The 922,746-nt window shown below is 54.6% G+C and carries 645 protein-coding genes, 4 tRNA genes, 1 other RNA gene and 4 pseudogenes (1 of these 654 cut by a window edge); 317 read left to right on the top strand and 337 right to left on the bottom strand.

Annotation, left to right across the window (positions count from 1 at the left end; genetic code table 11):
* Together serA and serC are read right to left on the bottom strand one after the other, a co-directional pair.
* Positions 1-1,417: the 5' portion of a phosphoglycerate dehydrogenase gene (gene serA, locus ACR3ZL_RS17295; RefSeq protein ID WP_473651868.1), read on the bottom strand. Its footprint begins 206 nt before the window's first position; 1,417 of the gene's 1,623 nt are visible here — the first part of the coding sequence; the start codon lies at positions 1,415-1,417; its stop codon lies beyond the left edge, outside the window.
* Positions 1,418-1,522: 105 nt separating this feature from the next.
* On the bottom strand, positions 1,523-2,581 hold the full coding sequence (serC, locus tag ACR3ZL_RS17290; protein WP_473653534.1) for a 3-phosphoserine/phosphohydroxythreonine transaminase: 1,059 nt from the start codon (positions 2,579-2,581) through the stop codon (positions 1,523-1,525).
* A 217-nt stretch (positions 2,582-2,798) separates the two neighbouring features.
* Between serC and ACR3ZL_RS17285 the strand changes: the two genes are divergently transcribed.
* A complete protein-coding gene (locus ACR3ZL_RS17285; RefSeq protein WP_473651869.1) occupies positions 2,799-2,927 on the top strand; it encodes a hypothetical protein in 129 nt (42 codons plus the stop codon).
* Positions 2,928-2,964: 37 nt separating this feature from the next.
* On the top strand, positions 2,965-4,647 hold the full coding sequence (locus tag ACR3ZL_RS17280) for a lipopolysaccharide biosynthesis protein (RefSeq protein ID WP_473651870.1): 1,683 nt from the start codon (positions 2,965-2,967) through the stop codon (positions 4,645-4,647).
* Between the two features lie 93 nt (positions 4,648-4,740).
* Here the strand turns inward: ACR3ZL_RS17280 and ACR3ZL_RS17275 are convergent, their stop codons facing one another.
* From ACR3ZL_RS17275 to moaC, 3 genes are all read right to left on the bottom strand, one after another.
* Positions 4,741-5,403, bottom strand: coding sequence for an RsmD family RNA methyltransferase (locus ACR3ZL_RS17275; protein WP_473651871.1), 663 nt, complete (start codon positions 5,401-5,403; stop codon positions 4,741-4,743).
* A gap of 290 nt (positions 5,404-5,693) precedes the next feature.
* Positions 5,694-7,175 (bottom strand): decarboxylating NADP(+)-dependent phosphogluconate dehydrogenase, encoded by a 1,482-nt coding sequence (gnd, locus tag ACR3ZL_RS17270; protein WP_473651872.1) that lies wholly within the window; start codon positions 7,173-7,175, stop codon positions 5,694-5,696.
* Between the two features lie 194 nt (positions 7,176-7,369).
* The gene (gene moaC / locus ACR3ZL_RS17265; RefSeq protein ID WP_473651873.1) at positions 7,370-7,894 is read right to left on the bottom strand and encodes a cyclic pyranopterin monophosphate synthase MoaC; all 525 of its coding nucleotides are present in this window, start codon (positions 7,892-7,894) and stop codon (positions 7,370-7,372) included.
* Positions 7,895-8,798: 904 nt separating this feature from the next.
* Here moaC and ACR3ZL_RS17260 point away from each other — a divergent pair.
* From ACR3ZL_RS17260 to ACR3ZL_RS17240, 5 genes are all read left to right on the top strand, one after another.
* The gene (locus ACR3ZL_RS17260) at positions 8,799-9,371 is read left to right on the top strand and encodes a helix-turn-helix domain-containing protein (RefSeq protein WP_146578062.1); all 573 of its coding nucleotides are present in this window, start codon (positions 8,799-8,801) and stop codon (positions 9,369-9,371) included.
* Positions 9,372-9,572: 201 nt separating this feature from the next.
* Positions 9,573-10,673, top strand: a complete 1,101-nt coding sequence (locus ACR3ZL_RS17255) for a M24 family metallopeptidase (RefSeq protein ID WP_473651875.1) — start codon at positions 9,573-9,575, stop codon at positions 10,671-10,673.
* Positions 10,674-10,755: 82 nt separating this feature from the next.
* Positions 10,756-11,322, top strand: coding sequence for an acetyl-CoA carboxylase biotin carboxyl carrier protein (gene accB, locus ACR3ZL_RS17250; protein WP_473651876.1), 567 nt, complete (start codon positions 10,756-10,758; stop codon positions 11,320-11,322).
* Between the two features lie 13 nt (positions 11,323-11,335).
* Positions 11,336-12,685 (top strand): acetyl-CoA carboxylase biotin carboxylase subunit, encoded by a 1,350-nt coding sequence (gene accC / locus ACR3ZL_RS17245; RefSeq protein WP_473651877.1) that lies wholly within the window; start codon positions 11,336-11,338, stop codon positions 12,683-12,685.
* 119 nt (positions 12,686-12,804) lie between these two features.
* Complete coding sequence (locus ACR3ZL_RS17240; RefSeq protein WP_473651878.1) at positions 12,805-14,559, top strand: outer membrane protein assembly factor BamB family protein; 1,755 nt, start codon at positions 12,805-12,807, stop codon at positions 14,557-14,559.
* A 146-nt stretch (positions 14,560-14,705) separates the two neighbouring features.
* On the opposite strand, the gene ACR3ZL_RS17235 is transcribed toward ACR3ZL_RS17240, so the two are convergent.
* Genes ACR3ZL_RS17235 through ACR3ZL_RS17220 form a run of 4 tightly spaced genes read right to left on the bottom strand, consistent with a single transcriptional unit; the run spans position 14,706 to position 21,887 of the window.
* Positions 14,706-16,331, bottom strand: coding sequence for a ribulokinase (locus tag ACR3ZL_RS17235; protein WP_473651879.1), 1,626 nt, complete (start codon positions 16,329-16,331; stop codon positions 14,706-14,708).
* Between the two features lie 8 nt (positions 16,332-16,339).
* On the bottom strand, positions 16,340-19,327 hold the full coding sequence (locus tag ACR3ZL_RS17230) for an exo-alpha-sialidase (protein ID WP_473651880.1): 2,988 nt from the start codon (positions 19,325-19,327) through the stop codon (positions 16,340-16,342).
* Positions 19,324-20,949: a sodium:solute symporter family protein gene (locus ACR3ZL_RS17225; RefSeq protein WP_473651881.1), complete on the bottom strand. Its 1,626-nt coding sequence runs from the start codon at positions 20,947-20,949 to the stop codon at positions 19,324-19,326. Before ACR3ZL_RS17225 ends, ACR3ZL_RS17230 begins: the two co-directional genes overlap by 4 nt.
* Positions 20,946-21,887 carry a dihydrodipicolinate synthase family protein gene (locus ACR3ZL_RS17220; RefSeq protein WP_473651882.1) on the bottom strand — a complete coding sequence of 314 codons (942 nt, stop codon included), beginning with the start codon at positions 21,885-21,887 and terminating at the stop codon, positions 20,946-20,948. The genes ACR3ZL_RS17225 and ACR3ZL_RS17220 overlap by 4 nt, the downstream gene beginning before the upstream one ends.
* Before the next feature lie 187 nt (positions 21,888-22,074).
* On the opposite strand from ACR3ZL_RS17220, the gene ACR3ZL_RS17215 reads away from it, so the two are divergent.
* Both ACR3ZL_RS17215 and ACR3ZL_RS17210 read left to right on the top strand, forming a co-directional pair.
* On the top strand, positions 22,075-22,782 hold the full coding sequence (locus ACR3ZL_RS17215) for a GntR family transcriptional regulator (RefSeq protein ID WP_486172812.1): 708 nt from the start codon (positions 22,075-22,077) through the stop codon (positions 22,780-22,782).
* A gap of 604 nt (positions 22,783-23,386) precedes the next feature.
* The gene (locus tag ACR3ZL_RS17210) at positions 23,387-25,453 is read left to right on the top strand and encodes a multiheme c-type cytochrome (RefSeq protein WP_473651884.1); all 2,067 of its coding nucleotides are present in this window, start codon (positions 23,387-23,389) and stop codon (positions 25,451-25,453) included.
* Positions 25,454-25,964: 511 nt separating this feature from the next.
* Here ACR3ZL_RS17210 and ACR3ZL_RS17205 read toward each other — a convergent pair.
* Both ACR3ZL_RS17205 and ACR3ZL_RS17200 read right to left on the bottom strand, forming a co-directional pair.
* Positions 25,965-26,123 carry a hypothetical protein gene (locus ACR3ZL_RS17205; protein ID WP_473651885.1) on the bottom strand — a complete coding sequence of 53 codons (159 nt, stop codon included), beginning with the start codon at positions 26,121-26,123 and terminating at the stop codon, positions 25,965-25,967.
* A 69-nt stretch (positions 26,124-26,192) separates the two neighbouring features.
* A complete protein-coding gene (locus tag ACR3ZL_RS17200; RefSeq protein WP_486172811.1) occupies positions 26,193-27,368 on the bottom strand; it encodes a DUF1559 family PulG-like putative transporter in 1,176 nt (391 codons plus the stop codon).
* Between the two features lie 548 nt (positions 27,369-27,916).
* Between ACR3ZL_RS17200 and ACR3ZL_RS17195 the strand changes: the two genes are divergently transcribed.
* The 5 genes from ACR3ZL_RS17195 to ACR3ZL_RS17175 all read left to right on the top strand — a co-directional run bounded on the left by ACR3ZL_RS17195 (position 27,917) and on the right by ACR3ZL_RS17175 (position 38,062).
* Complete coding sequence (locus tag ACR3ZL_RS17195; protein ID WP_486172810.1) at positions 27,917-31,654, top strand: DUF1553 domain-containing protein; 3,738 nt, start codon at positions 27,917-27,919, stop codon at positions 31,652-31,654.
* Between the two features lie 136 nt (positions 31,655-31,790).
* Positions 31,791-33,080 carry a DUF1501 domain-containing protein gene (locus ACR3ZL_RS17190; RefSeq protein WP_473651887.1) on the top strand — a complete coding sequence of 430 codons (1,290 nt, stop codon included), beginning with the start codon at positions 31,791-31,793 and terminating at the stop codon, positions 33,078-33,080.
* A 790-nt stretch (positions 33,081-33,870) separates the two neighbouring features.
* A complete protein-coding gene (locus ACR3ZL_RS17185; RefSeq protein ID WP_473651888.1) occupies positions 33,871-34,776 on the top strand; it encodes a glycerophosphodiester phosphodiesterase in 906 nt (301 codons plus the stop codon).
* A 320-nt stretch (positions 34,777-35,096) separates the two neighbouring features.
* Complete coding sequence (glpK, locus tag ACR3ZL_RS17180) at positions 35,097-36,590, top strand: glycerol kinase GlpK (protein ID WP_473651889.1); 1,494 nt, start codon at positions 35,097-35,099, stop codon at positions 36,588-36,590.
* Positions 36,591-37,078: 488 nt separating this feature from the next.
* The gene (locus tag ACR3ZL_RS17175; RefSeq protein WP_473651890.1) at positions 37,079-38,062 is read left to right on the top strand and encodes a M90 family metallopeptidase; all 984 of its coding nucleotides are present in this window, start codon (positions 37,079-37,081) and stop codon (positions 38,060-38,062) included.
* Between the two features lie 59 nt (positions 38,063-38,121).
* Here ACR3ZL_RS17175 and ACR3ZL_RS17170 read toward each other — a convergent pair whose 3' ends face one another.
* Together ACR3ZL_RS17170 and ACR3ZL_RS17165 are read right to left on the bottom strand one after the other, a co-directional pair.
* Complete coding sequence (locus ACR3ZL_RS17170) at positions 38,122-38,451, bottom strand: ArsR/SmtB family transcription factor (RefSeq protein ID WP_473651891.1); 330 nt, start codon at positions 38,449-38,451, stop codon at positions 38,122-38,124.
* Between the two features lie 123 nt (positions 38,452-38,574).
* On the bottom strand, positions 38,575-40,107 hold the full coding sequence (locus ACR3ZL_RS17165) for a Gfo/Idh/MocA family protein (protein ID WP_486172809.1): 1,533 nt from the start codon (positions 40,105-40,107) through the stop codon (positions 38,575-38,577).
* 506 nt (positions 40,108-40,613) lie between these two features.
* Here ACR3ZL_RS17165 and ftsH (ACR3ZL_RS17160) point away from each other — a divergent pair.
* Both ftsH (ACR3ZL_RS17160) and rsgA read left to right on the top strand, forming a co-directional pair.
* Entirely contained in the window at positions 40,614-42,662 is a 2,049-nt protein-coding gene (ftsH, locus tag ACR3ZL_RS17160; RefSeq protein WP_473651894.1) for an ATP-dependent zinc metalloprotease FtsH, read from the top strand.
* A 66-nt stretch (positions 42,663-42,728) separates the two neighbouring features.
* Positions 42,729-43,997, top strand: a complete 1,269-nt coding sequence (gene rsgA, locus ACR3ZL_RS17155) for a ribosome small subunit-dependent GTPase A (RefSeq protein ID WP_473651895.1) — start codon at positions 42,729-42,731, stop codon at positions 43,995-43,997.
* A gap of 123 nt (positions 43,998-44,120) precedes the next feature.
* On the opposite strand, the gene ACR3ZL_RS17150 is transcribed toward rsgA, so the two are convergent.
* Complete coding sequence (locus ACR3ZL_RS17150) at positions 44,121-47,549, bottom strand: protein kinase family protein (protein WP_473651896.1); 3,429 nt, start codon at positions 47,547-47,549, stop codon at positions 44,121-44,123.
* A 198-nt stretch (positions 47,550-47,747) separates the two neighbouring features.
* Here ACR3ZL_RS17150 and ACR3ZL_RS17145 point away from each other — a divergent pair, with 198 nt between their 5' ends.
* From ACR3ZL_RS17145 to ACR3ZL_RS17125, 5 genes are all read left to right on the top strand, one after another.
* Positions 47,748-49,382 (top strand): glycogen synthase, encoded by a 1,635-nt coding sequence (locus ACR3ZL_RS17145; protein ID WP_473651897.1) that lies wholly within the window; start codon positions 47,748-47,750, stop codon positions 49,380-49,382.
* Between the two features lie 257 nt (positions 49,383-49,639).
* Positions 49,640-51,319: a galactose-1-phosphate uridylyltransferase gene (locus tag ACR3ZL_RS17140; protein WP_473651898.1), complete on the top strand. Its 1,680-nt coding sequence runs from the start codon at positions 49,640-49,642 to the stop codon at positions 51,317-51,319.
* A gap of 53 nt (positions 51,320-51,372) precedes the next feature.
* Positions 51,373-52,437 carry a ThuA domain-containing protein gene (locus tag ACR3ZL_RS17135; RefSeq protein ID WP_473651899.1) on the top strand — a complete coding sequence of 355 codons (1,065 nt, stop codon included), beginning with the start codon at positions 51,373-51,375 and terminating at the stop codon, positions 52,435-52,437.
* Complete coding sequence (locus ACR3ZL_RS17130) at positions 52,434-53,585, top strand: L-threonylcarbamoyladenylate synthase (RefSeq protein ID WP_473651900.1); 1,152 nt, start codon at positions 52,434-52,436, stop codon at positions 53,583-53,585. Before ACR3ZL_RS17135 ends, ACR3ZL_RS17130 begins: the two co-directional genes overlap by 4 nt.
* Before the next feature lie 295 nt (positions 53,586-53,880).
* Entirely contained in the window at positions 53,881-55,221 is a 1,341-nt protein-coding gene (locus tag ACR3ZL_RS17125) for a putative sensor domain DACNV-containing protein (protein ID WP_473651901.1), read from the top strand.
* 133 nt (positions 55,222-55,354) lie between these two features.
* On the opposite strand, the gene ACR3ZL_RS17120 is transcribed toward ACR3ZL_RS17125, so the two are convergent.
* The 6 genes from ACR3ZL_RS17120 to ACR3ZL_RS17095 all read right to left on the bottom strand — a co-directional run bounded on the left by ACR3ZL_RS17120 (position 55,355) and on the right by ACR3ZL_RS17095 (position 64,830).
* Positions 55,355-57,889, bottom strand: coding sequence for a peroxidase family protein (locus ACR3ZL_RS17120; RefSeq protein ID WP_473651902.1), 2,535 nt, complete (start codon positions 57,887-57,889; stop codon positions 55,355-55,357).
* Between the two features lie 450 nt (positions 57,890-58,339).
* Entirely contained in the window at positions 58,340-58,558 is a 219-nt protein-coding gene (locus ACR3ZL_RS17115) for a hypothetical protein (protein ID WP_473651903.1), read from the bottom strand.
* A 25-nt stretch (positions 58,559-58,583) separates the two neighbouring features.
* On the bottom strand, positions 58,584-59,825 hold the full coding sequence (locus ACR3ZL_RS17110) for a DUF1559 family PulG-like putative transporter (RefSeq protein ID WP_473651904.1): 1,242 nt from the start codon (positions 59,823-59,825) through the stop codon (positions 58,584-58,586).
* Positions 59,826-60,224: 399 nt separating this feature from the next.
* A complete protein-coding gene (locus ACR3ZL_RS17105) occupies positions 60,225-61,493 on the bottom strand; it encodes a DUF1559 family PulG-like putative transporter (protein WP_473651905.1) in 1,269 nt (422 codons plus the stop codon).
* Between the two features lie 434 nt (positions 61,494-61,927).
* On the bottom strand, positions 61,928-62,536 hold the full coding sequence (locus ACR3ZL_RS17100) for a response regulator (protein ID WP_473651906.1): 609 nt from the start codon (positions 62,534-62,536) through the stop codon (positions 61,928-61,930).
* A gap of 170 nt (positions 62,537-62,706) precedes the next feature.
* Positions 62,707-64,830, bottom strand: coding sequence for a sensor histidine kinase (locus ACR3ZL_RS17095; protein WP_473651907.1), 2,124 nt, complete (start codon positions 64,828-64,830; stop codon positions 62,707-62,709).
* A gap of 380 nt (positions 64,831-65,210) precedes the next feature.
* Between ACR3ZL_RS17095 and ACR3ZL_RS17090 the strand changes: the two genes are divergently transcribed.
* Entirely contained in the window at positions 65,211-67,076 is a 1,866-nt protein-coding gene (locus ACR3ZL_RS17090) for an endo-1,4-beta-xylanase (protein WP_473651908.1), read from the top strand.
* Positions 67,077-67,150: 74 nt separating this feature from the next.
* Here the strand turns inward: ACR3ZL_RS17090 and ACR3ZL_RS17085 are convergent, their stop codons facing one another.
* From ACR3ZL_RS17085 to ACR3ZL_RS17065, 5 genes are all read right to left on the bottom strand, one after another.
* The gene (locus ACR3ZL_RS17085; protein ID WP_473651909.1) at positions 67,151-68,641 is read right to left on the bottom strand and encodes a mannitol dehydrogenase family protein; all 1,491 of its coding nucleotides are present in this window, start codon (positions 68,639-68,641) and stop codon (positions 67,151-67,153) included.
* A 51-nt stretch (positions 68,642-68,692) separates the two neighbouring features.
* Entirely contained in the window at positions 68,693-70,420 is a 1,728-nt protein-coding gene (locus tag ACR3ZL_RS17080; RefSeq protein ID WP_486173590.1) for a purine-cytosine permease family protein, read from the bottom strand.
* Between the two features lie 505 nt (positions 70,421-70,925).
* Positions 70,926-72,926 carry a M60 family metallopeptidase gene (locus ACR3ZL_RS17075; RefSeq protein WP_486172808.1) on the bottom strand — a complete coding sequence of 667 codons (2,001 nt, stop codon included), beginning with the start codon at positions 72,924-72,926 and terminating at the stop codon, positions 70,926-70,928.
* A 314-nt stretch (positions 72,927-73,240) separates the two neighbouring features.
* A complete protein-coding gene (locus tag ACR3ZL_RS17070; RefSeq protein WP_473651913.1) occupies positions 73,241-75,091 on the bottom strand; it encodes a hypothetical protein in 1,851 nt (616 codons plus the stop codon).
* 71 nt (positions 75,092-75,162) lie between these two features.
* Positions 75,163-76,128, bottom strand: coding sequence for a hypothetical protein (locus ACR3ZL_RS17065; protein WP_473651914.1), 966 nt, complete (start codon positions 76,126-76,128; stop codon positions 75,163-75,165).
* A 722-nt stretch (positions 76,129-76,850) separates the two neighbouring features.
* Here ACR3ZL_RS17065 and ACR3ZL_RS17060 point away from each other — a divergent pair.
* The 5 genes from ACR3ZL_RS17060 to ACR3ZL_RS17040 all read left to right on the top strand — a co-directional run bounded on the left by ACR3ZL_RS17060 (position 76,851) and on the right by ACR3ZL_RS17040 (position 84,844).
* Positions 76,851-78,077: a glycoside hydrolase family 16 protein gene (locus ACR3ZL_RS17060; RefSeq protein WP_486172807.1), complete on the top strand. Its 1,227-nt coding sequence runs from the start codon at positions 76,851-76,853 to the stop codon at positions 78,075-78,077.
* A 186-nt stretch (positions 78,078-78,263) separates the two neighbouring features.
* Positions 78,264-78,965, top strand: coding sequence for a potassium channel family protein (locus ACR3ZL_RS17055; RefSeq protein ID WP_473651916.1), 702 nt, complete (start codon positions 78,264-78,266; stop codon positions 78,963-78,965).
* A 233-nt stretch (positions 78,966-79,198) separates the two neighbouring features.
* Positions 79,199-80,572 carry an efflux RND transporter periplasmic adaptor subunit gene (locus ACR3ZL_RS17050; RefSeq protein WP_486172806.1) on the top strand — a complete coding sequence of 458 codons (1,374 nt, stop codon included), beginning with the start codon at positions 79,199-79,201 and terminating at the stop codon, positions 80,570-80,572.
* A 22-nt stretch (positions 80,573-80,594) separates the two neighbouring features.
* Entirely contained in the window at positions 80,595-83,771 is a 3,177-nt protein-coding gene (locus ACR3ZL_RS17045) for an efflux RND transporter permease subunit (protein ID WP_473651918.1), read from the top strand.
* Between the two features lie 164 nt (positions 83,772-83,935).
* Positions 83,936-84,844, top strand: coding sequence for a bestrophin family protein (locus ACR3ZL_RS17040; RefSeq protein ID WP_473651919.1), 909 nt, complete (start codon positions 83,936-83,938; stop codon positions 84,842-84,844).
* Between the two features lie 80 nt (positions 84,845-84,924).
* Here ACR3ZL_RS17040 and ACR3ZL_RS17035 read toward each other — a convergent pair whose 3' ends face one another.
* Together ACR3ZL_RS17035 and ACR3ZL_RS17030 are read right to left on the bottom strand one after the other, a co-directional pair.
* A complete protein-coding gene (locus ACR3ZL_RS17035; RefSeq protein WP_473651920.1) occupies positions 84,925-86,250 on the bottom strand; it encodes a PQQ-binding-like beta-propeller repeat protein in 1,326 nt (441 codons plus the stop codon).
* A gap of 239 nt (positions 86,251-86,489) precedes the next feature.
* Complete coding sequence (locus tag ACR3ZL_RS17030) at positions 86,490-89,321, bottom strand: sulfatase-like hydrolase/transferase (RefSeq protein WP_486172805.1); 2,832 nt, start codon at positions 89,319-89,321, stop codon at positions 86,490-86,492.
* A gap of 96 nt (positions 89,322-89,417) precedes the next feature.
* On the opposite strand from ACR3ZL_RS17030, the gene ACR3ZL_RS17025 reads away from it, so the two are divergent.
* From ACR3ZL_RS17025 to ACR3ZL_RS16995, 7 genes are all read left to right on the top strand, one after another.
* On the top strand, positions 89,418-90,038 hold the full coding sequence (locus ACR3ZL_RS17025; RefSeq protein WP_473651923.1) for a sigma-70 family RNA polymerase sigma factor: 621 nt from the start codon (positions 89,418-89,420) through the stop codon (positions 90,036-90,038).
* Between the two features lie 159 nt (positions 90,039-90,197).
* The gene (locus tag ACR3ZL_RS17020) at positions 90,198-90,995 is read left to right on the top strand and encodes an EF-hand domain-containing protein (protein WP_473651924.1); all 798 of its coding nucleotides are present in this window, start codon (positions 90,198-90,200) and stop codon (positions 90,993-90,995) included.
* Positions 90,996-91,086: 91 nt separating this feature from the next.
* The gene (locus ACR3ZL_RS17015) at positions 91,087-93,765 is read left to right on the top strand and encodes a serine/threonine-protein kinase (protein ID WP_473651925.1); all 2,679 of its coding nucleotides are present in this window, start codon (positions 91,087-91,089) and stop codon (positions 93,763-93,765) included.
* Between the two features lie 173 nt (positions 93,766-93,938).
* Positions 93,939-97,013 (top strand): CRTAC1 family protein, encoded by a 3,075-nt coding sequence (locus ACR3ZL_RS17010; protein ID WP_473651927.1) that lies wholly within the window; start codon positions 93,939-93,941, stop codon positions 97,011-97,013.
* A 223-nt stretch (positions 97,014-97,236) separates the two neighbouring features.
* Positions 97,237-99,696 (top strand): DUF1592 domain-containing protein, encoded by a 2,460-nt coding sequence (locus ACR3ZL_RS17005; RefSeq protein ID WP_473651928.1) that lies wholly within the window; start codon positions 97,237-97,239, stop codon positions 99,694-99,696.
* Between the two features lie 35 nt (positions 99,697-99,731).
* On the top strand, positions 99,732-101,096 hold the full coding sequence (locus tag ACR3ZL_RS17000) for a DUF1552 domain-containing protein (RefSeq protein WP_473651929.1): 1,365 nt from the start codon (positions 99,732-99,734) through the stop codon (positions 101,094-101,096).
* Positions 101,093-102,382 carry a hypothetical protein gene (locus tag ACR3ZL_RS16995; RefSeq protein ID WP_473651930.1) on the top strand — a complete coding sequence of 430 codons (1,290 nt, stop codon included), beginning with the start codon at positions 101,093-101,095 and terminating at the stop codon, positions 102,380-102,382. The genes ACR3ZL_RS17000 and ACR3ZL_RS16995 overlap by 4 nt, the downstream gene beginning before the upstream one ends.
* Positions 102,383-102,518: 136 nt before the next feature.
* Here ACR3ZL_RS16995 and ACR3ZL_RS16990 read toward each other — a convergent pair whose 3' ends face one another.
* A complete protein-coding gene (locus ACR3ZL_RS16990; protein WP_473651931.1) occupies positions 102,519-102,713 on the bottom strand; it encodes a hypothetical protein in 195 nt (64 codons plus the stop codon).
* A gap of 348 nt (positions 102,714-103,061) precedes the next feature.
* Here ACR3ZL_RS16990 and ACR3ZL_RS16985 point away from each other — a divergent pair, with 348 nt between their 5' ends.
* The 13 genes from ACR3ZL_RS16985 to ACR3ZL_RS16925 all read left to right on the top strand — a co-directional run bounded on the left by ACR3ZL_RS16985 (position 103,062) and on the right by ACR3ZL_RS16925 (position 124,580).
* Entirely contained in the window at positions 103,062-104,333 is a 1,272-nt protein-coding gene (locus tag ACR3ZL_RS16985) for a DUF1559 family PulG-like putative transporter (RefSeq protein ID WP_473651932.1), read from the top strand.
* Between the two features lie 513 nt (positions 104,334-104,846).
* Entirely contained in the window at positions 104,847-106,112 is a 1,266-nt protein-coding gene (locus tag ACR3ZL_RS16980; RefSeq protein WP_486172804.1) for a DUF1559 family PulG-like putative transporter, read from the top strand.
* 65 nt (positions 106,113-106,177) lie between these two features.
* Positions 106,178-109,246: an FG-GAP-like repeat-containing protein gene (locus ACR3ZL_RS16975; protein WP_486172803.1), complete on the top strand. Its 3,069-nt coding sequence runs from the start codon at positions 106,178-106,180 to the stop codon at positions 109,244-109,246.
* A gap of 349 nt (positions 109,247-109,595) precedes the next feature.
* Positions 109,596-110,126, top strand: coding sequence for a sigma-70 family RNA polymerase sigma factor (locus ACR3ZL_RS16970; protein ID WP_486172802.1), 531 nt, complete (start codon positions 109,596-109,598; stop codon positions 110,124-110,126).
* A complete protein-coding gene (locus tag ACR3ZL_RS16965) occupies positions 110,126-111,937 on the top strand; it encodes a LamG-like jellyroll fold domain-containing protein (RefSeq protein WP_486172801.1) in 1,812 nt (603 codons plus the stop codon). The genes ACR3ZL_RS16970 and ACR3ZL_RS16965 overlap by 1 nt, the downstream gene beginning before the upstream one ends.
* Positions 111,938-112,085: 148 nt before the next feature.
* Positions 112,086-113,429 (top strand): DUF1501 domain-containing protein, encoded by a 1,344-nt coding sequence (locus ACR3ZL_RS16960; RefSeq protein WP_473651937.1) that lies wholly within the window; start codon positions 112,086-112,088, stop codon positions 113,427-113,429.
* A gap of 63 nt (positions 113,430-113,492) precedes the next feature.
* Positions 113,493-115,961: a serine protease gene (locus ACR3ZL_RS16955; RefSeq protein ID WP_473651938.1), complete on the top strand. Its 2,469-nt coding sequence runs from the start codon at positions 113,493-113,495 to the stop codon at positions 115,959-115,961.
* A 94-nt stretch (positions 115,962-116,055) separates the two neighbouring features.
* Entirely contained in the window at positions 116,056-118,341 is a 2,286-nt protein-coding gene (locus ACR3ZL_RS16950; RefSeq protein ID WP_486172800.1) for a DUF1549 domain-containing protein, read from the top strand.
* A gap of 78 nt (positions 118,342-118,419) precedes the next feature.
* Positions 118,420-119,877 carry a WD40 domain-containing protein gene (locus ACR3ZL_RS16945; protein WP_473651941.1) on the top strand — a complete coding sequence of 486 codons (1,458 nt, stop codon included), beginning with the start codon at positions 118,420-118,422 and terminating at the stop codon, positions 119,875-119,877.
* Positions 119,878-119,882: 5 nt separating this feature from the next.
* Positions 119,883-120,944: an amidohydrolase family protein gene (locus ACR3ZL_RS16940; protein WP_473651942.1), complete on the top strand. Its 1,062-nt coding sequence runs from the start codon at positions 119,883-119,885 to the stop codon at positions 120,942-120,944.
* A 55-nt stretch (positions 120,945-120,999) separates the two neighbouring features.
* Positions 121,000-122,508, top strand: a complete 1,509-nt coding sequence (locus tag ACR3ZL_RS16935) for a sodium:solute symporter family transporter (RefSeq protein ID WP_473651943.1) — start codon at positions 121,000-121,002, stop codon at positions 122,506-122,508.
* 19 nt (positions 122,509-122,527) lie between these two features.
* A complete protein-coding gene (locus ACR3ZL_RS16930; protein ID WP_473651944.1) occupies positions 122,528-123,295 on the top strand; it encodes a creatininase family protein in 768 nt (255 codons plus the stop codon).
* A gap of 1 nt (position 123,296) precedes the next feature.
* Positions 123,297-124,580 carry an L-fuconate dehydratase gene (locus ACR3ZL_RS16925; RefSeq protein WP_473651945.1) on the top strand — a complete coding sequence of 428 codons (1,284 nt, stop codon included), beginning with the start codon at positions 123,297-123,299 and terminating at the stop codon, positions 124,578-124,580.
* 166 nt (positions 124,581-124,746) lie between these two features.
* Here ACR3ZL_RS16925 and ACR3ZL_RS16920 read toward each other — a convergent pair whose 3' ends face one another.
* On the bottom strand, positions 124,747-126,732 hold the full coding sequence (locus tag ACR3ZL_RS16920; RefSeq protein ID WP_473651946.1) for a redoxin domain-containing protein: 1,986 nt from the start codon (positions 126,730-126,732) through the stop codon (positions 124,747-124,749).
* Between the two features lie 221 nt (positions 126,733-126,953).
* The gene (locus tag ACR3ZL_RS16915) at positions 126,954-129,389 is read right to left on the bottom strand and encodes an ATP-binding protein (protein ID WP_486172799.1); all 2,436 of its coding nucleotides are present in this window, start codon (positions 129,387-129,389) and stop codon (positions 126,954-126,956) included.
* Between the two features lie 368 nt (positions 129,390-129,757).
* On the opposite strand from ACR3ZL_RS16915, the gene ACR3ZL_RS16910 reads away from it, so the two are divergent.
* From ACR3ZL_RS16910 to acpS, 3 genes and pseudogenes are all read left to right on the top strand, one after another.
* Entirely contained in the window at positions 129,758-130,582 is an 825-nt protein-coding gene (locus tag ACR3ZL_RS16910; RefSeq protein ID WP_473651949.1) for a purine-nucleoside phosphorylase, read from the top strand.
* A 260-nt stretch (positions 130,583-130,842) separates the two neighbouring features.
* Positions 130,843-131,804 (top strand): annotated as a pseudogene (gene trpS / locus ACR3ZL_RS16905) (tryptophan--tRNA ligase).
* 4 nt (positions 131,805-131,808) lie between these two features.
* On the top strand, positions 131,809-132,219 hold the full coding sequence (gene acpS, locus ACR3ZL_RS16900; RefSeq protein WP_473651950.1) for a holo-ACP synthase: 411 nt from the start codon (positions 131,809-131,811) through the stop codon (positions 132,217-132,219).
* Here acpS and ACR3ZL_RS16895 read toward each other — a convergent pair.
* Positions 132,192-134,423 carry a sigma 54-interacting transcriptional regulator gene (locus tag ACR3ZL_RS16895; RefSeq protein WP_473651951.1) on the bottom strand — a complete coding sequence of 744 codons (2,232 nt, stop codon included), beginning with the start codon at positions 134,421-134,423 and terminating at the stop codon, positions 132,192-132,194. The two genes, acpS and ACR3ZL_RS16895, sit on opposite strands and share 28 nt — an antisense overlap.
* Before the next feature lie 66 nt (positions 134,424-134,489).
* Between ACR3ZL_RS16895 and ACR3ZL_RS16890 the strand changes: the two genes are divergently transcribed.
* The 4 genes from ACR3ZL_RS16890 (at position 134,490) to ACR3ZL_RS16875 (ending at position 139,523) form a co-directional block, all read left to right on the top strand.
* Positions 134,490-135,872, top strand: a complete 1,383-nt coding sequence (locus ACR3ZL_RS16890; protein WP_486172798.1) for a DUF1598 domain-containing protein — start codon at positions 134,490-134,492, stop codon at positions 135,870-135,872.
* 157 nt (positions 135,873-136,029) lie between these two features.
* Positions 136,030-137,829, top strand: coding sequence for a hypothetical protein (locus tag ACR3ZL_RS16885; protein WP_473651953.1), 1,800 nt, complete (start codon positions 136,030-136,032; stop codon positions 137,827-137,829).
* Positions 137,830-137,961: 132 nt separating this feature from the next.
* Positions 137,962-138,341, top strand: a transfer-messenger RNA (tmRNA) gene (gene ssrA, locus ACR3ZL_RS16880).
* 702 nt (positions 138,342-139,043) lie between these two features.
* Positions 139,044-139,523, top strand: a complete 480-nt coding sequence (locus ACR3ZL_RS16875) for an REP-associated tyrosine transposase (RefSeq protein WP_473651954.1) — start codon at positions 139,044-139,046, stop codon at positions 139,521-139,523.
* A 298-nt stretch (positions 139,524-139,821) separates the two neighbouring features.
* Here the strand turns inward: ACR3ZL_RS16875 and ACR3ZL_RS16870 are convergent, their stop codons facing one another.
* From ACR3ZL_RS16870 to ACR3ZL_RS16830, 9 genes are all read right to left on the bottom strand, one after another.
* A complete protein-coding gene (locus ACR3ZL_RS16870; protein ID WP_473651955.1) occupies positions 139,822-142,266 on the bottom strand; it encodes a family 78 glycoside hydrolase catalytic domain in 2,445 nt (814 codons plus the stop codon).
* A 329-nt stretch (positions 142,267-142,595) separates the two neighbouring features.
* Positions 142,596-142,790: a hypothetical protein gene (locus ACR3ZL_RS16865; RefSeq protein ID WP_486172797.1), complete on the bottom strand. Its 195-nt coding sequence runs from the start codon at positions 142,788-142,790 to the stop codon at positions 142,596-142,598.
* An 88-nt stretch (positions 142,791-142,878) separates the two neighbouring features.
* Complete coding sequence (locus ACR3ZL_RS16860; RefSeq protein WP_473651956.1) at positions 142,879-144,114, bottom strand: DUF1559 family PulG-like putative transporter; 1,236 nt, start codon at positions 144,112-144,114, stop codon at positions 142,879-142,881.
* A 108-nt stretch (positions 144,115-144,222) separates the two neighbouring features.
* Positions 144,223-145,848: a LamG-like jellyroll fold domain-containing protein gene (locus ACR3ZL_RS16855; protein ID WP_473651957.1), complete on the bottom strand. Its 1,626-nt coding sequence runs from the start codon at positions 145,846-145,848 to the stop codon at positions 144,223-144,225.
* Positions 145,841-146,398: a sigma-70 family RNA polymerase sigma factor gene (locus ACR3ZL_RS16850; protein WP_473653536.1), complete on the bottom strand. Its 558-nt coding sequence runs from the start codon at positions 146,396-146,398 to the stop codon at positions 145,841-145,843. Before ACR3ZL_RS16850 ends, ACR3ZL_RS16855 begins: the two co-directional genes overlap by 8 nt.
* A gap of 476 nt (positions 146,399-146,874) precedes the next feature.
* Positions 146,875-148,188, bottom strand: a complete 1,314-nt coding sequence (locus tag ACR3ZL_RS16845; protein WP_473651958.1) for a 3-keto-disaccharide hydrolase — start codon at positions 148,186-148,188, stop codon at positions 146,875-146,877.
* Positions 148,189-148,654: 466 nt separating this feature from the next.
* Positions 148,655-149,548, bottom strand: a complete 894-nt coding sequence (locus ACR3ZL_RS16840; protein WP_473651959.1) for an SHOCT domain-containing protein — start codon at positions 149,546-149,548, stop codon at positions 148,655-148,657.
* A gap of 319 nt (positions 149,549-149,867) precedes the next feature.
* Positions 149,868-151,346: an alkaline phosphatase D family protein gene (locus ACR3ZL_RS16835; RefSeq protein WP_473651960.1), complete on the bottom strand. Its 1,479-nt coding sequence runs from the start codon at positions 151,344-151,346 to the stop codon at positions 149,868-149,870.
* On the bottom strand, positions 151,336-151,521 hold the full coding sequence (locus ACR3ZL_RS16830) for a hypothetical protein (protein ID WP_473651961.1): 186 nt from the start codon (positions 151,519-151,521) through the stop codon (positions 151,336-151,338). The genes ACR3ZL_RS16835 and ACR3ZL_RS16830 overlap by 11 nt, the downstream gene beginning before the upstream one ends.
* A gap of 258 nt (positions 151,522-151,779) precedes the next feature.
* On the opposite strand from ACR3ZL_RS16830, the gene ACR3ZL_RS16825 reads away from it, so the two are divergent.
* On the top strand, positions 151,780-153,384 hold the full coding sequence (locus ACR3ZL_RS16825; RefSeq protein WP_473651962.1) for a sulfatase family protein: 1,605 nt from the start codon (positions 151,780-151,782) through the stop codon (positions 153,382-153,384).
* 248 nt (positions 153,385-153,632) lie between these two features.
* Here the strand turns inward: ACR3ZL_RS16825 and zwf are convergent, their stop codons facing one another.
* Complete coding sequence (zwf, locus tag ACR3ZL_RS16820; protein WP_473651963.1) at positions 153,633-155,087, bottom strand: glucose-6-phosphate dehydrogenase; 1,455 nt, start codon at positions 155,085-155,087, stop codon at positions 153,633-153,635.
* A gap of 215 nt (positions 155,088-155,302) precedes the next feature.
* Here zwf and ACR3ZL_RS16815 point away from each other — a divergent pair, with 215 nt between their 5' ends.
* Complete coding sequence (locus tag ACR3ZL_RS16815) at positions 155,303-156,427, top strand: linear amide C-N hydrolase (RefSeq protein ID WP_473651964.1); 1,125 nt, start codon at positions 155,303-155,305, stop codon at positions 156,425-156,427.
* A gap of 77 nt (positions 156,428-156,504) precedes the next feature.
* On the opposite strand, the gene leuS is transcribed toward ACR3ZL_RS16815, so the two are convergent.
* On the bottom strand, positions 156,505-159,369 hold the full coding sequence (leuS, locus tag ACR3ZL_RS16810) for a leucine--tRNA ligase (RefSeq protein WP_473651965.1): 2,865 nt from the start codon (positions 159,367-159,369) through the stop codon (positions 156,505-156,507).
* 402 nt (positions 159,370-159,771) lie between these two features.
* Between leuS and ACR3ZL_RS16805 the strand changes: the two genes are divergently transcribed.
* Positions 159,772-159,969: a hypothetical protein gene (locus tag ACR3ZL_RS16805; protein ID WP_486172796.1), complete on the top strand. Its 198-nt coding sequence runs from the start codon at positions 159,772-159,774 to the stop codon at positions 159,967-159,969.
* Between the two features lie 312 nt (positions 159,970-160,281).
* Here ACR3ZL_RS16805 and ACR3ZL_RS16800 read toward each other — a convergent pair whose 3' ends face one another.
* The 5 genes from ACR3ZL_RS16800 to ACR3ZL_RS16780 all read right to left on the bottom strand — a co-directional run bounded on the left by ACR3ZL_RS16800 (position 160,282) and on the right by ACR3ZL_RS16780 (position 166,153).
* Positions 160,282-160,917, bottom strand: a complete 636-nt coding sequence (locus ACR3ZL_RS16800) for a hypothetical protein (RefSeq protein WP_473653537.1) — start codon at positions 160,915-160,917, stop codon at positions 160,282-160,284.
* Positions 160,918-160,970: 53 nt separating this feature from the next.
* The gene (locus ACR3ZL_RS16795) at positions 160,971-162,197 is read right to left on the bottom strand and encodes a peptidylprolyl isomerase (protein WP_473651967.1); all 1,227 of its coding nucleotides are present in this window, start codon (positions 162,195-162,197) and stop codon (positions 160,971-160,973) included.
* Positions 162,198-162,383: 186 nt separating this feature from the next.
* The gene (locus ACR3ZL_RS16790) at positions 162,384-163,223 is read right to left on the bottom strand and encodes an SDR family NAD(P)-dependent oxidoreductase (RefSeq protein WP_473651968.1); all 840 of its coding nucleotides are present in this window, start codon (positions 163,221-163,223) and stop codon (positions 162,384-162,386) included.
* Between the two features lie 36 nt (positions 163,224-163,259).
* A complete protein-coding gene (hflX, locus tag ACR3ZL_RS16785; protein ID WP_473651969.1) occupies positions 163,260-164,639 on the bottom strand; it encodes a GTPase HflX in 1,380 nt (459 codons plus the stop codon).
* Between the two features lie 116 nt (positions 164,640-164,755).
* A complete protein-coding gene (locus ACR3ZL_RS16780) occupies positions 164,756-166,153 on the bottom strand; it encodes an excinuclease ABC subunit UvrC (RefSeq protein ID WP_486173589.1) in 1,398 nt (465 codons plus the stop codon).
* A 434-nt stretch (positions 166,154-166,587) separates the two neighbouring features.
* Between ACR3ZL_RS16780 and ACR3ZL_RS16775 the strand changes: the two genes are divergently transcribed.
* Positions 166,588-169,203: a sensor domain-containing diguanylate cyclase/phosphohydrolase gene (locus ACR3ZL_RS16775; protein ID WP_473651970.1), complete on the top strand. Its 2,616-nt coding sequence runs from the start codon at positions 166,588-166,590 to the stop codon at positions 169,201-169,203.
* A gap of 96 nt (positions 169,204-169,299) precedes the next feature.
* Here the strand turns inward: ACR3ZL_RS16775 and ACR3ZL_RS16770 are convergent, their stop codons facing one another.
* Positions 169,300-170,286 (bottom strand): alpha/beta hydrolase, encoded by a 987-nt coding sequence (locus tag ACR3ZL_RS16770; protein ID WP_486172795.1) that lies wholly within the window; start codon positions 170,284-170,286, stop codon positions 169,300-169,302.
* 474 nt (positions 170,287-170,760) lie between these two features.
* Between ACR3ZL_RS16770 and ACR3ZL_RS16765 the strand changes: the two genes are divergently transcribed.
* The 3 genes from ACR3ZL_RS16765 (at position 170,761) to ACR3ZL_RS16755 (ending at position 173,837) form a co-directional block, all read left to right on the top strand.
* On the top strand, positions 170,761-172,323 hold the full coding sequence (locus ACR3ZL_RS16765; RefSeq protein WP_473651972.1) for a S41 family peptidase: 1,563 nt from the start codon (positions 170,761-170,763) through the stop codon (positions 172,321-172,323).
* A gap of 235 nt (positions 172,324-172,558) precedes the next feature.
* A complete protein-coding gene (locus ACR3ZL_RS16760) occupies positions 172,559-172,957 on the top strand; it encodes a heavy-metal-associated domain-containing protein (protein ID WP_473651973.1) in 399 nt (132 codons plus the stop codon).
* A gap of 43 nt (positions 172,958-173,000) precedes the next feature.
* Entirely contained in the window at positions 173,001-173,837 is an 837-nt protein-coding gene (locus ACR3ZL_RS16755) for a sirohydrochlorin chelatase (protein WP_473651974.1), read from the top strand.
* A gap of 144 nt (positions 173,838-173,981) precedes the next feature.
* On the opposite strand, the gene ACR3ZL_RS16750 is transcribed toward ACR3ZL_RS16755, so the two are convergent.
* The 3 genes from ACR3ZL_RS16750 to hemB all read right to left on the bottom strand — a co-directional run bounded on the left by ACR3ZL_RS16750 (position 173,982) and on the right by hemB (position 176,973).
* Positions 173,982-174,926, bottom strand: a complete 945-nt coding sequence (locus tag ACR3ZL_RS16750) for a tetratricopeptide repeat protein (protein ID WP_473651975.1) — start codon at positions 174,924-174,926, stop codon at positions 173,982-173,984.
* 269 nt (positions 174,927-175,195) lie between these two features.
* Positions 175,196-175,852: a class I SAM-dependent methyltransferase gene (locus ACR3ZL_RS16745; protein ID WP_473651976.1), complete on the bottom strand. Its 657-nt coding sequence runs from the start codon at positions 175,850-175,852 to the stop codon at positions 175,196-175,198.
* Between the two features lie 158 nt (positions 175,853-176,010).
* Positions 176,011-176,973: a porphobilinogen synthase gene (hemB, locus tag ACR3ZL_RS16740; RefSeq protein ID WP_473653539.1), complete on the bottom strand. Its 963-nt coding sequence runs from the start codon at positions 176,971-176,973 to the stop codon at positions 176,011-176,013.
* Positions 176,974-177,258: 285 nt separating this feature from the next.
* Between hemB and bcp the strand changes: the two genes are divergently transcribed.
* Both bcp and ACR3ZL_RS16730 read left to right on the top strand, forming a co-directional pair.
* Positions 177,259-177,735: a thioredoxin-dependent thiol peroxidase gene (bcp, locus tag ACR3ZL_RS16735; protein WP_473651977.1), complete on the top strand. Its 477-nt coding sequence runs from the start codon at positions 177,259-177,261 to the stop codon at positions 177,733-177,735.
* Positions 177,736-177,932: 197 nt separating this feature from the next.
* The gene (locus ACR3ZL_RS16730; RefSeq protein ID WP_473651978.1) at positions 177,933-179,828 is read left to right on the top strand and encodes an Hsp70 family protein; all 1,896 of its coding nucleotides are present in this window, start codon (positions 177,933-177,935) and stop codon (positions 179,826-179,828) included.
* Positions 179,829-179,980: 152 nt separating this feature from the next.
* Here ACR3ZL_RS16730 and fbaA read toward each other — a convergent pair whose 3' ends face one another.
* On the bottom strand, positions 179,981-181,063 hold the full coding sequence (gene fbaA, locus ACR3ZL_RS16725) for a class II fructose-bisphosphate aldolase (RefSeq protein ID WP_473651979.1): 1,083 nt from the start codon (positions 181,061-181,063) through the stop codon (positions 179,981-179,983).
* Positions 181,064-181,591: 528 nt separating this feature from the next.
* On the opposite strand from fbaA, the gene ACR3ZL_RS16720 reads away from it, so the two are divergent.
* A complete protein-coding gene (locus ACR3ZL_RS16720; protein WP_486172794.1) occupies positions 181,592-182,680 on the top strand; it encodes an alpha/beta hydrolase in 1,089 nt (362 codons plus the stop codon).
* A 98-nt stretch (positions 182,681-182,778) separates the two neighbouring features.
* Here the strand turns inward: ACR3ZL_RS16720 and ACR3ZL_RS16715 are convergent, their stop codons facing one another.
* Entirely contained in the window at positions 182,779-184,095 is a 1,317-nt protein-coding gene (locus tag ACR3ZL_RS16715) for a Gfo/Idh/MocA family protein (RefSeq protein ID WP_473653540.1), read from the bottom strand.
* Between the two features lie 436 nt (positions 184,096-184,531).
* On the opposite strand from ACR3ZL_RS16715, the gene ACR3ZL_RS16710 reads away from it, so the two are divergent.
* Both ACR3ZL_RS16710 and ACR3ZL_RS16705 read left to right on the top strand, forming a co-directional pair.
* On the top strand, positions 184,532-185,812 hold the full coding sequence (locus ACR3ZL_RS16710; protein WP_473651981.1) for a radical SAM protein: 1,281 nt from the start codon (positions 184,532-184,534) through the stop codon (positions 185,810-185,812).
* 344 nt (positions 185,813-186,156) lie between these two features.
* A complete protein-coding gene (locus ACR3ZL_RS16705) occupies positions 186,157-187,635 on the top strand; it encodes an aldehyde dehydrogenase family protein (RefSeq protein WP_486172793.1) in 1,479 nt (492 codons plus the stop codon).
* Between the two features lie 196 nt (positions 187,636-187,831).
* On the opposite strand, the gene ACR3ZL_RS16700 is transcribed toward ACR3ZL_RS16705, so the two are convergent.
* From ACR3ZL_RS16700 to ACR3ZL_RS16645, 12 genes are all read right to left on the bottom strand, one after another.
* Entirely contained in the window at positions 187,832-188,539 is a 708-nt protein-coding gene (locus ACR3ZL_RS16700) for a hypothetical protein (RefSeq protein WP_473651982.1), read from the bottom strand.
* Between the two features lie 3 nt (positions 188,540-188,542).
* Positions 188,543-189,142 (bottom strand): peroxiredoxin, encoded by a 600-nt coding sequence (locus ACR3ZL_RS16695; RefSeq protein ID WP_473651983.1) that lies wholly within the window; start codon positions 189,140-189,142, stop codon positions 188,543-188,545.
* 54 nt (positions 189,143-189,196) lie between these two features.
* Entirely contained in the window at positions 189,197-189,508 is a 312-nt protein-coding gene (locus ACR3ZL_RS16690) for a Dabb family protein (RefSeq protein ID WP_473651984.1), read from the bottom strand.
* Between the two features lie 69 nt (positions 189,509-189,577).
* Positions 189,578-190,624, bottom strand: coding sequence for a ferrochelatase (locus ACR3ZL_RS16685; RefSeq protein WP_473651985.1), 1,047 nt, complete (start codon positions 190,622-190,624; stop codon positions 189,578-189,580).
* Positions 190,625-190,987: 363 nt separating this feature from the next.
* Complete coding sequence (locus tag ACR3ZL_RS16680; RefSeq protein WP_473651986.1) at positions 190,988-191,497, bottom strand: acetolactate synthase; 510 nt, start codon at positions 191,495-191,497, stop codon at positions 190,988-190,990.
* Between the two features lie 229 nt (positions 191,498-191,726).
* Positions 191,727-192,878: a hypothetical protein gene (locus ACR3ZL_RS16675; RefSeq protein ID WP_473651987.1), complete on the bottom strand. Its 1,152-nt coding sequence runs from the start codon at positions 192,876-192,878 to the stop codon at positions 191,727-191,729.
* A gap of 118 nt (positions 192,879-192,996) precedes the next feature.
* Positions 192,997-195,435 carry a flagellar hook-basal body complex protein gene (locus ACR3ZL_RS16670; RefSeq protein ID WP_473651988.1) on the bottom strand — a complete coding sequence of 813 codons (2,439 nt, stop codon included), beginning with the start codon at positions 195,433-195,435 and terminating at the stop codon, positions 192,997-192,999.
* Positions 195,436-195,522: 87 nt separating this feature from the next.
* Positions 195,523-195,987 (bottom strand): flagellar hook capping FlgD N-terminal domain-containing protein, encoded by a 465-nt coding sequence (locus ACR3ZL_RS16665; protein ID WP_473651989.1) that lies wholly within the window; start codon positions 195,985-195,987, stop codon positions 195,523-195,525.
* Positions 195,988-196,180: 193 nt separating this feature from the next.
* Positions 196,181-198,301, bottom strand: coding sequence for a hypothetical protein (locus ACR3ZL_RS16660; RefSeq protein ID WP_473651990.1), 2,121 nt, complete (start codon positions 198,299-198,301; stop codon positions 196,181-196,183).
* A complete protein-coding gene (locus ACR3ZL_RS16655; RefSeq protein ID WP_473651991.1) occupies positions 198,298-199,236 on the bottom strand; it encodes a hypothetical protein in 939 nt (312 codons plus the stop codon). Before ACR3ZL_RS16655 ends, ACR3ZL_RS16660 begins: the two co-directional genes overlap by 4 nt.
* Positions 199,233-201,035 (bottom strand): 4Fe-4S dicluster domain-containing protein, encoded by a 1,803-nt coding sequence (locus ACR3ZL_RS16650; protein WP_473653541.1) that lies wholly within the window; start codon positions 201,033-201,035, stop codon positions 199,233-199,235. The genes ACR3ZL_RS16655 and ACR3ZL_RS16650 overlap by 4 nt, the downstream gene beginning before the upstream one ends.
* A 147-nt stretch (positions 201,036-201,182) precedes the next feature.
* Positions 201,183-203,522: a protein kinase domain-containing protein gene (locus ACR3ZL_RS16645; RefSeq protein ID WP_473651992.1), complete on the bottom strand. Its 2,340-nt coding sequence runs from the start codon at positions 203,520-203,522 to the stop codon at positions 201,183-201,185.
* A gap of 436 nt (positions 203,523-203,958) precedes the next feature.
* Between ACR3ZL_RS16645 and ACR3ZL_RS16640 the strand changes: the two genes are divergently transcribed.
* On the top strand, positions 203,959-204,747 hold the full coding sequence (locus ACR3ZL_RS16640) for a hypothetical protein (protein ID WP_473651993.1): 789 nt from the start codon (positions 203,959-203,961) through the stop codon (positions 204,745-204,747).
* A complete protein-coding gene (locus ACR3ZL_RS16635; RefSeq protein WP_473651994.1) occupies positions 204,744-206,264 on the top strand; it encodes an HD domain-containing protein in 1,521 nt (506 codons plus the stop codon). The genes ACR3ZL_RS16640 and ACR3ZL_RS16635 overlap by 4 nt, the downstream gene beginning before the upstream one ends.
* Positions 206,265-206,351: 87 nt before the next feature.
* On the opposite strand, the gene ACR3ZL_RS16630 is transcribed toward ACR3ZL_RS16635, so the two are convergent.
* From ACR3ZL_RS16630 to ACR3ZL_RS16615, 4 genes are read right to left on the bottom strand one after another with little or no spacing between them, the layout of a single operon-like run.
* Entirely contained in the window at positions 206,352-207,644 is a 1,293-nt protein-coding gene (locus ACR3ZL_RS16630) for a class I SAM-dependent methyltransferase (protein WP_473651995.1), read from the bottom strand.
* 1 nt (position 207,645) lies between these two features.
* Positions 207,646-208,929, bottom strand: coding sequence for a GTPase (locus tag ACR3ZL_RS16625; protein WP_473651996.1), 1,284 nt, complete (start codon positions 208,927-208,929; stop codon positions 207,646-207,648).
* Positions 208,926-209,627, bottom strand: a complete 702-nt coding sequence (locus ACR3ZL_RS16620; RefSeq protein WP_473651997.1) for an HAD family hydrolase — start codon at positions 209,625-209,627, stop codon at positions 208,926-208,928. Before ACR3ZL_RS16620 ends, ACR3ZL_RS16625 begins: the two co-directional genes overlap by 4 nt.
* Before the next feature lie 2 nt (positions 209,628-209,629).
* A complete protein-coding gene (locus ACR3ZL_RS16615) occupies positions 209,630-210,604 on the bottom strand; it encodes an ATP-binding protein (RefSeq protein ID WP_486172792.1) in 975 nt (324 codons plus the stop codon).
* A 307-nt stretch (positions 210,605-210,911) separates the two neighbouring features.
* Between ACR3ZL_RS16615 and fliG the strand changes: the two genes are divergently transcribed.
* Both fliG and ACR3ZL_RS16605 read left to right on the top strand, forming a co-directional pair.
* Positions 210,912-211,937 carry a flagellar motor switch protein FliG gene (gene fliG / locus ACR3ZL_RS16610; RefSeq protein ID WP_473651999.1) on the top strand — a complete coding sequence of 342 codons (1,026 nt, stop codon included), beginning with the start codon at positions 210,912-210,914 and terminating at the stop codon, positions 211,935-211,937.
* Between the two features lie 226 nt (positions 211,938-212,163).
* Positions 212,164-212,667, top strand: a complete 504-nt coding sequence (locus tag ACR3ZL_RS16605) for a hypothetical protein (RefSeq protein ID WP_473652000.1) — start codon at positions 212,164-212,166, stop codon at positions 212,665-212,667.
* A gap of 41 nt (positions 212,668-212,708) precedes the next feature.
* On the opposite strand, the gene nirD is transcribed toward ACR3ZL_RS16605, so the two are convergent.
* Positions 212,709-213,029 carry a nitrite reductase small subunit NirD gene (nirD, locus tag ACR3ZL_RS16600; protein WP_473652001.1) on the bottom strand — a complete coding sequence of 107 codons (321 nt, stop codon included), beginning with the start codon at positions 213,027-213,029 and terminating at the stop codon, positions 212,709-212,711.
* A gap of 305 nt (positions 213,030-213,334) precedes the next feature.
* Between nirD and ACR3ZL_RS16595 the strand changes: the two genes are divergently transcribed.
* Positions 213,335-215,170, top strand: coding sequence for a TIGR03960 family B12-binding radical SAM protein (locus tag ACR3ZL_RS16595; RefSeq protein ID WP_486172791.1), 1,836 nt, complete (start codon positions 213,335-213,337; stop codon positions 215,168-215,170).
* A 239-nt stretch (positions 215,171-215,409) separates the two neighbouring features.
* Here ACR3ZL_RS16595 and odhB read toward each other — a convergent pair whose 3' ends face one another.
* Entirely contained in the window at positions 215,410-216,765 is a 1,356-nt protein-coding gene (gene odhB / locus ACR3ZL_RS16590) for a 2-oxoglutarate dehydrogenase complex dihydrolipoyllysine-residue succinyltransferase (protein ID WP_473652004.1), read from the bottom strand.
* A gap of 481 nt (positions 216,766-217,246) precedes the next feature.
* On the opposite strand from odhB, the gene ACR3ZL_RS16585 reads away from it, so the two are divergent.
* From ACR3ZL_RS16585 to ACR3ZL_RS16575, 3 genes are all read left to right on the top strand, one after another.
* Positions 217,247-218,491 (top strand): cysteine desulfurase family protein, encoded by a 1,245-nt coding sequence (locus ACR3ZL_RS16585; protein ID WP_473652005.1) that lies wholly within the window; start codon positions 217,247-217,249, stop codon positions 218,489-218,491.
* A 32-nt stretch (positions 218,492-218,523) separates the two neighbouring features.
* Entirely contained in the window at positions 218,524-219,201 is a 678-nt protein-coding gene (locus ACR3ZL_RS16580) for a hypothetical protein (RefSeq protein ID WP_486172790.1), read from the top strand.
* Between the two features lie 483 nt (positions 219,202-219,684).
* Positions 219,685-221,280 carry a protein kinase domain-containing protein gene (locus tag ACR3ZL_RS16575; RefSeq protein WP_473652007.1) on the top strand — a complete coding sequence of 532 codons (1,596 nt, stop codon included), beginning with the start codon at positions 219,685-219,687 and terminating at the stop codon, positions 221,278-221,280.
* A gap of 47 nt (positions 221,281-221,327) precedes the next feature.
* Here the strand turns inward: ACR3ZL_RS16575 and dnaB are convergent, their stop codons facing one another.
* The 4 genes from dnaB to ACR3ZL_RS16555 form a co-directional block, all read right to left on the bottom strand.
* On the bottom strand, positions 221,328-222,785 hold the full coding sequence (gene dnaB / locus ACR3ZL_RS16570; protein WP_473652008.1) for a replicative DNA helicase: 1,458 nt from the start codon (positions 222,783-222,785) through the stop codon (positions 221,328-221,330).
* A gap of 192 nt (positions 222,786-222,977) precedes the next feature.
* Entirely contained in the window at positions 222,978-224,708 is a 1,731-nt protein-coding gene (locus ACR3ZL_RS16565) for a DnaA ATPase domain-containing protein (protein ID WP_473652009.1), read from the bottom strand.
* Positions 224,709-225,214: 506 nt separating this feature from the next.
* On the bottom strand, positions 225,215-225,796 hold the full coding sequence (locus ACR3ZL_RS16560) for a hypothetical protein (RefSeq protein WP_473652010.1): 582 nt from the start codon (positions 225,794-225,796) through the stop codon (positions 225,215-225,217).
* Positions 225,797-226,268: 472 nt separating this feature from the next.
* The gene (locus ACR3ZL_RS16555) at positions 226,269-227,321 is read right to left on the bottom strand and encodes a ThuA domain-containing protein (protein ID WP_473652011.1); all 1,053 of its coding nucleotides are present in this window, start codon (positions 227,319-227,321) and stop codon (positions 226,269-226,271) included.
* 535 nt (positions 227,322-227,856) lie between these two features.
* Between ACR3ZL_RS16555 and ACR3ZL_RS16550 the strand changes: the two genes are divergently transcribed.
* Positions 227,857-229,320 carry a sulfatase family protein gene (locus ACR3ZL_RS16550; protein ID WP_473652012.1) on the top strand — a complete coding sequence of 488 codons (1,464 nt, stop codon included), beginning with the start codon at positions 227,857-227,859 and terminating at the stop codon, positions 229,318-229,320.
* Positions 229,321-229,690: 370 nt separating this feature from the next.
* Here ACR3ZL_RS16550 and secD read toward each other — a convergent pair whose 3' ends face one another.
* Entirely contained in the window at positions 229,691-232,987 is a 3,297-nt protein-coding gene (secD, locus tag ACR3ZL_RS16545; protein WP_473652013.1) for a protein translocase subunit SecD, read from the bottom strand.
* A 101-nt stretch (positions 232,988-233,088) separates the two neighbouring features.
* Entirely contained in the window at positions 233,089-233,640 is a 552-nt protein-coding gene (yajC, locus tag ACR3ZL_RS16540; RefSeq protein ID WP_473652014.1) for a preprotein translocase subunit YajC, read from the bottom strand.
* 397 nt (positions 233,641-234,037) lie between these two features.
* Between yajC and ACR3ZL_RS16535 the strand changes: the two genes are divergently transcribed.
* On the top strand, positions 234,038-236,146 hold the full coding sequence (locus tag ACR3ZL_RS16535; protein WP_473652015.1) for a hypothetical protein: 2,109 nt from the start codon (positions 234,038-234,040) through the stop codon (positions 236,144-236,146).
* A gap of 15 nt (positions 236,147-236,161) precedes the next feature.
* Here ACR3ZL_RS16535 and ACR3ZL_RS16530 read toward each other — a convergent pair whose 3' ends face one another.
* The 6 genes from ACR3ZL_RS16530 to lepB form a co-directional block, all read right to left on the bottom strand.
* On the bottom strand, positions 236,162-236,707 hold the full coding sequence (locus tag ACR3ZL_RS16530; RefSeq protein ID WP_473652016.1) for a hypothetical protein: 546 nt from the start codon (positions 236,705-236,707) through the stop codon (positions 236,162-236,164).
* Positions 236,708-236,763: 56 nt separating this feature from the next.
* A complete protein-coding gene (locus ACR3ZL_RS16525; protein ID WP_473652017.1) occupies positions 236,764-238,491 on the bottom strand; it encodes a S41 family peptidase in 1,728 nt (575 codons plus the stop codon).
* 601 nt (positions 238,492-239,092) lie between these two features.
* Positions 239,093-240,520: an arylsulfatase gene (locus tag ACR3ZL_RS16520; RefSeq protein WP_473653542.1), complete on the bottom strand. Its 1,428-nt coding sequence runs from the start codon at positions 240,518-240,520 to the stop codon at positions 239,093-239,095.
* A gap of 130 nt (positions 240,521-240,650) precedes the next feature.
* Positions 240,651-241,427: an SDR family NAD(P)-dependent oxidoreductase gene (locus ACR3ZL_RS16515; protein ID WP_473652018.1), complete on the bottom strand. Its 777-nt coding sequence runs from the start codon at positions 241,425-241,427 to the stop codon at positions 240,651-240,653.
* Between the two features lie 215 nt (positions 241,428-241,642).
* On the bottom strand, positions 241,643-242,686 hold the full coding sequence (lptB, locus tag ACR3ZL_RS16510; RefSeq protein ID WP_486172789.1) for an LPS export ABC transporter ATP-binding protein: 1,044 nt from the start codon (positions 242,684-242,686) through the stop codon (positions 241,643-241,645).
* Positions 242,687-242,764: 78 nt separating this feature from the next.
* Positions 242,765-244,945, bottom strand: a complete 2,181-nt coding sequence (gene lepB / locus ACR3ZL_RS16505) for a signal peptidase I (RefSeq protein ID WP_473652020.1) — start codon at positions 244,943-244,945, stop codon at positions 242,765-242,767.
* Positions 244,946-245,086: 141 nt separating this feature from the next.
* On the opposite strand from lepB, the gene larE reads away from it, so the two are divergent.
* The 7 genes from larE to ACR3ZL_RS16470 all read left to right on the top strand — a co-directional run bounded on the left by larE (position 245,087) and on the right by ACR3ZL_RS16470 (position 255,153).
* Positions 245,087-246,043 carry an ATP-dependent sacrificial sulfur transferase LarE gene (larE, locus tag ACR3ZL_RS16500; protein WP_473652021.1) on the top strand — a complete coding sequence of 319 codons (957 nt, stop codon included), beginning with the start codon at positions 245,087-245,089 and terminating at the stop codon, positions 246,041-246,043.
* Entirely contained in the window at positions 246,040-247,644 is a 1,605-nt protein-coding gene (locus ACR3ZL_RS16495; protein ID WP_473652022.1) for a protein kinase domain-containing protein, read from the top strand. The genes larE and ACR3ZL_RS16495 overlap by 4 nt, the downstream gene beginning before the upstream one ends.
* Before the next feature lie 354 nt (positions 247,645-247,998).
* A complete protein-coding gene (locus tag ACR3ZL_RS16490) occupies positions 247,999-248,619 on the top strand; it encodes an RNA polymerase sigma factor (protein WP_473652023.1) in 621 nt (206 codons plus the stop codon).
* A 66-nt stretch (positions 248,620-248,685) separates the two neighbouring features.
* On the top strand, positions 248,686-250,794 hold the full coding sequence (locus tag ACR3ZL_RS16485; protein WP_486172788.1) for a serine/threonine-protein kinase: 2,109 nt from the start codon (positions 248,686-248,688) through the stop codon (positions 250,792-250,794).
* 264 nt (positions 250,795-251,058) lie between these two features.
* Positions 251,059-252,351, top strand: coding sequence for a DUF1559 family PulG-like putative transporter (locus ACR3ZL_RS16480; RefSeq protein WP_473652026.1), 1,293 nt, complete (start codon positions 251,059-251,061; stop codon positions 252,349-252,351).
* Between the two features lie 684 nt (positions 252,352-253,035).
* Complete coding sequence (locus ACR3ZL_RS16475) at positions 253,036-254,520, top strand: sulfatase (protein ID WP_473652027.1); 1,485 nt, start codon at positions 253,036-253,038, stop codon at positions 254,518-254,520.
* Positions 254,521-254,706: 186 nt separating this feature from the next.
* Complete coding sequence (locus tag ACR3ZL_RS16470; RefSeq protein WP_473652028.1) at positions 254,707-255,153, top strand: hypothetical protein; 447 nt, start codon at positions 254,707-254,709, stop codon at positions 255,151-255,153.
* Positions 255,154-255,246: 93 nt separating this feature from the next.
* Here the strand turns inward: ACR3ZL_RS16470 and ACR3ZL_RS16465 are convergent, their stop codons facing one another.
* Complete coding sequence (locus ACR3ZL_RS16465; RefSeq protein ID WP_473652029.1) at positions 255,247-256,140, bottom strand: SDR family NAD(P)-dependent oxidoreductase; 894 nt, start codon at positions 256,138-256,140, stop codon at positions 255,247-255,249.
* Positions 256,141-256,458: 318 nt separating this feature from the next.
* On the opposite strand from ACR3ZL_RS16465, the gene ACR3ZL_RS16460 reads away from it, so the two are divergent.
* A complete protein-coding gene (locus ACR3ZL_RS16460; protein WP_473652030.1) occupies positions 256,459-257,076 on the top strand; it encodes a response regulator in 618 nt (205 codons plus the stop codon).
* A gap of 152 nt (positions 257,077-257,228) precedes the next feature.
* On the opposite strand, the gene ACR3ZL_RS16455 is transcribed toward ACR3ZL_RS16460, so the two are convergent.
* Both ACR3ZL_RS16455 and ACR3ZL_RS16450 read right to left on the bottom strand, forming a co-directional pair.
* Complete coding sequence (locus ACR3ZL_RS16455) at positions 257,229-258,995, bottom strand: helix-turn-helix domain-containing protein (RefSeq protein ID WP_473652031.1); 1,767 nt, start codon at positions 258,993-258,995, stop codon at positions 257,229-257,231.
* A gap of 74 nt (positions 258,996-259,069) precedes the next feature.
* Complete coding sequence (locus ACR3ZL_RS16450; protein WP_473652032.1) at positions 259,070-259,591, bottom strand: hypothetical protein; 522 nt, start codon at positions 259,589-259,591, stop codon at positions 259,070-259,072.
* A 409-nt stretch (positions 259,592-260,000) separates the two neighbouring features.
* On the opposite strand from ACR3ZL_RS16450, the gene ACR3ZL_RS16445 reads away from it, so the two are divergent.
* From ACR3ZL_RS16445 to ACR3ZL_RS16435, 3 genes are read left to right on the top strand one after another with little or no spacing between them, the layout of a single operon-like run.
* Positions 260,001-261,365 carry a MotA/TolQ/ExbB proton channel family protein gene (locus ACR3ZL_RS16445; RefSeq protein ID WP_473652033.1) on the top strand — a complete coding sequence of 455 codons (1,365 nt, stop codon included), beginning with the start codon at positions 260,001-260,003 and terminating at the stop codon, positions 261,363-261,365.
* Positions 261,362-263,398 carry a hypothetical protein gene (locus ACR3ZL_RS16440; protein WP_473652034.1) on the top strand — a complete coding sequence of 679 codons (2,037 nt, stop codon included), beginning with the start codon at positions 261,362-261,364 and terminating at the stop codon, positions 263,396-263,398. The genes ACR3ZL_RS16445 and ACR3ZL_RS16440 overlap by 4 nt, the downstream gene beginning before the upstream one ends.
* Complete coding sequence (locus tag ACR3ZL_RS16435; protein ID WP_473652035.1) at positions 263,395-264,459, top strand: hypothetical protein; 1,065 nt, start codon at positions 263,395-263,397, stop codon at positions 264,457-264,459. The genes ACR3ZL_RS16440 and ACR3ZL_RS16435 overlap by 4 nt, the downstream gene beginning before the upstream one ends.
* Before the next feature lie 204 nt (positions 264,460-264,663).
* On the opposite strand, the gene ACR3ZL_RS16430 is transcribed toward ACR3ZL_RS16435, so the two are convergent.
* Both ACR3ZL_RS16430 and ACR3ZL_RS16425 read right to left on the bottom strand, forming a co-directional pair.
* Positions 264,664-265,005: a hypothetical protein gene (locus ACR3ZL_RS16430; protein ID WP_473652036.1), complete on the bottom strand. Its 342-nt coding sequence runs from the start codon at positions 265,003-265,005 to the stop codon at positions 264,664-264,666.
* Positions 265,002-265,394 carry a 4a-hydroxytetrahydrobiopterin dehydratase gene (locus ACR3ZL_RS16425; protein ID WP_473652037.1) on the bottom strand — a complete coding sequence of 131 codons (393 nt, stop codon included), beginning with the start codon at positions 265,392-265,394 and terminating at the stop codon, positions 265,002-265,004. Before ACR3ZL_RS16425 ends, ACR3ZL_RS16430 begins: the two co-directional genes overlap by 4 nt.
* A 244-nt stretch (positions 265,395-265,638) precedes the next feature.
* On the opposite strand from ACR3ZL_RS16425, the gene ACR3ZL_RS16420 reads away from it, so the two are divergent.
* Complete coding sequence (locus ACR3ZL_RS16420) at positions 265,639-266,382, top strand: RNA polymerase sigma factor (RefSeq protein WP_473652038.1); 744 nt, start codon at positions 265,639-265,641, stop codon at positions 266,380-266,382.
* Positions 266,383-266,693: 311 nt separating this feature from the next.
* On the opposite strand, the gene ACR3ZL_RS16415 is transcribed toward ACR3ZL_RS16420, so the two are convergent.
* The 33 genes from ACR3ZL_RS16415 to dxr all read right to left on the bottom strand — a co-directional run bounded on the left by ACR3ZL_RS16415 (position 266,694) and on the right by dxr (position 312,406).
* Positions 266,694-268,190: a tetratricopeptide repeat protein gene (locus ACR3ZL_RS16415; protein WP_473652039.1), complete on the bottom strand. Its 1,497-nt coding sequence runs from the start codon at positions 268,188-268,190 to the stop codon at positions 266,694-266,696.
* Positions 268,191-268,192: 2 nt separating this feature from the next.
* Positions 268,193-270,034 (bottom strand): exosortase U, encoded by a 1,842-nt coding sequence (xrtU, locus tag ACR3ZL_RS16410; protein WP_473652040.1) that lies wholly within the window; start codon positions 270,032-270,034, stop codon positions 268,193-268,195.
* A gap of 680 nt (positions 270,035-270,714) precedes the next feature.
* The gene (locus tag ACR3ZL_RS16405) at positions 270,715-273,051 is read right to left on the bottom strand and encodes a polysaccharide biosynthesis tyrosine autokinase (RefSeq protein WP_473653543.1); all 2,337 of its coding nucleotides are present in this window, start codon (positions 273,049-273,051) and stop codon (positions 270,715-270,717) included.
* Positions 273,052-273,487: 436 nt separating this feature from the next.
* On the bottom strand, positions 273,488-274,951 hold the full coding sequence (locus ACR3ZL_RS16400; protein ID WP_486172787.1) for a tetratricopeptide repeat protein: 1,464 nt from the start codon (positions 274,949-274,951) through the stop codon (positions 273,488-273,490).
* 53 nt (positions 274,952-275,004) lie between these two features.
* A complete protein-coding gene (gene xrtU / locus ACR3ZL_RS16395; RefSeq protein WP_473652042.1) occupies positions 275,005-276,741 on the bottom strand; it encodes an exosortase U in 1,737 nt (578 codons plus the stop codon).
* Positions 276,742-276,833: 92 nt separating this feature from the next.
* Complete coding sequence (locus tag ACR3ZL_RS16390; RefSeq protein WP_473652043.1) at positions 276,834-277,538, bottom strand: PEP-CTERM sorting domain-containing protein; 705 nt, start codon at positions 277,536-277,538, stop codon at positions 276,834-276,836.
* A 192-nt stretch (positions 277,539-277,730) separates the two neighbouring features.
* Positions 277,731-278,270 (bottom strand): WcaF family extracellular polysaccharide biosynthesis acetyltransferase, encoded by a 540-nt coding sequence (locus ACR3ZL_RS16385; protein WP_473652044.1) that lies wholly within the window; start codon positions 278,268-278,270, stop codon positions 277,731-277,733.
* Positions 278,267-279,274, bottom strand: coding sequence for a glycosyltransferase family 2 protein (locus ACR3ZL_RS16380; protein WP_473652045.1), 1,008 nt, complete (start codon positions 279,272-279,274; stop codon positions 278,267-278,269). The genes ACR3ZL_RS16385 and ACR3ZL_RS16380 overlap by 4 nt, the downstream gene beginning before the upstream one ends.
* The gene (locus ACR3ZL_RS16375) at positions 279,271-280,542 is read right to left on the bottom strand and encodes a glycosyltransferase family 4 protein (RefSeq protein ID WP_473652046.1); all 1,272 of its coding nucleotides are present in this window, start codon (positions 280,540-280,542) and stop codon (positions 279,271-279,273) included. The genes ACR3ZL_RS16380 and ACR3ZL_RS16375 overlap by 4 nt, the downstream gene beginning before the upstream one ends.
* A complete protein-coding gene (locus ACR3ZL_RS16370; protein WP_486172786.1) occupies positions 280,539-281,723 on the bottom strand; it encodes a glycosyltransferase in 1,185 nt (394 codons plus the stop codon). Before ACR3ZL_RS16370 ends, ACR3ZL_RS16375 begins: the two co-directional genes overlap by 4 nt.
* Entirely contained in the window at positions 281,720-283,078 is a 1,359-nt protein-coding gene (locus ACR3ZL_RS16365) for a glycosyltransferase family 4 protein (protein ID WP_486172785.1), read from the bottom strand. The genes ACR3ZL_RS16370 and ACR3ZL_RS16365 overlap by 4 nt, the downstream gene beginning before the upstream one ends.
* 117 nt (positions 283,079-283,195) lie before the next feature.
* On the bottom strand, positions 283,196-284,467 hold the full coding sequence (locus ACR3ZL_RS16360; protein ID WP_486172784.1) for a glycosyltransferase family 4 protein: 1,272 nt from the start codon (positions 284,465-284,467) through the stop codon (positions 283,196-283,198).
* A 2-nt stretch (positions 284,468-284,469) separates the two neighbouring features.
* The gene (locus ACR3ZL_RS16355; RefSeq protein ID WP_473652050.1) at positions 284,470-285,747 is read right to left on the bottom strand and encodes a hypothetical protein; all 1,278 of its coding nucleotides are present in this window, start codon (positions 285,745-285,747) and stop codon (positions 284,470-284,472) included.
* Positions 285,744-286,655 carry a glycosyltransferase family 2 protein gene (locus ACR3ZL_RS16350; protein WP_473652051.1) on the bottom strand — a complete coding sequence of 304 codons (912 nt, stop codon included), beginning with the start codon at positions 286,653-286,655 and terminating at the stop codon, positions 285,744-285,746. The genes ACR3ZL_RS16355 and ACR3ZL_RS16350 overlap by 4 nt, the downstream gene beginning before the upstream one ends.
* Positions 286,656-286,691: 36 nt before the next feature.
* Positions 286,692-287,618, bottom strand: a complete 927-nt coding sequence (locus ACR3ZL_RS16345; RefSeq protein ID WP_473652052.1) for a glycosyltransferase family A protein — start codon at positions 287,616-287,618, stop codon at positions 286,692-286,694.
* Positions 287,619-287,976: 358 nt separating this feature from the next.
* On the bottom strand, positions 287,977-288,693 hold the full coding sequence (locus ACR3ZL_RS16340; protein ID WP_473652053.1) for an FkbM family methyltransferase: 717 nt from the start codon (positions 288,691-288,693) through the stop codon (positions 287,977-287,979).
* Positions 288,680-289,630 (bottom strand): glycosyltransferase family 2 protein, encoded by a 951-nt coding sequence (locus ACR3ZL_RS16335; RefSeq protein ID WP_473652054.1) that lies wholly within the window; start codon positions 289,628-289,630, stop codon positions 288,680-288,682. Before ACR3ZL_RS16335 ends, ACR3ZL_RS16340 begins: the two co-directional genes overlap by 14 nt.
* Entirely contained in the window at positions 289,630-290,730 is a 1,101-nt protein-coding gene (locus ACR3ZL_RS16330; RefSeq protein WP_473652055.1) for a glycosyltransferase family 4 protein, read from the bottom strand. Before ACR3ZL_RS16330 ends, ACR3ZL_RS16335 begins: the two co-directional genes overlap by 1 nt.
* A gap of 57 nt (positions 290,731-290,787) precedes the next feature.
* On the bottom strand, positions 290,788-291,951 hold the full coding sequence (locus tag ACR3ZL_RS16325; RefSeq protein ID WP_473652056.1) for an acyltransferase family protein: 1,164 nt from the start codon (positions 291,949-291,951) through the stop codon (positions 290,788-290,790).
* Positions 291,952-292,833 (bottom strand): hypothetical protein, encoded by an 882-nt coding sequence (locus ACR3ZL_RS16320; RefSeq protein ID WP_473652057.1) that lies wholly within the window; start codon positions 292,831-292,833, stop codon positions 291,952-291,954.
* Positions 292,830-293,735 (bottom strand): glycosyltransferase, encoded by a 906-nt coding sequence (locus tag ACR3ZL_RS16315; RefSeq protein ID WP_473652058.1) that lies wholly within the window; start codon positions 293,733-293,735, stop codon positions 292,830-292,832. Before ACR3ZL_RS16315 ends, ACR3ZL_RS16320 begins: the two co-directional genes overlap by 4 nt.
* Positions 293,736-293,754: 19 nt before the next feature.
* Entirely contained in the window at positions 293,755-294,603 is an 849-nt protein-coding gene (locus tag ACR3ZL_RS16310) for a glycosyltransferase family protein (RefSeq protein ID WP_473652059.1), read from the bottom strand.
* A 1,913-nt stretch (positions 294,604-296,516) separates the two neighbouring features.
* Positions 296,517-297,110 (bottom strand): class I SAM-dependent methyltransferase, encoded by a 594-nt coding sequence (locus ACR3ZL_RS16305; RefSeq protein WP_473652060.1) that lies wholly within the window; start codon positions 297,108-297,110, stop codon positions 296,517-296,519.
* Between the two features lie 259 nt (positions 297,111-297,369).
* Positions 297,370-297,720, bottom strand: a complete 351-nt coding sequence (locus tag ACR3ZL_RS16300; RefSeq protein WP_486172783.1) for a hypothetical protein — start codon at positions 297,718-297,720, stop codon at positions 297,370-297,372.
* A gap of 199 nt (positions 297,721-297,919) precedes the next feature.
* Positions 297,920-299,266 (bottom strand): ABC transporter ATP-binding protein, encoded by a 1,347-nt coding sequence (locus tag ACR3ZL_RS16295; protein ID WP_473652062.1) that lies wholly within the window; start codon positions 299,264-299,266, stop codon positions 297,920-297,922.
* A gap of 143 nt (positions 299,267-299,409) precedes the next feature.
* On the bottom strand, positions 299,410-300,312 hold the full coding sequence (locus tag ACR3ZL_RS16290) for an ABC transporter permease (protein ID WP_473652063.1): 903 nt from the start codon (positions 300,310-300,312) through the stop codon (positions 299,410-299,412).
* A 101-nt stretch (positions 300,313-300,413) separates the two neighbouring features.
* The gene (locus tag ACR3ZL_RS16285) at positions 300,414-301,883 is read right to left on the bottom strand and encodes a glycosyltransferase family 4 protein (protein WP_473652064.1); all 1,470 of its coding nucleotides are present in this window, start codon (positions 301,881-301,883) and stop codon (positions 300,414-300,416) included.
* A 372-nt stretch (positions 301,884-302,255) separates the two neighbouring features.
* The gene (gene rfbA, locus ACR3ZL_RS16280) at positions 302,256-303,179 is read right to left on the bottom strand and encodes a glucose-1-phosphate thymidylyltransferase RfbA (RefSeq protein ID WP_473652065.1); all 924 of its coding nucleotides are present in this window, start codon (positions 303,177-303,179) and stop codon (positions 302,256-302,258) included.
* A 288-nt stretch (positions 303,180-303,467) separates the two neighbouring features.
* Positions 303,468-304,346, bottom strand: coding sequence for an SDR family oxidoreductase (locus ACR3ZL_RS16275; RefSeq protein ID WP_473652066.1), 879 nt, complete (start codon positions 304,344-304,346; stop codon positions 303,468-303,470).
* Positions 304,347-304,887: 541 nt separating this feature from the next.
* Positions 304,888-305,949, bottom strand: coding sequence for a dTDP-glucose 4,6-dehydratase (gene rfbB / locus ACR3ZL_RS16270; protein ID WP_473652067.1), 1,062 nt, complete (start codon positions 305,947-305,949; stop codon positions 304,888-304,890).
* Positions 305,950-306,068: 119 nt separating this feature from the next.
* Positions 306,069-307,397, bottom strand: a complete 1,329-nt coding sequence (locus tag ACR3ZL_RS16265) for a nucleotide sugar dehydrogenase (RefSeq protein ID WP_473652068.1) — start codon at positions 307,395-307,397, stop codon at positions 306,069-306,071.
* 1,081 nt (positions 307,398-308,478) lie between these two features.
* Positions 308,479-310,719: a site-2 protease family protein gene (locus tag ACR3ZL_RS16260; protein WP_473652069.1), complete on the bottom strand. Its 2,241-nt coding sequence runs from the start codon at positions 310,717-310,719 to the stop codon at positions 308,479-308,481.
* A gap of 253 nt (positions 310,720-310,972) precedes the next feature.
* Positions 310,973-312,406 carry a 1-deoxy-D-xylulose-5-phosphate reductoisomerase gene (gene dxr, locus ACR3ZL_RS16255; RefSeq protein ID WP_486172782.1) on the bottom strand — a complete coding sequence of 478 codons (1,434 nt, stop codon included), beginning with the start codon at positions 312,404-312,406 and terminating at the stop codon, positions 310,973-310,975.
* A 635-nt stretch (positions 312,407-313,041) separates the two neighbouring features.
* Between dxr and ftsH (ACR3ZL_RS16250) the strand changes: the two genes are divergently transcribed.
* From ftsH (ACR3ZL_RS16250) to ACR3ZL_RS16240, 3 genes are all read left to right on the top strand, one after another.
* Positions 313,042-315,138 carry an ATP-dependent zinc metalloprotease FtsH gene (gene ftsH / locus ACR3ZL_RS16250; protein WP_473653544.1) on the top strand — a complete coding sequence of 699 codons (2,097 nt, stop codon included), beginning with the start codon at positions 313,042-313,044 and terminating at the stop codon, positions 315,136-315,138.
* A gap of 370 nt (positions 315,139-315,508) precedes the next feature.
* Positions 315,509-316,804 (top strand): IS4 family transposase, encoded by a 1,296-nt coding sequence (locus tag ACR3ZL_RS16245; protein WP_473652071.1) that lies wholly within the window; start codon positions 315,509-315,511, stop codon positions 316,802-316,804.
* A gap of 34 nt (positions 316,805-316,838) precedes the next feature.
* Positions 316,839-317,054: a hypothetical protein gene (locus ACR3ZL_RS16240; RefSeq protein ID WP_473652072.1), complete on the top strand. Its 216-nt coding sequence runs from the start codon at positions 316,839-316,841 to the stop codon at positions 317,052-317,054.
* A gap of 54 nt (positions 317,055-317,108) precedes the next feature.
* On the opposite strand, the gene map is transcribed toward ACR3ZL_RS16240, so the two are convergent.
* The 3 genes from map to ACR3ZL_RS16225 form a co-directional block, all read right to left on the bottom strand.
* On the bottom strand, positions 317,109-317,906 hold the full coding sequence (map, locus tag ACR3ZL_RS16235; RefSeq protein WP_473652073.1) for a type I methionyl aminopeptidase: 798 nt from the start codon (positions 317,904-317,906) through the stop codon (positions 317,109-317,111).
* Between the two features lie 133 nt (positions 317,907-318,039).
* Positions 318,040-319,560, bottom strand: a complete 1,521-nt coding sequence (locus ACR3ZL_RS16230; RefSeq protein WP_473652074.1) for a DNRLRE domain-containing protein — start codon at positions 319,558-319,560, stop codon at positions 318,040-318,042.
* Positions 319,557-320,099: a sigma-70 family RNA polymerase sigma factor gene (locus ACR3ZL_RS16225; protein ID WP_473652075.1), complete on the bottom strand. Its 543-nt coding sequence runs from the start codon at positions 320,097-320,099 to the stop codon at positions 319,557-319,559. The genes ACR3ZL_RS16230 and ACR3ZL_RS16225 overlap by 4 nt, the downstream gene beginning before the upstream one ends.
* Before the next feature lie 495 nt (positions 320,100-320,594).
* On the opposite strand from ACR3ZL_RS16225, the gene ACR3ZL_RS16220 reads away from it, so the two are divergent.
* From ACR3ZL_RS16220 to ACR3ZL_RS16205, 4 genes are all read left to right on the top strand, one after another.
* A complete protein-coding gene (locus tag ACR3ZL_RS16220; RefSeq protein ID WP_473652076.1) occupies positions 320,595-323,138 on the top strand; it encodes a DUF1592 domain-containing protein in 2,544 nt (847 codons plus the stop codon).
* A gap of 9 nt (positions 323,139-323,147) precedes the next feature.
* Positions 323,148-324,443 (top strand): DUF1552 domain-containing protein, encoded by a 1,296-nt coding sequence (locus ACR3ZL_RS16215; protein ID WP_473652077.1) that lies wholly within the window; start codon positions 323,148-323,150, stop codon positions 324,441-324,443.
* Between the two features lie 260 nt (positions 324,444-324,703).
* Positions 324,704-327,682 carry a PSD1 and planctomycete cytochrome C domain-containing protein gene (locus ACR3ZL_RS16210; RefSeq protein WP_473652078.1) on the top strand — a complete coding sequence of 993 codons (2,979 nt, stop codon included), beginning with the start codon at positions 324,704-324,706 and terminating at the stop codon, positions 327,680-327,682.
* 33 nt (positions 327,683-327,715) lie between these two features.
* Positions 327,716-329,248, top strand: a complete 1,533-nt coding sequence (locus tag ACR3ZL_RS16205; protein WP_486172781.1) for a DUF1501 domain-containing protein — start codon at positions 327,716-327,718, stop codon at positions 329,246-329,248.
* A gap of 328 nt (positions 329,249-329,576) precedes the next feature.
* Here the strand turns inward: ACR3ZL_RS16205 and ACR3ZL_RS16200 are convergent, their stop codons facing one another.
* The 4 genes from ACR3ZL_RS16200 to ACR3ZL_RS16185 form a co-directional block, all read right to left on the bottom strand.
* Positions 329,577-330,386 carry a hypothetical protein gene (locus ACR3ZL_RS16200; protein WP_473652079.1) on the bottom strand — a complete coding sequence of 270 codons (810 nt, stop codon included), beginning with the start codon at positions 330,384-330,386 and terminating at the stop codon, positions 329,577-329,579.
* Positions 330,387-330,491: 105 nt separating this feature from the next.
* Positions 330,492-331,865, bottom strand: coding sequence for an outer membrane protein assembly factor BamB family protein (locus ACR3ZL_RS16195; protein WP_473652080.1), 1,374 nt, complete (start codon positions 331,863-331,865; stop codon positions 330,492-330,494).
* Between the two features lie 539 nt (positions 331,866-332,404).
* Positions 332,405-333,535, bottom strand: a complete 1,131-nt coding sequence (locus tag ACR3ZL_RS16190) for an aldose epimerase family protein (RefSeq protein WP_486172780.1) — start codon at positions 333,533-333,535, stop codon at positions 332,405-332,407.
* Positions 333,536-334,261: 726 nt separating this feature from the next.
* Positions 334,262-335,488: a XylR family transcriptional regulator gene (locus ACR3ZL_RS16185; RefSeq protein WP_473652082.1), complete on the bottom strand. Its 1,227-nt coding sequence runs from the start codon at positions 335,486-335,488 to the stop codon at positions 334,262-334,264.
* 234 nt (positions 335,489-335,722) lie between these two features.
* Here ACR3ZL_RS16185 and ACR3ZL_RS16180 point away from each other — a divergent pair, with 234 nt between their 5' ends.
* From ACR3ZL_RS16180 to ACR3ZL_RS16165, 4 genes are all read left to right on the top strand, one after another.
* Complete coding sequence (locus ACR3ZL_RS16180) at positions 335,723-338,731, top strand: PSD1 and planctomycete cytochrome C domain-containing protein (RefSeq protein WP_486172779.1); 3,009 nt, start codon at positions 335,723-335,725, stop codon at positions 338,729-338,731.
* Positions 338,732-338,793: 62 nt separating this feature from the next.
* The gene (locus ACR3ZL_RS16175; RefSeq protein ID WP_473653545.1) at positions 338,794-340,179 is read left to right on the top strand and encodes a DUF1501 domain-containing protein; all 1,386 of its coding nucleotides are present in this window, start codon (positions 338,794-338,796) and stop codon (positions 340,177-340,179) included.
* Between the two features lie 84 nt (positions 340,180-340,263).
* A complete protein-coding gene (locus ACR3ZL_RS16170) occupies positions 340,264-341,205 on the top strand; it encodes a hypothetical protein (RefSeq protein ID WP_486172778.1) in 942 nt (313 codons plus the stop codon).
* Positions 341,206-341,417: 212 nt separating this feature from the next.
* Positions 341,418-342,821, top strand: a complete 1,404-nt coding sequence (locus ACR3ZL_RS16165; RefSeq protein ID WP_473652085.1) for a sulfatase family protein — start codon at positions 341,418-341,420, stop codon at positions 342,819-342,821.
* 80 nt (positions 342,822-342,901) lie between these two features.
* Here the strand turns inward: ACR3ZL_RS16165 and ACR3ZL_RS16160 are convergent, their stop codons facing one another.
* A complete protein-coding gene (locus tag ACR3ZL_RS16160) occupies positions 342,902-344,344 on the bottom strand; it encodes a sulfatase family protein (RefSeq protein WP_486172777.1) in 1,443 nt (480 codons plus the stop codon).
* A 424-nt stretch (positions 344,345-344,768) separates the two neighbouring features.
* On the opposite strand from ACR3ZL_RS16160, the gene ACR3ZL_RS16155 reads away from it, so the two are divergent.
* Positions 344,769-345,557: a hypothetical protein gene (locus ACR3ZL_RS16155; RefSeq protein ID WP_473652087.1), complete on the top strand. Its 789-nt coding sequence runs from the start codon at positions 344,769-344,771 to the stop codon at positions 345,555-345,557.
* A gap of 108 nt (positions 345,558-345,665) precedes the next feature.
* Here the strand turns inward: ACR3ZL_RS16155 and ACR3ZL_RS16150 are convergent, their stop codons facing one another.
* Positions 345,666-346,847 carry a XylR family transcriptional regulator gene (locus ACR3ZL_RS16150; RefSeq protein ID WP_473652088.1) on the bottom strand — a complete coding sequence of 394 codons (1,182 nt, stop codon included), beginning with the start codon at positions 346,845-346,847 and terminating at the stop codon, positions 345,666-345,668.
* Between the two features lie 531 nt (positions 346,848-347,378).
* Here ACR3ZL_RS16150 and ACR3ZL_RS16145 point away from each other — a divergent pair.
* Positions 347,379-348,635: a DUF1559 family PulG-like putative transporter gene (locus tag ACR3ZL_RS16145; RefSeq protein WP_473652089.1), complete on the top strand. Its 1,257-nt coding sequence runs from the start codon at positions 347,379-347,381 to the stop codon at positions 348,633-348,635.
* A 69-nt stretch (positions 348,636-348,704) separates the two neighbouring features.
* A complete protein-coding gene (locus tag ACR3ZL_RS16140) occupies positions 348,705-348,881 on the top strand; it encodes a hypothetical protein (RefSeq protein WP_473652090.1) in 177 nt (58 codons plus the stop codon).
* 87 nt (positions 348,882-348,968) lie between these two features.
* On the opposite strand, the gene ACR3ZL_RS16135 is transcribed toward ACR3ZL_RS16140, so the two are convergent.
* Positions 348,969-351,245, bottom strand: coding sequence for a bifunctional SulP family inorganic anion transporter/carbonic anhydrase (locus tag ACR3ZL_RS16135; RefSeq protein WP_486172776.1), 2,277 nt, complete (start codon positions 351,243-351,245; stop codon positions 348,969-348,971).
* Between the two features lie 297 nt (positions 351,246-351,542).
* Between ACR3ZL_RS16135 and ACR3ZL_RS16130 the strand changes: the two genes are divergently transcribed.
* The 3 genes from ACR3ZL_RS16130 (at position 351,543) to ACR3ZL_RS16120 (ending at position 355,107) form a co-directional block, all read left to right on the top strand.
* On the top strand, positions 351,543-353,048 hold the full coding sequence (locus tag ACR3ZL_RS16130) for a sensor histidine kinase (protein ID WP_486172775.1): 1,506 nt from the start codon (positions 351,543-351,545) through the stop codon (positions 353,046-353,048).
* Between the two features lie 81 nt (positions 353,049-353,129).
* Positions 353,130-354,605 carry a sigma-54-dependent transcriptional regulator gene (locus ACR3ZL_RS16125; protein ID WP_473652095.1) on the top strand — a complete coding sequence of 492 codons (1,476 nt, stop codon included), beginning with the start codon at positions 353,130-353,132 and terminating at the stop codon, positions 354,603-354,605.
* Between the two features lie 223 nt (positions 354,606-354,828).
* The gene (locus ACR3ZL_RS16120) at positions 354,829-355,107 is read left to right on the top strand and encodes a BON domain-containing protein (protein WP_473652096.1); all 279 of its coding nucleotides are present in this window, start codon (positions 354,829-354,831) and stop codon (positions 355,105-355,107) included.
* Between the two features lie 304 nt (positions 355,108-355,411).
* Here the strand turns inward: ACR3ZL_RS16120 and ACR3ZL_RS16115 are convergent, their stop codons facing one another.
* The gene (locus ACR3ZL_RS16115) at positions 355,412-355,900 is read right to left on the bottom strand and encodes a hemerythrin domain-containing protein (RefSeq protein WP_473652097.1); all 489 of its coding nucleotides are present in this window, start codon (positions 355,898-355,900) and stop codon (positions 355,412-355,414) included.
* Between the two features lie 120 nt (positions 355,901-356,020).
* Positions 356,021-356,218, bottom strand: coding sequence for a hypothetical protein (locus ACR3ZL_RS16110; RefSeq protein ID WP_473652098.1), 198 nt, complete (start codon positions 356,216-356,218; stop codon positions 356,021-356,023).
* Positions 356,219-356,840: 622 nt separating this feature from the next.
* On the opposite strand from ACR3ZL_RS16110, the gene ACR3ZL_RS16105 reads away from it, so the two are divergent.
* The 5 genes from ACR3ZL_RS16105 to ACR3ZL_RS16085 all read left to right on the top strand — a co-directional run bounded on the left by ACR3ZL_RS16105 (position 356,841) and on the right by ACR3ZL_RS16085 (position 364,266).
* On the top strand, positions 356,841-358,103 hold the full coding sequence (locus ACR3ZL_RS16105; RefSeq protein ID WP_473652099.1) for a DUF1559 family PulG-like putative transporter: 1,263 nt from the start codon (positions 356,841-356,843) through the stop codon (positions 358,101-358,103).
* A gap of 310 nt (positions 358,104-358,413) precedes the next feature.
* Positions 358,414-361,356 carry an FAD-binding and (Fe-S)-binding domain-containing protein gene (locus ACR3ZL_RS16100; RefSeq protein ID WP_473652100.1) on the top strand — a complete coding sequence of 981 codons (2,943 nt, stop codon included), beginning with the start codon at positions 358,414-358,416 and terminating at the stop codon, positions 361,354-361,356.
* A 116-nt stretch (positions 361,357-361,472) separates the two neighbouring features.
* Positions 361,473-362,255, top strand: a complete 783-nt coding sequence (locus ACR3ZL_RS16095; RefSeq protein ID WP_473652101.1) for a TatD family hydrolase — start codon at positions 361,473-361,475, stop codon at positions 362,253-362,255.
* A 67-nt stretch (positions 362,256-362,322) separates the two neighbouring features.
* Positions 362,323-362,733 (top strand): OsmC family protein, encoded by a 411-nt coding sequence (locus ACR3ZL_RS16090; protein ID WP_473652102.1) that lies wholly within the window; start codon positions 362,323-362,325, stop codon positions 362,731-362,733.
* Positions 362,734-362,859: 126 nt separating this feature from the next.
* Positions 362,860-364,266, top strand: a complete 1,407-nt coding sequence (locus ACR3ZL_RS16085) for a beta-ketoacyl synthase N-terminal-like domain-containing protein (protein ID WP_473652103.1) — start codon at positions 362,860-362,862, stop codon at positions 364,264-364,266.
* Positions 364,267-364,309: 43 nt separating this feature from the next.
* Here ACR3ZL_RS16085 and ACR3ZL_RS16080 read toward each other — a convergent pair whose 3' ends face one another.
* Positions 364,310-366,784 carry a DUF6851 domain-containing protein gene (locus ACR3ZL_RS16080; RefSeq protein ID WP_486172774.1) on the bottom strand — a complete coding sequence of 825 codons (2,475 nt, stop codon included), beginning with the start codon at positions 366,782-366,784 and terminating at the stop codon, positions 364,310-364,312.
* Between the two features lie 295 nt (positions 366,785-367,079).
* Here ACR3ZL_RS16080 and ACR3ZL_RS16075 point away from each other — a divergent pair, with 295 nt between their 5' ends.
* The 7 genes from ACR3ZL_RS16075 (at position 367,080) to ACR3ZL_RS16045 (ending at position 378,833) form a co-directional block, all read left to right on the top strand.
* The gene (locus ACR3ZL_RS16075; protein ID WP_473652105.1) at positions 367,080-368,000 is read left to right on the top strand and encodes a GAF domain-containing protein; all 921 of its coding nucleotides are present in this window, start codon (positions 367,080-367,082) and stop codon (positions 367,998-368,000) included.
* Positions 368,001-368,325: 325 nt separating this feature from the next.
* A complete protein-coding gene (locus ACR3ZL_RS16070; protein ID WP_473652106.1) occupies positions 368,326-369,369 on the top strand; it encodes an aldose epimerase family protein in 1,044 nt (347 codons plus the stop codon).
* Positions 369,370-369,390: 21 nt separating this feature from the next.
* Positions 369,391-369,999 (top strand): hypothetical protein, encoded by a 609-nt coding sequence (locus ACR3ZL_RS16065; protein ID WP_473652107.1) that lies wholly within the window; start codon positions 369,391-369,393, stop codon positions 369,997-369,999.
* Positions 370,000-370,019: 20 nt separating this feature from the next.
* Positions 370,020-372,485, top strand: a complete 2,466-nt coding sequence (locus tag ACR3ZL_RS16060; RefSeq protein ID WP_486172773.1) for a heavy metal translocating P-type ATPase — start codon at positions 370,020-370,022, stop codon at positions 372,483-372,485.
* A 129-nt stretch (positions 372,486-372,614) separates the two neighbouring features.
* A complete protein-coding gene (locus tag ACR3ZL_RS16055; protein WP_473652108.1) occupies positions 372,615-373,757 on the top strand; it encodes an SPFH domain-containing protein in 1,143 nt (380 codons plus the stop codon).
* Between the two features lie 348 nt (positions 373,758-374,105).
* The gene (locus tag ACR3ZL_RS16050; RefSeq protein ID WP_473652109.1) at positions 374,106-376,316 is read left to right on the top strand and encodes an efflux RND transporter periplasmic adaptor subunit; all 2,211 of its coding nucleotides are present in this window, start codon (positions 374,106-374,108) and stop codon (positions 376,314-376,316) included.
* A 183-nt stretch (positions 376,317-376,499) separates the two neighbouring features.
* Positions 376,500-378,833, top strand: a complete 2,334-nt coding sequence (locus ACR3ZL_RS16045; protein WP_473652110.1) for a site-2 protease family protein — start codon at positions 376,500-376,502, stop codon at positions 378,831-378,833.
* Between the two features lie 429 nt (positions 378,834-379,262).
* Here the strand turns inward: ACR3ZL_RS16045 and ACR3ZL_RS16040 are convergent, their stop codons facing one another.
* Complete coding sequence (locus ACR3ZL_RS16040; RefSeq protein WP_486172772.1) at positions 379,263-380,312, bottom strand: site-2 protease family protein; 1,050 nt, start codon at positions 380,310-380,312, stop codon at positions 379,263-379,265.
* Between the two features lie 90 nt (positions 380,313-380,402).
* A complete protein-coding gene (locus ACR3ZL_RS16035; protein WP_473652112.1) occupies positions 380,403-381,245 on the bottom strand; it encodes a thiazole synthase in 843 nt (280 codons plus the stop codon).
* A 508-nt stretch (positions 381,246-381,753) separates the two neighbouring features.
* Between ACR3ZL_RS16035 and ACR3ZL_RS16030 the strand changes: the two genes are divergently transcribed.
* From ACR3ZL_RS16030 to ACR3ZL_RS16020, 3 genes are all read left to right on the top strand, one after another.
* Positions 381,754-385,005: a secretin N-terminal domain-containing protein gene (locus ACR3ZL_RS16030; RefSeq protein WP_486172771.1), complete on the top strand. Its 3,252-nt coding sequence runs from the start codon at positions 381,754-381,756 to the stop codon at positions 385,003-385,005.
* Entirely contained in the window at positions 385,005-386,690 is a 1,686-nt protein-coding gene (locus tag ACR3ZL_RS16025; protein WP_473652114.1) for a GspE/PulE family protein, read from the top strand. The genes ACR3ZL_RS16030 and ACR3ZL_RS16025 overlap by 1 nt, the downstream gene beginning before the upstream one ends.
* A 232-nt stretch (positions 386,691-386,922) precedes the next feature.
* Entirely contained in the window at positions 386,923-388,134 is a 1,212-nt protein-coding gene (locus ACR3ZL_RS16020; RefSeq protein ID WP_473652115.1) for a type II secretion system F family protein, read from the top strand.
* A gap of 984 nt (positions 388,135-389,118) precedes the next feature.
* Here ACR3ZL_RS16020 and ACR3ZL_RS16015 read toward each other — a convergent pair.
* The 3 genes from ACR3ZL_RS16015 to ACR3ZL_RS16005 all read right to left on the bottom strand — a co-directional run bounded on the left by ACR3ZL_RS16015 (position 389,119) and on the right by ACR3ZL_RS16005 (position 391,681).
* Complete coding sequence (locus tag ACR3ZL_RS16015) at positions 389,119-390,474, bottom strand: integron integrase (protein WP_486172770.1); 1,356 nt, start codon at positions 390,472-390,474, stop codon at positions 389,119-389,121.
* Between the two features lie 260 nt (positions 390,475-390,734).
* Positions 390,735-390,989, bottom strand: a complete 255-nt coding sequence (locus ACR3ZL_RS16010) for a hypothetical protein (protein WP_473652117.1) — start codon at positions 390,987-390,989, stop codon at positions 390,735-390,737.
* A gap of 539 nt (positions 390,990-391,528) precedes the next feature.
* On the bottom strand, positions 391,529-391,681 hold the full coding sequence (locus ACR3ZL_RS16005; protein WP_473652118.1) for a hypothetical protein: 153 nt from the start codon (positions 391,679-391,681) through the stop codon (positions 391,529-391,531).
* A gap of 351 nt (positions 391,682-392,032) precedes the next feature.
* Here ACR3ZL_RS16005 and ACR3ZL_RS16000 point away from each other — a divergent pair, with 351 nt between their 5' ends.
* The 11 genes from ACR3ZL_RS16000 (at position 392,033) to ACR3ZL_RS15950 (ending at position 400,907) form a co-directional block, all read left to right on the top strand.
* A complete protein-coding gene (locus ACR3ZL_RS16000; RefSeq protein WP_473652119.1) occupies positions 392,033-392,407 on the top strand; it encodes a hypothetical protein in 375 nt (124 codons plus the stop codon).
* A gap of 508 nt (positions 392,408-392,915) precedes the next feature.
* Positions 392,916-393,287, top strand: a complete 372-nt coding sequence (locus tag ACR3ZL_RS15995; protein WP_473652120.1) for a hypothetical protein — start codon at positions 392,916-392,918, stop codon at positions 393,285-393,287.
* A 136-nt stretch (positions 393,288-393,423) separates the two neighbouring features.
* Positions 393,424-393,891, top strand: coding sequence for a hypothetical protein (locus ACR3ZL_RS15990; protein WP_473652121.1), 468 nt, complete (start codon positions 393,424-393,426; stop codon positions 393,889-393,891).
* Between the two features lie 244 nt (positions 393,892-394,135).
* Complete coding sequence (locus tag ACR3ZL_RS15985) at positions 394,136-394,513, top strand: hypothetical protein (RefSeq protein ID WP_473652122.1); 378 nt, start codon at positions 394,136-394,138, stop codon at positions 394,511-394,513.
* Positions 394,514-396,018: 1,505 nt separating this feature from the next.
* A complete protein-coding gene (locus tag ACR3ZL_RS15980) occupies positions 396,019-396,492 on the top strand; it encodes a hypothetical protein (RefSeq protein WP_473652123.1) in 474 nt (157 codons plus the stop codon).
* 1,179 nt (positions 396,493-397,671) lie between these two features.
* Positions 397,672-398,082, top strand: a complete 411-nt coding sequence (locus ACR3ZL_RS15975) for a hypothetical protein (protein WP_473648442.1) — start codon at positions 397,672-397,674, stop codon at positions 398,080-398,082.
* Positions 398,083-398,449: 367 nt separating this feature from the next.
* Complete coding sequence (locus ACR3ZL_RS15970) at positions 398,450-398,602, top strand: hypothetical protein (protein ID WP_486172769.1); 153 nt, start codon at positions 398,450-398,452, stop codon at positions 398,600-398,602.
* Positions 398,603-398,696: 94 nt separating this feature from the next.
* Positions 398,697-399,065: a hypothetical protein gene (locus ACR3ZL_RS15965; RefSeq protein WP_473652124.1), complete on the top strand. Its 369-nt coding sequence runs from the start codon at positions 398,697-398,699 to the stop codon at positions 399,063-399,065.
* A gap of 196 nt (positions 399,066-399,261) precedes the next feature.
* Positions 399,262-399,840, top strand: a complete 579-nt coding sequence (locus ACR3ZL_RS15960) for a hypothetical protein (protein ID WP_473652125.1) — start codon at positions 399,262-399,264, stop codon at positions 399,838-399,840.
* Between the two features lie 118 nt (positions 399,841-399,958).
* Positions 399,959-400,495 (top strand): hypothetical protein, encoded by a 537-nt coding sequence (locus tag ACR3ZL_RS15955; protein ID WP_486172768.1) that lies wholly within the window; start codon positions 399,959-399,961, stop codon positions 400,493-400,495.
* A gap of 127 nt (positions 400,496-400,622) precedes the next feature.
* Positions 400,623-400,907, top strand: coding sequence for a hypothetical protein (locus ACR3ZL_RS15950; protein WP_473652127.1), 285 nt, complete (start codon positions 400,623-400,625; stop codon positions 400,905-400,907).
* Between the two features lie 189 nt (positions 400,908-401,096).
* On the opposite strand, the gene ACR3ZL_RS15945 is transcribed toward ACR3ZL_RS15950, so the two are convergent.
* Positions 401,097-402,566 carry an IS110 family RNA-guided transposase gene (locus tag ACR3ZL_RS15945; RefSeq protein ID WP_486172767.1) on the bottom strand — a complete coding sequence of 490 codons (1,470 nt, stop codon included), beginning with the start codon at positions 402,564-402,566 and terminating at the stop codon, positions 401,097-401,099.
* 419 nt (positions 402,567-402,985) lie between these two features.
* On the opposite strand from ACR3ZL_RS15945, the gene ACR3ZL_RS15940 reads away from it, so the two are divergent.
* The 8 genes from ACR3ZL_RS15940 to ACR3ZL_RS15905 all read left to right on the top strand — a co-directional run bounded on the left by ACR3ZL_RS15940 (position 402,986) and on the right by ACR3ZL_RS15905 (position 408,844).
* On the top strand, positions 402,986-403,555 hold the full coding sequence (locus ACR3ZL_RS15940; protein ID WP_486172766.1) for a hypothetical protein: 570 nt from the start codon (positions 402,986-402,988) through the stop codon (positions 403,553-403,555).
* Between the two features lie 40 nt (positions 403,556-403,595).
* Positions 403,596-404,153 (top strand): hypothetical protein, encoded by a 558-nt coding sequence (locus ACR3ZL_RS15935; RefSeq protein ID WP_473652130.1) that lies wholly within the window; start codon positions 403,596-403,598, stop codon positions 404,151-404,153.
* 1,222 nt (positions 404,154-405,375) lie between these two features.
* A complete protein-coding gene (locus ACR3ZL_RS15930) occupies positions 405,376-405,783 on the top strand; it encodes a hypothetical protein (protein WP_486172765.1) in 408 nt (135 codons plus the stop codon).
* 238 nt (positions 405,784-406,021) lie between these two features.
* The gene (locus tag ACR3ZL_RS15925; protein ID WP_473652132.1) at positions 406,022-406,264 is read left to right on the top strand and encodes a hypothetical protein; all 243 of its coding nucleotides are present in this window, start codon (positions 406,022-406,024) and stop codon (positions 406,262-406,264) included.
* Positions 406,265-406,352: 88 nt separating this feature from the next.
* Positions 406,353-406,835, top strand: coding sequence for a hypothetical protein (locus tag ACR3ZL_RS15920; RefSeq protein WP_473652133.1), 483 nt, complete (start codon positions 406,353-406,355; stop codon positions 406,833-406,835).
* 179 nt (positions 406,836-407,014) lie between these two features.
* A complete protein-coding gene (locus ACR3ZL_RS15915; protein ID WP_473652134.1) occupies positions 407,015-407,272 on the top strand; it encodes a hypothetical protein in 258 nt (85 codons plus the stop codon).
* A gap of 103 nt (positions 407,273-407,375) precedes the next feature.
* The gene (locus ACR3ZL_RS15910; RefSeq protein WP_473652135.1) at positions 407,376-408,374 is read left to right on the top strand and encodes an SUMF1/EgtB/PvdO family nonheme iron enzyme; all 999 of its coding nucleotides are present in this window, start codon (positions 407,376-407,378) and stop codon (positions 408,372-408,374) included.
* A gap of 92 nt (positions 408,375-408,466) precedes the next feature.
* A complete protein-coding gene (locus ACR3ZL_RS15905) occupies positions 408,467-408,844 on the top strand; it encodes a hypothetical protein (protein ID WP_473652136.1) in 378 nt (125 codons plus the stop codon).
* A 199-nt stretch (positions 408,845-409,043) separates the two neighbouring features.
* On the opposite strand, the gene ACR3ZL_RS15900 is transcribed toward ACR3ZL_RS15905, so the two are convergent.
* A complete protein-coding gene (locus ACR3ZL_RS15900; RefSeq protein ID WP_473652137.1) occupies positions 409,044-410,513 on the bottom strand; it encodes an IS110 family RNA-guided transposase in 1,470 nt (489 codons plus the stop codon).
* A 444-nt stretch (positions 410,514-410,957) separates the two neighbouring features.
* Between ACR3ZL_RS15900 and ACR3ZL_RS15895 the strand changes: the two genes are divergently transcribed.
* The 8 genes from ACR3ZL_RS15895 (at position 410,958) to ACR3ZL_RS15860 (ending at position 418,877) form a co-directional block, all read left to right on the top strand.
* Positions 410,958-411,449, top strand: a complete 492-nt coding sequence (locus ACR3ZL_RS15895; RefSeq protein WP_473652138.1) for a DUF1569 domain-containing protein — start codon at positions 410,958-410,960, stop codon at positions 411,447-411,449.
* A 129-nt stretch (positions 411,450-411,578) separates the two neighbouring features.
* On the top strand, positions 411,579-412,169 hold the full coding sequence (locus tag ACR3ZL_RS15890; RefSeq protein WP_473652139.1) for a hypothetical protein: 591 nt from the start codon (positions 411,579-411,581) through the stop codon (positions 412,167-412,169).
* 103 nt (positions 412,170-412,272) lie between these two features.
* Complete coding sequence (locus ACR3ZL_RS15885; RefSeq protein ID WP_473652140.1) at positions 412,273-412,485, top strand: hypothetical protein; 213 nt, start codon at positions 412,273-412,275, stop codon at positions 412,483-412,485.
* 225 nt (positions 412,486-412,710) lie between these two features.
* A complete protein-coding gene (locus ACR3ZL_RS15880) occupies positions 412,711-413,175 on the top strand; it encodes a hypothetical protein (RefSeq protein WP_473652141.1) in 465 nt (154 codons plus the stop codon).
* 108 nt (positions 413,176-413,283) lie between these two features.
* Entirely contained in the window at positions 413,284-413,727 is a 444-nt protein-coding gene (locus tag ACR3ZL_RS15875; protein ID WP_473652142.1) for a hypothetical protein, read from the top strand.
* Positions 413,728-413,997: 270 nt separating this feature from the next.
* Positions 413,998-414,243, top strand: a complete 246-nt coding sequence (locus ACR3ZL_RS15870) for a hypothetical protein (protein ID WP_473652143.1) — start codon at positions 413,998-414,000, stop codon at positions 414,241-414,243.
* A gap of 1,863 nt (positions 414,244-416,106) precedes the next feature.
* Positions 416,107-417,585, top strand: coding sequence for a sulfatase (locus ACR3ZL_RS15865; RefSeq protein ID WP_486173588.1), 1,479 nt, complete (start codon positions 416,107-416,109; stop codon positions 417,583-417,585).
* 434 nt (positions 417,586-418,019) lie between these two features.
* Positions 418,020-418,877 carry a hypothetical protein gene (locus ACR3ZL_RS15860; RefSeq protein WP_486172764.1) on the top strand — a complete coding sequence of 286 codons (858 nt, stop codon included), beginning with the start codon at positions 418,020-418,022 and terminating at the stop codon, positions 418,875-418,877.
* 574 nt (positions 418,878-419,451) lie between these two features.
* Here the strand turns inward: ACR3ZL_RS15860 and ACR3ZL_RS15855 are convergent.
* From ACR3ZL_RS15855 to ACR3ZL_RS15845, 3 genes are all read right to left on the bottom strand, one after another.
* Positions 419,452-420,876, bottom strand: a complete 1,425-nt coding sequence (locus tag ACR3ZL_RS15855; RefSeq protein WP_473652146.1) for a class II fumarate hydratase — start codon at positions 420,874-420,876, stop codon at positions 419,452-419,454.
* A 184-nt stretch (positions 420,877-421,060) separates the two neighbouring features.
* Positions 421,061-422,032, bottom strand: coding sequence for a Gfo/Idh/MocA family protein (locus ACR3ZL_RS15850; protein ID WP_473652147.1), 972 nt, complete (start codon positions 422,030-422,032; stop codon positions 421,061-421,063).
* A 135-nt stretch (positions 422,033-422,167) separates the two neighbouring features.
* Positions 422,168-424,900 (bottom strand): tetratricopeptide repeat protein, encoded by a 2,733-nt coding sequence (locus ACR3ZL_RS15845; protein ID WP_486172763.1) that lies wholly within the window; start codon positions 424,898-424,900, stop codon positions 422,168-422,170.
* A gap of 129 nt (positions 424,901-425,029) precedes the next feature.
* Here ACR3ZL_RS15845 and ACR3ZL_RS15840 point away from each other — a divergent pair, with 129 nt between their 5' ends.
* A complete protein-coding gene (locus ACR3ZL_RS15840) occupies positions 425,030-425,986 on the top strand; it encodes an NAD-dependent epimerase/dehydratase family protein (RefSeq protein ID WP_473652149.1) in 957 nt (318 codons plus the stop codon).
* 168 nt (positions 425,987-426,154) lie between these two features.
* On the opposite strand, the gene ACR3ZL_RS15835 is transcribed toward ACR3ZL_RS15840, so the two are convergent.
* From ACR3ZL_RS15835 to ACR3ZL_RS15825, 3 genes are all read right to left on the bottom strand, one after another.
* A complete protein-coding gene (locus ACR3ZL_RS15835) occupies positions 426,155-427,162 on the bottom strand; it encodes a transglutaminase-like domain-containing protein (protein ID WP_473652150.1) in 1,008 nt (335 codons plus the stop codon).
* A 292-nt stretch (positions 427,163-427,454) separates the two neighbouring features.
* Entirely contained in the window at positions 427,455-429,311 is a 1,857-nt protein-coding gene (locus ACR3ZL_RS15830) for a Gfo/Idh/MocA family protein (protein ID WP_486172762.1), read from the bottom strand.
* Positions 429,312-429,419: 108 nt separating this feature from the next.
* Positions 429,420-430,370: a DoxX family protein gene (locus tag ACR3ZL_RS15825; RefSeq protein WP_473652151.1), complete on the bottom strand. Its 951-nt coding sequence runs from the start codon at positions 430,368-430,370 to the stop codon at positions 429,420-429,422.
* Positions 430,371-430,808: 438 nt separating this feature from the next.
* On the opposite strand from ACR3ZL_RS15825, the gene ACR3ZL_RS15820 reads away from it, so the two are divergent.
* Positions 430,809-431,222, top strand: coding sequence for a 6-pyruvoyl trahydropterin synthase family protein (locus ACR3ZL_RS15820; protein ID WP_473653546.1), 414 nt, complete (start codon positions 430,809-430,811; stop codon positions 431,220-431,222).
* A gap of 181 nt (positions 431,223-431,403) precedes the next feature.
* The gene (locus tag ACR3ZL_RS15815) at positions 431,404-432,591 is read left to right on the top strand and encodes a Gfo/Idh/MocA family protein (protein WP_473652152.1); all 1,188 of its coding nucleotides are present in this window, start codon (positions 431,404-431,406) and stop codon (positions 432,589-432,591) included.
* 88 nt (positions 432,592-432,679) lie between these two features.
* Here the strand turns inward: ACR3ZL_RS15815 and ACR3ZL_RS15810 are convergent, their stop codons facing one another.
* The 7 genes from ACR3ZL_RS15810 to ACR3ZL_RS15780 form a co-directional block, all read right to left on the bottom strand.
* Complete coding sequence (locus ACR3ZL_RS15810; RefSeq protein WP_473652153.1) at positions 432,680-434,182, bottom strand: PLP-dependent aminotransferase family protein; 1,503 nt, start codon at positions 434,180-434,182, stop codon at positions 432,680-432,682.
* A 135-nt stretch (positions 434,183-434,317) separates the two neighbouring features.
* The gene (locus tag ACR3ZL_RS15805) at positions 434,318-435,163 is read right to left on the bottom strand and encodes a sugar phosphate isomerase/epimerase family protein (protein ID WP_473652154.1); all 846 of its coding nucleotides are present in this window, start codon (positions 435,161-435,163) and stop codon (positions 434,318-434,320) included.
* A 257-nt stretch (positions 435,164-435,420) separates the two neighbouring features.
* The gene (locus tag ACR3ZL_RS15800) at positions 435,421-436,377 is read right to left on the bottom strand and encodes an ABC transporter ATP-binding protein (protein WP_473652155.1); all 957 of its coding nucleotides are present in this window, start codon (positions 436,375-436,377) and stop codon (positions 435,421-435,423) included.
* Between the two features lie 4 nt (positions 436,378-436,381).
* Entirely contained in the window at positions 436,382-437,320 is a 939-nt protein-coding gene (locus ACR3ZL_RS15795; protein ID WP_473652156.1) for a protoheme IX farnesyltransferase, read from the bottom strand.
* A gap of 70 nt (positions 437,321-437,390) precedes the next feature.
* A complete protein-coding gene (locus ACR3ZL_RS15790) occupies positions 437,391-438,479 on the bottom strand; it encodes a COX15/CtaA family protein (RefSeq protein ID WP_473652157.1) in 1,089 nt (362 codons plus the stop codon).
* Positions 438,479-438,652: a hypothetical protein gene (locus ACR3ZL_RS15785; protein WP_473652158.1), complete on the bottom strand. Its 174-nt coding sequence runs from the start codon at positions 438,650-438,652 to the stop codon at positions 438,479-438,481. The genes ACR3ZL_RS15790 and ACR3ZL_RS15785 overlap by 1 nt, the downstream gene beginning before the upstream one ends.
* Entirely contained in the window at positions 438,649-439,932 is a 1,284-nt protein-coding gene (locus ACR3ZL_RS15780) for a c-type cytochrome (RefSeq protein WP_473652159.1), read from the bottom strand. Before ACR3ZL_RS15780 ends, ACR3ZL_RS15785 begins: the two co-directional genes overlap by 4 nt.
* A gap of 419 nt (positions 439,933-440,351) precedes the next feature.
* On the opposite strand from ACR3ZL_RS15780, the gene ACR3ZL_RS15775 reads away from it, so the two are divergent.
* Positions 440,352-440,720 (top strand): hypothetical protein, encoded by a 369-nt coding sequence (locus ACR3ZL_RS15775; RefSeq protein ID WP_473652160.1) that lies wholly within the window; start codon positions 440,352-440,354, stop codon positions 440,718-440,720.
* Between the two features lie 139 nt (positions 440,721-440,859).
* On the opposite strand, the gene ACR3ZL_RS15770 is transcribed toward ACR3ZL_RS15775, so the two are convergent.
* On the bottom strand, positions 440,860-441,846 hold the full coding sequence (locus ACR3ZL_RS15770) for a DUF1571 domain-containing protein (protein WP_473652161.1): 987 nt from the start codon (positions 441,844-441,846) through the stop codon (positions 440,860-440,862).
* Between the two features lie 156 nt (positions 441,847-442,002).
* Between ACR3ZL_RS15770 and ACR3ZL_RS15765 the strand changes: the two genes are divergently transcribed.
* Positions 442,003-443,262, top strand: coding sequence for an alpha/beta hydrolase fold domain-containing protein (locus ACR3ZL_RS15765; protein WP_486172761.1), 1,260 nt, complete (start codon positions 442,003-442,005; stop codon positions 443,260-443,262).
* Between the two features lie 134 nt (positions 443,263-443,396).
* Here the strand turns inward: ACR3ZL_RS15765 and ACR3ZL_RS15760 are convergent, their stop codons facing one another.
* Together ACR3ZL_RS15760 and ACR3ZL_RS15755 are read right to left on the bottom strand one after the other, a co-directional pair.
* The gene (locus ACR3ZL_RS15760) at positions 443,397-444,806 is read right to left on the bottom strand and encodes a sulfatase (protein ID WP_473652163.1); all 1,410 of its coding nucleotides are present in this window, start codon (positions 444,804-444,806) and stop codon (positions 443,397-443,399) included.
* Positions 444,806-446,284 (bottom strand): sulfatase, encoded by a 1,479-nt coding sequence (locus ACR3ZL_RS15755; RefSeq protein WP_473652164.1) that lies wholly within the window; start codon positions 446,282-446,284, stop codon positions 444,806-444,808. Before ACR3ZL_RS15755 ends, ACR3ZL_RS15760 begins: the two co-directional genes overlap by 1 nt.
* Positions 446,285-447,480: 1,196 nt before the next feature.
* Between ACR3ZL_RS15755 and ACR3ZL_RS15750 the strand changes: the two genes are divergently transcribed.
* Positions 447,481-447,933 (top strand): hypothetical protein, encoded by a 453-nt coding sequence (locus ACR3ZL_RS15750; RefSeq protein ID WP_473652166.1) that lies wholly within the window; start codon positions 447,481-447,483, stop codon positions 447,931-447,933.
* A 164-nt stretch (positions 447,934-448,097) separates the two neighbouring features.
* On the opposite strand, the gene ACR3ZL_RS15745 is transcribed toward ACR3ZL_RS15750, so the two are convergent.
* The 4 genes from ACR3ZL_RS15745 to egtD all read right to left on the bottom strand — a co-directional run bounded on the left by ACR3ZL_RS15745 (position 448,098) and on the right by egtD (position 452,354).
* Positions 448,098-448,943, bottom strand: coding sequence for a DUF1353 domain-containing protein (locus tag ACR3ZL_RS15745; RefSeq protein WP_473652167.1), 846 nt, complete (start codon positions 448,941-448,943; stop codon positions 448,098-448,100).
* Between the two features lie 66 nt (positions 448,944-449,009).
* Positions 449,010-449,225 (bottom strand): BON domain-containing protein, encoded by a 216-nt coding sequence (locus ACR3ZL_RS15740; RefSeq protein WP_473652168.1) that lies wholly within the window; start codon positions 449,223-449,225, stop codon positions 449,010-449,012.
* Positions 449,226-449,901: 676 nt separating this feature from the next.
* Positions 449,902-451,245, bottom strand: a complete 1,344-nt coding sequence (gene egtB / locus ACR3ZL_RS15735) for an ergothioneine biosynthesis protein EgtB (protein ID WP_473652169.1) — start codon at positions 451,243-451,245, stop codon at positions 449,902-449,904.
* 137 nt (positions 451,246-451,382) lie between these two features.
* Complete coding sequence (gene egtD, locus ACR3ZL_RS15730; RefSeq protein ID WP_473652170.1) at positions 451,383-452,354, bottom strand: L-histidine N(alpha)-methyltransferase; 972 nt, start codon at positions 452,352-452,354, stop codon at positions 451,383-451,385.
* A gap of 245 nt (positions 452,355-452,599) precedes the next feature.
* On the opposite strand from egtD, the gene ACR3ZL_RS15725 reads away from it, so the two are divergent.
* The gene (locus ACR3ZL_RS15725; protein ID WP_473652171.1) at positions 452,600-453,169 is read left to right on the top strand and encodes a carboxymuconolactone decarboxylase family protein; all 570 of its coding nucleotides are present in this window, start codon (positions 452,600-452,602) and stop codon (positions 453,167-453,169) included.
* 78 nt (positions 453,170-453,247) lie between these two features.
* On the opposite strand, the gene ACR3ZL_RS15720 is transcribed toward ACR3ZL_RS15725, so the two are convergent.
* Together ACR3ZL_RS15720 and ACR3ZL_RS15715 are read right to left on the bottom strand one after the other, a co-directional pair.
* Positions 453,248-454,435, bottom strand: coding sequence for an endo-1,4-beta-xylanase (locus tag ACR3ZL_RS15720; RefSeq protein WP_486172760.1), 1,188 nt, complete (start codon positions 454,433-454,435; stop codon positions 453,248-453,250).
* Positions 454,436-454,619: 184 nt separating this feature from the next.
* The gene (locus ACR3ZL_RS15715) at positions 454,620-456,122 is read right to left on the bottom strand and encodes a sulfatase (protein WP_473652173.1); all 1,503 of its coding nucleotides are present in this window, start codon (positions 456,120-456,122) and stop codon (positions 454,620-454,622) included.
* 330 nt (positions 456,123-456,452) lie between these two features.
* Here ACR3ZL_RS15715 and ACR3ZL_RS15710 point away from each other — a divergent pair, with 330 nt between their 5' ends.
* The 5 genes from ACR3ZL_RS15710 (at position 456,453) to ACR3ZL_RS15690 (ending at position 462,498) form a co-directional block, all read left to right on the top strand.
* On the top strand, positions 456,453-456,968 hold the full coding sequence (locus tag ACR3ZL_RS15710) for a sigma-70 family RNA polymerase sigma factor (RefSeq protein WP_473652174.1): 516 nt from the start codon (positions 456,453-456,455) through the stop codon (positions 456,966-456,968).
* 13 nt (positions 456,969-456,981) lie between these two features.
* On the top strand, positions 456,982-457,731 hold the full coding sequence (locus tag ACR3ZL_RS15705) for a sigma-70 family RNA polymerase sigma factor (RefSeq protein ID WP_473652175.1): 750 nt from the start codon (positions 456,982-456,984) through the stop codon (positions 457,729-457,731).
* Entirely contained in the window at positions 457,728-459,284 is a 1,557-nt protein-coding gene (locus tag ACR3ZL_RS15700) for a FecR domain-containing protein (RefSeq protein WP_473652176.1), read from the top strand. Before ACR3ZL_RS15705 ends, ACR3ZL_RS15700 begins: the two co-directional genes overlap by 4 nt.
* Before the next feature lie 251 nt (positions 459,285-459,535).
* The gene (locus ACR3ZL_RS15695) at positions 459,536-461,029 is read left to right on the top strand and encodes a sulfatase (protein WP_473652177.1); all 1,494 of its coding nucleotides are present in this window, start codon (positions 459,536-459,538) and stop codon (positions 461,027-461,029) included.
* 224 nt (positions 461,030-461,253) lie between these two features.
* Entirely contained in the window at positions 461,254-462,498 is a 1,245-nt protein-coding gene (locus ACR3ZL_RS15690) for a DUF1559 family PulG-like putative transporter (protein ID WP_473652178.1), read from the top strand.
* 35 nt (positions 462,499-462,533) lie between these two features.
* Here the strand turns inward: ACR3ZL_RS15690 and cls are convergent, their stop codons facing one another.
* Positions 462,534-463,970 (bottom strand): cardiolipin synthase, encoded by a 1,437-nt coding sequence (gene cls, locus ACR3ZL_RS15685; RefSeq protein ID WP_473652179.1) that lies wholly within the window; start codon positions 463,968-463,970, stop codon positions 462,534-462,536.
* A 270-nt stretch (positions 463,971-464,240) separates the two neighbouring features.
* On the opposite strand from cls, the gene ACR3ZL_RS15680 reads away from it, so the two are divergent.
* Together ACR3ZL_RS15680 and ACR3ZL_RS15675 are read left to right on the top strand one after the other, a co-directional pair.
* Positions 464,241-464,498, top strand: a complete 258-nt coding sequence (locus tag ACR3ZL_RS15680; protein ID WP_473652180.1) for a DUF542 domain-containing protein — start codon at positions 464,241-464,243, stop codon at positions 464,496-464,498.
* A gap of 795 nt (positions 464,499-465,293) precedes the next feature.
* Complete coding sequence (locus tag ACR3ZL_RS15675) at positions 465,294-466,073, top strand: helix-turn-helix transcriptional regulator (RefSeq protein WP_473652181.1); 780 nt, start codon at positions 465,294-465,296, stop codon at positions 466,071-466,073.
* A gap of 45 nt (positions 466,074-466,118) precedes the next feature.
* On the opposite strand, the gene ACR3ZL_RS15670 is transcribed toward ACR3ZL_RS15675, so the two are convergent.
* The 7 genes from ACR3ZL_RS15670 to ACR3ZL_RS15640 all read right to left on the bottom strand — a co-directional run bounded on the left by ACR3ZL_RS15670 (position 466,119) and on the right by ACR3ZL_RS15640 (position 490,528).
* Positions 466,119-480,818: an SdrD B-like domain-containing protein gene (locus ACR3ZL_RS15670; RefSeq protein ID WP_486172759.1), complete on the bottom strand. Its 14,700-nt coding sequence runs from the start codon at positions 480,816-480,818 to the stop codon at positions 466,119-466,121.
* 541 nt (positions 480,819-481,359) lie between these two features.
* On the bottom strand, positions 481,360-483,228 hold the full coding sequence (locus tag ACR3ZL_RS15665) for a TolC family protein (RefSeq protein ID WP_473652183.1): 1,869 nt from the start codon (positions 483,226-483,228) through the stop codon (positions 481,360-481,362).
* Positions 483,229-483,350: 122 nt separating this feature from the next.
* Positions 483,351-485,471 carry a hypothetical protein gene (locus ACR3ZL_RS15660; protein WP_473652184.1) on the bottom strand — a complete coding sequence of 707 codons (2,121 nt, stop codon included), beginning with the start codon at positions 485,469-485,471 and terminating at the stop codon, positions 483,351-483,353.
* A 5-nt stretch (positions 485,472-485,476) separates the two neighbouring features.
* Positions 485,477-487,039, bottom strand: coding sequence for an efflux RND transporter periplasmic adaptor subunit (locus ACR3ZL_RS15655; protein ID WP_486172758.1), 1,563 nt, complete (start codon positions 487,037-487,039; stop codon positions 485,477-485,479).
* Positions 487,036-487,887, bottom strand: coding sequence for an efflux RND transporter periplasmic adaptor subunit (locus ACR3ZL_RS15650; protein WP_473652186.1), 852 nt, complete (start codon positions 487,885-487,887; stop codon positions 487,036-487,038). The genes ACR3ZL_RS15655 and ACR3ZL_RS15650 overlap by 4 nt, the downstream gene beginning before the upstream one ends.
* Positions 487,884-489,773 (bottom strand): preprotein translocase subunit SecA, encoded by a 1,890-nt coding sequence (locus ACR3ZL_RS15645; RefSeq protein WP_486172757.1) that lies wholly within the window; start codon positions 489,771-489,773, stop codon positions 487,884-487,886. Before ACR3ZL_RS15645 ends, ACR3ZL_RS15650 begins: the two co-directional genes overlap by 4 nt.
* Positions 489,774-490,162: 389 nt before the next feature.
* Positions 490,163-490,528: a 2Fe-2S iron-sulfur cluster-binding protein gene (locus ACR3ZL_RS15640; RefSeq protein ID WP_473652188.1), complete on the bottom strand. Its 366-nt coding sequence runs from the start codon at positions 490,526-490,528 to the stop codon at positions 490,163-490,165.
* 264 nt (positions 490,529-490,792) lie between these two features.
* On the opposite strand from ACR3ZL_RS15640, the gene ACR3ZL_RS15635 reads away from it, so the two are divergent.
* A complete protein-coding gene (locus ACR3ZL_RS15635; RefSeq protein ID WP_473652189.1) occupies positions 490,793-492,103 on the top strand; it encodes an exo-alpha-sialidase in 1,311 nt (436 codons plus the stop codon).
* A gap of 188 nt (positions 492,104-492,291) precedes the next feature.
* Here the strand turns inward: ACR3ZL_RS15635 and ACR3ZL_RS15630 are convergent, their stop codons facing one another.
* Complete coding sequence (locus tag ACR3ZL_RS15630) at positions 492,292-493,917, bottom strand: arylsulfatase (RefSeq protein WP_473652191.1); 1,626 nt, start codon at positions 493,915-493,917, stop codon at positions 492,292-492,294.
* 207 nt (positions 493,918-494,124) lie between these two features.
* Between ACR3ZL_RS15630 and ACR3ZL_RS15625 the strand changes: the two genes are divergently transcribed.
* From ACR3ZL_RS15625 to ACR3ZL_RS15605, 5 genes are all read left to right on the top strand, one after another.
* Positions 494,125-495,474, top strand: a complete 1,350-nt coding sequence (locus tag ACR3ZL_RS15625; RefSeq protein WP_473652192.1) for a glycoside hydrolase family protein — start codon at positions 494,125-494,127, stop codon at positions 495,472-495,474.
* An 86-nt stretch (positions 495,475-495,560) separates the two neighbouring features.
* The gene (locus ACR3ZL_RS15620) at positions 495,561-496,991 is read left to right on the top strand and encodes a sulfatase-like hydrolase/transferase (RefSeq protein WP_473652193.1); all 1,431 of its coding nucleotides are present in this window, start codon (positions 495,561-495,563) and stop codon (positions 496,989-496,991) included.
* Positions 496,992-497,118: 127 nt separating this feature from the next.
* The gene (locus ACR3ZL_RS15615) at positions 497,119-498,444 is read left to right on the top strand and encodes a glycoside hydrolase family protein (RefSeq protein ID WP_486172756.1); all 1,326 of its coding nucleotides are present in this window, start codon (positions 497,119-497,121) and stop codon (positions 498,442-498,444) included.
* 430 nt (positions 498,445-498,874) lie between these two features.
* Complete coding sequence (locus tag ACR3ZL_RS15610) at positions 498,875-501,736, top strand: hypothetical protein (protein ID WP_473652195.1); 2,862 nt, start codon at positions 498,875-498,877, stop codon at positions 501,734-501,736.
* Between the two features lie 57 nt (positions 501,737-501,793).
* Positions 501,794-503,431 carry a carboxypeptidase regulatory-like domain-containing protein gene (locus ACR3ZL_RS15605; RefSeq protein ID WP_473652196.1) on the top strand — a complete coding sequence of 546 codons (1,638 nt, stop codon included), beginning with the start codon at positions 501,794-501,796 and terminating at the stop codon, positions 503,429-503,431.
* Positions 503,432-503,538: 107 nt separating this feature from the next.
* On the opposite strand, the gene ACR3ZL_RS15600 is transcribed toward ACR3ZL_RS15605, so the two are convergent.
* From ACR3ZL_RS15600 to ACR3ZL_RS15580, 5 genes and pseudogenes are all read right to left on the bottom strand, one after another.
* Positions 503,539-503,817, bottom strand: a complete 279-nt coding sequence (locus ACR3ZL_RS15600) for a response regulator transcription factor (RefSeq protein ID WP_473653547.1) — start codon at positions 503,815-503,817, stop codon at positions 503,539-503,541.
* An 18-nt stretch (positions 503,818-503,835) separates the two neighbouring features.
* Positions 503,836-504,054: pseudogene (locus tag ACR3ZL_RS15595) on the bottom strand (response regulator); the annotation flags it as partial.
* Between the two features lie 181 nt (positions 504,055-504,235).
* Complete coding sequence (locus ACR3ZL_RS15590; protein WP_486172755.1) at positions 504,236-505,288, bottom strand: sensor histidine kinase; 1,053 nt, start codon at positions 505,286-505,288, stop codon at positions 504,236-504,238.
* 326 nt (positions 505,289-505,614) lie between these two features.
* A tRNA-Ser gene (locus tag ACR3ZL_RS15585) sits at positions 505,615-505,696 on the bottom strand.
* A 69-nt stretch (positions 505,697-505,765) separates the two neighbouring features.
* A complete protein-coding gene (locus ACR3ZL_RS15580; RefSeq protein ID WP_486172754.1) occupies positions 505,766-507,025 on the bottom strand; it encodes an ATP-binding cassette domain-containing protein in 1,260 nt (419 codons plus the stop codon).
* Between the two features lie 141 nt (positions 507,026-507,166).
* Here ACR3ZL_RS15580 and ACR3ZL_RS15575 point away from each other — a divergent pair, with 141 nt between their 5' ends.
* Complete coding sequence (locus tag ACR3ZL_RS15575; RefSeq protein WP_473652198.1) at positions 507,167-508,348, top strand: HlyD family efflux transporter periplasmic adaptor subunit; 1,182 nt, start codon at positions 507,167-507,169, stop codon at positions 508,346-508,348.
* Positions 508,341-509,561: an FtsX-like permease family protein gene (locus tag ACR3ZL_RS15570; RefSeq protein ID WP_486172753.1), complete on the top strand. Its 1,221-nt coding sequence runs from the start codon at positions 508,341-508,343 to the stop codon at positions 509,559-509,561. The genes ACR3ZL_RS15575 and ACR3ZL_RS15570 overlap by 8 nt, the downstream gene beginning before the upstream one ends.
* Before the next feature lie 134 nt (positions 509,562-509,695).
* Here the strand turns inward: ACR3ZL_RS15570 and ACR3ZL_RS15565 are convergent, their stop codons facing one another.
* The 5 genes from ACR3ZL_RS15565 to carB all read right to left on the bottom strand — a co-directional run bounded on the left by ACR3ZL_RS15565 (position 509,696) and on the right by carB (position 520,102).
* On the bottom strand, positions 509,696-511,015 hold the full coding sequence (locus ACR3ZL_RS15565; RefSeq protein ID WP_486172752.1) for a DUF1501 domain-containing protein: 1,320 nt from the start codon (positions 511,013-511,015) through the stop codon (positions 509,696-509,698).
* A gap of 154 nt (positions 511,016-511,169) precedes the next feature.
* Complete coding sequence (locus ACR3ZL_RS15560; protein WP_486172751.1) at positions 511,170-514,001, bottom strand: DUF1549 and DUF1553 domain-containing protein; 2,832 nt, start codon at positions 513,999-514,001, stop codon at positions 511,170-511,172.
* A 700-nt stretch (positions 514,002-514,701) separates the two neighbouring features.
* Positions 514,702-515,472: a gamma-glutamyl-gamma-aminobutyrate hydrolase family protein gene (locus ACR3ZL_RS15555; RefSeq protein ID WP_473652206.1), complete on the bottom strand. Its 771-nt coding sequence runs from the start codon at positions 515,470-515,472 to the stop codon at positions 514,702-514,704.
* A gap of 327 nt (positions 515,473-515,799) precedes the next feature.
* A complete protein-coding gene (locus ACR3ZL_RS15550) occupies positions 515,800-515,955 on the bottom strand; it encodes a hypothetical protein (RefSeq protein WP_473652207.1) in 156 nt (51 codons plus the stop codon).
* Between the two features lie 892 nt (positions 515,956-516,847).
* Positions 516,848-520,102 (bottom strand): carbamoyl-phosphate synthase large subunit, encoded by a 3,255-nt coding sequence (carB, locus tag ACR3ZL_RS15545; RefSeq protein WP_473652208.1) that lies wholly within the window; start codon positions 520,100-520,102, stop codon positions 516,848-516,850.
* 674 nt (positions 520,103-520,776) lie between these two features.
* Between carB and ACR3ZL_RS15540 the strand changes: the two genes are divergently transcribed.
* Positions 520,777-521,073: a hypothetical protein gene (locus ACR3ZL_RS15540; RefSeq protein ID WP_473652209.1), complete on the top strand. Its 297-nt coding sequence runs from the start codon at positions 520,777-520,779 to the stop codon at positions 521,071-521,073.
* Positions 521,074-521,199: 126 nt separating this feature from the next.
* The gene (locus ACR3ZL_RS15535; protein ID WP_473652210.1) at positions 521,200-521,985 is read left to right on the top strand and encodes a response regulator transcription factor; all 786 of its coding nucleotides are present in this window, start codon (positions 521,200-521,202) and stop codon (positions 521,983-521,985) included.
* A 173-nt stretch (positions 521,986-522,158) separates the two neighbouring features.
* Here the strand turns inward: ACR3ZL_RS15535 and ACR3ZL_RS15530 are convergent, their stop codons facing one another.
* The 4 genes from ACR3ZL_RS15530 to ACR3ZL_RS15515 all read right to left on the bottom strand — a co-directional run bounded on the left by ACR3ZL_RS15530 (position 522,159) and on the right by ACR3ZL_RS15515 (position 525,159).
* Complete coding sequence (locus tag ACR3ZL_RS15530; protein ID WP_473652211.1) at positions 522,159-522,389, bottom strand: hypothetical protein; 231 nt, start codon at positions 522,387-522,389, stop codon at positions 522,159-522,161.
* A 27-nt stretch (positions 522,390-522,416) separates the two neighbouring features.
* The gene (gene proC, locus ACR3ZL_RS15525) at positions 522,417-523,226 is read right to left on the bottom strand and encodes a pyrroline-5-carboxylate reductase (protein WP_486172750.1); all 810 of its coding nucleotides are present in this window, start codon (positions 523,224-523,226) and stop codon (positions 522,417-522,419) included.
* Entirely contained in the window at positions 523,226-524,728 is a 1,503-nt protein-coding gene (locus ACR3ZL_RS15520) for a serine/threonine-protein kinase (protein ID WP_473652213.1), read from the bottom strand. Before ACR3ZL_RS15520 ends, proC begins: the two co-directional genes overlap by 1 nt.
* Before the next feature lie 110 nt (positions 524,729-524,838).
* The gene (locus ACR3ZL_RS15515; protein ID WP_473652214.1) at positions 524,839-525,159 is read right to left on the bottom strand and encodes a hypothetical protein; all 321 of its coding nucleotides are present in this window, start codon (positions 525,157-525,159) and stop codon (positions 524,839-524,841) included.
* 20 nt (positions 525,160-525,179) lie between these two features.
* Here ACR3ZL_RS15515 and ACR3ZL_RS15510 point away from each other — a divergent pair, with 20 nt between their 5' ends.
* The 9 genes from ACR3ZL_RS15510 (at position 525,180) to ACR3ZL_RS15470 (ending at position 536,282) form a co-directional block, all read left to right on the top strand.
* The gene (locus tag ACR3ZL_RS15510; RefSeq protein WP_486172749.1) at positions 525,180-526,817 is read left to right on the top strand and encodes an SMI1/KNR4 family protein; all 1,638 of its coding nucleotides are present in this window, start codon (positions 525,180-525,182) and stop codon (positions 526,815-526,817) included.
* 157 nt (positions 526,818-526,974) lie between these two features.
* Positions 526,975-527,751, top strand: coding sequence for an adenylyl-sulfate kinase (gene cysC, locus ACR3ZL_RS15505; protein WP_473652216.1), 777 nt, complete (start codon positions 526,975-526,977; stop codon positions 527,749-527,751).
* A 374-nt stretch (positions 527,752-528,125) separates the two neighbouring features.
* Positions 528,126-528,395 (top strand): 30S ribosomal protein S15, encoded by a 270-nt coding sequence (gene rpsO, locus ACR3ZL_RS15500; protein WP_283433137.1) that lies wholly within the window; start codon positions 528,126-528,128, stop codon positions 528,393-528,395.
* Between the two features lie 407 nt (positions 528,396-528,802).
* On the top strand, positions 528,803-531,073 hold the full coding sequence (locus ACR3ZL_RS15495) for a polyribonucleotide nucleotidyltransferase (RefSeq protein ID WP_473652217.1): 2,271 nt from the start codon (positions 528,803-528,805) through the stop codon (positions 531,071-531,073).
* A gap of 138 nt (positions 531,074-531,211) precedes the next feature.
* Positions 531,212-532,195 carry a rhomboid family intramembrane serine protease gene (locus tag ACR3ZL_RS15490; protein WP_473652218.1) on the top strand — a complete coding sequence of 328 codons (984 nt, stop codon included), beginning with the start codon at positions 531,212-531,214 and terminating at the stop codon, positions 532,193-532,195.
* A 9-nt stretch (positions 532,196-532,204) separates the two neighbouring features.
* Positions 532,205-533,239, top strand: coding sequence for a sugar phosphate isomerase/epimerase family protein (locus tag ACR3ZL_RS15485; protein WP_473652219.1), 1,035 nt, complete (start codon positions 532,205-532,207; stop codon positions 533,237-533,239).
* Positions 533,236-534,501 carry a precorrin-6y C5,15-methyltransferase (decarboxylating) subunit CbiE gene (gene cbiE / locus ACR3ZL_RS15480; protein ID WP_473652220.1) on the top strand — a complete coding sequence of 422 codons (1,266 nt, stop codon included), beginning with the start codon at positions 533,236-533,238 and terminating at the stop codon, positions 534,499-534,501. Before ACR3ZL_RS15485 ends, cbiE begins: the two co-directional genes overlap by 4 nt.
* The gene (locus ACR3ZL_RS15475) at positions 534,498-535,853 is read left to right on the top strand and encodes a redoxin domain-containing protein (protein WP_473652221.1); all 1,356 of its coding nucleotides are present in this window, start codon (positions 534,498-534,500) and stop codon (positions 535,851-535,853) included. The genes cbiE and ACR3ZL_RS15475 overlap by 4 nt, the downstream gene beginning before the upstream one ends.
* A 33-nt stretch (positions 535,854-535,886) precedes the next feature.
* Complete coding sequence (locus ACR3ZL_RS15470; protein ID WP_486172748.1) at positions 535,887-536,282, top strand: nucleotide pyrophosphohydrolase; 396 nt, start codon at positions 535,887-535,889, stop codon at positions 536,280-536,282.
* A gap of 36 nt (positions 536,283-536,318) precedes the next feature.
* On the opposite strand, the gene ACR3ZL_RS15465 is transcribed toward ACR3ZL_RS15470, so the two are convergent.
* Entirely contained in the window at positions 536,319-537,125 is an 807-nt protein-coding gene (locus ACR3ZL_RS15465; protein WP_473652223.1) for a hypothetical protein, read from the bottom strand.
* A 224-nt stretch (positions 537,126-537,349) separates the two neighbouring features.
* Between ACR3ZL_RS15465 and ACR3ZL_RS15460 the strand changes: the two genes are divergently transcribed.
* Together ACR3ZL_RS15460 and ACR3ZL_RS15455 are read left to right on the top strand one after the other, a co-directional pair.
* Positions 537,350-538,063: a phosphoribosylanthranilate isomerase gene (locus ACR3ZL_RS15460; protein ID WP_473652224.1), complete on the top strand. Its 714-nt coding sequence runs from the start codon at positions 537,350-537,352 to the stop codon at positions 538,061-538,063.
* A 42-nt stretch (positions 538,064-538,105) separates the two neighbouring features.
* Positions 538,106-538,190 (top strand) — tRNA-Leu (locus tag ACR3ZL_RS15455).
* 255 nt (positions 538,191-538,445) lie between these two features.
* Here ACR3ZL_RS15455 and ACR3ZL_RS15450 read toward each other — a convergent pair.
* Positions 538,446-539,306, bottom strand: a complete 861-nt coding sequence (locus ACR3ZL_RS15450; RefSeq protein ID WP_473652225.1) for a hypothetical protein — start codon at positions 539,304-539,306, stop codon at positions 538,446-538,448.
* 166 nt (positions 539,307-539,472) lie between these two features.
* Here ACR3ZL_RS15450 and ACR3ZL_RS15445 point away from each other — a divergent pair, with 166 nt between their 5' ends.
* On the top strand, positions 539,473-540,069 hold the full coding sequence (locus ACR3ZL_RS15445; RefSeq protein WP_486172747.1) for an integrase core domain-containing protein: 597 nt from the start codon (positions 539,473-539,475) through the stop codon (positions 540,067-540,069).
* A gap of 87 nt (positions 540,070-540,156) precedes the next feature.
* Here ACR3ZL_RS15445 and ACR3ZL_RS15440 read toward each other — a convergent pair whose 3' ends face one another.
* Positions 540,157-541,017 (bottom strand): hypothetical protein, encoded by an 861-nt coding sequence (locus ACR3ZL_RS15440; protein ID WP_473652227.1) that lies wholly within the window; start codon positions 541,015-541,017, stop codon positions 540,157-540,159.
* 847 nt (positions 541,018-541,864) lie between these two features.
* Positions 541,865-543,328, bottom strand: coding sequence for a RecQ family ATP-dependent DNA helicase (locus tag ACR3ZL_RS15435; protein WP_473652228.1), 1,464 nt, complete (start codon positions 543,326-543,328; stop codon positions 541,865-541,867).
* 395 nt (positions 543,329-543,723) lie between these two features.
* On the opposite strand from ACR3ZL_RS15435, the gene ACR3ZL_RS15430 reads away from it, so the two are divergent.
* The 3 genes from ACR3ZL_RS15430 (at position 543,724) to ACR3ZL_RS15420 (ending at position 548,115) form a co-directional block, all read left to right on the top strand.
* Positions 543,724-543,903, top strand: a complete 180-nt coding sequence (locus tag ACR3ZL_RS15430; RefSeq protein ID WP_473652229.1) for a hypothetical protein — start codon at positions 543,724-543,726, stop codon at positions 543,901-543,903.
* A gap of 176 nt (positions 543,904-544,079) precedes the next feature.
* Positions 544,080-546,641 (top strand): PSD1 and planctomycete cytochrome C domain-containing protein, encoded by a 2,562-nt coding sequence (locus ACR3ZL_RS15425; RefSeq protein WP_473652230.1) that lies wholly within the window; start codon positions 544,080-544,082, stop codon positions 546,639-546,641.
* A gap of 10 nt (positions 546,642-546,651) precedes the next feature.
* Positions 546,652-548,115, top strand: a complete 1,464-nt coding sequence (locus tag ACR3ZL_RS15420; RefSeq protein WP_473652231.1) for a DUF1501 domain-containing protein — start codon at positions 546,652-546,654, stop codon at positions 548,113-548,115.
* Between the two features lie 43 nt (positions 548,116-548,158).
* On the opposite strand, the gene ACR3ZL_RS15415 is transcribed toward ACR3ZL_RS15420, so the two are convergent.
* The 6 genes from ACR3ZL_RS15415 to mscL form a co-directional block, all read right to left on the bottom strand.
* Positions 548,159-549,529, bottom strand: coding sequence for an MFS transporter (locus tag ACR3ZL_RS15415; protein ID WP_473652232.1), 1,371 nt, complete (start codon positions 549,527-549,529; stop codon positions 548,159-548,161).
* 140 nt (positions 549,530-549,669) lie between these two features.
* Entirely contained in the window at positions 549,670-550,875 is a 1,206-nt protein-coding gene (locus ACR3ZL_RS15410) for an AI-2E family transporter (RefSeq protein ID WP_486172746.1), read from the bottom strand.
* Positions 550,872-551,537, bottom strand: a complete 666-nt coding sequence (locus tag ACR3ZL_RS15405; protein WP_473652234.1) for a LemA family protein — start codon at positions 551,535-551,537, stop codon at positions 550,872-550,874. Before ACR3ZL_RS15405 ends, ACR3ZL_RS15410 begins: the two co-directional genes overlap by 4 nt.
* A gap of 64 nt (positions 551,538-551,601) precedes the next feature.
* On the bottom strand, positions 551,602-552,393 hold the full coding sequence (locus tag ACR3ZL_RS15400) for a TPM domain-containing protein (protein WP_473652235.1): 792 nt from the start codon (positions 552,391-552,393) through the stop codon (positions 551,602-551,604).
* A complete protein-coding gene (locus ACR3ZL_RS15395; protein ID WP_473652236.1) occupies positions 552,393-553,127 on the bottom strand; it encodes a hypothetical protein in 735 nt (244 codons plus the stop codon). Before ACR3ZL_RS15395 ends, ACR3ZL_RS15400 begins: the two co-directional genes overlap by 1 nt.
* A 32-nt stretch (positions 553,128-553,159) precedes the next feature.
* Positions 553,160-553,690, bottom strand: coding sequence for a large conductance mechanosensitive channel protein MscL (gene mscL, locus ACR3ZL_RS15390; RefSeq protein WP_473652237.1), 531 nt, complete (start codon positions 553,688-553,690; stop codon positions 553,160-553,162).
* Between the two features lie 405 nt (positions 553,691-554,095).
* Between mscL and ACR3ZL_RS15385 the strand changes: the two genes are divergently transcribed.
* Together ACR3ZL_RS15385 and ACR3ZL_RS15380 are read left to right on the top strand one after the other, a co-directional pair.
* Positions 554,096-554,926, top strand: a complete 831-nt coding sequence (locus ACR3ZL_RS15385) for a manganese catalase family protein (protein ID WP_473652238.1) — start codon at positions 554,096-554,098, stop codon at positions 554,924-554,926.
* Positions 554,927-554,981: 55 nt separating this feature from the next.
* Positions 554,982-555,368 carry a hypothetical protein gene (locus ACR3ZL_RS15380; RefSeq protein WP_473653548.1) on the top strand — a complete coding sequence of 129 codons (387 nt, stop codon included), beginning with the start codon at positions 554,982-554,984 and terminating at the stop codon, positions 555,366-555,368.
* A 223-nt stretch (positions 555,369-555,591) separates the two neighbouring features.
* On the opposite strand, the gene ACR3ZL_RS15375 is transcribed toward ACR3ZL_RS15380, so the two are convergent.
* The 15 genes from ACR3ZL_RS15375 to ACR3ZL_RS15305 form a co-directional block, all read right to left on the bottom strand.
* Entirely contained in the window at positions 555,592-557,010 is a 1,419-nt protein-coding gene (locus tag ACR3ZL_RS15375) for a DUF1501 domain-containing protein (RefSeq protein ID WP_473652239.1), read from the bottom strand.
* Positions 557,011-557,013: 3 nt separating this feature from the next.
* The gene (locus ACR3ZL_RS15370; RefSeq protein ID WP_473652240.1) at positions 557,014-560,112 is read right to left on the bottom strand and encodes a PSD1 and planctomycete cytochrome C domain-containing protein; all 3,099 of its coding nucleotides are present in this window, start codon (positions 560,110-560,112) and stop codon (positions 557,014-557,016) included.
* 189 nt (positions 560,113-560,301) lie between these two features.
* On the bottom strand, positions 560,302-560,931 hold the full coding sequence (locus ACR3ZL_RS15365) for a DUF2238 domain-containing protein (RefSeq protein ID WP_473652241.1): 630 nt from the start codon (positions 560,929-560,931) through the stop codon (positions 560,302-560,304).
* 205 nt (positions 560,932-561,136) lie between these two features.
* Entirely contained in the window at positions 561,137-562,708 is a 1,572-nt protein-coding gene (locus ACR3ZL_RS15360) for a sulfatase family protein (RefSeq protein ID WP_473652242.1), read from the bottom strand.
* A 187-nt stretch (positions 562,709-562,895) separates the two neighbouring features.
* Complete coding sequence (locus ACR3ZL_RS15355; RefSeq protein WP_473652243.1) at positions 562,896-563,657, bottom strand: SGNH/GDSL hydrolase family protein; 762 nt, start codon at positions 563,655-563,657, stop codon at positions 562,896-562,898.
* Positions 563,658-563,882: 225 nt separating this feature from the next.
* Entirely contained in the window at positions 563,883-565,739 is a 1,857-nt protein-coding gene (locus tag ACR3ZL_RS15350) for an alpha-L-fucosidase (protein ID WP_473652244.1), read from the bottom strand.
* 203 nt (positions 565,740-565,942) lie between these two features.
* Complete coding sequence (locus ACR3ZL_RS15345; RefSeq protein ID WP_473652245.1) at positions 565,943-566,950, bottom strand: family 43 glycosylhydrolase; 1,008 nt, start codon at positions 566,948-566,950, stop codon at positions 565,943-565,945.
* Between the two features lie 469 nt (positions 566,951-567,419).
* Positions 567,420-568,934: a DUF1501 domain-containing protein gene (locus tag ACR3ZL_RS15340; RefSeq protein ID WP_473652246.1), complete on the bottom strand. Its 1,515-nt coding sequence runs from the start codon at positions 568,932-568,934 to the stop codon at positions 567,420-567,422.
* Entirely contained in the window at positions 568,934-572,296 is a 3,363-nt protein-coding gene (locus ACR3ZL_RS15335) for a DUF1553 domain-containing protein (protein WP_473652247.1), read from the bottom strand. The genes ACR3ZL_RS15340 and ACR3ZL_RS15335 overlap by 1 nt, the downstream gene beginning before the upstream one ends.
* 553 nt (positions 572,297-572,849) lie before the next feature.
* Positions 572,850-574,490 carry a sulfatase family protein gene (locus tag ACR3ZL_RS15330; protein WP_473652248.1) on the bottom strand — a complete coding sequence of 547 codons (1,641 nt, stop codon included), beginning with the start codon at positions 574,488-574,490 and terminating at the stop codon, positions 572,850-572,852.
* Between the two features lie 197 nt (positions 574,491-574,687).
* Positions 574,688-576,733: an ATP-binding protein gene (locus ACR3ZL_RS15325; RefSeq protein ID WP_486172745.1), complete on the bottom strand. Its 2,046-nt coding sequence runs from the start codon at positions 576,731-576,733 to the stop codon at positions 574,688-574,690.
* A gap of 75 nt (positions 576,734-576,808) precedes the next feature.
* The gene (locus tag ACR3ZL_RS15320) at positions 576,809-577,981 is read right to left on the bottom strand and encodes a DUF6786 family protein (protein WP_486172744.1); all 1,173 of its coding nucleotides are present in this window, start codon (positions 577,979-577,981) and stop codon (positions 576,809-576,811) included.
* A 307-nt stretch (positions 577,982-578,288) separates the two neighbouring features.
* Positions 578,289-578,450 carry a hypothetical protein gene (locus ACR3ZL_RS15315; RefSeq protein WP_473652250.1) on the bottom strand — a complete coding sequence of 54 codons (162 nt, stop codon included), beginning with the start codon at positions 578,448-578,450 and terminating at the stop codon, positions 578,289-578,291.
* A gap of 234 nt (positions 578,451-578,684) precedes the next feature.
* A complete protein-coding gene (locus tag ACR3ZL_RS15310) occupies positions 578,685-580,106 on the bottom strand; it encodes a sensor histidine kinase (protein ID WP_473652251.1) in 1,422 nt (473 codons plus the stop codon).
* 1 nt (position 580,107) lies between these two features.
* The gene (locus ACR3ZL_RS15305) at positions 580,108-580,785 is read right to left on the bottom strand and encodes a response regulator transcription factor (RefSeq protein ID WP_473652252.1); all 678 of its coding nucleotides are present in this window, start codon (positions 580,783-580,785) and stop codon (positions 580,108-580,110) included.
* Positions 580,786-581,053: 268 nt separating this feature from the next.
* On the opposite strand from ACR3ZL_RS15305, the gene ACR3ZL_RS15300 reads away from it, so the two are divergent.
* Positions 581,054-581,182, top strand: a complete 129-nt coding sequence (locus ACR3ZL_RS15300; protein ID WP_473652253.1) for a hypothetical protein — start codon at positions 581,054-581,056, stop codon at positions 581,180-581,182.
* Positions 581,183-581,275: 93 nt separating this feature from the next.
* Positions 581,276-581,923, top strand: a complete 648-nt coding sequence (locus tag ACR3ZL_RS15295; RefSeq protein ID WP_473652254.1) for a peroxiredoxin-like family protein — start codon at positions 581,276-581,278, stop codon at positions 581,921-581,923.
* A gap of 91 nt (positions 581,924-582,014) precedes the next feature.
* On the opposite strand, the gene coaE is transcribed toward ACR3ZL_RS15295, so the two are convergent.
* From coaE to ACR3ZL_RS15275, 4 genes are all read right to left on the bottom strand, one after another.
* The gene (coaE, locus tag ACR3ZL_RS15290; RefSeq protein WP_473652255.1) at positions 582,015-582,632 is read right to left on the bottom strand and encodes a dephospho-CoA kinase; all 618 of its coding nucleotides are present in this window, start codon (positions 582,630-582,632) and stop codon (positions 582,015-582,017) included.
* Between the two features lie 49 nt (positions 582,633-582,681).
* The gene (locus ACR3ZL_RS15285) at positions 582,682-583,413 is read right to left on the bottom strand and encodes a zinc ribbon domain-containing protein (RefSeq protein ID WP_473652256.1); all 732 of its coding nucleotides are present in this window, start codon (positions 583,411-583,413) and stop codon (positions 582,682-582,684) included.
* 157 nt (positions 583,414-583,570) lie between these two features.
* Positions 583,571-584,572: an AAA family ATPase gene (locus ACR3ZL_RS15280; RefSeq protein WP_473652257.1), complete on the bottom strand. Its 1,002-nt coding sequence runs from the start codon at positions 584,570-584,572 to the stop codon at positions 583,571-583,573.
* Positions 584,573-584,889: 317 nt separating this feature from the next.
* Positions 584,890-585,618 carry a hypothetical protein gene (locus ACR3ZL_RS15275; protein WP_473652258.1) on the bottom strand — a complete coding sequence of 243 codons (729 nt, stop codon included), beginning with the start codon at positions 585,616-585,618 and terminating at the stop codon, positions 584,890-584,892.
* A 214-nt stretch (positions 585,619-585,832) separates the two neighbouring features.
* On the opposite strand from ACR3ZL_RS15275, the gene ACR3ZL_RS15270 reads away from it, so the two are divergent.
* The 4 genes from ACR3ZL_RS15270 (at position 585,833) to ACR3ZL_RS15255 (ending at position 590,903) form a co-directional block, all read left to right on the top strand.
* Positions 585,833-585,905: transfer RNA gene (locus tag ACR3ZL_RS15270), tRNA-Ala, on the top strand.
* A 924-nt stretch (positions 585,906-586,829) separates the two neighbouring features.
* Positions 586,830-588,317, top strand: a complete 1,488-nt coding sequence (locus ACR3ZL_RS15265) for a hypothetical protein (RefSeq protein ID WP_473652259.1) — start codon at positions 586,830-586,832, stop codon at positions 588,315-588,317.
* Positions 588,318-589,430: 1,113 nt separating this feature from the next.
* Positions 589,431-590,597 (top strand): DUF1559 family PulG-like putative transporter, encoded by a 1,167-nt coding sequence (locus ACR3ZL_RS15260; RefSeq protein WP_486172743.1) that lies wholly within the window; start codon positions 589,431-589,433, stop codon positions 590,595-590,597.
* Positions 590,598-590,678: 81 nt separating this feature from the next.
* Positions 590,679-590,903, top strand: coding sequence for a hypothetical protein (locus ACR3ZL_RS15255; RefSeq protein ID WP_473652261.1), 225 nt, complete (start codon positions 590,679-590,681; stop codon positions 590,901-590,903).
* A 184-nt stretch (positions 590,904-591,087) separates the two neighbouring features.
* On the opposite strand, the gene ACR3ZL_RS15250 is transcribed toward ACR3ZL_RS15255, so the two are convergent.
* Together ACR3ZL_RS15250 and ACR3ZL_RS15245 are read right to left on the bottom strand one after the other, a co-directional pair.
* Positions 591,088-591,885: a TIGR00282 family metallophosphoesterase gene (locus tag ACR3ZL_RS15250; RefSeq protein WP_473652262.1), complete on the bottom strand. Its 798-nt coding sequence runs from the start codon at positions 591,883-591,885 to the stop codon at positions 591,088-591,090.
* 38 nt (positions 591,886-591,923) lie between these two features.
* The gene (locus ACR3ZL_RS15245) at positions 591,924-593,624 is read right to left on the bottom strand and encodes a 30S ribosomal protein S1 (RefSeq protein ID WP_473652263.1); all 1,701 of its coding nucleotides are present in this window, start codon (positions 593,622-593,624) and stop codon (positions 591,924-591,926) included.
* A gap of 110 nt (positions 593,625-593,734) precedes the next feature.
* On the opposite strand from ACR3ZL_RS15245, the gene ACR3ZL_RS15240 reads away from it, so the two are divergent.
* The 3 genes from ACR3ZL_RS15240 to ACR3ZL_RS15230 all read left to right on the top strand — a co-directional run bounded on the left by ACR3ZL_RS15240 (position 593,735) and on the right by ACR3ZL_RS15230 (position 595,839).
* The gene (locus ACR3ZL_RS15240; RefSeq protein WP_473652264.1) at positions 593,735-594,238 is read left to right on the top strand and encodes a hypothetical protein; all 504 of its coding nucleotides are present in this window, start codon (positions 593,735-593,737) and stop codon (positions 594,236-594,238) included.
* Positions 594,235-595,263, top strand: coding sequence for an AEC family transporter (locus tag ACR3ZL_RS15235; protein WP_473652265.1), 1,029 nt, complete (start codon positions 594,235-594,237; stop codon positions 595,261-595,263). Before ACR3ZL_RS15240 ends, ACR3ZL_RS15235 begins: the two co-directional genes overlap by 4 nt.
* 243 nt (positions 595,264-595,506) lie before the next feature.
* Entirely contained in the window at positions 595,507-595,839 is a 333-nt protein-coding gene (locus ACR3ZL_RS15230) for a HesB/IscA family protein (protein WP_283434452.1), read from the top strand.
* Positions 595,840-596,047: 208 nt separating this feature from the next.
* Here ACR3ZL_RS15230 and bshB1 read toward each other — a convergent pair whose 3' ends face one another.
* Positions 596,048-596,785 (bottom strand): bacillithiol biosynthesis deacetylase BshB1, encoded by a 738-nt coding sequence (gene bshB1, locus ACR3ZL_RS15225; RefSeq protein ID WP_473652266.1) that lies wholly within the window; start codon positions 596,783-596,785, stop codon positions 596,048-596,050.
* Between the two features lie 75 nt (positions 596,786-596,860).
* Here bshB1 and ACR3ZL_RS15220 point away from each other — a divergent pair, with 75 nt between their 5' ends.
* Both ACR3ZL_RS15220 and ACR3ZL_RS15215 read left to right on the top strand, forming a co-directional pair.
* Complete coding sequence (locus ACR3ZL_RS15220) at positions 596,861-597,538, top strand: TIGR04283 family arsenosugar biosynthesis glycosyltransferase (protein ID WP_473652267.1); 678 nt, start codon at positions 596,861-596,863, stop codon at positions 597,536-597,538.
* Positions 597,539-597,574: 36 nt separating this feature from the next.
* Positions 597,575-597,853 (top strand): hypothetical protein, encoded by a 279-nt coding sequence (locus ACR3ZL_RS15215; protein ID WP_473652268.1) that lies wholly within the window; start codon positions 597,575-597,577, stop codon positions 597,851-597,853.
* A gap of 30 nt (positions 597,854-597,883) precedes the next feature.
* Here ACR3ZL_RS15215 and ACR3ZL_RS15210 read toward each other — a convergent pair whose 3' ends face one another.
* The 13 genes from ACR3ZL_RS15210 to ACR3ZL_RS15150 all read right to left on the bottom strand — a co-directional run bounded on the left by ACR3ZL_RS15210 (position 597,884) and on the right by ACR3ZL_RS15150 (position 611,904).
* Positions 597,884-599,371 carry a DUF1570 domain-containing protein gene (locus ACR3ZL_RS15210; protein ID WP_473652269.1) on the bottom strand — a complete coding sequence of 496 codons (1,488 nt, stop codon included), beginning with the start codon at positions 599,369-599,371 and terminating at the stop codon, positions 597,884-597,886.
* A 124-nt stretch (positions 599,372-599,495) separates the two neighbouring features.
* Positions 599,496-600,386: a metallophosphoesterase gene (locus ACR3ZL_RS15205; protein WP_473652270.1), complete on the bottom strand. Its 891-nt coding sequence runs from the start codon at positions 600,384-600,386 to the stop codon at positions 599,496-599,498.
* Between the two features lie 138 nt (positions 600,387-600,524).
* The gene (locus ACR3ZL_RS15200) at positions 600,525-600,911 is read right to left on the bottom strand and encodes a F0F1 ATP synthase subunit delta/epsilon (RefSeq protein ID WP_486172742.1); all 387 of its coding nucleotides are present in this window, start codon (positions 600,909-600,911) and stop codon (positions 600,525-600,527) included.
* Positions 600,911-602,353, bottom strand: a complete 1,443-nt coding sequence (atpD, locus tag ACR3ZL_RS15195; RefSeq protein ID WP_473653549.1) for a F0F1 ATP synthase subunit beta — start codon at positions 602,351-602,353, stop codon at positions 600,911-600,913. The genes ACR3ZL_RS15200 and atpD overlap by 1 nt, the downstream gene beginning before the upstream one ends.
* A gap of 143 nt (positions 602,354-602,496) precedes the next feature.
* Positions 602,497-603,393, bottom strand: coding sequence for an ATP synthase F1 subunit gamma (gene atpG / locus ACR3ZL_RS15190; RefSeq protein ID WP_473652272.1), 897 nt, complete (start codon positions 603,391-603,393; stop codon positions 602,497-602,499).
* Between the two features lie 22 nt (positions 603,394-603,415).
* Positions 603,416-604,936 (bottom strand): F0F1 ATP synthase subunit alpha, encoded by a 1,521-nt coding sequence (atpA, locus tag ACR3ZL_RS15185; protein WP_473652273.1) that lies wholly within the window; start codon positions 604,934-604,936, stop codon positions 603,416-603,418.
* Between the two features lie 88 nt (positions 604,937-605,024).
* Positions 605,025-605,645, bottom strand: a complete 621-nt coding sequence (atpH, locus tag ACR3ZL_RS15180) for an ATP synthase F1 subunit delta (RefSeq protein WP_473652274.1) — start codon at positions 605,643-605,645, stop codon at positions 605,025-605,027.
* 84 nt (positions 605,646-605,729) lie between these two features.
* A complete protein-coding gene (locus tag ACR3ZL_RS15175) occupies positions 605,730-606,452 on the bottom strand; it encodes a F0F1 ATP synthase subunit B (RefSeq protein WP_473652275.1) in 723 nt (240 codons plus the stop codon).
* A 90-nt stretch (positions 606,453-606,542) separates the two neighbouring features.
* Positions 606,543-606,797 (bottom strand): ATP synthase F0 subunit C, encoded by a 255-nt coding sequence (gene atpE, locus ACR3ZL_RS15170; RefSeq protein WP_283434463.1) that lies wholly within the window; start codon positions 606,795-606,797, stop codon positions 606,543-606,545.
* Positions 606,798-606,995: 198 nt separating this feature from the next.
* Positions 606,996-608,063, bottom strand: a complete 1,068-nt coding sequence (gene atpB, locus ACR3ZL_RS15165) for a F0F1 ATP synthase subunit A (RefSeq protein WP_473652276.1) — start codon at positions 608,061-608,063, stop codon at positions 606,996-606,998.
* Between the two features lie 15 nt (positions 608,064-608,078).
* Positions 608,079-608,663 carry a hypothetical protein gene (locus ACR3ZL_RS15160; protein ID WP_473652277.1) on the bottom strand — a complete coding sequence of 195 codons (585 nt, stop codon included), beginning with the start codon at positions 608,661-608,663 and terminating at the stop codon, positions 608,079-608,081.
* 141 nt (positions 608,664-608,804) lie between these two features.
* Positions 608,805-610,709, bottom strand: coding sequence for a Y-family DNA polymerase (locus tag ACR3ZL_RS15155; protein WP_473652278.1), 1,905 nt, complete (start codon positions 610,707-610,709; stop codon positions 608,805-608,807).
* Positions 610,606-611,904, bottom strand: a complete 1,299-nt coding sequence (locus ACR3ZL_RS15150) for an ImuA family protein (RefSeq protein ID WP_473652279.1) — start codon at positions 611,902-611,904, stop codon at positions 610,606-610,608. Before ACR3ZL_RS15150 ends, ACR3ZL_RS15155 begins: the two co-directional genes overlap by 104 nt.
* Positions 611,905-612,081: 177 nt before the next feature.
* Between ACR3ZL_RS15150 and ACR3ZL_RS15145 the strand changes: the two genes are divergently transcribed.
* The gene (locus tag ACR3ZL_RS15145; RefSeq protein ID WP_473652280.1) at positions 612,082-612,399 is read left to right on the top strand and encodes a LapA family protein; all 318 of its coding nucleotides are present in this window, start codon (positions 612,082-612,084) and stop codon (positions 612,397-612,399) included.
* A gap of 55 nt (positions 612,400-612,454) precedes the next feature.
* Here the strand turns inward: ACR3ZL_RS15145 and ACR3ZL_RS15140 are convergent, their stop codons facing one another.
* Positions 612,455-612,874 carry a hypothetical protein gene (locus ACR3ZL_RS15140; RefSeq protein WP_473652281.1) on the bottom strand — a complete coding sequence of 140 codons (420 nt, stop codon included), beginning with the start codon at positions 612,872-612,874 and terminating at the stop codon, positions 612,455-612,457.
* Between the two features lie 295 nt (positions 612,875-613,169).
* On the opposite strand from ACR3ZL_RS15140, the gene ACR3ZL_RS15135 reads away from it, so the two are divergent.
* The gene (locus tag ACR3ZL_RS15135) at positions 613,170-614,324 is read left to right on the top strand and encodes a hypothetical protein (protein ID WP_473652282.1); all 1,155 of its coding nucleotides are present in this window, start codon (positions 613,170-613,172) and stop codon (positions 614,322-614,324) included.
* Positions 614,325-614,706: 382 nt separating this feature from the next.
* Here the strand turns inward: ACR3ZL_RS15135 and ACR3ZL_RS15130 are convergent, their stop codons facing one another.
* From ACR3ZL_RS15130 to ACR3ZL_RS15100, 7 genes are all read right to left on the bottom strand, one after another.
* Positions 614,707-616,182, bottom strand: coding sequence for a metal ABC transporter permease (locus ACR3ZL_RS15130; protein WP_486172741.1), 1,476 nt, complete (start codon positions 616,180-616,182; stop codon positions 614,707-614,709).
* Positions 616,179-617,522 carry a metal ABC transporter permease gene (locus ACR3ZL_RS15125; protein WP_473652284.1) on the bottom strand — a complete coding sequence of 448 codons (1,344 nt, stop codon included), beginning with the start codon at positions 617,520-617,522 and terminating at the stop codon, positions 616,179-616,181. The genes ACR3ZL_RS15130 and ACR3ZL_RS15125 overlap by 4 nt, the downstream gene beginning before the upstream one ends.
* Complete coding sequence (locus tag ACR3ZL_RS15120; protein ID WP_473652285.1) at positions 617,519-618,286, bottom strand: metal ABC transporter ATP-binding protein; 768 nt, start codon at positions 618,284-618,286, stop codon at positions 617,519-617,521. Before ACR3ZL_RS15120 ends, ACR3ZL_RS15125 begins: the two co-directional genes overlap by 4 nt.
* A 184-nt stretch (positions 618,287-618,470) precedes the next feature.
* The gene (locus ACR3ZL_RS15115; RefSeq protein ID WP_486172740.1) at positions 618,471-619,460 is read right to left on the bottom strand and encodes a metal ABC transporter solute-binding protein, Zn/Mn family; all 990 of its coding nucleotides are present in this window, start codon (positions 619,458-619,460) and stop codon (positions 618,471-618,473) included.
* Positions 619,461-619,543: 83 nt separating this feature from the next.
* On the bottom strand, positions 619,544-620,116 hold the full coding sequence (locus tag ACR3ZL_RS15110) for an NUDIX hydrolase (protein ID WP_473652287.1): 573 nt from the start codon (positions 620,114-620,116) through the stop codon (positions 619,544-619,546).
* On the bottom strand, positions 620,113-621,525 hold the full coding sequence (locus ACR3ZL_RS15105) for a transcriptional regulator (RefSeq protein ID WP_486172739.1): 1,413 nt from the start codon (positions 621,523-621,525) through the stop codon (positions 620,113-620,115). The genes ACR3ZL_RS15110 and ACR3ZL_RS15105 overlap by 4 nt, the downstream gene beginning before the upstream one ends.
* A gap of 8 nt (positions 621,526-621,533) precedes the next feature.
* Positions 621,534-623,348, bottom strand: a complete 1,815-nt coding sequence (locus ACR3ZL_RS15100) for a glutamine--tRNA ligase/YqeY domain fusion protein (protein ID WP_473652290.1) — start codon at positions 623,346-623,348, stop codon at positions 621,534-621,536.
* A gap of 155 nt (positions 623,349-623,503) precedes the next feature.
* Here ACR3ZL_RS15100 and ACR3ZL_RS15095 point away from each other — a divergent pair, with 155 nt between their 5' ends.
* The 5 genes from ACR3ZL_RS15095 (at position 623,504) to ACR3ZL_RS15075 (ending at position 629,235) form a co-directional block, all read left to right on the top strand.
* Entirely contained in the window at positions 623,504-624,532 is a 1,029-nt protein-coding gene (locus ACR3ZL_RS15095; protein ID WP_473652291.1) for an ABC transporter permease, read from the top strand.
* A 104-nt stretch (positions 624,533-624,636) separates the two neighbouring features.
* Positions 624,637-626,028, top strand: coding sequence for a hypothetical protein (locus ACR3ZL_RS15090; RefSeq protein WP_473652292.1), 1,392 nt, complete (start codon positions 624,637-624,639; stop codon positions 626,026-626,028).
* Positions 626,029-626,157: 129 nt separating this feature from the next.
* Positions 626,158-627,849, top strand: coding sequence for a serine/threonine-protein kinase (locus tag ACR3ZL_RS15085; protein ID WP_486172738.1), 1,692 nt, complete (start codon positions 626,158-626,160; stop codon positions 627,847-627,849).
* Positions 627,846-628,211, top strand: a complete 366-nt coding sequence (locus ACR3ZL_RS15080; protein WP_473652295.1) for a hypothetical protein — start codon at positions 627,846-627,848, stop codon at positions 628,209-628,211. The genes ACR3ZL_RS15085 and ACR3ZL_RS15080 overlap by 4 nt, the downstream gene beginning before the upstream one ends.
* Positions 628,212-628,335: 124 nt before the next feature.
* Positions 628,336-629,235, top strand: coding sequence for a hypothetical protein (locus ACR3ZL_RS15075; RefSeq protein ID WP_473652296.1), 900 nt, complete (start codon positions 628,336-628,338; stop codon positions 629,233-629,235).
* Positions 629,236-629,299: 64 nt separating this feature from the next.
* Here ACR3ZL_RS15075 and ACR3ZL_RS15070 read toward each other — a convergent pair whose 3' ends face one another.
* From ACR3ZL_RS15070 to ACR3ZL_RS15060, 3 genes are all read right to left on the bottom strand, one after another.
* Positions 629,300-631,228 carry a glycoside hydrolase family 97 protein gene (locus tag ACR3ZL_RS15070; protein WP_473652297.1) on the bottom strand — a complete coding sequence of 643 codons (1,929 nt, stop codon included), beginning with the start codon at positions 631,226-631,228 and terminating at the stop codon, positions 629,300-629,302.
* 75 nt (positions 631,229-631,303) lie between these two features.
* On the bottom strand, positions 631,304-633,952 hold the full coding sequence (locus ACR3ZL_RS15065; protein WP_473652298.1) for a LamG-like jellyroll fold domain-containing protein: 2,649 nt from the start codon (positions 633,950-633,952) through the stop codon (positions 631,304-631,306).
* Complete coding sequence (locus ACR3ZL_RS15060) at positions 633,952-634,503, bottom strand: sigma-70 family RNA polymerase sigma factor (RefSeq protein WP_473652299.1); 552 nt, start codon at positions 634,501-634,503, stop codon at positions 633,952-633,954. The genes ACR3ZL_RS15065 and ACR3ZL_RS15060 overlap by 1 nt, the downstream gene beginning before the upstream one ends.
* Positions 634,504-634,929: 426 nt before the next feature.
* On the opposite strand from ACR3ZL_RS15060, the gene ACR3ZL_RS15055 reads away from it, so the two are divergent.
* Both ACR3ZL_RS15055 and ACR3ZL_RS15050 read left to right on the top strand, forming a co-directional pair.
* Positions 634,930-636,153, top strand: coding sequence for a DUF1559 family PulG-like putative transporter (locus ACR3ZL_RS15055; protein WP_473652300.1), 1,224 nt, complete (start codon positions 634,930-634,932; stop codon positions 636,151-636,153).
* Positions 636,154-636,395: 242 nt separating this feature from the next.
* Positions 636,396-636,560 (top strand): hypothetical protein, encoded by a 165-nt coding sequence (locus tag ACR3ZL_RS15050; RefSeq protein ID WP_473652301.1) that lies wholly within the window; start codon positions 636,396-636,398, stop codon positions 636,558-636,560.
* Positions 636,561-636,691: 131 nt separating this feature from the next.
* On the opposite strand, the gene ACR3ZL_RS15045 is transcribed toward ACR3ZL_RS15050, so the two are convergent.
* Entirely contained in the window at positions 636,692-638,197 is a 1,506-nt protein-coding gene (locus ACR3ZL_RS15045; protein ID WP_473652302.1) for a DUF389 domain-containing protein, read from the bottom strand.
* 353 nt (positions 638,198-638,550) lie between these two features.
* On the opposite strand from ACR3ZL_RS15045, the gene ACR3ZL_RS15040 reads away from it, so the two are divergent.
* The 4 genes from ACR3ZL_RS15040 (at position 638,551) to ACR3ZL_RS15025 (ending at position 646,507) form a co-directional block, all read left to right on the top strand.
* Positions 638,551-642,228 carry a protein kinase domain-containing protein gene (locus ACR3ZL_RS15040; RefSeq protein ID WP_486172737.1) on the top strand — a complete coding sequence of 1,226 codons (3,678 nt, stop codon included), beginning with the start codon at positions 638,551-638,553 and terminating at the stop codon, positions 642,226-642,228.
* Between the two features lie 185 nt (positions 642,229-642,413).
* Positions 642,414-643,256: a transglutaminase-like domain-containing protein gene (locus tag ACR3ZL_RS15035; protein WP_473652305.1), complete on the top strand. Its 843-nt coding sequence runs from the start codon at positions 642,414-642,416 to the stop codon at positions 643,254-643,256.
* A gap of 288 nt (positions 643,257-643,544) precedes the next feature.
* Positions 643,545-643,970: a hypothetical protein gene (locus tag ACR3ZL_RS15030; protein WP_473652306.1), complete on the top strand. Its 426-nt coding sequence runs from the start codon at positions 643,545-643,547 to the stop codon at positions 643,968-643,970.
* A 116-nt stretch (positions 643,971-644,086) separates the two neighbouring features.
* Complete coding sequence (locus tag ACR3ZL_RS15025; protein ID WP_473652307.1) at positions 644,087-646,507, top strand: FAD-dependent oxidoreductase; 2,421 nt, start codon at positions 644,087-644,089, stop codon at positions 646,505-646,507.
* Between the two features lie 108 nt (positions 646,508-646,615).
* Here ACR3ZL_RS15025 and ACR3ZL_RS15020 read toward each other — a convergent pair whose 3' ends face one another.
* Positions 646,616-648,112: a cryptochrome/photolyase family protein gene (locus ACR3ZL_RS15020; protein WP_473652308.1), complete on the bottom strand. Its 1,497-nt coding sequence runs from the start codon at positions 648,110-648,112 to the stop codon at positions 646,616-646,618.
* Positions 648,113-648,115: 3 nt separating this feature from the next.
* Positions 648,116-648,574, bottom strand: a complete 459-nt coding sequence (locus tag ACR3ZL_RS15015) for a hypothetical protein (RefSeq protein ID WP_473652309.1) — start codon at positions 648,572-648,574, stop codon at positions 648,116-648,118.
* Positions 648,575-648,780: 206 nt separating this feature from the next.
* On the opposite strand from ACR3ZL_RS15015, the gene ACR3ZL_RS15010 reads away from it, so the two are divergent.
* Both ACR3ZL_RS15010 and ACR3ZL_RS15005 read left to right on the top strand, forming a co-directional pair.
* Entirely contained in the window at positions 648,781-649,173 is a 393-nt protein-coding gene (locus tag ACR3ZL_RS15010) for a hypothetical protein (RefSeq protein WP_473652310.1), read from the top strand.
* A gap of 14 nt (positions 649,174-649,187) precedes the next feature.
* Positions 649,188-649,892: an SDR family NAD(P)-dependent oxidoreductase gene (locus ACR3ZL_RS15005; RefSeq protein WP_473652311.1), complete on the top strand. Its 705-nt coding sequence runs from the start codon at positions 649,188-649,190 to the stop codon at positions 649,890-649,892.
* 59 nt (positions 649,893-649,951) lie between these two features.
* Here the strand turns inward: ACR3ZL_RS15005 and ACR3ZL_RS15000 are convergent, their stop codons facing one another.
* From ACR3ZL_RS15000 to ACR3ZL_RS14920, 17 genes are all read right to left on the bottom strand, one after another.
* Positions 649,952-650,272: a VF530 family protein gene (locus ACR3ZL_RS15000; protein ID WP_473652312.1), complete on the bottom strand. Its 321-nt coding sequence runs from the start codon at positions 650,270-650,272 to the stop codon at positions 649,952-649,954.
* Positions 650,273-650,371: 99 nt separating this feature from the next.
* Positions 650,372-650,833, bottom strand: coding sequence for a RidA family protein (locus tag ACR3ZL_RS14995; protein WP_473652313.1), 462 nt, complete (start codon positions 650,831-650,833; stop codon positions 650,372-650,374).
* Between the two features lie 45 nt (positions 650,834-650,878).
* The gene (locus tag ACR3ZL_RS14990) at positions 650,879-654,187 is read right to left on the bottom strand and encodes a peroxidase family protein (RefSeq protein ID WP_486172736.1); all 3,309 of its coding nucleotides are present in this window, start codon (positions 654,185-654,187) and stop codon (positions 650,879-650,881) included.
* Positions 654,188-654,429: 242 nt separating this feature from the next.
* On the bottom strand, positions 654,430-656,046 hold the full coding sequence (locus ACR3ZL_RS14985; protein ID WP_486172735.1) for a sulfite reductase subunit alpha: 1,617 nt from the start codon (positions 656,044-656,046) through the stop codon (positions 654,430-654,432).
* 56 nt (positions 656,047-656,102) lie between these two features.
* Positions 656,103-656,252 carry a hypothetical protein gene (locus ACR3ZL_RS14980; RefSeq protein WP_473652318.1) on the bottom strand — a complete coding sequence of 50 codons (150 nt, stop codon included), beginning with the start codon at positions 656,250-656,252 and terminating at the stop codon, positions 656,103-656,105.
* Positions 656,252-658,081: a NirA family protein gene (locus ACR3ZL_RS14975; RefSeq protein WP_473652319.1), complete on the bottom strand. Its 1,830-nt coding sequence runs from the start codon at positions 658,079-658,081 to the stop codon at positions 656,252-656,254. The genes ACR3ZL_RS14980 and ACR3ZL_RS14975 overlap by 1 nt, the downstream gene beginning before the upstream one ends.
* Positions 658,082-658,086: 5 nt before the next feature.
* Complete coding sequence (locus tag ACR3ZL_RS14970; protein ID WP_473652320.1) at positions 658,087-660,357, bottom strand: molybdopterin oxidoreductase family protein; 2,271 nt, start codon at positions 660,355-660,357, stop codon at positions 658,087-658,089.
* Complete coding sequence (locus tag ACR3ZL_RS14965) at positions 660,354-662,231, bottom strand: DmsC/YnfH family molybdoenzyme membrane anchor subunit (protein WP_473652321.1); 1,878 nt, start codon at positions 662,229-662,231, stop codon at positions 660,354-660,356. Before ACR3ZL_RS14965 ends, ACR3ZL_RS14970 begins: the two co-directional genes overlap by 4 nt.
* Positions 662,232-662,306: 75 nt before the next feature.
* Positions 662,307-662,840: a hypothetical protein gene (locus tag ACR3ZL_RS14960; RefSeq protein WP_473652322.1), complete on the bottom strand. Its 534-nt coding sequence runs from the start codon at positions 662,838-662,840 to the stop codon at positions 662,307-662,309.
* Between the two features lie 441 nt (positions 662,841-663,281).
* Positions 663,282-664,145: an ABC transporter ATP-binding protein gene (locus ACR3ZL_RS14955; protein WP_473652323.1), complete on the bottom strand. Its 864-nt coding sequence runs from the start codon at positions 664,143-664,145 to the stop codon at positions 663,282-663,284.
* A 104-nt stretch (positions 664,146-664,249) separates the two neighbouring features.
* On the bottom strand, positions 664,250-665,182 hold the full coding sequence (locus ACR3ZL_RS14950; protein ID WP_473652324.1) for an ABC transporter ATP-binding protein: 933 nt from the start codon (positions 665,180-665,182) through the stop codon (positions 664,250-664,252).
* Positions 665,183-665,308: 126 nt separating this feature from the next.
* Complete coding sequence (locus ACR3ZL_RS14945) at positions 665,309-666,379, bottom strand: ABC transporter permease (RefSeq protein WP_473652325.1); 1,071 nt, start codon at positions 666,377-666,379, stop codon at positions 665,309-665,311.
* 109 nt (positions 666,380-666,488) lie between these two features.
* Complete coding sequence (locus tag ACR3ZL_RS14940; protein ID WP_473652326.1) at positions 666,489-667,952, bottom strand: CmpA/NrtA family ABC transporter substrate-binding protein; 1,464 nt, start codon at positions 667,950-667,952, stop codon at positions 666,489-666,491.
* Positions 667,953-668,391: 439 nt separating this feature from the next.
* Entirely contained in the window at positions 668,392-670,080 is a 1,689-nt protein-coding gene (locus ACR3ZL_RS14935) for an alginate export family protein (protein ID WP_473652327.1), read from the bottom strand.
* A 557-nt stretch (positions 670,081-670,637) separates the two neighbouring features.
* Positions 670,638-673,058, bottom strand: a complete 2,421-nt coding sequence (locus ACR3ZL_RS14930) for a serine/threonine protein kinase (protein ID WP_473652328.1) — start codon at positions 673,056-673,058, stop codon at positions 670,638-670,640.
* A 339-nt stretch (positions 673,059-673,397) separates the two neighbouring features.
* A complete protein-coding gene (locus tag ACR3ZL_RS14925; RefSeq protein ID WP_473652329.1) occupies positions 673,398-673,958 on the bottom strand; it encodes an ECF-type sigma factor in 561 nt (186 codons plus the stop codon).
* A gap of 347 nt (positions 673,959-674,305) precedes the next feature.
* Positions 674,306-674,530 (bottom strand): hypothetical protein, encoded by a 225-nt coding sequence (locus ACR3ZL_RS14920; protein WP_473652330.1) that lies wholly within the window; start codon positions 674,528-674,530, stop codon positions 674,306-674,308.
* A 480-nt stretch (positions 674,531-675,010) separates the two neighbouring features.
* Here ACR3ZL_RS14920 and ACR3ZL_RS14915 point away from each other — a divergent pair, with 480 nt between their 5' ends.
* A complete protein-coding gene (locus ACR3ZL_RS14915; RefSeq protein WP_473652331.1) occupies positions 675,011-675,430 on the top strand; it encodes a secondary thiamine-phosphate synthase enzyme YjbQ in 420 nt (139 codons plus the stop codon).
* A gap of 64 nt (positions 675,431-675,494) precedes the next feature.
* On the opposite strand, the gene ACR3ZL_RS14910 is transcribed toward ACR3ZL_RS14915, so the two are convergent.
* On the bottom strand, positions 675,495-676,505 hold the full coding sequence (locus ACR3ZL_RS14910) for a universal stress protein (RefSeq protein ID WP_486172734.1): 1,011 nt from the start codon (positions 676,503-676,505) through the stop codon (positions 675,495-675,497).
* 252 nt (positions 676,506-676,757) lie between these two features.
* On the opposite strand from ACR3ZL_RS14910, the gene ACR3ZL_RS14905 reads away from it, so the two are divergent.
* The 9 genes from ACR3ZL_RS14905 to mdh all read left to right on the top strand — a co-directional run bounded on the left by ACR3ZL_RS14905 (position 676,758) and on the right by mdh (position 684,119).
* Positions 676,758-677,237, top strand: a complete 480-nt coding sequence (locus ACR3ZL_RS14905) for a hypothetical protein (protein ID WP_486172733.1) — start codon at positions 676,758-676,760, stop codon at positions 677,235-677,237.
* Between the two features lie 38 nt (positions 677,238-677,275).
* Positions 677,276-677,692: a TadE/TadG family type IV pilus assembly protein gene (locus ACR3ZL_RS14900; protein ID WP_473652334.1), complete on the top strand. Its 417-nt coding sequence runs from the start codon at positions 677,276-677,278 to the stop codon at positions 677,690-677,692.
* A gap of 57 nt (positions 677,693-677,749) precedes the next feature.
* On the top strand, positions 677,750-678,796 hold the full coding sequence (locus ACR3ZL_RS14895; protein ID WP_473652335.1) for a vWA domain-containing protein: 1,047 nt from the start codon (positions 677,750-677,752) through the stop codon (positions 678,794-678,796).
* A gap of 75 nt (positions 678,797-678,871) precedes the next feature.
* Positions 678,872-679,363: a TadE family protein gene (locus ACR3ZL_RS14890; protein WP_473652336.1), complete on the top strand. Its 492-nt coding sequence runs from the start codon at positions 678,872-678,874 to the stop codon at positions 679,361-679,363.
* A gap of 178 nt (positions 679,364-679,541) precedes the next feature.
* Positions 679,542-680,282 carry a PIN domain-containing protein gene (locus ACR3ZL_RS14885; RefSeq protein ID WP_473652337.1) on the top strand — a complete coding sequence of 247 codons (741 nt, stop codon included), beginning with the start codon at positions 679,542-679,544 and terminating at the stop codon, positions 680,280-680,282.
* Positions 680,283-680,488: 206 nt separating this feature from the next.
* Positions 680,489-681,673, top strand: a complete 1,185-nt coding sequence (locus ACR3ZL_RS14880) for a Na/Pi symporter (protein WP_473652338.1) — start codon at positions 680,489-680,491, stop codon at positions 681,671-681,673.
* A 12-nt stretch (positions 681,674-681,685) separates the two neighbouring features.
* Positions 681,686-681,910, top strand: coding sequence for a hypothetical protein (locus ACR3ZL_RS14875; protein WP_473652339.1), 225 nt, complete (start codon positions 681,686-681,688; stop codon positions 681,908-681,910).
* Between the two features lie 215 nt (positions 681,911-682,125).
* Positions 682,126-683,022, top strand: coding sequence for a hypothetical protein (locus ACR3ZL_RS14870; RefSeq protein ID WP_473652340.1), 897 nt, complete (start codon positions 682,126-682,128; stop codon positions 683,020-683,022).
* Positions 683,023-683,171: 149 nt separating this feature from the next.
* Positions 683,172-684,119, top strand: coding sequence for a malate dehydrogenase (gene mdh / locus ACR3ZL_RS14865; RefSeq protein WP_473652341.1), 948 nt, complete (start codon positions 683,172-683,174; stop codon positions 684,117-684,119).
* Between the two features lie 112 nt (positions 684,120-684,231).
* Here mdh and ACR3ZL_RS14860 read toward each other — a convergent pair whose 3' ends face one another.
* The 4 genes from ACR3ZL_RS14860 to ACR3ZL_RS14845 all read right to left on the bottom strand — a co-directional run bounded on the left by ACR3ZL_RS14860 (position 684,232) and on the right by ACR3ZL_RS14845 (position 688,788).
* A complete protein-coding gene (locus tag ACR3ZL_RS14860; RefSeq protein WP_473652342.1) occupies positions 684,232-685,524 on the bottom strand; it encodes a carboxypeptidase regulatory-like domain-containing protein in 1,293 nt (430 codons plus the stop codon).
* A 191-nt stretch (positions 685,525-685,715) separates the two neighbouring features.
* The gene (gene gmd, locus ACR3ZL_RS14855) at positions 685,716-686,717 is read right to left on the bottom strand and encodes a GDP-mannose 4,6-dehydratase (RefSeq protein ID WP_473652343.1); all 1,002 of its coding nucleotides are present in this window, start codon (positions 686,715-686,717) and stop codon (positions 685,716-685,718) included.
* Between the two features lie 93 nt (positions 686,718-686,810).
* Entirely contained in the window at positions 686,811-687,767 is a 957-nt protein-coding gene (locus ACR3ZL_RS14850; RefSeq protein ID WP_473652344.1) for a GDP-L-fucose synthase family protein, read from the bottom strand.
* A 28-nt stretch (positions 687,768-687,795) separates the two neighbouring features.
* Positions 687,796-688,788, bottom strand: a complete 993-nt coding sequence (locus tag ACR3ZL_RS14845) for a GDP-mannose 4,6-dehydratase (protein ID WP_473652345.1) — start codon at positions 688,786-688,788, stop codon at positions 687,796-687,798.
* 464 nt (positions 688,789-689,252) lie between these two features.
* Here ACR3ZL_RS14845 and xylA (ACR3ZL_RS14840) point away from each other — a divergent pair, with 464 nt between their 5' ends.
* Positions 689,253-690,572, top strand: coding sequence for a xylose isomerase (xylA, locus tag ACR3ZL_RS14840; protein ID WP_473653551.1), 1,320 nt, complete (start codon positions 689,253-689,255; stop codon positions 690,570-690,572).
* A 139-nt stretch (positions 690,573-690,711) separates the two neighbouring features.
* Here xylA (ACR3ZL_RS14840) and ACR3ZL_RS14835 read toward each other — a convergent pair whose 3' ends face one another.
* From ACR3ZL_RS14835 to ACR3ZL_RS14795, 9 genes are all read right to left on the bottom strand, one after another.
* Complete coding sequence (locus ACR3ZL_RS14835; protein WP_486172732.1) at positions 690,712-692,364, bottom strand: sulfatase family protein; 1,653 nt, start codon at positions 692,362-692,364, stop codon at positions 690,712-690,714.
* An 8-nt stretch (positions 692,365-692,372) separates the two neighbouring features.
* The gene (locus ACR3ZL_RS14830; protein WP_486172731.1) at positions 692,373-692,747 is read right to left on the bottom strand and encodes a sulfatase-like hydrolase/transferase; all 375 of its coding nucleotides are present in this window, start codon (positions 692,745-692,747) and stop codon (positions 692,373-692,375) included.
* Positions 692,748-692,878: 131 nt separating this feature from the next.
* Positions 692,879-694,210: an ABC transporter permease gene (locus tag ACR3ZL_RS14825; protein WP_473652347.1), complete on the bottom strand. Its 1,332-nt coding sequence runs from the start codon at positions 694,208-694,210 to the stop codon at positions 692,879-692,881.
* The gene (locus ACR3ZL_RS14820; protein ID WP_473653552.1) at positions 694,207-694,971 is read right to left on the bottom strand and encodes an ABC transporter ATP-binding protein; all 765 of its coding nucleotides are present in this window, start codon (positions 694,969-694,971) and stop codon (positions 694,207-694,209) included. The genes ACR3ZL_RS14825 and ACR3ZL_RS14820 overlap by 4 nt, the downstream gene beginning before the upstream one ends.
* A gap of 331 nt (positions 694,972-695,302) precedes the next feature.
* The gene (locus ACR3ZL_RS14815; RefSeq protein ID WP_473652348.1) at positions 695,303-696,916 is read right to left on the bottom strand and encodes an efflux RND transporter periplasmic adaptor subunit; all 1,614 of its coding nucleotides are present in this window, start codon (positions 696,914-696,916) and stop codon (positions 695,303-695,305) included.
* 130 nt (positions 696,917-697,046) lie between these two features.
* Positions 697,047-698,450 carry a UTP--glucose-1-phosphate uridylyltransferase gene (locus tag ACR3ZL_RS14810; RefSeq protein WP_473652349.1) on the bottom strand — a complete coding sequence of 468 codons (1,404 nt, stop codon included), beginning with the start codon at positions 698,448-698,450 and terminating at the stop codon, positions 697,047-697,049.
* Between the two features lie 129 nt (positions 698,451-698,579).
* A complete protein-coding gene (gene purD, locus ACR3ZL_RS14805; RefSeq protein WP_473652350.1) occupies positions 698,580-699,890 on the bottom strand; it encodes a phosphoribosylamine--glycine ligase in 1,311 nt (436 codons plus the stop codon).
* A 173-nt stretch (positions 699,891-700,063) separates the two neighbouring features.
* Positions 700,064-703,636, bottom strand: a complete 3,573-nt coding sequence (locus ACR3ZL_RS14800; RefSeq protein ID WP_473652351.1) for a PPi-type phosphoenolpyruvate carboxykinase family protein — start codon at positions 703,634-703,636, stop codon at positions 700,064-700,066.
* 117 nt (positions 703,637-703,753) lie between these two features.
* Positions 703,754-704,863, bottom strand: a complete 1,110-nt coding sequence (locus tag ACR3ZL_RS14795; RefSeq protein WP_473652352.1) for an alpha/beta hydrolase fold domain-containing protein — start codon at positions 704,861-704,863, stop codon at positions 703,754-703,756.
* A 284-nt stretch (positions 704,864-705,147) separates the two neighbouring features.
* On the opposite strand from ACR3ZL_RS14795, the gene ACR3ZL_RS14790 reads away from it, so the two are divergent.
* Together ACR3ZL_RS14790 and ACR3ZL_RS14785 are read left to right on the top strand one after the other, a co-directional pair.
* Positions 705,148-706,428 (top strand): alkaline phosphatase family protein, encoded by a 1,281-nt coding sequence (locus tag ACR3ZL_RS14790; RefSeq protein WP_473652353.1) that lies wholly within the window; start codon positions 705,148-705,150, stop codon positions 706,426-706,428.
* 22 nt (positions 706,429-706,450) lie between these two features.
* The gene (locus ACR3ZL_RS14785) at positions 706,451-708,904 is read left to right on the top strand and encodes a S9 family peptidase (protein WP_473652354.1); all 2,454 of its coding nucleotides are present in this window, start codon (positions 706,451-706,453) and stop codon (positions 708,902-708,904) included.
* A 287-nt stretch (positions 708,905-709,191) separates the two neighbouring features.
* On the opposite strand, the gene ACR3ZL_RS14780 is transcribed toward ACR3ZL_RS14785, so the two are convergent.
* A complete protein-coding gene (locus ACR3ZL_RS14780; protein WP_473652355.1) occupies positions 709,192-709,431 on the bottom strand; it encodes a carbon storage regulator in 240 nt (79 codons plus the stop codon).
* A gap of 798 nt (positions 709,432-710,229) precedes the next feature.
* Here ACR3ZL_RS14780 and ACR3ZL_RS14775 point away from each other — a divergent pair.
* Positions 710,230-710,313 (top strand) — tRNA-Leu (locus ACR3ZL_RS14775).
* 345 nt (positions 710,314-710,658) lie between these two features.
* On the opposite strand, the gene ACR3ZL_RS14770 is transcribed toward ACR3ZL_RS14775, so the two are convergent.
* The 9 genes and pseudogenes from ACR3ZL_RS14770 to ACR3ZL_RS14730 form a co-directional block, all read right to left on the bottom strand.
* Positions 710,659-711,039: a GxxExxY protein gene (locus ACR3ZL_RS14770; protein ID WP_473652356.1), complete on the bottom strand. Its 381-nt coding sequence runs from the start codon at positions 711,037-711,039 to the stop codon at positions 710,659-710,661.
* 280 nt (positions 711,040-711,319) lie between these two features.
* Positions 711,320-711,742, bottom strand: a complete 423-nt coding sequence (locus ACR3ZL_RS14765) for a DUF6508 domain-containing protein (protein ID WP_473652357.1) — start codon at positions 711,740-711,742, stop codon at positions 711,320-711,322.
* Positions 711,743-711,906: 164 nt separating this feature from the next.
* Complete coding sequence (locus ACR3ZL_RS14760; RefSeq protein ID WP_473652358.1) at positions 711,907-713,436, bottom strand: sulfatase family protein; 1,530 nt, start codon at positions 713,434-713,436, stop codon at positions 711,907-711,909.
* A 366-nt stretch (positions 713,437-713,802) separates the two neighbouring features.
* A complete protein-coding gene (locus tag ACR3ZL_RS14755) occupies positions 713,803-714,030 on the bottom strand; it encodes a hypothetical protein (RefSeq protein WP_486172730.1) in 228 nt (75 codons plus the stop codon).
* 200 nt (positions 714,031-714,230) lie between these two features.
* Positions 714,231-714,458 (bottom strand): DUF1559 family PulG-like putative transporter, encoded by a 228-nt coding sequence (locus ACR3ZL_RS14750; RefSeq protein WP_486173587.1) that lies wholly within the window; start codon positions 714,456-714,458, stop codon positions 714,231-714,233.
* A pseudogene (locus tag ACR3ZL_RS14745) lies at positions 714,452-714,676 on the bottom strand (type II secretion system protein); the annotation flags it as partial. The pseudogene ACR3ZL_RS14745 and the gene ACR3ZL_RS14750, both read right to left, overlap by 7 nt.
* Positions 714,677-714,958: 282 nt before the next feature.
* Complete coding sequence (locus ACR3ZL_RS14740) at positions 714,959-715,264, bottom strand: hypothetical protein (RefSeq protein ID WP_473652360.1); 306 nt, start codon at positions 715,262-715,264, stop codon at positions 714,959-714,961.
* Between the two features lie 389 nt (positions 715,265-715,653).
* Entirely contained in the window at positions 715,654-716,703 is a 1,050-nt protein-coding gene (locus ACR3ZL_RS14735) for a beta/alpha barrel domain-containing protein (RefSeq protein ID WP_473652361.1), read from the bottom strand.
* Between the two features lie 171 nt (positions 716,704-716,874).
* Positions 716,875-717,861 carry a universal stress protein gene (locus tag ACR3ZL_RS14730; protein ID WP_473652362.1) on the bottom strand — a complete coding sequence of 329 codons (987 nt, stop codon included), beginning with the start codon at positions 717,859-717,861 and terminating at the stop codon, positions 716,875-716,877.
* A gap of 516 nt (positions 717,862-718,377) precedes the next feature.
* On the opposite strand from ACR3ZL_RS14730, the gene ACR3ZL_RS14725 reads away from it, so the two are divergent.
* Positions 718,378-718,740, top strand: coding sequence for a hypothetical protein (locus ACR3ZL_RS14725; protein WP_473652363.1), 363 nt, complete (start codon positions 718,378-718,380; stop codon positions 718,738-718,740).
* 146 nt (positions 718,741-718,886) lie between these two features.
* On the opposite strand, the gene ACR3ZL_RS14720 is transcribed toward ACR3ZL_RS14725, so the two are convergent.
* From ACR3ZL_RS14720 to ACR3ZL_RS14695, 6 genes and pseudogenes are all read right to left on the bottom strand, one after another.
* Positions 718,887-720,842, bottom strand: coding sequence for an acyltransferase family protein (locus ACR3ZL_RS14720; protein ID WP_486172729.1), 1,956 nt, complete (start codon positions 720,840-720,842; stop codon positions 718,887-718,889).
* Between the two features lie 198 nt (positions 720,843-721,040).
* Positions 721,041-722,870: a TolC family protein gene (locus ACR3ZL_RS14715; RefSeq protein WP_473652364.1), complete on the bottom strand. Its 1,830-nt coding sequence runs from the start codon at positions 722,868-722,870 to the stop codon at positions 721,041-721,043.
* Positions 722,871-722,893: 23 nt separating this feature from the next.
* Entirely contained in the window at positions 722,894-724,243 is a 1,350-nt protein-coding gene (locus ACR3ZL_RS14710; protein WP_473652365.1) for an HlyD family secretion protein, read from the bottom strand.
* A 96-nt stretch (positions 724,244-724,339) separates the two neighbouring features.
* Entirely contained in the window at positions 724,340-726,439 is a 2,100-nt protein-coding gene (locus ACR3ZL_RS14705) for a peptidase domain-containing ABC transporter (protein ID WP_473652366.1), read from the bottom strand.
* Positions 726,440-726,887: 448 nt separating this feature from the next.
* Positions 726,888-729,563 carry a YbcC family protein gene (locus ACR3ZL_RS14700; protein ID WP_473652367.1) on the bottom strand — a complete coding sequence of 892 codons (2,676 nt, stop codon included), beginning with the start codon at positions 729,561-729,563 and terminating at the stop codon, positions 726,888-726,890.
* Between the two features lie 484 nt (positions 729,564-730,047).
* Positions 730,048-731,160, bottom strand: a pseudogene (locus ACR3ZL_RS14695) (proton-conducting transporter transmembrane domain-containing protein); the annotation flags it as partial.
* Positions 731,161-731,501: 341 nt separating this feature from the next.
* Here ACR3ZL_RS14695 and ACR3ZL_RS14690 point away from each other — a divergent pair.
* From ACR3ZL_RS14690 to ACR3ZL_RS14675, 4 genes are all read left to right on the top strand, one after another.
* Positions 731,502-731,894, top strand: a complete 393-nt coding sequence (locus ACR3ZL_RS14690; protein WP_473652368.1) for a helix-turn-helix transcriptional regulator — start codon at positions 731,502-731,504, stop codon at positions 731,892-731,894.
* 215 nt (positions 731,895-732,109) lie between these two features.
* Positions 732,110-733,255 (top strand): fasciclin domain-containing protein, encoded by a 1,146-nt coding sequence (locus ACR3ZL_RS14685; protein ID WP_486172728.1) that lies wholly within the window; start codon positions 732,110-732,112, stop codon positions 733,253-733,255.
* 46 nt (positions 733,256-733,301) lie between these two features.
* Complete coding sequence (locus tag ACR3ZL_RS14680; protein ID WP_473652369.1) at positions 733,302-733,913, top strand: RNA polymerase sigma factor; 612 nt, start codon at positions 733,302-733,304, stop codon at positions 733,911-733,913.
* Positions 733,910-734,740, top strand: a complete 831-nt coding sequence (locus ACR3ZL_RS14675; protein WP_473652370.1) for an anti-sigma factor domain-containing protein — start codon at positions 733,910-733,912, stop codon at positions 734,738-734,740. Before ACR3ZL_RS14680 ends, ACR3ZL_RS14675 begins: the two co-directional genes overlap by 4 nt.
* 40 nt (positions 734,741-734,780) lie before the next feature.
* Here ACR3ZL_RS14675 and ACR3ZL_RS14670 read toward each other — a convergent pair whose 3' ends face one another.
* Positions 734,781-735,146, bottom strand: coding sequence for a SpoIIAA family protein (locus tag ACR3ZL_RS14670; RefSeq protein ID WP_473652371.1), 366 nt, complete (start codon positions 735,144-735,146; stop codon positions 734,781-734,783).
* A 558-nt stretch (positions 735,147-735,704) separates the two neighbouring features.
* Here ACR3ZL_RS14670 and ACR3ZL_RS14665 point away from each other — a divergent pair.
* On the top strand, positions 735,705-737,288 hold the full coding sequence (locus ACR3ZL_RS14665; protein ID WP_473652372.1) for an MBL fold metallo-hydrolase RNA specificity domain-containing protein: 1,584 nt from the start codon (positions 735,705-735,707) through the stop codon (positions 737,286-737,288).
* Positions 737,289-737,369: 81 nt separating this feature from the next.
* On the opposite strand, the gene ACR3ZL_RS14660 is transcribed toward ACR3ZL_RS14665, so the two are convergent.
* From ACR3ZL_RS14660 to ACR3ZL_RS14640, 5 genes are all read right to left on the bottom strand, one after another.
* On the bottom strand, positions 737,370-739,211 hold the full coding sequence (locus ACR3ZL_RS14660; protein WP_473653554.1) for a heavy metal translocating P-type ATPase: 1,842 nt from the start codon (positions 739,209-739,211) through the stop codon (positions 737,370-737,372).
* A gap of 399 nt (positions 739,212-739,610) precedes the next feature.
* Positions 739,611-743,987 (bottom strand): PVC-type heme-binding CxxCH protein, encoded by a 4,377-nt coding sequence (locus ACR3ZL_RS14655; protein WP_486172727.1) that lies wholly within the window; start codon positions 743,985-743,987, stop codon positions 739,611-739,613.
* 131 nt (positions 743,988-744,118) lie between these two features.
* Positions 744,119-745,252 (bottom strand): Gfo/Idh/MocA family protein, encoded by a 1,134-nt coding sequence (locus tag ACR3ZL_RS14650; RefSeq protein ID WP_473652373.1) that lies wholly within the window; start codon positions 745,250-745,252, stop codon positions 744,119-744,121.
* Between the two features lie 168 nt (positions 745,253-745,420).
* Positions 745,421-745,615, bottom strand: coding sequence for a hypothetical protein (locus ACR3ZL_RS14645; RefSeq protein WP_473652374.1), 195 nt, complete (start codon positions 745,613-745,615; stop codon positions 745,421-745,423).
* Between the two features lie 60 nt (positions 745,616-745,675).
* Positions 745,676-746,887, bottom strand: a complete 1,212-nt coding sequence (locus ACR3ZL_RS14640) for a DUF1559 family PulG-like putative transporter (RefSeq protein WP_473652375.1) — start codon at positions 746,885-746,887, stop codon at positions 745,676-745,678.
* 203 nt (positions 746,888-747,090) lie between these two features.
* On the opposite strand from ACR3ZL_RS14640, the gene ACR3ZL_RS14635 reads away from it, so the two are divergent.
* The 10 genes from ACR3ZL_RS14635 (at position 747,091) to ACR3ZL_RS14590 (ending at position 765,995) form a co-directional block, all read left to right on the top strand.
* Positions 747,091-748,272, top strand: coding sequence for a XylR family transcriptional regulator (locus ACR3ZL_RS14635; RefSeq protein WP_473652376.1), 1,182 nt, complete (start codon positions 747,091-747,093; stop codon positions 748,270-748,272).
* Positions 748,273-748,458: 186 nt separating this feature from the next.
* Positions 748,459-750,423 (top strand): DUF1592 domain-containing protein, encoded by a 1,965-nt coding sequence (locus ACR3ZL_RS14630; protein ID WP_486172726.1) that lies wholly within the window; start codon positions 748,459-748,461, stop codon positions 750,421-750,423.
* The gene (locus ACR3ZL_RS14625; RefSeq protein ID WP_473652378.1) at positions 750,413-751,813 is read left to right on the top strand and encodes a DUF1552 domain-containing protein; all 1,401 of its coding nucleotides are present in this window, start codon (positions 750,413-750,415) and stop codon (positions 751,811-751,813) included. The genes ACR3ZL_RS14630 and ACR3ZL_RS14625 overlap by 11 nt, the downstream gene beginning before the upstream one ends.
* Positions 751,814-751,859: 46 nt before the next feature.
* Complete coding sequence (locus ACR3ZL_RS14620; RefSeq protein WP_473652379.1) at positions 751,860-756,398, top strand: PVC-type heme-binding CxxCH protein; 4,539 nt, start codon at positions 751,860-751,862, stop codon at positions 756,396-756,398.
* A gap of 121 nt (positions 756,399-756,519) precedes the next feature.
* The gene (locus ACR3ZL_RS14615; RefSeq protein WP_473652380.1) at positions 756,520-759,522 is read left to right on the top strand and encodes a PVC-type heme-binding CxxCH protein; all 3,003 of its coding nucleotides are present in this window, start codon (positions 756,520-756,522) and stop codon (positions 759,520-759,522) included.
* The gene (locus tag ACR3ZL_RS14610) at positions 759,519-760,967 is read left to right on the top strand and encodes a hypothetical protein (RefSeq protein ID WP_473652381.1); all 1,449 of its coding nucleotides are present in this window, start codon (positions 759,519-759,521) and stop codon (positions 760,965-760,967) included. The genes ACR3ZL_RS14615 and ACR3ZL_RS14610 overlap by 4 nt, the downstream gene beginning before the upstream one ends.
* Positions 760,968-761,034: 67 nt before the next feature.
* Positions 761,035-761,961 (top strand): metallophosphoesterase, encoded by a 927-nt coding sequence (locus ACR3ZL_RS14605; protein ID WP_486172725.1) that lies wholly within the window; start codon positions 761,035-761,037, stop codon positions 761,959-761,961.
* Positions 761,962-762,069: 108 nt separating this feature from the next.
* Positions 762,070-763,302 carry a fumarylacetoacetate hydrolase family protein gene (locus ACR3ZL_RS14600; RefSeq protein ID WP_486172724.1) on the top strand — a complete coding sequence of 411 codons (1,233 nt, stop codon included), beginning with the start codon at positions 762,070-762,072 and terminating at the stop codon, positions 763,300-763,302.
* A 73-nt stretch (positions 763,303-763,375) separates the two neighbouring features.
* Complete coding sequence (locus ACR3ZL_RS14595) at positions 763,376-764,950, top strand: aldehyde dehydrogenase (NADP(+)) (protein WP_486172723.1); 1,575 nt, start codon at positions 763,376-763,378, stop codon at positions 764,948-764,950.
* Between the two features lie 196 nt (positions 764,951-765,146).
* The gene (locus tag ACR3ZL_RS14590) at positions 765,147-765,995 is read left to right on the top strand and encodes an NHL repeat-containing protein (RefSeq protein WP_473652386.1); all 849 of its coding nucleotides are present in this window, start codon (positions 765,147-765,149) and stop codon (positions 765,993-765,995) included.
* 18 nt (positions 765,996-766,013) lie between these two features.
* Here the strand turns inward: ACR3ZL_RS14590 and ACR3ZL_RS14585 are convergent, their stop codons facing one another.
* Both ACR3ZL_RS14585 and ACR3ZL_RS14580 read right to left on the bottom strand, forming a co-directional pair.
* Complete coding sequence (locus tag ACR3ZL_RS14585) at positions 766,014-769,484, bottom strand: hypothetical protein (RefSeq protein ID WP_486172722.1); 3,471 nt, start codon at positions 769,482-769,484, stop codon at positions 766,014-766,016.
* A 173-nt stretch (positions 769,485-769,657) separates the two neighbouring features.
* Positions 769,658-771,343: an MFS transporter gene (locus tag ACR3ZL_RS14580; protein WP_473652390.1), complete on the bottom strand. Its 1,686-nt coding sequence runs from the start codon at positions 771,341-771,343 to the stop codon at positions 769,658-769,660.
* Between the two features lie 280 nt (positions 771,344-771,623).
* Between ACR3ZL_RS14580 and ACR3ZL_RS14575 the strand changes: the two genes are divergently transcribed.
* From ACR3ZL_RS14575 to ACR3ZL_RS14560, 4 genes are all read left to right on the top strand, one after another.
* Positions 771,624-772,634: a LacI family DNA-binding transcriptional regulator gene (locus tag ACR3ZL_RS14575; RefSeq protein WP_473652391.1), complete on the top strand. Its 1,011-nt coding sequence runs from the start codon at positions 771,624-771,626 to the stop codon at positions 772,632-772,634.
* Between the two features lie 207 nt (positions 772,635-772,841).
* A complete protein-coding gene (locus ACR3ZL_RS14570; protein WP_473652392.1) occupies positions 772,842-774,071 on the top strand; it encodes a DUF1559 family PulG-like putative transporter in 1,230 nt (409 codons plus the stop codon).
* A 94-nt stretch (positions 774,072-774,165) separates the two neighbouring features.
* Positions 774,166-774,357 (top strand): hypothetical protein, encoded by a 192-nt coding sequence (locus ACR3ZL_RS14565; protein WP_473652393.1) that lies wholly within the window; start codon positions 774,166-774,168, stop codon positions 774,355-774,357.
* Positions 774,358-774,562: 205 nt separating this feature from the next.
* Complete coding sequence (locus tag ACR3ZL_RS14560; RefSeq protein WP_486172721.1) at positions 774,563-777,595, top strand: FG-GAP-like repeat-containing protein; 3,033 nt, start codon at positions 774,563-774,565, stop codon at positions 777,593-777,595.
* Between the two features lie 488 nt (positions 777,596-778,083).
* Here ACR3ZL_RS14560 and ACR3ZL_RS14555 read toward each other — a convergent pair whose 3' ends face one another.
* Both ACR3ZL_RS14555 and ACR3ZL_RS14550 read right to left on the bottom strand, forming a co-directional pair.
* Positions 778,084-778,662 carry a tetratricopeptide repeat protein gene (locus ACR3ZL_RS14555; RefSeq protein WP_486172720.1) on the bottom strand — a complete coding sequence of 193 codons (579 nt, stop codon included), beginning with the start codon at positions 778,660-778,662 and terminating at the stop codon, positions 778,084-778,086.
* Positions 778,663-778,823: 161 nt separating this feature from the next.
* Positions 778,824-779,882, bottom strand: coding sequence for a LacI family DNA-binding transcriptional regulator (locus ACR3ZL_RS14550; RefSeq protein WP_473652397.1), 1,059 nt, complete (start codon positions 779,880-779,882; stop codon positions 778,824-778,826).
* 84 nt (positions 779,883-779,966) lie between these two features.
* Between ACR3ZL_RS14550 and ACR3ZL_RS14545 the strand changes: the two genes are divergently transcribed.
* Positions 779,967-781,277 (top strand): glycoside hydrolase family 2 TIM barrel-domain containing protein, encoded by a 1,311-nt coding sequence (locus ACR3ZL_RS14545; protein WP_473652398.1) that lies wholly within the window; start codon positions 779,967-779,969, stop codon positions 781,275-781,277.
* Positions 781,278-781,383: 106 nt separating this feature from the next.
* Here ACR3ZL_RS14545 and ACR3ZL_RS14540 read toward each other — a convergent pair whose 3' ends face one another.
* The 7 genes from ACR3ZL_RS14540 to ACR3ZL_RS14510 form a co-directional block, all read right to left on the bottom strand.
* On the bottom strand, positions 781,384-783,300 hold the full coding sequence (locus ACR3ZL_RS14540; RefSeq protein WP_473652399.1) for a CRTAC1 family protein: 1,917 nt from the start codon (positions 783,298-783,300) through the stop codon (positions 781,384-781,386).
* A 149-nt stretch (positions 783,301-783,449) separates the two neighbouring features.
* A complete protein-coding gene (locus ACR3ZL_RS14535; RefSeq protein WP_473652400.1) occupies positions 783,450-786,215 on the bottom strand; it encodes a tetratricopeptide repeat protein in 2,766 nt (921 codons plus the stop codon).
* Between the two features lie 42 nt (positions 786,216-786,257).
* Complete coding sequence (locus ACR3ZL_RS14530; RefSeq protein WP_473652401.1) at positions 786,258-790,178, bottom strand: FG-GAP-like repeat-containing protein; 3,921 nt, start codon at positions 790,176-790,178, stop codon at positions 786,258-786,260.
* A 461-nt stretch (positions 790,179-790,639) separates the two neighbouring features.
* The gene (locus tag ACR3ZL_RS14525) at positions 790,640-792,094 is read right to left on the bottom strand and encodes a DUF1501 domain-containing protein (RefSeq protein WP_473652402.1); all 1,455 of its coding nucleotides are present in this window, start codon (positions 792,092-792,094) and stop codon (positions 790,640-790,642) included.
* Between the two features lie 9 nt (positions 792,095-792,103).
* A complete protein-coding gene (locus tag ACR3ZL_RS14520) occupies positions 792,104-794,641 on the bottom strand; it encodes a PSD1 and planctomycete cytochrome C domain-containing protein (protein WP_486172719.1) in 2,538 nt (845 codons plus the stop codon).
* A 415-nt stretch (positions 794,642-795,056) separates the two neighbouring features.
* A complete protein-coding gene (locus ACR3ZL_RS14515) occupies positions 795,057-795,863 on the bottom strand; it encodes a glycosyltransferase family 2 protein (RefSeq protein ID WP_473652404.1) in 807 nt (268 codons plus the stop codon).
* 157 nt (positions 795,864-796,020) lie between these two features.
* On the bottom strand, positions 796,021-796,362 hold the full coding sequence (locus ACR3ZL_RS14510; protein ID WP_473652405.1) for a low molecular weight protein tyrosine phosphatase family protein: 342 nt from the start codon (positions 796,360-796,362) through the stop codon (positions 796,021-796,023).
* A gap of 199 nt (positions 796,363-796,561) precedes the next feature.
* Between ACR3ZL_RS14510 and ACR3ZL_RS14505 the strand changes: the two genes are divergently transcribed.
* Positions 796,562-797,584: a hypothetical protein gene (locus ACR3ZL_RS14505; protein WP_473652406.1), complete on the top strand. Its 1,023-nt coding sequence runs from the start codon at positions 796,562-796,564 to the stop codon at positions 797,582-797,584.
* Between the two features lie 95 nt (positions 797,585-797,679).
* Here the strand turns inward: ACR3ZL_RS14505 and ACR3ZL_RS14500 are convergent, their stop codons facing one another.
* Positions 797,680-799,683, bottom strand: coding sequence for a LamG-like jellyroll fold domain-containing protein (locus tag ACR3ZL_RS14500; RefSeq protein ID WP_473652407.1), 2,004 nt, complete (start codon positions 799,681-799,683; stop codon positions 797,680-797,682).
* Positions 799,684-800,279: 596 nt separating this feature from the next.
* On the opposite strand from ACR3ZL_RS14500, the gene ACR3ZL_RS14495 reads away from it, so the two are divergent.
* The 5 genes from ACR3ZL_RS14495 to ACR3ZL_RS14475 all read left to right on the top strand — a co-directional run bounded on the left by ACR3ZL_RS14495 (position 800,280) and on the right by ACR3ZL_RS14475 (position 805,722).
* Entirely contained in the window at positions 800,280-801,326 is a 1,047-nt protein-coding gene (locus ACR3ZL_RS14495) for a DUF1559 family PulG-like putative transporter (RefSeq protein WP_473653556.1), read from the top strand.
* 37 nt (positions 801,327-801,363) lie between these two features.
* Entirely contained in the window at positions 801,364-801,774 is a 411-nt protein-coding gene (locus ACR3ZL_RS14490) for a hypothetical protein (RefSeq protein ID WP_473652408.1), read from the top strand.
* Between the two features lie 227 nt (positions 801,775-802,001).
* Positions 802,002-803,315, top strand: coding sequence for a multiheme c-type cytochrome (locus tag ACR3ZL_RS14485; protein WP_486172718.1), 1,314 nt, complete (start codon positions 802,002-802,004; stop codon positions 803,313-803,315).
* A 68-nt stretch (positions 803,316-803,383) separates the two neighbouring features.
* Complete coding sequence (locus ACR3ZL_RS14480) at positions 803,384-804,529, top strand: hypothetical protein (protein ID WP_473652410.1); 1,146 nt, start codon at positions 803,384-803,386, stop codon at positions 804,527-804,529.
* Positions 804,445-805,722 (top strand): tetratricopeptide repeat protein, encoded by a 1,278-nt coding sequence (locus ACR3ZL_RS14475; protein WP_473652411.1) that lies wholly within the window; start codon positions 804,445-804,447, stop codon positions 805,720-805,722. The genes ACR3ZL_RS14480 and ACR3ZL_RS14475 overlap by 85 nt, the downstream gene beginning before the upstream one ends.
* A gap of 127 nt (positions 805,723-805,849) precedes the next feature.
* On the opposite strand, the gene ACR3ZL_RS14470 is transcribed toward ACR3ZL_RS14475, so the two are convergent.
* Positions 805,850-806,140 (bottom strand): hypothetical protein, encoded by a 291-nt coding sequence (locus ACR3ZL_RS14470; RefSeq protein ID WP_473652412.1) that lies wholly within the window; start codon positions 806,138-806,140, stop codon positions 805,850-805,852.
* A gap of 561 nt (positions 806,141-806,701) precedes the next feature.
* Here ACR3ZL_RS14470 and ACR3ZL_RS14465 point away from each other — a divergent pair.
* From ACR3ZL_RS14465 to ACR3ZL_RS14445, 5 genes are all read left to right on the top strand, one after another.
* A complete protein-coding gene (locus ACR3ZL_RS14465; protein ID WP_473652413.1) occupies positions 806,702-807,307 on the top strand; it encodes an HdeD family acid-resistance protein in 606 nt (201 codons plus the stop codon).
* Between the two features lie 154 nt (positions 807,308-807,461).
* Entirely contained in the window at positions 807,462-809,819 is a 2,358-nt protein-coding gene (locus ACR3ZL_RS14460; protein ID WP_486172717.1) for an arylsulfatase, read from the top strand.
* Positions 809,820-810,099: 280 nt separating this feature from the next.
* Positions 810,100-811,677 (top strand): arylsulfatase, encoded by a 1,578-nt coding sequence (locus ACR3ZL_RS14455; protein ID WP_473653557.1) that lies wholly within the window; start codon positions 810,100-810,102, stop codon positions 811,675-811,677.
* A gap of 123 nt (positions 811,678-811,800) precedes the next feature.
* Positions 811,801-813,360 (top strand): DUF1254 domain-containing protein, encoded by a 1,560-nt coding sequence (locus ACR3ZL_RS14450; protein ID WP_473652416.1) that lies wholly within the window; start codon positions 811,801-811,803, stop codon positions 813,358-813,360.
* 123 nt (positions 813,361-813,483) lie between these two features.
* Positions 813,484-814,629 carry a DinB family protein gene (locus ACR3ZL_RS14445; protein ID WP_473652417.1) on the top strand — a complete coding sequence of 382 codons (1,146 nt, stop codon included), beginning with the start codon at positions 813,484-813,486 and terminating at the stop codon, positions 814,627-814,629.
* Positions 814,630-814,677: 48 nt separating this feature from the next.
* Here the strand turns inward: ACR3ZL_RS14445 and ACR3ZL_RS14440 are convergent, their stop codons facing one another.
* Complete coding sequence (locus ACR3ZL_RS14440) at positions 814,678-815,835, bottom strand: XylR family transcriptional regulator (protein WP_473652418.1); 1,158 nt, start codon at positions 815,833-815,835, stop codon at positions 814,678-814,680.
* A gap of 131 nt (positions 815,836-815,966) precedes the next feature.
* On the opposite strand from ACR3ZL_RS14440, the gene xylA (ACR3ZL_RS14435) reads away from it, so the two are divergent.
* Positions 815,967-817,289, top strand: a complete 1,323-nt coding sequence (gene xylA, locus ACR3ZL_RS14435; RefSeq protein ID WP_473652419.1) for a xylose isomerase — start codon at positions 815,967-815,969, stop codon at positions 817,287-817,289.
* Positions 817,290-817,415: 126 nt separating this feature from the next.
* Here the strand turns inward: xylA (ACR3ZL_RS14435) and ACR3ZL_RS14430 are convergent, their stop codons facing one another.
* From ACR3ZL_RS14430 to ACR3ZL_RS14415, 4 genes are all read right to left on the bottom strand, one after another.
* A complete protein-coding gene (locus ACR3ZL_RS14430) occupies positions 817,416-818,414 on the bottom strand; it encodes an NAD(P)-dependent alcohol dehydrogenase (protein WP_473652420.1) in 999 nt (332 codons plus the stop codon).
* Positions 818,415-818,689: 275 nt separating this feature from the next.
* Complete coding sequence (locus ACR3ZL_RS14425; protein WP_473652421.1) at positions 818,690-818,857, bottom strand: DUF1328 domain-containing protein; 168 nt, start codon at positions 818,855-818,857, stop codon at positions 818,690-818,692.
* A 726-nt stretch (positions 818,858-819,583) separates the two neighbouring features.
* A complete protein-coding gene (locus ACR3ZL_RS14420) occupies positions 819,584-819,751 on the bottom strand; it encodes a hypothetical protein (protein ID WP_473652422.1) in 168 nt (55 codons plus the stop codon).
* Positions 819,752-819,935: 184 nt separating this feature from the next.
* Positions 819,936-821,177 carry a DUF1559 family PulG-like putative transporter gene (locus tag ACR3ZL_RS14415; protein ID WP_473652423.1) on the bottom strand — a complete coding sequence of 414 codons (1,242 nt, stop codon included), beginning with the start codon at positions 821,175-821,177 and terminating at the stop codon, positions 819,936-819,938.
* A gap of 583 nt (positions 821,178-821,760) precedes the next feature.
* Between ACR3ZL_RS14415 and ACR3ZL_RS14410 the strand changes: the two genes are divergently transcribed.
* The 6 genes from ACR3ZL_RS14410 (at position 821,761) to ACR3ZL_RS14385 (ending at position 828,036) form a co-directional block, all read left to right on the top strand.
* A complete protein-coding gene (locus tag ACR3ZL_RS14410) occupies positions 821,761-821,892 on the top strand; it encodes a hypothetical protein (protein WP_473652424.1) in 132 nt (43 codons plus the stop codon).
* A 283-nt stretch (positions 821,893-822,175) separates the two neighbouring features.
* Positions 822,176-822,727, top strand: a complete 552-nt coding sequence (locus ACR3ZL_RS14405) for a TIGR03067 domain-containing protein (protein WP_473652425.1) — start codon at positions 822,176-822,178, stop codon at positions 822,725-822,727.
* Positions 822,728-822,995: 268 nt separating this feature from the next.
* The gene (gene dps, locus ACR3ZL_RS14400) at positions 822,996-823,484 is read left to right on the top strand and encodes a DNA starvation/stationary phase protection protein Dps (RefSeq protein ID WP_473652426.1); all 489 of its coding nucleotides are present in this window, start codon (positions 822,996-822,998) and stop codon (positions 823,482-823,484) included.
* 330 nt (positions 823,485-823,814) lie between these two features.
* Positions 823,815-824,843, top strand: a complete 1,029-nt coding sequence (gene sbnA / locus ACR3ZL_RS14395; protein WP_473652427.1) for a 2,3-diaminopropionate biosynthesis protein SbnA — start codon at positions 823,815-823,817, stop codon at positions 824,841-824,843.
* Positions 824,840-826,480: an FAD/NAD(P)-binding protein gene (locus ACR3ZL_RS14390; protein ID WP_473652428.1), complete on the top strand. Its 1,641-nt coding sequence runs from the start codon at positions 824,840-824,842 to the stop codon at positions 826,478-826,480. The genes sbnA and ACR3ZL_RS14390 overlap by 4 nt, the downstream gene beginning before the upstream one ends.
* Before the next feature lie 83 nt (positions 826,481-826,563).
* The gene (locus tag ACR3ZL_RS14385) at positions 826,564-828,036 is read left to right on the top strand and encodes a Y4yA family PLP-dependent enzyme (protein ID WP_473652429.1); all 1,473 of its coding nucleotides are present in this window, start codon (positions 826,564-826,566) and stop codon (positions 828,034-828,036) included.
* A gap of 20 nt (positions 828,037-828,056) precedes the next feature.
* Here ACR3ZL_RS14385 and pdeM read toward each other — a convergent pair whose 3' ends face one another.
* From pdeM to ACR3ZL_RS14355, 6 genes are read right to left on the bottom strand one after another with little or no spacing between them, the layout of a single operon-like run.
* Entirely contained in the window at positions 828,057-828,734 is a 678-nt protein-coding gene (gene pdeM / locus ACR3ZL_RS14380; protein ID WP_473652430.1) for a ligase-associated DNA damage response endonuclease PdeM, read from the bottom strand.
* Positions 828,731-831,223, bottom strand: coding sequence for a ligase-associated DNA damage response DEXH box helicase (locus ACR3ZL_RS14375; protein ID WP_473652431.1), 2,493 nt, complete (start codon positions 831,221-831,223; stop codon positions 828,731-828,733). The genes pdeM and ACR3ZL_RS14375 overlap by 4 nt, the downstream gene beginning before the upstream one ends.
* Positions 831,220-832,827, bottom strand: a complete 1,608-nt coding sequence (locus tag ACR3ZL_RS14370; protein ID WP_473652432.1) for an ATP-dependent DNA ligase — start codon at positions 832,825-832,827, stop codon at positions 831,220-831,222. The genes ACR3ZL_RS14375 and ACR3ZL_RS14370 overlap by 4 nt, the downstream gene beginning before the upstream one ends.
* Positions 832,824-833,903 carry a ligase-associated DNA damage response exonuclease gene (locus ACR3ZL_RS14365; RefSeq protein ID WP_473652433.1) on the bottom strand — a complete coding sequence of 360 codons (1,080 nt, stop codon included), beginning with the start codon at positions 833,901-833,903 and terminating at the stop codon, positions 832,824-832,826. Before ACR3ZL_RS14365 ends, ACR3ZL_RS14370 begins: the two co-directional genes overlap by 4 nt.
* Complete coding sequence (locus ACR3ZL_RS14360) at positions 833,900-835,339, bottom strand: UdgX family uracil-DNA binding protein (protein ID WP_486172716.1); 1,440 nt, start codon at positions 835,337-835,339, stop codon at positions 833,900-833,902. The genes ACR3ZL_RS14365 and ACR3ZL_RS14360 overlap by 4 nt, the downstream gene beginning before the upstream one ends.
* 11 nt (positions 835,340-835,350) lie before the next feature.
* Positions 835,351-836,682, bottom strand: a complete 1,332-nt coding sequence (locus ACR3ZL_RS14355; RefSeq protein WP_473652436.1) for a putative DNA modification/repair radical SAM protein — start codon at positions 836,680-836,682, stop codon at positions 835,351-835,353.
* Between the two features lie 325 nt (positions 836,683-837,007).
* On the opposite strand from ACR3ZL_RS14355, the gene ACR3ZL_RS14350 reads away from it, so the two are divergent.
* The 4 genes from ACR3ZL_RS14350 (at position 837,008) to ACR3ZL_RS14335 (ending at position 841,205) form a co-directional block, all read left to right on the top strand.
* Entirely contained in the window at positions 837,008-837,475 is a 468-nt protein-coding gene (locus tag ACR3ZL_RS14350) for a hypothetical protein (RefSeq protein WP_473652437.1), read from the top strand.
* Positions 837,476-837,717: 242 nt separating this feature from the next.
* The gene (locus ACR3ZL_RS14345) at positions 837,718-839,544 is read left to right on the top strand and encodes an alpha-amylase family glycosyl hydrolase (protein WP_473652438.1); all 1,827 of its coding nucleotides are present in this window, start codon (positions 837,718-837,720) and stop codon (positions 839,542-839,544) included.
* A gap of 117 nt (positions 839,545-839,661) precedes the next feature.
* The gene (locus tag ACR3ZL_RS14340; protein WP_473652439.1) at positions 839,662-840,204 is read left to right on the top strand and encodes a DUF421 domain-containing protein; all 543 of its coding nucleotides are present in this window, start codon (positions 839,662-839,664) and stop codon (positions 840,202-840,204) included.
* A gap of 83 nt (positions 840,205-840,287) precedes the next feature.
* On the top strand, positions 840,288-841,205 hold the full coding sequence (locus ACR3ZL_RS14335) for a YihY/virulence factor BrkB family protein (RefSeq protein ID WP_473652440.1): 918 nt from the start codon (positions 840,288-840,290) through the stop codon (positions 841,203-841,205).
* Positions 841,206-841,360: 155 nt separating this feature from the next.
* Here ACR3ZL_RS14335 and ACR3ZL_RS14330 read toward each other — a convergent pair whose 3' ends face one another.
* The 3 genes from ACR3ZL_RS14330 to ACR3ZL_RS14320 form a co-directional block, all read right to left on the bottom strand.
* The gene (locus ACR3ZL_RS14330; RefSeq protein ID WP_473652441.1) at positions 841,361-841,846 is read right to left on the bottom strand and encodes a pyridoxamine 5'-phosphate oxidase family protein; all 486 of its coding nucleotides are present in this window, start codon (positions 841,844-841,846) and stop codon (positions 841,361-841,363) included.
* A 350-nt stretch (positions 841,847-842,196) separates the two neighbouring features.
* Positions 842,197-842,916: a hypothetical protein gene (locus tag ACR3ZL_RS14325; RefSeq protein ID WP_473652442.1), complete on the bottom strand. Its 720-nt coding sequence runs from the start codon at positions 842,914-842,916 to the stop codon at positions 842,197-842,199.
* Between the two features lie 116 nt (positions 842,917-843,032).
* On the bottom strand, positions 843,033-847,958 hold the full coding sequence (locus ACR3ZL_RS14320) for a chemotaxis protein CheB (RefSeq protein WP_473652443.1): 4,926 nt from the start codon (positions 847,956-847,958) through the stop codon (positions 843,033-843,035).
* Between the two features lie 437 nt (positions 847,959-848,395).
* Here ACR3ZL_RS14320 and ACR3ZL_RS14315 point away from each other — a divergent pair, with 437 nt between their 5' ends.
* From ACR3ZL_RS14315 to ACR3ZL_RS14275, 9 genes are all read left to right on the top strand, one after another.
* Entirely contained in the window at positions 848,396-849,238 is an 843-nt protein-coding gene (locus ACR3ZL_RS14315; protein WP_473652444.1) for a transglutaminase-like domain-containing protein, read from the top strand.
* A gap of 10 nt (positions 849,239-849,248) precedes the next feature.
* Positions 849,249-850,205 (top strand): diacylglycerol/lipid kinase family protein, encoded by a 957-nt coding sequence (locus ACR3ZL_RS14310; protein ID WP_486172715.1) that lies wholly within the window; start codon positions 849,249-849,251, stop codon positions 850,203-850,205.
* A gap of 188 nt (positions 850,206-850,393) precedes the next feature.
* Positions 850,394-852,481: a catalase gene (locus ACR3ZL_RS14305; RefSeq protein WP_473652446.1), complete on the top strand. Its 2,088-nt coding sequence runs from the start codon at positions 850,394-850,396 to the stop codon at positions 852,479-852,481.
* A gap of 63 nt (positions 852,482-852,544) precedes the next feature.
* Entirely contained in the window at positions 852,545-852,916 is a 372-nt protein-coding gene (locus ACR3ZL_RS14300; protein ID WP_473652447.1) for a hypothetical protein, read from the top strand.
* 117 nt (positions 852,917-853,033) lie between these two features.
* Positions 853,034-853,525, top strand: a complete 492-nt coding sequence (locus ACR3ZL_RS14295) for a response regulator (protein WP_473652448.1) — start codon at positions 853,034-853,036, stop codon at positions 853,523-853,525.
* 197 nt (positions 853,526-853,722) lie between these two features.
* The gene (locus ACR3ZL_RS14290; protein WP_473652449.1) at positions 853,723-853,914 is read left to right on the top strand and encodes a zinc ribbon domain-containing protein; all 192 of its coding nucleotides are present in this window, start codon (positions 853,723-853,725) and stop codon (positions 853,912-853,914) included.
* Positions 853,907-854,125 carry a hypervirulence associated TUDOR domain-containing protein gene (locus ACR3ZL_RS14285; protein WP_473652450.1) on the top strand — a complete coding sequence of 73 codons (219 nt, stop codon included), beginning with the start codon at positions 853,907-853,909 and terminating at the stop codon, positions 854,123-854,125. Before ACR3ZL_RS14290 ends, ACR3ZL_RS14285 begins: the two co-directional genes overlap by 8 nt.
* Before the next feature lie 82 nt (positions 854,126-854,207).
* Entirely contained in the window at positions 854,208-854,885 is a 678-nt protein-coding gene (locus ACR3ZL_RS14280; RefSeq protein ID WP_473652451.1) for an endonuclease III domain-containing protein, read from the top strand.
* Between the two features lie 172 nt (positions 854,886-855,057).
* Positions 855,058-856,518, top strand: coding sequence for an SDR family oxidoreductase (locus ACR3ZL_RS14275; protein WP_473652452.1), 1,461 nt, complete (start codon positions 855,058-855,060; stop codon positions 856,516-856,518).
* Positions 856,519-856,580: 62 nt separating this feature from the next.
* On the opposite strand, the gene ACR3ZL_RS14270 is transcribed toward ACR3ZL_RS14275, so the two are convergent.
* Positions 856,581-858,008, bottom strand: a complete 1,428-nt coding sequence (locus ACR3ZL_RS14270; RefSeq protein ID WP_473652453.1) for a phospholipase D-like domain-containing protein — start codon at positions 858,006-858,008, stop codon at positions 856,581-856,583.
* A gap of 361 nt (positions 858,009-858,369) precedes the next feature.
* Here ACR3ZL_RS14270 and ACR3ZL_RS14265 point away from each other — a divergent pair, with 361 nt between their 5' ends.
* Complete coding sequence (locus tag ACR3ZL_RS14265; RefSeq protein WP_473652454.1) at positions 858,370-859,368, top strand: hypothetical protein; 999 nt, start codon at positions 858,370-858,372, stop codon at positions 859,366-859,368.
* Positions 859,369-859,813: 445 nt separating this feature from the next.
* Here the strand turns inward: ACR3ZL_RS14265 and ACR3ZL_RS14260 are convergent, their stop codons facing one another.
* Positions 859,814-861,232 (bottom strand): mechanosensitive ion channel domain-containing protein, encoded by a 1,419-nt coding sequence (locus ACR3ZL_RS14260; protein WP_473652455.1) that lies wholly within the window; start codon positions 861,230-861,232, stop codon positions 859,814-859,816.
* Positions 861,233-861,315: 83 nt separating this feature from the next.
* Positions 861,316-861,582: a GlsB/YeaQ/YmgE family stress response membrane protein gene (locus ACR3ZL_RS14255; RefSeq protein WP_473652456.1), complete on the bottom strand. Its 267-nt coding sequence runs from the start codon at positions 861,580-861,582 to the stop codon at positions 861,316-861,318.
* Between the two features lie 554 nt (positions 861,583-862,136).
* Here ACR3ZL_RS14255 and ACR3ZL_RS14250 point away from each other — a divergent pair.
* The 4 genes from ACR3ZL_RS14250 (at position 862,137) to ACR3ZL_RS14235 (ending at position 865,226) form a co-directional block, all read left to right on the top strand.
* Positions 862,137-862,445, top strand: a complete 309-nt coding sequence (locus ACR3ZL_RS14250; RefSeq protein WP_473652457.1) for a hypothetical protein — start codon at positions 862,137-862,139, stop codon at positions 862,443-862,445.
* A gap of 73 nt (positions 862,446-862,518) precedes the next feature.
* On the top strand, positions 862,519-864,111 hold the full coding sequence (locus tag ACR3ZL_RS14245; RefSeq protein WP_486172714.1) for a glycoside hydrolase family protein: 1,593 nt from the start codon (positions 862,519-862,521) through the stop codon (positions 864,109-864,111).
* A gap of 170 nt (positions 864,112-864,281) precedes the next feature.
* Positions 864,282-864,764, top strand: coding sequence for an MgtC/SapB family protein (locus tag ACR3ZL_RS14240; RefSeq protein ID WP_473652459.1), 483 nt, complete (start codon positions 864,282-864,284; stop codon positions 864,762-864,764).
* Between the two features lie 147 nt (positions 864,765-864,911).
* Positions 864,912-865,226 (top strand): four-helix bundle copper-binding protein, encoded by a 315-nt coding sequence (locus ACR3ZL_RS14235; protein WP_473652460.1) that lies wholly within the window; start codon positions 864,912-864,914, stop codon positions 865,224-865,226.
* Positions 865,227-865,432: 206 nt separating this feature from the next.
* Here the strand turns inward: ACR3ZL_RS14235 and ACR3ZL_RS14230 are convergent, their stop codons facing one another.
* Positions 865,433-866,164, bottom strand: coding sequence for a phosphatase PAP2 family protein (locus tag ACR3ZL_RS14230; protein ID WP_473652461.1), 732 nt, complete (start codon positions 866,162-866,164; stop codon positions 865,433-865,435).
* 314 nt (positions 866,165-866,478) lie between these two features.
* Between ACR3ZL_RS14230 and ACR3ZL_RS14225 the strand changes: the two genes are divergently transcribed.
* From ACR3ZL_RS14225 to ACR3ZL_RS14215, 3 genes are all read left to right on the top strand, one after another.
* Positions 866,479-867,330, top strand: coding sequence for a C39 family peptidase (locus ACR3ZL_RS14225; RefSeq protein WP_473652462.1), 852 nt, complete (start codon positions 866,479-866,481; stop codon positions 867,328-867,330).
* 332 nt (positions 867,331-867,662) lie between these two features.
* Positions 867,663-868,808: a prolyl oligopeptidase family serine peptidase gene (locus ACR3ZL_RS14220; RefSeq protein WP_473652463.1), complete on the top strand. Its 1,146-nt coding sequence runs from the start codon at positions 867,663-867,665 to the stop codon at positions 868,806-868,808.
* Positions 868,809-868,858: 50 nt separating this feature from the next.
* The gene (locus ACR3ZL_RS14215; RefSeq protein WP_486172713.1) at positions 868,859-870,238 is read left to right on the top strand and encodes a putative glycoside hydrolase; all 1,380 of its coding nucleotides are present in this window, start codon (positions 868,859-868,861) and stop codon (positions 870,236-870,238) included.
* A gap of 54 nt (positions 870,239-870,292) precedes the next feature.
* Here ACR3ZL_RS14215 and ACR3ZL_RS14210 read toward each other — a convergent pair whose 3' ends face one another.
* A complete protein-coding gene (locus ACR3ZL_RS14210; RefSeq protein ID WP_473652465.1) occupies positions 870,293-870,493 on the bottom strand; it encodes a hypothetical protein in 201 nt (66 codons plus the stop codon).
* Positions 870,494-870,582: 89 nt separating this feature from the next.
* On the opposite strand from ACR3ZL_RS14210, the gene ACR3ZL_RS14205 reads away from it, so the two are divergent.
* From ACR3ZL_RS14205 to ACR3ZL_RS14180, 6 genes are all read left to right on the top strand, one after another.
* Entirely contained in the window at positions 870,583-872,163 is a 1,581-nt protein-coding gene (locus ACR3ZL_RS14205) for an alkaline phosphatase D family protein (protein ID WP_473652466.1), read from the top strand.
* Between the two features lie 99 nt (positions 872,164-872,262).
* Positions 872,263-873,180: a histidine phosphatase family protein gene (locus tag ACR3ZL_RS14200; RefSeq protein WP_486172712.1), complete on the top strand. Its 918-nt coding sequence runs from the start codon at positions 872,263-872,265 to the stop codon at positions 873,178-873,180.
* A gap of 159 nt (positions 873,181-873,339) precedes the next feature.
* Entirely contained in the window at positions 873,340-874,866 is a 1,527-nt protein-coding gene (locus ACR3ZL_RS14195; RefSeq protein ID WP_473652468.1) for a sulfatase family protein, read from the top strand.
* Between the two features lie 88 nt (positions 874,867-874,954).
* Positions 874,955-876,427 carry a sulfatase family protein gene (locus ACR3ZL_RS14190; protein ID WP_473652469.1) on the top strand — a complete coding sequence of 491 codons (1,473 nt, stop codon included), beginning with the start codon at positions 874,955-874,957 and terminating at the stop codon, positions 876,425-876,427.
* A gap of 117 nt (positions 876,428-876,544) precedes the next feature.
* A complete protein-coding gene (locus ACR3ZL_RS14185; protein WP_473652470.1) occupies positions 876,545-878,143 on the top strand; it encodes a sulfatase family protein in 1,599 nt (532 codons plus the stop codon).
* 145 nt (positions 878,144-878,288) lie between these two features.
* Complete coding sequence (locus ACR3ZL_RS14180) at positions 878,289-879,923, top strand: outer membrane protein assembly factor BamB family protein (RefSeq protein ID WP_473652471.1); 1,635 nt, start codon at positions 878,289-878,291, stop codon at positions 879,921-879,923.
* A 133-nt stretch (positions 879,924-880,056) separates the two neighbouring features.
* On the opposite strand, the gene ACR3ZL_RS14175 is transcribed toward ACR3ZL_RS14180, so the two are convergent.
* Together ACR3ZL_RS14175 and ACR3ZL_RS14170 are read right to left on the bottom strand one after the other, a co-directional pair.
* Complete coding sequence (locus ACR3ZL_RS14175) at positions 880,057-880,242, bottom strand: hypothetical protein (protein ID WP_486172711.1); 186 nt, start codon at positions 880,240-880,242, stop codon at positions 880,057-880,059.
* A gap of 87 nt (positions 880,243-880,329) precedes the next feature.
* Complete coding sequence (locus ACR3ZL_RS14170) at positions 880,330-881,553, bottom strand: DUF1559 family PulG-like putative transporter (RefSeq protein ID WP_473652472.1); 1,224 nt, start codon at positions 881,551-881,553, stop codon at positions 880,330-880,332.
* A gap of 661 nt (positions 881,554-882,214) precedes the next feature.
* Between ACR3ZL_RS14170 and ACR3ZL_RS14165 the strand changes: the two genes are divergently transcribed.
* The 19 genes from ACR3ZL_RS14165 (at position 882,215) to ACR3ZL_RS14075 (ending at position 911,038) form a co-directional block, all read left to right on the top strand.
* Positions 882,215-883,468, top strand: coding sequence for an alpha/beta hydrolase family protein (locus ACR3ZL_RS14165; protein WP_486172710.1), 1,254 nt, complete (start codon positions 882,215-882,217; stop codon positions 883,466-883,468).
* Positions 883,469-883,578: 110 nt separating this feature from the next.
* On the top strand, positions 883,579-885,006 hold the full coding sequence (locus ACR3ZL_RS14160) for a sulfatase family protein (protein ID WP_486172709.1): 1,428 nt from the start codon (positions 883,579-883,581) through the stop codon (positions 885,004-885,006).
* Positions 885,007-885,152: 146 nt separating this feature from the next.
* Entirely contained in the window at positions 885,153-887,327 is a 2,175-nt protein-coding gene (locus ACR3ZL_RS14155; RefSeq protein ID WP_473652475.1) for a right-handed parallel beta-helix repeat-containing protein, read from the top strand.
* A gap of 170 nt (positions 887,328-887,497) precedes the next feature.
* Positions 887,498-888,136 carry a sigma-70 family RNA polymerase sigma factor gene (locus tag ACR3ZL_RS14150; RefSeq protein WP_473652476.1) on the top strand — a complete coding sequence of 213 codons (639 nt, stop codon included), beginning with the start codon at positions 887,498-887,500 and terminating at the stop codon, positions 888,134-888,136.
* Positions 888,133-889,539, top strand: a complete 1,407-nt coding sequence (locus ACR3ZL_RS14145; RefSeq protein WP_473652477.1) for a FecR domain-containing protein — start codon at positions 888,133-888,135, stop codon at positions 889,537-889,539. The genes ACR3ZL_RS14150 and ACR3ZL_RS14145 overlap by 4 nt, the downstream gene beginning before the upstream one ends.
* A gap of 302 nt (positions 889,540-889,841) precedes the next feature.
* Positions 889,842-891,068 carry a DUF1559 family PulG-like putative transporter gene (locus ACR3ZL_RS14140; protein ID WP_473652478.1) on the top strand — a complete coding sequence of 409 codons (1,227 nt, stop codon included), beginning with the start codon at positions 889,842-889,844 and terminating at the stop codon, positions 891,066-891,068.
* A 144-nt stretch (positions 891,069-891,212) separates the two neighbouring features.
* Entirely contained in the window at positions 891,213-891,413 is a 201-nt protein-coding gene (locus tag ACR3ZL_RS14135; protein ID WP_473652479.1) for a hypothetical protein, read from the top strand.
* A 556-nt stretch (positions 891,414-891,969) separates the two neighbouring features.
* On the top strand, positions 891,970-894,885 hold the full coding sequence (locus ACR3ZL_RS14130; RefSeq protein ID WP_473652480.1) for a right-handed parallel beta-helix repeat-containing protein: 2,916 nt from the start codon (positions 891,970-891,972) through the stop codon (positions 894,883-894,885).
* A 128-nt stretch (positions 894,886-895,013) separates the two neighbouring features.
* A complete protein-coding gene (locus tag ACR3ZL_RS14125) occupies positions 895,014-896,771 on the top strand; it encodes an arylsulfatase (protein ID WP_473652481.1) in 1,758 nt (585 codons plus the stop codon).
* A 222-nt stretch (positions 896,772-896,993) separates the two neighbouring features.
* Positions 896,994-897,554 (top strand): sigma-70 family RNA polymerase sigma factor, encoded by a 561-nt coding sequence (locus ACR3ZL_RS14120; protein WP_473652482.1) that lies wholly within the window; start codon positions 896,994-896,996, stop codon positions 897,552-897,554.
* Entirely contained in the window at positions 897,547-899,142 is a 1,596-nt protein-coding gene (locus ACR3ZL_RS14115) for a LamG-like jellyroll fold domain-containing protein (RefSeq protein ID WP_473652483.1), read from the top strand. The genes ACR3ZL_RS14120 and ACR3ZL_RS14115 overlap by 8 nt, the downstream gene beginning before the upstream one ends.
* Before the next feature lie 104 nt (positions 899,143-899,246).
* Complete coding sequence (locus ACR3ZL_RS14110) at positions 899,247-900,746, top strand: sulfatase-like hydrolase/transferase (RefSeq protein WP_473652484.1); 1,500 nt, start codon at positions 899,247-899,249, stop codon at positions 900,744-900,746.
* A gap of 26 nt (positions 900,747-900,772) precedes the next feature.
* Positions 900,773-902,332: a hypothetical protein gene (locus tag ACR3ZL_RS14105; protein WP_486172708.1), complete on the top strand. Its 1,560-nt coding sequence runs from the start codon at positions 900,773-900,775 to the stop codon at positions 902,330-902,332.
* A 122-nt stretch (positions 902,333-902,454) separates the two neighbouring features.
* On the top strand, positions 902,455-904,050 hold the full coding sequence (locus ACR3ZL_RS14100) for an alpha-L-fucosidase (protein ID WP_473652488.1): 1,596 nt from the start codon (positions 902,455-902,457) through the stop codon (positions 904,048-904,050).
* Between the two features lie 271 nt (positions 904,051-904,321).
* Positions 904,322-905,155 carry a phosphoglycerate mutase family protein gene (locus ACR3ZL_RS14095; RefSeq protein ID WP_473652489.1) on the top strand — a complete coding sequence of 278 codons (834 nt, stop codon included), beginning with the start codon at positions 904,322-904,324 and terminating at the stop codon, positions 905,153-905,155.
* A 319-nt stretch (positions 905,156-905,474) separates the two neighbouring features.
* The gene (locus ACR3ZL_RS14090) at positions 905,475-907,040 is read left to right on the top strand and encodes a sialate O-acetylesterase (RefSeq protein ID WP_473652490.1); all 1,566 of its coding nucleotides are present in this window, start codon (positions 905,475-905,477) and stop codon (positions 907,038-907,040) included.
* Positions 907,041-907,152: 112 nt separating this feature from the next.
* Positions 907,153-908,760 carry a hypothetical protein gene (locus tag ACR3ZL_RS14085; RefSeq protein WP_473652491.1) on the top strand — a complete coding sequence of 536 codons (1,608 nt, stop codon included), beginning with the start codon at positions 907,153-907,155 and terminating at the stop codon, positions 908,758-908,760.
* A 123-nt stretch (positions 908,761-908,883) separates the two neighbouring features.
* Entirely contained in the window at positions 908,884-909,957 is a 1,074-nt protein-coding gene (locus tag ACR3ZL_RS14080; RefSeq protein WP_473652492.1) for a 3-keto-disaccharide hydrolase, read from the top strand.
* A gap of 226 nt (positions 909,958-910,183) precedes the next feature.
* Entirely contained in the window at positions 910,184-911,038 is an 855-nt protein-coding gene (locus ACR3ZL_RS14075) for an alpha/beta hydrolase (protein ID WP_473652493.1), read from the top strand.
* 107 nt (positions 911,039-911,145) lie between these two features.
* On the opposite strand, the gene ACR3ZL_RS14070 is transcribed toward ACR3ZL_RS14075, so the two are convergent.
* The 3 genes from ACR3ZL_RS14070 to ACR3ZL_RS14060 form a co-directional block, all read right to left on the bottom strand.
* Positions 911,146-911,667 carry a hypothetical protein gene (locus tag ACR3ZL_RS14070; protein WP_473652494.1) on the bottom strand — a complete coding sequence of 174 codons (522 nt, stop codon included), beginning with the start codon at positions 911,665-911,667 and terminating at the stop codon, positions 911,146-911,148.
* A gap of 291 nt (positions 911,668-911,958) precedes the next feature.
* Positions 911,959-912,732 (bottom strand): SGNH/GDSL hydrolase family protein, encoded by a 774-nt coding sequence (locus ACR3ZL_RS14065; protein ID WP_473652495.1) that lies wholly within the window; start codon positions 912,730-912,732, stop codon positions 911,959-911,961.
* Positions 912,733-912,918: 186 nt separating this feature from the next.
* Entirely contained in the window at positions 912,919-913,824 is a 906-nt protein-coding gene (locus ACR3ZL_RS14060) for a hypothetical protein (RefSeq protein ID WP_486172707.1), read from the bottom strand.
* 255 nt (positions 913,825-914,079) lie between these two features.
* On the opposite strand from ACR3ZL_RS14060, the gene ACR3ZL_RS14055 reads away from it, so the two are divergent.
* Positions 914,080-914,226: a hypothetical protein gene (locus ACR3ZL_RS14055; RefSeq protein WP_473652497.1), complete on the top strand. Its 147-nt coding sequence runs from the start codon at positions 914,080-914,082 to the stop codon at positions 914,224-914,226.
* A gap of 86 nt (positions 914,227-914,312) precedes the next feature.
* Here ACR3ZL_RS14055 and ACR3ZL_RS14050 read toward each other — a convergent pair whose 3' ends face one another.
* Complete coding sequence (locus ACR3ZL_RS14050) at positions 914,313-915,041, bottom strand: NYN domain-containing protein (protein ID WP_473652498.1); 729 nt, start codon at positions 915,039-915,041, stop codon at positions 914,313-914,315.
* A gap of 615 nt (positions 915,042-915,656) precedes the next feature.
* Between ACR3ZL_RS14050 and ACR3ZL_RS14045 the strand changes: the two genes are divergently transcribed.
* The 3 genes from ACR3ZL_RS14045 (at position 915,657) to ACR3ZL_RS14035 (ending at position 920,948) form a co-directional block, all read left to right on the top strand.
* Positions 915,657-918,374 (top strand): M1 family metallopeptidase, encoded by a 2,718-nt coding sequence (locus ACR3ZL_RS14045; RefSeq protein WP_473652499.1) that lies wholly within the window; start codon positions 915,657-915,659, stop codon positions 918,372-918,374.
* Positions 918,371-918,991 carry a DUF6702 family protein gene (locus ACR3ZL_RS14040; protein WP_473652500.1) on the top strand — a complete coding sequence of 207 codons (621 nt, stop codon included), beginning with the start codon at positions 918,371-918,373 and terminating at the stop codon, positions 918,989-918,991. Before ACR3ZL_RS14045 ends, ACR3ZL_RS14040 begins: the two co-directional genes overlap by 4 nt.
* Before the next feature lie 469 nt (positions 918,992-919,460).
* A complete protein-coding gene (locus ACR3ZL_RS14035; RefSeq protein ID WP_473652501.1) occupies positions 919,461-920,948 on the top strand; it encodes an arylsulfatase in 1,488 nt (495 codons plus the stop codon).
* A 212-nt stretch (positions 920,949-921,160) separates the two neighbouring features.
* On the opposite strand, the gene ACR3ZL_RS14030 is transcribed toward ACR3ZL_RS14035, so the two are convergent.
* The gene (locus tag ACR3ZL_RS14030; RefSeq protein ID WP_473652502.1) at positions 921,161-922,021 is read right to left on the bottom strand and encodes an alpha/beta fold hydrolase; all 861 of its coding nucleotides are present in this window, start codon (positions 922,019-922,021) and stop codon (positions 921,161-921,163) included.
* Positions 922,022-922,746: the final 725 nt, after the last annotated feature.

Genomic DNA, 922,746 nt, shown 5'->3' with positions numbered 1-922,746 from the left:
TAGTGCCGACGTGACCGATCATGCCTGGCACGTCTTGGTGCGAGAAAATGAACAAGCGTCCGTCCAAGAAGGATTCCAAACGGTAACCGTCCAGCAGGATCAAACGAGGCATTTCGTGGCCGAGAACGGCTGCACCGGCTTGGGCGGTTTTGCCGCTGCCAGATACCTCGACGGTGATGCTGCTGGTAAACGCACCCTGTTCGCTGTTGTGCTCAACCTTCATTTCGATGCCGCGTTCCCGCAACAACATTTCAGAGTTAATAACGTTGGCGTCTTCGACAACTCGTTCCAACAAGCCGGCACAGAAAGCATTGTTCAGGACGCGAGTGTCTTTGCCAGCGACGGCACCACGATAGGTGATGCGAACTTGATCGATCCCGCCACCGTGCCATTGGTGCAACAGCAATCCGAGACGGTGCGAAATGTTGAGGTAACTGCGCAATTCGTCGAGCGTTTTCGGATCGAGCGAAGCAACGTTCACGCTGTGGCGAATCTCGCCCGTCTTTAGATAGTTGATCAGCAGGTGGATGCCTTCGACGGCGACCTGAGTTTGAGCTTCTTCGGTGCTGGCACCCAAGTGTGGCGTGCAGATTGTGCCGGGCATGCCAAACAGCGGGCTGTCGGTGCAAGGTTCGTTCTCGTAAACGTCCAAAGCGACGCCGCCGAGCTTGCCTGACTTCAAACCTTCGACCAAAGCGTCGTGGTCATAGATACCGCCTCGAGCAACGTTGATTACTCGCAGACCGGGTTTCACTTTTTCAAGTTGTGCTACACCAATCAGACCCTTGGTTTCTGGGGTCAACGGTGTGTGCACGGTCAGGTAATCGATCATCGGCAGCATCTCGTCGACGGTCTCGACACGTTTGACATTCAACGCTTCGGCTTGGTCGTCGGTCAAAAATGGGTCGAACGCGATGATGTTCATGTCGAACGCACGAGCACGGCTGGCGACTTCGCGGCCGATCCGGCCCATGCCAACGATCCCGAGGGTCTTACCGGCGACTTGGTTGCCCATGAACTTCTTACGGTCCCAGCGTCCTTCGACCAAGCTCTGGTTCGCGGGAGCTAGGTTACGGCTCATCGCCAACAGCATCGCGAAGGTGTGTTCAGCGGTGCTGACGGTGTTACCAGCGGGCGTGTTCATCACGACGATTCCGCGGCGAGTCGCGGCGGGCTTGTCGATGTTGTCGGTTCCCACTCCGGCACGTGCCAACGCTCGCAGCCGGGTGTTGCCTTCGAGTGATTCGGCGGTGATCGTCACACCACTGCGAAGGATCGCTGCATCGAATTCGTTCAATGCCGAACGGAGTTCTTCACCTTTCAGTTTGGTGCGGATTTCATACTCAACGCCTTCGGTGGCTTGGAGTAGATCGATGCCTTCTTGAGCGATGTCGTCGAGAACGAGAATGCGGTGCATGGTTACAGATGAAAGAGGGTGGGGATCTGGAAAAGAAATCACGCTGGGATGGTCTGCCCGACACGTTGAGATACCCAACGCGTCGGACTTGGCGAAACGCGAGGCTTAACCGCTGTTGCGGCTTGCGAAGTCGGTCATGAAATCGCCCAAAGCTTGGACGCCTTCACGAGGCATCGCGTTGTAGATGCTGGCACGGATACCGCCAACACTGCGGTGACCCTTCAGAGCGGCAAGGCGATGCGAGCCCGCTTCGGAGATGAACTTGGCGGTCAGTTCGTCGCTTGGCAGATTGAAAGTCACGTTCATCAGCGATCGGCAATCGGCTTGAGCGTGACCTTTGTAGAACCCGTTGCTGGCGTCGATGATCTTGTACAGCGACTGGGACTTCTCGCGGTTGATCTCTTCCATCTTGGCCAGACCGCCCATGTCGTTTTGCAACCAGCGAGCGACCTTGCCGAGCACGTAGATCGCGAACGTCGGTGGAGTGTTCCATTCCGAGTCGTTGTCGTGGTGGTTCTTGTAGTGCAGGTAGCCAGGGATGTTTGGATCGGCGATGTCGAGCAAGTCTTTTCGCATCACGACCACGCTAACGCCGGCAGGACCCGCGTTCTTTTGGGCACAAGCGTAAAGCAGGCCGTACTTGTCGACCGGCAAGGGGCGACAAAGGAAATCGCTAGAAGCGTCACTGACCAACGGGACCGAGGCGGGGCATTCCGGTTCGCTGGCGAACTGAACGCCTTGAATCGTTTCGTTGCTGCAGTAGTAAAGGTAGGCTGCGTCATCGGGGCAGGTGTAATCGGCCGATGTGGGCAGACGGTCGTAGTTGGTGTCGGCGCAGTCAAAGGCGGTGACAACATCGCCCTCTTTCTTGGCTTCCTTGATCGCCTTTTTGCCCCAAGAACCGGTCAGCAAATATTGGGCTGTCTTGCCGGTTCCGCGAAGCAGGTTGGCCGCGATTGCGGAAAACTGCAGCGAGGCTCCACCCTGCATGAACATCACGCTGTATTCGTCGCTGATTCCCAACAACGACCGAAGCGTGTTTTCCGCGTCGTGCAGGATATCGACGAACAATTTGTCGCGGTGGCTGATTTCCAGCAGCGAAGCGCCGGCGCCTGGCAAACACAGGAATTCTTCCTGGACTTCACGCAATACCGACTCTGGCAGAACGGCGGGGCCGGCGGAAAAATTGAAAACGCGGTCAGTGGCGGATGCGGACGGGGCCGAGGCGGTCATGCGGAAAACTCTTCACGGAAAGAGTGAGGGGATGGGATTCGCGTCGATTTCGTGACGGGATTCTATGCTTCCCAGGCCATTCTTGAAAGCCAACCGATGCGGGATCGTGGACGTGGCATTTCCGCACGGATCACCACCGGAGCAACCCGTGAAATCCGATCAATCGTTCGAGGTTCGCCGGTTCCGGTGGCGGTTCACCCGTTCACTGACCGCTGCGCCGCCGGTCGCAAGCCAACATTGTGGACAAGCCGCTTTGCATCGGTCGTCGATGGAATGATTTCTCGCCGACCGATTTTCTCAAATTTTTGCCGCACATGTCTGCTGCCGCTACTTCGAAACCGATCACGCCTGCCAATGGCAGTCACGTGACCGCATCGACCGAAAATTTAGGATTTCGCGTCGACTCGCTCGCCGTTGGAATGGTGGTCATGCTGGGAATGACGATTCTGGGGCGAGGAATCGGGTTCATCCGCGGGATGGCATTTTGTCGCCTGATGGACGACACCGACGTGGGTCGCTGGTCGATGGCATTCGGGTTTATCACCCTGATCACGCCGGTCATGTTGTTGGGCATCCCTGGCGTGCTGCCGAAATTTACCGAGTATTTTCGTCGACGAGGCCAATTGTCGTCGTTCGTTCGCAGGATTGCGGTCGGAACCCTGGCGTGCACCGGCATCTTCGTCGTGGCAATGTTCCTGGCTCCGTCGCGGTTTGGCTACTTCATCTTCTTGCAAGCGGAATCGGCGTCGCTGATCTACAGCGTGGCCACGGCGATGGTAGGCATGATTGTCTACAACTTTGTCTCCGATCTGAACGCGTCCTTACGTCAGGTTCGGTTGGTGTCGTTGATGCAGTTCATCCACGGCGTCGGGTTCACCGTGCTCAGTCTGGTCTGGCTGGTCAGCGGCGGGCACTTTGAAGGCTTGATGTGGATGTTCACGGCGGCTTGTTTGATTGCCACCGTCCCCGGTTTCGCTTCGCTGATCAAAAACTGGCGAGCGGTCACAAATTCGCACGAAGACGAAGCCGGACAACTCCAGAAAGCTGAATTTTCCAAGGAAGCTGAACTGTCTCAAGAAACTGCACGATCCAGCGGAACTGGCGAAACGGATGAGGCTGGCGATTCGGTGCCACTGAACCTGGCTCACATGGTGCGCCGGTTGGCACCGTATGCGTTGGCGTTGTGGATGGTGAATTTGATCGGCAACATGTTTGAGTTATCCGATCGTTACATGATTTTGCACTTCTTGCCCGTGCCCAGTGATTTGACCAGCGGGATGTCGCTGGAGTCCATCACGGCACTACGTGAAACGATGGGGCAGGCCGCCGTAGGCCAGTACCATTCTGGCCGCATCATTCCGATGGTGTTGTTGAGCGTGGCAACCATGATCGCTGGGGTGTTGGTGCCGTACTTGTCGGCCGATTGGGAAGCCAAAAAATTTGCTGCCGTGCGGACTCGCGTGGGCGATGCACTATTGGCGGTGTCGCTTGTCTTCACGCTCGGCAGTGCCTTCGCAATCTTGGTCGGACCTTACGTCTTCGGAACCCTGTTACAAGGGCGGTACTCTGACGGTTTGCGTCTGATGCCGATGGCGTTGTGCTTTTACACCTGGGCAGCGTTGGTTTCGATCGGCCAGTGCTATTTGCTGACCGCCGAAAAGGGTCGGTCAATCGCAGTCGCCATGTTAGGTGGGCTGATCGCAAACATCGTGCTTAACGGGATCCTGTTGCCGCAATTCGGTTTGACCGGTGCGGTCGTTGCGACGCTGTGCTCGCATGGAATCGTGATGCTGGGTATCTGGAGTGCGATGGTGATTTACGGATGTCCAATCACCAAAACCTGGGTGGGTCTTTCGCTCTTGCCCGCCAGTCTTCTGGTTTCACCTTGGCTAGCCATGATCACCGTGTTCATCGGCATCGTGCTCGTTTGGCGTGACGATGCTCAACGCGAACGGATCATCGACGCCCTGCCTGCGAAAGTGCGAGCATTCGTTTGAGTGGGATCTCGATGAAGCGGTGAGCCAAGAAAGCTCGTTCGCTTGTTCACTCGATCAATTGATTCAATCAAGTTGTTCAGTCAATCAACTTATTCAGTCGATTAAGTCGGGCAGATTCATCCCGCACACGTTACCTGGTTCGATGAAGGCCAGTCGAGTGATCCCGTAGGTGCGGATGTCCCATTCGCCCGCAGGCAGTCGAGCAAGATTAAAATTGGTGTCCGTTTCGGCGCACAGCACGCTGCCGGGAGGTGCGTTCTTTTGCACCAGGCGAATGATGTGACAAAGTTTCTCAAGCGTTTCTTCGTCTTCCCAGAACACGTACGGAGGGCTCAGGAAGACGATCCAGGGTGTATCGTCGCCTGGTTTGGCTCGCAGCATGTCATCGGCGACATAAAACGCGTCGGCCGAAACGAGTGTGTACTTCGACGCCACGCCGAGGTGATCGATCGACTTCTTGATTTGAATGGTCGCCTGGCGAACCGGTTCGACAGCAATCACGCTGCTGGCACCGCGTGACAAGGCTTCAAAACCCAGAACGCCGGTTCCGGCGAACAGATCGAACGCGATCGCGCCTTTGCACGCGCGGCCCAAGATGTTGAATAGGTTTTCGCGAACACTGTCACGCATCGGCCGCGTGAACTCCGCACCGTGATAGGTGACCGCTCGGGCTCGCATGGATCCACCGATAATTCGCAGTTTGCTCGGTTTGGTGTTCCCGCCGGACGGATGTTTGGATTTAGACTTTGCGGGCATTAAAATTCGTTCGATGCTCGAGAGAGCACGTTTGGGAAATCGGGAGCGGTCGACAAGCTAGGACCGAGAGGCGGAAGCCTCTTAAACAGTACGTTCCCAGGCTAGAGCCTGGGAACGAGCAGGAATGATGAGCTGATGATTCAATCGCCAACAGCTCATCCTTTGCACTTAAAAACGTCGGGACAATTGGTGGCGGCGTATGGATTGTCGCTCGGCTCTCCGAGCCGATAGCGGGCGGTCCAACGCTTTCGGTTCGGAGAACCGAGCGACACTGATTGTTCCGACGATGCTTAAGCCTTTGGTGCTTTGCGAAGATCCAACCACTCGCTGTGGAAGCTGCCGTCGCGGTCGGTGCGTTGGTAAGTGTGGGCACCGAAGTAATCGCGTTGAGCTTGCAACAAGTTCGCTGGCAAGCGAGCCATTCGGTAGCCGTCGTAGTAGCACAACGCGGCACTGAAGGCTGGCACAGGAATTCCCTTGATCGAAGCGATCGCGACGACCTTACGCCATTTCTCTTGAGCGTTTTCGACTGCGTCTTCGAAGTACTTGGTCAACAACAAGTTTTCCAGTTCAGGATCAGCGTCGAATGCTTCTTTGATGCGATCCAAGAATTGAGCTCGGATGATGCAACCGCCTCGCCATAGCAGCGCCGCGGCACCGTAATCGAGGCCCCAGCCGTGTTCGGCCGAAGCGGCTTGCAATTGCACGAAGCCTTGGGCGTACGAAACGATCTTCGAGGCGTACAAGGCTTGCTTGACGGCGTCGACCAATTCTTCCCGGTCGCCGATCAACGACTTGGCGATCGCCTGCATTTCGGGGTTGGACGAATCCGATGGGCCGTTCAGCGTTTTCGAAGCACGAACACGAGCTTCCTTTTGAGCGGACAAACCGCGAGCAAACACGGCCGTCGTTACCAACGTGCTAGGCACGCCGAGGTCGAGTGCCAGTTGGCTCATCCACTTGCCGGTGCCTTTGGCTCCCGCGACGTCCAGGATCTTGTCGACGAGGAATCCGTCGGCCCCTTCTTGGTCGTCCTTGGCGCTGAAAATGTCACGTGTGATTTCGATCAGGTAGCTCTGCAGCTCCCCACGGTTCCACTCGTCGAATACGTCGTAAAGTTCGTCGTTGGACAATCCGCCGAGTTCATGCAGCAATTGATAGGCTTCGCAGATCAACTGCATGTCGCCGTATTCGATGCCGTTGTGAACCATCTTGACGTAGTTACCGGCACCACCGCTGCCGAGCCATTCGCAGCAAGGGATGTCGTCGTTGGGACCCACCTTGGCGGCGATCGACTGGAACATTTCCTTGATGTGTGGCCATGCGTCGGCGCTTCCGCCGGGCATCAGGCTGGGGCCCTTCAGGGCGCCTTCTTCGCCGCCACTGACGCCGCATCCGACGTACAGCATGCCGGCAGCTTCGACTTGCTTGGTACGGCGTTCGGTGTTTTGGTATTGCTCGTTGCCGCCGTCGATGATGATGTCACCAGGCTCGCAGAACGGCAGCAATTGCTCGATCAACGCGTCTACGGCGGGACCAGCCTTGACCAGCATCATCAGCTTGCGAGGTCGTTTGACGGACTTCACGAATTCTTCGATTGTGTGCGTGCCGACAAAGTTCTTGCCCTTGGCACGACCTTCCATCAGTGCATCAACTTTTGACGTCGTGCGGTTGTAGACAGCGACTTTGTAGCCCCGGCTCTCCACGTTCAACGCCAAGTTTTCGCCCATCACGGCCAAGCCGATCAGTCCAAAGTCACAGTCACCGCTCATCGTATAAGTCCCTCTGTTGGTCTAAAAGTTATTTTTGAGCACGGATTCTAGATGGTGGGCAGCCAATCCGAAAGCCGGTCGCAGATTCGGCATAAGTCGGTAAGGTGGACCGCGGACGGTGGACAGACTGACACACCGTTATCTGACTACTGGTGTTATTGGCTACTGATGGATTGCCTGCGACCTGAAGCCATTCAGCTAGCCGAGTTGCTGTCGCGCTGGAACAAGCCGCTTTTTCCACCGTCTTTGTGTTCCAAGCGGGTCTGCAAAATCTCCATCGATCGGTCGACGGATTTCAGCATGTCGTAAACGGTCAGTGCCGCGACCGAGGCGGCCGTCATCGCTTCCATTTCCACACCGGTCTTGTAGGTCGTCTTGACGGTGGCGGTGCATCGCAAAAGGGCGGACGGCGACGCGGTATCGCTGCACTCGATATTCGGGGCATCGTTCCACTCAAATCCGATCTCAACGCCTTCGATTGGAATAGCGTGACACAGTGGGATCAGGGTGGAGGTCCATTTGGTGGCGGTGATTCCGGCCAGTCGGGCTACTGATAGCACGTCACCCTTCCGGCTGTCGCCGTGACGGATGGCTTCAGCAGCCTGGTCATTCATCGAGATGACGGCCGAGGCGGTCGCGGTTCGCGCGGTGATGGACTTGGCCGTCACGTCGACCATGTGAGCTTGGCCGGATTCATCGAAATGAGTGGATCGCTGCATTGCCATTTGGGGGTGTGGTGGGATGATGATAGGCGGTCAAAAACCGGTGCGACGCTGGCCTTCGGCTTGAGACAATTTCACAAAAACGGGGCTAGAAACTGGCAAATAATGCTTCGAAATTCGGTCGTTCTAAAGAACTCCAGCCGGTCGGATCTCGTCTAAACGATACCACGAAAAAAAATTTGCTTAGTGTTGTTTGATCTTGACTCGCGATTAACGGCAATTCGCCGCTCGTTTCGCTGATACTGATTGTTCCTGCTGAATCACATTAAAGAGTTGACCCGGTTTTACTCGACACTAAGCCTTGGAAGGACACTTTCTTTTCTCCAACTGTTTCAAGCCGAGTCACGTTCACGAACGCGACAACCGTTTGCGAGAGATCGAGAAGGGAAGGTCGACGGACACCCAGGGGGGAAATCTGGGGAACATGTTCGGGTGTCCCGCTTCATTGCGGTTACATGAACATGGTTGATGAACGATCTCAGCCGATCGTTCCGCGTAGAGATAATTTGGTCAGACTCGCCAGCGGTTCGTCTAAGGACGAAGCGACATTGGGGAGACTGTATGCCGGGTATCTATGTGGGGAACGATGGGCCGAGCGTGATATTTCAACATCTGATTTTTCCTCCCTCAACGGTCGTGTGCCCACACGAACGATCCAATTTCGATTTTAACATTTATCAACCGCGAGAACTCCCACTTCGGTTTTGCGTTCAGCAGGATGCGAGCCGGCTGGTCCAGACCCAGCGTTTGAAGAGTCTTGAAAGTGAATCCGCCGCGACCCACCGCGAATTAACGGATGATCCCGATCGACTTCGAAAGCGAGCAAGGACCATCGGGAAAATGGTTACCGACGCACCATTTTCTCAAGGGAAGAATCAACGAGGCGTTTGGAGTACCTAGTATGAAGGTCTTCACAACTGGTCAGGTCGCTAAGATCTGTAAAGTTGCTCCGAGAACTGTTAGCAAATGGTTTGACTCGGGGCGTTTAAAAGGCTATCGAATTCCGGGATCGCAAGATCGCCGGATTCCAAGAGAATATTTAATCAAGTTCCTGAAAGAGCACGGTATGCCCTTGGGCGACCTGGAAGACGAAGCGATGGCAAAGTGCCTGATCGTCGCCCAGGACCAAGTGTTGATCGAGAACTTGAAGCGAGAGCTTCCGCCAGAAAATTCGTTCAAGGTTGCTGTTGCAGCCAGCGGATTCGAAGCGGGGATTCAAGCCGAAAGCTTCAACCCAGACTGCATCATCGTGGACTTTTCGATCGGCAAGATCGAAGCGGTTCAGATTTGCCAGAACCTGCGGAAGAACATCGACTTCACCGATATCGTGTTGATCGCATTGCTGCCTGATGATGGCCAGCCAATGAGCTTCGACCGTAGTAGCATCAACGAAACGTTCAAAAAGCCATTCGACGCGCACTTGCTCGCCGAACGTCTGCGAACGCTCGTTGGAGCCAAGAAGGAACTGGTCTAAAACACCTTTCCAAAAACGACGCCTCATCCGCCACTGACGCCAGCCCGCTAGCGTCAGTGGCGTTGTTTATGCGCTGACCGTATTTTGACACTTTCAGCCCGTTACGCTTGGCAGCTTGCTTCCGCGGCGGGTTCGTCAAACTTCTCGCTATTTACAACGCGTCTCTTTCAAAAACGCCGCACATCACAATCACTCGATCTTATGAACCCCAGAATCCAGAAGCTTGTTAGTCAGCCCATTCCAGGCGATGCAGATGCCATCTTGGTCGTCGACGAAATCAATGTGCGTTACCTGACGGGCTTCACGGGCGACAGCACTTGGTTGTTGGTTCGGCCCGACGGCAACGTGGTATTGCTGTCCGATGGGCGATACACGGCACAGCTCAACAACGAGTGTCCTGGGTTACCCACCCGGATTCGGCCGCCGGGACAAGGCATGAATGAGCTTTTGGCGGAACTGATTCAGGACGAGAGCATCCACAAGGTGGCGTTCCAGGCCGACCACGTACACGTCGCCAGCATGAACGCCTGGGCGAGCGATTTGCCCGAGGTGAGCTGGATTGAAACCACTGGTTTGGTCGAGGAGCTTCGCCAGATCAAAGATGCTGGCGAAATTGCGATCATTCGCCGAGCGATCGATATTTCCCAGCGGGCGTTTCAGACAATCACGTCGGAATTGTCGTCCGAGCAAACGGAACAGGAAATTTTTTATCGCCTGGAAGCGGAGATGCGCCGCCTGGGAGCCGAAGGGGTGTCTTTTCATCCGATTATCGGTGCCGAACCCAGTGGAGCCCTGCCGCACTACCGACCCGGTCCGGTCAAACTTGGCGATTGCCAGAGTTTGTTGATCGATTGGGGATCTAAGGTTGATGGTTATTGCAGCGATTTGACGCGGACGATTCAGCGACCGGGACGCAATTCTCCTGCGGCCACGCGATTTTCGGACGCTTATCAGCACGTGTTGGACGCTCAACTTGCAGCCATCGCCAAGATTGGGGACGGCGTTCCGGCGATCGAGGTGGACCGTGCGGCTCGTCAATCGCTGGAAGATGCTGGTCTCGGCGAGGCATTCAAACACGGGCTCGGGCACGGTTTTGGGCTGCAAATCCATGAAGATCCGCGAATGGGGCCGTCGTCGGTTGGGACGCTGAAGGCCGGGATGGTGGTCACGGTGGAACCCGGTGTGTACTTCGATGGTGACTTTGGCATTCGTATCGAAGATGACATCCTGGTGACCGAAAACGGATCCGAGGTTTTGAGTGACTTGCCCAAGGGTCTCGATGACTGTCGGATCTTGCTGTAAAACATCCGCGACACGGCGACTATGATCGAATTAGTGCTGTTCCCCATTCAATATCCCAGCTAGCCCCGTTCAGGCCTTCCGCATGACTGCTGATTCGCCCAAAAGCGACCCGCCACCGAAAAAAGGCGGTTCTTCGAAAAGCCAGCCCTCCAAAGCTTCGTCTTCTGGATCGGGTGACGTCTTTGACATCGACCGAATTCGACAAATCGTCGAGTTGATGGAACAGCACGAGCTGAATGAAGTCGATCTCCAGCAATCCGACGATCGAATTCGTCTGACACGTGGCGGTTCGGCCCCCGCGGCTCCGGCTTACGCTGCTCCAGCGGCCGCCGCTCCTGCACCGGCTCCAGCCGCTGCTGCACCCGCGGCCGGATCAAGTCCCGCCGGCGACGCGGCCCCAGCCGGAACGATCACGATCAACTCACCAATGGTGGGTACGTTCTATTCCAAGGCTAACCCTGAATCGCCGGCGTTCGTTAAAGTCGGCGATACCGTCACCGAAGACACGGTCGTTTGCATCGTCGAAGCGATGAAGGTGTTCAACGAGATCCCAGCGGAATGCAGCGGGAAGGTGGTCGAGATTCTTGCCAACGACCAAGAAGCTGTCGACTTTGGTAAGCCGCTCTTCCGCATCCAAACGAGCGGTTAAGGATCTTTTAAATATGTTTCAAAGAATCCTGATCGCCAACCGTGGCGAAATTGCACTGCGTGTGGTCCGAGCTTGTCGCGAGATGGGCATCGAATCGGTGGCTGTTTACAGTCAAGCCGATGCGGATTCCATGCACGTCAAACTGGCGGATCGAGCGATTTGCGTTGGCACCGCACGCTCGGCAGACAGCTACCTCAAAATTGACCAAATCATTGCCGCCGCGGAAGTCGCTGGTGTGGACGCGATCCACCCCGGTTACGGCTTCTTGGCTGAAAACGCACAATTCAACGAGATGTGCCGCAGCAGTGGTTTCGAGTTCATTGGCCCATCACCCACGGCGATGGAAAAGCTTGGCGACAAGAATACCGCTCGCTCAATGGCCGTCGCTCAAAACGTACCCGTCGTGCCTGGTAGCGATGGGTTGATTGCCGACTTCGAACGCGCTGCCGAAACCGCTCGCGAGATCGGATTCCCGGTCTTGATCAAAGCGACCGCTGGTGGCGGCGGCAAAGGGATGCGGGTTGCCGAATCCGAAGAGGTTTTGGTTAGCCAACTGGAAGCTGCTCGCAACGAAGCAATTGCGGCGTTCGGTAACGGTGGCGTTTATCTCGAGAAATTCGTCGAGAACCCAAGGCACATCGAAGTGCAGGTGATCGCGGACACTCACGGTAACGTTTGCCACTTGTTCGAACGTGATTGCAGCGTCCAGCGACGTCACCAAAAGTTGGTTGAAGAAGCCCCGAGTGCTGACCTTCCACAAGACCGACGCGAAGCGATTTGCGACGCAGCTGTGCGGATGATCGCCGGTGCGGACTACGCCGGTGCGGGCACGGTCGAGTTCATCGTCGACAAGGATTACAACTTCTACTTCATCGAAGTGAACGCGCGGATCCAGGTCGAACACCCGGTTTCGGAAATGGTTACCGGCGTCGATCTGATTCAAGAACAGATCCGCGTTGCTGCTGGTTTGCCGTTGTCGTTCCGTCAAGAAGAACTGAAGTGCACCGGTGCGGCAATCGAATGCCGAATCAATGCAGAGGATCCGACCAAGAACTTCCAGCCCAGCCCGGGCAGGATTGAGTCGATGTTTGCACCCGGCGGATTGGGCGTGCGGTTTGATTCACACGTCACGGGCGGTTATTCCGTGCCGCCGTATTACGATTCGATGATCGGCAAACTGATCGTCCATCGACCGACTCGAGAGTTGGCGATCGCGACGATGAAGCGGGCCCTTCGAGAACTGCAGGTGCAAGGCATCAAAACAACGGTGCCGTTCCATCAATGGATTTTGAACGATCCATCGTTCCTTGATGGCAGCGTCGACACCAAGTATGTCGATCGCGTCTACAAAGGCCAAAGCTAAAGCGAGTTTGGAAGCTCCAGTCGACGAGCGGATGATTCCAATAGGAACGCCGCTAGTCGATTCTAGCGGTATGTCACCACCAGGCTCATCCGTGCGTTCCTAAACCGGATTCGTTTCGAATGAATGAGTTAGCTTCCGTGGACTCCCGCCGACACCTTCGGCGAGCTGGTTATGCCGCTCTGATCGGTGGCGTGCTGCTAGCGATCCTGCAGTGGATCGCGCCGCAAACGGATTACCAGTACGTGTTCTTTGCATCGGCGTTGGTCGGTGTGGTGACCGCCTTGGTCGTGCTCTTGCAGTTGCAGCGAGCCAGTTCCAAGTCGGGGCACCCATGGCGAGTTCCCTGCGCCGCATTGATGCTGGTCATCGCTGCGGTAGCGTTGGTGCGAGTGAAAACGATCTCTGGCGAAATGGTGCCGCAATTTGAGTGGCGGTTCGCCTCGCGATCGGTTCCGGAACTGCAGCGGGCCGCTGATATCGATCCGATTTCGCCAGAAGCATCCGAGTCGGAAGCGAGCGATGATGAAACTTTGCCGGCCGCAAGTAACGACGTCGCTGGTGGTGCAACTACCGCTGAAGAAGTGTCAGCTGATATGGCTAATAGCGGTTCGCCATCAGATTCGCCCAAATGGACTCCGGTGTGGGGACAATTCCTGGGGAATCAACGTAACGGCGTCGTTGCGAAACGTGAGTTCAAGGTGCCCTCGTCCGCTGATCAGATCGAACAACTTTGGACGATCGGAATGGGAGCGGGTTGGGCATCCTTTGCGATCGCCATCGATTCAGATTCAAGTGGGATCGCGGTCACTTTAGAACAGCGGGAAGATCGCGAATGCGTCGCGGCATACGATCTGATGACCGGTAGGTTGCGATGGTTGGTTGACCAAGAGGCTTCCCACTTCAATCCACTCGGCGAAGGTGGCCCGCGTTCAACACCGACCATCTTCAATGATCGTGTTTATGCCCAAGGTGCGACGGGCTTGGTGTGGTGCTTGGATCTGCAAACAGGCAAGGAAGTATGGAAACGAGATCTCTTGGAAGCGGGCGGTTGGGATCAGACGGCTTCGGAGGTTGCCATCGCATGGGGACGCAGTGGTTCGCCGTTGATCGTCGACGATCTTTGCGTGCTGCCGTTGGGCGGACCGGAAGAATTGGGCGGTCGTGACGAGCTGGCACCGAGGTCGCTGATCGCGATGGATGCGGGCAATGGAAAGACTCGTTGGACTGCGGGCGAAGGCCAGATCAGTTACGCGTCGCCGCAATTGCTGACCCTTGGCGGTCAACGGCAAATCGTGTCCGTCAATGAGGCGGATATCACCGGCCACGCGATCGATACCGGGGACGTGCTTTGGAAAACCGAATGGGCGGGACAGTCCAATGGCGGGGCAAATTGTTCGTCGGTGATTCCCGCAGGCGAGGACCGTTTCTTAATCGGTAAGGGTTACGGCGGCGGTAGTGCACTGATCGAAGTTCGCCGCGACGCTGAAGTTTGGAAAGCCGAAGATGTCTGGCGATCCAATCGAGTTTTGAAAACCAAGTTCAATCACTGTGTCGTGCGAGACGGTGTCGCCTATGGATTGTCCAACGGTGCCTTGCAGGCCGTCGAGATCGAGTCGGCAAAGCGCTTGTGGGAACAGGGGCGTCGCGGGCGATACGGACAAGGTCAGGTGATCTTGGTTGATGATTTGTTGATCGTCCAAGCCGAAATGGGTGAGTTGGCGATCGTCGAAGCGAACCCTGACGAGTACGTTGAACTCATTCGCTTCGATGCCTTACAACAAAAGACCTGGAACATCCCCAGCGTCGTGGGCAATCTCTTGCTAGTGCGAAACGCCGAACAAGCGATCGCGTTTAAGCTGCCGGCTCGCCCGTAGTCTGCACGCCCATTGTCTGAACGCCCGTAGCTTGCACGCTGATTCGGAAAGCGGCCAGACTTGTCCGGCCCGGCCAATGAGTGTGCGAACCTATTCGATTTGCGCTCTCGAAGTTTGGCTCGCCGGAAGTTTAGCTCACAGGAAGTTTAGCTCGCTGGAAACAGCGACTGGATCGAATCGGCTAAACGACGGTAGTCTTGGTAGAGAGCTTGATAGGCATCATGGCGATCCTTTCGTGGTTCCACGATGATTGATTTGCCTTGCCCGCCGGCCATCACGGTTGCCGCTTCAGCAAAGGTGGAGAATCCGCTTCGCTCTTCGCCCGCTGCGATCATTCCCAACACGGCCGCGCCTACAGCGGGGCCTTGCGTGGATGAATGAATCTCGATCGGCATGCCCAGTACATCGGCATAGACTTCCACGAACGCTCGGTTGTGGTGGGGAAGGCCGCCGGTGGCGATCAATCGATTGATTGGCACGCCGCCATTGACAAGCATCTCGACGATCCATCGCAGTCCAAAAGCGGAAGCCTCCATCAACGCCAAGTACAGATTGGCAGGGCCATGCTCTAGACCCAAGCCAACAAAACCGCCACGAAGTCCGCCGTCCATCAGCGGAGTACGGCATCCGTTCATCCAGTCCATACATCGGACACCGTTCGCGCCCGGTGGCAACTTCATCGCGTCTCGAGATAGGTCGTCAAAGTCATCCAGATTGAGCATCTTCAGCAACCACGCGAACGCATCACCAACGGCAGCTTGCCCGGTCTCGTAACCGTAAAGTTCTGGCAGAATCCCGCCTTTGACAACGCCGGCGATTCCCGGGATGTCGATTAACTCAGTGGCGTTGAGCATGTGGCAGCTACTGGTCCCCATTACCATCACAAGTGCTCCTGGATCAGCCGCGCCCACACCCGGCACCGCCGCGTGGGCATCGATGATTGCCGTCGAAATTGGCGTGCCCGCTTTCAAGCCAAATCGCTCGGCCATCGCTTCGGTCAATCCGCCAGCGGCCTCACCCGGCGAACGCATGATGCCAGGCAAACGATTCGCTACAGCTTCCGCGAGTGCTGGATGTACGGCTGCAAAATACTCCTGCGAAGGGTAGCCTTCTTCGGCCGACCACATCGCTTTGTAGCCAGCCTGACACGTAGAGCGTGTCAGCGCTTCAGCGGATCCGCCGACCAATTGCCACACGAACCAATCGCCTGCTTCCAGCCAAACTTCCGCTGCGTCGGCAACAGTCTGGTCGCACTCAATGGTTTCCAGCATCTTGGGAAACAGCCATTCGAGTCCGATGATTCCGCCGTATCGCTTCAGAAACGATTCTTGTCGTTCCTTCGCGATCGCATTCATCCGCTGCGTTTGGTCCAACGCCCCGTGGTGTTTCCATAGCTTAGGCCACGCCAACGGTCTTGAACGAAGCGATTCGATCTCGCTGAGCGGCGTTCCATCGGCTTTGGTTGGTAACATCGTGCAACTAGTGAAATCAACGCCGACGCCCACGATGCTGTCCGCGTCGATGCCAGCCCCCGAGATTGCGGCACGAGTTGCCGCTGCGGCGGATTCCATCCAATCATTGGGAGCTTGCAACGCATAGCCCGGTGGCAATTTCTCTGTGCTGCCAGGCAACATTTCGGTGATTTGACCATGCGCATAGTCATGGGAGGCCAAGCCAAGTTGCTTGCCCGCTGAATCGATCAACAGTGCGCGTACCGATTCAGTACCAAAATCTAAGCCCAGCGAAACTGGGCGAGCAACAGAGGAGTTCATGGTATTCCCTATTTCAGTTGTGCTGGGTCGATGACAGCGTGGCGGATCCTTTCCCGCTTCCAGGTGTAGGTGATGTGGACCAACCCGTCATCGCTTTGGATGATCGCGGGATAGCTGAATTCGCCTGACTCCTCCTTCTCGAGCACGCCTACTTCTTTCCAGTCCACGCCATCGCTGGAAATCGCGAGATTCAAGATGCTCCGTTTGCCCCATTTTCCGTCCGAAGAGCCGATATGGTTATAGACCATCAAATGACGACTATCCTTGAGCGTGACCGCATCAATCCCGGAGTTCGGGTTGGGCATGTTCGTCGCGACTAATTTCGACCATGTGTCACCGTTGTTGGAAGATTCGGTAGATGCAATCACGCCTTCATTGGTGCGGCAAAGAGCTTGCAATCGGCCGTCAGCGTGCCGCAGAATCGTCGGTTGAATGGCGCGGAATTCTTTGCCATCGTTGATTGGGCCGATTCGTTTCCAAGAACCACCGAATTCACCATCAACCAAAGTCGTCTTTTCGAAGTGAATTCGCCATCCATCATGTTCCGTTGACGATCCGCATAGGAGGGTTTTGCCATCGTCTAGTAAGATCGGCTTGCAACGTACGGGGCCATCGATTCCTTCCGGCAATCGTTTGCGATCGGTGAACGTGCGGCCGCGGTCGTAGCTGACAATCACTTCGCCCCACCAGTTATTGGGCTTGGGGCCAACTTTGAAGAACAACATTAGTGGCCCATCGCCAGGCGATTGATAAAGCACGGGATTCCAGCACGGATGGCGAAGACCATCGTGCTGCACTCCATCGACAACCCTCATGGGGCGAGTCCAGCTCCGGCCTTCGTGTCTGCTGGTCCAGATTGCGACGTCTTGGTTGCCTTCTTTTGTGCCGCCAAACCAAGCCGCCACCAAGCCGCGGCTGGTCTTGATAACCGTGGAAGCGTGGCACTCTTTGAAGGGAGCCTTGTCGAAAACGAAGTCACTTGAGATCAAGCCAGAGAACGCAGGTTTTGGTGATGGATTGGGTTTCCGCGCGGTCTGGTCCTCAGGTGTGAACGTTTCGCAATCGTCATGGGCAATGTGGTAGATGCGACCGTTTTCACTACCGACCAGTAAGTCGGGTTTTCCGTCGCCATTGAAGTCGCAAACGGCTGGGCTCGAGGTATGTCCAGCGACGTTGCGTTTGGCGAGGTTGCCTACTTTCTTCAGCACGACCTTGCCTTCGACGGACGCACAATTGCGATACCAAGTTGCGTTTTCTGAATTGACCAAGACGTCCAATCGTGAATCGCCATCCCAGTCTACGACGACTAATTTGACGCGTCCGGATTGACCGCAAGTGCCCGAATTAAGTTGCAGTGGCTGCATGTCTTCGTCAACGAAAATCCGTTCTGCCGGACCGCCGCCAGAACGCAGCGTCAGATAGCCTTCCTGATCGAGCATCACGAGATCGAGCTTTTGGTCGCCATCAAAATCGATGGCCATCGGAGTCGTCCGCCACTGTGTCAACGCCGAACTGGACAACGTTTGCCACCAATACCACTTCGGCGGTGCTTCACGCAGTCCGGTATCAAAGGGCTTGTCTGTTAACACGCCAGAGTCATTGGTCAAGATACCTAGTCGCGACAGGATCGAGTTGTAGATGATGTCCCCATCGCCATCGCCATCCCAGTCGGCGACCGACAAAGTGGTGTATCCCCACTTCGCTTCGGCGGGACCTTGGATCGAACCACTGGCACCCGCCATCACGCGAAACGGTTCTTGGGACCCGTCGAAATTTTGAGCTTCCAGCAGTTCCGGTGCGGCCCATCGAGGTAGACCGTTGTCTGCCTTCCCAAGGTTTTCAAAATAGCCAATTGAGCCTGCTGTGTTGCCGCAGAGAATGTCCTCGTCGCCATCGTTATCCCAGTCGTAGGCGAAGGGCGTCGCTAAGGCTCCAAACTTGAGCGTGTCGGCTTGTTGTTGAAAGTATTCTGGGGATTTGAAGACTGGCTGGTCACCGCGAAGCTGGCCGGTATTCTCGACCAAAGCAACTCGTCCATCTTCGTCACCGACGATCAAATCAAGGTCGCCATCACCATCCCAGTCGAATGCGGTTGGCGTGATCATTTGCAGGTGCATCACCAGTGGATCACCAGCGGAGTTGTTCAACTTTTGACCGGCCGCGTACTTGGGTTTGGTACGGGTACCGATGTTTTGGAAGTAGGTGAACCCATCCAAGAACTCGCCACACAATAAGTCTAAGTCGCCATCGTTATCGAAGTCGGCAAAGTTGGGGCAGGGCCATCCATAGACATCAATCTCGCCACCGCCTGCGTGAAGCCTATGCGGCGTCTGCGAGTACGCGGGCGAGTCATCGGTGCCGGTGTTTTCTGACAAATAGACGTAACCGTGCAGTGGCCCGTTCTTCCAATCGCCGCTACTGTCGTAAGCGTGGTCCCATGAGTACTCGCTCCAATCGCCAGTCCCCATCACAAGGTCATGATCACCATCGCCATCGTAATCGACCAACCGCCACATTTGCCCACGTGTCTGTCCTTTGACGTGGCTGTTAGGGTTTTTGGGAGCCTTGAGGGGAGTGCTACCTTTGCTGCTCATGTCCAGTCTGCCGGTTTCGGCATCAAAGCGATGCATCACGCCCGGACGCAAAACAACCGGTTCATCGCCAAGATGGCTTAGCAGCAAATAGTGGGATCCATTTCCCACGTGAACCGCTGGCTTGAACACCGGCATCTTGATACTTGGGTCTTGAGTTGGGTTCTCAAAGAAATACAGTCCGTTAGATGGCTTGTCTGGGCAAGAAACCAGCAAGTCCATGTCTCCGTCGCGGTCGTAGTCGCACGGGATCGGGTACGCCCACAGGCCAACGCCCAGGTCAACTTTCAGCCCTGGATTGTTATAGGCGAGTGGCTGCAATTTTTCTGGAGAGTTATCTCCGTGTACGCTCGTGGTCAACAACGCCGTACAACATAGCGACGTAAGAATTCGAACAAATTTCATGAGAACGTTTCGCCTTGAGTGTCGGTTGATGGTTCAGTCGTTCGCCTAGTGAGGCACCATCCTAGAAGTATCATCACGGTAGGCCCGATCACGATCACCATGTATTGGTGGAACGGGCTTGAGAGGTTGGCTAGTGACGCGGGCCAAAGGTCGGTCAGGGAGAAAGTCATCCATCCGATGATCAAAACTCCGAAACCAACCACCAAGATTGCTCGACCGCTCGTGATTTGACGGACAACCAAGCCAAGTAGGAACAGTCCGATAATCGCTGCGCCCAATACGCCTGACAACAACCACCAGATATCCAGAACACTGTCGGTCAATTGAACCAAAGCCAACGCCATCATCGTGCCCAAGGCTCCCCAAGCGATCGTTGCCCCGCGTAGAACAGTAACTTGCGATTGGTCATTAGCATCGGGGGATATCAAACGCTGAAAGAAGTCACTCATGACCAGCGTGGCCGAGGAGTTCAGCGACGTGGATACGGTGCTCATCGCGGCAGCAAATACCGCGGCGATCAGCAATCCTCGAACCCCTTGTGGCAAGTTTGCGGCGATGAAGTGTGGGAACACCCGGTCACCCAGGTCGGTCTCGGTCAATTCGCTGGCTGTAAGGTTGAGCGTGGCTTCGTAGTCTTGTGAATCCGGCAGGATGCCCGCTTGCATCAGTCGCTGCTGGGCAACGATCACGCGAACCTCTTGAAGGTCAGCGGGATGACTCTCGTAGTACGCGTACAGCGAGGACCCAATGAAGAGGAACAACGCACTGACGGGGACGTACAAGAGCGAACCAATCCAAACGCTTTTAGCCGCTTCGCGATCGGAACTCGCCGCGATGTAACGTTGAACGTAACTTTGGTCGACGCCAAAGTTTCTTAAATTGTCAAAGAAGCCAAACGCAAGCACCACCCAAATCGTGGTGGTGGACCAATCGAGCAACGACGTGCTACCGAGCGAGAATTTTCCGCTTTCGTTCGCAACTTGGATGACCTCACTGGGGCCACCCGGCATGCCCATCAGGATAATACCAAGCGCCAACAACGCACCAGCTAACAAGACGACGGCTTGAATCGCATCCGCCCAAATCACAGCAACGATACCGCCTACGAATGAATAGGCCGTAACGATGAAGCCAGTGACGATGACAATCGTTCGGATATCCCATCCGAATAACACCGCCATCGGCAGTGCCATCAAATACATCACCACGCCGATTCGAGCGACCTGGTAAAGCAGATAGAAACAGCTTGCAAAGATTCGGGCCCACAAACCGAATCGAGTTTCCAACCAAGCGTAAGCCGAAATCGCTCCGGACCGGCGGTACAGCGGCACGAAGTATCGCACGCCAACCAACGCCGCGAAGGGGATGGCCAACGAGTAAACGAACACGTTCCAGTTGTCGACGAACGCTTTACCGGGCAACGCTAGATAGCTGATGCTGCTTAGGTAGGTCGCAAAAATCGAAAGCCCGCACAGCCAACCGGGCAACGTTCGGCCGCCAGCGGAAAACTGGTCGGCCGAATTATTCCGCCGCCAAAAATATAGCCCTAACGCCAAAATGGCGACGAAATACCCAATCAATACGAACCAGTCGATCCCGGTGAAAAAGACCACTGCGATCATAAGAGATTGATCTGCTTAAGGACTTCGGCCACCTGCTCTCGTTGGGGCGGCAGGAAACGATTAAACGGATCGGCGGGGAGATCACTGCAGATACCTAGAAGCGACAACGCCGATTTGGTGGCTTTAATGTGCCGCGACGCGTACTTTCCAACATCATAAATTTGTTGGAAGGTATTGATCGTTTGGGCACAGGATGCGGCCAGGGCTTCGTCGCCGCTGAGCAACGCTTGGTGACATTGCACGAACAATTGGGGCGCAACATTGGCGCCCCCGCAAACACCGCCGTCGCCACCCAGGGCGTGTGCTTGCGGCAACAAGGCTTCTGGGCCGAGCAGGATTGACCAATCGGGACGCTCCGACTTGAGCTGGCATAGTTTCGCGTAATAGTCCATGTCACCGCTGCTATCTTTGACACCGACGATGGAAGGAATCTGTGATAGCTCCCGCAGCGTTTCGATCTCATACCAAACCTTGGTCAGGCCGGGCATGTTGTAGAGCATCAGTGGCAACGGAATCTGCCGTGCAATGTCCGTGACATACGCCGATAATTCCGTTTGCCCAACTGGAAAGTAGTAGGGCGTTGTCAGCACAGCTGCGTTGGCACCGCAATCGGCTGCGTGTTTTGCCAAGTTAACCGACTCGACGAACGAGGTGTCCGTTACCCCAACCAATACCGGCACGCGACTATCGACGTGCTCGACTGATTTTGCGATCATCTCGCGTCGTAGGCGGTAGCTCAAACTGGGCATTTCGCCGGTCGACCCTAAGATAAAGATTCCCGCAACGCCACCGTCGATCACATGGTCAATTAGCTGGTATAGACCGGTGACGTCGAGTGTATCTCTGGCTGACAATGGTGTAACCAAAGGTGGTACGATGCCAGTCAGGGTCAAAGGTTCAGTGTCTATTCGTGGAGCAGCTAAATTGGTCGTTTCCATTGGCGAAGCCTGTTTCAATCGACTAGATCAGGAATGCGAGAGCGTAAGTGATGAACTGCATCTTAGTCTATAGACATTGGACTGTAGCAGGATCGGCATTGCAAGCGTTACCTCTTCGATTTGCAGCCTTTTGGATAAATTTGCGTAATGCAAGAATGTGTTTTTTCATTGAAGCAGAGGTTGGGGAATGAGTAGTGGAGAGCGTTTGAAAGGCGATAATCATGCCAATCGAGCCTATGCGCACCTGCGTGCTAAATTGATTTCGGGCCAGTACGAGCCGGGAACGCGCCTTTTGTATGGCCCTATCGGCAATGAAATTGGGGTCAGTGCGACGCCGGTGCGTGAAGCCGCCGGTCGTTTAGCTAACGAAGGCCTCGTCGATTTGGTCCCCAACATGGGCGCAATCGTCCGCACGATCGGACGCGATGAATTAAGGGAAATCTACGAGGTTCGTGAGTTAATCGAGCCTTACACGGCAGCGAAAGCTGCTGAAAATGCGACGCTTGCGCAGCTCAAGTCGATTCAGGCGGAATTAAATACGATGCTTGCTGTGCTCGCTAAGCAACGCGACAGCGGGAAGGAATATGCTGATACGCGGTTGCGTTCGCGATTTGAAAAAGCGGACTACCAATTTCATGTCCATGTGATTGCGGCGAGCGGTAACCGTGCGTTGGTGCAAACCGCTTCACAGTCACACGTGTTAACAAGAGTGTTTGGCATTCCGCGGCACCGTTATGACGTCAAAGCTTTGGAGCGGACTTGCCAGGATCACCAGGCCATCTTCGACGCAATTGAATCCGGCAACGCCGATTTGGCAGCTAAAAAATCGGCTTTGCATATCCGGAATGGTTTGAAGGCGTCTTTAGCCGCTGCTGAGGACGGCTCTTCTAAATAACGCGTACGACTGTGCTTGTTACCAGGATCTCGTGCTGGCCAGAATCTCGCACGTGGCTGAGTGTGCGTTAGACGTTTGGCTTAACTGTTTGGTTAAGCGTTGAATTTCACTGTATCGCCGATATGCAGCATCTGTTCGTCGCAAGTTCTAGTGAATCGAATTGAACTAGTTTGAATTGATAAGTTGATCGATCGTGTTAGGTCTTGGGAACTGACGCTGGCTAGTCTGTTTTGTTTGTTGCTTCGTGAATCGACAAGCTGATTTTTTTAGCGAGACGACCCACTGGGAAATGGATGCTGCAAATCCATTTTCAGCAAAGCTTCGCTGTGAGCTCCGACCGCGGTAGGCAAGGTGGTCCACCAGAAAAAAATCAGAGCCTTGCAAGCCGTGTCTGCAGACGTTGCTCACTTCACTGCAACGCTTCTTGATCTGAACTGTGTGCGTGCATGTTGCGCTATCTATCTACCTGATTAGTCCAGTTGCTCCGATTATTGAACCGGCTAGCATTTCATGATCAGCTCAGATGGATCGAATTGGTGCCTGACTTTTGCAACTGCGTGCGGTACGATATTTTTCGAATATCAAATTTCATTGAGTAAACTAGATGACTACCCTCTCGTGGCGAGCTCTACTGCTATCAATCATGGCAGTGGCTGCAGTTCTTACTCTCTCGCTTTTAAGTGGGACGATCTGGATTGGGAACAGTTCCGACAAGCCAGCGATGAAGCACTTTCAAAGGGATACCAATGCAGGCGTACCGGTTTCGACCGGTAAACCGCAGGCAATGCTAAGTGCTTCGCCCAGTCCATCTCATGCGGTTGAGCTGCCAACAGGATATGTCGGCACGGCGTCTTGTGCGGAATGCCATCCCTCTCAGTTTCAGTCTTACAAGCAGACGGATCACAGTCGATCGTTGTCACTCTGGACGGCGAAGTCAGGGGTGCCAATCGAACAGTTTACGCATGATGCGAGCCAGCTGATTTATTCAGCAGTCATGCGTGATGGTGAGTTGTTTCATCGCGAAGAATTGAAGGTCAAAGCGGGAATTGAGTCTGCTGAAGACCGCGAGCAGCTTGTGACCGCCGAGCTACCTGTAAAGTACGTAATGGGCAGCGGAGCATTTGCCCAGAGTTATCTATTGCAGGATAAGGGCTATCTTTTGCAGTCGCCGCTGACGTGGTACGTCGGTCCGGAGCAATATGGCATGGCGCCAGGGTATGAAGGCCGTCACCATGTCGGAATGACTCGTATCGTCTCAGATGGCTGTCTGTTCTGTCACGCAGGCAATCTTTCGCGGAAACAAGGAAACAATGAAATCGTTTCTATTTCAGAGATTGCTATCGGATGCGAACGATGTCACGGGCCTGGTGAGTCACATGCCAGTCACCACCGAGAGGCAGTCCAATCTAAGATGTCCAGTCAAAACGCCGTAGCCGATGGTCTGATCGTGCACCCCGGCCGTTTGAGTCGTGAGCTCGCAGACGCTATTTGCGCTCAGTGTCATTTGCAAGGCGATTTTGAGATCGAGTCACAAGGAAAAACCGCATGGGACTTCCGTCCTGGTGAACCACTGGATGCCACCAGAGTTTCTTTTAAAGTTGACAAGAGTGGTGAACCTGAGAAAACTTTTGTCGATCATTTCGACCAGATCTGGCAGAGCAAGTGTTATCAGCAATCAGAGTCGCTGATGTGTATTTCGTGCCATGATCCTCATCATTCGCGTACGCCAGAAGGCGACGAGGCTCTCCATCGAAGTTATTGCGTGCAGTGCCACGATGATTCTGCGTGTGGATTGCCAATGCCACAGCGGATTGAGCGAAATCAGAACCACTGCGTTGCCTGCCACATGCCGAACGTCAAGAGTGAGGTTGCCCACTCGGCAACCACCAACCACCGAATTGGAGTTCACAAAGAGCCATCCACAGGGATTGTGCATCAGGCCCCTATTGCTGACATTCCCTCCGAATCGATTCGTCGTCTGGTCAGTCCAGCCCAGACTGCCGTTTCCAATGACGCGACCCGCAGCAAACTCCTTGCCCGAGCAACGTGGTTTTTGGATCATTCGCAAACGGATGCCGACGATAAATTTGTCACCAACTCTCGATCTCAGTCACCTCTGAAAGAGCTGATCGCATATTCCAAGCAGGCAACGCAGGATACAGATGTGCTGGTCGCGATAGCATCGCTCGCCAAAGTTGAGGCGGAGTGGTTCGCAAGACAGGATGGTGATGGGGCAGAGCAAGAGGCCGAGCGTCGATGGCTGCTCGCTGGGGCCTACGCTGAACGTGTGACACTGCTCGCAACCAACCCAAACGATACGCGAAAAGAGGCCCTTGATGTCTTGTTTTCATCTCGTTTTGCCGGCGGGCGTTTTGCCGAAGCCGTTCCCATTGGCGCGGAACTAGTATCCACCAGACGATCAGCCCGCAATCTATACAACTTGGGGCTCGCGTTCGGCAAGCTTGGGCGGTTTTCAGATGCAGAACAGGCTTTCAGTAAGGCAATTCAAGTTGACGGACGGTATCTGCCACCGTATCGCTCTCTTTCTAAGATCTACCGGCTTGTAGACCCGACGCTTTCCGAACGGGTTCAGCAAACGGCAAACGCGATCCAACAAAGTCAGGATCATGAAACGACTCGTGAAGCTCCTGATGTTGCTGGTGAGGAATAGTCGACGCGCTGTCGCATACGCGAGTGTTACTGACCTATCGAGGTGCAGGTGCGATCTAACCTTTTTTCATTGAAAGTCTGATCTCGCGACTTCTAGTAATGGTCGCAATCCAGTGATTCATGCGGGATAGCTTCAGTCTTTTAAGCCAACGCTGTCGGTGGCTGGCATGCTCGCCATTTGCAAATGCCAGAACTGCGATCGCGTCAACTTTGCGCGAGAATTCAACATCAGTTTTGCAAATGCGGATGGCAGAATCCCACGCGTGCTAGCAGTCTCCAGTGCGACTTTTCGAAACCGGAGCATCCACGTCAGGTCAAAGGACGAGTTGAACGAAGATAGGTGTGTTTTGTTGGCGGAGAATAGATGAAAAGCTAGCCCAAACTAGCGCTGCGCCATTGTTGTCGCCATATGCAATCCCATTGGCTCGGCGCACCTGGAGTGCCTGCGCCTAGCCATTGATATGTACTTGTCTAATGCTTTGGGCGAGCGCTGCGACGATCGCTGTCAGTTGCTATTGATCAAGAGGTTTGTTAACAACTTTATCTGGGTCCACGTCGATCGGGGCCGATTCCAAAACAATTGGTTCGTTGCTGACCCCGCAGCCAGAAATGCCTGCTGATCCAAGTGTGACAAAAAGACAAAAGCTGAGTTGGTAGAGAGATAGTTTCATGGGTTTTTCCTTCGAAAGAATTAAGTTGTAAAAACTGTTGTTGGGTACCGAACTTGTTTCTGGCTTTCCTCAAAATTCCTCTTTGATGACCTCTGATGAGGCTCGGGTTCCGAGTGCCCCGAACAACCCGTAGGGGCTTGGGGAACCGGCAGGCAAGCCAATGTCGCGAGGGAAAATGGCGGGTGAGTCTCGGTTGCCTGTGTCAATGGAGTCCGTGACGAATCGGATAGCGCCATCGCCCATCAGGACGTGTGCTCCGCCTTGATGGCGACTGCTTGGTGGGAGTTGTCCACCGCCTTCGAAGTGACTGGCAAGGCAAACCGGACGGTTGGGACCGCTGGCGAAACTAACCCCTGTAAAGATTGGCCCTGAATGAGCCCATCGCGCGCCCCGGGTCTGAGTCAAGGAGGTCACTAGGTCGGCACCTGTTTTCCAGAATCGCGGTCGCTGGGGATCGAGATCGTCGTCACACGCGTAGCTAGTCGCTCTCGCACCACCAGGAGCATTGAACCCGTTGTTGATGTTTGCCTGTGTTCTCGAATCACGGTCCCCGAGATCGGCAAGCAACTCGCCACCAGCGATCGTATTTGACAGACCGTCCAGCACGTCACGAAACTTGCTGTTGTGGCGAGGCACAAAGAACCCCCGGCACGTCACACGCGCTTCATGCAAGTTGGCCTGTGACCACTTGTTGGTGATGAACTGCCAATGCCCCCACTCCGAATAGCTAAACGAATCGCCTACGGCGTTCACACCGTAATTCGTCGCTCCAATTCCATTGACTGGAATCCCAGGATCGCTGGGACATTGAAACGAAGGAACGTGGGACGCCCATGGTGTGTAGGCCGACTGCCAAGCCGCAGGTCCCATTGCGTTCCACTGGGTCGAACCGGTTTTCAACGGGTTGCTGATCTGTTCCCACAACGCTTGCTGTTCCATGAACGGAGTCAAGCCAACAAGAAAACTGAGACGCCATGCGTTGTGCCCCGGCGCGTTTCCACTTGTTCCAGTGTCTTCGTTAGGTTTGTAGGTTCCAGTTCCTTGGATCGGCAACTGCTGGTACGTCGCATGATAGTTATGCATTGCCAAGCCGATTTGCTTGAAATTGTTGCTGCAACTCATCCGCCTCGCAGCTTCGCGGGCTGCCTGAACTGCCGGCAATAACAAGCCGACTAGCACCCCAATGATGGCTATCACTACGAGTAGCTCCACTAACGTAAATCCTTCTGATCTCTTTGGCTTCATCTGATTGACTCTAGAAAAAGGAGAAAACATTAACCTAGATGGCAGGTTGTCTATAGAGTATGGTATGCGACTGCAGACACGACGTGCAAACGTTTTCTTGAAAAAAGCAGAATCAAATCGAAATCCAAGTTTTCCAGAACTACCTGGTAAGAACGGCGACGCCCAAACGTTAGTTAACTGAGGCACGTCAGTTAACTAAGGCATGCGAACGAACCCAAACCGACAGCAACTTATTGTCATTGTCTGATTCAGGCTTTCGTGCCGTAGTCGATTTGCCACTAAGGGAAAGCGGATCCGTTTGTTGGAGGGACGTCGTTCTTCTCGTTGGCATGTTCAGTCTCGCAGTTCGGCGTTTTCAATATTCGCCGCTTTGCAAGTCATCATCGATACCGCAACAGCCACGATTAGATAGTTAACCATGCGGTGAACGCGAGATGCATCGATGGCCGTGAACCAAACGATTGAAGTCAGGCTATCCGCCTAGTAATCAACCACTTCCGCAGTCCGGCTTTGCCGCTCTGTATTTCTCCTAACAGTGTGGTCACAACATGAACATTCCGCTCTTGTATCCACGCGTGGTTTACGCAGCGTTCACTATGCTTGCGTTTGCTAGTGTCATCGTGCTTGCGTCACCCAATGCGATCGCCAACGAGGTGGCTCGCTGGGATTTTGGTAGCGAAGCTGGCATTCCTCTGGAACTGCACGGCGACGTGCATCGCGATCAAACGGGACCACGACCTCCCGAATTCCCTGACATGGCCTCCGACAACACCGCTCTGAGGTTTGAAGGGCACGGCTTCCTTACGCTGGAAGACTCCGGTCCGGAAAGCGATTATGACTTTACCAACGGTGATGAAATCACTCTGGAAGCCTGGGTGCGGATCGACAAAGCAACCGGCACCTCTCCGATGTATGTGGTTAGCAAGGGGCGAACTGGAACTGGCAAGTTTGCACGCGATAATCAAAACTGGGCGTTGCGAGTGGTCTCTCAGCGTGATGCGGTCCACGCCAACTTCCTGTTTGCAACACCAATCAAGCCGGGGGCTGAAAAAAAGGATGCTCATTGGCATCGCTGGACGACCGAGGTGGGGTTTGCTGCTGGTTCGGGCTGGCATCACATCGCGGTCGCGTATCGCTTTGGTGAACCCAAATCGATTCGCGGATGGATCGATGGCGAACCCTCTGCAGGGACGTGGGACATGGGAGGGGAGACTCAGGAAAAACCTGTTGTCGATGACGACGCAATTTGGATCGGGTCTGCCAACGGTGGCTATTATGCAAGCAGCTTTCGCGGCTGGATGGATGCGGTTGCAATTCACCGTGTGATGCTAAGCGACAAAGCCATCGCTGATCGTTTCAATCGAAAAGGTGGGCGGCTGGTTATGGAACCTGGGGTTGAATCCATGCCGGACCTCGGGGGGATCCCTCCGGGGCAAGTTCTGGTAACGCTGACTGAAGGCATGCCCAATGCCGGACGATGGTTATTAAAACACGAGGCATTGCCGGAGGAATTCGGAAGATTCTTGAGCGATGCCTTTTTGTTGCCACGGGTTCCCGTCCGGTACGACAGCTGGGGGATCCGGATCGGTTGGAAGGCACCACTGTTAGTGCGAATTGCCGGTGATATTGAAATTCCGGCCGGTGATCATCGCTTCTTGGTGTGCGCTCGTTCATTGAGTCGATTGTGGATCGATGGTGAGTTGGTGGCTCACACTCAAGTGGCTCGTCGACGTGGCGGGAATTTGGAACCCATTGTTCCGGTTCCCACGCCAATTGTTTCTGACGCAAGACTCTTACCTTTCCCGCAACAGGAAGCGTTTACAAAGCACGCAATCGCACCGAAGGGGCAAGCTGGGCCAAGACGTGTCCGAGTTGTTTTGGAAGTGATGGTGGGTGGTAATGGTTCTCGGGTGGAGTCCGGCGAAGTTTGTGTGGCAGTGCAGCGTGATGGTGAAGGACCATTGTTTGTCTTGAGCCCCGATGCCTCTTCACCGCTGATGCTGACCGACGCCTCCGTTGAATCGGAGTTGAAGAAGATAGAGGCTTTGTTGGTGGCTTACGAAGATTCCGTGCGTCGCCAGGCCGCCACTTCACAAGATGCTTTTTGGCTGCAACGACATGAGTTGGCGCGGGAGCATGTGCACCAAAACACAATCGCACTGAGCAATTTGGACGTTCATCCAATCGACCACTTCGTAGCCGAAAAGATATCGACGGCAGTAAACGAGGCCAAGCAGTTTGATGCGAGCACCGCACAGCATTTCAACATCAACGTGCTGCCGATCTTGCAAGAACAGTGTTTTCGCTGCCACGGCGAAAAAGACCAGGGCGGGCTGCGACTGAACACCCGCGACAACGCGCTTGCCAGTGGCGAATCCGAAGAACCCGCAGTCGTGCCAGGGGATCCCGATGCCAGCGAGTTGATTGTTCGCATTCGAGACCATGACATGCCGCCGACTGGCGATGGGCTGACGGACGAACAGATCGCAACATTAGAAACCTGGGTTAAGGTGGGCGCCCTCTGGCCCGCTTCACCCATTGCTCCGGAATCCGTTGCAATGGCCCCAATCATCGAAGACGCATCGTTCCTGCGTCGCGCCTACTTGGATGTCACTGGTGTTGGACCCACTGCCGAAGAAGCGAAAGCGTTTTTGGCTAGCGACGCCCCCGACAAACGCGCGAAGCTGATTGCCCATCTTTTGAATAGCGATCGCTACGCCGATCATTGGGTTAGTTTTTGGATGGACTTACTCGCCGAGAACCCTGGTCTGCTGAATCCGTCGCTCAATAGCACGGGGCCATTTCGATGGTTCCTTTATGAATCGCTTCGTGACGGCAAACCATTGGACCGCATGGTTAGCGAACTGATTTTGATGCGAGGCCATTCTGCCAACGGAGGCAGTGCTGGGTTCGGGGTAGCCGGTGAAAATGATTCACCAATGGCTGCGAAAGGGCATATCTTGGCATCGGCATTTCTCGGTATTGAATTGCAGTGTGCCCGCTGCCACGATTCACCCTATCACAGCACTTTGCAAGGAGATCTCTATTCGTTGGCTGCGATGTTGAATCGCAATCAATTGGCTCCGCCTAAAACGAGCCGTGTTCCGGATGCGTTTTTCGAGGGCATTGGTCGTGAATCCTTGATCAAAGTCACCCTTAAACCGGGCGTGCAAGTTCAACCGAAGTGGCCGTTCGCCTCATTCACGGGAGTCGAAGACGGACCGCACATTGATGAGTTGGTTCGTGACCCTCGGGATAGTCGTGAGCGTCTCGCTGCTCTGATCACTGCACCCCAAAACCACCGGTTCCCTCAAGTTGTCGTCAACCATCTGTGGAATCGTCTACTGGGTGCAGGAATCGTTCAGCCGGTCAACGACTGGGAAGGAAAGGCGGCCAGCCATCCCGAACTCTTGTCTTGGCTTGCCAATGAGTTGATCTCAAACGATTACGACCTGCGACACGTCCTTCGTCAGATCATGAACTCGGAAACCTACCAGCGTCCTGCGACGGGGCTGAACAAGCAAGCTGCCGCCGGGCAACGATTCTTCAATGCGCCCGACCCACGCAGGCTTGCAGCCGAACAAATTGTTGATTCGCTGTTTGTTGCGACTGGCCGTAAGATGGATTGCGAAGAGCTGACCTTTGTTCACGATGGTTCGGTAACTATCGCTTCGAGACTCTCACTCGGAACTCCGACGCGTGCTTGGATGTTCGCGGGGCTGAACAATGAACGTGACCGTCCGAGTCTGTCAATGCCGCGGGCTCAGCCTATTGTGGATGTATTGGAAGCCTTTGGCTGGACCGGAACGCGACAACAACCGATTGCCGAGCGAGAAACAGATCCCAATCTGCTTCAACCGGCGATTCTTGCCAATGGAACGCTCTCGATGTCACTGACGCGAGCAGCCTATCGAACGCCACTGGCACAACTAGCGATCGATGCTGAGTCGCCCGAGACACTTCTGGATTCGTTGTTCTTGCGCATCTTGGGCCGATACTCTGATGTACAAGAAAAGGCTGTCCTGCTCCCATCGCTTCGCAATGGATTTGTAAATCGCATTCGCCCCACCGACCAAGTGGAACCACCAGTCGTTGAACCATTGCTACCGCAGTCCACCTGGACCAACCACTTGGTCTCGGAGGCGAACGATATTCAGGAAGAATGGCAACGTCGTGTCCTGCGTGGCCCGTCGGTGGATCCGCGACTGCAAGCTGATTGGCGAGAGGTCTACGAAGACATTGTGTGGAGCCTGGTCAACGACCGCGAATTCGCGTGGGTGCCGTAGCCCGATTTGACCGGGTGACCACCAAGTCAAGGTAAGGATTCTAGGATCTTTATGGGAAATCAAACGTCCGGCGGGACCTTTGATTTTGGTTAACGCGTTTTTGAGACAATCGTTCCACTTAAACGAGACCGAACTTATGACCACTCCATCACGACGACAATTTCTCGCTAGCGGTGCCGTTGCCGCCGGTGCCATGGGAATGCCGGGGCTTGCGGCTGGAAGCTCATCCACTGAACTGGTGCAAGGCAATGCTGAACACGTGATATCGATTTGGCTTGGTGGTGGGATGGGCCAAATGGATACGTTCGATCCCAAAGCAAAGGGCGACCCGAAGACCAAAAAGGCGGGTTCCTATTACGATTCGATCGACACTGCCGTTGAGGGCGTGCAGGTTTGCGAACACCTGTCGCAAACCGCAAGAGTGATGGACCGTGTCACGGCAGTCCGGTCGGTACACCACAATGTGATTGACGAACATGCCGCCGCGACGAACCGCATGCATACCGGTCGTTCCATTAGCGGGACGGTGACTTATCCATCGATCGGATCCATCATTACCCACGAACGCGGTGCTATCAGTGATGCTGCACCGCCTTACGTGTTGATTGGCTACCCGAACGTCACACGGGGCCCCGGGTTCTTAGGGGCAAAGTGTGGTTACTTGTACTTAACCGAAACAGGCCGCGGCCCCGCTGGGTTGTCTCGGCCCGAAGGGATCACTCCTTCACGCCAAGGCCGTCGTGAGGAGTTCCTCACTAAGCTCCGCAAGAATGCCGGTAAGACCGACGTTTCCGCGTTGTTAGATTACGATGCTGCAATCCAGCAAAGCATGAAGCTCAGCGGTCCGGAATTCAATCGTGTTTTCCAACTCGACCGCGAACCCGATGGTCTGCGAAACCAGTATGGTGGCGAATTTGGTCAGCGATGCTTGCTGAGTCGCCGTTTGGTTGAACGCGGTGTTCGGTTTGTCGAAGTCAGCCACAACCTGAATTTCTTGAACGGTGCGGGCTGGGATGTTCACAACGGCAGCATTCTGAATCAGCACAAGTTGATTCAAGAGTTGGACACCGCGTTGGCAACTTTGATTGTTGACCTGGAGCAGAAACGATTGCTCGATAAAACGCTAATTATGGTCACGACAGAGTTCGGACGCCCGTCTGGTTTTGACAGCGGTGGCGGTCGCGGTCATCAAGGCACCTCGTTCACTTGTGTGCTCGCCGGAGGTGGACTCTCGCACTGCGGTGCGTATGGTCAGACCGATGAAAACGCAAAGGCGATTGTTGCCGACCCTGTCAGTGTTCCCGATTTCTTTGCCACCGTTTGCGCCTGCACGGGAGTTGACTATCGCAAGGACTTGTATTCCGGCGATCGACCAGTGCCGATCACCGATCAAGGCAAACCAATAGGAAAACTGTTTGCTTCTTGATGACTTAAATTCATTGCAAGAGCTACCATCTCGCACAGTAGTCTAGTTGCAGTGAAACTTACCTAGCTCGACTATATGTGAGTTCGTTCTGGGATGAGTATCAACCCGTTGGTGCTTTATAGCGTTTGCATCGCGACTGTTCTTTTCAAGCTGTTTGAATTGCATTGCTTGCTGACATTTCGGATACCGGGCTGGTGGAGAGTTTATTTCTCATTCTCCACGCCGTGGGTCCGCTATCGCTTTGTATGTATGCCGGGTTGCGCCTGACGTCCGACGATCTGTACCCTGAGTAGCAAAACACTGTCTTCGCAATGAAGCATGCCGTATTGCGGAGCAAGCAAATCGACGAAGATCGTCAGATTTGACGTTTCATTGTTGTGCAATCAATTAAAACAAGCATGCATTTCAATCAACAAATATTATCCGAGGAAAATCGCAAAGCATCGGCTTGACGCCCCATATAGACTTGGGGAAAGCGATTCAGCGGTAAGTTTGATTTCTCAAAAATAGTTGTTGCCGCATGGGAGCAAGATGAAGATATTTGCTGGTTATTGATGTCGGTAGGTATGTACCTCTTTTCGACTTAAACGCGGGGCGAGCTTTCTGCAGCGGAACGATTTGACTAGATCGGTCACAACTTTGGGACGAGTATGCCACTACGGTTTGGGTAGTTTTTTAAGTTTCGATTAAACATTCGCGAGGATTTGCACTTCCCGATTATTTCGGAAACGGAACGGCTAGAATCTCGGCACTTCAAATTCACTACACGTAGCATGTTTTCGACTTCTAGATGACTATCAAACCTTTGTTCTCTGCCACCTTTGCAATCTTGGTCTTGGCTTTCTGTCTAATAGGAAATAGTCACGTGTGTCGTGCTGGCGACCCCTTCATTGTGGCCCATCGTGGTGCGTCTCATGCAGCACCCGAGAACACGATCGCGGCATTTGAATTGGCGTGGCAGGAGAAGGCCGATGCGATTGAGGGCGATTTCTACCTGACGGCCGACAACGAAATCGTTTGCATACATGACGCGACTACTAAGCGGACCGCTCCTGAGTCTGAGCCGTTAACGATTGCCACGTCCAACCTAGTGGAGCTTCGGAAGGTCGAAGTGGGTTCCTGGAAGGGTGTCCAGTACGCGGGAACGACTATTCCCACACTAGCCGAAGTGATCGATACCATTCCCGCCGGTAAATCAATTTTTATCGAAATCAAATGCGGGCCTGAAATCCTTCCTGAACTCAAACGGCAGCTTTCCGAATCGGAACTGACGAAGGAGCAGATCGTGCTGATTTGTTTCAATCGAGATGTCGTTAAGAAGGCGAGAGAGATGATGCCTTACGACGTGAACTGGCTTACTTCCTACAAGAAACTAAAGCCGGGTTCGCAAACGTTGGGGGCAGATGACATTGCTTCTTCTTGGAAACCGGGCTTGTCTGAAATCGTGCAAACGTTGCAAGCGACTTCCGCCACCGGATTTGGAACCAACGTCACTGATAAGTTGTTTCAGGATTTTGTCAGCCCGCAGTTCGTTAGCACGATCCAGGAAGCGGGTTGCGGTGTTCATGGCTGGACCGTCGACGACCCGCAGTTGGCGAAGCAACTTGTTGGTTCGGGATTCGCTTCGATTACGACCAACCGGCCGGGGATGATACGCGAAGCACTTCGCCAAAACATTTCTGTTTCTGCTAATTAGCCTTTATGTTGGCTGCCCTAATGATTGCCCTTCGTCCTGCGTTCGAGATTAAATTCCGCGGCTTGCGTGTTGATCCGTTGGGCAGTCGTTATCGTTTTGCTTGTCGTATTTGGTATCCACGTGCTCGACAATGCGGCGGAAGGTGCATTCGCAAATTCGCTTGAGTGCTGGGAAAGGCCGCTCATGAGTGACTGCGATCTTCTATGCTGAAGTGTGGGATGATTACGACCTGGTCGTCCGGATCGATTGCGTAAAGCTTCGTTTGCGGTCAGGGTGAACATCCACCATTGGTTTCGTACCTCAGCTAGCGAGAACGATGAATGAGCGTTGTCATCGCACTTGATCAAGGCACCACCAGTTCTCGCGCGATCATATTCGATCACTCGGGAAATGTGGTCGGTATTGGTCAACAAGAATTTAAGCAAATCTATTCGCAACCCAGTTGGGTGGAGCATGACGCCGACGAGATTTGGGATTCTCAGCTCGCTGTTGTGCGACAAGTGCTTCGCGATACCGGCACCTTCGTCTCCGACGTAGCCGCACTTGGCATCACAAATCAACGCGAAACGACGCTGCTTTGGAATCGCAAAACCGGGAAGCCAATTTGCAACGCGATCGTTTGGCAGGATCGTCGGACATCCAGCTATTGCGATTCGTTGCAAGAAGCGGGACACACCGAAATGGTGCAACAGAAAACTGGGTTGATCATTGATGCCTATTTCTGTGCAACCAAAATTCGTTGGATCTTGGACCATGTCGAAGACGCTAGAGATCTTGCGGAGAAAGGTGAACTCGCCTTTGGAACGATCGACAGTTGGTTGATTTGGAAGCTAACCGGCGGACGTATTCATGCGTCCGACATCACCAACGCTTCACGGACGATGTTGTTCAATACAACGACGTGTCAGTGGGACGATGACCTGCTTTCGTTGTTCGAGGTGCCTCGATCGTTGTTACCGGAGGTGTTGCCATCCAGCCACATCTACGGCGAGACCACGAGCGAGTTGTTTGGCGCACCTATCAGAATCGGCGGTGCGGCTGGAGATCAGCAATCGGCACTGTTTGGGCAAAACTGTACCCGCGACGGGATGGCCAAGAACACCTACGGTACGGGGTGTTTTATGTTGATGAACGTTGGTAACAAGCCAACGCCTTCGAAGCACCGCTTGTTGTCAACGATCGCGTGTAGCGCAACCGATCAGCCCGACTATGCACTCGAAGGCAGCGTCTTCATGGGCGGTGCTACGGTGCAGTGGTTGCGTGATGGTTTGGGGATCATCGATTCGGCAGCCGAGGTCGAACAACTTGCCGCCACGGTGGTCGATAGTGATGGCGTCTACATGGTTCCTGCGTTTGCTGGTCTCGGCGCTCCGCACTGGGACTCGTACGCACGCGGAACAATTATCGGAATGACGCGAGGGACGAACCGAGGTCACATTGCGCGAGCCGCACTGGAAGGAATAGCATTCCAGGTGGCGGACGTGCTTGACGCGATGAAATTGGACGCCGGTGCACCCATCGGCGAACTTCGCGTGGATGGCGGGGCGGCCGCCAACAATCTGTTGATGCAGTTCCAGGCCGACATTATGCAAGTTCCCGTGGTTCGTCCTAAGGTGATTGAGACCACGGCGTTGGGAGCTGCATTTCTTGCTGGCTTGGCGGTGGGGTTCTGGAGCGATGTTGCGGAGATTCAAAAAGTTTGGCAGACCGATTGCGTTTTCGAGCCGACGATGTCGGTGGATGAGGCGAATGGTCGTCGAACCAAGTGGACTCGCGCACTGAACCGTTCCAAGGAATGGGAGCCGAGCGTTTGACGGGCGGCAACGTGGCAAGAAGGCTCAGACGCGATGCGTCGCGGTTTGGCCATGGCAGTGTGCGCGAGGTAGAACCGCGAAAAATCGCCTAGGTTTGCGACATGGTCTTCGTGATACCGTGCAGTCGTTGGTGGTAGCGGATCTAATGCAACGTTGGAGCTGATGTCTTCGATTTTCTAACGGTCTAAAACATTTTCAGAATGTCTCGCGATATCGTGTTAAAGAACATGGTCACGCACATCCCGACGCTCCAGAACAGAGGCATCGTGGTGATGTGATCATGAGATTGTCGGCGCGAACAATACGGTCATCGCTGAGGTGATTTCTGATCTTCGCACGCACCATGACAAACTTGAGTTTTTGCGATCGAAGCCAGATCCTTGGATTTGAAGACTGCAAGGATTGTTGGGCTGTCCATCGTCATTGGTGCTCGGCTTCCTGAATTGTGACCTGCATATTCGCCGATCTGATCCGCTACACTTTGCGGCATGTTAGTCAGCCAAACTCAAAATCGCCGTAACCGGAACCTGTCTGTCGTGGTTGCGGGCATCATAGCCTTCGCTGGATTGGCGGGCGGTTTCTTCTTGCCCATTGCTTTTGGACTCGTTCCGGTCGCTGCGTTAGCTTTCTATTGGCTGCGGCGGAAAACGAAACGCCGATTTGCGGTCATCGGCCAAGAGTTTCCCGCGTCGTGGGAGAGCATCCTGCAGTCACGCGTTGAGTTCTTCGCAGCGTTGCCGCCGGATCAGCAAGAGCGGTTTCGTAATCTGGTGAAGGTATTCCTAGACGAAGTTGCGATCACCGGAATTCGTACTGAAGTGGACGAGGTCACACGTGTGCTGGTTGCTGCCAGTGCAGTGATCCCGATTTTGGGGTTCGACGACTTCGAGTACGCGACGTTAGGCGAAGTTTTGATCTATCACGGCTCATTTGACGACCAATACAAAACCGATGACGTGGCGGGAGCAAACACGTTGGGGATGGTGGGTGTGAACCATCTCAGTGGCGTGATGATCCTTTCCAAACCGGCATTGATTGCGGGCCTTGACAACAATACCGACAAGCGAAACGTGGGCATTCATGAATTTGCTCACCTCGTCGATAAGGCTGATGGTGAGGTTGACGGGGTACCACCCTTGGCCGATGCCGCCGACTTGAATCCGTGGGTGCGTTGGGTCAGTGAAGAGCTGCGACGGGACGCGACGTCGAACGAGCACATCGACGATTACGCGTTCACCAACGAAGCCGAATATTTCGCTGTTCTTAGCGAGTACTTCTTTGAGACGCCAACGCTGCTTCAGCAGCGTAACCCGAAGTTGTACGAGATGCTTCGCAAGATGTATCACCAAGACACCAAGCGGCTACTTTCCAATCGACCAAAGCGCCGACGACGAGTCGGGAGAAACTCACCATGTCCATGTGGCAGCGGCGAAAAGTACAAGCGATGTTGCAAACGTGCGGCTTCGAAATAGCAGCGGTGCCCGATTGCTAAGGCCCGTTTCGCTTCAACGAAGCGGCGATCGGATCATTGTCAAAGTTCCGCGACAAACGCTTTCAGTTGAGCGAGGCATTCTTGGTTGATGCAGTAGCAGACTTTTGGGCCGTCGACTTCGCCCTGGATCAGACCTGAGTCTTTCAGAATCTTCAGGTGTTGCGAAACGGTCGATTGGGCCAGCGGTAGCTGGTCGACAATTTCGCCGCAGATGCACGCTTCGCGACCGATCAGCAATCGCACAATCTGGACGCGTGCTGGGTGAGCGATCGCCCAGGCCAGCTTGGCAAAGTCGACTGCGGTTGCGTCTGCTTTTAGCTTCACCGGAGTGGAGTCACAGGACTTCTTATTCGTGCTTCGTTTTGCCATTGAGCATCCTTGTATCGGTAATCTGCGATTCACGATAACCGCGTGTCCTGGATCGAGCAATCCGACAGTGAAAAATGAGCGGCAAGGCGTTCGCCAACAAACGCTTTGCAAAGAACGCGAATGCTAAGAGATGCTAGAAGCCGTTGCGCAGCGACGGCCCAGTATCCATGCCGATGTGCTGGCGATCGCGAGTTCGGTTTCATCAAGGATGTCGCCGTTGCGGATTGCCGTGACTAGCGAATTTGCCTGAGCTTGCCAGCGAGTGTTGGCGGTGGTCTTCGCTTCGCTACGCCAGATCACTTTGCCGGATTGGTCTCGAATGAGAGCCCGTTCCAGATCACAGCTACCGTGGGTTCCGAAGATGGTTTCACCCGTGCGTTGATTCGCGGTGACAGCCGGAGGTTTTTGGGGGCTTTGCTGAGATGACGATGGCTGGGTCGACAACTGGTTGCCAAAACACCGAAGTGTGGCGGTGAATTGGTTTGGGTAGTCGTATTGGACGCAGTATTCGTGGGGCTTCGATTTGTTGCCTTCGGATAATACGGAATTGGCTGACGTAAATGCGTTGGTGTCGACGGATGCCTTTTCTGGGGGCATGCCCAAGACCCAAGACACGGTATCAAGCGAATGGACAAAACGCTGGTCTACTGCACCGCCGCCGGTCCAGGGGAAGTGTTGCCAGTTGCGGAGTTCGTATTCATGATCAGAGATACGAGTGTCACGTTGTGAAAACTGTTTCGGAATCGCTTTGGCGTTGATCGACGCCGACAGCAATTCGCCGATGCGGCCGATTGACTGCTGACCGTCGTCACTTGCAGCGTTGCCGACACTTGAGCCGCGAAGTTGCTCAATCGTCTCGATCAGTCTTGCATCGTGTCGTCGCTGTAACCCAGCGCAAATCGCCAAACCGCTTTTTCGAGCGATCGCCGCTGATTCGATCACGCGTTGCAGTCCGGCTTGGTCGACCGCGACGGGACTTTCCATCATGACGTGTTTGCGTGCGGCAACCGCAGCTTCAAATTGCTTGGGGCGAAAGACCGGCGGGGTGGCCAGGATGACTAAATCGGCTTCGCACTCCATCGCATGTCGCCAAGCGTCGATACCGATAAATCGGCGATCGCCAACGTCAACATTCTTTCCGAATCGGCCGTGCAGACTGCGGTAGGCCGATTGGAGTTGCGAGCCGAACGCATCGGCCATCGCGACTAGGCGAATGCTGCCGAATGAATTGTCGTTTGAATGCTTTGGATTGGATGAGGATCCCGAGCCGAGTGGATGGCTCGAGCTGGAAAGTAAAATCTCCGCCGCCGCGGATCTTCCGCGGGCTCCACAGCCGATCAGGGCGACTCGCAGGCAATCGCTGCCGCCGACATGTGGCACCATGGCAGCGGCTTGTTCGGCCGCCAGGACGGTTCCGCCCGCGATCGCCAGGGAGCTTTTGGCAAAGAATCCACGCCGGTTTTCCATGGACTTGCCGGGGCCGGTGGTTCGAGCCGGAGCTTCCAAATCTGCGTCAATAGTCGATTGGACTGCTTCGGCGCCATCATTCTTGCCGCGCATGAAGGCAGCCAAGGGGCTGCGTTGCTTGAGAGGGCGACTTGGACTCAAGGAACTATTGGGATTCGAATGGGGGCGATCGAGAGGGGCGGGGCTCATGACTGTCATTCTAGACTCTGGCGAACGATCCGGCATGGCTGGCATCAAGGAATCTAGGCGAATTTGCCAGCTCGAAGTTTTCCGCAAACTGCATATACCGGCTAGTTGCCGTCACATTGGGCGATCAGGGCTGTTAAATCCGCCATGCAAACGCCGCTGCTGGGCGGCCCGCTTGCTAGTCCGCTATGATTTTTGGTTGGGATTTTTGGGTTGGAAATCACGGATTTTGCCGGTTTGAGAACTTGATCGCGATGACAAATCGGCAGCGAGCCGGTGGGAATCCGCGACCAGTCAATTTCTGGGCCACATAATCGTGCTGCAGACCGAACCTCCATTGGTCGCGCATCCGGATTGTCGGTACACTGCCAGCTTGTCGGTAAACTGCGGGCTAGAGTGACCTAGTGGGATGCCGGTACGCGGTTTGCTATCCCTTGTTGCTAGCAGCACGGTTTGCTGCCAGCCCGGCGGTGGTCGCCAAACGTTGAAACAGCTTTCAGGAAGACAAGATGACAAAGGACGCCCGGTCCGACTCCAAAGAACCATCCAAGCCGAAAGACTCGCCGGAGGGCGAGGGCGGTCGTCGTGGCGGGAATCCAGTGCTGATTGCTGTCGTCATTGCTGCGCTTGCAGCGATGCTGTTCCTCAATCGAACGGAGCCTCGATCGGAAATCACGGCCAGCTTTTTCCAAGAGCAGCTCGAAAAGGGCAACGTCGAAAAGGTTCGCATCGGCGACCTTGATGTTTCAGGTTCGTTCAAGATCCGGCCTGAACCGCCCGTTGATGAGGATGCTGACACGGAACAAGAGGCTGATGCTGAGCCGTTGTTGAAGAAGTTCGTGTTCACTCGCCCCGCCGGTGAGGAATACGCCAACGCGTTGGCAAAACAGCTTCAAAGCGAAGGCATCACCGATTACGCATTTTTAAAGCCGGACTCCACCGCCGCTATCATGCAGGTTTTGCTGATGCTGGCGTTGCCGCTCGGGATCCTGTTCCTGGTCTTCACCATGATCCGGCGTTCACGCAACGAAATGATGGGTGGCGGAGGCTTCTTGTCAGGATTCAGTAAGAGCCCGGCGAAGCGATTCGAAGCCACCGACAAGGTAATTTCGTTCAACGATGTTGCTGGGCTCGAAGGCGTCAAAGCCGACCTGCAAGAGATCGTTGATTACCTGAAGACGCCAGATAAGTTCCAAAAATTGGGTGGCCAAGTTCCTAAGGGCGTCCTGTTGAATGGACCTCCAGGAACTGGGAAGACGTTGCTCGCCCGTGCTGTGGCTGGCGAAGCGGATGTGCCGTTCTTCAGCGTCAACGGTAGTGAATTCATTCAGATGTTCGTGGGTGTCGGTGCTTCTCGCGTGCGAGACCTGTTTAAGACCGCCAAAGATCAATCACCGTCGATCATCTTCATTGATGAAATTGACGCGGTCGGTCGCCAGCGTGGTGCCGGTTTGGGCGGTGGTCACGACGAGCGTGAACAAACGCTGAACCAGATCTTAGGTGAGATGGACGGGTTTTCCGGCACACACGCGGTGATTGTGATCGCGGCGACGAACCGTCCCGACGTACTCGACCCTGCACTTTTGCGTCCCGGTCGTTTCGACCGCCACGTTACTGTAGGCCGTCCAACGATGAAGGGCCGCGAAGAGATCTTCAAGGTCCACGTTCGTGACGTTCCGTTGGGTGACGACGTTGATCTGAAACGATTGGCAGCCGGCACGGTTGGTTTGACCGGTGCCGATATCAAGAACATGGTTAACGAGTCGGCTCTTTGGGCGGCTCGAAATAACAAGAACGTCGTCGAGATGTCTGATTTCGACTACGCCCGAGACAAAATCTTGATGGGTGCAAAACGCGAAGAGATTTTGCAGGAAGACGAAAAAGAGAAGACGGCCTACCACGAAGCGGGACACACGTTGACCGCTTGGCATTTGGAAGGTTCGCACATTGTTCACAAGGTCACGATCATTCCTCGAGGCCGTGCCTTGGGTGTGACGCAGTACGTGCCGAACGAAGATCGACTTAGCATGAGCAAGCGGGAGCTTGAGCATCAATTGATCGTGTTGTTGGGTGGTCGGGCTGCTGAAAAGATCGTTTACACTGAGACGTGTGTCGGTGCAGAAAACGATCTCGAACGGGCAACCAGCATCGCTCGCCGAATGGTGACCCATTGGGGCATGAGCCCGAAGATCGGTCCGGTTAGCTATAAGACCAGCGACGAAGATCCGTTCTTGGGTCGCGAGATCCACCAATCACGTCAGTTCAGCGAACACACCCAAGAACTGATCGACGAAGAGGTTGCACGTATTTTGCTGGAAGCTGATCAAAAGGCTGAGCAGTTGTTGCGTGAGCACCGAGGCCAACTTGAAACAATTACCCGAGCACTGCTCGATCGTGAAGAGTTGAGTGAAGTTGAATTGACCGAATTGATTGGTCCTTCAATTCACAAACGCAATGGTGACACCGAAGGCAAGGTCGAACAGATCATGGTGCCCGAAGGTGCTGCCGAGCGAGCTGATAGTTCCGCTCCGGTGAACCGCGTCGAAGAGAATCTCTAGTCCACGTGTGGGCATCTTTGCCCACCAAGCCGTTCGCACCCGTTAACCAACGCGTCCACCCACCCTATGGCAAAGAAGAAAGGCAAGACCCGAGCTGAGTTTCGCAAGAAGCATCAGGGCCGGGTTCGTGATGCCGATCTGACTCGCCAATTTCGCCAACGGCCTGACGAAAACTCGATCGAGGATGTCGTCCAGGCCGAGCGATTGAGTGGCAAGGGAGCGTTGACTCGCAAGAAGACAATCGTCGGTGCCGAACGTTCCGGAGACGACGACGGTGGGTTGCAAGTTGAACTGAAGGTCGACCAAACCAACTTGGTTCAAGGACGCGTGCTGAGCGTCCATGGTTTGCAGAGCAAGGTCTTGGGAGAGGACGCGAAGCTTTACGCGTGCTCCACACGGCAGGTCTTGAAATCGCTGGCGACGGATCAACGCGGCGTGCTGGTGGCTGGTGATCGGGTTTGGTTCCGAGTGGAACACCGCGATGGTGCCGGGCGGATGACTTCCGTCCAACAGGCTTACGCTAATAAGCAGAGTCTGACCGCCGGCCAAAGCGAACATGCAACCGAAAATCTATTAGGTGGCCAGGGAGATCAGGTCGTCGTCGCTGACGGAATGATTGAACGAATCGAACCGCGGCACGGCATCATTTGTCGCGCTAGCCGAGGCAAGCAACACGTGATTGCGGCGAACGTGGATGCGTTGTTGATCATTGCCAGTGCAGCGGAGCCCGGGATTAAACCGGTGCTGATCGATCGCATGTTATTAACCGCGGCCCAGTGCGAAATTGAGCCTGTGATTGTCATCAACAAGGTTGACCTCGTCGATTTCGCGTCGTTGCAAGCGTTGGTTGGCGTGTATGCCTCGCTGGGGTACCGTGTGCTGCCCACTTCGGCTGAATCGGGGCAGAATATTGACTACTTACGAGCTTTCTTGAGACAACGGCAAACCGCATTGGCGGGGCAAAGTGGCGTCGGCAAGAGTAGCCTGCTCAACAAGATTGAACCTGGGTTAGGTCTCGCCGTCTCTCACGTCAGCGTGGAAAACCAAAAGGGACGACACACCACCACCGCATCTCGGTTGATTCCGTTAAGTGACGGCGGCGCGGTGTTCGATACGCCTGGAATTCGGCAGTTTCAATTATGGGATATTGAAGCGACCGAGGTGGCTGGATTGATGCCTGACCTACGGCCGTACGTCAGTCATTGCCGATACCCAAACTGTTTGCATCTATCTGAAGACGAGTGCGCCGTTAAAAATGCGGTCGCCGACGCAAGGATCGATGCTCGTCGTTATGACGCGTATTGTCACTTGCTCGAAGACGACTTGGTTGCGTAGCGCTTCGTTGCATATGCCTTGATGCGTCGTTTTGCACGCTATTACTCACGCGACATTTCTCTGGCGGTGCGGGCGCGTTGCTACCGCAACGGAGATCATTGTTACTCCGCAACGGCGAGCATCTTACTCCGCTGCGACGAATTCTCTCGGCAGCGTGTATTTGTTCTTCGACGCATCTCGGGTCGTGATCAAAATTTTCGCTTGATCACCTTCGCCGACGACAACCCAAACCAGCGATTGTTTCGGGTCAGCCGGTCCGGTAGCGGTTCGGTCGGGGTTGGCACCCAAGACCAAATCCGTCAGGACGGTTCGCAGCGGCACGTTCTCTTTCGTGAAGTCGCGGATTTGTTGGTTTTGGGTGATACCGTTGAGTTGCAAGTCCGCGCCCACGATTTCGACCGGTGGCATCTTGTTGCCCGGCGGTAGGTCTTGTTGAAATTCACTCGTGATCGTGTCGACCGCGAATTGCATTGACTCCTGGCCAAACGACAGCGACATCGGACGGTCAAGGATTTCCTCGATCGTCAATTTGACCGTTTCCGTGCTCGCCATTCCGGTCGAAGCCGTTGCGGTTGTATTGGATGCAAGCAAAGTGGCCAACGCTAATTGCGGCAATGCTCTTGGCGGTAGATAGGTGTTGAAGATGACGTTGCGTTCTTCGATTTGAGATCGAGTTTGATCGTAAGCGAACGACCACATCATGGGTAAACGGGACGCTAGCAGTCGCCATGTTGCGTCGACTTCACGTGTTAGCAGGAAGTCTTCAGCCGTAACGGAGGATTGGTCCAGTCGGTCTCGTAATTTAGTCGCCAACGCGACTGGGTTTTTGCCAGGTGCCGTCGATAGGCGTGCCTCGACATAGCTGCCGCCTTCGTTTGCCGCGACGACTCGTAACAGCAATCCACCGCACTCGGGCATGAGAGCCGATCGAATCCAATTGGTTAACGGCGGTGATGCCCCGCCGACCCAACCGCGAGCATCGGCAACCAAAAAGTTAGGCTGCGTGAGCAGCGTGATAGCATCGGTCGGTTTCGCGTGGTCCCAAAGTTCTTCCAGTTGACGTGGTAGCAACACGGGGGCTCCCTCGACCTCAGCAACTTCGGTGATCTGGTCAATCGAGCCGACGGCAAAGGCGTCCGACATCGCTGCATCCGCCTCGCCGGTTTTGTTGAAGTAATAGGCGAGGCTGTCGGCGTCTTCGCCGATGTAAAGCGAAACGCCACCCTTCCCGCGAGCTTCCGAGACGCTGAGTGCGTCTACCAATTCCGCGTGAGGCTTGGCTTGTTTCAGATGAGCGGCAATGGACAGTTTGGGCACACCGTTGAGTCCTCGATACCAACCCATCGAGATCAAGCGAACGTCTTCCAGCGGGATCACGATCTGTTTGCGAAGCTTGTCCAACAGCGGCGAAATTTCAGGATCAAAGGTTTCTAGCAAACCGGTTTCGTTTAGCTTGGCTAGATCAATGGTGACGATCGCACCCGGGCCAGGAGGCAGCAGAATCGTGGAGGGTTTGTCGTCAGGGCCAGTGCCCGCGGAATCGGTGTTTTTCGCGTCGGTTGTAATCGCGGAGGGCGGAGCCCACAGCATCTTGTCGCTCTTGACGACCTCAATGGTCTCTCGTTTGTTCGCGTTGGATTCCGATGGACTGTCGGAAGGTGGAGCGACGGGCGTAGGCCGAGTCGGAGGCAAAGAAGGTTGCCGAGGTCGACCGGCAACCGGCGGAATGACGGCGGGAACGGGCGGGCGAATCCGTTTTGCTACCCGTGGTTCAGGTGGTCCCTGTAGGCCAAGAGCGATCAACAGCAAGACGATCGGGATCCACAAAAAATGCAGAACCAACCAACTGGTGCGATGCCGGGCCGCACGTTTCCGTTGAACAACCGGTTGAACCTGAATTGCTTCAGGTGATGCTTGAGTGATTGGCGTTTGGGGTTGCGGCGGATTGTCCGGTGTCGGCGACTTTGACGGCGGGGCAATTGATTTCGTTTGCCCGGTCGTTACGGATGTCGGTGCCGATTTGGGCGCCGATCGTTCCTTCGTTTCCGCAGAGGGCTTGGGGCCTGGGCTTTGGGAAGACTTCGGTTTTGGCGGCGGGGCCGATGCTGTGTCGGACGCCGAAGTTGCTGCTGTCTTATCGGGCCGCTGCCGTTTAGCTGGACTTGGTGTCTTGTCTGAAGCCGAAGATTCGCTGGGACCGAGCGGTGTGCCGGTTTTCGGTTTGACGGTTTCTGATTGCTTAATCTTTTGTTCGGTAGGCTCGGGCGTGGGAGGCGTAGGCTTCGGAGGTTTCGACGAGGGGCCGGGTGTCGCCGATTTCGGTTCATTGGCCGAAGTCTTTGATTCGGAAACAGTTGATGCGGACGCTGCTCTCACCGCGGCACTTGATTCTGTACTGTTCGATGTTGTGCTAGTCGTGGCAGGTGAAGACGCCACGGCGGCCTGAAGGGCAGCGATGAACTGCTCGATGGTCGCGAATCGTGAGGCAGGGTCTTTGGCCAGGGCGTATGCCAACACGCGGAACAACGGATCGCCGCTAGCACCTTGCTCAACCGCCTTGTTCAGTTCCGGTGGTGCGAAGTTTTGTTGTCGTGATCGAATCTGCGCGGGGCTTGCGGCTGCAAACGCGTGGCTTCCGGTCCGCAATCGATAAGCAAAACAACCCAGTGCGTAGATGATCGAAGAGTCTTGGATGGGCGCGGGTGCGGATTCGGCAAATCGTTCTGGTGGCGTGTAAAGCAGCTCGGAATCGGTTTCGCCGAACGACGTATGAAAATCGAAGACGCCTGGCGTGATGACTTCAACCGGATCCACACCCAGGATCGCCTGGCCGTTGTCGGTGATCCAAACGCGATCGCTGGTGGGTGCTGGGATCTTGTTTGTTGAAAAGGGTGCGGTTTGTTGCATCGCGACAGCCAGACCGTTGACCCAGTCGGCGATCGAGTGGTCAGGCCATTTGGATTGCTGAGCCAGTTTCTGGGACAGCGGGCATCCGGCGGGCATCGTTACGAATAGTCCAACCGTATCGATTGGTTCGTCGATGGGCATCGACACCGCGATCGATCCCAGTGGTCCGCCTGGCAGTCCAACCAGTTCCATCGTGGGCAGACGTGGACTGGTCAAAGCGGCCAGCTCGCGGAGGCGGTCACCGTCTTGCGGTGTCAGCCGGTCGGGGCGGATTTGGAATAGGAAACCCTCGTGGGGACGATCCGATTCGGATGAATCTCGGGTGACCGGCAACCACCGCGGCATGGCGTCCAGCGGCGCTGCAGCGGATTGCGTCAACGGCGTGATCCGCAGTTTCGGAATCCGACCCGCACTGTTTTGGCCCGATTCGGCCGCCGGGGCTGGCGAACCGGAAACCAGATTGGATGCTTGGAAGGGAAGCAATCGATTCGTTTTGACAAGCCACTTTGCCAACGTCGGCGCGTCACGAGGCGGATTGCCCCCGTGATCCTGAGCGAACTCGGCAGCCCATAGCCGCGGCGTCGAGTTATCGGCCAGACCGCTAGCGATCAGTTGCTTCCAAAATTCGACGAGGGTGAGGGCCATAAGGGGACAAGTGGAGGAGTGAAAACCAGGCAGGATTTACTTGAAAACGACTTATCCCATCTTATTTTGTCTTAGTCTATTGTGGGGCGTGAAGTGAAGAGACACTTCATAAACGCTTTTCCGGCGGGTTCCGAATATTCGGGCCGCTGCGGTAGTTCATCTTCTCAGTCTACTCTCGCCTAAACCAGCAGTGTCCCTTTGAACATCGTCTACCTTACCACCGAGGCCGTCCCGTTCGCAAAAACCGGAGGCTTGGCTGATGTCTGTGGGACGTTACCAAGCGTGGTGGCCGCGGCCGGGCATCGTTGCGGCATCATCATGCCCGCGTTTCAGTCGATCCATAAGGCTGGACTAAAGATCGAACAGACCGACGTCACGTTCTCGATCCAAATGCGACGCGACAAACGAGTGACGGGGCGATTGCTGCGTAGCCACTTGCCGTGCGGAACCGTGCCGGTCTTCTTCGTCGAGCAACCCGAATACTTCGATCGCCCAGCCCTGTATGGGGACGCACACGGCGATTACCCGGATAACGCCGAACGTTTTATTTTCTATAGCCGAGCGGCGATCGAGATCATGCGGCGTTTCAATGCGACCGTGGATCTGGTGCAATGCAACGATTGGCAATCGGCTCTGGTTCCAGCACTTTTGCGAGCGGGAGCAGCCGAAGTTGAGGCGGCACCAGGCACGGAGTCCATGCTGGACGAATCCCAACGGTGCGCGATTGATTTCGCACCCGTTGCGGCGGGACGGGCGAATCCATCCCAGGCGTCCAATGGTTCCGGCGACGATGGCGAAACGACTCATGCCAACGAGCCTTCGGTCAGTTCGAAGACCCCAACCGTTCTTTCGATCCACAATTTGGCTTACCAAGGCGGTTTCCCAGCGGACCAGTTCCCGTTGACCGGATTGTCGTGGAGTCGATTCCGTAGTGAATCGTTTGAATTCTACGGGGGACTGAATTTTTTGAAGACCGGCGTGGTAACCGCGGACCAAGTTTGCACGGTCAGTCCCAACTACGCTCGCGAAATCAAAACCTCGATCCATGGCTGCGGGCTTGACCCGATTCTTCGTAGCCTAGGCGACCGAGTCAGCGGCATCATCAACGGAATTGACACATCGATCTGGAATCCAGAAACCGATCCTCATCTGCCGCACAACTACACGATCGAAACGTGGCAGGTTGGTAAGGTTGCCAACAAGCTCGCGTTGCAAAAAGAAATGGGGCTACCGCAAGATGCCGACGTGCCCATGATCGGGTTGGTGGGCCGGCTGGCTGATCAGAAAGGCTGGGACTTAATCGTTCCGGTCATTCGTCAACATTTGACCCAACAGCGTCCGACGCAGTGGGTGGTGTTGGGCAGCGGTAATCCAGAGATTGAGCGGGAATTGAAATGGCTGGCCGAGCAATACGACCACCAGCTTGCCGTGCATGTCGGATTCAGTGACGAATTGGCTCACCGAATCGAAGCCGCATCGGATCTGTTCTTGATGCCCAGTCGGTATGAGCCTTGTGGATTGAACCAGCTTTACAGCCTGCGGTATGGAACGGTTTGCGTTGTCACGGCAACCGGCGGATTGGCTGACACGATCGTCGATACCACGCCCGCGACGCTACATAATGGGACCGCGACGGGGTTCCACATGAAGTCGCACGACGTTGCCTCTTTGGATCGATCGATTGGCGATGCGCTTCGAATGCGATACCACGATCCAGAAAATTGGAAAAATATTGTCGAGACCGGGATGACGCGTGATTGGTCTTGGCGGAAAAGTGCTGCCCAGTACGTCGACCTCTACGCTCGAACGATTTCCCTTAAGTCATACAGCTAGTAGGGGGCATGAAACTCCTCGCGGGTTTTCCCGCAAATGCCCCTAGCGAGGACGAAAAAATCCGTATACTGAGGTGATGCCCCGATTATTGAGCGGTGGGGTAACCGAAGTCCCCACCGCGAAATGAGCCCCTCTTTGAAACCAAATGTGTCCGCGTGCTGGCGATCAGTATCTGCGTGAAATTTGCGATCGGAAGTGCGAAGGCTGGCGGGCAAATGGTGTAGTGTTTGGATTCGCAACCTCGACGGAGAGCCTGTATGCCGATTTCTCGCGTCGAATTACGAGCGAACCGAGGACGTCGCCGCCGCGACAGCCGATTGCTCCGTGCAACACCATTGGCGTTCGATCGAACCGTCGAAGATGCGGAAACACGATCGGCTTTGACTGACGAGACGGGAGTTGATCTTCCTTCCCGCACGACCGATGACGAAGTGCGAGTTCAGGTTGACCTTACTCGTAAATTGGCCAATGGAATGGCACCGTCGCGACAGTCTGCAGCCGAACCAATGGCTTCGCCGACTGCCAAGCACAAAGTAGTTAGCGATCCTCCAACATCCAGCTCCAAAATTGCTGAACCGCATGTTGGCGATGCTAGCGTCTCCGGTAACGGGCCGATAACCAACCGCGTCGATCGTGGTGTGTCATCGCATGCATCGCCATCGACAGGTCCTTTGTCGCCAAGCTCGGGTTCGACGAAAGAAGCCAGTGTGGAATCGACGATCGTCGAATCGGCTTTGGAGTCGAAGGAAGCGGCCGATCAACTTGCGAAGGTCGAAGACGGCGAGAAGATCCCGTCGACCGGGCAAGCTCGCCAAGACTTGATAACTGGGGAGTGGACGTTGTTCGCGACAACGCGTTCGCAACGTCCGAATCAGTTTGCCGATGCTGGGAAGCCTGTCGCCAAGGCGATTGATTGCCCCTTTTGCGCCGGCGAAGAACATCGAACACCTGATCCAGTCTGGGTTGCTCGTTTAGACGAGAATCTTGTTTCCGATACATCGGAAGACGCTGCGAACGAATCCGATTGGGCCGTTCGAGTGGTACCCAATTTGTTTCCTGCGGTAAGCGACAAGCCTTGCCGGTCGTCATCGACCGCTTGTGCAACGAACAGCGATCGAACGAACGGTTCATCGGGTTTGTCGCAAGGACGAGTCGCATCGCGATCCCAATTGACCCGCAAGAATTTGTTCCCCAGCGAGCCTGCGACGGGCGGTCATGAAGTCATCATCGAAGCGCCTCGGCATACGGAGTCGCTCGGTGAGTTGAACACGGCCGAAGTTTCATTGGTCTTCGCCGCTTACGCACAACGGATTCGCTATTGGCAAAACGTGCCTGGAATCCAGCACGTCAGCGTTTTCAAAAATGTAGGGCGTGACGCGGGCGCGTCGTTGCAACACAGTCATAGTCAACTGATCGCCACCAACCGCGTGCCCGCTGTGGTGCAACAGGTTACTCGTCGATTGCAGGCTCACCATGCTCGGACGGGTTCGTGTTTGCAGTGCGATCTGATTCGTGCCGAGATCGAAGAGAAGAGCCGAATTATCAGCCAGACCGATTCGTTTGTGGCCTATTGCCCTTACGCGAGTCGGTTTCCGTTGCAGGTCCGGGTAACCTCCAAAGAGCATCTCGCTTGCTTTGGCGAGATGCGGTCGATGCATCTGGCGGAAGTATCCAGGTTGGTTCTTCGTGTTGTTCGCTGGCTCGAAGCCTTACGGCCCGGCACGGCGTACAACATGTTATTGCACACGTGCCCCGTGTATTTTCAAGGTGCACGTGATTCTCAGCATTGGGCTCTGGACGTTTTTCCGAGAATGTCTCGATTGGCCGGATTTGAGTTGGCAACCGGGGCGATGATCAATCCGATCTTCCCCGAAACGGCAGCCAAAGCCTATCGGGAACAAGCTCGTTTGGGTGATCCCCGATACGTGTTGCGGTAGGTTATATTGGTGGGGAATCACTCCTGTCCCCCCTAATGCAACACACGGGTCTCATGACACGAAATCTTCTTGGGTTTGCGTTCTCGCAACTCTTCCTGCTTACATCAGTTGTTGTCCTCGCTACGTCCGCACTTGGGCTTTCGCCAGCGATTGCGGCCGACACGCTGGTTTTCGAACCTGCCGAAGGGACCAGCAACGGCAAACATGTCGTGCTGATTTCCGGTGACGAAGAATATCGCTCGGAAGAATCCTGTTCGATGCTGGGGAAGATCCTAAGTCAGCGTCATGGTTTCAAGTGCACGGTGTTGTTTGCGATCGACAAAGAAACCGGCTACATCAACCCATACCAAAACGACAATATTCCCGGTACCGAAGCACTCAATTCGGCTGACCTGTGCATCCTGGCGACCCGTTGGCGCGTGCTTCCCGACGATCAAATACGGCCGATCTACGACTACATGCAAGCCGGCAAGCCGTTCATTGCCTATCGAACTGCAACGCATGCGTTTAAGAGTGGCAAATTCGCTGGCTTTGACTGGAAAAACTTCGGGATCCAAATCGTTGGCGAAAATTGGCACTCGCATCATGGCGAGCACATGGTCCAGGGCGGACGTGCGATTCGCGTCGAAGCCAATGCACAGCACCCGATTTTGCAAAGCGTCGAAGACATCTACACCGCTTCGGATATCTACGGCGTGTTCAACGTCGATGACGAAAACGCCACGATTCTTTTGCGAGGTCAAGTGTTGAAGGTGCTCGATCCCGCTTCGCCACCGGTCGACGGAGAAGTGAATGATCCGATGATGCCGCTCGCGTGGCTGAAAGACTACGAACCTCAAAGTGGAAAAGTGGGGCAGACGTTCGCTACAACAGCGGGTGCCGCAGTCGATTTCCGCAGCGAAGACCTGCGTCGCTTGATCGTCAACGCAGCCTACTTCTTGACCGATCAAGAAGTCCTGGCCCATGCGGACGTCTCGTTCGTGGACCCTTATGAGCCAACCTTTTATGGCTTTGTCAGCGGTGAAGCGTATTTGGCTCGTAAGCTGAAGCCGGACGATTTCGGTTTGGGGAAGTCCACCAGCACTTTCCCACGTAACCGGATGATCTTTGCTCCATGAGCAAGTTTGGTGTCGATCGAGAAGCGAGCTCGGATGTCCGAAGCACAGGGTCTTCGGCGTCCGCCGTTGTTCCAACGCTTGACGAAGGAGGCAACAGGCCGCTGTTGGTAGGCCAAGTCGACGTTGACACCAAGCAGGTTCGACGCGCCGCTGAACTCTTGCTGGCCGGTGAACTTGTTGGTCTACCAACCGAAACCGTTTACGGGTTGGCTGCTCGCGGTGACGATCTCAATGCGATCGATCGTATTTTCGAAGCGAAAGGACGGCCGCGGACCAATCCGTTGATTTTGCATGTTGCTGATATCCATGACGTGCGTCAGTTCTTCGCCGATCCGCTGGATTCAGTCGTGCAGCAACGGCTGGAATGCTTGTCGGAATTCTGGCCAGGGCCGCTGACCCTGATCGGTCCCAAACGGGATAGCGTTCTGGATGCCGTCACGGCGGGCGGGACCACCGTCGCAATTCGCATTCCGGATCATCCGGTGGCACTCGCGGTGCTGAGGATAATGAAGGAGTTGGCGGGACGGGCCGTTCCGGTAGCCGCGCCCAGTGCAAACGTTTCGAACTATGTCAGCCCCACGACCGCCGAGCATGTTCGGCAGGGTTTGGGAGATCGTATCGCGATGGTGTTGGATGGCGGTGCCTGTCGTGTCGGTGTTGAATCCACCATCGTGCACCTGGGAAGTTCGACCGATCCGCCGCGAGTTTTACGAAGTGGCTATTTGGGCGTGGATGCCATTGATCAGCGACTTGAATCCGTGGACGGTGGACTGGCGGGAAAGCTGGAAGGATCAACTCCCGATTCGATTTCAGAAGAACAAACCGCGATCGCTCCGGGGCAATTTGCCAAGCATTATTCGCCGCAGACGGAACTGGTGTTACTGCCAAGGGGTGATCGGTCACCGGTTCGCGAGGATACGTTGCGAATTGTTTTTGAACCGATCGAAGCTTCGGGAGCCGAGTGCGTTGGCGAGAATCTTTGGTCGCTAGCACCGGATGGTCGTCTCGAAACCGCTGCTGCGAATCTCTATGCTGTCCTAAGAAGGGCTGACGAATCGCGATTCAACCGAATCGAGATCGTTGCGTGCCGTGAATCGGGAATCGGCATTGCAATTCTTGATCGATTGCGCCGAGCTGCCCATCAGTAGCGAGATCGCTGAAAACACGAGCCTTCGAATCCCTTTTGCGGTTGATTTCGCCAATCAGATGAGCAGCCGTTCAGCGAAATTCAACGTTTGGAACACTTTTTGGCGGTTCGAGCAGGGTTTTCGTACATAAATAGGTTTCGAACCGTCCTAACTATTAGCTGCGTACGTATGAGCGAGCATTCGGTTTAGCAGGTGGCGATTGGGCCTGCTGCATTGAATCATTCGACTGGATTGTTGAATTCAATGGTTCGCAGCTAATTTCGATAGGCTTCGGCTCGTACACGCAGGCCTTGGAATGGAATCCGAACGAAGTGTTACCGCTAATATGAATGACTTCTCCGCCTATCCCGGCAGCATGGCTGCGGTTTTGCGTTCACGATGGCTCGCGCAAGGTCAAGACGCTGCATTGTTGCCTAATGATGCCACGCTGGTAGCGTTACTCGACACGATGTACCAAGCGAGTTTGCTACGTGAAGAAGGCGAACCGGTGCAGTGCCGAGTGATGTACGCTGCACCGGATACATTGGCCGATGACGGTTTGGATGGGATCGGCACGCTTCATGTTTTGACTTTTGACGTGCCTACCACGTTTTCGCCGCACAATCTTCGGAAGCTTGCCGCAGCGGCCGGTTTCTATCGCGCCGTGTTGGGCGTTACCAATGACGAAGATGGCCAGTTGGTCGTCTGGGGCATGATTGTGACCGGGACGGATTGGGTGAACCGAACCCAAGAAACGGGTGAGCGATTCGGCGGAAGCCAAGACGTCCACTTACCGCCAAACCTATTGGTTCAAGTGCTGAGCCCGGGACACTTAATCGCCGGTTCCGGTTACACGCGGATTCTTGAATCCAGCCGGGGACAATTGCACACGGATGGATTTGATCCTTTTCAATCGTTGTGGCTGCAACAGCGGTTTCGATCGGTTCGGGAAACATTGATGGGAGAACTGGATGCTAGTTCTAACTCTTCGACGGAACTGAATTGCCAGATTTGCGATAACTTCATTCGCGACGTCGCCCAAGCGACAGTCAAGCGAACGCTGCGACTGGTCCGTACCCGTGGCCACGGTGGGATCTTGGTCTACCTACCGACTGGCGCGGGTGATGGAGGCGTTGGTACAGAGGGGACGCTGAATGAGTGGTTTCGTTTTCGTGTTCGCTTTGCCGCCGATGAATCAACGGTGAGGTTCCGTCGTTTGATGGTGCGGTTGCTACAGAGGGTTACGATTGTAGGTGAACTCTTAGGCTTGTCGGTGGTGACGTGGGACGATTGCCAGCGTATGCAGGATTCTGAAGTGACACAGATGACCGAGGCGCTGATTGAGTTCAGTCATTTGTTAGCGGACTTGATGAGTGTGGACGGTTCGCTTGTCTTGGATCACACGTTTCAGTTGATTGGATTTGGCGGCGAGATTCTCGGCAACAGTCACGCCCGTAAAATTCATCAGGCACTGGATTTGGAGGTCGAGTCGTTTGTTGCCGAACCGGCTGACACGTCCGGCACCCGCCATCGTTCAGCCTATCGTTTGGTCAGTGGATGCCACGAAGCAATCGCAGTCATCGTGTCCCAAGATGGAGATGTCCGATTTGTCGCTCAACACGAAGGTAAGCTGACTTATTGGCCCTATCTTCCTTAAGATTTTTCATCGGCATCGCACACATTGACGTGTCGGTCGAAATGCAATCTGTCCTGGTCGATCAACCGGTGCCATTCGCACGGCAACCGGGATCGTCTGGCATGTCGGTGATGGGACTTACCTCGCTTTGGTGCTACCGTGATCGTCTTCCGAATGCGTTCTCTTGTTCGCGAAAGAACGGATCGACCAAGTCAGGACGTAGCGGTTGGCCATTGCCAGAGTTGGAACGAGGGTCTGAGTTCGGACGCGGACTGGAATCATGACGAGGGCCGGAGTTCTGGTGATCACCATCGTGCTCCGGTCCATCACTGGAAGGATCGCTCTCGATTGAAAAGTTAACGTCTTGTAGATGGACATCGCCCGTCGTGATCGCGATTTCTTTGATCGCAATCGTCGAACTTCCATCGTCCGTCGTTGAAACGAGGTGAACTTCGTATTGCCCCGTTCGAAGGCCGTCTTGCACATCAAAGCGATAGCTACCGGAAGAATCGGTCGACGTTTCCGCCACGACTTCTCCATCGCTAACCAATTGCACGACTTGATCCGCCACACCTTCAGAAGCAGCTTTGCCTTTTGAGTTGCGGGTGGTTTGTGCGGAATCACGCTTGCTGGATTCCGCAGTGACCGTTCCTGAAACCGATGAGTCAAAGAAGAAAACATCATCTTGTAGATCGGTCAGCTCGGTGTTGCGTTCAATCACATCGGCCAACGTGGTGCTTTCGATCTCACTCAGTGCTTCTCCCGAGAATGTGTTCTGGTACCAGAACCGGTCTGCATCGCGAAGCCGTTCGAATTGGTCCGAGATGATCGTAAGGAAGGTTTCACCCACGCTCGCACCGTCGACATGGTCCTCCGTGAGTCCCCCCACCCACAAGTCGATATCATCGACCGTGCCGTAGAGTTGTTCTAGCTTGGCCTGAAGAACAGGATCCGAGGTGATGTCGGCAAAGCTGTCGACGGGATCCAGTCCATAGGCAACACGCGTTGTGTTGTAGTCGGACAACCCATGGTCGCGTCCACGCTGGATGTTCAAGCTTACCAAATCAAAACCGCCGGAACCGGGAGGTCCAAACAGGAAGTTGCGGACGCTGTCGACGACCTGAATGTCCAGTTCGGACGAAGGATCCGCAGCTAGATATTTGATGATGGAATCGATTCCATTCTCGGACACTGCTTCCGGATTGGTAAATGCGTGACTTAACGGGATTTCGTCAGCGATCTCGTTCCCTTCGTTGTCCAAAAACTCGACATCGTCGCCTAGCAAGCTATGTCCGAACCGGAACGCTGCGGTGGAGAATTCGTTGGCGATCGTCGGATCGACCGAGGAGTCATAGCCTTCATAATCGCTGATCGCATCGACACCTAAGAAGGCAGGTAACCATTCGTTGTACGTGATCGCCTGCAATTCCGCGACGACGATCGCACGGGCCTGTTGATAGATTTCTTCATCGGTCAACGTTGAATCTGCCGCGGCGATTTCTGCCGCCAAGCGATTGTGTTCGCGAACGAACAAGGTTTGGATCGCGGTCAGCTCGATGTTTTCGTTCGCGCGAACATCGCCGGCGGCGAACAATTCGTCGTCGGGGAAAATGCCCGCATCGTTGTCCATCGCCAACGTTCCATCGGGAAATGTTTCTTCGTTGTTGTAAGGTAATAGGTCGCCGTCGCTCGTTTTCAATAGACCGCCTGATAGCGTTCTTAAGGCTGTTGCGGTGGAATCGTCTGAACCGTAAACGACCGATCCATCAAGCCAAGTCGTGATGGAGTTGATCTGCTCGCGAGCGGAATCCACTCCGGTTTCGGAGTCATAGGCTGATCGCGTTAGCGAGATGGTTTGAGTTCCGGTGCCAAACGGGTCGAAGTATTCATCACCAATCGGAACCTCGATGTCAAAAGACTCTCCGCCTGACGGTGTTCGTGATATGTCGTGGTCAACGAACTGGCCCCAAACGTAAACGAAGGCGGAAAGGTTTCGATCGCTGATCAGTTCTTCATCGGTCGCCAGCACGTTGCTGATCTCACGGGCACTGGGGCGATCTTCACCAGCCGGTTCTGAGATTCCATCCGCGTAGTCACTGTCGGCGACACGTATCAATTGGGTGCCGGTCGTACCCAGTTCAGTGTCCTCAAGGTTGTTGCCGGAACCATCGATCGTTCGGTATTCACTTGGCAGTCCTTCGATGAGCGTCTCCGTTGACGATTCCTCTGACGAATCGCCAGGTAGTTCCTCTTCGTCCGCGGGAAGGTCCGTGTCGACGTCAGGGCTGTCGCCGCGATTGGGCGAGCCAAAGCTTCCCCTGTCGCGACTCAGTCGATTGATCACCATTAGGACGTCGTGCGAGCTATCCAGTCCATCATCATTGACGTCCGTCATTTCACCGGGACCGCGTTGCAGGGTTCCACCGTCATTGCCTCGTTCCTGGGATGGCCGGTTCATGCGGTTGATGATCGTTAACGCGTCGACGGCCGAGACAACGCCATCTTGATTGACATCTTCTGGAATGACGTCATTGTGGAAAATGTTTGCGGCTAGCAATTGTCTCGCTTCCAGTGTTTCCGGTTTCAACCGTCGACGCGTGCTCCGGCGCAGTTGGCCCTGCTTCTTGGCTGATGCTTTACGGCTTGTGGGTTGACGGGGACCTGTCCAACGTCCGAAGAAGTTTTCCATCTGTTCACCTGCGGCAGAAATGTGTGGAGAGAAGAGTCGCCCGAAGCGGATCTGCGAGACCGCGGATGGGTTCCCCCTTCAAGGGCGAATGGGACGCGGTAATGTCACACTTAATGAGGCCGGAAACATCATCTGACGCTGAGATGGAGCAGCGTTTAATGCTGAAGATGCGATTTGCCGGGAGGGTCAGGTATCAATGATTCATGACCCCAGACAACAAAAGCCTTGCGTCTTGCCGCAAAAAACCGATCGATACGGCGTAAGCCGTCTGGTTATGCCTGGAAGTAGCCGCTCGAACTTGCTGAAAAGCAAATCGGCACGACGCATTTAGCTCTACGCACAACCACTCAAAAACGAAACAAGCCCGACCTCCAGTGGAAGTCGGGCTTGTGTAGATATCGTCGGTTTTGGATCGACCGGGGAATCTCCGGCGAAAAGTTGTTTCGGCTATTAGTTGTTTGCCGCGGCTTCTCTCATCTTTTTGGCCATCTCCTGGCCACGGGTTCGGTTCGCCTTTTGAGCTTCGATCATTCCTTGTCTCAGCTCTTCTGGACTTTGGCGGTACTTCGCCATCTCGTCTTCGTTGTAGATGCTTTTGGTACCGCTGTCGTCACCACAACCAACTGCACAGAGCAGGATCATCGCGAAGACGTATTTCAAATTCTTCATGCTATCACTCCGGTTGGACTGGTGACTAGAAATTGGACATGTCAGGAGTTTCTTTGTTGGCCCGTGTGCCCAAGGCACCCCAAAGACCATAAGGGCTTTGACGACCACCTTTGTTCGTCGTCGGCGTAACGTTCCCTTCGGAACTGTCACCGGCCTCGATCGAGTCGGTGACAAACTTGACGGCTCCGTCACCCATCAAGACATGAACACCACCTTGGTGGCGGCTGGATGCGGTGTAGTTCCCGCGGGCGGTCATGACCCCGCCCCAATCGCCTGCACCGGCGTCCATGCAAATTTCGGAGTTTGGCGGAAGGACGGTGTGGAAGCCACCGTTGATATCAAACGAGCTTGCCCATTGAGCACCCCGGCGCAGTCGTGGTGCACCAGCCCAGTTGGTGAAAGTCGCGGCCGATCCCCAAAACTGAGGGCGTTCTGCATCCAAGCCGTTTCGGCAAGACAGAGGGTTGTGTTCCAGTGCCGAGGCACCACCAATTTGGTGGACAGCGGCGCGAGTTCGTTTGTCGTTGTCGCCTAAGTCGGTCGTGATTTCGCCATACATGATGGTGTTCGCGAGTCCGTCTAGGCAATCGCGGAAAGCCGTTTGTTTACGTGCGAAGAACATTCCGCGATCTCCAGCGCGACTGTTTACAACCCAGCTTTGGTCGGCAAGCCGATCGGTCGTGCTCCACCAAACGTATTCGCCGTTTGGCTGGCCGTAGCTATCGCCCAAACAGGCTGCATAGTTGGTCCGTCCATAGGCGGGAGCTCCGACGCCCGGGTCGCTTGGGCAGCGATAGGTTTGCACCTCGGTTACCCATGGCACGTATTGATCGTTGCCATCGACGGTGGGGCCCATTGCTGGCCAAGGATCGCTGGTCGAGCGAGTGGTTCCGTTGGAGTTCTCAATACTTGGGTTGGAGATTTGCTCCCAGATTGCCTGTTGCTCGATGAACGGCAAGATTCCAACAAGCGGACTAAGATTGAAAATGTTGCTGTTCTGGGTGTATCCAGGTGGCCAGCCTTGTCCATCGTTGGTGCCAGTTCGATAGCCCGGCAGCTTGTTGTAAGTCGAGTGGTAGTTGTGAACACCCAAGCCAATTTGCTTGAAGTTGTTGCTGCAGCTCATCCGCCGGGCGGCTTCTCGAGCGGCTTGGACGGCGGGCAGCAATAGGCCAACCAGAACGCCGATGATCGCAATCACCACCAAGAGTTCAACCAGTGTGAAAGCGAGTCGTTTTCTGGACTCAACATGATTTCGAACCATCATTAAACTTCTCCGCGATTAAAAATCCAGCCAAACGCTTGCGAATGGGAGGTAGAACAGAAGCCGGCATGTTTCGCTCCAAACGGCCAAAACGTTGCGATCAGCACCCTTGCTGGCGACGAATGGCATATGGAGAGACACTGTCCGACGTATGCATTAATGTTAGAGGCGTCTATCGCTCTAGCAATTCGCTCGTTCGAGCGATAATGCCGATTTTTTTGTGGCTTCAGAAGTTTTCTTGCGACCTGGGCAGGATGGAGTGTCAGGGCATTCTTCCAGTTGCTAGTTGCTAGTTGCGTAGCGATCGGAGTGTCGTCGCTGGAAGAAAAGCATTAAAAAAGCGTGCCCAGTCCAAAAGGACGGGACACGCTACGCGGTCTGAATGACGGTTCTCGGTAGAGACTAAAACTCTTCTTTGATTACTTCACGAGTGGCCCGTGTACCCAGTGCACCCCAAAGTCCGTAAGGGCTCTTCGAGCCGACTGGAGTTCCACCGGTGTAGAGAACCACGGGGGTCGTCGGTGTGCCAGATTCGATCGAGTCAGTCACAAATTTGACTGCACCATCGCCCATCAGAACGTGACAGCCACCCTGGTGACGGCTACTGGGGCCATAGATTCCGATCGTCTTGTCGAATTGGTTGGCGTCCGGTCCTTGATAGTCATTGCCGTTTTGATTCAGCGCGGCACGTCCGGTCGCACAGACCGCAGAGTTGGGAGCCAAGATTGTGGTGATGCCCGTATGATTCGCATTGCCATCGGCCCAGCGGTAACCGCGACCAAACGCACTGTCGTTCTCGGGGTTGGTCGAAGTTGAATCCAACCAAAAGGAAGGACGCTGCGGGTCAACACCGGTAGCTCCACAACTCGATGGGTTTGCCGCCATCGCTGCATGGTCGATGTTGCTGCCACCAATCTGCCGGGCCGCTGCAGTCCGAATGTCGTTATCTCCTAAATCCGTCGCGATCTCACCCATCATGATCGTATTGGAAAGACCATCAAGAACGTCGCGAAACTTCATCGACTGTCTTGGTACAAAGAAGCCTCGGCAGTGGGAACGAGCACGCAATGCGGCAGCTTCTGTGCGACGAAGGTAAAGATCCGAGGGACCATTGTTCATATCGTAAAACGAATCACCCAGTGAGGCGGCATAGTTGGTCCGACCGAGTGAGGGGAGTCCTTGGCCCGGGTCGCTAGGGCAACGGAAACCGGGGATTTGAGTCGACCATGGACCGTATGACTCGTTTTCTGGAGTGGGGCCCATCGCCGTCCATCCACTCGAAGTGGTCAATCCAGTATCGGGTGCATTGGGATTGCTGATCTGTTCCCAGATAGCTTGCTGTTCAATGAATGGGGTTAGACCGACCAGAACGCTGAGTTCTTCGTGATTCAGAACGGTGCTCTTCTTAGTCCAATTCAGTGTGGCGCTTAGCATGCCTGTTCCGGTTTTCTGACGGGGCAATTGCTTATAGGCTGAGTGATAGTTGTGAACAGCCAAGCCAATTTGCTTGAAGTTGTTGCTGCAACTCATTCGGCGGGCTGCTTCACGAGCGGCCTGAACGGCGGGCAATAGTAGCCCGACCAGAACGCCGATAATTGCAATCACGACCAAGAGTTCAACCAGGGTGAATGCAAGTCGCTTTTGGGACTCAACATGATTTCGAACGATCATTTAATTTCTCCGCGATTAAAAATCCACCCAACCGCTTGCGAATGGGAGGCAGAATAGAAGTCGCTGCCACTCTCTCCAGTTGATCGAGACGTACTGGTGCACAGGCTCGCCAGTGGCGAATGGCTTGTGGAGAGATAAGGGCGCGACGTATGCCTTCATGTTAGAAGCCTCCATCGTCCTAGCAATTCGCTCGTTCGAGCGATAATCACGGAATCTTTCTGGCTGCGAATCGTTCTGCCCCATGACGATCTATCCGAAAGCCAGGGCTGATAGGCCAAGATCTAGGGCTGAGAAATTGCCAAAAACGTCAAATCAGGTGTGCAGCAAGCGAAGGAGCCCCTGTCGTTGGAGACATGGACGTTGCCCCCCCGAATGCAAAATGACCGGGGAGAGCTAGCAATCTTGGTGGGCTCGACCGCAGCGATATTGAACGATCAGACCTTCAGAATTCCTTTGGCGTACCCAACCGATACTGCACCCGCTCGGTCTTTCACGTTGAATTTTGCCAGGATTCCTTTGATGTAGGTCTTTACCGTATGGATGCTAAGGCTTAGATCAACCGCGATCTGTTTGTTACTGTGACCGAGAGCGACCAGATGCAGCACTTCGATCTCGCGCGGGGAAAGGTGTTCGTGCATCGCACTGGGGGCTTCCATAAGTGGGTGCTGAATCACCTCGCCGGCATGGACCCGCTGAATCGTATCAACCAACGTAACCGGTGGTGCAGCCTTGGTTACAAATGCGGCAGCGCCTAGTTTAAGGGACTGCGAGACCTCCTCTTCCAATTCGGCGGTGCTCAACATGATCACCCGAGCATCGGATTGAATCTTTCGGATTCGGCCCAGAGTTTCGATCCCGTCCAGTACGGGCATCCGCACGTCCAGAATGGTGATGTCAGGACGATGTTGTTCGAACATCGCGATTGCTTGTTCACCGTCGTGGGCTTCCGCAACAACCGAAAATTCATGTTCGTTGGAGAGCATCGATACCAATCCAACGCGAAGCAGGGAGTGGTCATCGGCAATAAGGATTCGTATGGTCATGCCGCTATTGTGATCCTATTGGGCGAGCGATGAAACCAGACATGCAGTCCAGTAATATCGAATATCTTTTCTAGCTGATTGCCACGGGTTGGGTAGGGCAGAGGTGAGTTGGCTGAAGTTTTAGCTAATTCCCGGAAACCACAAGTGTTGCATGAAAGCAGTGGCAAAACTCAACAAGGGACCGTCACTTCGACGCGAGTCCCGTGTTCAGGATTGCTAACCAGCACCAGTTCGCCGCCGATCCGGCGAACGCGTTCTCGCATGCCCGTCAGTCCAAAATGGCCTTCGTGAGTACCAGCGACTCGTTCGGAATCGAACCCGCAACCATCATCGGAAACTGAAACAGTAACGCTGTTCACGGTGTAGTCGACATCGACTTGAATGCGGTTGGGGCTGCTGTGTTTTAACGCGTTGGTCATCGCTTCTTTAGCAATCATCAAGAGGTTATCAGTCGTCAAGACATCGAGTTTACGCTCGTTGCCTTTTCCGCCCACTTCCGCCGTAATGGGCGTGACTGAAAAAATCGCCAAGCAAGTTTTCCGTAGTTCCTCTCGCAACAGTGTGACACCCGAATCGGTTAGCCGTAAATTCCAAACGCTTCGTCGTAGGTCTTCACGTGATTGCGTCAGGATTTGTGTTGCTAATGACAGATTGCGATCGGCGAGGTCCTTCGTTCGCGCCGTTTCGATTGCCCTTAGTTGGAGTGCCACTCCGGCGAGCGACTGCTCAAGCGTGTCGTGTAGGTCCGCCGCGACCCGCGTCCGTTCCTGTTTCGTAGTGGCGGCGACTAGTTCGAGAGCATCCTTTTCCCGACGAGCTTCGGCCAACTCGGATCCACGTTGAGCAATCCGCCGACGCATCCAAAAGATGACCAAAAGAGCAGCTAACAAGAGCGCTGCTGTACCAACAAGCAATAACAGCAATCGTGTCGCGTTCCACCAGGACGCCGCTGTCACGACGGTGACATCTTTGGGCGAACGCAGGCGAATCTCAAATGATTCAGCACGCAGCATGCGATTCACCTCTGGACGATCGGACGTTCGTATCGAACAAATTCCGGTGACTTCGAGTGTGCTTCCTGGCCGGATCTTTCGCAGGTGCCGTGGTGGCTGGAACGAAGCAAGCGTCACTGGGACAAGAGATCCGTCGACATCCAGAATGAGTTGGAAGGGTTTGCCAAGTTGATCCTCCACCGCGATCAGGTTGCCAGAAAGTCGAACGAGTCCAGCTTGATAATCCTGTTGGTGAGAGTTCGGTGCCAAGAGTTGCAAGGACATCACCATTTCCGGTGTGACTAGGGTCGGTTCGGGTGGTTCCTCGCTACCAAGTTTTTCGATAACTGACGTTCTCAGCATTGGAAAGTTGGCTTCCATCTCCAGAAATCCGGCGCACTGAATGACGTCACCGATTTCAAAAATGTCATACGTTTGTGGAATCACGCGTAGGTTGTGCTGTCCGTCTGTAATGAAAATTTGATGTCCAGGCTCGCACGCGGTGACAGTGCCAGTAACGACTTTGCGATGCGTTGGACTCCACACCGGATCAAACTCAAACAAAGAACCCAAAGTCACTTTTTTGCTGTCGAAGGGATCCTTGTTGGCCTCTTTGTTGATTCGCAAACCATCCGAGACACTCGACATGATGTCCGAATCGAGAACGTTGCCGCGGTTGTTGAAACGCGGCAGACAGACTCCGGTGACAGTGATTTCGGCATCAATGACCGCCTCCATCATCTCTGGCGAAATTGCTGTTGAGTTGAAAAAGAACTTGCCGCCGAACGTCGAAACGACCACGCTAGTGCCTGCCATTTGTAGGAAATTCCCTTGCTGGGCACTGATGCCGACTCCGTCGATTGTCACCCACTGACAATCGAGCACGCCGGATTGCAATTCAGCCAAGGTGGACTTTCGAGGTGTCGGAAGTTCGCCCGCGCCAACGATCGAAACGTTGGAGCACTTAATGATAGGAGCGCTATGTCCACGGTTGGTTTGACCTTCGATCTCGACGATCATCCCAGCGGTAAGACGAACACGAAACTCGTTGTCGCCGGGCGGCTTGTCGCACCAAATGCCAGTTTCACCGTCGTGGAAAATGAAACTAGTGGGTGACGCAAGGATAACGGTTCCCCTCATTTGAACTGGATAACCGTGATTCGCTTCCTCGTTGGACAAATTGCGAATCGACGCAACGGTCGATGGCGAACTCGACTCTTCGTCCGGCAATGTTGGATCGGTCTGCGGTGACGGCAGAATCGAAAATAGGGTTAAACAAATGAGTGTCTTGATGAGCACCATGTAGCCTACGTAAGTTCTATTGAAGTTCTTGAGACATCGATTTTTGGCCACGCCAGCGCGATGTGTTCAACAAGACAAATGCATGTTAGACGAAGTGTCTCACATCCTAATACCATATCAATTGAACCATCATGGTTGCAGCGCAAAGAGATTGCAGACTGTCTTTCGCGGCGGATGAACCATTGATAGACGCAGACCTGCTCGACTCGGGATATGGCGGTTGTCCACAATGATCAGTGCCGACAACCGGGCCCGCTTCACACCCGGTTTGTGAATTGACGGGAAAGATTTTGCACTAGAAATCGCAACCGGATCGACTACAACGAAATCGCGTAATCGACAAAACTTCACCTGGTTTCTTCACCTTGGTACCCCCTCTTATGACTAAGAAAATGGCGATTGGCCTGTTGTCCGTTGGTCTCGCTTTCGCATCTTTTTGCGGGGAAAAGCCGGCTTTTGCTAACGAAGAAACGCTGCCGCTGATGGCGCCCGCTGGTGGTGAAAGGCTTGTGTTTTCGGAGTCTGCTTCACCGAAAAAGATTGGTTCTTATGTTGCTGGCGTTCTGAAACATGAGATCGATTCCACCGGAACGAGATCGATTGAAGAAGCCGAACTGAAGAATGTCGAGACGGTTGCAATCACCGTTTTTGATCAGCCGCGAAACACATGGGACGCCAGTTTGTCCGTTAAGTCTGACGTCGCAATCGCAGCAGGTGATTGTGTGTTGATCGGTCTTTGGGTTCGTGGTGAGTCCCTTTCAAAGCAGGGCGATACGATTGAAGGCGATGGCGGGGTTGTTGAGATCGTTTTTGAAAAACGCAGTTCACCGCACACTAAGAGTGTGCAGTACTTAGTCGAGACGAGTCCGAACAACCAATGGAAACGCGTTTGGGTTCGATGCGTTTCGAAGGAAGACTACGCCGCTGGCGAATGCGGCGTTGGACTGCAGATCGGTTACTCACCCCAGCGGATCGAAGTAGGCGGATTAGAGGTTTGGAAATACCCGCCGGGGACAAAGCTCGATTCGTTGCCGATGTCGCCTCGGTCGTACACCGGCCGCGAATTGGACGCGGCTTGGCGAGTTGAAGCAGACCAACGCATTGAAAAGCATCGTAAGTGCGATTTGAAACTGACAATCACCGATGCCAATGGGAAACCATTGTCGGGCCAACCCATATCGATTCGGCAGACCCAGCATGCATTCCGTTTTGGTACGGCCGCGAGTGTTGGAATGATCGGACGTCAAGACGCTGATGCGGAAAAGTACCGTTCGGTTTTGAAGAAACTGTTTAACGTGGTCACGATCGAGAACGGTTTGAAATGGGAGTTTTGGGACAAGAAAACCAGTGACGAACACGACCAGGTGTTGTCAGCGATGGATTGGTGCAACGATAATGGTGTCGATGTCCGCGGCCACGTACTTGTGTGGCCCGCACAGAAGAATTCACCGAAGTGGATTACATCACTTTACGATGATCCCGTCGCGCTGAAACAGGTCGTCAATACTCACATTCGCGAAATGGGCTATGCAACTCGCGGTCGCGTCACCGAGTGGGATGTGCTCAATGAGACCTTCGACAATCGTGAGTTTGAAGAGCACCTTGGCACGGAGTGCTTTTCCGAGTTCTTCAAAGTTGCTGATGGTGTTCTTCCAGAAGCTGACCTCTATTACAACGATTACGCGGGGCTGGTCCGTGCGGGCGTGAACACGTACCACAAAGACCATTTTGAAATGACAATTCGTCGGTTGATCGATGAAGGAGCGCCGATTGACGGGATCGGCATCCAAGGGCATTTCGGTGAAATTTTGACGCCACCCCACCGCATTATTCGCGAGCTTGATCGATGGGGGCAGTTCGGCAAGAAGATCATGATTACTGAGTTTGATATTGGTGTATCAGATCAAGATTTGATGGCCGATTTCACTCGCGACTTCTTAACCTCATGCTTTTCCCATCCAGATGTCGATGGCATCATCACGTGGGGATTTTGGGCAGGGTCGCACTGGCGTCCCGACTCGGCCCTCTATGACAAACAGTGGAACCTGACCCCGCTGGGCAAAGCATGGGTGGGACTGACGACCCAGAAATGGATCACCAACGTAGACGCTGGATTGGATGACACGGGCTCGGTCAGTTCGCGTGTATTTAAAGGCGACTATGCCGTTACGGTAGGCGACCAAACGTGGGAAATCCGCGCCGACGAAGACCTCGAAGTGACACTTAAAGTGCCCCCGGCGAACTGAATTGCGATACTGGCGAGCCGATTTATAGGTGACTGCGTTAGCTGACCATTATTGGTCTGACTGTTGAACATCTCTTAAGCATCTAGCATCTTTCGCATTTGCAGTGAGACGTCGGGTTGTTCGTAGACCTTGTCGATCATCTCGGTATAGGTCTTGGCGAACCGCTCGTTTTCTGCCAAATCACCGAAAACTGATTTCACGCGTAAGAACGACAGCAGGTCGTCTCGAGTTTGTTGAGCAGCTTCATGCAAAGTGTCTTTCAATTCGTCGACGATCTCGAGCTCTTCACCGTGTTGGTTGACACCCCGGTCGCTGTAGTAACACCAAGTCGCCACGACGAGTGCAGCGAACTCGATGCTGCCGTCTTGCTGGAGGTTTTCTTTGATGGTGGGCACCAAGAATACGGGGAGTTTGCTAGAGCTTTCCAGGCAAATCCTCGCCAGGTTGTCCTTAATGTTGGGGTTGCCAAATCTTTCGATTAGCGTGTCCTTGTAGGCGTCTAGATCAATGCCTTCGACACTGTCCAAGGTCGGTGTTGCTTCCACATCCATGAATTTGCGCAGGTACGCGGCGAATAGATTGTCCGAAACACACTCATCGATCGTTCCGTGGCCGTAGATCGAACCTAGGATGCCTAACACTGAGTGTCCCGCGTTGAGTAAGCGGAGTTTCATCTTTTCGTAGGGAGTGACGTCAGGAACAAATTGGGCGCCAACCTTTTCCCACTGCGGTCTGCCGTCGGAGAATTGGTCCTCGATGACCCATTGGCAGAATGGCTCGCACGTGACCGGCCACTCATCTTGTAACCCGAAATTGTCGGTTAGGTATTGAATGTCGGCGGGTGTGGTGACGGGGGTGATGCGGTCGACCATTGCGTTAGGAAACCGCACCTCACTTTCGATCCACTCTGCTAACTCAGGATCTTGCTCGCGAGCGAAACCGAGAACCATCTTGCGGGTCAGATTACCGTTGTGCTGAATGTTGTCGCACGATTGAACGGTGAAGGCAGGCAACCCATTTTCACGACGTTTTTTCAATGCCGCTGTCAAATATCCAAACACTAGTTTGGGATCGGTTGGGTTTTCGATGTCGTGCTTCGCGTCGGGATTGGATAAGTTGAATTCGCCTGTATCCGGATCGACGTTGTACCCACCTTCAGTAATTGTCAGTGACACGATCTTTGTTTCAGGGCTCGCCATACGGTCGATGACGGCCGCCGGATCATCGCACCCCATCATGAAGTCCATTAGCGATCCGATCACTCTGTTTTCGATCTTCCCGCCCGGATGCTTGATAATCAGAGTGTAGAGATAATCCTGTTCTTTCAGGATCGTTGCGATCTTGCGGTCGGCATCCCGCAAGCCAATACCGCAAATTCCCCACTGCGATGCGTCGCCGGTTTTCATCAGTTCGTCGGTATAGAACGCTTCATGGGAGCGATGAAAGCCGCCTACACCGACGTGGACGATCCCGGCTTTAAGCTGGCTGCGGTCATAGTCGGGACGGATGATTTCGCTTGGCAGGCGTGATAGGTTTTCCTGGTTAAGGCGGAACGGAGCGTTCATGAAATTCTCGCGGAATGGTGTGTTGGACGTCTTGCTTGAAAGGAGGCTTGGTCAATCGACGCAGTGCAGGTTCAGTGCCTTCTTTCGGCGAAGTACCCAGTATGCAGAGACAAAATACGAAATCGTAAAGGCGAATCCCCATGTGTAGAAAATCGCGGCATTGCCTTCATAGGTATCCAAGTCGGGACTGCGAAACATCACCATCAAGGCGAGGATTAGCGTCAATGCAAGGCTGGACCAAGCAATCACCTGTAACGCTTTCGTAAACACGGATGCGTCGGTGACCGGATCGCCTTCGGCGACCGCTTGTTTCGCCTGGAATTCCTTGATCGCCACATTGAGTTGGCGTTCCTGTTCTTCCTCTACCGGATACTGTTCCGCCGCTCCGTACGCTTTGGCTAGCAACGTGTAGACCACAATTGTGAAAAGCCAGGTGGGCAGGAATAGATAAAAGAACGACATCACGTTCAACGCGTTAAGACCAAAGCCGAATACCAGCCCTGCGATCCACGAAGCAACCGCTGGCGTGCTGTGGCTCAGTTTTCGGTAGGTCACCCAGTATCGAGTGAAGCCGATACGAGGGAAGACCATGTGTTCGGCGAAGACGATGCCGCCAACAGGAACAACGATCAGTCCAGCATAGGTGAGCAGCGGAAGCATCTGGCTGAACACGAACGGGAAGCATGCAATCACGACGGTAATGCAGCCGACGGTAAGGGTTACTTTTTGTCGTGAGTGATTGTGGAAGATTGCTTGAGCAGCCAGGCCCGCTCGGTACAAGTTTGCGTTCGCAGTCGTCCAGCCAGCGACAATCACGATCACATATCCCGAAAGCCCCAGTGCCTGGTAAGCGACATCGCCTGGATCGAGTTCACTGATGGTTGTTTTAAGTAAAACCGCGGTGCCGGCACCCATGATGCCCGCTGCGATCCATGCGACGTAGTGACCGAATAGCATCCCCGCACTGCTGCACAATCCGTAAATCGAACGCTTCGCATATCGCAGCAACGCCATGTCGATCAGTCCGAAGTGTGTGATCGTGTTAGCCGCCCAAGCAAAGCCAATCACCTCAAGCAAGCCGATGCCGGGTTCTCCATTGCTGTTGATCCCGGTCCAAATGGATTGGTCCCCGATGGTGATGAAATCAGCAAAACCCAGCAACTGAGTTCGTCCTAGAACCGATTCAGCGAGAGCAGGGAACAAGACGAGTGCCCCGCTGGTAAACATCACCACCAGCCATGGTCCGCAAATGCTGGAAAATTCCGCGACCGCGTTGAAGCCGTACATTGCCACGAAGACTACGATCGCACCCACCGCGAGGACAACTGCCACGAACGGTGCACTATTGGGATACCACTCTAGTTGCGCCGGTATGTTGAAGAGCAACCGAACGGCGGTGCTAGAGACGGTGATCATCGCGGCCGAGATGACCGTGAAAATCAGGACGTTTGCCCAATTATAGAGCTTCGTCATCGAGTCGCCCGCGATCTTATCAAGATACGTGTAGAGACTCAGGCGGGTTTGGACAGCGATCGGCGCCGTGATCAGGGTCCAGCTTAGAATGGCAAGGAAGTTGCCAATCAGCAAACCGACCAGAATGTCCATCGTTGTCGCACCCAACGCAACGAACGTTGCTCCGATGACGAACTCCGTCGCTGCGACATGCTCGCCAGCGTAAAGACCCAGGAAGTGGCTCCAACCGTGCAGCTTATGTTCCGGAATCGGAAGCTGTTCCGACTTCATGTTTGCAATCGCTTGCGCACTCGAATCGGTGCTCATAGGCGTGCTACTCATATTTGACTTTGGAAGAGAAGATGAGGGGATTGCGGAAGTCGAACTGTTGGCGGCACTTTAGGATAGTATTCAAGTAAGTCCTGAAAGCTTGGCTAACGATGGGCTACCGTGAAGCGAAATCCGTCGATTTGGCATGTTGAAACTAACTCTGGTGGGAATCCAGACGCTCTGAATGGGACACTGTTTGGTTGACATGGCGAAGACGACAACTGCAGTCTAAGTCTAACACAGGCCCATCGCGTCTGGGGGTGACGAAGAAGTGGTTTCTGTCTGTGTTCGAGAAGATGTTGTTTTGACGTTGTTGCTGCGATGACCGTCGTGCTGTTCTTTAACGATGCCGCGCAGTGGAAAGCATGTGAGGGCGGTGACTCATCAGCCGATGCTCATTGAGACATCGAACATGACACTTTCAGATAAACGCGTTTTGGAAAGGGGGGCTCGCTGTAACACTGATGGCGAGAGTTCCGGTTTCCCGTTTGCTGACCGGTGATCACCTGGCGTCGCCGTTCCATGGCGGTAAGTTTGCGATGGTCACCTTCGCCTCGTTGGATGTTTCGATCTTCCAGTATTCAAAGAACGGGGTCAGGTTTCGACCGACCTGTTTCGAGAACCGCACCATCCATTGGCTGCGTTTGTCTAAGTCATTTCGGGGCCGTTGTTCTTTGGGCAGTTGCCGATACTGCTGAAAAACCGCCTTGAACGGAGCCCAGCCGAATTCGCGTTGAAGTTGGATGTATGGAATGAGATTGGGCCAAGGACCGACGTTACCTCCCGAACGCTCAAACTCGGCAATCATTTCAGCGATTCGGTCCGGTTGGATTTGTCGGTGTTGCTTCACGCCAGGATGTAGGGTGTCAAAGACATACATCGAAAACAGATTCACGGTGACTTCACCCATGCCCTTATAAGTCCAATCGGATGATTGATGGTTATGTCCTATTTCATGGAACACACCCCAATTGCCTTGCTTGCGAAGCGTTGCCACGTCTAAGACCTCGCCAGCCAAGTTTTTGGGGGCCATGATGGGATAACCGGCGTGCATGTAGCCTGCGGAGATCTGCACGTCGATCACAAAACGCTCCGGTGATTCACGATTGCGATCGATGGCAGCAAGGTCCGCGCAAGCGTCCATGACCTCATTCCAATACGTCATCACCTCGTCGGGGTTTTCAAGGCGACGAATAAATGTCGACGGAATCGTGAAGATGATCTTGTCGCTACCGATCTCGGCCCACGGTCCAGGTAGATCTCTGATGGAGCTGCGCCATTTAGCGATATCTGTTTCGCCATGGACATATCTTGGCGAAGGGACAACGCCACTGAGGTTGAGCTCAATGTCCTCACCTTTCGAATCGTCCGGAAGTTCAATATAGATCAATCCGCCGAATGGATTGGCGATTTGCATCGAAGGGCTGGAAATGGCAAAAGTACGAGTCACTTCGGGAGCACGTCGCCATGATTGCTTGTGCCACAATCGATCTTGATGAGCGCCAACGCGTAGTGACATTCGGCGACCAACGGCCGCTGCGGGTACGGTGACATCGACTCGTTCGCCTGGGGCTGCGTACATCCCGGTGCTGTGCCAGCGAGGGATGCTTCCGTCGATGGTCATTGAGTGGCTGACTCTTTGATCGGTGGTTACTGAACCGGGAAACTGATCCGCCAGGCGGGATGCACGCATGGAAGTCATGGGTAGTTTTTGGGTCAGCACCGTTTCGTAACCGACCGCTATTCGCTGACGCAGTTCGCGAACACCGCGGCGATCGGACAGGTTGATTTTCAACTCGCGAATGTCGACCGACTGGGCCAGTTCCGCGATCTCAGGCATCAGTAGGCAGTTGGTTGGCGAGATAGCTTCGAATCCTTGTTCAAGGACGATTCGGGCTTGTTCGGATTGATGATCCGTTTTTAGCGTGTCGTTTCGAATCGCTTGAATCGCCGCCAATGCATGAATGGTTGCGGGAAGCTCCGCTTGCACTTGGGTGCCGCCCGCCGCGTCACGGACCACACCACCTCGGGTCCACGCAATTCCAGCGGAAGCCAATAACTGTCCGGGTGGATGGTCGGTTGCCAATGACTCGCCCCGCTTCTTGTGGTAACCGTCCCATACCCATGCCGCATCGGCAACGATCAGGCCTCCGCCTTCGGAAATGAACTTCTTGAGCGGGGCAATACTTGCTCGACTGATTTCATCACCTCGCAAGACTAGCAAATCCAAGTCGCTGATCTGGTCGGTCCAGTTTGCACCATCAAGCTTGACGGAAAGGTGGCCAGCACGGACCAGAACTTTTGAGAGGCCACGCGGTTGACGCACGCCGAATCGAATCGGTTTGTTTTGGGGTTTCCGACTTGCCCACTGTGCCAACCGCAACATGAGTTTGGCCGTGTCACTGTCTTGGAAGTCCTTTTCAACAAAACCGCCGTGCGCAAGCGATGACCCGGCCTTCGCCGAGTTGAGCACCGGCAATGATTGGTAATCGAACGGTTTCATGCTCAGCCGTCACGATCGGAAACGCTTGGGGACCGAAGACACATAACGACCCAACCGATCCAGGCAGTGCGACTTCATCGATTCCAGCGATCCATTCGCCGCGTCTTTCCGACCCATTGGGTGATGCGGGCGACGATGGTTCCTGACCCACGGCTGATCGACATAACATCGCGCCGAGAAAAAGAGCAAACGGGATCGCGAGGGTGCGCATCGTGGGCCGCCAAATAGAAGAATCCAGGCCAAGTAAACGGCGTCTTGTTAGTCGTCGATCACTTGATCTGGATAGGGATATTTCTACGGTCGATCAACCGTGTTTAGTCCAGCGTGACGGTCGCTGGTTCGCTACCCACTTTGGCATCGCTGGTCACAACCTTAGTCGGGGCGTCCTTGCCGGCCTTGATAACAAACGTCTTGCCATTCGGGGCTTTCGGTGTAAACGATTTTCCATTCGCACGAACCGTGTAAAGGATCTCGTTATTGTCTGCATCTATCAGCTGCACAACAGGATTCTCCGCGTCAAAGTTCAGCTGACCTAGCTCGCCCCAAGATGGCGGGTTGTAGTTGTCGAACTGGCTAATGGTTCGCGGCCAGCCCGGGTATTGTTTCGCCTTGGGATCGGTGACATCGACGTTTCGCGGCCAGCATTCCATTTCGATTTCGCGTTTCTTGGTGTTAAAGCGAACAATTCCGAATCCAGCTGCTCGCGTGTTGAGCAGGTTACCCGCAGGCACCTTGTCCGGATTGGCAGCAGCGTAGTTGGTGACTTTGTTACCGAAACCATCAAGCTGGTCGCCGGTGTATTCAGGAGCACCGGGTTCACGGTTCGCTCCTGGTTCGAGTGGTTGCCACCAACGTAAATAAAGGTTGGCGATCGACGGTACGCAGAATGACCAGATGGAATCGCGGTACTCGTCGACGCCGTGATGGAAGAGGGTTGCCAAGTGTTGATCACCGGCCAGATGGAATGCGAACGCTTTTCGTAACCCTTCCAGTGCACGGTTGCGTCCGGTTTGTGGCCAACCGTTGGAATCCATGTCGGCATGCAATCGTCCGTTGGCGGTGCCGTGGATGTGAGCGCCACCGCAAAAGATGGTGGCGGACAATGCGACCTTCATATCCGCGTCTGTCCAATCATTGGCCCATTGATCGATGAATTTCAGTTGGCGTTCGCCAAGCAACACGGCACCTTCGACATCGACGCTGGCGGGATCGTACTCGGGGTTGCGAATATGGTCGGGACGCGGTCCTTGCTTTGGCACTCGGCCGGCGGGCCCGGTTTTGAACTTGCGATCTTCGAGGATGGCGAAATCAATGTTTCCCCAATTGAGGTTCGTAAAATAGACGCCAATGTCTTGGCCGATTTTTCGAGGATCGACGGGGTCGGGAAGATTGCTCGTTTGAGCACGTTCGACTTCCTTGACGTAAACACCTGGCTTGGCGTAGCCACCATCTGCGGCACCGCTGAGTGTTGAGATCTTGCCGCTCTCGCCCCACAAATTGGGCTGGCCGACATCGTGGTCGTCGGGCAGGCAGATCGTTGGTCGATCTTTAATGATGTCGCCGAAGTCGCGACCGAATTTCAACCAAGCAGCATAGTGTCTGTTGTGATCGTAAACTTGGTCGCCGGAAAAGAAGAGGATATCAGCGTCGACTTTGTTGACGTTGTCGATGAGGTCTTGTCGCGAGATGTCGCCACCATGCCCGGGGTGAATCGAATTGCCGGTAAACGCGGCGACGACAATCTCATCTTGATCAGTCGGATTGCGACGAATCGTTCCTTCATAGAACGCCTCGGTGCCGTGGGCAACACGGTAGTGAGCATCCTTGGTGTCGTCCCAGTTTTCGACTCGTAACAGCGCTGTCCAGCCTGGCTGGATTACGGCGGCTTGAGCTACTTCGGTCCAGTTGCCGTCCTTTTCAATTTCTAAACGAACGGTCTTTGGATCGCTGTCTGAAAGTGGGTATAGCTGCGCCGTTAGCTTGAGTGTTTTGTCGTGAACGGTGTACAGGGCGAAGCAAATGACATCCTTCTTATCGACCTTAGGAATGCTTAGGTCGGCATGCTTCTTTTTCTTTTGTTGAGCAGAAACAGGAGTACTTAGATACGGCGTTGCGGCGATGAGGAGTGCCAGACAGCACAGGGTGAATCGGGGAAGCGGCTTCATCGGGTTTCCTAGGTGGGGCTGGATCGAAGTCTGTCTAGCAAGACTTCACGTGAGGGGATTAAGTTGTGGCTTCAGGCGGTGGCGGCGGAGACCACGCCGGACGGGGCGTCTGAAGGAACGGCAGGCGTTGCGACCGCTGTTTGGGTGGACTTCTGCCTTGCCCACAGGATAGCAAGATACAAGGGGATGAGAAAATGTGGTGCTCGAAGTACCGTTTCGTGGACGTATTGATCGGCTCCCCAGTAGTTCAAGTCAAAAGACATGCCCGCGACGGGACGTGCCAAGGCGGTTAAGAAGCCCCAAAACACGGCATACCATGCTGCCCAACGTTGCAGGTAGGGAATGAATAGGGTTGCGCAAACGACGAAGTCCAGGATTCCAAAAACCATAAGCATGGAGCTGGCCGTTTCGTACTGGACGCCTAGCGACAATGAAATCATGCCGTAAAAGTTTCCTGGCGTGGGCCACAGTCCGATCGCGTAACAACCGTGACCGGCGAACGTCATCACCAATGCGATCATCGCTAGGACCATCGTAACCCTATTACGGGCACCGAATAACAATGCCGCCACTAACAACACGGGGGCGAGCATCTGGCCGCCATGTTCCACAAACATCGGTAACTGACGCTGGGACGCAACGTACTTGGCGTAGCTCAACACGGTCAACATTCCACAGCCGCCAACAAGAGCCGCCATTTGGAAATAGGACTTCGAACGCACGGTTAGCGCTAGCACACTACATGCAACGTACAACCAAGTGATCCGGGACACCCAAGTTTGCAACCATCCGTCGTTGCTGCCCGTTCCAATGAACTCATCCCAACTGACACCTTGCTCGCTGGCGAACTCATAAGTGGCGTCCTGCCAAAACAAGACCCCGTAGGGAGCTTCCCAGTAATAGTGAACCCAGGTCCAACCAGCGAAACACAGGAACGCAGCGACGCGAAGAATCAAGGTCAACACGCAATCGGTGCCGCGTTGTTCGCTTGTCTGTTTCTGGTCATTCTCCGTTTTCACGTCGTTCGGTGTCCTCATGGGGGCAAAAGTTTTTGAGCTCGGTTTTTGAGTTTTCCAATGATAATCAATTGGGCTGTCCGCTAAGTGTCTCAGAATGAAAAATGCGGAACAGGTAGCTCCGTTTCAAAGAGACTTACGGTCAGACGGAACGGGCGGCGGTTTCACCCGCTTTGGAACACCACTATGTCGCTCCCAAGAATCAACAACGCAGGGTCAACAGCCCCGCTAAAAGTTGCTGTGTTCCACGCTAGGTCGTAAACGTCAGGACACTGTCGTCTTGCGGCCGTTATCAATGGTGGTGAGAGTAATTTGCAACACTGTTAAGAGATTCCCTGTCTAGCACTGCGCTGATTTGAAACCTGAAGGCACTCTACTTATTGAATGCGACAAGTTGGGTGAAGTCCTGTGGGTAAGGTGCTTTTCCACGAAATGGAGAGTTGTTTCTAACGCAAAGTCGCAAGGGCGCAGAGACGCGAAGGTTTTATCCTGGATCTTCCTATTTTTCTTTGCGTCCTAGCGTCTCTGCGTCTCTGCGGTTTTGCGTTGAAAGTCTTGCCGAGCCATTCCTTTTGGAGCGTTTTGTTGTCACGGATCCGTTGGTGCGGCAATCGGTTTGGGGAACCAAACGCTTGGGGGCTGCCTCCGTTTTATCGCACTGGAAGAGGAAGGCTTACCGACTTTGTGTGTGGCGGACTACAATGGATTTGTTCAACACACCCTGTGCCTCCCTGAAAAATAGAATGAAAATCATTGTTTTATCGTTGCCGCTGTTCTGGATTTTCGCGGTTGGGGGCGTTCGTGGCGAAAGTCCACACCAGCCTGAAATTCTGAATCCTAGCCTTGTGGAAGAGACTGTCTATCAGTTGGTCTTTGACAGTGATTTTTCGAAATCGGCCGTTTTGGATTTGGATTCAAGCGAAGGGCTGTGGCGACATGAAGACATGGCTTCGAGTGGGAATTCGAGCCAGCATCGCCAGGCAAAAGGTCGTCGACACGCGGCCTGGTACGATCGCTATCGTGATCAAACTGCGATGCTTCGCGATGGGGTGCTGGTGCAACGCGGATACGTCGCCGACGGGGATTTGCCTGGATTCGTTAGTCGGGACGCGGGTGGTAGCGTTCGCAACCATGCATACGTGGATCCCGACCCCAACGACGCGGCGCGTGGTGAGGTTAACTTTGCAGACTTCGAATTGCACACTTCATGGTTGGACACATTCGCGGTGAAAGACGTTGACGGGGAACGTGTTCCAGTGCAACGACAAGACAAGTTGGCTACCGACAAAAGGTTTCGAGGCGAAGCCGGGTTCACCGACACGCGTTCGCCCAACATCACGTTTCGCCCGGGAACCTATTTCGAGATTGAAGTCAACTTTGAGGCGATGGAGGCGGTTGCTCATCGCCATTCGTTTTGGTTAATGCCTGCGACGGCGGATCGGGTTGCCTACGACGATGATCCCGCCAACGGACTTGAAATCGATATCTATGAACATGAGTTGTGTGTCGAGCGAAGTGATTCGGTGACCCCGGACAACGATCACGAAAAGAATGAATTTATGCTGATGAAATGCATCGGTGGCTCAACGAATCCACCGACCACCTTCAATGAGTTGCGGGATGATGGGGAAACGCTGCTGCGATCGCCGGGGATCAACAAGGGATGGCATCGGATCGGGCTACGATGGACTCACGATCGGTTGACGTGGCTAATCGACGGAAATGAGGTTTGCCAGGACAGCAAGCTTGTTCCCCAGGTGCCGATGTACTTGATTTTGTCTCGTGAAGCCAACACGGGAGCATCACGCGGTGGCGACGTGACAGTTTTGAAAACGAATGGTGAGAAGATTCCGAAGGATTCAGGGTTGCTCGGTCGGAACGTCGCGACTCCTGAAAACCGTGATCTGATCAAAGCGGGACGCGATGATGTGTTGGTGCGTTACGTCCGCGCTTGGCGGATCGTCCAGTAGTCTTAAGGTCGCTCGCTTTTCGTTTGCGTTCGGATTGACGGACGAGGCTCTAAGGTGTCTAGCAGGCATGTTGTGGACGAGGCTGGCTCGTTGCTGTGCTACGGTTGAACTTGAAGTTCACACGCAATGTCGACGTAGAACATGATGCTGATCGCTTGGAGAGATCCTTTTGTTAAAGTTGGTTGAATGAAGTTGGCGGCACAGAAGCAAACAGCGGACAAGATACTCTCGCGTCGTTTAAGTCACCTGGAGTTGTTGGTCGCGTTGGTCGTCTTGCAAGTCGGTCAGAGCTTCCTATCGCCTGACAGTTTTGTTCAGCGTGCTCTATATAACGCTACTTTCCTAGTGTTGGTCGCATCCGCTTTTCGAACTCTTTCACGATCTCGGTCGCGAAGGTTCATTGCCGTTGGTGCGGGCGTGATGGGCTACGTATTAACGTCTTACAATGAAGTAGGACGATCGATCTGGTATCTCATAGCGGCGGATGTGTGTTTCGTCGTCGTGTTTGTGTTGCTGCTTTTTACACTCGGACAGTCCGTCTTTGGGAAGAACTTGAGCGATCTGAATCGCATCCTTGGAGCGATCAGCATCTATTTCTTGATTGGCTTGCTATTCGGGTTTGTCTTCTCTTTATTAGAAGCGTTCCAGCCGGGATCGTTTAATCTGGTGGTGCAACCGGACGACGCGGCGGGACACCACGAAGTTTTCAATCAACTGAACTATTTCAGTAGCGTGACGCTGACCACTCTGGGCTATGGCGACATCCAGCCCGTCTCTCGGCCCGCCCGGACGTTCGCCACGTTAGAAGCGATGATCGGTCAGCTCTATCTGGCAATCGTGATCGCACAATTGGTCGGCGTACACATTGCGCAAAAATTCCACCATTGAATCGCCGGTGGAACAAACTTGCGGAAGTCACGCGGGTCGAGCCTGGATTACCAACCTGGACGGATGATTTCGCCTAAGCTGAAGGGAGGACATCGCAAGCAAATCGCGACGTGTCTTTGAGCGGATGGCCGGTGAGGTGTTGAGATTGGCTTCCAACGCAACACAACAAACCGATCTGATGATGCGACAAATCACAGCCGTAATGTCGAATTTGGGAAACGTGGTACAGGACGATGAAACGAATACAGACGACCTACTTCGTTTGCCTATCGCTGGTGGGAATGATTAGTACGCTGATCGGATGCGATTCTTCGAAGAATGATTATCAACCGCCACCGCCACCCAGCGTTACGGTTGCCAATCCGGTGCGGCAAGCGATCACGCCATTCATGGAACAAAATGGCGTCATCGAGGCGGTTGAGGAAGCGGACGTAAGAGCGCGGGTACAAGGGTTCGTGGAGTCGATCGCATTCGAGCCTGGCAAGGAGGTCGCTGCTGGCCAGGTGCTTTACCAGATTGAAGCGGATCAATACCAAGCCGTCGTGAATTCGGCGCAAGCATCAGTGGAGTCGGCCCAAGCGGCGATCGAAGTCGCTAAGGCACTTGTTAGCACGGCCGAGGCGGAGGCAATGCGAACGGCGCAGAACCTTGCTCGCGAACGATCGATGATGCAAAAGCAGGCGGGGTCGCAAGCACAACTGGATGCCGCGATCGCGGAAAACGACGCGGCCACGGCTGCACTGAAATCAGCGAAAGCGAACGTGCAGGCTTCGATTGCGGATCAGAGCCGAAGCCAGGCCAGTCTCGCGCAAGCACAGCTCGACTTGGGATACACCCAAGTGAAATCACCGATCGGTGGGCGTATTTCCAAGACTGACGTTAAGAAAGGCAATCTTGTCGAGAACGGAACGAAACTGACCACGGTTGTGAACCATGAAAAGATGTTCGCAAATTTCAGCGTTAGCGACCGGTTGATATTGCGTTTGATGAAAGAGAAAAGAGCGAGGTTGCCAGAAGATGAAGAACTCGCCGAACCGGACTGGAGCGAGATGCCGGTCTATCTGAAACGGGAAACCGATGATGGCTTTCCATTTGCGGGCGTGCTGAACTATGTCGACCAAGAAGGCGTCGATTCCGCCACGGGGACATTGGGTTTGAGAGCTCAGTTCGACAACCCGCATGACAAGCTTTTTCCCGGACTGTTCGTCACCGTGCGAATGCCGTTGGGGGACGCTAGTGATGTGATGTTAATTCCCGAGTACGCAGTGCTTCGTGACCAAAGGGGGCAGTATTGCTTAGTTGTTAACGACGAGCAAAAAGTGGAACGCGCCGAGGTGTCCGTCGATCAAACTATCAGCGGTTGGTCCGTGATCGATTCTGGGATCGATGTCGATTCCCGTGTGGTCATCGACGGTTTGCAGCGTGCCCGACCGGGTTTGGAGGTCAACGCGACGAAGCAGCTTCTGGAAGTAGATGATTTGACTTTGATGCGTGGAGGGTCGTTGCCGGACCGTAACGACGGGGCCAATAAGGGCGACGGTGACGCGTCCGAGCCAGACGGCGTGCAAGCAGGCGATGCCGAGTTGAAACCTTCCAAAGTCGAATGAATCGAAAGAAAGAAATCGTCTGATGTCACGCTTCTTTATTTACCGTCCCATCTTCGCCACGGTGATCTCAATCATCATCGTGATCGCTGGGCTTGTGTCGTTTGGTTCTTTGCCGGTTGCCAAATTTCCACCCATCGCTCCGCCCACGGTCAGTGTAACGGCGGTTTACCCCGGCGGTGACGCGCGGACCATTGCGGAAACCGTAGCGACGCCGATCGAGCAACAGGTCAACGGTGTTGAGGGCATGATTTACATGTCGTCGACCAGTTCGAACGATGGCACCTACACGTTAACGGTGACCTTCGAAGTCGGCACAGACATGGACATCGCATCGGTGTTAGTCCAAAACCGAGTCGCAATCGCGGAGGCTCAGTTGCCATCGGAGGTGCGTTCGCAAGGGATCACAACCAAGAAAAAATCGACACAGATCCTGCAGTTCATCGCGTTGACATCACCGGACGGGACCTACAACGATCTTTTTCTGAGCAACTATTCGTTGTCGGTGAAAGATGAACTGAGCCGGGTTGCTGGGGTTGGTGAGGTTCAGGTTTTTGGAGCCGGCGACTACAGCATGCGAGTGTGGTTGGACCCTCGGAAGCTAAAGCAGCGGAGTTTGACAACCGCTGACGTTGTTGCTGCGATTCGTGAACAGAACGTCCAAGTTGCCGCTGGCCAAGTCGGAGCGGCACCCTCGCCCGCGGGCACCGCCTATCAGCTTACCGTCAGCGCCCGGGGGCGATTGGCGACGACGGCAGAGTTTGAAGACATCATCATTACGACGGGAGACGATGGACGTGCGCTGCGGGTCAAGGACGTCGCGAGGGTGGAGCTGGGCGGCAAAGATTACACGTTCGATTCACGTTTCGATTCTCAGCCGTCGGCATCGATTGCGATTTATCAGTTGCCCGACGCCAATGCCATGACGACGGCTTCGTTACTGCGTGAAAAGATGAAGGAACTGAGCAACAGTAGCAATTGGCCCAAGGGGCTTGAATACCAGGTTCCGTTCGATACGACATTGTTTGTCGAAGCGTCGATTGTTGAAGTTTACAAGACACTCGCCGTTGCCGTTCTGTTGGTGGTATTGGTGATCTATGTGTTCCTACAAGACTGGAGAGCCACGATTATCCCGGTCGTCGCTATTCCAGTCTCGTTGATTGGTACGTTCGCGGTGATGAGGGTGATCGGATTTTCGATCAACATGCTGTCGTTGTTCGGAGTGGTGCTGGCGATCGGGATCGTGGTGGACGACGCGATTGTGGTGGTTGAAAATACGACAAGGCACTTGGCCGACGGGTTGAAACCCAAGGATGCGGCCGTGAAAGCAATGTCGGAAATCACTGGCCCGGTTATCGCAACAACACTGGTGCTGCTTGCCGTGTTTGTACCAACCGCGTTCATGGGCGGGATCACAGGCGAACTATCGCGTCAGTTTGCCTTAACGATTTCCGGTGCAGTACTGATCAGCACGCTCAACGCTTTGACATTAAGTCCGGCGTTATGCGGACTAATTCTAAGGGCGCCGACGGAGACCAACTTCGTCGGCTTCCGATGGTTCAACCGCGGGTTCGATAGTGCAACGTCGGTCTATACGATCGTCATCCGCTGGTTCGTTCGTTTGGTATTGATGGTTTTGATCGCTTACGTTGCGTTGGTGGGAACGACCGGATTGACGTTCAGTTCACTTCCGACGGGATTTGTTCCTTCGGAGGATCAGGGCTATCTGTTTGTAAACGTCCAGTTGCCGGATTCGGCGTCGAGCGAGCGGACGCAGGCGGTGATGCAAGAATTGGAAGAGATCTATGAGGACATCCCGGGTGTTTCGAACAATCTATCGATCGCCGGGTTCTCGCTATTAGGCGGTTATGCTGGATCCAATCTCGGATTTTCAATCGTCATTCTCGATCCTTGGGATGAACGCACTGATCCGGAACGGAGCCTACCCGCGATCTTGCAAACATTACAGCAACGATTTAGCAAGGTGCAGAGTGCCGCGGTGTTCGCCTTTTCGCCCCCGCCAATCGATGGTCTCGGAACCGCCGGCGGGTTCCAGATGGAAGTGCTGGATCAAGGCGGAAATGGATATGCGGCGCTTCAAGCTACCGCCGAAGACATGGTCAACGCAGGAAACGGGCAAACCGATCTGGCGGGACTGAATACGTCGTTCCGAGCCAACGCGCCGCAGCTATTTGCGGATGTGGATCGAGTGAAAGCAAAGAACATGAACGTGCCGCTGGAAACCGTCTTCGGCACGTTGCAGGCGTATCTGGGATCGTCGTACGTCAACGACTTTACTTACAACAATCGTTCGTATCAGGTTCGTGTTCAAGCCGAAGCCGAGTACCGGGCATCAGCAGAGAGTATCTCGGACCTTGACGTTCGAGACCGTGGCGGGCGAATGATTCCGCTGGGATCGATCGTCGATGTGAGAGATGATTTTGGACCGTCGGTTGTTCGTCGATACAACTTGTATCCAAGTGCGGCGATCAATGGATCGGCAGCGGCTGGAAAAAGCTCGGGAGAAGCACTCAATTTGATGGAACAAATGGCCGATTCACGCATGTCGCCCGGGTTTGGGTATGCATGGACTGGCATGTCATTCCAAGAGAAGCAAGCGGCCGGTGGGCAGGGATTTGTATTCTTGTTGGCTGTCGTGGCCGTGTTCCTAGTACTAGCGGCGCAGTACGAAAGTTGGACCAGCCCCGCCGCTGTAATCGCAGTCGTGCCGCTGGCTGTCTTAGGAGTTGTGCTTGCGTTGATCCTGCGAGGTGCGCCGAACAATACCTACACTCAAATCGGAATTGTGTTGTTGGTCGCGTTGGCGAGTAAGAACGCGATCTTGATTGTTGAATTCGCCAGTGAGGAACGGCGTCGAGGACTTTCGATCGGGGATTCCGCTATCAATGCTGCTCGATTGCGTTTTCGAGCAATCTTGATGACCGCGTTCTCTTCGATTCTGGGTTTTTTGCCGCTGCTGGTTGCAACGGGTGCTGGAGCAGCGAGTCGTCAGGCGGTCGGTAACGCGGTCGTAGGCGGGATGGTTGCTGCGACCGTCTTTTCGCTGTTGTTCGTGCCAACGTTCTTTGTCGTCTTCCAGCGACTGGCGGAATGGCGATCGAAAGAAACGGAGCTTGCGACGACAGCGGAATCGGCAGCAGCCGTTGGTACAGCGTCGGACAATCAAGAGAGACTTGACTAGTTGGCGAAGGAGATTAGCGATCGTTGTTTTGATGTGACGAAGTTTTTGGCTGGGCTGGTAAGCCCGCAATTGCCTTTGTAGTTCCTCCGAATTGGGTCGCAGTTCAGCGGCGTTGTTCGGAGAGGTTGGTTCGAGTTTCTTACACGATGAAACAAATTTGACTGATGATCACAGACTCTTCTCGGACATCGTGGCGATTGGTAGGCGAACTTTGGTTGCCGATGCTTCCCATCCTCGGCTACGTGTTGGCGGTTTCCTGGATCGACTGGGAATATCCTGTCGAGGAATACGAGTTCCCGATGGCGATCTTAGGAGTGCTGGGGACCGTGATCGGATTGCTGTTGGCGTTTCGAACCAACTCAAGTTACGACCGCTGGTGGGAAGCTCGTACGTTGTGGGGGGCGATCGTAAACGATTCACGCACTTGGACACGGCAACTGCACGCTTTCACCAAAGCCGATCACGATCCGAAGCGGATCCGGTCAGTCGTTCATCAAATGTCGCTTCGGCAGTCCGCTTGGTGTTATGCGCTAAGTCGAAACTTGCGTGGCCAGAATGCTCTTGCGGGCATCGAAGGCTTAGTCAGCACCGAAGAAATCGAGCTGTATCGGACCAGCCAGAACGTTCCGAATGAAATCCTGCATCGGCAAGCGATCGAACTGCGTCGGTTAAGAAAACTGAATCAGATCGATGCATATGAATTCGTCGAGCTGGAACGAACGCTGACGCGTTTGACGAATGCGATGGGCGGATGCGAACGCATTCGAAACACGCCGTTCCCCGCATTGTATAGCCGGATGGTGCATGGGCTGATCTACGGTTTTGTTTTCTTCCTGCCATTGGGGCTGGTTCGAGTTCCCACTCCGGCATTGATCTTTATTTCGCTAACGCTTTCCTTCGGATTCCTATTGGTCGATCACGTCGGAGCATACCTTCAAGACCCGTTCAGTAACCGACCTTCGGACACGCCCACTTTGGCACTTTCACGTACTATCGAAATCAACATTCGTCAGATGTTGGGCGAAAAAGAATTGCCGGCCAAGATCGAACCGGTCGATGGCGTGCTGTACTAATCACGACTGACGCTCGGCTTCCGGACCCCGACCTGGTGGCGGATTCTTGTTGAACGAACGATCGGTTTCACCGTCGGATTTCATTCGCTGGCGATGCAAAACAGCTTCTCGCTTCGTTGCGGCCCGTTTCCGAACCCGACTCGGTAGAAGATTGCATCTCCGGCGACGGCGGGGCTTGCATAGCAATCGTCGCCGAGTTGATTCTTCGAGACCAACTTAAATTCCTCGGCACTGGCTTTGAAGACGTAGCCGTTGCCTGATAGATCAGACGCGTACACATTGTCGCCAATGATCACGGGAGAGCTACTGAACTTGCCGCCGAGTCGTTTCTTCCAGTGTTGGGTGCCGTCGGTAACGTCCCAGCAATATGCGATTCCGTCATCGGTGACGCCGTAGATATTCTGTCCATCGGTTACGAGAGAAGGTTCGTAGAGTTTCGTGCGGTTGGACCAGACCTTATTGCCGGTCGCATCGAGACAGACGGTTTCTTTGTCTGGGTAGCCGCCCGATGCGAAAACATGGTCACCGGTTGCAATGGCGGTTCCGCAAGTTGCCTCGGCAATGCACTCCGTTTCCCAAATCAATTCGCCGGTGGCTGGTGCATAGCTGGCCATCCGGTTTGCTCCCGTGATGACCACTTGATCGGTGTCCGCCAGCGTAACCAACGCAGGACTGGAATAACTATCACGATTGCCACGCGAACGTCGCCACGCAATCTCGCCCGTGCGAATATCAAGCCCGACCAGGTATCCGCCGCCACCGTTGTCGGCCGCGACAATCACAAGCGACTTGTACAAGATGGGTGACGGCGCGTACCCGAACCGCGATGCGAATGCGCCGATGTCGGTTTGCCAGACTTGTTCGCCATCGAGTCCGAGTGCGGTCACCCAGATATGTTCTCCGTTTAAGAATGCAGTGACCAAATGCTTTCCTTCACTTGCGATCGTTCCATTGGCGTTGGTGGCCTTGGCATGTACCTCGCGTCCCTTGGGTAAACTTCCTGAATGCACAACTGCTTTCCATCGCTCCGTTCCATTAACGCGATCGTAAGCTAGCACGAATTGTTCTGCAGGCTCCTGTGTTGACGAGCCCAAGACAACCAAGTCGCCCACAACGATTGGGCTGCTATGTCCACGTCCCGGAACATCCGCTTGCCAGCGAACGTTTGATTCCGCACTCCACTGAACTGGGATCTCGTCGACATTCACTGAATCGGTATCCACAAGCCCGCCGCTACCACCACGCCATTGCGACCAGGGCAAATCCACGGATTCAACAGGGGTAAGATCATCGATGGTGATCCCACTTTGGTCTACGGAAACCTCGACCACGGGAGTCCGCTTGCCACAACCCAACGTCAACGGTCCGACGACCAAGAGAACAATGCTGAAAACTTGTTTGATCATGATCGGCTCGCTTAGCAGGCTTGGACTGAAAGGCAGATAGAGAAGATGCCGAGTTCGACGCAGGTCGCCACGCGTGCACGTGTCCGGCTAAAAAAGAAGAACTGCCCATCGGAAAAGTAAAACTTGTCTATCGAAATGTAACGAGTCCGATTTCCAATTTGCAGTTCTCATTCGAACTTTTCCAGCCCTCAAGCTCAATTTGAATCTGTCTCTCTTCACCCATCCGCGAGAACCATCTTCTAGGGTTGGCGTCGTTTGCGTCCATTGAGCGATTCCAGTTCGCCCCAATAGCCACCGATGATGTGAGGGAACTTGCCAGGCGTCACGTGGTAATGTGGACCACGCTGAGCGTCGGTATGAAGGTTGAAGTCGTTCAGCGGATTGGTCGTGTCGTTCTTAGCGAGTACCCCACTCGACTCGTAGGGGCCGTAGACTGGGAACCCGTCGAACGCGAAACCAATCAAGCTAGAGTGGGCTTCGCCCTCGTCGCTCCATGGCGTTTTAACGCAAACCGGATACTTGTGGTAGTGATACTGGTTGCGAGGACTTGGATGTCCACAGCAACGATCCAGACGCCAAGTTGCATCGGTTTCGTTGATGTGGTCGAACGGGTTAAAGAAAATCACTCCGTTGGTTGCCACGCCAATCGCACCCATCGGCAAGGCTTGGTTCGAATTCGATGCGTCCATCGCGAAAGCCCTTGGATCCCGTTTGGGTGTCAACGGAATATGCCACGTGTTGGCTTGCTCTTGAATGTAAGCCGGGTTGCCATCAAGCATTCGCCAACGATCGGGGAAAGTTGCTGTTGGGTGATTGGGCAGGTTTCGGCTTCGCATCACCAGGTGCTGGTCAGTGAACGTGACGATCAATGAGTACGGTTTCGGCTTATCGACGTCGACCGCATCACCGGCAAAGTCCAAGTAGCCCGCTCGCAACCATGATGACATGTTTCCGGCGAAGGGGGCTTCGAACCGTCCCGACTTGTAGAGTAATTGAGACGCGTTGGTGTAATCGAATTGTTTCGGAACCGTCCGCGGTCCGCCTTGGGGATCGAAGTACCAGCGACCACCGAGATAAACCAGCGTCTTGAGATCCGGTTGCGGGAATGCTGACGCGGTTTGGCTGGGTTGGTAGCTATCGGGAACCGAAATGGGATCGACCGTCATGCTGCGAATCCAAAACTCTGATCTCTTGGCAACCTTACTTGAGCTCATTGGTTTACCGACGAATCCAATACTCAACTTCAGTTGGTCAACTTCCGCGAACGGTGTCCGAAAATTCATCGAGTACGTACGCCATGTTCCCTGGCCCAGGCTATTGTTGGTTCCCTCGTCTTTCAGGTCGGCTCGTTCACGTTCCACTTGCGAGTAAATTCGAGTCTTGATCAGGTCCAAGGAATCAGTGCCCGACTTTTGGAAGAACTCAACCTGCAGGTACAGCTCGTCGCGATCGACCTCAAAATTGTCTTGTGCCATCGCCGAAATCGAATAACGATACCAACGTTGTTCAGGGTTGTTGATCTTCATGGGCAGTGATGCTTCACCCGCTTGTTGCCGATTGTTGTCCATGTCCTCGGCGTTCAGCAACCGGATCCCAAATCCGTTGGACTCGACGCGTCGATTTCCTAGAACGCTGTATACGATGTCGCCACGTAAAGTTGCTTTTGCCAGCTCTTCACCTTCTTGTGGATTGCTTGTTTGTTTCGCCGTCAGCGTGGTTGCGGGTGTCTGGCCTGCGCTGGTCGCGGCACCCGTTTGTAGATTAGTGGGCTGATCCCGCGACACTCGACTTTGGTACTGAGTTAGTTGAGCTTTAAGGGCAGCGACGAGCTTGAGTTGTTGGGCGGCCTGGTCAATCGACTCGGTCGAATCACTGCGAAGATTGTAAAGTTCCGCCCTGCCGTTGGCTGGTTGAACTAGTTTCCAATCGTCTTCAAAAATCGCCAGATCGTTTTCCGCAATCACCATGGACCGCGATACTGCATTGCCGGTTCGAAGGTTATCCCAAACACTGATGCCATCGAGAGGCTTGCGTGTCTCGATAGTCACGTCGGCAGCGTCGGCTAGGGTGGGGAACAGATCGTGAATGGCGGTAAGTTGGTTGCTTTGTGATCCCGCTTTCAAGAATCCAGGAGCGCGGATGACACACGGAACATGGATGCCGCCTTCATAAACTTCGCGTTTTTGCCCTCGGAATGGTGCGTTGGTGCCCATCCGTGCCGCTCCATTGTCCGATGCGAAAACCACGATCGTGTTATCACGCGACTTTTGATCGTCGATCGCTTTTAGAATTCGCCCGATGCCTTGATCCAGCGAGTCCACCATCGCCGCATAGGTCGCTTCTCGTTCGCCAAGCCGATGTTGGTATTTCGCGATTAAAGACTTGGGAGCCTGGATCGGTGAATGCGGCGCGTTGAACGAAACCACCATGCAAAGAGGTTTGCGTTGGTCACGGTTGACAATTTGCTGAACTGCTTCAGCGGTCAGTAGGTCTGTGGCGTAGCCATCTTCGTTAACCGTCGCACCGTCCCGTTGCCAATCAACTTGTCCACGACCGGTCGTGTGGTCGAAGTAGTCAATCGAAGCATCCATAAAACCATAGAAGTGATCGAAGCCACGGCGCGTTGGATGGGACGCTGGCTGACTGGATTGTCCGAGATGCCACTTGCCGATCAAGCTTGTCTGATAGCCTGCTCGTTGAAATTCGCTAGGCAATAGCAGTTCGGTCGTTGGCAAACCTTCTTGACGTGGACGTACTGGGCCGAAGATTCCGTATCGGTGGGGGAAACGTCCGGTCAGCATCGCCGCTCTCGCAGGGCTGCAAGCTGGAAAGGCGTAAAAACGATTCAGTCGAACACCGTCGGCGGCCAGACGATCGATGTTGGGGGTCTCGGCACTGCCGCCGTGAAAACCAACGTCGCCCCATCCGAGATCGTCCGCCAATAAGATGATCACATTTGGCTGCTGGCCGCGAATCGGTGCGGCAGTCGCCGAGCTTGATGCCGACGTCAGTGCGGCGACAGTCACGCACAAATAGATGAAGCACGAATAGATGACGGACGTTGGTTTCATGATGTGGGTCCTGGGATACAATGGGGCCGAGTGCGTTGTGCTTAAAGACCTAAACCCGGTCGACCTTAAACATCTACCGACTTTTTGAAGCCCTTTGTGAATTCTTCGATCGAGCAGCTTCAGCAGCAACTTAAGGCGGGCGATACATCTCATTTCGCGGACGTTTTCGTGCACCATCGGCCAAGAATTTGGCAAATAATTCACTTCCGACTTAGCGATCAAGTTCGTGGGCGAGTCGACGCCGACGACGTGGTGCAGGAGGTCTTTCTCGACGCGGAAAAACGCATTCAGCGCTTCATTGACGGCGATTTCCCGTCGTTTTTCCTGTGGCTCCGATTGGTTACGGGCCAAACCCTTAGCCACGTTCATCGGCGTCACCTGGGCACCGAGTCCCGTTCGACGCTTCGGGAAGCGACCACGGGCGAGGCTGGTGCTGGCTCGCCTTGGGGCGATACCTCGATGTGTTTGTCACAGCGATTCATCGCGCACCTGACGTCACCGAGCCAGGCGGTGGTGAAACAAGAATTGATTTCGCAGATTCGTGATGCACTGACAACGATGAATGAGATCGATCGCGAAGTGTTGGCGTTACGGCATTTCGAAGAACTGACCAATCAAGAGGTCGCCGTTGAGCTGGATATCAATCCGAAGGCGGCCAGTATCCGATACATCCGGGCGCTCGAGCGTCTGCGGCACGTGTTGGAACAGTTGGGGTGAGATGAAGGAGCCAATGCCAGGTGGCTCTTCGCTGAATGGTGTGTATCGGACTTGGTCGAAACTTTCACGGAACCTGCGGATTATTCCAGTAGATCACGCTGTTTCGGCGGGTTTGTAGTTCTGTCGCCATACCAGTCAGCATCCTATTGAGCCCATTCAATGAAAATCGCAATCCCAGTTCTCGCCCTGTTAACGGTTTCGCTCTTTGTCGCTGTCCCCGCTGCGAATGCTCAACGGCCTGGACCTGGCCAAGGTCGCGGGCAATTGCCTAGTCAGGGCCGCGGCCAAGGTCAGGGAATGAACGGCCAACGTGGAGGGCAACAGACTCCGCCTTGGTTACGGATTTTTGACGCCGACGGCGATAATGAATTGTCGGAGGCCGAGATCGCCGGAGCGACTTCATCGCTTTTGAAATTGGACCGCAATCGCGATGGACGTTTGTCAGGCGATGAACTACGCCCGCAAGGTGGCCCCGGTATGCAGGGCGGCCCCGGTATGCAAGGTGGACCCGGTACGCAGGGCGGCCCGGGATCGCAAGGTAGACCTGGAATGCAAGGTCAGGGTGGCCGGGAAGGCGGGCGAGGCATCGGCGGTGATCAGGCTCGGACTGGGGCAAGGCAAGGACGTGGCCCAGCGGGTGGTGGACGGCTAGGTGGTGAACGTCCAGGCGGTGGACAACCGGGAGGACGCGGCGGCGATCCCGCTCAGGCCGATGCCGATTTCGCAAAGTCTGTACTGGAGTTCGATGAGAACAACGACGGTCTGATTAGCGCGGACGAGTTACCCGAGCACATGCAGGACGCGTTTGAAATCGCGGACGCGAATCGCGATGGAATGCTTGATCAAGCTGAACGATTGGTGTTGGCGGCCCAATTTCGTCGCAATCGTTTGAATCCGGCCGGTGAATCGGTGGAGCGGAAAAATGCGCCAACACAGGGCCGGCGAACTGGAAGATGACATCAAGGGGTATGCGTGACTGCTTCGGAAAGGTTCAAATAGCATTGCCGCTTTTGCCTTCTATCAACCATTCGAAACACTTTCGGTCCGTATGCTTGACTCCGACGACTATGAATCGGTCGATGTGCTTGCCAGTGATTTCCTGGCTCGATATCGCGACGGAGATCGGCCAACGATCGATGAATACGCGAGGCGGCATCCTGAGTTGGACGCGTCGATTCGTGAGGTGTTCCCGCTGGTTTTATCAATCGAAAAAGTCAAGATTGATCAACAAGCCAGTCGTGATGGAACCGCAACTCTTGCCGGCCGAACTCTTGAGCAACTAGGTGATTTCCGGCTGATACGCGAGATCGGACGCGGCGGGATGGGGATTGTCTATGAAGCTTGCCAGGAATCATTAGGCCGTATCGTTGCGGTAAAGTTGTTGCCCAAACAATGCTTGCTGGACGAAGAGGCTTTGCAACGATTTCAGCGTGAAGCGAAGACGGCCGCTTCGTTGCACCACACCAACATCGTGCCGATCTTCGGCACCGGTGAAGCTGATGGCACACACTACCTCGTCATGCAATTGGTGTTAGGCGAGGCATTGGACAAGCGGATTGCGCGGGCTGGAAATCTGTTTGCTTGTCGTCAAGCTGCGACCGTCGCTCGTCAGGTCGCCGACGCGCTTGCCTATGCACACGGTTGTGGCGTTTTGCATCGCGACATCAAGCCAGCCAATATCTTGATCGATGAGAGCGATAACGCGCAGGTCACCGATTTTGGGCTCGCTCGTAATACACTCGACGATGTCTCGATGACCCAAACGCTGAGTGGGAGTCCTCGCTACATGGCACCGGAGCGGTTTCGTGGTTGCGACGATCAACGCAGCGATGTCTATGGGCTTGGCTTGACGCTTTATGAAATGCTGACCGGCCGCGCGGCGTTCGTGGAAACGGATCTCCATTTATTAATGGATTCCGTTCGCGAGCATCGAGTTGTACCGGTCAAACAAATTCGAAGCGATGTGTCGGCTGATTTGGAAACGATCGTGTCTAAAGCGATTAACCCTGAATCGTCCTTGCGATACCAAACCGCCGCCGATTTTCGTGACGATTTGGATCGCTTTCTAAATGACGAGCCGATTCACGCTCGCCGAACATCCGCATTCACAAACGCGATGCGGTGGTGTCGTCGCAATCCGAAAATTGCCTTAGCGTCGGCGATTGCGGTGGTTTCGCTGGTGGTTGCAACGACGGCGTCGACGGCCGGATGGCTTACCGTTTCCGCTGCGAATGAACGAACGGCGTCGGCGTTGCGGCAATCCGAACGAACGATCGACGTGGCCCTTCAGTCGCTCGACGGTATCGTGGACATGGTTGCGATTCCATCAACGTCGATCGGTGATACCGCCTTCGACGATGCTGCAGCGACACCCTTCACTTTGGCACCGTCACCGCATACCGCGAAGGTCTTGGAAGGGATCCAGCCGTTGTACGAACGGTTGTCCCAGCAATCACCAACGCGTCCTGATGTGATCGTGCAAATGACCGACGCCAGCATTCGCTTGGCAACCATCCAGCAACAACTCGGGAAAACGTCCGCCGCGATTGATTCGCTGCAACAAGGTATCGATACCCTTCTTTCGCGAAGTGAGAAGGCTGGGTTACCCGATGAACAAAAATTGAATCTGACGGCAAGGTTGCACAATGAATTGGCTGCAGTCTTGGCCGCGGCGATGCATTTCGATGAAGCCGATACAGCGAGCCAAAAGGCGATCGCCGCTGCCAAGCAACTTCCCTCGTTTGACAACGAGGCTCAATTGATGCTCGCTCGTGCTTACGTAGCTCTCGGCGACCCGCCTCCCCAACGGCGTCGTGTCGCCGTCCCATCACCATCCCTGATCGAGCAGCGTCGGGGCCATCTTGAGACGGCGAACGCTATTTTGGAACGGCTGCACGCAATCGCCGATCAAGGCAAAATGACGAGTCAAACCGACCGGGAGACTAACCAGGAGAGCGAATCGAGACACAACAGCACCGTTGAAATCCTACGATCACGGGTTCGCTTAGCGGAGTCGCGACTTGTCAAACGGCCGATGGCGAAGCAGAAACTAGTGGACCAGGCAATTGGTATCCTGAATCGTCAGCTCGAACAGGTTCCGGATGATATCGCTGTTCGGTTCAGTCTGGTGGAAACGCTTGCGGGGGCGAATCTGCGGCGGGAAGGACGCACAATCCGGCAGCGCCGAGAAGCGTGGTCACGGCTAACCGGCTCGCTGGAGCATTTGCGACCGCTGCGAACGCAGTTCCCCGACACACCCTTGTTCGCTGTTGCGGAGGTTCATATCTGGCACAAGTTATCGAGTCTGTCGCGAACACGCCGCGAATACACGCTTGCCATCGAGCAGTTGGAAAACGCGATTTCCGTTCAAACTCAATTGGTCACTGATGCCCCCAGCAGTTCGACGCACTTGTGTTGGCGTGCGTTGTTGTTTCGATCCGTGGCTGAAATCAAGCAATTGGAAGGTGACGATACGGCAGCACGGGGCGCGATTGTAAAAGCCAAAACGGATCTGGATGCAATCTTGCCATCGGATCAGGACCAAGCTTTTGTCGTGCACACGCGTCAAGTTATCAGCGAGTTTGATCAGGCCGGTGAAAAAAACACCCAAAGCGAGACGCCAGCAAGCCCCGCTCTAGCTAGCCCAGTTCCAGCTAATCAGGATCCAGTTAGTCAGAGTCCTGGCAGCCAGACATCCGCAAACGAAGATTCTGGCCCAAACGATTGAGGTTCTTGCGCCGCGATGGTTTGGTGGAGCCACGAAGATGCAACTCGGCTTGAAAGCATGCCGAGTCTAACAATCCGTTAGCGAGACGCTACACTTGCAACAAAGACGGGACATCAAGGAAGTTGCGTCGTGTTTGGTCCCAATTTGTCCTGTATCCAGTTTGTCTTGCAACGATGAATCGAATGTTCCCTGAAGTGGCTCCGCGATTGGCAACGTCTTCCGTGTTGGCAACCATTGTCGTGTTGAGCATGCTGGTTGCATTTGTTGGATGTGGATCCAAGAACGCGTCAGAGGAATCGAATTCAGCGTCCAGCGAGGCGGTTGTGTCGCCGTTGGCGTCCATGCAAGCGGCAATCGCAGCAGGAAATTGGGCGGCGGCTGACGAGTTTTCGGATGCCGTATTGATCGCCAATGCGGATAGTGCTGAAGTTCTTTCGTTGGTCGCCCAGGTAGCACACCGGAACGAGCGTCCCGAGATGGCGGTGGATCTGTTGGTGGATGCTGCGAGAGCAAGTTCACTTTCCGACGCGGCAGCAGTGCAGCGGGCGGTAACCGGTTTGATTTCAATTGGTCGTTCGTTCGACGGCATCGATCTGCTTGCTGAAGCGGTCGCCCAGCACCCTGACCAGGACGAGACGCGCCGTTGGTTATTCGATTTTCTGGTCATCTTTGAGCGGCAATCGGAGGCCAAGCCTCACGGACGCCAATTGGTGCGGAACCGTAAGTTTGATGTGGAATTGCTGATGGAGTTAAGCAACACCGAGAAGCGGGACCTGGAAAATGATTCGCTCGACAAAATGGTTCAGCGGAATCCGAACGACAAACGACCTTTGATCGGCAAGGCGAAGAGCTTGTTCGATCGTGGCAAAATGAAGGAGGCGGAAACCGAAATTCGCCAGATTCTCGGCACCCATCCGAATTTTCTGCCAGCACAGTTGTTGCTCGGACGGACCCTGGCTGCTTTAGGAAGGTTTCAGGAATTGCCTGCATGGCTGGATGACGTTTCACAGTTGAAGGGATTCGAATCGGAGTGGACTTACTGGAGCGTGCGTGGGGATTGGGCACGGCAAGACGGTGAATTCAACCAGGCTGCACGTGCATATTGGGAAGCGACGCAGCGGAACCCGGATGTTGCATCGGTTTGGGCCAAACTGGCCGCGACACTGGGGCAGATGCCGGAAACCGCCATGGAAGTCGAGGGAATGGACGAGGTTAAAACAACTATTGAATCGGCTCATCAACGCGCGAACGAACTTAGCAAGATCACGCAGGCTAAAAAGCGGTTTGATCGTGCTGGACGCGATTCACGCGTGGAAGCGGCGAGTGTTGCCACGGCATTGACTTCATTGGGGCGGCTTTGGGAGGCGGAAGCTTGGGCGGCCCTTGGTATGGGGTTTCCAGAATCGGATGAAAACGCGACTCCCAATGAGGTTGCTGTTGAGGGACGTTCCCCGGTCAATATCCAATTGGTGCGGCAATCTATCGTGAAGTCGCTTCGCCGCGACACGCCGTGGCAAACCACCAAAGAACATCCCGAACTGAATTGGGATCTCAGTCATCTACCAATGCCCAAACTGCAATCCAACCCGGCTGACGGTTCTCGGACTGCGGTGTCGACGGTCTTGGTCGCGTCCGTCGCACCGACGCTACACAATGAGGCTGCCGAGCGAGGATTGAATTTCTTCGGTCGCACGCGAGACGACTTGGATGAACCTGGTATTCCGATCTATGCGGAACTCGGTTGTGGTGGTGGCGCCATCGATTTCGACTTGGATGGGTGGTGCGATCTGTATTTGTCAGCCGCTGGTGGCACTCCACCGGCACGCGATTCAGATCCCAATTCGATGTGGCGGAACCTAAATGGCCGGTTTGTCGACGTGGGAAAGCACACGCTTACCAGCGACACCGGGTTCGGGCAGGGCGTTTCAGTTGGCGATCTCAACGAGGACGGTTTTCCAGATTTGTTGGTTTTGAACTACGGCGAAAACGTGGTGTACATCAACAACGGTGATGGCACATTTTCCGACGCCACATCATTCGTCTTCGCTGATTCGCCCTCGTTGTGGTCCTCCAGCGGTGCGATTGCGGATATCGATGGGGATGGGCTCTCTGACATCGTGGTTTTGAACTACTGCGCGGGCCTAGATCCGGTCACGGACTCCTGTGTGGATGAAGAAAAGGGGATCGAGAAATCTTGTGCGCCGATCTATTTTGCCGCCGAAGCGGATCAAATATTCCGCAATCAAGGTGATGGAACGTTCGTCAACATGACTGAAGCATGGGGCTTCCAGCCAACGATGCTGGGCCGTGGGCTGGGGGTTGTGATTTCGTCGTTGGATCGACAACCTGGGCTGGATATTTTCGTTGCCAACGACATGAGCAACAACCATTACTACAGCCACGCCTCGTCGGATTCGCCTCGGTTGATTGAGTCCGGGATCACGCGCGGACTTGCCACGGACGATCGGTCCAGCCCGCAAGCTTCGATGGGAATTGCGACTGCGGACATGGATCGGGATGGTGACTTAGACATCTACATCACGAACTTTGAAGGGGAATACAACACGCTTCATCAACAGAACGGGGACGGGTTCTGGATCGACCGGACGTTGCAGCAAAATCTGTCCGAAGCGGCGTTTCCGATGGTCGGGTTTGGAACTGAAGCGGTCGATTTTGACAACGATGGGTTGCTGGAATTGGTTGTGGCCAACGGGCATGTTGATTTTCCAACCAATGAAAGCGAGTCGGAATACCTGCAACCCATGCAGGTTTATTATCAGGCGACGGACGGTCGTTTCGCGGTTTTTTTAAACCAAGCTGCCGATGGATATCTATCCAGGAACCATTCCGGCCGGGCACTGTGGACGGTGGATGTCGACCGAAATGGGAAGACGGATCTGATTGTCAGTCACCAAACCGAACCGGTGGCGATGTTGATCAATCATACGGAGTCCGACCATCGACAAATTGCTTTTCGATTGGTGGACCGCGATGGGGCTCGAGACGCGATCGGTGCCGTTATCGAAATCGAACGCGAGGGCGATCGCTGGACCGGCGTTGTCTCCGCTGGAGATGGCTATTTGTGCAGCAATGAGCGAGTGGTGCGTTTCGGGCTAGGGAAATCGAGCAAGCCGGTCGCTGGCAAAATACGTTGGGCCGATGGCACGGAACAGCCGTTTGAGGGTTTGGATATCGATCGTGAGTGGACCGTTGTGCGAGGCCAAGAGCCGTTCGAAGTTGCCCGGTAGTCGCTTGGAAAAAGCTCGATAGAGGATAGGTGGATTATTCAGCCTGCGAGACTGCTGTTTTTCAAAAAGCCGGTGTTAATGGCGTGACGTTTTGCCGTACTGCGCCATTGGGGTAGCAGGAAGACTATCCTGCCTCCATCACTGTTGTCTCGCCGGGGCCTTTTATGGCGTTGCGAAACATCAGCCCGCCTCACCTCCTCCTCCATTACGCGGTCGCTTTGATATGAAGCGTTTCGTCATCTGCACCCTCGTGCTCGTCATGTTGCCAGCGTCGGGTGTCATCGCGAATGCCGCCGAATCCAGGCCGACCGGTTCTCCGCCGGTCGGCTTGCTCGGCTCGTTCGAACAGTCCGTGTTGCCTTTCTTGCGTCAGCATTGTTTCGATTGCCACAACGCTGACGAGCAAGAAGGGGAGTTCCGTCTCGACAATCTTGCCGCCGACTTTGATTCGATTGGCAATGTCCAGCTTTGGGACGAAGTGATCGGTCGGATCAACGCCGGTGAAATGCCGCCGCCCGACAACCCGCAGCCAACCGCCACCGAGATCGAACGCGTCGTAGATTGGATTGGTGGACGGATCAAGGAAGGCGAGCGTGCCCGGATGTCCAAGCGAGCTTCGGTAGCGTTTTACCGTCTGAGTCGTGAAGAGTATTCCAACACAATCGAGGATCTACTGGGCGTCCAGTACGATGCTTCCGCCCCCGGTCGCATGTCGGCGGATCCAGAATGGAAAGGGTTCGAGCGGATTGGAGCCCAGCTTTCGCTGTCACCGTCGCACGTGGAAAAGTATCTCGCTGCGGCACGCTCAATTCTTGACGCTGCGTATCCTGACAAGGTTGCCGAGACTCGCACCTGGACGAAGGATGCGATCGATATCGACTGGCCCAACCGCGGCCGTCGCGCGGAATTTAAGGAACTGGGGATTGAGGACCAAGTACGTACGTTGATCTGGCCCGGGCATCGTTTATCGAACGTCCAGCCGGTGCATGCTTTCTACGACATGCCGCCAGGCGTCTATCGGGGCAAACTCAAAATCAGCGGCTTGCCATCGAAGGACGGCCGTCGACCCCATGTGGCAATCTATTGCCAGCAACTGGACCGAATGATCTTTGAACAGGATGTGATTGCACCGGAGAAAGAGCCGGTGGTTTTGGAATTCGAAACCTACCTGGAAGGGAAGGTGGCGATGACCATCAACAACGAAGTTGCGGGGCCATCGAATTCCCCAATGTCTGGTCGTCCGACGGGGCAGTATGCCTTCACGACGCTGGACAATCCACTCTCAAGGGCCCCGTGGCAGCGGAAGATGACCGATGAAGATGGAAACGCTCTTTATCCGTTTTTGATCTTCGATTCCATCGAATGGGAAGGCCCTATCGTGGATCCCGCTGAGCAGCAAAAGCGTGATCGCTTCTTGCCGTCTGGCAATTTTGACACCGAAGAGGTTCGTCAGGTCTTGACCCGATTCGCTGGGTTGGCTTGGCGGCGGCCACCCACCGATTCAGAACTCGATCGATACGTGAAGGTTGTCAAAGCAGGAATCGACTCCGGCGAAACCGTTCGAAACGCATGCAAATTGGGCATGCAAGGAATTCTGGCTTCTCAAAATTTCTATTACCTGCGTGAAGGCAGTCCCGACGAAGATCGAACGACTCTTAACGATTGGGAATTGGCATCACGCTTGTCGTTTTTCCTGTGGAGTTCGATGCCCGACATGGAACTGTTGCGGGCAGCCCACGCTGGCGGTTTGAGTGATCCATCAACGCTGAAAACGCAGGTTCGTCGGCTGATGTCGGATGCCAAAATGGATCGGTTCACGGATGCATTTCCGCGGCAATGGTTGCAATTAGGGAGCGTTGGGATGTTCCCACCGGATCAGAAATTGTATCCCGATTACGATCCCTGGCTCGAAAAGAGCATGGTGTTGGAGTCGACGTTGTTCTTTAAAAATGTTTTCGATGGGAACCGTTCGATCCGCGAGTTTTTGGATTCCGATTGGACGATGGTGAACCCGCGATTGGCGGCGCATTACGGCATTGAAGCACCGCCGGCGACTGGATTTCAGAAGGTGTCGCTAAGTCCCGATGACCATCGCGGTGGTCTGCTGACTCAGGCATCCATCTTGTCGTTAACGTCCGATGGAACTCGGCATCGTCCGGTGCATCGCGGCATTTGGGTGTCCGAGGTCATGCTAGGCAAGACACCGAACCCACCACCGGCCAACATCGATGCCATTGAGCCCAACCCGGTAGATCAGCCGCGAGCCACGATTCGGATGAAGTTGGCGGCGCACACCGTTCATGCTCAGTGTGCCGCGTGCCATCGCAAAATCGATCCGCTGGGCTTCGCTTTTGACAACTACGACGCCGTTGGAAGTTGGCGGACCGAAGAATACGTGCAGCACGGAACCGGCAAAAATCCTCCGGTGGATGCCAGTGGCGTGATGCCCGATGGCAGCCCGTTCGCTGGGCCCGAGGAGTTCAAGCAGTTGATGCTGCAGAACTTGGACGGCTTTGGCCAAGCCTTCATCGAAAAATTGGCGACCTTCGCGTTGCGGCGTCCGATGACGGTCGATGATCGCGACGCCATTCAGGCGATCGCGAAGGCCAGCCAGGCTGACGGATATCGCTTGCGAACCCTTGTCGAGAATTTTGTCCTTTCGGATCTTTTCTTGAAACGCTGATTCACTTCCTTCGCATCTCTATTAAGAAGATAACGATGGCTCACTATCACTCATTGCAACGACGGATTTCGCGTCGGCATGTCCTTCGCGGCGCCGGTGCCATGTTGGCTCTACCGATGATGGAATGCATGCGTCCGGTGAAGGCGGCATCGAACGTCGATGGTTCGCCTCGCCGCAGCGTATTCATCTATCTTCCCAATGGCGTCAACACACTTGACTACCAAATCTTGCAAACGGGGAAGGGATATCAGTTCAGCAAGTCGCTGCAACCGCTGGAACGGCATCGCGATCAAATTACGCCGATCAGTGGTTTGCATCATCCCAACGCATTAGGCCACCACCACGGTTGCCAAAGCATTTGGTTAACCGGCGGCAAGATTGGCCCAACCGAGCGAAATTCGATTTCGGTGGACCAGTTGATGGCGAGTCGAACGTCCGCGATGACTCGGTTCTCGTCGCTCGTGCTTAGCAATACCGGTCGATCGTTGTCTTACAATGCCGACGGTATTTCGTTGCCGGCCGAAACCAAGCCAGCGGAAGTGTTTAAGCGTTTGTTCCATATTCCCGAAGGTGGAATCGAGAAAGAACGGCGCGGCTTGCATCAAACTGGCAGCGTATTGGATGCCATCTTGGACGAGTCCCGATCGCTGAAACGCAGGATTGGAAATCAGGACAAAACGCGGCTGGATCAATATCTTTCGTCGGTTCGTGAAGTCGAATTGCGGACCGAGCGAGCCGACCGGTGGCTCGACGTTCCACGTCCGGAAATTGACAATGCCGATCAACGGCGAATCAACCGAGAGGTATCCCAGCAAAAAGTCGGCGAGTATTTTCGGACCATCTACGACTTGATGGTACTCGCCTTTCAAACCGACATGACGCGAGTGATCACGTTCAGTAGCGGTGACGAAGGCAAGGGGTTACCCATCCCAGAAATATCGATCAACCAAACCCGCCATTCTCTTTCTCATCATAACGGTGATCCCGAACAACTTCGCCGGTTGACTGAAAGTGATGCGTTCAATTTCGAACAGTTTGCCTACTTGCTGGATCGCCTTTCGGAGGTCGAAGACGCTAACGGTCCATTGCTAGACACCACCATGCTGCTTTACGGCAGCGGTATGGCGTACGGTCACAGTCACGGCAACGCGAACGTACCCACGATTTTGGCCGGTGGACGCAAGTTGGGACTGCGGCATGGCCAACACGTGGATTACAACGTCGGACACATCGATGGTTACGACGTTACCGATGCCAAGAAGCACTACGGAATTTGCTCGCGTCCGGCGAATGAGAAAGGTCGGCTAAGCAATGTGTTGTTGACGATGGCCCAGCGAATGGGAGTGAACACGGAGACTTTTGCCGATAGCCTCGCTTCCCTATCGGAGATCGAAGCATGATGTGGCTTAAGTCTTTGACTCTGTTGGTGGTGGTTAGTTGCTTGATGTCTAGCGTGGCGGTTGCCCAGTCGAGAGCAAGTATCGCCACGCCAGATCGTTTTCCCGAGCCAGGCACGTCGTATCCGATCGCCGGCGAGTTAGTGATGGTGGATCACGTTAACCGTACTGGAATTATACGTACTGACCGCCTCGACACACGCAATAAGTATCACCAAGATCTGCCGCTCACCTTCGGCATGCTTCCCTATGGAGCGTTGTACTACCACGGCTCACCCGCGACGCTAGGCGACCTCGCTCTTGGCACTCACTTGCATGGTTGGTTTCATCTTGGGCCGGCAGGCGATTTCGAGGTGGAGTTGAAGGAAACCGATTACGCGGCCACGGTCAGTAATGAGCCAAATGACCGTTCGCCGGATTCACCGCTCAGCCAAGCGTTGCGACTGGAAGACGATTTTACGTTTTATCAACGACAACGCATCGGCTGGGAAGTCGTTTCGATTGATGAGACCAAGCATCAGCTAGTCGCGAAACGTGTCGAACTGGAAGAGGCTTCGGTGCTGTCGGAGCTTGCCGGCTATCCATCGGTAGAAGGCCTGACCGGTCAGCAAACCTTTGACTACACCGCAGCGACGCGAGTTTGGCGAGCCGACAAGATCGTTGACCTGAGCGACGTTGCCGCCGGGCAAGTGATGCTGTTCAACATGACGTGGGCGACAATGTACGGGCCTGGGCGGTTGACCGATATTTGGCTTGATGCCGACAGTCGAACCCGGGCAACGGAACAGCAATTTCGAACCTTTGAGCAGCACATGTTCGACCGTGGATTTCCAGGGATGGTGACCAAGATCGACTACTTGGATGCAGGTGCCGGCATCGTGGACATCGAATTCTATTCAGGTTTCGAACCACGGCATCACGACTACTTCCCGGTTAACAAACCCGCGCGTCTTTTGGTGGCGGAATCGAACTTGCGAACCCATGACGCCCATAACGATGGGAAGCATGTACATGTCACGGATTGGATCGATGTTTCGCAGTCAGTGCAGAAATCGGAGTCCGGATCTACAACGCGGCCGGCGGACGAGTCTCGAGGTGGACAACCGATATCGCCCGGTAGCAGCGGCTATGGCATTCGCATTCGAATGCCGGAACTTCTAGAAGGTGTTCGGCCAGGCCGAACGGTCCGAGTCCAGGCCGGAACCTGGACTCGCTATAGCTTGCCTCGAGAAGAGAAGATCGCTCCGTTCGACATCCGTCCGCAACGGATTGTGGTGCCGACCCAATAGCGATGGTGCTTGGCCCTAGAACGCAGTTTGGCTTGATAACCAAACACTGGTCGACATTCGTCCAGTGAAAAATGCGTGGACGGTTGGATCATGGGTTTCGCTTGGATTGCTTCTCAACAGAAAGGCTACTGAGCATTCATCTTTTTGCTCGCATATCCTGTTCGATCTTTTTCATTTCTTCCGGTTTGATTTGCTGTGTTTCAGCCATGATTCTCTCATATTCGGCAATTGCTTCAGGATCACCGGTGCCGATGAGCTTAGGTTCATCGGATCCGCATCCGGTTGCCATCAGGCAGCATGCGAAGAGCATCAGGGTGGCGAAGAGTTTCATCTCAATCTCTCTGAATAAGGAACATTGGCGAAGTATTGAACGATTCAGACGCCTTGTCTGATTCCCTCAGAGGCTAATGCCGCAGATTCGCGTGATATTCCGATTAAAAGCACTGTTTTGTGAAATTTGGTTGCAAATTTCGGGTTTGTTGAGTATTTCCGTGATTTTTGAGCAATAGGCGTGACGCTAGATTGGAGCCGCGCCATCTGGAAGGGCAGGCTAGTTTTCCTAATGGGCTTCCTATGTTGTTGAATTTCTCGCCCTCGGCTTTGCTGGTCCGAATTAACGCCCCGGGCGCTAGGCTGCATCGAATCTCTTTTTCCTACCAATTGATAAATGTGAGATGACATGTTGAAGAAGAATGTTTCGAGGCCAAACGGCTTCACGCTAGTAGAGCTTTTGGTGGTGATCGCCATTATCGGGGTTCTTGTGGGCCTCTTGTTACCGGCCGTTCAGGCCGCTCGCGAAGCCGCTCGTCGAATGAGTTGTAGTAACAATTTCAAGCAGATTGGGCTCGGCTTGCACAATTACCATAGCGCGTACGACCAATTGCCGACGCAGGGAGCGGGCACCCGCTCTGCCACTGACCACCACTGGTGGGGTGATAAAAATGACGGCAATTTGCACCGCCTAAGTTTCCTAGTTGGCGTGACTCCATTCATCGAGCAACAGGCGATTTGGGAGCAGATGAGCAACAAGAGTTCGATCAATACGGACAATGACCCAGCTGGTTACTCCGGTGGTTGGGGGACTCCAGCGTTGCCTTGGAACGAGTTTGGACCGACGCCGGATCGCCGCATGTATGTTCCTTGGTCGAGTGAGATTCCCGGTTTCCGCTGCCCTAGCGATCCTGGTACTGGCTTGCCCGCCCTAGGGCGAACTAACTATGCGGCTTGCATGGGCGATTCCATCGTCTGGTCCAACAAAGGTTATCTCGATATCCGGGGGTCAGGCAGTCCGGCAGTAAACAATTTCAAAACCAACGAGACCTACAGCAAGCGGACGCGAGGTGCGTTGCGAGGCATGTTTGTCACGATGAAGCCAACTAGTTTTCGTGACATGCTCGATGGACTTTCTAACACGATTGCTTGTGGTGAAATTGCGACCGACTTAGGTGACCGAGATGTACGGACCTCTTTGACCCACAAGGCTGGTGCTGTCCTCTCCGAATCAGTGATTCGTGAGAATCCGTCAGCCTGTCAGGATGACCCTGCTCCGTTGATCGATCCAGCTCGTCCTCAGTTCTGGCACGCTGACACTCCGCTTGGTAATCAAGCTTACGGGCGAGGGTATCGATGGCATGATGCGATGGCGACCTTCTCGGGATGCTTCACCATTTTGCCGCCTAACAGTGAGAGCTGCATGTACGACGATAATCAACCCTTTTGGGGTAGTGGAGTGCTTGGAATGTCCAGTCGCCACCAAGGCGGTGCTCACGTGTTGATGGGTGATGGTGCGGTGAAGTTCATTACCGACTCTGTCGAGGCCGGGGATTCGCGTGCAGGAATGGTTTACAATGAAGGCTCGGGAACTCAGTCGCCTGGATCGAAAAGCCCTTATGGCTTGTGGGGTTCACTTGGCACGCGTGCTTCCAACGAAGTAATCGATAGCGAGCTCTAGGCTGCGAAAGGTTTTGTTTAGCCGACAGAACTTAACGCAGATAGCACGCTCGAAAACTTGAAAGCGTCTCCTCGAAAACATACCGTCAGGTGCCCCAGGCATCTGGCGGTTTTTTTGGGGCAGTTGTTTGCTGAGACGCAACCGACGCGTCGATAGTGGGGCATCGATGAAGTCGCATGAGTGAGCTATCGCGACAGTTAGGGCTGTTTTGCCGTAGTGCCGAATTCGGTGAAGCTACCCGGTATGGGTGTTGCCTCGTAATTAGGGAAAGACCATCGCCATCAGGTTGGTCGGTGGGTATTTGTGCAGTGGCTGGCGGTCTTTGCTGATTTTTGAGCGTTTAGCGTGACATAGGAGGACCGCCGCGCCATTTCTAACGGCAGGCTAGTGCTCCTACGGGCCCTTTAGCGTTGCCGAGGTTTCCTGACGTGGCTCCCTTTATTGACAGGGGCGTCGCGTGGTCTGGTCTGCACCGGATCTCCTTTCCGCCCCACTGGATCACTGCGAGCTGCTATGACGAAAAAGAAATTTGCTAAGCCCATCGGCTTCACACTAGTGGAGCTCTTGGTCGTGATCGCCATCATCGGCGTTCTGGTGGGTCTCTTGCTGCCAGCGGTTCAGGCTGCTCGCGAAGCCGCACGCCGGATGAGTTGCAGTAATAACTTCAAGCAGATAGGGCTGGGTATCCACAATTACCACAGCGCCTATAAGCAAATGCCGACGCATGGTGCGGGTACACGATCGGCAAACCGGCATTATTGGTGGGGTGATCAAGACGATGGAAACCAGCATCGTCTAAGCATCCTCGTCGGGATCACTCCCTTTGTGGAACAGCAGGGGCTGTGGGAGCAAATGAGCAACAAGGATTCTACGAATGCCGATAACAGCACCTCCGGTTGGGGAACTCCCGCGCAGCCTTGGAATGAGTTTGGCCCCACGCCTTACCAACGCAAATACGTTCCATGGTCGACTGAGCTTCCAGGCTATCGGTGTCCGAGCGATCCAGGTTCAGGTTTGCCCGCACTAGGACGTACTAACTACGTGGCTTGCTTGGGTGATTCCATGATTTGGGCCGACTTCGGATTCCTGAATGTGCAAGGTGTGAATGTGGGTGGCGTTAACGTGAATATGTACGAGAACACCGAGAACAACAGCAAGCAGACGCGAGCATCGTTGCGAGGTGTCTTCGTTACAATGAAGCCCACCAAATTCCGTGATGTGTTGGACGGACTTTCGAATACGATCGCGTGCGGAGAGATCGCAACCGACTTGGGAGACAAGGACGTACGAACCATCCTGACAAAGGGATACGGCGGAGTGACCTCCGAAGCTACTATCCGGCAGAATCCATCAGCTTGTAGAGACGATTCGACGCCACTTATTGATCCCGCTCGTCCTCGATTTTGGCATGCCGACGCGACTGTCGACTCAGCCACTCATGGACGGGGGTTTCATTGGTCCGACGCAATGTTGGTGCACGGTGCCTGCCTTACCATCTTGCCGCCCAATCGCGAGATTTGTGGCTGGGTCGATCACGGAGCCTATCGCGGGTCGAGCGTGGTCGGCATGTCCAGTCGGCACCAAGGTGGTGCACACGTCTTGATGGCCGATGGGGCAGTTAAGTTTGTAACCGACTCGATCGAAGCGGGGAGCTCCACTGCGGGAATGGTTCGGTTAGGCGGCTCCGACGGGCAAACTCCAGGATCCATCAGCCCCTATGGTTTGTGGGGTGCATTGGGAACGCGTGCATCTCGCGAAGTAATTGATGCCGATTTCTAAGCGAGTCAGAGTTTGGTATGACTAGCAAAGCCAATTGCAAATGACTTCCTCAGGAAATTGAGATCGTGTACTCGAAAACATACCGCCAGGTGCCCACACGCATCTGGCGGTTTTCTTTGGTCGCGGTTGTTTTGCTGGGATGCAGTCGTGGGGCCGAGGATGCGGTTCCAGGTGATCGCTCAGTGGAGTCTGTCGCGTCGGATTCCGTGATGCTGGAAAACGCAGTCGTGGTGGAACCCAAGGTTGCCGAGCGAGAGGACTCCGGTTCACGCAGTGCCATGCAGCCGCCAACGAAGTCGCGGGAAGATTTCATTGCGGCAGCTGGACGGTTTGCTGAACAAGGTGAATTCGGCCAAGCGTCGAAGTCTCTGCGGCAGTGGTTGCTGATCGATCCCACGGATGTCGAGGTGCTTTTTCGATTGGCGAACATCCAAGCGGCGAGCGGCCAGTTGGACCAGGCTGTGGAGCTACTCGATGAAATTCCAGAGGAGCATCCCGAAGCTGGGCTACCAGCGTTGGGGCAATCGGCGGATTGGTGCTTTCGTTTGCAGCGATATCAAGAAGCGGAGCTTCGCTACCGGAAGGTCATTGCGAAGGTGCCTGACGCGGTTCCTCCACGTCGTCAACTGGCTTATCTGTTGAATCGACAAGGGCGTCGACACGAGGCGGCTGAGCAGCTGTTCGAACTGTGCCGGCAAGGCGACGTTCACCAAGATGAACTTCATGCGTTGGTCGCGTTGACCGATGCAATGTACGACGATCCATCGCATCCTGAACTGCTGAAGCCGGAGACGCTTCCCTATTGGCCCATTGGCGAGAGCGGTGAAGCTCGACAGCTTTTTGCGTTACAGCAATACGAAGACGTAATCGCTAAGTTACACGCGGTGGTTGAATCGGGGGACGCAACACCAGCGGCGGTTGCATTATACGGACGTGCTGCGGCCGAGGCTCAGGACGACGAGAAGTTCTTGTGGTGGCTAACGCAGGTGACTCCCCAGATAAAAGAGTTTGCGGACTATTGGGCCGCGATCGGCGTGTATGAATCAAGGCATCGGCGTTTTAGGGAAGCGGTTCGCGCGCTGGCGGAAGCTTTGGAACGAGATCCAACCGATTTCTTTTCGATGGGCCGAATTCGGCAGCCGTTGATCGCTTTGGGTGAGGTGGACTTGGCGCGGCGGTGGAGTTCCCGCTGGGCGGCGACACGTGAGGTTATCAAGTTCAACAACCAAGTCGCCGAGTTCAATGAGCCCAATTTGGATGCGATTGCGGGGCTTGCTGACAATCTGTTGAAGCTGGGACGCCGTTTGGAAGCGGTGTTATGGAAGTCGATTGAAACTAGCTATCGAGGTGCTGATGCGTCTGAGCTGAAACGGCTGGATGCCGAGCGTCGTCGCGTGGTCAGTTCGGCACAGGAAGCACCAACTCAAGAAGAACGTTTGTGCGGAATGGACCTCAGTCGCTATCGGTTGCCAGAACTAAATTCTTCATCAGCCGAATCGTTCAAGGTCCGCTTGGCACAGAGGGAGGAGACCAAGCTGGGCTCGGCCAGTTTCGTCAATGTTGCCGCTGAGGTGGGTTTGGCTCACACTTATCGAGTTGCTAGCGCCCCTGTCTCTCAGCAATTTTCGATTCATCAGACGCTCGGCGGCGGAGTCGCGGTGATCGATTTTGATTTAGATGGTGCAGCTGATCTGGCGATGGCTCAGGGTGGTAGCGATCCGCCGGGATCGAACGGCCAGCTTTCCAACCTGCTTTTTCGAAACCTCGGCTCAAAGCTCTTTGACGTGACCAAGCCCAGTGGAACCGTGGAGACTCAGTACAGCCTCGGGCTAACATCCGGAGACTGGAATCAAGATGGGTTTCCTGACTTGGTGGTGTCGAATATTGGTGTGAGTGCGTTGCTGATCAACAACGGCGATGGCACGTTTGAACGACAGCCGCTTGCAAAGACAAGTGACCTCGATCGCGTTCCTTCGTCCGTCGCAATCGCGGACATGGATGGAGATCATTTGCCCGACATCTTCCAGTGCGTTTATGTCGATGATCCCAAGATCAATCGGAAGCCCGCGTTGGATGCGTCGGGGCGAGTCCGACGAGCGGTGTCGCCTGGTGAATACAACGTGGGGGCTGACTTAATCTTCGTCAATGACGGTGCGGGTGGCTTTCGGGCGAAGCCGTTTAGTTCGCATGATCGAGATCACAGCTATGCACTGGGCGTCGTCGTGACCGACTTAGACGGTCTTCCCGGCAACGAAATCTTTGTGGGTAATGACCTGCAGCCGAACCAGTTTTGGGTTCATAACGATGGGCCGGGGCAGTGGAACGACGTGGCATCACTGAAAGGATGTGCGTTCGACGGCAGCGGGATCGCGACCGGATCGATGGGGATCGCGATCGGCGACTTTGACGCCAGCGGAACGGTCGATATCCATATCAGCAATTACGAAAACCAGAATTCAAGCCTCTTCCTTGCTGACCAGGACGCCTATCAAGACCGCACCGTGCACCTCCACCTTGCTGAGCCGACTCGTAAGATGGTTGGATTCGGCTCGCAGGCTATTGATATCAGCAATAATGGAAACCTCGATCTTGTCGTGACCAATGGGCACCTGGATGACACGCTTGAGAACCGATCCGAGTTTCGTCAGCCGCCGCAATTGTTTTGGAACTCAGGAAGTCGTTTTCAGCCCTTGGAAGTGACCGATCCTGCGGGGTATTGGAAGACGAACTACCTCGGGCGGGGGCTGGCTCGGCTGGATTTCAACCAGGACGGGAAGAGCGACATTGTGGTCACTCACATCGATCAGACATCTGCTTTGTTGATAAACCGGACCGAATCCAGCAACCACTGGTTGCAGGTTCAACTGGTTGGAACGGAGAGCGAGCGTGACGCTGTCGGGGCCAAGGTTCGAGTCCGGTGGGGAGAGCGTGAATCTGTGGAGTGGGTAGCGGCAGGAGACGGCTATCTAAGTTGCAACGAATCTGTCGTTTCGTTTGGGCTCGGTGGTGAGGCGACGCAGTTGGAGTTGTTGGTCGACTGGCCCAGTGGGAAACGCCAGGTCTTCAAGAATGTCGAAGTCGATCAGCGTGTTTTGGTCGTCGAAAACCAAGCTGAGCCCGCGAAATTGAGGTAGCGGGCCATGCGTGGCGATCTAGCGAGTCCGTTTTTCGTGAACGGTGCTAGGGACTTGCTGCTCTGTTCGCGACGATCAGGCTCTGAATTCGAGGCGATTGACGTACCGGGTTAACCACTGGTTGTTCGGGATCGAGTATTTACTGAGCTGAGCGGTTAACCACCGATTATTCGGGCGAGAACAGGCTTCATTCAGCCAGAAAATGGGATTCCGAGCGAGCGGGCAGTGCCCTAGGCAAGGCATGCCATTATCCTTGTTTTAGGTGTGACAATCCCCCTTTTTGCGCCATTCACTAATGGCGAGGATAATCGCAGCATTCACCTCGTTGCGAGAGAGCTGGAGACGACCAATGGAAACACAAGAAACCGAGATTCGACCACCTGACGACTTCGTTCGCGAGCTGACGCGATCGCAAAATCGCTTGTATGGATTCGTGCGCTGTTTGCTGTTTGATCCTAAGGACGTTGACGACGTCCTGCAGGATGTGAACGTCGTTTTGTTGCGAAAGTCCGGTGAATTCGAAATGGGAACCAACTTCTGGGCATGGGCGTCGACGGTTGCCCGTTTTCAGGTGCTGACCTATTGCAAACGACTCGGTCGCGACCGGCTTGTTTTCGACGACCAGTTGCTGGAATTGATCGCCTTGGATGTCAAGGACATGGAAGCTGAAATCGACGATCGCATGGAAGTATTGCAGGGTTGCATGGAAAAATTACCGACGCCGCAACGGCAGCTTTTAAGTATGCGTTACGAACCTGATTCGTCGCTGCGGATGATTGCCGATTCGCTCGGCCGCACGGTCGGTTCGGTGCGACAAGCACTGTACCGAATCCGTGAGTCTTTACTGGGATGTGTGCAACAAAACTTGAAGGCTTCGTAATGGATGATCAACCGAAACCGTCCCAGCCAAATCTGCAATCGATTGGCGACGATCGTGAACTCGCTGAACTGCTGTCGCTCGCTTTGGACGACACCCTCGATGCGGCAGGTTTCGCTAAGTTGCAGGATCGATTGAAAACAGATCCGGATGCACGTAAGTATTACATTCGCCATCGGCTGCTCGAGGCTGGGATCGCACGAGAGGTCTCCTTCGACGCCGTGGGCGGAATGGTGGATCAGATTGGGTATGATGCCGATGCCAGGTCATCGCTGCCGCCCGACCCGATTCAGGTAGCCACTGAAAAGTTAGAAGCTGATCTTCGAAACGATTCTTCTTCGGGGGGCAGTGATCCCGTGAATCTGAAATCGGACGGTGAGTGTTCACGTGGCAATCGTTGGTACATGTGGCTTGCCCAGCATGCGGCTGTGATCGTGCCGTGGATCTTGTTGGCGAGTGGCTGCATTGCGTTGATGGTTGGTTTGCGTGCGCGGTCATCTTTTGATGACTACACCGTCGTGTTGCCCGAACGTGTCGATGTTGCCAGTGTGGACCATGCGGTAAGTCAAGTAACAGCAATGTTGGTCGACGAAGCGGGTGCCAAGTTCGCCAATGACCGATCAACGGACGATGTGGTCTTCAATCCGGGTGAATATGAGTTGCTCGAAGGCACCGTTCACTTGCGGTTCGCCAGTGGGGCGGACTTGGTTTTGCAAGCACCTGCTCTGCTTCGCATCGACGATAAGCTGCATACTCGATTGGCATTCGGTTCGGTCCGCGCAATTGTGCCTCCGTCAGCGCATGGATTCACTGTCGCCACCACGGACGTGAACTTCGAGGACGTCGGCACCGAGTTTGGATTGAGCGTTTCGAAGAAAACGGGCGAGAGCACGATGCAAGTGTTCGATGGTCAGGTGAACGTTCGAGAATCGAAGTCGAACGACTTGATGAAGAGCGTGCACGAAGGTGGTTGGGTCCGCTATGCCGACGGCAAGGCGAAGCTAGGCGAAAAACCGCAAGCTTCCCAGTTCCCTTCACCGGGTGAAATTGGATTTCTGCGTTGGAAAGCCGTTCGTCAACAACACGTAAATGATCCTAGTTTGATTGGCTGGTTCCCGTTCACCAGGCAAGCAGATCCTCGGACTCTTGAAAACGCGGTCATGAATTCACCGGTGACCTCAGGCCGGGTGTCGGGACCCCGTTGGGTATCCGGCCGTTGGGATGGTAAGGATGCGTTGCTGTTTGATCGTGACACCGACTTCGTCGAATTCGAAATTCCGGGTAGGTATGACGAACTGACCATTGCCGTTTGGATGCAAGTCGACCGACTGGATCGCGAGATGATTGCGATCTGCAATTCGAACGAAGGTGATGACGGAGATTTGCACTTCCAGATGAACCGTTACGGGCTGCCGCGAGGCGGCATCATGTCCGCACCGCGTAAAAGCTTCAAATGGGTTGGCAATCCTGTGCCGGTCGGCAAATGGGTGCACGTGGTTTCGGTCACGTCCATCAATCAGCGTCGAAGCGACATCTATGTCAATGGAAAACCGGTAATGACTAGCGAATTGGGCGAAGGTGATTACGTAATCCAGCCCGGCGTTTGTCGGCTTGGAAATTGGTTGCCCTATGGCCAGTACTTAGGTCGCCCGTCTCGTATTTTGAATGGACGGATGGACGAAGTCGCGATCTGGAATCGTGCTTTGAAAGACGATGAAATTTCAAAGTTGGTTGACGAAGGCCGTCCTAGCTTAGTGTGGTCGAGTGAAAACCCGGCACTCGAACATCCGTTGCCCAACCCTAGACCTTATTGATCCACTTCCCACCTTTCCCCACTTGGCTTTTTGCCACGGTACCTACCCCGCCACCTGCCTGCCTCTCCCGCCTTAGGAATCGAACATGTCAAACCAATACCGATCTAGCGATGCGCCTAACCGCAGCGGTTGCAAAGGATTTCGCTCAATGACGAACCGCCGCGCCGCCATTCAGGCTGGGGTTTGCGGCGGTCTTGGGCTTTCATTGGGGGACATGTTTCGTATTCACTCGCACGGTGGTGAAGCCTTCAGCATGGTGAAGGGGCAAACGCTCAAAGACCCGAAGGCTCTCAGTGTGATCCAGCTGCACCTGGGCGGCGGCTTCCCACAACACGAGTCGTTCGATCCGAAGCCGGAATCTCCCGTCGAGTACCGTGGTGCGTTTGGGATCAACAAGACCAACACGGGCGAGATCTTCAGCGATAATTTCCCGAACACCGCAAAGGTGGCTGACAAGTTAACCGTCATCCGCAGCATGGTGGGAAAGATCCCGGATCATGCGGTCGCGACTTACCATCTATTCACTGGGTATACGCCGACGGCCGTGATTGATTTCCCGCAAATGGGATCGATCGTTTCACACGAGCTGGGCAAGCGTGGCGATCTTCCGCCCTATGTGGCGATCCCAAATAACCACAGTTTTGCTGGCGGTACTGGATTCCTAAGCAGTACGCATGGTCCCTTTGAATTGAATGCGGATCCGGCCGAACGGAACTACAAAGTCAAAGACTTCTCGATTCCAGAACGCGTTTCAATGGAGCGTTTTGGTCGCCGCAAAACAGCGCGAGAGATCATTGAACAGAAGATTCGAAGTCTGGAAGCGGATCCGACCACGCTCGACACGATGGACGATTTTTATCAACAGGCTTACACCTTGTTGACCTCGAAAGAGTCGCAAGCGGCCTTCGCACTGGACGGCGAGACGGAAGAAACGTTCGAGCTTTATGGACGTGACGTCGTGGGGCTGAAGGGCCCCGACAACAAGTTCCATCCTAAGGGACTTGCTGAGAAAATGATCGTGGCACGTCGTTTGGTGGAATCGGGCGTGCGGTTCGTCACGGTAACCTACGGCGCCTGGGATTCGCACGTGGACGTTAAGAAGGATTGCTTGGATCAGATGCCAGCATTGGACCATGCGATCGCGGGTTTGATCACTGATTTGGATCGTCGTGGATTACTGGATACCACAATTTTTTGGGTCACATCCGAGTTCGGCCGAACTCCCAAAATCAACAACACGAGCGGCCGTGACCACTGGGCTCGAAACTACTCCATGCTTGTTGCGGGCGGCGGTTTTTCGCGCGGCTTGGTCTATGGAGTGAGTGATTCGATTGGCGGTGAACCTGCACGCGACGCGGTGCCATTGGAAAACCTGATGCACACGATCTACCACCAGCTTGGCATTGATGCCAACAAAGAACTACTAGCGTTCGGTACGAGGCCGATTGAGATCATCAAGGATGGCAAATTGGTCGAAGGTTTGCTGAGTTAATCGGTACACACTCGACCTTTTAGACGCCCCACCTACCCTCCTGCCTTTTCCTACCGATCCATTATGCACCTACGCAAGCTTGTTGTTGTGTTGTCGCTGTTTTGTGTGTCCAACGTATGCACCGCGGCGATGACCAAAGCTATCGAATCCGTTCAACCGCGGATTGCCCAACGCGGGACGACTGTCGAGGTCATCATCAGCGGTGTGTCTTTGGATCAGCCTAAGGAGATCATCTTCTTTCAGCCTGGTATCCGCGCACTCGATATTCGGCCGACGGATGAACCTCCGAAACGACGGCACGCGATGCACGGTGGATTGATTGCCGAGTCCGTGGTTTGCCAATTTGAAATTGCCGCCGATTGTCCCGTAGGCGAGCACGCGTTTCGGCTCCGTACGGCTGACGAATTGACACACATCGCGACCTTTCATGTGACGCCGTTTCCCGTCATGGACGAGAACGAAAAAGGTCACAACACCAACGATGATTTCGATACCGCGATCGAGGTGAACGCGAATGTGAGCGTCCGCGGTCGATTGAACAACGGTGCAAGAGGCGATGTTGACTTGTACAAGGTACCCGTGAAGGCGGGCCAACGGTTGGCTGTCGAAGTCGCGTGTGCTCGGATTGCGGATACGCACTATGGTGACTCCGAATTCGATACGGCTGTTCGAGTTTTAGATGAGGGTGGCCGAGAATTGGCGGCGAACGATGATAATTCGCTGTTGATCCAAGACCCACTCCTGTCGACCAAAGTGCTGCGGGATGGGTATGTGTTTGTGGAGGTGGGCCGATCCATCTTTGTCCCTTCAGACCGACCCTATTGTGTTCACATCAGTGATACTCCGCGTCCGTTGGCGGCTTATCCACCCGGTGGACAGGCTGGTTCCGACGAGCGTATTCGCTTGATCGGCGATGCTTTGGGAGACACCGATCAAGTAATTCGAATTCCTGAAAAGGAAGGGACGTTTGACTATTTCGGACAGTCGCCGACCGCGATGCCACTTCGCAGTAGTCCTTACGCTAACGTGCTTGAAGACTCGAAAGCAGATGTGACTGTGGTCGAGTCCTTGCCGATCGCCATTAACGGGATCATCGATTCGGGTGAAGAGTTGGATCGCTATCGCGTGAGGGTTAGCAAGAACGATCGCTGGCATGTCCGGGTTTATTCGACAACCTTGGGATCGCCGATCGATCCTACACTGCGAATCCGGCCTCTGGACGCTGACGGCAAGCCTGGTAAACCGGAAGTCAACGTGGATGACGTTACGTTAGAAGAGCGTGACGTGTACGGGACGAACTATCGATCGCGTAGCGGGCTGCCTGATACGCTTGACCCATCGGTCGTTTGGGAGCCTAAGCAAGATGGCGACTATCTTATCGAGCTGCTTGATTCCAGCGGAATGGGCGGCCCAACCGGTATCTACCGCATCGAAATTGAATCACCGCGCACTCTCTTTCAAACCGTACTCAAAAGCACTACTTTTGACTGGACCGAGTCCATGCGTGTTAGCGGTCTGGCGGTTCCGCAAGGCAATCGCTGGACGATCAACGTCAGCATGCCTCAAGGTCAATGCGACACGATCAAGGGTGACTTTGAAATTGTCGCTAATGGTTTGCCCGAAGGAATGGAGTTGATCGTGCCGCCGTTGCCCAAGGGTAAGATTCCTGGCATTTGGCCAATGCAGTTCGTTGCTGCGGCGGATGCCAAGCAAGGTGGAGCGGTGTTCACGCTGGACGCGATCCCGGCCGATCCCAACGAAAAGGTCGAGAGCCGATCTGTTCAACAGGTGCCTTTTATCAATCACTCCGGGGGTGACGCTTGGAACACCGTGCGAGTTGATAGCTACATTGCGGCCGTCGTTGAGCCGGCTCCATTTTCGATCGAGTTGATCGCACCCGCGGTGCCGTTGGTGCGAGGTGGTGAATTAGCGGTGCCGGTTCGAGTTCATCGGCAACCTGGATTCGATGGCGCGATCGAGTTTGGCTCCGTTTGGTCACCGCCCGGGCTTGCGATTCAGCCACCGCAAACGATGGAACCCGGTGAGTCGGACGGCTTTCTACGAATTTCGGCCACCAAGAATGCTCAGCTTACGACTTGGCCGTTGGTCGGGATCGCGAGCACGGTGCGTGATGACATGGACCCCTTCTTGGGAACCGGGCACACTCGGGTTTCCTCGCAATTTATTGAGCTCACCGTTGCTGATCCTTACGTGGAATTGGCCGCAAAACCAGAGAGCGTTCGTCGCGGTGAAAAGAAGCTGTTCGTTTGGAACGTGAAACAAAAGAATACGTTCGATGGTGAAGCTAAGGTCCGACTGCTTGGTTTGCCCAAGGGCGTTGAGGTCGTTGATCCGATGCCAACTTTGACCAAGGAATCCAAGGAGGTCAGCTTTCAAATTGAAGCGACTAACGAGGCGTTGCTTGGCTCGGCGACTGGCTTGTCTTGCGAAATTGTCCTAGAAGCTGGCGGCCAAGAAATCATTCAGCGATCGGGGAACGGAGTGCTTCGAATTGATCCCGGTCAAGGTTGATCGATCACCGACCCTTCCCGCCTCGTTTATCCCACCTAACCAAAACCGACATCGCCCGGCAAACCTAGACCAGGCATTGAGGAATCCCACCATCATGAATCGCTTACTTTTAGCCTTCCACACTCTCGCGTTCATCCCAAACTCGACCAAGAAATGGTGCAGCTATTCGTCACGCTGTCTATTGATCGGAATAGTGATCCTAACGATTACAAGCGGGACGGCGATCTCAGCGGGAGATGCGGATGCGACCCCGAGTTTTCGGCGGGACGTCATGCCGGTGTTCTTTCGCGCCGGTTGTAACGCAGGGTCCTGTCATGGTGCGGCCAGTGGCAAGGACGGCTACATGTTGTCGTTGTTCGGGTACGATCCCAAAGGGGACTATCACCGCACGGTCAATGAGATGGTTGGACGGCGTGTGAATACCGCGGCCCCGGAACAGAGCCTATTGTTGCTTAAGTCGACTGGCGATGTGGCCCATACCGGTGGCAAACGGTTTGACAAGGAAAGCGAGCTTTATCGAACGTTGCACCGTTGGATTGCTGCCGGTGCACCGGATGATGCTGCATCGGTGCCTGAAACGGTGAAAGTGATTCTTTCCAAAAAGCGTTTCTTGTTCGAAGAGAAGGGGCAGCAGGACATCTTGCGCGTGGGAGCGATAGCCAGCGATGAATCCAAAAGAGAAGTCACCTCGCTGGCTCGTTATCACAGCAGCAATGAAAGCGTGGCAACGATCGACGACAACGGTCACGTGACCGCCGTAGGACCTGGCGATACCTACGTGTTCGCTCGGTACAGTCGGTTCACGATCGGTGCGGAAGTCATCGTGTTGCCGCCCGCCGAAGGTTTTCAGTGGCCCAATCCAAAGGCTGAGAATTACATCGATGAATTGGTCTTCGATCGGTTGCAGAAACTGCGAATTACGCCGTCGGAAGTGTGTGATGACGAGACTTTCTTGCGACGGGTGACACTTGATTTGGCGGGTCGTACTCCGACGACGGAGGAGTATTACGCGTTCATGAACAGTGACGGCGATCGAGCGGCTAAAATTGACGAGCTGCTGGCCAATGACGAGTTTGCTGATTTGTGGACAGCACTTTGGGCTGAACAATTACGAATCATCGGGGGCAATTACGCTCCTGCAGCGACTCACGTGAAGGCGGCCATGTCGTTCTATGAGTGGATTCGCAAGCAGATGCGTTCCGGTCGTCCGCTGAACGAGTTCGTTGAAGAAATGGTGGGCGCGTCAGGCAGCAACCTGACCAACGGTCCGGCCAACCTTTACACGATGATGGTTCACGGCCCTCGGTTCGAACCGAAGGCGTTTGCGGCGGACTTTTCGCAGGTGTTTCTTGGTGTGCAGATTCAGTGCGCCGAATGTCACAATCATCCATTTGATCGCTGGACCCAGGACGACTATTACAGTTTCGTTAGCTTCTTTGCCGGGATGAAACGAAAACCCGGTGTCGAGCCTCGTGAACGACGGATCTATTACGATACCTCCACCCCACCGGTGAAGCATGTGGTTGATCAGCGGCCGATGCCCGCTCGAGTATTAGGCGGCGTCAATCCAGTTGAGTCCGAGGGCGATCCACGCAAGGCCTTGGCGGAATGGTTAACCTCGCCAGACAACGAGATGTTCAGTCGGAATATTGCCAACCGTATCTGGGCACAATTGCTGGGGACGGGCATCGTCGAACCGGTTGATGACATTCGCGTCAGTAACCCTCCGGTGAACGAACCTTTGCTGGACGCTTTGTCAAAGCGGTTGGTGCAATCGGGATTCGACTTGAGAACGATGGTGCGTGATATTTGCAATTCGCGGGTTTACCAATTGAGCGTGAAGCCCACCGCATCCAACCTCGCTGATACCCGCCAATTTTCGCATGCTCACTTGCGGCACCTTCGCGCGGATGTGTTGCTGGATTCGGTGACAACCGCAACTGGAATGCAGGCTTCGTTTAAGGGGTTTGCTAGCGGGACGCGAGCCATCGACTACTTCCCAATCTCGGGCGGTGATACCGGGGGGCCTAACTATGGAATGCCGTTCTTCAAGACGTTTGGACGTTCCAGTCGCGCCACCGTATGTGCGTGCGAAACGAATAAACAGCCGACCTTGTCTCAAACGTTGCACCTGGCAGTTGGCGAGACGGTGCAGGATCGATTGTGGGCCGCCGGGCAGGTGAAAAAGTGGGTGGCCACAAAAGAAACTCCAGAAGAAATCCTGGAAGAGCTTTTTGTGCGGGCGCTTAGTCGCCAGCCGTCTGAGGACGAGCTTCTAGCCTTGGTTGAGACGGTGGGTGACTCGACGAAGGATCCTGGTGCCTACGAAGACATCTTTTGGGGACTGCTGAATTCGACTGAGTTCTCGTTTAACCATTGATCGGTTTTGGCGTCCTTCGATAGGTCGCCTTCGTCTTACACATCTGCTGCGTCGAGTCGCCACTACTTAGCTAAGTCCATGAATTTTAAACCTTTGAATCCTTTTGTCTCGCTCTTGTTGACGCTGCCGTTTGCGATCGTTCTTGCATTAGGAACCACCGGGAGCGTTAACGCGGAGCAAATGACGGAAGCTGAAAGCGGTGAAAAGCCCGTCACCTACGACGATCACATCGCTGCGATCTTGAAACGTCATTGTTTGCAATGTCACGGTGACTCTAAACAAGAGGCCGGATTCAATATGGCCAGCTACGCCGGCGTCGCTGGCAACGATGAATTGGTGGTCGCCGGGCGATCCAGTGCCAGTCGTTTGTTGGAAATCATTGTGGCTGAGGATCCAATCGAGCGGATGCCGCCGGAAAATGATCCTTTGCCGAAAGAGCAAGTTGCGTTGATCAAGGCTTGGATCGACTCCGGGCTTCGTGAGAATTCAGGCAGCAAAGTTGCTAAGAAACGGGAAGTCGAATTCCAACCGACTTCGATGGCTGACATTGATGACGGTCCGGCACCTTTGCCGGAGAACTTGCCCGCGTTGGATCCGGTCAAGACGGTTCGTCCGTTTCCAGTAATCGCCATGGCTAGTAGTTCTCGGGCTCCTTTAGTTGCCGTTGGCTCCTATGAACGAATCGAGTTGATCCATACCGAAACGCAGGAACCCATCGGCTCGCTAGCGTTCCCCGAAGGCGAACCGCACGTGTTGCGATTCAGTCAATCAGGTCGATTGTTGATGGCCGCAGGTGGCCGCCCAGTGCAGAATGGCGTGGCAGTGTTATTTGATGTGAAGACCGGCCAACGCTTGGCGGAAATCGGTGATGAAACTGACGCCATCATCGCCGCAGATATTTCTCCTGATGAGCGGCGGATCGCAATTGGTGGTTCCGGTCGCGTGGTGAAAATCTTCTCGACCGAGACCGGTGAGGTTATCAACACGTTGGTCAAACACACCGATTGGGTGACAGGGATAGCATTCAGTCCCGATGGGAAGTTGTTGGCGTCGGGTGACCGAGTCGGCAACATTCATCTTTGGGATGCGGAAAGCGGAGGAGTCGTGCGGCCATTGGCTGAGCACAAAGCATCCATAACCGCGTTGTCGTGGCGATCCGATTCGCAGGTGTTGGCTTCCAGTGGCGAAGATGGGCTGATCGTTTGGTGGGAAGTCGCCAAGGGATGGCCGTTGTATTCCCAAGCCAAGGCTCACCCTCCGAAGCGGCCTGCTGGCGTGTACGGTGACATTCCTAACGGGGTCATGGATGTGCGATTTGGTACGACTGGTGAGTTAGTCAGTTGTGGTCGGGACAAGAAGGTACGTGTTTGGTCCACCGCTGGTAAGGAAAACAAAGCGATCGCGATCAAGTTGGATGAAGGTGAAAGCAACATCGAAATTCTACCGTTACAATCGGTGCTGACTTTTGACGGTGCCACGGCGATTACAGGAGATTCCGCTGGCGCCCTTCATGTTCATGCCGCCAAACAGAAGTGATGCTGATGCGAAATCGCCAATTGGGAACTCGTCGGAGCTGGATCGTTATTGCCGTGGCATGTGTTGCCAGTCTCGGTGCGGCGGGCCACGAGGTTGCGGCTGCGGATGAGCCGAACCCAGATGGCCTGGCGACGCAAGTCGAAAGTCCCCTAGGCGGCGAGCTGCATTCAAATGATGTTCCACATGATTTGGACATCATTGACTGCCACACGCATTTCTATGACCCAAGTCGACCGGAGGGTGTGCCTTGGCCGAGTGAAGATTCAACGTTGTATCGGACGGTATTGCCGCGTCATTTCCTTGCTTTAAACCAGTTTCGCCCGGTTACTGGAACCATCATTGTCGAGGCCAGTTCACGGTTGGAGGACAATGATTGGTTGCTCAAACTATCGGAGCCGAATCCGTTTGTGCTCGGAATTGTTGGTCGCTTGGAACCAGGGAATCCTGACTTTGCTAACCATGTGAAACGCTTTGCAGCCAACCCGCTGTTTCGTGGGATTCGAGTCAACGTTGTTGTGCTCAAGAGGCAACTTGATGCGAACGAGCTGGCCGATTTTGAGTTGTTGGCAAAGCATGGTCTGGCACTCGATGTTAATGGCGGACCGGATACGCCTGCCGCAGTCGCCAAGCTTGCTGAAAAGGTTCCCGGCCTTCGCATTGTACTGAATCACATCGGAAACGTTGCGGTAACATCAGCCGCTCCACCTGAAGCTTGGCAAACAGGAATCAGAGCGGCGGCAGGTCATCCCAATGTGTTTTGCAAAGTATCCGCCTTGGTTGAAAGTGCGGCTCACCACAGCGGCAAGGCCGCGCCGGAGGATCTGGCTTTCTATCGCCCCTATTTCGATGTGGTGTGGGACGCGTTTGGCGAAGACCGAGTGATCTACGCCAGCAACTGGCCCGTGTCGGAGCGAGGTGCCAGTTATGAAACGTTGCAGCGACTCGCGTTTCAATACGCTGCCGAACGTGGCGACGAGGCTATTCGCAAGTTTGCGTCGCTAAATTCAAAGCGAGCCTATCAGTGGACCGAACGTCCCGGTCGCCGCAATGAATTCAGCGGCCAATAGACGCTGCCTTCCTTTTTTATTTCCTATTCGTCCGGCTTCCGCGTCAAACCATTCTATGCATCCACTCGACTATTTCGTTGTCGCCGCGTACCTAGGCTTAATGCTTGGTTTGGGCGTCTTTTTCGGACGTAACCAATCTCGCCGTGAGTTTTTTGCTGCTGGCAACACGATGGGCTGGCTACCGGTTGGATTGAGTGTGATGGCAACGCTGTTTTCATCGAACAGCTTTGTGTTTTATCCAGCCGCGGCGTTGGGCGACAGCTTGCGAATCGGTTTATCGCTGGTCGCCTTCGCATTGATGACGCCAATCGTGATCATGGTGTTCATTCCGGTTTATACACGGCTGAAGGTGGAGACGGCGTACCAGTACTTGGAGCTTCGCTTCCACGTATCCGTTCGAATTCTAGCAAGTGGTTTGTTTATCCTGTTGCGGATTGGTTGGATGGCATCGGCGACCTATGCAGCGTCAGTGGTTGTTTCGAGCGTGATGGGCGTTTCGCAAATCGCGGTTATCGTGGGCTTAGGCATTGTCTCGGTTGGCTACACGATGGTAGGCGGCTTGCGAGCGGTCATGTGGACGGACGTGATTCAGTTCTTCGTTTTCGTCACGACGATTTTGGTAACGCTTGGCTTGATCTTGCAGTTAACCGACGCAAGCGTTTCGGAAATCTTCCATACCTACTTTGATGGACGCGAGGGGTTGGTTGTCGATTTCACTCCGTCGATGACTTTACCGTATGGCAGTTGGGTCATTTTGATCGGCGTGTTCTTGGAAGGATTGTCCGCGTTTGGCGCGGATCAAGTTGCCGTTCAACGCTATATCTCGTCTCGCTCGGAACGATCATCGCAGCTTGGGGCCGCGTTGAACTTGTTAGGGATGTGGATTGTAATTCCTGGCCTGATGATGATCGGCGTCGGATTGTTTGCCTACTTCACTCAAAACCCTTCCGAGCTGGGCGAGGGGGCGTTGCTTGAGATCCTAGCGGGAGATTCGAATGTTGCGGATCGTGCATTGCCGGACTTTGTGCGAATGCATTTCCCCGCCGGTTTAGCTGGTTTGTTTTTAGCTGCTTTGATGGCAGCGATTATGTCTAGCATCGACTCCGGTGTTCACTCGGTCACGACCGCTGTCGTAGTGGACTTTCGCGACCGGTTGTTCCCTCAATTTCGACCTGCCAACGAGCGAGCTGAAATTCGCTGGATTCGAACGTTGGTGGTCATCATTGGTGCCATCACGATCACGTTGGCTTGTTTCGTTGGACCTTTAGGAAACGTCTTTGACATCTGCAAGATGCTGACGGCTGCCTTCGGTGGTCCGTTGCTGGCGATCTTCATTTTGGCATTCTTTTCACGCCGAGCCACTTGGTTGGCGGTTTTGCTAAGCGTTTCCATTTCGACGTTGTTCACGCTCGCGTTAATGTGCACCCAAGATTGGTTTTCGATCTGGTACTGGCCGATCGGATTTGGCACCGCGATGCTGCTAGGTTGGGCCGCCAGTTACTTACAGCCTGCGGTACCGACGCAGTACACGTATTTCCAGATCATCAAGGCTCCTCGATCATGAATCTGAAGGAGGTCGACTGATGAAGTTTCAAGAAATGAGCTCGCGTACGCTGTCCCAAGTAGACCGCGAGCGAACCTTGGTTGTGATTCCAACGGCGGCGGTGGAGCAGCACGGTCCGCATATGCCGACGGGGACCGATGCGATTATTGGCACCGCGGTCGCCGAGGCACTCGAGACTCGCTTAAGTGCGGATGTTTTGCTGGCCCCAACGCTTTGGTTTGGTGCCAGTGCGCATCACTTGCGATTGGGGGCAACATTTGATGTTTCGCTGGATGCTTATGTTGCAACGGTTACAGATTTGCTTCGCTCATTGCTCAACGACGGATTCAAGCGAGTTCTGTTGTTGAACGGTCATGGTGGGAATATCGACCCGTTGAAGGTCGCACTTCGCAATTTGCAACCTAGTCACCTTGACGCTCTTTTGGCCGTCGGTAATTACTGGTCGGCAGCCGATGAGTTGCTGGGAAACGTCTTGGAGGGCGATCCAAGACAGGTTGGGCACGCTTGTGAATTTGAAACATCGCTTGTCATGCATCTTCGTCCGGAACTCGTCGATCAGAGTCTCCTTCCTGAAACCGGATCGTTAATTCCAGATTCAATCGACGGGATGTACGTGTGTCGAGATTTGAAGCAACGCACTCATCATGGCTTCACCGGCCATCCCGATCTAGCCTCGGCGGACAAAGGGAAACGTCTGTTCGACGGCATTGTGGAACAATTGACAAGTACTGCAGAACAATTACTCCAGCAACCGCTGGGAACTATCTACCAAGACTTCACGAATTAGCATGATCATCACCCGCATCACCGCTCGCGACATCCGATTCCCAACTTCGCAAACCTTGGATGGTTCGGATGCTATGAATCCCGATCCCGATTACTCGGCGACGTATGTGACCTTGCATACCGACGGTGAATTGGAAGCCAACGGACTGACATTCACGATCGGTCGCGGTAATGAATTATGTGTCGCCGCGGTGGAATCGTTGGCACCGTTGTTGGTCGGGAAATCGCTGGAGTCGATCACCAGTGACATGGCGGGATTTTGGCGGCACATCACCGGCGACAGCCAACTTCGCTGGGTCGGGCCTGAAAAGGGCGTGATCCACTTGGCCACGGGCGCCGTGGTTAACGCGGTTTGGGATCTTTACGCCAAGAGCGAAGGAAAACCATTGTGGAAGTTGCTTTGTGATATGACGCCTGAACAGATCGTTGCCGCGATCGATTTCCGGTACGTCACCGACGCGATCACGCCGGAGGAAGCACTCGCAATTTTGCAGGCCAACGTCGCGACACGCGAACAACGTACCGCTGAAATGCTTCGCGACGGTTACCCTTCGTACACGACCTCGGCAGGTTGGCTTGGATACTCGGACGAGAAGTTGCGGAACCAGTGTCGTGACTTGAAGTCGCGAGGTTGGACGACGTTCAAGATCAAGGTTGGTCGTGATCTTGAAGACGATATTCGGCGGTGCCGAATCATTCGGGAAGAGATCGGATGGGACAGTCGTTTGATGATGGACGCAAACCAAGTTTGGGACGTCGATCAGGCCATTGAGTACATGCAAAGTCTTGCGGAATTCAAACCCTGGTTTATCGAAGAGCCAACTTCACCGGACGACGTCCTCGGGCATGCTAGAATTGCTAAGGCGATCGCGCCGATCAAAGTGGCAACCGGCGAGATGTGTCAGAACCGAGTGATGTTCAAGCAGTTCATGCAGGCCGATGGGTTGCAAGTTTGCCAATTGGATAGTTGCCGTCTGGGCGGTGTCAACGAGATCTTAGTCGTGTTGCTAATGGCTCGGAAATTCAATATCCCCGTTTGCCCCCATGCAGGCGGAGTCGGACTTTGCGAGTACGTGCAACACCTATCGATGTTCGATTACATCTGTGTCAGTGCGACCTTGGAAGACCGCATCACAGAATACTCGGATCACCTGCACGATTGCTTTGTTCATCCACTGGTGATGAAGAACGGTCGATACATGCCGCCGCAGGATCCAGGGTACAGTGCTACGATGACCGACGAAGCTTTGTCGGAGTTCGAGTTCACTGACGCGCTACCTTGTTAGTGCACTGCGTTGTCAGCAGAACGCTCTGTTAACGCGACGCCTTTCGATCGCGTCGCCGCTTTATGGGCTGCGTGAATGGTCTGGACAGAGTGCATGTTGGAATCAGGGTGCATGTTGGAACCAGGGCGTTTAGCTAGTTCGGTCTGTCCCGCTGGTACAGGGCCGTTCAGTTCAATCCCGCGGCGAATTCGGCTCGACTGACGTTGCCATCATCGTCCTTGTCGAAACGATCGAACGCGGGTCTAAGTTTGACCGGGACTTCATCGATCGTGATCAGGTTGTCGTGATTGGTATCATGTCGTGAATACCAGCGTTCGATGTACCGCGTCTTTGTCGTTTGATCCGCTTCAGGTTCCTCTTTTGCAATCCGAAGCTCGGACTCAGGCTTCCCGATTGGGGCGTCGATCGGAACCGCCAGATTGAAGTAGCCGATCATCATTTCGTCCCATGACTGGTCACCCCATGTGACGCGACGGTTCGGGTCCGGATTGTTCAGGTTGTTCGCTGAGTTGTCATAATGTGCAACGGTGTGAATACGGGATCCGGCTGGCAGGTTCATTGGTTGCCGCAACTGATATTCGGTTTGCCAATTGAAGTCGTACTGCGGCACGCTCAACAACGGTCGGCGTTCTCCGCTCGGCAAGGCGACTTCATATTCATACGATTTACCTCGCAGGTGCATGTGCGGGGACATCGATAGAAGCTGAGAATCCCATGGGATCGTTGGCGAACGAGCCTCCTCGCGGTGATTGCTTTCCCCCGCCGGAATACGGATTTTCGGATTGATCGCACTGGATGAGATCACGCGGTGAGTGACCGAATCCGCGTCGGCAAAGATCAGACCGACCTTGCTCTGGTCGTATTGGACCGAGCCAACCGGTGTGTAGTGAATTTGAAACGCGAGCTGAGAACCGGCTGGAACAAACTTGGCCATGCCATCGGGCAACATCTTGGCTCTTAGTCCGGGAACGTACCCGGCAAAGAAGCCACGCCCGACTCCTCGCACTCGCCATTCTTGAGGGTCGCGTACAAACGCCAAAATGTGATGGACGACCGAGTGGTTTCCGGGCTGGACTTCCACTCCAGAAAGCCATTTGTCTTCGGTGAAACCGGTGTCGACGACGAACCACTGATAAGGCACTTCGCCTTCGGCTTGAACCTGATACGGTTCGGGCTGGATCGTGAATTCCACGTCTGGCGTGCGAGGTAGCTGCCAGCCCGTTGGGTACTCAACGCGTGGTGGTAGATCGGCAGGGTCGCCCTGCGGTGCACCGGATTTCACCCATTGGTAGATGTCTTGTTTTTCTTCGTCAGATAGACTGCGGTCGTTTTGGAAATCACCGTGGTCTGGGCTCGCATGCCAAGGCGGCATTCGTTGCTCCCGCACAACCTCTTCAATCATCGTCGACCAACCAACGACGTCGTCGTAGTCGGTGAGCGTGAAGGGAGCGATGTCTCCATCGCGGTGACACTCGACGCATCGTTTCTGAAAGATGTGTGCGATGCGATTGCTGTAGGTTACCTCGGCTTTGGGATCCGGTTTCGGCAGGCGTCCGATGTGGCAACCAACCGACACGGTGTTTGATTGCGTAACAGGATTGCCAGCCAACAATTCATCTAAGGCGATCGCAAGGTCATTGCGCTGTGGCGTGTCGCGATTGTAGCCAATGCCATATTGGTCATCGATGCGGCCATGGTATTGAACCTTGCGAGCACGATCGAGAACGAAGACTTCGGGAGTGCGTTCGGCACCAAACTGATCGGCCACTTGGCAGCGCAGATCCTTCAGTAGTGGGAACTGTATCTTGTGGATGCGAGCGTACGCAGCCATTTCACTAACGGAGTCTTGAATGTTGGCATTGATCGCCAGGAAAGTGACGCCTCGTTCGGAATACTGCTCGTGCAATGTGGCTAAGCGTGGACCGTACAACTTGGCGAGCGGGCATTCTGTTCCAAGAAACGAAATGACGATCAATTCGCTGTCTTGGAAATCCTGCAGCGAGTACGGTTTACCGCGATAGTCCTTCAGGGTGAAAGAGTCGATTCGTTGACCAATGAATGCGGGATCAGCCGCAGCGGGCGGTGCGAATCGGACTAACGAGGTCGCGAACAGGGTGATGACAAACACCGACATTCGAAAGCTGGGTGTCATGCCGCTATCAAGTTGGGAGGAAACGGGGCGAAGGGAAATAGTCCGAGCCCAATGATACGGTTCGGGCCTCGCCGCAGTAACTGGGGAATGCCAGTAGACCGCAAAAGTCAGCTCGCCGCAAAAAATTTTCCTCGCTTCGCCCAGCAATTCCCCCATTGAACCAGCAGATTTTTTGGTGAATCACCCAGACACTGCGTAGATCAATCAAACTGGGCAGGCCGCTAAAACAGTGGTGTCGCCTCGCCGTGTTCGTCAATTTGCCAGGGAGTCCAGAGGATCAGCGGGTCACTGATTTTTAGGTCGCCTTTGCGACACGGGATGACCGTCGTTTCCAATTCCAGATTTTCAATATCGAACTCATTGGACAAGTCGGCGATCTCGGCTTCCAATCGAGCGTTGAGATCGTCCATATCTAGGCGAAGCTGTTCGACGGCCTCTTCGGCTCTTTTGACGTCGCCGCGTTGCTGCGCGGCTCGGGTGGCACCGCGAGCAGCGGTGGACATTTTCGAGACGTTCGTGCGACTGGCCACCTTGTTGCCCAGGAATGCGCCGAGCAGGGATGCGCCAAAAGAAACTATCGTCGACATTTTCGCTGAATCGTACTGATCGGATTCACGTGCCACGCGTTCTTCGGCAGTCCGGATCTTTCCTTCCAGCGATTTCATTTTCTTGAGGTACTTCAAACGCAACTTTTCGGTTTGAGTATCGCGTTCCTCGCGGGCTGCTTGCTGGAAGTGAAGTCGTGCTTCGGTCTCGCTCAAGTTGGGTGGTGCGTATTCTTTCAACGCCACGCTCTTGTACAGCTCCATCGGATGATGGCGGTACAGATAATCCTTGAACTGTTTCTGAATTGCTTTGACCTTCGAAGCACTCCGCAGATCATCGGGCAGCTTCGTGAATTCGAAATCGCCCTCCGGTGAATCGAGGTGTTCCGCGTCGGCGTCGAGGGGCTCGCATGATTCCCATACATCCGATGGGACTTTCTTGCCGCAACGCAACAAACGGCTGATGTCGACCCAGGTATCAACGTCCGCGCTGCTGCGGACAAAATGCATCGTTCCTTCGGCGTACATCGCGGCGCGGTAGACGCGTTTGCCCTCGCCGCGGACGAAACGACTGGGTGCCAAGAATGCTTCATCGACACCTTGGGGGATGACTGGACGCGTCGGAGTTGCTGCGGATTTCGCAACTGATTCTTTGTTCTTCGATTCGCTCTTTTCAATCGCAGCTTTGCGATCCGCCATTAAGTCCGAGATTTGTTTTCGCGCGAGCGGTCCAGCTAAGAACGACATTGCCCAGCGGGTTTGGAACACGGTGGGACCGTCGTCATGGACGTTATTCATGAGGAAAACGCGACTACCTAAAGACGCCAGCAGACGTTCCATTTCGCCGCGATCAAATGGTTTACCCGATTGCGCCGATGCGCCTTCCAGGCCTTCGAGGACACGGGCCTTATCGCGTTCGGTCTGCAGTCGTCCCAAGAACCAGGTGCCGATGTTGGACAGGCCTTTGTAGTCCAAGTCGACTGGGTTTTGCGTTGCCAAGGTCACACCCAGCCCGAATGCACGAGCTTGTTTTAGCAAGGTCAGCATGGGTGGCTTGGACGGCGGGTTGCGAACCGGTGGGAAATAGCCAGCGACTTCGTCCATGTACAGTAACGCCCGCAGCGAACTGGTTCCGCTTTGCGTTCGCATCCAGGTGACCACTTCGTTCAACAGGATCGTGACGAAGAACATTCGTTCTTGTTCACTCAGGTGCGCGATCGAGATGATCGATAACTTGGGCTTGCCTTCGGGAGTGTACAGCAGGTTCTTTACCGACAACGACTCGCCTTCCAACCAAGTCGAAAAGGCAGGTGAAGCGAGCAGGTTGTTCAGCGTCATAGCTAGCTTGCCACGATCGCTCGGAGACATGAATGAATCCAAATCCAGCACGCCAACACGCGTGATCGGTGGTGAGTTAATCAAGCCGATTAAATCGCCAACGGACACGTTGCGGCCATCCCGCCAGCAGTGATCCAAGATCGAGCTGATCAGAATGTGTTCACGCGACAACAGCGGGTCAGCTTCCATTCCCAGTAGCGTCAACAAGCCGGATGCCGCGCCGGTCACCCGTTCTCGCATCGCGTCGGCATTGTCGAGCACTTCCGCCGGCGGTGCGTCGAAGCTTTTCAACACCGTCAGCGGCAAACCGACAGTGCTTCCGGGTGTGTAGATCGCGACGTCGGCGGCTTCTTTGAACCGCTTCACCCGTTCCGGTGTTTGCCCCCAATCGGCAAGCCCCTTTTTCCACTTGTCGGCCGTCGACTCGGCGAATTCATCCAGTGACATTCCTTTGCGTGACGCTTCGCCGGATTCCAGCCAAGGCTTGAAGTCTTCGGGACGCATCTCTGGGAAGGCCAGCATTAAGTTCGCGAGGTCTCCCTTGGGGTCGATGCAAATTGCTGGGATTCCGTCGATCGCGGCTTCTTCCAATAGAGAGAGACACAATCCGGTTTTTCCGCTGCCGGTCATCCCGACGCACATCGCGTGGGTGCATAGGTCTTTCGCGTCGTAAAGCAGCAGATCGTCAAGTAGCTTGCCTTCGCCGAGATCGTAATGACGGCCGAGATAAAAGGTGGCGAGCTTTTCAAATACGTCCGGTGACGGAGCAGTCATGGCGGATAGAGAAGAATAGAGAAATTGAATTGAATGAAGATGCGAGGGTGATATCAAATCAATCGATGAGCTAACACCGGAAACCGTTTAAATCTGAATGCGGGAACCTAGCTTCGAGCCATCGCGACGTGCAAATCACGCCCCCACGATAGAAAATGTGGTGAGTCTATGGTTTAACACGCGTTCCCATTAGCGTACAACGCATTGGCAATCAGCGGGCGCTGACTGTTAACTGGGGGTTAGCTAAGAGCTGTTACGGCTTTGGGCTGGCTACCGGTTGTTTGCTGAGACGCTTGCGATTCGCAGGGCTGCCGCTGGTGTCGGCTTTGCCGTCGTGTCCCATTCATCGATCCGAACCGAGAACCAACATGCTCGATCTGTACGACAAAATTCAAGCGGCGTGTGAGTTCATTCGCCAGCACACCAGCGAAGCCCCCCGGGCGGGCATCATCCTGGGCACGGGCTTGGGTGGACTGGTCGGTGATATTGAGGTCGAAGCGACGTTGGATTACGCCGACATCCCCAATTTCCTGAACTCGACGGCGACCAGTCATGCTGGCCGATTGGTGATCGGAAAACTGGGCGGTGTTCCCGTGATGGCGATGGAAGGACGCTTCCACTTCTATGAAGGCTACGACCTGAAGGACATTACCTTGCCGGTTCGCGTCTTTAAAGAACTCGGTGCTGAGCTGCTAATTGTCTCGAACGCCTGCGGTGGTTTGAATCCGTATTATAAAAGCGGCGACATCATGGTGATTGAGGATCAGATCAACTTGCTCGGCGGCAATCCGCTGATCGGTATCAATGACGATCGATTGGGGCCGCGGTTCCCCGATATGTGCGAGCCTTACAGCCAAGACTGGATTGAACGCACCATGCGGGTATCACGCGAAGCCGGCATTCATCCTCACAAAGGCGTGTTCGTCGCCGTCGCCGGTCCGTGTTTAGAAACGCGAGCGGAGTACCGCTTCTTGCGTCAGGCGGGCGCCGACGTGGTTGGGATGAGCACCGTTCCTGAAACGATTGTCGCGGTACATTGTGGTTTGAAGGTGGTCGGACTGAGCGTGATCACCGACATGTGCTTGCCCGATGCGATCAAGCCTGCGGTTGTGGAAGAGATCATTGCGACGGCGAACGAAGCGGAACCCAAGTTGCGAGCGATCGTTCGTGGAATCGTGGGCGAATTGAAATAGCGAGTCGTGTATTTTGTGGAAGTCGGACGCTCCATTCGGTGCAATACTTGGTTGAGGTTCCCACGGCCCCAACTTGATGCAGCGATAATCGAACTGGACTGGTCACTGGAATGACCTTGGCAAACGGCCGATGTCTTGGCCTAAGGTTCCATATGCTCGCTTGCAAACGTGCAATCGGTTAATCTGATCGGTCGCGCTACTGACAAACCGCCACGTCGGTTTTTCCTTCCCACTACCCTCTTTCCGATCCAACGATTTTCATGCGTGTACTCTCCGGCATCCAGCCCACCGGTCAGCCCCACTGGGGGAACTACTTTGGCGCCATCCGGCAATACATCGACCTGCAAGAAAATAACGATGGCTTCTATTTCATCGCTGACCTGCACGCGTTAACCACCGTCCGTCAGCCTGCGCAGTTACGCGAAAACGTGACCAATGTTGCGTTGGACATGCTTGCGTTGGGGCTGGATCCGGCCAAGGCAACGTTGTTCGTGCAGTCGCACATTCCTGAAGTCACCGAGCTGACTTGGTTGCTGATGACGGGCACTCCGATGGGGCTGCTTGAGCGATGTCACGCCTATAAGGACAAGAAGGAAAAGGGACTTTCGGCTGACGCCGGTTTGTTCACCTATCCGGTTTTGATGGCTGCCGACATTTTGGCTTACGATTCACAAATCGTGCCTGTCGGCGCGGACCAAATTCAGCACATTGAGGTTTGTCGTGATTTGGTAGGCAGTTTCCATCACGAATACGGCGAGACTTTTGTTACGCCCAAAGCCAAGACCTTGGACCAGGGCCGAAGGTGCCCGGGACTGACGGCCAAAAAATGAGCAAGAGCTACAACAACACGCTGCCTTTATTTGGCGATGTGAAAAAGATCCGCAAGCAAATTATGCGGATTGTGACCGACAGTCGCCCGATGGAAGATCCCAAGGATCCCGAAGGCGATCACCTGTTCGAGCTTTACCAGTTGTTTGCCACGCCGGAGCAAGTTCAGGCGATGGACGCAAAATATCGTGCTGGTGGTTTCGGCTATGGCGAAATCAAGAAGGCCGTCGCCGAGGTTAGCGAAGAGCACTTCGACACCGCGCGTGTCCGCCGTGCCGAATTGGAAAAAGATCTAGATTCAGTCAACGATATTCTCGTTGCCGGTGCTAAGCGGGCCCGCGAGGTTGCTGCGGAAGTCGTCGGCCGCGCCCGCCAAGCATGCGGAGTGGGATAGCGCCATGGCAATCGTGGCCGTCGGAACGGAAATCGTGCAGTGTGTAAGGATCAGCCAGATGATCCAACAACACGGCGAGCAATTTCTGGAACGCGTCTACACGCCTGGCGAAATTGATCATTGTGCTCAATTGCCCGACGCGACGGGACACTTCGCGCGTCGCTGGGCGGCCAAACAAGCTGTGTTCAAAGCTTTGCACTGCAGCCGCCGCGGGGTCAGTTGGACCGATATCGAGATCCAGTCCCGGCCGGGTGAAGGACATTCGATCCTGCTGAGTGGTGTGGCCGAGCGAATCGCCGAAGAAGCCGGTGTCGACACAATTCACCTGAGTCTGGGTGGGTGCCGGACCCAGGCGATTGCTTACGTGATCTTGTGGCAGGATTCCGATCAGGAATCGCCGGAATCACGAGCGTAGCGTTTCAGTTTGCGGTCCAACGTACTGCGTTCAATCCCCAACCGGATGGCGGCTTGGCTTTTGTTGCCGCCGGTCTGTTTCAACATTCGTGCGATGTGCAGCCTTTCGAGTTCCGCCAAAGACAAGCCGCTGTCGGAACTTGTGTTGCCGCCGGTGTTCTCGCCACCAGGGCCCGAGCCGCCCCGTTGCTTAGTCGGGGCAAGCATCAGGTCATTCGCTTCGATCAATTCGATATTGGGCGCGGCTGATGTTGCGTCCCGCTTCGCTTCTGAATTTAGTGATGTGTTGACGGGGCTCATCACGACGGCTCGTTCGATCACGTTGCGAAGTTCGCGCACGTTGCCGGGCCACCCATAGCCGAGCAGCTTTTTCTCCGCCGCTGATGAAAGCTTCATCGCACGCCGACCCATCGAACGGGACAGCGTGTCGGCGAAATGATTGGCCAATAAAGTGATGTCGCGTCCCCGTTCTCGCAGTGGCGGCACTACGATTTCGATCACGTGCAAACGATAAAACAAGTCCTGGCGAAAACTACCTTGTTCGACCATCGCTTGGAGATCGCGGTGCGTCGCTGCGATCACTCGCACGTCTGCACGAATCGGTTCCTGGCCGCCGACGCGTTCGAAGGCGTGGCCTTCCAGCACTCTTAATAACTTAGCTTGTAAATCGAGGTTCATTTCACCGATCTCGTCCAGCATTAATGTGCCACCGGACGCGGCTTCGAACTTGCCTTGTTTGCGAGACGTTGCACCGGTGAAGGCGCCTTCTTCATGGCCAAACAGTTCGCTTTCGAGCAAGTCTTTTGACAAGGCAGCACAGTTCAAACAGACCATCGGATGATCCGCCCGGTCGCTGGCATGGTGAATCGCTGCGGCGACCAGTTCCTTCCCCGTTCCAGATTCACCGCGTAGTAACACGGCAGCGTTCGATGCGGCGACGCGAGCGATTTGGACTTGGACTTCGCGAATCGGATCGCTCCGGCCGAGCAAGGTTACCCGGCCACGAAGTTGGTCTCGGAGACGCGAGATCGTGTTGCGGGATTGGGCGAGCGTTTCTTTCAGTTCACTTCGCTGGCGCAGTGAACGCCTCGCCTCGCAGTACACTTCGCTGGCGGTGACGGCGATCATGAGGTCGCGGTCGGTCAAGCTGGGATCGCCTGGCCGTGTCGTAACATGGACCAAACCAATCGGTGGTGAGTCCGACGATTCAGGATCATGCAGGGGCACCAAGACAATCGCTTCAACGTCGATTTCACCAACGCTGTTTTCCGTCGCCAGGGTCGAGTCGCCAAGTATGTTGCGAGCCAAGATCGCCGACGCACCTGGTACTACGATTTGCTGGAGCAACGCTTGAGGTGGTCGCCGGTATCGGCTGCCAGGGCGTTGATGCACGAACCGGGGCGGTGGTAATTCGCCCAGTGAAAGGTCGACGAAGATACCGATTTCGGAATGAGGGATCTGTTGGCTCAGCGTGCTCAACAGCAATTCAGCGGCTTCCTCGTCCGTTTCAACTCGCCCCATCGCCAAGGCTAGCCGAAGCATCACACGATCGACGCCGCCGTCGGGCGAAATCGCGTTGCTCAGCGAGTTGCTAAGCTCGTTGGATGTGGATGCTGAACTGGCTGCGAATGGAACCTGGGACGGGATCAAATCGCCGCGAATGGACGAAACGATGTCCAGGCATTCGGATTCGTCGATCGCAATTGATAGATCGCCTTGCGTCGCCTCGTCTTCCGGTGAAGTTGATTGTTCGGGAGTGATCGCGTTTTGGATTTGGGCCAAGTCGCTGGTGAACTGCAGGTGGAAGCCAGCGAGCTCAAGATGGTCGCCATCGGTCAACGCGGTGGGGGACGGAATGGCGATTCCATTGACTCGGACCCCGTTGCGACTGCCTAAATCCTCTACGAACCACCCTGGTTGGGGGCCGTCCATGAAAAAGACGCGAGCGTGACGGCGACTGGCCCTTCCGCTTCGTAAAACGATCGAATTCGATGACGATCGACCCAGAACAGCGTCCTCAGACGGGTTCAACCGATACACATCGGTCCATCGTGAGCCCCGGTGGAGGACCAAATATGCGTTCATTGAGGACAAACCGGTGGCATTTTCGGGTAACCGTAGCGTCTTGGGCGGGTCTTGCTTGTCACTTGTTTTCACGACAACTATTCTAAACACAACTCGATCGCTCGCAGAACCTTGCTTCATTTCCGCAGGTTTTGCTATACGGGCGTCGCTCCCGTCGCTTTTCTACCTGAGCAGGAATCTGTCTCGATGCGTTTTCACATGCAATCTCTACTGCGTACCGCTTTTGTCCTCGCGGCCATCGCGTGCGTTTCCCCCGCGTCCCACGTTCAAGCCGGGTTCGGTCTTGGAAACCAGGGCGGTGCAGTTGGTGGAGTGATGATTGATCCGCAGGGGAATGTGCGGCCCGCAACCGCCGCCGAGCAAAAAGAACTTGCTGCGGTTAACTTGGCCGCCGTCGGTCAAGCCGAAGGCGAGTTGGCGGTGAACGCGGAACAACGCGTGATATCGCTCGCGAAGCTGCAAGCCGCGTTGAAGGAGCATCATGAAACCGGCGGTCGGATTGATCCTGCGATCCGGTTTATGGCTGGCATGCAACGCGTCGAATACGTCGTTGTCGACAAGGCCAACAACGATATCTTGTTGGTCGGTCCTGCGGAGCCTTGGACCGTTCGCGAAGACGGCAGCGTCGTTGGCAAGCAAAGTGGCAAACCGGTTTTGCACCTCGATGACGTCGTCACCGCCTTTCGCAGCGTCGAGCTCGCTCGGCAAGATGGCGGCATCCGTTGCTCGATCGAGCCCACCGCGGAAGGTCGCTTGCGTCTTCGCAACTTTCTGAAAAACATCAAACTTCGTCCTGGCCAGAACCCAGCGTTCTTGGAAGCAGGAATGCGACAAGCTTTCGGCGCCCAAATGGTCTCGCTTGCCGGTGTGCCAACGGATAGCCGCTTTGCTCGAACCCTGGTTGCCGCCGACTTTGAAATGAAGCGGCTCGCCATGGCGTTGACCAAGTCGCCTGTTCAAGGACTGCCAAGTTATCTCGAGATGGCCCGAAACAAGCGTCAATCGGCTAGCCAAAGCCCTCGCTGGTGGATGGCTTGTGATTACGACCCGATCGCCCGTGATGTTGACGGTCGTGTATGGAAGATCAGTGGCCAAGGCGTCAAAACGATGACCGAAGAAGACATCGTTGCCGCCGACGGGACCGTCGAATCCAACGGAACTCAAGATCCTTTGGCCGTGAAATGGGCCGATACCATGACCGAAAAGTTTGGCGACCTCGTCAAAGAACGCAGCGTTTTCGGTGATCTGCGAAATGTGATGGACTTGGCTGTCGTGGCAACCCTCGTGACTCAAGAACAGCTGGATCACCAAAGCGGTATCGATCTGAGCGTTTTGCGTGGGAACGACTCGCATATCGAAATGACTAGCTATCAATTGCCTCAGTCGTTGTCGCCTCAGTGCAGCTTCATTCACGGCCGAGCGGGATGGACCGTGACGGCATCGGGCGGTGTGAACATCAATGCTTTCGGAATCGTCGAAAACCAAGTCGAATCCGCTGAACTTCAAACATTGGTCGTCACCCGCAGCGACGAAGTAGCCAGCGATCGCTGGTGGTGGGACGGCAAGTAAGGGATTTCCTGCTTATTTGAAAGGTCGTTTCGGCTAGGAACGGCGTTTTCTTAGGTCCTGAACCCGGACGAGAAGACTTGCCCTGACCGCCGCGAATTTGGTAGTTCCATGACATCGATTGTCTGGAAAACTACTTTGTCGCGTGCTGGTTTGGTAAATGAATTATTCCCGTCGTTTTGACGAGCGACGCCGGCGTGTCATGATGACGACCGGCGCAGCGGCAACGGCGGCGCCCACCAGCCAATCTCGCCTTCAAATTGAGAAGATGCGGGAGGCTCGCCGGCCTGCGGTCGCTTACGGATCTCGCGTGCGGCGGTGTTTGCGAGGACGCTGGTATTCGCTGGTGCCTGTTCAGCGTGCTGCATTGGTGAAGACGTTGCTCGTCCTGGCCGCCTTCGTGTTGGCTCTGATCTGGATTCACAACGCGTCGGCACGCTACGAGAGTCTTGCCGAAAGCCCCACCTACCTCGACGTCCTGCGGATCAACCGATATGGAAGCCTTGGACGCTATGCGATCGGAGTGCTTTATCTGGCGGTCGCTGGTGTCTCGTGGTTGATCTATCAATTGCGTCGCTATCGCAACGATGACTTTGGCGGAAATTACCAACTTTGGCAGTGGATCTTTGTTTCGGCGATCGTCGCTAGTGTGGCGAGTGCCGTTCCGATTGTTGCGATGTTCGGCGGATTGATCGAATGGGCACTCGGCAAACGGGTCGCATTATCAGGCGAAGATTGGATCGAGCTGTTCTTGATGGTAGGCGGTGCGATCTTGGCGATGCGGACCGTGGCCGAAATGTGGCGGTATCGATCGTCCATGTTGTTGATGGTGGGCGGCTGGTTTCTGGCCGCGATCCCAATCGCGGTGCAGTGGAATGTGTTCGAGGTCCAAAGCCTGACTCAGTGGACCATCGTCACGTCGGCGCCATTGCTCGCCGTTTCGTTTTGGTTCGCATCGACGCTCACCTACTTACGCAGCTTATTTCGCGAGGTACGTGGCATCGAACCCACTGTTGGCATCGTGCAACGATTGCGAATCGCAGCGGAAACCTGGAAGACGGAATCGAATGTTTCGGATCCAGACGAGGAATCGGCATCCGAAAAACCTGCTGCGTCGGCTAAACGGGAAGCTGCCAAACCGAAGCCGGTCGCGAGGAAACCCGTCGCTGCAGCGGTTGCCAAATCCAAAACTCCTGAAAACTCTAGCGACGAAGAAGGATCAGACGAAGATTCAAACGAAGAACTTTTGAAGGCTAAGAAGCCACGATCGTGGTGGCCCTTCGGACGCAAGAAAAAGATCGCTAGTGCTGACGCAGGCGGCGTCGATGGTGAAACCGATGAGGACTCCGATGCATCCGAACGCGAAAAGCGTCGAGAAGAACTCGCCCGTGAAAAGCGGGTTCGCGACGAGCAAGCTCGGGAAGAGCAGGCCCGCGAGCAGAGAGCTCGTGAAGAAGAAGCCAAGCGACGCAAACAGCAGGCCGTTGCCGCGGACTCAGACGATGATTCCAGCGACACGGATGCCGAAGTGGAGACTAAGGCCGAGCGGCCCAAGCGAAGTTGGTGGCCAAGGTGGAAGCGAAAGCCTAAGCCGGAAGCCAGTGACGCTGAGGCTGATTCAGCAGATGTTGACCAAGTGAAGTTCGAGGCGGTCGCTGAGGAGAACAACCGGGCGGATACGCAGTCGGACGAAGATGATGGAGCTGAAGCGGCACCCAAAAAGCGTCGCTTTGGTCTAGGGTCGCTGATGAAACGCCGCACGAAATCGACCGACGAAGCGGAATCCGCAAACGATTCCGATTCGCCTCGCGATAAAGCAGATCAATCAGATTCGGATGACGATGATCGTGATGACGGCGACGGTGAGCTGAACGAGGACGATATTGACTGGTCCAGCCTGAATAAGGCGGAGCGTCGTCGGATGCGAAAGCAACTCAAGCGAGGCGGCCGGGCGGCGTAAGCGAACCTTTCCGCGGCTCAGTGCGTCTGGTAGAATAGAAACGTCGCTATTGGATTGAAACTGTTTTGGGAATCCTGCTCGTTTGGTGTTAAAACTGGGCGATGTACCTAGCGGTTCAGTAGTGATTACGAAGGGGGCGACTTGGAATCGACCGGATGTCAAGAAGCGTATGCCTGCGTGTCGTGGTTGATCAGAAGGCCACGTAAAAATCTGATCAAAAACTTTTAGTTGCAGAAGAAAACTTTGCACTCGCCGCCTAATAACAGGTAGCGCGGACTGATGGGGATCGCCGATGTCGCCTGAATGTCCGTCACAATGTCGGATCGTGACCCGTCTTACTCAAGACGCGGGTTGCTAAACAAGATTTGAGTTAGCGGATTCGGGAGCCTGTCAGGTAGCGCCCGATGAAGCGAAAAGGAATCTTCGAGATTCCACAAATAGCTTGACTACACATGTAGACGGCATCGTGGATGCTTCGCGGGACGGGAGTTCAATCCTCCCCGCCTCCATTACAAAGCCTGGTTTCGAATGCGAAAGCAAATCGAAACCAGGCTTTTTTCGTAAGATGGCAAGTTCGGCAGGAGCCTCACCCTCCCGTTGTTGGTGATGGGCTGAGCCCCGGGAGGGCGACGCTCCCGCGGAGCCGCGGTCTGGGATTGGTTATGTTGCGATGTTCGGCAGGAGCCTCACCCTCCCGTCGTTGGCGACGTGTTGAGCCCCGGGAGGGCGACGCTCCCGCGGAGCCGCAGTCTGGGATCGGTTACGTTGTGATGTTCGGCAGGAGCCTCACCGTCCCGTTGTTGGCGACGTGTTGAGCCCCGGGAGGGCGACGCTCCCGCGGAGCCGCGGTCTGGGATCAGTTATGTTGTGATGTTCGGCAGGAGCCTCACCCTTCCGTTGTTGGTGACGTGTTGAGCCCGGGAGGGCGACGCTCCTGCGGAGCCGCGGTCTGGGATTGGTTATGTTGTGATGTTCGGCGGGAGCCTCACCGTCCCGTTGTTGGTGACGGGCTCAACCCGGGAGGGCGACGCTCCCACGGAGCCGTGGTCTGGGATCGGTTATGTTGTGATGTTCGGCAGGAGCCTCACCCTCCCGTTGTTAGCGACGTGTTGAGCCCCGGGAGGGCGACGCTCCCGCGGAGCCGCGGTCTGAGATTAGTTATATTGTGGCGAGTTCGGCGGGAGCCTCACCCTCCCGGTTTTAGGAGTGCGGCGATGGCGGCAGAACACGATTCGAGAGAGGCAACCGGTTCTCGGAAACATCCGGTTCATGGAGTGTTGCCCCAGCCCAACCAGCCGTCGATTGTGTGTGTCACGGTTTGCACGAAAAACCGGTCCCGTTGGCTGGCCGATCCTGCGGTTCACGAGCGATTGGTCCGTGTGTGGCAACAGGCCTCACTCTGGCGCGTTGGGCGTTATGTCATCATGCCTGATCATATTCATTTGTTCGCAGGCGAAAGCGGAGATATCTCGCTCGACCCTTGGATGCGATATTGGAAATCGCAATTTACCAAGCAACACGGCTGTAAGGAGCACCGCTGGCAAACCGATCACTGGGATCGACGTATTCGGTCGGAGGTCGAATACGAGTACGCGGTGAATTACGTCTATTGGAATCCCGTTCGTGCCAAGTTGGTGAGTGAACCTGAGTCGTGGCCGTATTCGGGAGTGATCCACGAATTGCGTTGGGAATGAGAAGCAGTTGTGGGGCCGAGGATGGGTGGCTCCGCGGGAGCGTCGCCCTCCCTTTCGTATGCATTGGGAGGGCGAGGTTCCCGCCGAGCTTTGTTCCTAACGCCGGGAGTGCGAGGCTCCTGCCGAGCTGAACTCCTTGGGTCCGCGTTCGGATCTGGGTCGTGGCGTCGTCCGATGTGGGTGGCTCCGCAGGAGCGTCGCCCTCCCGTGGACAGAGGCTGACGCAAATGGCTCCGCAGGAGCGTCGCCCTCCCTTTCATATGCATCGGGAGGGCGAGGCTCCCGCCGAGCTTTGTTCCTAACGCCGGGAGTGCGAGGCTTCTGCCGAGCTGAACTCCGCTAATTGCGACTCTGTTAACACGCCTTCCCAAACCGCGACTTCGTCGATCTGCCCATGCCAATCGCCGCCTAGATCTGCGTTTGGAGCTCGGTCAGGGCGTCGTCCGACTGTGAAATTATTCGTCGGGGCGTGAGAGGTTCCGGAATGGTCTTCGCCGACCAATTTGCCGTTGGCGTAGAGCTTCATGCCGTCGGTGCTGCTAACGGTGAGAGCGACATGCGTCCAAACGTTGAGGGGGACTAGATCACGAATGGAGGAAACCTCGATGATCGTTTTACCGCCAGGCAAGAGCGTTGCCGATACCGAACGATCAGGCTCAACGCGAAGGAAAGCCCCCGCCAGGTTGGAATTTTGGGTGCCGACAATGTAGGACTTGTCGTCGGAGTTGCTTTCCTTTCGAACCCAAGCTGCCATCGAAAAGTCTGTATGGGGCAACGGATTCATTCCAGTCGAAATGAAGTCGCCCTTCCCATCAAACGAGGCTGCTTGACCCACTTTGCCGGCGGCGAATCGGGTGTCGCCACCGAGCAGCCCGTCTTTCACACCAACTGAATCATCCGTGGTGCCGTCCAACTTCCAGTGCCCGATCAGTTTTGCTGGCGGCTTAGGCACCTCGTTCTTCTTCCGTTGTCTGGCCTGGTATTGCACCGCCAATTTCACTTCGCCTTGAACCCTCTCGTCCAGCACCCAACGGTCACCTATTCGTGTCGCCTTGATCGCCTTACCGTGTGCTGTAACGCCTTCAGAATTTTCGCTGGCCGGCAATTCGACTTGAGCTGACATACCCGGGGGAAGTTGAGCGTTCACTTCCAGAGTCTCTTCTTCGACTTTCCAGTCGATTTCGATTGGCCCGCGAGGAGTGGGGATCTTGCCCTTGGCAAAATTCAAGCCGCCGACGCAAGGGCGAATGCGGGCGACTTTCCAACCCGGCTTTAACGCTTCAACGCCCAGGACGTATCGCGGCAAAAGGTTCGCCGGAGCGGCACCCCAGGCATGGTTCCAGTCTTGATTGGGTTTGTATTTTTGGTCCCAAGCTTCCCATGTGATCGTAGTACCACTTTGGACCATGTGTCGCCAGCTTCGTTGGTTTCGGGCGGTCATTAGTGAAACGGCTAGATCGTCGGCGCCATTTTCTAACATCCCTTCCATTAAGTACTGTGCCGCATAGACAGAGCACCTCATGCCGCGTTCTCCCAACCACTGCGCAATCGAATCGCGATGCGTTTCGGGTACCAAACCGAATGCGAGTGGAAAAAGATTGGCGTGAGTCGATTGATGGTCCGTTCCCACTCCATCTCGATAGCGACCTGTATCGGCGTCGAATAACTGACGCTGGAAGGCGGAATAGGCCTTCTTGCCATGAGTAGTGTAGTTCTTCACGTCATCCGAATGACCAAGGGCGTGTGCCATTTGAATCATCATCGCGATGGCCTTCAGATGAAACGCATTGACGACCGTGTTCGTTGATTTGAATTGATATTGGTCACGTTCACCGGGTGGCCAGTCAACAATGTCCGTTCGCTTGATCTGTTGCGGATTGCTGTTGACCAAGCCATCTTCGCGAACTCGCTCAAGAAGTAGTTTCGACTTGAGAGATTCATAGCGAGCCGTTAACCATTCGGTGTCCCCGGTATGCATCCAGTCCGCGTGTGCCATGAACACCATGTGCGGTGCCCATTCGGTTGGCCAAGTACCGTGGTCCATCAAATAGTCAAACGTGTCCCGCGCCATTTGGACGTCATTGTCGGTGTAATAGTGACTCAGTTGGTTCAGGTAAGCATCTGCCTCATAGGGGATCCGCTCGCGGTCACCGTCAACATAGACACCGGCAAACGTGGTGGCCTTGATGGAATAGCGGCAGAGCTCCCAGATCTGATTGAGCATTTCATCAGATGATTCAAAAGCAGCGGCATCGTCATCCCATGTGGAAGCGTAGGCGGCTTGCCGGGTGACATGCTCAGGACGCAATTCCCCTCTCCAGCCTTCGATCTCTAGCCAACGAAACGGCAGTACGACGCCCCATTCCGGTGGTGTCAGTACGGCACCGCGATTGGCTTGTGTGTTGCGTTTGTCGGGTTTCGGCGCCGCAATCACTGGGGATTCGTGCTTGAGCGTGACGTTTGCTTTTGCATAGCGAACAGTGCCAGGCGGCTTTCGGTTGACCCGCCCGTTAGACACGCTCTCACCGAAATGCACGATTACCTCGCCACCTACATTACCAGCAGAACTCAGTCGGACGTTGCCGAATGCAACGCGACCGAAATCGACGAGGTACGCACCGGATTCAATTTGAACGATCCTGGTGGGTTGTTCATCCACTAGGTGCACCGATGCGGCGAATGACAATGGCATCACGACCAGCGATGCGAACGAGGCAGCTAGAATAATGAGTTGGTTTCTCATGAGGGCGATGTTGCTCGCTGGTATTTGTGGGGCGCCGTATCAAACTCAGCAGTTCGCTGGGCGATCTTGGAAGACTGCCAAAACATCAGGATTGGCCGAGCCATGATCACGACCGGGCATGATCGACGACCTAATAGATGGTAGACGCTTTGGTTTTATTGCTGGTCCAGTCTAGACGATGTCGGTCGCCTTGCGTGGGAACGGTCAAAACGGATGTTCGATCATTCTTGGATAGAGTCGGTGCCGCGAACGCATTAGCGATGCGGCACCTAGCGACTAAGATCGATTGGCTCGAAAAGGTATCCTAATTTCCGAACTCTACTGCTGTTTCATTCAGGCTTGTTCTCAGGGACTTCGACGATCGTTTCGTCCAGGTCCAGATTGGTGTTGTTGGCATCGGGGTTCGATTCAAGATACTGCCCGATTTCGTCACTGTTGGTGACGGCGCCCGCTTCGTCGCTACCGCAGCCAACGAGTACAAATGAAAGAGCGAGGGGAAGGATGAGTGCTAGGTTACGAAACATGTTGGAGCTTTCTGGATTAATCGTGGATTGAAAAATAACGAGCCGGCTGGCTTGGCGGACGGCTCGATCCTGGCGAACGATGCTTGCCTTATAGTTCTTCTTTGATGATCTCTTTACTGGCCCGGGTACCTAGTGCACCCCACAAGCCGAACGGGCTTTCGGAACCGGGAGCCAAGTTATCCGCTGGGTTATCGCCAACGTGGCGGCTGCTCTGGTTGCCTGATTCAATGGAATCGGTGACGAACTTAATCGCTCCGTCGCCCATCAGAATGTGACAACCGCCTTGGTGTCGACTGCCGGCGGGATAGAGACCGTCGGACAGTTCGTTTTCGCTGCCGTTGGAGTCGATACAAAGGTTACTGTTGGGCGGTGTCACGATCGTTAGGTATCCGTAAACACCACGACCCATCGCCCACTTGTAGCCACGGCCGGCTTCAGACGCACCGCCGAGGGCGATACTAGTGAAGTTGGCGTCGGACTTCCAGAACTGAGGTCGTTCTGGATCGATGTCACCGTCGCATGCTTGATTCCCGCCTTCGTTTCGCGAGACCACGACACTTGAACTTCCCGACACTGGACGCGTCCGCTTGTCGTTGTCACCCAAGTCGGTGACGATTTCACCGGCACAAATCGTGTTGGACAAGCCGTCCAGGATATCGCGGAATTTCATAACGTGACGTGAACGAAAGAAGCCTCGGTTGGAAACTCGCGAACGCTGCATGTAAGTGTCGACTTGCCAGCCGGAGCCGGAGTTGTTCCCGACGTCATCAAGATTGCTTAACAACAACGCTGTAGCATCGCCGAGGCTGGCGGCATAATTCGTACGTCCTTGAGCGGGTAAACCTTGACCTGGATCACTCGGGCAACGCAAGCCGGGGACTTCGGTTAGCCAAGGCGTGTAAGGATCGGTCGTGCCGTGGTTGGCGATTGTAAATCGAGGTTCACTGCCCATCGGTGGGTGAATCACGGTCCCACCGGGAGCCTTATACGGATTGCTAATTTGTTCCCACAAAGCTTGCTGCTCCATGAAAGGAGTCAAACCAACTAACCAGCTCAACTCAAGCACGTTATCCGGTTTCGGTTTTACCGAACCGCTCTTTTGGTTGGTGCCGCCGTTTTGCATCGGCAACTGCTTGTATGCAGAGTGATAGTTGTGAACAGCCAAGCCGATTTGCTTGAAGTTGTTGCTGCAGCTCATCCGACGAGCTGCTTCACGGGCGGCTTGGACAGCGGGTAGCAGCAAGCCAACTAGAACACCGATGATGGCGATCACGACGAGTAGCTCGACGAGCGTGAACGCAGGGCGAAGTTTGTAACGTTTCATAGTAAGGAACATTCCAAGGGGAGGAAACAGAATTGATACCGAGGTATCAAAAGGGAGAAAAACAACATTGCTCGAGTTAGGAGGCGGTTTGATGAAATGCGAAGATGTTTACTTGATTTGCCGAGTCGTCAGATCGTTGAAGCGTTCGATGCCTAATTTGATAACCAGATCCAATTCGGCGGCCGTGAGTGTTCCTTCCCACACGGCCATGTCATCGATTTGTCCGGTCCAAAAGCAATACGAGCCGCCCACCTGAACTCGATCAGGACGGCGTCCTATCGTGAAGTTGCGAACGGCCACTTGTGATTTTCCAGAAGCAGAACGGGCGACGAGCACCCCGTTGAAATACAGTTTCAAACCTTCGGTCTGGCTGACGGACATCGCGACATGCGTCCAGGCACCTAGCTGAGTTTTTCGGGCCGATGAAGTGGCCTCGACGATCATTTCATTGGCCGGAAGTATTTTGGCCATCAGTGCGAGATTCGGTTCGACACGCAAAAAGGCGCCGCCGGTAGCGGATTGCTGGGTGCCCGCGATATAGGCTTCCGTTGTTGTTGCTTTGTCCATCAAGATCCAAGCCGCCAACGTAAAATCAGAGCTTGGGAATGGATCCGTTCCGGTGGAAATGAAATCGCCATCGCCATCGAAAGTAGCGGCTTGGCCGAACTTCCCACTGACGAATCCGACATCACCGCTCAATGCACCATGGTGTACACCAACGGAGTCCCTCGCGTCGCCGTCAAGCTTCCAGTGCGCGAGCAGCTTGGCGGTTGAAGGCGGGATGGCGGTTTGGTCTCGCGGCCTTGATTGCCACAATTCTCGCACTACCGAAGCGTAGGAAGTGTCCTCGGGATCATGAAGTGAAACCACGCCGACTTCGGCGTCCACCGAAGCCGCGTGATTGACCGTTAGGCGAATTGGATCAGCAGGCCGATTTTCGATGGATTCCGACGCCAATAGCTCCACGACACCGGTCAAGACAACCACGTCCATCTGACCATTCGACTGCACTTTGACTCCGAACTGCGTACCTAGATCGACGATCCAGGCCTTTTCGGTGCGGACGGTGAAACCTTTTGATCTTGGCGTTTCGCATTGTGCGACGAGCTGTCCGAGCTTTAGATAGCCGGAGTTTGTGCTGTCGGGTTGGCTGCCAACCCAAAATTCTGCGGGGCCTTTGAGTACGACTTCGGCGCCTGAGTTGTACCGGATTTCGGCGGTACCGCTTTGAAGCACCAGTTTTTGACCGGCGTTGATCATATCGCCGATACGCGGTGTGAAGCCTTCCCAGTCAGGTAGCTCTACGCCGATCAACCGTGCGATCGGACCGTCAATGACACCAGACGAGTCTGCGTATGGAGTGCCTCGTTGAGTACTGACCCGGGTGATCCACATGCCACCGCACATGCCAAGTAAGACTGCTGCCGCCCAGTAGATCAGTCGCACCGGATGGCCTTGCAAGTCGAAGAATCTTTGCATCTTAGATTGCTTGGATACCGGTTCAGGCTTTGCCGGTGCCGACGTGTTGTAGTCGCGAAGCAGACCACCACCGGCCCAGGTTCGTAGATTAGTAGAATCCCAAATGCAGGTCCGGTAAAAGCGGTTGGCCAGAGGGTCGCTTGCAACCAAGTCGCTTAAGGTCGCGGCATCTTCAGGAGTCAGGTCGCCATGCAGCGAGTCTTCGACCAAGCGTAAGATCTCTTCCTGCATTTCATGTGAGATCTGCTTACTCATTTGCTGCTTCCTCAATTGCCAATCCTTCGACACACCTTGTCAAAGAGATTCGAAGCCGCCGAATGGTTTGCCGGATACCATCGAAGCTGCGTCCAACATCGGCCGCGATGGATCGGCGGTCTTCTAATCCGGAATAATACCGTTGCAATAGTTCGCGATGGTTGGCGCTGAGCTTGTCTAGGCAGATCGATAGGTTTCGCTGCCGAGCCTCGACTTCGTCGATGTCCTGCGTCGCCTGTTCGGCAACGGACTCTAAGAATTCATTGGTCATTCGCGAGCTTTCTCGCTGTGACGTTTTGCGATGGGATAGGACCAGATAGAACGCGATCGTTCGTGCCCAGGCTCCGAAATCTCGTGCGGAGTCATACTGATCAAATTGTTGCCAAAGACGGATACGGGTCTGTTGAGCGATATCGTCTGCGTCGGTCCAGCTCGGGACCAATGCCAAAATGTAGGCGTAGAGCCGTCGTTCCTCGCCGCCCAGCAAGCGTATGAATTCCAAGGTGCGGTCTCGGTCTACCGCATTGGGATCGTGCTCCATCCCCACCATTGAAATCACCTTTTGATCAGTTCGAAACGATTAACTTCACAAGGATTAAGCCTAACTGCAGGCTGTGTGACGGCCATTTTCTAGAAAAATAGGAAACCGCTTAAACGGATCTTTTTCCAAGTAGCTCGCGAGAGATCCCCTCGCGTGGGGAGTTAGAGGCGATCGAGCATGCTAATTCTGATGAGGAATCTAGGGAGGCGATCGTCAGCTCAGACAGTGGCGATGCGGCGATTTCGGAACCCCGCTGGTCCGCCCGACCAATACTGAAGCGGACTCTTATCGAGGCGGATTCGTGCATTGCGTCGAGGTTACACTCGATGAATCTGCAGACGGAATCCGTCTATACGAGAATGGAGTGCCTGCGGGAAACGATCGCTGTAAACTGATGCGAAAGAAGTGACACCGTCGTGAATTGTCATGGCGGTGGCACCGCCCGTCGCCTCGACCGGCGACGGGGGTTGAAGGATCGTCCGCGGTTATTCGCGAGGCAAGTTTTTGATCTCGACATTGCGGAACTCGACCGCGTCGCCGTGGCCCGCGAATCCGAAGAAGCCTTCGGTGCGATCTTTGCCCGGATGAGCTTTGTCCGCTAAGAAGTCGGTGACTTCGGCTAAGTCGCCATCGAGAATCACGTTGCCGTTCAGTTCAACCTTGATCTTGCTTCCCTGGACGGTCACCTCTTGGAAATTCCACTCACCGACCGGACGCAAGTATCCGCGATGTGCGCCGATCATACCGTATGCAGAACCGTGCACCTGACGTGGGTCGAGATTCTTATACTTCGGATGTTCCGTGTCGAGAACTTGTAGCTCACACATTCCTGTGTAGGCAGTGTCGCCCGATCCGGGATAGCGAATGGCCAGACCGTTATTCCCGCCGGAAGGTAGTTTGAACTCAAGTCTTGCCACCAAGTCACCGTAGGATTCCTGCGTATGAAGGACGCCGCCTTTGTTGGCTTTGCAGCGGATCGCACCGTCGACGACTTCGTAATTCTCCGTGGCTCCATCCCATCCTGTTAAGTCCTTGCCATTAAACAGTGATGTGAAACCGTCGTTGTCGTGGGACCGAAGCACCGCGTTGGCTTCTTCCGGTTCCAGTTCACGGACCTTAATGTTTCGCCATCGAATTTCACCACCATGGGTTTGCAATTGGATCGGACCTTCGGGAGGCAAGGGTGATTTGCGGTCCCAATAGTTTTCCATGATGGCATGGTCAACGATGTGTTTGTCGTTGAGCCAAACGCTGGTGCGAGCGCCAACTTGCTGAATGCGAAACGCGTTCCATTGACCGAACGGTCGATCCGCGATTTCGGTGGGATCTTTGCCAGGAGCTCCCGGTGAATTGTTCCACAACCCACCGGAGCCTTTGTCTTGGCCGGGCGAAAGCTTGCTGGCTTGGTGATTCCAAATCTGGACTTGGGGAGTTGACTTCAAATAGATACCACTGTCAGCCTGCGGAATCGTCTTGTATTCAATCAGAAACTCGAAATCGCGGTAGCTCTCGTCGGTGGTAAGGTAAACGCCGTGACCGTCGTTGACCAATTCGCCGTTTTCGACTGACCAGTGGGCGTTCGCGTCGTCTTGCCATTTAGCGAACTTTTCCTTGCGATCCGCTTCCGGCATCGCAGCCAATTTGCGAGGGTCCATCGTAGCCTCGCCATGCCACTGGCTCAGGTCCTGGCCTGAAAAGATTGATCGAAAGGCGCTGGGGGATGAGAGATCTTCGCCAACAAGAGATGTGCTCAACAGCACACACGCGGCAGTGATCGCAAGTCCAGGTCGTATACTCATGTTCGGATACCAAGGTGGGAATTTGTCGAATGCTAAGCTGTGTAGCTTCAGATCCACTGGCAGTACTTTACTTACTGCAGTGAGTCTGATGTGCCTCCGGTTGCACATTGATTCAGGAAGGGGGGCAGGCGGGATAGCGATAGTCGCTCGTTCCGGAATACGTGATCCACATCATAGCGGATCGGTGCACGGGATGCCCACTCGCGGGTTTCTTCTGGTGCAGGAGATTTGCGGGGGCGAATCAAAGCACGGTCGCGAAGGCCGAAAAGAAGTTCCGGCGTGCCAAAGAGAAGCCTGTCAGATAGAAGTTCGGCGACAATGTGGCGAATTGCCTCGCCGACTCTGGTGGCTGGCGGCGTGCACAAAAAGCTGCACCGGAGTGGGGGCTCTTGATGCTAAACGCTAGTGCGATCTGTCGATGCACCAACGTGTTTCAGTTGCGTCGCTAAGGTTAAGCAAAGCATGACTAGATGCGGTCTAGCAGATTTGCCTTCTTTTGGTTGAATTCATCTTGAGTGATGTAACCTTTTTCGAGCAAGCTTCCGAGCCGATCGATCGATTCGAACACGTCGTTTGAGCCAGACTGCGATGAAGAGCTTGTCGGTGAAGGTGAAGCGGGGACGTCGGCTTGGAACGTCTGCTGCGGAGTTGGCATGTTCGGTGCCGGTTGATCGATGACTGGTTGAGGTGCCGGTTCTGGATTGGATTGCTGCGGTGGTTCAGTAACGCCGTTTCGGCTGACGACCGGTAGCGTGCCTAGCGAGACGGTTCCAAATTGGCTGGTGAACGTGATCGAGCCATCGCCAGATTGTTGTTGGCTGAATCCGCCAATGTTGTGCTGTTGCGTGTCGTACACCCACACGTCGTCGCCCGTTGCGACCGCAAGTCGGCGCTCGTTGGCGAAGTAGGCGTAACGCATTTGATTTTGAGATCCACTTGCGGAGGGTGAACCCAGTTCTTGCGGCCACCAGTTCCTGTTTGGATCTGGTGCGAACAAATCGTTTTGGCCGCCGTGGTCGCCCGAAGTTTGGTCTTGATAGTTCGATCCGCCGCTTTGGCTTTGCGACTGGAAGACGCCGCTTTGAATCCCGTTTTGGTTCTCGGCAATCGAACGTGCACAGTCTTCACACAGTGCGGAAACCCGATACTTCAGGTTTTGGTTGAACATGTCGCCGAGCATCATCATGCCACCGGACATCCACTGGCCGGAGCCGCCGAATTCGGAATGACAGAACTGAGCCATGCTGCCGTTGCCGTTGTAGACAGCTTGCAACATGTGCGCGACCGCGTCGACAGAAAAACCATGGCGGTTGGACAACGTTTGGGCGATTTGCTGGCCCGTCGGTGATAGTGGCAACACAAGTAACTCGTAGGGAAGGCAGATCAGAAGGTTTTCCCCATTGTCAACTAAACAGCGTATTTGTCCTAGAGTCCGAATGGGAATGTTCGTCAACTATCGTGCAAGCGGGTTGCATTGACCGGCCGTCAAAATCGGACCTTGAGGTTCTGCAGCCTGATGCCGGATCCCGATTTCGACGACGCCACTTCGGGACTATTGCGGCATCGCTGCCCTTGGGGCCGGTTGCGGGATGCGGAGACGCCATGGGGAGGGCGGGGTGCACTCCGTTTTAGGTGTTTCAGCGATGAGTCATCGTCAGAATGGCAGTCGAGGGCGATGTCTATCGATTGGATGTGTGGCTCAATTCACTCAACTTAAAAGTAGTTTCCTGGATCACATTTCCGTCTTGGTCGATCGCTTTGAAAGTCACTGTCGGGTCGGATTCTACAAAGTCGAAGCCCACCTCACCCCAAAAGTTACCTTCGTTGAACGACCATTCCGCTTCCTTTCGGGGAGCGTGGGAGTGCATGTTGGTGACCTTCGCCGACAGGAATTCATACAGCGGGTAACCGCCAGGACGTTCGGTTTTCCAAAGTTCGGTACGGTGACGATCGCCGGAGATCAGCACCACGCCATCAATGCGTTCTTGGTTGATCAGATCAAATATCTCGTCTCGTTCTTTTCGAAAACGGGAGCCTGCCCAGGAATCCTTTCCTCCCTTGTCGGCTAAGTCGTGCCACATCGTTCCGGAGCACAGGACCTTGAACTTTGCGGTCGACTTTTTCAGTGACTGTAACAACCATTGCTTTTGTGATTCGCCCAGCATCGTGTTGGTCGTGTCTGATTTGTCTTTGGGATCCGAGCGATAGAAGCGACCGTCGAGCATGAAGAGTTCCACGTCGCCCATCGTGAAGTTGTGCCAGGTGCCGGGCGTTTTGGCATCGTGGCTGTAAAACGGATTGTTCCAGTTCTGTTGAAAGACATTCAGGTTGGGTAATTTCCAAGGTTGGCTAAGCCCAGGACCGCCCGCGCAATCATCGACGCCCATATCGTGATCATCCCAAACGGCGTAGATCGGCGTTTGCGAAATGAAGTCTCGGTATTCGCGACGCAGCATACGGCGGTAGTAGTGCAAACGTTGAACGTCACGTCGGTTCGTGGCATCGATGTAAACATTGTCGCCAAGACCTAGGTAGGCCAGCGGTTCGGTCTGTGCGATCGTTTCCCAGATGCCTTCCATCGTTGGTACATACCGGGCGCCCGAACCAAACGCGACGGCATAGCGGGCCGGGGTGCCTGGCGTTGGGTAGGTTTTGAAGTGGAAAGATGGATGCGAAATTTCTTCCTCATCGAGTACGACCGTGTAGGTGTACTGCGTCCAGGGTTGCAGGCCTTCAACGGTTGCGATTCCGGTGAAGTCGTTTTCCGCAGTCGTTTGGACTGTCGATGAAACTTGGTCACCAACGACCACGTGAAACGATGCCGGGCCAGCGGTTCGGATCCAAACACGAGCCGATGTTGGTGTGACCGCTCCGAGCATGGGACCATTGAATAGTTTCAGGTCATGCTTCTGAACAAGTTCGACGAATGCCGGTTCGGCCAGCAGGTCAGCGATGCTTCCTTCCGAACCGAATCGGCCTTTGGGAAGCGGAGCATTGTTGGACATCGACTTCGTAGGCCCACGGAGAGCTTTGATCATGTAAGGATCGAGGTCCAGCATCACGGGATCTGATTCGCCTTCGGTGATGGGTGGCTTCGCGAGAGCTGGCAACGCAGTCAGGCTGATTAGGATCAAGAACCCGAGTTGTTTAATCTTCATGAGCGATCGGTGGTGGTGGGCTAAGAGCAGTTGGTTGAAACGCGGCAAGACGTAGCATGTTGATGCATTCCATACCAAGGATCAAGCAGGATGCCGATTCATTCCAATCGCCACTGACTGGTTGGTTGCTAGCGGCGAATTGCCAGTACGAATTTGCGTTGGTCTCAATCTGCATAGCGGGATTCTGACATGGGCGTGATCTTAAGAGTCATGTTTCGCCAGATGAGGGCCGCTCCGATAGGGTGTTTCAGGGTGGGTCTAGTTCTCAGCAGCGTCCAAGATCACTACTTTCGGTTGGGTTTGTGTAGCGAATCATCGTATTGGAGAACACGTGCGGCTTCCTTGGCTCGCGAGACCGTCGCTGCGTTTGCAATACGATTATCATGGTTCGAACTGTCGACTCACACTCTCCCTTTCACAACGTATGGAAACCATGATTCGCATCTTCCTTGTGACTCTGTTGGCCAGCCCTTTCGTGGCTTCGCTGCTTGCCGCGAACGCCGACGCCGCGGAACGACCGAACATCTTGTTCATCTTTACCGACGACCACTGCCAACAAGCACTCAGTGCTTATGACGACAGTCGGATCGCGACACCGAATATGGACCGCATCGCCAAAGAGGGCATGCGATTCGATCGCTGCTATTGCACCAATGGAATTTGTGGCCCCAGCCGTGCGGTCATCCAAACGGGTAAGTACAGCCACATTAATGGTTTCGTGCTGAACACCAATCGCTTCAATGGCGATCAGCCGACTTTCCCTAAGATGCTTAAGGCGGCTGGGTATCAAACCGCAATCGTTGGCAAGTGGCACCTCGGCTCAACGCCACAAGGTTATGACTACTACGACGTGCTTAAAGGACAAGGCCCGTACTACAACCCGCCGATGATCACGGCTGGCGAAGACGGCGAGCCGGTGACTAAGCCTCATACCGGTTACACCACGGAAATCTTGACTGCCAAGACGCTCGATTGGTTGAAGAACGAACGAGACGACGACAAACCGTTCATGATGATGTACCAACACAAAGCTCCACACCGGAACTGGATGCCGGCACCTAAGTACTTGAACTGGCTTGACGACAAAACGATTAGCGAACCCGAAACGCTATTCGATGAATACCAAGGGCGAACCCGCTCGGCCGCTCGTCAAACGATGTCGATCAAACATGACCTGAACGACAACGACTTGAAGTTGAGCGGTCACAGCACCATGAATGCCGAACAGATTGCCGTTTGGGACAAAGCTTACGGTCCCAAGAATGAAGCCTACTTGAAGGCACGGCCAAACATGACGGAGAAGGAGATCGTGCAGTGGAAGTACCAGCGTTACGTCAAAGACTACTTGCGTTGTGTGAAGAGTGTTGACGATGGTATCGGCGAGGTCCTCGATTACTTGGACGAAGCTGGTTTGGCCGACAACACGATCGTGATCTATTCATCGGACCAAGGTTGGTACCTCGGCGAACACGGTTGGTTTGACAAACGGTGGATGTACGAAGAATCGTTGAAGGCTCCATTGTTGGTGCGTTGGCCGGGCGTTGTCGAGCCGGAATCGGTCAGCGACGCGATTGTCTCGAACCTGGACTTTGCTGAGACCTTCTTGGACGCCGCGGGCGTCGAAGTGCCTGAAGATATGCAGGGTGAAAGCTTCGTTCCGATCTTAAAGGGAAACACGCCTGCGGATTGGCGAAAGACTTTCTACTATCACTATTATGAAAATCCAGGGCCACACAATGTCGCCCGGCACTACGGTGTGACCGATGGGACGCACAAGCTAATTCGCTATTACGCGTTGCAAGGTGAAGCGATCGACGACTGGGAATTGTTCGATCTAAGTAGCGACCCGAACGAATTGGTGAACGTGTACGGCAGTACCGACCACATCGAAGTCCAGAAGAAGCTGGAAAGCGAGTTGGAACGATTGCGAGTCTTGTACAAAGTCCCCGAAGACACGGGCTTTTTGCGAAAGAAGAAGCCTGCTGCTCAAAAACAGCGAGCCAAGAAAGCAGCTCAGCCGGCAGCGGCTGGAGCGTAGCGGTCACGCTATCGGGTCCGTCAACGGACTGTTCGCGGTTCGTTGACAGTTCGCTGACGATTTAATGACGACGGGCAGCGAAACGAACGCTTAATCTATTCGGCAGCGAGCCCCGGTTTTTTTGTTAGAACCGGGGCTCGTCTCGTAATGGCTGTTGCTAGAAACGCGGTCGCTGGAAGTTGTTCTGATCCGCGATGCGAATATCTATGAAGCTGATCCCATCGCGGGCGTTCGATTAAGTGCCTGTCCTAATTTATAACCGGACAGACGTCGAACCATTCGCGTTTTTGGTCATACATCCACTGGGATGCCTGGGTTGGTCCCCAGTTGCCAGTTTCATAGACATGCAGCGGTGGTGCCGCGGGGCTTTTCCAGGCTTCGATGATCGGGTCGATGATTCCCCACGCCAATTCAACTTCGTCACCGCGAGCAAACAGGCTGGCATCGCCTTGCACCGCGTCAAGTAGCAATCGTTGGTAAGCATCTGGCATCGATGCGCCGCCAATCGAATCTTGGAAGTTGAAATCAAGATGGTTGGTTCGAGTCTTCATACCGGCGTCTGGCACCTTGGTTTCGAAGTGCAACTGGATGCCTTCGGCGGGTTGCACTTGGATGACCAGGCGGTTGCCCATTGGCACGCGGGACTTTTCGCCAAACATCATGTGTGGAACGTTTTTGAACTGGATCACGATTTGAGTCGTGCGGCACGACATGCCTTTCCCGCTACGCAGGAAGAACGGGACGCCACGCCATCGCCAGTTGTCACAGTACAGTTTAAGAGCCGCGTAGGTTTCGGTTTGGCTGCCCTTGGGGACGCCTTCTTCTTGAAGGTAGCCCTCGTACTGGCCACGCACGGTTTGGCTGGCAAAATCGCCGCCGGTCATTTTTCGGACCGCGTGCAGCACCTTTACCTTTTCATCGCGAACCATCGTGCCATCGTAACGAGCCGGTGGCTCCATGGCGGTGATCATCATCAGTTGCAGCAGGTGGTTTTGGAACATGTCACGCAGGATGCCGCTGCCATCGTAGTATCCCGCACGACGGCCGATAACGACTTCTTCGGCCACGGTGATTTGCACGTGGTCAACAAAGTTCCGGTTCCAAAGCGGTTCGAAGATGCTGTTAGCGAATCGTAACGCGAAAATGTTCTGGACGGTTTCCTTGCCCAAATAGTGGTCGATCCGATAGATTTGTTCTTCTTGGAAGACTTGGTGAATCCGGCAGTTCAGGTCCTGGGCCGTCTTCAGGTCGGTGCCGAACGGCTTTTCGATAATCACGCGGCGGGTGCCGTTTTCCTCACAAGACAGACCAGCCTTGCCGAGTTGTTCGATAGCCAACCCGTACAATTGCGGCATGGTCGACAGGTAATAAACCCGCCCGGTTTCTTGACCGCCTTCGATCTCGGTTAGAAATTCAGCCAGTGTGGTGAACGAATCGGCGTCTTTGATGTCACCAGGCTGGTAAAAGACCTGGGGCGCGAACGTGTCCCATTTCTTTGCATCGAAAGCTTTGCCAGCGAATTTGGCCGTGGTTTCCCGCAGGCTTGCTCGCCAGTCATCGTGTTCGAACGGACTACGCGAAACCCCAACAATCCGAGTGTTTTCGGGCAACCGCCCCTTGGCATGCAATTGGTAAAGGGCGGGGATCAGTTTGCGGCTTGTTAAGTCGCCACTGGCACCGAAGATCACGATCGTGTTGGACATGTGTTTTCCAGGAAGGAACGAGCCAGAAAATATCGAGTAGAACCACGCCTCTTCTAACAGGGTTTTGCCAAAGTCGCATGGGCGAAATACTCCTGTCGCTGGCTTACTGTAAAATGCTCGGACCGAAAATTAAACCCGACGCATCTTCGCCAGCCTGCGGTCATCGGCGGCGGAAGATCTCGGGGACTCAGCGAAGGAAACCGGGGCAACCCCCAATGAGTCATCATCTAATGAGTTGTTTGAAACGACAGGTTCGCTTGCTAGCCGTTCTCGTAGCGGTTTGGCTCCCGCTAAGCTCGCCCATAAAAGCCGCCCATGGCTGTACGGTGATGCAAACCCTGGTCGATGGGGCTTCGATCGTCGCCCGGAATCACGATTGGATTTCCGGAGACGGACTGGTGATCGTCAATCCACGGGGGATCGCGAAAAAATCGCTATCGCCGGTTCGTCCGCTCCAGTGGACTTCTCGGTATGGGAGTGTATCTCTGAACCAATTCGGGCGTGAAATTCCCTTCGCGGGGATGAACGAAAAAGGCCTGACGGTGGATCTGCTGCAACTGCACGATGCGGAATTCCCGCCTGGCACCGACGAGCGTGATGCGGTCAACGTGGTGCAGTGGGTGCAATATCAACTCGATATGTCGGCCACCGTATCGGAGGTGGTCGCGAGCTTGGAACGCGTGCGGCCGATGCCGTTCATCGCTGTGCTGGAAAAGGTCCACTACTTCGTTTCCGACGCTAGCGGCGCCGCGGCCGTGATCGAATTCTTGGACGGCCAAGCCGTGGTGCAGGAATCCAGCAAGCTGGAAGCGGCGAAGGCCCCGGGGTTGGCTTTGGCAAATTCAACCTGGAAAGACTCGTCGGCGGTCGTCACTGGAAATGCACCGACGACCAGCAGTTTGCATCGGTTTGCCGAGGCATGGCGGTGTAGCCAGGACGGGCTGGATATCAAGAAGAATCAATCACCCGTCGATAGCGCGTTTCAGTTTCTGGCGTCGGTGCGGCAACCGCACACACAATGGAGCTTGGTTTACGAGCCCAAACGCAGACGGATTTCCATCCAAACGGATCAGAATCCCAAACGGCGATGGATCGATCTGAACGAGTTGAAGTTGGAACCGGGCGACGAGGTGATGTGCATTGATATCCAGTCGCCCCAACAAGGCAACTTAGCCGACCATCTTCAGCCGCTGACCAAAGCGGACAACGTGCGTATTGTCGATGAAGCATTCAATGCGATCTCGCCGCCAAGTTTCGTTCGTTCCGCCGTGAAGCAGCTCGTGATTCAGTACGGGGAAACGCTCTCCCTGACGCCAACTTCGCAGCCGCCGGGAGAGTAATCTTTCGTTCGCGTTTTTCACGCTGCGGATCAATGTTTGGCGATCCGTTGCATGTTCGAGATCAAGATCTGAGCTTGCTATTTCACAACCAGGTTCACCATTCGGCCTGGGATGACGATCGCCTTGACGATCTGCTTGCCGGCGATCGCTTGTTCAACGAAGTCGGTCGCCAGAGCGGTTTCCTTCATCTCATCCTGCGAAGCGTCGGGGGCCACGGAGATCTTGCCGCGGACCTTGCCGTTGATTTGGACTGGAATCTCGATACTGGATTCCTTCAACGCAGACTCGTCCCATTTCGGCCAAGCTTCCTTGGTGATCGACTCGGAATGGCCCAGCACGCTCCACAGTTCTTCGCAAAGGTGTGGTGCGTACGGCGCGAGCAACACCAAGAAGGTTTCCATGGCTTCGCGAGGCCGCGTTTCGCACTTCGTGAAGTAGTTGGTGAACTCCATCATCTTTGCGATCGCGGTATTGAAGCTCATCGCTTGCGTGTCCTCGGTCACTTTGCGAATCGTTTGATGCAGCACGCGACGTTGGTCGTCATTGCAAGGCGTGTCGACGACAGCGTCAACCAATGCTAGCTCGTCAGCCGCATCGTCGACCATCATTCGCCACGCTCGATCCAGGAAGCTACGGACACCACCGACGCCGTTCATAACCCATGGTTTGGTTGCCTCAAGCGGGCCCATAAACATCTCGTATAGACGCAACGCATCGGCGCCATATTGATTAACGACGGCGTCTGGATTGACCACGTTGCCACGACTCTTGCTCATCTTGAAAGCGCGGCTGTCGACTTTGATCGATGGGTCGGACGTCAGGATAAAACCTTCGCCCTTCTTTTGGACTTGGTCTTCGCTGTACGAGACCGATTCAACTGGCTTGCCATCCTTGGTCACGCGGTTTCCTTCGGCGTCCTTGCGCACGTTTTTGGACGTGACAGGGTTTCCCGCTTCATCGACATAGCCGCTGAATTCGACCTCACCCAAAATCATGCCTTGGTTGACCAAACGGCCGAACGGTTCAGGCACGCTGACGTGACCACGATCGAACAAGACCTTGTGCCAGAACCGAGAATACAGCAAGTGCAACACCGCGTGCTCCGCGCCGCCCACGTACAAGTCGACGGGCATCCACGCCTTTTCCAATTCGGGATCAACGAAAGCTTCCGAATTGTTGGGATCGATGTAGCGTAGGTAGTACCAGCACGAACCTGCCCATTGCGGCATCGTGTTGGTTTCGCGGCGATAACGTTTGCCGTCCAATTCCACAATCAACCAATCATCGTCAGCTTTCGCCAATGGGGGTTCCGGACGACCGTGCGGTTTGAAGTCTTCGAGTTCAGGAAGGGTGACCGGCAGTTGATCATCGGGGACGGCACGCTTCACGCCGGTTGCATTTCCCTCGCTATCGATCTCGTGCAAGATCGGGAACGGTTCGCCCCAAAAGCGTTGGCGGCTGAACAACCAATCTCGCAACTTGTAGTTAACCGCTTCTTCGGCCATGCCGCCTTCGTTCAGCGTTGCGGTTAGCGACGTTTTCACTTCATCGGTCGTGCGGCCATCAAATTCGCCGCTGTTGATCGCGATGCCTTCGGCGGCGAAGCAGGCTTTACCGGCTAGAATCTCGTCGCGTTGTTCGTGGTCTGCTGGCGGATCCACCACTGGGATCACTGGCAGATCAAATTCAACGGCGAATTCGAAGTCGCGAATGTCGTGGGCGGGGACGGCCATGATGGCCCCGGTTCCGTATCCGGCGAGTACGTAGTCGGCGACCCAGACTGGAATCAGCCTTCCATCGGCTGGATTGAAGGCAAACGTTCCCGTGAAAACGCCCGTCTTGGCGCGGTCACCATCGGTTCGTTCGCGGTCACTCTTGAAGGAAGCTTTTTCGCGATAAGCGTCAACGACTTCTTTTTGGTCCTCGGTGACCAGTTTGTCGATCAACGGATGTTCGGGCGCGATAACCATGTAGGTTGCACCGAACAATGTGTCTGGACGCGTGGTGTAGACACGCAGGCAATCGTCACCCGGTTGGACTGGGAAACCAGAAGCCGCACGGGAACGTTTGAACGCTTCGTAGGGCGCGGTCGAGGTTTGTGGATCGCCGCTGGTAGCCAGATAGAAATCGACCTCGGCACCAGTCGAACGGCCGATCCAGTCTGACTGCAGTTTCTTAATACCGGCGGGCCATTCGAGTTCGTCGAGACCTTCGATCAATCGTTCGGCGTAATCGGTGATCCGCAGCATCCATTGCCGCAGCGGAATCCGTTTGACGGGGTGTCCACCCACTTCGCTCTTGCCGTCAACGACCTCTTCGTTGGCCAGCACGGTTCCCAAGTTAGGGCACCAGTTCACCAACGCATCGTCTTGGTAGGCTAATCGTTTTGAATCGCGGTACGCTTCGATGGCGGCTTCGCCTTCTCGCGAAATTTCATCAGGTACAGGAAGCTCTGAGATTGCACGACCCTTTTGTTGGTCATGGTCAAACCAGGTGTCGTACAGAACCGTGAAGATCCACTGGGTCCAGCGGAAGTATTGCTCGTCCGTCGTCGCCAGCACGCGATCCCAGTCGTAGCTGAAGCCGAGTTGTTTCAGTTGGCGAGTGAAGTTGTCGATGTTCCGCTGCGTTTGCACACGTGGGTGTTCGCCGGTTTTGATCGCGTGTTCTTCGGCGGGCAATCCGAAGGCATCGAAACCCATCGGGTGCAGCACGCATTCGCCGCAAGCTCGAGCGAAACGCGAGACGATGTCGGTCGCGGTGTATCCCTCGGGGTGTCCCACATGCAGACCGTCACCGCTGGGGTAGGGAAACATGTCCAGGACGTATCGCTTCTTGGTGCCTGGCGGCAGGTCCTTCAGCGTGGGGGTCGCGTAGGTTTGGTTTTCGTCCCAGTAAGCCTGCCAGCGAGGTTCGATGTCAGTCGGGTTGTAGCGGACCATGCGTGAATTGTGTTGTGCAAAAGGAAACGGACGGATTCGTGGGCCGAATTAGAATCCGCCAGGGCGTTTCATGAAAGTCGTGGCTGAAAGGTTGGACACTACTGCACCTTGAGATAGTTCGCTGAGATGGTTTGCAAAGATAGTTCGCTCAGCCAGGTGACAGCGTCTTTTGAAGGTGGTCGCAATAGAATGCAGCATTGCCGAGTGCGCATAAAAAAACAGGCCTCATTCGAAATGAGACCCGTTTTTTAGTCTAGTAGTTCGCCTTGCTAGGCAAGCTCGATTGAGCTTAGTTGCAGCAAGGGTCACAGCAAACTGGTTCGCAGCAAGCAGCGGCACGACGTGCAGCGAACTTAGCCTTGATGCGTGCGAAAAGACCTGGCTTCTTGCAGCAAGGATCGCATGGGTCACAGCAAACTGGTTCTGGAGCTGGGCAGCAAACAGGTGCTGGAGCTTCGCAGCAAACTGGTGCTGGTGCTGGTTCTGGGCAGCAAACTGGTGCTGGTTCTGGTTCTGGGCAGCAAACAGGAGCAGGAGCTTCGCAGCAAACTGGTTCTGGAGCTGGGCAGCAAACTGGCTCACAGCAGTCATTTTTCTTGAAGCAACCGAACAAACCAGCTTCAGCTTGTGGGGCAACGGCGACGGAGGCAACGGCCAACAACGCGACAGCCAAGATCTTACGGAACATGTAAACTCTCTCTAACTAATCGGGGGGAACGAGCCAACACCACGCGGCGAGGCAGTTTGGGCAGAGTTTACGGCCTGCCCGTAAAGCGTCAACTAGGCAAGATAGCCGCAATCTCCGGAAAATGGAGAATTTTTGTTTGCTTTACAGAATGTCGCAGTCATGTCGAATGCGCTACCGGCGTTCAAACGCAGATTGTTCGCCCGTTAGTGTCGAAACAGTCGCAGTTAATGCGACAGAAGACGTGGGTGGTCCTTTTTGGTCACCCGGCCGAAAAGGTCGTTCAAAATTGCCTGTTCCAGCGGCGTATCTCGGCCCAAAGGGATCCATCCTAGGGTTTGCGGGCTGTCGTCGAACTCATTCGTGCGGCTGAGCCGGGACCCATCATGCCGGATTCCTGCCGTCGATTCGGTAGCGTACTGGGTCCGATCGGTGTCTTCCAGCTCTTTTTGAACGATCACTTCGACTTCGTATCCCGAGCCTCCCAGACCGTTTCCGGCGGGACGGACGGTCACAATCGCTCGCCGCCGCATCGATTGCAGTGTCCCTTGCAGACGTTCGAATCCCGTGGTGCTGTCTTTTCGCCATGGTTCGAAGATGGAACCGGCAACCTTGTAGCTGGTCTCGATCTTGCCTTCGAGCACGTAATCTTGGCGATTGACGACCGGTTGTTGGCGGGCGATGCGGAAATAGTCGTCGACGGTATCGACCACTTGTAGCCAAAGGAAATCGTCGGCGACGGGTGGCAATTCCAGCGGGTTGGGGACGTATTGGGTGGGCACGTCGCTGGTCAAACGATACACGAACTGGCGACAGCCGATCGCAGTGAAGGACATCATCACGACGCCGATCAACAGCACCATGGCAGGCGTCCGGCCGGGTTTCAGCCTTTCAAGCGATGTGTTGACAACCAATTTCATCGCGTCGGCAGACCCGATCGAAAATTGTTCCGAAGTCCGGCGACTTGAGGAAGCGGCTTGGCTCCCGGAATGTCTTCTGGGAACAACGACCAAACCGGCACACGTCGCTGCACATCAGCGAGAGCTTGCCTTTGGGCGGTTTGGATCTTTTCGTCTCGAATGATCTTTCGGATGTCGTCTTGGACATCAGCCAGTGGACGAACCCCAGCCTCTTCGCGTTCGAGAACTCGGATGATGTGGTAGGCGTCGGCGTCCTTGATGATCTGGCTCATCGCACCGGTCGGCAACGAAAAGATTTCGGCATCCAAAATTGTCGAGGCAAGGGATCCCTTGTTCGTCCAGTCGTGCAGACCGCCTTCGTCGGCAAACGGCTCTTGGCTCTTTTCGCGAGCGACTGCTTGCATGTTGCCACCAAAGAAAGCTTCTCGTCCCATAGCCCAGATCGCGTCATAGGCCTCGTCCGGGGTGGCGAAATTGGACAGCATCACGGTCAGTTGTTCCCACTTCGCACGAGCTTGTTGTTCGAACTCGGGGCGGTGAGTGACGTAGTATTCGTGGATTTCAGCCAGTGAAACGGAAGGGTCTTTTTCGACCTTGCCGCGGATGTAAAGGTGACCCAGCATCGCGTCGATGAACTCGCGTTGACGGGCTGCCAACGAGGTGCCCTTTTCGCGGAGTTTCGCGTCGAGTGCACTCAGATCTTTGACTTCGTATTGTTTTTTGAGCTGCTCCACTTCGTCCTCGAAGAACATTTGTCGAGCTTTCGTCTGCATCGTTTCGTCCGCCTCGCGACGCTTTTCAGCGGTCTGCGTTGCGACCTGATCTAGCAGAAACGATTCACGCATCATTCGGCTTTGAATCTTTTGTGCCAACAGCCCACGTGTCATCCGCACGCGAGCGAATCGAATTTGTTCCTCTGGAACTTCTTGACCGGCGTTGGCCAGGACGTCTTGGATCCGAGCTTCCACCTTGGGCGAAAGTTCACCCAGCAGGATCGCACTTTGTCCGACGATCGCGACCGTGGCCGCTGGATCGGTGGGCAATTCGGTCTGCAACGCTTTATCGATTTGTTCCTGCGTCGGCACCTGGGCGACAACGTTGGAAGCTGGCGTCGCCAGTACCGTGGCTAACGCGACAGCGGCCAAGGTTCGATAGGTCGATTTGGCTGCCGATGAGCTGCTTAAGACAGGCGATACCGACATGACGTTTAGCACGTGCGACATCGGAGCACATCGAAGTCGAATCCGCGGTAGCGGTACCATGGGGCAAGCCCAGTTCATGTAGGACAGAGATTATGGATCAAGGGACGTCACCCTTGTAAGCAATTGCCAAGCCGAATCGCAAGCGAGGTTTTCGGCAGCCAAACGGTTGTTCCTCGTCGAAACCCGCGGCTTATGTCGGCTAAATGCCTATCTTGCCAAAATCCAGTTCATGACAGTCGGAAAGGCTCGGTCAGCGTAGACCAAGGCTTTGCCACCAGCACTCAAGATGACTTCGCTGCGTCGGCGTTTGATGGCCGAAAGCGTCGCCCGGGCAACCCGCTCGGGTGGCCAGCTTCCAACGCTTTTAGAAACTTGTCCGGCTTCGGTGCCGACGAGAGAATCAAAGAACTCGCTTTTCGTGGTGCTGGGGCTCACCAGCGTCACGGCGATGCGATCGCCCGCCAATTCGGATCGCAATGAATCGCTGAAACCGTGCAGAGCAAACTTGCTGGCGCTGTATTCACTCTTGTCGGGAACCGCTCGGTGACCGAGCACGCTGCCGATGTTGCAAATCACCGGTCCGCGATCGGCGGTGGCCCGCAACAGCGGTAATGCCTCGCGAATCCAGTCCGCTGGGGCGAAGAAGTTCACTTCCATGATTTGTCGCATTCGGTCGGGTGCGGCTTGTTCGAACGGACCGATCCCGCCAATGCCTGCGTTATTGACCAACAAATCTAAACGCCCTGAATTGTGCTGCTGCACTAGTTCAAAGGCCGCCGCACGTGTGCTTTGAGCCGTGACGTCGCCCACAACCGGAATAACTTCAGCGCCGCCCAAAGATCGACAACGCTCGCTAAGTTCGTGTAAACGATCGGCACGACGAGCCACCGCGATTACGCGACAACCCTGGCCGGTTAAGCACTGGGTCAGTTCGCGGCCAATCCCACTACTCGCGCCGGTCACAATCGCAAGACTGCCCTCGGGCTGCCAGCGAGGCTGGCCAATGCCCAGCCTTTGAAACAGGCTCAATCGACGCGACGAACTCACCAGCAACCGATCTCGTTGGACGACTTCGTTGGCACGTTAAGCGACTTCGCTGGAAGTAGACGAAACGTCATTGGCGTCGGAATTGATCGGCGGCGCCACCGGTGCGTCCGTCGAGCTCGTTGTGGCGTCCGAACGGGTCAGGCTGAGCTTGGTAGGTGCCACACGCAGTGCGGTTCGGTGGACAACGCCCATGCCGCCTGCTGGCATACGCACTCGCACAGTCACATGAGAATCACCGAAGTCGCGAGACTCGATCTTGCCCTTCGCCGACAAGTACGACAGCAGCTTGCCATCGTGGTGGGCGACATCTACCTCGACGTCCAAAAATCCACGTGACAAAGCCTCGCCGACGACTTCCTGCAACGGCTGCAGACCCTTTTGAGTCTTCGCGCTCACTGGAATCGCATGCGGGTAACGGTCCAGCACTCGGTTGAGCACTTGAGGACTTTCGATCGCGTCGATCTTGTTCAAGACCAGCAACGTGTCTTTGGCTTGGATGCCAAGTTCTTCGAGAACCTGATAGACCGAAGTGATTTGTTCAAACACATTCGGGCTGCTTGCGTCGGCGACGTGCATCAGCAAATCGGCTTGGCGGGTCTCTTCCAATGTGGATTTAAAACTGGCGACCAGCGAGTGGGGAAGGTCGCGGATGAAACCAACCGTATCGCTAAGCAGGACGTGTCCCCAATTGGGAAGATGCCAGCGACGTGTGCGGGTTTCCAGCGTTGCGAACAGTTTGTCTTCGGCGAGCACGTTTGCTTCGGTCAACGCGTTCATCAGCGTGCTCTTGCCAGCGTTGGTATAGCCAACCAACGAGATCGTAGGCACGTCATCACGAGCGGCAACTTGTCGTTCACGCCGCGATTCAACTCGAGCAAGTTCTTCTTTCAGATCGTGGATCCGTTTTTGAGCAAGCCGGCGGTCTACTTCCAGTTGCTTTTCACCGGGCCCACGCATTCCGACGCCCATCGACTGACGCGAAAGGTGAGTCCACATGCGTTTCAGCCGCGGCAATGAATACTCGAGCTGTGCCAGCTCAACGGCAAGCCGTGATTCATGCGTGCGTGCTCCGGCGGCGAAGATGTCCAAGATCAACTCGGTCCGGTCGATCACCTTGGCTTTGGTGGCCGATTCCAGATTTCGTACTTGGGCAGGGTTCAGGTCGTTGTCGAAGAAGATCACATCCGCTTCGTACTTCTCGACCATCAGCCGTAACTCTTCTACCTTCCCTTTTCCGAGATAGGTCGAGTGGTCGGGCGTCCCGCGTTTTTGAGTGAGCTCGTCAACGACTTGGGTACCAGCAGTGGCAGCAAGGCCATGCAATTCTTCGAGCGGGTCGTCCTCGACGATACTGCCGGGCAGAATCAGACGAGCCAAAATGCTTCGCTCGGGGCCATCGTCATGAAGAGAAATCATGCGATCGGCGTGGTTGTGTGGATCAGACACGAGGTGGATTGGGTCTCCGGATTAGAAACGCGGTAATGAAAACGGGAACAGAACGGCTCTTTAGAGCATTCTAACCGCAAACGGGTTCAGCGTTCGAGAGTAGATTTAGTACGCAGGATGTGATGGTAATGTTGTGCAAATCGGTGTGATTCGTCGCGAACATACTGCAATAAACGCAATGCAAACGCACTTTTGCTTAGTTTCAGCGGCTCCGAAATGCCCGGGCGGAAGATTTCCTCATCGCGTTTGGCAAGGGAAATAACGGTCGGCGGCGTAATTTGCTGGTCCGCGAAGGCAGCCATTGCGGCACTGAGCTGGCCTTTGCCACCGTCAATCAGCAGGATATCAGGGAACGAATCACCGCGGTCGCTGAGCCCCCGAAAGCGTCGCGAAACCACCTCATAGATGCTGCGGAAATCGTCGACGCCTTTGACGTCTTGAATCCGAAACCGGCGGTACCCCGGCTTGAACGGCAAACCGTCAATGAACTGCACTAAGCTGGCAACCGTTTCGTTGCCGCCCAGGTGCGCGATGTCGACGCCTTCGATCACGCGTGGCGTTTCGGTCAGTTTTAAGACCTGCTTCAGTCCGGTCAGTCCCTTCTTGGGATCAATGTAAAAGACTTCCGGTTGAGCGTGCGTGTCCAGCTCGCCGCGATCCTCGAGCCGCTCCAGCATTTTGATTTCGTCACGCAGCACTGCGGCGCGTTCAAAGTCCAAAGCCTTGCTCGCCGAAGTCATCTCTTTATTCATCTCTCGAAGCAACTTTGTTTTGCCCCCGTCAAGGAACGTTTGCAATCGCTTGATGTCGCGGCGGTAGTCTTCCTTGCTGATTCGAAAGTTGCACGGCGCTGTGCATTGGTTGATGCTGGCCAGCAAGCACGGCCGGAACCAGTTCCATTTTTCGTCCGACTCGCTGATGTCCAGACCGCAGGTTCGGAATTTAAAGATCCGCTGCATCACCTGGACCGCACCGCGTAGTGCTCCCACGCTAGTGAATGGCCCGTACAGCTTCACGCCCGAAGTCTTAGGCTCGCGAGTGATCTCGACCCGTGGGAATTCTTCACGCGTCGTGATCATCAGGTACGGAAACGACTTGTCGTCTTTTAAGTCTTTGTTGTTCTTAGGCTGGATGTCTTTCACCAGCCGCGATTCCATCAACAACGCATCGACTTCGCTTTCACATTCAACGAAATCGATGTCAGCGATATCGCCAACCCAGTCGGCCGTTCTTGCATCCTCGCTGGCCGCTTTCAGGAAATAGCTGCTTGCTCGGCTTCGTAGGTTTTTGGCTTTGCCGACGTAGATCACGATTCCGGCCGCGTCTTTCATCAAGTAGACGCCCGGCGACTGCGGGAAGGTCTTCACTTTGGCCGCAGCATGTGAACCGCCTTTGACTTCGAACTGCCGCGATTCAGGCTGATCGTCAGTTGCTTCGCCCTCGTCAACGGATTCGGGTTGGTCGGCAGGGTCGTTGGTGGTGATTGCGGGATCTCCGGCTATTGCAAATGGGACAATCTGTTATCCGCCATCAGTATACGGGCATGCGAAGTATAGGGGCATGCGAAGTGGTTCTTCTAGCGGCTCTGGCGATTCAGCGGCTGTTGAAATCGTTTGCGAGGCGGTCTCGTTTTCGACATTTTCATCACAGACCGGACAAACGTCATTTTGCGGCGACCGGCACGATCGATCCATTCGGAAAAAATGTGATTGGGCATGCAGCAAATTTGTCAGACGAGGGATAGGTACCGCTCATTCAGTGCGTGGCTTGAAACGTGACCAAGAGTTACGCAGAGATTTTCTAGGTAGAGATCTCGGTTTTGTCGTGTTTCGCTTCCGTCGACGCAAATTTGCAAGTTTGCTCGCTGGCCGAACTGCATGGCACGACTGCCGCCGCCACAATTTTTAGTTGTTCTTCGTTGTTTAAAGCTGTCTTCGCATCGCTTCGACTCGCCTTCGCATTGGTTTGCGTCGGTCTAGGGTTGATTCTGGGTGCCCAGTGGCTCGGGTTAATCCCCGATTCGCGGGTCCAGATGGAAGCTGCGCGGCACACAACTTGCCAAAATATCGCGATTGGCACGCTCGATGACATTCGCAACGAACGCTGGCTGAAGCTCGATTCCACCTTGCGGGCGATCGTTCGCCGCGACGATCAACTGCTTTCGGTAGGTCTACGGGCCGAAAATGGTGGCTTGCGTGTGGCCACCGAAGCACACGAATTGTGCTGGGAAACCACCTCGGACGGCAAAGAACAAGTCAAGGAACCCATCGACGATGTGCCTGATTGGGTGCAAGCTACGGCAACCGCCGTCGATTCCAAGTCCAAGCTTTATCCCGGTTTCGAGTCGGGCGACCATAACACCAGTGAACCTGAGTCCGCGTCCGCCGCGTCGACGCCCAAGAAAGCTGGCGAGAATATCTGCCTCAAGATTCCCATCATGGTGCGGCACGAGCACTGGGGATATTTGGAATTCAGCTTCCGTCAGCCGCCCGCTGGCTTATTCGGTGGCGTGCTCGATGCAGGCATCTCGGAGTTCATAGTGTTCTTCGCTTTTTGTGGTATGGGATCGTACACGCTGCTCATGATGCGAATCATGGGTGTGTTTTCTCGCACGCAAGTGGTTCCCGATCGTGTGCGGCAAGCTCTCGACACTTTGGCCGAAGGTCTGTTGGTGCTCGATAGCAGTGGCAAGATCGTATTGGCGAATGAAAACTTTCTGTCCATCAACGGGTTTGAGACAGACGAACTGATCGACCGACTGGCTGCCGATTTGCCTTGGTTCTTCCCGTCGTCGGATCCGCGGAAAGCGGCTCCGGAAACGATCTTCCCTTGGACGCGAGCGATTAAAGAACGGCAAAGCGTCACCGCCGAAATTTTGCGGATGACGGGACGCGACGGTGTGCACCGGGTCTTCAGTGTTAACGCGGGCCCGATCGGTGATGAGGCTCAGCAAAAGGGAGCGTTGGTGACGTTCCAGGACGTGACGCACGTGGAAAAGCACCGCGTCGAGCTGGAAAACATGCTCACGATGCTGCGTCGCAGTAAGGACGAAATTCAAAAGAAGAACAAAGAGCTCGAGATCCTCGCAACGCGTGACGCTTTGACCGGGTGCCTTAACCGTCGTGCCTTCTTTGAGCGAATGGAACCGCTCTTGGAACAGCATCGCAAAGAAGGTCGTCCGTTGTCATGTTTCATGGTTGACGTTGACCACTTCAAGAGCGTTAACGACACGTACGGTCACCACACCGGAGACGAAGTTCTTCGTGAGGTCTCCAAGTCGCTACGTGATCTGTTTGAAGAACAACACATCGTTTGCCGTTATGGTGGCGAAGAATTCTGTGTCGTGCTTCCCGGTTTCGATTTGCAGCAAGCGCATGGCGAGGCTGAAAAGACTCGTCTGGCGATCATGAACATTCGTTTGGATGATCCAGATGAATTGCGGCTCACCGCGTCGATCGGTGTCAGCGAAACTTGCTTTGGGGCGGAAGAGACTCAAGACCTGATCAACCAGGCGGACGAATGCCTGTATGTCGCTAAACGTGGCGGACGAAACCAAAGCGTATTGTTCGATCCGGATCGAGTGTCCGTCTTGGGCGAAGAAGAAGCAAAGGCCGAGGTCGCGATCGATCCCGACTTGGCCGAATTGCCGTTCCATGCGGTCACCGCGTTGTTATCAGCGCTGGCTTATCGTGATCCGGGGACTGCCGAGCACAGTCGCCGGGTGGCGAACCTATGCGTTCGATCGGCTCAAACATTGATGTGCCAGCGAGACACCTATGTATTGGAAATCGCCGCGTTGCTTCACGACATCGGCAAGATCGGCGTTCCCGATACCGTGCTGCATAAACCGGGACCACTGGACGATAACGAGTGGAAGGTGATGCGTCGCCACAATTCCGTCGGTCTGGACATGATCGCGGGAACGTTCCATTGCGAAGAACTCGAACTGATCATTCGCTCTCACCATTCAATGTCTTCCGAACGCAATTTGTCGCGTCCGTTGAACTTCCAGAATCTGCCGCTTGGAGCACGATTGCTGAAGATCGCGGACACCTATGATTCGATGGTTTCGGATCGTCCGTATCGTCGTGGTTGCAGCACCAGTGAAGCCGTGGCGGAACTGCGACGTTGTGCTGGGATTCAGTTCGACCCTGAACTTGTCGAGCATTTCATCGTACACACGCTGGAACAGAATCCGGCAACCAATCTTGGCATCCCGACCGCTCGTGGAATCGCCTTCGCCGTTCCGAAGCCTATCGCCCTGAAGATTGGTCAGCAGATTGAATTGCTGGCTGACGCGATGGATACGCAAGACATTGAAGCCCTGGCTCGATTGGCGAAGGACCTTGCCGAGATCGCAGACTCGAATTACTTGTTGCCGATCGCAGAATCCGCCAACCGCATCGAAGCGGCTGCGGAAGCTTCCGGCGAAGAGGTTCAGTGGGTTGAGCTCTTGCAGGAAACGCAGGTTCTGATCGATCTATGTCGCTCCACCCAGAACGCTCACCTGACTGAAATGCCCAGCTCGCTGTAGACGGAAGTTCCAGCTCGCTGTAGGTAAAAGCCGCCTAGCCTCGAAAGTAGGCCCTAGGCGAGTGGGCGTCGCAATCGCCGTTGGTCGCGTGACAAACTAGGGACGGTCGACCCAAGGGTTTTCGTCTTTGCTAACGGTCACGTTGGCTTTCAAGAAACCGACGATCTTGGGAATCACGGTTGCGTCTTCGTTCACCAACGCTGCGTCGCTAAGGCTTGTGTTCGCCAGCACCAGTTCGTAACCCGTTGCCGTTCCGCGGTTGATCTTCTTCTTAATGGTCTCCAGTCGACTGCCGAGTTGCTCCGCTTCACGACCTTGAGAACTTGCTTTACCCGCAATCAACATCGTCGGCAGGCGAATCAGGTTCGGATCTTGCATCGGAGTGGCCATCGCCATGCCGTTCAAATTCTTCTCCGGTGAAACATAAACCAATGCTTTGACGTCTTGACCCTGTTTGATTCGGCCGACGCTAGGAATCGCCCAATCTCGCGAAGCCCAGAAACCAGCCATGATCGCGCCTTCGCCGATGCCAATCAACGAGAGTGCGTTCAAGTTCAATCGACCTTCGTTGTTTTCGGTCTTCAAGAACTGTTTCACTTCTTCGATGTCGTAACGAACGATCGCCTCGACATCGCTGCGACCCATCGTGGGAATATTGTATTCTTTTTCGACGCCGCGGCGGTCTGTGTACGTCTTGCTGTTTCCGTGTCCTCGGTATTCCACGGCAACGACGGCGAATCCGGCTTCTCGCAGCGCCATGAACAATCGCATGTAGGGACCGGCTTGTCCCTTCCATTCATGAACGACCAATACAGGGACCGCGTTCTTTCCTTCGGCCGATGGGAAATAGAATGCATTGATGCTGACATTGTCCTTCGTTTTCAGGATCTCCCGCCGAGGTTTTAGTGCCGGGTCTTCTTCTTTGCCTCGTCCGCGATTGTTGCCGGCTCGTGGGTTGGCGGGACGTTTTTGAGCCACCTGCGCGTCGCCGGCTTGAGCGAATACGGGGGCGACGTCAAAGAGTCCCCAAGCCAAAGCAATGGCGGCCAGAAGAGCGTGTGATCCGAATGTATGACGCTTCATGTTGAGTAACCTAATCGATAAGGGGCACCGCGATGCTGGGCTTTGCCCGTCTGACGTTTGCCCGCCTGGAATCACGCGGGAATCAAATCTCGCGGGAATGCAATTTCAGTGTTCGTTTCTGGGCAAGCTGCCACTTGGAGGCTGCTTGACCGATCCGTTCCAGTCTAACCGAACCCGATATCGGTTGCACGAACACCGGCGGAATCTTCTTGCCGCAACTGAATCGCAAGATTGATTAGCTAGATCAGATATGGCGAGAATCCGGGCAGCGGCTTGATCTCGCTAATTGGTAGACGTTTACCTGCGAAATGCAAATTGATCGCACTCGCTCGCTTCGCAACTTGCACGGACGAGCTCAAGCGTCGACAATCGTTGTGCCTCGCCTCACGCTAGGCTGCTAATCCAGTGAATGTCCGCGCCGTTGTGGTGCGTTGTATCATTCGCGACTTTTCCTTCTGCAACGATCTTTTGCCCATGCTGCCACGCAATCTGACCATCATTTGTGTTGCACTGGTGGTTTCAGCCGCCTGTCATCTGCTCCACCGTCGCACAAAGGCGGCCATGACGGTGGGGGAAGCGATGGAAATGATTGATCAATTTTATGTCGATCCAGTCGATGATCGTGAGCTGTTGAAATCCGCGATGGATGGCATGACGTCAACGCTGGATCAACACAGTCAGTACATTCCGCCGCAAGACTATCGCACTTTCCAGGATTCGATTAATCAAGAGTTCGCAGGGATCGGAATCTATGTGGAACAGCCGGACAAAGACTCGCCTGTTCGCGTGATCACGCCTCTGGTCGGCTCGCCCGCGCTGCGAGCGGGAATCCTGCCTGGTGACCAGATCATGAAAGTTGACGAGGAAGACGTTTCGTCGATGGAAATTCGAGCGGTCAGCGAACGTTTGCGAGGCCCCATCGGTACGACCGCAACGTTGTTGCTCAAACGCGGTGACGAAGAAGTGACCACGTTCGTTACTCGCGATCGGATCGAGATCGAGTCGGTGATCGGCGATCATCGTGATGTCGAAAGCCGCTGGGTTTATCGCCTGCGAGCGAAACCGAACGTCGCTTACATTCGAATGACTAGCTTCGGCGACAAGACGGTTCGCGAACTCGAAAAAGTGTTGAAAGCACTCAACAACGACTTCGATGCATTGGTGTTGGACTTGCGTGGCAACGGCGGTGGTTTGCTGACCGCGGCGGTGGATGTTGCCGACATGTTCTTGGCGGCTGGGCGAATCGTCTCCACCAAGACACGCGGTGGAATCATCGAAGAGGAAGCGGACGCGACATCAAACACACTGGTTGACGCCGACAAGCCGATGGCGGTGCTGATTGACCACGATTCCGCCAGTGCGAGTGAGATTGTTGCGGCGGCTTTGCAGGATCATGGTCGTGCGATCATCGGCGGCACTCGCAGCTTTGGCAAAGGAACAGTTCAAAATATCTTGCCGCTGGAGTACGGACGCAGTGCGTTGCGTTTGACCGTCGCGAAGTACTACCGTCCAAGTGACCAGAACATTCATCGCGGTAAAGACGCAACGGAGACAGACGTCTGGGGCGTTACGCCAGACGACGGGCTGGCCGTTGAGATTGAAGTGCCGAAACTGCGTCGGTTGATGATGTTGTGGCAGGAGGCGTCGTATCCGTCGCTGAAAGGCATCGATCGCGGAGCGGCAATGTCATCGCCGCCAACAGAAACGACTGCCGAACCAGGCAATTCGGAGACGCCGGCTTCCAGCGAGCCAGCGGGCAACAAGCAGGTTGATGCCGGCGAAACGACCGTTGAATCTGGCAAACCCGGCGATATCTCTGCTGAAAACGACATCGTCGACCTCTCCACGGCCATTGAGGCCGCTGATGTCGAAATCGCACAAGCCGGCACCGTTTGGGAGCTCGACCAACAGTTGGTCCTGGTCGTTGAGCGAATGCTTGACCAAAGCGATGCGGCAGACGAGGCCGGGGACGGCTCAAAAGCCGACGGCAACGGCGAGCCAAGCGAAGAAGCTGAGCCGGCGAAAAAGGCTGCTTAGGCCAAACCCATGGCGGTGGGATGACGTACTGCTACATTGAAAGGTAGCATTGGTCGGTCAATTATTCGGACCAGGCTCTTCACCTGGGGCAGTCAAGCTACCTCATCCTGAAGCGTTTGACTCGGAATAGACGTAATTGCCGCGTCCGTCGCGAAAGTGTCGGCGGGCACCAAGGCTTTTTGCTTCCCCACTCTGAAGAGTGATCTCGCCTCACTTTCCTACCAAAGAATCCACCATGAAAACGATCTCGTACGTTGTCGCTGGCTTAGCCGCTCTGGGAATTATCATTGCCCTGAACATGTCTCCTGCACCGGAAACCGCCACGCCTGAGTCGGCCGATTCGGCAACTACATTGGCTTCCGCCGTCGCGGACGTTCCTTCAGAACCTCTCGCTGAACCCGGATCGATGACCTTGGAAGTGCCGGGCATGCATTGCCAATTCGCTTGTTTCCCCAAGGTCAAAGAAACTCTTGAAGGAGCCGAAGGCGTTAGCGAAGTCGTTCTCGCTGAACAACCCGACCCGAACGCTTTGACCGTTAAGAAAGTCATCGTGCAGTACGATGCAGGCTTCGATGTGGGCAAGGCTTTGGCCAGTCTTAAGCAGAACGGCTTCGAAGCATCGCCACAGTTGTAGGCAAGTTATTCCGTCTTCGAACATTAAGACGAGGTCCAGTTCCGTGCCAGCCACCGGAGTTCTATTGGTTGGCCACGGCACCCGTGACCAGCGCGGCACGGATGAGTTCTTTGAGCTAGGCAATCGCTTGGCTTCTGAATTGAATGGCCGAGCGATCGTTCGGCCAGCTCTGCTGGAATTTCAGCAACCGACCATCGTTACCGCGTGGAGCGAATTGGTTGAACAGGGAGTCGAGCAGGTCGTTGTAGCACCGCTATTGTTGTTTGCGGCGGGACACGCGAAATCCGACATCCCCGACGAAATCGAGGCGGCCCGCAAAGCGACGCCAAACAGCGAGCACATCGCAGTTTCGTTCAGCCGGCCGATTTCGCGGCAGGCGAGCATGGTCTTTGCCGTACGCCAGCGGTTGCGTGATTCGTTGACGCGATCCGGTGCACGGAAGGCTGCGTCCGAAAATTCCGTTGCGACAGAGTGCTCCGCCCCCACTGCGATTGTGATGGTCGGACGCGGCAGTCGTGATGTGTGTGCGTCCGCTGATATGCGGTTGCTTGCTGAGGTGGCGGTTCGCGGTGCGGATGAAACGTCAGGGTGTTCACTCGCCGATCAATTCGATCTTTCGCCCAGCGGTTTGTTCACGACCTTCTACGCGATGGCGACGCCTCGATTGCCTGATACGCTCAGCGAAGTCGCCGGTTCAGGACGGTTCAGCCGCGTGATCGTGCAGCCACATCTGTTGTTCAATGGCCGGCTCTACGAAGCGATCCTGAAGCAGGTCGCTGAGGCTCGACAGCAATTTCCAGAAGTCGATTTCCAGGTTTCTGATTACCTGGGCCCAACTGATGCGATCGCTCAGGCGATTGCGTGGCGTATCGAGCATTAAAAGAGGTTGGGGTGTTTTGCAGGATCCGCAGCAATCTCAAACTAGCAGCTTGGCTAAGTTGGTGACCTTTTACGCATGCCGACGTTGTGGAACGCGTTCGTTTGTCTGGCGGATCGAGTTTCAACGTAAAGCGAACCGCGTTGCTTAGTACCGAGTCGACCCGAACTGCACGGGGGCAGCGATTTGAGTACCGCCAGCGTTCATTTGAGCGTCGTAAGCCGAATTCAGTTGACGGCTAAGAGCTGCGACTCGCTCGGTTGCCATGGTCGCGTTGTTGCCCAAGGCACTTCCGCCTAGAGCCAGAGCTCGCTGATAGTTCTGCAAAGCTTGCACTGAATCGCCGCTGGATTCACGCAGTCGAGCCAAAGCCAACCAAGCTCGTGGGTTGTTGGCGTCCTGTTGCACGGCGTCTTCAAGATACTTCAAAGCAGTTTGCGGTTCGCCATGTTCTTCATACAGTCGGGCCAGTTCGATACGTGGCTCTGACAAAGTTGGGTTTTGCGCCGCCCAATTTTTTAGCAATGTGAATGCACGGTCGGGGCGTCCCGAATCAACCAACAACACTGCCAATCCGCGATGGCAATCGACGTGGTTTGGATCGTGGTCCAGGCATTGGTTGTAGAGTGCTTCGCTTTGCCGAATCAGGTTCCCGTCTTGACGTTGGTTCCCGAGTCGGTGCGTCGTTGCAGCCAAGTTGTAATAACCATCGGGATCTTCCGGTGCCGAGGCAATCGCCTTTTGGAATTGTTCCATGGCGGCGGTGTATTGGCCCTGGTTGTACATCGCTGCACCCTGCGAGTTCTGGCTGCCGGCTGCCCATTGGCATCCCGATAGCGTCGCGAAGGTCAAACCGGCGATGAACGAAAACACGAGCGTGGACCAGGTCAGACCGGGACGCTTGATTCCGATCGCGGAGACGTCTTGGGTGCTGGTGAATGCATCGCCTTCGGGCAACACTTCAACGCTGGTTTCAAAGTCATCGGGATGAATGACACGAAAGCCAGAACCGGGACTCGCAGGCGGGGTTTCCGCTGGCGCGTGTTCGGGATTGAATTGTGGAAGCGTCTGGCGAAGTGCAGGAGCTGGCATAGGGGGCGCTGCAGGAAGCGGGAATGGACGGACGACGCGGAGTCAAAAGGCCGGTGAACGGCAAGTCGTTGCCGATGAACTGTTGGTAACCCTTTTGCTATCGCAGTCGCAAGACGAAAGCGGCCCATCCCGGCGGAAGCTCGAAATTTCGTTCTGAGCGTTCGCGATCGCTTTTTGAGGCTGGCAAACGGTGCGATTCCCGGCTGATCTCCTGCGATTAAACCGGTTTCTTACGTTTTCGGCGATCTAAGGTTGCCGCCGGCCCGCCCCTATTTTCGCGTCAATCGCATGATTCGGATGGGGTGCTCGGGATCGTCTTGGAGCGTAACGAGTTCTTCGTGGTAATTCCAAGGCTTGTCCTGGACCCAGTCCCGAAATTCGTTGCCGATCACACGTTTGGGGTCACTTAGCAGCAATTGCCCGCCTTCGGCCAGTTCGACCTCTGCGGTTGCCAGCAAACCAGGCCATAGTTCTCGCAAATAGGTCACGTCGCTTCCCAGGATGAAGGGAAACGGATCACCCTCGATCTTGTCTTCGCCCAATCGCAAAACCCGCACGTCGGCCTTCAGCCCCAATCGAGACAAGCTTAAACGGACTAGATTCAGCGGGTCTTCGACGCCGTCAGTCATCGTGACCTCAGCACCTCGCAAGATCGCAGCGATGCCCGCGTGGCCAGTGCCGCAGCCAACTTCCAGCACTCGCTTGCCAAACAGATCTACCCGATCGAGGTACTGGTCCAGCCCGGATGCCGCTCGCCAAGTTGTCGCCCAAAACGGATCGATGACACCTTCTTCGCCCTCGTCCTGGCGGCGGCAAGCGTCTAGCAGCATACCGTCGGGATCCGAAGCTGCGGCCAGGGAGCGTTTCTTGCCGGCGATCAGGGTGTCTTCCCAGTGCCAGGCGAAATGTAGTGGGGAGTCAGACATTTTTTTAGAGTGGGAAAGGGGCACAGGAACGCAGGGCCGCAGTGGTTCTGGGGGACCGTTGTCTTGGAGCACCGCCATGCAGCGTTACAGTTTGTCAGCGTTGCACGGATAGCGTTGCACAGGGTGGGATTCGGGACTGGTTGAGAATCGGGACGGGGTTAGGAGAGAGCTTCGGCTGCGTCGGCGGCGAAGTAGGTGAGGACGCCGTCGGCTCCGGCTCGTTTGAACGCGAGCAAGCTTTCCAGCATCACCGCTCGGCCATCCAACCAGCCCGCGTCGGCCGCACCACGCAACATCGCGTATTCACCACTAACTTGGTACGCGAATGTCGGGACTCCAAAGGTTTGCTTCACGCGAGCGACGATGTCGAGGTACGGCATGCCTGGCTTCACCATCACACTGTCAGCCCCTTCGCCCAAGTCCAGTGCAACTTCGTGAATCGCCTCGTCGGACTGCGAAGGTGATTGCTGGTACGTTTTCTTGTCAGCCACACCCAGGCTGGCCGCTGAGCCGACCGCTTCACGAAACGGGCCATAAAATGCACTGGCAAACTTGGCGGCATAGGACATGACTTGAACGTCGGCGAAGCCATGTGAATTCAGTGCCGATCGAATCTCGCCGATTCGGCCGTCCATCATGTCGCTGGGCGCGATCACGTCGCATCCCGCTCGTGCTTGCACGACCGCCTGTTGACGCAGCACAACGTTCGTTTCGTCGTTCAGCACGATCCCGTCACGCATCAAACCGTCTTGGCCGTGACTGATATAGGGGTCCAAAGCGACGTCCAGGATCACGCCCAGTTGGTCGCCGACCGCCTTCTTGATCTCACGAGTGACGCGGCATACCAGGTTGTTTTCGTTGGTCGCCTCGGTGGCTTCCTCGTTCTTCAGTCCCGGTTCGGTTGCCGGGAACAACGCGATCGCCGGAATCCCTAGGTCGACCGCTCGCTTAGCTGCATCGATGATCTTGTCGGTGCCCAAGCGATTCACGCCTGGCAGACTCGAGATCTCTTGGCTGCCCGCTCCATCGAAAACGAACAACGGCCAGATCAAATCATCCACGCTTAGCGTGCTTTCGCGAACCAAACGGCGACTCCAGTCGTGCGATCGTACGCGGCGCATCCGCGTGTCTGGATAGGGGGCGCGGGGGGGATAGGTCACGTTAGCTCACTCTTTACGAAGCTGGATTCACACTGCGGGTTCCGACGCTGCAATTTAGTTGTTTAGGCAGGTCTGGGCTACCGGCTCGAATTCGATCCAACCGTTCGCGTTCGCTCGCCCCGGCTACCGTTTTTTCGCGATTCCGCATAGACTTCGCCGGGGACTTCGGCGGGTTTTTGCATCGATTTCGCCGGCCCTTTGAAGCTTCATTTTCCCAACTCATTCGCTCCTAGGAACGTCTAGCCGATGGCCGATTTTCTGGAACCCGGTAGCAAAGCTCCCGCATTCACCCTGAAAGACCAGGACGGAAATACCGTCAAGCTGAAGGACCTCGCTGGCAGCCCCGTTGTCTTGTATTTCTATCCCAAAGACGACACGCCAGGGTGCACCAAGGAAGCGTGTGCGTTCCGCGACCGATACGACGAGATGAAGGCGACCGGGGCTCAGCTCTTCGGTGTCAGCCCAGATGACGAAGCCAGTCATATCAAGTTCCGCGACAAGTATGATTTGCCGTTCCCGTTACTTGCTGACCTTGGTCACAAGATGAGCGAAAAGTATGGCGCGTGGCGTGAAAAAAACATGTACGGCAAAAAGTCGATGGGCATTCAGCGATCGACTTACATTCTCGATGCTGACGGCAAGGTCGTCAAAGTTTGGAAGCGAGTCAAAGTCGATGGGCACGACGAAAAAGTGCTCGAGGCACTCACCGCGCTGACGCAATAAGTCTGCTTCGAGGGCTGTGTCAGTCAAAGATGAATGAGTCGGGCCGGTTGATGCCGGTCAAATTCCTCTGGCCAGTTCGGCCATGCTGAACGCGATCGAATTGCCACGTTGCTCAAATTGTTGAAAGCCAAATGGTCTGATTGAAAACCTTCAGACCGTTTGATCGTCCATTTCAAAACCAGAAGTCCAATCCAGTGATGCATAAGTACTCCATCGGTATCGACCTCGGCACGACCAACAGTGTCCTCGCCTACGCTCGCACCGACGACGAAGCCGCTGGCCGTCGTGACGCTGCTCCTCAAATTGAATTGCTGCCGATCCCGCAAATCGTGGGACCGGGGCAAATCGAGTCGCTGCCATCGTTGCCTTCGTTTTTGTACATGCCGCGCGAAGGTGAGTTTGACGCGCTAAAGATCGACGGTTCTCGACTTGAAGGTCGTGAATGCCCCACTTCGTTCCCGGACCCGGCTGACGGCGTGGTTGGCGTCTACGCGCGAGGCCAAGCGGCGGACAATCCGCAGCGGGTAATCGTGGCAGCCAAAAGCTGGCTATGTCACGGAAACATTGGCCGCACCGAAGCGGTATTGCCGTGGCAATCGCCCGACGATGTAAAGAAGGTCTCGGCTCTGGATTGCACGCGACGTTACTTGCAGCACCTGATTGCTGCGTGGCACGCTGCGTTCCCCGACGCTCCCATCGATCAACAGCAAGTCGTGCTGACCGTTCCAGCCTCGTTCGACCCTGCGGCCCGCGACTTAACTCGGCAAGCGGCTATCGAAGCGGGGCTCAGCGAGCAATTTGTTTTGCTGGAAGAACCGCAAGCGGCGGTCTACCGCTATTTGGCATCGACCGGGGGAAGTTGGCGGAAAGCGATGAGCCCTGGTGATCGATTGCTGGTGGTTGACGTCGGGGGCGGCACCACTGACTTGACCCTTGTGGGCGTGGATGCCGGTGAAGGCGAGCACGAGGGCGAATTGGAATTGCGACGCCGCGCTGTCGGTCATCACTTACTCGTTGGTGGTGACAACATGGACCTGACGTTGGCTCACCTCGCTTCGGAGAAATTTCGCGAGCAAGGGCATGACCTCGATCCATGGCAAAGCACCTCGTTATGGCACGCATGCCGTGACGCCAAAGAGCGTTTGTTGCAAGAGGATGCACCGGACAAGCACACGATCAGTGTTCTCGGACGTGGATCTTCCTTGATTGGCGGTACCATCTCGATCGAGATCGAACGGGCCCAGGCGGCAGAGACGCTGGTTGGCGGTTTCTTCCCCGCGTGCTCCCGCGACGAGCGACCGCAAGCGAACGTGCAAAGCGGCTTCCAAGACATTGGCTTGCCGTATGAATCCGACCCGGCAATCACCAAACAAGTTGCCGCCTTCGTTAGCGATCATCTCTCGGGCAATTCGGACTCCGATAGCGACGATTCGAATGGCGGTGATTCGGGCGACAGGCCAATCACGCATCTGTTGCTCAACGGTGGTGTCTTCCGCAGCGAAGCGATTCGTAATTCAATCCAGGCAACGATTGCATCCTGGTTTGACGCTCCACCTCAAACGCTCAGTTCGGCGGCGGATTTGGATACTTCCGTCGCAATCGGTGCCGCTTACTACGGATTCACGAAGGTGACCGGTGGGATTCGCATTCGAGGCGGCACGGCGAAATCGTTCTACATCGGAATCGAAACCGCTGGGCTGGCGATCCCCGGTGCACCTCGGCCGCTGCGTGCCGTCTGCGTCGCCCCGCAAGGCATGGAAGAAGGCACCGAAACGGACGTGCCTGGTGAACAAGTCGGCGTGGTCGTGGGCACGCCCGCTAGATTCCGCTTCTTCTCATCCACAACTCGCCCCGGTGATACGCCTGGCACGCGACTGGATCGTTGGACGCCTGAAGATCTGCAGGAAAGCGAGCCGGTCGAGTTAACGCTGGAAATGGAATCCGATGCCGAGGGTGGGCCCGGTGCGACATCGCGTCAATTCGTTCCAGTGAGATTCCAGTCGCGGGTCACGGAATTGGGCATGTTCGAATTGTGGTGCCACGGGGTCGAATCCGACAGACACTGGAAGCTCGAACTCAACGCACGTGCTTAGCATGTTTGGACGTGTCTGGCCGCGTTTAGCCGTTTAGCTGGGGCGAGCATGGACGCAACCGGAATGCATCTGTTTTGTCCACAAAAAAACGGCCAGTGTCGGCATGACACTGGCCGTTTCGATATTCATTGCGGGTTAGCTCGACGGTTGAACTAGACCAAGCCTTCGCAGCGGTTCATGCAGTTCAAGTCTTCGAAAGCTGCCTTCAAGCGATCGACGAAGGAAACTTCTCCGCTACGCAACCAAGCACGTGGGTCGTAGTACTTCTTGTTGGGCTTATCGTCGCCTTCGGGGTTGCCGAGTTGGGTTTGGAGGTAAGCTTCGTTCTTCTTGTAGAAGTCCAAAACGCCCTTCCAAGTTGCCCACTGCATGTCAGTGTCCAGGTTCATCTTGATCGCACCGTATTCGATCGCTTCGCGAATTTCTTCGCGTGACGAACCGGATCCACCGTGGAAGACAAAGTTGACGGGCAATTCGCCGGTACCGAACTTCTCGATGATGAAGTCTTGTGAGTTCTTCAAGATGATTGGCTGCAAGCTCACGTTACCGGGCTTGTAAACGCCGTGAACGTTACCGAACGCGGCTGCGATCGTGAAGCGAGGCGAAACCTTGCTGAGTTCTTCGTAGACGTAAGCCACTTCGGAAGGTTGTGTGTACAGTTTGCTGCTGTCGACGTCCGAATTATCGACACCGTCTTCTTCACCACCGGTGATGCCTAGCTCGACTTCGATCAGCATGTCCATCTTGTTCATGCGTTCGAAGTACTGCTTGCTGATCGAAACGTTTTCTTCGAGTGGTTCTTCGGAAAGATCCAACATGTGCGAGCTGTACAGTGGCTTGCCGGTTGCGGCAAAATGCTTTTCGCCGGCATCGAGAAGGCCGTCGATCCAAGGGAGCAATTTCTTGGCACAGTGGTCGGTGTGCAGGACAACTGGCACGCCGTAGTGTTCAGCCATCGCGTGAACGTGTTGAGCACCTGAAACGCAACCAGCGATCGCAGCTTTTTGGTCGTCGTTGGAAAGGCTTTTGCCAGCGTAGAAGACTCCGCCACCGTTGGAAAACTGCACCATGACTGGCGAGTTCACTGCCGCTGCCGCTTCCAGAACTGCGTTGACGGAGTCGGTGCCGACAACGTTCACGGCTGGCATGGCGTAGTTGTTCTCGTTGGCGTGACGCAGCAAACGATCGAGGGCTTTCCCGGACACAACACCCGGCTTGATTTGTGAATCGCTCATGAGTTTGAATTCTGGCTGATGGCTATAAACGTTGCAAAGAAAAGTTGCGACTTCTGGAAAACCAACTTTCCAGGCCGGGCATTGTCGTTTTGTTTGCAAAAGTTTTCAACGGGCGGCAAGATGCGCACAAATATTGCCATCAAGAAGACAAAACCTGCGGTTTTGAACCACTTAGCGTGATTGCGGTCCGTTGTGGTGCCTCGAAGGGTTGTTCAATCTCCCTACCGGTCGCGAGCGCCTGCCACGCTTATACGTTGCGGCAATAAATATCTCGACAAAATCAGTTCGCAAGGGTATCCCAAAATCAAATCAAAGCCACAACGAGCTAGTGCGAGATGATGTCCGAGCCGCACCGGAAAGGCATTCGATCGAGTTCGCCCAAACGGTGTGGTGGGACGAGTCAGCGTCAGCGACGCGACCGCGCGGAATCCGGATTCGCAGTAGAATGGCTCCGCTTGTGAGTGGAATGCATCGATCGTCAATCGAACTTCACTTGCTTCCCACCATCCCCTCCTTCCGAAAGTCTTCATGTTCAAAAAATCAGTAGTGCGTTTGGCGCCGGCCTGCTGCCTCCTGGCGGTTGCAATCTCTAGTCCTCATGCGATGGCAGCGGATGCTGACTCTTCAACGGCTCACGCGAATCAACGGACGAGCGAGGGAAATGGGAATCATGTTGTCGGCCCCGATTACTCGATTGACCCTGATTTGACCGACCGAGGGAATCCAAAAGGCAAGTATTTCGAGTTCTCGATGCCGTTGGCCGAAAGCAAGATTTTTCGCGGTGACGACAAAACACTTGATCCGAAAAAGAAGGTTCGCAAGCAACGAAAAGTCTTCGTGTACGTTCCCGCCGCTTACGTCGATGGGACCGCAGCACCGATCATGGTAACGATGGATGGACCAAGCCGTCTCGATCTGGTTCGCAACGCGTTGGACAACCTGACGATATCCAAAGAACCGAAAACTAAAGTCCAGCGGCGATCGTTGCCTGCCTTTATCGCGATCGCGGTTCAAAATGGCGGTGATGACAGTAAAGGAAGCGAACGAGGATTGGAGTACGACACGATGTCCGATCGCTTCGCCCGTTTCATCAATGATGAAGTACTGCCGGCAGTTCTCAATCATCCCGAAATTAGAACGGCCTATCCCAACATTGCGTTCACCGATGATCCCTGGGGAAGGGCAGTGATGGGATGCAGTTCAGGAGGTGCAGCGGCACTGACGATGGGCTGGTTTCGGCCTGACCTGTTTCGACGATTGATCACTTACTCCGGGACGTTCGTTGATCAACAGGACGATGATGCGCCCGAAGAGACCGATTATCCACTGGGTGCATGGGAATACCATTCCAGTATGAAACTGATTGAAAACAGCGAGAAGAAACCGCTGCGGATTTTCACGCATGTTTCCGAGAACGATAATCGTGCCAAAGATCCTGAAGAAACGTATCACAATTGGGTGATGGCTAATCAGCGGACGGCCGAGGCGCTGAAGGCCAAGGGCTACGACTATCGTTTCGTTTTCAGTCGAGCGACCCGGCACTGTGACCGGAAGGTGTTTGAGTCAACGCTGGCGGATACCTTGGTGTGGATGTGGCAGGGCTATCGGGCTGAGTAACGCATGAACGGGCTGAGTAGCGCACGAAAAATGCGGTGGACCTTTGGTAAGATCCACCGCATCGATTTGGTGATGTCCGTTCAATGTGGGTGCTGGACCTACATTTGAATCTCGTAGCCTTCGCGGTAAGGACGCGTTAGCATCGAGTTGGCTTGGTCGTCGCCCACGATTTGTTCGCTGGCGTCATCCCACTTCAAGTCACGGCCCAGACGCGCGGTGATGCCGGCCAAGTGGCAAACGTTCAGCATTTCCATGTGCGAGTGAACGTCCGAAATCGGTTCGGCTTGTTCACGGTGGCAATGCAGGAAGTTGGCCCAGTGTGCAAATCGACCGTTGCCAGTCATCGGATGGTTTTTGTAAACCTTGCGAATCGCGTCTTCTGGAAGCGGGTTGTCGGCCAGTGCTTCGACTGGGCCACCGGTCAGCTTGCCGCGGTTGACGAAGATACGTCCCTTTTCGCCTTCGATCAGAACACCGTTGCTGGTGTCGTGACGAATGATCATTTCGGTACCGTTGGCGTAGTCAACCTTGAACTGGAAACCGGTCGCGGTGTTGTAGCGATCGGTTTGGACTGGCTTGCCATCGACGTATTCGACGGGGTGTTGGGCGGAACCGCTGATGCCGGTCGGGCCTTCAGCCTGTCCGTTCAACTTCAATGCCCAGTTGCAGATGTCGACGTGGTGAGCGCCCCAGTCAGTTAGCTTGCCGCCGGAGTACTCGTACCACCAACGGAATTCATAGTGACCGTTGGACATAACCTTCTTAGCACCCTTAGGACGAATGCTGCGATAGTCGACGGCTGGAGCAGGGCCGAGCCAGAGGTCCCAGTTCAAGCCCTTAGGTACATCCGCAACTGGAATCGCAGGACTCTCCGGTGCAGCGCCGATGGCGGCTTGCACGCGAGTGATCTTACCGAGGCGGCCATCGGCGACGATTGCCATGGCTTTGGTGAACAAGGGGAACGTGCTTCGTTGTTGTGTTCCGACTTGAATGATCCGGCCCGTTTCCTTTTGGACTTTGCGGATCAGCTTGCCTTCGTCGATGGTCAACGTCAGTGGCTTTTCGCAGTACACGTCTTTGCCTGCCAACATGGCTTCGACCAGTGGCTTGGTGTGCCAGTGGTCGGGGGTTGCGATGTGAACGACCTTGATGTCATCGCGTTCAAGAACTTTGCGGTAGTCTTCGTAAGTGTCCGCGTTGCCGCCGCTGAGCTCTTTGTTGGCTGATTCGCAACGACCGGAGTCTGCGTCAGCGATTGCAACGACGTTCAACATGCTCTTGGCCGAACGCATGTTTCCCATGCCCATTCCGCCAGCCCCGATCAGCCCGATGGGAGTCTTGTCGGCTTCCAGTTCGTCAGCCAGTGAACGGGAGTTCCAGGCAAAATAAGGAATCGCGACGGCGGAAGCCGCCATGCCTTGCAGGACCGAGCGACGAGCGATCGATTGCTGGGGCGCCGTTGCAGGCTGAGTCGGAACCGAATCCGTTTTGGTCTTTTTTGTCATCTTGGAGAGAATCTCAAAGGATTTAGGGACGGGAACTGGGCTGGTGTGAATCAACGAGACCGCGTCCTCGGTATTGAGTCCGTTGTTTCGTGAGTGACTGTGCTAGTTGCACGAAGCCACGATAACCTACCAAATTGTAACTGGGAAACCCGGATATTGCATGGTGCAACCGGCGACTGGTCCTATTCTGTGGACGGCCGGTTCGTGCCCCCCTTCCCGCACTTCGATAGTGATTCGAGGCCCTTGGCCCGGATTGGCTCCGGCGATGTGCACCAAAATCTGGTAATCTAGCACCTGCTCGAAACTCAAATTCTTTCCCACAGAACGACCACGTATGTATCTCCGAATGGCTCGCCGTTTCGCGTTAGAAACCGACAAGCGTTTGCTCGCCAAAGCAGCTTGGATGCTGGGCGTGAAGGGATTGCGAAGCGTTCACAAACACAAGCAACGGCTTAAACGAGGCGATTTTTTTCCGCCTTTCTTATACTTATCGGTCATCAATAGCTGCAATTTGCGATGCCAGGGGTGTTGGGTCGACGTGGCCGCCAAGCAGCACAAGATCGAGCTGGATGCCGCTACTAAGACAATCGAGCAGGCCAAGGAGATGGGCAACAGTTTCTTTGGGATTCTGGGCGGCGAGCCATTCATGCACAAAGACCTGCTGACGCTTTTCGAGCGTCATCCAGATGTCTATTTCCAAGTGTTCACTAATGGGCATTTCATCACCGATGAGGTCGCTCAGCGGTTGCGAGCGTGCGGCAATGTGACGCCACTGATTAGCGTCGAAGGAAGCGAAATCATCAGCGATACGCGACGGGGCCGGGCCGGCGTGTTGAATCAGACGATGGAGGGGATCGAAACGGCGATTCGTAACAAGTTGTTGGTTGGCGTCTGCACCAGCGTTTGTAAGTCCAACATCGATGACTTGGTCAATGAGAAGTGGGTCGACCGTCTGATCGAAATGGGAGTGATGTACTGCTGGTTCCACATCTATCGGCCGGTCGGTCCAGAACCCAATCCGCAGTTGGCGTTGTCCAGTGAAGAGCAACGTCGGGTCCGCCAGTTTGTCGTCGACACGCGAGCAACCAAGCCAATCATCGTGATCGATGCCTATCACGATGACGCTGGTAACGCACTTTGCCCAGCGGTAACCGGGTTCACGCACCATGTGGGCCCGTGGGGCGATATTGAACCGTGTCCGGTCATTCAGCTTGCCAAAGAATCGATTCACGATGACGTGCCGCTGAAAGACACTTTCAACCAGTCGACCTTCTTGCGAGACTTCCGCGAGCTCACCGCCGGCAGCACGCGTGGGTGTGTGATTATGGAACGACCTGATCTTTTGGTGGATCTTGCAGAGAAGCACGGTGCTCGCGACACGACGGCACGCGGTGGTGTGATCGATGAGCTGAAAGCCGTGTCGCCACGACGCAGTCAATATCAACCGGGTGACGAGATTCCCGAACGAAGCTTTGTCTATCGATGGGCCAAGAAATACGCCTTCAATGATTTCGGCACGTACGCCAAGCACTTTGATTCGTCTAAGTATCAAGATCCGCAAGCCAACGAAAACAATTCATCGCCGAAGCAGGAAGACACGCCTGATCTGGTGCAGATCCAAACTTAGTAGACACCGCGAGTGTTTTGGCTGGATTGGGGCGAGCGAGAGACTTAAGCGTGCGAACTCCGACGCGACCCTGAAGCCGGCATGGGGATGTCGAAAGTAGCTGGCGATGGGGAGCCTCGTTTTTCACAAGAATTTGTGTTGCGAAAACTCGTGTGACAAGACTGCTCGTTGAGAAGAAAAAGCTGGATCTGTCTATCCGTAACTGGCATATTGGTTGGATTCAGCTTCGCTGAACTTGTGCTTTCTGCACTGGTTTTGCGGACGTGTAAATGCGACTTAAAATCTCACGCCTCTCTCCCCGCCGTTTTATCTCTACGGTTTCCCCACCTTTCCGGAGCGTTTCGATGTCGACTGCCATGCCCACCCAGACCAGCGGACAGTCCGTGCCCGTTGAATTCACTCAGCTTTTCATTGACGGCGAGTGGCGAGACTCGGTCAGCGGAAAAACTTTTGCGACCGTTAATCCAGCCACTGAGCAGGAGATCACTCAGGTTGCCGAGGGCGACAAAGCTGATATCGATCTGGCCGTCGCCGCCGCTCGAAGGGCATTTGAATCGGGCCCTTGGGCGACCATGGATGCGCGAGATCGCGGTCGCTTGATGTTTAAGTTGGCCGATGTCTTGGAAGAGCGTCTCGAAGAACTTGCCATGTTAGAAACGCTCGACAATGGCAAACCGATCTCCGAATCGACAACGGCGGACCTGCCGTTGGCCATTGATGCGATTCGTTACTACGCCGGTTATGCGGACAAGATTCAAGGCGAAACGATTCCGATCCGTGGCAATTACCTGTGCTACACGCGAAAGGAACCGATCGGCGTCGTTGGCCAAATCATCCCTTGGAACTTTCCGATGCTGATGACGGCGTGGAAGTGGGGGCCCGCTTTAGCGGCTGGTTGCACGATTGTGATGAAGCCCGCCGAACAAACGCCGCTGACGTGTTTGGCAATGGCGGCGATCGCCAAGGAAGTCGGTTTCCCCGACGGTGTGATCAACGTAGTTCCGGGATTCGGACCGACCGCGGGTGGTGCTTTGGTGGATCACCCTGGCGTTGATAAGATCGCGTTTACAGGCGAGCACCGGACCGCCCAAATCATCATGCGAAACTCAGCCGAATCGCTCAAGCGGCTAACGTTTGAGCTAGGCGGCAAAAGTCCTAACGTCGTGTTCGCAGACGCGGATCTCGATGCAGCAGTCCAAGGCGCGTTCGTAGGTCTGTTCTTGAATCAGGGGCAATGTTGTTGCGCTGGTAGCCGTGTGTTTGTCGAAGAATCGATTCAGGACGAGTTTGTTGAAAAGCTAACGGCATTGACCCAAAGTCGCCGCGTGGGTGATCCGTTCAACAAGCGAACTCAACAAGGACCGCAGATCGACCAAGCCCAGTTCGACAAGATCATGGGCTACATCGATAAGGGCAACGAGCAGGGTGCAAAGTGTGTTAGCGGTGGTAAGCGAGCACACGAAACCGGCTACTTCATCGAGCCGACCGTGTTCACGGGCGTCAGTGACGACATGGCGATCGCCCGCGACGAAATCTTCGGGCCGGTGATGAGCGTGTTATCGTTCAGTCAAGAGGACGAGATGATGCGGCGAGCCAACGACACCATGTTTGGTTTGGCTGCCGCCGTCTGGACCCGCGACATCCACAAAGCCCACCGCTTCGCCGCTGGCGTGCGAGCCGGAACCGTGTGGGTGAATTGCTACGACGTCTTTGATGCCGCCGCCCCGTTCGGCGGATTTAAAATGAGCGGCCAAGGTCGCGAGCTAGGTACCGAAGGCCTGAAACCGTACTTGGAAAACAAGACCGTCACCGTCGCAATGTAAGCGGCAAATTGCTTAGAGTGCCCCACCGGACGGTTCACCGTTCGGTGATGTGCCAGCCTTGTGCCAATGCACCAGTTCCGAGGTGCGATCAACCGATTTCATCAATCCGCATAGTTGGATTGGAAGTGCCAGTGTGATACCGAACGGCTTGCGTCGTTCCGTTTGGCGGTGCGGCTAGGCTAGAGGAGGTTCTGGGCTATTCGGTGAGCGGCAGTGGGGTGGCGCTCAATTGGCAGGCGTAGTCGCGGAGTTCGGATGCGGAGATGCCGGCTTCGGAGCGATCAAGGATGACCCACGGGCGAACCTTGCAGATCACGCCTTTTTCCAGGAAATCGCCAAACAAACGCAGCGTCAAGCGATCGCCACTGGATTGGTCGGACGTGTAGGGTGCGTCGTTGGGGCCGACCAGGACTGAAACGGTGCCAGCATTGCCAGTCAGTTTCAAACACGACGCGGTCACGTCGCCAAGTTCACTGACGTCGTGGATTACCGATTGATGCGTTGTCCCACCGATCGCCTTCAATAGCAGCGTTGGGTGGCTGTCGAGCAACGACGTTTGGATCGAAAAGGTTGGCTCGAGAACCAACCGCGTGCCGGTCGCTTCGACAATGCGAAGGGACAGGCGTAGTGAGAATTCGCTGGAGACTTGAGGATAATAGATCTTCCACTCGTCGCCGCGAACATAACGTTCGGCGGCGACCGGCAAATCCAGCGTGCCTTCTTTGACGGCGCTGCCGCCAAATACGGAAACATGTAGTAGACCATCCGGGTCGCCCAACGAGATACCGTCGGTGCCTCCGCCAGCGCGGCACACCCAGTTATGCCCGTCGGCGACGCAATGGCCGACTAGCAATTCACTGTCGTTAACGGCTTCTTGTTCAGAGGGGGCCTGGACGGTCCACATAAGCTAGTTTCCTGCGTACTCAGCACCAAAGAATTCTTTACTTCCCGCGACATCCGCTTTGATTGTACGGGAACCTTCTTGCCAGTTCGCTGGGCAGACTTCGCCATTCTTTTCGAAGTACTGCAGAGCTTGAACCATGCGAAGGGCTTCATCAACGCTGCGTCCCAGTGGAAGGTCGTTGACGACTTGATGACGAACCACGCCATCTTGGTCGATCAAGAACAGTCCTCGCAGGGCAACGCCACCGTCGAGCAACACGTCGTAGTCACGTGAGATTTGCTTGTTCATGTCGGCAACCAACGGGTAGGCAGTCTTGCCGATACCGCCTTCGCTGCGTGGAGTGTTGGTCCATGCCAGGTGGGTGAAGTGGCTGTCGACCGACACACCGATGATGTTCACGCCGAGCGCTTCGAAGTCTTTGGCGCGATCGCTGAATGCGATGATTTCGGTTGGGCATACGAACGTGAAGTCCAGTGGCCAGAAGAACAACAGGACGTACTTGCCCTTGTAGTCTGAAAGCGAAAAGTCAGCCTTGAAGGTGCCGTCGGGCATGACAGCGGTAGCGGTGAAGTCGGGGGCTTGCTGGGTTACCAGAACGCTCATCTTGTTTCTCGATCGAGTCTTGTAAAACGGGAGGTGAAAGGACGACGGTTCGAATCAGTCGGCCAGGTTACTATCGAAGACCTGGACCGATGCCCAGGTCGCCTTGTTTGCTTCGATGAATTCCAAATGGCGCGGGGCCGTTTGGTAGGCGTCGTGCGACGCTTGGTCGGCGAATACGGTGTGCAGTGCGACGTCGTAATCGGCGTTGACCGGGCGAGTGTATTTGGGCTCGCGGCGTCCGACTGCGAAATCGATCAGACCGTCGTGGCCGGTCAGGAATTCTTGGCAGGCGGCAACAAGTGCGTCTACGGAAGCCTCGTCGCGTTCGTTGAGGGTGAAGAATACTTGGTGGGCTAGTCGAGGCATCGGTTGTCAGTTCGGTGAGGAAGTGGAGCGTATCGCTGGAACTACAGTGCTGATTTGCAGGCCGTCAGTTTAGCGACTTGGTGATCCCGGCCCAACCGGTCGCCGAGGCGTGTACAAACAGCAATCCTGGGGGCAGACATCGTGCCAAGGCCCAAGATCGCCCAAAGCCGCTCGATCGGTGGTCAACCCAAGGCGTTCTTTGACCAGATCGGTGATCATGCTGACGAATCGTGGGTGCGTTCCTGCGGAAGCCGCCCTGGCCATCCGGATGCCTCGTTCCTTGCAGAGGTCCGCGGCCTCTTCGTCGAGGTCGAACATGACTTCCATGTGATCACTGACGAATCCAATAGGCAAAATGACCAGTGAATCCAGCTTGTTTTGGTCGTCTGTCTCGGCGATCCAGTCCAGCACATCCGGTTCCAACCAAGGTTGACTCGGTGGGCCACTGCGACTTTGGAACACTAGGTCGTACTTCGACGCGCCCGCCATTTCAGCGACCAAGCGACACGATTCACGAAGCTGCTTTTCGTAATCGCAATTGTCAGCCATGCCCATCGGTATGCTGTGGGCGGTGAAAAGGACATGGGTGTCGCCGACTGACTTGTCAATCGATTGAGCGGCTTGCTGGACATTGTCGGCCATGGCGCCGATGAAGCCGGGATGATTGAAGCCCATTCGCACCTTGTCGACGATCGGTGCGTCCTCGCCAACTTCCTCGCGTGCTGCGATGATGTTTTCGCGATACTGCCGGCAACCGCTGTAGCTGCTAAACGTGCTGGTGAAAAACGCCAGCGTTCGCTGGCAACCATCGGCTTTCATCTGTGCCAGCGTTTCGGCGAAATAGGGCGTCCAGTTGCGGTTGCCCCAGTAGACCGGGAGCTCGATCCCTTCCTTGGAAAAATCTTGTTTGATCGCGGCCATCAAGTCGCGGTTGTGTTGATTGATGGGGCTGACGCCGCCGAAGTGTTTGTAGTGTTCAGCAACCTCCATCATTCGTTCCCGTGGCACGTTCTTGCCCCGAAGTACGTTTTCTAGAAACGGCATCACGTCAGCCGGCCCTTCCGGACCACCGAAGGAGACGAGCAAGAAAGAGTCGTAGGGGGGCAAGTCAGTCATGATGTGGGGCGACTTGAATTGGCGAGCAGAGATGAAGGGTGTTCAGTGAGAAAGATAGCGAGTTGGCAACCGAGGTCTCATGCTGGTGGGCGAGTGAGTTGCTCCTGTGCAATCGTCCGCCGAACGGTTCGACTGGGGTTAGACGCAAAATCAGTGCGTGAGCTTTGCCGACTTGCTGGCGTCCATCGGCACGAACTCGACGATGCGTTCCGAGCCGTTGGTCTTCAATGGCGGGCCGTGTTGGCTACCGAAAACGCTGGATCGCTAAGTGCAAATCGAGCGAACTTTATCGAATCAAGACGAGCCAACTACAGGAGCCACCGCGAATTAGCGAAAGCGTTAAACGATGGCTTCGCTGGCTGATTAAAGCGGTTCGCCATGGACGTCGTCGTCGGCCAGATCTGCTTCGGTAATAATCCGGAAGCCTTTCTCGTCGAGTGTCTTCATCGCCATGTCGATGCCTTCGACCATGATGGCGACCGCGGCTTTCCCGTGAGGTCGAACGATGAGGGGATACGCCTGGATGATGTTGAGTTCAGCTTGAAGCAACGCTGTGCAGACGCGAAGCAGCGGCTGAGGACCTTCGGGCAGCTCGACGCCAATCAAGTCGGTTTCGATGATCGCTAGACCCGACCGCTCTAGAATTTCGCGACCACGATCAGCGTCACTGATCAAAAATCGCACAAACGCACATTCGGCCGCATCGTTGATCGACAACGCCACAATTCGGATGCCAGTGCCCTCGAATCGGCGAACGACTTCAAGAAGTTGACCGACGCGGTTCTCCAAGAAGATGGTGAACTGGCGAATTGCAGGGAATTCACGCCCCCGGATCGTCTCGAAAGGGGTTTCCACGTCGGAGCCAAAACTCATACGTCCGTTCTCATGCTATGGGCGACTGATTGAATCATGGCGGGAGTGTACCGCTGCCGGGAATTTCTCGCAAACTGCCGTCCACTGGGTCCTAAACCCGTCCATTCGCGTGAACCCTACGACCGAAACGGTCCCCCTAAGGTAACTGCAGATTGGAACAATTGCGGACCTGGCTAGCTGCAGACCACCCTAATCGGGACTGACCTGATTTGCCGTTCGAGGCATCCGGCTAATTGGCGGGCGTCACTACTGAGGTTGTGGTCACACGCAAGTGATCGATGTCGATCCAAGTCGGCGTCTCAGGGCGATACAACATGAAGCTGACGAACTTAACCCGGCTCAGATCCAGCTTTCGCGTGTCAGGGCCGTTGACGATCTCATCGCGGGTGACAACCAGGTGATGCGTCTCGCCGGGCGTCAGCATGAATCGTTTGCGGCAAACGTCTTCGTGATAGTCTGCGTGCCCATGATCGATGACTTTCACATAGAGCTCACCGACGCCGGGGTAGTCGTCGGCAAGGGTCACGTCGACCTCGAATGTTTGCGAATCGGACCAGTCTGCAACCGTTTCAAGTAACGTGGCTGCTGGATGTTCGGTTGCCATCACAGTCCAACGCATTGCATGGTTACCGTCAGTGACGTGTTCGGCAACGATTTCGCCACGGCAATCATCAAAGTGCCAGCGGGTGAGTTCCCAATCTCGCTCGAAGGAACTGATCGACGGATAAGCACGGTGCACCGACCAAACATCCCAGATGATACGCAGCGGTCTTGTCAACGCGATGGCCACCAGCCCGATTGCGACCATCGCTGTCAGTCCACTGAGCCAGCGTCGCCGAGGATGGTAGCGGTAATTCAAAACGGTGATGCACAACATCGCCGCGGCTAAGATCCCGAGACCGTTGGCGACCACGTCATGAGAAGCTGCTTTACGTCCGGTCAGCATTTGAGCGAATTCGACCAGAATGCCTGTTATGAAGACGCACAACGTGACCAGTGCGATTCGCCCTAACCAGGTGCGGCCGAAGCGATCCAGTGGCGAGACCCGATGCCACAACAGGAGCACGGCGATGAAGATCCCGCCGAACATAGGTGCGTGGGCGAGGTCACCGATCGCTGAGCCGATACGGCTTTTCAACGGCAACGGAACCAGCAACAGGAACGCTGCAAAAGAAAAACCGGCCAAAGCCATCCAGGCGATCGAAGAACCGACGTCGTTGCGGCCGGCCGGATCATGTTCGGCGGTTTCGTTCGCCTGAAGTTCAGGTATTCCTGATCCACCCGCTGCGGACTCGCGCAATGACGCCCCTTGCTTTGCAGAGTCACGCCCTGAAGAGTGCGGCGAGTCGGAATCGTTCGATGTCGGACGAGAAGATGGCACAGAGGTTTCAACGAAGAGGCAAGCGAAAACGGCCCATCAGCTCAAAATTGGCTGACCGGCCGCGTAGCATAATGCACATCGCTGGATTTTACCCGCCCCGTGTTACCTCACCGAATCACTATCGTCGCAGGTTCAGCAATTCGTCAATCAGTTGCTGGGCAGTCGTGATCACACGGCTGTTCCCTCGGTACTGGGTACTGGCCAGAACCAATTCGACCAAGTCATTCCCGATGTCCGTGTTGGAAAGTTCCAACGCACCACCGATCACGGTTCCGATTCCATTTTCGCCTGGCTGTCCGGTGACGGGAAGGCCCGTGTTGACGCCTTCGGCATAAAGGTTCAAACCACGAGCTTCGAGACCTTCGGGGTTGGCGAATCGAGCAAGCTGAAGCTGCCCCAGGTCACGCGAGATACCGTTACTGAACACACCACGGATCGTGCCGTCTTCACCAACGATAAAGCTGTTCAAGACCCCTGGCTCGCTACCGTCTTGTTGGGTCGCCGCCAAAGTTGCTTCTTCGGTTGCCAAACCCGACACGAGCGAGAAGTCCATGTCGAATTGCATCGGCGTCACACTGGGAACGCCAAGTCGATTGATCGAAATGGTGTCGTTGGTCGACGTGACGAAATTACCGTTGCCGTCGAACTGGATCAGTCCGGTTCCGACAGCGATGTCTTCGTTGCCCGGCACGGAGTTGTCGGGGCTATCAGCGTACCAACGGTAAATCGTGGCTTCATCGGTGCGGCTTTCCAGTGTCGCGGTAACGCGAACATTGATCGGAACACCCAACGAGTCATAGACCACGAAGTCAGTCGCCGCACTTTGTCCAACGGCTTCTTGTTTGGTACCGAACGCGAGGTTCGGTGTCGTGATACCACCGGCTTCGTCTTCCAATCGGAATGAAGCCAGGTCGATATCGACCGCGTTGTCTTCGCCGTTGTTTGAAACGATTCGGATCTTACCGTCGACGATGTAAGCACCGGGTTTCAGGTCGGCGGTTTCGCCGGGGATGTTGTTTTCCGAGTCGGGAATCGGGTTGGTCGAGTCGACTTGGAATGTCTGGATACCGGAAGCGTCGGAGATGAAATCCAAGAGGTCTTGAACGGTTGACGTTTCAGTGATTTCGAGTTCTTTGGTGCCCAACGTTCGGTCACCTTTGCTGCCGGTGTACGACAGTGTTCCTTCCTTGAAAATGTTCTCGTAAGTAAGGCCATCACGACGCAGCACGCTGGTCAGCAACGTGTTGCTGTTGACCGAAGGGCCGTCCATTTCCAGCAGTTTGTTGGACGTGTCGGTCAGGTCCGAAATCTCGGCATCGGAGCGAGAGTCCGTATAGGTTTCGCCTGGGGAAATGGTGTCGACCAAGTAGTAGTTGTTTTGGTCACCGGCTAGGTTGCGATAGATGCGGATTTCATCATAGGAAGGAAAACTATCGCCTGCACCGGGAGTTGGCGGTGTAGGAAAGTCATCCAGTGTGATGCGTCCATCGACCACGCTTCGAGGACCAATGAACTCGCTCGGCCGGCTTTCTGGATCACCATTGCTGTAATAGGTGATCATGTAGGTGTAGTTACCGGTCAGGTTTTCGTCGTTGAGTTCGGTCGACGACAAAGCGACCGCGCCCGTATCGGTGTACGATCCACCTGAAGCGGCGGAATCGAGCAAGAAGAAGTCGGACCCGCCGGGGTTGGTTCGGTAAATGTTTAGCGTGGGATACGTGCCGCCGGTTGAGTCGATCGGCAAGTTGTTCAGCGTCACGCTTCCGTTCGGTCCGACCGATGCCGATATCTCGTTGGACGCGGGTGCTTCATTGCCGCTGGCATCGACCAATGCGACACGGTATTCGTACGCACCGGCGCTCAATGTTCCTGCGGTGCCGACGGTGACCGTGGTCCCGGTGACATCGGATTGAGGCGACGAGATGATTGTCGCTCCGGACGCGTCGGGCCGTGGTACCTCGTTGTCGCCCAACTGCAAGCTTTCGATAACCTGAGCGGCGGATGCGATCTCACCTTCAGGTGTCAGCGTGCCTTCGAAGGAAACGTTTTCCGTCGCCTTCGCAACCGTCTTGGTTCCCAGTGGGATCGTCAACGGAGTTAGCTGTGACGATTGCAGTTGGAAATTATCGTCGACACCGTAGCCCAGCAAGCGTTGGCCGGTAGCGTTAACCAGTTCCGCTGCACTGTTCAGCTTAAAGATACCGTTCCGGGTATACAGCGTTTCGCCGTTGTTGGCTTCGACCTGGAAGAAGCCTTCCCCTTGGATTGCCAAGTCGCTGCTCGAGCTGCTGATCTCGATCGTGCCCTGGTTGTGGTTGGCGGCAATTTCAGCGACCTGGACTCCCAGACCAATTTGACGAGGGTTGGTACCCCCGTTGTTGGCCGAGGGGCTCGCACCGAGCGACAGGGTTTGCAAAAACTGAGTTGCAAAAACTACGTCGGACGACTTAAAGCCGACCGTTTGAGAGTTGGCGAGGTTGTTACCGATGACGTCGATTTGCGTTTCGGCCGCGGACAGTCCTGTCAGTGCGGTCGTGAGTGCGGATTGCAAACCCATTTGCGTCGTTCCTAGTATTCAGTGGATCGGGGGGGAATCCAATCAGCTGAGCGGGACGATGCCAGGGTTCTATCTAACCGGCACAGTCTACTCAGTCTGAATTTGACGGATGTTCTCTACATTCATCGTCTTCCCACCTACATGAACTTTGACCGAACGGACATCATTTTCACCATTCGTTTCAACCGTCACGCGATCGACGACTCCATCGACGTTCGATTGGTCGTCGGCAAGGCCTTGAACGTTCTTTCCGATCAAACCGCTGGCGGTCACCAGTTGCTGGTTATTGGAAAGATTGGTCAGTGTGCCGGTCAGTTCGTCGGTTGCACCGATTTCTCGAATTTGGCCGATTTGAGCAACCATTTCCGAGTTGTCCATTGGGTTCAGCGGGTCTTGGTTTTGCAGTTCCTGGACAAGCAAGGCTAGAAAATCATCGGTGCCGAGGGAGTTGTAGCCCTCGTTGGTACCGGAACCTGAAAGCTGGCCGGATCGCTCGGACGACGTGAAATCGGCTGCGGCGGCAGTACTAGACGTCTGGCTGACGGACGACATAAGGGCGTTCCTGTATCGACGATGAAGGGGCGCATTTTGGATGAATGCGTATTAATGAATGGGATAGCATGATTCGGTCGCAAACTGCGATACCGAATTCGCTGTCCCAAATAGCGATGGACGTAGGTTGAGCGAAGTTCGAATGACGGCCGGCCATGCGAGACGTCGTTTGTGAAACCCGACGGGGATCAAGTCACTGCGTCGGATGCCGTTTTTCGTTCGCGGCCGGCGTTCGATCGGGGACGCCAACGTGATAGCGATGGCATGTTGTGCAGCGGTCGCCGGCGGCGGATGACGTGTGACAACTGGCGCAGTTCTGTTTGGTGATGGGGTCGAAATCGCTGGAGCGGAAGTTGTCGCTTGGGTCTTCCAAAGGCTCTGGCAGTTCGGGCTTGGCCAACACGCTATCGAAGAGCCCGAATGATTCACCGAAGGTGGGTTCGAACGCAGCCACGTTAATGTCGTCGTGGTTATTTTGCGGCGACGAGTCGGTCGGGCCAGTCAATTGATGGCAATGCTGGCAATCTTGTAGACCTTGGATATCCAAGTGCGGCCGATGCGTGAACTTGGTCAAGCGATCTCGGAGTGTGTCAGTCGGTGACGCGTTCCAGCGTTCGGCTTGGTGACATTCTCGGCAAGACGCGACGGTTGCTTCTCCGCCGAGATCCATGTCAAGCTCGCTGGCAATTTCCATTAATGTGCGGATCACTGCATCGCTGTGTCCAGTGCCCCGATAACGCACTGACATCGTTAAGTCGTCGCGGTACCATCCGCCTAAAGCTTGAGTTCGAGATGCATCGAAACGAGATTGCAGATCGCGTTTCCAGTCATCCGACGTGCCGGCATTTGCTTCGTTGTTGTCGGGCTGCGCTGGCAGCGCTAGCGGATCGGGCTCAAGAGACCAATCGGTCAACAAGTTATCATCGCCGAATGCCACCAGTTGAGTAGGCGGTCGAGACGTTCCCCGTTCGCTAAACCGATCAGCGGGCTTGGTAGAATCCGTGCCGAACCACTGCGCAACGGCGTCACGCAACAATTGTGGTTGAAAGGATCGAGCTAACGTGGCGGCGGCGGCTTCGCCGGCTCCGGCTTGACGGGCAAGTTGCTCGAGATGTGACTGCCCTTCCAGGGATAGATCAATCGCAAGTTTGCGAATCGCCTTCCCAATCGCGACGGCTTGCTGTTGTTTCGCGGGCGAATCCCAGTCCACCAGTCCCAGCGAGTCCATGCCGTCAAGGTTCAATTCGGGAGATTGACCAGCTAGTAGCAACCGCATCCACGCGGAGAGTTCGCCATCCGGCGAGCCGGTGGCGTCTTCGGGCCAACCGTTGATTTCAACCGCGACTTCGCGCGGCAGAGTTGGCAACGAGATCAATGCGGGTCCTGATGCGATTTGAACTCGCAGGGTTTCGTCGTGGCATGAAATGCAGGCAACTTCAAAGGGAAGCGTGCTGACGATTGGGTCGCTCAACGCGATTGGCGAAGACATGTCGACGGCGTGGCAAGACCGGCAATCGAACTGGGCTTGGCCAGAATCGCCACGTGCTTCCGCTTCCTTGGGGAAGTGCACGTTGGCATGCTTTGCGTGATCGAACGCGATCGTTCGTGTGGATTGCGGCGGATAATCTTCGAACGGCGGGTGCGTCGTTGCGAACGAACCGAACTGACGGGTGTGGCAGGTTTGGCAACGTTGGTCGGTCACGTCGCTGAGGTTAGCCATGGCACCATGGTGTTCCTGGTGGCAAACATTGCACGCCACGTCGTCTTGCGATATCGCTGCGTTCGGGATCAACCAAGAAGCAAGTTGATCCGCATCGCTAATGTTCGTCGAAACTGTTCGGACCGCATTCGGTTCATTGGGCGTTCGGTGCAGACGCTGGGTTAACCATTGTCGATCGTCAGCAGAAAGATTGTGTGCGGAGCGGGCGAGCGAAGGTGCGATACGACGATGGTGACAAGCGACGCACTTATCCGTCATCGTGAGCGTTTCGCCGCTGGGGTTTCCCAGAGCGTCGAGCTGCAAACCAGTCATTGACGTGTTCGCGTGGCCGGATTCACGGATTGCGGACCAACCGTTTGCCGTCACGTTTGCGTGACAGGTAGCACAGCGATCCTGCGTTAGCGTGCCTTCCAGAATTTGGGCATGCGGCGTAGCAAGCGGTCCGGGCTTGACGACATGTGGCGCGAGCGTCGTGCCGAAAACGACAATCAAGCCGATGGTAAACGCCAACAAAACGCCGACGAACAACGGCCGACGTCGAGACGGGCGGATCAGCCGAGGTGGCGGTTCGAGTTGTACGGAGACACGCTTCATGATTCAACGAACCGCATTGCGAGTAGTCCATGCGTGAGGGCAATCACGATCAACGCAACAGATCCCGTGGCATGCGCGATCACCCACGCTCGAAGGCGAAACTGCAGTGCGTATTGATAGTCCAGATCGTCACGCATACGTACTAAACCTGACAATTTCCCGGTCGTCGTTTGCCCTTCATCATCGAGGTAACGGTTCAGTTCTTGCAGTCCGGCCATCATTCGTCGCCGACGTACCGAAGTCGGTATCAACATGTATCGCCACGATGGTGCTCGGGTCAGATAACGACGCAAATACAGCGCATCGAATTCGCCCAACACGCGGATCGAAGCTGGCGTCGTCAGGGCGTCGAGTTCGGCTTGAGCGGCGTCCGCAATTTGTTGGCGTCGCCATGGGATCTGATCGAACCGAATCTGTTCGCCCACGTTGGTTAGCTGCGTTGGCAATCGTCGACTTGCGAATAGTCCGTAAATCCCAGAACCGCTGACGGCCCAAAACAGGATCGCCAAGGTGGCTTCGAAGTATCCGCTCGGGATTAACCGGCCGCTTAGAATCGCTGGCACATGCAGCAGGAACATGCCCACCGCGAAGAGCCCGGTGTAGATATGGATTTGAGTCCACGTGCTCATCGTTCCCAACGGCAAAATGGGAATGCGACGACGCACGCCGATCAACATCAGCACGACCAGGCATCCCATCAACGTCCAGCCTGTCATCACACCACGGTGCAATAACGCCGCATCCATTTGGGCTGCGATAGCCGACGCGATCGTCAGAGCAACCAACACGGAAACTGAAGCAACCAGCCGTCGCCGTCGGAACGAATAACGCCGTCCGCCGCCAGTGATTCGTTCTATCCAGTGTGTCGCTAGTGTGGAAAGAGCCGATGTCGGTTTCGCCGCCACGGTTTGCCGACGCTCAACTGCGCTACTCATGTTCGTCTCCGAAGCCAGTCATCTAGCGGCGGTGATTCGCTCAAATCAATTCGCACCAAAGCATCATGCGGGCACGCGGCGGCGCAAGCGGGACCGCTCGGCACGCTGGTGCAAAGGTCGCACTTGGTTGCTTTCATGATCGGGCTGCCGCTTTTCTCGTCCATGTAGGGGCGGCCCTTCTTGTCTTGGATCGAAACCATTTCGATGTTGCTGTAGGGGCATCCCTTGGCACACACTCCGCATCCGATGCAGATGTTTTCCGATACGTTAACCAGGCCGGTTGTTTCGTTCCGGTGCAACGCGCCGGTGGGGCAACCGATCATGCAAACCGGGTCGGTGCAGTGCATGCACGCCTGGACAAATTGCAATCGCTCGTGGTGGTTACCGATGCGTGCGAAACGCGGGTTCCCGTCGTGTACGTCGGCACAAGCCTTGACGCATTGATCGCAACGCGTGCAGCGATGCAGGTCAATGATCATCGCGTGCTGGCCATTGTTGTAGCGGTTCTGCACGATGAACTCGAGCAAACCGGTCGGCTCGAATGACGTGCCAGTTGACGTGGGCAGTTCGTGCCAGGTTTGCGACGAATCACTGGACACGTTGACGATCGGCAGACCGCCACTTGGCTCGCGCGAGTCGCGGGTGGAAGTGCGGCGTTCGCGAGGCTCGTCCTTCATCATCGCGGGCGACATTGCCGCGGCGGCCGAACCGGGCAGTTCCGAACGGCGAATGTGGGGCAGGACTTCGCGAGCAAAGCACTCCACCGGAATATGCAGCGTGTCGAGGAAGCCGACCGCGCGAAGCGAATGCTGCAGTGGTTTGCTGCCACCGCCGGTCACGCTTAATGTGGTTTCTTCCAGTCCGAAGACGTGGCCTTTTCCGAGGTAAGCCGTCGTTCGTTGAGCCGCACCGTAGCTTTGGCAAACTCGGCCGAACCCACTGCGAACGACGATCAGATCGGTGACCTGATGTCCCTCGGTGGCCACGATGGGCTCCGATTCAATTTGTTCGCTTGGTGATAGCTTGCGAGTCTTGCTGTAGTCGGCGTTCCATTGCAAGCGACCGAAGGAACGCAGTTCGGTTTGATCGATGATGTTCTGCATGTTCGATTCGGGCACGAACCGAAGCAGCGGGATTTCGCGGAGGTGAACGCCAAGCCAATGGGTGCGGTAGTGTTCGTCCATGCGGCGAGCGAACTCAATGTCCCGCTGCAGCATCTTCAGGCCTTGCAGCCGAATTTCGAGAAGCGTGGCATTGTCACCCGCCATAACGGTCGCACCATGCGGACCACGCAGCATCGTGGCGACCTCGCCGAACATTTCGCCGGCGACCAGTTTGGCGGTTTGACCGGCGCGAACGATTCCGGCGAAGTCTTGCAGGAAGAGCGTTGGGACGCTGCTGTTGGAATCCGAATCGTTCGCGCCGCCGCTATGAGTGCCCTGGCGATCTTGCATCACCACATCGGGCGTCACGTCTTCGGGGTCACGAGCTTCGGTAAATCCGGATGGACGCAGCAGTTGCCAAATCGCACGCGGCCAACTTTGCTTCTTTACTTCACGCCGGCCGAGCACGTCGGGCGGGACCGGGCGGGTTACCAATTCCGCATGCCCGTCGAGCACCAGGAAAGCGCTATTGGCGTAGTCGCCTTCACGCACAATCACTTGCCCCGGTGAAAACCGATGTAAACGGCAATCGTTTTTAAGCACGCCATCCAACGGAATCGAACGGGGGAACGCTGATGCGTCCAGGCCCGCAAACGGCATCCGTTGCATCAACCAATCCACGTCCGCATCCGTCATCAGCGGGTCGAGCGGCTCGGCCCAACGGCGTGGACGCTGCACAGCGACAGATTCGTGCGAGGATTTCAAACAACACGCCTCCATGCGTGGTGAGAAGTGGATTCAGGCTAGTCCTAACCCATTTCGTCGGTGAAACGAAAGTCCGAATTAGTGGATGGTCATCGTTTTGACCGCTTCAGGGTCGGCTTCGCTGTCTGGGTCGCGAACCGGGCGAATCGTGTGGTCTTGCGTCACCCGTCGGACGACCCACCACAAGGCGAACGTAACGAGCAAAATCGAGGCAACGGAGGCCAAACCTTCGCGAAACAACGAATGCCGGAGCTGGCCGACCGGTCCCAGAACGTCTGAAAGACGGTATTGAACCAATACCAGCAAGTCGGTTTCACGCTCACCTCGCCGACGCTGACGAATCTCACCTTGGGAGGTTTGCGGTGTTTGCCCATCGTCGCGAGGTTGGGCAATCGGGATGCCCGGCAAAGTGATGGGTTGCATCGCGGCGATCCACGGACCAGCAAATTCGCTGCCGCCCGGGGCCTCAACCATCGGGTCACGGTAATCCACGTCGCCGCCGTCGAGTAATCGGTCCAGCAAATTAGCGGGAACCTGGAATCGTTGCTCCGAAAGCGTTTCCCCTTCGCTACGTTGTTGATCCATCAACGGATGCTGCAGCACGGTGCCTCGCAGCGGCCCTTCCCGAGCCTCGACCAATACGGCGACTTGGCTGGCTCCTCGAGTGCTCTGCAAAAGCTGGAAATCACCCAAATTGATGGTCATCACGAACACACCGTCGGCGGGCGCTCGCTTTTCGTCGTCATCCCGCTTCTCTTCGGAAAGCCAAACCGGCGTGCTAACAGCGACCTTCCACATTCCTGTCGCCGTACTTTGGAAGGCGGACGAAAGATGCGTTTCACTCAGCGGCTCGATATGGCTAAGTGAACTGTCACGCGGCAATTCGTCGCGATGTCCGCTGAAATAGGTCCGGAACGCGAAGTTGCGTCCAACGCTGTCTTGTTCCCGAGCGATCGGTTTGCCGTACGCGATGGACAAAATCGTGCCACGCCGATCACAAAAGAACATCGACGCGAGTTGTTGGTGATGGATCGATGTCGCTTGACTGGCGTCGTACATCGCCAATCGTTCGTCCATGTATTGATTCAGCTTCAGCCGGATTGGCGAGTCGAGCACCACATCTCGGGCGGCGGTTTCCTGCAGGGCAGCGTCCGGTGTGGGCGCGGCATTGATCTTTGCCAATGCTTGGCTGACCTCTTCGTCGGCGAGCGTATCCCGCAGCAGAGACTCAAACGCAGTCCGCCGAGACTCTTTTCTAGCAATATCGAAGTAACGATGGATCTCGGTTTCAAGCGTCTGCGCCGCGAAGCGTGCTGCCAATTGGTTGCTGCCGAACGCTTCTGTGCGAAGCGCCCTGGTCGCCGACGTCGTGGCTCGGTTGATACTGCGAAACGCGAAGAAGCAAGTCGCCAACAGCAATAGCAACGGGCCCACGATTCCAAACAGCATCAGCGGACGACGGGTTTGGGCGGCATCGCGTCGGCCGAGGTCATCGATGACCTGTTGCATGTTGGCGTAGCGATTCTTGGGATCGACCTCCAGGCATTGCTGCATGATCCGGCGCAGCGGACGGTCCAGGCTATTGCGAGGTAACTGGCTAATCGCGGACGGGGAATCCGCGATCGCTTGACGGTAACGAGCCAGGCGGCCGGGCAGCGATTTTTCGGTGTCCAATTGCGACAGTAGCGAAGCGTCCCGGTGCGGAGCATTCCCGGTCAACATCCGATACAGGATCGCGCCCGCGGCGTAGACGTCCCAGCGAGCGTCCGGTGTCGAGTTCAAGTCAGCTTGTTCAGGAGCCATGTAGAACAGCGTCCCCATCGCGGGCGACTGATCGTGCGACATACGGCTTTGCCCGAAATCGGCGAGTCGTGGCTCATTGTCGGCCGCAAGCAAAATGTTGGCCGGTTTGACGTCGCAGTGCAGCACGCCCTTGCCATGGCAGTGGTTCAGGCCGACACAAATTTTGGTAAACAGGTCGACCGCCTCGCTGACCGGCAAACGGCCCCGCCGCAGCAGCATTTCCTCCAGTGAGCCACCTTCGATTAGTTCCATCACGTAGTACGGCGGGTCCCCATCCCAGCCGACTTCGAGAACCTGGACGACGTGACGGTCGGCCGACAACTGGACGAGGTTCTTGACCTCACGCGACAACAGCGACCAGTTCACGCCGCCGCGGTGCAGGTAGAATTTCACGGCCACGCCGCGGCCGGTGTTCAGGTCTCGTCCGACCCAAACCTGACCGAATGCGCCTGCTCCCAGAAATCGCTCGATCTGGACCCCTGGCACATCTGACGGCGGCATTTTGGCCTGCAGCGACATGCGCCGCGCCGCAGCCTGGCCACCCATGCTTTGAGATTCTGTCGGAAGCGATTCCGGTGGGAACGCATCGTCGGGAGCAGAGTTGGGGTCAGGCAACCGTTTGGGCCGGGTAAGAGTGGTGACAGGCGATAGGAAAGTTCTGGGGGCTGCGTTCCAGCAGAATCATAGGGGTGTTGCAGCGAAGCACTGCCATGAATCTACCAACGAAATGTCGATCGCACACCCGCAACCCGCCACTACGCTGGCTTGGTTAAGTTGGGTTCACTTGGTGTGATTTCTGTCGGTTGCTGGGACGTGCTCCCACAACACGTTGAGTTCCGGCTACGTTCATCGTCCCACGTTGTCATCAGACTGCCTTCCGGCGCGGATTGGGATCGGCTAGGGCGGGCGATGCAGGGATTTTCCCGCTTGCTGCCAAAGGTTTACCTTGCCAATCAGAACCTGGGGCAACCGGGCGACGAACGCGATGGAGTCGGTTAAACTTCAGCCGGCGGTTTTCTTCTTTTCCTAGTTGTCTCTTCAGCGGGTCGCAATGTCGATTCAAGTCACCTGTCCCAGTTGCCTGAAACGCTTTCAAGTCAGCGACAAATTCGCTGGTAAGTCTGGCCCCTGCCCGGCCTGCAAAAAGCCGATCCGAATCCCTGATAAGTCCGAAGAAGTCGTCGTTCACGCACCCGAGGACGGTGCCCCGAAGGACTCCAAGGGGCAAAGCGTCCTGAAGCCGATCACGATCAGTGATCCGGAACTGACCAACCGAATGCTGATCATTGCATCCAGCGCCGTCGCCGTTTTGCTTTTGGTTGCGGTCTACTTTCGAATGTCATCTGGCGAGACGGGGCCGCCGCTCTGGGCTCAGTTGTTGGGGATCGTGTTGTTGGCATTGCCGCTGACTCGGATTGGCTACAGCTTTGTCCATGATCGCGAACTGGCACCTTACACCGGGATCGAACTTCGAAACCGTGTGTTGATTTGTTCGAGCCTGTTCGTGCTGACGTGGTTGGTTTACGCGTTCGTTCCGGCATATGTGCTGGAGCTGGACGCGGCGAATGAGATGTCATGGACGGTGGCCGGAATCACGTTTTGCATCATGGGTGTGCTCGGTGCATTTGCATCCGTGGCGTGTTTTGAATTGGAGTTCTTGCCAGGCTTCATTCATGCCGGATTTTACTATGCCGTTGTCATCATTACCGGACTGATCGCCGGCGTGAACTTTGCTGGCCAGGCGGTCGAAGACGACTACCGTCTCTCGCTCGAACTGCTAAATGGTCTTGGTGGCTTTTTCGCTTCGGTCGCTTCCATGGCGTCAGGGTGGTTGGTTTGAGCTCGCCGAACGATGAGCCCAGCCGTTCTGAAGGCAAGGCGGAGTCTGCTGAGTCGCGTCCCGTCGAAGCTCAGCTTCCCGAAGTCTTAGGTTGGGATTCCACCGGATCGACCTACCGAGTTTCGCACGTGCGGATTCCGCCGTCGTTGGACGTGCCGATGACCGAACGTGTGCGACGGATCGTGGACAGTCCGGCGATGCGGCGATTGGCGTCAATTAGTCAGCTTGGACTCGTCTCGCTGGTCTATCCCGGTGCGACGCACAGCCGCTTGGAGCACTCATTGGGGGTTTACGCCAACGCACTGGCGGTGCTGCGTCAGTTGACCGGCTCGATTGATGTGATCCGTAATCCGGTCTCTCGCCAGGCGTCTTTGGCACAACAAGCATTCTTGGTGGCGGCGTTGGTTCACGACGCGGGCCACTGGCCGTTTTGCCACCCGATCGAAGACATGGGTGACGCGGTTAGCCAAAGTGGTTCGGCAACCGCAATGAAGCATGAGGATCGCGTCGAAGCGATGCTACGCAGCGGGCCACTTGCGGATTGTTTGCGTGATGACTGGGACTGCGGCGTTGACGATGTGATGTCGATCCTGCGACCCAAGTCTTTTCACGATCGGCCGGATTGTCGGTTGAGCGAGTCGGATGCATCGTTCTTTGCCAGTTGCCTGAGCGGTCCGATCGACATCGACAAGCTTGACTATTTGCAACGCGATAGCCTTCATGCCGGGGTACCTTACGGTCGTAATTTTGATCCCGACCGGATTCTCACTGCGTTTCGGGCGCATCCGACCAAGCCGAAGCTTTCGATCATTGAGAAGGGCCGTACCGCAGCCGAAATGATGGTGTTCGGTCGTTATGTGATGTTCAGCGAAGTGTACTGGCATCACGCCGTCCGGGCCGCGACCGCGATGTTGCAGCGAGCTATTTTTGAATTGCATCAGCCCCAACGTCAAACCGGCGATCCGGCACAACGCATTGATTTGGCTGCATGGGCCGATGAGTCGGATGCGAAATGGGTCGAGCGACTGCGTGAGTCCGCTACTGCATCCGGGGACAAGGGAGTAACCACGTTGGTCGATGGCTTGTTTGGTCCGCAGCGGCGGTTACTTAAGCGAATCGCCCAGTTCAATGTTGAGTCGGGTGACCCGGTTCACCAGCGGTTGGCCCGACGTCCGTATCAGTGGCTCGTCCAGTGTGGTTTGCTTTTGACCCGGCGATTGAACCTTGAACTCGACATCGACTTGCCGCCCGAGCTTGTGCTGATCGACGCACCGCCGTCGAAGCTAGAGGTGGATATCAATATCGACGTCATTGGTCGGTCGAATCAAATTTTCACACTCGGTGACGTCTCGCCGGTTGCATCTGTGTTGGCCAATCGCCAGTTCGACAACCACGTTAAGCGAGTCCGCGTGTTTGCTCCCGCCGAAGTCCGCTCGCAGCTAGAAGCGCAATGCCCTGAAAGCGACTCGCTGATCGAGCAGTGGTTACTCGAGGCTGCCGATGAGCTGCCGGATTGAAAGAAATCTGTGACCGCGAATTGGTTGCTTCAGTGATCGGTTGCTTGAGTGAAGGTGTATCACTACCGGCTTGCGGAATGTAAACGTTCAACCTTTGGTGGGCAGTTCCGTGATGGCGGCGTAAGTCCGCTTGCCTTCTCGACCGATCCACAATCCGAGTGGTTCTTCGCCGCAAGGACGCAGCCGTTTGGCGAGCCTGGCGGGATCGATGTCGGCACCGCGGACCTTGATGACATCAGGGTATGCACCCCGATTTCGGAAGCAGCGCTTTAGCTTTCGCTCGTCACAGCCCACGACCTCGATCACCTTTGCGGACGAAGCAAGTTCCGCGAACGGGAGTTGTTTTTCAAGGTCGTCAGCGGTCAGGAATCCGCTCGCCTGGGCAATCACGCTGGCACCGATTTCGTTGGCAAAAGCGTCCGTCAGCCCGGCGGCTCGGATCGATGCATCTGGATCGATCATGTAATCGCTTGGTCCGCTAATCGGAGCACGCTGTTCTTCCAAACCGCCACCGTGAGTGAATACATGCGTTTGACCGTCACGCAGGCAAACGGCGGAGCGTCCGCCCGGTACCATTCGATGACCTTGCAGCCAGTCGCATTGCAGAATCTTGCCGCATGCCAACGTCTGTTCACGGACGCTACCACCGGTCGCGATCCACAGCCGGTGAAACTCTTTCGCAGATGGCGTTGAAGATGTTTCAAAATCACCCGAACGCGGATCATCGCCAGGGAATTGGGTTGCTGGGGCCAGTTTGATCGCGGCACCTTCACACCCGTCGATCAGCTCAAGCACTCGTTGCCAGTCCGGAATCAGGTCATCGGCCAATGTGTGTCGTGTCCCGCCCGCTCGACGATCCGGGTCGATGTGAAGCAAGTTCGCATCGCCGATCAAGCTTTGGACGTCGCCGGCGGTGACATCGGCTGCTCGCAAACCAACGCCAGCGAGTTGGCTTTCGGACAAGGCTGTTCGCAGATTGGCGGCCGCGAACGCAAGCGTATCAGGATTGATGTCGATGCCCATCGCGGGGCCACGCATGGCCAACGCGATCAAGTCGCTTCCTAGCCCGCAACAGACATCCGCCACCAAACCGTCACCGAACCAACTCGCTTTTAGTTCAGCGACCGAGGCTTGTGTTGATTGTTGCAATCCCGTGCGAGTGACCCACCAAGCTCGATCGGACACTTCATTGGGGGCGAACGTGCGTCTGGCTTTGACTTGCAACGAAGCGATGTCACGCATCACCGCGACCTGCGCCGAGGAATATTCGCCTTGTAGACCGCGGCTATCGTCGCCGGATGCTAGACGCGATAAGTCGGCCTGCATCGTCTCGGTGATTTCACCTAGGACAGCGTGTTCGTAATTCAGAGACACGGGCATATCATTCGGTTCCATCCTGCAAGTGAGTGAGGCAGCGTTTCGCTTCGTCCAGCGATTCCGCTTCCGTGATTTTTCGCAACCATTGGGTCTGACGCGGCGTCATCGGAATCGCCGTCCCAAGAGGTGGATCTTCCGGACGTAGCGTTCTGACAATTTCCTCGGAAAGCGATTCAATGCCATCGTCGCTGGCATGCTCGGACGCAGGTTCTAATGCAGATTCGAGGGCGATCGTTCGCAGTTTGGGAATCGGAACCGTCGATGCGGAATTGTTTCCGTCAAGCCGATCCGCTTGGTTGAGCACTTCGATGATCTTGCATGCGGGGGCCGCTTCCAGGACATCCTTTCGCAACCGTGAAAGTTGATTCAGGCATTCTGGATCGACTACGACGATGACTAGGTCAGCTTGTCCGACCGCCAACGCGCCTCGGCGGATTCCTTCGCGTTCGATCTCGCCACCGCCATCACGGATTCCAGCGGTATCGGAAAGCCGGATCGCAAGACCCGCGATCACGGTGTCGCAATCGACTACGTCGCGGGTCGTGCCAGCTTCGTTGTGAGTGATGGATCGGCCATAACCAACAAGCCGATTGATCAAGCTGCTCTTGCCGACATTCGGCGGTCCCGCCAGAACCACTCGGTACGGCTGGCTAAGCCGCATGCCGACCTGCGTGAACTGCAGCATATCGCGGGCCTGGCTGACCACCGCTTCCAATGCAAATTTTGGTTGCTGCAATTCAACCAACCAAGCTGGTAAACCGCTCCGACATTGCTGCATGGCGATGGCAGCGTTGCGAGTCGTCGTGCATCGCTGCAAAACGTTTTCGTTTTCTCGTTGAAGGAAGCTGGGCGTATCCCGACGAGCGAACTGTTCGGTGTTAACGACCGCCACGCCGCAAGCGTCCAGCGATCGCAAGATTCGGCTTACGGCCGCAATCCCGCCATGGGCATGGATTTCAAAATGGTCCGTTGCAACTGGTGTGACGACAACAGACTCGCCGGCATCAGCATCTGCTCCGGAGTCGGCATTAAGACCATCCACTCGCCAATCGCCATATCGGACCTGTCCAGGCTGATAGTCTCGGTCTCGCACGGGACGAAAGCACGTGCGGATACACTCTTCCGCCTTTTCGCCTTGAAGTCCGATCACCGCAACAGCCGACCGCCCGGAAGCAGTCAACTGGGCGGCCATCGTTTGCCCAGTAATCGTTGGCTCAGCGATCGTTTTCCCAGCGATCGTGTCCGCCGCCTTCGATACCGAGGTTGAGTTGGAGAGCTTTCCACTCATGCTTGGCTAGACTTTGGCAGCATCGACCAGAGACGCGAATCGGCCAATGATTCCGCGATCAGTGTGGCACCTTCGAATGCTTGGTCGCGGGTGTGTTCGTTCGGCACTGCAACGGTGATCGCGCCGGCGGCGATGGCTGCGGCCGCACCGTTGCCGCTGTCTTCAAGGACCAGCATGTTTTGCGGTGCAATTTTCAGTGCGTCGGCAGCCTTCAAATACATTTCGGGGTGTGGCTTGCCATTGGTGACGTCGTCGCCGGTCAAGATAAACGTCAACTGGTCGTGCCAGTTCGTCGTCGGCAAGATCATGTCGACGAATTGTCGTTGACTGCTGGTCGCCACGCCAAACGGTAATCCGCTCTCAGTCAATTGTTCGATGAACTCCGTCAGGGCGGGCATCGGACGCAACAGGTCGAGCAGCATCTCGCCGTAGACCTTATTGGACTCTTCCAGCAACGCAAGCGGTTCGTCATCCAATTGGTGGAAGGCGATCATTTCAGCAATCGCACTGACGCCAACGCGGCCCATCATGCGAGTTTGCAACGCGTTGCTGAACCGGTAGCCGCGACGCTGCAGCACGACGTCGCCGACTTGATAGTAGATTCGTTCGGTGTCGAACAGCAGCCCGTCCATGTCCAACGCCACGCCTTGGACCCGTTCGTTAAGGGGCGCGTCGTGTTGCAATTCGTGTTCGTTCAAAATCAAAGATCCATGTCATCAAGGGAGTCGACCAGCCGATCCAGGTCATCCTTCGGCAATGCCGCCAATCCAGCTTGTCGCTTCTTCAGTTGATCGTCGATGCCAATCGCGTCGCGTCCAGCCAGCAGCAGTTGTTCGTCACGTTCGCGTGCCGCAGTGGCGATCGGATCGCCGTCGGTCGTTGGTGCACCAAATAGCTGCGAGAGATCAATCTTGAATCCCTCGTCGCCTTCAGTTTGGGCACCGGCAATGGCGGGGGCTTTGTGTTGCGGGAAGATGATCGCATTTTCGGGACACACGCGGCTGCACGCAGGACAACCTTTGCGACAATTATCAGGCTGTTCAACTAGAATGCTTTCGGCACCATCGACGCCGTAAACACCAAACAAACAGAAGTCGATACACTCCATGCAGTTGGTGCACCGACTGAAGTCGATCACGGGATACCAGCGACGTTGAGTCGTTTCGTCGATGGATTCAATCGCACCGCCGACGATGGGCAAGGATGTTGGATCGCCAGTCGTACCATCGATTCCTAAGATGCGATGGACTTCGCCAACGTAATCCGATGTGGTCTCGGATGCTTTCAGGTCGATGCAAAAGATGGATCGCTCTGGTCTTGGGTACAAATCCGTGACCCGGTCGATATCGGTCGCCTGTCGCGTCTCCAGTTCTTCCTGGCCCAGCAATACCTCCCCGGGCGTGCCCCCCACTCCGTTGCGGTCCAGAACCCAGTGGGCGGCGCGGGGGAAGATCCAGCTCGCCAGGATAATGTCGCCTTCGATCTCCTTGAGACGCTGAAACGACTCCCCATCTTTGGGCAAGTCATACAAATGCGGCACCACGACCACTTCCAGCCCGGCAATGGAACCGGCGGCATCAGCAACAGCCTGCTCCAACGCGCGTTTGGCGGGATTGCGTGATTGGCCCTTCGAAACGACGAGCGTGCAGGCGGCGGTTTTCTCGGCGAGGATCATCAGTAGGGCTCCTGAAACTCGATTGGACCGAAATTCGGACCTAAACTACGTGATCATGGTGACCACGAACCACACTCCCATCAAGTGCTGCTTCGCGGCAAAGACTAGCGATTGTAGGGATTTGGCAGCCCGGACGGGGCGGTACCTGAACGATTACACCGTTTGCCAGAGTTGTTGCGGTCAGATGTCCGAAAACATCGTCGCAGAATTTCAGCCGGATCGCTGCATTGCCGATATTCCCTCAAAGCGGAACTACCCCTATTTCCCGAATCACCAGCACGTATCCGAATACACACAGTGTCGACCGATGTCAGCTAACCTTGCGACGATGACCGACGAAGACCGTGGCCTGACAAAGGCTGCGATTTTGTTAATGTGCTTGCCCACCAAGACAGCGGCACAGGTCATGGGGCAACTTCCGCCGCGGCTGATCGAAACGATTAGCATCAAGATCGCGCAGATCGACTCGGTGGGTGGCGACGAACAAGAAGTCGTCATGGCGGAGTTCTTGACCAGCAAGGCGAGCTCGATCTATGCCAGTCCGGGTGGTTTGGAACGAGCCAAAGAGCTAATCAAAGAAGCTCTTGGACGTGACGCTTCGGAGATGATTGGCAATCTTCAGCAAACCATCGAAGCGATGCCGTTCGGTTTCGTTAAGAAGGTCGACACCCAAACCTTGCTGCAGTTCATCGGCGACGAACACCCACAAACGATCGCGTTGCTGTTAAGCCACGTTCCATCGTCTTACGCAGCGGAGGTGATGGCTGGATTGGATCCAGAAAAACAACTCGAGGTCATTCGCCGGATCGCAAACATCGGCCGCACCAGTCCTGACGCGGTCGCCGAGCTGGAACGCGGGTTAGAGTTGCGATTGTCCAGCATGGTCAACCAACAACAATCCACGATGGGTGGTGTCGAAAGCGTCGCCGAAATCTTGAACGTGGTCGAACGAGCGATCGAACGCACAATCATGGAATCGCTGGGACGCGAAGATCCCGAGCTATCCGAAGACATTCGCCGCTTGATGTTTGTATTCGAAGACATCGCAAAACTGGGCGATCGCGACATTCAAGCCTTGTTGAAGAATGTCGAAACATCACAGTGGGCGATGGCGTTGAAGGGTGCCAGCGAACCGTTGCAGGAAAAGGTGCTTCGCAACATGAGTTCCCGCGCTGCGGAAAACCTACGCGAAGAAATGGGCTATCTCGGCAGCGTTCGGATCAGCGAAGTCGAAGCTGTCCAGCAGAAGATTGTCGATGTGGTACGTCATCTCGAAGACACCGGCGAGATCTCACGTCCGACCGGCGAAGGCGAAGAAGAATACGTGACCTAGGCCGGGACCGTTTCGGCTTGCGGCGGGGTGACGAAAGGTCTGATCACGACCACGCGGTGGAGCGTGTTGCAGCGATCGGCGGCTTTGAATCCCCAGACCCACACGCGTTCTTCCTGAACGAAGGCGGTTCAGTCGTGCCGCTTTCGGTCGACGACCTCTCGGCAGGTTACAATGTATGCCCGGTCCCTATTTGGGACGGACTTATCTCATGTAACAGGAGCACGCAGTGCTAGGATCCGGTGGAACCCATGGCGGAACTCGTATGTTCTTCGGAGGCATGTTGCTGGCCATCGCCGGCGGTTACCTCTTCTTCGATTCGGTGAGAGTGTCGACCGGGCACCACGGTCTGGTTTCCGGGATGCTGGGCGGACGTCGTGGCGGGTTGATGGAAACGACGTCGATGGGCATTGTGTTTGTGCCCTTCTTTCTAGGCGTCTTTTCACTGTTCGTTGACGCCCGACGCAAGTGGGCGTGGATATTGACCTACGCCGGAATCGCTGTCCTGGCCGTCGAGGTGATCAGCCGTGTGCGGTTCATCATGGACACCAAACTAACACACTTGCTGGGCATGTTGGTACTCTTCGCCGCCGGTTGTGCATTGATGTTCCGCAGCTACCGCGAACTACCGCCGATCGTTCCGTCGCTGGATGACGATCGCGGTCATGGTAGACGCGATGACACGCGAAGTAATTCTGAATCCGCGGATGAAGAACCGGCGAGTAAACGCTGAGGGTTGAAGCCGCGTTGAAAGTCGACGACTCTTCGTTCGAACTATTCCGAGTCAGGTTTAGCTCGCACCCAGACTTCGTCGTTTTCGACTTTCACGTCAAAGCAGTCCACCTTGGTTCGTGGGTTGTCTTCCCAGGTTCCGTCTTTGATACAAAATCGCCAGGCGTGCCAGGGGCAGGTGACGGAGGAATCTTCCACGTGCCCTTCGGCCAGGGAAGCACCCATGTGCGGGCAAAGGTCGTCGATCGCGTACCATTCGTCGCCTTTTCGAAAGACGGCGACCATGCGGCCATCGACCGGGACGGCTTTGCCGACGTTGTCTTCGAAGTCGCCTACTTTACCAACGCTTTCGTATTCGCTCATGGGACTCTCGTTTGATTCGATGGGGCAGTTGGAAACTGGGAAGCTGAAAAACGGAAGGTGACACCGGTTTTCGGAGGCAATCATTTTGGGCGAGCTTACCGATAATCTTGATCGCTTCGTCGCGAATTGTTCTATGGGAAGCGTCGAAGCTCAATCACAGTCGGCACAAAGTCGCGGTGGGATCTGGTGGCCGCATGTCAAGCTCGAATCGTCATGCTCGATTCTCGGTACAACAATCTCGCCGGGTACTATAACATGGTGAAGACTGTTTCCCCAGCCGACGCCGATCCTCGGACCGAATGCTCATGATTAACCTGCCGCTCAAACGAAAGCTCGAATCGCGAGTTTGGCCCTACGTTCAAACCCCTGCTCAATACGTCGGTGGCGAACGCAATATCGTCGTTAAGGACCACGCGACACTCCAAGGCAAACTGGCGATCGGTTTTCCCGATGCTTACACGATTGGAATGAGCCATCATGGGTTGCAGGTGCTGTATTCGTTGATGAACCGACGCGACGATTGGTGTGCTGAACGCGTCTTCACGCCTTGGCCGGACATGGAGGCCAAGCTTCGCGAAGAGGGCCTGCCGCTCTACACGCTGGAAACGTTCACTCCGTTGTCCGAATTTGACGTGATCGGCTTGTCGCTGCAGTACGAAATCAGTGCTCCGAACGTGTTGACGATGATCGATCTAGGCGGGATGCCTTTGGAAGCGGTTGATCGCACGATGGCGGATCCGCTGCTGGTTGCTGGCGGGCCTTGCTGTCAGAATCCTGAACCGATGGCGGATTACTTCGACGTCATGGTCACCGGCGACGGTGAGCCTGCGTTGCCCGAGGTATGCGATTTGTGGCTTTCGCTTCGTAACGCGGTGCGTCGCGAAGACGGATCGTTTGCCGATGGCGAAGAAGGACGTTTGCAACGCAGCGAAACTCTCGCCGAAGTCGCTCGCACCTTAGCTTATGCTTACGTGCCACGATTCTACGAGCCCGATTATACGGAGGGGCGTATCGCTTCGATCCGGCGAACGCGCGACGATGTTCCCGAGACAATCGCACCGAGCGTGATTTCGGATTTGGACGGAATCGAACTGCCGGTGGCTCCTATCGTTCCGTACGTGAAATGCGTCCACGACCGGATCGCGATCGAGATCATGCGAGGTTGCCCGCACTTGTGCCGGTTCTGCCAAAGCACGGTGATCAAGCGTCCGCTGCGAATTCGCGAAGTGGAAACGATTGTTTCCGGTGCACTGGAGAGTTACCGCAACACGGGCTACAACGAAATCAGCGTGCTGTCGTTATCCAGCAGCGACTATCCGCACTTTGAAACGCTGGTCAAGCGTTTGCATGAGGTGTTCCGCCCGCTCGACGTGAACATCACCGTGCCCAGTTTACGTGTGAACGATCAATTGCGCACGTTGCCGGAATTGATCGGCAGCGACCGCCGTCGTTCGCTAACGCTTGCTCCCGAGGTTGCACGTGACGACATGCGGCAACAAATTCGCAAGAAGATCAAGAACAGTGATTTGATCGAAGGTTGCCGAGCCGCGTTCGCAAACGGTTTCGACAGTGTGAAGCTGTACTTCATGTGTGGTCTTCCTGGCGAGCGGGAAGTGGACCTGGACGGAATCGTTGACCTCGCTGAAACGATCGCAACGGTCGGTAAAGAAGTGATGGGCCGCTACGCGCGGGTCACCGCCAGCGTTTCCAACTTTGTGCCTAAGGCTCATACGCCGTACCAGTGGAATGGGATGCAGTCCCGTGAGTATTTCCAGTGGGCGCACAAGTATTTGTTCCGTCGTCGTCAAATTCGCAGTGTCAGCGTGAAGTGTCACGACATTGAAACAAGCCTATTGGAAGGCGTGATCAGTCGCGGTGATCGCCGGACGGGCAAGGCGATTCGCTTGGCTTGGGAACGCGGGGCACGGATGGATGGCTGGACAGAATTCCTGGACCCAGAACGCTGGTGGACCGCCATCGAGGACGCCGGGCTGGACATCGATGCTCAAGTGCACCAAAAGTATGAGATGATGTCGAAGCTACCTTGGGATCACGTCAACGTGAAGTTCGGCCGAGCGTATCTCGAAAAAGAACAAGGGCGAGCGACGATTCAGCTCGCCGATATGGCGTCGGCTACTTAAGCAAGCCAGGGTGCGTGCCAAGTTCTTGGGGTCTAATTCCGTTAGTTCTTGACTGCAGAAAACCCTAGCGGACGAGACAACGAGTCCTCGCAGGTAACCCTAGTGGACGAGGCAACGAGTCCTTGCTGATTTAACTCAAGAGCTAGGACTCGTAACCTCGTCCACTACCTTCAGAACTCGTCCACTACCTGGGGTTTAACCCAGGCGAACTAAACTTCGGCGAACAAAGCTTCGGCGAACTAAACTTCTAAGAACAGACGTGCGGGGTCTTCGATCGTTTCTTTAATCGCGACCAAGAAGCCAACCGCTTCGCGACCGTCGACGATTCGGTGGTCGTAGGTCAGAGCCACGTACATCATCGGACGGATCACGACTTGGCCGTTTTCAGCAACGGGCCGTTCTTGGATCGTATGCAAACCGAGGATACCGCTTTGAGGCGGATTGACGATCGGCGTGCTCAACAGCGATCCGTAGATCCCGCCGTTACTGATCGTGAAGGTTCCGCCCATCAAGTCGGACGGTTGCAAACGGTTTTCTCCGGCCAGTCGAGCGTACTCGCCGATCGAGCCTTCCACTTCGGCGAACGACATGCGTTCGACGTTACGAAGGATCGGCACGACCAAGCCTTTGCCGCCGCCAATCGCGATCCCGATGTCTTGGTAGTTTTTGAATACCATCGCGTCGTTGCGGATCTCGGCATTGACCGCGGGATAGCGACGCAAGGCTTCGACGGTCGCTTTGGCAAAGAACGACATGAACCCGAGCTTGACACCGTGCTTCTTCAAAAAGGCGTCCTTGTACTTCGAACGAATCTGCATGACCGGAGCCATGTTGATTTCGTTGAACGTGGTTAGCAGGGCCGCGGTTTGTTGAGCGTGCACCAGACGAGACGCGATCGTCCGCCGCAACATGCTCATCGGCTTGACTTCTTCGGATCGATACGAACTTTCGCTCATCAAGGTAGGCGTGTTGTAAGATTGCGAAGGGCTGACCGCTGGCGGGGAAGCTGGGGCGGGTGCCGCAGGCGGTGCTGCCGGCTGAGCGGCGGGGGCTGGCTTCGACGCGGCTCCACTACGAATGTAAGCCTGAACGTCTTCTTTCAATAAACGTCCGCCCGGTCCAGTCGCTGGTACCTGGGACGCGTCTAGATTGTGCTCGTCCAGCATGCGTTGGGCAGCAGGCATCACAAACGCTCCGCCACCGGAGCTCTTGCCGGGCGAGGAAGATCCGCCGGACGCACGGGCTGGCGATGCGGCGGGTGAAGCGTTCGATGAAGAGGCTGCGGGCGAGGGAGCCGAACTTGCGGATCCGCCACCATTGCCACCTCCGTTGCCCCCGTCGGCGGGTGCCTCAGCGACCCGGATGCTCGCGATCGTCTCTCCGATCACTGCAAAGGCTTCAGATTCTTTGGTGATGTTTTCAAGGTATCCACTGGCCGGAGCTGGGATTTGGACCGAGGCCTTCTCGGTTTCAATCTCGACAAGGTCTTCGCCATTCTGGACGAAGTCACCATTGTTCTTCAGCCAGGTGCCGATTTGAACTTCACTGATCGATTCGCCAACGGTTGGAACGTCGACAGGAATGATTTCGCTCACTGGAAATGTTTGCCTAAGAGGAGACTTTTGAACGGTCGCAAGCTAGGGACGTGACTTGGGGGGGTCGACGGTCAGTGCCCAACGATAAAACATATTGGCACGCAAGTGACTTGGTACGGAAAGCAACTTGGTACACAAAAAGCATAGTGGACCACAAGAATAACGGGCAACGGGCGTCGTGTCAGTGGACCGACTTTGGGAAGTTTGCTTCACGTTACCCTTCGCATACGCTTCACGGCGTCTTTTTCGACCTGTTCGCGTGAGTCGCCGCGCATTTGGCAACCGCCGTCGACGCCAAACCGCCCCCAAAACGCATCCCATCCGCCATTGTTTGGTATTTTGCGTATGACAAAATGGCCCCGTGGCAACCGCGACGGCGGTTTGTTTCTATTTTCAGTTCAGGTATTCAGCCTTAACTTTGTCCGGGACCAACAATTCCCCACTCGATTTGTCACGCCCGTTTTGAAAGTCGTCCCCCTCTATGTCTAACCGTTCTGACGACCCGGCGATGGAGTCCGACGCCGTGATCTATCTCGATCACCACGCGACGACGCCCTGTGACAAGCGAGTGGTGGCAGAGATGTTGCCATGGTTGACGGACAACTTCGCCAACCCGCATAGCGATTCGCACTCGCTGGGGCGAACCGCAGCGGACGCGTTGGCCCGTGCAGTCGAGCAGATCGCATTGGTGCTGAACGGTCCGACCGAAAATTTGCTGATCACGTCAGGAGCGACCGAGAGCATCAATTTGGCGATGCGAGGCGTGATGACCCACCCGCGAAATCGACGCAACAAAATGGTGGTTGCATCGACAGAGCATCCAGCGGTGTTGGATGTAGCGGCGGACTTGAAACGCGATGATGTGGAAACGGTTTTTGTCGGAACGGACACGTCGGGCATTATCGACTTAAACGCGTTGGCAGACGCGGTCGACCAACACACCGGGTTGGTCAACGTGATGATGGCTAACAACGAAACCGGTACGATAGCGCCGATCGCGGAAGTGGCCCGTATCACCCACGACGCCGGCGCGTTGTTGCACTGTGACGCTACGCAAGCGGTCGGACCACTTGCTATGGATGCTAGGGAGCTAGATATCGATCTGATCAGTGCTTCGGCGCACAAATTCTACGGACCCAAGGGAGTCGGTTTTTTGCTGGCGGGCAATGGAAACCGCCGTGTGCGTCTGCGGCCTCAAATCATTGGCGGCGGGCAACAGCGGGGACTGCGAAGCGGCACGATGAATCCGGCTGGCGTAATTGCAATGGCAGCGGCACTGGAAATCGCTGTTGCTGACCGCGAAACCGAATCCGCTCGATTGATGGCGTTACGCTCGCGTTTGTGGGACCGTCTCAACTCAAGCATCGACGGGCTACTGATCAATGGCCCGGCCTTCGACGGACGTTCTTTCAGTTCGACGGTTGCTGATGGCGGCGAAAGGAACGAGTGTCCTCGGTTGGCTGGGAACCTGAATTTCCGTCTTCCGCGGGTTGAGGGCGAAACGTGGATGGCCGCCACGCCCGGGGTCGCATTCAGTAGTGGTTCGGCTTGCAGTAGTGCTGACCCGACACCCAGCCATGTTCTATTGGCGATCGGTCTCAGCGAATCGGAAGCTCGGCGAAGCGTACGATTTGGTTTGGGGCGATTTACAACGGAGGCGGAGATTGACGAGGCGGCACGCCAACTGATCGCCTCGCATCGACGTTTATCCCAGATTGGCGATTGAACCCGGCAACCGTTGATGTTCCACTGGCGAGGATGAATTTCCTCTGCCACGCCTTGCCGTATCTCGACCGACCGATTCTTGCCGTCTGTACTGGGATGCCCGATTTTCTATCGGTGATCGATCGAAAGATTCGAGCTCGCGGCCGGATGGCGGCACCGTTTTTGAAGTCCGATAATCCTGTCGCACGCGAGGTGGCGGAAGGAATTACCGCGCACATTCGGGATGACCATTGGTTCCATGGTGGTGAAACGTTTGTGCGGATGAACCTCGAATTCGCCGTGCAGCTTCGTGATCTGTTGCCTGGCGATTCCGGCTTCCGCCCCACCTTTGTGGGGCACATCTTGATCGAGATGTTGTTGGATGCGAACTACCTTATCGACGATCGCGACACGGTGGAAAACTACTACGGTCTCTTCGCCCGTTTGCCGCTGTCGCAAATTGAAGAAGCGGTGAATCAGATTACCGGAAAGCCGAGCGATCAAATCGCCAGCACGATGGAGCGATTCGCGAATACGCGGTTTCTGTTCGATTACGAACAAGACGACACGCTGCTGATGCGGTTGAATCAAGTGATGAATCGCGTTGGGCTGACTCAGCTTCCCGCTGCAGTCGGAGAATGGTTACCGGAGGCTCGATCCGCGGTCCGAGCCAATCACGAGAGACTATTGACGCAACCAGGTTTGGAAAGCCAGTTCCCTGTTTTGCGTTAGCGAGCGATCTGGAGTCGCTTGCTAATGAAAGTGTCGAGCTGGATTCGCGGGTATTCGACAACCGTTCGGGTGGCGTCCAGAATTGGCACAAAGTGGCCGTTCGCCCTTGGATTGTTGATCAAATTTAACGCCGAGCAAATTGAGCGGCATCCCGGCCAATTAGCTCGGTAGGGACCCGCGAAACTATTCACATCTTCTTAACGTTCACTGGCGGGACTCCCCTTTGCACGAGTAAACTCAACCGGAAATTCACGTAAAACAAGTGATTTAGCGGACTGCCGAGGAGAAGGGACTGGGCGATGCAGGGGGATTTGCTAGCGGTGAAAGCGGACGCCTGAATGAGGGAGTTTCTTACAAGCTCGAAAGAGCAGCCGCCGTTATTGTTCCTTTACCAGTCCCCCCGCAAAGAGGTATACTTGTGTCCGCTACATTCGTCGAAAATCGGCGGGGCGATGGCGAAGTTTTTGCAAAGTGGGCTATTCGATGGCGTTGAACGACTCAAACTCCAAATCCGAAAGCGCCGATGATGCTGACGTTGTTTTCAATGGCTCTGATAACGGACAGTCGTCGGCTGGTGACGACTCCGCGTCAAGCAGTCCAAGTCTTGTAGACGCACTCAGTCTCAGTGGCGTCAACAGTTGGGTGAACGCGTCGCAGCTATCAATCGGTATGTCGCTGGACGATTCTGGTGTGATCGTTGATCGACTTCGTCAGTCCGGTCAATTCAACGAAAGTCAGTTGGAGTTGGTTGCCGCAGAAATCGAACGTCATTATCGCGACGACGGTTTCTCGTTCCAAGATATGCGTATCGGGATGCCGGTAGGCGACTACGTTTTGCAGCGGAAGCTGGGAGAGGGCGGCGCGGGGCACGTTTTCCGAGCCTGTTCAAGCAATGACGAATCGGAATACGTCGCACTGAAGTTAATCAAGCACACTCGCTTAACACGTCGGTTCCGTCGCGAAATGGAAATGGTGCTGCGACTGGCTCATCCCAACGTGGTCGTTGCTTATGAAACGGGCGAACACGGTGACACGCTATACATTGTGATGGAAGAGCTTTCAGGCCCGGACTTGCAGGCTTATGTCAGTTCCAATGGCGCGATCCCATGGCAAGAGTCGCTCGAATACATTCGCGATGCGGCTACCGGGTTGGAACATGCTCACGAACGCGGCTTGATCCACCGAGACGTGAAGCCTGGGAACATGATGTTCGATGCCGGGCGAATCAAGGTTACCGACTTGGGGCTAGCCGTTTTAACGGACGACGGCGAGCTGCTTGCCGACAGCGATAACCCGGATTTCTCTCAATCGAAACATGGTGCAACCTCGTTCCGAACTCGGCAAGAGGTCCTTGGCGGGACGCCAGACTTCATGTCACCGGAACAGGCACGATCGTTATCCAACGCGACCGCCCAGTCGGACATCTACTCACTCGGTGCCAGTTGGTATTACATGTTGACGGGCCGCAGTCGGGTGCCGGGGACGTCGACCCAAAGCAAGGTTGTCAACCTAATTTGTGGCGATCAATTCACGCCGCTACCTGAAGGAACGATCCCGCAGGAAGGCCAACGTGTCTTGGATAAGATGTTGGCCGCGGATCCCGCGGATCGATACGCTTCGATGAGTGAAGTGCTGGCGGATTTGTTGTTGCTGGAATCCGGTCCTGAAGTTGGCATGGCGCGAAGCTGCATCGACGTCCTGATTGTCGAGGATGATCAAGACGACCTTTTCTTGACAACCGAAATGTTGCAGCGGGGGAACAACGCGGTGAACATCTTCACCGCGCACACTCTGCAAGAAGCCATCCATTGCGGTCAAGCAAACGAACACATTGACGTCGTGCTGCTGGATTTGCAACTTCCCGATAGTCGCGGCATCGACACAGTGCGTTCGCTACACGGTGCCATGCCGTCGACGCCAATGATTGTTTTGACGGGGCACGAAGACAATGAGATGGGCGAAGAATGCGTGGCGGCGGGGGCTGACATGTATTTGAGCAAACTCAATGTGACGCCCTACGTTCTAGAGCGTCTGATCTTCGTCACGCTTAGTCGCGCGTCCAGGCGATCGGCCGTCTAGTCGACGGTTCGCTGGCGTGCTTGCCAGGCATGTCTTGTCGAATTGCTTTAGAAACCACCCGGCGAGGTGAATTCGCGATAGTCGTCGAACTCGCTGTGATGTTCGGCGGCACGGTTGCTGAACCGAGTGAATTCCGCTTCCCAAGTCAAATCGACATCGCCGACAGGGCCGGCCCGTTGTTTGGCGATAATAATTTGCGCCTGCCCAGCGTACTGAGCCTTTTCGTCACCCGAATGGTAGTACTCTTCACGGTGTACGAACATGACAACGTCGGCATCCTGCTCGATGGCTCCGGACTCCCGCAGGTGCGATAGCTTCGGTCGGTGGTCTTTGCCTTCTTCAGCTTGCCGATTTAGCTGGGACAGACACAGCACCGGCACATCCAATTCACGAGCAAGCCCCTTGAGTCGCCGTGCGATCTTGGCGACCTGTTCCTGACGCGGATCACGAGAATTGTCGGGATCAATCAACTGCAGATAATCGATCACGATCATTCCAAGCGCGTCTTCACGACGTTTAATCCGTCGTGCGGCGGCTCCGATTTCGCTGACCGTTCGGCTCGGCGAATCGTCAATGAACAGTGGCGCCTGGCTCAGCTCATTGGCTTTCTGAACCAAGCGATCACGGTCTTCGCTGCGAATCGATCCGGCACGCAGTTTGTGGCCGTTGACGCGAGCGATCGAACAAAGCAATCGGTCGGCTAATTCGATCGATGACATTTCTAAGCTGACGAACAACACCGGGCTATTTTGCCTCAGCGAAACATTTTCGGCAATGTTCATGGCTAGCGCCGTTTTGCCCATCGCCGGACGAGCGGCCAAGATAATCAACGCCCCAGGGTGCACTCCGCCGGTCATTTGGTCAAAGTCTGTGAGCCCGGTTTCAACTCCACCCTCGTCGTAATCGTCTCGCATCCGCGCTTCCATGCGGTCCATCGATTGATGCAATACATCACTGATGTTAGACACCGAACTGCTACTGCGCCCGTCCATGATCGCGAAGACTTTCTGTTCCGCTTGGGCGCACAGTTCTTTCGCTGTACTGGATTGTTCGTAAGCGTCACGCAGGATCTCCGTGCTCGATTCAATCAGCCGACGATAGACCGCTTTTTCGGTAACGATCTCGGCGTAGTAAACCGCGTGAGCTGCATTCGCGACGCTTCCTGAAAGTCTCGCCAGGTACGCAGCCCCGCCCGCTTTTTCAAACTCGTTCGCTGTCCGCATTCGAGAAACGAGCAGGGTGATATCGATCTTCTCACCCTGGTCGTACATCTCTCGCAGGTGTGTGTAGATGATGCGGTTGGCATCATCGTAAAAGTCGTCCGCACGCAGCGACGCGATGTCGTCACAGATATCGGGCATTAAAAGAATACTGCCGATCACGCCCATTTCGGCTTCGAGTTCGAAGGGCGGCGATCGCTGCAGGATCTCGCTAGCGGAAACTTCGCGTTTCTTTTTCTTGCCGCGAAAGTCCTTGTCGCCGAAATTATGGTCGTTTGAACTCATCCTTGTGACCGTCTTGTAGTGTTCGTTTTGATGTTCGGAAAAATCAGTTCCGGCTGGCTGCACGGTCCTGCAAGCCGTGGTTGTTACACGGTGAATTATATCGGAGCGGGGATCTTGTCGTGTATCCGGTCGCTAGCGGATCTTCACTAAGATCCAACAGGACGTGGTTGGAAGATAGAGGTAGTCGACGCACTAGCCAACACGCAAGCGGGCTTCCACTCGCGTTATCGCATCTTGAGCTGACATCGCTCCATCGCCCCCGCCAATGGCTTTCCCGCTGGAGAGCCAGGTTTCCACCTTCTGCTGGGCGGCGATCGCACCCGAATGACTGCGGCGACCAAAATGCTGAGCGATTTCGGTGAACGCACTTCCGGTGTGCTGGCGAGCCAAGTACATCGCAAGGGTTCGTGGTTCGCTGATCCGTTTTGTTTGAGCTTTGCCGCGAAGACCGTCACCTTCCAGCCCGAATGTCTCGCAAACCGCTCGCTCGATCGATCGCAGCGAAGGTGCCGAACGGGTATTTCGAAGCAAGTCGCCACCGAAGCGACGAATTTCTTCGATCGTTGGCTCACGCCGAAACATTCGTTGCAGCATTCCGATCAAGTTCGCAACGCCAGTGACCGCCCGAGCGTCACCGCCGACCGCTTCGCTGACTTCTTGCAGCAGATCCGGTTCGCAATCCAGGACGCATCGCGTCTTGACCATTCGCTTTAACAGCGAAAAGCGTGTCTCGGCGTCCAGTGTGGTCAAGGGACAAACGAGACCCGACGCCATCCGGCCGGCGACTTCACCGGTTAATCCGCGGATGTCCGCTGGAGGTAGGTTGGCGGTGAAGACCAACGGCTTGCCTGCCGCGGCGAGTGTTTCGAGCGTGTAGAGTGCTTCGCGAAGCGTGGCGGTTTTGGCGGCAAGGAAATGCACGTCGTCAATCAATAACGCATCAACTTCGCGATACCGGCGACGAAAGGCGGGTAGGCCAGTTGAGTTGACCGAGCCGACGAAGTCGTTGGTGAATTGTTCGGCGGTTAACAAGACCACACGTCGCATGCGACGTCGGCGGCGAAACTCTTCCGCTACGGCGTGCAGCAAGTGTGACTTACCCGTTCCAGTCGGCCCGTGCAGGAACAAAGGCGTTGCGACTTCCGGAGTCGAGATCGCCAAGGCAGCTGCCGAAAACGCAAACTCGTTGCACGGTCCGGTGATGAAGCTTTCCAGCGTTCGACCAGCCGCGGGCAGAGACTCCGGCAACGGCGGAAGCGATTGCGAGTCGGCATCATCATGTGGTGACGACGAACGTCCTCGACCGCTTGATCGAGAATCACGCGACGATCGATCTTCGTTGGCCGAGCGAGGTGAATTGGATCGGGATGCGTTTCCTTGCTTCTCCCCTCGGCCAGTTAATGAAGACTCCGAGAGAAGGTTGGATAGCTTGCCGGCGCCCGGACGCTTTGTATTGGACTTGCCGCGGCCCCGAAACGATGACGAGCTGCGGCTTTGCTTGGATGGGCTCGCTGGCGCCGGAACGTTTTCGGCTTCTTCGAAGCGATCGTTGTAGCCGGAATCATGGAGCTCATCACGGTCGTCGTCGTGGCTTGGCGAGTCGCCTTCGTCGTCATCCATCAGCAACGCGGGTTGCTCAGCCGGCTTGGCGACGTCGAGACGGAACCGACCATGATCGCCGATTGCTGCGATCGCGGAAGCTCTTAGATCCGTCGAGAAGTTCTTCGCGATTCGGTCAGCCGCAAACGGACCACTGACGGACAACACCAACGACTCGGTGTCATCATCGCCGAGCTCCATGTCGAACCGCACGCCGTGGGTAAACCACAACCGATATCGGTCACTTCCGATGCGTTGTCGCAAGGCGTCGGCAAATCGACCGATTGCCTCCTGCGTCTCGATGCTGCCTTGCGTCGACGACATACCGGTAGCGACAACTCCCTCTTGGATGATGAAAATAAGGCGACCGAACCAGCCGCCTTTCTTGAACGATTAACGCCCTGAGATCTGCTTCAGCCGAAGCTCGCAAGATACAGATTGGTTCTCGTAATTTGAACGTCGCTGGCTTTTCAGCTCCCCCGCGACATGGAGGCAGATTCTAGGATTGCTAGCAAACAAGTCAAACCGTTTTGCTCAAGTTTCAACAGATGAGAACCGACTTAGCCGGACCTGATTGCCCCGCCGTGCAATTTACGGGGGAACCGATCCAAAGCAGTTACTGGGACTGCTTTATCGATCGGCAATCCGACTTTGACAACTCGTGGAAAATCTGTCGATAACCGAATCTCAATCATACCTTCACAAAACGGCTTCGCTTGTAAGCCGTTGTGCGCATGATACTTACACGGTTTCACGACCGCCAGATCGGATTTTGAACGTGTTTTCGCCTAGAAATGTTCACGTTTCAAAATGGGCAATCTTCACAAAGCCTACTGCAGCATTGCGTCGATTTCTTTCTTCAACGCAGCCGTATCGATGTTGTCGACGTCGAAATCGTGACGTGCGACGACTTGGGAGTGGTTGACTAGCACAACCGTCACGTCCGTGTCCTCGTTCAGCTTGTAAGAAGCTGGACCGTTTTTGCTGTCCTTGGCGATCACGACAGGCACGTGCTTGGTGTTCAGATCACCAGCGATCGCAGCCGCTTGGGTCTTCAGTTCGGATTGGCTGCCACCGATCAGCGTAACCAAGCCTTTCAGCTTTTGGTCCTTGTAGTCACCGACTGTGGCGTCAAACGCCGACAGCAGTTTGGCAGCCGAGGCATCGGTCGAGCGTGTGAAAACCATCACCATGGGGCTAAGACCGTACTTGCAGCGGTAGCACAGGGTTTGGCCTGCTTCGACGCCGTCGTCTTCGGCACCGCCGAGTTTGGTGACCTGGAAGGCCCCAACAGGGTCGCCCGCGATCAAACCTGGGGAATCAGTGGCCTGTTCAGCGGAGGCCGGCTGGGTGGTTGCTACGGTCGCAGCGAAGCAGGCTACCAAGGCTAGCATACGGAAAGAACGATTCATCTTGTTTTGTCCATCAAACAGAGGGGAAGGGATCGGCAAGATATGCCGATTCAGAAACGCTACGAAAGGAAATGCTTCTTGGTTTTAGAAAACCGCCAGCTTGAAAAAGGACCGGGCAGCCTCGCCAATTTTACCGTTCTTAACGCATTGGTCTCAACGCGTTAATCACCCGCACGTGTCGAATGCAAATGGGCAAAAGAGTTGGGCAAACGGTCCGATCGCAAGAACGACGAGCTATGTCTAACGCTGACATTGGCCCAAATTACGGTCCTATCCAGACCGATGGGGGACCACGAGCAATGGTCGAGCTCGAAGATAATAGGTTAACGTCCACTACAACACCGCGTCGCGACGTTAGGTCGTCGCGGCTTTCAATGCGGAATTGATCACGGCGACCCGTGTCACGTGGAATGTCGTTTCAGCATCCGCCGTGTTTCGGCAACCGAGTGGATGCCCGTCGTCAGGCGAGGTGTTACTTCGCTGCCTTCTTCTTGTTGGCGGCCTTTTTATCACCAGGACGATTCACGTTGTTGTTGGCCGGAATGGGGCTTTCGAAACCTTCGTACATTTCCGGCTTGATTCCCAGTGCATGGGTTTGATTGCCAAAAGTGTTTGGGTTAAACGGTCCGACTAGCGAAACGTCCAGGTCTGGAGTGATCGAATCTTCCATACCCAGTGCCCAAAAGATTCCGTTGACCATCAATCGTCGGTAGCCTTCGTTGGTGAAGTCTTCCGGCGTTCCGTACAACGACGTCAACACACGTCCTTCTTTTCCGGATTCGGATTGATAGGTGCGTGTCCATTCGGATGGTTGAGGCGGCAACGATTCCACGACTGGTGAATCGGGGGTCATGCCCTGCAATGGCTGAGCCATGGTCAGGATGTCGCCGTCGGTTGGTTTGCCAACGTATGCACCCGCTTGAACCCAAACGTCTTTCACGCCTCGAAGGATCGGGTGGTCCTTCATTTCGTCGATCACGCTGATCCGTGTGCTTTGCTGGTGATTGCGACCGTAGTGGCCTACCCAGGTTTGCCCCAAAACTTGATGGCCGAAGCCTAATTCGTATCCGTCGGCCTTGCTTCGGAACGAATATTTCTCGAACGGTTGGCCCGCCGGAATTTGGAACGCGTGTGTTGATGTCCGCAATCCAACGATTGGCCCGCCGCGTTTCAGATAGTCATCGAAATGCTGCATCTGTTCTTCTGGGAAATTCTGGAATCGCAGGAAGACGACGGCCAAGTCCGCTGTGTCGAGAGCTTCCATCCCCGGCATCAGGGAAGGTTTGCCCGCAGCAATTTCGCCGGTCTTGGGATCGATATTGAATAGAACCGTGCACTTGAATCCATGATGCTTGGCGAGCAAGCGTGCGATCGCGGGAAGTGATTCTTCGGAGCGGTATTCGTGATCGCCGGCCATGAAGACGATGTGTTTGCCAACGCCGGGCCCCGATTCGCCTTCAAAGACTAGTGAATCGGCACTCGCAACGCTTGCGAACGTGACAAACAACAGCAGGAACAGTTTCATATTCAATCAGGTAGGTTGGGAGGCGAGCTTAGAGTGGTAATCCGCTATTGATGATACTTGCTGGAACACCGAAACACACCTGCCAGCACGGCTTCAGGCGGAAAGTTCAACTCGAATGTCAGATTTGCCGCCGGAGCCGACTTAACAGGCTGGCCCCCCGGAGTTCGGCAAGCGGCAAACCGGCAATCTGAACCCGGCGTGCATCGCGATCGCAGTGTCGCTGGGCCAACGAGGACGGACGTTCAGGCACGTGAGAGACGCCGGCGTTTCGCCCTGTTCCAGTTACCGTTTGGATCACCCAGCTCGGATCGCTCAGCACCGATCACCCTAGCTCGTTTCAGGTAGATTATTTCTCGCCGATTCGTCGGTTTGCTACCTCCGGGTGCCGCCGCGTCGTCTGCAGATTCGTGTCAGCCTCTGGCCAATCGACCGGCGAGAGCCACCTCGGGGTTTGGCTTCAGTCCATTTAATATGACTAGTATCGAAAGGCTTCAGTTTGTTTCAGCAATTGAGAATTGTTTGTCAGGTCTGCCTCTTGCTCGCTTTGATCGCCGGTTGGGGAGTTGCGGTTTCCAGTGCGGCGCCGCCCAACATTATCTTGATGATCGCTGACGACATGAACTGGGACGATTGCGGAGCCTATGGGCATCCAGCGATTCGAACGCCCAATATCGATCGGCTTGCCAAAGAAGGGTTGCGATTCCAGTACGCTTATTTGACGACGAATTCGTGTAGCCCGTCTCGGTCTAGCATCTTGACCGGCAAGTACCCGCACAGCACCGGGGCGGAACAGCTCCACTGGCCGCTTCCCGAAGGCTCGCCTACCTTCGCGGGCGAACTTCGCGAGGCGGGTTACTACACCGCCGCAGCCGGAAAGTGGCATCTGGGCGACGCCGTGCGGTCGGACTTTGATCGAATCTACGAAGCCTCGACCGCGGGTTTTGTTTTGCCATCCGGCAAAGACGGTGAACCGGCCAAGATGATCGCGGCTCAGCCCAGTGGATGCGAAGATTGGGAAAAGGCACTTGATGAGCGACCACAGGGGAAACCATTCATGTTGTGGTTGGCCGCCCTGGATCCACACCGCGAATACACGGACGGTTCGCTCGATCCCCCGCATTCGATCGACGATGTGATCGTTCCGCGGCACTTGCCGGATACGCCCGCCGTCCGTGAAGACTTGCGGCTGTACTATGACGAGATCGGTCGTTTGGATCTTTTCGTCGGTAAAGTGCTCGCCAAACTAAAAGAACAGCGCGTTGATGAAAACACGATGATCGTGTTCATCAGTGACAACGGTCGCCCGTTTCCACGCGACAAAACCACGCTGTACGACGGCGGCATTCGCACGCCTTGGATCGTTCGCTGGCCAGCCAAGGTGGCTGCCGATCAAACCACGCATGCCTTGGTGAGCGCCGTCGACCTGGCTTCCACCTTTCTAGACGTGGCGGGTGTGAAAGCCGTCGATTTTGCAAGCGAAGGGCACAGCTTTGCGAACGTGCTGCAGCAACCACTGTTACCCCACCGGCAATTTGCTTTTGCCGAAGATCATTGGCATGACTACGAAGACCACGCCCGCTGCATCGTCGATCATCGTTACAAGTTGATCCGCAATGACTACACGGACTTGCCACCGACACCGTCGGCCGATGCCGGTCGCGGGCTTTCCTGGCAAAACATGCTCGAGCTGGAAAAGGCTGGCAAGCTGACACCAGAACAACAAACATGTTTCCGTTCGCCACGTGCCAAGTGGGAACTCTACGACTTGCAACGCGATCCAGGCGAACTGGAAAACCGAATCGATGACCCGGCTTACCGGTCGGTTCGCAAGCGACTGACTCAAGGATTGAAAGACTGGACGGCTGAAACAGGCGACTATTTACCGTCGGTTCGAACTCCTGATGAGTTTGACCGGATAACGGGTGAACCCGATCACAGCGTCCGTGTTCGTCCTCGGAAATCCAAGCAAGAGATGTTCGGCACCAACGGGAAGTACTAGTTCTTTGCAACGAACGACAGGATTGAGCCGGCTTTCGAACGGCTAGATCCAGCCGCTACGGCAAGCATCATTCTGAAACCGCTTGCCCGTGCCGTCCCGCTCAGCCACTTTACTCAGCCGCTCCGCGTAACCATTCCGTGTGGATCGTCCGGTACGAATGAATCGCAAGCCTGACGAAGTTGTTGCGTGGGCAGTTTATGGCGAGCCAATGTCATCAGCCAAGATCCGGCGAGTCACGCGAGATGTCGTCGTCCCATGAAAAAACTCTGCTTCCGATTGAACGGAAGCAGAGTTCAGTGTTTCGTCGAGCTTGGTGCTTCAGGAACCAAAGCCTAATTCAGGATTCGTTCTGAAGTCATTGCTTTGTTGACTAGGCGTTGGTAGCAGTCTTTTCTTTGCGGTTAACCAAGTACAGCAAGATTGGGCTCGCGATGAACATCGAGCTGTAGGTACCGACCAAGACGCCGACAACCAAAGCGAAAGCAAACGCGTGGATACCTTCGCCGCCGATTGCGTAAAGCAAAACCACAACCAACAAAGTCGTGATCGAGGTCAGCAACGTTCGGCTCAACGTTTGGTTGATGCTGGTGTTGATCATGTCACCGGTCAAGCGAGGTGCCTTACCCTTGGTTTCACGAATACGGTCGAAGACCACGATCGTATCGTTCAGTGAGTAACCGACGATGGTCAACAACGCAGCCACAACGGTTAGCGAGATCTTAAACGGGTCGATCAACAGGAAGCCGAGTGCGTCGGCAAGCCAGTAGCTAACCGCGATGGCACCCAGTGTGATCAACACGTCGTGAAGCAAAGCTGCGACTGCGGCGACGCCGTAGATCACACGTTGGAATCGGAACCAGATATAACCGATGATGCAAAGCAGCGATGCGAACAACGCTCCAGCCGCACGACCGATCATGTCACCGGCAACACGAGCACCGACACTGCTGCTGCTGATCCAAACCGGATCGCTTCCCAGGTTGGTCTCAAGTTGCTTCATGACTGCGATCGCCTTGTCACCTTCCAGTGGCAATTGAATACGCCATGAGCTGAACGGCAACGCCGAACCGCTTCGCCAATCGGAAGCTTCATCGCCGAGTGGGCGGACGCGGATGCCGCGTTCGTTGATCGCCACGCCAGCTTGCTCAGCAGCCGTCGTGATGAACTTAACCAGAGCGTCTTCATTGATAACGGATTCTTTGTCGCTGCCTTCCAATCCCAAAGTCAGGTCGGAAGAACTGTAGGCGAACCCGGGCATTTCGACGCTTTGCATTTCGACTTCGTCGTCGGCAGGTTCTGCTTCGTCTGCAGATTCTTCTTCCGCTGGTGCATCGGTGGCTGCTTCGTCTTGCAACAGTGTAAGGGTCACACCGCTGGTAAGAGCTTCGTATCGTGACAGTTCGTCGTTAGTCGCGATCGCTGGGACACGTTCGCCGAACGGTGACGCTTCAGTGCCTTGGATGCTCGGTTGAACCGCGTTTTGGCTGGTTTCTTCAGCATCCGGACCAATCTTGGCGGGAGTGATCGACACCTTGTAGGTGCTTAGCCCAACTGAAGATTCCGAAGCAAAGCCCTTCTGGATCGCGGCCTTCAACTTGCCGACTTCATCGACGGACGAGTCCACCTTGAAGATCGTGTTTTCTTCCACGCCGTCCATGCTGACGCCGTTAACGGTGAACTGAATCTTTTCGGTGCTTTCGTCGTCTTCCAAAGCGGAAGCAACGATGCGGCGAACTTCTTCGGTGTCGGTTGGAGCATCAACTCGGAATTGAACCGACGAACCACCGGCGAAGTCGATATCCAGGATACCGCTGCCGCGAGCGAACAAGGCTCCGATACCGGCGATGACCAAGATGCCCGAAAGGGTCAACATCAGCTTACCGCGAGAAACGAAGTCGAATTCACCGCCGCCGGAGAAGGCTGCTCGCAGCGAGTTAACGCTGTCGGCCATTGAAAGTGAAAGCATTCCGCGACGCTCAGCAAGATCGAAGAAAGTACGTGAAACGTAAATCGCAGTGAACATCGAGAAGATGATACCGAGGATCAAGGTGACCGCGAATCCGCGAATTTGGTCGGTGCCGATCGCGTAAAGGACGATCGCGGTGATCAGCGTGGTCAGGTTGGCGTCGACAATGGTCGTTGTCGCTCGAGCGAAACCGTTTCGGACCGCCATTCGATCCTTGGCTCCCTTTTTCAACTCCTCGCGAATCCGTTCGAAGATCAGCACGTTCGCGTCAACCGACATACCGACGGTCAATACCAAACCGGCAAGTCCAGGAAGGGTCATCGGTTGGTTGATGAAGACCATCGTCGCCAAAATCAACGCGAGGTTCATCATCAACGCGATACAGGCGACGATGCCAGCGAAACGGTAGTAGTACAGGATGAACAGCAAGACCAAGCCCAACGAGAGGCCGATCGCGAAGACACCCTTTTGGATCGTGTCGGCACCCAAGGTCGCGTCGATTTGGTTTTCAGCGATCGGTTGCTTGGTCACGGTCGCTGGCAATTGACCAGCCTTCAAGATTTGAACCAAACCGTCGACTTCTTCACGAGTGAAGTTACCGGTGATGCGGCCTTCCTTAGAAATCGGCTGCAAAATGTTCGGTGCGGAAAGCAGCGTGTCGTCCAGGATGATTCCCAGTTGACGCTTGCGGGTTCCTTCGGGTGAGTTATTGGTCGTCAACGCACGGAAGCGACCTGAACCGAGGTCGGTCAAGTTAAATGCAACCGCTGGGCCGCCGTTTTCGTCGAACGTGCTGGCGGCATACGACAGGTCGTCACCTTTGATGTCCAACAAGGGGTTGATCACCATCAGCACTTCAATTTCAGAGAACGGCTGAGTATTAATCCACTGCCCCACCTTCATTTCTTCGTCCCGACCCAGTAATTCCTGGGGAATATCCAGAAGCTGGCCGTTGTTCGGGTTCCGAATCAGTGTGCCTTGTGTGCTCATGCGAAGCGGGCGAACGCCATCGACTTCTTTTTCGCGGCCGAGTTTGACCCAGCGACCGTATAGGCCGTCGTCAGGGCTGCCGACGGTTTCTTCGGTGGCGATTGCTGGATCTTTCGCAGCGGCTTGTTCGACTGCTGTATTGATGATCGCTTGGTGGTCAACCTGGTTGGCCAAAATCGCGAAACGCAACACACCTGCTTCGCTGACCAAACGCTTAATCCGAGCGACTTCGCGATCGTCAACGGCGGGAACGATGATTTCGATTTGCGATTCACCGTAGGGGCGAATCACAATTTCTTGGGTTCCCGATGGGTTGATTCGGCGGGTTAGCGGTTCAACCAGGTCTTGGCTGGTGATGGGAGTTCCCGTGCCTTCGAGCTCTTTTTGCTTCTTCGGGTCGATCTCGTAGACCAAGATCGTTCCACCTCGAAGGTCGACGCCCAGGCCAGGCATCTTGTTCCAAAGCGTCACGCCGGAGCCGATGATGGCTAGCAAGATGAAGCCGAATCGCGTGCCGTATCCAGGCATCTTCAGGCTTTTGGCCATCCGAGCACCGAAGACGAACGGCAGGATCAGGATGGCGGCTGCGGCAAGAATCGCGATCCACTGTTGGCCGCTGATGCCGTTGGCGACTTCTCCGGCGACCGCCGAATCAGTTTGGGCCATAAACAGGCCAGAAGAGAGCTGAGCAAGGAGGGAGGAAAGATCCATCGTGATTTTTCGAAAGACGGTTGCGGTTTTCGCCACCGAGGCTGGGAAGGTCAGTCATTGACCCTCTTCACTCGACTCGACAGCGGGAGGTATGTGTAAAACTACTCGGACGATTCCTCGTCCGAGGCATTCTTGGATTTATCATCGCCATCGGGCGTTTTGCCGGCGGCGCCAGACTTGCCGAGGGCTTTTCCCTTGGCGTGTTCTGTGATCGCGACGATCGCAGAACGATTGATTTTGACTCGGGTGTTTCCGGCTTCGTCAATTTTCAACACCACGACATCGCTGTCGGCAGCGGCGGAGACGACGGTTCCGTGCAAGCCACCCAGAGTGACGACCCGGTCGTTCTTGACAAGGGAAGCCAACATGCTGGCCTCGTCTTGACGCTTCCGCTTTTCGGGCAGGAACCACGTGAGGTACCAGATCATCGCCAATCCAGCGAATAACGGCAACGGGCTGCTGAAAAAGAGCTGCAGTGGCGAAGCGGGACCGGCGGCTTCCTGGGCCAATAGCGACAGTGAGCCGATCCATCCCGCTACCGAAATATCGGCAAAGTGAAGGCTTGAAGGGTCCGAGGTAAGCAGCAAGTGAGCGATCCAAAACACCAAAAGAAACGTGAAAACATCCGTGTTGTAAGCAATTAGCGAAGCCAAGTCGCGACTTACGTAACGAAATAGGTGCCCAATTGCTGGCGGGCATGATATGGAAGCCCAAAAATCGCCACAAGCCCAGCCCCCACGGCCTGTGGAACAAATGTCTCAAATGAAGGGATTTGCTAGCGTCCATTTACCCCTAAGCACTTCACCTACCACCCTTTTGGCAGTTTGGGCAAAACGGCGAGTTTCAAAATTCTGTTTTTCGGCTCCGGTAAAGATCAGCTAAGTTCAGCGATCCGTCTGATTCGGCGAACCGGCAAGTTCGCTGTCTGGAAGCAACGTTGCGAATGGGGCGGTTAGCATCGTGACCCGACTGCGATGGTTTGCAGAATCGATGTCGGCAAGTCAGAAGTAGTGGCCCACGGTTCAGTTCGATTGACCTATAAAGGTGTTCATGAGTGGGCACAAAGATATGAATGGGCACAACGAATTGCCGAAACTTCCATCGAGCTCGGATGCGACCGAGTCCGTTTGGCAATTGGTCTCACGACTGGGCACTCCGCCGGATGATGTGGTGGTCGCTTGGCTAAACGAGGTCCAGCAGATTTGCGAGACACGGGGACTGCCGTCGCCCGAACTCGATCCAGCCACGTTCGATGTGAGCTTGCCGATTTGGCGATCTCTGTACGTCGACGAACGCGGGAGGCTGGCTGAATCCTCGTCGGCTTCTTCCCCAGGCGAACTGCCTGACGATGCGATGTCAGATGGGCGTCTCCCAAATGGTCAATCTCTTGATTTGCCAAGTGGGATGCCAGAAGTTCAGTCGTTGGCCAGTCCTTCCATCGTCAACGCCGAACGAGAGTTTTCTATCGAAAACGGTGGAAAAGAAGCCGGTCAAGATTCACTGGATTCTGACGCGAATAAAGAAGAATTGGAGACCGGCAATAAGAAGCCTTTGTATCGCTGGGCAATGCTAATCGCGGCGGCGGTTGTTCTGGTCGGCGTCGGAATCGTTATTTGGTCGGTGACCACGCAGCCAAAGGCAGTCGCGAGTCGCTCGACTTCAAAATCTTCTGCGACGGAATCTCGCGGAACGCCAAAGGAAGACGTGTTTGACACAAGCGGTTCCTCGCGCTGGAGCTTATCTGACAGTGCTTCGCTATCGAGCGTTTTTGATTCCGAAGACTCCGGCAGTTTGTCGGCTGAGCAATCCGGTTCGGTCTTGGAATCGGTCGATCTGAACTCTGGATTGTCGTTGGATGCTTTCTTGCCGCCCAGCATGACGGGCTCTGCCTCGGGTGCGAGCAATCTTGATCCGGGTGATGTCGCAACGGGAGTCCGCATTGATTCCAGCGATACCGACGAAGATGATTTGTCGGCGAATTTGCCTCAGCAAGGTACCAGCGAAGCGGACGGCAACGCTTCGGCGCCGCTCGGTCCGGTAGGAACTGTAGAAGATGATGCTGAACTGCAAGCCGACGACCTGTTAGGCGACGACATGGATTCCGATGTCGACTTGGAATCCGAAGCGAAGGAACAGCCGACCGTTCAGCGAGACTCGGCATCACCAGCAAAATCGGATGGGCCAAAGACATGGAGCGTTGCTCTGCCTCGCCCGCCAAGTCGATCGGGCGACGTTGAGGGTGAACCGGCCGAGCTATTTGTATCAGACGCAAAACCAGCAGGTTGGTCGTTGGATTTTCCGGACTCCTCGCAAACGCTTGTGTTGGCGGCTGGAAGCGATGACATTCAACGAACCGTTGTCTTGCAAACCGATCAGACACCGATTGCTCGCTTTCAAGCTAAACCAGGCACCCCAGGCAACTATCTCTTTTCTTGGCTGCCCAACGCAGGTACGTCGTCGCAGACCAGTAGGCTGGCGAACGGTCGGATCCGAACGCCGGACGATGAAACCATTTTTCTTCGGCCGCAACTGGATGCCGAGGTTGTCCGGTTATCGATCAAGCAGCGAGACCAAAAGCTGAAGTGGAATCTTCACGCCGGTATCCCTCCTAACGAGACCACGTTATTGGTCAACGTGAAGTTGCCCAAAGAAGTCGAAATGAAATGGTTGGAACCGATCGGTGACCAGTCGCCGCGGAAGGCACGTGGTGTCGCGACTTTTAGCTTGGCGTCATCCAGCGAGACTGCGATCGTCATGCGAATGGACATTCGGACTACCAGCACACTGTCTTTGCGTTTACGGTTTGGTGCTCGGTTGGATCCAGCGATGCCTTGGCAGTGGACCGATGCGAAACAGATCCGGCAATCATTTCAACAGGTGACGTCGCAATTAGAAGCGGCCGATCGCCAACTATTGGATCTCGACGTCGCAATCTCACGCGCGGATCGAATGGGTGCCAAACGTCAAGAGTTCTTGTTGGAAGAACAGCGGGACCGAATCGATGAGGCGGTCAAGGCGTGGACGCTGGTGGCAAAACGCTTGGCCGAGCTCGATCAATTGGTGGCGTTTCTTGACGCCGGAGGCTCGGTGTTGCCGGAGCTCGTTATCGAATGGCCGGACGCAAGGCAGACGATCTTCAAAGCGGCGGAAGAAGATTGACGCGTTGCCAATAGTCTAGGCGGGCGAAGCAGGCTTGCCAAAAAGCTGGTTCGCGACCACGACGATGATGCTTCCAATGATCAAGGCAACAAGGCTCAGGAGCAGTGCCGTGCTAACCGTGACAGCGAACGCTCCCACGGGTGATGTAATGATCTCCAGTTCGATCTCCATGTCGTTCGCATCGGCACAAAGCCCCAACGCACTGCATGCGGAGATCGCCAGTATCCCGCAAACCATTTGAATGATCGGCAACAATTGGCTGACCGCGAGGACATAAGAACCGGCCACAATCGGACGTTGCAAAACCGGCAATTTGAGGCACAGCCAGCCTCCGCCAATTAGGCATACAAACATTCCCGTGAACATCCCGGCGTAGGTTGCCTCTTGAAGCACTTCGCGGGCAAATAGGATCGGGACAACCGAATTGACTCCTACTAAAAGCACCCAGCGGATCAGGAACTTCCGCGTTCGAACCCAGTCGCTAATTGGCTCCTCCGCGACCAAATCTTCTGGGGGAAGCGAGGCCTGCGTCGGCGTTTGATAGGGGTTCAGTGGACTCACCTTGGCAACGTCAAGCCGAAGCCGCGACGATCACGGTGGATCGTCGCGTTGGCGGCTTATCGGGAAAGGTACTCGATCGATTTTTGCAAGACGGCGTCGTCCAGTTCGGTAACCAACCGGCCGTTGTCGTCGGGACGAGCCGCGATGTAGGTCGGTGGGACAACGATGTTTGGCTCGACACCATTCAGGCTGATCGCACGACCGCTGGGTGAGTAGAACTTTGCCGTCGTGAGGCACAGTCCAAACGTTGCCGCTTGCATTCGGAAGATCCCTTGAACGCTTCCCTTTCCGTAACTGGTTTCGCCGATCACTGTGCCCCGTTGGCTGTCATGAATTGCACCGGAGAAAATCTCGCTAGCACTGGCACTGTTGCGGTCGATCAAGACCACCATTGGCACGTCCCAGGTGTTGGCACGATGAGCAGCGTAGTCAAAGTTTTCTCGAGCGTTGCGGCCTCGTGTGGTTACGATTCGTCCTTCCGGAATAAAGCGATCGGCAACTTCCACAGCTGCGGATAGCAAACCGCCTGGGTTGTCCCGCAAGTCCATGATCAACGATCGCATGCCTTGGCGATGCAATGCCCACAACGCTTGCTCGATTTCACGAGGTGTTGTTTTCTGGAAGTTGGTCAGGCGGAAGTATCCGATGCCGTTGGCTTGATCGACAATGTGAATGTTCTCGACACAGGGAACATCGACTCGGCGACGAACAACGGTCAAAGTCTTCTTCTGATGATCGGTCGACTCCACTAGCAGATCCGCGGTGGTGCCTTCGGGGCCACGCAACAAGTCAGCGATGTGATCAGGGTCGTACTCATCGGCCCGAGTGGTGTCGACCGCGAGGATCCGATCACCGGCAACGATGCCCGCTTCAGCAGCCGGTCCGTTCGGGATCACCGAGAGGATCAGCAAGCAGTCTTCAGCCGCTTTCAATTCCACACCCAAGCCGACGAAGTTGCCTTCGATGGTCGAGAACATTTCGTCGAGCTGGCCGGGTGACAACAAGCGAGTGTAAGGGTCGAGTGTCGAAACCGCTCCACTGATGTATTCCAGCACTGTCGCGGTGCCGCTGATGCCCAACTCGTCGTGTGCCGCCTTGGCAACCACGTTGACGGTGGCTCGCAAGTCAAAACGACTTTGCGTGGATCGGTTGGCAACACGGTGGTGAATTGCTTGGCGGAACGCTTCAACTTGTTCGGGGGTTGCACTGGTGATGACTCGGTTGACGAATGCTTCTTCAGTCAACGCGACTTCCAACGCAGCCGTTCCGTGCAACAAGACTCGTGACCACTCGATGGTGTCAACGTAATGCGTTTGCAGGTTGGCCAGGATCTCGCTGTATAAATCCAACGCTTGCGAAGTCGATAATTCACGCAGCGAGCGAAGATAAGTCTTGTCGTCGTAGCGTCGTTTGACATCGAAGTGCAGGCGACTGATCAGCAATCGCTGGTACAGCACACGGTCTTCGGGGAACGCTCGGCTGGCCGATTCGTAATGGTCAATCGCATCGCCCCACTGCTGGGCTCGTTCCAGCTCCAGTCCGGCGGCCAGCGATTGATCGCGAGTGGCTTGTGAATGATCAGCGGCAACCGAAGTGGCTCCCGCGGTGGAACCGTTGGATGATTCAGCACGAGCCACCGGTGCGATTGCCATTGGCAACACAACGAGTGTCAATACAGTCAACAAGCTTCCGCTCAATCCGCGGCCAATGTTCAGGCCAAGGTAACGGGAAGGGCAGCGACTACAGCAACACGCAGGGCGATGAACACGTGAGAATAATTCCATGTGACGATTCCATTGTGAGTGCTGGGCTCGGTTGTCGGCCGCGTCGACAACACTCTGGAAGACGGGGCTTGCAAAACTTAGGTCACGAAACGTGCCCGGTCAAAAAACCGCCTCGAAAAAATTCCTGCATAATCCACCGTTCCGGAATCATCCGAAATGTGTCGGTCCGGTTGATCCGCTCATGCCAATCGCGACACTTGATGACCACGGTATGTGATCAAACAAAGTTGAGATGGCTGAAGGTGGGGCTGCAGTGAATCTGACCGCTTGTAGCGGCTCGGCCGGCTGGGCAAACATTGCCAGTCTGTGGCCGTTCGAGATTCGTTAGCGCGTCCAGTGCGCAAGAGAAAACGTTCGCTGGATTGTTTCACAACCGCTTGTCGTGAAACTCGACTGGCTCGTAAGGAACCGGTCATTGCGACGTCTTGGCGTCAGGACATTAATAGGCAATGTCCATCCGGCGGACAAGGGTTTCCGCCGGGAGGCAAATAGTGTTTAGGACAATAGCCTTCAATAGATTGCGCTGCCAAACACATGGTTGGTTGCCCCGCTACCTCGATGATCGATTGCCGATCACCGAGTGTCAGTCCTCTTTTGCTCGCTACTTCTTCATTACCTTCCGCTGTTGGCGGTTGCCCGGAAAGTTGAATGCAGGAATTGGCGATTCCGTTCGCGCTTCTTGTAATTGCTTTGAAAGACTTGCTGCGATCTCGGGATGCTGTGAAGCCACGTTCGTTGTCTCGCTCGGATCGGCCGATAGGTCGTACAGCTCAATGGGTGAGTTCGGGTCGACCGAAACGTTGTAGCGGACAGCTTTCCACTTCCCCTGTCGGATTGCAGCGCGACCTTTTTTCTCGTGGAATTCCCAGTAAAGGTAATCGTGTTCAACTTGGTCGCCACTGCCCAGCAACGTAGGAAGGAACGAAACGCCATCAATGTTCTTAGGGGCTGGAATGCCAGCCAGTTCAGCAACGGTTGGCAACACGTCCCAAAAAGCCGATAGATGATCGGTTTGCGTGCCCGCTGGGATCACCCCAGGCCACGTGGCGATCATGGGAACATGGATGCCGCCTTCGTAAAGGTCGCGTTTGAATCCGCGTCCATAGCCGTTGGAATTGAAGTACTCCGGATCGTGACCGCCTTCGGTGTGCGGACCGTTATCGGACGTGAAGATGATCAGCGTGTTGTCGGCAATCCCCAGTTCGTTCAGTTTGGCCACAAGCTCGCCAACGTCTTCGTCCATGATCTCAACCATGGCAGCGAACGCGGCGTGTGCTTCGGACTGGGAACCGTAAGCCGACTTACGGAACTTGGGACCGTCGTCGACCCCGTTGTAAGAACTCTCGGGCAAGAACTTGCCACGATACTTCTCCATCTTCTCTTCCGGTGCAAACATTTCAGCATGCGGCTGAACGAGTGCGTAAAAACAAAAGAACGGTTCGTCTTTGTTGGCTTCGATGAAGTCCAGCGTTTGATCTTGGATGAGGTGTGGCGCGTAGTCTTGCGTCTCGGTGCCGAAGTTGCCCCACAGCATCTCACGCTGATTGTCGTTCCACAGGAAGTATGGGTAATAGTGGTGTGCTTGTCGTTGGCAGTTGTATCCGTAGAAACGATCGAACCCCATCTTCAGTGGTTCGCTAACCGTTCCGGGGGCACCCAATCCCCACTTGCCAAACAGACCCGTTTTGTAGCCCGCTTCCTGAAGCATGTGCGCCATCGTGAATGTGTCCCCAGGCATGGGGTGCTGGCCTTCGGGTTGTACCTCGGAGTTTCCGCGTACCGGTGCATGACCGACATGCTTGCCCGTCAAAAGGGCGCACCGTGATGGTGCGCAAACGGTGCTTCCCGAATAATGCTGAGTGAACTTCATCCCTCGCGTCGCCAACGCATCGATGTTCGGCGTCGTGAAATGAGTTTGCCCATAGCAACTGAGATCTCCGTAACCCAGGTCGTCGGCCAGAATGTAGATCACGTTGGGCGGCTGGGCTTTGCTTTTCTCTGCACGCAATGCCTTCGCTGGCAATGTCATCAACAGCAAAACGGGCAACAGGATAAGTGGGGTCTTCATGAGCTTCTCTGAGGTGGGAATGTTTCGAGTCAGCTATGCTAGTCCAAAATTGTCGGTTGCCAAAGTCGCCGCCTATCGGGGGATAACGAGGCTAGACCGATCGAATCAAACCGCCTTCGACTCGTAGCGAGCTTCCATTGACCGCTCCGTTGGTGGCGAGAAAGACCGCTCCGTCGGCGACTTCTTCCACAGTCGCGAACCGTTGGATCAACGACGTAGGTTCGTGTTCAACGAAATAGCTATCCAGGACTTCTTGCAAAGGACGGCCTTCTTGTTTGGCCAGACCAGCGAAGTAATCCTCGACTCCGGCGGTCCAGGTGGGGCCCGGCAGTAGCGAATTGACTCGTACCGATTTCCCCTTGGTCAGTTCCGCAAGTCCACGTGAAATCGACAGCATGGCGGTCTTCGTCATGGAGTAATGGATCATTTGAGGCAACGGTTTGATCGCCGCCTCGCTAGCAACGTTGATGATCGAACCCGAGTTCCGCTCCAGCATGCTGGGCATCAACGCTCGGCAGAGTCGCACCATGCTCATGACGTTGGTTTGAAAGTAGGCCATCCAGACATCGTCTTCGAGCTCGAAGAAATCTTCCACGCTGAACACGCCAGCGTTGTTGACCAACACTTCAACGGGCGCGAACGCGTTGAGTTGTTCCAGCACTTGGTTCGTTCCTTCGGCGTTTGCGAGATCGCCCCACACCGCGCCGGCGGCACCAATTTCCTCTTTCGTTTGCACTGCGGACTTTTCCGAGCGACTGTGCACGACAACGTTGGCACCTTCCGAAACAAACCGTGATGCAATCGCGTTGCCGATACCCTTGGTTGAACCCGATACGAACACGGTTTGATTGTTGAGTTTGGTGATCACGGTGGTTCTTTCGTAAGGCGAGAGACGGAGGGTGAGTATCGGACGCGTTCCGCCGCAGTACGACCGCTTCGTTACGATAGTTCAATGTGCCGAAATCCATTGGCGCATGCGTAGGCACGAACCTTGGGCGCGGTGTGATCACCCGGTCGCTGGAGATACAGGGTATCAACGAAGAAAGGCGTAGCGTTGAACGCTCGCCTTGGGTGCGATCCAGTTCAGCGTGCTGGCGAGACGAGGCGTGTCGCCGAGCGGGCTGGGATTTCGACTCGTATGAGAGCGTTTCGCTCGTACTTACACGTCGGTGACGCGGACTCGCCGTGGTTTTTGCACCGGTATATTTGACGAGGGCACCTTGGGGGCAGCACCTTTGGACCAGCCATCGGCGGATGGGCGTTGTCGATACGAACTTGTTGGCCTGGAGCCGCTTGGACGTTGGGGGTCGTGGGGACGGTCCCGGGGGCACTCAGCCCGGCCGCAGCATCGAGGTCGCCAAGATATTCTTCGCGTACCTTCGGGTGGCGTTTCACTTCGTCCGGTGTTCCGTCGATCAACACTTGGCCTTGATAGATCACGTAGCAACGATCGACCGTTGTCAAGATTTCTCGGGCCGCGTGGTCAGTAATCAGAACACTGATGCCTGAATCGCGAAGCTGGGTGATCACACCCTGAATCGATTGGACGGTGACGGGGTCAATCCCCGCAAACGGCTCGTCGAGCATCACGATGCGTGGGTTGGATACCAAGCACCGTGCGATCTCCAATCGACGGCGTTCACCACCACTCAAACCCGCCGCAGGGCTTTTGCGGATGTGGGTGATATTGAATTCTTCCAGTAACTCGTCGGTGCGATACTGGCGTTGCTTCCGGTCGAAGCCGAGCAATTCCAGCAGTGCCGAGATATTTTGTTCGACGTTTAGCTTTTTGAAGACGCTGGGTTCTTGTGGCAGATAACCCATCTGCCCATCGCGGGCACGACGGAACATCGGCCAATCGGTGACATCTTGCCCACCAAGATAAACGCGGCCACGGTCGGGTTGGACCAAGCCGCAAATCATCCGAAAGCTGGTTGACTTGCCTGCACCGTTGGGGCCCAGCAAACCGACGATCTCGGCTTCCCCGACGGCTAGGTTAACGCCGTCAACGACTCGCCTTCGGCCGTACGTTTTCTGTAGACCGTGTGCTTCGAGGATCGGGTTGCCTTGGACAGCGACGCCGACTTGGGAGTCGTAATCAACGGCGGAATCAAAATCGTCTGACATGCGATGCGGCGACAGCGTTGTGAGTGCGAAATACCGACCCTGGTTTCGCAAAATCTGCTGTCTGACACAATCTCGAAATCAGCGAATCAGCCTCATCCGCTGGAAATTCGGCGTCATCGGCACAGGTGAACGCCATGGGTGCGGCCAGAAAATCGCCAACGCCTTACCCACTAACAAATCGCGGGGGACGTACGAAGCGTTGGCAAAGCGATAGGAATCCGGATCGACGCTTCGGTCTCGCCCGTATTTCTCCTTCGTTCCCGCCCAACATCTCGCGTCGAGGCTTTCGGGACTGTTGTCGCCCATGGGGAAAAATTGGTCTTCGCCGACCGGGAAGGAAACTCGACGGCGACTCGCCCAGCCGGGGAACTCGCTCCAAATTGTCGGTTCGCCCATGACCGCTTGGATCTCCTGTTGGCGAACAGCCACGCCAGCGAAATCGCTGAGTTGTTGCATGTCGTAGTCCAGCATCGCTTCTTGGGAATTGTTCGTTGCGATGTAGTACTTGTCGCGATCGATCGTCAATTGGTGCAGCGTCGCCGCCCCGCCACGCACCGCGATTCCCACCGGCGACGCATCACCTGGATCGCCAGGACCGTTGTAAATTGGCTGCACATCTGCAAACGGCAAGAACGAGTTAACATCAAACGTCGTCGGACGGTCGAAGCTCATTACCTCATCATCCACCCACAGCAGAAGTTGGTTGTCGCAGTTGCTAAAACGCACCGAGTGCCGGGCTCCGGCACGAATTGGCGTGCTGGATTGGGGACTGCCGTTTACGGTGGTTTCACCATCAACCGCGTCGAACGCCCGCTCTTGACCGTCGTTGATCAACATCGTGGCGAGGCCGTCTTTCAGGTTGATTTGGCACTGATATCGAACGCCGGCTTCGACGATTTCCAGCGTTACGGACTGGGCATCCGCCGACGTTTCCAAGTCCGTTTCCACGATCAGGTCGCCAACCCAGTGCATGCCTTCAGTCGCATGCCCGGTGCTTCCATAGCGAAGGTTGTTGCGGAATTGGGCAAGGTCTCCACCGGATTCAAAGTCGGGACGGAAGACTCCCTCACTGTGCGTTTGGCCCATCAAGCGTTTGAGTTTCGAAACGCGAATCGGCGATGGTTTCAGGTCGTAGACGCGATCGGAGTCAACGTATAGGTAGGCATCGTAGGCGTGGAAATCGGTGATCAGATGACTGCGGTAAGGATCTTGCGACGCCAGGGATTTTCCAGCGATCGCGTCCCGCCATTGCTGGTCGCTTGGCCAGTGGTGGTAATAACGCAGCCAGTTAGGCGACTTCGCCTTGCCAGCCGTTTCGGGAAGTTTGGCGACTAAGCCATTTTCGCTGCGCGTGACTTGCCACGAATCGGAGGGCGGCGTTTTCGCCCCGGTTTTCCAAGGCTGCAATCGGGCGGGGTATTCCGATTGGATGATCGCTTCGGCTTGATGGTCGCTGTTGTAGACGACGTGTTTCATCGCCAGCAAAGTTGATGGCGGTTTTCGCAGGATTTTGCCCAGCGAAACCGAACCGCCGGATAGGCCTAGATCGCCAGGGCCAGTCATTGGTCCACTAGCTAAGCCACCGCTTTCCGGGTCGGCAACGCCGGGCTGAGCGTAAACGTCGCCGTGCAGGATCGTCAGTGTTTCGTTGGGAAGGCCCACCAAACGTTTGATGTAGTTTTGTTTAGGGTTCACAGGGACCTTGAAAACGATCACGTCCCAGCGTTCTGGATCGCTGATCGCGTAAGCAAATTTGCTGACCAGGATTCGATCGCCGCTGAACGTGGTGTCGTCAGGCGTGTTAGCGATATCGAGCGAATTGACGCGTCGACAATTCGGGCATACTCCGCCCACGACGACGTTTTCCACTTCCGGAGACCGAAATTCCAAACTCGCACCGATCGGGAACTGCTGGCCGCACTGGTCGCAAAAGACGTCCTTGTGGGCCCCCATCAGAGCCGGTGCCATCGAACCGGTCGGGATAACGAACGCTTCAGCGATAAAAGCTCGGAACAACAACGCCAAAACGAAAGCGACCACAAAAGCCTCCATCGTTTCCCGTCCGCCTTGGACTCGGAACACAGCGGCTCGCTGCTGCGTAACGGGCAAAGCATCCCAGGCTTCCTGGGCTGACGGTGTTTCTTGGGTTTCGTCTGCTCCGGCTTGGGATTCATCGCTCACCTGCGACCCCGCCTTGGTTGCGGTTGAGCCCGATTCGGGCGAAGCGGCAGGATGGGGGTGAGGCGTGGGATCGGTCATTTCGCAAATCGCGACTGGAGAGGTAGGACGGAAACAAAAGCAGTGGGGCGGAAACAAGCAGTGTAGCAAGGTAGACTACTTGAGCGCCCACCCCACTTGTTCAAGCTTTGTTGGCCCCAGCTTCACTTTTTCATACGCCTGATGCTCGAATCCGCAAAACAACTGATCGACCGACTGAGTTCACTGGGGCCGATCGTCGTCGCGTTCTCCGGCGGAGTCGACAGTTCCGTGATCGCTGCTGCAGCCATACGGGCGAAATCGCCTCAAAGCACCAAGCCTTCGGAGTCTGCGTATCTTGCCAATGAGGCCGGTGGGGCGGACCCGTTACATTTTTCGGGGGCCGCCGGGACAGCAGCGCCATCGGGGCTGGCCGAGCTTCCTAACCACTGCCTTCCTAACCACTGCATTGCCGTGACCGCCCGCTCACCGTCGCTGGCCAGTTGGCAGGCGGAATTGGCTGTTCGCGTAGCAGCCGAGATCGCGATCGAGCATCGGTTTGTTGACACGAACGAAGGACGCCGCGAAGCGTACCGAAGCAATCCGACCAACCGCTGCTACTACTGCAAAGAAACACTGTACGAACACTTGCAGCCGATCGCACAGCAGCGGTCGGCGGTGATTGTGTCAGGAACCAATGCTGATGATCTCGGTGATCATCGCCCGGGGATCCAAGCGGGACGTGACGCAGGCGTGCATACTCCCTTGGCTGATCTTGGAATCGGTAAAGAAGAGGTGCGGAAGATTGCGGAATGCTTTGGACTCAGCAACGCTGACTTGCCCGCTTCGCCTTGCTTGGCTAGCCGCATTGAATATCACGTGGAAGTGACGCCAGAGCGACTGGGGCGAATCGATGCCGCCGAGGCCTGGTTGCGAGCACAGGGGCTGGGCGATCTTCGAGTTCGTTTGCATGCCGGCGAATTGGCACGAATCGAAGTGCCACCGGCGGACTTGAGCCGTGTGGTGCAGTTACAGGCTACCCAATCGCTGTCGCAATATTTCCAGTCTCTCGGGTTTCGCAACGTTACCCTTGATCTAGTCGGTCTGCGATCGGGCAGCATGAACGAAGGCCTAGTTCAGTTGTCGGGGATCAGCCGATGAGTGATCTAACGGGCCAGCGATTGGGCGAATATCAGATTCTTCGCAAGATTGGCAGCGGCGGGATGGCGGATGTCTACGCCGCTCGCCAGATGAAGCTGCAACGCGATGTTGCTTTAAAGGTATTGCGACCGGGCAAGTCCGGCGGCGACGATCGCCAACGTGATCAAGAAAACCTGAAGCGATTTCAACGGGAAGCCCAAGCCGCGGCACGCCTGAATCATGCGTCGATCGTGCAGGTCTATGAATTCGGAGAGGTCGGTGACGTTCACTTTATCTCCCAAGAACTCGTCGATGGAATCAATCTTAAGCAACTACTTGATCGCGAAGGACCGCTGCAGACCGATGCAGCGATCAACGTCTTACGAAGTGTCGCCGGCGCACTGCAGGTTGCTCACGATGCCGGGGTGACTCACCGGGACGTGAAGCCCGAAAATATCATGCAGGGCGATGACAAGGAAATCAAAGTCACCGACTTTGGTCTCGCTCGAATGTTGACCGCAGTGGACTCCAGTACCGCCAACTTGACCCGTGCTGGTTTGACGCTCGGTACGCCTCGCTACATGAGCCCCGAACAAATTCAGGGGCATCCGGTGGATGCGCGTAGCGATCTATATTCGCTTGGCGTCACGATGTATCACCTGCTAGCCGGTGCGCCGCCGTTCACTGACGAAGAACCGTTGGCGTTGGCGGTCAAGCACATCAACGAAACGCCTTTGCCTTTGGACCGCGTGCGTGGTACATCGGACTTACCGGGTTGGTTGGTTTCGCTAGTCACCCGCTGTTTACAGAAGTCTCCATCTAGTCGGTTTTCGTCGGCCAGCGAGCTGCTTGCCGTAGTGGACCAGCACGCGGGCAAGTTGGATACCAGCGGAGCGACCGTGGTCACGCAGGCTGCTGGTGCGATCACGACTGAATCTTCGACTGTGACTCCGCTTTCTTCCCGAGAACGAACGTCGGGGCAATCGGCGGGGCAATCATTGAGCGCCGGATCCGCGACAGTGCGATTGCAGCGAGTGGTTGACCGCTCTCAATTAGAACGCAAGAAGCAAACTCGTCGCCGGATCTTGATCGGCATCCTGTCGATGGTCGCCTTAGTTGTAGGCGGGCTGACAGCGACCGCCACGCGTCCATCTTCGATACGAAATCAATTGCGAGGGCCAATCGTTTCTAGAACCGATTCCATTGCCCAGCAATACCTGATCGCGATCACTCGCAACGACGTACCAGGCTGGCAGGCTGTGATGGAGTACTTTCCTGCCGATGAGGTAGCCGAAGAAATGCCGGTGCGTTTGGATTACCACCACAAAGCGACGCTGCAGCTATCGCGGTTGTATATCGAACAAGGGCACTATGACGAAGCACAGGTGCTGCTGAACGATCTGCAGAAATCCGCGTCGCTGAAAAGACTCTACAGTTTGGTCGCCACGGTGCACCGCCATGCAATCGCGGTCGCGACCGATAAGCCGCGTGAGGCGAGCCAGTTGAAGAGCCAGATCGCACGCGAGGTACAAACCTTGGCTTCCGATAACCCAGCGGCACTGGAGTCCTTTCGAGGCATCGTTCCTAGCGAAGAACGCTTGTCGCTCGGTTTGGTCGATTAACCGGTTCGGCCACACCGGTGATTTGCTCTCACGTTCATCAAGTTGCCCGTCGCTTCCGTCTTGATAAATACGAAGGTTGTCTGTCGTACACGAGGCAAAGAGACCGCTTGAGATCGACGCCTGTTTTCGAAAAGTGCTCGTGCTTCTGGACCGGCGTATGGCACGAGGAATCGCCAGCGGAGTACACTGATCCGTAGGTGTAGCTTTCAGCATGTGGTTAGACGAAAGCATTTGGTGACTTATTCGTTGTCGCTCGCCCTGGCTATGTGTGTAGCCGGGGGGGCGACCGCTGGTCATTTGTGGTAGTTCATTCACGTTACACTGAATTGTTCCGTCAGGATCAAGCTCGTATCAATGAATCACAATTCGCAGAACCTGCCGACCCGGATTTCACTGTTGGAACTAGCGCAGTCCGGCAAAGATCATCCGGCTTGGGAAGAGCTGCTGGAGTACTACCGCCCTTTCGTCGGGCGCGTTCTAGCTCGTCTGGGTGTGCCACGTTCCGACATTGATGATGCGTGTCAGTTAGCGTTGATGCGGCTTTGGAAAGATCTTGCCAACTATCAACATGCTCCGCAGCGAGCGAGGTTTCGTACTTGGTTGTCGCACTTGATCCATAGCACCGCAGTTGATTGGCACCGCAAGCAGAAACGAAGTCAGCGAACGGTCGACGCGGACCTGGAAACGGTCGAGGAGATTTCCATCGCGGTCTCTGAGTTGGAGCAGCAGATCGAAGCGGAGTGGCGCGAGCATGTCGTCGAACTCGCTCTCGATCGAATACGAACGCTTTTTTCCGGCAACGCGGTTGATGTATTCGTCCGTAGTGTCGAAGGAGAATCCGCTTCAGCGATTAGCGAAGATTTGAACATGAGCGAAGACAGTGTTTATGTTCTCAAGCACCGAGTGAAAAAACGGCTGGTGCGTGAAGTTTACGAGCTGCGGCGGGAACTCGAGTTCCCCGAAAACACGCCCTAGCCAACCAGTCATCAGGCTCACTGGCCGTACCGGGCATCGGGCCGACACTATTTCTGAAACATCTTCATGACCTCAATCGATCCTTCTCGAGAGTCCATTCGGCGAATCAAGCCGATCGTTGATGACGTCTTTGATCAAGCGGATCCATCGCTGGCATACGCGGACTGCTTGGAAACGGATGATGATATCTGTCCGCTCTTTTGTGCGATCTCACGCATCAAGGTGCGTTACCAACACCCCGAATTGATCGGGCGTGGCGGGATGAAGGAGGTGTACCGTGTCTATGACGCAAAGGCCGCGCGGCATGTCGCGATGGCAAAGCCGCTACCGGAATATTCCAGCGATCACTTCGATGCTTTCTTGCGTGAGGCCCACCTGACGGCACGTTTGGACCACCCGAACATCATCGATTTGTTTGACATGGATGTCGACGATCAAGGTCGACCGTTCTTCACGATGGAATTGAAACAAGGCCGATCGCTACGCGAGGTCGTGAAGGACCTTGATGCGAGCAAAGGCGACAGTGCGCATCCGTTACGGAAGCGTTTGGGGTATTTCCTGCGAGTATGCGACGCGTTGGCTTACGCGCACTCGCGTCGGGTTTTGCACCTTGATATTAAACCCGAAAATATCTTCGTGGGTGAATTCGGTGAGGTGAAAGTATGTGATTGGGGGATGGGTGTGGTGATGGCCCATCAACCCGGTGAAAATGATTCCACGGTGCTGCTTGATCCAGATCTTTATGGTGCGTTGTTGGAATCATCTAGCGGAACGCCGATCTACATGGCCCCGGAGCAAAAGAACCGGCGGCAACCCAAGACTCCGCAAATGGACATCTACGCACTTGGATGTCTTTTGCAGGAATTGCTAACCTACCAAGCACCATCGGAAGCCAACGCGAAAATATCGACGATCGATTCCGCTTTGGCGGCCACAGTCAAGAAGGCAAAGGCCATTGATCCGGCCAATCGATATCAAAAGGTCGAAGACGTACGTGAAGATATTATTCGTTTCTTGGACGGCTTCACGACTTCGGTGGAAGAACCAAGTCTGCTGCGTGAAGCATCGCTGTTTTACAAACGTCATCGTGATGCCTGTTCGCTGACGCTCGGAATGCTTTGCATTTTGGCGTTGTGCGTCACCTATTTTCTAGTCGAGTTGAACCGTAGTCGCGATCGAGCGTTGGAAGCGAAAGCGGTCGCTGTACAGGCTCGCTTGAATTCCCAAGACGCCCAGAACCGCGCCGAACTGGCGCGGCTTGATACAGTTGCTGCGTTGGAGCGGGCCGAAACGGCTCAGCTTGATGCGGAAGGTTCTTTGGCGATGTACATGGCCGAAAAAGCAGCGTCCGACAAGCGCCGCCATCGTCAAATCATAGCGGCGGCCCGGCATTCAGAATTCGTGATCGATTCGGCGCTGGAGAATGGCGAGTCTGTGCGGCTGGGCATCCAGCACACGCTCGATCACCTCGATTCCATTCTCGTATTTGATCCTCCCCCAGCCTCGTTCGCCTGGACTCAAAAGTTCTGGGTCCTGTTCTTGACCCAAGACTTTGAGGCAGCACTCAAGCTGGACAAGGAAGGCAAGAAGATTACCGAGTCACTTGTCACGCTCGCTAACAAGTACCTGCCTCACCTGAACGAGGAAGGTTATCTGGGGACGTCTCATCTCATTGAGTTGATTGACGAACTTTTGATCACCGACCGGTGGCGTGCTCCATTGGCTGAAAAGCTGATGATCTACGACAGTCTCAATCACCGAACGCCAATGGATCAGCTCGAGATCGTGCGCACATGGATCGGGCACAATAATCCAGCCTGGGATCCAGGAGGGATTACTTATGACCCGGAAACCGCAACGGTACGACTGCGAGGCATGGGGCTTGAACATCTCAACCGCACGCTTGCAAAAAAGTCTTGGCATCATCCTGCTCGGTTCAGCTTGGTGCACACGCTCAAACCACGCGTACTCGATATTCGCGAAACGGGTATCACTGATTTGAGTGAGCTGTCCAGCCTCGACCTTTTTGAACTCGACCTTCGCGATACCGGGGTAACGGATCTGTCGCCGTTGTACAGCAACCTCACACTCCGGAAGGTGTATCTGTCCCCCGAACAAGCATCTGAATCCGCTCTTGAGGGTTTTCCTGCATCGATCGAAGTCGTCGTCGATTAATTCCATATTCAGCAATAAGAGCAATTGCCGACAGCAAGCTATCTTCACGGCGACAGCGGCTCGCGTCTTTCTGTAGAGGGGCCGCTGGACAGCCAGCAGATTCAGTAAAGGGGCCATCCTTACCGCTTTTTGGCGATCTTCGGGGAATATTTAGAAATTCTTTGTGCGAAGTGTTTAGATCCTCGCTTTGGCGCTCGGTAGTAATAGTAGAGGCGGTCATTTGTCTCTTCCGATCTATCAAATTCCATACGCACAGAGGTTCAGATGCCTATTTCCGGAAGTCCACGCAGTGGCTCACGAGGCTTTACACTTGTTGAGTTGCTTGTTGTCATCGCCATCATCGGAGTCTTGGTTGGATTGCTCCTTCCCGCCGTGCAAGCTGCTCGTGAAGCGGCCCGGCGTATGAGCTGCAGCAACAACTTCAAGCAAATTGGCTTGGCTGTTCACAACTACCACTCCGCCTACAAACAGCTTCCTACCCTAATGTCAGGTACGGGACACGGGAACAATTCTGGCTCTCACCCAAACCGAACGAACGGAAACGGAGAACGACACAGTATCTTCGTCGGGCTCCTTCCGTTCTTTGAAGGCCAGGCCTTGTGGGAACAGATTTCGAATCCGTTGATTGGTCGTACTGATGGTGGGACATCCGGATGGGGCTCACCAAGTCAACCATGGGTTGCTTTTGGTCCGTCTCCTAACGTCGCTAACTACCCTCCTTACCTGACTCAGGTTCCGACGCTGCGTTGCCCAAGTGATCCAGGCGTTGGTCTTCCAGCTTATGGCCGAACCAACTACGCAGCTTGCACCGGAGACAGCCCTTTCCGAGGTGGCGTCGGTGCGGCTAACCAGCACTTGACTCGTAACAGCACGCTTTCTCAGATGGTTCGTGCAAGTCAACGCGGTGCGTTTGTTCCTCGTCAGCGAATGGCGTTCCGAGACATTCTCGATGGTTTGGCAAACACCGTCATCGCGGGTGAAATTGCAACGGATCTCGGCGACCGAGACACGCGGACTGATCCTTTGGCCAACAACAGTGCAGTGACTCTTCGTGGAGAATCGGGCGGCACTCCGATGGTTCCAGTTGGTTCGCCGAGTCAGTGCTCCAACAACGCGGGTATCGATGCTGAAAGGCCGCAGTTCTGGAGCAGCAGTGCTACAACGCCTCTCTCGACAATTTTCGGCGGAAATGAGCTAGACAAGCTTCGCGGTTACCGATGGGCAAGTGGTTTTCCAGTCTTCAGTCAGATCACCACGATGGCCTCACCCAATTCCGCTGCTTGTTTCCAAGCTGCGAACGAACTTGGAACGAACAACGTCTACAACCGATCCGGTGTGTTTTCGGCTAGCAGCCGTCACCAAGGTGGTTGCCACGTGTTGCTTGGCGACGGTGCGGTGAAGTTCGTTACCGACTCGATTGATGCCGGTGATCAAACTGCTACCCCAGTTGCCCAGAACGGCACCGGCGTCAGTGCTCCTGGTTCGATCAGCCCTTACGGACTTTGGGGTGCCTTGGGAACTCGTGCTTCGAAGGAAACGATCGAAGAAGAACTGTAGCCAACCCGTTCGGCGTATCGCCGAACCATTCCGCTTCTCACAACAATCTCCGTCGCGTCGAAAAGGCGGGACGGAGGTTTGGGCGAAACGAAGTCTTCCAACTTAAAAACACTTTCGGGGTAAACCATTCATGTTGAAACATACTTTTCTCTTTTGTCTTATGTGCGGGCTTGTCGGGTTTACCGGCTGTGGATCACCGGAGGGTGGATTGGTCACTGATCAAGGCACAATGACATTCCAAGAGTTGCAAGAAATGCAAGCCAGAAGCCTAGAGCGGTCTGAATCGGAAGAGTCAGCGGAAGAAGTGGAGGGACTCTAAGCCATAATCGGGAGTGCCCGACTGGTTGTAGAGACTTTCAAGATTTCGCTGGTTGAGCACGCCAGTGACTCGGTCTAAGTGAAACGCAATATCGCCCCGCAAGACTTTTTCTATGGGAAGTCGAGTGGGGCGAAATCGTTTAGTGACGACGCTAATTGTCGCTGAGAGCCGTTCCCAATGCAGGCGTTGGCAAGCGGCAATATGAATTCGTTACGCTACTTATTTCTCACGGGCGAGAAGTTTGCTTGAGAAGCGATCAAGGGCAGTGGTAGCGACTTTCATTGCGTTGTCATCGTCTAGTTGGTTGGACTATGTTAGTAGTCCGATCAGTTTTGCTTCGTGCTCTACCTTCCAGTCGATTGAATATGAAAAAGTCAGCCTCCCAGCGATTCTTGCCGTGCGTCATGGCGTTAGGTGTCTTAGTATCTTGTTCGTTGCTTGCGAGCAATCTCGACGCTGCGGATCGACCACCCAATGTGGTTGTCTTTCTTGTCGATGACTTGGGGTATATGGATATCGGGGCAAACAATCCCGATTGTTTCTATGACACGCCTAATATCGATGGGCTGTCAGCTTCGGGGATGCGGTTTACGGACGGTTACGCAGCGAACCCGGTTTGCTCGCCAACACGCTACAGCTTGATGACCGGTAAGTACCCTACTCGGGTGCAAGCGACCAATTTCTTTTCAGGCAAACGGCCAGGCAAATTCAACCCGGCGCCGCTGCACAGCAACATGCCGTTGGACGAAGTCACCGTCGCGGAAGCGTTAAACGAAAAAGGTTATGCGACTTTCTTTGCGGGCAAGTGGCACCTCGGTGAAAGCGAGGAGTTCTATCCTCAGCATCAAGGTTTCGACGTCAACATCGGCGGACACAAGGGCGGCGGCCCCTACACCGGCAAGCGATATTTCGCGCCATTCAAAAACCCACAGATGGACGAGGAAAGCCCGGAAGGTGATCATTTGCCCGATCGCCTGGCGAGAGAAACGGCGGCGTTCATTGATGCGAACAAAGAACAACCCTTCTTGGCATACCTCGCGTTCTATTCGGTGCATACACCCTTGATGGGCCGACCGGACTTGGTGGCTAAGTACAAAGAAAAGGCGGCTTCCATCGAAGGAGAGATCTTCGCTGAAGAAGAGCAGGTCTTGGGCAACGCCAAGCGGAAGGTCCGCGTGCTGCAACAGCACGCCGTCTACGCCGCAATGGTCGAAGCGATGGACCAAGCGGTCGGAAAAGTTCTACAACAGTTGAAGGACTCCGGCGTCGAGGACGAAACCATCGTGGTCTTCACTTCCGACAACGGCGGGCTGTCGACGTCCGAAGGCACACCGACCAGCAACTTGCCGCTTCGTGGCGGCAAAGGCTGGGTCTACGAAGGTGGCATCCGCGAACCTTGGATCGTTCGTTATCCAGGCGTGACCGAGCCAGGCTCTCTATCCGATGTTCCGGTCTGTTCCATTGACTTGTTCCCGACATTGGTTGGCGCTGCTGGCGGAAAGATCGAACACCCGATTGATGGAATTGATATCCGACCGGCGTTGGAAGGTAAGTCGCTCGATCGCGAGGCGCTGTATTGGCACTACCCGCATTACAGTAACCAAGGCGGGATTCCCGGTGGTGCGGTTCGGATAGGGAAATACAAGTTGTTCGAACGCTACGAAGATGGGCGGGTTCACCTGTACGACCTGGAGGCCGATCTTAGCGAAAGCAATGACCTTGCCGAGTCGATGCCAGAGCGAGTCGACCAGATGCGACAGAAACTGCACGATTGGTATCAATCCGTTGACGCAAAATTCTTGCAGCCTCGAAATGGTGCCGAGCCTTGGAAGCCAGAATACCAGCGATAGGCTGGTCTTTGGTCTGAGTTAAGGCGTTGACTGTGTTGATCGTTTCGAAATTGGGTCATGGTGACGATCGGGTTTGGTTTCAATTTCGCCGGTGCCCAGCGCCCACCCTAGTGTTGGTTCCAGTGCTAAACTAAGTAGCGATTAAGTTGGTTACCTTGTTAGCACTGGACGAGGGCAGGATTTGCCATGCGACCTGACGAGCCCCCTTTAACGCCGATCGAATCGATCAACCGGGCCTTTTTGTTGTCGTGGGCTAAGCAAGCATGGACCTCCCCGGCGTTAGTTAGCGTCGAGGACTATTTTCACCCTGAATGCATCGCGACCGGTATGTCACCGGCAGTGTTAGAAGGCGTCGACCAGGTGCAGGCGGTGTACCAGGCACTGCACTCGCGAGTCGAACATCAACGTGCCGACCTGTCGTTTGTCATGGTGAAAGGCAACGACTTCTCGCTTGTGATGGAACTTCAAGGCGTGCACCGCGAATCGGGATGCGATGTTGTGATCGAAGTCGGTGTCTTCGGCCGACTGAAAGATTGCTTGATCTACCAGTGTCACAACGTGGTCGACTATTCCCAAATGTACGCAAAGCTGGGTTTGCTGGACGTGGAAAAGATCCGCTGTGAATTTGGATGACGACCTAGCTAGATAAGCTTCAATGGCGACTGTTCGTCAGCGAGCGTTGGACGTGGCTAGATACTACCTCTTCAGCGGCAACTAGGGCCGTCGTTAGTTGTCCTCTTTGGAAGCCGCTTTGTTGGCCTCTTCGATTCGGTACATTTCTCGCCAGGGTAACTGGATACCACCGTCGATTGTCAGTGTGGTCCCGGTGATGTATTGGCTAGCCGGATCACATAGGAACGCAACGCCTCGTCCAATTTCGTCGGTGCGGCCTAGTCGCCCCCAAGGGAGTTGAGCCGCTTCGAATGCCAAGGTTTCTTCGCTAAAGAACTTCCGCTCACCAGGCGTGTCAATCCAGCCGGGATGGACGATGTTGACTCGAATGCGATGGCTGGCCAGTTCGGCGGCAGCGGTTCGAGCCATTTGGTCGATGGCCGCTTTGGACATGTTGTACGCCATTGCGCCTGGGATCGGTAAGTGCGCCATGGGACTGCTGATGATAACGACGTTCCCTCCTTGTCCGGCGTCCACCATGGTCTTAGCTCCGCATCGTAACAGGTGAAATGCACCCCACATGGTGACGTCGATCGTCTTGCGGACTTCATCTAAGTCGGACTCGAGCATCAGATGTCGATCGCTATAAGCAGCGTTCGAAACGACAATATCCAGGCCGCCCATGGCATTAGTGGCTTCGGCGACGAGTCGTTCGACTTCGCTTTGCTGGCCCATGTCCGCCGCGATCGCATGTGCCTTTACGCCATGCGAAGCGCATTGGTCGACGACCTGATCGGCCAATTCACGGTCTCGCTTGTTTGTCTCGTTCGAACATCCGCTCGCTGCACCAGGGAAGTTGATGGTCACGTCCGCACCGGCCTTGGCCAGTTCGACGGCGATCCCGCTGCCGATCCCCTGCGAACTTCCTGAGATAAGGGCCCGTTTGCCGACAAGGCTACGGGCGAGATCTGTGGTGCGACCTGGGGAATGATCTGGAACTGACGACATCTGGGAAGGCCTGGCTAAACGCGGGGAGAATCAGAGGAGTGGACATTCGCAAGCCGTAACGCGGCGGCATCGAAGTGTCTCGTTGGGGCGGGGGCCGAGCGAACTCGACGCGAGCCATTCTAGCGAAAGTTGGCCTGGGAGAGCTGTTCGCTGCAGTGACTCACACTGCTTTTGCACGCCCAAGAGGAGCCCGTCAGTAGCATGACGTCAATTCGATTACCTCTTGTCGTCGACCGAGCCCGTTTGCTATCGGCGTTGATCTAGGCGACTAATCTAAGAAAGTCGTCGGATTTGTGTCTACCACCATTGAGCTGTGTGATGAAACCAAACGTAACATCGAATCAAGTCTTCAAGAGCAACGCGACCGTTGTTGTGGCAGATGCGAAGCCGCTTTCTTTGTTGGCCACAGCCGGCGTTTTGCATAAGTCAGGCATGCAGTGTGTCTGTGCCCGGACATCCGAAGCCGTGATGAAGGCGTTCGGGATCGACGACGCGAACGAGCCAGCCGATAGCAACGTTGATATCCAAAAACTGGCCGATGAGTTGATCGAAATGGTCGACGAAGCGGACAGTGCTGCGATTCGCTTGGACGAGCCTTCGCAGGGTGTGCCTTCGAAAGCAACGATGCCGCAAAATGATCAAATTGATTTAATCGTGTGGGACGTCGGCGACGACCCGATGGAAGTTCTGCAGTCGCTCGAGCGGGTGCGGAATTCGTTCCCCGAAGTTCCCGCCATCTTGATCGTGGATGCCAAGTGGGCCGGTTTAGAGAAAAAGGTCGAAGGGGCTTCCGCCTCTACACCCTGTCTATTCAAGCCAATTGACCCGTCGGCGTTGCTGGCCGTTGCTGAGCCACTGCTATGGATGCCGGCCTTGCAAACCAGCCATCGCAAACGAGGTTCGCGCCCCAACCGACCGGGCTGGGTGACCCTTTAGCTTTTTACTGGTGCTTCGCATACTGAACTAAGACAAAGCCTCGCTGCTTCAGCAGGCCAGCCCGGCACTAATAGCCAGGCTCGGCGAGTGAAGCTAGTTCAGCATGTCGTCCGATGGCATAAGCAACTCGGCTGTGTCGCATCTCCGCCGGGCTATTTGCCCCAACCGGCGACGTCGATCAGCATGTCGGTCAACGAGCTAACCGGAGCGGACAGCTCGGTGTGGCTCCACATGTTGCGGATCAAATCCGTCATCAGCATGCCCCCCAGGCTCATGACGACCAGGATCAGCAACAAACCGACGGTTTGTAAGAGCGTGAACGGGATTTCGTAAGCGACCGGTGCGCCACCTACTGCAGCGCCGCCAGCGGCCATGGTGTCGACATCAACGCCACCCTCCTCGTCGATCTCCATCGCCTCGTCGACTTCGACCACGTCGCCCATGCCATCGTCGAATCCGCCATCCGCCTCGGGGACTTCGTCAAAGGCAACTTGTTCGTCGAAGGCTCCATCGCCATCGAAAGACGCGTCGCCGAAGTCCGCATCGACGGCTTCGGAATCCTCAATATCGATGACTTGCGAAGCGGAATCGTCGGACGCTTCTAGCTGAATGCCTGATGGCGATAATTGGAATTCCTCGTCGGCTTGAAAGTCGACAGCCGATCCGCTGTCGTCCGCAATCAAACCGCTTTCCATGCTGCTGCCAGCACCGCTGCCCGTTCCTTCGGTCAGCTCGGCCCCTAGGTCCAACGCCGAGATGCTACTGCCGGCTAGGTCGAGTGGTTCGCTTTCCAGGGACAGCCCGCTATCGGATGGGCTCATCAGGTTAATGCCGCTGTCGCCAGCGATTGAAATGTCGCTACCCATGCTGCTAACGACCAAGTCGTCGTCATCGTCGGCGATAATCAGGTCGTCGTCGTCGGCGAGCGCGTCGTCGACTCCCGAGCCGCCTTCATCGTTGCCCATCAGTGAGCTACCAAGAAGGTTTTCGCTGTCGCCGGAAAGCAATCCACTTCCGAGCGACTCGCCCGCGAGTAAGTCGAGTTCGCTAAGCACGTCGCCGCTGACATTGCCAGGGCCCGATGCGATGGAACTGGCACTCTCGCTCAGGTCCAGGTCGTCTAGCATTTCCAGGCTGCTGGAAGCCTTGTTGCTTTCGCCCAGGTTCATATCATCGGAGCTCTCGCCGGACAGCAGGTCACCTGAACCTGCCGAGCCCGTTGAGGAGATGTCCATGTCCAAGCCGCTCAAGCTAGCTTCGCTGGGGCCCGACGAGGGTGCGGGCTCGCCGAGAGCTAGGTCGCCGGAGCCGCCCATCAAATCAAGTGAACTGCCCAGATTGAATTCATCGCTGTCGTCTGCTGCGTCACCACTCGCGGCCTTGCCAGCCACGTCGCTCCCGTCGGCCAGATTCAATTGACCGCTGTCGTGCAGGACCGCGTTGTCGGACAACTGGATGTTATCCAGGTCCAGTAGCTCGCTGCCGCTGGATGGGGAATCCGGTGTGATCGATCCGATGCCGGAGTCCGATCCGATGCCCGAGCCAATTCCTGACCCGCCGGCGACCAGGTTCACGTCGCTGTCGCCGTCGTTGTGCGAAATCTCCAGTCCTAATTCCAGGCTCGATCCACTGCCGTCGTCCTCGCCCGACATCGGTTCGCCCAGCGACAAGGCGCTGTCGTCGCCACCGATGATGGTGCCAACGCCCGATCCGCCGGAATCTGCCGCCAGGATGCCTGACCCGAGGCCGGACAAATTGGGGAGTTCTTCGGCGAGGCGATCGATCTCGTTTTCAGGAAACTTCCAGCTCGAACCGTCTCGAAAGCCGCGGACCTGGCCCTGACTTCGAAGGTCGATCAGTTTTTGGGTAGGGATGCCGAGCTTTTTGGCGGCGTCTTCGAGAGATAAGTAGGTGGCCATGGCAGCGCGAAATATTGGAAAAGTGACTTGATACTTCTCCCCACGTTCGACGCTGGCCCGTGTGGCGTCAGCGTTTATCGGCGGGGTGGAAGCCCTTGCAGACGTCGGATTTCGTCCGGCATCGGCGAAGTGGCGTTGAATTGCAGTGTAAAGTCCGCGTCGATCGCCCGGCTACTTGCGAGCCGGATTTCGCCGCTATTGCCTACATGATACACGGCCATCCACAACTTTTGCGTATCAACAAGTGTAATTACCAGAGTTCCCGAACCGTCAACGTGAGAGAATCCGATTAAATCGCCTGAACCGGCAACGTCTCGCCCATCCCTCGACTCGATCACGGTGACTTTTCCGTCGGGGGGAGTGGCTGGCACCTCAACGACTGGCCGGTCGTTGGTTTCCCGCTGTAGGGACTGCATCAGGGCGTTCGGTGCTTCCATCGGGGTGGGCGATGGGGCCTGAGCCGCGACAGGCGACGTCGGCGTCACCGGCCACAAATCGCCGGCGACAAAGCCCAATGCCAGGATCAGCATCGAACTAGCTAGCTTGCGAAGTGCTCTGAATCCAAATGGGACGTTGGATGCGAAATGTTGCGTCATGACCGGTTTCCATGGCTGGATAAAATTGCCTGTTCTCGTCTCTGGAGGACGTTTTAGGCCAATTGGCGGGTCTTTGGCGAGGTGGATCTGATTCCCTACCCCGGAAATGATCGAAACTGCGTTCCTCGGCGGCGGCACGAATGCCGTTAATTTGGCGCGATTGAATCATGTTTTTGGGTTGTGTCGGTCGATCTAGTGAAGGCGGTTCTACTGCTGCGCTCGGACTCGGTGCGTGTTGTTTCAAACGCCCGCCGGCTCGTTCGCATTGTGGTTCAACTGCCTGTCAGTTCGGATTTGGGCTGATGGGCGAGCCTGTTGCCCCATGCATGTGACTGACCGCAACGAAGCACTGACCTTGGCTTTGGTGCCGACGACCTCTCCCGTCAACTGATCGTTCAATGGAGTCCCCATGACTCACAAGCTCATCCCAATCGCCGCAGGCTTGATGGCCACGGCCGCGTTTTACGCATTCATTCATGTTGCCAACTGGGCACCACTGAATCGCTACTTCTTGGGACACCCCGTCGCCGTTGCGGCGTCGACGTTGTTTTGTCTGGCTGGGGGCATCCTCGCTTTCAAGGCGATGGCGACCGCCAAACAACAAAGCGGCTTGCGACTCCTGCGTGATGAGGATTTGCTTCCGGCGGCGGCCGATCGTTCCGCTTCGCCGTCCGAAGCATGGCAAGCACAAAACGATGCCGGGCTGATCGCTCGTACCTGGCAAGCGACCTTGGCCGAGTTACCTGAATCGACTCGGGCGAATCAATTGGTTCGCCGTCTCGATGAAATCCTTACCCGTCAATCTCATCGCAGCACGACCGGCGAGCTCCCGGAGGATCTTCGTGAACTTTCCATTCGTGATGCCGATGACCTGCACGACTCGCTCGGGCTGATCCGCATTATCGTTTGGGCGATCCCCATGCTGGGATTCCTCGGTACTGTGATCGGGATCACTCAAACACTGGGCGGCCTCGACTTCACTGACGGAACCGCCGCAGTCGACCGACTCAAGAGCGGCCTGTACGTGGCGTTTGATACGACCGCGTTGGGCTTGGTGTTGTCGGTCGTCGCGATCTTCTTGCAGTTCCCTGTTGAGCGAGGCCAGCAAGCATTGTTGGCCGAGATCGATGCTCGCGTCCGCAAACTGGTTTCCTCTGCTTTGCCATCGGACGATCCCGCTGACAATCAAACCGAACTGATCACGCACCTTTGCCGCGGCATCGAAGTGGCGATCGCTCAATCGCTGGCAACCCAGGCAACCCTCTGGCAGTCAACGATCGAAGAGGCTCAGCAAGCTTGGCGAAGCCAGCACACCGAAGGTGCTGAGCAATTCCGTCAACTCTTGCAAGCCACGATGCAGCCTGCGTTAACGCATCACGCGGACCGGATCGCCCAATCAATCGGCCAGCTTGATTCCGCAGCCAGTTCCGTCGGCGACTCCCTTCGGGAGCAAACCGCGGAGTGGAAAGAGGCGATGCAGGACACCGCGAAAGAAGTACAAACGCATCGTCGCACGTTGATGACCCATGTCGAGGCGATGACCACATTGGCAACTCGCCAGGCAGAACAGGACCAACAGAATCGCGATACCCTGCAATTCGCTCGCGACTCGCAAGAGTTCCGAACTGGTCAAGGCTACGACGAGCCATCGTTGGATCCTGCGGTGACCAATGCGATGACCACACTTGCTCGCGCAGTCGAAGCGTTGTCGACCCGATTACCTGAGGCTAACAGTGCTCCTCAGTCAAATCATAAACTGGGACGTGCAGCATGAGTCGGCGGCGCGCCGGGTTATCTCCATCATTGTTTCCCTTTCTAGCCGTGCTCGTTTGCACGCTGGGAACATTGATTCTGTTGTTGGCCTTGGTCGCCCAAGAAGCCAAGGACGCTGCTGTCGCTAAGACGAAGCAAGACCAACAGGCTAAGCTCGCCAAGATGGATTCTCCTGAGGCAACCTTGTCTGCGCCGGTGGTTGCCGCCGAGAGTGAAACGCCTGGTGACGCACCTAAGCTGACGGCTGATTTGGCGGATCGTTTGATTGAGGAAGAGCAGTTCCGTTTGACCGAGTTGGTTTCCTATCGCGATTCTCAAACCCAAGAAGCGGAAGAGAAACGCAATGAGGTCGCCCATTTGGAAGCCATGATTCGTGATCAAAAAGAAAAGCTGCATGAACTAAAGCAAGAGATCGAAACCGCTGCGGGTACCGACGAGGACGGCGGACAGGATCTCGATGAAGCTCTGCGAATCGATGACACCACGTTAGTGATGATGAAGCAAGAAGCGGCGAAATTGCGTGCCGAAATCGCGGAACTTCAAGAAAGCGAACGTGGCAAGAAGGCTCGCGTCGTGATCGTGCCTCACCGCGGTCCCAACGGAACCCAGCGGCGGCCGATCTACGTGGAATGCTCCGAAGACGGCATCCAGATTCTGCCTGAGGGAGTTCATATCACACAATCCCAAGCTCTGGCCGCTGCGCAAGGCCAAAACCCCAACGGCAATCCACTCGCCTCGGCGTTACGGGTTGCACGTCGGCACGCGATGCAGAACTACGGCGATCAAGTCGCTCCCTATCCGCTGCTCGTTCTGCGTCCCGGCGGAATTCCGGCGTATCGTTTGGCAACCGCATTGATGAAAGATTGGGATGACCAATACGGTTACGAACTGGTTCCCGGAAACGTGGACCTTGAGTTCCCCGGCGGCGACCGTGTCTTGCAAAAGGACATGGAGTTCGCCGTTCATGAAGCCTCATCCAGGAACTTCTCCGTTGCTCGTGCCGCGTTCGGACGCAGCTATCAGTCGGCGGGCGGAAGCGGCGATGGCGATTCAGGTGGCTCCGGTTCAGGTGGCCCTTATGAAAACTCCTATGCTGGCAGCGGCGGGTCCGGTACGACCGGAAGCGGTGGCTCTTCTCAACCGAAACCGCTGCCGGTTTTGTCAGCGAAAAGTCTTGATAGCCAAGCACGCTCGAACGGTTTCTCTGCTGCTAAGGATCAACGGTTCGCCAATGCGTACGATGGCTACCAATCGCCCCCGGGATCGCAGGGCGAATCTTACGGTTCCAACGGCGCGATGAACGAACGGGCGATCGAAGAATTCGTGCGTGGCGGAAACTCCAATAACGCAAGCGAACGCAACGAATTCGCCCAGTCTGGCCAGATGAATGGGCAGGGCCAGTCGTCTCAGTCAGGACATTCCGAAGGATCCGGCGAGTTCGACGAATCATCCGACCTGAGCGACGGGGACCCAAGCGAAGGTGGCTCAGCGGCTTCCGCGGGTGGTGCTCCAGGTGGCACTGTGGCGTCCGCGTCCGGAACGAAACACGGCGCAGAACAGACCGCCCAGTCTCAAACCGCCAGTGGGCAAACCGGCAATGAACAAGGCGGCCCCGAATCGCAAGCCGGTTCCAACACGCCCAGTGCATCGACTCAGAAAACCCAGCAACCATCATCGGATCTCGTTCGCCGAGAAGGTCGCGATTGGGCAATGCCCGAAGCGTTCCGAGGCATGGGCGGTACCGAAGTAGTGCGGCCCATCGCGATGGTGGTTCGCCATGATCGTTACGAATTGATCGAGCAAGGACGTGTTGTTGAAACGTTCACGTTTGCAAACCAAGGCGTGCATCAATCGACACTGCAATTGGCGACCGCAGTTCGCGATCGTGTCGCCCGGTGGGGAGCCACGTTGCCGGGTGGACGTTGGCAACCTCGCCTCGATGTTCAAGTGGGCCCCCATGCCGAACAGCGATTCCATGAACTGGAAACGCTGATGCAGGGCAGCGGCGTTGAAATCTATCGGAGATCGCAATGATGAAGGGCCGTCAACGTTCCACCATGGACATGGGCCACGATGCCTTCTTGGACATCGTCGCCAACTTGGTTGGCATCTTGATCATCTTGGTGGTTGTGTTGGGGACGCAAACCCAACGCGTCACGGAGATGCTGAACGATCCTGTCGATACGGAATCTGTCGTGGAGACGGATGACGTCAAGGTGCCGCCTTTGCCGCGAACGCAATACGCAGCGGAAGAGCAACTCGAACAGCTTGCCAGTATCTCGATCAAAGCCGCGACCGCCCAGCGTGACTCGCTGCGTCTGGAAGACAACCTCAAACGATACGACCAGCAAATCGAGCAACTTCGCCAAGCACGTGGCAAGTTGTTGGACCTGACCACATTGGCGGAAGAAGCGTACGAGAACGCCAAGTCACAACTGGATGAACGGAAGGTTTTGGCGGCGAAGCGCCAACGCGAAATCCGTGAGGTGGAATCACAGATCGCCGAACTCGCCAGTGTCAAAGAACAATTGGGTGACCAGCAAGCACCTTTGGTTGCGGTCGAACACCTGCCGACACCCATGGCCAAGCTGGTCTACGGCGACGAAATCTATTTCCGTCTCAAAGGCGGCCGCCTATCCGTCGTCCCCGTCGAACCGCTGCTAGAGCAGTTAAAGGAACGTGTCGGACAACTTCGCAATCGCCAGGGCGTCAACACACTCACCGCTGGCCCGATCCGCGACTACACATGCAGTCTGTTGCTGGAAAAGTCGCTGGTGCGAGTCAATCAAGGCGGTCAGGTGCGAATGGGCATGGCTGCACAGGCCCACGCCTTCCGCTTCGAGCCCGTCAACGAACGCGTCGGCCAAACGGTCAGTCAGATTTTGGGTAACAGTAGCTTCCTGGACATCGAACTCGCCGGTCGAGACCCCAAGACAACCACGATCACAGTCAGTGTCTACGAAGACAGCTACGGGGAACTACGCCAGCTAAAAGAACACCTATACGCTCGAGGCTTCGCCACCGCCGCCCGCCCGCTGCTAGACCACCAATCAATAGTCTTCAGCCCCACCGGCACCGCCTCCAAAGCCCAATAGAAGTTGGAGTCCAGCCTTCAGGCTGATCCAGGCGTCGGACGAAACGAAGAGTCGTCAGAAGTCCAGAGGAAGCAGGCTGAAGCCTGGACTCCAGCACTTATGTACGTCGCGTAACTCTCCGAGTCGCGTTCTGTGGAATTCAGAATAGGCACGACTCAGAGAGTCATGCTACGGCTAGCAATCAGTTCGTCGTGGCGCTGACCATTAACCGTCCATCACCGCCTCTTTGATGCGATCAACGGTGGACTGTCGTGAAAACGACACCGCTTGGATCTGCTCCACATCCAAGCCCAATTCGGTGCCGATCCGCTTAGCAAGATCGATGTCACGAACGCCGTAGTACTGATTGATCACTCGGCTGCCTGACGTTTCATCGCTGACAAAGATCGTCTGACTGCGAGCCCGAAACCCCGACTCATAAGCATCCGCAAGCTCCTCGATCCAGTGTTCAGGCACACCGCGAGCTCGACAATGCTCAACGCTCCATAAATCGTCGCCGGTGCATTCATCCAACAGAGACAACGCAATGTCAGGTCGCAGGTTCATCGAAACAGCTCATCAATCTTGGCGGCAACGATAAAGTCATTCTCACTCAGACCACCGATCGCGTGCGTGGTCAGCACAATGCGAAGGTGCCGATAACCGGTGATATGCAAATCCGGGTGATGTTGTTCTTCTTCAGCGAGTGCGGCGATTCGATTAACTCGCTCAACTGCCCCGACGAAATTCTTTGTGTTAATGGTCTGAGAAATGGATTTGTCATCGTCACTAAGTTTCCAAAGAGGCATTCGCCTAAGTATTTCAGTCGCCTGCTTGCCATCGATGACCGGAACACCGCCCTCGCAAGGAACACAACGCTTCGACGAAAAGTCACAAGCGTCGCCAGCCGACTCAGAATCAGATCCAAGTGATGAAGAGTTCGGCTTGTTAGACATCTGTTTAACCTGAGCGTGAATGAGCAATCAGAAATTGGTGACTTGACGCGTTAGCCCTCAAGCGATGTTACCAAATCGAACAGCCCCCTGCCGCGATCAAATTAGCGGATGAGGCAACGAATCCCCAAGCGACTATTTAAACCAGGGGGAAATAAATACGCCTCAAACAATCCGCCCAACGCTCCGCTCACAACGAAATAAGTCTCGTGTTGCCAATTCCTCGTCGGCTTGCGAGATTATTAGCATGAACGAGCCTACTCAACGCGATCCGTCTAGCGAAGACTCCTCCTCGAGGAGAACCGGTGCACTTCGAGAGAATGATCCAAATCAGTCGATTGACGACGCCACGGTGTTGGAGCAACAGCGACTGGTTGACTCGATTCGAGCCGGAGAGGAATCCGCGTGGCAGACCGTGATCGATCGCTACGAAGGTCGTTTGCTCGCATTTGTTCAGCGGCGATTGAACGATCGCAGTGTCAGCGAAGACATCGTTCAAGAGACCTTTGTCGGCTTCCTGATTTCGTTGCCCAACTACGACCCCCGTCGCAAGCTAGAAAGCTACCTGTTTTCGATCTGCAGCTACAAACTGACCGACTACCTAAGAGCGGCGGGAAAACGACCGACGATGCCGTTGGTGGGCCGAGGCGGTAGTTTCGAAGGCTCCGTGGGCGCGATCCCAATCCCCGGCCGTGATCGCGTGGCCAGTTCAATCGCTCGAAGCGCCGAGCGACAAGACATCGAGCAACGGGTCGTCGCCCAGGCCATCGGCGAACAGATCGTTCGCTGGCGAGAGACCGATAACCACGTCAAACTGAAAGCCATCGAGCTCATCTTTGTTGCCGGCTCCAGCAATCTCGACGTCGCCGCAAAGCTTAGCTTAACTCAGCAACAGGTGGCGAACCTAAAGAGTGACTTCCTAACAAGACTTAAAGCAATCATCAGCCGCCAAGAGCTCGATACCAGCGTCTTCCCCGAACTCGTTGAATAGATGTCAATCAGAGTAGAACGGATAAAAGCGATGGTTTCATAATCTCGATTTTTGTGGCCGCTGTAGGCCGGATCAAGGACGCCAATCCTTCCGGTTCCACGCAAACGCTGGCGTTATCAAGTTAGCATTGAACTTAAATATGATTCTCAATTGCGTCCGCCGCTCCGGCTTCAACACTTCAAAATGAACGCATCAGGCTACTTAATTTACAGCGCTGCTTATTGGGAACGCTCAATGAAAACGAGGTAAAGCTCTAGGCCGGTGATCTAACACCGAAGTCCCAGAAAGGGCATCCTACCTCCTGCGCCTCGCTACTTCGCGGCGGTCTTCGACAATCGCTTGAAAGCTTCACGGTGCTCGGCGGCCATTTTGGGTTCGTCGATTTCGTCGTAGCACTTCGCCAGAACCTCGTGCACGCCAGCGGCCAGTTTTTCTTCCGGTAACGCCTTCTCTAAATCCGGGATCGCGTCTAGGTACCGTTTCATCCGGAACAGAATCTGGCCCCGAGTTTCGTAGAAATACGGCCCCGCGTTTGGCTGCGATTCAATCGCCTGATTGCTCAACCGCAACGCCTTTTCCAAATCTCCATCTTCGCGCTGACTCAACGCTACGGCCAAATTGTTCAGAATCGCCGAGCTATTAGGAAGATGCTTGGCCGCGAGCGATAAATGCTGTTCCGCTTTTTGAATGTCGTCGGCCATCAAAGCGGACGTTCCTCGAATGAAGTGCGCGATGCCGGGTGAAGTTCCTTCCACCAAAGCACGGCGAAGGGCCTGTACTGATTCGTCGTTGTTCTCCGCGGACTTCAAAACCTGGTCCGACACCAACGTCAATACTCGAGGATTGTTCGGCGCGTGCTGCAAAGCAACCTGTAGCATCTTCAGAACACGTAGTCGTTCGACCGGAGTTTCGTTCTTCTCTTTCTCGATCACGTTAACCCATGCCGCGATTGCGTCCCCCATCGCCTGCTGCAAGGCAGCCCGATGCTCCGGCGTTTTCATGCGGGGAATGGCTTTGCTCAATGTTCGGATGGAGTCCGCATATTGCTCGGAGAAGATTTGGATTTGAGTGATAGCCAGTGCCAGTTTCGGATTGGCTGGCTCTTCTTCGTATAACTTTCCAACACGCTCCAGCGTTACGCTCGCCAATCGCTCCGATTGCGGGTCATCGCCTACCTGTCTCGACAATGCCGCCGCCTGCAGTCCCAGCATCGGATTCAGTTCAGCGAGCCGCTGCAGGTGCGGAATCGCGGCTGAATAACGATGCCCTGCAATCAGGTAATTCGCAAACAACTGGCGAATGCCCGCGTTGTCAGGTTGCTTCTGGACGACCAATTCCAGCAGCTCGCCAAACTCTGTTTGCTGGTCTACCTCCAAGTCGCCCCAAGCCTTGCCCAGATAATTTTCCTGAACCAACCACATCGCCGCCCGCTCGCTATCGCGACGAAACGCCAACTCACGCATTAGGTTGTTGGCTTGGTCGGTCTCTTCTAATTGGTCTTGCGCGATCGCGAGTCGAAAGAGCGTGTCGGTGGAGGTATCACCCTCACTCAATTGACGCTTCAGCAACAGTTCCGCTGATTCGAAGTCTTCGATTTCAATTGCGTTTTGGATTTGCGAATCCAGGACCCCCCGGCGCCACGAGCCTCCATCGGAATAGGCAAAGAAGGCCAGCAGGGTCAATCCGGCCGTCAGTAGCATCGCTGGAACGCCAGCACCCACGCGTTTCCAGGGGATCGAAGCAAACCAGCAGTAGATGAACTGGCCCAACCATTTCATCCAGGCGAGCGGATTCAAGTATGGTGGCATAACTAGTTCACCTCCGCAGCGTCGATACTAGGCTTGCTTTGAAATGTTGGTTGCGAGGAAGCTACACTTTGACGCACCAGTTCGCGAAGTCCAGCAAAGTCCCTTGTCACTTTGTTCGTGACGGACGAATCCAGTCGTTCCCTCGACGGCATCCACAGCTGGAGCATCATGATGTTGCCACTTGCTGAATTCTCGTCACGAAATGATTCATCAAGCCGACCACCAAGTCGACCAGGACTTGGCGGTGGCGGCACGATCGCACCACTTTCGGAAACGGCGGAGAACCAAAGGTATCCGCGTTGTCCAGCCTCGGTTGAGAAGATGGCGTGAGCGAACCCCCCCGTGTTCTCTTCGCCAGGCTCAACGGATGCAAACTCAACTTTGCGGTCCAGCAGATTCCAGTCGCTGTTCTCATAGCACAAGCAGAGTTCATGCCACTCCCGATAAGATTGGCTGATCACAAACTGGCCTTCTACTTCGTTCTTGTCCTCGGGGCTAAGTGAGTAGCTGAAAACGTCAGCGTTTCTGCCTAGCCTAGGATCTTCGCCGTCTCGGAACGATTCGTGCGAGCTAATGTCGAACTTCGACTCTGCGACCGAGATCCAGTCTGCGGACGGTTCCCAGATCAATCCCTCGACGAATGTGCCAGCTCCTACTTCAATTCCCATCGGCGAAACCTGCCGAGCTTTCAAAGTGGAAACACCGGTTAACACTAAGCCCATTGCAAAAATACCCCCAAGGACTGGCTTGCTCTGCCACTTTTGAAGCCATCGTCGAAGTCCCGGTGAATCGCGATCGATGTGCGTTGTAGGTCGAGAAACTTCGTAGTACGAATCGGCGACATCGATGGTGGTCCCATCGTCGACTACCCAGTTCCACAATCGCACCAACGGATTGTGACTCGCACCCGCCATGGACTGACTGATTGGATGAAGGATGGAGAAAATCAGGTTGTCGAACGATACAAGCAACAGTGCGGCGAGGCCCAGCGTGAGGTATCCAAGTGCGTCATGCATCCAACCACTAGCCAAGTCAAACTCGTACCAGGACTCCGCGACTGCGACCGTAGTGACTCGGATCACGTTCCCCGCGATAGCTAAAAGAAATGCTACCACTGAGTAAAATGGCACCAGCCAGATGCGTCGACGATAGATCGCCACGATCAACGTGCTCAAGAAAGCTAAAGTGAAGACCGACTGGATCCCGCTGCAAGCTTCGGCAACAAACAATTCGCGACCAGGAAGCTGGATGACGTTGCCGGCAATAGCGTGGGGAACCCCGATCACATCCAGCATCAAGCTAGACAGTACCGTGGTTAGTTTCTGAAGCCGCAGGACAAGAAGTTGGTCAAACCCCAGAGGCAGACGAACGAGCAACAGCAGGGGCAGACCGACGGTCAGAAGAGAAGCATCTCGCTTGCCACGTAAGGAGTTCAAGCAAGCACAGGCGAATAAGACAAAAGCAATCGCCATCATCCAAGGCGATCGAAGCACCCAGGCACCCAATAAAGCGATGCCTCCCAGACCTAACCCAATCAGGCTACCTACACGAGCCGGCGGATGGAATTGCTTGTCGCTACGCGTCCACGCCAACCAAACCACCGCCCCAACCGCGAACGGAAAGTACTGGTAATGCGGCAATCGCCACATCCGCGAAAAGTAAATCCACAGCATTGGCAAGCACGCCACAAATGCTGCAATCCAAAACCAACTCCAAACCGATTCGTACCACACTACGGCTGGGACATCCGACGTGGATAAGCCTGGAGGAGTATTGGCTTGGCCGCGTTTTTCGGAAATCCTGGCTCCAATGGCCGCTTTGTTGTCCGCTGATTGGATGTTCATGGATTCATTATTGAGATAAATCTTTTGAAGTCAGCCCGAGAGACTCTAAAAGGTTGTGAGGTCGACTGTTCGAATGGAATACCCGCCAGAATTCACTATTATCCTGTCAGAACCAAGCTGCCGGGGGCGGGGAAATTCTGGAGTCGTTGTTCGATCGCCAATTCCAATTATCAACAGGGAGGAGCACCAGGACACTTTACCATCTAATTTGCCGTGTCGTTCTCACCTCAAAAACCGCCAGCATTCGATTGACACACCTCGCAGAACGAACTGACGGCGGGCAAAGCGTCTTAGACGGTAGCCAGCGTGACAGGTTTGTTTGAAGCGAAGCGTATTCTTGTGAACCTGGCTCCCTGAGTTCCCTCTTGTGTGGTGTGCTGGCTAGTGTAGCGGGACACCACAATCAAACCTCTCCCGGCGAAGCGGGGAGAGGTCGAGCGAAGCCGTTCAGGCGAATGCGAGGGTGAGGACGGGACCTCTAGGCTGTTCGCAAACAAAGCAATCTCTGGGAATTTCAATTCCTCCTCGCTCTGCATCTAGCCTAGATGATTAAGGAAACAGAAGGATTCAAACGCAAACAATCGCTCACGAAAACTGAACTGATTGAATGCTAGAATCAATCGGCCGCTGACGCTCAAGCGGTTGTTAGGCTAAAGCCGAAAAGCAAGCCAGCTAGACCACTAAGCGTCGGAATCACTCACGGTGGTTTTCCCGGCTGATAGCTTGACCGGACGTCCGTTGGAAGCGAGTTTTCCCGTACGCAAGCCACCAGCACGTCCCGAAACAATGACGGGCGATCGTGACTGCGAGGGGCCGGTGCCCTGTTTTCGGTAGTATCGATTGGTGTGACGACCGTAGCGGTAGTAACCGTATCCCTTGTAACCGTCGCTGCTAGCTGCTTCGTCAGAGTTATTAACGACAACGCCCAGCAATCTTGCGCCCACGTTCCGCAGGATACCACCTGCTTCCTTCGTGTTGGGTTTGCTCTTACGACGAATCTTGAGTGCCATGACAACTCCGTCGACTGTACTCGCCAGAATACTAGGATCGGTCACGACAAGCAGTGGTGGGGTATCGACGATGATGTAATCAAACTCGTCTCGCAACAAATCCATTAACTCGCTCATCTCCGGAAGAGTCAACGCTTCCGCGGGGTTAGCGGGAATGGGCCCGGATGGCATTAGCTTCAACGTCGCCAGCGGCGTGTCGTGGATCGCCTCGACATGATCGCAATCGCCATTGAGCACATCGATTAGACCAAGCTTATTTGCCGCGTCAAAGTTATCCGTGATCTGAGGTCGACGAAGGTCGCAATCAATGATCAAAGTCTTCTTGCCACTCTGTGCCATGGAACAGGCAAGGTTTCCCGCGATCGTACTTTTACCATCGCCGGGAAGTGGGCTTGTTACCTGGATGATCTTCCCGCCTGAAACGTTCGACATTTCAAAGAAGATAGATGTCCGGCACGATCGGATCGCCTCTGCAGGGATGGAAGCTGGCTGATGAACGACGGCAAGATACGGGTCCAGCTTTTCGAATCGATTCTCGTTGTCTTTCTTACCCTTGCGAACCTTCCCTTTAAAGTAAGGTACGTGCGTCAAAATCGGTGCGTTGATGGCTTCAACAATCTCGTCCGGATCACGGAACGTGTTTGCATTTTTCTCTAGTAGTAACGCCAATCCGCAACCAACAGCCAGTCCTAAGAAACTCCACAACGTCAGCGACTTCGACATATTCGGGCCGACGCGGTAAGCATCGCTGACAGAGGACAACTCGGTGATCCGGATACCGCCGTCATCGTCGCTCAAATTAATTCTCGCCATCTGATCCTCAATTTGATTGAGTAGCTGGCGATTTCGTTCTATTTCACGCAACATGGCATCGTTGTCTTGCTCATACTTGCTGAGTTTGATCGCCTCCACCTTTTCGATTGCTATTTGGGACTCAAGTTCTTCTATCTGTTCCTTCATTACAGCGACTTCAGCATTGGCCGATGCTAAGATTACTTCTAGTGCATTCTTAACGCGGTCATCCATGCTGACCCCTTCGACTTTGTTCTCCTCGCGAAGTTCAAGCCTTCGATCGATTTGCTCTTTGATCAAACGCGCCAGTTCGGTCTTCATCATTGAGAGTTCCGAATCCAGTGCCTTTACTATCGGATGAGAAGCACCGAATTCCGCCGCATTCTTGTTTCGCTCAATCATGAGGGGCACAAGTTGCTGATCAAGCTCAATATTTGCAAGCTCGAGGTCGGCTGCCATTGCATCGGTATCCTGAGTGGTCGTTGTGGCTACGCTTAGCGGCTTACCCAAAAGTTGTCCGATGATGGATAACGCAACGGCTGGATCATCCGCTTCCCGCACGATCGATTCTACAGCTGACAGTTCAACCGACTTTTCCCGCATCTCCTCAAAGACTGCTGAGCGTCGTTCCGTGAGATACAATTGTCGTTCGCGGTGAGGGTTAACAGCAACGCCTTCCTCATTCCAAACCAACGGAGCGTTCGTGCGGAATTCGCGATAGCGATCTTCAAGCTCGCTAATCGTTGGCTGCATTTGATCTATTGCAACATTGATCAAGCGAATTAATTCACCACGAGAAGACTTCCGTTGCTCATTGATCAATAGCTGCAATTGCTCACTGAAAACCGCTACCATTTGGCTGCATAGATCTGCATTGGCATGAGTGAAACTGATTGCCACAACCATCGACTGGCTTCCCCGTTGACCAGCAACTTCTTGATGAAGCTTCAGGCCAGAGTGGACGGTTCCTTTAAATGCATTCACATTTGAAGAAAAACCAGGATGGAATGCAGTCATTCTCGGATCAGCAAATGCTTTTGCAACAATTTGGTCGCCGAATAAATACGAACGAAGGATATCGATGCTCGGAAGGCTACCAACAATGTGGCCAGTTAGCTGATCCATCACGACCGGTCGGTCCGATTGGACCATCAACCGCGATGAAGCACTGAATGTTTCAGGCGTCTTCGCGAAGGTAATGAACCCTCCGATCATTCCAACAATCAGTGGCAGCACGACAGCAAGTCGATATCGCCATAGAGCCGCTAAGAAATTAGGACCAGAGCTGCTTTGCGACTCCCCCGAATCGAAATTCGGTTCCGTTTGAGTTTTTGACAAACGAGAGGCGGAGCTATCTGAACGAATCGAGGCCACAATTGTTTTCCGACATGATGGGTTTGGAGTCACGTTGATGCTTGTCGTCACAGGATCGAGTCCTACCTGCATCGTTAGCAAGAGTCATGCAAGAACGCTTTCACGCGATTTTAGGCTTCGACTGATGGAAAGGACAGCGAGAACACCCGTAATGACCTCAACTACAGGTAGCCAACGCGTCAAAATTCACTACAGCCCGCACCAGCGGGATAACCGGCCCTTGAGGAAACTGCCTAGTCCAAACAGTCTGTCTTAATTAGCAACCAGTCACACAGGTTCACTCAGACGGGGCGGCGAGAAGTTGGTGTTCTTTGGAAACCTCCGGCAAATCCAAATGCTTGTAGATCACAGCTAGCTTCCTATGGACCGCTTTTTTGTCTTTGATTCCAACTAATGCTGCTTCGAGGTCTTCCAGTGCAAGTCCCCAATCCTCCATAAGGAAATAGATCGTGCCTCTGGTGTCTAGGAATCGAGGATCGTCTGGCCGTTGTTCGAGGGCCCGTTTCATCAGCGAAATCGCTCGTTCAAAATCCGGTTCCACATCATGGGCCAGCATCCACGCCATGTTATTCATCACGACGGCTAGGTCTTTACCTGACGAAAGTGCTCGATCAAAATGAAATTTCGCTTGGTCACGTTCCTGTTCGAGCCAGCAAAGGTTCCCCATCGCGAGATGGGCCATTGCTGGAGTTTTGCCTTGGGCAATTACCCGAGCTAAAATCCGTTTAAGCCCAACATCTCCTTGGATCTCTGCTTCCGAGTAAGCCATAATCCGTTGGAGAGCGGCTTGACTGTTTGGGTTATGGGCCAGGGCAAGTTCTAGCTTTGCCAGCATGTCGCCAATTTCGCTACCACGCTGCGACAGCAGGTCGTGGTAGTTGACGTACAAGTTGGAAAGGAGAGCGTCCCACTGGATATCGCTCTCACCATTGGCGTCTTTGCCGAGCAGAAGCACTGCTCGAGCGTCGTCAAACTGACCGAGCTTCATTAGCACTTGGGCGTAGCTTACTTTAGATGCGGAATCGTCTTGCTTCGATTTAACGCGAGTAGCCAAGAAGGTGCGAGCATTCTGGTAGGACTCAACCGCATCCTCTTGGCGACCAAGTCGGGTTTCAAAATCCCCCAAGGCTAAGTAGAGCTCGGGATACTTTTGCGAAGCAATTCGGAAAAAATGAGTTGCCTTATTCAGATCGCCAACCATGGCAAAATGCTTCCCCCAGCAAAGTGACATCTCAGGCGATTTCTCATCACGAGCGGCTTTTAGGTGCCAGTGCACGCGTTCAATATCCTGGATGCTGGATTGCGGAGTCAGTTCCTCGGACAGAATCATTGCCAAGCGTCGGTGTGCATCAGGATTTCCAATTCGATCATCGGGTGCAACGCGGCGAAATAAAGTTTCGGCCCGCTCGATTTGTCCAGAATCTTCCAGCAGGACTGCTAATGCGAATTGGGCCTCCGTCTCATAACCAGCGCCCTCTTGTAAAACCCTCTGTAAGCAGAGTTCCGCCGTTTTCGGATCTTTGCTCGCAATCGCGACACGTGCCTTCTTCCAGTATTGTTCCGCAGCGACCCGGTCACTAGAAAGACGGGTCGCGTAAACGTAACCAGTTAGCGCAATCGCAAGGATCGCTGGAAGCCCAAGCAGTCCATTGCGTATCCGCCCGGACTTGATGCTCTTAAAGAGGGTAGTAAAGCCAGCTAGAACGCCAACGCCTCCCAGTACACGAGGTAACCAGCGCATCGTGAGTAGGTTATCGAACCAATCGATCAAGCGATATCGAAGTCTGCGAAACACTAGCCCGCCTCCCCAAAATTCAACGCGAGTCTCTCGTACAACGCCGCGGATTGTGAAATTTCACTGATCGTTGTGGTCGGCTGAGTTGTTGCTAAGTCTGAAAGCTTGGACGCGCTACAAAGCGTCGCGAACAAGTTTGCTAAAAGCTCTCGCTCATATGCAAGAAGCTCTCGATCAGCGCTGACGAAAAGTTGGAACTGATGCACGGGAGCCATTACCGCTTGAGTGGACGCGACGTCGAACAGGCTACTCGTTTTGATCCGATTGACTAGCTTACGCAACGGGCTTCCGCTAGCCGCTTCCGGCTGCACGAACTGACCGCGGCTGTCATAGCAAGAGAATAGGCAGAAAGCCCGTTCTCCACCTTCTCGATAAAGATCTAGCTCCGTATGCCCGGCTGGCAGAGAAGTTTCCTCACCTTCTAGCTGCGAGGAAGCTCCCACGCGATTGACCGCTTCATGTACGTTCCAGTCCATCGCCGTATAGCAAATGGCTAAATCGTGCCAGCTTGGATAGAAGCCATCTACTGAAAACTGGGCTACAAGACCGCTGCCTTGGTAGGTTGCGATTACGGAGTTGCTACCAAATTGGTCATCGGCTGATCGACTGATCTCCCGGATGTCCGTGAGCTGAAATTTCCCAACCGATTTCGGGAAGAGGTTGGAGATGGAGGCTGAATCAATGGATGCAACGAATTTCGTGTTTCCACCGACCGCATCACTCGGCCCACCGAAATCGAACAGACCAAGCAGCGATGCTAAACTTAGCGGGACAAAAAGGACCGGCATGGCTAGTTTCGAAAGCAAGATGGAAGCTTTCTCGCTGAGCAGCGGAAAATTGAGAAGCTTGGAGAGACCAGTCCAGCGATAGAAGCTGAATCGGGGATTTTTCGTTTCCGAATCTGGTGCCGCAACCAGAAAGCGTAGCCACTGATCAGCGCTAAAGGCGAATACTAAAGCCATCAAGTACGTGAAAACTCCTAAGGCTTCATGACGCCAACCCGTGTCCAGTCCCACACCAAACCGTGCATCCGCCCAAACGACCAAGAACACACGAAGTGAATTGGCGACCACCACCCAAAAGATCGTGTGGATGAACGTCAATATGATCCGAATGAAACCGTAGCGTTGGTACACCGACCAAAACATCATGACAGTCAAGCAACTGAACAGCGAATGAATGCCGCTGCACGCCTCTTCGACCATGAACTCACGACTTGCGGTTTGTAAAGCAACACCTTGCGTTAAGTGCAAAATACCGGACCAGTCTAGTAGTCCGCTTGCTGTAGTCGTCGCGATCTTTTGAAGTTCGATGATTAACCATCGATCCAAGTCCAGCGGAATCGGCACGATTAACAACAGTAAGAAGAAGGGCCCCCGTAATCGATCCGCCACATCGCGTCCGCCAAGCAGCCAAACGAGCATCCAAGTGAACGTTAATGCTGCGACGCTGCCAAGCCAATGACTCGACGCGGAGACGGCTAACCAAGTCAGCACCAGCGAAGCTAAGCCCAACAAAAGTGTTTTGGGGGTATGAACGACAGGCACGTTCCAGGTGGCACCCTGCAAGCGGTAGTAAGAAAAACACCCAACCGCGATAAGAACGATGGGGAAGAATTGATAGTGCTCTCGTTGCCATAGCCAGCCGGCCATGCTGACCAGCCAAACACCAAAAAGCAATGGAACCAGCGAAACGCCGATCCATCCTCTTGTTGGCACTGAATTTGAAACGAGCATTTAGAAGCCTACTCTTTCGAAATGAAAAGAAGCCGCCATGAATTCAATCATGGCGGCTTCTCGGTTGAATCAGCAATTAAAAACGCCCATTCCTAGACTGCCAAGCAAGGCTCGTCCGCGTTTTTCTTACGACGGCGAGCAATTAAGCCCGCACCGGCACCAGTAAGTCCCAACAAGGCCAGCGAAAAGGGTTCTGGAACCGCAGCGACCGATGCATTCGAGATTCCGAAGCCGGAAGTACCGAACGCTGCATTGTTGGTGAAAACCAATGCAATCTGGCTCACCGATGAGGCAACAGCACCGTTCCCGAACAAAGTTCCATCGATCGACAATGGCCCGCTGCCGACAACGAATGAAGCTTGCGCTGAATCACCCAGGGAGTTGCTTGTGTAAGTGACGACTAAGTCAGTGGTGCCGCTAGTCGGTGGGGCGAAAAGGTCTAGAACCAAAGGACTTCCGGCGAAATTACCCGATGAGTGTAAGTCCAAATCCGAACTCAGATCGTAAACCAGTGATAGGGAACCACCTGCCTGCAATGTGGCTGCTAGACCTGAACCATCAAATGTCGCTGAAGACGGGTTAGGCGTGTTTGTTGGTGCTGGGTTGATAGTGTAAGTGTAGTTTCCCAGTCCCGTACCCAAGGCAGCACTAATGAACGCTGGATCGGTGTCCCCGCCAAGGGTCGTATTATCAATATCACCCACTGCTGAAAAATCATCCAAAATCAGTGCAGCTTTCGCTGATATCGGGACGGATGCGAAGGCGAGGCAAGCCACCGCGACACAAAGAATTCTCATGTTCTTGTTCCTGTTGCTAAATTTGCTCGAAAGAGAGGTGAAACGGTGTACCACACCATGCGGGATCATCATTGTTTGCTGTTTGGGGGGTGTCAAGCCAGGAAGAGTAGCGATTTTGAAAGTTTTGAGGATTGGGTGGATAATGCACGAATGTATCCCGGTACGGGTCGTGTACATACCTTAATCTACTTGTCAGCTTTCGCTCGATTTACTTGCCGTTTGGCCCGCCGAAACAACGCGTCCGGATTCGATTGTAGTTCCGCCCAGCAAGATTGCACGACACGCAATCCACGCCCCTCTGCAGACTCTTATTGGACGCATCTGGAGTTCAAACGTGGGTGAGCGGTGGTCGTGGCTGCCGGTACAGAGATAAGCCCCCTGCGAAACGCAAACGTCGCTTTCGAGGGTTACCTCTGCCAAGTTATCAATCCATACATCTTGGCCGATCCAGCAATCGTCGCCTACGACCAGTCTCCAAGGAAACTTAATGCGGACGTGTGGCTTAATCACTACGCCCGTACCAATCTTCGCACCGAACCGCCGTAGCAGCCAGACCTTCAGTCCGCTAAACGGAAACCAGCCGGATTCCACGAAGATCAAGCTCACATACCACCACGCAATTCGCGTGAATCGACCCCGGCCAGGGGCAAAGCTGGAGTTGTCGTAATCACCCAAGCGACGTGGGACAATTGCCGATTTATCCGTGTGATCGTGATGCCGGCGAGAAGTCACAGTTTGCGTCTCCACTCGGCGAGGGCTTCGGCCATGGTAAAGCCCATCGTTGCCGCGCTCAATCGGTAAGACTTGGGCAGTGCGTCCGAAGCAGCAGCTGAGAGAATTCCGGAACGTCCGACTCGAGAGAACCAATTTTGAGCTTCGCTTCGGTCAGACCGATACAGCGCTCGAGCGGCCTCAAGTCGTACAGTTTGCAAAGCCGCTTTCCTTGCCGCCGTCATTTCGCGTTTCGATTTCAGATACGACTCCGCTCGATCGGTCAACTCCATCCGCGTGCTCACGGTCGCAGATAGGTTTTTTCTCGAGACGCTAACTCCATCATGGACCCGGTACAAGGTTTTCTGGTTGCTTGTGTTTCGAAAACGTGCACCGTCAATCAGGAGTCGCAAAATTAATTCGTGCTCTTGGCAGCGTGGCTGATCCAGTTTCCAACCTCCCACATGCTCCACCATCTCACGACGGAACAGCATCGACGTCGTCTGGAAATCGCCCCAGCGGATGTAGCGGGTCCACTGATCGCTATCTGCCTGATTGGACAAAAATGAATCCGCGATCGAGAGTTCATCAACCCACTGGGTTGCGTTTTCGCTGAGCCATTCATGCTCACTCAATGCGTCGATGGCTCGCCAGCGGTCATCGGACACCGGGATCGCGATGGGGGCGGCATAAATGACGTCCGCTTCATCGGCCCACGCCAGTTGGTCAGCAATCTTTCCCGGCAGAATGACATCGTCTGCATCTAAATATTGCAGCCATTGCCCATTCGCCGCTTCGGTTAGACGCTGTCGTGCGACGTTGCCGCCTCGATTGATGCCATCACCGAGCACCCGCACGTGATCGGCAAATTGCTGGGCCACCATGACGCTGTTGTCGGTCGAGCCGTCGTCCCAGAGCAAAATCTCGATCCGGTCTGGAGGCAACTGGCAGATGGCTGACCGAATCGTACTGGCCAGATAGCGTTCCGCGTTGTAGCACGGAATCAGAATGCTGACTTGCGTCATGAAATCATGCTCGACGTGCCTGGGTTTGTCAGGCCAAAATCACACCGGCCAGATAGTTCGATCCGCTCGAGAACGCCGCGGAGTCGCTCGCGATGACAACGCCACGAATATTCTTGTGATCGCTTCGAAGCTTCCATCCCCATTTCTACCACCTGGCTGCGGTTTGAGGCACACCAATCCAGTTTGTCCGCCAGGCCCGCCACGTCATCGGGGGCGAGCACGAATCCGTCGCGGCCTTCGCGAATAACCTCCGGACCGCAGCTATGCGTGCTCGCGATCACCGGCATCCCTGTCGCCATCGCTTCAATGATGACCAGTCCGAAGCCTTCAAAGACACTCGGCAGTACCAAGACATCGTGATTAAGCATCTCCTTTGCCACGCCAGCCTGATCGGTGCGACCTAAGTATTTGAAAAGATGTTTGAACGATTGAAGCGGAGTCTCGTCGGCCGGGAGTGGGCCAAGCAACGAAAGTTGTACGTTTGCCGATTGCAGTTGCGACATCGCGTTGAGAAGGTATTTCATTCCCTTCCGCTGGCCAATGCCCCCGACGAACAGCACCTTGAGCGGACCCTCTTTATCACGAGCACGGGTTTGAAACTGTTCGAGATCGGCGGCGAGTGGAAGAAGATCGATGCGTGATTCGTCGACACCGGCTTCCATCAGTGACTGTTTCGTGAACCCCGATGCGGCAATGCAAAGATCGGCTGCCAGTGGTTCCTCTTCAAGGCGGTTCCGGTACCAATCGGGGAAATGCAGGTTGCTGATCGTGTCTGCCCATTCCGGATGTTTTTCCGCCTCATCGGATAGGATGCGAATTGCCGTGGTCACGTGAGCGGTTGCAAACTCACAAATTGCTAGGCGTCCAGCCGATCGTGCCGCTTTGAGAGAATCCAGGCAACTGCCTTGAAATCCCCAGAACGTTTTCGACCCTGCTGCAAATCGACGTGCGACCCAGGTGTCGAAGTTGGCATCACGCCGGAACATCGCTGCTTCGGCCGCTTTCCCGTCACGACGAACGTTTCGGTGCCAAATTTCGGGCAATTCCAAATCCCAACGCCGTGAGACACGTCCTGAATCAAGACCGTCCAGATAGCGTCGCGACATCCCGCGGTCCGTCCGTGCTGACCAAGTCAACACGCGGTCCGGCCATTGGTCACGTCGGTAGTAGCTCGAGGTTACAAACCGATCCAGTAATCCCAACTTTTGGAGTGATAGCGCGTGTTGATAAGCGTGTTGCTTGCCACTGTGCGAAACCAGCACACTCACGCCAGCACCTCTTCATAGGCGGATACGAGGGCATCGGTTGATCGTTGCCAAGTGAATCGAGATTCTGCCAAACGTATCCCATTCTGACGCAGGGTTTCTTGGCGCGATTCGCTGCCGAGGACTTCTTCCAAGCATCTGGCAATTGAATCGGGATTGCGATCACAGCGAACGCCCGCGTGATCCCGAGTGAGGTCTTCCCACAGGTTGACGCGATCGCTCAGGATCACCGGTGTGCCCGCAAAAAGGCTTTCGACCACTGTAAGTGCGAAGTTCTCTTGGTGCGAAGGTAAAACAAACACATTGCTTCCGGCGAGAACGGTCTCTTTGTCGATTCCGGACAAGGGCCCCGTGAACGTCACGTCTGATTGAATTTTGAGAGCGTGGGCCATTTGCTGAAGGTGACGCCGGTAGGCCTCATCCCCAGGACCTACCAGTAGCAAGTGGGGACGCATGTCTGTCTCCATTCGTCCGAGACCTTGCAGCAATAAATCAGGGCCTTTCTTTTCGTGCAGTCGCCCAAGAAAAATGGCAACGTTCCGGTCGTGCAGTTTCGGGTACAGAGACCGAAAGCGCGCCCGCAACGCATCACGATCCTGTGAAGGCTGCTCGGCACCTAGCGGAACGATTTTGCCTGCAGGAAGTCCACTGACCACCGTGTTCGCGAGACGCTGTTCCTCGGGATGCGTGTAGAACAATGCCGCCGCTCTTCGCAACGTGGGCCATTCAAGCACCGATCCGTAGAGCCGCTTTTTCCATGCTTTGCGGGTCAACGAATTCGGATCCAGCATCCCGTGTGTGCTGACGACAAACGGGATGCCCGATCGCTCGCAGATGGGTGCGAGAATGCGGTTTCCATATGACCAAAGATTGTGAGCGTGAACAAGGTCGACCGAGCCGTTCGATTTCCTGTTTAGCTCTTCTGTGAGACGAGTTTTGAGTTGCCGGCTGTATGCAAAGCCACCAGGGCCAAAACTATTGCAAACGTTGACGGGCGTGTCGGTGCGAAGCGTCCTCAACCATTTGCCGTCATCGTCAGTTGGCACGTAAGCATCCGTCGTCAAAATTTGTGCGTGGTGGCCTAGATGATTCAGTTGTTTGCACCATTGGTGCGCAACGACTGGGGGCCCGCCAGCAGTCGGATGCATGTAGGGAATGAGGTGCATGACACGAAGCGACTTCATGATTGCGACCGCCCTGAATGACGCTCGATTTCACCCAGATAGATCGCTTCGGTTGCCTCTGCCATCGCCTCCAGACTGAAATGCTCCTTCCAACGCCGAAATCCGGCATCGGCCATTTTATTGCGCTGTGTTTTGTCCTTTTGTAGCTGTAGGATTCGGTCACGCCACTGCTGGACATCGTTGTGTCGGCAAAGGAATCCAGTTTCGCCCGCGGTGACCGCTTCTCGGCAGCCGTCCACGTCACTCACCACGCAAGGACGTTGCTCCGCCATCGCTTCCAAAATGGCTAGCGGAAAACCCTCGTAAAGCGAAGGCAGTGTGAAGACGTCGAAGGCGGGCATGAATCGTCTCGCATCCGTCTGCCATCCCAGTAGATGCAACCTGTTGCTGACGCCGGCTTCCGCCGCGGCATCCTCCAGTTGAGTTCGCATCCTGCCGTCACCGACCCAAACCCAGTGGATTGAATCGGGAAGCTGCCCGAGCACCTCGACCGCCATGAGAGGATTTTTTTGTTCTTCGATGCGCGCGATGGTGCCCAGGATGAGTTGGCAATCGCTTTGTGTTTCAAGGGGCTCTCTCAATGAGGCTGCTTCACGGAGCCAACGCAGTCGCTGATCCGGCGAAAGACTGCGATGTTGCACGTCGGGCGTCTCGCTTTTCGGCACCCCATTGTGAACGACAAAGCATTTACTTAACTCCTGATCTCCTACTTCACCTTCCCCCGGGGAGGGGCGAGCGAAGCGAGGGGAGGGCTCGCTCGAGTCAACTGCCTGGCTCCCTTTGCCTCTTCTAGGGGAGAGGTCCTGAGTGCGTGAGGATGGGTTTGCCGAATCGTCGCCCAGGAATGCTCGCAAATCGTCGCAACACTGCCCGGCCACCGCGATGAACGAACCGTGATAGCGAGTAAGCTGTCCGCGAGAATGCCGATCGCGAAGTCCACCCATCACTGCACCAAGAGACTGTGCCGAGCGAGTGACGTGAATGGTCGCTACCGAAGGCACGTCGCAGCTTTTGATTGTTCGAAGCAAATCAAGTCCATCTTCCAGATTCTGTTTATTCAGATGAACGACGTCAGGTTGGAGTTGATCGAGCAAAGGGGGCAGGTTTCGGTCGGCTTGTTTGCTGAAGTGACAACCGATCACTCGAGTGCGAAAGTCGTAGGTGTTTTGAAAACCGATTCGATGGATGTTCACGCCCTCGCAAAACCCGTTCGCCAGATCGTTCATCTTCTCATGAGTGCTCATGGCCACATGAACTTCATGCCCTCGGCCGAGCAAGCCTTCGGCAAGGCCATGGAGATAGAACTCGCCGCCACCATGCGAGCCTGACGAAGAAGAGATTAACAGAATTTTCAAAGAGATGAATCGTGTAGTCGAGCGTCGCCGACGCTAGAGGCTAGAGGCTAGAGGCTAGAGGCTAGAGGCTAGTTGCTAGAGGCTAGAGGCTAGTTGCTAGTTGCTAGTTGCTAGTTGCTAGTTGCTAGTTGCTAGTGAATTTTCGAAGAAGCGAATCCACTGTTCGACAGCACTGCCAAGGCTCACGGTCGCCGCGATTTGTTGACTTCGTTTTCCGAATCGAGCCGCTTGCTCAGGCTGTTCGACGAAGGAAGTGATTGCAGTGCGAATGGCATCTGCCGAGTTCGCAGGGATACGGAAACCGTTTTCGCCTTCGGCGACTAAATCGTTCCCCGCGCCGACAGTTTCGGTAACGATGACTGCTAGCCCCGTGCCAACGGCTTGGTTGACAACGACGCCCCAACCATCGTGGCGCGACGGAAGCACAAAAACATCCGCGTCGGCAAAGAAGCTGGGAAGTTGATCGACCGCTTGAAAACCCGCGAACCTAACTCGGCCCGCGAGCGGTTGGGGGACTCGTTGTTGCAGCTCGTCGCGTAAGGGGCCGTCGCCAACGAATGTCAATGTGCAGTTTGGTGAGTGTTGGGCGACGTCGCAAAACGCCTCCAGCAAAAGGTCCACGCCCTTCCGCTCAACCAATTGTCCGCAGTAGAGGAATCGTACCATGTCGGAAGCAACACGACTCGCGGCCGCGGTGCAGAATGGATCCAAATCGCAAACATAAGGAAGGTTTGCGAACTGTTGCGATCTGCGAGTGGCAAGCTGCGAATTTCCGCATTCATCACCCTCCCCCTGGCAGGGTCGAGCGAAGCGAGGGGAGGGCGTCACCTCCTCTCGTCCAGAAACCTGCTCCCTGTAGCCTGTTAACCTTTCGTACTCCCTCACCGCATGCGATCCAACCCCCGCGATTCCACGGGCCCTTTTAAGCGGTGATTGCAATCGTTTGCGAATCCAGTTTCCGAGTCTACGGCGTTGATGCAGACCGGGAACTTCCCCCCAAAACACCCAAGGCCTGCCGTTGCGATTGAGCCATCGCATCGCGATTTGGTTCGTCAGCCCGATGTAGCCCACGATGACAAATAGATCGGCATCACTGTTCTTCAGTCGCTGCGTGATACCCGGATTCCAGTGCACACGAGTGTTCTCACGCCCGACCCAGCGCCCTGGCAAGACCTCCGCATAGTCGGGCATCTCCTGCTCGCCCCACCGAGTGTTCGGAGCCTCCTGTTCAAGGTACCAAACGCGCAAGTCCACCCGCGGATCTGCCGACATCGCCGCATACAGGTCCTGCACGTAAGGCGACGGCATCACAGAAAGGAATGTGACGCTGACAGAAGGCTTATCGGCGTACCTGCCTGCCATATCAAAGACCTTTGGATGAGCGAGCACGCTCACTTTTTAGTAAAGAATATCAGCAACGCCGACAACGCCAACAGCCCGTAGAGTGTAGACATGTTCACACTTCGTCCTGACAAAAAGATAATGGCGAGTCCGGCCGCATACACCGTAAACGCAACAATCGATTGCTCGGCCAGCAGTTGGACCCGATCCCAAGATCGAGCCAAATGCCCCAAGAAAGCACTGATCCCTAGTACTCCCATCCACCCAAAGTTCCAATGCATTTCCCCGATCAATCCAGGCGAGATCGTGAGGATAGCTGCCCCATTAATCGTCATCCCCTGCATGCTGGCCAATTCCAAACCGGCATCACCAGTTGGCTTGCCAGGCCACAAAAACCGCGGAATCGGGTTGACCAGCTGAACGTAGTACGTGTGGCCGAATTTGTAGTCAGCCCTTTCGGGAATGTTTTCCTGTAGAAACAACAATTCGCGAAACATTTCGAAACCAACGTACTTTGCGTCGCTAGCCTTTTCCCAATCGAACTGTCCCGAATTACGAGTTACCACCGTGGCCGCCGACCAAATCATCATCACGAAGACGAGCGTGGGAATCCCGAACCGGATCGCTTGCCGTTTCATCGGAATCGACATCCGCCAATAAATTGCGGCCGCGATTGGTAGGAAGACCTCCACGACCTGCGACCGCGTTCCCGAATTGAAGGCCCGGGCGAACATGAAGAGCAAGAATGCCGTTGCGACATAGTGCCGACCTTTGGGTTGCTCTTTCTGCACCATCACGGCCGCGGCGAGCGGGACGCCAGCGCGAAGGAACATTTGCAATTCCAAGAAAGCATCCCGCAGTCCACCAAAGCGACCACGCTGAAAAATCCCTCCCCAACGAACCCGAGGAACAAATGCATCTTCTAGGATCAATATAAGGTTCCCCTGGGCAATGACCACTAGCGGTAAGAAGCCGCAAAACAAGGCGATCAGTAAAACCCGCCAAAGAGTATCGGGCCGATCCACATTCCCCAAACGACGAAAAACCGGGTTGAATAAGTTACCCTGAATCGAGTGGTACCCGAGCAGAAACGACATCAAACAGGCGGCTACCCCCAGAATCCCGGTCTCGTAAGCCGCCCGCGAATACTTTTGCACTTCGAGAGGGGCAATGATCGCCTCGGTCAAATACCAAGCCGCAATCGAGAGAAGAAACACATTGCGAGCCGACACCAGACGTCGAACATCACGACCGATGTCGGCGGCGATCGCGGCAATAAGACAACCACCTGAGGCGATCCCTAACGAGACGTCGAATTGGTCGATCACTGCGACTCAGTGTTCATTGCATCAACTTCCTCGAGACTTATCGGGCCATCTCGGCGCAATCGTCGAACGAGCCGATAAGCCTTTAACGAAACCGAATCTCGATGGGGAAAGAATCGAACGATTGCCCCAAATCCGAAACAGCTACCTTGAATCATTCTCAGCGGTCGGCCAACCATAAACCCAAACCGAATCCCATTAATCGTGACACCAATCAAATGGAGCGGCAATCGGCTTAGCGGCACATTTAGCCAAGCTGTCAGGATTTCGTTCCGACGCCCATACAAATCCATTCGCCTCGTATCACGCTTGGGCGATTCAAAATGATGAATCGGATCGGCGTTGCCAAGCTTCACTAAGTAACCCACATCCATCATCCGCATGCAGAAGTCTCCTTCCTCGCCCTGGTGAAAGAAGATCTCTCGGTATCCGCCGAGCTTTAAGAACACATGGCGTCGAACCGCGTGGGCCGTTCCAATGTACCGGTCTGAAATGAAAACAGAGTGTGGTGAAGGTGTTCGCTGCTGCTCTCCAGCAGTCTTGTGGACATCGATGTACGGAATCGCAACCGCGCCAATCCGCTCATCGTCGAATTCAGAGATTGTCTGCGAGACAACCCTTGGCGTTGAGAACTCGGCATCATCGTCGATCGAAAAGATAATATCTCCAGTCGCCTTCCTGGCAGCGAGATTTCTTGCGGCGATGTAACCTGTAGAGATTTCGTTGCGAACTACACTTACCTTTGGAAATTCTTCTTTGACCATCAACGAAGTTCCGTCATTAGAACCATCGTCTATAACCAAGATTTCAAAGTCGCCTTCTTGTCTCATCGCGGAGTCAAGTGCGACTCGCAGGTCGTTTTTTCGATTCTTTGTTGTAATCACAAGTGTTGCGGAGAGCAATTCAGTCATAAATACGTTCGTCCGTGACGCGGCGTTCGACATAATCTAACGGATCAATGATCGAATGAAACCAATGACTGCCAGCAGCGGTGTACCAACTAGAAAGCGGATCCTGAGTTGATGCAAACTCCACGGAAAAATTTGAAAATAGAGAGATGCTGCGGCCTTTACGTTGCCGTTCTTGCAACGTTCGATAACGAAAGGCCTTACGTGTCGCGTAATGATTTCGCGTCGCTGATTCCGGCGAGTATGCCCTCCGGGGAAACGCCCATTTTGCTCGTTTTCTAGCAGCAAAAAAAGCCCCTTTTCTGATTTCGCCACGTCACTGGTCACGTTTCCGTCGTGTAGTAGGTACGTAAAAGTTTTAGGTTCTGCAATGTGAACGAAGCCTTGTGCCGTACCAAGACGCATCGCAAGTTCCGCGTCCTCCCCATTAAGTCGTCCATCCGCGAAGCCGCCTGCGTCATCAAAGCAATCACGACGAATTACGAACGAAGAAACACCACGCCATCGCCATCGATCACTTGCTTGGTAATAGTCGTCAAAAACCTCCAGAGATGGGATGCGAACATCAGGTTCGCAGCAAGTTGAACGATCGTCGACGACGACCGGGTTGGCAGTCATGAAACCGGGATTGTTGGTTGCTTCTATCGCCTCAGCGTAAAGTCCGAGTGACCAGGGGAACCAACAATCGTCGCTATCCAAGAAGGCCAGGTACTTGCCGGTGGAATGTCGAACCCCTGTGTTGCGAGCCGACCCCGGCCCGGCGTTTTCTTGCTCGATGACCGCCAGACCCCGTTCAGCTCGCAGATACGCTGCGCTACCATCGGTTGAGCCATCGTCGACGACGATCAGCTCAAAGTCACGAAAGGTCTGACTTTCGATGCTATCGAGCGTTTTGCAAATAAAGTCGCGTCGGTTATAGATCGGGACAATGACTGAGAACATCGGTGAATGGATAGATTCTGTCATCAAACAAGCGAACGCAGGGGTGATTGCAGCGGGGTGCCAAACAATCTAATCACGGAAAGGCTGCCACTAGTCGATTCGTCATCAATTACGATCACTTCCTAGTCGTAGTGTGTCTGTCCACCGCCAGTTGAATCGCTTCAGCGACTCAGCGTCCAGCGTTGTAACAGGGAATGCGAATGGATATTTGCGGTTCAGTAAATTGGTTTGTATGCAAAGATCTGGTCGAAAACGGTGCGTCAGCGCACTTGCGAAGCTCTACCTGAGCGAACAAGTTCTCGTCGCGTTTGGCAATCGACGAGAAACGGTTGGGGATTAAAATGCCGCTAAAAATTTCGTTGGATTCACCGAACGCAAATATTCAAAATGCCGCCGCTTCCTCGTGTAGGAACCAGCCGTTCATGGTCGCAAGCCCAACTAGTCTGTAGCCCCGTTCAACAAGATAAGAGTAGATCCTACTTTCCGAAATTGTTTCTACGGTGCAACCATGCATCTCGATCAAGATTAACTTCGGGCGATACTTACACAAATCAAACGAGCTGACTACTTCAAAGTCGTGCCCTTCCACATCGATACAAAGCAATTGAAATCCGAACGGTACTTCATATTGTTCAAACAATTCTGCAAGTGTCACGGTTTGTACAGAAATGCTCTGCTCTTCCAAGGGGACTTTACCGGTGTTCAGTTGGCTTTTTGTTGATTCACTATGAATTGAGAACTGCATTGCGCGTGATTCATTGCTGACACACTCGTTCACAACGGTATCCTTTGGTCGAGCACGACGAAACGCATTCACAAGTTCGGCGTTTCCGTCCACACAAAGTCCAGACCATCCTCGTTGATACAAACGCAATGTGTTGCTTAGTGAAAACGGTGCATGACAGCCAATGTCAACGTAGTATCCAGGCTGATGGGCATTGAGGTAATACTCGATGATGCGATCCTCGCCTGTCTGCGAGTAGCAACCCGTCCTGGCGGGTGTCAGTAGGTATGTGACGCAATCAACCACACATAGCCGTATAGCATGTTGAAGCGGGAATCTTTGGAAAATTTGTATGACTTGCTTAATTCTGTTCATTGTCGACTCTGGGCCAGCCCTGTTTTGATGCTTTCCAGGCAGTTGGAATTGCTGCGACTAATGCCCACCATGCAGTAAATTGCCGCCATGGCGGAAGCAGATTAGTTTTGCGAAGTACGGTTTTTCGCAGCACGTGTTTGTAAAGCAAATGCCAGCGATAACCCGATTGTGAATGGCGAAAAAAGAACAGTAGGGGTGATACTGATCGCTCATACTCAGTCGTCGTATTCCCCGAATCGCTCAATCGTAGACCGCCTGCAGGAGACTGAAGGTGAATCAGCCACGGTTGCGGAGAATACAGAATTCTGTCGCCGCTACTCCAAAGTCGAATGGCAAAGTCGTAATCGTCACCATACGAATTGCCAATGAATCCTTTGTCAAATCCACCGGCTTTAAAGAATGTGTCTCTTTTTACCGAACTATTGCACGTGCAGAACGTGCAAACCAACGCTGAAAAGGACGACGATCTCCCAAATTGCAATACTTGTTCAATGCACGGCCGAGCACTCCAGCTCATGTCTATGTTCTGTGTCGCTTCCAGTTCTCGGAATTGATTGATGTCATCCATATTCAAATACAGTTCTGCGCCTGCCACGGCAGACACATCTTTTCTATTGTAGCATCCGACATGCTTACTCAGGAAATAGGGATCTTCGATTCGAACATCGTCATCGACAAAGACAAGAATCTTTCCAGATGATTTACTCGCAGCGTGGTTTCTTGCGCGAACGACACCTGGTTCAAAATCGCCTTCGTAGAACACTCTTGAATCAGAAAACAACTCGTCTCGCATCTCTTTGAATTCGTCAGGCCAACCACGGTTTTGATCGACGATAAGAATTTCAAACTCGCAGTCTCGCTGTTTCAGGAGGTCCTGAACCGTATCTAACAACGGTTGGAACCGGCCCATCGTCGGGATGATGACTGAAGCGTCCATTAGCGATGGTTTGCAACAGCTTGCAGATATGCTGCTTCCATTGGAGCAACACAGGATTGCCACGTGAACTTTTCAGCATGCGATCGGCACTTCAGCGGATCAAACTGAATCTCTTTGCTTAGAAATCGTCTGACACCTTCACGGACATGTTCGACGGTGGGTTGTTCTACAAAGAATCCACTTTCGCCGTCGCAAATGGCATCAATCGCTCCTCCATTTCGTGCCGCCAATACGGGAACTCCGAAGGAATTCGCCTCTAAATACACAATTCCAAACCCTTCAAACGACTTGTCATTGTTTGAGGAAGTCAAAATGAACAAGTCAGCGGATCGATAGAGGTCATCGAGGGCTTGGTCACTGACCGATCCCGCAAAGTGGACGCGTTGTTCCAGTCCCAAGTCGACCGTTTTGTTCTCGAGTTCGGTTTGAAGTTCCCCGCTACCGACAACGGTATACTGAAACTCAAATTCAGGCATTAGCTCCGCAAATGCATCCAGCACAATGTCGACATTCTTTCGTCGCTCGTTCAGCCGGCATACCGTCAGGATTCTTGGAATACCATTACCAGCTGAGCCTTGAGTGTCGTTCGATTGTGAACGTAGGAATCGGTCGCTCACACCCAAGTAATTTATGTCGATCAGTGGTTCGCAGAGAGCATGTTGCTCACGAAAACGACTGGCTGTGTGCTTGCTAATCGCAAAGATTCGATCGAAGGTCGGCAGGACCCTCTTCATCATCCGGCGTGTACGAAGTTTCGTGATCCACAGATTGACCTGGTCCCCTTTGAACAGAGGGATTCGGTCTCGCAGATCAAATCCAAAAACCGGATTCGGATTCAAAAAGTCGTTTCCATAAATTGATGCGAATACTCGGCTCCTTCCTTGTACGATCCACGACCAAGCCACATTCATCACGTGAACCACGTCAAACTCGCTGATCTCGTCGAGCAAGCATTGATCAAAGATGTATTTTCCCGTAAGTGATCGGCGAATAGTGAATGGGTGATCGTCAATCGCTGATTCATTTTGAAGTGTATAGACGGTGACGTCGTGGCCTCTTGCCGAGAGCTCTTTCGCGACTTCAAAGGCGTAGATTTCCATCCCCCCTCGATTCGGCGGAAATTGTGGCGCGACAATCGCAATGGTCAGACTACGCATTTAGAATCGACGCCCCATCTTCACGCCCGGCATCTCGATGAACTTGAAGGTCAATGCCGCAGATGCAATCGTCAGAACGCAGCAGACGAGGGCGTAAGGCCAGCCAAACAGCCAGTTGGCTGTTAGCCCAACGGTCAACAGAGTTGTTGAGAGCCAGATCAGGAAGAGTTCATGCAATAGATAGATGCTGTATGATCGCTTGCCAATCCACAGGACTGGGCCCGATTGAAACCCAATTTTGTACAGGCGTGACAACATTCCCGAGTCTGAGTTCGGTTGAGAGCAGACCGAAAGCAAAACTGCGGTCCAGATCATCCACGGTAGCCATGCGCCCAATTCCAGCAAGTCAGTGCGGTACGCGAGGTGAAACGCGGACGGGCAGAAACCGACAAAGAGGACAAGCGTCACAAAGAACACCAATTCTCGTCTAAGAGGAATCTGAATCCAACGGTAGCAGTAATAGGACGCAACACCGCCAAAGAAGTACTCAAGATGCGATGAGAGAAACGAACCCATACGGTCAAACGGGAAGTAATTGAATCGGGCGACAATGATCAACGGAAAGAGCAGAATTGCGACGGGCAACAGGGCGCGACGGTACACGGCGAGCACGAACGGAGCGACACAATAGAATTGCCATTCCAAAGAAGTGCTCCAAGCAGGGCCGCACAACGCAGTTGATGAATAGGGTAGCCAAGACTCTGGAATCAATCCGTGTAGCAATGATGCGTGCGCGATAACGTGCTGCCCGAGATTCGTGCGGATGGACAATGACTGTTGGGATGGCTCGACGCTTTGCAGTTCTGTCTGAACCAGCAATGTGATAACGCCAAGCAGACAGGCAAAGTAAAACAGTGGCGCGATGCGAAAGAACCGTCGTGCGAAGAACGATTTCAGTGAAAATTGCGGAATGTCGATTACATTCGCAATGACGAACCCGCTAAGCAATACGAACACGTCGACCGCATACCCACCATGTCGAAGAACTTTCAAAAGTCCTGGTGTTGTTGCTGGGAAATTCAGGGCCACCATCAGATGACTGCCGAGGACCCACAGCGCAAGCCATGCTCGTAGCGCTTCGAACTCGGGGATCCAGGTTTTTGGTCTAACCTCTTGCTCGTGTGCTGGGTCGATTGCGGTTAGCGCGTCAGTCAGCTGATTCACCTAGACGACCAGCAGTTTTCGTGCCAGGGGGATTCCCTGCCGGTACATCAGGCTCCGAATCGGACCGGTGTAGTGCTTCACGGGCTGTGAAGCTCGAGGCTCCGCCGCGACATCGTACTCACTAGGAAGAAACTCGTGTCCAAAACGAGAACACGCCAATCCGATCAGCGTTTGTTCAATGCGGTGGGAGTGGCTAAAAATTTCGGGAAGCGATAGGAACTCCTCAAACCAATCAAGGTTGTAGGATTGTCGATGCATTAAACCCAGTCCCGAATTGACGAGTGGCTGAATCGGGAACTCAACTAGCTCCTTGCACTGATTAGAATCAATGCTATATCCATAGGTCCAATCTCGATTCAAGCTGTTGAGTTCATAGGTGGGATCGGCCAAACGCTTCAGAAGCTTTTCGGGTTCTGAAAAAAAGAGAATGTCACAGTCAAGTAAGAACAGCCGTTCGGACTCCAGGTGAGCTGCGAAATCAAAGACTTTCAATGAAAGCACATTGTGAGCACGCAGGTCACGGCACTTCGGGTAATTGGCTAATTGGCGTTCTGCGACTATATCCGCTTCGGTACGGCGAATCACCCTGGCATCTGGAAAGTGATGCCGAAAGGCGTTGATTCCGATTTCGGGAACCGAACCATCTTCATGGATACACAGTCGATAGCGACACTCACTCACTTTAAACAATGTCTTCAATGCCCAAGTGAGATCAAGCCAATCCGAATGGCAGGTCAGCACATGGATCTCGCACGTGTCATCGGTAAGCCCTGTCACCGGCGGCGAGTTCAAGATTCGCGGGCGAACCAAATCACGAAGATAGGCGGTGCGAAAGCCGTCACCAAACTTCCGCCGAAAAAGGTAGAGCAGTCGACCTATCATGGTTCTTTCGGTGCGAGAAATCGGCTGATCACCGATTGAACTAAACGGGATCGAACATCGGGAAGCAGTAGCCAACTAGGCGAATGCAGGAGGGACTGAAGTAGTGACAAGTCTGCATGCGGACTGTTGTCAGACCGAGTGTGGTACATGTCGTACTCTAGCTTGCGGCGAAGACGCCGTCGCAGCGTTGAGTCGATTGGGCAGGTCTGGTCATTCAGTTGGGCCATCACCGAACGCCGAATCTCGGCATTCGCTCGAGCAAAATCGCTTGACCGCTGTTTGTCGTGTCTTCGGAAGCGAATTAGGGTGTCAGGAATCAAAATGACTTTTGGGGCTAGTCGCAATACTCGAACCCAGAAATCGAAATCGAATGCTAAGCTATAAGATTCGTCGAATCCACCAACGCGATCAAATAGGGTTTTCCGGAAGAAAACTTCTGGCTGGACCCATTGTTTGCCGCTCCACCAAAACTTGTAGATGTCTAGAGCGTCTTCCAGTCGACCTATCTGTCCCCGATGGAATCCTGTCTTTTCTCCCTTGGCATCTATCCACTCGACCGCTCCAACTACAATTTCAGCTTCCTGGTTTTCGTTAAATGCTTGCAGGACTCGTTCTGCTGCATGTTTTGCAAGGCAGTCGTCTGAATTGAGATAGCTTACTATATCGCCTCCCATTGCCGCAAAGGCAAGGTTGAGGCCGTTTGCTTGGCTTTCATCCTTTTCCACAGAGATATGGTCTTCAGTTCCTAAGAACGTTCTAGCGATTTTTACGGAATCGTCCGTTGAGCAACTGTCCTGCATACGCCATTTGACGAACGGTCTATTTGTCTCGCAGCATATCGATGCCAACGTCTCTTCAATATATTTACCGCCATTTTTATTTGGGATCGCGAGTGTGATCATGATACGGAAATTCTCTTTGTCAGATATTAGACGCAATCAAGTCGTCTATCGCAGTTAGGATTGACCGGGCATTGTGATGCCATGTGTAATTCTCGATTGTTAGTTGACGCAATCTATTGCCTTGCTGTCTGGAGTCTTCGGTGTTCTTTGCGAACGTCTGAATTAACCTTGCAAGACCAGAGTGGTCGCCCAGTGGTACAATGTTTTGCTCAAAACCTGCCTCGGTTAGGATTTCGCGAACTTGCGGTTGCTCCGTGGAAACGACGGCAAGCCCTGATGCCATGTAGTCAAAAAGTTTCAAGGGAGAACCGTGCATTGCCGCGCCGTCTTTGTAGGCAATTATTCCGACCTGGGCTCCGGAAAGCCAGTTCGGTAGGTTGGAGTACGAAACCTGTCCATGGTAGTGAACATTCTTGGGCAGATTGTCTAAATCGCGAAACCCTGAGCCTATGATGTGAAAGTCCACATTGATGTCCCTGCAATTTACGAAATGCTGGGCTACTTTACGAATGGTTTCGTAGTCATGCCAGCTAATCTCGCCACTACCGATCCATACGACGTTGCACGAATCTGCGTAGTCTGCAATTCGGCGGCATGTCTTTGCATTGCTACCAAAACGATCTGGGTCTGATCCGTTAGGCACTACGATGCAATTCTCGAATCCAAGTTCTTTCAGGTAGTCGGCCATAGTTGCGGATACGCAAATTGATAGGTCGCAAAGCCTTGCCAATTGACGCCATTTCGCACGTTCTTCGGATATTTGAGACTTGGTTTTTCCGTTGAGTAACTCAAATTCGGGAACTGTATTCCATTCCCAGACTTGAGGTGCTGGGGCGATGCGTTGTTTCCACCTGGCTTTCCACCACAAGATTGAGTTAGGGATGGGGCCCTGTATCCTATGGTAGAAGACTTCCGTAGTGTTTAGTTCGATGAGTCTTTTAATACGTTTTCGTGAGTAGATATGGCAGCCAGGTCGCTGAATTCCGCCAAAACTCCAGATTTCGTGACCTAATTCACACGCTAAGTCGACAAACTGTCGAACGTGCGCACTTCCGCCGCCGGTGGACGTAAGGGAGTACGATGCGTTTAAAAATCCGATCTTCATTGTTGGCAAATCATTTCGCGTATGCGTTTTGCGGTGCTTGCGGTATCTATGCTCAAGTGACAGTTAGCTACCTTCGGTCGTAAAGCTTTTGTGTCACAAGCGCACGTGCATGCCCTGATAATCACGCTCGCAATGGGCTATCTATATTTTTGGGCAACCGCCTGTGGATGTCGGGGGCAGACCTTTGCTCTAGGTACCGCGGTAGTTCCACGTGTTTTGTATCTGATTAACGGTCTGTTCTCAGCCAAGGTCGTCGGTTTCTGTCTCTATCATTGGGCGTCTTCAGTTTGACACGCCATGATCAATTTGGCGTACGTCCAGTTTCTGAAGTTCGTTGCATTGAGACTAAACGCGACTTTAGAAAACCGTCGAGGCAATTGGTGGTAAGTGTCGCTCGACAATTGCTGGGTGGTTTCACAACGAACGCTTCAACGAATTATTGGAAGTTCTTGCGCCGCGAATGTTTCAGTCTCTTGTGTTGCTGTAGTCATGCCGTGCAAGTATCTCGGCTTCCTTCTTTCGATACAGACGAAATCTCCCCGGGTTGACTTTGTCCCTGTTTCTAAAATCATGCAATTGCAATCGCCTCGTTATTGTTATACCGCCATCATGCCGCAGCGAGACCGTCCAGGACCAGAGTCTAAAGTTCTCACCGTGGGAAGGCCGTTTCGCTTACTAACGCAATCATTGTCTTCGAAGTGATGGTGCATCAGATATTTCCTCCGTTTTCTTCCTGATTTCACTGGAAGTTGCTCCACTCGTGTGAGCAAAATTTCGCCTCGCAGTTCAAGAATTGCGAGGCGAAAAGATTTTCAGTTGGTTGTAGATGAAATGCGAACGAATGAACGATGGTGCGTAGAGCGATGGGAAATCGCTATGTTTGCACCGAGCTTGATGAAATCTAGCGAAATTCGACTTAGCTCAAGATATGCGGTTTCGCTTTCAACGCAACATCTGACAAAAAAGTCTTACTTTTCGCGGAATAGTGAGATTGGGATGTTGGTTTATGGATTCACCGCGGTCGCAATTGTACGCAGTGTCGTCGTGCTTATCTGCTCGTGGTCGCTAACGGAGGCCGGGGCACGGTTTCCGCTGGGCTTTCTGGAGCTTGATCGGATTTCAGCCGACTTTAGCCAATAGAGTCCTATAAGGTTATTGGTCTCCGCACCAGCGAGAAACGCTTTTCGTTTACGCCCAGTGTTCACGCGAATCTTAGCTTGCCGCTGCATTACTAGATGTGAATCATCCCATAGGTTTAGCCAAGGTTGTGATCGGGGCGAACTGGTGGGCAAATCTTCTAACCTACCGTCGTCAACGGAAGTCAGAGAAGATTGCATTTTCTGAAGATATCTTCGTGCCAGGAGCAATTTCCACTCGACGCCCCTTGAGCAATAGAAATGCTTTTAGTGAAAAAATGCAATTCTTCTGTTGCGTTCTTCTGTCGTTATGTTGCCGCGCCCCGCAGGAGAGCAGAACTGGATGCTTCATGACACTAGAGCGGAAGAGGCTGGGCGTCTCGTGTTTTACGTAGCGCCAGTTTGTCTTTCAACGACTGATTCTCATGATTCTGCCGCTATTATGATGGGCTGAGGCTTCTAACGTGAATGCATGCTTAGAAGTCCTCATGAAATCCGGTTAGTAGTCGAGTTTTCGATTGCAAATTCGCTGTCCTCGTCTCAGGTATCTTTATCGTTGCCTGAATCGACTAGTATTACAGCACCTTTTTCTAGCGAGAGAGTTTCACAACGCAAGGATGGATCGCTTTTCATCCATTTTTCAATCACCTCTTTCTCTGCATCTCGTTGCGTGTCATCCAAAAGAATTGTCGACCGGCTATGTAGTTTCGACTTGAGAAGGGGAAACGCAGGGAAACGAGCCTTGTATCCTAGTCGGTCTGCGCCAGGAGGGCCGTCGACAACCAAAAGGTCAATCTGATGAAGCGGGGTTAGGTCATTCAGCCGGTACCACGAATACGACTTGTCGTCGATGAAATGTTCGACGAGGGGCGCTAGAACTACGGTGCAGTAATCTGTAAGGCCGTGAGCAGCGATCAGAGACTTCGTTTTGTCATGAAATTCAGCGTCGTGTTCGAGGGAGTATACGTGTCCTCCGCCAAGCGTCTTTAAGCATTGGCCTATGATGAGTGTCGAGACGCCGCTTGATGCTTCTACAACTATTCGAGGTCTTCGCGAAAGCACAAGAAGCGACAATTCTTTGAGGAAATCAGGAGATGCTGCCCACCCGCGTGTCTGTGGAATCGGAAGCGACATAAGGGTAGAGAGAGAAATCAGTGCCTCAATTTGGCTAGTTTCGTTCTTCAGTGCCCTAGTGATCGTCCCCTCTAGTAGTGACACTCGCTCAATAGCCTGCAGGATTATATTTGCCTTGCGTCGCGTATATAGGTGTATTGAGACGACGCCAGCTGCAGACATCAACACAGTTATTATTGCAATGAACTCAATGAAGGTCATAAGTTGCCCGCTTTTCTAATTGACACGTTTGTTGATGAATAGGTTGACCCTTATGGGGTTAGGACGCATTGTGTTTCGTAGAAAATTCTGAAAGTGCTAGTTTTTTGTCGCCTTGTGCAAATATTTTGTCCCAAAATATCGCAAAATCACTTTCAATTGTATTGAGGTTGGCCTCTAGTTTGTGCGGCTTGCCTTTAAGGAACGTAATAATGTTTTGTTCTACTGTTTCGACGTAATCGAGGCAAACGGCAATCTGTTGATCCGGCGATGCTTGGCCCTCCATGATAATGTGATTTGCATAGGCTCGTATTATCCCTGAATCCCATCGATTGTTAAAGCTTCTAGCAACTTCCTGGGGGTCGCGACGAAGATGTACGTAATACGCTGAGTCTCCGTAGGTGCGTTCCAAGCGTCCTAGGTACCACGAGAGACGATTGTCTATTTCAATATGATTCGTTGGGTAACTAATACGGTCCGTTCCCCACATGTTAGACCTTGATTCATGTCCAGATGAAAAGTTTTTGATGTGGGAGCACGCTTTAGCAAATGCGACGGACCCGCATCGGCCAGTACAGAGAACAAAGATGTTCATTACAGATCCATTTGTGTTAATCGATACAGTTGCCAGGAGGTTTTGGAACTACCCAGTCAGCATTCACGAGATAGTGTCCTTTGTTTGCCGGGATAGGAGCGAATACTCCCTGTTCTGGTGAAAAAACGTTGAATGAGGTTGCCCTGGTCACGTGGGATACTTGCTGTCCTGATTCTGAGCATCCAATAGTTAGGTAATAAGTTCCAGGTGTTAGCGAGAGTTGCGGTATTGAGCATTGGACAACACCACTGTGTGGCAAAGAGGGAATACGTCCCAATTGGAATCCAGTTTGCAGGAACGCTATTCGTTCGCCGGTGGACGATTCAATGGCTACGCCAAAAGATGGGAGTTGGAGTGGATGCGTCGATGTGTATGCTATGTTTACTACCATCGCCGTTCCGGAACGAACAGACGTAAGTCGTGAATTGTGTTTATCGGTTAGGTATACAGAGCGAATCACTTGATCTTCGCACTCATAGAATCCGAGTTGTGCGTTGTGTGCATGTGACTGGTTAAGGTGTGCTTGGATGATTTCGGCGGTGTCGCCTTCTTGTTCCACTCCACCGTGAGAGAGAAGTATCAACCGATTGCACAACCTATCGATGGTTTCCATTCGATGGCTGACGAAAAGTACTGTTCTACCGGTGTTTACAATTTCCTTCATCTTTCCGATGCAGCGACTTTGAAACTCGGAGTCTCCAACCGCAAGTACTTCATCAACGATCAAGATTTCGCAATTTAGGTGTGCCGCGACCGCAAACCCGAGACGTACTATCATCCCGCTGCTATATCGTTTGGTTGGGGTGTCAAGGTATTTAGCACAGCCGCTGAAATCCACAATGGCGTCGAGTTGCGCGGTGATTTCCCGACGTCGCATGCCCAAAATGGCTCCATTCATATAGATGTTCTCACGACCAGTTAACTCTGGGTGAAACCCCGTCCCGACTTCCAGTAAGCTTGCAATTCGACCTTTCGTCTTAATGCATCCAGTAGTGGGAGCGGTAACGCGCGACAGCAATTTCAATAGGGTGCTTTTTCCCGCTCCGTTACGCCCAATTATGCCTAGAATTTCGCCTTGCGCAACCTCTAGGTTTATGTCCTTTAACGCCCAGACGTAGTCAGAAGAGTTTGCAAGTTTGGGAAGTCCATCAGCCAGTAGCGGCGAGTCAGGATTGTTTAGGTGTTTTTCGCTCGCCGGCACTCTTTTGGTGCGGTCGTTGACCTGTCCAACTTTCGCGTACGGGTCTTCTTTGCCTCTGATTTGATGCCACCAACGGTTGAAGTCATGGGAAATCGTTCCCGTTCCGACCGTTCCGAGGCGGTAGAGTTTAGACACGTTTTCAATGCGGATCGCTGCACTCATAAGGATAGTTTTGACGTAAGATAGCCAGAGAGCAAGTGAGACATCTATCTTTTGAAAGTTGTTGGAGGTGGCGGAAACGATGGTAGTGGTACACGCTGGGATTAGATGTTCACGCCGTGTCGGTAGGTCTCAACACTCGTCGATTAGACCGTATCCATAAACGTTTGTTCTGTCCGATTGAAAATGACGACGCCGGTGAACAAGACGATGATTGTGAACGCGGTGGTGTAGGCAAGGCCCGATAGGCTTGCTTGACCGGCGCCTAAGAATCCGTACTTAAACGCTTCGATGATGTGAGAGATTGGATTCCACCACAGAACCGCCTGGTACTTTTCACTGAGAGTGCTCATCGGATAGATGATGGGCGTTGCGTACATCGCCAGCTGCACTCCGAACGCCAGCAGGAACGTGAGGTCGCGATACTTAGTGGTCAGTGAGCTGAAAATGATGCCAAAACCGAGCCCTAGTCCCGCCATCATCAGCAACAAGAACGGCCCGGCGAGAATCCACGCATTGGGCTGAATGTCGGATCCGCGAACGAGAAAAAACACCCAAACGGCGAGGAACAGCGTCAACTGAATGACGAATTTGATCACGTTGCTGGAAACCACTGATAGCGGCACGATCAGCCTCGGAAAGTAGACTTTTCCGAAGATGTTCGCGTTGGCAACAAACGTGGTCGAGGTCTTGTTGAAACACTCGGCGAAGTAGTTCCACAGTGTAATACCGGAGAGGTAAAATAGCGGTGCCGGGATTCCGTCGGTGCTGATCTTTGCGATGTTCCCGAACACGATCACATAGACTAATGTCGTCATGATAGGCTGCACGAAGAACCAGATTGGTCCCAGGATGGTTTGTTTGTAAACGGTGACAATGTCACGCTTTACAAACATCATCAACAGGTCGCGGTAGTCCCAAAGGTCTTTGAAATTGATGTCGAGTAGGTGCCGCTTGGGTCTGATGACCAAATCCCAATAGGCGTCGTCCATCGGTTCTGCGGTCGAAGTCACGTCGGTGGGGTGCGGATTGGTTTTGATGTTGGACAAGTGTGTGAACGGCTTTGGAGATCAATTGAAATTGGTGGAAGCAATCGTGCGTGGCTAGCAGTCTTCGTGTTCATGGACTCGATCGAATGCTGCGACTGGAGCTAGTTCGTTTGAGCGGTTGAATTCGGTGAACAAGTTGACGTGACCTTGTTTACAAGTTTTTCAAACTTGACCAATGCGACGGGTTGGTCGTATTGGATTTCGGCCAGCTGGCGGGCGGTTGTGCCTTGCGACTCGCTTTGTGATTTCGATGCTTGGGCGACGGACTCGGCGATCTGTGCCGCGTCGCCGGGCGGGCAGACCCAGCCGATGTTGTGCTGGCGGATGGTGCGGGCTAGGTCGGTTTGTTCAGGAGCGATGGCGAGGACCGGGCGGCCTGCCGCGAGGATGCCGTACAGCTTGCTGGGGCAAAGGCAACCGGTGATGTTCTCGTGCATGCTGACGACGTGCAGGTCGGCAGCGGAGAGTGATTCGGCGAGTTGTTCGCGGGGGACATAGGGGAGGAACTGAACGCGGGGCGTCGTTTTGCTTTTGGCTATTAGCTGATAGCTATTAGCTTTTAGCTCTTCGGGTTGTTGGTTTTCGGAAGACGCCCTCCCCTCGCTTTGCTCGACCCTCCCAGAGGGAGGGTGAAGATTGGATGAAGGATCACAACCGTGGCTAGCGCCAAAACGGCTCACTTTGTCCGTCGGGGGGTGGGCGGCTTGTTGTTGGAGTTGCTGTTTGGCGGCTCCGTCGCCGACTAAGAGCAGGATCGCGTTCTCGGGCCAGGCGGGGTGGTTTGTGGCGGCGATGAGGACGTCAAGTCGCTGGGTTAGCCCCATGTTGCCGGAATGCATGACGACAAACTTGCCGTCGAGGTTCCATTGTTGCCGAAGCTTGTTGTCTTTGTGGTCAATGGGCTGGATCGCGGTGCAGTCGGCCCAGTTGGGGATGATCTCAATCCTGGACGCGTCGAGGGACCAGGGTGGATTGGACAGGCGGTCTTTCATGCACGAACCCAACACGATGACTCGGTCAGCTTGTTGGTAGGCATGGCGAAGTTGCCGTCGAATGCGGCTGGTCACCATTCCTGGCTTAGCTTTGCCGATCGCTTCGGCAACGTCGGGATAGATGTCTTGTAAGTAGGCGATGTATCGGGCACCAACCGCTTTGGCGTGATTGGCGACCACGGGGGGCAATAGAAACGGATCGGTTTCATGGATGAAAACATCCGCCTGCATCCCCGTTTGGCGCAGGTACCGTTTCGTTGCTCGCGTGAACGATAAAAGATTCAGTAACCGGCCGGCCGGAAAACGCTTGGGCAGTTGGGCATGGGCGAGGCGGTGGATCGTGACCCCGTTTTGCTCTTCGGTCCCGGTCTTCCGGTAGTCTTCGCCTGCCTTGGGACTGTTGGGTTGGCCGCAGATCACATGGACTTCATGGCCACCCACGGCCAAGTGCTCACAAAGATCGGTCAGCAGTTGGCCGGTGGCCTCAGTGTCGGGCCAATAGCAACGATTTAGGAAGACGAGTTTGGACAGGATATTCGTAAATCGGCGCGGACTTCGTCCACTTGGGTGACACTGCATCCTTGCGAAAAATCGCAGGGGTGACACTTTCGGCGGGGATTTATATCAATGGAAAGCATGCAAACGAGTCGACCCATTGGACCTCTTTGCGTGCGTTCCCCAAGCATCGCTCGCAGAAGTGTAATTAGCAATGCTTACAAAGTGAGAATGCTGCGGTTCGTCTTCGCCAGGGCGTCTGGCTATCGCATTCGCTGCAATCGGACGGGGGGCGGCGAGTTGCCGGTTGCGAGAGACGGAGAGACGGAGAGACGGAGAGACGGGGAGATGGGGAGATGGGGAGATGGGGAGATGGGGAGATGGGGAGATGGGGAGATGGGGAGATGGGGAGATGGGTGAGTGGTTCGTTGGAGTCTGGCGGCCTGTGCCATTGGGCTAGATGGAGCTTGCGACTCTTTTTAAGTATTCGCCGTAGTCGTTGCGGTAGGAGCTTGCTAGCGTCTTTAGTTGTAACTTGGTGATAAAGCCTTGCTCGTAGGCGATTTCTTCGAGGCAGGCGATCTTGAGGCCTTGGCGTTTTTCGACTGCCGCGACAAAGTTGCAGGCATCTAGCAGGCTATCTTTGGTGCCGGTATCGAGCCAAGCGAAACCGCGGCTGAACAATTCGACGTGCAGGTCGCCTCGCTGGAGGTAGGCGTCGTTGACTGCAGTGATCTCGAGTTCGCCTCGTGACGATAGTTTTAGGTTGGCGGCAATCTCGACGACGTCGTTGTCGTAGAAGTACAGGCCGGGGACAGCGTAGTTGGATTTGGGCTGTTTCGGCTTTTCTTCGATGCTGACCGCCTTGCCTTCATTGTCGAATTCAACGACACCATAGGCGGTCGGGTCGGTGACGCGATATCCAAAGACAGTAGCACCTGCGGATTTTTCGTTGGCGTTGGTCAGGATCTTACGAAAACCTTGGCCGTAGAAGATGTTGTCACCCAGGACCAATGCGACTTGTTCGTCGCCAATGAAGTCGGCTCCGATGATGAAGGCCTGAGCGAGTCCTTCGGGCTTGGGTTGTTCCGCGTAGGTGAACTTCAGTCCGAGGTCGCTGCCGTCACCGAAGAGTCGTTCGAATGCTGTTAGGTCATGTGGTGTGGAGATGATCAGGATGTCTTTGATACCCGCCAGCATCAGCGTGCTGAGCGGATAGTAGATCATGGGCTTGTCGTAGACCGGTATCAGCTGCTTGCTGACTGCGCGGGTGATTGGGTGTAGACGAGTGCCGGAACCACCGGCGAGGATGATGCCCTTACGATGCGGAGCATCGGACGGTAGCGGCGAGTTGTTAGTTGCGAGTTGAGAAGTAGGCATGGGAGCGAGAGGTGAAATGCGATCAGCGTTGCCTAGTCTGCATCGCTCGTGCTGAGGTGGTTGCAGTCCAGGCTTTAGCCGATTGGGAGTGTTGGTTTCTGGTCGTTTGCGGCTAGCCGTCCGCGACAGCTTGGGTTTCGGTGAGTGCAGAGTAGAACGATTGTCCCCAATCGTTTGGTGCCGAATTGTTTGGTGGTGCTAATAGAGCTGAACCCAAACAGCTGGGACAGCTGTTCTACTCTTGTTGGTTACGTGTTGGGCAGGCTGAAGCCTGGACTCCAACGGGGGTTACTTACCGGTTTCGGCTTTCCAGTTTTGTAGTGAATACGTGATTGCTTCTTTGACGTTTCGCATTTTGATTCCGGTGGCCAGCAGCTTGCTGTTATCCATCACGCAATTGGAACGCGGGGTCTTAGCGGCGATCCGCATGAACTCCGCTTCGCTTTCGAAGAAGTCATACTTCTTTTCGAGTAGTAGATGTTTCCGAATCAGTTCGGTTACTTGCTTCGTTGTGACGCTGCCGGTGTTGGTGACGTTGTAGGTGCCGAATGGGATTCGTCGCGTCCAGCAAGCGAGGCAGGCGGAGACGAATTCATCGAGGTGTGAGATGGAGTTTTCGGCTTGAAGTAACCGTTTGTACTTCATCACCTTGGCTAGATAATTCCGTTGATTGGCTTCGTGATTGAAAGGGATTCGCAATCGCCATATATAAGTGTTTTCGGCGTCGGCCAAGACTTCTTCGCCTAACGCCTTGCAGCCGGAATACCAGCTGCAGTTGTTGGTCCGGAACGAGAAGTTTGGCGGGTCGGTTTCAGTGAAGCCTGCTCCGTCGTCACGTCGCCCGGTGTAGATGCAACCGGATGACACTTGTCCCCACGGGATCGATGCATTCTCACACGCATTACGAAGTGTGCCGGGGAGGACCGCGTTGCCATCGAGGCATTCGGACTTGTGAAGTTCACATGCATCGACGTTGGGCTTGCCGGTGTAGCCGGCCGCGTTGATGAGGAAGTCCGCTTTTGATTCGGCAATCAGACGTGAGATTTGATCGTAGTCGGTGTAGTCACATTCCGAGCGAGACACGGATCGATATTCCGTGCCGTTGAGGCTGAGTTGTTTTCGGAATGCGGTTCCGACGTAGCCGGTGCCGCCTAGGAGAAGAATCAAATTTTGATAGCGGGAAAGTAGGAGGTGGCTGGGCCAGGCATTTCTTGGGACGAACGTCGTGAGGGCGTATCGCTAGTTTAACGTTGAGGTGGTGTGTATTCAGTGCTGGGCCCTCACCCTCGCATCCGCCTGGACGGCTTTGCTCGACCTCTCCCTGCTTCGCCGGGAGAGGTTGTGGGGTGGTTGTGGGCTGTTCTCTGTTGCTGGCTGCTAGCTAGTTGCTAACGGCTAATTGCTTTTTGTTACGCGTTGGGCAATTGAAGCCTGGGCTCCAACGGGGGTGGGTTTAGGGTTGGAGTGCAGGCTTTAGCCGCTTTGGGGTGCTGGCTGCTGGTGGTTTGCGGCGGCTCGGATTTTGGTGAGTGCAGAGTAGAACGATTGTCCTCAATCGTTTGGAGGCCGCACTGTTTGATGGTGGTGCTATAAGGGCTGTACCCAAACAGCTGGGACAGCTGTTCTACTCTTGTCGGTTACACGCTGGGCGGCTATGGCCTGTACTCCAACGGGTGCTGGGAGGTTGGGGGGGACTTCTAGTGTCTCGCTACTCGACTCCGAGCCGGTTGAGTTGGTAGTCGCCCGATAGGATGTCTTGCCACCAAGTCTGGTTGTCTAAGTACCACTGCACGGTTTTGCGGAAGCCACTTTGGAAATCCTCTTTGGGTTCCCAGCCTAGCTCACGTTGGATCTTGCTGGCGTCGATCGCGTAGCGGAGGTCGTGGCCGGGGCGGTCGGTGACGAACTCAATCCTGGACTCGTGCGGTTGGCCATTGCTATTTGGCCGGGACTCATCAAGCAAACTGCACAACATCTTGACGAGCTCCAGGTTCGTGCGTTCGTTGTTGCCGCCGATGTTGTATGTCTCGCCGGGGGTGCCTTTTTGGACAACCGTCAACAGGGCTCGGCAGTGATCGTCGACATACAACCAGTCACGGATGTTCTCACCTTTGCCGTATACGGGGATCGATTCGCCTCGCAGGCATTTCAGGATCACGACGGGGATCAGCTTTTCCGGGAACTGATACGGGCCGTAGTTGTTGCTGCAGTTGGTAACCAGGACGGGGAGGCCGTAGGTATCGGCCCAGGACCGGGCGAGGTGATCCGACGATGCTTTACTGGCGGAATACGGTGAGTGGGGATCGTAGGGAGTCGTCTCGGTGAACTGGCCGGTTGCGCCGAGACTGCCGTAGACTTCGTCGGTCGACACGTGCAGGAACCGGAATGTTTCAGCTTGTTCGGATGGCAACGAACGGTAGTGTTGCAGGCTGGCTTGCAACAGATTGAATGTGCCAATGACGTTCGTTTGGATGAACTGGCCTGGACCGTCGATGCTGCGGTCAACGTGACTCTCGGCTGCCAGGTGCATCACTGCATCGGGCTGAAATTCGCTGATGGTTTGTTGGACCGCATCCGCGTCGGTGATGTCGACTTGCGCAAATCGATAGTTGGCGTTGTCTTCGACGTCGCTGAGTGATGCGAGGTTGCCAGCGTAGGTGAGCGCGTCGACGTTGAGGACTTGGTGACCTTCGCTGAGGGCCAAGCGAACGAGGTTGCTGCCGATGAAGCCGGCACCGCCGGTGATGAGTAGCTTTCTGGGTAGTGGCATGGGAATTTATTGGGCCTTCGTCCGTTGGAGTCCAGGCTTTAGCCGATTCTTCTTAGGGCGATAGCGGGTTGCTGATTATGGCGCCGGCTTGGCAGGCTGAAGCCTGGACTCCAACTTGGTTAGGCTTTGAGGACTTTGGTTTCCTGGATTTCGATCGGCAGGGACGCGGTGGCGTTGCGGGTGTCGACGATGTACTTCGACCAGCTCGCGAGTTCGTTGATGTCGAGGCATTCATGCCAAGTGGAAATCAATACGAGATCGAAGTCGGCGATGGTTTCTTGGTTCCAGGCGACACTCGGAGTGCCAGCCCAGTGCGAGTGTTCACGCGACGGTCGAATGACAGGCACGTAGGGATCGTGGTAGCTAACGTCCGCGCCTTGCGCGGTCAGCCGTTCCATCAATTCGTACGACGGTGATTCGCGGTCGTCGTCGACGTTGGGTTTGTAGGCGAGGCCTATGAGTAGAATTTTGCTGCCGTTGACGGACTTTTTCTGTTCATTGAGTGCGTCGGCACAACGACGTACCACGTGAGCGGGCATTGCTCGGTTGATCTCGCCGGCGAGTTCAATGAAGCGAGTGTGAACACCGAACTCCCGTGCTTTCCAGGTCAGATAGAACGGATCAATAGGAATGCAGTGACCGCCAAGGCCTGGGCCCGGGTAAAACGCCTTGAAGCCGAACGGCTTCGTGCTGGCCGCTTGAATGACTTCCCAAATGTCGATGCCCATTTCGTCGGCGACGACTTTCAGTTCGTTGACTAGGCCGATGTTGACGCTGCGATAGATGTTTTCCAGTAGTTTGGTGAGTTCAGCAACCTTGGTGCAACTAACCGGGACGACTTGGTCGAAGACGCTGCCGTAGAGTGCTTTGCCGGCTTCGAGGCACGCGGGCGTGTGACCGCCGACCACTTTGGGAATGTTGGTCGCGGCGAACTCCGGGTTGCCTGGGTCTTCGCGTTCGGGTGAGTAGACAACGAAGATGTCTTTCCCTACTTCGAAGCCCGCATTCTCGATTCGGGACACCAGCTCTTCTTCGGTGGTGCCAGGATAGGTTGTGCTTTCCAGGCTAATCGTCTGGCCGGCCCGCATATGCGGCAGGATCGCTTCGATGGTACTGACTACGTACGACAGATCCGGCTCGAAGTGTTGGTCCAGCGGAGTGGGAACGCACAGGATGATGGCGTCGACTTCGCGGAGTTGTTTGAAGTCCGTGGTCGCAGCCAATTTGCCAGATGCAACCTGAGCCGCGATCGTATCAGCGGGGATGTGCTTGATGTAGCTTCTGCCGCTGTTGATCGACGTGGTTTTGGCTTCGTCGATGTCGAAGCCGACTGTGTTGTAGCCGCCATTTGAATAGGCGAGTGCGAGCGGAAGGCCAACGTAGCCTAAGCCGACGACGCTGATCGTTGCGGACTTGTCTTGGATCTTGCTGGCGAAGTCAGAGCTCATTGGAATGCTAGTTGGCAAAGAGGGAGATCAAGGTGCAGATGAGGGCTTCGTCTTGGAGCGGCAGCATCTAGGTATTGCGATATCCGGAAGTGCTGCGGTCAGCGCGGACTTCGTCCCCTTGGGTGACACATTGAGATTCGAAATCTCAGTGCGCTACCGTCTTCGTTGCTGTCGTCAGAAGAGTTGGTGATGAGGTACTTCGCCAAATCAAGTTTCGGGTTTGACCGAAGTGGCGAGGCGTAGCGATGCTTCACGCTATTTTGAATTCAGAGCTAGGTGGAACCGCTGGCTGCTAGCCGTTTGGGGGCCATTCTGAAATGCAATGTTGTTGAAACACTCGCTGCAAAACGCTTGTTTCCGATAGGAAGATGGCCGCTTTGCAGGAACCAAAGCATCATTCAAAGGAGGTGCCTTTGCAATGACCGCGTTCGGCAAATTGCGCTCGTCGCGAAGATGTCGCGGTGCGGTTGAACTAATCGTTTCAACCGTTCGGGAAGACAGAAGGAACCCGGGGGGGAGAAGATTGAATGCGTTTGAGGGCTATAGCAATGGTGTGCAGCGGTTCTGAGCTATCGGCTTTGGTGATTCAGGGGTAGGCCCTCACCCTCGCATTTGCCTGAACGGCTTTGCTCGACCTCTCCCTGCTTCGCCGGGAGAGGTTGATTTAGCTGGTTGTTGCGTTTGCACGCAACCTTAAAGAACCCCTCCCCCTGGGAGGGGTCGAGCGAAGCGAGGGGGAGGGCGTGTCGCTGGATTGCTATTGTGTTGGTGGGGATTTAGTGCTGGGCCCTCACCCTCGCATGGACGGCTTTGCTCGACCTCTCCCCGCTTCGCCGGGAGAGGTTGATTTAGCTGGTTGTTGCGTTTGCACGCAACCTTAAAGAATCCCTCCTCCTGGGGGGGCGAGCAAAGCGAGGGGGAGGGCGTGTCTCTAGTTTGCTGTTGTGTTGGTGGGGATTCAGTGCTGGGCCCTCACCCTCACATTCGCCTGGACGGCTCTGCTCGACCTCTCCCCGCTTCGCCGGGAGAGGTTGGGAATGCAGTTCAACGCAATCTACTGGGGGCCGCTTGTGCCCGTCTGCTAGAGATGAAGGATGTCGTTAGCGAAGACGAAGATCATCAGGGCTAGCAGGGCTAGGACACCGGCGAAGGTGAGACGCATTTCCAAGGCCTCGTCGACTCGTTTGCCTCGGATGGCTTCGGCGATTAGGAACATCATGTGGCCGCCGTCGAGGGCGGGGATTGGTAGGAAGTTCAAGATCGCGAGGTTCATGCTGAGCATGGTAAGGAACAGCAACTGGGCGGAGATGCCTCGTTCGGCTTCGTAGCTGGCCATTTGGGCGATACGGATGGGGCCGCCCAGGAACTTGGGTTGGACCTTGCCGGTCACCAACATGCCCAGGAATCGACCGACGTTGCCGAGACGGCGGACGCCTTCACGCCAGCCTAGTGCAAGTGCTCCGGAGAACGAGTCGGCAGTTTGGATCGCGTCGACGGATGCGAAATTGATCCCGCGGTCGTACCAGAATCGATCTGATTGGCGAATCGACAGCGTTGCTTCGACGATCGCGCCTTCGGGTGGGCGAGTGCCTTTGACGATGACTTCGGTGCCGATTGGCAGGACCTGGATCGTTTCCATTAGGACGCCCAGTGGCATCGATGGTCCAAGTTCCCAGCCCTTGGTCAGCAGCTTGATCGTTTCTTCACCGAGTGACTCAGCCAACGATTCACGCGATTTGGCGTCGGGGAAGCGGATTCGCACTTCCCGAATCACGTCGCCGACCTGAAGTTTGCTTTTCGTGGTACTAGACGCGGTAGCTGTTTTGGAATCGCTGGTCGCGTCTGAATTTCCTTCGCTGGCGGAAGTTCCGCTAGCGGGTTGCAAACTGACGTCTTGATCGGCGTTTGAATCCGTCAGAGCATGGATCATAGCTGTCGGTGCGTAGGCCAAGCCAAGAGCTTGAATCCCCATCGTGTCACCGAGTTCGGATACGGGTGATTTGGTTTGGACGGCTTGGGTGGGGACGACCGAAAGTGTTTTCTCGACGGCGTCGTCGCCGGTGCCTCGGCGAACTTTCAGCTCGACTGCTTCGCCAGGAGTCCAGTTTCGCAGCAGCATCGAATACGCGTCGAGGTCATCGTCGCCGTCGACCGATAGGATCGTGTCGCCGACCTTCATACCGGCTTGGTCAGCAGGGCCGCCTTTGATCAAGGCGTTGATTTCACCGATCGCGAAACGCAGACCGAAGTCTTTTTCGGGTTGCGGGACGAGCGTGATCGTCCGTTGGTCTCCGCTGGCGGTTACCAGCGTCATCTCGATCGGCTTGGTCGGTGAGCTGACAATTTCGCTGAGAACCGGAGTGATCGGCATCAATGCGGTTTCGTCGAGCGACTTGCCGTTGAACGCAATGATTTCCGCTGCCGAATCTTCGTCGGTCAGCACCTTCGCTGCCGAACTGTTGGGCATCGCAAACAACTTCGGAGTCAGCTTCGTGCCGGTGGGGCCGTGGATCCCGATCAGCCGCAGGCTTGGCTCGAGCGGGTGCGATTGCGGGGTGAGTTGGTAGTTGCGCGTCTCGGAACCATAAGAAAGCCGCACATCAATGGGCTCTTCAGGGGTGTCCATGCCCTCGGTCATGATCGCCAGCTTCATCTCGTTAAAGTGAAGTTGGTCGTCATCGGGTAGGTCCGCGACCGAGACGACCTGGCCGCCCGGTTCAATTCCAGCTTCCCAAGCGGGGCCGCCTGGAGTCACGCCGCCGACAATGGCGGGGGTGTACGGAACGCCGTAGAAATAGGCGATCGCGGCGAACAGGACGCCCGTGATCACGTTCATGACCACACCCGCACTGATGATGATCATCCGCTGCCAGACGGTTTTAGCAGGATAGCTGCGTGGATCCAGAGCGGGCTCGGCTGGGTTTTCATCGCCGGATTCCTGCGCCAACCGGATCCGTTTGGCCTCTTCTTCCGCTTTCCGGGGATCATCGTCCTGGCCCAGCATTTTGACGTAGCCGCCCAGTGGGATGATTCCGATTCCGTATTCGGTTTCGCCGTAGGTGAATTTGCCGAGTGTGCGAGGGAACTTGATCGGCCCAATTTGAATCGGCACGTCAAAACCGATGTAGAACTTCTCGCATTTCACGCCAAAGAGCTTGGCGGCCAGAAAGTGACCGAGCTCGTGAACGAAGATCACCAAGCCGATGCCGAGGGCCACTTTGGTCCACAGCCACGTCGAAGTCAGCAACGCGAAAAGTGCACTGGGCTCTTCCGTCGCGGCCAAAAGCATGGAAACGTAAGAGGTATCAAACAACGATGACATGAATCGTGAAGAATTTGGGGGTGAGGAATGGAAGTCGAGCGATCAAGGTTTTCAGGCGAAAAGTCGCTTCAGATGAAATGAATTAGAACGCTCGCAACTGGCAGAGTAGAACAATTGTCTCAATTGTTTGGCACCCTGAGTCAGCTATGCAGGCGAAACAATTAGGACAATTGTTCCACAATGGGCGAAGCCGTGGCCTTAAAAATGCGAAAGTCGAAATACCGCAGCACTGCGGTTTTAGTAAGTGTACGTCTCAAACGTTGATCTTGGCGGCCAACTTGTTCGCATAGTCACGAGACCAGGCGTCCAGTTCAAGTAAACGAGACAAACTTGGCGACGTCTCGTGATTGTGAGAACGCAGCGTCTGCTGGCAAAGTTCAACGATGTCAGTAAAGCGAATTTTGCCATCCAGGAACAGAGGAACCGCAATCTCGTTGGCACCATTGACCACGACGCCAGCGGTTCCGCCCACCTTCGCGACCTCGAATCCCAGCGAAAGGCCCGGGAAACGCTCGTGATCGGCGGGCAGCAGCGACATTTCCCACGGCTTTTGGCGATCCAAAACGGGTGCTGGGCAAGGCAGGCGGTTTGGGTAGGTCAGTGCGTACTGGATCGGAAGTCGCATGTCCGGCGGACTGAGCTGGGCGATCACGCTGCCGTCTTCGAACTCGACAAGCGAATGGATGATCGATTGTGGGTGAATCACGACTTCGATGCGATCGGCAGGTACGTCGAAAAGCCATTTGGCTTCGATGATCTCCAACGCCTTATTCATCATCGTGGCGGAATCGATCGTGATCTTTTGGCCCATATCCCAGGTCGGATGATTGAGCGCCTGGGCGGGCGTGGCGTCACGCATTTGTTGAGCGGTGGCATCGCGAAACGGCCCGCCGCTGGCCGTCAGGATCAACCGCCGCACGCCAGGAAAACGTCGGGAGAAGGAGCCGGCCGCAGGATCGCTGTCATTCGTCGCTGGATGAGTGGTCGCTGGCGAACCGTCCTGGCCTGCTTGTGAATCGTTGTCATTGGTATGGGGTGAGCGAGTCGCCAGGTGTCGCGATTCGGCTAAACACTGGTAAATCGCGGAGTGCTCGCTATCGATCGGCAATAACTCGGAACCGCTCGCCGCCGCGGCCTGAGTGACGACGGGGCCGGCGATGACCAGGGTTTCTTTGTTGGCCAGACCGACTCGTTTGCCAGCACGGACTGCTTCGAGGGTGCTTTCCAATCCGGCACGGCCGACGATGGAGGCGACCACGGTGTCGACCTCCGGGGCCGTCGCGGCTCGAACGAGTGCTTCAGGCCCGCAGTCGAGGCGGCATCGCCCGTGCAGATTCAGCTTCCTTAAACAGGTGTCCGCCTCGTCCCGGCGGCTTTCGTCAGAAACCACCACCGTTTCGGGAAGCGGCGCCGATTGGGCGGCCAAACGTGACAACGAGTCGATGCGGCTGTGTCCTGACAGCGACCACGCTCGCCAATCCGATCCCGGATCCGCCTGGCGAAGCGACCGAATCACGTCCAGCGTGGCCGTGCCAATGCTGCCGGTGGCGCCTAGGATGGCGACGCGGCCGGACGAGCAGGATCGACCCGCGGATTCCGATTCGCTGGACGATTTCGGTTGGCTCGAAGGGCTCAATTGGCCAGGCGAGCCTGTCGCAGTTTGCGGGTTCGTTGCCGATTCTTCCATGGAGGCATCCGGACGGGAGGCAGTGCCGGGCGAGGGCGTTTCGTTAGTGTGCGTTGAATCGGACAAGTGCGAGATAGGACAGTCAGGACAACGAATAGCAAAAACGAACGACCAAACCTTTTTTGTCCCCGGTTCGTCCCTATGATTCGAGCCTCGATTGAGACTTGTCCGCAATGCGGTTTGCATCGCGGTGTAGCACGCTTGCCGAATCGGCTAGCTTGGGCGTCAAATCGGGGGCAGGCTTGGTTCGACGGGCCGGTATGATGGCCCAAGTGGCCCAGCGTCACAATCCGAATACCGGGATCCCAAACGGAATAGGGTTCACAAACCGGATAACTGGCACGCCAGGACGCGGTTCAGCGGATTTCAGCAGGTCCCCCGTGCGGCGGTCGGGCGATCTGGCGACGCGTGACTAACTTCGAACGTGTGCCTGCGACAATCTCTTCACCTCATTCACTTGAAAAAATCAAACGTTTCTAATGAGCGAAAAACCTAAATCGAACCGTCCGTCCACCGAGAATCGCGGAACCGGAAATATCTGGTTGGTGTTGATCGCGATCACCGCTGCGGTGTTGATCAGCGCGTTCCTGGTCTCGGACACAAGAAAAAGGCTTCCTTACCCACAACTGAAACGGTTGTTGACGCTGGCCGCGGAACAGAACGAATCGCAGGCTATCCAGTCACTCGCTGATTCGGCGGGAGCTGGTTCGTCGGGAACGGAGTCGCTGAGAACGGATTCATCGAGTGCTGATTCGCCGAGTTCCGATACATCGAACAATGAAGCGCCGGCCGCTGCCGACAACATCGATGTTGCGGACGCTGGATCGGCAACCGATGCACAGCCTAAATTGGTTCGCAACGGAAATGCTGCAGCCGCTGACGCAAAAATCACCGTCGCTGCCGAAGATCAAAGTTACATCGTCGAGTACAGCCGCCCGCGCAACATCTTGTTGGCCGACGACCGGATCACCGGAACGATCGATTACCGAGTCGTCGCTGAAAAGGATGGTGAAAAGAAGTCGGAAAAGAAGGAAGTTGAGTTCCTGACTATCCGCGGTTATCCCAACGATGCGATCGCGGCGGAACTGGTGTCGTTATTGGATCGTTCGGGCGTCCAGTGGGACAACGATCGGCCGAGTCGTTTCTTAGAAAACCATTGGCCTGAGTTGCTGATGATCGGTGTCCTTGTGGCATTGGGAATCGTCATGCTCCGCCGGATCGGTGGCGTCGGTTCGCCGATGTCGTTCTCCCGAAGCCGCGGCAAACTGTACAGCGAAGATGACCTGCCGATTTCGTTCGAGGATGTCGCGGGGATCGACGAAGCGGTCGACGAAGTCCAAGAGGTGGTGGACTTCCTGCGAGCGAGCGAAAAGTACCAAGCGTTGGGCGGCCGAATTCCCAAGGGCGTCTTGTTGGTGGGGCCTCCCGGTACCGGTAAGACGTTGTTGGCGAAGGCGATCGCTGGAGAAGCCGGTGTGCCGTTCTTCAGTTTGTCGGGTAGCGATTTCGTGGAGATGTTTGTCGGCGTTGGTGCCGCGCGAGTGCGTGACATGTTCCAGCAAGCCGTCCAGCGAGCTCCCTGCATTATCTTCATCGATGAGTTGGACGCGTTGGGGAAAAGCCGCAGCGGCAATGCGGTCGGCGGCCATGATGAACGCGAGCAAACGCTTAATGCATTGCTGGTGGAAATGGATGGTTTCGACGCGAATGCAGGCGTGATCGTGGTCGCGGCAACCAACCGCCCTGAAACGCTCGACCCGGCACTGTTGCGTCCAGGACGTTTCGACCGGCACGTGCTGGTGGATCGGCCGGATGTTGCTGGTCGTGAAAAGATCCTGTCGGTGCACGTCAAAAACGTGAAGTTGGACGAAGGAGTCGAGCTGAAGGGGATCGCATCGATCACCAGTGGCTTCGTGGGTGCCGATTTGGCGAACCTTGTTAACGAAGCGGCGTTGCTGGCTGCCCGGAACGGCAAGAGTGCCGTTGGTATGGATGAGTTCAACGATGCCGTCGAGCGAGTGACGGCGGGGCTGGAAAAGAAAAACCGGGTGATGAACGAGGATGAAAAAATCCGCGTTGCTTATCACGAGTCGGGGCACGCGATTGTTGCCGCGGCATTGCCGAACACCGATCCGGTTCACAAGGTCAGTATCATCCCGCGAGGTCTGGCCGCTCTCGGTTACATGATGCAGCGACCTGAATCGGAACGGTTCCTGATGACCAAGTCGGAACTGGAAAGCCAGATGAAGGTGATGTTGGCGGGGACACTGACCGAAGAGATGGTGTTCCAGGACATTAGCACAGGAGCTCAAAACGACCTGGAGCGTTGCACTGAAACGGCACGCAGCATGGTGATGGATTACGGCATGAGCCGGATTGGCCGGATCAACCTTCGCCGCAACATGCGTTCGCCGTTCCTAGCGGGCTCCGGTGGCGGTGATTACCAGGTCATGCACAGTGAAGAGATGGCCAAGATGATCGACAAGGAAGTGTCGCGAATCGTCGAGGACATGCTGACGCAAACTCGTGAGATTTTGCACCAACGTCGTAACGTGCTCGAAGCGGTCACACAGCGACTGCTTGAGGTCGAAGCAATCGACAGCGACGAACTAATGCGACTGATCAAACAGCACAGTTCTGGCCCCTGGTTGGTACCTGGCACGGTCAACGAAAAACCGAAAGCCAAGATCGTCCCTCGCGAATCGGACGATACCGAACAGTCTCAAGGATAACCGTTGGAGTCCAGGCTTTTGCCGATTGGGACCTGGACGGTTTCCGCATGGTGGCGTTGTCTGTTTACCGCCACTTCGTGGCTACCTGGAGCAGCCTGAAGGCTGGACACCAACATCCGCTGGAGTCCAGGCTTTAGCCGATTGGGACCTGGCCGTTTTCCGCTTGGTGGCGTTGTTTGTTGCCGCCACTTCGTGGCTAACTGGAGCAGCCTGAAGGCCAATACCGCTAAGTTAATCTTCAAAAAAGGCAGCATCCCTGCGAGGATCGTGGTGTTCAAATACATCCCCTCAGCAAGGACGCTGCCATGGCCAATCATGACGCCCAGACTTCGCAGAAGCAAGACAAGTTCAGCGGGCGCGAGCGGATCGCGTGCTTAAAAAAACGGTCAACTGTCGCTTGCTTCGGGCCGAGGTTCGTCATCGGAATTTGGAGAAAAGAGCAAGCCGAAAGTGTCCCGCCGAAGTCATGGTCTTGTTTAATATCTCAATTTGGTTGTTCGGCAACGACAACTACACCCAAGTCTTCCGATGGTTGCATCGATTCTCCAGTAAGATGATGCCCACCTCCAGTGCCCTGACTCAAGCTCGAGCTCGCGTCGGCGTCCCCATCATGGCCTCGGTTTACCGAAGGGTTGTCCGGTGTCTGTGCGATGCCCAAACGTCGGGGGCTTTTTATGCGGGAAGAAGACTCGTCGCCGTTGATGGTTTCGTCTTGAATGTGCCCGACAGTGATGACTGTCGCCGAGCCTTCGGGAGGCCCAAGAACGGAACCTCCTTCGGGGCGTTCCCCCAAGTCCGAATTGTGGCTCTTTGCGAGATCGGCTCGCGTGTCTTTTTCAGCTTTCTTGCCAAGCCGATTCGCTGCGGTGAAGTCACATTGGCAAAGTATGTTTACCGTGATTTGCCAGCCCAAAGCTTGCTTTTATTCGACATCGGTTTCTGCGCGTATGAACTCATGCAGCAGGTCGTCGACGGAGGATCTGACTTTTTGGGTCGGTCAAAAATAAACCGCCGATTCCGCAATATGAAAGCGTTTGCTGACGGTTCTTACCTATCGGAAATTTACGCCACTGACTACGACCGACTGCATGATCGCAATGGCACCAAGGTGCGGGTGATCGAGTACACCTTGGATGACCCGCAGCGTGTCGGTCATAGAGAAGCTCATCGTTTGGTTACCACGCTTCTTGACCCTATCGAAACTCCGGCTCAAACGCTCATCGTTCTGTATCACGATCGCTGGGAAGAAGAGGTTGCGATTGATGAAGCGAAGACTCACTTGCGAAATTCACCGAAGCTCCGCAGCCACACACCTGCGGGAGTGGTGCAGGAGATCTACGGCTTGCTGATCGCTCACTTCACCATCCGCAAGTTAGCATTTGAGGCCGCCGCCTTAGCCGATGTACCGCCAAGGGGGATCTCGTTCACGGGCACCGTGAACGTCTTGCGTGTCAGTCTTGTCGAGTCGCCGCGATCACCCCGCTTGTTCGCAGGCTGGTACGAAACGATGATCCAAGAGATCAGCCTGCAGGTACTTGAGCCACGCCGAAACCGGGTCAATCCTCGGGTGATTAAACGTCCTCAAAGCAAATGGCCCAAGAAACGCCAGGAACACCGGAAAATGCCAGCTCCCAAGCATGAATTCGCCCGAACGATACGCTCGTAACTTAGCGGTATTGGCCTGAAGGCTGGACTCCAACATGCGCTGGAGTCCAGGCTTTAGCCGATTGGGACCTGAACGTTTCCCGCTCGGTGGCGTTGTCTGTTTACCGCCACTTCGTGGCTACCTGGGGCAGCCTGAAGGCTGGACACCAACATGCGCTGGAGTCCAGGCTTTAGCCGCTTGGGACCTGGACGTTTTCCGGGTGGGGCGTTGTTTGTTTGCCGCCACTTTGTGGCTACCTGGAACAGCCTGAAGGCTGGACACCAACGGGGGCTGGTGTTTCATTGTAAATCCTTGACGGTTTCTCTTAAAACCGGTGGCCTTTTTGCGGGCCGTTCTTGGTTTGTGTCAGGATTTCGGGGCCGGTTTCGGTCATCAGGATCGAGTGCTCGAATTGGGCCGAAGGGCGTCCGTCTTTCGTCCGCACCGTCCAGCCGTCCTGTTTGTCGCTCTTGGTGTAGCGGGTTCCCGCATTGATCATGGGCTCGACCGTGAAGCACATGCCAGCGAACAGACGGTCGATCCGGCTTTGGCGATTCGGGAAGTGGGGAATCGACGGATCGAGGTGGAATTGTCGGCCCAAGCCGTGTCCGACGTATTCGCGAACGACCGTGAAGCCGCGGCGATGGGCTTCGGGGGTGACCGTTTCGCCGATCGTGGCGACTCGGCAACCCGGCGTCAGTTGATCGATCGCTAGATGCATGCAATCGAATGCACACTGCGTCACGGCTCGTTTTTCCTCAGTGACCTCACCGATCAGGAAGGTTTCGCTCTGGTCCCCGTGCCAACCGTCGACGATGGTGGTGATGTCAACGTTGACGATGTCCCCATCTTTCAGTTCGGTTTCATCGGGGATGCCGTGACAGATGACTTCGTTGACGCTGATGCAGCAACATTTCGGATACTTTTGGTACCCCAGCGTGGCGGCCTTGTGGCCATGGTCGTACGTCCATTCGTGGACCATCTTGTCAATTTCGATGGTCTTGATTCCGGCTTTCACGTGCGGCCGGAGGACGTCCATCAGTTCAGCGTTCACGCTGCCGGCACGCCGCATCATGTCGCGCTGAGCGTGCGAGAGGATTAGTTTTTTTTGCTTGGTAAGCATGCGTTGCTTTCACGGGGGATGAGTGCCGCGTCAGTCTAGCAGGTTTGTTTGGCCGATTAAATATCCGCCTTCGGCAAGTTTTCTTAGAGTTTTCTGACTCGAAATACCGGCTCCGGTGTCCAGCTTCGCATCCCTATCTGCTGATCACCCTGAGGGTTGGAGCGACACCATTGCGGGTGGCGGAGCTGGCAAACATGTGGGCGAGCCCGCGAACATTCGTCTCGCTGGTCTCGCGAACAAGAATCAACGTGGCGATTCCGTTAGTGTCAGCGGCGAGGAATTTCACAAGCTGAGGACTTTCAATTGTGGCGTAGCCGCTGTCTTGCCCTTGCGGAATAACGAATCGACCAAGCAGAACGCTGTCGGATGGATCGATCGCCGCACCCGCTTTGTTGGCAGGGGCGTTCTCCCAAGTCAAAGAATCCGGTTCCCAGTCGTCCTGGCTCTCGTCGGTCAAGCCGTAGACGGCGAAGGTGGCGTCGGGAACCAGCGATGCATAACCACGAGTCGACGGGATGATACTAAGTTGAAACGAGGCGCGTTCGATCGACTTACCTTGGATCGCGGCGAGGTCCAAGGCGAGGTAAGCCTTCGAGTTGTACTTCGCATTCATGGTGGAGTTCTTGATGACCAAGCGGGTTTTGAAGATGCCCGAGCGTGGTTCGAAGGGCAGGATGTTCTTTTCACGCCCTTGGCCGTCCCGAGTCGTGATCGAAATGGCGTTTTGGAAATCGTCATGAGCACTGTTGTCGCTGATCGCGGCGGGCACCTCATCGGCATCAAAGTCAATTTGGTCGAACCGTTCGTCTTGAACGATCGTGCGTTCGCCCGTTAGCATGCGTTGCTTCTTTTGCGTGGTGCGTTGTTGGACGTCCACGACACCCTCGAACACTTGCACATCAGTCATCCCAGCGATGCGATCGACAGCGACGCCGAATGAGGTTCCGTGATCGACCAGTACGGCAGCGTTGGTGTCCACGCGAAAGCCTTGAGCTTGTGACGGAACGGTCGCAAATAGCCGGCCATCGTGCAGGACGCAGTTCATCGAATCGATTAGCTCAACATCCGCAGGAGCTTCTAAAGACATGTTCACGCCCGATGCGAACTGGAGCGTGGCCAGCCCGGATAACAAGTTGATGCGCCCTCGCGTGAGTTGCGACCCTGGCGATGTCGGCAACGAACTTTCGCCCCAGGAACAACCTTTGCTGCTGACTAGCGTGGCGACGACATCGGGTTGTTGCGTCAGAGGCTGAACGCGTTTGGAATCGACAAACCAATCGACGACCAGGATCGCGATCCCGGCGGCCATGACCGCGAGCAACCAGTTTTGCCACGGAGCTTGGCGGTTCGCGTTTGCTTGTCTTGGCGTGAGTGCATTGGAGTCGTCTGGTGCAAATGCACTTTCAAGCAGATCCCGATTGTCGGCGGCACTGACTGGAATTGCCGTGCGATGCAGTGCCGCATGCGTGCTGATGTATCGCAGATAGCCTTGGCGGAAAGCCTGATCGCCCGCTACCAACTCGTTGAGCTGAGCCGCATCGGCCTCGGTCAGCGTTCCCTCGATACTTTTGTCGAATAGCTCGTAAGCCTGCTCCCAAATTGGATCGGAAGAATCGTCGCCAAAGGAATCGTTTGAATTGGATTGGTTGGTCATGCGGATCGACCTTGGGTTTGGATGGCGTCGGTAATGCAGCGGTGCAGCGACCGTCGGATGCGACTAAGCGATTGGTAGATGGCGTCGGCCTTACGTCCTGTAGTGGTAGCGATGCGGTCGATCGATTGCTCGTCGAAGTAACGCAAAGAGATGATGGTGCGGTGGTCATCGGGCAACTTCGCAATGCAACCCGCCAAAGCCGACTGGCGTTGGTCCAACTCCTTTTCCAAGCCACCGATCTCACTGGCCAGCAACTCCAGTGTCTCCTCAGGAAAGGGTTGCAAGCGTCTGGAGGGGCGACGTCGGAACTTCAAAACTTGATGAAAGACGACCTTGCGTGCCCAAGCCCCGAAATCGGTGCCGGATTCGAAACGACCAAAGCTTCGCCACATCACCAGTTTGGCTTCCTGGAGCACCTCGTCGGAATCTTGTAGGTGCGGGATAAGAAGGGTGGCGTAGTGCGCCAAACGAGGTTCGTGTTCGGTTAACAAACAAATGAACTCTTCGGTGCGGTCTGGCGCGGGACGGGTGGATGACATCGGATGGTGCGCGTTTGCGGGACGGCTAGGCGGTGGAAAAACTTAGCCGCAGTTTAGGCGGAGGACTTTGCAAGGTTGCCGGACGATTCCGGGTTGCTGACGAAGGCAGTCTTGGTCGGACGGTCAAGTCAATGCGTCCTGCGGACAAAGTTTCGGTCGTCGGTTCAGTACTGGGCAGGTTCAGTACCGGGCAATACGAGTGCAAGTCGCTTGAGGAACGAATTTTGACAGGTAAATCCGCACGTGACCCAGGTTTTGTCAGAAATCGTCATTTTCTTGTCAGATTGGCCGCGGTCGGGCGCCTGGTAGTTGATAGCCACGACTCGTACCCGAACGTCGAGTTCCAACCGTATTGGATGAGGCAACGAATCCCTCCGTGAAGTTCGTTTCTGATGGACTCGTATGCCTCGTCCACTGCCATGATTGGAACGGACTCGTAGAATCGTCCACTACCAAGAACTGCCGTTAAATCGCTGTTGCCAAAGCACTAGCCGCATGAAATCAATCGCTCTGCTCCTCATCTTCGTCTGTCTCCTTTGCTCACCGGTTGCGTTGGTGCTCGCTGAGTCATCGGCACGTGAAGCGAAGATGACCGAGCAGCATCTTGCTGTGTTCGAAAAGTACTGCCTGGATTGCCACAGTACCGACGAGAGCGAAGCGGGTGTGGATTTGGAAAGTATTCCATTAACGGTCAGCCAAGACATTGCCACCGCCAACATGTGGCAGAAGGTGCTCAACGCGATCAACTCAGGCGAGATGCCACCAGAGGACGCGGAACAGATGACCGACCAGGACAAAGCTCGGTTCCTGGAAGACCTGACCGACCAGATGGTCTTGGCACGCAAAGTTCTGGGCGATTCAGGCGGCGTGATTCCGCTGCGACGTTTGAATCGGCGGGAATACGAAAACACGATCGAGGATCTGCTGGGAGTGACGCCAGACGTCAGTTCATTGCCCGACGATCAAGCGGGAGCGGGCTTCGATACCCAGGGTGCATCGCTATTCTTTTCCAGCGACCAGCTTGAAAACTATTTGGAAACTGCCAGGGCGACACTGCAATTGTGTCTGATCCCTACAAAAAAAGCGCCGTCCCGAACCCGCCGCGTCGAACCGGAAGAGGCACAAACCAAGGTTTACCAAGAGTACCTCGACAAGATCACGGATGAGTACGAGCGTTCGATGGCGTGGAAGGCCCAGGACGAAAAGCCACCGTCGGAGTTTGGCGTCCTGGATGAATACCAGGCTAGGAAAAATCTGTCGCAGTATCGCGATTGGTCGCCTCAGTTGAAGGAGTATCTGCAACGTCCGGAGACCAAGACGGGCGTGGCGTTAATGTTGACGATCAAGGGTGGCGGCTACACCAAGGTGAAGTTGCCGACGTTATTCGAAGGGGCCTCGGGGAAGTACACGATTCGGTTTCGTGCGGCACATTACCCTGGAACGGATAGCCGGTTTCACTACGTCGAACTCTCGTCGGGATATGCTAGCTCCACCAAGCGACTGGGCTGGCGGAAGGTGACCGCAACGCTGGATGATCCAGAAATTCTGACCTTCGAGTTTGACCATCAACCTGGGCAACGGGAACAACTCTGGCTTCACCAGCGGACGCACCAGGACCGCGCGGACAAGAACCTGTGGACGATCCATCAACAGGAAAATGGGTTAGGAACACCTCCCGGGGTTTGGATCGATTGGGCGGAAGTGTCAGGGCCTGAGCCGGATTTGGCTCCCGCAAACGCGGCGAATCGAATTCTGATCGAGCGTCCTGATGGTTTTAGCGACGACCGCTACGCGATCGAAGTTTTGCGGCGTTTCGCCGTGCGAGCTTTCCGGTCCACACCACCAAACCGAGAATTCCTGAAGCAACTATTCGGGCACTATCATGCCAACCGAAAGATGGGCCAATCTTTGGTCGAGGCGTTGATTGACCCGCTGGCGATCACTCTGGCATCGCCTGAGTTCCTGTATATGGTCGAGGAGGAGCGAGAAAATTCCCGGCGGCTTTCGGATACGGAACTGGCCGTTCGTTTGTCTTACCTGGTGTGGAGTAGCCAGCCGGATGACGATCTCATGCAATTGGCTGTCAATAACGAGTTACATGATCCGGTGATACTTGACCAACAACTCACGCGAATGCTGGCGGATCCGAAACAAGTGAATTTTGTTCGCGACTTCGTGCACCAATGGTTGAGCATGGAACGGCTAGACATGTTTCAGTTTGACGGTGTGCAGTTTCAAACTTTTGACAATGCAACACGCGAGAACGCACGCGAGGAGATCTTTCAAACGTTCATGCATGTCATGAATGAGTCGTTGCCGCTTGGAGATTTGCTGGACTCCGATTACGTAGTGGTGAACGATGTGATGGCGGACTATTACGGTTTGCCCGCTGTATCAGGATATGAGTTCCGTAAGGTTTCCATTCCGTCCGAATCACCTCGCGGTGGATTGTTGGGAACGGCCGCGGTCAGTGCGATGGGGTCGGATGGTTTGCGCTCGTCGCCAGTGGAACGCGGTGCTTGGGTATTGCGTCATTTGCTGAACGATCCGCCAGCACCGGCGCCGCCCAATGTGCCTCAGTTGGGGCGTTTGGCGGGCGAGGTTTTGTCCGCTCGCGAGCTACAGCGGGCGCACCAAGAGGAACCGCAATGTGCCCAGTGTCACCGCAAGATTGATCCAATCGGCTTCGGACTGGAGAACTTCGACGCGGACGGTTTATGGCGGGACAAAGAATTGCTGACCACCGGAAAAGGACGCCGAAAGAAGACGGTTGAGTTCGACATCCTGCCCAATGGCCAATTGCCCGATGGGACCGAGTTCGCCAGCTACTTCGAATTGCGTGACGCAATTGCTTCTCGTGAAGAGCAATTCGCTCGCGGATTTGCCGAAGCGTTGATCGCCTATGGGCTTGGGCGACCCTACGGCTTCACCGATCAAGATTTGGCCGACGAGATGATGTCGGCGGCGAAAGCAAGTAACTACTCCGTTCGTGCGTTCTTGGACGCCTTCGTTCAATCCCGTTCATTTCAATCACGCTAAGGATTTGCCATGAGTTTCCAAGCCAATCGACGTGCGATCTTGCGTGGTGCAGGCGCCTTGATTTCGCTTCCGTGGATGGAGTCGTATGGCTTCCGGCGGTATGCGTCCGCGGCACAGCCGACGACCGTTCCCAAGCGACTTGTGTTTCTAGGGATGGGGTTCGGTGTGACGGCCGATCGCTGGTACCCCGACCGAAAGACGGTCGGCGAAAATTACAAGCTTCCTGAGATCTTAAAACCGCTCGCACGGCACAAAAAGGATATCACGATCATCCAAAACCTGATGCATCGTTACAGTGCTGATGGTCACAGCGGGAGTACGTTTTGGTTGACGGGAGCTAATCGATACGAAATTCCCGGGCAAGGTTTCCACAATACGGTTTCAGTCGACCAGGTCGCCGCAGAGCTGTTAGGCCAACAAACTCGGTTTACTTCGATTCAACTCGCCGCGAAGGGCGCAAGCGGGGACGGGCATGGTCCCGGTTCCTCGTTGGCATGGAATCGGTATGGCAAGCCGGTCGCCGGTTTAGATACTCCGGTCGCGGCCTTTCATCGGTTGTTCTCCGACGACAAGACTCCGCTGGCGGAGCGACAAACGATGTTGAAACGCAAACGAAGCGTGCTCGACACGGTCAGTGAAAACGCAAAGTCGGTCTATCGAAAGATCGGTCGAGAAGATCAAGAGAAGCTAACCGAGTACGTGCAGTCTATTCGAGAAATCGAAGTCCGTTTGGCCAAGGAAGAGTCTTGGCTAGACGTTGAAAAGAAGGTTCCGGCTAACGCGATCAAGGAACCTCGGGAGTCGCTTGAGGGACTGGAGGAAATTCGGATGATGTACGATTTGATGGTTGCGGCAATGCAAGTTGACGCGACTCGGGTGTTCACATACCGCATGCCAGCGAACTCTTTGATCGAAAGTCTCGGTGCGACCATGACGGCGCACAGCATGAGTCACTATTCCGAAGGCGAACGCCGTACGGTTTCACAAAACCGTGACACCGCCCATGCTCGTTTGTTGGCCGAGTTCATGGATAAGTTGAAGGCGTCCAAGGAAGCCGATGGTTCCAGCTTGTTTGATAACGCTGCGTTGACATTCGGAACGAACTTGAGTTCAGTCCACACGCTGACCAACTGTCCAACCTTAATCGCTGGCGGTGGCGCGGGGATGAAGCATGGACGCCACTTAGTGATGGACGACCCGAAGACGCCGCTGTGCAATTTGTGGTTAAGCATCCTGCACGGGATCGGCGTGAACGTGCCGTCCCATGGCGACTCGACCGGCCGGATCGAAGAGCTGTTTGCATAGTCGCAATCGGAGTCTCTGCAGACCTTCCTGCAGACGATGTGAATTCACAAGAATTTGCGGCCAGCGGTGCTAGAGCACGCGCTGCGAGAACTGGACACGCCCGCCTAATTGTCATACAATACTGCGAGTCGTGGTGGCGAGCCGCCCTTTATGGGCTAGCTGTGGGTATCGATACCTTGCAGAGGGCTTTGCTTTCGCACGCAGAACCAAATCTCTAGCAACACGAAACAGAAAATATCAGTTACCCCAGGAACGAATTGATGCCATCTTTGATTTGTCGATCAGTAGGCATTTTGGTTGTCTTGTTGCTTGTTGCTTTGCTCGCGCGGCCAGTGATTTCAGGCTCGCCAGCGATTACCGGCAGCACGGCTTCCGGCCCAAACGAATCAGAGGCATCGAGTTCAGATTCAGCCGTTGATGCTGGTAAGAATCCGGTGGATTTTGAATCGGACATTGCGCCAATCTTGGAGGACAATTGTTGGTATTGCCACGGCGAAGATGAGCAGGAATCAGGGCTGCGTTTGGATCAGCGTTTGAGCATGCTCCGGGGTGGTGATTCGGGGCTGGCGACGCTGGTTCCGGGGAAGCCAGAAAAGAGCTATCTGATGGATGTGGTAAACCATCTCGATGAAGAGATGGCGATGCCTCCGGATGAAGACAAGTTGGCGGCCGAAGATATTGAATTATTGACTCGTTGGATCCGCGAAGGTGCGGTGTGGCCGGGGCAGATGCAGGAACTTACGGTCGAGAAGTCGGACCATTGGTCGTTCCAACCTGTCACGCGGCCTGACGTGCCGGAAATGCCCGCGACCCGTAACATTCTACACACCGGTACGGATGTTGCCGCGGGTGCAGTGAACGGCAACCACGCTGATCTCGCAGCGAACCCAATTGATGCGTTCTTGTTGCATCGGCTTAGCCAGGACGACCTTGCCTATTCTGAGCCAGCGGATCCACGCATGTTGATTCGCCGTGCGTCGATTGTTTTGACCGGCATTCCGCCTACACCCGAACAGACCGATGCGTTTGCAGCGGAATACGCTAGCGAAGGAAATGTGGCCTATGCCCGGTTGGTCGATTACTTAATGGCGTCGCCGCATTTCGGTGAACGATGGGCGCAGCACTGGCTCGACGTGATCCGGTGGGCGGAAACCAATGGCAGCGAAAGCAATATGTATCGCAAGAATGCCTGGGTCTACCGTGACTACGTGATCCGTGCTTACAACGAAGACAAGCCGTACGATCGGTTTCTGTTTGAACAACTGGCCGGTGACACGGTCGGTGTGGGCGACGCGACAGGATATTTGGTCGCCGGACCGCACGTCCCGGCCGCCACAGTTGGACGAGAGCCGGCGGCGCAGCGTACAGCTCGAGCGGACCGTATGGATGAGATTTTGCAAACGGTAGGGGCGTCGGCGATGGGGATGACCATTGGGTGCGCACGGTGTCACAACCACAAGTTTGATCCCATTTCGATCGTTGACTATTACTCCATGTCGGCCGTCTTTCAGGACATCGAGTTTGGCGGGCGATTCTTGGAATTGGCGGAAGACCACCCTCGTCGTTTACGCGGCCAAGAGCTTCATGAGCTGTTGAAGGCTCAACGAATCAAGATGCGGCAAACGGGGCCTTGGGAAGAAGATTGGACGGGCTACAAAGAAATTCACATTCCATTCACGACCGCCAAGGCCGTTCGCTTCACGTTCCCTGTGAAGTTCTTACGGATCGACGAACTGGAGATCTTCGGCACGACGGAGTGGAACCGGAATCTCGCTTTAGCGGACGCGGGGACAACCGTCGAACATTCAGCGGATCTCACCAAGGAATCAATGCCGGTTTCGAAGATCAATGACGGCGAGTATGGAAATTTTGCGTGGTTGGTTCGTGTCCCCAAAGGCAGCGACGAAAAGCCTTGGGTGCAGTTCAACTTTACGGAACCACAAGAAATCTTCCGGGTTCGAATCAGCACCAACCGTGAGGACTATCTGGAAACCGATTACCTGGAAAACCTCAATAAGCTGATGTTCGGTGCTTTTGAAATGGAGGTGCAGGATGAGGCTGGGGTTTGGACGAAGGTTGCGTCGACAAAACAGATCGAGAAGCTGAATAAGCAGCATCCTTCAAGAGTCGCAATCCTTGAGGAAGTGCAGGGGCTCGTTAACCAGATCCGAGAAGAGGGGCCTGCCCCCGGATTTGTGGCCCGTTTCATCGAACCGGTGACCTCGCATGTGTTCAGTCGTGGTAGTCCAGAGAATCCTCGGGACGAAGTTTACCCGGCGGGTTTGCAGGAACTCGATGGCGATTTGGGACTTGATTCCAGTGCGAAGGGCAAAGAACGCCGCGTGGCGTTTGCGGATTGGCTGACCGACCCCACCAATCCGCTGACCGCTCGTGTGGCGGTCAATCGGATGTGGCACCATGTCTTCGGCCGCGGAATCGTTGCCACTACGGCAGACTTTGGCGCTGCGGGCGCTTTGCCAACGCACCCTGAATTGCTGGACTGGTTGGCATCGGAATTGATCGATCCAACAGTGTCGGTGCAATCTGAAATCGCGACCGATGGAAAACCGGCGGCTCACTCAGAGAGCACTGAATCGCGAGCTTGGTCGATGAAACACATGATCCGGTTGATGGTGATGTCGGATGCGTTTCAGCAAACCAGCTTGCCGAACGAACGCGGGCTCGAAATCGATGGCAATGCTGCACTTTTGTGGCGTTTTCCACCAAAGCGAGTCGAGGCGGAAGTCATCCGAGATTCCATCTTGCAGGCGTCTGGCGTTCTAGATGACCGCATTGGTGGTCGTAGCTTCCGCATTCACAACGTGAAGGCTCGTTATGCCCAGTGGGAAGTAACGGACAACTACGGTCCAGAGACTTGGCGTCGGATGATCTACCAAGAACGGATGAGACGCGTGGACGATCAAATGTTTACGGCGTTCGACTTTCCCGATTGCGGGCAAGTGAAACCCAAGCGACCGGTTTCGACGACGCCGCTTCAGGCGTTGAATCTGATGAATAGTCCGTTCGTGATCCAGCAAAGCAAAATGATTGCAGAGCGGGCGATATCGGAAGTTGGCGGGCCGGGCAACGCGGCCGCAGGGCGATGTTTCGAATTGATTCTGGGGCGGTCGCCTACTGCACCGGAGATGTCCTCGGTCGCTGAAATGGTCAGTGATGGCAAGCTGGCTTTGGTTTGTCGAGCGTTGATCAACTCCAACGAGTTCGTGTTCCTTCCTTGATCCATTTTCCATTGAACACTCAGCGACAATCCAATGATGAATCCTGAACGACTATCACTCCACGGGCGTCGCTTGTTGGATCGCCGTGGCTTTTTGAGCACGGCTGGTCTGTCAACGGCGGGGCTTGCACTGACCAGTATGCTGAGCGCCGATGGCTTGCTCGCTAGCGATTCCGCAATGGCGGATTCCCAACACGGCAAAGTGGGACAGGCGGGGCATCAGTCGCCCATTCGTCCTAACATCGATCCCGATTCACCCTATTCGCCGCGACGTCCGCATTTTGAAATGCCAGCGAAGCAGGTGTTGGTGATCTACCTGCCGGGTGCGGTCAGTCACCTAGACACGTTTGACTACAAGCCTGCGCTTTGGGACTTAGACGGCAAGAAGCCGCCAGGACTTCCAGCGGTGACGTTTGAGGGCCCGTCAGGCAACATTGCGAAGCCTTTCTGGGACTTCAAGCCACGCGGCGAAAGCGGGAAAATGGTTTCGGACTTGGTTCCCCACTTGGCCAAACAAGTCGATGACTTTTGCTTCTTTCACGCTCTGAAAACCGATACCAGTGCACACCCGCAGGGCGAAAACTTCATGAACACGGGCTTCACGATGGAAGGGTTTCCATCGTTTGGATCGTGGGTCACGTATGCGTTGGGGACCGAAAACCAGGAACTGCCTTCGTTTGTCGCGATCAATGATCCGCGTGGGATGGCTCGAAGCGGGAAGAACAATTTCGGCAACGGTTTTCTGCCGGCCGCGTTCCAGGGAACCGACTTCACGGCCAAAAATCCGCCGACCAACCTGAATCGTCCGCTTGGGTTAACGGGCCCTGACGATCGGGCAACCGTCGAACTACTTCAGCGACTTAACGCTCGCCACTTGGAACAGTATCCCGGCGATGCCAACCTAGCCGGACGAATCGCGAGTTATGAACTGGCGGGCAAGATGCAAACGTCGGTTCCCGATGTGATGGATCTGGCTGGCGAAACCGCCGCGACGTTGAAGTCGTACGGTGTCGAAGGAGGCAGCGAATTGCGAGGCCACTACGCCCGGAACTGCATCTTGGCTCGACGTCTGATCGAAAAGGGAGTTCGCGTCGTTCAGCTATTCAACGGCAGCGATCCGGCGGGCGGCAACGGGATCACGAACTGGGATTCGCACTCGGACATTAAACGAACCCATGCGATGCAGGCCGAAATCATGGATCAGCCTACGGCAGCCTTGATCGCTGATATGCGTCAACGCGGATTACTAGAACACACGATGGTCGTTTGGGCGACCGAGTTCGGGCGTATGCCGTTTTTGCAGGCCAACGGAACGGGACGTGACCACAACCCGGGAGCGTTCACTTGCTTCTTAACCGGTGCCGGTGTGAAGCGAGGATTCAGCTACGGCGAGAGTGACGAGTTTGGGTTCAAAGCGGCTGTGGATGAAACGTCCGTTTACGATTTCAACGCGACATTGCTGCATTTAATGGGACTGGATCACGAACGGCTGACGTTCTACCACAACGGGATCGAGCGACGGTTAACCAACGTGCACGGGAGCGTGGTGAAAGACGTCGTCGCGTAGCGAGCTGGACTCGTTCGCCGGAGTCATGCTGCCCGCGGCCTTTCCTAGAATCGGTGGCCGGCTATTGTAGCGGATCGGGTCTTAGAGCGTTTAAGAAAGGATGTAGGCGGTGTCACCAGACTCCGGTACTCTGAATTCTGTCGAATCCAGCTACAAAAACCAGTCACATAACGACCCAAAGTAGGCCGGATGAAGGAGGCTTTGCGACGCCCATCCGGCAGACGCATGATTGCCGGAACGTCGCTGCGCTTGGTCCGGCCTACGAACCACAAACTGAATTCTGGCGAACCCAGCTACCGGGATCAGGCATGTCAAATCTCAAAATGCTCTAGGCAGCTCGGTAATTCACTTCCGGTTCTAGCATCGCTTGCGCGTCCCGCCGATCAATCCGACGTAGTCCTTTGGCGTGGCCGAGCATCAATGCTTGATGAACGCGAGTGGCCAGGTCTTGGTATCCCGTTGACTGTTGAGCGAGCCATGCGGCTGCGTCGTGGGTAAAGACGTCTTCCATCGCACCAACGTGACGGATCGACTTGGCGAGACAGGCTTGCAAGTGCTCGGATTTGGGGCTGGGTAGATGGAGCGTTCGGTCGGCGGTTCCAACGATGCGGAGTGTTCGCTCGGTTACCGACGCCTGTCCGGACTTATTCGATCGGGTGGGGCGTATCCGAACGAACACGCATTCGTCAGGGTACAAATCGGTCAGCGAGCAAATAGAAGTGGAAGCCGGTAGCGGATTGATGTGCGATGGCACGTCGATCAATCGAACTGGTTGGCAGCGAGTGCGGTCGTGAAAGGCTGGGCGCGTTGCCGTTGGCCAAACGCGAGGATTCTTTTCTGTTTGCTTCCACTCTCCGGTCGCTACGTCGATCGCATGCGACCCAACCCCGGTGCTGGCCAAAATTTGCCGAAAGAACATCGTGATTCCCGTGCCACTGGGGGCGACGATCACGCTAAGAGGTTCAGCGTGTTCAATGGCGTAGGCAAACCAACTCCAAAGTTCAGCATGATCACCGCCGCGGAAGTAAAACTCTTCCGTCTCGGCGGGCTCATGGACAGGTCGGCTTGCGCTGAATGGAGTGGCGAGCAGACGCCAGTGATTCAGCGTTTCGGAGCAAAGCGGGGGAACAGGGTGCATGGCATTTCAATCGACATAAACGAGTCAACCCGTTCGATCGATCGGATGCTTCCGTCACAAACACCGGTCGCCGCACCGCTTCGCTAACCGGCACAGCTTCCCGCGTTACTCGATGACGTATAAGAAACCTTTGGTTCGCAATAGCAAACAATTGCCGGCGGGGGACGGGCTGGCCACGGTGAACGCTTCGTTGTCTTCGACTTCGTTGACCGAAATCACTTTGGGTTGATCGCCAGTCGTGGCAGAACCGTCGGTCGTGGCGCCTTTTTGTAGTGGTCCGACCACCGCCGTGGTGGCGTCTTCCCCAGTGATATAGAGCTTGTCGCCAACAATCAGTGGCGAGCTGCTGTAGCTCTGACGAGTGCGTGGCAAAGACACTTCCCAGCGAGTTTCGCCGGTCGCGGCCGAGACAGCAGTCACGGTCCCCTTGTTCTTCTTTCCGTCACTGACGAAATACGCGATCCCGTTTCGCATTGCAGGCGTCGGAACATCGCTGCCCAAATCGTCACGATGCCACATGATTGCGTCCGTTCCCGCACCGCTGGCTAGCTTCGATAGATCCACGGCGGTGACGGTGGCGCCACGAGAGTACGGGCACAGGATTACGTTGCCTTCGGCGACCGGAGACGCAATCGATCGGAAGTACTTTTGACCTTCCGGATTGAACCCACCCAGGCGTGCGACTTCTTTGCCGTCGCTGGCTTGGTTCAGCGTCAACGTGTCCGCTCCCATCACGGCAATCATTTTGGTGCCGTTCACGTTGACTTCCAGGGGCGTGCTATAGCTTTGTGCCGCTTCCTCAGGTGCTTCGGTGATTCGGTCTGCTTTCCAAATTTGCTTGCCGGATGCCAGGTCGTATGCGACCAAATAGCTTGGTCCGGTTTGCATGACAGGAACGATTACCATCGAGTCCAACAACAAAGGCGATGAACCTAAGTCCCACCACAAAGTGTCTTCGCCGAATTCTTCCTGAAGGTTGACGGACCAAACTTTGTTGCCACTGGTGTCGACGCATGCCAGGTCACCGCTGCGGAAGTATGCGGCGATGTGTTTGCCATCGGTCACGGGCGAGGGGTTGCTGCCACTGCCTTTGCGGTGCTTGTTGCCCCGGTCTTCGCCCAGGTTCACCTTCCACGTCAGCTTCTTTGGATTTAGGTCGTACGCGAGCAGCGTGTTCTTGCCATCGATGCCACTTGTCAGATAAGCCACATCGCCAATCACGATCGGGGTGCTGCTACCACGCCCTGGAACTTCAATCCGCTCTACAGTTGACTCGGACCATTCCGATCGCAGGTTGGTCTCCGGTGCAATGCCTTGCTGCGAAGGTCCACGCCATTGCGGCCAAGTTGCAGTTTGGGAAGCCGAAGATGTCAAGATTTCAGCCTGCACCAAAACGCCGCACGAAGCGAGTAGGACACCTAGGAAGCAGAGTGCTTTGGCAGTGAAATCGCTGACGGGTTTTGCAATCGCAATACGCATTCGATTAACTTTGGGGAGGGTGGGAGAACTAGATCAAGACCAAAGTAACAGTCTAGCTAGGAAGTGGGGACGCTTTTTCGCGGGGCGAAAAGACTGAATCGTTCATGTAATTGACACAGTGCGGGATGCCAATTGGCAGCGCTGAATCCATGTCAATATCTGGCGCTATTGTGCCCGAACAGGCCGACGATTGCCACTATACAACGAAATTGCCTGAGCAAATTTGAACTGGTTTGCCAGTGAATCAGCCTGGTTGGATTGAACCCCATTCGTAACCAGAAGTCTTAGGCAAGGGCCCTTCAGTTCCGTCTCCGGCGAGTTTTGCCGGAATGTGACGTAATTGATACGCGAGTGGAATCGCGAAGGTGCGGAATCAGCCTGATACAGGTCGCCTTCATAGAGACGTTGAGGCTTGTTGGATTTTTGGCGAAACCGCAGATTTTACACCGTTTGGCTAGCAGGAGCAGCGTGTAGTGCTGCTAGCCGTCGTTGCAAGTCGGGGGCGGAATGTGGGATCGCAAACCCATAGCACCGAACAACTATCGGACGGAAAATCGATAGACGGTGGTTTTCTCGTACGTTTCACCTGGGCGAAGCGTCGCGGACGGGAAGTTCGGCTGGTTGGGTGAATCGGGAAATCGCTGGCATTCCAGGCATATCGCAGTGCGATGCGTGAACGGACGCTTGTTCTTGCCGGTTGTTTTGCCGTCGAAGAAGTTCCCCGTGTACACCTGAACGCCGACATCGGTGGATAGGACATCCATCACGCGTCCGCTATCACCATCGTGCACGCGAGCAACAGGTCGCAGCGTGCCGGGGGTGTCGTTGATCACGAAGTTGTGGTCGTAGCCGCGTCCCCTTTGCAGCTGCAAATTGTCTTCGTCAATTCGTTGGCCGATCGGGCGTTCATCGATAAAGTCGAAAGGCGTTCCTGCGACCTCGCGAAGTTCACCGGTCGGAATGGAATATTCGTCAATCGGCGTGAATTGATCGCAGAAAAGTTGCAAGTCTTGCTCCACGACGCTTCTGCTCTGCGGCCCACCGACGTTCCAATAGCTGTGATGGGTTAGGTTGCAAAGGGTCGTCTGGTCAGTGGTAGCGTGGTACTGAATCTTCAGTTCGTCGTTGTTCGTCAAAGTGTAAGTCGTGGTGACACTGAGGTTACCAGGGAAGCCTTCTTCGCCGTCGGGCGAGACGTATTGCAGCTTCAGTTGAGGCTGTCCGTCTTGCATGGATGCTTCGGCGTACCACATGCGTTTGTTGAATCCGCGGTTGCCACCATGTAAGTGATTGGGACCGTTGTTCGTTGCCAACTGATACGTGTGACCATCAATTGAAAACTTCCCTTTGGCAATCCGGTTGGCGTATCGCCCGGTGATCGCACCAAAGAAGCCTTGGTCGTCCCGATAGTCGTCGAAGGTGTCGTAACCCAGGACAACGTCCTGCATGTTTCCCTGTCGATCGGGGGTCTTCAGACTGACAACGATTCCGCCGTAGTCACTGATTTGTGCTGTCATGCCGTTCGCGTTCGTTAGCGTGAACAAACTAACGGGTTTCTCCTCAAACGTACCAAATGGATCGCTTTTGATACTGGCTTCGTTTGCAGTCGAGGTGGTTGTCATAATGAAAGCCAGAAGCATTGCCAAAAAGTTCGTTTCGAAACGTTGCATCGGTGTATCCGTTTTGGCACGAGTAGGGTTCGTGCGTGGGGAAGAGGTTGTGTCTCGGTAACAAGACAACGTCTCGGTTGATACGTTGCTTGCTATTATGCATGCCGAAATCGGCGTGTCGATGATGATATGCGCATTGCGGTCGACGATTTGCGGCAAACTGGCTCAATAGAATTCTAATACGAATTGGCCTGTATGACCTGCTTGGGGATTAACGATGAGACTAATCCCGAACGAATTCCGACAACTGGCGGTCTTGGTTGCATCGGTGCAGCAACAGCAAAGTGGCTGCTGCGTCATTGACATAGCTACTGGATCTTGGCAGGACGAAAGATGACTGCTGAGCGAGTGGAAGAACGACTCGTGGATGCTGATGAGTCTCGGCTCACACCGGTGCAGGTTGAAGTTGGGTATTCTCTAGCGTTGCAAAACTGATTGGATCAACATGCGATCACGCGGGCTGTTCACTTAGTCGGTTTGCAATCGCCGAACTGCAAAGAATTCCTTGACTTGGGACTGCAGGTCAAATTTGGCCGGGACCTAGAACTTGATTGAAGCGATCAAGTCTGCGGCGTCGTCTCTGGAGCGGTTCCTATTCGCGAGTTCCATGGCGGTTCATGATTCCGTTGCGCACTATCTGTCATGCGTTTCCAAAGGGCACAGCATCTAGTCCCGCATGACTTCGCTCGTCCGCTCAATGGGTCGGATTCGATGAGAAGCTTAGGCTTACACGAGCGTATCGTTACCCGTTGTGTTTGCCTGTCGCCGATACTCGCCGGGTGTCATCCCCGTTTCTCGCTTAAAGACGACACCCAGCCGCTCGGGATGACTGTAGCCTGCCATGCTGGCGATCTGTTCCAGCTTGAGAGATGTTTCTTCCAACAGTTGTTTGACGCGTCCGACTTGGGCGTTCATTAACTCTTGGTGAGGCGTGCGGTCCAGTTCCTGCCGAAAGCGGCGTTCCAGTGCTCGTCGTGACAACTCGGAATATTCGACGACATCATTGACGTCGATCCCGTCGCACGCGTGTTCACGAATGAACCGGCACACTCGAGCGAGCTCACGGTCCTCCAGAGCGGATACCTGTGTCGACATTCGCTGTGTCACCGCGATGGGCATGATCAATTCCATGGAATCGTGGGCTGGTTTGCCTCGCATCAATTCATCCAGTTCGGCGGCGGCTCGATATCCCACTCGTTCGGCATCGGGACGCACGCTCGACAACGGCGGATCGCAAAGCGGACAAATGACGTCGTCGTCATCGACGCCCACCACGCCAATTTCGTCGGGCACCAAGATGCCGGCATTGCGGCAAGCCACCAGGACCTGTTGACCGCGGATGTCGTTGCAAACGAAGAGTCCCGTCGCGGGCTGAAGCGTTTTGAGCCAACGCGAGATCCCATGCACGTCTGTTACGCCAGCACGTTCAATACTGGTGATGGGGTTGGTTTCGCCATCAGTTTCATAAACCGAAAGTGGACTGTTTTCAGCTTGGCAACACTCGCGGAAGAATCGCAATCGGTTGTCGGAATAATGGGCTTCGCGGAAGCCGCAAAACGCAAAACGGCGAAAGCCGCGTTCCCGTAGGTGCTGGTACGCCAGTTCTGCAACGGCTCGGTCGTTCGTTTCGACACGCGGGATGTTGGCGTGCGAATTTCGACATCGGACGTCGACAATCGGTATACTGAGCTTCCGTAACGGTTCCAGAGTGTGCGAATCAACGCGGGCGATTACCCCGCTGACGTGGGCCCCCTCTAACCACTGGGGTAGCGACGCATCGATGGTCATCTCTTCGTGCATGAGCGACCAGTTGCCGTGAGTTCGCGAATATTGGGCAATCCCGCGTAGGAGGTTCCGTCCGTAGGAACGCGATGATTCGACAATTAAGGCGACCCGCCGGCGTTCTTTCACATTCATCGCAATCGGTTTCGGATGGCCAGTGGTGGTTTTCATGGCCACTTGGAAGCTGGGGAAAAGTGTGACGCAATCTGTCCTAGCCTTGACGCAGATGATCCTCGACATGGCAGTGACTTAGTGCATAATAGTAGATCCCGCCCGTCATGGCGTCGGCTAGACCCCTTTAGTCGCAAATCATCCATGACGTTTGTTTATGCTGACCAGCACGACGCTGACTTCGGCAAAGCACCTCCGCAGATCGTTTCCCAATCGACATCGAGGACCAGAGCCTTGCTTCGTTTCCACTCCTGCGTCGATCACTTGCCGCTTCGACTCGCATTGACGCTGGGCTTCATTATTGGGATCGCCAGCTTCGCCAGTCCGTCGGCGCAGGCGGAGTCTTCCGGCTTCACGAGTGAACAGCTTGAGTTCTTCGAGAAGGAGGTGCGGCCGCTATTAAGTGAGCATTGTTACGAGTGCCACAGCGCTGGTACCGAAAAGTTGCAAGCCGGTTTGATGGTCGACAGTCGCGACGCATTGATCGAAGGCGGCGACAGCGGTGAGTCAATCATCCCCGGCGACGCCGACGGCAGTCTGTTCATGGAAGCGGTTCGCTGGGAATCGTATGAGATGCCGCCGAAAGGGATGTTGCCTGAAGAGGAAGTCGATACGTTCGCCAAGTGGATCGATATGGGAGCCCCGTGGCCAACCGAGGCCGCGCCTGTGACCAGGGCCGAGCGACCTGTGTTTGCGTTGGAAGAACGAGCCAAGGAACATTGGGCGTGGCAGCCGATCGCCGATCCGGCACCGCCGAGTGTTTCGGACAACGCGTGGCCGCGAACAGATCTCGATCGATTCATCTTGGCGAAGTTGGAAGAAAACGAATTGACGCCCGCCGCTGATGCAGACCGCTTGGCTGTGATGCGACGGTTGTATCTTGATCTGGTTGGCTTGCCGCCTACGCCTGAACAGACATTGGAATTCATGTCAGACCCCGGGCCGGACGCGATTGAGCGTCTCGTCGACACGCTGCTTGCCTCGCCGCACTTCGGTGAACGCTGGGGGCGTCACTGGCTCGACCTGGTTCGCTACGCAGAATCTCGCGGCCATGAGTTTGATGACGATGCGATCAATGCTTATCAGTACCGCGACTACGTTATCCGAGCGTTCAACGCGGACATTCCTTATGACCAATTGGTACGTGAACACATTGCGGGCGATTTACTCGACCAACCGCGAACCAATCCAGAGGACGGTTTCAACGAATCCATTTTGGGAACTGGGTTCTGGTTCTTAGGCGAATGGGTTCACTCACCGGTCGATATTCTCAAAGACGAATCGGATCGTTTCGACAACATGGTCGATGTGATGTCGAAGGCGTTTCTGGGGGTCACGGTAGCCTGTGCTCGTTGCCACGATCATAAGTTTGATGCGATCTCGACGGCCGACTATTACTCGTTAACCGGCTTCTTGCAAAGTAGCGACTACCGCCAAGTCCGGTTCGATTCCATGCTTCCCAATCAAAGGGTGGCAAAGCAACTTGCGTCTATCGACGACGAGTATCGTCAACAGATTCAAGCTTTACTGGCAGCGCACGATTTGGTCCCGCCGAAGTCCGAGCCTCTGCCCTCGGTGATACATGACCTGTTGGTGACGGACTTCGGAAGTTTGACGCCAGACCAATTCATGCAGGATGGTTACAGCTTCGGTGACGGTCCGCATCCAACCGGTCAACCGATGTTAGTCTCGACCGGCGAGACGGCGAAAATTGATTTCGCGTCGCGCGGTCATGCGGTCAACGATCCGGCTTGGAATGGATTGAAGTCGGTTGCGCAAAAGAATCTTCAAAGTCGTTGTAGTGTTGCGAAGTTGCCTCGCAGTGGCCGAACTTTGCGAACGCCGACATTCGAATTGACCGAAGACCTGGTGGGCTGTTCCGTGGTCGGTCGAGGCCACGTTGTTGCTTGCGTGGATTCACATCGACTTGTCGCTGGACCGCTGCACCGCGAAACAGTGGTGTCCATTCCGAAAGATGCGACTTTTGTTGAGCTACGGTTGGCTCGATACAAGGGACACCGAATTCATCTGGAGTTCACGCCCGCCGAGGATGCTCAGTTGGAGGTCGCGTTTGTAGTCCAAGGGAATTCAGAAGATTTAAAGAAGGCGAAAGCGGCAGCAAAGGCAACTTCGCTGGCGGAGTGGGATGCGTTTCGAGCCGATGTTGATAAACAAATCGGCGATGAGTTGGGTGAAATCGCGGAGCAATGGAGTCAGTCTCGTGCAGAGATCGCGGCCAACATTGTCAAGACATCGCGGACAGCCATGGCCATGCTGGATGGCACTGGCGAGGATGCTCACGTTTACATTCGGGGGAATTCCAACAAGCCGGGCGACATTGAGCCGCGTCATTTCTTGACCGCGATTTCGGGCAAGCAGCCGATGGAAATTCACAGAGGTAGCGGGCGTCTGGAACTGGCGGCGACGATTAACGACCCCGCGAATCCGCTGACCTCGCGCGTGATCGTTAATCGCATCTGGCATTACCTGATGGGACGCGGCATCGTGCCAACGACCGATGATTTTGGAGTGCTCGGTCAGTTACCGACTCATCCAGAGCTTCTGGATCATTTGGCAACCGAATTCATGGCGGACGGCCGCAGCATCAAGAAAATGATTCGCCGCATCGTGCTTTCCCGGAGTTACCAGATGTCAAGCCAGATCGATGCCGAGGCGGCCCAAGCGGATCCTCTGAACTTGCTCTGGCACCATCGTCCGCCGAAACGGTTGGAAGGGGAGTCGATTCGAGATTGTTTGTTGGCCATTTCGGGCAACTTGAATCAAACGCTCTACGGGCCACCCGTTCCCATTCACCTGACGTCGTTTATGAACGGACGAGGCCGGCCAAGGACGAGCGGGCCGTTGGATGGCGAAGGACGGCGATCGATCTACGTATCAATTCGACGAAACTTCCTATCACCGTTCATGTTGACGTTCGATACACCGGTTCCCTTCAGCACGATGGGACGACGAAACGTTTCGAACGTGCCTGCGCAGGCCTTGATCCTGATGAACGATCCGTTCGTGGTCGCGCAGGCTCGCGATTGGGCCGAGCAAGCTTTGCAGCACGACAATTTGGTGGATCGGATCGAGTGGATGTATCTAGCTGCCTTCGCTCGCAAACCAGCGGATGCGGAACTGGATATCGCGATGGAGTTTGTTGGCAACGGTTCGAGTGTTGATCAATGGGCGGCATTCGCTCATGCATTGATCAACACCAAAGAATTCATTTTTCAAAGGTGACTCGTTTGAACAATTCATTTCCCTGCCAGCGTTATCGACCGACGCCTGTGTCACGCCGTGACATGCTGAAACGATCCGCTAGCGGATTTGGTGCGTTGGCGTTGTCGGCACTCGGACTCGATCGAGCGTACTCGTCGGGCACCGATGATTTAGGCAAGGCGTTGCACGGTCCGCATCACCACGTTGCAGCCAAAAATGTCATCTTTCTTTACATGGATGGCGGGCCTTCTCAGGTCGATACCTTCGACCCAAAGCCGTTGTTAGACAAGTTTGATGGGAAGGATCCCGGCGGGTTGTTCGATGTGGAGCCGACGCAGTTCAACAACAACGGAAACGTGTTGGCGAGCCCTTGGAAGTTCCAACAGTACGGCGAGTCGGGGTTGCCGGTCAGTAGTCTGTTTCCGCACGTGGCATCCTGTGCGGATGACTTGGCGGTGATTCGATCGATGACGTCGGAATTCCCCGAGCATACGTTCGCCAATTATTTCTTGCACACCGGTAGCGGTCTGCAAGGACGCCCTAGCATGGGTGCGTGGGTGAACTATGGGTTAGGCAGCGAATGCAATAACTTACCCGGTTTCGTTGTGCTCAATGGCGGCTTGGTTCCTCCCGGAGGCCTGGATTGTTTTGGTAGTGGGTTCCTGCCAGCCAGCTATCAAGGATCGATCTTCCTGCCGAAGGGGACGGGAGTTGCCAATATTGAACGAACCGAAGCGACGGCACAGGAACAATTGCGGAAGTTGGACCTTGTGCGGCAATTGGATGGCTTAGCCGAAAGTAACTTTGGCAAACACGACAGTCTTGAGTCGGCGATCCGCAATTATGAACTCGCTTATTCGATGCAGATGGCGGTTCCGGAGGTCATGTCGCTTTCCGACGAACCGGCCCACATCAAGAAGATGTACGGAATGGAAGCTGAATTCGAGCACACACGCACGTATGGTGCACAGTGCTTGATCGCTCGCCGAATGATTGAGAACGGTGTCCGGTTCATCGAATTGACTTGCCCCAAAGCCGGCGGTGATCGGTGGGACCAGCACTCCAACCTCAAAGCTGGTCATGAAAACAATGCTCTTGCCGTCGATCAACCGATTGCAGGTTTGTTGAAAGACCTGAAGCAACGAGACATGTTGAAAGATACGTTAGTCGTTTGGGCTGGCGAATTTGGACGCACTCCATTTGCACAAGGCAAGAACGGTCGCGATCACAACCAGTTTGGCTTCACCGTGTGGATGGCCGGCGGTGGCGTTAAGCCTGGCACGGTGTACGGCGCCACGGATGAGTGGGGCTACAAGGCGGTGGAAAACCGCGTTGAAATGCACGACCTGCACGCCACGATGTTGCATCTGATGGGCGTCGATCACACGCGAAGCACGTTCCGGTTCGGTGGACGCGACATGCGTTTAACGGATGTGAAGGGGCACGTGATCCACGATGTGATCGCTTAGCCGCATACCTGTGATCCGTGGTCGGCAATCTTTGCCGGTACTAGTTTCTTCGTTCCTAACGTTCCCCACGCATAGTAAGTCCGCATGTCCGTGATCTCTCGATTCTTATCGCTCGTTTTGATATCGCTTGTTGCAATTCAGTGTGCAGCGGCCGAAGTCACCCATAGTTTTTTGGCTTTTGGTAAAGACACCTACATCGTCGACGCCACCGGTGAAAAGACTTGGACGTACCCTGCATCGACGCGTGATGGATACATGCTCGATGACGGAACGATGATTTTGACGCTTAGCAAAGCTAAGAAGAAATACCCAGGCGGCGCGGTGGTGAAGATCGATCGTGCCGGCAACGAAACGTTGATATGGAAAGGGACTCAAAGCGAAGTCAACAGTGCACACCCTACCGCTGACGGGACGTATTTGATTACGGAAGCTGGCGCGAAGCCAAGATTGTTGGAAATCAGCGAATCCGGCGAGGTGCTGGTGCAGTTTCCGCTGGTTTGCCAGAAGAAGAATGTCCACTTGCAAACAAGAATGGCCCGGAAGCTTTCTGACGGTACCTACTTGGTCCCGCATCTGCTCGACTTCGCAGTGTTTCACTATGCAGCTGACGGAAGCGTTCTTGGCAAGCTCGATACCACCGTCGAAGGTGATCCCGATCGCAAGATCCACACTTGGCCATTCACCGCGATTCGCACCGGTAGCGGAAACACGGTTGTGACCTGCACCAATGGCAATCGCGTCGTTGAATTCGATTCGAAAGGTGATGTGGTATGGACGCTCACCAATGACGATCTTCCTGGGCAATGGTTGCAAGATCCTTGTGGCGCCCAAGTGCTTCCCAATGGGAATGTAGTAATCGCTTGTTACGCAGCCGGGCGGAAAGACGTCACGACACCGAAGTTGTTCGAAGTGACGAAGGACAAGAATGTAGTCTGGACTTACACCAATGATGAAAAGGTGGGCATTCATTCGTTCCAAATCTTGGATACCAACGGCGTGAAACTTGTTGGTCCAGCATTGAAGTAGTGACAGCTTAGGTCGACAGCCCTGACACGCTAGGATCGCGAGGCGAAGCTCCGGATCTTTTTCGATCTCTATTCGATCGGCTCGCTTTAACAGTTCGCTATCGGAGTGGTCTACAATGCCAAGCTGCTTTGAAACTGGCAACGCGGTGGACGGTATCAGCGGTGTTCTGCAAAGCAATTCGCATTTGTATCTATCTCGCTGGAAACCGAATCGTGCTTAGAACTCTCTCGTGTTTGTGTGCACTCGTCATCGGCTCGGTCGTTGCCACAGCAGAGAAACCCAACGTCATTCTGATCATGGCCGATGATGTGAGTTGGGAGTGTTTCGGTTGCTATGGCGCCGAAGATTACAGTACGCCACATATCGATGAATTGGCTGCCCGCGGCGTCCGGTTTGATCACTGCTATTCAAGCCCGATCTGCACCCCCTCGAGGGTGAAGATCATGACTGGACAATACAACTTTCGAAATTACACGCACTTCGGATATCTCGATCCGCAGGAAAAGACGTTTGGTCATCTGATGCAATCGGCTGGCTACCGAACTGCGATCGCCGGCAAGTGGCAACTCAACGGGCTGTATCACGGTGCGGAGGGCAGCGAAGACCACACCCGTCCGAAACAGGCGGGGTTCGATGAGTCATGCTTGTGGCAGGTAACCAAGGGGAAGAGCGGGCCGAATGGAGGAGAACGTTTCTGGAGTCCACCGCTTGAGCAGAATGGGAAGCTAATCAGTTCGGATGACAACGCGGATAAATATGGTCCTGATTTAATGTCGGACTTTTTGTGCGACTTCATCAAGCGTTCCAGTGATAAGCCTTTCTTCGTTTACTACCCGACTGTGTTGGTGCATTCGCCGTTCGTTTCCACACCCGATACCGTTGGTGATGGATCAACGACACCTGCTGCGAACCGGGGGTCGAAAGACAGAAAAGACCAGAAGAAGAATTTCGTCGCGATGGTGAATTACCTGGACAAGATCGTCGGCAAAATCGTGAAGACGGTTGAAGACGCGGGCGAGTTAGAAAACACACTGATTTTGTTCACGGCCGACAACGGAACCAACCGGCAGATTACTTCGCGATGGAACGGGCAAGCGATTCGAGGTGGCAAGGGCGATACCAAGGACATGGGCACGCACGTTCCGCTTGTAGCCTACTGGAAAGGCCAAACGCCTAAAGGAATCGAACTGGATGATCTCGTCGACTTTACTGACTTTTACGCAACGATTGCGGAAGCCGCTGGCGTGACGTTGGGCAGCGATGATCCAGTCGATGGCCGTAGTTTCTTGCCACAATTGAAAGGCGAAAAGGGGAGCCCACGCGAGTGGGTTCTTTGCCACTATCAGCCTTATTGGGGCTCGTTCCCTGGTTCGCAATACGCTCGCGACGAAACGTTCAAGCTATACCGCGATGGCCGGTTCTATTCCGTGCCAGGCGATCTTCGCGAGTTGAGTAATCTGGCGAACGGACCAGCTGAATCGCAACGCGAAATTGCCCGGAAGAATCTCAAGGCGGTGCTGGACGCCGCACCGCCCGCTCCAACCAAAAAGAGCGGGAAGAACCTGAAAGACCGCCCGACGTATCCCGATTGGAAAGAGATTATTGCCGAAGAATGAACTCGAGTTCAATTGAACGGTTACGCCTCGATCGCACGCAGTCAAACGATGCAGATGAAGTAAACCGGCCGCACCAGAGTTTACTTATTCTTAGGCATTGGAGTGCGGGCAATGTGTTCGTCTAGTGCCTTGGCGAGTTGGCTCGCGATCTCAGGATGCTCTTTGATCAGGTTTCGACTTTCGCCGATGTCTTCTTTGAGGTTGTACAAGCTGGGATTCGATGGAGAGCGTCCGGCGTGCTTCACTTTAAAGATTTCCTTTTTGTGGTACTTCCAATCGCCCCAACGCACTGCGTTATGCAGAAAGAAGAAATATTCGTGACGTGTGGCGGCGCCTGGTTTTTGGGTCAATAGATCGATGATGTTTTTGCCGTCGATTGGCATTGCCGGTTTCAGATCAGCCCCGGTGATCTCGGCGAGCGTTGGCAGCAGATCCATCGACAAGGTCATTTCAGTACAGGTCGATCCGGCAGCAATTTTCGCAGGCCATTTCATGATCGCGGGCACTCGCTGACCGCCTTCGAAACTGGTTCCCTTTCCTTCGAACAACGGCAATGCACACCCGCCGTTGTCTCCTTTGATCAACCAAGGGCCGTTATCCGACGTGAACACGACAATCGTATTCTCTTCCACGCCGGACTCTTTCAAAGTGTCTAAGACACGGCCGGTGTTGAAGTCAATCTCTTCGATCACATCGCCGTAGATTCCACGTTTGCTTTTGCCTTTGAAGTCTGCCGAAACGTGCAACGGCGTGTGTGGCATCGAGTTGGCAAGGTACAAAAAGAATGGCTTCTCGTCTTGGGCGCACTTCGTAATGAAGTCGATACTTTCGTCGGCACATCGCCGAGTGATTGTCGTTTGATCGCATGGGAACTCAATGCATTGTTCATCTCGCATCAATGGAACCATATCCTTGAGCGATCGGGGTCTGCCATTGGCGACTGCAGCGATCTTTTGGTTGATCGAGTCAATCGCATGGCCGTCATGGAAAACGCAGTCATCGGCGTATTCCATTGCAGCGGATGGATACATGTCGTTGCTATAAGGAATCCCGAAATAGGAATCGAACCCTTGGTTGGTGGGAAGGTATTCGGGAAGGTCGCCTAGATGCCATTTACCGACTGCCTTCGTGGTATAGCCAACTGTCTTTAGCATCTCTGCAATTGTGACATGTTTGGGATCAAGACCTTTGTAGGTTCGATGATTGGGAAAGAACACCGCGGAAATGCCGACTCGAAACGGATAGCAACCGGTCATTAACGCGGCCCGTGATGGCGAGCAAATGTGAGACGCTACATAGAAGTCGGTGAACCGCATCCCCTCGCGAGCAAGCTGATCCACGTTGGGGGTCTTGATGTCGGGTGAACCGAAACAGCCAAGATCTTGGTACCCCTGATCATCGTTGGAAATTATCACGACGTTGGGATTCGACGACGTCGGATCAGCCTGGGCTTTCGCGACAAAGAATAATGGGGAAAAGAACGTTGATATCAGCGCAAGACAGATTGCGTTCAAGGACTTCATGCAGATGCTTCGGTTCATGTGGGGCTGCAACTGGTTGAGGTATGGGGACGGGATCTTGGATAGGAAAAATATAACGCGACCGGGTCAGTGCCGGATGTTGCGAAGCTGATCAAGCTAGGCAAGGGAACCATAATACCACGTCATCCTGGGGAGAATGGCAATCTGGATGGCTGGGCAGTGGCGTACGTGACGAATCGAAGATGTAGTCCGCATTGAGATCGCGAAGAATGACCAATCCTTGGTCTTTGGTTGCAAAAACTCAACGCTCATCGCTGGGAATTTCTTTTCGGCGAGCTACGCGGGACTGAAATTCATGACGTAGGTTTCAATAGCGGTGTACCCGCGCTCCATCCTGACCTGAGGTATTTTGCACCGTCAGGACGCAAATGACTCTGCCCCCGCCGATTTTTGTTCTGCCAGTTCTATGCTTGATCCCACCTTAATTGAGTCGCCTGAAGTCAATTGGTCCGTTCTTTCACTGGCCATGGGCATCCTGACTATTGCGATGGTCGGAATGTTCATCGTGACCGGGTATTCGATGAAGTTTTCGTTGGCGATCACAGGAGTGGGGCGGTTTGGGTTTTGGAAATCGATCGCCATTGTTTTCGCCGGTTCGATAGCCAGTACTGTGGTATCGACGATGTTGGTGATGTCCGCACCCGGCGAGTTGCTGATGTCGTTTCTCGCGTTGATCGGTTCGGTACTCGCCTATTGTGGAGTGATCTCCGTTGTAGGTGGTTGTGGGCTTGGTAAGAGTTTCACAACGTATCTGCTGAGCAGCGTTTTCAACTTCCTAGGTGCTCTACCAGTTTGTGTGTTGGCGTGCATTGCTTACTATTCGATGCAAGGATTGGTTGATCCAGACGGCATGATCCCGAAACGTTGGGGAAAGCAGTTTGCCGAGGCTCATGAGCCAGGTGCCGGATCAGCGATCGGACATGGGGCCGGTGAGTTTGACATTACTAAAATCCTGCACCGTGGAACCGGCCAAGACAGTGACGGTATGAAACTGCCTGAGCAGCTTCCACCAGTTTTAACCGGCGATGAAGATTCAGGTGGATTCTTTGGCTTCGGCAAGGAAGAACGTGCCAGTCCTTATCCTAAGCCTGCGTCGGGATGTCGGAGCAGTTGCAGCGCGGCCAAGCCGAAACCGAAACCGCCTGCCGCACCACCGGTATCACATGGGCCGCAAGCCAATCCGTTTGTGAAATAGACCTAGGGCAAAAGTACGCTTCTTGTGGGCTTTAGCTGTAGCCAGTTGGAGCAAACTCGTTGTCTCGTGCACTTCGCACTTTCGATAAACTTCAGCGCAGGTCGATTGCTACGTTTTCTTTGTGCCTAACTTAGCCCTGCCTTTTTGGCGAGATTGGCGATAGGTCGAGGGAGAAACCCCGGTGCTACGTTTGAATGCGGCGCTTAGGTGGAACGGGGTTCCGAATCCGGTGCGTGAGGCGATCTCGGCCAGTCCTTCGTCGGTATTTTCGAGGAACCGTTTAACGTGTTTCATCCGCACCCGAAAGATTTCCTGTTTTGGCGTGCAGCCCAGTCCGCTGGCGAATCTTCGCTCGAGCGTTGCCCGCGAGACCGCAAGGTGTTTGACAACGTCGCTGACGGCGATTCCATCGCAAGCGAATTGCCGAATGTAGGTTAGCGCGGATGCGAGCTCGTGGTCGTTGATCGCTGTCACGTCAGTCGATTGTCGAGCGACGACGCCGCCCGGTGGCATCAGAATCAATTGCTGGGTCGGTTCCTCGCCCGCCATCATTCGGTCTAGCAACTGAGCGGCTTCATAGCCGACGCGGGACGCATTCAGTTCGATACTCGATAGCGGCGGAGAGCAGAAGCGTTGGAGCGTCGAATCGTTATCCACGCCAAGAATCGCAACTTGATCTGGAACGGAAATCTTGCCGATTCGGCAAGCGTCGCTCAATCGCATTCCGCTGGTATCGTTGGCTCCGAAAATTGCGATCGGTTTAGGAAGTTGAGTGACCCAGCGACTAAGGTCATCCAGCATTTGTTCCCAGTTCGCATTGCGTTTGGTATCAGGCAGGCTCCAGGTATGGCATGACATTCCCTCGGCCGCCAACGCCGCCAAATAGCTGCTGCAGCGTTTCCATACCCACGGTTTACTCTCGACGCTACAAAATCCGAAATTCGTAAACCCTCGCTCTAGAAAGTGGTTCACGGCGGCTTCGGCAACGGCTTGTTCGTCGATGTACACGACCGGGAAGCCATGACCTTTGTTGTCACAATTCGTGTCCACGGCCGGTGCGCCGCAACTGCGAATCGCTTCCATCATGGCAGGGCTATTGCTGCGGAAGATGACGCCATCGCCTTCCCAGTTACTTAACCACCCGGGGGGGCGATCGGCGATACCGCGTTCTTCTACATAGAATCGCCATCCGCCATGCGTTTCGCCGTATTCACCAATGCCGTCGAGTAACGCCCGTCCGTAGGCACCCGATGTCTCGATCAGCAATAGAATTCGCCGGAGTTGATTCATGAGCTCACTAGGGCAGTTCTGAAATAACGGCGTGCATACCTCGATTACCACAGGTCGATGCCGATTCGGTCGAGGGATTTAACAAGGCTGAGTTTCCTGTGGCGTCGGAATTGACATTGAATACTACGTTTGCATGGTGTCGTTTGCAGAGTGTTGGACGCTGCAAATTTGAATGGGCGTCCTGTGTGAGTCTTACCCAAAGTGGTCCAGGATTGGGCTGAAACGAAGCGAGTCATCACAGTTGTCCTGACCAGAGTTTCTCCGCAATGGAGAAGTTTGTCCAGCAAAACCAGATGTTTTTTTGAATGCGACAAGGTTTTCGGCTTTTCAATGTCCCGCTGAGCTTCCTAGGGCCCGTTCATTGCCCTGGGGAACGCCATTATTCATCGTGCAGCAAATTGACATGCACAGTGACGCTTGAACGCATGGACCCAAGGGCGTGGATAGTTAAGGTCATGTCCATATCGTTAAAGAGGTGCGGCGGATCACCTTCTCGTTCAACGTCAACCTATTCTAAAAGTGAGAGATGCCGTGCAGAGAAACTTTCTAGCCCGGACCGGATTTACCCTCGTCGAGCTACTTGTGGTTATTGCCATTATCGGTGTGTTGGTGGGGCTGCTATTGCCAGCGGTCCAGTCAGCTCGCGAAGCCGCGCGACGAATGAGTTGCAGTAATAACTTCAAGCAAATTGGTCTCGCCGTTCACAACTACCATTCAGCCTATCGTCAGATGCCCAAGCACAAGTCGGGCACCGGTAACGAGCCTAGCAACGCTAACTGGACGACAACCAGTCTCTTGCAGAATCATGAAGAGCTGAGCACGTTTGTTGCTTTGGCACCCTTTGTCGAAAACCAAGCGTTGTGGGAACAGATCAGCAATCCCAACGCACCTGACGCCGACGGTACGGCGGGTGTTTGGCTTGCAATGGGTCCGACCCCGGAGAACACTAGTTACGGGCCTTGGATGACGGAGCTTCCTACGTTGCGATGCCCAAGCGACCCTGGTGTTGGTTTGCCTGCGATGGGGCGGACCAACTACGCTGTCTGCACCGGAGACAGCCAAATGTGCATGTCCAACGGACCAACCAACGAATTGTTGGTCGTCAACAGTAATACGGCACAGCGATCACGCGCCGCCCAACGCGGAGCGTTTGTAGCACGCCAAAAGATGGCCTTCCGCGACATTCTTGATGGTCTTTCCAATACGATCATTATGGGTGAGATCACGACCGACCTGGGTGACTCCGATTCTCGTACTGCGCCAGCACGGCAGATCGGTGGTGCGGACGTGACCACGGCAGCGTTGAGTGCGGACCCGTCGATTTGTGGTGGGACTGGGACCGATCCAAGTCGTCCTCAGTTTTGGGCTGCGACAACATCGACTCTGCTGGCGTCAAACACCGCTTGGGGGCGTGGATATCGTTGGGCAGACGGGAACCCTGTCTATAGTTGCATTAACACGATCTTGCCTCCGAACTCTGCGACCTGCGTGGGAACTCAGGGAACTCTCAATGCAACTGGCAATAGCTACACTGCCGGGTCGAATACTTTCGACAAGAACTACGGTGTCTACTCCGCTAGTAGTCGACACCAAGGTGGTTGCCATGTGCTGATGGGCGATGGAGCAGTGAAGTTCATCACGGACTCGATTGAAAGCGGTACATCCAGCTTCCCGATGGTCCAGTTCGGTGAATCAGGTACAGCAGCCCCAGGTTCAAAGAGCCCTTATGGCTTGTGGGGAAGCTTGGGGACCCGTGGTTCACGAGAAGTGATTGACGAAGAGTTCTAAGGCAAAGTCTTAGTCTTAGTCTTATGCCTTTTCGATGTCGTGGACGAGGTACGGAGTCCGTTTGCCAGAATGGGTAAGCGATCCGATACCTCGTCCGCTTCGGTCGCATTGAAAGTTGGTCATGCCGACGCGTTAGCAGCATCGGTGGACGAGTTCATGCCCGTCTGCCAATTGCTCGATACTGCGGCGTGCTCGATCGACGAAGACAAAACTTTAGGACGCCCGTATACGGAAAGTGGCCAGTAAAGCCACCCACGTCCCTTGACGTAGGTATTGATGCGACTGAAAGCATCGATTCGCGAACCAAACGCATCCGGTTGCCGATCCGGTCCGCTAAGAAACTAGCTCCTCTTTCGACTCGTTTGCGACCGAGTCATCCGACATAAAGGCGATGATGCCTGTTTTAACGTCGTACATCGCGCCGACGACACGCACTTCGCCCGCGTTAACCGCGCTGCGAATAGCGGGGCTTCGACTAACGATTTCGCGTACCGTGCGTTCAACGTTCTTCCGGGCAACTCGATCAACGCATGCTTCCAACTCATCGGGATCCATGTTAGCGACGCCACTAAGATCGTCGTCATGCACCGATTCTTGAATCTCCGATACGATCGCATGAAGGTGCGGACGATCGCATGCCACGTCAGTAAACGATCGTTCTTCTAAGAGTTTCACTGACGAAGTCACCGCACCGCAGCGAGTGTGCCCCATGACGAGAATCAGCTTCGCACCGGAAACCGTAACGGCGTACTCGAGACTACCCAGTGACTTTGTGCCGATGACGTTTCCTGCCACGCGTACGCTGAAGATGTCACAAATCCCGAGATCAAAAACTAACTCTGTTGGAATGCGAGAATCAACGCAGCTTAGCACCGCCGCTAGCGGGTTTTGTCCACCGTTGGTAGCGTCGATCGGACGACCAAAGCCTCGGGATATGCGTCGGTCTGTGTGGAACCGTTTGTTGCCCTCGGCAAGGATCTTGAGCACCTGAGATGGGGTCAATCGATCCTGAAGGTCTCGAGTTGAGTAATCAGCGAACTGAACTTCATCACGCAAATCGTATTTGTCGCGAAATCCGCGTAACGCAACACTCACTCCGTGCGCCGGGCCGGTTTTCTCCTTGAATTCCCGAATCAATCCCAATACATCTGGATCGATGTAGTCCGATTCCGAAGCGTCTAGCAATAGTTTCGATTTCGGCTTTGCTTGATTGAAGATCGTGTCCAACGCGGCGCGATTTAAGAAGCTGACTTGATTCGCCAGTTCAACATGTACCACGTCGCCGTCGATGTGTGTTTCGACGATTCGGCGAATCGGACGCCGCAGATTGCTGTTTAGAATGAAAAGGACACTGACGACTAATCCGATCACGATTCCGATTAACAAATCGCTGTACACGATCGCGACCACCGTGACAATGAACGGCGCGAATTGGTACCGGCCCTGTTTCCACATGGTGCGGAACAACTCAGGACTTGCCAGCTTGAGCCCGGTGTGGATCAGAATGGCCGCCAGAGCTGCCAGAGGGATCATGTTCAGATAGACGGGGAACAGTCCCACGCAAACGAGCAACAAGACACCGTGAAGGATGGCCGATCGCTTCGACACCGCACCGGCGTTGATGTTCACGGAACTGCGGACGACCACGGATGTTACCGGAATCCCACCGATCAGTCCGGCAACCACGTTGCCAGCACCTTGAGCCCACAGTTCGCGGCTGCCTGGAGAGTTGCGTCGACGCGGATCGAGTTTGTCAGACGCTTCCAAGTTCAATAGTGACTCCAGCGAAGCGACAATGGCAATTGTGACCGCGGCAACATAGACCGCGGGGTTGGTCCACTGGGAAAAATCCGGGAATGTCAGGAAGCTGCTGAATTCCGACAAACTGCTGGCAACCGGAATCTGAACCAAATGGCCGGCATCGATCGACCATCCACTGCCAAATCGCGAGAATAGGAACTGCATTCCAACCCCCAGCAGAACAACAACCAACGGTCCCGGGATGCCGGAGTTCTTTAGCGGCTTGAACCGCGACCAGAGTACAAGCAGAGCGAGCGAGGCAAGGCCAACCATGGCTGCGCCGAAGTGCATCTCGCCTTGGAAGATCGATGCAATTTCGGAAAACGTGTTTTCCTGATTTGGCTGTGCGAATGACATTTCTCCATCGGGATCGGCATCGTGACCGAGCAAGTGAGGAAGCTGTTTAAGGATCAGGATCACACCAATCGCTGCCAGTAGCCCCTTAATGACACTGGAAGGAAAGAACGCGGACAACGCTCCCGCCTTCGCAATCCCGAGCCCAATTTGGATCACCCCCCCGATGACGACGGCTAGTAATAACGCATCAAATGCACCAAGGTTTGAAATTTGAGCGGCAACTACCGCCGTCAGTCCTGCCGCTGGCCCACTCACACTGGTGTGTGATCCGCTTAACGCACCTACCACGATCCCGCCAACGATACCGGCGACAAGCCCTGAAAACAGGGGCGCACCAGAGGCAAGTGCAATGCCGAGACACAATGGTAACGCGACAAGAAAGACGACGATGGATGCTGTAGAATCGCGAAACAAACCGTTTGCTAGTGATGTGGGTTCGTTTGTTTCATCCATGCGTCGTTCCATTGTCAATCCAAGTTAGCGTTACATCGAGTTCAATTGCCGTGGGAGCGTCCGCGGCGGTGTCGCATATTTGCGCAACGGCCCAACGCAAAGCCTGTGCCATCAGGAGGCTAGCACTGCACGGCATTCGGTTTGCCAGTCCGTGCTCCCGAAAAGCGTGCTTATTCAAATGCGATCCTTGCGATTGCCGATGAAGCCAATGCGGCACGTGACCCTGCCCAGTTCCCTGATGTCGAAATTGAGTCTTCGCGACTGAATTTCTTTCACACACAACCAAGAGAGTTCTCGATGAGATTGCGAAGCAGGCTGAGCTTCATCCATGCGGTAACTGGGCTCGCCTTGCTTTGCCTTGGAGTGTCGGGTGCCTGGCACGTACTCCAGTTGCAGAAACGCAACTCGGAAATCCTCAGCAACAATGTCGCAAGCATCCGCGCGGCGGAGGAACTGGAGTTGATCGTCCGCGAAATGCGGCACGAACTGGATCGATACCTGCTTACCCACGATCGAGAGCATTTGGTGTTGGCGATTCAGAATCAAGATGCTGCGAACGACTGGATCGACAAGGCGGATGGATTGTCCGGAAGCAACGAAGAAAAGGCGTTAATCGCTATCATACGAAGCGGAATCGTTGACTATTTCACTCAATTGCATCAGCTTGTGGATGAACCTGACGAAGCGGTTTCTTCATCTCGAGTCGAAGCATTGGAGGAGCTCACGTTGTCCAAGCAAGTCTTGGTTGCTTCACGACGTTATCTCGATTTGAACGAAAGCGAGCTTGAGGAGAGCAGTCTGCGAAGTGAATCCATGGCGTTGAAATTGTCACTGGCTATGGCGTTGTTGGGTGCCTGCGGCGCGGCCGTCGGATTGGTTGCTGGCTACGGCGTGGCTCGATCCATCAGCCGTTCCATGTATTTGCTTTCGATACCTATTCGCGACGTTGCTGGGAAACTGGATACGGTGGTGGGGCCTGTTGAGGTATCTGCTGATCCCAGCCTGCAAGATCTTCAGCAGGTGCTCGAAACGGTTTCAGCCCGGGTCGGCAGTGTGGTCGAGCAACTTCAGGACGGGCATAAAGAGGTGATTCGTGCCGACCAACTGGCCGCGGTCGGAAAACTCGGCGCTGGCTTAGCACACGAGCTACGTAATCCGCTGATGTGCATGAAAACACTCGTTCAATCAGCTCGACATAATAAGTCCAATCTCGACGCTGATGATCTAGCGGTATTGGATGACGAAATCACTCGGGTCGATAAATTGTTGCAAACATTTCTCGATCTTGCCAAACCGTCTTCGCTTGTTCCCAAGCCGGTCGATCTAAGAGATATCGTTCACCAAACCTTGGCCCTGATCACGAGCCGAGCCGAGGCCCGCGGGATTCAGGTGACCAGTTCATTGCCGGACGAGGTGATGACCGTGCACGGTGATGCAACGCAGTTGCGGCAAGTGCTCTTAAACCTGATACTGAACGCTTTCGACTTCATCCCTAACGGGGGCCAAGTCGCAGTGACCGTCGCCGCTGACCCTGAGTCATCGGCAAACGGAGCCAGCGATCATTGGGTCAGCTTGAGCGTGGCTGACAACGGTTGTTCCTTGCCAGAGGAATCCGATCGAATCTTCGAGCCGTTCTTTAGCACCAAAGAGCTCGGCCTAGGTCTGGGGCTGCCCATCTCGCGAAGGATCATCGGTGATCATGGCGGCACACTGGAAGCAAAAAACCGTGAAGAGGGTGGCGTCGTTGTCACGGCAAGATTGCCTGCGTTACGCAGTCCACTTTTCAGTGAAACCTCACTTTAAGACCATCAAGCAACAATTTACCGTGCCCATGCGTTTGTGAATGGCAAGACGCCAATCTTCGGTAAACCCAAACAACTTCGAATGCGACGATCATTGGATACAACTGTGGCACGATTGCTGATCATTGACGATGAACTGAACCTGCTTTACTCAGTTAAAAAAAGCCTCGAATCGGACTCGCTTGAAGTGGTTACTGCTGCCACGGCTGAGCAAGGCATTGCCGCATTTCGCGAACATGAACCGGATGCCGTCATTCTGGATGTTCGGCTGCCTGACATGTCCGGTCTCGATGCATTTGATGTTATCCACGAGATTGACTCGAGGGTTCCAGTCATCATCATCACAGCGTATTCAACCACTGAAACAGCGATCGAGGCGATGAAACGCGGTGCGTATGAATACCTGCTGAAGCCAGTCGATTTCGATACGCTCTACAAGACCGTTGATCGAGCGATCGAAATTAGCCAAATGAGCCGGGTGCCGGCAGTTTTCGAGGTAGGCGGCGAGCTTGCACCAAACTCGGAACAGATTGTCGGCCGTTCACCGGCGATGCAAGAGGTATTCAAGTCAATTGGTCAGGTAGCTCCGCAAGATGTCAACGCTCTTGTCTTCGGCGAAAGCGGAACAGGCAAGGAAATGGTCGCCCGGGCAATCTTCCAGCACAGTCGACGAAGCAACGGCCCGTTTCTGGCAATCAATTGTGCTGCGTTGGCGGAGTCGTTGCTTGAAAGCGAACTGTTCGGTCACGAACGGGGCGCGTTTACCGGTGCGGACAAACGTCGGATCGGCAAGTTTGAGCAGGTGAACAACGGGACAATTTTCCTTGACGAAATCGGTGACATGACTCCGACTACTCAGGCTAAGGTGTTGCGTCTGCTTCAGGACGGAAGCTTTGAGCGTGTGGGAAGCAACGAGACGATTCAGTCCGATGTTCGCGTGATCGCAGCGACAAACCGAAATTTGATGGAAGATGTTAAAGAGGGCAGGTTCCGCGAAGACCTTTACTACCGACTGAGCGTGTTCGCGATCAAGTTGCCTCCGCTGCGTGAACGGAAGGACGACATTCCGATTTTCGTTGAGCATTTTATCAACTTATTCAACCGAGATTTGAATCGGTGTGTGCGATCGATTACGCCTGAAGCGATGGCGATTCTCGAGAACTACTCGTGGCCCGGGAATGTACGTGAATTGCAAAGTGCGATGAAGCACGCGTTGGTCAAGAATGTCGGCGAGGTATTGTCAGCGGATTCGCTTCCCGCCGATTGCCGTGGATCGCAGCAAATCGAATCGCCTCACCAAACATCCAGTTTGGACACTGAGAACATTCGCGGGTTTGTTAACCGCTTGCTTTCGGCTGAAGAACCCAATGTTTACCAGAGGATGCACAACGACATTGATCGGATTCTGCTACCTGAAATTCTGCGCCACGTTGACGGCAACCAGGCGCAGGCTAGTGAAATCCTGGGCATCGCACGCAGCACCTTGAGGACGAAGATCACCGATCTCGGACTGGCGTTTGAGAAACGCTTGCGATCGGAAAACGACCGACCCAATTAACGCGGCCATTCAAATCCCAATTCGAACAAGCACCGGCGAATTTTTTTCACAACGACGCGTTTCCATGCAATGCACCGTGTTTTCAGCGACGTCCTGGCTTCGCTGATTCGTTTCGAAACGCTGTACCGCGTTCGCACCGACTTATCTCTCCCATGGCGGCACGACGTTTGCATGTCGCGTTTTGATTGCAAATGTACCGAATTGAACGGAGTGCGAGGTCAGAATGCCGCGAATTGTCCAATCTCATCCTCGCCACCGTCCTCGACGGGTCTCTCAATCCGGTGATCCGCTTCGCATTGCTGAGCAGCGGTTTAGGAACGCTGGATACCAATGTCTGCTAAACATCGTTTGCACCTATGAGCGTGGCACGCTGACTCTGGCCGGTGTGTCGCCCACGCACCATCTTAAGCAGGTCGCACAGGAACTTGTTCGCAACATTGATGGGGTCGAACAAGTTCGAAACCGAATCGCTGTGGTTCCTGAAGAGGGAGCTCCCCAATGACCACCACTGAACGGTCACACGTGTTTTTCAACACAGTGTGCATTCATTGTCAAATCCCCGCACTGGTCGAAATTGAAATGCTGGGACAGCCCCTGCAGTGTCGAGGGTGTTCCAACTGGTTTCCTGCTGTCTGTGAAAGCAGTTTGATGTCGGTTCGGGACGATTGCCGTGGACGAACCGATCAAGGCAATGAAGGCAAAGCGAACGAAAATTGCGACGCGAAAAATTCTTCCCCGGTTACGTCGACTGGATCACAGTCAACATTACCGTGAACTAAAGTGGGCTCACGAAAACGCGTTGGCGTCTAACCTTCACCGCCGATGTCGACGTTGTAGGACTCCAGCAGCATTTGCTCTTCAGCCGCTTCGTGATCGGACATTCGTTCGTGAAAGGTTCGCAGCCGAGCGAGGATCGCTTTCGTTTTGGAGACCTTCTTTTGCCACGAGCCACCGTCGGCAACTATCGCGGCAGTACTCTCCGTGATTTTCGAAATTTCGTCATACAAGTCACTGTGCTGACTGCGTAGCGTCGTTGCTCGTTCAGAGAATCGCGGCGAGACATCTGTCGTGCAATCCATATAGCCGTACGCCTCTTCGAGAGTGAAGTGCATCGCGATCTGATCGCGAACTTCTTCAAGAAATTGCGAAAGTAGGTTAGGCGCGACGTCAACTGCCGTTCGTTCCGTGCAGATTTCAAGTAACCTTTCCATCAGCGTTTTCAGATAGACATCATCATCCTTGATCTCTTGCAAGAACGCGGCGTTGACAACGACGGTTTGTGTTTGAAAATGCACTATTTCAGCCCTTCCTTTCGTGGATAACATCGGTTTGCCCAGCAGTGCATCGATGTTATCTAGTTCGCTCGCAATCACCGGCTGGGACTTGTCCGGATGCATGTAAAAGAGTTGAAATTGCTAAGAAAGCAATCGCCACCAAACGAAGGTTCCCAGTGCGAAGCAGCCGGCGACGAAAGTAGCAACGAAAAGACCAAAGATGTTCCATGACAAGTGGCCTTGGACGTGGCCACAACTCACCTCGCTCACCGTCGTCGCGTAATGTTCTCGGTCATCCAAGGAAGGATGATGTTGGTCAGCTTGCAAATTCGATTTCATGTTGGAGCAGTCTGAAAAGTAATTGACTGGCTAGGGCAGTAGTCGAAGCAGGCCTCGACTGTCGATTCATCACGCTCGCCTCGACAGACGCTGCGCCGAAGCTCAGTCGCGTCCTACTCGGCTTTTCAGACACTGCTTTAGGCAAAGATTATGCCAAAGTACTTGGCGGCGTTACGTATTGGGGTTTTGTGTTTGTGATAGCACCCATTGCGTCTATGCATGCACGTTACAGGTCGCACTAGGCATGTGCGAAACGAACCATTTGCTGGATAAAATTGCGTTCTTTCCTATCAGGACGTGGAGGATTCCTGGCGAATATCGGCCTCGGCGATTGAAAATCGGCATCGGGATTTGCTTGCCGAACCAGCGCAGTTCCGCGTGGCTCGAACCTACCGGAGGTTAGCTGGGGGGGGCGACGGGGCTTTCCCGGACTGCCGATCTCCTAATATTCGGAGCAATTGACGCTGAGTTGGAATGGTGTTGGAAATGACCAGCCAATGCGTGGACGATTCTGGATCACGGTTTACTGTGATGGGATAGGAGAAACGGGCACTCGCCAATTCTCTGTCACTCTACTTCTGCTCCTCTCCCAATCCTCTTCTCCTGTTCAGAAAGACATTTGATGCAAAGAAAGTCACTAAGCCGATTTGGCTTTACGCTGGTTGAACTACTTGTGGTTATTGCGATTATCGGCGTACTGGTAGGACTCCTGTTGCCCGCCGTACAAGCAGCACGCGAAGCGGCCCGACGAATGAGCTGCAGCAATAACTTCAAGCAGATTGGTTTGGCTGTTCACAACTACCATTCAGCGTATAACCAGTTACCAAAACACAAGTCGGGAACCGGCAACCTCCACGCAGGTGCTAGCTGGTGGGATGCGAGTGCGGTTGAGAACCACGAAGAGCTAAGCGTCTTTGTCGCCTTGGCACCCTTTGTGGAGAACCAAGCTCTTTGGGAGCAAATCAGCAACCCCAACGCTCCCAACGCGGATGGGACCAACGGCTCATGGCAGGCTATGGGACCAACACCCGAGAACAACCTTTACGGCCCATGGATGACCGAGCTTCCAACTCTGCGTTGTCCTAGCGATCCGGGTGTTGGACTGCCGGCGTTCGGACGCACCAACTATGCATCGTGCATGGGCGACAGCATGATGACCATGTCAAGCGGACCGACCAATCAAGTATTGAAGGTGGTTAGCAATGCCGCTCAACGCTCGCGTGCGAACCAGCGTGGTGCATTCGTCGCTCGTCAAAAGATGGCATTCCGAGATATCCTGGATGGTCTATCCAACACGATCATCATGGGCGAAATCGCGAGTGACTTGGGTGACAACGACACTCGAACATCACCCGCTCGCCGTATCGATTCCGCTGACATTACCTTTGCCGCTTTGGCCGCAACGCCATCGATTTGTGGTAACGGAAACGGGACCGACCCAAGTCGTCCGCAGTTTTGGATTGCCGCAACGAACACAATGTCCGAACAAGACTCGGAGTACGGACGCGGTTATCGCTGGGCTGACGGAAACCCTATCTACAGTTGCGTGACAACGATTCTTCCTCCCAACGCGGCAACGTGTACTTCCAGCGCGGCCGGCCTCAACACGAACGCGGACAGTTATACGACTGGCACGAACACGTTCGACAAGCACATGGGTGTTTATTCACCGAGCAGTCGTCACCAAGGTGGTGTCCATGTGTTGATGGGCGATGGAGCCGTTAAGTTCATTACGGATTCCATCGAAGCCGGAAACTCGGGTGCACGGATGGTCGAGTTTGGTGTGACAACGGTTGGCTCGACCCCTGGTTCGAAAAGCCCCTACGGGCTTTGGGGCAGCCTGGGAACGCGTGCATCACGTGAAGTGATTCAAGAAGAGTTTTAGTTTCGCTTAACCGATCTAAACGCTTTCGCATTTGCGCGTTCGACACCAAGGAGTCGGACGCGTTTTTTGTGCGCAAAGTCGCTCTTCAGGGACGTGCCGAGGCGACGAATCCGTTGTGTCGGAGTTCCGCGGAGGTTGCGTAGCCTTGTCCGCTGCGTTTAAGGGGTAGGTTCGATGGAGAGGGCGGTTGAGTTTGACTTGCGGTGTGGGGTGCGCTGCATTGCCAACGTGGCGTTGGGAATGCGTATACTGTCGCACGCGCTGCTGCGTCCTGCCTTATCCCCCTTCCCATTCGACCGGTTCTGACACGATGCCGACTCCTATTGATTTTGCGAATTTGATTGGTTCGTTGCGTGGGGATCTGTATACCGATGAACTGACACGTCGTCTGTACTCGACCGACGCCTCGGCTTACCAAGAGATGCCGGTGGCGGTAGCGATTCCAAGGACGGAAAACGATATAGCGATTCTGATCGAGTTCGCCAACAAGCATGGCGTTGGATTGATCCCGCGAACGGCAGGAACGTCGCTGGCCGGTCAAGTCGTTGGTTCGGGGATTGTCGTCGACGTATCGAAGCACTTTACGAAGGTGTTGGAAATCAACACCGAGGAAGGTTGGGTGCGAGTCCAACCGGGTGTGATTCGAAATGAATTGAACGCCGTCTTGGCCAAACACGGACTTACGTTCGGCCCGGAAACGTCGACTCAGAATCGTGCCATGATGGGAGGCATGGTGGGAAACAATTCGTGTGGTTCCAATTCAATCCATTACGGCAGTACACGAGACCACTTAATCGAGGTTCGGGGATTCTTATCGGACGGCTCGGCGGTGGTTTTCCATGAAATGTCGACAGAGCTATTTCAGGAAAAGTGCGATGGGCCGGAGTGCCTTGAGACGACATTGTATCGTCATGTCCGTGAACGTCTCGGAGACCAGGAGATTCGACAAGAGATCGCTCGGCAGTTCCCCAAACCCGGCATCCGGCGGCGTAATACCGGATACGCGATCGATTGTTTGATGGACGCTTCGGTGTTGGATGAATCATCGACGAACGATTTCAACTTTTGCAAGTTGATCGCTGGCAGCGAAGGAACGCTGATGTTCGTGACGGAAATGAAGTTGCACGTGGATCCGCTTCCGCCGCCTATCTCGGGTCTGCAGTGCAGTCACTTCGACAGTATTGCCGACGCGTTGCAGGCGACACTGATTGCGGTCAAGCAAAATGTCTTCGCTTGTGAGTTGATCGACCACAACATTTTGGAGTGCACCAAACGCAGTATCGAGCACAGTAAAAATCGCTTCTTCATCGAAGGTATGCCGAAGGCGATCTTGGTGACCGAGGTGCGTGGCCAGACCGAAGCGGAAGTGAAAGCGATCCACGATGCGAGCGCGGCAGCAATGCAATCGGCTGGGTTGGGTTACGCCTACCCGATCTTGTTCGGCAACGATGCATTGCGAGTTTGGGAACTTCGTAAGGCTGGGTTGGGATTACTTGGGAATGTCCCAGGTGACGATAAGGCTGTGCCTGTGGTCGAAGACACCGCGGTGGCGGTTTCGGATCTGCCTGACTACATCGCGGAGTTCAACCAGGTACTGAACGACCAGTTCGGACTTCAGTGTGTGCACTACGCGCATGCAGGGTCTGGTGAAATCCACCTGCGTCCGATTATCAATCTGAAAACCAGCGAAGGCCAACGGCTTTTCTACGAAGTTGCTCAAACGGTCGCTGGTTTGGTCAAGAAGTACGGCGGATCGTTATCTGGTGAACATGGTGACGGTCGATTGCGGGGTGAGTTCTTGCAGCAAATGATCGGCAAGGCGAACTACGATCTGGTCGTTGAGTTCAAGCGAACATGGGACCCCAACGGGATCTTGAACCCAAATAAGATCGTGGATACCCCACGCATGAACGAGCAGTTGCGTTACCGATCCGATGCGCCAGAGCGTTCGATTGAAACCGTGTTCAATTTTTCTGCGCAGCAAGGAATTCTGCGGGCTGCGGAGATGTGCAACGGCAGTGGTGATTGTCGCAAGACTCATCTGGCTGGTGGCGTGATGTGCCCCAGTTACATGGCTACGCGCAACGAAAAGGACACAACCCGGGCACGAGCGAACACGCTGCGGCAAATTCTCACATCATCCACTGCCGCGAATCCGTTCGATCATCCGGATTTACATGATGTGATGGATTTGTGTTTGTCGTGCAAAGGGTGCAAATCCGAATGTCCGTCGACGGTGGACATGGGCAAAATGAAAGCGGAGTTCTTGCAGCACTACCAAGATGCCAACGGCATACCGATGCGTTCTCGAATAGTCGCCGGGTACGCTCGCAGTCAGTCGTTTGCAGCAAAATTGCCGTGGTTATGGAACGGTGCATTTGGCGTCACGCCGGTCCGTCGACTACTCAACCGCGCTATCGGATTTCACCCTGACCGATCCATTCCTCGCGTGGCTTCCTTAACATTGTCGAAGTGGTATCATCGCAACCAACCGAAGCCCAATCCAGATCGCAAGCGGCTTGGTACGGTGTGCTTGTTTGCGGACGAGTTCACCAACTATGGCGATCCTCAAATTGGTATCGCTTTGGTCCAATTGTTGAACCATCTCGGCTACCACGTTTCCATTCCGCCGTTTCGAGAGAGTGGTCGCAGTCATTTATCCAAGGGAATGTTGAGAGAGGCACAAAAGCTAGCACGCTACAACGTTGGTATGCTCGCCAAGCATGTCGATGACGACGTTCCGTTGATCGGGATTGAACCATCGGCCATTTTGACCTTCCGCGATGAGTATCCGGACTTAGTTGGGCCAGAAATGATCGACGACGCAATTCGTTTGGCAGGAAGGTGCTTCACGTTTGAAGAATGGTTCGCGGCGGAAATTGACCAAGGACGTATTTCACCGAATGATTTCACGTCCGAAACGAAGCGGGTTTGGGTGCATGGCCATTGTCACCAAAAGGCTCTTAGTGACGTGGCTCTTACGCAAAAGTGCCTTGCGTTGCCTAGCAATTTCCAGGCAAACGTGATTCCCAGCGGTTGTTGCGGCATGGCAGGTTCGTTTGGTTACGAAGCGGAGCACTACGAGATCTCGATGCAGATTGGCGAGATGGTGTTGTTCCCCGCCGTGCGGTCGGCTGCGTCAGGCGATTTGATTGCCGCAGCGGGAACGTCGTGTCGTCATCAGATTCACGATGGTACACAGCGACACGCGAAGCATCCCATTGAAATTCTCTGGGACGCGGCGGTTGTTTGATGCAACTGGTTCAATAATTCCTGGTCGGCGATATCATCTAGCGGTACCGGAGTCCTTTCCGTCTGATGAAGGACGCTGTTTCCGGTTTCGTTTGAACGACACTCTGCCGAACTATTATGCCGCTGACCTTGTTTGATACTCACGCTCACCTGAACACCGACGCCTTCGATGGTTGTGTTGATGAAGTGGTTGAGCGGTCCAAGCAAGCGGGCGTCACCGGGATCGCGATCATTGGGATCGATGTCGCGACCAGTCGTCGTGCATGCGAGTTAGCGGCCGAGTACCCGGGATACTTGCACGCCGTGGTTGGGATTCAGCCCAATAGCGCCAATGAAGCCAAGGCCGATGACTTTGCGGTAATCGAACAGCTCGTGTCCGAGCCGGGCGTGCGTGGAATTGGCGAGACCGGTTTGGATTGTTATTGGGATGACACTCCGATCGAACTTCAGCACGATTATTTTGACCGCCATTTGGAGTTGGCTCGCCAAACGGATCTGCCCATCGTGATTCACATGCGGGAAAGTTGTGAGCTGGTGATTGAGCAGCTTCGTCGCCAAAAACCGACGGTTCCGCACTGCGTTATGCATTCTTTCACCGGCACCGCCGATCAGGCCAAAGCGTGTTTGGATCTGGGGTTGATGATCAGTTTCGCTGGAATGGTGACCTTCAAAAAGAGCGACGAGCTGCGTGAGGTCGCCAAGATGGTGCCAGATGATCGGATTTTGGTCGAAACCGATTCGCCGTACTTATCGCCGGAACCGTTGCGGGGGAAACGGCCCAACGAGCCCGCTCGGGTCGAACACACGTTGCGTGCGATCGCTACCGTCCGAGGCATCTCGGCAGAAAAATTGGCTGAAATCACAACCGCCAACGCAAAACGATTCTTCCAGTTGGCCTGAGCGTTGGCTCATTTCGCTGGTCCGACCACTATTAGCCACCCCTTTTTTGCATCCTTAGGGAAATTCGATGTCTGTTGAAATAACCGCCGTCTATCAAGGCGATCTGCATTGCCAGGCGACTCATGGACCCAGCGGCAAGACGCTCGATACGGACGCTCCGACGGACAACGGTGGCCGAGGTGAGTCGTTTTCGCCGACCGATTTGGTCGCCACGGCGCTAGGCACATGCGTGTTGACGATCATCGGTCTGGTCGCCAAACGCCATGAAATCGACCTTTCGGGGACTCAGGTTCACGTCACCAAAGAGATGATCACTGCCCCCGTTCGGCGAATTGGCAAGCTAACGACCGTGGTGACTTTGCCAGAAACGCTGGAATTGGAGCCCGCGATGCGGGAGCGTCTGGAAACGGCCGCGAAGCATTGCCCCGTGCATCAAAGCCTGCATCCGGACATTGATGCTCCAATCGAGTTTCGTTAAAAAAATTGCGCAAACTGCGGTTTCCCCCGAAAACCCCACCTCCAGGCTGGCTAGCTTGTGGTCGGGCAATCATACTTTGCTGGCAATAGTAAACCGACTCACCTGATCGCCTGAGAAAATTTGGCCATGAAACCGTCCGACCTCGTCATTTCCGGTGTCGGTATGGTTTCCTCAATCGGGATCGGACGCGAACCCTATTCCAAATCGCTGTTAGACGGTTCGAGCGGCGTCATCAAGCTCGACGACGTGGATCCTCAATCCCCTGAGCAGGCCGGGATGGAGCACCTTTGTCGACAATACGCGTTGATTGACGGCAAGGCGGTGTTGGACGAACGTACCGCGGTCGCGGCGCCGATCTTGGATTTCGACGCCAAGCAGTTCGTCAAGCCGCGAAAAGCTTTGAAGGTGATGTGCCGAGAGATTCAAACGGCGTATGCCGCTTCCAGTCTCGCGATCAGCGACGCCGATCTGGACGGCTACCTGCCCGCCGTCAGTCCTGAACAATCCGATTACGAAGATGGCGGGAAGATCGCTAACGAGCGAATCGGTACCGTTTTCGGAAGCGAAATGCTTTACGGCCCGCCTTCGGAATTGGCCGATGCGTTTGCCGCCTGCATTGATGCCGATGGAAACGTGGACACCAACCGGTTCGGCGAGGCTGCCGTTCGCGGGATCACGCCGCTTTGGTTGCTGAAGTACCTACCCAACATGCCGGCCTGTCACGTCGGAATCGTTGCCGGTGCCCATGGTCCGAACAACACGGTCACCGTCGGCGACACATCTGGGCCGGCCGCGTTCATGGAAGGGTGTGGGTATCTCACTCGGGATATCGCGGACTTCATGATTGTCAGTGCCGCGGGCAGCCGCCTAAACGCCACCCGAGCTTTGTTCACCGAAGATCAACCACTGGCGACGGTCCGCGAGCCGGCATCGGGATCCAGTCGTCCACATGCCAATGACGCGGATGGCTTCGTCCGAGGCGAAGCCGCAGCGGGTTTAATTCTGGAACGAAGCGAGACCGCCAAGTCTCGTGGTTGCAAGCCGATCGCGAAGGTTCTCGGTTACGCGTCACGCTTTATTGCTTCGGAGTCTTTCAAAAGTGGCGAGCGAACCGCAGAGATTCGGCCGGACGCCGGTCGCGGATCTACCGCCGCTATTGTTGCTGCGATGCAAGGTGCACTCGCGATGGCGGGCGTGTCAGCCGACTCCTTAGGTGCGATCGTCGGTCACGGGTTCGGCGATCCGATCATCGATGCTTGTGAACGCGAAGCGATCGGACAAGTTGCCGGTGATGTGCCAGTCGCTTTACCGGCCAGCGTGCTGGGGCATACCAGTGCCGCCAGTGGCATGATGGGCTTGGTCAGTGCTTGCGTGATTCTTCAATCCAATCAAATTCCACCGGTGGAGTACGCGGACTCCTGTCATGCGGGACTGAACGTGTCCGATCAAGCACGCGAACTTGACAAGCCGTTCGTGATGGCGATCGCCCACACGTCGCCTGGCAACGCGACGGCGATTCTTCTGGGCCGATAAAGCTCGTCTGCCGCGATAACGCGACATTACCTGTAGCGTTCAATCAGTCGATGGTGCCGTTGATGTACTTTTGCGCCGATTCCCAGGTTTGCATCGCGATGCCGTTGCCGATTTGGCGTCCATTCAAGTCGCCGTCATCGAAATGAATGCCGCCATAGATCCGTGACACACCTGCTTCGTCCGCAGCGTCTCGAAACGTGTCCCAAGCCAGTGTGACTGGTTCGGCGGGAACATGGCCGGCTTCAAAACGAGACGATCCCGCTTCAAAGGTTACCGAGGCGCCGAAGTCGTCGTCGCCGGTGAACAGTTCGAGGATTGTTGCCCCGGCAGCACTGAAGCCACTGTGGCCGGACGTGTATTCGGCAAAGGGCGGCGAAGGATCGCTGCCGGGTGTTTGGTAAGTCAGGAAGTCCGTCGCAAGAATCGATTCCGTGCCGCCCCCGGGAACCCAAGCGTCGATCACCCAGCCCGCTTGTTCGGCTGAATACGTTCCAATTAGCCCCAATTCGCCTAGCGTACGAATCGCACGGACCGGCCGAGCGTAGTCGTAATAGGTTTTCGCTTCCCAGGTCGCGATCCCGGAATTGAAGATTGCGTTGGCAAGGACAAAGAACATCTGCGCGTCGTCATCAATCGAATGTTCGTCTCGGGCCGAAACATAGTGGCCGAACGACATCCAGGTTCCCGGTGGGAACGAGGTCCCCGACGCGTCCTCCCAGAATTCAGCGATCAGCTTTTGTTCGTCGGTCAGATCCGCACTCGCTTGGACGATTCGTTCCGCCTGTTCGATGTACGCGGGATTGATGATCGTTCCCACCAACGAAGCGTCAATGTCGAGAACGGTTCCGTCAGTCAAAGTGATCTGTTTCGCGGACACGTCCACTGTGCCGTCGACCAACAAGAATGGTTCTGGCGCAACCGGACGATACACCGTCACGTCATCGATTCCAAACGGAGTGACGGTTCCCCAGTGCGGGGTAAGGAAATTCTGGATCCGTAGGTGATCGGCGTCATCGGGTGGAACGCCGATCGGAACATTTTCGGGCGTCCAGAAGTCTAGGTTGTCGACACCGTCAACGGGATTGGATGGTTGATACGATGACGTGTTCGAATAGGGGACGCCAGCAGTCCCGTTAACGCTATCGCCTAATTGATTGGAACCATCGTCGTGCCGCTGTTCCAAAATTTTGTCGCCGAAGGTGTTGCCGATGCCAACCGGTGTGGTGGTGTCTCGTGTCTCGTTAAGCGGATTCAGGCCCAGTTGTGACATCACAAGGTCGAACTGGTTGACCTCGGTGGGGAACAAGTCGGATAGCACGCGGTATGCCGCGTAGCTCATCGCGATGGTCTTGTTATCGGTGGTGTTTTCAACCTGCGGTCGCTGTAGTGTGTCGGCCATCGTGGTTGATGCCGCGTCGAGATCGTAGGCCGACCACGCATCGAACATCGCCGTATGCAGAATTGCGTACGCCCTCGATGCGATCGTAGGTCCAGGTGATGTCATGACGACAGCGTACTGGACTGCGTTGTCCCAAACGACCGATAACGTCGGTTGCTCTGTTTCGACCGATACGTATTGTGTATCCGGATCCACGGTTAGTGTGAACCGTTTGGTTAACGCGACTTGGGTTCCGTCGTCCACAACATTTCCGGCCGGATCGCACACGGCGGTCGGCAAGACAACATCGTAAGTACCGATGGCCAGCGGCGAGCTAAGTTTGAACGTGAGCCGATTGGGCTCGGTGAACTCGATGCCGATGACGCTCGAAGACGGCGTGTCTTGGCCAATCGGAGTGATCCGAATCAACGCAGGATCGAGATTCGAAACATCCGCTGCCAGAGGTTCGTTGAAGACAAGTGAAAGCTGATCGCCGCTGTCATTGAAAGTTGTCTTCGGATCGTCATGCATTGCCGTGGGCGACGTTCGATCCAGGTAGATTTCGAACTGGATGCTGTCCTCGCTTCCGTCCAGTCCCACCTTCACGGTGTGCATTCCATCAGGCAGCGGTTGGCCTAATAGCGAATCAATAACCGCGGCGTCTAAGACAGTGTGATCCCCCGTCGCGTAAGCCTCAGTGCCAGCTAAACGTTGATCGTTGATCTGGATCCAAATGCCCGACTGGGAGCTGACCTTAATCTCCAGACCGATATCTTGCGTTTGAAGGTCGTGGTTGGTGGTTTGAGCGATTGCAGTGTCATTGATCAACCGAGACGCGATGACAGGATGATCGCTGTTGAGTTGATTGATGATCTGAAGCGCGTCTAGCGCGGTTAAGAAGTTGTCACCGCTGACGTCAGGGAAGAGTTCGATCCCGGTTTGTCCATTGGTCGGAATGATCGCGTCTGGGGCTTGGTTCAGCAGGCTCGTAACCTGTTGAACGTCCTCAAGAGAAACTTGCAGATCGAGATCCACGTCCAGGGGTTGGTAGGGCGACTGAAAATCGGCGGCCAGCAAGGTTCGGGAATCGAGTCGTTCGATCGTCGGCGTTCGAAAACGGACTGTTTTTTTGCCAAACATGGACCGGCTCGGCGGAGGGTACGAGGAAATGCCAGAGCGTTGGCATCGCGGGAAGTCTTGAATTTCGGGACTATACAGATCTCAGCGGGTCACCTCCATGCCGAAGATGGAGCGTTTTGGGTGATCTGGGCGATTTGCGGGGCTCGAATCCTTCATTCGCGGCTGCCAGGACGCTCAGATGCGGATTTTGTTGAATTTTTCGATCAGAACCATCCGCATGACCTAGGTTTGGATGTCGACGGTCGCTTGTTCGCCGCATCTTCGACGTTTTGACATAGGCGTTCGAGGGGCAATCATGATTCAACTAACCGATCGTGCATCGGCACCGTCGCGGATGTGCGGTTTAGCAGACCGCATTTGCCACGGCGCGAGCCTGGAAGACACTTTGGATTACGTCTACGACGCATTTCAAGGGCTGATTCCCTACGACCGTATTGGCTACGCCGAAATCGACGAACAATGCGAGTATGCCACTGCGAGATGGTCGCGGTCGGAAGATCCGGTTCGCCTTCGCACCGGCTATTCCGCCAAGCTAGCAACGTCGTCGCTGTCACTGGTGATCACGCACCGCAAACCACGGATGCTAAACGATCTTCGTGCGTACCTAGAAAATCATCCAAAATCACGCTCGACTTTGTTGATTGTTAAAGAAGGCATTCAATCGTCGTTGACTTGCCCGTTGTTTGTTGGCGGCATCCCGATTGGCTTCTTGTTCTTTAGCAGTAAGCAGACCGACGCTTACACCGACGATCATGTTCGTTTGCTAAAAGAAGTCACGGGGCAGTTAGCCGTCGCAATTTTGGCAACCGACGTTCTGGACTTTTGCAATTCAAAAGAAAGTTCGACGGAAGACGCTCAGGACCAATCGGCCAGTCAGTCTGTCTTTGGCGATCTCGGGCCCGGCGTAGTTTTACGGCGGATGCGACGTCGCAGTCGATTGAGGTCACATGCGAGCCAGGTCTCGGATTGCGATTCGCAAAAAGATTTCGCATCATCACCTGCGATTCTCGATACGCTCAAGGGCCGAAACGGTCTCGTGCTGCCGATCTCTGCACTGAAACCAGACATGACGATCGCAAGATCGATCCGGCGTGCTGACGGAATGCTGTTGCTTTCCGAAGGTGCGAAGTTGTCCACCGTTTGGATCGAACGCCTCGCCAAAATGTACGATTCCGGCGAATTGTCCGAGTGGCAAGTTTTGGTCCAGCAACCATAACGATCAAATTATATTTCGTTCTCCGGCGTGGTTCACATCAGTGAACCTCAGCGACGCCCGACAGAGCGGCAATCCGCCACATGACGCTGACGACGTTTTTTGTCCGCGTGCGGGATGCCGCTCTTGAGGGTTCGTCGAAGGAACAACGTGCCAACGCATGTACGTGCTTCGTTTGGCCTAAATAGGTGTGGGACGCGTGAGCCGGTAGTTCGAAGCGGGACAGAACTCACGGCACATTCGGTGCTTCGTCCCCCGGTTGCGTCTCGGTGTGGCAACAAGGAATAATGGAGCGTTTGGCACCTCCTTCCCTTTTCTAAGTCACCCGATGCCCGCGAACACTGAAGCTTTCGGTACCACCACTGATGGACGTCCTGTCGAGAAGATAACTTTGACCAACCGTCAAGGTAATCGAGTCACCGTCATGAACTGGGGCGCGTCGCTATTGGAGGTCGAAGTACCGGATCGTGACGGCAAGCTGGCCAACGTGAACTTGGTGTTTGATTCCATCGAACGCTATCTGAACCCGCACCCTGGTTTTGGAAGTTCGATTGGCCGCTTTTGTAACCGAATCGGTAATGCCCAGTTCACGATCGACGGAACCGAGTATCACGTCACCAAGAATCACGGCAAGCATTGTTTGCATGGTGGCGACAACAACTTTTCGCACAAGCTTTGGACCACCGAGATCCTGGCTGATGATCCCGAGAAGGGGCAAGGCGTCCGCTACTCGCTAGTCAGTCCCGATGGTGACGAGGGTTTCCCAGGCGAGGTCACGGTCACGACGGAGTATCGCTGGAATGATGCGAATGAATTGGTGATTGAGTATGCCGCAACCACGACGGCACCAACCCATGTGAACTTGACCAACCACGCTTATTGGAATTTGGCTGGTGTGGGTTCCGGTTCAGCCGTGAATCACGTCGCACAAATCTACTCAAGCGAAATCCTCGACGTCGACGACGATTTGATCCCGACGGGAAAAATTGGTTCAGTCAAAGACACGCCGTTTGATTTCTTGACCGCTGAAACGTTCGCCAAGCGAATCGATCAATTGCCCGAGACGAAAGGCTATGACCACTGCTATGTGGTCGACGGGTCCGCGGGAACCTTGCGGAAGGCGGCGCGAGTGGTCGATCCATCAAGCGGTCGAGTGCTGGAGATCGAAACCACCCAGCCCGCCATGCAGCTCTACACCGCTAACCATTTATCCGGTGACGAGCATACCGCTGGGCATGCCGGTCATGATGCGTTTTGTTTAGAAACCCAGCATCATCCCGATGCTCCCAACCACCCTGGATTCCCAACGACCTTGTTGCGTCCAGAGGGTTCGATTTGTGAAACAACAGTGCACCGATTTTTGGTCGACTGAACCTGAACGGGATGTTCGAACTTGAGCGAAGAGAATCCATTCTTCGAATCCGATCCCGCCGCCAAGCCGGAGTCTGAGCGACCGGTGCAGCGGGCCGGTGAGGTCGATATCAACCCGTATTCGCCTACCGCCCAGGTCAGCGAACCCGCCGCTGACAACGATGCAGAGAAAACTCGCCGGTTTCATCTGCGGCACGAGGTTTCCGTCAAATCGATCGGTTCGCTTTACATCATCGGAGCCGGCATGTTGGCCCTTGCCGGTTCGCTGTTGGTGCTGAATCCCCGGGAATTCGGTAACGTATCGACGCAAGGTTACTTGTGTCTGGTGCTGGCGGTCATCCAGTTCACGACCGCAATCGGGCTGTACGCATTACGACCTTGGGCCAGGGTTTGTGCGGTGATCCTGAGCTTACTCGGGTTGATCGTCTTTCCCATTGGCACGCTATTTTCTGTCTACTTCTTGTACCTGCTGCTGAGCCGAAAGGGCTCTGTTGTCTTTTCCGAGAGCTACAAGGAAGTGATCGCTGCGACACCTCACGTGCGGTACAAGACCTCAAAGGCGGTTTGGTTCGTACTGATCCTCTTCCTAGGACTGATCACGTTGGCGGTGGCCGGCGTCTTCATTGGTTAGTCCGTAGCCGGATAACTTGAATGTCGATGACCGAGTCAAAAGCCATTGATCCTGTGTGCGGGATGCGTGTTGATACATCGACATCGCTTCACGTTCGTCACGCCGAAGACGATTACTATTTTTGCAGCTCCGGTTGTCAGGCGAAGTTCCAAGCCGACCCGGTTGGCGTTTTAGCAAAACATCAAGAGCGGCACGCCAGTCGAGCCGAAGGTACGGCATCGAGTGGACTGCCGATTCAAATGGAATCCGCTGGGGCGGATGCACCCAAAAGTTGTTGCGGCTGTGGAAGCGATGATCGAAAGTCGGGCACTTCGAGCCATAGCCGATCACCCGCTGCTGGAACAGCCAAGCCGGATGCGATTTATACCTGTCCGATGCACCTTGAGATTGAACAGGTCGGCCCTGGGGACTGCCCAATTTGCGGGATGGATTTGGAGCCCAAGTTCGTTGATCCCGCAAGTAACGATGATGAACAGTATCGCGACATGCAGCGGCGATTTTGGTGGTCGTTCGTCTTTACCGTTCCATTGTTCACGATTGCGATGGCACCCATGGTCGGCATCCGGGTGCATGATTGGATTCCCCCCAAAGTCGACGGCTGGTTGCAGTTCGTCCTCGCCACCGTTGTTGTGTTTGGCTGTGGTTGGCCGCTGCTGATCCGCGGAGCAAAATCGTTTCGTAGCCTTAACCTAAACATGTTCTCACTGATTGCCGTTGGTAGTTTGGCGGCGTACTTCTTCAGTGTGGTTGGCGTCGCGGCGCCAAGCGTTGTGCCGGAGGCGTTCTTCGAAAACGGTTCTCCGCCCCTGTATTTCGAAGCTGCGTCGGTGATCATCACGCTTGTCTTGTTGGGACAGGTGCTGGAACTTCGTGCCCGACAGCAAACCGGCGGCGCCATTCGCGAGCTGATGGAACTGGCTCCCGCGACGGCGCACCGAGTGACCGCTGATGGTGAAAGCGACGTGGCGTTGGCTGACGTCGTCAAAGGAGATCACTTGCGAGTCCGACCGGGCGAGAAGGTGCCCGTCGACGGTCGTCTTGTCAGCGGCCAAAGTAGCGTTGATGAGTCCATGTTGACAGGCGAGCCTTATCCGGTGAACAAGGTTGCCGACGACACGGTGACCGGCGGTACGCTCAACCAAACGGGAGCTTTTGTGATGGAGGCGGTCGGCGTAGGAAATGAAACGGTGTTGAGCCGGATCGTGCAGATGGTCGCCGAGGCGCAGCGCAGTCGTGCACCGATTCAGAAGCTAGTCGACACGGTGGCTCAGTACTTTGTACCTACGGTAATTGTCTGTTCGATCGCTGCGTTCGTTGGTTGGGCGGTGTGGGGACCGGAACCACAACTGGCACACGCATTCGTTGCCGCCGTCGCGGTGTTGATCATCGCGTGCCCGTGCGCACTCGGTCTAGCGACGCCCATGTCGGTTATGGTGGGAGTAGGACGAGGCGCGAAAGAAGGCGTGCTGATTAAGAACGCGGAAGTGCTTGAATTGCTGACCGAAATCGATGTGCTCGTCGTCGACAAAACTGGAACACTAACGCAAGGACGCCCAGAGCTTACTTCCGTATCGACGTTTGGCGATTGGAGTGAAACGGAAGTGTTACAGTATGCAGCGGCCGTGGAGAGCCATAGCGAGCATCCGCTGGCGCATTCCGTGGTGCGCCGTGCAAGAGCGGAAGATGTCGCGATTTCGGATGCAACCGATTTTTCGAGTGATACCGGCAGTGGTGTGCAGGCGAGTGTTGATGGAAAGCAGGTGTTGATCGGTAAGTCTGCCTTTCTAACGGATCACGGCATTGCGGTCTCTGACGAAGTTCCAGCGGACATGACTGGTTCTTCAACTGCAGCGTCGGCGGCGGTTGCGACGCTGGTTTATGTGGCAATCGACGGTGAACATGCAGCAACGCTCGCGATTAGTGATCCAATCAAGACGACGACGCCCGACGCACTGGCGGAACTGAAAGACCTAGGGATTCGTGTTGTCATGCTCACGGGCGATGCAGAACGGACCGCTGAACAAATTGCTGGCCAACTTGGCATCGATGAGTACCAATCAGGGGTCTCGCCGAGTGACAAACACCGCTTCGTCGAAGAACTGAAAGGCAAGGGATTGCGAGTCGCGATGGCGGGCGACGGAATTAACGACGCCCCCGCGTTGGCCGCAGCCGACGTCGGGATTGCGATGGGAACCGGGGCGGGGGTGGCGATTGAATCGGCGGGGGTGACGTTGGTCGGTGGCGATCTTCGGGGCGTCGTCGCTGCGATCAACCTGAGCCGGAAAACGATGCGAAACATTCGCCAGAATTTGTTTTTCGCGTTTGTATACAACGCTTTGGGCATTCCGGTTGCCGCTGGCTTGCTGTATCCCATTTTGGGCGTGCTGCTGAGTCCCATGATCGCGGCGGCGGCGATGAGCTTTTCGAGTGTATCGGTAATCGGAAATGCACTTCGGTTGCGAATGGTGAAGTTGGTCGACGGATGATTCTGGTCCTGTGACGCGGAGTCGTCTTCGTTTGGACGACGGGTGATCCCACGTTGTCACGCGCTATCGTTTCACGTTACAACGGGGGGATATTCAACCGCGGAACCGAACGTGACCTGAGGAAATAGCATGGGCCTTTTTGATTTCATTCAATCAGAATTGATTGATATCGTCGAATGGATCGACGACACCAAACACACACTCGTTTGGCGATTTCCTCGACACGACAACGAAATCAAGAATGGCGCGCAACTGATCGTCCGTCCTGGTCAGATGGCGGTGTTCGTCTACCAAGGCGAAATCGCCGACGTATACCCACCGGGCCACTACGAACTGACCACGGCAAACATGCCGGTGATGACATCTTTGCAAGGATGGAAGTACGGGTTTGACAGTCCGTTCAAGGCGGAAGTGTATTTCGTCAGCACCACTCAGATTACTGACATGAAATGGGGAACACCGAACCCGATCATGTTGCGTGATCCGGAGTTCGGCCCGATCCGTTTGCGTGCGTTCGGAACCTATTCGCTGAAGGCGGTTGAACCGAAAGCGTTGCTGAAGGAAATCGTTGGCACCGACGGTGATTTCAGTTCCGACGATATCAACACGTTCATGCGGTCGATGATTCAAAGCACGTTCGCGGACTTGCTTGGTAGCTCGCAGATCGCGGCTTTGGACTTGGCAAGTAATTATCAGTCGCTTGGCGAAAGTCTTCGCAAACGGGTCGTTGAGCGAATCGATGATGAATATGGTTTGGATTGCCCGGAGCTATTCATCGTCAATATTTCATTGCCCGAATCGGTCGAGAAGGCACTCGACACACGCACCAGTATGGGTGTGATTGGTGATCTGAACCGATACCAACAATACCAAATGGGCCAAGCCATGACGGCGGCCGCCGAGGGTGGTGGCGGAGGCGGCGCGGCCGACGGTTTGGGACTGGGACTGGGTGTCGCGATGGCTGGCCGAATGTTGCCGGGGGCCATGGGTGGCGCGGTGGGCGGTGTTGGTGGCGGGCAAAATCCGTCCGGCGCCGCGGGCAGTACTCCTCCGCCGCCACCACCGGCGGAAGCTTGGTACGTTGCCGTCGCCGGCGAATCCAAGGGACCGTATTCCCTGGCCCAAATTCAAGCCGGGATCGCCAGCAAAGAAATCAATCGCGAGACCCTTGTTTGGAAAGAAGGCATGCCGGTCTGGTACGCTGCAGGAACGATTGCACCGTTGTCATCGGCGTTCACGCAATCGTCTCCACCGCCAATCCCCGGCGCGTGATGCTGCGAATAGCACGACTGCTAGAGCGTTATTGAAAAGGATGTAGCCGATGTCGCCAGACTCCGGTGCTCTGAAGTCTGGCGAACTCAGCTACAAAGACCAATCACGTAACGCCCCAAAAGTAGGCCGGATGAAGAAGGCTTTGCGACGCCCATCCGGCAGGCGGATGATTGCCGGAAGGTCGCTGCGCTTGGTCCGGCCTACGATCCACAAGCTAAATTCTGGCGAACCCAGCTACCGGGATCGGGCACGTTAAATTCAAAATGTTCTAGCGGGTGAGCGTTTCTCGGGTACTCAAACGCACCCAAAAAGGTGTGTGTTTTCGGGCCGGTGGATTATTCTGGGGGGATGACGCGTTCTCCCACCAGTTCCGAAACGGCGACCAATTCGACTGCCCAAGTCGGCGACGTCCCCGGTGTGATTGCCCGCATTGCGGAACAGTCCACCAGTCGGGATGAGTTTCTGCAGCGTCTGGCATCTCAATTAGGTGAGTGGCTTTCCGCGGCCGTCGTTGCCGTCGCAGATCTGCATTGGGACCAGCCTCGCATGCTGGTGAACGATTCCAAAATCGCCGACGGCATCGATCGCCAACAAGTCCGACGATTGCTGGATGCTGCCATGCCATCGGTCACATCGACGATGATATCGAGCGTAGCCGATGGCGACATCGTGATGGCGGGCCAGCCTGTTTGTGAGTGCAACGGATTCACCGCCGAACTCTTGCCGGCGCCGCGGCGATGCAGCATGCTCGTGGTGCAAAACGAACAGTTTGAGGTTCGTGACCGATTGCCTGCGATGCGATTGTTGGCGGCTTGTGTGACGGCGGTTCAACAAACCCGATATATGTCCAAGCCCGAACCGGCGGATACCAATACTCGTTCCCACGAAGGACCGTCAAGCACATCGCTGTCAGATAACTCGCTATCCAATAGCGTCCTATCTAATGATGCTCTATCCGGCGTGGCGGGCAGCGATATCGACCGGCTGGCCAGCGTCCGCGCGACGTTGCGTGGTTTTCACGAGACACTCGATCCAACCGCAACTGCATACCGGATCGCATCGGAATTGCCTCGGTTGCTGGCCTGCGATCGTGCGGTCGTACTGTTAGCAACCTCCCGTGGTCGACGACGCAAGTACCAGGTCAAAGCGATCAGTGGATCCGCGGTTGTGGATCGTCGATCTCCACTAGTGCGTTCCATCAATCAGCTCGCCAACAAAGTTGCGGTCATGAACTCCGCAATGGTGCTTCCACCAGCGATCACCGACCACCAAGCCGCATCAGGATCGCCGGATGAGTCAGCAGGCCAGTTCGCCGTCGAGGATGCTGCAGGTTCCATGAATGATTCCTTGCCACCGCAAATCGTGGGGCCGTTGGAAGAATACCTTGACGAATCAGGCGTGCTATCGGTGGTCGTGGTTCCGGTCTACCAACAACTCGCTAACTCCAACGAACAGTCCCTCGACTCCGACGCTAAACGGGCCCCATCATTACCGCTGGCAATGTTGTTCTTAGAAACGTTCACCGGTGAGCCTTGCACAAGTGTGTCTGCGGCAACTCGTGAAATCGCAGCGGAGGCGTCCTTTGCCTTGTCCAACGCGACCCGCTATGACGATGTTTTCGCATTGCCGCTACGCCGACCGCTCGCCGGGTTGTCGCGGAGTGCGATTCGCAACTGGGGTGCCGCGTTGGCGTTGTGCATGATCGGCCTTTTGGCCGCGGCGTGGTTCATTCGCGTGGACCACACGATCATTGCGACGGGGGTTGCCCGACCTGTGGTTCGGCAGGCGATCTTTGCCTCGATTGATGGCGTCGTGGATTCGATTGAGACGCGAGACGGCGATCGAGTTTCGGCAGGTGACGCGTTGATCGAACTCAGCAATCCAGACATCCAACGTGAATCGCAATCCCTGACCGGTCAACTGGCGACCGCGACTGCAAAGCTAGCATCGTTGCGGGCGTTGCAAATATCGGGCAACGATGACCCTCGCGAGGCCGCACAGAACGCGATCGAACAACGCACGTTGCAGAACGAGATCGAAACGATCAGCCGTCGCTTGGAGATCAACAAACAAATGCAGGCGGATTTGACGATTCGCTCGCCGATCGATGGCATGGTGGTTGGCTGGCGTTTGGACGAAAAGCTGCGTTCGCGTCCAGTCAGCCGAGGTGATCGTCTGTTCGCGGTAATCCAGCCCGACGGAGAGTGGGAGTTGGATTTGAAGTTGCCTGAAGCACGTGGCGGGGAAGTGATGCAGCGTCATCAAAATGGGCAGCCATTGCCAATCCGCTTTGCGATCCAAACGCAACCCACGCAAACGTATCAAGCAACCGTCGAACGTGTTGGCGGAATCGCACGGCGCCGATCCGATGGAACCAACGTCGTCGATGTCATTGGCAAACTGCCGGCCGGATCGCTTCAAGGAATGGAAGATGACGGATTCCGAGGTGACGCCGATGTCACGGCGAAGATCGTGTGTGGGAAACGTCGCCTGATCGACAGCTGGTCAAATGAGCTAGTCGCCTGGGTTCACCGCAATATTGTCTTTCGATGGTGGTAGTAGCACGGCGGGTATGTGACCGAAGTCAGCCTTTGCAGTTGAACGTTGTGGACGAAGTGATGCGTCCCCCAATATGAAGGACTCGTAACCTCGTCCACTACGTTCAGTGCCGAATCGATCAAACTGAGGCCCGAAGCCAACTCCCTCTGATAACGCCCGTTCTCGTTTTTCCTGACCGTCCTTTTGTCTGATTCCGTTCAATCGTCGACCCGCCGACCGCTTGGGGTGAAGCACCAAGTTGGATTGAAAGCGGTGCGTGTCTCCCACCGCCATGCGGGTTGGGTGAACGTTCACGATCCTGTTGCCAGCAAGTTCCATCGGTTGCGTGAAGACGAGTACTTCATGCTTTGCCTACTGGATGGTCAATGTTCATTGGTTGACCTGCAACAGCGATACCAAACCCAGTATCCCAATCGACGTGTCACGCCGGCCCAAATCAACGCGTTGCTATTCCGATTCCACGAGAGCGGCTTGACGACTTCGCATTCGCCCGGGCAAGGCTCGCCACTGTTATTGAAGGCGGACAAAGAACGCCGGAAAAAGTGGTTCGCCTTGGCTTCGCAGTGGCTATTCATTCGGCTGCCTGGCGTGGATCCTCGCCCCATCATGCGTTGGCTTTCACCGTTATTACGGCCGGTGTTGTCATTGCCGGGCATGGTTGCACTTGGTGCTCTCGTCGCCTCGGCTTGCGTCGTGATGTTGGTCAATTACGAACAATATGTGCGGGAATTACCTGCCGCATCGCAATGGCTGACGATGCAAAATGCATTGATATTGGCCAGCGTCATTGGACTGACCAAGATCTCGCACGAACTGGGGCATGCGGCCGTGTCAGAGCGTTTCGGTGCTCGATGCCGCTCGATCGGTCCGATGCTTTTGGTGTTCACGCCGGCGCTGTACTGCGACACGTCTGAGTCATGGATGTTAGCCAGCCGTTGGAAGCGGGCGGCGGTCGCCTTAGCTGGAATCGCCACCGAGATCGTGATTGCCTCATTGGCGGCCTGGGTTTGGGTGATGTCGCCGCCAGGTTTGGTGCACACAACTGCTTCGCATGTGATTCTCGTTTGTGGCGTTAGTACCCTCTTGTTCAACGCGAACCCGCTGTTGCGATACGACGGCTATTACTTGCTTTCGGATCTTACCGATGTGCCCAATTTGGGGCAGCGAGCCAACCGGCGTTTGACGAGTCTAATGTCACGAGTTGGTTTGGGGATTCGCAACGACGAACTGCACACGGAATCCGCCGACCGGTCGGGGTGGTTGCTGCTTTATGCGATCGCGTCGGTGATCTATCGCTGGGTGTTGATGTTCTCGATCATCTTGTTCATCTGGATGGCACTACGTCCCCATGGCCTCGAAATCGTAGGACAGTTTGCTGCGATCCTGGCGTTAACCAGCATGCTTATCGCAGCGGTATCACCGTTGTCACGTTTTCTCAAAAACCCAACCAATCGACGGAAGATCATCGTGCCCCGCCTTCTGATTTCCGTTCTAGCGGTTGCCTTGTTGATCGCACTTGGATTTGTGCCCTACCGCTCCCAAGCCATCACGTCTGGTCGAATCGTTCCCGCTGCTGAGTCTCGCGTCTTTGTCGCGTCAGCCGGAAGGTTGGAAGAACTGCTTGTCACGCCCGGACAACCTGTCCGCGAAGGAGACGTGCTGGCGGTTCTGTCCAACCCGGCTTTTGAGTTGCAACGGATTGAGGCTGAAGGACGATTGGATCAACAAGAAATGAGGATTGAAGCGTTGCGACAATCCCAGTCGCTTGTTCCGGAAGCGTCACAGCATTTAGCCGCTTCCGAAGAGATGCTTGCCGAACTTCAGAAAGAGGTCGCGGCGATCCAGCGTAAGCAAGAGGCACTGTCGATCAAATCACCATCGACTGGAGTCGTGATCGCCGCGATGGGAAACCGCCGGCACGGTAGAAGTGATCGCCTGGACGTCGATGATCGTTCGCTCGATCCGGATGCCGATCGTTTGCCGACTGACGTTCGCGCCGATGTGCGACTGGCGTCCTGGACCGGTCAACCTACCGACCGCGGTAACCTCGGTTGCATGTTGGATACCGGAACCGAACTATTGGCGGTCGCGGACACGGCTTGTTGGGTGGCTGAAATGGCGGTAGATTCCACGGTCGCGTCGCGGCTTGAGTTGGGATCGTCGGCAAAAGTGATCTGGGACGCACAGCCGCGAACCATTTTGAACGGCACTGTTGTCGAAATCGCCGATGAGCGATTCGATCCACGGGTGGATTCCCAGCGTCGCGACCACCCCGACGGTGCGCAAGGACTCTGGACGCCGCAAACCCGCTTCCTAGTACGAGTAGCGATCGACATGCAATCTGATTCGGCGTTTTATGATTCGGCGCAGGGTGATTCGGCACCGGATGACTGGTCGCAGGTTCGTGCGGTTCCGTGGCGAGTAGGCTCTTCCGCACAAATCAAACTCACCACTCCACCGCGTAGCTTCTGGCAGCGGATCGCAGAAGGCTTCGCCGGTTTGATTCGCTTCCGCTAGTGCTTCATCCAGATTCAAGTTGGGTGTAGTGGGCGAGGCGACGAGTCCGTCTGGTTGGTGAGTGGATGGGATTCGTCGCCTCATCCACTACGACTAACCCAAAATGAAAAGTTGCTGAAACTCTAGTGCTTCATTCAGATTCAAGTTGGGGTAGTGGACGAGGCGACGAGTCCGTCCGGTTGGTGAGCGGATAGGATTCGTCGCCTCATCCACTACGACCAACCCAAGATGAAAAGTTGCTGAAGCTCTAGTGCTTCATTCAGATTCAAGTTGGGGGTAGTGGGCGAGGCGACGAGCCCGTCTGGTCGGTGAGTGGATAGGATTCGTCGCTTCATCCACTACGATCAACCCCAAGATGAAAAGTTGCTGAAGCACTAGTCATCGGCGGCATGTCGCAGTGATTGCGATGGGCACCGGCAGTTTCCAGCTTTATTGGCTAGCGGATGGTAACTCGAGACCGTCGGTGGCGTTGTCGTGCAGTTTGATTGGATCGCGATCGATGTGCGCGAAGTTGCGCAAACCAAACATCAACAACCCACCACCGATCGCAATGGCGAGGATGCCGATATGAACTACCCAAATCATTGTCGTTGCGAGCATGCTGGGTGGCCGTACGATCAACGATTCATAAACCTGAACGATCAATGCCGCTCGATGCGAACGCGGTGCGGTCGCTAGCGATGTTGACTCAATGGCGGTCGCGATTTTGCGGATAGCGTCCGCAGGAATCTCGGTAGGGAGTTGGCTCGGAATCGTATCGACAGGCTCGGCGGACTTCAATTTGTCGAGATCGTCGTCATCCTGTGCAAGTTCAGGCTGCGTCAAAGGGAGATCACGTAGTTGACGAACCAGTTTGGAAACACGAAATGTGGTCGGTAGCATCAAAAGCAGTGGCACCGTGAACCAAATCAGCAATTGTTCGCCCGATAGCACTCCCAGCCCGATAAACACCGCGATGCCGATGGCTCGCACAAATAGTTCCAAACCGGGCGAATGACGCAGCACCGTCAGGTGCATCAGCCAGCCACCATCGAGCGGCAGGATTGGAAACAGGTTCAGTGCATTGAGTACCAACCCGATTCCGCCCAGCTCAAACAGCCAATCGTTCGAGTAGGCAAGACCGACACCCATCAGCGGCAACGACACAAGGATGCCAGGGACCGGACCGGCAAAGTAAACGATTGCTTTCTTCCAAGCCGCGATATGAAAGTGGCGACCGCTGACCGCGGCGCCCATCAAGGGGATGAAGAACATCTTCACATTGCGGTAACCAAAGGCCTGCATCGCGATGTAGTGGCCAGCTTCATGAAAAAGCAGTACAGCTACCAGCATGACGATCAGCTTAAGGTCCCACCAAGCCAAACCGGCACCAATAAACAAGGCTAACGATATGCCCAGAACAAGCAACTTAGTCGTGCCGCTCGTCTTCTTCGTCTCGATCGCACGAACGGCCGCAATCAGTTGATCGTCGTCATTCATGGTAACTGGCTGTTAGGACAGAGAACGGTTTTGGCAAACCGGCTGAGTTGCATTTATTGCTGAGATGCACCTATTGCCGGAATTCGTTGATTATTGCCCGGCTGTGCTTCCGTAGGGCCGCGTGCTAATGACGCCTTCGGTCGGGCTACTTGCGGTGCCGTACAACCGGCGTGGGATGCGTCCCGAGTGGGCAGCTTCGTATCCCGCAATCACAGCATGCTTCATCGCCTTCGCCATCCGAATGGGATCGCGAGCGTGTGCGATAGCCGTGTTCATCAGCACTCCATCGGCGCCCAACTCCATCGCGATCGCAACGTCGCTGGCTGTTCCGACGCCGGCGTCGATGATGATGGGATAGTCCGCGTCATCGTCCTTTAAATACTCGAGAATAATTTTCAGGTTCACCGGGTTCAGGATTCCCTGGCCGCTGCCGATGGGGCTGCCCGCGGGCATCACGCTGGCGGCGCCGACTTTTTTCAATCGTAACGCCGTCACGGGGCAATCGCTGGTGTAACACAAAACCGAAAATCCAGCTTCGACGAGCTGCTCGCAAGCCTTGACCGTTTCGACCGGATCCGGCAACAACGTTTTGGAATCGCCGAGAACTTCTAATTTCACCCAGTCAGCACCGGGGTTTCCAAGCGTGCGTAGAATTTCGCGTCCCAGCTTGGCTGCTCGGACCGCGTCCGTCGCCGTGTAACAACCGGCGGTGTTGGGAAGCAGCGTGTAACGCTCGGTATCGATGAAGTCCAGAATGTTCTGGCCATTGCGGTCGTAAAGTCGCTCGCGGCGAACCGCTACCGTGACGCAGTCGCTACCCGATGCGATCAACGAATCTCGCATTTGATCCATCGTGTCGTAACGACCGGTTCCCACGATCAAACGGCTGGACAATTCGTGATTGCCCACGCGAAAGGGGCGATCCGTGGACACGGGTCTGGTGTCCCCCGCAAGGGGCGTGGACGGCGATGGTGGGGATCCGGCTGGTGAGGTCATGATCGTCAGGATGGAATCAGCGGAGCGATTGATTAGCGGGGCGATCGCCTAACCGGGAATGAAATCAGCAGGCGTCGGGTGGGTAGGCGGCCCAAGCCCAATTGTGTCACGAAAACCGTTTCGGCGCAAGGGACTCGCTTTGCCACTTCACCCGGACAATGGCGGGTTCGATGGAGGTTTCGGCCTGCTAAAACCAGTGATTTTACCCTCGAAGTCAACGTTTCAGGCGATCCGTCGCGACCTGAACCGTTTCAAACCGCAGAATCGAACGAGAGCGAAACTCTTGGTTGGCGTCGGGGTTGATTTAAATGGGCAATTTTCGAACCGCAACTAGAATAGCCTCTCCCAATCGACCAGGCCTCTCGCCGCGTCCTTGGGACCCTCCTCGCGGTTCCACTTATCAGCCGGTAACCATCTAGATTTCATGCTTTTCACTGCTTGCAATATGACGCCGATCACTACTTGGACGTCGAATTCCGCCAATCGCCCTCTGATGGTCGATTGTCAGACTGATTTAGGCCAACGGATTGCCCGCGGATCGCGCCGTTCATTGTTGACGGCGATCATCTGTGCGTCAGCGGTTTGCCTATCGACGATGGGGCATGCCCAAGGCGTCGAGCCAGCCGCGGCGGCCCAGTCTGAAACCGAACCAGCATCGGCTGAATCCGCCGTCGCCCCGGCAACGGATGCGACTGCGACCGGTACTGAAGAGAAGCCAGAGCAACTTTCAACCGAGTCAACCTCGACCGTTTCGACGCAAGCCCAACCGACGCAAGCTGAACCCGAAACCGCCCAGTCAGAAGCCGTTCAGGCCGAAACTACCCAGCCAAAATCCGTTCAGCCGGAATCCGCCCAGCCTCAAACCGTTCAGCCCAAAGCCGCTCAGCCGGTAGCTTCGGCGGCCGCACAAACGACTCCGGTCCAAAACCAATCGCAAGAGCCCGCCAAAACGACGAAGCCGGCACCCGTCGCTTCGACTCCCGTAAAGCCAGTCGCTCCAAAAGCTACTCAAGCGGAGACCACTGAAGCGGTCAGCGACAAGTTGCTGCAGTTCAACTTCGCCGGTGCCTCTTGGGGCGACGTCTTACGTTGGTTCTCCGAGCAAGCCGACTTGTCCCTCCAGATGGACGCACCTCCTCTGGGGACTGTCAATTTCGCCGACCCCAGCAAACGTTACACGGTCGCGGAAGGGCTCGACCTGATCAACCGCTTGTTGCTTGATCGTGGTTGGGCCGTCGTTCGTCGCGGACGGATGTTGTTGTTGGTCGACTTGGAAGCCGACAACGCTGAAAAATTGATCAGCGAAATGGCCGAACTGGTCACGCCCGAAGCTTTCGATTCACGTGGCGATAGTGACATCGTGCGTTGCGTGTTCCCCCTAGGCGGAATCTCGCCGGAAGATGCTCGTGAAGAATTGTCCCAAATCATTGGTCCGTGGGGGCGTGTCAACGTTCTCGGTGGTGCGCGCCAAGTGATCGTGACCGAAACGATTGGCAAGCTGAAGGTGATCGAACAGGTCCTGTCGGCGGCAACTCAAGCGCAGTCGAGTGTGATTCAAATCGCGCTGAAGCATCGCGCGGCGGAAGAAGTTCTGGAGATCGCTCGCCCTTTGTTGGCGCTCGAACCCGGTACGAACGCGAACGACCAAATCCGCATTTCAGTTTCAATCTATGGCGATCAGATTTTCGCAACCGGCGATCCATCCAAGTTGGATCTGTTGACAACGGTCGTTGAGCGAGCCGACACGGCACCTCCCGGCGCAGCCGAAGGGGAAACGGAGGAATTGGCGACTCCGGAACTGCGGACTCACGTGGTAAAGGTTGCCGAAGTACTCAGCGTTTTTGACGTGCTGCAAACCTTGCTCAGCGGAATGCCGGACGTTCGCTTGGCGATCGACGAAAAGCGTAAAGCGATCGTCGCATTGGCTCGTCCTGAAACCCATAACCGAATCGCGGCGACCATTAAGGAAATGGAAGGCACCGGCGAAGACTTCGCTATCATCGATCTGAAGCGACTGCAGCCCGCCAAAGCGTTATTGACGATCAATAAGTTCTTCGGGATCGGCGAAGGCGGGCTCGGCAACGGCCCCGTCGTTGATGGTGATCCTGAAACCGGACGACTATGGGTACGCGGAACGGTCGATCAAATCGCGACGGTGAAACGATTGATCGAAGAGCTCGAGAACGACCCGTTGGCTGGCGGACTCGGCGAAAACGTACGAATCCTGCCCATCACTGGCTCGGCGGCAAACGAAACGATTCGTCAGATAGAAAACCTGTGGCCGCTTACTGGCCGTGGCAATCACATCCGCGTGATCGTGCCCGCTCGAGACAACGTGAATGAGGACTCCGGAGCACCCGCTCGTACTCAGGAACCTGTCTCAATCGGCGGCGATGATTTTTCCTCCGTTTCTCCTATTCGAGAAACGCTCGTTTGGCAGAACTCCGATTTGAATTCAGGCGTTCGCTATGACGGTCGCAATGCGGATCCCGAAACGGCCGGCGACGACAACGCCGTCGATTCCAACCGAGGCAGCGAGATCATTGTTCAGGTAACCCCGGCCGGTTTGGTCATCGCGTCTCGCGATCAAGCGGCTTTGAACATGTTCGAACAACTGATCAACTCACTAGGAACGGCAAACGCTTCAACGGAAGAATTGCCTACCCTTTTCTGGCTGCAATACATCAAAGCCGATGTTGCTGCGGAGCTAGTCGCGGGCGTGTTGGGCGGTGCCGACGTCAGTGGTTCAGCCGGTTCGCTTGCCGACGATGTCGTTAGCGGATTGGGCGGAGGAATGCTGGGTGGACTGCTTGGTTTCGGTGGTGGCGGCGGTGAAACGTCGGACACCCGTTCCATCCTGACCAGCCGTGGTAGCGTCAACATTGTTCCCGATAATCGCTTGAACGCTTTGATCGTTCAGGCACCTTCAGTGGACATGGATTTCATTCGCACAGTGCTGAAAGAAATCGATCGGCAAGAAAGCCCCGAAACCATCCAAACGATCGCTCGTCCAGGCCTGATCCCCGTGGTCTATCAAGAGGCTTCGGCGGTTGCCGAAATTGTTAAGTCCGTTTTTGGTGAAAAGACCGCACAAGCCCAGCAAAGTGGGCGCGGTGGTGGCGGTGCGAATCCGCAAGACATTATCGAAGCTCTGCGCGGCGGCGGCCGAGGCGGTCGCGGTGGCGGCGGAGGTGGAGGTGGCAACACTACCACAGCAAAGAGCGAAGCGAGTAAGATCATTGTCGCAGTCGACGAACGCAGCAATTCGCTTGTCGTGACTGCCACGCCGCAAGATTTCGCGGCCGTCGAAACACTGGTACATGAATTGGATCGTCAGGGTATGGAAAGCGAACAAAGCGTTCAGGTCATTCCAATGCAAGGAAACCTGAAACCCGAAGTTCTGCAGGCCGCACTGGATAGCGTGCTCGGTAAACAGTCTTCCACTACGACCTCGTCGAGCTCCACATCTTCGTCGTCGAGCTCAAACAGTTCAGATGCGGCACGGTCATCCGCGGAAGATATCCAACGTCGGATTGATTTTTTCCGGCAACGCGGTGGTGGTGACACCGGTCGCGGCGGCGGTGGCGGTGATACACGCGGTGGCGGAACCCGAGGTGGCGGCGGAACTCGCGGCGGAGGCGGGGGCGGCACTACACGCGGTGGCGGTGGCGGCGGCGGACGTGGAGGACAACGATAATGCATGCCGGTCAAATCCTAGAACGTCGGGGGCTACTTAGCCCCGAACAAGTTCAGCTAAGCAGCGGTGGTGAATCTGGAACGCTCGTCGACAACGCAGTATCGCTGGGATACGTCACTGCAAGAGACGCTTTGCAGGCGGTCGCCGATGAGGTCGGTTTGGAATTCGTCGACCTACGCACCTTCGAAATCGATTTGTCCGCGCTAGAGGGCTTCCCTCAGAAGTTGATCTATCGCCATTCGCTATTCCCGATTGGCTGGGAAGACGGTTGTTTGCGGGTCGCGACGCCGGACCCATTTGATTTGTATCCACTCGACGAAGCCTGTGCTGCCAGCGGCAAGACCGTCACGCCGGTGATCGCCGAGCGTGCCGAAATCAGCCGTTTGGTTAAGAAGCACCTGGGCGTCGGTAGCGAAACTGTTGAAGGACTCGTTGCTGCTGCCGGCGATGACGAAGTCGAACTGCTCGATGGGATTGAAACCGACGGCAGCGAACTGAGTGAACAGGCTCAAGAAGCCTCGGTGGTTCGTCTGGTTAACGAAATCCTGATTGAAGCGGTAGATTCGCGTGCCAGTGACATTCACATTGAATCGCAATCGACCGGTTTGGTGATTCGGTACCGCATCGACGGTATCCTGCACCCGCAACCCGTCCCGCCGGAAATCAATCGGTTCCAGGCTGCGATCATCAGTCGCCTGAAAATCATGGCGCGGCTGAACATCGCCGAAAAGCGACTGCCACAAGACGGTCGAATCAAACTGCGAGTGCACGGTCGAGAGGTCGACATCCGGCTTAGCGTGATCCCGATGATTCACGGCGAAGGCTTGGTCATGCGTGTGCTCGACAAGTCATCAATGAAGTTTGACTTGCAAGGTCTCGGCATGTCGCCGGAAATCTACAACCGATTCAAACAGTTGATCCGTGTGCCACACGGGATCGTGTTGGTCACCGGGCCAACGGGTAGCGGTAAAACGACGACGCTTTACAGTAGCCTGTTGGAAATCCGCAGTCCCGAAAACAAGATCATCACAACCGAAGACCCGGTCGAGTATCAACTCGATGGCATTAACCAAATTCAAGTTCACTCCAAGATCGGGCTGACCTTTGCGGCGTCCTTGCGAAGTATCTTGCGGCATGACCCTGACATCGTCCTGGTTGGGGAAATTCGCGACTTGGAAACCGCTGAAAACGCCACCCAAGCTTCGCTGACCGGTCACTTGGTGTTCAGCACGCTGCACACCAACGACGCCGCCGGCGCGTTCACGCGGATGGTCGACATGGGCGTTGAACCGTTCCTGGTCGCTGGTACGGTGGAAGCTGTCATGGCTCAGCGATTGTTGCGGCGACTGTGCACGCACTGCAAAGAGGCCTACCAGCCTGAACAGGATGAACTACCGAAGGATTTCCCTTGGGAAGCTCTTGATGGCAAGCCGTTGTATCGCTCCGTGGGCTGCCGAGAATGCCGCAAGGTGGGGTATGCCGGACGACTGGGAATTTATGAGTTGCTCGTTAGTAGCGAACCAATTCGTGAACTCGCTCAACAACGTGCCAGTAGCTGGGACATTCGCCGGGCCGCTGTCGCTGAGGGCATGCGAACACTTCGGATGGATGCGTGGGACAAGGCGGTTGCCGGCGTTACCAGTATCGACGAAGTATTGCGTGTTACGAAGGGCGAAGCTCTTTAACTCACCGACTTCACGTAAACCGTTTCTTTGCGACGGTATGATCGACAATCGGCATCTGTCCTCGAAACGCTGCTTAAGCATCGAGCCAGAACACATTTGGTTGATTGTTAGACGCTCCGATGCAAAAACCCGTGATTGGTAAACTACACGGTTCGGATTCAATCGGTACTTTATTTGTCGGGTCGACGTTTCGTCCTATTTCATCATCTGACCACCAGCGACTAACGCCCTGATGCCATCCTTTCAATACACCGCACGCGACACGGCCGGAAAAATCGTATCGGGTTTGATCGAAGCGGCAAACTCCCGTGAAGCGTCATCGTTGCTAGGCAGCCGGGATCTGTTCCCGACCAAGATCGAAGAAAAGACCAGCAACTCGGTTCGGATCTTCGGCGCCAAACGCAAAAAGGTCAGTGGGCAAAACATGGCGGTGTTCTACACCCAACTAGCGTCATTGTTACGCAGTGGTGTTCCCATGATTCGGTCATTGACGTTGCTGGGAAGCCAGTCTACCGCGCCGGTGCTTGGTGAAGTGCTGACCGACATTCGAACTCGCGTTGAAGATGGTGAGCCGCTGGGCGATGCGATGAGTCGTTACCCAGGCGTGTTCAGCGGAATGGGCGTCAATATGGTCAAAGCCGGTATGGAAGGCGGTTTCTTGGAAGACGCGTTGGACCGTGTCGGCGTCTTCACCGAATTGCAAGAAGACCTCAAAGGGCGAACAGTCAGTGCGATGGCGTACCCCGCGTTCTTGTTCGCCGTTGGAACCGTGGTCGTAACGGGCTTGTTGGTTTTCTTTGTTCCCAAGTTCGACATGTTGTTCGATCGCTTGCGGAAGAATGGTGACATGCCCGCGATGACGGAGTGGTTGCTGGCGTTCAGTAATTTCTTGCAGGCGTACGGGCTGTTCATGCTGGCCGCCATGGTGGTCGCATTCTTTGCGATTCGCATGCACTTGCAAACGGATGCGGGCATGGACCGAGCGGATCACTGGAAGTTGAAAATCCCGGTGCTGGGCGAGATCTTGATGAACCTTTCTGTGGCCCGTTTTTGCCGCGTGTTAGGAACGTTGTTAGGCAACGGAGTTCCAATCTTGAAGTCACTCGACATCAGCCGATCGGCGACGGGAAACCGCTTGCTCAGTCGTTCGATTGGCGACGCTACCGAAAACATCCGCAGCGGCGAGAGTCTCGCAAAACCTTTGGGGGACTCCGGCTATTTCCCAATGGCGGTCGTTGAGATGATCCGTGTTGGTGAAGAGAGTAACTCGCTCGACCGAGTCCTTCCCGAAATCGCCGATTCGTTAGAGAAACGCACCTTTCGTCGGCTTGATCTGTTCGTACGTTTGCTAGAACCGATCATGTTGTTAGTGATGGCGATCCTCGTTCTCGCCGTCGTGATGGCGCTGCTCATCCCAGTCCTGAAAAGCAGCACATCGCTATAGTTCAGCGAGCAACCACCCCCACCTGTTCCCGCCGGACGCTGCAAACCCCATCCAACATCCGATCCCGCTTGTAGTGAATGAGACAACAAATCCCAACGCCCCCCTCAAGCCACCTCATCTCCACCACGTAACCGACTGAGGCCCCTCAGTCGCCACCCACCACCCCACGTAAGCGACTGAGGCCTCTCAGTCGCTGCTTGGTCACCCTGACCGAGGGCCTCGGTCAGCAACACTAACCTCACCCCACCACCATTAACTGCGCAGCCACACTCAACTGTCCGCTGCTATCCACTCCACCACGTAACCGACTGAGGCCCTTCAGTCGGCACCCGCCCCACCACGTAACCGACTGAGGCCTCTCAGTCGGCACCCACCGCTCCTGGCCGAGAGCCTCGGTCAGCGACACCAATCCACGAAAAACATCACCCCCACAACCCGCACGCAATCGCCCAAAATTCTCCCCGCACTAGTGCTTCGGCTACATTTCATTTTGGGGTTGATCGTAGTGGATGAGGCGACGAATCCCATCCACTCACCAACCAGACGGGCACGTCGCCTCGCCCACTACACCCCAAGGTTGAATATGGATGAAGCACTTGCGAATCGGAAACCCGCTCAGTCTGCCTGCCACTCCAATTCCAACACGCACGCAAAGATCACTAGAAAAAAGTTGCACCGCGACAGCGGATCGGAGATAATCCACCGCGTTGAAAGCTCAGGGGCACTGATTGGCAACACCGCGTTGCCGGAAGAAAGTCACCCAAGCAGACGAAGTCCGCGCTCTCACTGGGCACTCCTACAGGGCACTCCCACTGGGCACGGTCACGATCAACGGGAAACCAAAGGACACGCAGCAACAGCTTCTCCTAACATCCACCAGGCACTAGCTTGCAGTTACCAGGAAATGCACCGAAAGAACGCGTTCGCGGTTAATGCAAGTTTGCTTTTCCACAAGCAAGCACCGCTCGCCAAACGCACCCAAAATCATTCACCTGAGTCAGGTTCAAGATTCAACGTATCCATCGGGCTTTGGATGCTGCGTCCAAGTTGGTGAGTCACATGCACGTACCTCATGGTCGTCTCGACATCCTTGTGCCCCATCAGCTTTTGAACCGTCGGGATCTCCGTTCCCGCCTCGACCAGATGCGTCGCGAAACTATGCCTTAGGCTATGCGGCACACCATTTTTGTGAATGCCGGCCAGTCGCTGGGCGGTCTTCAGTGCGTTGGCGAACTGCTGCTCAGCGATATGATGACGCCACGTCTGGCCGCTTCGCTTATCAAAACATCTTTGTCGCGATGGAAAGACCCACTTCCACGCAAGTTCCTGGCATGCATTCGGGTATTTTCTCGCTAACGCATACGGCAGATACACCTGCGGGTAACCTTCCAAGACATCAATGCGGTGCAACTGAGCGGCGATCTCAATCTGGCTTTTCAATCCTTCAACCGCGCGTTCGGGCAAGAAAGTGATCCGGTCCTTTTCGCCCTTGCCATCACGTACCACTATGTGCCCGTCATCGAAGCAGACGTCTTTGACTCGCAGCCGCCGACACTCTTTGTGTCGCAAGCCTGCACCGTACATCAACAAGAACATCAGGCGATGGACCCCCACCAAATTCTCCAACAGGGCCTCGATCTCTTGTCGACTGAACCACACCGGCAGCGAATCGCTTTGCTTGGCGCGAACCGCGTTGACGAAACCAAGTTGCTTGCCGAGCACGCATTGATAGAAGAAGAACAGCCCCGATTGGGCTTGGTTTTGGGTGCTCGCCGAAACGCTCCCTTCAACCGCCAGAGAAGTCAGGAACGCGCCGATATCATTCTCGTTGAATTGCTCCAGTTCGGAAGACCCAACGTGGCCAGCAAATCGTTTGACCCACCGCACGTAAGCCTTCTCTGTCGCCATGGAATAGTGCAGCACTCGCATCTCACCACGCATCGTTTGGATGAATGGCGGCTCGCCGCGATCGATGTTGCCGCGTAGTTGGATGAGCTCCTCCGCCGTTGGAGGAGCCTCCAGTGCAATGTTTCGTTCTTGGCGTCCGAGTTTGGCCAGAGTCGCAACAATGTCTGACAGTTCCGGCGCAGACCGCTCGAGCACGAAGTCGCGATAAAATTGGACCGCCCGCACTGCCTGGTACCGCTGCCAGGCTGGAGCTCCGTTTGCTAGCAGATCTCGCGAATACTTGACCACCGCATGACGGGTAACAGGCAAGTCGTCTGCGAACCCCTTTCGGAAATTCATTGCGTACCGCCGCAGCCAACGCGGGAACCACGTTTGGTCGTTTTCGTCGAGCCGATCCCCCAGCACCTCACGCTCAAATCTCGCAATCGACATGGCAGTATCCCCCGGTCCGAGTGAAAAATGGCGAACCGAGCGAATGTAGGTGTACATTCGCTTTGAGTCGAGGGATAACGCTCAAATCGCTTGTTCAGTAACGTGATAAAAGCTAAAACGAGGTTTTACCCCCTGCCGAGCAGGGGATAACTTAGTAGTTCCCCGGATGAATGTTTTCTCGCGTGAAATTCGTTGCTCGCTACTGGCAACCGTTTGCAATTGGATCTCTCGCGGCTGTCGTCCTACTCCTGCTTGCGCGACTACCAATTCGATACGAACAAGCCGAGGTTGACGTCGCGGTTGAGGACGTTGCCCGATGGGCACTCCAAAATCGCCCAATCGACCATTGCGACCTGCCTCCACAAAACTTTATGCAGATTCGGAATGACACCCCGGTAATATCGTTCGTTGATTGCAAAGTCCCGCGCCCGGTTGACTTCGAACGCTCCCTTGGTGACATCAAATATGTTGGGAACTACCGCAGCGTGTTCGAGGAATTTGGGTACGACGGACATTTTTACGTTACGGTCGAGAAGGTGGCGGAGTCTGAGAGTTGCTTCCACATCGAAGTAATCGTTGGTGTCGGACCTATGGGTGGGATCGGATACGAGTTCTGCTTCTGGAATACTGCTTTGGGGCGACGATGTACCGTGCGCCAGAGTTTTACGTCATAATCGCGGGGAACCATGCCGTGCACACGGAGCACGGCTTGCAAGTTTTCTCAAATGGAATGTCGTCTCTCCGTGCCCGGTGACGGCGGTCGTTATTCGACTGAGTCGTAAATTGCCTCTCAATAATTTGCCTGCTCCACAACGTCATCGTCAGCACTGCTTCGATATAGCCATTGCGGCATCGCCCGCAGACAGGAATCCCCACACCCACCCTCGATTCCAGGCCCGACGGAAGATGCGACTGCCTTCGACGCGATTCAATCTCCTGCCATCGGCCTTTTCTGGTCTAGACCCGAACGAATAACCAAGCGGTGCACCGGAGCCGGCAAGCAACCAGAAACGCTGGTCGAAAACCAACCCGGCCGGCCCGGTGACCTTAGACGTTATTGCGATGGATTGCTTGACTGCTCGACGACGTTTGAACCGCTTCGCACATTGATGCCTTGCGTCGCGTCCTTTGGTTGATCGCGAATCGCTTGACGGAACATGCTGGTTGGAACGCGACGCTTTGCACCTGCACCCGAGTTGATTCTCAAGCTTCTTTTGTTGGCTTCACGTTTGATTGGCAATCACCGGTCACCCACTATTGCATTCGCAACGCCGCTCGATCATTCCTTCATTTGTCGTCTTCTCGACGCGGTAGGCTTTTGCATCGTTTCCCACTTTGTTGTTTCGCCATCCGGCCTGTCGTACAATTTTAATTTCTCTGACGGGGCCCGGCCATTCCGCCCCGCACGCAATAACCAATGCATGCTGCGGAGTGGCGGTGAAGACCTTCAACAAGTGGAAATCTCGTTTCCGCCACCACGCAGATGCTTCCCGTTATTCGATTCTGAATCATCTCACTTCCCCAAATAACGCAAGAATGGCCCTCGCGGCAATCTCCAATGGCACACCGACTAGAACCGCGAGATGGGTGCGATTTCCTGACGTGCACCCGGGTGATCGAGCGGCTTCGAGATGAGTTTGACAACGTTGACGCTGACGCCGATCAAGGCAGTGATGATGTTGGTGACATGATTGCAAAACTTATCGAACTCAAAGCACCCCAGAACATTATCGATGACGCAATGGCTGGACGGGAGCAATCGTTCCGCGTTACGATTGCGGATGGTCCCGGCGACGACTCCTACATTTCATTTATGCTTCAACCAAACACGGGGCCGTTGATCGGCTATCACTCGCGACAGCACGAAGACACTGCCAGGGCGATCGTGGATCGCTGTGCAAATGCGCTCGATTATCAAATCGTAGTGGTCTGATCGGCTGGCGAACCCCAGACTTGCGAATAACCATGCCGTGAACCGGAGTCGCGTGTAGCGCGTTTTGGCGATGGCAAACTCTTTCGACGCGACCCGGTTACGGCTAGCGTTCCGCAGTCGACCAAAACCTCACGCTCCGTCATTCGTGGTGATTGGTGCGCTCGATCCAGCCCGGTGATCCCGATGCTCGATCCAGGCTCATGATTCCGATGCTCGATCCATGCTCGGATGGGCGTATTCGACCGCCAAGCCGAACGCGGAGCTCAACGCCGTTGACCGTCATCGATTCCATGCTCGGCACAGGCTCGAACCATGCTGCTACAATGCAAGCTCCGAAACAGACATGTCCCCATGCTGACTGCCGGTTCGGATGCGGAACAATTCGGTGCACCGGAGTAAGGGCGTCAGTCTTTTTCCCCATTCCAACTTCACCGAACGCCCTTACCCGGTGACCTTGGCGTTATCCGGCTGACGATATACTGCCTCACTGATTCAACATGAGCCAAACTTGAAACCGAATCCTTACGATGCGCCTGACGCGATCGTTTCACCGGACGTCCCAGAACGCAGCACGAGATTCCGGTTCCGTGTGATTCCGGCAGGATTCTTTGGTACTATTGGTTTGATTACTTTTCTCGGAAGCGTCCTGCTGCTTACCTATATCGTCTACATGCTCCTGGTTTCGCCAAACCCGCCACCCATGGCTGATCCTCGAGTTTACGGCCCCCTGATTCGCTTTCCCATCGCAGTGGTTGCTTCTTTGATGTGGATTTTTGCGTCGACCTTAATCTGGCGGGGACGATACTGGCGCGGTGCGATCGCGGTCGTGACTGGCGGACTAATGGGCCAACTACCGGATTTCATCCTGGGCTACATCTAGTCCATGGATCTGGATAACCATCGGATGCACACGGAGCGACGGTGGTTCGGTTTTTCGTTTTACAAGAACGCGGTTTCCCGTCGCCCGGTGATCCGCAACGTTCGCCGACCATGGACTGCAAGCTCTAGACTGACACATGCGCAAATCCGCGACCGTCGTTTTCGTCATCGCGCTGCTTGCTTGGCTTGCCTATCATGCCACTGGTTCTCGATACGGTGGTGACGCGACAACTCCGAACGACATCCCGATCGTTGGAGAGAACCTATCCGAACTGGTGTTTATCGAACCCGCCAATTTCCACGGTTACGAACATCCGCATGGTGGCGGAACTTTTGTCATTGCTGGAACTGCAACCCACGGTTCCGTCGTAAGGTTTTGCGATAGCGCAGAGATTTCACTGTCCCAAAACGGTGCGAAACTCGCCGACCGTGATGACATCCTTGCCTACTTGGAGAATCGTGAGATCAAACTGCCGGAATCCTCCCCAGATCAACCGCCAGATGTGATGTTCGGATACGGAACTCGGTTCCCAAAACTCTACGGCGTGTACAATGCAGCCACCAACCATTTCGTGATCTCACTACAATTCCATGGTTCAAAGTGAATCGTGCGGCGAACCATGCGATGCAACGGAGCCGGGCTTGCAAGGTTTCACGAATGGAAAGCCAACTCTCCCGGCCCGCTGATCGCCGACGTTCGCCGACTGAATCAATACTTGCCGTGCATTGGGCGATTGATTGACAAACCCGTACCAATCACCGACATCATCTAGCCTCGCTCGTGATTCCAACCGAGAACACGACGAGGTGCGCACACGACTGTCGCGACCAGCGACGGCGTTGCTCATCATGGCATCGATTCAATCCGTTTTCCCGGCAATTGCTATTGTCTCTGTCATCGTCGTGGCGTTCCGCGGCGAACCGATCGGCGGTGCGATTCCTCCGCTCGTTGGGATGTTAATCCATTTCGTCTTTTTGATTGCCATCGCAATCGGTGCTGCGAAAATGGGGCACCTTGAGTCGTACCACGCTGGTAGAACCGCAGCTATACTGTCCTGTATTCCCGGCCTGACGCCGTTCGCTCTGCTTGGAATCCCGTTTGGCATTTGGTCGATCCGGCTTCTCAATGATCCTGCCGTGCAGGCAGCGTTCCCAGACAGCCCGGCCACTTCCGAGAAAGGCGGCGAACAAAACGATGCAACCGAGCGGCGAAGTCGGGCGTTTTGAAAATGGAAGATCTTCCGTCGCCGCCGGCTGATCGTAGACGTTCGCCGACTGAAATTCGATGCTCGATCCCGACCGCTGATATCCGCCGTCGGTCTGCCGACTGCGATTGGTGCGCGGCCTCCAGGCTGGGATTGGCCATACTCGATCCAATTCCCGAACGAGCCCGACGGCCGGTAACTCACACTCGATCCCAGGCTGTTGATTGTCCAACGCCTGACACTGTGCTGCTATAATTCAACGCCTGGAGTCAATGTTGCCAATACGGTGCGTGGTCTCCAGCCCGAATCGGCGAACAATGCGGTGCACCGGAGTAGGTGTGCTCTCCGCTACGGCGGTTGGCTTCGCCATTTTACCGCCTCCGCTACGATCACCCCTACCCGGTGACCGCTAGCGTTACCCGACCTAAGAATGACGAATCCCTACTCGCCGCCGAATTCTCGACTTGATGAGCATCGAGAGGTGTCGCGCTACGGGATGGTGTCGCTTGGGCTGTGTGTTTTTGGTGCTCTCCTGACACTGCCGGAATTGTGGTCGAATGCGTTTCATCCACTCGACAATCCGATCGGCAACGTAATGGGCATCGCGATCATCGTCACGACGGGACTTGCCGCATACGCCGAATGGTGTTCCCGGAACACGCATCGTTCGACTCGCAGTGTATGCACTGTGGGTTCTTGCCGTTGTGGCTTCGGTTGTCATTGTTCGCTTTGTCACCTCGTTCGTGCCGATCCTGACACAGTCGTGGGCGGTCGAGAATCCAGGCGTTATCATGGGGGTTGTTTTCTCGCTTTCCTCGTTCCTGTACATTGGGCTCTTGTGCCGGCGACGGGTGATTTCTCGGCTTGCGGCAAATCGCGGGTAACTAAGCGATGAACGCGGAGTGGCCGGTAGCGCGTTTACAAATGGAAGATCAACCGCGGCCACCCGGTTATCGCAATCGTTATCCGACTGAAATTTTGACGTGACTGACCGCAATCCATACACGATACCAATTGACGATTCGCCGGCCCGGAAGCCTCACCGTCCATTGCGTCGACTGGTGCGTGGGCGACGACCGGTGCTTTGTTTGCGTTTGCCGTGTCGGCCGGCCTGTCGTTCTTTGTTGCCGTCGAGGCTGTCGGTCTTGCGCGGTCCGACCCGGGGTACATGGCATTGTTCGTGGCGATATGTTTGGCCCCGGCCGCGAACGCTATGGTCGGTGTTTGCTGTGCTGCGATGTGTTCGCTGACAGCAGGACGAAACGGGCTGTTTGCTTTTCCTGTTGTCTTTGGTCCGCCTTTGGCCTCGGCGGTTTATGTGCTGCATTTTGTATTTGTCGTGCTTGACGTACATGGATCATAGCCACGCCCCTGCGAGTTTGCTCTCCGCTCCTGCTGGCGGATAACGATTGCATGCACCGGAGCAGGTGTGTCTCCGCTCCGGTGGTTGGCTTCGCCATTCTACCACCTCCACTACGCCACCCCTGCCCGGTGATGCTGGGCGTTATCCAACTGAAGAAACCTTTGATGAAAGATCCTGATCCGTATCGGCCTGGAACGACCGTGGTAGAACGTACTGCCAAACAAGAGTGCACGCCAAATCGAATCTGGACGGGGCGAGTGTTCGTGACCTTGCTTATTGGATTTGCCGGCCTTTTCACACTCGGGTGCATTTTGTCTGGTTCTCGACAAACCGGCACTCTCGACAGTTTGCTCGGCTTGAAACGTCCCGCTGCCGTAATTGCTGCGAAGGTAATCGAGTGCGGGGTGTATTGGATCGCGGTAATTTCGTACGTGTCGCGATGGCGTGTTCTTTTGCTACTAGCTCTGGCCTTTACCGCGACCTTGCTTTTTTGGGAAGTTGCGAACGATGTCGCGACACCAGGCTTCCAACCGCGTTTTCTAAAAAACCATCTCGATGTGGCGATACCACCCCTGTTGATGCTAGGCCTTACTGTCCTCCTGTCTTTTCCAACAAAGGACGGCAACTATCGCGGATAACCATGGCGATGAACCGGAGGAAGTGTGCTCTCCGCTACGGCGGGTTGCCTTCGGCATTATACCCGCCTCCGCTACGATCACACTTCCCCGGTTATCGCTGGCGTTATCCGAACTAATTTTTTGCAACAATGTTCTGGCGGCTGATTCGTGACGATCTATGGACGCTCGGCGGCTTCGGTGTGCTGTTCAGCGGAGTCATTGGACTTGCCGTGCCCGGATTTCTTGGGCCTGATTCGGAGAAGTTCTCAATCGCTTGCGTGAACGTCGCGATCGCGTTTATCGCTCTCCGTGCTACGAAGCTACTGATTCTACTTCATTTCGGTATTGAGAGAAAACTCTCCTCGCCCACGGTGGAGCTTCTCGGTCACCATATTTGCCGAGTCACTTTCGACTTCGAGACGGATGGGGTTTGCATCTCCGGTTCGAGGCAGTTGATCCACAGGGTTGGTGAAGTCTTCGTGGTCTATCTACCGTACGTCCCATCAGTATATCTCATAGCATGGAACAGCCCGACCCAGAGCCAACGGGGCGAAAGTTGACGTCGGATAACGAGTCGTTGCACCGGAGCAACGCGGCCCGCCGGCTTCGGCGATCGCCTTCGGCATTGTATCGCCTACGCCGACGGTCCGCGTTGCCCGGTGAACGTGGTTGTTCGCCAACTGAAGTCATACATCTCCCATGATTGAAACTTGGTGTTGGCGTTGCGGCATCGAATACCCGATGCTCGAAGACTCCGAATGGTCGGTGCTTCAAACCGCACACTCATTGCTACACGATGACCATCGTGCGCCGATGCGACAACTTGCGGCCGACGCAAAACGCCTCGGGCTGCGACCACCGCGACCCGTTGATACGAGTGCGCCACCCATGGCACAACGCCTATGGCACTTGATTGCGGGTTTTGAAATGTTCACTGGCGTTCTTGAGACGTCACCAAACCCGATCTATCACCATCGGCTTTCGGTTTATGGTCCGCCATGTTCGGGCTGTAGTAAACTACTGCGAACTCCAAACGCAACGTACTGCGTGGCTTGCGGTGCACCCGCATTAGAAAACCCAAACCGTGGCGAACCATGAAATGCACGGGAGAACGGGTGGTCCGTTTTTTCGTGTGCTTGCATGTTGTTCGCCCGTTCCCCGTGATTTCTAACGTTATCCGGCTGAAATCGACGCGAACAGATGATGGATGAATGGCCGCCCGAGCGTGTTTGTTTTCACCTGCTGGTTGACGATCAAATCAAGGCCGAACTGCTGGAGCCTTCATGGGGCGACATGTTCTGGTGCGAATACACCGTGCGGGCCGTTGACGAACGTGCGGAGCGCGTACTTCGCACACCCGAACTATGGAATCACGTCGGTTTTACGATCCGACATGCGGAAACCGGCAAGAAGTACGAGAATTGCTTCTCGGGCGAATTTGATGAATTTTGCGAAGGCAAGACTAACCGACTGTGGTTCCGGTCTTTATGGCCATTCGATCCTGCATCTGTTACGATTTGGTCTCGACTGGGGAACGCGTTGCTACAGATTTTCGCCGTTGTCATTTGGCCGCTGAATCTTCCTTGGCGAAGAGAGGAATCAGACGGATAACCATGGCGTGCACACGGAGCGGGGCTTGCGACCGAATTTGAAATGGACAACTTTACTCTCCCCGCCCGGTGACGCCGGGCGTTACCCGACTGAAGTGATGACTCTATCGCCGAAACAACAGGACTTCGTCGATGCAGTTAGGAAACCAATGAACTCACATCGAGCTTCGATGCTCGACAAACGGTTCGACGCGGTTCCAAGCCATGAGCGACTCGGGGTACTTCTTCATTTGTTTTCGAGTGAAAACGATTTCGCAGCTCAACAGGATTGCTCTCGGTTTCTACCTGAGGTCATAGCTGACTGTGCTTTGCCGATCGAGTACGTACTGCGCCAGATAGTGTCGACGTGGAACCTGAGCGTTGAGGAAATGCCAAATTTCCTCGCGGATGTCTACGGTGCCGAGATCGTAATTGCGACGTGCGATACGTTAGCGTTACAATACGATGATGGTAGCTATGAGCGACGGGCGCTGAACACAATCGCATGGTGGCTAATACCTCGCTCCAACAAGGACGGGTAACCATCGCATGCAACGGAGCGGCGGTGGAGAGGTTTTACAAGTGGTGGCTCAACTCCCGCCGCCCGCTGATGCGTAACGTTATCCGACTGAAAATATGAACCCCTTCGCGAACGCTGACTCTCCTCGTGACCCTGAACTTGGCAGCCTTTCACGCTGGCGGTTTCTAGCTGCGGCAGCATGTCTCGTTGCTTCAATCTTCTACATTGGAAGCGGTTCAGTCGTTGCCTCACTTACACTTAAATCGCTTTCCGACATTGGCAGCCCAAGTAGAACGCCGATTGTGTTCGCCGCTATGGCGGGAGTACTTTTCTGCCTCGGCGCATTCGCCACATCCCTGTATTCCGCCGCGCTTTCACTCCAAGGGCACTGGGTGCGCGGTATCTTGCTTGTCTTCGCGACGATACTGGCGATCTTCCTCGTCGCGTACTTGATCCGATCCTATCTTGAATATGCGATCCCGTAAACCAGCGAGGAACGCGATCAGTCGGCACTTCTGGCTGTTCTATCCAACGCACTACGTAAGACGGCGGATAACGATTGCGATGAACCGGAGGAAGTGTGCTCTCCGCTACGGCGGGTTGCCTTCGGCATTTTACCCGCCTCCGCTACGATCACCCTTCCCCGGTTATCGCTACCGTTATCCCAGAGAGCATTGACACGTGAACGTAGACCTCTGGCAAACCGTTGACACTTACCTGCGTTCTAACGACGTGGACGGTGCTGCCATTGATCTCGAATCGCGATTGCGTGCCACTGGCTCTGATCGCTTTGTGTCGCTCGCAGACTCGCACTTCACGAACTCGCCCCGCGACGTAATTGCCCACATCAATAAATTTGGCGCCACGTGCCAATCCCAATTCGACGTTCGCGCCGTCTGCCTCGAAATGAATGGATTCGACATCAATTACGATCGTTGGTACTTCGACTCGTTCGCGTACACCGAATACTCCGACGACCCAGATGGTCTCGACTGGCTTTGTGACTGGACGTCGCCTGAATGGGATCAATTCAGGCTCGATGGACTCGAACAAACGCAAGACGACTTCCGCTGGTACATGGAAAACAAAATTTATGAAAACAAGACCCACGATGCGGAAAAGGAAATTGCCACATTGCTCGTGATGGTGCGGTTCGTACAACTCATCCGTTCGTCACTCAACGCGGGAACGTTGAATTGTTCTGTGCCATTGCTTGCCACGGCTCACGATTTCGACATTCTTGGTCGGTTCCTACCGTAAATTGTGGGATAACAAAAAAATGCACCCGAGTCGCGAAGTCGGGCGTTTTGACAATGGAGAATCTCTCGTCGCGACCGGGTGATTTTAGACGTTACCCGACTGAAACGATCGACGCTCAATGACACTTCGTCCACCGCACATTGTTGATGTCAAACGCAAACTCGATGGCGAAATACGCGGCTACGTGGCATCACGAAACTCGCAACTGATTGTCGTACGTGAATTCGATGGCTTTACGCCCGCAGGTTTCGTCGCACTACCATCGTCCACGGTCACCGATCTAGCCATCAACGAAGCGTGGACTCGTATGATCGCGTCGGAGGGTCACGCGAAACTCGCGACTTCAGTTCCTTCGTTTGTGACTAATGACATGCGATCGGCACTCACATCCATCCATCGCCTCAACGTCAACGTCAAGATTGAATGCGAGGACTGTCCCGACGCGGAAGAGTTTGGGTTCCACATTGGGCGCATCGTTGATTTCACCGACTCTACGCTAGATTTCGTTTTCTTTGATTCGTCGGGGCGGTGGTTTGATTCGCCATATGTCATCCCTTACACTTCAATAACGCAGATCGTGGTGGATGATCCGTATGTCACGACATTTTCGAAGTACGTTGGAACATGCCCGGTCGATGCCGTAAATCGCGGGTAACCATCGCATGCACACGGAGCGGCGGTGGTCAGTTTTCACAAGTGGTTGCCGTGCTCCCGCCGCCCGGTGATGCGTACCGTTATCCGACTGAAACCACTGATCTCGAGCCCAAGCACACTTGCTTGCAATGCATGACGACCCCTTAATCGAATCGCCCGATCCTGACGCGATCATCGGTGTCGTAAACTCCGTTTGCCCACGGCTTGACCCATCGGTTCGACGCCGTCTGAACGCGATCAAGTTGTCGATCTTAGCCAAGGAGGGTAAGGATGGGGTGTACACCAAACTAAATGGCAGGCCCGTGTCACAAATTCTGGAACTCTACGAGTGCTGCGTTAGCCCACCGCTTGACAATGGGCTTCGGGACGGTGTTCGCTACAACCTGTACGATGTACCGCCTGATGGACTCTGAAATGCGGATCTCCAGGAACTACACCTACTAACCCCACTTTGGGCGGGTGAACGTCAAGGGTTTGCGGGTGCGGAGTGACCATCTTGCCTTGGCCTTAGTGACTCTGGTGCAGGGGTTTGCACTGCTTTTTTAGAGTCGGCGCACAACGGTATCGCAGTTGAGTGCGGTGCTCGCTTTGTCTGCCAAGTTCTAGACCGACAGCGTTGGCTGCAGGTCGTAGCCCAGTTCAATCGCGCAACGGCGCAAGCTCTTGATCAACTTGTCCTGAAAACGACTGTTATAGGCCTCCGACCCGATGTCCTTGTACGGTCGGCCCGTTTTGATCATGGCGTAGACGATGATCGCAAGCTTGCGGGCGATCGCTGTGATCGCACTGGCCGCGCCATCGCGACCTCGCAGGCGCCGGCCGAATGCACCTAACGCACACTTCGACTGAATCAAGGTTTGTGCACATACGCGGAACACCTGTGCCACACGATTGCTGCTGCGATGCGTCGGGCTCTTGCCCTTCTTCTGCTTTTTGCCGCCTGACTTGTTCGCTTCCGGGCAAAGACTCAGCCAACTCACGAAATGTTTGTCCGTTGGAAACGCATCTACATTGGTTCCGATCTCGGAGACGATTTGCAATGCCGAGTGGGCACCGATTCCATCAACGCTCGTCAGATCGACCCCCAGGATCTCGTACATCAATGTGCGAGTGTCAAACTTCGGTTCATTGGTCGTCTTGCTCCGCTGCTTGGCGCGAGGTGGCTTGGCGAGCGGTTCTCCACCTGACTTGTCCTCGAATTGCCGCAGGTACGCCTCAATCTGCCCGTCCACTTCCTTTACCTTTTCGTGATAGTAGCGGTACAAGTCCATCGCTTGTTGCAGCGAGAACAGATGCTCGTCACGCCAGTTGCCTTGAAGTGCTAAGGCAATCGTCGCTTCATCGTTCTTGCACTTGTCGTTGCGTAGCTTTGCAAGTTGATGCGGATTGCGTTCGCCTGCCAGGATCGCATCGATGATTGCCGTGCCGGTCGCCCCTAGAATGTCACTGACCACTTCAGTGAGCTTGAGATTCATTTGCTCCATGGCCTTCTGCATGTGCTGGATATGCTGCGCCGCACACTTGATGAGCATCTCGCGTTGTCGCATGTAGCTGCGCAGGACGATGATCTGATCTTCGGGCCGAAACGATCCGGTGAGCAGCCCGAAGGTATGCAAGGTTTGAATCCATTGGCAGTCCAGGACATCGGTCTTGCGACGAAACTTCTTGATTTGACTCGGTTCGACCAAGATGACTTTGAAACCTCGCCGCTCGAGCACTTCAAAGAGTGGAATCCAGTAGACGCCGGTGGACTCCATGGCGATGGTTTCGATGCGGCATTGGTCAAGCCAATCGGCGATCGCCTCGAGGTCGGCAGTGAAGGCTCCGAAACTGCGGACCGCATTCTCTGGGTCTCGGTCTTTGGGCACCGCCACGAAGTGCACGTTCGCAGCGATGTCGATTCCCGCCGCGTTGGTGTTGACTTGCTTGAGCGATTCGATCGGAGGCGGCGCGTTGTCGACGGGAATGCCGCTACGCTGAGGTGTTCGCCGCTTCGCAGTCGCATTGCGAACTTGGAGCGGCTTTTTGTTACCGCTGACACCTTGCTTGTTTTTTCGTTTTTCGCGTGCCACAATGAAGTCTCCTGTGTGAACGGGAAGAAAAGCACGGATCGGGCGTACTCGACATATTGCTGTTTAGGTTCTCCAACGAGGTCGTGTTGAGCTGCCGAAGCAACTCAACGTGCCATCAATGCCAACGTCAAGAGTCGAACAGGGCCAAGATAACCAGCGGGCTCGTGTTTTTAACGACACAGTGCACCAATCCGCAGACGGCCTCCGCGACCCGATCCGTGCCCTTTCATTTTCGCGTCGCCCAGACGGACTTGCAAGAAAATCCTAGACCCCCGTTCCTCCACAGCCACCCCAAAGCGCAGCGTTGTAAGTTTGATAACCATCGGATGCACACGGAGCGACGGTGGTCCGATTTTTCGTTTTACAAGAACGCGGTCTCCCGTCGCCCGGTGATCCGCAACGTTACCCGACTGAGATGCATGAATCGCCTTTTCGCCCTCATTGCTCTTTCGCTCACGCTAGGTTGCGGGGACTCGGACCAAATGGCCAGGAACAATCCTTCGTCCAAATCGAGCGTCCAACTTTTCAACGAAGCCGTTCTAGGTTCGTCGCCGACCGATGCGATCCCGATGCTTTTGACTTCCGCAAGCGCGGACTGGACACCACGTCAGGTTGTTCTCGACTACAAAGACGGTGCTTGCTACGGGGCGATGGTCCATTACGACCGCTCACAGTCGTTTGAGGAACTTCGCTCCGCAATCAATACGCGATTCGGCAAATACGAACAGCCAACTTTCGCCGATGATCCGACAATGGGCATATGGCGTATGGCCGACGCTGGGTTTACGATCCAACTCAGTGACGACGAAGAAGAGGACTCGTACATGGCGATCTATGTTCAATTTGTCGATCCGGCCACGATGGCCACGAAACTTGAGGAACTGAACGAGACGGAACCAGAGCTGTTCGAGGACTTTCCTCTTGACGATTTCACCGAAGCACTGCGTGAAATCGACACAACGAATCCGACGACCCCAGACGGCGGGTAACCATCCCGTGCACCGGAGCCGGGCTTGCGCGGTTTCACAAATGGACAATCAAACCTCCGTACTCGGTGACGGGTGCCGTTATCCGACTCACATGCGATTCCTCGTGATTCGACATCTTCTCATAGTGCTAGCCGCAACGCTTCTCACGAATCGTGCGCACTCACAAACCGAGGCGACCGTTGTGCCCGTCGAAGACATCGGCCGCACGGTGATCGTCGTAGGCCGAATCGGCAAACCTCTGGGCACGATGGCGACCGTGACTGGACGGTGGTTACCAAGACTTTCCGGTAAATCTGTCCCAAAATACAATCCCATAAGGTTTAAGGTGGAAACGGTTGATGGCCATCCGATTTCAACTCCTTACACTTTCGATGCCGCCGCACTGCACATCCTCGGACCTAATCGACGGGATGTGTTCGCTGGCAACTTGACACCCGAATCCGTGGTTGGCGAGACATGGACGATTCGTGCATTCGAGACGGGCCGCTTTGTCGGCGAGCCGGATGAATACTTCAACTACCGTGGCTCTATCGCTACTGTGCGAAACACCGGATTTAGGACGACACTCGTTGGTTTCCGAATTCCAAATGACGGATAACCATGGCGTGCACACGGAGCGGGGCTTGCGGCCGGATTTGAAATGGACAACTTTACTCTCCCCGCCCGGTGACGCCTGCCGTTATCGCATCAAGACACTACATACTGACGAGCGATCGAATCCATACTGAAGCTAACTCGGAATCGCATGGCTCTAAATCGTCGCGTTTGCCATTCGTACTTGCGCTCGGTTCGCTCGCCGGGCTTCTGACTCTCGTTGCATGCACTTGGTGCTACGCTTGGTCTACCGGTCAAATTCCATCCTCGGACGCAACGCTCTCCACCGACGGACCGTGGAACCACAACTCAGTCATGACCACCTTCGTTGACTACATCTGTCTCGCTGGTACTTTTTCCGGTTTTCTCGGGGTAATCTGCGCGATTGTCACGCGCACCACCATACACCGTGTGTTTGCGATTACTTCGATTGTGGTCTCACTCGTTACCGTTGGGTGTCATGTCATTCTCATCGACTAACTTTACACTTGGTTCCGACAAATGTGCGATAACCATGCGATGATACGGAGCGGCGGTGGTCGCCGTTTTCGCAGTGGAAAGTCTCTCGCCGCCGCCCGCATATCGCTAACGTTATCCGGCTTAGAAAATGCAATTGCCAGTGAATCCATACGACCCAGCAATCTCCTCCTCTGCCGAAGCGGAATGCGATCCCCGGTCGCCGATCTCGTCGTGGCGGACTCTCACTCACCCATCGCTCAACACCGCCTTACATCGAATAGCTGCGGTGGCGATGCTCATACTTCTTCCCGTGTTTGCTTGCTATATCCACAGCACCACGCATTCAGTTCGGGAATCGTGGCTATCCGTATGGGTTTTGACCGCAATGCCAATTGCATGTTTTCTCGCTGCTGTTGGCCGACTGTATATTCTGCCTGCCATCGGCATGGCATTTACGACAATTTGGTTTGGCCTACGATACACAAGCGACATGGGCCCCCATTCACACTCGATACTCGGCGTGCTCGTTGGATTCGTCGGGCTGGTAGGGATTCCAGCCGTCTTGATCTTCTGGGGCGGCGGGATCTACACCAGGCGTCACGCATCCCGAGAAAGCGGATAACTAATGCGATGAACCGGAGGAAGTGTGCTCTCCGCTACGGCGGGTTGCCTTCGGCATTTTACCCGCCTCCGCTACGATCCCACTTCCCCGGTTATCGCTGGTGTTCGCCGACGGCCATCTGAATCGTCTATCTAGATTGACGCAAATGCGATTCACAACACGCAAGCTAATGGCCGGGACCGCGGTGCTGGCAATCTGCTGTGCGTCGGCGATGCTTGCCTGGTCGTGGCTTAACGAAAAAGCGTCGGGCCTCCACCAACGCGCGGTGACGCATGAATTGATTGAATGGGGCAATGAACATGCACAGATCGACGATGACGCATCCGCGATCCAAGCCGCCAATATGCTGTCATACATTGAAACGTACTACGTGCCGCGTGATGGATACCGCGGATCCGTTGATACGGAACGCGACCTCGAGAATGCGCGAGACTCTAGCTTGCGTCAAATCATCGACGCGCTCGAACGATATACTGGACATCAATTCGGTGACGATCACTCGGCGTGGTCGCAATGGGCCGACTCAAAAACACAATCACGCGGCGAACCATGAAATGCACGGGAGGACGGGTGGTCCGTTTTCTCGTCTGCTTGCAAGTCGTTCGCCCGTCCCCCGTGATTTCTAACGTTCCCCGACTGAAGATCAACATGCATCGCGGAACACCGGTCTCGCGAAATCCTTTGGCAGTGTGTGTTTCGAGCACCGCATGAAATCCGAGCGTCCATCAATATCAGAATGCAAATCTATAGTCCGGCAATCGAACTGGGCTGAGAATCAAACGGAACTCTTGATGGCTGCAAATGCGCTGATGGAAAACTGCGAAAGCGACGCAACAATTACTGTCGATGATGGGCTCGCGTGCCTTGACCAGGATGGCGTTGTAGCCGAAATGGGAGCGAGGATTCTCTATCTGCTGACTGGACGGGATGGACTTGGCTGGCATCATGCACGATACAATGATCTACCGTTCCACGTCGACAAGCAGGATTGGCTCGACTACTTGGCGGACCAACGCGAGGGCGGGGAACAATGACATGCACCGAAGGACGCGAGCCGAGCGGTTTGGCAATGGTGAATCTTTCGCGCGTCCTCGGTGATGTCCGCCGTTCCCCGACTGAATCATGAACGCTTCCGCAGTTCGCGACCTTTCATCGATGTTTGCACCTCCGCGGATGAATCTGCGTTCCGCTGCTCGCCTGGATTCGCCGTATGGTGACGATAGGTTTACAGATCGCGACATCATTCATCGTATTGTCGGCGACGTCACCCGCGCCGACCTCGAATTCTACGCGTGGTGCTTTTCCTACATGGATTTCCCCAGCCTACTCTTCTACTTCTACCCGGTCGCATCACATTACGAATCCGACAACTCCCTACAATGCATTGACCCGTTCCTTTATTCGCTCGAACCGCATATTCCAAGTTCTTCATCATCACTAAGCCCAATTGCTCAATCCGCGATATACTCCGGGTTGCGGTGGATTCGAAACTCGTGCCGATCGCAACCTGCTGATTTCGCTGCTTGCCCTAACTTGCTTTCCGCTATTGGGGTTGGCGATACGACGAGCGGGGAACCAGACGATGCACGTGAGTCGCCGAGTTGAGTTTATTGAAGTGGTCAGTCGCTCGCGGCGACCACGTGATCGTAACCGTTCGCCGACTGAAAATATTGTGATACTATGCCGCTATGAACCCATACCGGACAAACCAGTTCCAGGTCGAGTCCCCTGCGGAACCACCTTTGCGAAAAACACTGCACAAAGCCCCCATAGTGCTACTCGCGATGTCCATGATTGCGTTGCTAGGTTCTGCTGTGCTGTACTTCGGCGCTTGGCCACTCGCCCATCTGATGACTGGCGGATACGTACCGGACTCGACGGTCACGACGCTTCATCGCTATTGGTGGGGCATCGCACGTCAGGTCAGGTCCTACTGTCTTCCCCTGTCTTCACTCGGCACTGTTTTGGTAGGATTGGCCTTCGTACTGAGACGCGGCCAACGAACCGGGCATGAATTTGGCCAAGGACGCGGCGAACCATGACATGCACGGGAGCACGGCTTGCGGGGTTTCTTGGAATGGAAGGTCAACGCTCCGTGCCCCGTGATGTCCGACGTTCTGCTATGAAAAAACCCCCGGTGCAACAATGACTCGGCTACTCGCGTTATTCGCCGTGTTGATTGCGACGATGTCGCACGCCGACGAACCGACTGAGACCGCCACCATCGAGCTTAAACTTGGTGTCGCCCAAACACTCGTTTTTCGGCGGGTCTCACCTCGGTCACACAAAATCGACTATCCCGATTTCTACATTCTTGAAACCGAGGTGATAAATGCGCAGTTTAAGGCGTATTTGGATGCAGCGAACAAAACAAAGGATGATACCGAAATACTCCGAATCATCGCGGAGCGAAAGAAGCGGCGTGTATTTTCCACCGGAGACATTCCGTACTCGATCGAAGACGCTTCAACAATCTGGCGAGATGGAAAGTTCCCGGCTGGACTGGACGACCATCCCGTTGCCCTTGTCACGCTGCCAGACGCCACTGCGTTTGCCGATTGGACCGACACGTCGCATCCCAACGCGGGTCTGATCCGACTGCCAACGTGGAACGAATGGATGATCGCCGCATACGGTAAGACGCGACACTATCCCTGGGGCAACGAATGGAAACCGGACCGTGCGCATACGTCGCACGGCATCAAATACGATTTCGCCGCTCGAATGCGAAATGATCCTGACAAGCGTCCAAAACGAACAGAGCCTGTCAAAGCGCGACCGAACGGCCGCTCGCCGGAAGGCATCTTTGGGCTTATCGGCAATGTGTCGGAATACATACTCAACGATGATCCGACCAACAATGCGTACTTTAATCTGGGGTCACGTTCTATGGGAGGCGGGTTCACTGATGGTCGCGTTTTCCTAGATGATGATAATAATCGACTCGCGCCCAGCACGGACTATTGGGGCTACAGCCATCACGCAACGCCACGCGAAGATGATCTTGGATTCAGGCTTGTGATTGACCCGTCGAACAACGATAGACTTCGCACGCGTCCGCGAATCTTCAAGCAGAACAATCGTGCGTGGATGGTTGACAACTCTGATCTAGATTTGACCCCGCCGCCAAAAGCAGAACAATGACATGCACCGAAGGACGCGAGCCGAGCGGTTTGGCAATGGTGAATCTTTCGCGCGTCCTCGGTGATGTCTGCCGTTATCCGACTGAAAGAGCAATGAAGCCCAACGCTAAACGACTGGCGATCCGCGACTTGCTTGCACTTATGACGGCATGTGCTTTCTACTTCGCGCTGCAGAGCGGAGACCCGAAGTTTACCGTCAGCGACCTCGCGTTTGTCTGGCTCTTACTCGTGGTCAACGTCGTCCCCTTCGTTGTTCTTGCGATCCTACTGACGCGACTGACTGACCATCGTCTCATCGCCAACTCTGTTTGCACCATTCTGTTCTTGTTAAACTCGGGCTATCACCTTGTCTATGCTATTGAATACGCCGTTAGTGGAGACACTGGACCAGTAGTGGCGTTTCTCGATCGCAACGGCCTTGATTATCACGGACCGGTGCAGCTTGGACTCAACGTTTGGGTGACCGAATAATCGACTCCAATACGGCGGATCTCCAGGAACTACACCTACTAACCCCACTTTGGGCGGGTGAGTGGCAATAGGTTTTGAGTAATGACGGTCGATTCTTCTGAGGATTTAAGACTCCGGTGCAGGGATTTGCAACGTTTTTTCAGAGTCGGCACGCAACGATAGCGCACTTGAGTGCGGTGCTCACTTCTTTTGTTAGGTTCTAGACCGACAGCGTTGGCTGGAGGTCGTAGCCCAGTTCAATCGCGCGGCGGCGCAAGCTCTTGATTAACTTGTCCTGAAAACGACTGTTATAGGCCTCCGACCCGATGTCCTTGTACGGTCGGCCCGTTTTAATCATGGCGTAGACGATAATCGCAAGCTTGCGGGCGATCGCTGTGATCGCACTGGCCGCTCCATCGCGACCTCGCAGACGCCGGCCGAATGCACCTAACGCACACTTCGACTGAATCAAGGTTTGTGCACACACGCGGAACACCTGTGCCACACGATTGCTGCTGCGATGCGTCGGGCTCTTGCCCTTCTTCTGCTTCTTCCCGCCTGACTTGTTCGCCTCCGGGCAAAGACTCAGCCAACTCACGAAATGTTTGTCCGTCGGAAACGCATCTACGTTCGTTCCGATCTCCGAGACGATTTGCAATGCCGAGTGGGCACCGATTCCATCAATGCTCGTCAAATCGACCCCCAAGATCTCGTACATCAATGTGCGAGTGTCAAACTTCGGTTCATTGGTCGTCTTGCTCCGCTGCTTGGCGCGAGGTGGCTTGGCGAGCGGTTCTCCACCTGACTTGTCCTCGAATTGCCGCAGGTACGCTTCAATCTGCCCGTCCACTTCCTTTACCTTTTCGTGATAGTAGCGGTACAGGTCCATCGCTTGTTGCAGCGAGAACAGGTGCTCGTCGCGCCAGTTGCCTTGCAGAGCCAGGGCAATCGTCGCTTCATCGTTCTTGCACTTGTCGTTGCGTAGCTTTGCAAGTCGATGCGGATTGCGTTCGCCTGCTAGGATCGCATCGATGATTGCCGTGCCGGTCGCCCCTAGAATGTCACTGACCACTTCAGTGAGCTTGAGATTCATTTGCTCCATGGCCTTCTGCATGTGCTGGATATGCTGCGCCGCACACTTGATGAGCATCTCGCGTTGTCGCATGTAGCTGCGCAGGACGATGATCTGATCTTCCGGTCGAAACGATCCAGTGAGCAGCCCGAAGGTATGCAAGGTTTGAATCCATTGGCAGTCCAGGACATCGGTCTTGCGACGAAACTTCTTGATTTGACTCGGTTCGACCAAGATGACTTTGAAACCTCGCCGCTCGAGCACTTCAAAGAGTGGAATCCAGTAGACGCCGGTGGACTCCATGGCGATGGTTTCGATGCGGCATTGGTCAAGCCAATCGGCGATCGCCTCGAGGTCGGCAGTGAAGGCTCCGAAACTGCGGACCGCATTCTCTGGGTCCCGGTCTTTGGGCACCGCCACGAAGTGCACGTTCGCTGCGATGTCGATGCCCGCCGCGTTGGTGTTGACTTGCTTGAGCGATTCGATCGGAGGCGGTGCGTTATCGACAGGGATGCCGCCCCGTCGAGGCGATCGCAGTTTTGCAGTCGCGTTGTGAACTTGAAGCGGTTTCTTATTACCGCTGACACCTTGCTTGTTTTTTCGTTTTTCGCGTGCCACAATGAAGTCTCCTGTGTGAACGGGAAGAAAAGCACGGATCGGGCGTACTCGACATATTGCTGTTTAGGTTCTCCAACGAGGTCGTGTTGAGCTGCCGAAGCAACTCAACGTGCCATCAATGCCAACGTCAAGAGTCGAACAGGGCCAAGATAACCAGCGGGCTCGTGTTTTTAACGACACAGTGCACCAATCCGCAGACGGCCTCCGCGACCCGATCCGTGCCCTTTCATTTTCGCGTAGGCCAAACGCACTTGCAAGAAAATCCTAGACCCCCGTTCCTCCACAGCCACCCCAAAGCGCAGCGTTGTAAGTCTGATAACCATCGCATGCAATGAAGGACGCGAACTGACGTTTTTGAAAAGGTGAGTCGCTCGCGCGACCCCGCTGAATCGCACCGTTATCCGACTGAATTACTCGCACCAGCTACAATCACACTCAACAAGCATGCTCCAGAAACCTGAACGGAAAGTGACAATCGCAGATCGACGAATGGATTTGCGTTACCCTGACTTGGGTGCTGCTTGCACCGACATTATTCGATTGCGTGAAGGCGGCTACGAACTGGTTGGCGCTTGGAGCCTCGCCCAAATACTCGATCACCTGAACATGTCCATGCAAATGACGATCGATGGTGCGGAATTCAAGTTTCCTGCCCTGTTGCGACCAGTGATGAAACTGATGTTCATGCCTACGATGCGGAAGGGAAAACCATCCAAACTTCGTGGCAAAGCCCCGCAACAACTTCAGCCCGCTTTCGACCTCGATGAAGAAGCCTGTGCAAACCGGTTTTATGCGCTCGCGGAAACTTTAATGGATCCATCTACTCCATTCGTCACACACTATCCGATGCTGGGTCGACTCAATCGTGAACAATGGCTCTTGATGCAACAATGGCACGCCGCCCATCACTTAAGCTTTGTCGTACCGGACGCCTGACAGGTATTCATACCCAGCCATTACGACGGATAACCAGAGAATTGCACGCGAGTGGCGGTGGCGTGCTTTCTGAAGTGGATGATCAACTCCCGCCACAGTGTGAATTCCAACGTTACCCGACTGAAATCCATGGCGTCACTCCACTGCATTTCGGCTATGGCGTTGCTCGTTGTCTTCAACGGCTGTGACGCTCGCGCAATTGTGCCTGCGGAACACGCAACCACCGAGCGAACAGACGAAGTCCACTGGTACCCGTTTGCGGTTGGCGTTGTTGACCGGCACTACGAAGGCGGTCTTGGGCACCATGGCGTCGTTGTTGGCGACGGTTCGTACATCACAATTCGTGATGGCGAGAGTTTTCTCGAATCAACCGGCGGTTGGTACTACCAACTCGGTCTGCAACTCCCGATCGACCTCACGCCGGGCGATGTGATTCACCTTTCACCCGCTTCACCTGACCGTCATTTGGAACCGGTTGGCGATTTATACAATGTTGGATTCTTGAAGGCGAACGAATTTGTGGCTTTTCGCTACGGAAACCCCACCGGTGGATTTATGGAATGCGACGACCCAGAGTCTTTTGCTACCATACGCATCCTTCGGATTGACCGAGAGCGACTTGTATTTCACCTGTTACTTCACGCCTCAATACCGTCCGTCGCTGACATCGTCCTAGATCGTGAATTCGACCTTCCACGTAAATCATTGCATGACGGATAACTATGGCATTCACACGAAGCACGGCATAAAATATTTACAGATGGAAACCACATAGGCCGTGCATCGGTGATGCCAACGTTATCCGGCTAACCAGGATGATTCGATGCGAAACTTGACGCTGGGCGTTTGCCTTGTTTCGATGGGCGCGTACTTTGCCTGCCATGGATGCGGCCTACAGATCAACCAAGATGTCGGATTCATTTTTACGGCCAACGAACGGGGCGTGTTGGGGATCCTCTTCGTTTACATTGGCATCCATTTCACGCGAAATCTGCCTTGGTTTCGGTTTGGCGGAAACTACGAATATCCAAACTAGACTGTGATTGATTCACGATCGGGGTTTCCGTGCTCTGTTTTCCCGCGTCGATTTTTCTTTGCCTTGCTCGGCCCTTCGAATCACCGCTAAAAAGTCATTCGCTGACTGCATCGGAGCGGCGGAGGTTGTTCTTTTCGTCCGCTTGCGAGTTGCTCGCTGCCGCCCGCTGAACCGTTCCGTTCATCGACCTAAATCTTCCATTCTCTATCTCAAGCCAGAAACGCCATGGTTCGTCTTTTTGCGATCGTCACCTTAATCACTCTGCTGGCTCCACTCCCGGTGATTGCTGAAAATACGACACCGCATAATCACTCAGCTGTTCACATCGTGTTCATCGCTCCATACGACCACAATCCCATGATGGGTCAAGTCGATAGCGATGGGAATCCGGTCTTGATGGCAAACGTCGGCAACACGATCGTCCCTTTCGATTCGGTCCGCCCCGTCTCAATCAAGATTGATGGCGATTTCGTCGGTCACGCCATGTTCGGACACGGCAAGGTGTCACCCGTTTATATTTTGCCATCCGGCAAGCGAAAATTGACATTCTCTTGCGATGGATTCAAAACGGTTAACCAAGAAATCCGAGTTCTCGGAACTGGCAGCACTCAATACCTGATCGTGAAATTGGTGAACGATACGACGGCGACCAAATCTGACGCTATTTCGCGGACGAAAACCGGCGGATAGCGATGGGCATGCGTCGGAGCATTATGGCCTGCGATACGGCTATATGGCCAGGTGATGTTTGGTGCTACCCGACCGAAGTCGATTGACACGGGAACTCGAACCTAACTGATGAATCCATACGAACCATCTCGAACGAATGGTACTCGCCACGAAGTTCCCGGCGCACAGCCTTGTCGCATTGCGTCTAAGTCGACGCTGAAACTTTTGCTTGTTGGCATGATTGCTGGCGTCGCGTCAATCGTGTTGATTGGTCTAGGCATGATTCTTCTACTGGCTTCCAACCTATTGCTACTGATTCCGATGGGCCCTTCGCGTTCCACCGGACTTGATCTGCGGGCGCATTTGTCTGCAATACTGTTTGGTGCCTATTTTGTTCTGGCGATCGTCCTAGCCGGCAATGTCATTCGCGAACAGCTTTACTCCCCTGGCTACAATCTAGAGCACCTTTTAATGATCGCATTGCCTGCAATGTTCCTTTCGATGTATGCCTCCATAGGCATCCAGCTTTGTCGTTCACACAACCTATCATTGCGGTCCTCAAATGAGGGCTAATTATCGCATGGAACGCAGCTGTAATGGCGAGATTTCACACATGGAGAACGAACTCCTGCCACCTGCTGACCCGTGCCGTTATCCGGCTTGATCATCTCGATTTTGACCCGCTTCATATCGCACAAACTACACCACGATACCGTTGAACCTAAATCCAAACACAAAACCGAACCATGCGATGCACTGGTGCCGGGCTTGCAGGGTTTCACGAACAGAGAGTCAACCGTCCCGGCCCGCTGAACCACAGCTTTATCCGGCTGGAGTATTAAAATGACCCCACAGAGTGATCCGTTTGACGAAAGTCCCCACGCACGCCCGGATTTGCAGGACGAGCCAAAGAAGAAGGCTCATGGTGCCGTTCGTTTGCTTGCGATAGCGGTTGGAGTCGGCATTCTCGTTGTTAATTTGATGCTTCTCGGGGATGACGGTCCTGGGCCCCGATTCCGGGTTGGTGGTTTAGTGCTTGGGTCGGTGTTTCTGTTTGCTGGGATCTCAGGACGCGGATTGACTCGGTAGCGATCTGATTGTGGTCCAGCTGCAGGTGTCGTGAATGGTTGACTGTCCTTCCTGCCGGGAGTCTGTTGTAAACGGTTAGGCCATTGCGGTTTGCGCTCGGTGGAATGCTGTCGCGGATAACGATGGCGATGAACCGGGGGAAGTGTGCTCTCCGCTATGGCGGGTCGTCTTCGGCATTCAACGCCGCCTCCGCTTCATCTACTTTTCCCGGTTATCGCTGTCGACTATGAAGTCCTTGGTTTGATCAGTGGCGACTGGCCGCTTTTTTGAGTTTATTGATTACGTGGTTCGGCGTCGGTGGTTTGGCAGCTTAAGCGACCGAATGTCAATCAATTGACGAGTCCGGTTCGGTACTATGCGACTAGTCGATGAGGCGACACCCAGGCACGTTCGTGCCAGTCCAGGTTCAGGCGTCGTCTCATCGATCCTTGCAGTGTTGCGATCCGGTTGGATTGCGGTGGGCAGGTGACCGGGCACATCCTTCTGGGCGACATTTTCAATCAGGTCAACGGTCACCGACGGAGGCTGTTCAGTCGGTATTGTTGTGGGGCTGACCGAAGGGCCTCGGTCAGCTACGTAGGTGAGCGGCTTGGTTGGAGTGGGGGCCGACGCGGACTTCTTTGGGCGTTGAGGTGACGCCGGGGATACACTTCGATCTTATGCGGGGGTGGCAGTTTGTTTCAGGCTGCTGTTAACAGTCAGGTCACTCTGTAGCCGACTGAGGCTTTTCAGTCGGTATTGTTGTGGGGCTGACCGAAGGGCCTCGGTCAGCTACTGGGGTGGGCGGTTTGGTTGGCGTTGGGGCCGACGCGGACTTCTTTGGGCGTTGAGGTGACGCCGGGGATACGCTTTCGTCTTGGGCGGGCTTGGCAGTTCGCTTCAGGCCGCTGTTATCGGTCACGTCTCTATGTAGCCGACTGAGGCTTTTCAGTCGGTATTGTTTTGGGGCTGACCGAGGGGCCTCGGTCAGCTACGTGGGTGGGCGGCTTGGTTGGAATGGGGGCCGACGCGGACTTCTTTGGGCGCATAGATGACGCCGGGGATACGCTTTCGTCTTGGGCGGGGGTGGCAGTTCGCATCAGGACGCTGTTATTAGTCACGTCACCATGTAAGCGACTGAGGCTTTTCAGTCGGTATTGTTTTGGGGCTGACCGAGGGGCCTCGGTCAGCTACTGGGGTGGGCGGCTTGGTTGGAATGGGGGCTGACACGGACTTCTTTGGGCGCATAGATGACGCCGGGGATACGCTTTCGTCTTGGGCGGGGGTGGCAGTTCGCTTCAGGTTGCTGTTAACAGTCAGGTCACTCTGTAGCCGACTGAGGCTTTTCAGTCGGTTTTGTTTTGGGGCTGACCGAAGGGCCTCGGTCAGCTACGTAGGTGGGCGGCTTGGTTGGAATGGGGGCCGACGCGGACTTCTTTGGGCGTTGAGGTGACGCTTGTTACCGCTTGACGTTTGCTTGCACTACCAATCCCGGTGGGCCAACGTCTGCAGCGCAGATACTTCAGCGCAGATACTTCAGCGCAGATACTTCAGCGGGCTGATTTGATTGCTCACTGGTCTTGTGGCAGTGATGCTTTAATCGCGATTGGAATCCCGGCAACGGGAATGTCGTTGCGTTTGATTGCTCGTCGACGCGAACGCAGTTCGAAGCGTTCGGTTGGGAACGAGGCTTCTGATTGATTCCGCGTCTTGCGTCAGTGTTTGGTATCCTGGTGCGTGTTCGTATGCACGGTTCCCCCAATCCAGAACATCGAGATGCTGCCCATGCTCAAACGCAAACGACTGACGCTGAGTTCGACCACTTACGCCACGCCAAACGCGGTCATCGCCGCATTGTTCGGTTGGTTAGGATTTTTGGGAACGATGTCGTGTTTGCATGCTGATGATTCCGAAAAAAACACACAGCGTCCCAATGTATTGTTCCTGATCTCGGACGATCTGAATTGTCGTTTAGGGTGTTATGGCGATCCGTTGGTCAAGACACCTAACATCGATCGCTTGGCGGCCCGCGGGGTTCGGTTTGAAAACGGTTACTGTCAATTGCCGCTTTGCGGGCCGTCTCGCAATTCGATGTTGTGCGGGTTGTATCCTGACGCGACGGGAATTTTGGGTAACAACCAAATCTTTCGAGAGACGATTCCTAACCACGTTTCGCTGCCGCAAGCGTTTCGTTTGTCTGGCTATTTCGCGGCTCGTATCGGAAAGCTGTATCACTACAATGTTCCTAAGAGCATCGGCACCGACGGCCATGACGACCCTGCGTCTTGGGAGCTCGAACTCAATCCGGCCGGATGTGATCGGCTGATTGAACAGCCCGACATCTTCTCGCTGCGGGAAGGTGAGTTCGGGGGAACGTTATCGTGGTACGCTTCGCCGCGACCGGACGAGCAGCATACGGATGGGTTGATCGCGGACGAGGCCGCGTGGGTTTTGGAGCGTTGTGCGAAACGCAAGGATCGACCTTGCTTTTTGGCGGTCGGTTTCTTCCGTCCACACACGCCCTATGTGGCTCCGGCGAAGTATTTTGAACACTATGATCTGGCGGACATGCCGCTGGTTAATGATGTCGAGGCGGATCGAATTGACGTTCCCGTCGCGGCTCTGCTTAGTCAGAAGGCTGCCCACGACGATATGACCGACGCTTTACGACGTGAGGCCATTCAGGCTTACTATGCCAGTACCACTTTCATGGATGCTCAGGTTGGCAAGGTGCTTGATGCGTTGGATGCCAATGGGCTTGCCGACAACACGATTGTCGTTTTCACGAGCGACCATGGCTATCATTTGGGCGCGAAAGGCTTATGGCAGAAACAAAGCTTGTATGAAGAGTCGGCGCGGGTTCCGTATCTAATCGCGGGACCGAATCTAAAAGGGGCTGGGAAGGTCGCTCGGACTCCGGTTGGTTTGGTGGACTTGTATCCCACGTTGACGGAGATGTGCGACGTCGAGACTCCTTATGAGTTGCATGGCCAATCGCTGACTGGAATATTGCAGGACGTTGGGCAGCCTGGGCGGGGCTTCACGATCAGTCAGGTCTATCGCGGAAAGAACCGTCAAACCGGCGGGCCGTTTTTGGGGTATTCGATTCGTACCAGCCGCTACCGTTTGACGCTTTGGGATGATGGAAAACGCGGCGTTGAACTGTACGACTACGAGTCGGATCCTCTGGAAAAGACGAATTTGGCGTTTCGTGGCGACGGGGCGGAGTTGTCTGTCGAGGTTCAGCATACGATCGAGGAATTGACCGCCACATTACAAGGTGAAATGGATCGTGGAATGCCAGAGGGCGGGCGTCCTGTCATCAAAAAGCAAAATTGGCGGGTAATGCTGAAGAATCCGTGAATCGTCGGAACGAGCGGTCTGTTGTGGAAGAGAATTATTTAGGGCTCAAAAACGAGGCGGGCGTTTGTGCCGAGCGTGGCTATAATGGGCGGAGCTTTGTCATCCTTAAAGGCTGGTGTGGATGAGGCGGTGAGTCCGGTTGGTTTGAGCTTCGCGGAGAGACTCGTTGCGTTGTCCACTACGTTTGGGATGTTGCTGCGGTCGCGGGTTCGGACTCGTTGCCTCGTCCACTACGTTGAGGATGGGACTGCGGATGGGGTGTTGGCCCCATCTTGTCTCGTTTGGATCGCTCGCAACAATACTAGGCGTGGAGCCGTTCCTGGCGGAAACGGTTTCTACGTTTTTTGACTATCGGGCCGGATGATGTCCGTTCGGTCGCTCCTTATCTGTCCTCTTTTCTCAGTCCGCCCTGAAGCGTCGTTCAAGGAACATTGATGCCGATTCCCATTAAGTGCCAGTGCGGCAAGTCTTTAAGCGTTCGAGACGAATTGGCGGGCAAGGCAGTCAAATGTCCTGGTTGTGGAAATCCGATCCGGGTCCCCGCTGCGGGATCTCGCAAGCCATCGACAGGCAAACCTGGCTCGGCGACGAAAGCAGCCGCGCAGGCGCCCCGTCGTCCCGCGCAGGCCGCTCCCGCTCCGCAAACCGCTGCACCGAACTATGCCCAACCATCGGCGGCCAGTTCGTCGATGAGCGATCTTTTTGCTGAAGAGGGATTAGACAAGGACATCGCTTCGATCTGCCCCGCTTGTACGGCACAAATGGCCGCCGGTGCAGTGCTTTGCATGAAGTGCGGGTACAACCAGCAAACGGGTGAGCGAATGATGGCGCACCAGGTCGCTGGCGTTGACATCGATGCTGGCACGATGGCGTTGAATAAAGCCGAAGTCGACATGCAACGCGCCAAGGAACTTCAGCAGCGGATGATCGGCAGTGCGGGGATGCCACCTTGGATGCTGGCGTTAGTGTTGTTCATCCTTGGCAGCGCCACCGGGATCGCTGTCTTGGCGGTGAACGCATCCCGGCGTGCGGAGACGATCGAGTTTAGCCCGATGAAGATGTTCTTGAACCTAGGCGGTTCGGCATTCTTGATGGTCGCGATTGGTGCAATCTTGAGTGTGATCTTGCTGGCGTTCCGCACCGATCGGAAAGAAGGGCTGCTTTCGCTGACCCTCGTCTATCTGGTCGTGTTTGCAAACAAGCGTAAACAAGGCACCTGGAAGATTCTTGCGACGGCAAGTATCTGCGCCACGTTGGCCGGTTTGTTCTTCGCGGGTGCGTCGAAGTATTAGGCGTTCGATTGGGTTGAGCGTTCGGGGTACCGGACGGCTTGGGCCGTTTCGCTAATGGATGCGGTTGGTTGCAACGGGCTGGGGAAGGTTCAGTTGCCCGTTCGATGATTTCTGGTGTGAACGAGGGCGAATGCGGTGGCTGTGAGAATGCCGCTGGATTCGTCGCCTCATCCACTACTGTTATGTGATGGACTCGTCGCCTCATCCACTACGGTTGTGTGATGGATTCGTTGCCTCATCCACTACGGTTGTGTGATGGATTCGTTGCCTCATCCACTACGGTTGTGTGATGGATTCGTTGCCTCATCCACTACGGTTGTGTGATGGATTCGTTGCCTCATCCACTACGGTTGTGTGATGGATTCGTCGCCTCATCCACTACGGTTGTGTGATGGATTCGTCGCCTCATCCACTACGGTTGTGTGATGGACTCGTTACCTCATCCACTGCGGTTATGTGATGGATTCGTTACCTCATCCACTGCGGTTATGTGATGGATTCGTTACCTCATCCACTACGGTTGTGTTGGACCGTTAGCTCGTCCGGTACGGCAGGATGAGATGGTGGTGGAGCACTAAGCTTGTGGCTCGGTCATCTTCCACGGGTCGAGAGCTTCGTTGAGCTGATCGGCGGGCAGCAGATTCTTTTGCTCACAAAGTTCGCGGATGGTTTGGCCGGTCTTGAACGCTTCCTTGGCGAGAGCAGCCGCTTGTTCGTAGCCGATAAGGGGGTTCAGGCTGGTGCACATCGACAAACTTTGCTCCACCGCTGCGTTGCAGGCTTCTTCGTTTGGCTCCATGCCGTCGAGGCAGAAGTCAACAAAAGCGCCAACGCCGCCATCGAGTAGGGCGATTGATTCCAAGATGGTGTGAGCCATCACGGGCATCATGATGTTTAGTTGGAAGTTTCCTCCGCATCCGCCGCTGATTGTCAAGCAACCGTCATTACCGATGACCCGGGCGGAAAGTTGCATCAGGGATTCGCAGAGCACGGGGTTCACTTTGCCAGGCATGATTGAGCTGCCTGGTTGGCGGGTTGGCAATTTGACTTCGTAGTAACCACAACGAGGTCCGCTGCCGAGCCATCGAATGTTGTTGGCCAGACCTAGCAGGGTTTGTGCGATGCACTTGAGTTGCCCGTGGGCTTCGACCAACCCGTCGCGGTTAGCGTTGCCTTCGAAGTGATCGACCGCTTCGATGAATTGGATACCAGTTTGCTCAGCCAGGTGTGCCGCAACTCGGGAGCCAAATTCAGGGTGCGTGTTAATCCCGGATCCGACGGCGGTGCCACCGACGGGCAATTCAAGAACGGCGTCGCGGGCGCGTTCCGCACGCTGGATGGACAGCTCGAGTTGGCGAGCGAAGCCACCAAACTCTTGGCCTAGGCGAAGCGGCGTGGCATCCATCAAGTGTGTGCGACCGATCTTGATGATCTTGTCCCAAGCTTCTGCCTTTTCGGCTAGCGAAGCGTGCATGCGTTTGAGTGTTGGGATCAGCCGTTGATCGATCTCGACGGCAGTGGCGACATGGATCGCGGTTGGGAACGTGTCGTTGGTGCTTTGCCCCATGTTCACATGATCGTTGGGGTGAATCGATTTTGATTCATCCAACCGGTCGCCACCGTCAATCTCGATCGCTCGGTTACTGAGGACCTCGTTGATGTTCATGTTACTGCTGGTGCCGCTTCCCGTTTGAAACACATCGACGGGGAATTGGTCGCCCAATTGGCCGTCAGCGATTTCTTGGCAAGCGGTCAACATCGAGGTGACTTGTTTGTCGGTCAGCGGGTTCTTGCCAGTCCCGGTGAGCTTTCCTAAATCGCGATTGGCGACGCCGCAAGCTAATTTGACGCGTCCCATTGCCGAGATCATCGCCGGCGGCAAACGCCAGCCGCTAACGGGGAAGTTATCGATCGCCCGTTGGGTTTGAGCACCATAATAAGCATCGGCGGGTACGTGAACTTCGCCCATCGAGTCACGTTCGGTTCGAGTCTGGGTCATGTCGGGAGATCGCTAAGGAAAGAATCATGTCGTAAACGCAAACACGCCTGAGTTCGCACAAGCACACCGATGCTAACAAATCCAAACCCCGGCGCGAACGAGCCCAGCAAACGGGATTAGCACCTTAAAAGCCGCACTGGTTTTCGGCTGCAAAGATGCATCAGGGCGGAGCATACGGCTCTGGTCAGGAGGGCGTCGGAATTCCAGCGTTTTGGTAGGCCGCTTGCAGCAGGTCGCTGGTTTGCTTGCCGACTTGGCCGCTGACCGTAGGGGCTCGGCCTGCGATCAATGCTGCACTGAAGTCTTCGATTAACGGAGCGTGAAGATTCTCGGCGGGAGGATGATGTTCGACCGAATCGCCCGCAACCGTCCGCACAATCATTTCGCCCGCGTTGAGGTCTTCAATTGCGATTCGTCCATCCGTTCCAATGATCTCCAAACGATCGGGGACGTCGTGGGTGCCAAAGAAGCATTGCAGAACACCATGTGCCCCGCTGGCGAACTGCAAGATCAAGCTGGCGGCTTGTTCGGCTTCGTAGTCCGGGGAAGCGACCATGCAAGCTTGGACACCGGAGACACCGCCGAGCAGTTGCAGGAACACGTCAACGCGGTGGCTACCGATGTCCATCAACGGTCCACCGCCGCCGCGAGCCCGGATGACGCGCCAATCGTCGGCTGGGAAACGGAGCGGATTGCCAGTCACGCAACTGATTGATAATACGCGGCCTAAAGCTCCCGATTCGATCAGTTGCTTTGTCCTCAACACGGTCGGGTAAAATCGGCGGTAGTAGGCCACACCAAGCTGGACATCAGCCTGCTTGCATGCGGTCAACATTTGGTCGCATTCGGTTGAACTGAGTGCCATTGGTTTTTCGACCAGCACGTGTTTGCCTGCTTGAGCGGCAGCCAGGGTTTGCGGCAGATGACAATCCACGGGCGTGGCAATGTATACCGCATTCAGTTCCGGCAAGGCGAGCAACTGTTCGGCGATGGTGAAGCGGTGGGCCACCTTGAACTGGTCAGCGAAACGATTCAACTCCGGTTCACTGCGGCGACACACCGCGACCAGTTGTGAATCAGGATCGTTTTGAATTGCCGAAGCGACACGCTTGTTCGCGATGTCGCCCACACCGATCAATCCCCACCGAATCGTCATTGTCGTACTCTTGTGTCTGAATGTAGCCGGTCAAGTGGCCAACAATAGACACCGCAGGCGGTCATCGGGCGAGCCGTCGGCGAATGGTTTTCAGATGAGACGCGGACAAGGGTGACGCCTGATTTGCAATCACCGTTAACGCTGAAGCGTCGAACGCGAGCCAGTCGCTTGATCGAATCGAGACGTCATCCATTCCAGGTACTTTTTCCAACCCGGACGATCGAAGCGAGTCATCTCTTCAAAACGGTCGTCCCACTCGTCGCTGATACGAGTCAGGACGACTTCGGCTTGGCTAACGATCAGGTTGGCTTCCTTTTCACGTCCTAGGACCCGGACCATTCGTGCTTGTCCCAACAATGCTTCTAAGGCTGGTGGCTCGTTCATGTAACGCAGTGACATTTCGCGATACGCGTCGGCGGCTTCGGTGTACCGTGCCATTGCCTTGAGCGTATCGGCCTGACCGAGCAACGAGTTTCGTAGGATCGCCTTTTGTTTCTCGCTAAGATCGATCTCACGTTCGCGGACGTCCATGAATCGTACCAGTGAAGAAAACTGGTCCAACGCCGTTTGACGAAACCGGCTGACCTTTTGTCGAAGATCTCGCTTTGCGGGTTCCAACAAAGAGTCCGATTGCACCTCGGCTTCCGGGTAAGTCGCCGCCAATAATTGACCGCGGGCCAACAGGTAGGCTGACGCTTGGGCACGAGGCGCCGGCCAGTATCGTTCAACCGACTCGTTTAACCGACGAAGCGACTCGTTGAGAATCGGTTCGGTCTCTTGCAGTCGGGCGATTCGTTCGGTGATATCCAGCTCCATTGCCTGCAGGATCCGCAGGTCACTTTGGGCGTATAGCAATTCGCCAAGTGTGTAGAGCGAGTCACGCCAGATGGGACTTTGTGGTGTTAATTGGCCATCGTTCAGATTGGCTTCCAGGAATTGTTTTGCAGTGTCGGCATCCTTTGCGTCGGCGGCAGCTTGGGCTGCAAGCAGTCGAGCTTCGTAACGCATCGGGTCACGAGGGAATTCAGCGATACAGGTTTCCAAAGACTTCATCGCATCGAGCGGCTTGCCTTCGGCCAACAGTGCTCGCCCGTGAGCGACCAGACCACGCGGTTGTCGCTTTCGCTCTTCATAACGCAGGTACTTTTCTAGCAGCGTCGCGCTTTTGGAGAAGTGTCGTCCACGTTGATAGGCGTCAATCGCGGACCACAACGTCGGAACATAGTCATCGGTATTGAATTGGTCCTCCGCTGCAAACGCGAAGGCGTCGCCGGCGCCGCGGAACTTGGCCCGTGCGGACTCGAATGACTGCCGGCTAACTTCGCCAACCGGATCGCGGCCGGCCTTCAGAATCGATTCACCCCAATCTCGATACGCGGCACCCTTTTCAATTTCCGATTCCGCTTTGCCAAACAGATCCGACACCGTACCGGCGATTTCAATGGTCGCTTCATACTCTTCGGCGTTGCGGAGTCGTTCGAGGATACTGCGGACTCGCGTGCGAAAGTCGTCGGCACGGTGAGCGGTGAAGTGTAAGTGACGGCTTTGAACGATTTCGCGACTGAGGTAGGTGGCCGTTTGCAAGACTTCGTCGCCAAGTCCCATGTCGGCGAGTAACTCCATCTCGGAGATGCCGCCTTCTAAGCCTTCGTCGCGGAAGGGGCGTTGTTGGCGCACCAAGGTCAGTTCAGCCAGTGCGAGGCCGCGTTCGCCCGCGAGCAGCATGGCGTGCGAGCCGATGATCTGTGCTTGTGCGGCGAGCTTGGGATCCGTTTCCCGTTGCATCTCGCCGAGCTCTTTTAGCAGTTCCAGCAACTTCTTTCGTTGTTCGTCGTCAATCTGCTTCACCGCAAAGGTCGGTACGCCAGCGACCACGATATCGCCCGGTACCGGCTCCAACGCGAGCAGTGTGTCTTTCACCTTCATTCTCGCATTGGCCAGTTTGAGCTCGTCGTTTGCCTTCAACGCCCAGCCCTTTTGTAGACCGACATCGGGCTGAATGCGAAGCTTCGCGTTTTCAATGATCCGTTTGGCTTCGTCAAAGCGTGCCAGGTCGATCAACCATTGCAATTTGAGTAGCTCCGTTTCTGTTCGCTTCTGAACGTCCAGTGATTCCAACGCCAAGACTTGGTTGATCTCGTCGATCGCTTGAGGCAGGTTGGTGTGTTGCTGCTTCGCTCGGGACGTTGCCAGGGCTGGGGTTAGCGTCGTGCGTAGAGTCAGGTCGCGGTCGATCGCTTTTTCGAGGCAGTGCGTGGCATCTTCGTAGCGTCCCATCTCGAAGTACGACATTCCCAGCATGCGGAAGCCGGCCGCTTCGCGACCTTCGGGGAAGCCAGCGTCTCTCGATTTTTCCAGCGGCGGAAGAGCTTTTTCGAGAATATCACGGCGGTCGGCCGGCAACACTTCGTCGATGGATTGTTGATAGAGACCGGCGCCGATCAGGAAATCTTGCAACACGACCCAGGGTGCATTGGGATCCTCAGGCGGCTCTTCGCCCTCGGCCAGCTCTTCCGATGCGTCTTGCTCGGTTTCCGCTGGCGGTTCGTTGGGATCTTTGGCGGCGATCGTAACCGAACTGGCTAACTCCCCAGCGACGACTAGGTTGCCGGAAACGTATTGGGCCGACGCGACGCGTAGTGTGTCTAAGGCCGAAATGTTCGAACTGCTTCCCCAAACCGAGAACAAATAGCCGAAGCTGACGATCGTCGCTAGCGTCGCCGCGCCTGCAGCAACCACCACCAAAGAGGGGCCTGATTTGGCGACAGGTTCAGCCGGTTCGGGGGTACCATCGGTGGCCATGAATTGCGAACGACCGTGACGCCAAACGCGCCAATTGTAGGAAAACGGAGTAGTTAGTTGGTCCATACCAAAACAAACCCCTCACCGGCAACGTGAATTGCCCCGTGAAACTGCAGGTCGCAGCAACCGCCACCGTTCCAAATTTGCTAAAACGTGGGCATTCTGATTATCTCGTCTTTTTGGGGAACCCTTTCCTTGCCCGCACGCCAGACTCATTCCGGTAGTTCCAACTCTCGCAAAATTTTGATTACCGGCGGCGCCGGCAACGTTGGTGGTTCCCTTGCCTGCCGATTGGTCCAGTCGCCCGAAAATGAGGTGGTGGTGGTCGACAGTCTGATCACGGGTAGTGTGTCGAAGTTGCCACCGTGTGATTCACCCAATTTCCGCTTCATCAAAGCGGATGTGAATGATCTGGATGATTTGACGCCAATCATGACGGCACACCACTTCGATTACGTTTTCCACTATGCGGCGTTGGTCGGGGTGCAGCGAACGCTGGCTAACCCCGTCGCTGTGCTACAGGATATCGATGGCATTCGGAATGTCTTGTCGCTGTCCAAGAACACAGGCGTGCGGCGTGTTTTTTATGCCAGTTCCAGCGAGGTGTATGGCGAGCCGGTCGAGCTGCCGCAACACGAAGAGACCACTCCGCTGAATTCGCGTTTGCCCTACGCGATCATCAAGAACCTGGGCGAGTCGTATTTCCGGTCTTATCACCAAGAGTTCGGGTTGCCGTTTAACGTGTTCCGGTTCTTCAACACCTACGGCCCAAAACAAACGACAGACTTCGTCGTCCCCAAGTTCATCGAAGCGGCTCGCAAGAATCAGGACATCACGATTTACGGTGATGGATCACAGACTCGTACTTTTTGTTTTATCGATGACAATTTGGATACGGTGAGCCGGATTCTGGACGACGAGACGCTCGCCAATGAAACGATCAACATTGGCAGCGATTTGGAGTTCACGATATTGCAGTTGGCTGAGCGAATCATTGAGATGACCGGAAGCAAGTCGAAGGTCGCTCACCTTCCACCGCTGCCTGAGGGTGACATGACCCGGCGATGCCCGGACATTACCAAGATGAAAGAGATCCTTGGTCGTCCGCTGACGTCGTTGGAAAGCGGTCTGGAACGGATGCTGGCGGTTTAGCGTTCGCGGAAGTTTCGATAATGATGGTCGTGGACGTTGCGGTGAGTCCGTTTGTTTAAAGACTCGGTGGCTGGTTTGATATGCTAGCTGTTTTGGCTTAGGGACTCGTTGTATCGTCCACTACATTTGTTGTCCCGAGAGTGGGAGGAGTTGAGCGTTGGCGGACGGTTATTCGGCGACGGCGTTTCGAATGACTTCGAAACGCGGGGCCCGGCTACCGCGACGATCACAGCGGAAGTATTCGCTGACGTAGCGGACGGGTTTGCGTTGTTCGGGTGTTTTGAATCGATCCCCTTTTTGAACGATCGGGCGATCTTCCTGCATTTGGCCGAATTGTTCGGTCCCGGCGGCTTGGCAAGGGAACCAATAGCCTTCGCCGTCTTGCTCTAGATAGAACTCGGGATAGCAGTGTCCAGGCACCCATACCATGCGGGCCGGTACGCCGGCGTTACGGCATAACGCAACGAACAGGCTGGTCATGTCTTCACAATCGCCTTCGCCGGAATCTAACGCGTCGGAAGCGTTGCGAATCGGCCCTTCGACGTACCGCACTTTCTCGCGTACGGTGTCATAGATTTCACGCACTAATTCCCATGCTTTCTCCGGTGCATCGATGGCCAACTCGCGTGACAACGCACGGATGCGACCGTTGGTGGCATCGATCATTGGGCTGTTGCCCATGTAAGACCGCAACTCTCGCGGAATGCGTTTGGGGATAGCGAGTGAATCGGTGTTCTGGGGCGGTTGAACTTCGCGTTTGGTGATTCGCATCGTCACGACGGTTTGCATTGACGCATTCGCTGTCATTCGTGGAATCGACATCACGACTTGGCGTACGCCGCCATCCAAGTCCCGTAGTTGCACGTGCGCGATCGAACCATCGAATTCTCGAGTGATGACTTCGACGGTTTGTTCTGGCCAATCCATCGGGATCGGAAAGGTTGCAATTCCGTTGGTGAACGTAACCGGGGTGTCGATGGAAACGCCAAACCGCCAATCGGACTGTTTCTCGTTGACGTAATTCGGTTGCCCCGGTTTGGCGTCTGTCGATGAAACCGCTTCCGCCGTGTCAGCGGTCTCGTCTGCGTGAATGGGATTCAGACCAATATTGGCGGCGAGTAGGGCGACACCGGTACAGCCTAGGAAACGGCGTCGAGCGAACTGGTGGGCAGTCATGCGATGTTCCAGGAGGTGGGTGTTGGGACACGGTGTTGGGTCTATGGTTAGTCTAGTTACGCTGCCTACTTGCCGATGGATCACCGGTGGGACTCGTTCGAGAGTCTGGGCTTCTCGTACCGGATTTGCCGTTTGTGGCTGAATTAGGGGCTTGGGCGGATGCCTATTTGGAGTGGTACCGGTGGAGTCCACGAAAAAAGGCCACGGGTCTCAATTTTCCGGTTTGGAAATCGAGGCCAATGGCCTTTGCATGTTCACTGTACGAAATCTTGCCTGGATGCCAGGTCGATCGCTAAGCGACCGGTTTCTTCATGAACTTAGTTTCGGTCGCGATATCGCTATCGTCCGGAGTCGCGTCGCTGTCGACATCGAACCATTCTTCTTCGAACTTCATGTAGCCGCTCTCGCCGCGGTTGGCTCGCTTCAGAGCGACGTTGGTTCCCAATGCGATGACGGCGTCACCCATGGCGACGGCGGGGTAGCAACGCGGCTTGTTTTCGCCATCGGGGTTGCGGATGCAGTACGCCCAGTGTTCGATTTCTTCTTGGTAACCACGGCTAACCGGACCGGACGCAGCGGCTTGGGCAACCGGAGCGGCGTGGTCGCCGGACGCGGATGTGTCCAACGCGTAACCGCCACCCTTCTTCGCGACGCCGACTTTGCTGCTGGTGTCGCTGTTGCGATACAGGTACACGTCGGTTTCTTTGTCCAGAACCAGTGTTCCCTTGGATCCCATCACGACTTCGCCCCAACCGCCGAACCCGTTACCGTTGATCGACGAGTACGTGACAACGACCTTCTTGTTCGGGTCGGTTTCGTAACCGGCCACCGGATCGATTTGCTCATAGCCACCCTTGACCTTCTTGGACTTCGGATAGTCTTCGACACGGTCGTAATAGCCGACGTCAAACGTGTTGCTGTATTCCGGCCCAGGGAATTCGAACATGCAATACACATGGTCGCCGACTTCGCGGTCAACGGGCATGATGTGACGTCCGCCGACAGCGTGCACGCTAAGCGGATGTACCTTCTTGCCATCGTCCCGTAGCGAGCTCAGGAAGATGCTAACGGCGTCCAGTTGGTGACTGCCCAGTTCCGCCATCAAACCAGCACCGGTTCGTTGGAACAAACGCCAGCGGTGGAGTTCTTCCATCGAGGTGAACATCTTGTCGCCAACGGAGAAGTCGGTGTAACCGTGCTTCTTGGGGTCGACGTTCTTGTCAGCGTCCCAAGCTTGCCACAAGGCGATTTCTTGTTGCAGGCGAACGATTTCGTCGGGATCGCGAGTTTCAGCAAGTGCGCGTTTGCGATATTCGATGTCCTTGGCGATGCGATCGAAGTTTTCGCCGTTGACCATTTCGCCACCGGGAATCGGCATCGACCAACTATCAGCGCCGGGCAGGTTACCTCGGTGCCACTGAGCACGGATGTGGTGCAGTTGACCCAGCAATCCCCAACGGATCAAGTTGACCGCGTTTTCGTACTTTACGTTGTAGTGACGTTGGTGACCGGTCGCCAAGTGCAGCGGGTTGCCTTCCTTGTCTTTCAGTTCGCCGGCCATACGAGCCATGACTTTGCACTGGGCAACGTTGTGGGCCATCAGTTTTTCAGTCAACACGTGCAGGCCGCGTTCCATCGCCAAAGCGGCAACGGGAGCGTGCAACCAAAGCGGCAAGGCGATGATGACCGCCTCGATGTCTTTGTCTTCCAGGCATGCCATGATGCCGCCGTTGCTGCCATCGTAAACCTTGACGTTCTTGCGAGCTTCGGCTTCGTCTTTGTACCCAGCAACGCTGATCAAACCTGGACGTCGTTGCAATGCAGACGAGCTTGACCAGTCACCGTGGAATGCGCGGTGTTGGCTGTAGGGGCGAATGTCGCAGATCGCTTTCACGTCGACGTATTCAGGATTGCAGCCACCGAGCAACACGTTGCCTTCGTCGCCCGTCCCGATGACCGCTACGCGGACAGGGTCGTTGACTTTGCCGTAACCGAAATAGGCCGCACCGAGTCCAGCACCCGCAACGGCACCGGAGGCGACAATGCCACGCAAGAAGTCACGGCGGTTGACGTCGTAGTAACTGCCGACGGCGGAGTAATAATTGGCTTCACCAACGTCGCGTTGTTCTTTGGAAAGTTTATCGACCATGGCATTTCACTCCCATCGAGTGCAAAAAGAGACAGTGTATGGATGTAAGGATTGGTTGAGTGCGGGCCAGCGGCGGCGCCGAACTCGACGAGAGATCTGTTTGCGGACTTAGTGGGCCGCGGCGGAGCGGCCGTGTGTTTTTCGGACTAGCAGGTGCAGGAAGAAATCGATTCCAGCGAAGCGTCCCGCGCCGGTGGCGGCCAGGACCAAACATGCCAGTCCTTCAATCAACTGGTAATTGGACGAACTGGGGCCCGTGGTCGGCGGATACTGGCTCAGGAACACTGACAACAGGAAGCCTCCACAAGCCAAGGCTGCGACCGGGGTGAACAGACCCAGGATCAGCATCCAACCAATCGTCATGTCGAAGTACGGCAAAAGCTTGTCGATCACACTAGTATCCATCATCGCCAAGCGGGGTTTCTCTAATTCGTACGTTGGATGGCGGGTAATCTGTTCGGACGTGGCGACTTTCAGTTGGGCAGCTTCGTAGTTGTCCCAAATCGCGTCGATTTGGTTGAGCGTTGGATTGATTTTCTGGCCCAGTTCTCGGCGAACCGATTCACGCTGGCCGCCCAACGAGCTAACTCCATCGCGGACGGGGTCCTTGTCAAGCTTGTCGATTCTTCCGAGGCCAAGTTGGAATTCTTCGATGTCGTTGCCGTTAAGCTCAACGATGTATTCCCACTGATCAACGGCTGCGGCGTAGTTGCGCTGAGCCTGTTCCTTTTGGGCTTGGTCGAAACCGTAATGACTGGCAATGCGATCGCGGTAGGTTGCCCAAACGATTTTGACGCGTTTTTCGTCTAAGCGAAACTTACCGTCGTGGTCCCAAACCATTTTGCGGAATTCGCCGGCCATGGGGCCCTTGGCGTTTGCGAAGAACGGCTTTGCGGACCAATCTCCCGAGCGATACTTTTCAGTTCCCTCACTCAAGAAGTGATAACCGATCGTGATTCGCAAAATCACCAACATGATGATTGCGATTTGCCCCAGCACCCGAGGCGAAAGTCCGTAACCTACGGCCAGTCGTAGAGGAAACAGCAGGATTTTGGCCACTGAGCGTGGTCTCCGAGCGAGAGTGGGGGGGAAAGCGAAACGGCGGGGACAGGGGCTGGCTGGTTGACAACAACCGACGGTTCACTGGATAGGTTGCCGAAGCGACCTGAACCACCTAGATCAACCGGAGGGACCGAAGTCTTGTTTAGCCGGACGCGGATCGATGTGAATTCACGACGATCGGAACACAGCCCTGCTTCCCTAGTATGGCAGCTTGGGGGGAATTCGCCAACCGTCTTCTGATTATCACATTGGGAAAACGCGTTTTCGATTCACCCGGTTGGCGGCTCGCACGATTTCAATTGACCTGAACGGTCGCGTCGGTTGGTACGCCGAATCGCCGCCGGCCGGATTGCTGATACACTGGCGGCCTGAACCACCCATCCATTCCTCGTTCAAGTTCCCCTTCGGAGTCTCTCAGTCGTGTCGATTTCCATCATGCGTCGTTTCAGCTTTTGTGCCGGTCATCGACTGGTCGGTCACGAGGGCAAGTGCCAAAACCTACACGGGCACAACTACGTTCTGGAGGTTTACGTGACCGGCCAGAAACAAGACGCGGTGGGGCGAATCTTGGACTTCAAGCAACTGAAGAATCGTTGCAAGGGCTGGATCGACGAGAATTGGGACCACGCGTTCGTGCTCTGGCAAGAAGACCAGAACGGGCTCGATGCAATTCGAAGTTCGGAACCGCACCGGATCTACGAGCTGGATTCCAACCCAACGGCGGAAAACATGGCCAAACACTTCCTGGAAGTCGTCTGCCCACTGATCCTGGCCGACACCGGGGCGGCGGCTTACAAGGTGATCTTGTGGGAAAGCGAAGAGACTTATGCCGAAGTCACCTTGGACTGAACCCGTTTCGCTTGCCCGATGACGTTCGATTTTTAACCGTCATTGGGAGGGTGACACGTAATCGGATCCTGGTGTTCATTTACCCGCATCAGTTTTGCTACCATAACGGCATCTCCCCGCATCCATTGCTGTTCTTTCATTGCAGTTCATCCATGCCCGAAAAGTTTAGGATCGTTGTTTCGTGAAGCTTCGCGTCGGCTTGATCGGGTTGGGGGACCAGTGGCAAACAGTGCATCGTCCAGCGCTGCGGATGTTGAGCGAACGGTTCGATGTGCGAGCGATTCACTGCACGGTGTCGAAGTTAGCGGAAAACGCGGTTACTGAATTTCAAGCTGATCCCGTCGATGGGGTCCAGTCGCTGGTCAATCGCGATGACATCGATGCGGTTCTAATTCTGGAAGAAACGTGGCTAAAACACTTGCCTGCGCTGGCCGCTTGCCGCGCGGGAAAAGCGATCTACTGGGCGGCGGGGCTCGACTTCGACCCCGAGGGCGATGCAAGCTTCCGGACCTGTGTTGAGGAGACCGGCGTCGCGTTCATGGCCAGCCTACCACGTCGCTTTGCGCCGGCGACGTTGAGATTGAAAGAGCTGATAGCGACTCAATTGGGACAACCACGGTTGCTGTTTTGCCATACCCGAATCAGTTGCCCGGCCAGTCACAACGAGGCCCAAGCTCGCACTCAGATGCGTTCGGAATTGATCGAGTTGATTGATTGGTGCGGTTATATCGTTGCCGGTGAGTGTCAAAGCGTGATGTCGGCGAACTGCCTGCCCACGGATCCTTGGGACTACCGAGCGTTGAGCCTTCGGTTCAAGCGAACGAGTTCAGGGCCAGCGGTTCCGTTGCCGGCGTCGGCCACCAAGGCGTGGGAAAGTCCAGGGCCAGGAACATCGCGAACGGGCAAGCCTTTATCTCGCTCGAAAAGCAATCGTCTTGCGAACGCTCGACTTGGAAAGCCAGCCGCGAGCGACCCGGCCGAGTCCGCTGAGTCTTGTGAAGCGGCGCAGACGGATGAAGCAAGCTCACACGATTGGGTAACGGCACAAATCAGTTGCGGCAATTACATTCCCGCGAAGTGGCAAGAAGCGATCGGTTTCCGCCCACCGGCCGGTTTGCAGGTCTGTTGCGAACACGGTGTGGCCTTCATCGATCTGCCCGGAACCTTGGTTTGGTTTGATGAGGCCGGTCGGCATCAGGAAGCGTTGGAAATGGAGTCGCCCGTTGGCGAAAAAATGTTGGGCCAGTTCCACCGGGCCGTCACCAGTTTGGTGCGCAATCTCAGCGGCTTGAATGATGCCTTCGGTGCCGCATCGATCTTGCGAGCCAGCGAACAGAGCAGCCAAGAAGGCCGCCAGATCATTTTGTAGCCCACGACGGCTGGATGATCGGGCACAACATGGGCTGCATGGCAATGCTGGTGCTCCAATTCCTGATCCAACCATCTGGATCAGCTTGCTAGGCAAACAGGTCACTGATGCGTGATTGCTGTTCGGGTGAAATCCAACGCAGGTCGATGGCGAGGTCGTTTCCAGACGGCCGTAGCAGCAATCCGGTCGGGCCTTTCAACAAGCGTGTCGCAAGCTCGTGTGCGTCATCGCGGATTGACAGGACAACTTGCCGTGAGGCGATAGTCGACTCATCATCGGGGCTTATCCGAGCGGCTTGGTTATCGACGCGAACGGAAGTCACATACGGCGACCCGCTGAGTTGCGTCGCGAGTCGTTCGGCACGATCCCGCAGGTTGTCTTCGCTGGCGGATAACAAGCTGTGAACCGGAGAATGGCAAGAGGCTTCTTCCGCGACTGCATTCGCAGTCATGGCAATCTGGGAAGTGTCCGCCATCAACCAGCGAGCACGGTCATGGTCGATCATGCGAGCGATTGCACTCGTCTTGCCGACGACCAGTCCAACGCCGGTCGTTCCAGTTAGCGGCCCACCGGCTAAGACGACAACGTCCGCTCCGGCCGCAAGTTCACTTTGAATACTGTGCTGGATCCGTTTCGAACCGCCAGATTCTTGGGCGTCAAAACAGCTACCCGTTGGTACGATGACCACCTCGGTCATGCCTTCGGGACGATCGCCTTCCACGGCTGTTCCGGCAAGTCGAACCAACGTGACGCGACGTTCGCCGAAACGGGAACTCGGATTGCCAGGACGGCCTTGGTGACGAGACCCATTTCGTGATTGAATGTCACTGATGCGAACCGGAGCATCCGAAGCGATTGACCCGAATTCGTTCACCCCACCACGTGCGTAACGAGACAAGAAATCGGCGAGGGTGCCGCCTTGGTTCTTATCACATCCGGCGTTTGAACTTGCATTGGCATCTGCGTTGGATGACCCGTGATTGTCGCATTCGCTGGAACGGCAAGACTGGGTGACAGGCAAAGCCACCGCGCACTTCCGAGGTACGTAAAGCCGTGAACCAGGACCGCTCAGCAGAGCAACCATTGCGATGGCCGCATCGAAGCTGCTGGTGACCGCGACAGAGTATCCTTCTGGGTTGGAATCGGTGTTGCCACACTTTCGAGCAAACGTGGTTGCGATCTTGCCGCATAACGCCGCATCGACGCCAGAGACATGGGCGCCATCACCGCTCAGAAAAGGAACCGACGCGGCGAGCGTTTCTGAGGACAACGACATACCACTGCCCAGAGGATGCAGCAGCGTTCCCGAACCGTTGATCAGCCGTACCGGCACGGTCTTATCGGAAGAGGCGTTCCACAAGGACGCACCCCAGAAATCTCCACGGCTCCACGCGTCCTTGAGCGGACGAGCGGATGATTCAGCTTGTTTCAGCAGCGTGTCGACTTTCTCGCGAGCAACACGTGGTAGCTCGTCGACTAGCTTGCTCGCTTGTTCCTTTAGCGAAGCCGCGGTTTCCGGATCGGTCGCTTGCCGGGCGATGTCTTGAACGCCGCGGCGCAACAATTCGATGGTCCAGGGAGGAAGTGCCATAAAACATTCGTAAACGAGTGAGGGATTCGGCTGGACGCGATTCGAATCGGCGATTTGATCAGGATGGCCAGATCGGTTAACCCAACTTGGGTAGGCCGTTCTAGCCCTGCCCAAGCAATTCGCCTGAACGCGGTCCTAGCTGCGTTTTGCTACTTCAGATTTCATGAACGCCAAACCTTCGCGGCTAAGCGTCATTTCGTCAGAGAACATTTTACGCCAAATCTTGGTCGCTGCTGCAATTTCTGGAAGTGCCAGGCCAAATGCCTCGATGACCAGCCATCCGTCGTAACCGCTGCTGGCGATTGCATCGAAGTTTTCTTTCCAATTGATGCCGCCGGTTCCAGGCGTGCTGCGGTCATTTTCGCTGATATGGATGTGGAAAAGCTTGTCACCACCCGCATGGACCGCCTCGGTGACGCTCTTCTCTTCAATGTTGGAATGGAAGGTGTCGTACATGATTCCGCATGCAGGATGATCGACTTCGCGAACGAAACGCGTGGAATCGGCGTGCGTATTCAGGAAGTAACACTCGAACCGGTTGAGTGCTTCAACGCCCAGTTTGACACCGACGCTTTCGGCGTATTCGGCGGTTTGTCGCATGCTGTCGACGCCCCACTTCCATTCGTCCGAAGTCGGACCACCGCCGCTGAACAAACCGATCGCTGAGTGATACGGACCGACAAGCGTTTCTACACCTGCGGCAGCACAGCAATCCAGGGTCTTCTTGTTCAGTTCGACACCCTTGGCCCGAATCGCTGGATCGCAAGAAATCGGATTGTCTTCTTCATTGCGGATCGTCACGCCGGTACGGCCGAGGCCGAGTTCGTCCAGACGCTTGCCGATCTTGGCGTAATCGAGGTCGAGATTGAACAACGGCATTTCTACGCCGTCGAAGCCGACTTCTTTGAGTTGTTCACACACAGGCAGCAACTCGTCGGTGACTTCGCCGGACCACAACAGAAGGTTCATGCCGTATTTCATCAAGTTCGCTCGTTTGAGTTTGGGGAGGGGGGGGATGGGAATCGCGTTAGCAGACCAGTGTCGACAATTCGGCCAATTTGTCCTACGGTTCGTTCACGTCGGCTTGGATTGTGGCTCGCAAACTTGGTCAGGCAACGTGCATTGCGTCAAGCGCGGCTGTCATTGCGTTTCCAAGTTGGCCGCGGCTGTCCAAGTTCATTCGCCCAGTCTGGGCAGGTCGAATTTTGGCAGGCCAGATATTAGCACGAACCGCCGCGTTATTCTACAAACGCCTTGCCGGTCTTAGCCACAAAGACATCTTCCAAACTGGCACGGCCAATCGTGATGCTGTGTGCGTTATCGCCGATTTGGCGAACGACGTTGCTAAGTAAGTCCGACACGTCGATACCACTAGCGTCGACGTTGATTCGCAGTGTCTTGTTCACACGTTGAACGGGCAGACCGAGTTCGACACGAAGGGTTTGTTCCGCGGCGTCCATGTCGTTGGCCACCACCGTCAACACACGATCGCCCACTTCCCGTTGCAGCTCAGCGGGCGACGCGTCTGCAATCTTGCATCCTTCGTCCATCAAGACGACCCGCGTTGCCTTGGCTGCTTCGTCCATCAGGTGAGTCGTCAACATCACTGCGACACCGTCGGCGGCGAGTTGTTCGAGTGAGTCCCACAACGCGAGTCTCGCGGACGGGTCCAAACCAGTGCTGGGCTCGTCCAGCATCATTACGGACGGGCGATGCAGAAGCCCCTTGGCCAGTTCGACTCGACGCTTTAAGCCGCCCGAAAGAGTTTGGCAAATTTCGTCGCGACGGTCCGTTAACGAAAACTGGTCCATCAGCTCGTCGCACCGGCGATTCAGTTCCGTGCCGCTGAGTCCATAGAGGACTCCCTGACATCGCATGTTTTCCAGCACGGTCAGCTTGATGTCCAAACTGGGAGCTTGGAAGATGATGCCCAAACTTCGGCGGGCCGACATTGGATCGCTGGATATGTTGATTCCATCGATCAACACCGTTCCGCGTTGAACCGGAACCAAAGTGCTTAGGACACGAAAGAGGGTCGTTTTGCCACTGCCGTTTTTTCCTAGTACCGCCACGACCTCGCCGCCGGTTACCGTCAGACTGACCGCGTCGACGGCCAGTTTGTCTCCATAGGAATGGGACAGGTTCTCGACGACGCACGACGAGGCGGAAGGATTGACGGTGGGTGGAGCATTCACGCGATCAAAGACCAATCATTCGAAGTGTCGTCACAAGCAGGACGGCCGGAAGGACAACGAGCGACCAACGCAACATCTTGCGAGCAGTCACGTCTTGCGGATCCTGTTGAAACTTCAACGCCGCTTTCATCAACGGCCAACACGCTACTAAAACCAGCAACGCTGTGATGCCGCTAGCAACCGTCGCGATCACTTCGCCGGCGGGAGCCACGCATAACACGACGCCCGATGCCGCCATCGCGAGTGTACCAAAGATGCTCTGCCACGCGGCGTGTCGTCCGGTTGGCTCGACCGTGGTCGTCATGCAGAAGCCAGCTTCGCCGTACTGGCGACGATACAACCACGCGATCGCCATGAAGTGGGGGTACTGCCACGCGGCCAGAATTCCAAACAACATCCATCCGGCAACTTGTTCCATGGTTCCGCCGGCGGCGGTGTATCCGATGAACACGGGTAAAGCTCCCGCTATCGCGCCCACGGTGGTGTTCCAAGCGGTTCGCGTTTTCATGGGAGTGTAAATCAACACATACAAAACCCAAGTCGCCAAACCAACAATTGCGGGCGTACTGCCAAAGATCCATGCCAGCAAGAACGTGCCAATCAACAAACCGGACGCGGTCAACGTCACGCCTGTCACCAATGACATTCGTTTGGACGCCATCGGCCGGCTCGCGGTGCGGGGCATCAACGTGTCGATCACACGTTCCCAAACCTGGTTCGCTGCTCCGGCGCTACCGGCCACCAAGCCGGTGCCAATCAGAAGCACGATCCACTGGAACGCCGATAGACCTGGCAACGACTGAGACGCCACGGCAATCCATGCGGACGCCACCGTCGTGACCAAAATCATGGTCACGATCCGCGGTTTGGTCATTTCGACCACATCTCGAAAGACGCTCGGTTCCGCCTTGGTTACTGCCGCTGGCTCGGGCACGTCAGTCATTCCGATAATGTCCGTAGCCACCATCGGCCTCGCAATAAGAACTAGTTGAATAGATTGGAAACTCGCACGGCTAGGGGGTCGAGATCGATCGAAGCACCCAGCGACGCCGGGCCAGTCGTACAGCCAACAGCGTCGAAACGGCCAAAATCAGCGATCCCGTCGCGACATGACCCGTCACAACCCAAGCGTCGAGCAAGTTTTTCGCTTGCAGCAAATACGTATCGCTGCCCGGCAGCGATTGCAGGATCGGCGGGTAACCGTAGTTCACGACCCAGGTGCCGACGCCCAAACAAATCTGCACGCCCACAAAGCATATCAATCCAGCCGCAGGACGCGAGAGCGTCAAATCGCCGCACCGCCGCATTCGCCAGTACGTCAACGCCGTCAACGCCCACAACACAAACGCGATGGTCACGTGAGTCGTCACGGTATGACTGAATCCAGCCTCGCTAGCCGTTGGCAAAGCATGACGCAACAACGCCCCCAGCACCAATTGAAGGTACGCCAACGCAGCCAAAACCAGCCCCCAAGAAACTCCTGGCGATGAAGCCTGCAGTTGAGCAGTCTCGCCGGAATATTCCTGCGATGAGGAGGCTGCGTTTGCCTGATCGCTGCTTGCGGCCGCGAGCACGCTCGGTCGCGACCAACGTCGGCCTGTCACGCACGCCGCGATCACACAAAGAGCAAAGAACAGCGGACCGGTGCATCCGTGAACCATGGCCAATGTTCGAGCACTCATTGTAACCCGCAATCCGCCCAGGACTCCCTGGCCGATGACGGCGACCAGCACGCCGGCCGCCAACCACTTCACCCAGGTGCGTGATTCCGATGCCCAAGTCGCGACCAGGAATCCGATGGCGATGAAGCCAACCAGGGCTCCCAGCAACCGGTGCCCGTGTTCGATGAACAGGTCGAACGGCCCGAGTAACCAGGTCGATAGCGGGTAGAGGAACAAGTTGTAGCCATAGGTTCCCGGCCAGTCCGGGACCGACATTCCAGCGTCATAGGTCGTGACCAACCCGCCGACCCAAATCAATGGCCAAACGAGAATCACCAAGGTCCGTGCCAAAAGCGGCGACCAACGCGATGCCCCGCCAGAAGCCTTAACAGTAGGTTCGCTTGGCGTCGCCGCGGTTTCATTTCGATCGGCCTCGCTCATCAACGCTGGCTCCGATCGTAGTAGCGTTCACCACTGATGCCACCGATAACGGTTCCACCAGCACCAAACAAAGCCGCGAAGACCATCCCGCCTAAACCGAACAGGGACATCAATACGAGTCCGGCAACCAATCCAGTGATCGCGCCGATGGTTCGAAACGTTTCTCTTGTCATAGTTTAATCAGTGATTCCACATAGGCGACTAAGTCCCAAGCTTGGTCTGGAGTTAAGCCCGTCCCCACGCCTGCGTTTTCATCAATGTCCAGACTCGGCATCGGCGTTCCAGCAATGCCTTCGTGGATTCGGCGATAGATCGTGTCGGGATCCGAACCGCCGTGGATTGCGCCGCCGGATAAAACTCGCGGATCGATCACGCGAGGCGGCAACGCACCGGCTTTTCGGAACGGCTTGGTGGCGTCCTTGTCTTCCGGAGCCACTCCGATTCGTGTCGTGAACTCCTTGGTCCAGTCGTCGTAGTCCAGCGTTGGCAATCCGCCGGCGCCTTCCGGACCGTGACAGCCGACGCAATTGGCGACCTTTCCGTGAAAGATCTCCTTGCCTCGCTGAATCGATGATTCCAGGTCGCCAATCTCCGGCCGCGGCGGTACCACTGACGGTTCCGCGTTAAGCCATTCGAACACGGTGTCCTGCAAAACCTCGACAACCGTCGCTTGCCCTTCCGTCATTTCCGGTGCCTGATCTGCCGTTTCAATAGCCTGGTTTGCGGAACCGCTATTCGCGTTACCGTCATCACCACCGGCAAGCTGAGAAGAAACCAGCGTCAACCGCAGTTCCTCTTCTGGGGGCCCGGTGTCGTAGTCGAGGTCGTCGACCGCTCGGGCCAACAGTTCTCGTTCGACTTCCCCGCGAACGGAAAGGTAAATGACGTAGTCCACCAAAGCCTCAAGCTCACTAGGTGGAACGATCGCGAAGCTGGGCATCGGTGACCCGGGAATCCCATGGGTCAAAACCCGCTTCAGGTCTTCTCGGGTGGGTTTTGAGCTGCGTTGGGTTGACTTCCATTTGAAGATGCCAGCACGGAAATCGCGAGGATAAGGGACCTGGAACCGCGATGCCGGACCGTTTCCGCTTCCGGAGATCGCATGGCAAATCACGCAGTGTTCCTGATACAGCCCCGTATGCAGGTTCGCTTCGTCGCTGGTGACCCCGCCGGCCGCTTGAGCCAGCCGTTCGGGCGAAACGAGCTCGCGTTGAGCTTGATTTAGCAGCAATTCGGCCGGCCATTTGGGCTCCGCTGGAGTGCCGAAAAGCTGTGACACAATGGCCGAAACGTCGTCAGCGGCAGCCGCGGTCGGCACACTTCGAGACTTTTCCAGCGACATCGCGCGGACGCCATTAGGTTGGAACTGCGGCGGCGCCTCGCGGCAACCGGACAGCCCAATGCCCAAAATGACCACAAAAAGAGCGGCAAAACGCGACATCAAACCTAACATTGGAAAAGGACCTTGGCTGGAAACGGTCTATTGTCTCGATGAACTCAATTGTGGAAACCCGGCTGGATCTCTTTCGGAGGCCGTGTAACCGTCACAACAGTTCCAGAAATATCGCATTCCTGTCGCTCGGATGGACGCAGACCGAGATTTCCTAACGTAGCGTTTCAGTGAGCCTCCCTACCACTTGCGGTCAGTCGCCCTGTTTAGCGGCCAACCACATCGAGTGCGAAGCATTTTGGGGGCAGTAATAAGACCCCCGTTTTTCGAAGCACGGCAAGTCAGTGTTTCGATACGTAAAGTGCCAGTACGCGTATGTGCCCTACACGTAGAGTGCTAAGCATCCTCACGTTGAGTGCTTAGCGAACTGAACTTGGCAAACTGAGCGACCGTTAACCTCGTGCGATAAGGAATCCAGCTTCATGTCTTTGACCCCTTCATTTTCAGATGCATTGACGTCTCACTTCGCCACCGGCAGCAGTACTGCTAGGTCAAGTGCTGCATCGGTGACTCGGACTGGAACATCGTCGGAAGGACGAAACCGAGAATCATCCAACGACGCTTCGGAACCCGGCCGAGATCGCCGACGCGGTCGCGAAGGTTCAAGCTCGGGTCGTGCTGGGGTCGAACGGCGTCAATTTGGTAGCTCGCACAACGACTTGTCCTCCGACGGTCGCGAACTGGCGGCTGCGATTGATGCCTACAAGCTTCAGCATCACCGCCGGTACATCACATGCGACGAAATGCTGCTGGTCATCCGCGAGCTGGGCTACGAAAAAGCCACTGTTTGAAAACCTGAGTTCAACGCCTTCGCAGTCTCGCGAAGGCGTTCTGCATCATACGATCAATAAGTGATGCATCGTACATCGACCGGTCCCATGGCACAGGAATGCTGGAAGAACGGGATCAAGGTCAGGTGGTAGCTCGCGATTATTCTTCCGAGTCTTCCGTCTCTTCACGGAACAGATAATCAGGATTCGAGCGATCAAAATCGAGATCGGTTAACTTCGCATCCAAGTCGATCTTGGTGATCACGTACTGTTCCTGCAATACCGGTGCGTCGTTGTCCTCTTTGGGCCATGCATAAGACGCGAAGTACACCGGCATCTTCAGCTCTTCGTCGATGTACACTTTGGCGATATGGAAATCGGATTCAGGGTGCCGGTTAACCTGTTTGATTTCAACGTGCTGGCAGGGTCGACCGTCAACCTTGGCATCGGCAAAGAATCGGATTTGAAACCGCTCGTCTTCTCGCTGCGATTCCATCCGAGTCAAAATTTGGTTCAGCATCGGCAGGATCCCGGTCTGCTCGATTGAATAGTTCGTATCCTGTCGTGCCAGACGTCCGTCGGGGTTCAGCTTCAAAGTCAGGTTCGGCAACCGGGTACCACCGCGACGCACCAAGATGTCGCCGTCCAGCTCATTTTCCACGTACAAAACTTCACGACCCGCAACATCTTTGGGCTTCAAAAACTTTGCGTAGATCGATAGAGGCTGCTTCAGTTCTTCGCCTTCAACACGACGGTCTCGAATCTTCAGCCGTAGGTACTGTGCCGGTTCCAGCTTCCCGTCGATGGTTTCCTGCTTGACTAGCAAACACGTGTATCCATCAATCTCTTTTTCAAACCGCTCCTTCGCGCGTTTTGCCAGTGCAACAAGTGGTTCTAACGAATCCGGCGGCGCAATCCCCGGACCAGCCGTCTCGACCGGTTCTTCGGACATCGCTTGAGCATCGCGCTGGTCATCCCCATCCAGTTTCGCCGGATCTGGATCTGAAACTGTGACCGCTTCGCCACTGGGTGCCTGCAATTCATCCGCACCCACCCAACCGCCGAAGCCAACAACCATCGTCGTCAAAAACAGCGACCGACCAACCAACCAAGCCAATTCGCAATTCGAAGAACGTGTTTTCATCATTAAGATCAGTCCAAGATGTGCATCACCGCCCGCGCAGGATTATGGGGCAGTGGTTTCCGATACGGCGTCGCCAACAGTGTAAGCAGGCTGGGTAAACCAAGGGAACCGAGATGTTCTATTCGATTGGGGATCCAGGGTAAGAAAATTTGAAGCGAGATGCCCACTTGGGTACGTTGGTTACGCAGTTTTGCGGCCGCACGTTTTAATGCGTGTGAACGCCCCGGGGCCGACGGGACTTTTCACTTTTTTGTCGAAGCGGTCGGTGGAGCGAAACAAATGGGATTGTGGGGTGTTTCAAAAAGCATGAAAAACTACAGCCCAATTCTCCTTGGTTTACTTGTCTGTGCCGCTGGATCTCTGAGGCCGGGGTTCGCGCAGGAAGCGGATCCGGCACCGGCCCAATTGGCACAGCGTCGTGCGGAACTCTCGAAGCGATTGCTCGAACGCTTCCCGGCGGCCGATGCGGACGGTGACGGTGAACTGACGTTGCGCGAAATCCGTGAGTTCCGAGCGAGGAACGGGAACCAGCGAAGTCCAACCCAGCGGCGTGCTGCGATCGCTCCACCCGCTGCTCCGGTTGCCGATTTTCAGTACGGCGAGCATCCGCTACAACGATTTGATCTTTGGCCCGTTCCCGATGCAAAGGAGCCGACACCGCTAGTGATCTTCATTCACGGCGGCGGATTCCGAAGTGGGGACAAAGCAAGATTCCCGCAACATGTGATCGAAAAATATCACAAGGCTGGCGTCGCATTCGCCGCGATGAACTACCGACTTTCTGATTCGGGACCCTATCCCATCATGATGCACGACGCGGCTCGTGGATTGCAAACGATTCGCCATCATGCTGAAAAATGGAACATCGACGTCAACCGGATCGCAAGTTATGGAGGTTCCGCTGGGGCCGGGATTAGTTTGTGGTTGGCCTTTCATGATGACTTGGCCGATCCGGAAAGTGACGATCCGATCGCGAGGCAGTCAACGCGACTTATCGCGGCGGGGACAATGAATGGCCAGTCGACCTACGACATGCACACGTTCCGGGAATGGTTCGATGTGCCCGATCTGGAAATGGATCGTGCTCTTCCTCTGTTCCTGGGAATTCAAACTGATGCGGAGCTTAACGAACCTCGCGTCAAAGCGATGATGAAGGACGCTTCGCCGATCACGCACCTTAGTGACGATGATCAGGTTGCAATCTATATGACCTACAGCCGCCCGAACGAAAAAATTACCAAGTCATCACCGTCGGCGACTTGGGTGCATCACGTCTTGCTTGGTTTGAAACTCCAAGAAGCAATGCATTCTCGCGGTTTGAAGTGCTACGTGACCGCTCCAGATATTGCTGCCAAAGATTGCCCGTACAACTCGCTTGAAGAGTTCTTGATTGGACAAGTTACTCAAAGCGTCGAGTGATCTTTCATGACGAGTAAGCGGAACGCACCTCGACGCACCTGAGCACGTTGGCTGGACCGTGGCAACGAATGCTCTTCCGAGACTCGGTCAGGTGAGACGTTTTGAATACGAAGACATTGTAGCCGCTTGTTTGATCAAGGATACTTTCGCTCTTGAGCTCGCGTCTTGACGCTCATTTGATGCTTTTTCACCTGGAAGTCAGACCACTTTTTGCCTTCGGTCCACTTCGGCGGGGCCAGTTCGGATTCCCAATTGGCTAAACGCTGTCGCATGAGTTGCACCTGTTCCGGGTGTTGCGACGCAAGATCGTTTCGTTCTTCAGGATCGGATGCGAGATCAAATAGCAGGTCAGTATTCCCTTCCACACGAATTAGTTTCCAGTTGCCGATTCGAACCGCCGCTGCTACGCCTCGACGCCAATAAAGGGCATCGTGAGGTTGCCCGTGGTTCCGTCCATCGATGTACGGCAACAAATTGACGCCATCCAGCGGCAGCCCGTGATAGGTAGCACCGGCAGCGGCCAGTGCGGTCGGCAGAATGTCTAGAGTACTGATTGGTTTGTCGAATGTTTCGTTCGCTGGCAAAGATCGCGGCCACGTGAGACTGAAGGGAACGCGGATGCCGCCTTCCCACTTAGATCCCTTCATTCCTCGGTAACGTCCGTTGTCCGAACCGTTGTTGGTCGCGCCGCCGTTGTCGTTGGTGAAAACGATCAGGGTGTCTTGATCAAGTTTTTGATCCACCAAGGTTTGACGTAAAACTCCAACTCCGTCGTCGATCGATTTGATCATTGCCGCGTAGGTGCGACGTTTCGAGTCGGCGATCGTCTTGTAGTGTTCTTCGTCCGCTTCCTTGGCTTGCATCGGAGTGTGCGGGGCGTTGTAAGCCAAGTAGATAAAGAAGGGTGACTCGCGATGGGATTGGATGAACTTGGTCGCGGCATTGGTTAGGTCATCGGTCAGGTAGGTCACCTGCGATTCGGGTAGCAGTTCGTCCGCGTTAACTTGGATTCGTAAACTTGCTTTCGTAGCGTCCTGGGGCGCGTCCTTGTAAGCGTAATAGCTGCGATGCCCCGATTCGAATGCGAACACGTCATCGAATCCACGCTTGATGGGATCGAAACGATCACCGCCGCCCATGTGCCATTTACCGATGCAACAGGTTCGATAACCAGCGTCCTGGAATGCGTTGCCGATTGTACGTTCTTCGGCAGGTAGTCCCATGTCCTCTCGAGTAAAACCGTTCGCGGGGATAGTGAAGTTATTGAACTCGTGACCAAACCGCTGCTGATAACGGCCAGTCAGAATTCCGGCTCGAGACGGACAGCACACCGATGCAGTCACGTAGGCGTTGCTGAACTGGACGCCGTCTCGCATCAACTGGTCGATGTTGGGTGTGCGGATCTGTTCGCACCCGTTGATTCCTAAGTCGGCGTAGCCCATGTCGTCAGTCAGGATGACAATGACGTTAGTGTGTTCTGCGTTGACGGTTTGCCACGTGGCAATCCAAGTCAATGCGACTAGCAAAAACTCGAAGCGTCTCATTAGGCAGCGTCTTTCGTTGGGGTCTTTGGGGCTTTGTTGCGGCGTTTATTAGGAGACTGCTTCTTTGGGCTGTCGCTGGCAGACTCTTTGAAGTTGGGGTTCAGCTTGGTCGGAACGGGGGCTCCGGTGTCGAGACGCCATTGCTTGAGCAGTGCATGAAGCTGGGAGGCCTTTTCGGGCATTGTTGAGGCCAAGTTTTGCTGCTCGCCTAGATCGGCATCGAGATCATAAAGCTCAAGACGTCCATCTTCGAAATACTCATGCAGCTTCCACTTTCCCAAACGCATTGCGGAACCAGGCCGCGTGCGGAATAGCGGGTCATGCGATGATGACTTGCTGCCGCTGTATGACTGCAAGTAGATGGGGAAGTGCCAAAACAAAGCTCGCTCTTGCAGATCGCCAGATTGGGTTAACAGCGGCATCAAGCTAAGACCATCCAAAATCTTATCCTTGGGCGGGGCGATTGCGGCAGCGTCCAAGAAGGTTGGAAAGAAGTCCACTCCGGTCACCGGGACATCGCACGTGGTGCCAGGGGCAACCTGCGCAGGCCAGCGAACGACCATCGGTTCGCGGATGCCACCTTCAAAGTAAGAGCCTTTACCGCATCGGTATGGGGTTTGGTCGGAATAGTCCAGGTGACCGCCGTTATCAGACGAAAACAGGACCAGCGTGTTTTGCGACAATCCTAAAGCTTTTAGCTCGTCGAGAATTTTGCCGATGCCCTGGTCCATTTTTTCGACCATTGACGCGTAGGTCGCATGCACGTCTTTGTTCTGATACTTCTCGACAAGACCGGGGACTGGTTCGAGCTTGGTGTGGACGGAGTAGTACGCCATGTGCATGAAGAAAGGCTTCGATTGATTCGTCCGCATGAACTGGATTGCTTGATCGGCGAAAATATCGACGCGGTGTGTCTTGTCAGGATACTGGTCGTTGAAAGACGTCATTGAACCGCGTTGAAACGGCGTGAAGTATCCGCCAGCAGGGCCGCCGGAGGTGCCGCCCCCAATATTGACGTCAAATCCTTGCTTCGTAGGATCTTTGCCTAGGTGCCACTTTCCCAAGTGGATGGTCTGGTAACCGGCATTCTGGAAAGTATTCGCGATAGTCAGATTGTCGAGCTGCAGTAGTTCAGTGTTCTTGATCGGAATCAGCTTGCGGTCACGGGAAGCTCCTCGCGACGAAGATCCCACGGTGTAAACGCCGTGACGCGGTCCGTATTGTCCTGTCATCACGCACGCTCGGCTGGGAGCACAGTTAGCCGATGCGGCGTAGGCGTTGGTGAACCGCATCCCCTCGGCACCTAATGCATCGATGTTAGGGGTGTGGTAGCGGGGATTGTTGTAGCCAACATCCATCACACCCAAGTCGTCCGCATTGATGTAGATGACGTTGGTCCGCGGCGAATCGGCACCCACTGCGACAGGGCTCGAGGTGGCAAACGAAAGTGCGACTACAGCAGCAATGTACAGTTTCATAGCTATTAATTTCCTGGTGACGCACACCCGAGAAAGAGCTCATTATGAAGCCTTTCAGTGCGTCGTGTTTCGAGATGATGTTCAATAGTCTAACTCAATCCAGTCCGCGCGTTCCGAGTGGGCTTTCGTCTGGGCAAAGCGAAAGTTGCCGTGACTACCGACCTCTGCGAACGGCTCCGCTTTTAGCGTGAATGAATCGTTTCGCACGCTTGTTCTCATTGAATTTCATGGAAGCCTTTGGCGGGCTGGACTCGTTAAAGAAGAGAAACTCGCCCTGCTTGGTCGGCCTCGTCTTTTCTCGGAAAAACGTGCCAATGCGAAGAATGCAGCGCCTTAGCGTCGGGCTTCACTGATTGGTCTTTGGATCGCCAGACGTCGTGACGCATGGCGAGTTGGTGGCGGCGGTGGGGTGTCGTGTTTGGTTACCGAGAGCTGCCCGCGAATAAGTGCGCACATGTGAGCAACCAAATGGCCAATTGCGCAGATTATGGGCATGTGATCATTACAGGAAAACGATTTCTTGGAGCAGTGAGTACGCAAACTACGGGACTTTAGAATGGGTTCATTTTAATTAAATGAATTGGCACGGTGATTGCGAAAGCACGTTAGACAGTCCACCAAGGAAGGGGGGCGTAATTGTTCTTTTGCAGGAACATGCGAAGGCTGGGTCGGTTGTCGTCCTTTGGGATAGCAGCGACACAGGTTACACGGATGTCATAGTTGTTAACAACTAAGTCGTGATCACGAGGGGCAGCCACAAGGGGCAGTCACAAGTGGGCAGCACAGCCAGGTCGCTCAGTGTGACGGTAAGTAGCCGCGGGGCAGCGCTACTTATCGTCGCCTGAGCGGACTGGATTTGTGTTTTGATCGCGCACTTAAACAATCCGATCCGCCAAGCGAAAACGCTGGAACTGAGACAGCGCTGAAATTGAAACACACCGCAGTGCTCTGGCGCACGCGTTTGCATTTATGGGGCGTCGCGAAACGAACACGGCGGTTGCTGAAAGCCCGGTTGTTGAAGGCAAGTTCGCTGAGGGCAAGTGCACTGAAGCGCCGGTCGTTCGAACTTAGTGAAACAAATCAGCCGGTTTCAAGCGAAGTCAGAGCGGATTGAGATGTGTGTTCTTGCGGAACAGTGATTCGTTGGAGCTTACGAATCTTATCTACAAGATGATTTGCAATAGTTTGATCGAACGATGAGCGAGATAGTGGAAGCCGAACATGATGAACCAGCGGCAGCACCGAACACCTTTTGGGGAGATGTTTGGGCGTCCTTTCAGGCGATGCCGACTTGGGTGCAAGTTTGGGTCGCTCTTATCTTGACACCGATGAATCTGGCCAGCTTTCTGTTTCTGGACCAACCAACGGGCAGCTTGATTGCGTTGCTAGTTGCCATCGCAGTGGTGCCCAATATCCCAATCGTGGTTGCCGAACGTGGCTTTTCGAAATTGCTGTCGATCCCGCACTTGCTGCCAATGACCTTGCTGGTCGCTTTGTTGATCTTTGCACGACCGAAGGGCTCGAGTGCTTACAATTTGTACCTTTGGGGGCTTTTGATCGTCGACGGTATCTCATTGGTGTTTGACTACCCGGACGCGTTCAAATGGTTGCTTGGTGACCGAGAGGTCAAGGGCTCTCGCAAGCGTTAACTCACCAGGACAACCTAACCGCGTGTCGCTTATCGCTAAGTCGATTAGCCTCTCGCGGGCGGATGTTGCTAAGGCGACATCACGCCCGAATGCGAGTTCTTAAACAAGCTTGCCAACCAGAAGGAGCTTCACCCGCTGGCGACCACCGGGTAACTGCGAGTGCTCTAAAAGTTCGACCAAGGTTGCTCGCGTTGTTGCGGCATTGCGGCCGAGTCGACTCGATTGGTTTGATCGTTACGGCCCCTGTATCGTGACTGTTGATCAGCTTGCTGGTGTAGCGTTGAAGGCTGAGCTGTCGATGTTTGCATAGGCACAACCGAGGTTTGATCACCTGTCGGCTGAGGCATTCGGTTTCGATCGCCTCGCCGTGGTCGTCGGTGTAGTTTTTCGCGGTCCAGAGTTCGCATTTCAGTCGCCGTTGGATTTTCTTCGGCGACGAAGTCAACGACTTGAGCGAGTTCCTCTGCCGTTGGGAGCTCGGGTTGAAACTGTGCGACCTGTCGACCCTTGCAATTGCGTTTAACCGTGACGTGATTGAGGTTCTCGACCATTGGGACTTCCGCTTCCGACACGGGTTCCCAACGGGGGCCGAAATGGTAAACGGCGTAGTACATGATCTTCGCTTGGTTGATATCCACGCCGCCGCTCAAGCACGCCTGATAGAACATTTGATGGACGTCTTCCCAGGGCTCGGACATCTCGTCGCAATAGACGTCGTGTACGACCGACGCGTTGCGATACTTACCCTCAAAGGGGCCACCAATCAGCGACCAAAATGCGGCGGGAATCGAAGCCCCGTCGACGACAGATCCTGCCGGGGCGTCCCATCGTTTGTTCGTCGAATCGATAAAGCTAATTGGTTGAATGAGCGTCATTTGCCGCCCGTCGGAGCCCCATTGGGCGATCACGTCGCCCTCGAACTGGCCGAGATCTGTAAAGGTAGGCGTTGGTGTCTGGCCGCATCCGACCAGTAACAAGAAGGCAAAACCAAGGGGGGCAATACGTGGCATCCAATTCCTCGTAGTTAATGGTTGTGGTTTCGGTTGTGTCTTGGTTCAGCGACCGACTTCCTTTCGCTAAACGGGACTCTCAACAACAGTGTCATTATGGACGACCAAAACACCGGGAACCGTACGGGCTACCGCAGTCGCCATGGATCGGTCGTTCGCGTTGGGAACGCTGCCACTGAGGCGAATTTCGCGGTTGCTTGCCACGGTTTGCACCGAGGTGAATTCGAATCGCTCGAGGCAGCTTTGTACTCGGCGTTGCAATTCTTGGTCGTCTGGCTTCATCGTATCTCTGTCTATCATGATGGAATTGGTCACTCTTCACCGCTGCGGTCGGCCAATCGTTAACTAACACGTTGTCAGCTAAGGATCGATGTGGCCGGCTGCCTTACCCAGCGATGACAAGCCTGGGAGACCCAGGTGTGTCGATAGCAACGCTATCTGGTGGGATGTTCATCAGGTCTTCGAGACCGTCAGTCATCCCTTTCTACATGCGTATTTCATGCTCAGGCGGGGCCATGAACTTTGACCAATTCCAACAATTTCAGCCTCAATCTCCGTGACGACTGGATATTTACGAAGCGACGCAAGTTCGCTCCATCTGAAATACAGGCGTTGGGCGAATGAGGCAAGATAGAATCGGTCGAGGAAACTCCACCGCTATGCCACTCGAGAAGAAGTCTGCGATCGTGACGCCGAAACGAGACCGATACAGCCGATCTTCATCGCGAGTGGGTGTCGAAGTGGATGACGCTGCGGTCAGCATGGCCGATTAGAAGCAAATTAGACCAGCCCTCGAATTCGAATTTTCATGCATTTTTCAGAGCAATTTCCCGTTTTATTAAAACGCATCGGAAAAGATAACGCCTTGCGCATAAACCAAATTGACACTTTGACGGCATGCTGTTTTACGCCTGAAAAAATGCATTGCATTCGCAAGAGCTAGTCGAAGTTTCACGGCCTAGTTTGCTAGGCGAATGCCGCTGAATTGCCATCGAGTCGACGCTGGGAAGAAGTTTCGGTACGTGGTGCGAATATGGCTGCTGTGTGTCGCCACACTGCCACCTCGCAGGACGTGTTGGTCGCACATGAACTTGCCGTTGTATTCGCCCACCGCGCCGGCCGGCGGTCGGTACCCGGGATAGCCTAAGTAACTGCTTGATGTCCATTGCCAGACGCCGCCGCAGAATCCATCTGGGGATCTTGTGGGATGGATTGCGAACTGATTGTCGACAAGCCAATCCACGAAAGGCTCCTGTACCGCGGGCTCCTTGACCGCGGGCTTCTGTACCGCCGTCTCCCGGGTCACAGGTTTCCGGGGCACAGGCTCCTTGTCGGCGAGTTCATGATCGGCAGGCTTCCTGTCGGCCATCGAAATCTGAATTGCCGCTATCTCCCATTCGAACTCCGTCGGCAGTCGTTTTCCACGCCAACGAGCATAGGCATCGGCCTCGAAGAAGCTGACATGTGTAACAGGCGAATCCAGATCGAGCGGGTGTAAGCCAGCGAGCGTGAACTGCATCATTTCACCATCGACTTCTCGCCAATACATAGGGGCTTGCCAATGATTCTCCTGAACTGCAGACCAACCCATCGACAGCCAATATTCGGGACGGTCGTAGCCACCGGCTTGAATGAACTCGAGGTAGTCACCGCAGGTTACGAGTGCTGAATCAACGGTGCAGTCATGAAGGTAAACCTTGTGTCGCGGTGATTCATTATCAAAGGCGAAGCCAGAACCCTGATGCCCGATTTCGTACAACCCTGCATCGATGGAGATCGCATCGTTATGCGATGAACGATGCGTTGGATCGAAAGGAAGGTCTTGAAACTTCGGCGATGTCGGATTGCACGACAAAGCATGCTTAATGTCAGTCAGGATCAATTCTTGGTGCTGCTGTTCGTGCTGGATACCGACCTGAACAAGCCCAAAGTACTTGTCGACGAATTCGGGGTTTTGTAATCGCTCCACAAGTTGCTGGTTGACGTATTGGCGGTAGCCCAGGATCTGATCCAATCCAGGTCGGGAAATCAAACCGCGTTGGCTACGCGGGTATTGATCGCCGATCGTGTTGTAGTACGAGTTGAACAGATAGTTGAATTGTGGATCGAATGACTGATAGCCAGATTGTTCGCGAAGGATGAATGTTTCGAAGAACCATGTCGTATGGGCCAAGTGCCAACGCGTGGGGCTGGCATCTTCCATCGACTGAACCATGCAATCTTCGGCCGACAATGGCTGAACCAGGTTTTCGGTGAATTGGCGGGCAGCCAGAAATGCTTCGGCAATCGAATCAGTTGTCATGGGCGATCTATTACTTTGTTCGGATCGTTAAGAACGGACCGGCGAACATGGGAGTTTGTGCAGGCAGGTCCGAAATCGATCGCTCAATTGCGACCGATGCTATGGAGCTTGCCGCGCCGGAGGGTTGTATGCAGAAATCAAACCGAACGAGATTGCGAGCCATCAAGAACAAGGTGCAGCACGCCGAAATAGTTGCGATGATCGGTCCAATGCTTGTGCAAATTGAACCCAAATTGGGACGCGAATTCGGCGAATCCATCAATCGTGTATTTATGTGAATACTCCGTTAGGATCGTTTCGCCTCGGTGGAAACTGATTGTCGTATCGCCAATCTGAACCTGCTGATCGCGCCGGCTAACGATCGAGATTTCAACACGGTGCTGTTTTGGGTTGTAGATCGCCCGATGTTCGAAGTCGTCGAGTTGGAAGTCGCCGTCGAGCTCTGAGTTGATTCGCGTTAGCAGATTCAGATTGAACTCCGCCGTGATACCCTCCTCATCGTTATACGCCGCTTCGATGATCGAGGTTGGCTTTTGTAGATCGATGCCGATTAGGAGTCCACCTTGTGATCCCAGCATTGACGACATGAACTCAAGCAACTTGCCCGCCTCCGCTGGAGTGAAGTTGCCGATGGTTGATCCAGGGAAATAGAGTGCGACATGTGAATGCGGATGCTCGGCTTCTGGCAACGAGAAGGTCTTTGTAAAGTCGGCGACAACCGGCAAAATTTCGGTGTCCGGATAAGCGGTTCGCAATCGCTCGGCGGTTTTCAGCAAATGGTCTTCGGAAATATCGATGGGCACATAGGCGGTCGGGGATTCAAGTGCGTCCAACAGAATCCGCGTTTTCGTGCTGCTACCGCTTCCGTATTCGACCAACATCACGTCCGTCCCAATTTGTCCGGCGATCGACTTTGCATTACGACGCATGATGTCGAGCTCGGTCCGTGTCGGGTAATACTCTTCAGTTTCGCAAATCTGGTCGAAAAGGCCCGACCCGTGTTCGTCGTAAAGGTATTTGCAGGGCAACGTTTTTCTCGGACTCGATAGACCGACCAACACGTCGTTCAGGAAAGTGTCGGTGGCTGTATCGTTGGCGGCCAAAGTCATTCGTTTGCCTGCGTGGTGGGAAGCGGTGGTCTAGCGAGGAACAATTCGGTTCTAGCAATTCGCATGCCTTCCAAAACGAATATGCCAGGTTCGTGACAGAAGGCGGAAGTTTCGCCGGAAACTCTATTGTTGCATGTAAGGCAAGTCTGATGGGGTGGTATACCGAGCATCAAGCTTGTCGTCCCCGACAATGATCTAAAACGTTGATTGCTAAACGATCACCCGTTCCGCACTAGGAAAACCCAATGACCGATTTTCAAACACATACCATCGACAGTGCTCCCGAAGACAGCAAGCCAATGCTTGAGAAGAGTAAGCAAGCTTACGGGATGGTTCCTAACCTTCACGCGATCATGGCCGAGTCGCCAGCATTGTTGGAAGCGTATCGCACGGTGGCTTCAATCTTCGACAATAAGACCGATCTGTCGGCAACGGAGCAACAGATTATTGCGATGACCAACAACCGACTGAACGGCTGCGAATATTGCATGGCGGCTCACACATCCATCATGCAAGGAGCGAAAGTTCCTGAAGACGTGATCACGTCCCTTCGCGAAGGCACGCCGATCAAGGATCCGAAGCTGGAAGCTCTGCGGGTATTTGCCGAAAAGGTGAACCAGTCGCGCGGCTGGCTTGACGACGGTGACGTGGAAGCCCTGCTCGAAGCTGGATACACGAAGAAGACTGTTTTAGAAGTGGTTGTAGGAACCGCTTACAAGGTCTTGTCGAACTACACTAATCACATTGGTGGGACGGAGCTTGACAAAGCGTTTGCAAAAAATGAATGGCACGCGGAATCGCAGCCAGCGGGCTGATTTAGCCCGCGTCCAAATTCGTCGCTGGTGATTTTGCTTGGCAAATCGAACGCAACCGCAAAGCTAAATTGACGGTTGCTATTTGCTGAAGTTCATCAGTTCACGCTGCACCGCGTAGTACGAAGGCTTGGCGTTCCCATCGTCATCGAAAAGGGTGCCTCTTAGTTCGCCACGCTTGGTATCGGAGTCACGCATCTGCCAAGCGTTCCAGGTCACGACTCCGTTTTCGCTGTGTTGGAGCAAAGTACGAATGATTGCGGCGAAGGTAGCGGCTTGTGCGTCAAGATCCGCTTGCGTGTTGCCGTCTCGCATCCAGACGGTGTTTTCAGTCACATGAAATTCCAGATCGCGAGAGTGTGCCCATCGAATCAATTGATTCAGTTGTTGCATGTTCTCGGATGACTTTTCGAACCCCGAATCAATGTGACCTTGCCAGCCAATTCCATCAACGCGGACGCCGCTGTCTTGTAGATATTCGACGGTGGCGCAAACCTTCTTCCATGCTGCCGGTTCCATACCGCCGTGCTGGTTGTAGAGAAGCTTTACGTTGGGGGCGTGTTGATTGGCGATCTCAAACGCTTGCTTGATGTAGAGCGGGGGACGCAGTGAATGGCTTTCGTCAAAGCCAATTTGGGTCCACGGGTTTTGCCATTTCCCGACGCCTTCTTTCGGGCCAAACCACTCACCTTGTCGCGTAACAGTCTCGTTGACCACGTCCATCCATTTCACCGGTTTGCGGTTACCGTAGCGGGTGCACACCGCTTGGATATACTCTTGCATCACCTGTTGCAGTTCTTGCGGTGTGCGGTGATCTTCTTCCGCCCATGCGGAGCACTGTGGACTGATGCAGGCATGCAAACGCATTGTCTGGCCGCGTTCTTCACAACGGTCCACCCACGCATCTGCTTTCTTCCAATTCCATTTTCCAGGTTCGGGATGAATGGCGGTTTGCTTGAATGCATTGGCCGGCGTGATGAATCGATACTCGCGATTTGCGATCGTTTCTGCGGACGATCCTAGCATTGGGAACGAGATCGATCCGCCGACTAGCAGCGGTGCGGATCCGTCACTTGTTTTGATGTTGCAAAGTCGTGGGCCCTGCGGTGTGTCCAATGCAGGTAACTGGATGGACGCTCTCTTGTTCCGTTTCTGCTTTCCAGTAGCACGCTTTCCTTCTTTCGCGTTGGCAGTCCCGGTGGACAAGAGAACCAGCCCGGCCAGGAAAAGTATTGCGAGCGGATGACGTTTTGCGTGATTGATCAACACAGTTCAAAGCCTCTGCGGACGGTCGGTAATGGACGGATCAGCCGTTATTGGCTGCATCGTTACTTCCCGCAAACCGCGGATGTTTGCAAATAATCCGAGAGTCTTTGACCAAAGACTTGATGTTCCATTGATCAGATCGCGTGGCGAGCAATCGGTTGCACGATCATCCGATTAGGTTATCGATCTACTTGTCGTTTTTTGCCATCGCCTTGCGGTCCATCCGCCGGTTCAGTTCAGCCAATCCTTTGGCTCGCAGGTTTCCGATGTTTGATTCGGTTTCCAAGAGCGTTTTTAGCATCTCTGCCGTTCGTTCCGGCATTTTGGCGGCGAGGTTATGACGCTCGCTGATATCACTTCCCAGATCGAACAGTTCGGTCAAGTCTTCGTCGATCCATTGGACAATCTTGTAGTTGCCGTCAATCATCGAGATGGCTCGAGTGTCGCCGGTGCTATCGGGACGTGCTTGCCACTTGTACCAGAACATGGGACCTCGCTTGTAGGGTTCGCCACGCAAGGCTTCGATGTAACTGCTGCCGTCGACATGTTGTTTCGGAAGCAGCGGCGCACCAGCAAGTTCAAGCATCGTTGGGTAGTGGTCGGTCCCTGTTACCTGAGCTGACGAAACGGTCCCCTTGGAAACATGCTTTGGCCATTTGACGATCAAGGGAACACGTGTGCCACCTTCGAAGATCGAGCCCTTGCCTTGCCGTAGTGGCGCGTTCGAGGTTGCCAGTGCTCGCTTGTTATCCAAACCGCGTGTGGAGAGTCCACCATGGTCGGACGTTAAGATGATCGCCGTGTTTTCGGCGACGCCAGCATCCTGAAGGGCCTGCATAATGCGTCCTAGCGATTCATCTGTCTTTTCGATCATGGCGGCATACGCCGGATTGTTTTGAATCGTTTTGGTAACGCCTTGTCGGTCCGTCACTAAATCAGTATCCGTCCGCTTTCCGCCCACTTCCACTCCGGACTTGCGAAGTTTGCGTTGATACTTCTTCGTCGTCTCTTCAGGAGCTTGAATGGGTGTGTGCACGGCGTAGTGAGCCATCACTAGTAAGAACGGAGCGTCTTGGTTAGCCTCCACATATTCAACCGCCTTATCGGTCAAGCGATCGGTCAAGTAGTCGCCCTCTTTGCCGTCCACGGGGTTGACAACCGAATGGCCTTTTTCCGTCGGAAACGGGTAGTAGTAGTCCCCGGTCGCTCCTGCGGAACCGGCATGAACAACTGTTTCGAACCCTTGCGCGGATGGATCGCCGCCGTCTTTGCCGAGATGCCATTTTCCGATGTAGCAGGTTCGGTACCCTTGATCTTGAAGGGCCTCGCCAAAGGTTGTTTCGCTAAGCGGGAGATGATGCTTGTGATTTCCCGATTCGATTGACTCGTTTTCAATACGGCTAGGATATTTGCCAGACAACAAGCCCTGCCGCGACGGCACGCAGCGGGGATAGGCGGCGTAGGCGTTGGTGAACCGCATTCCCTCGGAAGCGAGTCGATCCATGTGCGGCGTTTCGTAAAGCGTGCTTCCATAACAAGATAGGTCGCGTTGTCCAAAATCGTCGACAAAGAACAGCACGATGTTGGGGCGTTCGTTCTCGCCGGCCGGTGTGTCCTGGGCGAACCAACAACCTGTCAACACTGTGATGGACAACACAGACAGAACGAGCTTGCTATGGTTGTGGATCATTTTGGTGTATCGGTAAGGAACTGGAAATTATGGACGCTTAGATGGCATGGCCAGAATCGGCAAGCCGATGGCGTCAGCCGGATCGGAGCTGGACCAAGAGACTCTTCCAGGATACCGGCGGATGTTTGCAGGGAATTTTAAAAATTTTCAAGAATGCACGACAACGTGTGGTTTGACTGGTCCGGTCGTCTGACGCCAAATCGTGTTCGATCCACGGCCAGACCGTCTTCAATCCAGGACCAAACTGAGTTCGATCCAGGGTAAGATCAATAGATCGAGAAACTTTCGCGTTTGCGTGTAACCAACCGTGTCCCTTTGGTATTGAAATAGATGACGAGGCAATCTGACAACGAGTTCGATGATCTGCTGACCCGTCATCAACGACAATTGCTAGGGTTCATTATCTCGATGTTAGGTGATCGTGGAGCTGCCCGAGACGTGCTGCAAGAGACCAACCGAGTGTTGCTGGAAAAGCGAGCTGACTTCACAATCGGAACGAGCTTTTCAGCCTGGGCAACGAAGGTTGCGAAGTTTCAAACACTGGCTTGGTTGCGAGACCAGAAACGTAAAAACATGATCCCAACCCCTGAAATTATTGAGCTTTTTGGTGAGGAGGCATGCGTCTTGTCCGAGACCGATGACGAGCTAAGGCAGGCTGCTTTGATTGAATGTTTGAACGCGTTGCCCCAAGAACAACGCGAACTAATCCGGTTGCGGTATCGTGAATCACTATCATTGAGCGAGATTGCTGCGCGGACTGGAAAGACCGACAACGTACTGAAGCAACAGTTGTTTCGCATTCGCAAGACAATCGCCCAGTGCGTTGAGTCTCGGTTGGAACCATGATGGGAGCGAGGCGATGACCGAAAGCCCTGATGACCGAACCGCCGACGAAATTCAGCGGCTGGTTTCCGATGCGTTGGAGGATGCACGCGACGGTCAACTCGACCCGAAGCAACTTTCTGAGCTGCGTCAATGGCTGTGCAGCGATTCGAACGCCCGAAAAGCGTTCTTGGATCACCAACACGTGTGCCACCAAATTGCCAGCATCATGGTGGCGGAGGATGAGGAGACCGATTTGCCTAGTACCGTGTCGACTCTCACATCTTCGGTATCGGACGTGGTGCGGTACATCGCTCTGATGCAACCGAAGTTGCGGGCGTACATTCGTTCGATCGTTTTCAATCCATCCGACGTGGATGATATCTTGCAGGACGCTGCCGTAATCGCGATTGAGAAGTCGGATCGTTACGATCCTTCTCGGTCGCTGGACGCGTGGGTTTTTGGGATCACCAAAAATCGCATCTTGAAGTATTTGGAGAAGCAGAAACGCCAGAAGCTGTGCTTTTCAACTGAGTTTGTGGAGGCGATCACGGATGCGGCCGCGTCGGAACCAGATAGTCGTGATGCACTGGAATCGCTGAAAGGTTGCTTGGATAAACTTGAAGACAAGAATCGCAGCTTGCTCGTTCGGCGTCACCAGCCCGGTGTGACGTCAAGGGATTTGGCCCGCGAAATTGGATACACGGACAGTCGAATGAGTCGCATGCTGAACTCGCTTTATGCCACTGTGATGCGGTGTGTCGAAAACAAACTGGTGGACGCATGAATGAAACGACTGCACCCAGTGAATTACTCGTCTTATGCGGGAAAGTTCGCGACGATGAACTGACGCCAGATGAGATGGCGAGGCTGGAGCAGATCGTCCTTTCGGATCGTGAATCACTTGATTTCTATCGCCGATTCATGGCGGTTTGTTCGGGAATGGAACAGACCGCACGGCTAGAGAATGATGCGGTTCCGGAATCGTTTTCAGACATCGAGATTCCGGGTGTCGGCGAAGCCGCTTCGGCGACGGGATCCTCTTCGGGCGATGATGTCCTTCGGGAATACGTGGCAACACCCCAATCGATTCCACCGGCTCACAAGGAACGCAGTCGTTCCGTTGTCGCGGTGGTTGCTTCCTTCGCCGCGGTTGCGGCCTTGTTTGCCTTCGCAGTCTTCAATATCGGTCTGGGACCAACGGCTGAATCGTATGCCAAGCTTGACGGTTCCATGCAAGCAATTTGGAACGTAACGAATTTGGATGCCGACTTGGTGCCGCGGGTCGGTGAGCCTATGCAAACGCGTTCGTACTCGCTGGTCAGTGGCGGGGCACGCATTCGTTACGACAATGGTGCTGAGCTATTGGTGCAGGCTCCGGCGGAATTTTCGATCGAGGCTCCGGCTCAGTGCACGCTGGCGAAAGGTTCGTTGACATTGTACGTCCCGCCGGACGCTACTGGATTTCGTGTGTTGACCCCCAATGGAGATGTGATTGATCACGGGACCCGAATCGGAATCTTTGTCGATGACGAAAGCGGACTTGAGGTGAGCGTGTTCGAAGGACGCGCTGAGGTGGTGCCGTTGGACAGCGTAGCTACGGATGACGACACGGACCCCGAGTCGAACGATTCTAGAACGCGTCACACTAGCGTGATGCTCGGTGTGGGCGAGGCAGCATTCGTTGCCAAAACCACCGGCAAGGTCACTCGATCGACAGCGAAGAAAACGTATTTCGCCGAATCGATGGACTCGATTCAGGGTTTGCCCTCGGTATCAGGCGATGTGGAGTTGCTGGTTGCGCCACCGCGGTCGGTACGACGCTTCCGTAGTGAATTGGTTGATGTGGGCCGAGCGACTATCTTCGCCGAGCAGTCGGACGTTCAGTTAGAAGACGATGTCGCGGTGACGTTTTCCGAACCAGGAACACATGTCCGTTTGCAATCGCATGACATTGTGGTTTCGGCCGGCGAGCGTGTGGACAGTTACATGGTGCACCTCGCCATGCCTCGTAAACTCCGGCCGGGCGATGAATATCTCACCGCTTCGGGAACCCTCGAATTCACTCGGCCAATAGTCGGCGTATTGACCTTCGAGCCTTCGCGGTTGGGTGATTTGTTGGGCAATCCCGAAACCGATTACCCGCGTGGAAAAGACACCGGTTTAGAGGACACGAATGCTGGCGATACGACGGTGAATGGGGCAATGGCTTCAGATCGGCTAACACTCAGCGACGATCGAAAGACACTGAAATTCAAGCTAAGTGTGCGAGGTCGCATCGCTGCCGAACAATTGGATTTCATCGATCAATTCCGAATCCTGGTCAGCTCGAAAGACTAAGGATTTTCTTCCCAACCCGGCAAACTAAAGCGAACCGGTAAGCAATCCGATTGCCCCCTGTGGCCCTGTGGCCCTGTGGCCCTGTGGCCCTGTGGCCCTTCCACAATTCCTGCAAGATTTGTCGCAAACTTTCCGGACACCACGGGAAGAACTCTCTGAAAACCACCGTTCAAGCCTTTCGTGTTCATCAACGAACGAGAGGCCAGTCACGATGAACGCGTCAGCCGAGCTTTCCATGGGAAACAAATCGAATGCGACAACCAAACCCACTTCCGGCGTCAGCCCCCGACAACAAGTACATCAGGTCTCACGCTCGGCTTCGCGCGATGACGCTGCTGTTGGGAGCCCTCTTTTTGACGTGTGGGTTTCTATCCGCTCCGGCACGCGCCGCGGACTCTGCCAAACCTCAAAACGTTTTGTTTCTCGCCGTTGATGATCTGAAACCGGTCTTGGGGTGTTACGGCGACACGGTCGCGATCACGCCATCGATCGATAAGCTTGCGCGTCGAGGGACCGTCTTTCTGAACGCCCAATGCCAATGGCCTGTTTGCGGTCCTTCTCGCGCAAGTTTGATGACTTCGTTGCGGCCGGAAGCTGTCGGCGTGATGAACTTGCGAACGGACATGCGAGCGAAAAATCCCGATGTTGTTACGTTGCCACAGCATTTCAAGAACAACGGTTACATCACCGCTGGTGCGGGCAAGATTTACGATCCACGGTGCGTCGATAGCAAGCAAACGCTGGACGTGTCCTCTTGGTCGATCCCGTTCGCGAAACTACCTCACGGAAAGATTCAGTTCGGCGACGCCAAACAAGTTGTGCTGGCTCCTGAGGTAGACGACGAGGATCTAACCGACGGGCAAATCCGGCTTAGTGGTATCGAGCTGCTGCACCAGGTCCACGAGACCGGCAACCCGTTCTTCCTTGCGGTGGGATTTAAGAAGCCGCACTTACCATTCATTGCTCCTAAAAAGTACTGGGATCTGTACGATGCCGATCAGTTCTCACTGGCCAGTCACCAAGGTGGCATCCGGAACGCGAGTGGCTATTCGATCCACAATAGCTCCGAATATCGCGGCTACGAGGGAGTACCGAAAGACGGAGAAATCCCCGCGGATCTGCAGCGTCAGAGTCTTCACGGGTACTACGCGTGTGTTTCGTACATCGACAAGCAAATCGGTCTTCTGATCGACGAACTTGAGGCGCTTGGTTTGTCGGATTCGACCACGATCGTTCTTTGGGGCGACCACGGTTTTCATCTAGGCGACCATGCGATGTGGGGTAAGCATTCGACGTTGGAACAGGCCGCACGGGCACCGCTCGTGATTTGCCCGGCTTCGGGAAAGGCAGTCGCAACGACGACCGCACCGGTCGAGTTCACAGACATCTATCCGACACTGTGTCAGCTCGCGGGGCTTCCTTATCCAGAAGATCTCAATGGTCGAAGCTTGCTGCCTCTCGTTCGAGGTGCCAGTGATCGCGTTCGCGACGGTGCGATGACCGTTTTCAAAAGCAAAGGTTCCATTGGGTATTCCTATCGCAGCGAGCGGTACCGATACACGGAATGGATCAACAAGACCGGCAAGACCGTCGCCACCGAGCTGTACGATTATCAGTCGGATCCAAACGAAACGACTAATTTTGCAGACAATCCCGAGTACGCCACGGTGCGATCCCAGCTCGCAAAGCAGCTTCGGTCCGACAGCCAAGGCTGTAGCCGGCTGATGCTGTCAGCCGGTTCCTGAGTAGGCGGAACGCTACCGGTTGTCTCGTAGCGTCAGGTAGTTCAGAAGCGAGTCCCCGGTGCATTCATTAAGTAACCGCCGGAGAAGACCCAATGATCAAAATTCGCGGTTTTTTCAGAAAACACTGCAAACAATTGGGCCGGACGGGAAATACCTCACAGCCACCTGGCATTGATTGTGCGGTGTACTGAGAGTTTGAAAATCATTCCCCACGGAGTTTTGAGATGAATAAGAGTATTCCAAATTGCGGTTTCACCTTGGTGGAGCTCCTGGTTGTGATCGCGATCATCGGCGTTTTGGTTGGACTGCTTTTGCCTGCGGTGCAGGCCGCACGCGAAGCGGCACGTCGGATGAGTTGCAGCAATAATTTCAAGCAGATCGGTCTTGGGATTCACAACTACCATTCGGCTTACAAACAACTGCCCCGACACAAAGCGGGCACCAGCGGATTCGCCAGCAATAGCGGTAGCGGTTTGTCTGGCCTGGATTGGGCGGCAAGTTCGAACGGAAAGAACAACGAAGAACTCAGCCTTCTGGTAGGGCTGACCCCATTCGTCGAAGGCCAAGCACTTTGGGAACAAATCAGCAATCCCATCGGCACGACCTATCAAGCGATGGGACCAACGCCAGATGTGGGTGCTTACGAGCCTTGGAATGTCAACATTCCTACGCTGCGATGCCCCAGTGACCCTGGGGTGGGGCTGCCAGCATTTGGCCGAACGAATTATGCCGCGTGCTTGGGTGACAGCCCGTACCGTGGTTCGGCCGGACCGACGAAATCGAACCTGGCACGCACCAACGATCCGGCTCAATACACTCGTGCCTCGCAGCGAGGTGTGTTCGTGCCACGTCAAAGTACGGCGTTCCGCGATATTCTCGACGGACTGGCCAACACGATCATGGCCGGTGAAATCGCCACGGATTTGGGCGACCGCGACACACGAACGAATCCGAAGGTTGGTTTCGACATTGGCGGTGACACGCCGGCCAATATCAGCGACGGCACTGACGCTTCCCGTCCTCAATTCTGGGCATCTGGAAGCGGGGCTCCGACCTTGCTGGCTGCCGGATCATCGGCCGAGGCCCGTGGTTATCGTTGGGCCGACGGGAATCCGGTTTTCACCGGCATGCATACGATCTTGCCGCCGAACTCGCCAACCGCTTTGGAAGGTGCACAGCCTGGTTCGGGCGACGGCAGCAAGTTCCATGGTGTTGCGGACAGCCACAGCGATCGGCATAGTACCGGTTTCTTGGCACCCAGCAGTCGTCACCAGGGCGGATGCCATGTGCTGATGGGCGACGGGGCGGTAAAGTTCATCACCGATTCGATCGACGCGGGATCAACGACAGTAAAACCGGTTAGAGAAGGGGGCTCCAACAAACTCGCTCCCGGCGCCCAAAGTTCTTACGGCTTATGGGGATCGCTCGGCACACGAGCTAGCCGCGAGGTCATCGAGTCGGAGCTGTAGGCAAGAACAGTCATTCGACAATAAGTTCGGGCCGATCAAAGGATCGGGCCGACGGTGGCGACGATGTTGTTCCAAACACGGTGTGTGTAGGACCATGAGCGAACGTCGGTGATAGTCACTGGATCGGATTGAGCGATGTAGTCCTGCTGCCGCTCGTGGATTGATTGAGTGACCTGTTCGTCCCGCAATAGAATGTCGTTTTCATAGTTCAGGTCGAAGCTGCGTAAATCGAGATTGGTCGAACCGACCAACGACAAAATTCGGTCGACCGTGAACGTTTTCGCGTGCAGCAATCCGTTACGGAACTCGTAAATCTTGACGCCGTGTTCGAGTAGTTGTTTGTAGTAGCTGCGACTGGCTGCGGCGACGATCCAGGAATCGTTGCGTTTGGGCACAACCATGGTCACGTCCACACCGCGAATGGCAGCGGCGCACATGGCATCCAAAACGGTTTGGTTAGGAACGAAGTACGGCGTTGAGATCACGACTTCTTTGCGAGCCAACGTCAACAAGGTTGCGAACATTTGCGGTGTAGCCCCATGTCGCTCGGTAGGGCCATCAGCGAACAGTTGCGCCGGGAATCCACCGCTGATTTCGCTGGCGGCGTTGGGAAATGCGAGCGGGATCTGATCGCCGCTGTTGAGCAGCCAATCGGACGCGAAGAGCAACTGGCACTGCGTCACGACCGGTCCTTCCAATCGCAACATGATGTCCACCCAAGGGCCATATTTGGCTTTCACCAGAAATTCAGGATCCGCACAGTTCTGGCTTCCGCACCAAGTGATCCGCCCGTCGATGACCGTGATCTTTCGGTGGTTACGTAGATCGATGCGACTGAACAAGATCGTGTCGACGACCCATTTGATCGGTAGTGCGACGGTCAGTTTAACGCCAGCCTCACGCATCTCACGCCAATATTTGGAGCGAACGAACCCGCGTGACCCGAGCCCGTCGGCAATCGCGTGACACTTGACGCCGCGGCGGGCCGCTCGGATCAGTGCCGATGCAACATTCCGGCCGGTGTTGTCGTCTAGCCAAATGTAATACAAACATTGAATGCTATCGGTAGCGTTGTCGATATCTTCCACCAAACGAGCTCGGGCAGTCGCAGCGTCTGGCATCAGTTCGCCTCGGTTGCCCGTCGTGGTGCCAAATCCGTCTACTGATGCGGCACGAAAGGCAGTTTGATATTCCCTCTCAACATGCCCATCCAGATTCCGCTCGCAACTTCCCATTGCAGCACCAGCGTTAGCACGCAGTTGGGTGAAGATCTCATCGTGACGTTGGTGCACGGTCCGGCCAAGACTGATCTCACCGAACAACAAGTAGATGACCACGCCAACATACGGCGCAAAAAGCATGACCAGGAACCATGCTAGCCGGGCGGCGGAGGAGAGATCATCTCGCAAGAGGATTCGCAATGAAAACAAGAACACGGTCAACGCGTGTGCAATTGCAAGTCCTTGGATCAACAAGACAGCAGCTTTTCGTCAAAGGGAGATCGGGCAGGTTGGCGGGACGACATCCTAACCTAACTACGCCTTTTTCGACTCCCCGTTGAATTGCGGACGCAAGCGAAGTTGGGCTGCGAATGGGGGGCGCTTCGCTTGTCTCGCGAGACCAGATATCCGGCGGGTGACGAAGGCTAGCAGGGACGGGCCGGTCCAACCGGGATAGAAGGCCGAGTGCGATCCGGAGTGCGTTGACACAAGCAGCTATTCGATCGTTGCTACAATTTGAGAATGCAGTGCGATTTAGATACAACGATCCCAGAGTGGATCATCGAGCATCCGGAAACAACGGTTGTGTTCAATCAATTTGAACTCGACGTCAGTTGCGGTGGCAAGTCACTTGGGTATGTCTGTCGTCACCAAGGGGTGAACCCGATGGACGTGCTGCTTCGCTTGCACGCTTTAATCAAGGCCAAGATCATTAAGGGCGAGGCCACCAACATCGAAGCCATCAACAATGGGAATCGCGTTGATGGCGAGAAAAACTGAATGCACGCGCACGACAACAGCATTCGTGCCGTACTCGATTAAGCTTACGTCAAGGCCAGCGACCGATGTCTAGCGGCCTAGGTTGGCTTTCGGACGCTTCGGCATTGGTCGAGTGCGTGATTTGGGGCGTTTCGCACCCCTCGAGCCGCTTGGCGAGCCGGGATTTTGGGGAACCAGCACAGTGTAGGTGAGACCGTGGTTGGTTTGGATAGTGACTGTGACATGCGACGTGCCAGTGAACACCGTGTTTTCCGTTGGGTAAAAGGATCGGAACGGGCAACAACCCAGTAGCGAGTTAATTGTTCTAAGCTCTAGATGCAAAAGTTGTGCCACCGAGCAAATTGCATCATAATTGGGCATCTGAGATTAAAGAACGTCAAGCCAAGTTGACGAAAGCGTCAACTCGACGCGACGTTATGTTCGTCCGCCAGAAGTTGCACGATTAACAACCAGAGTGCCAAAACGTTTGTCGCCGTGTTGAAATTTGATCTGCCTGTTCGTTTTTCGACATGTTCTCGAAGTGCCCATGATAAGTACCCGGTCGGCACGACCCGCGTTGCGAGTGTGTTGATTTGGCTCAGTCGGGATGCGCGTTTCCGTAGCACCTACGCATGGATGCAGCGACGGAGCTAGCGGTGCACAACGTGGCTTCGATTCAATCTTGAAAATGATCTGGGCTTGGAAAAATCTATATTTACTGGTATTCCAATCGGGGTAGGGTCCTAGCTGGAACGACGTCCACGTCATCGGAGCGATCCGGTTGTCCAGTAAGCTGGTTGTCCTTGGAGTAAGTCAATGAAAACCGAAGAAACGACACCACGGGACACGACGGTCGAGCCTAAAGCCAGCAAAGTGCCGACCGAGACACGGACCAAAGTTCCCAGTGATTCCTTGACGGACGGGTTCGTCGAGGCCGTTGAGAAGATCTACCAGACGGTAGCGGATTGTTTAGCCCGAAATGACCAGTTCGATCGAGCTGTCGGATCGGAGGAATTGGCTGTCTTCATCAAAGGTGGCGACGGTCGGCTGTTGTACACCAATCAAGCGTACGTCGACTTTTTCGCGAAGAATTGCGTGGTTGTTGGTCGGGTCGCCAACAGTTTTCTCGATGAGACGCTGTTTTCGGTGTCACAGGCATCCGACGATTTGATGTTTAAAGGTGCTGATCGAGTGTTCTTCGATCATTACGGAACGGACAACGAAGGTCGTACCTACCAGTTTCGAACTGGAAAACGGTCGCTGGTGAATCAGAAGAACCCGGGTGTCGCGATTTTAGGGGTGACCCAGTTCGTCCAACTGGTCGGGCTGGATGCGCATCCGATTGCCAGGAGCCGCTTTTTGGCACAGAAATGGGATCGTTTCCAGAAGCTCGACGAGCGTGACCGCGCGATCGCAGTCGCTCTTGCTCAAGGAGCTAGCTCAGCGGACATTGCCGCACAGCACAACATCACCAAGCGAACGGTCGAGAATCGTCGAACGCACATTCTGGAGCACGCCGGCTTTTCGACGCAACTCGAGTTGGCCAAGACTCTGGTGCGGTTCCAGGAAAACGGCTACGCCGATTTTCAAGTCTGAAACGAGCAGCGTGTCGAAGCTCGTGGCCGGTATCCGCGATTGGGCTTATCTTCCTAATCCCAACGGACGGGTTTGCAGCCGATGCGACTGCATCAACGATTGTCGCACCGAGGGACGCAAGGAGGCGGTGAAGTCATGGCTGTTCTTGTAGGACGTCCATGGTTCCAGTGAAGCGTAGTCGTTGTCGACGTTGTCCACACCAAGGTAGCCAAACGAGTCGCCTCGCGAATCGAACGTTGACTCGCTGCCGGGCATCTCGACAAACTCGATGTGGGCATGGTCGGTCGATCCCAATTGGTGGAACTGCATCATCCAGTTTCCGCCTACATCGGCCATCGAAAGCTCCTCGCCGACGACGCGACCGGCGCTATCGAAGATGCGGCCAATGATCTGAGTGCCCGGTCGTGCCGAGCCACTGAAGATCGGATCAGGGGCCAGAGACTGGATTTGTTGAGATAGCATTCGGTGGTGCAGATCACGCGAGTTCGATTGGTGGCCGTCAAATGCTTGCGATGCGTCACGTTTGTCACTTTGCAACTGTCCCTTTTGGTTTTGACTGAAGTCGTTGAAAGCGTCGAACGTGAAGAACGTCAGCTCGATTGGTGTTGGATCGTCCCAGGTGCCTAGGTCGCCGGGTTCGCCGGGGTTGAACCCGTTGGGATCAATTCCGCTGTCGGACCAATCGCTAATGCGGCCAACCACCGATCCGCTTTGGTCTCGCAGTGGATTGCCATTCTCGTCGAGCGGGATTGAGGTGCCGCTGGCTTGATTGACCAGTGTGACTTCCGTTTGTCCTGGCACGCTTGCTACTTCGGCGATGAGCTCAATCGTGATTGATTCGCCAGGCCGTAGCACGCCCGTCACTCCGTCGGTCATGCTTTGGGTGGTGTCGTTGACATAACCTTGATTCATGACCGGATCGATGGTCGCATTGGAAGCGATGATTTGAGGGCCGGTGAGAATCGATCCAAAGTTGACGTCGTACTGATCGGCCAAGTCATCGAAGAATTCAAGGTCGGCAAGATCAACTGTCCCCGTATTCTCAATGACAAACTGGATGGTCAGTTCATAGGTAAGCCCAAGTTGTTTGGCTTCGGTAATGGATTTAGCGATGCCAAGGTCAGCGATCTGCAACGGTGTCGCGTCGTCAGCGGTACCTTCGTCACCCGGTTGGCCAGGATTCGTGCTCGATGCACTTACGCCGCTATCGGATATGTCCTGAACAACGGCGTCGGGGTTGGACGGGTCAGATCCAAAAATTGACGCTTGGTTGTCCATGAACGAAGACGTACCGCCAGCGTCTGGATCGATGGTCATGTCAAAGGTGATCGTGAACGTGTCGCCAGGTAGCAATTCACCGACGGTTCCATCGAGCATGTTCTGTGAAACATCGGTAGCCCAGTTCGGGTTCAATGCTGGCGCGGTTCCGGACACACCGGTGGGGTCGATCTGCACGTTGGCAACATCCACGAATGCATCACCGTAGATCTCCGCCAAATTCTCCCAGAGCATCAACGTGTTCAGGTTGGTGGCTCCCAGGTTTTCGACCACGAGCGTTACCGGGACGGTGAAGTGATTGGTTTCAGGGACCTTCGTTGCATCGCCGTGATCCAGGGCGATTCCAATGGCAGGAACGAGCGTTGGGTCGTCGAAACCGCCTGAGTCTCCGGGGTTCCCGGGATTGCTGGTCGAGGGATCCGATCCGGTGTCGGACAGGTCCGTGACGACTCCATCGATACCGGCTACCAGCGGTCGAGCATCGTAGCTGCCGGAGACTTCGACTTGGTTAACCGAGCTTGACGTGAGTTGGTCAATATCCACGCGAACGCTGAACCGAATCGTGAGATCTTCGCCCGGTCGCAATGAACCGGATGTGGTATCAAAGATTTCGATCTGGGTGTCCCCATCCCACACTGAAAGGTTTGGCGGGTCAGCAGTGGTGGCCGCGACGATTTGCGGTGCATCGATCACGCCATGAAACGCGACGCCGAAATGTCCAGCCAGATCTTCGCTGAGCGTGAGGTCTTCCAGGGTGATAGTTCCGACGTTGCGAACGACGATTTCGTAGGTCAGCTCACGTTCGCCGCCAGTGCCGCCTGTGATGGCTTCGGATGCGACCAATCGTTTGGCGGCTGCGATTTCGGGAAGAATGAGCGGGGTCACGTCATCGCTGCCGCCGGTGTCACCCGCCGAACCGCTGTTGGTCGTGTTGGCATTGATGCCACTGTCGCTAAGGTCCGATACCACGACAGGATTGCCGCCAGCCAACACTGGGCTGCCGTATTCATCCAGTCCGCGACCGCCTGCGACGGCTTGGTTGTCACCCACTTGTGACAAACCGTCGATACCGTCGGGGTCAACGACTACAGTGAACGTGATTTCAAAAGAGTCACCCGCATGAAGCGTGGCTGACGAAGCGTCAATCAAGCTGACGCTGGTGTCGCTTTCCCATCCCGCATTGATCGTGGGAGCGGTTCCGCTACCGTTGCTGTTTTGGATCGCCAGCGACCCGGATTCAATTTCAACAAAGGCGTTTCCAAATCGATCAGCCACATCGTCCGTCAACGTCAATTGGTCGAGCGACGTGGTGCCGACGTTTTCGATGAACAGTGTGTAGTCAACTGAATAGTTACGAGTGACCGGATCTTGGGTGTACGCAGTTTGCTGCTTCGCGACGGAGATGTCCGTGACATAGATTCGCGTTGGATCGTTTTCTGTACCCAGGTCGCCTGGCGCGCCGGGGTTCGTTCCGGTCATGCTCGTTCCGCCGTCGCTTTGGTCAGTCACCGAACGAGGTGTTCCAGGTGCGGTGGTGACGTCGGTGCCGCCGGCTTCGGCTTGGTTGAACAACGCCGTTGAAGTACCCGATTGGTCAGGATCAATGGTCGCAGTGAAAGTCACGGTGAAGCTTTCGCCCACAGCGAGGAACTCATCGGTAGCGGTCGGGTCAAATAGATCCAGTGACGTGTCCGATTCCCAGTTGTTATTGATCGTCGGTGCCGTGCTGGTAACCATACCAGTGTTGTCGAGTATTGGACGAGTCGTGGAGACAAACGCGGATCCGAACTGATCGGCGAGGTCATCGGTCAAGGTGAGTTGATCCAAGCGGACACTACCGGTGTTTTCAACCAAGATCTCGAATGTGACATCCCACAAATCGCCATTGGCAACGGCTGAGGTGACGTTCTTGACGGTCTGTAGATCAACAATTTGATCCGTATCGCCATCGGTGTTATTGGCGGTCGTTGGATCGATTCCGTTGATGTTGTTGTCCGTAACGGTTACCGAAGAAACCAGTGGGTTATTGCCAGCCGGTAGGATCTCCACAACGTCGGCGTTGACGGTTAATTCCTGGTTACCGCCGTCATCATCCAATGACGCGAGTGTCCACGTAATCGTGCCTGCTGCAGCGTCCACGACACCGCCGTGGGACGCGACCACGTTCTCGAGCAACGAGTTGTCGTATTGTTGAACAACGGTGATCCCAAGACCGGTGTAGGTCCCATTGTTAGTCAAGTCGACGGAGTAGGTGATCGCTTCGCCCGCGACGACGTTGACGTTGCCATCGTCGACCGTGATCGTATAGTCCGGCGTTGCGTGATAGCCAAAGTCAGTGGCGGTGTTGTCCGTGTCAGCGGCTAGCGTCACCAACGTTGTGTGATCGATCACGCCATCGGAGTTGTAGGTTGGGTTATTACCCATTTGGTCCGGCAAGTCGCTGGAGGTGACGGTGATGGTGTAGTCGCCCGCGATCAAGTTGTCGAATTGATAGTTGCCGTTGGCGTCGGTCGTATCCGTTGCGGTGTAGTCTGCGATCGAATCGCCATTGACGTCAATTTCCAACGACACCTGAACGCCGGACATACCACGGTCATTCTCGCCAGCGTTGAACGAGCCACCATCGCCGACGTAGTCAAAGAAGACGAGGTCGCCGATGCTGCTGTTTCCGCGATAACCAAACGTCACGTCATCTTTGTCTTGCCCTGCGGTCAAGCTAAACGTCGTTGTGTTATCCAGTGTGCTGTCAGCGTCATCGGTAATTGTGGTGCCGGTCGGTGGCGTGACGGTGATCCGGTAGTTGGCTGCTGGCAAGTTTTCAAATGAATAGTTGCCGTTTTCGTCAGTGGTTGTGGTGAAGGACTGGTCGTAACTGCCGTCCGCGTCCAGGTCGACTTCCATGGTTACGGTGACGCCCACCAACCCTGCTTCGGAACCAGCGTCGAAGGCACCGTTGTTGTTGGCGTCCCAGTAGATGAGTTCCCCGACTCGGGAGGTACCGGTGTAACCGAAGTCTTGGTCGTCCGCTGTTTCAGTCGCCCCAAGAACTTTGGTGGATTGATTGGCTGAACCCGTTCCGTCCGCATCAAAGGTTGAGTTGGCGGACATGCCACCAGGGACGGTGCTCGGTGTAACGGACACCACGTAGGTTCCCGCAACCAAGTTTTCAAACAGGTAAGAACCGTCGGATCCAGTTTGGATCGTTCGGGTGAAGTCCGGTGTGGAGTCGCCGTCGAAATCGATTGTGATCGTCACGTCAACGTCTTCGAGACCGCGATCAGTTCCGGCGTCATAGAGGTTGTTTGCGTCGACGTCCCAAAAAACAATGTCGCCGATCGAACCTTGACCATAGTAGGCAAAGTTCTGACCCGTGTTGTTCTCGCTCGCCCCAAGTACCAACGTCGACTCATTGTCGAGCGTGGCGTCAGGATCGTCACTCTGGATTGAATCCGTTGGCGGTGTGACAATCACGGTGTAGGTACCGGCAATCAGATTGTCGAACGTGTAGTTTCCATCCGAATCCGTTGTGGTCGACAGCGTGTGGTCGACGGTGCCATCGCCGTTGAAGTCGATTTCCAATTCAACCGGGACGTTGTACAGACCAACTTCGTCGCCGTCTTGGGTACCGTCTTGATCGAGATCCCAGTAGACGGTGTCACCAATCGATCCGGTGCCTTGGAACCCGAAGTCTTGGTCGTTGTTGTCAGCGCTGCTGACGACGATCGTGGATGAGTTGTCGCCGCCGGCGGTTCCGTCGTGATTCGTCGTTGGAGAACTGCCGGAAGGAGTTACGACCGTGACGGTGTGTGTGCCGTCGGGGATGTTGTCAAATGAATAGTTGCCGTCTTGGTCAGTGACTCGAGTCGTGGTGTAGTCCGGAGTGCCGTCGCCATCCAGGTCAACATCGATTTGAACCGTGACGCCAGCGATTCCCGGTTCGGTTCCGGTTTGATCGCCATCGCCATTGATGTCGTAGAAGACGGTATCGCCGACCGAATTGTCGCCGGTGAATCCGAAATCCATCGCGTTGTTGGTTTCTGATGTGGCTAAGGTGATCGTCTGGGTGCCGGATACGGATTCAGCACCATTAACGCCGACCAGGCCGGTTGGCAGTTGCGGATCAGCAGTGTCAACATTGATCTGGAATTGCCCCGCAGGCATTCGCGTGAACGAGTATTGCCCGTTGGCATCGGTCGTGGTGTCGAAGACAAGATCGTCGGACGTGTTGAAGGTGTTGTCTGCGCCGGCATAGCGAAGCTCCACCGTGATGTCTTCCAGGCCGGGTTCGCCTGAGTCTTGAATCCCGTCGTTATCGCCATCGAAGAATACAAAGTCACCGATCGTTCCTTGGCCGGTGTAGCCATAGTCAACGTCGAAGCGGTCATTGCCGCCGACGACAATATGCGACGTGCCATCAATGCTGGGTGAGGAGTCGTCCGTTTCTTGCGTGCCCGTCAAGCCCGAGGGAACACCACCGGTAACGACAACTTGGTAGTTGCCATTGAATTGTTCGGTGAAGACGTAGTTTCCTGATGAATCGGTCGTCGTGTTGGTGATCACTTCGTTTCCATCGGTGAAGTCACCATCGCCGCCATCGTAAATCAAACGAACATTAACGCCCACGAGAGCTTGTTCGCCGGCATCCCTGGAACCATTGCCATTTTCATCGAAGTAGACGGTGTCACCGATATCAAATAGTGCTTCGCCGAAGTCTTGGTCTTCGATACCAACAAGCGGCAACGTGAAGTTGATGGCGTCCGGGCTGGTGCTGGTGTAGAGCGTTGGGTGAACCTGCTTCAAGACGTAGTCGCCGGCGGCATAGTGGTCGAATTGGTAATCGCCATTTGCATCGGTTGTCGTGAATTCCAATAAATTGGTGCCGGTGGAGTCATACAGCTCGACCCGAACGCCCAGGATTCCAGTCGTCTCGCCGGCTTGTTGAGTTCCGTCACGATCATCGTCAACGAACACGGTTCCGGCGATCGTGGCGCCTCGTTCGCCAAAGTTGTAGTTTTGGCCTGATACATTTTCGACCACATCAATGCTGCTGATCTCGTTGGTCGCGCTGTCGTCACCGTTGTTCAGACTACCGTCGCTGTGAATGCCGTTGTTCCACGCCGCAGGCTGTGTTTGAGTGATCGTGTATCCGGCTGGGCCGCTGGGCCTCAGATCCAGGAATTCGTATTTGCCGCTGCTGTTGGTGACGACATTGGTTGTGACATCGTTACCGCGATCGTCGACGCCACTGATCGTCATGGTCACGCCGGAAATGCCCTCTTCGCCCGCGTCACGCACGCCGTCGTTGTTTCGGTCGTTGAAGACATAGCCTTCGAGCGTATTAGGACGCAGTTCGCCGAAGTTGTTTTCGGTTCCGGAGGTGTCCGACGAAATGACAACGTCGGTGAATTGATCGTTTCCGAGCGTACCGCCCTGAGTACCGACCGTGTCGATGCCGTCAAGGTATCCGGTCGGCTGGGTTGTTTGGGAAATCGTGTATCCGGTCGTATCGGAAGGACGGAGCCCCGAGAATTCGTAGTAGCCGTTCTCATCGGTTGTAGCGGTACGGTTCACATCGTTACCGAGATCGTCCTTTCCGGTCAGCGTGATTGTGATCGACTCGATTGCGATTCCATCGGATCGATCACCGTCGTTGTTCATGTCGTTGAAAACGTATCCCGACAAAACGGAGTCAACCACTTCACCGAAGCGATAGTCGGTTCCAGTCTGTCCAGCCGAAGCGTTAATGCTGGCAATCACATCGTTGTTGGTCGACGCGTCTCCGTTTGCCAAGCTGCCATCGCGGTCGGATCCGTCGGCGTAATCGCGTCCCGAGGGAGCTGAAAAGGTTGGCTGCGTTTCGGTCAGTGTATACTCGCCGGGGCGTAAGGCGTCGAACAAGAAAAATCCGCCGCCACTGGTAACAAACGTCTGCTCGGTGATCGTTCCTTGGTCGTCGGTTCCTGAGAGAGTCACCGTGACACCGTCGATGCCGCTTTCGGTCCCTTGGCGAATTCCGTCGTTGTTAGCATCGTGCCAAACACTACCGCCTAACTCCACTTCCTCAAGTTCACCGAAGTTGTAGTCCGATCCACCGTCTTCGTTGGCCGTTGACAACACGATGGTACTGAAGACATCGTTGGTACTGTCATCGCCACCACCATCACCGAGTGTATCGGTTCCGTCCAGATAGGCTTTGCCATTGGCGGCGGTCGTTGGTTGGGATTGGGTGATCGTGTAGGTGCCCGGACGCAGGTCGTCGAACAAATAGAAGCCGTCTGGATCACCGGTACCCGAACCGGTGGTGTAGGTGCGTGTGCCAATGTCGCGTCCCAGGTGATCGGTTCCGGTGACGGTGACGGTCACGCCGTCGATTCCGGTTTCCCCAGCATCGCGGACGCCGTCATTGTCGGCATCAAAATAGACGTCCCCGTCTAGTGCATGCGAGCGGACGTGGAAATCATCGGTCGCTTCATCGCTGCCATCACCGTCGGCGTCGGTCTCATTTCGCTCACCCGCTTCGGTGCCTGATAGCGTTGATGCGGCGGTGATGTTGGCAGTGTTCGTGACGTCCTGGCCTACGACGACGTCGTCATGAATGCGTACGGTAAAAGTCACCGACACACTGGCTCCGGCGGCAATGGTGCCATCACTGTAGGTGATCGTGCCAGCCGCGTTGTTCGCCGTGAAATCGCTTGGGTACTCGCTTCCTGAACTTCCTAAATCGATCGTTGACAGGTCATAGATCGCCGGGTCCAGAACGTCACGGAAGGCCACTTCGTACGCCGAACTCTCACCGGTATTGGCGATCGACAACGTCACCGAGATTTCGTCTCGCGCATTCACATCGTCGAGGTCAACCGATTTCGTGATCTGCAGGTTGGACTCCACTACATCCACATCGACTTCGTTGCTGTTGACTGGATCGACATCATCACCGCTAACGTCGTAGCTGGCGATGTTGGTGAGGGTGGTTTGACCGGTGCCGTATCCGACATTGGACACGTTGTCAGTGACCGTGGCGGTTACCAGGACGACAAAAGAGTTGTTGGTGTCGTCGTTGTCGGTCGTTACCGTAATTGAACCGAAGTCGATCGTGACATCGTCGCCGTCGTTGGCGCCGCCACTGATAGTCGGTGCCGGAAGTGTGCCATTGAAGTCGGCGTCTAGGAGCGTGGTGCCCTGGTAGTCAGTGGAACCGGCAACCGTGGAAATGACCTGTGCACTTTCGTATTGCAGTCCGCTTGGCAGTTGGTCGACAAGGCTTAGCCCTGGTGTGTTCCCCTCGGGCAATGTCACCAGCAAGGCGTAGGTCACCTGTTCGCCAATGGTGACATCGGTGTTGGAGGTTTCCGTTTGGTTGGTATCAAAGAGTGATTTCGTGAAGGTGGGTGGGGCGATGCTGAACGTGACCGGATCCGTACCGACGTAATCAAATCTGTTGTCTGATGGATCGGTCCCGTCTCGCTCGTCGCTAGCCGCATTGTGGGTGCTGCGATTCTGAACGTCGCCATCCAAACTGGTGTACGAGACGACCGGGTCGTTCGTTAGGACAGCGTTGGGCGTGACTTGGGATGAAATGGTTCCTGAGAGCGTCAGTCGGACAATGCGGTCGGTTTCCGAGTCCAGCATGTCCCATGCTTCAGCGGGGCCGGTATACGCAACCGTGTACCCGGTCGCGTCGCTTCCGCTAAGCGTAAAGTCCAGGTTGGTTAAAGTTAAATCCGTATCGACGACCCCGAGCGTCACGCCGTCAATGGCTGACGCGGATCCAATCTTGGGCAGTTCGTTAAAGAAGTTCAAGTCGAATGCATCAACGTTGCCAGTGTTTTCGATCTCGATCACATAAACAACCGTATCGCCCGCGTCACCTTGAGTACGGCCGACGTCATTGGCGATGACAAGGGATTGGCTCAACGAGATGACCGGTTCGACGACGGCCACATCTTCCGAATCATCAGTGACATCGTTATCGGAGTTGTTGCCCCACGTGTACTGGGCGACGTTGTCAAGGTCCGTACCGGTTTGGTTGTCATTGGTGTTGAGTACAACCGCTTGGTAACGGAAAGTCACGGAACCGCCGTTTCCGTCGGTGGTGTCGCTATCGGACACGTCGCCTAGATCCCAGGTGATGGTCCCGCCGTCGTTGGAGATCACCGGAGTCATCGATCCGGTGTAGTTGATTCCACTGTCACTCGAGCTAACCATGCCGACGAAGGCCAGGCCTGCGTCCAGGGTGTCGGTGATGACCGAATCAGGAACGGTTGCTTCAGGCAGGCTGACCGTGATCTCGTAAGTGACGATTTCGCCAATGACCGCTTGATTGGCACCGTTGCCGCCGGATACGAATTCGGTCCCAATCAGAGTCTTGGTGATGTCCCATGTCGTGGCGACATCGACGTCTTGGCTGGCGGTTTGGTAGTAGTCATTTGGGGCAGCGGTGGTGTCGCTTCCGTCACGCTCGCCGTTTTCGGCGCCGGAGTTCGTGTCCGTGGCTAGTGATGTCCAGGTCAGATTCGCTGTTGTCGTCAACGTATCATCCGGCGTCACGGTTCCGTCAACAGTCCCGTCGTAATTGATCTCAACAGTCTGGCCTTCGTTCAATCGATCGAAGGTGATCGTTAAGTTCGACCCGCTCTGTGACACGGTTGGGTAGTTCGCGTCGCCGGAATTGACCGTGACGCCATCAATCAGGATTGAGTCGAGCGCATTGAACGTGAAGTTGTCTGGCAGGGTGGTCGACATGACCACATCAAAAGCATCGGATTGATTCGTGCCGTTGGTAACGGCGAAGTCGATCGTGTAGTCGATCGAATCACCCGCGTCTCCACTGGAAACGCTGGGTGTGATCGTTGGTTCGCTAATCAGCGGTTCAACGATTTGTACTCGTGGACGAAGCGAGTTGGTGAGATTGAACTGCGCCGATGCTCCGCTTTGAACGATGAAATCGTTGTAGAGATTGTCGCCGGCGTCGTTGCGAGAACTGCCACTCGCGTTGTTGTTGTCGACCAGCGCGTTGAACTCGATGATTGCATACTCTGCATTTGCGTCTTCGTCGGTGTTGGTCAGGTCACCCAACTTGAAATAGACATCCGTGCCGCTGCTATAGGTGTCCTGTGAGCCAGAGGCACTGTTCGCGATTGCCGAATCGGGCAAAACGAATGTGGGGGTGAATGTGGAATCGGTCGACGACAAGCCGGCGCCAGACAGAGTTGATGACGTCAGGCCGCCGTCACTAACCAATCCGACTGTCGCGGTGCCGTCATCGAGAAATGTCAATCCGCCGGGGAGAACGTCCCGGACGATGAAGTCACCCAAGGATCCTTGTGGAATCTCCACCTCGATCCGGTATCGAACCGTTTCACCAATCGTGACTTTTTCAATTCCACCTTCGTTGCCTGTGTGAGCTTCACTGGTGGCGACGATTGTCTTGGTCCCGGCGAAGTTTCGAAGTTCAGCGTCAGCGGTATCGGTCAGTCCTGACGCGTGGTTTTGTCCGCTCTCTTTCGATGCGTAGTGGACGATCTCCGCTTCGTTGGTTTGAGTGGCGTTGACCGCCGCGGTGGTTTCGACTTCGGCATCGTACAAGATCACTAGGATGTTGCGGCCGCTGGTTTCGTCGTAGCCGTCAATGCTTCCGGCGTCGGCTCCAGAGGAGTTGGGGGTTGGTCCAGGATCGTCCAGAATGATACCGTCGCCAAACAGACCCGGATTGGAACCGTTAGCGTCGACAAACGTATGGCTGGCGCCGGTTCCGTCGACGACTTGCAATGTGCCTGCGACGTAGCTCATTCCGGATGGAAGAATGTCTCGGATCTGAACATCATGTGCCCCGCGATAACTGCTTCCATAGTTCTCGATAACGATGGCGTAGCGAATCCGGTCGCCTGCTTCCAAGTTGGACACATTCGCGTCCACGGTCGTCGTATCCAGTCCGCTGCTGTTGAGCGTTCCGGCAAAGGCACTCGACGAACCGACGCCCGCAAAGGTAACTGGGCCAACGGATCCATCAAACACGCTGTCGCCTTGATCTGTCGCGACGACACCCTTGGTGATTCCAAGGATGGGTTGCGTCATTTCGACTTGAACGATTCGGTCGGTCGTTGTTGGGGTCTGCTGGGTGGTCCCTTCAGATGCCCGGACCATGTTGGTTAAGAACAGCCCGTCTGCGGTCGGCAAATCGCTAGCCGTGACGCTGATGTATAGCTCGATGTCCGAGGGCAATGAACTGGGATCGTCGTAGTTGCCAAACTCGATTGCTAACGAATTGGAAGCCGAGTCAACAATAATGTTCGGCGTGATGTTGGAAGCTGGCCCATTGCTGTTGTAGAACGAATCCGCGTTTCCGAATTCGATAACACCCGATCCCGGTGGTGTCGCATCGAACGAGTTACCGATATCGACTGTCCATCCAAAGGTGGCGCCGCCATTGACGATTCCATCGGCATCGTGATCCGTCGCATCAAAAATCGGTAATGGCAAGTAATCCGTTAGTACCAAATTTTCAAAGTCAGCACTCGCGAGCGAGTAGTTGATTCGGTAAGTGACCACATCACCAGCAACTAAAATGACCTTTCCGGTATCCGGATTGGTTGGCAGTGTGGTACTGCCGTTGATGGCGTAGACGGTCTTTTCTAGCGTTCCGCCCTGAATCGAGATGCTTGCCGAACTGGTATCGGACTCCGACCCCAGGACTCGTTCCATGGGTGCGAAACCATCCGATACGTTATCGTCTTCGGCGTTCTCACGCACGCTTCCTGTGATGGTTAGGTCGCTGTTCGTAATCGTGTCGCCCTGGTCAACGCTACGGTCACCCGATGCAAACGAGTCCGTATACTCGTCTTGGATAATCGTTCGGAAAGTGATTGTTCCCGTTGCCGCACCGCCGTTGTTGGGGCCGTTGGTCAAACCACCTTGAAGGATGCCATCGGCCGCTCCGTTGTCGGTTAAAGCTTTTGAAATATCGAAGTTCAGTGTGGTTGATCCGTCTGATCCATCGGGCGTCGTTCCGTCTTCATCGTCGGAGTTTCCAGGAGTTCCATCGGGATCGTTGTCGGCAAGGTCAATTTGAGTCTGATCAATCACCAAGGATTGGCCGCCGTCGGGGTCGTCGACTTCCCGTACGGTGAAGCTGCCGGTGACGTTGCCATTCATGTCCGTGATGTCGAACGTCGCCCCGTAACCGAAATCAAATGATTGCCCGTCCTGGAAAACGTCGGTGATGCTTAGGTCGCCAAACGTGAAGTAGTCGCTGATTTGGAAGGTGAGGGTGTATTCCAGCGTATCACCTGGGGTGGCACCGACGCTTCCGACATCATTCACCACCGACACGCTTTTTTGGATCGCGATGGACTTGTTGTCCAACGTGTGTTCGGGGCCTGCCGGATCAGCGGTTGTGGTGGTCGGATCGTCGTTGGTGTCGATTGGTTGCCACTGACCACTCGCTCGAACATTGTTGATGCTTCGAGAGTCTGGATCCGACGTCGAATCGTCTTCGCCCGTGCTCGAGATCACGCGCTCACCACTGCCATCGAACTCAGCGACATAGAAAGTGAACGAGACCGCGACGTCGCTCGTGGATGTGGTGCCTGTGACATCGTCGGTAAGCGTAACCGTCAACTCTTGGGAAGTTCCGGGAGTTGTCAATGTTGCCAAGTTGTCGGTATAGGCAGCGTTGGATCCGTTGACCTGTACCGACGTGATCCCCGTCACGACGATGTTGTCCGGCAGCGTGTCGATGATGTCGAGATCGCTAATCGTTTGCCCGTCAGCAATGTCGACATTGATCGTGTAGGTCGCTTCGAAGTTTTCCCCGGTGGCGGTTTCACCTTCCGAGCCATTGAAGCTCTTGCGAATGGTCATCAACGTGGTTTCGACTTCGACGTTTTCCGTCCATGTGGACGATGCACCACTCTGGCCTGAAACATCGTAACCCTGATCATCGACGATCATGGGGTCTGAATCCGGATTGTTGACGGGATCCTCGCCAAATCGAAATCCACTGCGTGACTGAATCGTCAGCGGTTGATCCAGGTCGGCTCGGGCATCGCCGGCCGCGGTAATTGACAGGACGGCTTCTGGTTGTCCAGGCGAAAAGGAGCCGAAGGGGAGGTCGAGTGTGACGAGCTGGTCGCCTTCTTTTCCAAAGAGCTTTTGCTTGACGTTGGTGGCGGATCCATCGTTCACAGTGAACTGGTGAAGCGCACCGGCACCCACCAAATTCGTGCCATCGACTACAAAGTCGACTTGATCCGTCAGAGCTTCACCGTTGATGAACTCGATCAAAACGTATCCATCGGACATCGAGCCTGTGACGGAGATGTCGCCATCTGTGATCGTGCTCAAACTGGTTAACGCGGTAGCGATGGTGGCCGCGTCGGCGTCATAGGCCAGGTCCACCGTCGTTTGTCCACCAAAGGACAACGTGAAGGTGCCACCGGTGATGGTGTCATCGAGCGTAATGGCTTGTAATTCGTTGACCGGACCTTCAAGGTAGGAATGTTCCAGTACGCCGAATCCGCCGCCGTTGTCGCCGAAGGTTTGGACCGTTGAGTTGACGGTCGTTCCCAGGTAGGTGGCATTGCCAAATGAGATGCCATCGTAGCCATCGGCACCACTGGCGGGCATGATCAAATCGATGAACGGTCCATAGCCTGCTGCGTCGCCGGTGTTTTGAAAGGTGACATCGAATGAAAAGTCTTCCCCTAGCGGAGCCACGATGGGGCCACTGGGGAGCTGAACATCAGGGCCCGCTGCGAGGACGTGTTGGTAGCTGTTGCGAAACGATTCACTGACGACAATCGTGGATTCGATTTCACCAGACTCATATTCCAGTGACCAGTCGCCGCCCCGATGTTGAGCTCCCGTTTCATCTTCACTCGCCGCGACGTCGGCACCGGTCAGGGCCGCCAAGCCATCGACCAGTTCACGTCCGTCGGCTGATTCCGCGACATCGCAACCGTACAAAAGAATGTCGCCGGTTGAACTCAACGCGTCGCCCCAACTGGCGACCTGTCCCGCGTTCGCTTGCACAGTTTGGCTATTGATCCATTGGTTACCCAAACGAAAGGCACCGTCCTCACCGTGAGAAATCACATGGATCGCGTCCAAGGCGGAGTACTGTGCAAGGGTTTCAGAGAGTTGTTCGATTCCGTCTTCTTCAGCGTCCAGCAGCACCACCTCGATCGTACGATCGCCTTCCTCGCGGCCAATCAGATCGTCTACGAGTGACTGATAGTTTTCAACCGATCGATCAACAATGACCAACTCGGTGCGGCGCCCGTCCGCCGTCGGGTTGGTATTTGAATCGGATTGTTCGTTCGACTCGGTCTCTTGGGAGTGAACCGCACTGTCCGCATTGGGTTCCCCATCCGGTTGTGAATCCATCGTCGGTTCGACGGCAGCATCGAACAGGATTCGTTCTTCGAGGGTTTCAAAAAAGGCTTGGCGAGGTGAACTTGGCATTTTCATCGAGCGTGCTTTCTGTGTATGGAGTTCCAAACAGGACGTCCGGAAGTCAACATTCAAGCCTTACCCCTTCTCTAAATTACGCAGGCGGAATCAGCGAAATGATGTTCGTCAGGGCGAAAGATGAGCACAGGCGAATCCGCTTTCGCCGGTTATACAACCCTATCCAGAGCGGCTAATGTCGCTGGGACAGAGCGTCTGTCGCTTGCTGCTGCCCCGGTGGTCCTCCGGATTGGAGGCTCAAATCGCGAGTGGTGACTGTGATGCCACCTGGGCGTAGAAGGCCGGATCTTTAGGGCACACTCAGCCAGATTCCTGACTAGGCTGAGCCTCCATAGGGTTGCCACCAGCGGATGGTAGGATCTTGCTGTTTCGGAATAGCGAGCTGCTCAATGGAAGCAGCGTCGTGGCAATTGAGCTTGCGAGCAAAATTGAAACCAGCCCGATGCGCCAGCGAGCACATTCCATAGAATTGCTTGCCTATGCCGCGGGCTGGTCGCTCAATAGCTAACCGAGTGTCTTGAGAGACCTCGCGTTAGAAACATTATCGCGTAAGTCGGTCGCCCAAGTTGATTGGGGTGGCTTCACTTTCTTTTAGGCTTTGAAAATAGACATCCTCGATTTCGCTTGCCTGCTCACTAGCTGCATCGGGCTGCCATTCAGAAGAGAGCCCAGTGAGTTGATCGGCATCGACGCCAAACGATTTGGCGAGCACGTTGACTGGAATTCCGCATTCGCAAAGGCGAGTCAGGTTGATGTCTTCAGAACGCAATAGCATGCCGGTGACACGTTTTAGGTTAACGAGCGACAAATTGTACGTCAGTTGAGCGGTGAGATACTCGAACTCTGCTGACGCAACGCTTTGTTGAGTTTCAAGCAAGTTTTCCAATGCGAGCGTGGCACTCGTTTGCTGTTTTGGAAGCTGTTCCCACCTTGCAAGCATGGCCACCAGTTGTTGGTTCTGGGCTTTCAACGCAGTGTGTTTGGTCGCCAGTTCGTTCAATGAAGTTTGGAGTTCTTTCACCGCTACGAACACTTCATACCGGATAGTTTCCAGCGTTGACGAATACTGGTGATTGATTTGGCGAAGCTCCAGCTTCCGGCGACGCAAACGTGCTTCAGCGGCACGGTTTCCAACTGGCCGCTCGTAGACTAGCCCGATTCCGTATGACGGCGCTCCGGTATCGAACTGGCGAGCAAACGCGTTGAGCGAGTTTCCTTGGTCCGCGAGACCCGAGGCGTACGTTTGCGTGACGAGGTTCAAAACCGGCATCAATTCATTTTTGGACATATTCAGTCGCACGCACGCCGCCTTGATCTGCTTCAGTGCCTGCATGACCTCTGGACGATATTGCATCGCAATCGAAATAGACTCACCGATATCGACTGAGGCTGCCGCGAAGGAAGGTAGATCGAGCGGTAGCACTTCCACATCAATCAACTCGGGCGAGTTGACTAGGCTCTGCAGACGGGCCTGAGCGTTCGCGACGGCGGCCTTGGCACGGACCAACTCGGATTCACGGGATGTAACAGCGGCATTGACGGTTGCGACTTGAACGCCGCTCGCGTCCAGTGAAGACCGCAGCGTTAAACGGTTGGAGATTTCCTGCCCTTGCACATACAAGTTTACGCGCTGGTACAACGCGGCCCGTTCGAGATACAGCGTCCAGTAGGCACGGGTCACTTCCAATAGGTGCGTTTCGGTTTGACGCCGGAACTCATCCCCCGCAGCCGCAAGGTCAATCTTGGCTAGCACAATCAAGCTATCGTTGTATCGGCGCCCACGCCCTCGCATCAATGGCTGGGTGAATCCCAACACCAGACGAGCCGTGCCCTGGGGATCGGGAACGAAGAACTGCGAGTTGTTGTCTTGAAAGCCAAATTGCTGCGAGACATCGATCGTTCCGCCAGTGTGTGTGCGGCGACGCAGTCCAGTTCGTCCCGTCCAGTTGTGATCATTAAACCGGCTAACGCCAGCGCCCGCGGTCAAGGTGTTTCCGATCGGTTCACTGACATCGTCCCATCGTGTGTCAAGGTAGTGCAACCAATCAAACGAAGCGCTCGCTTCGATTACCGCCGTTTCGCGAATCAACGGCAGATCGCTAAAAACCTTGATTTGTTTGGAATGGGCCAACGCCTCAACCATTGTCTGCTCAAGCGTCAATGTCTTGGAGGGTTGTGACGTCTCTAAAGGTTGAGCGACATACGGTGTCCACCATCCGGGAGTGAACTGCGAGCCTTCGATCGCGGCATGGCGGCTGTCTACGGACTGCACAACCGATTGCAAACGGGAGTACTCGGCAACGGTCTCTTGAGCGGCAACGTGCTCGGGAACGCTATTGAATAGTGCTGCGACTATGACAGCCGACCACGCCAAGTAGTAGCGAATATGTTCAGAAGAGTGTTGTGGCACTTTAAGTCATCCATCAGGACTATCGAATGATGATGGAAATCCATAGATCCCCAACACCTCTATCGAAATGACTTTCGTCCCAGCGAAACTGTTTTCAATCAAGCGTCACAATGGATGCCACACTATCGGATCCATCGATTCCACAAAGCCTGAACAATTGATTCAGACTTAGGCGATAATTGAACGGTGGCGGGGATGCCAGCACGCAAATCCACCGACGTGTCCCGTGGGGTTTCGCTAATGACCGAAGTGAACCTAACATGTGGCTCAACAAGTGTTTCGGACCCTTCATCCCCAGGTGACTGATAAACCATTAGTTGTCCTCCATTGGCGGATGACAGCTCGGGGAAATCGATCGAAACGACTGCGCGCGACGACTGGCTTACGAACTTTAACTCTAACGGCTGTGAGGATTGGCCGTGAACGTACAGTCGCCCGCTCTTGTTCGCACTACTTTCAAACCGAGTCGATTCATATTGAGGAACAAACGCCGTCACCTCAAATTGCTTGGGGTCACCTAGCTGACACAGCAAACTTCCCCGACGGACGAATTGCCCACGACGCTCATCTATCGCATCAAAGGCCACTGTGCCATCAAATGGCGCGGTAACGACCAACGACGCCAATCTTGATCTCAGCTCTTCGATTCGTTTCGCGAACGCGGTTGCTCGGTCCGCCTCCATCGTTCGTGCGACAATCTCAGATTGGCTACGTAGCGCACGCTGCTTCTGCCTGGATAACTCTAACTCCACTTCAAGCTTGTTGAGCTCGGCCGCGAGTTCGGAGTTTCTCAGGCGGTAGAGTGGCTGGTCTTGCTTGACCTTCTGACCGACTTTGCACAACGTCTCAACCAAGAAGCCGGACTCGGCTGCACGAATATCGATTTGGTTGGACATGCGGATCGCAGCGGGGACCGCAATCGTTCGTGGTACAGGCGTCAGCACCAGAGATGTCACGGCTGCTAGAATCACAATCAACGTGATAGCGACTCTTGTTCGATTCATTTCGCCCACTCGCATAAATCGCGTTGTCCAGCTCATTATCTTGCTTCCTAGTAAGACGACCGTTGCGGCAACGGAAAGGATGATTCCTGCGCCAGCAAACATGCGTGATGCGGCGTAGATCAATGTCACTGCAATCAGAATCCGCCATGCCAACGCTGCGATTGCGTAAACAGCCACCAACACGAATCGCCTCTCGGGCCATTGCGGCTTGGAAACCTGGGTTCCCCACAAGTACTTGCCCGTGAAGTATTGAATTAGCCTTTGGCCATTGGTCGAAAGATTCGGCATCTCCAGCCAGTCCGTCAGGACATAGTATCCATCGAATCGCATCAAAGGGTTTAGGTTGAACGCCAAGGTCGTGATCGTGGCCATGTAGATCACGTTGAGTGCGTGCATGCGAACCCATGGATCGTTGCTTTGCCAATACAGAATCATGGCAACCGAACCGACAACCAATTCAACCCCGACGCCGGCTAACGAAACCACGATGCGTTTCCACTTCGACGACAACATCCATGCACTACTGACATCGACATAGGGCATTGGGATAAACAAGACCAGCACCAAGCCAAATTCACGCACTCGGGCCCCCATCATTCGGCATACCAAAGCGTGTCCCGTTTCGTGCCCTAGCTTCAATCCTATCCAGACAATCGCGAGAGCTAGCCAGTTTGTCGACGCCAGAATCTCTTTGTGGCTTGCCAACAACGAATCAAACAGGTGCAGGAACAGGTAGACTCCAACAACCGATAGGCTGATAGCCATCGCAACTAGTGTCCATCGGACCGGACCGTTGATTCTGGCGGTGATCGCAGCGACCAAACGATCGGGATTGAAGATCGGAAATCGTTGGGTCAGCACACTGAACTGGCTGAGTTTGGACTTGCTGGACGCTTGCTCAGACAATTCCGCTTTTCGTGATGCGTCGCGATCTTGTTTGGTGACGACGAGCTGCGATTCAGCTAACCAACCAACCAGCGAAACGGCCTGCTGTGGGCCGATGGCATCGACTCCAAAGCGGCTAGCAACCAAAGAGACTGCATCACCGACGCTGCGTTGTCCGTTCAGTGCTGACACAAAGACATACTCAACCTCACCGATACGGTGAACTTTCCGCCGCATGGAATCTTCGATCAGGTAACTAACGCTGTCTCCATGAGCTTGACGCACAATCGACAAGTCGCTGCGGAAACGCGGATGCAGTGCCAGAACGTCAACGGTTTGGACGTCTAATTCCATACTGTTTACCACCAACGCATGATACGATCGGCGGCGCGATGGAACGTGATCCAGCCCAGACTGTGGGTAGCGGACTGAATCTTCGCTCGGCCACGCATGCCGGGACGCAGATGCCCCTCGTGATTGTCTAGCAAGCAAACGGCAATGAAACCGTTTTGCCCATCGACCACGGTTGCTTGAGGATGCAATTGTGAAACGATCGCTTCATAGGATGTCCCGCCGAGACCGTCCACCTCGAGCGTAACTGGCATGCCAACGGAAACGTGCTGCACTTCCTCATCGGGAACTAAAACCTCAAAACGCAATCGATCCAGTCGAGCTACTTCATACAGCAGATCCCCTTGGGCGACGGGGAAGTTTTCACGGTGATCCACATTCCCGGTTAACACCATCCCATCGATCGGCGCTAGTACATCCAAGCTTTCTTGGCGACGTTGCAGTAGTTCGGTGCGAGCGTCCAGGCTCTTCAGTTCCAGTTCGGTCTGTACCGCATCGGCGGACTGATGAGCAGCGACATGCGAATCGCGTTTGCGAGACAATCTCGCTCGTTCGGCGATCAGTCCAGCGAGTTCCCATCGGACGTCGGCCCCGTCCATCAACGCAAGCGTCTGGCCACTGACCACTTTGTCGCCAGGCTGAACTAGGGTTCGTTCCAACACTCCGTCATGGGGTGCAACGCAGTAATGGCGCCGGAAGGGTTCAACGCCGAACGAACACTTCACTTGATAAGTCATCGGCACAAACAAAAGGCCGGTGATTGCAACAATGCTGCCACCAACGGCAACCTTCTTAGTCAGTGACGAACTGCGTATTCGCTGAATCGCTCGTTGCAGCCGACTACGCTGAGCACGCTGGCACTGCCGGACCTGACTGGCGATGGGTGAAGCGGACGCGGTACAGAAACTCAGTAGCGAGGAGTCGCTTCGTATCCGGCCAGCGGGGAAAATCAAAATGATGGCTCCCACATCGATTGTGTCTTCCGCTATTAACGGCATCGATAGAACATCGTGACTTGTGGAAGCAATGGCATGATGCCCGTAGCTCGGTTCGTCTTGAAGTTCTTGCGCTGAGCCTGTTTGGGCTCCCGACTCCAGTGCTGATACGCATGCAGTGGTTTTTCTTAGAATCGCTTCGTCCGCCACCAATCGGTAACTGCGTCCTTGTTCCGAATCATGATCCAAATGGGCAACGTCGGTAACCGACGCCACACGGTTGAGGCCCTTGGCGTCGGTCAGGGTCAAGACCGCAGTGGAAGCCTTCAGGTATTGCTTCAGTTGACTGGTAAGCAGGTGACATGCTTCGTCGATTGACTCTGTGTTAGCAGTCTGTTGCAACAAGCCGATCAGCCATGCAGATAATTGCACCTGTCGATTCGAATTCGCTAACCGTTGCCGCAGTTCCATCGCGGTCGAGTCGACAGCAGGCTTCGACCTTGGTGTGCCGATAGCAACACCGCCCCCGTGTGCAGTATGTTGCGGGCTCGATTTTGGCGAACCAGAATGTAGTGAACCGGCGTCTTTCGAACTACCGTGTGGACCGTCCGATCGTGATGGGTGCCCGATGCTCATCGCAGACTCCTTTGTGAACGAATCGCCGCGAGCGATTGGTCGACGTCCAGAGTGACACGAAGTCCGGAGCGAATCTTTTGCTCGGGATTCTCGATTAACACATCCAAACGGACGCGTCCGCTATCAGCCTCGGTAATGTCCGCGACATACTCCACACGAGCGGGCAGTCTGCTACGCGAGTTGGTTGATTTCGCTGTGTTCTCTAGCCAGACATTGATGTGATCATCCCGCTGGAATTGCACGGCCACATCGGTTGGAAGATAGAACGTGACACGAAGCTGGTGAAGCTGGACCAGCGTGACGACGTGCGGCTGGCTAATCGAAACGAATTCGCCGGGTTCGGGCAGGATGTCGACAACCAACGCGTCTGCCGGTGAGCCAATGGTGCGACGGGCGAGACGACGCACCGCTTCCTGGTGTCTTAGCTCCGCAAGTTTTCGTTGGTTCTGCGCCGACTGCAATGCAAGTTCCGCGATGGTTACCTCCATTGCCGATCGACGGACTTCCTCGGGGGAAACCGCTCCGCGATCGGACAACGCATCAACCTGGACCTTGTGTTCACGTTTAACCGACAGTTCGGTTTCAAGCTTACCCACCGAAGTTCGGTCAGATGCTTCTGCCTCAGCAATCTCGGCTGCGATTTCTAGCAACTCGGAATCAAGCTGAAGCAATACAGAGCCCGCCCGCACGTGCTGGCCGCGTTTGGCGTTGACGGTTGTAACGCGACCGGACTCCACTGTCGCAACATGGATTGTCCGCACCGGCTCGGTAAAGCCGTCCAGTTCTTGGGCCGTTGCTGGAAGAAGCATGAGCCCCGTGATGCTAAGAAGGATTGCTGTTCGGATCATGCGACTACCTTTTGAATAGATTCCATCCACCGGTCTTGGGCGACCATGGCGGCGCGACGCTCGAAGCCTTGTCGCTCGAGCTGCTTTTGTAGATTTGCAAACGCAGCATCCAGACGGGCGGATTCAATGCCGTCTGGCGATGCAATTCTTGTTAGTTCTTTTACCAAGCGGGCTGCTTGAGCAAATTGACTTTGGTGTGTGGTTAGGATCGTGTCGTCAGGGCAAGCGGTACACCGCACACTTCCTGGGTCACCTTGCCGAGCGGCACGTCCGGCGAGCTGTCGGTCAACACGGGCGGAATCGTTCAACTGGGTCGCGATGATGTGCAAGCCGCCCGCATCGCGGACGTCTTTGGACAAATGAATGTCCGTGCCGCGTCCTGCGATACTGGTGGTGACTGTAATCTGTCCCGCCGAACCAGCACTTGCGACGATCTCGGCTTCCTCACGATCTTGCACGCCGTTCAAAACAGCGACCTGCCTATCGCAAGAACGAAATTGCTTTGCGATTAGCTTGGATTCTTCGATGGTTCGTGTGCCAACGATGACCGGGCGCGATGCGTCAGCGACCGCGACTGCTTCTCGAACAATGAACGCTTGCTTATCCGACATCTTTGCAAAGTAGCGTGTTGCAAGTCGCTTCCGCTGGCATGGGCGATGGGGCGGAAACGACTCCACCGATAGACCGTACAGCTTTTGGAAGTCAGATTCGTTGCCACGAGCGGTGCCAGTCAAGCCACATACCAATTGATACTTTTGCAGAAATCGCTGGCGAGCGATCCGAGCGTCGACCACGTTATCGGGGCTTGGCGGTAAACCTTCCTTCACTTCCACCGCTTGGTGTAGACCGTTTTGCCAGGTGCGTTCATCGTGGATTCGTCCCGTGTGCGGATCAACGATCGCAATTTGATCGTCTTGGATCACGTAGTCAGCATCCCGCTTGAAGACATAGTTCGCTTGCAGTGCATTGGTAATGTATTGCCGCCATGGTCGCCTTAATTCGCCCAGGTTTGTGGTGCGCAGCGAATCTTGCAATTGGGCTTGGCCAGCATCTAGTAATTCGATTCGACGTCCTTCCAATCGAAAGTCCTCATCGATCGCAAGTGCCTTAGAAAACGCATCCGCTGTTTCGAGTGCCAATGCGTTGACCTCTGCGTTGCGCGACGCTGCGCTCAAAACCAAAGGCGTATTCGCTTCATCAATCAGCACGCTGTCGGCTTCGTCGATGATTGCGAAGACACGCTTTGGCTGAACGGGATGAAACGCTTGAACGCGTCGGCCTTGCAGGGCGTCTATGAAATCGATTCCCAGTGGCTTTTCGGAAACCTGACGTAGGCGGATCTGGTCGCGTAGATAGTTGAAACCAAATTCATATCCAGGTCCGTATGTCACGTCACATTGATACGCGTGGCGTTTTTCTTCGTCCGAGTCGTCCGTGTTCAAGCAACCAACCGAGACACCGAGCATACGAAGGACGGGACGCACTAGCTCATAGTCACGCCGACACAAATAGTCGTTGGTGGTTGAGACGTGAACGCCTTGCCCATGCAGACTGAACAGGAAGGCCGGGATTGCGGTGATGAACGTCTTACCCTCACCGGTCTGGACTTCGGCAATCCGTGCTCGCGTGAGCGCAAGTCCTGCGGCAAGTTGCACGTCGTAGAGCTGGATATTGAGTCCCCGTCGAAACGACTCCAACAGCAGCCCCAAAGCCCGTGATTGATGGTTTCGGTTCAGATGGCCGGGCGTTGCTCCATGCAGTTCGTTTCTCAGGTCGGAAACCGTTTCGCGGAGGCTTGAGTCAGGTGCATCTTTCCAGCGTCGAGCCTCTTCTCGGCATTCCGTCGGCGTTGCGTTTCGGCCGAAAAATGAGTGCAACGCGGTCATGGTCGATAAGATGGTTCTCGTAAGATGGGGTCACTAACCACTGTTATCGTCATAATCAGCTTGACCCTTTGGGCAATCGCAACGGAGCAAAACGGGTTTGGGTGGTTCCAAATCGCATGAGACACAGGATGTGGCGGGGATCCCGGGATGGATGCTAGGAACTGCAGAAAATGCAGAAATGACTGGGATTCGCAAGCTTATTTATCCTTGCCGGGTTAGCTGCGACATCAAGCGAAAAGCTCGATCGCGATCTAGATTCGGCGTCGCACTTGTCCCAATGCTCAATTTGCGCGGCGGCGATAGTCCTGCGAACCGCTGTCTGAGCCTCGCGTCGCTTTGGCAGGCAGGTTTAGCGGTTCCAGGAGAGGGGGTAATCCGCAGGTCGACGGTCAGTAAGTTGTCACGTCACCCATGACACGAAAAACCATCTTGTCGATCCGCTCGTCGATCATGATCTGACAGGCCAACCGACTGTCGCTACTTGTGTTGAGAAGCTTGTTAAGCGTCATCGTTTCGTCGCGAGTCATGGACTCCCTTAACTCGCCGGAAACGAGTTGAACGTGGCACGTCCCACACCACGCATGTCCTTTGCAGTCGCCAATGCATTCATACAGCTCATTGACGATCAATTCCATGAGGTTGTTGTAGGCGTGGCGACGAAATTTCACGACACGCTTTTCACCGTCGAGCAAGATGATCGTGACTGAGAAAGTTCGGTCGATCAGAGATTCAGCGTCTGACCAAGATTCAGGCATGGTGGTTCGTTGTCAGATGAATGAATGGGGTGACGCCGTTGAATAGGATTCTGGATGAATTCGCTGTGGCCAACAAGATTATTGTCCAAATACTAGCTTGCCACATATATCCCATCGGATATTCGTCAGTGGCTCATTCGGTAAACGTCCCGCCTTGAATAATGACCGACCGATCCGTGCCCGCTTCACTATCTTTGTATCAGCCCCCATGAAATTTCATGGGGGCTTTGGTTAACTGCTTTCACGCTCTTTTGCTTTGCTAATGTGTCGAACGCAATAGGCGAAGACTCACGCCCAAACGTGCTGTTCATTGGGATCGATGATATCAACGATTGGGTCGGGCCGCTCGGTGGACATCCGCAAGCCCAGACGCCATCACTGGATCGATTTTGCAAAAGCGGCTCGGTGATTTTCCTTAACGGTGTCTGTGCAGCTCCGATATGTGGGCCGTCCCGTTCGGCGTTGTTGTCTGGTTTTATGCCGCAGCGTACCGGTGTCTACGGCAATGGGGCAAACATGATTTACTCAGACATTGTGAAATCGCATGCAATGCTTCCGGAGTACTTTTCGCAGCATGGATATCACACGCTTTCCAACGGCAAGATCTTCCACAAGCACGCAACCGAACATGGAGTTGATTTGGTCATGCGGCGTTCGACCGACAACGGAGAAACATGGAGTGACCTTGGAGTCATCCGCGATGATGCGAAGAACCAAGCCGGAAATCCCTGTCCGCTGGTCGATCGACGAAGCGGTCGTGTCTTTCTGTTCTTTTGCAGTTCGTCTCACAGCGAAGGTCAAGTCCTCAACGGAACAGGATTTCGGGACGTCTGCATGATGACGTCAGACGACGATGGTCAATCATGGACACAGCCGAGCAACATCTCGGCAATGGCCAAGAAGAGCGATTGGCGTTGGTATGCAACGGGGCCGTGTTCGGCAATCCAAATTCAAACGGGCAAGTACGCAGGGCGTTTGGTTTTGCCCGTCAATCACAGTGTCCATTACAGCGACGGACGCCGGTGGGAATATCGTTGTCACTCACTCGTTTCGGACGATCAAGGAGAAACGTGGCAGATCGGAGAGTCCTCTGCCCCCGGAGGTAGCGAAACACAAATTGCGGAGGTTGGTCCTGATCGTTTGATCCAAGACATTCGCATGCAAACGCACCGAAAAGGGTACCGTGCGGTGCGTTTCAGCAACGACGGTGGGCTCCACTGGAGCGATCTGACGCACGACCGATCGAGGCCGTGCCCGAAATGCCAGGGAACGATCATCGCAATCCCCGGCGAGAGTCCTCAGTTGAACCGACTCGTTAGCGCCAATCCGAAAGGACCGGGAAGGTCTCATCTGACGCTTTACGAATCACGCGATGGTGGCGAGCGGTGGGAAGCACTCAGGTTGATTACCGAAGCACCTGCTGCGTATTCGGACTTGGTAGGCATCTCCAAGAATCAAATTGGATGTCTCTTCGAAACCGGGCAAAAGTCACCTTACGAGCGAATTGATTTTCAGCGATTTAGCACTTTCAACGATTCAGCTTTGAGTACAGGTTCTGAGCAGCGGTTTACCTGAATCGCACAGTCCTGGTTGGCTGCACTGAAAGCCTTGTCGAGTGAATTTGGACAAACAAACTGACCGGATGACGGGCGAGATCGCGGAGCATCTGACCTTGGCTCGCATTGCCTGTCATGGAATCGCCCGTTCGCGACATAAAGATTTCTGTCTTTTGTCGCGAACTAGAAAACGAAGGACACAAGCTACTACTCGTGTTTCTTCATCTCTTGATACATGTTGTACCGCTCCGGAAACGCGACTTCTGTCTTCGTTGCCCAAGCCTCCCAAGCCGCGATCATCCGATCACGCCGATTGGACTTCGCCGTCGCGAGGTCATTCAACTCTGTCCGATCTTCGGCGATGTTGTACAACTCCCAAGGCTTCTCGTACTCGCGAACAAGCTTCCAATCTCCATCTCGCATCGCCGCATTGCCTTCATGCTCGAAGAACATCGGTGAATCATGGATTGGCCGTCCGGCCACTTCTGAGTCGCCGATCAATGCGTTGACGAAAGAACTGCCTTCGCAGGAAGGAACATCACCGGGAATCTCAGCACCGGCAAGTTCGACACAGGTTGCCATGATGTCCGGCAAGTACGCCGGTTGTCTCACGAACGAGTTGCGTCGAGGTTCAGGGATTCCGCCGGGCCAATGAGCGATCATCGGCGTGTTAGCGCCACCCTCATGCAAAAAATGCTTGTACAAACGAAACGGAGTGTTGCTCGCATTTGCCCAAGCCAAACCTTGACGCACGCCGTTGGTTGTTTCCAACGGAGGATTGCGAACCATTTTCTCGTCGCCGAATCCCAATCGCCCGCCTTCCTGACAGGCACCATTGTCGGATAGGAACAGGATCAACGTGTTCTCGTATTGGTCGATTGATTTCAAGTGAGCAACCAACCGTCCAATGTTCTGATCGATATTATCCACGCATCCCGCGTAGGCAGCCATGATCGCATCCAAATCATCTCGCTTCTTCGGCTTCAATGATTCCCAAGCCGGACCAACATGGGGTGCCGGCTGCACGGACTCGTCAAACAGCCCGATCTCGCGTTGCTTCGCTTGCCGAGCTTTCATCAACGCTTCCCAGCCATGTGTGTATCGACCACGGTACCTCTCGAAATCCTTCACCTTCGCATTGAGCGGCCAGTGAGGAGCGTTGTACGCGAGGTACAAAAAGAATGGCTTGTCGTCAGTCCGTGTTGCTTCGCTGATGTAGTCACAAGCGATGTCAGTGAATGCGTCGGTTGCGTAAAAGCCATCTTCCGTTTCGACCTCTTCATTGCCATCGGTCATCCCACGATCACCGCCCGGTTTGAAGTAGTTGAACGCGCCGCTGATTCCGCCGTAGAAGCGATCAAAACCGCGTTGCAGTGGCCAATCGTTTTGATTCGCGTGACCCAAATGCCACTTGCCTGTCATGAAAGTGTGATAGTCCTTCGACTTCAACACTTGCGGAATCGTGACACAGGTTTCGTTCAGATGTCCTTGGTAGGCTGGCGGCGCGACCAGTGTCTTGCCGGGAGGTGCGGTCATGTGGCCAATCCCCACTTGATGTGGGTGCAACCCCGTCATCAAACTCGCGCGAGTCGGACAACACCGGCCCGAGTTGTAAAACTGCGTGAACCGTAACCCGTTCTCTGCCAATGAATCGATGTGCGGCGTTTCGATTTCGCTGCCATAGCATCCCAGGTCCGAAAACCCCATGTCGTCGACCAACACCACCACAATGTTGGGTGGCGAAGTTTCCGCGGCATTCGATTGTGGTGCCGCGAGAAGGACAAAAAGGCAAACGCAGAGGGAGAAGCGAGCTCCCATCACAACACGTTTCATGCTGACTCAATCAATAGGTGGGTAGGGAATGGTGGGGCAGGTAAGCACACTAACTGCCGTGATTGACGTTCGTCAGACCACTGATTTTCGAAAAACTTAGCATAGCGTGTAGATTTTTGTCCAATTGACGCTCCTCGCGGCAATATCAAGTACTTCACAAGTTGAAACAGGATCACGAAACGCATTTCTGCCATTGGAGCAACACGTATGAAGATAGCCTTTGGAGGAACGATGCTGTGGTTGGTCATCGGTTTCGCGACTTCAGTGCATGCTGAATACGTCGAGACAATGGATCCGAACGGGCCGCTGAAAAATGCAGGATCGGATTATGGGCTTGTCGATGACAACGCGAGCACAAATCAGAGCGATGTTTTGCAGAAAGCAATTGATGATATCGCCGCTGCAGGAGGCGGCCGACTGGTCGTTCCGAAGGGGAGCTATCGCTTCGCCGGGATCCTACTTAAATCAAATGTACATTTGCTGATCGAAAAGGATACAGTCATCAAACCCTTCTGGCCCGAAGGAACAAAAGCGGTTGTCTTCAATTTGGACGCCGAGCGTCCGAGCAAGAAGAAACAGATGACTTTGGAGAAAGAGCAAGCGTTTATCGAGAACGTCAGTATTCGCGGTCTTGGCGGGCGTTGGATCATTGATTACTCCGACCGCGAGCGTGCCAAAGGCGAGGGGGTGCGTGGTGTCCTCGCGAAGATGGTGCGAAACTTCCTGATCGCAGATCTCGATGTGAAGGATAACTACAGTGTCTATTGCGGGATCACGCTGACGCCGCTGCAGACGGATAGCGAAACGAAGGATTGGCCGGTGTCGCGGGCAACTGATGGCACGGTTCGCAACTGCCGCATCTTCCACGCCAGTCCCGGTTACGGCCTGACACAACTTCACGGTGCCCAATCGGTTCACTTCGAAGACCTCTACGCCGAAGGCGGAGTCACGCTGCGAATGGAAACAGGAGCGGTGGGAGACAAGACCGCGATCTATGACATCACCGGCAAAAACATCGTCAATGAGAATGGACGCTGCGCCGTGATGTGTGGTCCGCACAGTGCAATGAACGGTGTGGTAAAGATTGATGGAATCAAGTCAATCAGTAGTGCCTTTGCGGTTCAAATCGGAATGGGCGGAGTCAAGGCAAAGGAACTCGAGAAGAATCCAGATGCAGTCGACGGGATCTTTGCCAAAGGTAGCTATGTGAAAAACATCCACGCGATCTTTGGTATGTACGCACAAGTCAAGACGCACGCCTTCCTGGGGATTCCAGTTGAATACCACGATCACCTGAATCTAAGGTGGGAAGACAAATTCTTTGAGGGCCCGTCGATCGGTGCGGTGGTAGACGAATCAGGCGATCACTACGAAATGATTATCGAAAATGTGACAATGGAAGGTTTCAAGTACAACGCTGGTAAGCCGGTTCTGACCAACGAAGATTTCCCGAAAGGAAAATGGGGCAACGCCGTGCGAAAGTGGAAATCAGACCACGGTTTTTCAGATGAGACAGAAAGGCAGAAAAACAAGCAGGATCGGAAGAGCAACAGGTAGCATCCAGATACAGAGCACACAACGACTGCATTTCTCGAAAGAATACCGTGGTGTACCTAAACCAAGCGTCCAGTATGAGATCTAGAGTGAATCAGCGAAAACTTGTCACGATTGCCGTTTTGTTTTTTGCCGTCTGCGGGCTAGCAAATCTCGCAAACGCATCGACTCCACCTAACGTACTGATCATCATGTGTGATGATTTGGGGTATGCGGACGTGGGCTTTAATGGTGCGAACGACATCACGACTCCGACGCTCGATGAACTGGCCGGCGGCGGGACGATTTTCACGTCCGCTTACGTCGCCCATCCCGTCTGCAGTCCCAGTCGCGCGGCAATCACGACGGGACGCTACCCGCACAACTTCGGCGAGCAATTCAATCTGCCCGATTATCATGAAATGGGTACGCCATTAACTGAACTTTTTCTTTCGCAACTCTTGAAGGATGCAGGCTACTACACCGGAGCGATCGGGAAGTGGCATCTCGGACAACAGCCTCAGTACCAACCCAACCAGCGCGGCTTCGACGAGTTCTATGGAGTGCTCCGTGGCGGGCACCAATACTTTCCCGAGAAGTATCAGCCAAAGTATGAAAAGGCCGTTAAGGCGGGGCAGAAAAACATCCCCTTGAACATCTCTCCGTTGCAACGCAATGGAAAGGACGCCAGGGAAACCGAATATGTGACGGACGCCTTTTCTCGCGAGGCCGTTGTGTTCCTCGAGAAAGCCTCGACGAAGGACAAGCCTTGGTTCTTGTACCTGTCCTACGCAACGCCGCATTCGCCGATTGAAGCTAAGGCGGAAGACATGGATCGCTTCGCCCACATTACATACAAAAAGCGACGCTCTTATGCGGGGATGGTTTATGCCGTTGACCGTGGCGTGAAGCGAGTGGTCGACACACTGAAATCGATCGGCGACTTCGACAATACACTGATCATTTTCTTGAGTGACAACGGAGGCAAGGCGAATGGCAGTGCCAATAACGCTCCACTGAAAGGCGGCAAAAGAGGTGTGGAAGAAGGTGGCCATCGTGTCCCGATGTTCTTCCACTGGCCGTCCAAGGTTCCAGCCGGACAGAAGTTTCACCATCCGATTCTGGCCCTGGATTTCTATCCTACTTTGGCGCGTCTTGCGGGCGTTTCGATTCCCGAGGGAAAGATCCTTGATGGGAAAGACGTGTTGGACGACCTTCTGACAGGAGCGAACCCACACCCGGATGAAATGATCTTCGCGATGTCCCATCGTTCTGGCTACACCGATGTCAGCGGTCGCTGTAACCAATGGAAAGTCAGCCGGACTCGCAAACGTTGGCAACTGTACAACGTGGTCGAAGATATCGGCGAAACCAACGACCTCAGCAAGCAATACCCGGAACTATTGCAGCAAATGGTAGCGGAGGTCGAGAAGTGGGGACGTGACCATCAGATGCCACAGTGGCACTACTTCGATTCAGACTACGAGGATTGGGCAGCAAACATACAACCCTATTTTGATGGAACCTTTGACATCGAATGATTACCGATGAGCGATCGATGTCAGAATCAACCAGCGATCAGGACGGGTTATTAGAAGAGACCAGCACACCATGGTTTAATCGCTGGTGAACAAAATCGACAACCAAAACGGGCGAGATTAGCAGGGCATGAAAGAAACGACACTTTTACTAATAGCGATGATGTGGCTAACGTCATCCATGCTATATGGGCAATCCGGTGAAACCACTTATCAGTTACCTGAGGGACTTGTTCATGGCGGAGCATTCATTGACCGCTTTTTGCCGGTGCCAATCCGTGGCGGACTGACGGCGAACGTTTGGGGTGCGAACAATGTGATTCCGCGGGACACTGGCAACGGTATCGAGGGCGCTGAGTATTCGTACTGGGGTGGGAACATCATCATCGGGGATGACGGCAAGAACCATCTGTTTGTCTGCCGTTGGCGCGAAGATGAACCCAAGGGACATCACATTTGGTGGAAATCCGACGTCGTCCATGCCGTCAGCGAAGATCCGCTTGGGCCCTATCGAGTGGTCGATGAAATCGGCCGCGGTCACAACCCGGAGATCTACCGATGCAAGGACGGCACCTACATCATCGGCGTCATGGGGAATTCCGCCTATCGTGCCGACTCGCTGGACGGTCCTTGGGCCAAAATCGAAACGGTACTGGATTCGCCGCAAGAAAATTTCAATAAGTCCAACCGAACCTACGTCGTTCGTGACGATGGCAGCGTTCTGATGATGAATAAGAACGGGTACGTGTCGATCGGCGACACCGGCGTCGAACGGTTCCGTCAAGTGACCAACCAACCCGTCTACCCGAGGATCAAGAACCACTTTGAAGATCCAGTGATTTGGAAAGGTGCAGTGCAGTATCACCTTGTCGTCAACGACTGGTACACACGCAAAGCGTTCTATCTACGTTCACCTGATGGCATCAACTGGAAATGGGATCCGGGATTTGCTTATGACACGACCATCATGAAGCACGAGGGCGGCACCACGGAGGCATGGTATAAGTTCGAACGCCCTAAGGTCCGGCAGGATGAGTTCGGGCGTGCAACGCACATGAACTTTGCGGTCATCGACGTCCCGAAAGATGATGATCGCGGTGGCGACAATCATAGCTCGAAAAACATCGTGATTCCGCTGGTCGTTCCACGACGGATTGAGATCCTAAACCAACAGCTGATCACGGAAGATGCCAAGATCATCGATGTAAAGATATTGGCGGAACCAGGGTTTGATCCGCAAACCGAGATCGATTCCAGTTCGTTAAGGTTTGGTGCATCGGAGGAAGTCAACTTCGGGCGTGGGTGCAGCGTGCTAGAGACGAAAGTGTCGGGAAGCGATCTGATCGTCACGTTTGATACAAAGGGCCATGGCCTAACGACGGACAATTTCGCCGCCAAACTGCTCGGTCGCACCACCAATGACGAACTTTTGTTTGGATACGCGAGTTTGCCTTGAACGGCACTTGACCTGATCCCATAACAACGGGACAGAAATGGGGGCAATCCGGTCAGGCCCAAACAACAGTGTTAGGTCATTTGAAAGAAGTTGTCACATCCGATAGGAAACGCTTGGATTTTTGTCTAACCAAGGCTTCCACCTCGTATCTCCATTGATAGCGAGCGGTGCTTACTTGCATGATCAATCAGGGGAAATCCTCTGTGGACGAGCAGTCGCGTTATTACGACCAAAAATCCGAGCAAGGTATCGCTAGATGAAGTCCTAAAGACATTTAGGATATTGGAAAGAATGTGGCCGAACGCTCCGCGGTCGGTATTGCAGGATCCGACCGCGGAGCGGTCGGCCACAATCTACCGGCAATCTATTTTCAACCGCAGACCACACCAGCCCAAAATTGTGTTAGTTGAGTTCACGAGCAACGAGCAATATGTTCAAAGCGTTTTTCAGTATTGCCCTTCTGTTTGTCGCGGCAACAGTTTGCAGCGGTGCCGGGGTTACCAGCTTCGACACGGGATACACCATCACCAAAGTTCGCACTGGGCAAGCCAATGGGGCAATGTTCATTGCGGCGAGTAGCTATGAGGGGACCGTTTTGGCCCTCCGCTTCAATGGGACGATCGCCTGGGAAAATGCTTTATCTGGATACATGAACCACGATCTTTGGTGCGCGGATCTAGACGGCGACGGCATCGACGAAATCTTGGCGGCAAACGCCGATGGAAGTGTTTACTGCCTCAATGTGCGGGGCGAGACGCAGTGGCAGTTTAAGAAGAACGATGTGCCGATGTATTCGGTCTGCGCAGTCAAAAACGGCGACACGTCGTACGTTGCCTGCGGCGGGTTCGACATGAACATGTACTACCTCGACTCGCAGGGCAAGCTGATCTCGACTGTTCCGTCATCGAGTTATAGCAAACAGAAAACATGGCAGGCGGAGGCCGGCGCACCGTCCAACGTGCACAACGTCAACTTTGTTCGTCCATTTCCGACATCCGATGGACAAGAAAAGCTGGTGATGGCTGGTTTCAATAACCACATGCAGGAAGCGGGTGTGCTCTATGAATTTGATCCGCTGGCGGTGATGCCGAAATCGAACGAGGGAGTTGACATCGCCAGTTTGAAAACGTTGGGTGATATGCACATTTGTGATACCAACGGTGACGGGGCTCACGAAATATTGTTCGGAACCTCGCAGTCGATCGCGACGACCGATATGGGGATTTATGATTCGGGATCTGACACGTACAAGAGTGTGGATCTCTCTTCATTGAGAAGGAAGATCGATCGTATCTTTTACCATGTGCTCCAGCCCCATGTCATTCCAAAGGGAGACAGCTTTGAGTACCTGCTGCTGATGGGGCCGGCGATCGTACTATTGCCGCCCGATCTCGACGTCAAAAAAGCTGAAGTGTTGAACTCGAAGTACAGCTACAACGATCTTTGGCAGGTGTCGGAAACGAAGTTCCTTCTGGCCAGCACCGAAAGTGGCGGTAGTTGTGTCCATCTTCTCGATACGTCGGCGGATGGCTGGAAAACTGAATTTCGAAATCTGGAACCGGTTGGGAACATTGCGGCCATCCACAATCGGCGTGCCGAACTTGAGACTCAGGTGGACCGCTTCGAGCGTCCTGCACACGAAGATGCCGGACGTCCACGACCGCCGGTGTACTTGATGACTGAATCGCTGAAGAGTCCGTCCCTTGCGGACCTCGCCAAGCGGCTTGAGAGCTCTAGTGACCGCGTCCAGTTCCTAGGGAACAAGTTCACGAACAAGGCTCAATACCCGCCCAGTTGGAATCGGAACGCGGTTGTTACGAATGAAGTCTATTCTAAGAAACGCGACAGCCGACACGACTACAAAGATCCTAAGATGGATCAGGAAGGAATCATCGACCTATTCGCGCCTACGATTGACGGTGACCAACAGGGATCTGCGTACTGGGGCGGCCACGGCAACGACCCGTTATTTTTCAGTTTGGAAACCCGCTATGCCCTGGTCGACCGCGCGTGGAACAACGGCGGGAAGAAGACGGTTCAGATCTTTCCTGAAATGGAGGGTCATGGTGCGGACTTCGAGTGGGTGATCGACAATTTGTTCGAACCGTTTGCCAACTATTGCCAGCCTCGCAACAGCAACATCTTCGTTCGGTCCAAGAACATTTTCTGGAACGCAAACGTTTACCAGAAATCGTATAAGTCCAGCAGTGACAAGCTGATGTGGGATATCTTGATGTCGGGAAAGTATGCCGACGTGTTTGTTCCCTCCATGGAAGAGACCACTGACAAGACGATGGAGATGAGCCTGGCCGGACGAATGGGGGTGTGGGCCGCCGGTTCGGTCAACAGTTGGGGGACACGTGCTGTGCGGGATAACCCTAGCTACGATCGCTCGCGCCAACACAGCAACCAGATGCTGCCCAACCACTTCTTGTTGAACTTGGTGTTTCATGTTGCAAACGGAGCCCAGTACCTCAATAACTTCCCCGTTGATCAGGAATACATGAGCATCCTCTGGGAGCTGATCGAATCAGGAGCACTCTACGTACCGCACCGCGATGAAATCGTGAGCTTCAATCCCGTTCACCTGAGCATCGCGAACCCACACGAACGTTACCTGAACGAAGGCACGAACAGCAAATGGAATGTCTTCTATGACGAGGCTGCTGAAGCCGCCAATCCGATGGTTTTCAGCCGCATGAACGCGACCTGGATGGGCGCGGCGACAACGCCGTGGGATTACTCGCGGTTCGCGGCCGATGTCAGGGAACGCCGACTCAGCTTTATCTCTCCCTTTCCCAAAGGCATGGTGTTGATCACGCCGCCGCAGTCAGGAACGTTTGCGGACCCCGACGCGCCGCGTGGTAAGTTGCAGGATCACCTGCATCCGCTCTACCGGAACAACATGCATGAGTTCATTACCAATGGACACAGTTATCTATCGGCCGACGGATCCACTATCCACGCAGCTGACACTTACTATGACACTGTTTCCAGGGCGATTGCAGATAAGGCGTCGTTGCTGCCGCTGACCGTGACTGGCGACGTGGGCTGGGTTACCGCCCAATCAGCTCCCACGCACCTGCGTCTGACCCTCGTCGACACTGGCTACATCAACCCGAAAGCCCGCACAGCCAGTGTGCAGTTCCATACCGTTCGTCCGGTTGCGATCACCGACCTCATGACCGGCGAAACGATTCCGATGCTAGATGCGAACACTGCCGAGATCGACGTGCAACTGGGAAGTTTCCGATTCATCGACATCGAACTTCAGGATGCCTTTGCACCGTAGAGCCGCTTCCGAACTCTCGAACAGGTGAGTCTGTCAGGATGGTAAGATGAGCTCTCTATGAGACAAGCAAGCATGCGAACCAATGATCGAACGCGTGAGGATCAATCATCCTCTACGGCAAGAATGCAGGCCCGCCGCCTGAAGGCTGCTGTGATGATTTGTTTATCGCTCTTCCTTCACAGCGTGGGGAGTGTGGTCTACGCGGGCGATACTCCATTCCTAACGAAGTTAGCGAAAGATCAGATATCCACTGAAGGAGCCGTCGCCACGTTAATCAATCAGGACAATACGTTACTGCGTCTGGACACGTCCAAGTTGAAGGACAAGTTCCCCTCCGTACTCATTCACTCAGGGCGGAATGACTGGGACTTGTCGGAGATTCGTGAGGTAAAAACGAGTTTCAAGAACGTCGGCGAAAGCCCGCTCATCGTCGACTTCTGGGCGGTTGGACAAGTGGGGTGGGATGCCCCGGTTGCGAGTTTAGCTCTCCAGCCAAGTGAACGTGGCGATTGTGCCATTGATCTATCGCAGCGTTGGAAAGGTGGACGCGTCAACAAAGTCGATGCTAGTCGAATTGAGTATCTGCGAGTGTCTTTGAGGAGGCCGGCTGGTGAGTGTCGGTTGGAGATGGGGCCAGTGTTCTTGAGCGGATCATCCGTCCCGCAGACTCGGCCGGAGGGTTATAAGCGACTCGAATTGCCCGCCATGATCGAGGGAACGCCAGCAGCAGGCCTTCGGGTGAAACATCAATTGCCGAACTATCGCGGATCAGAGGTTTACCATTCGCTGTACCTGCCTACCGATTGGAAACGCGGCCAAAAGTACCCGATTATCGTCGAGTACGCCGGAAACCGTTGGTTGTCGGCTCCGTGTCATTCGACAGGACGTCCTGAGGGTTCGCGAATGGGATTCGGAATGTCCGAAGGCAAAGCGTACATATGGGTGAACGCTCCGTTCGTGAATGCGACGAGCAAGGCGTCAAGCAACCCTACAATGGCTCTTAATGGATGGGGTGACCCAGAGGCCACGATCAAATACGCCATCGAGTTAGTGCAGCATCTGTGTGAGCACTTTGGTGGTGATCCGTCTGCCGTCATCCTCACCGGGTTTTCTCGGGGCGCGATCGCTTGTGGATTTATTGGCCGTTACGACGATCGTATTTCGGATGTCTGGCTCGCTTTCCATCCCTGCCAACACTACGACGGCGACGGCATCCACGGAGCGGACTACGCCGGCGCGTTGGCAGAACGCGGACCGCGGATCAAAGGCAGATCTATTTTTCACACCGACAATGGCCACAATGAGAAGCTGCGAAAGATGTTGGAGCAGCTAGGAACATCGGTGACCTATGGCAATTCGAACCTTGGTGCTCACACGGACACCATGTTTTTAGAAAATCGACCGTCGACGTTGGCTTTGCGTGAGTGGCTCGCCAATGTCGTTGCCAACAAACCGGGGACGCAGACGGTGTCTGGACAGGTTGTGAATGCTGCCGGCAAAGGAGTTCCTGATGTGCGGATTCAAAGCGGAGAAACGCACTACACCCATACCGATGAGGACGGTCGGTTCCGCTTGTCAGGCTTGATACCAGGAAAGCTTATCTTGCGGGCGACTCAATCCAGCCTCACTAAATCCCACGCCTTGGTTCTTGGTGGCAGTGACGTGCAGAACGTCAGGATCGTGCTACAGGATTAGATTCACGTTGTCTCACACGACCGTTCGATTCGGGCGTCGATTCAGGTGGCATTGCATTGCGTCTCTCCTGTGTTGTCAAGAAAGCTGATCGAGAATCTAAGTCTGGTTCAATGGATTAGTCCCTTTCGAATCGCCTTTGCGACGGCGGACGCGCTGTTCGAGACTTGCAGCTTCTTATAGATGCTCTCGGTGTATTGCGCGACGGTACGGAAGCTAACGTCCATTTGAGCGGCGACTTCCTTTTTGACGTACCCCATGGCCATCAATTCCAAGACTTGCTGTTCTCGTGGACTGAGCGGGTTTTCGCCAGCTAAGGTTTCCGAAGCGAGTGCATCTAAAACAAGTCGGGAAAGTTGAGGATCGAATACGCTGCTGCCTTCGTGCACCTCGACTATGGCACTGCGAATGTCGGCAATCGAAGAATCCTTTAGCAGATAGCCAGACACACCCAAACGGATCGCTTCGAGTGTGGTTAGGTAATTGTCATCTTGTGTAAGAATAAGGATCCTTGTGCCAGTCATGGCATGACGCAGGATTGGCACAAGAGTCAATCCTGCGTTTCCGGGCAATTGGAGATCCAACAGAATAACGTCAGAGGCAGGAAACCGATGGTCTTCCATCGCGTCCCTGCATTCTTCTACCTAACGAAGTGTTCGACACACGTCATCGCGTCGCTAATCGCGATCATCTTCTTTAACGAACCCGCAAATGCAGCGTTGTCTTCCACGATGGCGACTTTAATTTCGTTCATCGCCATTTCCTTTTGGTAAGCGTCAAGATGACTTGAGTGCCTCTGTTGAAGTTCTATTCAACAGTGAGTTCGCCGCGAAGCTGTTTGGCTCGGCTTTCTAAATGTCTTAGCGGCAATCGATCGGTAGGAATACCGCGGCCGTTGTCTGAAACGATAAGCTGGACTAGTGAGCCGTCTTTTTGCGTGCAAATTTCGACTTCGCTTGCCCGCGAATGCTTTAGAACGTTGTTTAAAGCTTCTTTCAGAAAGAATAGCGAATCCCACTGATGGATTGGGCGCAGTTGCTTGAAAGCACGCGTTTCGTTCAGCTTGAAAGAGTGCTGGATCGGTCCAAGGATTTGGAGAGCAATCTTTCGAAACTGATCCTCCAACTCAACCCCTGGGTCCCGTTGTTCGAGGAAACGGATCAATTGTCGAGTGTCTCGAGCTGTTCCGCGGGCGGTTTGAATGGTGTCATCAAGCAGTTCTTTCCGCATGTCGGTTGGTTCAGGAATCAGCTCGCGGATCAACTCGGTTGAATGAGCGATGCTGCTTAGATTCGCACCTACTTCTTCGTGGAGATCACATGCAATTTGTTCACGTATTCTCGCCCACCTTCTCGCCGCCAGCAGACGCATCACCCAAAGCATGAGCGCCAATATCAAGATCAATGCCACTGCTGCGGCGATCAAGAAGCGTGCACGCTCATTTTCTTGCCTTAGCGTAAAGTTTAAATCTGCGACTAGGTCTACGCGTCGACGTTTGAGTTCTTTGGAACGCCCGAAGTTTTCAATCCACCGGCGCAGCGGGATGATTTTCGCATCACTGGCGATACCATCGGTAAGGACAGACGGTCCGGCCGATGGCGGCTTGTCAGCATCGTCAACCTTTACTTGTGCGATCAAGCCTTGCGAAATCGGTCGCCCCGCATCGAGGAGTTCAATTTCACTCAAGAAAAGATTCGCGCCGCGTTTACGGACGACGTTAGGGTTTCGGTCCGTTTCGGCATCTCGTTTCGTAAGGGTGAATCGGAAGTATCGGCTAGTGATCGGCGTCAGGCGACGCATAAACGGATTGAGTCCCGTGCGAATAAACTTTCGTTCACTCTTACTGGGCACTCTCATCATCACAGGATGTGGGGACGACAAAACAGCCACTGTTCCGGATCAAACTGAGCGAGATCAACTGACCGATTTGATGAATCAGGAAGCGGATGCGATGGCCGCGAAGGCCAAAGAGAGGCCCAACAACGAGTAAGTTGAGAGATGTCGGTCTGTGTCGTTGGTAAACAAAACCGGCCCGATGCGAACGCCGATCGACACGGAAACGGTCCGCCATCGACAATTTCTTTGGCCAGATAATTGGGCCGGCTAGAGTCGCTGGCTACGAAGCCTGTGGTACCAACGAAAAAGACCCCGCGAAAATTACATTTCGCGAGGTCTTTTTGCCAAAGCGGAGGACACGGGACTCGAACCCGCAATCCCGTGAGGGACAACTGATTTCGAATCAGCCTGCTAGCCATTCGCTTATCCTCCTTGGGCTGGCGACACTTTCGGACATCCGGGCCGAGAAGTCAAGACGCCTATTGAACGAATCGCAAAGTGCTATTCGCTGAACAACGCACTCCGGACTTCTTCGGTCATGGATTTTTGTTCGCTCATGACTTCCTTGAACGTGTCGGCGTCCAAACTGTAGGTCACCGCTGCGGTAAGTGCGTCCACGTGAGCGTTTCGCGGTGTGTTATTAATCAGAGCGGTTTCGCCGAAAAAGTCGCCTTCGCTGAGCCGGGCAACATCCGTGAACGAGTTGGCGAATCCACTGGTGGTTTCCGGGAGCGTTTCGCCGGTCGCATCGCTGGGGGGACGTCGGACCACGACCTCGCCTTCGCGGATGATGTAAAATCGATCCCCGACATCACCGTACGTGACGATTCGTTGTCCCGGCGCGTACTCTTCCCGTTTCATTTTCCGGGCGAAGTTGGTCAGCGTGCTAACGCTAAGTTTGGTGAACAAATCGCATCGATGGAGCATCTCGCCCAACAAAGCGGCTTCGCCAAGGTTCGTATCGCGGGCAATTTTGCCAAAATCCATTTTGACGATCCGGTCGGCGACGTCCAGGATTCGGTTGTCGTGCGTGACAATGACGATGGCCGTACCGCGTTCTCTGGCTTCCCGCTGAAATAGATTGACGACGTCACGGCCTGATTTTTCGTCCAACGCGGCGGTCGGCTCGTCGGCCAGCAAGATTTTGGGTTGGTGAACGAGCCCCCGAGCCACGGCGACACGCTGTTTTTGTCCACCGGACAGGCCTTTGGGTTTGTAGTGGATGCGATCACCGAGACCGACGGCGGTCAACATTTCTTCACAGCGGCGGTTCTGTTCGGCACGCGATTGTCGCCCGGGTTGCAATTCCAAAGCCATGCGGACGTTTTGCAACGCAGTCAGCGAACTGAACAGATTGTGAGCTTGGAAGATGAACCCAAGTCGCATGCGAAGGGCATTGATTTGGGAGTTACGTGCCAGGTGAAGTGGCTCGCCCAGGACGTGCAGGTGACCTTCCTGGACCCGTCGCAGGGTGCCGATCAACGTCAGCAGCGTGGTTTTTCCCGAACCGCTCTGTCCGGTCATGATCACGATCTCGCCCGGTTGGACTTGCAAGTGGTTGTCGTGCAGGACTTGCTTCCGAGCGTCACCGCTTCCGTAGTAATGGTTCACACCGCAAACATCGATCGCCGCGGATCCGTCGCGGGCCCGGTCCGCTTCAACGCTTTTGGATTTGAAACGCTTGAGAAGTTTGCCGGTTGTCGAGTCTCGGCCGGATTTTCCGGTTGAGCCGTTGTTCGATGGTGGGTTGCGACGGCTCAAGCTATTTTCTGGGCAAACGAAGACACGGGCGATAAAAACGTCGAATTATTATAGAATGTAGTCACCATCGGGTGACATCGAAAACACCCGTCGAATGTTCTCTTTCTTATTCCTGCAATTAGCGGGACGGTCTAAAGCTTCATGCCGTCATATCACCACCTCGCCCTCGTCGTCTTTCTGGCCGTTCTCGGCGGATGCGACCGCGGCCTATTTTCGTTTACCGGTCGCCAGGACGGTAGTTCCGAAACCGATGCTGGGCAACCCGATTCGATGCCAGCGACCAGCATCGTGGCTCAAGGGACCCTGCGGCCTCGCGACGGAGTCCTGGCTGTGATGGCGCCGCCTGGGGATCGGGTCCTGAAGGTGGCTGTCGCCGAAGGAGACGAGGTGAAGGCGGGTGATTTGCTGGTGGAACTGGAAAGCTATCGCGTCAAGACCATCGAGCTGGATGTCGCCAGGACGAAGCTTTCGGAGGGCAAAGATCGGTTGAAGGCCGAGCAAGCCGCATCCAACGCAAAGTTGCAGGTTGCCCGTACCAAGCTCAACCAAGCGGAAACACAGTTACGCCAATCAGAGAACAGTTTGGCTTTGGCCGAGAGCCCAGGAGGCAGGCTGGACCTACTCCGCCGGGCCGCAGAGATGGGGCAACGGAAGCTGGACCGCTTGCGTGTAGCGTCGAACGATTCATCGACCGAGCGACTGGTGTCGGAAAACAAACTGGAAGAAGAGTCTCTGCGGATTAGCGAGACTCGTGCCCAATACGAAGCTGCCCGCGTGGAAGCAAACGATGCGATCGAAGCTGGACGGCTTGCCGTGATGGCGGCCAAGCAGGAAATCATTGCTGCTGAAAAGTCGATCGAAGCCGCAATCGCCTCGACCGGAATCGACTCGCTTGAAAAGCAAATCGAGTTGCTTGAGTTGAACCTGGAAACGGCTCGGTTGGTCAGCCCGACCAATGGTCGAATTTTGTCGGTCGATACGATGCCAGGACAAGCCACGACGACCATGCCTTTGTTGCACCTCGCCGATACCGAACACATGGTTTGCGTGGCGGAAATAAACGTCGCTGATATTGATCGGATTCGTCCCGGGCAAACAGCGACGATCGAAAGCCCAGGTCTTTCGGAGAATCTGGAAGCAACGGTGGAGCGAGTGCATCAAATGATTGCGCCGCCAGCTTTGCCGAGTCCGTTTCCAATGGCGCCGGTGGATCGGCATACGGCCGAGGTGACGTTAACGATTGCTAGCCACCACGCTGATTACGCCGCACGACGTATTCAGCTACAGGTCGAGGTCACCATCGACACGCCTGGCAATGAGTAGTACGCCCAAAGCATCTGCGTTGTCGCGACGAACCTCGTTGGCGTGGAAGAATCTGACCCACACGCTGATGCGGACTGCGGTTTCGATCGGCGGGATCGGGTTCGCGATCGTGTTGATGTTCATGCAGCTTGGCTTTTTGGGCAGCGTTGGTGAAACCGCTACGGTGGTTTACGAACGGATGCCGTGCCAAATTCTGGTGAAGTCGCCCGACTATCTACACATCTATTCGCCGTCGAGCTTACCCGGCGAACTTCCCAATTTGCTATCCAGTGTACCTGAAGTTGCCAAAGCGACTCCGTTGGATATTGGGGTCACCGAGTGGCGAACGCCTGCCCGCGGCAATGAACCGGCATCGTTCCGAGCCATCGCGATCATGGGCATTGACTTGGCAGACCCTGCTTTCGCCATGCCGGAACTGAACAGCGAGATCCGATCGCAGCTTAACCGAGTTGGCTCCGTGATGATTGATGACGCCAGTTCGAAAGATTATGGACCAAGCGATGGGAAAGCGTTCGGTCCTGAAGACAAGAACAGTACGACGGAAGTGGCGAGGAAGAACGCGAAGATCGTGGGCACGTTCAAAATGGGGACCGGATTGGCTGCTAACGGAGCGTTGCTGTGCACGCGAGAAACTTTCGACAAGTTGACGCCGGTGCCGCAGGCCGGAAGAGTCTCGCTGGTTCTAATCACGTTGAAGTCGCCGCAAGACATCGAAGCTGGCCTACTCGCGGTCGAGCGACGACTGCGTTCGTTAGGCGGGCAAGCTTCCAACGCTTGCGCGATCACGCTTAGCGAAGCGAAGTTAAAGGAGATTAGGCGGTGGTATTGGCAGACGCCGATCGGCTTGATCTTTTGGGTTGGCGTCGGCATGGCGTTAGTCGTCGGTGGCGTGATCAGTTACATGATTCTGGCTTCCGACGTGGCCGCTCACTTACCTGAATATGCAACGTTGCGGGCGATGGGCTACAGCGATGGTTATCTGGTGAAGACGTTGCTATCGCAATCAACGTTGCTCGCGTTAATGGCTTTTCCGCCATCCCTTATTCTGTCGCTGATTGCGTACGAGATCACCTCGTCGCACACGGGGATCCCAATTCATATGACCAATTTGCGGATCGGTTTCGTGCTGCTGATGGCACTTGCGATGTGCAACACCGCCGGCGTCATCGCGTTGCGGAAGCTACTGAAAGCTGAACCGGCAAACCTGTTCTAGAAAACGGCTCGTCTTACAAACCGTTTTCGCAGATGCAGTTCCGAAGCCGCTTGCACGGGACACTGCAAAGCGGGAGTTTTCCCGCTTCGCACATGAAACCATAGCCCAAATTTGCCGCTTAACGATCGGCCGACTTAGCTGAACAGTTGCGGGATCACGTTCCCGTTGCGAACTAGCGTGATCGGACGACCGGTGTCGGATTGGAATTCTTTGGTGGGATCGATGCCCAAGTTTTTGTAGAAACTGGCCGCCACGTCATCCGGCGTGATTGCCTCATGCCGAGGTCCTGCGGCGGTGTCATCGCTTTCGCCAATGACCTGGCCACCTTTTACGTTTCCACCCGCCATTAACATGAACATGCAACGAGGGTAGTGGTCACGACCGCCTTCGGCTGAGCGAGTGTTGATCTTGGGGGTCCGGCCGAACTCGCCGGTCACCATCACTGCGGTTGAGTCGAGCAGTCCGCGTTTTTCCAACCCGTTAAGCAAACCCGATAGGCCGGCGTCGAGCGACGGAAGTAAGTTGTCTTTCAGTTTCGTGAAGTTGTCGGCGTGAGTGTCCCAACCGCCCAATTGCAAAGAAACAAAGTTGACACCGGATTCCACCAGTCGAACGCTGAGCATGCAGCTTTGGCTAAACGGATCTTCGCCAAAGAGCTTTTGGAAGCTCTCCGGTTCTTTTTGCAAATTGAAAGCGTTGCGTGCACGAGGCGACGTGATCATGGCGTACGCTTGTTCGCCAAATCGGCTCATGCCTTGCAGCATTTGATCGTTTGATTCCAAGTCGGCGAAGCGTCGGTCGAGTTGCTTGAGCAGTTGCTGGCGTCGCGACACTTCGTCCACCGTAATGTCGCCTGGTAGTGAGATACCACGGACAGAAAAGTTGCGTCCGTAGTTGGGAGTCGCTTTGGTTTCCAAAGCGGCATTTTCCAATCCCATGAAACCGGGGCCTTGTCCGGCTCGAGGAATCGCAACATGCGGCGGGACGTCGACTTCGCACTCACGTTCCGCCGTGACCACGCTGCCATAGCCGGGGAACTTTAACGCCGGAATCGGACGACTGCCGGAGTTGACGTATTCTCGTCCCAGGTCGTGAGCAGCGAGTGTATGGCTAACACCGCGTAAGATCGCAAACTTATCCGCGACACGTGCTAGCTTGGAAAGGTGTTCGGAAATCTCGATTCCAGGAACATTGGTTTTGATTGGACGGAATGCGCCTCGAACTTCCTCGGCGGCATTCGGCTTCAAGTCGAACGTGTCCATGTGAGACGGGCCACCGACCAGCTCAATGAAGATAGCTCGTTTTGCTCCGCTTGCGGCGATCTGACCCGCGTCCGCTATCGACAGCCAGTGCGGCATCGACAAACCGCCAATTCCGACGGCGCCGGTCCCGAGTGCACCCATCCGTAGGATATCCCGACGGAGCACGCCGTCACAAGTTTGATGCAATCGCATGAGAAAGTTCTCGCTATAGGAAGCTTGGATGGAACGGAAACGTGAAGGTTGGTGTTACCAGTTCGAAGGGTCGCAGTTTTCGAAAAAGTAAAGGGGAACCGGACAGCTTGCGCCGTGCCGGAATTTGTCTTAAACGCAAGACGCGGTGTCTGCGTTAGTGCGTGATAATGAACTCTTTCGTGTTTACGAGGGCCCACATCAGCGAACCCAGACCATTGGCGGTGGACTCGGATTCCTGGACGAACGTCACCGCCGTTTCCTTTTCATCTGGAAGCGGGAATCGCGACAACGTACGCAAGTAGGCGTCGTCTACAATCGTTTCCAGTGACGCGGATTGCGTTTCGCGGCGTTGCTTGATCGCCGTCAACTCCCAGGCATCAGGATCACGAAGAAGTTGTTGCAATGTCGGCGTTTTGAAGCCGTAAGTTGTGAAGCGTTGCCGAACGCCTGAGTAAGCCTGTTTCAGCTTCTTGATACCGTTTTCTCGCTTCGATTCAGGCATGTTCTGGAGCCGCTTAACGCGAGCGATCAACTGTTTGCGAACGCCATCGGCCTTGCGAGTGATCTGGTCTTGGTTCGGGCTGGCCTTGGCTTGCGGTCCGCCTTCACCAAGTTGCTCGCATGCTTGGGTAACCCAACCTTGTTTCGAATCAAGTTGCCTATAAACGTCCAGATCGTTGCGAAGGTAAATCGATTGCAACAAGCTAGGCGAGTCACTGCGATCACAGTCGCAATTGTTTTCTCGTTCCGATTGGCCGAACACTTGCAACGCAAAGTCTCGATTATTGCGGTTTTGCGTAACACTGGCGGCAATCGCCATTTGCTGCATTTCGTTCCGCATGCGCTGTTCTGTTTTAGTGGACTGAGTGGCCAGGACAACGGCGTCGCGAATGACTTCGGCGGGCAGACGGCGAGGTACGTGCCGGCTGAAATTCTTGCGGTCTTGTTGATTCGTTGCGTTCGTATCGGTACTGCGTTGATATGCATCGCTGGTCACGATCGTCCGATGCAACCAATGCAGGTCAAAGTCATGATTGATGAATTCGGCAGACAGATAGTCCAACAAGGCCGCGTTGCTCGGCGGATTGGCCAGGTTCATGTCGTCGGTCGGGTTGATGATGCCAAGACCGAAGTAGTTCGCCCAAACGCGGTTAACGATCGCTTTGGCAAAGTAGGGGTTTTCTGGTGCACGAAGCCAATCCATCAACTGGCTACGTGGATCCGAAGACAGCGAAATCGGTTCGGCATCACCGAGTAAGTGCCCAACGGGGCCGACGTTCTGTTGGCCGTTCTTCCTGTTCTTACGATTGCGGTTTCCGTTACGCGATGCGTACACCAATTCACCGAAAGGAACGACTTTGCCGTCCTTGGCGGCTTTGTAGACCGTCCGGCGAAGATCGCCGCCATTGACCTTTTTCAAGTCCACGTCTTTGCCGACGATGCTGGTCAGTAGCTGATCTCTTGCTTCGCGGTTTTGAGGCGACACCGTGTTGCCGCGAGCTTGGATGTTGGTGAACAACTTCGAGAACTTTTCAAAGTCGTCTTTGGACCATTGATCGAAGGGGTGCTTGTGGCACTGGGCACATTCGATTCGTACGCCCAGGAAAGCGTAAGCAATCCCGATCGCTCGCTCTTCCGGTTTTTGGAAGTTTCGTCTCGCCCAATACAACGGCATGCTGTCGCGAGCGGCGAATAGATCTTCGTTCCCCTTTTGGCACGCCTTCGACATCGCGGCACAGAATTCTTCATAGGATTCGCCTTCTTGGAAGCTGTTGGCATCGACCATTCCTTCGACGATTTCATCGTAAGGAACGTTGTCGTCCAAACGAATTCGCAGCCATTCGTACCACAACTTACTAGCAGCACCTTGAACAGGCAGCGTGTTATTGAGTTGTTGGTCGCTGTTGCCGGTCCAATCAGCCATCCGCGTCGCCCACCAAGCTGCATAGCCGGGAGCTTCCAACAGCTCTTCAACTAAACGCGATCGTTTGTCGGGTGATGTATCCGCCAAAAATATCTTGACGTCCTCTGCCGCTGGAAGCGTTCCGGTCATGTCAAAGGAGACACGCCGAATGAAATCCGCATCAGTGCAAATCGGCGAGGGGACGATACCCAGCTTCTTATGCTTAACTGCAATTAGGCGATCGATCGGGTGATTGGAAGCAGGAACGTTCGCAATCGCTTCTCGAACAGTATCCGCATCCACATCGACCGGACGCGTGATCGCAACAGGGACAACGGCTCGGTCATAGGAAACGACCACGTGAGTATCGCCAGGCAATCCACTTTTCACCAAACCATCTTCGTCGATCGCCGCTACGGCATCGTCGTTGGTAGAGAACCGGCATAGCGCAGTAACGTCTTCGACGGTTCCATCTTCCCAGTAGGCAACTGCTTTAAGCTGAACTTCTTGGTCGGCCTTGCGGAACTGCAATTCACTTGGCGTGATTTTCAGTTGCTTTAGAACCAACGCATCGCCGCTGGACTTCGCGCCGGACTCGATCCATCGTTGGAGAGTGTGGTAGTGCCAACTATTACGTTCGAAGCGTTTGCCACCTTCGTGCATTTCTTCGTCGATGGGCTTCGCCAAAATTAAACTTTCGGCAACGTCATCAACATCGACCCGGCCTGCGTTTTCTGCCAGTAGAGCGTCGTGGTCGGCTTTGAAGTCATAGCCAAACAATGACAACTGAAATCCGCCTCGACCTTGGAAAGATCCGTGGCACGACCGGCCGTTACAACCCAGTCGGCCCAACAGCGGCATCACGTGCTTTTGGAAATCAGGGACTTCGGTGGTTTCGGCGTCAGCGAAGCGCATCACAATTGATTGCGCGGGTTCATCGGAGACAGTGCGATGATTGGAATTTGAATTCGCAACCGGGTTGGCACCATGACCAACAGATGTGACCGCGAGCGAAACCGCTGCATAGCAAGTCAAAGCGGGCAAAACCAAGCGAAACAAAGAACGCAGGGATACAACTTGCATGAGCCACCTCGCCGATACTAAATGGATTAATAGCCTGCATCTAACCATAAAGGTTGGATGTGGGCATATAGTATAACGTTTGTGTTCGGCGTAAGTTTCGCCAAATCTGCTGAAACCACGACGGGTTCAAGAATTTTTCTGTGCCGGTTAGCTCAAGAACGGTAGCCAAGTTGCCTATCCAACGTTCTCTATCTCGGCGAAGCACGTGACAGAGTGGTCACTCGTGATTGATTGAACCGCGATCTATCTGACGTGATAGAAAATATGCAGACATTGCTTTGCTTCAAACCGCTCAATTTGAAGCACTGGCGAGTGCGCATGAAAAAACCGGGCTGCCCCGCGGGGAAGGCAGCCCGGCTTGTGGTCGGCCGTGACTCATCTAGCCTACTGATTATCTTTGCAATTCACTTCGCATCCGGGCGCCCTATGTGCTGAAATCCATTTCAGCGGGAACCGGTCGATGAATCCGAGCGATGCCGCCTTGGACAGACTCCCTTAGAAGGTCGTCTATCTGTAACGCATCCGTGCAATCAAGAACCGATCCTTCAGTTCCGTGCGGCCTGCTCGATCATCCACAGTCATCCGTCAACTGACCGATTCAAGTGGTTGCATCAATGTCAGTAAGTTTTCTCTCCGTAGCGTGATTCAAAAAGTAGCGTGATTTGAAACGTGTCGTTTCAAAAACACTCCGTTCGCCAAACTAGGCGACCAGATGAAATTCGCTGGATTCCGGATCGACTGATTGCCCGGTGTGAGCTTTGACCGCATCAACGAATTCTTCGAAGATGCGAATGTCGAGAGCCGATGCGGCTTCCGACTCAGGGTGGAATTGAGTGCCCATTGCGAACCAATCGATCATTTCACTTTCGATTGCCTCGATGACTCCATCGGGACAGCGAGCGGTCACACGGAAGCCAGGTGCGACTTCGTCGATCGCCATGTGGTGACGGCTGGTGACGCGAATTTCGCCATCGCCATACACTCGCCCGATCAGCGAGTCGCTTTCAACGTCAAGCGTGTGACGATGGTTGGTGTCTTGGGCGTCGTAGTGAGGCACTGCCGATGGCAGGTCTTCTTTGATGTGCAAGAACAGATTTCCGCCCTGTTGGACGTTAATCAATTGCATGCCTGTGCCGATTCCGAAGACCGGCATACGCCGTTCAGCGATTTCGGCCATCAGCATACGGTCACTGGTTTCGCGACCAGCGTCTAAGGGACGCACACTGGGATGCAACATGAAACCATCGTTACGAGGGTCCAAGTCAGCACCACCGATGAACAAGAAACCGTCACAAGCGTCTAGGACGCGATGAGCGGACTCTTCGTCGACTTGCGGGGGAACCAGGATTGGAACTCCACCGGCATTAATGATCGATTGATAGTACCCCTGCGCGATATAAGCGAAGGCGGGGGTAGTGCGAGCGGCGGCTCGGAAATCAGCATTCAAGCCAATAAGGGGCTTGCACGTCATCTGAAGGTCCTCTTCGATTCGGGCAAAAGTTTAAGCCCAAGGCGATATGTACCTGGTTCTAACCAACGCAAAATGAATACGCTGCTTCGAACTTCGGTCCAAGCAGATCGGATTGATGAATCAAGAGAAGATGAACAGGACCGATCCGGATAGGAAATTTGGTCTTGAACCTAACTCACTTCATTTCGATCACCCAAGTGACAAAACTTTCGTCCTGCCCACACGCCTCTTCATAAGGCGTGGTGATCCAATCTGACCCGATTTTTTCTCGCTGTGGGTGTGAGTCTGGTTGCGTGGCGACACTCGTCACGTTCGACGGGCGGAAGATTAGTCGCGGTCAAAAGACGATTCCAGCAAGAACGACATCTTGCGGGTTTCGGCAACAGAATCACCACCCGTAGTGCTAGCAAACGCGTTTTTTGCTAGCAAAGTGGCGTCGGTTGGTGTTAAGAATGGAGCGTTTCCAGGTTCTGATTTCGACAAGTTTCCAGTGCCAGTGCTTTGTCAATGAAACCTGGGTGCCTTAGGGGTTCAAGGTCCGCGAAAATGCCCCCCCGGTCGGTCAGCTCAATAGTTTTCGTACGGCAATTTTCAGTCGGTGGACTGCCTGAATCATCCACGCTGTCGAATCATCGACTCCAGAGCCAACAGCGTCGCTCAGGAGCGAGGCATTCCAAAATTACTGGTGTCGTGAGGCAAGTTAGCCCCGCAACGACTAGGCGGTCTTCTGTCACACTGGTTGCTTGCACGCATTCGCAAAAATGTGAAGTCTTACGCTCTATGAGACTTCGCTTCAGTTGATTCAGGCGTACTTTGGCTTAGAGCAAAAGGCGGGCAAACAGGTTCGCCGTCGAGCCGCTAATTTGTAGAAATGGCTTAGAGCGTTTTAGAGAAGGATGTAGGCGGTGTCGCCAAACTACGGTGCTCTGAATTCTGTCGAATCCAGCTACAAAGACCAATCACGTAACGCCCCAAAAGTAGGCCGGATGAAGGAGGCTTTGCGACGCCCATCCGGCAGGCGCATGATTGCCGGAACGTCGCTGCGCTTGGTCCGGCCTACGAACCACAAGCTGAATTCTGGCGACCCCAGCTACCGGGATCGGGCACGTCAAATCTCAAAATGCTCTGGCCTGTGTGTGGTGCCCCAGCGAGGGCTGTGGCCCAGAGAATGTGCCAACCCAGAGAATCGGCACTGAGCATGCTAAGCCCAAGGTCTTGGTGTTGGAACAAGATCACGGTCTTGGAAGCTGGGCGGTTGCAAGCAATGCCAGTTGCTTGCACGTAGTCGTCAGTGGCGGCCAAGTTAATGCTTGGCTCGGTAGGTCTGCCGATTTGAAACCGGCAGACCTTCATCAGTTGTCTCGATTCAGAATCGTTACTTGGCACTAGCCGCATAGCGATGTTGAAGCGACTCAACGTCCATCGGAGTCTCACGGACCGCCTGCATGGCTCGCACGGCGGCCTCGGCGGCTGCCAGGGTGGTGATGCATGGCACGCCGTGCTGCACACCCGCAGCACGAATCTTGCCTTCGTCCGTACGAGCACCCTTGCCCGATGGTGTGTTGAGGATCAACTGCACATCATCGTTCTTGAGATAGTCGATTAGGTTGGGATGTCCCTCGGCGATCTTCTTGACTCGAGTCACCGCGATACCTTCTTCGGCAAGACGGGCCGCCGTGCCTTCGGTGGCTAATAACTCAAACCCAAGATCGGTGAGCGAGCGGCCTAAGCCGACGACCTGATCCTTGTGCCGTGCCGAAAGCGAAACAAAGATCTTGCCGGTTTCGGGAAGCACGGTGCCGGCAGCAAGCTGGCTCTTCGCAAACGCGATCGAGAAGATCTCGCTGATCCCCATCACCTCGCCGGTACTTCGCATCTCGGGGCCGAGCACAATGTCGACGCCGGCGAACTTGCGGAACGGGAACACGCTTTCTTTGATCGAAACGTGGCGAGGAATTGGTTCCGACGTGATGCCGAGTTCTTTCAACGTCATTCCGGCCATCACCTTGGTTGCGAGTCCGGCAACGGGAACGCCGGTTGCTTTAGCAACAAACGGAACCGTACGACTGGCTCGCGGATTGACTTCCAAGATGTAGACCAGCGGTCCACCGGGCTCGACCTTGACGGCGAACTGGATGTTCATCAAACCGACCACGTTCAAGCGTGCGGCCAGCTTCTGGGTCGCGTCGCGAATTTCCGCCAGTACCGGTTGCGGCAGGCTGAACGATGGGATGCAACAAGCCGAGTCACCGGAGTGCACGCCGGCTTCTTCGATGTGTTCCATGACTCCCATGACGACACAATCCGTGCCGTCAGAAATCGCGTCGACGTCCACTTCGGTAGCGTCTTCAAGGAACCGGTCGATCAAGACGGGTTGGCCATCGGCAACGATGAAAGCTTCGGCTACGTAACGATCGAACTGAGTCCGGTCGTAACAAATCTCCATCGCTCGACCGCCCAGAACGAAGCTGGGGCGAACCAACGCTGGGTAGCCGATACGTTTGGCTTCGGCGCGGGCTTCTTCCATGTTGCGAGCGATTCCCGAAGGTGGTTGTCGCAAGCCGAGTTCGTTGATCAAGTTCTGGAACAACTCACGATCTTCGGCGGCGTCGATCGTGTCGACACTGGTACCGATGATCGGAACGCCAGCTTGTTCTAAGCCGCGTGCCAAGTTGAGCGGAGTCTGACCACCGAACTGGACGATGATCCCGTCCGGCTGGATCGCATCGCAAATATTCAGCACGTCTTCGATCGTCAGTGGCTCGAAGAAGAGCAAGTCCGAGGTGTCGTAATCGGTCGACACAGTTTCGGGGTTCGAGTTAACCATCACGCTTTCGATGCCCATTTCCTGCAACGCGAATGACGCGTGACAGCAACAGTAATCGAACTCGATGCCTTGGCCGATTCGGTTGGGACCGCCGCCCAAGATCATGATGCGTTTCTTGTCGCTCTTGGCGGGGACTTCCGATTCCGATTCATAGGTGCTGTAGAAGTACGGCGTGAACGCTTCGAACTCGGCCGCACACGTGTCAACACTCTTGAAGACCGGGGCAATGCCAAGCGACTTGCGATGAGCACGCACCTTCAGTTCGGTGGTCGACGTCATCGTGGCAAGTTGGCGATCGGAGAAACCACGACGCTTGATGTCCAGCATCATCTCGGCGGGAATGTCGGCGAGCTTCCCAATTTCCCGGATCTCGTTTTCGATTTCGATCAGGTGCATCAGGTGTTCCAAGAACCAGACGTCGATGTGCGTCAGGTCGTGGATTTCCTTGACTGTCATGCCGCCTTTCATCGCGTAACGAATGTAGAACACTCGCTCGCTGCCTGGGATGCTTAGCTTGGCACGGATCTCGTCGCGGTCAGGTTGTTCTTCGGTGCCCCATTTGTCCTTCGGGTCGCTGCCGAAACCGAACGCTCCCACTTCCAAACCACGCATGGCCTTTTGGAAAGACTCTTGGAACGTACGACCGATCGCCATCGTTTCACCCACACTCTTCATCTGGGTGGTCAACGTCGCGTCGGCTTCAGGAAATTTCTCGAACGCGAATCGAGGCATCTTGGTGACGACGTAATCGATCGTCGGCTCGAAGCAGGCCTTGGTCTTTTGAGTGATGTCGTTGGGGAGTTCCCACAAGCGATAGCCGACGGCGAGTTTCGCGGCGATCTTGGCGATTGGGAAACCAGTCGCCTTACTTGCCAATGCACTTGAGCGACTAACCCGCGGATTCATTTCGATCACGATCATTCGGCCCGTGCCGGGTTCAATCGCGAATTGAATGTTACTGCCGCCGGTCTCGACGCCAATTTCACGGATGACGGCCATCGAGGCGTCACGCATCCGCTGGTATTCTTTGTCTGTCAACGTTTGAGCGGGAGCAACCGTGATCGAGTCGCCGGTGTGCACACCCATGGGGTCGAAGTTTTCGATGCTGCAGATGATCACGACGTTGTCGTCGCGATCTCGCATCACTTCCATCTCGTATTCTTTCCAGCCGATGATCGATTCCTCGATCAGGACTTCGTTGACCGGCGATTGGTCCAGCCCGTTTTGCACCAGGGCGTCAAAGTCGTCTTTGTTGTACGCGATCGCACTGCCGGATCCGCCCATCGTGAACGAAGGACGCACGACGGCGGGCAGGCCCACTTTGCCGAGCGCTTTGCGAGCCTCTTCCAGGGTCGAGATCGTGTAGCCTTCGCAAACGTCCAGCCCGATCTTTTCCATCGCCTCTTTGAACTGGTCACGTTCTTCCGCTTTGGCGATCACGGCAGCGTTGGCGGCAATCATCTCGACGCCGTACTTCTCTAGAACGCCGTACTTATCCAAATCCATGGCCACGTTCAGCCCGGTTTGGCCGCCCAAGGTAGGCAACAGGGCGTCAGGGCGTTCCTTGGCGATCACCTTTTCGACCATTTGCCACGTCAGGGGCTCGATATAGGTCGAGTCCGCGGTGGCCGGGTCAGTCATGATGGTCGCAGGATTGCTGTTGACCAAAACGACTTCGTAGCCTTCTTCACGCAGGGCTTTACAGGCTTGGGTTCCGGAATAGTCGAATTCGCAAGCTTGCCCGATCACGATTGGACCACTGCCAATCAAGAGAATCTTTTTGATGTCGTCGCGGCGCGGCACGAGTGTTTTCCAAGAGCGAGAGAGGGAGTCACGTTAAAATTTTGCGAAGGATAACAGGTTTCTGGCTCGGCGCAGAGGACGGCAACAGTGGCAATTCCCAACAACCTTTTTCGAGGGGCGGTTACAACACTCCATCCCGTTTTGAGGACTACTTCGACACGTGGTAGTCAAAGGAGAGGTTGGTCTCGCAGGGGGGATTGATTTGAGCGTTGGTGGTTTGCTTGCAAATGTAAAAGGACAAGTTGCGTTGCATGCGGAAGCGTTACTGTATTTACGAATGCAGTGACGCAGTCTGCATCGCGATTGCAAAGCGTTTCTAACAACGTGTCTTGCGAAGCGAAGGCCTTGTTCGAGCGTGTTACCAAGTGACCAGTTCAACATTCTCCCCATCCTGGGGACCGCGCACCCGGCTAAGACGCCGTTGTTACCGAGTCAAAGTGAGATCACCGACCGCAACTTTTGAGTCTCTTGCGTGCGGGGGTCGCCGCAGCCCATGTGGGTGGGTAGACTTAACCAAGACCTCATGTAGTCTTGTCGCCAAGTTAAGACTCTGTGAATTCGTTAACCTGCGTAGAGACGCGTGTTTAGCGAGATTAGGCGGTTCAGCAGATCTATTGGCGGGGCAAGAATTTGACAGCAGTGGTACCGATGGAGGGGTTATCAGCCCGATCGACATGATGCGTAAATTTGGATTTCAAGTCGTCCTATCCGGGTTGACTCAAGCGAGTGAAGGCTTGGCTCACACTTTGTACGACGCCGGCTGTACAGACACATCGGTCAGCTCTTGTCGCGGCGTGGTCGCCGTTCGCTTTTCGAGAGAGGCGGACGCATTGGACCTGGCCATTTTGGACGCGTGCGAACAAGTACGGTCCGCAGGCTATCAGGTTTTGCGGGTTGAGCTGGATTGGCCGCAAGTGGAAGCCATTTCGGAAGACTGCACTTTGACCAGCAGCGATTCGCACTGGCGATAACTTCATCAAAGCTTCATGGGTTTCTGGGCCCCTGTGGCGCTGCGAAGACGGCAGTGATCGACCAAGATAGAGGCGCGTTCGGGACGCGACCCAGGTCGCTCCTTTCCTGCCTCCCAAAAGATTCGCATGTCGAAAACGAAAGTTCTGGTTGTCGAAGATTACCTTCCTTTGGTGGAAACGCTGGAGTATCAACTCAAGCGAGCTGGCTATGAGGTTTACCGTGCCACCGATGGCCGGGAAGCACTCAAACAAGCCAAGCTGATTCTTCCCGATCTGATTGTCTTGGACGTGGACCTGCCCATTCTTAGCGGTGTCGAAGTCTGCAAACAGCTCCGAGCCAACACCGCGACACGTGATTGTTTGATCATGATGTTGTCAGCTCTAGGCGAGGAATCAGACCAAGTCGTCGGCTTCGCGATGGGGGCGGATGACTATGTCGTCAAGCCGGTCGAGAGCTACAAGGTTCTACTTCAAAAAGTCAAAGCGTTATTGCGACGACGCGAACCGACCGTTGACGATAGCGATTCAGTTAGCCACTTAGGCGTGAAGGTGGATCGTCGCCGGTTTGTTGTCACGATCGAGGATGAGCCGCTGAAGTTGACCAAAAGCGAGTTCCGATTGCTGGAAACGCTGATTCGGCAACCGGGCCGAGCGTTTGACCGAAACGAACTGGTCGAGGCGGCACTGGGCGAAGACACATTGGTGCTGGAACGAACGATCGACGTTCACGTTCGGGCATTGCGTAAGAAGATGAATCGCGCTGCCGATTTGATCGAAACCGTGCGTGGCGTGGGCTATCGATTCCGAGAGTCCGTCGGCGAAGTTTCTTCAGACGTCGAAACCGATGACGCAAACTCGGACGTCACAGCCGATCGGCAAGAGTCCAATAGCCAGGAAGCCGACGCCGTCTAAGTAACGACCCGAGCTATCACGTGCGTTTGATTTGGCGAGTTTAGCTAAGCTCGCGAAGATGCCGCATCGCACGGATTCTTGCGGACTGAACCGGTCACCTCGGACGATCCGCAGTAAGATCCGCGGCAAGGTAGCGTCTTTAAAAAGACGCCCATAGGCCTAGAAAAACCGGTTTAGAATTCGCCTTCGTCGCTGGGGTCGCCGCACCACTGGTTCAGGGCATCGATCACGCGATCCCGATCGGGCAGACTGGTCCACAGCGAATCATCGCAATCCAGGCGGACTTCGTAGTAGCCTTCCCGCAAGCAATCGTCCTCGCCACAAAAGTGCGGCAGGTCCGAAACCCAGACGATCCGGTATAGCGGGACGTGTTTGTCGTCGATCTTGATCAGTGGTTCGTGCATGCGTGGTTTTGACGATTAATCAGCAGATTATTGGAGTTCGCGGCTTCGGCTTGCCGACGCGGATACCGCGGACATCATGGCCGCCCTGACTGCATTCTGTTCGAGTGTCTTCACCGCGGCAATGGTTGTTCCGCCAGGGCTGCAAACATTGTCCTTCAGTTGACCGGGATGCAAGCCGGTTTCTCGAACCATTTTGGCGGCACCGAGGACCGTTTGAGCCGCTAAGTCCAATGCCGTCTTTCGCGGCAGACCTTCAGCGACTCCGCCATCGGCAAGCGCCTCGATTAGGACGAAAACGTAGGCCGGCCCCGAGCCGCTCAAACCGGTGACCGCGTCCATTTGAGGTTCGGTGACTTCGGCGACGTAACCGACGCTTTCCAGCATCAGCTTGACATTTGCAATGTCTTCGGGCTGCACATCGGTGCCTACGCAGAACCCAGACGCTCCCTCGCCTACCAAGCTTGGCGTGTTAGGCATGACGCGAACGACGCGTTGATGACCGACACCGGCACACAGTTTTTCCAGCGGAACGCCGGCGGCGATGGAAATCACGAGTTTGTTGTCAAAGTCGCAATCCGGATTGGACGTGACCGAACTGATGATGTGCGGCTTGACCGCCAAGACAACAATCTCGGCGTCCGCGATCGCTTTGCCTGTGTTTTCAACCGGCTCGGTAGAGCAATCGGGGTACTTTTCGGACCACCACGATCGACCTTCCGCCGAAGGTTGCACGATCGTCAGATCGGCTGGCATCATCGCCTGGCTTTGAATCATGCCCCCAATCAGGGCGCGAGCCATTTGGCCGCCACCGATCGAGGTCAATTTGGGCAATGGCATCAAAAGAGTCCAGCGGAACGGGGTTCGGTATCGGCGAGTAGCTTAATGAGCGCCATTCGCAACTGTTTGATGCTCAAGGGTAGCGGCAAGAGGACTCGATTGGAACCGCGTTTGGCGCGGCTGATGATGTGCTTTTGTTGAGGGTCGGCCAGCAAGATGGCAGGGATATTGGCGGTGGTTTCGTTTTCAGCAAACGCGTTGTAAGCCAATAATGCTTCGTTACCCAACTCGGCGGCGCCAAACATCACGCAGTCAGCCGGTTTGTCGACTGCATCGGTGAACCGAGCCATGGCGCGTTCGGGGTTTGCGATGATCAGAACCCGATAGCCCTGTGCCTTCAGTTTTTCGCGAATGATGTTCTGCATGTCGGCCTTCGATTCAACGAACATGACCACATACCCGCGGCCCTCGTTCGTGATGATCTCCTCGCCGGCCTTATTCACGTTGGACTTCGGCTGCTCCGGAGCGTTAGCCCGACCGTCGGCCATGCGTTTGAGTTCGACGATGACGCCTTTGACTGCTTGAGCAAGCAAATCAGCGGACTGGATTCGCAGTTGAGGATTGAACTCCAACGCGTTCATCAGAACTTGGTTGACGATACCCGGCAAGTCCGGCACGAACTCGAAAATAGGCGGGATGTCTTGAAACCGAGTGACGTTCATCCGTTGCAAACGGTCTTTCGTTTCCGAAAGGGCAGGCCGTCCGGCGAGCATGTGATAGAGCATGTTGCCGGCGAAGAAAACGTCGCTGCGAGGGTCGTCTTTTCGCACGCCGGTGCCGCGTTCCAAAGTCGCATAGTCAACTGCCCGAGCATTGGGGCAATCGGCGATTTGTTCAGGGTTGGAGCGGTCGGCGAGCGATGCCAATCCGAAGTCCACCAATTTCGCGACGCCGTCCGACGTGATCAAGGTGTTGGACAGTTTCAAGTCACGGTGAGCGATGCCCAAGTTGGCCGCGAAGGCGAGCCCGGATGCAATTTCACCGATCAGTTTCAATGCCAGCGGATAGGGCAGCTTCCCACGGATCCGCACCAGATCACGCAGCGTTTGTCCTTCGATGAACTCCATCGCCAAGAATGGATTGTGCCGGTCCGCGACCAGTTCGTGAATCCGCACGATGTTGGGATGTTTCAGCTTCAATCCCATCTTGCCTTCGCGAAGGAACTGCTCGAGTTCCTTGGGATCGTCGCGAAATCGTTTTCGCAGGACCTTGAGAGCAAAAACTTCGCCGTCTTTCTCAGCTCGATAAACCCGAGCGAACGTTCCCGCACCGATCAGGTACAGAACCTTGTATTCGCCATAGAAGTAACCGTGACGGTCGCCCCGAATGATCTTTTCCGTTTGCAGAGTGGTAACCAGGCCACGACGCTGCAGTTCGGTAACCATGTCCTGCAGTTCAACTTCGCCCACGCCGACCTCGCTAATGGCGCGTTCGACTTCCCATCGGTCGGCACAGCCTGTCGAAACGGCTCGCGAGGCAAATTCTTCCGCAGAGATGGACATATTGGTGGTTCGCGGTCGATCGAGATCGCAAATGAATTGAAAAGAAAAAGGTGAACGCTCACGAAGGAAGCCACATATCGTGACAGGATAACAGAGCGATTCGAACCAGTTTAGTCGCTTTCGGGCCGCTTTCTTATGGTGTACACGTTGGTGGTTGGGATCAGCACGAAAATGCGGAGCATCCGCGTTGCCAGAACGCGATTGGAATTCAGTTGGTCACATTGGCCGCCGACGGACAGCCTAGGTCGGCCCAAGACAATTCGGCTCAATGAACCACCTCGGACCACCTCCCAATTCTCGGCGAGACCGCTGTTTTGGCCCGATTCGCGGGTCGGCAGACGGCATCCGCGATAATTACCGGCCAGTGCTTCTCTTGCGTTCAGGTAAGTTGGGTCGGTAGGCTGGAGATTCAACGCGGGGCCAGAATTCATTGGGGCCAGAATTCGTTTCGATGGCAATCCGCAATATGACTCTTGGACCTTTGCTCGTGAACGCCGCCGATTCGACTTCAAACGACGCCGAATCTGCACCAGATTCCAGCGCGCCGCTGGAACGGAAATCCGAGCCGGAAGCGACGCACGGAGGCAACCAATCCTGGTCGCAATTGATTTCGCAGCGGTTTTCACTGACTTTCAGCCCCGACCTGGTTGCGTGGTGGGACGATGAGGTTTGGCGGCACCAGGGCCCCGGCGAGTATCGTCACCCTGCGACGCCGAAAGTCCTGCTAGGCGATGCACCTGATCCCGTTTGGCCGCCGCTGATGCCGCCGAACTTTTTGCCGCTGGTCGGCAACGGGGCTGGCGATTGGTTGTGTTTACGACTGCTGGATCCTGAAATTGCTCGTTCGACGGGGCAAACCACCGACATTTGCCACTGGTATCACGGCGGCGGTGACTGGGTGCCTTGGGGCAACACGCTGGCTGAGGCATTGCTGTTCGATTGGGCTTTGCCACGATTGCCTCAATCCAGCCGCCGTCACGCTGATCCCGCCGAGACTTCTTCGTTGCAGAACGAGGCCGGTGTCGATGCGATCCAGCAGCACGACCACCCGTGGGTGCAGTGGGCAACAAAACATCTCTCTCCGAATAATCGTCAAAACGAATCTAACGAGTCGTCCGACGTTGCGAAGGCGAATTCAAATCCCAACGGCGACGGCGGTTCGCTACTAGAAAAGCTCGGTCAGCTTTCCGGTCGCGAGCTAGGAGAGCGATTGATCGAGCGGCGGGTTTGCGAAATCCCAGCCCGTTGCCAGCTATTGCTGGAGGGGCTGCACCATGAGTTGGTTGAATTGCTGACTCCGGCGATCGCCAACAAGTTAGGACTGACGTGGAACGAATTGATGCGATGGTGCTTCGATCTCGGAACCATGCCGCGCGACATCGCCAGCCAAATTGAATCAGAACTCGGCCTTTCGGAATCCTCGACCCAGCCAAGCCAACAGGATTGGGCAAGCGTAGAGAAGCACGCGGCGGCGATCTCGGCTCAGGCTCGCGATTTGTCGTGGGGCCATGACATCTTGGGCTACTGCCAGCAGCGAAGCGGTCGAAACGCAGAAGCCGCCGAAGCGTTTGCCAAGGCGATTCGCTGCAGTGTCTTCACCGATCAAAGTGTTCGACTGCGTACGCATTGGGCCACGTCTTCCGACGGCGTTGCCAAGGTTTCGGCTCGGTTCATCAGTGATAACAACGTCGGCGAACTACCGTGCGAAGGTGGTTCGGATGGCTTAAATTCATCGGCCAGTTCGTCCAATTCGGATTCCGCCGATCAACTTGGCTGTGTTCCATCGGCCGTCGAACTGTCTTTGCTGGTCGAGTCGCTCAGTAGCAGTCCGGCGGCGGGCCCCGATTCGGTTCGCCAGTCCTATGCCAAGATGCTGGTCGAGCGTTCCAAGCAATTCCACGAAACCGCACCTGCGACCGCGGCCCGCTTGCTCTATTCGGCCGGATGGGACTTGGGCGCTGAACCGCTACGCTGCTTCGGTGATCTTTTGGATCGATACATTGCCGCTTGTCATGATGCCGGCTGGGAATCGCACCAGAAACTCGCTGCGGTTCACCGACAAGGGCTGCAAACCCGCTATCGGCTTTGATGTTTCAGCCAGACGGATAGGCACCCCAAGCTGGCTCCATGTGGATACCCTATTTAGTGCTGGTAAACTCTCAAGTACTCGTTAGTACTCAGACGCCTCAACAAGACATGCGTATCCATCAAGACAACTGTCCCACACCACGACAACTGATTTCCGAATGAGCACCAAGTCTTCTGCCCCCAAGTCCACTGGCAACGACGCTTCTCCTGATTCGAACGCCATCCAAAGTGATGCGTCCAAAGATAGTGATGCGTCCAAGGATGACGTGTCCCAGAATATTGTCTGGCACGAAGACACCGTCAGTCGTGAGCGTCGGGAATCTAATTTGAAACAACGAGGCTGCGTGGTCTGGTTCACCGGTCTGAGCGGTTGTGGCAAGAGCACGATCGCCAACGAACTCGATCGCATGCTGATCGAACTTGGTGCCGCTTCGACTTTGCTCGACGGTGACAACGTCCGCCACGGATTGTGTGCACCACCGAGCGTTTTAGCGGCCGAACACAGTGAAGAATTTTCCGAACGGTTTGGACTGGGGTTCTCGGCCGTTGACCGGGAAGAAAATATCCGCCGAATCGGCGCGGTCACCGGCCTAATGGCCGCGGCTGGCTTGGTCACTTTGGCCGCGTTCGTCAGCCCGTACCGTCGCGACCGGGATCGCGTTCGCAAGGTGGTAGAGGAATCGGGGAAACCGGGAGATTTCTTGGAGGTATTCGTCGACACGCCGCTGGAAGTTTGCCAACAACGCGATCCCAAAGGACTGTACAAAAAAGCAATCGCTGGCGAAATCAAGAACTTCACTGGGATTAGCGATCCTTATGAAGCCCCGACCGATGCCGAGATTCATCTGCGGTACCAAGCCGGGATGACACCGGCGGAACAAGCTGGCGAGATCTTAAAGCAGTTGCAAGAACGGAAAATCCTGCAAAGTCGCTAGGCTCGATGTCCGATGAATTGCGGTACCGCAAGCTGCGTAGACGAGAAATCGCGTGGGCAACAAGTCGCGTAAGGCAGGTATTCGGTAGCTCGCGAAGTTTGTCCAAAAGGCAGACTCTCAATCGCGACTTGGAAAGGATGGCTGATCCCCCCATCGCTAGACGGGATGGCTTGATCGCTTCATTCGATTCGATTTTCTTCTCTCAACGTGCCGTTTCGGTGCATTGGCGGGTTGCTTCGGAGCGATAAAGCGGTACTCTGACACGAAATAGCAGCCGACAAAACGCCTATTTGACGTTGCGTTGACCGGAGGTGACTGTACACTTCCTGGCTTAAAACTCATCAAAATCATGCTCTGAAGGACAAACTTTTCGGATGACGATCTCGAAAGAACGCAAGAACGAAGTGGTCGCCGAGTACGGCTCGACCCAAACCGACACCGGATCACCCGAAGTTCAGATCGCGATTCTGACCGAGCGGATCAACGGATTGACCGAACACATGCGAACCCACCGCAAAGATTACGCTTCACGCCGTGGTCTTTTGGGTCTCGTTTCACGTCGTCGTCGATTGCTTGATTACGTCCGCGGTCAAGACCCGCAACGATACCTGGATATCATCGGTAAGCTTGGTATCCGTAAGTAGTTACATGGTGGGCGGTCGGCGTGGCCGCGGTCACCTAGCCGATCATCCATTTGGATATTTTCTCTCGGGACGACAATCTTGTCGTCCCCATGGATGGAAAAACGGCGAGTGCAATCACTCAACCTTCTAAACGTCGCGGTGTTTCTCGAACCGCGACAACCCGATACGAATGGGACGCTCACGCGTTCAGCTTGGTCCGTATGGAATGCTGAAGCTAGCTCCTCTTTGTGTCGTTCTCCCTTGACCACGGCCAGAATCAATCTTGCAGGATTTCTGTGCAGCACCGTTGGACGAATTGATCCATTGCTCGCATTGATGCAGGTCTGTCGTGTTCGAGTTCGGGATTGTTGGCGGAATCGTCCGCCTTTTGTTGTTTGTAGGAATAGTAAAGAAAAATTGAGGTAATTGTGAGCGTTCACAAAATTCGCGTCGAGCGAAAAATCGGCGATCAAGTCATGTCCATCGAGACTGGCCACATCGCAAAGCAAGCTGCCGGCAGTGTGTTGGTGCAGTATGGCGAAACAGTGGTATTGGTCGCTGCGGCTTCGGGAACTCCCCGTCCGGGTATCGACTTCTTCCCTTTGATGTGCGACTACCGCGAGCGATTGGCCGCTGCGGGTAAGTTCCCAGGCGGCTTCTTGAAGCGAGAAGGCCGTCCAAGCACGAAAGAAATTCTGACCGCACGTTTGATGGACCGTCCCATCCGACCACTTTGGCCTAAGGGCTACAAAGACGAAGTGCAAGTGCAAGCGTTCGTCATGGCCAGCGACATGCAAAATGACGGCGACGTCCTTGCCATGATCGGTGCCGGTGCCGCTCTTCACATCAGCCCACTTCCATTCATTGGCCCAATCGCCAGTGTGCGTGTGGGTAAGGTTGACGGCAAGCTTGTTGCCTTCCCAACTTACGATCAACTCGAAGAGTCCGAACTGGACATGATCGTCAGCGGTGACCATGACACCGTCGCCATGATCGAGGGCTTCGCGAATGAAATGCCCGAAGACGAAATGATGGAAGCGATTCAGTTCGCTCACAAGATCATCAAGGAAGTCATCGAGCTTCAAAAGGAACTCTTCGACAAGGTTCAACCTTCCAAGGTTGCCTACGAAGCACCTGCAGACGACGGCCTGTTCGATCGTCTGAACGATGCTTATTACAACGACTTCCGTGCCGCACAACAAACGTCCGGCAAGCAAGATCGCAACGAAGCCGTTTCGGCTCTTCGTGACCGTGCGATGGGCGAAGTCATTCCTGACCCGAAGGCGGAAGGCGCGATCTGCGTTAACCGTTTCAAGACTGTCTGGCACGACTTGGAAGAAAAGGTTGTTCGCGACCTGATCAGCGCCGGTACTCGTCCCGATGGACGTGATCGCAATTCGCTGCGAGCGATCCACTGCGAAACCGACGTTCTTCCTCGCGTTCACGGCTCGGCCGTTTTCCAACGTGGCGAAACCCAAGCTCTGATCACGATCGCTTTGGGAACCAGCCGCGACGAACAACGCGTTGATGGTTTGCAAGACGAGTTCAGCAAGAAGTTCATGCTGGATTACAACTTCCCATCGTTCTCCGTTGGCGAATGCCGTCCAATCCGTGGCCCAGGCCGTCGTGAAATCGGTCACGGTGCTTTGGCTGAACGCAGCGTCGCTCCTGTTCTTCCACCCGCCGACGCGTTCCCGTACACGATCCGCGTGATCAGTGACATCACTGAATCGAACGGCTCGTCATCGATGGCTTCGGTTTGCGGTGCAACCCTCGCTCTGATGGCTTCCGGTGTACCGATTAGCAACCCAGTTGCTGGTATCTCGGTCGGTCTGGTTCAGAACTCCGAAGACGATTGGCACCTGCTGACTGACATCCTCGGAACCGAAGATCACTTCGGCGACATGGACTTCAAGATCGCTGGTACCCAAAACGGGATCACCGGTATTCAACTTGACTTGAAGATCACCGGTGTCAGCAACGAAATCATTCGTGCGACTTTGAAGCAGTCACGCGAAGCTCGTATCGAAATCTTGAAGAAGATGTTGACTGCGATTCCACGCCCACGTCGTGAAATCTCGCCAACCGCTCCTCGCTTGCTTCGTACCAAGATCGCTCCCGACAAGATCGGTGCTCTGATCGGTCCTGGCGGTAAGAACATCCGTGGTATCCAAGAATCCACTGGTGCTGTCATCGAAGTTGATGATGACGGAACCGTCTTGGTTGCAAGTAGCAACAAGGAATCCGCTCAAGAAGCGATGAAGCAAGTCGAAGCTTGCACAGCGACTGTCCAGATCGGCAAGATCTACGACGGTATCGTTAGCAGCATCAAAGAATTTGGTGCCTTCGTCGAAATCCTTCCTGGCCGTGACGGACTTGTTCACATCAGTGAAATGAGTGGCGGTTACATCGCTAGCTTGGACCGCGTGGTCGCCGTCGGCGACGAGATGAAAGTTCTCGTGATCGATGTCGACGAGCACGATCGCGTCAAGTTGAGCCGTCGTCGTGCTCTGGAAGAACTCGGCGTTGAGGACCCCTTGGCTGCCGAACTGGAAGCTGAAGGTGGCGGCGAACGCAGTAGCAGCGATGGTGATGGTGACGGCGAAGATCGCCCACGTCGTCGTCGTGGCGGTCGCGGACGCGGCGGCCCTCGCAGTGGCGGTGGCGGCGGAGACCGTGGTGGTCGCTCACGCGACTGATCCCGTTTTCGTTTAACGAAAGAATGCACCGCCGGTTCGGATCCGTTTTTCCGAACCGGCGGTTTTCATATCATCACGCAAGCCTAGAATCGATAGTTGCTTCTCTTCCCAATCCAGCCAGCCCACTAGAGATATACGATGGGTCTTTATGACCGCGACTACGGTCGCCCGGAACGGACAGCGTGGGATCGAATCGAGAACCCACGCAGCATGTTAATAACGTTAATCGTTATCAACGTTGCCGTCTTCGTTGCGCAACTGCTGTTCACCTATACGGTGACGCAACCACTTTCGCCCGAAGTGGAATCGATGCAGATGACGGATATGGAACGCAACGAAAGGTTGGGGGCCAATTCCGAACAACGTAGTTATCTGAACGACTACTTAGCCGTTCGTGGGACGTCGCTGATCCGTCCCTGGTTCTGGTACCAAACGCTGACCTACGGCTTCCTGCATAACATCGACAACATTCTGCACCTGGGCTTTAACATGTTCATGTTGTACGTGTTCGGTCGACCGGTAGAGCAACGGTTTGGTGGCCAAGAGTTCCTGAAGGCCTATTTGGCGGCGATCATTTTCGGCGGCATTGTCGCAATGGTTTTCCCCTGGCTCTATTACTTGGTTGCCGGCGATGCGAGCATGCTTGGCGGGATCACATTGGGTGCCAGTGGAGCGGTCACGGCGGTAATAATCATGTTCGCGTGTTTGTACCCCAACCAAGAAATCCTGCTGATGTTCGTCCTGCCCGTCAAAGCGTGGGTGGTCGCCGTCGGGATCGTGATCATGAACTTGCTTGGTGCCGCTGGCATATCCGGTAGCACGACAGCCTACGAAGTTCACCTGGCCGGGGCCGCATTTGGGTACCTCTATATCAAACAGGGCTGGAACTTCGAACGTATCAATCTGGCTGCAATTGGAGACATTCCCGGAACGATTCGCACACGATCGAGGCGTGCGAAGCTAAAATTGCACGATCCAGAGAAGAAAATTCGCGAAGAAGCACAGGAAGCAGACCGGATTCTGGCTAAAATTCACGAGTCGGGGGAATCAAGCCTGACTTCGAAAGAACGAAAAACACTCGAACGCTACAGCCGTCGACAACGAGAAAACCGCGACAACTAGTTGCTCAATATGACAACCAACCCTATCAATCGCCGTCGTGCCATTCAGTCTGCGGCTTCCGCGACGCTCGGCACCGCCGCACTCGCAACTTGGCTCAATCAGCCGCTTCTGGCGCTGGCCGCTACCGACGCTCCAGCGACCGACAAAGATCAGCCGACTGGGCAGCCGACCGGGCAGCCGGCAACGCTTCCCTATCTGGATCGGATCGGGCTGCAACTCTACACGTTGCGGGACCAGATGAAAGCCAATCCACAGGAAACCTTGGCGGCGGTTGCGAAGGCTGGCTATTTCCAAGTCGAGCTGATGAACATCGACGAGGACGCCATACAGCTCGCCGCGCAAGCTCGCGATCTTGGCCTTTCCGTCCACAGTGGTTTCTTGGACTTCAACGCGATCACGCAACCGGATAAGAAGGACCTCGTTCCGTTACCACGCATTCTTGAGATCGCTGAGCGGATCGGCTTGCGTCACGTCGTGTTCGGTTACATCGCCAAAGACCAACGTGACACCGCTGACAAATGCAAAGCGATCGCCGATCGTGCTAACGCCGCAGCTGACAAGACTCGCGCCGCCGGCATGCGGATGTGTTACCACAATCACTCTTTCGAATTCCAACCGTTCGCCGAGTCCGCTGGCGACAAAGCGAAACCGGAGGGTGAGAAGCCGGAAGCCAAGGCGAAGCCAAAGACCGGTTTCGACATTTTCGTCGAACGTTTCGATCCCCAAAACATGGAGTTCGAACTGGATGTCTTCTGGGCCAAGATTGGTGGTCATGATCCAGTTGCGATGATGCGTCGCCTTGCGGGACGAATCAGCCAACTGCACCTGAAAGATTTAAAAGCTGGCGTCCCGGTGATCACCGATGAAGGCCAAGTTCCCAAGGATGCGTTCCAGGAACTGGGTGACGGTGTTTTGGATATGCCGGCAATCATGCGACTGGCAAAAGAAATCGGTGTGGACCAGTGCCACGTCGAACAAGACCAATCGCCCGCACCGCTGGAAAGTATCGTGCAGAGCTATCAGTTCTTGCAGGCCAAAGCATGAGTGACGGGCAACGCAGCCACTCGAAAATCCAAATCGTCGGCATGGGCGACGATGGCTATGGTGGATTAACGGGGCTGGCCCGTGATCGCATCAAACAAGCCGGACGCCTACTGGGCAGCCAAACGCTTTTGAAACAGATTCCCGCCGGTGACTCCGAACGCATCGTCGTTTCACCCAGCCTGGATGATTTGCGGGAGGCGATTGAGTCGTTACCCGATGACGGTCGAGACAGCGTTCTGTTGGCCAGCGGTGATCCGCTGTTCTACGGGATCACTCGGTATTTGATCGAGTCGCTAGGCAAGGAACGTTTCGAGGTCGTGCCGCATGTCTCGACCATGCAGCTTGCGTTCGCTCGAGTTAAAGAGAGTTGGGATGACGCCTACCTAACGTCGTTGGCAACTGAGTCGCTCGACCGCGTCGTTGACAATGTTCGCACCGCCGAACGTGTGGGCTTATTCACAACCGATCAAGCATCGCCATCCGTGGTGGCATCGTCGCTGTTGGATCGACGGATCGACTATTTCACGGCCTACGTTTGCGAAAATTTAGGCACGCCCGCCGAAACAGTGACTCAGGCATCGCTGAAGGATATTGTGGGGAAGACATTCTCGCCGCTCAACGTAATGGTACTGGTCCGACGACACGGTGCCGCCGACCAACCCGCAGCGATCCGTCAGCGGCGTGTCTTCGGAAATCCCGACGAAGTGTATTTGCAATCGCGTCCCAAACGTGGGCTGATGACGCCCCAAGAAGTTCGTTGCATCGCGTTGGCGGAACTCGCCATTCAACCCAACTCAATCGTGTGGGATGTCGGTGCAGGCAGTGGTTCTCTTGCGATCGAGGCCGCAAACCTTGCCAGTGCGGGACAGGTGCATGCCATTGAAATGGATGCTGAAGACTACGCCCTGATGCTGCAGAATGCACAGCGAATGGGCGCAAAGTCGCTGATTCCAGTGCATGGCCAGGCACCCGCCGCTTTCGCTGATTTGCCTGATCCCGACGCTATTTTCGTGGGCGGTAGTGGCCGCTTCGTTCCCGACCTAACCGCAGCAGCGGCCAAGCGTTTGAAACCGCTCGGCCGCATCGTTGTTAACGTCAATAGCCTTGATAACCTGACCGCCGTGCAACAAGTCCTCGATGACCAGGGACTCGTGTGTGACGTGCGGATGATCAACATCGCTCGCGGGTGCTATCAATTGCAGCGGGTGCGGTTCGAATCTCTTAATCCGACCTTCTTAGTTTTTGCCCACCGAGACGGATGATTTTTCAAAACTCCCCTTCGATCAATCAGTGTCAAACCACTTCGCTAGCATTCGTCCGCCGACAGTGCCTGATCTGGATCGCTGCGGCAGTGGTCGCAATCGTTTCTCCAGTTGCGATTGGCCAAGACCGCAATGCTGGTCAGCCGAGCTTTGAGTTGACTGATGACGTTCGAGACGTCTTGGTGCCACTGTTTTCCAGCATCGCGAAAGCAGATATCTCACGAGCCAAAATCGAGTTGTCGGTCGAAACGGTTCTTCACGGTGAGATTGTCAGTACGGAACAATCGTCGTTTCAAGTCGCCTCGCGGTATCCAGACAGCTACACGGTCTACCACAAATCTGCCGATGAACGGCTGCGTCTCTTTGCCGATGGAAAACAATCCGTAGTGGCGATTTCACCGGAGGCTTACTATGAATTGCCTGAGGTGCTTGATTGCCAATCGATCGTCAACTCTTCCCCCGTCACGCTCGGGCCTTACCCCGAACCGATGCTGGCACTTTCCCTTGCCGGTGTCGACCCAGCGATGACATTCCTCAGCGGGATGGCCTCGCTCGAGGTGGTCGGGGACGTCAAGTTTCGCGGTCGCACCGATGCGATCCAGTTGCGTGGCCGACAAGATGACGGAGTCGTTTGGGATTTCTGGGTGACGGATGATGACCAGCGACGTCCATTACGATTGCTGATCAATCTGACGCCGATGTTGGTTGCGACCCAGAAGGTGCGTGTGCCTCGAGGCTACGAACTTTCTCTGCGTTACGATTTCGTGTCCTGGCGCGTCACCGGCGAAGTGGACGACAAACTGTTCAGGTTCCGCCCTGCCAAGGACGCGAAAAAGTACGCGTCGATGCAGGACTATATCGAGGATGCTGAAGCGAGATTGGGGCAACATCCTTTGCTAGGAAAGCCAGCTCCGGATTACGAACTGCAATTGCTAGACGGATCGAAGATCACCTCGGCCGATTTGAAAGGCAAGATCGTCGTTCTCGATTTCTGGGCAACTTGGTGCACACCTTGTCTTGAAGCCATGCCAGTTATTGCGAAGACGGTACAAGGCTATGCAGACAAAGACGTAGTGTTCCTTGCCGTTAACGTGGGCGAGCACGCCAAGCTTGTCGAAGGCTTTTCGAAAGAACAGGACTGGGGAGTCGACGTGACGGTGGATCCCGCCGGTGAACTGATCGAACAATTCAGTGCCAAGAAGATTCCTTTAACGTTGCTGATTGCGTCCACCGGAATCGTTGAGTCCGTGCATGTGGGTTACCCCGGCCCCGATGAGCTTGCAAAGCAATTCAAAGACGAACTGGATGTGCTTGTGCAGGGCGGACGTATCGCCAGCTCGGAAACAGAGTAATCCCACGTTTGTCGGCACGCACGAGTCACTCTTATGGAACCCGCAAGCATGCCTAGCCTGCCTCCCAACGATAACGATGCGGCACTGACCATCGCCGAAGCGCAGGCCACGGTGGATCAATGGATTCAAACCATCGGAGTTCGCTATTTCGACGAGATGACGAACCTTGCCCAACTCGTTGAGGAAGTGGGTGAAGTCGCTCGTATTCTCTCGCGAACTCGCGGTGAGCAGTCTTGCAAGAAGGGTGTCACCGAAGCTGCGTTGTCTGCCCAATTGCCTGACGAGCTTGCTGACGTCTTGTTCGTGGTGATCTGCTTAGCGAATCAGAGCGGCATTGATCTTACCGACGCGTTGCGACGCAACTTGGATAAGAAGACGAAGCGTGACGCAACGCGGCATCAGTCCAACGCGAAGCTAAAGCCATCGTAGATCGCGGCCACCCGAGTTGAGCGGAACGCAACGACTCTAAACGAGCTTGGCAACGGCCATGACGAAACTGGCCAACACGACGGTCCAGCCGCAAACGCTGCGGGACCAAACGCGGAACGGTTGGCGAGCACGCACCCAAGACGACCGGAAACACATCGCTGCGGTCTCTGTACCCGGCATGCTGGACGAGTCCATCGCTGCCCCTTGCTGTTCTGAATTGCTCATCTTCAGCGTGGCTGGGGGAAACACAAGACGCCAAAGTGTTCCGATGGCGATCACGGCCAAACTCATAGTCAGGGCAAACGTAAGCCAGGATCGCTGCATCACATAGGTTGCCTCTCTCAGCACCGAGATCGACTTGCCCAATTCGGCGTGGCGAGCCAACTGCAGTGCTTCCACTTTGGTGATCGCTTGCGAAAGTTGCTCTTCGCGTTGCTGCCAAAAGGCTTGCCAGCGAGTCGCGTTGGTCTTCTCCAGGCTAGTGCGATGGCTGACCGTTTGGATGATTGATGTAGGCGTTTCGGAGAGTTCCACTTCGCCAGTAACATTGGTGGCAAGAACTCGCGCGTTCGCCTTTGCGTAGAAACTCGCTGATTCAGCACGCCATCGCTGCAACCCCATTTCTCCGGAGTGATTCGGGCGAAGCCGTTCCATCACATGGGTGCGGACAACGCGTGGATCTTCCGTATCCAAGTCGACTCGAAACGAGGCAACACTTCCGTCTTGCTTTGTCAGCTTAGCCGTCCAGTTTTGTTGCACCGGCATCAGACACCAAACGATCGTGAAACACCCGATGCCCACCAAGCCGATATCGATCAGAAATGAACGGTCTGGTATCTTCACGGTTACCCAATCAGCAGAAGAGAATAATTTGAGCGATGGGAAGTCCGGCCGAATGTCCGCTCCCCCACCTGGCTTACTCGCATCAGGCCGCTGATGTGATTTCGAGCGGCGGTTGCCGTGCCAAGCCAGCACGATGCACAACCCATGTTTTGTATCGGCTATCTGGGTCGCAACGCTGAGTAAACCTGTGCGGATCGCACCAACTGAAACACCACACCAGCTCCATGCCCCATTCGCACGCCAACGTCGCTCCCTTTCACATCAAAATCTGCGGTATTCGCACGCTCGACGACGTTCAAGCGTGCGTGGACGCCGGAGTCGATTGCATCGGATTGAACTTCTACCCGCCTAGCGTCCGGTATCTGAACCCCTGCGATGACGATACCCAAGCAATCAATACCAACGCACGCAAAGGCGGTTTGTATCGAGTTGGTTTGTTTGTCAACGAAGACTTAGCGAAGGTGATCCAACTCGCCGAGAAGTTGGAATTGGACGCGGTGCAGTTTCACGGTGATGAAACCGTCGCCGACGTCCGGCAGGTTTTGCAGACGGGCATTCCAGTCATACGAGCAATCCGACTACCGCCGGTGGCAATGACCGCCGACCAGGTCCACGGTCACGTCGAACCTTGGATCGACCCTGCCATCACGCTATTGCTCGATGCAGACGCCGGAAGCCAATACGGAGGTGGCGGGAAACAACTGCACTGGCCCTCGATCGCTGAGTGGGCTGGGAAGCACGCTGAGCCCAAGGATCTATCCTGGATCCTTGCTGGCGGCTTAACCCCTTCGTGCGTCAGTGAGGCCCAGCGAATCAGCACGGCCGATCGTGTCGATGTTGCCAGTGGCGTCGAAAATCCGCGTGGTACCAAGTCCGCAGAACTGATTCGCGAATTTGTCCAAGCATGCCGGCATGGGGGCGTTGACGAAACCGCCTGACTTTCCGACACTCTCCACTTCTGCAGCCCCAGACGTGCAAAAGCGGCCGTGGCGGAACTGGCAGACGCGCTAGGTTGAGGGCCTAGTGGGAGTTAATCCCGTGGAGGTTCGAGTCCTCTCGGCCGCATTCGATAAACCCCGTGATTCACGGGGTTTTTTCGTGCGCGGACCCAAACCAGGCTCTCGCTCCAAATCCTCTAAATTGCCAGCAAATGACTCAAATAGACTCAAATGAACTGAAGTTGGTGCATCCGTTCGCGTGACACTGTCGTCACCCAGATCCCAGCCGCTGCCACCGTGTCTACTAATTGCGGGTCTGCGTGGGGCGTCATCGTCAACGAGATATTGCTGTGTCGCGTAGCCGCTTGGCCCCTTCAGCCCTCTATTCTGATTCTCGCCATACTTTCTTGGCCGATGTTAAATCGATTGGTGTTCTCGCTCGCTCGAGAAGTTCACGCTTTTGTATGTCGATGCCGTCAACCCTACATTTTACTGGTGCGGCACAAAATGGGGAGATGTTAAGCCTGCGAATAATATCGAGCAGACGGTACGAAACAATAAGGCCGCCACAGTGCACTCGGTTGATTTCAAAAAAATCTTGTCCATTCCACAGGCTAGCTTCCACTGTGGGGGCGCCGTATTTAGCTGGAACCTCTTCAGGTTTCCAAGGTAGTTTTTCTAAAATGCTACCCGTGCGTACAGGCGAAATGCGACCGTGCCCGCAGATTTTGCATTTTGTGTGGATACGACCGCAGCTTTCACAAGTCATGGATTCATTGCATACCGGACACTTGATCGGAGATTCGGACTTGCCGAAGACCAGTGGTACTCCGAGCGGGCGTCTTGGACTCGGGAGGTTCACGATGCCGCCGGGTTCCGATTCGAGTCCCTCGAGTGCGACCACACGAGTAACGAAGTTATTGAGATCGCAATGCTTAAATAGGTCAATGACTCTTTTGGTGAAAATCCAGTCGAGCCCATCCCACAATATTGGGGCAGCTTCGGTTACTGTCAAAGTTCCTTTGGTTTCTAACCAGTAGTGGCCGCAGTCCATATATTTGCATTGGACTTCTCTGTCCGTGACAACCACTTCACCGCGAGGAGGCGTCTCGTAAAACAACCAGCCCTCGTCGTCGTCGGTCGAAAACGCCCAGTCGCTTTCGGCGAGAGTCTCGAATTCAATTCTGTAAAAAAAGCCGGTTTCAAATCGACCGCTAGTGCTGTAATGAACAACATCCATCATCTATTCTCCGAACCAGTGAAAAAGCTCCCTAACTGAATTACCAAAGTCTCTCGGCCCGCCCAGTATAGCACCATAGAACTCTCGGTATAACGTTGTCCTCATCCTCTCATCAGCACCTAGCTGCCTAGGGACGTAACTCGGTTGTTGCGTGTTTGAGTTCAGTGTGATGGGAAATGCAGACGGTGGCATCATTCGCCAAGCTGCCGAGCGTCCGAATCACGTTTGGTCGATCGACTTCATCTTTGACCGAACCAAAAACGGTCGATCACTGAAAATTCTTTCGGTGATTGATGAGTTCACTCGCGAGTGCATTGCCCTTGAGGTCGGTCGGAAGTTTACCGGTGATGACCTGGTGAAATTACTGAGCGAGTTGTTTGTGATCCGCGGCGTCCCGTCATTTATTCGTTGCGACAACGGGCCGGAGTTCATCAGCAAGTCGGTTCGCACGTTCTTGGACTTCATCGAGGTGGGCACGTCATACATCGAACCGGGAAGCTCCTGGCAGAACGGCTACGCCGAAAGCTTCCACAGTCGGTTTCGCGACGAATGCTTGGCCTGCGAGTTGTTCGGCAGCTTGGCTGAGGCTCAGGCCGTGATTGAATCCTGGCGTCAAACTTGCAACCACCGTCGTCCACACAGCGGGCTTGGTGGTCTCACCCCGGCGGAGTTTGCCTCGCAGTGGGCTGCTTCCGCTACGGTCGCTGCGTTCCCTCCGCGGAAGCAGCCCACTGCGAATTCTGTTACCCAATCCCTACTCTCATAACACTGGACCAGGAATTGGGGGCATTCCAAGTTGTCATCGTCAACGAGATATTGCTGTGTCGCGTAGCCGCTTGGCCCCTTCAGCCCTCTATTCTGATTCTCGCCATACTTTCTTGGCCGATGTTAAATCAATTGGTGTTCTCGCTCGCTCGAGAAGTTCACGCTTGTGTATGTCGATGCCGTCAACCCTGCATTTTACTGGTGCGGCACAAAATGGGGAGATGTCAAGCCTCCGAATAATATCGAGCACACGGTACGAAACAATAAGGCCGCCACAGCGCACTCGGTTGATTTCAAAAAAATCTTGTCCATTCCACAGGCTAGTTTCCACTGTGGGGTCACCGTATTTAGCTGGAACCTCTTCAGGTTTCCAAGGTAGTTTTTCTAAAATGCTACCCGTGCGTACAGGCGTAATGCGACCGTGCCCGCAGACCTTGCATTTTATGTGGATACGACCGCAGCTTTCACATGTCATGGATTCATTGCACACCGGACACTTGATCGGAGATTCGGACTTGCCGAAGACCAGTGGTACTCCGAGCGGGCGTCTTGGACTCGGGAAGCTCACGATGCCGCCGGGGTCCGTTTCGAGTCCCTCGAGAGCGACCTCACGAGTGACGAAGTTATTGAGATCGCAATGCTTAAATAGGTCAATGACTCTTTTGGTGAAAATCCAGTCAAGCCCATCGAACAATATTGGGGCACGTTCGGTTACTGTAAAAGTTCCTTTGGTTTGTAACCAGTAGTGGCCGCAGTCCATATAATTGGATTGGATTTCTTCGTCCGTGACAACAACTTCACCGCGAGGAGGCGTCTCGTAGAACAACCAGCCCTTGTCGTCGTCGGTCCACATCGCCCACTCGCATTCGTCGAGAGTCTGGAATGCTACACTGTAAAAAAAGCCGGTCTCAAATCGACCGCTAGTGCTGAAATGAACAACATCCATCATCTATTCTCCGAACCAGTGAAAAAGCTCCCTAACTGAATTGTCAAAGTCTCTCGGCCCGCCCAGTATAGCAGCATAGAACTCTCTGTATAACGTTGTCCTCATCCTTTCATCAGCACCTAACTGGCTAGCGACGTAGCTCGGTTGTTGCGTGTTTGAGTCCAGTGTGATGGGAGTTGCGTGAACGCAAAATTTGCGGTCCACGCAACAAGGATGTAATCACGTGAGACACAAGGCACTGAAGTGAGTTTGGCCAAGAACTCGTGCTAACGGTTGAACACGATATTTCCGGTCGCCTTCATCCCCTCAAACACCCATGCTCTGCTGGAGCTGTCCTGCTAACTCAGATGCGTTAGAGGCGGGCGTCCACTACCCGAAGCTTCAAGCTGCACTGTTGGCTACTCGCCTATTCGAATGGCGACATCTGAGTGTCGCCTCCAGTGAGCCCCGTATGTCGCCACGGTCAAAATCGCTCGCATTGCTGCACTCGTGAAGGAATTAGACTAGATAAAGAACTGGCGGAGCGAGTTCGTCATTTCTTCTAGATGAGCAAGTAGACGCTCAAACTGCGAAGCGTCAAAAACAGTGGCAATCGCGTTAATTAGAGCTGTACTTGGGTCACAGCTGTTCGATATGGCAAGCTGGTGCATCCATTGGTGCATCCGAACAACCACATCATGATTTACACTGCGTTTCACGACCTTCTTGAGGCAAGCTGCATTGGTTGAGAGTCTATCCAGTAGTAGGGTGCGTGCTAGCACGCACCCTACCGCTGGCTGTCTCGCCCATGACCTTGTCGCCTAGATGCAAAACGTTTTCTGGACGTTTTGTCGGAGACTACTGTGAATGCTCAAGCCACCTCAGCGTTCGCGAGACCGCATTGGTCGCAAACACATTGGATCGGTGCGTTTGTCGCTTTTCCGCTGAAGTGTTCTGTAAGCTGACTCCACCGACAGCGTGACGATTCAGCGTACTCCACCATTTCCTGCACCGCTACCTGCCGCGACTCGCTACGTGCAACGGTTTCATCGGCCAAAATATCAGCTTGTTCATGTTGCAAATCAGGCTGTAGTAAAGTCCACTTTCCTCGTCCGATTGGCGCGACAATCCCACGCGACGCCAGAAGTTGAAAACACGTCTTCAGCATGCTCGGTCCTAACGGACTGAGTTCTTTGAGTTGCTTCAACGACACGGACTCCGTTTTGTGACGTTCCTGTCCCAAAGCAAGAGTTCGGTGAGCGGTGGCGATCTTGGTAGAGTCGATGCTGCCGCCAGCAAACATCTTGCGAAGGTCACTATTGGATCTCTCATACAATAACGTGCATCTTGCAAGATTGCCGTCTCGACCCGCTCGCCCAACCTCTTGGTAATAGGCATCTAACGATCCAGGCAGATCGACATGGATCACCTGTCGAATGTCCTGTTTGTCGATGCCTAGCCCAAAGGCATTCGTGGCGAACATCACCGTTGGTTGATCATTCATGAAACGGTTTTGCGATTCCAGACGATCGGCCTTACGCATGCGACCGTGATAGCTAAGACCACCGAGACTCTTTGCAAGCTGGTCAGCGGTCTTTGTGGTGCTGCAATAGACAATCGCGGGTTCGGTTCGATCGAGTTCTCCTTCGATGTTCAGCAATTGCCGAAGCTTAGAAAGTTTCTCGTCCGCCGAGTGAACCGTTGCGACGTCGAGAGCGAGGTTTGGACGGTAGACTCCTGTTCGGATTGTTTGCACGTTCGTCATCCGTAGAGATGCAACGATTTCGTCAGCCGTTCTTCTAGATGCCGTTGCAGTCAACGCCACGATCGGTGGATTTCCGAGGCGTTGGCGAACGTACCGCAGGCAAAGATAGTCTGGGCGAAAGTCGTGGCCCCATTGGCTGACACAGTGAGCTTCATCAACGACCATCAGGGCGGTACCAACGGATGCAATCAGTTCGCAAAGGTCAGTGCTCTGCAGACGCTCCGGCGTCGTCAGAACGAATTTCACGTCGCCCGCTTCAATACGCTCCCTGGCCCGATCAACCTGCTTTTTCGATCGAAAGCTATTGAGCACAACCGGCTCGTGACCGATCGCCTTGATATGCTCTGCTTGATCTTGAGCCAGAGAGATCAACGGGCTCACGATAACGGTGATTCCATCCAACAGTGATCCAGCAAGTTGGTAGCAAAGACTCTTTCCGCTACCCGTGGGCATAATCGCCATCGTGTCGCGACCGTCGAGGATCGACTGACAAGCTTCTCGCTGCCCCGATCGAAACTCAGAAAACCCAAAAAGTTGCTGAAGCGAGGCTTCCAGTGTTTGACGCGTCATCCGTTGGGTATGTCCTGTGAATTGACCAGGGCGGAGTCGGACGGCGTTGCGATACGCCGCTTGTAAGATTGATCGTTATGTCCCTCGGCGACCATGCCGACGTATTCGCTTGCATCAACATCTCAGCTAGCAACGAAGCCAGGTTGATCAAAAAAGCTGAGTTCTGTCGGATTGGGCCTTGCGCGGCTGCACGTGCGATGCCTTAACGGCACTTTGCCGTGCTGTGCATGAAGGCGAATCAGCGAGCCCAGTAAGGACCGCATGCGGTGTCGTGAATACGTTGCACGAGTTTGCAAACGACGTGCCAACGGGTTTCCGAAGTAAATCAATTTGCGAGGCGCTGGCAATGGAACAGCGACGACTTGCGGAACCTGCGATCGAATCAGCCGACCCGATTGAATCGCGTTGCCCGGTCGTATGGCGACGGTATCGACCTTGGCGGGCTAACCGTCGTTGATCTTTTGCCTGGCAGCGAAACACTCGGCGCGAATGAGGCGACCGTCTTTCATCGATCCGAGGTGGTGGTGACGAAATTGCCGCCAGCGATTACTTCGTCGACAAGTTCGTTTCGCTAGGCTTAACCTTGCCAAGGGCTCGAAGGTCGAACAGACGAATAATAGGACGCAAGATGTCGGCATTTTGGCTGATGCCGAAAGTTTGCCATGGTTTCTTCAGGTGTCTGACATTAGGCTGATTTTCTGACAGTCGAACTTGACTGTCAGGCGTTCTAGCTCTTGATTTGACTCTATCGATGTTTGTCCTACGCTCATCGCTTCTCTTCACTGTGCTCGTCGGGCTAGCTAGTCTGAACACTCAGGTTCAGGCCGAAAACCCGGTCGACTTTGGTCGTGAAATACGCCCGTTGCTCGCGGACCGTTGTTACCTTTGCCACGGTCCAGATGAATCGAGCCGTCAAGCGGACCTTCGGCTGGACGACCGCGAGGACATGCTCCGAGTACTGGATCTTGATGATGTCAATGATTCCGAACTCATCTCGCGAGTCATTTCAGATGATCCTGATGAGGTCATGCCGCCGCCCGCTGGCCATAAGCCCAAGCTGACAACCGCTGAAGTTGACCTGCTGCGGCGGTGGATCAAGCAAGGAGCGAAGTTTGACCAGCATTGGGCTTTTCAGCCACCGGAACGTGCCGTGTTTGAGTCTAGCGGTCTTCGACTTGCCGACCAAATTGATCAGCTCGTCAACCAACGTCACGTCGCTGAAAAGCTGTCGCCCGCCCGACCAGTCGAGCCCGCAAAGTGGCTTCGCCGCGCGAGTTTGGCACTGACCGGATTGCCACCGAAGCGTGTCGAGATGGTCGAATTTGAACAACAGGTTCAACGCGACGGCGATTCCGCCTATGAGCGTGCTGTCGATCACCTGCTTTCTCGTGACACATTCGGCGAGCGGATGGCTCTGGAGTGGATGGATGTCGCTCGCTACAGCGACACCAACGGCTACCAGCAAGACGCTTACCGCATGAATTGGCCATGGCGAGATTGGGTGACGGGCGCTTTCAATAGGAACATGCCGTTTGACAAATTCACGGTGCTCCAGATCGCGGGGGATTTGCTACCAGATGCAACCGACGAAGATCGGCTTGCAACGGCGTTCAATCGCAACCACATGATCAACGGTGAAGGCGGTGTGATCCCGGAAGAGTCGTTGGCGAAAACCGTCTTTGATCGCGTTGAAACGACAGCGACCGCTTGGCTCGGCCTGACCATGAATTGCTGTCAGTGCCACGACCACAAGTTTGATCCGCTGCGACAACGTGACTACTACGCCATGACCGCGTTGTTTAACCGAACGGGCGAGTCAGCAACTGCGGATCGACGCTTCACCGCCCTTCGTGGCGATTCCAATAGCGGAGCCGATTCCGGTAAACAACGAACGTATTGGCTGGACTCGCCAGTGCTTGCGTTTGGAAGCGATAAAGATAAAGGCGAGATCCAGCGGTTGCAGGGTTTGGTGACTCAAGCCGAGACGGCCTTAGAATCGCAACGTTCCACCTTTGAACCGGAAGTTCATGCTTGGGTCAGAAGGCTAAGAGGGAATCCAGAACTGCAACAAAAAGAGATCCCTGACCCCGCTAAGCGTAAGCACATCGAATCGGCGAAATTAGCCGAACCGACTGACAACGGCACGATTCAGTTGACCAAGTTCTATCTGGCCAATCATGAACCGTGGGCAGGCTTGGTTCGCGAAGTTGACCAAGCGAAAAGTTTGCTTGGCGCGGCCCAGGAGCGTGTTCCGCTTGTGATGGTCATGTCCGACGACGAACCACGCGAGACCCATGTTTTGAATCGCGGAAGCTATGATTCGCCCGGCGAATTGGTCACCTCGAATCTTCCTGAATTCTTGCGATCTGGTGAGTCTTCCGAGCCGATCGACAGGTTGGAGTTTGCTAGGTGGATGGTTAGCGATCAGAACCCGCTGACCGCTCGCGTCATCGTCAACCGATACTGGCAGCTGATGTTCGGTCAGGGGTTGGTGGCGACGCCAGATGACCTTGGAATTCAAGGTTCGTACCCAAGTCACCCAAAGCTGCTGGATCACTTAGCGGCCAGTTTTCGAGATGGTGGATGGAACCTGAAACGACTTCTTCGGGAAATCGCTTTGTCGAAGACGTTTCGGCAAAGTTCGGACGTGACGCGATCGCAATTCGAACTCGACCCTGACAATATTCTGCTAACGCGAGGTCCCGGTTACCGACTCGATTCCAGGTTGATCCGAGATCAAGCTTTGGCTCTATCAGGACTCTTGCGACACCAGGTTGGTGGTCCTTTCGTTTTCCCGTATCAGCCAGATGGCGTGTGGGAGTCCGTATCGCTTGGAAAGAACGAATATGAACCGGACAGTGAAGTTGGACTTTATCGCCGTAGCCTATATACGGTCTGGCGACGAGCGGTCGCGCCCACGATGTTCTTCGACACACCGACACGCCGGAATTGCAGCGTCCAGAGGCAGGAAACCAACACGCCGATGCATGCCTTGGTAACACTCAATGATGTCACGTTTACTGAAGCGGCAAGGGTCTGGGCTGAAGCGTCGGTCGGCCGAACTCCCAAAGACTTCCTGACGGACGCGTTCTTCAGTGCAACGGGAAGACGTTGCACTGAAACGGAACTGTCAGTCTTAGTTGCTGCTCACGAAGACCATGTCGCATTTTACCGGGACCGTCCTGAAGACGCTGAACGCCTGCTGAAGATCGGCGCTACGTCGCCAACGGGCGAAATTCCAAAGACAGACCACGCGGCCTGGACGAATACGCTGACCATGCTATTGAATCTTGACGAAACTTTGAAACTCTAGGCAGAACATCATGGGTAGCTTTCGTTCTGAATCGATATCGGATCCCGCGTCTTCCATCATGCACTGGAACCGACGATCGTTTCTTGAATCGTCGGGAATCGGTTTGGGTGCCCTGGCTATCAACCATTTGCTAGGCAAGGAGTCAGCAGCGTCCGAGGCGGCGTTGAAAGCCATCGCGCCGCGGGCAAAGCATGTGATTTACCTGATGCAGTCTGGTGGACCATCGCATGTGGATCTGTTCGAGGACAAACCTGAACTCAGTCGCCGCCAAGGCCAGGAAGTTCCCGCCAGCGTGTTGGAAGGCGTTCGTCAAACGACAATGACGTCTGGCCAAGGCTCGAAACCCTGCATGCCAGCCGAGTGGAAGGGTTCCCGGCGGGGTGAATGCGGCATGTGGGTCAGCGATCTGTTGCCGGAGACTGCTGCCATCGCTGACGAATTATGTTTTATCCAAAGCGTCCATGGGGACCAAATCAACCATGCCCCCGCGATGGCTGAAGTGCTGACGGGAAACATGTTTCCGGGGCGACCTAGCATGGGTGCTTGGTTGAACTACGGGCTGGGAAGTTTGACGGATGACCTTCCTTCGTTTGTCGTGATGACGTCACAGGACCGAGAGGCAACTTGCGGGCAGTTGTTCTATGACTATTACTGGGGAGCTGGCTTCTTGCCTGGTAAGTACCAGGGTGTGACCTTCAGGCCGGAAGGCGATCCAGTGCTTTATCTGAGTAACCCCGATGGCGTTCCTCGATCGCTTCGCCGCGGTTCACTCGACCGTTTGTCGCAGTTGAATCGTTTGTCACTCGAACGTGGATACGACGTGCAGACGGAAACGCGAATTGCGCAATATGAGATGGCGTTCCGAATGCAAACGAGCGTTCCGGACTTGGTGGATCTTTCGGGCGAAGATAGCAACACGCTGTCGCTTTACGGGGACGACGTTCAGCGACGTGGTAGTTTCGCATCAAACTGCCTGATGGCACGGCGTCTTGTTGAACGCGGTTGCCGTTTTGTGCAGCTAATGCACGCCGGTTGGGACCAGCACAACAATCTGCCGACGCAATTACCGATCCAGTGCAATGACACCGATAAGCCATCGGCTGGACTCGTGCGTGATCTAAAACGATTAGGTTTGTTGGACGAAACGCTGGTGATTTGGGGTGGTGAGTTCGGACGCACGCCGTTTACCCAGGGCGACATTCACAACCAAACGGCACATGGTCGCGATCATCATGCGAAAGCGTTTACGATTTGGATGGCCGGCGGTGGCGTCGAGCCAGGAAAGATCTACGGCGGAACCGATGAGTTCGCATTTCATGCGGTGGAAAACCCGGTCCATGTTCGAGACCTTCAAGCCACGATCCTTCACCTATGCGGTCTCGACCACAACCGACTGACCGTAAGGCACCAAGGTTTGGACATGAAGTTGACCGGCGTTGAACCAGCTCGCGTCGTCCAAGAAATCATTCGCTGACTCGTCAACGCTGCATCAAATCCGGACGATCACGAGTAAGTCTCTAGTTGGACGCCGCATCTTCCAGTTGCACACTTGCCGTGATCGGAGCGACGACGCTTCCGGCGCCGGGGCGTACCGAAAGCACGCGCGAAGCAATGAACTTCAAGTGACCTTTCGGCATCACGACGCCAACCAGAATTCCAAGGCAAATCAAACGCCCTGCCGACGAGAGCCCAAACAGGGTGTAGTACGTTTCATGACAACAGCCATACGAACTTAAAAGCGTCGCCCCGGCGATGGCGCCGGCGCAGATCGCGATTGATGCCGCGAAGTTGTAATAGGTCAGCATGCGTGTTCGCTGGTGGGCAGGCAGACTATCGAACAGTGTCAGGAACATGCCTAACTCATAGGCCGCCCATGCAAAACCGCTCATCAATTGAATGGAAGCGAGCCACCACAGACTCCCCGAGAAAATCCATAAACCGGCCAACGGAACTAAACCCAAGCCACCAAACCAAAGCACGCGATCGGCACCTCGCTTCTCCGCTACCCGAGCCCAGAAACCTGTAGCGGCCACTTTGGAAACGAAAGCAAGCGAGATGAGGCAAACGTAAGTGGAATAGCTCAGCTTCAATTCATTGAGCATGTAGGGAACGAAGAATGGTCCACTTAGCTGAATAAACACCTGCATGCTGACGAGGTAGATCAAGAGACGCTTGGCGGTTGCCGGAACGGAATTGACTTCGGCTTCGGCTTCGGCGGTTACTGTTGACTCCGCTGGCTTGTCTGCCATTGCCGCTGCCACTGCTGCTGGCTCCACGGTTTCTGTCCGATGCAAAAGCAACGCTGAAGCCAACCGCGAGACACCTGCGATGGCGAAAAGAACAGCAAAGGCTTCCAGTGTTCGGTCGTAACGAGCAGCTACGGACAGGATTCCACCGGCTATCATTAAGGCTAGGAACGTCGTGATCTGCTGCAGTCGAGTTCGTTGTGAAAAAAAGCGTACTCGACCGTCTCGGGGAACGATGTCTTCCACCCACGCATTCCACGCTGGACCTACCGATAAGCCGGCTGTCCAATACAACGAAGCGATCGTGATGATGGCGGTGAAGGAGAGATCGCCCCAAAACCCAGCGTAGACAAGAGGGACGAACGAGGCCGCTTGAATCGTCGCACCAAATACGATCCACCGTTTCAAACCTCCAAAACGGTTTACCAGGTGTGGCGTCATCAATTGCATAACGCCACCGATCATTACGGGAACGCTCGCAATGATGCCCGCGAGTGCCTCGCCGATACCAATGGCGAGCGCGAACGCCGCGAAATAGGTTTCTCCAAACCCAACCATGCCGCCAAAACAGGCTGCATCGCCTAAACTGCAATTCAGATTGCGTTGTTGGCTGGGCGAATATGCGGAGCGTGCAAGGAACATCAAGTGCAGTATCGAGAAGGGCTTCGTCAAACAGTTTTACTAAAATCAGACGTCACAGAGGTTCAATCGGTCGTCTAATTCCAAAACATTCGTAGATCAGAATCCATCACGCGTTGGTGCCACCGATCATCATCGGAGGCCTAAACTTGCTTTGACACCCCTTGATCTACACCGGTCGTGGACGATCGCCCCTTTGCTTGGTCGGTGTTCGCCGATGGTCCGCCGAGTACCGACGAGAGTGGCGTCATCGAATCCAGCTTTTCGCTAATCATCGTGATTGAAATCAAGATGGGAACCGCCAGAAAAACCCCCATCATGCCCCACATCCATCCCCAGACGACGATGCTTAGGAATACCAGCACAGAGCTGAGATGCATCGATTTCCCGAGAACGGACGGCGTGATGAATTGGCCTTCCAGGGTTGTCAGTGCCGCATACGTTCCGGCGACGATGAAAGCGTAGTAGGCGTGATCGAAATTGACCAGAGCGACGAAGAAAACGATCGCCACACCGCCGAGAGCCCCGACGATCGGAATGAAATTGAGCAACATTGCCGCTACGCCCCACAGTACCGGCGAAGGCATACCCAGTAGCCACATCGCTATCGCAATTGCCACCCCCAAACAAAAGTTGATTGCGGTCACCCAAGCTAGATAACTGCTAAGCGCGTCTTGCACATTTTCGAGAATCTCGACGAACCGTCGTTTCGATGAGAACGTCGGCAACGCTCCCATCGCGTTACTGATTAATTCATCTCCGGCCGCCATCAAGAAATACAAAAGAACGACCGCAATGGTTAAGAAGGACATGAAGTTGCCGGTTCCCGTGATCAGCGGCGTCGTTGCCGTCCAAGTCGGCTGTTTGATTTCGACCGGGACCGGTTTGTCCACTTCAGCGATTGCGTCGTCGTCAGCGGATGCCGCGATCTCTTCAGTTGCGTCATTGACCGATTCGATACGATCGAAGACGAAGGCCAACTTGTCCTTCGCCTCGGCAAGCGAACCAGGAATGTCTTCCATCATCGCCTGAGCAGGGCTCGCCAGCAGATAGGCTCCGCCGCCGATGACTGCGACGATCAGCATCAAGATCGCGGCTGCTGATATTGACGTCGGCACTCGCATCCGCGACAGCGTCCGAATGACTGGACGCACGGTCAAGTACGCGAAAACCGCGACTGCGATCGGGACGAAAAGATTCCTCCCGATATAGAGTGTGTAGATCGTCAAGAGTGCGAAACAACCACAAAGGGCGGCCGTTGCAACGCCCAAACGTGCGAACAGGCGTTCGATCGCCTGATCAGGAGATTCGGACGCCGTATCGTCGTCGGACTTGGACATTTCGATCATCGGTATACCGCAGTTGCATTTGATCGATGGAAGAGTGTGTCCAGAGTCGCGACACTTTCGTTCGTGCCAACCATTTTGCTCGAGGCCGCATCGGTCCCGAAATCAACCGCCGGTGCTTCACGGGCCTGCTCGTCCGTTAGCTGGAAATACTCAGCCTTATCGACGCCGGCAAATCCCGCCCAGATTCTGCCAGGGAACGCCCGCGTGTAGGCGTTGAATTCTTGGGCCACTTCGTTGTACCGACCTCGCTCGACGGCGATTCGGTTCTCTGTTCCTTCGAGTTGATCCTGAAGCTTTAAGAACGATTCATTGCTTTTCAGTTCTGGATATGACTCGCGAACAGCAATCAGCCTTCCTAGGGCACGCTCAAGCATGTTCGCCGCCGACGCTTTCTCACTCACTCCGTTGGCGTTGTTGTAGTTGGAACGTGCCTGGGCGACGCCGACGAAGACATCTTTTTCCTGAGCCGCCACTCCCTTGACGGTTTCGACCAAGTTTGGAATCAAGTCGTATCGCCGTTGCAGTTGGTTTTCAACCTGAGCCCAGGCGCCGGCAACCTCTTCGTCCATCACGACTACGCGGTTGTATCCCGAGATCCCGCAACCTCCAATCAGTAAAGCAAGGAAGCCGAGTACGATTAAAATAGGTAAATAACGCTTCATCTATCACTCTCCAAGTTAAGTTGTTCGTTTGATTTGTTAATGCACGTGTTCGGTGTGTAGTCAACTACCAACTGGCTCCACCGCCGCCTCCGCCGAAACCGCCTCCACCTCCGAAGCTTCCGCCGCCGAACCCACCTCCACCATAAGATCGACCACCACCGCTCCAGGTTGTAGTCGGTACGAGCCACCAACCACCGGAACTGCGACTGCGACGACCGCCACGGCCAGGCGGTCCGCGGCCGCGACTCGCTAGGTAGATCACCAACAAAACGATTAGAAGAAACAGGATCTGGGGAGCCCTTGAAACCTCTTGTTCTTCGGCGAAGCCTCGCGGTTGCGGAACACCCGTCAGTTCGACGCCTTTTGCCTGAGCGATCCGACTGGCAGCCCGCAAAGCAAGCTCTCGAAGTCCAGCCCCGTACGCTTGGTTGCGAAAATACTTTTGTGCGACGTCTCGCGATTGGGTCCCACACCAACTGTCGGGAAGAATGGGTTCGATCCCGTAACCAGTTTGTATCCGCACTTTGCGATCGGTAACCGCAAGCACGATCAGTGCTCCATCGTCCTCCGCTTCGTCACCCAGTTTCCAGCTATCAGCCGTTCGCTGTGCGAAGTCAAAGATATCTTCGCCGTCCGTCGACAAAAGAGTCAGAACTTTTAGCTGACTGCCGGTCTTAGTTTCTAATTCTTTCAGCCAAACTTCTAATTCATCTTCTTCGATATCGGAATATACATTCGCCAAGTCGACGACGAACGTCCCGTCATCACGGACAACAACGTCTGCACGGGCATCAAGAGTTAGAGAGCAGGCGATGCAGAACATCACCGCAAGCACAAAGCGACTCAGTGAATCCATTAGACTTCCACCGAGTCGACCCAATCAGAAAGTCCTGTCACTTCACTGACCATCGCCTTCACTACATCTAGGTCGTGACGACCATCGACCTTGATTGCTTCTCGACAGCCAGAAAGCTCACGCTGGGTAATTTCCTCGCAGCGATCGATCAGCGGCAACGGCAACAGCGGTGTGCGATCGCCCGACATCCAACTCAAGCCACGAAGCACTCGAACGAGCATGTCGGCTGCGTCTTCCTCTAGGAAAGCGATTCGATCGATACGTCCACCACTGGCGAGCACGCCTTGTTGCAAATGGGTGTCCAGCGATCGAAGATCGCGTTCGCACTGCAAACGAACAAGTTTCGGCTTTAGCTCTAGCTCTGAAAGCATTGGCTCTCCGAATACTGTCCGATGAAACTGATGAATGTCCAACCATTCCAAAGGGAAAACGTCACGTGACTGAACGATCGATTCAGGGGTGGTGATCAGCGGTGGGGAGATCCCGCGTTTGGCCGCTGCCTTGGAATGCTTAGCGAGCGTCAACAACTGATCAACACTTCGTTCAGCTAGCACGATCAAAAAGTGAATTCGATGCTCCTTGGGATTGTAGAACGTGGTGACGATCGGGCCGTAGACGGTCAGATTAACGAGGTTTTCTCCAAAGCATTGAGTCGCCTGGTCGGTAAACCATGACAAGGTCGCTTGAACCTCAGGGCTCAGTTCACACTGCGTCGACGGTATGCTTGTATTCATGTTCATATTTCCTAGACGGTAGCGTCGCCGAATCAAGAATTGCCCGCAAGACTCGAATCCTGTCGGACTGCATCCGACACGGCCAGCTCGGATGTGCAATTTGGACACCGACTCGCACGATAAGCGATCGTCGTCCGGCAAAAGTCGCACTTCTTTTCCGTCGGTTCGTTTTCGGGTGGCTTCGCGCCGAATGCTTCGTCCAGTTGGTCATCAAGACGATTCACCAAACGGATGATCATGAACATGGCAACCGCAACAATGAGCAACGCCAAACAACTGTTGAAAAATTGACCATAGTTGATCGTTACTGCACCAGCACTCTGCGCGTCGGCGAGCGTTTGGAAGCCTCCAGGTGGTTTCTGCACGTCATCGGGAAGGTCGAGCACCAAGAACAAATCGCTGAAATCGGCATTGCCTGTAACTAGACCAATTGGCGGCATAAGCACGTCGTTGACCAGCGACTTTACGACCGTAGTGAACGCCGCACCAACGGTAAAACCGATCGCAAGGTCGATCATGTTTCCGCGAAGGGCGAACTTTTTGAAATCTGCTATAAGACCCATGTGACTTTGTGAACGTTTTTGCGTTGAGAAGGCGGCGGTATCAAGTGGAAACGACGGCGTCTGGTGTGATAGCACTCGGAAGTTTAGCTCAGCTCGTTCAGGTTAGGAATTGAAGTCGAACAAGACAACTAGAGACGACTTTGCTAGCAGGAATTCAGGTGGTCGTAAACGATCATGCTTCCACCAACTCAGCCGCCTTTTCTAACAGACTTCTCGCTTAAATCTTTCGGTGCAAGGCAACACTCGCAAACATCGGTAGTAAACAAGGCGATTCCGCGAGGCTTAACGCTGCTGAAAAAATGGTCAGATGTGACCTTCGTAGAAGTGAGATGGCGCATGACTTGCTTAGGTCGATGCGCTAATTGGAAAAACTTTTCTTCCCACTTCTAAATCGAAAGGTCATAGATGTTCTATCACGATGGTGGCAAGCTTCAGTATCCGGTCCGCGTCGAAAAACCAAGCCCACTCTTTGCTAAAGCTCTCCAACAAGCCATTGGCGGTGTCCAGGGCGAGGTTCGTGTTTGCTTGCAATATCTTTTTCAAGCTTGGGGTGCACGTGGTCCGGCAAAGTATCGGGACATGTTGCTCGAAACGGGTACAGAAGAAATGGCGCACATTGAAATGTTGGCAACCGCTGTTGCATTGAACCTGGAAGGTGCACCGCTGGAACAAGAAGAAGCGGCCAAAGACCCGGTGGTGATGGCGGCAATGGGCGGCATGAACATCCAACATGCGATCGGTACCTGCATGGCCGCGATGCCGGTCGACAGCGAAGGTGTGCCGTTCAATTGCAGTCACGTGTATGCCAGCGGAAACGTTGCCGCGGACATGCTGGCCAACGCGACCGCTGAATCCACGGGACGCATGCTCGCGGTCCAGTTATGGAAAATGACTGACGATCCCGGCATGAAAGACATGTTGAGCTACATGATCGCTCGCGACACCATGCACCAAAATCAATGGCTCGCGGCTTGGGAAGAGTTGGGCGGCAAGGCAAATCACCCAATCCCGAACTCGTTCCCGCAAGAGAACGAGAACAGTGATTACGCATACGCGTTCATGTCCTTTGGCATTGGTGACGACTTCGAAACGCCGCGTGGTGCGTGGACGAAAGGAAAATCGTTTGACGGAAAAGGTTCCAACTCCGTGGTCAGAATGCGACCACTGGGTGACAAGCCGCAGTTGGGCGCTGCATCGCCGAAGACAGCGGCCCAAAAAGGTCAAATGAAGAAATGAGAAAGTGCTTCCACCCTTGGTCGAATAATTCGAAGGAGAGACGATGAGTAGTAGTATGAAACGACGTGAAGTGGTTGGCACGTTGCTCACCGGAGGCGTTGGCGGTCTTGCCGGCATTCTTGCAAACCGTCCGGCGCACGCTTCTGACGGAAGTGCTTCGGTGACCGATGTGTTTTGCTCGGAGTTGACGCTTTCACCGCAGAAAATGCCTGACACGAAGGCGGTGAATCAGTTGCGAGAGTTCGTGCCGACACGCATTCGTTCGGGACATGTGTTCTGCACGCTGACCTCCCAAGATGCGAAGAACCCCGCAATCACATCGGTGTATGCCGCACCGGTGGTGCGCAATGGCCAACCTGGCGCAGAGATCACGATTCACTTTTTGGGGCAACCTCAAAGTGACGTGAACCTAAGCCTATTGCATGTGGGCGTGTCTGCCTAAGCAAGGCAATTCACATCTGTATCAATGCAAGAATCCGCCACGATCGGCAGCGGTCGTGGCGGATTCTGTTGTTCAGTCGCTGTTGAGGCTGGACAAAAAGCGGAGCGTTAGCTCGGCGCATTGATTGGCAATCGAACAGTTCTTAGCGTCGTTCGCCATATTGGCAATCAGGCCAGTTAGGGATCCGTCGTAGCAGACAGATTAACCCTAGAATAGGCAAACGCTAGGATAGAACGCCCTTGATCACGTGGGCTTCTTCGACACCGGTCAGTTTGAAGTCCAGGCCCTGAAACTTGTAGGTCAGTCGATTGTGGTCGAGGCCCAACAGATGCAGCATCGTTGCATGGAAGTCGCGGACGTGGACTTTGTCTTGGACCGCGTTGTAGCCGAATTCGTCAGTTTCGCCGAATGAGGTTCCTGCTTTAATGCCGCCACCCGCCATCCACATTGAGAACCCTTTGATGTGGTGATCGCGACCGCTACCCTGTGCCATCGGAGTGCGTCCAAACTCGCCGCCCCAAACGATCAAGGTGTCGTCCAACATTCCACGTTGCTTTAAATCATTGACCAACGCAGCGGTTCCTTGATCAACCAACTTGGCGGTTCTTTGGATACCGTCCTTAATCCCTCCATGGTGGTCCCATCCACGGTGATAGAGTTGGATAAATCGCACACCGCGTTCGGCGAGTCGCCGAGCAAGTAAACAGTTGCTTCCGAAGGTTCCGTCGCCGGGCGTGCAACCGTACATGTCGAACGTCGCTTGTGTTTCCGACGACATATCGGTTAATACCGGCACTGACGACTGCATTCGGAACGCCATCTCGTAGCCGGCTAATCGCGTCGCGATCTCAGGATCTTGCAAATCTTGATTGCGGAGCGAATTGATCCGTGAGATTGAATCCACGACGTCTCGCTGTTGGGCTGATGAGACACCCGTTGGGTTACCAACATAGTGAACCGGATTTCCGGTCGAGTACATTTGCACGCCCTGGTAGCGACTGGGTAAGAACCCAGAATGCCATTGCCGCGAACTGATCGGTTGGCTCTGCCCGCCGCCTTCGCTAGTCAAGACAATAAATCCAGGTAGCTCTTGAGTTTCACTTCCTAAGCCATACAGCGCCCACGAGCCCATCGAAGGACGACCGCTAATAGCCGATCCTGTGTTGAAGAACGTGTGTGCTGGATCGTGGTTGATTTGCTCGGTGTGCATCGACTTCACGATGCACATGTCATCGGCAAGCGTGCGAATATGGGGCAAGATCGATGAGATGGACTGGCCGCTATTGCCGCACTTCTCGAACGGAAACAAGGGTCCCATCACTCGCAAGGCTTTTCCCTGCAGCTGAGCGATGGGTTGACCATCGGTCACCGAAGCCGGCATGGCTTTTCCGTCGAGACGCTTCAATGTCGGCTTGTCGTCGAACGTTTCTAAATGGCTGGGCCCGCCTGCCATGCACAAGTGAATCACCCGTTTGATGCGAGGTTTGTGATGCGGCTGATCCAGAACACCTTCGTAGCTAGTTGCCGATGGTGCAGCTGAGGCCGAAGAGTCCCCACGTAACAGCGACGCTAGGGCAATCGAACCGATGCCGGTGTCACGCAAGAACGTCCGGCGAGCAAGTTGGTTTTGATGTGATTGCATGGCTCAATATCGTGTAATGGTTTCGTGCAAATTCAGAATGACTCGTGCGACACTCGTCCAGGCCGCGAGTTCGGCCGCGTCATCTGGTGGCGAATCGACGCGAGGGTTCAGCGTGATTGCCTGACTTGCCGCGTGCGGGTCCGCCCGATATTCGCTTAGGTGCTTTTCGTACAAGGACCGAAGTTCGGCTGCAACTGGCGGCGATGGTTTCCGAGAAACGGCAGCCTGATACGCCCACTGAATACGCTCGTCGATAGACAGATCGTCTAGGTCGATAACTCGTTGAGCGAACACGCTAGCCGCTTCTAGGAACGTTGGATCGTTCAGCAGAACCAGGGCTTGCAGCGGCGTGTTCGAGCGTGCGCGTTTGGCAGTGCATTCCTCGCGACTCGGAGCATCGAAGGCCTTCAACATCGGGTGCAAGAACGTGCGTTGCCAATGAGTGTAAAGGCCGCGGCGGTATTGCGATTCACCTTCGTCGGCAACGTAGGTTCGTCGAGGGAAATTCAGTTGGGCGTAATAGCCGGCCGGTTGGTAAGGTCGCACACTGGGACCACCCGTCTTTTCAACCAACAGACCACTGACGGCCAACGCGGTGTCACGCACCATTTCAGCGTCGACGGTGAACCTTCCTTGGCGAGCAAACCAATCGTTGTATGCATCTTTGGACGCCAGTTGGTCTGTGGGGCGGCTAGAACGTCGGTAGGCTTCGGTGTTCGCGATCGATCGCATGATATGCTTGATATCCCACCCCGCTTCGACGAACTCCACGGCCAACGTATCCAGTAACTCCGGGTAAGACGGGTACGTTCCCTGCCCACCAAAATCATCCAAGCTGGTACAGATTCCCCGGCCAAACATCAGACTCCACAGACGATTCACCATCGTACGTGCCGTCATTGGATTGTCGGGCTGGCAAAGCCACTCAGCTAAATCCAGTCGCGTTAAACGGTCCGCGTCAGAATCGATCTTGCCTAGGAATTCAGGAATTGCGGGCTCCACAATTTCCCCCGTCTCGTCCATCCAGTCGCCTCGGTTCAACACTCGAATCGTTCGCGGTTCGACCGAGCGGCTGACAACAGTGATCGGGATTTGCTTTTCGACTTCGCGTCGATGACGCTTCCTATCGTCGATTTCCTTTTGCAGATCCTTCATCGCTTGGCTATTGGATAAGAAATAGTCCAGCAACTCAGCGGTCTGTGTTTCGCTGCGGTCCTCTTCGTTGATGCTCAGCGTTTCAGCAATTTTTACCGGGAACTCGCCTTGTTCAATTTTTCCCGATTTGTCCCAATGGACCAATCCACCGGCCTGGGTGAACGCCATGCCAACGACCTTCGAACCGGGCTGTAAGCCGACCTCGGTTGCATCCACTTCCAAACGCACCCAACGTCCTAACGGTGGTAGATCTCCGCTACGGAAATATCCTGGATGGCTGTTCGCCTTGCGGCCGTAATTGATCTCGTCGGAGCCCCAAACCTTTCGATGTTCCCAATTGCCGTCATTGAATTGCAACATGATCGCTCGGGGCGGATTGTCAGCATCCAAATGAACCCATGCGAAAAAGCGTGAATCCTCGGTCACCACCTGAGGCTCCGCTGCACTGCGAAAAAGGTGCTGTACGATGGCTTTTGACTCTTGGCGACGAGCTAGCTTTCCACTGTAGACCTTATTGCTGCCCCGCTTGTCGTCCGCCGACACGAACGGCCAATTCGCGTCCGGCTTTCCGCCGATCAACTGCGTATCGTCTACCCAAGCGATTTCCTTTTCGGTTTGCTGATTAAGTCGCGTTCGTGCTTCAGCTTCCCAGCTTGAAAAGCCGGCCAATAGTTCGGTACGCAGATCAGGAATCTTGGCTGTCAAGTTCCCTATTTCACCATCGATGTCGTCAAGACGCTGTTGCCAATCGGGCGTGATCACACGGATCGAAGGAGGCCGAAAATCCAGGTCACCGGTTCCGTTTCTGTAAACACCGACTTCGTCAATATCAGCAAAGAACGCGCCTAACGAATAGAAGTCTTTTGCGGTGTAAGGATCGTACTTGTGGTCGTGACACTGAGCGCATCCGACGGTTGCGCCCATGAACACCTGGGAAACATTTCGAACACGGTCGGCGAAATAGATCGACAGGTATTCTTTGGCTTGGGCGCCACCTTCCTGCGTCGTTTGATTCAGTCGGTTGTAGCCCGACGCGACCAATTGGGTCTGCGTGGGATCGGGTAATAGGTCGCCAGCAATCTGTTCGGTGACAAAGCGATCATAAGGCATGTTCTGGTTGAAAGCGTTGATCACGTAGTCACGATAGGGAGATTGCGAGACGTTTTGATCACCGTGGTACCCGACCGTATCCGCATAGCGAACCAGGTCTAGCCAGTAAGCGGTCATTCGTTCGCCATAGCGAGCCGAACTCAACAGTCGATCAACTAAATTTGCATAGGCGTCAGCGGAAGCATCCTGCACGAACGCGTTGACTTCTTCACTTGTAGGCGGGATTCCGGTCAGGTCCATTGCTAAGCGGCGAATCAGTGTCACACGATCAGCGGAATCTGCTGGAGCGACACCTTCTTCGGAAAGTCGTTCGCCGATCCGATCGTCGATGATCTTGCTCAATGCCGGACTCCCCGGCAACTGCGACTTCAATGACCGCATCGGTGTGTACGCCCAATGCGGTTCGTATTCCGCTCCCTCGGCAATCCAGCGAACTAGCAGTTTTTTCTCTACGTCACTCAGGGGCTTGTGAACTTCCGCCGGAGGCATGACCGAATGTTCATCGTCTGACAACACCCGCAGCACCAGTTCACTGTCCTCTAAATCGCCTGGAATGATGGCTCCGGCGTTGATCGCTTCTTCGCGTAGATCCAGACGTAGGTCTGCCGCAGCGTTTTCCGCGTCGGGTCCGTGGCACGCGAAACACTTGTCCGACAGGATAGGTCGAATATCGCGATTGAAAGAGATGTTCTTGGCCCCAGTCGCTCCATTTGCAGTCGCTTCATTTGCAGCGGCTTCATTCCCAGCGGCATCGATCGCAGAGGCCCCGATCGCGGAGGCACCGACCAACAGCAAGGCGACGCAAAGCTGGGTTATAGATAGTGTGTAATTTCGCATACGAAGATACTACCTGACAAAACAGGTTCCACAATTTACGAATGTTCGTAAGCGATTCACAAAACCAGGAATACGGGAGGCGGAATCGACCGTTAATCGCGGCTTTGGTCGGCATCACGACTCGTGAAAACCGCTCGGTAAACCACGAAATGGCGGTGGAAATCGCCGCCGGGATGTTCCAAAAGTTGCTTAGTTAACCGATCGCGGCGTCCAGTTGTGTATCAACGGTAGACAAACGATCGCACCGAACCAGGCGATTGCCAGATCTTTTTGAGCGTCCCATATATCGCCTTGCTGGCCGTTGTAGGACTCGGCCATTTCCGGTGATAACACCACTGCGATCTGCCATTCGAGAACTTCATAGATCGCACCAATCGCGAGTACGCATGACATCGCGAGAAACGCCGCTGGCAAAGGTTTCAAGCGACAGAACGCTTGCAGGGATTCCGAGAGGACAGGTAAGCCGAGCAAGCCAGATGCAATATGGACCAACCGATCGTAATGATTTCGTTCCCAGCCAAACATATCGGAAACACGATACCCGGTTAGATACATTGACCAATTGTCGTATGGAACGAATGAGTAGATCCAACGTGCACCGATAATGTGTAGCCAAAGAAAACCCAGGGAACACCCAAACGAGATGACCGAGGGAGCAAAACGCGTAGTCGCGATGGTAAGCATCGCCAGACCGACCAACGTCGGAATGTGCTGAAGGATTAACTCCGTAGGATAAGGCGCATTGATGAACGATGCCGGAACCGCAAGACAGGTAAGCCCTACCATCACCAATTGAAAACGCTTCGGTGGCTTGTCCATTTGATAACCCCTTCTCACGAAACGTAACTAACCGAAGCCTTCGATCAGAGTATGCCCACTGCTGACTGAGGGCCTCAGTCAGTTGCAAAATACTGCCGACGCTTTTGTCAGGACCACCCGGGCGTTAACCCAAGACTGGACACAGGACAAAGACGTAGCTGACCGAGGCCCTCGGTCAGAATGTTCAAACCGCCGACTGAGGGCCTCAGTCAGTTACGGGGTTGGTCGATGACTTAGGGCGTTTGGGTGCTCGTTGTTTGTTCTTACGTTTGGCTTTTTTGGATTCCAAGTCAGGGTGCCGCTTCACCCGCTTCTCTTGGATCGCGGTTCGTGTATCCGAGTCAACATCGTTCCACGCCAAAGCTTCGTTGCTGACGATAGGAGCGTCGGCAATAACGGATCCGGTCGGTCGCTGACCTGAACCACGCGTTCCATATTCGCCCAGTTCCTGTCTAGCTTCTTTTGCCATACCCAAGATCTGCTGAACGATCTCGGGATGCTGCTCGGCCACGTCGTGCGACTCCGAGATATCATTGGTCAAGTTATAGAGGACCGGAGACGTAAGCTTCACAAACGCCTTGTTCTTATCCCACCAAGGAATCTGGTTCATCGAACGGGTTAAGTGCAACTTCCAATCACCGTAACGCACCGCCTGCAAGTTTTCACAGTTGTAATAGAAGAACGGCTGATTGACCGACCGAGCCAACTTTTTGCCGCTCAGCAACGGTAATAGGCTCACCCCATCGTAGACTCGATCGCTCGGGAGCGGCGCGTCGACAATATCCGCCAGGGTTGGAAACAGGTCCATGGCAACGATGGGGGTATCCGACTGAACACCCTGTTTAATCATCGCTGGCCAGTGAAAGAGGAACGGAACCCGATGCCCGCCTTCCATGCTGACGTACTTGGTCCCACGAAATGGCTTAGCGTATTTCGCTTGCGTCGGGCCATTGTCAGAAGTGAAAACGAAAATAGTGTTGTCGGCGATTCCAGCCTCCTCGAGCGCCTTCAGCATCTTTCCAATTCCCCAGTCCATCTCCTGGATGACGTCGCCACGGACGCCATCGTTCGATGAACCCGCAAACCGCTTGCTAGCCTTGTAGGGCGTGTGCGGGTAGTTGTGCGAGAAGAACATGAAGAACGGCTTCGAGTCCTTGGACTCAAGTGTCGCCGACGGGTCTTGCCGTTGGATAATCTCAACGGCCCGCTGGGTATAGAGCGAGGTCAGTTGGTCGAGTGGCGTGTTCTTAAACACCCATTTATCGCCGTCGAAAAACGCCGGGTTGTGGGCAAAGTTGCTAGGCGCACCGTAGTAGTGGTCGAATCCGTGCTTCAGCGGATGGAATTCTGGTTCCGCCCCTAAGTGCCACTTCCCAATCATGAATGTTTCGTAATCTTTGCTTTGGAACAGTTCTGCCAAAGTCAATTCATTGGGGTGGAGCCCGAGGAACCAGTGGGCCTTTCGGTTTTCATTGATTCCCATATAGAGCCCGCTTCGCTGCGGATAGGCGCCCGTTAGAAACGCTGCTCGCGATGGAGAACAGATCGATGCACCGGTGTGGAAATCGGTGAAACGCGCACCTTCCGCTGCAAGGCGATCAATGTTCGGCGTTTTGACCTTGGTCGCGCCATAGCATCCGACATCGGCATACCCCATATCATCAGCCAAGAAGAAGATGACGTTGGGTTGAGGCCTTTCGTCACCAGCATGTACCTGGACATGCATGAAACTGAGGGCAGCGAACGCAATCACAAGCCAATTAGAACGATATGTCATTTGTCTCATTCAGCAGTGTTCGCTTGAGATTTATGCGTGGACTGGCGGTCGACGACCAAGCTCAATTTCGAAGGATGAGTTGTTCGTTATTCAACGCGAAACTCGAATCGCCGCTCTGGCTGCGCAGCCGATGACCAACGGTGTTTCAAATTTCGCAGACGATCGGCGTCTGACAACAAAGGTGTGATTACTCGTTCGTCTTTTGCTTTGAATCATCAAGACATGCTGAGATTTCCAGTGCTACTTTTTCCGCGAGATGGCTGTAGCCACGCTTGTTAAAATGAACGTCGCCCTTCTTTGCCTGAATTTCGGGCAACTCTAATAATGCGTGCGCATGGAGGTCGTTGATTGCAATCTCGTTCTTTTTCATGATGGCTTCGGCGATCTGGTTGTACTTGATTTCATCACCTAGCTTGCGTCCCACTTCAAATTCGGGGACTGGCGTGGTCGCGCACCAAACTAACTTCGCATCTGTTTCCGTTAATCGGTCGACAATCTTTTCCAATGTTTCCTTGTAGTCTTCTGGGGTAGCGGTCAGCGTTCCATTGACCTTGTCGCGATGACCCTGTGCTTTGGATTCGGGATGCCGGTAACAGACGTCCCACAAACCCCAATTGAAATGGATGACATCCCACTCGCGTTTCCCTAGCCACTGATCCAGCTTTTCCAGACCGAACGCCGCGTACTTACCGTTGGTTGGAATTCGGAACACATCGGCTTTGCCCGCGAGGCGTTTGCGGACGTCAACGGTGTACCCAATCGAAATCGAGTCGCCGATCAGCAGCACATTGGGCAGGTCCGGATCGTCCGCGGGGTTTGAAAAAGCACTGGAGTATTCCTTCCCGGTGTAAAGTTCATTCTTGTCGGCCAAGTCTTCCGCCGATCCTGGTGTCGTCAGCGCGAGCAATGAAATAAGTGAAGACCAAACGGCGAGTCGAGAAATTGACATTAGGCTTCTTTTACCTTGGTGATGCTGTGCGTGTGAAAAAGCGTGCGTTGAAGTGAAATTTTGAGGCGGCTGGCAGGACTAACTGCCTGATGAGGCTTGGAATCAAAAATGCTGGAACCGGAAGGCATGCGTCCTGCCCCTAGAAGATGGAACTAAACGGCTCAAACCGTCCAGTATCATTCTCGGTTGGGTCTGAAGGTCCTCGGGCGAGCGTTCTTTTCCGCTTCAATGCTTCGCTAGCACGACTTCCCTCAACATCATCAACCCTTGATTGTACTCAATGGCGGTGGCATCGATTTCGGTTGCCTTGATTACCAGTCGAAAGCGTCCTGGTTGCGTAAACTTGACGGTGCCCAGCGTGATTGTCTTGAACGCCGCTGCAAAGGGCGAAGGGCGGCCCTTCCGTTTGCCCGTCAACGTCGGCGTTACCGCGTGTTCAAACGTCTGGCCGGCGATTTCGATTCTAAACTTTCCGCTCGCCATCCAACTGGAGTGATTGACTTGCATGTCATATTGACCGGGGTGCTCGACGACAAGTTCCCACTCGGCCCAGTCCTCTGGGTTGATCCAGCCTTTTAGATTCTCGCGTTGACCGCCGGCTCCGGCACCAAGCGAAAAATGCAATTGCTCGCCGTGTATTCTGGCAAAAGCCGCGGACAGAAAGTAGTCTCCCACGTCGACGTTTGCATTTCCCGTTTGGGGACGAAGCGGAACCGCCAAGGGACGGATCGCATTGTCAACGACCGGCGCGGATTTGAGTTCTACCTTCAGGACGCTGACAAGTGGATCGACGGCCTCAAGGGGTAAGTGAACTTCAACATCACCAGCACGCTGTTCGAACGTGACAGGTTTCTTGGAAGCATTACCAAGAAACGACATATGTTGAATGCCTGCATTCGGGATCCCCTCGTTAAACCCAGGGATTGTTAAACGTCCGTTCGTCGGCCAGTCTGTGATGAAATAGTACAGTGTGTTTCCACGCCGCGAGCAGTTCCCCCAGTCCAACATATAGTGCGGCCCACGTTGAGCCCCGTAGATTGCTTCGCCGTGTTGTCGCAGCCAATCGCCAAGCGGCTTGAGTTTGGTCACACTTTGGGGTGGCAGTAAACCCTCGGGCGTCGGGCCCATGTTCAGCAAGAGGTTTCCACCACGTGAGACCGTATCAATCAAGTTGTGCAAAGCCCACTGCATCGATTGCGAAGAGTCCTTACCGGTGTAGAACCACCTTCCGTCGAAACGCTGGCAACTTTCCCAAAGTCGACCGTTAAGATTGTCGCCGATATACGGCGTGAAGTTTTCGCACGAAGCGTAATCGCCGTCCCCGATCCGACGTTGGCCGATACGATCCACCAGCATGATATTCGGCTGAAGCTTGCGGACCACATCGCGGTACTGTGAAGCTCGTTCGACCGTCCAGGAGTTAACCCACTCGCCGTCCATCCACAAGGTTGCGATCGGGCCGTAGTTGGTTAGCAATTCGGTCGTCTGGTCGATCATGTATTGTTGGTACTGGGCGTAGTCGGGGCTACCGATATCCTTGGTGTAAGTTTCCTGTTTGATATCCCAAACGGAGTAATAAAATCCCAATAGCATGCCGTGTTCAGCGCAGGCGTCGGCGAGCTCTTTCATGGGGTCACGTCCGAAAGGCGTCGCATCGATAATGTCATGATCCGTGTACCCAGAATTGAACATGCAGAATCCGGCGTGGTGCTTTGCCGTGATCACGATGTACTGGAAGCCCAACTCATTCGCTGTTCGCACCCATTGGTCAGCATCGAATTGGGTGGGGTTGAACTGACTCAACGCTTCGGTCGATAAGACGAATTCGCCGCCGGATTTCTGTGGCCCCCAGTGCAGAAACAATCCAAATTTGGCATCGCTCCAGGGCTTCACGCGTTGAATGCAATCCGCTTCGGATTCGCCTGGGTATCCCGCCACGACAGGCTCGCCTGACATGAACTGGGCGAACCAAGGTCGATCCGCTTTCGCACGAGCGGAGGCTTCCATCGGATCGTCTTGAGCCGACAACGCTCCCTGGGAACCGAACAATACGCCAACAAGGAAGATGGCAAACGGTTTCATCACGGTGCCTGGTTGTCGATTAGGTGGTGCTCGTGGTTTGACCTGCGGACGTTCCTCGGACGATGGAACCCGGAAACGTCACTGAAAGTCTTGAGTAATAAGGCGTCTACATTTGACGCGCACGCGGTGCTTCACCACGCCGATGCCTCATCGCAGGCATCGAATAATCACATGGAAAGATTGCCAGATTCCTGGGAATATACTTACTCGACCTCGAATAGATCGAAGCGCTGAATGAATGGCAGCGAGCCCTTTTGGTGTCCAATATGAACTCCCCATTCAATCCGTTCGCCCTTGCCGCTATCGGTGAAGGCTTCGGGGCGGTAAGCGCCAGCAGCAGTTGGCACTGATTTGACGGTGTGCGTTTTCGAGAAGTTAACGCCGTCATCGGAGTACATGATTGATCGGGTGATCGACTTGGGCCCAACGGTACCGATCAGGGCGGCGACGCCTTTGCCCTGCGGCCATACCAATACTTCGTGGTTCCCCGGGACGACGGGATTGGATGGATGCTTGACATAAGGTCCTTGCGGCTGATCGGCGATGGCCACTCCTAGTTGGGTGAACGCTGGGCTTTTACCGAGTTGGCGTCCCTTGTAATAGAACCAGTATTTCCCATCGCGAACGACTAAGCACGCGTCATCAATCAAATGGCTGTCAAAGTCCTCCGGTGAATCGCTTCCCTTCAGAATTGGATTGTTGTCGAGCCTTGTCCAAGGTCCATCGGGCGAATCGGAAACGGCCAGTCCAATTTTAGTGTCCGGTTTGACTTTCATGTTCGCCGAGATGCCGCTGAAGAAAAGCCAGTACTTTCCTTCGGCGACCAGGATGTTAGGAGTGAAGACGCTTGCCTCGTCCCAACTTCCCGATCCAGCTTCACCCTTTGGAAGAGCCATGCCTTGCTCAGTCCATTCGTGACCATCCGCTGAAGTTGCGTACCAGACGGTGGCATCGTAGCCACTGGATTTGGGGCCTTTGGAATACCAAACGTAAAACAGGTCATCGACTTTGATGATGTCGCTTGGGTCCCGCCGCATGACTCCTTTCTCAAGCCCAATGCCATTGGCCGGCGAGTAAACCGCCTTCATCGGAATGGGCTCAGCTTGAGAACTCGATGTGTCTTCAGCCGATACCAGTAGTGGTAGCGTCATGGAAGCGAAAGTGCAGATACCAAGTATCGTGAGCGTGCGAATCATGAGTGCGGTTTTCATGGCGTGGGAATGGGGGCTGCTTGATTGAGAACACAGAGCGTCGGCGCGGCTAAGTCCGCCCAAGGTTCTGTTTCACACTTTGACGCAACGGACCATCGGGAGGATCATCGGGAAGATAACCCGCCTATTTGCGTCGCAGGCTCATGGCGTGCGATTAGACCAAGATGCGAGGCTAATGTGTTCTCAATACAGCCAGCATAGTGTTGGCACACCATTTTTCGAGGACGAAATGCGTCACGAGGCTGATGAAATGCGGCGGAATCTCAATCGCACAACCGACTTTGACAGTATCTATCGGCTCGACGATGCGTGAATGGCAGAAGAATGGATGCGTGGATCGCTGAAGAAAGAGTGTCTTGCCGAGGGGAGCCGATTAGAAGGCTCCGAACCACTCGGATTCGCATCTATCGTTGGGATATAGATCCGGCCGAAACAAAGCCACGAGTGAATCGTGGCTTAAACGGCCTCGTCAACTCAGAATGTCTTTGACGACGTGACCGTGGACGTCAGTCAAACGGAAGTGGCGTCCTTGGTACTTGAACGTCAGACGTTCGTGGTCGATTCCCATTTGATTCATGATTGTTGCGTGCAAATCATGAACGTGGACACCGTCGGAAACCAGGTTGTAGCTGTATTCATCCGTCTCGCCGTGGGAGTGACCAGGCCGAATTCCACCGCCGGCCATCCACATTGAAAAACAACGGGGGTGGTGATCGCGACCAAACGACTCAGGGGTCAGTTTGCCTTGGCAATAGCTTGTTCGTCCGAACTCGCCGCCCCAAATCACTAAGGTGTCGTCGAGCATCCCGCGGCTTTTGAGGTCCTTGATTAGAGCGGCGGATGCTTGGTCCACCTTGCGGCATGAGTTCTTGATTTGACCCGCTAGACCAGCATGATGATCCCAACCGGGCTGGAACAACTGGATAAACCGTACGCCCTTCTCGGCCAACCGACGGGCCCGCAAGCAGTTCGCGGCGAAAGTGCCAGGTTTGCGAGCGTCTTCACCGTATAGCTCAAACGTGGATTCCGGCTCGTCGCTGATGTCGGTCACCTCGGGGATGGACATCTGCATGCGAAATGCCATTTCGTACTGTGCGATACGAGTTTCCAATTCAGGATCGCTGGTTCGCTGCAATTCCATGTGTTGCAACTTTTGCAGATGATCCAAAGCGTTTCGGCGACTCGATCGACTAACCCCATCGGGACTGTTTAAGTACAAGACCGCATCTTTGGAAGCGCGTAGTTCCACACCGTCATGCTTGCCTGGCAAGAATCCGCTGCCCCAAAGACTCGACGCCAAAGGCTGGCCGCCGCGGTCCGACGAGACCATCACTACATACGCTGGTAGGTCTTCGTTTTCGCTGCCAAGTCCGTAGTGCATCCACGCACCCATGCTGGGACGGCCTGGGAATTGCGATCCACTTTGCATCATCCGTACGCCGGGACCGTGATTGATGGCCTCGGTATAAGCTGACTTCACAATACATAAGTCATCGGCAACGCCAGCCATGTGCGGGATCAGATCGCTCATCCAAGCGCCGCTTTCACCGTGCTGGCTGAACTTGAACGGCGAACCCACCAATGGCAAACTTGCTTGGAAGCCACTCATCCCCGTCAATCGTTGTCCCATCCGAACGGATGCAGGAAGCTCTTTTCCGTGGTCTTTGTTCAACCGAGGTTTGTAGTCAAAAAGGTCCATCTGCGACGGCGCACCGGACTGAAACAAATAGATGACCCGCTTGGCTTTGGGGGCGTGGTGCAATTGTTTCAGCACTCCGCCCGTGGACTGGCCAGCGGCTACAGCTGGGTCGGCCGTAGCCGCGTCGGCTTCCGGATTCAGCATGCTAGCCAAGGCGATTCCGCCAAGACCTTGGCCGAACTGGCTCAGGAAACTACGCCGGCTTTGAAACGGCTGAAGTTCTTCACCAAAACAGGGTTTGGCGTTAGCGACGGGGGTCGGTGAACTGATTTTTGAGTGATTCATTATTGATTCCTCACGGATTGATCCAGGTTCATCAACGTGTTGACCAACACGGTTGTGGCGGCAAGAAAGTCGGCGGGTATCGAGTCGGTTGTTTCCAGGTCGCCGACCGAAAGCAGCTCTTTCGCGTCTTCGTTGTTCTCAGAGAAATGTGCCAATTGATCGTTGTGCAACTCCACAAGCACGGCGAGTTCCTGTTCGTTTGGACGACGACTGGTAAGCAGTCGATAGCCGTCAATTGCGATCGCTTCCGGGTTCTGCCCATGCTTCTCAGTCAGTCGCACCGCGGTAGCGCGAGCGGTTTCAATGAACTGGGTTCCATTGAGCAACACCAATGCTTGTAGCGGCGAGGCAACGATCTCGCGTCGCAGGCGACACACTTCTCGCTTGTTCGCATTCATTGCGATCATCACTGGTGCTGGTGAGGTCCGTTTCCAGAACGTGTAAAGGCTGCGGCGATAGAGAGCTTCATCCTTGTCGACGGTCATTGGGGTATAGGCCAATGCGATGTCATAAGGTTTCACCGGTGGCCCGCCGACTTTAGAAACAAGCAAACCGCTGACAGCCAGTGCACTGTCTCGGACCATCTCAGCGGACAACCGCTGACTAGGGCCGCGTGCAAACAAGCGATTGTCAGGATCTCGCTCTCGGGTTTCAGCAGAGACGACCGATGTTTGTCGATAGGTATCTGACATCGCAATCTGACGAATCAGACGACGAATGTTCCAGCCGTGATTGATCAGATCACGGGACAGCCAGTCCAACAATGCGGGGTGGGTCGGTGGTTCGCCTTGCAGACCAAAGTCTTCCGGTGTGCGAACTAATCCTTTGCCGAACATGATCTGCCAATATCGGTTGACGACCACGCGTGAAGTTAATGGATGATCGTCCGTTAGCAACCAGCGAGCCAGTCCAAGTCGGTTGCGAGGTTGATCTTCGGGGAACGGAGGAAGGAAATCGGGCGTGTCTGGCGAGACCTCTTCGCCATGACTGTCATAAACACCTCGTGTCAGGATGTAAGACTTGCGCGGCGTTGGTTCTTCCCGCATGATCGTGATTGCATTCGTTTGGTCCATAACCGCGTTCCATGACGACCGCGACTGACGAGTTGCTTGACGCAGCGCTGCGGCATGTTCGTCGACGGACAACAACCAATATTCGTGTAACAAGCTGGTTTCGCTTGGTGACAGTTCTTCGCTTGGCTTGGAAAGCAGGTTTTGCAAAGTATTGCCACCGGCGAGCTGCTTCACCTCAAGTAGCGATAGCTCGCGATCAAATCCCCGGAACTCATCGACGGTGCCATCCTTGAAACCTCGGTCGCGGTATCGAGAGCCAATAGCAAAGTCCTTGTAGCCAGCATTCCATTTGACGATCGATCGAGTCAGTGAGTCTTGAACTATGCGTGCACCGGATGGCTCACCATCAATGAAAATCTTCAAGCCGGACGCTTTGCTGGATCCGTCGTACGTCACCGCGATGTGTTGCCACCGGTCTTGCCGTAGCACATCATCGGTTTCGATGGCGATCGCATTGCCAGGCCAAAAGTGGACAAGTCGAGCGGTCAACTTGCCGCCGAGTTTGGTCAATTCGTAGCCAACGCTGCCAGCGTCATCCCAACCGCGTGATCGGCGGAAAATCACGCCTCGTTCGGTCAGTTCTTCCGGGCGGATCCAGATCGAATAAGAGAAAGCATCGTGACGATGAAAATGACCAATGCCAGGAACCACGATCGGGTCGTCGCCCGTTAAACGCAGACCGTTGCCACGAACGCCCTCGACGACTTGGTTGTCGTCGACGGTTAAGGCAAGCTCGGCGTCAGGAATCTCGTTGGCGAGCGTTCGATACTTATCTAACTCTGATTTTCGCGGCTTCTTTCCCTCTTCGTCTTTCAGCTCCATCCCTTCGGCGGGCAATGAAAGCTGTTCGAACGACAGGCTTGCGACCATCCCAGGAATCGTTGGAGCCGAACCTGAGATGCTGCCTAGTTTGGCGGGTTTCGACTCGCTCGATTCGTCCCCCTCGCCAGACCGGTCTTGCGGTTCAGGGATCGAACGGCGAGCACCGCGAAGCCAGTTAGTGAATTCCGCTGTGCTGTCTTGGGAGTAGGCGGTGTATTGCTTTTGCGAGTTTTGGATTTCCTTAGCAAACTGATTGAGCTTCGCTTCTTGCTCCGGTGTCGGCAGCGGCATTGCGGGCGTCGGGGTCGCCGAGGTGAAATAGGAAATCAGGCCGCGTTCAGCAATGTTGCCAAAGAACGAACTGATCTCGTAGTACTCCTTCGTCTTGATCGGATCGTACTTGTGGTCGTGGCAACGTGCACATTCCATGGTCAATCCCATGAACGCCGCGGAGAACGTGTGTGCACGGTCCGAAACATTTTCCACACGGAACTCTTCGATCGCGACGCCGCCTTCCTTCTTGTGAGAGTGAAGTCGATTAAAGGTTGTCGCAAGAATTTGGTCGCGAGTCGGCGCGTCAAGCAGATCACCGGCCAATTGTTCGGTTACAAATTGGTCATACGGCATGTTGTCTTTGAATGACTGCACCACCCAGTCGCGATACGGCCAAACGTAGCGTTCGTCGTCACGCTGATAACCGAACGAGTCCGAGTATCGGGCCACGTCCAACCATTCGCTGGTCAGTCGCTCGGCACAGGCATCACTTGCGAGAAGTCGATCGATGACCTTCGTGTAAGCTTCGTCAGATGGGTCGGCGGAAACATCAGCCATGAACGCATCGAGTTCTTCGAGCGTGGGCGGCAATCCCGTCAGGTCAAAGGTAACGCGGCGTAGCCAGATTTCTGGTGACGCCGGCGGGCTTGGCTTCACACCGGCGTCGGTTGCCACCTTTGCAATGAATCGATCAATCGGATTGCTACCCCAGTCGGTGGTGGCTTCCGGTACCGGGATTTCATCTGGCACCGATTCGAAAGCCCAATGCCCCTCAAAGTTTGCACCTTGCTTGATCCACAAACGCAAGATTTCCTTTTCGTCATCGGTGAGCTGCCGAACCGCGTCGGCAGGTGGCATGACCGAATCGTCATCCGAGTCCGCATGGATACGCACCATCAATTCACTGGCATCGGGTTCGCCAGGCACGATACCCGCGTAGCCGCCCAAGTCAGCCAACGCATTTTCAGCAGAGTCGAGGCGAAAGTCAGACTCTTGATTATCCGCATCGGGACCGTGGCAGTGAAAACACTTGTCGGTCAGGATCGGTCGCACCGTTTCGCTGAAGGAAACCATTCTTTCGGCCGCGACCTCGGAATGGTTCGAATCGGCGGGTTCAGCAGCAGCAGCGCTCATGGTTGGAACGATCGCCCCGGTAACGCAAGACAGCAACGCGATGATCGTGAGGTTCTTCATTGAGACTGTTTCCATAGCCGGCTGACCGCTTTCCAAACTGGCTTTCTCGGTGCAAAAGACGAACTGGGCGGATCGTTGGTCTGTGATCGAACGCATCCGGAAAGGGACGGCGATATCCGTTCAACATGCGGCTAGGGCGACCGCATCGACCAAGGACATAGGTGGGTACCTACTAGACTGCCACAACCGCCCAAATCAGCCGGAAATTCCGAATAAGCAAACTGTTAACAATCAGCAGGTTGTTTCTAGTGTAGGTGCGGCCACAGACCAAGTCAATGCTTGATCACCTTCCATTGGAGAGACGCGAAGGGATTCCCTGGACCGCACTGGGCGGCCCGAACCTCCTTGCGAAGACATCAAAACTGGAGCAAAAGCAGTCGCGATGCCAGTTTGAATTACGTTTGCAGCTCGTCTTCTAGAACGGGCACAGCCGAAATTGCTGCGGCGAATCGGACCATGGCGGCGTTGAAAATCGACCAGCCGAAACAGCAAGGCATGGCCGAAATTCGGGCATGACCTGGCAAAGACAGTTGTGACTTCTGGTTCGCTTTAGTTACTTGCCGGAGTTCTTTTGGCGTTTCTTAGCGCCGGGCTTTGTCGCTGGCCTTGAAGCGGGCGAGCCGTAGGTCTTCATCCAGCTATGAGTTTCCATCAGCTCACCGGACTCGAGGCGAGCCCACAATTCAGGCGAGTGTTTTTTCACACCTTCCACGGCGAGTTCCGCGGCCAGCCCCAGTTCCGGCTTTCGATGGCCAAGATCGGCCAAACCTTGGTCATCGTGTTCGGATTGCCAAGCCGCCTCCATCGCTCGCATCTTCTGCAACACGGCGGTGTATTCAGGATTGGAAGCAAGGTTGTTGAGCTGATCAGGATCTTTCGCCAGATCGTAGAGCTCTTCGACTGGCTTGCGATCCACCATGAAGGTGAGCTCGTTCTTGGACAACTTGCCCTCCGCCTGCAAACGCCGCATCACGTGTTGTGCCGGGCGATTGATCTCCAAATAAGCTTGACTGGTCAGCCATGGAACTTCCGGCATGTGGTTCTTGATATAGGTGAACTGTTTCGTCGTCACGCTACGAGAACACTCATCAATCTCGTCCCAAATGTCACGCGCCGAACGGACGTACTGGCGGTACTCCGGTTTGTCGACGCCCAGGATCGGTTTCCCGGTCAAGTAGCCAGGCATTTCAGCGCCCGCCAATTTCAGCACGGACGCCGAGATATCAGTTGTCATCACCAGTTCATCAACGACCGTACCGGGCTGAATCATCCCTGGAGCCCAGACGATCATCGGAACATGAATGCCGGACTCGTGCAGGTAGCCTTTGCCTCGCAAATTGCAGCGTCCGTTGTCAGCGATGAAGATCACAACGGTGTTCTCCTGAAGCCCTTCGTCTTTGACCTTCTGCAGAATCGAGCCCACTTCGTTGTCCATGTACTCGACCGTATCGAGATAAGCCGCCCAGTCGTAGCGGATCTCTGGCGTGTCGGCGAACCAAGGTGGTAATTCAATCGAGTCAATCGCCACAGGATGTTTCGATTCCTTCCGAACTCGATTCCACCAGTCCCCGCGGTGCGTGACAACGCACTGGATCTGGTTGAAGAAAGGTTGATCGGCGGCGGAGAAATCGTCGAGCTTATCGAACAATCCGAAATGCTTGACGCCATCGTACGGACCTATCGCCGAATGCTTGAAGTTGCAATCAATTTTACGTCCTTTGTTCATGACAAGATCGCTGCCCAAAATGCATGTGTATCCAGCGTCTCGCAAATAGCTTGTGATTGGCTTGTACGGAGCGGCGAGCGGCAAATCGCGGTTACTGCGATGATGGTGGGCGTTGATCAGTGTCTGGTGGACTCCCGTCATCATCGATGACCGGTTCGGCGAACAGATCGGGTTAGCACAATAGGCTCGGTGATAGATCGCCCCTTCCTTAGCCATCTTGTTCAGGTTTGGCGTCTTAACGCCGGCACGTCCGAAACATTCCAGATCGAGTCCCATGTCCTCGGCCATGATCCAGATGATGTTAGGCGTTTTCGACTTCGAAACCTGACTCGACGCCGGCTCGTCTGCGTTACTCGGAATTGCACCGGAAAAAGCCAAGCCGAATACGACGGATGTGAATGCAGCCAAAAGGCACAACCGCAGTCGTGTTGCAGCGTTGGAGAAATAGAGCGAGTGACTTCGCGGCATAAAGCACCTAGTGAGAACGTCGTGGGGAAAATGAAAATTGCGATTTGCCGTAGGAAACACGCGGCAAATGGCACAGAACAAACGCTATTACGATGTGTCAGTCGCTCGAACGTAGGCGAAGTAGCACTCGTTTGCAACAATTGTCGACACTGGCGATCGATTCAGGAACGCTTCGATCTAAGAACACTCAACCCGTCTTAGGGTAGCGTCATCGTTAAACGTGTGCCGTCGCCAGGCTCAGACTCGATGGTGAGCCTGCCACCTAGTTTCGAAAGCCGATTGCTCATGCTTTCTAATCCCATGCCGCGGGCTTTCATTCGGTTTTCCCAAGCCGCCGTATCGAACCCGACACCGTTGTCTTGGACCTGGATCCATGTATGTCGCTGATCGGTCTTCGCCAGAATTGTGACTTTGGTGGCTTGAGCGCTGCGAGCGATGTTGGCAAGCATCGCTTTAAAAACCAAAACGATTTCGCGTTGTGCGGATTCGGTCGGCTGGCGTTCTTGAAAGGCGGGATCGATGTCGTACGTCACTTCGATCCCCGGCAACATTCGAGTCGCAATCGATTTCAACTGCGCCATCAGCGTCTGGTCGCTGCGTCGAGGACCGCCCAGTAACCACAACGTTTCTTGCATCGCTTGGGTACACTCGCCGGCGAGTTCACGCACCGACCGCCAGTCGTCCTTCGATTCTTGATCCAACTGAACGGTTTCGCCGATTTCCCCAATCCGTGAAATTGCGGCGAGGTTGCTGCCAATTTCATCATGCAAATCTTGGGCTAACCGCATCCGAAATTCCGCACGCTGTCGTTGGCGGTTTCGGTTCACCTTCCATGCAAGCAACCCAAGTAGAATGCAAGCGAACACTCCGAACGCCGACGTTAGCGTGATCAAGCGCTGACGCGCCAACAAACTCAGCTTGGCGATACGTTTCTTGGCGAGGGCAGCATCGCGGCGCAGGTTTCTGGCGGCCTGCCATCGCTCGCTCCATTGATGAAGCGGTAGGATTTCCCCGTAACTGGCCTCACCATCAACGAGCAAGCTGAGTGGTCGCCCCAACTCAAGATCCACGGCGATCACCGGCTTCTTAAACGCCTGATTCTTGCTGCCGTCGAGAAGCTGAAGTTCAGCAAACCCCACTCGGTTAGATCCGTTCAGCGCACCCTTTTCGCTGATAAATCGGATGTATCGAAACTGTGTGGACTGTAAATCGGACTGCGTCCGTAGCTTCAACAAGACAGCGTTATTTCCCGGGTTGGGATAGTCGGACTTGGTTCGATAGAGGACCTCCGATTGTTCGAATGATTCAACATTGGACGCTTCAACGCGGAACGCCAGCGGAAAGCTATAGCCGGGATAGTCGGCGCCTTGCCGGGCGTGTACGGGGAACAATCGCAGAGAATCGAAACTTTTAGGTGATCCCAAATCAACCTGGAACCAAATCTCCTCTTTCGGATTGGACGACGACCGAAACACGCCATCAAATTTTGGCAGATCCGCATCGACCCGAGCAGGCTGAATCGGAGGTCCCAGTGGAGTCCGGCCGTCGACCAGATAGGACGGATGCCAGACCGGCTTTAGCGTACTGGTGCCCGGCATCGAGACGGACGCGTTCAGGGCGACGTTACGATCACCTTGAATCAGCATGATTTCGGACAATGCGTACGTCCAACGATCGGCCACCTTGTTCAGTTCGGTAACTGTTAAGCGAAGGTAACGTGACCGCGTTCCTGGCACGTTGATGACAACCGGGTAAGGACTGGTTGTGTCCAGAGAACTCGCTTTTTCGCTGGGTAAGTTGCTAGCTGAATCGTAGAGCAATTGAAAATCATCAAAGTCTTTGCTGGCCGAGACGTCGACTCGAAAACGCTTGGGGAACGCGTACGGTTCCTGTTCTTCTTCGGCGACTCCGATAACAACCGGAACGATCATGATTTGATCGAATTCGCGAGCCTCACCTAAATCAATTTGCACCCAAGGGGCCTGCGGAGGCGGGGCGACGGACATCTGCAACTGAGCCCCAACTTCTGGAGCCGTTTGCCGTAATCGCAGTGACCCTAGGCCGGCGAACTCCTGTTGTGACCGTTCGAGCAGAGATTGAGCGTCACGCAGTTCAGGTGACAGCCAGGCAAGCCCGTCCGCCACCGCGATCGTTCCCGAACTCAACAGTCCCACCAGCAAGAACACGACCGAACCGATGGTAAGGCGAGTGCGATTTACGGTTGGGAGTGAAAAGCCGATCATGAAGACTCGCTAACGAGAAACGAATTAGGTAAGCGGCAATGGCGGCGTAGCAACAGTCGCTTGCCCGATTGAGAACTATTGCTTCTCGCCAGCTTTGATTTCGGCCAAGCTAACACCGAATAGACGCTTAGCGATCGGATCGAGATCGGACTCTTCCCCTTGCAAGTGCAACGTTCGCTGAATGTGACGCATGGTTTCCCCCGGCTTCAGTGCTGCCGCTGGCGATGATGTTTCCAGTTCGTAGAATGGTCCGAGTGGGGCCTCGCCCGGTGCTGGCGAACCATCGTTGTAAGCGTTGATGACGTCCCCAACGAAAGGCTGCTCTTGGTGCTCCCACATGGAATTGACGTATCCGCTGGGCGCGTCTTGTACGTTATACGTCACAATGGTCAGCACCTTACCATCCGCGTCGTAACTGCCAGCGATTCCTTTGGACCGTTGCGGCGAGACTCCGATCTTTCCACGCCGCGTACCATCACCTTTGAAAAACAAAACGTCATCTTCGACGGTGATGTATTCAGGCGGCACTTTGCCAAAATACGTGTCGTTGACTCGCGGGCCCAATTCCGATTCGTCACCCGCTTTGAAAGGAATCACGACGGTCGTTTGGGGAGAGGGGTTGTACATGCCCAACATCCAAATCGACGGCATACCCGTTTCCTGCGTCCAAGCTTGATCGCCACGGTTGGTCAGTCGGTTGTCCGTTTCATAAGCGACAACCTTGATACTGTCCGGCAAAGAATCCGATTGAAGCGTGTCTTCAAGACTGGATTGATCTAACAATCGAACCGTCCGCTCAATCCCCATCTTCAGTTCGGTACCGCTGTAGTTGGTGATCTCGCAATCTCTTTTGAACTCCGCTGAGTCGGAGGTTTGGTTGACCAACTCGAACGGTTCGGTATCGATCGGTGCGGGTGTACGCCAATCAGAGAATTCAAACTTGGTTCCGGGCTTGAAGTACAACGCGAACTGACCACCCTCAGGTCCGAGCCAGAATCGCTCTTCGCCGCCAAAGATGTAGATATGCTCTTCTAGCTTTCCCTTGCGTTCCGCCTCCGACAACAAGCCAGCCGCGATAACCTTTCGGTTAATCCATCCAAAGCCTGGGCCAGATTCGCGATCGAACGTGCTGGTCATGACTCGCCCTTGGTATTCCGGAGCAACCGCGACCGCTGCACCGTCACTTTCCAACATGACGATCGAAGTGTGCTTCTTTAGGAAAGTGACGTCGTCCTCGAAACGGGTCATGCCGGATACCTTGTCATCTTGAGAAAAGAGGTGAGTGCTAGGAAAAGCGAGTGTGCAGAAGACTGCGAGAAGAGCGAAACTGAAGAGCCTCATTCGGGATTCCGTGTTGCGAGTGTGGGGAGCACGTGCGAGTGACTGTTGACCGCGGCATCAAACCGGACAGTCTAATAGTGTAATACGGAATGTAACCGCAATCGACGACACACACTGGGAAGCAGTCCCTGTGTCAGGAATTGTGGGATTGGTTATAGCACTCAGGCACGAATTGGAAGGTGCCGTGAAATTTGAATCTGAGGCACACTTACGGCTAATTCTGGTAGTCCGACGCCGCCGGATGACTGATTGCATTGGCGACAACAGGAGATTCGACCGCACGAGTTGAACCAACACGCTGTTGCGGCGCAGGATGCCGTAGCAGTAACTCCGCTGATCGAGGCATGCGGACGCAGTCATGGAGAGTCATCGACATCGCGTCCTTTTGCAATGGATCAAGAGCGCCAATTAGACAATTGAAAAGCGTTGTTTGAATAGACCGAAATGCGAAACGAAACATAGTGGGCATCTTTCAAAAGAGGGGCTACTTGTCGGGAACATTGCGACAACAGACGTTCCTGTGTTTGAAAGAAGTATCGAGCGGGCCCATAAGAACAACGTGAAGCCTAGATGAATTCGAGTTCATCCAGACGATGCTGATAGTCGGCGACTAATCAGCCAGCGGCACGCGAAGCGTGAAGCGACTACCGAGTCCGAGTTCGCTCTCGCATTGCAGACTGCCACCGAGCGTTTTGGCAATCCGGTCGGCAATTGCTAGCCCAAGTCCGTTGCCGGCGATCCCTCGACGTCGAGCATCGCTGGATCGAAAGAATGGGGCGAACACCTGAGGCAGATCCTCGGACGAAATTCCTGGACCTGAATCCTTGACTTGCACGACCGCGTCCTGATCATCGGTAAATGCTCGAACAATTACAGGCGTTCCGAGATCGCTGTACTTCAAGGCGTTGAAAACAAGATTGTCGATGACACGAGCCAGTAACGCCGGCGTAGCATGGATCTTAGCGTCTTCGGATAAATCACAATTCAGAATGATGTCCGAATATCGAGGATGGTCGTTCCAAGTCTGAGCCTGACTGGTTAACCAAGATCTAAGTGGGACATCGCGAAAGTTTGGGAGCGACGACTCAGAGTCATTGCGAGCGAGGAACAGCAATGTTTCGACAATTTCTTGCAGCCCATGCGTTTGACTTCGCAATTGACGCAAGTTGGATTCGTACTCTGTTTCACTGCGTGGACGCCGCAGAGTTACATCAATCTGCCCAAGTAGGACCGTGATTGGCGTGCGCAACTCATGTGCGGCGTCACCAGCGAAGCGTCGTTGTTGTTCGAACGCGACTTGCTGTCGATCGAGCAAGCGATTGAACGCATCGCCTAATTCGGACAATTCATCACGGGTGTCGCTGAATTGCAATCGCGATTCGAAATCGGCACCGTCGATCGATTGCGATTGCTTGGCCATCTCCGCCACCGGGTGTAATGCCTTACGAACGATCCAACGACCTAGCAATGCGGCCAGTGACCAAGATAGTAACGGCAACAGCGTCACCAGCAATCGAAGACGAAAGACGATTGCGTCGCGTTGTATTGTTGAACGTCCCACCACGACCGTTAGAGAATCGAACTCGTCAAGCTCACGTTCGGTTCGCACCGGATGCGGTGCGGAAACATGCTGGCTCATGGTTTCCCACTCACCGGTGGATACCAAACGCGGCGTGCCACGGGTCTCTTCGTGACCAAGTCGAGCATTATTCTTGATCCACGACAACCAACCGGAATCAACGGATCGGGACTGCTCGACCATCAGGCCGTTGTCGCCTACTACGACCCAGTGCACTGGGCCGAATTCGTCTTGGACACCGACCTCGATGGAGTGCTCCAGTGGTTGCCACTTCACCTCGGTTTCTTCGACCTCCGCCGCCGCAATTAACGAATGGAGCACGCCCCGCATCTCGCCGGTGAACTGATCGTCAATGTGATCGCGAGTAACGGAATAGAATACCAGCGAGTAAGCAAGCAGAATGATTCCCAGGGCGACAAGGAAGAACGTTGATACTCGGTTCGTCAGGCTCATCTTAATGGGACGACTCCAAGATATACCCTTGTCCACGCCGCGTTTGAATCACTCGTGGTCCGTACTTCTCCAGTTTGCGTCTGAGTTCTTTAACATGCACCTCCAGCGTGTTAGACAGCCCGTCGAATTGTTCGTCCCACACGGTTTCATAAATTCGTGTCCGCGTCAGCACGCGGCCTGGATGCCGTAGAAACATCGTTAGAAGTGACACTTCTTTGGCCGTTAAGTCCAGCGGCATGTCGTCCCGTGTCGCTCGCTGTTGTGCCAGATCAATGCAGATGTCCTGGAACTCCAAATGAATCGAATCCGGCTGTCCCTGGCGTCTCAATAGTGAGCGGACTCTTGCTAAAAGTTCTTCGAACGCGAAGGGTTTGGTTAGATAGTCGTCTGCTCCCGCATCCAGTCCGGTAACGCGTTCGCGGATTCCATCGCGTGCGGTCAAGAACAACACCGGTGTGTTGCGATCCTTTTGACGGAACCGTTTCAAAATCTGAAGCCCGTCTTCGCCAGGGAGCCACCAGTCTAGAACGACTAGGTCCCAAGTCTCGGATTGCAATCGAAGCCAAGCGTGAGGGCCATCCTCCACATGCGTTACCGCATAACCTTCCTCGGTCATACCACGGACCAAGAAGTCAGCGATTCCCGGTTCGTCCTCGACGACCAATATGCGAACACTCATCTGGTGGCTCATAGAAGGAAAAAGCGAAGCGGGAGACCATAGTATTGTGAACCAAAATGTGCCGATCATGAACCCAAGATAAAGTTCTCTTCATCTGGCGAGGATACGCGTCCCGGGGCCGCAAGTTGAGTGACGACACGATGGCATTCCGTTTCACATGAAGACGGTTTTATCTTGCCTTCAGCCAGCGTTCACATGGGCGTGCGATAGTTCCAACGTGTCGAAACGGCACCAACATCCAACTGATCCCCAGCATCTGGAGAATTTCATGGGACATCTAGTGATTACGGTTCAATTCATCGCTGCCGCTACCGCTGGCGTGTTAATGCTGACATGCTGGGGCGGCTGTCTCCGCTATCAATCCGAACGGCGGTTCCCCAATGCGGAAAAGCATTGATGGATAGCGACACGCTCGTAATCTACTGGGAAGTCAACACCGAGAATCGGCTAGGAAGCACGCAACCAACAACGCTTTGAATGGGAACGATGGATGAGCACACTGAAAGAACAGACAAACGCACAAATTGAGAAGACGCGGCAAGCGAAGCCCGAATTCATGAAAGGCGTCGAAGATTTGATCGAACAAGCGAGAGAATTCAAAACGGGTGGCGATGCAATCCAGGTGGCCGCGAAGGCTCCGCATTTCGAACTGCTCGATGCAACGGGCGAACTTGTCCGTTTGTCTGACCTGCTGGCACGCGGGCCTGTGGTTGTGACGTTTTATCGCGGAAGTTGGTGTCCCTATTGCAATCTTCAGCTACGTGCTTTGCAGGCCCGCATGTCTGACATTCGCGAACTCGAGGCCGAGTTGATTGCGATCAGTCCTCAGTTCCCTGATGAATCGATGTCGGATACCGAGCGTGCTGACTTGGACTTCACGGTGGTTTCGGACCAAGATGCACGCGTTGCTGCGGAATATGGCGTCGCTTGGGAAGTTCCGGAGGCGATCCTGGAACACATGCGGAAAGACAGGAACCTTGACCTAGCTGACATCAATAACGGTAACGGCAGCGTGCTACCGATCCCCGCTACCTTCGTCCTTTCAAAAGAAGGAAACGTGGTGTGGCGTTTTGTGGACGTGGACTACCGCAGTCGTGCTGAGCCCGATGACATTGTCAACGCGTTGAAGCAACTGTGATCGCGGGCTGACAAATCGGTTGCACAGTTCGTTAGCGAACGAAAGCGACGTCACCAGTTGCTCTGCGGACACGCGAAGAATTGGAATGCGATCAATCTTCCGCTAATAGCTGTCTCACTCGCTCAGTCACCTTGGTGGCGAGTTCATCGAGCGTGCCGTTGTTTTCAAGAATCCAGTCGGCACGACGTTGTTTCTCTTCCCATGGGATCTGTCGCTTCTGACGCCGATGAAGTTCCGCAAGATCCCAGCCCCTCGCGTTCAGCAATATCTGTTGTCGCTCCGGTGAAATCTTCAGACACCAGACTTCATCGCAAACGGTATCCCACCCACCCTCGAGAAGTAACGGCACATCCAAGATCACAATTCGTGCACCGGAAGCTCGTTCGATTTGGTTGTTGATGACCGCTCGCGTGCGAGGGTGAATGATCGCTTCGAGTTGCTTCAAGCGCTCTTGGGAAGCATCGTCTTCGCCGAAGACTAATGAAGCGATCGCTGGTCGCGACAGTGCACCGGATTCGTCCAAGATTCCTGCACCGAATTTCTCAACGAGAGATTCGATCACCTCAGGTACCAACAACTGTTCCTTCGCGATGACGTCAGCGTTAATCCACACGCCGCCTAAAGTCACCAACTGCTTCGCGACGGTGGACTTCCCGCTGCATGGCGGACCGATGATGCCAATCTTTCGTGGCGTTTGTCGCTCGCTCATTCAACCCAGCCGTCTGTTGAGACCTGGCGTCCACTCTCTTCGGCGTTAATCAGACCTGGCGGTCTTCGGGCAGATAAAGAATCGAATTGCAATTCGGGCAATACGTCAACTTGGAAAGCATCAGCATGCTAACGACCTGAGTCGTCAGCGTTTGCGAACAACCACCACACGATTCGCCTTCTAAGTTCGCGAACGCTTCTTCGCCGCGAGCTTCAATCAGTCTTCGCCACTCCGACTTCAGCGCCGTCGGGATCTCGGTTTCCGCTTCTTCCAACTGGATTTCAACGCGGGCGAGGTCGGCAGACACTCGTTGTTGACGTTGCTCAATTTCGCCAACTCGCTTGTTCTTTTCCGCTTCGACTTCGGCGAGCGATGCTTCCTTTTCGCGAAGTTGCTGGGTTAACGAGTCAATGCGTTCAAGGATCTCGAAGATCTCGTCGCTCTGCACGCTGTTGGCTTGCTCGTCGGCGGCGATCTGCTCCTTCAGCAACGTGAACTCTTTGTTCGATGACGCTTCGTTGAGCTTGCGATTCAAATCCGCAACATGAGCTTCTCGCGTTTGAAGCTGAAGCTGTTTTTCGTCGGATAACAAACGAGCCTTCTTCAAGAGTTCGGCCGCTTGCTTCACTTCGGCTTCGGCGGCCACGACGGTTGCGCCAACGGCCTTCAACTGCAGCGGACCGCGTCGAGCTTGACCCTGCAGGTCCGCTCTTTGTTGCAAAATTCGGTGCAGTCGCCGCAGAAGTGGGGTACTGACGTCGATGGGGGCACTAGCGGCCATAAGTATCCAGGTTTAGTAACGATCTAGAAATGTGTTGGCTGTTGGTGTGGGCACAGCCGGTGTGTAAGGATGTTCGCTGGCGAAATTGGGTGCTGGTGGACTGGTCGGCACCGAAACATCTAGACGAGTGTGTTCATGCCCAGTGTGTTCATGAAAATCAGTCCGCCTTTTCAGGAACCTTCTCCAGAATGTCGAGCAAAACTTGATCGGTGTCGATGCCCTCAGCTTGGGCTTCAAAGTTCAAAAGCACGCGGTGCCGCATCGCAGGCAGGAACACCCGGCGAATGTCCTCGAACGAGACGTTAAAACGCCCGTCTAGCAACGCCCGCACTTTCGCGGTCAATGCAAGCGTCTGAGCTCCCCGCGGGCTGCTTCCCCAGCGGACGTATTGATTGGTGATCGGCACGCTGTGAGCGCCGTCGGGATGTGTCGCCATCGTCAAACGCACCAAGTAATCCTGAACGTGCGGGGCGAGGATCACTTCGCGAACCAGTTTTTGCCAGCGGATGATTTCGGCGCCGTCCATAATTTTGTCAACATCGATCTTTTCACCACGGGTGGTGCGATCGACGATCGTGCCAAGCTCTTCGCGAGATGAGTAGCCAACAACCAGCTTGAATAGGAAGCGGTCCATCTGGGCTTCCGGCAGCGGATAGGTGCCTTCTTGCTCGATCGGGTTTTGCGTCGCCAGTACGAAGAACGGCTGAGACAATTCAAATCGCTGGCCACCCGCAGTAACGGTGCCTTCCTGCATCGTTTCCAACATCGCCGACTGCGTCTTGGGCGTGGCCCGGTTGATTTCGTCGGCAAGCAAGATTTGCGTGAAAACGGGACCGCGTTGAAATTCAAATTTCCGCCGGCCCGTTTCTTCCTCGACGATCATGTTCGTCCCGAGAATATCCGCTGGCATCAGGTCCGGCGTGAACTGAATGCGGTTGAATTGCAGGTCCAGCACTTCCGATAGTGTTCGGACCAGCATGGTTTTCCCCAGCCCTGGCACGCCTTCCAGCAAAACGTGGCCGCGGCACAACATCGCAGTTAGCACGCCGTCGACAATTTCGGAGTGACCGACGATCACCCGACCGATCATTTCTTTGACCTCAGCATACCGACCGCGGAAGGCTTCCGCGTCCGCTTGCATGTTTTCGACGGTGGACATCAATGACTGCCAAACAGGGGGCGGTGGGTAGAAGAGGCTCGACGCGGCCTATCCTAACACGCCAGCAAACGCCTGTGCAGCCAGTGCAGATGCATCCGAAACCGACATGTCGTCAGTGGCCAGATTCCCATTTCAATCGCCACGGATCTGCTTCGCCAACACGTTACTGCCTAGAGCATTTTGGGGAATACCGTAGGCTGTAGCGGAAGTCGTCAAGACTTTCGATCTCCACGTCTGGGCACGAAACTCTTGACGAGTTCGGCTACGACAAAAATCAAAATGCTCTAGTCGAATAGGACACAATACGAACGCCGGTTTCAGCCGATCAATCGGCATCGCACCCGCTGCAGATCTGCGATTCGCTTCTGAAGTCGGGCGATTTCTTGATCAATCGAGTCGACGCTTCGCTGCTCGGCGACGTCCAACAACTCTTCGCCCGCCGCACGAGCCTCCATTTTGCTGATCCGGTGCAGGATCGGAATCACCAAGCTCAGTGCCGCGACCACGATGGATCCGGCCATGGCCAATCGGAAAGTACCAGACGAATCGATTTGAGCCACAATCATCGTGCACAGAAGCAATGCGTATCCGAAGATGATCTGATTCGTGACGAACGGAAGGTAGGAAAACCGTCGAGACAGTTTGGCGATCGAAAGCAAGCCAACGTGGATCAGGGCAACGGCAATAATCGTGGTGCAAAGTGTCGTTTTCCAGTAGAGTTCGGAATCGCCGTCAGCCCAAATACCAAACAACAGCAGGCATGATGCCAGCCCGGTCATCACCATGCCCGCTTTCGGAATCACGTTCGCACCGAACGGCCGGCGTGATAGGTCGCACGCCAGTCCGCACAGGCTCCCGCCAGCGACGATGGTCGTCGTCAAGATCACCCGCAGCTCCAACCAGCCCCACGAGTTGCGGATCACAAAGACGATTCCCAAGATCGCGCCCAGGACCACGGACCCGACCAGCCCATACAGCATGACCTTCTTGAGAGAGGATTGCCGAATGGGAGGATTAGAACGGGTATCAGGAGAGGAGTCGCTCACCGGAATTCTCACGGACGATTGGTTTTGACCAGAAAGTTTCTGTGATCTTAGAGACTCCCTCGGCACCCACGATGCGCGGTGAATTAAAAGACCGCGGAAATGCTTGGCAATCACGAACCTACGGGGGGTAAGGCCGTCCCAAAACAGTTTTTGAAATGACCGTCTCACGGGCCTTGACTCCACACCCCAGCTCTCTATAAACTCCCGCTTCTTCGGGGGATTAGCTCAGTTGGGAGAGCGCCTGCATGGCATGCAGGAGGTCATCGGTTCAAGTCCGTTATCCTCCATCCGAATAAGCCGCTTGTGATTTCACAGGCGGCTTTTTTCGTGCGCCGTCATCCCGCCGTCTTTGCGAATCGCGGCATTTCATGATTGGGCCCTATTGGTAGGCAGAACAGCTCGGGCGGATCTCAACTCAAATCTGCCCCACCGAGAAGAATGCCGTTGCGTAAAACCATCTCTTTCGGCTCACAAAGCAACATCATCGCAAGTTGCCCCGGGCAAGCTCATCCAACAGCGATTGAAGCTTTGAAAGAAGCCCAAGAATTGCCATCTTCGACGTTGCAAACCAGGGCCCCGATTTTCGGTTGGCGACCGAAGTGCCGGACAGACGACGAGCGTCGTAAAGATCCGCAATTGCGCATTGACATTTTCTGCAACCGATTCGGCAGGACTTCCCGCAGATTGTTCGAAAGATGTTTTGGGAAGGTCGGAACGATGCGTAGAGTTGCAGTGATGTCCCAGACAACAAAATGGTTTCTCCGCTTGGAACCACTCCCCACCAATTCGTATTCGCTGTTCCGCATTGCGTCGTTGGTTACGCTCTATCGGATTTACCTTGTCTTCGAAACCGATGAGCGTGCCAATGTATGTAAGTAACCCTTCGTTGCCCTGTTTCAACTGTTTGTAGCCATCGTCTAAAAGAACAAATTGCCAAATTCAAAGGCCTTCAGATGTTCTATCGGCACCTACCTCCCGAACTCCGGCGTATCGGTCGTCGGATTATTGCGTTCTGGGTGCAACGGGAACCTTACCGTCAATCTTCCCTAGCGGAACCGCCATATTCAGACTGATTGCAAAAACCGAAAAGCCTTGCTGAGTTCTTTAAAAAGTGGCTTTCCACCTGTTGTTTTGATAAGTTCATTGCCCTGGATTTCCCATCCTTTCAAAAACAGAATTCGATGAAACGACCGCTCACTCTGTGCTTTCTTATGCTTGTGGCACTCCCTGCCTTCGCCCAGGAGTCGGATCCGTTCGCACCGGCACAAGGTTTGGCTGAGGGCTGGGAAGAGATCGATCAGAGATTGATCTTCCTGATGGTTCGATTGGTAGACGTCGAAGCCAACCTCGAAGCAATTGACAAGGCATCAGGCAAGTACAGAACTCGTGCAGCAATTGCGACCGGACGAGCCGGTCGAGCGGAAGCTGGTAATGACCGGATGGACCAAAGAGCAGGCGGTCCAGTCAGGTGGGACAAATTCTATGGAACAACAGCGGAAAAATTCTTTTACCACCCTACCGAGAACCATACCTACCACACACGAGCCATACTTAGCCACCAGTCACCGGAAAGCGATAATCAATCGAAAGCTGGGGTTCCTTCGAGACAAGGACTTCCGGTCCACCAGCGCCCTCCGCAATTTGACTACATGTATCGTGCGAACGAGAGTGCCCAGCAAAGAGCAACTGCGAATGCAGCGAAGTTTCGAGGCAACGCTGCAGCTTTAGCGGCAAGGCGGCATGAACTTCAACTGGAACAAAGTAAGCTCTGGTGCGAAGTTGCATTCCGTGCTGTAGCGAGGAAAGATCTAGACCAAAAGCCACTCTATCGATTCGGCTCATCTGGCTCGGGGAAAGAGGACTTACTTGCGGCGACCAGTTTTGTTTCAACTGCCCTTTCGATCATTGACGGTGCAGAGAAGGATCAGCAAGCTACTTTTCAGCAGATTGCGCACCGCATATCGAAAGGCCGCGAAACTCTTGGCAACAAGTGGCTCAAACTCGGAGTCAACTATCGGGATGAATCGACCGATGAATGGCGGTTTGGAGCGCTCGCTAGGCGTCTCGAAGACGTATCGGCGAATCTTGGGGATAGCTTTACGGTGTCGGCCGAACGTGAAGACGCTGGTGATTCAGATCGTCGTGACCTTTACCGAGGCTTGCTTCAAAAGGCATTGATCCAGTACGCAGAAACCGTCCTAGCACTGGATGAAATGGCAACACAAATGGCGAGTGCCAGGGAGTTTCGAGCTGATCCCAACAAGCCAATTACGGTTTCCAATTTCGGCGATCCCTGCATGGTTGATGAGTTAGTAATTTCTGAGCCAGTCCCTAGTCCTGCGAAAACGAAACAGATGCTAGTTGATGAATCTCCATCGATGGGGCCGAGTCATTTTCCGGGGACTAAGTCGACCGAAACTCCAAGCAGCATCGACGGCAAATGGGCTGTGTCGTGGCTTGAAAAAGGCTCCGCAAAGTCAGGTACAGCTAAGTACGAATTCCGATCAGATCATAAAGTGCTGAAAAATCGTAAGCTGGTTGGTAACTGGGCAAAGGTCGGAAACAATTCGTACAGAATTATGTTTGATGACTCTGAACGCGGATTTGTATCACTCAAGTTTTCTGCCTCAGAGACACTTTCTGGGACCCACAGATGGAGAAACGGGCATGAATCGTCGTGGGTAGCCAACCCTGAATGAGGAAGCACCCTCCCTACGCGTCAGACGCTAACAACTCTTACGCCGATTGGATTTTTAATCGCGAATTCAAATCCAGTTTAGCGACCTGATTTATGTAGTCCCGGTTTTATGGCGGTCGGATTTAGGCTCGTCATCCTCAGACTGCGACGCGATCACGAACCAGATCATGTCGCAGGCGTCTAGCATCGCAACAGTGGTTTCGAACACACCTATAAATACAAACGCTAAACCGAGCAAACGCAACAAAGCATGATCAATCATTCATGAATGACCGTCTTTGCTGAGCGTGGGTTGAGTAGGTTCTCTTTCGTTTTTGGCGTGAGCTTGGTGATCGCTGATTCAGGCTGGTGTGCAAACGCAATTCCTGCTCGAAGGCGGTTCGAGGAAGTCGCTTTAACGTCGTGGAAAACACGCCGATTCTCCGTAGATAATTGGACGAACAATGGCGGTGGAATCGACCCTCAAGTCATGCCAAGGATACAACTCAAAGGACGGTCGTGAGTCGAAGGTTACAACGAAGGGGATCGCCAAAGACCGGACGAAACGTCACGTGCTGATGAGCCAGTCAGTTTGGGGTTAGTTGTCGCAATGCTGAATTGAATGCAATCGCTCGACAGCTTTGGTTTCTGAAGTCGGTTTCGGTCGAGGCACTCTCATTCTTGTCTGATTCATTGCGGCGAGTCTTGGGTGCGGCACACTAAGCACGGATTTCGTCGCCGCCTTGTTACATAGCAAAGCTGCTTGGTGAGGGGGGGGGCAGATGAAGCGATGGCACCTTCCTGGATCCCTGCGGGAGCAGCTTGACCAGTGCTTCATCCCCATGAAATCGTCAGAATCGCGACAATCGGAACGACGCGATGGGCGATTCCGTTCAGAATTCGCATGCACTTCAGTTTGCGTGCAGCAAAAACGTGCTGAAACACCCACCCGCAAGAGTGGGGAGAGATAAGAATTCGCATTTTTGCGGATATTTCGCACTTTGCAGTGGCGGATTCCTGCACATAATAACGCATTAGTGTAGTGGAGGGATGAATTCGCTCTTTCCGTTTAGACGCAAGTTTGTCCTTAAATCAACATTTTGACTTCTTAATACCTCAACTTTCGGGGAACTCGATGAAACGCAACTTCCGCAACCATGGTTTCACACTAGTGGAACTGCTCGTGGTCATCGCCATCATTGGCGTATTGGTTGGGCTACTTCTGCCCGCCGTCCAAGCCGCTCGTGAGGCAGCGCGCCGAATGAGTTGCAGTAACAATTTCAAGCAGATCGGGCTTGGAATTCACAACTACCACAGTGCTTACAAACAGTTGCCGACACACGGTGCTGGTACCCGTGACGCTGGTCTTGTTGAATACTGGGATAAGACTGATCTGTCTAACGGCCGCAGCCTGAGCATGCTTGTCGGCGTCGTGCCTTTCGTAGAGGGACAAGCTCTTTGGGAGCAAATCGCAAATCCAAACGGAGCTGACGCTGACGGTGACTTGCGAAGTCCACCGTGGGTCGCAATGGGGCCGTATCCTGATCGTGTGGACTACGGACCATGGGTTACCAACATCCCAACATATCGCTGTCCCAGCGATCCAGGCCAAGGACTACCTGGCTTAGGACGCACGAACTATGCCGCTTGCACTGGAGATTCAGCTTGGTTGTCGCACCAAGGTTTTGCGAACAAGGATCGTACGAACATCACCGATACAGGTGCCGCTGAAGAATGCATCGCTGCACTTCGTGGCTTCTTCCAACCTCGCAAAGCAAGTCGCTTCCGTGATTGCTTGGATGGATTGTCCAACACCATCGCCGCTGGTGAAATTGCGACTGATCTAGGCGACAATGACAAGCGAACGATCGCCCGAAAGGACGGGTGGCAAGACCTTCGGCCTAATCCTTCGGTGTGTGCAAGCAAGGCTGACGCTACTCGCCCCCAGTTTTGGGCGACATCGTCCAATGCGGGTGCAAACGAAGGCCGCGGCTACCGCTGGGCTGACTTCAATCCGAATTACTCACAAACAATGACGATCCTTCCACCCAACCGTGAAATTTGCGACCAGGATGGAGCATGGGGAGCGATTGTCGCGACCATGTCTAGCCGTCACCAAGGTGGTGTTCACGTTCTGATGGGTGACGGGGCTGTCAAGTTTGTCACTGATTCAATCGAAGCAGGCGATTCAACCGCCCCATTGATTCACCGCTGGAACAAGAAGGGCCAAAAGAGTCCTTACGGTCTATGGGGTTCTTTGGGCACTCGTGCAGCTAAAGAAGTTATCGAAGAAGAACTATAGAAACCGGGTTTCTAACTTACGGGCCCCGGGGAGCATCTGCGTCCCGGGGCTTTTCTATTTGCATTTACAAGAATCTTTCTAATGACCAAACTCCATCGATTCTCCCTGATGTTTCTGTTCTGTATTGCTTGCGCCGGTTGCGGTGGTTCCAGCGGTACTTCGTCCGCAATTGACAGCGCTGATGAGAAAGAGATTGCTGACTTCAAAGCGTTGCAAGATCAATCCGACGCCAAAATGCTCGAAGAGCGTGCCGCGGCTGCAGCAGCTCAGAAAGCAGCGAACGCTCAGTATGGGCCAGGTCGTTAAATCGTTTGCTTTGAACACGGAACTCGCCGGTCGGGCAGTGCGCGTCCGGCCGTTGTGTGGAAGCTTTATGTAGGAGCTTAAGCGGCGGTTTGCGAGAGGGTCTTGCAAGCTGGTAGTGCTGAAGCAATAAGCTTCAAAACACGTTAGCGTAAACAACAGTAATGAAAGCAAGATCGGCTTTCGATCACGACTTCGTTCCCGGCTCGTAAGGCACTGGTACTTCGAAGCGTTCGATTGAAATGGCTTGGGCCTGATCGTCGCTTTCGATGATGGCACCACACAGACGCACGTCGCGGGTGGCCACATGAAAATGGCATGGCTCGAACGTCGTCGTAGTCTTCATCACTCGCGAGACATCTCGCCCGATGATGCTTTGGTAAGGACCGCACATGCCAACATCGCACTGCATCGCGGTGCCGCCTGGCATGATGTGCGCGTCGGCCGTGGGCACATGAGTATGGGTGCCCAAGACGGCGGTAACACGCCCGTCGAGATACCGGCCAAGAGCTTGTTTGTCGCTGGTCGCTTCAGCGTGAACGTCAACCAGAATTGCATCCGCTTCGCCGGCGATCTCATCCAGCACGCGATCGATGGCCGTGAACGGACAGTCAACTGGCCGCATGAAAACGCGGCCCATCAGCGAAACGATGCCCAGCTTTCCAGATGGAGTCGGGACGACAACCCAATTTTTGCCAGATGCGTTGGCTGGATAGTTTGCTGGCTTGACGATTCGATCGCTCTTCTCGAGCACCGGGATAATCTCGGCGCGGCGATAGATATGATCGCCCATGGTTATCCCGTCTACGCCGGCTTCGATCAAGCGTCGGTATTGACGTGGCATCAAGCCCGCGCCGTCGGCCGCGTTTTCCGCATTGATCACGACCGCGTCTAGCGCGTGCTGTTCCTTGAGGTTGGCTACGTGAGCCAACACTGCGGAGTAGCCGGGCTTGCCGACGACATCACCAAGAAACAAAAATCGCACGCGTTAGTGGTAGTGATCAGTGGAGCGAGAACGGGAAACTACCAACGAAGACCGAAACGCTCACCGCCGGAAGGACGATCGTTGCCGCCTCGCAAAGGTCCGGTGTGCTGTGGTCCGATCTCCGGTTCACGTGGTGGCTCGTCAGGTTCCTCTTCGGCGACTGCTGACGCATCGACAGGTTTTGCCAAAGCCGCTTTGATCGACAAACCGACCTTCTGTGAATCGCGATCAAACGACAGTACTTTGACTTGGACTTCGTCGCCTTCGCTAACGAAAGCACTGACCTTCGACACGCGATGGGTAGCCAGTTCGCTGATATGGACAAGCCCTTCGACGCCCGCGGTCAATCGCACGAAGCAACCAAAATCGGCCGTTCGGGTGACCGTTCCTGTGTGGACGGATCCAACTGTGAATTCGCTTTCAGCGGAATCCCATGGGTTTTCCAGTAGGTCTCGATAGGTCAGGCCGATCTTTCCGGTTTGCTTGTCAACCTTATCGACTCGCACCTTGACCATTTGGCCTTCTTCGATCACTTCGCTTGGGTGTTTCACACGTTCCCAGCTCAGCTTGCTGACGTGGATCAGGCCATCGAGTCCGCCGAGGTCGACGAATGCACCGAAGTCACGAACACTTCGAACGACGCCTTCGAGAATATCACCTGGCTCAATCTTTTCGAGTTGTTCTTTTCGCTTGACCTCGCGCTCACGTTCCAGAATCGCACGGCGGCTTAGAACGAGGTTACCACGACGAGCATTCGCTTCGGTGACCAAGCAAACAAACTTCTTGTCGACAAACTCGCTGAGGTCCTCGACTCGGTATTCCGTTACTTGGCTGATCGGCATGAAGCCTTTGATCGATCCGACGGTGCATTCCAATCCACCGGTGTTATGGCCGGTAACGGTTGCTTCGACGACGGAACCTTCGTCGATATCATCCCAGTCGCTGACTTCGATGGCCGATCCGGGACGCGAGCATGAGTAGAGCCCGTCTTCGCTGTTGAGCCCACGCACGATGACCTCAACGGCTTCGCCTGGCACGGGTTCTTCTTCGGTGAACTGTTCGAAAGGCACGGTGCCTTCGTCTGGCCCGCCGAGCGAGACGAACACGGTGTCTTCGTGGATTTTGAGAACCTTCGCTTGAACCCGAGCACCTTCAGCGAGCGGCTCACGGCGATCGGGCAAACCAGCACCGCCGCCTAGGAAGGAGTCGACGTCCGCACCGGCAAGCGAGGCGGCGAGTTCGGCTTCGAGGTCATCGGAAAGGCTATCGCGAACGTTGGGGACCGCGATCTTGCCAGGTTTCTGGGGCTGGGCCTTTGGGGCCTGGGTCACGTCCTGGTCGGATTCACCAGCGAGTCGCGGGCGAGGAGCTCCCTTTTTGCCGCTTTGTTTGTTGCCGCCCTTGCCAGCAGGTTTTGCTTGGCTTTGACGCTCCAGGTCTTCGGTCGAAACCGCAGCCGGCGAAATGGGTTTGGCAACTCCCAATCCGCGAGCGGATAGGGGACCGCCGCCTATGCGAGGCAACGGGGCGCCCTTCTTGGCTGGTTTGGCCGCCGGTGAGGTTGCGGCTGGCGATGTCGGAGCCACATTGGTCGCAGTTTGGTCACTAGAAGCAGCTTCGCTGGGCGTCGCTGCTTCGTTCGCGGGTGCGACGTTGGCAACGGCGGCTTCGCTTGAAGGGCTCTCAGCGGCACCTTCAACAGCGGTCGCGGGCGGGTTAGTTTCCGAGTTCTCGGTCACGGACATAATTCGGCGGAGATCAAAGGGCAGGAAACGCGAGCAATCGCGTTCAAAAGAACGAAGCCGGTAGTCTAGCAATGACAGAGGCCACCCGGTAGCCTCATTTCACTATGCCAAAACTAGACAACTTTTTCGAAACACACGCAGCGACTTTTCCCGAACCGATTCGCCAGGCCGTGGTGAACGCGTCGATCCCCGGATTGATTGACGAACCGCGGGTTGCGGAGCTGGCCGATGCGCTGAATGGCCCCAATCTAGACCTGCCGCCCCTGGTGATTTCCGGATTGTGGTTGCTGGCGGGTGACCTGGACCGAAGTCACACGATTAGCCAGGACGATTCCTCCGCCGAGGGCAGTTTCTGGCACGGGATCATGCACCGGCGTGAAGGCGACTATACGAATGCGAAATACTGGTTCCGCCGCGTTGGCAAACACCCCGTTTTGACTCGATTGGCGGAGTTGCACGAATCCGTCTATCGCGATCCGTACGACTTTATCGATCAGGTCGAACATTGCTGTGGGGGACGAAACCAGGATCCAGCGGTGACGCAGTGGCTGCTGAAAGCACAATGGACGGAATGGCAATTGTTGATGATCGAGTGTCTGGCTAAATGACCGACTCGCCGTGGTCGCATTTCGGCCTGATTGTCAGCAGTGTTCTGGGTGTTTTCTTCGTCATCGGTGTGGGAGCGTTCTGTCGAAACCGTGGTTGGTTAACCAGCGAGGCGGATTTTTCGCTGGCCAAAATCACCGCGAACGTGTTGATCCCAGCACTGTTTTTTGACCGGATCCTCAACGACCCGACTTTGGGGCCGTTCGCGACCACGTGGATAGCACCAGTGCTAGGGTTCAGCGTGACCGTCTTTAGCTTTTTGCTGGCCGGATTGATCGCCCGGACCATTGGTCCCTGGTTCGGTTTGAAGACCGATTTGCAGCAGCGAGCGTTCACGTTGTGTGCGGGGATCTGCAACTACGGATACATCCCGTTGCCGTTGGCCCAGATCTTCTATCCCGAGGCGGAGGTGGAGTTGATCCTGCATAACGTGGGCGTTGACTTGGCGTTATGGAGTGTCGGGATCGCAATCATTTCGGGAGGACGGACGACGGAACCGGCGGGGTCCAATCCGAACTTGCGTGGCTCCGGGATCCGCCGTTGGTTGGCAAAAATCCTACCCGCAATCAGTAGTGTCCCGCTGGCCGCCGCGGTGATCGCCTTGATTATTCGCGAGTTCGGTCTGGAAGTCTGGATTCCCGGCCAGATGATGAAGCCCGTTGGAATGCTCGCAAATTCAGCGATTCCCGTCGGATTGTTGCTGATCGGAGCGATCATTGTTGATTTCGTTGACGCGGCGGATTGGTCCGGTGCGTCTCGAGTGATCGCTCTGGGGGTCGCTTTTCGACTGCTGTTGATGCCCGTGCTGATGCTATCGCTGGCGGCGTATTTGCTGACCCAAGTGGACCTGCGAAACGTAATGCTGTTGCAGGCTGCGATGCCTACCGCCGTATTCCCTATCATTCTGGTGCGGTTGTACGGCGGCGACACGGCGACGGCCTTGCGAGTCGTTCTGTCCACCTCGGTGATTGGGATTTTGTCGATTCCGATATGGATGTCCGTGGGGGCATGGTGGCTAGCGGGATAATCCGGATCGGCCGATAGCGGTCGGTTTGTAGCCGGACAAGGATTGCGAACGGGGGACAGATGGCCCCGGCAACGTCGCTTTAACGCTAAAAACCGGGGCGAGAACCCGCTGTAAAAGAGACTTGCCTTGCCAGCAGGGCTTGACCGAGCGTACAATACAAGCACAAATCAATCATTGAGAACGGTTCGCAAAAGACCGCTTTCGAAATACACCACTCCATCCCTCCGAAGGTTGAACCCCAAGATGGCGATCAAACTCACCGAACGTGCCGCCGAAGAAGTTATTCGTTTCCGCACCGAACACAATTTCGACGATTCGATGCTGCTTCGCATTGGTGTCGCCGGTGGTGGATGCAGCGGATTCAACTACACGCTGAACTTCGACGACAACTACGACGAAAAGGCTGACTCGAAGTACGAGCACCACGGCGTCAGCGTTATCGTCGACAAGAAGAGCGCCTTGTACCTCGATGGAACCGAAGTCGATTGGTACGACAGCCTCGAAAAGCAAGGCTTCACATTCAACAACCCCAACGCAGTGAAGAGTTGTGGTTGTGGAAGTTCTTTCCAAGCTTAGTGCTTGACAATCGCTAATTTTCGAACGAGCCGCTTGGGTAACAAGCGGCTTTGTTTTTTGGCGAGCCGCGTCTCAACACGCAAAGCCGAAATTCCATCACACCGCTGGAGTCCAGGCTTCAGCCTGTTCCGCTGGATTTTTATCTTAACCAGCTTCTATCCCAACCAGCTTTCACCCCAACCTGCTTCGCGGGCAACGGTTAGGTCGTCTAGATCAAGTCCCTCAGGCTGTTCATCGCCAAGGGCTCTTTCGTCGCAAACGGCTCACCGTAGTTGCGGTTGATCAATCGCCCCCAGCTCGCACCTTCATCGCGGATCCGGTCCAAAACCGTCGGTGGTTCGGTGGGCCGCCCGGTTACCATCTGGCTTTCGTAAGCTCGGACCGCTTCCATCTTGCGATCCCACTGTTCCGAGATGTCGACGATCCAGCTTGGCTGAATTGCTAGCCGAAGGTGAATGCAATAGTAGTAGTAAAGGCGTTCGGGATGGTGGCGTGGACCGGGCATATCGGTCTTGGATAACTTGGCATGGAATCGCGCCGCTTCGGTCAGCGAAGTTGCGGCGATATGATCGGGATGAGCGTCGTGGAAGTAGGGTGTGAATAGCCAGCGAGGGCGCAGGCAACGGACGTAGGACGCGATTCGCTCACGAGCTTCCAGCGTGTTTTCGAGTGCTCGATTGACCAGCCCCGCGTTGCCTCGCCAGGTCAATTTCATCACGGCAGTTGCGGCGGCGGTTTCTCGCACCCGAGTCTCCATGCTCCCGTACGGTGTCGGTTCGCCGCTGGTCAAATCCAACACGCCCACTCGCATTCCCTGATCGATCATCCGCATGATCGTTCCTCCCATGCCCAGCTCGGCATCATCCGGATGAGGAGCGATTACGAGAAAATCCAACGGTTCGATTTCATCGGGGTTGGGATACGCGGTAGCGGGCAGTACGTTCATTAAGTCATTCCAGACGTGAGCTTTTCTTGCACACTGTAACCTTGATCCGCCAACCGTTGAACCATTGCCGAACGATTGCGAACTCTATCGATCATCATTCCGACCTACAACGAAGCCGCGAACATTGAATCTGCGATCGAGGCGGCATTGCGTCAAGATCCAGTGGAAGTGATCGTTTCAGACGGCGGAAGCGAAGATGAAACCCCAACAATCGTAAGGCGTTTGCAAACCAGCGAGGCGAGAATCATCTTTATCGCCAAAGCCAAAGGACGCGGACGGCAACTGGCGGTTGGTGCCCAGCATGCAACCGGCGATGTGTTGTGGTTTTTACATGCCGATAACCGCTGCGAGGCGAACGCGATCGAGCAGATGGCATCGCGAAACTGGCCAGACTGGGGCGGCTTCGAACAACGAATCGATGCCCCGGGCGTCCAATTTCGATGGCTAGAGTGGGGCAATGCCCTGCGAGTGAAATGGACGTCTCGTGTCTTCGGTGACCAAGGCATGTTTGTCGACCGCATGCTCTACGACCAAGTCGGTGGTTTCGACGACGTAGACCTGATGGAGGACGTCATGCTATCTAGCAAGCTTAGACGCATCTGTCCTGCCACGTTGCTTCCAGGCAAGTTGGTCGTTGATGCTCGCCGCTGGAGGGCCCGTGGAGTGATTCGCCAGACAGTTCGCAACTGGGTGATCCAGATTGCTTTTAAGCTGGGTGTTTCGACGAGCACACTTCACCGTTGGTATCGTTAGCGATGCTCTCCACCTCGATTCTTCAATTGACCGTACATGGCAAAATTGCGACTAAACCGAAACCTTGAATCAAGAACCGCCATCTTCATCAAGGCAGGTCTGTTCTTGCTGCTCGGATTGATTTCCGGTTTTCTGTTGATTAGCTCCGTACTCTCAATTCGCAACATCGTGTTGCTTGGGCTAACGATCTGGAGTTTCTGTCGGTGTTACTACTTCGCTTTCTATGTGATCGAGCACTACGTTGATTCAAAATACCGTTTCACCGGCTTATGGGACTTTGCCAAGTATTTATTCAATCGTAAACGCGGAACATAACAACGATCTTCTCCAGACGCCGGCGGTCGCTCAATAAGTAATCCGTTTCATCGCAGCTTCCGCCTGCATGCGGTTGGGGAACTTCCGCACCTGTGTTCGGCCTACGCCCACCGAACGTTGGATCTCTTCCACTCGCTCAGGAGAGGTCGTCATGATGACTCGTCCAGCAGCGACAACGAGATAGTGAGTCTGCGATTTGACCGGATCCACATAGTCGAGGCTCGTCAGATGTCGTCGTAGCTCTTGTTCAAGTTCAGCGTAGTCATCACCAAAGTGTTTGCTGAAGACTTCCGATGACGAGGGAATTGGATTCGCATTCGGATCGATGCCTTCCAGTGGACGCAGCTCACTGCATTGCCGGATGCACGCGAACAATTCTTTTTGGTGTCGTTTGGAAAGCATGTGAATCAGCGACCAAGAGTAGGCGTAGTCCAATGAATCCAACTGATCGGCATCGACCACACGCTTAAGAACTCGTCCGTGCCCCAGTGCCTTTCCGCCGTTCCAATCACGATCGATCTCCATCATTCGCAATTGGTTCGTGCTGCCCATTCCGCTCCACCGCACGCCTTTCTGGACAGTCGTTGGTGCATAGAACTCGGCGAGTCCTTCACTTAGCCACATCGGCCACCGAGAGAGTCTCTGCTGCACGCCGATGTTGTGCAGGATCTGGTGCGCCCCTTCATGAGCGATCGTTGATATCGCATTCTTCACCGCAATTTCCGGTGCATGCAAAGACAGATCAGATTTCTCGTACAGCAAGACAGAATTGCTGATGCCGTCGTAGTAGGCCACGACGCCCTGCGGCATCCGCCGGTACTCTTGGAACTGATCATCGTTGGCAAAGGCGATGATCACGAGGGGGAACTCCGGTTCGTTTGTGTCGATACCCGAACGACGAAAGTACTTGCGTACCGCAGGATACATCGACTCGAGAATGGTTCGCGTCGAATCGATGAATAGCTCGCTCGTGTTGTATACATAGAGAAAGCGACGGCTTCGCTTTGTCTTAAAGCCTTTCAGTTTGGGATCTTTCAAGAGTTCTGCTTCAACTTCGTCGATCGAAGCGGCTACAAACGACTGCGTGGTCGGTTGCGTTTCGGCACTGGAGATCGCGTTGAGTGTTCCGTCCGGCATGATCACCAATTCCGTCCCGCCAACCGTTAGATGTTGTCGCGCCGTGACACTTTTCCCCTCGTGATCTCGGACAAGAAGATTGGTGCCCTCGGGATATTTGATCTCGCCCGGCGGAGCATAGAGATCGTCCGCTGGGGCTAAGCCAAATGATTTGTCATTCGAAACACCAGAGCCTGGGTTGGCGGGAAAACCAGGCATTGCCCCCTGACCACGTAAAGCACCTTCCATTTGCTCCATTTTCCGCCGCATTTCATCGGCGCGTTCCTGGCTCTCACGGATAAATCGATCCAGGCCGCCAAGCGGATTGAATCGCTGAGCGCTCGCAGTCGAGGATACAGCTAACGACACGATGCAGACGATCAACAGGGAATAACGAGACATCAACGACGAACTCCTTGGGTTAGCAAAGTCGGCCGTAATGCCGCGGCAGACATCAACATGATACCGGATGGGAATCCGTCGTGCCGTCATTAGCGGGGGATCGTTTTCGAAGTCTTCGCTGAACTTAGACCACCAATGAAACCGGCTCAAAGGACACGTGCCGAACCGCCGCGCCTGCGTTATAGAATCGGACTCCCGAAACAACAGTTCCTACCAAACGACGATGGGTATGCCCAAACACAACCCGTCGAACGTCGTTGCTGAACCAGTCCGGTTCTTGGTCCAGCCAACGCATCAATCGTCGGCACACATTTTGATGACGATGGGCAACTCCGGCGGCGACTATATGCAACCTGGCCGAAACAGCAGCGTCGTATAGATGGTTGCGAGCCATCGGCGGCCGGGAGGCGCCGATGCGTTCGTGTTGCCAACGTTCTCGATAAGTCGCCAGCGTCCTCGGCCGCCGAAGTCGTCCGCTGACCGACTCGATCACGTCCCCGTGGGTCAGAATGCAGTCGCCAACTCGAATGGCATCCAACCCGACGTAGATCGCGCCGGGGGAGATTGCTAGCGAAGTGGGAACGACCGGCGAAGACGCGTTTTCTTCCGGAATGGGGCCCGGTGAGATAGCGGACGATGCAATTGTGGAAAACGAATCGGCCCAGCCTTCCAATGCAGTCTGAAAGGAAGGCTGAGCATCGTGGTTCCCGGTCAGATAGACAAACGTTTTGTTAGGGAATTCAGCACGCCAAGTGTCAAGCCACGCGATTGCTAACTTTTGTGACTTCGCGGCATCGCCAACATTCGACCAATGGAAGTCAAACAGGTCGCCACCCCACACGCATAAATCGGCGTGGCGAATAGCTTGGCGGATCGCATCTTCGTGACGGCTGTAGTCACAGCGGGTGTTAAAGAGGTGCAGATCGGAGACAAACGCGAGCTTGGTAGAACCCTTCGGGGCGCCACTGGTGATTTCCGCAATCCGGGCTGCGCCATGGCTTAGCACGTCGTGCACCACTTTCGCTTCGGTGAGACGGCAAGCAAGGCAGCTCGCCGGTGGCGGTCATGTTTGTCGTAGGTCACCAACGCCGGGGCGTTGGGTAGAGAAGCATGTTCGGTTTGCTGCAGACGAACCGTTGACGTTATGTCAGACCTAGCGGGATGCTCGCAGTTGCCCACGTGCACGAAGCACAGCGGCATCTTTGATTTGAGCTTGCTCAGGCGTATCGCTTGGCATTTCAAGTGCTTCCGCAAGCGCTTTGGTCGCATCGTCCGTATCGAGCATGTCGACGGGAATCGTACGTGCGGTCAAAACGCTGACAACGTCCTGTTCGACTTGCGCGAATCCGCCATCGACGAAGTAACGCTCGGGGCCAGCGGTGGTTTGCAAACGCAAAACACCATAACCCAAACGTCCGATCATCGGGGCGCACCCGTGCTGCACGCCAAGCTCACCATCGAACATAGGCAGCGCGATGAATTCAGCTTCGCGATCCAGTTCGGTTCGCTCGGGAGTAACGACGACACATCGAATCGACATTAGGATTTCGACTCCATCTTCTTGGCTTGAGCTTCGGCTTGCTCGATCGCACCGACGTACATGAAGGCTTGCTCAGGCAGGTGATCGTACTTGCCATCACAGATACCTTCGAAGCTACGAATGGTATCTTCCAGCGAAGTGATTTCACCGGGCTTGCCGATGAAGACTTCTGCCACGAGGAAGGGTTGCGACAGGAATCGTTCGATGCGACGTGCGCGGTGAACGATGGTCTTGTCTTCTTCGTTCAATTCATCAACACCGAGAATGGCGATGATGTCTTGCAGCTCGCGGTATCGTTGCAAGATCGTTTGCACACGACGAGCGATGGTGTAGTGACGATCGCCAACGTATTGCGGATCAAGAATCCGGGAGTTCGATGCAAGTGGGTCAATCGCGGGGTAAATTCCCTTTTCGGAAATCGACCGTTCGAGATAGATAAACGCGTCAAGCTGACCGAAAGCGGTCGCGGGAGCGGGGTCGGTCGGATCGTCAGCAGGCACGTAAACGGCTTGCACCGAGGTAATCGCCCCTTGCTTGGTCGACGTAATTCGTTCTTGCAACGCACCCATTTCGGTTGCCAGCGTTGGCTGGTAACCCACAGCCGAAGGCATCCGTCCGAGCAGAGCGGAAACTTCCGAACCGGCTTGCGAGAAGCGGAAAATGTTGTCGACGAACAACAGAGTGTCAGCACCGGTCGTATCGCGGAAGTATTCCGCCATGGTCAGAGCCGACAGAGCAACACGAAGACGGGACCCTGGTGGCTCGTTCATTTGGCCGAACACCATACAGGTCTGCTCGATCACCTTACGACCAGTTGAACCGATCTCGGTGTCTTGCATTTCCAACCAAAGATCAGTGCCTTCACGAGTTCGTTCGCCCACACCGGCGAACACGGAATAACCACCGTGGCTCGATGCGATACGAGCGATCAACTCGGTCAAAATAACGGTCTTACCCAGACCAGCACCGCCGAACAGACCGGCTTTACCACCACGAACGAACGGGGTCAGAAGGTCAACAACCTTGATACCCGTTTCGAAAAGTTCGGTGTTGGTCGAAAGTTCGTTGAGCGGTGGAGCTTGGCGGTGAATGGGCCAGTGGTCGTCGGCTTGAACGTCGCCACGCTTGTCGATTGGCTCGCCGAGCACGTTGAACACGCGGCCGAGAGTTTGTTGACCGACAGGCACCGTCACTGGGCTGCCCGTGTCGACAACTTCCATGCCTCGCATCATGCCTTCAGTACTGCCTAGAGCAATCGCACGGATGCGACCGCCGCCAAGGTGCTGCTGAACTTCACCGACCAAGTTGATCGACACACCCTTGTGTTCGCTGGTGATGCGAAGAGCGTTGTAGATCTTTGGCAGTTGGCCTTCGGGAAATTCGGCGTCGAACGTCGAACCGATGACTTGCGAAACGCGGCCGGTGGCATGGTGAGTTGCAATGGACATTGTGAAAGCTCTTAGCAGTTAGCTGTTAGCGGTTAGCTTTTGTAATGAAATGGAGTCGCTAAGCGACTGAATGATGGGGTGTTGAGTTTGGGCTGCTTGCAAGCCACGGGAACTTGCAATCAGCAACGAGGAAGGCGTTAACTTTCCAAAGCTTCGACGCCGCCAATGATCTCCATGATCTCGCCAGTAATCTGGCTTTGACGGGCTCGGTTGTAGGTCATCGAAAGTTGCTTGATCATGTCGCCAGCACTTTCGGTCGCTCCCTTCATCGCAATCATTCGAGCAACTTGCTCGCTGACCGCTGCGTCAAGGAAACACTTGAACAATTTGACTTTGAAGCTGGTCGGCACGACCTCTTCCAAAATCGATTCAGCCGAAGGCAGAAACTCGTACTCAGAGCCTGAATCACCGTCAGCCGATCCGGCACCCGTTTGATCAGAATCTTCAGCGAGCGAACCGAGCGGCAGCAACGTTTCGATCGTTGCAACTTGGTTCGAGGTGCTGATAAAACGAGTGTAGATCACATCCAAACGATCAATCTCGCCAGTGATGTACTGTGCCAGATAGCCTTCAGCAATCTTTTCGACTTCGTCGTAGGCTGGTTGATCTTCGAACTGTTGAAAGCCAGCTTCGATCGGAACACCACGGAACTTCATTCCGTTGATACCGCGTTTTCCACTGACATCGACGGCAACGTTAGGAATCTCTTCCTTGAGTTGCTTGATTTGAGGCAACGCCGTTCGCAGGATCGAGGCGTTGTAGCCTCCACACAAACCCCGGTTGCTCGAAAGTACGAGAACCCGAGCTGAGTTCGTTTTCTCGCGTTGCTCAAGCAGTGGGTGTTGGACATCCGTGCCAGCAGCGGCAAGACGTCCTACGATTTTGGTGATTTGGTCCGTATAGGCGGTGGCTGCCGCGGCGCGGTCCATCGCCTTTTTGTAGCGAGCGGTCGCAATCAATTCCATCGTTCGCGTGATCTTGCGAATGTTGCGAATCGACTTGCGTCGTTTATCAAGGGCGCGTGCGTTGGCCATAAGTTAGTTCCGCCTTTCTTAATTAAACCGTTGCGGCGGGCTTGTAGCTCGACTTGAATTCCTTGATCGCCGAGACGATACGCTCGACGTTCTCGTCCGACAATTCTGGCTTCGCCGTCATGTCGTTCACCAACGAGGAATGCTTGTCGTTGAAGAACTGAAGCATGTCCTTTTCGAAGGCTTGAACTTGCTTGACCGGTACATCATCGAGGTAGCCGTTCGTACCGGCATAGATCGAGATGACCTGTTCGGCAACCGAAAGCGGTTGGTATTGAGGCTGTTTGAGCAATTCAACCATGCGGTAACCGCGATCCAGTTCCGCTTGTGTCGCTGGATCCAAGTCGGTACCAAGCTGAGCAAACGCTTCCAAAGCACGGAAGGCTGCGAGTTGCAAACGCAAACCGCCTGAAACCTTCTTCATGGCTTTGGTTTGAGCGGCACCACCCACGCGGGAAACACTGATCCCCGGGTTCATCGCCGGGCGAACACCCGAGAAGAACAGGTCAGGTTGCACGTAAATCTGGCCGTCGGTGATCGAAATCACGTTGGTTGGAATGTAAGCGGAGACTTCACCTTCCAGCGTTTCGATGATCGGCAGGCTGGTGATACTACCACCGCCCAGTTCATCGGAAAGCTTCGACGAACGCTCAAGCAAACGACTGTGACAGTAGAACACGTCACCAGGGTACGCTTCACGTCCAGGTGGACGACGCATCAACAAAGACATCTGACGGTAGGCGACGGCTTGCTTGGACAAATCGTCATAAGCGATCAAGGCGTGACCGCCATTGAACATGAAGTGCTCAGCCATGGCCGTACCGGCATAGGGAGCGATGTATTGCAATGGGGCCGGAGCCGATGCACCCGCCGCAATCACGGTGGTGTATTCCATCGCACCGTGGCGTTCGAGAACGTCGACCACACTCGCAACAGCGGAGTCCTTTTGGCCGATCGCAATGTAGAAGCACTTCACGCCTTGACCCTTTTGGTTCAGGATCGCGTCGATGGCGATAGCGGTCTTACCGGTCTTTCGGTCACCAATAATCAGTTCGCGTTGACCGCGTCCGATTGGCGTCATCGCATCGATAGCTTTGATGCCGGTTTGCAGCGGTTCGGTAACCGGCTTACGTTCGGCAACACCCGTCGCGATGATTTCAACCGGACGAGTGATGTCCGTTTGAACCGGGCCTTTACCATCGAGCGGGTTGCCCAGTGGATCGAGAACTCGTCCGATGACAGCGTCACCAGCGGGAACTGAAAGCAGTGTGCCAAGAGCCTTGACTTCGTCGCCTTCCTGGATCGTCAGGTAGTCACCAAGAATGATGACACCGACGCTGTTTTCTTCCAGGTTGAAGGCCAGCCCGATAGCGCCGTTAGGGAACTCGACCATTTCACCGGCCATCACACCCGAAAGTCCATAGACCCGAGCGATCCCGTCACCGACTTCCAAGACCGTACCGACTTCGCGGACGTCAATCTTGTTATCGAACTGTTCGATTTCGGCTTGAAGGACCGATGCGATCTCGTCGCTGTTGAATTTCACTGGACCGTACCGTTATTTCAAAAAGAACGCTTGAATGAGGTTAGTAGGTCAGTCGGATTCGCTTCAGACTGACCGGAGTTGTTTTAGGTTATGAGTTGCTGAATTGCTCGGATTTCTGAAGCAACTGCCGAGCAAATCCGGCTGCAGAGGCTTTCCCGAGCTTATCCAGACGGCTGGCGACGGACGAGTCATAGACGGTATCGCCCACTCGTACGACCATGCCACCGATCACTGATTCATCAACAACCTCATTCAGTCGGACGTACTTGCCGAATTGCTGAGCCAGTTGATTGATCACTTGGTTGCGGACGTCGTCGGTCATCGGCACTGCCGTTTTGACTTCTGCCAACATGCGGCCGCTCATTTCGTCGTGCAGCAAAATGGCACTGTCCCGAACGACAGCAACATGGCCAAGCCGATCTCGGTTCGCCATCATCTTGAGGAAGCGGACCAATGTCGGATGAGCGTCGCCCATCAGTTGATCGATCACGCGTGCTTTTTCGTTAGCGTCCACTCGAGGACTCGCAAACGCCAGACGCAACGGCTCACTGTTGGCCAAACCTTGGTCGCACAACTGATTCAGTTGGTCCAATACTTGGTCGGTGGAGCCTTCCGCTTCGGTCGCACCCAGTAATGCTCGGGCGTATATCTTACCGAGTTGTTCGGCACCGACATCGAGCACGGAGGATTGGGGAGCGGGTTCTGACACTTCAGGATTCTCAGGGGATGAGCGACGAAACAGATTGAAAATTGATCGAGCTTTGGAAAGCCTGCTAGGCATTGCAACGGAAAACTAGTTTTGACTAGGTAGCCGTTCCATCGCCTGCTTGATTAGCTCAGCGTGATCGTTCGGAGAAAGTTCACGACCGACGATACTGCGAGCAACTTGCATCGCCATATCGGAGGTTCGGCTGGCAATTTCAGCCATGGCGACCTTCTTCGCATTCTCGATATCCGCCACCGCTCGCTCACGCTGTGCGGCAGCTTCCGCTTTCGCTTGGTCGACGATCTTTTGGCCACTTGCTTCGGCATCAGTACGAGCTTCGGCAAGCATCTTTTGCACTTGGGTTGCAGCTTCGTCCAGCTTGCCCTGATACCCAGCCAAAATGGCCTGGGCCTCAGTGTTCGCTTTCTCAGCGGATTCCAAGTCTTCGCGAATACGTTCTTCGCGAGCTTGCAAACCACCCAACACATTGGGCCATACGAAGATCGACAAGACCAGCAAAACGCTGACGAAGATCAACAGGTTCCAAAATGCTGCACCGAAATCAAAGGAAAGAAGAGGAGTCTTCTCGTGATTGCTGTGCGTGTCATGACCGTCAGCTTCGTGATGGACGTCGTCCAATCCACTGTCGGTGAGCACGACTTCTTCCGTCGCTTCCGAATCACCATGGATCACTTCGGCCTGGGCCAAAACAACGGTCGGTGACACAGCCATCGAGACGGCCACACCCGCAGTTGCCACGAAAGGCAAACACAGGCAGGAGGACAAACACAGAGCGAGCAAACGTTTCATCAATCCACTTCGGTGAAAGACGGAGTGCGGGGGATCTTTACAAAATTGACGGACCGCCAAAACCTGGCGGAGTCAATAACGAACTCGAACCTAGCCTCGGCAGAGCAAGATAAATACGAGAGCGATAACCGTAGCACCTTCGATCAGAGCCGCAGCGATAATCATCGCGGTTTGAATGCGTCCACCGGCTTCTGGCTGGCGAGACATCGCTTCAACCGCGCTTCCGCCGATGCGACCGATACCGAGAGCGGCACCGACGATGATCAAACCAATACCGATACCAAGACCCATGCGGCCGAAGTCGTTTGAGACTGCCTGGGCCAACATCATTGCCATTTCCAACATCTAAATAGGCTCCGTAAATTTTTGAGCGTTGAACGTTTTGAGCGTTAACAAGGGAGAGGAACAGAGTGATTTGTCAAGGCGGAAAGCTTAGTCAAGTGACCTGCCTTCCGTCGACAGGGGCAAGCCAAACAAAATGGCTTGCGAAGTTGTTTTTTCAAGTCCAAAATCGGTTTGCGACAATAAGTCGCGTTGGGCAACTTAGGCACCCGCGGGATGGCTTGCACCAACCGCTGGGCTGATGCGGCCCGGATCAAAAATCTTGTCAGGATCCATCTGTCCGGCGTCTTCCAAAGCATGCGGATCATCATCAAGATGCTCGTCATGTTCGTGGACAGCCATCGAAGCGATGAACAGGACTGTCAAGAAGGTGAAGATGAACGCTTGCAGACAGCAAACGAACAACTCCAAGAGTGTCAGGCCGGTACTAACCAACACCACTGGGATACTGACCGCATATGCGGTGGAATCTCCAGCGGATCGGGCTGCGAAGATCAGTCCAACGAACGCGGCAAGCACCAAGTGCCCCGCCATCATCGTTCCGAAAAGTCGCATGGCCAACACGAAGCACTTAATCAAAAGAGAAAGCACCTCGAGAACGTAAAGCAGCAGGGCGATCGGAAGCATTGCAATGCCGCCGTCCCAGCCGATTGGATTGAAGTGATTCAGGAAGTCTTTCAAGCTGGTTTCGCGAATCCCGATGAACACGATTGCGAAAAGCGAGGTGAACGCCAACACGCCGGTCAGCGAAAGGTTCCCGGTCGCACTACCACCCCAGTGAGAATATTGGGTGTCACCGGTGATCATCTGCAGGATGTATCCAAACGGGATCACACCCATGATGTTGGCGAACAGGATGAAGAAGAAAACGGTCCAGACATAGTAGATGTACTTGTCGGTCAGTCCCTTCAGGTTGGGGTAAGCAACCTCATCGCGAATGAACGCACAAATGGTTTCGAACAGTTGCGACAGACGACCGCGGGTTTGATACCGGCCCAAGCCCTCGCCGTGATAGATGCTGATCTTTCGTGAGCACAGCAGCCCGACCACGATTAGACAGAACGCGACGAACGCGGACATCATCAAGTGGTTGGTGATGAAGAACTCGTAGTAACCTTCGCGGATGCCCAACGCAGACGAACTGGATTCCGCGCCACCACCGGTCGGAATTCGCAAGAGCGGCGAATCGTGCAAGGCGTGCGGGATCGCGTGATCGGTTGGATCGTGACCGGCGGCCAGCAAGCCAGGCAATGCGAGAAGGTTCATCATTTTAAGAGAACGTGTCTACGTTTTAATATTGAATGTCAATGCGATCACCTCGACCAATAATAGGTACAAATGCCAGCACAAAATCCATGCAGCGATTTGCAGAGCAATGGTCGTTTCCGGTGAAGCATCCAAGTAATAACTGCTTGCCAAAAACAAAGCAACTGTCCCAACGAGCCGAATCGACATTCCGACCAAAAATGCGTTCCCTAGCCGCTCAAACGCGTACTTCCGCGACAAATCGCCGCTATCGTCAGCGTCCTCCAGATCTACCGAATCTTCCGTTTGTTCAGCCGCCGCCGATTCGGCAGGATCTTGCGGCACGATTGGTGATGGAGAATCCGTTGAATCGGGATCCGGCGTATCGAGGTCAGTCGACTCGGTCGCCTCAGGCACGCCGATCGCAAACCCAGGCATGATCGCCATCGTCGATACCGCCCCGCTGGCCAGCGAAATGGCCATCACATCGAGCATCTCCAACCCCAGCAACGGCTCCGGCTGAATCGCCCAGGCAACGGCGACCACGACAATCATCGCCGCCCACCAGAACGCGATCACGATCCAGTAGGTTCTGCGGTAGGGATAAGAATGGGGCGACGACATACTCGCATCCTAACATTCCCACACGCAATTCCGAAGTTGGGCAAAAGACGCGAAGCCGGAATCGAGCCAGCACTAATTAACAGCGAAACGGCGAAAGCCACCCGCTAAAGCGAAGCCGGATGACTTTTGTTCAACTTCGACTCAGGAAAAATGTCCGTGCAGGAACCATTGTTGGTTGGGGGTGGTGGAAGCCAAATCGTGATAGATCCATACGCGGCCTCCGTCTTGCAATTCGACTCGGTAGTAGTCGCGGCGGATTAGTGGGCCGTTCCACCACCGGGTTTCGATTCTCTCGGGGCCCCATTGGCGATGGACGCGTCGGTTTCGACCGCGGATTCGAAAGGCGCCGGGAAAAGACGCCTCTGGTGAGCAAGTCGACTCATCTTCTTCGGGCTCCGCCGAAAAGCTCGCGATGGCGAGCGGTTGTTTGAGCAACTCCAATGGGCGGCGTCCTAAATCGGTCGTCCGCGGCCCGCTCGAGATTCCAAACTGACGGTGAGTGGGCTTGGCTTTGGCGGTTGATCTTGCCCGGTGCGATGACATGGGGAAATCGACAATCGCACTTTCGGGCAAAGGGTCGTCGCCGACCCGGACGCCACGCACTCGGTCTTCGCCCAGTCGTCCCGATAAAGCGTCGATCAACCGGGCCGCGTCGGTTTGACGAGTCCAATCATCGTGGTGTGCTGTCTCAAAGTCGGGGCCGAAGATCGAAGGCTGGCGACTGCTGAGCGGTGCGTGCTGGACCACGTGAATCGTGATCGAGACGATTTTGGACGCCAATCGCTGTGTTTCAAACGCCCCCAACATCAATTGTTGCAAATGCGATTGATCCAGAGTCGGCGCAAACAACGCCGATTCCAGAACCACCGGTGGTGACTCGGTAAACTGCAACTGGCACTGCAGCCGCAGCACGCCTCGGTGCAACGCGTGGAGCGCCGTGGTAGCTTGATCGATTAGCTTGGTTAGCCGATCGGCGATGATGTCCATCGCATCGGTGGGATATTCCATTTGAAGGCATGCGGTGTGATCCGATGGGGCGTCCATGGCCAAGATCGATTCGTCGCGTTCGCCAATTGCTTGAGCGATGCGGTCGCATAGGCCCATCCCTAAACGTGTCGCGAGCCCTTCGCGAGGAAGCCGCAACAGCATGTCAACTGTTTCAACACCAAGTCGGCTGAGCGTGGCGATTGTATCCGGTGAAAGCCGCAAGGCCTCCGGCGGCAATGTCTTCAATGCATCGACCGTTCGTCCGGGCGGTGCGATAAAGAAACTGTTCCCTGATCGCTGGGACTCTGATCGATGCGACCCTCGCCGAGACTTTGGTTGCCGCGGGCTGTGTCTTGCTCGAGCTGTGTTGGCCAGTGCCCATGCCGCGCCGAGCGTGTCGGCGATCGCCAAACGGGCGTGATAGCCGTAGTCCCTTAACCGCAACGCCGTTGCCGCAAGCAGGTGCGTTTCGTCTTCGAATAGGTGAGTCACACCCTGAATTTCCGAAACGATGGCCTCGGGATCATGACGATGGCGACCATGCCACTTGAACCGCTGCAGAGTTTCGATCGCAGTTTGCGGACTGATGTGAGCTTGTAGATCCAGTGCGAGCCGATACAAGGCTTGCCGGTCCGCGTCGCGGTCGTGCTCTTCAAAAACGGCACTGGTCATTGCCGCCAAGTCAGCAGCTTGGGCGACCGGCATGCCTAACCGGACGCCTGCGTTTCGAGCATGCTCGCACACGGCCGCGACGACTCGTCCTCGCCTTGGATCGGCGTGCCACAGAACAACGGGAATTGGATTCGCGGGAACTGGAGCGGTTGCTGGTTCAAGCGTTGAATTCAGTTCCGCTGTACAAGCTTTGAGGCAACCTTCTGGGCCATCTTCGGCACAAGCTTCCGTCCGATGCGATTGAGAATCCGTGTTTTCAGATGCCGATTCCGGGTCAAACGCATCAGCCGGTGCGTCGCTGCGGAGTTGACTGGCCGTTGGCTGTTGAGCGAGCCGACGTTGGATGGGCCAGTCGGGCAGCCAAAGACACAGCAATCGCTTCGGCACGCGAGGCTTCAGCAAGGGCTGCTGCTGGTCGTTGATGGCCAGGTTGCTGTGGCGATGTTGCGGGACGCTGGGCGGCATGGCGAGCGTCCTGTGTCTGTCGAGGAGGCTGGGTGGCTTGGTTCGAATGGGTTGATGCTGACGAAGCGACGTCGCTGGTCAGTGTTTGCAAACGTGCATCATGCGTGATCGCAAAAGCGGCGTGCTGGTTTCCGTTCAGCCTAACCCGAACAGTCCGGGCGTCCATGGTGGGGCGAGTGAACATTGATGAACGCGCAAACGTTGTCGGGACAGATGCCGAACGGCCGTCCGCAGGATCTGCGGTCCGTTGTGGCACGACTTCAAAACGATTGGGGGCAAAAGACGGCCGGTTCGCCGAGGACGAAGGCAGTGTCAGCAAGCCTGGCGTGCGTCCTTGTTCGGCGGCCAATTGCAATCGACGTGCGTCGCGGTCGTTCAAGTGCCAAGGCAACATCGACCAAACCGCAGCAACGGCGTGACAGCGTAGAGCTTGATCGAGCGTCCACACGCAATCGCGTTGGTTGTCGCACCGACACCACACAATCCGCTCCGCAGGAATACCGCACGCAATGGCACCGGCGGCATAAAAGTTTTCGTTGGGGTCGACCACAATGACCGGTCCGCTCTGATCCGTGATCGCCTGGGCGGTCGCCAACATCGCCAGCGTTCCGGCCGCTCCCGCGTCGCCGGTTCGTCCGGCATTGCCCACGCAAACCCATTCACATATTTGGCCGCGTTTCAAACCGCCACCGGGCAACCAGCTATCAAGCGTGGCCGAACCCGTGGAAAAAATTTCAGCGGTGTCCATCGTCGGACTGGACGAGATCGCGGCGGCTCGGTTTCGCAGATCGGCCATCAGCGATTCTCGCTGCGTCGTGCCGGTTATTGTGCCGGCTGACGTGCCGGTTGTCGTTGCGGGCGAGGTGTCGGCAACAAGATATGCCGATGGTGACGAAGGCGATGGCACAAAAGGCGGCGAAGCAGCCCGGCGGAGGGTTGCCACCGTGACATCAGCCCATCGCTGTGTACGCTTAGACTTACGTTTGGTACCAGAAACCTTGGACGTGGAGTGCTGGGTTTCGGCTTTCGCCGGAAGATTGGCTTCGGACAATTCGGCGGATTGCCAGAACTCGAACGTCTGCTGTTGCGATGGGACGGTCGAGGTCGTTTTGGGCATAATCCTTGCCTGAAGCTGCGTTTCGAGAAGTCGGGTGCTGCTCGGAGTGCCAGTGGTTCTGGTTGTCAGTCGTACTGGGGCCCAACCCTTTCCGCCGCTGCGGAATAAGATGAAGGCTTATTATGCCGGCAACGCCATTTGCTAGCAAATCAATTTTTGTTGGAGTTCGTCAGTTCAATGTTGCAGAAAATCCGCTATTTCTTGTTCTTGGTGGCCGTTTTGGTCATCATCGTGGTCGCGTTCCAAAACCATCATGCGGTGGACATTGAGGTTCTGACGTTCAGCGGTCAGTACCCTTTGACTCTGTTGATTTTGGCCACCGCGGTGATCAGTTTCGTGTTGGGATCGATCATGACGGCTTGGCGAATTCGCAAAAAAGAACGAGCCAAGGCCCGCCAACAGCAAGCCGACGCCAAACAGACCGCCGGTAAAGCGGCACCGTCGAAAAAGCCCACGCCGGCCCAATCCGAGGAACCGTCACCACTGGAGAGGTAACGGAAAACGTCAAGATTCGCGTTCCGAAGCCTCCGTCTTTCTGGATCGGACGGAATCACGAGGCGACGTGAACTTGCGAGCCCTTGTCCGCAAACCCAACCATGGCGGACTTCTTTTCTTGATGGGCGGCCCGTCGACGAGCGACTAGATCGTGTCGCTCCAAAACCAGTTGTGCCAGCTCGCCGATTGACTGGACCGGACGACTGCGACGACGTTTTTGAGCCTCCAGTTGGTCACGGCCTTGGCGGATCAAACCAGCCAATTTCATCAAGGTGTCCTGCTCGTTTGCTGGCAAATCGGTGCGAGGGGTTGCTTCCGCTGTTTGAGTCGTCAGTGTTTTTTCCAAGCCGCGAGCCTGTTGGGAAGCACGGTTCGCACGGGAGGATCTGGTTTTCTGAGCGGAACGGGGCTTCTGGGGGGCAACCGGGGCGGTGACGCAAACGGGAATGTCGGTGAAGAGCGATAATTGAGTCATCGGAAAGTCCTCGCGAAAAGAGTGCACCCAGGGGTGACGTTTCAACTGAGACCATTCTTCGCGAGCACAGTGACACGTTTGGTCACGCGTCCAAACGTTTTCTTTCCGCGAACCGAAGTTGCGGTTATTCGGGATATGCGGAATGTAGATAGCGGCTGTCCACTAAACTGGTTGGGGGGTATACTCTTTTGTGGAACAAACCAGTCGTCGAACTAGTCTGACAACGAGGGGGTCTTGGCTTCCTCAGGGCCTTGCAAGATTTCTCGCCCCAGCTATTCGACGGAAAATTGATCCAGTGTCTTTACATCCAATCACCAGCGGTCATTCGACTAATCTTGATGGAACGGGACATGGCACGGACTTAACTCACTCGATTCTGCACCCCGCACGTTCAACCTCCAGCCGAAACACGCTTTTGCCAAGCGAAGCAACCAAACCTGAAGATCCCGCAAACAGCGACTCCTCGATCGTTGCTTCTGTAGCGGGTGACGCGCGCAATGATCATGCGTGCTCAAGTGAAGTAGACACCGACTGCACTGTGGATCATTCGAGTTGTCCAAAAGCTTCGTCGCCGGTCCCGTCGCGAAGATTCAAACGCCTAACACCCTACGGCAGCCACTATCTGTTCACGGCATTGGTCGTGACGTTCCAAACGGTGGCAATCGCTGGTGCCGTTGCGATTCCATTCACATTGCTCTTGAACGTGGTCGCAAAGAGCTTGGGGTATGAGGTTCGCCCTAATCTCCAGGTCACCTTGGTCATTTTTGGTGGACTAGCCGGTTCACTCGTCGTGCTCCATCGTGGCCATGCCATGCGAACGCTCGGAATCCGGCGTCTGGACATGCGTCCCCGATTGTGGAAACGATGTTTATGGATGCCCAGCATTGCTCATCAATTGAAACAACTGCGAATCTTCTCCGCAGTCTGTATCGCGCTGCCGCTCATCTCGCTGGTAACCCACAACTATCTGTTGTACGGAACAAGCGAGGTCGTTGATGCACGAACTTCGCTGCCGTTCTTGTTTGGTTGGCTGGCGTTCATGTTGGGTGGCGTGACCATCTATGCAAGTGCGGTCTCTTGTTTGCGTGACTTCCGGTCCCGAGCAATCCGCAACAGCTTACGTTTCCATCACCGCGGTGTCGCGTTACGCAGCTTTATTGCGGAGTTTGACAGTTCGCTGCGTTCGATCTACGAATCATGTTCCTTGAGTCGTCGTATTTCACTTGCCCACCGGACCGTGTTCACAACCAGTGTGGCGGCTTTCTCGCTGGCCGGTTGCTTGGCCGCGTACATCCAGTCCGATGCCTATCTCGGCGAGATGCTATCAGCTGTTTCCGTAATCGGAATCCTGGTCATCCTGCCTACCAAAAGTCGGCTAGTGAAGTGGTGCTCTGAACTACTCGACCCGTTCTGCAAACCGTCCGAAGAAGAATACGAAATCTATTCTTAGGTCGTCTGCGGCGAGTGAACAACGCGGACGAATTGGTTTGCGTTACGGTGAGATTCGGCGGAACCTGAGTGCATGGCAGGTAAGGTTCAACGCAAAGTCGCAAGGGCGCTAAGACGCTAAGCAGAGTGATGCGAAGCAGTGAGAGTTCCACTCATATGCCTTGCGTCTTAGCGACGTGCCGTCCTTACGTAGCGTCAAGCACATCAATTTTGGCAGGCTGTCCAACTCAGATTCATTTCAACTTTTGCCATTGTCCAGTGAATCCCAATGGCGAATTGATTGAAAACGCTTAACAAGAGTGAGATGCACGATTAAGTCAATGCCGAGCGGCTTTGAACGATGCGTTTTGGACTGAGCATCATTGAAAGCCCCACACCTGGTTTTAGTCTTCCGTAGGAGGAGTTCCAGTAGGGATTGGTTTGCCGTGGGGGTCGGTTGAAGGCGAATCGGTTTGGGCGTCGAGCTGTTGTTGCAGATCGCGGTCGGTGAAGTGTTCTAGCTTGTCAGCGGTTTGATGAAGTCGCTCGGCGCCGACATCAACTTTGGTGACTAGATACTGTTCCCACAAACGGTGTGACCGCACGATCGTTTCCGCTTCCTCACGACCGGTATGTGTCAATCGAGGCAAGTACGCATCATCGGTCAGCGATGAAGAATGCCCTGGATTGGGTGAAAGTGGTTCCACTCGGCCCCGCCACTGATGGAATCGGATCGCCCATCGCGCGGCGAACGGTCGGGTGAGCAAAGTGTCGGCGACCCAATCGATTGCCGGGGTCCCAGCAACATCGACCGGCGCGACAACCGCCGAGACACTCTCGCCGACTTCGGTCTCCTCTAGCCGATAAAGCAGCGTCAAAACGTCATCGGCGAGGATAGACCAACGCAGCCATTGTTGGCGAACCCAGCGTGGAAGCATCCCTTGTTGGGGAGCAAACAAGAACGCCAAAAGAAACGCGCAGCCGGCGGTAACGCTCATCATCCCGGCGGTGGTGGTACTGCGGAAGCCAAACCATGTCGGCACTTCCACCGCGGCGATGTGCCCCACAACCGCGGATCCGGCGCCAATCAAGCAGGCCAAACACAGCATCCAGCCCAGCCGATTGGTCAACAGGTAGGCTGTCGCCGGTGGCACGATTAACATCGCGACGACCAAGATGTTTCCGACGCTTTCAAAGCACGCTACTGCGGTGACCGCGACCAATGTCATCAGGACGTAGTGGATCGCGGTGGCTGAAAATCCGCTCGCCGTTGCCAATGCTGGATCAAACGTTGCGATCTTCAATTCTTTAAAGAACAGCACCACACAGACCGCATTGATAAACGTCACAATCGAAAGGACGAAAACAACACGAGGCATTTGGAACGAATAACCCATTGGCAGCGTGATGGTCCACTGATCCCAAGGGGTTTGTTCGATCGCCCCATACAGAACGCAACCAGGATCCAGGTCCACGCGATCTGCAGCAATCACGATCATCAGCAGGCCACCGGCAAACAACGTTGTGAATACGACGCCCATGGACGCCCCTTCATCGACCTGCCCCCGCCGGTGAATCCAATCCGTCAGCACGGCGGTCAGGATGCCAACCAGGACGGCACCGACAAACATCCAAACACTGCTGCGTGAACCGGAGATCAGAAACGCAGCAGCAAGACCAGGCAAAACCGCATGAGAAATCGCATCGCCTAGCAAACTCATCTTCCGGAGCAACAGAAAGCACCCCAGCAACGATGACGCGACGGCACAAAGCACCCCAGCCAGGATGATCCATCCATCGAGTTGCCAATTCCAAGAGAACGCGAGCAGGCATGCAGAACTCAAACGAGTCAGCGGCTCCAATTGCGGATCACTGATCATGCGGGCGACTCCGCTTCCGACAGAGTCTCGCCAGCGTGCGGGTCCTCGGGCATTCGAGAACGGCCTAATTCAGCGTCCAGCAAGGTTTCCAGTTCCGCAACGATTTCGGGTTCCAAGACGTGCTCGATCGCATCGGCGTCACGGTCAACTCGCTGCGGCGCGATATCCGCATGATGGATTAGATACAACTCCCACAACCGGTGACGACGCGTCAAACGCTTCGCTTCCGCGGTGCCATTGGGCGTGAGCGCGAACTCCATGCGTGAAATGTTTTCGGTGATCCAACCTTCCCCGGCAGCTTGAAATAACATCCGTCGCAATCGCTTGGGCGTCCAACTACGCCGCTGCAATAGCTCATCAAACGGCACCGACACACGTGAGCTATCGCCTTCGAACATCTCGAACAGCTCACGCAGCAAGTGCTGATGATCGATGCTTTCGTTCAGCTTTCGCCGTCGCCACCAGCGGATCAGCCAACCGCGTCGTGTACCAACGAACAAGCTGATCAGGAATCCGCCGCCGGCCGCGAGCACGATCATTGCGCCGCTGGGTAACCGAGGCAGCATGGCACTGACCGATGCGCCTACCAAACATCCGACCATTCCAAAGACCGACGCAATCATCATCATGACGACCAAACGGTCCGTCCAAAAACGTGCCGATGCAGCGGGGATGACTAGCAAAGCGATCACCAAAACCAATCCGACCGCCTGCAGCCCCACGATCGTCACGACAACCACGACGCCCATGAGGACCGCGTCGAGCAAAAGAACTGGGTAGCCGCGAGCACCGGCGAACGCTTCATCAAAACACAGCAGCTTGAACTCTTTCAGCAACGCCAAACAGACAACAACGCAGCCTGCCGAGGCCGCCGCGATCAGCCATGCATCACCCGCCGTCATGGTGGCGGTCTTGCCGTAGATAAAGGCTTCCAGTCCAGCAGCATGCCCGCTACTCATTTGCTGGATAATGCCCAGCAACGCGACGCCGGCCCCGAAAAACACGCTGAGAACGATGCCAAGGGCGGCGTCTTCTTTGATACGTGTGTTCCGGCGAATTGCCAAAATGGTCACGATTCCAAGCAATCCCGACACGGTCGCACCCGCCAGCAGAATCGGAAGAGATTTCCCGTCCAACCCGAGTGCGGTGGCGATCAAAAACGCGATCGCGATGCCTGGCAAAGCCGCGTGTGCCAATGCATCACCGACCAGGGCACGGCGTCTTAGAAGCGTCAAACATCCGACCAGTCCCGATGCAAAACCTAGCATCGCAGTTCCGAAAATCACCACTCGCGTGTTGTGGTCCTGCAGACTGATCACACGCCACAAATGATCGCTCAAATGCCACGCTCCCGACGACGCATGGCCTCGGTCGCCTCTTCCAGAAGCGTCAAACGGCCGCCGTACGTCTTTTGTAGATTCTCGTTCGTAAACACTTCTTCCGTCGGCCCCGCCGCGACGACTCGCATGTTCAGAAGCACGACATGATCAAAATAGTCCGGCACGCTTTGCAAATCGTGATGGATCACAACCGCCGTCTTCCCATCGGCTTGCATTTTCTTTAGCAGTTCGACGATCGCCGCTTCCGTCGCCGCATCGACGGCTGCCAGCGGTTCATCCATCAAATACAAATCCGCGTCCTGCACCAGGGCTCGTGCGAGGAACGTGCGTTGCTGTTGACCACCGGATAGTTGACTGATTTGCCGGTGCGCCAAATCCGCGATTCCAACGCGGGCGAGTGCTTCCCGGGCCGCGTCACGGTGCTTCTTTCGAAGCGGCATGCACCATCCCACCCGGCGGTACAACCCCATCGCCACGACATCTAAAGCATCGACCGGAAAGTCCCAATCGACGCTTTCACGCTGGGGAACGTAACCCACGCGATGCATGGAATCGGCGTAGGGATGGCCGAACACCTCGACCCGTCCCGAGGCACGCGGAATCAAGTCCATGATCGCCTTCAGCAACGTGCTCTTTCCAGCACCGTTCGGGCCTACCACACCAACCAACTTGCCTTCCGGAATATCGAACTCGACATCCCAGATCACAGGTTTGCGATGATAGGCGACGGTTAGGTCGTCGACGGAGAGAGCAGGCTTATTCAAGGAAATGAGTTTCTAGGTGCGGTGCTTTGATCGTACAGGACGAGGCGACGAGTCCCCGGCGAGACGTGGCCCCGATCGGACTCGTTGCCTCGTCCACTACGCGGATAGGAATCTAAAAAAGGTACCCGGCATGGGGCGGGCCTCAAGTTTGCCGCGGTCATCGCCTAAAAGTATGCTCGCCGTTCTACAGTTTACCTGAAAGACCGCCTGCGGGTGCCTTTCCGCCGAGAGCTTGGGTAACCGTCGTGATGTTATGGTCAATCATGCCGGGATAAGTCCCCTCGTATGTGCCGGCTGGCCCCGCCGCGTCGGAGAACAACTCGCCACCGATCCGCACTTCGTGACCTCGAGCCGCTGATCCCTCGATCAGGGCCTGGATACTCTTGGGTGAAACACTGCTTTCGATGAATACGGCTGGCACCTTCTGGTCCACCAGCAAGTCAACGAGCTCGTTCACGCGGCGCAGTCCGGCTTCGGAATCTGTCGAGATGCCTTGCACGCCCATCACCTTGATTCCGTACGCCCGACCGAGATAGCCGAATGCGTCGTGGGAAGTAATCAATATTCGTTGCGATTCGGGAATGGTTGCCAGCGTTGCTTTCGCGTACTCGTCTAAGGACTGGAGGCTGGTCTGGTAGTTGGTCGCGGCGGTTTGAAACTCCTCGGCATGTTCAGGCAACTGTTCGGCCAAGACATCGGCAACCACGTTGGCAGTTTTCGCCCAGAGTTGAACGTCGAACCAAACATGGGGATCCGGATGATGTTCGTCGCCCAACAGCTCCGCTGGGTCAAGCTGTTTCGTGACCGCGTGGACGGGTTTGGATTGGCCGACTTGGTCAAGCGTGTAGGTCATCTTCCCTTCCAATAACAAGCCAGAATAGAAAACCACGTCCGCATCCATGATCATCGCCACATCGTCACGGGAGGTCTTGTACAAGTGCGGATCAATCCCTGGACCGAGCATGACGGTCACGTTGATATGATCTCCTCCGACCGCTTGGACGACATCGCCAACCATCGCTGTGGTGGCGATGACGTTCAGCTTACCGGACTGGGACGCCGAGCCGGATGCTTGCCCCGATGCCTGACTCGATGGCGGTGGTGCACTGGACGGGCACCCTGTGATTACTAGTGCAACAAACAGGAAAGCGACGCGGCGAGATAGATGATTCAACAAAGCGTTTATCTGTCTTAGAGGTAAGTGGACGGATCAGACAACACGATTGATGTCGTATTTTCTCTTGGTTGGTTAGCCGGCTAGTTTTCGTTCGTTTCTTTCGAGGTCGATAGCCAGAATTCGATCGCTTGCCGATTGGATTCAAACGCCATCTCGTCCAGGATTTCTGGCCCAGGTACGCACCACTGAAAATGGTTCAGCTCCGAGGCCTGTAACACGACATTCGAATCATCTTCAACGCCACAGGTGTAAAACACATCAATCACGTCTGCGGTGATACCAGCGTACGCATACCGATTCGGTCCGGTCATCAGGTAAACCGGGTCTCGCACAACAAGCCGCGTCTCTTCCATCACCTCTCGAGCCAGTGCGGCTTCAACCATTTCGCCGCGATCGACGAAACCGCCCGGCAGCCCCCATTTCCCCTTACCTGGGGCTTTGGCTCGGCGAACCAGCAACAATTCATTGCGGGCGTTGGTGACGAGCCCGCCAACGGCCGCAACCGGGCCGAAGAAAAATGCAAAATGACAGGCGGTGCAGTGAAATGGCACCTCGCCAACTTTATCGCTGGCTGTCCCGCAACGGGGACAAAAGCGAAACGACTGCTCGATCGGCAAGTCGACCGACGAGAAGACGGTTGGCTCATCGCTCATGTCCATTCATCCTGGGAAGGTTCTAAACGTGCGACTGAGGAATCATGGAACTGGGCCGCCCGGATTACTCCGGCACTGTGAAAAGTCTCGCCCAATTTTTTAAGCTCGGCCACAGAGCTGATTACGCCCAATCCTAACTGCTCCACATCCGCGTCTTGCAATTCGCTGTATAGCAGGATTCGGTAATCGCTAAGCAGCGTGGCAAGCTTGCGAGCTAAGACCCGATCGACTTGCCAATCATCGAAATCATCCTCGGCCGTCAACACGACCGCGTCGGATCGTCGCTGCGGCAGCTCGCTGGTCCAAACCGGTGGCGCAGATTCATTCAGTCGTGACCAAATGACAATCGTACCGGCACCCTCGAGATGTCGGGCTGACGCGATTGCTGCACGAGCCACGTTCGGCCACGTTTGGGCTGACGCTTCCCCATCCAAAGCTGCGATGACCAGCGGAGCGGTCGGGCGGGTTTCGTTTTCGACAACCGCATGAAGCGTTTCTAGTTCATGACGTAGCGAATCAGGGGTCCCGGCCAGAATTCGGCCGACACTGCCCGCCGCATCGGACGAAACAACCATCACCAATTGAACGCCCAACAAGAAACCGACTTCGTTGATCGCGACCATCGAAGCGTCCACCGATGAAGGCTTCGCGGACGGCGATTCATCCGGATCCGCATCGATGTCTTGGAGCGAATTATCGTCGGTATCGGTATCCTCTTCGGCGTTCTCGTCCTTCGGAACTTCGGGACGTTCACCGCGTTGGTAACGGCGGATCGTGGATGCGTCGGCGAACATCGGGAACACGCCCGTTTTGTCCGCCCGCTCAATCGCGTCGGCGGCACGTGCTGAAAAGATTGGCAGTGTCAAATCAGCGTCGACCAAATCACGAGCCAAATACATGGGCTCTGCATCAGCATCCGCGGCCACGTATCGCAATTCGGAACGTTTCCGAGGTTCGTGCCGAGTCACTCGGATCGCTGGCGATGTGGACTTCGGTGGTGCCTCGTCGGTATCGGGATCGAAATTCTGAAACCGCTGCTGAAGTTGCGACAGCAAATCGTCCGAGGTTTCGGGCCACAGGACGACACTGATCCGTCCCACTTCGGCTTGCGTCAGTTTGTCGACCACGCCAGCGATGATCGCTTCGACGCTGGGGACGTACGGGTCAATCGCAAGGGCAACATGATCGCCGGGCACGATTGCGTCGGCGACGGCCGGAAAATCAACCGGCGCTTCCAGCGTTGCCGCTGCCAATGCCGCGATCGATTCCGGCGACGCGTCACGGGGTTGGCTGCGATATGAAATTGGCCCGGTAATCGACACCGGACTCATTTCCCACATCTCGCCAGCGACGGCGTGTCGGTAATCGGCCGCCCCGACGACAGGCAATGAAATGGATTTGGAATTCATGAGTTCACCTACTTCTTCGCTGCGATCTTGGCCCAACTATCACGCAACCCAACGATTCGGTTGAACACGACGGCGTCTTCCGTGCTGTCGGGATCGACAACGTAGTAACCGAGTCGTTCGAACTGAACACGATCGCCCGATTTGGCCTTTGCCAATTCAGGCTCGACGAACGCTGTAGTGGTCGTCAGCGAATCGGGGTTCAGGTGATCCAGGAACGACTTTCCTTCGGCCGATGAGTCCGGATTCTCGACGCGGAACAGGCGATCGTAATTTCGGACCGTGACTTCAGCAGCGTGATCACGGCTAACCCAGTGGATCGTGCCCTTCACCTTGCGACCGGAATTGTCTTCGCCACTTTTCGTTTGCGGGTCATACGTGCACAGGATTTCGATCACGTTACCGTCGTCATCTTTAACAACGTCTTCGCAATCAACGATGTATCCCGATCGCAAACGAACAGCCCCACCCTTTTTCAGGCGGAAGAACTTACGCGGAGCCTCTTCCTTAAAATCGTCTTGTTCGATCCACAAGTTGCCCGTGAACGGAACCTGACGACTGCCGGCATCGGCATCGCCGGGATTGTTGGTCGCTTCCATCATCTCCACGACGGGCTTGCCGTTTTCCTCAGGCCAGTTGGTGATGGTGAGTTTGACTGGATCCAGCACTGCCATCCGCCGCGGCGCGACTTCGTTGAGGTGTTCTCGGACGGCGTTTTCAAGCCGCACGAAATCGATCGTGCTGTTGAATTTCGCCACGCCGATGTCGGCGCAGAATGCTCGGATCGACTCGGGCGTGTAGCCGCGACGTCGCAAACCGACGATCGTAGGCATCCGCGGATCGTCCCAACCGGTGACGTGCTTTTCTTGCACCAATTGCAAGAGTTTCCGTTTGCTCATGACGGTGTAGGTCATGTTCAAGCGAGCGAATTCAATTTGTCGTGGATGATGAATCTCCAACGCGTCGCAGTACCAATCGTAAAGCGGCCGGTGATGCTCAAACTCGAGCGTGCAGATACTGAACGAAATCTTCTCGATCGAATCGCTTTGACCGTGCGCCCAGTCGTACATCGGATAGATGCACCACTTGTCGCCGGTGCGGTGATGTTCGACATGTGCGATCCGGTACATCACCGGGTCACGCATGTTGAAATTGGGTGAAGCCATATCGATCTTGGCACGCAAGGTTCTTTCGCCATCGGCAAATTCGCCTGCCTTCATCCGGCGGAACAAATCCAAGTTTTCGGCAACGGTTCGGTCGCGGTTGGGACTGTTGCGACCGGGCTCGGTCAGGGTGCCTCGGTATTCGCGAGTTTGCTCGGCGCTTAGGTCGCAAACGTATGCCTTGCCGTCTTCGATGAGTTTTTCAGCCCACGTGTAGAGCTGATCAAAGTAGTCGCTGGCAAAGTGCAGGTTGTCCCACTGAAAGCCCAACCAACGCACATCGTCCTGGATCGATTCGACGTATTCGGTTTCTTCTTTGGCCGGGTTGGTGTCGTCGAAACGCAGGTTACACGCGCCGCCCATATCTTTGGCGAGGCCAAAGTTCAGGCAGATACTTTTGGCGTGGCCAATATGTAGGTACCCGTTGGGTTCAGGTGGAAACCGAGTCTGAACGCCATCGAAACGGCCCGCCTTCAAATCCGCTTCCACGGCCTGCAAGATGAAATGCTTCGACGGAGCTTTCGCAGTCGCGTCCGCATTGGGTTCAGCGGCGCCATTGTTTCCGGTGGCGTTGGGCTTTCCGGCGGCAGCGCCTTGTTTGTTGGCTGCGTCAGGCTTGCCAGCCGGGTGGGAACTCGGGTCTGGTTGGGAAGATGCGTTCACGGCTAAGATCGGGCTCGGATCGGAATGGTCATAAAGCGAACAAGCCGAGATTGTGACCGCTGGGGGGCGTTCTTGGCTAGGGCTGTGCTACGATGTCGCCCTGCGAATTCGCTCACATACACCTTTCTCTTCTTTCAGTTATCCGCTTCGCATTGATGAAACCGTTCTTAAAGCAAGCACTCTCGGTATCGGGTCCGCTTTTGGCACTGTTGATCGTGGTCGCGTTTTTCGCGATCGCGGAACGGATCATGGGAACCGAAGGAAATTTCGCATCGGTCTCGTCCGCCAGACTGGTGGGAATCCAGTCCATCAAAGTTGGAATCGCGGCCCTCGGAATGACGCTGATCATCGTCAGCGGCGGCATCGACCTTTCGGCGGGGACCGCTACCGCGATGTGCGGCTGTGTCGCGGCACTGTGTTTAGATTCAGGAACCTCCATCTACGTCGCGGTCATCGCGGCCATATTGGCGGGAGCGGCTTGCGGAGCTTTCAATGGTATTTTGATCGCCGGACTGAGGCTGGTTCCCTTCATCATCACCCTCGGCTCGATGACCATCTTTCTAGGAATCGGAAAGTTCTTGTGCGACCAGGGCGGCACGATCACGCCACCTCGCGAAACCATTCCGGATTGGTTACGAACGATGGTTACCCAGTACCCCGATCCGATGTGGGTTGCCTATCCCGCCATCCCTAACTTCGGCTGGGGCGTTTGGCTGACCATGGCTTTGGCAATTTTGGTCGCAATCGGGCTGCACAAAACCGTGTTGGGACGGCACATCTTCGCGGTCGGATCCAGCGAGGCAACCGCTCGACTATGCGGTGTACGGGTGCAATCGACCAAAGTCCTGGTTTACGCGATGGCGGGTGCCTTGTTCGGGCTAGCCGGATGTGTGGATATTGCCCGGCTCGAAAAAGGAGACGCTACGGCAGGAATGGGATTGGAACTGGAGATCATTGCCGCAGTGGTGATCGGCGGCGGTTCGTTGCTGGGCGGTCGCGGCAGCGTGGTCGGTACGCTGTGCGGTGTCCTGATCATGGGCGTGATCAATCATGGCTGCACGGCGTTGGAACTCGAAAACCAGGTCGAGAATATTCTGCTTGGTGTGATCATCATCGCGGCGGTTTATGTTGACCGAATACGCAGTCTAAAGTCAGGCAACATGGCCTCACCAACCTCCGCTTAGTTTTCTCTTTCCGCATTCGTAAGCCCCCTGCGCCCCGAAGTGCCGCAAAACCCGCCTGTCCATCAACCACCCATTCGCAATCCATTCAACCAAGGAGACCCGCCGTGAAGCGATGGAGAAGCGAACACTGGATCGGGATCGGATTTTGGAGCCTTGCGTGCTTGGCAATAGGCGGTTGGCTCCTGATGTCCTCGCCGGAACCGTCGCCAAAATCCTCTGTGGCTAGCTCAACCAACAAGACTGCCAACACGCAGCCATCGCCAGCTTCGTTGTTGGTTCACACATTGACCGCGCGTACTCAAACCAAGATGCTCGCCGATCCAACCGGTTGGATTCGTCAGGGTGATGTGCTGTTCTATCCCGACGAAGATCAATGGCGGGAGATCGGTTATGTCACCAACGTTCAGCGGTCCACTGACGACGATCATTCTGGCAAACGGCTGAATGAATTGACGATCGCAATCTTTGAACCAGAAGCCTGGGCATCCGCGGAAGAGTTTTCGGCACATCGCAGCACCGGTCGGCTGGACGAGATCATGGCAACGCTGTTACCGGACCAGCGGCGCGAAGCGATTCAGCAGAAACTGAAAGTGGCGTTCGAGCAGCATGCCGAAGAGGTCACCGCCGCTTTGTTGCCACTGGTCATGGAATCACTCCGAGAAAGCGTGCCGCTGATCGAACAGGCGATCACAGAATCGATCGAAAAGCATGCCGAGCAGATTCAATCGCTTTCGGACCGCTACCGCGACGAAATCGTTCAGCAACGTTTGATTCCGTTGGTACGCGAAGAAGTTCTGCCCATTGTCCGTGAACATGGCGAACAACCGGCCGAGGCAATCGGTCGAGAAATTTGGGACAAGGCGTCGCTGTGGCGTTTCGGATGGCGAGCGATCTACGACAAGTCACCGCTGCCCGAACGTGATTTGCTGCAGGAAGAATGGCGTCGATTTGTCGACCAAGAAGTGGTGCCTACGGTGGAGGCCCATCTCGATGAGCTGGCCGTTGCGGTGGAAGAGATTTTGCGTGATCTCGCCGCGAACGATCGCCTGCGTGCGGAACTTGGCGAGGTGATTGGGACGATTGCGGCAGATCCCGAAGCTCATCGTCTGGTGCGGGAGATCATGAACGAAGCAATCGTCGACAACGAAAAACTGGCCCAGGCATGGACGCGGGTTTGGACGTCTCCCGAAGCCAAACAACGACTGCGAGTTGCGGGCCAGCGGATCGAGCCGATTCTGCGAGAGATTGGCGATGAGATGATGGGCACACGAACGCAGGGCATTCAGCCCGGATTCGCTCGTGTGCTTCGCAACCAAATCTTGGGAAAAGACCGTTCATGGATTACGATTGAACCGGTCGATCGTCTATCGTCGCCAACTCAGACACCATTGGCCGATCGAGTCGGGATTCCTGAGCTAAGCCGCGCGACGGAATTCATGCCGTACCCCGTGGTCTATTTGGCCAACGACCTTGTCCAAGATGTCTCCAATAATTGATACTCTCAGAAAGGGGTGTCGCAGAAGACTGTTTTCGCACCCAGGCGTGTGACTCACCCAAAACATCGTTCCCTTTCATACAAACGCTAGTCGCCCTGACTGGCTCTTCGATCCTTATCAGCTCTGTTCATGGCACTCAGTAAACTCGGTCCGCTTGCACTCGAATCGCCATTAGGGGCGAACCCGACGAGCAAGGATGCGCGGGTTTGGCGAGCGGTCCATGTGAAGCTACGCAAGTCCGTCGCCGTCCGCGTCTTTCATGTGGCGTTCGCTGGAACCATCGAATCGCGAACTGCGTTTGCGGCTGAATGGGATCGACTCAAACAACTTGATCATCCCGCGATCGTCAAATGCTACGGCGGCGGGTTCGAGAACGCGGAAGCGTACCTGGCGCATGAGTTGATCGAGGGGCCCACCATCGCTCAAGAAATCGAGCGACGTGGCCGTTTGCCATGGGAGACCGTTTTAGACTGGGCCGAACCGATCATTGACGCGATTGCATATTTGCACGCTAACAACATGGTGCACGGTCGAATCTCGCCAGACAAAGTCATCATCGCGGGACTGAGCCCGGTCTTGATCGATGTGCGTGGCGAAGACGGAACCGCTCCGTTCCGATCCGGCCCCTACCACATCCAGCGACCGCCCACACCGATCGAACTTCAGCGGCGACCACCCGAAGCCCCAGGGCTTAATGATGCCGTGACTCGTCGCAGCGATCTCTATCAATTCGGGGCCTTGCTTTACGAAGCCTTGACCGGATCGCCACCAATTAGCGGCAAGACGGTTCAAGAGGTCACCGCGAACCTGCAATTCCAAACGCCCATGAAAGTCGCTTCGACCGCGATGGAAACACCGGTCTGGGTAGACACAATGGTCATGCAGCTACTGGCACGCGATCCGAACCAGCGACCGGTCTCAGCCGAAGCGGTCAAGTTGCAATTGATCGAGGTTCGTCGCCGTTCGATGTCGCGCGGCGGCGTTGCGGAACACGCCTCGGCTGGATTCACACCGTTGGTCAAGAGCGATCAATCGACTCGCGATGAAGCTCGCACATTGTTGGGACGCGACAAGCCCGAACCGACGACACGACGCAGTTCGATGGACGCCACGCCTTGGCACGATAAAGCGACAATTCTGTTGCCTGTCCTGGGATTGATCCTGGCGATGCTGGTTTGGGTGGCTTGGCCAGCAAACGAAGACAAGATGCGTGAGCGAGCCCAAGCGTTGCTCGACGAGGGGACACGATCGTCCATGTCACAAGCTCGGATCAGTTACCTGCAACCGCTCTTGGGGCAATTCCCCGATGGTAAGCACGCGACGTGGGCCGCTGAACAAATCGACCGCGTACGCATGCTCGAAGCAGAGCACGCTCTTACGGTCAAGCTGAACCGCAATCTTCCGCTTAAGAACGAGGCCGAGCGTCTTTGCGCTGAAGCGATGCGGTTCGAGAAATTCGGCGACGATTCCACCGCTGTCGATAAGTATCAAAGCTTGGTGACGTTGCTTGGCGAAGGTGGCGAGCAAGGCTTAAGCGAAAAGGAAGTCGAGGAGTACAGACCGCTGGTGAATCTGGCCCGCAGCAAGATTGCGGAGATCTCAGCTTCACCGCAACAGAGCGAAGCAGCCCGGATTTTGACCACAAAACTAGATGAGGCCGATCGATTGTTCGCTCAAGGCAGCACGATTGGGGCGAAGAAAATTTGGTACTCGATTGTGGAACTTTATGACGGCAACGCTGCCGTGGAACCGTTCGTGGCGGTCGCCCAGGATCGCCTTGCTGAAACCTCCGCCGGCAAATCGGTGGAGCGTCTACCGTGAACGAGCCAGCACCTATTCCGCACGGCAACGGACCTTCGTCAATGACATCGCAAGGGGAATCGCCCAACACCGACGCGTCGCTTGAGTCATTAGTAATTGCACCGGGAAACGTCATGCCCGCGTATCTGCGACAGGCCAATTCGGAAGACATCGCGCCCGGCGATCTAGGGAAACTGGCCACGTTGTCAGTGCTGTTCTTTGTCACAACGGCTTTTGGCCTTCCGGTCCTATATCGCAATCCTCGGTTTGCAAGATGGGAACGTTGGCTTTGGTCCGTCGTGTTGGTCGTCTACACGATTGCGATCGCCGCTGCGTTGCTCTGGTGGGTACGTTCGACGATCGAGCAGACACCGGGTTTTTGAATTAGCTCAACCAGCGAGATATAGAAAAGCGGCTGGATCGCCGGTGGGTGATTGGCCGTCGGTCGACTGGTCGCTAGTTTCTCGCCCGCTCATCACAGGCCACGCTCAACACAGGCACTGGACCATGGAAATGCTGATCAAGGCCTCAACCCACCGGACACTGCTAGGCTTATTGATCGCCGTATGCTGCGTGTTGTTCTTCATTGTGGACGTGGCAACCCCCAGTTGTTTTGATTCGGCAATCCCTGGATTGCTGACAATGGGAATCCTGACCGCGCAATTGACCGTCATTTGTGTTTGGGGCACGCTGGTTCGGGGCACCTTTTGGGTCCGACTTCCCTGGTCATTGTTACTGTTGGTCGTTTCCTGGTGTGGTATCGCTTGGGGCATCACCATCGAAAAAGGGGAAACCGATGCGGATGCCATGTTAGGTGCTGGCTTAGTTTGGATCCTTGGTTTCCTAACAAGCTTCGTGCCTTTGAAAATTGCCGCGGTGTGTTTCCGGTGGCAAATCTATCAAGAGTCGCAGCACGAACTGGAATCAAGCCGAAACTCTCGATACGCCATCCGTGATGTCATGATAGGAACGTTGCTGCTGGCGATTTCGATGGGGATTGGCCGAGCGATGTTCCTGGGCGAAGACGTTAGCTTCTTTCGCGCCGTGCGATCGAGTGATCTCGACGAGCCTGAGTTGCTGTTCGCACTCTCGTTGTATGGTGTCGCCAGTTTGCTCGTGAAGCTGCCTTGTATCTGGATTGGACTTGGTGAACAAAGCGAGAAGATCCTATCCAAGATCGCAATCTGGGCTGTCTACTGTTTCGTACTTGCCACAATCGAAATCGGATTGCTGTCTCTAATACTCGGCCCCCTCGGAAGCGAATTTGTCGAGATCTACATAGCCATGATTCTAAGCCACGAAGCGATGGGCGCGATCATGTTGGCAGTCTGTTTATCCCTTCGCGGACTAGGTTATCGACTTGAAAGATCCTTCACCCAACCCGAGAAGGCCACCGCTATTGAGTGACCTCTCGGTTGTTACCTTCAATCGAACTCAGGCGAGATAACTCGTGATGCGTGCGAACGCACTCTCAACGCTTTCGAGGTGCTAGCACGATCGCTTGGCCACCGTTGGACGCCATGTCGGCCGTCAAAACGGATTCTGAAGTCACCTCTTTTCGCACAACCTCCACTTTCGTTTTCGCACTGCCGTCAGGAGCTTGATCGGAACAGATCAATGCATCATAGGTGACTCCCGGATCCAGGAAGTTGAGTGGGATTTCCAATTGCCGACGTTCTCCCGCGTTCATGCTGCCGACGAGCCATCGATCATTCGGTGTTCCAGCGTCAGCTCGGCGAGCGATGGTAACGTAGCTGCCCATCTCGCCATTGATGACTTTGGTGTCATCCCACGTCGTCGCCAGTTCTTTGAAGACCTCGAGTTCGGGTTCGCCTCGATACATTTCGGGCTTGTCGTACCAAAACAGATGCTGCAGCGGGCTGAAGTAAACGATCGAAGCGGCCAATTGATGAGCACGCGTCGTTTGAATTCGACCGTTGTAGTAGCAAACCGTGTAGTCACCGGGGCCGCAGAGAAAACGGATGAACGGAAGGGTCACGTTGTGCTTCGCGGTCGGCATTTGCTCATTGCCGCCAATTCCTTCTTGCGTCAACAGGTTGGGGTACGTGCGGCTCCATCCGGTCGGCAGATAGTGGTCATGGATGTTGACCATGATTTCGTGGTCCGCACACTTCTTCACGGATTCATGAACCCACTGGGTCCATTTTTGATCGCCAACGCGTACAAAACCAAACTTGATTCCGGCAATTCCCCATTCCTTGAACAAGGGCAGCAGCGTATCGAGTTGTGTTTCGAGATGGCGACGGTTGACGTACAGAATCACTCCCACGTTTCGCTCGCGACCGTAGGCAACGACCTCCTTCAAGTCCAAGGGACCGTCGTATCGCTTCGGGTCAACTGTCACGGTCGTCGCGTCGGACTCTCCTGAGAATTCGGATCCATACCAACCCGCATCCAGCAAAATGTGTTGCATGTTCAATTTGACAGCGACATCGATCGCGGCTTTGGAACCGCGTGTTGAAAGTGTCGAACGAAACACTTTTCCCGGACGGATCCAAGAAGGATCTTCAATCTCGCAAGGGTCGTTTAAGTTCAGTACGAGATCATTTTTCTCGATCAGCGAACCCGCGGAATCCGCCATCATCAGATAACGCCACGGTGTCTTGAATGGTGCCTTCGCAACGACCGAGCTCCCTAAGACCGGACGAATCGTGAGCTCATGTTCTGGATCTCTAGCAAGCTCCATTCGAGCAAAGTCGACCATTCGAGCTTCGCCGATCGCCAGTTGTGGTCCGTCTTCGACTTCCACCACCATCGGCCGTCCGCGAGTGCCTTCAAGCTCGGAAAGCTTGATGTGATCGTACTTGTGTTCCACCTTTTGCGAACTCCAGCACATGTGGTCAGCGGTGAAGCGAAACCGCGTGCTCTCGTCAGCGATTTCGAACGAATCCACGCCCTCTTGTTCAGGAATGATGTAGCAAAACGCGATCCCAGAATCATAGGCACGAAACTCAATATCAAGATGATGTGGCGCTGAGATGTCTTGCTTTGATGTCGACGAAGACCTTTTCAAGTGAACGGTCAAGGAATTGTATTCGTCCTTGATCGTGCTGCGTTCGCCTACCAAAGGTTTCCAGCTACTTCGTCGCGAGTCGCTCGATGAGCCGGAAAGTTGAAGTCCTCGGTCAAGCTGAACGCCGTCTTGGAACGTCAGTCCTAAAGCAGACGGGGCGGTGACCCGTTTGCCTCGGTAGGAAACGGAATACTGCGGTTCACCTTGTTCGGTGATTGAAAATTCCACGCTTGCCACACCGCCGGGTGAAACCGCGGTCAGTGGCGGCGCACTCGCGTCGGACGCGTTTGCCCAACCGTGCTGAATCAGTAATCCACACGCCAAGGAAAGAAGAGTAAGCCCGATTTGTCTTTGCTGTCGCAACATGTAGATCGTTGTTCTTGGTAATTGAAATTGAATGCGTTGTCAGGCGACATCGCGTGTGAGTTGGTGTTCGCGAAATCACTTCGCGTTAACGCGAAGCGTATCCATGGTGCCGGTCCCGTTTGTGTCCACAAATTCAAAGGACCAGACGTCCGTGTCTACATTGGGTGCGAACTGGAGTCCCTCGTCGTTGAGGTTTCCCTCCCACGACATCACGTCCCATGATCCGGTCAGTGATTCATCTAGGAATGCGACGTTCAACAGTGAACCGGAACAGAACGTGACGTTGGCGTCTCCACCACCATCACCGTCGGCTTTGTTGATTTGAATCGGCGTGACTCCAAGTTGGTCGATTCGAATATCCAGTGTCGAACCCGAGTTTTGATACCATTCACCGTCATTGCTTTCAAACGATCCAATCGCGATCGCGTCCGCTTTGGAACCAATGACTTGAAACACCCCGCGTCCTTCGCTTCGTCCAAGAACGACGCCCTGGCGAGTTGTCAATGTTCCTGCGGAGATAGCGAAGACACCTTCACCGAGATTCTCGCCGACGCTAAGGCTGAATCGCTTTTCCAGGGGTGCCCGGGTGAGCAAAAGGCTTCCGCCTTGCAGCAGGTAATGACCATCCGATCCGTAATCCAACCCGACCTGCAAGGTATTGATTCTTACTTCACCATCACGCTGAACTAGTTTGCCTCGCCCCCCCGATGCCCCGACCCGGGACATGAAAGTGGGGTTACGATCGACATTCAGAACGCCTCCCTCAACGGTCAGGTCACCAATTTGACCGGAAAAGTTGCCGACGTGGATGGCACCGTAGTTGGCGTTGGCATAAGCCTTGTATCGTGCTCGCTCATCTTCAGAACGATTGATGTACAGATCATTGCCCGGGTTAGGTGTGATTCCGCCCGACCAATTGTTTGGATCTTCCCAATCACCTTCACGTCCATTGTTGGTCCAATATGAGCGACCGAGGTTGTGAAACGCCTGGACTTCGTGAGGGGCCAATTCGCGATCGAAAATTAAGAATTCGTCGATTCGACCGCACAAATTGCTTGCACGCGTGTCGGCTTCCATGACGGTCGGGCTGCCATTACCGATTTGCAAATCGCTCAAGTCCAACTCGCCGGTCGATGATTCGATAGCGGTCCTATCCAACTGCGTATCAACGATCTTCCCGTCAACAAACTGTTGCAACTGCCCCTTGCTGGAGTTCCAAATAAACGCCAGCTGCATCCAAGTTCCCATTTGCTCGCCACGCAGGATCGGTGGCGTGGAAAACTCAAGTGGCAACAACGCACTCGAATCGCCGTTTCGACGCCAAACAAGCCTAGCCAAGCTTGAATTTCCGGGGTCGGTTTCGATCGACCATTGCAATCCACACGGCAACATACTGCGAGACATCAGAATCGGTGTCGTACCGCCTTTGAGTGCATCGACTCGAATTTTGACGATGCAGGTCAGTTTTTCGTGCCGTCCTTCCACAGATAACAGAATTCGGTCGAACAAACTTTTGAAATCTAAAGCTTGTTTACCCTTCCATCGGCCGTTGGTCCAATCACAACCGATGATGGTTCCGTGAGAGTTCTCGGCAGCCGTTTTCGCTCGGTTAGGCAGAATCAGTTCGTTCGCTTGCGGTTCTGACTCATGAACGAAGTCGTAGTAGACCAAACAACTCGGGTCCTTCGAGATTCCTGTCCGCCGATGATTCCACAATCGACGATTGACTTCATCGAAGCTGCTTGCGATCGATTGCGTTCGCAATTTTGAATTAGTAAGCCGGTCTGAGATCTCAATGTCGCGGTAGTTGCCTGGGCTTTCCACCTCGACGGAGTCCCCTTTCACAAGGCGCCGTTTGGCATTGTCGGACACATTCCCCGATGGTCCGTCTTCCGACGGCGACACCAAATCGACTTCGCCTTCAATCACATGGATTCTCGCGTCGTCATTGACGTCAACCTGCATCGAAAATGCAGTCCCCAGATCGACCACATCGACCGACTCCGTTCGAACGAGAAAGCCCTGTGCAGGGGGAGGAACGTTGACGGTTAGTTGGCCCTGACGACAACGGATTTCCATGTCGTCAATCAAATCCAAATCAGCAGGTCCCTCCACAACAACGACCGCGCCTCGGTTGGTTTGAAACTCAATCAAACCACTCTTCAGTGACAGACGCCCCGCGGCAAGCGAGTCACCGACACGACGCGTTTCAGTGCTGTTTTCCCATTGGGCATCGATTGAATTTCGCAGGAACGCAACCCAGGGACCACGAGGCAAGTCATCAGAGCCGTCATGAATCGCGATGTCCGAATGGGTTTGTAGTGTGTCCGGACCTGAATAGGATTTTGACCCACTCGACGCAGTCTTAACGTTTTTGCCGGTTGCTGTTTCAACGCGATTCAGCACGGCTTGGATGCCAAAGAACAACATCAAGCAAGCCGCGATTGCCGCACCGATAGACAGCCAGCGAGTTGTCTGGATCGACGGCGGCTGATTCGAGATTTCTAGGTTTTTGATCGTGTCGTCACGAAGGTGCAGTGGGTGGCTACCCAGACGCTCCTGTTCTTCGGTGCGTAACAACCCATGCAATCGAGCTCTCTTCCAGAATTCCACCCTCGCTTCTTCCGAGGACTGGATCATCTGATCGAGCTCCAGGTTGGTAGACTCCGTTAGACCTTGATCAAAGTACAAATCAAGCAATTTCTCTAGGCGTTGATAGTCCATCAGAGTGCAACTCCGTTTGACTGCAACTCTTCGTCAATGCATTTCGCCAACAGCGAACGGGCTCGCGATAGAGCGACGTACACCGAGTCGACCGTCCAACCCAAAACCGTTGCGATCTCCGCGGCCGGATGTTCGCGGGCGTAACGCAGTTCAATCGCCTGTCGTGCTCTTGGGGATAGTTTCGTTAGGCATCCCTTCAATGCGTGAATTCGCTCCTCTTCGTGATCATCCAAGATGCTGGACTCTGCAGCGAGCAAGGATTCGATTGAGGCAACGGAAAGTTGCACAGTGGTTTTGCCAGATCGTCTACGATCCTCCAGCACTTTATAGCGAGCGATTTGATAGACCCAAGAAAGGAAGTCAGTACCGAATTCAAACTGTTCAGATTTGGCGGAAACGGTCAGGAAGGTTTCTTGCAGCACATCTTCCGCCCTGGCGAAATCCGGCTGCATGCTGAGAATGATTCCGCGAATTCGCGAAGAGTGCTTCAGGAACAGCGCGGCTACCTCCTCGTTGTGGGTTGGCGCTCGCTTAGTTGTCGGGTCCGTCATGAAGGTGCCTGGTTCGATCCGCCGGGATTTCGAGAAACATCTGCACAGTGTTATGCAATTACCTGCCAAAACCTTAGCAGGACAAAGAATTTTATCTTCACTTCGTCGAGACCGGGGGGTTGCTAGCGATCTGACGGCTGAAGCGGCCAAATAATGAGTGGTTTCCACCAGTCGCGCCGAACATCTGGAAAAAGTTGTTTTTACCGCATTAATTCTTGCTAAGAACGCGGCCGAGTAATGCATTTCCTTACGTGCCCACTGCTCTAGCACCACTTTTCGCAGTCATTGCACCGAAATTTTTCGGCGAAGTGGTTCGATCCCCCAAACCGGCTGATCAACGGTCTGGAGAGCATTTTGGCGTGCACTGGGATGTCAACGAACCGACATCAAAACTCCATCATCCACACTGTTTTTGGCGAAGATGCTATGAATCGAAATTTTAGAACACGGGGTTTCACCCTGGTTGAGCTGCTTGTCGTAATTGCGATTATCGGGGTGCTCGTTGGGCTATTGCTGCCCGCTGTTCAGGCTGCACGCGAAGCGGCTCGCCGAATGAGTTGCAGCAACAACTTCAAGCAAATTGGCTTGGCGATGCACAACTATCACTCTGCCTACAACCAACTGCCGATGACGCTCGGTGGTACCCAGTCGGTTCTTCTGCCGACGAATACTCGAAACAGCCCCGAATACTATCGAGGCGCGACAGCCAACAACCGGCTTCTGCTGAATTGGCTCGTCCCGTTGACACCATTCTTTGAGCAACAAGCTATTTGGGAACAGGTTTCCAATCCCTACCAAACGGCCAACGGAATCGTCCCCAGCATGGGACCGTCTCCCATCATGGACCTGACCAACCACGGCACCGATGAATATCCACCGTGGTTAACCGACCTTCCATCGCTTCGTTGCCCAAGCGATCCCGGAGTCGGGCTTCCTTCGCAAGGACGTACCAACTACGCATGGTGTGGCGGCGACAGTGCTCACCACGGAGATCTTGGTGCAATCGATGACTATGGGAACGATGTCAGCACCGGAGAACGCCAAAACGCTCGAGCGTCGCAGCGAGGTATGTTCATTCCGCGTCAGCAAACCCGGTTTCGTGATGTTCTTGATGGACTTTCCAACACAATCGCTGCTGGTGAATTGATCACCGATCTGGGCGATGGCGATAAACGCACCTCGTTCAACACAAAGATTGGCAACAATCGTGACGGACGGTACTTCTCGCCAGCAGACCGAGCCAACCTATGTGAACGGCTGTACGTCGACGCGGAACGTCCACTGTTCTGGCAAACCGGCACGTTCGACACGAACGCCGAACGAAAGCGTGGTTACCGCTGGGCAGTTGGCTGCATCGCATACAGCGGAATGAACACCATCCTGCCTCCTAACCGAGGACAGTGTATGGCCAGTGACAACTTCGGTACCGGAATCTGCCCTCCCGGAAGTCGACACCAAGGCGGATGCCACGTCCTAATGGGCGATGGTGCAATCAAATTCGTGACCGATTCGATCGAAGCGGGTAACTCCGGTAGCAAGTTGGTTACCAATCGTGGTGACGGACTCGCCCCTGGATCGCAAAGCCCATTTGGACTTTGGGGCAGCCTCGGAACGCGAGCTTCCAAAGAAGTCATCGACTCGGAGTTCTAAACCCAAGTCGCCCCTCCCCTATTCGGTTTGCGTCGCAAACCGTGGTGTCGGGCGGATCGACATCACGATTGAGGGATAAGTGGAACCGGACGGCTAACGCCGTTCCGCTTGGATTCAAAACCAACCAAATAGCGGTAGGGCGTAAGCCCTACCGGTTCCCGCCCCAATCTCCAATATTTCTACTAGCCGCTTGACTATTACACCAAGCGGCCTCCCCTTTGCCAATAGAAAGCTAAACCCCAATGCTCAATCGCTATCAAACCATTCCTCTCGTTCTCGTCTTACTTTGTGCTGTTTCGATCGCTGGATGCGAAAAGAAGCCACAAACGATCGAGGGTAGCGAAGTCAAAAATTATCTTGAAGAACACCCGGAACTCGTCGAAGCCTCCGGCAACCGAGACTACTAAGCCCACCACGCTGGGCGAAGCTCAACGGAGCGATAACGAAAGTCACGCGGACAAGTATGTGTCGCGTCTTGCCCCCGGGGAACGCCCAATTCTGACTGTGTGTCTTCCGGGTTCAAGCTTTCTGCGAATGCTTAGCCGGCTAGCTGAAACAACCATCGTTCCAGGTGCATCATCCAAACGAGCACCAGCAAGACGAGCGTGACCAGCGAAACGGTCATGCGTGTGGCCCATTTACTGCCGGCTTCGACCCGCAGACCGCGAGCGTACAGGACAAACGATGTGCCGATCATGATGGTCAGCACGTTGACGCTAACCAAGAGCAGTGGCCCAAACACGGGCCATCCCTTTTCGGTGGTCTGCCAAACGCCGAACGCGGCCTCTAAACCCGCCGTTGCAATCGGGGGCACCAATGCCGCGGCGATCGCAGCGCCAGCCAATGCGGAGGAAAGGTGTGCTCGAGTACGAGCGTACGACGCAGCCATCCCGCCTACCAATCCGACGCAAAAATCGATGGGCGACGGATTGCAACGTCCCCACATTTCAGGCGTTACCCACATCTCGCTGGATTCCGGTGTGGACTGAACCAGGCGTACCAGACATCCAAACAAAAAGCTTGAAACGAACGCGCCGAGAAACCCCAGTGCAATGGTCAAAATGGACGTCTTGAAGAGCGGCCGATTTCCGTGTGCTAAGGACAACCCTGCACCCATGATTGGCGTCATCAATGGCGCAATGAGCATGGCACCGATGATCACCGCCGCCGAGTTTTGTAGTAAGCCGAACGCAGCCAACATGGCCGATGCGGAGATCAACCCCAAGAACTCAAGATTGGGTTGCGAGCCTTCCGTCAACGTTCTGGCAAGCTCAAGCCTCGTTTCGCGATCCATCGGTTCGGCGACATGACTGGCCCAGTACCGGACCCGCGTGGAAAGCGATCGATCCCATGATTCTTTGCGACTGACCAGCGCAACCGACGCATTAGTCGAATCACTCAAAAGAGCACGTGCCACTTCGTAGTGAGCGTCCTTTGACGGGATAGGGCCGAACGGAATCCAAATGAGGTCGCCTTCGTCACACCGCTGCCGTTCGCGAGCGAGTGCTTGATCGCGGGGCGAAGGACTCTCCGATTCATTCCCGTTCGCCGGCGACTTGGGATCGCGGCGATTATCAACACCAAAGTCCCATTGATGATCGAGCTGCAGGGTAGGCAAGATGCCCAGCAACCGCTTGGATATTTTGGTCGCGGTGGGATGCGATTGATCATCCAACGAAAAGAGATGCTCACCGGATCGCGGCGGTGGATGCTTAGCGTTAAGCCAGACCGACTTCACTCCGCACAATTCGAAGATCTCCGCCTCCAGACGATCGTCTGCAGCATCGTCCACCATTACCAGCAAGCGGCAATTGGACTTGTCGATTTTGGTGACCACTTCTTCCGCTTCCGCCGCAACCAATTCGACACGAGTGAGCGGCCAAACCTCTTCGAGCGTTTTTTGCGTATGACGAAGGAGCGTTTTGTGGTCCAGGCCAAGAACGAGGGCATCGACCCGAAAACCTGTCGACTTCGAAAACCTCTTCAACCACGGCAGTCCATCAGAAAGCTGATTCTGGGAACCGACAAGAAGTGTAATGCTCAAGGAAACGCCTACGATGGAACGATAGGAACCGGCGACTCGAAAGGCCGAAGGGTCGTGCCCTCGGGACATTGCTAGGGAATTCTATCATCCCGTGGTCGAGCAGAGGAGTTATCTGTCGGTTCGCAGACGTGATCGGCGATTTCAAGGATAGCGAGCTGATTGAATTAGCGGGATTAAACCAAATCGGCTCCATAATGACGCCGTAATGCTTAGATACTGCCGATTCGCGCAAGTGGTTTCATAAATCAGATGGACATAAATCGCCCCTCCTGCGAGGATATCGGCCATGAAATTCGTTTGCTATGGGTGGATTCACTGCATTTGCGAACCTTTGAACAGCACGGCGGTACCGGGTGAGCGACGGGTTAACGACCAATCTTTCTGACGATCCTGACGGCGATAGCCAAGATGGTGATGGCGATAGCCAAGTGGATTGGGATCAGGAGTGGGATACGCGGTTCGAACTAGCAGACGATCTAGCGTCGGCAGCGGAAGATTCCCGCTACGAGCGGCTGGCGACTCTTTTCGACGACGTTTCTTGCGAGCGCAGTACGACATCCTTCGGCAGCGACAATTCGTTGGCGTTGAACGACGTACTGCCGCCTCACGTGGGACGTTTTTCAGTCCACGAGGAACTGGGACGCGGCGGATACGGCGTCGTCTATCGAGCTTACGATCCGGTGCTCGACCGCGATGTTGCGTTGAAAGTAATCAGCCCACGCCGCAAACCAGGCGACGATGGCGCGGCTCGGTTAAGAGAAGCTCGCGCGTCAGCCAAGATGAGCCACCCGTACTTGGTGCCGCTGCATGAAGTCCTCGATGAGGGCGATCGGATCTATCTGGTCTCGGAGTTCTGTCCCGGTTCGACGCTGACACAGCTTTTGGAAGCCAACCCCAAAGGGCTGGAAATCGAGTGGGCGGCAGAGCTCGCCAGTTGTCTCGCTCAAGCGGTAGCCCACGCGCACCGCCGTGGTTTCGTCCACCGTGATATTAAGCCCAGCAACATCCTTTTAGTCCCCGACGCATCGGCCGTGGACTCGGTGCCCTATATACCCAGGTTGACTGATTTCGGGCTGGTCCATGATCTGCTGGATCAAGTCCGGTCTCGCGAAGGAAACCGACTCGTCGGTACGCTCTGCTACATCGCTCCGGAACAACTGATCGGTGGCAACGAGATCGTCGGTGAAGAGGGTGTCAAAATGGAACTGGGCGACATCTATTCGATCGGTGTCGTGATGCACCAAATGCTGGTCGGTGCGATTCCTTTTCGGGCTTCGAAGACTTCCAAGCTGCTCGAGATCATGGCAACGACCGAGCCGGTGGCGTTGCGAGATAAGCGACCGGAGATCGATCGTGATCTGGAAGCGATCTGTTTGAAGTGTCTGAAACGACTTCCTAACGATCGCTACGCAACGGCACAGGAACTGGTCGACGATCTAAAGCGGTACTCGCTCAACCAACCGGTTACAGCCCGGCCACGCACACGTAGCGAGCGTGCTTGGAATTTGATTCGTCGTTCTCCGTTGGAATCGACCCTGATCCTCGGATTGATTGTCATGTCCATGTTGGCAGCGGCCATTTTCGCTACCAGCAACCGAAGTCTTCGACAACAGAGCGAGTCATTAGCCATCGCAACGTCGACGGCTCAACAGAACGAGAAACTGGCCAAGGAAGCCGAAGCTCTCGCCCAACACGCGTTGTTGGACGTTCAGCGACAACGCAGCAAGGCGGAAAAAAGCGGCGAAGAGGCACTGCAAATTGCGATGCAGTCGGATATGCGCCAGGCGTTTTCGACTGCTCTAGCGGGCGACTCAGCGAATGCACTTTTGATCGCTGACCAGATCTTGGATTACGCCGGTCCGGAACGGGTAAAAGATCGATTGGATTGGCGGTTGTTGAAGACCACAGCCCACCGAGGTTGGCGGTTGTTGCCACTTGGACGCGAGGCAAACACGACATCGCCGATATACGAAGTTGCCATCATTCCCGGTCGACGTCGCATTGCGTCGGCCACCCTCGACGGGTTCGTGCGAATCCATGATTCCCAAACCGGTGCGCTACTGCACTCAATTCCGCATACTTCCCCTGCCGCGTTTTCCGAGCGTGGCCTGATTCTTTCGACGAAGCTGTTCGGGTTCAATGAAGAGGTTGAGTGTCACGCTTTGGCGGCATCACCGGACGGTCGTTGGCTCGCCGTCGGAAAAAGTATTGCAGCGAGTTTCCTCAGTTGGCAGTCCACTAACTTTGTCGAGCTGATCGATCTATCGAAAATCGATTCCAACGATCTGAAGGTGACTCATACCATTGGCGGATTCGATGCCACGGTGGAATCGCTCGCGTTTTCCGAGGACAGCCAAAGCCTTGTGGTCGGCCCGCGTTACGAACCGCTTCAAATTATCGACCTCGACGATCATGATCAGCGGTGGTCTGTTTATTCGTACCAGCGAAATCGAGACTTGCAGTTCGTCGAAGGTGGAGACCTTCTAGTTAATCCGCTGAATAACAGCATCGTTCGAGTTGATTTGCAGTCCAAAAAGGAACGCCAAGTTGGCTGGAAGAATGGCGGGTGGAACATCCAAAGTCTCGTTGCATTACGGACCGGAAACCTGATGCTTGCGAGTTTCCCCAATTTGGATCGCGTGTACGTGATCAAGGAGGGAGAAGAGCATGCCGAGACACCCTATTTTGAATGCGAAAGAGGGGCAATCATTCGCATGGCACTAAGCCCCGACGAAAAACATCTGGTTCTGGGCACCAGCGGCGGAGGCGTCGGTATTTGGGATCTCAAAGCATGCATCGACGCAGCGTTACCGGAATCGGTTGTCGATAGCGTTATTGCTGGCCAGCGACGAGTACCGCCATTGCAATATCATGTACGTCATCAAGGTGTGGTTCAGTGCCTTGCCATTGACGAGGAAGGCAAAGTCTTTAGCGGAGGCGACGGCGGCATGTTAGCGGTGGCGGATCTAGCTAAGGGACGGCAAGCCGCAAACGCCTTTTCTCACACCGAGGATTCACCAACCAGACTAAGCGAAGAATCCAAAAGGCGGTCCATGGAGGAAGTGCGTACTACACACAGCGTATTTTCTCCCGATTCAAAATACCTTTACCGAATGCACAGATTCGGGAGGGTTGACCGACAACGGCTTAGCGACCTGTCGATCGAAGAAATCATTCCATCCATGGATGAGATGGGTACGCTCCTACAACTTTTACCGAATCAGCCCTGGCTAATCGCAGGCTATCATGATGGACGGGTTGTCTTGCAGCATGTAACAGACCCAAAACGGAAGCTAGTTATTCCCGGCGTCCCGCACTTGACGGGGCCAGCAAAGAGGGTGAGTCATGTGCACTTCAATTCAACGTTAAGCCGCATGGCGATATGTTATGAGCGATATCACGTCCATCAGTTTGCCATTGATTTGAACGGCAACGATGGCATCCCTACGATAAAAGCTGATTCACAACTCGCACTACACCGCAGTGCCAACATCGTTGTGTATACCGAAGATGACACGTTGTTGTTATGTGGCGACTCAATCGCCAGTTACCGCGTTGGCGACATCATGGAACGTGAAATAGGTCGCGGCGTAGACTGCGTGTTAGCGTCATGTCTTGACCCATCGCGAAACCGAATTCTTCTGGGGTGCCTGGGTGGCAGGATCCACTCGTTGAACGACCTGGGTGAAGTGTTGAACTCTAGCCGTCAGTGGCGAAGTGAAGCTCATGCGGACGGCCGCCATCACGATATCATGTCGATGGCCTTAACCGCTGATGGGAAAACCCTCCTTACCGGAAGCAACACCGGCGAGATTGGAATCTGGAATGCGGACACCCTACGCTATGTGGGAACCATGATCCCATCGACCGATCGCCGAAGAATCGACCGGATTTCCGTGATGCCCAATGGCGGCATGATCGTGTTTCATTGCAGCAGCCACGAAACCGAATGCGATATGCATGTAATGCATGTTCACCAAGACGATGCACTTACCCAATCGACTAACGAGGTAGTCGCCGAAGTTCGGTGAATCGTGCACGTGTGCTAGTGGTGCAATGAGTTGCGAGAGCGATAGGTCACATTCCGAGGCTGCTCTGCTTCACGCCCAATCAACAATGCTATTGTTCGCAACTTCCGCGGAAAATTTCATCCGTATGTGGAGGGATGTAGCCTAGGATAGAGGCGAAAACGCTCTCTACTCCACGAGCCCCATCCATGGCAATCATCAATGTGGGCTGTCGGCTGAACTATCAGGTTCGGTCACCAGCCGTCTTTCTCCTGAACCTTTCGGTTTGCCGCAATTCGCACCAAAGCGTGACGGATGAAAAATTGGAGGTTCGCCCCTTCCAACCAGCCGAGGAATGCGAAGTCGGTCCGCTTGGAAATCGAATCGTACGCATCAATGCTCCGGTGGGTGAGTTGATGATCAGTTATCAAGCGACGGTGGAACTGCACGGGGATGTTGTCGATTCGACAAACGTGTGCGAAACCAACTACGAGCAATTGCCTGCCGACGTGCTCTCGTATCTTAACCCCAGTCGCTATTGCGAGTCGGACAAGCTCTACCGCTTTGCGTTTGAAGAATTCGGTCAGTTGTTGCGAGGGTACTCGCGTGTGACCGCGATTTGCAATTGGACCTACGAACAACTGTCCTACACACCCGGCAGCACAACCGCCACAACCACCGCGTGTGATGTGCTGTTGCAACGGACTGGAGTGTGCCGGGATTATGCTCACGTCGCGATCAGCCTATGTCGTGCGATGGGGATCCCCGCTCGGTATGTTTCCGGATATGCCGTTAATCTACAACCGCCTGACTTTCATGGCTTCTTTGAAGCCTATCTAGATAAACGCTGGTTTCTGTTCGACGCCACACGATTGGCACCCGTCGGTGGTTTCGTTCGGATTGGTACCGGACGCGACGCCGCTGATGTTGCATTCGCCACGATTCGCGGCGAGGCGGAAAGCACGGGCGTCGGCGTTTGGGCTACTCGTGCAAACTTGAACGAAGAAGGTTCGGATGCTGACGATGTCCAAACGGGCGTGAGTTCAGCGTAGGTTCGATGGATCCTCGCCGCGGAAACCGGGCTAGTCAGAAACTTTCGATGCTGGAGTTCGACGATGCAATTCCGGATGAACCGAACAACCATTTGAGATTGCGTCGCTGTACAAGCGTGTTAGGCTGCGCTGTTGGCCTGCGTGAAATCGCCTCTCTGGTAACAAGACGACTTCTCATCGAACTCGGTGAGCGGTCCTCGAGGTTCACAAATCGCTGTTTGTTTTGGTCAAAGACTCTCTTTGACAGACAAACCGCACCAGGCCTCGTCCTCGCCCAAGGAGGCGATCATGGTAGCTGCACTTGCCAAGACACCGAAATACATTCTGAAGGATGGCTCTCAACCGGCCAGTCCAAATTTGTTGGACGCCACGTCGAAGGGTGAAATCAAGGTGATCTTCGGGTTTTCCGACAAACCCGAATACGATCAATTCCAAGCGGCCAGCCAGTCTGCACTGACACCGTATCCGTTGGTGAAGGGCTATCTCGTCAATCAAATCGACGCGGTAAACGACACATTGAAGCTCATCGTGCTCGATGCCTCGTCGCCAGAACAGCAAACACTGCGTGCGGCCAGTTTCGAAGCAGTCCTGGAAGCTTTCCAAAGCAAGGCCGACAGCGTCATCGTGTCACATGAACTGGTCCGAGATGATTCAGCGACCACTTATTGTGTTCAAGTATTGACGAACGAGACGACCGAAACGCTGCCAACTTGAGTTGGAATTAGCAGTACGATCTCCTTAAGAACAGTGGCACTTGCCGCGGTGCAACACTGGTGGGTCACTCCAACCTAAATGGCGTGAACATTGATGACACGTTCAAGAGTGGATGCATGCCTCAACCTGATGACCTCATAGCCTCACTCGACGAGCGTCTAGCCGAGCGTACTCGATTGATTCATCGCGGTGATGTTCCTGCTGAAGGCGAGTTCGTTTTGTACTGGATGCGGACAGCCCTGCGAGCGCACGACAATCCTGCGTTGAACGTGGCGACGGAGACCGCGAACCGCCTGGGGTTACCGCTGCTGGTCTATCAAGGTCTTTCGGAACGGGGACCGTTCGCATCGGATCGACATCACACCTTTATTCTACAAGGTGCACGTGATGTGCAGGAAGAGTTGGTCGCGCTGAATACTCGCTATTGTCTGCATGTGGAGCGTCGATCGCATCGTGGGCCGCATCTAAAAACGCTTGCCAATCGAGCGGCAGCGGTCGTCACCGAAGACATGCCTGTCGATCCGCTGCGTCGCTGGACCGAGGCTCTTTGCCGAGGATTGAAGTGCAGCGTGTTGGCGGTGGACACGGCGTGCGTTGTTCCCATGCAGTTAGTCGGCGAAAGCTACGACCGGGCATTCGCGTTTCGAGATGCGACGAAACAACTCTTCGCGGACCGAGTCAATGCCGAGCCACTCAAACACATTCCAGTGGAAATCGACTTTCCATCAGGATTCAATCTCCCGTTTGAACCAATAAATTTGCAACAAGTCGAAGTTGCAGACCTGATTCGCCAATGGGAAATCGACCATTCAGTTGGCCCGGTCCAGGACACGACCGGCGGATCTAAAGCGGGATACCAACGATGGAATGCGTTCAAAGAGAACCGGCTTTCAGAATACGATCAGCTTCGCAATGATCCTTTGGAAGACGGTGCAAGCCGGATGTCATCCTATTTGCACTACGGCATGGTTTCACCGATGCGTCTTGCTCGCGAGGCCGCAGCGATCGATTCAAAGGGAGCAGCGAAGTATCTGGATGAATTACTAATTTGGAGAGAACTTGCTTACTCGTTTTGCCAGTATCGCAGTGATCACAACCGGACTTCAGCGTTGCCAGATTGGGCGATCGCTACCTTGTCGGAACACGAGTCCGATCCGCGTCCTGTGTTGTTATCTTGGGAGCGGATGGCACGAGGGAAAACTGGCGACTCGCTTTGGGATTCGGCCCAGCGTTCTTTGCTAATCCATGGGGAACTCCACAACAACGTGCGTATGACGTGGGGCAAAGCGATCTTGAACTGGACGCCCAACGCGAAGGACGCTCTCCAGCGATTGATCGATTTGAACCATCGGTACGCATTGGATGGACGAGACCCCGCTTCCTTTGGTGGCATTCTGTGGTGTTTGGGCCAATTCGATCGTCCGTTCAAACCTGAGCAACCAGTCTTCGGATCGGTGCGGACTCGCCCCACGGAACAACACCTTAAACGCCTCGATCCCGACGCCTATCGTCAAATGGTCACTCGCCCACTGACTGATCCAATGCCGTCAATCGCAGTGATCGGTGCCGGACTTTCCGGTCTAGCATGCGCAAGAACACTGCAAGACCACGGTTTCAAGGTTACCGTTTTCGAAAAAAGTCGCGGCGTGGGCGGTCGAATGTCGACACGGCGTGTGGGCGATACGCTGCGTTTTGATCACGGTGCTCAATACTTCACAGCCCGCGATCGTCATTTCAGACGCTACGTTCAATCTTGGACACACGACGGTTTCGTTGAGCCATGGAAAGGTCGCATCGTTGCACTTGAGAACGGTTCGATCGTCGACGAAAAAGGCGGAACGGATCGATTCGTCGCCCTCCCCGGCATGAACGCGATCGCGAAACACTTCGCCACGGACTTGAACATTCAACTGAAAATTCGGGTGAGCCCTCCGAAACGCAACGGCGACATATGGTGTCTTGAGGCTGACGACGGATCAAAACTGGGACAATTTGATGTTGTCTTAGTATCTGCCCCTGCTCCCCAGGCGACTGAGTTGTTAGCGGATTCGCCGCATCTAGCTCAGCAAGCGGCAAACGCCGAGATGACCGGGTGTTGGGCTGTGATGCTCGCACTTGAGGAACGCCTACCGGTCGACTTCGATGCTGCATTCGTGGATCAATCCGCATTGTCTTGGATATCTCTGAATGGCAGTAAACCGGGGCGTGGTCGTGACCTTCAGGCATGGACTCTGCACGGAAGCCCAGAGTGGTCTCAACAACACCTAGAAGATTCCCCGGAAAAGATCGAACAGCAGTTGGTGTCGGAATTCTGGAAAGCGATTGGCGTGCAACCGCGTCCGCACGACTATGTCAAAGGTCACCTCTGGCGATACGCATTGCCGTCGAAGCCACTTTCCGCCCGCTGTCTATTTGATCCCGATACACGCATGGGAGCGTGTGGTGATTGGTGTGGCGGTCCTCGCGTCGAGGGAGCATTTCTAAGCGGGATGGCTCTGGCTGGTGAAGTGATGGGACTGAAACTTCCACTGCAGTGAATCTACCGCTGGGGCGTCAAGGCGAGTGTCGGACTTCGAGATCCCCTCTACTCCGAGTGTCGTAACTACTTTGACTTAACCGCAGGCCGTAATAGTCAGCAAGGCGGCTTACTGCAATTGTTCCAGGAACGCTTCCGCTGCATCGAGGTGGCCATCGCGTTTTCCAGGATCCATCTTCTTTGCCATGCTGCACATCATCGCCCAACGCGGATTCTTCTCAAGCTGGTCGGTGTGGTTCCAGATCCAACGCCAATAAAGTCCATCCCAAACATCGCACCACGGCCCCCGTTTGTAATGGCTCATCTTGCGAACGTACGACGAACCCGAAAAGTAGGGCTTCGTCGTAATGGATCCACCGTCTGCGTTCTGACTCATTGCATATACATTAGGCACCATCACCCAATCGTAGCTATCGACAAACATCTCCATAAACCAAAGATAGATGTCATCCGGATCAATCTCACATAAGAACATGAACCCACCAAGCACCATCAGTCGCTCGATGTGATGACAGTAGCCGGTTTCTAGAATGCGGCGAATTGTGTCGTCAATCGGGACGATCCCAGTCGTAGCGTCATAAAAGCAACTGGGCATCGGTCGATGGTGTCGCCAATGATTGGTCGTCCGCATCGCAACGCCAAGGTCTTGATAGGTCGCCCGCATGAACTCACGCCAGCCGATGATCTGACGAATGAATCCTTCCAACGAGTTCAGCGGGATATCGTTGTCTTTTGCATAACGAAGAGATTTCTCAACAACCTCTTCAGGGGTGAGCAACCCGATGTTCAATGAAGGCGTAAGGACGCTGTGCCACAGCCAAGATTCACCTTCGACGATCGCGTCTTCGTAATCGCCAAAGCGGTCAAACCGTGTCTTCAAAAAACGCTGCAGCCATTCGCGTGCGGCATCGTGAGACGTTGGGTAGTAAAGGTTTTCTAACGATCCTGGATTGTCGGCGAAACGGTCTTGGACGTACGACTTCGCGGCAAAATCGATCGTATCGTGCTCAGGTTTATCGAGAGTGGGGATAGACGACAAGTTTTTCTTGGGCACCTTTTTCCGATTGTCCTCGTCGAAGCTCCATTGATCGCCCTGTGGTTCGTCGCCATCCATCAAGATGTCCAGTCGGCGACGTTGCCACTTGTAGAAATCCGCCATGAACCAGCGACTCTTCCCATCACGATACTCTTCGTTTTCAGCTCTCGAATTGATGAAGCCTGGATTAGGAAGCATCTGCAATTCGCATCCAAATTCCGCAGCCACTCGCTTGAGCCGCTTTTCAAATATGAAATCCGTTGGATCGATCACACACATTGTTTCCGAAGTAGCCCCGCTAAGATCGATCGTTTTGGCCAATTGGTCTTTCAAGCGAGGTTTGTCGGCGTCGTATTCTAGATAAGCGACATTGAATCCTTGATCCAGCAGCTTCCGTTCGTAGCGTTTCATCGTGGCCCGATGAAGCCAAAGCTTTTGCTGATGCGGCCGCATCGGATATTGAGGGTCGCCGAAGAACAGCGAGTCTTCCAATATGATCACCTTGCTCGGATTTTCGTTTAGCCCCGGATGCTCATCGAATAGCTGGTTCGGCAGGATAAGCAATATCAAGTTTCAAACTCGCAAAGTGACTGACAAGACTTCAATTATCATCCAAACCGCCAGTACGCCTCGCGCGGTCCACGCTATCGTGCGAATCCAATTCGAACGCACTAATCGACAGTGAATCCCTGCTTCAAAGCCGTTGAGCAGCTTGGTGTGGCATGGAACCTGTAGAGCCGCCGTGGAGAGCCAAATCAATCCAACCAAAACAATTCCAACGACGATGAGCGTGCTGCTGACACCGGGCGGCGGGTACCAAACCAAAAGCAACGCACTTACTGCTTCAGCCAACATAGGCGGCCCAACCACAAAGGTGACCAGGAATTGATGACGGCGTTGGTAGGCTATGAATTTTTCAGTTCCGACACCATTGAACATCGGATAATGAACGATCTGGATCGTCCAAATCAACCCAATCATGAATAGCGTGGCGACCATGTTCAAAATCAACAACAGAATCGACAGTGGCATTCTTTGCCTCGTTGCTGATTGAGAAAAAGGAAGTTTAAAACGTGAACGAGCAGCGAATGGGGCTGTGCTGTAGGTAAGATTTTAGTGCATCGTCAAGGGATCGTGTGCGGCCCGGCATTAGGCAAAAGCGTGCCTTGCACTTTTCATCTCGCTAAGGTTTCACGACAGCTTCACCACCAATCCCTGCATGCACTTTGTGTGAGCCAATGCGATTCACTATCGAAGAAATTGAACTCGCCAAATCACTTCGCGAACACGGATTGGCATGGGAACCTTCGGCGGGCGATTTCGTCTTCGACGAAACGGGGTTTTGCACGCAAGAATCGCCCTTTCAACCGGGCGTCTATTTCATCCTGAACTATTCGTACTTCATGCGTATCGTCGGTGGCGTTGAACGCTTCAAGGAAATCATGGTTTGGATTCCCACATGGGAACAACTCCGCGAAGTGCTCCGCAAAGCTGGCGTCTCAGACAGCGAGGTTGCCCAACATCTCGCCGAACAACAGGCGATTGAGAGGGGAGCCGAACGCCTCGTTCTCTATCGACTGGTGAAATCCATTTACTCTGAAACGGCTCTTGCCAACCGCGCCACTCGTTAAAGATCGGTCATTCCATGAGTCAGAAACAATACGTCATCGTCGGTGGGAGCCACGGCATCGGACTGGCAATCGTTCAGCGACTGCTTGCCAACGGATCGTTGATCACGGTAATCTCCCGATCCAACGATGAGCTCGCCGGATTAGCTGGCGTGACTCATGTACAGGCAGACGTTTTGACCGACGATATTGATCCGTCAACACTGCCGAAGTCAATTGACGGTCTCGCGTACTGTCCCGGTTCGATTAATCTGCTGCCGATTCGCGGGTTGAAAGCTGACACGATGATTGCCGATTTCGAGCTGAACGTGGTCGGCGCGGTCAAGTGCCTGCAGGCCGCTCTTCCAGCGATGAAAGCGGCTGATGCATCATCGATGGTGATGTTCAGCACGGTAGCGGTATCACAGGGTCTGCCGATGCACGCTTCCGTCGCATCCGCGAAGGGCGCGGTCGAGGGACTCACTCGATCGCTTGCTGCGGAACTGGCTCCGAAGATCCGCGTGAACGGTATCGCACCTTCGTTGACCGACACGCCGTTGGCGGAACGATTGCTGTCGAGCGATCAGAAACGCACTGCCATGGCGGAGCGTCATCCACTGAAAAGAATCGGTCTGGCTGACGATGTTGCAGCCATGTCTGAATTCTTGTTGACCGACGTGTCCGGCTGGATCACCGGCCAAGTGATCGGTGTCGACGGCGGCATGTCGACGGTTCGCAACTGAAACAGCCTCACGCCGCGAATGCTCCCGTTCAGCCAAGCTCGGCGTATTCCCAGACGGATTTACTTCTTACGAGCTTGATACCAAATATTTTCGGGAACAGGGCCCTTTTTTGTAGGTTCATGTTCGTCGGGATCCGACTCCCGTTGTCGGTGTCGTTCATCGTAGCTGATCGAATTCGCGTACAACCGCTCGACTTTGGTTCGAGCCCAATCCGTTTTGCGTAGAAACTTCAAACTGCTCTTAACGCTTGGTTCGTGATTGAAACAATGGATCCGGATGCGATCGCCCAGTTCCTCCCAACCGTATTCCGCGACCAAATAGTTCAGCATGGACTCAAGGGTGACGCCGTGCAGCGGATTGTTCGGTTGGGTTGGTTTCATAGGAGCAGTCTAGACTGAAATCCTTCAGCAATCGGGCAAGAGAGAGGGCGTGGCAAATTCACGCGAACGGAGCGATCGTTAGAACGACGACGTTTTGCGTTACGCCTTCACTTCGAAAATGGCTTCAATTTCAACAGCCATACCACCTGGCAAAGACGTAGCCCCAACGGCACTTCGTGCGGCGATACCCGCATCTTCGCCGAACACGTCTCGGAACAGTTCACTGCAACCGTTGATAACGGCTGGTTGTGCATCGAATGCATCGGTGCACTGAACTAAACCGAACAGTTTGACCAATCGAACGACTTGGTCGATCGATCCCAAGTGTTGTTGCAGCGTGGCCAAGATCGCCAATCCGGTCTGACGTGCAGCCGCATAACCAGCTTCGCTATCCATGTCTTTGCCGATCCGGCCGGTGATGATCGTTTTGTCACTCTTCAGCGGGCCATGCCCCGACAAATAGACCAAGTTACCAACCTGTACGATCGGCTTGTACACGCCTACCGGTTTCGGGGCAGGCGGAAGTTCGAGTCCAAGCTCAGTGATTTTTGCGTCAAACACGGTCACGTATCCTTTGAGGTGGCCATGAACTCAGCTAGGAATTCACTAGGCCAGAAATTGATTTGCGTTGGGAATACGGAAGTCCACCAATGAGATCGTCTGATCGCCTCGGCTTATCCAAATGTCACGATAGGTTGTGCTGCCCGGATCGTACTGCGTCGGCAGATGCATTTGCACCCGGTAGGCGCCAACTTCACCGATGTTGTCGAACTTGTAGTTGCCGTTCGAATCGGTTCGGCTAGTCCCCAGGTAGTCACCTTGGGCATTGTAAAGATTGATCGCAATGTCGACCATCGGGAACCCAAGTTGCCCGGCATCGGGCGAACCGGCGAAGACTTGCCCCTGAACGCCCGATTGCATGAAGAACACGTCGTTCTGGATATTCTTGATCGAGCTATTCCGTCGAATAATATCCGAAAGCCGCGTTTGGTTGACCTGATCGACCAACTGTGATGGCAACGCGTTTTCGTACCACAAAGAGTCGCCTTGGCGTGTCCGCTGAAATTGTTCGGCGATGATCGTGCCTACCAACTCGCCTACGGAGCTACCCGGTGCGTGATCTTCCGCCAGTCCCCCCACCCACAAATCAATGTTGTCGACTGATCCATACAACGACCCTAGTTTCTGTTGCAGCTCAACGTCGGATGTGATCTGGTCAAAACTTGAAACACGGGCCAAACCGTATGCTTCTCGAGTCGTGTTGTAATCAGCCAATCCATGATCACGTCCGCGTGTGATGTTCAGCGAAGCCAAGTCCAGTCCGCCTGACCCTGGTGCGCCGAACAGGAAGTTTCGCAGGCTACTGATGATTCGTGTGTCGACTTCTTGAGCCTGAATCGAGGTGATGAACTTGAGCGAAGTGTCGATCCCCTCGGCATCGATAATCGATGGATTGAAGAACGCTTCGGCTAACGTGATCGCTGGACTGACTTCCTCCCCACCGTTGCCAATGAACTTGATTTCGTTATTGATCAGCGTGTGGCCCATCCGGTAGGCAGCACTGGAAAACTCAGTCGCGATGCCTGGATTCACTGTCGCGTCGTATCCGGCGTACTGCGAAATCGCGTTATCACCCAGCAACGCTGGCAGGAATTCATTGAAGGTGATCGCCTGGATCTCTGCGATCACTATTTGACGTGCTTCTTGATAGATCTGCTCGTCATTCCATTGCGGATTCAGTTGGGCAAGTAAGCCCGCTTGATAGTTGTGCTCTCTCATAAAGAGCGTGTGCATCGATGTAAGATTCGTGTTCTCGTCCGCGCGGATGTCTCCGGCGTCAGAGCTTCCGTCGACGTTCTTAGGCAACAGGTCACCGATGCTGGACTTCAATCTTCCGCCGCTAAACTCGCGAAGCTGCGCGTTCACTTCCACGCTGGAACCGTACACCATCGACCCGTCAATGAATGCAGTGATCGCATTGGCGTGCTGCCTTGGGTTGCTCGAATCGGTTCCCGTCCCGGAGATGAATTCCGACCGCATCATGGTCATCGTCGCGGTACCGGTTCCCGCCGGATCAAAGTAGGGATCGCCCGTTGGAACTGGAATGGCAATCGCTTCACCTCCGCTTGGCGGTGGTTCGGTAAGGTCCATGTCATGGTCGATGAACTGTCCCCAAACGTGAACGACCGCAGACATCCCCCGAGAATTGCCGAACTCATACTCACCAGCCTCCGCCAAGACGTTGCTGATCTCGCGAGCACTCGGACGGTTTTCCCCAGCGGGAGACGAAACGCCGTCGCTATATTGCGAGGGAGCGACTCGAATTAACTCCGCCCAAGCGGCACCCCAACCAGGCTGCGCGGCGTTGTTGCCAAAGCCATCGAGGTTCCGGTAGTCCGGTCCCTGGGCATCGCGGGAATAGCGGAAGTATCCGTTGGCATGTAGAGTTTCACTTTGCCGGAAACCTGGTGAAACGCCGTCTTCGGCTTTCCAGGTCCCGGTCGAAAAAGTACTTGCCGATTCAGATTGATAGGCGACTCCATCAATCGAAATCTGCTCAATGGTGAGATTGCGGTCCGTCTGACCAGCGACGTACAGGTCGTTGGTGAATTCCACACGCACCTGTTCGGCGGTCACCAACCGTTCGGTTTGAAACGTATAGGTCTGGAAGCTGCCCGCGTTCGGATCACCGCCAACGTTTTCCCAGTCCGCGACAGCATCGCCATCGATCCACAAACGCATTGACTCCGTTCCGGTTGCACCAGCAGCATCAATTTGAATCGTGCTTTGACTCCCAACCGGATTTTGGAATTCGAAGTAGCCGTTTGCGTGAAGCGTTTCGCTTTGCACGTTCCCCGGCTCGACGCCAATCCCTTCACGCCAAGTGCCAGTTGAAAAGACCGAAGCATCTTCGGTTTCAAGGGTGGTAGAGCCGATCGTCATCCGATCGATGAACAAGTTCCGGTCGGTCACGCCAGCGACAAACAAGTCGTTGGTGAAGACGACTTGGATCCTTTGCACGTGGTCATTGATCGGCCCGTCGTAGGTGAACGCTTGGAACTCACGGTTTTCCAAACTGCCACCAATATTGGACCATGACGCAACCGTGTTCCCGTCGATCCGGAGCTCCATGTTCTCTTCGCCAGTTTGACCGGCTGCGTGAATCGTGATCGGCAACACACCAGCGTATTGTTCGAGAGTGTCGCGTCGAGCGACCAGCGAAGATTCAATTGCACCGATCCGGGTTTCCAAAACCCAGTCACCACCGCGGCTCGCAGCCCCGGTGCGGTCATCTGAAGCCGCCACATCAGCGCCGGTTAACTGGGCCAAGGTTGATACGAATTGAAGCCCGACGGACGAGGCTGTGACGTTGCATCCGTAGAGCATAATATCAGCGTTCGGTGCGAGCGATTTTCCCCACTGGGATATTGCGACTGCGTTTTCGGACAGGGTACCCGCGTGGATGGTTTGGTTGCCAAGTTGTATTTGGCCGTCGGCACCATGTGAAAGAATGTGTACCGTTTTTACACCGCGATGGTTCGCCAAAGTTTGCGTTACCTGCGACAGACCATCTTCGTCAGAAGAAAGCAGAACGAGTTTGCTGGATTGGGGAATGCCAGCCAAAAGCGTCTCGGAGTCGGGCACACTAGGATCAATGAACACGATGTTCTCGACGACACTTTGCATGTCGTCTGAAAGTCGGGAAGCAGCCGCGCTTACTTCGTCCAGCGAAGAACTGTCGCTCGAAATCTCGGTTCCGCTAATGGCGACATCCATGGCCGGGGCGACGTCGCCCGCCAACATTAAACGCGGTTCGAGTGGCGAGGGAGCCGAAAAGCCAGCTCGTGCCGCGGCAACTCCGCGACCAGGTTTTGAGGAGAAAAGACGCCTACGACTGGGTTCACACGAAGGCATGATTCGGCCTGTACTGATGGGGGGTGGGTTTCTTCGCCCGACGTTAATCCGCCCCCATCCTCAATCAATTCCAAATCCGTGTAAACTCCCGAATTTTCTGGCCAATTGGCACTCGCCAGATCACCAGCGAGGCGTTTGCCCCGTCTTGCAAATCTGGCCAGCCGTCACGGCAGGATTTTGTCCTCTGCCGAGCTAGCGATCGCACCCTCCGGTTCGGAAAAAACTCCGTCTCGACGTGAGGTCTAGTAAACGTCTCGGTGATAGCGACCGTCGGCAGCCAATTGTTTGATGAACGCTTTGGCTTGTTCGTCGCTCATGTTCCCGTGCTCCGCAGCGATATCGTGGAGGGCGCGGTCGACGTCTTTGGCCATCCGAGATGCATCCCCACATACATAGAAACTACCGCCCTCGGACAACCACTTCCAAAGTTCGGCACCGTTTTGACGCATCCGATCTTGAACGTAAACCTTGGTGTCCCCGTCTCGACTGAATGCGGTGTCTAAACGCGTGAGTACGCCATCGGCTTGATACTGGCGTAGGTCTTCTTCATACAAGAAATCATACGCTTCGTGCTGGTCGCCGAAGAACAACCAATTCTTTCCGGTCGCTTTGGATACGGCGCGTTCTTGCAAGAACGAAACGAATGGCGCGATTCCTGTTCCCGGACCGACCATGATGACTGGCTTGCTGGTGTCATTGGGCACCGTGAAACCGGCGTGATTGGGTTGCACAAAGACTCGCACGGTCTCTCCCGTAGCGATGCGATCGGACAACATCGTGCTGGCAACACCCTTCCGCACGCGGCCTTCGCGTTCGTAGACGACCTTACCAACCGTCAAGTGAACCTGATCCCCAACGTGATTCATGCTACTTGCGATCGAATAAAGTCGCGGGTTGAGTGGTTCGAGTGTTTCAATCACTTCGGTCGCCGTCACCGTCGCTCCCTTGGCGACCTCGAAGACGTCCAACACATCAAACCCATCCGGCACGCCGTCTTCTAACATCGTCTTCAGTGTTTCTTTCGCCGAATCGTCCGCGATCCGCTGCAACAACAATTCGATCAGCTCGTCGCTAGGATCTTTTAAACAGAAGTCCTGGCACAGTGCTTCAAGCAACGTTTTGCTTTCTCCCATCGGACTTTCAATCGTCACGTTAGCATCCGCGGCCATCGCGGCGATCAGCTTCTTCGCTAGATCACTGCAGTTCGTTGGATAAACACCCAAAGCATCACCAACGTTGTACTTTAAACCCGATCCGGTCAGGTCAATGACCACGTGACGAGTGTCTTTCGCGGATCCTTCCTTGTTCAGACCACGTGACTCCAGCAAAGTCGCCGTGTACGGATTTTGTCGCGACCATTGAGCCGCCTTCCCATTAGTCGATGCGCCATTGGCGTGTCCGTTGACAGCCGAGCCGTTGGTGTCGCCGTTTGCAGCGGGAGCGTCAGCAAGAATCTTTTTGATCATCTGCTTCGTCTCTTTGCCACCGGGGCTGCAGAGCGTCAGATTTTTCTCATCGCCATTGGCAATCGCTTCGCTGTACGATTGACAAAGGTAGCCGCACGATCCGCAATCCAGTTGAGCCATTGCCGCCATCAGCTTTCGCTCAACGGGCTTGCCTTCGGCTAGTTCCATACGATCGACGATGGGTAGCGCCGCGTCGTGCCACGGAAAATCTTCCTCTTCTTCCGGTTCAGCAATCGCGACACCGCCAGCGGCATCCGCGGCTGCTAAACCGAGCGTCATGGCGGCGGAAGCGTTGGCGTCCGATTGCACGCCTGTAAGACCGGCGAAGAAGCCATTGAGCCAGGCTCGTTGCTCTTCGTTAAACGGAGCTGTTTGAGGGATAAAGCTAGTCATGGTTGCTTACTGATTGCGGGGAAGAATGTGTCGTTTTAAAAGCTGGCCGAAGTAGGTTAGCCAGACGTACTTAAAGGTTCGGTTTGTCCTGAAGTCCGCGGCGGTCCACGTTGAATCAACGAAGCACCGCGGCCGGCCCGCTGTTCGACCTCGTAAGAACGAGTTCCTTTGGTTCGGCCACGACGACGTACAGTACAGCGAGTCATCAGACAGCCTCCTTGGCGAGAGTCAGGTCGCGTAGTTCGTCATCCGACATGCGACGAGCAAAAGCGACGAAGGTTTCATCACCTTGCCGCAGATCGAGATATCCCCCGATCAAGTTCACCATCAAAGCCGGAATGTCATCGAACACGACGGACTCCAAAAGTGGTCGTCCGATCCCTTGCCGGTCTCCCCAACCGCCTCCGACCATGATGTGATAGCCATCCACCATGTCGTCGCCTTGTTCGACTTGGCAAGCAATCAAACCAAGATCGCCGATGTAGTGTTGGGCACAACTGTGGTGGCAACCCGTCAAATGAATGTTGATCGGAACGTCCAATTCCAAACGCTCCTCCAAGACCGCGGCAAGCGTCATCGCGTTCGCTTTGGTATCGGCTCCGGCGTATTTGCATCCGGCACTGCCGGTACAGGCAACCAAGCCAGCTCGGAAGGAAGTTGCTCGGTAATCCAAGCCACAATCCAAAATTGCTTTTTGTACCGCTTCGATGTCCGCTTCTCGGATGCCAGGAAGGATCAGATTTTGCCAGACGGTCCAACGGACTTCGCCATTTCCGAACTCATCTGCGATCGCCGCTAAGGAGCGAGCCTGATCGCTGGTGATTCGGCCGACCGGCAAGACGACGCCCACGTAGAAACGGCCGGCCTGCTTTTGTGGATGAAAGCCGACATGGGCTTGGCGATCTTCGTGGGAAACACTCGATACACGGGAAGCATCCACCCGCCGTAAAGTTTTGCCCATTTGGGTTTCAACCGCTTCGATGAACTTGTCGAAGCCCCAGTCATCCAGAACATATTTTAAACGTGCCTTTTTGCGATCGGTGCGATCACCGCTCTTCACGAACACGCGGACGATGGCGCCAGCAACCGCGACGCATTCATCCGGTTTGAGCAGCACCCCGGTATCGCGAGCGAAATCTTTATGTCCAGTGATTCCGCCGAGTGTTAGTTGGAAGTAGACGCCGCTAGGTAGATCTTCGCTGGCGTTGTCTTCTGTAACTTGGACAGCTTTGAATCCGATGTCATTGGTGTCTTCCAACGAGGCAATTCGGCCACCGCCGTCGAAGGCGATGTTGAACTTTCGTGGCAATCCATACATCTCTCGGCTATTGAGAATGTAGTTATGCATTCGCTTAGCCAGCGGAATGGTTTCGATCAGCTCGTCGGGATCGATGCCGGATAAGCAACTTGCGGTGCAATTACGAATATTGTCGCCGCCCGATCCAAGACTGATCACGTCCAGTTCGCGAATCCCGTAAAGCATGTTTGCCGCTTGATCAGCGGGGATCTCGCGGAACTGCAAATTGGCTCGCGTGGTGACATCGAGGTAACCGCCAGCACTGCGATCAGCCAAGTCCGCCATGCCGCTCAATTGCCAAGCGTGCGAAAGACCGCCAGGGATCCGCAATCGCATCATGTAGGAATTTTGTGCAGGTGCAACATGGAACAAACCGTGAAACTTTTGCAGAAAGACGTCGGTTCCTTTTGGGAAGACCCCCGCGTCGCTCCAGCCGATGATTTCGTCCCACATGTCCAGCGGATTCTTCGCTTGTTTTGCTGCTTCTTCTTTGCAAAGCTTCTTACCCGCAGCGATCGTGTCGGCTTGAGCCTGTAAGGCGATCTTTTCCGGACCGACTGGCAAGGCTTTACCATCGACCTTCGTAGCCCCTGCACCCAAGCTCAACTGGGTTGTCTTCCCGCCCGCCACGTTGGACAAAACCGGCAATCCCGATACCGCTCGAGCCACGTCGGCGCCAAAGGTAAAGCCGCTCAGGTATTGCTTTTGCTCGTCAGAGAATGCTTCTGAATCGCTCATAGGGACTACTTGCTAGGTGGGGATTTTGGAGTGATTCGAACAGCGCAGTCCTTGTAACTGGGCTGACCACTGTGTGGATCGAAATGGGACAACGTCAATTGATTCGTATCGGCGTAGTGCATCGGGATGAAGGCTTGACCTCGACGGACCGTTGCCGTCACGCAAGCATTCGCCTCGATCTGTCCGCGTCGCGATTGAATGACGACCTTATCGCCGTGAACGATCTCCCATTCGTCTGCGTCGACCGGATTGATTTCCACATAAGCTTCCTGCGGGTACAACATTCCCAACACAGGACTTTGCTTGGTTCGTGTTTGGGTGTGCCACTGGCTCACCGTTCCCCTTCCAGTCAAAAGGATGACCGGGAAGTTGGGGGTGGGTGGTTCAGGGGCAGGTGTGATGTTGTCAAAGATCAGCTTGGCTTTGCCGTCTTCGTAATAGAAGCGACCGTCTTCAAAAAGTCGGCGTTGCTGAGGCGGATCAGCGGTACCGGTTTCTTCCGCGTCCGCTGCGGTCCATGGCCACTGGATTCCGCCACAACGGTCGATGTGGGCATAGCCATCGATACCGGTGATGTCGCAAGGTTGGCCTTGACTGGCCCTCTGCATAATTCGGAAGACTGCCTCCGGATCGGTCCATTCAGCGAACTGATCGCCAACGCCCCAATAGTGAGCGATTCCTCGTAGGATTTGGAAGTCGGAGAGCGCTTGGCCGGGAGCTCGGCGCACCTTTTTGAGCAAACCGTAACGCCGCTCGCTGTTAATGAACGTGCCTTCTTTTTCACCCCATCCAGCGGACGGCAATAACATGTCAGCATGCTGGGCGGTTTCGGTTGTGTGATACATGTCCTGCACGACCAGGAAGTCCAGCTTTCCGAACAACTCCTTCACATCGGTTTGGTCGATCCAACTGTGTGCCGGATTCGTTGCGATCACCCACAACGCTTTGATCTCTCCGTTGCGGACGCCTTCGATGATCCGATCGTATCGCCAACTGTTCGTTGAAGGGATGCATTCGGGATCGAATCCGAGAGCATCGGCAACCTTAACGCGGTCTTCCGCGAGATCAAAACGGTGATGACCAAGCAAGTTTGTCGTGCCGCTCCAAAGCCGCGAACCCATCGCGTTGCACTGTCCCGTGATGCTATTGGCACCTGTGCCTAGTCGACCAATATTGCCGGTAATAAGAGCGATGTTGATCATCGCTTGTGCGGTTCGCGTACCCTCGTAGCTCTGGTTCACGCCCATGGTCCACCACAGTGAAACCGACTTACGCGTGCCGATCGTATGGGCAACCTGTTCAACCGCACTGACCGAAACGCCGGCGGCGTGAGCGACGGTGTCGACATCGAACTTGCTAACGTGCTCGCACAATTCGTCAAATCCGGTCGTGTGCCCTTGGACGAACTGCGTATCGACGTACCCGTTATCGATCAGCAGTTTCGTGATCGCGTATAGCAAAGCCAGATCATTCTTGGGTCGGACCTGAAGATGCTGAGTCGCGGCCATCGCCGTTTCGGTGCGGCGTGGATCGATGACAATGATTTCGGGCGTATTCGGATTTCGCAGCACCCGTTCCCACATGATCGGATGACCGATGCATGGATTCGCACCGATGAACACTAAGCAATCGCTTTGCTCAAAGTCATCGTATGTGAAGGGCGGTGCGTCGAATCCAAATGATTCCTTGTACGCAGTCACGGCTGTCGCCATGCACTGACGTGTGTTCCCGTCGCCGTGGCGAATGCCCATCCCAAACCGAGTCAGAGCACCTAAGAACGCCATTTCCTCACAAGGAATTTGTCCTGTCGACAGAAATGCTACCGAGTCGGGACCATGCTGAGCTTGAACGTCGCGGATCTTGTTCACAAAGGTCGTGAACGCCTCTTCCCACTGAATCGGTTGCATGTTGCCACCTGCATCACGCAGCAACGGAGTCGTAGCACGATCTTCGGAATCTAAAACTCGTAGTGCTTCCCAACCTTTGGGACAAGCCATTCCCAGGTTGACCGGATATTGCGTTTCCGGCGTCAAGCCAATCGCCTCGCCATCTCGCAAGTGCAACCGCAAACCGCATCCGGTGGAGCAGTATCCACAGGTTGCCGTCGTGGTGGTATCGGCAGTCATCGACTCATGCGTCATGCCCAAGCCATGCTGGCCCGGTCGCAGCAAAAGCTCGCGTGTCATGGAACCGTTACGTCGCTGCAGCATCTCGGGCAGCTTGATCTTGGGCAACCCAAGACGTCCGGTGATGGAAGGATCTTCGGCAAGACTCATCGCAGTGTCCCCGGCATGCGGTCGTAAACAACACTCATGAAATACAACAGGCGTTCGAGCACTTCACCGCCGAGAAGGCAAACGCAAGAAAAGAAAATTGAGCTGGCGATCAGCCAACTCGATTGCGAAGCAAGACCGCCCATCGCAACCACGCAACTCGCAACACCGATCCATCCGCTGACCAATCGCAGCTTTCGCAAGGCGTCTAGCTCCCTCGTCATCAAACGATGGCTGCGACGATCGAGCTCATCACAAGATTCGGAAGTTAGTGTTTCATACATATGGAAGCGTCCTTCCCAAGACAGCTTCCAAGCGGCACTTAGCGCCGCGACTAGCAGAGTAGCTGTGACCAAGGTTGCTTCACTTCCGCCGAACCAGAGTGCACAAGCGGTCGACGCCGCACCGACCACGATCCCTGTGCCAAAGAACCGTGGAAGTGTTCGCGAGTAACGCCACAACTTCCGTTTGGTAGCGATGTAGATCATCGCACTGCTGTACAGTCCCGCGATTCCGAAAACGATCGATGCCGCAAGCAGAGCCGTAATGGCCCAATCCGGAACCATCACCCAATCCGGGATCCGGTTGGTAATCGCCTCGGGTGTGTAAGGAGCGACAACTGGCAACCACATCAACGCGACCGCTGCAGTCAAGGCGCCGGCATACTTCCCTAGGATCACAGCTTCCCGGCTTAGCCAAGATGTACGTAGTCCTAAGAAGATCCTCCAAGCTCGCAGCGGTTGGCCCAGATGCAGCGGAGCCAGATTCAAACCGACCATTGCAATTAGTAGTGCTGCAGTGGAATTAAGCCGTGTAGCTTCCCAAGCGACGGGTTCACCGCTCAGCCATCCGATAGCGGCCCAAACGCGTTCGATCAAGATCATCGAAACCGAAATCTGCGTAGCAACCAGCATGACCGCAAGCGGCCAATGACTTTCAGCAACCGGATCGATCGCGGCGTCTTGAGGGATCGCGTTGGCAAGGACGTCTCCGTGGCGACTGACGTATTGTGTTGTTGGTTTTGTGATTGAAGAAACCGGTGCTCCCGCAATAAGTCGATCGCTGATCGCGAATTCCTGGCCCGTCGACACCGTGCGAATCGCAATCGCCTCGTTGGGGCACGACTGCACACAAGCGGGAGCCTCTCCAACGCTAAGACGTTGGTGGCACATGTCACATTTGCGAACGATGCCCAACCGCTTGCTGTATTTTGGAACTTCGTACGGGCACATCATCGTGCAGTACTTGCAACCGATGCATTGATCGTCGAGATGCCGCACGATTCCTGTTGCCGGATCTTTGTCATAAGCCTTCACAGGACAACCGTTGAGGCAACCTGGATCTTCGCAATGGTGGCACGCGGCTGTAACGTGTTGCACGCCCGCAACCGACTCAGCTTTCATGGGAGCGATTGCGATTGGCAGCGCAGTATCGGTTTGAGAGCCTGTTGAATCGAGCGTGGCGTCATCTGCGGGAATCGGCTTGGCATCCAACTCGCCGATGGTTAGCGTGCCAACCTTACGCCAACTTTCGGTTTCTTCCAAACCGTTGAGAGTATGACACGCTACTACGCATGCCTTGCATCCGCTGCATGCGTCCAAATCGACTTCAAATGCATATTGTTGATCCGCTGAGGGAGGCGTCGCGGGCATCAAGCGACGATAGTAGACCGCTTGATCGGGGTCGTTGTCCGCTTCCTGATCTTCGACAAGCAGATCATCGTGCGAACGTGAGAATTGTTCGACTGCCGATAGAGTCTGCTGTTCTTCAAGCAACATGCCAACCAGATCAAACGTCCCATCGCTCGACGGCGTCATCGACAACGGAGAAACCGCTGTTTTCGCTACCGGTTGGTCGATGGTTGATAAACTGGACATATTTGCTGGTGATAAGATCGTTAAAGGTTCGTGCGAGCTGAAACGTGCACTCGGGTTCAGGCGTTGATTGACCTTCTAAAAGTGAAGGATTGCGATGCTGGACAAAGTAGCGTTCTCGAAGAAAGGAATTGCTAAGCCAGATGTTGGGCCGGGCAGGGCCACGTCCTGATTGCGTGTGGCCAACAGTTCTTGTGGATCGTCGGTGACCAGAGCCCGCTTTTCATCTCGCAACCGGGCGAAAGGAGCCGCATCACCTGAACAAAGTGTGCCAACTGGAAGAGCGTAGTCCGTCCCTAGGTCGTGGTACGCACACGACGTGAGTTCGAACTCATTGGAGTCCGGGCGAGCTGCCCAAACTTCCATTCCGCGGGCGATCGGAGTGCTCGCTGAACTGATCAGAACAGCTGTCGCTTGATAGCTCTCGCCACCCACCGGGATTCCAATCGCAGTTCTCAATAAGTCCGCTGACGCACCGGCCGCTCGTAGAAAGCCGGGGTGGTCGGCCAATTCATCGTGAATGATGGCACAACGCTGATCCCAAACGCTGCCTGGAAGTCCGCTTCCTTTTTCGAAACGAACGAACGAGCTAACATTTTGAAAACGCTCCATGGCCCCGTAATATCCCGCTTTCAAAGCCACTTCGGGATAGGGTCCAACAGGCTCCCAGACTTCAAAGACTCCGATTGGATCAATAACCGTTTCGTCCGGATTGCGCCAAGCAACAAGACGACCGAAACAACTTGACCGTCGTAATGGATCGGGAATGCGATTGCCGCTGATGCGTCCACTGGCAATTGGGTCGTGGTGACTTGTGCCGTGCCCGTAGACATTGCGAGTTCAACGACCGGCAGCTGACACATCATCCCGTCCGATGTCAAAAGGCCGTCTGAGCTAACGTCGTAAACAACGATGTCGCTGAGATAACAGTTCGATGGTATCGAAGAAGTTGTCAAGGAATTGGACCAGGATTGAAAACGGTGAAGAGGAAAAATCATTGGGTTTAACGTTCATTCCCGTGCAAATGCACGGATGGATTTGTTCGATCAAGCTTTAGCCGACGCCAGCAACTTCTTCCTGTTGCTGGCTTTCCGCCTCTTGCTTAGCCTTTTCGCGTGCCGCAGCGTCCGCGTTCAGCTTCTTGTGATCTTGCTCTTCCAGGAAATGAATCATCTTGCCGCGATAGTGGTAGTACTCGGGATGGTCGAGCACATCAGCACGGTTTCGCGGCCGCGCAAAAGGTAGACTGAAGATCGCACCAACGCGGGCGCGAGGTCCGTTGGTCATCATCACAACTCGATCGCTCATGAAGAGAGCCTCATCGACGTCGTGCGTCACCATGACGGTGGTCACTTTGTCACGCACCAAAATTTCAAGAAGGATTTCTTGAAGTTCCATGCGTGTCAGCGAGTCCAACATGCCGAACGGTTCGTCCAACAAAAGCATTTTAGGACGCAACGCGAAAGCTCGTGCGATGCCGACTCGTTGCTGCATTCCTTGGCTTAGATCCTTGGCCCGTTTGTTCAGACTGCCGCCAAGTCCAACCAGGTTGAGGTAGTAGCTGGCCAGGTCGACACGGTCCGCTTTGGACGACTTGCTGTAGACTTGGTTAACACCCAACATCACGTTGTCCAACGCCGTCATCCAAGGCATCAAACAGGGTGATTGGAAGACCACGCCACGATCAGGACCAGGGCCATCGATTTCCCGTCCGTCGATGACGACACCTCCGGTGGTAATCGGATTCAGCCCTGCCACCATGGTTAGTACGGTGCTTTTGCCGCAACCGGAATGCCCAAGCAATGAGACGTACTCGCCCTTTTCGAGATTCAGGTCAAACTCCTCGACGATGACCACGGGCCCCTTGTGGGTGTCGTAGGTTTTGCCGAGTCGAAAGAGTTCGATGTAGCCACGCATGGTGGGAACTTCCGTATAAAGTTGAAGCGAGCGGATGGGCTCGACGGTCGTTGGATTCGGAACAGACGCTAGGTCTGTTGCACTCTTATGCGATAGGTGCTGGCTTAACGCCGCGTGACGTCTTCGGGTTCGATGTCGGGCAATCGGAATGTCAAGTGTTTCGTAGCCGCTTGCTCAACCTGTCTTGCTCGTTGGCGTACCGCTACCAAGTAGTTGGTCACCGCGTTTCGCAAACCCTTGAAATGTTCGTCGTCGTTGAGTTCCGTCTTGTTACGAGGACGATCGAGTCCGACGGTGAAGGCGGGGCCCAAAGAAGCACACGGGCCTGGGTTTAACGGTACGATCCGGTCCGCCACCATGATGGCTTCGTCAACGTCGTTGGTGATCATCACACAAGTCTGGCGTTCTTCGCCCCAGATCTTCAGGATCTCATCCCCCAGTTGTGATCGCGTTAGTGCGTCCAAAGCCGACAAGGGTTCATCCAGCAGCAACACCTTTGGCTTCATCGCCAAGGTCCGTGCTAGCGAGGTTCGTTGTCGCATTCCGCCGGACAATTCGTGAGGTCGGCGATGGGCCGCGTGACTAAGCCCCACCATGTCGATGAAGCGATCCACATGAGCCAGACGATCCGCTTTGCTCCAATCTTTAAACACGGTGTTCACCGACAATGCGATGTTCCCGCGAACGGTCAACCAAGGCAGCAGCGAATAGTTTTGAAAGACGAGCCCGCGGTCAGGCGATGGCCCTGTGATCGGTTTGCCTTCCATCGTGATGGTGCCGGAATCGGGCTGTAGCAAACCCGCCAACAATTGAGTGAAAGTGGTCTTTCCGCTACCGCTAAATCCGACGATCGCGAGGAATTCTCCTTCGCGAATATTCAAATTGATGTTGCTAAGCACTTCGGTGCGGGTCACCCCGCTGCCATAGCCCTTGCAGGCACCTTTCATTTGAATGATGGGTTTGGGAGCTTCGCTGACCAGTTCCAGCGAGTCCGTCCGACCAATCGTAAAGGCTTCTGGTTGTAGAACCGCGTTCATATCGTGAGCATCGCTTTGGACGAATGAAATGAAAAATATTAAGATCGAGAGCCCAAGGTCGAGCACTCTGCGGCCGGCTAGTGTCCCCACACACAGCCGACCGCAGGGCGACTCGGGATCGTTGGGTCAGACCGGCGAAGGATTGCCGAAGCTGACCAAATTTCGAAGGAAGATCATGATGCGATCGAGTAGCAGACCGATGACGCCAATCACAATCACGCTAAAGGTGATCCGTGCGTAAGTCATCTCGCTACCGTTTTGAAATTCATCCCAAACGAACTTACCTAGCCCAGGGTTCTGGGCGAGCATGTCGGCGGCGATCAACACCATCCATCCGACACCCAAGCTGATTCGCATTCCTGCGAACATTAGCGGCAAGCTGGCGGGCAAAATAATTTTGAATAGTCGTTGCGACCAAGACAGACGCAGTACGTCGGCGACGTTGATAAAATCTTTGTCGACGCTCGCCACACCAAGCGTGGTATTCACGAGTGTTGGCCAAAGCGAGCACAGGCAAACGGTTGCCGCGGAGATCAGGAAAGCCTTGTCAAAGAACGTCTCGCCGGATGCGTAACCGGCGTAGTACCACATGATGACGATGAACGCCAACGGTAGCCACGCCAGCGGACTGACCGGTTTGAAGATCTGGATGAACGGTGTCAGAGCGGCGTTAAACCACGAGCTCATGCCGCACAATACTCCCAAGGGAACCGCAACAAGGGTTGCCAGCAAGAAGCCGAAGAAAACCGTCTTGATGCTGGTCCAAATTTGATCGATGAATGTCGGTGCACTCGAAGCTTCGAAGTTGGCGGCGGCCAAAGATCGCTTCATCAGCGAAGTTGACTTTGCGGCCAAGGCGGCTTGTTGAGTTCCGGTGCTTTCTTCCGAAGCAGCTTGGTATGCCTTCGCCTCGGCGAAAAGCTGAACAGCTTCGGTAAGTTTTTCTCGTTTGGCTTCCCGATCCAGTTCTTTTTGTGCGTAGTGCATTTCGAAGAGTTGCTTGCCAGCTTCGTACGTTGCCATCGGCCCCGGAAGTTTAGCACTATCGGTAACGACCGTTTTCGCCGCTGCACTCCACATTCCCAAAAAGATCGCAACCGCCACGATTGGCAACAACAAGAACTTCGCGATGCCGACAAACTGTTCTCGCTTGTCCTCACCAGCAGCGAGCCGCACAAACGGCTCCAAAATGGGCAAGCCTGCGAGCTCGCAAAATCTCAGTAAACTTCCTCGCCAATTCATCGTGGTCCGTCGCTTATGTTAATTTAGGAATGATTGAAATTTCGATACAGAACCGGTGATGGCTCTACTTTTTGGCTAGCGACTCGTCGTCCTTGTAGCCAATCTCAAATGAATTGATGTAGCCGATCGGATCTTTGGCGTCATACGTCTTGCCATCAATGAATTCCGAAGTGGCTTCGCGGTAGCCGTCATAGTCCGGCCCCGGCATTTCGGATGGATCCAGCTTGCCTTCGCTAATCAACAGCTCGGCCGCTTGGCGATAGATGGCTGGCTTGTAGATCTCCTTGGCGGTTTCCGCATACCAACTCGCAGGCTTCGATTCAGTGATCTGGCCCCAACGACGCATCTGAGTTAAGAACCAGATGCAGTCGCTGTAGTGCGGGTAACTCGCGTTGTGCTTAAAGAACACGTTGAAGTCCGGCATCTCTCGCACATCCGTCTTCTGGAAGACAAATGTTCCCGTCATGGATTTGCGAATCACTTCGACTTCTGCACCGACGTAATCCTTATTGCTAAGAATCTCAGCAGCTTCATCGCGGTTGACGAGCTTGCCAGATTCATCCGTTGCGTCGAGCCACTTGCCAGCCCGAATCAACGCCTTCACGACGGCTAGGTGAGTGTTTGGATTCTTGGTCGCCCAACTTTCGGCAACTCCGAAGACCTTTTCAGGGTTGTTCTTCCAGATGTCATAGTTCGTGGTCACGGGGACACCGATGCCGGTGACAACGGCCTTTTGATTCCAAGGCTCGCCCACGCAATACCCGTGAATGATGCCCGCTTCGAGTGTTTGTGGCATTTGTGGCGGTGGCGTCACGCTAAGCTGCACGTCAGCGTCCTTTACACCCGTCACGTCTTGTGCGGTATACAGACCTGGATGAATCCCAGCGGCGGCCAACCAGTAACGGATCTCGTAATTGTGAGTGCTGACCGGGAACACCATCCCCATCGGGAACGGCTTGTTTTGCTCCGTCTTGTAATCAGCGACGATCGGCTTGAGGCTATCGGCGGTGATCGGATGCGGCGGCGTTTCGGATTTCAGCTTCGGATCATTCTCCTGCATCTGAGCCCAAACATCGTTACTGACCGTGATGCCGTTTCCGTTGTAGTCCAGGCTATAAGCCGTCACGATGGGCGATTTGGTTCCGAAACCAATCGTGGCGCCGATCGGTTGTCCCGCCAGCATGTGAGCACCGTCGAGCTGCCCGTCGATCACTCGATCTAAAAGCACTTTCCAGTTCGATTGAGCTTCGACTTCCACGCTAAGGCCCTCGTCATCGAAGAATCCTTTCTCCTTGGCGATGACGATAGGGGCACAGTCGGTCAGCTTGATGAAGCCGAACTTCAACTTGGTCTTTTCAAGATTGAGCAAAGCCGATGGAACTTCCATGTCCGCATCGATCTTGAGCGATGAAACATCGACTTTCGCCGCTGCAGCTTCTAAATCCGCAAGAGTGATGTCATTCGAACCACAACCAACGAAGGTCGTTGCACCGGCCAAAACAAGGCAAGCGGTTATGAGAAATGCCACTCCCCGTGGAAGGGACTTCTGAAAACAAACTATGTTTGCGAAACGGTTAAAACTTATCAGCACGCGAGAATTCCTAGCCAATCAAGAAAAGTAAAATAAATGTCTTGATGGCATCGAAAAGCAAGCGGCGGGCCGCTATCAGGAAACTCCCCGTCTGGGCAACGCTAGGGGGCCGCATCACACGCTATCTTCCGATAAGAGTGCCGCAGGGTCGGTTAACGCGTGCCAAATGCGAAAGTTTCACACTGACGGGCTTGGAGAGGCCGCATCGATCCGGGAAAGAAGCTGCCCAGTAACCGGGCAAGGGCAAAGCAGCGTCAGGCAGCGACTGCCTAAAGGGAAGGCACAAAAAAACGGTCGACCAGCATAACTGGGCGACCGTTGATATGACGTTCGTTAGAACCTGAAAAGGCGTTCAGATCCGCCTAACCCAAGCGGCTTAATAGCGAGTCGTGAACTGAGCGTAGAAGAAGTCCGCGTCGTTGTTTTCGTCGACTGGACCGATCGCTGCGTCGTCGTAGTAATCGCCACCAGCGAAGTGCGAGTAACCAAGCACGATGTTATGCCGTGCAGTCAGGTTCACGTTCAACAAGAAGTCGATCTCGTGACCGAGGTCCTTCGACGTGGCTGCGGTGGTATCGTTGTAAGGTTGCATGGCGACGTTGTAAGGCGTCGTGTTTTCGACCATACGGAAGTAGTGGTACCAAACCAAAAACGAAACCTTGTCGTTGATCGGAGCGGTCGTCAGGATGTTGAAGTCGTGCAGGTTGCGGCGACCAAACAAGTCCATGAAACCGTTGTACTTGTGAGCCAACGGGAACAGGTGATCGTAACCGTTGTCACCGCGAGCAACGTCAGCGAAGTCGTCTTCGCCCGATGCGTAGTCGTAGTAGAACCATACCGTCGGACTTAGCGACTTGGTGTTGATCTTGCGTCCAAGACCCGCCGTGAAGAAGCCAGCGGAGTGGTCTGAACCGTCGGAGTTCTCGCCGAACTGGTACGCACCTTCGAAGTCATAAAGAATATCGCCGTTGGTCGAGCCACTGACTCGGCTGCCGATGTTGTGGACGTTAAAGTCCAGCGTATCGTTGTCGTAACCGAGATAGTACGCTTCAACTTGGCCAAGCGAGGTGTTCTTTTCGGTCAAGTACGTACCAAAGAACTGCTGATTCGAATCAGCCTTGTCGGTACCGTCAGCGTCAACGGGAACAAACTCAGTCCAGAAGCCATCGATCGAAGTGTCGCCGTATTTGTAAAGGCCACGAACACCTTCGAAGGTGCGGCGGGTGTTAGCCCAGTCCAATGGCGATACGGTCCGCTGGGCACCAAACAGCAATTCTTGACGACCGACGCGAGCGGTCAGCTTGCCGTAGTCGTTGTCGAACAACAACGCGTCAACGAAAAGGTTTTGAATGTCGAAGTCGTTTTCTTCGATCCCACGTGGGGTGAATGTTTCGCCCATCGATTGCGCGTCAAGAACTTCGCCGTAAACACGCAGGCAATCCAGTGGACGCCAGTCGGCGTAGAGCCGTTGGCGTGACAGCCAGAAGTCATCGTGGTTGCCGGTGATACCGCCACCATTGGCTGCGGTAGCTAGCTTGCCACGGAAGTTGCTTTCATCGTGGAAGCGATAGCGGGTTTCACCACCAAGGCTAAGCGTTCCAAACGGAGTCTTCATGTTTTTGAAGTGATCCGAGAAGAAGCGTGGCCCGTCGTAGTAGGGATCATCGAGGTACGAAAAGTCGTTGTCGTAGTAAACGCCTTTGTACGCACCCTTGAAACCCGCCATTGCGGCTTTCTTTTTCTTCGCAATGTCTGAGCGTGAAGGCCCTGAATAGCTATGCGAATAGGTGCTTTCCTGAACCGGCATCGTTATCGGGAAAGATTGGCTCGATTCGTCATAGCTTGCGGACGTATCGAAATTAGCAGCTTGGTCGCTGGCGGATGCCGTAGCCGATGTTTCCACTTCGTAGGGTGCGGCTTCCGTCATGGAAGTTTGCACGATTACGGTTTCAAGTCCGCTGTCGTCAATGTCTTGGGCTTGAGCGTCGCCGGCATGGAAGCCCGCAATAGCCATCGATAGCGCCGCGAGCACGAGTCGTCGACGCTGGGTATTTCTACGCGACATGATATGGGATTTCCCTTCCTAGGATGGACAGTTATGAGAGATTCAAATCTCGCCGCATAATGAAGGAACGGATTCAGTCGGCTTGTTCCGCCAGGACTTGCGTTCAATTTCATTCGAGACCAGTTGGGCACAGAGACGATTGAGAGTTCCTTCTCAACGCACCTAAAAGCCCGCACTGTTGTGAATCGGATAACTTTTCGGCCCAATTCCAAGAATTAGGCCAAAGTCCACAGCGTTGTGCATGCGGCAGGTGGTTGACCGTCCCAGCGGTAACACGCTCGCTAACCCGCACTGTTTACCCCGACCTCCGAACCGTCGCCTTTCGTTCGACCTTGTGGCGTACTGAAGCCCTTTGCGTCTAGAAAGGATCAATGCATGCGATTATCACGCACGCCTCAATCGACACAGCTTTCTCAATCCATCCGAGCAGCAAGGTCGATCGCACGATCCGCTCAACTGGTTTACTGAGCGATGATGTTTAGGTATTCAAGCCAAACTGTCACTCGCTTTTTGCTTTGCCAGATGCATTGAGCAAACCAAAAAGCTTGTGAGTCAGTCTAGCGACCGATTCGTTCGAGCGACCGATCTCGTATCTGGTTCAGTTCGGGGGGATCACTCGGTGCGCTGCCGGTGATGAAAATGCTGGCCTCGCGATACAACGCGAGATGTTCGACCATGTCAAACCAGGGAATGCGAGATCCTTCCCCATCGTCCTGAAAGAACCGTTTCAGTTCTCTCTGGCTCTCCGCTTCGGATTGTTGCAGCAACCGCAACGCTCGTTTGGGACGCTCGCTTTGGTGATAGGCCATGGCTAAAGGTGCATCGACTAACCCGACTCCCGGCCAATCGAGATCCATCCCCGAACTGGTTAGCAACTCGATAGCTTGGTCGATGTTACCCGCACGAAGATGCGTCAAACCAGCGATGTACTCGCAAACGGATCGCGGAGTGCTGCTCACTGAACTACGCCGTCGTCCGTGTTTGGGAAGAAAACGCGAACCGGGGTTCAGTTCAGCAGAAACGTCTTCACCATTGGTCGCTAGAAGATCGCTATCCCCATCGGAGTCCACAATAGGATCAGTGACACTCTGGAAACTGAAACCGCGGTCCATTCCTCGCGGCGCACTTCCAGGACGACGATCGCGGAACGGTGGCGGTCGCCGGTCCGATCGAGGGTCACCACCGAGTGATTCATTCTCCCATTCCTGTTTAGCAAGCTCCATCCACTGATCGGCCAAAACCGCAAGCTGGCGGTACGATTGAGACGAAAGCTGATTCGGCCCCACGACTGCATTCCGCATCCATTCCCAATGTTCAGCGGGGTTTCCGTCGGCTAATCGCCGTTCGATCTGCTGCGTCATTTCGGAGTAACCTTCGTGATGCTTCGTCATCACAAACAACGCTCCCACGCCCCACCACTGTGGCCGATCGATGGGGGCCCCCAGCTTCAAAGATTCAGCGAAATCGTCCGCCGCTTCCTTCCATAACGGCATCTCGATAAAGAAGTGGGCACGACTCAACCACGGCAAATAGTAGCTGGGTTGCTGGACAACGGCCTCATCAAACTCCGCGATCGCCTGCGCCCATTGCCCGTTGTCCGCGTGGGCTTGGGCATTCGCAACCAAGCTATGTGCCGTGGTGATCCGAGTGGCGAACTGTTCGATTTCTTGGAGTGCCTGTTCCTTTTGGTCTCGCTCGTGCATCGCCAATCGCATTTGCCACAAGCTAACGCCTGTCCCGATCAACATAGTCAGTCCCAGCAACATGCCGGTTCCCAACGCGATCCGATTGCGCCGTGCGAACTTGGCGAGTTGATATGCAACCGTAGGAGGCCGAGCTTCGATCGGTTGTTCACAAAGATAACGATTGATGTCGGCGGCCATGGCCGCGGCCGAATCGTAACGTCGCGTTCGATCTTTATCCAACGCCTTCATCACGATCCAATCCAGGTCGCCTCGCAACGAGGACGTCAACCGATTGGGTTCCAATTGTCGAGCCGCGGAAACTGTGGTTGCGGCGATCCCCAGCGTCGACAATCGCTTACTAGGCAGCGGGGGCTCTTCTTCCCGGATGATACGACGCATCTCATCAAGACCAGCCGAATCCAATCGAGCACGATCGAACGGCGTAGCGCCAGCCAGCAGTTCATACATCATCACACCCAGCGAATAGATATCGCTGCGAGTGTCCACGTCCAGCCCGCTCATCTCCGCTTGCTCAGGGCTCATGTACAGCGGGGTGCCGATCATTGAAAAGAACCGCGTATAGATCGTCTTGTCAGTCAACACTTGCCCAACCGCCTTGGCCACACCGAAGTCAATGACCTTCGCAACGGGCTTGGCGTCATGCAGCGTGACCATCACATTGGACGGTTTGATGTCGCGATGGATTACACCTTTTTGGTGGGCGTGGTGAACCGCCGAGCACACATCAGACAACAAACGCAATCGCTGGCGGATGTCCAAACGATGGGCATCGGCAAATCGAGTGATCGAAACACCGCGAACCAGTTCCATTGCGAAATACGGACGTCCGTCCTCCGTGACGCCGGCATCAAACACTCGAGCGATGTTGGGGTGATCCATCAACGCGACCGCCTGGCGTTCCGCTTCGAAACGTGCAATCACTTCCTTGGATCCTGTCCCAGGTTTAATGATTTTCAGAGCGACGCTGCGACGTACCGGACGTTCTTGTTGAGCGACGAAGACCAAACCAAAGCCGCCCTCGCCGATCTGTTCCATCAATCGGTAGTCACCGACCATCTCGCCAATGTGTGTAGTGGATTGGGCGTCTGGCAAACTGACCGGTGGACGATCTAACGCGTGATCCGGATCGGCGTGCGCGCCTAGCAAAGCGTTCACTCTGCCGCGTAGTTCGAGATCGTTCCCACAGACCTGATCCAGGTACGCTTCCCGCGCAGCGAGATCCTCTTGCTCTATCGCGTTCAGAAAGATCGTCTTTTCGGATACTGTCGTCATGAGTCGAACTGTACGGCGATAATATGAACGTATGAAACAAATCGTTTCGAAACAAAAGACGTCGACGAAACGGCGTACGATGTCAGTGATGTTTCGGCCCAACTCGGCTTTGGTGTAGGGCGAAACCAGGGATCGCGCTCCCAATCGCAATAGATAGTTGCGGAACGTTGTGCGCCATTCGGCAACACCACATTGGTTGGTTCGATTGAACCAATCGTATTTCGGCAACCCTCTATCGCGCCGTTGATCGTGGTGGATGAGGCAACGGGTCCCACATACGTGCCAACGCACTCAAACTCGCTGCCTCGTGCACAACCGTCGATTGACCTGGGCAATGCACTAACCATGGATCTCGCGGTGCAACCATGCACGAGCATACGCCCAGTTTCGTTTGACGGTGCGGGGTGAGCTTCCCAGCATTTCGGCGGTTTGGTCAATCGTCAGCCCAGTGAAGTATCTCAGCTCCACAAGCTTTGCCAGATTTTCATCTTCCGCGGCGAGTTTGGTGAGAGCTTCGTCCAACGCCAAAAGAGCCTCGGAGTCATCGGGATCGATCACGGCGTCGTCGGACGACAATTCCACTCGTTGCCGATCACCGCCTCGCTTTTCAGCGTTTCGCCGACGTGCCGACTCAATCAATATCCGCCGCATCGACTCCGCCGCCGCAGCGAAGAAATGCCCACGGCCATCCCAACACGGCGAGTCCTCTCCGCCGACCAGTCGCAGGAACGCCTCGTGAACCAGCGCGGTTGGCTGGAGCGTGTGCGAGGACTTCTCTTGGGTCATCTTCCGCGAAGCCAATCGGCGTAGCTCTTCGTAGACAAGCGGTAAAAGCTGATTGGCTGCCTGCCGGTCACCGCCTTCAAGCTGATGGAGTATTTGGGTGACTTCGCTATTCATGAACTCATTTCATTGTCGCCTGGAGGTATCCACCGCTTACGAAATGACAGCATCAAAGCCGATTATTCGCAATCGCATCGTCATTGTAAGAACTTCGTTGGCCCGGCGGTGCGTCATGCTTCGTTGAACTTCTGACTCCAGAACCTGAAGTAACGCGGCGGTGGAGCGACATGCGTATTGCCCCCCTGAGTCGGGCCACGTGGTATCCCCATTATTCGCAAAAAAAGCCTGCACCTGCTTGGATCGGCGGAAGGGTCTCGCTATCGATCTTCACCGTGGGCGCATAAAAAAACCTCCGACGGACTCGTGGGAGGTTTCTGGGTCTGCTCTGTTGAACTTCTGGCGAACTATTCGCGTGGGCGAATGGCACCGGTCAAACCGCTGTAGTCAATGCGGTCAGTCGTGTGCCAAAGGGGTTGGCCGAGTTCAACGCGACGGCGAAGGACTTCGATTTTCTCCGGGCTGCCCGCAGGGGCATCCGTTGCGGAAAAGAGTTCATCTTCTTGTGGGATGAAATCTTCGTCGTGACCGTAGCGAAGGATAGCTTCGAAGACGTTCTTGCAATGACTCATACGTTACTTATTTTTCCTGATCCGACCTCGACCCGTCCTGGTACTTCGTGGTCATAAGAGTTATTGAGATAGCCCTACACCGAACTCGTTTCGGCTCTCGGGATCACACACGGAAGGATTATTCGCTGAATTCGTTGCCAGTCAAGAAAATTCTGGACTCGACGAACACATCAACCTGTCCAAAACCGATGCCGAGAACAGTTAGAGAAACCAGTGCGGTCAGGCAGACTGTGCGCAGAAGGGTTCACAGTAAATTACCTATTTCCTAACCGAATTCGCCAAGGGTGCGGAAACACACGCAGGCACTCTGTGATGGGTGCCAGACTGATTTTGCCGACCTGCGTTTTGTCAAGCCGTAATTGGGTCTTCAAACCACCCGAAGTCCTCAAACGCTCAACTGTTGCAGTCATTACCAACGAAATAGCCACAAAAATACTTTTGAAAAACTTTTCAACTTCTTCACTTGGGGGACACTTTTAAGTGCACTGGTCACAAACCGAACTAAGACTTGCCGCTCGATCACGTGGCTTTCACCTGATCACTCGCGAAATTGTCGATGCCGTCGAAGCTCTTTCTGAAGTGCGAGTGGGGCTACTGCATTGCTTTATCCAGCACACAAGCGCCTCGCTTACGATCAACGAAAACGCCGATCCGGACGTTCGAGTTGATTTTGAGACAGCGATGAATCACGCCGTGCCAGAGAACCTGCCCTACATCCACACGATCGAAGGTCCCGACGACATGCCTGCACACGTGAAGGCATCCATGATGGGGGCTAGCGTGACGGTGCCAGTACGCGACGGCCGGCTGGCGATGGGAACTTGGCAGGGCATCTATTTGTGCGAGCACCGCGATCGAGCGACGGCTCGTAACCTGATCCTGACCTTGCAGGGCGTCTGAGTCTGCAGAACACCTGACTTGCTGGGCAATTGTACAGGCGAGATGTCCTCTGCTACGCCCTCTGCTAGACACTGGGTTCGCGGACCAACAACACGCTGCAGTGGACGTGATGCAGGACATACTGCGACGTACTGCCCAGGAAAAAGCGAGAAACGAGGCCGCGACCGCTGTCACCCAACACGACCAGGTCGCTGACGTGTTCCTCGGCATAATCGACCAGCCCAGCACCGACGTGTTCGACTTCGATCGAATCACTGGTCACCTCGCGGTCGCATGGTTTGCCATCGCATTGCTGCAAACGTTCCGCCGCCGAAGCGGCGCAGCGACGTGCGTTGGTTCGACGGCGTGCGGATTCTTCCATCGTGGTCGCCAGAATGTCTTCTCGAAACACTTCCAGCTTGACCGACGCGGTAACGACATGGAACTTGTAATCCTTCCCAAAGGGGTAAAGACACAAGTGCTTCAACATCGTCTCGGATACCTCACGTTGATCCGCCGCGATGGTGACATTCGTCATGCCACTACCGGACTGCGATTGACCAGCTTCGGCACTGGACGAAGAAGCTTCTGCACTCAAATCCTGTCTGACAACCAAAACACTGCAGGGTGCGTGCGAGGCAACGTAGTCACTCACGCTGCCCAACAGCACTCGCTCGATCGCCGAATGCCCCTTGGCTGCGACGACGACCAGGTCGAACTTTCCCTCCGCAGCCCGATCGACAATGCAGTGACCGATGTGTCCCATCTCTCGCCGGGTTCGGGTCGTTAGCCCGACCGACTCATTATCGGCCGCAATTTGTTCGTCGGAACTTGGCGAAGCACCGCCGGACTCAACCGCAGGCAAGTTTTTGAGAAGGCATCTCTGAGCTGATTCCAGGGTTTGGTTCGCGATCTGTTCTTGATGCCCAATAAATTGCGGATACCACATCTCGCTCTGCGCACTGACTACCAGGTCCGGTGGATTGACCACCGTGAAGATCTCAATCTCGGATGGACGCGGCAGCGGAAAGCGGGCCAGAAACTTGGTAGCGGCCATCGCTTGTTCGGAACCGTCGATTGCAAGCAAGACTTTCATGGGGTGTTCCAATCACGTGGGGGAGCTCAGGACGAAATCAACAGTCAATGACTGCCCTTCATTCTAACAAAACCCGTCGCGACTGATACAACCGGCACGGTCATCAAGGGCTCAGCCCGATAGGGGTACGAAAGTACAAGTTTCGTTCGAGGTCATTGTGTCGATGGACCTAGCCTTCAAGGCAACGGTTGAAAACGACCGCTTGCGTTCACATCCCCTTTCCGAATTAACTCACACTCGCTAGCGATCACTATGTCGAATTTCAACACCGATCCTGTTGAGCCAACCAGCCAACCGGCCACCAAGTTCAAACGCAATCAAACCGTCGTCGATAAGGACGTGCAATACGGTGTCGTCGCCAAAATTGCGGTGCACTGGGTGGTATTCATGGTTTGCAATTCCGTCGCATTAATGATCTGGATGTGTCTATTTGAACAACCCGAAACGAACTGGCGTGACACAGCTGTTAGCTGTCTGCAGCGGTTCTTGCCGTTCATCGTTGTCTCGCTTGCACTGATTCCTGCCTTTGTGCTGGACACGCTTAAGTTAACCAATCGTTTTGCTGGTCCGATCTCTCGTTTGCGCACCGAGATTGCCAACGCGACCGAAGGCCGGCCTGTGCGAAAACTGAAGTTTCGATCGGATGATTACTGGCGAGAAATCGCGACTGGATTCAACACGCTGATCGATCAAGCCGGGCTGCCCGTTCAGTCGGGCAAACCGACCAAGTAGTTGGCGTTCTTGAATCACTTCCGCACGACGAGACTCCCATGTTGATACGACGCCCCCGACAATCCAAGAAGCACGAACAACGCCGCGGTGCCGCGGCCGTTGAGTTCGCTGTCTGTCTACCGATTTTGGTGCTGATCCTGTTCGGATCCATCGAAGCATCCACCATGATTTTCCTAAAGCAAACGTTGAACGTCGCTGCCTACGAAGCAAGTCGCGAGGCGTCTCAGAATGGACGTGGTAATGCGGAAGCCAACTTGCGAGCTCAAAACGTTTTGAACGCAAGAAATATTTCCGGTTTTAACGTGCGGTTCCCCAATGGTGAATCCTTCGATGCCGATCGTGGCACCGAGGTCGTCGTCGAGGTGAGCGCACCGAGTGCGGCGAACAGCCCGCTGCTGGGCCAGTTCATCTCCAATCGCGTCCTGACCTCTCGGGTCGTGATGGTGAAGCAGTAACCAGCCTGATCCCACCACCGCACCGATCATTACTTTCAGTTTGCTTAGATCGATATCATGACAAAGCCTACCCTCCATCCATTCCGCGGTTTCGCATCTCGATCGTCACGCCACGGCGCGATGTTGATCATGATCGCGGTCATGTTGTTCATGTTCTTGATGACGATGGCGTTTTCGATCGACATCGCTCAAATGCACTTGGCTCGTACTGAACTGCGTACCGCATCGGACGCCGCCGCCAACGCCGCCGCGACGGAACTGGCCGACACTCTTGACCGAGCCAGTGCGATCGCTCGCGGCCAAGAAATCGCCGCTGCTAACCGCGTCAATGGTCAGCCCTTGCTGTTGGCTGCTGGTGACTTCGATTTTGGCAGCAGCCAGCGACAAGCGAACGGAAAATTTCAATTCACCGCCGGAGGTGTTCCGCTGAACGGCGTTCGTGTCGACGGCCGACGGACAGCCGGCTCCCGTTCAGGCTCGGTGCCGTTGTTCTTCGGCAACGTGACCGGCACCCATGTGTTTGAACCCCAGGTTTCTGCCACGGCGACTTTCATTGAGCGTGACATCACCTTGGTGATCGACCGCAGTGGATCGATGGCGGGTCGAAAATACGCCGACCTGTCCGTGGCAATTAACATCTTTACTGGGCTACTAGCAGGGACTCCGGTTCAGGAATTGGTAGGCCTAGCATCGTACAACGAGAATGCAACCGAAGACGCACAGTTGACCAGCAATCTCAACGAGATCAACGCTGCGATGGCAGGGCTATCTACCGGCGGGTTCACCAGTATCTCACGAGGCATGGAAGCAGGCCGGAACATCGCATCGCGAGGGCGTCCAGCCGACTTTGTCGAGCGGACCATGATCGTGATGACCGACGGTCAACACAACCGCGGACCGGAACCCCGAGTCGTGGCCCGTCAACTGGCAGCCGACAAGGTCACCATTCACACAATCACCTTCGGAGCCGGAGCGGATATCACGCGAATGGCCGAGGTCGCTGACATCGGTGGCGGACGTCACTTCCACGCACTTACCGGTGCGGAACTGCAAGCGGTGTATCGCGAAATCGCTTTGACGCTTGGCACTCGACTGACGGATTAACCGTCGGTTTTTGCTTACGTAATTGCCGATTCGTTTCGACGATCCACCTATTCCTTTCAAGCTTCACATCCCATCATGTCACTGCTACGCAAACCAAGCTCGCGTCCATCCGGTTTAACCAGTCCATCGAACAGCGATGGATCTTTGAATCGCAAGGTCCGACGCACACGCCGACACCGCGATGCTTCGCGTCGAACGGGTGCGGTGATGGTCGAATTCGCTGTGGTGGCACCGCTGTTGTTCCTATTCTTCTTCGCCGGGTTTGAGTTTTGCCGCGTTGCCATGATTCGGCACACGGTGGACAACGCGGTCTATGAAAGTGCTCGACGCGGGATCATTCCCGGTGCCACCTCGGCTGAAGTGCGGACCGAAGCCATTCGTGTTCTGTCGACGATCGGCATTTCCGCCTTCAACGTGCAGGTGACCCCCGCCGCGATCGACGATGACACCGAAGAAGTCACAGTGCGGATCATCGTGCCGCTGGACGAAAACACGTTCGTCCCCGCCACTCACTTTGTGGGCAAAGAGATCGACCGCGAATTGACGATGCGTCGCGAGGGCAGTTGAGCGAATAAGCAGAAGCGACTTTGCGACCACTGCAGCCGTGCCGCCGGCATGAGGGCAGCTTCATCCTGACCACAACACTCGTTCTGAGCGGGGTTGTCGATCGCTAGCTATCGGCAACAGGATGTGGGACAATACGAACCGTCCTCGCCCGTCTTCTCCAGTACTGCGAATCTTGTCGATGAGTCACGCTTCGGTAAACCGCCACAGCGTTTTACTGATTGACCTCGACAATTGCCCGCATGAGATGCTCGATCTAGCCGAATCGGCGAACGTCTACGACGTCATCATCGCGTCGCATGGCAATCGAGAACCACGCGTGCCACTCGGCATGGCATCGATCCTGGGGCAACTCATCGTTTCGGGACAGATCGAAATCTGGCAGATGCCAGGCGGCAAGAATTCAGCCGACTTCGGTCTCACCTTCGTCGCCGGCCGACTCGCTGCCGAGCAACCGCCGGGCACGTTGTTCGAGATCGCTTCTCGCGACAAAGATTTGGACCATGCCGTTTCGCTACTAAAGCGATGCGGACACAAGGCAAGGCGGATCGATTCGTCCAAGCCGAAGGTCGCGGCTAAGTCGAAGGACCACACCAGCCTATCGCTCGATGCGGCAAAACTAGCCAGTTCCCTCAGCGGGAAGGGCGCCAACTCGCGTCCGGCAAAACGCAAGACTTTGATCTCGACCTCCCAGGCGAGATGCTCCAGCGCGGCGGCCGGCTTGTCGGCTCTGGAGGAATTGATCGCGTTCCAGGCAATTCGCTACGACGGGAAAGGCCTACCGGTGTATGACGGTGAAAAGCTGAAATCACTGGCCGCGCAAGCGGCCTCCCTTGCGAAACGCAAAACGGAGCCGTTGCCGGTTCAGAAGATCACCTCGGCAAAACCAGAGGAAGAAGATTTCCAACTGCGACTGTTCTAAGCACACTCGCACTTCTGATTGGGTAATCTGCTGCAGCTACCGAATTTCGGCGGAATTTGCGGCCATCGAGAGGCATCAATTCACAAAATGTGAAGCTTCCGTGAACTTATGTGCATTCACTTCGCGGCGGGCTTGCCTAGATGATGACTGCAAAGAATAACAGTCGCATCGACATCCCCAATCTCCACATGCGGAAATCGTCTCACATGAGCAACCTACAGACCACGGCGATTGACGCTTCGTTAGCGGATGAATCAGCTGATTCGATCCCACGAGCGGCCGGACAGGGGAACTTCATCCAGTGGATCGCGGTCTCTTTCCTGATCTATTTGCTGGTTTGTGCCGTGGGGATGATCGGCAGCGGGTTCAAGACCGCCACCGGCGACCAAGCCAAGGAGATGTTCGAGTTTGCGACCAATCCATTCGCCGGACTCGTTGTCGGTACCGTCGCCACAGCACTCATTCAGTCTTCATCGACGGTGACATCCATCATCGTAGGACTGGTCGCCGGCGGCCTTCCGGTTTCGGTGGCCGTACCGATGGTCATGGGTGCCAACATCGGAACCTCGATCACCAACACGATTGTTTCCCTCGGTCACGTTCGGGAGAAAAAGGAGTTCGCCCGGGCGTTCTCGGCCGCAACGGTGCACGACTTCTTCAACCTGCTATCCGTTGTCATCTTTCTGCCGCTCGAAATGGCGTTTGGGCTGCTGGAGCGGATGGGCAGTTTTCTGGCCAGCTTCTTTGTGGTCAGCGACGCGTCCATGGGCAACATGAACTTTGTCAAAGCGGCTACGTCTCCAGTGGTGAAAACGGCAAAGAACCTTGTCGGCGACATGGGCAGCGCAGTCGGCGGCTCGATTTTGATCGCAGCGGGAATCTTGTTGATCTTCCTGACAATTCACTACGTCGGCAAGTTGCTGAAACAACTGATGGTCGGTCGTGCGAAAGAGATCATGCATTCCGCGATCGGAAAAGGACCGATCTCCGGAATTCTCTCCGGGACTTTTGTGACCGTACTGGTTCAGTCTTCATCAACGACGACATCTTTGATGGTCCCGCTGGCCGGATCCGGAGCGTTTGGGCTGAAGCAAATTTATCCGTTCACCTTGGGTGCCAACATTGGTACCTGCATCACGGCATTGCTGGCCGCAACCGCAGCAGAAGGGAACGCCGCCGCGGCATTGCAGATCGCGTTTATCCATCTCACCTACAACGTGTTGGGTGTCGTAGTGATTTATGGAATCCCGTTTCTGAGGTTCTTACCAGTGCGTCTTGCCGAGTGGCTGGGAACGACAGCGTCCGAAAACAAACTGGTGGCGTTGACGTACATCCTCGGCGTGTTTTTCATTATCCCAGGTGCATGCCTGGGTATCACCAGCCTACTGTAAGGAATACGAAACATGTCAAATCTAGATAAGGTCTCGACCGGGACAATCCAGACCCTGATTCACGACACGGAATTGTCGCTGCAGGACCTGAAGGCAGAGTTGGCCCGGCGTGAGGAAGAAGCACAAGACATTCAAATCGCTGACCTGGAAAACCACATGCGGCATGCGGAACTATCCCTGGCAACGATCCGTGACTTCGTGCACTTCCTGGTGAAGGAATACCGGTCTCACCCGTAGTGCCGTGGTGAGGAAAGCAACGACCTGGAAGTGTGAGGCGTCCGCTCTGATTTAAGTTCACGCACCAGCGAGCTCCCCATGAAAAACATCGGGTGAGCTCCAATCAATCAATTGACCGTGATGACATTGATTCCATGACGCGACGAATCCGTTAAGTTGGTGCCGGCTAAAGTGCCTTTCACTGACCACTTCGTTGCACTCCGATTGGAACCAACATGATCGAATGGATTCAGACGGCCGCCGCCGACTGGGATTGGGCCACGTTTTGGCCGGAGTTGCTGGGCAAGGCGGCGGGAGTTCTGACCGGGATCCTGCTGAGCTGGTTTCTATTGATCCGGCGACGTTTGCACTCGATGAATCGTTTGCGAAAAGGCGACTCCGATGACGTGCTATTTCAGGCTCACTACCTTCACCCACTGACGGGCGAAGGGACGCCTGAAAACTACGGCGGTGACAACACTCCTGACGCGGTTCGCTATCAACTGCTGTTTCGCAACGTCGCGCAAAAGCAAACCGTGCCGCAAATCTACGACAATCCCGCGGCGGCGGAGTTAGTCAAGTCGCTCGGTGACGAAACCAGCTTGAACCAGCCCATCCTGCCAACATTGGAAACGATCGGTTTCGAGGTGCTTAACGACGCGGCCAGTTGGATGAGCGGCGTGGCGGCGACGTCCGCGAACGCACGCGAGGTTTGGCTGTTTTGCATGACGGCGGAAGATCGTCAGGTGGTTCGCAAACGCTGTGTGCGATGTTTCTTGATCCGGCCGGATGATCTGAAACGATTCCACGACTGGGATTGGTGCCGACAAAATGTCGCAGTTGAACGCCCTTGGCACTGGTTCCGGGTCGTCGCCTTGCACCGCGTCGCTCGATTGTACGCTGACCAATGCCGCATGTTCGCCGTCCCAGACCAAGCATCCGCGATGCCCTTGGTCGATGGCCAAGCCGGGCACCGACGCATTATGGCATTGTCGTTGGGGCTGATTCCAAGCGAGCAACCGGTCAGCCAGCCGGTCTGGATTGACTGGGATTCGCGGACAAAATCGGCACTCGGATCCCAGCTAACGCTGGTGCCAGGAAACTGGCCCGACGGGCTGGTCGAATCCGCGTAATCGCGAGATTCTTCGAAACGATACGATTTCCTAGCTGGTCAAGTGTGTCGCATCCTCTTGACGCCCACGCCGGCGCTGCCAACATACTGGGCTAGCCTATTCAATGGCCAATTCCCGAACTTTCACATCCCCATTTGACTAAGACCATCATGCGTCGTGCAAAAATTTCGATCATCGGTGCCGGAAACGTTGGTGCCACCTGTGCTCACTGGTGTGCTGCCGCTGAGCTTGGTGACGTTGTTCTGTTGGACATTCCTCAAACCGAAGACATGCCGCGTGGCAAAGCTCTCGATTTGATGCAAGCTTCGCCTATCATGGGCTATGACTCCAACATCATCGGCACGAACGATTACGCCGACACAGCCGACAGCGACGTGATCGTTGTTACCGCCGGTATCCCACGGAAACCCGGGATGAGCCGCGACGACTTGTTGGCGACCAATGCCAAGATCGTCACCAGCGTCGCTGAAAATATCAAAGCGACTTCGCCCAACGCAGTCGTGATCGTTGTCAGCAACCCGCTCGACGCGATGGTCCAACAAATGTTCAAGGTCACCGGTTTCGATCCCGCTAAGGTTTGCGGCCAAGCCGGCGTTTTGGACACCGCTCGTTACCGCGCGTTCTTGGCAATGGAATTGGGCGTCAGCGTCGAAGACATCAGCGCATTGTTAATGGGTGGACACGGTGACACAATGGTTCCCGTTCCTAGTTGCACCAGCGTCGGCGGAATTCCGGTCACCCAGTTGATCGATTCGGCTCGCTTGGACGAAATCGTCGACCGGACTCGCAAGGGCGGTGCGGAAATCGTTTCATTGCTGAAGACCGGCAGCGCCTACTACGCTCCTGCAGCGGCTTGTGCCCAAATGGTCGAAGCCGTCGTCAAGGACAAGAAACGCGTCATCCCTGTCGCTGCGTATTGCCAATCGGAATACAACGTTGGCGGCTTCTACGTTGGCGTCCCTGTTGTGATGGGAAGCGGCGGCGTCGAGAAGATCATCGAGCTGAACTTGACCAGCGAAGAAACCGCGGCCTTCCAAAACAGCGTTGATGCCGTCAAGTCACTGGTTTCGACCATGGACGGATTGCTGTCGGCTTAACGCCAAGTTGACACGCTGATAATCGCTATATGTTCGGCGGGCGTTCAATCGTCCCGCCGATTCAACTGATCGGCAAACCGCCTGAACCCCAGGCGGTTACCTCGATCTTGTCTTACTCGAGTGAGGCACCGTATCGCTGCCAAGCTTTGGCGAAGGCTTCGTCAGCAAGCCAATTGGCTGTTTCTCGATCGCCATGGAAATCGGCGTAAGACGCGATGTCCAATTTCTGCATGCCGCCGACGCTGCGGTCGTACGCATCGCCCAACCAGCCGGATTGAATCACCGGGGATTGCAGCGGGCTGTCGATCCAAGAATCTCCATCGGTGATGTTATTGCCATCAGCGAAACGCACCCGCAGACACGATTTACAAAACTCGATCACCAGTGAAAAGGTCGCGTCACGGTCTCGCGGCCAGTGCCCGGATTCGCCATCGACCAACAAAGCAATCGGAGCTTTCCGTTCCCGTCGCAGTTCTTTGACCGCGTCGGCTTGTCCGTTATCGAAGTAGCTATCTTTGTTGCCGTGCATCACCAAACCCGGCACGTTTTCGACGCCTGGGAACACCAGGTGCCAACTTCCGCCGGAGTGGAATGAAATCCAACCCAGCACTCGGTCGGGACGCATTGCCGCGTAGGCCGCAGAGAAGCCGGTGCCATTGGAATGCCCGAAGATGAATGCCGGCACGGTCGCAATTTCCGGATGGTTCACCTTCGCAGCGATATCCGTCAAAATTCCATCAAACGTACTAGCAGGATAAATTCCACGCTGCACCGCGTTACCTAGGACACCAATCAAAGCTAGGTGGTACCGATCGGCAAACTCTCGGACCAACTTGTGTTCCATCATTGGTCCCCCTACGCCATGCTCAGAGATCAAGAACAAACCGTTGATCTTTGGAACGCCAGGCGGAAGGTAGATGCGAAACGAGGCATCCTCCGCTTCTTTCTCGCCGTACCGAGTCACGATCTCGTCGTACAATTCGTCGGTCATCGGTCGGTCCGCATACTTGGGGACGTCGCGACGGATCTCATTCAAACTATGCGACATCGAGATCGCTTGCGAATACCGGATCAGCCCTGTGTCGTCGGTAATCGCAACCAGCTTGGCTTCGACGGGCTTCGTCGTATCCGAAACCGAGACCTTCGCATCCAGATAGCCTTCCTTGCTTAGATCCAATTGGGCAGGTTTGGAGACGTCTAGGTCGAGCGTAAAACGCCCATCTTCGTCAGTGACCGTGTCGCCCTCGCCGGCTACAGAAATGGTCACGCCTGGCAGAATGTTATCGCTCGTATCACGAACGATTCCCCGTACTTGTGTGTCTTGACCAGCGGCCAACAGCGGCGACATCGCCATAGACAGGGCAAGCAAAACTAGCCCTGACCGGATGGAGGAAGTGATTCTCACGGTTTGATCTCTCAAGTTGTTATTAGATTGATGCGCAACACTAAGCTGAACGCGACAATATAGCCACTTGAGAAACACGATGGGGTTTCACTCACGCCCGAAACGCACAGCGATTACCGTTCAGGCAATCACCGCGATCGCAAACACCACGATTACAAACACCGTGCATTCGCCCCATGATGAACGGACGACTACTTGGTAGCCGCTTCTTGTTTGGCAAGCACCAAATCGTGCTGGACCATCAGCTCGGCGAGTTCCTTGCAACTCGTTGTTGGGCTCCAGCCCAGCTTATCTTTCGCCTTGGAGTAATCACCAAGCAACAAATCGACTTCGGCAGGTCGGAAGTAACGCGGGTCGATTTCGACGTACTTGTTCCAGTCCAAGTCCAATGCTTCGAACGTGTAGTCCAAGAACGTGCGAATGGTTTGGGTTTCACCGGTCGCTAGCACAAAGTCATCTGCTTCATCATGCTGCAGGATCCGCCACATGCCTTCGACGTAATCCTTGGCATACCCCCAGTCACGCTTCGCATCGAGGTTGCCCAAGAACAGCTTCTCTTGCAGTCCCAACTTAATTCGAGTCGCCGCTCGCGTGATTTTGCGAGTTACAAAGGTCTCACCACGGCGGGGCGATTCGTGATTGAACAAGATCCCGTTACTGGCGAACAAATCGTATGATTTGCGATAGTTGACCGTTTGATGAAACGCGTAAACCTTGGCACATGCGTACGGGCTTTGCGGACTGAACGGCGTGGTTTCGGTTTGAGGAGTCTCTTGGACCTCGCCAAACATCTCACTGCTACTGGCCTGGTAAACGCGAGTCGGCTTGGTTTTGTTTAACTGACGTGCCGCTTCGAGCACATTGAGAGCTCCGATACCAACGGTTTGCACGGTGTACGCAGGTGAATCGAAAGACACTCGGACGTGCGACTGCGCGCCAAGGTTATAAATCTCATCAGGCTGAACGTCCAAAACCAAGTTGGTCAGGTTCTGGCCGTCGGTTAGGTCCCCGTAATGCAAGAACAACTTGGTGTCCGCCTCGTGCGGATCGCGATAGATGTGGTCGATCCGGTCGGTATTGAACGTGCTAGAACGACGTACGATCCCATGGACGTTGTAGCCCTTCTCAAGCAACAACTCGGTTAGGTAAGAGCCGTCTTGTCCGGTGATGCCAGTTACGAGTGCAGTTTTCATATCGAAAGGAATAGTGGTGAGAGGGAGACGTATTGAACGTGTTGAAATGGATCGAAGTCGAAGCAACGAAAGGAGAAAAGACAGGGAGGCGTTCTAACGAAGGCTTCCCTGTCGAGATGACTCTAAGAAATCTTGATAGGTGGCAACGAGACCTTCATCCAGATTTACCCGGGGTTGCCAGCCGGTCTGATTAATCAATGTCGTGTCGGTTCGCTTCAGTGGCGTGCCGTCGGGCTTGGACGAGTCCTGCGTGATTTTGCCAGTGTAACCGACGACGTGAGCAATTTTTGCCGCTAAGGACGCGATCGTAAGATCGGATCCGGTCCCAACATTCACCCAGTTCGGCGGATTGTTCAATCCAATCAAGTGCAATGTTGCTTCCGCCAGATCGTCCACATACAAAAACTCCCGCCGGGGCGTCCCGGTTCCCCAGACAACGACTTCCGATGCGTCGGTCCGCTTCGCTTCGTCAAACCGTCGGATCAGACCCGGGATCACGTGCGAGTTATCAGGATGATAATTGTCGCCAGGCCCATACAGATTCGTTGGCATCGCCGAATGAAACAGGCATCCGTATTGGTCTCGGTAGTACTGGCAAAGCTTCAATCCCATGATCTTGGCTAGAGCATAGGCCTCGTTGGTCTGTTCCAGAGGCCCACTTAACAAGCTGGCTTCCTCGATAGGCTGAGCACAATCTCGCGGGTAGATGCACGTGCTACCCAAAAACAGAAATCGCTCAACACCGTGACGATAGGCGGAATGGATCGCGTTCATCGCCATTGCGGTGTTCTCGTAACCAAACTCAGCCGGGTAGGTCGAGTTCGCATGAATCCCGCCCACTTTGGCTGCGGCAAACAGAACACAGTCAGGTTTCTCGTTTTCGAAAAACGTATCGACGGCAGCCTGATTACATAGATCCAGTTCAGCTCGCGTACGCGTCAGAATCTGGGTATCGGAAGCCCGATCAGTTAGCAACCGCACCAGCGAACTGCCGACCATACCGCGGTGCCCCGCGATGAAGACTCGTTGATAAGGGAAATTATGTGACATAGATCTTAAGAGTGAGATAGATAGATAGTTACTTAGACGCCTTCGCCCGCATCGCTGCCAAATCATGATCAACCATTCGCTGTGCAAGCTGTCGGCAGTTACCCGAAGGTTGCCAATCGAGAACGTCATTTGCCTTCGCTGGATCACCGCAAAGATCGGCGACGTCGCTAGGCCGCATGAATTTCTGATCAGTGACGACATAATCTTGCCACTGCAGCCCAACATGCTCGAACGCGAAACTTAGGAACTCTTCGATCGAGTGTGTCTTACCTGACGCCAGTACGTAGTCACCGGCAACGGGTTGCTGGAGCATTCGCCACATCGCTTCGACATAATCCTGGGCGTCCCCCCAGTCACGCCGGGCATCTAAGGCACCCAGCCGCAGATTCGATTGCAGGCCCAACGAGATCGCCGCAGCAGCACGCGTAATCTTCCGAGTCACAAACGATTCACCGCGGCGTGGCGATTCGTGGTTGTAACAAATGGCATTACAGGCAAAGCAATCAAACGCATCTCGGTAAACCTGTACCATCTGGGTCGCGAACGTCTTAGCGACTCCGTAAGGGGTGACCGGGCGCATGGGAGTCAACTCGTTTTGGGGCGACACATCTGGCCGGCCGAACACTTCGCTACTACTGATATGCAGAAGTCGCGGGCGTTTTTCCATGTCGCGAATCATCTCCAGCAACCGCAACGTCCCCATCGCTGTGAACTGGCACGTAGACTCGGGAATCTCAAAACTCAGTCCGACGTGACTTTGCCCTGCAAGATGATAGAGCTCATCCGGATTGGCCTTCAGTAGCACACGCCGGATCGTCGTTGCATCGTCCAGATCGCCATAATGCAAGAACAGCTTTTTGTCATAGACTTCTTTGTCATTGAAAAGCTGATCCAATCGTGAACGCACTGTACTACTGGTACGCCGCACCAATCCATGAACCGTATAGCCCTTGGACAACAACAATTCGCACAAGTACGAACCGTCTTGCCCTGTAATTCCGGTGATGAGCGCAACTGGCATAAGGACGTATGACGAACCGAGAAGGAGTGATGAGTAAAAGACTCGCGTAAAGGCTTTAACGAGCTTCACGCCGTATCGTAGTGGACGAGACGACGAGTCCGTACAACCGTAACGTATTGAACGCGGCGACGAGTCCGTACAACCGACGCCAAACGGCCTCTTTACCTAGCCCACTACCGAAAATGGATGTTGCCAAAACACTAATAGCATTGCTGGAAATTGAAAGCTTTACGTGGATTCACGCAACATCTGGCTGCGATTTCTAGTGCGTGGGCTTCCGGTTGAAGCGAGTGTGACGCCTCAACAGTCAGCACACATGCGGTTCCAGCCCCTTGTTTTGGCAGCAGCAGCCTAGGATAGTACCGGCTGTGGTACAATCCCGCTTCAACGGTGCGGAATCCACCCTACGGCAACAGCTAGGCGCCGCATCGCCACCTGAAGACCCTGCTTTTATCGAAGGTATTATGAACGCATTCGCTGATATCCCAGTCATCCAGTACGAAGGCCCCCAAAGCGACAACCCGCTCGCGTTCCGCTGGTACAACCCTGATGAGGTGGTCGAAGGCAAAACGATGCGAGATCATCTTCGATTCAGCATAGTGTACTGGCACACCTTTCGTGGTACCGGCTCGGACCCATTCGGTCCCGGTACCGCCATCCGCCCCTGGGACGATGGTTCCGACAGTGTCGAGAATGCTCAAAAGCGGGCGGAAGTGGCATTCGAGTTATTCACCAAGCTGCAGGCACCCTACTACGCGTTCCATGATCGCGATGTGGCACCTGAAGGCGACACGCTTGCCGAAAGTCATGCGAACTTGGATGCCGTCACCGATGTGCTTGAATCGAAGCAAAAAGAAACCGGTGTGAAGCTACTCTGGGGCACGGCCAACATGTTTAGCAATCCGCGATTCATGCATGGCGCGGCAACAACCTGCAACGCTGATGTGTTCGCCTACAGTGCCGCGCAGGTCAAGAAAGCGATGGAAGTGACTCATCGTCTCGGCGGCGAGAACTACGTGTTCTGGGGCGGTCGGGAAGGCTACCAGAACCTCTACAACACCGACATGAAACGAGAACTGGACCATCTGGCAAAGTTCTTCCACATGGCAGTCGACTACGCCAAGGAGATTGGCTTCACCGGTCAATTTCTGATCGAGCCCAAACCGAAAGAGCCTACAAAGCATCAGTATGATAGCGACACGGCCGCTTGCATGAACTTCCTTCGCACCTATGGCCTGGAAGATCACTTCAAGATGAACCTCGAAACCAATCACGCGACCTTGGCGGGTCACACGATGATGCACGAATTGGACTACGCCGGAATGCAAGGAGCGTTGGGAAGCATCGATGCCAATACCGGCGACCTGCTACTCGGCTGGGACACCGATCAGTTCGGCACCGACTACTACCTGACCGCGCAAACGATGCTGATGATCCTCAAGCATGGTGGTCTAGGCAGCGGTGGAGTGAACTTCGACGCCAAGGTACGACGCGAATCCCACGAGCCGATTGACCTCTTTTACGCTCACATCGGCTCAATGGATGCGTACGCAAAGGGACTCAAGATTGCGGCAGCGATCCGTGAAAACGGCGAGATGGCGGACTTCGTCAAAAATCGCTACTCCAGCTTTGACGAAGGAATCGGAGCCAAGATCGAAAGCGGATCAGTAGGTTTTGCGGAGCTGGAAAAGTACATGCTCGAAAAAGGCGAGGTGACTCCCAACGCAAGTGGACGACAAGAGATGCTTGAAAACGTGTTCAACAAATACATCGACCGCGTTTAAGACATTCCTAAGCTCCCGTTGCTCTTAGAACCGCAATCTCGATTGCTCATTTCTTCGAGCAACCCTGTTAAGCCATACCCGAGTTCCGAAAAGACCGGGCGTCTCAACACGTGACGCCCGGTCCGCCATTTGGACTGACTTACTTCGATCGATCGCGAATCGTATCGAGCAGGCGACCAACGTACTCGCCACCCCGCATCGGTGAACCGACTGGCTTCGCGGAAATCGCTTCGGTCGTTTCGCCCGAAAGCAACGAGACCTGTTCGTAGTTTTGATCGACCACGTTTAGCGCTGCCATCGCAATGTAGTAACCATCTTCGGGCAGTTGTGACAACGCCATCAGTTCTTTTGCCGCCGCGGTCTGCTGGTCAACGGCCCCAAAACGCAACAACGCCTCTGCACAGATCAAGCGAACACTCGGTGAAGTAGCGGAAGAATGCTTCTGCAACGTCCCAACCGCGGACTCAGACACAGAATCGCTCAAAACGCCCACGTGCGACTGCAGACCAAGATGGATGCCGCGACATCCCCAAAACTGCAATCCACTATCATCTTGTTCCGCGAGCGACGCCATCTTTTGTAGCGTAGGCTCATCAAACGCTCGCCAGCAATCACTGGCATCCCACGCCGCGTCGACCAGATCTTCGATTGGGAAAGAGTCCGCGCCGGCCATCTCGACTGGAGCCTGTTTTCCCGACCGACGATGCATCTCGGCTTCCGTTAGCACACCGATGTCGCGCGTGTCGATCATCCATTGCTTCAACGCTTGGCTAAGCTCTTTTAGCTTGTCGCTATGCTTGGGGTCAGTGGCAAGATTCACCACCTCGTCCGGATCACTTTGCAAGTCGAACAGTTCCTCTTCCGGCTTCTGTTGCCACACCTTCGATTGAACGGCATTTAGCAAACCTTCATCGTACATTTCCTTCCAAATCCGGGTCGTCGGCGTTTCGAACATGTAGCTGATATGTTTCAGATACGGGCGATCGGGATAGAAATGCCGTAGATAAACGAACCGGCCATCGGTGCAAGAACGCACCATGTCGAGGCGTTCGTCCATGCGTCCGCGAAAACCAAAAAGATACCGCTTAGCATCGCCATCGAGAGGTCCACAAAACGGAGTTCCCTGCATACTTTCAGGCAACTTGGCACCCGCCAGACTGATCGCTGACGGTCCCATGTCGACAAAGCTGACAAGTCGGTCGCTGACTCCCCCGGGCAAATAGTCTTCCGGCGCTAACGATTTGTACGCATCAGGGATGTGCAGTATGAATGGAACCTGCAATCCCGAGTTGAAAGGCCACCGTTTGCTGCGAGGCATTCCGCTGCCGTGATCGCCGTAATAGAACACGATGGTTGAATCAGCCAGCCCGTCTGCTTCCAGTTGTTGCAGTGTTTTCCCTGCCAACGCGTCCATTTCGGTAAGACGATCGTAGTACTGCGCCCAATCACGTCGCACCTCGGGTACATCGGGTTGATAACTTGGGACAGGTGCCTTGGCTGGATCGTGAACCAGAGTGTGCGGCTTGTTTCGGATTTTACTTTCGTGGCTGATCGTGTAATTGAAGACCGAGAAAAAAGGTTGGTTCTTGTCACTGCGATTTCGCCAGTGTGCCTTCTTCCCTGACTCGTCCCACACATCCGTGTTATTGATCCCCGCGAAGTTGTAATCCGTCTTATTATTGTTTGTGCAGTAATAGCCTGCGTCGCGTAGAACATGCGGATAGAGCTTCATCGCGTCCGGCAACTTCACCGCACTTCGCATGTTCTCGCCACCGAGGCTGGTGGCATACATTCCAGAAATCAACGTAGTTCGAGCGGTGCGCAGACCGGCGCGTTGGACCAGCACATCTGATATCGCAACGATCGTTCGGCCAACGCGTCCAAGTTTGGCGTGTCAGCGTACGGGTCACCGTAGCACCCCAATTGCGGACCGTTGTCTTCGCTAGTTAGCCACAAGATGTTAGGTCGAACGGGAGCATCGTCAGCGATCACTCGGGTTGTTGTGAAGACGACTCCACTGACCAGCATGGCCGCTAGAACTAGTAATGTTGCTGAAGATCGTAGTCTGGCAACAAGCGGAAAACGTGCGTTCCAAGTTTCGACCGCCGCAACGGATGTCGCTGCTTCCAGACGCCGCGAGAACTTACTTCGGGAACGAGAGACAACTTCATTCATGTGGTTTTCTTCGTGGTGGGGATCAAGGCAACCAAACGGCTAACCTCAATATCATAACACGATGAAACCACCAGCGAACAAGCCGTCAGGCTCCATGAACTGTCGGCGTCTTGCTCTTAAACGTCGGACGCCTATTCGTGGCGTAGGGCGTCGATTGGATTCATTCGGGCAGCCCGAATTGCGGGATACAACCCACTTACCAATCCCACGGCAACCGCAATGATCACTGCCAGCGGAATGGTTTCAAACACAATAGTGGGCTGCGAATCGCGAATCGCACTAGGCAATGCTGCGAACTGATCAGGGAAGCTGCTCGATATGAGATAGATGACTCCTCGGTACATCGGCGGGCCTAAGAATCCAAGCACGATCCCCAAGGCCGCGCCTGCAAACGACAGCAACGCGGTCTCGACCAAAAACTGCCGAACGATGTCGCGACGTTTCGCCCCTAATGCACGGCGAATTCCGATCTCGCGAGTTCGTTCAGTCACGCTGGCAAGCATAATGTTCATGATCCCAATCCCACCTACTAACAGCGAGATGCAAGCGATCAGGACGCCGATTCCCAAGAACATCAAACGCAAGTTCCGAGCCTGTTCCAACAACTCAAGTGGCACCACAACCGCAATGTCACCCATCGCTGAATGCTTGGGCTCAAGCATCGTCTCGATCAATTGAGCGGTCGACCGAACCTGGCTGACGCGTTCTACACGCATCGTAATTTGATTCAGTTCCATCAATTCGACCTGAAACTGACCGCTGCCTCGGGTAACAATCGTATCGCCAATCCGCGCCTGCATCGTTTCGATCGGAATGTACACGTCCTTCGAATAGTCCTGCGAACTCAGCGAGCCGCCGATAGCCGCTGACGCCACACGAGATTCCAGAACACCGACAATGTGGTAATAATCGGTGTGCTCAGGGATATACAGTTTCTTTCCGATTGGATCCTCATACGGGAACAATCCATCAGCGATCCCCGACGAGATCACACAGACATTCTTCAACTGCAACGCATCAGCGTCAGTCAAGAAGCGTCCACCGCGACGACGAATCCGAAGCTTATTGACCTCGGCGTATCCCGGCGTTGAGCCAACCAACCGGCCCGAGATCAGTTGATCTTTGTGAGTGAATTGCCGCTTGATTTCGCGGATCGGGACCGCTTCGGCAATGGTCGGCAATGTTGCAATGATCTGTTCAAGCTCATCTCGCAAAACGCCGTACTTCATCGCCGACGAACCAGCCAACTTTTCTTCCGGCGGCTTAATACTGCGAACGATGATCGTCGTCGCACCCAACGATTCAATTTGCTTTTGAACTTGGTCGCTTGCACCTTGGCTGATCGCGGTCAACACGATGACCGACCACACACCAATCAGGATCCCAAGCATTGTTAGCCCGGTACGCAACGGGTGCAGCGTCAGGCTTTTGATTCCAAGCGTCAGAGGTCGTAACCAGATCATTCGGCTAACCCCTGTTTTTCCTTGACCGCATTGGCAGCTTCACGCTGAGCCAACCGAGCGGCAGCGCGTCGTTGTTCATCAACGGATTCATCACTGTAGAGCGATCCGTCTTTCAGACGCACGATCCGGCGGGCTCTTTCGGCCACGTCGTCCTCGTGCGTGACCAAGATGATGGTTCGGCCTTCTCCATTGAGACGATCGAAAAGTTCCAAAATCTCATCAGTCGTCACACTATCCAAGTTCCCCGTCGGTTCGTCGGCGAGAATAAAGTATGGGTCGTTTACCAAGCTACGTGCGATTGCAACACGTTGCTGTTGTCCACCGGAAAGCTGGTTAGGGCGGTGACCAAGACGATCGCCAAGGCCAACTTGCTCAGCAAGTGCAACAGCCCGGGCGTGCTCCTTCGCGCCCAACCGTCCTTGGTAGTAAAGCGGAACTTGAATGTTTTCGACGACTGTTAATTGCTGAATCAGGTTGTAGGACTGAAACACAAACCCGACCCGACGACTTCGAATCTCAGCAAGTTGGTCATCCGTCATTAACGAGATATTGTCATCACCTAAGTACAGATTCCCTGACGTGGGTTGATCCAAACACCCCAGCATATTCAGCAGCGTACTCTTCCCGCTACCTGACGGGCCCATGATGGCCACGTAATCGCCTTCAGGAACGTCGAACGATACGCCGCGAAGTGCGTGCACCGTTTCACTTTTCAAAACATAACTTTTGACCAGCGAATCGATTCGCGTTGCTAAAGGCACGGACTTCGATGCGGAGACGTCAGCCGACTGATTACTCGCATCCTTCACGCTGGACTGAGCATCGTCAGATTTCGGTAGCGGACTATCAGTTTTCAAAACGAATGGGGAGTAACTGGTAAGCCGGAAAAACGATCCGACGTGGATTGATCTGATACGAATGAAGCGATGCTCAGCTATCAAGCGTCTGCTTCAAGGCGGGCTTGAACCTTCGAAGTCGACGAGCGTTAACCATCAAAGGCTAACAACCGACGTCCCTTTTGGCTTCGATTTGCCATCGGCCGGCACAGAAGCACGCGACCAAACTTGGATCCATCCAACGTCAACGTCGGGCTCACTGTCCCAATGTGCGGCCCGGTTTCTGGCCACCTTCGCCGCCGCGTCGAGGACCACCGGGGCCACCCGGACCTCCCGGCCCACCGCGTCCTTTTTCCTCTGGCTGACCAGCGGACGGGGTTGCGTCCGCGACCTCGGATAGTTGTCTCACCTTGTCCGACATCGTCAGCATGTCGCTATTGTCCTGGGCAACCACCTCCGGCAAATCCATCAGCGACAAGTGCTGTCGCAAATTCAGCACTGCACGCTCACCTACATTCAGCCCCTCGGAAACCGCAGCCATCGTCTCGTTGGTGGCTGTCAGCTTTACCTCGCGAGTTTCGAATTCTTGCTCACCGGTTTGGACCAGCGAGTACATTCGTTCGCCGTGCTCATACAGCGCTTGGATTGGAACCTGCTTGGCCTTCGGAAGTTGCTGAACGAAGACTTCCGCTCCCGCCGTCATCCCTGTCCGAATGACATCCGGTGGGTCCAAGATTTCAATCGTTACCGCATATTCTTTGATCGACGAACTGAACCAAGAACTGGGCTCAGCATATCGGTTCACCTTCGCGACACGACCGGTCAAAACCATGTTGGGCAACGCGTCGATACGGATCTTTGCGGGCATCCCTTGTTTCATCAGCGTGATGCGAGACTCATTCACCTTGCATCGAACTTGCATCCGGGTCGGGTCGGGCAATCGGATCAAAGCCTGGCGTTCTCGAACCGTCGCACCGGCTTCGACGACAAACTCTGCGTTACCACCACGTGAACTGTATTTATTAGCGTGGACAACGACCCCGGCGGTAGGCGCGTGAATCACACACATTTCGATCTGCTCTTCAATCTCGCGAACCTCTTGCTGCTCTTCATAGAGTTTCGCTTCAGCCGCACTCAAGTTGGCCTTTTGGGCATCGATGTCACTGTCGAACTGAACCAGCATCTTTCGCTTGGTCAAAGTTTGCAGAACCTTCAAACGCCCCTGGGCCGCTTCGAGTTGGTTTCGAGCATTGGCTAGTGCAAACCCATCAGCTTCCAATTGCAGCGATTTCACAAGTCCTTTGGCAACCAGACGCTCGCTACTTCCCAACGCAAGTTGAGTCTTGCGAAGTTCTTGTTCCGCAATCGCAATCTCCGAAAGGATCGCACGTTCTTCTGTCTTGAAAACGCCTTCGAGGTACTCTTCACGAGCGATTTTAGCTTGTTCGACCAATGCCTTCGCCGTCGCGTAGGTCGCCTCGGCGGTGATGACCTCGATACGGTCTTCCTTCAGCTCAATCTCAAGATTCGACGAATCCAGCTCGATCAATTTGTCGCCCGCTTCGACTCGGGTTCCTTCATCGATCACCCACAAGATCGCGGTTCCGGAGCCACCACGCGACTTAATCTGGCAGAAAATTTCGGTATTGCTGCTGCTCTCGATCTCACCCTGTTCCAAAACGGTGTGATCGAATGCACCCTCCACGACATCGCTGATGATCAAATCATCGGGGGCGAGCTTGGTTCGACCATCCAAATAACTCTGGTAGCCAAACCATCCGCCGACACAGATGAGTCCGGCGAAGAACAGCAAAATGATGAGGGCACCACCCCGGCGATTGCGGGCTGGGCGTTGATTGGTAACAAACATGAGGGCAGGGCGGGATACGCGAGGGCGGGCAGGGGGCTGCTAATTGAACCCCATGGGCGGCGGGAGAGACCGGTGCGAAGACCGATTTCTACACGAAATAATAGCATGAACCGCCCACAACGTATCTTAACTACGCGTCAAAGTAGCGGTCTTCCTCAATTGCCGTGTTTTCAGGCAATTTGCCCACCATCTCGCCCTCATCGAGAGCGTATTTAGCGTTAATTTCGACTGTAACGTCGGCCGCAACCGTGTATCCGGCCGCTTCGAGCCAACTGCGATGCAGATCGCTGATGGCTTTTTTGGCCAATTTCGGTGTGTCCGTTTCAGCGCCATCGGCGTTTTTGATCGGTGCAAACGCCTGGGCAGGCTCCACTTCCACAACGATCGCTCGCTGGGCCGAGGGCACTAGATCGAAGATGAACTTCTCGAATTTGGTCGCATTCGGGCTGTCTGGGCTAACCAGCGATCCGGTCGCATCCAAGTGAGGCACCTTCTTACTGGCGCGGTGGAACGGCAGCGATAAATCACTGTTCTTTTCCCGAATCAGGAAGGCGAGCTCAAACAAATGCACCGCGATGCTGCCTGCCCACAATTTCAATCCGCCGTCCGGATTGGTCATTTCCGCAGCGGAGTCCGGCAAATCGCTGTACTCGATAACCAACGTCTTGCCATCGACCTGAACCAGGTTGCCAACCTTTTCCATCGGATAGCGTTTGCGAATCACCTGGCTGGTCAGCTCACTTTTGGCTAACAAGTGGTGGCCGATGAAGGTCGGATCGCAAAGGGTGGCTAGTGGGTTGTCGACTTGCCAATAGAACAAATGTTCGTTGCCGTCCGACTTCATTTTTTCCAAACAACCGTTGCGATCCAAAGCACGCAACGTCCCACCATGCCCGTCGGGTGACAACGCGAGCGATCCCTTATCAGCAAGCAAAAGCTTTCCGGTTTCCGCATCCACGGCCGGCATAGTGCCTTGTTTGAAAATAATGACCTGATCTGGATTTAAACCCAGGTAGTCGTTCGATTCAAAGTATTCTCGCGTCGCCGCGTCAGTCGCTTCGCTGGTCATCAGGTACATCGGGACCTGAACGCCATAACGTTTGCCCGTGGCGATCAACCGATCAGCGAAGATCTGAAACAACGTTCGCTCGGTCAAGGGACCAGCCGGAAACATTCCCTTGGGCTTATCGAATCCCAAACGCGTGCCCTGCCCACCGGCCACCACCAAACTCGCGACCTTCCCCGCTCGAAGAGCCGCTTCACCCGCTTCGCGAGCCTCTTCCAATGACCAACTCACACCGCTGCCGTCGACCGAAACCGCAGGTGGCAACTCAGCACGAGCGGCGAGATCAGCAAAATCGATCTCGTCGTCTTTCCCTTCGATCAAACCCGCAAGCTCGGCCAGGTCGACGTTCTCGATCTGTTCGGCGAACTGTTCTTGAGCCGCCGCATCCAATTCATCCCAATACTTCAGTACGTGTTCTTGTCCGTATTGGCGAAGCGATTCTAGAAGCTGATCGTACGAAGCGGTCATGATTTCTTAAGATGATAAAAAGGAGGTTAGCAAGCGTTTTGGCTGACCGATCCCGGACGAGCCCTCGGAATTTCAACCCGCCCAACTCGAACGATTGGGCGCATGGGAATGATAACTTCGGCGGCAAGCCTAAGACGTCGCAGCGGACCTGAGAGCCTTATCGCTAATGTCCTTACGACACCAAGCTCCCTGCCATCGAATCTTGGCAACGGCCTTGTAAGCCTGCAATTTGGCGGCGCTAATCGTGTCGCCCATCGCGGTCACGCCGAGCACACGGCCACCTGCGTTAACGACGTCTCCATCGCTAAGCTTTGTTCCAGCGTGGAAGACTTTGACGTTCTCCATCGCGTCGGCGTCCGCGATGCCAGTAATCTTGTGGCCCTTTTCGTAGCTCGCCGGGTAACCCTCGCTGGCCATCACGACACAAATACCGGGGCGATCATCGAACTCCAAACCGTCAAGATCGCCAAGTTTTCCGTCGATCGTTGCCTGCATGACTTCAGCGAGGTCGGTCTTCAATCGCATCAGCAACGGCTGACATTCTGGATCGCCTAAGCGAACGTTGAACTCCAGAACTTTCGGGCCGGCCGGCGTCAACATCAAGCCGGCGTACAGAACACCTTTGAAAGGTCGGCGACAGCGTTTCATCGCGTGAACGACCGGCACCAAAATCCCCGACTCAACCTTGGCGAGAGTCTCTTCATCCAAAACTGGGGCCGGGCAATACGCCCCCATGCCGCCGGTGTTGGGACCTTTGTCACCATCCAAAGCGGGCTTGTGATCCTGAGCCGCTGGAAGCGTCAAAATGGTCTCGCCATCGGTAATCGCCAGCACACTGACCTCTGGACCGGTCAATCGTTCTTCGATGATGATCTCTTTGCCAGCCGCTCCAAATTCTTTGCGAGCACCGATGCGGTCAATCGCTTCTAACGCTTCGCTCCGTTTTTCGCAAACGATGACACCTTTACCAGCCGCCAAGCCGTCCGCTTTGACGACCACGTTGACCGGGTCGGTCGGTTCGGCGAAACGGTCTTTGATGTACCGCATCGCGTCATCGGCCGAACGGAAAGTTTGGTAGTCGGCGGTTGGGATATCCGCTGACCGCAACAGGTTCTTACAAAAAACCTTGCTGCCCTCTAACTCCGCCGCCGCCTTCGAAGGCCCGAAAACGCGTAGTCCAGCGTCCTGCATGTCGTCGACTAAACCTGCAACCAACGGAGCTTCAGGACCGACAACCACCAACCCAACGTCGTTGGACTTCGCGAACGCGATCAAGCCAGCATGGTCGTCTTGGGCAATGTCCACGTTGGTGGCATCCGTAGCCGTGCCAGCGTTTCCGGGGGCGACGAATACTTCGCGGACTTGCTCGCTTTGTGACAACTTCCAAGCAATCGCGTGTTCGCGACCGCCGCTACCAACAATCAGGGCGTTGTAGGACATGTGGGTTCAGACGTTTCTTGTGGGGGATGAATGCATTTGAGATTCAAGGCCACGCATGATAACTGACAAAGTCCGCCACCGGCGACCACCGTTTGATCCGGCGGGCCGCCCGAAAAACGGACTCATGTCAGTGATTTACCAGCAAGCTGGAAAACTTCTCACGCGAAATCTTGTCACACGCTGGCCAGTCGATCGGCAAGCACAGGGTCGCTGGCGGCAGGCGACATCGGATCAACGCCAAGTCCGCCAATCAGGCTGCTGGGATAGCTGGATGATTGCGAAAGCTGAAGTTGTTCTCGGACGTATTCCAAACGATCCTTTAAACCAAGTCGCTCAACCGCTTCCTCGTTCGCTGGCACCGCGATGAACTCTTTCAAGCGAGCTTCGAAGTCTTCCCAGTGCCGAATATCACGAGCTTGTTTGGCCTGCAATCGTCGGGCGTACCAATCGCTCGAAAGCAATGTTTCGCGATTGAACAGGTTCCGCACTTCCGGCGAATCGATCGTGTGACCGTTGTGCTCACCGTGCACCATGATGTCCAAAACCGCACGCAGCGGGGGACAAGCGAGTTCGTAACCAAAATCGTCGAAGTAGTTTTTCGCGACTCGAGCCTGAGCCTCGGTGATCTGCAAGATTCCATCCGCGAACGAATCGAGATCTTGTTTTTCCGGACGCAGGATCATTTCAGGGAAGACCTTAGCCGGGTTATCAAATACACGAGCCAGGTAGGTACGGACGAACTTCTCAGTCATCCGGTAGCCAAGTCGGCTGCCAGGGATCTTGGTTCCGTTGTGTTCGAAATCCTTGATCGGCTCAAGCATCCCGTCGGCGATCAACCGATTTGGGTCACGTTCTTGAGCACTCATCCGGCACCAAACTTCTGGAATCAGCAACGAGATATCGTGGCCGACCTCCAAGTCGGGCCCCACATGTCCCGCTGGCGTACTGAAGCCGCCTAATTGAGTCAGGATCATCGACACGATCGCATTGTTCATGTCGATCGCCGGATGCAGAGCGTTGAACGGGCCCTTTGTCAGTGCCCCTTCGCTACCCGCACCGGTCGTGCTTGGACTCTTGCCGGTCAGTGAGCAAACCCAATCCATGATCAGCTCAGGAAGCTCTTGGTAGTGCAGTGGTGAGTACACGGCCAATGAACGAATGCCGGCTTCACGATCCGGTGGATTGTTGCGGCGTCCCGCGAGCACAGCACCGACGGGTGTCAGCACGGGTGCATCGGCTGGCAACTTGCGATGCAATTGCATCCCGCGAATCGCGATGTAGGTTTCCATGTCTCGGACCATGTCCGGACGATCTTGCAGGTAACGCGGGTTCTTGGTCGGCTTGCCGTCGACGATCCGCGGATGCGAGGTACTGACAACATAACCGTCTTCCGAATCGCCAGCCTCTTCAAGCAACGATTCCATCGGACCACTGTATTTATCGAACTCGATCGCATCGAGCATGATCTGACGAGCTTGTTCGCTGGTCAGCGGCTCGAAGTTGGAGATGAAGTTACCCGCTCCCGACAGATCAAGTTCCGTTTGCTTATCCAAGCCACGATGAACCGCGTCATCGGGCCGCTGGAACAAACGGTATTCGCAATTCTCGACGAATTTATAGCTGTCCGCATCCGCCACCATTGCCCCGACGGCCGCAGCCGAACCGGAGCTGGCCAGAGCGGAAGCTGGCACAACGACGCTTGCCGAAATGTCATCTTCACGCTGAACCTTGGCCGATGCGATGAAGTCCTGGCGAAGCTTGAACGTACGCCAGCGAGAATCTTCCAAACCAACTCGCAGGTAAGTTCCCACCAATGGACGGTCACCGATCTTCAGCTCGTGGCCTGGCGAACCGTTGACGATGTCGACACGGAATTGTTCACGCCAATTGATCGTACCGGGCGAAGCATTCTCATCGGCTTCCGCACCGATGAATCGTTTGACGATCAAAGCGATCGCGTAAACATGTTCTGGAATCGCTTCCAGCCAAGCGTTGTAGTCGTCGTTGTATTCCGGCGACGGGGTCAACAGTTTGATCACGCTGCCCAGTGAACGGCTTGGATCCAAGACGCTACGGGTTTGACGTTTTTCATAAACCTTGGCACCATCGGACGTCGGTGCCCAACGATCGCTGTAGTCCTTCGCGAAGATCTCATCGACCTGGGCAAAGTCCTTTTCATGATCTTTGACAAAGATCGGACCGTACAGCATGTAGTCACGCAAACTCTTGCTGATCTCGCTCTTACCGCCGCCGCTGACGGTACAAGGCTTGTGACAGAAGATGCCCTCGCCGACCGTCCCGATCAAACGCCACGACGGAGCGTTCGGGTGCTTGGCGAGTTGCAAACGGTAACCGCTTGGCGCGATGTAAACTTCATCCGGTGAAAGCGGAATCGACTGAGTCTCGCCGGCAGCGTCAACCCAGCGAATGTGTCGCGACTTTAGGGATGCGAACGCGCTCTCCGGAATATAGATCACGTTCGGATAGATCTTGTCGATGCCGTACCCGGTTGGCTGAACGTCGATGAACTCGGCGTAGCGTTCAGTGACTTCAGCGAAGGTCGCACCGTTATATAGGCGACTTTTGACCTGGAAATGGTCGCCTAGGGAATACGAAGCGAACGCCAACGCACCACCGGCGTGTTCCTCTTCGGCATTGCCCATCAAGTTGGCAGCGTAACTTAGTTGAGTTTTGACTTCTTTCTTGCAGTAACCGTAGTAGTTGTCGGCAATCAAAGTCACGATCACGCCCGAGTCATCGCGGCATGTCAGTTTGAACGCACTTCCGTCATTGTAAAGTTCGTCTTCTGACTTCCAGCACATGCGATCGTGCCGTTGGCGAGCGGTAGCGTCGTCATAATGCGGCAACCCGACTTCTTTCTTGGTCAACTTCACCAAATGCGTAGCCAGAATGACGCATCCGGTGTGGCCGCTCCAGTGTTTGGCATCCAAACCAGCATCGCCACCGGCAACCAGAGGATCGCCCGCGTTTCCGAAGATTGACTCAACGAAGTCCAGGTTGCTGCAGAAGTTGCCAGGCACGAAGAAACGAGTTTCCATCGTCTTCGATTCGCAAACCCCTTGGACGCCAGGGGCAACCAACGGACGCAACATCAGCGACACCCACGTGCGAGCGGGGTCGGGTGAATCGGCCGTGTAAGGAAGTTCCAAATCGGCATCCGGCGGGCACATCGCCGCTTGGAAAAGCTTCATGAAAACTTCTTTGGGAACCGCTCGTTTGTCACCGGGAATCGGCAACCCGCCTTCGACAACGTGGAAAGTCCCCGCCGTGGTTCGGCGATCGGACCTTGGATTATTCAGCACGCCATTGAAACAGCGATAGGATTGAACTTGGTCGTTTTCGAACTTGTTCTTACCCAACGGGATACTTAGTTCCCGCGCCAAACCGTGACGATCCAGCGTCAACGAACGCGACGGTAACTTCAGTTGCTTGTTGCCTTCGCAATCGGCAAAGTAGCGTTCCAAGAACGCTTCGATCCGTCCATCGATCGCGGGTTGATGTTGACGAATGATCGCATTGCGTTCGCGAAAGCTTTCAAGCAAGCCACGCGGCAACGCCGATTCCGGTTGTTCTTGGCCGGATTCATGTGGCGGGGTTAAACCCGCCATTGCCATTTGAAAAGTAAGGTAGCTTTGTCGTCGCTGACGCTCGCTCGGCGACGAAGCAAGTTCACTGTCCCAGCTAAGAGCTTGTTGCAGTGTTGCGGAATCTCGAAGTAAAGACATCGCGGACCCTCTTTCCTGTTCGAATAGCCTATGTGAAACCGGTCATAACCGCCTTTTCGCCCGTGAGTCTATCAAATCGACGCCAAAACCAAAGGCGTGAGAAATACGCAAGAACGCTTAAGGACGAAGCTGTTCGGCAAAGAAGTCGAGCACCACGCGACGTGACTCCGGATGCCGGAAGGTCAACATATGCCCCTGACCTGCGATCACGGTAAGATCTGCCGCCACACCGGCGTCCTTTAGCGCCGTGGCAAAGCGACGTGTGCCCCGCAGCGGAACCAGCAAATCGGTTTCTCCTTGAAAAAGATGGGTCGGCGGATCATTCGGAGAAATGTGCGCAATCGGTGATGCAGACTCGTACACCTCCGGCGTCTCTCGCCGCGTTCCGCCCAAGAAGTACGTCAACGCAGTGTTATCGATCGGCATTTGACGGAAGTCACACGGCGGCCCGCCCACACAAACGGCCGCGACCTTGGGCAGTCGAGACCATCTCGCGTCGGTCGCTTCCCATTCGCTTGCCGCAGCTTGCTTGGCAATCGGCTCGTCGGCCAACACGCTTACCAAAGCGGAAAGATGGCCTCCCGCGGAATAGCCAAACGCGCCAATGCGATCGACATCAATTGACAACGCATCGGCGTGCGTCCGCAAATAGATCAGCCCTTCACGCACGTCATCTACCTGCGCAGGAAACTTGGCCTGCGGCGCCAAGCGATAGTTGATGTTTAAAACCACGCATCCCAACTGCGATAGCTCGTCGGCGTAAGATCCCAGCATCCACTTGTCACCCGTCACCCACGCGCCACCATGCACCAGCAAGATCGCGGGCCGGCGAGGCTGAGCAATTTCGATCGGCACCGCTGACGCAGCATCATGCTCACGGACGATGCTCGCGGGACTGACCAACGGCACATACAAATCGGCCTTCGGTCGCGTAGCGATCTCACTAAGCCGGTCGTCACTGGGCAGCGTAGTCTCCCCTCCTTTGATCTCCGATGGCTCGGTCTCTGGCCCCTCGGTCTGATCATTCTCATGCCCATTCACTCCGGGAAGTGACGGATCTAGATCGAACGATTCATCCGGCGAAACAAACGTGCTGTACTGAATATCAACAAAACGCCGTACCTCCATTGGAGTAACCGGTTTCAGATCCGACGTTGTCACTGACTTAGCGGCGGGCTCGACCGCAACGGCCTGACCCACCCCTACCAGCCCCATCGAACATGCCATAACACAGGCAATTAGACATAGTTTTGATCGCGTTGGCCGACTTGATCGCGCATTCCGACACAGCGAAGCCGCTCCCGTATTAGCTGAGGCGACTATATCCGGCGAAGCATCTGTATTGGATGAAACTTCCGGGATGTGCATCCAGGTACCAAGGCGGATCAGATTCAAAGGAAACTCCACATAAACGGATCGCATCCAAGCGAGGGGCTATTCCAGCAACGAATTGTACGCAAGCTCGTCAAGCGCTAGCGATAGCTGATTGCCAAGAATAGACTGCTAATCCTATGTCGAAAAAACTCTGCATCTTGAACGTCGTCGGGCTAACGCCCCGTCTTTTGCCCCACGCACCACGCCTGGCTTCGGTTGGTTCGGCTCGTCCTTGGACCAGTCCAGTTCCCGCCGTTACGTGCACCAGCCAAGCCACGATGCTGACCGGCAAGCCCCCCAGTGCACACGGCATCGTCGGCAATGGCTGGTTGTATCCAGACACTCAAGAGGTCCGATTTTGGCAGCAAGCTCGTTCTCTGATCCAAGGTGATATTTTCTACGATCGCTATGAAACCGCCAAGATGTTTTGGTGGTTCAATCAAGCGACCACGGCGAAATATGGTGCCACGCCAAAGCCGCACTACGGATGTGACGGATCCAAAGTTTTCGATGTGATGGACTGGACCGACTGCGAACTCACTCGCCAACTCGGGCCGTTTCCGTTCTTCGCATTCTGGGGGCCCGCCGCTGGAATCGCTGCAACGAACTGGATCGCTGACGCAACCGCCTTAGTCATGCGAACCAAGCAGCCGCAATTGACGCTCTGCTATTTGCCGCATCTGGATTACGACTTCCAACGGTTACCAGACCACGATCCCGCTCGTGTTGCCGAAGTCGACGCGGCGGCAGGTCGAGTCATTGATGCCGCCGAAGCCATCGGTGCCGAAGTCGTCGTGGTCAGCGAGTATGGACTGACTCCGGTGAATCAACCGGTTCACATCAACCGTGTACTTCGCAACAGCGGCCACTTAAAAATACGAAGCGGTCCGTTTGGCGAAATCTTGATGCCAACGGATTGCGATGCGTTCGCAGTTTCGGACCATCAGCTCGCCCATGTGTACGTTCGTGATACCAGCCAGATCGATTCAGTGGCACGGTTGCTACAGCAAACCGCCGGCATCGCTCGCGTCGTCCGCCCCAGCGAAATTGGCCTAGATCATCCTCGCAGTGGTCAACTGATCGCGTTGTCCGAAACCGACGCTTGGTTCACCTATTACTACTGGCTCGACGACCAAAACGCACCCGACTTCGCACGAACCGTCGACATCCATCGCAAGCCAGGCTACGACCCATGCGAACTGTTCATGACCAGCAAGCTACGCGCCGGTGCCCGATTGCTGCAGAAAAAGGCTGGTATGCGTTACAAGATGGACGTCATCCCACTGGATGCATCACTAGTGCGTGGCAGCCACGGTTTACTCGCAGCGAATCCAGACGACGGCCCGTTGGTGATCGGCCCCAATGAGCCGCCGACCGACATGACCGATTTTCCAGACTACGTTCACTCGCTTCTTTGATCCACAACCCTGAGTCTCAACCATGCTTAGAACAATCACACTCCTAGCGACGGTACTTGTCGGATGGAATTCATCTTTCGTCACGGCAGCCGAAACGAAGTCTGGCGATGCTACTTCTAAGCCGGTCGTTGATCCAACGCAGTTGACGCTCGAACGCATTTTCGTCAGCGACGACTTCAAACTCGACTCGCTTTCAGTGGATTGGCTGCGTGGTGAATCGTCACCCGCGATCGGCTCAAGCCAGCCCGATACGCTGCAGTGGATGAAGACGCTTGATGACGAGACCATCCAATTTCACCAACGCGTTCTTCCCGACGGCGAAGACACCGTGGTGCATCACTTCCAAGACGCTGGCGAACTCGACCTCGATAACCTCGACGCGATCGAAGAACTTAGCACATCGGTCGACAAGCGTTTCATTCTCGCCAAGGTCAACGCCCAAAAAGTTTGGCGACACAAAACCCTCGCGGAATTCAAACTTCTGAACCGGAATGCGAACCAGTGGCGTGACCTCGGCGACGGCGCACCGATCATGCATGCGACGTTCAGTCCATCGGCGAACAAAATCGCTTACATCCGAGACCGTGGGCTGTACTGCGAAGACACGCTTACAGGCGAAAGAACCACGATCGCCGCCAGCGAAAACCCGCACCTGATTCACGGCACCTTCGACTGGGTCTATGAGGAAGAACTCGGACTTACGAAAGGCTTTCAGTTCAATGGCGATGGATCGAAGATCGCCTTTTGGCAACTGGACGATTCCGAAGTTCCCATCCAAACCCTGATCGACAACACGAGCAACCGCTATCCGGAAACGAAAGAGTACGCGTACCCCAAGGTCGGACAAACCAACTCGTCGGGAAGACTCGGCGTCTACGATTTCGCCAGTCAACAAACGACCTGGATGCAGCTCCAGGGAGACGCACGCAACCACTACATCGCTGCGATCCAGTGGGTTGACTATTCCGTCAAATCAAACGGCACCGAACTCCCGGCTTCCCGCTTGCTTATTCAGCAGCTCAATCGCCCCCAAAATATGAATCGGTTGTGGCTCGCCGATGCGGACACCGGTTCCGCCGTGGTTGTACAAACTGAAACGAGCGAAGGGTGGGTAACGCCCCAAGATTCCATTCACCGGCTTCGCTCGGCCAGCGAAAGCACGCTCGACTTCGCCTGGGAAAGTGAGCGGACCGGCTGGCGCCATCTTTATCGCCTCAGCTTGCCAGCGAACTTGATGACGCAGACGTTGCCGATGCAGGATACGGACCACGCCTTGGCCGCCGTTTCATTGACGCCAATTACCAGTGGTGAATGGGACGTCATTGAAGTCGACGCGGTCAATAGTTCCACGAACCAAATCTACTTCACCGCGTCCCCGCACAATGCCGCGACTCGAGGTTTGTACGTCGTCGATGCGGGGACACCCGATGCTGCGACAAAAGCAGCCGCTTCTTCACCGAGTCGTGTTTCGCCCGACATCCGCGGCACCTTCTCGTATTCCGTCAGCCCATCCTGCCGATTCGCCGTGCAAACCTGGTCGGACTTCAAAACACCTCCGGTTAAACAACTGGTATCCCTTGATCCTTACGAAATCCTAGAAACACTCGTCGACAATCAAACAGCGAACGAAGCGATCAGCAACCTGCAACCGCTCAAAGAAAAGTTCGTCAAAATCGTGATCAGCGACTCGATCACGCTCGACGCTTGGATCATGACTCCGGATGACGACAATCCGTCACCAACCGGAACCTCTGACCAACCCTCGTGGCCGTTGTTGGTTTACGCTTACGGCGAACCCGCCGGCCAAACCGTGCAAGACAGCTACAGCACGAGCAACTATTTGTGGCACCGTTTCCTGGTTCAAAACGGCGTTGCCGTCACCAGCATTGACAATCGCGGTGTCGCATCGCCACGCGGTTCGGCGTTCCGGCAAGCCGTTCACGGCAAAATCGGCGTGCTGGCTCCTCAAGAACAATCCGCCGCCGTTAAACAGCTACTCGTTCAGAACCCACAACTTGATCCTCAACGCGTTGGTGCTTGGGGATGGAGCGGCGGTGGATCGACGTCGCTGCACCTACTGTTTCGCTACCCCAAGCTATTTCGCTCCGCGATCGCCATCGCAGCCGTGCCCGATCAACTCGATTACGACACCATCTATCAAGAACGCTACCAAGGCTTGGTCACGGACGATCCATCCCCGTTTCGCGATGGTTCCCCCATCACATACGCCCAAAATCTGGAAGGGAAATTGCTACTGATTCATGGCACCGGTGACGACAACGTGCATTTCGCATCCGCACAACGCCTCATCAACAAACTGATTGCTCTCGGCAAACCATTCCAAATGATGGCATACCCCAACCGCTCTCACAGCATCAGCGAAGGAGAAGGAACCGCGATTCACCTACGCTCGCTCATGTTCAACTTCCTGCAACAGAACCTAATCCAACCAGCAGACCTAGGCCAAATCCACTGACCCTCCCAAGGGCCAAATCACTCTGCATTCGCCGTTGACAAGATAGGTCGTAGACGAGGCAACGAGTCCTATCACCCAACGAATCCATTCCATCGAGATCGCGGATCGCAAAACTGCTCACGAGCCCAGCAAGCTCGACAGTACCGCTTAATCCGCCCTGCGCGAATGAAAGCGCACTCATCCCAATCCGACGCCGTACCTAGCATGACACGAACACCCCGATTGCCACGGAGCAAATAGCCTAGCCAGCGAAAGATCGAGCTCACTTCCAGTTCAACGTCGCCGAACTAAGCGTGATAAGCGGCAACGCGGCTCGACGTGGAACCCGAATTCGCTTGAGTATGGCTGGCCTGCTTGCGAGTCTGCACAGGGGCGGGACTATCGATCAGCTCGGCACGCTTGATCGCCACTTCGCGTGGAGCGTCGATTGCGATTGCGACACGGTTGCCGGCAATCTTGGAAATCGTGATTGTCACGTCGTCGCCGATGACCAAACGTTCGCCCATTTTTCGACTTAGAACCAACATGTTTCATCCTTGTTTGTGTAGGTTTTGAATTCGTAATCAGCGTTACGCAACATCCGCGCCGCTGTTTCACATTTTGTCGGATTTCCGCTAAAGCCGCGTGGTTTACGCTGCAAATAACGTCTTTTCAGGGTGCACTGTAAATTTCACCCTCTGGCCAACCGGCCCAAAGGTGATCGATCAACTACCACCCCTGTATGATTTACCGTCAAAATGTTCGTAATCACTCAACCTTTCAGGACGAAGGAAATTCACGAGCGCAACAGTACAAACCGCCCGATATTCAGTTCATTCAATAAGACCATTCCGGTTGATCGGGGATTCGCCCCTAAATCTCCCAAACTCCCAGGCCGGCTAAAGTCTGCAGCTCCTGCAAAAACCGGCAGGCTTCCGGCCGCACCTTCTTCACGTGCGACGGTCGCTAATCAATGGCCCCCATTCAGGAAAGCTGCCGATTCCCTAGCCAAGGGCTCGGACGATCAATTTCGGGCGTTACGCTCGGGGCAACCGGTCAGGTAAGTGCCAAAACAAACGACGCACTGCGTGCTAACCTCGACCGCAATCCGATTCCACCGCGAGTTCGATCAACTGATCCCCAAACATCAGCGTCCCGCTTTCCAAACGCTGACTGGTACATGCGAAATGTCGTCAAAACCGTGCTAAAACGCAGTAAACGCTCTGTTTGAAATAATTCCGGGCACCACGCCATTTTTCGGGGCTAGTCCGGCTTGCAGTCGAACGCGTTGTATTGGATACTCTGCCCTTCGATTGAGCGACCCAGCCGGTAGCTAGCAATCAGAAGCCGAAGTGGCGGAATTGGCAGACGCGCCGGATTCAAAATCCGGTGAGGGCAACCTCATGTGGGTTCGAGTCCCACCTTCGGTATCAGTTGGCTTCAACGTCAGCGACAAAATAGCCCGCGAGACAAATGTCTTGCGGGCTTTTTTTGTGCTCCGACCTAACCCCGGCCAAAACGCCAAACCACAACACAAAGCCAAAATCCCACCCGGCCCCCAACAACTTTGCGTCCCTGCGTCTCACCGCGTCTGCGTCAAGTTCTCACAAACTATTCACAAGGTGATATGACTCAGTCGTGCACCTGGTGGCCTGAATCATTGCGATGCTCGGCTGCACTCGCATAAATCCTGTGACGCAGAGACGCGAGAGACGGTGAGACGCAGAGGAACTGGACTCGATCATTCATGCTCGCAACTTCTCTGCGTCAGATTCCTACAAACCGTTCACGACGCGATGGAATCCATCTTTCACTTTGGGTTCTCCAAAGTTGACAACGATCCCGAGTTTCAGATTCATTAACCGGAGATAGGTGAGACACTGAACCGCGAAAATATCGTTGTACTTCGAAGTCGCTTTGCACTCGACGATGACCAAGTCATTAACGACAAGGTCAAGTCGAAGAGGAGTCGATAGCACGCTGCCCTTATATTTAATCGGAACTGCTTGCTGCCGCCTAACCGACAAACCAGCTTGGTTAAGCTCCCAGGCCAGTGCCTCCTCGTAAACTCTCTCCAGCAACCCAGGCCCGCCGAGCGTGCGATGCACTTCGATCGAAGCGTTCAAGATCACCTTGCTGACGTCGTTCTCTTTCATAATTCACCACACAAGTTGAATCGAAACACTGAGGCGATGTAGCAAAATGTTACCCACACCGGTTCTCCTCTGCGTCCTCGCGTCTCACCGCCTCTCCGTCAAGTTCTCACAAACTGTTTACAAGGTAATCAAACCAGTCGTTCCCTTGGCGCTCTGAACGGTTGCTTGGCTCAGATAGCTCGATGCGATGTGGTTGAAGCAAAGACGCGAGAGACAACGAGACGCAGAGAGAGTTGCTTGCGGGCGTCCGCTGATGAGCCAACTCGGGCTGATTGAGCCGTTATGATTCGTGCATGGCGGATCGGATTGCTTTTAGTCGCTGTAGCAACCGCAAGATGTGCCCATTCTCGAACATCGCTGCGAGATGTCCTTCGCAGAATCGGTTGGCACGCACATGGGTGGTGAATAGCCTTCGGATGGTCTGCGCATCCGCCGTATCAATCTTTGACGGCGTCTCGATGAACGTCTTGGCCGTCTCCTGCCACTCCGTCCACCTGCATTGGGGCGACACCCAGTCTTGAAGATCCAGAGCCAGAAGAAATTCCCTCACCTCATCCGTAAACTGGAACCAGGGAAACTGCCCGGGTCTGCCTTTCCATTGGCCAGCAACAAATCCGTCGACTTGAAGTCGCTCGAGAAACGGAAGGATGGCATCAATTTGCTCAGACGTTACGGGAGTCATCTGAAGATTGAAGTCGGTCATCGTTCGTTTCGTTCCTCCATCGATTCGCAAATAGGATTCTGATTGCAGGAAATGACGAACAATCTTGGGAAAAGGGCCTCTTTAAAACAACTGACCTTCTAATTCGTCCAACGGCGACTGAATGCCTGGCCCAATACCCTGACGAGCAAGATGTTCATCAGCGTCTACTTTTTGCTTTTCCAAAGTTCAACGTGCTGAACGTCGTTCGCTGCGTCAGTTCCCTCGGTACTGCGTCCTCTCGCGACGTCCTTTTCGAGCAACCCTAGCAATCGGGCTGCAACGTCGGGTTCGCTCAAGTAGAGATTCTTCGTCTCGCCGATATCCGATGCCAAGTTATACAGTTGGGCCTCTGGGGCGTCAGCAGCGACATTTTTTTCGCGAGGTGCCGTTAACCCACCCGACCCGCGAGCCAGCAAAAGTTTCCAATTACCCTGCCGATAAGCGAAATGGCCGTCGATCGCGTGGTGAACGATTCCCGATCGAGTGGACTGGATCGGCTGACCGTGCAGTGCTGGCAGAAAGCTGACGCTGTCTTCGGCGCAGTCTGTTGGTAACTCAGACTGTAAGATGTCCGCGCACGTGGCCATCAAGTCCCATTGGCCGATCGTTTGTTCCGATCGCGTTGCGGGTGAAACTTGGGCGGGCCATCGGACGACAAAGGGTACGCGGTGGCCGCCTTCCCAAAGATCACCTTTGGAACCACGCAGCGGCCCACTGACATAGTGGCCTTTCTCTTTCAGTTGCTCGATCTTGGCCATTTTGGAACATCCATTGTCCGTGGTGAAAATGACAATCGTGTTCTCCGCCATTGGCGACTGATCGACCGCATCGACAATAGCCCCGACGACTGCGTCCGTTTGCATAACAAAATCACCGTAGCGGCCAACGGCGCTTTTTCCAATCCATTCGGGTGACGGCAAGATTGGAGTATGAGGCGAGTTCAGTGCGATGTAAGCAAAAAAGGGCCGTTGTGTTGTCTGTCGTTTGATGTACTGGACCGCTTTCTGCTTAAACATTGGAAGGACGTCGACCGCTTCAAAGTCAGGCTCCGCCGGTCCTTCACGCACATATTTCTTGATTGCTGTCGCTTGGCCTACGAAGCGGTCGTTTTCGATGTAAATGAACGGTGTCATGTCGAGCGAGGCCGAAATGCCGTAGAAATAGTCGAATCCCCGCGCCGTGGGACCGTTCTTGATCGTGCCTTCCCAATCGATGTTCTTAGGGCTGTGACCTTTCCCTGGGGCTTTGCCATCGGTCGTTGGAATATCCATTCCGATATGCCACTTACCGATCGCCGCAGTGCCATAGCCCTGGTCTTTTAGATACCCCGCGACCGTCAATCGATTGGAATCGATCAGTGGTGGACTGTAGCCGTACAACACGAAACGCTGCAGTTCGGTCCGCCAATTGTAACGCCCGGTCAGGATGCTGTACCGAGTTGGCGTGCAAACCGAAGACGATGTATGTGCGTCGGTAAACAGCATGCCTTGCGAAGCTAAGCGATCGATTGCCGGAGTGGGAACCTTGCACCGATCAGGATTCATCGCCGACACCTCGCCGTATCCCATATCGTCCGCGAGGATGAACACGATATTCGGCCGGCTAGCGGGAGTTGCTTCCGCGTTGGCGGTAATCGCGTCTGAACTCAGTGCGACTAGAAGAAGGCCCAACAGGGCCGTGAACGCATATTTCATCTTGCAACCTGACTTATGTAAAGCCGATCAATGGGTTCCTGGCAAATAGTGCTCCGGCTGGCCAACACCACCTACAGAGCCAATCAAGCCCGTATCAACATCACGAACACCACTTGTGTTTCAATCGACCGGTGGGCAGATGGTAGTTGGGCCAGAACTCAAGATAGCGGATTAGCAACGAAAGAGGAGCTTCGTTCCGCTGACACTTTTAGCGGTAGAGCGTGGCACCACTGGTATCTTTGAGGTGATACCGAACGGTGAACGCCGAACCGCTAATTCAAGTGTCGACAAAGGTAAGACAGGCTAGGCGAAATATAACGCTGTTTTGCTGAACCTACCGATGCAGGAAAACTTCGCGTTCTTGTACTAAGAACCTGGCTTTTCTTCATCGGGTGTCACGTATCCGTCTTCCCATGTCTTCTCCATTTCCTTCGCGCTCTCAACTAGCTCGGGATGTTCTTCCAAGTACGCATCAAGCTCATCCTTGGAGGCGTTCACGCCCGCACTGTCGTCTGAACAACCGGTCATTGTCGTCACGAAAGCCAAGGACATGCATGCCGCAAACGCAAAAGATTGAAAGATGTTCCGTTTCACAATATCGATCCTAAAAGCAAAATAGAAAGGTTTCCCGGTACGAAATGTCAGAAACAACCCGCACCGACGCAAAAACGGTGTCAGCTCGATTGCTGACACCGTATCATGATCTGTCGACCCACTCCAAGCGTTCAAAGATGCCTGTCGCCGATCCAAAATGACGGACTGACAACAGGCTTACGCGGAGAGCAAGAATCGGTTTAGAACTCCGAGTCGATGACTTCTTTGGAGGCTCGAGTGCCTAGAGCACCCCACAACCCATAGGGGCTCTTGGACCCAGGTGGCTGTGCCGTCGCTACTAGCGACTGAAGCGCCACTCTGGTCGTTGACTGGTTACCAGCTTCGATTGAATCAGTAATGAACTTGATCGCCCCGTCGCCCATTGGTACATGGACACCGCCTTGATGGCGACTGCTGGGAGGTGCGATGGCAGCCGCATCGTGATTGTTGAATGGTAATTGTTCATCGCCAAGCCAAGCTGCTTGAAGTTGTTGCTGCAGCTCATTCGCCTAGCAGCTTCGCGGGCGGACTGTACCGCAGGTAGTAGCAGTCCAACTAAGACACCAATAATCGCGATGACCACCAGCAACTCGACGAGAGTAAAGCCACTGCGTTGTCGGGTAGGGAAGTTCTTAACGAACTTTATGAAAGCCTCAAAACGGATTAGAGAACAAAAGCGGAGCAGTCAGCCAACTCTTCGCACGCTGTGATCAATGAGCAAAGCAAGCCGAATCTAATGCTAAAGTCCAATAATCTTCGGGCTATTTTGGAAGCCTCTCTAAACACGCGGGCATCGCAATTGGAGTTTCGATCCGCCTTATCGAAACGTTGTTCCGGTGATCTACCGAAGCCTTTTCTAAAAGGCGAACATGCACACCGATTCCTAGCGTCGCTACGTTTACCGCTACGTTTACCGCTACGTTTACCGCTACGGTCGCTGACCAGGTTGCCAGGTTGAAAAGTCGGCGGTGGGCGCGATGTCAATCATGAATGCGTCGGGATTCACAAGGATATAAAGGAGCGCCAATACCGCTGGTAGAACGAGCAGTACCAACATCCCGACGACTAGGTTGAATACGAACGCTTTTTCTTCACGGAACGACTCATCGAGACGCCTCGAAGCCATTTGCAGTTCGAGGTTTCGTCGCGATAATCCGCCCATGCCTTGCTTGGGTGGAGGGCGTTTGATTTCTGATTCGACTGCGTTCGGGTTGGCAATGAGAGCGGTGAACATGGCGTCGGCCTCCGATTGGTTCTGAGGGCAGCGCGGGCTACTTCCTTTCCGTCCATCCGTTGACCGGCAGAATGCGTTTGTCGCTGCCCGCTAAGTCAATTAAGTACTCATGCAATAGACAGGCCAAACAGCAAAAAGTGGCTAATTTGCGAGAAAATGGCAGTAAAACCGCGTGCACTGCCTTGAAAACGTCTCAGAAAGTTTCCAGGCGGCGACAACCGAGGTTGACGCCGCCAACTAGAACTCCCATGCCAAAAATGCCTGCGGCAACTCAAAACCACCTTGAAAAATAGTCGCGATTTCCAGGTCAACGGAGTGGTTACTGTTTTGGTATAGACCAGAAACTGGCCAACGAATGGACCTAGGGTGTGACGGCCGTCAAATGCCGATCAGCCAACCGGATGTCCCCATCGGTCTGCGTAGATCAAGTGCTCTCGTTCGGTGACGCCGTTCAGCGAGGCTTTTGGCGACAGCCCTTCGATCGTGTTGATTCGATCTTCTTCGCTGCTGAACTCCATCGGACGTCGAGACTGCAGTTCGTTCAGAGAGCTTATCCGGTGGCTCTCCATGAATTGAGTGAGCCCGTCGAGCATCGTGCGGATGATATCCGGACCTTGACGGTAGATGGCCGAAACAACCATCGTCGCGTCCGCTCCCGCAAGCAACGTCTTGATCACGTCTTCGGGACGTCCGATGCCTCCGTTGCCAACCAGGGGCATTGCCGGACAATGACCGTAAACACTCATCAACGCTCGCAAGGTCGGCGAAAGCACCCCGGGCGGCGATACGCCCCATTTGCACTGCAGCTTCAGACTGTCGAGGGCGATATCGATTTCTGGATCGCGTGCATAAAGAATCAGCCCCTGCACACCGGAAGACAACCGTCGTGCCAGGTGACTGACGGCGGTGTATTCCCGGTGTAATTTCAAAAACAGCGGGACCGAGATCGATGAGCGAATCGTTTTGACCAGTTCCACGACCTGGTCTTCCAGTTGTCTCGGTTCGTCATAATCGTTGTCGGGTCGATGATGCACGTTCAATTCAATCGCATCGGCTCCCGTTTCTTGAAGTTCCCCGGCGAAATCCAACCACTCGCCATCGGTTCCACCGTGCAGGCTGGCGATAACAGGAATGTTGGATCGCACACTGGCACAGTTCAGAATCGACAGATACGTCTCAACGTTGGGAACGAGTGCCTCGCGTGTCATTTTCGTCATGCGATCCAGCATCTTTTGCTCTCGCCGGCTCACGGTCCCGCCATGACGAATCCGCCACGCGATCACATGTTCTTCGAACAACGAAGGCAAAACGACTGCGCCCGCCCCTACTCTTTCCAAAGCAATTCGGTTCTGCGGGTTGGCCGACAATGGACAGGAGCCAACGATGATCGGTGATCGAAGCTGCAGACCGCCAAAGTTGGTCGATAGATCCAAAGTCATGAGAACCTTTCCATTTTGGAGAAAGAAGCGAGTCAAACGTAATGGACGAGGTTACGAGTCCCGTGTACCTGAGTGGTCTCGGACGGCTGGACTCGTTGCCTCGTCGACTACGGCTTTTTTGAGGGATTGCCGACGCTCGCACCGCCAATGCAATGCAGGCACACGGTCGATTTACGCGATCACGTCATACTCCGAAGTAGCGGTCCAGCTTGAAGCGGAATCATGCATCTCGCTTCTAACGGGAGAGACGAAACTTTCGGGTTTGATTGCCAACACAGAGCACTTCACCTCGGACAACACCGATTCAGCTGTGTTACCGATTAGAAACCCCGACACGCCCGTCCGGCACTGCGTTCCCATGACCAGCAAATCGGCTTTCAAATGGTCGACAACCTCACGAATTATGTTGACGGCGTTTCCCTGATAAACGTGGCGACGAAGCTTCGGATGCTGCGACTTAATCCCGTTCAAGACGTTGTCCAAACGCTGGCAGACGGCTGCTTTGTGTTCCCCGAGCATCCCGTCGATGATGTCGTCACCCAATTTCATACGGAGCGGACTTTCCATCCATACGTCCCAGGCACTGACGACGTGCAAGGCTGCCGCTTCTCGGCTCGCAATCAGGTTGGCGTAGTGGAGGATACGTCGATTGAGTTCGCCAGTGATCTTGTCGTCCGTCGACGCGTCCACCGCAGCGACGATGCATCTAAACGAACTATCGACGTTGGGTTTTAGTAGCCACACCGGGCACGGACACAGCCTAACCAAGGACTGCGACACGCTCCCAAAGAGACGATCGACCAAGCCGAAGCCTTCAGCGGTTTTGATCAGCAGATCGTGTTCCCCCAGCACGACTTGCCGGACGGTTTCATAAGCGGGATCACCGACGACAACGACGGCGTCGAGCTTGACACCAGAGTCGCTATATTCGCTGGCGATATCAAGCAGTTGGCGGCGGCGATCATTTGCAATCGCTCGTTGCAGTTCTTCGATCTCCATGACCGCATTGGCCAACCCCAACATCGACGGCAACGGCTTGACGACGTTCATCAACGTCAAACTCGCTTGGTTCTCCAATGCGAGTTCAACGGCCCGGCAGCGAGTGGATTCATCCGCGGCTGGATCGGTGTACAGCAAGATGTGCTTAAAAGACGGCATGACAGACGCTCCTGGTAGGATTACGAATGCGAGGTGTCGCTTGCGAATCGATTGGTGCAAACATTGGTCCGTTGGGGATCTATTTCCCTAGCCGAAATCGTATTAAGACCAAGATTCGCGAGACGCATCGATAAGAAGGCGATTGGTTAACGGAGCAGTTGATGATCTCGGTGAAGCTTTCTACATCCGAAAATGCGTCAACCTGGGTTGTCGGTGGCAACGCCGTCTGTCGTCGTCAAATGGCGAAAATCGTCCAATTGTCGTAAATCCAGTCTGCCCCAGCCAAAGCCCATGCTTTGGCCCAATGGTTGCATTATCAGCACCACGGTAGTGGATGAGGCCACGAATCCTTAGCTTTTACCGCGGAGGGGATCTTCACGGAGGGACTCGTTGCAGGAAAGGACTCGTTACCTCGTCCACTACCTAAGTTGCCGTGAGCTTCGTTGGCGGATCCCCGGTTATCGTTGGTGAAGCGTGTGGCATGCGGTTTCCCTATTCCCTTTGGAGAGTATCTCAATGAAAGTTTCAGTCACCTCGTCGATCGAAAAACTGAGCTCATCTTCGCGTGCTGCGATCGAGTCGCTGATGTCCAGCTCTCTGGCGAGGTTCAATCCCCGAATTGGACAAGTGTCGGTTATGGTTGTCGACGAGAACGGTCCCAAAGGCGGCATCGACAAACTATGCCGTATCAACGTTCTGATGCCGGGCCTGGGCACGATCACGACGACGGCTCGTCACGAAAAGTTGATGGCCGCCGTCAGTGACGCGGCACGTCGCGCTCGCCGGATTGTCGTGACGAAACTGAAACGCCCGAATTCGCTACGACTACGGCAGCGAACCAAGGGCAGAACACTGATCGAAGACTTGCCGATTGCTTAAAGGCTAAGGGTCAGAGAGTTTCTGGCTCAGGGGCTATCCCTGAGCCAAAAATCCTTCGCACCACAGCGTTGTTGCGTATGCCTAGACGCCCCAAAGCCATCCCAGGGGAAAGATGGCTAAATGTCACGGCCTAAGATCTGCTTAACCTAAAATCGATGCCTCGAGCCTGCGTCTTCCGAAGCCAATCGGGCAGCATCGGTATCGTCGCCAGTGGTGTCCATTGCGAAAACAGCATCGAAGAGTGGCTGTGTTCGCTGACCGCCAGCAATCGTCAGATGGTGCCGGTCCCGATACATGACCTCCCCGTCAATGATCCACTGCCATTGATTTCGGCGCACAAAAAATGGAGACGGATCGACGATGCACGTTTGGTCAGACTGGACTTCGTCAAAGAGAAGATTCGTCGGTAAGTTCACTCGAAGATGCGATAGATGATCCAGTTCTTGAAGCTTGGGACGTCCGTTAAACAAGGTCGAATAGGCCAATTCGCGTGGTACGTCGACATCGTTGATGGCCACATCTCGAACCAGAACGCACCGCGCGCCAGTCGCTTCGATTTGATCAATCGTTTTCCGTAAGCACGCGCCGAACGTGGGCCTGTTTTGATGGCCAGACCACTTCGCAGCCATGATCACGTAGTCGAACGATTGACTGCGAATGTGCTCGATCACCATGCGGCTCTGTGCCGGGGAACGTTCATCCAGCCCCCAAACGGAATATCCAGCGAAGTCCAGCAACGGTGGCGTCGATGAATAGGTGATTTGAGAGCAGGTAATCCCTCGGGATTTGCATGCCGCCGACACACCTGGAGCAATCGCCATCGCGTGTGAGTCGCCCCATAGCAAACAACGAACTTCCCCATCGGAAGCTCCAATCGACGGAATCGATTCGACTCCGTTTTTGACCAAGTCGACTTGAAACTCATACGCATTGCTATCGGTTGCCGCTGCAAAACGTACAACATCGGAAGGCAGTCGTTGAGGCAAACCATTGGAGAAGGTCACCACCGAACTGAATGCAATCAAGCAAACCCAGGCGCAACTTGCCGATAAAATGGGTTGCTGGAAAACAGGAAACGAAGTCCGTTTGCGAAACGGTTGCTCGATCCAAAGGTAGCTGAGTTGGCCTAAGCCTAGGGAAAGCCCCAGCAAAGTAAAACGAGTCATTAGCGACAGAGAATCGCCCCAACGAACATGTGCGAACACGATCAACGGCCAATGCCACAAGTAGACCGAATACGAAATCTTGCCCAGATGCACGAGACTGGCACGGCTTAGTACGCGAGACATCACGGTCTCGCCAGACCGCCCGGACACAATCAATGCCACCGCACCGGTGCATGGCAGTAATGCAAAGAATCCGGGAAAGGGCGTGTCCGAATGAAACCCAAAGGCTGCGACGAGGATGCAAACGGCACCGAAGCCACCGACGATGTTTGCAATCGAAGTGGCTGCAAAGTCTCGGCGGCAATGCAGTGCCAACAAGCATCCCGCAAGCAATTCCCAGGCCCGGGAAGGAAGCAGGTAGAACGCGGCAGTTGGGTGGCTGGCTACGTTATAAAAGCTCAATCCAAACGAGCCAACAAACGCGGCCCAAAGAAGAACGCTCATCCAGCGTTTGGCCCATCGGAACACGAATAGCAACGCGACGGGGTAGATCAAATAGAACTGTTCTTCAACGGCAAGCGACCAAGTATGCAGCATGGGCTGCCCATCCGCCTTAGGGCCGAAGTAATCGAGTGCACCGTAGAAGTGACCGTTGGCGTTCATGCATAAGTGAGCCGTCACCGATCTGGATAGATCGTAGTAATCAGACGGGATCAACCAGTAGTAACCGATCGCTAGAACAGCGGCGGTCATCACCGCCGCGGCAGGCACAATCCGGTGGATTCGTCGAACCCAAAACTCTTTCAAGGAGAAGGTGCCGTCTTGCAATTGCGGTCGGATGATCTGAGTGATCAGGTATCCTGAGATCACAAAGAAGACATCCACTCCTATGAACCCGCCTGACACCCCAATCTGCAGGTGAAATAGAACAACCATCAGAACCGCGACGGCACGCAAGCCATCGATGTCAGCTCGATAGGTGGTGGATTGAGTCATGTCGAGGGGAATCAAGGCGCAAAACCAGTATCAGATCTCTCGACAAGCGAGCGATCCCCCGCCTGCTGGAGGGGCAATGCCAGGACTGTCTAAAACAACACCGCCTGGCAACAACCCCAGTTCCTTTCAAAGCAGTGGATCAGGCTACGAATCCTTTGCGTGGGCGCAGTATGGACGCGTTGCCTCGTCTACTACCAGCTATTCCGGTTTTCGGTTGTGCAGTTCCCAGTCTTGCAGCAACGCTTCGGCTTGCTGGTCTTCGAAGTCGTGAAGGTCCAAGGAGGTTGGGAGCTTGCTTGGGGGCAACGCCGAAACCGTCATGGCTTGTTCCAGCGGATCCAAACCCAACGCGACCTGCATTTGCGCCAGTGCTGCAAACCAGTTTTGCTGCGCCTCGATCAACTTGATCTCGGTCTCGTTGGCTTTTGTTTCCAACAAGTTCAAATAGATCAGGTCAATCTTTCCCCGTTCGAAAGCGAAACGATATCGATCGAGCGTATCGTTCACGGCCCGCAGCGACACCTCGGATTGCTCGACGATTTGACCGGCCAGGGTCAGTGCGTTGTAGGCTGTGCGAAGTTCCACACCGATCTTGTCGCGCACCAATCGCAGCTTTTCATTCGTTTGGGCGATCTTTGCCGTCGTTGACTGAACCTTGCCGCGAGCCTTCCGTCGCTGGATCGGCACCTCGCTGGTGAACCCAATCACCAGTTCGAATTCACCCTTGTCATCCGACTTGGTTGCCGGTTCGCCCATGTCCTGGGACGCCTCGGCGATGAAGTCGAAACGCGGCAGCATTTCGTTGCACGCCAATTGCCGATCGAGTTGGATCCCACGGATTTGGAATTCCAACAACTGCGGCTCCGGACGACGCGACAACGCGGCGGCTAGATCCGCTTCAAAATCGCTAGGCGGCGGTGGCTGGATAGTTGGGAAGCGTCGCGGGCCCCATTCGTCATCGGGGACAATCGGCCGGCCCAGTTCGTCGCGCAGATAGAGCCCCAACTTGAAGGTCGTTTCACGGTACTTACGTTCCGTTTCGAGAACCTTCGTCGAACGCTCAGCGATCAATTGCTCGTTCAAGATCAAATCGATCTCCGCAAACTTGCCGGCCTTCACGCCAACCTCGTATTGCTCGCCACGCTTTTCCGCCAGAACCAGCAACTCCCGCTGCGCCGCCAGTGCCGAGCCGGCAGCCACCCATTGCCAATAGTTGGTCGTCGCGTCGAGCGAGACTTCCAACAGAGCTTGCTGGACTTGCGGACCAACGGCTTGTCGAGCGAGTCGAGCTTGAAAGACGGCTACCCGTTGCGGATCAATCGCTCGTCCTTGCAACAATGGTTGGATGATCGACGTTTTGAATTCACCCGCGTCGTCGGTTTGGCGTTCCTTGTACCACGGTTGGTAGTAGCCGCGACCGATGCGATATCCGGCTTCGACGTACCCGCCCCACCATGTTTGGCGGGCCAGCTTCAATCCGTTGCGATAGTTCTCGTAGTAGCCGGTGGGTTCGGACAATGAGTAGGCACTGAACTTCGTATCGTAGGCTCCGCTGGCCGACAACAATTCGCCGCTGGCCAAGCCGGATTCTTGCCGAGCCTGCAAAATTTCGGGGTACGATCGATAAACACTCGCGATCACGTCGGCAAGAAGCAGAGCATCGTCCGGGTAAGCTTCATTGACGGAGCCATCGTCGTTGGTCGGCGTCGCTGACGACGTTGATCCATCGCGTGAAGCGGAACCGGCAGCAATCGTTTCGGGCCGCGAAGTTTCGCCGTTGGAAGTGCTAAGCCCAGATTGCAAGCCAGGATTAGCTTCGTCGCCTAGCTCGCTAAATCCATCTGACGTTGCCGGAGCGGTCTCCGGCGGCAAATCGTCTTGAGTGATCATCAAGAATTGCGAAAACGACATTGACGCTGCATCTTGATCACCTGTTAGCGGTGAATCTTCCGCTATCGACAAACTGGGCGATGCCAATGCGATTGCGATAAGCGACGTAAGCAACCGTCTCTTATTTCCACGTGTCATACGATCCTTGTTTGACGCGAAGCTTATGCTTTGGGCAATTTCACCTTCGTAGCCTTGTCCTTGGACTGGCCAGGTTCTTGTTCGGCCACCACCGGCGGGAATCCATTCAATTGACGCCATATCTCTTGGCCTAGCGGAACTTGTTTCAATAGCACCCAACCATTCGCACGGACGCCTTGCCTTAGGTATCGGTCATCTGGCCAACCATTCTCCCGATTAAAATGATTCTCCGGGGTCACCAGGACGCGAAAATTGCCTCTTCCATCATCAGTTGGGAAAACTCGGTTGACTTTACCGCCAAAAGTGCCGACGGCGACCGATGGCCAGCCAACGAACTGAACGGCTGGCCAGCCTTCAAACTGCAAGCGGACGCGAGCCCCCTCTTGGATCAGCGGCATGTCGTTCCCGCTCACCTTCATCTCCACCGCCAAGTCATCGGTGTCGGGCACGATCACGAACAGCTGGTCGCCTTCCTTGATGATGTCACTGCCTTCGACACCGAACCATTCCTGAATGCGACCGGATCGAGGTGCACGGATTTCCAAGCGGTCTAACTCGCCACGCTTATTCCGCAGGTCCAAGATTTCTTTTTCAATTGTGTTGATCTTCTGCATCGCCTCGAGCACTTTTTGCTCGGCGGTGCGGTTCTTGATCGCGATGTCCTGAAGCTTCGCCTCAATCTCCTCCTCTTTCGAAATTAGCGACGCGGATAATTCATGCACCGCGTTTTGAGCCTTCTGGACCTTCGCGACTTGAGACTCCACCGCCTGGCGTTTACTGAACAATTCTTCGCGAGAAACCAACCCTCGTTCGGCAACGTCCTCAGCAACCCTCAACTGGTTTTGCTTGTCTTGCAATTCAGCGGTCAACGAGGTTACCTCGTTGCGTGCCTGCTCCCATTTTTGCTTAGCGGCCTCAAGATCCTGTTTCAATGATTCCGTCAGGCTCTTACCACCGCTTTCTTGCAAAAGAACAGCTTGTTTGGCGACTTCCAATCCCGACCAGGCTGCCGCCTCTTTCGACTCCATCGCAATGATTTGAGTGTCAATTTGCGAGACACCGTCAACGGAGAACGGAGACAACCGCAACAACAGCTCGCCTTGTTCGACATAGCTGCCTTCGCGAAGCCCAGCCTTGACGTACTCGACGACCCCCTTCGATGGGCTGCGAACCGGTTGAGGACGTTCTTGCGGATCGATCGCAACGACCGTTCCGATTCCGCTGGCCGTTTGTTGCCAAGGCACGAACAACATCGCGATGGTCGACAAGATCAACCCCAGCAGGGTCAGCTTGCCGACGAATCGAATCCAGTTCCCTGTGCGGACGAGTTGCATGGAAGCAAAGTCGTCCGATGATGCAAAGGTTTGGATCATAGGTGAGCTTTCGTTTGAAACGATGATTGATCGAGAGAGAAAGATTCGAGAGGAATGTAGAGTTCGGCGTTAGGACAAGCGAGCAACTCGTCGTCACTATTGACGCAAGTAAAGAGTCTGGTCGCATCGCTCCGCTACATCGGAACGGTTGGTAAAAACCAGCAGCGTCCAGTCCGCGTCGCTACCCGCCAGATGCGTCCACAACGTATCGCGAGTGGACTCGTCCAGACCGTCAAATAGGCCATTGATGACCAACAACTTCGGACGAATCGCCAACGCTCGGGCGATCACCAGACGCACGACCTGTTCGTCTGACAGCGGATAGCCGCCGGTTTGCATGGGCGTTTGCAAGCCGTTGGGAAGTTGCTCGATCGCTGCGGTAAGCCCCACTTGGGAAACCACTTCTCGCACGCGATGCTGACCAATTCCACGACGCCCCAGGTCAATGTTCTCGCGAACGGTTCCGTGGAAGACGTCGCAGGCTCCCGCATAGGCCACCAACTTGCCCTGTCCCGACGTCGAAGCCTGTGCGGCCTCGATTCCCGACACCTGAATCAAGCCCTCTTGAGGTTCGGTTAAGCCGGCGATCGACCGAGCCAATTGCGACCGACCGCTGATGTCGTCGCCCGTAATCGCAATCCGCTGCCCCGGTTTGATATCGGCGGCGGGGACTTTCGATGTCCAACCGGTACCGCGGAAACTCAAGTTCGACCAAGTCACGCTCGCAGGCCCATCTTCCACGACCCCAATTTCGATCTTCTGATCCGCAGGGATGTCGATCAGGTAGCCGACCTTGTCGACCCCCGCCATCAAGTCATAGAACTTTTCGAGCGACTTGCCGGCCTTCGCAAACGCACCGACGACAACGGTGACGATCAACTCGCTGGCGACCAATTGGCCCAGCGTTAACGCACCTCCGATAACCAGCCAGCCTCCCAAAGCTAAAACAGCAGTCGATGCGAGCACTTGAACGGCCATGGCGAAGACGACCTGTCGAATAACAACACGAAATTGTCTTTGGCGGGCGGCGATATAGTCGGCGGTTAACCGGTCGGTGCGCTGGATCGCCAGCACCTCGCCTCCACTGGTCTTGAACACGGAGGGCTGCGCGATGACGTCTTGCAACCAGTGAGCGACCCGGTATTTGGCAATCGACTCATCGACCGCTGACCCGATACCGTTGCGACCGAGCACCCAAATGATCGAGACCATTGCCAAGACCAGAACGATGTCAAAGCCCAACAGAAACGGGTGATAAAACGCCAGTACGATCATCCCCAAAACCGTGGTTAACACGATCGACACGCCATCGAGCAACAGGACCGCGGTCGCCTTTTGGATCGTCATGATGTCGAAAAAGCGGTTTGCCAACTCGCGGGGAAATTGGCCTTCCAGGTGAGCTTGGTTGGCTCGCGGGAATCGGTGAGCGAGGTCGCTGGCAATGCGGACAAATTGCCGACGCTGGATCATTTCGACCACCACGGTCTGCAACACTCGCAAGATGCCCGCAATACTAAGACAGGTCAGCAGCATCAGCCCCAGGATGATCAACGGCTGGAATTGGGTCCCCCAGCTCACCACGTTAACCAACGACTCCACCGCCAACGGCGTTGCCAGGGTTAAGACGCCGGCGACCAACGCAAACAAAACCACCATTCCCACGTCACCACGATCTAGCGACAACAGCCCCATGAATCGACGAAGCGGGGTGGGGTGCGCGTGGTCGCCCCCATGACCATGCGAGCTGGCCGAAATCGATTCGCATTCAAATTGCTTGCGGGCGATCAACATTCGGGGTTGAGGCGACGAGGTAAACAGCTTGCCCAACTGCCGACGGCTGATCACTTTAGAATTCACGCGCTCGCTGGTCGTGAACATCTCAACAGATCGCCAATTGGCCTTCTCTAGAACCCGCAAGGTTCCATCGGGATACGCCAACACGATCGGGTGCGCTTCGCTTAAGAAACCGAAAGCTTCCTTTCCGGATTCCAAGCGAGTTTCGTCGAGCACGATGCCGGCCTGAGTCGCACTGTTTTGCAGCACCCACAGCGTATCCTCGCCCGCTGGCATGGATTCGTTGGACAGCACGTCGGCGAGATCGATCGGAACGTCGAGGCTTTGTCCGACGCGAGTCAGTGCCCTCAGTACCGATTGATCGTCCGGTGCAACCACGTCTGAATGTTGAGATAAGGCCATGCGAGACAAGCAACAGGTTTCGAATAGGAACAAAGATGGGCGGGTTATCTTCCGTTGGGCGTCGCAACGAGGATGACTGTTATATTTGCAGCGCCAAGTGGATCGATGCCAATTCGGACAAGGTGGTACTAAATCACGTTCCCTGCCAGCAACGGGGCTCATCGCCCCACGGGTTTTGCAAGCGAATCAGCCCCGGCCGTTCGGCGAGTGGCACAAGGTTCCCGTTTGCACGAGAACAGAGGGCTTACCTCCGTCCCCAAAAGTTCTATTTGCGGAACGTCGATAGCCCTCAATTGCTAACTTCGGCTCCTGGTGCTTTTGGATTTAGCCGTATTGGGCGACGGTTTGAGTCCACTCGCTCAGCTTATGACCAACGCGAATATGTCCTGGTCCGCCGCCCGGTGACTTACCTGAGCAACACGCCTGTGAACTTTCCGCCGCTGTCAAATTAGGTAGCGCAACATTCCGCTTCTCTCGCTGGCATAACCAATGAAGTTGACGGACTGGACTGCAACCGGATCCACGATCCGTCTTCTTGGTAGCGGTAAGATTGATCACCCTCGATCGCGATCAAGTGCATCCATCCGTTTTGCAATCGGTCACGTACCGCCGCATGTTTTTGGATCACGAGGTCAATCGCTTTTCGTGGTGCGACGATCACCGTTTGCAAACGCAGGGGAAAGTGTTGCAACTGGTCGCCAAAGCGAAGCGATTGGTCCGGCAAACCCGACCGCAGATCGCCACCGTTGCCCGACAGAACGCCGAACCGTCCGACGACATTATGCACGGTCTTATTCCCGCTGCCGAAATGCCCCGGATCTACCGCCGAAGCGTAGTACTGCATGTTGATCCAGTGAGCGACCACCATCGGCGCCGTCATGATTGATTCCAATACAGCCCCGTCGGGATCTTTGGAACAATGGTAGTTGTGCAGGAAAGCTCGGCCGTCCAAATTTGCCGGTTTCGTCAACGAACGAGGCCCGATGATCATGGCCGCGTTTCCCGCCAATCCCCATTCTGGTCGCGTTTGTGACCAATCGGTCGCTCGGGACATCACCGATGCGGTCGAGGACGCCGCGACAGTCGGCATGCGTTCTAAACGAGTCGACTCGCTGGCGACCATGATGATGCTTTGTAGCTGAACGACCTGAGCTTGATGCGACGGCGGCACGGACTGCAAATCGAACCAACTGATCTCGTCCGTGGTCGTATTGTGCCAGCCCGCCATGAAGTGGGTTTTAGCGGGGATGGAAATCCCATGGTCAACTAGCTGCGTTCGCACACCACAGTCGTTTAAAAGTGTTGCTGCCAAGCGGGCATTCGGTGCACCCGAATGACCACCGCAGGCACCGCAATCCAGACCGGCTGACAACGGATTGTTTTCCGTCTGACTACCGTGGCCGCAAAACGCGACCAAAGACGCAAAGTTGTCGGTAAGCCCCATTCCCTTCAACAGGCCTGCCGCAAATTCAGCTTGTTGTTGCAACGTCACATGCTGGTTTTGCAACTCAGTCAAACTCAACTCCACGGCTTTTTCGCCACCTGATTTGAGTCCGTCTAAATTGGGCTGTGCCGCTTTGATACTTTTCCCACGCAGGCGTGAGGCAAGTTCCACACCATCGAACAACCCAAGTGTTTCGACGAAAGAAAAACAACCAACAGCGGATGACTGAAACCCTTTCCAAAGCTTTCGCCAAGTTCGCAGCGTTCGGCGTTTTTCAATAGCCTGTGTTTGTGCGTGCCCACACTCATCAATGCATCCGGCTAGCTTTTCTATTAGCTGAAACTTTGACTTCAACAGCACCGGTGCGTGCACATCCCCGGACTCCTGCCCTAGCGGCACGTATTCGAAAGGCAGCCCGAAGAAGCCAGCGAATCCAAGCGTCTCGACTTGGTCAGAACTGGCCTCGATATGACGTCGCATTCGTTCCGATCGCACATCGATGCAAAACGCAATCTGGGCGAGCTTTGCTGGCTTCGATTCGTGCTCGACCGCTTCCACACCATCAATCGAATCTTCATCGGTAGTGTTAACCACAAGATCAGCGGCGGTGCACTTCATCGACAACTGCTCGAGTAAGTGTTCTCGAAATGCAATCTCGGTCGCTCGCAATAAAATTTGTCGAATTGCTTTGTGATCGCTGACAGCGGGCGTCACAGAAACGCTGTGATGATGAAGCAATGAACTCCAATCGATATGAAAGTCGAACGCTTCAGAGATCGCAGCGTCGTAGGCGAGTGAAATCGCCAGCAGACCTCGGAAGTCACGAGTGCCTAATTCTTCGTTCTGCATATCCTGATACTTAGTCCAACCACTCCATCCAGGAATCGCGAATGCGTGAGCGAGCAAGTAGGTTTCCCACAACGCTTCCGGAACCCCCAATCGCTGCAGCACATGCAGAATCGTTGCATCGACCGTATGAGGTAGCTTACTAACAAACTTCCGGAATCCGGGCAGACCTAGAGTTTCGACGCTAAGGTCAATTTGAGCCACACTTCGCCAAGCTTGATAGAGCGGTTGATCTTTCCATGGGTTTGCCCAAGCGGAATCGTCTTGCTGGTAGTACGACGCACAGTGCTTACCGATCTCATTTCGAACCACCTCGGACCAGTCCATATCGCTGTGAGCGGACAGGTTGGCTGCAACAGTAGAAATTTTTGGCAAGTCAGAAGGCAAACGAGCATGCCCACCGGATTCAGATTCCGAGCTGGAAACCAATGCAAGGTTTTCCACGATATGGTCGACATCGGGTGCCCCGTCACCAGAGAAGCCAAGTTCCTTCAGGGCCGCCGCGATATGGCGTCGATGCAAATTCCCTTGACCAAATTCGTTAGCAAAGTGTGACATCGAAGGCAGCAATTCGCAGTTCGAAAAGCTTCGCAAGTAGTCGCGGGATTCAAAGAAGGGACGTTCAGTCAAGCCGGCGTATGGATTCACCGCAATCAAGTCCTTCAGTGGCCAAACCGGCGAGACAACTTCGGTTACTTGGTCGAGCAGTTCTTCGAATTGTCGGTGAACGTGAGGTTCATCATAGGGCCCTGGCATGAACACACTCAGCGGGTTGCCAGTGACGCGAGTATCAGCGGCAGCGATATCAGCCGGGGATGAATCGATCGTCTTCATTGTTTTACTCGGGCAAATTCAGGGTGAATGGATAGGATGGTTTTCTTCGAGCCGACGGAGATCAGGTGGAGGCAATCGAGCGGGTTAGCCGGCGAGCTAGGTGGTCCAGATAGAAACCGCTCGAGGCGTGGACGTAGAAACGGCAGAGCCATTGCGGTTGGCTCGTCGAGCCCGCTGCACGTTGCAGGGCAAACACTCCCAGGAACGGGATAGCAACTAGAGTCATGGCGATTCCGTTGGCCAAGTTCACAGCCACGACTGGGACCGAACCGGCAAGCAGAAAGCCGGTTCCAGCGAACAGGGCGGCGTACGCTAAACACATCAGACCAGCCATTAAAATCGCGTGCAGCGTGAGGTTAGCGTTGCCACTTCGCATCGCGTTGGTGATCCACTGCGTTAGGGCCAGACAAAGGATCCCGCCCAGCAGCAAGCCACCGGGTTTTTCGGTTCCGGAGATTCCAAACACCGCCCAAGCGACCGCCAACATGCTGCAACAAATTACCGCCGCAAATGCAGTTTGAGTCCAGCGAACGGTCTGGCTTAGCGGCAATGCACCCAGCGTCGCTTGCTGGTCTCGGACCACGCTACCCGACCGCAAAAACGCGTTCGCTTTGTAGAGTGAGTGTGCAGCCAAATGAAGGGTCGCGGCGATATAGGCGCCTAATCCACACTGCAGCATCATGAATCCCATCTGGGCAATCGTTGAGTACGCGAGTGACTTTTTAACACTGGTTTGTGTCATCATCACAACGACGCCGAAGCAGGCCGTCAGGGTTCCGATCAAGACCAGCGAATACAACACGGCCGGTGCAAGTGAGAAGACCTGGCTGAATCGGATGACTAGAAAACCGCCCGCGTTGACGATGCCGGCATGCATCAAAGCCGAAACCGGCGTGGGTGCTTCCATCGTTTCAGGCAACCACGTGTGAAACGGAAACTGAACCGATTGAGTTATTGCGGCGATTACCAGTAATCCACACGCAGCATGAATCCCCGGCGGGATCGTTTGAGCGTCGGTGACCAATCGTTGAGCGGACTCAAAGATGTCGACCATTATCAGAGAGCCAAATTGCTGATAAAGCAGAACGCTCGCGGCGATCAATGCGACATCGCCGATCCGGTTGCACCCAAACTTGGTCCACGCGGCACGGTGGGCTCCGGTTCGGTCACGATTCAGTAGCAACAGTTGTTGAAGTCCGAAGTTGGTTGCAAACCAGCCCAGCACTAGGGACACGAGATGTCCTGAACTCACCATCAAACTAACGGCGCCGATCGTGAAGGCGGCCCAACGGAAGTAGCGAGCTTGATTCGATTCACCATCGAGGTACACCAACGAAAATTGACAGGTGACCCAACCCACGAAAGCGACCAAGGCCAACATCATTGTCGAGAGCCCATCGATCAGGATTGGCGATGTGTGGTGCTGCAATTCGTTGATCGCCCCAACGGATCCACGTTGCACTGCATGATCAAGCAGGAACCAAACCAGCAGAAGCGTTGAGATCGCAAATTGTCCGGCAACGCCACAGGTGACCAACCGCCGAAAACGCTTCACGTCACGATGAGCCACCGCGTCGGGAATTAGGACCGCGGTCATTAGCAAGACCGGGATTGTCATGGGTATCAGATCCAACCAAACGGACATCATCGAAACCTCCAAAGAGAAGAAGCAGGAGACGCGAAACCTAAAGCACGACTTTCCTGTCGTCAATCATATTTCGTCATTCAGCGGGCGTAGGATGAGCAGAATCAGCCGTAGCGAATGCCACTGGGTCGCTATTGATGCGGTAAAACGCTGCTATTTTCTCAGAATTCGAAAGCACGAAAAACTTTTCGTGTTTTTAAGTGCTACAATCAAACCGGTCAGTGGTCGAAACCGGAATCGACCTGATTGCATGTGAAGTTCACGGAGTCCGGGGTATCGGCGGGAGATCATCGATGGCAGCCAAAAAGGCCGCAAAAAACCACAGTTCCACGCGTGCAAGGACGTCCACCGCAACGGAAACCTCGACTCAGCGATCCTCGCCCCAATTGCCAACCCCTGCGGAAAGCCGGCCTGGCAGCCGCTGGACTTTTCTTACAAATCACGCGCACGTGTTAATCGTGCTGCATGCCCAGCCGGATTTGGTTCTCCGCGAAGTTGCCGTGCAAGTTGGTATCACGGAACGAGCGGTCCAGCGAATCGTCCAGGATTTGGAAGACGATGGTTTCATCAAACGAGAGAAAATCGGCCGGAAGAACCACTACGAGGTCCTGACCGATCAACCGCTCCGCCACCCCATCGAAGCTCATCGCGACATCGGCGATTTATTGAAATTGATCACTGGTTAACTTGGCGGTTGCCGACCAGAAATCCCTTTTGTCACCGTGGGCGACTGCTTTCAAACCACGCTATTTCCGGTGGTTTCCGGACTTCTGAAAAAAGATTCCAGTTTCTTGCATCCGTTTGCGGCAAGTTCGCGAATACGTCACTGACATGGCCAGTCTCTTCGTTCGTTGGAACGGAGGTTCGTATTTCAGAACTAGACAAACAAAGCACAGGAAACATGAACACTCTCAAACGTTACTGCCTCACTGCAGCAATCGCCGCCGTCAGCGTCGTCAACACCCAAGCCGCCGACATCGTCGACACAGCCGTTGGTGCTGGATCCTTCAACACGTTGGTTGCGGCAGCGAAAGCCGCGGGACTGGTCGACACACTCAAGGGCGACGGTCCGTTGACTGTTTTCGCTCCGACCGATGATGCATTCGCCAAGCTGCCCGAAGGCACCGTCGAATCGCTGCTGAAGCCCGAAAACAAGTCGAAGCTTGCCGCTATCCTGACCTACCACGTTGTTCCAGGCAAAGTGATGGCGTCCGATGTGGTAGCCTTGTCCGGAGCTAAAACCGTTCAAGGCCAACAAGTCGACGTCAAAGTAGACGGGTCGACCGTCATGATTGACGGGGCGAAGGTCGTCAAGACTGACATCGCATGCGACAACGGCGTCATCCACGTGATCGACTCTGTCATCCTGCCTGCGGATAAGAACCTGGTCGAAACCGCCATCGGTGCTGGCTCATTCAACACGCTCGTCGCCGCAGTGAAAGCCGCTGGTCTTGCAGAAACGCTTTCCGGTGAAGGTCCCTTTACCGTATTTGCACCGACCGACGAGGCATTCGCAAAATTGCCAGCCGGTACCGTGGAATCGCTGCTGAAACCAGAGAACAAGCAGAAACTGGTCGACATTCTGACTTACCATGTCGTCGAAGGTCGCGTGTATTCCAGCGACGCTGTTGCTGCAAAGACTGCCAAAACGCTCAACGGATCATCGATCGCGGTGAAGGTTGGCGATTCCGGTGCGATGATCAACGATGCTGGATTGGTGACGACCGATATCGATAGCACCAACGGCGTCATTCATGTGATCGACACTGTTTTGATGCCACCAGCCAAGGGTGCCAACTTGCAAGGCGTCATCCATGGTGCGATCGCTCAAGGGTCAGAATTGTTCAACTCCGGAAATCACGCTGCTTGTGCTGATCTTTACAGTCAAACCATGCAAGGCATGATGGATGCGGAAATGGACCCTTCGCTGCGTCATCATATGACAAGCGTCATTGCAACGGCCAGTTCGCAACATTGTCCAACCACACGGGCCTGGACGTTGCGTCGCGGTATGGATCAAATGTACGCACGGTTGGCAACCAAGTAGAGTTACGCGACGACTTTCGTTTAGATCTCGCTACGGAAAAGACCTTGTGACTGAATCGGTTCTAACGCGTATCGCCTCCGGCGATCGCTCCGCTGTCGATGATTGTTTGGATCGCTACGGTGGTTTGATCTGGTCATTGGCAAAGCGTTGGCTCGGTAATGCCGACGACGCGGAAGACGCCGTACAAGAGATTTTCGTAGAACTTTGGCAGCAAGCCGGGCGATTCGACCCGGCCGTTGCCGCCGAACCGACTTTTGTGGCGATGATCGCTCGTCGCCGTTTGATCGATCGACGTCGGAAAGATTCCCGAATCCCGTCGATGGAATCCTTCGCCACGGATCCTGTCGATTCCACTGCGGAATGCGGGAACGAAGAGGAGTTAGTTCGTGGAGAAGAGGCTGCTCAAGCCAAACTTTGTTTGGAAAAGCTGACTTCAACACAACAACAAGTGCTCACACTTTCGGTGCACCAGGGTGCATCGCACACCTTGATCGCGGGTAAACTTTCGCTTCCACTTGGAACCGTGAAGTCCTACGCTCGTCGCGGCCTGATCCAGCTTCGAGATTGCATGCAGCGTAGTCTGGAAACGGCAACGGCACCTGGCCTTGCCACTGGAACGAACCAAGCGAAAGCTACACCTACCGGGAGTCGATCATGAACTCATCATCATCGAAAACTCCTTCGCCGTGGGACGAACTGCTGGCCGGTGAGGCCTTGGGCGACCTTGACGCGGCCGAGTTACAAGAACTCAATAGCGAGTTTGGTGACTCCCGTCCTAAAACCAGCGATGAATTGATGCGTGCCGCTGCTGCGTTGGATTTGGCATTGTCGTCATCCAACGCCCAATCCATGCCGGAAAGCTTACGCCAGAAGATTGCTCGCGACGCGGTAAATCATCTACCCGAGCGTCCGAGCAATCCCGCGGTCGTGCCATCATCAAATGCAAACCGGTCAAACGCCGGCAGCAAGATTGCATTGCGTGAGAAGCTAGCCTGGCTAGCCGCAGCGGCTTGTTTGTTGATTGCGATCGGCGTCTGGAACAGCAAAGGACCTGCAAACCTCAAACCCGAAGACGGAACCATCGTCGCGATGGACCTCGCCAAAGCTCGTGAGAATTTGAAAACAGTGGCAGATCGAGTCGAGGTTCAATGGGCATCCGGAACGACTCCGTTTGACAATCCCGTTTCCGGCGACGTGGTGTGGAGCACAGCGGAACAGCGTGGATACATGCGTTTTGTTGACATGCCGATTAACGATCCTGACGTTGAACAGTATCAGCTATGGATCATTGACCCGGCTCGCGATGACGAGCCAATTGACGGCGGCGTCTTCGATGTAACTGCAGCCGGTGAGGTCATCGTTCCGATTAACGCGAAACTACAGGTCATCGAACCAGCAGCGTTCGCGATCACGATTGAGAAACCCGGCGGCGTCGTGGTCTCGACTCAGGAACGATTGCCACTGCTGGCATCGGTTGCTGGATAGGGCAAGCGGAGAAACTGCGACAGATCAATTTGACGGTGCACTAGATCTCCGCCTCAATCCAATCGCGGGCTTGTTCCAATTCGCTGATATCAAAGTACTTGATCTCGGCTGTCGTGAATGGACGGCAAAAGATTGCCATGCCCTTTTCCCATTTTGAATCGCCGACAATGGCGAGACGTTCGATGTCATTGAAGTGCTTGAAGTCAAACTTGATGTCTTCCCACGCGGCACCCAAGTCCCATCCGTGAAAGTCGTGCATCATGACAAGAATGCGGACCTTCCCATGTTCCTTGATCCTGTCCTCCGTCAAAGGCAAAAATTCGGCATAGGCCTCTTTGGTCAACTTGCCGGTCACTTCGACTTGGATCACTTTACCGGCGGCTACTTCAGTAACAGCAAATGACATTTTGATATTCCTTCAAATAGGGAACTGGAAACGGGTAAGGCATGCTTTCAACGAACAGCAAATAGTTTGAGAGTGCAAGTGAGCTAGTGCTTCATCCAGATTCGAGTTGGGGGTAGTGGGCGAGGCGACGAGCCCGTCTGGTCGGTGAGTGGATAGGATTCGTCGCCTCATCCACTACGATCAACCCCAGAATGAAATGTAGATGAAGCACTAGTTCGTACAGCGACTTCAGAAGTCCGGAAAAGCAAACGTCGTGCCGGAAGATCTAGCGTGGTGATACCGCAAGTCAGATGGCCGTTCGTGCACGCCTGTGACAATATCGCTCATTCGCCGACGTTCAAATTTCAGCGATTCAGTCCCAACGACAGATCGTCGACGAACCAGCTTGCATTGCGAACACGCTAAGCCATTCGATGAGTTGCCTGTCTGCGCGACTTTCAGTCTTCCACCGTTGCAGTCTGCTAGACTGGCTGCACTCGACCGGTTGGTGATTGACTCTCAATTGGCGACTACCTCGGTATCTGTCACGCGTCCCCACGCTGGAAAGCTGAATTCAACATGGCCACACTCAAATTTTGCGGCGCCGCTGGCACCGTCACAGGTTCTTGTTCCCACGTGCAAACGGAAACCGGTTCGTTCTTAGTCGATTGCGGGATGTTCCAAGGCAACCGAACAACACAAGAACTGAACTACGGCGAGCTACCTTTTGACGCCACTGCAGCAGAGTTTCTGATCCTAACGCATGCCCATATCGATCACAGTGGTTTGCTTCCGAAGCTGACCAGGGCAGGATTCAAGGGGCCAATTTTTGCGACGCCCGCGACCGTGGATTTGTTGCAATTCATGTTGCTCGATTCGGCGCATATTCAAGAATACAACGCTGAGCGTCAGAACCGAAAACGCGAGCGACGCGGTCAAGAACTGATCGAACCGATCTACACCAAACGGGATGCGGTAGCGACGTTGGCTCAGCTTCGCGAGGTCGAATACGAAACTTGGTTCGAGCCTGCCGACGGGATTCGTGTTCGGTTTTGGAATGCAGGACACCTGCTCGGCTCTGCTTCTGCGGAAGTCCATGTGGCTGAGTCCGGCAAATCGATTCGGATGCTGTTCTCTGGTGATTTGGGGCCTGAAGAGAAGGCGTTTCATCCCGAACCGGACGCTCCCAGTGGACACGACTACATCATTTGCGAGAGCACTTACGGGGATCGTGACCGAGACGACTACACATTAGAAAAACGCCGCGAAGCGATGCGGGTCGAATTACAGCGTGCATTGGGGCGAGGTGGCAACGTCGTCATCCCGGCTTTCGCCGTCGAGCGCAGCCAAGAACTGTTGCATGACATCGCGGTGCTTCTGAACGAAGGTCAAATTCCGGATGCCACCGTCTATCTGGATTCACCGCTGGCGAGCAAAGCCACCGAAGTGTTCATCAAGTACGCCGGTAGCATGGAAGACATTGAAGTCCATGAGTCCGAGTTGTTCCGTCACAAGAACTTTCGGATTACCGAGAGCGTGGAAGAAAGTAAAGCGATCGCCAGCGTGTCCAAGGGCGCGATCATCATCTCGGCGAGTGGAATGTGCAACGCGGGTCGAATCAAGCACCACCTGAAGAACAACATTTTCCGCAAGGAGTCCACGATCCTTTTCGTCGGCTATCAATCGCCTGGGACGCTCGGTCACATCATCACCAGTGGCGCGAAACAGGTTCGCATCTTCGGCAAGGAATACCAAGTCAAGGCCGAGATTCGACGACTCGGAAACTATTCAGCGCACGCGGATCAAATGGAGCTGATCGACTGGATTCTCCAACGAGGCCCAGTCCATAGCGGACTGTTTCTAAACCACGGCGACGACGAAGCTCGTGCGGTTCTTAAAAAGATGCTGGTCGAACGGGGCATCAACGCGGAGCGAATCTTCTTGCCAGTGTTTGACGAGAGTTTTGAATTGGTCGCTGGCGAGACCGCCCATTCGGTTGAGCGTCCAGAACCAAGAGTCGATGTCACCCAACTTCAACGCGATTGGCACAACGAGTATTCCGCTTTCATGTTGGAACTGAGTAACCGATTGCAAAGCATCGACAGCCCACATGAACGACAAGAATTGATTGAGCAATTGGCGAAAACGCTTTCTCGCAAGTAGTCACGAAAAGTACTTTAGATCGGCGGAGCGTGCCGTGACGTTCGGCAATCTGGTGGGCAGGACAAATCCCTGCCCACTGAACTAGCTTGCTTTCGTTTTCTCGAAATCGATGAGCGACTTCGGGGGGATTGCGACACGCAATGCGTTCAGAACTGCAACGACGTCAATCGCCTCTTGCAGGATTGCTCCCGCTACCGGCGTTAAGTATCCAGCGGATGCGAACCCCATCGCTACGATGCTAACCGCCATACCGCCAATTGCACTTTGCAGTGCAATCCTTCGCATGCGTCGACTGATGTGCAGGAATTCATCGATCTTCTGCAAAGAACTGTCCAGCACCACCACGTCGGCGGCTTCGGTTGTCACGTCACTGTTTTGCCCAAACGCGACGCCGACGGTGGCCGCCATCAACGCGGGCGCGTCGTTGATACCGTCCCCAACGAAGATCGTGTTCGCTTTAGCGGTCTCCGCATTAACGATATCCAGCTTTTGCTCTGGACTTTGACTGGCATAGACGTCGTGGATGCCGACCTGTCCGGCCAGGTACTTCACCTCGGATTCGCGATCACCCGAAACCAACAGGGTCCTAGCAATCTTGTGCCTCGGTCCCAGGTGCTGAATGAATGAAGCACCATCGGGTCTCGGCGTATCTCGAAAACGATAGGTAGCCACATATTGATCGTCGATCAAAATCACGCACTCCAGCCCACCGGCTTGCGGCGGCAACAATTCGGCAACATCGGGTTGCGCAGCGAGGAGCTTCTTTCGGCTCGTGACTTCGATTCTGTGCTTTGAAACACGACCGGTCAGGCCTTGACCGGGTGGTTCACTGACTTCGGAGACACCGTACAGTACGGCCTTGGACTGAGTGGCTGCTTTGGCAATCGCGTTGGCGAGCGGGTGTTTGGAAAAACGTTCTAAGCTGCTGACGTACGAAAGGATCTCTTGAGACCGTCTTTCGTCAACACACAATTGCTCGACAAGATTGGGTTCGCCGTAGGTGAGTGTTCCAGTCTTGTCGAAAATAAGCGTGCGGCACGTGTCAGCGGTCTCCAACGCAGTCGGATCGCGGACGATGATTGCCCGTCGTGCCGCCAATGAAATCGATCCGATAATGGCAACCGGAATCGCAATCAACAAAGGACAGGGGGTCGCGACCACCATAACGGCTAGAAAGCGAACAGGATCGCCAGTGGCAACCCACGCTGCAACGCCGATTGCGATGGCTAGCGGCGTGTACCAAGCCCCAAGCCGATCAGCCATTCGTCGCATCTGCGGTTTCTGTTGCTCAGACGCCTCCATGACCTCCATGATTTTGGCGTACCGAGAATCGATCGCCAATTTACCGGCCTGAATCATCAGAGCGGACTCACCATTGATGGCGCCGGACAAGACCGCAACACCCGGTGCCTTGGACATCATGTAGGGTTCGCCGGTTAAGTAAGACTCGTCCATCACACCGTGCCCCTCCACGACGATGCCGTCGACTGGACAAGTTTCATGAGGGAAAACGGCGACAGTGTCGCCAATCGCAATCTCATGCAGTGGAACGTCTTCGACCGTGGAATCGTTCTTGCGATGGGCCACCGCGGGCATCCGTTTACTGAGCGCTCGCAAGACCGATGACGCACTGCTCACCGCATAGGCTTCGAGTGCTTCACCGCCGGACAGCATCAAAACCACCAACGCCCCGGCCAGATACTCACCCAGCAACACAGAAACAACAATCGAGATCCCAGCCAATAGATCCGAACCGAAATCCCGCCGCATCATCTTTCGAAGCAGCTCCCACACTAACGGGATCCCGCCGAAGAACAACGCTAGCCACAACGGCAAATTCCGCTGAGTTTCAGGAACCTCCAACGCAAACCGCATCACCAAATGAATCGCGATCATCGCGATGGTAAACAACGCGATCAACATCTCACGCGATTTCCACGCTTGAACCGGCTTGGATACTGATTCAGGCGTAGTCACGAAATTTCAAGATGGAGTTTGAAGATGGATTGGCTGGAAGTCCCGATAAACCCAACTTACCAATAAGCTTTCCAGGTCCGTCAAGTCGATGCCTTCCGGGCAATTCACGCGAGCCGACTGGAAAATCTAATCGCGAATAAGCAAGGGACGCTCCTATCAGTCTAGCAAACACCGCGGCAGAGATTCTCGCAAGACATTGATTACATCACACTGAAGGATCAACTTGCCGTAGACGCACAAAAAAACCGGACGGCGATTGCCATCCGGTTCATAGACGATTGTCAGATCAGGACTGACTCGGGTTCCTACGGCGATTGCCGAGGGAGAACGAAGCGATCTCGGCCACTAATGCGATGCTGACGCGATTGGTTCGATAGTGACTCCCATCACGATGGGTGCGGAGTCATCGCTGCCCTTGACCAACTCAATCGTCTCAACGATCTCTTCTGACTTCGGAGCCACCGACAGGTATCGTACTTGTTGGTTTCCGAGAGCGAACGCAAACTCACTTTCAGGAACGTCAACGCGTCGAATGTAGTCGGCGATTTGCACGCCGTTTTTCAGCTCATGATCTTCCACTTTGCCATCGGCATAGCGGAAGCGAACGATCATCGAAACGGTCGGCGAATTGCTATATGGATAGTTCCACCCTCCAACACCACCCAGCAAGTGAACTGCCTTTAACCCGGTATGGCAGGGCAATGAGACACTTTTTGGCATCTTCCGAGGCAACTCGGCACGCGGTCCGTTCAGCAAAATGATGTTCGCTTTCTTGCCGCCCATGGGATCAACGACCTGGAACGGAACCTCGCCATACATCTTCGTTGTCCAATCGGAAAACACCAAACGATCGTCGCCATTGGCCGGGCCGCCGAACAAGGGTTTGGTGCTCACCGCGGTGGCGACCGATCCAAGCGGAAGCGGCACGTATTTGCCCTTCGCGGTCAAGAATTCGAGCAGATCAGCCATGTTGTTCATGGTGATCGACTTTTCGAAGCCTTCCGGCATGATGGACTGCCGTGACATCACAAGTTCCTCGATGTCCTCCCGCAGAACGCTCTGACGTTTACCGGCCGTGTCGAACAACTCGATGGCGGTTTTGGATTCCGATGCAAGCATCCCGTTGAGCACCAACCCGTCGACCGTCAATACGGTGTAGGCTCGGAAATTACCCTCAACGCTGCGACTTGGATCCAGAATATGTGTCAGCAATTCCCGTTTGGGATGCACAGCCATCCCAGTCAAATTGGGCCCCACTTCCACACCGATGGTGCCGTGGATGTGACACTTCGAGCAATGCTCGGTGAAGATCGCTTTGCCTCGAACGGCGTCGCCCGTTCGCGTCGTAGTGGGCATGTAATCGTCCAGCACCCGTTGGCGATCAGCGTTGGGTAACGAACCACCTTGAGCGAGTAGCTTCGCCGCCATCTCCTTCACTTTGGGATCGGGGTGGTTGGCGAGTGCCTGTTGTTGATCAAGAGCCAGTTCGTCCAACGATACCGATCCTTCTTCGACGCCGTCCAACAGCGACAAAGTCGATGCTGGCCGTTTGAGAAGCTGGGTCAAAGCGGCCTGCTTCAGCGACGGGGTTAGCGTACCAAGACGCGATACGATTTCGTCACCGATCCCGCTCCACTTGCTAGCCTGCAACGCTTCCAAGATACCGCTCCCCAGCTCCGGTGAAGTTCGTGGATTGACCTCGTCAAGTAGATCGATTGCTGAATCTTCATCACTAGGACGGAACGTGATCAATTGCTTGGCCGCTTGCACGCGGTCCTTGTCTGAAGCGTCTTCGTCTTGGACCGTATCTAGCAAGCCTGCACAAATCTCACCCGCGTGCTCGCCAAATGTTTCACTGCCCCAAGCGATTGCCAACTTGACCAACGTCGATTGGGTTCCGGTGTCGGAATTGCGGAGAAGCTTCGCCAATCGTTCTTCGATCTCCGGCGACAGATCAACCTGGAAGTCTCGCTTCCAGCCCTTCTCAAAACCCTGAAGGACAGCGGTCACGATTTGGGAGTCTGCTTTTGCTAAACCCGCAGCGATTTCCGCCAAGTCTGAATTTTCTCGTCCCCGAGCATGGTGTTCAGCAACTCTAGCTATGATCGGAACGGCCGCACTGGGTAGATCTTGGATTGACGCGAGTGCCTTCAAGAATGCACTGCTATTGTGTGCCGCCGCACTCGTAATCCCATCGGGGATCCAGCGATCGTTAAGGTTCGTACTCGACGCCAACATCTCAAGTAAAGCTTCGCCGCTTTCTGAACAGACGGGCAAGTCAGCTAGCGCGAGAGCGGCAGCAAGTCGCACCTGCGCGTCTGCATCACGATGCAAGCCTGTATCGACGAGTGACTTCACCGAAGCTTCTTTCACGGGCAATACCTGAACCGCGTTTCGACGGACACCAGCGGAAGGATGACTCAGGCCCACAACGGCAGCCTTTGTCGCCACATCGTTCGAACCGTCAAGCAGACCCAGGCCGTGCAGCGTCCACAAAGCGTGAATCGCACCGACGTTCAGTCCAATTGCATCAACTGAATCGTCCTCGACCAGCTTGACAAGTGATTGCAGCACATCGTCATTGCCCCGCTCGACCAACAATCGCTGGGCATGCTTTCGAACAAGCATCGTTGGATCGGTTAACGCGTTGACCAATTCTTGTGGCGTTGCCGCGCCCAGGTCTGGACAGGTCGCATTGGAGTTGTCGTCGGCGACGACTCGATAGATGCGTCCGTGCCTCTTGTCTCGCAATTTGGACTCGTAAGCCCGGCCCTTACCCGTCTGGAAACCTTCTGGTGTCGGGTTGTGCTGGACGATGTAGTTGTACCAATCGATCACCCAAACTTGGCCATCGGGTCCAACTTCGGCCATGATCGGCGCAGTCCACTCATCATCGCTCGCCAATAGATTGAACGGACTGCTGGAGTGATAATCACTGCCGGTGGATTCTAAAACAAACGAGCCTACCAGGTGGCCGGTCGGGCCGTTAACGAATGCAACCCGATTCCAGTACTGTTGTGGATAAGCACGTCCTGTATACAACGCATGTCCAGCGGCAGCGGTGTAGCCGCCGTGATGGTCCACCTGGCGTACCTTATCCGTAATCGGCTCGAACCGATTGCTGTCGGCGATCGACGATAAGGTCAAGGATGTCGCCCAACCGCGAACGCCTTCGTAGTACCGGTTCGCGATCGGCATGTAGATGCTGGGGTTACGGTTAGCGGTTGATCCAAAAATCAAACCTTCTTCGCTGATACCAAGTCCCCAGGTGTTGTTATTGGTCGAACGAATGAACTCCAGTTCGCTTCCGTCCGGACGCATCCGGAAGAATCCCATGCGGAATCGTTGCTGCGGTTTGCCATTGGCTTCCGGTTGTGAGTCGTTGTAACCCTGCATCGCCCAAATCCAGTTGTCCAAACCGTACTGGAAGTTGCTGACACCACCGTGAGTGTCACCGAGTTGCCAATTGGTAAACAACACCTTCTTTTCGTCCGCTTGATCATCACCATCGGTGTCTTTCAGATAAAGCGTTTCGACGGCGTTCTGGACGATCACGCCGCCTTTGTAGAACGCGATGCTGGTGGGGATGCTGAGTTCTTCCGCAAAGACGGTAAACTTGTCGGCCTTCCCGTCCTTATCCGTGTCTTCACAAATCCGAATGCGGTCGCGTCCTTTGCCAGCGGGTTGCAGTTCGTTGGGGTAGTCAATCGTCTCGGCGACCCACAAGCGTCCTCGTTCATCCCACGTCATGCAAATCGGCTTTCCGCCCAGTTCCGGTTCTGAAGCGAACAACTCGACGTGGAACCCTTTCGGGACGACCAAATGCTTCATGGACTCTTTCGGCTCAAGAGGCTTCTGCATCATGTTCAGTGGCTGGCCCTGCACGCCCCACTTGTCTGACTTTTGGTAGTTGGGGATTTCCCGTCCAACGTCGACGTACTCAAACGGTTTTACATTTTTAGGCAGCTCCGTCATTTCGGGCGGGCTGAATTCGGGACGTTCGAAGTAGGTGCCGGCTTCTTGTGGATCCGCACCTGCGGCCCAGCGAATGCCTCGTTCGACCAAATTGTGGAAACCTGGATTGGTCCACGTCCGTGAATCGTGCCCCCACGCGGTATAGAAGACGCGGCCTTTGCCCTCATCGCGAATCCAGGTGTAAGGCTCTCGGCCTTCTTGATCGACTCGGTATTCCAGTACCGTACGATTGGCGTCGTTGTGTTTGGTGTGAACGTAGGTTTCGTCCCAACTTGCAAAGCCACTGAAACCTCGCATCAACTCATGGTCGGGCTTCGCGATCTTGCCGCGAAAAACTCCGGTTCCATGCCGTTGGAACTGGCCGCCCATCAACGCGACCAACTCAGGTGAATTGCGAAAGCAATAGCTTGCACAGTGCAGCGGCACGAAACCACCGCCATTGGACACGTACTGCAGAAGCGTTGCTGCTTTGTCTGCATCGATCTCGTCGATATTGGCGTACAACACCAAGGCGTCATATTCGCCAAGCTGTTCTTGGGTTAGATCTGACAATTGGTCTGTGTAGGTCAGTTCGATCCCACGGTCCGCTAAGACGGGCTGCAGTTCATCGAACCGTGCCCGAGGTTGGTGCGGACCACGATCACCTAGAAAAAGAGCTGGAATCTCGGCTGCGGGTGCTACCGTGATGGAAGCGCCGAGCAAGCTTAGGAACGCGACACAAACGAGTCGACAACGGAAGCGATTCATGATGAGTACAAAAAGGGCTGACGAAAGAATGAATAATCTTGCTACGGATTTTAACTGGGCTGACAAAGCCAGCCCAAACCGAAAAGGCTGCGGTCGCAACAAACCGCAGCACAAAGCTTACCTCGGTTGACCTAGGCCAACGCAGGCTGCAGAGCAAAGTCGGGAAGCTCGATGAGCTGGCCGCCCTTCAGCGCCGACTCGTGTGCACAGATTCCAACGCACGTCCAGTTGGCACTGGTAACCGCACCTGGTGAAGGCTCGCGGTCTTCCGCAACGGCGGAGATGAATTCGTGCACCAAGTGCGGATGCGAGCCACCGTGGCCGCCGCCCTGCAAGAAGGACAGGTGCTCGGCGTCGTGGATTTCCGCGGGCAGCGTAAACCGTTGGATGGGTTCAGGAAGAAGATGAGCGAAATCCGGAATCTCAATCTTTTCCGGAATCTCGTTTTCTGGCTTCTTCGCCGTGTGAATCACATGCGGCTCGTTTTCGACCAACGACCACTCGAAGCTCTTCTTAGTGCCGTAGACGTCAAAACTTTCACGGTACTGACGAGCCACGTCGTGCAAGAATCGCCAAATGTGAGCGGTCACGTCACTGTCTTTCAGCTTGATGTGGCAACTTTCCACCGCAAACGTGCAGCCGGACTTCTTAGCGATGTCGTCGCTAACGGTACCGGACCCAAAGCAGTTCACCGACTCGGCCAACGCTCCGGTAAGCCCCAAACATGGACTGACCACGTGGGTCGCATAATGCATTGGGATCATCGATTCCCAATAGCTAGGCCAACCATCCATGTCCTGCGGGTGCGACGCGGCAAGGTACTGGATCTTTCCAAGTTCGCCTTTCTCGTACAGGTCCTTGATGTAAAGGAATTCGCGGCTGTAGACGACGGTCTCCGCCATCATGTATTTCAGGCCCGTGTCGTGAACCTTTTCGACGATCTGGCGGCACTCATCGACGGTGGTCGCCATCGGGACGGTACACATCACGTGCTTGCCTGCGTCCAATGCTCGCAGCGACATCCATGCATGATCGCCGATCGGGCTGTTGATATGCACGCAATCCACATTCGGATCCGCAAGCACCTCTTCGAAATCGGTATAGCGACCCTCGATGCCAAATTGGTCAGCGGTCTTGTTCAACTCCACTTCATTGCGACGACACACCGCCACGACTTCGGCATTCGGATGAGCTTGGTAGATCGGAATGAATTCGGAACCGAACCCGAGACCCACCATCGCCATTTTTACTTTCTGTCCGTTCATATCCTATCCACCTTATGGGTATCTATTTGGTTTGACCTGTTTTGGAAGGTTGCTCGTTGCCGTACTGCTGACGCGTACGGATTGACCATTGGAAACAACGATCACGAAAGCCCCGCTCTTGCGAGCGGGGCGAGATTGGTCTTCAAAATTGACCAATACTGGAATCGATTACTCGGACTTGGGGATGGATCTCGATCCACGACCTCGACTCTTGTAATCTTCTTGAGAGGACTCGCCATAGTTCTCCCACCGTTCGATGCGTTCAGGCGAAGCCAAAATCACCGAGTTCTTCTTTTCGCTGCACCCGGTTAAGGGTACGGCAAGTCCGCACACGAGTAGCAAAAGTGCCCAATGATGGGTCATGAGAGTCTCCTAAGAATTGATCGTTTAAAAACATCAAGCAGTCCGAAAACAGATTGCCGACTAGAAATCAGCCTCGATGACCTCTTTGCTGGCTCGAGTTCCAAGAGCTCCCCATACGCCGAACGGGCTTGGTGAACCGGGAACAGTGGGGCGAGCACCGGTGTGGTCCCAAAAGACCATCCCGTTATGCGACCCGGTATCGATGGAATCGGTGATGAACTTCACTGCACCGTCACCCATCAAGACGTGAGCACCACCTTGGTGTCGACTACTGGTGCTGCCTGACATTTCGGCACCGGAACCACCAAGTGAACACAACTCCGTGTTGGGTGCTTTGATGGTCGTGAAGCTTGTCCACAAAGGTTCGCCGTTGGCCCACATGTAACCTCGAGCACGTTCGGAATAGTCCAGTTGGTTTTGGCCTGGATCACCGCTAGCTACCTGCACGATGTCCTTGTCCCAGAAGCGAGGACGTTCTTTGCTGATCGCCCCAGCACATTCGTTGCGGTTGTCGACAAAGTTCCACCAGTTACGAGGTGCTCGCAGTGCGATGGTGGTGATGTCTCGATCGCCAAGGTCGGTGTTGATTTCGCCAGCGGCAATCGTGTTGGCCAGTCCATCCAAGATGTCTCGGAATCGCGAATCCATCATGGGCTTGAAGAAGCCGCGGTAGTGAGCACGTGCATCGTTTTCGAGAACCGTGCTCCAACGCAGGTTATTCGTCCAAGGATCATAAGGACCAAAGCTGGTCATCGCGTCGTCACCGATGCAAGCGGCGTAGTTGGTTCGCCCCATCGCCGGCAAACCGAATCCAGGATCGCTGGGGCAACGGAAGGTGGGGATGTCGGTTGCCCAGGGACCGTAGGAAGGAATCCAAGGTGCCGGGCCCATTGCCGACCAAGAAGGGGTGCGGGTCGTTCCGTCAGCGTTCTTGTTGTTGGGGTTGGAGATTTGCTCCCACAAGGCTTGCTGTTCCACGAACGGCAAGACGCCAACCAGATAACTGAGCAAGCGGTTGTTAGTCTCGAGGTGAGTGCCACCACCGGACGAGAACGTTCCGCCCATGTGGGTCGGCAAACGCTTGTAGGCGGAGTGATAGTTGTGAAGCCCTAATCCAATCTGCTTGAAATTGTTGCTGCAGCTCATTCGGCGAGCCGCTTCACGTGCCGCCTGGACTGCCGGCAGCAGCAAGCCCACAAGCACACCAATGATTGCTATAACGACGAGCAACTCGACAAGCGTGAACGCATGTCGTCTTCCTTTGTGAAACATATTCTTGACCGTTTAAGTGAGGTAGTTCGGAATAACAAAGCTGGTTTCATCTACGGCGGGGTCAACCCGTTGGGGTGTCTCCTTCGCCCACAACCAAATTATAGGGTCGGGGATCTGCTACACTATGCGTTATTACGCATATGTCATGTGCATTTTCACCGAGTGATTTCACGTCCTGTTACGCTTTTTCGTCGAGCCTTCTCGTGAGAAAACAAAAATCGGTCGCTTTACTGATCGAGACCTCAAACGCTTACGCACGGCATTTGTTGGGCGGAATTTTGTCGTACATCAACGTGCACGAATCGTGGTCGATCGATGTGCCCGAGCAACAACGCGGTGCAGCGCCGCCGGAGTGGCTGAGTAATTGGAAGGGGGACGGTTTGATTGTTCGAATCGAAACCGAACGCATCGCAAGCTTTGTCGAAAAGTTGAACGTACCCGTGGTCGACGTGAGTGCCGCCCGCTTTGTACCGAACATTCCATTCGTCGAAACGGATGACAAAGCGATTGCCAAATTAGCGTTCGATCATTTCCGAGAACGCGGCTTTGAGCACTTTGCGTTTTGCGGCGAGTCGGCGTTCAAGTGGTCAGCGTTACGCGAGGCTAGCTTTGCCAAAGAAGCAGCAAAGGTCGGTCGCGATTGCCACATCTTTCACTCCAAGCCACGAACGTCGCCAGGTTTCTCGCTGTCTCGCGAGCGGGCGAGAATGTCTCGCTGGTTAACCTCGCTACCACGACCGGTTGCCGTGTTCGCCTGCTATGACATCAAGGCCCAACAGATCCTGGACATCTGTCGCCAACAGCAAATCCGCGTCCCCGAAGACATTGCCGTGCTCGGGGTTGATAACGACGAGTTGCTTTGCGGCTTGTGCACGCCACCCCTATCAAGCGTCATCCCAGCCGCACACCGTGCTGGTGAAGAGGCGGCCAGATTACTGGACTCGATGATGTCGGGGATCGAAATTGATTGTCTCGAACATCTGATGGAGCCACTGGGAATTGCAACACGCCAATCAACCGACGTGTTGGCGATCGAAGACCCTGACATTGCGGACGCGGTCCGATTCATTCGCGATTCCGCTTGCGATGGGATCGACGTCAACGATGTGCTCAAGAAGGTTGCATTGTCACGGCGAGTGCTGGAAAACCGATTCAAAAAGTTCGTTGGCCGAACGCCTCACCAAGAAATCGTACGGCGACGGGTCGAACGCATCCGACGCTACTTGATCGAAACCGATTTAACGCTTTGCCAAATTGCCCATCGAACCGGCTTCCAAAACGAAGAATACATGAGCGTCACGTTTCGTCGAGCATTGGGGCTGCCGCCTGGGAAATACCGGCGTGAACACGCGAAGTCGTTCGGCGGCAGCCAAACCGGTCCGTAGTTTAGCAAATCGGTGTAAGTGGCAATCGAAAATCGGCAAGCGGTCGGTGCTTGCCTTCGGAAGAGTTCACGCATCGAATTCTTTTGTGCCGAGGTGAAACTGAATCGCTTACCGCATACAATGAGCTTCCCCTCCCGGTGCCTGCGCACCAACCACCCCCACCTCCGCATCCCCTGCTATCCGTTTATGTGCATTCGTGTGCGCTGTTTAACGTCGTTTGCACTTTGCAGTTGGTTGAGCTTCATCGGCTCATCTTTCCAACTTCAGGCTAACGAAATCGCGTCCAATTCGATCGACGCTTCTTCGGCAACGGTTGACTTCGTGCAATCTTTTTGCCTGGACTGCCATGACAGCCCTGATGCCGAGGCGGGGTTGGACCTAAGCGATTTCACTTCATTGCATGACATACCCAGCGAGATTGAAAAGTGGAACGGCATTGCCGATCGAATCGCTGAACATCAAATGCCGCCTAGCGATAGCGAGATGCCCACGCCCGAATCTCGCGATGCGATCGTGTCGGCGATTCGAAAAACGATTCACGTAGCCGTTTGTGACGATGGTGTGTCACCGGGTCGCCCCATGCTTCGGCGGCTTAACCGAATCGAGTATGCCAATACGGTTCGGGATTTGTTGGGCGTTCAAATCGATGCAGGTCACGCCTTGCCAGAAGATGGAGCTGGCGGCGAGGGTTTTGACAACGCGGCCGAAACCCTGTTCATCTCACCAATCCATGCCGAGAAATATTTGGAGGCTGCTCAATCTGCCATGGGACACGCCCTGCGCGACCCTCGCGATCGAGCGGCGATCCTGATCGCAAGCCCCGGCGACAAACTTTCGCCTACCGAAGCGGCTCGGAGGGTTCTCGGCAACTTTTTGCCCAAAGCGTTTCGCCGACCGGTGACGGACGTCGAGATTGCTGTATACGTGGAACTCTTTGACAAGGTCTTCCAAGAAGACGAAATGTATGTGCCAGCGATCACGTTCGCGTTGGAGGCCGCGATGGTGTCGCCTAAGTTCCTTTTTTTGTGGGAACAGCCTCACTCGCAAGACAAACCGATTGAGATTACTCAGTACGAGATGGCATCCCGGTTGTCCTATTTCCTTTGGGCGTCCATGCCCGACAAGGAGCTGATGGAATTAGCGTCGCAAGGTAAGTTGCACGACAACGATGTGCTGTCGAAACAGGTGCAACGGATGGTTGCCAGCCGAATCGATAAACTTGGTAATCGCAGGGATGCGAAAGTACGCTCATTCGCGACTAGCTTTGTTGAACAGTGGCTGGGCACCCGAGCACTCGGACGTGAATTCAAGCCCGACGAAGCGATCGTTGGCCGGTTCAACTCGGAACTGGAAGGCGGCATGAAGTACGAGCCAGTGTTCTTTATGGAAGACCTGCTGGCGGAGAACGGTTCGTTATTGAACTGGATCGATTCCGATTTCACCTACGCCAACCGCACTTTGGCAGCACACTACGGAATCAAAGGAACGTTTCGCGAGCAACCGCGCCGCGTCTCGTTGCCCGAGGGTAGCCACCGTGGAGGTGTACTAGGGATGAGTGGCGTGCTGGCGGTTTCGTCCTTTTCGCACCGCACCAGTCCTGTACTGAGAGGCAAATGGGTGATGGAGACGTTATTGGGAACACCACCACCGTCTCCGCCGCCGGACGTTCCCAGCTTAGACAGCGTCGCGACCGACACTGGGGAACATCGAACTTTGCGGCAGCGATTGGAGATCCACCGAAGCGATCCGGGCTGTGCATCGTGTCATTCGGTCATGGACCCACTCGGCTTCGGCCTCGAAAACTTTGACGTGCTCGGTCGTTGGCGGACCGAAGTGGATGGCGAGGCGATCGATAGCAGCGGCACGCTCCCTAACGGGACCACGTTCGATGGACCTGATCAATTGAAAACATTGCTGATGGGTCGTAAAGACGCAATCATGCGACACTTGACCAGCAAGATGCTCGGTTATGCACTCGCTCGACAATTGACCAACGAAGACCAATGCGTTGTCGAAGAGATCACCCGTCAACTTGCGGCGGACGATTACAGAGCACAAACGCTGGTGATGGGGATTATCACCAGTGTTCCGTTTCGATTCAAAAGCGGTCAATCACTCACCACGGAACCGGAGACCAAGGATGTCAACTAAAGTGCGTATGCGATATCTACAAAACCAGAACCTTCGTCGCGAATCGCTATCGCGTCGAACGATACTGCGCGGCGCCGGCGCAGCGTTGGCGTTGCCGTGGCTGGAGGCCATGATGCCCCGGCGTGCCGTTGCGAACGAAACTGAATCGCCGCAAAGCAAAGAGTCGCCCGTGCGAATGGCGGCGTTGTTTGTGCCCAACGGAGTCCGTCAAGACAAATGGACTCCATCGGAAACCGGCGCAGGCTACCAGCTTTCCGAAACGTTGCAGCCACTCGCGGACGTGAAAGATCAACTTCTGGTTCTAACCAATCTTTGGAACCAAGCCAGCAATGTCGGTGACGGCCACTATGTTAAAACGTCTGGTTTTCTAACCTGCACCACAATCAATAAGTCCTTAGGCATCGACCTGAATTGCAACGGCAAGTCGATGGACCAAGAAGCCGCCTCGTTCGCCAAGAAGTTCACGCCGCTCCCCTCGCTCGAACTCGGCATTGATCCGGTCACAACCGGAGTCGACACCAACGTCGGTTACACACGTGTGTACGGATCACATATTGCATGGAGCGGTCCTACCAGTCCGTTGGCTCGAGAATTAAATCCACGTTCGGTCTATGAGCGGTTACTGCGTTCGACCAAGCCAAATGCATCCGCCGCCAGTCGTGACATGCTGTTACTAGATCGTGTGATTAGCGACGCGAAAGAACTCGCACATCAATTGGGTGCAGAAGACCGCCGCCGAATGGATGAGTACCTGCAATCGGTGCGAAGTATCGAACAACGCCTGTCGCGTCAAAGCCAGGTGGGCGCGGCGGCATGGAGCCCACGGGTCGAACTGGACCCAACCCAGGCACCTCCCAAAAAATTGCCCGACCAGTTTCCTGAACATGTTCGGCTGATGTTGGACATGATCGCGTTAGCGTTTCAAACGGACACCACACGAATTTGCACGTTCATGTTCGGCAACGCCGTTAGCGGACGCAACTTCTCTTTCCTGGATGGCGTTTCCGGCGGGCACCACGATATCTCGCATCACCAAAACTCCGCCGAAAAACTTGCCGAATACGAGCGAATCAATCGCTGGCATGTGCAGCAGTATGCTTACTTGCTCAACCGATTACGAAACATGAAAGAGGGCGAGCAAACGGTTCTCGACAACTCAATGATCTTATACGGATCCGGGTTGCGGGACGGGAACAGTCACAGCCCCCACAACTTGCCGCTGCTGTTGGGCGGAGGCGGTGGCGGCAGGATCGCAACCGGCCAACATGTCTCATTCGAAAAAGACACGCCGCTTGCCAACTTGTACCTCACCATGCTCGATGCGTTTGGAATGGACACCAACCGCTTCGCTGACAGCACCGGAATTTTACCAGAAGTCCTGGCGTCATAGCTTTGACTTGCCGCCGTATTCGCTCCTTACCCCAACGATGGTCCCCATGGCGACAAGAACGATTCGAATCCCTGCGGTACCTGGATTGATCCTATTGCTGCTGCAATCGTTTGCGACTTTTGCGATCGCCGATGACAAGCAATCCGTGTTGAAGGCGGGGATCATCGGTTTGGACGCGCACGCGCTAACATGGACACGGATCATCAACGATCCTCACGCAAACGGTGAGTTGGTGAACATGACCGTGGTTGCGGGTTACGCCAAGGAAAGTTCTGACATTCCACAAAGCGTGCAACAGACCGCAATTCAAGTTGACGCGATTGCCAAATTGGGCGTCGAGATTGTGGACTCGATTTACGAACTGTTGACGAAAGTCGATGTCGTCTTGTTGCTCAGCGGCGACGGTCGCAAACATCTCGACCAAGTGCGGCCGGTTTTTAAGGCCGGCAAACCAGTCTTCGTCGACAAACCGATCGCTGATTCGCTGGCAGACGCGATCGAGATCTTTCGCCTAGCCGACGAATATCAAGTTCCGTGTTTTTCGAGCTCTGCTTTACGCTTTTCCGAAAAGACGGCCAACATTCGCCAAGATTCAAGGCTCGGTGAGCTGGTGGGTTGTGACGTCTACGCGCCTTGTCCTTTGGAAGAGCATCATCCCGATTTCTTCTGGTACGGCGTGCATGGTGTTGAGCCCTTATTGACGATCATGGGCAGAGGTTGCCAATCCGTTTCTCGCACCCAAACCGAGGGCACCGATGTGGCCGTCGGCGTGTGGCAGGATGGACGGATCGGCACGTTTCGCGGTATCCGCCAGGGCCAGCGAGGATACGGGGCCACGGTCTTCGGTACCAAAGGAATCGTGCCCGGCGGTGGGTTCGATGGATATGAACCCTTGCTCGAGGAAATCGTCCGCTTCTTCCAAACCAGCACCCCGCCCGTCACCGCTGAACAAACCTTGGAAGTTTTTGCGTTCATGGAAGCGGCCGACGAAAGCAAACGACGTGGCGGTGTTCCAGTGACTCTGGCCAGTGTGATGGAAAAGGCTCAGACCGCGAACGCGAATCGCGATCAATGGGAAACCGTATCCGTTCCAGGAAAACAAGACTTCACTGGAACCGCTTGGTTTCGAACGTGGGTTAAACCGCACGCGACGTTCTTCAGCAAACACGAGCGGGATCTTTTTGGCGAGTCAGCAATCCTCAACATACGTGATCTCGCGGGCGCTCACGAAGTCTATATCAACGGCAAAAAGATCGGCAGTGGCGGTGAGTTCCCGCCTCATTTCGAAGACGGACGCGAAGGAAATCATCGACACAAGATTCCATCGGGAACGCTCGTCCGGGACCAATGGAATGAAATCGTCGTGCGAGTGTTCAACCACGACGGAGAAGCCGGTTTTCTCACCGAAGCTCCCTTTGTTATGAACTACTTCTGGGAATGTGTTTTGCAAGGTGACTGGGAATTTCGGCTTGGAAACGAACGCCCCCAACTCGGTGGTGCTTTGGCTAAGATGCCGGGCGAAACGAAAGCAACCGCGTTCGATGAATTCCACGAATCGAATCGTGTACTGGGCGAGGCCGAGCAACTCGTGCACGGTGAAAAGCTTTCTCCCGAAGATTCACTAGCCAAGATGGAGACAAGCGATGGCTTGCTTGTCGAATTGATGTTGGCGGAACCGTTGGTTGCCCAACCGACCCATTTCAGTTTCGATTCCCGTGGTCGATTGTGGGTTTCGCAGTACCGACAGTATCCGTATCCGGCGGGTCTAAAGATGATCAGCCGCGATCATTACTATCGTTCACACTACGACCGAGTTCCGGCGGCGCCACCGAATCATGATCGTGGCCGCGATGTTGTCTCGATTCACGAAGATACCGATGGCGATGGCGAGTACGACAAGCACAAGGTCTTCCAAGACGGGCTGAACATGGCGAACGCGGCGTTGCGTGGACGTGGCGGCGTGTGGGTCATGCACACGCCCTATTTGCTGTTCTATCCGGACGCTGATTTCGACGATGCCCCCGACGGACCGCCGGTCGTCCACCTGCAGGGTTTCGGAATGGAAGATTCTCATTCGGTTGCCAACGGATTGGTCTGGGGAATGGATGGGTGGTTGTATGGAGCCCAAGGCAGTACGACGAGTTGCCATGTGACTCGTCCCGGCATCGATGCGGACGATCATCCAGGTGTCTATTTCCAGGGATGCATGGTCTGGCGTTATCACCCCGAGAGCCATCGTTTTGAAATCTTCTCGGAAGGCGGCGGAAACAACTTTGGTTTGGAAGTCGATTCAGCCGGACGTCTGTTTACCGGTAACAACGGCGGCCAAACTCGCGGATGGCACTACTTGCAGGGTGGCTTGCACTTGATGCAAGGCACGACGCCCAACAAGTTCGGTCCGGTTCGCAATGAGTTTGCCTTTGGCCATTTGCCGCACATGGCAAGTGAACAGCCGATCCCGCGTTTCACTCACTTCGCAACCTATGTCGAATCGACTGCAATGCCAGCGAAGTATCGCGATACGTTCCTTAGCGTTGAACCGCTGCACAACTTTGTGATCGCGAGTCAACGACTGCCGCACGGATCGACATTCACGACCAGTGACACCGACAAGGTACTGACCTCCGATGACTTCGCCTTCCGTCCTGTGTACATCGGAAATGCGCCCGACGGATCGGTAATGCTAGCGGATTTCTATGAGCATTACATCGCTCACGGCCAGCACTACCAAAGCCAGATTGATCCGACGACAGGACGGATCTTTCGGCTCCGGTCGGCGGAGCTACCTCTCGAAAACGACCTGAACCTTCACGACAAGTCGTCCGATGAGTTGATAGCGTTGTTCGATCATCCCAACCGATGGCATCGGCAAACGGCAGTTCGATTGTTGGGTGAACGAAAGGATCCGGACTCCGCCGCGAAGCTACGAAACCTGATCGCTGCGGAGGATAAACAGGGGCAACATGCACTGCACGCACTGTGGGCATTGTATCAAGCGTTTGGGTTGGACGATGAAACCGCTCTCGCAGCCGTAGCACATGCCGATCCGCTGGTTCGTTATTGGGCCGTTCGTTTGATCTGCGACGATGTCGGGTTCGCCAACAAACGCAAAACGATCGGACTGACCGACAGTCTTGGATCGCTTGCCGGAGAGCCGGCGCGAGTTGCGGACAGTTTGTTTCATGCAATCCTTGATCAAACGCGGCGTGAAAACAACGCGGAGGTTCGTTCCCAGATCGCGGCATCCGCAAGACGATTGCCTGTCGAACAAGCACTGAAACTGGTCCACACGGTGCTCCAGCACGACGAAGACATCAATGATGACTACATCCCTCTGTTGTGTTGGTGGGTACTGGAAATGAACCTCGATCGTGACCGCGATGCGGTGGTGGCGTTGTTCGAGGACGCTGACTTTCGCCGAAAACCGATGGTGACCCAACATCTGCTGGGGCGGATGATGCGTGGGTTGGCGTTGAAAGGGAAGAATCGAGATTTGGAACAATGTGCTCGGTTGCTTGAACTTACGGACGAACAGCAGCAGGTCGACGAGTTGCTGGCTGGCTTCGAACTCGCATACGCCGGGCGACGCATGACCGGACTCCCCGAACGCCTCGCCCGATCGCTCATCCAAAGCGGTCGATCGTCCTTGGAACTGCGGGTACGTTTGAATGACGAAAACGCAATTGGCGAAGCCATTGATGTGCTGAAAAACAACGACGCACCGATACAGGACCGAATTTCAATCGCTCGCGTGCTCGGCGAGGTCAAGGCAGCCGATAGTGCTTCACCCTTGATCGATGTCGCGGTATCAACGGACGACGACGAGCTCCAACGAGCCTCGCTTATAGCGGTCTCCGCCTTTGACGATCCGAACATCGGCGAGCGGTTATTGGGTGAGTTTGCCAAGTTCTCTGTGGAAGCTCAGCCTGCATTCTTCGATGTCATGCTCAGTCGCAATGACTGGACGCGTCAACTGACCGACAGTGTGTCGCGCGGCGTGATTGCCGCAGTTGAAGTTCCCAGCGATATCGTTGATCGTTTACGGCAACATTCGGATTCGAGCATTTCCGAAACCGCAAAAGAAACATTTGGTGAGGGCCAAACAAGCTCGAAGAATGATGCGAATCAACAAATCGAGCAACTACGAAAGCTAATTATTGAAGGCACCGGAAATCCGTATGCAGGCGAAGCGATCTTCTTGCAGCGGTGTGCCGCATGTCATCAGCTCTTTCAGAAAGGCGGTAACGTTGGCCCAGACCTGACGCCCTATCAACGAGGAAATCTGGACACGCTTCTACCCAGCGTCGTCCAACCGAGTGCGGAAATCCGCGAGGGGTTTGAGCAGGTCAGTTTGTTGACATTCGACGGCCGGATACTGACCGGGTTCTTAACCGACCAGGATACGCAGGTCGTAACGATACGTGGAAAAGCGGGCGAAGATATCCGAGTCGAACGCGAAGATATTGAATCGATCGAACCGGTTGGACGTAGCCTCATGCCCGATGGATTACTCGACAATTTGACGGACCAACAACTACGCGACTTCTTTGCCTACCTGAGAATCTCACAACCGATCAGCAAGTGAGTAATTCCGAGTGCTGTAACCACAATCAACTTTGGGGTTTGTGTCGCGCATTACCCGACGATCGCAAATGGCTTTAGCACACAACGAACGCCCCAAAAAGATTGACTGGATAGACAACAAAATGAAAGCCAAAATCATCGCACTGTCGGTCGTCCTGTTTGCCGGTTGTTCGCATTGCTTTGCAAACGACTCGACTGCGGCACTGGAAGAACCCAACCGCAGTAGCGTCAATACTCAACCCGACACGCCACCGTTGTCACCCAGCGAATCGCTCGCGGCGATCGTGCTTCGCGATGGCTACGAGGTGGAACTGGTGGCAGCTGAACCGCTGGTGAAAGACCCCGTGGCAATAGCCTGGGGATCCGATGGCAGGTTATGGGTGGCCGAAATGGCCGACTATCCGTTGGGAATGGATGGGCAAGGCAAACCAGGCGGTCGAATTCGTGTGCTTGCAGACTCCACTGGTGATGGCGTTTACGATCGCTCCACAGTCTTCCTGGACGGCATCGGTTTCCCCAACGGTATGATGCCATGGCGAGACGGTGTGCTGATCACGGCTGCACCGGAGATTCTATACGCGGAAGACACCAACGGAGACGGCAAGGCCGATCGCAGCGAGGTTTTGTTTTCAGGATTCCAAGCAGGGAATCAACAATTACGAGTGAACGGTTTGCGTTGGGGACTCGACAACTGGATCTACTGTGCAAGCGGTGCCCATCACGGCGGATACGGATCGGACCGGAAGCTTCTTTCCGTGAAGACTCAGCAGCAGATCGCGATCGGCAGTCGGGACCTGCGATTTCATCCTGACACCGGTGATATGGATCCACAAAGCGGTCCGTCTCAGTTTGGCCGAAATCGTGATGATTGGGGCAACTGGTTTGGGCAACAGAACAGTCACCCGCTATGGCACTTCGTACTGGCCGACCATTACCTCCGTCGAAACCCGCATTTCGCGCCGCCAGAGCCTCGTCGACAACTGGTCGGTGATAACAACCCCAAACTCTATCCGGCCAAGGTAACTCAGAAACGCTATCACTCATTCGAACACTCCGATCGATTCACCTCGGCCTGTTCCGCAATGGTTTATCGTGATGAGTTGCTGTTGCCGCGTGAGGCTTCCATCCAGCACGCATTCACTTGCGAGCCTTTTCATAGTCTCGTTCAACATAACGTGTTGGTTGAAGACGGAGTCAGTTTCACCTCTCGCCGCGATCCCGCTGAAACGAGCACCGACTTTTTCGCATCGAAAGATCGATGGACACGACCGGTGATGGCCCGCACGGGTCCCGACGGTGCGCTATATATCGTCGACATGCAGCGGTACATGATCGAGCATCCCGATTGGCTGACCCCCGAAGGGAAAGAGGAACTCAAACCCTTTTATCGTGCTGGCGACGATCGCGGCCGCATCTACCGCGTCTATCCAACCGGCAAGCGCCCACGTCTCATCCGCGATCTTTCGACGCTAAGCACGCCGGACCTGGTCGCGACGCTGACTAGTCCCAATGGACCGACGCGTGATCTGGCCACACAAGCATTATTGCAGCGTGCGGACCGTTCGGCGATCCCATTGCTTGCGCAGATGGTTCGAAACGGTCAAACCCCGCTTGCACGCCTCCACGCGTTGACGGCATTAGATGGACTAGCGGCGATTTCGTCGGCGATCCTGCTGGACGCTTTGCAAGATGATCATCCCGGCGTGCGCCGTCATGCGATTCGATTGGCTGAACTCGTGGCGAGCCAAGACGAAGAACTGCTGTCGGCGGCACAGACGCTGGTGGATGATCCCGATGCGAAGGTCCGACTGCAACTCGCATATTCATTGGGCGAGTGGCCGGATCTGTCATCCGCGAAAGCACTGGCGAGATTAGCGATTCGAGATGCCAACGATCCTTTCCTTATCGCAGCCGTTTTCAGTTCGATCAATGACCAAAACTTACCTGCGATCATTACGTCACTGTTAGAGATGCGAGACGCCCCCGAAGCAGGACGGTTGGTTGGTCAACTACTGGAAATGTCAGTTGCCTTTGATAACCCGTCCTCGACTCAGGACGCGTTAACGGCGGTTCTCAGCTCTAAACGTTCCAGAGATTTGGCTTGGCAGATGGAAGCGGTCGCGGGATTAATCGGTTCAATAAATCGCCGTGGAAAATCGTTGGATGAAATCATTGATCAGGACGGTCTAAAAACACAGACTCTGCTAAAGCAAGTTGAGACTTTAACCAGCAACGCTCGATCGCTTGTCGTCGATACTGAAGCTGACCAGTCCGCGCGTGTTGCAGCGGTTCGCTTATTGGGGTTGGACTCCAAGCAAGGCGGCGATGACATTCATACGCTTGCCAGTTTGCTGACTCCACAAACACATCCCGCAATGAAGCTCGCGATCGTCCAACACCTGGGTAGTCTGTCATCACCGTCAATTGGAAAACAACTACTTCACAACTGGCCAAGTCTGTCGCCCAACCTGCGTTCGGAAGTTCTTGGTGTGCTAACAACGCGTCCAGTTTGGACCACGCACCTGCTAGACGAAATCGAAGCTGGAGACATCGCACGCGCTGATATCGATGCAACCACGCGACAATCACTCTTGAACTATCGGGCCACTGCTCTTCGGGATCGCGCCACGGACTTGTTCACCGACGCGGGCAACGACGATCGCCGGTCCGTATTGCAATCGCACCAGAGCCTGCTCGACCTGCATGGTTCACCGCAAAATGGGAAAACGGTCTTCGCGAAACATTGCTCTAGCTGCCACCGGCTCGACGAGGTCGGTCACGATATCGGACCGAACCTTCGATCGTTAACGGACATGAAACCAGCCAGTCTCCTGAGGTCGATTCTTGATCCCAGTGCCGCGGTGGACGGGAAGTTCATGAACTATGTCGTCTTAACGGACGATGGACGCACGTTCGCCGGCATGATCGCTTCGGAGACCGGAAACAGTATCGTGCTGGTCGAGCAGCAAGTGAAACGACACGTGATTTTGCGTTCGGAGATCGAAGAAATTCGCAGTACGGGTCGGTCGCTGATGCCCGACGGGCTCGAACAGACCATGACGCACCAAGAACTCGCCGACCTGTTGTCGTACATCACCCACCCGCAAACCCAGGAAGCACGATGAAACCAACACTTTTAGTTGTGGCAATTGTTTTAGCGTTCGCTCAAGCTTGGACGTTACCTAGCAAAACGACTGCAGCGGAAACACTGGCACTTGTGTTGCAAGCTGGTGCTTCATCGATCGATATCACACCGACAGATTTCCCAGTCAGTTCGGCCGGTATGATGACGCCGCGCGATGCAACGATCGCTCACGACCCACTGCATTCACGCTGTCTTGTGCTCGATAACGGCGAGACCAAGCTCGCCCTCGTCACATGCGATAGCTGCATGATCCCGCGAGAAATATTTGATGCGGCTAAACAGGAAGCGGCCAGCAAGACAGGCATTCCAGTCGATCAGATTCTCTGCTCGGCAACCCATACTCACTCAGCCGTTACGGTTACCCCGGCTTTTCAAAGCTCGGTGCAGGAGGACTATGTCGATTTCCTGTTCATGCGAATCGCTCAAGGGATCATTGACGCCGACTCGCAATTGGCTCCAGCCAAAATCGGGTGGGCAGTCGGAAACAACCCACGACAGGTATTCAACCGTCGTTGGTTTTTACGTCCGGGCAACTTAAACAGTGACCCGTTCAATCGGGTAACCGATGCGGTCCGAATGAATCCCAAGCCAAACAGCAAGAGTCTCTTGCAGCCAGCCGGACCGATCGATCCCGATGTCGTCGTGCTCGCGGCGCAGACGCTGGACGGTCACCCGATTGCCGTGTGGGCAAACTACTCTCTGCACTATGTCGGCGGCGTGCCCAGCGATGTTCTTTCGGCTGACTACTTCGGTGAGTTCGCACGCCAGCTTTCTCGGCTGGTCGCGTCCTCGGACCCAAACCATCATGTTGTCGCCGCGATGACGAACGGGACGAGCGGCGACATCAACAACATCAACTTCTTTGAAGGCAGCGAAGCTCAGCAGCCGTTTGAGCAAATTCGATTGGTCGCCTCCGATGTCGCCGCTTCAGCGTTTGCAGCGTACGAGCGAATCGACTACCAACATTGGGTGCCACTGAGAATGCAGGAACAGGAGATCGAACTCGGTGTCCGGCGTCCCGACGAATCAGAACTGGCACAGGCGAAGAAACTTATCGCGGACGCAGGCCCTGGACCGTGGAAAGATCGCCGGCTGATCTATGCCAACGAGACCATCGACATGGCTGACTATCCGCCCACCGTCAAAGTGAAACTACAAGCAATCCGGATCGGTGATTTGGGAATCGTCAGCAGTCCGTGCGAAACGTTCGTCGAAACGGGATTGGCCATCAAGAAACATAGCCCGTTCAAACCGACTTTCACAATCGAACTAGCCAATGGCTACAACGGATATCTCCCCACGCCTCAACAACATCAATGGGGAGGTTATGAAACCTGGCGTGCCAAATCCAGCTACCTCGCCAAGGATGCGGAGCCCCAGATTCGACAAACACTCCTGAAGCTTCTCAACCACTTAGCTGAATAAAGCGCCCGCTTAATAGAACGACCAAGCTGATCGTGACACCTGCCTTCTTCACCTGATTTGATTCCCTATGCCCATCCATCGCACTCCCACCTCACGCCGTGACTTCCTGAAGGTAACTGCCGCTCTCGGCGGCGCGGCAACTATCCTGGCCGCTCATCCAACAGAAGCGGCTGCAGCGAACGAGCCCACTCGCATCGCGTTACTCTCGGACACCCATATTCCGAGCTCGCCTGACACCATGGCACGTGGTGTGAACATGACTGAAAATCTACAACGTGCGATCGGCGACATTTGCAATTTGAAAAGCCGTCCCTCTGAGCTGATCATCAATGGCGATTGTGCCTACTTGAAGGGATTGCCAGACGACTACGCCAATTTCGCAGCCTGCTTGGCCCCGCTGGATGACACCCAGATTTCGCTGCACGTGACAATGGGAAATCACGACGACCGCGAGCCGCTATATAACGCGTTGTCGAACCAGCGTCCCACCAATAACCCAGCGGTGATGTCCAAACACATCAGCGTGATTGAAACACCCCACGCCAACCTGTTCCTGCTCGATTCGCTTCACCGCGTCGGATTGGTCACAGGCGAACTCGGCGCAAATCAAATTGAATGGCTTGCGACGGAACTTGACTCCCGACGCGACAAGCCTGCGATCGTCATGACCCATCACAATCCCCAGTTCACCGCACCGCCGAATGACAAACCTTGGACCGGCTTGTCCGACACAAAGCAGTTGTTCCAGGTACTCGATACCCGTCAACACGTCAAAGCTTTTCTATACGGCCACACACACACGTGGACACACAGCCAACGCGGTCATTTCCACATGATCAATCTTCCCCCAATGGCGTATGTGTTCAGTCCCGGACGACCAAACGGCTGGGTTTGGGCGGAGATTGGGGAAGACGTAATGTCACTCGAGCTGAACACGTTCGACCCAAAACACCCACAATCCGGCGAACGGTTCGAGGTAGCACTGACGAGTTGATAACGCGAGCAAAGCCATCGCTTGCCTGTCAACTTGGCCTCTGCAATTAGCGTCGATTCACTTATGCTGCAGCATTGTTGCTGAAGCAGCCCATTGTCTCGCAGTTCGATGTCGGATGAAAACTTGAACCTTCAAAATTCCCCAACCATCACTGACTATGCGGCCGATCAAGTTGTTCCCCATGAGGGGCGTCAGGGCACCTGGGTAGGCCGTGTGTGGGTGCCCGCCAAATTTGCGGCGAACAAGATTGCGGGACCTCGAGTCGTCGTGTTGCGTGATGGCGAGATTCTTGAAACCACCTACCCAACCATGTCGGCGTTGCTCAACGCCCCCGACTATTTAAGCAAGCTTACACAACCTGGCCCGTCCGTTGGAACGCTCGTCGACGTTGTTCAAGCGAGCCTGTTCACTCGCCGTGGTCCTCGACTGGCGGAAGAGACCAATGTGGCGCTACTCGCCCCGAACGACCTGCTGGCGACCAGGGCGTGCGGCGTCACATTTGTTCGCAGCTTGCTGGAACGGGTCGTCGAGGAAAAGGCAAAGGGTGATCCCAAGGTGGCCGAACAAATTCGCGGCTTGATCATGGAAACACTGGGTGATGATTTATCAAAAGTCGTGCCTGGCTCGCCGCAGACAGATGTTCTGAAACAGAAATTCATCGACGCTGGTGTCTGGTCGCAATATCTGGAAGTCGGCATTGGCAAGGACGCGGAAATCTTTACCAAAGCTCAACCGATGGCATCGGTTGGCTACGGTGCGCAAATTGGCGTACTGCCCGACTCGACCTGGAACAACCCGGAACCCGAAGTCGTCCTGGCTGTCTCCCGCGACGGAAAAATCTGCGGTGCAACACTCGGTAACGACGTGAATCTAAGAGACTACGAAGGCCGCAGTGCGTTGCTACTCGGCGAAGCCAAGGACCAAAACGGCTCATGTTCGATCGGCCCCTTCATTCGGCTGTTCGACGACACGTTCCAGCTCGAAGATATCACCAGCCTTGAGATTGAACTTTCGATCATCGGTGCGGATGGGTTCGAAACTTCCGGCCGCAATCGCATGTCCGAAATCAGTCGTCCGCCCGCGGACCTCGTGGCCCAAGCGATCGGCAAACATCACCAATATCCCGATGGCTTGATGCTGTTCCTAGGCACCATGTTCGCCCCCACCGAAAACCGAGACGCGAGCGGTGGCGGGTTCACTCACCATCTGGGCGACCGTGTCGAAATCTCGACCGAAAAGCTCGGCCGTCTCGTCAACTGGGTCAACCACACCGATCAAATCCCACCTTGGGATTACGGCATCTCGAACTTGCTTGAATACCTTTCCGCGGCCCAACAATAAACCTTTCACCTCGCTGACAGGCATTCGCCTTTGCTTGGTCCAACACAACCTAAACCATACTGAAAACCAACCGATGAATAACGAACTATTGGGACTGTCCTTCCTTGGCGAAATGCGTGGCAACGCTTCCGGAGAAACCTTCCAAGCGATAAACCCATCAACGGGCGAAGCGATCGAGCCCGCGTTCCACCAGTCCGATGCGTCCGATGTGAACAAGGCGTGTGAGTTAGCTTGGAATGCGTTTCTGGATTACCGCAACCGCCCGGACGGCGAACGAGCGACGTTCCTACGCACAATTGCTGACGAAATCGAAGCGATCGGCGACGCATTAACTCAGCGTGGAACAGCGGAAACCGGACTCCCGGCCGGACGCCTTCAAGGCGAACGCGGCCGTACGTGCGGTCAACTTCGATTGTTTGCGGACCTGATCGAGGACGGCAATTGGGTCCAACCTCGCATCGATAATCCAAATGCGGATCGCAAGCCGATCCCGAAGGTGGATCTGCGTTGCCAACTTCGAGCGTTGGGGCCAGTCGCGGTGTTTGGCGCTAGCAATTTCCCGCTTGCGTTTTCCGTTGCTGGCGGTGACACCGCTTCCGCACTTGCTGCGGGATGCCCCGTGATCGTCAAGGCTCACGAAGCACACCCTGGCGTTTCCGAGCTGGTTGCCGGCGCCATCACTCGAGCAGTTAAGAAGTGCGATCTTCCCGCTGGCGTGTTCTCGATGCTGTTCGACAGTGGTCACCAGGTCGGCAAAGCATTGGTCGCGCATCCGAAAGTGCAAGCGGTTGGATTTACCGGCAGTCGCACCGGAGGCTGTGCGTTAATGGAGATCGCAGCCAAGCGACCGGCGCCAATTCCGGTTTACGCTGAAATGAGCAGCATCAACCCAGTCGTCTTGTTACCAGCTGCCTTGGCTGAACAGACCGATTCGTTGGCCGAGGGTTTGCATGGTTCCGTAACGCTCGGCGCTGGCCAATTCTGCACCAACCCCGGACTTGTGTTCTTGCCTGCTGGGGACGCAGCAGACCGGTTCGCTGCATCGCTGGCCGAACGAATGAGCTCGGCGCCCAGTGCGACGATGCTGACGAAGGGCATTCGAGATGCGTTTGCGGAGGGCGTTGATCAACAAATCCGAAACGACAAGATCGAAAAGCTGGCGGGTGCGAAACTTCCTGGCGACGCCGATGCCTGCCAAGCACTCCCCCAATTGTTTCGTACAACGACGGCTGCGTTCCTTGCCGATCCACAAATGATGGACGAAGTTTTTGGTCCCTCAACGCTATTGGTCACCTACGAAAGTCGAGACGAGCTTCTGAAGGCGATCAACAGTCTGGAAGGTCAACTGACCGCGACCTTGCACGGAACCGATGCTGATTGGATCGAGGCCGCGGATCTGGTCGCGGCACTGGAATTGAAAGCAGGCAGGCTGGTCTTCAACGGATTCCCCACCGGCGTCGAGGTGTGTCACAGTATGGTACATGGTGGCCCGTTCCCCGCGACCTCGGACGGACGCAGCACAAGCGTCGGGTCGCTTGCGATCTATCGATTTACACGACCGGTTGCTTGGCAAAACTGTCCGGATGCTCTATTACCAGCCGCACTCGACCGGGTGAACTCACTGGGTCTAACGCGTTCGGAAGTCTAACGGGATGTGATCCAGGTCCACGCCAATCACGCTCCAACGAAGAGCGTTCGCGATCTGTTATCATGAGTCCGCGTGCAAAGTGGCGGCATGGATGATTCGCCCGTTGCGTCCACGAAATCCCTAGCTCCCCTGTCTCTAGCTCCCCTGCTCCCCCTTCTCGCCAACTCCTTCCGAACTTCATCAAGATTCCCCACTCATGCAACTGAACTTTGGCTTCATCGCAAAATCGCTGACTCTTTGCGTCCTCGCTATTCAGACGATCCAGCCGGTTATCGCAGCCGATGAAAACAACGCAGAGCCTGTTTACCCATTGGCGGTGGCTACAGACAAGAAAGATGTCTTCTGTGTTGACCTCAATCTACCGGGTGTCTGGAAGGCAGGCGAAACAACGGAATTGTTCGTGCAAGGCAGCCGACTGCTTCGCAAGCCGATGAATCGCCCACGCTGCATCGTCATGCATCCTGATGGCGGCATCCTAGTGGGCGATTCAGCAACTCGAGAAGTGTACCGAATCGAATCGGCGAATGCAGAGCCGGTCGGATTGAACGACGGCTATATCGGAATCCCGATGGCACTGGCGATTGATGCCAAGCAAGAGTGGCTGTATGTCGGCGACGCTGAAAAGCGAGCCACCTTTCGTTTGCCGATCGGCGGTGGGAAGCCCGAGCTGATTGCTCGCGTGAACGCTCGAGGTCTCGCGTTCGACGACGAAGGAAAACTATGGGCCGTTACGCCCGATGATACTGCCATTGTGCAAATTGACGTGGAAACCAAAGAAGTCAAACCCATCGTGACCGGTCGCCCGTTCCAGTACCCCAATGGTCTCGCATGGTCAGGCGATCATGGGTACGTCACGGACGGTTATGGGAAAGCGATTTGGAAAGTCAACGCTGATGGCTCGACCGAAAAATGGCATGAAGGGGAACCACTGATAGGCCCCGTCGGCATTGCGATCGGAGAAAACTCGCTGCTGGTCGCTGACCCCAAGCAAAAACAGGTTTACGAGTTTGACCTAAGCACGAAGGCCTTCAAGACTCGTCTTTAACTCACAATCCGTTCTTCGCTAACGAAGACTCGCTGGATCGAAACAAACTTCGATCGATGCGATCTCGCCACGACGACCAAATAGCGAAGCTGATTCAATCGGCGTCATTGCCAACTCGTCACGTCGGACTGATTCGCGATCGACTAAGTGAAGAGTCAATCGCTGCTGAGCACTACGCCGATAAACGATCGGCACCTGGCAAAGCGTCAACGCAAAACTATCGGCCGGAATCGGCATCACCACGCGGGTACCCTGCAAGTCGAAAAACTCGAGCTCCGATTCCTGATCTAAGAACTCGGACTCTTCGAAAAAGATCGGATCGAACGATACTTGGCCGTCTTCAATCCGAATCCCCAACTCGTCCCAACGTGACAGCACATCTTCTTTCACTTGGCCAGTCATCCCAGGTTGCTGAACGCCAGCACCCTGCGGAGTATGAGAGTACGGATCGGTAGGAAACGCTCCGTATTGCAGAGGCGTTTTCGTCAATCCGATCCCATCGCGGATTTCGCGGTAGTGTTCGTGCAAACGGTTAAGCACCACTTGACCACAAGCGTCTTTCCGCTGCCGCTCTTGGATACATTGTTCCATCACCGCCAAAGCCAGCTTCGAAACCATGTGCCAGTAAATAGAGCCCAGTCCTTCGTACCCAAAGAACGTTCCCGAGCGACCGGTGAAGTGTCGATGCTCGAACGTGGCCTCAAAAATTTCCAGTAGCAGATGCCGTTCCTGTTGCACCAACTCTCGATACTCATCGTCTGATTGCAATCGATCCAACGATTCTTCCAAGTCCGCTGCGTTTCTGAAATCACCGTCGAAGTGAACACCACCGTTAACATCCATGTGCACGACAGAACTATCCCCGCTATCAAGTAAGACTTGAATTAGCTCAGAACGGCGCACCTGCCCTGGATCAAGAAGATTCTTTTCCAAAAACCGTGGCAATTCACGGTCAGGGTACAACATGTAACTCTGTTGATCTTCACGGTAAATGTTGCTTTGCCGTAGTTCGTCGAGCAATTCGACGGCATCGGATCCTGACAACAATCCACTACTCAATGCAGCGACCTGCCCCTCCAGCATTTCATACAAGTGGCCGATAGAAGCTTGGTTCCCCTCCGGATGCATCAAATTGTACGAGTGATACAGACCATCGGGACGACGATTCAAACGGATCGTGTGGTCCACCATTTCACGAGCTTGACTGAACAGTTCGACAAGGTCGGCAAGCGCTACGTTTGATTTTTCGCCGGAGAAGCCATCGCGATACAATTGCAGGCGGTAGTCAGATCCTGCTGTCGCTAGCCCGTCCAGAATCTGCTTTCGTTGCTGGTCGTTGATCTCGCCGTCGAAGGCATCTCGATGCTCAACCAAAACCTTCTGGATTTGTTGAGCAAGCCCCCAAACGGCTTCCGATATCGATGCCGATCGTGGAATTGATTCGGTTTGATTTGAAAACCATTCGATCATGAAAGTGAGGTATCGCCGCAAGTAGCAAGCGGTCACGACCGATAGCCCGCGGCCTACCAACGCGTTATTAGCATCGTTCCATTCCGGACGCTGTGTGTTCATCCATACGCCGCCACCCGGTACAAAATTGGTCAGTTTGACCAGCGCCGGAACAAGAAGCTTTTCAACCAAGCCGACCCGATACGCCTGTCCGTCTGGTTCACCCAGAAGCTTTCCATCACCGCCGATCTGTTCAACACGCTCGGCAATCTTGGCTTCGAGTTCAGAATCGAAATCGATCGTCGATTGTGGGTCAGCCCAGATCTCTTGATAGGGCCGGATACGATAGGGAATATTCGCGTACACGCAGCTTTCGAGCGAAAGACTTCGGTCCATTGCTTCGGGAGTTAAAGCACGTCCGCGCTCTAGTAACTTCAACAAATAGATAATTTGATGATCGCCCCAGTAACCAATATTTGCCCAGGGGTTACCGGGTTCGGGCGACTCCCAATCGAACCCATCTTTCGTGATCCGATAGGGGTTGTAACCGTCTGCGGTAGACGCATTGACGAATCGGAAGACCATGCTGATCGCGTACTTCGGATAGGCAACCGCCAGCGCCTCCCAATTCTGAAAGATATCACGCCAATTGCCCTGGTAGCTCAAGTTGTCTGTTCCATCCTTGGATCGCAGGTCGATTGAAAACTTATTCCACGGGCGGGTCGGGTCCCCGTGGCGACGACTGAAGCAAAGCGGCAAATATTCAGAGACAATGCGGATCAGGTCCGCGTCGTTCGTATCTCCGATGATCGCTCGCAGTCCATCCAATCCGATTTTGTCCGGAAGGCGTCCGAGAAAAGCACTGTGTTTCTTCCAAACTTGACGATTGGCAAGTTCAATGTGTGTACACAGATCACTCGTCAGCACTTCATATCCGCTGGCCGGGATTCCGCCTCGCATCACATTGAACAGCACGTTGGATTGATGACGTTGGTTGCGTAATCGATCCGCTCCCGATTGACGACCGTCCGCAGAAGAAATGATCTTAAGCAATTGCTCCTCGGTATCCCGAATGTCCTTGTCGATTTCCGAGGCTACGTCAGTTTGGGACAACAACATTTGGTGCAGACCGACTACGTCGCTATGGTCGCAATTGACATTAGCAACTAGTTGCCAATCGATCTGGTTCTGCGGAGCAATTTCCAACAAGGATGAAACAAAATAGGCTCCGCGTCTGCCACGAGCATCAGTTTCGTTAACCAGCCGATCGCCATTTCGAACGCCTTCTATTTGTTGGCTGCTGATGGCGGTGGCCGGGTTCTCAAGCCCCTGTTGCCAAACGACGTTGGCATGCAACCCTTCGCTCGGCTCGGCGCGATCGGTGGGAATCGAGCTTAGATAGAAGAGGCCTAAAGATGACTCCTCCAGTCGCTCGCTCTTTTTGTACGCATCGCCTAAGTTGCTATACCGCAACTGAAAGTCCTGTCCCAATCGACTGGGTAAAACATTTTCCAATCCGTCGGTCACCTCAACGGTCTGGACGGAGTCGCTTAGGTTCACCAACTCGCAACTGCGGATAAATCCGAAACGCTCACCGAAACACCACCAATAGCGAAAAGCCAATTGCAAAGAATGGTTTACTTCCTCGAACAAAATCCGGCTACCAAACCAGTTTTTGTATAGATTCTGCGATCGCGAAGCCTCACGAATGGGATCGGCTGCGAACGGTTCCCAGAGCACGGATTCTCCGTTTGCTTGACAAACACGCAATAGAGTCTTGGGACCGCTAACGTCCGCGGTGTCCAGAATTTTGTCAGCCGAATAGTAAGGGAACAATGACGAATCCGGATTCTGCCGGCCCGCTGTCAAAGCACCGCGACTGGACACGAACATCCAATGATCACCTGAGCTAACCGCACTTATAAAGAACTCCGGCATCCGGTGGTTATTGGCGATCTTGTACCAAGTCGCACCTTCCATGGTCACGTATTGGCCCGTGACTGAAGCTGAGAAAGTGGGCTGAGTTTGAAGTTGGTGCATGATAAGGTTTTCGATAGAGAAATCGATTTTGCTGATCGTGGAATCGCTTTCAGTTTCAACGGATACTGAATGCGACTTCGTTTGTTGACTTACCGGATTGCGGCGATGATGAGATTGTCGTAACTGGTCGAAAAAGACGTCCGCACGTGATGCAATTGGGATCGCCTTCAGAACTACGCTTGGAATTTCCCAACTTGGAGATCGCGTTCAATTTGCTCCGAGAGCGGTTTGCTGATTCCGTAGAACATCAAACAAACCGCCGAGGCGAGCAGAAAGCCTGCCGGGATGAGGCTCATCATCATTCGCATGCCTTGCAGCGTGGTGTCGGATTGCATTTGCTCGACACCATCGATGGGCTGGGCGTATTGATAGAAACTCAACGCGAAGCCGGTCATCGCGGCTCCCACGGCGCAGCCCATCTTTTGTGAGAACGTCGCTGCGGCAAATACCAAGCCGGTTGCCCGCCGTCCGCTTCGCCATTCGGAATAGTCAGCCGTGTCCGCGTACATCGCCCACAACAACACCGGTACTGGACCGCCGATAAATGAGGCGACGACCTGCAAAACCAGCATCTCGGTGACCTGATCCGGTTCGAGAAAGAAGAACGCCGCTGTGATGATCGCAACACCAGCGTTCATGCCGATCATCAGTAGCTTCTTGCCAAAGATTCGGGTTAGCGTCTTGGTAAGCAGCATGCCCGCGATCGCGGCAAAGCTTCCAAGCACCCAAAACGTCGGTGCAATGCTGGCATCGCCACAGTAGTACTTGAAGTAGTACAAAATTGCACCGCCGCGGATGAACAAGCCAGATAGCTGCAACAGCCCAAATCCGAACAGGACCATCCAAGGGCGATTGGCCAAAAGATCGTTAAAGTCCAGCTCAAACGTGGACGCCTCCGACACGCCGGCGTATTTCCTTCTCGCGTACGCTCGGACGCACAACGAAAGCAAACTCAAGACGATGTACCCGGCCAAGATCGGCAGCAGCGTCTTTCTTTCAAACGCGGTCGCCAGACATGCCAACAACACCAACCCAAGCAGCATGACTTGGTGCAAGCGGATGCTGGATAAGACAAATTTGATGTCAGCTCGAAAGGTCGACTTTTCATCCGCGACGGGCTGAACGCGTTCTTTCGTCGTCGCAAACGTAATCAGAAACAGGACAACCGCAGCGATCGAGAACACCGCCATCGTCAGAAAGAAACCACGTTGTTCATTCAACACCACTTCTTTGGTAACACCATCGACGACCGTTGTTTCGGTTCCTCCGAAAAATGCCACCATCCCCAGAGTGCAGTACTGGACCACAATCCCGCCGCAAAATGCAGCGATGAACCGATAGGTTGAAACGCTGGTTCGCTCAATCGAATTCGCCGAGATCACTCCCATCAAGGCACCGTAGGGAATATTGATCGCGGTGTAGGCCATCATCACCAACGTGTAGGTGATGTAGGCGTAGACTAGCTTTCCGGTTTCCCCCAGATCCGGCGTGTAGAAGGTCATCATTCCGGTGATCGCAAAGGGAACTGACATCCACACCAAATAGGGCCGAAACCTTCCCCAAGTGGTTCGAGTTCGATCCGCCAAATAGCCGACTAAAGGATCATTGATCGCATCCCAAATACGGGTGACCAGCATCAGTGTCCCGGCCGACTTAGCCGTCAGGCCAAAAACGTCGGTATAGAAATAGATCAGAAAGAACTCGAACGTCTTCCAATAGAGATTGGACGCCGTATCACCGAGCCCGTATCCGACCTTTTCGCCAACACTCAATTGCTGGTCGTCCGGCGGGGGAGCGGTGGAATCGGCCCCGAGCGGCCCGAGATCTGGCTGTGAAGAAGGCTCTGAAGATGGAGGCACAGGAGACGAAGGCACTGCAGGGACCTTTGCGCGGCAAAGTAGGACTTCATGTGCGTCACGCTCTGCAACTGGTTGCAACCACGGGCCAGCTAACCGCCCCTGCACGCCCCTAAAGTACAAGCACCGCAACTCGACTGCAACCGGTTTCAAACTGAAGACGCTCAAAACGATCGTTTTCAGGTATTTTCCAGAATCTGTACTGCAACCGGTTGCAATCATCTTGCCTCGTGCGTACATTTACATGCAACCGGTTTCAAAGCTCTCTCAGCGTGCCAAGTCAATGAAGTCCACACCTACCACGATCAGCGACATCGCCGAACGAGCCAAAGTCTCCAAGAGCACCGTCTCACGAGTCCTCAACGACAAAGCTGTCGTCAACAAGCAAACTCGCCGGACCGTGCTCGAAGCGATGGAGTCGCTCGGCTACCAAGCAAACGTCTTCGCTCGCGGACTGGCCAGCGGACGTTCGATGACCGTCGGTGTTGTTACCCAAAAGATCGGCAGCCCCTTTTTCGACATGATGATGCAGGGCGTCATCCAAGGCTTTTCGGGAACCGGCTATTCGCCAATCTTCGTTGACGGCCAAATGGAAGATGTCACCGAATTTAACGTCATCCAAACCTTGCTCGGACGCAAAGTCGATGGCCTGGTACTGCTCGGCGGCGACCTATCGCAAGTCGACCTGAATGAACTGCGAAACCGAATCCCCACCATCGTGGTCGGCAAGGAAATCCCGGGTTGGAGCGACCAATGTGTCTACATCGACAATGTTCAAGGTGCTTACGACGCTACCAAACACCTGATCGACTTCGGTCATCGTGATATCGCAATCATCCGGGGCATCATGAACCACCAAGATGCCATCCGTCGCTTCGAAGGCTACTCCAAAGCATTGGCTGACGCGGGCATCCAGTTGGATCCGGAGTTGGTCCTCGAAGGCAATTTCACTGCTCAATCCGGAATCCTCGGCATCAACTCGCTGATCATGCGGGGCAAAACATTTTCCGCGGTGTTCTGTGCTAACGACATGGTCGCATACGGAGCTCGGCTGACACTTCAACGCAAAGGAATCCGTGTTCCCGAAGACGTCTCGCTTGTCGGTTTCGACGATCAAGCGGAGTCTGCATTTGTCACCCCTCCGTTGACGACCGTTCGCCAACCGGGCGCTGAAATGGGAGCCGTCGCCGCGAAGGCACTGGTAAGCATGATGGAAGGCAAACCTTATGACCTGCCAGTACTGCGTCCCGAACTTCAACACCGCGAGTCGGTCGCCAAGATCAACATGATCTAACGCAACGCTCATTTTTATTCCACTTCATTTAATTCGTTACTTTCTAAAGGGAGCATGCCCTATGAGCTCAACTTGATCGTTTACACGGCTTCGTCCCATCGACGAAAGTGAACTGACTCGCCGCAAGGCTACAGTCAGTCATTCTAAATCCCATCTCAATCGGAAACTTCTCTCCACACAATTTGTCTTCAAAAAGAGCACCCCATCATGCAACGTACAAATCAATCTAGAACAGGCTTCACGCTTGTCGAACTGCTGGTCGTGATCGCCATCATTGGCGTCCTAGTCGGTTTGCTTCTGCCCGCCGTCCAAGCCGCTCGTGAAGCCGCTCGACGTATGAGCTGCAGCAACAATTTCAAGCAAATCGGACTCGGCATTCATAACTATCATTCCGCATACAAACAACTTCCTCGTCAAAAGGGCGGCACCCAGGACCACTCGACGACATGGTGGGATCCATCGGACACCGCCAACCAACAACAAAACAGTTGGCTCGTCGGCCTGACACCTTTCATCGAGCAACAAGCTCTTTGGGAATCCATTTCGAACCCCAACGGCTACCAACTCAACGGCAGCCAGCTTGTAACACGAGCATCGCAAGGCGTGCCGAATTGGAACGCGATGGGCCCTAAACCCAGCAACGCAGCCTATCCGCCAGCAATGACGAACGTTCCGTCGTTCCGCTGCCCGTCGGATCCCGGTGTTGGACTTCCTTCCCATGGACGCACCAACTACGGCTGTAACTTGGGTGACTCGATGTTCAAATGCGAAACGGGTCCTGCTGAAGTGGCTCAGAACCTGAAGATTGAGTCGGACGATTCGGAAGCTGCTCGTGCAGGTTGCCGTGGGATGTTCGCCGCTCACACCACACTTCGTTTCCGCGATGTTCTTGATGGACTTGCCAACACGATCATGGCGGGTGAGATGAACACCGACCTGGGCGACCACGATGTCACCACCGACGGTGCCCGCAACCTGAACGGTGCCGGTACGCCGCCGATGACCAACCCAATGGCATGTGTCGACGCAAATCTATTGGATCCAACACGCCCTCAGTTCTGGGTTTCTGGAACCAACTCGATGACCAACACCGACTCGGCCTTCGGTCGTGGTTACCAGTGGATGAACGGCGAACAACTGTTCTCTGGCGTGATGACGATTCGTCCACCAAACTCGGAAGTCTGCTACGCCGGCGAATGGCCCGGACAAGAAGGCATCATCCCACCAAGCAGTCGCCACCAAGGTGGTGCTCACATTCTGATGGGTGACGGTGCGGTCAAGTTCATCACGGACTCGATTGAAGCTGGCGATCAACGCAACGGCCAAGTCGGCCTTGGCTTCAGCGGCAACCGTGCTCCTGGTTCGAAGAGCCCATACGGATTGTGGGGCTCATTAGGCACCCGTGCCTCCAAGGAAGTCATTCAGGAAGAACTCTAGGTCTTCCCTGAAAATGTCTTTGTCGCCCCGAGCAACGTCTGGTTCCTCGGGGCTGTCTTGCACCTCCTCACTAAAGCAAACTCGAAGATCCAGAATGACTCACGTAAGAACACAAATCTGCGGCCTCGCTCTTATCCTTGGTTCGATCTTGACGATCGGATGCGGTGATTCCGAAAGCATCCAAGCTGGCACAGCAGAAGAACAAGCCGCGCTCATTGCCCAGCAAGAAAAGACGCAAGCCGACTACGCTCAATCGATGTCGGAATCCTACAAGAAGGGTCGCTAGGAATTCGACACTCCGCTTAACCAAACTTCGGCGATACGATGCCGAATGGCCGTCAAGCGAAAGCGAATGAAGCTCACTACAGAGTGTCTAGGCACTGCGAGGAAAGTGAACTCCTTTCCAAAATTGCTTTGACTACCTGAAGTAGCTTGCGGCGGGCACAGCAAAACAATGCTATCAACTCTTCATGAGTTAAAGGATGGCCAGAATGCGACTCCGATTCGGGCAACGAACTCAACTCGCAACTTATCGCCATACTTTAGCATTGGCGGCCGCAACCTTGGCGATAATGTGCATTGTCGGATGCGACCACCACAACGAAGTGATCGTTTCGCCATCCACGGGCAGCTCGTCGACGCCGCTTCAGAGTTTTCGCTCTGCGGTTGGTCGAGGGGAATGGAGCCAGGCTTGGCAATTCTCCAAAGCGGTCCTGACTCAGCATTCCCAGGACGCAGAGACTCTGGCATCGGTTAGCCGAGTTGCCTACGAAGTCGGCGAGAAACAGACCGCGGCCGACCTAATGGTCGATGCCTGCCGAATTGATTCGTTCACGAACCAGTCGCGTTTAAGCCAAGCGACTGCAACCTTGCTTGCGGTTGGACGAGTCCATGATTGCATGGCGTTGTTCGAAGACATACTTCGCGAACAACCGCTGCGGCACGACATTCGTCGTAAGCTCTTCGACATGTGCTTGGGGATGGAAGATCGTCCACGGGCGATCCCCCATGGACAATTCTTGATTCGGCAACGACAGTTCGATCTCGCTTTGTTGTTGTCGATTAGTTCATCCGATTCTCGGACGGAAAGTCCCGACGCATTTGTGGAACTGGCCAAGCGAAATCCGAATGATGATCGCCCGCTAGTAGCTGCCGGTCGAGTGCAATTCGACCTTGGAAACTTTGATCAGGCAGCGTCTCTACTCATGCAATCGCTGCTCAACCATCCATCGCATCTCCCCTCGCTAGCGCTGCTAAGCCGCGTGCTAATTGAAGCAGGCAAAGACGCCGAATTCGCTTCACTCGCCGCAACAACGCCTCGTGGCATCGAAGAGCACCCCAGCTTTTGGATGGCGGCCGGAGACTGGTGTCATGAGCAAGGCGATTACCAGTCGGCGGCACGAGCTTATTGGGAAGCGGCGCAGCACGAACCAGATCACCGGTTGGCTTGGACAAAACTGAGTCGGACGCTAAGCCAAAGCATGCTCGACGACGACCAACAACCTACCGAACTGAGTGCGGCGGTTAGCGAACGAGCACAACTGCTGTCCCGGTTCAGCCAGTTGAAAGCCGAGTTTGTGAAGTCAGGAAGGTCCTCACGCTCCATCGCAATTGACCTCGCTCAAACGCTGCAATCGCTTGGCCAGTTATGGGAAGCCGAGGCATGGGCATCGATCGCTACAACACTGCCATCCAATCAATCTGATTCGGCAGATCGCGTCCGTGAATCCATCGTCGGATCGATGCAATCGGACACGCCGTGGTACCAAGTGCCGCATTTCAACAAGCTTCAAACGACTCTTGCGCAATTTCCGAAACCAACGATTAAAGTGAGGCAAGAAACCTCCGAGAGCAAGTCGAGCCGTTCTTTCGCAAGAATCGACAATTCCGCAAGCGTCGAACTTGTGAACGAAGCGAAATCACGAGGGCTCGCCTTTTTCGGACGAACCGGAAACAACCTGCAGCGTCCCGGAGTGATGCACTATCAAACCCTGGGGTGTGGTGGCGGGACGATTGACTTTGACCTGGATGGTTGGGGGGATCTGTATCTTGCCGCTGCCGGAGGAACACCGCTTCAACAAAACTCAGCATCTAACACGCTATGGCGAAATGTTGCTGGAAAGTTTGTCGATGTAACAACCGAGTCGCTCACCAACGACATAGGATTCGGCCAAGGCATCGCTGTCGGTGACGTCAACGAGGACGGTTTCCCCGACCTGCTTGCCATGAACTACGGACCCAACACGCTGCTGATCAACAATGGTGATGGAACCTTCACCGACGCAAGCAGCAACCTTGCTGAAGACCGCGGGCTATCGGAGTGGTCGACCAGCGGCGCGATAGCGGACTTGGATAGCGACGGCTTGGCTGACATTACAATCTTGACCTACGGTGCCGGACTCGATCCCGTCAATCGAGAGTGTCGACATGGCGCAAGTGATATCGCCCGAGCATGTTCGCCGTTGATCTTTGCTGCCGCAGCGGACCACTTTCTGCGTGGCACCGACGACGGTGTGTTCGTCGACTTAACGTCTCGGTGTGGTTCCCCATCCGTGGTCGGGCGCGGATTGGGTGTGACGATTGGCTCGTTTGATAGTTCCGTGGGACTCGACGTCTTTGTCGCGAACGACCTGACCAGCAATCACTACTGGAGTCAAAAGAATCCAGACGAATTTCGACTGAATGAATCTGCGATTCCTCGCGGCCTTGGTTCTGATGATCGCACATCGGCTCAAGGGTCGATGGGCATCGCCACAGGAGACTTTGACAATGACGGCGATGCTGACATTTATGTCACCAACTTCGATGGTGAAGCAAACACGTATCACGCACAAATCGGCCGCAATCTTTGGCAGGACGAAACGATCGGCCAGAACCTTTACTCTTCGACCTTACCCATGGTTGGATTCGGTACCCAGGGCATTGACCTGGATAACAACGGTTTCGCAGAATTGGTCGTGACGAACGGTAACATTGATGGCTACCCCGGTGAACAATACGCTCCCTACGCGCAACCAATGCAGGTCTTTCAGCGTCAGCGAAGCGGCAAGTTTGAATCAATCACCAACTCGATTGCTAGGCACTCTAAATCCACCGCCGACTATCTAAGCCAAGATCACATCGGTCGGGCTCTTTGGACATTGGACGTCAACCACGATGGTCTGACCGATTTCGCTGTGACCCATCAATCCGAACCGGTCGCCATTCTGGTGAACCAGACGCAAACGCCAGCAAGTTGGATTCAGTTCCGACTGGTCGGCCGAAAAGGCTCCCGGGACGCTATTGGTGCGACCGTTCAGATAACAACGGCTCAGCACTCATGGACTGCCTTCCAAACTGCGGGCGATGGCTATCTATGCAGCAATGAACGCACCCTTCACGTCGGACTCGGTGATCAGAAAGACGATTGCCGTGTCATCGTGACTTGGCCTGATGGACGCCAGCAAGCCCACGATCAACTCGCGTCGGGCAAAACTTGGTTGCTAACCGAGGACGATCCAGAAGCTTTTGAACTGGCTTACTAGAGCGTTTCAGAAAAGGATGTAGGCGGTGTCACCAGACTCCGGTGCTCTGAATTCTGTCGAATCCAGCTACAAAGACCAATCACGTAACGCCCCGAAAGTAGGCCGGATGAAGGAGGCTTTGCGACGCCCATCCGGCAATCGCGTGAATGCCGGAACGTCGCTGCGCTTGGTCCGGCCTACGAACCACAAACTGAATTCTGGCGAACCCAGCTACCGGGATCGGGCACGTCAAATCTCAAAATGCTCTAGGTTTTGTTAGTAGGCTGGGGTTGCTCGTGGCGGGGTGGAGAGTTCTTCTACGCGATTGAATGCGAATGGACTGGTTGCCTTCAGTTTCCTCGTCCACCGATGCTGAACTTTCGAGGCGGGTGAAACTTCTGCGATGCTTCACCGCCAAGCAACGAACCGGCGGCCAAGTGATGGCGGTCGGCTCGGGAAGGATACTGAGGTTCTCTGAACCTAATACATCGTCGAGGTATGGGCGGGAATCACTCCGCGTCGAGCAGTTCAAACTCCAGCATCTTGGCTTGTTTTGCAGCAGCATCGGCGGGCTTCCAGAACCAACCGTTCGTATCCCAACATTGTGCGAAGGATACCTTGTCGAGAATCGCTTGATAGGCCGCCATCGCCTCAGCATTCTTGCCATCCGCTTCCAAAGCTTGCCCCTTGATGAAGTAGCTCGTTCCAACATCATTTAATGCCCACATGGCCGATACGGCTTCTTTGTCCGACGTCGGAACCGGCTCGCTTAGACCTTCCTGCATCTTCACCGCCTCTTCGAGATACCGGTCGATGCATTCATCTGCGTAGGCGACCGTTTGTGAGTAATTCTTTTGCGCGAGCGCTTCCCACGCTTTCGTCGTTAGATGACTCGACGAGTAATCGCCGAAGTCGAGCTTACTTGCATCGGCGGGTTCAGCCGACACCGTGGTGGTGGCGGAAGCACCGGAGTCACCTACGGCAGCAGCTTGGGTAGTTGCTTCACCGTCGGCGACTCCAGTCGTGGCGTCTCCAGGTTGGCAGCCGGCACAAAGCAAAATGAACGAAAGTCCTAACGCGGTTTTCATCAGTTTTCTCGGGGATCAGAACAATGAAGTGTATGCGAGCTTCCGTTCTAAGCGACGGCTGCTTCGCCGACAATCTAAAAATGCAATTTTATGCACACAAAGTTATAATTCGCACAGTCAACGCTCAGTTTGATGTGTCGATTGTCTATTGAGCGAACGTGCTAATTTGACGGCGACGCGACTGTCGATCCTTCGCGAATTGCGCAATCCAGCATGACATGTTGGGCCGATCCGAAACGTTTAGAGACTAGCTCTTCGAGGCGTTTGCAACCAATCTGCCCGATTTCGTAATACGGGATCGAAACGGTCGTCAGCGGACTCGCCCATTCCGGCGGCTCGATCCCGTCGAAACCGGTTACCGAGACATCGTCGGGAGTCTTGATCCCGCGTTCGTTTAGGAACGCGATCAGCCCATACGCTTGGTGATCCGCCGCACATACCCAAGCGGTGACACCGAATCGAGTCCGTTCGAGCGCTCTTGCATAAGTCTGTTCCGCATCCAATCGCTCGCTCGGACGTACGTTCAACACGTCCGCCGGATCGATAAAGTTTCCCAACCGAGTCATCTCTTCCACGTAAGCCGAGTGCCGGCGCAGTGCCCAGTTCGCGTCGACGCCGTAATTGTGACTTAAAAAGCCAATCCGATGATGCCCGAGATCTGCTAAACGCCGTACCACAGCGGATATTCCGCGGTGATGGTCAACGTCGACGCAATTGATCGGCGTGCCGCTGTATTGTTCCACAAGCGAAACAACCGGCATCAATCGGTTCAGCTCGTCAACGATCTCCGGCGCGAATGGGTACACCATCATCACGCCGTCCCACTGCCTTTGTCGCAATGCGGCAATCTTCGCATAGCTCGGATCACTGAGTGCATTTTCTTGTGGCTTGACGAAGTGAACATCCAACTTCACACCACTCAACAATGCCTGATCGCTAACACCCGCGATCAACTTTTCACCGGGGCTCTCGTAGTCCGTACTCAGGTAGTCGTCGACCTCGGTGCAAACCAAAACGCCAAAATGGGTGAGCTTCGTCTTTTCTCGCCCCGATCCAGTCCGCGTCTCAAGATGGTTGTAGCCGAGTGCCGCGGCAAGCTTGAAAACCTTACCGCGAGTTTGCGGATTGATTCCCGGGTGGTTAGTGAAACAACGCGATACGGTCGCCCGCGAGATCTTTAGTTTGTCGGCGATCAGTTGCTGGTTAACGGGCTTGGGCATTTTCTGATTTGCAGCGAATACGAAAAAACAACAGTTGCACCAATGCAACTTTATGCACACAATGAGACGAAAGGAACACCTATCATGAAAAAACTTACTAAATCGTCGCTCGGATTTGTGGCCGGGCTACTGTGCATGAGCTTCACGATGACCGGAATGAACCAAGCCGCCGAGGTCACGATCGATAAAAACGAAGCGGGGCACCTGATCCTGAAACGTGCCGGCGAACCGTTCTTCATCCGCGGCGCCGGTGGCACCGACCATTTGACCGAATTGGTCGAAAACGGAGGAAACTCCATCCGAACCTGGGGCATCGAGTCACTCGACAAGAAAGTCGATGGCAAGCCGTTACTAGACCGCTGCGAAGAACTTGGCATCGCTGTCGCCGTGGGGCTTTGGATTGGACACGAGCGACATGGCTTTGATTACTCCGATCAAGCAGCCATCCAGAAACAGCGAGACATGGTCCGGCAAGCGGTCCGCAAACACAAGGATCACCCCGCAGTCTTGCTATGGGGTCTCGGCAATGAAATGGAGGGACCAAGCTCCGACGATGACGTTCCTCACATTTGGAAAGAACTCAACGAGTTAGCCGCAATCATCAAGGAAGAAGACGGCAAGCATCCCGTGATGACGGTGATCGCCGGAGCGTCAGGGAACAAGGTCCGTGGGATTCTAAAACACTATCCCAACATCGACATCCTGGGCGTAAACTCATACGCAGCGGCCTCATCGGCGGCGAGCGACATCAAAGCGGCTGGTTGGAAGAAGCCGTTTGTGCTTACCGAGTTCGGTCCTTCGGGCCACTGGGAAGTACCGCAAACATCGTGGGGTGCGGCCATTGAACCCACCAGTCGTAAGAAAGCAGCGAGCTATTACGTGACCCAGTCCATGCTGGTCGAGGATGCAACCGACATTTGCGTTGGCAGCTATTGTTTCCTGTGGGGTTTCAAGCAAGAAAAGACATCCACTTGGTATGGCATGTTTTTGGAATCCGGCGAGAAGCTTCCGCAAGTCGACGCGATGTGTCGTGCATGGACAGGAAAGTGGCCGGCAAATCGGTGCCCTCGGCTGACCAACTTTGAATCCGATTTGATTCAATCCACCGTGGGCCCCGGCGAAACGATTCGAGTTCACGTCGATGCCGCAGATCCAGAAGGTGATTCGCTGGAATGGACGTGGACGGTACAAGCTGAAACGACGGAACAGAGCGTAGGCGGGGACCGTGAATCCGTGCCGCCAACCTTCCCTGAGTGCATTGTCAAGTCCGATGGTGGTGACGCGGTCATTCGAACGCCAGCCAAACCCGGCAACTATCGTCTCTTCGTCGTTGTCAAAGACGGCAACGGTGGCGCCAGTGCAGAGAATCGCTGCTTCCGCGTAGAAGCGAACTAAGCGACTCGATTCACTCTCTGTTTCGGACTCGCGTCACTCGATCGCATCTTCAAGGTCGCTGGATACAGACCAATACTTTGAAGTGCGTTCGGCGTTGGCCTTGAACCTACGATTGCTCGGCGTCGTTTACGATGCCTTGTCCCTGGGTCAACGTGATCACGCGATCGATGCCTTCGATCGGGAACACTTCTTCGCTTCCGTCGGGCCAACGTACCGCCAAGGTTTCGGCCGAGGTGAACTCCCCCAGCCCGAACGTTAACTCCGGCTCACACTGACTTAAATAACTGCGGGTCGGCATCACGGTGCGAGCGATCGCGCGATCGCCGATCGTCAACGTCGCGACTGCACCGATCGCATCGCGATTGCATTCCGTCCCCACCAAACGCACTCGCAAGTAGTGATGCCCAGTCACTTGATCATTGCGAAAGACCACGGGTTCGCCGTGACTGGTTGAGATCACGACGTCAAGATCGCCGTCTTCATCAAAGTCACCATACGCTGCGCCCCGGCCCACGATCGGCGAATAGAAATCTTCTCCCACATTGGACTGGGGTACCAACACCAACTCGCTCTGTGCATCACGTCCAGCGTTCCAGAACAATTGCGGTGGTTGCTTGTATTGCTGACTCGCTTGTGTCTCGGAAATGTGTTCTTCAAGGTGCCCGTTGGCCCCCAAGACATCTAGTCGGCTATCCAAGTCCACGTCCAAGAAGAACAGTCCAAACGTCAATCCCTTGCGAGTAGGCGGCCCCAATCCGGTATACATCGCCGCATCAATGAATTGGACACGATCCGGCCGAGCCATGTAGAGCGCCGACGGCTCGTTAGCGAAATTGCCGATCCCAATCGCTAGCGTTCCATCATCTCGAAAACTAGCCGTATCGATCCCCATCGCACCGCGAGCGTTCCCCGTGCTGCGATCGAATGCAATTCCAGACAGCCGCCCGACTTCGGTGAATGTCCCATCCTTATTGTTCTGAAACAAGAAGTTTCGGACGGTGTCATTGGCCACAACCAAATCCATCCAACCGTCTGCATTAACGTCGACCGGAGCCACGCCCATCGCCTTGCCGAGTGGCACATCGGTGTCATCGTTCCGAATTTGAATCCCCGACTTCGCTGAAACATCCGCGAAGACGCCTTCACCTTCGTTATGATACAGATATGAAAACGAACCGCTGAACGCACGCGGCGGCCCATAAGCGCGGTTAACGCCGTCGAGCGTGAACTTTTGGCTGAGGTCCTCGTCTTTTGACCATGTCACGTAGTTGCAAACAAACAGATCCAGCAAACCGTCGTTGTCATAATCGAAGAAACCACAACTGGTGCTCCAAGCGTCCTCGGTTCCGCCGACGCCGGCATCACTCGTTACGTCAACGAATTGTCCCTCGTCATTCCGCAGCAATCGATTTTTGCCAACCGCTGACAGAAACACGTCGCTGTCACCGTCGTTGTCGTAATCCCCAACGGCGACACCCATTCCATACAGTTCCAAATCCAAACCTGCCTTTTTGGAAACGTCTGTGAACTGAAACTTTCCGTTTCCGGCAAACAATTTGCATGTCGATGGCGGAACCTCAGCCGAGCCCTGATCGTCCTCAGCCGTTTTCCATGGCCATCGCTGCGAGTTAACAAACAAGAGGTCGTCGTGCCCGTCGGCGTTAAAGTCCAGCACCGCGACGCCGCTTCCCATCGTCTCGGGCAGCAACCGCTCACCGTAGCGTCCTGATTCGTGCACAAAGTCGATACCGCTTTGGCTCGTGACATTCACCAGTGGCATCATCGGAATGACGGAGCCGTTTGTCTGGCGAATTTCCGGAAGCGTCACCGCGACTTCTGTCGATTGCTCGATCGGCTGATTGATACTTAGATACGCCAACACACCAGCGATCGGCAAACAAACCGCAGCCAAAACCACCAACGACCCACGTAATGCAGAACCGATGACGGCATCATTTTCAATGTCTTCGTCGATGACGTCGACGCTATCTGACGAATCGATTTGGGAAGGGCGGTTGGGCATGCATTTGCAAGGGGTTAGCGATGTCGACGCGTCGACGTGATCGTAAGGAAAAAGACCAAGCGAGATGGACGAGGCGAAATAGACGTAGCAAAGTTGGTGTGAAGATTCTGGCGTAGCCGTGCAAACGATCTAAACCAGGAATCACTTTATTACCGTATTAAATCATAGATAACCAACGCTTCGGCTGCGTGGTTGGCCGCCGGATATCGCCGCCGAGCGGCTGGAATAGCTACTTCCGCAGCATTGTTGTCCGGCTTGTACTTACGATGCAACGAGCGATGGTGGGTAGCGAGCTTCTCGTCGCCAATCCATGTGTACAGTTCCGCGAGGTTAGCGTGCGCGGTTACGTTTTCGGAATCGGTTTCTAAAACGCGTTCAAATTCGCTGGTCGCTTCACGGCGATAAAGTTCCAGCTCACTTCTGTCGCCCCGGACCTCGGCTCGCTGAGCAAGATCGACTAGCGTTAACCCGAGCTGGTTGCGAACCTCATAATCCAAGGAAAAATCGAACCCTCGTTCGACCACACGTGTTTCCAGAACGCCACGTAACGATTCCGCAGCGGCATCCAGATTTCCCTGTTGGCGGTTGACGATTCCACTGAGCCAACTGTGCGTCCACGATGGTGGTGGTGGGTCCATCGTCGAAGCTCGTCGCAGTGATTCGGTCGCACCGTCGAGGTCTCCTTCGGCGAACTGCACACGAGCCATGTTCATCGGACCATCGAACCGTCCCAACTCCTCGACGCGGCGGAACGCATCGCCGGCTTGCTTCAGCTCCGCCTTGCCCTTCAGGAACATTCCAATCCCATAGTCATTCCAGCGTTGCCATAGGGGAATTGAATGGCTTTGTTCGCTATCCTCAATCGCTTCGCTTTCCTGCCCCATTTCCAAAACCAGCTTATCGCTGCAGATCTCGATAATCGGCAAGTCATTGGGATCGCCCGGCTGCCCCAAGTCCAACGGATCCCGTTCTGGATCGCGGTCACGCCGGATGTAATCGAGGTACTCGGTGTCGAACTTACGATAAAGCAATCGAGCGACAATCTCGATCGGCTCAGTCGACTCACTCGGCATCGTGACCCGATAATGAATTGTCTGCCCAGCACCCGGTGGAATTTGATGGCTGTATAGCGGAGTGAAAATATCTTGAGCGTTGCGGCGATTGATCCGATTGCCCTCACGATCCAGCATGAACGTGTTGACGAAGTGCGAATCAGGATCCACTGCCTCTCGATCGTCACGGTGCCCACTTCGGCCGATCACCTCACCGTTTTGCGTCGCAGTCAACTCGACCCAAATCTGGTTCGAATCCGTCGTGCCTTGGCTGAAGTGGTGCCCCAGCTTCATCGTTCGCAAAACCGTTTCAAGCAAATAAGTCTGGCCTGGCTCGACAACAGCCCGATCACCCAGCGGAGCAATCAGGTCGTCGCTAACCAATTCCCCCTTGCGCAGCCCGAAAAGATCGACGCGCAACGTTCCCTTCAAGTAGTCACGATGCCGCTCAATCCCGTTGTCATCACCCAACCAATAGGCAAGCGCTGAATTGGCACTCGGGAACGAATGGTCATGCACTCCCAACGCATTCAACTCATCCATCAAGCGAGCTCCGAAATCGTCACTTGCCATCGCGGGCATGTGGCAACCGTTGCAGTTCGATTGGGCTTGCGGCGGGTAATAGAAACTTCTCGCTCCGTGTCCCGAAACGCCGGACAATAGATAGCTGTCGTAGTGGTTCTGGCCACGCAAGAAGTCTTTGTAATTAGTGACGCTACCGGGCAACGAAACCTTGTGGCACGTGCTGCAGAACTCAGCTTCTTTATGGAACGGTTTCAACATTTCGTGTTTGTGAAACGCAGGTTTCGCCTTCACCATCAACGAATTCAGTTCCTGCAACAGCGGATTTTCGCTGTACGTGAACGGATAGTGAACCGGCTCGTCGATGGTGTAGTCGGCGTTGCCCACGTTGCTATCGACGGACTGGATCGCGTGACAAACCGCACATGTGATGCCAGCTTGCGATGTCGGATTGTCGACGTCGTCGTAATTCGGATCGTCAAACTCGCCGGAAAAGAATGGGACCGGATCGTGACATCCGGCACACCAACGCGAGGCCTGCATTGAGCCCATTCGCTCCATCGATACCTTGCGGGTTTCCCGCACGGACGCTCGGTAAGCCGGGTTATTGAAGCTGCTTAATCGGTGAGCGCTGTGAATCGCCGAATCGTAGATATCTTTATGACAACGAAGGCAATAATCGTCGTTCATTAACGTTTTTGCGGCAACGAACTTGCCCGAAGTAGTTCGAGCCAACGAGGGCTCGAAGTACTTGTCACCATCGATGGGTGCTTTGTCGGTACTGACACGCGGGTTGGATCCCTGGAAGGCGATCATCACACCGACCAATACCGCGATCGCCAAACCAACGCGTCGCCCGATGTGCCATTTGATTCGCGATCCCACCAGCCGGTGCAACCAATAGAGCCAAACGACGACAAGTGGAGACAGCAGGTGAAGCCAATAAACGACGTTGCGACTGGTCGGATTAACGATCGCCAGCGAACCGATTCGCATTAGCAGCAAACCGGTCACCAAGATCACAATCGAAATCGCAAGTAAGGCGTACCCGATCTTGACCGCTCGTCGATTTCGGCGGTGTCTGCTACGGACCATGTGCAAGAAGCCGAAGCCAAGGGTCGGCAAAATGATCAACAGCCCCAAACCGAGATGAAGCAAGAACATCAACTGATAGAAGTGCGTCTCGTAAACGTCACCACTGAAGTACTGCAACCAAGTGATGGAAGTCAGATACAAGCCGTTGGCGAACAACACCCCAAAGAGCGTTAACACGACGAACAACACTCGCTGAAGTCGCGGTGTAACTGGACGGATCGCTGGTTTGGGTTTCGGCGAATTCACGATAGACTGCACAGACAACAAAAACAGGGAAACAAAATACTTCTACTTAACAAACCGCATCGTGGGCGCGCTGGGTTGTCGATACCAAAACGATCGAAAAGTCTGCGATCGGCTTAGATGTTCTTGGTTCAGAACATCCACCTTTTGCAGTGCGCTGAACTCGCTGGTATTCGGCGGATACTCGGTCATAGCTCGAAACGGAAGCGGCCCGGTCTGTTGTCCGGTCAACGTATTCAAATCCGCATCTTTGTCCCAACCAACGTTGTGCAAAATGAAGTCGCGGACCCAACCGTCCGGTGGACCCTGCTCCGGAGTCGCGAATTGCAACTGCACCTCGTCACCCGAACTGATCACAACCATGCGATCATCCCATTGCTGGACCAGGTCCAAACAATCTCCCTCGCGAGTTAACTGCCCACGCAACGGTGGCCAGCGTGATGCGGTTGAGGGATCCTGGTAGTCGTACGTGTCAGGACGACGCGATCCATTATCTACCGCTCGTGAAAACCCATGAAAGTCAACTCGAGCCGACAACAACTCCACATCATACGAAACCGTCTCGGCAGCTTCCTTCTGGACGACCACCTCGGCGCTATCCCAATAGATCTGTGCCGATGTGCGAATTCGGAAACGAGGGTCATCACGGTTCACGACGTCCGTTACATCGACCACTATCGTCTTAGTTTTGCCGCCGGGGAACCCCATGTAAGGAATCGCATTTCGCCAACCGGTTTTGGCGTTCGTATCGGGAACCCAAACGGACGGAAATTCGATAGGATCGAGCTCAGGGTTCTGGTCGATCTGAATGTTCAGCGACGCATCGGTCGGCATGATCCAACCGGTCAACACCAGATAGATCGATGATGAATCAACCGCGGCTTTGCCTGCCGAAGTCGGTTCCACGAACTCGCCAAAGTCCAAATCGATCCAGTGCGGTGGACACAACCCCTGACGCAATCGTCGGTCAAAGCCTTGCACGAACTCTTGGTCCTGGCTGGCGATCAACGCGGTAACATCCTGGCCGGTAGTATCCAGAGCCGAAACAACTTTCTTGCGGTCGTTACTTGCGAAGGCAAACAGGGTCGGTGTTGAGATGCTCGGCGGCCCCACCTTTTCATTTGTCCAAATTTCCACGTCGGCAGGGTGATCAACCACGGTCAGTTGAACGTGATCCAAGTAGGCAACCTCCCATAATTCTTCGGTGATCCGAAATTCGTATCGATCGTTCTTGGGAACGATGTTGGCACCGTCGATCTTCAGATATTCCCAGGGACGATCTTTCGCGACCACATCCCAAGCGACCTGAAGTCCTAACGGAGCCGCCCACAAGCAATCGGTTACGAAGGCATATTTGTCGCCGTCCCACGCATAGAGATAGGGACACGATCCCTTCAACGTTTGCTCTTCTTCCACAACCGTATCGATTTTGGGATCCGCAATAGTCTTCGTCAGCCCGTTGGGAAGGATTGCCCGAACGCTGCTGGCATTGGCAACGTTGCTGATACCGAAGTGAGTCGCTGGTGACGTAACGATTCGAGATCGATAATGCGGACCGAATCGGACCTCCAAAACGCTGCCAATCGCAAAGTGATTCACACGACCACTGGCGTTGTCGTCAATCCCCTTGAATCGAAGATCAATAAAGTGACCAAGGTCTTCGGACTCATTTGTGGCGACGTTGACGGAACTCTGTGACACGATTGCTAAATCTACTCCGCCATCGGAATTGAAGTCAGCGGCGGCGATCGATCGTGCTTCATCGGCGGCAATACCGTCGACGGTCTCCCACTGCGTCCATCCCCAAGGTCCAATTCGAGCAAACTGGCCGCCGACAACGACTTCCATCCAGGAATCATTATCGAGGTCGGCTACAGCATGTCTTGAGCGACCGATTCTTTCAGATAGTGGCGAGCTCACATCAACCCGATCAATCACCCAAGATCCGGCATCGGCGGTGTGCGAAAATACAATCGCGGCGGAGTCCGAACCGCTGACAATCAAGTCCCACGAAACGTTTCCATCGACGTCTTCCACCGTGATCGCGTTAGCGCCATCAATCGCCGGGACATCGCTCAACGTTCGACCACGGAACTGAAGGTGCAACAAGTTTTCGAGCATTCCAACCCGCCCACTTGTCGCGTGCGTGGTCACAATATCCAAATCTAAATCGCGGTCCAAATCAGCGATGGCCAGTGAACTGACCGGATCCTCGACACCAAAATCATTGCCCAAGTCCGGCAATTCAAAGAACGTTCGATTTCCGCGATTGATGAAGATTCGCACGCCGTCGTCTTGGGTTGCGAAGACCAAGTCCAAATCGCCATCCGCCTCTAGATCGCCGGTCACCGCCGACACGACGCCCGTTAAATCGCCTAGCCCGGTCTTTGCCGTTACCAACTGCAATCGGGAATCAGCCGACACCTGGCTTCCCCCGTCGACACTGACGACGCGAACACCTTCGTCGCCATAGACGACCAGATGCTGAAACGTGTCATGCCGAGAGCCCGAGTTGGGCACTCCGGAAGCCGAAACGGTTCGGTCGGATCGCCGACGTCCAGGTTCACTGCTATCGACTACATATAAGTCCGCGACAATCAAACCCGCTGGCTGAATATCCAACTTCAACTTGGCTGCTGTCGCCCAACCATCGTCGCCGTTGCTTAGCAAACGCAGGTTGCCTTTCTGATCGACAACGACCAAATCCGGATCCAGATCTAAATCGAAGTCAATTGAAACGACGTGTTCAAACCCCTCCGTGTCGGCCACCTCTTTCGGCTGAAAGGTGAGTTTGCGATCGGCTTTGGCAATAGGAGCCTCCTTCGCTGCATCGGCTGACAACTTCCTTAGAAAGTCAAAGCTCAATCGATCCAGCGGGTGTGGTGAGGCTCGGCGGCGGTCGGTTTTAACCAATTCGCTGCTGTTGAGTACGTTGAACATCAGCATGTTGCGACTCTCGGCAGTGGCCCATTCTTCACCTTCGATTGCCGACACAATTTCGTCGACCAAGCCGTCTGGCGTCAGCCCGATTTTTTCGGTTTGGATGGCGATGGTTGGCTTGATCGCCACAGTCAATTCACCAACCCGACGAGCATACTCAGTCGCATTCTGATTCTTAGCTTCGATATTTAGCCGTGCCGCTCGCATTGCAAAGAACAGATTGTCGGGGTGCCGATCCGAAAGCACTCCCAATGTCTTCGCCGCCTCCGACAATACGTTTCGGGGAAGTCCATCGAGGGGATCTTCCATCAACTCCAACACCTGAATCAGCGTGCCGCCCAGGATCATGGATTGCGGCTCGTCCCCTAGATCGCCTTGGACCGCTTTAGCCAAACGCTGATAGACTTCGCGTCGCATCGATCGAGTCATCGATCCGGGCAACAGCGACGCTTCGTGCAAATCAACGCGTGCATTCAACCAAACCTTCGTGACCTGGTCTCCCCCTCCGCTCGCGTACGCCTCGATCGCTTGACGAGCCCCTGAGATCGTGTCAGGCAACTTTGATCTCGCGTCTTGCTTTTGCGCCGCATCCAACGTTGCGTTGGTCGCCTTGGACGACAAATCATCCAGTCGCAGCACTCGGTTCAGAGCGAGATTCAATGCAATCGATGCATTACCTGGATTCAAAGCGTGAAGCTGGGTCCACTTCTCGTCCGCGGTGGCCATCTCCAGATTCTCAGTCTGGGCCAGTGCTGAACGCGTCAACACCAATTGGTCCGCACTGGCTAAACCCGAACCGCCCGTTTTTTCTTCACCGGTCGGTCCAGCAGGCCCATTGTTCAGTCCAATACCTCGCCCGATCGCGAAATACAAGATCGCGCCCACCGAAATGAGTGCGCCAGCAGTGAGGGCAATCGGAAGGAACCCGGACCGCTTTGTTTGCGGCTGATCCGCTGATAACGCTTCCGGCTTCGCGCCAGCGTCCTGGCTCTGACGAGAGTGTCGCTTCGGCTTTCTTTTACTCATTGATATCCAAAATCGTTATTCCAATAAGAAGCCACGATCACTCAGTTAAAGCCAAACACCCGGCGAAACCATTCACCGTACTTCCAAAGGCCGGTGCAGCACACCAAGACCACCCATTTTGCCTGAGGTGCTGTCTGCTTTGCGAAGGCCGTCTGCCCTGCGAAGATAGTGAACACTCGGTCAGACTATTCTGCCAGAGTGTACCTCTATCAAAGTGCATTCCTCTATCACCAAGCATAATGGCGCAAGCCGCCCGGTTTGTCACTTTACCGACCGCCTGCTTCGTCCAGGCTGGTCGCAACGCAGCAAAAAATCAATCAAGTGGCGCCATCTCGGTAGCCTACACGAGGTCGCTCCGCCTAGCGATATATCGTGATTCGAGATCGCAAAGAGGATCCACGTTTTCATGTGGAATACGAACCGTTTCGCAAGTCCACCGGCTGTGACGTTACCAGAATCGGTTAAGCCATAATTTCGTGAATCGGCTCTGTTTCCTCCACTCCCACCAACCGTTGATCCAGACCGCCATAAAAGTAGGACAAACGATTAGGATCCAGGCCAAGCTGATGCAGGATGGTCGCATGAACGCGGCGAACGTGCAGCCGATCTTCCACCGCAATGGAGCCGAGTTCGTCGGTTTTACCGAAACTAACGCCGCCTTTGATACCGCCACCCGCCATCCACATGGTGAAGCCATAGGCATTGTGATCACGCCCCGTGCCCTTAGCGTATTCCGCCGTCGGCTGGCGACCGAACTCGCCACCCCAAACGACTAAGGTTTCATCCAAAAGCCCACGTTGCTTCAAATCCTTTAGCAATGCGGCCACGGGTTGATCAGTCTCGCCAGCATGCTTGGTATGGTTCTCGACGAGGTCACCGTGCGCGTCCCAGTTCGCATCGTTATGCGCACCACCTGAATAGATCTGAATGAAACGAACACCGCGTTCGACCAAACGCCGAGCCATCAAACATTGCTTCCCGAAGTAGCGAGTCTTTGGTTGGTCAACCCCGTACAGCTTTTTCGTCTCGGCCGACTCCTGCGCCAACTCGACCGCTTCGGGAGCCGTGCTTTGCATCTTATACGCCAACTCGTAACTGGCAATCCGAGCCGCCAACTGAGAATTCCCCGGATGCGCGGCCGCATGTTCCTCGTTGTATCCACGCAACGTGTCCAACATCCGGCGCTGGGCGGAATCCGAAAGCTCTCCTGGCCGATTCAGATCCAAGATCGCAGTACCCTCACTCCGAATCACGACGCCTTGGTAGGTCGCGGGCATGTAACCGCTGGCCCAATTCTTCGCCCCACTGATTGGCCCGCCTGACTTATCCAACATGACGACGAAGCCCGGCATGTTTTCGTTTTCGCTGCCCAATCCGTAGTTAATCCAAGAACCAAGACACGGACTGCCGCTTTGGATCTTACCGGAATTCATTTGCAACATCGCTGAACCGTGGATAGGTGAATCCGCCGTCATACTGTGCAAAAACGTGATGTCGTCAACACAGGTCGCGACGTTAGGAAACAATTCCGAAACCCACTTGCCACATTCGCCGTGCTGTTTGAACTTCCATCGCGGCTCAACAATACGTCCTTCGTTTTTATGGCCGCCTCTACCGAACGTTTTGACCTCGATCGTTTTGTTGTCCATCCCGATCATGCCAGGCTTGTAGTCGAACGTGTCAACGTGACTCGGACCTCCGTACATAAACAGGAAGATCACCGACTTTGCCTTGGGAGCAAAGTGAGCCGGTTTGGCCGCCAACGGATTCGGCCACGCGGCAGTACCGTCAGCCGTCGTCTCTTGCCCAGCCAAAAAAGACTTGTCCAGCATTCCCGCCATCGCCAAGCCAGTGAATCCTCCACCAGCCTGCCATAGGAACTCGCGACGTGTTCGATTGCAAAAGTTTTGATTCATGACTTTCCACTATTCGATGTAAACGAATTCGTTCAAATTCAACGCCAGCAAACAAAACGTGCGAAACGCCTGGACCGAGGTCATCGAGTCCTGTGTCTGCAATTTCTCGACAAACTCCATTCCACGCTCGACCTCCGAATCCGTAGGATATCGCTGGGTCACCCGTCGAAGCACTTCGGCAACCTGCTCAGCCTGTTCGGTGTTCGATTCGATCACTGAATCCGCTAGCAAACGAGCCTGCTCATTTGTGAAATCACTGTTCATCATCCCCAAAGCCTGAGTGGGTTGGGTCGTGATGAACCGTACCGGACACGTATTATCCGTATCAGCGGAATCGTTCGTAGCGAGAATCGGAACCGGAAGCGATCGTTTTACGTGTATGTAGATACTTCGCCGACGACGTTCCTCTTCCGATGAATCGCCCCAACCCTTGCCTGGCTGCGATTGCCCCGCCAGCACTTCTTTGGGCTGAATGGGAAAGAAGCTAGGACCGAACATCCTGCTGAGGTTCAACTGCTGGTTCACCGCCAAAATCGAATCACGGATCTCCTCCGCAGTTAGCCGCTTCAAATCGAACCGCCACAAGCGATCATTCGCCGGATCGATCGCGTAGGCTTCTTCGTTGTACTTCCCAGACATCCGGTAAGCGTTCGAACGCATGATCAACCGGTGCATCGCTTTGACGCTCCAGTCGTGGGAAACGAATTCAGCCGCCAGCCAATCCAACAATTCAGGATGGGTGGGCGGATCGCCTTGAAAACCAAAGTCGCTGGACGTTCGCACGATTCCTCGGCCAAAGTGATATTGCCATAAACGATTGGCCATCACGCGAGCAGTGAGCGGATTATCCGGACTGGCTAACCATTTCGCTAACGCCAACCGCCGACCAGTCGATTCTCCATGGTCGGGCTCCACAATGTCAGGTTCTGGCGGCGATAACACCGACACGAAGCTGGGCTGCACTGCCTTCCCCGTGATGTTTGCGTTTCCTCGCACACGGATGTAGCTGGTTGGTGCTTTTGAGCCGTTTTCCTTCACAGACAAGATCTGCACCTGTCCAGGCGGACTGGCTTCGAGCCGCGATCGTTCTTTGATCGCCGCCGTATAGGCATCAAATTGTTTCTGAGTGATTGCGGTACCGATCCGTTGTTTGACCAAACGTTTCCGGTTTGCCGAGTGGGCAAACTCGTCGTGCTCGACCGGCTGAAAATCCGCCTTCACGACTGCCTCGATTACTTCGATACGATGACGCACGTGGTTAAGCTTCGCTTGATGCAAACGAACCTCATCTTCGGTGACCGAACCACCGAGAACTTTCCGGATCGAAGCCTTTTCGACCGAGCTATCGCTACTGACACCATAGTGCCGCACGTTTTCGAAAAACGACAACATGCTGTAGTAGTCGGACTGCGGAATCGGATCAATCTTGTGATCATGGCAGCGTGCGCAATCCACCGTCAGCCCAAGAACTGTCTTGCAAGTCACGCCCAATAGATCATCCAGTCCATCGAACCTTGCTTGCAACTTGTCGGCTGGTTCATCGTCCCAAGCACCAAGTCGGTAATACCCCGTTGCGATCAATTCTTCATGCGAGGGATCGGGTAGCTCATCTCCTGCTAATTGCTCGACGAGAAACTGATCATAAGGCTTATCCTGGTTGAACGATCGAATCACATAATCTCGGTAACGCCACACGAACGGCTTAGCATCGTCGCGTTCAAAGCTGTTCGTTTCGGCATAACGAACAAGATCCAACCAATGCCGCCCCCATTTTTCACCGTAGTGCGGCGACTGCAGAAGCTCATCAATCAGTTCTTCGTACGCGTTGGGATCTTCATTTCGTTCGAATGCCTCGACCTGAGCGGGCGTTGGCGGTAAACCAATTAAGTCATAATAAGCCCGCCGGATCAGTTGAGTCTTCGAAGCTGGCGGCGTTGGTTGAAGCCCGACCTCCTCTAATTTGGCGAGCACGAAAGCGTCAATCGGATTGCGCGTCCACTCATCCTGAACAACGCGCGGAATCTCGGGTCGCTGAACAGGCTGAAACGACCACCACTTTTTGGTTTCCTCGTTGACCTGGGGAACCGACGAGTGATTTTCCGCCGCGATTTCGACTTCCTCGGCTGCGGGAATCGGCACGCCCAATTCAACCCATCTAGCGAGAACCGAAATCTTATCCGCCGACAATTTTCCTTCCGGCGGCATCTCATAAGTGTCATAGTTGATTGCGCGGACCAGCACACTTTGCGAGACATGATCCGGATCGATCGCCGATCCGGAATCACCGCCCCGCCGAATCGCCTCCATCGAAGTCAACGCAAACCCGCCACTCAGGTCGCTGGGATCGTCGCCGTGACACTCAAAACAGTGCTCCATCAAGATTGGTTTCACCTGCGAAAGATAGAAATCGGCATGGTCATCGCCGGAATCTTTACCTTTAGCGTTCGCCTCAAAGGCGACTAATCGTGACGTTGCCAATATCGCAAACAGAGACGTTCGCACGACTAAACGGACGAGCCGATTCACGGAACCTAAGGATAGGACCATACCGCAATGACACTGGAAGGAAACTGGTGGGGAAGGCGGGCGTCATCAAAAGTAAGAAAGACGTTTTCAGTCACGACAGGACTGTTAATCTCAAGCGATCGGACTAGTGATGCCGTGTGTCGTCAAACAACGAATGTATGCTTTCCCAACCGTAACGTTCACACCGAAATCAAACCGTTGCGATTACCTTGCAACAGGGTTCAGTAGGGTTCGTCAGCGTGCATGGAAAGTACAACACATCGTGGACTCGATGACACGTGTCGATTCTACAATATTTCCACGCGCACAACGGGCATTCACATGTAGCCGCTGTAAATTTCTTGTCCCGGTGGCATTTGTTACTCATTGGCAAAATTGGCTTTTCCACGCGGCGAAGGAACGATTGCAGCAAGATCTTACCGCGATAGAGTCATCGCTACTTCTCTTCACGATCGGGCTTGGCTGCCAACGTTTCCTTGCGGTAATCACCACGGCTGAAATAACGTTCCAGCCAAACGTAGGCGACGATGAAGAAGTAGCGACTACCCATTTCGGTGATCTTCAACTTCGCTAACCCAGTCCGACGATTTCGCCATGTAATTGGCATTGTCGTCCATGTATACCCGCGGACGATTGCTTTCAATGGAAGCTCTACGGTTAGATTGAAGTGCGGTGACAAGAACGGCCGGCATCCTTCAATCGTGGTTCGTCGGTAAGCCTTGAAAGCGTTGGTCGTGTCGTTCAGCTTGATGCGAAACAAAACTTTGATGAACCAGTTCGCGAACCGATTCAGGCGCAACTTCAACCATGGGTAATCGATCACACCGCCTCCCTTGACGAATCGGCTACCGAAGACGCAATCCCATCCTTCGTTTAGTAACTTCCAATATCGAACAACGTCGCGGCAATCATCGGACTCGTCCGCCATCATGATGACCACCGCGTCACCGTCACTGACTTCGATCCCGTACAAGATGGCACGCCCAAATCCATTCAACCCGGAATTTTGCACAGGCTTCAAAACGTCCAGTCGGTCCCGCAATTGCTGCAGACTTTCCCAGGTTCCGTCCGTACTGCCATCATCGACGACCACAATCTGGTGTGGAACTTCTTGTAGCCGAAGTTCCAGATGCAAGTGTTCAACGGTCGAGGCAATGCATCCTTCTTCATCCCGAGCGGGAATCACGACTGATAACAGCGTTAACGGCTTGCTGTTGGGATTGGAAGGAGATGCGGACTTCATCAATTCAATAGTGAGTGGAAACCATCGTGGGCAGAACAAGAAGCGACTGGCTGTGCAATCAAGCGAATGACCGAATCGCTAAATCGACCCCGATGATATCATCATCGCCGCCCATTACATGCGTCCGAGTCGCCCGGATCATGCGTGTGAAAGCAATTTATTTGGTGAGAGACAGAATAATCGGTTCGGTCGCCGACCGTATCGAATCGATTAGTTCTTGATCCATGAACCGATAATCGTCAGGAATATCGAGCACCAAAATGGTCAAGTACCTGGTCTCGCCAGGAAAATCCGCCAAGAGGCGTTTGTGGTGCTTGCTTTCCATTGTCAATACAACGTCCGCCCATGCCAGGTCATTCGGCTCGATTGTTCGCGCGGCGGAACGGCTTGTTCCACGGGATCTCACATTCACCCGAACGTCGTCCTGGTAGATCTTCTCCACTGTGGGACTACGCCACTGATTCTTGCTACAAACAAACAGAACGTTGATTCGGTTCATAATTTCGCGCCAGGATGCCAGACAAACGATCGATGAATGATACGGGCAACCTGACTGGCTAGATTAGCGAAGACAGCCTTTGCGGTTTTTATGAAATCGGGCGTGTTGATTAGAACAACCTCTTGAAAGAGGCACTCGAGAGGGAAATCGGATCCAATGGAAGAGCATCGCAAATTCTTCGAACGCACGGCTATCAACAATGAATTGGTTTGAAAGACTAACTGGCATCGACAAAGAATCGCTCGAACAGGTTCGTCGTCGATTGTCCATCAGCGGCGATCGCATCGTATGCCCAAACGGAAACCGATTAGCTTTTGGTCGGCTGGAACTTCCCAAGCTATCTGATCTGCGAAGGCGAGTCGCTGATATACCAAGTGGCGAAGGTGGGCTGACAATTCGAGAACATGTTGGCGATGTTCGCCAGTTACACGCGTCCGCTGAAAATGCAAATGCATTGTTTCAAGTCGCCTCGCAATTCAACCTGTTGGAAATGGCCAGCCCGACTGTGACCCCTGAACGCGGTGTAGGCATCTACGAACACGATCCCACCCAGGGACCTGCTTGCGCCATCGCATGCGGCGCCGGCACAATCTATCGAAACTATTTCGCTCGTGTGCCTTTAGTCGCACATGAACATGATGGCCCACATACGACTGGGCAGACGGCTGAACACCAACTCGATTGCGCGGCCGAACTGGGTATCGCGCTAGGCCAATCAGGTAAGTCACTATGGAATATGCAGAACGGCTATCTGTTCCCGACCGATATTGGCCTGCAGCAGATTACCAACCAATTGCAAAACGCGACTACCGACGAAATTTGTCAGCTACAAGGCGAACTTCGAATTGGTATGCAGTGGAACACAACGGTGACGTTACCCGGCATCGATCACACGGTTTCACAGGCGTACTGTTCCGCGTTGCCCGTCGCCTATGGACGGCAGCCTGTCGAAGACTGGACTGCGTTCGCGAAATTGGTTCTCGATGCCGCTTACGAAGCCACACTTTGCGCCGCAATTGTTCAAGCATCGAGCACCGGTGTAGATAAGGTCTTCCTAACCTTGTTGGGCGGCGGTGTATTCGGAAACCGAGACGAATGGATCATCTCGGCGATCGAACGGGCGGTCCAAAAGTACCGCCATTTTAATCTCAACGTAGCGATTGTCTCGTATGGTCGGTCAAAACCAATGGTCGCTGACTTGGTCTCGCGATTGAACAAATAGAGAAGCTCGTCGCAATAGAATGCTTTTCCAAACCTCTCGCCCGTCGCAAAGACGAGGGCGAGAATCGCAATAGACATTACGCAGCGGCATCGCCGCTACATGCTTGGAACGAGTTCGGCATTCACGCCGAGTGTGCCCTTCAGCGCCGAAGAGCTATGATCCAAAACGAAAGGACCAACGTTTCGGTCGAAGTGCAACAACATGACGGTTTCCTTGCTCGGAACGGAGACTCGCGTCGGCGTAAAGTTCGCCTGATACACCTCGCCTTGAGTCACCTTCACCTCATCGATTTTGCCGATAAACGGACGAGTTACCTCGCCGCCCTTACCAGGATCGGCACCCACATAAAGAGGCAATCGGTTCACCGTACGCTTGCCCTTGCCCGGCGTTGAACTGACCATCTTCCCGTTGACATAAAAGCGAACCTCGTTCCCGTCGTAGACGCCAGCCAAGTGGGACCATTGGTTTTCAGTCAGGACGTCTTTGGCACGAGCGGTCGCGTACTTCTTACCCAGATGCAAACTGAATTGCGGAACGCCTTCTTTCATGAAGAGTGCAAATTCACTGTTGTGCATTTTTGCAACGATCCCTTGCTCGCCAGTAAGTTCGGATGGGTTCACCCAAGCTTCCAAGGTGAACGGGCCATTGGGAAGCGGTAGATCGCCGGACTCGATTCGCAAAACCGACTTGCCGTCACGAACGTGAAGGCAACGATTTTCGGCGGTCTTGAAATAGTCCGCTGGAACCGCGGCAAGGTTCAACGACACTGGCGTGGACGTGGGCGGCAAGCTGATCCGGGCCGAGGCCCCCAAATACTCTTTCTCGAAAATCAACCTTGGCACGCTTAGTTCGGATTCGGAATCAGCAACACGGCGAAGTGCAATTTCGAGCTTCTTCGTTTCGCCTGCCTGAATCGTGAAGTGATCGTGGTCCAGCGACGTCAACCAATCACGCGTTCCGGGATCAAACGAAACCGTCACATCGATACTTCGCGGCGCTGAATTTTTCAGTTCGTAAACCACCACGCCAGATCCATTACCGTCGAAGTCCAATTGCACAGTGTTACTAAGTTGCTTTGGACGGATCTTGCGAACCGCGTCGACTTCGGCCAAGAATTCAGGCGTGAAGTCGGTCGGATCGATCACGGCACCCACCGGCAATGCCGCCACGGTTACGGATTCTGGACGAACAGTGACAATGTTGAGGTGATGCAAGTAACCCGCACCTGGGATGTCTGCCGACAAGTGTCCTCCGGTTGTGGCCAACGCGTAATAGGCGATGCCATCTTTCGGACCGTCGTAACGCATGTGGTGAATATGCCCAGCGAACACAGCGCTAACGTTGCCTGCGTCACGGAGCATCCCATGCACAACGTCCCAATTTCCGCCTTCGTAACCACCACCAATCCAACGGGGGTGATGAAGGAAGACGAACACATGATCAAGATCTTTGTGTTGCTCAAGAGCTTGCTTCAAGAAGCTCAACTGCTCGTCACTCATCGTTTGTAAACGACCTTCGCTAAAGCTCTTTTCATTTGTTTCCGAATCGCCCTCATCGCTATACAGTACAACGAATCCAGAATTCTTGTGTTCGAACGAGTACCACAATGGGCCAAAGTGTTTCTCGTAGTTGGATTCGTGGTGTCCTTGGGGCGCGTCGCCCTTGCCACGCCAGTACACGTCGTGGTTACCTGCGACGGGGAACCAACGCATTTTCAGTTTTTCCATGATGTCCCGATACTCGGTCATCTCCGACATCCACTGCGGCGCTTCGTTGTAACCTTGAACGAGGTCGCCGACCGTCATCACGAGGTCTGGATCAAGCAAGTTCGTGTCAGCAACGGCCTGTTCAAGAACCTTCAAACCTGCTGGTACACCGCTGGTTCGATCTCCATAGATCACAAAGTGAAAAGCGTCCTCTTCGGTCGCTAGAGGCAAAACCTTTGATTCGCCTCGGGTCGTGAAAGGTTTAACCGATGTTTCATGCGAGTGGTCGTGGGCATGACCGTGTGCGCCTTCGTGCGCACTAACCGGCGAGTGGATGCAAAGCGTGACAAGCATGGATGCTGCAATTGTCAGGCGAAACGGGAGGCAATTCATAGAGTCCATTTCAAGGGGTGGAACGGGAGTTGATATGTCAATAGTTGCGTCACGCTTATGTCAAGTTCGGCATTCGAACGGGTCGGTGGCGCGGGGCAAGAACCTATCTTGCGCATGCGTAGATTCGGTTAAGAACAAGCGCGGGAATGATGAAAGAAAAACGCTTCGCCGCGACGCTTCTGAGGTCGGCACTTTTGTGCTACCGACAGCCCCCTCTATAGACCACGACACGCCCTTCCCATCGGGGTACACGCTGCCACAGCTATAGAAAAAAATGGATTTGCGAAATCGGCGAAGGGGACGCAATGCATCCTTGGCGGCTGCTAAAGAAGCAGCGTTCGATGTTGTGAACTGGCACGCCGACGTTCATCGAATCTTAGCATTCTCATAGCCGGAACTACGCATTCGGTTTGTATTGTCTGCCGCGTTGAAGCCCGCCAACGGAATGTGTGTTGGATTATGTCGGGCATTCGAAAACTAACCTTTCAAGGAGGACATGCGTGTCCATCGTCAACCGAGTCCCACAAGAAGCAGCCTTAGAAGAAACACAGACAACTGCACTCAGCCAACGGTCCGCTCATCGTTGTGGATTCACTTTGGTCGAATTACTAGTCGTCATCGCCATCATTGGCGTTCTTGTCGGCTTACTACTGCCCGCCGTACAAGCGGCACGCGAAGCAGCTCGCCGAATGAGTTGCCAGAACAACATGAAACAGTTCGGCTTGGCCATGCATAACCACATGGCGGCCTTCCAGGCGTTCCCACCAGGAAGCGTCAACTACGACGAGTCCGCCAACCGCTACAAAACTGGCGGATGGCAACACGGACAAAACGAAATGGGTTGGCACTGGTTGCCCATGCTATTCCCTTACATGGAACAAACCGCCATGTGGGAAATGGTTCAAACCTGCGAAGATGATCGCAGCGACATCAAGACCCACAACCCATGTGATCACTGCGAATCCATGGACGACAACGACAACTTGGGTCGCGAGCAATTGGCTGGGTTCGACAAGTGCCCAACCGCTCCCAGTGATTACACCCAATTTTCCGACAGCTCGTACGGCCTCGAAGCGTTGGCCAAAGGAAACAGCTACGCAGCAAGTTGGGGATCCAGCGACATGCTGTCGTGGGAAAACACTGAAACACGCGGAGCTTTCGGAACCTATTACGTTGATGAATCAAAGATCATCACAACGAACGGAAGCGACGTTAGCGTTGGTGACCGTTTCCAAAATCGCAACGGAATGCGAAGCCGCGACTTCCTGGACGGACTTAGCAACACTATGGCCATGAGCGAAATTCTGTCCGCAGGAAATTCCAAGGACATCCGCGGCACCTGGATGTCTCCTGCCATGGGAGCCACGATCTTCTCCGCGTTCTACAACCCAAACGCAACGGAGAAAGATGTTTTGGCGGCGTGCGATGAAACCATTCCGGACGACGTCCCAGGTCAATTGCCTTGCTTGGAAGAGCGAGATACCGCAGCGATCTACGCAGCCGCTCGCAGCTACCACGTTGGCGGCGTCAATGTGCTGATGGCTGACGGCTCGATTCGATTCGTAACCGATTCGGTCGACAACCTGAATATCTGGCGGCCGATGAGCACCGCCCAAAATCACGAAGTGATCGACGAAGAATAAGCTTCTCTCAAACAACCAATTAAAGGAACTAAAATCGATGAAATCGCAAACCTGTTTTGCAATCACACTGACTCTGTTCGTGCTGACCTGTGTCGGCTGTGGATCTTCCGATGCCGTTAAGCCATCCGAAGAGCAAAATGCATTCGCCAGCGTTGAGGGACTCGGCGACCTTGCTGGCGACGACAGCACTTTCGCGAAAGCGTTCGTTGCCGGAGCCGTGCCGGCGAACCGCAAAGACTACAGCGAACGCGGCTATGAAGTCGCTGGTGAAGCCAATTTCGATGGCGACACCGCAACCGTGCCCGTCAAAATTTTCGGCGGCGTTCATGCGACTGGTACACCGGATGGACGAGGTGCCAAAGCCAGCAAGACAACCGAAACGGAGAAGGTTTGGACGCTCATCCGTGTCGAGGACAAGTGGAAGCTGAAAGACGCTCCACTCAGCTAATCCTTCCCCCTGCAAGCGTTTTTCGGTGTTCGTGAATTCGACGCCGAAAGACGCTCTCGTCGGCCGTCGTCTCGATGAAGCGGCTAGCAAACAAAAACGCAACGCCCCATCGATTTCCTCAGACATCGAACGCGTTGAAACTCAATAACGCAAAGTGGACGTCTTCTGTTGCGAAGACGCCCACCTTTTGCATTCCATACGAACCCTGCACCTACTTTCAGTCACGCGTGTCCAAGAATTTGGCGATCATTTCGACTCACGCCTTCAAGCTTGGCGCCTTCACGATTGGCATCGTCGCGACCACGCTCGCCATCGCACTTTACGCTGCACCGAATACTGACTCGACCGCATTGGTGCCAAGCACCGAGACGGCTGCTATCACCAATCCCCCGATAACTGCTGCCTCCCCGTCGCCAAACCTTGCGCAAGCAGATCCAGTAACAACGCAAAATAAGCCCCACAGCGTTGGCATCGAGCAGCACCTGCCGCCCCAAGTTCAGCATGCAGTGCATGCATGGCGAGACTTTGTGTCAGCCAAATTCGCCGGTGACGAAGCTTGTGCAGAATGCCATCAAGCCGAATACGCTGCCCATCAGCGATCCGGTCATTCCCACACGTTGACCTTGATGGCCAATACACGGTTGGCTCAAAAGCTATGGAAGCAAGCAAGCTATCAAGATCCTCGCCGGGCTCAGGAGTTTCGCTTCACTAAAAGCAATGACACTTTCGTGGTCACCGATCCCGAGAACGCCGCCGGTATCAACGTTCCCGTGACGTGGTTGCTTGGATCCGGCATTCACGCTCAAACACCGATCGCCGTGGATGAGTTCACTCAAAGCGGAGTCGAACTACGCTGGTCCGCTTTCGCAGGCCACGATCAACTCAGCACGACACCGGATCACGAACGATTCGACGAGTTCACGCCGGGGACGATCGATTGCTTCGGGCGACCACTCGACGCGTCCGATATCCGAGCGTGCTTGGGCTGTCACAGCACGCTTTCTTCGCCGCCATCGATCCCAATCATGCAATCGCTGGTGATCGAAAACGTTGGTTGCGAACGTTGCCACGGGCCTCGCAAAGATCACGTATTGCTGGCGAACCAAGGCCTAGCCGAACAAGCCAAGCCGATGCTTAAATTCGAAACCGCCGAAGCCTACATGGATACGTGTGCGGCTTGCCATCGAGATGAATCGTCGGTCAACCCCGATGCCACACCGGCCGAGCTCGCTCGATTCCAGCCGTATGGGCTTCAACGAAGTCGCTGTTATCTGGAAACTTCAGGACACATGACGTGTTCAACCTGCCACGATCCGCACGACACCGTTTCTCATGATCGTGCCAAATCAATCGCCCAGTGCCAACAATGCCACAGTGAAAGTGACACGACGACACATTCTGCAAGCTCCGGTTCTATAGCCGGGAATTCCCCAACCGTTTGTTCCCACCGACCGTCCGGTGATTGCATCGAATGCCACATGCCGGCCGTTCCGTGGGTCGACGGGATCTCGTTCCATGACCACTGGATCCGAGTGCAATGACGCAAACCTTATCCCACCACCACTCAGGCCTAGCCCACTCAGGCCTAGCCCACTCAGGCCAATCTACCTTGAGCCAATCGAACTCAGGCCAATCTGACATTGGCCAACCTGACGCTGGCCATATGAACTCGGGCCATACGAACTCGGGCCAGTCAAAGTTAGGCCCGGCCAGGTCGGCAAAATCTGGCTTCCTGTTTTCGCCAGCCATCGATTTGTTCTTTGTCATCAACATCGCCTGGCCGCTGATCCTGTTGGTTGACCGCGTCGGTGGTGTCACCACACATCAAAGCCTTCTGTTCTGGCAAATCTATTTTGTCACCGCTCCTCACCGTTGGATCACGTTAGCGTTGGTGGCCGTGGATCACCACAAGGGTCACGACCGACGACGGCAGTTCCTTGCCTTCGGTTGTGCGATCTTGGGGGGATGCTTGTGCGTTAAGCTGGGCACCGGGTCGTTGCTATGCCTGGGTGCAATCGACTACATCTGGAACGCTTGGCACTTCGCATCCCAACATCACGGCATCTTCCAAATCTACCAGCGTCAAAAGCGATCCAACGAGTCCCAACCAATAGCCCCCGCGAGTCCATCCGCGGTTCGGTTCGATCGGTTTCTGTTCCGCGGTTTCATGCTCTATGTGATCGCTCGCATCGCAGGGTGGGGTTGGAGCGAAGGACCGTTTGATGGCTACCAGTGGGCTGGTACCGCGGATTGGCTGGTCTTGCTAATCCCCGTGGGGCTCGTTGTGCGCCAAGTCGTTCGCTTCGCCCAAAAGAAGCGGGCGACGGTGGCCAGTTTGGCGTACTTGATCAGCGTGATGTCGTTGTTTTCCGCCTTGTTGTTGGCGTCTCATTTTGAAAACAGTCAGTGGGTGGTGCAGCTTGCACTCGCCTCGGCCATCTTCCATTCGCTGGAATACATGGCGATTGTGACTTGGTCAATGAACCTGTCCGGCCAAAAGTCTCAGTCCAGCGTGTTAACCCGTTTGGCCGCCGTTTGGATGACCTTCCTGGCAATCTTCATCATCGTCATCGGTCTGGGAAACTATTTGCTATCGCGTGGCTATTTTGAATTTTGGGTATTCGTCAACATCATCGTCGCGTTTTGGCACTACTGCTTTGACGGCATGATTTGGAAATCCAAGAAACGCAAGTCTGGCTCGACAAGTCAGCCGAATTCCGGCAACACCATTTCCGCCAGTCCAGCTACCGCATGACCGATCAGGAACCATCCCGGCTTACCAATTGGCTATCGCTAGCCATTGGTCTACTTATCGCTTTCATGGTCGCCCGTTTTCAATTGGCGACGCCCGGCGGAGCAATCGGCGTGTATGGACGATGGGACGTTCTGCTGGTAGCGTTGCTTTCCGCGTTACCACTGGCGATCTTGATCCAATACAAGCTTGGCTTTCGTAGCGGTAAAACAACGCTGGTGACTTCGCTGTTGTTGCTTGCCTTCACCTTGGTCGCTTGTGAATGGTCCGTCTCCCAAAACTGGCTCGAAGAAACCGGAATAGTGGGACCAACCTTGACGCGCACTGCCATCGCATTCGCATGGATGCTAATAGTTGTGTTGCTAACCCAAGTTATCGCTACCCTACCTCGGCTATCGATCATCGTTCAATCAACATGGGCCGTGCGTTTGACCGTGCTGGCAATCGCAATTTTGGTCCCAGCTACCTATGTGGATTCGGTCGCTGAAGGAATCCGTCTCGATCTTGAAAAATCGCTGCAAGCCAATCGGTACTTCGTCGCTCAGCAACATGCGGTCAGACTAGCGTGGCTGCACCCACACACCAAGGTTCATGCTCAACCCATCCAAAGTTTGAACGAGCAACTGATCAACCAGGTTCAACAACTTCACCAACATCTTGAGTCGCCATTGTCACAACGACCGACCATGGCGGAGCTTGGCCGTCGTGTCACCACGCTGATGCAACTGGATCGCAACGCCGAAGCGGTGCGTTTGTTGATTCCGATCAGCCACGGGCCGCGGTTCCAACCGATCAGCTTGGATTATTTGGGTCTCTGTTTCCAGCGAATGGAACGCTACCAAGAAAGCTTGTCTGCCTATCAAGCAGCCGTAGACCACTGGACGGCGGCCGAGGTAGGGGACCGACAACAAGCCAGTTTGGCAAGTGCTTGGAAAGGTGTCGGATTTGCCGCCCGCCGGCTAAACCAGCGCAGCCTGGAAGAGCACGCGTATCGCCAGCTCGTTGAGATTGAACCAACTGCAGCGAACCACATGTTGCTTGCCCAGTGCTACCGCGAACACCAAAAGACAGAACTCGCCGCCAAGCACACCACGCTTGCAGCACAGCTCGATCCGAATCTGCAGGCGAAGTCCGAATCGATGCTCTCATCGATATCCTCGGACCATTTCGGTTGCTGGCTAGTACCGCGAAGTTGACGGTCAGCATGTAAGCAAGCGGCTCAGACTTTTAACGGTACCGCGTCCGGTCTGCCCAAGAACAGCGAAAGCCTTCACCGCGAACGCCGAAAGCTGCACGATCGTCCAACAGCAAGGTCCCTATTCGCTAGCGTTGACGCCAGCTTGAACCAAAGGAGAATGCCGGAGCGGAGTACGCTGGGGCTGAGTACCGAGGTGTTGTGTAGGCAGGCCGTGATTGTCGGCGGCGAACCGTGTTTCCATAAAAATGGAATGGTCGGTTTGGCCGTTGCTCGATCGGAAGCGATTTGATCTCGGTGCGATAGTCTCCGCGAGCGATCACGACCGGTGACCAGCCTGTTGTCTGAGCCGCCGCGTCACTCGGAAGCATTAGACTGGCAAGCAACAGTGCAGCGGCGGCGCGAAAGAGATTCTTCATGGTGGGGACTCGTGTGTTGATCATGGACCGTCGCTCCCTGGAAGCTTCTTTCTGCTTCACCCAAGTAGTTCGCGACATAGATTCGTCTGCCACGCCGCAAAAGAGGCCGACATCATTTCATTCTAGCTCGCGGATTGACCACGTGAAGTCGAGAAGGTCGCAAACCGACACCGACAATCGGTTTCATTTGCGGTTGGACGGTTAGTCGCTCCCCTAAGGGGATGGCCCCAAAATGAACTTCAGTCCGCCAGATCTCGACGGCGGCCATTAGGCCATCAAGATTCGATACACACAGCCTTTTTGGCAATATGCGAGTTCTTGGGGCGTCGAGATCCTTGATCGAGCAAAAAGTATCTTTCGTGAAGACATACGCAGCCGCTCTATCAATCGAATAGGATTGACGTGTGCTCACAAAACGATCCGTTCTGGTCTCAGCGGACCTGCGACAGAATTCCGACCAGCCAACAACGAATCCAAATGCCGGGTGCTTAATACTGCCGGGCTTCTCAACTACCCGCATTTTCGACTACCGGGCTCTTCAGTGGGCTCAAGGGAATCAGTATGAATCCTGACTCAACGCACATTCCGGCTGCACCGGAGAACGCACACTCGTCCCCCAATCCAATTCAGCTGATTGCCTCCAATTGGTGGGTATTGCTGCTCCGAGGGCTCTCGCTGGTGATCGTCGGCCTGTATGCCTTGTTAAACCCCGGACTCAGCCTGCTTGCCTGGGCGTTGATTGTGGGTTGCTACCTGATTGCCGACGGCGTCCTGGCGGTGATCGCAGGCATCGCCGGTTGGGTCGATTCACGAACTTGGATGATTGTCCGTGGCGTCATCGCTGTCCTGATTGGCGGATTTGCCGCAGCACACCCCATGCTGTTCGGTGCGATTGCCGGAATCACGGTGATCTCGTTCGTGGGGGTGGGAGCCATTGTCAGTGGTGTCCTGGAAATTTTGGTCGCGATCCGTCAGCGAGATGCCATCGAAGGCGAAGGCTGGATGATTGTCAGCGGAGTGTTTTCAATCTTGTTCGGAATCGTCTTGTTAGTGGCTCCGCTGATGTCGCTCGCCTTCTTCATCCGTATCAGCGGAGCGGGCGCCATCCTGTTTGGCTGCGCCGCAATCTTTGCCTCATTCAAACTAAAGCAATTACGCGCCCGCTGAAGCAAGTTCGCAAGTCTGGCTGAGCCCTGCCAGGTTCGTTAGCGGTACAATTCGTTTTCCTTCAGAACCGACCAAGCGTCGCCTGCAAACAAGCCTTGCCCGCAAACAAGCATCGCCTGCAAACCCCTTAACAATCAACTCACTGGAAAAACCGATGCTTCGGAGCCTTATTCTGACAATCGCGATCTTGCTAGCCGGTTCCGGCTTCGCCGAAGACGTTGCGTCGGACGGATCGGTGTTGCCATTCCCGGCTCCTGAGATGGCGAGCGTGACTAAGGCTCGGCTACAAGATTCGACGATGACGTGGCCCGACCAGCCTCAACGATTTCCCGAAGATGCGCCGAATATTCTGGTTGTCTTGATTGACGATGTGGGCTTCGGCGTAGCGGAAACCTTCGGCGGCGAGGTTCATACCCCGACACTAACCAAGCTTGCCAACGAAGGGCTGCGTTACAACGCTTTTCACACGACCTCCATTTGCTCGCCCACCCGCGCGGCTTTACTGACCGGTCGCAACCACACTCGGGTCAGTTCGGGAACCATCGCCGAACGTGCTGTCGCGTTTGATGGATACACCGGCGTCATTCCTAAGACTGCCGCCACCTTTGCTGAGGTGTTGAAAGAATACGGGTACCACACGTCGGCGTTCGGAAAATGGCACAACACCCCGGCGACTGAGACCACCGCGATCGGCCCCAAGGATCGCTGGCCCAACGGCTACGGATTTGAACACTTCTACGGATTCCTGGCCGGTGAAACTTCGCAGTGGGAACCGAGGTTGGTGGAAAACTATAACATCGTCGAGCCACCCAATGATGAAAAGTACCATCTTACCGAGGACCTGGTCGACAAGGCTCTCACTTGGGTGGACGAACGCGAAGCATTCGCACCCGATAAACCGTTCTTGATGTACTGGGCCCCCGGAGCGGTCCACGGTCCTCATCACATCTTCCCGGAGTGGGCCGACAAGTATAAGGGCAAGTTTGACGACGGCTGGGATGCTTACCGCGAACGAACTCACAAGCGGCAATTGGAGATGGGCATTATCCCCAAGGGTACTGAACTGACTCCACGCGACGAAACGCTTCAGGCATGGAACGACATTCCGGAAGCCCAGAAAGCCTTTCAACGGCGAGGAATGGAAATCTTCGCTGGCTTCGCCGAACACACCGACGCTCAGGTGGGACGTCTTGTTACCGGACTTGAAGAACGCGGGCTGCGAGAAAACACGCTGATCTTCTATATCTGGGGCGACAACGGTTCGAGTGCGGAAGGCCAGCAAGGATCGATCAGCGAACTTCTTGCGCAGAACAACATCCCGAACACCGTCGAACAGCAAATCGAAGCCCTCGACAAAATCGGCGGCCTCGATGCACTGGGTTCCCCCAAGACCGACAACATGTATCACGCCGGTTGGGCCTGGGCCGGCAGCACGCCATTTAAAGCGACCAAACTAGTCGCGTCCCATTTCGGTGGAACACGCAATCCGATGGTCGTTTCTTGGCCCAAGGGAATTCAGCCGGACAAACAGATCCGATCGCAGTTCACGCACGTGGTCGATATCGCCCCCACGCTCTACGAGATTCTCGGCATCACACCTCCGCAAGAAGTCAACGGCCAAAAACAGATCAAGATTGACGGTGACAGCCTCGCCTACACGTTCACCAACGGGACAGCCGAAACAAAGAAGGACGTTCAGTTCTTTGACAACAACGGTAGCCGAGCGATCTATAAGGATGGCTGGATCGCCTGTGCCTTCGGCCCGTTCATTCCGTGGAACACACCAGCCTCTGTGCCCCGCGTGGCCCAATGGGATTCAGCAACCGACGACTGGGAACTTTACAACATCACCGAGGACTTCTCCGAGGCGAATGACCTTGCAAAGGAGAATCCAACCAAGCTCGCCGAATTGAAGAAGGAGTTTCTGGCCTTGGCGGAAGACAACAAGGACTTCCCCATCGGTGCTGGCCTCTGGCTGCGACTACGCCCCCAGGACCGAATCAGCACGTCTTACACGACCTGGAACTTCAACGCCCACACGCGCCGCATGCCGGAGTTTGCAGCACCGGGTGTCGGCCGGCAGAGTAACACGGTTGAGATCGAAGCCGAATTCCCTGAAAAGGCCAGCGGCATGCTGTACGCACTCGGCGGTGCTGGCGGTGGTGTTAGTCTTTACCTGGAAGACGGTCACCTGAACTATCTCTACAACATGTTCATCATCGAGCAATACGAGGCTCGCAGTAAGGAACCCATTGCCAAGGGTAAACACACCATCCGGATCGTTACGGAAGTCGCAGGCCCCGGGAAGAGCGGCACAGCGACTCTGTTTGTCGACGACAACCAAGTCGGAAAAGCTGAACTGAAACGCACAGTCCCCACTGCGTTTTCGGCAAGCGAAACGTTCGACGTCGGCGTCGATCTCGGTTCGACAGTGTCACTCGATTACTACGATCGCCGTCCTTTTCCATTCAGCGGCAACATCAAAAAAGTACGTGTCAAACTTACGAAGTAAAACTAGAAGCGGTTAAGGGGAGCGATTGTTAATCGGTTACGCTTTCTGTCGACTGGGACAGTTTCCATGAATCGAACTCGTTTCCAGCAATGCACCGCAGGGCGTGCCGCGATCATCAACGCAGAAATTCGGTTTCATACCTGACGAAGCAAAGTGGGAACTCCCAACCGCCGGTTTGTTGCTCACTTCATCGAAAAACCTTGCACGCCGTTCACGTTCAGTTCACACCTCCTCGCCTCTTCTCATTCGCACCATGAAATTGTTTTTCCTGTCGTTGGCCATGGTCGGACTCAACGCATCTCTTCTTTTTGCCCAAGACGATTCGCCCAAAGCCCAGGACGACCGGCCCAAATTTGATCGTACCGTCAAGACCGCCGACAATTTCGAAGCCGCGATCCCGCGTCCGGATCAAGACAAGTCGGTCGCTGATAAGCTCGCCGATCTAGAAGCAAAGACGGGTAAGAAGCCCAATATTCTGTGGTTGGTCGTCGACGACATGGGTTACGGTGATCCAGGTTGTTACGGCGGTGGAGGTGCAATTGGCGCGGCCACGCCGAATATCGATCTGCTGGCCCGTGAGGGGCTTAAGCTGACCTCGTGTTATTCCCAGCAAACCTGCACACCCACTCGGTCAGCGATCCTGACCGGACGGCTTCCGATACGTACCGGACTGACGCGCCCGATCTTGGCCGGCGACAAGTTGACCCAAAATCCGTGGGCGGACGAAAAGAGCTTACCGGACTTGTTGTCCGATGCAGGCTATCACACCTTGTTGACCGGTAAGTGGCATGTCGGCGAGCCCGTGGGCATGCGACCGCATGACATCGGCTTCGATGAATTCTACGGTTTCTATCCTGCTCAGAAAGAGATCACACAAGGAATCGACTCACGCCGTTTCCCTGACTTGGTGAACAACCCCGCTCGGATGCGAGCGTTCGAAGCGATCGCCCCCGACGATCACTTGCAGCACGGTTTCAAAGGCGGCAAAACGAATCGCCTTGAGCAAATCAAAACGACTGAAGACATGGGGCGCGCCGAGAAGAAGCTTGCCGACTTCACCATTTCCCGGATCAAAGAACTGGCCAAGGGCGACAAGCCCTTCTTCATCGAACACTGCTTCATGAAGGTCCATTGTGACAATTTCCCCAACCCTGACCTTGGACCACTCAGTGCGGCACGCTACTACTACAAAGAAGCCGTTGCCGAAGTCGATTTGCACACCGGCGAAATCATCAAAGCGCTTGATCAGGCTGGCGTATTAGAAAACACCTTTGTCTTCTTCACTTCTGATAATGGTCCGCAAATGGACGGTTGGCCCGACGCGGGTTACACGCCGTTTCGCGGTGCGAAAGGCACGACCTTCGAAGGCGGCGTTCGAGTGCCGGGGATCGCTTATTGGAAGGGCGTTATTCAACCTGGTCGTGAAAGCGATGAACTCTTCGACTTAATGGACCTGTTCGGAACCGCACTCAATCTCGCTGGCGTTTCCAATGACCGATTGCCCAGCGTAAACTTCTATGATTTCGTTGACCAAACCTCGTTCCTGCTGCACGATGACGGCCAGTCCAAGCGTGAGGCGGTGTATTTCTGGTGGGGCAAAGAGTTGATGGCGTGCCGAATGAAAGAATACAAGGCTCACATCAAGGTTGCGCTTCCCGAATCGACGAACATGCACATTGACTACGCAACGCTACAGGATGTCGGTTTGGCACCGTGGCTGTTCAATCTCTATATCGATCCCAAAGAGCAGATGCCGGTAGGCCATCGCCGCAACGCCTGGTTGGCCAGTGTTCTTGGGAAATTGAAGGCACACGGTGCGACCATGAAAAAGTACCCGCCGAAGAACATCGGACTCTAGAAGATGCGGCATGTTAGCATGCAGCCCCTACTCGCTTTTCGCGTAGGGCCGTAGTGGATCTTGTGAAAGATCTTTTGTGAACCAACCAACTGAATCCGCTTTGATAACCAGTACAGGTGTCTGATGAAACGTAACCTCGCCGTCCTCTCCGCGATCGCATTCACGGCAGCGATCTCGACCGCGTTCGCGGAAGATCCCACCCCCGGATACAACCACAAGATTCCCGCGAAGATCATGACGCCGGATCGGTTGGACACACGTATCGGGACGCTGGAATTTTCTGACGGGCGTCCTAATGACGCGACCGTCGAGAAGCTTTATGACAATCTGTTGCTGATCCGCGGCGTGGAGACGTTTCTGAACGGAATCCCTGCGACGTCGATCGAAGGTTTGCGTTTGGGCAACATTGAACTCGGTGCCAAGGATTGCAACGACGTTGTTCTGTTGGAAGACCTCCTTGATTCCACGCCACTGTTTCTGACCGGAAACACCGATACCGTTTATTGCTCGGGTTTCCTGGATTTGAAAAAAGACGGACCAACGGTCGTCGAGATCCCCGCCAAGTGCGGCCCCGGCACGGTCAACGACGCCTACTTCCGATTCGTGACTGACATGGGGATTCCCGGTCCCGACGCCGGCAAGGGCGGCAAGTATCTGATTCTGCCTCCCGACTACCAGGGCAAATTAGAAGGCCCCATCGGAAGCAAGGAGACAATAGTCGACGGCGAAACCTACTACGTCTCAAAGTCACCGAGTTATGTCAATTGGCTGATCTTGCGAGGCTTCCTGGTCGATGGAAAGCCGAACGCCGCCAACGAGATGTTCAAGGACGGACTGAAGATCTATCCGTTGTCCAAGGCGAAGAATCCGCCGGCGATGAAATTCATCAACGGGTCAAAGCGAGAGTTCAATACCATCCATGCGAACAACTTTGAGTTCTATCACGAGTTGAATGACGTGATTCAGCGTGAGCCGATCTCGATGCTCCCACCGGAATTGCGAGGACTGATCTCGGCGATCGGGATCCAGAAGGGCAGTAAATTCGAACCAACCGAAAAGCAGCAACAGATCCTGACCGAGGCGGTGGCGATCGGTAACGCCACCGCACGAGCAATCGCGTTCAAACCTCGTCTTGAAGGAGTCAAGTATTACGAGAACAGCGGTTGGATGACCGCATTTGTTGGTGGCGACTATCGCTGGTTGAAGGATGGAGGACTGGGCGGTCGCAACCTGGATGCTCGCACGCTGTTTTTCTATCAGGCGACGGTAAACACGCCTGCCATGGTGCTGAAGATGGTGGGCAAAGGGTCGCAGTACGCGTACACGACTACCGATAACGAGGGCAACTATCTCGACGGCAGCAAGGACTACACACTCACGATTCCCGCCGATGTTCCGGTGAGCGATTTCTGGTCGGTGGTGATCTACGATCCGCAGACCCGCTCGGAATTGCAGACCGGCCAGCCTTTTCCTAGCCGAAACAGCAAACGCGACGCCTTGGTTGAGAATCCCGATGGCTCTGTCACGCTTCGCTTTGGCCCAGAGGAACCTGCCAAGAACAAGAACAACTGGATCCAAACCGTTCCCAGCAAAGGTTGGTATCCGCTGCTGCGTCTGTATGGACCGCTGGACCCTTGGTTCAACAAAACGTGGCGACCGGGCGAGATTATGCTAGTGAAGTGAGTTCCTCGATGGTCCAAGGCAACGTCTATCGATTACCGGATGCGGGCTCGGCGACTCGATGGTCATTTGGCAGTCATCGCATTACACTGCCACGTGTCATTTCACTCTCATCAGGTCCCGGCCATGTCTAGTTGTCGAATCATCGGCTTACTCACCGTCGTACTTCTCACCGCTGCTAACTCAGCAAGTACCGCCTTGGCCAGCAACGGTCAGCCTGTGGCGGTACAGGTATGGCCGGGTGGCGTGGTTTCGGTTCAGACACAGTGGGGACTGAAGATCGCAATCAACGCGTTCGAGGCTGGATTACCTGAATCGCTCACCTCGTTCGAGCAAGTCTCACTTTCGGCATCGAGCGAACGTGTTTTGGCACGTCCCTACAACGCTCCCGAGCCGACCTGGACGGACACCGACTGGACGAGCGGTGCAGGACTGGCTGCCAATCAATTGGGCGTGCAAATCCTGGCTAACCATCTTGCACGTGTGCAAGTCGATGGCGTCACCATCGTGGTCGCTGGCCCCGAGATGAAACCAACCGATTGTGTCTCGCTCGGTCCCATCGATGTGTTGTTAAGCAGAAATGCTGGCGTTTTAGATACCGAAGTCGTTAAGCAAGTGCGAACGTTCGTGCCGTTGATGATCACGTCGGAGCAACAATCCGAATTGAAATCTGGCGGTGACGATAAGGCGCAGTTCCATCACCAGGACCACAACACGATTGCTGTTGCTCAAAGCAATATCGATCCATCGAACGCGACAAAAATCGTTTTCCTAACCGACCAGCCTTGGCAGATGCCGGCGGAACTGAATGAGTTGTTCGTGGCGATGGAAGAGTCGTGTTCGAAGTCACAAGCCATCTTTGCGAAGTTGTCGATCGAGCAATTGAACTTCAAACCGTCCAATGGTTCTCACACGCCTCGCTGGAATGTGGAACACATGATGGGCCGACAGTTGCAGTTCTTTTCGCAGATCTATCATGCGATTGATCCAACGATTCCGGTGATGGACTTGAATCCCAAACAGATGCCGCCTGACTACGAATTCGCTCACCCGAAATGGGACGGCAAAGAAGAAGCTCGCCAGATGCAGCGGGTCAGCGATTTTTGTCGACGTTTCGCGTACCTGCTAGACGGCCTCGACGTGAACGAGAAAGCTCCCGGCAGTCGCTGGCCTAGTCTGAAAGCATTGTTGGTGAAGATGGACCAGCACTATGACGAGCACACCGCCAACACGGTCAAGAAGTTCGAACTCCCCGAATGGCCAAACCTGTAGAACCGGGCGTTTAAGCGCAGCGACCAATCGCATCAAACTAGCAACTAGCTAATCCGAAAGCCGACGAGATCGATATTCCGTCGGCGTGCACCCCATGCTGCGTTTAAACGCGACCGCCATGTATTCGCCGTATTCAAACCCAGTGCGCTCAGCAATCTCCCCGATCGTCAGTTCGGTCTCGACCAACAATTCCTTAATCCGGTTCACTCGGACTCTTTGAATCTCCTCGGCCGGTGTGTGGCCCAGTAGCTTCTTGAAGCGGTGCTCAAGCGATCGACGAGAAAGCGTTCCCTGACGCAAGACATCCACGACTCGGATATTCGCTGTCGCATGACGGCGGATGTATCCCAACGCCTTGACGATCTCCTCATCTTCAATCGCTAACGTGTCCGTCGAAGCACGCACATGAACCCCCAAGGGTTGTGTGATCAACGGCTGGTCCGCGTTAACGATTTCGCCTGACATCATTCGGTCTAGCAGTGCCGCCGCGTCATAGCCGGTACGTTTCGTGTCCGGAATAATACTCGACAACGTCGGTTCGCTCAGTTCGCAAATCATCCGATCATCATCAACGCCAAGAACCGCAACTTGTTCGGGAACCGCCAGCTTCATCGCCCGGCACGCATCCAGGACTTGTTGAGCCTTGAAGTCATAACACGCCATTACCGCCAGTGGACGCGGCAGCCCTTGTAGCCATGCACCGATCCGGCGAGTTTCCGCTGTGGGATTGAATCCGTCGTCATACCGTGCGGCGGAATGATGTTCGAAGAACCGACACTGAGCCTGATCAGCCAATTGCCGGAAGTGCTCACCTCGACGCGTCGACCATACGAAACCCACATCGCCACAATACGCGAGGTTGCGGAACCCTCGCTCGACAAAATGATCGACTGCGAGCCGGGCGATCGCTCGATCTTCCGTGTCTGCCCATGGCACACCACTGACATGTCGCGCGGCACTGAGGTCGACGATCGGAAGCCGGTGCTTGAGCAATTGCCGCCCAATCGCGTCGGTCTCAATTCGCGCAATGATGCCGTCGCCATCCCAAGAATCGAGCCAAGCCGGTGGAGTCGCTCCCCGTTGTTGTTCGGTCAACTGAACTGACCATCGACCACATGCCTTGGTGTACGCAATCACGCCGTCCAACAGCCCACGGCTGTATCCGTTGGAGGTTTCGATTAAGAGGGCAACGGATCGGTGCTTCATTCCCGGACCCAACAAGCATGTAAATTATCAACGATGGCATGCGCAATATCTACTTGGGACCACCGTAGGGGCCGCTAAAATAGGTGAAATAGCTCCCAAGCACCACTCCCACCTTCAACCCAAGGGCCCCCATGTCCGCTTTTCCTGAAGTTTCCAAGATCCAGTACGAAGGTCCTAAGTCCGCCAATCCGTTGGCTTTTCGTTGGTACAACCCCGACGAAGTGGTCGCTGGCAAGACGATGAAGGAGCACCTGCGTTTCACCGTAACCTATTGGCACACCTTCCGCGGAACTGGCAGCGATCCGTTTGGTGGCCCGACGATGCACCGCCCTTGGGATGATGGCAGCGAATCTGTCGAAAACGCTTGCAACCGAGCCCGAGCGGCCTTCGAATTCTTCGAAAAGCTCGACGCCCCCTTCTACGCATGGCACGATCGCGACGTTGCTCCCGAAGGAGCCACGCTGTCGGAATCACACGCCAACTTCGATGCCGTCGCGAAGGTTCTTAAAGAAGAGCAAGAGCGTACTGGCGTGAAGCTACTGTGGGGCACCGCCAACATGTTCAGCAATCCACGCTTCATGCATGGTGCCGCCACAACCTGCAATGTGGAAGTTTACGCTTTCGCCGCCGCACAGGTGAAAAAGGCGATGGAAGTCACCAAGGAACTTGGCGGTGAAAACTACGTGTTCTGGGGCGGCCGCGAAGGTTACCAGAACCTATACAACACCGACATGAAGCGCGAGCTGGATCACCTCGGTCGATTCTTCCACATGGCGGTCGACTACGCCAAGGAAATCGGCTTTACCGGACAGTTCTTGATTGAGCCTAAACCCAAAGAGCCCACCAAGCACCAGTACGACTCCGACGCGGCCGCATGCTTGAACTTCTTGCGTACCTACGGCTTGGAAGATCACTTCAAGCTCAATATCGAAACCAATCACGCGACCCTTGCCGGTCACGAGATGATGCACGAACTCGAATACGCCGGCATGCAGGGTGCACTGGGTAGCATCGACGCCAATACCGGTGACCTGCTATTGGGCTGGGACACCGACCAGTTCGCGACGAACTATTACCTCACCACGCAAACGATGCTCGTGCTGCTCAAGTACGGCCTGAACCCTGGCGGCGTGAACTTCGACGCAAAGGTACGACGGGAAAGCTTTGAGCCGATCGATTTGTTCTACGCCCACATCGGCAGCATGGATGCATTCGCTCGCGGACTGAAGGTCGCCGCCAAGATCATCGAAGACGGTGCGATCGATAAACTTGTCGCGGAACGTTACAGCAGCTGGGATAGCGATCTCGGAAAGAAAATCGAAGCCGGTCAAACCTCGTTTACCGAACTCGAAGAACTGATGCTGGGTAAGGGCGAAGCAGCCCCCAACGCCAGCGGACGGCAAGAGCTGTTAGAAAACATCGTTAACCGCTACATGGACATGGATCTCTGCTAGATCCTCAGCGGAAAGCGTTTCGCCTTATTTAGCTGAATTCGCATCCAAAAACGAAAAAATGGCCCTCGGAGTTACCGGGGGCCATTTTTATTTGAATCGTCTCAATAGGTGACCAGAACTGCGTCATTAGGCGTAGTTGTCGCTTTTCAGCACGACCTTACCTCGATCAACGCCCTCTTCCACACGGCGATGAGCCTGATCGAGCTCGCTGATTGGAAAGGTACTATCGATGGTCACTTTCAGCTTGCCCTCTTCGTACAAGCGGATCAGTTCACGAAGGTCTTCCGCATTCGGCTTGGCCAACATGACGGTGCCAGACTTGGATAATGGCCAAGTCAAAACAGTCATCATCATCCCCTTCACGTCGGGCTCAGTCGAAACGTAACGACTATGTTCCGTCATTACATCGCGAGCGTCGCAGTAACTGGCTTTACCAGCAGCGTCGAAGATCACCTCCCACCGTTCTTTCGACTTCGTAAAGTCAGTCTCGGCGTAATCGTAGAAATGATCAGCCCCCAGTGATAGGCAAAAATCTCGATTGTCACTGCTGGCAACAGCATCAACATGACAACCGTATGCCTTCGCGATTTGAACGGCGAACATACCCACGCCGCCACTAGCACCGTTGATCAGTACGCGATCACCCGGTTTCATTCGACCGTGATCACGCAATGACTGCAGTGCTGTGGTACCGGCCAAGGGCATTGCAGCAGCGATATCCGTTGGAACGGATTCGGGCAGCAACGTGACTGAGTTGATTCCGCAAACAGCATACTGTGCACTTGCCCCGCCACGTGCCGAGTCCAGGAAAGCAACGACTCGGTCGCCAACTTGGAAAGCCGAGTCTTCATCCGCTTCGGCGATGATCCCAGCCACATCATAGCCAGGAATCCGTGGGAAGCCTCCAGGAAGCAGCCCCTTCATCTCACCTTGTCGCATGCGGTAGTCAATCGGGTTGACGCTTGAAGCCAACACCTCGATCAACACCTGACCGGATTGCCGCTTGGGTACATCGACAGTCGCCGAGTGCAATACACCTGCATCGCCGTAATCATCGTAAACCATCGCAATCATTGATGATGACCGCGGTTTAGCCGCGACGGTCGCGTACTCTTGGCTCTTCATCTCCGAACTCCCTTGGAATGGATGCACTGCATTGCACTGCATTGCACGAGATCGCACGAGATCGCACGAGGAATTATTCCGCGACCATTCGCTGACGCGGTGATTAAGCGAATACGTGCGAGTTAGTCGTAGCCAACAGTAGACTGCGGACACCTAGAACGGCACCGCCATTAAATTGCATCGAGAGCAATGCACTTAGAACTACGTCTCTCGGAATCACCGCTGGCCCGCGTCGAGATCCAACGGAAGGCCAGCTAAACGAGATACCGGTGCAACTAGGCAACCGGTCCGCGACGGCCCATGATCAACCCGATCACGAACAACACCAAGAACACAACGAAGAGGATCTTGGCGATCGATGCAGCAGTACCGGCTAGGCCTGCAAAGCCGAGCACGCCTGCGATCAACGCGATAATCAAAAAAGTCATAGCCCAGCCTAACATAGCAGTCTCCAGTAGTGGTTGTGGTGTTGCATGGAGCGTGAAGTTGGCTCCTTTGCTTTGCTATCAAGCAACAGCGATTGCTGTGCCAAATTCCCACAACGAACTAAGGTTTCGCGTCATTTACTGCTAAGCATGCTGGATTGCTACGTAAGACGGCTTTGGATGCAAGCATGCCGGACGATAACCGTACAGCCTGGATGCTGCGCCTCCAACACGAAAAGTTATCCGACGACTGGCACTTGGCCGCAATCACAAATCATCTTGCTGATCGATCACGGTACGGGCGAGCTTGAGCGTTGTAGAAAAGGATGTAGGCGGTGTCGCCAGACTACGGTGCTCTGATTTTTGTCGACTCCAGCTACAGAAACCAATCGCGCAGCGACCCAAAGTAGGCCGGATGAAGGAGGCTCTGCGACGTCCATCCGGCAGTCACGTGAATGCCGGAACGTCGCTGCGCTTGGCCCGGCCTACGAACCGCAAACTGAATTCTGGCGAACCCAGCTACCGGAATCGGGCATGTCAAATCTCAAAATGCTCTAAGCGACGAAACTGAGCTAAGCAGGACCACATTTCGCAACGACTACGTAGGGCTAGTGCTTCATCTACATTTCATTTTGGGGTTGATCGTAGTGGATGAGGCGACGAATCCCATCCACTCACCAACCTGACGGGCTCGTCGCCTCGCCCACTACACCCCAAGGTTTAATATGGATGAAGCGCTAGTTGCTATTCGGCATATTCGGCCGGTGGAGGAGCACTCAACTCCGGATGATCGATCAACAATTGCTCGACATCGGAAACGTCATAGGTTTTGCCGACTTCCTCTTTCGAACAACCAATCGAGGCGACAGACAACATTACGGCTGCAACAAGCCAATTTATACGAACACTCATAACGGAATCACATTTAGAAGGACATAAGAAGACGGTGCGATAAGAGCGTCAACACTTAGCGGTGATTGCTAAGTTTGACGCCCTGGAGATCGATCAAGCAACTGATCGCATGCTTACAAACGCGTGCCCAGCGCCTGGGCACGTTGCATTCGCGAAAGACCAGAATAGGACTGGTCCAACGTGTCTAGAACTCGTCGCTAATGACTTCCGAAGAAGCACGAGTACCAAGCGCACCCCATAGGCCAAACGGGCTAGCCGACCCGGGGGACGACAGCGAATCGTCGTTCTGACTGTCGACCGAGACCATCGCTCGTGAGGATAGATTTCCTGCGTCAATCGAGTCCGTGATGAACTTGATCGCTCCATCGCCCATCAAGACGTGGGCACCGCCTTGGTGTCGGCTGCTTGGCGGGCAAACCGCTTCAGCTTGGTGCCAGTTCGCACTAAAGCACAACTCGCGGTTAGGAGGCAAAACGGTGTAAACACCGGAGTGCAGGTGCAAGCCCCACGCCCAACGATAACCACGTCGATTGTCGACGGCGCTGCTGGTGAACGGCGCCGATGCGTCCCAAAACAACGGACGATCCGAATCGACGAAAGACTCGCAAGCCACAGCGCCGCCTATTGATTTCAACGGTCCCGTTGGCCCGGATGTTCCATTGACCGGTCGAGTACGTCGATCGTCATCACCAATGTCCGTGACCATTTCCGCCATCGCGATGGTATTGGATAGACCGTCCAAAACATCTCGGAACGAGCTCTTCAGATGGCTCTTAAAGAAGCCGCGATTGCTGGCGTTCGCTTCTGAGAAGATGGTCGTCGACTTCGGTGTTCCGTTGGTGTTATAGATTTGTCCCAAGTTCGTCACATCGATCGAATCGCCCATGCTTACGCCGTAGTTGGTACGTCCCATTGCTGGCAGTCCAATACCAGGATCGCTGGGGCAACGGAACGTTGGGATGTCAGATTCGTACGGATCGTAAGGACCAGCGTCAGATGCAACGAGGCGACTGAACACGCGGCCTGGATAGGGCCCCATGGGTGCATAGATGTTTCCAGCACCGGGCTGACCAGCCGGCACTTGGTAGGGATTCGAGATTTGCTCCCAAAGAGCCTGCTGTTCGATGAACGGGGTGAACCCGACCAACGCTGACAATTCAAGACTATTGCTGCCTGGAATTTTCTCTCGACCCGAAACCAAAGTAGAAGTTCCACCGCCTTGAATCGGTAGCTGCCGGAACGTCGCTTGGTAGTTGTGCATTGCCAAGCCGATTTGCTTGAAATTATTGCTGCAGCTCATTCGTCTTGCTGCTTCACGTGCTGATTGAACTGCCGGCAACAATAAGCCGACTAGCACACCGATGATCGCAATCACCACGAGCAGCTCTACTAAAGTAAAACCACGATTGACTTTTTGTCTGGTCACAATTCACTCTCTACAAATTTAGAAGTTGATCGAAACGGGCAAACGCTCGTCTTCGTGACGCAGAATTTCGACTTGCTGCTCTAGGATCAGTACGACTCGTGGGGCGAAGCACTGAAAAGAAAAGAACACAGAGGTTTCCGCTCGACGTCGCGAAGCAGTTTAGACAAACACCTTCATCGCTGATTGGATGATTCAATTGGCCATCCACCTAAATGCGCACAACCAAATATCGCCCCCTAACGGCGATTCAATCAAACACGGAAGCGATAGTCGCTCATCGCGCCAACAGACCGTTATTAGCCGACTTTTGGTCATAGCGTCAGACCTTAACCCAGTGCGACCCGAAAGGAGTCATGTCGCCCCTTAAGCGATCTGACAACACGCCAGTTTGCTTCACAACCATGTTGATTGTGGCAGGGGGGTGATGGCGGACCTCTTGCAGTAACCGGTTCTTCAGCCGACTTGGGCATCAATATTTTTTTAAAAGCGCAAACTCCGCAGCAAACCTAGCACCGAGCTACCTCGTTCTCTCGATCGACAACCAGTTCTACTGCAACATCGCTCGATCCAATCCCTTGTCGGCATGCCTGTCACAGCGGCCGAGGAAGTCGCTTCCAAACAGTTGTATGGAATCGAACTCAACCGAGGGAAGCATCAATCTCGCCAGCCGCAATTGGATGCAAGTGTGCCCTCACTTATCCGTTTGGACGCCTAGGGGGCATACTTGTGGACATCTCAGATCCAACGGAAGCCTCAAGCGATGATGCAGGATCAACAGAACGCTGATCGCGCAGGCTGGATGAAGACCGACCAGAACCGAACTAGCGGCATCGGTACTGCCAAGCGAGAGAAGGTGCAATGACCTCAGTTCGAACTGATCTCAACCGCCGAACATTGGCAAACCGTTTGAGTCGCGACGGCACATTGATTGCTAACGATATTGCAAACGGTCCTGAACAGATCCAACAGTTCACAACACACCCATTTGGAGACTAGTCATGCGTTTTTGCGTTGCCGCCCTTGCCGTACTCACACTCACCCTTTCGTCCAGTACGCTTCGTGCGGATGAATCGACGAAGGAATCAAAACCAGAAACATCGAAGGAATCAGCACAGGAAAGGCTTCAAGGGCGATGGGAGATCATCGCTGGTGTCAATCAGGGACGCGAACTCGCGTTGGCTGATGTCACCGGAACCTACGTCACTATCACCAATAACACCATCGTTACATACGATCGCGATGACCAAGCTCGCTACGAAGCAGTATTCACCATGGATGAAACCAAATCACCAATGGAGATTACGATGCGTGCGGTTGCGAAGGGCGCGTCTACTCACCCGTCCGTCGATGGCAAAGCTCGTGTGTCTGGCGACAATTCCGCATCCGGCATCTTCAAGATCAACAGCGAAAAACGGTGGATTCTCTGCTACGCCTTGCCAGGAGCCGACCGGCCCGAGAAGTTTGAATCGCCTGCCGGAAGCAAGATCATGCTGTTCACGCTCGGTAAGAAGCAAGGCGATCCCGTCCCTGTTCTCCACACCGTCGAATAGATCAGCGGTTAGATAGCACTCGGTTGCCTATCGCCAAAGTCTTAGCCTCACGCATCCAGCTGCTGAGGCCAAAGCGGCTACTAAATGAGCACTAATTAAACGCTGTATCACCAGCAATATCGCTCTGCCGTGCTCAGCCAGACTGCCTTCCGGAGCTTTGGCCCGCTGTTTGCTTCTACCAATTGTTCGTCGACCGATCAGGCGTGACGTCGATTCTCTCATTCAGTGCCAATTGTAGTTGGCGTACACAAATTCCACGGGAACCATGATGGCTACAGCAACCAAAACACAATTCAAGCGTGACATTTTAGACAGCGAACCGAACGCAGAAATCACCTCGGTCCTGCAATCCAATCTCACCAATCTTATTGACCTTGCTTTGTTGATGAAACAGGCACATTGGAACGTAGTGGGCCCCAATTTCCGAAGCATCCATCTACAGCTCGACGAAATTATCGTCACGGTGCGCGATGCATCCGATGAAGTCGCTGAGAGGATCTCTGCACTTGGCGTTTCGCCTGACGGCCGTTCGTCCACCGTCGCCACTGAAAGCGACTTGAGCAACTATCCCGATCAATTCGTGAAGGTTCAAGAGACGATCACACTTGTCGCTGACGCGATGAAGACCGCGATCGAAAGCTTGCGTAGCGGAATCGAAAAAGCGGGCGATATCGATCCCATTACCGAAGATCTATTGATCGCGATTTCAGGACCGTTAGAAAAACATCTTTGGATGTTGCAGGCTCAAGAAGCTTAGTACGGGAGCTCTTTCTAGTCTCCGCTCAAGCCAGATAGTTTGAATCGAGAGAGACCAGGAACTTGAAGGCATCAAGGCTTACCGATGTACATTCAAGTTCATCATCGACATAGACAATGATTCCAAATACGCGGCACTCGTAGCCACCTTCGATTAAGAAGACGGCCAATGAGTAGTCGCGTTTTTTGTTGTCTATGTGAGTACATATGGAAGCGTATTCCACAAGCGGATGGCCGATCTCATTCGGCGCAAAGTCTGGCAATCAACAGACCACTGGCACAGGGATTGCGTTAGCGGATTCGACCATCCACCCTAGCGCGAGCGACCACCATGACTCAGTATCTTTCTCAGATCGCCGATAACGTACTTGATGCGATTGGAAACACACCGCTCATCAAATTGAACCGTTTCCTTGCTAACGACGACATCGAGTTGTTCGTCAAATTGGAATCGGCCAACCCCGGAGGTAGCGCGAAAGATCGTCCCGCAAGACAGATGCTTGAATCCGCACTTAAAAGTGGAAAGATTCATGGTGGCTCAACGATCATCGAATCGTCATCGGGCAACATGGGTATCGGGCTGGCACAAGCGTGTCGCTACCACGGGCTGAACTTTGTTTGCGTGGTGGATCCCCGAGCACAGCGTCAAAACCTCGCCATCATAGAAGCTTTGGGTGGGAAAATTGAAATGGTGAGTGCACCACTTCGTGGCGACTTTCTGTCAGCACGGATTGCTCGCGTCCAACAATTGCTCGACGAAACACCACATAGCTTCTGGCCAAATCAATACGCCAACCCCGCAAACCCTTTAGCCCACTATCAAGGTACAATTCGTGAAATCGATGAGGCTCTCAATCACGAATTCGATGTGCTGTTTGTCGCCACCAGTAGCACGGGTACCGCCCAAGGCTGCCGAGATTTTCTGAGGGAATCCGGACGCGACGTTGAAGTCGTTGCGGTTGATTCAACTGGAAGCGTTCTGTTCGGTGGCGAAGCCGGTCCGCGACTCATCCCTGGATTGGGCGCGGGCAAAGAGCCGCCGCTAGCGGTGGGACAAGCATTCAGTCACGTCGCCAAAGTGACCGACTTGGATTGTGTGGTCGGATGCCGAAGAATGGCACAACGGGAAGCCTTGCTGGTCGGCGGATCCGCCGGTGGTGTCCTGATGACAGTCGACCGCATGCAAGAACGTTTCGCCGGAAAACGCTGCGTTGCGATCCTGCACGATTCGGGAACACGCTATCTAGAAACTGTGTTTAACGATGATTGGGTGACAACCGAACTCGGTTGCAACGCGACACAGTTGAACGATCTGGTTCAAGGCAAGACAGTCGAACAGGAACTCGAGGTGGCCGCGTGAAGACCTTGCAAGACAATCCAGCCTCCACGCAAATCTTTGACTCGAATAATTCCGATACGCTGTTGCGAGTCGCAATCATTGGTTGCGGGCCACGCGGGTTGCAGTGTCTCGAAGCGATCAGCCGACGACTGTCCACCGATCAGCGCCGGCGTCTATGCATCACCGTATTCGAACCTGCGGAGGTTCTTGGTGCGGGAGCGGTTTACAACCCGTCCCAGTCCCATTCGCTTCGTATGAACTTTGCAACGCAACACATCGACTTCTGGAAAACGACCGCAGGTCAAAAAACCATCCGCAAGCATTCGCTGCTTGGTTGGCTGTCTACTCGGTACCCCGAGTACGCCAAATCCGATAATTACATTCCTCGCGCCATCGTCGGCGAGTACCTGCATGACTGCTTTGCCGAGGTGAGGACACGATTGGCTGACGTCGCAAGCTTTGAAATCGTACCGGCAAAGGTAAGTGACATCCGCTACCAGGCATCGAAATTTGTGATCCAAGCTGATCACCAGACCTATCAATTCGATCAGGTCGCCATCACCACGGGCCACGAAGGTCTACGCGGTTCACGGACTAGCCTGACCGAGACGTCACCTCGTTCAACCCCAATCCCGGCACTTCCAGCCGACCGTTACCTGACAACCGAATCGGTTCCCAGGAATAGTCGCGTCCTTGTGCAAGGCTTTGGGCTGACCGCCATTGATGCTGTATTGGCGTTAACGGAAGGCCGTGGCGGTGCTTTCGTTGGTAACGGCGTCCTGCCTCGCTATGTTTCGTCGGGTCATGAGCCTTTGAGAATCGACCTGCGTTCGCGATCAGGTCGCCCGATGTTGTCCAAGCCTGCAGCAAAGATGGAACCGATCTCAGATACCTTTTGGATTCCGTTCCGAGATCGTCTGAAGTCGCTCTTACCTAATCACGGCAGTTTAACCTTCCACCGCGATATTTGGCCTGTCGTCACTGACGCTGCGGCGAAGTTATTGAATCAGAGTGGGTGTGACGCTTCCGCTCGAAACGTGATCGATTGGTTCGATGGTTGGTCCCGTTACAAGATGGATCCAAGCACCGCTCGCAAGGCGATGATCCAATCGTATGGCGTCGCAAAGGGAAAACGCCCTATCGATATCCCCTTCGCACTGGGCGATGCATGGCGTCGTCTCTATCCCGAGCTTGTTCAATTGATCAGCCACGGTGGTCTGGACGCCAATAGTTGGCACGGATACGTCAGGACGGCTCGTGAGATGGAGCGAATCGCGTTTGGACCACCAGCGGAGAACGTTGGCCGATTGATTAGTCTGATTCACGCCGGCGTCGTCACGATTGGACTGCAACAAGATATCGCCGCAGATTACGACGTCACCATCAATGCCGTCATTGCCGGACCTCACGAGCAGGCTATCAACGGTCCGCTTCGGCAGTTGACGGAAGCTGGTTTAGTACAGGTCGATGTAGCGAGCGGCGGAGTGATGGTAGACTACCGCGGATACTCTACCGGTCCAATTTCCGGATTAGCTGTGTTCGGGCGTGCCACCGAAGGCTGGGTCGTCGGCAATGACACCTTAACGCGTACTCTCCACACCCACATCCAAAATTGGGCTGGCGAAATCGCGGTGTTAGCTGAATCGCGTTGCACCTAGCATGCTGACACAGGTTGCCTATCAAATTTCGATAGAGCACGAAGCGAGCACCATTCCCTCATCATCACCTAAGACGACTTTCCATGTTGGCAACCGAAACCAACCCTTCATCTTCTAACCTGACCGGCGTTTGGCGAGATCATTGCCACGGCGTCATGCCGCTAAACGCTCGCATTGAACCATGGATGGCGGATCTTTTCGGCAATGGCCTGTTGAGCGACCTGGTAGGCGAGCACGGTTCTCCACTGAACTTGATCAACGTCATTCCGATGAAGTCAAATATCAAGGAAGTGACTCAGGTCGCATTGGAACGCGGGCTCGACTTCCAAGTCTTCTTTGCGCGGAAATCGAACAAGTGCTTGTCATTCATCGATCAGGCTCGTGAGTGCGGTGCGGGACTGGATACTGCCAGCGAAAACGAAATCCAGCAATGTCTGGATCGTGAAGTGGATCCGAGCCAGATCATTTGCACGGCAGCAATTAAGAATGAATCGCTAATACGTTTATGTCTCCAACATTCGATTTGTATCGCGATCGATAACCGAGACGAGTTGGAAGTTGTCGCGACAGTAGCTCAACAATCTGGCAGTCACGCGAAGGTGGCGCTGCGGATCGGCGGGTTCATTCACCAAGGTCAAAAGCTACCGACACGATTCGGGTTCGATGTCGACCGTGACTGGAATGTTATGGATCAGTTGGGCGAACTTCCCGTGGAAGTAGTTGGCGTCCATTTCCATTTAGATGGCTACGATTCCGAGCAGCGAGTCACTGGACTTCAAGATGCACTTAAGTGGATCAACCAACTGCGATCATTGGGACACGCCCCGACTTTCATCGACATGGGCGGTGGTTTTCCCGTCAACTATCTGGAGTCCGAGCAGCAATGGAAGGACTTTTGGCAGGAACACGAAAGTTCGCTGCTCGACCAACGCGAACCGATCACCTACCGAAATCATCCGCTGGGTCGACAAGTAATCGGCGAATCAGTGATTGGCCAGCCGAAGAGCTACCCGTACTACCAAACGCCAACGCGACAAGCGTGGCTAGCCTCGATCCTCGATAGCCTGATCGACGATGTCACCGTTGCCGAACTGCTAAGCAACGCTGACATCCAACTGCGTTGCGAACCCGGGCGTAGTCTGATGGATGGTTGCGGCATGACGGTTGCGCGGGTGGAGTACCGAAAACAGAACGCGAGCGGCGATTGGCTAATTGGCCTTTCAATGAACCGCACCCAGTGCAGAACATCCAGCGATGACTTTCTGGTAGATCCCATCGTGTTGCCAACAGGAGCAGGCCATTCAGATCCAATGACCGGCTATTTGGTGGGTGCGTATTGCACCGAGTCGGAACTGTTGTCGCTCCGCCGGATGAATTTCCCACGAGGTATTCGCCGCGGCGATCTTGTGGTCTTCCCGAATACCGCAGGATACTTGATGCACTTCTTGGAAAGCCGTTCCCACCAATTTCCGCTTGCAAAAAACGTTGTAGTTCCGAACGTCACTTGCGACACGTTCAAACTGGATTCGCTCGATGCACCCGAGTCCGCTAGTTAAGTCATTTCGACGAAAATGAACTATGACACTGGTGTCGAATACTCGACCAATTCGTCGTCCGCAATGATCCAGGCCCGGTCCTGGTCTTTCATTTCGACAACATGAGTGCCGGTGAAGTCACCGATAGCTGGAAAGACGAAGCATCCCTTGGAGAGCCAAAAACAAGGAAGTTTTCCAAACGAGTCACGACGACCGCCCACGCGAACGGCCGGATGTAGGTGCCCGCAGAGCAACAAACTCGCTCCCGTTGGAACCGCACCCGGATGGTGTCCTAGTGCGATCGAGCCCAATCGACTGCCTTCTTCCACAACCCGTATCGGCCAATGTCGGGGCAGGGATCCGACGTGAGCATCATGGTTTCCGCGAATTAGGATCGACTGCACCGCGGGATGTTTTGAGAAGAAGGTTTCGACGGCCGAGACCGTTTCGGGCGTTAGCGAAGATCGTGCGTGGAACATGTCACCTAGGATCACGAATCGCTTCGCTTGCGTCACAGCCAATAGATTTTCGATGACACGCAATGTTTCCACACTGCCGCCGGCCGGCACCGGAACGCCGTGCCGTCGAAAGGTTGCGTCTTTGCCCAAATGCGTATCGGCGACGAACAGAGTCTCGTGCTCTTCACTATAAGCTGCCCGCTGCGGAAACAATCGCAAACGCACCCCACCAACGGAAACTGAAACCGATTTCGACCTCATTGCTTCGCCGCCACTCGTTCAAGGTCTTCCTGCATACGCCGAACCCGATCCGCCAGTGTTTCGCTGCTGACACGTTCCCGAAGCTTGTCGACGAACAGTCCAAACGACAAGGGCGTGACTCGCGGTGGCTCATTGATGACGATCTTGCTGGCTTCTATTCGTCGTAGCGTCAAGTGCATCCTTGAGGACTCCAACTGTTGCTCAAGCACCTCACGTCGGCTCTGTTCTAACAACATGTTGTCAGGATCGTATTGACAAAACACGTCGAAAAACAAGTTGCTGCTGGCCTGCAAATGACTCGCACTCTTACGTCGACCGGGTAGCCCAGGTTGGATAAGACCAGCGACCCGAGCGATTTGGCGAAATTGTCGCTTCGCCATCTCGGTGGAATTCATGCTTTCCAAAATTTCAGTAATCAAATGGTCCGTCGCGAACACACCCGAGGTAACCGCTTGTTCCACGTCAATCTTGGTGGGTGATTGCAACACGATCCCGTGATCGTTGCAAGCCATTGAAAAGGATTGTTTCCGCAATCGCGACAAGCGATAGGCAAACAACGCGGCAAGCCCTTCGTGCACCAACCGCCCTTCGAAGGGGAATAGGAACACGTGGTAGCCGTTGCGAGTCTTCACCTTTTCGATCAACAACTCATCGCTGCGCGGTAGCACACTCCATTGAGATTGCAATTCGAACAAGGGACGTAACGATTTCATTTCGCGACCAATCAAGGTTCCTTCGGAAGCTTGCTCGATCCGTTGCCGCAGCGCACTGCTCAATTCGCTTGATAACGGCATCCGTCCACCCATCCAACGTGGCACCGTATCTGGTTTCCCAGTGGCTCGACGAACGTAGGCAGCATTATCTTTGACTCGCACCATCTCAACCACACGGCCCGCGAACAGAAACTTATCGCCAGCATCCAATTTCGATAGGAAACTTTCCTCGGCGGTTCCCAGCGTCTTTCCCTTCATGTACTTCACTTGCATCGACGTATCCGAGACGATCGTACCGATGTTGATCCGGTGGTTGGTAATCGTCCGTCGAAGCGTAACTTGATACCGCCCATCAACAATTTCCACACGGTGAAAATCCGGATAGGCTTCCAACGATTCCCCACCGCGAACGACGAAGTTCAGTACCCACTTCCATTCCTGGTCGGTCAATTTCCTATACGCGAACGCGGTGCGAACCTCGTTCAGTAGCTGCTCACTATCGAAGCCGCCTCCGATCGCAATCGTGACAACATGTTGTGCGAGAACATCGAGCGGTTTTTCCAGCATCGGCCTAGCTTCCAACCGCCCGGCCCGAATCGCGTCTTGAGCCGCAGCAAGTTCGATCAACTCCATCGCATTGGTCGGCACGAAAGCGAGTCGACTCACCGCATCGGGCTGGTGACCGCTTCGTCCAGCTCGCTGCAAAAGCCTTGCGGCCCCCTTGGGACTGCCGATCTGAATGACCAAGTCGACGGCGGTGAAGTCCACGCCCAAATCGAGACTGCTGGTGCAAACCACCGCTCGCAATTTCCCTTCACGCAACCCATCTTCCACCCACCGGCGGACCGACATGTCGAGCGAGCCATGGTGGATCGCAATCTGTCCGGCCCATTCGGGCTTTTGCTTCAGCAGATGCTGGTACCAAATTTCGGTCTGAGATCGGGTGTTAGCGAACACGAGTGTGCTATTGACCGTTTCCAACAACTCCACCACCTGCGGGACCATTTTGGTACCGATGTGTCCCGACCAAGGAAACCTTTCCATCTGCTTCGGTATGATCGACTCAAGCTTGACCTTCTTGTCCTTAAAGCCCTCGACCACCTTCAAGTGTTGATTGGGCGATTCGCCCATCAACGCCGAACACGCTTCATCCAAGTTCCCTAGCGTTGCCGATACACCCCAAACTCTCAATTTCGGGTTGAGAGCCCGCAAGCGAGTCAGAGCTAATTCAGTTTGAATGCCGCGTTTGGTTCCCAGCAACTCATGCCACTCGTCAACGATGACCGCTTCCAGTTCGGATAGCTGGGTCAGCAATTTTTCATGGGTCAGCATCAACGACAAACTTTCCGGCGTAGTCACCAATGCCGTTGGCAACTTTTTGAGTTGCCGAGTCTTCGCACTCTGTTTGCTGTCCCCGGTGCGAGATTCGAGTGACCATGGCAGACCAAGAGCATCGATGGGAGCTCGCAGTGAACTTTCAGTGTCACCGGCGAGCGCTCGAAGCGGGGTTATCCAGAGGACACGAACGCCAGGGCTGCGTTTCGGATTCCAACGCGACGAATCTGGGTTCTCCTGCAACCACTTCAGCAACGGTCCCATCCATACGCCTAACGTCTTTCCCGTACCGGTGGCCGAGTGCAGCAGACCGCTGTAACCATCACGGTAGGCTCGCCAAACCGTCCGCTGGAACGCGAACGGCTTCCAACCGATGGACGCAAAGTAGCGGTCAACAATCCGCGAAGGCGTCTCTCGTTTCGGTGAGACTGGCTTGTTCAAACGACTTCGTCTTGAGGTAGTAGTTCCAACAGTTCGCTCAGCCGGTTGGCGTCCGCAGCCTTCTTGTCCAAACGCCACCTCAGGATACGAGGAAAGCGAGTGGCAATGCCGCTCTTGTGGCGTGAACTGCGTTGCAAGCCTTCGAACGCCAACTCCATCACCAGTTCTGGTTCGACACTACGAACGGGACCAAATGACTCTTGGGTATGAGTACGAACAAATCGGTCCACCTTGCGGATCTCCGCATCCGTCAGCCCGCTGTAGGCTTTAGCAAATGGCACCAGCTTGTCATCGTCCCACAACGCAAAGGTGTAGTCCGTATACAAACTCGCACGTCGGCCGTGACCCTTTTGAGCGTAGATCAGAACGGCATCGATCGTGTATGGCTGCACCTTCCATTTCCACCACGTGCCCCGTACACGTCCAATATCGTACGCAGCCGCTTTGCTTTTCAGCATCAAACCTTCGGCGTTTTCATCGCGACTGGTTTCGCGAACTGAACGCCAATCGTCCCATGACGCACCATCGATCAGCTGTGTTACGGCAAGATGCGCATGCTCAACGGACGACAGTAAACTTTCCAGACGTTGTCGCCGCTGAATGAAAGACAAAGACCGGATGTCAACTCCGTTCTCTTCCAGAAGGTCAAACGCATGGAAGACAACCGGGACTTCCGAAAGCAGTTTCTTGCCGATCGTCTTTCGTCCAATTCGTCTTTGCAAAGCGGAAAAAGGCAGCACTTCACCCGCACTCGTTGCCGCTAGAATCTCGCCGTCCAACACGGTGCCGTCGGGCAACGTGGCCGCTGCGGCTTCGATTTCAGGCCAACGCTTTTCCATCAGCTCTTCACCGCGAGACCAAACGAAAGTCTGCTCCCGTCGCCGAATCACTTGGCCTCGAATACCGTCCCACTTCCATTCGGCAACGTAGTCCGATACATCCCCAAGCGGTTCCGGGCCAACGTCGTTGTCTAGTGCATGAGCCAAACAAAACGGGTACGGTTGGCTGACAATCGTGTCTTGCGTGTTCGGGTCGATAAGACGATCGAAAAGCGTTTCGGACGGTTTCCAATCGCCCATCAATCGGTGCGCGACCACATCCGCGGGAACATCAAAGCGATCCGCAACGGCACGTGTCACCAACCGTTTGCTAACCCCCACGCGGAACGATCCGGTGATCAGCTTCATCACCACGAATCGAAGCTGCGTGGGCGTTTGTCGCCAAATGTTGACGACGGCGTCACGTTGTTCGTCCTCATCCATCTTACCCAATGGCATCAAACGCTCTGTGATCCAGTACGCCAATGAGCGATCATCCGCGGACTCGCCCGGCGGAACCGTCAGGGTCAGTGTTTCGGCCAAGTCACCCACCGCGTGATACGACTCGTCAAACAACCAATCAGGAATCCCCGCCTCGATCGCCGCCCAGCTTCTTAGCAGCTTGTTGGGAACCAAACGCCGTAGTTTGCTCCCCGACAAGAAGTGAATCGCCCACGCCGCGTCTAAACCGTCCACCTCGCCGAAATATTCGGACATCGCAGCGATCTTTTCATTCGTCTTGGTCGTCGAATCAAGCGTGTTGTATAGCCGAGCGAATCGCTTCATGAGGTAGCTCCGGTTTTCGCGTTTGCTGCATCTTCGGCGCCATCGCTCGCTTCCTCATTATCAATGTCGGGCATACTGGTCGCGGCTTCCTCTTCGTCCTCACCACGAGCAGTCGTCTCGAGCACCTCCGCATCACGGCCCTGTTCGTTTAGATAGCGGGCGACAACCGCTGAATAGCCATGGGTGACCCAAACTGTTTCGGGATCGCAAGCTTCCACCGCCTGCAACAAAGATGGCCAATCAACATGATCGCTTACCACGAACCCTCGGTCCACGCTACGACGACGTCGCGAGCCTCGAACCGCCATCCAACCGCTCGCCATCGCAGTGCTGACTCTTCCGAACTTACGCATCCAAGGCGTGGCGTGGGCACTCGGTACCGCCACCACCATCGCACCACGCCAATCGTGCTTACCCTCGATCGATCCAACGTAGGTTGTATCGGGCATCGAGACGCCGGATCGTCGGTACGCATCAGTCCCTTTCTCCACTGCACCGTGCGTGTAGATCGGACCGATACCAGGGTCCAAACCGGCCAGAAGCCGCTGACTCTTTCCGACCGCATATCCGTACAACACACAACACTTGCCGTCGTCGCGGCTTTGTCGCCACCAATCGTTGATCGCATCGGTCGTCACCTGCTCGGGCTGCCAGCGATATACCGGCAAACCGAAAGTCGACTCAGTCACCAATAAATGACAACGGATCGGCTGCCAACTTTCACATGTGGGATCCGTGCCTAGTTTGTAATCGCCCGTGACCACCTCCACTCGACCGCGATACTCCAAACGCACCTGCGCCGAACCCAGCATGTGACCGGCGGGATGAAAGCTGACGTTCACACCGCCGATCGTTTTCGATTCTCCGTAGTTCAGAAATTCAAACTCGGCATCATCGCTCATTCGCATCCGCAACAAATGCTCGCTAGGGGTAGCGGCCAAATAGTGGCGAGATCCCCATCTAGCATGATCGGTGTGTGCGTGACTGACGACGGCGCGTTTGACCGGTCGACTTGGATCCACATAGAACCCGCCTTGAGCGCAGTACAGACCTGACGGAGTCGATTCCAAAATCATAAACGTTCCACCGCTTGTCGGAGGTCACTGACTAGCTGTTCGCGCATCTGATCGCGTCGCGCCTGATCGGGCATTCGCAGGATTGCTGCGGGGTGCCAGGTCGCCAGCGTTAGTTCGCACCAATCGGTTTGCAGAAACTGGCCACGCGATTTAGTGATACGGAAGTCTCGTCCTAGCAAAGCCTGCGCCGGCGTTGCCCCCAAACAGACCACCACCTTGGGTTGGACCACCGCAAGTTCCGCTTCCAACCAAGGCCGACACGCGAAAATCTCCCGCGAGTTTGGCTTCTTGTGCAATCGTCGCTTACCTCTTTCGGTGAACTTGAAATGCTTGACGGTGTTGGTGATGTAGACATCGCCGCGATCGAGCCCTACCGATGCAAAACAATCGTCAAGCAATTGCCCCGCCGGGCCAACGAAAGGTCGGCCGGCAAGGTCTTCTTGATCACCAGGCTGCTCACCGATCAAAACCAATCTTGCATCGGACGAGCCTTCGCCAAAGACAACCTGCGTCGCAGCATGGCATAGATCGCACGCCGAACACTGATGCGCAGCAGCCTCAAGTGTCGGCAACGTCATTTCCTCAGGCATGAAGTGCATCGCCGTTTGGTCAAAACCTTCGTGCGTATCAATCATTTGTTGCACTCGAGTGGGCGCCTGCTGAAGCAATTCAGGAATCAATTGAGCTTCGGGCAACGTTGGCCAGTGACGAACCGGCATTTCGCGCTTCATCATTGCCACCTTCACCCGCGCAGGGTTGAAGATAGACGCGTAATACGCCTTCCACAATTCTTCCAAAGCGTCGTCGCTTGCCACCTCGCTCGCAGGGACACCAGGGCCGTATTGCAACTCGGATTGATCCCAAATCACGGATTCATCCGGCGTCCAGATGGACCAATTCATGCCCTTGAACCGTCTGGCGAAAAACGGAGCCGCCAATCGGACGATTCGATGATCGGGTCGATGCCAAGCGACCAAAACTTCCGGGTCATCACCCACCTTACGAAAGCGTACAAAAGCCTTCATCTTGTGAACGTCTCGCGACACCGCTTTCTTCATCTGCGTTAGTCGATAGACATCATCGTCCGTAGTGATGCTCAGCAACTCGCGTTGTTCGTGACGCATCCGCCATAGCGTTCGGTATAATAGCGACCAGCGATCCGCGTCACGGTGGCAGGCAACTTGCTCGGCCAAGCTCAGGAAAGGACGCGGCACCGAAAAGCTGGGCGTCTCAGGCCTAGCTTCCACTGTTCCTGAGCCCGACGTGTTGCCGCTGAAGGCAGGACCGTCAGCATGACTTTCATCGTCGTTCCCGAATAAGCAGGGCTGTTCGAACCCCGATTGCCAATGGACGTCCATCGGTGGAATGCCGGCCTGGATAAGACGCCTGGCCTGCGTTCGCCACTGTTCATAGTTCTCGACACAACATGTCTGCATCCCGCCGCCCACTACACCTCACCCGTGACCGCTGAAGTCGCCGCATCAAACAGAAGCAGTTGCTTGTTCTTGGGTTTCGCCTTTTTACCCAAGTCGAGCTTATCGAGGCTGGCCAACCCAGGATTGTGGTCGCTGGTTTGCACGAACCACTTTGTGCGATTCCAAGCCACACGCAGTTTTCGCATATCAGCACAGCGTAAACTTCGGTATTTCCGAATCTTCAGGATGCGATCCACGTTCCGCACTCCGACGCCCGGGATACGCAAAAGTTCTTCCCGGCTAGCCAGGTTCACATCGACCGGAAAGAAGTGACGATTGGCCAACGCCCACGCTAACTTTGGGTCCATCTCTAGCGACAAATTGGAATCGCTATCGGCCACAATTTCACTGGCATCGAAGCCATAGAATCGCATCAGCCAATCGGCCTGATACAAACGATGCTCTCTAACCAAGGGCGGCGATTGGCCGGGCAGTCTCGCGTCGGCATGCGGGATCGGACTGTAGGCCGAATAGTACACGCGACGCAGGTGCTGGCCAGTGTATAATTCCGATGCCGTCTTCAAGATCTCCAAGTCGGGTGTCGGAGTCGCCCCCACAATCATCTGAGTGCTTTGTCCCGCGGGAGCGAACCGAGGCGGTTTTAAGCCGGACTTCTTGTCCTCTTTGTTTTCGTCAATCTTCTGGCGAATGCCGCTCATCGCATTTACGATCTGCGGCTTCTTCTTTTCAGGCGCGAGCTGGACGAGATCGCCTTCAGTCGGCAATTCGATGTTCACACTAAGTCGGTCCGCCCATTGCCCCGCTTGATCAATCAACCCCTGTGCGGCGTTGGGAATCGTCTTCAGATGGATGTAACCACCGAAATGCTGGTCGGTACGTAAACGACGTGCGACCTCGATCAATTGCTCCATCGTGTAGTCAGAATTCTGGATGATCCCTGAGCTCAAAAAGAGCCCTTCCACGTAGTTACGTTTGTAGAACTCCATCGTCAACGTGACCACCTCGTCGACCGTGAAGCGGGCCCGCGGCGTGTCACTGGAAATACGGTTCACGCAGTACTGACAATCGTAGATGCAGTAGTTCGTCAGCAGGATCTTCAACAGCGACACGCAGCGTCCGTCAGGCGTGTAACTATGACAGATCCCCATCCCTTCCGTGCTTCCAATTTGGCTGCCGGCCCGAGTGCCCTTCGAACCACTGCTCGCACACGAAGCGTCGTACTTCGCAGCATCGGCCAAGATCTTGAGTTTGCCTTGCACATCCATCATTAAGTCAGTCGCCTTTTCAAGAACGAATACAAGCGACTGCTTCGCCAGTGCCCGAATACTGTACGCGTTTGCCAAGATGCGTTTATTACAGCCATCCCGCTTAGGGCAGACGCTCACAACTGAGTGCGTGCAGTTTGCAAAGGTCGTACCGCCAACACTTGGCCCATCACCCGGCTAAGTCTTGGCACACCTTTTGCTTCCAGTTGGTTCATCAGAGCGGTTGCTAGGCCGCCAACCAACAATCCACTTCGGAGAATGACATGTATATCGGCGGCGGACTCTTAGGAACTGTTTTGGTCATCTTGCTAATCGTTTATCTAGCCCGCCGGGTTTGATCGACGTCGCAGGTTGAACCAACGAAACGATACGGAACCATACGCAACCAAGGAGCATAAAGATCATGTCAGAACACAATACGAAACAAGCGGTAACGGAAGACGCCGACGAGGAAACTCAGTTCAAATGGGCGCAAGTCTACGAGGCAATCGCTCAGCGATGGCCGCAGATCGACCAAGATGAACTGCGACAGTGCGAACGGAAAGTCAACAATGTGGTTGACTTCGTGAATGAGCGAGTGGAAGCGGAACGGGACGAGGTCGAGGCGGCGGTCAAGGAGTTCGCTCCAGCGGACCCTAGTTTCCTAGAACCAGTCACTGAAAAGCTCAAGCAAGTTTCCGGTGGAGTCAGCGGTTCGATGAACTCAGCCGTTGAGCGAGTTCAGTATGAAATCGACGAAGCACCGGTAAAGACGTCCCTGGGTGCCCTTGTCGCCGGGTTCGCCCTCGGTGTCGTCGCGACCACGATCTACGTTCGGGCACATCGCGAGGCCACAACATGGCAACAATTGCGTAGCCGCTTCGGTGCGTAGCGATTAGCTCACTCACCCGCGTAAAAGTGGGTGACGAGCAAAGCGGCCGAGCGATCGCTCAGGCCGCTCAACTTTACTTGCGGTCTACGCGTCTGCGTTGCACCGCCCAGCGGCCTTGGCGTCCATCACCCGGGGCCGCATTCAGATTGAAAGATAGTTTGCATTTCTCAACTGTCCATTTCGGCTCCCTCTACGAACGTTGCCGCATGCGACTCAAAATTTTTACGAAACGGAATCCGTCAATGTCGCCATCCGCCCTGCTCGGTGAATCTCCATCTTCGAAGGAACAAACCCATATTGCTGGCATGGGCCCCATCATTCTTGATACTGGCGTCGCGTTTCGTGTTTGGGCACCTAACGCCGATAGCGTGTCGGTAGTTGGCGATTTCAACGATTGGAAGTCAGACGCCAATCCGATGCAAGACGAAGAGAACGGTAACTGGTTTGTCGTGATCGAAAACGCAAAGCCAGGAAACCAATACAAATACGAACTCACCAACGGCGACCGCACCTTCCAGAAAATCGATCCGCGTGTGCGGGAGGTCACCAACAGTATCGGTAACGGTATCGTCCACCAGCCCGACTTTGATTGGCAAGGTGACCAATTCGGAATGCCGGCCTGGAATGAACTCGTGATCTACGAAACCCATGTCGGGACGTTCCATCGCAGTAAGGATGATTCGGTTGGTACGTTCGAAGACTACCAACAAAAATTCGATCACCTACGAAAGCTGGGCGTCAATGCGCTGCAAGTGATGCCCATTGCTGAATTCGCAGGCGATTTGTCATGGGGATATAACCCGTCCCATCCCTATGCGATTGAATCCGCTTACGGCGGTCCCGACGGGTTCAGGACGTTTGTTCGGGAAGCACACAAGGCTGGTTTCGCGGTCATCTTGGACGTGGTCTACAACCACTTCGGCCCGAGTGACCTCGACTTGTGGCAGTTCGATGGCTGGCAGGAGAATGATAAGGGCGGCATCTACTTCTACAACGACTTCCGCAGTGACACACCTTGGGGCGACACCCGCCCCGATTACGGTCGCGGTGAAGTTCGATCATACATTCGCGACAACGCGATGATGTGGTTGGAAGACTACCACGTCGACGGATTGCGTTACGACATGACTCTGTACATCCGCTCGGTCGACGCGAGTGGTCAACAGGAGATCCCTGAAGGTTGGGGTTTGACGCAGTGGGTGAATCGAGAAATCCACCAATTCAAACCTTCCGCTATCACGATTGCCGAAGACCTACAGAACAACGAATATCTAACCAAGTCGGACATTGAGGGCGGTGCAGGCTTTTCGACCCAGTGGGACGCAAACTTCGTCCACCCCATCCGTGACGTGCTAACTCAGCCCGATGACGTGGGCCGCGACATGTCAAAGGTTCGGGATGCTCTGTACCACGGATACAACGGCGACGCATTCCAGCGGGTCGTCTACACCGAATCCCACGACGAAGTCGCCAACGGTAAATCTCGCATCCCCAGCGAGGTCAACGAGTCCGATCCAGAAAACTGGTACGCTCAAAAACGATCCGTGCTCGGAATTGCGTTAGTCATGACCGCTCCCGGCATTCCAATGCTGTTCCAAGGTCAAGAACTGCTGCAAGACGGTTGGTTTGAAGACACCGAGGAACTTGACTGGGAAAAGAGCGAGAGCTTTGGTGGCATCGTCCGCCTAACGCGAGACCTGATTCGTTTGCGTTTGAACAGTAACGGTAAGACGAAGGGGCTGACCGGGCAAAAAGTCGACGTCTTCCATATCAACAATCACGGAAAAGTGGTCGCCTTCCGACGCTCCTATGACGGTGGCCCCGGCGACGACGTTGTTGTGATCGCGAACTTTGCGAACCAGCACTACCACGACTACGAATTTGGTCTGCCGGCGGAAGGCCGTTGGAAACGACGGTTTAGTAGTGATCGAAATGTGTACAGCGAAGACTTTGGTGCCGCCGCCAGCGGTGACATCGATGCTATCACGGAAGGCTACGACAACCAACCTTGCCGGGGAAGTATCGAACTGCCGCCCTACACATTGCTGATCTACTCACAAGATTCCTAAGCAGACACGCGAAGCCGCTGAGGTGCTGGACGAGCGTTGTTCGCGACGCACCTGAGCCAGAAGTGAAAGACCCGGACGTGACTTTCCTACAACCCTCTTTTAGAGCGAAGCCAGACAATGTTTGAAAAATGGATTTCAGTCAACACGAATCAGCTTGCAATGATCTTGCTGACATCGGTGGTGGTCTACGCCGCGATCCTCATCTACACGCGGATTACTGGACTGCGAAGTTTTTCAAAAATGTCCGCCGCCGACTTTGCGATGACTATTGCGGTCGGTTCGCTCTTCGGGGCAACGATCTCAGCACCCAGCCCCACGCTTTTCGCAGGACTGTTTGCTTTGCTATGCCTCTTTGCGGCCCAGTGGACGCTAGCGTTCGCTCGGCGAAAGTCGAACGCGTTCAGTGAAATAGTCGATAACCAACCGCTGCTGCTGATGACCGGTGACGAAATCCTGCATGACAACCTGAAGCTTGCCAACATGACCGAAAGTGATCTGTTTGGCAAACTTCGCGAAGCCAATGCTCTCAACTTCGGTCAAGTTAAAGCGGTCGTGTTTGAAACGACCGGTGATGTTTCAGTCCTTCACAGCGACGATGACATTCAACTGGAAGAGAAGATCTTCCGTGGGGTTATAGGTTCAGAACGTCTGTTTCAATAGCCCGAGACATCGGTTTCACGCCGACCACCCCTATGGAGCGATCACGCCCATTCGATATTCCGATAACCTCAGCCATTCACGTTATGATCGATTTCATTAAGCAGACATTCGCCGAATTTTCCAAGAACAAGTGCAGCACGCTTGCCGCGGCGTTGGCATACTACACCGCATTCGCGTTGCCGCCGCTGCTGTACCTATTGCTGACGATCCTGACCTTTGGCATGTCGCTAATGTATGACAGTGAAGAGGCTGAACAGAAGGCTCAAACGATCCTTACCAGCCAAACAGCCCAAATGATGGGTAACGAAGCGATCTCCGACCAGGTCTCCACCATCATCGACAACCATGAGAAAACGAGCGGTAAATGGTGGAAGACCGCACTAAGTTTTGCCGGTATCATCCTTGGGGCAACTGGGGTCGTTGCCGCATTACAGGCCGCCCTGAATCAAGTGTGGGAAGTTCAACCCGACCCAGAGCAGTCGGGAGTGAAGAACGTCATCGGCAAGCGGCTTCTTTCGTTTACGATGATCCTCGGCCTCGGCTTTCTGCTGCTTGTTTCGCTGGTCGTGTCGTCCGTTCTTGCCGGTTTAGGCGACCGCGTCGGCTCCATCATCGGGGCTCCGTCCATAGTTGCCGAAATCGTCAACTTTTCAGTCCAAGCCCTGGTGGTATTGGTGATCTTCGCTGCGATCTTTATGTACATGCCAGACGCAAAGGTCCGCTGGCGAGACGTTCTGATCGGTGCGTCGATCACGACAGCACTCTTCTTGCTCGGTCGCTTCGCAATGCAGGTCTACTTCTCCTACAGCGAACCGGGAGCCCAACTCGGATCGGCGGCCGCATCGCTCGCCGTTCTACTAGTTTGGGTCTACTACACCGCGATGATCGTGCTACTAGGTGCAGAGGCTACCCAGGTTTACGCTGTCCGCTACGGCGAAGGCATTCAGCCTGAAGATCATGCCGTTCGCGTTGTCCAAGAGGTCAAACGAGCAGCCTCATAAAATGAAGCGGCAGAGGAGATGACGACCGCGCGACAAAGCAAGTTGCATAACTCACCGCCAGCCCCGCAGCCAGTACGGGGCTTAGTCAGTACGGAGCTGAGTCAGTACGGGGCTGAGTCAGTATGGGGCTGGCGAATTTCTCGAACCTAAACGAATCAGTCCATGGACACGGTGGCATTGATTGCTTCGTCAGTCTCAGGCTGCTCGCCCTGGACATACGCTTTACCGGCTTTGATCAGGTATTTGATACCGGTGAATCCTGAGTTATCCCAGTACTCGCCCCGTACCGGCTGAACTTTCAGCAGGGTGATCGATGGATCGTCTTTGCCTTTGGGAAACCAGACCTTCCACGCCTCGCTCCAGAGCGAATCGATTTTGGCTCGATCGTCGATCACGCGAGCCACGCCGGAGACTGACACAAACTTTCCTGATCCCTGCATCGTGACGGCGACGTCTTGATCCAGCATCAGGTCAGCGATCTTCCCTGAGTTCCGATCCGTGACGAACCACAATTCGCCTGAGTCGGTTAGCTCGGCCACTGCCATCGGGCGGGCGTCCAGCTTTCCATCGTCAGTTCGAGTCACCAACATCGCGGTGTCGAAATCATTCATTACGTCGATCAGCTTCTCGTAAGTATCCATTTCAAAGTCCTTCGCATAGTGGCAAATAGAGATGTGTATCTACACACCACATCCAAAGCGAACTGCGTGCCTACTTTGCGAACAAGATGCACTCAAATGGCATTTCGCGGCCACAAGTACAGCCTGATAGAGCAGGCGACTCTATCGGCCGTGAATCATTGCGAAGTCGGAACACAACGCCTAACGATTTACGCCACAAACGCGGGATGCCAGAATCACGTCTGCTCGCTAACCGCCCAAGATGACCGCTCAGGATTCAACAGTGGATTGCGATGAGTGGATCGAAGCGATTCAGGACCTCCGAGCAAACTGAATCTCGATGCTTCGAAAGATTGCAATTTGGGATACTCCTACGCCAAACCTTTCATCGCTTCATCAAATCGGCGATCGAACTCCGCGAAAAGGGCGAGTGTCTCCGACCGACGTAAGACCTCTTCCACCTGCTCCGCCCCCGCCTTCACGTCGGCGTTCGCTTCTAGCTGCGGCGTTTCATCTTCACCCTGGTCAACGGTTTGCTTTGCACTGGAAACAGCAGCATCTTTCCATTGGTCAACCTTACCCAAAGCGTCTTTGACGGCCGCCCGAACAGTACGCCAATCCATTTGGGCGAATGCGGTCTCGAACGCAGTCCGCATCCGTAGAGCGTGCACGCCCATCTCGCGTTTGCTGGCCTCCGTTGCTTCCAACTCACCCATTTTCAGATACCGATCGAGGGTACGCCCCAACAAAACCGTTCGCATGATCTCGAGCGGCACACCACGCACGGATGTAAACACGGTGACGATTTTTCGAATCGGGAACAGCAACAGTTTCAACGGAGCGCCAACGATTGCCCCTAAGCAGCCTGACAAACAACCGCCACTGGCTGAGTAGAACGGCGAAAGGTCAGACTCGGTAAGTTCCGAACCGTGGGCCGCTAAGGTTTGACGAATGACGAATCGGCGACACCGACTCTGGACTAAATCATCCACAAACGGGACCGGAATGAACCGCGACCCCGCCGCGACGATCCCAGCCATCGTCCACTGATGAACGAGCATTGACGAAGGTGAGTCAGGTGCTTCATTCATCTTTGGGCTCGTCAATCAAGGCTGATTCAGTTAACGAGACCCGACTATGCAAGTGTCGTACCGACAAGACAAAGAGCAGCCATTGATCGTCGTCGCGAACGAAGGTCGTGTCGGCACTACTTCAGCAATCGCTTCGCCGCGGTCAGCAATCGATCAACGTCGAGGGGTTTACTCAGATACTCGTCGAATCCTTCACCAATGAGACGGCGCCGAGTGCCTTTCATAGCATCCGCTGTGAGTGCAATAACGGGTAATTCGATGCCGCGGGACCGGATTTCACGGATCGCTCCCACCCCATCGAGCTCCGGCATTTGCATATCCATCAAACACAGCTCGTACGGTTCACCCGCCTCGATCGCCGCAAGAATCATGTCAACGGCTTGCTGACCATTCTCGGCCGCGTCGACGTGACAATCCGCCTTTTTCAAAAAGTGCTGCGCGACAAATCGAACATCTCGCATATCGTCGGCGATCAACACCTTCGCATTGAGCGTCACTCGCCGAGTATTGTCCTTGGATGCACTGGTGTCCTCACCGTTTTCACCCGAGTTTTGAATCAAGACCGTATCGACGACACCGATTGGATCGACGGGAACGCGGAAGGTGAAGTCGCTGCCTTTCCCTTGCTCGCTCTGAACCGAGATCTCACCGCCCAATGCGTCAACCAATCGTTTCGTGATACTGAGCCCAAGTCCGGTTCCACCAAAACGATTGGAAATCGAATGGTCGGCCTGGACAAACGGCTGGAACAACGTGCTGATCTTTTGAGCCGAGATTCCGATTCCAGTATCACGAACCGACACGATCAAGAACGTCTTTCCATCGACGACCTCCGAATCGACCACCACGTCGACTCGCCCCTTTGGCGAAAACTTCAGCGCGTTGGCAATCAGGTTGATCATGATTTGACGCAAACGCGCCGCGTCAATCGTCACGGTGGCGGGCAACGGATTCTTCAGTTCGAAATACAACTCGTTCTCGTATTCCACTGTCCGCATTTGCATCGTCGCGTGCACGTCACCGAGCACATGCCCCAATGACACAGTCGATTTGGAAGTTTGAAACTTATCCGATTCGATCCGCGATAAATCGAGCACGTCACCTAGCAAACGCAGCAAATAGTCCCCGTTTCGCTGGATCGTCGCCAAGTTTTCTTGCAGCGATTCATCGTTTGGTTCTTCTTGAATGATGCGGGTAAAGCCAAGAATCGCCGATAGCGGAGTGCGAAGCTCGTGACTCATGTTGGCCAAGAACCGACTCTTTGCTTGGTTCGCCGCATCGGCAGCCTCCTTTGCCTCTCGCAACTCGCTTTCAACTTTCAGACGTTCAGCGATGTCAACAAAGGTCACGACGGCGCCGATGACGACATCATCTTGCTTCACCGGATGGCACCAGTATTCAACCGGAAAGGTAGAGCCATCCCGTCGACAGAACACCTCGTCCCGAGCGTTGTCCGATCGTCCCGCGCGAAGTGCAGCACGAATCCTCGATTTGGCAACTGGGTACTCGGAACCGTCACAAGTAATCGCTTGAGTCACCGCGTGCATGTCTTGTTCGACAAGCTCGTCACCGCTTTCGTAGCCCAACATGCGTGCGGCCGATTCGTTGCAGAAGATACAAGCGCCATACGCATCGAGACCAAAGATGCCTTCAGCGGTTGAATCGAGCAACAATCGAATCGTTTGCTCGTTCGACTGCGCCAACTGCGCTGACGCTATTCGCTCCGTCACATCGTTCTGCACGCCCACGAAATGGGTAATCGTCCCAGCTTCATCTCGCACCGGCGTGATGTACAAATCATTCCAGAAGACGGTTCCGTCCTTGCGATAGTTCTGAATCAGCGTGCGTAAGGATTCGCCAGCTTGGATCGCTTCGCGGATTTCGTCGATGGTCGATTGATCCGTTGCCGATCCCTGTAAGAACCGACAATTTCGGCCGATGACTTCATCTTCGGTATACCCGGTCATCTTCGTGAAGCCGTCGTTGACGAACGTAATGCCGTGGTCTTCATGTTGATGGTCAGTGATGATGATCCCACCAGCGGCAGCGGCAACCGCCTTGCTCAACAACCGCAGTTCCGCTTCGGTTTCCTTTCGCCAAGCGGTTTCGCGAATCGATGCAAAGACATGACGCTCGTTACGCAACGACACTGGCGTCAAAGCGACCTCGACGGGATATTCGGACTGATCATGTCGTCGGTGAGTGCCCTCAAACAACTCACCGGCACTGGCGTGGGCGGCATCAAAATGCTTCCGGAAGGACGCCTCGGAAAACTCAAAACCGAAGTCGAGCACGGACCGCCCCTGCAGTTCATCCACGCTTAGCCCGACCTGTTCGCTCATCTTTCGGTTGGCGTAAACGATTTGAGCCTTTTCGTTAACCAGAATTTGAGCATCAATGTTCTCATCCGCCATGAACTTGAACTGCACAACATCCGTTTGTGCCTTTCGCAATGCCTTGACGTTAATGAACGAAACGACGAAACCACCGGTTTGTTTCTTGGAATTATATGGCAATGCTCGAATCAAGTACGGCTCGCCACTGCAAACCTCTTCCCATTCCACTTCGGACTTCGTTTCCAAAACCTGTCGCAGTCGATCCATGAACGACTGCCCACCGATCGCTCGTGTAAACGATTCGATGCTGCGGCCCTGGTCTTGCGATTCCAACGACAATAAGCGAGCAACTTCCGGCGTGAACCGGCGGATATAGAGCTCATCATCCAAAAACAACACGCCAACACGCGTTGTCGCCAACAGGTTGTTCATGTCCGAATTGGCTTCGTCCAACTCTGCAACCCGTGCCTGGTGCTCTGCGTTGACGGTGTAAAGTTCTTCGTTAACGCTATGCAACTCTTCGTTGGTACTTTGCAGCTCCTCGTTGGATGCCACCATTTCTTCGTTGGTGGCCTGCAGTTCTTCGTTCGAAGTCTCCAGTTCTTCGATGGTCGCCTGCAGATTTTGGCGACTGAAGTTCAGTTCTTGCTCCAGTCCTTCGATACGAGCAGCGCTGACTCGGTTGAAATCCAGGTTACTGACTGAAGTTTCTGTTTCGACTTGCTGAGCCCCCTCAGCCACTTCGAACTGAACCAGCACGCAGGTTGCTCTCGATCGCGGTAGCGTCAAAGGTCGGACGATCAGCTGCAATGACTCTCCGTCGGACAAACTGGTATGCGGCAACTCGCTATAGCGGACGACCTTATCATCGTGCAAAGAATGTTGGATCGCTGCGGATACCGACGTCCGCATCTCACCGGGCAACATTTCCAAGAAACTCGTCGACACTCGCCCGGTTGGCACTTCTAAGAATTCTTGGGCGCCGGGAAATACGTGCAGCACTTGCAGGTTGGAATCGACCAAGACGCTCGGCGGCATCATTTGGCCGAGCAGCACGTCATAGGCTTCCGGAAGAATCTCCCTCGCCAGCGACTTAACCGGATCATCGATCAACGGAGCTCGTGGTGGGGTAACCACCGTCGAAGTTTGCCCCACCAGCGGCATCCTCATTTCAATTGGTAATCGAACATCACGACGTTTACGGAAGATCTTCCAATGGGCGTCGAGCGTGTCAAACTCGTCACTGATGTCGCCAACCGCCTCGCTGGGCCCCAGAAACAAAACACCATTCGCCTTCAACGCAAAGTGAAATAGCGACAAAGTTTTGCGTTGTGCAGGAGGCTGCAGATAAATCAGCATGTTCCGGCAAGTCACCAAATTCATTTGGGTGAACGGTGGATCGTTGATCACATTTTGAGGTGCGAACACGACGTTTCGGCGAAGCTCGTTACTGACGCAGTACCCATCGCGGCGTTTATTGAAGAACCGCTTTAAACGTTCTGCCGAGATCCCTTCGACGCGAGTTTCGTCATAGATGCCGGCCGAAGCGAACTGCAACGATTCCCGATGGGCATCGGTTGCAAACATTTTGAAGCTGACGTCTTTATCCGACTGCTCGATCGCCTCTGTCATCAGCATCGCAATCGAATACGCCTCTTCCCCCGTCGCACATCCGCAAACCCAGATTCGAATCGTGTCCTCGGCCCGCGAAATCAGCTCCGGGATCACCTGGCGTTCCAAGATCCCAAACGCTTCCGGATCGCGAAAGAACTGCGTTACACCGATCAATAGGTCTTTGTACAGATCGCTGACCTCTGCACTGGACTCGTTAATGCGATCTACGTATTCGTCGACACTGCGAAGCTTTTGTAATTCGATACGGCGTTGAATTCGCCGCCCCACCGTTCCGATCTTGTAGTGACTGAAGTCAATTCCGTGCTTGCGGCGTAGTAACTGAAAGACTCGGTCCAATCCAGTCTCTTCGATCGCTTCTAGGTTTCGTTGCTGAAGTGCGTCAGTCGTCTCGCCATCGACCACAAAACGCCGCAGCGCCTCGCCGATTGCCTCTGGCGGCAACACGAGGTCCACCTTTCCGGTTGCCTGCGCATTGAGCGGCATCGCTTCAAACTTGCACGTCGCCGGTTCCTGAGCGATCACCAGTCCCTCGTTTTCGGCGATGTCGGTGATCCCACGAGATCCATCGCTACCGGTTCCGGACAGAATAATCCCGACGCTATATCGCCCGGCGTCCTGGGCCAGCGAACGCAGGAATTGGTCGATGGGATGCGAGAGCACCTTTTCGGGGCTACGTTCGGTCAAAAGCAACTTGCCGTTGCTGATCACCATCTCTTTTTTAGGAGGAATCAAATAGATCGTGTCGGGCTGAACTTCGACACCGTCATCGACCACCTCGACATTGATCTTTGTTACCCGCCGAAGCAGTTGGTCCATGTGACTTTTGAAGTCAGGCGACAGGTGCTGCACAACGACGAACGACATGCCGCAACGTTCCGGCATCGATCGAAAAAGCGTCTCGAGGGCTTCCAACCCTCCAGCCGACGCCCCAACCCCAACAATGTAATGTTGGCAATTTTCAGTGCTCAGCGAAGCGGCTTGCGTATCAATAGAAGCAGAAAGATCACATGAATCGGTAGAGTTAACTTCGGCGGCAGTCGAATTGGGGCGGACAGTTTCGAAATCAGACATGGCGGCTTAAAAAAGTTTGAAATAGCCCGCAGAACGTTCATTCCATCAATGGCGAACGGAAAGGGTCGATGATGACGACGTTGCTTCAAAACACACCAAGGTGCAACGAAAAAGGCAACGATTCCAGCAGGGGCGACCGCGGTTCCAGTTTCCAACGAGAAATGAAACGTGTAGCCAAAATGTATCTGGGTAATTTGCAATGGTCAATCAATCCAGCGTCCCATCAATCTTCCAATCCAACCAAGCACGACGCCAAATTAAGAGCGACTTATTCAACCGTTTCAAACCGGTGCATCGAACCTTGGCACGACAAATGCGGAAGGACTGTTCCGGGTCCAACGATCGAGACCCAGCCGACCTCATCGAAGGCGGAATCGAATGATCCGGCAATCTGATCCATACAAATCAACCATACCATCCTCCCGGAAGGGCAATCCATGAATCAAATTCAAGTCGGCAGCCGCATCGTCTACCAAGTGAGTACTCCGACCACGTTCCTGTTCAATATCTCGGTGATTCAAAACGAACATCAACAAACGCTCTCTGAGTCGCTGGAAGTCGAGCCTTATCAAAAGGTGGAAGAATGCGCCGTCGGTCCGCTTGGAAATCGCCTAGTCCGTCTATCGGTTCCACCAGGACAAATCACGATCAACTATCGCGCGACCGTGAAGCTGAATCCGGACCAGGTCGACGTGACCAACGTCAGCGAAACACCGTACGAGCAATTGCCGGCCGATGTTCTGACGTATCTGAATCCAAGCCGTTACTGCGAATCCGACAAACTGCTCGATTTCTCGATGGAGCAATTCGGAACGCTGCTACCGGGGTACTCTCGGGTCACGGCAATCTGCAATTGGACTTACGAGCAATTGGCGTACACTCCCGGCAGCACTGGTCCGACTACCACCGCATGTGACGTGCTGGAACAAAAGCAGGGCGTTTGCCGCGATTTCGCACACGTCGCGATCAGCCTTTGCCGTGCGATGGGGATTCCGGCTCGATACGTTGCGGGCTATGCCGTGAACTTGAATCCGCCAGATTTCCACGGTTTTTTCGAAGCCTATCTGGATGGTCGCTGGTTCCTGTTTGACGCGACGCGACTAGCTCCCGTGGGCGGTTTCGTCCGCATCGGTGCCGGGCGAGACGCAGCCGATGTGGCGTTCAGTACCATTCGAGGCTCGGCGCTGAATACCGAGATGGAAGTCTGGGCGAACGAGCAAAAAGCCGACGACGAGTTGTTGGATCCCAACAACGTCGAAACCGCGGTCAGTTCGGCTTAGGTGAATTCCCGTGGCAACCGCATCCGACACTCTTGTCGTCTGGAACTCGAAGTCCGGTAAAGCTGATCAAATTGCGACGCTTCGCGATCTGCTCGCCGATCGGAAGCCGGTCTGGATTGATCTATCCGAAACGGACGATCTGACGAAGAGCCTTCGTGTTCAAATGGAACAAAACGCATCTCCATCCGAAACTCCTGCAGTCGACGGACAAGTCACTGACCCTAAAACGGTCATCGTCGCTGGCGGTGACGGAACGGTGAACGCAGCGGTCAATTCGATCATGGCGTTGGACTCGGAAAACCGTCCTCGTGTCGCGATTGTCCCATTGGGAACAGCTAACGACTTCGCACGATCATTGGAGATCCCCAATGATCCTGCAGACGCACTGGCTTTACTTGATCAACCGCCTGTCGGTGTCGATTTGGTCAAGATCAGCGGCAACGGTGATGACCGCTTCTATGCCAACATCGCCGCCGGTGGTAATTGTGTTCGCGTCAGTGAAGCGATGACGGATGACGTCAAATCGCGATGGGGGGCGTTGAGCTACATGCGCGGCGCTGTCGAAGTGCTGCCGGATATGCAAACCTACCGAACTCAACTTCAGTGCGATGACGAACTGCTGGCTGGCCTAGACGTTTGGGCGGTTTTGGTCGCCAATGGCAGAACCAATGCCGGCGGGATTGAGGTCGCACCGAAGGCGTCGCCGAACGACGGTATGTTCGACTTGGTTGTGATCCACGGCGAGGGTGTCGGCGACATGGCGGAGATCGTCGCGAAGAATCTGTTAGGCAACTTTCTGGAATGCGAGCAGGTCATTTTCAGACAGGCTCGAACGCTAAACATCCAATCCGATCCACCGATGCGATTCACCATCGACGGTGAAGTGGTCGACCGCGAACCAGTTTGCTTCGAAATCGTCCCGTCCGCAATCTTGATGCACGCTTTTCCTGGCGACAGATCCGCCTGATCAATCGCTTGTCGGTTATTTGCTGAGCGAGTCTGTGTCGACGCCAAGCGTCCGAGCACATAGTTCCGGAACGGTGTCAAAGAAGAATGTTCCTGGCACGGTACTTGCTTGGTGGCAACCGAAAACCAGATTCCAACGTGCGGGGAACTCTGGCCAAACTTATATAGCCAACATCCAAGGAATCTCGAATGGCAAAAAAAGCAGACGCTAAAACCGGTTACAAATCAACGACTGGCAACGGCGGCGAGCCACACCAAATTGCGACCGATGGCGATCGGCTGACGACCAATCAAGGGCTCGTAATTGCGGACGACCAAAACACACTAACGGTTGGCCCACGTGGCCCGCAATTGTTGGAAGACCACATCTTGCGTGAAAAGATCACGCACTTCGATCACGAGCGAATTCCGGAGCGAGTCGTCCATGCCCGCGGCTATGGAGCTCATGGATATTTCCAATGTTACAAGGGCGCGAGCAAACTTTGCAAAGCTGGCTTCTTGCAAGATCCCAAGGTCAAGACACCTGTCTTTTGCCGCTTCTCAACCGTCGCTGGCAGTGCGGGATCGCGTGATACAGCCCGAGACGTGCGAGGTTTCGCGGTTAAATTCTATACAGATGAAGGCAACTACGATCTCGTCGGTAACAACATTCCTGTGTTCTTCATCCAAGATGCAATCAAGTTCCCCGACCTGATTCACGCGGTGAAGCCAGCTCCCGACCGTGCATTCCCTCAAGCCCAATCGGCGCACGATACGTTTTGGGATTTTGTGTCCCTGAACCCCGAATCGGTGCACATGTTGATGTGGGTGATGTCGGACCGTGCCATCCCAACGTCTCTTCGGATGATGGAAGGATTCGGCGTTCACACCTTCCGCATGATCAACAAAAGCGGCGACTCGGTGTTCGTGAAGTTCCACTGGCGACCAAAGTACGGCACCTTCTCTCAGATCTGGGACGAAGCCGTCAAGGTGGCGGGCGCCGATCCAGACTTCCATCGCCGAGACATGTGGAACTCGATCAACGCTGGCGACTATCCGGAATGGGAATTGTCCGTGCAAGCGTTCACGGAAGAGGAAGCCGAAAAGTTCGACTTCGATCACCTCGACGCAACCAAGTTGATTCCTGAAGAGATCGTACCGCTGACGCCGATTGGCAAGATGGTTCTCGATCGGAACGTGGACAACTTCTTCGCCGAAACGGAACAGGTCGCGTTTTGCCCCTCGCACTTGGTGCCCGGAATCGATTTTTCGAACGATCCGCTACTACAAGGACGTTTGTTTTCGTATCTCGACACTCAGTTGTCACGTTTGGGAAGCCCCAACTTTCATCAGATCCCCGTCAACAAACCGAAGTGCCCCTTCGCGAACTTTCAACGCGATGGCCACATGCAAACCGAAGTCCCGACGGGCCGGGTCGCCAATCAGCCCAACTCACTCGATCAAGGCGGGCCGCGCGAAGATCCGAAGTCCGGCTTCCATTCCTTCCCGGCGGCTGAAAGCGGAGAGAAAGTTCGTTTGCGTCCAGAAAGCTTCGCCGACTACTACACCCAGGCAAGACTGTTTTGGAAGTCGATGACAGAACCCGAACAACGACACATCGTTGGCGGTTTCTCGTTCGAACTGGGCAAGTGTGAAGAGACCTCTGTCCGCACGCGAATGCTCGGCCATCTCAATTTGGTCGACGCTAAGTTAGGCGAGCAGGTTGCCGAGTGCCTGGGCATGAAGGGAATGGCAGACAAAATCAAGCCCGTCGTCCCCGTGGGCGACCCAGAACCTTCTAAGCCGCTTTCCCAATACGCGGTCGCACCGCAATCCATCGCGGGTAAGAAAATCGGTGTCCTGACAACCAATGGTGTCGATGCGGATCTGCTCAATGCGGTTCGTAAGGCAGCGAAGGACGAAGGAGCGATGGTTGAAATCATCGCACCAAAAATTGGCTCGATGAAGGCAAGCGACGGCGAAGAACTGAAGCCAGATCACTTTTTGGCCGGTGCTCCATCGCCACTGTTCGATTGCGTCATCATCGCCCCAGCTGAATCGGAAGTGGAATCGCTGGCGTCCGAAGCCGCTGCGATCGACTGGATACGAACCGCGTTCGCTCACTTGAAGGTGATCGGCTTCAATCAAGCCTCATCACCGCTATTCGAGAAAGCTTCCGTCAAAATGGATGCGGACGAAGGGATGATCGATCTGAGTGACGCTTCGCTCGACTCGTTTGTAGAACAAGCCAAGCAGCACCGTATCTGGAAGCGTGAGCCAGAAGTTCGTTCTTGCTAAAGCGAACTTCGACCAATACCCCAAACGCAAAACGCCAGTCGCTCGTTAACGGAGCGACTGGCGTTGTCTGTTGTATCTGCACTGGCTTATCTGCTCCGCGTATCTGCTGCGTGGATCTGTTCGATGTACCGTCACGCACTACCTTGGGGCGGCTTGGGCGACGCACACCGCCGATTACCGGATCCCTGTTCGGCCCAAGGTTTGCTACCTATTGAATCGATGTCCTTAGCTACCATTTTTCGCAACAAAACGAACGAAACCGTGACCACTTCAACTAGCTTCCGTATTCAAACCGTCCACGGCGTCTCCTATCCGATCGTTGGTGCAGCGATGATGCAGCCGAGTGAAAAAATTGAGTCGCCGACGTCCGACTCGGATTCTGAATTGAGTTCCCAAGCCGATTCTGGTACGTCGTTTCCGTCCAGTACAAAATGATACTTTGTGGCTCTTCTCATCGGGGGGCCACGCTCACGCCCCTGCCCCGGTGCAGCCCGGCTCTCCGATTTTCCCCAATAGCGCGTTCCATCGACTCATAGCGCTGAGAGGTTGACGATGACGCTTCGAAGTCTGGTGGCTGACGATGTTCGCCACAATCGATCACTCGCGATTCACTGGCTCCAGGAATTGGGGCATGAAACGCTAGAAGCGATCGATGGCGAAGACGCATGGCGCATCGCCCAAGACACTCAGCTTGATCTGATCATCACGGATATCGAGATGCCTCGTCAAAGTGGGTTGGAACTGATCCAACACCTGCGAGAGCATCAAGAGAAGGAATATTCTTGCGTTCCGGTCGTCGTGATGAGCAGCTTGCAAGATGCGTTACTTGAAAAAACAGCGATCCAATTCGGTGCCACCGTGGTCGTTCATAAGCCGTTAGACAAAACGGAGTTCAATGATGCGGTGAAGAAAGCGCTTGAGACCGATGCAAGTGAGATGTGGGCGAGGCGAGACGCCATGGCCGCTCATCCCGATGACGCACTTGCCGGTCCGATCTCGCCCACGCTTCGGCGGATTATCGATCGCTCGCGTGGACGCTCATAAGTTGTCGTGACAATCAGCGACATCGTAATGCGAAGCCGCCGGTAGACGTTGGCATGGAAGATGCAACCTCGACGCTCTTGCTTCAACTCTACACTTCTTCCAGTTCACGGTTGCGAAGTTGAGGCCAACCTAGCCTCACGGTTTAACACTGAGTGTTTGGTTTGCCCCAGTCGTGAACGACATCAACAAGGTCAATCATGAATGCTCCCTTGAACCACGTCGAATGTCCAAGCTGCGGCAAAGAGGTCGACGACCGAGCTCCCGCGTGTCCCAAGTGCGGCGAAAAGATCTATCTGAACACGCCCGGCGACATTACCCCAACCAGGCATCCGCCGATGGACTCCCAACCCGACAATCCCCGCGAAAAGGCTCAACGAAACGATGGCTAAGTATGACGAAGGCTCCAAAGTCAAATGGAAATGGGGCAACGGTTATGGGCACGGCGAAGTGCAATCATCTTTCACTAAAAAGGTAACTCGCAAGATAGATGGTTCAGAAGTATCGCGAGATGGTTCCGAAGATAACCCGGCTTACTACGTCAACGTCGAAGACGGCAACAACGTATTGAAGCTGGAAAGCGAACTCGAGAGCGACTCATGAGATCGAACTTGATGCTGAGATTCGATCTGCAAGCGTTCAGCCAATCGCTCGACGTCACCCAACGTCAAGTGAAATTGAATCGATGACCTGTCCTGCGTCTTTATCCGCGGACGAGGTCGATGGAGTATTCGAGATCCTATCGCGAGAGATGCCAGGTCGTGGTCCGGGAGCGATGGGACCGAAAGCCCAACCGAATCCATTCCGATCGTGTATCTCTTGCATGCTTTCGGCGCAGTCCCGCGATGCTAATACAGCTGCCGCGACAAAGGCATTGTTCAAGCTCGCTCGCACCCCACGAACGATGTTAAAATTGACCGACGAGCAGATCGCATTAGCAATCAAACCGTGCGGTCTTTACAACATGAAGACAAAAAACATTCGCCGCTTTTGTCGTTCTTTGTTAGATGATTTTGCCGGCGTGGTCCCTGACAATCGCGAGCAATTGATGCAGCTACCCGGTATTGGTCGCAAGTGCGCCGACATCGTGCTGCAGTTCGCATTTGGGATTAACACGATCGCTGTCGACACGCATGTATTCCGCGTTTGTAACCGCACGGGTATCGCCCGAGGTTCCAATGCAGAAAAAACCGCTGAAGCCTTGGAAGCGATCGCTCCAGCATGGGCTTTCGCCGAAGGGCACTTTTGGTTGATTCGGTTCGGAAAACGCATTTGTCTATCTCGATCGCCCAAGTGCGAAATTTGCCCAATACAGAAGTACTGTTTGAAGTGGGCGGCAGACACGGCGTTACAAAACAACTAGTCTCAACCTTGTCCGGTCCCAACCTAATCTTTTCGTGTTACCGACCGAGCCTGCGTCACGACGATTTCATAGGATGCAATCTTCGCTTTGCGAAAAAGCAGTTGGCTGATGTGCTTCTTGCAGAGAAACGGAAGATGACGCAACACTTCAAAGTCATTACGCGGAGCGGATCATGTCGGTAGAGGATGTTAAGCGAGTCTTGGTTTGCGGTGCGACCGGATATGTCGGTGGCCGATTGGTTCCCAAACTGCTTGCCGAAGGACTGCAAGTACGGTGCCTTGTTCGATCGCCTGAAAAGCTGCATGCCCATCCTTGGGTAGACGACGACAAATTGGAAGTGATCGAGGGCAACCTGGACGATACAGACATTGTTCACCGTGCGGCCTCGGACGTGGATGCAGCGTACTACTTGGTGCACTCGATGATCAGTGCCGGTGAGGACTATGCTAAGCGAGACCGCGAGCTTGCGGAATCCTTTTTGACTGGTCTCAGCGGTACCAGTTGCCGGCGGATCATCTACTTGGGCGGTCTTGGCGAACTGGGACCGGACTTGAGTCATCATCTACACAGCCGCCGCGAGGTCGCTGAGATCCTGTCCAATAGTGAGTTTGAGACTACGGTCTTCCGCGCCGCGATGATCATCGGTTCGGGCTCGGCTTCGTTCGAAATCCTGCGTTATCTGGTCGAACGGTTACCGATCATGATCACACCGAAGTGGGTCAAAACCGAAACTCAACCGATCGCCATTCGCGATGTACTTCGCTATCTCGTCGAATGCTTGCAAGTACCTGAAACAGCCGACCGGGTGATTGATATTGGTGGCACCGATATCTTCACCTATCAAGACCTGATGCAGGTGATGGCGAACTCGCTGGAGATACCACGGCGGATCATCTTTCCCATCCCAGTGCTAACGCCCAAACTGAGTTCGGCATGGATCTCACTGGTTACCCCGGTAAATGCCAGTATCGCGAGACCGTTGGCCGAGGGTTTGCGCAACCGGACGGTTTGTCGAGACGATGCTGCAAAGCAATTGATGCCAGGTCCGTTGTTTGGAGTGGAAGAAGCCATCGACGCGGCACTCGGAAAGCTTCGGACTGGCGATATTGAAACTCGATGGTCGACGGCCGGAGCGATGCCAGGCGACCCCGAATGGTCTGGCGGAAAGGTTTTCATCGAAGAAAGATCGCGGGAAGTGAACGCTTCGGCTGACAAAACGTTTTCAGCACTGAGCAAGATCGGTGGCCGATACGGCTATTGGGGCGCCGACTGGTTGTGGTGGCTACGTGGGCTGATGGACAAAGCCATTGGCGGTCCTGGATTGCGACGCGGGCGCCGACATCCTCAAGAACTCAGCTACGGTGAAGCGGTTGACTTTTGGCGTGTGAATGGATTCAAAGAGGGATCCTGGTTGCGACTGATAGCGGAAATGAAACTTCCCGGCGATGCGGAACTCGAATTCAGAGTCGAACCCATCGATAACGCACATTGTCGAGTAACGCAAACAGCTCGCTTCCGACCATCGGGATTACTGGGACTCGCCTACTGGTACTCCGTTTACCCGCTGCATTTCTTCGTCTTTCCAAGAATGATTAACGGAATTGTGCGTGACGCCGAAACCGCACCGAAGTGATCGTTGTGGCTCACTTGCGAGATTGACGCGGAAATTAGCGAAAGCTAACACGCGATGCCAGCCTACATTTCCTCGTCCACAACTCGGGTGATCACGCCTAGACATTTCCGGAACCAAGTATCGGCCTTAGGCCCTTCGATGCAGACCTTTTCAAGCTCGGTGAACCAATCGGCCAGCTCGGCGATCTTCGATTTGCTAAAAATCCCGACGACCAATTCGTAGTTCAAAAAGAAGCTGCGCATGTCAAAATTGGCCGATCCGCTATACGCCACTTCCTCGTCGACCAACAACAATTTTGCATGCACCATTTTGTCTGGAAAACGCAGCAACGTTGCACCAAGCTCATTCAAATCAGTCACATAGTCATGCCTCGCTAAATCCGCAGGCGTCATGTCGGAGTCGTCGGGATAGATAATCCGTACATCAACACCTCGCCGAACTGCCATGGCCAACGAACGGACGGCCATAGGCGGCGGGATGAAGTAAGGCGTGATGATCCAAACTCGCTTTCGAGCACGGTTAATCGCGGTCAACCAAAGGTCGTCAAGAACTTCTTCCGGACCGTCCGGGCCAACCGGAATGATCTGTAACGTCGTTTGATCTTCGTCCCCATCATCGATCTTCAATACTGTTTTCGAGGAACGCGAAATGTTGTCGCCAGTGGTGAAGTTCCAATCGGACACAAACACCGCTTCAGCTTGGCGGGCTGCGATCCCGTCCAATCGCATTCCAAAGTCCACCCAAGTCTGATCGTCGGGCTGCAGCGTCATCTCATACTCAACAAAATTGGCGCCGCCCAGAAACGCCCGATCACCATCCGCAATCGCAATTTTGCGATGGTTTCGAAAATTCAAATACGCAAACCGCGAAAACTGGCTCAGCGGTTTAAATCGCGTCGTGTGACCACCGGCTTCGTCCACGCGGTTCAGCAATTCATTCGTAAAAAGAAACGAACCGAACCCGTCCACCATCAACCGAATCTCAACTCCCTCTTTCGCCTTATCACACAGCGTATCAATCATCCGGCGTCCAACATGGTCGTCGATCAAGATGAACGAATGAATGAATAATCGCTCTTGAGCTGACTCGATCACGTCGAACAACGATTCATACATTGTTTCGGGCGTCACCAACATCTGCATCCGATTGTTCTTACTCGCACGAGGCAGCCCCCGAATTGATGCGATGCGCGAAAGCGAACTCTTCGACGCGTCTTCCGACTCGTCAGGCTCCGGCAACACAACGGTCTCGCGATTGGCGTGTTCAGCGGAAACCTTCTTTCCGCCAAAGATCAAGAACAGCAGCAAACCGATCGGCGGCGTTACCAGGAGTAAGACCAGCCAGCCAAGTTTTCCGATGTTGTGCTTTGACCGCCGTTCCATCGCCGTCAACGCAATCATCGTACAGATCGCGCCGACCAGCATCGAAGCATAAATAAAGAAATACGTCATCGTTCCTCGCGTGTTGGCAAACCGGAATCGGTCCATCATTGCCTAAAAAAGTACTCCCGCGAATACCGGGACCGCCAGACTCCCACCCTCAAACGAAACCTCCTCGATTCAACTGACGCCAGACCGTGCATGGCTTATGAATCGACTCGCCTAGATACGAACATACCGGTCTATTCCTCGTCACCGAAAGTTCGGTTTCCACTGGTCTCTCGCCAAACATCTTGGTCGGTCGACCAACAATGCAAGCCTTGCATTTGACGCGGAACGAACCGAACTAACTGTTAAGTCGAGCCAGGTCCCATCCTAGTCGAGTTCGGCGCACCGTTTGCGAAACTTTTAGCTACCTCTCGCCCGTGCGACGTTCGCACCGAGAGCGATTTCTCAAACGAAAGGCAAAACGATGAACACGAAACTCAAACGACTTGCTATCGCTGTAGCTCCCACACTTGCTCTGGTTTTGACACCAGTCGTACGCGCTGATCAAGGCGTCACCGGATCGCGATACGAAGACGATGCTTGGTATGACGTATCCGAGTGGTTCGACGGCAATGACTATAACCCTACCGATGAAGCTTTGGGTCGATGGGACGACGAGCGATTCGACTACCGCGACAAACAAACCAGCAGCGACAATGACAACGACATTGAAACGGTCGATGCAGAAGAGTTCTACGGTGAAGATTGGGACGACGGATATGGCGTCTTCACCGATGATGACCGCGACGGACGCTACGAGACCTACTCTCGTTATCACGACACCGATGGCGACTATCTAAACGATAGCTACGCGACATACCAGGACGACGACGGTGACGGGATGTACGAAAGCTACAAGTTCAGCGAACTGGGTGGCAAATCCGAACACGCCGTTCACAGCAGCAATGTTGCTCAATCGACCAGCCAAGGACTCAGCGGCAAGGCACAAACCATTTCGGGTGAGATTACCGAAGCGAAGCACGTCCGGCGTCTTGGCGGTTTAGCTCTGATGTTCAACGTGGATGCCGACAACGGCAAGTCCATGTGGGTTGATATGGGCACGAACGCGTCACCACAGCTTTTTAAGGGAGACACGCTTAAGGCAACCGGTCCTGTCACAAAGGCGGGTAACAAGCAAGTTTTGGTTGCCACCACTCTCGAGCGTGACGGTAAGGAAGTCCCTGTCACCCGAAACGGTAGAAGCTACAGTGGAACGATTAAGTCGACCACGACCGCGAAAGTACGCGGTGAAGAACGAACTGTCGCCAAGGTCGAAACCGAGGACGGCAAGACAATGACCGTCGACATGGGAACAGGTGATACAGCTTCTAAGTTCAAGGAAGGTGAAAAGGTCGACGTCACCGGTGTGCCCGTGAAGATTGGCAATCGCGTGATCTTGATCGCCGACACATCGAAGATGTAGGAACCAACATCTGAATCTGATTCGAAGTCGAACGCCCAGGATCTTCCCCAGGATCCTGGGCTTTTTCATGCCATCACTGCTTCCTGCCTGATTTTGCAGTTAGAGCATTTTGAGCTTTGACGCGCCGGATCCTGGTAGCTGGGTTCGCTAGAATTCAGTTTGTGGTTCGTAGGCCGGACCAAACGCAGCGACGTTCCGGCATTCACGCGATTGCCGGACGGGCGTCGCATAGCCTCCTTCATCCGGCCTACTTTGGGTCGTTACGTGATTGGTTTTTGTAGCTGGGTTCGACAGAATTCAGAGGACCGGAGTCTGGCGAAACCGCCTACATCCTTTTCTAAAACGCTCGAGCTACACCCAAATCTTTCGAACGGGCGGAAGCCCAGCGACTCCCGCACCAATTGCAGCGATCGGTCAACCTGTCGTTCTTGTTCCTATTCAGGACTCAAGAGATTAAGTTGGGCTCGTCGTCCAATTCAGTCTCATCGGCATGATCCTGGACCTTGTCATCCTTGTTGACCAGATTGCCTTCAGCGTTGCTTGAATCCGCCGCATCGGACTGGCTTACTGCATCGCGTTCAGGCTCCGGCTTCATTGCAGCATTTTTCTCGTCGACCGAAGTCGTCTCGTTCTTATCGATCATCGCAACAGGAACCCCATTCGGGAACACGACCTCACGAGCCTCATCCGGCATACTGATCTTAGCCTCGGTCAGCGCAGACTTTGCTTGACGCATCAGAGCACTTGATACCGAAGCCGCATCGAATCGTTCTGCATCCAGCCAAAAGCGAGTCACCAGATTTACCGTGGAAGCCCCAAGCGATTCCACCAATACCAACGGAGCCGGATCGTCTAGGACCGCTTCGTGACGAACCAACACTTCGTGAACAACTTCCTGAGCCTGAGTCACCGAATCGTCGTAGCCGATCCCCATCACGAATTCTTTGCGAACACGGGGCGAAGCGGAGTAGTTCGTAAGGATCGCTTTGTAGACCGTACTGTTCGGGATTTGGATATGGTTGCCGTCAACCGTCAAAAGCAATGTCCCTCGCGTTGTCACACGCCGCACAAACCCTTTCTGGCCTTCCAACTCGATCAGATCGCCAACGCTGAATGGTCGATTCAAACTGATCAGCACACTGGCAAGATAGTTTTCGGCGATGTCGCGAAACGCGAAACCTAACGCTAACCCAACCAGCCCGGTACCACCCAAAACCGTGACAGCGAGACGACTGAGTCCGGATACTTTCAGAGCGATGTAGATTCCGATTAACATCACCAACACTGCCGCGATGCTGCCAATCACCTGCTGCAGCAATTGGCTATCCATCCGTCTTGCGGTGACGCGTCGCGCCAGAGAGCCGGCCAACTTCGCCAAAAGATAGGACAAGAAAATCACGAACGCGCCTACGGCCATCAATGGCATCAACTGCACGAAGTCGCGTCCTAGTTGCTTCATTTGAACCAACGCCGGCTGGATGTCCCACACCGGTCTGGCTGCGACTTCGATTTGATTGACAACAGCGACCACATCCGATGTTCGCTGGGCAACGCGTTCAGCCCATTCGCGATGTTGCTTGGTATCCGTTGTTCCAGAAAGAAACACCACCCCTTCGTCGGTCCGGACGGTCGCATCCTCAAACCAGCCTGTGGCGTGGAAGATATTTTCCAGCCGTGTCGAGATATCCTCATCCACCGCCACCGGTTCAACCTCAACCTTGTCGGGTGTCTCGATCGCCTTGTCTTCTTCGACTTCTAATAGATTCGAATCGCCATTGGTGTCTTGTGCGTAAGACAGCGGCATATGGAAAGACGCGGCCAAAACGATCGCGACAAGGAACACAAGAGGGCGGTGAAAGAACATGTCGCGATTCAATAGCGGGCGAGTCAGGGTGGATGCCAGAAGACTCGACGAAACACGGCAAAGTCCGTTGAGTCCGAAAAGGGTCACACGCCGGTGTGATGGTCAATCCGATTGCGGCGTTGGCTAATCGCGACCAAAGCAACCGCGCCCAAGAAAGAACCGATCCATCCGGCGGACTGCAAGATCGAGCCGCCCACGACGAGATAACCAAAAAAACCGCCAACGAACGAACCAGCGATCCCCAGAAGCATGGTTTTGAACAGCCCCATGGGCTGTGGACCTGGATAAACCGCTCGAGCGATCGCACCAACCAGCAAACCAAAAAGCATCCAGCCTATAATCCAAAACATGATCTTCTCCCAGTGAGTTTCTGTGATTGTGATTTTGCCCGCTCGTTATTTGCATCGTATGATCAACGATGCGACGCTAACTGGTAGTCCCCCAATCCGTATCGAAGATTTGGATTGCGACTTGCCACACGGGAACGCAAACCAAGCAACGCAAACCCCGTTCCAATGACCTGAAACCGACTTGGCTGGGCGAACCGCCACCTAAAAGCTCGCCAATCGTTCACCGTGAGCGATCTTCTTTCAATCCTGCTCCTGGCCAACTGGGCCGTGATCAACCAATCGCCACGTAACGGCGTCAACCAACGGTTCAACTTCGCGACCTCGTTTCCACCGCCAGCCGTTTAGCGAGCTAGAGTCCCTACACAAGGTTCCTTGAAAACACCTTGTTCGGCCCACGTCGGGCGGTAGGCGACCGCAATGGCACGTTAGTTGCTTCCTCGCATGAGCTGAAACAGCCGCTATCGGACTATTCGCTTCCGTCAACGCAAACGCCCCAAACGCGGCAGCGGCTAAATCGACACGCCGAATCGACCCCACCCATTTGGAGACAACACATGTCGACGAAAAGATTGCAAGCGATCGAGTTTCTGGGAGGCCCCATTGATGGCCATGTCGCCGTGATTGGGGGCGAGACTAAGCCGTTCATGTTCGTCAAACCTGAATGCTCCCTGCTTCATAATTCGCACATCGCCCAGCTTGTTCGACTACTGTTGTTTCATGGGCATCCGCAACTTGATAGGATTGCGATCTACGAACTTGACCGCCGCAACGGGCGTGCGGTTTATGTCTATGTGCGTTCGACGCGCGGTGTCGAACCCGTCTGCGACGAAATTGCGGAAAGACTGCAAGTCGTCGTCGACTAGATCCAGTGATTGATGACACGAGGCGGCGGAGTTCCCATCTACCCGGCTACCTCAAACATCTCACTATCCAAGCATGTTTTCAGAAACCGATGGCAGCCGAAAGACAATCGGCGATGTGGACGTGCTTTATCATGATGGGCTGTACCATCTATTCCACTTGGTACTACCCAACCACGACTTCATCGCCCACGCCGTCAGTACCGATGCGTTGAATTGGCGTCGGGTGAACAACGCCCTCTTCATCGGCGACCCCGGCAACTGGGACGATCTGATGTTGTGGACGATGCATGTGAGCCCGGATCCGAATCAGGCTGGTCGCTGGCGGATGTTCTACACAGGCCTATCGCGTCGTGACCAAGGTAAATACCAACGCCTAGGGCTGGCTACCAGCGACGACCTTTACCGCTGGACGAAAGAACCCTCGCACTGGGAAGACCATCGCGGCCCGCATGATCCGGAACCAGTCAAACGAGCACTTGAGCGAAGCCGGCCCAAATCAGCAGACAGCCGCCACGCCCTTTTTGATCCGGATAGTTGTTTCCCTCTGGAACCAGATCCCAAACACTACGAGTCGTCGTTGGATGAAGGTCGCCACTGGGTCAGCTTTCGGGATCCATTCTTCTACCATGACGGCAACGACGGATGGTTGCTAGCGGCCGGACGAGTCAAAAACGGTCCCATCGTTCGGCGCGGTTGTGTGGCGTTGATGAAGGAGACATCGCCCGGACAATTCGAGGCCCTGCCCGCCCTGCATCACCCGCGATTGTACGACGACGTTGAGGTCCCCAATCTTATTCGCATCGACGACGATCATTACCTGATCGGCAGTATTCGAGAAGACGCGAAGATTCGCTACTGGCACACTCGCCAAATCGGCGATCGGTGGGAAAGCTACCACGACAACGTGCTGCTGGCCCAAGGCAACTACGCCGGGCGTGTCTGCCGCGACGACAAAGGATGGTTGCTGTGGAATTTCTTCTCGATGAACCTAGATGATCGAACCGTTGAAAATTTGATGCCGCCCCCCAAACGGCTTCTACGTACCGAATCCGGGCTATTGCGCGCCGTCACGTTTGAAGGAATCGACGCGTACCTTCGCGAGACGATTGACACCCGTTGCATTCATCGGCTAATCGAAGATGCCGAACCGCCGCGTGAAATTTGCCGAGTCGATCATGGCGATTTGGAACTCGCTTGCGAACGGGGATTCCAAGTGTTTGCGTTTGAAGATCGACTCGATCACTTCCGATTCCAAGCCACTTTGAACATGCAAGGGATCGGCAAGTGCGGGATCGTGTTCCGTTTGGATCCAGAAACTCGAGACGGCTATTATCTGTCGCTCGATCTTTTAAAGGGAGTGGCTCAGCTACGGGCGTGGGGAACTGGCCCCGACGGAAGCGGCGAACACATGATGCAGTTTGATTCATTGCAATCCGGATTCTGGTTCTCGGAAACACACGGTTGCGCCGAAGTACAGCTTATCGTGTTCGGCAGTTACATCGAATTGTCCATAGCGGGACGTGTCATCCTATCGCTCGCCGACAAGTGGTTCGATGCCGGCCAACTCGGCGTTTACCTTGAATCTGCGGAAATTCGAATCTCGGACATCAACCTGCAACGCCTCGGCTGCCCAAGCCAGACCGACAAGCATCTGGTTAGCGGCTGATCAAGTGGCGACGAGTTCTTCGGCGGGAAATCGTTTCACACTAACGGCGGAACGGCAGTTCCAAACGAGCACCTGATCACCGCGTGCATACGCCGAAGCGTGGCACGCGGGTTGCTCGCAATAGTGTTTGCTGAATCATCCTCACGCAAAGCTATTGTGTTGGTCCGCTCATGAACCCCGTCGACCTTCAAAGTTTGATCACCGTCGCAACCGCCGCCGGACTCGGTGCCGTGCTGGGACTCGAACGCGAACTCCGAGGGAAGCCTGCTGGCATTCGCACGCATATGTTCGTTTGCGCGGGTTCCGCCTTGATGATGATTTTAGGTCAGGAGATCATCGATCAATTTCAGAAACAAGAAGAATCCGGCGTCCTTAGTTCCGACCCCATTCGTGTATTGCAAGCAATCGTGGTTGGGATCAGTTTCCTGGGTGCTGGAACGATCGTTCACGATAACCGCAAGGGCGTGGAAGGTTTGACGACAGCCGCCACCATCTATCTGACCGCAGGAATCGGAGTGGCGACTAGCGTGGATCGTGTGTTCTTAGCGACCATCGTGACCGTATTTGCAGCGAGCGTTCTGGTCGTGATCGGGTTTATGGAAAGGCGGATTCAACGCTGGCATGAGCAACACGATCCGAAAACGCCCGAATAGGTTCCTTTGAAGTTGGATTCGTTTGAATCGGCACAGACGTTGCGGGGCTAGCCTTCGTGGCTTTCGATAGCCACGGATTCCTTCACGCGAATAGCTACGCTCGCGGAGAAGCCCACGTTCAATCAATCTATCTGCAAAGGAGAAACGATGAGTGCTCATCAATCTTGTATCGAAGCCTGCCAACGTTGTGCTATCGCGTGCGAAGAGTGTCTGAACGCGATGATGGACATGAAAAGCGACAACGACTGCCCACACTGTTGCCGCGAATGCATCGACATCTGTTTGCTATGTGCCCAAGCGTCGGCTCGCGACAGCAAATTCGCATCGCAAATCTGTGGGCTGTGCGCCGAAATCTGCGAGTGGTGTGCTGAACAGTGTGGTCAGCACGACCATGATCACTGTCAAGCATGCGCGAAGGCCTGCCGCGAGTGCATCGCTGAATGCTCCGCAATGGCTGCGTAATTCTTCAGAGCGTGGGAAACCAAACACGACCAATATTCAAGCGACGGGCGGAATCAATCCAGACGCCGTCCATCGCTTGGCCGTGCCGAGATTCAACTAGCGATTTAGAATCCCACCACGCCGTTCTTGCTGCATGGCATTATGCTCCGCAACGAACCTAAGTAAGCAATCGTTACTTATTTCCCACTATACGCGAATCACGCCAATCACTCGCAATCTTCGAGCTCTTCCGCTAGCAGCCGCGATCGCTTTTCGAAATACAGTAGCACCAGCCAAGAGGCTGCCGCCCATGCGGTTCCAAAGATCCAGCCCGCAACGACGTCCGTTGGCCAATGGACTCCTAGGTAAACGCGACTAACTCCAACGGCGATCGTCAGTATGATCGCGACGACCAGGAAATAAGCACGGGTTGTCCGTGTTGCCTGTACCCTGGCGACCAAGGCCCCTAGCGTCAAAAACACTATCGCCGACATCGATGAGTGACCGCTGGGAAAGCTTTGCGTGTAGATTCGCGTCTCATGTGGCACCAAGTCTGGACGCGGGCGATCGAATCCTGACTTCATCGCCGTACTGAGCAAGACACCGCTGACAATCGCAGCTACGACGAACAGAGCAAGCCAATTCTGCTGTGTCAGCTTCAGATAACCGACCGTCACCGCCGTGAAAATCATCAGCACGACGACGCTTCCCATCGCTGTAACGTCGCGGGCCATCTCTTCAATCCAGCTAGGTCCGATTGGGTCCGACGAATCGGCTGGATTGCGAAGCGATAGCAATAGCTGCTTATCGAGCCCCATGCTATCGCCTTCGATTACTTCACTGGCAAGCTCGACAAACCCCCACAAACTAGCAAAAACAATCCCGACCAAAACGAGTGTGATTACCTCGTGTTGTATGATCCAGCGATAAACTTTTGCGAGCGGTCTGATTTCGATCATCGATTGTTTGTCTTTCGTGCTAGTTCACTGCCGCGGTTCGACAGTCTATCTGTGTTTATGAACATGGACTCTGTAGCCAAGCACTGCTGTCGTCGACGCAGTTCGGAAGGTTTTAAACCAACTTGATAGACGACCGTGCAACGCGAAATCGTTTTGCCCTATCCTCTGTCCGCGGACGCCCTCGGCACATGTTGTGCTATTGACCTTGCTAATCCCAGACCGTTCGTCGCTGGTATCATTACCGAAGGCAATTTCCGCCACATTCTTTGGCTCCAGCGCATTCCCCGCTCGCTCGTCTCTACAATCAGGTTCTTATGACTGACATCTATATCGCGATCGCCATTATGACATTGGTGAGTTTGGGGGCTGGAATCATCGCGGCCGCCTTCGCCTATTCACCCAAAGGGCAACGCGTGATGCTCCTGCTCGCGTGCAGCGTGTTGGCAGCCGTGTATTTTCAGTTTTATGGATCCGGTCAACTTTTGTGGGCCAAGTTCATTCCAAGCTCCGCCTGCATCATCTACACGAACTTTGCCGCCATCTTTGCGGCCCTGGCGGCGGGATGGTCGTGGCGGATTCCCAACACGCCAGTGTGGCGACGTGTCATCATGGTGGTGCTGTTATCGCTGATGTCTATCGCCGCGATCACGTGGCCACTTCTTTCGATCGCAGTCCGCCCCGCTCCTACGGGCGGCGATACCTGGGCCGACGGTGTGGCGATGCAAACCTCATGGGCGACTTGCAGTCCCGCAGCGGCCGCAACTCTTTTGAACGCTGAAGGGATCCAAACGGACGAGTCCGAACTGGTTCCGCTCTGCCTGACCGATTCGAGCGGAACACCGACGTTGGGCTTGTACCGCGGTGTCAAGCTGATCGCTCAGCAAAATGGAATGACAGTCAATGTTCTGGATGAATCGCTTGACCAGTTACTGGACGCCGACGATTGGCCAGTCCTGTTAGCCGTCGAACTCCCATACGGCGTTGACGACCAACGGTACGCCCAGCAATGGGGATGGATTCCGGGTATGGGGCACTCCGTTGTTGCGCTCGGCCGTACCGGTAACGGAGGGATTATCATTGGCGATCCTTCAGTGGGTCTGGAAAGCTGGACCGAGGCGGACATGAAAATCCTATGGCACGGCAACGGCATTCGGCTGACTAGGTAAAGAAGGTGCTCGGCTTGCCGGTCGGAGCGTATCCCGCAAACACGGGATGGCTTTGACCAGCCAAAAGGACGACAATGATCCCGTTAAAGCCGCTCTGCGGAAAACTCCCTACCTGAAGAGTCCGCCTCCCCGCAGTGCAAACCCGGCGAACCGGCCCCGAAAATGGATTGCGTCCGCCCTCGACGTGCGAATTAGCGAGTCCCTGGCTGGTGGAACGACCGTATTTCTCCGACACACCGAATGCCTTTCGCAGGACGCTTTTTCGCCGCCAGGTCTACGGGCTCTAAGGGCGGACACGAGTTTTCATACCCTTGCGACAATGGAACACCACGATGATGCAACGAACAATTCATTGGTCGCTGACCAGCGTCCTTCTCGCAATCTTCGGTATTGTCCTAGCTACACACTCGGCTACCGCCAGTGCTGAGATCGTGATGGACAGCGAAGGCTACGCTAGCCTCGTCGCCGCGGCCAAGATGAAACAACTCGACAAGGATCGGGACGGAAGCATCAAGGAAGCTGAAGCCGGCCGCGAGTGGGCCCGGCTCAAAAGGCTGGACTCGGATCGCGACAACTCGATCTCATCAACAGAACTTGCCAAACAAAAGATTTCTTATCTTGACGAAGGTGGAGAACGAAAACTCAACATTCGTTACAAACAAACGCCACAGCGTGATCTGTTCGTCGACTTGTACTATCCGACGGGCGACAAAGTCGAAAACTGTCCTGTGATTTTCTATACCCACGGCGGCGGCTGGGCTGCGGGGAGCAAACAGGGCGCAGCCAATGCATCATTCGCACAAGTCTTCAAAAAGCTTCTATCCCAAGGCTTTGCAGTCGCCTCAGTCAACTATCGTCTTTGGAAGAAAGATGGACAGACTGCGATGCGGGATTGCGTCATCGATTGCAAGGACGCGATGCGTTTCCTGTCCAAACACAGTGATGAACTGAACGTCAATCCCGATCGATTCTATGTGATGGGCGATTCAGCGGGTGGCCAAATCGCTCAAATGTTGCTGCTATCGTCCCCGGTAAGCCTGCCCGGCGATCCGCTTCTAGCCGACAGCCATTACAAGATGGTCGCCGGTGTTTCTTGGTACGGTCCATGTGACTTTGAACAGACCGATCTATTCAACCACGATGACCGCGAGAACTTTCGCGATCGCTTTGGGCCTCGAATTTTGATGCCCAACACCCCAGCGAGTGAGAAGCTGAAACTCTATCGTGAAATGAGCCCGGTGAACTACCTGCGTCCCGAAAGCCCACCCTTGCTGATGATTCAAGGGGACCAAGACACAACGATCCCAGTCAAACATGCGTATCGCATGCAAAAGCAAGCCGAAGAGCTTAATGCACCGGTTGAAATCTTGATCGTCAAGAACGCGGGTCACAATTGGCGACGCGTCGATGCCGACATCTCTCCGTCCCGCGGAGAGATTGTTCAACGTACGGTGCAGTTCTTCTTGGACCACAAATAGGCTCCAGCCTCACCTTCCCCGCGATCAACATCTCCAACTGCTAAATACTTATGACACGGTTCGTCAATCTTTCTATGTCGACGATAATGCTTGTCTGGCTTGTCTTGAGTCAGTGGCAATCGCTGGTCGCGACCGAATTGAAGGATACCCAAGGCCGCCTCATCCAGGCTGAACTTATCGAGCTGAATGCGGGTGATTTAACGGTCCAGCGGGAAGATGGTAAACGCTACACATTCCCGGTGGCTCAGCTTTCGGATGCGTCACGGGAGTTGGTAGAGCAACACTTTTCCAATAGAAACGCCAATACCGAGGTGGCGTTTGCTACCGACCGTATGCCGGAGTTCAGTTGGGACACACTCCCGTTGTACATGCATATTCGAAAGGTCGACGCTTTCACCGATCAGGAACTGCAATTCCTGGCTGGTTTTCCTTTGATCACCCTCGAAAAAACAACCGGCTCTCGCGAGTACGGTTCCACTGACTCTGGAACCATCCGTGCGGCTCAAGCGATCAAGCAAATCAACCCCAACGCCAAAGTACTTTTTTATCGCAATGTGATTGTGCACTACGGCACGTACAGCTTCGATAAAGAACTCGCCGAAATCCCCGGTAGTTTTCTGCAAGATAAACGCGGCAACGAAAACTTGATCCGTGGCAAAAGCAAAGCATACGACACCTCCGATGCCGAGTTACGCCGATGGTGGATTGATAACGCAGCCAAGGTTTGCGAAAGCCCATACGTGGACGGGCTTTTCCTGGACGGCAATATCAAGTCACTGACGTCGTTTCTAGAGCGACAACTACCGCCTGGCAAAAAACAACGAACGATCGATGGTTATCACGAGATGATGATCGCGACTCGCGAAGCACTAGGGCCGGACAAGCTGATGCTTGCGAACATCATTCGCGCGAGATTCAATGAGAGCGGATTGGAGTTCATGAAGTACTTCGATGGCTCGTACCTGGAATGCTTCACGACACCCGCGGGAACCCGTCTAAGCAAGGCAGACTATTTGGTGAAAGGCATTGCCGCCACTCAACAGGCGGCACGCAGCGGGAAGATCATTGCGATGACCATGGGCATTGGTGAAACCGGTGTATCCGGCGGTGTCGACGAGTTGCACGCGAGAATCGACGATCCCTCCGCGATATCTCAAGACGAGCTGCAATTCAAGCTGGCCCTGTTTCTAATCTGTGCAGAAAAGTACAGCTACTTGTTCCTGAACGACGGTTACTGTGTCGACACCCGTGGAACCAACAATGTATGCCAAAGCGGGCTCTGGTTGAAATCGCTTCCTGAATACGAAAAGCCATTGGGTGCACCGAAGGGGCCGGCCACGAAGCAAGGTTATCGCTATACCCGCGAATTCGAACACGCATCCGTTCGGCTTGAAGTCGAAGACAGCACGGGCGAAGTCATCTGGCACTGAGTGCCACAAGGTGACATGTGTTCTCTAGAACGCGCCTCTGAATGACGCAAACCATCATTGGCGTGCCGCAAACCGTCCTTGTTTCGTGTATCTCGCTAAAGCAGACTGGTACTGGTAGCGTCCGGTATTCTCGCTGGCCAATCCCACATTGAGCAGCGGATCCATTGCCGGCAGGACTCCCCATCCCCTGCAACTCCAGAATCGAATCGCGCGTTGCGTATCGAGCGTCTGACCGTACGTTGGTAATTCGTACATCGGCAGTTGGTATCCGTACAACGGTAGCAGCGAAGAAGCAAATTGCGTTGTTATTGGATCCTCCCCACCCCTGGTTTGAAAACAACAAGATGAAGCAATTCTTCGTTGACATTCTGATAGCGACGGTCTTCATCGGGATCGTCTCGCGGGTTCAGGCCCAAACGCCAGATGCAAAGCAAGCGGAAGTCACACCAACACAAGTGTCTAAAAGTCCAAAAGCCAAACAGGCAAAGAGCCCGCGGCCGGATTCACCCAATGCCAAGTCTCGACAGGGCAGTTCGAAGAACGATCTAGAGTCCACGCTTTTCAACTTCAATCTGTTCGAAAAGCGACCGGAATCCGCCAATCAGATGTTCCGGGCGGCTTGGGATGTTCTATCGGGCGATCCTAATGCCACGATGGTCGATTTGACTAATCGCATTGAATTTCAAGACAAGTGCAATGCCAACGGAATGTCGGTCCTCGGCGGTCCGATGTTGGGATGCATCCGTTCTGATGGAGCAAGCGTCTGGGTACGCACGCTCAAGCCTGCCGCAGTCGAGGTGCGTGTTACGGTTGATGAACAGACACAAACATTCGGCCCCGTTCATAGCACGCCTGCGTCTGATCTGACGGCGATCGTACCGGTCACCGGTCTACAGCCCGAAACTCGCTATCCGTATCAGGTGCTAGTCGATGGCAAGCCTATCCCTCTTCCCGATGATGCAGCGATCAGGACACCCGTGAAGGACACGTCTCGAGGCAAAGTCAGAATTGCCTTCGGAAGCTGTCTTCACCGCTGGGGCTTCGGCAATCAAGCTCAGTCAGAGATGATTCGTCAACGTCAACCTGCGGCCATGTTGTTGCTTGGCGACATCGCGACTCAAGACCGTGACAACCACTTGGGATTGCACCGAGCTGATTACTTGTTGCGAGACCAGTATCCGCCTTGGAAAGAACTGGTGGCATCCATTCCCGTCTACGCCACGTGGGATGATCATGATTACTTTCACAACGACGCCGCCGGGATCCCCAAAGGATTCACCGATCGCGATAAGCAAGCGGTATGCGATGTATTTCAGCAATCATGGAACAACCCGTCTTATGGTTTCAACGACGAACGCCGTGGCGTTTTTCTGAAAACTCGAATTGGACCATGCGATGTGATCATGGTCGACAATCGCTACTTTCGAGAGAACAAAAAGGGATCCTTCCTCGGCGATGAACAAATGCAGTGGCTTGAAACGCAACTGCTCGCTTGCAAAGGTCCCTTCATTGTTCTGTCATGCGGATCGATGTGGGCAGATTACGTTTCCGCCGGAAAAGACTCTTGGGGTAAATGGGACCCGAAAGGTCGCGAGCGAATCTTTCGACTGATCGAAGAGAACCACATCGGTGGAGTCATCCTGATATCGGGCGACCGCCACGGAGCGCGTGGGTTCACGATCCCTAGGCCGTCAGGCTACGCGCTCTACGAATTCGAAGCCGCCAGTTTGGGAGGGCGATTGGGACCACCGGCAACCCATGACGGTTGGCGCACCCAGCTTTATGGTGTCTCCGATCGATATGCCTTTGGAGAGCTATCGATTAACGCCGATCTCGATGACCCCGAAGTCACCTACCGTCTGATTGGGGACGACGGCACAAGGATCTATCAAAAGACTCTTAAACGCAGTGAGTTGACTCCATAGGTAATCGGAATAATCGTCCGTTTGCAAGTATGCACTGCCTCAAATGAACACCGCTAAGAGTCTCACCACTCTGATCGTTACACCTTTCAAAAGAACGAGATGAAACTACCAATGTGGATCCCAAAGACCGTCCTATTTTTAGCCGCATGTTTGATAGCGTTAGCGAATCCCGCTGCTTCTCTGGCTGACACGATTTCAACAAACAGCACGAGTAATCAAGGGCTAAAGATCTTCTATATCCGCCATGCCGAAGGAGGGCACAATGTTGCCAAGGATTGGGCCGAAATCCCAAAGGAGAAATGGCCCGCCTATGTGGGCGATCCCAACGTGTTCACTCCCGAAGGGATCGCTCAACAGGCCACGGTGGCGGAAAAGTTGAAGAAGCACAATCTGGATTTCGTTGCCTCCAGTCCCATGTGGCGGTGCCGCCATACAATCTTGCCCTATCTGCAGGAAACCAGCACCAAAGCAGAAATCTGGCCAGAGCTCCACGAACTCCGAGCCAGCTCCTTGATCCTATCCGACAAACTCCCCGTACCCGATGGCAAGATTCTCGATGCTGGTAAAGCGGTCGAATTGCCAACCGAGGATACGTCGTGGTTCTCGCTGCGTGATGATCGACCAAACAACTTCAAGGTACCGCCTACCGGTGAGGGCAAGGAGGCCGACGAGCGATCATCCGCCGCAGCTCGTGTGGTCATCCAACGCGTATTGGACCTGATCCAGACACGATTCGGTGGCACGGACAAATCGATCTTGCTTTCAGGCCATGGCAGTAGCGGAAAAGCAATTCTCCGTATGCTGACCAACGATCCTCTAAAGGGATTCCCAGGCATCTCCAACACTGGAATTTGGATGGTTCAACAGCAGCCTAACGGCGAGTTCCAATTGATGATGTACAACGACCTGCCCGTCCACGAGGGCAAACTCTCCGAAATGTCGCCGAGTCAATCCGACCAGCCAGATGCAACCGCTGAAGAAATTCAGACCATGATTGAAGGTGTTCCTGCTAACTGAAAACGTCGAGCTACGCCCTCTCCGCCGCCTACCAACTTACCGCGTTCGTTACTTGAAGACGTCAGCAAGGCAATTCGTTCGGCTATTGCTTCTGCTTTGCGACGTTGATCACTACCAGCGGATCATCAAGACATTCTCGATCCTATAGGAACGACACTGATGTTGCTTAAGAACTTTCGCTTGATGCTGACCACGTGCTTGGCCACGCAGGGCCTAGCGATGTTGCTGGCATCGCCGGCGACCGCAGCAGAATCGACTGAACCCGCCGAGGGCTCCCGGCCGAACATCGTTTTCATTTACGCCGACGACATGGGCTACGGTGATGTCCAATGCTTGAATCCAGAACGAGGCAAGACTCCCACTCCACACATGGATAACCTTGCCAGCGAAGGCATGATCTTCACTGACGCACACACCAGTTCATCCGTGTGCACTCCCAGTCGATATGGTTTACTCACCGGACGTTATTGTTGGCGCAGTAATCGACAAGCCGGCGTGACCGGCGGATTTGGCCAGCCGCTAATCCCAACCGAACGCATGACGGTCGCCAGCTTTCTCCAATCAAAAAACTACGCCACCGCGATGATCGGTAAGTGGCACTTGGGAATGAGCTTCCCCAAAAACGGCAATGGTCAAACAAATGTCGATTGGAAGGGCGAAATCAAGGGCGGTCCCGCCGACCTAGGCTTTGATTACTACTACGGGATCGCCGCATCGCTCGACATGCCGCCTTACATCTACATCGAAAACGATCGATTTGTCGGTGAGTGCACGACGATTAAGAAGTTCAAACGTAGTGGGCCTGCCCATGAAGATTTTGAAGCGGTCAACGTTCTCGATGATCTGACCGAAAAGACGGTCGAGTACATCCAACGGCAAACCGCTTCGCAACCATTCTTCACCTACGTTGCCTTGAACTCACCGCACACGCCGATCGTGCCAACGAAACAGTGGCAGGGCAAAAGCGGACTGGGTGATTACGGTGACTTCCAAATGCAAACCGATGACACCATCGGAAAGATTGTCGCTGCCGTTGACGCTGCCGGACTGCGTGAGAACACGCTGATCATCGTCTCCAGTGACAATGGTTGTTCCAAAGCCGCTGGCATCGAAGGCCTGCAAGCCCAGGGCCATTATCCCAGTGCCCAGTTCCGTGGCTCCAAGGCCGATTTGTGGGACGGTGGTCACCGTGTGCCATTCATCGTTCGTTGGCCCGCCAAGGTCACCGCCGGTAGCCAGTGCGATCAAACCATTTGCCTTACCGATTTTCTAGCGACTTGTGCCGAACTTACTGACGCGAAACTGCCCGCCAATGCCGCCGAAGATAGCGTCAGTTTTCTACCCACTTTGATTGGACAACCCATCGTTTCATCGCGTACAGGGATCATTCACCATTCGATCTCCGGTCACTTCGCCTATCGCCAAGGCAAGTGGAAACTTTTGCTTGCTAAAGGTTCGGGCGGATGGACCAGTCCGACGGAGAAACAAACGCCGGCAGGAAGCCCAACATCGCAGCTATACGACATGGAAGCGGATCCCGGCGAAACGACCAATCTCTACGAGTCTCAACCGGAAGTCGCCTCACGGTTGCTGGCTCAACTGGAATCCGACGTCCGGCGTGGGCGCAGCAATGCCGGACCGGATCAAGCCAACGATACCAATCGAATCAACATTCGCAAGCGTTAGACGAATTCTCGCAGGACGCCCTGACTTGCGCACCACGCTGGACGCTACACTTACCACCCGACTTTCACTGCCAAAGGCACCTCAATTGATGAGAAGCGATTTGTACTTCCGCTACAGTAAACTCAGTCTTCACTTCTGTTTGTTAATCTGCTGTCTGACTCCTTCCGTAGAACTTGGTGCCGCTGAGCAACCACCTAACTTCGTAATCATCTTTACTGATGATCTAGGATACGGCGACATTGGCTGCTTCGGATCGAAGACCATCAAAACGCCAAACATCGACAAGATGGCTGCTGAAGGATTGCGACTGACCAGTTTCTACGCTCAAACGGTTTGCGGTCCCTCGCGAGCGGCACTATTGACCGGATGCTATCCGTTGCGAGTAGCGATCAACCGGAACAAGGTCGCGGTCCATCCGGAACTTCATAGCGACGAAGTCACCATCGCGGAAGTACTGAAACCAGTGGGCTACCGCTGCGCAGCGTTTGGAAAGTGGGATTTGGCGGGTCACAATCCAACCAGATACATTCCGTCTCTGTTACCACTGCACCAGGGATTTGATGAGTTTTTTGGTACGTCCACCAGCAACGATAGTTCGGTCAACCTATTCCGTGGAAATGAGGTAATTGAAAAGCAGACCGACATGAGTCAGTTAACACGTCGTTACACGGACGAGACAATCGATTTCATTCATCGCAGTAAAGATCAGCCGTTCTTTGTCTATCTAGCCCACACAATGCCGCATGTAAAACTGGCGGTCTCGGACCAATTCAAAGGCAAATCAGACGGTGGGCTCTACGGTGATGTCGTCGAAGAGATCGACGCGAACGTTGGAAGATTGCTAGATGCGTTGAAGCAAAACGACCTCGACGATAACACCTACGTGATCTTCACAAGCGACAACGGCCCCTGGTACCTCGGTCGCAGTCCCGGGCACTTGAGAGGATTGGGCGAAGACGCTGAGTCACACGGCGGATCCGCTGCTCCACTTCGCGGTGCCAAAACTTCGACTTGGGAAGGCGGCTTTCGAGTTCCGTTCGTGATCCGTGCGCCAGGAAAAGTTCCTTCAGGCATAGTGTCTGACCGAGTAACGTCCACACTCGACCTAATGCCAACTCTTGCCAAGCTCGCCGGAACGAATTCTCCTGCGGACCGAGTAATCGATGGTCGCGACGTTCGTCAATTGTTTCACACGGGGACAGGTTCAACTCAAGCTGAACACCCGTTTTTCTTCTACCGTCGCACGCGACTCGAGGCTGTCCGCTTAGGAAAATGGAAACTGCACGTTCCCCGACCGCCAGCCAGACAGTGGGCAGTCTATAGCAAGCAACAAGACTCGACCGCGATCGAACAGCCCGCCCTGTACAACCTCGACACCGATATTGGGGAAACCACAAATTTGGCGCAGCAAAACCCAGAGGTTGTCACTGCCCTGATGAATCATATCGAGTGGGCACGCAACGACATCGGCGACGTTAATCGCATTGGAAAGAACGCTCGTTTCTTCGATCCGCAACCACATCGACCGGACATCAAAGGCAATAAACGAAATACTAACTGAAGGTTTGATAACGCTGCAAACTGCAGGAAACCAATCACACATACGTGATCCGGCGTTACGTCAGGCCTCCTGAAATTCCATCCCGGATCGAAATCGATCAACGACAGGTATTGATGAATGAAAAACAAACTAGCCGTAATATGCCTGCTATGCGTCGGTATCTTTCCTTCACCTTTGGTTGCCGAGCGTCTGCCCAACGTCGTCCTAATTTTTGCCGACGACCTTGGATACGGTGACCTCAGTTGCTATGGCGCCACCAAGGTCCAGACTCCGAACATTGACAAGCTCGCAACGCAAGGCAAGCGGTTCACCGACGCGCATTCCGCGTCTGCCGTTTGTACACCTTCGCGATACGCGTTAATGACTGGCGAGTATCCCATGCGGGCCAACGGCGGCAAAGGTGTTTGGGGACCACTTCCCAGTTCGTCAGAACTGATCATCGACACCGATACCTTGACGATAGGAAAAGCGTTCAAAAACAAAGGCTACTCCACCGCAGCTCTAGGAAAATGGCATCTTGGTTTCGGCAAGGGGAAAAACAACTGGGCAGTTCCACTGCGTCCCGGCCCTCAGGACGTCGGTTTTGATTACTACTGGGGTGTCCCGTTGGTGAATAGCGGAAGTCCCTACGTCTATGTCGAGAACGACTCCATCGTTGGGTACGACCCTGCCGATCCATTGATCCCCGGTGGCGAACCACGATCACCTACACCCGCGTTTCCTGAAGAAGCTTCCCGGAAAAGTCCAAACCGATTCGGCGGGGCCCTGAAAGCTCATCAAATCTACGATGATGAAAAGACCGGGACACTGCTGACAGAGCGGGCGGTCGAGTGGATTGGCAAGAACAAAGACAACCCGTTCTTTTTGTACTTCTCGACAACCAACATCCATCACCCATTCACCCCTGCGCCGCGTTTCCACGGCACGAGCCAATGCGGGTTGTATGGCGACTTCATTCACGAGCTGGATTGGATGGTCGGCGAAGTAGTCGACTCGCTGGAGAAACATGGACTAACAGAAAACACACTCGTCATCTTCACCAGCGACAACGGTGGCATGCTCAATCTGGCGGGTCGCAATGCGGTTCAAGCTGGACATCAAATCAATGGCGATCTTCTCGGCTTCAAGTTTGGCGTTTGGGAAGGCGGGCACCGAGTTCCGTTCATTGCCAAATGGCCCGGCAAGATTGAGGCTGGCACCGAGTCAAAACAAACCATTTGCAATGTCGACATGCTCGCTACGTTCATGGCACTCACCGGCCAAGAATCAGATCTGCTCAAAAACAAAGACAGCGTGAACGTACTGGCTGCATTGCTTGAAGATCCGAAAGACAATATCCGTGAAGACCTAGTCTTGGCTCCCCGACAGCAACGAAACCTAGCCGTACGAAAAGGAAAATGGATGTATATCGGCTCCAAAGGCAGCGGTGGCTTTAACGGTTCTAAGCCGAAGGACCACGCCTGGGGTGGGCCACCAGCAGTTGCGTTTGTGGGTGGCGAAAACAGCGACATCGTTAACGGAAAGCTAAAACCGCAATCGCCTCCGGCCCAGCTCTACGATCTCGAAGCCGATCTGCAACAAACTACAAATTTGTACAACGAGTATCCTGAAGTTGCTCAAGAAATGGCTGCTTTGCTGAAGTCCTACGCACCGGAATCAAACAGACAAGCACGTCCCGCTGGCAAAGCAAACAAACCTGGCAAGGCAAACCCATAACGCGTAGCAGCTATGCTTTTGAAACCGAAAGAATCGGAAGCAATTGCAAAACGCAAAGTGACCGACCAAACCGTCCGGTCAACGCTTTCGCCAATTCGTTGTCAAAAGTTGAATCCCGCCGGCAGCCTCCCTCCACGAGAATCCCATGATCGACATGTTTCGACATCCCTTTCTACACGCCGTCGTAGCGAGCGGGATCTTCTTTACCGGAGAAGTTTCTCTAGTGGCGGAAGACGCCGCGGTTACACCCACCAACTGGCATCAAGCGGCGGGGCCACATAACAACTGGCAAACCGAAGGTAGCCCGCCGGTCAAATGGAGTGCAACGCGAAACGAGAAAATTCTTTGGCGTACCCCCATGCCCGAGGCTGGCATGAGCAACGTCACGGTTTGGGGCGACCATGCGTTCGTGACGACACACGTTCCCATCAAGACAATCCAAGAACGACTCGGCGTTAAGGACATCATTGGGTTCTGTCTTGACGCCAACACTGGCCAGATTATCTGGCAGGTCACCTTACCCGGCAACTCGCCAATCTCGCTCGCCGGCGGTTTCACTGACGGTACAGTTTTCGCGCCCATCACCGATGGTGAACATGTCTGGTTTTTCAATCGCTGTGGATCGATGGGTTGCTATGATCTGACCGGCAAGCAAATTTGGTTTCGGCAATGGACGCCGCGTTTCAAACACAACAACCGGCAAGCCGAACCCTTCCTGGTCGGTGACACAATTCTGAACGTGGAAGTTGCCAACAAAGAAGCTGGCTCCCAAATCCAAAAGTGGGCTGCACCGGGGAAAAAGTCACAGGGAACCAACGTACCACAAGGCGTCGATCCAAGAGAAGTGTGGACCTATATCCATGGCATCGACAAACGAACCGGACGCGTCCTATGGCGAGAACGCGTCGGAACTTCCGTCCACAACACGCCCGTCGTCGGAAAGCTTACGGACGGTACGTGGGCAGTCGCACACGCTCGCGGTGGACCGCATGGTCCTTTGGAAAAGCCAACAGGCCAAAGCCTAACCAGTCTGTCAGCGGGCAAGGAAGGAGAAACGCTTTGGACGACTGATCTTCCGCGACTCGATCCGTCTTACGCCTGCCATTGGAACAGTCAGTACGTTTTTGGCTTTCAATCGGGTAGTCACATCGTTTTAGACGCCAGCAACGGAAAACAGCTTCGCAAACAACCGCTCTACGACGATGCCACGCTATGGAAATTCCAGCCGCCACAGAACGACTGGACGGCGCAACACCATGTGGCGGTTCGAGCTGGCAAAGGGCATCCCAACACCAATCAAGCTAATATCGTAATCGGCGATTGGCATTGGTTCTTAGCTCACAATTTCCACTACGTCGGTCGTGTGAATGTCGAAAGCGGAGTCGTTGAGTATCTCGAGCTACCGGCGCAACTAATGCCAAGTGCGAACAACCGAGAAGAAGACATCCGCTTGTGGGGAAAAGGCAATCCCGATAACAAACCATTGAACGCCACTGGCCTTGCCGTCGGCGACAAAGGACATACCGGAACCGGCTGGGGCCACATCTCTGCGGCCAGTCCCACGCGGGTGGGCCGCTATCTGTTTCTGCCCGTTGTCACAGGAACGGTCTACGTGATCGATACGCAGACGAAACAACTGACACCGGATGCACTGGTCGCGATCAATGATCTCGGCCCCGGCGGGGAAACATGGACGTTGTCGTCGTTGACCTTTGCCCAAGACAAACTATTCGCTCACACGATGACAGAGATCATTTGTATCAAGAAGCCAACTGAGTGATGACCAATGCGATATGTGTGCAAGCAAGGAAGCTCCCGAGATTCACTTATCCCGAGAGCTTCCTAGTTGAATTTAGAACTGTCGCTGCGAAGCGTCTTCCGCCTAAGCAAGGACACCAGTTGACGTCGCTAGGCTACTCACCTTCTGACATCGCCGCTTCCGTTTCAGCCTGGGCTTTCGCATTGGCATCCCGAATCGCCTGACGCTCATCCTCGGAAGTCCCTTCTGAAACAACAGCAGGCTGGTCGCTTGACCCACATCCAGAAACGGCTGGAAGTGCACAACAAACAAGGAACATTAAAACGAATAACTTTTTCATATCGACTCAATTCTCAGTGTAAAAAAAGGCGTCGCAGATCAACAGAGTTCTCCACGACGCCTTGTACTTTCGTGACAAACCAAACTCTTAGAGTTCCTCGTCGATGACTTCCTTCGCTGCGGAAGTCCCCAAGCTGCCCCAAAGTCCGTAAGGACTCTTCGAACCGGCAGCTTGTGTTCCAGAGCCACTGTCATAGACGCTGCCAGCATGAGAATCGCCAGCTTCAATGGAGTCCGTGATGAATTTAACTGCACCATCTCCCATCAGCACGTGAGCCCCACCCTGGTGATGACTACCAACGCTCGTTAACGCTCCGACGTCGTTGAAGTTGCTCCGGCCACACATCTCACTGTTAGGCGGCAAGATTGTGAAGCAGCCAGAGAAGACCGCTGAAACGCCAGCCCAACGGTAGCCACGTGCTCGGTCTTCACGCTGGGCATTGCCAGCTAAGAACTGTGGACGCTCGGGATCGAAATGGTTCGCGTCCGCACACTGCTTCGGGTTATCCCGAAGCCGCGAAAGCGAACTGGTGTTACTACCGGGTGAACCTTGGGTACTTGCTCGCTTGTCGCGATCACCCAAATAGGTGACCTGTTCGCCCATCGCGATCGTATTGGCAAGCCCGTCGAGACAGTCACGGAACGCAAGGTTGTTATTGAACATCTTGAAGAAGCCACGGTGTGCTCCGCGGTTTCGCCTTGAACAACCGGATGGATCCGTGTCGTGTGTCAACAAGGCACTTTGCCAAACCGAATCGCCCAGACACGCTCCATAGTTTGTGCGTCCGTATGCAGGCAATCCACGGCCTGGATCGCTCGGGCAGCGATACGAAGGAATGTCGGTCGCCCATGGTGTGTAATCGAATTCGTCTGGCGTTGGCCCCATCGCTGGATAAATGATATCGATGTTGCCATCGTTGTCCGTATCAACGCCAAGAGGATTAACCACTTGCTCCCATGTTGCTTGCTGCTCAAGGAACGGCAAGAGACCAACAAGCATGCTCAATCGACTGTTGTTGGATTGAGTATCTGAATGGTAACGGTGCGCCGCGTTGACGGGCACAGTAGGATCAGAACCTGATCCCCCTGTGGAGATGGTCCCGGCGCCATGAGTAGGCAAAAGCTTGAAGGCCGAGTGGTAATTGTGAATCGCCAAGCCGATCTGCTTAAAGTTGTTGCTGCAACTCATTCGCCGTGCTGCTTCACGAGCAGCTTGTACGGCGGGAAGAAGAAGTCCGACAAGAACGCCAATGATGGCAATAACAACAAGAAGCTCCACAAGTGTGAAGCCGGTACGTTTTTTGGATTTCATGGAATCTTGGCCATTAAGAGAACGAAGAAAAGAACCAACTTCGACTGCTTTATATCGCTCAAATTGAGCCGAATGAACTCAATCGTCGAACAGCAACGTTTCGCGTTTAACGAGAGTGAAAAGCAGCCTTGTTCTAAAAGGTGATGTCCCGCGTTCCTTGATCAGGTAACCGACAGACCATCTCCCGTTGGTAGTAGGAATGCGTAATAGAGACGTTTTCTTAACCAAAGAAATGAGGATTTTCCGAATCTTTTTTGAAAGCAGTCAAACGCTCAATAACCTCATTACTTATCTGGATGGTTGCTTGCGCGAACGCGACTTCTGTCGTCGAGATAACAACCGCAACACGTCGCGATTTCATTCTTCGCTTGGCTATCAACCACGCCGCTTACCTGAATCAAACTTTGCATGCAAAACGGAGACAACGCGTGTTCTTGAAATCTTGCCCATCTAAGCCCACTTAACGCTGATACCTGGACAACTCCTTTCAAACTACTTCAGCAGCTTATCTCGCGGGCGACACACTGTCTGGCACAAGCCAAACATCCAACAGCCTGACAGCCGATTCGTAGAGAGCCCTTCTCGGTTCAAAGTACGTTAGGATCTAACTACTCGGGGTAGTTCAATTTTAACCCCCACCGGCTTTTAGAAGGTTCAGGAAATGCCAGGCAAGCTAATTCGCTCAACACCTGTTTTCTATTGCTGCGTCTTCACCTTGGTCATCGGATTCGGTTGTTTAGGCCATGCCCAGGACTTCAAGGCGCAAAGGGCGGAAGTGCTCGCCCTGGGAAACCTTACCGCCGCGCCGCACTTCACAGATGCAAAAGGGTTCGAGGACGCGAACGGAATCCGCGCGATCTATTTCGATGCGTTGGACTACGAGGCTAAGCCCACCAAAGTATTCGCTTGGCTGGGGCTTCCCGATACAAGCCACGCCAAGGTGCCGGGCGTTGTGCTAGTTCACGGTGGCGGCGGAACCGCTTTTCGCGAATGGGTCCGTCGATGGAATGAGAAAGGATTTGCGGCAATCGCGATCGCTCATGAAGGGCAGATCGAACGACGAAGTGCAAAACGTAAGTGGGAAAAGCATGACTGGCCCGGCCCCTGGCGACGCGGGCATTACAAGGACGTCGATAAACCACTGAAAGATCAATGGATGTATCATGCCGTCGCCGACACAATCTTAGCCAATTCCTTACTGCGTTCCTTACCGCAGGTAGACACCGAGAACGTCGGCGTGATGGGCGTTTCTTGGGGCGGCGTAATTACCAGCACCGCGATGGGCATCGATTCCCGTTTCGCATTCGCGATTCCAACCTACGGTTGCGGTCGCATGTTCGACGCCGACAACCAGTGGGGCGAAGCACTAGGCACCAATACGTTTTACCGAGAAGTTTGGGATCCACTGCATTATCTGCCTCACGCGAAAATGCCCGCGTTGTGGTTTTCCTGGCCCGAAGACCACCATTTCCCGCTCGACAGCCAAGCCGCCAGCTATCGTGCGATGAGCGGAGACTACATGGTTGCTCTGCTTCCAGGAATGAAACACAGCACTCCAGCCAGTTGGACTCCGCCGGACAGTTATGCATTTGCAGAAAGCATCGTGCGTGATGGAAAGCCCTGGTGTCGCCAGCTCGCAATGCATCGTAAATCGAACGCTGTCGAGGTGTCCTTCGCGAGTTCCAGAACGCTGGATCAAGCAACGCTCATTTCAACAACCGACACCGGCTTCACAGGAGGTCGGAAATGGACAGAAACGTCCGCTGAACTCAAGCATCGTAACGGTTCGTGGACAGCCGCCGCCGAACTTCCTGCAGCAACAACCGCCTTCTTCGTGAACGTGATGTCAGGTGAACTAACCGCAAGCTCGGAATATTTCGAGACCAACTCAGGTACTGCGTCAGTGTTACCATGAACTAGCTGCTGTCGCTTTTCACGCGAGAAAGAGAAGCAACGCGATGCTCGCCGGCACACAACTATCCCCCAACATTTGCCCTGACTCCGTTCACCTGGAAAGCAATTCTGATGTCAACGATGAATCACCTGAAGAATAGCTTCTTGTTTTTGTTCGCCGCGATCGCATGTTGCAGCCCTGGACCGGCCATGGCGACCGGCAAGCCTAACATCGTCTTCATCTTTGCGGATGATTGGGGCTATGGTGACTTAAGCTGTCACGGCAGCACGTTTTGTCAAACGCCACATCTAGACAAGATGGCTGCCGAGGGAATCGACTTTACAAACTTCACCGTCAACAGCCCGGTATGTTCCCCCAGTCGCGTTGCCGTCATGACGGGGCAATTCCCAGCTCGACAATGCATCCATCAACACTTTGCCGGCATTCAATCGAATCGAAAACGCGGCATGCCGGATTGGCTCGATCCCCAAGGACCATCACTAGCGAGGATTATACAACTAGCCGGCTATCGAACTGGGCATTTCGGCAAGTGGCATCTCGGCGGCGGGGCGGGTGTCCCGACGGAAGATCAATACGGCTATGACACCTACGCTACCTTCAACGGCTCCAAGACCCACGAGATCAGCAAAGACGGACTGGCTTCGGTCGATCACGCGACTATGTTCATCAGAGAGAACAAGGACCGCCCGTTCTTTGTCAATCTATGGCTGCATGAAGTGCATTTGGCACACTACCCGCTAGACAAATATCTGCAGCAGTTCAAAGACTTGGATGAGCAAAAGAAAGTTTACGCATCGGTGATCGCCGAAGGCGATGAAGGCGTCGGTCGCGTCTTGGCATTGTTGCAAGAACTCGACATTGACGAAAACACGCTGGTCGTCTTCACCACAGACAATGGCCCAGAAGCAACTCGCGGTCAGGAAGCCAAAATTCACCGCGAAGGTGACCCCGGTTTGGGCGCCTACTACTCCGTCGGCGAGACCGGCGGACTAAAAGGCCGTAAACGCTCTCTGTTCGCCGGCGGCATCCGAGTTCCCTTCATTGTCCGTTGGCCTGGTGTTGCACCCAAGGGTCGGGTCGACACGACTTCCGTCATCACTGCGGTGGATCTACTGCCAACCTTTGTCGATATCGCGAATGGAAACCTGCCGGCCGACTTCAAGCCCGATGGAGAGAATGTATTGGCGGCATTCAAGGGCAGACCGATCCAAAGATCTAAGCCAATCTTTTGGGAGTGGAAGGGCGGTGCGTCCCAGGAATACAACTGGCCATCTCTGGGCGTTCGTGATGGTCGTTGGAAGTTTGTCGTCAACAAAGAACTCGACAAAGCGGAGCTATACGATCTCGAGAACGACTGGGCCGAGACAATCGATGTTTCCAGTCGGAATCCCGAGATCGTCCAACGACTCAATCTGAAACTGGACACGTGGAAAGAGTCACTCCCCCAAACGCCCAACCCGCGATGCTGCGCCGCACCTAAACAGCCGAAAACCGCTAGAGCAAAAACACAGAAGTCAAAGAAGCCAATAGCGAATTAGCGGTTCGTTCCCAATGGATACGCTGCTCGCTGTTTCATAGCCAACATATTCAACCATACTACAACGTCGCTACCGAACGTAATCGCGAGGCTCGAACGCTCGCAACTTGGAAAAACATTTCTGGCAACCTCAGAGTCGTAAAAATCATGCAACGTATTTTGATGTTCACGTTCGTCTTACTGCTCATCGGCTTTGGTGACGCCATCGCAGAGCAGACGCAGCCAAAGGCCGACTTCTACGTGTCACCCAGCGGTTCGGACGATTGGTCAGGAACCCTGCCGGATGCGAATCGCCTATCGAGCGATGGCCCCTTCGCGACGCTTGGACGCGTTCGCGATGCTGTCCGTGAACTGAAAGAGAAAAAGTCAAACGACATCGTGGTTCTGCTGCGTGGGGGAACCTACACGCTCAACGAAACGGTCGTCTTCGATCTGCAGGATTCCGGCGAAGGCGAATCGACGATTACCTACGCGGCCTATCCTGGCGAGACACCCGTACTCAGTTCATCGGTACCGATCACGGGCTGGCAAAAGGCTGACGCAAATATCCCTGGATTGCCGCCGGCAGCACGCGGCAATGTGCTCGTCGCGGATGTGGAGGGAACTTTTAAATGTTTGTTCGATCAAGAAGGCCTATTACCACGATCAAGATCCGCTGGTTTCATTCCGCTCAAGGGAAGTAGCCGCAACAGTTTGCGGTTTCCAGAAGGTAAACTAAAAAACTGGTCCAACGTATCGGATGTGGAGATCGTTGTGCGTCCGCATCATGCGTGGATCGTGAACGTGCTTCCTTTGAAGTCGGTCGATGAGGAGCAACAAATCGCGCACACGTCAGTCGACGCGACGTACGCGATGAATCAACTGCACTTCTTAAAAGACACTCAATCGTGCTGGGTTGAAAACGTTCTCGAGGAACTTGATGAGCCAGGTGAGTGGGTACTCAATACGCAAGAAAACAAGCTCTATCTATGGCCGCGTAACACAGGAAGCGTTTATGCACCCAAGTTGATTGAACTGGTCCGTGTGGAAGGCGACATCGACAAACTCGGCTCTGAAGAAGTTCCGGTTCGAAATCTGTCTTTCAAAGGGCTGACGTTCCAGCATGGCGACCGGTTCACGCTATCGAATGACGATGCAGGTTTGCAACACGATTGGGAGATGCACGACAAGGCGACAGCCTTGCTGCGTTTACGTGGAACCGAAAACTGCGTCGTCGAGGGTTGCCATTTTGCACACAGCGGCAGTGGAGCCATCCGCATGGATCTGCATGCAATCCATAACACGATCGCAAACAATCACATCGAACAGATCGGAGGATCCGGCGTTTTGTTGTGCGGCTACGGTCCTGGCACCAAAGATGTCAACAAACAAAACCTTGTCGACAACAACCACATTCACCACACCGGTCGAATCTATTCCCATTCGTCCGGCATTATGCTGTGGCAGAGTGGCGAAAACCAAGTGACCCACAACCTGATCCATCACACTCCCTACACGTCGCTGATTCTCTCGGGGTGCATGGTCGACTTCTTTTCAAAGTCGGGTCGAGAGTTGACTCGGACCATTCGCTGGCACGAAATTGGCGAAAGACCGACGAAGAAAGCGAAGTTCACGCTTGATGACGTCCGACCATTCCTGCACACGCACGACAACACCGTCGAGTTCAACGAGATTCATCATGCGATGGAAGCGTTAGGTGATGGCAATGCCATCTACATCCGCGGTGCGGGCGCGGGAAATCTAATTCGTCGCAATTATGTTCACCACTTGGTTGCGCCCATGATCATGCAGTGTGCGATCCGGACCGATGGCGGGCAGATGGATACCACCATTGCAGAGAACGTAATCTACAAGTGCACTTCCCAAGGGATCATGTTGAAGCTGAACACTCGCGTCGAAAACAATTTGGTGGTGGATGTGATCGCGCCGCCCCGTGGCTACTATTTGTCTGTTCGCGAGGGACCTTTGAAGGGGGCGACGATTCAGAGGAATGTATTTTACTCATCGAACAAAGACTGCCAGTTCATCAACGAGCTGGGCCCGGGTAACGGACGAACCAACGAAGATCGCCGAGGCCGAGCACTGGCTCGATCAGCGGACGCCGACACCGATTACAACATCTACTACTGCTCGGCGGATCCAAGCTTGGGCGAGGAAATGCTGAAGAAGCAGCGGCTCGATGGAGTCGACTCTCATAGCCGGGCATCTGATCCGATGTTTGTCGATCCAGAGAATGGAGATTTTCGTTTTCATCCAACCTCGCCCGCCCTGAAGATGGGAATCAAGCCTATCGACGTTTCGAGGATGGGGCTGCGGAACTGATCCAGTCGAAACGCGGGCGAGCATTATCACGGACCGGTTGTTCACGGGTTTTCCGGTCGAAATGAAGGCATATCCAGAGGGTCCGGAAATCCAAGCGAACAGAAAGGATCTGGAATTTCTGCAAAATCCGGCGTGGATTCGTTGGGTTCATCGTTAAACAACGTGTTCCCATGCTGAAGATTGCCGCCAGCCAAATGCGATCGGTCTATCTTGCTCAGGGTCCCACTCCCGAAATCATTCCAACCCTCGCCGATAAACGATCGATGTCCGAACTCCCTGAAACTGACGAACTCTCTCGCAAAGAGTTCGAAGAGCTTTTTCGTCAGTGCGAACGAGAGTTGTTCATGTACATCTATGGACTGTTGCCGTCACACTCCGATGCCGCGGATGTTCTGCAGGAAACGGCGGTTCGCTTGTGGCAAAACTTCGATCAATTCGACCGCTCACGACCTTTCGGTGCTTGGGCCAGAAAGTTTGCTCACACGCAAGTGCTAAAGGCTCGCGAGAGAGGCAAGTATCGCCGCTGGATGGGCAACGCGTTTGACGAATCCACGATCGCCAAGTTGTCGTGGGAGTACGAGCTGCACGGGTGCGTACTGGAGTCGCGAGCTTCGGCATTGGAAGAATGCCTCAAGAAGCTGGATGAGCCCTCCATCGACTTGTTACGGCAACGGTACTGGTCACAAGAAAACCTTCGCAAGATATCCAAGTCGCTGCACGTATCTGAAAACACGCTTTACCGCCGCTTGGCAAATCTTCGTCGGATGCTCCAAGAATGCATCGATTCACGTCTGGGGGCTCAGGCGTGAATTTCCCAGAAACTCAAAACGATCTACAAGATCTTTTCTCCCGCGTTTGCGATCAAACGGCAAGCGAAGAGGAAATGCGTTGGTTGAACGAGCAACTCGGATGCGATCCGCGAGTTCGGTACTTGTACTGGGAATACCTTGCCGCTGAAATTCAAATTGAATCGTGGGTAAAGCAATCAGCCGGACCGACCAGCGAACCGAAATCGATATTGGTTGACTTAGAAAAGGTGTTCTTAGCTCCTGTTCCGAAGCGATCCGAACGAGTCACCTCGACTGCCCATGCCAATCCCGCTGATTCCCTCAGACTGCGTCGACATCCCGTGCGGTTTGCGCTCGTTTTGCTCGCGATGGCTGCAGCAATTTGGGGAATCGGACTGGGCATATTCAGTCCCTCCCACGAAGACCTCGCTTCCACTCCGCCAATTCGACAGCCGGATCAATCCAGATCGTCCGTTGCGAAAGTCGTCCAAAGCATCGACGCTCAATGGAGTGAAACAACGGAACTGTTGAACGAAGGCTCATCAATCAAGCGGGGCCAGGTGTTGCAGCTTGCTAGCGGACTGAGCGTGATCGAGCTTGTCAGCGGTGCGAGAGTGGTACTCCGAAGTCCATCTACGTTGGTAGTTTCGGGTTCGAACCAAATAAGGTTGGACGTCGGAGAATTGACAGCCCGAATTAACGAAAACAGTCAAGGGTTTCAGGTACATACCCCGACCGCGTCTATTGTCGATCTGGGAACTCAGTTCGGTGTCCATGTCGACCACGAAGGAGCGGGGATTGTTCGTGTTTTCGAGGGTGCGGTGGATCTGCATTCCAAAGAGGCCGACACGCCGCTGCATTTGGAATCCGGATTTGCAAGCTCACTGAGCGGCGATACTGACGCAACACTGCCGGGGGATCACGAGTTTGTGCGAGAACAACATTTGCCCAGTCTGCACGATTTGTCTTCGCTTCAATTCGCAAACACTGAAGGTGTGTTTTTGCTAAAAGCGGAAGCGGCCAAGATTACTGGCGAAACCTTGGTTTTCAAAAAGCAAGTCGCTGGCCTCGCCGGCTGGAAGGACAAAAATGAATTTCCATCGTGGACGATCCAGGTCGAGAAAGACCAGACCTTCCTCGTTGAACTGGATATCGCATGTGTGCCTGTTGAAGCGGGCGGGAACTACGTCATAAAAATTGATGGCGTTGCAGTCGGCGATAACAGGACAGTCCCGTCTACAGCAGATTGGGACCAATACCAGCGAATCCAGTATGGCACCGTAAACCTTCGCAAAGGGCGGCACACCGTTTCCGTCATCAGCCGTAAGGAACGCACTGTTATCATTCGAGACAATGGCAATAAAGACACCGAGGGGCTGATGAACCTGCAGTCGCTGATATTGTCACCAAGTCAGCCGCAGTAGATGCAGCGAAGTCTTCCTCGGAGCCAGCATCTTAGCGACCAGGCCGGCACCGGTCCGTTTGGGGGAGGCACGAAGCGTTTGCTGTAATAGGCGAATTCATGGCAATGCACGAGAATCAAAGTGCTTATCTCAACGCCGCGGTGGAGTCAGGCAGAACTCCCCAGGAATTCCCAGAAAAATTCCCGACATTTTCCTGCAGAACTGGTGGGTTCATCGTTAAGTGATGACGAGGGCGTATGCAATTAGCTTCACGTGAGGTGCATGCGTCTGGTTTACCCCCGTATTTCTTGTAGAGCACATTCATGACGACACTTTCTCAACCCAAACGTGGCTTCACCCTAGTGGAACTACTGGTAGTCATCGCAATTATTGGAGTCCTGGTTGGACTTCTGCTTCCAGCGGTACAGGCGGCCCGCGAAGCCGCTCGCCGAATGAGTTGCAGCAACAATTTCAAGCAAATTGGACTCGCGGTTCATAATTACCACTCCGCGTATCAGCAGCTACCGATGCACGGTGGCGGAACGCTGCGGCCGAGCGGAACAGATGACGACTGGAATAGCACCTCCGTTCTTAGTAACGGAATGACCCTCAGTGCTTTTGTCGGCCTTTTGCCATTCTTCGAGGGACAGGCTCTTTGGGAGCAAATCAGTAACCCATCGATCGGTGATATTGATGATCCGAATGACACTTCGGTCACTTGGAGTGCGATGGGCCCCGTTGCTGACAATGGCGACTACATCCCATGGTCGACCGAGATTCCAACACTGCGATGCCCCAGCGACCCCGGCGTCGGGCTTCCCGCTCTAGGACGCACCAATTACGCGGTCTGTCTTGGGGATGGCGTCTACCATGACCATGCTTCGTTCATTGGCTGGGGAAAGACAGGCAACCTAGCCGCAGTGGAAACCGATCACAACGAGGCTCAACGTGTTGAGGCACGTGGTGCTTTCGTATTGCGCAGGAAGATGAAGTTCCGAGACATCTTGGATGGTCTTGCGAACACCGTTGTGATGGGAGAGATCGCTACCGACATTGGCGACAGAGACAAGCGAACAATCGGGATCAATGTTGGCAAGGACGCGAGGTTCATCGGAAACAACCCCTTGTATTGCCGTGGCAATGTTGATCCCACTCGCCCCAGTTTTTGGAAAGCAACCCCCGACGCCCCTGCTGGAACCTTCCACGCGGTAACGGCGGGACGTGGTTACCAATGGGCAATGGGACGGCCTCTCCAGTGCACGATGTACACGATGCTGCCGCCTAACAGTGAGTTCTGCACATCGAATAGTGAAATGCAGGCCGCTGTTGGCAGTGCAACCAGTCGTCACCAGGGTGGTGCGCACGTGTTGATGGGTGACGGTGCTGTGAAGTTCATCACCGATTCGATCGAAGCAGGCAACTCGAGTGCTCGGGCCGTTCGAAATGGTGGCACGGCCGCAGGCCAGCAACCAGGAGCCCAAAGTCCCTACGGGCTTTGGGGAGCATTGGGCACACGGGCCAGCAAGGAAGTAATCGGGGAAGAGCTCTAAGCCGACTCGGACTGTATTCTCTGCCGCTCAATCGGTGCCTGAGCTCTGGCTTGGGCACCATGTTTTTCACCTCCATTCGCAGGCAACTCGTTGGTTCCCTGGCGAATGGAGAACTTCCGTCCCACTCTTAAACAATCGAATAGTATGAATTCAAAGATGGCAGTGTTTCTGCTTTTAACGGGCTTATCAAGCAGCGTGTTGCCAGGTTGTGGCTCGGCAACTTCCGGAGTACCAGAGTCGTCTCAAAGCGAGCGTGAAAAGTACAAAGAGATACGAGCAAAGATAGCCGCTGAGTCACAACAGCAGGACATGGAAGCTAAAGTGAAACTGGATGACGCGGACTGAACGTCCCACACCTAGCCGCAAGAGTATCAGTGACTATCGGAATCCCAGCACAACAAAGGTAGTTGAAGCGGGTAATCTCCGCTTCCGGAGTTGGGAATTCGGTGGTGGCGACCGTAGGGATTTCTTCGAGGAACCTCGCTCGACCAGTTCACCGTTTCGCTTTTGCTCTACGCTAACCGCTGGTTTACTCCGCGGATGCATTTCTTGCCAACTTGAGAAGGCGTCAGTGCTATTAAACGAAAAGCTTCTAAGGCGAAATGCTGAACAAGCTTCGGCTCGCCAACCTGCCGGCCGGCCGTGGCACTGGCGTTTAAAATCCTGCCTATTGTCGCCCATCGTTGCGTGGGTGAGCACTGGCTTGAGGTGGACAGCGCAGAAGGCCGTGCTTGCTACATTTGGAATGCTAATCGGCATTCTCTGCCGGAAGCTGCTGAAGAGCGAGGCAGGATCACACCACCAACTCGGCTGGTGATCTTTAGCGGCCCATCGAATTTCCTCGGTTACACTAACGACCTCTCGCACTCTCTATCGTCAACCTAAGACTTACATCTTGATCATGCGATTCACATCACTACTTTTGCTCGTTCTAGCAACTGGCACATTGTCCGCCGCCGATATCTACGTTGCCACGACCGGGCGGGACACAAACTCAGGAACGCAGCGTGAGCCGGTAGCGACAATCGAACGAGCCCAATCCCTTGCTCGCGAGTTTGCTGGGGGAGAGACCGTTGCGGTGCACGTTGCCGATGGGGTTTATTACCTTTCCAGTACAATCGTCTTCACCGCAGCCGATTCGGGCACCGCTCAGCATCCCGTAGTTTACCAGGCCACCAACGAAGGCGGCGCGGTGATCAGTGGTGGCTCGGAATTGACGCTTGATTGGAAACCATTTCGCGACGGGATCTTCATGGCTTCGACCGCCCAAGGCCTTCAGATCGACCAGTTGTTTGTTGATGGAACCAACCAGCGGATGGCTCGCTACCCGAATTACGATGCAAGCAAGAAAGCCGAGCCCTACCAGGGATTCGCCGCCGACGCATTTTCAAAAAAGCGAGCTGAAAGGTGGGCCGATCCGGCGGGTGCGTACGTCCACGCGATGCACCGCTCCCGGTGGGGCGGGTACCACTATCGAATTACGGGCAAGGACGACGACGGCGAGGTCACGTACGAAGGTGGTTGGCAGAACAATCGCAAGATGGGCATGCACAAAGAGTATCGCATGGTCGAAAACATCTTTGAAGAACTCGATGCGCCCGGCGAATGGTATCACGATGCCGCAAAGCACACCTTGTACTACATGCCACCTCGCGGTGTGGATCTTGACGACGCCAAAATTGAAGTCGTCCGTCTGCGACATCTTGTGGAGTTTCAAGGCAGTGAACAAGAGCCCGTAAAGCACATGACACTTCAAGGGTTCACCGTTCGCCACGCAGCTCGAACGTTCATGGAAACCAAAGAACAAATGCTCCGCAGCGATTGGGCGATCTATCGCGGCGGTGCGTTTATGCTGACCGGGACCGAAGACGTCGGCATTCTTGATTGCGAGTTTGACCAAGTCGGCGGCAATGCAATTTTCGTGAACAACTACAATCGTCGTCCTCTGGTGAAGGGCTGCCACATTCATGATACCGGCGCTAGTGGCGTTTGTTTTATCGGCGACCCAGACGCTGTCCGCGATCCACTGTTCGAATACGGCGAGAAGAACGACTTGGCAGAGATTGACCGCACGCCCGGTCCAAAGACAAACAACTATCCGGCGTTAGGGGTGGTCGAAGACTGCCTAATCCATGGCATCGGACGTACCGAACGTCAACCCGCTGGCGTGACAATGGATATGGCGGCCGAGATCACCGTGCGTGACTGCTCGATCTACGACACCGCCCGCGCGGGAATCAACATCGGTGACGGTGCCTGGGGCGGCCACTTGATCGAGGGCTGTGATGTCTTTGATACGGTACTGGAAACTCATGACCACGGTTCATTTAATTCCTGGGGTCGCGATCGCTTCTGGCATAGCGACCGATCGGTGACCCAAGTGGCCGTAGACAAAGAACCGAGCCTGCCGTTCCTTGACGCGATCAAGACAACCACGATTCGAAACAGTCGATGGCGTTGCGATCACGGTTGGGATATCGACCTCGACGATGGATCGACCAACTACGACATTTACAACAACCTGTTACTCGCACGCGGACTGAAACTACGGGAAGGGTTCCGACGACGAGCGTGGAACAACATCACCGTCAACAATGGATTGCACCCTCACGTTTGGTACGATCACAGCGAAGACGAGGTGTTCTCGAATATCTTTATGGCTCCCGCTCGAGGTGCCCGAATGCCGAGCCAGGTAGCCAAGGGTAAGCGAGTTGATGGAAACCTGTATTTCAATGTGACCGAAGAACAGATGAAACGTCACGCAAAGTATGGCTGGGAAGTGAACTCGATTGTCGGCGATCCGCTTTTCGTAGATCCGGCGAACGGTGACTTCCGAGTGAAAGAGGGGTCACCTGCGTTTAAGATCGGGTTCAAGAATTTTCCGATGGACCAATTCGGAGTGAAAAAAGCGTCACTAAAAGCGATCGCCAAAACACCCGTCATTCCCGAACTTATCAATACAACGCAAAGCAAAGGCAGCAATTCGTCGGCTGAAGTCGAGCCCGCCGAGTCGTATTGGCTGGGCGCCAAACTTCACGAATTAACGGGTGAGGAATTCTCTGCGTACGGCGTGAGCAAACAGGATGGCGGTGTCGCCTTAGCCGAAGTGCCCAAAGGCAGTGAGGCTCGTCAACTTGGTTTCCAGTCGAATGATCTGATCCAAGGCCTGAACGAGCACAAGGTCACGAACCTGCCTCAATTGTTCGCAGCGATCATCGAGGTTGGCGCGGCGCCATTGAATGTTTCGCTCGTTCGCAATCAGGCCAATCAAGCTCTGACGATTTCGCCAAGCTGCTATATCAAACTGGAGTCTTCCAACACAACCGATGGGTTTGCTCGCCTTTCCCCCAAGGCATCAAAGAACCTGAACATCTTGGCCAATCAGAAAACATCGAACGAATCGCTTGTCACTTTGACCGATGGAAAGTTGGCAGAAACTTTCGGTCCTGTATTCGGCAATGGCGTTCGCAACGGAGCCTACAAAATCGATTTAGGAGCGACCAAGCCAATCACAGCGATCACGAGCTGGTCGTATCAAAAGGGTGATCGTGGTACTCAAAAGCTGACGCTCTATGGCAGCAACTCGGCGACCGACCCGGGATGGAATTTGTCAGACCGCTCACGATTTGAACCTCTCGGAAGTATCGACACCTCGGCGTTAGCAACTATCGCGTTTTCCGCTGCTTCGCTCCGAGCGGTCGAAGACCAAGCTCTTGGCTCGTTTCGCTGGATTGTCTGGAGCGTTTCGCCGGTAAACTCGACGGGGGGTGGCGAAAACACTGCAATGCAGGAACTCGCCGTCGAAGTGGCTAAATAAGGCCAAAGTATCGGCATCTTTTATAGATACATGCACGGCGGTCGACGCACGCGTGTATCTTGATACGTCGAAAGCTAGCGGTCCACAAAGATCGTGTATCCACGAACGAACGTTTTGAAGTTTCCAACATGAGAACGAACAAGGTCATATTCCTCGCAACGCTCTTGTTATGTGTGCGTTCCATGACGTTCGCATCGCTTGCGGAAGAACGCCCGAACGTCATCTTGGTGCTGACCGATGACCAAGGCTATGGCGATTTAGGCTGCCATGGGAATCCGATTCTGAAGACGCCCAATTTGGATCGTCTTTACCGCGAATCAATCCGTTTCTCTGACTTCCATGTCAGTTCGTTCTGTACGCCAACACGAGGATCGCTGATGACCGGGCGCGATCCCGGACGCAACGGTGCGTATCGAACCAGCAGCGGACGAACGATGCTGCACACCGATGAGACGACCATTGCCGACTTGTTTGCCGCCAGCGGCTATGCGACCGGCATGGCTGGAAAATGGCATTTGGGCGATAACGCCCCCCACCGTCCACAAGATCACGGATTTCAAGATGCAGTCTGGCATCGTTGCGGCGGAATTGGTCAGGCGTCCGACCACTGGGGCAACGACTATTTCGACGATACCTATGAACGCGTGAAGCCAGGTAGCCGTGTCGGCACGTTCGAAGCGTTTGACGGTTATTGCACCGACGTGTTCTTCCGCGAAGGGATCCGCTTCGTTGAGGACAACAAAGATAAACCGTTCTTCCTATATCTCCCGCTCAACGCACCGCACGGACCGTACTTGGTCGACCAGAAGTGGGCATCGCCGTATCGAAACATTCCCGGCGTTGCCAATCCAAACTTCTACGGCATGATTGCGAACATCGACCACAACATGGGCATCCTTCGGGCGAAACTTCAGGATCTCGGGTTGGCCGAAAATACAATCCTGATCTTCATGACGGACAACGGAACTGCTGCCGGAGCGAAATTCAAAGGACTCAACTCAGAGGCGTTGACGGGATTCAACGCCGGCATGCGAGGAAAGAAATCGTCGATCTATGAAGGAGGGCACCGTGTTCCGTTCTTCATCCACTGGCCGCAAGGCGGACTGAAAGGTGGCCGCGATATTGACACGCTGGCGGCGCATTACGACGTGCTGCCAACGCTGGCCGAGATGTGCAGCGTGACGGTTCCTGCAACATCCCATTTGGACGGTCGGTCATTGGTTCCGTTGCTCAGTAGCGACGACGCGGTCTGGGATCGAGAGCGTCTTGTGATGCAGTTCCATGGTGGTGCTGGATTTAGCTATCCGCCACAAGCCGAGAAAGACTCCTATGTCATGACGGAACGTTGGCGTTTGCTGGACGGAAAAGAACTTTATGACGTACAGGCTGATCCTGCGCAACGACAAGACGTTGCCACTGAGCATCCTGAAGTGGTCGAGCAACTTCGCGGCCACTACGCGACCTATTGGGAATCCGTATCGCCTCGGATGACGCCTGTTCGAATTGACCTTGGCAATCCGACCGACAACCCAACCGTGCTCTGCTCGCAGGACTGGTACATGCCAAAGGGAAATCCACCGTGGAATTTCAATTCGATCAAGAGACTTCCCAAAGTCACGGGTCCATGGATGGTGGATGTTCAACAAGCCGGACGTTATCGTCTGACGTTGCGACAGTTGCCCGAAGAGGCTGACAAACCAGTAGTGGCGGTGCGTGCAAAGATTCAGATCGCCGGAATCGAGCAAGAGCTTCCCGTTCGCCGCGGTACGAAGGGAGTCGTCTTCGAGCTCGATCTGCCTGCCGGTCCAACCGAACTGCTGACTTTTCTGTACGACAAGTCCGGCAAAGCTGGCGGAGCTTACTTCACCGAAGTGGAAGCTCTCTGAATTCCAGGGCCCAATTTTCCATTGCCCAATGTGGCCGCACGCTCCGCGGGCGGAACCGAATAACTCGCCCGCAGAACCTGCTTTTCTGTTCGCGATCCACCTGCCTTGAACAGGAATCCAGCAAGCAATCGGTTCGGCAGGAATGTTGTTTGCCATGACTTTTGAACAAAGATTTGATTTCGATGTGTCAAATTTGGCCGCTCGCGACGGTAGATCAGTAGCATGATCAATCCTCAATCAAAACCTGAAATTCCGAACGACGGCCTTGAGTCCTTTGGGCTGCTGGTCGACGAGCACCAAGCCGCGATTCGAGCCTTTGTGACATCGCGGATCAATGATCCTTTCGAAGCTCACGATTTGGCGCAAGAGGTCTTTTTGGTCGCGTTCAAGAAGCTAGGGCAGATCGATGCCGAGCGACCGATTCGACCGTGGCTTCTGGGAATCGCTTCGCACCAAATTCGCAATCACTACCGCAAACGCAAAGCGATCCCGATAGGAAGCCATGAGGAGATCAATCAGCTTCTTAGTACTGAGATCCAATCAAGTGGAACGGTATGGCAGGACGGAACGGTTTTTGAAGCACTCGATTGTTGCCTAGCCAAGTTAGACAGTCACGGCCGTGAGTTGCTGCGGTTACGTCACGACGAAGGTATGAACCTGGCGGAGATTCGAGCGTCCCATGGTGGTAAGCACTCGGCACTGACGATGAAACTGCATCGGCTTCGCGAGCAACTTCGAAACTGCATCGAAGGTCAACTGAATCAGGGGGCAAGTCATGGATAGATCGCAACGCGATCAGTATCTCGCTGATTGGCTAGAGGGTGAACTGGCTGACAATCAATCGCAAGAGTTGCTAAACGAGCTGGAAAGCGATTCGGAATTCCGGGCTGCCGCATCCCGCGCACTTCTCGTGCGCCGCATGATGGATCAGAAGCAGATTCCTGCTGGTGAATTCACAACCGAAGTCCTTGAATCCCTACGCAGCCAGTCTTCGGATTCTCTCACACGCGGTGTGATCACGAATTTGCAGCACACGCAAAACAAACAACGATGGCTGCTTCGTAGTAGCGTTGGTTTGGCAGTGGCGGCGTTGTTGGCTTTCTTTGTGTTCTCGGTTTTCCTTGCGGACAATCCCACCGCAGGAATTCGCGTGATTGCGGCCGAGGGTGTGGGCACCCTTGATACGGAATCGCTACAGCAGGGCAACGCCATAACGCTGCGCCACGGTATTCTTGAACTTGACTTGAATGGAAAAGCACGCATTGTGATCGAAGCACCGGCGTCATTCACGGTCGTTTCGGATCTTCATGTCCGTTTAATTCAAGGACGCTGTTTCGCGGAAATGAAGAAGGGGACATCCGGCCTACGGATCGAAACGCCTTCGGGTGATGCGTTCGATTTAGGGACGAGGTTCGGTGTCGAAGTTTCATCGTCCAAGCCAATGGAGGTTCATGTTTTTGATGGCATGGTCGAAGTGACCGATGACACTCACAAACGGCGACTCAAACAGGGGCAAGGGCTGGCCTTCGAGGAATCCGGAGCTCTCTCTCGGTTGCAGGCCGACTCGTCGCGATTCGTTCCGCGTGTCCCCAGATCGGATCTTAGTAAGCAGCCTCTACTTTATTGGTCGTTCGACGAAGGCGACGGAAACACGGTTAGCGCCACCGGACGCGACCTCGCTCTTGATCTCGCAACAGGCACATTGATGTCTGCTTCAGCTGACTCAGGTGGGCCGACTTGGGTTCCTGGTGTTGCGGGCCATGCCCTCGAATTTGATGGAAAAACCGCTTGGGTCAACACGCGGCATCCTGGCATTTCCGGCGATCAAGACCGAACCATTGCCTGCTGGGTGAAACTGTCAGACCAGGTCCCTGAGAGAGTTTGCACAATCATCGGTTGGGGAATGGGAGCTAAGAAGAATGGTTTAGAAAAAGCCTTCTTCCTGGAGTCAGCACAAACCAATCGCATGCATCCTGATTTCTATGGGCGGCTACGATTGGTTGCCGGTAACCGTACGACGGGAACGACAAATTTGCGAGACGGAAGATGGCATCACGTTGCTGCGGTCGCGATGGCAGGGGCGGACGGACCGACAATCTTGCTTTACGTCGACGGCCAACTGGAACATGCGAGCCGCGACAGCGAACCGACGCCGCTTAACACGACCACCGATCACAGGCTTTCGGAGCCCATTCAATTCGGGCGGCACTTGTTCGTCGATGGCATGCTACTTCGCGGTGCGATTGACGAAGTCTACATCTTTGGAGAAGCCCTATCGGGCGATGACATCCGCCAGTTGCTTCAAGCTCAAAGCCCAAGAGGGCGTGAAGAGACCCGTTCCGGAGTGGCAAAACAAGAAACCGTCGAATGAACGAAACATGCAGAACGTGGATGTGACAGCATCAGAAGAACGGCAGCATCAAATTGAAGTTGCGCAATGATCGGCCATACAAGAACAAGAATGAGAAAGAGTCAATGATCCATACAAGAACAAGCAGTCTGGCAGTCGCGGCCCTGATTCTGCTTTCGGCAAATGCATTTGCCGAAACCGAACTCAGGCAAAAGCCGAACGTTGTCTTCGTAATGACAGACGACCAGCGTTGGGACACGCTAGGTTGTTACGGCAGAACCGATGTAATGACTCCCAACATCGACAAGCTGGCGGCGGCCGGCGTGGTGTTCGACAATGCCTACTATGCTGTGGCCATCTGCATGCCGAGCCGAACGACCATGTTCACCGGTCGTTACTTTGCAGATCACCGAACCGGGTTCACGTATCCTTACAACCGAACGCTACCCAAAGAAGAGTTTGCAGACAGCTATCCGGCAAGGCTGAAAGCAGCGGGCTATCGCACGGGCTTTGTGGGGAAGTTTGGCGTACGGCTTGAAAACCTACCGAACACCGTCGCGAAGCACTTCGACTTTTATGCGGGGATTTCTACGACCAGCAAGAACGGGCCACATTTCCCGACGGACGATGAAAAACTGAATCAAATCTTTCGCAAAGACCGCGATCCCAAGGAACGCACTTTGATCAAGGGAGACGCGATGATTCACTTTCTAGATACGCAACCAAGAGAGCAACCATTTTGTCTTTCGGTCAGTTTTGATGCCGTCAAGAACGACCGCGACAGCGATATGTATGGGCCGCATGTTGAGTTGTTTGCGAACAAACAAATGTGGGTGCCAGATAACTGGGTCGAAGGCAAGAACACAAAACTTCCCAAGGTGCTCGACTATTGCCGCGGCACCTCCCTTCACATGCAACGCACTTCGACACCTGAGTTGTATCAAAAGCTGGCACGTCGTTTTGCAGTGCAAGGCTATACGGTCGATGTGCAAGTTGGCCGGTTGATTGCCAAGCTGGAAGAGATGGATGTTTTAGATAACACCATCATCATTTACACCAGTGACAACGGCCGCTTTCACGGATCACATGGGATCTATGACAAGTGCATTCTTTACGAAGAATCGATGAAGGAACCGCTGATCGTTTTCGATGGAAGAGCCCCCAAGTCACAAAGAGGACGCAGGGAGAATGCCATGGTTTCCTCCGTCGACGTCGCCCCCACGATTCTTGCGTTGGCAGGTATCGAGGTGCCGCAATCCATGAAAGGATTGAGTCTGAGTGACGTCCTGGCTGGCACCCAGGACATGTCTCAATGGCGTGATGCGGTGTTAATGGAGAACTTGTTTATTCAGTCGCTCTTCAGGGGCGACGCAAAGAGAAGACCTGAAGTGAATGCAGAGATAATCGCGACCAACCGATCCTATCGCACCCGCGGCGTGCGAACGGATCGTTACAAGTATTTCAAATACTACGAGCACGATCCAGTGATCGAAGAACTCTACGATGTGAAGGCGGATCCTTGCGAGATGAACAACCTGATTTCCAATCCTGAATACGCTGAAGTTTTAGCCGATCTGCGGAAGCAGACTGAGGACCTCTATTCAAAGGCGACGGCAAAACATTGATCGCAGGTAAGACAACAATTACAGACATGACACTGAACACAGGCATCACAATGAAAAGCATCTTACTTTTGCCACTATTTCTTTTACCAATCGCAGTTGGTTATGCGGATCAATCTTGGACGATTGATAGCGAAGCGGAGTGGAAACAAAACATCGCGTTGCAAGACCAGCTTGAACTGAAAGACGGAATGGCTTCGCCAGTCGCCAAGCAATCGTCATTTCAAAGTGTCATAAAACGGTTCAGCGAAAAACGCTCAGCAGCCTCAATTACTTTTGAGCAATCGACTGTCTGGGAAAACTGGAATCCGACAAAGAACATTGGCACAACCAGCATGGGCGACGCCCCCGTGCTATTGAGCCTGGGGCCAGGCGACTATTGGATGTTTGCAGCACGTCGTCAGAAGAAGAGCGAAGACACTAAGTCCGCGATGCTGGACGGGTTTGATATTCCGTTGCGCACCACGGCGGTTGCCAATGAATTTAACGCGCCTGGTGGACTCAAAAAAACAAAGGGCGGTTACCACGCCTGGCAAAGTCACGATATGGTCAATTGGGTATGCCATGGACAAGTTACCAAGCGTGGTTGCGTCACCTCGGCTGAGTTTGTCGACGGAAAAGTCTACATCTATTATGACTTTCCAAACGATCAAGATCCTCACCTGGTGATCGACAGCGATCTGACCGACGGCATCCCCGGTAAAGAGATGGGGATGGCTTTTAAAGACCCATCCGATGGATCGGACTCTGCGATTTTTCGCGATTTGGATGGGAAGTTTCACCTGATCCTGGAAGACTGGAGCCCCATCGATGCTTCGACGCACGCATGGGATTCTCCCCTGGCAATGCATGCGGTCAGCGAAGATGGAATCAAGGATTTCAAGATCCTGCCGCCGCCGGTTGATGAGCGGACCAAGCCCACGGGCAAGTTCGCCGAATACCCACACCCACACTGGCACCGGGATGATCCCAATAACTACCCGGCGATACCGGCTCCAGTTGGTGTTCCTCGGCACAGGATAAAAGCCGGACAGATGATTGCATTTGGCAAATACGAAATACACGAACCTGAGCAAAATGCGTATGGGGACTGGGCCGCAATCTCGATTGGAGGGCAACATTACCTTTTCTGCGATTTTGATCCGGCCGGTGGCGAAGGCAAAACATCGATGAGTGTCGGTCGGTTCACCGCGCCGAGCATTGATGGCCCGTTCAAGTGGTGTGGCGATGTGGGTGAGGGGCATCCAGATCCAGACATCATGTTTGCCGAAGGGCAGTTCTACCTGGCAACTCAAACACCGAAAGATTTCACCAGCCCCGGTCCATGGGTGGAAACGGTCGAGGTGCGTGTGGGTGTGGATACCGATAACGATGCCGAAATCGACAACTGGTCCGACTGGCAAGAAGTCAAAGAGAGCTACGACTACACGCCGGGATTCGCGAAGCACATCCAGAAAAAGTCCGCAGCAATGGACCTGTCTCAATTGCCGCAAGGCTACGGCTTTCAGTTTGAAGTTCGTATTACCGACACAACCGAGAATCAGTCAAAACCGATTCTGGACAAAATTGAATTGTCGTTTACGAACTAGAAAACTCCCCAGGGAACACGCTTGGGATTGGAAACAGAAGATGGCGTCCATTTCAGAAGCCATCTCCGGCGCAGATATCGGCTGGTTGACCCGGCCCCTAATTACTCAGGAAGGAAATCAAATTGAAGATTGCTAAATCCAAACGCCTTACGAAGCTTCTTACCGGCGTCATCGTTGGTTGTGCCTTGACCGCATCGTTGGCTCGGGGTGAAACACCAACGGCCCCCTACGACGGCAGTTGGGAATCGCTGCAGGAGATGCCGGTTCCGGCATGGTTCGACGATGGCAAGATTGGGATCTTCATTCATTGGGGACCGTACAGCGCGATCGGCTATAAAAAAGGACGTGGCTATGCCGAACATGTGCCGAAGCTGCTTTACGACGATTCGAAACACTACTACCCCTACATGCAAAACCGGTGGGGATCTCATCCACCTGAGTTCGGCTACAAGGACATTATCCCTGAGTTCAAGGCGGAAAAGTGGGATCCAGACGCATGGGCGAAACTGTTCGCCGATGTCGGCGCGAAGTATGTCGTCCTGACTGCGGAGCACCACGATGGCTGGGCCAACTGGGATTCTGATCTCACACCCTGGAATGCGGTGGACATGGGACCGAAACGAGATCTCGTCGGCGATCTTGGCGAGGCCGTTCGGAAACAGGGGCTTAAGTACGCACCGTCGTACCACCGTGAACGCCACACCGGCTTTTTTGCAAAGGGGAAATACGTCGTCCACAGTGAGCCTCATCCGGACATCGCTGAAGAGATTCGCCGCGTTCCCGAAGCGGCTTCGCTGTACGGGCCCTTCAGCTATGACAAAGCGTTCGTCGATGACTACGTCGCCCGCTGGAAAGAGATTCAAGAAAAGTACCATCCGGATTTTCTGTGGATGGATGACTTTCCGATCTATACCCGCGACGGCAACAAAGTGCGGTCAGGAACGATGGCACCCGAGATCAAATATATGGACGATTCACTTCGTGGCATGATCACGGGTTTCATGAATGACGGCGCTGCCCGCGGCCAAGCGGTTTACGTTAACAACAAGGGAAAAAATCGAAACTGGCCTGATGGTGTCGGTTGTTTAGAGAAAGACAATTTGAAGCTTAAAGTCATCGGTCCGAAGTGGCAAAGCTGCACGACGTTTGGAACTTCGTTCGGCTACCTCGAAGGCGACAAATATAGGTCCATCGAAAGCGTGATTCACGAGATGGTCGAGGTCATCGCCCGCAACGGAAACTTCCTAGTCAATATCGGTCCATTGTCTGATGGAACGATCGCTCCTGAACAAGTCGAACGCTTGACCGCAATGGGTCAATGGCTGCGAATCAACGGCGACGCAATCTATGGTTCTCGATATTGGAAAGAGAGCGACCAACCTGACGAACATCTTGCTTTCACGACAAATGGTCAAGCTCTTTACGCGATCAAGCTGACTAAGCCAACGAAGCCGTTCACCATTACGGGCACAGCAGGCTGGCGAGACGCACAAGTCAAGTCAGTTCGGCTACTCGGAAGCGAATCTGATGTCAGTTGGAAAATGACAGAACAGGGTTTGCAAGTCACTCCACCGAAAGAACTGGGTGAAAGTCTCTATGCCTGGTCGTTCGAAATCGACACGACGGACGAGCAACATCATCCGAACGTTATCGTCCGAAACGCTAGCGAGGCTCTGAAAGGCACCAAGAAAGTGGACCTGGAAGGCAGTGCAAAGTAATTCGGTCGACTTTCGGTCTCACTTTTCGCCGATGTGCGGAACCACGCTTGATGCCGAAAGTCCAGAAGCGTTCACCCCAGTTCGCTAGCGATTACAATCTGAACTGGACTACGCTCGGTACACTTTGCCAAGCACTCGTGTGCTTGTTTGTCCTTGATTGCAAAGCATCCAATGTGAGCGTCTCCAACTTGCTAACCAAATTGGTTATGCAATCGACTTCAAACTTGCGCACGAATCACTACTACCGAGCCCCCACAAGAGACACAGTGAGATGAAACCAACACTTTTTGCCGCGATCATCTTTGCGGCTTTATTGTCTAGCACAGCAAATGCTCAACTTAAAATCGTCTATATCCGTCATGCTGAAGGCGGACATAACGTTAAGAAAGCGTGGCAAGCGAAGGGAATTCCGGAATCGGAGTGGCCGGCCTATGTAGGCGACCATGACGCGTTCACACCCAGAGGTTTAAAGGAAGTCGTAGCGGCCACCGAAGACCTCAAAAAGTACAGCTTCGATTTCATCGCAACGAGCCCTGCGTGGCGTGCCCGCAACACGATCATGCCCTACCTGCGAGCCACCAATCAAACGGCCGAAATTTGGCCTGAGTTGAGGGAGGCGGCTGGGATGCAGACAATCTTGTCCGACGACTTGCCTGATGTCGAAGTTGAAATTCTTAACAAAGGCGAAGCCCTTGTCGTGCCGAAAGACGAGGCTGACGTTTTTACGATCCGACAGGGTACTGAAAACGACTACAAAAAGTACCCCAGAGGATGCAGCGAAGAAGTGAAGGTGGCCTACACGAAGCATGTGTCGCAGCACGCGATCAAATTGATCGAGGAACGATTCGGTGGCTCCGACAAGACCATCTTGCTAGCGGGGCACAATAGCTCCGGTGTATCGCTATTGAAGTTGCTTATCCAACACGAACCAACCGGAGACGCCAGACGAGGCTTGAACAGCACTGGGGGCTGGATGGTTGAGCAGCAGGCTGACGGCACGTACGAGCTAAAGATATACAACGGAAAACCTTATCAGCCCGACGAACAAAAAGCTGATTCGTCTGGCGAGAAGCGAAGACGTGACCGGCAACGCAGCAGTGAGTAGAAACGCTTCGTAGAGAACTCGTCCAACCGTGGGTATCTTGCGTTTCGCCAACGGTGGTTTCGCAAAGTCAGGAAAGCGTTAGAGCGATTAACAAGTCACTCTTTCGCTATTTCCCTTTTCGTTACGCGCAGCTCGCTAGGCCCACGCTTATGCAAGCCAAACAGGAACGACGTTTAACGGCCGAAGGACGACGTGCCACAGAGCGAAACCATTTGCTCTACAATTGGCCTCACGTTCGGTTCGACTCAGGTTCATTGCACCTAACACGACAAGCCGGAACGCTCGCCCGCCAACGATTCCCTCCCCAAAGGCAATTCCAATGCCCCGACTCCTCACTTTTGCAGTCCTTCTACTGGCAACGACGACGCTTAATCACGTCAGCGCCGAAGTCCGTCCAGCTCAGCTGTTCACCGACAACATGGTCATCCAGCGAGATTCCCAGGTTGCAATTTGGGGCTGGGCCGATTCAGGTGAGAAGGTAACTATCTCCGGCAGTTGGGGTGAAGAGTCGACGTGTACCACCGATGCACAGGGAAAATGGACAGCCGAAATTTCAAGTCCTGCGGCGGGTGGACCATACAAGCTAACGATCAGCGGCACGAACGTTGTCAATATCAGCAATGTACTATCCGGTGACGTATGGCTTTGTTCCGGTCAGTCCAATATGGCGTTCACGGTCAGTTCGGCAAACAACGCGAAAGCTGAAATCGCCTCAGCCGACTACCCGAACATTCGACATTTCGCCGTCGCGAGAAACGCATCCACAACTCCCGCTTCCGATGTGAAGGGTTCATGGCAAGTATGCTCGCCCAGCACCGTCGGTCGCTTCTCCGCGACCGCATACTTCACCGGACGCGAACTACACAAACAACTGAACGTTCCAATCGGGTTGATTAATTCATCCTGGGGCGGAACGGCCATTGAATCCTGGACGGACACCGAATCGCTAAAAGCGGACACCCGAGCTCAAAGCACGATCGCCAACATGGACAAGCAAGCTTCGGCGTTTAACGTCGAAGATGCGAAAGTCGCCCATCAAAAAGCATTGAAAAGTTGGGAAAGAAGAGCGGCCAAGGCGAAAGCCGAGAATCAACGCGTCCCCCGCAAGCCAGCCATCAAACAAGACCCTCACGCCAACCAAAACTACCCCGGCAATCTTTATCGAGGCATGATCAATCCGCTCGTTCCCTACACCTTGAAGGGTGCCCTTTGGTATCAAGGGGAACGCAACGGAAGAACCATCGAGTCGGCCGCGTACTACCGCACTCAACTCGATCGCATGACGCGAAGCTGGCGAGAGAAATGGAATCAGGACCTGCCGTTCTATTCCGTTCAGTTGCCCAACTACATGAAAGCTCAAACGAAGCCAGTCGAAAGCACCGATGTCTGGCCAGTCATCCGAGAAAGCTTCTTGCACGTTGCCCAAAATACTCCGAACTCTGGCATGGCAGTCGCCATCGACGCTGGTGAGGCAAAAGACATCCACCCCAAGAATAAGCAGACGGTCGGCCAACGACTGGCGTCGACAATCCTGAATCAAACCTTCGACAAGCAAACTCCTACCAGCCCGCTGTATCGTTCGCATACCGTTGAAGGAAACAACGTCGTCCTTTCTTTCGAATACACCGGCACCGGGTTGGTTGCGAAGGGCGGTGAATTAAAGACCTTTGCTATCTGCGGCGAAGACAAACAATTTATCTGGGCAGATGCAAAGATCGAAAACCGAGATGGCCACGATGTGGTCGTAGTCAGCAGCGACAAGGTTTCAAAGCCGGTGGCCGTCCGTTACTCGTGGGCGAACAATCCAGTGGATTGCAACTTGTACAGCAAGGAAGACTTCCCCGCATCACCCTTCCGAACCGACGACTGGCCGCTGGAAGACTAACGGCGACAAATGTCGTATTCGCATAACGAGCCTAACCACCCCATCAACGATTCATAGCTCTGCGGGAAGACAAATCCCAGCGAGCTTCCCCTCGAAACCGTAAGAGTGAGAAATGATGTTTGAAGATTCCGTATTGAATCAATTGAAAAGAACCATCGGCCCCGCTTTTGGGCTTCTGCTCGCTGCTGGAGTCACAACCGCGTCAGCATCTGACAGCTGGACGATTGATACGCAAGCTGAATGGGAAAAGGCTACCGCTGGCAAAACAAACATCGAACTGACGGAAGGCATGGCATCACCGACGGCCGAATCTGCCACGCTTCAAAGCACACTTAAAACGTTTAACGAAAAACGTTCTGCCGATTCGCTCACGTTAGAACAATCTCCCATTTGGCTGAACTGGGAACGAACCGAAAATCTTGGTACGGCGAGCATGGCGGACGCTCCCGTTTTCTTGAGCCGCGGTCCAGACGACTACTGGATGTTCGCTCGATATCGCCAGCCTTCTGCTGCCAAAAAAGTAGGAAAGAAAGCAAAAGCAACCCGATCGAAAGAGACCAAGCCAGCAAAACCGGCCACGTCCAAAAATCAATTCCAACCTGAATCGGCTACGCTCGATGGCTTTGACATTCCGCTGCTAACGACCACGATGGCGAACGAGTTCACGGCGCCAGGTGGTTTGAAGGCAAGCTTGGGTGGGTACCACGCTTGGCAGAGCCGCGACATGGTTAACTGGGTGCACCACGGCCCCATCACCGAAAGCTTCGGGAAGTGGATGACCACAGCCGAATACGCTGACGGAAAGGCCTACTTCTACTACGATTTCCCAAACGACCAGGATCCACACGTCTATGTTGACGAAGACCTGACCGACGGCGTGCCGGGCAAGAATATGGGAATTGCTTTCAAGGATCCTTCCCACGGCTCGGACTGTGCCATCATCCGCGATCTCGACGGCAAGTTTCATGTCATTGCCGAAGACTGGGGGCCGATCAATGCAAGAAAGCACGCTTGGGATTCGCCGCTAGCAACTCATGCGGTTAGCGAAGATGGATTGAGCGACTTCAAGATTCTCGCACCGCCCGTTGACGAGCGTACTAAACCAACTGGAAAGATTGGAACCTACAATCATCCCCACTGGCACAAAGAGGATCCCAAGAATTTTCCGACCAATGTAGCCGAATACGAAATCCATGAACCTGAACAAAACGCATTCGGTGATTGGGCGGCGATCTCGATTGGCGGCCAGTACTACCTGTTCTGCGACTACGATCCAGCGGGGCACCTCGGCAAGTTGCCGATGAGCGTCGCGTGGTTCACGTCATCCAGCCTGGATCAGAAGTTCGAGTTCTGCGGCAACGTCGGCGAAGGACATCCCGATCCAGACGTCTGTTTTGCCAAAGGCCGCTTCTACTTGGCGACTCAACAAAAGTCCGACTTCACCAGTCCAGGACCTTGGGTCGAGACGGTGGAAGCACGTGTCGGCGTCGATACCGACAACGATTCCAAAATCGATCAGTGGACCGACTGGCAGGCGATTAAGGAAACCTATGATTACACGCCTGGTTTCGCGAAGCAGATTCAAAAGACCTCCGCAGCACTTGATCTATCTGAACTACCCGAAGGTTTTGGATTTCAGTTCGAAGTGAAGCTCACCGACTCTACCGCAAACGCGTCGAAGCCAATCTTGGACAAAGTACACATGTCCTTCTCACATTAGATCGCTATCGTCGCGCATCGCTCGATTCCACGCGGAGTCCATACGGCTTCGCGTGTTGCGACCTAACACTGGCGAACGCCGAGTCATCTTTACGACAAACAAACTCAGCCCAAGATCAATTTGATGCACTTCACTTTTCGTAAATCGACGGTCGCTCTCGCTGCAATTTGTACCGCGGTTGGACCTTTTGCGGTGCTGTTGGCTCAAAGCCCCAGCGGACCGCTGACGGCTCGTGCGAACGAAATCGCGAATGGAAACTTCGTCGTTGGAACTGAAAGCAAGGTTAGGCCTCAAGCGTCCTACGGCGTTCAAGCTTTCACAACGAGCAACAATAGTGGTTCACTAATTGAGTTAATTGAATCGCGTCCGAAGCATTCCGAACAAGACCGCAACACCGACTCACGCAAGGATTTTTGCGTTCCAGAGGAAGCCAGCAGGCAACTAATATCTGAAACGTTAGCTGCCGGCGAAACGAGCCCCACATCGTCGCCGGATGACTACCATCCCAAACAAGACAACCTGCCTACGCCACCACCCACAGACGCGATCGTTCTATTTGACGGGGACGATACGACGATGTTCACCAGCATGAGCGGTGACGCCGTCGATTGGGAAGTCTTCGATGGAGCCTTGGTTAGCAAACGCGGAAAACAGCGGAGCAATCATATTGTTTCAAAGTGGCATTTCCAAGACGCGGACATCCATGCCGAATTCCTGATCCCTGAAGGCGGAACTGGAAACAGCGGACTGTACATCCATGGTCTCTATGAAATGCAGATCATCGACTCATATGGCAAGGACGAAGTAGGGGAGTCTGACATCGGCGCACTTTATGGTTTCTCCAATCCGCTTACCAACGCCGCTCGTCCCCGTGGCCAGTGGCAAGTCTATGACATCCGGTACCGTGCACCTGTCCGCGACAGGAACGGCAAAATTACCGACAAAGGCTCCGTCACCGCCTGGTTAAACGGCCAAAAGGTGCAAGACGACGTTCGTTTTGGTGAGGCGAAGTCCAAATACCATCCGTATCGATACGGAACGACGGAGCACTTGAAAACCATTTGGGAGCGGCAAAAGCGGACGATGACAGGCCCGTTGTTCCTTCAGGATCACGACAATCCGGTCCACTTTCGCAATGTGTGGATTCGCCCGCTCGATGACAAGGCAACTCGCTACGACGTAAAGAACCCGCGGTAGTGTTTTCGTTGACCGTTTAATGGAAGATACTTCAATAAGAAGATTAAAGTAGTGCAGAACTGGCTCCGGTGCTCTCAATGGAGCGCCACGCACGAGCGACAGATCGCTAAAGTGATCGCATGGGTTTTGTGCCGAAATCATCTGGGCTACACTTCGCACCCCACCCACGTTTTGCTCCAAAACGTTGCTCTGCCCCGCCTCCTCCGTCGCCTCCCTACGTGTAACAATGCATCGCATCTGCCTTTCCGTTCTTCCGTTGGCCCTCGTTGCGGCACTGATTTCTTCGACGCTGGTAGCGCAAGACCGCACGCGGATTTCAACCGAGTACGCTACCGAGTCCGATGTCCTGTATCGCACCGGCGACGACCTGTCCGACGCTATTCAGCAACGGTGCCGATTGGACGTGTATTATCCCACCAACAAAGAGGACTTCGCCACGGTCGTCTGGTTCCACGGCGGTGGGTTGACCGGCGGGAACAAGGCGATCCCGTCAGGTCTGAAGAACCAAGGCATCGCGGTCGTCGCTGTAAACTACCGGCTCTCACCATCTGTAAAATCACCGACCTATGTCGAAGACGCTGCCGCTGCGGTTGCATGGACGATTAAAAACATTGCGGCTCACGGTGGTTCACCCGACCGCGTTTTTGTCGCCGGACACTCTGCCGGCGGGTACCTGACCAGCATGGTTGGCTTAGATCGCACTTACCTAGCAGCACATGACTTGAACGCCGACGATATTGCCGGACTGATTCCTTACAGCGGCCATACCATCACCCACTTCACGGTCCGCAAGGAAATGGGAATCGGAGGCAAACAGCCGATCATCGACAAGATGGCACCGCTGTTCCACGTTCGCCCAGACGCTCCGCCAATCTTGCTAATCACAGGTGATCGCGAACTGGAAATGCTCGGACGCTATGAAGAGAACGCTTACTTTTGGCGAATGCTGAAGGTGGCCGGTGATGAAGATGTCGAACTTTTGGAGTTGGACGGTTTTGACCATGGACAAATGGCAAATCCTGCTCATGCGTTAACCATCAAGTTCATCCGGAAAATCGTAAGCACCAGCATCGAGCGTTAGAGTGACGCTCGTTCAAACAGGCAACTGCCGGTCGTACTCGCAGACTGACTAAAGTGGTCTGCTCCATCTTGCTCGCAAAAGTCTCGCGATCGACCTATGACGATCGCTTAAGTCGTACGAACGGCCAGGTAAACCACTAACAAGAGCAACACACTGTATGGCAGCATAGCATGCCAAGCTTTTCGCAATTGCAGTGGTACCAAGGTGACAAGCAGGCTCGGAACTAAGCCAATAGAAACGTAGCCCGCAAGTAGATTAGACAAGTCAAAATACATCGGGAACACGGCAATCGGCCACTCAGCCCAAATGAGCAAAGCGACGGTCACGATGCCCATCACCAGCAGAAGAGTCACGCGGAGATGCGGTCTCGAATAAAGGAACGATAGATATTGGCTAAAGCCGGCGACTATCGCGAGCCCCAGCGAGATTCCCGCGTTGAGCACGTGCGACTGACTTCCAAGGTCCTCGATTGCGATTGCTCCATCCCAAGCAGCGGATGCCAATATTGAAAGCGTTGCTAGCGAACCGCCGAACACGGCAGCAACGACCCAAAGCAACTCTGGCATACGATTCGAACGGTGCCCCGTCGCAAGGTCGCTATCAGTCGGTTCGTATGGGTTTAGATGCATCTGAGTACGAAGACACTTCGTTAGCGATCACGTAATAATTAGCAGCTTTCGAAAACGAAAAACCTTCGTTGGATGTCCCAATGAGAAGCCAAAAAGCTTCCACTGAACGATTGAGATGAAACCATCGAAACGGGAAGTCCCACTCGTGCTGGCCGATAGTGGAATCGCCAGCGAGCCCATGAAATCACACCCCGCACGCGTATATCTCCCAATCGCTGCTATACGACGGAAAAATCGCAAAGCTATAGCGATTTCGACTGAGCACGCAACACAAAGCAAGCGGATCGCGAATTAGGACCAACGTTTGCTAACCTCACGTGTCCAAGTGCGGGCGATCAATTCATGTCCCTGCGGCAAAGGATGCACGCCGTCCCAGATCCAATGTTCCGCTGGCGCCCTCTTCACCGCATCATCGAACATCTGCTGAGTCTTGACATGAACAGCATCGAAGTCTTCCGCCAACTTGGCTACCAATGGAATCAAACGATCAACCTGATCACGCCATTTCCGATACGGTCCCACTTCAGACAGCTTGCCTGACGGCAACACAAAGGGATCGAGCAGAACCAACCTCAGTTCGGAATTCTCGCGTCGGCTCGCTTCAAGGATTGATCGATAGTCCGCTTCCCAATTTGATAGATCCACTCCGCCCAGATTGCGGCCAACGTCGTTGACGCCGACGAGCACGCTTAACAAATCCGGCTTAATCTCGATCGCGTCTTTCTGCCAACGGTCTCGAAGGTCACCAACCTTATTTCCACTTACGCCTCGATTGAAGAACTCCAATCGGGAGTTGGGCATGTCCACGCCTAAACGAGCAGCGATTAGGAACACGTAACTGTGACCAAGAAAGTGGTTTCGATCTTTCTGGTTTCGCCCCCATTTCATGTCGGTGATCGAATCGCCTTGAAAGAGCAGCCGCGCCCCGTTTTTGAAGTCGGGCAAGTGATCGTGATCCTCATCAACGGTCACTGGGCTAGCGAGCAACCGTTGCGATAAACCTTCGGTGGCCGCGAAAGCCGCAGTCCCCGTCGTCAACCTCAAAAAATCGCGTCGATGGTTCATTACTTATCTCAATCGAAAAAAGCCAATTCAAGATGCTACGTGTTCTTACTGCGACAGGGTAACTCAACACGTTCGTGACTGTGTGTCTGTCTCTCTTTTTAAACATCGTATTGGCTACGGTGGCAACTTGCTTGCTGACGACCGAAATAGACCTGGAACGGGCTCGCATTCACACGAACTACCAACTCAGCTTGAGGGGCTATTCATGCTAATTCCTGCCCCGATGAAGTCTCGGAATTTTGCTGGGCTGCCGCTCTCATCGCCTACCAGCAGGTAAAAGAGCATTCCACAATCGGATATGTCGGCAACGTTTCCACTGTGTGCTTCTAACCTTGAATACATCCATCGTACATCCGGTTGGGAATGATCACGCATCCAATGCCAAACGGCAAAGTTGTTGCCAGAATTCCACAGATGGTTTGGCTTCTCTTTCGAGTTCTGATCCTGAATCTTTTTGTATTGGATCCGATTTCCACTAAGTTCTTGGATGTCCTTCCAAGTGTGATGGTGGTTCCGCCGGCGTTCGTTCTCGTTAAAGCCACTATGTGACACCAGTTTAACGTGTGATAACGATTCCGCTTTACCACGCTGCAAAACCTCTTGGACGGCTCGATAGACAAATTCCGACAGCCCAGCGTGAATGAAATACAACGGATCGCTCGCTGTCGACCTTCCCATCTCACTCGCCAAATTCTCAATTGCTTCTCGCTGCTGCTTCGTGACATCGAAGAACACGTCCGGATCGAAGCCCCAGTACCTAACAACTCCATCCGCACCAATCTTCAATTGATTCTTAGCGTCGGGCCCCGATGGTGCATCAATGAAGTTGTTGTAAGAGCAGTGAACCAACTTCTTTTGCAGACCAACCTTGGCGATGATGGCACAGGATGCAGGAAGTGCACCCCAGTCGTCAGGGTCTCCCGTTGGCCATTTGTACTCGTGATCGGGCGCGCTGTTACCATCAAAACTGATAGCGATGCGATTCTCGCGATATCCCCACGACTGCGCCGAACAAGTGGCGATCGGAATAAACATGACTAGCAATGTCGCGAAACAACAGAAACCACGGGCAATCCAATTCGCTGATCTCATACTTGTGTCTTCCTTTTGAATATGGCGGACCAAACTCGTTTTTAATATGGCTGGCATGACCACCCATGAGTTCGTTCCGATCGCGGTGATCGAGTTAACCAATACATGAGCGGAATATGCCATCCGAGCTACTAGCAAAATCTAACAAGATGACACGCCAGACGTTCAACCATTAGGATCTTTTGTTGGATCATTAGTGCGTGACGAAGAGATTGGCGACCACGGGCTTTGACTGCCCTCTCAACTTGGGATCGCATGTCACGAAGAACGCGTTCCACCACCACGGATCTCACGAGCGAGACGACCAAGCACCGAAAGTTCGGCAAGCTTCCACTGGATCGCGAACAGTATCTGATTTACCTGACTGCCCTAACGGACGTCGACACTTTGTTCAACGATTAAATCGTCGGGATAGACGCTTCGCGATCACGGGGCGGCAGCTTGCTTTCTTATGACACGGAATTGAATGCTTCTGTTACGATCGCGAACTATGTCTTAAGTCGCACTTTCACAGAAGCCTGGCCAGCAAGTTTGCTCTTTTTGACATCGAACAAATCGATCGCTTCAAACATGTCGCTGAGTTTCGGGAACCCGTAAGTGCGATGTGTGAACGGGCTTTGATTGGAGATATGGGCACCGACGGGTCCGAGTGCAGCCCAGCCATCCTCGTCGGCCGCTTCCTTGACCGCGGTACGCAGTGTGTTCATGAGCTTGCGGTTTTGCTTCAACGATAAAACTGACTTTTCGATTTTCTTTTGTGGTGTCTTGCTGCCGTTATCGTCTTCGTCCAAATAGATGAAATGGCTGCATGCCAAGACAAAAGGCTCCGGCGATGTCTGCCGCCCAAATCCAATAACCTGTTTCCCGTCTTCTCGCAAGCGCATCACCAGTGGCGTGAAGTCGCAGTCCGAGGAGACCAAACCGAACGTGTTGATCTCCTTGGTGTAAAGGATATCCATCGCGTCGATAAGCAACGACATGTCCGCCGCATTCTTCCCTTTAATCAAATCGAAACACTGCTTCGGGGTGATGGCGTACTCGTGCAGCACCTTGATCCAGCTATCCAGCGGACGCTTCCTCCAATTCCCATACGCCTTCCGAATATTGACGATTCCATACGTTGCAAGTTCGGAGATGATAAAGTCGATCTTTGCGGCCGGTGCATTGTCCGCATCGATCAGTAACGCAATGCTGCCCTCGGGCGTTTCGCTTTTCATTTAGTTTGAGCACTCAAGAGAAAGTTGAGTCAGATATCTGGTGCGGCGATCAAGGAAACTCGGCTGATGATAGCGAGTGACGAAGCAACGCCGTTCTCGCAGTAATCGAAAGAAAACTCGTTCTCGTATCAGCAGACGAAACGATGAATAGGATCGCCCGAAAGGAAATGTAAAACTGCAGTCGGCGGTGGGTCGGCGGGTTTGCGACCACCCGCTAGTCAATTGTAGCGTTGTTCACCGTGGCCCGTTGTAATGGACGGATTAGTTTTCACGTCATCAACAGTATGCTGGCGAGATCCCACATTTCCGGGTCAAGCCGTTGCGACCGCTACAATAGGACACATCTGCCTTAGAAGCCCGCGGTTGAATTGACCACAGACTCAGTTCCTAGCGTTTCCGACCGTCGATGCTTGTTGCCATTAAGCCCACTTTGATCGCACCTTTGGCGATCATGGTGAAAAGAAACATACCCAATAACAAGAACCAAGTTGCCCTAATGCGACTCCCTAGGGTGCAGACCGCCCGGGTTAAACAGTTGGTCTCGCGGTGGGGCTGAATCAACTCGTTCAGTGACTATGATGGTCGCGTCCGTGTTTCTCCGCGTTGAGGTGTTTTGTGTTTCGATTTGTCCGATTGATCGTACTGACATGCATTTGTGCAGGTTCGGTTTCAGCCCAACCGCTACCCAACTACAAACACAGCGACGCCCGGGATCCTTTCCACCCGATTCAACATTGGCTACCAACCCCCGGGGTATACCGAACCGCCTCCGGTGCTCCTGGCCCCATGTATTGGCAACAACGTGCGGACTACGAGATCGATATCGCACTCGACGACACGCAAAGAAGCTTGTCGGGCGATTGCCGAATCACCTACCACAACGATTCGCCACACACACTGACGTACGTTTGGCTGCAACTGGATCAAAACCGGTTCCGCAACGACTCCGCCGCCGTGCAGAGCATCACGGCACCATCGTTAGCCGGCAAGTCGCCGTTCTCGTCCGTACAAACCTTGTTGGCTCAACAAGCGTTCGACGGTGGTTATAAAATCGACTCGGTAACGCTACTGGATTCCGGCAAACGCTCCAAGTCGAACGATGCCAAGGAGCTTACCTATCTTGTCGTCGACACGATGATGCGAGTCGACTTACCGAAGCCGTTGGCCCCTGGCGAATCGACAAAGATCGGTATCGCTTATCGCTACAACATCATCGACGCCAAGGTGATTCGGGCTCGTAGCGGTTATGAACACTTCGAAGATGACGACAACACGATCTATGAAATCGCGCAATGGTTCCCTCGGGTTGCCGCGTACACCGACTACACCGGTTGGCAGCACGATCAATTTTTGGGTCGTGGTGAATTCACATTGGAACTAGGTGACTACCAAGTCAATATCACCGTTCCGGACGACATGGTGGTAACCGCGACAGGAACTCTTTCCAACCCGAAAGACGTTTTGAAGTCGGAATGGATCGAGCGACTCGACTCGATTCACGACAGCAAGAAGCCCACCTTCATCATCACGCCGGAAGAAGCCAAAGCGAACGAAACCGCTCGAACGAAAAAGGCTTCCAAATCGAAGAAAGGCAAATCCAACGGTTCCAACAAACAACAAGGAACCAAGACCTGGACATTCGACGCAAAGAATGTTCGTGACTTTGCATGGGCAGCCAGCCGCAAGTTCATTTGGGATGCGATGCCTGTCAAAGTAGGCGATCGCACCGTGACGGCAATGTCGTTCTACCCCAACGAAGCCGAACCGCTTTGGAGTCAGTATTCGACCGAATCGATCGCACATACGTTGGAGGTTTACGGTCGATACACGTTTGATTATCCGTACGACGTCGCGATCAGCGTCAATGGCCCGGTACACGGAATGGAGTACCCGACGCTTTGCTTCAACGGTCCGAGGCCCGAGGAAGACGGATCGTATAGCAAGGCGACCAAGTACGGCCTGATCAGCGTGATCATCCACGAAGTTGGCCACAATTTCTTCCCCATGATCGTCAACAGCGACGAACGACAATGGACGTGGATGGACGAAGGGCTCAACACGTTCTTACAGTATTTAGCCGAACAAGAATGGGAGGAAGACTACCCATCCAGCCGCGGCCCGGCGGAAAAGATCGTGCCTTACATGCGTGGCGGTCGTCAGCGGCCGATCATGACCGGCAGCGACGAGATCCTGCAGTTCGGAAGCAACGCTTACGCCAAACCGGCCACCGCTCTGAACATTCTGCGGGATACCGTACTAGGCCGCGAACGATTCGATTTCGCCTTCCGCGAATACTGCCGCCGTTGGAAATTCAAGCGACCAACACCGGCCGACTTTTTTCGTACGATGGAAGATGCCTCAGGAACCAACCTGGATTGGTTTTGGCGAGGTTGGTTCTACAGTACCGAACACGTCGATATCGCAATCGATTCAGTGGAACTGTTCGTAATCGCCAGCGGTGATCCGGATGAGGAACGCGAAGAGAAGCGTCGCAAGGAAGACATCAAAGAGGACACGCCGTCGGACGAGCTCAACCGCGGACTGCGTCGTCGAATTGATTGGCAGCCAGGTCTGAAAGACTTCTACAACTCACCCGAATACGATAAGGACAAAGTCGAGGAGTCTGACCGCAAGGCGTACCAAAAGTTCCTGGACCGCCTCGATGATGACGAGAAAGCCCTGCTAAAACGCACGACACAATTCTACGTCGTCAAGTTTGTTAACCGAGGTGGCTTGGTGATGCCGATCCCGTTGCGAGTCCACTACGCGGATAACACGCAAGAGAACATCATGCTGCCGCCAGAAATTTGGCGGTACAATTCCAAAGAGGTCAAAAAGCTCTTACTGACCGAAAAGGAAATCGTGCGTCTGGAGATCGACCCGAAACGAGAGATTGCGGACACCGATACTGGCAATAATCACTGGCCGCCAAAACTGGAGCCGACTCGATTCGAACTTTTCAAAAGCGAAAAGAAGAAGAACGAGATCCAAAAAGCTCGCGGTGAGAGTGACTCCGAAAATGACTCCGAAGACGACAACAGCGATTCGGACGAAGAGCCAGCCGCTAAGAAAGAGCCAAAGAAGGCCAAAGATGCTGCAGACGACAGGTCGGACAAGGAGGCCGAGACTGACGAGAAATCAGTGAAAAAAGGCTCGTCAAAGAAGAAGCGAAAAGCCGACGGCGGTAAGTCCGTTAAAGCCGACGCTTCATCGAAGCAATCCACGGACGACACGGCGCCAAATCAAAAGTTAAAAGCGAAGCCAAAGCGTAAAAGCAGAGGCAATGCCAAGACGACGAAGCCGAGCGATGCTTCTGAGGATGGACAAGAATGATTACCAGTCTATTGGTACTTCTATCGAGCATGATGCTGCATCCTGCAGCGGAATCGTTGGCGGAAATTCAGTGGAACGAGAAGACACAAAAGGTCGAGGTCGCGCTGCGTCTTCGGCTTACTGACGAGCAGCAATTTCTCCGTTCCGTTTCGCCAAACAACATTCAGTCGCTACTGGATGACGAAGATTCATTCGAAGAGGCAGCTCTTTCGATCATTCATCGCCGAATCGGCTTCGGAACTCCATCGGCGTTAACCCGAAAAGCCTCAACAACCTCCCACGCCAGCCGATACCAATGGATTGGACGGCGAAGCGAGGGAGGGCATGTGTGGTGGTTCTTCGAAATCGGATCCCCGGATGGACGCCCAACTCACGTCCGCTGCACTCTTTTTGAAAAGCCATCGCCGGAAGTGAATCAACGTGGCCCCGGGTCGCACGACCATCTCCATGCGTCTCCCGTCAGCACGTTTCTAGTGCTGCCCGATTCCCAGTCAAAATCTGTTGCGAATGACAATGAGATACGCGATTCGCAGCCCAACTCATTCGCCATCACTCCGGAACGCCCCGTAGCTGCAATCCAGTGGTCCAACGGAGAAACCACTGAATCGGGTAACTAGACTATCCCGGGGCACGTGATGTTTGATTCGCCTTTTTCCAGCCTGAAGGCCCCGCTTCAAGTTGCGGAGCTCTACAGGGGCACTTCGCAACACCAAACGTCGCCGGTCCACCGCACGCTCACCCGACTGTTCGCAAGCCTCGCCACTGCGACCTTGACGCAGACACAATAGCGATCGCGACGCACAGACTTCTGTTGTCGGCGGGGCGATAGCGCGGGCCAACTTCTGCTACTTGCTTGGATCTAAGTTATATTAGGTTCATCTTCAGTCGAGCATTCGTATTTCTTCGGCCATGGCGTAAAGGTCGCGTTTCTAGTCTAAGCATGTAGTGCCACGGCTATCGCTTGGATTTTCATGGACTTTATTGTTCCAGAGTTGATTTTGAACGCGTGACATCGCTTTACAGCCAACGCCAATAATTCACCCCACCGTATCTCCGCTCGCTCCGGTCTTCCCCAGAGACTAAAACATGAGAACGCTCACATCACTATTCGCCTTACTGTTCGCTGCATTTGCTGCGGCCGCGGACAAACCTGCTCGCCCTAACATCATTTTGGTTATGCCCGATGATGTCGGGTATGGAGACTACCGCTGCCTGGGTAACCCGATCATGCAAACGCCGGCGGTCGATGCGTTCAAAAAGCAAAGTCTGTTATTCACCAAATTTCACGTTAGTCCCACTTGCGCACCGACACGGGCCGCCTTGTTAAGTGGTCGTCATGAGTTCAAGAACGGTGTCACTCATACGATTTACGAGCGAGAGCGGATGAGCCTGGATACCGTCACGCTTCCGCAGATGCTCAAGAGCGTCGGATACACAACCGGCATTTTTGGCAAGTGGCACCTTGGTGACGAACAAGAATACCGTCCGGAAAACCGGGGCTTTGATGAAGTTTACACCCATGGCGGTGGCGGCATCGGACAAACCTATCCAGGTTCTTGCGGTGACGCCCCCGGTAACACGAACATCGATCCCGCCCTTTGGCACAACGGAAAATGGGTAAAGACGAAGGGGTATTGTACGGATCTTTTCTTCAATCAAGCCAGCCAATGGATGGACAACCAACGCAACGAAGAACAGCCGTTCTTTGCTTACATCTCGCTCAACGCGGCTCACAGTCCGTATGTGCTGCCGAAGGATTACTACGAGCACTACCTCGGGAAGCCCGGCGTGAACGAGGTCATCGCGAAGTTCTTTGGAATGATTGAAAACATCGATACCAACTTTGGCGTTCTGCTGGAGAAACTGGACCAATGGGGGATTGCGGACAATACGCTAGTCATCTTCTTGGCATCCGACAACGGTGGCACGAAAGGAATTCACATTCACAATGCCGGCATGCGCGGCAGCAAGGGCCGACCCTACCAAGGCGGCACCCGCGTTCCATGTTTTGTCCGCTGGCCGAATGGCAACGTTCCTGCGGGTGCGGAATGCAATGCTCTTTGCTCTGGCACCGATATCTACCCCACGCTTGCCGCGATCGCAGCCGCACCAATTTCAGAGAAAATGAAAGAACAGGTTGAAGGACGAAACCTACAACCTCTGCTGGATAATCCCCAAGCGGAGTGGCCCTATCGCACGCTCGTCCATCACGTTGGACGATGGGACAAAGGAAAAGTCGAAGACTGGAAATTCACCGCCTGCTCGATTGAAGACTCGCGATATCGATTGGTCAACAACAAAGAACTGTACGACCTGCAAAACGATCCTGGCGAGCGAGAGAACCTCATCAAGTCGAAACCGGAGATCGTTGAAAAATTCCGTGCGGAATACGACCGCTGGTGGAATGACATCCAGCCACTGCTCGTCAACGAAGACGTCATGGGGCCAAAGGTTAACCCAATGAAAGCACTCTATTGGGAACAATTTGGCGGCGGACCAGATCGGCAAATGATGCAACGAATGAGCCCGACACGTTTAATCAACGGTGGCAAAAAGTCGCCGCCCAAAAAATAGTGGCCCTAAGACAGCTTGGGCCATCAGGCCTGTCACCTCATTCCTCCCGATTGGCTGGCAACTGAAAGCCGCACAATGAAGCGAATAGTACATTCGCGGCTTCAGATCACATTATTAGCCAATCGCGAGTTGACTGACCTACCGAGTTCGCCAACGTCACAGACCGAACTCCGCTTCCCTGCGAAGTTTTTCGAAGCCTGTCTCGGTTGAAATCAGACCGCAACCGGCGCCGATTGCAGAAACTCGATTGTCGCCTTTGCGAATTCTTCAGGGCAGTCCTGCGGAACCCAATGCGAGCAATTTTTTAGTGCATGCATCTTTGCGTTCGGAAGGTCCTGAACCAACCGCTCCGCCGTCGAGATCGGCTGCCAACGATCGTCTTCGCCCCACAACAGCAAAGTCGGCTGCTGCATCTTTCCCAAACGAGCAGTAATCGGCGTCGTGTGGTTGGTATTTAAGCTCGCGGCGTTGCGTACCAAACTGACGATCCCTTCTCGATCCTGGTAAGGAGCCACGATGCCCTCCTTGAACTCATCAGTCAATCGCTCCGATCGCGACAGACCGTACTCAAAGCTCTCTTCAAGCTTGCTGGTCATTTCGTCGGGCTGAAGCTTGGCATTCCGTGGGTGCCCTAGAGCGAGCATTTCATCAACCGGCCAACTGTCGTATGCCACGCTATTGGAAAGAACCATGGTACGTACCAAGTCCGGCTCTCGGTCGGCCAGAATCAATGCCACGCCACCCCCGATGTCATGTGCAACAAAATGCGCGCTATCAATTTCGAGCTCTGCCATGAATCGCTCAACGAAATCAGCCTGAAATTCAATCGAACGGTCGAACTGGTCTCGGCGATCCGAAAATCCGTATCCGATCATATCCGGGGCAATGACTCGAAAATTCTTGGCCAGCTCATCGATCACATCGTGAAATAGAAACGACCAGGTTGGAATTCCGTGCAACAAAAGTAGCGGCTCGCCTTTTCCGACATCCGTGTACGCAACGGTTAGAGGCTCATCAATGACGCCGTCCAGCATCAATGTTTGTTGACGCTTACGAAAATCTTGAATGTTCATCGTTTTCTCCGTGCAGGTATTGGTAAATAAGTTTTCTCAACGTCGGCAGCCCAACGACGCAACCGTTCAGTTAGCCGACGACTTGGTCGTGAATCAACCAGCCAACCGAACTCACCGTCGTCGATCGTCTGACGATCTGAATTACGGTCGTTCAGCAATAACCACGGGAGCGGATGGCAACACAAAGGGAATCGCCGCGCTCAAAGGCAAGCTCACAAGCAAAACTCGGTTGCCTGAAAGTACGTTCCCGCGATTTCAAGCATCACGTTCTGCGTCGCCGTTGATATCACGTTAGAAGCAGGCTGCATTTATTAGGCCAACCGGACCAGGGGCGATCGCGAGCAGTGACACGAACACGGCTCGACTTCACCCCATGCCGTTCGTATCCACCCGGATCTGCACCGGTCAGCGGAACGGAGAGAAACGCTCGAATCCCCGGTATAACTTCCTGGAATGCATTCCAGGATCGCGTTTCAGCACACGCGATTCCCAGCACATGCTGCTCGTGGAGCATGCGGATCGCGGCGCATGCTAATCACGGCACATGCCGATCCCAGCGCGGCGAAAGGGAAATGAAGCAAGTTGCCGGATTATGCGTGCGCACGAAAAAACCTCGCTTGGCAGGCGACGCGCCAAGCGAGGTCTTCGTAGACCAAAAGGTGATAGAGTCTCATCCGAAGATGATGTTTTCTGTTGAGTGTATACGAGTGTCGTTTCCACGGATT

The sequence above is a fragment of the Rhodopirellula sp. J20-39 genome (assembly GCF_057365095.1).
Note: the sequence above shows the minus strand (reverse complement) of the source record. Positions and strands in the feature narration are given on the sequence as shown.

Bases quoted from the DNA above. Each gene is read 5' to 3' on its own strand.
- ACR3ZL_RS17000 (WP_473651929.1), top strand. From the start codon at position 99,732: ATGGCTCACTATCACTCATTGCAACGACGGATTTCGCGTCGGCATGTC.
- ACR3ZL_RS15235 (WP_473652265.1), top strand. From the start codon at position 594,235: ATGACCGACTCGCCGTGGTCGCATTTCGGCCTGATTGTCAGCAGTGTT.
- ACR3ZL_RS14765 (WP_473652357.1), bottom strand. From the start codon at position 711,742: ATGACCGACTTCAATCTTCAGATGACTCCCGTAACGTCTGAGCAAATT.
- ACR3ZL_RS16335 (WP_473652054.1), bottom strand. From the start codon at position 289,630: ATGGACGCTTCAGTCATCATCCCGACGATGGGCCGGTTCCAACCGTTG.
- ACR3ZL_RS14340 (WP_473652439.1), top strand. From the start codon at position 839,662: ATGTTTGAAAAATGGATTTCAGTCAACACGAATCAGCTTGCAATGATC.
- xylA (WP_473653551.1), top strand. From the start codon at position 689,253: ATGAACGCATTCGCTGATATCCCAGTCATCCAGTACGAAGGCCCCCAA.
- ACR3ZL_RS14795 (WP_473652352.1), bottom strand. From the start codon at position 704,863: ATGGCATGTTCGATGGGGCTGGTAGGGGTGGGTCAGGCCGTTGCGGTC.
- ACR3ZL_RS16795 (WP_473651967.1), bottom strand. From the start codon at position 162,197: ATGTCGCACGTGCTAAACGTCATGTCGGTATCGCCTGTCTTAAGCAGC.
- ACR3ZL_RS16720 (WP_486172794.1), top strand. From the start codon at position 181,592: ATGTTCAAAAAATCAGTAGTGCGTTTGGCGCCGGCCTGCTGCCTCCTG.
- ACR3ZL_RS16190 (WP_486172780.1), bottom strand. From the start codon at position 333,535: ATGCAACGTTTCGAAACGAACTTTTTGGCAATGCTTCTGGCTTTCATT.
- ACR3ZL_RS16965 (WP_486172801.1), top strand. From the start codon at position 110,126: ATGGATGATCAACCGAAACCGTCCCAGCCAAATCTGCAATCGATTGGC.
- lptB (WP_486172789.1), bottom strand. From the start codon at position 242,686: ATGTCAGACGATTTTGATTCCGCCGTTGATTACGACTCCCAAGTCGGC.
- ACR3ZL_RS14885 (WP_473652337.1), top strand. From the start codon at position 679,542: ATGAGTCACGCTTCGGTAAACCGCCACAGCGTTTTACTGATTGACCTC.
- rfbB (WP_473652067.1), bottom strand. From the start codon at position 305,949: ATGCCACTACCCAGAAAGCTACTCATCACCGGCGGTGCCGGCTTCATC.
- ACR3ZL_RS15810 (WP_473652153.1), bottom strand. From the start codon at position 434,182: ATGGCACTTCCTCCCTGGACCATCGAATTGTTGCGCCGCGGCGTTCAA.
- ACR3ZL_RS16220 (WP_473652076.1), top strand. From the start codon at position 320,595: ATGAAATCAATCGCTCTGCTCCTCATCTTCGTCTGTCTCCTTTGCTCA.
- ACR3ZL_RS15345 (WP_473652245.1), bottom strand. From the start codon at position 566,950: ATGAAAACCGCACTCATGATTCGCACGCTCACGATACTTGGTATCTGC.
- ACR3ZL_RS14955 (WP_473652323.1), bottom strand. From the start codon at position 664,145: ATGCGTGGCTACATCGAACTCTTTCGACTCGGCAAAACCTACGACACC.
- ACR3ZL_RS15025 (WP_473652307.1), top strand. From the start codon at position 644,087: ATGCCTCAACCTGATGACCTCATAGCCTCACTCGACGAGCGTCTAGCC.
- ACR3ZL_RS15355 (WP_473652243.1), bottom strand. From the start codon at position 563,657: ATGTCAATTTCTCGACTCGCCGTTTGGTCTTCACTTATTTCATTGCTC.
- ACR3ZL_RS15935 (WP_473652130.1), top strand. From the start codon at position 403,596: ATGGACAATCAAACCTCCGTACTCGGTGACGGGTGCCGTTATCCGACT.
- ACR3ZL_RS17220 (WP_473651882.1), bottom strand. From the start codon at position 21,887: ATGGAAACGACCAATTTAGCTGCTCCACGAATAGACACTGAACCTTTG.
- ACR3ZL_RS14545 (WP_473652398.1), top strand. From the start codon at position 779,967: ATGAAAAAACTTACTAAATCGTCGCTCGGATTTGTGGCCGGGCTACTG.
- ACR3ZL_RS17205 (WP_473651885.1), bottom strand. From the start codon at position 26,123: ATGAAACTATCTCTCTACCAACTCAGCTTTTGTCTTTTTGTCACACTT.
- pdeM (WP_473652430.1), bottom strand. From the start codon at position 828,734: ATGAGGTCGAAATCGGTTTCAGTTTCCGTTGGTGGGGTGCGTTTGCGA.
- ACR3ZL_RS14040 (WP_473652500.1), top strand. From the start codon at position 918,371: ATGATTACCAGTCTATTGGTACTTCTATCGAGCATGATGCTGCATCCT.
- ACR3ZL_RS15000 (WP_473652312.1), bottom strand. From the start codon at position 650,272: ATGAAACCAACCCAACCGAACAATCCGCTGCACGGCGTCACCCTTGAG.
- ACR3ZL_RS16690 (WP_473651984.1), bottom strand. From the start codon at position 189,508: ATGCCTCGACTAGCCCACCAAGTATTCTTCACCCTCAACGAACGCGAC.
- ACR3ZL_RS14675 (WP_473652370.1), top strand. From the start codon at position 733,910: ATGAACTCATCATCATCGAAAACTCCTTCGCCGTGGGACGAACTGCTG.
- ACR3ZL_RS16860 (WP_473651956.1), bottom strand. From the start codon at position 144,114: ATGAAACGTTACAAACTTCGCCCTGCGTTCACGCTCGTCGAGCTACTC.
- ACR3ZL_RS14255 (WP_473652456.1), bottom strand. From the start codon at position 861,582: ATGTTTTGGATTATAGGCTGGATGCTTTTTGGTTTGCTGGTTGGTGCG.
- ACR3ZL_RS15475 (WP_473652221.1), top strand. From the start codon at position 534,498: ATGATTTTTCAAAACTCCCCTTCGATCAATCAGTGTCAAACCACTTCG.
- ACR3ZL_RS17055 (WP_473651916.1), top strand. From the start codon at position 78,264: ATGAAGTTGGCGGCACAGAAGCAAACAGCGGACAAGATACTCTCGCGT.
- ACR3ZL_RS16770 (WP_486172795.1), bottom strand. From the start codon at position 170,286: ATGAAGCGTCATACATTCGGATCACACGCTCTTCTGGCCGCCATTGCT.
- ACR3ZL_RS15395 (WP_473652236.1), bottom strand. From the start codon at position 553,127: ATGAATACAAGCATACCGTCGACGCAGTGTGAACTGAGCCCTGAGGTT.
- ACR3ZL_RS16485 (WP_486172788.1), top strand. From the start codon at position 248,686: ATGACCTCAATCGATCCTTCTCGAGAGTCCATTCGGCGAATCAAGCCG.
- ACR3ZL_RS15885 (WP_473652140.1), top strand. From the start codon at position 412,273: ATGCGAAACTTGACGCTGGGCGTTTGCCTTGTTTCGATGGGCGCGTAC.
- ACR3ZL_RS16495 (WP_473652022.1), top strand. From the start codon at position 246,040: ATGAGTGATCTAACGGGCCAGCGATTGGGCGAATATCAGATTCTTCGC.
- ACR3ZL_RS14970 (WP_473652320.1), bottom strand. From the start codon at position 660,357: ATGAGTCTTGCCGAAGATCCTTCCATCACCGGACGTCTTGGGTTGCCC.
- ACR3ZL_RS14605 (WP_486172725.1), top strand. From the start codon at position 761,035: ATGCCCATCCATCGCACTCCCACCTCACGCCGTGACTTCCTGAAGGTA.
- ACR3ZL_RS17090 (WP_473651908.1), top strand. From the start codon at position 65,211: ATGACTAAGAAAATGGCGATTGGCCTGTTGTCCGTTGGTCTCGCTTTC.
- ACR3ZL_RS17100 (WP_473651906.1), bottom strand. From the start codon at position 62,536: ATGACCATACGAATCCTTATTGCCGATGACCACTCCCTGCTTCGCGTT.
- ACR3ZL_RS15160 (WP_473652277.1), bottom strand. From the start codon at position 608,663: ATGTCGTCGCCCCATTCTTATCCCTACCGCAGAACCTACTGGATCGTG.
- ACR3ZL_RS15530 (WP_473652211.1), bottom strand. From the start codon at position 522,389: ATGCACGAACCACTGATCAAGATCGACGACAAACACGTCCCGCTATAC.
- ACR3ZL_RS14690 (WP_473652368.1), top strand. From the start codon at position 731,502: ATGGCAGCCAAAAAGGCCGCAAAAAACCACAGTTCCACGCGTGCAAGG.
- rpsO (WP_283433137.1), top strand. From the start codon at position 528,126: ATGACGATCTCGAAAGAACGCAAGAACGAAGTGGTCGCCGAGTACGGC.
- ACR3ZL_RS17070 (WP_473651913.1), bottom strand. From the start codon at position 75,091: ATGAAGCCGCTTCCCCGATTCACCCTGTGCTGTCTGGCACTCCTCATC.
- ACR3ZL_RS15680 (WP_473652180.1), top strand. From the start codon at position 464,241: ATGCAGTGCGATTTAGATACAACGATCCCAGAGTGGATCATCGAGCAT.
- ACR3ZL_RS14160 (WP_486172709.1), top strand. From the start codon at position 883,579: ATGTCAACGATGAATCACCTGAAGAATAGCTTCTTGTTTTTGTTCGCC.
- ACR3ZL_RS17210 (WP_473651884.1), top strand. From the start codon at position 23,387: ATGACTACCCTCTCGTGGCGAGCTCTACTGCTATCAATCATGGCAGTG.
- ACR3ZL_RS15950 (WP_473652127.1), top strand. From the start codon at position 400,623: ATGCATGACGACCCCTTAATCGAATCGCCCGATCCTGACGCGATCATC.
- ACR3ZL_RS14200 (WP_486172712.1), top strand. From the start codon at position 872,263: ATGAAACTACCAATGTGGATCCCAAAGACCGTCCTATTTTTAGCCGCA.
- ACR3ZL_RS15910 (WP_473652135.1), top strand. From the start codon at position 407,376: ATGACTCGGCTACTCGCGTTATTCGCCGTGTTGATTGCGACGATGTCG.
- ACR3ZL_RS17195 (WP_486172810.1), top strand. From the start codon at position 27,917: ATGAACATTCCGCTCTTGTATCCACGCGTGGTTTACGCAGCGTTCACT.
- ACR3ZL_RS16150 (WP_473652088.1), bottom strand. From the start codon at position 346,847: ATGAATCAACTCCGGCGAATTCTATTGCTGATCGAGACATCGGGTGCC.
- ACR3ZL_RS14365 (WP_473652433.1), bottom strand. From the start codon at position 833,903: ATGATTTTGGAATCGACTCCGTCAGGTCTGTACTGCGCTCAAGGCGGG.
- ACR3ZL_RS16015 (WP_486172770.1), bottom strand. From the start codon at position 390,474: ATGTCGATTGCGAGATTTGAGCGTGAGGTGCTGGGGGATCGGCTCGAC.
- ACR3ZL_RS14195 (WP_473652468.1), top strand. From the start codon at position 873,340: ATGTTGCTTAAGAACTTTCGCTTGATGCTGACCACGTGCTTGGCCACG.
- ACR3ZL_RS15975 (WP_473648442.1), top strand. From the start codon at position 397,672: ATGATGGATGAATGGCCGCCCGAGCGTGTTTGTTTTCACCTGCTGGTT.
- ACR3ZL_RS15490 (WP_473652218.1), top strand. From the start codon at position 531,212: ATGGGTCTTTATGACCGCGACTACGGTCGCCCGGAACGGACAGCGTGG.
- ACR3ZL_RS14070 (WP_473652494.1), bottom strand. From the start codon at position 911,667: ATGCATCTAAACCCATACGAACCGACTGATAGCGACCTTGCGACGGGG.
- ACR3ZL_RS16715 (WP_473653540.1), bottom strand. From the start codon at position 184,095: ATGGCGGCTTCCGCCGTCGCGATTCCTTATTTTGCCTGGAACTCCCGT.
- moaC (WP_473651873.1), bottom strand. From the start codon at position 7,894: ATGCAGCGATCCACTCATTTCGATGAATCCGGCCAAGCTCACATGGTC.
- ACR3ZL_RS16415 (WP_473652039.1), bottom strand. From the start codon at position 268,190: ATGCCACCATACTTGAATCCGCTCGCCTGGATGAAATGGTTGGGCCAG.
- ACR3ZL_RS16985 (WP_473651932.1), top strand. From the start codon at position 103,062: ATGTTGAAGAAGAATGTTTCGAGGCCAAACGGCTTCACGCTAGTAGAG.
- sbnA (WP_473652427.1), top strand. From the start codon at position 823,815: ATGACTCAGTATCTTTCTCAGATCGCCGATAACGTACTTGATGCGATT.
- ACR3ZL_RS14870 (WP_473652340.1), top strand. From the start codon at position 682,126: ATGATCGAATGGATTCAGACGGCCGCCGCCGACTGGGATTGGGCCACG.
- ACR3ZL_RS14560 (WP_486172721.1), top strand. From the start codon at position 774,563: ATGCGACTCCGATTCGGGCAACGAACTCAACTCGCAACTTATCGCCAT.
- ACR3ZL_RS15520 (WP_473652213.1), bottom strand. From the start codon at position 524,728: ATGTCCATCTCTGCGGAAGAATTTGCCTCGCGAGCCGTTTCGACAGGC.
- ACR3ZL_RS17175 (WP_473651890.1), top strand. From the start codon at position 37,079: ATGTTAGTCAGCCAAACTCAAAATCGCCGTAACCGGAACCTGTCTGTC.
- ACR3ZL_RS15450 (WP_473652225.1), bottom strand. From the start codon at position 539,306: ATGATGGATGTTGTTCATTACAGCACTAGCGGTCGATTTGAAACCGGC.
- ACR3ZL_RS16440 (WP_473652034.1), top strand. From the start codon at position 261,362: ATGAGTCGGCGGCGCGCCGGGTTATCTCCATCATTGTTTCCCTTTCTA.
- ACR3ZL_RS14260 (WP_473652455.1), bottom strand. From the start codon at position 861,232: ATGTTCTTTCACCGCCCTCTTGTGTTCCTTGTCGCGATCGTTTTGGCC.
- ACR3ZL_RS16330 (WP_473652055.1), bottom strand. From the start codon at position 290,730: ATGGAAATCTACGCCTTTGAAGTCGCGAAAGAGCTCTCGGCAAGAGGC.
- ACR3ZL_RS15350 (WP_473652244.1), bottom strand. From the start codon at position 565,739: ATGAAACCGTTTGCCATCTTCCTTGTTGGCGTATTGTTCGGTTCCCAG.
- ACR3ZL_RS16665 (WP_473651989.1), bottom strand. From the start codon at position 195,987: ATGTCGTCCGTCAGCCAGACGTCTAGTACTGCCGCCGCAGCCGATTTC.
- ACR3ZL_RS14060 (WP_486172707.1), bottom strand. From the start codon at position 913,824: ATGAGATCAGCGAATTGGATTGCCCGTGGTTTCTGTTGTTTCGCGACA.
- ACR3ZL_RS14270 (WP_473652453.1), bottom strand. From the start codon at position 858,008: ATGATGGACCGATTCCGGTTTGCCAACACGCGAGGAACGATGACGTAT.
- ACR3ZL_RS16565 (WP_473652009.1), bottom strand. From the start codon at position 224,708: ATGTCGTCGACGCAAGGCAGCATCGAGACGCAGGAGGCAATCGGTCGA.
- ACR3ZL_RS16685 (WP_473651985.1), bottom strand. From the start codon at position 190,624: ATGACTGACTTGCCCCCCTACGACTCTTTCTTGCTCGTCTCCTTCGGT.
- ACR3ZL_RS14175 (WP_486172711.1), bottom strand. From the start codon at position 880,242: ATGAAAAAGTTATTCGTTTTAATGTTCCTTGTTTGTTGTGCACTTCCA.
- ACR3ZL_RS16260 (WP_473652069.1), bottom strand. From the start codon at position 310,719: ATGTCATCGTTGTTTGATACCTCTTACGTTTCCATGCTTTTGGCCGCG.
- ACR3ZL_RS14530 (WP_473652401.1), bottom strand. From the start codon at position 790,178: ATGAGTAAAAGAAAGCCGAAGCGACACTCTCGTCAGAGCCAGGACGCT.
- ACR3ZL_RS14090 (WP_473652490.1), top strand. From the start codon at position 905,475: ATGCCCCGACTCCTCACTTTTGCAGTCCTTCTACTGGCAACGACGACG.
- ACR3ZL_RS15200 (WP_486172742.1), bottom strand. From the start codon at position 600,911: ATGTCGATTCGATGTGTCGTCGTTACTCCCGAGCGAACCGAACTGGAT.
- ACR3ZL_RS15610 (WP_473652195.1), top strand. From the start codon at position 498,875: ATGTTCAAAGCGTTTTTCAGTATTGCCCTTCTGTTTGTCGCGGCAACA.
- hflX (WP_473651969.1), bottom strand. From the start codon at position 164,639: ATGATTTCTCTTCATGACGATGGCCCCGAGCGAAGCATTTTGGCTCGT.
- bshB1 (WP_473652266.1), bottom strand. From the start codon at position 596,785: ATGAACGTACTGCCCGCTACCGCGTATCCCAACCCCGATGAAATCGAA.
- ACR3ZL_RS17060 (WP_486172807.1), top strand. From the start codon at position 76,851: ATGAAAATCATTGTTTTATCGTTGCCGCTGTTCTGGATTTTCGCGGTT.
- ACR3ZL_RS15905 (WP_473652136.1), top strand. From the start codon at position 408,467: ATGAAGCCCAACGCTAAACGACTGGCGATCCGCGACTTGCTTGCACTT.
- ACR3ZL_RS14550 (WP_473652397.1), bottom strand. From the start codon at position 779,882: ATGCCCAAGCCCGTTAACCAGCAACTGATCGCCGACAAACTAAAGATC.
- ACR3ZL_RS14660 (WP_473653554.1), bottom strand. From the start codon at position 739,211: ATGTTGATCGCGTTGTTTACCATCGCGATGATCGCGATTCATTTGGTG.
- ACR3ZL_RS15560 (WP_486172751.1), bottom strand. From the start codon at position 514,001: ATGCAAGTTGTATCCCTGCGTTCTTTGTTTCGCTTGGTTTTGCCCGCT.
- ACR3ZL_RS17125 (WP_473651901.1), top strand. From the start codon at position 53,881: ATGGAATCCGAACGAAGTGTTACCGCTAATATGAATGACTTCTCCGCC.
- ACR3ZL_RS16295 (WP_473652062.1), bottom strand. From the start codon at position 299,266: ATGAGTGCAGCGATCCGCATTGAAAACGTGTCTAAACTCTACCGCCTC.
- ACR3ZL_RS15330 (WP_473652248.1), bottom strand. From the start codon at position 574,490: ATGCCGCGAAGTCACTCGCTCTATTTCTCCAACGCTGCAACACGACTG.
- ACR3ZL_RS14370 (WP_473652432.1), bottom strand. From the start codon at position 832,827: ATGAAGCGATTCGCTCGGCTATACAACACGCTTGATTCGACGACCAAG.
- ACR3ZL_RS16640 (WP_473651993.1), top strand. From the start codon at position 203,959: ATGTCGATTCAAGTCACCTGTCCCAGTTGCCTGAAACGCTTTCAAGTC.
- ACR3ZL_RS15860 (WP_486172764.1), top strand. From the start codon at position 418,020: ATGCCGATTCCCATTAAGTGCCAGTGCGGCAAGTCTTTAAGCGTTCGA.
- ACR3ZL_RS15575 (WP_473652198.1), top strand. From the start codon at position 507,167: ATGCCGTCATATCACCACCTCGCCCTCGTCGTCTTTCTGGCCGTTCTC.
- ACR3ZL_RS17040 (WP_473651919.1), top strand. From the start codon at position 83,936: ATGATCACAGACTCTTCTCGGACATCGTGGCGATTGGTAGGCGAACTT.
- ACR3ZL_RS14360 (WP_486172716.1), bottom strand. From the start codon at position 835,339: ATGCAGACATGTTGTGTCGAGAACTATGAACAGTGGCGAACGCAGGCC.
- ACR3ZL_RS16135 (WP_486172776.1), bottom strand. From the start codon at position 351,245: ATGGATGAAACAAACGAACCCACATCACTAGCAAACGGTTTGTTTCGC.
- ACR3ZL_RS15365 (WP_473652241.1), bottom strand. From the start codon at position 560,931: ATGGACAAGCCACCGAAGCGTTTTCAATTGGTGATGGTAGGGCTTACC.
- ACR3ZL_RS14935 (WP_473652327.1), bottom strand. From the start codon at position 670,080: ATGTCGCGTAGAAATACCCAGCGTCGACGACTCGTGCTCGCGGCGCTA.
- atpE (WP_283434463.1), bottom strand. From the start codon at position 606,797: ATGTTGGAAATGGCAATGATGTTGGCCCAGGCAGTCTCAAACGACTTC.
- ACR3ZL_RS14525 (WP_473652402.1), bottom strand. From the start codon at position 792,094: ATGAATCAAAACTTTTGCAATCGAACACGTCGCGAGTTCCTATGGCAG.
- dps (WP_473652426.1), top strand. From the start codon at position 822,996: ATGGCTACAGCAACCAAAACACAATTCAAGCGTGACATTTTAGACAGC.
- ACR3ZL_RS15870 (WP_473652143.1), top strand. From the start codon at position 413,998: ATGACCCCACAGAGTGATCCGTTTGACGAAAGTCCCCACGCACGCCCG.
- ACR3ZL_RS14450 (WP_473652416.1), top strand. From the start codon at position 811,801: ATGAAACGTAACCTCGCCGTCCTCTCCGCGATCGCATTCACGGCAGCG.
- ACR3ZL_RS15265 (WP_473652259.1), top strand. From the start codon at position 586,830: ATGCTTGTGGCACTCCCTGCCTTCGCCCAGGAGTCGGATCCGTTCGCA.
- ACR3ZL_RS14730 (WP_473652362.1), bottom strand. From the start codon at position 717,861: ATGCCGTCTTTTAAGCACATCTTGCTGTACACCGATCCAGCCGCGGAT.
- ACR3ZL_RS16120 (WP_473652096.1), top strand. From the start codon at position 354,829: ATGCCGCGAATTGTCCAATCTCATCCTCGCCACCGTCCTCGACGGGTC.
- ACR3ZL_RS15850 (WP_473652147.1), bottom strand. From the start codon at position 422,032: ATGACGATTCGGTGGGGATTGATCGGTGTGGGCGACATCGCGAACAAG.
- ACR3ZL_RS14405 (WP_473652425.1), top strand. From the start codon at position 822,176: ATGCGTTTTTGCGTTGCCGCCCTTGCCGTACTCACACTCACCCTTTCG.
- ACR3ZL_RS14315 (WP_473652444.1), top strand. From the start codon at position 848,396: ATGAATCAAATTCAAGTCGGCAGCCGCATCGTCTACCAAGTGAGTACT.
- ACR3ZL_RS15895 (WP_473652138.1), top strand. From the start codon at position 410,958: ATGCTCCAGAAACCTGAACGGAAAGTGACAATCGCAGATCGACGAATG.
- ACR3ZL_RS15370 (WP_473652240.1), bottom strand. From the start codon at position 560,112: ATGCGAAATTACACACTATCTATAACCCAGCTTTGCGTCGCCTTGCTG.
- ACR3ZL_RS14895 (WP_473652335.1), top strand. From the start codon at position 677,750: ATGACAAAGCCTACCCTCCATCCATTCCGCGGTTTCGCATCTCGATCG.
- ACR3ZL_RS16870 (WP_473651955.1), bottom strand. From the start codon at position 142,266: ATGAGAAACCAACTCATTATTCTAGCTGCCTCGTTCGCATCGCTGGTC.
- ACR3ZL_RS16050 (WP_473652109.1), top strand. From the start codon at position 374,106: ATGACGCGTTCTCCCACCAGTTCCGAAACGGCGACCAATTCGACTGCC.
- ACR3ZL_RS17170 (WP_473651891.1), bottom strand. From the start codon at position 38,451: ATGGCAAAACGAAGCACGAATAAGAAGTCCTGTGACTCCACTCCGGTG.
- ACR3ZL_RS15340 (WP_473652246.1), bottom strand. From the start codon at position 568,934: ATGAATCACTCAAAAATCAGTTCACCGACCCCCGTCGCTAACGCCAAA.
- ACR3ZL_RS14445 (WP_473652417.1), top strand. From the start codon at position 813,484: ATGTCTAGTTGTCGAATCATCGGCTTACTCACCGTCGTACTTCTCACC.
- larE (WP_473652021.1), top strand. From the start codon at position 245,087: ATGCTCGAATCCGCAAAACAACTGATCGACCGACTGAGTTCACTGGGG.
- map (WP_473652073.1), bottom strand. From the start codon at position 317,906: ATGCTTACCAAGCAAAAAAAACTAATCCTCTCGCACGCTCAGCGCGAC.
- ACR3ZL_RS16140 (WP_473652090.1), top strand. From the start codon at position 348,705: ATGGGTAAGCGATCCGATACCTCGTCCGCTTCGGTCGCATTGAAAGTT.
- ACR3ZL_RS14230 (WP_473652461.1), bottom strand. From the start codon at position 866,164: ATGATCGAAATCAGACCGCTCGCAAAAGTTTATCGCTGGATCATACAA.
- ACR3ZL_RS15310 (WP_473652251.1), bottom strand. From the start codon at position 580,106: ATGAGCCTGACGAACCGAGTATCAACGTTCTTCCTTGTCGCCCTGGGA.
- ACR3ZL_RS16090 (WP_473652102.1), top strand. From the start codon at position 362,323: ATGTCTGTTGAAATAACCGCCGTCTATCAAGGCGATCTGCATTGCCAG.
- ACR3ZL_RS14275 (WP_473652452.1), top strand. From the start codon at position 855,058: ATGTCGGTAGAGGATGTTAAGCGAGTCTTGGTTTGCGGTGCGACCGGA.
- ACR3ZL_RS14470 (WP_473652412.1), bottom strand. From the start codon at position 806,140: ATGAAGAATCTCTTTCGCGCCGCCGCTGCACTGTTGCTTGCCAGTCTA.
- ACR3ZL_RS17010 (WP_473651927.1), top strand. From the start codon at position 93,939: ATGAATCGAATGTTCCCTGAAGTGGCTCCGCGATTGGCAACGTCTTCC.
- ACR3ZL_RS15215 (WP_473652268.1), top strand. From the start codon at position 597,575: ATGGCAAAATTGCGACTAAACCGAAACCTTGAATCAAGAACCGCCATC.
- purD (WP_473652350.1), bottom strand. From the start codon at position 699,890: ATGTCCTACAACGCCCTGATTGTTGGTAGCGGCGGTCGCGAACACGCG.
- ACR3ZL_RS15640 (WP_473652188.1), bottom strand. From the start codon at position 490,528: ATGCCTGAATCTTGGTCAGACGCTGAATCTCTGATCGACCGAACTTTC.
- ACR3ZL_RS16845 (WP_473651958.1), bottom strand. From the start codon at position 148,188: ATGAGTATACGACCTGGACTTGCGATCACTGCCGCGTGTGTGCTGTTG.
- ACR3ZL_RS17235 (WP_473651879.1), bottom strand. From the start codon at position 16,331: ATGAACTCCTCTGTTGCTCGCCCAGTTTCGCTGGGCTTAGATTTTGGT.
- ACR3ZL_RS15085 (WP_486172738.1), top strand. From the start codon at position 626,158: ATGGCACTCAGTAAACTCGGTCCGCTTGCACTCGAATCGCCATTAGGG.
- ACR3ZL_RS14780 (WP_473652355.1), bottom strand. From the start codon at position 709,431: ATGTTGGTTCTAAGTCGAAAAATGGGCGAACGTTTGGTCATCGGCGAC.
- ACR3ZL_RS15650 (WP_473652186.1), bottom strand. From the start codon at position 487,887: ATGATCCGAACAGCAATCCTTCTTAGCATCACGGGGCTCATGCTTCTT.
- ACR3ZL_RS15510 (WP_486172749.1), top strand. From the start codon at position 525,180: ATGGCAATCCGCAATATGACTCTTGGACCTTTGCTCGTGAACGCCGCC.
- ACR3ZL_RS16345 (WP_473652052.1), bottom strand. From the start codon at position 287,618: ATGACAGAATCTATCCATTCACCGATGTTCTCAGTCATTGTCCCGATC.
- ACR3ZL_RS15725 (WP_473652171.1), top strand. From the start codon at position 452,600: ATGACCGATTTTCAAACACATACCATCGACAGTGCTCCCGAAGACAGC.
- ACR3ZL_RS16390 (WP_473652043.1), bottom strand. From the start codon at position 277,538: ATGAGAATTCTTTGTGTCGCGGTGGCTTGCCTCGCCTTCGCATCCGTC.
- ACR3ZL_RS15820 (WP_473653546.1), top strand. From the start codon at position 430,809: ATGCGTCGTTTCAGCTTTTGTGCCGGTCATCGACTGGTCGGTCACGAG.
- ACR3ZL_RS14585 (WP_486172722.1), bottom strand. From the start codon at position 769,484: ATGCACCAACTTCAAACTCAGCCCACTTTCTCAGCTTCAGTCACGGGC.
- ACR3ZL_RS15230 (WP_283434452.1), top strand. From the start codon at position 595,507: ATGGCGATCAAACTCACCGAACGTGCCGCCGAAGAAGTTATTCGTTTC.
- ACR3ZL_RS16085 (WP_473652103.1), top strand. From the start codon at position 362,860: ATGAAACCGTCCGACCTCGTCATTTCCGGTGTCGGTATGGTTTCCTCA.
- ACR3ZL_RS14135 (WP_473652479.1), top strand. From the start codon at position 891,213: ATGAATTCAAAGATGGCAGTGTTTCTGCTTTTAACGGGCTTATCAAGC.
- ACR3ZL_RS14510 (WP_473652405.1), bottom strand. From the start codon at position 796,362: ATGAACCGAATCAACGTTCTGTTTGTTTGTAGCAAGAATCAGTGGCGT.
- ACR3ZL_RS17240 (WP_473651878.1), top strand. From the start codon at position 12,805: ATGAATGAGTTAGCTTCCGTGGACTCCCGCCGACACCTTCGGCGAGCT.
- ACR3ZL_RS15320 (WP_486172744.1), bottom strand. From the start codon at position 577,981: ATGACCCGTTTCGAGGACGACGTCACTTTCCTAAAGAAGCACACTTCG.
- ACR3ZL_RS16230 (WP_473652074.1), bottom strand. From the start codon at position 319,560: ATGACCAACCAATCCAATTCAAACGATTCCTTTGGCGACGATTCTTCC.
- ACR3ZL_RS15695 (WP_473652177.1), top strand. From the start codon at position 459,536: ATGCGACAACCAAACCCACTTCCGGCGTCAGCCCCCGACAACAAGTAC.
- secD (WP_473652013.1), bottom strand. From the start codon at position 232,987: ATGGATCTTTCCTCCCTCCTTGCTCAGCTCTCTTCTGGCCTGTTTATG.
- ACR3ZL_RS15705 (WP_473652175.1), top strand. From the start codon at position 456,982: ATGACCGAAAGCCCTGATGACCGAACCGCCGACGAAATTCAGCGGCTG.
- ACR3ZL_RS16915 (WP_486172799.1), bottom strand. From the start codon at position 129,389: ATGACTGCTCCGTCACCGGACGTATTTGAAAAGCTCGCCACCTTTTAT.
- mdh (WP_473652341.1), top strand. From the start codon at position 683,172: ATGCGTCGTGCAAAAATTTCGATCATCGGTGCCGGAAACGTTGGTGCC.
- ACR3ZL_RS14420 (WP_473652422.1), bottom strand. From the start codon at position 819,751: ATGAGTGTTCGTATAAATTGGCTTGTTGCAGCCGTAATGTTGTCTGTC.
- ACR3ZL_RS14440 (WP_473652418.1), bottom strand. From the start codon at position 815,835: ATGAAGCACCGATCCGTTGCCCTCTTAATCGAAACCTCCAACGGATAC.
- ACR3ZL_RS14295 (WP_473652448.1), top strand. From the start codon at position 853,034: ATGACGCTTCGAAGTCTGGTGGCTGACGATGTTCGCCACAATCGATCA.
- ACR3ZL_RS16655 (WP_473651991.1), bottom strand. From the start codon at position 199,236: ATGAGTAGCGCAGTTGAGCGTCGGCAAACCGTGGCGGCGAAACCGACA.
- ACR3ZL_RS14725 (WP_473652363.1), top strand. From the start codon at position 718,378: ATGAAAGTTTCAGTCACCTCGTCGATCGAAAAACTGAGCTCATCTTCG.
- ACR3ZL_RS16980 (WP_486172804.1), top strand. From the start codon at position 104,847: ATGACGAAAAAGAAATTTGCTAAGCCCATCGGCTTCACACTAGTGGAG.
- ACR3ZL_RS14165 (WP_486172710.1), top strand. From the start codon at position 882,215: ATGCCAGGCAAGCTAATTCGCTCAACACCTGTTTTCTATTGCTGCGTC.
- ACR3ZL_RS14065 (WP_473652495.1), bottom strand. From the start codon at position 912,732: ATGAACCATCGACGCGATTTTTTGAGGTTGACGACGGGGACTGCGGCT.
- ACR3ZL_RS16585 (WP_473652005.1), top strand. From the start codon at position 217,247: ATGTCTAACCGTTCTGACGACCCGGCGATGGAGTCCGACGCCGTGATC.
- leuS (WP_473651965.1), bottom strand. From the start codon at position 159,369: ATGGTCCGCTACAACCCGACTGACATCGAACCTCGCTGGCAGGCTTAC.
- ACR3ZL_RS14080 (WP_473652492.1), top strand. From the start codon at position 908,884: ATGCACTTCACTTTTCGTAAATCGACGGTCGCTCTCGCTGCAATTTGT.
- ACR3ZL_RS14115 (WP_473652483.1), top strand. From the start codon at position 897,547: ATGGATAGATCGCAACGCGATCAGTATCTCGCTGATTGGCTAGAGGGT.
- ACR3ZL_RS17085 (WP_473651909.1), bottom strand. From the start codon at position 68,641: ATGAACGCTCCGTTCCGCCTTAACCAGGAAAACCTATCACGCCTGCCA.
- ACR3ZL_RS16240 (WP_473652072.1), top strand. From the start codon at position 316,839: ATGCGCTGGAGTCCAGGCTTTAGCCGATTGGGACCTGAACGTTTCCCG.
- cysC (WP_473652216.1), top strand. From the start codon at position 526,975: ATGAGCACCAAGTCTTCTGCCCCCAAGTCCACTGGCAACGACGCTTCT.
- ACR3ZL_RS15105 (WP_486172739.1), bottom strand. From the start codon at position 621,525: ATGAATTCCAAATCCATTTCATTGCCTGTCGTCGGGGCGGCCGATTAC.
- ACR3ZL_RS15750 (WP_473652166.1), top strand. From the start codon at position 447,481: ATGAGCGAGATAGTGGAAGCCGAACATGATGAACCAGCGGCAGCACCG.
- ACR3ZL_RS16445 (WP_473652033.1), top strand. From the start codon at position 260,001: ATGACTCACAAGCTCATCCCAATCGCCGCAGGCTTGATGGCCACGGCC.
- ACR3ZL_RS15305 (WP_473652252.1), bottom strand. From the start codon at position 580,785: ATGAGTGTTCGCATATTGGTCGTCGAGGACGAACCGGGAATCGCTGAC.
- ACR3ZL_RS15855 (WP_473652146.1), bottom strand. From the start codon at position 420,876: ATGACCCAGACTCGAACCGAACGTGACTCGATGGGCGAAGTTCACGTA.
- ACR3ZL_RS14735 (WP_473652361.1), bottom strand. From the start codon at position 716,703: ATGACTTTGGATCTATCGACCAACTTTGGCGGTCTGCAGCTTCGATCA.
- ACR3ZL_RS16205 (WP_486172781.1), top strand. From the start codon at position 327,716: ATGATGAATCCTGAACGACTATCACTCCACGGGCGTCGCTTGTTGGAT.
- ACR3ZL_RS16160 (WP_486172777.1), bottom strand. From the start codon at position 344,344: ATGAAGTCCTTGAACGCAATCTGTCTTGCGCTGATATCAACGTTCTTT.
- ACR3ZL_RS15030 (WP_473652306.1), top strand. From the start codon at position 643,545: ATGGTAGCTGCACTTGCCAAGACACCGAAATACATTCTGAAGGATGGC.
- ACR3ZL_RS14950 (WP_473652324.1), bottom strand. From the start codon at position 665,182: ATGAACGCGGTTCTACAACCAGAAGCCTTTACGATTGGTCGGACGGAC.
- ACR3ZL_RS14640 (WP_473652375.1), bottom strand. From the start codon at position 746,887: ATGTTTCACAAAGGAAGACGACATGCGTTCACGCTTGTCGAGTTGCTC.
- ACR3ZL_RS16910 (WP_473651949.1), top strand. From the start codon at position 129,758: ATGCTCGATCTGTACGACAAAATTCAAGCGGCGTGTGAGTTCATTCGC.
- ACR3ZL_RS16055 (WP_473652108.1), top strand. From the start codon at position 372,615: ATGGGCCTTTTTGATTTCATTCAATCAGAATTGATTGATATCGTCGAA.
- ACR3ZL_RS14515 (WP_473652404.1), bottom strand. From the start codon at position 795,863: ATGAAGTCCGCATCTCCTTCCAATCCCAACAGCAAGCCGTTAACGCTG.
- ACR3ZL_RS16025 (WP_473652114.1), top strand. From the start codon at position 385,005: ATGCATGCCGGTCAAATCCTAGAACGTCGGGGGCTACTTAGCCCCGAA.
- ACR3ZL_RS15110 (WP_473652287.1), bottom strand. From the start codon at position 620,116: ATGAGCGATGAGCCAACCGTCTTCTCGTCGGTCGACTTGCCGATCGAG.
- ACR3ZL_RS15255 (WP_473652261.1), top strand. From the start codon at position 590,679: ATGACCAAACTCCATCGATTCTCCCTGATGTTTCTGTTCTGTATTGCT.
- ACR3ZL_RS14205 (WP_473652466.1), top strand. From the start codon at position 870,583: ATGAAGCAATTCTTCGTTGACATTCTGATAGCGACGGTCTTCATCGGG.
- ACR3ZL_RS15410 (WP_486172746.1), bottom strand. From the start codon at position 550,875: ATGATCGAAATGTCCAAGTCCGACGACGATACGGCGTCCGAATCTCCT.
- ACR3ZL_RS15755 (WP_473652164.1), bottom strand. From the start codon at position 446,284: ATGAAACTGTACATTGCTGCTGTAGTCGCACTTTCGTTTGCCACCTCG.
- ACR3ZL_RS15660 (WP_473652184.1), bottom strand. From the start codon at position 485,471: ATGGAATTAGACGTCCAAACCGTTGACGTTCTGGCACTGCATCCGCGT.
- ACR3ZL_RS15150 (WP_473652279.1), bottom strand. From the start codon at position 611,904: ATGCCCAAAACGACCTCGACCGTCCCATCGCAACAGCAGACGTTCGAG.
- ACR3ZL_RS14665 (WP_473652372.1), top strand. From the start codon at position 735,705: ATGGCCACACTCAAATTTTGCGGCGCCGCTGGCACCGTCACAGGTTCT.
- rsgA (WP_473651895.1), top strand. From the start codon at position 42,729: ATGGCAAAGAAGAAAGGCAAGACCCGAGCTGAGTTTCGCAAGAAGCAT.
- ACR3ZL_RS16800 (WP_473653537.1), bottom strand. From the start codon at position 160,917: ATGGTGCTGTTGATCGGCGTCGTGATGATGTCCTTCACTGCGATCGGC.
- ACR3ZL_RS16885 (WP_473651953.1), top strand. From the start codon at position 136,030: ATGAATTATTCCCGTCGTTTTGACGAGCGACGCCGGCGTGTCATGATG.
- ACR3ZL_RS14600 (WP_486172724.1), top strand. From the start codon at position 762,070: ATGTCGGATGAAAACTTGAACCTTCAAAATTCCCCAACCATCACTGAC.
- ACR3ZL_RS15050 (WP_473652301.1), top strand. From the start codon at position 636,396: ATGCTCAATCGCTATCAAACCATTCCTCTCGTTCTCGTCTTACTTTGT.
- ACR3ZL_RS16480 (WP_473652026.1), top strand. From the start codon at position 251,059: ATGCCTATTTCCGGAAGTCCACGCAGTGGCTCACGAGGCTTTACACTT.
- ACR3ZL_RS14425 (WP_473652421.1), bottom strand. From the start codon at position 818,857: ATGTTAGGCTGGGCTATGACTTTTTTGATTATCGCGTTGATCGCAGGC.
- ACR3ZL_RS16315 (WP_473652058.1), bottom strand. From the start codon at position 293,735: ATGATCACACTCGCGATCCCAAATAAAAATGGCGGTAAATATATTGAA.
- ACR3ZL_RS14170 (WP_473652472.1), bottom strand. From the start codon at position 881,553: ATGAAATCCAAAAAACGTACCGGCTTCACACTTGTGGAGCTTCTTGTT.
- fbaA (WP_473651979.1), bottom strand. From the start codon at position 181,063: ATGAGCGATTCACAAATCAAGCCGGGTGTTGTGTCCGGGAAAGCCCTC.
- ACR3ZL_RS15295 (WP_473652254.1), top strand. From the start codon at position 581,276: ATGAGCACACTGAAAGAACAGACAAACGCACAAATTGAGAAGACGCGG.
- ACR3ZL_RS15095 (WP_473652291.1), top strand. From the start codon at position 623,504: ATGAAACCGTTCTTAAAGCAAGCACTCTCGGTATCGGGTCCGCTTTTG.
- ACR3ZL_RS15470 (WP_486172748.1), top strand. From the start codon at position 535,887: ATGGAACCCGCAAGCATGCCTAGCCTGCCTCCCAACGATAACGATGCG.
- ACR3ZL_RS16875 (WP_473651954.1), top strand. From the start codon at position 139,044: ATGGCGGCAGAACACGATTCGAGAGAGGCAACCGGTTCTCGGAAACAT.
- ACR3ZL_RS14320 (WP_473652443.1), bottom strand. From the start codon at position 847,958: ATGTCTGATTTCGAAACTGTCCGCCCCAATTCGACTGCCGCCGAAGTT.
- ACR3ZL_RS15865 (WP_486173588.1), top strand. From the start codon at position 416,107: ATGTCGTGTTTGCATGCTGATGATTCCGAAAAAAACACACAGCGTCCC.
- accB (WP_473651876.1), top strand. From the start codon at position 10,756: ATGACTGCTGATTCGCCCAAAAGCGACCCGCCACCGAAAAAAGGCGGT.
- ACR3ZL_RS16105 (WP_473652099.1), top strand. From the start codon at position 356,841: ATGCAAAGAAAGTCACTAAGCCGATTTGGCTTTACGCTGGTTGAACTA.
- ACR3ZL_RS14290 (WP_473652449.1), top strand. From the start codon at position 853,723: ATGAATGCTCCCTTGAACCACGTCGAATGTCCAAGCTGCGGCAAAGAG.
- ACR3ZL_RS16855 (WP_473651957.1), bottom strand. From the start codon at position 145,848: ATGAGTAAGCAGATCTCACATGAAATGCAGGAAGAGATCTTACGCTTG.
- ACR3ZL_RS15805 (WP_473652154.1), bottom strand. From the start codon at position 435,163: ATGAAATACGGCATGAACCTTCTGTTGTGGTCCGGCGAAGTCACCGAC.
- ACR3ZL_RS14140 (WP_473652478.1), top strand. From the start codon at position 889,842: ATGACGACACTTTCTCAACCCAAACGTGGCTTCACCCTAGTGGAACTA.
- ACR3ZL_RS14105 (WP_486172708.1), top strand. From the start codon at position 900,773: ATGACACTGAACACAGGCATCACAATGAAAAGCATCTTACTTTTGCCA.
- coaE (WP_473652255.1), bottom strand. From the start codon at position 582,632: ATGAGCGAGCGACAAACGCCACGAAAGATTGGCATCATCGGTCCGCCA.
- ACR3ZL_RS15630 (WP_473652191.1), bottom strand. From the start codon at position 493,917: ATGAAACGTGTTGTGATGGGAGCTCGCTTCTCCCTCTGCGTTTGCCTT.
- ACR3ZL_RS14825 (WP_473652347.1), bottom strand. From the start codon at position 694,210: ATGATCTGGTTACGACCTCTGACGCTTGGAATCAAAAGCCTGACGCTG.
- ACR3ZL_RS16215 (WP_473652077.1), top strand. From the start codon at position 323,148: ATGAGTTTCCAAGCCAATCGACGTGCGATCTTGCGTGGTGCAGGCGCC.
- atpG (WP_473652272.1), bottom strand. From the start codon at position 603,393: ATGGCCAACGCACGCGCCCTTGATAAACGACGCAAGTCGATTCGCAAC.
- ACR3ZL_RS15300 (WP_473652253.1), top strand. From the start codon at position 581,054: ATGGGACATCTAGTGATTACGGTTCAATTCATCGCTGCCGCTACCGCT.
- ACR3ZL_RS16110 (WP_473652098.1), bottom strand. From the start codon at position 356,218: ATGAAATCGAATTTGCAAGCTGACCAACATCATCCTTCCTTGGATGAC.
- acpS (WP_473651950.1), top strand. From the start codon at position 131,809: ATGGCAATCGTGGCCGTCGGAACGGAAATCGTGCAGTGTGTAAGGATC.
- ACR3ZL_RS16730 (WP_473651978.1), top strand. From the start codon at position 177,933: ATGCATAAGTACTCCATCGGTATCGACCTCGGCACGACCAACAGTGTC.
- ACR3ZL_RS16660 (WP_473651990.1), bottom strand. From the start codon at position 198,301: ATGAAGCGTGTCTCCGTACAACTCGAACCGCCACCTCGGCTGATCCGC.
- ACR3ZL_RS15875 (WP_473652142.1), top strand. From the start codon at position 413,284: ATGAATCCATACGAACCATCTCGAACGAATGGTACTCGCCACGAAGTT.
- ACR3ZL_RS16470 (WP_473652028.1), top strand. From the start codon at position 254,707: ATGCGACCTGACGAGCCCCCTTTAACGCCGATCGAATCGATCAACCGG.
- ACR3ZL_RS14845 (WP_473652345.1), bottom strand. From the start codon at position 688,788: ATGCCAGTTGCGCTCATCACCGGAATTACAGGGCAAGACGGTTCGTAC.
- ACR3ZL_RS16435 (WP_473652035.1), top strand. From the start codon at position 263,395: ATGATGAAGGGCCGTCAACGTTCCACCATGGACATGGGCCACGATGCC.
- ACR3ZL_RS16825 (WP_473651962.1), top strand. From the start codon at position 151,780: ATGATTCGCATCTTCCTTGTGACTCTGTTGGCCAGCCCTTTCGTGGCT.
- ACR3ZL_RS16095 (WP_473652101.1), top strand. From the start codon at position 361,473: ATGCCGCTGACCTTGTTTGATACTCACGCTCACCTGAACACCGACGCC.
- ACR3ZL_RS15325 (WP_486172745.1), bottom strand. From the start codon at position 576,733: ATGATCGGCTTTTCACTCCCAACCGTAAATCGCACTCGCCTTACCATC.
- ACR3ZL_RS14265 (WP_473652454.1), top strand. From the start codon at position 858,370: ATGAACACGAAACTCAAACGACTTGCTATCGCTGTAGCTCCCACACTT.
- ACR3ZL_RS15890 (WP_473652139.1), top strand. From the start codon at position 411,579: ATGGCGTCACTCCACTGCATTTCGGCTATGGCGTTGCTCGTTGTCTTC.
- ACR3ZL_RS16615 (WP_486172792.1), bottom strand. From the start codon at position 210,604: ATGATCCTCGCCGAGAAAACCGCCGCCTGCACGCTCGTCGTTTCGAAG.
- ACR3ZL_RS15780 (WP_473652159.1), bottom strand. From the start codon at position 439,932: ATGTTAGGTTTGATGTCGCGTTTTGCCGCTCTTTTTGTGGTCATTTTG.
- ACR3ZL_RS17280 (WP_473651870.1), top strand. From the start codon at position 2,965: ATGTCTGCTGCCGCTACTTCGAAACCGATCACGCCTGCCAATGGCAGT.
- egtB (WP_473652169.1), bottom strand. From the start codon at position 451,245: ATGACAACTGATTCGATTGCCGAAGCATTTCTGGCTGCCCGCCAATTC.
- ACR3ZL_RS17050 (WP_486172806.1), top strand. From the start codon at position 79,199: ATGAAACGAATACAGACGACCTACTTCGTTTGCCTATCGCTGGTGGGA.
- ACR3ZL_RS17140 (WP_473651898.1), top strand. From the start codon at position 49,640: ATGCCGATTTCTCGCGTCGAATTACGAGCGAACCGAGGACGTCGCCGC.
- ACR3ZL_RS14085 (WP_473652491.1), top strand. From the start codon at position 907,153: ATGATGTTTGAAGATTCCGTATTGAATCAATTGAAAAGAACCATCGGC.
- ACR3ZL_RS15605 (WP_473652196.1), top strand. From the start codon at position 501,794: ATGAGACAAGCAAGCATGCGAACCAATGATCGAACGCGTGAGGATCAA.
- ACR3ZL_RS15990 (WP_473652121.1), top strand. From the start codon at position 393,424: ATGCGCAAATCCGCGACCGTCGTTTTCGTCATCGCGCTGCTTGCTTGG.
- ACR3ZL_RS17015 (WP_473651925.1), top strand. From the start codon at position 91,087: ATGCTTGACTCCGACGACTATGAATCGGTCGATGTGCTTGCCAGTGAT.
- ACR3ZL_RS15965 (WP_473652124.1), top strand. From the start codon at position 398,697: ATGAACCCCTTCGCGAACGCTGACTCTCCTCGTGACCCTGAACTTGGC.
- ACR3ZL_RS15710 (WP_473652174.1), top strand. From the start codon at position 456,453: ATGACGAGGCAATCTGACAACGAGTTCGATGATCTGCTGACCCGTCAT.
- dnaB (WP_473652008.1), bottom strand. From the start codon at position 222,785: ATGAGTTCAAACGACCATAATTTCGGCGACAAGGACTTTCGCGGCAAG.
- ACR3ZL_RS17225 (WP_473651881.1), bottom strand. From the start codon at position 20,949: ATGATCGCAGTGGTCTTTTTCACCGGGATCGACTGGTTCGTATTGATT.
- ACR3ZL_RS16285 (WP_473652064.1), bottom strand. From the start codon at position 301,883: ATGCAGTGTCACCCAAGTGGACGAAGTCCGCGCCGATTTACGAATATC.
- ACR3ZL_RS16475 (WP_473652027.1), top strand. From the start codon at position 253,036: ATGAAAAAGTCAGCCTCCCAGCGATTCTTGCCGTGCGTCATGGCGTTA.
- ACR3ZL_RS16535 (WP_473652015.1), top strand. From the start codon at position 234,038: ATGAGTGGGCACAAAGATATGAATGGGCACAACGAATTGCCGAAACTT.
- ACR3ZL_RS14905 (WP_486172733.1), top strand. From the start codon at position 676,758: ATGTCGAATTTCAACACCGATCCTGTTGAGCCAACCAGCCAACCGGCC.
- ACR3ZL_RS14835 (WP_486172732.1), bottom strand. From the start codon at position 692,364: ATGTATGCCACCAGCCTCGGTGGCGAGAACATGCGAAGTGCGGTGAAG.
- ACR3ZL_RS14335 (WP_473652440.1), top strand. From the start codon at position 840,288: ATGATCGATTTCATTAAGCAGACATTCGCCGAATTTTCCAAGAACAAG.
- ACR3ZL_RS16195 (WP_473652080.1), bottom strand. From the start codon at position 331,865: ATGCGTATTGCGATTGCAAAACCCGTCAGCGATTTCACTGCCAAAGCA.
- ACR3ZL_RS14240 (WP_473652459.1), top strand. From the start codon at position 864,282: ATGAACCCCGTCGACCTTCAAAGTTTGATCACCGTCGCAACCGCCGCC.
- ACR3ZL_RS16945 (WP_473651941.1), top strand. From the start codon at position 118,420: ATGAATTTTAAACCTTTGAATCCTTTTGTCTCGCTCTTGTTGACGCTG.
- ACR3ZL_RS15280 (WP_473652257.1), bottom strand. From the start codon at position 584,572: ATGTCCACCGTCGAAAACATGCAAGCGGACGCGGAAGCCTTCCGCGGT.
- ACR3ZL_RS14960 (WP_473652322.1), bottom strand. From the start codon at position 662,840: ATGGAGCGTTTTCAAAATGTTAGCTCGTTCGTTCGTTTCGAAAAAGGA.
- ACR3ZL_RS17115 (WP_473651903.1), bottom strand. From the start codon at position 58,558: ATGAAGAATTTGAAATACGTCTTCGCGATGATCCTGCTCTGTGCAGTT.
- ACR3ZL_RS16265 (WP_473652068.1), bottom strand. From the start codon at position 307,397: ATGAGCTCTGACTTCGCCAGCAAGATCCAAGACAAGTCCGCAACGATC.
- ACR3ZL_RS15745 (WP_473652167.1), bottom strand. From the start codon at position 448,943: ATGCCACGTATTGCCCCCCTTGGTTTTGCCTTCTTGTTACTGGTCGGA.
- ACR3ZL_RS14555 (WP_486172720.1), bottom strand. From the start codon at position 778,662: ATGAAAACCGCGTTAGGACTTTCGTTCATTTTGCTTTGTGCCGGCTGC.
- ACR3ZL_RS14630 (WP_486172726.1), top strand. From the start codon at position 748,459: ATGTGCATTCGTGTGCGCTGTTTAACGTCGTTTGCACTTTGCAGTTGG.
- ACR3ZL_RS15420 (WP_473652231.1), top strand. From the start codon at position 546,652: ATGGGTAGCTTTCGTTCTGAATCGATATCGGATCCCGCGTCTTCCATC.
- ACR3ZL_RS17130 (WP_473651900.1), top strand. From the start codon at position 52,434: ATGAGCAAGTTTGGTGTCGATCGAGAAGCGAGCTCGGATGTCCGAAGC.
- ACR3ZL_RS15830 (WP_486172762.1), bottom strand. From the start codon at position 429,311: ATGGTCGATAAACTTTCCAAAGAACAACGCGACGTTGGTGAAGCCAAT.
- ACR3ZL_RS16155 (WP_473652087.1), top strand. From the start codon at position 344,769: ATGCTTGATCCCACCTTAATTGAGTCGCCTGAAGTCAATTGGTCCGTT.
- ACR3ZL_RS14590 (WP_473652386.1), top strand. From the start codon at position 765,147: ATGCAACTGAACTTTGGCTTCATCGCAAAATCGCTGACTCTTTGCGTC.
- ACR3ZL_RS16680 (WP_473651986.1), bottom strand. From the start codon at position 191,497: ATGAGTTTTGGCTCCGACGTGGAAACCCCTTTCGAGACGATCCGGGGG.
- mscL (WP_473652237.1), bottom strand. From the start codon at position 553,690: ATGGGTCTTATAGCAGATTTCAAAAAGTTCGCCCTTCGCGGAAACATG.
- ACR3ZL_RS16430 (WP_473652036.1), bottom strand. From the start codon at position 265,005: ATGAACCTGCGACCTGACATTGCGTTGTCTCTGTTGGATGAATGCACC.
- ACR3ZL_RS16710 (WP_473651981.1), top strand. From the start codon at position 184,532: ATGGCTCGCCGTTTCGCGTTAGAAACCGACAAGCGTTTGCTCGCCAAA.
- ACR3ZL_RS16750 (WP_473651975.1), bottom strand. From the start codon at position 174,926: ATGCCAGCTCCTGCACTTCGCCAGACGCTTCCACAATTCAATCCCGAA.
- ACR3ZL_RS14990 (WP_486172736.1), bottom strand. From the start codon at position 654,187: ATGCCTTCGTGTGAACCCAGTCGTAGGCGTCTTTTCTCCTCAAAACCT.
- ACR3ZL_RS16580 (WP_486172790.1), top strand. From the start codon at position 218,524: ATGAATTTCCTCTGCCACGCCTTGCCGTATCTCGACCGACCGATTCTT.
- rfbA (WP_473652065.1), bottom strand. From the start codon at position 303,179: ATGCCTACTTCTCAACTCGCAACTAACAACTCGCCGCTACCGTCCGAT.
- ACR3ZL_RS16815 (WP_473651964.1), top strand. From the start codon at position 155,303: ATGAGTCATCATCTAATGAGTTGTTTGAAACGACAGGTTCGCTTGCTA.
- ACR3ZL_RS14830 (WP_486172731.1), bottom strand. From the start codon at position 692,747: ATGAATGAAGTTGTCTCTCGTTCCCGAAGTAAGTTCTCGCGGCGTCTG.
- ACR3ZL_RS16130 (WP_486172775.1), top strand. From the start codon at position 351,543: ATGAGATTGCGAAGCAGGCTGAGCTTCATCCATGCGGTAACTGGGCTC.
- ACR3ZL_RS15405 (WP_473652234.1), bottom strand. From the start codon at position 551,537: ATGAAGCGTTATTTACCTATTTTAATCGTACTCGGCTTCCTTGCTTTA.
- ACR3ZL_RS14330 (WP_473652441.1), bottom strand. From the start codon at position 841,846: ATGGATACTTACGAGAAGCTGATCGACGTAATGAATGATTTCGACACC.
- ACR3ZL_RS16460 (WP_473652030.1), top strand. From the start codon at position 256,459: ATGAAACCAAACGTAACATCGAATCAAGTCTTCAAGAGCAACGCGACC.
- ACR3ZL_RS16595 (WP_486172791.1), top strand. From the start codon at position 213,335: ATGATTAACCTGCCGCTCAAACGAAAGCTCGAATCGCGAGTTTGGCCC.
- ACR3ZL_RS16625 (WP_473651996.1), bottom strand. From the start codon at position 208,929: ATGAGTGGAAAGCTCTCCAACTCAACCTCGGTATCGAAGGCGGCGGAC.
- ACR3ZL_RS15590 (WP_486172755.1), bottom strand. From the start codon at position 505,288: ATGATGAGAGTGCCCAGTAAGAGTGAACGAAAGTTTATTCGCACGGGA.
- ACR3ZL_RS15240 (WP_473652264.1), top strand. From the start codon at position 593,735: ATGCCAAAACTAGACAACTTTTTCGAAACACACGCAGCGACTTTTCCC.
- ACR3ZL_RS16920 (WP_473651946.1), bottom strand. From the start codon at position 126,732: ATGACACCCAGCTTTCGAATGTCGGTGTTTGTCATCACCCTGTTCGCG.
- ACR3ZL_RS17150 (WP_473651896.1), bottom strand. From the start codon at position 47,549: ATGGCCCTCACCCTCGTCGAATTTTGGAAGCAACTGATCGCTAGCGGT.
- ACR3ZL_RS14250 (WP_473652457.1), top strand. From the start codon at position 862,137: ATGTCGACGAAAAGATTGCAAGCGATCGAGTTTCTGGGAGGCCCCATT.
- accC (WP_473651877.1), top strand. From the start codon at position 11,336: ATGTTTCAAAGAATCCTGATCGCCAACCGTGGCGAAATTGCACTGCGT.
- ACR3ZL_RS14925 (WP_473652329.1), bottom strand. From the start codon at position 673,958: ATGAATAGCGAAGTCACCCAAATACTCCATCAGCTTGAAGGCGGTGAC.
- ACR3ZL_RS14595 (WP_486172723.1), top strand. From the start codon at position 763,376: ATGAATAACGAACTATTGGGACTGTCCTTCCTTGGCGAAATGCGTGGC.
- ACR3ZL_RS14050 (WP_473652498.1), bottom strand. From the start codon at position 915,041: ATGAAAAGCGAAACGCCCGAGGGCAGCATTGCGTTACTGATCGATGCG.
- ACR3ZL_RS16765 (WP_473651972.1), top strand. From the start codon at position 170,761: ATGCTGCCACGCAATCTGACCATCATTTGTGTTGCACTGGTGGTTTCA.
- ACR3ZL_RS16960 (WP_473651937.1), top strand. From the start codon at position 112,086: ATGACGAACCGCCGCGCCGCCATTCAGGCTGGGGTTTGCGGCGGTCTT.
- ACR3ZL_RS16350 (WP_473652051.1), bottom strand. From the start codon at position 286,655: ATGACTGAATTGCTCTCCGCAACACTTGTGATTACAACAAAGAATCGA.
- ACR3ZL_RS15985 (WP_473652122.1), top strand. From the start codon at position 394,136: ATGGCATCGATTCAATCCGTTTTCCCGGCAATTGCTATTGTCTCTGTC.
- ACR3ZL_RS16890 (WP_486172798.1), top strand. From the start codon at position 134,490: ATGCGTTTTCACATGCAATCTCTACTGCGTACCGCTTTTGTCCTCGCG.
- ACR3ZL_RS16555 (WP_473652011.1), bottom strand. From the start codon at position 227,321: ATGAAACTGTTCCTGCTGTTGTTTGTCACGTTCGCAAGCGTTGCGAGT.
- gmd (WP_473652343.1), bottom strand. From the start codon at position 686,717: ATGAAAACTGCACTCGTAACTGGCATCACCGGACAAGACGGCTCTTAC.
- ACR3ZL_RS14620 (WP_473652379.1), top strand. From the start codon at position 751,860: ATGGCGACAAGAACGATTCGAATCCCTGCGGTACCTGGATTGATCCTA.
- ACR3ZL_RS16955 (WP_473651938.1), top strand. From the start codon at position 113,493: ATGCACCTACGCAAGCTTGTTGTTGTGTTGTCGCTGTTTTGTGTGTCC.
- ACR3ZL_RS14055 (WP_473652497.1), top strand. From the start codon at position 914,080: ATGTCACGAAGAACGCGTTCCACCACCACGGATCTCACGAGCGAGACG.
- ACR3ZL_RS15740 (WP_473652168.1), bottom strand. From the start codon at position 449,225: ATGAAGCCAGACGACCAAGAATTGCAACGCCGAGTACAAAGCTGCCTC.
- ACR3ZL_RS17135 (WP_473651899.1), top strand. From the start codon at position 51,373: ATGACACGAAATCTTCTTGGGTTTGCGTTCTCGCAACTCTTCCTGCTT.
- ACR3ZL_RS14575 (WP_473652391.1), top strand. From the start codon at position 771,624: ATGAAGTCCACACCTACCACGATCAGCGACATCGCCGAACGAGCCAAA.
- ACR3ZL_RS14615 (WP_473652380.1), top strand. From the start codon at position 756,520: ATGAAAGCCAAAATCATCGCACTGTCGGTCGTCCTGTTTGCCGGTTGT.
- ACR3ZL_RS15980 (WP_473652123.1), top strand. From the start codon at position 396,019: ATGAAAGATCCTGATCCGTATCGGCCTGGAACGACCGTGGTAGAACGT.
- ACR3ZL_RS16450 (WP_473652032.1), bottom strand. From the start codon at position 259,591: ATGACGCAACATTTCGCATCCAACGTCCCATTTGGATTCAGAGCACTT.
- ACR3ZL_RS16070 (WP_473652106.1), top strand. From the start codon at position 368,326: ATGCCCGCGAACACTGAAGCTTTCGGTACCACCACTGATGGACGTCCT.
- ACR3ZL_RS16060 (WP_486172773.1), top strand. From the start codon at position 370,020: ATGTCGATGACCGAGTCAAAAGCCATTGATCCTGTGTGCGGGATGCGT.
- ACR3ZL_RS17105 (WP_473651905.1), bottom strand. From the start codon at position 61,493: ATGATCGTTCGAAATCATGTTGAGTCCCAAAAGCGACTTGCATTCACC.
- gnd (WP_473651872.1), bottom strand. From the start codon at position 7,175: ATGAGCGGTGACTGTGACTTTGGACTGATCGGCTTGGCCGTGATGGGC.
- ACR3ZL_RS16970 (WP_486172802.1), top strand. From the start codon at position 109,596: ATGGAAACACAAGAAACCGAGATTCGACCACCTGACGACTTCGTTCGC.
- ACR3ZL_RS14650 (WP_473652373.1), bottom strand. From the start codon at position 745,252: ATGAACGGACAGAAAGTAAAAATGGCGATGGTGGGTCTCGGGTTCGGT.
- ACR3ZL_RS14110 (WP_473652484.1), top strand. From the start codon at position 899,247: ATGATCCATACAAGAACAAGCAGTCTGGCAGTCGCGGCCCTGATTCTG.
- ACR3ZL_RS16805 (WP_486172796.1), top strand. From the start codon at position 159,772: ATGGGTCACAGCAAACTGGTTCTGGAGCTGGGCAGCAAACAGGTGCTG.
- ACR3ZL_RS15425 (WP_473652230.1), top strand. From the start codon at position 544,080: ATGTTTGTCCTACGCTCATCGCTTCTCTTCACTGTGCTCGTCGGGCTA.
- ACR3ZL_RS14465 (WP_473652413.1), top strand. From the start codon at position 806,702: ATGAATCCTGACTCAACGCACATTCCGGCTGCACCGGAGAACGCACAC.
- ACR3ZL_RS16895 (WP_473651951.1), bottom strand. From the start codon at position 134,423: ATGAAGCAAGGTTCTGCGAGCGATCGAGTTGTGTTTAGAATAGTTGTC.
- ACR3ZL_RS16200 (WP_473652079.1), bottom strand. From the start codon at position 330,386: ATGCACCCTGTTCCCCCGCTTTGCTCCGAAACGCTGAATCACTGGCGT.
- ACR3ZL_RS15700 (WP_473652176.1), top strand. From the start codon at position 457,728: ATGAATGAAACGACTGCACCCAGTGAATTACTCGTCTTATGCGGGAAA.
- ACR3ZL_RS15065 (WP_473652298.1), bottom strand. From the start codon at position 633,952: ATGGACTATCAACGCCTAGAGAAATTGCTTGATTTGTACTTTGATCAA.
- ACR3ZL_RS15570 (WP_486172753.1), top strand. From the start codon at position 508,341: ATGAGTAGTACGCCCAAAGCATCTGCGTTGTCGCGACGAACCTCGTTG.
- xrtU (WP_473652042.1), bottom strand. From the start codon at position 276,741: ATGCTCGTTTCAAATTCAGTGCCAACAAGAGGATGGATCGGCGTTTCG.
- ACR3ZL_RS14810 (WP_473652349.1), bottom strand. From the start codon at position 698,450: ATGACCGCTTCGTACGATCAGCTTCTAGAATCGCTTCGCCAATACGGA.
- ACR3ZL_RS16400 (WP_486172787.1), bottom strand. From the start codon at position 274,951: ATGCGCTGGTTACCTCGTGTACTGGGAGGCGTTGGCGTTCTAGCTGGC.
- ACR3ZL_RS16125 (WP_473652095.1), top strand. From the start codon at position 353,130: ATGCGACGATCATTGGATACAACTGTGGCACGATTGCTGATCATTGAC.
- ACR3ZL_RS14670 (WP_473652371.1), bottom strand. From the start codon at position 735,146: ATGTCATTTGCTGTTACTGAAGTAGCCGCCGGTAAAGTGATCCAAGTC.
- ACR3ZL_RS15940 (WP_486172766.1), top strand. From the start codon at position 402,986: ATGAATCGCCTTTTCGCCCTCATTGCTCTTTCGCTCACGCTAGGTTGC.
- ACR3ZL_RS17165 (WP_486172809.1), bottom strand. From the start codon at position 40,107: ATGAGCCCCGCCCCTCTCGATCGCCCCCATTCGAATCCCAATAGTTCC.
- ACR3ZL_RS16950 (WP_486172800.1), top strand. From the start codon at position 116,056: ATGAATCGCTTACTTTTAGCCTTCCACACTCTCGCGTTCATCCCAAAC.
- ACR3ZL_RS14350 (WP_473652437.1), top strand. From the start codon at position 837,008: ATGTCAGAACACAATACGAAACAAGCGGTAACGGAAGACGCCGACGAG.
- ACR3ZL_RS16370 (WP_486172786.1), bottom strand. From the start codon at position 281,723: ATGAAGTCGCTTCGTGTCATGCACCTCATTCCCTACATGCATCCGACT.
- ACR3ZL_RS15835 (WP_473652150.1), bottom strand. From the start codon at position 427,162: ATGACTGCCCACCAGTTCGCTCGACGCCGTTTCCTAGGCTGTACCGGT.
- ACR3ZL_RS15485 (WP_473652219.1), top strand. From the start codon at position 532,205: ATGACAACCAACCCTATCAATCGCCGTCGTGCCATTCAGTCTGCGGCT.
- ACR3ZL_RS16835 (WP_473651960.1), bottom strand. From the start codon at position 151,346: ATGAAGATTAAACAACTCGGGTTCTTGATCCTAATCAGCCTGACTGCG.
- ACR3ZL_RS16000 (WP_473652119.1), top strand. From the start codon at position 392,033: ATGGCACACCGACTAGAACCGCGAGATGGGTGCGATTTCCTGACGTGC.
- ACR3ZL_RS14430 (WP_473652420.1), bottom strand. From the start codon at position 818,414: ATGAAGAGCCAAGAGTACGCGACCGTCGCGGCTAAACCGCGGTCATCA.
- ACR3ZL_RS17230 (WP_473651880.1), bottom strand. From the start codon at position 19,327: ATGAAATTTGTTCGAATTCTTACGTCGCTATGTTGTACGGCGTTGTTG.
- ACR3ZL_RS14815 (WP_473652348.1), bottom strand. From the start codon at position 696,916: ATGTTTGTTACCAATCAACGCCCAGCCCGCAATCGCCGGGGTGGTGCC.
- ACR3ZL_RS17020 (WP_473651924.1), top strand. From the start codon at position 90,198: ATGAAAATCGCAATCCCAGTTCTCGCCCTGTTAACGGTTTCGCTCTTT.
- ACR3ZL_RS15285 (WP_473652256.1), bottom strand. From the start codon at position 583,413: ATGGCCGCTAGTGCCCCCATCGACGTCAGTACCCCACTTCTGCGGCGA.
- ACR3ZL_RS15795 (WP_473652156.1), bottom strand. From the start codon at position 437,320: ATGACTGACGTGCCCGAGCCAGCGGCAGTAACCAAGGCGGAACCGAGC.
- ACR3ZL_RS15535 (WP_473652210.1), top strand. From the start codon at position 521,200: ATGTCGAAAACGAAAGTTCTGGTTGTCGAAGATTACCTTCCTTTGGTG.
- ACR3ZL_RS17260 (WP_146578062.1), top strand. From the start codon at position 8,799: ATGAAGGTCTTCACAACTGGTCAGGTCGCTAAGATCTGTAAAGTTGCT.
- ACR3ZL_RS16030 (WP_486172771.1), top strand. From the start codon at position 381,754: ATGACGCCGATCACTACTTGGACGTCGAATTCCGCCAATCGCCCTCTG.
- ACR3ZL_RS14245 (WP_486172714.1), top strand. From the start codon at position 862,519: ATGTTTTCAGAAACCGATGGCAGCCGAAAGACAATCGGCGATGTGGAC.
- ACR3ZL_RS15380 (WP_473653548.1), top strand. From the start codon at position 554,982: ATGAAACGACGTGAAGTGGTTGGCACGTTGCTCACCGGAGGCGTTGGC.
- ACR3ZL_RS15005 (WP_473652311.1), top strand. From the start codon at position 649,188: ATGAGTCAGAAACAATACGTCATCGTCGGTGGGAGCCACGGCATCGGA.
- ACR3ZL_RS16745 (WP_473651976.1), bottom strand. From the start codon at position 175,852: ATGTCTGACTCCCCACTACATTTCGCCTGGCACTGGGAAGACACCCTG.
- ACR3ZL_RS15435 (WP_473652228.1), bottom strand. From the start codon at position 543,328: ATGACGCGTCAAACACTGGAAGCCTCGCTTCAGCAACTTTTTGGGTTT.
- proC (WP_486172750.1), bottom strand. From the start codon at position 523,226: ATGCCATTGCCCAAATTGACCTCGATCGGTGGCGGCCAAATGGCTCGC.
- ACR3ZL_RS16520 (WP_473653542.1), bottom strand. From the start codon at position 240,520: ATGACATTGCCAGCGAAGGCATTGCGTGCAGAGAAAAGCAAAGCCCAG.
- ACR3ZL_RS16225 (WP_473652075.1), bottom strand. From the start codon at position 320,099: ATGTCATCCACCCGTCCCGCGCCAGACCGCACCGAAGAGTTCATTTGT.
- ACR3ZL_RS16010 (WP_473652117.1), bottom strand. From the start codon at position 390,989: ATGTCCGTCGTACCCAAATTCCTCGAACACGCTGCGGTAGTTCCCAAC.
- ACR3ZL_RS14150 (WP_473652476.1), top strand. From the start codon at position 887,498: ATGCTGAAGATTGCCGCCAGCCAAATGCGATCGGTCTATCTTGCTCAG.
- ACR3ZL_RS15670 (WP_486172759.1), bottom strand. From the start codon at position 480,818: ATGAAAATGCCAAGTTCACCTCGCCAAGCCTTTTTTGAAACCCTCGAA.
- ACR3ZL_RS16700 (WP_473651982.1), bottom strand. From the start codon at position 188,539: ATGTGGACCGTCCAGGCCCCCTCTGAACAAGAAGCCGTTAACGACAGT.
- ACR3ZL_RS16925 (WP_473651945.1), top strand. From the start codon at position 123,297: ATGATCATCACCCGCATCACCGCTCGCGACATCCGATTCCCAACTTCG.
- ACR3ZL_RS14155 (WP_473652475.1), top strand. From the start codon at position 885,153: ATGCAACGTATTTTGATGTTCACGTTCGTCTTACTGCTCATCGGCTTT.
- ACR3ZL_RS16320 (WP_473652057.1), bottom strand. From the start codon at position 292,833: ATGATAGGTCGACTGCTCTACCTTTTTCGGCGGAAGTTTGGTGACGGC.
- ACR3ZL_RS14235 (WP_473652460.1), top strand. From the start codon at position 864,912: ATGAGTGCTCATCAATCTTGTATCGAAGCCTGCCAACGTTGTGCTATC.
- ACR3ZL_RS14035 (WP_473652501.1), top strand. From the start codon at position 919,461: ATGAGAACGCTCACATCACTATTCGCCTTACTGTTCGCTGCATTTGCT.
- ACR3ZL_RS16760 (WP_473651973.1), top strand. From the start codon at position 172,559: ATGAAAACGATCTCGTACGTTGTCGCTGGCTTAGCCGCTCTGGGAATT.
- ACR3ZL_RS16210 (WP_473652078.1), top strand. From the start codon at position 324,704: ATGCCATCTTTGATTTGTCGATCAGTAGGCATTTTGGTTGTCTTGTTG.
- ACR3ZL_RS15845 (WP_486172763.1), bottom strand. From the start codon at position 424,900: ATGGACCAACTAACTACTCCGTTTTCCTACAATTGGCGCGTTTGGCGT.
- ACR3ZL_RS15140 (WP_473652281.1), bottom strand. From the start codon at position 612,874: ATGACTCAATTATCGCTCTTCACCGACATTCCCGTTTGCGTCACCGCC.
- ACR3ZL_RS16630 (WP_473651995.1), bottom strand. From the start codon at position 207,644: ATGCCCGTGTCTCTGAATTACGAACACGCTGTCCTAGGTGAAATCACC.
- ACR3ZL_RS15335 (WP_473652247.1), bottom strand. From the start codon at position 572,296: ATGAAGAACCTCACGATCATCGCGTTGCTGTCTTGCGTTACCGGGGCG.
- ACR3ZL_RS14850 (WP_473652344.1), bottom strand. From the start codon at position 687,767: ATGTCACATAATTTCCCTTATCAACGAGTCTTCATCGCGGGGCACCGC.
- ACR3ZL_RS14095 (WP_473652489.1), top strand. From the start codon at position 904,322: ATGAAACCAACACTTTTTGCCGCGATCATCTTTGCGGCTTTATTGTCT.
- ACR3ZL_RS15075 (WP_473652296.1), top strand. From the start codon at position 628,336: ATGGAAATGCTGATCAAGGCCTCAACCCACCGGACACTGCTAGGCTTA.
- ACR3ZL_RS15645 (WP_486172757.1), bottom strand. From the start codon at position 489,773: ATGACCGCGTTGCACTCATTTTTCGGCCGAAACGCAACGCCGACGGAA.
- ACR3ZL_RS14285 (WP_473652450.1), top strand. From the start codon at position 853,907: ATGGCTAAGTATGACGAAGGCTCCAAAGTCAAATGGAAATGGGGCAAC.
- hemB (WP_473653539.1), bottom strand. From the start codon at position 176,973: ATGCGCCGCGTACGATCGCACGACTGGAGTCGCCGTTTGGTTCGCGAA.
- ACR3ZL_RS14180 (WP_473652471.1), top strand. From the start codon at position 878,289: ATGATCGACATGTTTCGACATCCCTTTCTACACGCCGTCGTAGCGAGC.
- ACR3ZL_RS16405 (WP_473653543.1), bottom strand. From the start codon at position 273,051: ATGATCGGAGGGTTCATTACCTTCGCGAAGACGCCTGAAACATTCAGT.
- ACR3ZL_RS14740 (WP_473652360.1), bottom strand. From the start codon at position 715,264: ATGTTCACCGCTCTCATTGCCAACCCGAACGCAGTCGAATCAGAAATC.
- ACR3ZL_RS16695 (WP_473651983.1), bottom strand. From the start codon at position 189,142: ATGAGCGTTCTGGTAACCCAGCAAGCCCCCGACTTCACCGCTACCGCT.
- atpB (WP_473652276.1), bottom strand. From the start codon at position 608,063: ATGATGAACCTTCTCGCATTGCCTGGCTTGCTGGCCGCCGGTCACGAT.
- ACR3ZL_RS15015 (WP_473652309.1), bottom strand. From the start codon at position 648,574: ATGCCACTGTCGATTCTGTTGTTGATTTTGAACATGGTCGCCACGCTA.
- ACR3ZL_RS14920 (WP_473652330.1), bottom strand. From the start codon at position 674,530: ATGAGTCATTGCAAGAACGTCTTCGAAGCTATCCTTCGCTACGGTCAC.
- ACR3ZL_RS16020 (WP_473652115.1), top strand. From the start codon at position 386,923: ATGCCATCCTTTCAATACACCGCACGCGACACGGCCGGAAAAATCGTA.
- ACR3ZL_RS15615 (WP_486172756.1), top strand. From the start codon at position 497,119: ATGAAAGAAACGACACTTTTACTAATAGCGATGATGTGGCTAACGTCA.
- ACR3ZL_RS17005 (WP_473651928.1), top strand. From the start codon at position 97,237: ATGAAGCGTTTCGTCATCTGCACCCTCGTGCTCGTCATGTTGCCAGCG.
- ACR3ZL_RS15460 (WP_473652224.1), top strand. From the start codon at position 537,350: ATGCCCCATTCGCACGCCAACGTCGCTCCCTTTCACATCAAAATCTGC.
- ACR3ZL_RS15675 (WP_473652181.1), top strand. From the start codon at position 465,294: ATGAAAACCGAAGAAACGACACCACGGGACACGACGGTCGAGCCTAAA.
- ACR3ZL_RS16075 (WP_473652105.1), top strand. From the start codon at position 367,080: ATGATTCAACTAACCGATCGTGCATCGGCACCGTCGCGGATGTGCGGT.
- ACR3ZL_RS14455 (WP_473653557.1), top strand. From the start codon at position 810,100: ATGGTCGGACTCAACGCATCTCTTCTTTTTGCCCAAGACGATTCGCCC.
- ftsH (WP_473651894.1), top strand. From the start codon at position 40,614: ATGACAAAGGACGCCCGGTCCGACTCCAAAGAACCATCCAAGCCGAAA.
- ACR3ZL_RS15540 (WP_473652209.1), top strand. From the start codon at position 520,777: ATGATGCGTAAATTTGGATTTCAAGTCGTCCTATCCGGGTTGACTCAA.
- ACR3ZL_RS14980 (WP_473652318.1), bottom strand. From the start codon at position 656,252: ATGACTCGCTGTACTGTACGTCGTCGTGGCCGAACCAAAGGAACTCGT.
- ACR3ZL_RS15655 (WP_486172758.1), bottom strand. From the start codon at position 487,039: ATGAGCATCGGGCACCCATCACGATCGGACGGTCCACACGGTAGTTCG.
- ACR3ZL_RS14770 (WP_473652356.1), bottom strand. From the start codon at position 711,039: ATGAAAGAGAACGACGTCAGCAAGGTGATCTTGAACGCTTCGATCGAA.
- ACR3ZL_RS15130 (WP_486172741.1), bottom strand. From the start codon at position 616,182: ATGATCAGTGATCCGCAATTGGAGCCGCTGACTCGTTTGAGTTCTGCA.
- ACR3ZL_RS16340 (WP_473652053.1), bottom strand. From the start codon at position 288,693: ATGAACAGAATTAAGCAAGTCATACAAATTTTCCAAAGATTCCCGCTT.
- ACR3ZL_RS15415 (WP_473652232.1), bottom strand. From the start codon at position 549,529: ATGTTCCTTGCACGCTCCGCATATTCGCCCAGCCAACAACGCAATCTG.
- ACR3ZL_RS15445 (WP_486172747.1), top strand. From the start codon at position 539,473: ATGGGAAATGCAGACGGTGGCATCATTCGCCAAGCTGCCGAGCGTCCG.
- ACR3ZL_RS16465 (WP_473652029.1), bottom strand. From the start codon at position 256,140: ATGTCGTCAGTTCCAGATCATTCCCCAGGTCGCACCACAGATCTCGCC.
- ACR3ZL_RS15055 (WP_473652300.1), top strand. From the start codon at position 634,930: ATGAATCGAAATTTTAGAACACGGGGTTTCACCCTGGTTGAGCTGCTT.
- ACR3ZL_RS14910 (WP_486172734.1), bottom strand. From the start codon at position 676,505: ATGAAAGTCTTGCTTGCAATCGACGGTTCCGAACAAGCGATGGCCGCT.
- ACR3ZL_RS17215 (WP_486172812.1), top strand. From the start codon at position 22,075: ATGAGTAGTGGAGAGCGTTTGAAAGGCGATAATCATGCCAATCGAGCC.
- ACR3ZL_RS14570 (WP_473652392.1), top strand. From the start codon at position 772,842: ATGCAACGTACAAATCAATCTAGAACAGGCTTCACGCTTGTCGAACTG.
- ACR3ZL_RS16830 (WP_473651961.1), bottom strand. From the start codon at position 151,521: ATGCAGATTGAGACCAACGCAAATTCGTACTGGCAATTCGCCGCTAGC.
- ACR3ZL_RS16525 (WP_473652017.1), bottom strand. From the start codon at position 238,491: ATGGAATTATTCTCACGTGTTCATCGCCCTGCGTGTTGCTGTAGTCGC.
- ACR3ZL_RS14210 (WP_473652465.1), bottom strand. From the start codon at position 870,493: ATGTACGAATTACCAACGTACGGTCAGACGCTCGATACGCAACGCGCG.
- ACR3ZL_RS14385 (WP_473652429.1), top strand. From the start codon at position 826,564: ATGTTGGCAACCGAAACCAACCCTTCATCTTCTAACCTGACCGGCGTT.
- ACR3ZL_RS15690 (WP_473652178.1), top strand. From the start codon at position 461,254: ATGAATAAGAGTATTCCAAATTGCGGTTTCACCTTGGTGGAGCTCCTG.
- ACR3ZL_RS14030 (WP_473652502.1), bottom strand. From the start codon at position 922,021: ATGAACATTCAAGATTTTCGTAAGCGTCAACAAACATTGATGCTGGAC.
- ACR3ZL_RS14790 (WP_473652353.1), top strand. From the start codon at position 705,148: ATGTCGAAAAAACTCTGCATCTTGAACGTCGTCGGGCTAACGCCCCGT.
- ACR3ZL_RS14930 (WP_473652328.1), bottom strand. From the start codon at position 673,058: ATGACGACAGTATCCGAAAAGACGATCTTTCTGAACGCGATAGAGCAA.
- ACR3ZL_RS14965 (WP_473652321.1), bottom strand. From the start codon at position 662,231: ATGTCCAGTTTATCAACCATCGACCAACCGGTAGCGAAAACAGCGGTT.
- ACR3ZL_RS16170 (WP_486172778.1), top strand. From the start codon at position 340,264: ATGTCCGTGATCTCTCGATTCTTATCGCTCGTTTTGATATCGCTTGTT.
- ACR3ZL_RS14460 (WP_486172717.1), top strand. From the start codon at position 807,462: ATGCTTCGGAGCCTTATTCTGACAATCGCGATCTTGCTAGCCGGTTCC.
- ACR3ZL_RS16930 (WP_473651944.1), top strand. From the start codon at position 122,528: ATGAAGTTTCAAGAAATGAGCTCGCGTACGCTGTCCCAAGTAGACCGC.
- ACR3ZL_RS17120 (WP_473651902.1), bottom strand. From the start codon at position 57,889: ATGGAAAACTTCTTCGGACGTTGGACAGGTCCCCGTCAACCCACAAGC.
- ACR3ZL_RS14645 (WP_473652374.1), bottom strand. From the start codon at position 745,615: ATGACCCATCATTGGGCACTTTTGCTACTCGTGTGCGGACTTGCCGTA.
- ACR3ZL_RS16490 (WP_473652023.1), top strand. From the start codon at position 247,999: ATGAATCACAATTCGCAGAACCTGCCGACCCGGATTTCACTGTTGGAA.
- ACR3ZL_RS14125 (WP_473652481.1), top strand. From the start codon at position 895,014: ATGAGAACGAACAAGGTCATATTCCTCGCAACGCTCTTGTTATGTGTG.
- ACR3ZL_RS14785 (WP_473652354.1), top strand. From the start codon at position 706,451: ATGCTTAGAACAATCACACTCCTAGCGACGGTACTTGTCGGATGGAAT.
- ACR3ZL_RS14280 (WP_473652451.1), top strand. From the start codon at position 854,208: ATGACCTGTCCTGCGTCTTTATCCGCGGACGAGGTCGATGGAGTATTC.
- ACR3ZL_RS16175 (WP_473653545.1), top strand. From the start codon at position 338,794: ATGCTGAAACGATCCGCTAGCGGATTTGGTGCGTTGGCGTTGTCGGCA.
- ACR3ZL_RS14490 (WP_473652408.1), top strand. From the start codon at position 801,364: ATGAAATCGCAAACCTGTTTTGCAATCACACTGACTCTGTTCGTGCTG.
- ACR3ZL_RS14345 (WP_473652438.1), top strand. From the start codon at position 837,718: ATGTCGCCATCCGCCCTGCTCGGTGAATCTCCATCTTCGAAGGAACAA.
- ACR3ZL_RS15785 (WP_473652158.1), bottom strand. From the start codon at position 438,652: ATGACAAGAGAAACGTTTCGAACCATCGGCGCGATCACTGGATTGGTT.
- ACR3ZL_RS14705 (WP_473652366.1), bottom strand. From the start codon at position 726,439: ATGGCCTTATCTCAACATTCAGACGTGGTTGCACCGGACGATCAATCG.
- xrtU (WP_473652040.1), bottom strand. From the start codon at position 270,034: ATGAACATCCAATCAGCGGACAACAAAGCGGCCATTGGAGCCAGGATT.
- ACR3ZL_RS15210 (WP_473652269.1), bottom strand. From the start codon at position 599,371: ATGTCTCGTTATTCCCTGTTGATCGTCTGCATCGTGTCGTTAGCTGTA.
- ACR3ZL_RS14120 (WP_473652482.1), top strand. From the start codon at position 896,994: ATGATCAATCCTCAATCAAAACCTGAAATTCCGAACGACGGCCTTGAG.
- ACR3ZL_RS14975 (WP_473652319.1), bottom strand. From the start codon at position 658,081: ATGAGCGATTCAGAAGCATTCTCTGACGAGCAAAAGCAATACCTGAGC.
- ACR3ZL_RS15060 (WP_473652299.1), bottom strand. From the start codon at position 634,503: ATGACGGACCCGACAACTAAGCGAGCGCCAACCCACAACGAGGAGGTA.
- ACR3ZL_RS17255 (WP_473651875.1), top strand. From the start codon at position 9,573: ATGAACCCCAGAATCCAGAAGCTTGTTAGTCAGCCCATTCCAGGCGAT.
- ACR3ZL_RS16990 (WP_473651931.1), bottom strand. From the start codon at position 102,713: ATGAAACTCTTCGCCACCCTGATGCTCTTCGCATGCTGCCTGATGGCA.
- ACR3ZL_RS14565 (WP_473652393.1), top strand. From the start codon at position 774,166: ATGACTCACGTAAGAACACAAATCTGCGGCCTCGCTCTTATCCTTGGT.
- ACR3ZL_RS15145 (WP_473652280.1), top strand. From the start codon at position 612,082: ATGTTGCAGAAAATCCGCTATTTCTTGTTCTTGGTGGCCGTTTTGGTC.
- ACR3ZL_RS15440 (WP_473652227.1), bottom strand. From the start codon at position 541,017: ATGATGGATGTTGTTCATTTCAGCACTAGCGGTCGATTTGAGACCGGC.
- ACR3ZL_RS15565 (WP_486172752.1), bottom strand. From the start codon at position 511,015: ATGCGATTGCATCAAACTTGTGACGGCGTGCTCCGTCGGGATATCCTA.
- xylA (WP_473652419.1), top strand. From the start codon at position 815,967: ATGTCCGCTTTTCCTGAAGTTTCCAAGATCCAGTACGAAGGTCCTAAG.
- ACR3ZL_RS14720 (WP_486172729.1), bottom strand. From the start codon at position 720,842: ATGACTCAATCCACCACCTATCGAGCTGACATCGATGGCTTGCGTGCC.
- ACR3ZL_RS15925 (WP_473652132.1), top strand. From the start codon at position 406,022: ATGGCTGCAAATGCGCTGATGGAAAACTGCGAAAGCGACGCAACAATT.
- ACR3ZL_RS15555 (WP_473652206.1), bottom strand. From the start codon at position 515,472: ATGACGTGCAAGCCCCTTATTGGCTTGAATGCTGATTTCCGAGCCGCC.
- zwf (WP_473651963.1), bottom strand. From the start codon at position 155,087: ATGTCCAACACGATCGTGATCTTCGGTGCCAGTGGCGACTTAACAAGC.
- fliG (WP_473651999.1), top strand. From the start codon at position 210,912: ATGTCAGCTAACCTTGCGACGATGACCGACGAAGACCGTGGCCTGACA.
- ACR3ZL_RS14760 (WP_473652358.1), bottom strand. From the start codon at position 713,436: ATGAAATATGCGTTCACGGCCCTGTTGGGCCTTCTTCTAGTCGCACTG.
- lepB (WP_473652020.1), bottom strand. From the start codon at position 244,945: ATGACCGATCCCACGCCTCACCCCCATCCTGCCGCTTCGCCCGAATCG.
- ACR3ZL_RS17080 (WP_486173590.1), bottom strand. From the start codon at position 70,420: ATGAGCACCGATTCGAGTGCGCAAGCGATTGCAAACATGAAGTCGGAA.
- ACR3ZL_RS15375 (WP_473652239.1), bottom strand. From the start codon at position 557,010: ATGCAATCACATCAAAACCAACTTGCTCGCCGGACGTTCTTGCGTGAC.
- ACR3ZL_RS14800 (WP_473652351.1), bottom strand. From the start codon at position 703,636: ATGTCTTTACTTCGAGATTCCGCAACACTGCAACAAGCTCTTAGCTGG.
- ACR3ZL_RS14500 (WP_473652407.1), bottom strand. From the start codon at position 799,683: ATGAATTGCCTCCCGTTTCGCCTGACAATTGCAGCATCCATGCTTGTC.
- ACR3ZL_RS17075 (WP_486172808.1), bottom strand. From the start codon at position 72,926: ATGAAACCGTTCGATTACCAATCATTGCCGGTGCTCAACTCGGCGAAG.
- ACR3ZL_RS15790 (WP_473652157.1), bottom strand. From the start codon at position 438,479: ATGAGCGAGGCCGATCGAAATGAAACCGCGGCGACGCCAAGCGAACCT.
- ACR3ZL_RS14185 (WP_473652470.1), top strand. From the start codon at position 876,545: ATGAAAAACAAACTAGCCGTAATATGCCTGCTATGCGTCGGTATCTTT.
- ACR3ZL_RS15880 (WP_473652141.1), top strand. From the start codon at position 412,711: ATGGTTCGTCTTTTTGCGATCGTCACCTTAATCACTCTGCTGGCTCCA.
- ACR3ZL_RS15400 (WP_473652235.1), bottom strand. From the start codon at position 552,393: ATGGATTCACTGAGTCGCTTTGTGCTTGCGGTGATGTTCTGCATCGCC.
- ACR3ZL_RS16455 (WP_473652031.1), bottom strand. From the start codon at position 258,995: ATGGCCACCTACTTATCTCTCGAAGACGCCGCCAAAAAGCTCGGCATC.
- dxr (WP_486172782.1), bottom strand. From the start codon at position 312,406: ATGGAAGAATCGGCAACGAACCCGCAAACTGCGACAGGCTCGCCTGGC.
- ACR3ZL_RS16380 (WP_473652045.1), bottom strand. From the start codon at position 279,274: ATGACGCAAGTCAGCATTCTGATTCCGTGCTACAACGCGGAACGCTAT.
- ACR3ZL_RS16940 (WP_473651942.1), top strand. From the start codon at position 119,883: ATGCGAAATCGCCAATTGGGAACTCGTCGGAGCTGGATCGTTATTGCC.
- ACR3ZL_RS14685 (WP_486172728.1), top strand. From the start codon at position 732,110: ATGAACACTCTCAAACGTTACTGCCTCACTGCAGCAATCGCCGCCGTC.
- cbiE (WP_473652220.1), top strand. From the start codon at position 533,236: ATGAGTGACGGGCAACGCAGCCACTCGAAAATCCAAATCGTCGGCATG.
- ACR3ZL_RS14190 (WP_473652469.1), top strand. From the start codon at position 874,955: ATGAGAAGCGATTTGTACTTCCGCTACAGTAAACTCAGTCTTCACTTC.
- ACR3ZL_RS16865 (WP_486172797.1), bottom strand. From the start codon at position 142,790: ATGTTTCGTAACCTAGCACTCATCCTTCCCCTCGCTCTTTCATTTGTA.
- ACR3ZL_RS17030 (WP_486172805.1), bottom strand. From the start codon at position 89,321: ATGAAACCAACGTCCGTCATCTATTCGTGCTTCATCTATTTGTGCGTG.
- ACR3ZL_RS14505 (WP_473652406.1), top strand. From the start codon at position 796,562: ATGAATTGGTTTGAAAGACTAACTGGCATCGACAAAGAATCGCTCGAA.
- ACR3ZL_RS15010 (WP_473652310.1), top strand. From the start codon at position 648,781: ATGCGATTCACTATCGAAGAAATTGAACTCGCCAAATCACTTCGCGAA.
- ACR3ZL_RS15760 (WP_473652163.1), bottom strand. From the start codon at position 444,806: ATGAGACGCTTCGAGTTTTTGCTAGTCGCATTGACTTGGATTGCCACG.
- ACR3ZL_RS16080 (WP_486172774.1), bottom strand. From the start codon at position 366,784: ATGTTTGGCAAAAAAACAGTCCGTTTTCGAACGCCGACGATCGAACGA.
- ACR3ZL_RS14985 (WP_486172735.1), bottom strand. From the start codon at position 656,046: ATGACTAGCTTTATCCCTCAAACAGCTCCGTTTAACGAAGAGCAACGA.
- ACR3ZL_RS14610 (WP_473652381.1), top strand. From the start codon at position 759,519: ATGAAACCAACACTTTTAGTTGTGGCAATTGTTTTAGCGTTCGCTCAA.
- ACR3ZL_RS15315 (WP_473652250.1), bottom strand. From the start codon at position 578,450: ATGTCGATGACTCTCCATGACTGCGTCCGCATGCCTCGATCAGCGGAG.
- ACR3ZL_RS15360 (WP_473652242.1), bottom strand. From the start codon at position 562,708: ATGACATATCGTTCTAATTGGCTTGTGATTGCGTTCGCTGCCCTCAGT.
- ACR3ZL_RS14715 (WP_473652364.1), bottom strand. From the start codon at position 722,870: ATGACACGTGGAAATAAGAGACGGTTGCTTACGTCGCTTATCGCAATC.
- ACR3ZL_RS16560 (WP_473652010.1), bottom strand. From the start codon at position 225,796: ATGAATCGTTCTTTCCGTATGCTAGCCTTGGTAGCCTGCTTCGCTGCG.
- ACR3ZL_RS16650 (WP_473653541.1), bottom strand. From the start codon at position 201,035: ATGACGGATGCGGACGTGGATTGGTTGATGCAACGGATGCCGTTTGCG.
- ACR3ZL_RS17035 (WP_473651920.1), bottom strand. From the start codon at position 86,250: ATGATCAAACAAGTTTTCAGCATTGTTCTCTTGGTCGTCGGACCGTTG.
- glpK (WP_473651889.1), top strand. From the start codon at position 35,097: ATGAGCGTTGTCATCGCACTTGATCAAGGCACCACCAGTTCTCGCGCG.
- ACR3ZL_RS17200 (WP_486172811.1), bottom strand. From the start codon at position 27,368: ATGAAGCCAAAGAGATCAGAAGGATTTACGTTAGTGGAGCTACTCGTA.
- ACR3ZL_RS14410 (WP_473652424.1), top strand. From the start codon at position 821,761: ATGCCTGTCACAGCGGCCGAGGAAGTCGCTTCCAAACAGTTGTATGGA.
- ACR3ZL_RS15715 (WP_473652173.1), bottom strand. From the start codon at position 456,122: ATGATCCACAACCATAGCAAGCTCGTTCTGTCTGTGTTGTCCATCACA.
- ACR3ZL_RS15970 (WP_486172769.1), top strand. From the start codon at position 398,450: ATGCCAAATTTCCTCGCGGATGTCTACGGTGCCGAGATCGTAATTGCG.
- ACR3ZL_RS17185 (WP_473651888.1), top strand. From the start codon at position 33,871: ATGACTATCAAACCTTTGTTCTCTGCCACCTTTGCAATCTTGGTCTTG.
- ACR3ZL_RS14215 (WP_486172713.1), top strand. From the start codon at position 868,859: ATGACACGGTTCGTCAATCTTTCTATGTCGACGATAATGCTTGTCTGG.
- nirD (WP_473652001.1), bottom strand. From the start codon at position 213,029: ATGAGCGAATACGAAAGCGTTGGTAAAGTAGGCGACTTCGAAGACAAC.
- ACR3ZL_RS15915 (WP_473652134.1), top strand. From the start codon at position 407,015: ATGTCCATGATTGCGTTGCTAGGTTCTGCTGTGCTGTACTTCGGCGCT.
- ACR3ZL_RS16040 (WP_486172772.1), bottom strand. From the start codon at position 380,312: ATGAATGACGACGATCAACTGATTGCGGCCGTTCGTGCGATCGAGACG.
- ACR3ZL_RS15175 (WP_473652275.1), bottom strand. From the start codon at position 606,452: ATGAAACGTTTGCTCGCTCTGTGTTTGTCCTCCTGCCTGTGTTTGCCT.
- ACR3ZL_RS14880 (WP_473652338.1), top strand. From the start codon at position 680,489: ATGAGCAACCTACAGACCACGGCGATTGACGCTTCGTTAGCGGATGAA.
- ACR3ZL_RS15930 (WP_486172765.1), top strand. From the start codon at position 405,376: ATGCGATTCACAACACGCAAGCTAATGGCCGGGACCGCGGTGCTGGCA.
- ACR3ZL_RS14225 (WP_473652462.1), top strand. From the start codon at position 866,479: ATGACTGACATCTATATCGCGATCGCCATTATGACATTGGTGAGTTTG.
- bcp (WP_473651977.1), top strand. From the start codon at position 177,259: ATGGCCGATTTTCTGGAACCCGGTAGCAAAGCTCCCGCATTCACCCTG.
- ACR3ZL_RS14075 (WP_473652493.1), top strand. From the start codon at position 910,184: ATGCATCGCATCTGCCTTTCCGTTCTTCCGTTGGCCCTCGTTGCGGCA.
- ACR3ZL_RS15260 (WP_486172743.1), top strand. From the start codon at position 589,431: ATGAAACGCAACTTCCGCAACCATGGTTTCACACTAGTGGAACTGCTC.
- ACR3ZL_RS14655 (WP_486172727.1), bottom strand. From the start codon at position 743,987: ATGAATCGCTTCCGTTGTCGACTCGTTTGTGTCGCGTTCCTAAGCTTG.
- ACR3ZL_RS15385 (WP_473652238.1), top strand. From the start codon at position 554,096: ATGTTCTATCACGATGGTGGCAAGCTTCAGTATCCGGTCCGCGTCGAA.
- ACR3ZL_RS16850 (WP_473653536.1), bottom strand. From the start codon at position 146,398: ATGGTGGGGATGGAGCACGATCCCAATGCGGTAGACCGAGACCGCACC.
- ACR3ZL_RS17065 (WP_473651914.1), bottom strand. From the start codon at position 76,128: ATGAGGACACCGAACGACGTGAAAACGGAGAATGACCAGAAACAGACA.
- ACR3ZL_RS14900 (WP_473652334.1), top strand. From the start codon at position 677,276: ATGTTGATACGACGCCCCCGACAATCCAAGAAGCACGAACAACGCCGC.
- ACR3ZL_RS17110 (WP_473651904.1), bottom strand. From the start codon at position 59,825: ATGATGGTTCGAAATCATGTTGAGTCCAGAAAACGACTCGCTTTCACA.
- ACR3ZL_RS15765 (WP_486172761.1), top strand. From the start codon at position 442,003: ATGCCCACTTGGGTACGTTGGTTACGCAGTTTTGCGGCCGCACGTTTT.
- ACR3ZL_RS14625 (WP_473652378.1), top strand. From the start codon at position 750,413: ATGTCAACTAAAGTGCGTATGCGATATCTACAAAACCAGAACCTTCGT.
- ACR3ZL_RS15035 (WP_473652305.1), top strand. From the start codon at position 642,414: ATGGCAATCATCAATGTGGGCTGTCGGCTGAACTATCAGGTTCGGTCA.
- ACR3ZL_RS14220 (WP_473652463.1), top strand. From the start codon at position 867,663: ATGATGCAACGAACAATTCATTGGTCGCTGACCAGCGTCCTTCTCGCA.
- ACR3ZL_RS14305 (WP_473652446.1), top strand. From the start codon at position 850,394: ATGGCAAAAAAAGCAGACGCTAAAACCGGTTACAAATCAACGACTGGC.
- ACR3ZL_RS15515 (WP_473652214.1), bottom strand. From the start codon at position 525,159: ATGAATTCTGGCCCCGCGTTGAATCTCCAGCCTACCGACCCAACTTAC.
- ACR3ZL_RS14875 (WP_473652339.1), top strand. From the start codon at position 681,686: ATGTCAAATCTAGATAAGGTCTCGACCGGGACAATCCAGACCCTGATT.
- ACR3ZL_RS17095 (WP_473651907.1), bottom strand. From the start codon at position 64,830: ATGGTGCTCATCAAGACACTCATTTGTTTAACCCTATTTTCGATTCTG.
- ACR3ZL_RS17190 (WP_473651887.1), top strand. From the start codon at position 31,791: ATGACCACTCCATCACGACGACAATTTCTCGCTAGCGGTGCCGTTGCC.
- ACR3ZL_RS15920 (WP_473652133.1), top strand. From the start codon at position 406,353: ATGAACGCTTCCGCAGTTCGCGACCTTTCATCGATGTTTGCACCTCCG.
- ACR3ZL_RS14890 (WP_473652336.1), top strand. From the start codon at position 678,872: ATGTCACTGCTACGCAAACCAAGCTCGCGTCCATCCGGTTTAACCAGT.
- ACR3ZL_RS16995 (WP_473651930.1), top strand. From the start codon at position 101,093: ATGATGTGGCTTAAGTCTTTGACTCTGTTGGTGGTGGTTAGTTGCTTG.
- ACR3ZL_RS16420 (WP_473652038.1), top strand. From the start codon at position 265,639: ATGAACGAGCCTACTCAACGCGATCCGTCTAGCGAAGACTCCTCCTCG.
- ACR3ZL_RS16670 (WP_473651988.1), bottom strand. From the start codon at position 195,435: ATGGGTTTGCAATCCGCACTCACGACCGCACTGACAGGACTGTCCGCG.
- ACR3ZL_RS15625 (WP_473652192.1), top strand. From the start codon at position 494,125: ATGAAGATAGCCTTTGGAGGAACGATGCTGTGGTTGGTCATCGGTTTC.
- ACR3ZL_RS16305 (WP_473652060.1), bottom strand. From the start codon at position 297,110: ATGTCGCTTCCGATTCCACAGACACGCGGGTGGGCAGCATCTCCTGAT.
- ACR3ZL_RS16935 (WP_473651943.1), top strand. From the start codon at position 121,000: ATGCATCCACTCGACTATTTCGTTGTCGCCGCGTACCTAGGCTTAATG.
- ACR3ZL_RS14520 (WP_486172719.1), bottom strand. From the start codon at position 794,641: ATGGTCCTATCCTTAGGTTCCGTGAATCGGCTCGTCCGTTTAGTCGTG.
- ACR3ZL_RS16705 (WP_486172793.1), top strand. From the start codon at position 186,157: ATGTCGACTGCCATGCCCACCCAGACCAGCGGACAGTCCGTGCCCGTT.
- ACR3ZL_RS15770 (WP_473652161.1), bottom strand. From the start codon at position 441,846: ATGATGAAAACACGTTCTTCGAATTGCGAATTGGCTTGGTTGGTTGGT.
- ACR3ZL_RS14130 (WP_473652480.1), top strand. From the start codon at position 891,970: ATGCGATTCACATCACTACTTTTGCTCGTTCTAGCAACTGGCACATTG.
- ACR3ZL_RS16185 (WP_473652082.1), bottom strand. From the start codon at position 335,488: ATGAAAACCACCACTGGCCATCCGAAACCGATTGCGATGAATGTGAAA.
- egtD (WP_473652170.1), bottom strand. From the start codon at position 452,354: ATGACTTTGGCCGCCAACGATACAGCCACCGACACTTTCCTGAACGAC.
- ACR3ZL_RS14540 (WP_473652399.1), bottom strand. From the start codon at position 783,300: ATGCCCAACCGCCCTTCCCAAATCGATTCGTCAGATAGCGTCGACGTC.
- ACR3ZL_RS14700 (WP_473652367.1), bottom strand. From the start codon at position 729,563: ATGAAGACGATCGATTCATCCCCGGCTGATATCGCTGCCGCTGATACT.
- ACR3ZL_RS15955 (WP_486172768.1), top strand. From the start codon at position 399,959: ATGACACTTCGTCCACCGCACATTGTTGATGTCAAACGCAAACTCGAT.
- ACR3ZL_RS15775 (WP_473652160.1), top strand. From the start codon at position 440,352: ATGTCTTTGACCCCTTCATTTTCAGATGCATTGACGTCTCACTTCGCC.
- ACR3ZL_RS14325 (WP_473652442.1), bottom strand. From the start codon at position 842,916: ATGAATGAAGCACCTGACTCACCTTCGTCAATGCTCGTTCATCAGTGG.
- ACR3ZL_RS16425 (WP_473652037.1), bottom strand. From the start codon at position 265,394: ATGTCTAACAAGCCGAACTCTTCATCACTTGGATCTGATTCTGAGTCG.
- ACR3ZL_RS15070 (WP_473652297.1), bottom strand. From the start codon at position 631,228: ATGTTGCGACAGCAAAGACAAATCGGGCTTACTCTTCTTTCCTTGGCG.
- ACR3ZL_RS17045 (WP_473651918.1), top strand. From the start codon at position 80,595: ATGTCACGCTTCTTTATTTACCGTCCCATCTTCGCCACGGTGATCTCA.
- ACR3ZL_RS14710 (WP_473652365.1), bottom strand. From the start codon at position 724,243: ATGATCCAAACCTTTGCATCATCGGACGACTTTGCTTCCATGCAACTC.
- ACR3ZL_RS16100 (WP_473652100.1), top strand. From the start codon at position 358,414: ATGCCGACTCCTATTGATTTTGCGAATTTGATTGGTTCGTTGCGTGGG.
- ACR3ZL_RS16575 (WP_473652007.1), top strand. From the start codon at position 219,685: ATGGCGTTGAACGACTCAAACTCCAAATCCGAAAGCGCCGATGATGCT.
- ACR3ZL_RS17275 (WP_473651871.1), bottom strand. From the start codon at position 5,403: ATGCCCGCAAAGTCTAAATCCAAACATCCGTCCGGCGGGAACACCAAA.